The organism is Chlamydia trachomatis A/HAR-13 (genome assembly GCF_000012125.1).
In the GTDB taxonomy this organism is placed as follows: domain Bacteria; phylum Chlamydiota; class Chlamydiia; order Chlamydiales; family Chlamydiaceae; genus Chlamydia; species Chlamydia trachomatis.
This window is the reverse complement of record NC_007429.1, coordinates 173,015-1,044,459: the sequence shown is the minus strand read 5'-3', so window position 1 is coordinate 1,044,459 and position 871,445 is coordinate 173,015. Positions and strand designations below refer to the sequence as shown.

The window sequence follows — 871,445 nt, the reverse complement described above, 5'->3', positions numbered from 1 at the left end:
AACAAACCAACCCAAAACTAAAATAAAAACTTATTTTAATTTTAAAAATCAAAATTAAAAAAATCGATAATAAATATAAGATCTCTTAAAAGATTATTTAATTTTTTAAAAACTATCTAATTTGATAATTCTGATTTTTCTAATTTCACAATCCAAAAATCTTCCTTAACTCTTCATCTTGAAAGACATGAAACAGAGCCCTTGAGGAAAAAGTCTGTAAATTATTACTTTTTTTTGACATAACCTCTTCTTTTAGACTCTTAGGGGGAATCCCATGCGACCTGATCATATGAACTTCTGTTGTCTATGTGCTGCTATTTTGTCATCCACAGCGGTCCTCTTTGGCCAGGATCCCTTAGGTGAAACCGCCCTCCTCACTAAAAATCCTAATCATGTCGTCTGTACATTTTTTGAGGACTGTACCATGGAGAGCCTCTTTCCTGCTCTTTGTGCTCATGCATCACAAGATGATCCTTTGTATGTACTTGGAAATTCCTACTGTTGGTTCGTATCTAAACTCCATATCACGGACCCCAAAGAGGCTCTTTTTAAAGAAAAAGGAGATCTTTCCATTCAAAATTTTCGCTTCCTTTCCTTCACAGATTGCTCTTCCAAGGAAAGCTCTCCTTCTATTATTCATCAAAAGAATGGTCAGTTATCCTTGCGCAATAATGGTAGCATGAGTTTCTGTCGAAATCATGCTGAAGGCTCTGGAGGAGCCATCTCTGCGGATGCCTTTTCTCTACAGCACAACTATCTTTTCACAGCTTTTGAAGAGAATTCTTCTAAAGGAAATGGCGGAGCCATTCAGGCTCAAACCTTCTCTTTATCTAGAAATGTGTCGCCTATTTCTTTCGCCCGTAATCGTGCGGATTTAAATGGCGGCGCTATTTGCTGTAGTAATCTTATTTGTTCAGGGAATGTAAACCCTCTCTTTTTCACTGGAAACTCCGCCACGAATGGAGGCGCTATTTGTTGTATCAGCGATCTAAACACCTCAGAAAAAGACTCTCTCTCTCTTGCTTGTAACCAAGAAACGCTATTTGCAAGCAATTCTGCTAAAGAAAAAGGCGGGGCTATTTATGCCAAGCACATGGTATTGCGTTATAACGGTCCTGTTTCCTTCATTAACAACAGCGCTAAAATAGGTGGAGCTATCGCCATCCAGTCCGGAGGGAGTCTCTCTATCCTTGCAGGTGAAGGATCTGTTCTGTTCCAGAATAACTCCCAACGCACCTCCGACCAAGGTCTAGTAAGAAACGCCATCTACTTAGAGAAAGATGCGATTCTTTCTTCCTTAGAAGCTCGCAACGGAGATATTCTTTTCTTTGATCCTATTGTACAAGAAAGTAGCAGCAAAGAATCGCCTCTTCCCTCCTCTTTGCAAGCCAGCGTGACTTCTCCCACCCCAGCCACCGCATCTCCTTTAGTTATTCAGACAAGTGCAAACCGTTCAGTGATTTTCTCGAGCGAACGTCTTTCTGAAGAAGAAAAAACTCCTGATAACCTCACTTCCCAACTACAGCAGCCTATCGAACTGAAATCCGGACGCTTAGTTTTAAAAGATCGCGCTGTCCTTTCCGCGCCTTCTCTCTCTCAGGATCCTCAAGCTCTCCTCATTATGGAAGCGGGAACTTCTTTAAAAACTTCCTCTGATTTGAAGTTAGCTACGCTAAGTATTCCCCTTCATTCCTTAGATACTGAAAAAAGCGTAACTATCCACGCCCCTAACCTTTCTATCCAAAAGATCTTCCTCTCTAATTCTGGAGATGAGAATTTTTATGAAAATGTAGAGCTTCTCAGTAAAGAGCAAAACAATATTCCTCTCCTTACTCTCTCTAAAGAGCAATCTCATTTACATCTTCCTGATGGGAACCTCTCTTCTCACTTTGGATATCAAGGAGATTGGACTTTTTCTTGGAAAGATTCTGATGAAGGGCATTCTCTGATTGCTAATTGGACGCCTAAAAACTATGTGCCTCATCCAGAACGTCAATCTACACTCGTTGCGAACACTCTTTGGAACACCTATTCCGATATGCAAGCTGTGCAGTCGATGATTAATACAACAGCGCACGGAGGAGCCTATCTATTTGGAACGTGGGGATCTGCTGTTTCTAATTTATTCTATGCTCACGACAGCTTTGGGAAACCTATCGATAATTGGCATCATAGAAGCCTTGGCTACCTATTCGGTATCAGTACTCACAGTTTAGATGACCATTCTTTCTGCTTGGCTGCAGGACAATTACTCGGGAAATCGTCCGATTCCTTTATTACGTCTACAGAAACGACCTCCTATATAGCTACTGTACAAGCGCAACTCGCTACCTCTCTAATGAAAATCTCTGCACAGGCATGCTACAATGAAAGTATCCATGAGCTAAAAACAAAATATCGCTCCTTCTCTAAAGAAGGATTCGGATCCTGGCATAGCGTTGCAGTATCCGGAGAAGTGTGCGCATTGATTCCTATTGTATCCAATGGTTCCGGACTGTTCAGCTCCTTCTCTATTTTCTCTAAACTGCAAGGATTTTCAGGAACACAGGACGGTTTTGAGGAGAGTTCGGGAGAGATTCGGTCCTTTTCTGCCAGCTCTTTCAGAAATATTTCACTTCCTATAGGAATAACATTTGAAAAAAAATCCCAAAAAACACGAAACTACTATTACTTTCTAGGAGCCTACATCCAAGACCTAAAACGTGATGTGGAATCGGGACCTGTAGTGTTACTCAAAAATGCCGTCTCCTGGGATGCTCCTATGGCGAACTTGGCTTCGCGAGCCTACATGTTCAGGCTTACGAATCAAAGAGCTCTGCATAGACTTCAGACGCTGTTAAATGTGTCTTACGTACTGCGCGGGCAAAGCCATAGTTACTCCCTGGATCTGGGGGCCACTCACAGGTTCTAGTTCCCTTGCCTAGCATTGCGTTTTAGAGCTTGAGAAAAGTCTTAGGGATCTCTCTCTAAGACTTTTCATTTTTTTTCTCACGTCGCGTATCACATTTAAGTTCTCCGACAGAAGTGTTTCAGAGCCGGGAAAATCTCCGTCCCAAAGTCCAACATCAAACCAGCTAACCTAACTTGAGCACTCTCTAAAGAGGCATCTAGTTGCGCTCTATCTCCAGGAGATAAAGTCTCTCCTTCCAAGATCGCTTCCCAACGTACTCCTGAACTATATACCGCATAACCTACAACTAACAAACCATAAGTAGGAATATTCGACTGCATCCAGAGCGAGAGCGCAGTAATCGATCCTGATACCGGCTTTTCTTTTGGACAACAGCAACACAGTAATTTTTTTAATTGTTGCCAGCATCCTGTTTGATGACATCTTCTTTGTTTTCGATTATAAATCTTAGCGTTCTCTGTGTGCTTGGCTACGGTTAAGCATGTTTGCACAACCTGTGATATCGCTTCTAAAAGAGGCGAGGTCTCTTCCAAAGACACGCTCTCCATGCTGGTATGAGTAGTACAGCAACTGCGTAAAGGACAAACCATGATTCACCTCGATTCCGTTAAAAAACAAAATGGGTTTAATAAAAACAAGGCTATTTTAGCTGAATTAGGGCGTATTTTTTATTATTAAAAATAAAAATTACCACCCAATTATAGAAACTGTTCTTACAATACGTCTTCTTACGAGCTCACCTAGAACATAATTCTGTCTTTATGTACTCTGCTAAAGACCTGTTCAAAACTAGAAGTGCGTAAAAGAATTTTTTATGAAAAAAAAGCTCATCCTTTTGTTTGAATCAAACAAAAGATCCTGCTCTCTAAAATTCTAGAGAGCCTTCCCTTTTTTCTATACCATCCGCCCTCTCCTATCATCGAAATGCATGAACAACCTCAAATAGGAGAAGGACACAAAGAATTCCTGGGATCAGAACCCACTTCTGAAAAGAAAAATCTTTATTAAAAGATTCTATTCAAGCCCATGGATACAAAATGTGCCGTTTGTCGACGACGAGCATCCAGCGAATAGTTCATATAGGCTCTTCCAAAATGATGAATATACAAAGTATCATGCACTTCTAAGAAGAAGGCATGCCGTGCCAGCGGAGATCCTTGTATAGGTGTCTTCACTCCGTTAGCAATAATTTCCATATTGCAATGTGGAGTGACACGCCAAATGTCTGGTCTATATCCCATATTTAGTGTCAGTTTAGAAGGAGGAGATCTTCGCACATGAGAAACTGCATGAGCTACAATTCCTATTGGAAGCGACATATTATGCCCTGACCCGCGAGCGAAATATCTAGTTAGGGAGCCAGTTTCTCGTGTAGAACTGGACCATCCTCCGGCCATTTCAAAACGCATAAACCCTGTAAGCTCATAATCTCTAGCGAACTGACGAGTAGGAATGCAGTACTCTAAGAAATTATGCTCGGCACCTACAAACGCATAATAGTTATTGTTGTGCCAATGACATTTCGAATGATCGAACTTCTGCGTTTTGTCATTAAAATACTGCGTATGCATTCTGTGCACAGAATAGCCATAAGCCGTCTCCCAATACACAACAGTTTCTGTTCCTTTAATATCTACATAACTTCTTCCGAAACAGGACAACATCGTCATGTTCCCTGCATCCTTGGAGTAATACATTCGGCTTTTTGTTTGACCATATAGTTGTCCAAAAGCCACTCCAAAGATGGACCCATTTTCGTAATGGTAGGCAGCAGTCGCCTGGAATCCTCCGTATCTAGCTAGAAATCCATCCCGATCATCTTGTACATAATTTAGAATATAGTCCCCAAGAGCATGCAAAGATGCTACAAATCCTACATCTCGAGAAACATAATATTCTTTCAAACCATTAGTAAAGGTTCTTAATGCAGATCCCGCTACCCAAAGAGAGTTGGGCACCAATTCCCCCTTTCTCTGAGGATCTAATCGATACTTCCCGTAGTTGGAAGCGGGTCTCCATGTCAGATATAAGGTATTACTTGTATTAGGAGGCACCATACCCTTAGCATCAGGAGCTAAGGGAGGTTTCGTCCAATCTGCAGACCAAGAACCTTGATAGCCATAGTGCGCAGCATCTGCATCATTAATAGTGACAGCTGTTTTTACAACCCCATTACTATTGGTATTATTGACAGAAGATAGGGTAACAAAAGGAATTGTCAGCGATCCCACAAAAAGCGGATTATCATAGACCTCCGCCTCATTCTTCATCACTAGGTCTAAAGTAGGATTATTATTAACGGTTACAGTTGTATCAGCGCCCAGTATGGCAGTCTTATAGTTAGGAGTTAAAAAGGATTCTAAATCAACCCCTAACTTAGATACCGTGCAAGTGTAATTATTTGCAGTACCTGCAACAGCAGACAACGAAGCTCCGGATCCTAAAGTCACTCGTCCAGAGGTAGCTGTAATGGTCCCAGTAGTTAAGGTAGCTCCTTCCGTCACAACCAACTCCCCTCCTAACACAGTCAGAGCTCCTGGGAAGTTAGAAGTAGAGTTAAGAACTTGAAGTTTTTCTGAAGGAGTCAATGACTCGGCGGTAAAAATCACAGATCCATTACCGGACTGATTAATCGTGACAGCACCAGGCATAGAAGAAGAAGATGGTGATGGTGTCGATGCACCCGCTGCTGAATTATTTTGTACTACAGGATCATAAAAGATCAGCTTCGATAGTCCGGAAGCATTTAAAGAAACAGTCGTTCCATCACTTAAGATTCTTGCTGCGCTGCGCTCTCCAGGACGATCACTCGTCATATTCCCAGAAAAAACAATATCCCCATCAGAAGCGCTTAAAGTAAGATTCCCAGTTGAACCAGAGCTTGCTTCACTCACGCAGATGGCGCCTCCTTCTGCAGCTCGGTTTCTTTCAAACAGAATCGATCCTCCATTCGTGCTTATATCGATAGTAGGAGCATAAATAGCTCCACCGCCTTTTTCTGCTGTATTGTTACTAAAGACAACCGAATCATCTGCTACAAGAGAGAATTTTTTCGTTAAGATTCCTCCACCTCTGCCTTTTGCAAAGTTGTAATCAAAAACAATAGAACCCTTGTTCCCCTCAAATGTTACTGTATCTTCTGGAGAGCAAATAGCTCCTCCACCGCCTCCTGTCTCCGTATTACTCTGATCCTGACTAGTAGCAGCAAGAATCCCTAAATCATCGTATGCTGTGTTCCCTCGGAAGAATATGCCTCCTTCATTGTCTTTGAAAAGCACAGTTCCTTTGTAGACTACTCCGCCTCCACAGGAGGCTACGTTATCTGTGAAAGAAACTTTCCCTTTACAGTTTTTAACTGTAAAACTTGGTGTTGTAGCAGACCCGCTACCCCCACTACCAGCATTATTATTACTATTACCTCGAAAAACTGTTCCAAAATTCCCGGCATTATTATCGAACATGACCTCTTTTTTAATACCGGAGATCTCTAAACTGGTCTCTATAGAAAAAATAGATCCCTGGCGAGCATCACTGACTGTGGGAGATGAAGAGCTTGAAGCGGTAGGGGATGGATCTGGAGCAGGCGGAGTTGATGATGAGGTTGGCACAGTAGATAAAGGAGAATACCCCACAGAGTTATCCCGGAAAATCACTTCGCCTGCTCCGGAAATACTCACGGTTTTCCCTGAGATCATTCCCTTTTCTCCGCAAGAAACATTTTTCGAAAACATCAAACTCGAAAAATCTTTCAGAGTAAGTGTCTCTCCTGCTGAAATGAAGGCATAATTTTGAAGAACTGGCCCTTGAGAATGTGTAAATGATAATGTATGGTTTTGTCCGGTAATCGTTAAATTGTCGCCATTAGCTGAGATAATTGAGCCGTTCTCTGCCCCTGCATAGACATTGACAAAAGCGCAGTCTCCATTCAAGTAAACATCGTCCCCCTTAAAAGGAGTGGTTACATTAGGTGTTAACACTTGAGGAGAGCTCGCGAATCCATACGAATAGGAACACAAACAAGCTAAAAAACAAAATGATGTAGATCTCAAAGAAAAAGGCATCGCTAACACTTAACTATCTAACCAATATTTTTAGAACCGGACTTTACTTCCTGCACTCAAACCATAACCTCGAGAAGTATCTCGATACTCATATCTTCCATGGCCATATACTTCTATATTGCTTGTTAGAGAAGCATACATAGACCCTCTAACTATGACTCCATGTCTTGCCAAATGAAAGGCATCTGTTGTCCATGTCTCTTGATGGGATAGGAGTGTTGTCTGAGTCCCAGAGATGGTGCGATAAGCATCACAGATATAAGCCCCCATAAAGCTATATTTATTAGGGTGTGTACTAGAACATCGATCAAATTTTACTCCAACAGGAACTGATAGATTCATGAGATGTCCACTCCTAAATGCCCGAGCTTGATCGCCTTCCTCTGTAAAAGATTCATGATCGGCATAAGAAAACTCAGCTTGCACGAAAGGACGCAACTCATTCAAATAGAGCTTAGATGGAGTAATCACAATCGGTAATCCCACTCCAATCTCTCCAACCAGACAGTTATTATCCCAACGAACATCGCTCTCCTCTGCAAATGTATATGAGGTTTTCATATGCTGATTCCCAAACCCGTAGCTAGCACGAATAAACGCATCTCCAAACACATAAGATCCACATAAAGCCTGTTTGGTAGATAGATAAACGGATCCTATGCAAGCATGATGATTGGAACGACACACTACATAATCTTTAGATCTACCAAATACTTCAGTAAATGCTAGACCAAACATCGATGATCCAAAGTAGGAGTTTGCTCCTAAGGAATAACCCCCACTAATATACCGATATCCCTGACCTAAAGCATCGCGGTCATGATAGAAGAAATTCGAAACTCCAGAAACCCATAATCCTCGACAATAAGAGCGCCCATCCACACTTGCTTGAATTGCTGAATGCGCAGATCGTATATCTAAAATGGATCCCCATAAACTATTTGGAACCAAAGAAGCTACTCGCTCAGGCCCAGGATTATACCCAGTTTTAGTCCATGTAGCTTTCAGAGTATAAGGACCATTATTTGCTGTATTAGGATCCCACGCAAGCTTCCAGCTTCCTTGATAGCCATACTTAGGCATCTCATTCCCTAGAGTCAAATCTGATGGGGCATTAGCTGGGGGCTGAGTCCCTAACTGTAATTTCAGGACATCGATTTTTTGATTAGAACCTAGCCAATCATACCTATCATAAGCTGTATCATCCAAATCCTCAAAAAAGATAGGCCCACTAATTGTAACAGAACCAGCAGTTGTGCTACCAATGACTGCAGGATGAGAATCTTGCGCTGGAGGATTGGTAGGAGGATTCGTAACTGCATTGTTTGCTAACAAAGAAGAAAGAGACAAATGCAGATTGGAAAGCGTGATCAACTGATTAGCGGCAGGAGGCTGTTGTGGTGGTTGTGGAGTTACAAAATCCAATGTACTCCCAGCTTCCATATACAGACTCCCACCTGTCTGACTTAGAGAATTCACTGATAATTTTGCCTTTTCACGAAGAACAATCCTTCCTTGCTCTATCGTAACATTTTGGTACAAAGTACTGTTTCCATTAGCAAAAACAATATCCCCTGTGTATCCTTCACCATCGTTAATTTTTAGAGGTTCGGAAGACTGCGCTGGCTGGTTATTTCCGTTTGCCATCTCGATGGGATCATTAAAGAGAATCTGATGCCCTGCTTTAGCTCTTAATGTCGTTATTTTCCCTCCCGATCCCATCGAAATGGCTTGTGAGGACACAGTTACGCCATTAACATCGGCAGCATTCTCTTTGGCTGTTCTTTTAAGATTCCCATCGAAAATCATATCTCCATAATCAGCAGATAAACTGAGCTCTCCAGATTCTCCTAAATAAATCGCTCCACCATCATTAGCGATATTCCCTAAGAATTGTACAGGGCCACAGTTAGCAACCGAGAGCTTTTTGGCATAAATAGCTCCCCCTTTCCCAGCAGCTACATTGCTACTAAAGAAAACTACTCCCTCTCCATCAAAGGAAACTGATCCAGAGTTATTGGATCCTGCTGCTTGCGCACCATTCTTACAGAAGATAGCTCCTCCATCTCCGTAATTATCACTCGTATTAGAAGCCTGTCCATTTGTTGGTTGCTCAGCAGCAATGTAAACAGGAGAAGCAACATTGTTGAGAAACAAGGTTTTTCCATTATTCAGGAAAGCAACGTTCCCGTAGGAGTAAATCCCTCCTCCTACTCGGGCTACGTTCCCATCAAACTCTACCGCAGTATTTCTGGAAAAACTTACTACTGGATCTTCTGTTGAAGTAGATGATGACACTCCCTGCTGCCCATCCTGAACAGCAGCAATCCCTCCCCCTCTTACTCCTGCAACATTCGCTACAAAGGCAATAGGAGCCTCGTTAGCCATAGCAGAGAAACTGGTGACTACTTGACAAGCTCCCCCATCAGCTTGAGCAGTATTTTCTTGGAAGACACAAAGCTTGCTAATTCCTTGAACCGTTAAGCTCTTAGCATCTATAGCTCCCCCATCTCCAGAGACTAAATTACTATAGAATGAGAACTTCTCATTATTGAGTAACAAAAGATCTGTTTTAGAATAAATAGTACCATTAGACGGTGTAGATGTTGTCGTCGGAGTCTGGCTACCATTATTAGTCGTTGCAGCAGGCAGTACGGCAAGTAATGAGTTGCAATTGGAAAAAGATAATTCTTTAAAACCCTCAATAGTAAATAACCCGCTATTAGCGCTGTCACTTAGTGCAGCTCCATTTGTAGAAGTCCGTATGTTCTCGAAAGTCAACGAGTGTCCTCTCCCTAAAACAGTAAAACTCCCTAATAAGTTCCCAAAACAACTTAAAGGCAAAGCTGCAATAGAATTGTCAAGATTTTTTAACGTTAACTCTCCTGCAGAAAAAACAGTAGTCCCACTCGGATCTCCTATAACAGTATAGGGAAATGATACAGTTAACGTCTCCCCATCGTAAATTCCTTGAGGAACCATGATTTCTGCTGCATACCCCCCCCCATTTAAAGAGCAGCAAGAATAAGCTAGAATCATTGAAAGAAAGAACTTATGGAAAGACGTTTGCATCACACAAAAGCTGAAAGATAAAGTTAATTACTCTGCTTCATAAAAAATTAATGATTTAACATCAATAAATGTCCTTATCTTCGGCGCATTCGATCCTTCTCTCTTTACAAAATCCAATAATTACACTATTTGTAGGCTAAAAATAACATCCCCCTTTTAACCTGCAATGATTAAAAGAACTTCTCTATCCTTTGTTTGCCTCAGTTTTTTTTATCTTTCAACTATATCTAACTCGCAAGCCAATGAAACAGATACACTACAGTTCCGTCGATTTACTTTTTCGGATAGAGATATTGAGTTCGTCCTAGATCCCTTCTCTTTAATTACTGCTCAAAATATCACCTTGTCAAATATAACCTCATGGGGCGAAGGAGCCTGCACCATTTCAGGTAATACGCAAACCCAAATCTTCTCTAATTCTATTAACACTACCTCTGCTGCTGGGGGGGCTTTTGATATGGTTACTACCTCATTCACGGCCTCTGATAATGCTAATCTACTCTTCTACAACAACTACTGCACACATAATAAAGGAGGAGGAGCTATTCGTTCCGGAGGACCTATTCGATTCTTAAATAATCAAGACGTGCTTTTTTATAATAACACATCGGCAGGAGCTAAATATGTTGGAACAGGAGATCACGACGAAAAAAATAGGGGCGGTGCGCTTTATGCAACTACTATCACTTTGACAGGGAATCGAACTCTTACCTTTATTAACAATATGTCTGGAGACTGCGGTGGAGCCATCTCTGCTGACACTCAAATATCAATAACTGATACCGTTAAAGGAATTTTATTTGAAAACAATCACACGCTTAATCATATACCGGACACGCAAGCTGAAAATATGGCACGAGGAGGAGCAATCTGTAGTAGAAGAGACTTGTGCTCAATCAGCAATAATTCTGGTCCCATAGTTTTTAACTATAACCAAGGCGGGAAAGGTGGAGCTATTAGCGCTACCCGATGTGTTATTGACAATAACAAAGAAAGAATCATCTTTTCAAACAATAGTTCCCTGGGATCGAGACAATCTTCTCCTAAAAGTGACGGAGGAGCCATTCAAACGACACAAGGATTTACTTTACGAAATAATAAAGGCTCTATCTACTTCGACAACAACACTGCTACACACGCCGGGGGAGCCATTGACTGTGGTTACATTGACATCCGAGATAACGGACCCGTCTATTTTCTAAATAACTCTGCTGCCTGGGGAGCAGCCTTGAATTTATCGAAATCTAGCGCTACTGCAAATTATATCCATACAGGGACGGGAGATATTATTTTTAATAATAATGTCATCTTTACATTTGATGCGAACTTACTGGGAGTACGAAAACTTTTCCACATTAATAACAACATAGTCACTCCTTATACACTATCTCTTGGCGCTAAAAAGGACACTCGCATCTATTTTTATGATCTGTTCCAATGGGAACGTGTTAAAGAAAATGGTAACAATAATCCACCGTCCCCTAATAGCAGAAATACTATTACCATTAACCCAGAAAAAGAGTTTTCTGGAGCTGTTGTGTTCTCCTACAATCAAATGTCTAGCGACGTACGAACTCTGATGGGCAAAGAACGTAATTACATTAAAGAAGCCCCAACTACTTTAAAATTCGGAACTCTAGCTATAGAAGACGGCGCTGAATTGGAAATCTGGAATATTCCTTTTACCCAAGAATCCACCAGTCTTCTTGCTTTGGGAAGCGATGCAACTCTCACTGTAGGGAAAAACGGGAAACTCACTATCACAAATCTTGGAGTCATTTTACCTGCTATTCTTAAAGAGAACTATATCCCGCCGTGCATTCGTGTTAATCCACAAGATATGACGCAAAATACAAATGCCAATCAACCTCCGCCAAGCACGAAAGACGTATCTACCCAAATGATTTTCTTCGATGGCGACCTCGCTCTAGTAGACGAAAATTATGAATCTGTCTACGACAGCATGGATCTCTCTCGAGGGAAAGCGGAACAACCAATTCTATCCATAGAAACCACCAATGATGGGCAATTAGGCTCCAATTGGCAAACTTCTCTCAATACTTCCCTACTCTCTCCACCACACTACGGATACCAAGGCCTATGGACTCCTACTTGGTTAACAACAACCTATACAGTAACCCTCAGTAATAATTCTTCTAACCCGACATCTGCTACCTCCATCGCTGAGCAGAAAAAAACTAGTGAAACTTTTACTCCTAGTAACACAACTACAGCTAGTATCCCTAATATTAAAGCTTCCGCAGGATCAGGCTCTGGATCGGCTTCCAATTCAGGAGAAGTTACGATTACCAAACATACCCTTGTTGTAAACTGGGCACCAGTCGGCTACATAGTAGATCCTATTCGTAGAGGAGATCTGATAGCCAATAGCTTAGTACATTCAGGAAGAAATATGACCATGAGCTTACGCTCATTACTCCCAGATAACTCCTGGTTTGCTTTGCAAGGAGCTGCAACAACATTATTTACAAAACAACAAAAACGTTTGAGTTATCATGGCTACTCTTCTGCATCGAAAGGGTATACCGTCTCTTCTCAAGCATCAGGAGCTCATGGTCATAAGTTTCTTCTTTCCTTCTCCCAGTCATCTGATAAGATGAAAGAAAAAGAAACCAATAACCGCATTTCTTCTCGTTACTATCTCTCTGCTTTATGTTTCGAACATCCTATGTTTGACCGCATCGCTCTTATCGGAGCGGCAGCTTGCAATTATGGAACACATAAAATGCGAAGTTTCTACGGAACTAAAAAATCTTCTAAAGGGAAATTTCACTCCACAACCTTAGGAGCTTCTCTTCGCTGTGAACTACGCGATAGTATGCCTTTACGATCAATAATGCTCACCCCATTTGCTCAGGCTTTATTCTCTCGAACAGAACCAGCTTCTATCCGAGAAAGCGGTGATCTAGCTAGATTATTTACATTAGAGCAAGCCCATACTGCCGTTGTCTCTCCAATAGGAATTAAAGGAACTTATTCTTCTGATACATGGCCAACACTCTCTTGGGAAATGGAACTAGCTTACCAACCCACCCTCTACTGGAAACGTCCTCTACTCAACACACTATTAATCCAAAATAACGGTTCTTGGGTCACCACAAATACCCCATTAGCTAAACATTCCTTTTATGGGAGAGGTTCTCACTCCCTCAAATTTTCTCATCTGAAACTATTTGCTAACTATCAAGCAGAAGTGGCTACTTCCACTGTCTCACACTACATCAATGCAGGAGGAGCTCTGGTCTTTTAATTATGAAAAAAGCGTTTTTCTTTTTCCTTATCGGAAACTCCCTATCAGGACTAGCTAGAGAGGTTCCTTCTAGAATCTTTCTTACGCCCAACTCAGTTCCAGATCCTACGAAAGAGTCGCTATCAAATAAAATTAGTTTGACAGGAGACACTCACAATCTCACTAACTGCTATCTCAATAACCTACGCTACATACTGGCTATTCTACAAAAAACTCCCAATGAAGGAGCTGCTGTCACAATAACAGATTACCTAAGCTTTTTTGATACACAAAAAGAAGGTATTTATTTTGCAAAAAATCTCACCCCTGAAAGTGGTGGTGCGATTGGTTATGCGAGTCCCAATTCTCCTACCGTGGAGATTCGTGATACAATAGGTCCTGTAATCTTTGAAAATAATACTTGTTGCAGACCATTTATATGGAGTAATCCTTATGCAGCTGCTAATAAAATAAGAGAAGGCGGAGCCATTCATGCTCAAAATCTTTACATAAATCATAATCATGATGTGGTCGGATTTATGAAGAACTTTTCTTATGTCCAAGGAGGAGCCATTAGTACCGCTAATACCTTTGTTGTGAGCGAGAATCAGTCTTGTTTTCTCTTTATGGACAACATCTGTATTCAAACTAATACAGGAGGAAAAGGTGGCGCTATCTATGCTGGAACGAGCAATTCTTTTGAGAGTAATAACTGCGATCTCTTCTTCATCAATAACGCCTGTTGTGCAGGAGGAGCGATCTTCTCCCCTATCTGTTCTCTAACAGGAAATCGTGGTAACATCGTTTTCTATAACAATCGCTGCTTTAAAAATGTAGAAACAGCTTCTTCAGAAGCTTCTGATGGAGGAGCAATTAAAGTAACTACTCGCCTAGATGTTACAGGCAATCGTGGTAGGATCTTTTTTAGTGACAATATCACAAAAAATTGTGGCGGAGCTATTTACGCTCCTGTAGTTACCCTAGTGGATAATGGCCCTACCTACTTTATAAACAATATCGCCAATAATAAGGGGGGCGCTATCTATATAGACGGAACCAGCAACTCCAAAATTTCTGCCGACCGCCATGCTATTATTTTTAATGAAAATATTGTGACCAATGTTACTTCTAATAATGGAATCAGTACTAATCCTCCTAGGAGAAATGCAATAACAGTGACTAGCTCCTCTGGCGAAATTATATTAGGAGCTGGGAAGGGCCAAAATCTAATTTTCTACGATCCTATTGAAGTGAACGCAGGAGTCTCTGTATTCTTCAATAAGGAAGCTGATCAAACAGGATCTGTAGTGTTCTCGGGAGCTACTGTTAATTCCGCGGATTTTCATCAACGGAATTTACAAACAAAAACACCAGCAACACTGACTCTTAATCATGGTTTTCTATGTATTGAAGATCATGCTCAGCTTGCAGTGAATCGATTCACACAAACGAAAGGAGTCGTTGCTCTTGGAAATGGTGCTGTTCTAAGTTGCTATAAAAATAATTCTACGAATGCCTCTGTAACACTTAAGCATATAGGATTGAATCTTCCTTCTATTCTGAAAAGTGGTGCTGAGATTCCCTTATTGTGGGTAGAGCCTACCGCAACTACTAGCAATAGGACAACAACATACTCAGCAGATACTGCAGCTGGCTTTTCATTAAGAGATGTAAAACTCTCACTCATTGATGACTATGGAGACTCTCCTTATGAATCCACAGATCTGACCCATGCTGTGTCATCACAACCTATACTAGCTATTTCTGAAGCTAGTGATAGCCAGCTACAATCAGAAAGTATGGATTTCTCTGGACTCAATGTCCCCCACTATGGATGGCAAGGACTTTGGACTTGGGGCTGGGCAAAAACTCAAGATCCAGAACCAGCAAACTCCTCAGCAATTACAGATCCACAAAAAACCAATAGATTCCATAGAACCTTATTACTGACTTGGCTTCCTGCTGGGTATGTTCCTAGCCCGAAACACAGAAGTCCCCTCATAGCGAATACCTTATGGGGGAATATGCTGCTTGCAACAGAAAGCTTAAAAAATAGTGCAGAGCTGACACCTAGTGATCATCCTTTCTGGGGAATTACAGGAGGAGGACTAGGCATGATGGTTTACCAAGATCCTCGAGAAAATCATCCTGGATTCCATATGCGCTCTTCCGGATACTCTGCGGGGATGATAGCAGGGCAAACACATACCTTCTCATTGAAATTCAGTCAGACCTACACCAAACTCAATGAGCGTTACGCGAAAAACAACGTATCTTCTAAAAATTACTCATGCCAAGGAGAAATGCTCTTCTCATTGCAAGAAGGTTTCTTGCTGGCTAAATTAGTTGGTCTTTACAGCTATGGAGATCATAACTGTCACCATTTCTATACCCAAGGAGAAAATCTAACATCTCAAGGGACGTTCCGTAGTCAAACGATGGGAGGTGCTGTTTTTTTTGATCTCCCTATGAAACCCTTTGGATCAACGCATATACTGACAGCTCCCTTTTTAGGTGCTCTTGGTATTTATTCTAGCCTGTCTCACTTTACTGAGGTGGGAGCCTATCCGCGAAGCTTTTCTACAAAGACTCCTTTGATCAATGTCCTAGTCCCTATTGGAGTTAAAGGTAGCTTTATGAATGCTACCCAAAGACCTCAAGCCTGGACTGTAGAATTGGCATACCAACCCGTTCTGTATAGACAAGAACTAGGGATCGCGACCCAGCTCCTAGCCAGTAAAGGTATTTGGTTTGGTAGTGGAAGCCCCTCATCGCGTCATGCCATGTCCTATAAAATCTCACAGCAAACACAACCTTTGAGTTGGTTAACTCTCCATTTCCAGTATCATGGATTCTACTCCTCTTCAACCTTCTGTAATTATCTCAATGGGGAAATTGCTCTGCGATTCTAGAGTAATAGAGGGGGCTCCGGCCCCTTTATCCTCTTCCCGTCTATTTTAGATTTTAAAGAACAAACTATAATTTCATGGGATTTCGCTAGAGGGAAGTCTTAATTTCCCCAAGGCAAAAAAGAGTATATCTCCTAAAATATATGCTTTCTTTAACAAGTTAATTAAGCAAATAGCCCTATGTTATCTCCCACCAACTCAATTTCAAAGACGGTACCTGCTCCTCCTCAGGATTCGTCGAAACCAGTTCTTATCTCTGAAGAACCTCAAAACCAACTTTTACAAAAAGTAGCTCGTACAGCTTTAGCTGTTCTTCTTGTTGTTGTTACTTTAGGATTGATTCTCCTCTTTTACTCCTTTTCTGATCTACAATCCTTCCCTTGGTGCTGCCAAACACGCCCTTCTACTAAGGAGCACCCTACCATCTCTATTCCAGAACCTCTTCCGTCTCCTCCTCTTGCCGTACCGCGTCCTAGTACTCCCCCCCCTCCCGTCATATCACGTCCTAGCACGCCTCCCGCACCAACCCCTGCTATATCACCTCCTAGTACTCCTTCTGCTCCAAAGCCCTCTACACCTCCTCCTCTTCCTCCCAAGGCTCCCAAACCAGTTAAAACGCAAGAAGACCTCCTTCCCTTTGTTCCGGAGCAAGTGTTTGTAGAGATGTATGAAGATATGGCTCGACGACAGATCATCGAAGCGTTGGTTCCTGCTTGGGATTCTGACATTATTTTCAAGTGTCTATGCTATTTCCACACCCTTTACCAAGGTCTCATTCCTCTGGAGACCTTCCCCCCAGCTACCATATTCAACTTTAAACAGAAAATCATCTCGATTTTAGAAGACAAAAAAGCTGTTTTACGAGGGGAGCCTATCAAAGGCTCTCTGCCTATCTGCTGTTCGGAAGAGAATTACCGCCGCCATTTACAAGGAACAACCCTCCTCCCTGTGTTTATGTGGTATCACCCTACTCCAAAAACACTCTCGGATACCATGCAGACTATGAAACAGCTAGCTATAAAAGGATCTGTAGGAGCGAGTCACTGGCTACTTGTTATTGTCGATATTCAAGCTCGTCGGTTGGTCTATTTTGATAGTTTATACAACTATGTGATGTCTCCAGAAGATATGAAAAAAGATCTTCAATCCTTTGCTCAACAACTAGACCAGGTGTATCCTGCCTGTGACAGCCAGAAATTCTCTGTAAAGATTGCAGCAAAGGAGGTAATCCAAAAAGGCTCCGGATCCAGCTGCGGCGCTTGGTGCTGTCAATTTTTACACTGGTATTTGAGAGATCCCTTTACAGACGCTTTGAATGATCTCCCCGTTGATTCTGTAGAACGCCATGAAAACCTAGCCTCATTTGTCCGGGCTTGCGAAGCGGCTGTTCAGGATCTCCCAGAGCTTTTTTGGCCTGAAGCAAAAGCTCTTTTCTAATCTAAAAATCTTTTTAAATAAGAGGCCATCGAGAGATGGCCGCTCTTATTTCTTACTATTTTTCATCTGCTCTTTTTATAAGCAGCAGGGATATTGTTTTTTGAAATTAATAAAAATTTTTATAAAACGTTTGTTTTTGATTAATTTTAACTGGAAAATCCCATTTTTCAGATATAATTATTTGTCCGTTTAATAAATTAACAATTTATTATGGAACCAATTCATAATCCTCCCCCACAAACATGTTCGTATTCTAGACCTTCAACTACCTATACATCTTTCAAAGATGCTTCTTGCGGTACTAAAGTTACTAGAATCATCATAGCGCTATTCCTCATAGTGATCTCTTGCGGACTTATTCTCTGCGCATATACATTCCGTGACCTTTTAGATGCGGATTACTCAGCACAAGAGGGACCACAGCAAGCAACTAAGCTTTTACAACAACTAGATAAGGTCTTAACCGGTCCTCCTCTTCCTATCTGGGATAACGAACATTTGTTCCAATTCTCGTGCTTAATGCAGAACAAACACAGGCGGGTTCTCCCTATAGACATCTGTAATCCGCTTACCAAATTCAATTTCTTAGAATATATTTGTAACTGCCTCATGACGAAACAATCCGTTAACGTCAACGAAACCGACATGTGCGAGCTTTTCTGTCCTCCGACTTGCACACCAGAAAACTATCGACGACTTCTGTGCACCTCTAGTGTATTCCCATTCGTTATGTGGCATGATCCTTCTGCTGATACGCAAGAAGCTATGCTTACGAAAATGGATCAGACTATGAGCTCTGGCCGAGTAGGAAATAGTCACTGGGTACTGGTTATCGTAGATATCGAGCATCGATGTGTCACATTCTTCGACAGTTTTTACAACTATATAGCCTCTCCACAACAAATGCGGGAACAATTAGAAGGACTTGCCGCCTCCCTTGGAGCTATCTATCCCAAAGAAGGTGGAGCAGACTCCGATCAAGAAGAATTACTTTCTCCTTTCCAGGTACGCATCGGATCGACAGTAAAAGTCCAATCTCCTGGAGAATTCACCTGTGGAGCTTGGTGCTGTCAATTCTTGGCGTGGTACCTAGAAAATCCTGACTTTGATCTTGAAGAGAAAGTACCTACAAACCCATCTGAGAGAAGAGCTCTACTCGCTGATTTTATCTCTACAACGGAACAAGCTATGTCTAGATACTCATCTTTGAGCTGGCCAACTACGGATTAGAGAACAAATCTTACTGTAGCGTTACAGAGAAAATCAGAGTAGCTGAAGGAGGCAACTCAATATCTAAGCCCCAGCAGTCGGGACCACTTTCATCATCCGCTTCGATCAGTCCTGCAGCCTCTCTCTCTTGTCTCGCGATTTCAGGTGTAAGGATTTCAGGCTCTCGAAAACCTTTCCCCGATCCCCCGAATCTTGTGTCATCTGTATTCATCAGCAAATCACAAGATTCTAGGGGGAGTATGGGAAGTAAGTAATGAGGAAAGTATCCTACCCCAAAATGATGCACGCAAAGCAAAGCTTTCTTAGCATCCGCGTCTGCAAAGCGGAGATAAGCAACAACGCCATTACGCACATCACTAAAATCAACCCAACGGAAAGAGGAGGGAAGATGGTCCGCTTGCCACAGTTGCGGGCTCTGCACATATAAAGCATTTAGCTCTTGCGAACACAAATGCACACCTTGATGATAAGAAATATCTAATAATTCCCAGTCTAGCTCACGACCGGGGGACCACTCTCTCCCCTGACCGAACTCTCCCCCCATGAAAAGCAATTTCTTTCCTGGTTGACAGATCTGATAACCTAATAATAAACGCAACTGAGCAAACTGTCTCCAAGCATCTCCAGGCATCTTACCGATTAAACTGCGTTTCCCATGAACAACCTCATCATGGGAAAAAGGCAGTAAAAACCTCTCACTAAAAGCATACCATTGTGGGAAAGTGAGATCGCTCTGGTGATAAGGACGATATGGGAAATCCTTCTCGAAATAATGCAGTGTATCATGCATCCATCCCATATTCCATTTGTAATCAAACCCTAATCCCCCTTCTTCGACAGATACAGTAATCTTAGGGAAGGTTGTCGACTCCTCTGCGAAAGTCAAAACACCTGGATATTTCTCATGAATCACAGTGTTGAATTGCTGAAGAAACCGAATCGCATCAAGGTTCTCTCTTCCACCATAACGATTTGGAACCCATTCTCCAGCATATCTTCCATAATCTAAATAGAGCATAGATGAGACAGCATCCACACGAATACCATCTACATGCATTTTATCGATCCAAAAGAGCACACTTCCTAAAAGAAAATTGCACACTTCCGGTTTAGCATAATCAAAAGTGTAGGTGTGCCAGTGAGGATGCAACGGACTCGGATTCCGTGTATATTCATACAGAGGAGTGCCATCAAAACCACTCATTGCAAATGAATCTATAGGGAAGTGTCCTGGAACCCAATCTAAAATCACCCCGATACCATGCTGATGCATGGTATCTATAAAATACTGTAAATCTTCAAAAGAGCCATAACGACTTGTAGGAGCATAATATCCCGTTGTTTGATATCCCCAAGATTCATTCAAAGGATGCTCGGTTACGGGAAGCAACTCTACATGCGTATAATGCATCTGCTTGCAATAGAGAGCTAGCTGATCTGCTAGCTCTCTATAATTCAAAGGTTGTCCTTCCTGCCATCGCCAAGACCCTACATGAACTTCATAGATATTCATAGGGCCTTCAGTCTTTTTAATGCGCTCTTCTAACCACTCGCTATCGGTCCATTCATAAGAATCATCGATAACAACGGAAACGCTCCGAGGAGGAGGACCAAAAAACTTCCCATAAGGATCCGATTTAATGAGAACCTGCCCAGATTCTGTGACCATTTCCCATTTGTAACAAGCTCCTGCTGTAAGGCCAGGAACAAACAGCTCCCAAACTCCTTGATCTGAAACCTTATGAAGAGGATTAACGAGCCCATGCCACCCATTAAAATCTCCAATAACAGAAACACGTTGAGCATGAGGGGCCCAAACAATAAATCTTACTCCAGGTACTCCATCAATTTCACAAGGGATAGCACCCATGCGTTCATAGATACGCTGATGAGTCCCTTCATGGAATAAAAAAGAATCGATTTCCCCCCAAAGTAAAGGGAAGGCATAAGGATCATGAGCCAATAAACCATTTTGATGATAGACTCGATAATCTTGGGGAGAAATTCCTTTCATTACAGGAAGAGAAAAAATCCCTGAATGGTGCGACTCTGCCTGTTGAATCTTACCTCGCAACTCAACAAAAACGGTCTCTGCCCCAGGGCGGAAAAGAACTATCCGATCTTGATTCAAACTTTCAGAAACAATTCCCAAAAGATCTTGTGGACTGCTCTGTTTACCAGAAACGAGAAGTTCCACGTGTTGAGTATTTAAGAAAAAAGGATCCACAATATTTTCTGCATTTATTTACAAAAACGGTCCCATAGATACGTGGTTCCGGCTTTTATCTCCACTTTTTCTAAAAGATTTTTTATTTTACAAGAGATAATTCTACCTTGTTCTTCGACACGGAAACGAGACGAATGCACACCTGGACTAATGATCGCAAGCTCCCTAGAAACGTGAGCTTTTAAAATCACTCTTCGAATGGTTTTCTTAGACCATTCGAAAGAAATCTCCCCAATATTCTCAAGATACAGGCCAATCCACCGACCGCAAGGGAATTCTGGAGGAAGCGCAGGCAGTAAGGTAACAACCCCATCACTCTCTTGAATAAAAATCCTCCGCATACTGAGAGCTGCAGCTCTCAGTAATGAAAAAGGAACAGCCTCATTCCCTGGTCTGGGATCTTCCGATACTATGCCTTGATACTCTTCATCATACAAACGTGGGAGCAATGTTTTAGATAACCCTGCATAAACGAATCTCTCTAATAAAGAAAACACTCTTTCTTTATTAGGTTCTGCAATAGCTGCATCTAATGTATCCAATAGAAGCGCAACCTCGGTCTTCTCCATGGATAGGTTAGGCTGATTTTGTAACAACGCTCCATGACGGAATAGGAAAGGAAGGATCTCTTTAAGATCTTTTCTTCTTCTAATTTTTTCTAGATCGGCGTGTTTATGCACTCCAAAAGAAACATATTCTCCAGAATAAAAAGAAGCGGATGGCAAATCCGCTATAGAACGCGTATAACACCCGTTTGGAGAAAGATAATACTTATACTGCTCAGTCATTACAGCGACTCCTCCGCGATTCAAATTCTGAAATACTGCGAAACGCTGCAGGGGACCTTGAATAGGAACTCTACCTTCATTTACCAGCTCATGCGAAGAAGAAAAAATTCTCCAAAGAGATGGAAATACTTGCGCATACAAAGTCGAACCGGGAATAGGGATTTTAGCTCCGGGTTCCATTATGTAAGGTTTGAAACTTTGTGCTATCTTGATCATAAAACTCCCAGCGCCTTTGTACTATCCTCTCCAGACCTTATATTTAATCATCTTTCTTTCAGTAGGATGGAGAGCTATTCCATGGTACCTTTTAGAAACGTTATTATCAACATAGCGACCTCCTACACTCGTAATTAAAAGAAATCTTATTTTGTCAGGAGGAAATACGCTTTCTTCTATTCTAAAAATGTTTATCCCTATAAAAAATTGCTCGTGCTTTTATCTTGCAAATATTCCTAATAAACAAAATGACTCCCTCTGCCCTCTTTCACAAACGACTGATAGAACAATTTACGATCTTTCTCTCCGTGGATCACGGAATCTCCCCTCTTTCCGTACAAGCTTATTGCCAAGATGTTCTCTTATTTTTACAACGCGCCTCTATTGAGGCTACCGATAGAATCAACCAAGAGAGTGTCTTCCTATTTGTAGAAAAATGCCATAAAGCTAAAGAATCTGAAACGACTTTAGCTCGCAGACTGATCGCCCTAAAAGTCTTTTTCCATTTCCTAAAAGATGCGAAAATGCTCGATCAACAGCCCTTTATAGAACATCCGAAAATCTGGAAGAGACTCCCTTCTATCCTTTCCACAGAAGAAGTGAATTCTTTATTAGATCAACCTTTGAATATCCCTAATTTAGACACTCATATAGCAAGCAGAGACGCCGCTATTCTGTATACATTCTATGCAACAGGAATTCGTGTATCCGAACTATGTGATCTTTGTATCGGGGACATCAGTGATGATTTTATTCGCGTTACTGGTAAAGGAAGAAAGACTCGGCTCGTGCCCATCAGCATCAAAGCCAAACAAGCTATTGACGCTTACTTAAGCTCTTTCAGAGATGAATTACAAAAAAAAAATCCCTCTGAAGAACATGTATTTTTGTCTATCAGAGGGAAAAAACTCGATCGTTCCTGTGTATGGAAACGCATTACTTTTTATGCAAAATTAGTCACTACCAAACGCATTTCGCCGCATTCTCTGCGGCATGCGTTTGCAACGCACCTACTCAATAACCACGCGGATCTTCGTATTATTCAAGAAATGCTTGGGCATTCTCGCATTTCTTCCACGGAAATCTATACACACGTAGCCTCAGAGAGCCTAATCGAAAAATTCCACACCTACCATCCTAGAGATATCTAAGATCTGCGACGAGGTTTTTTCTTCTTTTTCTCTGGAACAGGTTTCTTACAAGGGCACTCGCGCTTCTCTTGAAAACTCTCTGGTGTATCCTCGTCTACACCTGTATTGGGATAATAATAGTCATACCGGTAGGGATAGTAAAAACTATAAGGAATCCGCTCCCCTTCCTGTTCTTCAAATTCTACTCCTGCAACAAGAACGCTTTCCGAAGGTTGAACTAGAGATCCCGAATACACCGCATCAGCCCCAAAAACAGCAGAACTCAACGAAAGCATCCCCAAAAGGATTGACAGCTGTTTCATTCACTTTCCCCCACCTTTTCTCCGATGCCGCAGAAAAAACCACAGACTCGGGTTATCCAAATAAACACACTAGGTATCTGAACAAGAAGATTTTTAGAAGGAAAGCTATGCCCAGGATAGGACTTGAACCTACATGCCGCGAAGCACTGGATCCTAAATCCAGCGTGTCTACCAATTTCACCACCTGGGCATAGATGGCTGATAGAGGAAGCCATGGTATCTCTATCCGCTTATTTTCGCAATAGGTTAATCGTCTTCTGCGCTCTTTTCTTCTATATGTGCAAAAGATGTTAGGTTCTTTCGCACACCTTTCTCTTTTGATCAGAAAAAAAATACAATATTCCCTCTCCATTGTATCAATATTTCCGCTTTTTCTTCCTGACCATACTACCTGTCCCTCCACAAATGCCAATGATGTACTCCCTAACCTCCTATTAATATATTGAACCTTAGACAGTAACAATGCTGCCGAGCTCTATAATCCAACTTGCATGAAAAATACTTTTTAGATAAGTTCCCTCCTTTCTAAAAGGCCTGGATACATTAACTTCTGTAACTATGGATACTCCCACACCCCTTTCCTCCGTACCGACAAACGCTTCTCTTAAGAGAGAACCAGGGAGCTCCTCTCAATTTTCTTCTGCAGAAAAAGGGGTTCTAAAAACAAGCGTAGGAGACGTTGTTCTGTCTCAATCTATTGAAGACGGTGGTAATGAGACTCAGATCTCTCTGGTAGGTGTTGTGAATATTAATATGGCTCAAGAAGAACTCCCCACTCTTGTTAGCCCTCGAACCTTCATTTTCCTTCCTCCCGAGACTGTCGAGCTGGAAATTCAGATTGCAGAAATGTTCCAAGCTCTAGAAGAGACCCCTTCTTCTGATAGTCGATCCCTCCAACAGAAGGAAACCTCTGCTCAGACACCTCCAGCACCTTCTGGGAAAGTTTCCATATTTTCTTTACAGGCGCAGGGATCCTCACAGACTCGCTCCTTACCTTCTTCTCAGGAGTCCCTATCTCCCCAACAACCAGCTCGTGCTATACAGGGACTGAATACTCCCTTCTCTCCAGCAGCGCGCTGCACAATAAGAGCCGTTCCTTTGTCTATCGTGCCTCACCGTAGAGCAAATCCAACATCTTCTCAAAGTGTTTCTCATCATAGCTCTCGTACTTACCAGACAGGCCATTCAACAGGAACGGCTCAACTTTCTTCCCAGGAATGGGAATTTTCTTCTCAAACAGTTAAAACCTGCTCAACAGGAAGAGAAAAAAGAGACGGTCAACAAGAAAGACATTCTGATCAAGAACAGAATAGTGATCATTCTTACCAAGAGGAAGATCTCTCGGATGATATGCAAGTGTCTTCTTCTAAAAGATCCTCTCATCCGGAAGATGAAAATACTGAGGAAGTATTTTCTGTCTCTCACTTTGCTTATCATGCGGCCCCTCATCCTTCGTCCAATTTAGATCAGGAGTCGAATCAGAGTACTTTCCAAAAAAGACCGCCCTCCCCTATGTCCTTGTTTTCTTCCCAGAATGCTACGGAAGAAGCTCCTAAAGAAGCTCGTGTCGAAAACGTTTTCTTACGATTCATGCGACTCATGGCTAGAATTTTAGGCCAAGCAGAAGCCGAGGCACACGAGTTGTATCTCCGCGTCAAAGAACGCACAGATAATGTCGATGCGCTGACGTTACTCCTGTCAAAAATTAACAATGAAAAAGGAGCCATTGACTGGAATCAAGATGAGGAAATGCGCGCTCTCGTAGATCAAGCTAAAAAACTAGGCGTCCCAATTGGAGACTCCTACGACTGGTCTGAGGAAGGAAAAAAGCTTCTGAAAGAAAATATCCAAATGCGCAAAGAAAATATGGAGAAAATCACTCAGCTAGAACGCACTGATATGCAACGCCATCTCCAAGAAGTGTCTCAATGCCACCAAGCAAGATCCAATGTCTTGAAACTTTTAAAAGAACTTATGGACACCTTTATCTACAACATGCGTCCCTAATGCGTCATTTAGCCTATCTACTCGATAAAATTGCTCGCTCTTACCATCATATGTGTCCGCTTCCCGATAATATGGAAGCGTACTTTGAGAATTATATCCCCAATAAGGATATCCCTCTGGACACCTATCAAAAGATTTTCAAATTGTCCTCAGAAGATCTTGAACAAGTCTACAAGGAAGGATACAACGCCTATTTACAAGGAGACTATGAGGAAAGTTCTACCGCTTTTTACTGGTTGATTTTCTTTAACCCATTTGTGTCTAAATTTTGGTTTTCATTAGGAGCTTCGCTCCATATGCTCCAAAAATATCAACAAGCTCTTCATGCTTATGGTGTAGCTGCTTTGCTGAGAGAAAAAGACCCTTATCCTCATTACTATGCCTACATCTGCTACACCCTGCTCAATAATCCTGAAGAAGCTGAAAAAGCTCTTGATCTTGCTTGGCAAAAAGTAAAAACAAGCTCTGCCTATAGCTCTTTAAAAGAAGAAATTTTGGCGATCAAATCGTACGCCTAAAATAGATCACAAAGGACTCTTTTATTATGTCATCCTGGTTTGCTCAAGCGACAGACGTCGCTCTCTCTCAAACTCTCGATCTACCAGATGCTTCTCTGGCCATCCAGACAGAAAAATTCCCTTATTCTTACTCTATATCTAAGGAGAGCGCTCCTTCTTGCATACAAAAGATCTTTGCGCATCTTGCTTCTCAAAAAGAATCCGCCCCGCTTTCTTTCTCTAGACTACAGCCGACTACACCTAAAGAGCGCATCTTATTCTTTGGAAGCTCTCCCTCTTCCCAACTCTCCTCTACTGTACGCACTACAACATCTTCTCCTTGGAACCTTTTTTCAAACAGCCAGACTCGAAACTCCACGCGTAAACTATCAGAGAAACTACACTTTTCATCAGAGCTTAGTGCTAGAGACAGCACAAAACCCTCTTCTTCGGAGCCTATTAAACCTTCAGAGAACCTTCTTCACACTCCTGAACACCACAAGGAGTTATTTAGCTCTCTCAAAAAGGACAATCTGTCTCCTATCATGGAAGAAATAGATAGCTTCTCCGCTGAAACTGAGTCTCTAGAGGAAAGGTTAGTGACACAAAAAAAAGAAGAAACCGTTGCACAAGAACAAAAACATCCTCTACTTAGAACCTCCACCCCTCCTTCCAAAGCATCAGGAGAAAGTCAAGACTCGTCCGAGCACTCTTCGAAAGAAGACCCTCATTCTCAGCAACCTTCTCACAAAATACAAAGAAGAAAGGAACGAGCCAAAAGAGTTGTTCCTATCATCATACCACCTACTGTAGGGATCTTCTCTTTAAGCTACCTTCTCACTAAACAAGGTATCCTTGCAGATTTTTCTGCCTATTCTGCCTACAAAGACAATCTAGAAACGACTCAGCAAGAATTAACCATGTTGCACCAAGAACGAATCGAACAGGTGCAGAAAATTGTTGATAAGTCTAAAACCACGCGATTTTGGGATTCTCTAGCGAGCATCGTCGCTACAATCATCCCTTGGATAGAAATGGGGGTCGCTGTAACCATCATAGCGCTTGGAGGTGGCATCCTTTCCTGGTGTTCCCTTTTCGCAGCTTTAATCATGATAGTCATATCCCTTTTAGAAGCTTTTGATGGTTGGAGAGCTATTGCAAAACATCTTCCCGGGAATGATCTAGAAAAAAAAATGCGTTATCTAGGTTATGTCAAACTGGCCTTAACTGTTTTTAGCTGTCTGCTATCCCTTTCTGCCCTTTATGTTGTTAAATTGGGAATGAGTCCTCTGTTGGAAGGCGTTGTAAAATCTATTGCACCAGCATTATCCGGAATGCTTGGCTTGACACAAGGTGTTGCCCTCTATTTACAATCAAGCAGTCAAAAAATTCGTGCATGCTGTACTCAAATCGATGCACGCATCGAATTAATAAATTGGGAACGCGATGAATATTTTTTACGTGCTGAACAACTCCTTGACTCTATGCAAACCTCTTTTGAACAACTCACAGAAACTTTACAATTACAACGAGAAATTGACCAAACGTTTACAGACGCCTTACGATAGCGATCCTTCCCATGACGATAACAGTACCCCAAGAGACACTACCTTCATTACAAACAATAGCAACAGGAGAGCAGGTAGAGACTTCTTGTGAAGAAGCCTCTGCCCTCTCCAATGAAATACAGCTGCTTGAACCAGGTCAAGCAGCAATCCTTCGGAGCCTTTCCGATCTCTGTTTATCTGTTATTGAGCAGACAGAAAAAACTCTTCCTCATTCGAAACATTCTCCTTCTTTCCGAGAAAGCTGTCCTTTGAAATATCTGTCTCAACAAACTTCTGCTTCTTCTCGAACACAAGAATCTGCCACAGCAGAACAGCAGTCTTTAACACCCACCCCTACACCTCAAAAGACTCCGACCCAGACTCTACATAATAAGCCTTCTACCCCGATATCTCATAAATCTTTCGTACAAGGACGCGTACAGATATCTCCCCAACATTCCACTCCTTTACGAAATATACCTGTTATCATTTCGTTACCCAACACGCAACAGGCTCTTACCGATCGGGAACCTATTCAAAACTCAAATTGTAACCCTACACTCTCTGTTACTATCTTCAACAAAGAAAGCTCTTCTTCCTCGAAGAAAGATTCCGCTGCTTCAAGAGAGCAATCTTCTTCCCATTCTTCCTCATTGCAAAAGAATCTCTCTTCACCTCGTGCAGCACTTCTTAGCCCAATGGCTCTATTTGAAACAACAGCCCAAAAAGAAACTCTCGCGAGAGAAGGACTCTTACACGAACGAGAAGACCTATCTCAAGAAGGAGATCGTGACCATCATCAATCGGATCAACAACAAGAAGAAAAAGAAGATCTTGCCATCTCTGCAAGCTTTCTTTCTCATAGTAAAAAACGACGCGAGCACCACTTTGATCCTGAGTATTTACCAGAGGAAATTCGTGAGTTTGCTCTTTCTGAAGCCCAGCTCAGTCAATTGCTTCACATACGCCTGAATCATCTAGATATTCTGCGTATCTGCGCGGAAATCATGAAACTGATGCTCAATGGCCGTGAACAGGATCTTCTTGAACGCCGATCCACCCGAACACACTTCATGCAGGAAGCGAAGAAAATCGCGGACTCCTTTGCAAAACAGGCTCGAATTACAAAATGGCTTGGCATTGCTACAGCTACCCTGGGTATTTTCGGAGGTATCTCCCCTATCATTGGGGAAGTAGGTGGAGAAGGACTTCTCAATGTCATTCGAAAAGCAACAGGTGGTTGGCAACAAGCCTCATCAAAAACATTTTTTGAGGGGATGGGGAAAGTGTGTTCTTCTCTGTCTGAACTAGCTAAAGTCTCCTCAACAGTCTATGATCTCCGTGCCAATGCAGTACGAACAATCGCTGAGAGTTATAAAGAACTGTTTCGCTTAGAACACGACGAAATGCTTCGATCGATAGAAGAGCTTAAAGATCATTGGCGAAACATGGATAGCTTCTTGCTACAGATCTTACAAACGCAACATGATGCAGTCCGCAGCCTCTACCAATAGCTAAGTGAGAAAAATTCCGTCAGATGAGATAAACTCATCTGACTTCTCTAATTATAATTCCTTAGGCAACTGAAATACTGTATCTTCTTCTACAAAAAGATCCATTTCTATAGACAAATCAGGAATCAGCTCTTGTAATTTCATTAAACAAGCTTGCACAACATCTTCTGGAGTAGAAGCCCCAGCGGTTATGCCGATATTTCCTGAATATTGTAAAATTTCTTCTGTGACTTCATCAGGATGATTGACAAGTCTAGCAGTAACTCCTCGTCTCTCTGCCACTTCTCTCAAACGATTTGAGTTGGAGCTTTGAGAGTCCCCTATTACATACACAAAGTCGACCTGAGGAAGGATATTTCGTAAAGCTCCTTGTCGGTTCTGTGTAGCATAGCAGATAGAAGAACTGGGTAATGTAAAGATTCGAGGATAACGAGCCTTCAAAGCCGCAACAATATCAGCAGCATCATCCATACTCAATGTCGTTTGCGTTACATAAAACAAAGGATCTTGAGCACTAAAAGGCAGCGCTTCAACTTCAGCGATATTTTCTACCACAGTGATTTGATCGGGGGCTTCTCCGCGTATCCCAATAATCTCAACGTGCTTTCTTTTGCCTATAAGGATGATGTGATACCCTTTTTTAGCGTACATTTTGACTGCAGAATGCACTTTCGTAACCAGTCCACATGTCGCATCAATAGCAATCAATCCTCTTTCCGCAGCTTCTTCTCTTACGGAAGGGGGAACTCCGTGTGCGGAAAAAATCACTCGACTATTACGAGGAACTTCTTGCAAATCTTCAATAAAAATAGCCCCTTTCTCCCGTAATTTATCTACGACATGCCGATTATGTACAATCTCATGCTTTACATAAATAGGTCTCCCCCACTTCTCCAGGGCTACTTCAACCGTCTGTATCGCACGAATAACTCCCGCACAGAAGCCTCTAGGCGAACAGAGTATAATTTTACGCATGCATCACCTTTCCATTTATTAATGTTTAAATACAACAAGGGCTTTGGGACCATAAATCCGCAAAGCCCCCTCTTACTATGAACGAAAACGCCAGTTAAAAACTACCATCTTCCGCAAGAATAATGGTACCGTCGTTATTGATCAGCTGACAAACCAATTTTTTGACCTTATCAAGATACTCGGAATAGCCTTTATAGCGAATATCATTCGCTGTAAAAGGCAGATCGATATGCGGTTCGACTCCGATGTTCTCAATGAAGGCACCATGCTCTCTAACAGCTAATGATCCTGTTAAAGAACAAGTTTTTATTCCAGTTCTATTTGGGAACTGCACATTAAAGACAAATCCTCCAGCTCCAGCTGTTCGAGTACCAACAATAAGAGCTCGATCATTGTCTTTCAAAACTACAGGGAAGAAGTCAGCACAAGAAAAGTCTTGCTCATTGATCAAAACACAAATCGGTTTAGAGTATTGAACTCGAGGATGTGGATGAATCTTCTCAAAACCAAAAAGAGGAATAGGCGTTGATAACTCGATATCCCCTTTACTCCAACAATTCAATACTTGACGTCCAAAGCTTTTTAAATACTCGGCAACCTGTAGATCCACAGTATATCCTTCCATGTTGTCTCCCAGAGCAAGGCGAGATTCCACGTTTGTGTCTACGTTTTCCAACAGGGTTAACCAATCTAAAGCATCAACCACTTCATCCTGAGTCAGAATCATTCTATGTTTAGGAAGTTCTAAAGGACGGTCTGTCAACATGGAAAGCAGTGCATAAAGATAAAGGACACTACCACCTGGGTTGTTCGTTTGGTCGATAATCAAAGCTTCTGTATTAGAAGAAAATACTTGAATAATCTTAGCAAATTCTTCCCAAGGAGGCGGTCCTGAAGGATCAAAATCTTCCATGTCCTGCCAACTATATGTAGGAATTCTTAGAAATCCTACTTTATGGCTCTTACCATCCCCATCAGTCACCGAAGAAATATAAGCGCGGAAAAGACCCTCCGACTCCCATATAACAGGCCCAATGACAGGGAGAAACCCATCGGTACTCCCAATATTGTACCCGCTTTTCAAACCACTCGTTGCATAATGATTGCGAAGCTCTGCCCAAAAATGCGGAACCATTGGAGAGTAGAATAGCGAACTAGACCGATGAAACGCATCATCTTTCTTAGGGAAAAAGCTTCTCATCGATTTCTGTAACTGTGGAGCCCTGATAGAAGGAGCTATGGTAGCCAAATCTCCTACACCTTCAGGAACATAACGCCATTTCACACGAACTTCTCTCGTAGTACCAAAAGGACGACGAATCTTTAAAGTAGTGCGCCCAGAAGGTACTTTGTGCCCTAAAGAGGCCATGCGAGAAAATAGTGTTCTTAAAGCAGCCGACTCTTCAGCTGCAGTCCCTTTGTGATTGCTTCCATATAGAGTAGCGAGTACATCTTGGACAGGCGCCCCATCCACCTCTAGCAACTCATCTCCAACACGGATCTCTGAAGAAAAAGTCATGATATCTACAAAGTAGAAACGGCCGTCACTACTTTTTTGTACGGTATAAGGAAGGTAAGCACTTTCTATCGCAAAGAAAGTTACTCCAGCGTGAAAGTCATTTAATCCTCCGATAAAATCAGCAAGGACCTGCTGGCAAAAACTTGTTGATGGATTTTCTTGTGTACGAAGCTTCTGCTGTGCAGAAACGGAGCTTTGAACAAGATCCCATCCTAAGTATTGCTCTTTCCATGTTTTAGGAGCATATTTAACCTGTAATAAATGCTCTAAAAAACTCAAATCTTGAAGAGCATTCTTGCAAACCAAGCTTTCTCCTTGTACAGGAGAATGTATGGCAGAAGAAAAGGTAAGCAGTAATAGCCAAATCCTATTCATTTTCATAATCGATGTTCTCCAAAAACCCATTTTTCCATTCAAAAAGGGGCCTAGAATAGGCAGAGAACCCTTTTATTAAAAGAATTTTTAAAGAGACTCTGCCATACTTTTCGACTACCTCAGACGAACAAACTCACACAATTTTCCATTAGAAAATAGACTGCTAGACCTCCAAAATAACTGGCTAAAGCAATCCAAGAAGCGTGTTTGACATACCAGCTGAAACTCACTTTTTCCATTCCCATGTAGGCAACACCTGCAGCGGATCCAATGATGAGAATACTTCCCCCTGTGCCTGCTGTATAGGCAATGAGTTTCCAAAGAGGATCGTTCATAGGTAAGTCATACATACCTATTGTTGCAGCGACTAATGGCACATTATCTAAAACGCTAGAGACTAAACCTAAAAGAACAGCAAGCGTGTTACGAGAAAATAGCGCATCCATACTCACAGATAAATCCCGTAATACATGAGAGTAGGTTAGCGCATTAACAGCCAACAGAATCCCTATAAAGAATGTAACAGAAGAAATATCGATACGCGTTAAAATATGCGGCATACGCAAATGATTACGCCCCTCACCATGAGGAGAGTGAATCCAATCACTCACCAACCAAACTAAACCCAGTCCCAATAAAGCCCCCATAAAAGGAGGAACTCCTAATACAGCTTTCCACATAGGAACCATGAGCAAAGAACCAAAGCCAACACAGGCAATCAGGTTACTCTTAGGGAGCGCCGGTTCTCTATCCAAATCCTCTGACAATCCTGAACAACGACGTTTTTTTAGTAATAATTGCCCACAGATTCCTGCGATCACTACACAGACAACACTAGGAAGAAATAGCGTAGTAATAATACCCGACGTAGAAATCTTATCGTTAATCCAAAGCATAGTCGTAGTCACATCCCCTAAAGGAGTCCAAGCTCCTCCTGCGTTTACTCCAATCACGCATAGAGCTCCTAGTAGCAGCCGATCCTCTCGAGCTTTCACCAGACGCTTTAGAATAGAAATAATAATAATAATGGATGTCAGGTTATCTAAGGCTGCGGAAAGGAAAAAAGAAAGGGTAAGTAATACCCAAAGCAGCACGCTTCTGGATTCAACATTACAACAACGCACTACAATAGAAAATCCTCTATGAGCATCGATGAGTTCCACAATTGCCATCGCAGCAAATAAGAAGAAAATGACTTGTGCCATGTCTGCAATTTCTTCGACCATCATGACGTGATCAATGTGCGGTATATGGGAAAAACAAACTAACCACATCAAGCCTCCCATAGCAAGAGATACGGCAGACTTGTTTACTCGAACAATATGTTCAAAAACGATCGCGAGATATCCGAACAGAAATAACAAACATAACTGGAACTTTAACATAAAGACCTCGACAAGCACCTTACTCTGAGGACTTTATTCAGAACACCAAGAGCCCGCAGAAGCTTAGGCAAAAATAATTACGAGAAAACACAAGACTTTGCGTATATACGCTGATGTACAGACAGTTAGAATCCAACCTTATACACAGATCCTGGACTCATCTCCGAGTTCTTAGTATAGGAAACCCTTCAAAAGAAGGCGCTATCCAAAAGACAAGCTTACAAAGACCTAGATCATCTTACACAAAAACAGTTTTCAACTCTACAGTGAAAACCCTCCGATCCTTTCAACTCGTCCGCAAAACTGTTGCACAGAAAACTCTTTTTCATCGAAAGTGTTCTCACTTTTGTTGGTACCAAGAGACTCGGGGAGTGCAATTATATCACCCCCCTCCTCTCAAGGATAACAACAGCCTGTGTTTAGTCATCCCACTCGCTGACTAGACAAACCGATCGCGAATTGGTGATGAAAAACGCTAACACTACTTTACAAATAGACTAAGCTTGCGTTTCTATTCGCGATAAAAATAGAAGGGCTGTCCTACCAAGAGAGTTTCTCACCTCTCTTCTCGTTGGATAAATTCCTTTCTATTATAAAAAGAAAACCATCTTTTTCGAACCAGCAGAGGCTTTGGTGAAAGTTTCCCTATCCTTCAAACATCTTGTCCCTAAATTAGTTACCTGCTTAAAAGAAGGGTATTCTTTTAATACGCTCAAAAAAGACTTTACCGCAGGGATCACTGCAGGGATTCTAGCCTTCCCTTTAGCTATTGCTATTGCGATCGGGATTGGAGTGTCTCCTTTACAAGGACTATTGGCCTCAATTATTGGAGGCTTTTTAGCCTCTGCCTTAGGAGGCAGTCGTGTATTAATCTCTGGCCCTACCAGTTCCTTTATCTCCATCCTTTACTGTATCGGTGTCAAATATGGCGAAGACGGACTGTTTACTATCACATTGATGGCTGGGATCTTCCTCATTATCTTTGGTCTTGCCGGACTAGGCACTTTTATTAAATATATGCCGTATCCTGTGGTGACCGGACTAACTACGGGAATTGCGGTCATCATTTTTTCTTCCCAAATCCGAGATTTTCTTGGGCTTCAAATGGGAGATGGAGTTCCTTTAGACTTCATCGGCAAATGGGCAGCCTATTGGGATTACCTATGGACCTGGGATAGCAAGACCTTTGCTGTGGGTTTATTTACCCTGCTTCTAATGATCTACTTTCGCAATTACAAACCTCGTTATCCCGGCGTAATGATTTCTATTATCATTGCATCGACTCTAGTATGGATTCTTAAAATAGACATCCCTACCATCGGTAGCCGTTATGGTACCTTACCAAGCTCTTTACCTGGTCCAGTTTTCCCACACATAAGCATTACTAAAATGCTTCAACTTATGCCAGATGCTTTAACTATTTCCGTTCTTTCTGGAATAGAAACCTTATTAGCAGCTGTCGTTGCAGATGGAATGACTGGGTGGAGACATCAATCCAACTGCCAATTAATTGGCCAAGGAATTGCTAACATTGGAACCTCTTTATTTGCTGGCATGCCTGTTACAGGCTCGCTTTCAAGAACAACGGCTAGCATCAAGTGCGGCGCTAGTACTCCTATAGCAGGAATAATCCATACCATCTGTCTTTCCTTTATCCTACTACTCCTAGCTCCCTTAACTATTAAAATCCCTCTAACATGTCTAGCAGCTGTTTTAATTTTAATTGCTTGGAATATGAGTGAAATTCACCATTTCATTCATCTATTCACAGCTCCTAAAAAAGACGTTCTTGTCCTGCTAACCGTGTTCATTCTTACAGTAATGACTACGATTACTTCTGCAGTACAAGTAGGAATGATGCTTGCAGCCTTTCTATTCATGAAACAAATGAGCGATCTATCTGATGTTATCTCCACAGCAAAATATTTTGATGAATCCGAACAACCTCAAAATGACTTGCTATTTAGCAAAAATGAAGTACCACCTTTTACGGAAATTTATGAAATCAACGGACCGTTTTTCTTTGGCATCGCAGATCGTTTGAAAAACTTATTAAATGAAATAGAAAAGCCGCCTAAAATATTTATCCTTTGCATGACTCGAGTGCCTACAATAGATGCATCTGCCATGCACGCTCTAGAAGAGTTCTTCTTGGAATGCGACCGACAAGGAACATTGCTTCTCTTAGCTGGCGTGAAAAAAACTCCTCTCAGTGATTTGAGAAGGTACCATGTAGATGAATTGATCGGAGTAGACCATATCTTCCCAAACATTAAAGGTGCGTTATTGTTTGCAAAAGCCCTTATTAAGTTAGAGAGTAAGTCTTCTCAATAGATGTCTTGCTAAACAAGTCTCTGATCCTCCCCCGCCCCGTGTTGAATTACTTGGGGCGGGCGACATGCTTGTTCTCGTATCTATTCGTGTCCTCTATTTCCTACCATCAATCCTGGAATCACATGCTCATCAAACTCTTTTTCAGACAAAAAGCCTAAAGAGACGCATGCTTCTTTAAGACTCAAATTTTCATGAAAAGCTTTCAAAGCGATCTTTGAACATTTATCGTACCCCAAAACGGGAGCTAATGCCGTTACTAACATCAAAGATCTTTCTACATTTTGCTGTAGTTGCCCCTTATTTACCTTGAGTCCGCAAACAAAATAATCGGCAAAAGATCTCATAGCACCAGCTAATAAGTTCACTGACTGTAGAAAATCATAGATAATGACAGGTTTCATGACATTCAGTTCGAAGTTCCCTTTTGTTCCAGAAAAAATAATGGACTGGTTGTTCCCGATTACTTGAGAACAAACCATCTGTAAAGCTTCGCTTTGCGTCGGGTTAATTTTCCCAGGCATGATCGAAGATCCTGGCTCGTTCTCCGGAAAGAAAATTTCCCCTAATCCACAACGAGGTCCTGACCCCAAAAAACTTAGATCTGTAGCAATTTTAACCAAAGCACAAGCTAACACAGTCAATGATCCGTGAGCTTGCACCAAAGCATCATGATTCGATAACGCAGCAAAGTAGTTCGAAGCTGGAACAAAGGGCTCTCCTGTCTCCCTTCTCAAATACTGAATCACCTTCTCTACAAATCCTTCAGGAACATTTAACCCTGTTCCAATAGCAGTCCCTCCAATAGCCAACTCATAGAGGTGAGTTAAAGAAAATCCTATCCGCTCTAAACAATTATGCAACTGACAACTATACCCAGAAAACTCTTGCCCAAGAGTCATTGGAACTGCATCCATCAAATGCGTTCTTCCAATTTTTATATCTCGAGCAAACTCTAAAGCTTTAGCATCAATAACTTTTTTTAAATGTTCCAATGCCGGAATTAAAGATCCTTTTATACTTTGTACCGCAGCTATATGCATTGCCGTTGGGAAAACATCATTTGAGGACTGGGATTTATTCACGTGATCATTGGGATGCACGGGATGTTTACTTCCAAGCTCTCCCCCATGACGCTGAATTGCTAAATTAGCAATCACCTCATTGACATTCATATTGCTTTGAGTGCCGCTTCCTGTCTGCCAAACCTTTAAAGGGAAGTGTTCATCAAATTCTCCGGAGAGAATTTCATCTGTAGCAGCAACAATCATATCCCTGCGTTTAGTATCTAAGCACCCCAAGTCTCCGTTCGCCTTAGCAGCACATTTTTTAATTTTTACTAATGCATGGATAATCTCAAGAGGCATGGATTCTTTACCATAAGAGAAAAACTCTTGCGAACGTCCCGTCTGAGCTCCAAATAGTTTGTCTTCGGGAACCAACACAATTCCTAAGCTATCATTCTCTTGCCGCATATGCTCTCTTCCCCTATGATTCTTCCTTCATGAAGTCGTTTTTTCTATTTTTATGAAAAAATTTATTAGCTATTTACTCATCATCCTTCCCTTGATTGGACTCTGGGAGTTTTGTGCTCAAAACTATCCGAGTTTTGGCTTTATATGCCCTCCTCCATCGAAGGTACTTACGACAGGGATCCATTCTTTCCCGGTACTATTCCAGCATTCTTGCTATACAGCCCAAGGCATTTTAGGAGGATTCTTTTTAGCATTACTACTTGCTATCCTCTTTTCTGCTACCATGCTTCTATTTCCTGCTACTCAAGGCTTGTTGCACCCCTTGTGTGTTCTGGTGCAATGCCTTCCTATGTTCACTCTAACCCCTTTAATCGTTCTTTGGTTTGGTTGGGGGACAAGAGCAGTAATCATCCCAACAGCTCTTAGCATCTTTTTCCCTTTAGCTCTGACCATTCATCAGGGAATTAAAAATTCTCCTGAGGAACTCTTAGAACAATTTACGCTTTACCAAGCAACTACTTGGCAGAAACTCTTTAAATTAAGAATTCCTAACGGTCTGCCACATATTTTCTCTGGGCTTAAAATTGCTATGAGTGCCGCAGGATTTGCGACCATTGCTGGAGAATGGGTTGCAACACAATCTGGTCTAGGTATTCTTATTCTGGAAAGCCGCAGAAACTATGACATGGCAATGGCTCTAGCGGGTTTATTTGTCCTAACCATGCTGACTCTAAGTCTGTTTTATAGCGTTTTACTTCTTGAGCGCAGCACCTTTTTTTTCTTTAGAATGGAAAAAACTTCCAAAAGATCTTTTGGGAAAAAATGGGTCTTTGCTCTAATTCCAATTACTGTATTGCCCTGTCTTTTCTACTTAAAAGACGATCCAAAATTAGCCGCTCCCGTCCCTACTAAATCCTTTACTCTACTCTTGGATTGGACTCCGAATCCTAATCACATTCCCCTCTATGTAGGTGTAGAAAAAGGATTTTTTGTAGATGAAGGGATTTCCTTAACCTTACAAAAAAATACGGATACTTGTTCTTCTATTCCTCATCTGCTTCTTGAGAAAGTAGATTACACGCTTTACCACAGCTTAGGGGTATTGAAAACTGCAGTTCGAGGAGCTCCTGTTCAAGTAGCAGGCAGACTTATCGACAGCTCCTTGCAAGGTCTGATCTATAGAAAAAATGAAGGCATTGAAAAACTTGAAGATCTTAACGGACGCGTACTAGGCTTTTGCCTCAATGACTCCAAGAACCTGCCTAATCTGCTAGAGGCTTTACGCAAGCATCATGTGGTTCCTTCAGAAATCAAAAACGTCAGCGCAGATATGATTTCTCCTATGCTCACTTATCAAGTTGATTTCTTGTATGGAGGTTTTTACAATGTTGAGGGCGTCACTATCGCCTTAAAGGGAACCCCTACCGGTTGTTTTCTTTCTGACACTTATGGATCCCCTACAGGCCCGCAGCTCCTTATTTGCGGGAAAAAAGGGTCTCCAGCGATGACACCTCAAACACTCCAAAGCTTGCAAAAAGCTTTATCTCGCAGTCTGGATTTCTGTCGTGAATATCCCCAAGAGGCTTTCGCTATCTACGTAGAAGCAACTAAAGACTCTCCTAAAGTGTTATCCGATGAGCGGGCTCAATGGGAAGTTACCCTTCCTTTGTTGGCCAAAACTCAGGAACCTTTATCACGAGAATTGCTAGAATCTCTACTCGTAACATTGTCTACAACTTGCCCTGATCTGCGAACTTCCATCGATACTTTTTCTATTGAAACCTTGATTAGTGATGTATCTGAGACAATAGCTTCTTCCTAACTCAACCTCTTTGTTTCAACACTACGAGTTCGTTAGTCAAAAAAAATGTTACTCTTTCTCGTTGATTATTAGGTTTCACTAAATCTCAATTTGAACTACACTTCTGTGTGACGATTTCGGGGATCCCTCAGTTACAAAGGACTGAAAGATCCCTTCTTTCAAGATATAACCACCAACCTCTTTACAAACGTCTCATGGACTGGTCATTTTTTTTGCTGTCTCAAAGCTGTATTTTATTTTTAGCAGCAGACTCTACGACTAATGTCGAGGTTCTTAGTACAATCCTAGGTAATTTATCTAAAAGAAGCAAAGCGCTGCTTCTCTTGAGGGAAAGTCTTTTTGCTCTTCTCGGGTCTTTTGTTCTTTATCCTCTATTATCAGGGCTACTTTACTCTTTGCAAACACCAGCATGCGCAGCTACTGTTGTCGGAGGGTGTGGGGTTATGTTCACAGGAATGCGGGCTATTCTTCGGAATACTCAAGCATCCCTTTGGAGTAAAATTCCTTCGTTATCCCAGTCACCTAAAGTAGCTCCCATAGCCCTTCCTCTCATGATCGGGCCTTCATGGCTATGTGCCTGCGCCCCCTTAGCTATGCAGCAACTTCCTTTTTCCATTGTTTGCACGTTGCTGTGTCTATCCTGGCTGATGATGACAATAACCACAATTGTTCTTCAAACAACGAATAAGGCTGGCTCGCAAACGATCATCGCAACACAAACCATCCTAGGTCTAGCTGTCGTGATTGTAGGCGCTCAACTTCTGGTATCTGGCCTACAACAAACTTTCCTATAAGAAAGCTCGTGTAATTTATGCTACATTCACTATTTCGTCTTACTTTACTTTTTTATGCTCTTTTCAATGCTTTGGGCTCTCTTCCCGTTTTTATTGCATTATTAAAAAATTTCTCTTTCAAAAAACAGCAACGTATCATTTTACGAGAATCTATTTTCGCACTGCTCTTGCTGCTACTATTCGTTACTTTTGGTCGAGGCTTTTTCCGCTTACTAGGGATCATTTTACCTGCCTTTCAATTTACAGGAAGCCTACTGCTTGGCTCCATAGCCATTGATATGATGAAGGCACTTCCTCCCCAAACAGAAACTTTAGAGAGAGATAAAGACGAACCCATTTTCTTCCCCTTAGCTTTTCCTGTGATCACAGGCCCAGCAATGATTACATCGACTTTAGGCCATATGGAGGAAGGTATTTTCCCAAAAGAGATCGTTCTGGGAGCTATTGTGCTTGCTTGGCTATTCTCTCTGATCACGCTTCTCCTTTCTAGCTCTATCAATCGCTTATTTGGCCAAATGGGACTGTTAGCTTTGGAACGATTATTTGGTATTAGTTTGGCTTTGATGGCAGGTAATCTTATGTTAAAAGCTCTTTCTACGGCTTTCAATATAGGGTATTGTGTTACACCTTAAAGCTTTTCTCTATGTCAAGAGATAGGGAAATCAGAAATCACTCTTTGGGTTCCTTTTATGAAAAGAAACGATCCTTGCTGGTGCGGCAGTAACAAAAAATGGAAACACTGCCATTACCCAACTAAACCAGAACGTCCCCTTGATAATTTACGACAACTTTACGCCTCTCGTTATGATATCATTATCAAAACGCCAGAACAGATAGAAAAGATTCGTAAAGCTTGCCAAGTTACAGCTCATATTCTCGATGCTTTATGCGAAGCTGCTAAGGAAGGGGTAACTACAAACGAACTAGATCTTCTCTCTCGAGAGTTACATAAACGCCATAATGCCATTCCAGCTCCTCTTAATTATGGCCATCCGCCTTTTCCAAAAACAATCTGTACATCACTAAATGAAGTCATTTGCCACGGCATCCCCAATGATATCCCGTTACAAAATGGGGACATTATGAACATTGATGTTTCCTGCATTGTCGATGGATTCTATGGAGATTGCAGCCGAATGGTGATGATTGGAGAAGTCTCTGAGATCAAAAGAAAAGTCTGTGAAGCTTCTCTAGAAGCTCTTAATGCTGCTATCTCTATTCTCGAACCTAACCTTCCTCTGTATGAAATTGGCGAAGTGATTGAAAATTGTGCAGCTAAATATGGCTTCTCTGTTGTTGACCAGTTTGTTGGACACGGAGTGGGAGTCAAGTTTCATGAAAATCCTTTTGTGGCACACCATAGAAACTCTTGTAAAATCCCTCTAGCACCTGGAATGATCTTCACTATCGAGCCTATGATCAATGTCGGAAAGAAAGAAGGGTTTATTGACCCAATAAACCATTGGGAGGCACGAACATGTGACCACCAGCCTAGTGCACAATGGGAACATGCTATTCTGATTACCGATTCTGGTTGTGAAGTACTAACTCTTCTAGATAAGTAACTTCTTCTTCTAGTGCCTCAATTTGTAGCAAAAGATTTTGAATAATAGAAAAACTATCCGTTGTAGACAAATTCGAGGCTTCTTCTTCTTTAGCTCGCTTCAAAACTAAAAGTTGCTCTTGAGCTAAGAAGCGTTCGCGTCTAGCTTTTTTCAGAAAGGAATCCTTAACAGTGAACTGCTCCCTTAATTGCAGGTACTTACCCTTATAAGCCGCTCTGTCATCACTGACCGAAGAACTCAAAAGCTTTTCCGCTGCAATCTCTTGTTTCAAAGATGCGATCTCCTCATCCTTTTGGAAGATCTCTTTCTCTAGAATTTCCCTAAGCCGAGTAGACTCTAATAAATCTGCTAAGGCCTTATCCAAGCACTCCTCAGCATAGCGCTTCCCGCTATTTTCCTCTTCACAGAGCTTCTCTAAATGAGCGATCTTATGTTCAGCATCCTGAACCCGCTGCTGATAACCAGAATCCTTTTCAGAATTACCCTGAAAGACTTTCCAAGGGAAAATGACATTCTCTTCATCTCCAGCAACTACACGCACATACTCTTGATGGAGAGTCATGTAATCTTTTAACCAGCTATCCCTCTGATCAATAAGAATCTGTAAATCTTCACTTGCATGCGTATATTTCCTGGAAACCTCTTGGAGTTGCTCATGCGAAACAGAAAGCTCTTGTTCTAAAGAAGTTATCTTACTCTGGGCAAGAAGCTCCTTTTCTTTTCGTTCTTGCACTTCGCGGTTATAGGAGTCTTGAAGGGAATTGTGCGATGCCGTCAGCTCTGATAAAGATACAGCCTTCTCCTTAATATGTCCTTCAACCAAAGACACACTCAGCAGAAGAATCCCATAAGAAATAATAAAAGAGACAGTTAACAATCCTCCCCAAAAAACAGACACAGGGAAATTGTTACAAAGAGCCACCCCGAAAAATATAGCCCCTACAACAGAGAGCCCATAGCCCCAACTACGGAAGAAGGAAACTAGAGCAACGAAAACGCCTACAATACTTAAAACAGCTACTAAAGAAACGGAAGAGATTGAAGATACACACCCAATCTCCCCCAACAATAACACTATAGGTAATGAAAAGAGCCCTACTTCAAGATTCTGTAGAGGCCTTAGGAAGAAGGACTTCACAGCTTTTCCTTTCCCTCTCACAGTTCCGAATCCCATTAGAACCCTCTTTTTTGTTTAGGGCTGCTCCAAAGAAGCTAACGCTTTGGTTAACAAAAAGCTAACCAATTCTCGATCCCCTTCATACACCATCTCGACATTCATTTTCCCTTCAGCCGAGGGTTGCCCACAAGTTAGCACTACATAAGCACTAATATCATCACCATTTAAAAAATCCAATCGCTCGCAGTCTTGAGTTTCTGCCACACAGCCCCCTCATTGGAAAACAGGTTTCATTTAAACATTTCTCGCAGCCTTCTGCGAAAAACCTTAAACACTTGATTAATAATATGTAACCTTCCTCCGCTAATTCCTTCCAAAATCCTTTTTAGGGAAGAATCGCGGGCTGTCCAAATATCCGATTTGAACAGAAGAAAAGCCTACACCCCTCTCTCAAGGCTGTTAGCACTTAAAAGAAAGAGGCTTAAATAAGCGGCTTATTTTTAAAACAAATTATTATTTTTATTAAAGAGAGAAATTGCTGGTAAAATAAAAAATAAAAAAACCAAAAAAATTTTTTAGAATATGTCAGCAGCAACCTCACAGGTAGGAGACACACAATACGTCTCCTCGCTACCTCCTTTAGAGCCTTTGGGAACGCCTCCAATAGCAGAACTCTTGTTCAGCATTTACTCTCTTCTTTTAGAAGCTGTAGAAATACGTCAAGAGACGATTCTCACGCAATCTAAGCAGCTAAACGACAATACTAATATCCAACAGCAATTAAACCAAGAAACGAATCAAATCAAATACGCTGTCGTTGGCTCTGGAGCTAAAGAAGACGAAATCACACGAGTACAAAACCAGAACCAAAACTATTCTGCACAACGCTCAAATATCCAAGACCAATTAGTAACTGCCCGACAAAATGGACAGATTATCCTCTCTCACGCATCTACAAACATCAACATTATGCAGCAAATCGCTCAACAGAACTCCTCCTTCATCAAAACATTGAACTCCGTGGGAAGCACAGTTAACCAATTAAATAAACCCCTGTCTTAACCCAAGAAACTAATTCGAGGCAGAATTATGTGGCATAAAGAACCAATGCATGCTGTATTACAGCTACCTGAAACACCTCTGGTTACAGGAACAACAAACTCTGCAACGGCTGATGAGATTATAACACGATTTGCTAAGGATTCTAACCCTCTCATCGTTACTGTTTACTACATTTACCAGTCTGTTCTCGTCGCGCAAAATAACTTGTCTCTAGTTGCAGAGCAATTGCAAGCTAATGCTGCCGCGCAAACATTCCTGAACAATGAAGAAGCGCTATACCAATACACTACCATTCCAAAAAACCAAGTAAACTCTCAAAACTCCTCTTATTTACAAAACGTACAATCGGTTAACCAAGCAGTCGGAGCATCTAGACAAGCGATTCAAAACCAAATATCTGGTCTTGGAAATGCTTCTCAAGTGATTTCCAGTAATTTGAACACGAATAATAATATTATTCAACAGTCCCTACAAGTCGGTCAGGCGCTCATTCAAACGTTCTCACAAATCGTTAGCTTGATCGCGAATATCTAAAAAAGAGGGTATCCAATGAGTAGTGCAATCATCCCCACTCTTCCTGAAAAAAATACTGTCATACCAGACTCTACTCTAATAGAGCCTGCATCCATAGAGATTAACAAAAAGTCTGCTATGTATTTCTGCATTACAGTCATGCTGAAACTCTCCGTCGCAACGACAGATTACAGCCATGCTATTATGGCTGTCTTACAAGAAAATACGCTGGAACAACAAAGAAAAACCAAAGAACTAATCAACATCTCCTTGTTATATGTTCCTGACCTAATCAAAAAAAATGGCTCTGACGACGAATACACGAATCACAGCACTATTCAGGCTTTTCAAACATCGAACCAACAGATTACAGCAAATAGAGAACTTATCCAACAGGAACTGTCCGCAGCTCAACAACGTGCTCAAGCTAACCAAAAATCGGTGAACGCCACATCCACAGAATCTATGAAAATTCTTCAAGCAGTTTCCGCGCTCCTTACCTCTCTCATCGATCTAACGATTAAAGCAAACCTTACAACGTCTCCTTCGGACTAATATCTTGGGGTGCACAGGTTTTCCTATGCACCCAAATAACAAACTTTGCGAGACAAAAGGAAGGTTGACAGCCAAAAACAGAGCCTAGATAATAGAGCCAATCATCAACACTTTTGTAAAAAGGCCTCTCCTTCATGAGAGTTATCTTCCCCGATAAGTACAAACAAACTCCCTTTTTGGGGAAAGCCCTAAAACAGCTTCCCCTTCTAGTACTAGTAACTTCTTGCTCCGCTCCTTTCATCGCATTTTTCTTACAATATTTTTTTCAAGTGCGTGGGCCTATAGAATGGCTCGCTCTCTCTGTAAAAGGAATTCATCAACATTATTTTTGGCAATGGCTCACCTATCCTCTCGTAACAGCAGATACCTTAAAGCTGGGGGATCTTCGCAGCCTTGAGATCACGCAACGCCTACTCATGCGGAATGTTTTGGATTTCATCCTCTTTTATAAAGCAACAGATGTAATTATTCAGAAACTCGGAACAGGTAGCTTTGTGTTTTTACTCACTACCCAAGTCAGTATTGCAGGTATCAGCATTTGGGCCTTTCTATGGTTAATTGGAAGCACCCAAGCTTTCTTCGGACCAGAAAGTTTAATCTGCGCTCTTTTGATTGTCCGCGTTTTCCTAGATCCAGAAAAAAGACTGACACTCCCTCTTTTCCCTATCTCTTTATCTAGAAAATGGAGCTTTGTTCTACTCCTCCATTTCTACTTCCTAATTCTGATTCTGTCCGGCGCCTATGCAATCCTACTTGGTTCGGTACTGTCTATGACTTTGGCAATATGTTTTTGCTATAAAGAAAATATTCCTAATCCCTACAGAGGCTCGTATCGCTAGAAGACTCCACGCAAAAGGAGTCTTCTAGATCAGAAAAAAAAGAATATAATGCGGCTCGAGTCTCTCCTATTCCATTCAAAACTCCTTCTTCAAATCTAAAAGAAGGGTTCTCCTCAAGTTCATCATAATCCATAGGCTGTAAAAGATCCTCTTTCGTCAATCCAGGAACAATCGTCGTCCCTAGCGACATTAATCGTCTTTCCTACTCCGTATATAAATGATCAAGTAGCGCGGGAATTTCTTCCTTCATCCTTAGCCTTTCTCTTCTCTAAAAAAAAGTTTTTCATTAACTGCTCAGACTCTTGGTAACAAACACCAGAACAACACTCTACTTGATGGAAAGGATGTTTTTCTAAAAAAACATTTAACCAACTCCCTCCAGCTCCTAAACGCAAATCAGGAGCCCCCCAAACAATTCTAGGAATACGTGCTAACTGAATCGCTCCAGCACACATGAGACAGGGCTCTAAAGTACAGTAGAGGATCGTGTCTTTCAATCTCCAATTCTCTAGATATTCTGCTGCTGCACTAATACAAATCATTTCAGCATGTGCTGTCGAATCTTTTAATTGCTCAACACTATTATGTCCTCTAGCGATGATCTTATCTCCATGAACGATGATACAACCAACAGGGACTTCATCTTGTTCATATGCCTTCCTAGCCTCATCTAGAGCCTTCTTCATGAAAAATAAATCTTTTTCTATATACATAAAATTAGCTATAACCCGATAAAAAAGGTTTTCTTGAATTAAGAATTAGTTTGATTTTTTCTAAATCAAAAACCCCTCATAACATACTACAAAGTACCTAATCGACATCTTATATTTCTCTGCACAGAGAAAAAAAACTTCTTACTCTAGCAAAAGATGTACATTAACAAACCTCTTAGGTATAATTGGTCATTACGGCATTTTTTGTATTTAAGGAGACATCGAATGTCTTTGGATAAGGGCACTAAAGAAGAAATTACTAAAAAATTTCAACTTCATGAAAAAGACACAGGTTCGGCAGATGTGCAGATTGCTATTCTGACTGAGCACATAACGGAACTCAAGGAGCACCTTAAAAGATCTCCTAAAGATCAAAATTCTCGTCTAGCTTTGCTAAAATTAGTAGGGCAGAGAAGAAAGCTCCTAGAGTACTTAAATTCTACTGATACTGAAAGATATAAAAATTTAATTGCTCGCCTCAATTTGAGAAAATAGTACCCCATTTCGTTTTTAGGACAACTCCATGGCTTTTGAGACTTTTTCTGTTGCGTTAGACAAAGATAAAACATTAATTTTCGAGACAGGGAAAATAGCTCGCCAGGCCAGTGGGGCTATTCTCGTTAAAATGAACGAGACTTGGGTTTTTTCTTCAGCGTGTGCAGCCTCCTTGTCAGAGGCTGTCGATTTTCTGCCTTTCAGAGTAGACTATCAAGAGAAGTTTTCCTCCGCAGGAAGAACCTCTGGAGGATTTCTAAAACGTGAAGGACGGCCTTCCGAGAGAGAAATTCTTGTTTCTCGGCTAATAGATCGCTCTTTGCGTCCGTCGTTTCCTAATAGACTCATGCAAGATATTCAAGTCTTGTCCTACGTTTGGTCTTACGACGGGAAAACTTTACCTGATCCTCTAGCTATTTGCGGAGCTTCTGCCGCTTTAGCTATCTCAGAGGTTCCTCAAAATTGTATCATTGCGGGTGTACGCGTTGGGCTCGTCGGAGGAAAGTGGGTCATTAACCCAACCAGAGATGAGTTAAGTGCCTCCAAGCTGGATCTCGTCATGGCAGGAACAGCTTCTGCAGTTTTAATGATTGAAGGACATTGCGACTTTTTAACAGAAGAGCAAGTTCTAGAAGCCATTGCTTTTGGGCAAACCTATATAGCTAAAATATGCGATGCTATTGAAGCATGGCAGAAAGCTACCGGCAAACAAAAGAATTTCTCTGCCGTTCTTGATATGCCAGAAGACGTACAAAATGTAGTTTCAGATTTTATTAGAGAAAAATTCGAAAAAGCATTGTCTTTTAGAGATAAAGAAGCTCTAGAGCAAGCCTCGAAAGAATTAGAGGAATCCGTTATTGCTAACTTGGTTCAAGAAGAAAACAGTGATTTTTCTTTGTTGAACGTTAAGGCTGCATTTAAGACAGCAAAATCCAATCAAATGCGAGCTCTTATCCAAGATCTTGGTATTCGTGTAGATGGACGAACCACCACAGAGATTCGCCCCATTTCCATAGAGACTCCTTTTCTTCCAAGAACACACGGAAGTTGCTTATTTACTCGCGGAGAGACGCAAAGCATGGCCGTATGTACGCTTGGAGGCGAAAATATGGCGCAGCGATTCGAAGATCTGAATGGAGATGGAGCCGCTCGCTTCTATCTACAGTATTTCTTCCCTCCTTTCTCCGTAGGAGAAGTTGGCAGAATTGGTTCCCCAGGAAGACGTGAAATTGGACATGGGAAATTAGCTGAGAAAGCTTTAAGTCATGTTCTTCCTGAGACATCACGATTCCCTTATATCATTCGCCTAGAATCTAATATTACTGAGTCTAATGGATCTTCCTCCATGGCATCCGTATGTGGAGGCTGTCTTGCACTCATGGATGCTGGAGTTCCTATCAAAGCTCCCGTGGCAGGTATTGCTATGGGCTTAATCTTAGATCGAGATCAAGCCATCATCTTGTCTGATATTTCCGGTATAGAAGATCATCTAGGAGATATGGACTTTAAAGTAGCCGGAACAGCTAAAGGTATTACAGCTTTCCAAATGGATATCAAGATAGAGGGAATCACTCATAAGATTATGGAGCAAGCTCTAGCGCAAGCTAAACAAGGGCGTAGTCATATCCTTAATCTTATGACACAGGTTCTGGCCTCCCCTAAGGGAACTGTTTCTAAATATGCTCCGCGCATTGAAACTATGCAGATCAATACCTCAAAAATCGCAACGGTCATTGGTCCCGGAGGAAAACAAATCCGTCAAATTATCGAGCGTTCTGGTGCGCAAGTTGACATCAATGATGACGGCGTCATTAACATAGCTGCAAGCACCCAAGAATCGATTAACAAAGCTAAAGAACTTATCGAAGGATTAACTGGAGAAGTTGAAGTCGGTAAAGTTTATAATGGCCGTGTTACATCTATCGCAACATTTGGGGTATTCGTAGAAGTCCTCCCAGGAAAAGAAGGGCTCTGTCATATTTCTGAATTGTCTAAACAAAAAGTAGACAATATCTCTGACTTTGTCAAAGAAGGAGACAAGCTTGCTGTTAAACTCCTTAGCATTAACGAAAAAGGCCAGTTGAAGCTGAGCCATAAGGCAACGCTGGAAGATTAGTCTTCTATAGGCGATTCGTTGAGAAACAAGGCTAAGAAAGGTTTTTCTTAGCCTTTTTTATTGTCTTGTAACTAAGCTTCTCAACACTGAAAATCGCTATTTCCCCTACAAACATCCTTACTTAGAGACATTTAGTTAGACGCTAGCTTTCCTCACACACAAAAAAAAGAGAGCCCTAATAAAAGGGCTCTACCTCCAGAAGGGAAGTTATGTGCTAGTATTAAACTTCAAACTCGTCCCATCTTGCACATTTTCTTGAGGAGGCGGCGGTGGAAGATCTTCAGAAATCTTCTTATACAGCATGCCTTCTTCCTTCATACGAGCCCGTTTCTTATCAGCATCCCAAGAATGGTCCATGATTTCTTTAACATCTTTAGAATCCAAAGTCTCGAATTCTATCAACATCTGTGTCATAAGCTCTAACTCTTCTTTATGACTGTTGATGATGTCCAAAGCTCTTTGATATGCAGCATCCAATAGAGTTTTAAGTTCATTATCAATAGCTTTGGCCGTCTCTTCAGAGTAATTTTTTTCATGGTAGGATCCATATCCTGTAGGAGCCGCTTCGGAACGCTCGTCATAAGCTACAGTTCCTAAATGATCGCTCATTCCCCATTCACAAATCATGCTCCGAACAATCTTTGTTGCCTGAGCAATATCTTGTTGCGCTCCACTAGAAACATCACCGAGGAAAATCTGTTCAGCAGCACGGCCTCCCATAAGAACCGCTAACTGATCATAAAGCTCTTTCTTCCAGTAGCTTAATTTATTTTTTTCTGGAAGGAAATGCGTGGCTCCTAAAGATAAGCCTCTTGGAATAATCGTCACCTTATCTACAGGATCCGAATGCTCAACACAAAGCCCTACAATAGCATGCCCTGACTCGTGGTATGCCGTTGTTTTTTTCTCTTGAGCATCCATCTCTAAACTACGACGTTCTTTACCATACAGAACCTTGTCTCGAGCTTCTGCAACTTCAACTGCTGTCACCGCTGTACGATCTTTTCTAGCAGCCAATAATGCTGCTTCGTTAAGAAGATTTTCCAAATCAGCTCCTGAAGCTCCTGGAGTACTACGCGCAACCGCCATAAGATCTACAGTAGGATCTAGCTTAATGCGTTTGGCGTGGACAGCGAGAATTTCAAAACGACCTTTTATATCAGGAAGATTCACAACAACACGACGATCAAAACGTCCTGGACGCAATAAAGCCTTGTCCAAAACATCCGGCCGGTTGGTAGCAGCCATAAGGATGACTCCTTCGTTAGTACCAAAACCATCCATTTCTACTAACAGCTGGTTTAGAGTCTGCTCTCTCTCGTCATGACCACCTCCAATACCAGCACCACGATGTCTTCCAACTGCGTCGATTTCATCAATGAAGATAATGCAAGGAGCATTACGCTTCGCCTGCTCGAACATATCTCGGATTCTACTTGCTCCAACCCCAACAAACATTTCAACGAAATCAGAACCGGCTATGGAGAAGAAAGGTCGATCAGCCTCACCAGCGACAGCCTTAGCTATCAATGTTTTCCCTGTCCCTGGAGCTCCTATGAGAAGAATTCCTTTAGGGATACGCCCTCCTAAACTAGTAAATTTAGTAGGATTCTTCAAGAAATCTACGATCTCAACGAGTTCTTCTTTGGCTTCCTCTATCCCTGCTACATCCGCAAAAGTTACTTTGTTTTGTCCTTTTGCTAACAAGCGCGCAGGAGATTTTCCGAACGACATAGCAGAACCGTTCATCCCTTTGACCTGACGAGAAAAGATAAAGTAGATAAACAGCAGAACCAAAATAATTGGCATAAAAGTGAATAAATAACCAGAGTAATGAGGCGTTGGCTCTTCACTTCTGAAAGTCTTCTCTAAAACTAAATTACGCGGTTGATCTGGAGCTCTAAATGATAAAGATTTATTTGAAGAGAATGCTGCCCATTCCTGTTTAGCGCCTTTAAACCAACGACTAAACACTTCAGGATCTTGTTTCTCCAAAGCTCGAGAAGAGAGTTCTTGGTTATTGAAATACCAAACAGCTTGGACTAATTCGCCTCTCAACTTATCGAGCTGCACCTGAGTCTCATCACTCTCCCCTAATAATTTGACACATCGGTTGAAATCTTCACGATATAGACGTACAGAGCGTAATTGATGGAAACGAGTCCCTTCTTCAGGAGAAACTAGTGCTAAGGAAATTCTATGCAACGTCTCAAGCACAGTTTTATACAAAGCAACAGCCTGATCCCCTTCTATAACCTGAGTTAAGGAGTTTTCTACTTGCTGATGCAAATCTTTGATTTCTTTTTTTAAGGATTCAGACCCGATACCAAGAGCTGGAGAAAGATATTTCCCAATTAATGCATAGAGATCCGAACCAAAAACTCTAAGACTTTCTGTAGATTTAGGCAAAGAGCGCACCCGATTTTCTAGCGCAGCAAGGTTCACAATTTGAGCATCTACAGGGCCGTAAACCACTAAAGGTTCTAAAACAGAGAGCCCAACATCCGTTCGAGGAGAAATAGTATAGCCTGCTTCAGGGATAGGCATTCCAGAAATAGCTGAAAACCAAGTGATCGCATTACGCACTTCTTTTGATAAAACCGTTAAAGACTTACTCGCCTCTTCCAGCTCAAAGTCGATCTGATGCTTACGTTCAATAAGATCAAGATATTGATACCGAACCTGACCTTCAGCAGGGACCACCTCGCGGAAACGACCACTAAATGACACTAAATTATCGTTCAAGGCAGTCTTGCGACTCTCTTCTGGAATGAGTAATTTCAGGTTAACAAGATGTTCGAGTTGATGACTGAAGCCTACCGAAGCCTTTTTAGCAGAGAAAAAGTTTTGAACTGTGACTACGCCAAAAATCACTCCGAACAAGAGAAAGAAAAAAGCAGTAGGAAAACTTTTTTTGGATTCTGGATTTGTTTTTTTATCTTTAGCCATAAAACTCACTACAATGCTAATCAAACAGGCAGATAATTATTCAATATATCAAAATATTTTATTATTTTGTTTATAAACCTCTAATTATAGAGATAAAAAACAAGAAGTGTTTTTCTTTCAGCAATCTGCTGAACCCACTAGGGCAGCCCCAAAAACACTATCAATATATACTTTCTATGATTACTCCCCTAGCTTTTACCAAAACTGTTCGATTACGAAGCCGTAATCTTGCTGTAGAGCCTGTCATAAGATGATCATAAACCGTTTGTAAAAAACTTTTTGAAGCAACTAGTCTTTCGTTCAGGAAAAACTGTTTGCATACCCATTTAGCTAAAAACGGTGTTTTTAGTAACTCTTGCTCTATAGGTAACAATTTCCCTCTCTCATTATCAACGACTCGTAACAAAAAAGGAGCTGTTTGCTGATCCAAATATTCTCTCAGCTCCGCAGAATCTCCTGCTAATGAAAGCAAAGGGTCCCTTATATTTTTCCCGAAAACATCTTGTAAATAAGGAAATAAGCGCTCTCTCATTCGTGCACGCAAAAATCGCTCATTACAATTTGTGATATCTTGAACATATTGAACTTGGTGACTATCAAGAGCTTCTACAATCTTATGCTTAGGAATGTGTAATAAAGGACGCAATAAGGCAACGTCTCTGTACATCACCTGTGCAGACATTCCTTTAAGATTCCCTAGATGGGCACCTTCGAATACCCGTTTTAGAATCGTTTCTGCTTGGTCATCCGCATGATGACCAAGAAAGACCCCTGAAAAGCACTTTTCTTTGCATAACCGATAGAATAATTCATAACGATAGCGTCGCGCTGCATTCTCTATATCACGAGAATCCATAGGATCTGTAGCTTCCGGACGATCTAAAATAAATGGGATCTGCTCTTGTTCACATAAAGCAGCTAAATCACTTGCTTCCTGATAAGAAGTCTCTCGCCATCCATAATCAACATGCACAGCAGTAAAGAAAATGGCTCGAGACTTAAGCAAGTACATCAAAAACAAAGAATCGCTACCTCCAGACAGAGCTAGCAAGTATTTTTTTTTCTTGTCTAAAGAAGAAAAAAAACCTTCTAATTGCTTATCATTCTCAAATAAACGGGTTATCATAGCATCGTTCTTAACTATCCACAGATTTACACAATTTTTCTATGCGCATAGTTTTGTTAGCTAAAACGTTCAACTGATTTTCTATTACGGAATCACCATGCCTATTCTATGGAAAGTTCTTATTTTCCGTTATTTAAAAACCACAGTTTTCTGTACGCTTAGCCTAATCTGCATTTCTATCATCAGTTCTCTGCAAGAAATTGTCAGTTATATTGCTAAAGATGTTCCTTATGCGACAGTTTTTAAAGTCACTGCCTACCAAATTCCCTATCTCCTTCCCTTTATACTCCCAGCATCTTGCTTTATCTCGGCCTTTACCTTATTTCGTAAACTCTCCGATAATAACCAAATTACCTTTTTAAAAGCTTCTGGAGCTTCTCAAGGAATGATTATCTTCCCTGTTTTGATTGCTTCAGGAGTATTATGTTGCTTCAATTTCTATACATGTTCCGAGTTAGCTTCGATTTGCCGCTTTCAAACAGGGAAAGAAATCGCAAATATCGCTATGACATCCCCGGCACTTTTGTTACAAACCTTGCAGAAAAAAGAAAACGATCGCATATTCATTGCGATAGATCACTGTGGGAAAAGTAAATTTGACAATGTAGTTATTGCTTTAAAACACAATCAAGAGATATCCAATATTGGTTTCATTGAGACGATTATTCCTGATGTGAATAAAGATTCTGTTCAGGCGAAAAATGTCCTAGTCATTTCCAAAATCCCTCTCTTTTCAGAGGCTCGCACATCTAATCCCAATGAGTTCTATCTAGAAACTCTGGATGAATTCCTTATTCCGAAAATTACAGCCACGCTATTCGCTGGGAAATCGTATATGAAAACTCGTACAGACTATTTGCCTTGGAAACAGTTAATCCAAGATGCTCGTTTGCATTTAGCAGAAATACTCCGTAGAATTGCTATCGGCCTATTATGTAGTACTATGACTTTCTCTGGATTAGCCCTAGGAACTTATAAGCCACGTTTCCGTAAGCCCGTGCTAATTTATGCCTTATTCCCTATACTGAATCTCATTTTCCTTATCGTAGGGAAAAATACTATCCATCCAATTTCAGCTGTAATGCTGTTTCTCTTTCCACAGCTCCTCTCATGGCTTATTTTTTCTTGGAGAATATACACTGAAAATCAGGGGCATGCATAGATATGGTTATCTGGAAACGCTATCTTCTTTCTCGCTTTTGGATTTCGCTCTCTTCTTTATTTTTCCTAGCGGTTATATTTTACGCCTCTATTCATCATTCACTACATGCTTTCCGAGAAGGGAAAACAGCGATTTCCAGAGCTCCTCTGCAGCTTTCTCTGCTTTACTATCTCTCTCAAATCTCTCTAAAAGCAGAATTCATTCTCCCTCAACTCGTTGCAATTGCTTCGACAATTACACTATTTTCCATGCAGAGCAAAAGAGAAATTCTATTACTGCAGGCTTCAGGGCTTTCCCTGAAAACTTTGATTCGTCCACTAGTTATATCTAGTTCCCTAATTACTCTTCTTCTGTATGCGAATTTCCAATGGCTCCATCCGATTTGTGAAAAGATTTCAGTAACTAAAGAGCATATGGACAAAGGCACTTTAGAAAAAGCCCAAGAAAAAATCCCTGCACTCTATCTGAAAGACCAAACTGTTCTTATTTTTTCTTCCATTAATCGCAGAGCTGCTACTCTAAATAACGTGTTTTGGATTAAAGGGCCTAAAACGATCTATGCAATCAAAAAACTTGCATTTACTACTCCATCGCTTCCTATCGGGCTTGAAGTGTCTTATTTTTCCGAAGATGAAAATCACGAAGTGTCTTTGACACAGTTCTTTGACATGAAAGAATTCCCTGAATTGGAATTCAGCTATTACGACAACCCTTTCTCCAAGATTTTCATAACAGGAAGAGATTGTAGTTTCTCTGCATTTTTACAAGCCATTCCTTGGCATGCAGCGAAATTTGGGCTATTAACTACAGTGCCTCAAAGGATCCTATCTTTGCTTACCTTATTTTACTATATGCTCATCTCGCCACTATTATGTATCGCAGCTGTGATCCTGTCTGCCCATCTTTGCTTACGTTTTCATCGGCTCCCCAAAATTACTTGGGCATATCTAGTCCCTCTGGGAACTATTAATATTTTCTTTGTTGTTCTGAAAGCTGGAATGGTTCTCGCTAACAATAGCGTCTTACCGGCTCTCCAGGTGATGTTTATTCCTGCAGGCTTTATGCTTTTAATTACCCTTTATGCTTATCGAAAACTTGCTTAAATACCTGAGAATTGCCACCCCTCTAAATCATAGGAAAAGAGCGTTCTCAGGTCTTTTAGATTGTGGCGATTTTTTCTTAAACAATTCAAAAACTTACTCAATAGTTCCACATGTTGAGCAAATACTAGCCGATCTCTGGCTACTAATGTGGGAGCTAACATTCTAGCAACCATTCGCTTCAAACTGTCTTCATCCCAATTTCCTCGATCTTCAAAGAATGCAAAACCGGAAACAAAGACAGATGCATAATCTAACCCATCTTTGGACATAATTACTAACGTATTAGGATCCAATTGCTCAATCAGATTAAAAACAACAAAGTAATAGATTAAATGTAGAAGCAAAACTTTATCATTTTTGAATAAGATTTTTTTCTTTGAGAAGAAAACGTTCTTCAAAGAAGGAACAATACCTTCTAAGAACACTCCCATACGCTCTTTCATTTCTTCTGGAAGAACACAGTATCCTTGGGCTTTAGGTTTGAAAAATTCTTGCTGTACGAGAGAAAAGAAATCCGTAAACGTTTCTAATTCTCCATGCACTTGCTCCAACCCATACAAAAAATCTTCTGGTTCTGGGAATGCACTCATATACACAGAAGAGTAATCTTGCAAAGATTCTTCAATAATGCGACTTCTCGCACGATCTTTTCGCGACAACCGATTCTGAATATTGATTACCAAAATCTTGTCTCCCTGACATGTTTTCGCATCTAGAAAGTGTAAGAACTCTCCATTACAGTTAGCATAAAGGATAGAGCTTTGCGAAACAGGGCTTGGTGTACGAAGTACTTTGATCTCCTTATCTCCTTGTATAAGCTTACCTTCAAGGCATGGGAGAATGCCTAATAAAATAGGATCAAACTCTTTCAAGTATGGGTCAAGCATTCTATCTATAGCTTTGAATAATGGCCCATTAGGATATTTAGAGAACAATCGATGTAACTCATCATAAATTTCAGCAACATACTGTCCTGCAGATAAAGGCTTTTTCCCTTCTTCTGGCTGAAGTTTCGAAGAGATATTTAAGAAAATATAGTTAGCAGCTTCTACAAAATCAATAGTGTGATCATATAATTTAGCGCTCAATGAGGATACTAGTGATTTCGAATGTTTTTCTTGTAAATCAAGAAGATCTTTTTCATTCAAAATCGCTGTAGCTTTTCTTAGAAAATGCAAAAAGTCATTAAAATAACTGAGATTTTCTTTTCTAGGTTGCTGACTCACTGCTGTAGCTTCATAACGAGCTAAAAACAAAGCCATCAATGCGTTATGTACATTCACCGTCAATTCGGCACTCATATTCGTAAGAGCTTTTTGATAAAACAACCGAATTGGCATATCATTCGTGTAAACTAAGGAAGAAGCTAATTTCGTGATCTCATCACTATTCCACACAATTGTTTTCGTTAAGGGATCATTTTCATGCATCGACTCATGGATCTTCCCTTGCTTATAGATAATTTGCGCTAAAGCATCGGTATAAAACCGCTTATTATCTTCATTTGCCATGTAGAATAGTTCATAAGAACGATCCCGTTTTACTTCGACAAGGTTATTAAGAAATTCCTCTTGATCCTGGCAGTTCTCTAAAGAGCCATTTAGTATTTCTTTTGGCTCTACCATCTTATTATTCAGATGTTCACGAGTTACATCATAAGTGTGGTTCAGATGACGATAATCTTGAGACAGAGACCGGTACACCTCTTCTTTATGATCCTCTAGAAAAGAAAAGACATCCTGCACTCCAGCAATCAAAAAGTCTGTCTCTTTAATCACTTTATCTACATCTTTTTGAGAGAGAGCTCCTGCTTGTTTGAAATAGTGATCTATATAATGCACAGCCTCCTTCATTTCTGAGAGAGCCTTGTTATGAGACGATGCCTCAGCGTTCCCACTGGAATAATCGTAAGAAATCTTTTTTAACTGCTCTAAATTCTCTAAAGCTTTTTCAAACTTACGAGTCTTTTCCATGCCTCCCCCGAGAGCTAGTGAAAAATAGTCTTTTTATTATTTCAAGATTGTCTTCTAGTTTATTTTATAAATAAATTAGCTTTCAAATATTTTATTTTATAAAAACTAAATAAAAAGAATTAGAAGCGCTTATTTTGCTTATAACAAAATAACTAAGAACAAAAAAACCCCTTTCAGAGGAAGAGCCTCAACTCTTACCCCAAAAGGTTCTCGTAAAAAGGAATGCGGAAGAAGAGGGATTCGAACCCCCGGACCCTTTCAGGTCTCCTGTTTTCAAGACAGGTGCATTAAACCGCTCTGCCATTCTTCCTTAAGAAAATTGTCGTAAAAACCGCAAATCGTTCTCACTAAACAATCGAATATCGGAAATACCGTACTTGAGCATCGCGAGACGCTCTATACCCATCCCCAAGGCATACCCAGAATACTCTTCTGGATCAATGCTTGCCTTACGCAAGACATTCGGATGAATCATTCCTGCTCCAGCAACTTCCAACCAACCAGAATGCTTACACAAAGAACATCCGGCTCCATGACATTCACAAGAAATGTCTACCTCGATCCCTGGCTCGACAAAAGGGAAATAGCTGTGTCTAAACCGCAACTCCACTTTGCGTCCAAAGAAGATATGGTAAAACCCTGCCAACATCGATGTCAAGTCTGAAAAAGAAATATCTTTATCTACACAGAAAGCCTCTACTTGGTGAAAAATCACATGCGAACGCGCAGAAACGTCTTCATTACGGAAACACTCTCCTGGAGCGACAATTCTAACAGGAGGTTTGTTTCTCGCTAACTCCCGAGACTGCACATTCGACGTGTGCGTACGCAAGACCGTGGTGGGATCCAAATAGAAAGTATCCTGCATCTGTCGAGCAGGATGATCTCCTTCGAAATTAAGAAGAGAAAAATTGTTTTTTTCACTTTCGATATTAGGAGCTTCCCGAACACAAAATCCAAAGCGAACAAAGATATCTACAACATCATCAAGGACTTTCTTGATAACATGCTTACCACCAAGAGCAGCTTCTTCGCTACCAGGTAAACTGATATCTATCTTCTCCTTAAGGAACTCTTCTGCTTCTTCTTTAGCCAAAACGGCCTTGCCTCTCTCGAGTAAAACTTCCTCCACGTATTGCTTACAAGCGTTAATGGAAGCGCCAACAGTCGCTTTCTGCTCTATAGGACACTTCCTCAACTGATCAGCAAAACCGCGAAAGATTCCCTTCTTTCCCAGGTATTTTACTTTCACATCGAAAAGATCTTTAGAAGAATGCGCAAGGCTTACATCACAACTAAACTGCTGTTTAATAGCCTCAAGTTCCTCTTGAATTGTCATAAAACTCTATCCCTGAACAGCTGCTTCCAAAGCGAGTTTAGCTTGAGTAGCTACTACAGCAAACCCTTGAGGGTCATGAATAGCCATCTCAGACAACATTTTTCTATTTAAATGAATACCAGCTTGTTTGAGACCATTGATCAAACGGCTGTAAGACAATCCATGAATTCTGGAAGCCACATTCAAACGAGTGATCCAAAGGCTTCGAAAATCACCTTTACGATCTTTTCGGTGCATGTAATTAAAAGCCATAGCCCGCATAACAGAGGACCGGCTTTGACGAAAGTGTCCCTTTCTATCTCCCCAGAATCCTTTTGCTTGTTTTAAAACGCGTTTACGACGCGATCTAGAAGCTACTGAACCAGTTGCTCTTACCATATCTAAAACCCTCTATCTTTAAACGAGCATCATTCGCTTATACATGCCCACCTGACCTTGATCCACTAAAGGCTGTTTAGACAGGTTGCGTTTCTGTTGCGAAGATCTTTTTGATAATTTGTGTCTTTTCCCCGGACGAGTTCTTTTTAATTGACCAGAACCAGTCAATTTGAAACGCGCCGCAACGGACTTATTGCTTTTCATCTTGGGCATGGACTTTTTCCTATTTTTTCTTAGTTTTTAGTGTTCCCGGAGCAATAACACAGATCAAAGAACGGCCATTCAGTTTAGGCTCTGACTCAACAAAACCTATGTCCTCTAAGCCCTGACACATTCTTTGAATAACCTTATGCCCGTGTTCGGGATAAGCCAACTCTCGCCCCCGAAACATACAAGAAACCTTTACTTTATTTCCTTTCTCAATAAAGGCTCTAGCTTGCTTCGCTTTCGTAAGAAAGTCGTTATCATCGATATTAGGCTTAAGCTTAACCTCTTTGATACGCACTCGGTGCTGTGCTTTCTTACTATCTTTTTCTTTTTTAGTTACGTCGTAACGATACTTCCCATAGTCCATGATTTTGCACACGGGAGACTCTGAGTTTGAAGCAACCTCAACAAGGTCTAAATTAGCTTCCTTGGCTAAATCTAGGGCCTCTTTTATACTCAATATGCCTAGCTGCTCTCCTGCGGAACCTATTACACGTACCCTAGGAGCTCGTATCTGCCTATTTATTCTTAGGTTTAAAGCCACATCTACCCTGCTAAAATTAGTAATCGCTGACGGAGAGCCTAAAAAAAACCACAAGCCACCCTTCTCCAAGAAGAGGGATTTCTCCTTCTGGCCTAAACAATCTTTCGCATTCGCGACGTAATCTAGACGCCTCCGCTCTAGACTGCTACATGGTACCTATAGATGAGGATTATTATCAAGTATTGCGCCTAAAACTTCACTCCTTCTTCCATAAGAAGAAATGTGTAGACCTTTTGAACCTTCATACAAAACATTTTTTTATTTCAAAAAAACTCTCGATCGCCCCTGGTAAGCAGGTCCGCTCTTTCATAAAAATAATGACTCATATATACTCGGGGCCTTCCTTCCATTTTGGCGCCCTAAGAAAGGAGGAAAGGCTGAGCCTTCGTATTACAGGGTGCATAGCGTTGTACTCTTTTTTAGGTGTGATCATGTCAGTAATGGCTTCTGACAAAGCTTGTGCCCCTGTTCGCGCGAGCCGACCTTTCCCAAAGCAAAAATTACGCGAGCTCGTTTTACAGGCGCTATACGCTCTGGAAATAGATCCAGAAGGAGAGGATTCTCTCGTTAGCCTGCTGATGACCGAAGCTTCTGTTTCAAAAAAGAATGCTGCTTATGCCTTGATGTTTTGTCGAGCAATTCGAGCGAACCAGCCTGATCTAGATGCTTTGCTCGATGCGACCATTCGAACCACAACTCTTGCTCGCTTAACGATTATCGAACGCAATATTCTTCGTATGATGCTCTTTGAGCATCAACAAAACCAAGATTGCTGTCCTGTTCCTGTAGCCATTCTAATAGCAGAAACGACTCGCCTTATTAAAAAATTTAGTTATTCGGAAGGAAGTTCTCTTATCCTTGCCGTTTTGGGTTCTATTTTTGACCACCCAGCCCCAGCCTTAGATGCTCCTCTCGAGCCCACTTCTATGTGTGGTTAAATACCTATATTTTTATCTTTAGCATTACCATCTATCACATTAGAATGACAGAGTAAGGGAAGCGACTCCGTCCAAGATATCTTGGGCTTGTGTCGCTTCCCTTGAACAGTCAACTTTTGCATTGTATATCCCATGACCGACTCTTTCCCTTTTTCTGTTCAAGAATCTGTTCCATTAAGCCGCTTTTCCACTTTTCGCATTGGAGGGCCTGCTCGCTACTTTAAGGAATTAACCTCTGTGAGTGAGGCTTTAACCGTCTTTTCCTATCTCCACACCCACCCCTTGCCCTATATTATTATTGGAAAAGGATCCAATTGCCTTTTTGATGATCAAGGATTTGATGGCCTTGTCTTGTATAATAATATCCAAGGACAAGAGTTCCTCTCGGATACACAAATCAAGGTCCTTTCAGGATCTTCCTTTGCTCTGTTAGGGAAGAGGCTTTCTTCTCAAGGATTTTCGGGATTAGAATTTGCCGTAGGAATCCCAGGAACCGTTGGTGGAGCTGTGTTTATGAATGCTGGCACTACTCTAGCTAACACAGCCTCTTCTCTCATCAACGTAGAAATTATTGACCATTCAGGAATTTTACTTTCGATACCTAGGGAAAAGCTTCTTTTTTCCTATCGGACTTCCCCTTTTCAAAAAAAACCAGCTTTTATTGCCTCAGCGACATTTCAGCTAACTAAGGATCCTCAGGCTGCTAAACGAGCTAAAGCTTTAATAGAAGAACGCATTCTAAAACAACCCTACGAATACCCTTCCGCAGGCTGTATCTTCCGGAATCCTGAAGGCTTGTCTGCAGGAGCACTTATTGATCGAGCTGGATTAAAAGGGTTGAAGATAGGAGGCGGGCAGATATCTGAAAAACATGGCAATTTCATTATTAATACCGGAAATGCCTGTACCGCAGACATCCTAGAGCTTATCGAGATCATTCAAAAAACTCTTAAAAAACAAGGTATTTCCTTACATAAAGAAGTCCGTATCATCCCCTTTCGCCTCTAGCCTTGTCGTCTGCGAAAAAGAAATAACCTAGGAGCATTCCTTCTATTTACAGAATAGTGGGTGCATACTTCCCACATACTTGGATCTAGATCCGCAGCCACTTGCTCCACACAACATAACTCTGCGGCTCCTTCTTGATGCCCAGGATAACAAACAACACTGACTATTCCTGAAGGAGCGACTAATTCTAATGCTTTGTAGATACTGGTAACTGTGGACTCGCTACATGTAGTAATCTGCTTATCTCCGCTAGGCAAATATCCTAAATTATAATGAAAGAGCTTAGCTCCCTGCTCTTGAAGATATTCATGTGAACAGAGCTTCATCTCAATAATCGCTCGTTCCTCAGCTAATAACCCGCTTTGAAAGTTAGCGGTTGCTCGATCCAAAGCCTCTTGTTGAATATCGTAAACAACCAAATGACCTTTCCCTCGTAATAACTGAGCCAAGAACAAAGCATCTTTACCATTTCCACAGGTTGCATCAACAATAGTATCTCCTGGCTCAACCACCTGTCGAAAAATAGAATGAGACAGCTTGATTATGTTACTAAAAAGTATATCTATCCCTGTTAACATCATAAGCCTCTTGAAAAAAGATCCCACATCATTTATAAAGGATGCGAGTCACATGGGGTATTAGCTCAGTTGGTTAGAGCGTCACGTTGACATCGTGAAGGTCAGCTGTTCAAGTCAGCTATATCCCAACTCTCTTGATGAATTCCGTACAGAAAATCTCCTGTCCTTTAGATCTCCATAAATTTTCGAACCAGGATCCTCCGTAATTGTCTTTGACATTGATGTAATGAGGGCTTTTTAGACCTGGAGAAAGGTACTTCAACATCACTGTAATCGCATTTACCAGATAGTTATAATCGTCTGTTGCAAGAGTTAATTGCCCACCAACTACTAGAGTACGCATCATGTCTTGAACGAAAAGATCTTGAAATAGCCGATGTTTCCGATGCCGAAACTTAGGCCAAGGATCTGGAAAATTGACTACAATTTTTTGAAACGATGCATCTGATACATAATGGGAAAAAAAGGTTTGAGCTTCTCCACAGACAATAAGCAGATTATTCACGCGATAATTACCCATTTTCGACCAAATCTTACGGACCCGATCAAAACGTTTTTCAACAGCAATCCAATTAACGGAAGCATCTTTTAATGCTTGTTCCACTACCCAATCCCCATTCCCTGAGCATAACTCACAACAAATAGGGCCATTATTAGCAAATAACTCTTGCCAAGTAGGCATTACAAACTCTTCGTATCGAGAATAGTAATTGGGTACATAAAATACATGGTTTGCTATTTGAGGAGAGCGTTCTTCCCAAAAATAGGGAAGTTTCAAATCTTGTGGTTTCACAGGAAAATACTTCGTATGCGAAAGGCTACACCTGCTCCAACCCCAAACCTCACCACTCTAACAGTAGTCATAGGAGAGGTGACTAGCCTTTTCCATTTTAATAAAAGGGCTACAAGATATTATGAGAAAATTAAAAAAAATTCATGGGTAAATACATTTACTTCTAACCTGAAAATCTAAAAATTCTTATCAGGTTACCGTATGACAAAAAAAAGCCTCAACTCTATGGTTGAGGCTTTCTCCTATTTTGATATCAGGACTACCAAGTTAAGCTTGCTGCATGTTGATATTCTATAACCCTTGTTTCAAAGAAGTTTTTCTCTTTATTAAGGTCTATTGTTTCGCTCATCCAAGGGAATGGGTTTTTCGTATGATAAATAGGTTTTAATCCGATTCTTTCCAAACGACGGTCTGCAATATGCTGCACATAATCGATGAACATCGAAGCTCTCAATCCCAAAATCCCTCTAGGGAGACAGTCTTGCGCATACTCAATTTCTAAATCGACAGCTCGCTTAATTAATTCGACAATTTCTTGCTGTAACTCTGGAGTCCAAATCCCCGGGTTCTCTTCTTTTATCCCGTTGATCAAATCAATACCAAAGTTCAAGTGGATTGTCTCATCTCTTAAGATGTATTGATATTGTTCTCCAATACCAATCATCTTATTTTGTCTGTGGAAGGAAAGGATCATCACAAACCCACTATAGAAGAAAATCCCTTCCATAATGATGTAGTATCCTACTAAGTTTTTAACAAACTCCTGTAGACCCTCAACAGAGTCCGTGCGAAAATTAGGATCCAATACCTTGCCAGTGATTTCCATCTGGAAATCATCTTTGGCCTTAATCGCAGCACGCTCGTTATAGGCATTGAAAATTTCTTTCTCGTCTAATCCGAGTGACTCACAAATATACAAAAATGTGTGCGTGTGAACCGCTTCTTCAAAAGCTTGTCTTAAAAGATATTGTCTCGCTTCCGGATTAGTTACATGTTTAAAAATTGCTAGAACAATATTATTCCCAACCAAGCTCTCTGCGGTGCTGAAAAAACCTAAATTCAAAAGAATGACTCGCCGCTCATCTTCAGAAAGACGATCCGACTTCCATAATTCGATGTCTTTCCCCATGGGGATCTCTGTAGGGAGCCAGTTATTTGCGCAGCCATTCAAATAATGTTCCCAAGCCCATTTGTACTTAATAGGAACAAGTTGGTTGACATCGACCTGGTTGCAGTTCACTAGACGCTTACTATTTAGATTAACGCGTTTCTGTTTTCCATCTAAAATATCTGCTTGCATAAGAACCGTTAATTTTATTGTTAATTTATATGATTAATTACTGACATGCTTCACACCCTTCTTCCAAAGAACAGACAGGTGCTTTCTTCGCTCTTTCAACAATAATTCCTGCCGAAGCAGACTTATTCTTCATCCAACGAGGCTGAATTCCTCTCTTATTAATATCTACAAAAGATTTTTCAACGGTCGTTGCTGATGAAGATCTCAGATAATACGTAGTTTTCAAACCTTTTTTCCAAGCCGTTAAATACATATTCGACAGTTTTTTCCCGTCTGGCTGGGCAAGATAAAGGTTGAGGGATTGCCCCATATCAATCCATTTTTGTCTTCGAGACGCGCATTCGATAATCCATTCTGGTTCAATCTCAAAAGCTGTCAAGAAAATATGTTTTAAGTGATCTGGTATACGCTCGATTTCCAATAAAGACCCATCAAAATATTTCAGGTCATCTAACATATCAGCATCCCAGATACCTAATTTCTTCAACTTCTCAATTAAATACACATTTGGAATCGTGAATTCTCCGGACAAATTAGACTTCACAAACAAATGTTTGTACGTTGGCTCAATAGATTGAGTTACTCCTATAATGTTGGAGATCGTCGCTGTCGGAGCTATAGCCATAAGCTGACAATGTCGCATACCATGCTCTTTAACCAAACTACGGATAGGTTCCCAATCTTTTCTTGATGACGTATCCATCTGGAGATTTGCTTCTCCTCGATAGTTCGCTAACAACTGAATCGTATCAATAGGGAGCAAACCTCTATCCCATTTCGATCCTTTATAAGAGCTGTAAGTGCCTCGTTCTTTAGCGAGCAGACAAGAAGCTTGAATCGCATAGTAAGAAATCAACTCTGAACTGTAGTCAGCAAATTCTACAGCTTCTTGCGAAGCATAGCTTATATCTAGCTTATACAAGGCATCTTGGAATCCCATCACCCCTAATCCAATAGCGCGGTGAGCAAAGTTCGCCTCTTTAGCTTCCTTTGTTGGATAAAAGTTAATATCAATCACGTTATCCAACATACGGACTGCTATAGAGATCGTCTCAGAGAGTTTTTCCTCATCTAACCCATCCCCTACGATATGTTGAACTAAGTTAATCGATCCTAAATTACAAACAGCAGTTTCTGTCTCCGAGCAGTTTAACAAAATCTCCGTACACAGATTGGAACAACGCACCACGCCTTTATGATCTTGAGCCGAACGGATGTTGGATGGATCTTTAAAAGTCATCCATGGGTGTCCCGTTTCAAAAAGCATGCTGAGCATTTTTCTCCACAGATCTTCAGCTTCTACCTTCTTGAATAACCGAATCTCTCCGGTATCAACCTTCCGCTCATATTCTTCGTACAAACGCTCAAATTCTTCCCCATAAGCATCGTGTAATCCCGGAACATCATCTGGGCTGAATAGAGTCCATGTCCCTTTTTGCTGTAAACGTTTGAAGAAAAGATCTGGAATCCAGCTAGCTATATTGACATCATGAGCCCGTCGACGCTCATCCCCTGTATTCTTTCTCAATTCAAGGAAATCTTCGTAGTCGAGGTGCCAAACTTCTAAATAGACGCATACAGCTCCCTTGCGTTTACCACCTTGATTCACTGCGACTGCTGTATCATTTGTCACCTTAATAAAAGGAATTACTCCCTGACTTCTTCCATTGGTTCCTTTAATTAAAGCCCCTGTTGCACGAATCGCCGTCCAATCATTACCTATCCCTCCTGCCCACTTAGATAGCATAGCGTTATCAGCAATGACCTTATAGATATTGACCAAATTATCTTGTACAGTGGAAAGATAGCAAGAGCTTAACTGAGAATGCCGCATACCTGAATTGAACAAGGTTGGCGTAGCTGGTGTATATCGGAATGTCGAAAGCAAATTATAAAAAGTAATAGCCCAAGAAGTCTTGTCTTGCTCATTCAATGCCAACCCCATAGCAACGCGCATCCAAAAAATTTGGGGAGTTTCTAAACGGCAACCTTCGTGGTGATTAAAATAACGATCATACAGATTTTGAATACCCATGTAAGAAAACTGTAGATCTCGAGATAGATCCATAGCATCGGCTAACGCGTCTAAATCAAAAAGATGTTTCAGTTCAGCATTCAGACGATAGGTATCCCCTTCTGCGATGTAGCGTTTGAAATGATCGCGATGTGCTTGTTCTAAATCCTCAGCATATTTCGATTTCCCTAACGCTTCCTTATATACAACGTCAATTAAGAGCTCTGCAGCAACAAAGGCATAATCAGGCTCCTTTTCAATATTGGCACGAGCCGCCATAATACAGGCCAGTACTACTTCAGACTCTTTGATACCGGAATAGAAATTTGCGAAAGCCATATCGGTAAGCAGCGCCGCATCTGTCGTTTCTGGAAAACGACTACAAGCGCGCGCTAAATGAGCCAACAACTGCGAATGCGTCATTGTATAGGTAGAACCGTCTTTACTGAGCACCTCAACAGCTTCTTCTGCTATAGTCTTTTCTGTACTCCCGTCCTCTTCTCTGTTATCACGAACACGAGCGCGAGCTTCTCGATAAAGAATATAGTTCTTTGCAACAGCATAATGCCCAACAACCATTAGTTGCTGTTCAACAATATCTTGAATCTTCTCGATATCAATGCGTCTATCCTGTTGAGGACAACATTCTTCTATTTCCGCGACAATGTTTTGCGTCAAAGCATTGATTTCCTCTCGCACAGAACTTGGAGTCATCCCCTCAGTCTTATCGGTAGCTCGGAAAGCTTTTTCCAAAGCGGCGGAAATTTTCATAGGATTAAAGTGTACAACAGTCCCACAACGACGAACAACGGATAGGCTTTGCCAAGATTTTTTCCGATGCGCTTTACGGTCATCGCGATAGACAATATAATCGCGAGCAACATCTTGCAAACCATTCACATATAGTTGGCTTTCAACCATATCTTGGATACGCTCTACAGTAACCACTTGTCCATCTGTAATCTTTTGCACAACTTCTTTAACTACCTGATGCGTTATCGAGCGTATGGAACTTTCCAGATCTTCAGGCAAAGGCATATGATCATCAATTCTGCGAGTGTCTCGAAAAGCTGCTTCTAAAGCCTGAAAAATACGGTTCCGATCGAAAGGAACAAACATTCCATTGCGCTTAACAATTGTGCATTGCTTTTCTTGTAGATCGACCATAACTATCCTTGTAAACATTGAATACGCATTATTCTCTATTTTGAAGCAAAGACGCCTCTAGTCCCCCTATCCGTCAAAAAAACGGTAGAGAGAGCCCTTATCTTATACTTAAAAAATCAGAGCATTATCCTTTGAGTATGCGAGCCCCTAAAAACCCAAGATATTGTGAACGTCTCGGCTCTTGTATACCATATATAGAAGCTAGCAACGTTTCCTGCAATTGAAAAATAGCATAAACTGCGATGAAAAATTTCTTTTCGAGAGCAAACTTTTAAGCATGATGTCCTACATAAAACATCTAGCTTTTTTGTGCTTTTTTTCTTGCAAAAAGAAGCAGCTTACCTCTCTATCATTTCACTTGCTCAGGGAAAACACGCAATAACCATAACTATCTGTGGGTTTTCTGTGTAGTGCCGAAAACATGTTCTGTGTAACATAACCTTAGGCTTCACAAAGAAAGATGTAAAAAATATGCGCTGTTTAGTCCTTTTGGCACTAGAAAGTTCCAAGTCAAAGGAGATGTATATTTGTTTGCATAAATGCAAATTCAAGCCATAAAAAGAAGCTTCTCAACAAAAAAATAAACTAAGCCCCACTGATTTCTGTAATAAATTTCCGCGATTCCTGAGGAAGATATGAATCGAATTGAAATAGACCTTCGTGGTAAGCGCCGAGTTGTGACCCCTAATGCCATTACAGCTTTTGGTCTTTGCTGCGGACTCTTTATTATTTTCAAAAGCGTGTTGAAAACTTCCTCTTCACTAGAGCTCATGCACCGCTTACAGGGGCTCTCTCTACTCCTTATTAGCGCTATGATTGCAGATTTTTCGGATGGAGCTGTCGCACGAATTATGAAAGCGGAAAGTGCTTTCGGTGCTCACTTCGATTCTTTGTCTGACGCTATCACTTTTGGCATAGCGCCTCCTTTAATTGCGATTAAAAGCTTGAATGGAGAATACGGCGGAACCTTTTGTTCCTCTTTCCTCCTGGTGACTTGTATCATCTACTCTCTGTGTGGAGTACTCCGCTTAGTACGCTATAATCTCTTTGCCGCTACGGGAGAAAAAGCAACTACATTTACAGGACTTCCTATTCCTGCCGCTGCAGCATGTGTAGTCTCTTTAGGCGTGCTACTAGCCTCTGATACCTTGAACAGCCTTCCTGAACGAGCTCGGGTTCTTCTCGTCTCTCTCGGCCTATTACTCAGTGGCTGTTTAATGATTTCCACCTGGCGTTTCCCTGGATTAAAACACTTCCATTTTCGCGTTTCCTCATCGCTTTTAGTTCTGGGAATCGGGTTAGTGGCTTGTCTCTTCTTCTCGGGACTAGTGGACCATTTCACACAAGTATTTTTCCTTGTCTCTTGGTTATACGTGCTAGTTGTTGCTCCTGTTTTTTCCTTTATTAATAAAAGATCTTCTTCTTAGTATATGGGTGTCTTCGCTATTTCTTTGCTGTCGCAAACTGTGTGTCTATACTTTACATTCTTTTCATTAGGAATAGCGCTGGGAGTGCTCTTCTCCTTTAAAATTTTCACCAAAAAGCTATCCCGACAACACGAAATCATTCGTGATCTGGAGCATAGCAAGGCTATTCTACAAATGTCTTTAGATACTCGCCGAAGTCAAGAACAACTTATGGAGGAGTTCTCTCATAAACTGACTTCGGTATCCCAGGCGTTTGCTAGAGACATGAAGACAGAATCTCAAGAATTCTTTTCTGAGAAAACTCAAGCCATTACCTCTGTTCTTGCTCCGGTGCATAATACCTTATCTGCTTTCAAACAAGACTTAGAAAATTTTGAAACTAAGCAAGCCGAAGACCGTGGAGCTCTCAAAGAACAACTCTCTCAATTACTCACTGCAGAACAGAAGTTAGAGCGAGAAACACAGGCTCTTACCAATATTTTGAAACATCCTGGATCTCGTGGAAGATGGGGTGAAATTCAACTAGAGAGAATCCTTGAAATTTCCGGCATGTTGAAATACTGTGACTACAGCACGCAAACAGTAGACTCCAGTGAGTCTTCTTCTCGAGCAGACATTGTCATTCGTTTGCCGCAAAATCGCAGTCTAGTTATTGATGCTAAAACTCCATTTTCTGAAGAGTACCTTACGGATAATCACGCGGATCCTACTGACCTAGTAAAAAAAATAAAAGACCATATTAAAACTCTTAAAACCAAAAGCTATTGGGATAAGTTCGAGCAGTCCCCTGAATTTGTCATTCTCTTTCTTCCTGGAGAAAGTTTATTTAATGATGCTATTCGCTGTGCTCCTGAACTAATGGACTATGCAGGACAATCTAATGTGATTCTTTCCAGCCCTGTGACTTTAATGGCTTTATTAAAAACGGTCACACATGTTTGGAAACAAGAAAATTTACAAAATCAGATTCGAGAAATTGGACAACTAGGAAAAGACCTCTATCAAAGAATGCATAAACTGTTTGACCATTTCCATAAGGTAGGCAAACACTTAGGGCAAGCTGTTCATAGCTATAACGACATGTCTTCTAGTCTTTCTGCTAGAGTTCTCCCTATCCTCAGAACTTTTGACAAACTAGAGCTCTCTTCTTCCCACAATAAAATCGAAGCACTCTCTCAGGTAAGCACCCTACCTCATTCTCCGAAGGTTCCTTGTCCCGAAAACGATCTGGCAGAATGCTTATCCCCAGAGGCTTCTTATCTGAAGCCTCCTTCCTCAAACCAATAACTTTTGGTTTTATTTAAAATGCAGCCTCTATTTGGAATGCTTCATTAAGCTCTTTAGCGCTTTTCTGTAGCATTTCTTCTCCAGCAAAAGAAACAAATGAGGCTTCGGAAAGGCATCCTTCAAGACGATTACGTACAACCTCACAAATTTGTGCTTTAGTTGTAGATAACACAGCCTGACGGAAAGCTTGACGAACGAAAGGCACCTTACCGCTCCGCGAACGATAGTAGGATGCAGATCCACGACTTCCTGGAGAAATCGGATCATCTAAATTCTGAATAACACCAAGAATTCCTTCATGCACATCCTCTTCTGAGAAATCTCCCGCAGCCATATCACGAATTCCTTGGAGCAATACCTGATAGGTAGTAGCCACTTCCGGATCTCGGTAGCTATAGCAATAAAAAGCACCTCGCCCTAGGTTTGCACTAGCGCCAGAGCCGTAAGCGCCTCCTTGCTCACGAATTCTAGTATGTAAAATGACATTCCCCAAAACCTCTGCTGCAACAGAAAGAACTGCGGCATCTGGATGATCATAAGCAAGTGAGCCTAGAGGAAATGCCAATACATTGTAAGCTCCTCGAGCGGGGATTACAATGCCTCGAGAATCTTTCACGACATCAAGAACAGGATTTTTCCAGAGCTCTCCACCCTCTAATCTCTCATCTAATAAACCAAAAAATCGCTGATCATGTAGAACTTGATAATTAGCTTTACTACTACTGATGACAAGCTGCCGTCTTCCAACAAAACACTTCTTATAAAGCGTTTGCAACCGATCTATAATTTCCTGTGCTTGAGAGTCAAAATTACTGAGCAGCTCTCGGATATACTTGACATAAGGAAGTCCTGCCATCTGATATGCTAAGCCTCCCGCAATAGATTTATTGCAGCAGGCCAAACTAACCGCATATCCCATTGGGCTATTTCTCACGCTATTTGTTAGAGACTCTGCATGCTGCATTAAAAGCTCTTTGAGTCTCGCAATATCCGAGAAATCTACTGTTGTTAAAGTTTCTCTTATGACTTGGAACAGATACTCTGCTTTGGAGATCAAAGCCTTACCACGGATACTGATCGAGGGTGAGAGTCGATCAGTATCTGTAGCTTGAGAAGAGAACTCATAAAGGACATCCACTCCACCAGTATGCTCTAAAAGAAATTCCAAGTGCTCTTTGTAAGAGCGATTCCCACTTCCCAACTGTAACAGAACAAAAACGAGAAGGCGTAACCATGGCAATTCTTCCGCCGAAAGAGCTGGAAGATCAAAAACGAGTTCCACAAAAATAATATCATTAGTGAAACAGTCATGATGAAGAACTTCACCTTCTGCAAATACTTCTTTCTCTAACACAAACTCTTTCCCTAAGGAAGGAACTTTGTCCAAAGCAAATAGAGGTAACACTTTATTCAAATCTTCTTCTTGCGACTGATATGCTTCTAAACGCTTAGAAACTGCCTCTACTCTCTCTAATTCTTCCTCACTCATTTGCATTTGAATTGTGTGTAGAACATTACGTTCTTCTTTATTCTCTTGGGCAATCAACTGAGAATCTGGGAGAAAGATGACGCGAGCATAATGCGGGTTATCTAAGAAATACTTCCGCACCAATCGTGGTAGATAATCTGGCTTTTGGATATTCTCTCGCAAGTTAGCAAACAAAGTATGGATTCTTAACCCATCCTCCGCTTTCCCTCCATGCTGTCTTAGTAGACCTGCTCGGAAAAACAATGATAATCCATAAGGAATAGAATACCCTGCGATCTCCTTCCTTGCTAATTCTAGCTGATGCACAGCTCCTTCAACTAAATGCATCGGAATTCCCTCTTGAAGGATCTCCTCTAAACTAGCTAAAATTAGACTTTCCAGTTTCTGACTTCCTGAATGAGAACATCCCCTACAAACGATATATACAGGGATCTCATGAAGTTCGCTGTCAATACTCATATCAACTTGCTTACATAATCCAGATTTCAGCAATCGAGATTTCAAAGGAGCTGCATCCGTTCCCATTAAAACTAGATCCAGAACATGTAAAGCAAGAAGATCTTGCTGATCAAAAATTGAACAAGTAAGCCAAGCTAATCCAAAAAGCACCTTATCTTCATCTGCCCCATCGGAAGGATATCTTTCAATCACACGTACAGGTTCTTTGAAACGTTTCTGCAGAGGAAGAGTTACACTTTGCTTCTCTACCTTCCCTACACGTCTCAGCAATTTCTCCTCTAAGAAATCTAAATGACGGCTAGGTTTAATATTCCCATAAAAATAAAAAAGACAACGACTGAGCGTATACTGACTTTCATAAAAAGCGCGGACCGTTTCTAAATTCAGCGAAACAATTGCTTTAGGATCTCCTCCCGAATTTACACCGTAAGTGACCGAAGGGAACAATGCGGCATTCATCGCTTCGCTGAGCCGAGATTCTCCCGACATCAAAGCCCCTTTCATTTCATTGAAGACGATCCCAGTGTAAGAGAGATTTCCTTCCTCTGTCCGTTCATATCTCCAAGCTTCTTGCAAAAAGCTGTTCTCTGTTAACAACGGATGGAAAACGGCATCAATATACACACTGAGTAGATTATAAAAATCTTCTGGTATCTGAGAAGCCGCAGGATAACAAGTGAAATCAGCCCCTGTGAACGCATTCATGAAGGTATTTAAACTACGTCTTGTCATTGAGAAAAAAGGATCCCGAATTGGGTAACTCTCAGACCCACATAAGGCCATATGCTCGAGTACGTGAGCCACTCCACTAGAATCTTGCGGGCAAGTCCGAAAAGAAATATTGAACACATTTTCATCATCATCATTCACGATCATCATGATCGTTGCCCCGGTCGGAGTATGTTCCACTTCAATTAGCTTGCTCTCGATCTCGGGAAGATCCTGACTCAACTTGACTACAAAATTTCTATAGGTATCCCCAGTTTTCATATCCCACTCAATCTTCTATAATAGAGAAGTTGTTTGCTCTCCCCTATTTCGTTTCTACCTAACAATAAGAAAGACAGCCTACATGGTTAGAGCTCTTATATCCACACAAATATTCTTTCTGAAGGCTTCTCTTATTAAAAAAAAGGACTCGATTGAGTCCCCATACTAGACTAGCTTCCTAAAATATAAGGCCAGGACTACTCGTCTGATTTCAAGACGATGAATCGCACCACATCTCCTTGAGAAACCATAAGGAGAACATTCTCTCCTTTCGAGTTTTTCAAAACCTGATTTAACTCTTCAACGGAAGCGACTCGCTGCCTATTCACCGCTAAGATAAGCTGTCCAGGAGCGACGCCTGCAGAAGCTGCAGGCGAGCCTGCCTCCACAGCAACTACCAGAATCCCTCGGGTATCTGCTGCCAATCCGAGTTTCTTACAAATTTCTGGAGTAATGTTCTGAACACGGACTCCCATCTTCTGCAACGCTGAAACGCCATCCTCTGTTGGGATCTGTGTAACCGTCACAGGTATCTCGATTGTTTTCCCTTCACGAACGATTTTTAAAACAACACGAGTCCCTGGCATCATTAGGGAAATGGCATTACGCAACGCACTCAAAGACTCTACTTCTTTTCCATTGTAAGCCACAATGACATCTTCTTGGCGCAGCCCTGCTTTTTCTGCTGGAGAACCTTTAACAACATCCGTCACCAAAGCTCCGTACACTTTTTCCAATTTGTAACAAGTAGCCAATTCAGAATCTATCGGTTGCAAGGTAACTCCCAAAAAGCCTCTTGTTACCTGCCCATCACTAATCAATTGATCAATGACTCGTTTAGCCATCAAGCTAGGAATAGCAAACCCTATTCCAATATATCCCCCGCTACCACTGACAATGGCAGTATTAACCCCGATAACTTGACCATTGATGTTTAACAATGGACCGCCTGAATTCCCAGGATTAATGGCAGCATCTGTTTGAATAAAGTCTTCGAAATCTACAATATGTAGCTGATTTCTTCCTTTAGCACTAATGACCCCGACAGTGACCGTTGCTTGCAGTCCAAAAGGATTTCCAATAGCAATAGCCCAGTCACCTATCTGCAGCTGATCAGAATTCCCAAAAGTCAAAAATGGTAATTTCTCTGCTTGAATTTTGATCACAGCAAGATCTGTTTTTGGATCTAACCCCACGATCTTAGCTGTGTATTTTTGTCCATCGTAGAGAGTAACATGAATTTTTCCTGCATCCTCGACTACATGATGGTTAGTAACAACATAACCATCTTCAGAAACAATGAACCCAGTTCCTCTTACAGCATCACGCTGCTGTGGACGCCGCTGCTCTCTATGCGAAGGCAACCCAAAAAATCGATTAAAAAATTCGTCATTAAAATAATCAAAAGGGTTCTCTTGAAAGCCTCTTTTGTTTCCTAGAGAAGCAATAGCCTGGTTCCCTGTTTTAGGAAAATTTTCTATATATACAACTCCAGGCGTTGCCTTAGCAGCGACCCGAGAAAATCCTCGGGATACTTCTTTGAGCAGATCTTCTTGTGAAACCTCTTGATCTCCTGAGGATACTGCAAGACAAATATCAGCCTTAGAATCTTTCTTTGACGCACTATAGCCTAGCATTGGCGAAGAGAAAACTGATGTCGATAGCAACACACATAATAATCTTTTCATCATCTTTTCCTTGATAAGCGATCTGGGCGTCTAGGCCCCTTTTTTTTTCATTTTATGCACCATAACAAGCAGATATGCAGCATACAAAATCTAATGATGCAAATCAAGGGGACTACTCTGATGATTCTCCAATCTAAAAAACTAACGTGGTTTTAGAACGGATGCAACCGCCTCTCCAATAAGTGCAAGAGATTCTACAACGGTAACCCCTGCCTGTCTCAAAGCCTCTTGTTTGCTAAAAGCATCCCCACTTTTCCCTGAAATAATAGCTCCTGCATGTCCCATACGTTTCCCTTTGGGAGCCGTAGCTCCTGCAATAAATGCAATCACAGGCTTGCTACTATGTTGACGTGTCCAATCTGCAGCTTCCTCTTCAGCGCTTCCACCAATCTCTCCAATCATAAGAACAGCTTCTGTTTGGCTATCCTTTTCAAACTCTTGGAGAGCATCGATAAAAGATGTGCCATTTAAAGGATCCCCTCCGATACCGATACACACACTCTGTCCGATCTTTCTTTGCGTAAGTTGCCAAACAGCCTCATACGTAAGTGTACCTGATCTAGAAACCACTCCTACCTTCCCAGGAAGATGGATATACCCAGGCATGATGCCAATTTTACAAACTCCAGGCTTGATCACTCCAGGACAGTTTGGCCCAATTAAAGAGCTTGCGCTCTTTTCCATAAGAGAAGCTACTTCAAGCATATCCTTGATTGGAATTCCTTCTGTGATACAGACTATCAGCTCAATTCCAGCATCTTCAGCTTCGAAAATGGCTTCTGCAGCAAACGGTGGCGGCACAAAAATCATCGAAGCACGACAACCTGTTGCTTGCTTAGCCTCCAAAACAGAATCAAAAATGGGTAAGTCTAAAAATTGGCTCCCACCCTTTCCTGGAGTAACTCCTCCAACAAAGTTAGATCCGTAAGCGACACATTGTGTAGTGTGAAAAGACCCTGCTTTCCCTGTAATACCCTGTGTAATAATCGGTAAATCCTTGCTTAATAATTCTAACACAGTTTCTCTCCCAGCTAACGACTTAATTGCACAGCGAGTTCAGCCCCCTCGCTCATGGATGTAACGAACTCACAAGGAATTCCTGCGTTAATAATCATGTCCTTTCCTTTATCTACATTCGTCCCTTCTAACCGAATTACAGTAGGGATCGTTTCTTTCTGTCCTTGCATAGCAGAAACAAGTCCAGAAGCGACGACTGCACAATCCATAATCCCCCCAAAAATATGGATAAAGAGCACGCGCACACTTTTATCAGATAAGACTAAAGAGATGGCTTCTTGAATTTGCTTTTCAGAAGCACTTCCTCCTACATCTAAGAAATTGGCAGCAGAACCGCCATATAACTTCAGAATATCTAAGGTGCTCATCGCTAATCCTGCACCATTGACTAAACATCCGATTGTTCCATCTAGAGCAATGTATGAAAGGCCTAACTGCTTAGCTAGTACGTCACGAATATTTTCCTGAGAAGGATCATAGCAGTCTGCTAGCTGAGGATGTCGATAAAGAGCATTGTCATCAATCGTCATTTTGGCATCTAGAATGACAAGAGACCCGTCTTTAGTAAGCACCAATGGATTAATCTCTAATAAAGAAGCATCCTTTTCATAAAAACATTGTAATAACTGGCGAATGATACGATTCCCTTGATCGGCAATAGGTTGATCCCACTCCATGAACTTAGCAATACGGCGTAACTGATACCCATAAATTTTTCCAGAAGAAGGTAGTGTCATTTTAAGCAGCTGATCCGGCTGCTTTTCTGCGACTTCCTCGATATCCACACCTCCTGCTTTAGATAGCATAATGACAGGACAACGATGTTTTCTATCGATGACGATCGCAAGATAATACTCCGAAGCAATCTCTACTAAAGGGGAAATCAATACTTTATTAATAGGAAGAGACAACCCTGCTGTCTGATTACTAGAAAATTGCATATGCAGTAGCTTATCAGCTGCTGCTAATAAGTCTTCCGGAGAGTGCGCAATAACCACCCCTCCATTTTTTCCTCTTCCTCCAGCATGAACCTGTGCTTTCACAACACCAGCTTTCCATTGTTCGGCTTGAATCGCTGTTTCTACTTCAGGTACGGAGGTCGCTACGTGATAGGGGGGAATAGGAAGTTGATAAGCAGTTAAAAGGTCCTTAGCTTGATACTCATGAAGATGCATAAATAACCCTTTAATTTTTCCTCCTTATCTTTTATTATTCTTTTTACTTCAATCAACTTTGATTACTCAGTGTTCAAGTTTTTCGGAAACAAACTCCGCTCTCTTTTTAAAAAAACGCTTTCTTCTGACTTATTAGAATATGCTGAAGTTCTCTTGTATGAGGGAGATTTTGGCCCTAAGCTGACAGAAGCTTTTTGCGAAGAATTACGCCGATGTAAAAATCCTGATGAACGGGCAGTGAAAGAGCTTATTCGCTCTTTCTTATCAAAGATTATTTCTAAGCTCCCCCAACGAGAGCCTCTTTCTGTTCGTCCTTTTTCTACTCTTGTCCTAGGAACGAATGGCTCGGGGAAAACAACCACAGTTGCGAAACTGGCTCACTATTATCTTTCTCAAAACCAAAAGGTTTTAATTGTAGCTACTGATACTTTCCGTTCCGCAGGAATGGACCAGATGCGTTGTTGGGCAGAAACCTTAAACTGTGGGTTTATCTCAGGGAAACCTGGAGGAGATGCTGCTGCGATAGCTTTTGATGGGATTTCTGCAGCAGTCGCTAGGGACTATGATCATGTGATCATAGATACTTCGGGAAGGTTACACACACACACGAATCTTCTTAAAGAACTTCAGAAAATCGCTACCGTTTGCAACAAAGCTTTTCCTGGAGCTCCGCATGAGACACTGATGACGATCGATGCTACTCTGGGAAGCAACACATTGAGTCAGGTGCAACTATTCCATGAAGCCGTACCTATCAATGGACTTATTTTCACAAAAGTGGAAGGTTCTGCCAAAGGAGGCTCTCTCTTCCGTATCGCAGATGAACTCAAAATCCCTACTCGGTTCGTAGGCTATGGAGAAACAATTCATGATTTCGAACCTTTTGCCATAGACCGTTTTCTAGATAAATTACTGGATGTTTGAAACTGAAAATCCCCTCCTTCTTCACCCATAAAAAAGAGGTATTTAGGAACTCTAAATACCTCTTTTTTTTCCTAGAAAATCTATTTTCGATCGACCTTTACCGTCTCTTGTCAGAAGAGGCAAAAATCTGCAACAAATACCAAAATATCATAATTACATTGCAGTACATCTGTAGAGCCATGATCAAAGAAAGCTTATAACTAAGATCTCCATGATCCCCTACGCTACGAGCAACACGACGAATAGACTGAGCATCCACTACTGTCAGACCTACAAAGATAATCAAACCTAAGTAGCAAATTAACAGATATAACAACGGCATAGGCGTGAAGAGAGACACTATTAAAAAGGCTAGAGATATCACTACCAGCCCCACAAGTGCCAACATCAAAATTCTATGAATTTGTGTTAAATCATTCTTAGTGAATGCTCCATACGCTGCTGACAATCCGAAGATTATACCAGCAGACCCAAATGCGGCCCACACTACCCCGCCTCCAAATTGAGCGGCGTATACGGGTACCAATGTTCCAAAGAACATCCCTTCTAGAATAGAGTAGGCCAAAAACAATCCCATTACAGCAGGGACAGAAAGTTTTTGAATCTGGGCTTGGATATAGAAGGACACTCCCAGCGTTGCAAAACACCAAATCCACCACATAGGGAAAAGCGCTCTGTACGCTCCTGTTGCGTATAACCCTAGAGATGTTAGAGCAGTCACAGCTAGCCCTGCCGTCATCCACCCATATACTCTGGAAGAGAAGGTCCCTGGCAAGCGGGAATCCTGCGCATAATCGCGATCATACAATCCCATGGAGATCTCCTAATTTAAAATAGTTTTTACATAACTTCTTTCTAAAACGTATAATACAGGGTTGCAAGATTTAACACAGTATATCCTGTTAGAATTAATAGAACGGTCTTTCCTCCTGGCAATATCCTTTTACCAAAGCAACGCCGTTTCCCATAGCGTCCATTCCATAACATGGCTACTGGGAATAACACGATAATGCAAGCTCCCCCTATCCCCCCAGCATAGCGTAAACAAGACAAAACAATCTCGGGATAAAAAATAGCCCACACTAAAGGAAATACCTGAACTAAAAAGAACAAAGATACCCGTTTCTTACGAGCATCCCATTTAAAAATATCTATATAAAAGTCCTTTAATGCTAACGCAGTCCCTATAAAAGAAGTAACCAAAGCAAAAAATCCAAATAATTCCCCGGCAATATAAAAAGCAGAATTCTTTAAAGATCCTTGAAGAGCTCCTGCAGCAGTCCACCCTAAATCCTTAGCTTTTAGCAAGTCGACTAAGGGAACCGTCCCTAAAACCAAAGCTTCCCAAGCAATATAGAGAATTAAAGGAATCAAACTCCCTATTAGAATAGCACGTTTAACCTCACGAATATTCCCATCCAAGTAGTGATACAAAGAGGGCACCACATTCTGAAATCCAAATGCTAAGAAGAAAATAGGCAAGCTATTAAGAGAGGAAAACCAGGAAGCTCGCAATAGCAGTTCTCCCTGTATACGCGGCACACCCAATACGCAGAGAAGCCCAAAAACAAAGATAAGGCCAAAAACAAACCCCCGATTGCAATAATCAATAACAGAAGTGTTTGCCATCAGCAAAGGTGCAAAAAGGGAGAAAAATAAAAGGGGCATGACATGTCGCATCCAAGGATAGGAGAAAAAGCTCTCTCCGATCACTCGAGAAAGAATATTTCCTCCATCACAAAAATAAGCTACAAGTAAAGAGTAAAATAGAAACAGGTAGACTAAACATAACACCATATCCCTAGAGTTTCTTCAGCCATAGAGCATAAGTTAGCCTGTCTATTTCCCTTACACCAGGTTAATACCTCCAGATAGCCATAACCTGAGGCTAACGAAACCAACCAAGCGAGCACATATAGCACCACGGCAGGGAAAAACCCTTCTACAGCTGTCAAAATAGGAACGGCTAACACACCAGCACCTATTACAGTCCCCGCAACAATTAAAATTCCTCCTACACACTTATTCCGCATACACATCCTCCTCCCCCTGTTTTTTCATGTTGATAGGGGAATCTTTCTCATTACGAAATACGATCCAATCTATACTATATGGAGAAAAACAACTAGCAAACAGTCGCGCTTTCATCATTTCGATCTGTTTACAAAAAGCTCGCATAAAGGAAATCTGAATGCGAGCTTGAGACTTGAAGTGAAGGAATTAATAGCCTAGAAACTTCTGGGCAATCAACACCAGGTTAAGAAGCACTAGCCCTGACATAACCAAGAGAGTCCCTTTCCCGCCAGGAAGAATGCGTTTACCGTAATAACGTTTCTTTCCGTAGCGCCCTTTCCATACCATCAATACGGGGAAAACTCCTAAAACTATCGTCTCACCTAAAGCGCCGGTGCACTCCAAACATTTCAAAACAATGCCTGGATAGAAAACAGCCCACACCAAAGGGAAAACAAAAACTAAGAAAAAGATTTCCACTTTACGCTTTTTCTCATCCCATTGAAAAGCATCTATAAAAAAGTCTTTTAAACCCAAAGAGACGCCAATAAATGAGGAAATCAAAGCAAAAAATCCAAAAAACTCCCCTGCAACATAAAAAGCCGAGCATTTCAAAGCTGTTTGTAATGCTCCAATAGCAGTCCATCCCTCTACTTTCGCTTGTTCTAAGAAAGAAATAGGAACGGCTCCTAACACAATGGCTTCCCAAATGATGTACAGAACCAAAGGAATCGAACTTCCAATAACAATGGCCTTCTTCACATCTTTTACGTTCTTATCCATGTAGTGATACAACGTAGGAACAACGTTTTGAAATCCAAATGCCAAAAATAAAATGGGAAATCCTTTTAAGGTAGCTCCCCAAGCAGATCTTACTAACAAATCCGTTTTCATAAGAGGGAAACCGAAATAGCAAAACATAGCGAATGCGATTCCTAAGCCAAAAACGAAAACCCTGTTACATTGATCGATAATGGATGTTTTCGCCATTAATAATGGGGAAAACAAAGCAAAAAATACTACAGGCATAGCATGTCGAATCCAAGGAGTATCCCAACTGCGACATCCCATGACTCGCATGAGAATATTCCCACCATCACAAAAATAAGCCACCAAGAGGGAATAAAAGAGCAGTAGGTATACCAACCACATAATGATCTTGCTTTTATGGCCTAAAGTATACTCTGCCATAGAGACCATATTTACATTCTTTCTTGAATGTGTCCAGGTCAATACTTCCAAAAAGCAATACCCGGAAGCCACAGCAATGAACCAAGAAACAATATAGAGTAACGTCGTAGGCAGGAATCCCCCTTCTGAGGTAGAAACGGGGACGGCTAATACTCCGGCGCCAATGGTTGTTCCTGCGACAAGCAAGGCTCCGCCCAACATTTTGTTTATCATGAGAATACCTTTTTTAGAGAGTCGCATGGATTTGCGACTTCTCGATTCCATCTAAGATACAGACGCTTATGCTATTCATCAAGAGAGAAAAAACTGTAGATTTTACTCTACAGTAACAGATTTAGCCAAGTTCCGAGGTCTATCTACTTCGGTTCCTCTCTGTAAAGCCATGGTGTAAGCCATGATCTGGCCTGCTATCGTGAATAAGATAGGAGCAGCAAGGTCGTGGCTATCGGGGATATAGATCTGCTCGTCGGAGACAGCAGCGATATCCCGATTGGATTCCGGAGCAAGAGCGATCACATAGGCCTTTCTAGCCTTCACCTCCATGATCGCTCCTATAGTTTTAGTGTATACAGAGCGATCTCCACAATACACAATCACGGGAGTCCCCTCTCTAATAAGAGCAATAGGCCCATGCTTCATTTCTCCTGCAGGGTAAGCATTTGCTTCTACGTAAGCAATTTCTTTTAATTTTAAAGCTGCTTCCATGCAAATTGGATACATAAAACGTCGCCCTAGGAAAATAAAACTCGTCTCCTCAATTTGTCGGCAACGCCAGTCATGAATAGAACTATCTAAGAAAAGTCTTGTCAAATTTGGCAAATCTTTCAGACCTTGTATTGCTTGCGCTAAGTCTTCCTGAGCAATGACTTGGCGATGGTTTGCTAGCCTTAAACCCAAAAGAATCAACAGCAACAGCTGAGCTGTGAATGCCTTTGTAGAAGCGACTCCCACTTCCAATCCCGCCTCAATAAACAGACAATGGTCGACTCGAGAAGCAAGAGCGGACTCTCGTACATTACAAATCCCGAGAACACGTGCTTTGCTCAACTTGCGGAACTCATTAAGAGCGGCTAACGTATCTGCCGTTTCTCCTGACTGACTGATGAGAATAGCTAGCGAATGCTCTGCTATATATGGCTGACGATAACGAAACTCTGAAGCAGTTTCTACATATACCGGAATGGAAGCGATAGATTCAATCACATATTTGGCTAAATAGCCGGCATGATAAGAAGAGCCGCAAGCTACAATATGCAAGCTCTGAATCTCGTCCAAAGAGAACCCTTTTAAAAAAGATTCTGTAAAACCGTTCTCTTCACACGTGAGATGTAAGATACGCTCAAAGACTTCAGGTTGCTCATAGAGCTCTTTGAGCATGTAATAATCAAACCCTTTTTTATCCAAAGAATCTTCTGTATGGTCTATGCAACGCACTTCCTTTTGGATACGCGCTAACTCAAAATTGTACGTCTCGATAGACTTCCCTATACGTAAAACAGCTAGTTCTCCTGAAGCCAAGGTTTGTGTACAGCCAGAATATTTTAAAAAAGCATGGATATCAGAAGAAATAAAAACCTCATCTTCTCCTAATCCTAGGATGAGAGGACTTTCATGAGCAGCACATAATAAAACTTCAGGATGATCTTGGTGCATGAGAGCACAAGCAAAACTCCCCTGTAAGCGTTTGAGAGTCCACGAAAAACTTTGAATTAAATCTCTTGTCTCTTTGTAACGCCTTGCAAAAAGTTGTACGATAACCTCTGTATCGGTATCTGATGAAAATACTACGCCCTGCTCTTCCAGTTCTTCTTTGAGTTTTTGGAAATTCTCAATAATTCCATTATGCACCAAAGCACAACTCGCATCCATATCTACATGAGGATGTGCATTAAAGCGGGAAGGTTCTCCGTGTGTAGCCCATCGCGTATGGCCTATAGCTGCCTGAGAATGGATATCAGAAGAAACAGCAGAACATAACTGGCTTACAGGCCCTACAGCCTTCTCTACAAACAAGCGGCCTTCAACAAGAGTTGCTATCCCTGCAGAGTCATAACCACGATACTCAAGTTTAGACAACCCTTCCAAAACTAAAGGTACAGCGTTCTTTTCTCCTAAATATCCAAATATCCCACACATATCGATCCTTTTATTCGGAAATCTCGGCTCCAATTTCGGCTTCTACAACATCAACAATTGTCTTAGCAAGGGAGTCCACTTGATGCTTTTTAGTCCCCTCGACCATAACTCTGCAAATATTTTCTGTACCAGAATATCTTAACAAAATACGTCCAGAATCCCCCAAGACCTCTTTTACTTCTTTGAGCACCCCTTGTACATTAGCTAAGGACTCTAGAGGCACCTTTTTCGTCACAGGGACATTGATTAGCGCTTGAGGACTCTTTGCGATACATGCTGTAAGATCGGATAATGTCGATTCACTTTCGATCATAATACGCAACACTTGAAGAGCAGATACGATCCCATCCCCTGTTGTATTGTAATCGAGAAAAATCATATGCCCGCTTTGTTCTCCTCCAAGCACAGCTTGATTTTCCAACATATGCTGCAATACATGTCGATCTCCTACAGGAGAAATTGTAACTTGTATCCCCAGACTTTCTAAATAACGCAATACACCAAAATTGGTCATCACTGTTGCCACTACACGATTATCAGATAGAGCCTGTCGTCGTTTTAAATCACTTGCACAGATGCTTAACAGCATATCTCCATCTACAATATGCCCCTTCTCATCAACCATGATCAGACGATCCCCGTCTCCATCTAATGCAATTCCTACATCTGCTTTGTGTTCAATAACTGCTTTCTGAATGGTAGAAGGCCATAAAGCTCCGCACCCTGCATTGATATTACATCCCGAAGGTTCACACCCATAACAGATCACTTCTGCGTCTAATTCTTCAAATACGGAAGGAGCTACTCGATAAGTGGCTCCATGAGCACAATCTAAAACAATACGCAAACCTTTTAACGTTCTCCCTTTCGGGAAGGTAGCCTTCGCATACTCAATATATCTTCCTGTTGCATCTTTGACTCGTTTATTTTTACCAACAGCATGATCATCAGGAAGTTTCCCAAAATCTTTCGAAGCAACCATGGCTTCGATACGCTCTTCCACTGCCTGGCCAATTTTGAATCCATCCGAAGAGAAAATCTTAATTCCATTATCTCGATAAGGATTGTGTGATGCTGAAATCATAATCCCAGCATCTGCACGATAAGCTCGAGTAATAAATGCCACTCCTGGGGTAGGGATAGGTCCCAACATCAGGGTTTCTATCCCCATAGAAGTAAGACCTGCTATCAGAGCATTTTCAAACATATATCCAGAGAGTCGGGTATCTTTACCAACAACTACGCGATGCTTACCGGCATGTTTCTCTAATAACACCCCTGCAACGGCCTTACCAAGGAGAACAGAAGTTTCCACCGTCATAGGCTCAAAGTTTGCCCGTCCTCGCACTCCGTCAGTTCCGAATAGCTGTCTCACATCACGTGTCATTGCTCTATCCCTAAGAATATCCTTTGGCTCAAAACTAACTGATCCTTGATTTTCAGAGATAAATATTCCCTATTTTTATCAAAATCTTTGCAATTCGCCTTCTTAAGACCTTTCCTCAAACATCAATCTGGGTATCAATAGCTTACTATTTATAACCAAACAAAAATTCAAACGGCCATTCACTTTTTAAATAAGAAGTAAGAAAATAATTATCGAAAACTAAATGATTTATTTTTTTTGTTTTTATGACCCCCTATTTGATAGAAGCTTTAGTTGCCTGTTGCATTCTGCTTTCTTTAGGGATGGTCTTGATTTTTGCCTTTACCATCTGCCTACTGCTCAAGCTCCATAAGATTATGAAACTTGTCAGTCGAATTTCTTCTCTATTTAACTTCGAAGCTCGCTGGCTTGCACCTCTATTGATTGGGAAAAAATTTATTCTAAATTGGTTACGCAAGAAGTATGCCGACCGGAAAATGTCTCAGCTAGCAGACGAACTTGAGGATAATGAAGACTCTGAAAATAGTTGCAGCAGCCGCCTACTTTGTGGAGCCAAACTTGCCGCTATAGCCCTATGCGCATGGCTCTTGATAAGAAAAAAAGATTAACCTTGTTTGTGGAGAAAAGGATGTTCAGAAGCCAAAAACCTAAAAAAAATAAATGTTGCTTATGGTTGCGAGGCGTCCTATTCGGAGGGTTCCTAGCTACACTACTTACTAGTCTTTTCCTCCCTAAAAGTGGGATGCAAATCAGAAAAAAGCTTCTCCGCGTCAAGACATCCGGCACGAAGAAAGGCCGAGCCCTACTCAAAAACTCTAAGCACCACACACGAGAATTTGCAGAACAGACCAAACTGCTGGCTAAAAATATTTCCAAAGAGATTCAAGACTTTACTCAGTCCATTATTGATGAAAGTCGTCGAGATTAACGAATCCAAAAAAAATAGCCTGGTCTTATTACTACAAGCCAGGCTTCTATTAAAAAAACAACGAATTAGACATTCGTCTTCTTCTATATCGAACCACGTCTTCCTGGTTTGATACCATGTTTTTCTTTTTCGAATTCCATCGCTTCATAAGCTATCTCATCAAGATTCTCTATAGCTTTGTCTAATTCTTCACGCAACTCTTGTTTCTCTGACTCTAGATCTGTCACTTTCTCTTCTAATTGTTGTTTTGCTGCCTCCAGATCCGTAACGGTTGTTAATTTTTGCTCCATTTCAGCTTTCTCTTCCAGCCAAGCTTTTTTCTCTTTCTGAAGATTGATTTTTTCTATGGTAAGAACACCTGTTTCCTCATATAGCTCCATAATTTTCTCAGCATATTCTTCAACAACTTGCTCATACTTCGTCACATCTTCCTTGTGCACTGCGGTATCATCGCTCCAACCTTTTGAAAGGAATTCCACTTCTGATTGCAATTTCCGATTTGCTTTGAGCATGTCAGCCATTACAATTCTAAACTGGGATTTTTGCTCTATCCAAGACTCAAACTCTTTCTGCCACCATTGAGATTTCTCAACTTGCAAGCATAAAGCTGATACCAAGCAGCATAAACCGACGGCTACGACGACAGCAGCAACTATAGCACCGATTAATCCTAATCCGGAAGCCATAGAACATCCTCCTATTCCTATAGCAAGAAGTCCCAATACCCCAGCAACAACACAGATCAATCCTGCGATCCATGAGGTTTTAGCAAGAGGATCCTTCCGAGAGCCTTGGATCTGCTTTGCCATTTCGATATCTTTCGTGAAAGTATTTATAGAATTGGAGTTTGAAGTGCAATTATTGGGAAGAGTAGTCATCGAATCTCCTTTAAATGATCGTCATGCAGATGGACCAAAAAACAGCCTCAGACCTATTTCTGCACAAATTTTGTTTCCTAGCGAAAAAAAAGAGAAAAATTCTATCTTCTCCTCAACTTATTGACTAGCTAATAAAAAAAATATAATCACATTTCTAATTCACTCCATTTCAGAGTAAAAAAAATCCCTAATCTCTGATGGGAGATTAGGGATAGAATGGTTGCTGTTAGCTCTTCCAATCCATTAAAAGATCAATCGCAATCCAGTATTCGCCTTATATCCTAGTTTACTATCTGTAGAAGTAAATCCTCCACAAAAAGCTGTTAATCCTAAGACTGTGCTGAAGTAAGAACTCCATTCCGTATTATTTTCCAGAGCGACACGCAGCTCCTGTCTAGGAAGATCCATTGGAGCTCCCTCCCAATCAAACCCAGCTTCTAAAAGCTGCACCGCGCCTCCTTCTACTTTTCGATAAGCTTCCCATGCATAACTTATTCCCAAAGAGTTCACCTCTGAAAACTGTCCTTTTATGAACGCCAATTCAAACTTCATCCCTAAAGGAATGGTGATATTGGTAAGGGAAGCGTCTTCAAAAGAACGCGCTTCTCTTCCTTGTTCTGTAAAGCCAGGGAATTTCATAGAAGCATAAGATACTTCGACATAAGGATTGAAATGCAAAGCATAAAAAGTAGGTCTCACAGGACCAACTAAACTTCGGTATTCAACTAAAGCATCTGCCAGTACTCCTCGAGATGTCCAAGAAGCACTCGACTCTCCTAGTACTCCATAACGCGTTTTCATATCGTTCTGTGTTTCTCCAAGGCTATATTGTCCTTTGAAGAACCAGGATCCAGCTAAAAATCCTGTATATACAGAACCAACAACTCCCTTCCGAGAAACCTCCGCATCAAACTTCTGACTATCCATTTTACCTAGGAAAGCAGCTCCACTAACTCCTAGAACAAAATCTTCCATCAATTGAATATCGACTCCAGCAGAAGCACCACCATAAGCTCCTTTGTATCCATCAATAGCAACCAGATTCTCTGCAGATAGAGTTCGGAAACCACCAAAGGCGAATCCCCACACATTTGTAGAATAATCGAATTCCATACGCTGAGCAGTGAGATTATGAGCAAAGCGTGCATTTTTCAGAGCAGACAAGACAGCCCCTTCTTCCCATAATGCATTAAATACTAAAGCCCCTGCTTTTTGAGGATCTAATCGATATCCAGTAGGATTCCAACTAATGACAAGAGTTCCATCTTGAATTTTAGCCTCAGACCAATCTCCCATATGGCCGTATGTGTCTTCTTCAATCTCTGGAGTTACTACATGAATCTGTAAATCAGAAACCGACAAGTTACTGATTTCGGCTGAAGCTTCATCACCAGAAGCAACGAAAGACATCAATGGAACTTTAGCCTCATTCTTCAACAAAGCATGATTTTCATAACCAGTACCTGTTGTGTTAACTAACTCCAAATTAAGCTCTCCAGATCGAACATAACTTCCTCCAGGAACAATAACCTGAGGAGCTTCTACTGTCCCCTCCTGTTGACTAGAAGAGAAGGAGGCTAAATCTACAGAAATAGTATGGATATCAACCATAGGAACTGTTGTTTGAGCATTCTTCGCAATCCAAAGAGAATGTGCACCCTCTGGTTCAGAAGATGACTCGATTTCTGCTTCAGGTTTACTGATAGCATGCCCTTGTTGTACAGGAGTTCCTGAATCTAAAATCTTCAGTTTAGCTCCAGCAGCCAATACCAACTTAGCTCCAGCATCTTGTTTAAAACCATAACTACATAATGTGGCTCCATTTAGCAACTCAAGGCTTCCTTGTTGTACATGAATACATTGAGGAACTTTACTTTCTGCTTCTAAAAATCGAATAGATCCAGTGTAACCTGGATTTTCTCGACTATTGATTAACAATACTTCAGCAGATTTCCTTTCTTCTAGATTTTCAAAAACTAATGCGTCGTGGAAAACAATAGCATGTCCTTCCGTAGCATTCAGGGCTGTAATATGCGATTCTTTACCTGCAAAATAGATAGCATCGGATCCTTGTGCTCTGAAAGAAGAATTTCCTTTAAAAACAATATCTCCTCCAAAAGCTTCTAAAAGAACATTACCATGATCCTCTATACGAACAGCTCCTCCCGAACAGGCCACGTTGTTATAAAACAGAACATTCCCTGTATTCTGAGAAATCGTCAAATTTTGAGTACAAATGGCTCCCCCACCTGTATGAGGAAGATGCTCATCACGCTTCGAGGAATTTCCGGAAAAAACAACATCCCCTGCATTGCCTGAGATCAAGACTTCAGGGATTTGCCCATCTAACTTATCCTCTTCTCGAAGAGAACCTGTAAAAATGGCGCCGCCATAAATATCAGAGAAGTTATTCGAGAATACAACGGCCTCTTGGTTATCTACAATACGAACCCGTTTTGCAAAAATAGCTCCTCCAGCACACTCTCTTCTTTTCACAAGTTCTTCAGAAGAAATGGATGACTCAGGTGATAAATCCCCATCTTCAGATGCGAAAAGAGCTTGATTAGCTGCAGTAATAAAACTCTGTTCTGCACTCCCTAAGAAAGAAAGCTCATTATTGTCTTTTTGCTCAGGAGCTGGCTCTACCTCTTCAACCTTTTCTACAGTTTCTTCCACATAAAGACGTGTTGCTATGTTGTCTTTAAATTCAACTCTACCCTTGTTTCCAGAAATGACTACATCTCCACGTAAGCAAGAAATAGCACCCCCATAAACCCTCCCTCGATTATCTCTGAATAGCACATAGCCGTTATCAACTAGCTCACAATTTCCTTCAGAAGCTTGAAGAGCTCCTCCTCCCAAACTAGCAATATTTCGAGAAAAATCGACGCTTCCATTTCCAGCTAACTGCACTGTTTTAGATAAAAGAGCTCCTCCTGAGACTCCTTGTCCCATTGCGTAATTATTACCAAATCTTACTGAAGAGTTGCCAACAATCGAAGTGCTATCCATCCCATGAACAGCGCCTCCTCCACAACAACCTAATAATGTCGCTTCTTCTTCGCTGCACTGCAAACGATTTTGCTCAAATACTACTGCAGCGTTGTGGAGAATAGCTACTTCTCTTCCTAAAATCGCTCCTCCCCCAGAATATCCTGAAGAGAGTGGTCGCCCTTCTTTTTTGCTGAATAAAGGAAACTCCTCTTGAGTTGGAAGAGCTTGTGGAGCTCTCGCATTTCCTGTAAAAGAAATTCCTTCGGAATTATTGGTAATTTCCACCTTACCAGTAGCTAAAATCGCTCCTCCTCCCAGAATTTTCCCATTCGAAGCAAAAGTCTTCACAATGTTGTCTTTAAAGGTGAGCACACCAGCATTCTCAGAAAGAGAAATATTTTCACCAAATAGAGCTCCTCCTCCCTGGTACTCCATTTGTCCTAAATCTGAGGTCGTACATAAAGTACGAGAGAACGAAATCGCGCCTAAATTCTTCGAAATATCAATGGTCCCTAAAACAGAAGCACCACCTGCGGAAGAAAAAGATCCACACGCAATACCTCCTCCGAAACTAGCCTTACCTCCCTCGAAGGAAATCCCAGCCTGATTGTTCTGAATAGAAACAATTTCTTGAGCTGCAATAGCGCCTCCTCCTAAGCAAGCTGTACTATCTCTGAAAACCACTGGCCCCTCGTTGTCAGAAATCTGACAATTTTTGCCAAAAATGGCGCCTCCTTGCGAAGCAGACTCATTCTTATCACAAGTTATCCCGTGATTCCCTTGCAAAAGAACGGTGCCTAGAGAAGATATAGCCCCTCCACCTAAAGAACCTTTATCCTCTGTTCCAATTGCACAATTGCCTTTGAAAACTAGTTCTGCGCAGTTTTGAAAGGCAATATCAGAAGAGGCTGCAATCGCTCCTCCAGACAAAGCTCGGTTCTCTATAAAAGAAGTCTTTTTATCATTAGCGACAAAAAGCACTTTCCCAGAGGCAGCAATCGCTCCTCCATTAGCAAAGTTCGCGCTGTTTCCTTCAAAAGATATAGCCCCATCACAATTCGCAACTACCATATCTCCTGCAGGCATATAGAGACTTTTCTCTCCAGAAAGAGAACCCGTAACAAAGAAAGCGCCTCCTCCAAATCCAAGATGATCATTCGCACTAGACCCCTCAGCATTCACGGCTGTAGTACAGTGTTTAACCTGCAATCCTTGACAATCATGAATCAAAATACTTTGAGCTGCACAAGCTCCCCCCTGTTCTAGAGAAGAACATGATGCAAATTCCAATCCACCCTTAATCTTTTCAAAGATAAGATCTTCTGTAGAATATAAAGCCGCTCCAGACAAAGAAGCTTTCACGTCAGTTAATGTGATTCCAGCCTTACTACTATCCCCAACAAAAGCAATACCTAAAAAAGATTCTCCGTCACGAGGAGAATCAAGGTTGCTGCTCGTAAAACTACAAATTAACCCTTGGGAAGAGACTTGATCCTGTTGGTCCACACCTTGGAAAACCACGGGATTGGTTACTGAGAACAAAGTACTTTGCTCTACCTTCCCGGGAAGAGTATCCGCATCTTTCTCTTGGAAAGAACTTGGATCTCCTACAATTAACCTATACTGTCCTTCAGCCTGACTATCTTTAGACCCAACGAATAGATCTCGAATTTGGTCTAACAATAAAACCGCTTGAGGGCCTACATATACCAGCTCATTTACAGACTGTCCTCCAGCATGAAGATCTACGCAACTAGCTAACCCGCTAACAGAGGCAAGGATAGCTGCTACTACAGATAAAGAAAACTTAGAACAGGTGCTTTTTATATCTTTCTCGGAACTCATTTCAAACCTGCGAAATAGCACTTTTTTGACAAACTAGCGTACCGAAATAATCGGTCCAACAACGCGTTCTGCCTATGATTTCACAAAGACAAAACGACCCATAGACAAGCTCCAGAGACGACATTAGAGCTTTAGACCGTGGAATGTACAATGCTGACTGCTTTTTGAGAAAGATTTTTTATAAAGAACAGGCCCTTAGGCCACTGAAAAGGTGATCAAGCTAAACTACGTTATCACCAAACCTGTCTGCAATACGACTACAAACATTAGCTCGTGCTAAATCAATCGCCCCGGAAATTCCTCCGAACAAAGCTGTTCCATGAGATTTACCATGGCATTTAATCACTAGTCTAGATAAGCCACTGATAATAGAACCAGGATAGATTGTGTAATCAAACTGCATCTTAATCGATTTTTCCAAACGATCCCCGAGAATACGTCGTAGAAAATCGAATAACCCTTCCGCCGTTTTCAAAAAGACATTCCCAGTGAACCCATCTGTAACCACAATGTCTACTTTGCCGCTAAAGACATCGCCACTTTCTATGTTTCCTAAAAAAGCGCTACCAAAGATGTTCCGAAGCATACGAAAGGTCTGTTTATGAGAATCCGTTCCCTTGCGTTCTTCTGAACCAATGTTCAGTAACCCAAGAGTAAACGGCTGGTTACTGTTAGAGGACAACGATTGCCGATAAGCCAAACCCATACGAGCAAAACCTACCATCTCGTCAGGATTCACGGACACTGTGGCTCCGACATCTAAAATAACCGCAAATCCAGAAAGAGTCGGAACAGAAACCAACAATGCGGGTCTAGGAACAGCCGGAATCATAGGTATTTTGGAACGAGCAAGCGTCACTAAAGCTGCTGTATTTCCTGAAGAAACAAAACCGTCAAGATCCCCTTGCTGCAATGCATCCAATCCTAGAGCCATCGAGGACCGCTTTTTACGAACAGCAGCTAATAAGGAATCTTCCATAGAGACAAAATCCTCTGCGGTCACGATCCGAACGGAACGAGACAGCGGAGAATTCATTAATTGGTGGTGAACATCCGACGTAGCGAAAACAGTAAACTCTACTGGCTGTTCACCTATTGACGAAAGAAGAACTTCTCCCAGTGCTTCCCAAACAACGAGAGGATCATGATCTCCTCCCATCATATCTACGCCTAGACGCACTTTCATGAATTTCTTTTACGCTGCTGGATTACTTCTCAACCGTAATAACAGCTTTGCCTTTGTAAAAACCACAAGAAGCACAAACTGTATGAGGAATAAAAGCTTGCTTGCAATTACTGCACACCGCAGCGGAACATGCTTTCTTTGCATGGTGACTTCTGCGGATGTTCTTTCTAGCATTGCTATGACGATTACGTGGTACTGCCATTCCTAACTTCTCCTATAGACTGCAGATAGCTACCCTCCCCAATAAGGAAGTCTGGGGATCCCCAGGATTCAAAGAGCGATGCATTTTGTGGAACGACTCCCCAAAATATACCGCGACAGACAAGGGGACACCCCCTCTCTTCGCAGTGAAAACGTATACCAGGAAGACTTGCTCTCTATTCTTCTCCCGGCGAACACGAAAGTATATTAGAGAAAAAGGTTTTTGGGAAGCCGAAGGTTTTTTTTCTCTCTCTAAAGAGTTACGTCCCGCCTTTTTTCAAAAAGTTTTTGATAAACTCTCTTGCAGGACATCCTCCTTCCTGGCACTCCTGAAAACGATCCCCCTCTAACAATAACTCATCCCGAATCAAATCACGGCAATCAAACACCCCCGATCTCTCATCTGAACAATGAATCAATTGTTGAATCACGATGCCCTGTACTGGCCATTCAACAGGAGCATCACAAATCCTACAGCGAAGAGAAAGTATCGTAGAAATTTCTAAGGACAAAAACCACTGCTCTCCACTTACCATTTCTAGACTCCCCCGAATTTCCACAGGGGAACACATACCCTCTTCTTCCGAATCGCAAAATACCTGAGGTGGGATCGAAGCATGAATATCTTCTCTATCCCCTGGAAATTTTAATCGATGAAGATAAAATTTTACGTTATCGTCTTTTCTCAATTAGCCTTCCGCGTCTTTCAACTTTCATTCTTAAATTATAATTCTTCCAAATATCTTACCGCGAAACTCTTATCGATACAAAAGGTTTTCCCCATACTTCCCCTAACAAATAGGTTGCTTCTAGACAAAAATAGGGGTTATGAAAATAAGTTTTTAAAAAAAGTGTTTGCAGCATAAGGAACAGCCTTCTTATCCTGTCGCTGAGCAACGAAACACAAGGAAAGCGGATTGCCAACAAGAATAAGAGTTGGCAGTTGTCACTATAGAAATCACAATAAAAGAAACAAATCAGTTTCTAAATTAAACTATTCAACAACAAGCATTTTTGTAGAATTTTTTACCTAATCGACTTATAATCCGCCTTCTGCTTAATAAATTTTAAAATAACTCCCCATCCTCGGAATCAGGTGAGGACTCCTGTAGAGCGCAGAGCATTTAGGAACGCCATGGAAAACGATATCTTACTAAATATAGAGTCTAAAGAGATTCGTTACGCGCATTTAAAAAATGGCCAATTGTTTGATCTGATCATTGAAAGAAAAAAAATTCGCCAGTTAAAAGGGAACATATATAGAGGTCGCGTAACTAACATTTTACGAAACATTCAATCCGCTTTCATTAACATAGATGAGCGGGAGAATGGCTTTATTCATATCTCGGACGTATTAGAGAATTCTAAAAAATTCGAACAGATGTTCGATATAGATTCTGATGCAGATCACGCGGAACCCCAGCCAGAAGAAACCTCCGAAGCTCCTATAGAAGAGCTACTCAAACTTGACAGTCCCGTACTTGTTCAGGTAGTGAAGGAACCTATAGGGACGAAAGGAGCTCGACTCACTTCTAATATTTCAATCCCTGGACGCTACTTAGTCCTTCTACCGAATTCCCCTCACCGAGGTGTTTCTCGTAAGATTGAAGACCCTCTGATGCGAGATCAACTCAAACAGTTAATTCGCTCTTTTGAAATGCCCCAAAATATGGGTCTTATCTGTCGGACTGCGAGTATCTCCGCTTCAACAGAGACTCTAATTAACGAGGCTCAGAATCTCTTGAATACTTGGCAAAGTATCCTAGAGAAATTTTATTCTCCAGATCATCCTTCTCTTCTCTACGAAGAGACAGATATTCTGAAAAAAGCTGTGATGACTTGTGTGGATAAGAGCTACAAGCGTTTGTTAATAGACGATTACGCGACCTATCAAAAATGCAAACGCTTATTGGGTAAATATTCTCCAGACACGACTGTAAAGATTGAGTATTATCGCGATTCGGTTCCAATGTTCGAACGCTTTAATATTGAGAAAGAAATCGATCGCGCTACCAAGAGAAAAATCTGGCTGTCTAGCGGAGGATATCTCTTCTTTGACAAAACAGAAGCTATGCACACGATCGATGTGAACTCTGGACGTAGCACACAGCTGGAAAATGGAGTCGAAGAGACTCTAGTGCAAATTAATTTAGAAGCCGCAGAAGAAATTGCTAGACAACTGCGTCTAAGAAATATTGGCGGACTTGTGATCATAGATTTTATCGATATGAAATCACGCAAGAATCAGCGTCGTGTTTTGGAAAGATTAAAAGAGCACATGAAATATGATGCTGCGCGCTGTACAATCTTGAGCATGAGTGAATTTGGGTTAGTAGAAATGACTCGCCAGAGAAATCGTGAGTCACTAATGCAGACCCTATTTACCACCTGTCCATATTGTAATGGGAACGCGATCATCAAAACCTCTGAAAGTATCCTCATAGAAATTGAGCGTGACCTGAAGAAAATTATTAAACACAAAGAGCACACGAACTTGTGTTTGGTCGTTCATCCGGAAATCGCCCACTATATGAAACAAGAGCAGGACGATGTCGAACTCATTCGCTTGGCTAAGCAATTGAAAGCTAAGCTACAAATCAATACGTCCGATTCTATCCATCTTAACCACTACCAATTTTTCTCATTGATTACAGGAGAAGGAATTGAGTTATAAATAGGTGTGTTGATGCATTTTTCAAACTGTTTATATCAGGCTTTTGAAGATCAGCTTTTACCAGAGCCTTTGTACCAAAAGTTTCAAATTTGCTATCAAACCTACATCGAGGCTGCATCTAAAAAATGCTCCGCTGAGAAAGCGGAAGCTCTTTGTTCTCAATGGCTTAAGGTCATTATTGATGACCTTAAGAATCCTATTATTTTCCCTCCCTACCACAAAAAAATTCGCTCGCCAATTGATCTTTACCAATTTGGCATCGACTTTTTTTCTGCGCTGATTGACGACCAAAAATCACAAATTCTACATCCTGAGCGATTGGATCAGATTCAAGAATATATCCAAGCTGGACACAACGTAGTGCTGTTAGCTAACCACCAGACAGAATCAGACCCCCAGCTCATGTACTGCTTACTCGGAGCCTCCTATCCGCAACTCATGGAAAACATGATCTTTGTTGCAGGGGATCGGATCACTTCAGATCCTCTAGCGCGACCTTTTAGCATGGGATGCGATCTTCTGTGTATTTATTCAAAAAGACACATCAATCACCCTCCAGAACTGAAAGAAGAAAAGCTCATGCATAACCAAAAAAGCATGAGAACATTAAAAATGCTTCTTAGCGAAGGAGGGAAATTCTTTTATGTTGCTCCTTCCGGAGGAAGAGATCGTAAAAATCTTCAAGGAGAATTGTACCCTGCAGAATTTCATCCTGACAGTGTAGAGATGTTCCGCCTCCTTGCCAAAAGCTCCGGGAAAACGACTCATTTCTTCCCTTTAGCAATGAAAACCTATGATATTCTTCCTCCGCCTCCGACAATAGAGGAAGCGATCGGAGAACATCGCGTGATCTCATTTGCCCCCGTTGCTTTTAACTTTGGAGACGAACTGTTGCTCGATGAGCTTTGTTCTTCCGAAGAAGCTGATATACATGATAAACACGCCCTACGTGCTTTAAGAGCCTCTCGTGCCTTCTCTATCGTGACTGATCTCTACAAAGAAATCTAACTTGACGAACCCTCTGGCCTTTTGATAAAAGCCTCAACCCGGTGGTTGCGAAATAAATGGACAACCACCCTCCTGTTATCAATGACCCTACCAATGACCCCAAAAATATGAAGCGTTCCCTATCCCTATTACTTCTTTGCATTCCTTCTTTTCTAACTGCTTGCTCGAAATCCTTTCAAACGATTCGAGATGAAAACCCTTTGACTATTTTGACCCCTGCATTAGCAGATCAAAAAATTGCTAAAATTCTATGCCCTAACGGACTCTCTATCATGATTGTATCCTCCCCTCATGCTGCTGAGTCCGGAGCCGCTTTAGTTGTCAAAACAGGAAATAATGCAGATCCTGTCGAGTTCCCAGGCTTAGCCCATTTTACAGAACACTGTGTGTTCCTCGGGAATGAAAAATATCCCGAGCCCTCAGGATTTCCTGCCTTCCTAAGCACACATGGGGGTATCTATAACGCATTTACTTACCCAGATAAAACCTGCTTCCTATTCTCCGTAAACAATGCAGATTTAGATAATGCTCTGGATCAGTTTGTACATCTCTTTATCCAACCTCTCTTCCGCCAAGAAGATTTAAACAAAGAAGTTCATGCTGTTGAGCAAGAATTTGCGATGCATCCAACTAAAGATTCTCGTCGTATGCATCGTATTCAACAACTTATAGCTCCTAAAAATCACCCATTAAAACGCTTTGGCTGCGGCAATCTCTCTACCCTCAACTCCGTCACTACTCAAGATATGCAAACATGGTTTGCCACTCACTACTCTCCAGAAAATATGGCAGCAATTGTTTACACTACAGCTCCGTTGGACACCGCAGTGCCGTATATCGCGTCCCTATTCTCTGAAATCCCTATATCTGCACAGTACACACCACAAAAACCGTTTCCAAAGACACAGGATACTACAGCTCTTAATAAACTGTTCATCAATAAGGCTGTCGAACCTTCTCCACAACTAGCTATTTACTGGCATTTTTATGATGCTCCACAGTCCTTACAAGGATGGGCTCAGTCACTGATTTCTATTTTATCTAGTGAAAAAGAAAATAGTCTTGTTGCTTTACTCAAAAAAGAACAGCTCATTACTGAGATGGAAGCAGAACTTTACAGCACTTCTCATAATACACAAGATTTTGAAATTCTTTATAAACTCACCAATAAGGGGGAACGCGAATATCAAAGAGTTTTGCAGCTAACTTTTGCTTTTCTTGATTATGTTCGTCATGAACGACTTCCTGCCTACTCCTTGCCAGAGATACAGAAAATCAACTCTTTAGAATATACTTACAGCACGCAAACCGAGTTATTCTCGACACTATCACGAATGGTCCCCAATTTTACTTCTGAACCATTAGCAACATACCCTTATCGCTCTCTTGTCTATCCAGAATACTCCCAAGAAGATGAACAAACCTTTGCTACATTTTTAGCAGACCCTCAACAGGCACGTTATATCTTATCTGCTACCCTACCGAGTTCTTGGGAGAATGCAGATGAATTCTATGATCCCATCTTTGACGACACTTTCTATGAAAAACCCTTAGATTTCACACCTATACAGGACTCCTCCTCCTTAGGATTTGCTTTTCCGAATCCCAATAAATTTATTCCTCAAACAGTCCAATTATTATCTCAAAAGAAACAACACGAAGGGTTTGCTTTTTCTCCGCAGCTGACCTATGATCAAAATGCGATCACTTTATATACTTGTGAAGACTCTTTCTATACGATTCCTAAAATGGCTATGGAGTTGCGCATCCGTTCTCCTCAAATTCAACGAACAGATGCGCGTTCTTTAGTATTACGAGACCTATATAGTCTACTAGCTAATGAAACATTAATAAAACGTTATGACGATGCTTTAAAAGCTGGAATGACTTTTGCAGTATCTCCTGGAGCGACAGGGGTTGATCTTTCTCTTTTAGGATATACTGAGACCTCTCCTGTTCTTATCAATGCTTTGCTGTCTTCTTTACGAGATCTTCCTGTGGAAGAAAGTCTGTTTCTATATTACAAAGATCAGCTATCAGAACAATATCAGAAGAATCTTATTGCCTGCCCTATGAGAGCTGGTCTCAATAAACTATACTCTCAGATTCTTGTTGATACCGTTTCCTTAGAAGATAAGCTCAATACTTTAAACACCCTCTCCTACGAAGAGTTTGCGAACTTCACGAATAAACTACTCCAAGAACTAGCTGTAGAATCTTTAGCACTAGGAACGCTCTCGACTCAAGATCTCTCCAATTTATTATCGACCCTCTCTAACTTTGCAGAAGCTTCGTCTCCTTATGCTGCTCCTAGCTATTATCCTCAAAGAAAACCTCTCTCTTCTACAAAGCTTTCGTTCCAATATCCTCTCTCTGGAAATGGTATGCTGCTGCTCGAACAAAACGAAGATCCCCATCAATATAAGGACTCTGTAGCTACTAGTATGTTGTTATCTTGGATCCATAACTTGTACTTCTCTGATTTACGTACAGAGCAACAACTTGGGTATATGGTAGGTTCTAAATATCTGGAATTCGCAGAAACTCCTTGTGGACTTTTCTATATTCGATCCAATAACTATTCTCCTGAGGAGCTTGTGCATAGAACACAACTCTTTATACAAAAGATTGCTACTGATCCAGAATCTGCAGGCTTGTCCGAAGAGATCTTTGAACAGCTTCGAGAAACATATATCCAGTCCATATTGCTTCCAAGTTCCACACCTTTAGCTATGGCGAAAAAATTATTCTCTATAGCTTTTGAAACGAAAAAACAGGATTTTTCTCGCCCAGACCAAAAAATAGCTGCTGCCCGTTCTATGGATTACAGCTATTTCAAAAAGTACTGTGAAGAATTTTTGAGTCAAAAGTTTGGCCCAGAAATCCAACTCCTCGTCTATGGAGCCAACTCGTCTCAGGAAAAATAACATTCTTGTACTTACATTTTCTCGGATGAAGAGGTTCCTCATCCGAGAAAAACCTCTTGCTTCTTTATGTGCATCCGAAATAGTGATAGAGAGCTAGGAGTGAGCTAGCTATTACCCTTTAATAACAAGCCTCCCTCTAGTGTGATAAAGACGATAGCCCTCTATCTTGTGAGTTTCTATGATTTTACCCCATTACTCCTCAGGATTACGCATCGGGTCAGCGATTCTATTTTTTTCTGCGGTGATTCATACCTTTTTTACACCATGGTTAACACGATTATACGAAGAGTCTCAGCATAAAAAGATGATTTTTCCAGAACGCTGGCGTCAGTACCTTTGGTTAAGTGAGCTTCTGCGCATCGTTAGTCGCGTTGAACTGGTCTTCGTTCTTTGGGCGATTCCGCTATTCTGTCTATTTTTATATACAGAAGGCTATCGCATAACCATGGCCTATTTCGATAGCCGAAACTATGTCTTCTCCCTTTTTATTATCGCTATGCTGATTCTCCTTGAATCGCGACCTATCGAATACTTTTCTCAGAGAGTCTTTGCAACGATCGCAAAAATAGGGAAACAATCCCCCATTTGTTGGTGGTGGACCATTATGATTGCAGCACCGCTATCCGCTTTTTTCCTTAAAGAATCCGGAGCGATGATTATTGCAGCTACACTATTGTCTAAACAGTTTTACAAATTCTCTCCTTCTCCCAAGTTTTGCTATGCAACTATGGGATTATTATTTTCCAATATTTCGATCAGCGGTTTAACTTCTTCATTTTCTTCAAGAGCTTTACTGACTATTCTTCCAGAAATTAAATGGACAAACAGCTTCATTATCAGTCATTTTTGTTGGAAAGTAATTCTTGCTATTCTGGTTTCTACAACAATTTTTTTCTGTTTATTCCGAAAAGAATTTAAAAAGTTCCCTAAAACCATCCCCAGTACAACTATGATGAATGATCGCCTTCCTTCGTGGATTATTTTCATTCATGTTGTTCTTGTTGGTTGTGTGATTCTCAGCCGCGCAATCCCCTTATTTTTAGGATTTTTATTTATTTTCTACTTAGGGTTTCAGCGATTCACGATTTTTTACCAACATCCTATCAAAACAGCAAAAGTCTGTTTCGTAGGATTGTTCTATGTTGGAGTAGTGATATTTGGAGAACTTCAGGAATGGTGGATGCTTGAGCTCATGCACGGCATGTCAGATTTAGGCTATATGATGACCTCATATATGTTTTCAATCTTCTTAGACAATGCTCTGGTGAATCATATCGTTCACAATTTACCTATGGCAAATGATTGTTATCTTTACCTAGTTTTGGTTGGAAGTATGTCTGCAGGAGGGCTCACTTTAGTGTCTAATATGCCCAATATTGTTGGATACCTTATTCTGCGACCAACTTTCCCGCACTCTGACATCTCTTTAATTAAATTATTTTTATCAGCATTGTTACCTTCTCTTATATCTCTGAGTATATTTTGGCTCTTTAGAGCTGTTCCACCGTTTATGTTTTGCTTGTTCCGCTAACAAAAAGAAGTATTTTTGTCCCCCTTTAAAAGGGCTCTGTAGGGGGCAGAGCTGTTTTTTTCTATCGAAAAAAATCAAGTATTTTTGTACTAGGGATACAACAGCGCAGGATTTATAAGGAGCTGGAATATGCAACACACAATTATGCTGTCTTTAGAGAACGATAATGATAAGCTTGCTTCTATGATGGATCGAGTTGTTGCTGCGTCATCAAGCATTCTTTCTGCTTCCAAAGATTCTGAGTCCAATAGACAGTTTACTATTTCTAAAGCTCCGGATAAAGAAGCTCCTTGCAGAGTATCTTATGTAGCTGCAAGTGCACTTTCAGAATAGATGCTATACCAAGCTGTAGGATCTCTTCGTATCGGAGAAGTCAATAATCCTCCGCTTAACGTTACTGCTCTTTGTATCTGAGCTGCATAAGAAAGGTCTTTCTCTAAGATTTCTGGGTAACGGACAAATAAGGTTGCCCCTGATCCCGTTAGCCCTATATACACAGGAAGTTCCGCCCACAGGCTTTCTAGCCAATGTTTCTTTTCTTTCAAATCTAAGCGCAACCGAAAAACAGGCTTTTCTAAGTCATTTTGCGTATACTCTAAATTTTTTCTGGAGGAACAGTCCGAAGGTTGTACGGCGGCAAAAGCCCGACTAGTGAGAACTCCTTCACTAGAAAAATACAAAACATATCTATCTGAAACACTCTCTTCTAGAGCTATTATTTTCTCCCCACGGGCCACTCCTAAGGCTGCTCCTGTAGAAAAGAAAAAAGGAGTATCCACGCCAAGCTGTTCGGCTAAGGAACGCATTTCCTCATCAGATAGTCCTGTTTTGAAGATTTGGTTTAAAGCAAACAATGCAGTTGCTGCATTACTACTCCCTCCTGCAAGACCTGCTCCAACAGGGATCTGTTTGACTACACGCCAACTAACAGGCGTTGTAATGCCTGTGTACCGACGGAAAAGCGCCACACTTTTCCATATAGAATTACTAGGCGTTTCAAGATGACAAGCATTAATTACTTGGAGAGAATCGCGAGAGCTTATTGATAAGGAGAGTTGATCCCCAAAGGCTATCGCTTGATAGCGTGTGACTATTTCGTGAAAATCATCTTCCCGCCTGCCAAGTATCTGCAAAAAGAGATTAAGCTTTGCTGGAGAAAGAAAGTGCATAATTAAAAAATAAAAAAAAGAGGTGGGGAAGAAAAGAATCTCTTCCCCCAACAAACAAAAAGTTTAACCTTCTTGTTCTTCTGCGCTTTGGAGTTCTTTTTGTTCAATGATTTCGTGATCAGCACGAACTTCCAAATGAAGATCCGCAGTCACGCCTTCTTTTAATTTCAGTCCAACTACGTGTCTTCCGAGATTCTTAATACCGCTATGAGAGCGAGGGAAATTCTTACGTGTAAGAACAACACCTTGTTGCTCAGCAGCACTAATCATATCATTCACGGTTACGGAACCGTACATATTATTCTCAGAATCTACACGAACTTGGAAATCCAAAACGATGCTTCTAAGCATCTCTGCCAAACGAAGAGACTCTTCTTTATCGGCCGCAGCTTGCAGCAAACGCTGCTCTTGCAACTTTGCTTGCAAACGGAGAGTTCCAGCGCTAGCAACCACTGCCTTCCCTTTAGGGAGCAGGTAGTTTCTAACGTATCCGGGCTTAGCGACAACAAGATCGCCGGAACGCCCTAAGCCATCGACATCCTCTAATAAAAGTAATTGTGGTTTCATCCGTTATTCTTCCTTTAAGTTTAATCTTCTCCTACGAAAGGCAAAAGCCCTACATGTCGAGCTCTCTTAACAGCTTGAGCAAGCAGCGCTTGGAAGCGAGAAGAAACCCCCGTAATTCTTCTTGGAAGAATCTTTCCTCTTTCCGTAATAAACCTTTTTAGAGTGGTAACGTCCTTGTAATCGATGGTCTTCCAACCCGCGGAAACAAAAGGACATTTCTTAGCGAAACGCTTCCTTCTGTGTTCATTATGAACAGGTCTATTCATACGTTCTCCTTGACTATTATTCTGGCAATGTAGCGAATTCTAAAACCTCTTTCACAGCGCTTGCTTTAAGAGTCATGAATCGAAGAAGATCTTCGTTTAAATGATACTCTCTCCACAACTCTGCGATAGCTTCTGGGGCTACTGTGAAATAAATAAAGTAGTAATAGCCTTCTCTAGCACCACGAATTGTGTAAGCTAACTTTTTGCGCCCCTGATCATGAATTTTCAGAACTTCGCCACCATAATTGGTGATCCCAGAAGTAACTTTTTCTAAAGCCTTACGTCTAGCGTCTTCACTTAACGTCACGCTAAAAACATAGGCTCCCTCATAAAGTTGGCCTGTTTTTTTTTTCATTAAAAACTCCTAAGCATTGACCTTGCTTCTTCCAATAACTAGAGATAGCTACTCTATAAGAAGCGCTTCCATGTTATCGAAACTGATTATTTTTCAGGAACTTTTTTTCAAAAAGTGAACAGTAAATCCCCGTCAGACTAACAACCTAGCCAAGGAAGGATTTCTTCTATCCCTTTTTCTAAAAAGTCATTTAATTTTTCTTTTTCATTCAAAGAAAAACTAGATAATACATAATCAGCAACCCCTTCAGCTCCAGGATACGAAGGCCTTCCTACCCCAAGACGTAGTTGCCAATAATGATTGGATTGCAGAATCTGCGTGGTATTCTTAATTCCATTGTGCCCACCAGAGCCACAATCTTGCCGAAAACGCACAAAACCGAATTCCCGATTGATGTCGTCTGCTACAACAAGAATATCTTCCATGGAAACATCGAAAAACTTCTTGGCAGCTAAGACAGCTTTACCAGTAAGATTGACATAAGTGGTGGGCTTCATAAGAACAACTGCCTCGCTTGAAATTTCTACCTTCGCAAACGAAGCATAAAGACGTGGGGCCTCACGAAAAGCCCCTAAAAAACGTGATGCTAGCGAGTCCAACAAAAGAAAACCTATGTTATGCCTTGTCCAGACATACTGTCGTCCAGGATTTCCTATGCCAACAACTAGCTTTACCATGATAATCTTATCGTCGTGCTACCGTTACAGCAACTTCTTTAAGAGAAGTGACAGGTCTAATTCCTTCAGGAATACAAATATCCGATAGTTTTAGGGTTTGAGAAAGCCCTAAGGACTGAACATCCAACTCCAAAAATGGAACAATATCTTTTGGCTTACAAACAACTCGGATGCAACGAATCACTTGTCTTAAAGATCCTCCTAATTTTACCCCAACACAATCTACCGTGTTGATGTAACGAATAGGAATATTCAACCGAACGTCGCGACCATCCACTAATTCTTCAAAATCGAGATGAATTACATCATAAGTCGTTACATGGTACTGAATATCTTTGACTAAAGCTTTGATTTCTCGTCCTTCATAAGAAAGCGTGAACACAGTAGAAGCTAAAGCCCCGCTTTCCAAAGTAGAAAGAAACTTACTGAAAACTCGCGCATCTACAACGATATTAGCTAAGCTTTTTCCCCCGGAATAAAGAACAGCAGGAATTCCACCTTGCTGACGAATTTTCTTAATAACAGACTTCTTATCAGTCTCACGACTTTGAACTACGAGTTCCATAAAATGCTATTCTCCATTACCTTGAGCTAAAAGGCCTTTGAATGGCCTTAGGGGCTTCTTTTCCCTCAACCGGATGAACGGTCCTACGCGCTATACCAGACGGCCTTAAAATGGCACATACGAAGAAATCCTCTCCAAGCAAGCGTCTACCATGGTACTTGCAGCCTCTGATTATTATCAAGCCTTCTGTTCCCTTAGATAGCCCCAATCGAAAATCTCTCCTATTCAATAAGAGATTCACATTAAACTAGACCTAAGGGGGAATAAAAGACAACTCTGGGGTGGAAGGATTCGAACCTCCGATGCGCGGTACCAAAAACCGCTGCCTTACCGCTTGGCCACACCCCAATGGAAGAGACCGAGTGTACCTCACAAAACCTTTTTATCGGTAGAGAAATTTCTCAAAAATCAAAGTTTTTTACATTTAAGGGGCATCTTACCACCACAACGACCTTCTATGAGCAGAAACTATCCATTAAATAAAAGTAATTAAATATAACAAAAACATCTTGATTATTTTTGTTAAAAGAAATAATTAATGAGTTTTATTTAATTAACGAAACGAAAAGCTTGCTAATGAAAATTATTCACACAGCTATCGAATTTGCTCCGGTAATCAAAGCCGGAGGCCTGGGAGACGCGCTATACGGACTAGCAAAAGCTTTAGCCGCTAATCACACAACGGAAGTGGTAATCCCTTTATACCCTAAATTATTTACTTTGCCCAAAGAACAAGATCTTTGCTCGATCCAAAAATTATCTTATTTTTTTGCTGGAGAGCAAGAAGCAACTGCTTTCTCCTACTTTTATGAAGGAATTAAAGTAACTCTATTCAAACTCGACACACAGCCAGAGTTATTCGAGAATGCGGAAACAATCTACACAAGCGATGATGCCTTCCGTTTTTGCGCTTTTTCTGCTGCTGCGGCCTCCTACATCCAAAAAGAAGGAGCCAATATCGTTCATTTACACGATTGGCATACAGGATTAGTTGCTGGACTACTCAAACAACAGCCCTGCTCTCAATTACAAAAGATTGTTCTTACCCTACATAATTTTGGTTATCGAGGCTATACAACACGAGAAATATTAGAAGCCTCCTCTTTGAATGAATTTTATATCAGCCAGTACCAACTATTTCGCGATCCACAAACTTGTGTGTTGCTAAAAGGAGCTTTATACTGTTCAGATTTCGTGACTACGGTTTCTCCTACATACGCCAAAGAAATTCTTGAAGATTATTCCGATTACGAAATTCACGATGCCATTACTGCTAGACAACATCATCTCCGCGGGATTTTAAATGGAATCGACACGACAATTTGGGGGCCTGAAACGGATCCCAATCTAGCGAAAAACTACACTAAAGAGCTTTTCGAGACCCCTTCAATTTTTTTTGAAGCTAAAGCCAAGAATAAAAAAGCCTTGTACGAAATATTAGGCCTCTCTTTAGAACACTCTCCTTGCGTGTGCATTATTTCTAGAATTGCTGAGCAGAAAGGTCCTCACTTTATGAAACAGGCCATTCTCCATGCACTAGAAAACGCTTACACGCTCATTATTATAGGTACCTGCTACGGGAATCAATTGCATGAAGAATTTGCAAATCTTCAAGAATCATTAGCGAATTCCCCTAATGTAAGGATTCTTTTGACTTATAGTGATGTGCTGGCACGACAAATTTTCGCCGCTGCAGATATGATCTGCATTCCTTCTATGTTTGAACCATGTGGACTCACACAAATGATTGGAATGCGTTACGGGACTGTACCGTTAGTAAGAGCTACAGGAGGACTAGCAGATACTGTAGCAAATGGAATCAATGGATTTTCCTTCTTTAATCCGCATGACTTCTATGAATTCCGAAACATGCTTTCGGAAGCAGTGACAACCTACCGTACCAACCACGACAAGTGGCAACATATTGTACGTGCTTGTCTAGATTTTTCTTCAGACCTAGAAACTGCCGCCAATAAATATTTAGAAATTTATAAACAATAAACTTCCCTATGACTCGCCATCCGGCGAGTCATTTTTCTGTAATAAGTGACTTTTATTCACCCAAATATACTCAACTCCAGAGCAAATAGAATAAAAGGCTACTAAAGACACTATCACTGTTGAGAAAAACTCTAAATCGTCTGTGGAGATAATGCCTTTTGCACAAAGGAACATCGAGAAAATGATGAAAAAGAAGCTAATAGCTTGAAGAATAGCTTTTAACTTCCCACTCATCCTAGCAGCTAATACTTGTCCCCTACTAGCGCATAGCGTACGCAAAGTGCTAATAACGGAATCTCGAGCTAAGAAAATAAACACAAGTATGAGAGGAAGATTCACGGGAGGTTGTGTGAACGTGAGGTACAGCGAAATACGGTATACACTATCAGCCATGGGATCTAGAAGTTTTCCCAGATCTGTTACCTGGGAAAACTTTCTCGCAATATATCCATCTACAGCATCCGTGATTTCCGTAATGATCAGCAAAAAGAGGAGAACATAAGGCAGGAATGCGGCAGACAACCCGAACCACCGACCTTTTAAGTAAAGAATCATAAAAATCGGTGTGATAAATAGACGAAAAACTGTCAGGAAGTTTGGTAAGCTCACTCTCATCTGTTCCCCAAGAAATCTTTTTTGAATTCCCAAGTCTAGTGCTTTACACCAGATATTTTCTTTTTGAAAAAGTCAGCGCCACATGTTATGATCTATCCGGCTCCTTCTCTCCTCCTCTCTGTAAAAACGGCAAAAATCCCTCTCGTGACTGCTCACTTTCTTAGTTCTCTCATTCTTAGCATTTCTAGAATTTATCGCCAGTCTTTCCCATCTATATTTGGAATAAATACATTCTAAATCCTTTTTCAAAAAACTTAGCACTAGTTCTCTCTATTGCAATATCGATTTCTCTTATAAACAGGGCATTTCTCGCCTTGTTCAATTAATACAGCTTCCACTAGTATGTTCCTCTAGGAATATCAAGGATTTCTTAATCCTTGTTCTGCAGAGCCCGGCTCCTATTTCAAGCCGTATTCCGTGTCCGTAAGGCTCTTCTTTTTCTCAGATATCCAGGAGTTTTTATGTCCTCACAACCTTTAACTCTTCAAGCCATGATGGCAGCTATTCTAAACTTTTGGAGCGAACAAGGCTGCATCATTCATCAAGGATATGATTTAGAAGTTGGAGCCGGGACATTTAACCCAGCAACCTTTCTGCAATCTTTAGGCCCAGAACCTTTTAGAACAGCTTATATCGAACCTTCTCGGCGCCCGCAAGATGGTCGTTATGGACAACACCCTAATCGATTACAAAAGTACCACCAGTTACAGGTGATCCTCAAACCTGTCCCTGAAAATTTTCTTTCCCTTTACTTAGAATCTCTCAAAGTCATCGGATTAAATTTAGTAGATCATGACATCCGTTTCGTTCACGATGACTGGGAAAATCCTACTATTGGAGCTTGGGGGCTAGGCTGGGAAGTATGGTTAAATGGTATGGAAATTACACAACTGACCTACTTCCAAGCTGTAGGAAGTAAACCTTTAGATGCAATTAGCGGCGAAATTACTTATGGTGTTGAGCGAATCGCTATATATCTTCAGAAAAAGAACTCCGTCTACGATGTGATGTGGAATGATTCTCTTACTTATGGAGACATCACACAGTATGCAGAACAGGCCTGGAGCCAATACAATTTTGAGACTGCCAACACTACCATGTGGTTGAAACATTTTGATGACTTCTCTGCAGAAGCATTGGCAACTCTAGACCAAGGCCTCCCTCTCCCAGCATATGATTTCGTCATCAAAGCTTCCCATGCCTTTAATATGCTAGATTCCCGAGGGGTAATTTCTGTGACAGAACGCACGCGGTATATTGCCAAGATACGGCAACTAGCACGAGCTGCTGCAGATAAGTATGTGGCATGGCGGGAGTCATTAGGGTTTCCTCTCCTTAAAACTCCTCCTTCCACACCAACAGTAACACCAAAGAAAATCCCAACAATTTGCCAGCCAGAAGACTTTCTGCTCGAAATTGGAAGCGAGGAGTTGCCAGCGACCTTTGTCCCTACTGGAATTCAACAACTCGAATCGCTCGCAAAGAAACTCCTTGCCGACCATGGCATTGCTTACAAACATCTCGAAGTATTAGGCACTCCACGACGATTGGCATTGTGCATAGAAGGTCTTAGTCATGTAACGATTCGTCCGGAATCTGAGAAAAAAGGCCCCCCTCTTTCCTTATTATTTATGACAGATGGCTCCGTGTCTCCTCAAGGAGAACAATTCTTCTCCTCACATGGATTATCGATCTCTCACCGAAGTGCTTTGGATCAACCTTCTGCGATTTGGCGTGTTCGTTCTATCAATGGTACCGATTACCTATTTCTTGTTATTCCAGAAGAACGCAAAGAAACTGCAGCCATTCTTGTTAATGAGCTCCCTCAATTGATTCGATCTATCCGTTTCCCCCAAAAAATGACCTGGGATAATGGTGGCGTGGAATATGCTCGCCCTATTCGCTGGTTGGTTGCGCTATATGGGGATCAAATTCTCCCTATATCTTTAGGATTCGTATCATCAGGCAATACTTCTTGGGGACATCGTCAGCTGGACAATCGTCAATTGACGATCCCATCCAGCAACATGTATGTCGATACGTTGCGTAGTGCTTGTGTTATCGTGTCACAAAAAGAACGTCGGGCAATCATTAAACAAGGGCTGCAGAATTTGACAGGGGATCAAATCGTGGCGATTGCTCCTGAACACCTCATTGACGAAACAGTCTTCCTTACAGAGCATCCGTTTGTTATTAGTGCGCAATTTGACCCAGCTTTTTGTTCTCTTCCTAAAGAACTACTAATAGCTGAAATGATTCAGCATCAACGGTACTTCCCAACACAAAATATGCAAGGAGAAATCACCAATCGATTCTTAATCGTGTGTGATAATTCTCCTACAGACAGTATCGTTGAGGGCAATGAAAAAGCTTTAGCTCCACGACTTACGGATGGGAATTTCTTATTCAAACAAGATTTGCTTACCCCTCTTTCCTCATTCGTAGAGAAACTTAAATCTGTCACCTATTTTGAATCCTTAGGTAGTTTAGCGGATAAAACTTCTCGTTTGAAGTTACACTTAGAAGAGGCTTATGCACTCCTCCCCTTATGCGCTAAAGAGGATATTGATACCGCTATACATTACTGCAAAGCAGATCTTGTATCTTCGGTTGTCAATGAATTCCCAGAACTACAGGGAATTATGGGAAGATATTACTTACAAAATGCTTCTCTATCCCGAGCAGCTGCATTAGCTATTGGAGAACATCTGCAACACATTACTTTAGGTTCCAGCATCTCCACTACAGGGGCTTTATTAAGTATTTTAGATAGAATAGATAACCTGCTCTCTTGCTTCATTCTAGGGCTTCTCCCCACCTCCTCTCATGATCCTTATGCCCTACGACGCCAGTCTTTGGAAATCCTTACTCTTCTCTACACCACTCAAAGCTCTGTAGATATAGAAGACTTATTTGCACGGCTTATTCGACACTTCCCGAGCTCTATTCCTAATACAGTATGGTCTCCAGAAGCAGTCTTAAGCAAACTCAATACATTTGTTTGGGGACGGTTGAGAACGATCTTATCCTCACTAGGATTTGATAAAGAGGTTATAGCAACAGTCCTTACAGATAACTGCCCTAAAAATCCTTTAACTATCATTCAAAGTGCTCAGTCTATCCAAGAACTGAAGAATACTCAGATACTGAAAACCATTGCTGCAATGCACAACAGGCTAAAGAAAATTCTTGCCTCACTATCCTTCTCCGTTACAGAGCAGATGTTTTCCTTACAATCTGCCGAAGATTTGTTATTCAAACAGGCTCTGGATCGTTTTGTAGAGGAAACTACTGCTTTACCAATAAGCTCGAAAGACTACTTACATCTATTGAAAGAGTTGGCACAAAGCACCGAACTCTTTTTAGACTCTGTGCGTGTCGCTAGCGATGATGAAAGCACTCGAAACCAACGTATTGCTCTGCTGATAGCAGCTCAAAAGTGTTTCGGTTTCTATGCTTGGGATGTTCTGTAAGAATAACAAGTTTCTTCCAGACAAAAAGAAAGCCTTCTCTTTTCACAAAGAGAAGGCCTTTTTTTATAAAGGTGGACTTAACTACTCAACAAATTCAGGATTTATTGACGGAATCTCGGTAATATCCATGATCTCTGCAGAAGAAGCCCCAATAGCTAAGGTAACAATCACAGGCTGTGATGGAAATGTTTGATCTGAGAAAGCTTCTAAGAACAACGCTATCTCGCCAACCATAGGATCTGGAACCGGAGGATAAATCAGTGGAACTGCTTCCCTCCTAGAAAGAACCACAAAATCAGCAAATGTGGATAGCAACGAACTTTCCATAGCATGGGCTGCATCAGCAAGAGTCTCGAAGGAATACCCAGAAGTATCTAACAATACTACTAAGGTGAGTTTCCCTTCGTCCCTTGCGTGTTCTAAACCCTCTGCATAGCTATAAAATACGCAGGTGTCCGCTACCTGACTACAGTCTTCCTCTGCTTCTTGTTGACACTGCTTATCCTCTGTTGAGAATGCCTCAGTCGCAGGAAGAACTAGTATCAGTGAGAATAAAGCTAACAAGAATCTCATGAGAGAACTCCTCTTCTACTAAAATAAGAATTTTGCGATCAAGGCTATCACAATGTAACAAAAATAGCTGCTTAAATTAAAAAAAACCGGGAAGAAATTCCCAGTCTATAGACTCTTGAAACTCAACTAAATATTTTCTTGAGAAGCGAGTAACCCTTCTAATTCCTGGCTCTGTAAATTTTGTAGTTCATTTAGAATATGGGCAGAGCCGTACCCCACCCCAGCACTTTTAGCAACTTCATGGGCAGAATCTAGTAGGGAAGCAACAGAGGAAGGACGTGCAGCGCCCACTCCAGCAGCTTCCGCAGCAACAAAACTCAATGTCTTAGGAGATGAAGCGGTCAAAGCTGCTCCACAAAACAAGGAGAAAGTAAATGCTGTTAGTAAAAAGTGAAGACTTCTCATAAAACCCAATAAATTGAGAACTAACGATCTAATATTCTATAACAAAAGAAACTAATAAGCAATATTGTTAAAACTTGATTAAGATTCTTATAATTAAGAAACTAAAGAAACCTTAACTCTCTCTCCGGAAAGACGAACATACTCTTGTAAAGAATCTAAACCTTTACCCGTCTGATGACATAGCTTACGCTTTTTGTCTCGCCAATGTTTGTCCAATAATTTCTGAATCGATTGAACAACAATGTCTCTCATAAGTTCGGTATTCATCCGTCTGGCAACAAGAAGAGTCATTGCTTCAGTACCAACAACTAAAGACATCATCTCGTCCATAGAGGGCAGTGTTTGCCGATCATTGTAGTGATTCATAGCCATAACAAATATAGCTCGATATTCTGCACAATGAAACTCTTCCGGAGAAAGATACTGCTTTACCGTTGCGGGGACAAACTCATCTTCGGGCTTAGCAAATAACAAACACCGTATCACGTCAGCTTCTAAAATCATCCTCGGAGAAATTTTTTTTGAAATTTTTCCTTCTGTAGAAGTTTGCTTAGACTCTGAGGAAGGTTCTTTTGCGGAGACCTTTTTCCCTTTGTCTTCAGCAGCAGACGTAATGGAAGAAAGATAGCTCAAAACAGCAGGTTCTGGAACCTTGACCAAAGAAGCCAACTGCCTCAAGTACTCATGAATGGTAATAGGACTTCCCCAACAACGCACCTGTTGAATTACCTCTTCGATTACTCGAGCTTTTTCTCTTGGAGTAAACTGTTCATAAGAATGAATCTTGTGCCAAACTAGAAAGGAAAGATAATCCTCTCCTCTATCGAGAAGCTCTCGTAACTCTTCAGGCCCTCGTTGCATTAAAAAAGAATCCGGATCTTGCCCAGAAGGAAGCCGACAGACTATAGCAGTAATCCCTGCAGCCTGACAAAGATCCCCAACACGTAACGATGCTTTTTCTCCAGCAGCATCCCCATCAAATAATAAATAAGCTTTTGATACTCCTAATTTAACTAACTCATGCACATGAGTCTCTGTGAAAGAAGTCCCTTGAGCAGCCAAAGTACAGTTGAAGCCAAAATCAATCATTTGCAAACAATCTGCCTGACCTTCAACTAAAATCACTCTCCGCTCTTTAGCGATGCGCTTACGAGAAAATTGTAACCCGTATAATACCCGAGATTTTTTAAATAAAATGGTCTCCGGGGAATTAATATATTTTCCACCACGCCCACCTTCTTTGAACCTCCGAGAAGAAAATCCAATGGTATAGCCTAAAGCATCTTGAATCGGGAACATGATTCTCTGAGCAAACAAAAACCAGTCTTTAGCGAGATACCCAGCCCACTCTAGCTGCTTCACAGAAATATTGCGCTCTTCCATCGCTTGAATAAACAATCTTTGCTCAGGAGCATAACCAATCTGAAAACGATCTATCGTATCGGGAGAAAACCCTCGCTTATATAAATAGGCCAAAGCCTCTTCCCCTTCCGGCAAATGTAATAAACAGTATTGAAAAAACCTTTCAGCTTCTCTGTTAATACGCCGAAGACTATCTTTAGAATCTTGCCCTGAGGTCTCTTTAGTTCTGACAACAAGATCAACATGAAACTTTTTCGCTAAGAAAAGTACCGCTTCAGAGAAAGAATATCCCTGCTGTTTCATAAGAAAATTAATGGTATCACCATGCTCTCCACATCCATAACAATGGTAGTGGCCTCTAGTTGGGTACACGATAAATGACGGTGTTTTCTCATCATGAAAAGGACAGCAAGCCTTGTAATCTGCACCGCTGCGCTTTAAATGTACGTATTCCCCCAAAACGCTAACAATATCAATACTATGTTTTAGAGTCTCTAAGCTCTCTTCTGTGTAATACATACTAGCCTAGCTCCAATCCTCTTGTTGCTCTTCTCTTATGATCCACTATTCGTGAATATAAGCATCGTACAATATTTTTTTTACACGCGATGCCCGCTCTTCGGCGATAAAGGATCCGCCATGGTAACGCACTATAATTTTCTTGGGAATGTGTGCTTCTTTCTCCCTGATGGATTCCTTTTTCTCTTAAGAATTTTGCTTCCCAAAGTCTTGTATTCCCCAAAAATTCAACACCGTTGTACACTCGCGTTTCGAAGGTTTTCTGATACATAAGAGCCTGTTCCCCTACTACGAATAAAAAATTTTTTCGATCACGCAATACTAGATAAAGCTATGACACACAAACTAACCCCAATGATGCAGCAATGGCATCAGTGCAAAGAGCAAGCTGGTGATTGTCTATTGTTATTTCGCCTTGGAGAGTTTTATGAAGCATTTTTTGACGATGCTTTGATCCTAGCTCAAAATCTAGATATTACTTTAACACAGAGACAGAATGTGCCGATGAGCGGCATCCCAGCAACTTGTCTGGATGGATATGTGGACCGTTTAGTAAGCCGCGGTTTTAAGGTAGCCATTGCTGAGCAGGCCGATAATACTGAAGGGAGCAAAGGCCTCGTTCCTCGGACAATCAACCGATTGATAACCCCTGGAGCACTCTTATCCTCTTCTTTGCTCCCAGAAAAAGCAAATAACTATGTCCTTGCAATCAATCAAGTAGGGTCTCTCTATGGTCTCTCCTGTTTAGACTTGTCGATAGGAACTTTCCTTGTTGCTGAATACGATAATACCAAGGACCTTATTGAGGCGATCTGTCGGCTGGCTCCTACAGAGTTATTGAGCCACGCAAAATTTTATCAAAAAAATGAAGCTGTTATTAAACAACTCCAACAGCATTTACGTATCACACTATCCGAATACGTTTCTTGGGCTTTCGAGTATCAGTCTGCAACAAAGAAATTATATACGTGTTTTCAAGTTTCCTCTTTAGATGGTTTTGGATTGCAAGGACTAGTCCCTGCTATTAATGCGGCCGGAGCATTACTGTCTTATATTCAGGACAAACTTCTTCTTCCTATTTCCCATCTCTCTATTCCAAAAATTTATGGACAACAGAAACATTTACTTATTGATAAAGCTTCCCAAACAAATCTAGAACTACTGTCTCCTATTCATGGTGAGCATAGAAAAGGATCTTTGCTTCAAGTTATGGAACGAACCTCCACCCCAATGGGAGGTCGTTTATTAAGAAATACCTTAATCAATCCTTTCTATGATTTAAAAGAAATCACTCTTAGACAGGACAGTGTAGAATTTTTCTTACAGCAAGCAGATCTTCGAAAAATCTTAAAACGTCAGTTGTCCTGTGTACGAGACTTAGAACGTCTGGCTACTAAAATCTCAACTAGTCTGGCTACTCCGAAAGATATTGGAACGCTTCGAGACTCGCTGCTCTCTTGTACACACATTGCAGACAATTTGCAAAACTGTGCTCTACCCGAATTTTTAGAGAATAAGTTTTTGATTGCTCCCCCTCTATGCTCTCTCATAAAAACGTTATCGACAGAGCTTATCCAAGAACTTCCTTTAAAAGTGTCCGAAGGGAATATTTTCGCAAACCACTATCATCCAGATCTTCTACGACTAAGAAACATCAAAGAAAATTCTAAATCCTGGATTCTTGAATACCAAGAACGTATTCGAAATGAAACAGGCATTAAGAAACTCAAAGTCTGTTATGCTCAGGCATTAGGATATTACATTGAAGTGGCTAGCAACCTAGCTCCCCAACTTCCCAAGGAATTTATCCGTCGGCAATCACGGCTACATGCAGAACGATTCACTACGCAAGAACTTCAACAATTCCAGGATGAAGTATTTAGCGTGGAAGATAAGCTACAAACTTTAGAAACCAAGCTCTTTAAGGAGCTTTGTTTCTATATCGTAGAACATCGAGATCTCATTCTCAAACTTTCCACTGCAGTTGCAGACTTAGACTATGTGGTATCTCTGGCAGAACTAGCTGCAGAATATGATTATCGCCGCCCCCTCGTTGACCATAGCGATGCTTTATCCATTACCAAAGGAATGCATCCCGTCGCCCTGACCCTACTAGATAAAGGGACTTTTATTCCTAATGACACAGTGATGCACAGTGCCCAAACACGAATGATCCTCCTCACAGGGCCTAATATGGCTGGGAAATCCACCTATATTCGCCAAATTGCACTCCTTGTCATTATGGCTCAAATGGGATCTTTCATACCGGCACGTTCTGCTCATATTGGTATAGTAGATAAAATTTTTACACGTATTGGCGCTGGAGATAACCTTTCTAAAGGGATGTCTACCTTTATGGTAGAGATGGCAGAAACGGCAAATATCCTGCACAATGCAACAGATAGATCATTGGTTATTCTTGATGAAATCGGTAGAGGGACAAGTACTTATGATGGGCTTGCTATTGCCCAAGCTGTAGTAGAGTTCCTTCTGTTTACAGATGGGAAAAAAGCAAAAACACTATTCGCTACCCATTATAAAGAACTTACCGAATTAGAAATGCACTGTCAGCATGTAGAAAATTTTCACGCTATGGTTAAGGAAAATAGCGGACAACCTATTTTCATGTACGAGATCGTAAAAGGGCACTCGAAAAAAAGTTTTGGCATTCATGTCGCTAAGCTTGCAGGTTTTCCTCTTTCCGTTGTATCAAGAGCACAGCAGATCTTGCATCAATTCGAAGGCCCAGATCTACGCCCAGAGCCTGAAAAAGCTCAACAACTGGTTATGTTTTAATTCTTTTGTTTACGATTTTTCTGCGTGCGCATAGAGGATTTTTCTTTAAAAGACGTTTCTTCTTCTCCTGGGGTCTATCTAATGAAAGACTCCCAAGGAACAGTTCTTTACGTAGGTAAGGCGAAAAATTTACGGAATCGACTTTCTTCATATCTTCAAAAGAAAGGCGATTCCCGTAAACGCATCCCTTTTTTAATGAAAAAAACTACAGATATAGACACGATTGTTGTTTCAAATGAAACAGAGGCCATTCTCCTAGAAAACAACTTAATCAAAAAATATCAGCCTCGCTACAACGTCCTTCTCAAAGACGATAAAACATTTTTCTGCCTATCTGTATCCCTGGAACATCCTTGGCCTAGAATTGAAGCTATACGAACACGGGCTCTTTCCCCAGGTAAAAAAAAACAGTGGTTATTCGGGCCTTATGTCAGTGCTGAAGCCTGCTATGCCCTGCTAGAAGTCATTAGCCTCTGGTTCCCTTTGAGGACATGCTCCGATCGAGAATTCTCGACTCGCCAACGTCCTTGCGTCCTCTATGAAATGAAAAGATGCTTAGCTCCTTGTGTAGGATTATGTTCTCAAACGGAATACCAGGAAACTTTGGACAAAGCCGTTCTGTTTCTTAAAGGAGATGTGCGTTCCACAATATCTAACTTAGAAAAAGCGATTGAAAAAGCCTCTCAAGAACAAAAGTTTGAACATGCCGCAGCCTTGTATCGCACTCTCACCCTGATCCGTCAAACTATGGCAAAACAGCATGTTGAGAAATTTCAAGCATATGATATCGATGTACTAGGCCTTTATAGGAAAGGTTCTCTCGCTATTGTCTCTGTACTATCCGTCTATTCTGGGAAACTACTTGGCGCTCGTTATTTTATCTTCCCAGAAAATGCTCAGGAAGATTCTGCCTTATTTTCTTCTTTCATTTTGCAATATTATGCAGAAAATCCTCGTATCCCCAAGGAAATATTTGTTCCTGTATCTTTAGACAGTCCAGAGCTCCCCTATCTACTGAACACTGCTGAACCGCCAAAAATCCGCTGCCCGAAAACAGAATACGGAAAAGAGCTTCTTGCTCTTGCTCATAAAAATGCTGCTGAACAAGCGAAACCTTTCAATTCTATCACTCCTCCTTATGAAGAGCTGCAACATTTCTTTAATTTAAGCCAGTATCCATATCGCATTGAGTGCTATGACAATGCACACTTACAAGGTGAGCATAATGTCGGTGTGTGCATTGTTTTCGAAAATGGTCTCTTCTCTCCCAAACAATATCGCACCTTCTCTATTACTTCTCATGGCGATGACTTGGCTGCTTTTGAAGAGGTCTTAACACGACGTTTCCGATCCCTTACTACAGAACTCCCAAACTTAATAGTAATCGATGGTGGACGTAATCAATTTAAACGAGCGCAACGCATTTTAGAGGAGCTGAATTTAACAGGGATTACCGTAGTAACCATCGCCAAGGAATCTGGCAATCACAGCAAAAGCTTGCGCCAAGAAAAGCTATTTTGTGAAACTTTCCCCCAAGGAATCCTTCTTCATCCCACATCCGCAATTCTTCAGTTCTTTCAGCTATTACGAGATGAAGCCCACCGTTTCGCGATTCAACACTATCGTAAAAAACATGCAAAAGCAGTGCTAACTACAAAAAAAATCCCTGGAATCGGTGAAGTGAAAACAAAACGTCTACTTCAAAAGTTTAAAAGCTGGAAACGTGTGTTCATCGCTTCGGAAGAAGAGTTAAAAACTGTACAGGGAATCACAGCAAAAGACATTCAACGGATCCAGGAAGAAGGCGCCAAACCCGAATAACATACCGAGGATCCTAACCAAAAAAAGGCTCTATACAGAGCCTTTTATTCTTCAGTTTGAATCACAGAAACTTCTTCTAAGTATTCTTCTGCCGAAGGCAATTCCTCTAAACAAGGTTCTTCAACAACTTCAATAGCAGGAACTTCTTCATCCTTGGCTTTTGGATGCGTTAATCCTTTGACGACAACATGAACCGCAGCAACATGCAATCCCGTATATTCGGAGATTTCGGATACAATACAGCCTTGGATTTCTTCTGTTTTTTCAGGGATAGAAACTCCGTAGTCCACATTCACTTCAACTCGAACCTTTACCAAAGAATTCTTGCTATCCTGCTCAACATAGATCCCTTTCATTCTTTCGATATCGCGTCCAAAAAGCGTGTCAATGAGATTCCCGCCTAATAATGAAACCCCATCGATTTTTGCTAAGCAGTGAAGAATGATCACTTGAATCACACGGGTCTCTATATCGCGACTAAAGACTGTTTCTGGGAATTCAATCTCTTTTACATCTAATTTTAATCTTTGCTTATCCATACTCTCGGCTGCCTCATTCTCGTGATCTTGTCTCTTCTATTCAGCTCTATTTCTATGCCAAAAAATTTTTAACAGCAACACTTTCAAAAGATTTTTTTACCAAGAAAGTTACTGGAGACGAGGGTAAAAGTTACTGCAATCTAAGTCAATAACAAGATCAAAGCTGCTCTCTTTCTAAAAACGCTCCCTAACTTGTAGACAGGAGCTTTTTTAGAAAAGAAATCATCTACTCGTTAATATTGTTTTTTCAAAAACGAAAGCGAACCCATTATTTTTTAATGAATTCAAATATAGAATATAGGCAATATCGTATAGATATACTGAGCTGTTTTATCTGCTTGCTAATGATGGTTTGGACACTAGTCAGCATCAAGCTAGGAGATTCTCTAGGAGGCATCATTCCTGGATGCTTAGGATACTTACTGGCTAAAAGGAAGCATCGCCGTCCTGTCCGCTGGTTCTTCCTTACTTTTTTCTTTGGCATTGCCTCTGGAATCTTCCTTGTCGTTCTTCATCCTAAGCAAAAGTAATTCCTGATTGTTTTTGTTTCTCGAGAAAAAGGTACTATGATGATCTTTTTTTTAGCGAGAAAAGCTGCTCTAAGAAATAATGTGATTATTTACAACGAACTTAAAATTAGGCAGCCCTCCCATGAACTCCGGAATGTTCCCATTCACCTTTTTTTTACTGTACATCTGTCTGGGAATGCTTACGGCGTACCTAGCTAATAAAAAAAATCGCAATCTAATAGGCTGGTTTTTGGCAGGAATGTTTTTTGGTATTTTTGCCATTATCTTCCTATTAATTCTCCCTCCTCTTCCTTCTTCTACACAAGATAATCGTTCCATGGACCAGCAAGATTCCGAAGAATTCCTTTTACAGAATACTTTAGAGGACTCAGAAATTATTTCCATCCCAGATACAATGAATCAAATTGCGATTGATACAGAAAAGTGGTTCTACTTAAATAAAGACTATACTAATGTCGGTCCTATTTCCATCGTACAGCTGACCGCATTCTTAAAAGAATGCAAACACTCTCCTGAAAAAGGGATCGATCCCCAAGAATTATGGGTATGGAAGAAAGGAATGCCTAACTGGGAAAAGGTGAAGAATATACCGGAACTTTCAGGAACAGTAAAAGACGAGTAAAAAAAGCCCCTTTCAAGGGGCTCAACACAAGTCCTACCAACTTGCTTTCACAACGCCTGGGATATCTCCCATAGAAGCCATTTGTCTAAAACAAATTCTTGAGATAGCAAACTTTCTAAGGTATCCACGAGGACGGCCTGTTAATAGGCATCTATTATGTAAACGAGAAGGAGAAGTATCTCTTCTCATTTTATTGAGAGCTTCCCGAGCTCTTTCTCTTTCTTCCTCGCTAACAGATAAACTCTTCGCAAGTTTTCGAAGCTCTGCTCTCTTCTGAAAATTAGCTTCTACTAACTTTCGACGTTTAACTTCTCTAGCTACTGCTGACTTCTTCGCCATGCGTTCTCACCTAAATCTATATATTACTTCTTACGAGCAGGCCCTGCTTGACGCTGCTTACGGTTGGGATCTTTCTTGTTAATAACATAAAGACGTCCCTTACGACGAACAAGCTTGTCACCTTTTGAGGGGTCTGCTTTGATGGATGAACTAACTCTCATAATATGCCTTACTTGGGCTCTTAAAAAAGAGACTGATTCTTACTACACCCTCACCACATAAAATACTTAGAAATGAGAGCCCCTAGCAAAACAGCCTCCTCCTACCGGACAAGAAGTACCCTTTTGCTATAAAATCCGCAGCACAACTAAAAACCGTAAAAGTTTTCTTACAGTGATCTCTGCTCTCTACGCATTCCTAAGGCACTAGCCCACGCTCCATACACAGAATTGCAAACAAGAGCCTTCCCGGATAAAGGAGGATTAACAACTAGAGGAACAAAATTTACCCTTTTCCTCACTTTTTGACAATAAGAGACTTGCTCAGAATTCTATCTACTAATGGAACTACTTTCTTTACTCAAGAAATCATAAAAATTGTTGCCCTGTATTGATCTTTTAGGTGAGATCCTTTAAACTCGTCCCTAGTCTCTTGGGGGCAGAGTCCCTAGAGACTTCAAGAGTATTAGGAGAGTATTGTGAAACGCACCTATCAACCTAGTAAGAGAAAACGTAGAAATTCCGTAGGATTTAGAGCTCGCATGGCTACAAAAAGCGGAAGAAATCTTTTGAATCGCCGTCGCCGTCATGGTAGACATTCCTTAATTGATCTTTAAGATCTTCTATTCGTGAGTCGGTTAACTTTACCTAAGAATGCTCGTTTACTGAAACGTAAACAATTTGTTTATGTTCAGAGGAATGGACGTTGTTGTCGTGCCGATCAAGTGACTTTACGGGTCGTTCCCTCTCGTCATTCGAACACCCGTAAAGTAGGAATTACTGTGTCAAAGAAATTTGGAAAAGCTCATCAACGCAATCGTTTTAAGCGGATCGTGCGAGAGGCTTTTAGACATGTACGCCCAAATCTTCCGGGTTGTCAGGCGGTTATTTCTCCGAGAGGAAATTCGCAGCCAGATTTTTTGAAACTATCAGAAGAACTTCTTCAGCGCATACCTGAGGCTTTGCCCCTCGCCTCTTCATCCAGATGCTGAGGTAGAAATCCTAAAAAAAACCATTCCACGCTATAGAGGCATGGAATGGGGAGGAATACTAGATTTGTGAGTTATATTTAGGATTGGTGTTCTATATGCACTAACGAACGGGAAATGCTGGATTGGATATCTTGCGGAGCCGATTCAAAAGCTATCTTTGCGTGCTCTAGCGCACTATTAGGGAGCCCAGCATCGAGATAATATTGAGAAATAATCATCTCAAGTCTCCACTGGTTCTCTTTATCCTGTTCTCTAAATTGCGTAAGATATTCTGCTAAAGGTGCGATTACTTCAGCAACATTCACGTGCGACTGCCCTTGAGAACGTTTAGCTAACTCTTGAAATTCAATTAAAGCCACTGTGAAATGCGTGAGCTGCTCATTCTCAGGATCTAATTCTAGCAACCGATTCTTCACAGCACGACACTCCTCTGAATCCATTCTACCCGCTTCAACGAGCTGCCGAAACTTCTCGGATAGGAAAAAGCTATCATCGCACAACACCCCCTGCTCAAGAGCTGTTGCCATGAAATCTTTTCGCGATAGCTCTTCAGCGAGCTGATAGTATTTTCGTAACTCTACCGAAGATAGTGTAGGGATGAATGGGAAAACTTGTTCTAGTTCCTGGTCATTAGCAATGACTCTGCACAAGCTCTCTCCTAGATTCGATCCATTTTCATTTCCAAAACTTTCGATCTTATAAATCGCTCGTTCTTCGGGGGACAACAATACCAAACTAGGGAAGGTATTGACATGCAGTCTATTCTTTAAATCTTCATTTTGCTCGTTTATGAGAGGATCTCGCAACTCTGTATGACGAGGGAAATCGACAACTACGCACACAAATTGGTCAGCAACAGCTGAGATGAAATCCGACGAGCTTAGCACTTCATCACGGATTTTCATACAACTACCATTCCAATCAGAGCCAGAGAAAAACAACAACATGGGCAAATCTTTCTCTCTACTCTCGTCCCTAGCTTCTTGATAATCTACATACCAAGCAATCTCTCTGGAATTAGAAGGAGTAGCGCATACCTGAGACGCACCTAGTCCAAAGAAAACTAGGGCAGCCAAAAGAGTTTTCTGCTTGAAAGAGCAACTTCTAGCAATCCGTAAAGAAGACATGAATTCCTACTCCTTACTTGTTCGTTAGAAATAACGACACCATCGAAAACCCAGAGAACCCCTCTCCCAAAGCAGCTTTTCGAACACTTTTCGTGTATATTCTTTTTTTCATTAAAAGCAAACAAAGATTCTACTCTTGAAAACGACATAGCTATGCTTCTGATTTTGGAATATTTTCTATTCCTTTAACAAGGAATGCTGAATCCCCGCTCTGTGGAAAAATTCTATAGACTAAGGAGAAAAGGTTGCTTATCATGAAGGGATGGATTCGCTCTAACAGTACAAAAACAAGGCCTTTTCGTATGAATACTGCTATGGATTTATTTCTGTATAACACCCTATCTAGAGAGAAGGAACGTTTTCTCCCTGTTAACGATCCTGTCAAGCTCTATACCTGCGGTCCTACGGTGTATGATTACGCACACATAGGGAATTTTCGCACGTATATATTCGAAGATCTACTGAAAAGAGTCCTGCTCTTTTTAGGATACTCGGTTTATCACGTGATGAATATCACAGATGTCGATGACAAGACTTTAGCTGGAGCTCGTAAAAAAGGTTGTTCCCTTGAAAAGTATTGCCAGCCTTATATTCATGCTTTTTTTGCAGATTTAGAAACTCTGCACATCTTGAAAGCGGATGCTTATCCCCATGCCACCCACTACATTCCTCAAATGATTGAAGCTATTCAGCAACTTATCAATCAAGGGGTTGCCTACATAGGCCAAGACCAATCTGTCTATTTTTCCATCAGTCAGTTCCCTAACTATGGAGCTCTATCTCACTTAAATTTAGAAGAGCTCAGAAATAGCGCACGTATCGATGCAGATGAATATGATAAGGATAACTTGTGTGACTTTGTTTTATGGAAAGCTTATGATCCTGATCGCGATGGAGAGATTTTTTGGGAAAGTCCTTTTGGGAAAGGACGCCCGGGATGGCATTTAGAATGTTCCATTATGTCTATATCCCTTCTTGGGCAATCCCTCGATATTCATGCTGGAGGAGTAGATAATATCTTCCCTCACCATGAAAATGAGATCGCACAATCCGAATCCTTATCACACAAACCCTTTGTGCGTTATTGGCTGCATTCTCATCACCTCCTCGTTGATAGGAAGAAAATGTCTAAAAGCTTAGGGAACTTTTTCACTTTACGAGATTTGCTGGACCAAGGATTTTCTGGAGAGGAAGTCCGTTATCTCTTGCTGCAAGGGCACTACAGAACGCAGTTAAATTTTACTCAAGAAGGATTGCATGCTTCTCGCCAGTCACTTAAACGCTTAAGAGACTTTATTTGTAGGCTGGAAGATCCTTCGTATCCTGATGACATCATACACCCTGAAGTAGCTACTGCTTGTCAAAGTTTTTTAGAAACCTTCATTACTTCTTTGACGAATGACCTGAATATCTCCTCTTCTTTAGCCGCTTTATTTGATTTTATTCGGAAAATAAACAGCAGCATTGACCAACATACTGGTATCCAGACAGAAACAGACTCTTCCGTATTTTCTAAACAAGACGCGCAACATATTCTCGCCTTACTAAGAAAGATAGATCAAGTGCTTGGAGTTTTGCCCTTTTCACAACCAGATATTCCAGAAGAGGTGTTACTTCTTGTGGAGCAAAGAGAGGCTGCTAGAAAAGTGAAGAACTGGCAGGAAGCGGATCGTCTACGTGATGAGATCTTATCCCGAGGTTTTGCCATTGAAGATGGCAAAACCGGGATGAAAGTGAAAAAACTTTAATCTTTTTTTGCTTCTATACGCCGCATAACAGGGAAAAACAGGACATCCCGAATGGATGCGGCGTCTGTCAACATCATAACCAATCGATCGATACCTATTCCAAATCCTCCTGCAGGAGGCATTCCTTGGCAAAGAGCTTCTAGAAATTCTTCATCTATAGGATGGTATTCGCTGTCAGGATTTAAAGCCTTTTTACGCATTTGCTCTTCCAACAATTTTCGTTGTTGTAAAGGATCATTGAGTTCCGAATAAGCATTACACAACTCTTTTCCTAAACAAAAACTCTCAAATCGTTCTACCAGAGTTTCATCCCCAGAACGCAATGTTTTACAAAGTGGCGTTGTTTCTAATGGATGATCTGTAATGTGATGCGGAGCGATGAGCTTATCACAAACCAGCTCATCAAATAGCAAAGCGATCAGCTCTCCTCGTGAAGCATGAACATACGTTTTCTCTGGAAGAGATGTTTGTGTTTCTAAAATTTTACGTAATTCATGATCTGCATGTAAGTCTACATCGACGCCGCCATAGACAGAGATACTTTCTTTCATCGTCATACGGATCCATGGAGCTTTAAAATCAACAACCTGAGGTCCTGATTTTAAATGTGAATACTGAACCTGAGTTTCCCCGTTATTCAAAGCACGTACGATATACTCAACAAGGTTTTCCACACATTTCATTACATCATTGTAATCCCAATAAGCCGCATAAGCCTCTATCATGGTAAACTCTGGATTATGCGTTCTATCGATTCCTTCGTTACGGAAAACTTTGCCGATTTCATAAACTCGGGACATTCCTCCAACAAGGAGTTTTTTCAAAGCAATCTCTAGAGAAATTCTTAGGAACATTTCTGCATGTAGCGCTTGCAGCGTGGTAACAAAAGGAGTTGCTTCTGCTCCTCCGTAGATGGTTTGCAGGATAGGAGTTTCCACCTCTAAAAAGCTCTGCTGATCCATGTACTCACGAATCAACTTAAGAATCCGGCTTCTTGTTAAGAAAGTCTTACGCACATCCTCTGAGGAAATCAGATCTGCCCAACGTTTGCGATAGCGAATTTCTTTATCTGCTAATCCTGCATGCTTATCAGGCAAAGAAATTAAGGATTTACATAACAACGTTACCGTTTCAACGAGAACCGTTAATTCTCCTGAGTGAGTAAAGAAAAGATACCCTTCGAGACCCAAGATGTCTCCTAGATCAAGTTTCTTCTCAATAAATTTAATCGGAGAAATCCCAGCATCCGCGGCTAACCCTGCCACTGCAGAAAAATCTCGATTAAACATCACTTGAATCTTTGCATCATTATCGAGGATCTGCCCAAAAGAATTTTTCCCCATAGAACGGAAAAGAACAAGTCGTCCGGCAAAACGCACCTTAGGTGTCTCTTTACGAAAAGCCGCTTCGCTATCTCCTAATTCGTTATCTACAAACTGATTACGAATTTCCTGTACTTCAAGACAATCAGTGTATTGATAAGGGTAAGGATTTATGCCCAAATCTCTGATTTCCTTTAGCTTGCTTGTTCTATACAAATAATCTTCGTGTTGCAAGTATTCAACTTCTACAGACATCAACCGTCCTTTGGCTCAAAAATAGTAGCAATATTTTTCTTCTTACGACAATCACTAAAGTCTTAAGCAGACTCATCATGCTACATCAAACTTGAGAAATTTTGAAGAGAGAGGATATGCAGCTTGCTTTCTCCAAAATAGAAAGAGAAAACTGGGTCGTTTTCTCTTTCTTGGAAATCCGAGAATGGGAACACGTTTTTCTCTTATTAAAAAAGAGAATTACGCGCGTACTCAGGAGATATGTAATGCTTTCTTTAATCTATAAACATATGCCTCTCCGCCTCCAGGCTCAAATCCCATTTTTGCGACTTCTTTACCTTCGGAATCGAGTAAAACTAGGGTAGGGAATCCGTCTACAGAATATAAACTTTTCAAATGACGATTCTGCTCTTTTTGTTCTGCAGTTTGTTCTTTGTTGTGAGGGAAATCTATCTCCACCATACACAAATATTGTTTAGCAAACTCGGAAAATGCAGCTGTTTGTAAAATCTGATCCTGCATTCTCATACACCAAATACACCAATCGGATCCTGTGAAAAATACGGCTACATGCTTTCCTTCCTGTTTTGCCTTATTCAAAGCATCTTGATAAGACATCCAGTGAATTCCGGTCTCTGCAACCCTATTGATCTTCTGCGAACCCGCAGCACGACGTTTTGCAGCAAAACAAGGAGCTGTGACCGCCATACATGCGATGAGCAAGCTCCCTAATAACCAGTTTCTCATAATTTTCTCTCTTTGTTTAATTGTAAGGAATTGCTTTATCTAGCCTTTAATATGATAACAATGATGCGTGGATTGCAATGAATTCGTCTGGGCTGATAACCTTATCCCTCCGGAACAATGTCTCTCTTTACAACCTGTGCACCTGTTGACACGCCATGCATTCACTTGCTGTTTTTCAAGAAATTTTTAATCGCTACACAGAAAAGCCCTACCCCGCCACGTCTACACTGGTCCCACTATATTTTCCAGAAGAACCTCTTACCTTTTCCGAGGACTTATCTCCATCCACGGCTCCTATTCTTAATCCCCCAGGCTTAGAACCGCAAGCTCTTCCGGTAGAAACTCCCAAAGACCCTGTTACAACTTCTATTCCCCCACCTTCCCATCCTAAAGAATCCAAACACTCCTGGGCCTGTGTTCCTATTTACCCTGGACTCTCTTATGAAGAACTACTGAAAGAAAATTATCCTGCTTTAAAACGTTATATTCAACGACCTGCAAGGGCCTCATGTGGCATTTTTGTCCATGAATCTCAGGAACATGAGATTCTTTTCTTTAATCGCTTAGCTAAAATTCTTTCACAGAAAATTTTTCCTACTCGCCTCGTTCTTTTTCACCAAAAAACTTTGTCTGATTTTAGTCATTCCCCTCATCCTTTTTGTTTGGCGCCCTTACCAACAATCAGGTATAAAAATTCGCAAGTGAACTATCACGATCCTGTTTTGCACGATAAAGTAACCTGCATACCCATTTATTCCTCTTCCCAATATGAAAAAGATTCAGCATTAAAAAGAGATTTATGGACCCTACTCACCAGCCTTTCCGCCTCTATGCAGAAGTCATAGTCAATGCAAATATCAATAAAATCCTAGACTACGGCATTCCTGCTGAATTGGAAAACCTAGTAACTGTAGGATCTGTTGTTAAGGTTCCCCTGCAAAGGAAACTGACAAATGACAAATATAAAATTGCCATTGTGCTCAAAATTAAAAGTTCTTCTGATTTTGTTCATGTAATCCAGCCTATTTTAGATATCAGTTATGAAGGCATTACCCTTCCCCAAGACCTTATCGATTTGATTTTTTGGATCAGTCAATATTACTTTTGTCCTCTGGGAAGCGCCGTATCCTTGTTCCTACCCACGGTATACGCGCAAACGCACTCAACTAAGCATCAGAACAATGTATTTTTAGGGCAAAATGCAGAGCGTACACAAGAAATACTCAAAACGCTTGATAACCCACAGCAAATCGCTGTTCTGCGTAAACTACTCAAAACGACAAAGCCTCTCACTCCCCCTGAGCTGATGAGAAAAACAGAGGTATCTGCAAAAACTTTGGATGCCTTAGTAAAACAAAAATTCATTCGCATTGTCGACTCAGCAGATCTAGAAATCCAAGACGAACAACTCCATTATTTCCTCCCAGATCCCCCCACACTCAATCAAGAACAACTAGATGCAGTCAATACCATCTCGCAATCGCTCGTTGCGGAACAATTTCAAACCTGTCTGCTATTCGGAGTGACAGGGAGCGGGAAAACTGAAGTGTATCTGCAAGTCATTCGCAAAGCTAGAGCTTTAGGGAAGAGCGTGATTCTTCTTGTCCCTGAGGTAGCTTTAACCATTCAAACGCTTTCCTTTTTTAAAATGCACTTTGGTTCCGAAGTGGGCGTTTTACACTACAAGTTAAGTGACAGTGAACGTACACAGACCTGGCACAAGGCGTCTCGAGGCCTAATTAACATCATTATAGGCCCTCGATCCGCCATTTTCTGTCCTATACAAAACTTAGGACTCATTATTGTGGATGAAGAGCACGACAGCGCCTATAAACAAAGCGATTTGCCTCCTTTTTATCAAGCTCGAGATGTGGCTGTCATGCGAGGGAAAATGACCAATGCTACAGTCATCCTAGGTAGTGCCACTCCAAGTTTAGAAAGTTACACAAATGCCTTATCTAAGAAATACACGCTTTCCGTTCTCTCAAAAAGAGCTTCTACGTCTACTCCTACTAAAGTCTTTCTTATCGACATGAACTTGGAGATGGAAAAAACTCGGAAAAAGCCTTTCTTCTCTCAAACGGTCATTCGGAGCATCGAGCAACGTTTGGAAGTAGGAGAACAGACCATTATTTTCTTCAATCGTCGCGGATTCCATACTAATGTATCCTGCTCATCATGTAAGTACACCTTGAAATGTCCTCATTGTGACATGATTCTGACATTTCACAAAACTGAGCGGATTCTCTTGTGTCACCTTTGCAACACCCGCCTCTCAAAGCCCATTACCTCATGCCCTCAATGCCTGGGCACTATGACACTTCAATACCGAGGCGCTGGAACAGAAAAAATTGAGACTCTTCTCCGAGAATTCTTCCCAACAGCCCGCACTATACGGCTAGATTCTGACACCACACGATTCCGCGGAAGTCACGATGCTTTAGTTAAACAATTTGCCACAGGGAAAGCCGATATTCTTATTGGCACACAAATGATTGCAAAAGGTATGCACTTTCCTGCCGTGACTCTTTCTGTAGTTTTAAGCGGAGACTCTGGTCTATATATCCCAGATTTTCGAGCAGCAGAACAAGTCTTTCAACTGATTACTCAAGTCACTGGACGCTCAGGACGCAGCCACCTTCCAGGAGAAGTTCTTATCCAAACATTTCTTCCTCAAAACTCGACTATATCTCATGCCTTAGCACAAGATTTCCCAGCTTTCTACAAGGAAGAGATCTTAGGGAGAAAAGTATGTAACTATCCTCCGTTCACACGACTAATCCGCTGTATTTTTCTTGGAAAATGCTCGGATTATACTTTAAAGGAAACTCAGCGTGTACACACACTGATTAAACAAAATTTGGATTCTCAAGCCTCTCTTATGGAAATATCTCCTTGTGGACATTTCAAAGTAAAAGACTTATTTCACTATCAATTTCTAATCAAAACTCGCAACATCCTCGTGGCGAATAAACAGATTCAAGAGGCATTAGCCGCTGCAAAATTGTCCTCTAAAGTGCGTTGCATTGTTGATGTAGATCCTGTTACGACATTCTTCTGATACGTTACTTGCTCCGTGGCAAGCAACGAAACCAAAATATCTACTTCTTGTTCGGTATTGAAAGCATGTAAATTGGCTCGCAGTACTTTACCTGTAGGAGGACAAGCGACTCCAACACGAATGCCTGTGGCAACTAATTTTTGATACAATTCCTGCTCAGAGATCCCAGGGAGAGAGAGCGGTTGCACAAATCCAGCTGCTGCCCAAGAGATTTTTTGAGCAAAATAGTCACGAATACGACGTAATCGTGTTCTCGCAAGTTCTCCTTCTTGTGAGAGAAATTCGTATGCAACTTGTATAGATACTAACAAATAGGGAGGTATTCCTGTAGAAAGACTTACCATAGGTTCTTTGATCAAATCCTGCTTCCTATCGCGAGAAGATAACCAAGCTGCACCCGCGGATCCCAAAGCTTTACTGAAGGTAACGAGTACAGAATAGAAATTTTCATACCCTAACGAGGCACAAAATCCCTTCCCAGCGTCTCCAAATAATCCCACAGCATGCGCTTCATCAACTATCAACTGAGCGTGATACTGATGAGACAATGCCACTATTTGCTCCAAAAGAGCAAAAGACCCCTTAAAAGAATAAACAGAACAGACGAGGATAAATACTCGTTGAAAACCACGTTGCTGACAAGACTCTAATAAAGACTCTAGATGATCTAAATCATTATGGCGGAAACTCTGATGCCACCCCGACAAAAAAACAGATAGATTGTAAGAAACGGAGATATGCACCTGCTCGTCCCATAGCACATAATCCGCTACGGAAGATAGATGCGCACAAATCGCAGTATTCGCAACAAAACCACTTGGCAAAATAAGAGCTTCTGGAGCTCCATGAAAGTGCGCTATTTGATGCTCTACCCCATCTAACAGCGAGGAAGAGCCTAAAATAGCGCGCGAACCTCCATAACCTAACTGCGCATGAGGCTTGTCTCTACAATAAAGCCGATAACGAGCCTCAACAGCATGAACTAAGCTATCTGAACGAGAGAATCCCAGGAAATCATTAGTGATAAAATCAATAGAAAGAGCTTCCTTCAAAACCCATTTCCCTCATAGCTATAATCATTCAAAGAGCAGTCCTTATTCGCTAAATAATCGTTTTGCCAAAGCATTTAAGGAACAGTAATCAGGTTTCCCCGTCCCCAACATAGGAATCGCTTCTACCTGATGGTGATAAGAAATTTTCAATAAGTTACTGGTTTTGGAGTTTTTTAGGATATCATTTACTTCCGAAACAGAAGTTGGGAATATCGTGAATAGGCAAAGACGCTCTTTTTCTCCTGGGAGGCCGCAAACCACCAAAGGATGATCGGCAGCATTTTGCCCACATCCTTCCATAATAATACTCTCCATTGCCTCAAGGCTCACCATTTCTGCCCCAATCTTCACAAAACGACTGAGTCGTCCTTTTAAGAATAACTCCCCATGGCGATCTACATACCCCAAGTCGCCGGTGACATACCAAGTCTCTCCAGCTAACTCTATGAATCCATGTCCGAAGTCTTCTCCCAAATATCCTTTAAATAGAGAAGTTCCTCGTGTCAGAACCAATCCTGTTACTCCGGTTGATACAGAGACTTTAGTTTCTTCAGAAACAATTAACACTTCCATACCTCTAACAGGCATGCCTACGCAAGACTCATGTTTCGGACTATTCACAGTATTAATAGTGATAACCGGAGAGCATTCTGTAGTTCCATATCCTTGACGCAGTTGAACATGTGGGAAAGTTTTCAAAGCTTCTTGATATAAAGAGTGTTTGAAAACATCTCCTCCAACAACAACGAACCGCAAGGAAGGAAGCGCGGTCTCGCTTTTCTTAGCAGCATTAATAATATAACTGAGGAAAACAGGCGTACTTCCTAGCAAAGTGACCTTTGCTTCATCAATCATCTCAACTATTTTCTTCGCATACAAAGGATTATAGGCAAAAACAACAGGTATCCCGGATAGCAAAGGAAACAGCGTACAAGAATTGAACCCATACGCATGAAACGGGGGAAGGAAGGATATCATTGCATCATCTTCTTTCGGAGAAAAGCAATCGAAACAGGCCCGTTGATTAGCAAGTAGTGAGGCATTAGTAAGAGGAACCCCTTTTGGGAGTTTCTCGGTTCCTGACGTGAACAGAATGACAGCAACATCCTCAGGGTCTTTATCAAACACTCCGAACCAGCGCATCATCCATTCAAAAGGTATGGACATGCAAATACCCACTCGACACTTCTCTAGGAAAGATAATTCCTTACGAACCTCATCTAGAAAAATTAGGGAAAAAGGATATTCTGCATCTTCTCCATGCGTCTGCGCCAATTTCTGCATAAGAGGCTTTGCTGTAATCACATGAGTCACACCAACCAGGTTTGCGCACGCCGTTACTTCTCGCAACCCTTGACTCCAGTTAATCATCACTGGAATCTTCCCTGAAAGAAGCGTTGCAAAATAAGCAATATAGGCGCCTGCTGATGCGGGCATCATAATTCCAATATGCTGATCAGGATAATTTGCTAAACGTGTCGCTAAAGCACAAACAGCCTTATACACTTGATTGTAGGAAAGCTTTCCAAGTTGCTCATCCCAAAAAACCGTCGCCGTAGTCATCTCTGCGCAAAGCTTCAAAAAACTGCGTAAAACGGTTTTTTCTGATCGTAATTTTCCGCGTTTACTTCTAGCTGTATTCCTATTATCTCGCATCTCTTACCTATGCGTAGGGGACCTCTAAAGGAGTCTCCCCTCCCTCTTGATTAAACCAATCCGAGAGGAAAGTATTGAATTCTTGTTTTGTCGGGAACTGCTTCAATACCGAGTAATCTGCAGGGCAAACCGAAACCCGTACCTCGCGTTTAGGCATGAAGAAAATTCCGCACCGCAACAAGGCTTTCACCGCCTCTTTAAACACTTTACCTAATTTTGGTGTGCTTCCTGTTCTATAGCGTGAAAAAGAACTTCCCCAAAGTCCTGTGATCTTAACTAAGAATACATCACATTCCTTCGCCCGGTGCAAAATAGTGTAGGCTGCCTGCTGATTAACGATCTCTTCTTTCCCATTTCTAGACAATCGTCCTGATGGATAAAGAAGCAAGCTTTCCTTACGATCTAGTGCTTGGGTCACGCATACATAAAAGCGCTCCATCCTTTCAAGCAAACGCTTATCATCCCTTCCAGGGACGACGGAAGGCACAGGGATGGCTCTTACAGAATCAAGAAACCATTTTACCACTGGATTATTGAATAAATAATCTACCGCTATAGGTCGCACGTGAAACTTTAACCAAAACACGTGCTCTAAAATGACAGGGTCTATCTCTGCTACATGATTAGAAAGAAATAAAGCTCCCTTCTGGGAATTCTGGTTAATAGACTCTATCCCTTCGACTAATACACGATAGCGAAGTTTCAAAGCGCACCCTATAAGAGAAGTATAACACACCTCATACAGTCTACGCCAAAACCCTATCTTCATACTTCCTCTTGGTTTTGTTAAAATTATTCTTGCACCAAAGAGTGCAATATTTCCATATCCAAATTAACAGGTTTGCATTCTGAAAAGAACTATTCTTTTCATTTATTATCAAAAAGATATCGTGGCTTCATATTTTTCGTTAATAATCTTTACAGAAATCCAAGTTATTTGCGCAACTCTACAATAGCTCTGCTCTTGCTAAGAAACTATCTCTCTGGTTAGGATGTCCTCTCACTACAGCAACATTCGCTCCCTATAATGAGTGATTGTTACCTCTTTGCAACCAGCGGAAAAGCTTATGTTCTCCCTCCTCAATGACTGCCAAAAAGCTGCGGAAACAGTTGTCATGCAGGCTATGCTGTCACTGATGCGCTATCGAAAAGCTCATAAATTTATTCCCTTTTGGAAAAAGCCTGACCAGACATACGTTACTCCCGCTGATTACGCTATCCAATATTATTTTTACCAAAAACTGACATCTTTATTTCCGCATATCCCGCTGGTCGGAGAAGAAACTCTCAATCCTGCCACGGATCACCCTAGGATCCCTCAAATCCTACAATTTGCGCAGCAGCTCGATCCCAAAGTCTCCTGTCAAGATTTGTATCAGGCCCTCTCTCCGGAAAGCTCCCACTCTTCACTATTTTGGTTAACGGACCCTATCGACGGTACTTCGGGATTCATCAAACAACGTTGTTTCGCCATCGCTCTTTCTCTATTTTACGAACATACTCCTGTTCTCTCCGTTATCGCTTGCCCTTCTTCTGAAAATAACTCTTTCAAAATCTATTCGGCAGCCAAAGGCGAAGGACTTACGATTTGTAATCCTACCCATTCCTTCCCCTTCTCCCTGCACGAAGATTTCCAACCTACCTGTAAATTCTGTGAAGCCTCCTTATCAGCTAGAAACCATCAACATTTAACTACACATATTCTCAGTAAACATCTCCCTTGGAATCCTCAGCCTATCCGAGCAGATAGTCAATGCAAATACGCTTGGGTTGCAGATAATACGGTAGACTTCTTCATTCGCATCCCGTATTCCCCTCCACGAGCCCACTACAGAGACCATGCTCCCGGTGTGTTTCTTATAGAAGAAGCTGGAGGCCTCGTTACAGATATATCGGGGAATCCTCTCCCTTTTTCTAATCCAAATTTATATCTAGATAGACATCCTTTGATTCTTGCTTCTGCTAACGAGCAAATGCATAGCACGATTTTAGAGACTCTATACAAACTACGTCACCAAGCTACTCAAAACATGCTCCCCCTTGCCACTCATGTCTCTGCTACTAAGCATAAACAGCTAAGCGCTCTTCAACTATAGCATCAGCCAACGTCCCTGTGTCTCGGTTTTCTTTAGCCCCTTGTTCGTATAATTTACGAAGTATTTTCGGCAGGCCTTCCACCTTGCTTAACACTTCTTTAGGCGAATAAGCTCGCCCTACGGAACCAGCGACATTCAATAAGCCTCCTGCGTTAGCAAGATAGTCTGGAGCATAAAGAATCCCTCTAGCAACCAATTCTCTGCCTATAGCAGGATTTTCTAATTGATTGTTGGTTGCTCCAACAATAGCGCGACATCGCAGCTGATCGATACTCATCGAATTAATAATTCCACCTAAGGCACATGGGCATAGAATATCGCAATCCGCAGAGATGATATTTTCATCCACTTGGGCGCCATATAAAGTCACTACTTCATCGAGAAGATCTTTCCTTGTGTCGTAAACGATTAACTCTGCACCGGCAAAGAACAGTTCATGCACCAACTTACGTCCGACTGCTCCTAACCCTTGTACAGCGACACGTTTTCCTCGTATATCCGTTTTACAAAGGTAATCTGCAGTTTCTTGAATACATAAAAACACGCCGTGAGCTGTGTAAATAGAAGGGTCTCCACTGACTGTTACAAGACCACAAACATACGGTGTCTCTTCACGAATAATCATGACATCCTGAACAGAGACCCCCACATCCTCGGCCGCAATGTACTTCCCTTGTAAAGAGTTTACAGCTTGCCCAAAAGCTCGCAGCATTCCTTCTGTAGGACTAGTCATCCCTTTTGGCAAGAAAATGACACTCTTCCCGCCTCCGGTTTCTGTACTGCTGAGAAGAGCTTTGTATGTCATTGCTTTTGACAAACGTAGAGCATCTTGTAAACCATCCTCAAATTGAAGATAAGGGAAGGCACGAATGCCTCCTAAAGCTGGACCCACTTTTGTCTGATGAATAGCAATTACAGCAACTAACTGTACAGACTCGCAAGTAACTTTCAAAACCTGTTCATATCCTTCAATATGTAGGTCTTCTATTTGCAAAGAGTATTTCATATCCTACGTCCGGCTCATATTATTTTGCAGTACAATCACTCTCGTCTTTCGTACAAAAAACCTGTCTGAAAGGATTGCCACAAGTAACTTTTCAACATTTTTCACAATGACAAGAATAAAAGCAAAAAGAAAGGCTGCCGATAAAATAAAAGTTTTACTGCGAGAACAGAAGACTAAAACTATCTGGACGAATAAGCCGGATGCGCAGGATAATTGCGCATAAAACACTTTAATAGAGAGTGATCTTATGTCTAAAACACCATTATCCATAGCTCATCCTTGGCATGGGCCAGTATTAACACGCGATGATTATGAATCTCTTTGTTGCTATATAGAAATCACTCCAGCCGACTCCGTTAAATTCGAACTGGATAAAGAAACTGGTATCCTAAAAGTGGATCGGCCACAAAAGTTTTCTAACTTTTGTCCTTGCTTATACGGGCTGTTACCTAAGACTTATTGTGGAGATCTTTCTGGAGAATACAGTGGTCAACAAAGTAACAGAGAGAATATCAAAGGCGATGGCGATCCTCTTGATATCTGTGTGTTAACGGAAAAAAATATTACACAAGGGAATATCCTCTTGCAAGCGCGTCCTATCGGAGGGATTCGTATTTTAGACTCGGAAGAAGCCGATGATAAAATCATCGCTGTTCTAGAAGATGATTTAGTCTATGGCAATATAGAAGATATTTCTGAATGCCCAGGCACAGTTTTGGACATGATCCAACACTATTTCTTAACCTATAAAGCTACTCCAGAAAGCTTAATTCAAGCAAAACCAGCTAAAATTGAAATTGTAGGTTTATACGGCAAAAAAGAAGCTCAAAAAGTCATTCGTCTTGCTCACGAAGACTATTGCAATCTTTTTATGTAAATCGACAGAAAAAGAAAAGGCTGTTGTGGGAGATTCCACAACGGCCCTTCCTAACCAAGTTTTTTTCATCCTAGGGGATTTTATGAAGCAAATAGATAACTTTGAACAAATTTATCTGCTTCCGTAACAATATTACGAATTTCTGGGAAAATTAAAAGGCGTAAACCTTCTTGAAAGCTTAGCCACTGCACATCACAGATCTCATCAGGATCAGCATGTACTTCGCCTTTAACCTCTGCAAGAAAATAAGTTACCTCTTTACGCACAAAGATTTCTTCTTTGTCATTAAAGGAATAATTTTCCACAAATATTTTTGGGAAAAAATTAACAATCCCCAAACCAGTTTCTTCTACAAGTTCTCTCTCAGCAGCTTCCTGAGGGCCTTCTTTTTCCTCAGCATGCCCCTTAGGGAAACCCCAATGTTTCCCATCTGTATGGCAGACAAAACAAGCCTTTAAGGTACTTCTATCCGGAGTACCAAAAAATCTGATAGGAATAACGCCAAAAGAATATTCGTGCTTAGTTTTCATCATAATGAAGGTTCATACCTCGAAAATAATATCGTTGAATTGTGTCCGCCAAAACCAAAAGAATTTGACATAGCTACATCGACATCCCAATCTTGAGCTTTGTTCGCAACCACATCGAATTCTTCTATTTCTGCTATCGGATTTTCTACATTGATTGTTGGGTGCAACTTCCCAGTCTGGATGGCTTGAATGGTTGCAACAGCTTCTACTCCTCCTGCAGCTCCCAAGCAGTGCCCTATCAACGACTTCGTTGAATTCATTCGCAAGTTTTTGACGTGGCTTCCAAAAGCTTTCTTCAAAGCCAATACCTCTGATAGATCCCCTAGAGGCGTCGACGTTCCGTGTGCATTAATATAATTCACCCGTTCTTTAGGAATCCCAGCCTTATTCAAGGCTCCCAATATACAGGCAGTGATTCCTTCGCCATCATCTCTAGGAGCAGTAATATGAAAAGCATCGCACGTTGTATATGTGCCAAGTACCTCCGCAAAAATCGGAGCCCCTCTTTTCAAAGCATTATCAAGGGTTTCCAAAACAAGAATTCCTGCACCCTCCCCCAAAACAAAACCGTCTCGATCCCTATCCCAAGGGCGCGAAGCTTGTTCTGGAGCATCATTTCTTTCTGACAATGCGCGATTCGCAATAAATCCAGCTAAACCAACACGGTTAATAGCCGCTTCAGTTCCTCCACAAACGATAACATCTGCTCGACCCTCAATGAGGTACTGATAAGCGGCATCAATACAGTAGTTTGCTGTTGCACAGGCTGTTGAAATAGAATAATTAGGTCCCATTAACCCATAATCCATTGCGATTAAAGCCGGAGCCATATTCGTAATGATGTAAGGAATAAAGAATGGAGATAATTTTCTATTTCCAGCCGATAGTTTTTCAATCCCCTCATCCAGGGTTCGTAATCCTCCCATTCCAGAACCAATAATCACCCCACAACGATGAGAATCTGCGGGAAGAGTATCTTGATCCCAACGGGACATAGCTATTGCCTTCTTTGCAGCTACAACTGCATAAGTAATAAAAGGATCAACTCGTCTAGCTTGTTTTTTATCTAAGTAAGGCTCTGAGTTAAATTCTTCTATCCAGCCAGCAAAACGCGTAGCATAATCATCGCAGGGAAAAGACGTGATTGTTCGCACTCCACTAATTCCCGCCAATAGGCCATCATAGAAAGATTCTACTTCATTCCCAAGGCAGGAGACGATCCCCATTCCTGTAACGACTACACGTTTTTTGTTCATACTTTCTCCTTTAAGAAGCTAGACAATCAGACGTAATGATTGCTCCGTCCTTCCACAATTCTTCTAAACAATACTGCTCTCGTACCGAAGAAACAAATAAGTGGATAACAATAAATCCGTAATCAATAACAACCCAATCACTATGACTAAGTCCTTCCACATTCAATGGATAGACTTTTAGTTTTTTTAACTCCTCTATAATTGTGTCAGCTATAGCTTTAATGTGAACCCCAACGTTCCCTTCAACAAAAACAAAATAATCTGTTAATTGGGAAATGTTTTGAACGTCTAAAACAACAGGGTTACGGCCTTTTTTGTTATCAATAGCTTTAACAATTACCTTCAATAAATTTAAACAAAACGAATCCATGAAACTGGCCTGAGAATACCCGATTATCTAAGATAAGGTCGAGCTTTTTTTCTAAAGAGAAAAATCCCTTTGAGCCCTAGCTCTCGTGGATATTCTTTACCAAAAATAGCCTCTTTCCTCTAGCGAGATCCCCTACTCTTTGAAGAGCTTTCTCAAAAACCTAGTCACCGTACTCAAGCTAACTTCCATGCCAGAGCAAGATTAGGACTTCTCTGCTATCCTTATGGACATATTTTTATTTCAAAGAGCTAAGGCTTTTCTCGCAACATTTTGCGATCGTTCTCATCATGAACATAAAAACCTGTAGTGAGAACAAACCGAACCATCTAGGATACGGTGTATACATAGATGTTTTCCAGTCCTAAGTTGCCACTCTTTAAAACAATTTAAAAAAAATAGCCAAAAGGCTCTTCACCTTTTGACTACTTGTTCTTACTCCTCCATTATCAGCTTTTAAACAAACTGCTGTATTTGTCTTTTCAACTCGATAATGGCTGCATCAAGCTCTTCAAGGGCCTTTCTATCCTCTTCCACCATAGCACTATACTGCAAAGCACGGTCAAAATCGAGGCCGGATCCCCCTAATAATTTCTTATCACACTCAAATTTAGCTTTGAGCTCTTTACGCCGCAGCATTCTTTGTTCCAGAACCTGCCGCATATTTAATACTTTTTCTTTTGCATCTGGACAAGCTAGCATTTGTTCTTCTAGCCGTGCAAGAACGCTTCTCTGCGCAGCGTTGATTTGATTATCCAAAGCTACTTTCTTCGCATAAGGCAGATAAGCCATCTTCTGCACAGCTTCTTTCAGCTCCTGACAACGCTCTTTAGCCCCTTCAGGAAGATCTCCTTCATTACATTGATCACAGAAACTTTGCACTTCGTTTTCCAGTGCTTGAATTGCTTCTGCCCTAGCCCGCTCTGCTTTAGCTTGCAACTCCTTCATTTCTTTCTCAATGACAGCTTCTCTCTCTCGGACCTCTCCTAACAAAGTCTGAATACGGCCCTTCAATAGAACAACATCATCATGAACCAGAGAGATTCCTCGAATATGTTTAGAAATTGCCTCTATCTCCTTACGGATCTTATGGACCTCTTCGTTCTCCTGTAAAAGGACTTCTACCTGATCTAAACGCCCTTGAACTTCCTTCATATTCTCAGCGGAAGTAGCAGCCAAACGGCTTTGTTCCTGGCGGATTTCTTTTTCTAAGCCTTTAAGCTGATCCCAACACTGACTCAGTCCCAAACGTGTCGAAGAAAAAACTCCAGAAGAAATAGATAGATACTTAGCAGCCTGCTGCAATCTCTTAATTTCTTTTCTTAAGAAAAAGACGGACTTCTTAAGAGACTCTCTAGAGGCTCTTGAAAAATATCTTTCTACAAAAGCTTCCACATCTTGAGCAAATAGTTCGCTCACCTTCTCGGTTAATTCTTTTCTACGAGGAAATACCTTATTCCCTAAAACGGATAACTTCTGAAAAAACTGGCTTTTCAGCCGCATACGCATGCTAATATTCATAAGCTCTTTTCTCAAATTGATAATTTGAGAAGAGAAACTTCCTAACCAACGCAGATCTGCATGCGTAGACAAATAGAAATCTTTATGTGCAGACAAACTAGGAATTTCTAACGCAGCTCGATCCTCCTCAGAGATCTCTTCTTTCTCTGTTTTTGAGAAAAATCCCTGAACACCAGATTCCAAACAAGAAATAGCCAGCTCAATCTGTCCTACTAGGAAAGCGCCTTCTTCATCTTGCAAAGTCTTGATATGACGCCCTTCCCTTGTTAGTTCAGTGTAACGCCCCCAAAGATTGGCTCGCTGAACAGGATCCTCCAACTGCTGGAATAAAGGTAGACAAAACTTTCTCACATTCCAGAACAGCTTCAAATCGCTATTCTGATCCGCACCTTTTAGCAAAGCTCCCATCTGCTCTAATGCAAATAAAATCTTTTCTTCAATTGAGCTGCGTTCTGCAACCACTTGCTCAAAAGCTTCCATTGACTCGCAACTCTGGACAGCTTCTGCTGAGATCTCTGAAGAAGAGAGCTCATCTTTAGCACGATCATTTTCTGCCGCTTCTTGATTGCAGCAAGCTGCTTGCTCTACTTCTGGTGTATTTGAGCCCTGTTCTGGAATATCCATATGATAACTATTGGTTAGTGTGAGTCTTGACAAAAAAAACAATTGGTAGTCAAAGTTTGCTCTGGCAATGCATTATCGTCAACGGTTTTATGGGATCTCCCGCAAGAACTTCGTTCCAGGAAGGACTCCGCCTTTTTCTTTATTCCCCCTTGGAAGAGCTTCGAATCCATGCAGATTCATTACGCAAACAACGCTACCCTCAAAATACTATTACCTATGTCCTTGATGCTAATCCTAACTACACGAACATTTGTAAAATAGATTGTGCATTTTGCGCATTTTACAGAAAACCGCATTCTTCCAATGCCTATCTACTCTCCTTTGATGAATTCCGACAATTAATGCAGCGCTATGTTCAAGCTGGCATCAAAACCGTTTTACTACAAGGAGGAGTTCATCCACAAATTGGCATTGACTACTTAGAAACTCTAGTTTCCATCACAAAAAAGGAATTTCCTTCTTTACACCCGCACTTTTTTTCTGCAGTAGAAATCGCACATGCTGCTCAAATATCGGGGATCTCTACCGAACAAGCTTTGGAACGTCTCTGGGAAGCTGGTCAACGCACTATTCCTGGAGGAGGAGCCGAAATCTTATCTGAAAGAATTCGGAAACAAATATCTCCTAAAAAAATGGGGCCGGATGGCTGGATACAATTCCACAAACTCGCTCATCGCTTAGGATTCCGTTCAACAGCAACCATGATGTTTGGCCATGTAGAAAGCCCAGAAGATATTCTGCTACATCTACAAACTCTTCGTGATGCGCAAGATGAGAATCCTGGATTTTTTAGCTTCATCCCTTGGAGTTATAAACCTAATAATACAGCACTAGGGAGACGCGTCCCTCACCAAGCGTCTCCCGAACTCTATTACCGCATTCTTGCGGTGGCAAGAATTTTTTTAGATAATTTTGACCACATCGCAGCATCATGGTTTGGGGAAGGGAAGGAAGAGGGTGTTAAGGGACTCTTTTATGGAGCCGACGACTTCGGTGGCACAATACTTGATGAAAGTGTCCACAAATGCACAGGCTGGGATCTGCAAAGCTCTGAGAAGGAGATCTGCGCAATGCTACTTCAAGCAGGATTTACTCCTGTAGAACGAGATACCTTTTACCGCCCGCTCTCTTTAGCTAGATGAGGATTTACCCACAAAGAAAATAGTCTTGCGCTATCTTCTTTGCCATATCATCCAGAGTCATCCCCATGGGCCTAAGCTCTCTAAACAAAGAACACCTCTTAAACCAGGTACGCTGTTTCTTAGTATAACGCCACGTATTGGTAATAAATTTTTGCTTCGTGATCTCAAATAAGTCTGGTGGGCTTCCTAAATCCAAGAACTCTATCCATTCTCTGTATCCAATTGCTCGTGATGCGGAAGAATTCCCTTTGATCCCAGCAGCTAAAAGAGCCTGCACCTCGTCTAAAAGCCCTTCTTCTAACATCTGATCACATCGTTCTAAAATATTATGGCGCAATAACTCTGGATCTGGAGATAAAAGCCACCCCCGACAATGATACTCTTTTGATTCATTTACGGTAGATTGCCAGGCATAACTAGATACCTTACTCCCTGTTTTTCGAATAATTTCTAAAGCACGAATAATTTTATTCTTATCATGCTTGGTAATAGTGGCTGCATAAACAGGATCCAAAAGCTCTAATTCTTGATATAGAGCGCTTATTCCTCGTTCCTGCGCTTCTAATGTAAGCTGCTCCCGCAATACAAAATCTGGAGAAGGCCCAGATGGCGGACCTGATAGAAAAGTATGGAAATAAAAACCTGTCCCTCCTACGAGAATGGGGACTTTATTACGCGACAAGATATCTTGACATGCCTGCACTGCATGATAATAGAAATCAACAGCATTAAAAGACTCTTGGACATGACACACATCTATCAAGTGATGCGGAACCTCCTTACGGTCTGCTAGGGAAACTTTTGCTGTTCCAATATCCATTCCCTGATACACCTGCATAGAATCTACGGAGATAATCTCTCCGTCCACAAGAGGTGCCAATTTAAGAGAAACCGCTGTTTTACCAGATCCTGTTGGCCCAGCCAACAGAATCACTGTCCGCTTAAACATTTTTGAAAAAGATTTTTGCGGATCCGAACATACAGCGAATCCAGTTGCAGCTCCCGAAGAGGATGATGAGGACATAGTTTAAAAATCGCTAAAAGATTCTTGTTCTGCTTTACGGATGGTGATTACTTTATCCAATCCTGCGATACGAATAATATCAGCAACTTCATCTCTAAGACAACAGATACAAAGCTTCCCATTATGATTTTGTGTTAATTTTGCTAATGAGAGCAGTGTGCGTAAACCTGCACTACTCATATAAAAAACTTTCTCCATATTTAACAAAACATTAACACGTCCTTTTGCAATGGATTTTGTTAGAAACTCTTCTAAAGCAGGAACCGTCACAGCATCCATATCCCCTTTTAAAGAGACGATAAAAATATTTTTGTACTCTCTTGCTATCCATTCCATAATCTCGCCTTCTAATTCAGCTTGTAATCTAATGATGAAATTCTTGACGGAAGAAGTCTCTACCTTTTATCTTCCAATAAGGGTTTCTCACTTTTTTTCTATTTAAAAAAGCAATTCTTTTTAGATTCTTCTAGATGCACGTTAGAGGTTATTTTGCCCCCCCGCTCCCCCTCTTTTTTAGTACATATATGGCGTCTTTTTTTTGCTAAAGGGCCGAATTATTCTCTTCCCTACGCTTTCCTGTGTATCTTCGTTAGCGTTCTCGTCTTTTTACCCATCGGCTTATGGCTGACTCTGCCTAGTTTTTTAAATTTCAAGCACTCCCTAACGCCTATTAAGACATTGTTTCTTACCTGTACGGAGCCTCCTTGCCTTCCTGAGCCTTTTTTCTCGGATATCTTACATCTTTCTGCTGATTCCCCTCCAGCTTTACAGACATTTTCCACGAAGTCTGCCGAGCACTTTTTAAATGAATTAGGAGTTTTTTCTTTTATTTCTATTGAGAAGGTTCCTGATCATAAAGGCTTAGCTATTTCCTATGCTTTGCATACTCCGTTAGCTTTTTTAGGAAATCAAACTCATACATTCATAGGTTATGAAGGACAAACCTTCCCAGCTTTGCCCTTTTTTCAATCCTTAGAACTACCTACAGTCTTCTTTTCGCAACAAGCTCTTTCCCAAACACGCATTCCACATCAAACACTGTCTATTGTCACGAGCCTAATAGATCAACTACAGATGGATCCTCCTAGCATCATTGACTTATCTCAAATCGATCATTATCCGGGAGAATTTGTGGTATCCTTATCTTCTGGAACACTCTTACGTTTTCGTAAAGACTCTTTCCTTCCTGGAATCCAACACTATCAACAAGCACTCTCTCTAGGAGCCTTCTCTCCTCAACAAGCTGTCATTTGCGACCTTCGTTGCGAAGACTATCTTTTACTTAAACGTAAATGAAGAGGTTTCTATCTCTAGAATTTTTCACCATAAATTAGCCCATAGTGGCCTATAAGCGAAAATATTGACGCTTTTTTAGAATTTCATATATTCTTCCCACAATCTTGGGCAAGAGACTCTTATCAAGGTTTTTATTTCTCATTTTACATTGGATTTTATGGAAGATTTTGCAGCGTACATCGTTAAAAATTTAGTTACCGATCCCAACGCCGTTGAGATTCGGTCATCCGAGGACAAAGCCAGCGCAACCCTTAAGCTGGAGATCCATGCCGCTTCTGAAGATATTGGAAAGATCATCGGGAGAAAAGGACAAACCATACAAGCGCTAAGAACCATTCTAAAACGTGTAGGCGCTAGATTGCAGAAAAAAATCCTTGTTGAGCTTGCTCAACCTGAAAACGGCTCTCTCACAGATGAAGAAGTTTTGTCTTTAGATTATATCTCTGCAGCTTCTGCCGAAGATTTCGAAGAAGATTCTTCTTTTGCTGAAAATAGCATCGAAGAAGAACCTTCGGTCATTGTACGATCTCTTGCAGGTGTATGCCCAGGTTGTAGCTGCTCTCATCATCATGATTAGCTTGATTGCCCAACAAAGAGTCTCTCTTGTTGGAGCTTACTGAATAGCGAACGCTTGATCTACAAAAGACGTCGATATCAAGCGTTGGCGTTGGTTAAATCGTTGCAGCCCATCAATAACAAGTTGATGGACTATCTGTTCATAACTCCACCCTTTACGGATGAAAGATGTAAGAAATGGGCTCGTTTCTGTCATTCCAGGAATGGGGTTCATCTCAGATAACCAGAAATTTCCTTCTTCATCTACAAAAAAGTCAATACGACACGACCCTTTCCCTAGCAATAAACGGTAAATTTTATCCGCAGCTTCTAGTATTTGTTCCTGTATTTCTTTAGAGAGATCTGTATCAAATACGATCTGCGCACTAGACTTACCACTTAACCCATACTTCTCTTGATAGTCTATAAAACCTCCACTCCCACGACGCTCATGCAGACCAGCAACGACAAACGCACCAGATCCATCTCCTAAGACAGAAACTTCTATTTCTTTGCAACCTAAGCGATTTTCTTCTACAAACACGTCGTTATCTCGCATAAAAGCTTCATTAATGGCATCTCGTAATTCTATAACATTATGAACTTCGAAGACGCCGATACTAGATCCTAAATGCGAAGATTTCACAAACATAGGAAATGAAAAAGCCTCTACAATATGTGCTAACCACTTATCTTGTTCTTGCTTCCATCCTGCTAATGTTAAAGGGAGATAAGGAACGACAGGAATCCCTAAATCACTCATAAAACGCTTAGTAAACACTTTATTCATTGCTATCGCAGAGAAAGCGATAGCAGGACCTGTATAAGGCTTGCCAATAGTCTCTAGAAATCCTTGCATAGCTCCATCTTCACCATAGGGACCATGTAGTATCGGCAACACTACGTCTACTTTTTCTAGTCTCTGAGCTATTTCTGGATCAAAAACGGATTTCCCTGAGTCTTCAGCAGTCTCTAATGAAGAGACGCTCTCCCATAATCCTTCTCGAGTAATTAAAAAATAACTCACATCATAAAAGGATTTTGAAAGATGTTTAGCTATATTTTTTGCAGATAGAACGGAAATCTCGTGTTCGCATGATTTCCCTCCACAAATAATTCCTAAGTGCAGTTTTTGAGGCTCAAAATCTCTTAACTTTTCTCCCAAATTCACAATATTACCAGCACCTAAAGATACACACACATCGTGTACACGGATGGACTGCTCTAAATGTCTCTGCAACTCATGAAACGGAATATGCGTACACTTTACTATCGACTCTTGACTAATAGCTTCAGCAAGCTTCTGATACGAAATATCTTCCGCCTCCTCTCCTGCACTGTACACTTCTGTTAACAAGACTTCATCAGCATCTTTAAATGCTGACGGGAAGCTGTCTATACACTCTCTTAATCGAGAAAAACGATGAGGCTGGTAAATAGCTAAAATACGTCTCTGTCCAACAGCAGTACGAACAGCACGTAATGTACAAGAAATCTCTGAAGGATGGTGTGCATAATCTTCTAAAAAGAGAAAGGTCTCAGAAGAATTCTTTCTTTGTAATCGTCTTTGAACTCCTGAAAACCCTCTGAAAGCATTTCTTATAGCACCTTCATCTATACCCAATGACAGAGCTATTCCCATAGCTGCTGCAGCATTCAAAACGTTATGCATGCCGACCAATTGCACTTCTATATCTGCATACACTACATCTTGATACTTTGCTGTAAAGTACAGTCTCCATCCTTCTTGATAATAAGATAGAATATGTAGATCACAAGAAGAGTCCAATCCAAAAGTATGCCCTTGCAAGCATGAACGCAAGCGAGGACAATCTCCATTATACCAACAGATCTGCTGAGTCTTGAGTGCAAAGTCTTTCAAAGAAGCCAGAAGAAGCTCTCGATCTCCTTCAAAATTAGACAGATGCTCATCATCTATATTCGTAATAACAGAAAACTCTGGAGTATAACACCGAATAGACCCATCGCTCTCATCTGCTTCAGCAACAAAATATTCCGATCCCGAACCACCATTGATGCCTTCTTGATTCAAACCTCCTATAGCAAAGGACGGATTTTTCTTCGCTTCCTGCAAAATGGCTGTAATTAAAGAAGAGACTGTTGTCTTTCCATGACTTCCTGTAACAAAAATAGAAATCTGATCTTGAGCAAGCTCGGCTAATAATTCGGCTCGATGAACTACGCGGTTCCCTCTACTTTTAGCTGATAAAAATTCAGGATTTTTTTTAGAAATACTTGAACTGTATACAACTACAGCGCCTTCAGGGATATGTTCTTCTTGATTCCCTAAAAAGAATTCCGCTCCTTTATTCTTCAGCTTCTCTACCACTTTCCCCTCGGAAAGATCACTTCCCGATACGCTATATCCTCGATCGAGCAGAACATGTGCTAAAGCACTCATTCCAATCCCACCAATACCAATAAAGTGGTAAAACAAGCTTTTCATCATGAGCCTATAGAGATTCACAAATAAACTGATACAGTGATTTGAAAGACTTCTTCTGTTGTGCGGAAAGCATAGCCTTGCGCCTATTTTCACTGGTTGCAGGATCTAAAGCAAGTAAAACCTGCTTACTCAAACTTTCTTCTGTTAAATACTTCTGCAAAATCATAGTCCCTCCACCTACAGTATGCGTGAAGAATTTTGCATTCACTTCTTGATGTCCATAAGCACCTGGATAAGGAATAAGAATGGCAGGCACCTGAACCCAAAGCAACTCATTAAGCATCGTTGCTCCAGATCTACTAATCACTAAATCGCTTGCCTGTAGTACGCCGAGCATATTGTGATCAAATGCGGTAACTGTATGATTGATACCAGCATCTTGATAAACTTGAGAAACCGCTTGAAGGTCTCCTTTAGGCCCTACAATATGATGAACATATAAATTCGAATAACTTTCTCGAATACGAGCCAAGGCTTTTGGAACAACATCATTTAAAATTTTTGCTCCTTGGGATCCTCCTACCACACAAATGACAGGAGAAGCTCCAGGGAAAACGATCTGCTCAGACAGTTTCCTGATAGGGAGAAAGACTTCTTCGGCTCGGCAATGGAAATGTTCCCCTGCTGCTGCAAAAGACATCCCTACACCTTTAGCAAAACGTGAAAATAACTTATTCACTTTCCCAGGAACAATATTCTGTTCATGCAGAAAAAGAGGAATCCTACTTCTTATAGAAGCAAGCATAGCAGGTAAGGAATGGTAACTCCCAAATCCTATTGCTAAATCAGGAGTAAAATCTCTGATCTTTTGTAGAGCTGCGACATAACCTTTATATAACTGCTTAGCCCCAGAGAACATCCGATTGACACGCAAAGAAAAAGGCGATCCTGAAGGGATATCACAATAGGCGACCTCTGAATCATCCCCTAAAAAATGAGCTAATCCTTTCCCTAAAAGTAAGACTTCTATGTCTTCATGAATAAAAGTCTCTCTTGCTGCTAGAGCAGGGATAATGTGCCCTCCTGTTCCCCCCACTGCCAATACGATTTTGTTGATTTTCTTCATCACATATCCTTAATAGCAATCCCATGCCACACATATTAGCAATTAGAGAAGAGCCTCCCTGACTAAAAAATGGAAGGTTCACTCCCTTGCTAGGCAATAACCCAGAAACAACACCCAAGTTAATAAAAGCTTGCATCCCAATAATCACAGTGATTGAAATAGCAAGAGCCGCTCCAGATAAAAGGGAGGCTCGCATTGCAATGACATACCCGCTATAAATAAATCCCATGTAGAGAAGAATCAATAGGAGCATCCCAATAAATCCAAACTCTTCTGCGTAAATAGCAGCAATGTAATCATTCTGAGCTTCTGGAAGATAAGTTAATTTTTGTAATCCTTTTCCTGGACCTTTACCAAACACTCTTCCAGAGCCTGCTGCAATTTTAGCTTGGTAAGGTTGATGGCCTCTTCCTTTAATATCTAATTCAGGATGTAGGTAAACTTGCAAACGATTCTGAACATAAGGGAGCCGATAGGCAAATGTACCTCCAATACACAGAATACATAGCAAAGGAAGCAGCCAATAGCGTAATCGCACTGCAGTTACGATAAAAACTGGAATTAAGGAAAATGAGATCACGGCCGCAGATCCATTGTCAGGTTCAATCGCTATCAACATAATGGGGATAAACAACAGAGCAACAAAAGCTACGAATCGTTTAAAACTACTACGAATAGAAGGTTTTGTTGTTAAACATTCGATAGCAACACATGGAACTAAATATTTAACAAATTCAGAAGGCTGTAAAGTTAACTGCCCCACTCCTAGCCAACGCTTAGCTCCATTTCTACAAACACCAATACCTGGAATAAGAACCAAAACAAGAGTAATCCCCAAGAAAATCAGCAACATAGGGCTCATTTTCAAGAAATCCTTCCATCCTAAGATGTACACAAATGAAGCGATACCAAGTCCCAATCCAAGATAAGTAATCTGCCGGATCAGAGCTTTGTGTGTACTACACGACAAAGCTCGATCCAAAACCTCTGCTGATGAGGTATCAAACACCATGATCAGCCCGAGAGAAAAAATTCCTAATAAACAGGAAATCAGGAACCATTTCATAATAATTCCAGAGATTTATCGAATTCGTAATCTATCCCCTGGACGTAATCTACGAGCTTTCTGCTCATCTAATCCATTTAACTTCAACAGCTCATCCAAACGAATACCATTACTCAATGCAATGGCCCAAGGACTATCTCCTTCCTTGACTACATAGTAATCTTCCAGATTTGGAGTCTTCACTTGAAGATCCTTCTCTGTCTTATTCGTTTTAGGAACTCGTAACACTTGTCCTATCTGTAACTGTGTCGAAGATAAGTCATTCAACTGCATCAATGCAGAAACTGTAGTGTGATTGGATCTAGCTATACGTTCTAAAAAGTCTCCTTTCTTAACAATAACAGTAGAGAATTCCTCTTTTTCAGGAGTTTTCTCTACTACCTTAGCGTTCACAACAGAAATTTCTGGAGCGACAGGAGTCGTCGATTCTACAGGGGTAGATGAAATCTCTTTAGAGCCCCCACTAGATTCCTTCTCTGTCTTAGGATTTTTGTCTGCAAATTGCGCAGCAAGTTCAGCTTTAGAAACGACAGGATTTCTAACGACCTGAGAAGGCTTCGCAATCACCTCAGGCTTTTTCTCTAACTTCTCTGGAGCCTTATCAACAACCGGAACGGGCTCTAAGATTTTAATAGGAGCTATTTTCTGAGAATACTCTATTTCTTGCTCTGAATGGCGCGCGGTCATAAACAGCACTGCCAATAGCACTGCATTCACAGCAGTTGCTACAATCATCGTGTTTCTACGATTCATAAAAGAACCTCTTCCATCCCAACCAACTGCTTAAACATTGCCCCTCGCTCTTCATAGCTACGGAATTGATCAAAGCTAGCACAAGCCGGAGACAATACAATCACATCTCCAGGCACTGCTTGCTCTTCAGCACATAGTAAAGCCTCAGATAAATTTTTCACTACGGTTACAGGGAACTCTTCTAGATCTCGAGCGATCTCCTGAGCGCACTCTCCCATAGCGACTACACTCTTCGCAGCTTTTCGCAAAGCGGGAAGAAGCGAAGAGAACGTGCATCCCTTATTTCTTCCTCCAAGAATCACAATTGCCTGATTCCCAACCCCTAAAAGAGCTGTTTCTGTAGCACTCACCGTGGTTGCCTTACTATCATTGATATAATGTATGCCTTGCTTTTGCCCCAAATATTCCATCCTGTGAGGAGGCTTGTTAAAAGTAGCCACAGCTTCTATAAAGCTAGTTTCGGATATTGGGAATTCTGTTTTAGCAAGCAGATAGGCACAACAGTAGTTGTACTTATCATGCAAGTACAATGGTTTTAATGCACTTTCTTTATCTAATAAACGCATATACTTCTGTACTTCTTCTAAATACAAGTGGCCGTAAAAACGCTCATCTCCTACCCAAAGGTCATCGGGATTACGCATACATAAAGCAAGATTTTGCTTGGCTTGAAAATACTCAGAGAAATTCCCATGATAATCTAAATGGTTATCTGAGATATTTAGAATCATTCCTCCAGATAAGACAGGATAGGATTTTTCTTGATCAGCGAGCTGGAAAGAGCTGATTTCAACAATCCGCACTCCAGGATTCTGCATACCATCTAAAATAGGAATTCCTACATTCCCCATAGCGAAAGCAGGAATCCCAGACCGTTTGAATAAGTATTCTAAAAATAATATTGTGGTTGTCTTACCTGTAGTCCCTGTGATTGCTAACGACTCTCTTTCTGTAAATTTTTCTGTTTGAAAAGCTAACTGAATATCTGCCATGACAGGAATGTGCGAGGCTATCGCAGCCTGTACCCAAGGATGCTCCTTGGATACTCCTGGAGAACGAACAACATAATCCACCTGTGAAGGGAACTCTTCGTTCTCCAAATATTTTTCCTGAATATACGGGCAATTCTGAAGTGCATGAAGCGACTTGTCTACACCCAATACACATACACCTTTTTGAGCTAGAAAATGCGCAATAGACCTCCCAGAGACACCTAGGCCGATAACGACAACACGCTCCAATCCCATCTAACTCTCCTCTAATCCACAAATACTGCAATGATCCCAACTACTACACAAATAAGCTCGACAATTAAGAAATTCCTCACTACAGCCTTTTCTGATAACCCCTTATACTCATAATGATGGTGTAAAGGGGCACAAAGAAAGACTCGTTTCTTTCTTAATTTATAACTTCCGACTTGTACAATCACAGATAGTGATTCCAGAACAAAAATCCCTCCCATAAACAAGAGAAGAAACTCTGCTCGTAATAATACAGCACACATACCGAGCATGGCTCCTAAAAACAAAGATCCTGTATCTCCCATAAAGACACGGGCAGGAGACTTGTTGTAACGTAAAAATCCAAGACAACTTCCAGCTAAGGTAGCTAGAAGAACACAACAAATGAAGGCCCAAGGAGCTCCATTAGTACAAGCAACGACAAGCATCCCTAAGCAGGCTATCACCATAGCTCCTGCCGCAAGTCCATCCAATCCATCAGTGAGATTGACTGAATTGCTCGTTCCAACAATAGCCAATGTTGCAATAGCAAAACTGAGTAGATAGCTCCACCAATGATGTGGCAAAGAAACGATTCCTAGAAAAGGAAGATGAAAACTAAGAAAACTTTCTTTATATGCGAACATAATAGGAAGAACCACCCCTGCAGCCAAACAATTCTGTATAAGAAACTTATGTTTAGCAGACAACCCATGCCCTACTCTACGCCGATTTTTAATCTGATCATCGCACCATCCTAATGCTCCCCATAATAGAATAGTTCCAATACAAAACCATGTAGACCAAAGCTGTATGGGGAACAATAAAAGAACCGCCAACACAGATGCAAAAACAAAAACTATCCCTCCAGCTGTAGGGATATATGCTTTGTCTTTATGTAACTCTTCTAATTTTTCGCAGTGATCTTTGTGAATATGATCTTGAAAACCTTGTTTTTTTAACCAAGAAATCAAAGGTTTCATCAAAAAAAGGCTAAAAAACAAGCCAATAGAAAAGGCTTTCACAACATACGTTAGGGGCAGCATCTGTTTTCTCGTTTTATTATGGGAAGCTCCTATAAGAAATTCTCTATCTTAAACTTAAGCTTTCAAAAGGCAAGTTAAAAAGAGCATCTTACAGCGACTTGAAAGTTAACTATTTCTATTCTAAAAAGAAATTCTGATCTTTTACCTATGAAATCGAAAAGCATGGTAATAAAGTCTCTAGTTCTAAACTACGAGACCCTTTTAACAACACAACATCTCCCTGTTGAACGAGAGCTTTCACGGCATCCATAATCTCGCTCACTGCGCTATAAAACCCAATCTGGCAATCCGCATCACGAACTATATCCCTAACAGGGAACCATTTCTCTCCAACAAAAAAGATGATGTGAGCTTTTGTCACAGCTTTCCTAGCTGCAGCAATATGGCATTCATCGGAATATCGTCCTAACTCCGCCATATGCCCAAGGATAAAAATGATCTTACCTCCCTCTGGAGGAACAGGAACAGCATCTAAAGCAGCTAGCATTGCATCAGGACTAGCATTATATGCATCATTAATCACTCGGATACCATTGTGCTCTTGCTGTTCGAAACGCATGGCAGGCAAAAACAGAGACTGACTCACCTGCTCTAAACGATCCATGGGAACATTCGTAATCCAAGCCAAAGCTACTGCAATAATAAAATTCATATACGCTGGAGAATACGGAAATACGGCAGGCAACTCAATGTCCCCATCAGGAGCACTAATAAGGACTCCTTCGGAATGAATCGCTCGATAATAAAAATCTGCCGTTTCATTGCTCATAGAAAAAGAAAACCGATCTGCTGCAGAATTCTTTTTTGCAAAAAACTGAAACCAAGAAGAGTCTTTAGGAATGAGCTGCAACCCACATCTTTCCAACAGCAAGCTTTTTTCCTCGACGATACCTTGAGCCCCTTTATCCAGAAAATGCATAGCATGCTGCACGTCGATATATGTGATCACACCGATTGTAGGCTCAATGATCTCCAAAAGATTCTTCATGTTATTAGGTTCAGAAACTCCCATCTCTAGAAGTAAAAAATCCTCATCCCCATCGGCCATTAAAACGCTTAAAGGCAGCGTCAACTGCGAATTGTAGCTTTTGGGACTCATAAAGACTTTATAGACAGAAGAAAGCAACTGATTTGCAAAATTTTTAGTAGTTGTCTTCCCTACAGATCCAGTGATTCCTATAACTTCTCCATAGAAAAGAGCTCCTTGGGTACGCCCCGCTGCCCGTAAAGCTTCTCGAGGATCCGCCACACGCAATAACTGCAGACCGTAACTTGGACCATGATAATCGCTTGCGACTACAGCAGCAACTGCTCCAGATTGTGCTGCTTGTTTTAAAAATAGGTGGCCACTCGTTCGATTCCCAGGAAGAGCAAAAAACACGTCCCCAGGCAATACGAGTCGACTGTCAATAGCAACTCCTGTCACTTTCTTCCCCGAGCGAGGGATTTCCATACCTAATAACAAAGAAGACCATTCTTCCAACAAAATAGGGCGCATAACAGATCCCTTGGCTTCGTGCCGAATACCAACAACTAAAAAATCTCAAAGAAATAGATTTTAGAAGATGCACTCCCCCGCCATCTCCTAAAAAGATTCTCTTTTCTTTCCTCTACTAGCAGTCTTAAAAATTATTCTATATCCATTATCAATTCAACCTCTAAAGAAACGCTTTTCACTCATATAAAAAAGCTTCAGGAAAAATTTTTTCTTCATCCTGCTTACAAAAAAAAGATCCCAGAAAATGCACACTGTTATTGACTTTTCCTCATAACATCGCGTACACTCGGATATCTCCCGGTGGCATCGCCAAGCGGTAAGGCCGAGGCCTGCAAAGCCTCTATCCCCGGTTCGATTCCGGGTGCCACCTTCTTAAATCTCGTTGTGATCTAACTGGCGAGTTGGTAGTGTTCTAGGTATGAAGAAACCGTTACAGGATACCCCGCTATGCCTCACGACAACAATGAGATGCATCGCAATACTATTCATCAACTGTTTACAGGCCTTGATAAGGCGTATCAAATAGTAAAGGGGTTTTATGGCCCCGCGTACTCCTCTTCTTCGAAAGATTTTTTCAAAGGGAGAGGCTATCATATTCTTTCGCGTATAGAACTTTCTGATCCTTTCGAACGTATTGGAGTCTATTTTGCTCGATCTCTAGCAAAACGGATCCATAAACGTCATGCTGATGGAGTGATCTCTTCTGTTATTCTTTTACGAGCCTTTTTAAAGGCATCGATTCCTTTTATCGATCAAGGACTTTCTCCTCGACTTTTAGCTTCTGCCCTCGCCTCTCAAAAAGAAGCGGTGTGCGCCTATCTGCATTCGCACTCTTTTCTCTTAAAAGATGCTTCAAAAGTGCTCGGGCTCATTCGTTCCCATCTTCCTGATCCTCTTATTGGAGAGGCTTTTGCTGAAGCCGTTGCCTACACAGGACATGAAGGAGCTGTTGCTTTATCTCAAAGAAGCGGCTCTACGCTACACCTGGTGAAAGGAATACAAACGCAAAAGGGCTATCGAGTGCCGTCATTTTTCCCTCATGACTCTTTTCATGAAAATCCTATTGTAGCTCCTAAAATTTTTGTCACAGATCAGAAAATCCATTGTCTTTTTCCTTTTCTGCCCTTACTCAAGAAATTCTCCGAAGAACAAACTCCTCTGATCATTTTTTGTAAGGAGATAGCTCCCGACCCACTAGCTACCTGCATTGCAAACCGTATAGCGGGACTGTTGGATGTTCTAGTAGTGACAATCCCCGATACCACTCTGTTAGAAGACATCGCTTTGCTTACAGGGACAACGGTCTTTTCCTCGCCGCCTTTCTCTAATAAGCCTCCTATAGAACTGCCTCTACTAGGATCCTGTACCTGGGCAGAACTATCTCGCGATCATACCTTACTTGTCTGTGAGAATCTGGTTCCTGAAGTAGTGAAACTAAAAGTTCGACAACTCGATCACGCTATACACAACGCAGAAGACGAAACATCCCGAAAACTCCTTAAAAAAAGAAAACATCGCTTAGAAAACAGTATCGCAATCATTCCGGTGAAGCAGGACACAACTCCCCTACATGAATTAGCTCTCAAAACGCTAAACTCAACACAAGAATCTGGTTTCGTCTTGGGAGGCGGAGCGGCTCTTCTTTACGCTACTCAGAGCCTCTCTTCCTCTCCAGAGCATTCTCAAGAAGAACAAGCTGCTGTTCAGATTTTACAGACCGCGTGCCGCACTCTCTTGGAACAACTGGTTAACTCTGTGTATATGGATGGAAAACTTGTTGCTGATAAACTCTGCTCTCTAGGGACTCCAAGTCTCGGCTTCAATGTTGTATCTCAACAAATAGAAGACATGATCTCTGCAGGAATCATTACACCTTTGAATGTTGTGCTAGATATTTTTTCTTGTTCCCTGCATACCGCTGTAGATCTTCTCTTAGCTTCTTTCACTACCCCACCGACTCCTGCAGCAAAAGAGAAAAAAACTTAATTTTTACTAACTATCCGCCTATCATACCGAGGGTATGCTCTTGTTAATAAATCGGGTTCTCTATTAACCATCGCTTCTCTATGCCAAACAAGCCTTCACACGCCTTTAGACTGATCCATTGCTCCGACATTCACTTCTGTGTACTCCCTAAAAATCCTTTTCAATGCTTCAATAAACGCTTTAAGGGACTTCTAAGACAACTTATAGGAGGCGTTTCCTTTCAAGCTTTTGCAATCTCTCAGAGATTCCCTCAACTCGTTAAGCAGCTTGAAGCAGATAGTGTCTGTGTGACTGGAGATATGACCATCACCGCTCTCGATACAGAATTCCGTTTCGCTAAAGAATTTCTTTCTCGCGTTGAATCTGTAGCTCCTGTGTATATAGTTCCAGGAAACCATGATGTATACACCCATCGGGCTTTGAAAAAACAAACGTTTTATTCCTATTTTCCTAATAAAGAACTTCAAACTCACCGTATCGCCTTTAAAAAACTCACTCCCACATGGTGGTTAGTTCTTCTCGATTGTTCTTGCTTCAATGGTTGGTATACAGCGAATGGAGAAGTGACTGATTCTCAACTCCTTGCTTTAGAACAATTTCTTTCTTCTCTTCCCGCTTCTGAACACGTGATTGTGGCTAACCATTATCCTCTATCTCCCACAACAAGACCCGCTCATGATTTACTCAATTATGCCCCTCTAAAATCCCTACTGATGAATTCTCCTTCTGTACGCTTGTATCTACATGGACATGATCATTATGTAGAACTCGATCATCTCCCTCCTCTGGTAGTGAATAGCGGCTCACTAACACTTCCCTCAAATGCACGCTTTCATATTATAGACTTACATCCAGAAGGGGGATATCAAATCGCAACAGCAGCATTAACAAACCTTAAGGAAACCTCTACTCCGTTAACCATTTCTATCGAAGAAACTACCATCTCTTTATAAATCCTCTGCACTCAACTTGAGAATAACGAACCTGGAAGGACTCCCGATGAAAGAAAAAAAAGTGTTAGAACTATCGCCAGAAGCGACTCTTTTAAAAAAACTTCGTGACCGAGCTATCTCCCAGCAAGAAACACAAAAAAGAAAAGCCTGGGTAGAGAAATTGGCTGCTATGCCAGAATCGACTAGAGACTACCTAGAGCCTCAAGCGCATCTTGAACCTTCGCAATTATTTCGGAAAGTGGCGGAACGCCTTCTTGAAGAAGGGGCGTAATGCCCCTTCTAATTTTTATTTTGATACACGAGACTCATAACTTCCTGTTCGCGTATCGACCTTCACAACTTCACCTTCTTCAATGAAAATAGGGACCATAATCTTTGCCCCGGTATTGGTTGTTGCAGGCTTCAATACTCGTCCTGATGCAGTATCCCCACGGACTCCAGGAGCTGTTTCTGCAATAGTGAGCTCCATAAAGATCGGAGGTTCAACAGAAATCACATCCCCGTTGTACAAAACCAACGTATATATTGTATCTTCTAATAACCATTGCCGAACATTTTCGAGTTTGTCCCAAAAAATGAGTTCTTGTTCGAAGGTCTCGTCATCCATAAACGTAGCCCCTTCCTGATCTGTGTACAGAAGACGCATCTGCTGCTCCCGTACATCGGCAGTTTCTATAGATTCCCCTGATTTGAACGTTTTTTCTATTACACGCCCAGTTAAAAAGTTTTTGACTTTGATTCTATTAAAAGCCTGTCCTTTCCCTGGCTTAACAAAATCGTTCTGCAAAATTACATAGGGTTGTCCATCGATCTTAACGCGCAATCCTACACGAAATTCACTAGTGCTTACACGAACCATAACACGCTTAACCCGTTATCTTTTCTCCATCTATGTTATCGTTCTCTTCTAAGCTTTGTCCAGAAGAATGTCGCGAAACAAACGCTTTCCCTCTTTCTTGCAAAAGAAAACTATACTTTTAAGTAGCCCAACTATTACCCTCACGAGAACAACTTGTTCCATCTTCATACTATGTTTTTAGAAAAAAAGATTCTCTAACCATTATAATATCTGTGATTTATGACCCATCAGCATAAAAAAATCAGCGAAGAAACAATCGCCTGTGACATGCTAGAGCGCTATACCGGCTCTACCGTTCAAGAGTTCCAGCCCTATCTCCTTCTTACTAATTTTGCGTATTACGTGGATGTTTTCGCTGAAATCTATCAGGTCCCTGTTTCTCGAGGATCCATGTTTTCGGCAGCGCATGCGCCTCAAATTCACACCTCAATCATCGATTTTAAATTAGGCTCTCCAGGAGCAGCTCTTACCGTAGATCTGTGTTCTTTCCTTCCCAATGCTACAGCAGCGATCATGTTGGGCATGTGTGGAGGCTTAAGATCCCACTACCAAATAGGAGATTATTTTGTCCCTGTTGCTAGCATCCGAAAAGATGGAACATCAGATGCATACTTCCCCCCAGAGGTCCCTGCATTAGCTAATTTTGTCGTACAAAAAATGATCACCAATATTCTCGAAGCCAAAAACCTCCCTTACCATATAGGCATCACCCACACGACTAACATTCGGTTTTGGGAGTTTAATAAAGAGTTCCGTCGAAAACTATATGAAAATAAAGCTCAAACTGTCGAGATGGAGTGTGCCACCTTATTTGCTGCAGGATACCGAAGGAATCTTCCTTTAGGAGCACTTTTGCTGATATCGGATCTACCTTTGCGAAAAGATGGAATTAAAACTAAGGAAAGCAGTTCGGCAGTCCTAAACTCTCACACCAAAGAGCATATACTAACAGGCGTTGAGGTGTTTGCCTCTCTACAAGAGAAATCAGGCCCAGGAATCAAGAAAACAAAAGGCTTGCCGCACATGGAGTTTGGGCAAGCCGATGATTCTCTTTCTGAACAAACTGAAGTTTCTGGCGGGGATTTCTAAACAGAAAGGATTCTCTGCACAATATTATCTACAGTGAAACCGCAAGTCTCTGCCACCTCATTGGGAGCTCCGGACATTCCAAACCCATCTATGGCAATGGCTAAGCCATTGCTACCGATGTATTTGTACCAACCCAAGGCGGTACCTGCTTCTATAGAAACACGCAACCCTAAATCTCCTCCTATTACGGATTCACGATACTCAACGTCTTGTCTCTCGAATAGCTCCCAACAAGGGAATGAAATCACTCGCACACGATTATCTAAAGCCATAAGACTTTGTGCAACCTCTATAGCCAAATGCACCTCGGATCCAGAAGCACACAGCGTATAGTCTGGGCGATCTCCTTCCTCTTTAACCAGAATATAAGCACCCTTTCTTACTCCTTCTCTGAAAGAACGTTTCGTCTCTTTAAGAGTAGGTAGATTTTGTCGAGATAAAATTAACGCTGTTGGACCAGCGCTTTCTAAAGCAGTTAACCATGCTCCTTTCACTTCATTCGCATCCGCAGGACGAATCACTCTTAGCCCTGGAATAGCCCGCAGCGACATGATTTGCTCTATAGGCTGATGTGTAGGTCCATCCTCTCCAACAAAAATCGAATCATGAGTGAACTGATAAATTACCGGCAATTTAGATAATGCTGCTAATCGAATCGCGGAACGCAAATAATCGGAAAAGACTAAAAAAGTTCCCCCAAAAGGACGGAATACTTGACTATACGCTAATCCGTTCATAATCGTGCCCATTCCGAATTCGCGCACTCCATAGCGAATATTCCGCCCAAGAAAATCGCTAGCACTAATAGTTCCTTCTTTAGCTATCCAGGTACCATCTGAACTAGAGAGATCCGCCGATCCCCCTACGAGGGATGGAATATCCTCTGCTAATACCTGAATGACTTTATTCGAAGCTGCACGCCCGGCTATAGACTCTGGCATATCAATAAGATTCAAAATTTCTTCGAGTTCTTGAATCGAGATCTCTTGAATCAATCGAAGATATTCTTGATGTTGCTCGGGAGCTTGTTTAGACCAGACTCGGAAGCGTTCTTGCCATTCTTCCTGTAATTTCTTACCTTCCTGTTGTTTTGCAGCAAAGAACATCTTCACTGCCGAAGGAACGAAAAACTTTTCTTCTGGGAGATGCCAGAAACTTTTAGTTTGAGCAACACCATCCTCTCCTAAAGGAGACCCATGTGCTTTATTGGTTCCTTCTTTAGGGGAGCCGTGTCCAATAATAGTATGTGCAATAATCAACGTAGGTTTGCATTGGCTTTTCTTGATCTGTGTGAAAACCTGATGCAAGCTCTCAAAATCATGTCCGTCAGTTTCAAACACATCCCAGCCATATGCTAAGAATCTCTGTTTTGTATCCTCAATACTTACATCGTGAAGAGTCCCGTCTAAAATAATCTCATTATGATCATAAATCAAAACGAGATTATCCAAGCCTAAAGAACCCGCGAAACTACAAGCTTCATGACTCACGCCTTCCATGAAGCACCCATCTCCTGCTAAGCAATACACTTTTGCATCAAAGATAGAATTCGCAGGCTGATTAAATCTGGCTCCTAACATTTTTAATGAAAGAGCCATTCCAACAGCATTTCCTACTCCTTGTCCTAGAGGTCCTGTAGTGGCTTCTACACCATCAGTTTCTCTAAATTCTGGATGCCCGGGAGTTCGAGATTGGAGCTGACGAAATTGTTGCAGATCCTCTAGGTTTACATCGAATCCTGCTAAATGCAAACAAGAGTAAAGAAGAGCAGAACCATGTCCAGCAGAGAGAACAAAGCGATCCCTATTCACCCATCGAGAATCTTTAGAATTATATCGCAATACGTAACCATATAAATAAGCAGCGAGCTCTGCGCATCCTAAAGGCATTCCTGGATGACCTGAAGATGCTTTCTGAATACTTTCTATGCTCAACTGTTTAATAGTTCCTGCAATCTTTTCTAAGATGTCTATATCTAAATCACTATTGCCAGCCATGTTTTTTCCTTTAGCAGAAGTTGATTACCTATACGAATGCTTAACCCAATATAGAACCGAAAATTCGATAATAAGGAGAATAAAATAAATTAAGTCCCTAGAGTTCTTAAACTCTATTTCAGGATAAGGAAGAAGATAGTAGAGAATTAGAGATAATTTGACTAGGATTACAGCAAGAAGAAGAGAGAAGGTATTTTAGAGAAAAGAAAAGGGGGTAACTGCGTTAGCGGCTACCCCCTTCTCCTTTTTAGTCTGTGACTAAGATCTTATATAATAAAATGCTTGGCGACGACCTACTCTCCCATACTCTTGTGTATAGTACCATCAGCGATCAGAGGCTTAACTTCTGAGTTCGGAATGGTGTCAGGTGTTTCCCTCTCTCTATTATCACCAAGCTAATCCTGGTATCGTTTCTCACGTATACTAATAGACGCTTAAAAGCTTGTCTTCTACGTACTTGCACTCTCTACTCTTTTTCTTATTGTCTTTGCCTTTCGGCTCTTCCAATCATAAAAAGACCAAGTCTTTGGACTTATTAGTATTGGTTAGCTGAACACATTACTGTGCTTACACCTCCAACCTATCAACCACGTAGTCTACATGGAGTCTCATTGGGATACCTTATCTTGAGGGAGGCTTGGCATTTAGATGCTTTCAATGCTTATCCTTTCCGAACGTAGCTACTCGGCTATGCCCTTGGCAAAACAACCGACACACCATTGGTTCGTCCATTCCGGTCCTCTCGTACTAGGAACAGCTCCTCTCAAGTATCCTGCGCCCACGAAGGATAGAGACCAAACTGTCTCACGACGTTTTGAACCCAGCTCGCGTACCGCTTTAATTGGCGAACAGCCAAACCCTTGGGACCTTCTCCAGCCCCAGGATGCGATGAGCCGACATCGAGGTGCCAAACCGCCACGTCGATATGAACTCTTGGTGGCGATCAGCCTGTTATCCCCGGAGTACCTTTTATCCGTTAAGCGACGGCGATTCCACTTTCCACCGCCGGATCACTAAGCCCGACTTTCGTCTCTGCTCGACTTGTTGGTCTTGCAGTCAACCTATCTTATACCTTTACGCTCTACTCGTGATTGCCAACCACGATGAAATAAGCTTTGGGCTCCTCCGTTACTTTTTAGGAGGATACCGCCCCAGTAAAACTGCCCGTCTGGCAATGTCCATCTTCCAGATTCATGGAATAATGTTAGATTCCCAGCTTGTTAAGACCAGTATTTCAACGTTGACTCCCACTCTCCTGAAGAAGAGTGTTCTTAGTCTCCTGGCTATCCTACACATAACAAACCAAAAATCAATACCAAAGTACAGTAAAGGTTCACGGGGTCTTTTCGTCCTTTCGCGGGTAAACAGCATCTTCACTGCTACTACAATTTCACCGAGTCTTTCGTTGAGACAGTGCCCAGATCGTTACACCATTCGTGCAGGTCGGAACTTACCCGACAAGGAATTTCGCTACCTTAGCACCGTTATAGTTACGGCGGCCATTCACCAGGGCTTAGGTTCAATGCTTCACTTTGCAGCTGACATATCCCTTTAACCTTTTGGCATTGGGCAGGCGTCACACCATATACTTCCCCTTAGAGGTTTGCATAGTGCTGTGTTTTTGCTAAACAGTCGCCTGGGCCATTTCTCTGCGGCCCCCCGGGGCTCCTATCGTTCCATAGTCACCCTAAAAGGCTCCCCTTATTCCGAAGTTACGGGGATAATTTGCCGAGTTCCTTAACGAAAGTTATCTCGCGCGCCTTAGAATATTCATCTCGCCCACCTGTGTCGGTTTTGGTACGGTCACCATCAACAGCTAGAAATTATTTCTTGAAAGCCTCGCTCCACACCATCGGTTCCCCCGAAGATTCCCCTTGATCGCGACCCGATCTTATGTTAGCGGATTTGCCTACTAACCGTTCTCATCGCTCTACGGACTCTTCCAATCGTCCGCGTGCTTAACTTACTCCGTCATTCCTTCGCTATAGTTTTAGGTGGTGCAGGAATATTTAACCTGCTGCTCCATCGTCTACGCAGTTACGCCTCAACTTAGGGGCCGACTAACCCAGGGAAGACGAGCTTGACCCTGGAAACTTTGGGCTTACGGCGAGGGAGATTTTCACTCCCTTTATCGTTACTTATGCCATGGATCTTCACTAGTATCCGCTCCAGCGCTCCTTCCGGTACACCTTCTCTGCTGAATACTACGCTCTCCTACCGCGTGTCTTATCGACACACCCGCGATGTCGGTTTTATGCTTAGTCCCGTTTATTATCGGCGCAATGATTCTCGATTGGTGAGCTGTTACGCACTCTTTAAATGATTGCTGCCTCTAAGCCAACATTCCAACTGTCTTCGAATCATCACTTCCTTACCCACTCAGCATAAAATTAGGGACCTTAATCGGCGGTCTGGGCTGTTCCCCTCTCGACAACGAAGCTTAGCCCCCGCTGTCTATCTCCCGGACTCGCTTCTGGTATTCGGAGTTTGATTTCCGTTGGTAAGCCGGTAGGCCCCCGCTAGAATTCAGTGCTCTACCCCCAAAAGCTTATTATCCGAGGCTAACCCTAAAGTTATTTCGGAGAGAACAAGATATCTCCAAGTTTGATTGGCCTTTCACCCCTATTCACAACTCATCCAAACCTTTTTCAACAGGTACTAGTTCGGTCCTCCACATAGTTTTACCCATGCTTCAACCTGGTCATAAATAGCTCACTTGGTTTCGTGTCTAAACCAAACGACTCTTCGCTCTTTTAAAACTCGCTTTCGCTCCGGCTCCGGAATGTATATCCCTTAACCTCGCCGTTTAGCTTAACTCCCTGGCTCATCATGCAAAAGGCACGCCGTCAACCTTGACCCTTACGGGCCATTGGTCTCCGACCGCTTGTAAGCTACTGGTTTCAGGTTCTATTTCACTCCCTTAACAAGGGTTCTTTTCGCCTTTCCTTCACAGTACTGGTTCACTATCGGTCATTGACTAGTATTTAGCCTTGGAGAGTGGTCTCCCCAGATTCAGACTAGGTTTCACGTGTCTAGTCCTACTCAGGTGTTGAGGTCGGTCTTTCTCTCCTTTCGTCTACGGGACTATCACCCTGTATCATCCATCTTTCCAGATGTGTTCAACTAGGAGTCCTGATCCTTTATCCTCAATCCTACAACCCCGAGCCTTATCAGCTCGGTTTAGGCTATTCCCCTTTCGCTCGCCGCTACACAGGGAATCTCTTCGATTTCTTTTCCTCTGCTTACTAAGATGTTTCAGTTCGGCAGGTGTCGCTTTGCATACCTATGTATTCAGCATGCAATGGTAGTCTATTACTCTACCGGGTTTCCCCATTCGGATACCTCCGGGTCTTTGCTTATCACCAGCTCGCCGGAGCTTTTCGCAGGTATTTGCGTCCTTCTTCGCCTGTCAATGCCAAGGCATCCACCAATAGCTCTTATTAACTTGGTCTGTAATTTCTATAGATCCATGCAAGCACTTCACCTAAAAGACAAATACTCTTAAACGTCTATTATTATGCGTGAAATATACTTGTTACCATGATTATTTCTTTACAATAACATACTTGATCACAAACTATATGTCTCGTCCTCACCGCGCTACTCTTAACAACACAAATGAAATAGAATGCTTGCTCTTACATATAAACGCTTGCCCAACCTAGTCAGAAACCCTCTCAGGCTTCTTCCTTATCCTTAAAAGGAGGTGATCCAGCCCCACCTTCCGGTAGGGCTACCTTGTTACGACTTCATCCTAGTCATCAGCCTCACCTTGGGCGCCTCTCTCCCTTGCGGGTTGAGTCAACGACTTAAGGTAAAACCAACTCCCATGATGTGACGGGCGGTGTGTACAAGGCCCGGGAACGTATTCACGGCGTTATGGCTGACACGCCATTACTAGCAATTCCGACTTCATGTAGTCGAGTTGCAGACTACAATCCGAACTGGGGCCAGCTTTGAGGATTTGCTCCATCTCGCGATCTTGCCACCTTCTGTACTGGCCATTGTAGCACGTGTGTCGCCCTGGGCATAAGGGCCATGCTGACTTGACGTCATCCTCGCCTTCCTCCTGGTTAACCCAGGCAGTCTCGTTAGAGTTCCCACCCTAAGTGCTGGCAACTAACGATAAGGGTTGCGCTCGTTGCGGGACTTAACCCAACACCTCACGGCACGAGCTGACGACAGCCATGCAGCACCTGTGTATATGTCCTTGCGGAAAACGACATTCTGCCGCGGTCATATACATGTCAAACCCAGGTAAGGTCCTTCGCGTTGCATCGAATTAAACCACATGCTCCACTGCTTGTGCGGGCCCCCGTCAATTCTTTTGAGTTTCACCCTTGCGAGTGTACTCCTCAGGCGGCATACTTAACGCGTTAGCTCCGACACGGATGGGGTTGAGACCATCCACATCCAAGTATGCATCGTTTACGGCAAGGACTACCAGGGTATCTAATCCTGTTTGCTCCCCTTGCTTTCGCGCCTTAGCGTCAGGTATAAATTAGAAAAGCGCCTTCGCCACTGGTGTTCTTCCACATATCTACGCATTTCACCGCTACACGTGAAATTCCCTTTTCTCCATCTATCCTCTAGAAAAATAGTATTAGATGCCGACTCGGGGTTGAGCCCCGATCTTTGACAACTAACTTACCTTTCCGCCTACACGCCCTTTACGCCCAATAAATCCGATTAACGCTAGCACCCTCCGTATTACCGCAGCTGCTGGCACGGAGTTAGCCGGTGCTTCTTTACCTGGTACGCTCAAATCCAGCGGGTATTAACCGTCTTCTCTTATTCCCAAGCGAAAGTGCTTTACAACCCTAGAGCCTTCATCACACACGCGGCGTCGCTTCGTCAGACTTCCGTCCATTGCGAAAGATTCTCGACTGCAGCCTCCCGTAGGAGTCTGGGCAGTGTCTCAGTCCCAGTGTTGGCGGCCAATCTCTCAATCCGCCTAGACGTCATAGCCTTGGTAGGCCTTTACCCCACCAACTAGCTGATATCACATAGACTCTCCCTTAACCGAAAGGTCCTAAGATCCCCTTCTTTAACGTTACTCGGATGCCCAAATATCGCCACATTCGGTATTAGCGGCCGTTTCCAACCGTTATTCCCAAGTTAAGGACAAATTATCTATGCATTACTAACCCTTCCGCCACTAAACAATCGTCGAAACAATTGCTCCGTTCGACTTGCATGCCTCATCCACGCCGCCAGCGTTCAATCTGAACCAAGATCAAATTCTCAGAAAAAATATATACTTTGATTTATTAACGGGTTCCTTAATCTCTTAAGAAATCCTCACAAGCATCTATACTGGCCTGCATTCTATCTCATTTGCATTGTTAAGAAAAGCTTCCAGCCTCTCAGCCTTCCACTCTATCGCGCCCTCTCATCCACGTAAGAGGCCTTCCTTCAACCCTCGTTCGAAAGAAAGCTACATCCTATGCTATCCCCTATTTTTTATGCACCTATTTTTTATCAACTCCCCAAAAAACCCTTTTTCTTAACCTCTCAATTTATCCCCTCACACACTATCCTTAACACTTTTTATAAAACAAAATTTTCCTCTCTTTTTTTCTTTTTTTTGCTCATCCTACCCTTCCTCTCTTCGATTTTTTTGTCGAAATTCTTTTTTTTAGCGCTCCAAACAAGCTTACATCTTGGCTTGTTCTAATTATGAGTGATCCACTAGTATATTCCTTCTTGAAGCCTAGGGCCTCTTCTCTTCAAAAAGTCCCTACCAAACTTTGTTCCCTTAAACTAGTGGACTCGGTCTTTGGACAAATCTTTTTTTATTGTTGTGAGTTAAAAAATGGTCTCCCCATGTTGAGTAACACTCTTCGATCCAATTTTCTAAAATTCTATGCTAACCGGAACCATACACCTGTAGCATCTTCTCCTGTTTTCCCGCATAATGATCCTTCCATACTCTTTACGAATGCGGGAATGAACCAGTTCAAAAATATTTTCCTAGGGAAAGAGCAGACGAGTTACACAAGGGCAACGACATCTCAAAAATGCATTCGTGCCGGGGGAAAACATAATGATTTAGAAAATGTTGGACACACCTCCCGACATCTTACCTTTTTTGAAATGTTAGGGAATTTTTCCTTCGGTGATTACTTCAAACAAGACGCTATTTCCTTTGCTTGGGAAGTCTCGCTTTCTATTTTCAATTTTGATCCTGATTTTATTTATGCCACCGTGCATGAAAAGGATGATGAAGCTTTCGCTCTTTGGGAAAAATATCTTCCGACAGACAGAATTTTTCGTTTAACAGACAAAGATAATTTCTGGAGTATGGCGGATACCGGACCTTGCGGATTCTGTTCCGAGCTTTTATTCGATCGAGGAGAAAAATTTGGGAAAGCTGCTTCTCCTCTTGAAGACGTTGATGGAGAACGCTTCTTAGAGTATTGGAACCTCGTATTCATGGAGTTTAATAGAACTTCTGACGGGACTCTTTTAGCTTTGCAGAAGAAGTGTGTTGATACAGGTGCCGGCTTAGAACGTCTAGTTTCTCTATTAGCTGAAACAGAAACCGTATTCGAAGCAGACGTCTTAAGACATCTTATTTCCAAAATAGAAAATTTATCCGGGACAACATACTCTCCAACAGAAGCAAAAGGAGCCGCCTTCCGAGTGATCGCGGACCATATCCGTTCTCTTTCTTTCGCAATAGCTGATGGGCTGTTACCAGGGAATACTGAACGAGGCTATGTTTTAAGAAAAATTCTCCGCCGAGCTGTCAATTACGGAAAACGCTTAGGATTCAATCGCCCTTTTCTAGCCGATGTGGTTCCTTCACTAGTGGATGTAATGGGAGAAGCATATCCTGAACTCTCTGCATCAGTCACACAAATCCAAGAAGTCTTGACTACAGAAGAAGAGCATTTCTTCAAAACGTTGCAGAGAGGTGGGAATCTACTCCAACAAGTACTGAAATCTTCAGCTTCTTCCGCTAAGATTTCTGGAGAAGATGCCTTCAAACTCAAAGATACTTACGGGCTTCCTATCGATGAAATTGCCCTACTGGCAAAGGACTATAACTACGCAATAGATATGGATACCTTTGAGAAGCTTGAAGTAGAAGCTAAAGAACGCTCTCGAAAAAACACGAAAAAAACTAAGAATGACAGTGACTCTGTGTTCCAAGATTTAGATCCAACTAACACTTCCGAGTTTATCGGATACGATACTCTTTCCTGCGACACCTTTATTGAAGGAATTATTAAGTACAACGAAATTGCTTCATCACTGGAAGAAGGAGATGAAGGAGCAATTATTTTACGAACCACCCCGTTTTACGCGGGAAAAGGTGGGCAAATAGGAGACTCTGGAGAAATTTTCTGTGAATCAGGAACTTTCCTGGTATCTCATACTATTGCCCCTAAAGCAGGACTCATCGTTCATCTAGGGAAACTTTCTCAAGGAAGTTTGACAACGACAATGGCTGTCACCGCACAGGTAAACCAAAACCTTCGGAAAAAAACCGCTAATAATCACACAGGATGCCATCTTCTACACAAAGCTCTTGAAATGACTCTTGGAGAACATATCCGTCAGGCAGGTTCTTATGTCGACTCTCAAAAAATTCGTTTAGACTTTACTCATAACAAAGCGCTATCACCAGAGGATCTTCTAGCAATAGAAACTCTCGTGAATGAGAAAATTAGAGAAAATGATCCGGTAACGATTCGAGAAGTTTTGTATTCTGACGTAATGAGCTCTTCAGAAATCAAACAGTTTTTCGGGGATAAATACGGAGATATTGTTCGTGTTGTTTCAGCAGGATTTTCCCACGAACTATGTGGAGGAACGCATGCTCAGGCAACTGGAGATATTGGCTATTTCAGAATTACCAAAGAACATGCTGTTGCAACAGGAATCCGTCGTATAGAAGCAACAACAGGAGAAGACGCCGAGAATATTGCTCGTGAACAAGATGTGGATTTAAATGAGATAGCTACCGTTATCCAATCTCCTAAAGATCAAATCCTTGTCAAAATCCGCAGTGTAATGGAAGAAAAAAAGGATTTAGCCAAACAAGTTGCTGATTTGGAAAATCAGCTTGTTCAGCAACAAGTAAAAACCCTGTTAACTTCCTGTGAGAAAATCTGTGATACTTCGTACTTAGTTTACTATTTAACTGAGGAAGAAGGACAAAGAATTCAACACTACGCAAATGCTATACATAAGGAAATTCCTACCAACTTCATTTCTTTATGGATCACAGAAAAGAATGGTCGCTACATTGTCTTGTCTAGAGTCTCCGATGATTTAACAAAACGAGGCGTTCAGGCACACACTTTACTTGCAGAACTTCTTGCTCCATATGGTGGGCGTTGTGGCGGGAAAGCGATTTCGGCACAAGGTAGTTCCGCGGAGCTACCTCAAATAGAGTTTCTTAACAAAACTTTAAGACAATGGATTTCGACCCAACTAGCATAGATTTTTCTAGTTTTCCTTTATTAAAAGACACGAAGCTCCCGTCCTTAGTGGAAAATCTCCACTCGGGAGCAAGGTCTTTTGTCATAGCAAAACTATTCAAAGAACTTAAACGCTCTATCGTCGTTATCACGACACTGGCAAAACTTGATGATTTATTCGAAGATTTGACCACTCTATTGGCAGAATCGCCTCTTGAGTTCCCTGCTTCAGAAATAGATTTATCCCCCAAGCTGGTGAATGTTGATGCGGTGGGAAAAAGAGACCATATTCTGTATTCTCTGCAAAAACAGAGTGCTCCAGTTATCTGTGTCACAACACTGAAGGCTTTATCAGAAAGAACTCCTTCTCCAGAATCTATGATCCGAGATCATCTCGAACTTCGAGTAGGAGAAGAACTGGATCCCGATACCCTACTCGATCTTTGTAAAAGTTTAGGTTATCGACATGAAGCTCTAGCTAGGGAAAAAGGAGACTTTGCATTCCGAGGAGGGATTGTTGATATTTTCCCCCTATCTTCTCCAGAACCTTTTCGCATTGAATTCTGGGGGGATCGCGTTTCCTCTATTCGCTCTTACAACCCTTCGGATCAACTCTCTACAGGAAAGCTGTCTCAAATTACCATTTCTCCTGCGACGGCAATCATTCCTACAAACAAATTATCTCATTCACTTTTGGATTATTTTAAAGCGTTCCCGCTTTGTATCTTTGATGGGCTCTCGTCTCTTGAAGATAATTTTTCGGATATTGCAGGCATCTTAGCATCTCTTCCGAAACGTTTTATGCCCATTCAGGATCTATGTCAGCGGATTCTCAAAGAATTTACTCCTCTATTTTTTGAAGAAAAAACGTTCCCCAATCTCATTTCGCATAAGGATACAGGATTTTCTATAGAGGCTTTTCATAAGAAGATCTCTGTACAAAGAGTTTCTTTACCTTTTATCTATCCTCCGGCACTAATAGAAACTAGTGGCGAGCAAAACCCTTTACTTGCATTTTTAAAGACCTTCCAGGATTTTTGTGCTGGGCGTACGCTCTCTTTAGCTTTGTATTGTTCCAATACAAAATCCTTAAAAGAAGCTCATGATCTCGCAGCAGCCTGTATCCCAAACACTCAAATTTACGACCATCCTACAACTCTCTCCTCCAGTTTTGCGTTAGTAGAAGCTGGATTTGCTGCCGTTTCCCTTTCGGAATTTGCAGCGAGCAAAGTCCTCCGTAGACAAAAACAACGGAACTATTTTTCTACTACAACGGAAGAAGTGTATATTCCAGTCCCAGGAGAGACTGTAGTCCATTTACACAATGGAATTGGAAAATTCATTGGTATAGAGAAAAAGCCTAATCATCTCAATATTGAAACAGATTATCTAGTTTTAGAGTATGCAGACAAAGCTCGCCTCTATGTCCCTTCAGACCAAGCTTATCTAATCTCACGCTATGTTGGTGCTTCAGAAAAAGCTCCTGATTTGCATCACTTGAATGGAGCAAAGTGGCGACGATCTCGGGAGCTCTCAGAAAAGTCTGTGATTTTGTATGCAGAAAAGCTGATTCAAATGGAAGCTCAGCGTTCTACAGCGAATTCTTTTATCTATCCCCCGCACGGAGAAGAGGTAATCAAATTTGCCGAAAGTTTCCCGTATGAAGAAACGCCAGATCAGCTTAAAGCTATCGATCAGATTTATGCAGATATGATGTCTGATAAATTAATGGATCGGCTGATTTGTGGAGATGCAGGGTTCGGGAAAACAGAAATCATTATGCGGGCAGCCGTAAAAGCTGTGTGTGATGGGCACAAGCAAGTAATCGTTATGGTCCCTACCACGATCTTAGCGAACCAGCATTTTGAAACTTTTTCCCAACGGATGGCTGGGCTGCCTATCACAATTGGACTATTGTCCCGCTTTTCTCAAGGGAAAACGATGAAAAAAACATTAGAGGATATAGCCCAAGGACGTATTGACATTCTCATTGGCACTCATAAAGTCATTAACAAAGCCATAGAATTTCATAATCCAGGTCTACTTATTATTGATGAAGAACAACGCTTTGGAGTGAAGGCCAAAGATTCTCTAAAAGAACGCTTCCCCACAATCGATTGTCTTACTGTTTCTGCAACTCCAATTCCAAGAACTCTGTATCTCTCTTTATCTGGAGCTCGAGACCTTTCTCTCATTACAATGCCTCCTTTAGATCGACTTCCCGTCAGTACATTTGTCATGGAGCATTCTGAAGAAACCCTATCTGCAGCAATACGCCATGAGCTTTTACGTGGAGGGCAGGTTTACGTTATTCACAATCGCATCGAAAGTATTTTCCGTTTAGGAGAAACCATTCGAACATTGATTCCGGAAGCGCGTATTGGCGTAGCTCATGGACAGATGCATGCCAATGAACTAGCAAGTATATTTTATAAATTTAAAACTCAACAAACCAATGTGCTTGTCGCAACGGCTTTAATTGAAAATGGTATCGACATTCCTAATGCAAATACGATCTTGATAGACCACGCAGATAAATTCGGTATGGCTGATTTGTATCAAATGAAAGGCCGTGTTGGACGATGGAATAAGAAAGCTTATTGTTATTTTCTTGTCCCTCATTTGGATCGCTTATCCGGACCTACTTCTAAACGCCTAGAAGCATTGAATAAACAGGAGTACGGTGGCGGGATGAAAATAGCTCTTCATGATTTGGAAATCCGAGGAGCTGGAAATATTTTAGGTACCGACCAATCCGGGCATATTAGTGCTGTTGGGTTTAACCTATATTGCAAATTACTGAAAAAAGCTGTGGCTGCCCTGAAGCATAAACAAAAACCCATGCTCTTCCACGATGATATAAAAATTGAGTTTCCTTATCATGCGCGCATCCCTGAAGACTATATAGATCTTGCTTCTATGCGCATCGAGTTCTATCAAAAAATTGGAAATGCCGAATCTGAAGAGGAGCTAGAGGCTATAGAAGAAGAGCTGCGGGATAGGTTTGGACCTTCTCCAGAAGCTATTTCCTGGTTATTTGCTCTAGCGCGGATTCGGTTAATCGCGCAGGAATATCACCTTTCCAGTATCAAAGGAACAGGGAATGCATTATATATCCAGCAGTATCATGATAAAGACAAACAAATTCAAAAAACGTTACCGTATTCTTTATCACCGACACCGGAACTTTTAGTAAAAGAAGTCCAAGAGTCTGTAGAAAAGGCTTTCCCAAAATAATAGAGGTAGAGGATGCCTATGACCGGGTTTTATGAAACCATCTCCCCTCGAGATCAACAACGTCCGCCAATATGGTTCCTCCGCCAAGTGGGGCGATATATACCTCAATATCAAGAGCTGAAAAGAAACCGTTCTTTGAAAGATTTTTTTTTGGATACTGAGTCTATTGTAGAAGCGACGCTATTAGGGCCTTCTTTATTAGGAGTAGATGCCGCTATTGTCTTTGCTGATATTCTCTCTATTCTAGAAGGGTTTTCTGTCGATTATCGATTTGCTCCTGGGCCAGAGGTTAGCTATTCCCCTCATGAACCTCTTATTTTCACAAAAGATCCTCAAGAAACATTCTCATTTCTACTGGAAGCTATCCAGCAACTAACGAAACGTCTCACGGTCCCTTTGATTGCCTTTGCCGCTTCTCCTTTTACTCTCGCCAGTTATCTAATAGAGGGGGGAGCATCTAGAGACTACCCTAAAACAATTGCATTCCTCTATCAATATCCCGACAGATTTAAAGCTTTATTGGATGAAATCACTCTAGGGACCGCTACTTATCTCCAGATGCAGGTGCAAGCTGGAGCTGCAGCGATTCAATTGTTTGAATCTTCGAGTTTACGACTGCCTCCTCACCTCTTTGCAAAATACGTAGTTGCTCCCAATACCAAGCTAATCCGTCAAATCAAGCAGACAGGGAATCCTCCTATTAGTCTGTTCTGCCGATGCTTTTACCAAGAATTTTTGTCTCTATATGCGATTGGAGCAGATACCTTACATCCCGATTATCACGTAGAGCTCCCAGAGGTTTACCGTCAGATACATAGTCCCGGATCTATCCAAGGAAATTTCGATCCTGCTCTTTTACTACTTCCCCAAGACGCACTGATTGCTCACCTTGAAGCTTATCTTGCTCCCTTAAAACAGCAATCGCATTATATTTTCAATTTAGGGCATGGTATCTTACCTCAAACGCCAATAGAAAATGTACAGGCTGTTGTATCATGTTTAACATCAATTTCAACTTCCTAAAAGGGCTGCATCAACCAGCTCCTCGCTATACGAGCTACCCCACCATCGTCGACTGGGAATCCTCCTCAGATTATGGCTATACGGCCTTGGAGAGGCTTGCTCAGGAGCAAGATCCTCTTTCTTTATACTTCCACATCCCATTCTGCCAATCTATGTGTCTATATTGCGGATGTACTGTTGTTTTAAATAGAAAAGCAGAAATCGTAGATCACTACATAGAGACGTTAATCCAAGAAATGCGCCTAGCTTTCTCGTTATTAGGAGGGAAGAAACCAGTCTCTAGAATTCACTTTGGTGGCGGGACTCCTAGTCGTTTATCGCGTGCTCAATTTGAACGTTTGTTCACTCATATCCATCGTTTTTTTGATTTATCCAATATCGAAGAACTTGCCATAGAGTTCGATCCTCGAAGTCTCAGAGAGGATGCCGATAAACCTCTATTCCTTCATAACCTAGGTTTTAATCGTGTGAGTCTGGGTATTCAGGATACCCAATGGGAAGTTCAAGAAGCTGTTCGTAGACGCCAATCTTACGAAGAATCGCTCTTAGCTTATCAACTATTCCGAGACTTAAAATTCACAGGTATTAATATTGACCTCATTTATGGTCTCCCTAAACAAACACAGTCTAGTTTTAAACAAACCATTGAACATATCTTAGATATGCGGCCAGACCGCCTAGCCCTTTTCTCCTTCGCTCATGTACCTTGGGCTAAGCCGCATCAAAAGGCTTTGCGCACTAAAGATCTCCCTTCCATGGAAGAGAAATTCGCGATTTATTCCCAATCTCGGCATACCCTGATCCAGGAAGGCTACCAGGCTATTGGTCTAGATCATTTTTCTCTTCCGGATGATCCTCTAACTATCGCCCTTAAGAACAAAACGTTGATTCGTAATTTCCAAGGGTACTCTCTTCCTCCTGAAGAAGATCTTCTAGGTTTTGGTATATCGGCAACCAGTTTCATTCGGGGGATCTATTTACAAAATGTTAAGGATCTTCGTGAATATTCTGAGACTATTCAGGCTGGCAAACTAGCAACTGTGAAAGGCAAGATTCTTTCTCAGGATGATAAAACCCGCAAATGGGTGATTCATACCCTAATGTGTTCTTTTTCATTGTCTAAACTGGAGTTCGAACAACGGTTTCATGAACGCTTTGATCGATACTTTGCAGATAGCTATGATCGGCTGTGCGGGATGGAGAGTGCAGGATTAATTCGGCAAGACTCCTCTTCTTTACAAGTAACTCCTCTTGGAGAGCTTTTTGTACGGGTCATTGCCACAGCCTTTGACCATTATTTTTTGAAGAACATCGTAGAAAAACCTCTTTTTTCGAAGTCTATATGAAACATGCTCTCATTGTTGGCTCAGGTATTGCCGGCCTTTCTGCCGCGTGGTGGCTACACAAACGATTCCCTCATGTGCAGCTGTCTATTCTAGAAAAAGAGTCTCGATCTGGAGGGCTAATTGTCACAGAGAAACAACAAGGGTTTTCCCTCAATATGGGCCCTAAAGGTTTTGTTTTAGCTCATGATGGGCAACACACCCTTCACCTCATTCAGTCTTTAGGCCTAGCAGACGAGCTATTATATAGCTCTCCAGAGGCTAAAAACCGCTTTATCCACTATAATAATAAAACCCGAAAAGTCTCGCCTTGGACTATTTTCAAACAAAATCTCCCTCTCTCTTTTGCTAAGGATTTCTTTGCGCGTCCTTACAAACAAGACAGCTCCGTGGAAGCCTTCTTTAAAAGACACAGTTCTTCCAAGCTTAGAAGAAATCTTTTAAATCCCATTAGCATTGCTATTCGTGCAGGACATAGTCATATATTGTCTGCACAGATGGCTTACCCAGAATTAACACGAAGAGAAGCTCAAACAGGATCGTTGTTACGTAGTTATCTCAAAGATTTTCCTAAAGAGAAACGCACAGGCCCTTATTTAGCTACCTTGCGGTCTGGGATGGGAATGCTAACCCAGGCTTTGCATGATAAATTGCCTGCTACCTGGTATTTTTCTGCACCCGTCAGCAAAATCCGTCAGTTGGCGAATGGGAAAATTTCTCTTTCATCTCCTCAAGGAGAAATAACGGGAGATATGCTCATTTATGCTGGGTCCGTGCACGATCTCCCTTCCTGTCTAGAAGAGATCCCTGAAACCAAGCTTATCAAGCAAACGACTTCATCTTGGGATCTCTCTTGTGTATCTTTAGGATGGCATGCATCCCTCCCTATCCCTCATGGATATGGCATGCTTTTCGCTGATACGCCTCCCTTATTAGGGATCGTGTTTAATACGGAAGTGTTCCCTCAACCCGAGCGGCCTAATACAATAGTCTCTCTTCTTTTAGAAGGTCGATGGCACCAAGAAGAAGCGTATGCTTTCTCACTAGCAGCTATTTCTGAGTACCTGCAAATTTACACTCCTCCCCAAGCTTTCTCACTATTCTCTCCTCGAGAGGGACTTCCCCAACACCATGTTGGATTTATCCAATCCCGCCAACGCCTTCTATCTAAACTTCCTCACAATATAAAAATTGTAGGGCAGAATTTTGCAGGTCCAGGTCTCAACCGCGCTACAGCGTCTGCTTATAAAGCTATAGCTTCTTTACTACCATGAGGCATCTGCTAATAGTTCTCTGCATAGAGAACTCGTGAATGTTAACATCTTCCCAATATATTCCTGTCTTGGTCGCATTTGAAAGAAACGTTTTTCAATGTGGCTGATTAATAACGCATTTCTTTGTTCAGTTGCTTGTATAGCTTCATACACATGAGCAAGCCCCGAAACCCAACGCATCTCCAAAGACACACGGATGTGCGGCGGATCTATCAACTTTACATAAGGATGGTGCGGAGCATCCCACTCTTCTTGGATCGCTTCGAAAAGAGTTTGTGATTTAGACACATTCCCTAAATATAGGTAGGTTTCTGCTAAATCCATTCGCATTAAATAATACAAAGGAGCCCAAGCTTTCATCTCCTTTGCTAACAAAGAATTTTCCGTAAAAGTCTCTAAAGCTTTTGTTAACCAAGCGATCTTTCGAATTGGATCTCCCTCACCTCTTGCCTGCAAATAATAAACCAAAGGCAACAAAGGCGAGTTCGGGAATAATTCTGGGAATTGTGTTAAATACTCTAATAATTCTGTATCTCCAGAAAGATATTGCTCTAATGAATACTGTAAAAGATACAGTCGATCTCCCCAAGGCCGATCAGATATGCCTAACGAATATGCCTTCGATATAGGATTTTCACTAGTATGACTAACTGCCCACACCATCCTCAAAGAGGATTGCCATAAAGAGGCTCCTGAAGAAAAAGCTTCTGCTATTTGCTGTATTGCGCTAGGGTCCTGCTGCGACAGAGCAGAAAAACACTGCAAAATACTTTTCTCAAATAAAGTCTGATTCTGATGAGCAGACCCCCAAGATACCAACGATCCTTCATATAGAGCTCTCCATAAAGAGAGCTTGCGTCTCACCAGAAGATCTTCTGTTTGAATTAATGTTTCTGTCAACCGAAGTTGTATCTCTCGATCCAACTGGTCGTACACTAGCCGTTGTATAGGAGAGCAAGAGAGCTTCTCTCTATGATGACGACTAATCATCTCCTTTAGCAGTAATCCATGAAACTCTTCTTCAGATAAAGAACGCGAGCTTCCCAATACCTTAAAAAAAGAAGAGCCTTCTTTCCCTGGCTCAGGTAAGAAATTTCTATCCATCCATTTTAAAAATTCCTGATGTGAAAAGGATAAAGACACCTGTTCTCTGACCTGCTGACATAAAATAGGATCTTTTTCTAAGACTGCCAATAGATACAATCCTATACCGGCATCCTCTCTCCCCCACCCCTTGTAAGCTTTAAGAAAGAATTCTTTAGCGGAAGCATAGTGCCCTTTGTAACAAGCTAAACACCCTAAATACTCATAAGTTTCCGCTAAAGACACTCCCAGTCGATCTGCATACCGAATTACAGAAGAAAAAGCCTCTTCTGCACGAGAGAAATCCCGCAAGTAAAACCAGTACTTGCCTAGAAAGAAGAGGTATTCCGGATATTTCTTATGGGTCTCAACAAAGACGGTTTTCCCAAAATCTAATAAGCGAGATATTTCTTGTATTTGAGATTTTTTAAAATATTGTTCGAGAAGCGAAAAGTAAGCATGTTGAGAATAAATCGATGTGAGATAGTGTCCTCCTGATATGAGAACCTCCAGTTCGTGTTCTCCAAGAGTCTCTTCCCATGGAAGTTTACTTAACGCATGTGCAAATAAAATTGCGTCGACTTCTTGTGATCGGTCTAAGCTTCCTAATTCTATTTTTTTGATTAACTGCTCCACAGCCTCTGCGTAACTCTCTTCCGCACTACAATAGGCCAATAGCAACTCTATAGAGGGGCTCCCTTGCAGCTCCTTCTCTTGTTCCCACCGTATGGCTAAGGAGATTCGCTTTAAGAAGGCTTGCTCCACCTCATATACCGTTGAAAGAGGTGAACAAAGCCCTGAAGTCAGATTTTCTTGCAACTCCTCGCATAAACGTAAAGCGTCCTGATAATTTTTTTGTTCTCTTGCAAAAAGGATCTCTGCTTTCTTGTTCTCATAACTGCTATGCAGTGTCATATTATATAAAGAAAGTAGGAGATGATCTTGCGGTGAAGAGGAGCATCCGCTACTTTCCAGTAAACGGACTAAGTCCTTTAAAGAAGCTCCTTGAGGATTGAGTACCTGCCACACTTGCTTAATACGAGCTTTTGACTGCGGAGGCATTACAGCTAAAGAAAACAGAGGTTTTACAAGCTCCGAGCATAACTCTTGTTCTCCCCGCTTTAAACTCCCTCGTATATATTCACAAATTAACCATGTTGCTGTTTCCCAATCTTTCTCAGATAAAGATGAGCTGTCATTCACGATACGACGAATAAACGCATCAAAAATAGGCAAAAGCGGCTTGCCCTCTTGCATCGCCTTGCGAACGTCTGCGCATTGGTGCCCAAAAGAAAGTGGCACGTCAGCTCCGAAGCATATCCCCCAACCTATCAGAAACCATGAACAGCTTCCAGAGATGAATCTATAAATATTCATATGAAAAAACACTTGTTTATTCCTCTTCAAAGAAGACTGCAAAGACTTCTCATCATGAGGGCATCTTAATAATCCATTCTGAAAAGATCTATGAAGAATCTTCTAACAAGAGAACAAGCTCCTTTCTTTCTTTTCTAAACAAGGTTCAGCGCTTTCTATTAAAAGAAACCCTATTCAGACCCTATGCAGCACATAGTTTTATAAAAAATTTTTCTATTAACAGAGGAAAAATAACCTATTGATAAACAGAGCGGTACAAGGAGATGTCAAATAAAGCTGCTTTAGGATCCTTACCTAGATTCTAGAAAATGGTTGCATGAATTTGAACAAACAAACTAATTAAAAATTAAAACTGAAAAAAATAGTTTAAAACAACAACTAGAGGATATTTTTTCATGGCGCTAAAAGATACGGCAAAAAAAATGACTGACTTGTTGGAAAGTATCCAACAAAATTTGCTTAAAGCAGAAAAAGGAAATAAAGCCGCAGCACAAAGAGTTCGTACAGAATCTATCAAATTAGAAAAGATCGCGAAGGTATATCGTAAAGAGTCCATTAAAGCAGAAAAAATGGGCTTAATGAAAAAAAGCAAAGCCGCTGCTAAAAAAGCTAAAGCTGCTGCTAAGAAGCCTGTTCGCGCTGCAAAAACAGTGGCTAAAAAAGCTTGTACAAAAAGAACTTGTGCTACTAAAGCAAAGGTCAAACCAACAAAAAAAGCCGCTCCTAAAACAAAAGTTAAAACAGCGAAAAAAACTCGCTCAACAAAAAAATAATATTTTAGCGCTTTCTCTTTTTTATAGAGGGCACTTTTATCAACAGGGCCCTCTTTCCTCTTCTCATTGATCCCTTCTCTTTTTTTTGTTATCCTTTCCGTTCTCGCAAAGGCAAGTCCTTGCAAATAAAAGTACAACCTCACACCTCCTTTGGAGGAAAAACCTTTCACTTTCTTTAGGATTCAAGTTGCTCTCCTGCTATCGTAACTGTAAACATTTTGGCGTCTGTGGAGGCTGTTCATCTCCTCAAATGGAATATGCATCCTCTTTAAAAACAAAAGAGCTTGCGCTCCATAATTTATTTGCACCTCTTATCCCATCCCAAAATATTCTCCCTGTAATTCCTTGTTCTCCTCTTCTTCGTGGAAGAAATAAAATGGAATTTTCTTTTTACCAAACGGTTGATGGAGAAAAAACTTTAGGTTTTATTTCTCCATCAAAACCTAAAAAAGGAATCCCAATTACCGAATGTTTAATGATTGATGAGCGTGCCATGGATATCCTTAATATCACTCGCTCATGGTGGACTGCCCATCCTGACCTGTCTGCGTACTATCCACCATTAAATAAAGGCTCCTTGTGCACTATTACAGTCCGGGTAGGCAATATCTCTAATGATTTTATGATTATTCTGACTACATCAGGAAGAGAAGAATTCGCTGTACCTCTGAATATAATCCAAGAATGGCAACAATCTTTATTAGATTCTGGACTACCGATTACTTCGATTTTCTGGGAAGAAAAACTCTCCGCACGGAACTCTCCCACAACCTTCCGGACAACTCATCTATACGGAGCTCCTTTCCTCAAACAACAATTATCGATAGATGGCCGTTCTAGTCTCTTCCATATCCGTCCAAGAAGCTTTTTCCAGCCACAAAGCCTCCAAGCAGAAAAAATCATTCAAACTATCAAAGAATTCATTGATCCTTGCGGAGAAGAGACTCTCTTGGATCTATATTGCGGAGCTGGGATTATCGGCATTTTACTGGCTCCTTACGTAAAAAAAATTATTGGAGTCGAACTAGTCCCGGATGCTGTTGCTTCAGCACAAGAAAATATTCAGCTTAATTCCGTGGATATGGAAGTGTTTTTGGAAGATGCAAAACAATTTTGCAAACGGAATGAAAACCTTCCTTCCCCAGATATTGTAGTCATCGATCCTCCTCGTTGCGGCATGCAAAATAGAGCCTTAAAATACCTTTTACGCATGGCTCCTAAAAAAATTGTGTATGTCTCCTGCAATCCTCTTACACAAATCCAAGAATGCTCTGTTCTTGTAGAGCAAGGATATCAGCTACGGCGCATGCAGCCTATTGATCAGTTTCCGCATACTAATCATTTGGAAAATATTGTTCTCTTAGAAAGGCTTTCTTAAAACAAGAAAGCCTTATTCCTAATGCTGTTCCTTCTGGAAAAGGATTGATCCCCCTATCTTCCTGTGTTAACCTATCCTTTTTAACCCTAATAAAAGGCACCTCGATGTACTCGCGTCTGTTTTTTAGTATCCTGTTCTTTTTAGGATGTTGCCCAGCTCTATTTGCTGATACGGATTCTCCTCAACGCGCAACGTTTGGACAACCTGCAGTCATGTTAGGAATTGCTATCGTCTTTTTCTATTTTATCTTGTGGCGTCCAGAACAAAAACGTCGTCAAGCTATGGAAAAAAGAAAAAGCGAGTTAGCTGTTGGAGATAAAGTAACTGCTATGGGAATCGTTGGCACCATTGCGGAAATCCGAGAACACACAGTCATTCTCAACATTGCCTCAGGGAAAATTGAAATTCTTAAAGCTGCTATTTCAGAAATTCTTAAAGCTGAGAAATAAAAACGAGCTCCTTTCAGCAAAGCCCAGGTCCTTGGGCTTTGCTTCCTTGTAATAAAACTTTAAAAAACTCCGTTGATTTTTTATAGAGTAACCTATAACTTGACGCTACAGTCTCGTTGAAATTCCAGGGATTTTTATAATTATGACTTGGCTTTCAGGCCTGTACTCTATCTTTGTCGCTTCTGCAGCATTTTGTTCTTTAGGTCTTATTCTTGTCGCCGTTATCCTGCTTTCCAGGAAATTCCTTATTAAAGTGCATCCTTGTAAGCTAAAAATCAATAATGATGATTCCCTCACTAAGACTGTAGACAGCGGGAAAACATTGCTATCTTCCTTATTAGATTCAGGAATCGCTATCCCTTCTCCTTGTGGAGGGAAAGCTGCTTGTAAGCAATGCAAAGTCCGCATTACAAAGAATGCTGATGAACCATTAGAAACAGATCGTTCTACCTTTTCTAAGCAGCAGTTAGAACAAGGATGGAGACTTTCCTGCCAAACGAAAGTACAACACGATCTCTGCTTAGAAGTAGAAGAGCGTTATTTCAATGCTTCTTCTTGGGAGGGTACTGTTGTATCAAACGAGAATGTTGCTACCTTTATCAAAGAACTTGTTCTTTCTGTAGATCCTTCGCGCCCTATTCCTTTTAAACCTGGAGGCTATCTACAAATTACCGTTCCTCCTTATAAAACCAATACTTCGGACTGGAAGCAGACTATGGATCCCCAATACTATAGTGATTGGGAGACTTTCCATCTATTCGACCAAGTTATTGATAATCTATCTTTAGATACCGACTCTGCGAATAAAGCGTATTCCCTAGCTTCTTATCCAGCAGAACTTCCTTTGATCAAATTCAATGTCCGGATCGCGACCCCTCCTTTTGTGGATCAAGCTCCCGACCCGACCATCCCTTGGGGAGTCTGCTCTTCGTATATATTCTCTCTGAAACCCGGTGATAAGGTAATGATATCCGGGCCTTATGGGGAGTCTTTCATGAAAGAGGACAACCGTCCTGTTATCTTCCTAATAGGAGGTGCTGGATCTTCTTTTGGAAGAAGCCATATTCTTGATTTACTGTTGAATAAACATTCTGACAGAGAACTGACTTTGTGGTATGGAGCACGTTCTCTTAAAGAAAATATCTACCAAGAAGAGTATGAGAAGTTAGAGAAAGAATTCCCCAACTTCCACTATCACTTGGTTCTCTCTCAGCCTTTACAGGAAGATTTAGACCAAGGATGGGATAAGAATGATCCTATAAAAACCAATTTCTTGTTTAAAGCTTTCGAACTTAGACAACTGAGTCATCTCCCCAATCCAGAAGATTATCTATATTACGTTTGCGGTCCTGCTCTGCATAATAGTAGCATCTTAACCTTGTTAGATAATTATGGTATTGAGCGCTCTTCTATTGTTTTAGATGATTTCGGAAGTTAACCTGCTACAAGGGTGCTAACTTTCTTCCATCACTCCAAGAAGAGTCTCTAACAACAGTTCTTCATAGCTTCTAATTTCTTTCTCATGCGTTAATTAATAAGCCCTTGCTATCAGCATACAGACTGTGGCAAGGCTTTCAAAAAGAGCTAAACTTCTTGTTAATGACAAACTTTCTCGATTCTCTTGCATGTATAGTCATCTGCGGCCTACATACATGCTTTTGATCTTTCCAGCAGGCCTCTGTTTTGAAATTCCGTTATGATCCCCAGGATCCCTCTGTCCATTCTAAGGAGCATGGTATTCTAAAGTCTTAAAAGGGTAGAAAAAGAGAAATATTTGATAAGCTGAAAATGCTCTAAAGGATAAGGAAGAAGATAGTAGAGAATTAGAGATAATTTGACTAGGATTACAGCAAGAAGAAGAGAGAAGGTATTTTAGAGAAAAGAAAAGGGGGTAACTGCGTTAGCGGCTACCCCCTTCTCCTTTTTAGTCTGTGACTAAGATCTTATATAATAAAATGCTTGGCGACGACCTACTCTCCCATACTCTTGTGTATAGTACCATCAGCGATCAGAGGCTTAACTTCTGAGTTCGGAATGGTGTCAGGTGTTTCCCTCTCTCTATTATCACCAAGCTAATCCTGGTATCGTTTCTCACGTATACTAATAGACGCTTAAAAGCTTGTCTTCTACGTACTTGCACTCTCTACTCTTTTTCTTATTGTCTTTGCCTTTCGGCTCTTCCAATCATAAAAAGACCAAGTCTTTGGACTTATTAGTATTGGTTAGCTGAACACATTACTGTGCTTACACCTCCAACCTATCAACCACGTAGTCTACATGGAGTCTCATTGGGATACCTTATCTTGAGGGAGGCTTGGCATTTAGATGCTTTCAATGCTTATCCTTTCCGAACGTAGCTACTCGGCTATGCCCTTGGCAAAACAACCGACACACCATTGGTTCGTCCATTCCGGTCCTCTCGTACTAGGAACAGCTCCTCTCAAGTATCCTGCGCCCACGAAGGATAGAGACCAAACTGTCTCACGACGTTTTGAACCCAGCTCGCGTACCGCTTTAATTGGCGAACAGCCAAACCCTTGGGACCTTCTCCAGCCCCAGGATGCGATGAGCCGACATCGAGGTGCCAAACCGCCACGTCGATATGAACTCTTGGTGGCGATCAGCCTGTTATCCCCGGAGTACCTTTTATCCGTTAAGCGACGGCGATTCCACTTTCCACCGCCGGATCACTAAGCCCGACTTTCGTCTCTGCTCGACTTGTTGGTCTTGCAGTCAACCTATCTTATACCTTTACGCTCTACTCGTGATTGCCAACCACGATGAAATAAGCTTTGGGCTCCTCCGTTACTTTTTAGGAGGATACCGCCCCAGTAAAACTGCCCGTCTGGCAATGTCCATCTTCCAGATTCATGGAATAATGTTAGATTCCCAGCTTGTTAAGACCAGTATTTCAACGTTGACTCCCACTCTCCTGAAGAAGAGTGTTCTTAGTCTCCTGGCTATCCTACACATAACAAACCAAAAATCAATACCAAAGTACAGTAAAGGTTCACGGGGTCTTTTCGTCCTTTCGCGGGTAAACAGCATCTTCACTGCTACTACAATTTCACCGAGTCTTTCGTTGAGACAGTGCCCAGATCGTTACACCATTCGTGCAGGTCGGAACTTACCCGACAAGGAATTTCGCTACCTTAGCACCGTTATAGTTACGGCGGCCATTCACCAGGGCTTAGGTTCAATGCTTCACTTTGCAGCTGACATATCCCTTTAACCTTTTGGCATTGGGCAGGCGTCACACCATATACTTCCCCTTAGAGGTTTGCATAGTGCTGTGTTTTTGCTAAACAGTCGCCTGGGCCATTTCTCTGCGGCCCCCCGGGGCTCCTATCGTTCCATAGTCACCCTAAAAGGCTCCCCTTATTCCGAAGTTACGGGGATAATTTGCCGAGTTCCTTAACGAAAGTTATCTCGCGCGCCTTAGAATATTCATCTCGCCCACCTGTGTCGGTTTTGGTACGGTCACCATCAACAGCTAGAAATTATTTCTTGAAAGCCTCGCTCCACACCATCGGTTCCCCCGAAGATTCCCCTTGATCGCGACCCGATCTTATGTTAGCGGATTTGCCTACTAACCGTTCTCATCGCTCTACGGACTCTTCCAATCGTCCGCGTGCTTAACTTACTCCGTCATTCCTTCGCTATAGTTTTAGGTGGTGCAGGAATATTTAACCTGCTGCTCCATCGTCTACGCAGTTACGCCTCAACTTAGGGGCCGACTAACCCAGGGAAGACGAGCTTGACCCTGGAAACTTTGGGCTTACGGCGAGGGAGATTTTCACTCCCTTTATCGTTACTTATGCCATGGATCTTCACTAGTATCCGCTCCAGCGCTCCTTCCGGTACACCTTCTCTGCTGAATACTACGCTCTCCTACCGCGTGTCTTATCGACACACCCGCGATGTCGGTTTTATGCTTAGTCCCGTTTATTATCGGCGCAATGATTCTCGATTGGTGAGCTGTTACGCACTCTTTAAATGATTGCTGCCTCTAAGCCAACATTCCAACTGTCTTCGAATCATCACTTCCTTACCCACTCAGCATAAAATTAGGGACCTTAATCGGCGGTCTGGGCTGTTCCCCTCTCGACAACGAAGCTTAGCCCCCGCTGTCTATCTCCCGGACTCGCTTCTGGTATTCGGAGTTTGATTTCCGTTGGTAAGCCGGTAGGCCCCCGCTAGAATTCAGTGCTCTACCCCCAAAAGCTTATTATCCGAGGCTAACCCTAAAGTTATTTCGGAGAGAACAAGATATCTCCAAGTTTGATTGGCCTTTCACCCCTATTCACAACTCATCCAAACCTTTTTCAACAGGTACTAGTTCGGTCCTCCACATAGTTTTACCCATGCTTCAACCTGGTCATAAATAGCTCACTTGGTTTCGTGTCTAAACCAAACGACTCTTCGCTCTTTTAAAACTCGCTTTCGCTCCGGCTCCGGAATGTATATCCCTTAACCTCGCCGTTTAGCTTAACTCCCTGGCTCATCATGCAAAAGGCACGCCGTCAACCTTGACCCTTACGGGCCATTGGTCTCCGACCGCTTGTAAGCTACTGGTTTCAGGTTCTATTTCACTCCCTTAACAAGGGTTCTTTTCGCCTTTCCTTCACAGTACTGGTTCACTATCGGTCATTGACTAGTATTTAGCCTTGGAGAGTGGTCTCCCCAGATTCAGACTAGGTTTCACGTGTCTAGTCCTACTCAGGTGTTGAGGTCGGTCTTTCTCTCCTTTCGTCTACGGGACTATCACCCTGTATCATCCATCTTTCCAGATGTGTTCAACTAGGAGTCCTGATCCTTTATCCTCAATCCTACAACCCCGAGCCTTATCAGCTCGGTTTAGGCTATTCCCCTTTCGCTCGCCGCTACACAGGGAATCTCTTCGATTTCTTTTCCTCTGCTTACTAAGATGTTTCAGTTCGGCAGGTGTCGCTTTGCATACCTATGTATTCAGCATGCAATGGTAGTCTATTACTCTACCGGGTTTCCCCATTCGGATACCTCCGGGTCTTTGCTTATCACCAGCTCGCCGGAGCTTTTCGCAGGTATTTGCGTCCTTCTTCGCCTGTCAATGCCAAGGCATCCACCAATAGCTCTTATTAACTTGGTCTGTAATTTCTATAGATCCATGCAAGCACTTCACCTAAAAGACAAATACTCTTAAACGTCTATTATTATGCGTGAAATATACTTGTTACCATGATTATTTCTTTACAATAACATACTTGATCACAAACTATATGTCTCGTCCTCACCGCGCTACTCTTAACAACACAAATGAAATAGAATGCTTGCTCTTACATATAAACGCTTGCCCAACCTAGTCAGAAACCCTCTCAGGCTTCTTCCTTATCCTTAAAAGGAGGTGATCCAGCCCCACCTTCCGGTAGGGCTACCTTGTTACGACTTCATCCTAGTCATCAGCCTCACCTTGGGCGCCTCTCTCCCTTGCGGGTTGAGTCAACGACTTAAGGTAAAACCAACTCCCATGATGTGACGGGCGGTGTGTACAAGGCCCGGGAACGTATTCACGGCGTTATGGCTGACACGCCATTACTAGCAATTCCGACTTCATGTAGTCGAGTTGCAGACTACAATCCGAACTGGGGCCAGCTTTGAGGATTTGCTCCATCTCGCGATCTTGCCACCTTCTGTACTGGCCATTGTAGCACGTGTGTCGCCCTGGGCATAAGGGCCATGCTGACTTGACGTCATCCTCGCCTTCCTCCTGGTTAACCCAGGCAGTCTCGTTAGAGTTCCCACCCTAAGTGCTGGCAACTAACGATAAGGGTTGCGCTCGTTGCGGGACTTAACCCAACACCTCACGGCACGAGCTGACGACAGCCATGCAGCACCTGTGTATATGTCCTTGCGGAAAACGACATTCTGCCGCGGTCATATACATGTCAAACCCAGGTAAGGTCCTTCGCGTTGCATCGAATTAAACCACATGCTCCACTGCTTGTGCGGGCCCCCGTCAATTCTTTTGAGTTTCACCCTTGCGAGTGTACTCCTCAGGCGGCATACTTAACGCGTTAGCTCCGACACGGATGGGGTTGAGACCATCCACATCCAAGTATGCATCGTTTACGGCAAGGACTACCAGGGTATCTAATCCTGTTTGCTCCCCTTGCTTTCGCGCCTTAGCGTCAGGTATAAATTAGAAAAGCGCCTTCGCCACTGGTGTTCTTCCACATATCTACGCATTTCACCGCTACACGTGAAATTCCCTTTTCTCCATCTATCCTCTAGAAAAATAGTATTAGATGCCGACTCGGGGTTGAGCCCCGATCTTTGACAACTAACTTACCTTTCCGCCTACACGCCCTTTACGCCCAATAAATCCGATTAACGCTAGCACCCTCCGTATTACCGCAGCTGCTGGCACGGAGTTAGCCGGTGCTTCTTTACCTGGTACGCTCAAATCCAGCGGGTATTAACCGTCTTCTCTTATTCCCAAGCGAAAGTGCTTTACAACCCTAGAGCCTTCATCACACACGCGGCGTCGCTTCGTCAGACTTCCGTCCATTGCGAAAGATTCTCGACTGCAGCCTCCCGTAGGAGTCTGGGCAGTGTCTCAGTCCCAGTGTTGGCGGCCAATCTCTCAATCCGCCTAGACGTCATAGCCTTGGTAGGCCTTTACCCCACCAACTAGCTGATATCACATAGACTCTCCCTTAACCGAAAGGTCCTAAGATCCCCTTCTTTAACGTTACTCGGATGCCCAAATATCGCCACATTCGGTATTAGCGGCCGTTTCCAACCGTTATTCCCAAGTTAAGGACAAATTATCTATGCATTACTAACCCTTCCGCCACTAAACAATCGTCGAAACAATTGCTCCGTTCGACTTGCATGCCTCATCCACGCCGCCAGCGTTCAATCTGAACCAAGATCAAATTCTCAGAAAAAATATATACTTTGATTTATTAACGGGTTCCTTAATCTCTTAAGAAATCCTCACAAGCATCTATACTGGCCTGCATTCTATCTCATTTGCATTGTTAAGAAAAGCTTCCAGCCTCTCAGCCTTCCACTCTATCGCGCCCTCTCATCCACGTAAGAGGCCTTCCTTCAACCCTCGTTCGAAAGAAAGCTACATCCTATGCTATCCCCTATTTTTTATGCACCTATTTTTTATCAACTCCCCAAAAAACCCTTTTTCTTAACCTCTCAATTTATCCCCTCACACACTATCCTTAACACTTTTTATAAAACAAAATTTTCCTCTCTTTTTTTCTTTTTTTTGCTCAAAAAAATCTTTTTGCATCTTCGCTTCCTTTTTCAAAAACACCGCTTTAGATTTTATTCACCTTGATCTTCCATAAAAACAATCTCTTCATTATACTTCTCTTTCCCCAACGTAGAGCGCCTGCACGCTTTGCTAGTTGGGGAGTTTCACCATGGCGAACGTAGCTCAGTTGGTTAGAGCGTCGGATTGTGGTTCCGAAGGTCGCGGGTTCGAACCCCGTCGTTCGCCCTTCTTTATAGTTTCCTAAAAAGACTACTTCGATTCTTTTATTTTTCCTGTTATAACAAGCTACACATGTGCGTTGGAGTGCTAGGATCATTGAGAGCTTCCGCAATGATAGGCTAACACCTCCATATAAGCGCTATTTCTGTTAAGAGTCCCTATCAGTTAGATAAGAGAGAGGAACTATGGGAAAAGAACGGAAGAAAGCAAGCGTTTCTCTTTCTCCACAAACAGTCTTTGCTGTTAAAACATGCGTGTATCTAGCCCTAGCCTGTTTCTCTGGATTAAGTCTATGGAGTTTCCAACATAATCAACCTTACACACAAAACTGGATAGGTTTACTCGGCTGGTCTCTCAGCTCCTTCTTGCTATATAACTTTGGTGTCGCTGCCTTTTTAATCCCCCTAAATTTTGGATGGCTTTCTTTTCTAAATATGAAGAGAACCCCAGCTCCTTTAGCTTTTAGAAAAGCAGCAGCTTTTGGCGCAATTCCGGTTTGTTGCGCAGTATTATTGTCTATGATTTCTCCAGCTCAAAACCTTCCACAGTTTTTAGCTACAAGAGTGCCCATGGTTGTCATGGATCTTCAACCTCCTAAAGCGTACCTAGGGGGCATTCCGTTTTACTTGCTGTACGATGGAAATTCTTTTTCTTTAAAACTATTAATTGGTGCAGTGGGAACAGGATTAATCTTTCTGGCCATATTGCTATGCGCGATCTTTTATCTTATCCCTAAATCTTTTGTGTTAAAAAAAAAAGCTCTCCTAGACGATCTCCTAAAATTTCTCAAAAACAAATTTTACGCATGTTGGAACGCCTGCAAAAAGCTTTTAAAAAATCTTGTTAACAATAAGTCTTATGTCCCCAAACCCTCTCTTCGCGTTCCATCTTCGCCTTCTGTTGCTAAAAAGGAAATGCTCAAACTTCCAACCCCAGTGATTTCACTTCCTCTGGAAAATAAAGATTTACACGATGACTCCTCTGTGAACCGCACCATTTTTCTCACCCCACCGCATCCGACAAAAAGAACATTATCGCCTCAAAAAAGAACTGATCTTCCTAATCTTTTGCCGAAAGACTCGGCTTCAGCTCCTGCACAAACATCTTACAAGCCTTTACCTACCCCATCCCCATTTGTACTAGCAGGAGACGCCCCGGACTTACCACAATACCATCTCTTGAGTAAGCGGAATGTGCACCGCCCAGAATCTCTCTTGGAAGAATTAAAAAAGAAAGCTGCTATTTTACAGCAAACATTGGCTAGCTTTGGAATAGAAGCTGCTATTGGGAACATTTGTTCAGGCCCCACCCTTGCCGCCTTTGAAGTCCTCCCCAACACTGGAGTCAAAGTACAAAAAATCAAAGCTTTAGAAAATGATATTGCATTGAACTTGCAAGCTTCTAGCATCCGCATCATCGCCCCTATCCCTGGGAAAGCTGCGGTAGGAATTGAAATCCCCAATCCAGATCCTCAGCCCGTTAACTTCCGAGATTTATTAGAAGATTACCAAAAAGGAACACAACGACTCCAAGTTCCTCTTCTTCTCGGGAAAAAAGCTAATGGCGATAACTTTTGGACAGATTTGGCAACCATGCCCCATTTAATTATTGCAGGAACCACTGGATCTGGGAAATCTGTCTGCATTAACACGATTGTTATGTCTCTTATTATGACTTCTCCCCCTACAGACATAAAACTCGTAATCGTGGATCCTAAGAAAGTAGAGTTAACAGGATACTCGCAACTCCCTCATATGCTAACTCCTGTTATCACAGAATCTAAAGAAGCCCATAGCGCTTTAATTTGGCTTGTTCGAGAAATGGAACTACGTTATGAAATTCTTCGATTTTTAGGGCTACGAAACATCCAATCCTTTAATTCTCGAACTCGCAATGTGGATATCGAAGCTTCGTACGATAAAGAGATCTCAGAAAAAATGCCGTTTATTGTTGGCATCATTGACGAGCTTTCTGATTTACTTCTTTCTTCCTCTCATGATATCGAAACGCCTATTGTACGCTTAGCTCAGATGGCTAGAGCTGTAGGAATCCACCTAATCTTAGCAACACAACGCCCTTCTCGAGATGTGATCACAGGATTAATCAAAGCAAACTTCCCTTCTCGAATCGCCTTTAAAGTTGCCAACAAAGTGAATAGCCAAATTATCATTGATGAGCCCGGAGCCGAAAACTTGATGGGGAATGGGGATATGCTAGTAGTTTCTCCAGGATCTTTTGCGCCTGTTCGTGTTCAAGGCGCCTATATTTGCGATGACGACATCAACAAAGTCATTAAAGATTTATGTTCAAGATTCCCATGCAAATATGTGATCCCTTCTTTTAATACCTATGACGATCCAGGTTCTATGGATCCTGAAGATTTAGATCCATTATTTAACCAAGCTAAAACTCTTGTTTTACAGACAGGAAATGCCTCGACAACTTTCCTCCAAAGAAAACTCAAAATTGGTTACGCTAGAGCGGCTAGCATCATTGACCAGTTAGAGGAAGCTAGAATCGTGGGGCCCTCAGAGGGAGCTAAACCGCGTCAAATACTAGTCCAATTATCAAATCAGGACGATTAATCCATGGAAGGTTTTTTCCCTATAGCCTCTGGTTCCAAAGGGAACTGTGCTTATTTAGGAACAAGGTCATGTAAATTACTAATAGATCTTGGGATTAGTAAACAAGCCGTTACCGAGGCCTTACATTCTATGGGCATTCACCCTGAAGATATTCAAGGGATTTTTGTTACCCATGAACACTCGGATCACATTGCAGGGCTTCGTAGTTTTATTAAAACCTATAGAACCCCCATTATATGTAACATAGAAACAGCGCGCAGCTTACGGCAACTTTTAGATCTATGTCCGACATTTAAAATCTTTACAACTGGGCATCGTTTTTCTTTAGAAGATCTCCGCGTGCAAACGTTTAATGTTCCGCATGATGCAGTGGATCCCGTAGGGTTTATCTTTCAATATTCTGGTATGAAACTCGGTTTTTGCACGGATTTAGGATGGGTCACCTCTTGGATTACACACCTTCTCTGTGATTGCGACTACCTACTCATAGAATCCAACCATGATCCGGAAATGGTTCTCCGATCCTCACGACCAGAGAGCTGCAAACAACGCATTCTCAGCAAGCAAGGCCATATCTCGAATGCGGAGTGCGGCGCTCTACTTCAACACGTTCTCACTCCTCGAATCAAAAAGATTTATCTTGCACATCTTTCTCTCGAATGTAATACGGCAGAGCAAGCTTTGAATACGGTGACGTCTGCCATTCAAGAGATCACAGATGTTCATCCCGTAATTGCTCAAAGTTCTGGCATTACAGATCCTATTTTCTTTTCTGCTCCGAGCCTTGTATGACCACTAACTCTACTCAAGACACTTTGTATCTCTCGTTACACGGAGGGATTGACTCAGCCATTCCCTATCCCGTACGAAGGGTTGAACAACTTTTGCAGTTCTCATTTCTTCCTGAATTACAATTCCAAAATGCTGCGGTCAAACAACGCATTCAACGATTATGTTATCGAGAAGAAAAACGTTTAGCCGTTTCCTCTCTAGCCAAATGGCTAGGGCAGCTCCATAAGCAACATCTCCGCGCTCCAAAAAATCCTCCAGTGGCCATCTGTTGGATTAATTCCTATGTAGGATATGGAGTCTTTGCTCGTGAATCCATCCCGGCATGGAGCTACATCGGAGAATATACAGGGATTTTGCGTCGAAGACAGGCTCTTTGGCTAGATGAAAACGATTACTGTTTCCGCTATCCGGTCCCCCGCTATTCGTTCCGCTATTTCACTATTGATAGCGGGATGCAAGGAAATGTGACTCGGTTTATTAATCACAGTGACAACCCTAATCTAGAAGCGATCGGGGCCTTTGAAAACGGGATATTCCATATTATCATTCGGGCAATCAAAGACATTCTTCCTGGGGAAGAGCTCTGCTATCACTATGGTCCGTTGTATTGGAAGCACCGTAAAAAGCGAGAGGAATTCGTTCCCCAAGAAGAATAATCTCTGATTTAGTCTTTTTCATATGTGCCCATCAGCTCTGCCGTAGCTATGATATGTCCGTCCATAGCTTCTAACAGCTGTTCTTTGGTCACTCCTTCTTCATCGGAAAGCACAACATCGAGCGCATAAGCATAAAAGTAATAGCGATGCTTCGCATCTGGAGGGCAAGGAGGGCAGTATCCTATTTCTCCAGCAGTATTTAACCCTTGGACAGCAAAAATTTGTGCTCCTTCTGCAAGATTAGAGACTACAGGCGAAAGGTTATACACTATCCAGTGTATCCACAACCCATCCTCTCGAACACTAGGAGGGACATCTGGATCTTCAACAATAAGAACAAGACTTTTAGCCTCTCTAGGGACATCAGAAAAAGACAGCGGTGGGGAGATCCCAACGCCCTGACACGAATACTTTTTAGGAATCGGACGGCCGTAAGAAAAAGCTTGTGAGGTGAGTTGCATAATTGAGGTCTCCTGTATTTAGGGCCATGCTCTGTAAAGCGTGGCCCTATTCTTGTACTACTGTCGTAGTGGATCAGACTGGGCTTGCGCTTCTTTACGGAGAAGGGCTACCTCATACCGAGTGGCAATTACTTCTCTAAACAAGGCGATCAAACTGATGGAATTAAAAATAACCATCCCGCAAAAACCTAGATCGGATAGCGCCCAGATAAACTGCATTCCTAAGACACCACCCATGGGGATTATCGCGATATAAATAGCCTTCAACAATAGGTTAGCGCGCTTCCCTGGGATCATATATTCTAAACTTTTTTCTGCGCAAGCAAACCATGACAGAGCTGTAGTATACCCAAACAAGATCATGGATATAAGAACAACACTTCCGCCCAACATGCCTAACGAAGATTTGAAAGCATTCATAACCATCAAAACCCCTAACTCTCCAGAATCATAGGCTCCTGTCACAAGAAGCACCATCATCGTAATAGAGCATACGACCGCAACGATAACGGGAGGTAAGAGAGTGACTAATCCGTCTGTCACAGGATTCGTACTTTTAGAATTAGATTGCAGAATAGAAACCATTCCGCTTCCACCGTCTGTAGCCATAATAGCACGATTTAATCCTGTAGAGATTACCTGTCCTAATGTATAGCCCCCAACCCCGGCTATCCCAGCCTTGACACCTAAAGCAGAAGAGAAAACGAGCTGCAAAGCAGGAAGAATTTTATCACAATGCATAGCCAAAACTATAACGGAGAAAAGGAAATAGAATCCTGCTACGAAAGGAATCGCTTTAGCAGAGAAGCGGAGAACTCGAGTATTTCCGCCAGCTAAAACAGGGTAAACAGAGAGCGCGAGCAGTATCCCTACTGCGATCTTCGCTGAGACCCCATCAGCACAAAGAGAGATAATGCTGTTAACCTGAACTAAATTCCCTGCAGAAAATGCTGTGATCAAGCTAGCGACACAAAAGGCAACAGCCAAGAATCGGCTGCCCATTTTATATCCTAGGCAAGCTATCGGTCCTCCGATATACTCCTGGGATTCCTTTTGGAACTGGCGGTACTTACATCCAAGGAAAGCGCCTGCATACTGGACTATTACAGCAAAAAGAGTGACGATCCATATCCAAAGTAATGCCCCAGGGCCTCCACTAGCGACAGCAATCGCCACCCCTGCAATATTCCCTGTACCAAAGTTCCCTGCTAACATACCCGCTACAGCTTCATAGCGCGAGACCCCCTCTCCTTCTGCACCAGCTTGTTCCTGTTGATTATTCAGCATCAAGCGAAAGCTCATTCCTAAAGAAGTAAACTGTAGCCCTCGTAATTTCCAAGTTAGTATCCCTCCCAAACAAAGAATCAAGGGGAATACACAAAAAGAAGTTAAAAAGTGATTGATTTGCTTTAAAAACTGTAACATTGTCCTACTACTCTTATGCTTTCACCCGCTTCGGAGGCAAATAAGCGGAAAATACAAAAGCCCCCTTTCTCCTATCCGGGGAAAGGGGGCCTTTAGAATGGCCTTTATATAGCAGGGTTCTGAATCACGACATCGATCAGCTCAGCCCACCTTTCCCCATCAACAATTGAGGTAACGGTCCCCGAGTCTAATCCTAAGGTCGACGCGAACGCGGCAACGTCTGCAACGCTGAAAGCCCCTAAAGATGCTGCTTGAGAAAAAACTTTGCTTAATTCTGTGATAAAGATATTCCAGACCCAATCCCGTCCTTGCATCTTTTTCATTCCAGCAATTAAAGCAGGATCTTCTGCAAGAGCTTGTAACAATGCAAGAGGATGGATCTCTCTAATACGCGATAATGCGCCTTTAATTTCCCCCTGAGCCATAGCCAAAGCAATAGAAGACTTATCAGCAGCAGCAGATACTACGAAAGAAAGGTCTTTTCTTTCGGAATCTGTCATTGGATCTGCGTAAGACTTAAAGTTCGGCAACACAGGCTCTGTCTTCTCTTTAGGTTTCTTGCGCGAGAAAAATTTTCTCAAGTAACAAGAAGATTTCTTTTTACAGCCGGCATCCGGCTTCTCGCGAAGTGTAACAGATTCTTCTTTTATCTCGGCTGTATTTTTTGCAAGAGTCGATCCATAAGAGTTGGCGCAACAGCTGCTCAATCCGGAGAGCCCGGAGAGCAACAAGAGAGCTCCAAAGCTATACTTATAGATAAACTTTTTCATAAACCTGCCAAAATTAAAAATAAATTTGTAGTATTATAGCACAAATCTTATTAACTAAATAGTTTATAAAGGCGCTTCAACATCCCAATCAAATTAAAATCTTAACAATCCCTCTCTATCCTCTCTGGGTAGGAATGAAAAGATCTTTGCAAGAACCTTGCCCCTAACAAAAAATCATGTTAGCATGAAGCCGGTAGAATCTCTCGGGGAATCCAGAGAACTACAGGGTGTTTGCTTCTTGAATACACTCTATGCAACGCCCTTTTTATAGGCTTGCCACCGGCTATTGATATCAACCACACAACTCCCCGTTAAGCTCTTTACAAGTTACCCCTCTAATCCGTATTAAGAAGGGGATGAAGCCCGGGAGTAGCAGAGGATCATATGTTAATAAACTTTACCTTTCGCAACTGTCTTTTGTTCCTTGTCACACTGTCTAGTGTCCCTGTTTTCTCAGCACCTCAACCTCGCGGAACGCTTCCTAGCTCGACCACAAAAATTGGATCAGAAGTTTGGATTGAACAAAAAGTCCGCCAATATCCAGAGCTTTTATGGTTAGTAGAGCCGTCCTCTACGGGAGCCTCTTTAAAATCTCCTTCAGGAGCCATCTTTTCTCCAACATTATTCCAAAAAAAGGTCCCTGCTTTCGATATCGCAGTGCGCAGTTTGATTCACTTACATTTATTAATCCAGGGTTCCCGCCAAGCCTATGCTCAACTGATCCAACTACAGACCAGCGAATCCCCTCTAACATTTAAGCAATTCCTTGCATTGCATAAGCAATTAACTCTATTTTTAAATTCCCCTAAGGAATTTTATGACTCTGTTAAAGTGTTAGAGACAGCTATCGTCTTACGTCACTTAGGCTGTTCAACTAAGGCTGTTGCTGCGTTTAAACCTTATTTCTCAGAAATGCAAAGAGAGGCTTTTTACACTAAGGCTCTGCATGTACTACACACCTTCCCAGAGCTAAGCCCATCATTTGCTCGCCTCTCTCCGGAGCAGAAAACTCTCTTCTTCTCCTTGAGAAAATTGGCGAATTACGATGAGTTACTCTTGCTGACGAACACCCCAAGTTTTCAGCTTCTGTCTGCTGGGCGCTCGCAACGAGCTCTTTTAGCTCTGGACTTGTACCTCTATGCTTTGGATTCCTGTGGAGAACAGGGGATGTCCTCTCAATTCCACACAAACTTCGCACCTCTACAGTCCATGTTGCAACAATACGCTACTGTAGAAGAGGCCTTTTCTCGTTATTTTACTTACCGAGCTAATCGATTAGGATTTGATGGCTCTTCTCGATCCGAGATGGCTTTAGTAAGAATGGCCACCTTGATGAACTTGTCTCCTTCCGAAGCTGCGATTTTAACCACAAGCTTCAAAACCCTTCCTACAGAAGAAGCGGATACTTTGGTCAATAGTTTCTATACCAATAAGGGCGATTCGTTGGCTCTTTCTCTGCGAGGGTTGCCTACACTTGTATCCGAACTGACGCGAACTGCCCATGGCAATACCAATGCAGAAGCTCGATCTCAGCAAATTTATGCAACTACCCTATCGCTAGTAGTAAAGAGTCTGAAAGCGCACAAAGAAATGCTAAACAAGCAAATTCTTTCTAAGGAAATTGTTTTAGATTTCTCAGAAACTGCAGCTTCTTGCCAAGGATTGGATATCTTTTCCGAGAATGTCGCTGTTCAAATTCACTTAAATGGAACCGTTAGTATCCATTTATAATCAAAAAAAAACGCCCGATTTGATCAGGCGTTCTTCTTTTTCTCACCGTTTTATTCCTTCCCTATCAGAGAGAATAATGATGCCATTTCTAAAGCTGTTTTCATGCCTGAAGCGCCTAAATTGGGCCCTTTGATACCCGCACGCTCCCAAGCCGCTTCCATATTAGGAGCAGTAATCACGGAAAATGTAATAGGAAGACAGAAGTCTAAGGATAGGCGACTAACACCTGCAGCCACACTATCTGCTATATGTTCATAATGCGATGTCTCGCCCTGAATCAACACTCCGCAAGCAACCACAGCATGAAACTGTCCTGAGGTGGAAAGTAATTTCTTAATCGCACAAGGAATCTCAAACGCCCCAGGGACTCGGACAATTGTTAAAGAAGAAGGATCTCCTCCGAAATCGAAAAAGGTTTCTTGCGCCCCAGCAACAAGCCTATCAGCGATAGGAGAATTGAAACATGACCCAACAATAGCTACACGCACATCCTTAGCGACAGGACATCCTTTCAACGGTTTCATACTCTTCCTCCACATCATCCAGAACGGGCAGATCTAACCAATGCCCCATGCGTTCCTTTTTTGTTCGCAAATACCCCTCATTTTCGGTAGAAATACTGACGGGCAAAATAATTCGGTCAAGAACGTGTATTCCTAACCGCTGTAACTCAAAAAATTTTCTTGGATTATGGGTGATCAGTCTCACGCTTGTCAACTGAAGGTCTTTAAGAACCTGAGCAGCCATGCCATATTCACGAGCATCTATAGGGAACCCTAATTGAAGATTCGCATCAACAGTATCATAACCTAAATCTTGAAGCGCATATGCGCGGATCTTATGTCCAAAACCGATACCGCGCCCCTCTTGGCCTCGAAGATACACAATAACTCCCAGCCCCTCTTCTGCTATGTACCGCATCGCCATATCTAGCTGTGCTCCACAATCACAGCGACAAGACCCCAGAATATCCCCAGTCAGACATTCCGAATGCACACGCACTGGAACAGCTTCTTGTTCATGGATATCTCCTTTAACTAATGCAAAATGCTGGGTCCCATCGATGATTGACTCATAAACATGGATTGAAAAATCTCCGTATTTCGTAGGTAATCGCGCCGATGAGATTTTAGTAACGAGGGAATCATAGGTATATCGATAAGTAATCAAATCATCCACAGTAATAACAGTTAAATCATGTTGCTCAGCAAAAGCGAGTACCTGCTGCTGTCGCATCATAGAGTGGTCTGGATTGACTAACTCAGCAAAAATACCACACGGCTGCATACCTGCAAGCCGCATGAGATCCATAGCAGCTTCGGTGTGCCCAGGACGTTGAACTGCACCGCCAGGTTGACTGATCAAAGGGAAAACATGCCCTGGTCGAACAAAGGACTCGGCTGTCGCTGCCGGATCAGCTAACAATTGCACAGTTCTGGTGCGATCACTCGCAGACACACCTGTAGTCACTCCTGAAGAAGCATCTACGGAAACGGTAAAAGCGGTTTTAAACGCACATTGGTTGTCTTGAACCATGGCTGGCAAGTCCAAAGATTTTGCCTGCTCTCGAGAGAGCGAGGCACAGACAATACCTGTGGTGTGGGATAAAAGAAAACTCATTTTCTCTGTAGAGACTTTTTCTCCGGCAAGGATTAAGTCTCCTTCGTTTTCTCGAGATGCTGCATCAATAACTATGACAAATTTCCCTTCAGCGACATCTTTTATCGCTTGCTGTACCGACGCTATCCCAGCTTCACATGTAAACATTCTCAATCTACCCCGTTTTTGAGGAAAACTTAGCCAGTGGGAAACGTTCTTTGTCTATAATCCCCTCGCTGTGCGCAGAGTATAACACAAACCTCTACTTTCTGCGACCCTAACCCTTCTTATCTACACTCTCTTGCTCCAAACATTCAAAACATGTCTTTACAGAATCCCTAACTAAAGAAGTTTCTGTAATCCTTACATGTTCTGCTGTAACCAGACTTAGCTGAAGATCTCGCAACATAGGTTGCCCTTGATCACCCAAAAACTTCGGCCCCCAATAAATGACCCCTGCATTGACGAGCTTCTGTTGCCAGAAAGCGGAGTGTAGCTGCGCGCCACCCTCAACAAGCACCTGTAAACACCCTCTCTCTGCCAGATAGCGCAAAAGCCCTTTGAGATCGACCTGATGAGAAGAAGATTCCCATACTTCTACTCCTAAATCTTTCAATTTTTGAATATATTCTTTAGGGCACTGTTGAGTCGTAGCAAATAGCGTACTCCCTGAGCTGAGATCGAATACCCTAGATTCTAATGGGACTGTTCCGCGACTATCTACCACTACTCTTAATGGCTGTCTTTCATATAAATCTCCATGAGGGAACCGTGCCGACAAACGCGGATTATCTAAACAAACGGTACGAGCCCCAACAATTATAGCCTGAGACTCTGCACGAAGTTTCCCTACATCTGCCCGAGCTAATTCTCCTGAAATCCATTGCGATGATCCTCCTCGATCTGCGGTCTGACCATCTAGCGAAGCTGCTGTTTTCATCACTACCCATGGCAATCCCCGCTCTCGTTGATACAGATAAGGTTGCAAAGAAGTTTTGGCCTCCTGACTCCCTACCCCAACATAAACAGGAATCCCTGCTGCTTGCAAACGGGCTACGCCTTTTTTACAAACACGCGGATCCGGATCTAGTAAGCCAACATAAACTGCAGCAACCTTACTTTTAATTAAAAGATCCACGCAAGGTGGCGTCCTACCGAAATGACAACATGGTTCTAGGGTGACAAACACCTCAGCTCCTTCTAAAGAACATTTTTGATCTTGAACTGCGCACACCTCTGCATGAGGAGAACCGATTCCTTGATGCCAACCCTCACCTATCACACCACCATTCTTTACAATCACACATCCCACCCAAGGATTGGGTGGAGCAAAAATCCTTCCCTTTTCTCCTAAGGCAACGGCTTTGCGCATAAAAAACAGTTGTTGCTCAGACAAAACTTCCATATACTCAACCTGAAAAATCAGATAGCGAGAGAGATGCAAGGATGTTAGATATACGATTAATACGCAAGGAACCAAAAGAGTGCGAAAGCCGTCTTCAAAAAAAAGATCCCGCTATTTCTTTAGAACGCCTCCTAGACTTGGATAAAACTGTGCGTCAGTTAAAGGCGGATTCAGAAGCTCTGCTTGCAAAGCGTAAGGTATTATCTGGTCAGATTCATAAAGCTAAAGTTGCTAACGAAAATGCTGACGCCTTGATTCAAGAAGTGAATACTATTGCAGATCAACTCGTTGCATTTGAAACAACTTTGCAAGAACAGGAAGCACTTCTAGAAGATCTCATGGCGAGACTGCCTAATTATCCAGATGAAGATGTTCCAGTTTCTCCTGATAAAACAGGAAACCAAGTGATTAAAGGCCACGGTGAGGTACCTACTTTTCCTTTCCCTCCCAAACACCATATGCAACTTAATGAAGCGTTGCAAATTTTAGACTTTAAACTCCCTGCCAAAACTACAGGGTCTGGCTGGCCGGCTTATTGTAATGAAGGAGTTCTTCTAGAATGGGCTCTGCTTACTTATCTTCTGAATAAACAGCAAGCACATGGCTTTCAATTGTGGCTCCCTCCCTTACTTGTTAAACGAGATATTCTCTTCGGTTCAGGACAAATTCCTAAGTTCGATGGACAGTATTACCGTGTTGAGGATGGAGATCAGTCTCTTTTCCTTATCCCGACAGCAGAAGTCGTCCTCAATGGATTCCATTCTCAAGAAATTCTAAATGAGCAAGATCTCCCTCTCTGTTATGCTGCATTTACTCCCTGCTTCCGCAGAGAGGCTGGCGCTGGAGGAGCTCACGAACGAGGACTTGTGCGAGTCCATCAGTTCCACAAAGTAGAAATGTTTGCTTTCACTACTCCGGAACAAGAAGAAGTTGTCTATCAAAAAATGCTTCATGTTGTGGAAGAAATTCTGTCTGAACTGCAACTCCCCTATCAGCTTTCCTTACTTTCCACAGGAGACATGTCATTCACTGCTAAGAAAACGATCGATGCAGAAGTGTGGCTCCCAGGACAAAAAGCGTTCTATGAAGTCTCCTCTATTTCTAAATGCGGAGATTTTCAAGCTCGACGATCCGAAACACGCTATCGAGATGCTCAAGGTAAATTGCACTTCGTTAACACTCTAAACGGCTCTGGATTGGCAACGCCAAGATTGTTGGTCGCTATTTTAGAAAATTATCAGCAAGCGGATGGCTCTGTCGTCATTCCTTCTGTTCTTCGCCCCTATATGAATAACCAAGAGATTCTCCTACCCAAAACGGTAAGATAACCTTATAGTGAGATAGAAAGCTAGAGGAGCGGCACGATGGCATCAGAATACGAGCACTTCGGTAACTTATCTCCGGAGGATCATGTCAAAGAAGTTCAAGATTTGCATAAAGTCTGCAAAGGAGAGCCTCATCAGACAAAAAAAGGTTATTGGTATCACCTGACTTGTGATGCTATTGATTGTGGTGTTTTTCTATTTTTTATTCGCACCATCTTCTTTCTAGTCCCTGCAATCCCAGTAACCTCTTATGGAAAAATCCTATTCGCAACTGGGATCAGTTGGATTTTTTATACCAGCTGTAAGCGAGCTCAAGCAGCATGGGCCTACATAGAACTGACGCATAGAAATATGTTACAGGAAAAGAAAGAGATCGAGACAAACCCAGAACAAGAACGTATAGAATTAGCGGTGCTTTATGCAAATCAAGGATTTCAGGAGCCGCTGATCTCACAAATGCTCGATTTTGTGTGTTCCGACTCCTCTCTTCTCTTAAGTACGATGCTCCGAGAAGAGTTGCATATTCAATTGGAAGATTATCCTCATCCCCTCAAGCAAGGAAACGTTAAAGCGCTTGGCGGGATTCTTGGATTACTCCTATTTGCCCCAATTACACTTGCTGTAAGCTATACAATCGCAGCGATTTTAGCTTCCTTCATGATAGGCGTTTTATTCGCTGTGAAAACGCGCCTGATAAAAAACGCGATCGCCCCTGCCATTGTCTGGGGAGTAGGGATGTTTATTACTGCAATTAGCCTCTGCTGCTCTTTGATCCGATTATTTTAGTTCATACTCTTAGTAGGTGGCCTATGTCTCCGCAACTTTTTTCCTCTCCATTTTCTCGAGAATTACTCAGCTATTTTTTTGAATCAGGGATGGCGGAAGAGAATAGCCCTCTGCTCTCTCAAAAAAACCGTCGTTTAAGCCAAAATTTAACCTTAAAATCTGCCTATATCTCCTTGGCTTTATACTTAGGATCGCTTCTTTCTCATTGGATAGGATATCAGGCTCTCTCCTCTTTACTTCTCATTCTTACTTTTTTCTTAGCGGGAACTCCCGCTCTCATTAAATCCTTTGAAGATATTCTGGATAGAACCGTAAACATTGATATTCTCATGACATCGGCAGCCTTTGGTTCTATCTTCATTGGAGGGGCTTTGGAAGGAGCTTTGCTCTTGGTCCTCTTTGCCATCTCAGAATCCTTAGGAGCGATGGTCTCCGGAAAGGCTAAAAGTACTCTCGCTTCCTTAAAACATTTAGCACCCACTGTAGCTTGGGTCGTTCAGCAAGACGGATCCCTGCAAAAAGTTTTAGTGCAAAACGTCAAAGTTGGAGAAATTATCCGAGTAAAAAGCGGAGAGGTTGTTCCTTTAGATGGGAAAATTATTCAAGGAGCCTCTTCTATTAATCTCATGCATCTAACTGGAGAAAAGATCCCTAAATCTTGTGGCATTGGGGATACTATTCCTGCAGGGGCTCATAACTTAGAAGGGAGCTTTGATCTCCAGGTCCTCCGCATCGGTGCAGAATCCACGATTGCTCATATCATCAATCTGGTTGTTCAAGCGCAAAGCTCCAAACCTAAATTACAACAACGTTTGGACCGCTATTCATCAACATATGCTCTAACCATCTTCGCTATCTCAGCATGTATAGCTATAGGAGGCTCTCTATTCACAACACTGCCTTTCCTCGGACCAGACAGTGCCTTTTACCGCGCTCTAGCATTTTTAATTGCAGCTTCTCCCTGTGCTCTTATCATAGCTATTCCAATTGCTTATCTTAGCGCTATTAATGCTTGTGCTAAACATGGTGTCTTGCTTAAGGGCGGCGTAGTCTTAGATCGTCTAGTCTCCTGCAATTCTGTAGTTATGGATAAGACGGGAACGCTTACTACAGGAGATTTAACCTGTTCAGGATGCGAAGATTTTGGTCCAGAATCGCCTCTGTTTTATTCTTGCGTATTGGCTATGGAGCAGTCGTCCTCTCATCCTATTGCTCAAGCCATTGTCAACTACCTCACTGAGAAGCAAGTTCGGTCGCTACCAGCGACACAATGCACAACGATACCAGGAGAGGGCGTAAGCGGAGAATTTAACGGAGAACAAGCCTTTGTAGGGCGCGTCTCGACGGCGCTACGTTACGTTCCTGAAGAATACCGTGAACAGCTTCGCGAACGCGCTCAGCAAGCTCAAGAACGCGGCGACACATGTTCTATAGCTTGCTTAGGCAAACGTGTTTCCCTTTTCTATTTCCGGGATGTCCCACGCCACGATGCTGCAGATATCGTATCCTATTTGAAAAAGAATGGGTATCCTGTATGTATGCTCACAGGAGACCATCGTATCAGCGCCGAAAATACAGCTCGACTTCTGGGTATCGATGAAGTGTTCTACGACCTGACTCCTGATAACAAGCTCTCGAAAATTCAAGAACTTGCTAAATCACGGCAGATCATGATGATAGGAGATGGCATCAATGACGCTCCCGCTTTGGCTCAGGCTACTGTAGGAATCGCCATGGGGGAAGCTGGAAGCGCAACAGCAATAGAAGCCGCGGATGTGGTGCTTTTAAACCAAGGGCTTTCTTCTCTCCCTTGGCTTATTGATAAAGCAAAGAAAACTCGTCGGATTGTTTCGCAAAATCTTGCTTTAGCTCTAGCAATTATTTTATTTATTTCAGGACCAGCATCGATGGGAGTGATCCCCCTATGGCTTGCTGTGATTTTGCATGAAGGGAGCACCGTGATCGTGGGACTTAACGCTCTTCGCCTTTTAAAAAACACATGACTGCTTACGAGTTGTATAATGAAGGAATATCTGTAGGCAGAACAGCAAGACTTCCTTCCCTTGCGGGAAGGACGCGAATAACATCCCTGTTATGAAAAAAACAAAATACTTGCGTCAAGTGAACTTGTGGGTCTTTGTAGTCATCATTCTACTTATGAGCATAAGTGTGATTGTGATCTCTTCTCAAGATCCCTCTTCTATGTTAGTCCACACTTCACGAGGGCTGTTCTCTGCCAAAAGCAAAAAACAGTTGGATCACTTTGCTCTAGGATGGTGTGCCTACTTCATTTGCTTGTATGTAGACTACCATCAATTCAAAAGATGGGCTTGGGTTCTCTATTCTTTGATTCTTTTCAGTCTTATTGGACTATTTTTCGTGCCCGCTGTACAAAATGTACACCGCTGGTACCGCATACCCATTATTAATCTTAGCGTCCAACCTTCGGAATATGCCAAACTTGTCGTTGTCATTATGCTAAGCTATATTCTAGAGATGCGCAAAGCACGGATTTCTTCTAAAACGACAGCATTCGTTGCATGTATTATTGTGGGGATTCCTTTTCTGCTTATCTTGAAAGAACCGGATCTGGGAACAGCCTTGGTGCTATGCCCAATAGCCCTTACCATTTTTTATCTCGGAAATATCTATCCTCCACTAGTCAAAGTCTGTTCTGTGCTTGTCGCTTTGGGCATGTTCTGCTCTCTACTAATCTTCTCTGGGATTATCCCTCATGACAAGGTAAAACCTTACGCTCTTAAAGTATTAAAAGAATATCAGTACGAACGGCTCAGCCCTTCCAACCATCACCAAAGAGCCTCTCTTATTTCCATTGGAGTAGGAGGGCTAAAAGGCCAAGGATGGAAATCTGGCGAATTCGCAGGGAGGGGCTGGCTTCCTTACGGATATACAGACTCTGTGTTCCCTGCTATAGGAGAAGAATTCGGACTATTAGGACTCTTATTCGTATTATGGTTGTTTTACAACTTAGTCTGTTTCGGCTGCCGTACTGTGGCTGTCGCGGTTGATGATTTTGGACGATTTTTAGCTGGAGGAGTGACCGTACACCTGGTCATGCACGTACTTATCAATGTCAGCATGATGAGTGGTCTCCTGCCTATTACCGGAGTCCCCTTGGTGTTAATTTCTTATGGAGGTTCTTCTGTAATTTCTACTATGGCTTCTTTAGGTATTTTACAAAGCATCTACAGTCGACGCTTTGCAAAATACTAACTATCCTTATTCTCGCCCCCATAACGGTAGCGTCTGGATAAGATGCTTGATTTCTTTCGTGAGCCGCTTAAGCTGTTCTTCCATATCTACAGGCCTCCCTATCAATTCCTGGAGAGACGTTGCAGGCTGATCAATACCTAGCAATTCATCAGCACCCACATTACCATTCACACCGATACCAATAATGACACACGTTCCAGTCTTAACAGGGATGGTCTCACACAACACTCCTGAAAGTTTTTTCCCCTGAACTAACACGTCGTTAGGCCATTTCATGACAGCTTCTTGAATGCCTAACGATTCCCCGAGACGCATCACGGCTTCTGTCCCTATACGAAATAACAAAGCACTGTCCACATTATTCACACTTAAAAAGAAACAAAACGAAGCCAAAAGATCTTGATCTGTGGAGTGCCAGACCCTTCCAAATTTCCCTCTTCCCGCCGTTTGTTCTCTGGTCGTGATCACTGTGAGAGCATAGGGATCCCACAAAGAAAGCCCCTCTTTTGCTGTCGTATTCGTTGATTCCGTACGTGCTATTTCATAATAGATTTCTTTCATTCATCTCGTACAGCTCCTATTCGTATCTATATCGCTTCATCTAAAGGCGGAAAGGAGATTTGCGGAAAACGAAAAAGTTTCCCAGAAAATTGGATTACCGGATGACCGTGAAGAGTCGTATAGGTTTCCGCGGCTTTTTCGAAAGCAAAGGCCTCAAAAGAAAACGCATTCTCATACGCAAGTAGTTCTTCCATTAAATGCTGGACAGCCTCTTGATGCAAACTTTCTTGCAACGATGCTAATGTCTGTTTCAATCGGAGAGTAAAAAATCGTTCCATCTCATAGAAAGTAACTCCATCCGCATCACTAGCTTTAAGAAATTCTTTCAAAGAATAGAAGGAGCCTTGCTTTAAAAAGGCTATCTCCTCTTCTAAACGAAGGAGAGGGAATGTTTGCAACGCTGCGATCTCTTGTAAAACCTCTCTTTTTTTTAAGGCAAGCCGAAGGAGTTGTCGCCAGGATAACAAAAGAGCCTTTGCTGTATAGCGCAAGCGACAATAACCCCCGAATAACCCTCCTAAGCACAAACTAAAAATGCCCCAAAAAAGCATATCCGCTCCCGAGTTTCGTTATCTACAAGCCCCTAATTCCTGAGTGTACCTCTAAATAAAAAAAAGAGGGAGAAAGACCTCCCTCTTTTTGTTCTTAAGGACCAAAACTCTTTCTAATCTAAGCGACGAGAGCCACAGATTTCCCTGATAAGCAACTATCTAACTCAGAATCGGTCAACTCCCGATATTTTCCATAAGGTAAGCCCCCTAATACCAAGCTCCCTATGCGAATCCTTTTAAGTTCCAGAAGCTGTAACCCTGCAGCCTCTGCAAAAAGACGAATTTCGTGTTTTTTCCCTTCATTCACAATAATTTTAATAGTCCCGCGGCGGACTTTCTTAACTGAAACCGGACGTACCACTTTCCCATCAATCACAGTCCCTGCCATCAAAGTCTCTAAATCTCGCGCTGTGACATCCCGACTTACCTTCAATAAATACTCTTTGGTAATACCGAAAGAGGGATGAATCACCCGATTAGCGAACTCTCCATCATTCGTAACCAAAATTAAGCCTGAGGTCTCTTTATCCAAACGGCCCACAGTGAACAACCGGTAAGGGCAGTGCGACAACAGGTCAATCACTAACTTTGATCCAGGAAATTTACGCTCAGAAGAGCAAAGATACCCAAGAGGTTTATGCACCATGAAATACACTTTTTTCTCAGCACCGATACGCTGTCCCCCTACCTCTACGGAATCAAACTCCTCATCAACAGTCACAAAGGGGCCTGCAGCCACCCTACCATTAACGGTAACAGACCCGGCAAAAATGATCTCATCACACTTTCTTCGCGAAGCAACTCCTGCTGATGCCAAAAATTTATTGAGGCGAACCTTTGCCATGCCAGTCCTCTTGTCTTTCGACTGCTTAATATTTTGAAGCTCACTAATAAGCGACTATCTAAGAAACCTTCTCTCCGAAACAACACCGGGAACTCTCTTAGATTCAAGGGTAAAAATAAAAACGACCCTCCATCATATCAAGATTTCAGTAGAGAGTCCAGAAGAAGTTCTCCTCTCAAAGAGGCTCACAAATGAAGAGTTCCCCCCTCCCTTATAAGGTAAAAAATCTTTGCAAAGATAATCCGCAAACAAGGAAGATGAAGCCTTTCGTAATCATCCTTAAATCTTGCTCTCTATGACGCTTCTTATCTTGCTACGCCATGGCCAATCCGTATGGAATCAAAAAAATCTGTTTACAGGCTGGGTAGACATCCCTCTTAGCCAACAAGGAATTCAAGAGGCTATTGCCGCTGGAGAATCTATTAAACATCTTCCTATTGATTGCATCTTCACTTCCACCTTGGTTAGAAGTTTGATAACAGCCCTGTTAGCAATGACTAACCACAGCTCTCAAAAAGTTCCTTATATCGTTCATGAAGAGCGCCCCGACATGAGCCGGATTCATAGTCAAAAAGAAATGGAGCAGATGATCCCTCTTTTTCAATCTAGCGCTCTCAATGAACGCATGTACGGAGAACTTCAAGGAAAAAATAAACAAGAAGTCGCTGCTCAATTCGGAGAAGAACAGGTAAAACTGTGGCGCCGAAGCTACCGCATTGCCCCTCCTCAGGGCGAAAGTCTTTTCGATACAGGGCAACGAACCCTCCCCTATTTTCAAGAGAGAATTTTCCCTCTCCTTCAGCAAGGGAAAAATATTTTTATCTCTGCTCACGGGAATTCTTTGCGCTCCTTAATTATGGACCTAGAAAAATTATCTGAAGAACAAGTACTCTCTTTGGAGTTGCCAACAGGACAGCCTATTGTATACGAATGGACGGGACAAAAATTCACGAAACACGCTCCTTCTCTTGGTTAAACAACCAACAAGCCATCCCTCCTTCCGAAATGGTGAAGGAGGCTTTTCAACGTTACGCAGACGTATTTTCGTACAGCGCAAATACCTCCATTCTGACTTTACAAGCAGAAGCTGAAGCTTCTGCCCGCAAACTCACAGGGTGTCAGGAGAAGGCTTTTACCTTTCATTTTATTCTTCATTACCCGAATGTCACGGCCATTATCGTGGCCGCTCTTCTGGAAAACCAAAATGCCTTCCAGGGGCGTAATCACCTTCTTGTTCCTTCTTGCGAGCAACAATTTATCATTAATGCTCTCTGCCGTCGGCAAAACTTAGGGACAACCTATGATTGGGTAACCAGCAAAAACGGCCGCGTAAAAGAATCCGATCTAGCAGAAGCTCTTTCCCCGCGGACCTTGCTGTTTTCCATATCTGCTGCGAATGGTATGACAGGATTTCTGGAAGCGATCCCTGAGCTTGCTGCGTTATGTAAAGAACGCGGGGTAATTTTCCACATAGACCTGAGTGATATCTTAGGAAGATGCGCGCTACCCACAGAACTCTATCAAGCAGATATCCTTACTTTTTCTTCACAGTCTCTTGGTGGGATTGGTCCCTCAGGAGCGATGTTTATTTCTCCCGCTTTAACAAAATATTTTTCCTTATGGCTTCCTAGTAATCCACAAGTCCCTACCTGCCTGAGTTCTCTTGCAGCTTTTTCTCTTGCCTGTCAGGAACGTACAACCGCTTTCTCCTCTCTTGTGCTTTCTGCTATTTCTTCTCGAGCAGCTCTTAAACAGGCTCTTTCCGCTATTCCTCAAGTCGAATTCCTTTTGGAAGACAGTGCCCCTCGTCTCCCTAATGTCGCTGTCTTTGCTATTCCTGGTATCCCTGCAGAGTCCTTAGGATTTTTCCTTTCCCAGAAAAATATTTTTGTAGGGTTAGGCTATGAACGCTTCCAGCCTCTATCGCAGATTTTACAAAGTTCGGGCATCTCTCCCTTCTTATGCCACAGCGCTTTACACGTATCTTTTACTGAACGTACTCCTACTACACACTTCTCTGCATTAGCAACCGCCTTACAAGAAGGGATCTCTCACCTACAACCACTGGTTACTCAATCCTTATGATGATTCCATTTTATCCTTTCCCCTTATGGGGGAGCTTCCCTGCAAGATCCTTACGCTTTTTCTTCCAACCTAAACATGGCGGAGCCCTATCGCATGACCAAGAGGATGAAGAAATACAACTTGTCATAGGAAAGCAAGGGCACCTACTCATGGGAAACACTTTGCTGTTCTACTGGCTGGTAGACAAAACCAATGGCATAATCCGTGAAGCTAAATTTCAATATTTCGGACACCCTTATCTCCTTGTACTCGCTGAAGCCACCTGCTCTTTAGTCATTGGGAAAACTTTTGCCGAAGCGTATAAAATCACAATTAATGATCTAGACCAAGAAGTCCGCGGACACGCGCACCCTTCCATTTTCCTAGAAGACCTCTCTCCTCTCTACCATCTAGTCATAGATGCCTTAGACATTGCTATTGAACAATGTGTGGATATTCCCGTGAATGACAGCCCTTTCCCTTTCAAAGATGCACTATCTCAGCTTAGCGAAGGGAATCCCTACTCCACAGAAGAGTGGGGAGCTCTCTCCCATGACGAACAGCTCTCAGCATTGAATACTATGATGAAAGAGAAAATAACACCTCTCGTCGCCGTGGATTCCGGAGATGTTCGCATCGTTCATTTCGAAGGGCTTACTGTAACCATTGCCTACTCAGGAAATTGTTCGTCCTGTCTATCCTCTGTAGGATCTACTCTCAATTCGATAGGGCAGCTCTTTCGAGCTCATGTTTATCCTTTATTAGAAATAAAAGTGGACGAACAGTCTCTACTATTTTAAATCCCTTTAAACTGATTCAAAATCCTATCGAAATCTTTCTTAGATAACCTATTGTTTTTAATAGCCTCTTTTTGTTACAGAAGACAAAAGGGCTCTTTTAATTGAGAGTCCCTTTTGAGCTTCTCGGTCATCCCGGATGCTAATTTTCTTCTTGTTCACAAGAAGAAGCCTTCTTTTTCATCCTTTTCTTTGTAGGATACTTAGCGGGCTCTACCCTTGCTCTATTCCTCAACCTATACGTAGAGCTTTTGTAAGAACTTACTTCATGGAGAATGCCGGTGCTACCTCGCTTTCTAAAAAATAAGATCGCCTCCACTAAATCTTTAGGCTACCTTCTTGCAGCTATTCTTATTGGCTTCATCATGTTGTATAAACCATCCTCTCCTCAGCCTACCCCTACTGTAGCCTCTACAGAGAAAAAACCCTCACATTGGCTGAAGCTCTCCCATTTAGGGAATCTTCAATCGATAGAAATCCAAGCAAAGAAAGAGCAATTAGAAAAAGATCTGACTCTATTTGAGCCTGTGCTCCAAGCAACGGTTGCTCTATCCCAAGAAGAAGACTCCTTAGCAGAAATCTCCGTGATCCTTTCTCTTCCTCAGGCTTCGACATTATCCCCATCACTCGTGCACTCAATCACTGATTACCTGACACGCAGCGTCCCTGGGTTAACTAAAGAATATATCACCTTGTCCGATCAGCATGGTAATCTCTACTCCCCTCTCTTCGAACAAAGTAATACCCTACTCACTACCTCATTAGAACGCTCACTACAAACGATTCTTCCTCAAACGCATTTCGCCTTAAACTATATTCCTGTAGCGGATGAAGGCCATTTGCAACTTCTCGTCGATGAGGACTACCTCAATACTCTTCCTAAAGGTGCACGTGTTAAGTTGCTCTCGCATATGCAAGAGATTCTCTCAGCATTCCCAGAAATGCATCCGTCTGTAGATATTGTCCCTTTCCTAAAACCCGTAGCACACAAAACTTCTCGCCTATCCTCAATTGTCTTGAGTATTACTATTGTGTTACTAAGCCTTGGAATTCTAGGCTTTGCTACCTTCTATCTTGCTTTTCATACCTATGACCATGTCTCTCAACAGAAAGAAAAAATACAGAGCATAAATATACCAAAGCTGATAGAGATGATGAAAAGAGAATCCCCAGAAAAAGTTGCATTGATTCTCTCCTATCTAGACTCAGCAAAAGCGGAAGAACTTCTTAATAAACTTCCTGAAGAAATGAAGAGTGCTGTGTTAAAGTTAAGAACATAAACACTTGGAGGATTACGTGGCTTCTCCTCATCTTCGTTCCCTAGCGTGTTTAGATAACCCACAACTACCCATAGAAACACCTCTCTTTGAGCAAGAAGCTCTCTCCCATGAGCTTCTTTCTCTTATTCAGGTGTTCCGTAAATTATCTGTCCATCTTCTCTCTGAAATCGAAAAATTATCTCAGAAACTAAAACCTGAGCTTCTTGAACTTGCTGTCCTCGTCTGTGAAAAATTTCTGTACAGAAAGCTTGCCTGTACAGAAGAACTTGCTCTCCTAATCTCCGCAGCTCTGCAACATCATTTAGCTACTTATGCCGTCTCTCCCATAAAAATAGGTTTACATCCTGAAGATCTTTCAAACCTATCTAAATGGTTAATCCTTCACGATGTTCCCTTACTCAAAAATATCGAATTCATTGCAGATCCTTTATGCAAGAAAGCTAGCTATAAAATAGAACTCCCTTCAGGAATTCTGAGACAAGACATCGGGGAAGAGCTGTCCCATCTACTGAGTGTACTCACTCCATAAAGCGGCATCAGCTACAAACATTACGTACGAGAGATCCTAAAAAACCAAGGAATCCCCCAACCACGTACATGGTATGACTCATTTACAAGAAGAAACTCTGTTGATCCATCAATGGCGCCCGTATCGAGAATGTGGGATTTTATCACGCATATCAGGATCTCTTCTGGAAGCTCAAGGGCTCTCCGCATGCTTAGGAGAACTCTGTCAAATTTCTCTATCTCGGTCAGACCCTATTCTAGCTGAAGTAATTGGCATTCACAATCGCACGACATTATTACTCGCTCTGACTCCCATATACTATCTTGCCATAGGAGCCGAAGTAGTTCCCTTACGCAGGCCTGCCTCTCTTCCTCTATCCAACCATCTTTTAGGAAGAGTCCTTGATGGATTCGGGAACCCTTTAGATGGAGGACCTCAGCTCCCTAAAACGAACCTTTCCCCTCTATTTTCTTCTCCCCCTTCTCCTATGTCGCGTACTCCGATCCAAGAGGTATTCCCTACAGGTATCCGCGCAATCGACGCCCTACTTACCATAGGAGAAGGACAACGCGTAGGCATCTTTTCAGAGCCTGGAGGAGGGAAATCTTCTCTTCTGTCTACGATAGCAAAGGGTTCCCAACAGACAATCAATGTCATTGCCCTAATAGGAGAACGTGGTCGTGAGGTGCGCGACTATGTCAACCAACACAAAGAAGGCCTAGCCGCTCAACGTACCGTTATCATCGCCTCTACCGCTTATGAAACTGCAGCTAGCAAAGTCATTGCAGGCCGCGCAGCAATCACAATCGCAGAATATTTTCGAGATCAAGGAGCTCGCGTATTATTTACTATGGATTCCTTATCTAGATGGATAGAATCCCTTCAAGAAGTAGCGATCGCGAGAGGAGAGACACTATCTACACACCACTATGCTGCATCCGTTTTCCATCATGTTGCAGAGTTCCTAGAACGTGCTGGGAATAATGATAAAGGATCTATCACATCTTTTTATGCCATTTTGCATTACGCAAACCATCCAGATATTTTTACTGATTATGTAAAATCTCTTCTGGATGGGCATTTCTTTCTCTCCCCTCAAGAAAAAAGCTTTTCTTCTCCTCCTATCAATGTATTAACGAGCCTTTCGCGGTCTTCTCGTCAGTTAGCTCTCCCTCATCATTATGCTGCAGCTCAAGAGCTTCTCTCCTTACTCAAAGCCTATCATGAAGCTATTGATATCATCCAACTAGGAGCTTATGTCTCAGGACAAGATGCTCACCTCGATAGAGCCATTCGTTTGCTCCCCTCCGTAAAACAATTCTTATCTCAACCTTATTCTCATTACTCAGCTATTCATGAAACTATTGAACAACTGTGCCAACTGTTGAAACATGAATAAAAAACTCCAAGATCTGTCTAAACTGCTCACTATTGAGCTTTTCAAGAAACGTACACGGTTGGAAACAGTAAAAAAAGCGCTCTCCACAATAGAACATCGCTTACAACAAATACAGGAGCACATCGCGAAAATTTCCTTAACAAGGCACAAACAATTCCTATGTCGGTCATATACCCATGAATATGACCAACATTTAGAACATTTACAAAGAGAGCAAACTTCTCTATATAAACAGCATCAGACCCTGAAAACGTCTTTGAAAGATGCTTATGGCGACATACAAAAACAACTAGACCAAAGAAAAATTATCGAAAAGATCCATGACAGTAAATATCCTATAAAGAGCGCGAATAACTAAGGCCACCTACAATGACCGACTCCTCGTATGTAGATTTATCATTTCTATTGGATCAGCTGCTTCCTATTCAACAGGAGCATTTATTAGAGTATTGGCCTTCGTTATCCCCTCAACAAAGGCTACGGTTAGGCACTCAAATCGCTCAAATCGATATTCCTTTTTTTCTTCGTCAGCAAGCGTTACTACAAAATCCTCAAGCCTCTCATCAAGAATATACTCCCTTATCCCCTGTACACTATGCTGGCGACAACCCTGCTTATGCCCAGCTGGGCTTCCAGCTATTGCAAAGAGGTAAGGTTGGTTGCGTCGTATTAGCTGGTGGCCAAGGATCGCGATTAAAATTTGATGGGCCCAAAGGGCTCTATCCTGTTTCCTCTGTAAAGAAAAAACCTCTTTATCAACTAGTTGCAGAGAAGGTAGCCGCGGCTAGCAAATGGGTAGGGAGACCATTGCCATTAGCGATTATGACCTCCCCTCTTAATCATAAACAGACCCTCTCTTACTTTGCTACTAACGACTATTTTAATTTGTCTCCCTCCCAAGTAGATTTTTTTTGCCAGCCGCTCTGGCCTCTCCTTTCTTTATCCGGAGATCTGTTCCTAGAATCTGAAGATCGTCTATCTCTCGGACCTACAGGGAATGGCTGTCTATCCACATTATTACAATCTTCAGGAATCTGGGATAAATGGCATCAAGCAGGGATAGAAATGGTTAGTGTAATCCCTATAGATAATCCCTTAGCATTGCCTTTTGATAGAGAACTCGTTGGCTTTCATGCAGCGGAACACAATGATGTCACTATCAAAACTACTTTACGACAAAGTGCACAAGAAGATGTCGGAGTCTTAATCGAATTAGCAAAACAAAAAATTGCAGTTGTTGAATACTCCACACTCACTACTAAAGAACGTTGCGTGAAAACTACAGAGGGAGATCTCACCTATAAACTCGCAAATATCGGCTTGTACTGTCTATCTATGGACTTTCTAGCGCAAACAGCATACCAACCTCTTCCTCTTTACAAAGCGAATAAACATGCTAAGCAATTACATCCCTCTACCACTGAAAAAAATGCTTGGAAGTTCGAAGAATTTATTTTTGATTTGTTCCAATATAGCGAACACAGTCAAGCCATTGTATATCCTCGCCACGAATGCTTTGCTCCTCTCAAAAACTATGAAGGGAACCATAGCCCTGCAACAGTTCGAGAAGCTATGCGCAAAAGAGAACATGCTCTATTTACTGCTGTTACGGAAAGAAAACTTTCTCCAAATACAATATTTGAATTAGAAGCGGATTTTTATTACCCTTCCTCCCATACTTCCTTAGAGTGGGAAACTAAGATATTTTTCCAGGAAACAATTATTGAGGCCTCATGAAAGAGACTATAGCCTACCTAGGAATGGGCATGTGGGGATTTTCCCTCGCCAATCTTCTTGCTAATAATGGTCATCGTGTAGTGGGATGGGCAAGAAACCCTGCACTGATCGAACAGTTGTCTGTGCAACGTCGACACCCAGCAGCTCCTCATATCTCCATTCCTCAGAATCTTTCTTTCACATCCCACATGGAAGAAGCTCTAGATGGAGCGACGATGATTGTAGAAGGAGTGACCTCAGCAGGAATGAGACCTGTTCTAACACAACTCAAAGCTTTGACAGAGCTTCGCGTTCCTCTAGTAATCACATCAAAAGGTATCGAACAAAATACAGGCTTACTCCTAAGCGAAATCGCTTTAGAAATATTTGGCCGTCCCGCCGCGCAACATCTAGGCTATCTCAGTGGGCCCTCTATTGCCAGTGAAGTCCTTCGTGGATGCCCTTGCTCAGTTGTTATCAGTGCGTATAACCCTGATACTCTAAAACAAATTCATCGAGCTTTTCTCACCCCTACATTTCGTGTCTATCCTAATAGCGACCTAAAAGGAGTTGCGTTAGGAGGAGCACTGAAAAATGTAATCGCCATAGCTTGTGGAATCTCTGACGGATTCCGCTTCGGGGATAATGCTAAATCTGGACTTGTTACCCGAGGTCTGCATGAAATTCGTAAATTTGCCACCATCATGGGATGCCGTCCAGATACCTTGAATGGGCTCGCAGGTCTAGGAGACCTCTGTACCACCAGCTTTTCTGCTTTCAGTAGAAATACCCTCTTTGGGAAATTGCTAGCCGAAGGCCTGACTCCTGAACAGGCTAAAACAAAAATTGGTATGGTGGTCGAAGGGGTGTACACGGCTCTCTCTGCTCATCAAATTGCTACACACCACAGAATAGACATGCCGATTACCACCAGCGTCTATCGCGTTCTCTACGAAAATCTCGATATTCAGGAAGGGATCGCTCAGCTTCTCCAACGTGATACAAAAGAAGAATATTTGTAAGGTTCTTCTTCAATGAGAAAAGACTAAAACGCCTTCCCTGCTAGAGAGACGATGTTTTTCCTTTGTACAATTTTTTGGCATTTGCTAAAGATACGGATCAGTCCCAGACCACAAAGAAAGGCCCTTGACTAAATGAGTAGCAAGCTAGTGAACTATCTCCGTTTGACTTTCCTATCTTTTTTAGGGATCGCATCTACTTCATTAGACGCTATGCCTGCGGGGAATCCGGCGTTTCCAGTCATCCCGGGGATTAATATTGAACAGAAAAATGCCTGTTCTTTCGATTTATGTAATTCTTATGATGTACTATCCGCACTGTCCGGTAACCTGAAGCTCTGCTTCTGCGGAGATTATATCTTTTCAGAAGAAGCTCAGGTAAAAGATGTCCCTGTCGTTACCTCTGTGACAACAGCTGGGGTTGGTCCTTCTCCTGATATTACTTCGACAACCAAAACGCGAAATTTCGATCTCGTGAACTGTAATCTCAATACAAACTGTGTAGCTGTAGCTTTTTCCCTTCCTGATCGTTCGCTGAGCGCGATTCCTCTGTTTGATGTGAGTTTCGAAGTGAAAGTAGGAGGACTGAAACAATACTACCGCCTTCCCATGAATGCCTATCGAGACTTCACCTCGGAACCTCTCAATTCTGAATCAGAAGTTACGGACGGGATGATTGAAGTACAGTCCAATTACGGATTTGTTTGGGATGTTAGCTTGAAAAAAGTCATATGGAAAGATGGCGTTTCCTTTGTAGGCGTCGGTGCAGACTATCGCCATGCTTCTTGCCCTATTGACTACATCATTGCAAACAGTCAAGCTAATCCAGAAGTATTCATCGCTGACTCGGATGGGAAACTGAACTTCAAGGAGTGGAGTGTCTGCGTAGGTCTTACTACCTATGTGAATGACTACGTTCTTCCTTACTTAGCGTTTTCTATAGGGAGTGTTTCTCGCCAAGCTCCGGACGACAGCTTCAAAAAATTAGAAGATCGCTTCACTAACCTCAAATTTAAAGTTCGTAAAATTACCAGCTCTCATCGTGGAAACATCTGCATCGGAGCGACAAACTATGTCGCCGATAACTTCTTCTACAACGTAGAAGGAAGATGGGGAAGCCAGCGCGCTGTGAACGTCTCCGGAGGATTCCAATTCTAACCCCCCGAACCCTCTTCTCTCATGTCTAGCTAGAAGCCAATGTTCTATATACATTATGTAAGAGTTTCAAAGAGGCTGTAACTAAACTCCATTGCTGATGCATAGCTCGCATTTGTAGTTCTAACATCAACTGATTCGTTTGTGCTAAATCTCCAAAATTCTGTACGTCTGCAAGAAAATAGGTAAAGAAGTTTAAAAGCCCACCTTTCGTTTCTCCAGAGGAAATATTGATCTCCCCATCGACAACCTTCCCTTCCAAGTTTTGTAAAGTAACTACGGAAAAAGAAGATCCCATAATCTCATAAGCAGGGCTGTATTCATCTCTACCAGGGATAAATGATAATCCTCGCAATCCAGTAGACAGCTCTTGCATTTGGGAGATACAGACATCTAAAGTCTGAATATACCCATTTGCCATATCCTTGAGCTGAGTCTTGTGCTCTGTCGTTAAAGAATTATTTGCCTCTATGTTCTTAATAATCTGTGCCAGCTGCTGCTTGGCATTCTCAGCATTTTTAATATCCTTTCTCAACTGGCCAGTCTCTGTTTCATAACGATCCAAGACCATCTGATAGCCATATTTAAAGTTCGCAGTTCCTGCTGTCTGCCCAATGTAAGAGCCTAAGTTGTAAACGATAGGCGCGTTATTAAAACTTTTCACTAACTCTAAAACTGGGCTAAATAATGTCTGTGCATACCCTGAAAAACTGAGCTCTCTTGCTAATGCATACAGAGCCTCTTCCTGTGCAGGAATATACTTATCAAGAAGGATATACGCAAAAGCCGATTGAAAAGGCATCTTATTCACAATACTATCATCCACAGGATGCAACTCCTCAGCAGTCGTTAATGCCTGAGGACCTAGTACCTTGGACTCTAGTTGTTGCTGGAGCTCTTTTCTCTCTCTCTTACGCGCTTCTCTTTGACTCTCTTCAGTCCATAGAGCTTGCATCAAAGACATCTCGGAGCCTGTTTTTAAGAAATCTTGACGCAAACTCTCTACGAACTCTTTATTTAGTCCTAACTGATGCGCATCGTTCAATAAATCTTGAAATACTTGAAGATACGTTGCCGCCTCATGCAACTGCGTGTAGTCGGCTGCTACTTCTGCAGGGGAGACTCTGCGTTCTCGAGGAGCCGCAGTCTCTATTGTTGGAACAAAATACTTTTGTCCTTCTGGAATCGGATAGTTTCTCATAATCGTTTTTGCCCTCTAAAACGATTTTATTTAAATCTACGGATCAACTTAGCAAAAATCTGATTCATTAATGCTAAGGCTGCTGCTACCATAGTCCACTCTTGTTGAATCGCTGCGGACTCCATTTGTAGAGCTAATTGCTGATTCTGGTTGAACGACGTGTAATCTTGCTGCTTGCTCTCTAAACTCTGTAAAACCTGCTGCTCTCCCCCAGGCATCACACCATTACGCCCACCTTCAATCACAGCACTTTCAAATGTTGTAAGCTGCTGAATCCAAGTATCGAATTCCTTCGATCCAATCTTAGCAGTAAAAGCCTCATCCACTTCATCAGGCTTGCTTACGCCAGAAATCTGTACCTTAGAAACCATGACGTAAACATTAGAGAGGTTGTGATAGAGATTCTCAAATTCAAAAGCATAACTAGCTAACGTCTCTAATAACTCTGCACGCTGAGATGAGGTCAATTCAGTATCCGCATTTACAGAAGTCACTAATTCTTTAATCTTTTCGATAGCTTTTTTACAGTGAAAGAGATCCGCACGACTCCGATCTATCTCTTTTTTCACAGTATCGTTAGCACGAGAAATCACCTCAGGAAATTCCTGCTGGTTCATTTGTCGAAGATACATCCCTAAAGAATAATAGACGTCAGCTGTTTGGAAGCTAACTGCATACGCAATGATATCATTTAAATACCGAGCAGCCTTGTTAGAGAAAGTCATCTGACTTCCTAATGTCTCTAATATGTACTGCTGATTCGGAAGATACTTATCCAACATCAAAGATGAATAGACCATCTGTATTGGAGAGGTCTCTACGAAGGTCTTCTTCGCTTCGACCATAGCATTAAAATAATTTAAACTGGATGGTTCGAGCTTCGCTTTTTTAGTCCCACATTCTGCAATAGCTAGTTCCCAAGCGGTAATAGCCTGATTAATCTTCTGAATACTGGATTCCGAGGCTGTAATCACCTTATTGTAATCCTGTCGAGACATAGTCTTCGTAGGATCAGCTGTCATGAGACTCACAACATCAAAGAAGAACGTAGGATTAAAGAGATTAGTCTCTAATCCTTTATTATCAAAAAGATATACGCCGTTATAATCAGCCGAAGGCTTATTTTTAAAGGTTTGCAATGCTTGATTGGAGATATTAAAACTTGAAGTCTCTCTAGGCGTCCAATATTGGATCTCTTGGTTTAGAAAATTAGTATAATCTGTAAAAGAAGCTTGTGCATTATTGAATACATCCTTCTTAGCAAAACCTAAAGTACTAGCATAATAAGCATATACTAAACTCAACAGACCGTTGAGTTTGACCTGTTCATTGGCTTTCAAATCAGCTAAAGAATTCACATAATCATCAATAGCAGTATGAATGACGTCTTCGTTTTTATCATTTTTAGGATAAAGTGCGCCTATCTCATCAACTGTTGCAGTACGACTCATTAACTGCCGGAATAGACCCGCAAAGCTAAGCAAGCTTTGAATCATATTGCCTTCTAAAGCGTTATACTCAGCTCCTTTTAACCCAAAAATTCCTGTTTGTTCACGCACATCCCAAACTGGATTGAAAATGTCTTTGATCGTGTTGGTTATCTCCCGTATCAACTTGGCAGCCTCTGTAGCTCTCTCAATATAAAGAGAGTACTCCGCCATAGTCGTATTCATCGCATCGGTAACAGGTTCTGATAACGAGGTTACCGAGTTGTAAGTGAGCATGATATTCTGCCAAAAGTTAGTGACTTTACTTTTGGGAATTAACCTCACATTATTTTCATTCTTTAAGCTTTCTATCTCTTTAACAAAGTTTTGAGGAATAGCATAAAGCTTCGTATACTCATCGTCTGTTAAAGATTGTTGCTTGAGTTTATTGCGCAGAGTATTGAGTTCTGTTTGATACTTAGTAACAATCTCTTCTTCTATTGCTGTAGGATCTTGAATCCCCCCATTTTCAGATAATCTGAGCCAATCATCAAAACTATCTGCAAGCCCCTCTCCAAAAACCTGAGCTGCAGCTTTATTAGGATCTGCCAAAATTGTTTCTGAAGAAAGCTCTCCAACAATCTCAATCCCATCAGCGGAAATTTTACTCGTTGTTCCCGTAGTGATAGGTGTAGGTGATTTTTCTAAAGACGGTGTAAATTTTTCTAGATTAACCTCTTCGAGCAATCCTAAAGCCTGTTTCAGCCCCTTGCTTTTTTCATCCAGTTGCTGAAAGAAAAAAACAGCCTGCGGCATATACACTGCAGCAGCATCGACCTGCTCTCCGGCTAAAGCTGCCGTTATATTCTTAGTTAAAGAAATGGATGTAGGTTGTATTGACACGAGATCATCCAGAAAACTATTGTTTTTCTAATTTTAAAAATAAAAAATGTTTTTTAAAACAGAAAAACAATAGTATCTAAACTAGAATAATCAAAACTCGTTTCTTTTTAATTATTTCAATTCGCTTTCTATTCTGGATAATTCTTCAAGAATACGCTGTGGCATATCAGCTCCGAAAATCGAACAATACTTCCGAATATTACTGACCTCAGCTTTCCAACCCTGCGCATCTACAGTCAACAAAGCTCGCAAAGCATCCTCGGATAGATCAAGCCCCGATGTATTAAGCCCTTCTGCTGTAGGTAAATATCCTACCGGAGTACGGTGCGCAATGGCATCCTCTCCATCCGTACGACGGAAGATCCATTCCAATACACGAAGATTTTCTGAGAACCCAGGCCAAATGAACTGCCCGTGCTCATCCTTACGGAACCAGTTGACACCAAAAATTCTAGGCAACTGCAAACCTTTAGTAGCAAACGACAACCAATGCTCGAAATAAGCTGCCATGTTATAGCCACAAAATGGAAGCATAGCAAAAGGATCATGTCGCAGCTTACCCAACTCCCCTACAATCGCGGCAGTTGTCGTTGAGGACATCCCTGCCCCCATCATCACCCCATGCTCCCAGCTTAACGCCTCATATACTAAAGGAATGGTCTCTGTACGTCTTCCACCAAAAATGACCGCCTCTAAAGGAACCCCTTGAGGATTATTCCATTGCGGATCTAAAGAAGGACAATGATCCAACGGAGCTGTAAAACGCGCATTAGGATGTGCTGCAGGCTCCCCTCCAGAGACCCAAGCTCGACCCTTCCAATCAATCATACCTTGCGGAGGCGTGGTAGTTTTACCTTCCCACCATACATCTCCATCAGCAGTCAAAGCTACGTTCGTGAATAGTGAGTCCGCATGACAAGTGGCAAGTGCGTGAGGATTTGTAGTCTCTGAAGTTCCTAATGCCACTCCAAAAAATCCAAATTCTGGATTCACTGCGTATAATCTTCCATCATTACCAGGACGAATCCAAGCAATGTCATCCCCAATACACTCCACCTTCCACCCTGGCAGCTTAGGCATCAACATAGCGAGATTCGTTTTTCCACAAGCGCTAGGGAACGCCGCAGCAAAATACTTCTTCCTTCCTTCAGGGTTAGTCACCCCAATAATCAACATATGCTCCGCTAACCAACCTTGTTGATGTCCTAAATAAGAAGCTAAACGCAAAGCTACGCACTTCTTACCTAGCAATGCGTTGCCTCCGTATCCGCTACCAAAAGACATCACACTACTGTCATCTTGGAAATAGACAATACGCATATGCTCAGGATCACAAGGCCATGCTACATCTTTCTCTCCAGGAGCTAAGGGCTTCCCTACACTATGTAAACACTTATAGAAAGTCCCATTAGAACCCAACATCGCTAAAACAGAAGCTCCCATACGCGTCATGATCTTCATAGAACATACAACATAAGGAGAGTCTGTAATCTCAACACCAATCAAAGAAAATGGAGAGTTCAAAGGCCCCATACAAAAAGGCACAATGTAGAGTGTGCGACCTCGCATACACCCTCGGAATAATGCGTGCAGCTCTGCACGCATCTCTTGAGGATCTCTCCAGTTATTTGTTGGACCAGCTTCTTCTTGAGTCTTGGTACAAATAAAAGTAAATTGTTCAGCACGAGCGACATCACTAGGAGAAGAACGAACGAGGAAGCAGTTAGGATGCAGCTCAGGATTTAGAGGGGTCATCACCCCAGCATCCTGCATCTGCTGGCAAAGCTGTTGGTATTCGGCTTCTGAACCATCGCATAACCTTACGTCGTCAGGTGACACCAAAGCAATTACTTCTTCTATCCAAGATTTTAATCCTGAATGAGTTATCTTAGATATCCAATCGCCGGTCATACTAAACTCTCTTTTCGTTTCTTCAATTGATCCAGATGTTCCAAAGCTTTCCCTGTACCTAAACAGACCGCTAAAAGTGGATGCGGCGCTGTAATAACAGAGAGCCCGGTGTTTTTACTCAATGCTTTATCTAACCCTTTAATCAGAGCTCCTCCTCCGGCTAGCACCATCCCACGCTCTACTAAATCTGCAGAGAGTTCTGGAGGACACTTCTCTAGAGTCAACCGTACACATTCTATAATTTGCTGAATAGGTTCTGCTAAGCACTCCCGGATTTCTACGGAATTGATTCTTTTCGTGATAGGCAGCCCAGCTACCTGATCGCGTCCGCGTACTTCCATCTCCAATTCCTGATCACCTAACGGATAAGCAGAACCTATAGTAATCTTGATCTCCTCTGCTGTCCGCGGACCGATCATTAAATTGTATGTGCGGCGCATATAATTAATAATACACTCATCGAACTCATCCCCTGCTATACGCAAAGAACGCGACTCTACAATTCCTCCAAGAGAAATAATAGCTATTTCTGTTGTCCCTCCCCCAATGTCAATAATCATACTTGCTGCAGGTTCATGTACAGGGAGATCGACGCCAATGGCTGCTGCCATAGGCTCTTCAATCAGAATTACTTCCTGTGCTCCCGCATGCAAAGCAGAATCTTCAACAGCGCGTTTTTCAACACCGGTAATTCCTGAGGGAACAGCAATAAGAATTTTCGGACGAAACATACTACGAGCAGGAGTCACTCGTTTAATGAGGGCTTTTAGCATCCCTTCTGCTATTTCAAAATCCGCAATGACACCGTCCTTCATGGGACGAACAGCTACAATTTTCCGCGGGGTCTTCCCTAACATCGCCTTCGCTTTATGACCTACGGCTAAGACCGCATGAGTCTGTGCATCTACAGCCACAACGGAAGGTTCACTAAGAACAATCCCTCGACCTCGGACATAAACTAAGGTGTTTGCCGTCCCTAGGTCGATACCAACATTCCCGGAAAAAAAATTAAATACACGATCGAAACGACCTAACGCCTTGTTATACAGACGGTTAGACAAATGTTTAATCTTATATAAGCTGCGGTATGGGCTCATAAAATTATATCTGTAGAAGTTCGAGCACTTCTTCCCAAGTTAACTTAGAAACGACTTCATCATCAGAATCGATCACTTTCTTTACAAGACCCTTTTTCCGGTTCTGCAAACTCAGGATTTTTTCTTCGATTGTATTCAATGTAACTAGTTTATAGGAAGAGACCGAACGACTCTGGCCAATACGATGCACCCGATCGGTAGCTTGATTCTCCACAGCAGGATTCCACCACATATCGTAATGAATCACAGTATCAGCTCCAACCAAGTTTAATCCTGTTCCTCCAGCTTTTAAAGAAACTAAGAAAACAAGAAGACCTGGATCTTCATTGAACTGTTGAACAATCTCTAATCTGTTCTTGGTGGAACCATCAAGATATACGAAAGGAATACCCTTAGCTTCCAAATCTTGTCTAATAATACCTAACATCTTGGTGTACTGACTAAAGACAACTGTCTTATGGCCAGAATCCACTAATGAGCTCAACAGATCCATCAACATGTCATATTTTGCTGAATCCCCTGGCTCTGGAGTATCCTTCGCAAAAATTGCAGGATGACAACAAATCTGTTTTAATCGGGTAAGCGTAGCCAACACATGAATGTGAATTCTCTCGAAACCTTCTTGTTTCACTAAGCGAGATAATTCTTGTCTCGCCGAAGCCGCATAGGACTGATAGAGTTCTCGCTGTGATTCTGTGAGATGACAATGATAAAGAATTTCAGACACAGGAGGTAGATCTTCTAGAACATCCTCTTTCATTCTGCGAAGAATAAAAGGCGCAACCTTTCTTCTTAAAGCTTCCACATTGTCCGCTTTATTCCCCATATAGTTGCCGATACGAATGTATTTACCCACAAAGCGATCATAGCTGCTAAGGAGACCTGGCATGAGGAAATCGAATAAACTCCACAACTCTTCCAATGAATTCTCAATCGGAGTTCCTGTAAGAATCAAACGATGACAAGCGCGAATCATTTTTACCGATTTGGCATTGCGGGTAGTTCGATTCTTAATGTGATGCGCCTCGTCTAAAACAACGTAGTCAAAAAGAAAATCTTTGTAGATATCGATGTCTTTCTGCAATAAATTGTAAGAAGTAATCGCTACATCATACTCTTCTAATGAAGCTAACTGCTTACGTCGCTGAGACGGAATACCATCAACTACGAGAGTCTTAAACTCTGGGTTAAATTTTCGGAATTCTTCTTTCCAGTTGTACACAAGAGAAGTGGGGCAAATGATTAGAGAACATCCGCCGCCTTTTTCCAAGCGACTCTGTGTCACAGCAATAATGGTCTGCAACGTCTTCCCTAATCCCATGTCATCTGCAAGAATTCCATTAAGATGCATCTTACGCAGACGCTCTAACCAATGCACCCCTTCTTTCTGATAGCCTCTTAACGTTGCCTGAATTTGAGAAGGAACCTCTTGGAACTCAAAGTCTACTTCTCCACGAATCTGTTTCTGTATTTCAGCGAGATCTTCTGTCATAGAAAAGTTCACAGGAAGATCTTTGAAAGATTCCGGCGAAATTCCAGATAGACTCCATAAAGGACATTTCTCAACAAAATCATCTAGAACTTGGAACCCAATTTCATTGAAAATTTGAATAACAGGTGCGATTTTTTCTAAATCGAGGACAAGGATGCATGGAAGTTTCGAAGCAGAAGCCTTTCCTCGCCGCGCTTTTTTCAATTGACCGCCCTTTTTAGGCAACTCTAAGAAGCGCTTCTTCGCACTGACACAATCCCAAAGTAAGTCTAAACTGATGCCTTTCAGCAAGCCATGAACTTTTAACTCCGCTTCGTAGTAGTTGATATCCTCTCCTGCTCGGAAAGTGAGATCAAAGACAGTTTCATCATAAATAAACTGATCAGACAGAGTTTCTGGACAATTAAATGTGATGCGATGCTGGTTATTAGGGATCGTCTCTGTCATAAATTCGACAATCTTCTTCTCACTTTTCACATGAAAAGCTCCATCGCGCTCGTCATAGACAAACCCAGAAAATACCTCTTCTAGAATTTTTCTCTCTTCAACTAAGTTCCGAGCTAAAATCCCATCAGGACGAACAAAAGTGCGAACTTCTTGATACTGCAAAGAGAAAGAAGTTGCAGGAACTTTCTGCCCGTCGTAAAGGAAAAAGAGTCTCGCCTCGAGTTCTCCATCCAAATAGCTAATATCGCAAACGCCTTGTAATTCCTCTGTATATGGCAATGTACTGAAAACGTTTAAAGCCTCGACATTGGACAATTCCGCATAATTTCGGAATACTGGCAAAGCGTTCTCGCAAAAGGAACCAAACAGAGCTTCCGGGATAGCTATATCACGCAACCCTGCAAAAGTTCTTAAATGAGCACGCTTAATCTGCGGCAAGAAATGGTGATAAACATTCTTATGAATAATCCCAGGATAATTGGATTCCAGAAGAACTGCTTGCTCAGGCTGTAATTCCTCTTCATCCACAACAATCAAAGGTTTCATTAATAACGCTTTGTATGGCGTATCAAAGTAATCTAAGTGGAACTTCATCTTAGCGGAAGAAACTGACCAAAGCAAAGGTTCTTCTAAATTCCCACAAAAGATCCCCTGAAAACATTCTCTCTCTCCTAATTGAGAACCTCCGCTTTCTGCCATTTGATGTTCGAACATTTTGGATAAAATCATCCCCAAAGATGCTGGAGTCAGAAAAGCAGACTTTAATAATTTCTCTTCAGAACTTCCTGTAGCATAACGCGCATAACGAATCAGCAAATCGATGAGTTTTCTGTCCGAAGCACTAAAAGACTGGAGCGTAAAGAAAAATCTTCTTCCACTAAAGACAATGGGCTCTTGATACAAAACCCCTTCTAAAAATGTTTTGATATTGGAAATGTAAAATGGTTTAGAACGCCCAGGAAGACGCAGAACAAGCTGAAATTCTATAGGCTGGTTAGGAGAGAAGACTTCCCCTTCATTTTTTTGAGGAACAAACAAAACAGCTAGTTCTGCACTATCTTTCTCAGAATACTCTAAAGGCAAGAAGAAGGGATTTTCACTTAAAACATTAGCAGCATGATTGTATTCCCGAAGGATTTCTTTTTGGTGTTCCCGATCTCTTCGTTCCTCCTCTCGAGTCGCTGCAACGACAAAAGTCTCTTGCAATTCCTTACTCACCTCCTCATTAGAAGAAAGATCTGCTTCCTTAGAGTAGGTAACTACCATTTCATTGAAGTACTGCTCTAAGTAAAATAACAAGGCAACGATATGCTGACAGTCGTAATTGTAAGAACAATCGCAGTTGGAATCCACGGTGTCAGATTCCGCTCGATCTACTTCAATTTCGCACTCGTAAACGTTATCGTACGAACCACGAATTTGTGCGCTAATACACACCGTCTCGCCATTCATAGATAAGATTTTGGCACTAACCACAGCTCCTTGAGCAAATAACTCTTTTCCATCTTGCAGTATGTTAGCTGTAAAATCTCTTCTTAATTTACGAAAATTAAGCATTTCTCCTCTAAAACATAGGGGGTTGACAGACCTGTTACTTGTACCTTTTTACTTCCGCTAAATCAATGAAAATTTTGACCCTCTCTTCTTCCTCTATTTTTCCCCTTTTTAAAGCTGTTTGCAGTCCAATTTTTCTTTTTTTACCACCTCTTCACCTTCTCAAAAAACCTTTTTCCAAAGTTTTTTTTGTAAAACCTACAAGCAAAGGATTGCGAAAAACTCCCCAGATTATCTAGAATGCTCTTCTTCTCGCGGGTGTAGCTCAGTGGTAGAGCGCCACGTTGCCAACGTGAAGGTCGTGAGTTCAAGCCTCATCACCCGCTTCTCTTTCCCGGATAACTTACCAATGGGTATTCTGTGTCTTCACGAGATTTTTCTAATGATTTGTTTTCTATAAATATAGAAGAAAATGCTGGTTGTGTTGTGTCTGCAAAAGTCCAAGCTAATCCCTTGGTCACACAAAAGTGTCATAAAGAAGCTCTGAAGACTGTCAAAAAAAATGTTGTTTTACCAGGATTTCGCAAAGGAAAAGCACCTGATAATATTGTTGAGTCTCGCTATTCAACCCAAGTGGAGCAGGAACTCCGACGTTTGTTTCTTAGAGCCTCTTTTGAAGCTCTTTCACAAATGTGTGATAGAAAACCTTTATCTCCAAAAGCTGTGCGCTCCTCGGCAATTGATACTTGCAACCCGGTAAACGGAGGCTCTGTTTCTTTCCTGTACGAAGCATTCCCTGTCATTCCTTCTCTACCATGGGAGCAGTTAAGCTTACCTGATCCTGAACCTGTCAAAGAGATCTCTGAAGAAGATTTAGAGAATGGGTTAAAAAATGTTGCTTACTTTTTTGCAACCAAAACACCTGTCACGAGACCTTCCCAAGAGGGAGACTTTATCTCCTTATCTCTATATGTCTCTAAAAGGGGTGATGAGAATTCGACTCCAGTAGCTATTTTTGAAAATAAATATTTCAAAATTAGCGAAGAGGATATGACAGATTCTTTTAAAGCTAGATTCTTGAACGTGTCTACAGGGCATCGTGTAGAAGAGGAAATTGGTTCTGAAGATATTCAATCCTTCCTAAACGGAGATCTTCTTACCTTCACTGTCAACGCTGTGATTGAAATTTCATCTCCGGAAATGGACGATGAAAAAGCTCGACAGCTACAGGCAGAATCTTTGGAAGATCTGAAGAAAAAGCTTCGCATACAATTAGAAAATCAAGCTAAAGAAGCTCAGCACCAAAAACGTTTCTCTGATGCAGAGGATGCTTTAGCTCAGCTTATAGATTTTGATTTACCAGAGAGCTTATTGCAAGAGCGAGAAGAACTTCTCTCTAGAGAAAAACTGTTAAACGCTCGTTTAGTCAAATATTGCTCCGATTCCGAGCTAGAGGAACAGAAACAAGCTTTACTAGAAGAAGCGAAAGCAGATGCAAGGAAGGCTGTGAAGCTTCTGTTCTTAACTCAAAAAGTATTCTCAGAAAAAGGCTTGTCTATTTCTAGAGAAGAACTCCAATATATGATGGATGTTTGCTCCAGAGAACGTTTTGGAGGCTACCCTCCAAAAGATATTTCTAATGAGATGATCCAAGAGTTGGTTCTTGTTGCTCGTGATCGATTGACTTATCGTAAAGCAATTGAAGCAATTTCATCCGAGAAAAAAGATTTAGAGGTTGTTCCTTCTTAATTTTGATCGCAGGAAAACGCTTGACCCAAGAGACACTTAAACATAGAATTCATCATTTTGATGCGTAGGTGTATTTTGAATTAGATGGGATCTTTCTTTTCTAGGGTCAAGAGTAGCCATAACGTAAGCACCCCTGTAACCAAATGATTTGAGAGGAAGCACATATATGACGTTGGTACCATACGTTGTTGAAGACACGGGTCGCGGCGAACGAGCCATGGATATTTATTCTCGGCTACTGAAAGACCGCATAGTCATGATTGGGCAAGAAATTACAGAGCCTTTGGCTAATACGGTCATAGCCCAGCTTCTATTTCTTATGTCTGAAGATCCTACTAAGGATATTCAAATTTTCATCAACTCTCCAGGGGGATATATCACAGCAGGGTTAGCGATTTACGACACTATTCGTTTCCTAGGCTGTGATGTAAATACGTACTGCATTGGACAAGCCGCTTCTATGGGAGCGCTTTTATTATCTGCAGGGACAAAGGGGAAACGTTATGCCCTACCCCATAGCCGCATGATGATTCACCAGCCTTCAGGAGGGATCATTGGGACCTCTGCAGACATTCAACTGCAAGCTGCTGAAATTTTAACATTGAAAAAACACCTGTCCAATATTCTTGCAGAATGCACTGGCCAATCAGTAGAAAAAATCATTGAAGACTCAGAGAGAGACTTCTTTATGGGAGCAGAAGAAGCAATTGCTTATGGGTTAATTGATAAAGTGATCTCTTCTGCTAAAGAGACAAAAGATAAGAGTATTGCGTCTTAGAGAATTGTTATGACAAAAAAAAATCTTGCGGTCTGTTCTTTTTGTGGACGATCTGAGAAAGATGTTGAGAAGCTAATCGCTGGTCCATCCGTGTACATTTGCGACTATTGTATTAAGCTGTGTTCTGGGATCCTGGATAAAACTCCAGCTCCCGCAACACAGGAGATCGCAACATCTTCCACAAGCTCTCCAACAAGTCTGAGAGTGTTAACCCCTAAAGAAATCAAACGCCATATCGACTCTTATGTCATTGGACAAGAGCGCGCGAAAAAAACGATTTCGGTTGCCGTCTATAACCACTATAAGCGTATCCGTGCTCTTATGCAGGATAAGCAAGTGGGTTATGGGAAATCCAACGTATTATTACTAGGCCCAACAGGATCTGGGAAAACTTTAATCGCTAAAACATTAGCTAAGATTTTAGATGTCCCATTTACAATTGCAGACGCGACTACCTTAACTGAAGCCGGTTATGTCGGAGAAGATGTAGAAAATATTGTTTTACGGCTTTTGCAAGCAGCAGATTATGATGTAGCGCGAGCAGAGCGAGGCATTATTTACATTGATGAGATCGATAAAATTGGTCGCACAACTGCTAATGTTTCCATTACTCGAGATGTTTCTGGAGAAGGCGTCCAACAAGCCCTTTTGAAAATCATCGAAGGAACTGTTGCGAATATCCCTCCTAAAGGAGGAAGAAAGCATCCTAACCAAGAGTATATTCGTGTAAATACGGAGAATATTCTCTTCATTGTGGGGGGAGCTTTTGTTAACCTGGATAAAATCATTGCTAAAAGACTCGGAAGAACAACGATAGGCTTCTCCGAAGAAACCGATCTGGCTGTAACGAATCGCGATCATCTACTTGCAAAAGTAGAAACAGAAGACTTGATCGCCTTTGGAATGATTCCAGAATTTATCGGGCGGTTTAATTGTATTGTCAACTGTGAAGAACTCACTCTTGATGAGCTTGTTGAGATTCTTACGGAGCCAGCTAACGCGATTGTTAAGCAATACACAGAGTTATTCGAAGAAGAAAACGTCAAGTTAATCTTCGAAAAAGAGGCTCTTTATGCTATAGCCCAAAAAGCTAAACAAGCCAAAACCGGAGCCCGAGCCTTAGGAATGATCTTAGAGAATCTTCTCAGAGATCTTATGTTCGAGATCCCTTCCGACCCTACGGTAGAAGCCATCCGTATAGAGGAAGACACTATCACACAAAATAAACCTCCGGTCATTATTCAGAAATCACCAGAGGCGATTGCTTAACTTTTAGGAATTGCATGACCCAGTCCACATTGGAAGTTGCAAAAAAGATTGTTCGGAAATTACGCAATGCTGGGTATCAAGCGTATTTCGTTGGTGGGAGCGTTCGAGACATGCTCTTAGGACGCCCCATCGAAGAGGTAGACATAGCAACTAATGCTTCTCCTACTATTATCACTACAATCTTCCCGGATACTCTTTCTATTGGCGCGGCTTTCGGCATTATCGCTGTAAAGGAGAATGGGCAGTTATTTGAAGTCGCTACTTTCCGTAGCGATGAAGATTATGAAGACGGTCGACATCCTAATCGAGTTGTCTTTGCATCGATGAAAGACGATGCTATTCGTAGGGATTTTACCATCAATGGCATGTACTATGATCCCTTTGAAGAGAAACTATTCGACTTAGTGGAAGGTAGAGCCGACTTAGAAAGAAAAATCATTCGGGCCATTGGCCATCCAAAACAAAGATTCCTAGAGGATAAACTCCGTATCCTAAGAGCCATTCGTTTTGCTGCGACATTAGGCTTTGCTTTAGATCCGCAAACCGAACAAGCCATCATTAAGGAGCTGCCTTCCTTACCAAATTCTGTCTCTCCTGAAAGAATTTGGCAAGAGCTCAAAAAAATGCTCCGGACAGCCCCTTACGAGTCTTTGCAGTTACTTACCAAATTAAAAGTGCTTCCTATCCTATTCCCTGAATTAAAAGTATCCTCGAGTGGATTTTTACGCTCTGCAATTGCTTTTGCACAAAAAATCCATGATTCTCAGATTCCAGAGATCGCTTTGTTGCTACCTTTATTCCGAGAAGTAGACAAGGAAAAAGCTCTAGAAGCCTTCTCTCGCTTACGCGTATCCAACAAAGAGCTTAAACTATTGGAAGACTGGTACGCAGCTCTTCCTCAATTTTTATCCAAACAAAATGACAAGTTTTTCTGGGCACATTTTTTTGCTTCAGAGACCTCCTCTTTGCTGCTTTCGCTCTTCCTGTCGATGCAGCGCTCACCAGACGAGCAAGAACTATTTATTGCTCGTATACATGACCTAAAAACACGTCTTGCAGCATTCATAGAAAGAATCCAGTCAGGAGCTCCTCTTGTTTCGGCGCAAGATCTCATCGCGAAGGGAATTACTCCGGGTCGGTTACTAGGGGAACTACTCAGAGAAGCTGAAGCGCTATCCATAGAACACGAGTGCTCGGACAAAGAAAAAATTTTATCTCTACTGAAGAGCAAGGGATTTTGGAAATAACTCTTCTTCTCCGATAAAACATTCTGAAATAGTTTATTTTAGTTCTTTAGATTTAATTTTTTACTCTTTATCATTTCTTCCTAATTATTCAACTTTGGATTAATAGAGCCTGTTTATGCGTATTGCTATTTTAGGAAGACCCAATGTAGGGAAGTCTTCTCTCTTCAACCGCTTATGTAAACGCTCTTTAGCGATTGTGAACTCTCAAGAAGGAACTACGCGAGATCGTTTGTATGGAGAAATTCGAGCCTGGGATTCTATTATCCATGTTATCGATACTGGGGGCGTAGACCAAGAGTCTACCGACCGATTCCAAAAGCAAATTCATCAACAAGCTTTAGCAGCAGCAGAGGAAGCCTCTGTTCTGCTGCTTGTAGTAGATATCCGATGTGGTATCACCAAACAAGATGAAGAGCTGGCTAAGCGTCTCCTGCCGTTGAAGAAGCCTTTGATTCTTGTTATGAATAAAGCGGATTCCCAGCAGGATTTACAGCGCATTCATGAATTTTATGGATTGGGAATCTCTGATATGATTGCCACATCGGCTAGCCATGATAAGCATATTGATTTACTCTTGGAACGCATCCGTCAGATCGCGCAGATCCCTGTACCTTCTGTAGAAGAACAAGATGCTGTACAAGAAGACGAGCTCCCCTCTGAAGAGGCTGCTATATCTTTGCATGCCTTTGCTGATGAAACTCTTTTTGAAAATGAATCCCTATCGCAAGAAGAAGCTTCTTTCCTGGAAGAGCTCGTTGCGCAGACGGCGACGCCAGCCCCTGTAGACCGCCCGTTAAAGGTAGCGTTGATTGGGCATCCCAATGTAGGGAAATCCTCCATTATCAATGCTCTTCTTAAGGAGGAGCGCTGTATAACGGATAATTCTCCAGGGACTACACGAGACAACATCGATGTTGCCTATACGCATAACAATAAAGAATACGTCTTTATAGATACTGCCGGATTAAGAAAAACTAAGAGCATTAAAAACTCTGTGGAATGGATGTCTTCTTCTCGAACAGAAAAAGCCATTTCCAGAACAGACATTTGCCTATTAGTGATCGATGCGACCCAGCAGCTCTCCTATCAAGATAAGCGGATTCTATCTATGATTGCGAGATATAAAAAACCTCATGTGATTCTCGTAAATAAATGGGACTTAATGTTTGGTGTTCGCATGGAACATTATGTTCAAGACTTGCGAAAAATGGATCCCTATATAGGTCAAGCGCGCATACTTTGTATTTCAGCCAAGCAACGCCGCAATCTGTTACAAATCTTTTCTGCTATTGATGATGTCTATACTATTGCAACGACAAAACTCTCGACTTCCTTAGTTAACAAGGTATTAGCTTCTGCTATGCAAAGACACCATCCGCAGGTCATTAATGGCAAACGTTTACGCATCTACTATGCGATTCATAAGACGACGACACCATTTACTTTCTTGCTGTTTATCAATTCCAATAGTCTGCTGACGAAACCTTACGAGTTGTATTTAAAAAACACTTTAAAAGCAGCTTTTAATTTATATAGAGTTCCATTTGATTTAGAATACAAAGCAAAACCAGCAAGAAAATCAAATTAATTTGTAAAAAAATAAAAATCTTTTATTAGAAATAATAAAAACTAAAATTAGTTATTTCTTGGAGATTTTAATCCCTATGCACTACGAACCCTATGATGAATTCGAGCCCGATAATGAACTAGATCATCTCATCTGCGAGTCTGATAAGACAAAACCTCTAGATGCCTACCATGATACAGGGGTGTATATAGAAGAAGATGATCGAGAAAATGGTGACTTACTGATTGTATTAGGGAAGTCCATATTAAATGGTGCGATTCGTCAATTCTATATTAGTGATCATAATTATGCCTATACTCGCGGCTATTACCAAGGTTGTTGGGAAGGGTGGTTTAATATTCCTCCTAAAAAGATCACTACAGCCGAATATGACTGCGATCAACTTCTTCAGCCAGATTTGCTACTCACCACTAATGTGGAAAAGCTGATTCATGCTCCTGAAGACTTCCCAGCCCAAAATGCCAACTTAGACAATATCATCATTTGCATGACCGCATTGAATGGGGAACATCGTGTACAATTCTTAATAGGTGATAATCATCGCTCTTTCTGGATTCGTCACCATGACGGGGAATCCTGGTCTAAATGGTCTACTTTCATATAACCAATACACCCTAGCTCTTTTCGAATCCTAACGAACTCTCTAAATAGAAAAGGCAATCTCCAATTAAGGAGATTGCCTAGTTTGACAAGCCTCTTACGACTCTTCTTCCTCACCGACAATTGTCAACTCCATAGGGCGAAAATTGTCATGATTATGGAAAGCCGTGGCTACTGTTGGGATAGCATTATCTGGTCTATCGCTACGTGTTAATGATAATTCTAAAGCGAATAAGTGTTTCACTATAGCAATGCGAATATCGCGAATCAGCCCTTCAAACAGCAGGAAGGATTCATTCTTAAATTCGATTAAAGGATCTTTTTGCCCAACGGAACGCAGTCCTACTTCAGAACGTAATAAGTCCATATCTACAAGATGCACTTTCCATTCCTCATCGATATGAGAAATAATCACCGAACGAAGAATGTCGTTACATATCCCCTGAGCATTCGCTGCTGACCCAATAATCTCTGTAAACTCAGCAAGCATCGCAGAGAACTTAACATCGAAGGCTTCTATTAATAAATCCCCTATGTAGTCTGCTACCGCATCTACATCACCGAGTCGACGGATTTCCTGATCATCTAGCTTCACAGGGAACGAATAACTCAACCACTCTTCTATCTTAGGCAAAGAGCAATGATCCGCATGCGCATCTTTTAAAATCAGAAAGGCTAAGGCTAAAGCAACATGTTCTATTTGCTCTTTAGCAACAACAAACAAGTCTTCAGCATGAAGTACATCATTACGGAAAGCGTAAATGGTTTGTCGTTGTTTATTCATGACGTCATCATACTCTAAGGTATGCTTACGTATGGTATAGTTACGTCCTTCAACACGCTTTTGCGCTGTTTCAATCAATCGATCAAACATAGGATCCGACATCGCCTCACCTTCTGGAGGACGGAAATGGCGAATCAATGTATTGAGTTTTGGAGAGGCAAAAAGCCTCATCAATCTATCTTCAAAAGAAAGGAAGAATTTCGCAGCACCAGGATCTCCTAAACGTGCACAACGACCACGCAGCTGTCTGTCAATACGTCGAGATTGATGTCGTGACGTACCGATAACATACAGTCCTCCAGCAGCCACAGCCTCTTCATCCAGCTTGATGTCTGTCCCTCTACCAGCCATATTCGTAGCCACCGTAACCGCGCCAACCTTTCCAGCTCCTGCGATAATTTCCGCTTCTTGCGCATGGTTTTTAGCATTGAGTACAGTATGATTAATACGATTTTGCCGCAAAATACGAGAAAGTTTCTCAGACACCTCCACCGATTCTGTCCCGATCAGAATCGGCTTTCCGGAACGATGCGCAGAAATGATCTCAGCAACAATAGCCTGATACTTCTCACGCTCTGTCATATAAAAGGCATCATTATGATCTATACGCAAGCAAGGCTTAAATGTAGGGACTTGCAGCACATAGAGACTATAAATTTCCTTAAACTCTCGAGATTCGGTGATTGCGGTTCCTGTCATCCCTGCTAATTTTTCATATAATCTGAAAAAGTTCTGCAAGGTAACCGTCGCGAAGGTCTGCGACTCTTTACGGATCGTTACATGTTCCTTCGCTTCAATCGCTTGATGTAATCCTTCTGAAAAACGACGTCCTGATTGCGGGCGTCCTGTATGTTCATCGATGATCACGATCTGATCATCGCGCACAATATAATCGATGTCTTTCTCCATCAATAAGTGTGCTCTTAACAGCTGCCGTAGCCCATGAGCTCGGGCTTTTCTTTGCGTATCCTTCTCGGAAACAGCTATCTTACGATTTAACTTATCTGCTGGTGAAAGCGTTGCATCTTCTTCAATCAGAGCATATTCATGCCCCATATCCATCATCACAAAGTCTTCTGCAGCACCACCGATCTTCTCAATCCACTGCAACATTCCTTTGTCTGTTAACTCAAAATCATTATTGTGTTCATCGACTACAATATATAGAGAAGAGAGCTTCTCTAGACATTGCTCTTTATTTTGTTCGGCATGATAGAACACATCCCATTTATCGATCATAGCACGAAGATCTGGATGCTCTCGTACACGACGCAACACTCTGTTGAGCGGCATTCCTTTGCTAACTAACCATAAGGCTCGACAAGCTTCGGAGATTGCCTCCATAACCTTTTTATCCTTAGGAAGCACATCGGTTCCTAAAAAAGGATCCAAGACCTTTCTAGCTTCAATAGCAATGTGGTTGCACATTTCCCTTTGGAAATACACTAATTCCGCTACGCGATCTTTTAATTCAAAATACACGGGATTATGTTTTTCTCCTGGCCCGGAGATAATGAGTGGAGTTCGAGCCTCATCAATCAACACCGAATCTATCTCGTCAATAATAGCGAAGTAAAAACCGCGACCTACTTGCTCTTCTTTTCTTGTGGCGATCGAATTATCCCGAAGATAATCGAACCCAAATTCCGAAGCTGTTCCGTATACGACATCACACTGATAAATAGCTTTACGCTTCTCTGGTGGGCTCCCAGAGACTAAAACCCCGGTCGTCAATCCTAACCAACGCAACACAGAACCTACCCACTCACAATCTCGTTGAGCTAAATAATCATTCACCGTAACGAGATGAACAGGCTTTCCTGTTAAAGCATTTAAATACAGCGGCATCACTGCAGTTAATGTCTTTCCTTCCCCGGTTTGCATCTCGGTGATAAAGCCTTTATGCATAGCGATAGCACCCAGAATCTGCACATCGTAGGGAACCATATCCCACTGCTGATGATACCCAGATACCTCCACCGGAGTTCCTGCCAAACGCCGGCATACGTTCTTAACAACTCCATAAGCCTCTGGAAGAAGTTTATCTAATGACTCCCCGTCTTGATATCTTTGCTTCAATTGAGGGGTCTTTTTGCGAAGCTCGTCGTCAGACAGGGACGAGAATTTCTCATCGCAAGCATTAACCTCTTCAACCAACTTCTGGAATCGTTTTAATATTCTCTCTTGGGAGGATCCGAAAAAACGCTTAAGGAAATCCATCATATGTTCAATACATGCTCTTGAAACGAACCTACCCTCTTATTTAAAGGCGCCTATACAACAAGGATGGTTCTTTTCTATTTCTTTTTGATAATTATCTTTTTACGCACAAACTCTCTCAGGGAAAGGCTACTCGAGAGAAAAGAAATCCGTGCATTCAGGCACATTCTAGACTTTCCTAGAGAAAAAGAAAACAAAAAGCACTCGAGCAATACGAGGGCTAAGATCTTATATTGGGCTTACTTACAAGAGAGAAAAAGGCTAGGCAGCTAGCAGTAAAGAAACCTCTACTATATGCTGTTGGTCTATAGGAAGTTTCTGTCGTAAATTCTTCAAAATCTGTGACCGTCGCTCACGTTCCTTCGCCGTCGTATCTCGCTCGGCTAAAATAGCCTGAATATCATAAGCAACATCAAAATTACCTTCTCGAGCTTCACAAGCACTCAATAACTCGAGTACTTCCGGAGATCGTTTGATCTGCAGCGCTCGCTTAGCATAAGCTATTCCTTCTCGAGCAGAAATCATCGTCGCATGTCCGACTCCTGCGAGCCAAGCCAGTGCTTTACAAGCAACCAAACAATCCGGAGTCTTTTGAATCACTCTTAAATATACCTTCTCAGCCTCGGCATATTTCTTTAAATGGCATAATGCTAAACCATAATGAACACAGCAATTCCAATCATCAGCATAACTTTGACAACGGAAAGCTAATGTCCAGCAGTGCTCTGCGAGCTGATAATCTTGCTGATCCGCCGCCGCAAGAGCTGCATACCGCATCATCAAAGCATCTCCGCGAACCCATAACTCACTATTTTGATAGATCAGCAGAGCCTTTTTCGAATTCCCTAATTTTTGCTCACATAAGCCGATATTAAACATCGCTTCGTCTTTATAAACCGGATCCCCTAAAAGCTCTCTAAAGAGTATCCCAGCATCGACATACTGCCCGCAAATACGCAAAGAATGTGCTAAGTTGTACAAAACATCGATAGGGCAAGATCCTAGGGACCGTGCGCGTCGATAGAAATCGATAGCATCTGCATAGCGCTTCGTCGCAAAATAGATATGTCCTACGCTAATAAAGACTTCTTGGTGAGCAAGTGGACCAATCCATGGTTCAATGATCCGACAAGCAGCATCTACTTCTCCAAGATATACCAGAGAAATGGTGTAGCGAGCGACCTCTCGCTCGCCCATAAGCTCAGCGGAAAGAAGAGAAAAAGCATGTGCAGCCTCTTTATAGGCGCCATGCCGGAAAGCCTTATGTGCAACCTCTAAGAAAAAATAGGCACCTGCTAATTTCAATTTCTTAGCTTCTCCCAAAAGCTTTTCAGCTTCTTCAAAACGTTCGAGCTCTCGAAGAATACGGATATATTCGAATAAATATTTACGTCGATATTGACGTTTTTTCAGGATCGGGGCCAAGCGCATTTCTGCGACCGCCCACTCTTTTAAATCTACGCTCAAGCGCACATCCCGTATCACTTGATTCACGTAGCTGCGGAAGCTGATAACATGCCTATAAGCTTTAAAGACTAAAGCCATCGCTAAGCAAACCAAGAGTGTCGATGCTACGATTAGCCACATAATGCACAACTTCTGAGTTTTCTCTCTCTTGCAATACCAAAAAAAACGTTTTAAGTCTTTATTTTTATGAAGAGAAACGTTTTCCTAACGATTGTCCCATTCGACACCGGGTTTCTAAACCCTGAGCAGAATAACCAACTAGATCTGCATCAAAGATAATCCGTTGGGGCTGAAATAATAGAACAACAGTCGATCCTCCAAAAGCAAAAAAACCTTTTTCGGCACCTTTTTTCACATAACTACCGGGAGAAAACGTTTGGTGGATAGAACCCACATTTAACGCCCCTACTTCCACGTAGGCAACCTCACCAAACTCTTTTGACGTAATTATGGTAATTTCGCGTTTATTCTCCGTAAACACTTCGAAATTCCGCTTAAGCATAAGAGGATGAATAGAAAAAAGATGGCCGTTGATACGGCGCGGTGCCTCAGCAATACCCGCTATAGGAAAGTGGAAGCGATGGTAATCAAAAGGAGCTAATCGAGCGATTGCCATACTCCCTTGCGCATATTGGTGAGCCAATTGCGGATCCCCTAAAAAACTTTCTAAAGAAAACGGCTTATTTTTAATGGTAAACAAGGATAGATCTGCCATGGAAGGGAAAACAAGATAGGCACCATCAGCAGGAGTCACACAGATATCCTCTCCCTGGCAGATAGGTCGAGCATCTGGTTTGAGTTTTCGTACAAAAAAATCATTAAATGACGCGTAGTCGTGCAGAGGAGAAGCACTCTCTTCTATGCAAATACGATATTTTGTAACGAAAGGTTTAATAAAATATCGCGTCACTCGCAGTCTTTGACACCAGCCTACGATACGGGAAAACAGGCTATTCTTACATAAAACAGAGTACAGAGCTCTCCCTATTCTCGTTTCAATAAAAAACTTTACCAGAGAAGAACAGATGATACGTTCCTGTTCCACCTTCCCTGTTTCGCGATTAACATATAACATTTCCCGCGCTGCCATGCTTATCTCCTGCTCTGCAAGCGGCTGATTTGCTCTTCCTATAGAAGCCTTTTACACACAAAGCATAAAGAACTATAAAGAAGTTTCTCTTTCTCAAAAACACAAACCCTTTCAGGATACCGAACTCCTAAAAAAAGCTTCTTTATTTAAAAATTTTTATATGAACAATCCGCCTTTCTTCGATTAGCCCTTCTTGCTTAGAAAGATCATCCAAAAGTATAATCATTTCCTTTTCAGCACTTTATTTAGCCTAAAGGCTGCTACCCATGCTTCGAAATGATACGATCACAGCTATTGCAACTCCTCCAGGAGAAGGAAGTATTGCTATTGTTCGCGTCTCCGGACCGGATGCTATTTCTATTTCTGATCGTATTTTTTCTGGCAACATTGCGGGTTACGCATCACATACAGCCCACCTAGGCACCGTATCCCATAATGCTGTCTATATTGATCAAGCGTTGGTCTTAGTGATGCGCGCCCCGCGATCTTTCACGGGAGAGGACATCGTAGAATTTCAATGCCATGGAGGTTACTTTGCTTGCTCCCAAATTGTAAACACTCTATTAGCGGAGGGAGCTCGTGCAGCACTTCCTGGTGAATTTTCGCAACGTGCATTTTTGAATGGGAAAATCGATCTTATTCAAGCGGAAGCCATACAACAGTTAATCGCTGCTGATAATATCGATGCTTTTCGTATAGCTCAAAATCAATTCCAAGGGCATACTTCTCAAGCGATCTCCTCTATCTCCTCTTTAATTATAGAAGCTCTTGCTTATATAGAAGTCTTAGCAGACTTCCCTGAAGAAGATATAGAAACTGAAGATTCGCTCCCTAAACATCGAATTATGGAAGCTCTATCTATCACAGACGAGCTTCTTTCTAGTTTTGATGAAGGACAACGTCTGGCTCAAGGAACGAGTATTGTTTTAGCAGGGCTTCCAAATGCAGGAAAATCATCCATCCTAAATGCGCTCACTCAAAAAAACCGAGCGATTGTCACTGATATTCCAGGGACAACTCGTGATATTTTAGAAGAAAACTGGGTCTTGCAAGGGAAAAATCTTCGTCTCATTGATTCTGCGGGTCTAAGAGAAACAGAAAATTTAGTTGAGAAAGAAGGGATTGCTCGTGCCCGAGAAGCCATGAGTCAAGCAGAAGGAATTCTCTGGGTTGTGGATGCGTCGCAGCCACTTCCAGAATTCCCTACTATTTTGTATCAAAAGCCGACCATTTTACTTTGGAATAAGTGTGATATCGTATCTCCTCCTCAAATAGAGGTTCCTTTCCAGCAAATTTCTGTATCTGCTAAAACTGGAGAAGGATTGCTGGAATTAAAACAAGCTTTGCAAAAATGGCTCAATACTACGCAGTTAGGAAAATCTTCTAAGATCTTTTTAGTCTCTGCGCGCCATCACAGCTTGCTTCATTCCGTTTATACATGCCTAACAGCTGCGTTGAATGGATTTACAGAACATCTTCCTAATGAATGTATCGCTTTGGATCTCCGACAAGCTTTGCATTCTATAGGCAATTTATCTGGATCCGAAGTCACTGAGAATGTCTTAGGAGAAATTTTCAGCAAGTTTTGTATAGGAAAATAACCTCTTATGAAGTCACTAAATGTACAAGCTAAGCGTGCATTTATTATCTCTACCTTAAACCGTCTTTTCCCTAATCCTGCGCCTTCGTTAACAGGATGGCAAACTCCCTTTCAACTCCTCATTGCTATCCTTTTATCTGGAAATTCGACAGACAAAGCTGTGAACTCTGTCACTCCCTCTCTCTTTGCTAAAGCACCAGATGCACAATCTATGAGTATGCTGGCTCCTTCTGAAATCTATTCACTCATTGCTCCTTGTGGATTAGGAGAACGCAAAGCTGCGTATATTCATGCTCTATCACATATTCTTGTGGATCGTTATCATCAAGAACCTCCTCACACCCTTCCAGAATTAACAGCTCTTCCAGGAGTAGGCAGAAAAACAGCTTCTGTTTTTTTAAGCATTTATTACGGAGAAAATACCTTCCCTGTAGATACACATATCCTTCGCTTAGCACATCGTTGGCAACTTTCTACGAAACGGAGTCCTTCAGCTGTAGAAAAAGATTTAGTACAGTTCTTTGGACCAAAGCACTCTCCGAAATTGCATTTACAACTCATCTACTATGCAAGAGCGTATTGTCCAGCGCTCCACCACAACATCGATGTGTGTCCTATCTGCTCTTTCTTACAGACAGACTAACGAGCTTCCTTACGGAAAGTTCCATCTCCTGATTCCGAGGGAATCATTTGCCAAAAAGGCGGTCGTGGCGGGCACCGTAGAATTTCTTCTTTTAGGTGCGCATACACATCAAAATGATAATCGAGCAACCAGCGCATTAATAACACTCGCATCATCCTTGCCCAAGCTTGAGGACTATGGTCTCGAATGCTGTACAGACTGCCTACCTGCTCTGGGGAAGTAGGTTTAACCTTTGCATTTAAATGAATGTGGTGTTGCACCACGTGCAACACAACTTCTGCTAAAAATGCTTGCGTATAGAGCATATCATGTGGGTATGTCTGTGATATCCCTTTCCAAGAATCAAAAAGTTCTCTCCCTTCCTGAGAGAAAATCATACATCCTACAACGAGTTGATCTTCCTCTTGAAAGAGTGATTCGGTAATCACGCCTCCGATAAACGTTTGGAAATCCTCAGGGCTGACTAAATACAAATCTTTTATCTTCTTAATTGCCTCGTGACTACGCGGAGACAAGCTCCTTTTCGACAACACCTTCTCTTCTAAAAAATTTCGAAGAATTTCGAAACTTACAGAGAGGTACATATCTTGATTATCTAAAAAGGCTAGCAGAACCTCTACGATCATTTGTGAAGCAGCATCTTCTTCCACTCGTCCTCGCAATGAATCTGGCATGTCTGTTTCCCTACCAGATTTTTGAGTCTGCACATCATGTGTAAAATCGTCCCAAGACGAAAAATTTCCTTTTGATCTCTGTAAAATAGAATCGGCAACTGATTCGACCTTCTTAACAGGCCGTTGGCGTTCAAAAAATAGGATACTTTTTAACAAAAGCAACTTATTAATTGTTTGTCGTTTTCTAGCCCGCTCTCTCTTCCGAAAGATTCGAGCGAACCATGAATTCGACGGTTGCTCTTGTTTTAAATAAATATCGATTACGGCAAGTAATTGAGCTGAAATCGCATAACTTTCCCCAGAATGCGCAAGTAGCTCGCTAATCACTTCTCGTAAAATAATTGATTCCCCCTCTTGATCAGTAGAAAGTTTTTGATCAAGAGGGATCGCCTCCAACATATGCAGGCGTCGGTTATATACCAATTTACAAGAAGCATCCCGGATGACTAATTCTAGGATACGTAAATAATAATCTGTAGGGAAACGAGAATCTAATAGCATATAAGGATTTAGGTCTTTTTGCCTATTCTTCACATAATCAGTATTATTTCACGCTATTTATCCTCTTCCCTATTAGAAAATGTTCTTAGATATTCCCAACCGAAGAAGGATCTTCCTCGCTAGGTAAGAAAAAGAAATTGGTTACCAAACCTTCGATCATACGCAAATAAGCTTGTGGCTCATGAGCGAAAGTGGAATGCAATCGTTCTACGTTTGCATTAACAATTTGCACAACGAGCTGCTCATTCACAGGAGGGAATACGCCTCCGCGGCCAACCTTCCATACAGGAGGAAGCAAATCGAGAATAATGAGTTCTCCTATGAGCTCCGAAACTCGAACACGCAATGCATCCAAAACATACTTTGCAGCCATAGGGGCTTTCTCCGCCAAGCGATCTATTATCCCTGCTAATAATAAAGCTTGAGAATAGTCTGAAGAAGGGTCTTCTTTTTCTAAACGAACAATCGACTTGAAACATTCTTGAGAAGTCGCATTATAAGGAGTCGCACATAATTGAACGAGACCACGAGAAAACCCTATCATGACATGTTGAGGCCAGTTGGTTCTCGTATTTAAAATCGATTCAATATCGTCTACAGCATCATCAACAAGAGTTCTCCCCGCACCTGTCACCGGAGCATCATTATTTACTAATCGATCTTCGTAATTCCCACCGACATGTTCAAAAGAGCGTAAGGTAGCCATACGCAAAAGCAAACCCACCGCAACAAGAACTTCTAAAGAGTCTTTATCAGCTCCACAAAAGTTGATCCCAGAACGTGTACAATGTCGATAATACGCATCCCTTAAAGCACGAAAAATGGTAGCGAAAAACTCACGAATCGTACGTAAGCATGCAGAATTGAAAGCACGGAGATGGCGATAGGCACGCGTTAAAGCAGGCATTTTCGAATCCTGCAGATATTGCACAATCCCTTGCTGCTCTTCTGCTTTTTTCACATCATAGTTTTCATTCCTTCGTGCAACACGACGCTTCCAAATAGAAACTACTGCATCACGGATCCGTCCAAGGAAACCTCGTTGTCGTGGAGATTCCTCCAAGCTAACGTGTTGCTGAAGATCTTCACTGACCCCTGATGAAGAAGTAGTACGAAACAGCGTTTCCGAGCTCTCGGTAATGATAGACTCTGCATGATCCGAAACGCGCTCTTCTAGCTCTCCCTCTTCACTATCTGGTACATCATCAATCTCATCGCCTCGAGATGCACTAGAAAATCCCTCTGGCCCAGAATTCCCCCCTATAGGGCTTATGCTACTCACTACTACTTCCTCTTAATAGTTGAAAGGACCGAACACCGTATACCTTCTCTTTAGTCTAAGAAAACAGAAGAAGTTATGACAGTTAGTGTTTGGAAATATAACTCAGGATCTATTTTTCGAGCATTTTCTAACAGTTTTTGTAACTCTTTTGAGTTATCTTGAACACGTTGAGGATCTTGCCCATTTTGATCTCCTAAAACAAGCTGGTTCATCTCCTCGTTTTCTAAAACGACTTGTCCACAATTTCCTATATAATTAAGAATGACTCGCCCTGAACCAGGACTAGAGAATTCCGTCGCATCGATTTTTGCTGCTAAATCTAAAATGGCATCTACCGTAGGATCTGTAGCCTCGTTCTCATCAGTAAACGTACCCTTTATAGTATCCATGTATTCTCTTAAATGCCCTGCAGGCACATGCTTCCCTCCCACAGATAGGTTAGCCATTAACATAAGCCCATCTGTATTCCCATTGGTAGCAAAATCTCCTGCAGCCTGTTCCCAGAGATCCCGACCCGTAACGCACGCTTGACGTTCCCGCTCGCTACTCACAGTAGTTTCGCCTGGAGTAAACAGCATCAATCCTAGCGCACTATACGCACCAGCTTTATAATCTTGAGGAGATTGTCCCTCCATAGAACCTAGCTTACTTTGAATATGTGTAGCCAAAGTCTGTTTATTCTGCGCACGCAAATCTGCTTGAATAATTGCGCTATCTAATTTCTTATCTCCTGTAGAGACAATAGGTTGAGCTCCTTGTCCAGAAATAGTCGGATGATGAATATCTGCCTGAGTGATAACAGGTCGAGATGGCGTAGTAGTAGTGCCTCTATTACGAGAGAAACAGTTACGGAATAAATCGGCTATTCGTGCGCATATCCCTTGAAATCCTCCTCGAGAAGATACCGTATGGCCTCCGTAATTAGGCCCAGAGGTCGATTGCACAAGACCGTCTTGATTATCGTTAGAAGGATTAATAGACGAGTATCCATTTCCACTCCCATTAGTAGGTCGAATACTCATAAATCCTCCTCCAAAGCAACAACTTTTAATTCCAACTATTTTTATTAAATTTTAAAAACTTCTTTTAAGAAAAACAATTGTCTTGTTTTAAACAAACGAAAATTAGTTTCTAATTAATTAAAAACAATGGGGTTAAGAGTTACCTTTTTTGCAAAAGATCTTAATCATTCTAAATCTCGAATTCAGACCTCCTTTTAAACAAAAAAAAAGCCCTGATAAACAGGGCTTTTCATTAACAAAGAATGCATACGCAGATATTTAGCTTTGAGCTGGAGATAGTATTTCCGTACCAGGAAGACTACTTTTTTCTAAGAATTCTAAGGAAGCGCCTCCCCCTGTAGATACGTGGGAGATCTGTGAAGCACACCCTGCAAGAGCTACTACAGCAGCCGCATCGCCTCCCCCAACCACAGTCACAGCAGAAGAATGGCTCGCGAGACATTGTGCTATTGCCTTCGATCCTTGATCAAAAGGAGGGACTTCGTATACCCCGACAGGACCATTCCAAAATATCGTTGCCGACTCCTGAATCACCTTAGAAAATAGTTCTATTGTCTGTGCCCCAATATCAAAACCTGCTAATCCTTCAGGGATTCCTTCCTGTATAGACAGCTCCCTCCAATCCTCTCCAGAGTCACACTGTTTAGCGACCTTCGCATCCACTGGAAGATGGATCTTCACCCCCAGAGCTTGAGCTTTCTCTAATACTTTTTTCGCTAAAGGGATCCCAGATTCTTCCACTAATGAATTCCCTACCTGGCGATTTATAGCCCTTAAAAAGGTGTACCCCATACCCCCAGCTAATACGAGATGATCCACGCACGAAAGTAGCGCCTCGATTACTCCTATTTTCGAAGACATTTTCGCGCCTCCTAAAATAGCAGTGAAAGGACGTTTAGGCTCAACTAATAGATGCTGGCCCAAAAATTCTAATTCTTTTTCCATAAGGAAGCCTGCGGCTGCCCGGTCAGGGAATAGTTGTGGCACCCGATATACAGAAGCATGCTTACGATGAGATGTCCCGAAAGCATCATTCACATAAAAATCTGCATAAGCAGCAAGCTCAATAGCAAAACTAGGATCCTCGTCAGGATGTTCTTCCCCCTTATGGAAACGTACATTCTCTAAAAGAAGAACTCTACCAGGAGAAAGTTGCGCGACCGCCTGTCGCGCGACTTCTCCTATACAATCTGGAGAAAGAGGCACATGATGCCCTAAATACCCCTCTAGCACAGGAACAATAGGAGCTAATGAATATGCCTCTTCAAATACGCCTCCCTTTGGGCGTCCTAAATGGCTCACCAAAATGACTGCTGCATCTTGTTTCAAAAGATAATGGATCGTAGGCATTGCGCTACGAATACGCACATCATCTAAAATCTTTCCATCTTTAATAGGAACATTAAAATCTACACGAACTAGTACCTTTTTCCCTTCAAGAGAAAGGTCTCTTATCGATAATTTATCCATGCTTATCTGATCCTTAACCTAAATTTTCTTATAGGCCTAAGCAAAGGAAAACTCAAGCCTTTATCTCAGTGCCACATGAAGAATCGCTCAGACAAAACATTTTTAGTCTGCATATAGAGAGTTGCGCTTAACAAAATAGTGCGCGCAGTAACAAAAAAAATACGATAGAAAGCGCCGCTCCAGCAGGAACTGTAATAAACCACGAAAGCACAATATCTTTAATGATCCGCAAATTAATGGCTCGTAAACCTCTTGCGAACCCAATCCCCAATACCGATCCTACAACAACATGCGTAGTAGATATAGGGAATCCTAAGGAGGAAGCGGCCGCTATAGTGATAGCGGAACTCATTCCTACGGAAAAGCCTCGTGATGGAGTCAATTCTGTAATTTTTTTCCCGATAGTATCAATCACACGCCAGCCCCATGTTGCTAATCCGCAAACTAAACCTAGTCCTCCCAAAGACATAAACACTAAGAGAACTTTTGAAGAATAACTTTGGGGATAGAGTGTCCGGTAAATACCTGCAACAGGAGCGACCGCATTAGCAACATCATTGGATCCATGCGCAAAAGACATAAAGCATGCAATGATCATCTGTAAGTAAGCAAAAATGCGTTCAACTATAAGATACTTACGCCCATAATCGGTGCTTTTGGATAACAACCGATCTAATAATGTTCCAGGAAGAACTTCCTGAGGAAGAATCGCAAGTTTAAAGAAGCGTATTCCCCATATCGTGAAGAAAAAAGCAAAAAGAGATAAACCGCAAACAATACGCAACGCTGGAGAAAAGGAAATAACGGGAGCAACTGCACCACTCAGGATAAGGACTAGTCCTAATGCAAAAATAATGATCGCCGATAAAAATGGCGCGATACGCACCATAGCAGAGACGGGATCCTTTTTATATAGGATAGCTTTCCGAATAAAAGAGAAGATGAGGAAAGCAAAGTATCCTCCAATAATGGGAGATGCTAACCAGCTGACAAACACTCGGCCACAAGAATTCCAGTAGATAACCGCATCCTCTTTAAGGATGATACCGAAGCCCAACACTGCGCCTACAATAGCATGCGTTGTCGACACTGGCCATCCACAGAAAGAAGCGATCTGCAACCACACGCCAGTGGCAAGAAGCGCTGCAGTCATCCCAAAGACATAGTCTTGGGATGACAACACATGACCGGAAGGAGCTACCAGCCCACTTTCTATGGTGCCGATAACTCGATCTCCTAACAATACTGCTCCAAGAAATTCAAAGACGGCTGCAATAAGAACGGCTTGCTTTAGAGTTAGCGCACCGGCTCCTACACTTGGTCCCACAGCATTCGCTACATCATTAGCGCCTATGTTCCAAGCTGTGTAGAATCCGCCTACAACTACACAAACCAGCAGCAACCACATGCCTATTTCTCTTCTAGCGTCATACTCACTCGATAAGCTAGTTTCTCGGAATTATTAGATATCCCCGATATCCCCTTAATAATCTGCATCCAGAGAACAAATCCTTTTGTCCCTATAGCAAAATCGTCAGAGAAGAATACCTTCATTAATTCCCTCTGCAATAAATCGCACTCATGTTCAAGGTTAGATACTTCACTCACTAAAACACGAGTTTTGTCTGCCCGATTTCCACTGAAAGAAGATTCCAAAAGGCGATCCATCTCTCGTATAGTTTTCGCAACAGCTTCGAAAGATTGCACAGTCTTTTGCAGAAACTCGAAGAACAACTCCTCAAATTCTGGATAAAACTGCAGCTCTTTCACTGTCAACAAAATTGCGATATCCTCAGCACAATCTGCTAAGGAATCTTGTATCGAAATGATCTCCAACAGCGCTGCGCGCGATACAGGAAGAAATACCCCCGAAGCCAAGTGTCTTCTTACATCGTTTTTCACACCATCAGCTTGCCGTTCTTTTGAAGAAACGAGCTGAGCCAACACCCCAACCCTTTCATAATCGCTTTCTTTAAGAGCGCTGAAAAGTGGGAAAAGAACATTGATAGTCGAAGAAACTAATTCTAAATGTGCTTGTAATGGAGCAAAAGGAGATTGACCGAATAAACTTGCTAGGACTTGCATATAAGCCTTTCTTAAAGGTCTTTGAGAAAAATGCTCCCAAAATATACCTCCTTCATATATATATTTGCAATCTAGAATGTACTAAGAACCAAAACTTTTTGTTTTTTTCTAAGATTTTTCACGCTCGAGGTCCCCTTCAAATAGTAGGAGATACATAGCTATGTGTGCTCAGCCGCTTCTGCAAGTTAAAAATCTTTCTGTATCTCTAAATAGAAATCGTGTATCATTTCTAGCTGTGGACTCTTTGTCCTTTGATGTTTTCCCAGGCCAAACTCTGGCTATTATTGGGGAGTCAGGGTCAGGGAAATCCATTACAGCACAATCTCTTATGCAGCTTCTCCCGGAAGAGAACTTTTCTCTTTCAGGAGAAGCTCTTTTTAATAAAGAGAATCTCCTCGATCGTAAGAATACAAATGCGAAAGTCCTGTTTGGATCAAAAATCTCTATGATTTTTCAGAATCCTCTTGCTTCCTTTGATCCTGTTTTTACTATTGAACAACAATTCCATGAAGTCATTCGCACACACTTAGGAATCTCGAATAAAATGGCTCATGAGCAAATGTTAGCTGTATTGCGAGAAACAGGATTCCAAGATTCTGAGCGTTGCATTAAATTGTATCCTCACGAGTTATCTGGAGGAATGCTTCAGCGCATGGCTATCGCTATGACCTTGCTGACCTCTCCAGACTTATTAATAGCAGACGAACCCACAACGGCTTTAGATGTTTCTGTGCAGTATCAAATTCTACAACTGCTTAAAACATTACAAAAAAAAACTGGGATGAGTCTTTTAATCATTACTCATGACATGGGAGTCGTTGCCGAAATGGCTGACGATGTCTTTGTTTTGTACGCAGGCCGTATGGCAGAATATTCTTCTGTCCAAGAGATCTTTCATTCTCCTGCCCATCCTTATACAGAAGATCTCTTAGCTTCTCGTCCTTCACAATATAGACAGCAGACCTTTGTTCCTATTGCAGGACAGCCTCCTCATTACACAAGCCTTCCTAAGGGCTGTTGCTATTCTCCTCGTTGCCGTAAAGCTCAGCCTATTTGCTTTGAAAAATCCCCGGACTCCCTATCTTTAAATGATCATCATCGTGTGAGGTGCTGGTTACATGAATAATCCTCTTCTCCTTCAAGCAAGCCGCTTGACTAAACATTATTACAAGCGATCTTTCTGGTTTCAGAAGAAAAAAGTGGCGACTACGCCTTTAAATCAGGTGTCCTTTAGCCTTCCTAGACATAAAATTATTGGGCTCATAGGAGAATCGGGATCCGGAAAAACTACGTTAGCTCTAGGGCTTGCAGGGCTCATTCCATTAACTTCTGGCCACCTAATACTCAATGACAAGGCCATCCCTCTACATAATAAAAAAGGAAGGCAATATCTTAGTTCTCAGGTGCGGATGGTGTTTCAGAATCCCCGCTCATCCTTAAATCCGCGTAAAACCATTTTCGACACGGTAAGTCATTCCCTACTCTATCATCGTTTAGTTTCTAAAGAAGAACTTGGTGCTACAGTAGAAAAAGCTTTATCTCTGGTGGGGCTCTCTACAGATTACCTTTATTCTTACCCACACCAGTTATCCGGGGGACAGCTACAACGCATCTCTATTGCTAGAGCTTTGTTAGGAGCCCCACAACTGATTATCTGTGATGAAATTGTCTCTGCTTTAGATCTATCTATGCAAGCACAGATTCTGAACATGCTAACTTCGTTACAGCAACAAGCGCGACTCACCTACTTATTTATTTCCCATGATCTTGCTGTCGTCCGCTCATTTTGTTCGGAACTCATTATCATGTATAAAGGGCAAATCGTAGAAACTGGAGCTACAGAAGAAATCTTTTGTAATCCGCAGCATTCCTACACACGAATGCTGCTCCATTCACAATTACCTGAATTTCCCGAGGACCGCCGAGACGTGCAGGTTCCTTTAAGTTAAGATAGCTTCAGAAGAAGATGTTGTTAAAGCTTTTTCCAAAGCTTCTAACGCTTCCTCTCCTTCTACAAAAAATGATACGCATATGCGTCTTCCCTGAGGCTTTACCGTTACAGGATAGCCAAAGGTTGTTGCTAACCGTTCTTGACAAAACCCTAGTCGAGAAGAAGGTTGTGAAGAACTGGCTTCTTTCAAAGAAGCTCCTTTACCTTTCACTAGACGTTTAGCCTCCATCTCTGCCTCGCGTACTGCTAACTTGCAGGAGATAATTTTCTGACTCAGAATCTGTCTAAGATTTTCATCTTCCAACGATAAGATGACTTTGGCATGCCCTAAAGAGATCTCTCCAGAGTTCATTTTTTCTTGGACCTCTTGAGGAAGAGAGAATAAACGTAGATAATTAGCTACTGTCGAACGCTTCTTCCCAACTTTTTTAGCAACCTTATCTTGAGTAAGACCAAAAACAACAATCAAACGTCGAAAAGCTTCCGCCATTTCTAAAGGGTTTAGGTTTACCCTTTGGATATTTTCTATTAAAGTCGCCTCTGCTGCCATATCATCAGCTAGCACCTGCTTCAAAACAACAGGGACCGTTTTATATCCTGCTAATTGCAAGGCGCGCCAGCGACGCTCACCTGCTATTAACTCATAATACAGGACCTTATCCCCATTACGGATCTCCCTAACTACAGGAGGATGAATCAGTCCTACCGTCTTGATAGAAAGAACTAATTCTTTTAAATCTTCCTCAAGAAATGTACGTCGAGGTTGAAAAGGGCTGACCCGGATGTCCTCTATATTCACTTCTAAAAGTGTATCTTCGCTAGGTAATCTACTCACAATATTTTCCTAATTCTCAGCCCAATTCGTTGTATTCTACAGACCGTCCCCAGAATACAAAAACTCAAGATACAAAATCTTATAATGCAAATCAAGAGATGCCCACTCCGCATCTCTCTTGACAACAGAAGCGTATTACGAACGATATGCTCGTAAAATATCTTTCAAAGCTTCTACGAAAAGAAGAATATCTTGCTGCTCATTATAGATTCCCAAAGAAGCTCGCAGAACATGTCCTAAATCCCAACGCACCATAGCTGGCTGTGAACACTGATGCCCAGAACGTACAGAAATCCCTCTCCCGTCTAACAAAAAACCTAAATCCGAAGCTTGCACACCAGGAATACTGATACTACACAGAGAACCTCGTGCAGCTCCCTGTTTAGGGCCAATGATCTGAATACCTGGAACTGTAAGTAGCTGCTCGTATAAGAAATGAGTAAGCTCTGTTAAACGATCTGTTATCGAAAAAGGAAGAGCCTGCAAATAATCAATCGCCGCACCTAATCCTAATACTCCTGCAATATGCGGAGTCCCCGCCTCAAAACGCAACGGAGGTTCTTGATACGACAGCTCTTCAAAATCATATACGATCACCATATCGCCTCCTCCTTCAACAGGAGGAAGCGATTCCAAAAGTTCTTTTTTGCCGTATAGAACACCAATTCCAGTAGGAGCATACAGCTTATGACCAGAAAAGGCATAGAAATCTACGCCCCATTCAGAAAGATTAAGAGGCCCTTTCCCAACTCCTTGAGCTCCGTCTACAGCAAATAAAGCCTCGTAACGGTGCACTAAATGAGCAATTTCCGGCAAAGGAAGAACTGCCCCCGATACATTACTCACATGAGCTAAGCTTACCAGCTGTACGCCTTGTTTTAATAGTTGCTCGAGATGGCTACAATCTACCATCCCTTCATCATCCACACGCACTTTTTTTATGGTAGCTCCGGAACGTTGACAAGCGAGTTCCCATGATACGAGATTAGCATGGTGCTCCGCTTCAGAAATCACAACCGTCCCTCCAGCTAACCAACTATCGTTAGCTGCAATAGCGAGTAAGTTCAATGAAGATGTAGTTCCCCTGGTAAAAATGATTTCTTGGTCATATTGCGCTCCGATCCATGAACCTACTTTTGAACGCACTTGCCAATGTGCAAAGGTGATATCATGAGACGCCGTGTAAAGAGCTCGGTTCACAGTCGCATATGAAGAGCTATAGTAATCCACTATAGAGTCAATCACACACTGAGGCTTATGTGTCGTAGCTGCAGAATCCAAATAAACATAAGGATCCCCCTGATTCTTAAAAATAGGGAAGTCTTTTTTCACATTATACATGGTAAAGATCCTGTTTCTGCAGTTTTGGAAAATACGGTTTCTCTATATCTAATGTCAAAAAGCTCTTTTGTAGAGCCTGTTTGGCTTCTATTAAACTAAATCCTCGAGATCGAAGATAGGTCAAAAGGTGCGCATTTAAAGAGCCCACAGTGGCTCCATGCGAAGCTTTAACATCGTCAGTGAGAATCTCCAACCGAGGAAATGTGGATGCAGAAGCTCGATTACTTAATAAGAGGGTATCGTGCTTCTGATAAGCATTAGATAGCGTCCCGCGAGGACTAATATAGATGCCTCCCTCAAAGGAGAAGCTCCCCTCTTCTAAGATGGAGCGAATATTTTGACGCGAAGTAGTCTCTCGGTCATCATGATGCATCGTGTTATGCACACCTAGAAAATCTCCACCTAATACCTTAACTAGAGATTCTCCATGAGCAGTTTCTCCTTTCAAGAAAAAGCTATTCCGGAACCAGCCTTTCCCCATTGAACGCATGTCTTGGATCAATGCGCAAGCCCCCCTCCGTTCGACTTCTACATGATGAGCCCATATGATTCTTTCTGTCCCTTTAGGAAGCGGCTTCATGGTCAAAACAAGCTCTGCTTCCTCGCCTAGGAAACAGAGCGTTTTTCCCAAAAGATATACGTTATCCGGTAGGGCAGACATTCCCATTTCAATCGAAATGGCAGCTCCCTTCCCTAAAACAAAAACTATATAGGGGGCGCTCACCGTCTTCTTATTTTCTTCCTCGCTACAGACGTAGTGATGCTGTACAAATAAAGGTGTTTGCAGTTCTGTACCTTCAGGAATATAGATAACTGTCCCTTCTTCTCCACGAAGTAAAGAATGCAACTCTTCTACAACATCGTCCTCATCGCGCTTCTGAAAAAAAGCGCGTGCTTCGCGTAAAGGGGCCACGATGATTTCTGCAGGCAATACAGATAAAGAAGGCGCAAAACATCCATTTACAAATACACAAGTTGCGGCTCTCTCTTCAGAAGAAATGGCTCCTATCTCACATCCTCCTACACAATAGATCCAAGAATCTTCTTGTGTCATTTCCTTCAACCAGGAGCAAGCTTCTCGAAATACGTGATCGCGTTGATACTGACGCCATACAGAGCGTGTAACGTCTGCCAGTAGTGTATCGGGATGAATCTGTCTCTGCTGATGAGTCCCCCACATAGTTTACTCCTGGGTAACGACATCTAATAATTCTTGATAACTCTTCCTTTCTAGCTCTTCCATAAGATGCATGTCTCCGGAAAAGACAACGCGTCCATTCAAAAGAATATGTACATGGTCTGGCTGCAGGAGATCACCTAACCTAGGATTATGCGTTACGATACAAAAAGCGGTCTCAGGATGCTGTTGACGATAGCGTTGTAAAACAGAACAAATCCCTTTCAAAGCATCGACATCAAGACCTGAATCGGGTTCATCCAGAACCACCATCTTAGGTTCCAAAGCCAACATCTGCCAAAGTTCATTTTTCTTTTTCTCTCCTCCGGAGAATCCTTCATTCACATTCCTATTAGAAAAAAAATGAAATCCCGGGAATCCATATACCTCTTCTAGATCCGTAAGCAGCTCTTCAAAAGCAGCATCATCTAAAACTGCTTGATTGCGTGCCTTTCGGCAGGCATTACAAGCTTCTTTTAAGAAAATACGGTTGTTCACCCCAGGAATTTCCAGAGGATGTTGAAAACTAATAAACATCCCTGCATGAGCTCTCTCTTCTGGAGACAGCTCCAGTAAATCCTGCCCAGCCAACGTCATTGTCCCAGAAGACACCTCAACACTCTCATCTCCAGATAGCACCTTAGCTAAAGTGGATTTCCCTGCGCCGTTTGGCCCCATAATAATATGTAGCTCGCCAGGATGAATGGATAAAGATAGCCCTTCTAAGATCTTTTTTTCTTCACAACATACATGTACATCACATAGATGAAGCATTTCTAGCCTACACTATTTTCTAACTTAATCATTAATAACTTGGTTGCTTCCCGAGCAAACTCTAGAGGTAATAGCTCTATAACCTCCCTACAGAAACCATGTACCACTAAACTAACCGCTTCTTCCGTATTGAATCCTCGACTACGAAGATAAAACAACTGATCTTCTCGTAATTTAGAAGTTGCAGCTTCATGTTCCACGCAACTCTTTCCATTGTTTACAACAATTTGTGGATCCGTATAAGCCCCGCAGTGCTCTCCAACAAGCATAGAGTCGCACTGCGTGTAATTACAACTTCCCACTGCCTGAGAAGAAATTGAAACCAAACTACGGAAAGTATTGTGAGATTCTTCTGCAGAAATTCCCTTAGAAACAATGGTTGATGAAGAGCCTTTCCCAATATGTAACATTTTTGTTCCTGTATCCGCCTGCATCTTCCCATTAGTTAGTGCTATAGAATAGAACTCCCCTACGCTGTTCTCTCCCTTTAGAATACAGCTCGGATATTTCCAAGTAATCGCAGCACCGACTTCCACCTGAGACCAGGAAATTTTAGAATGCTCTCCTGCACATAATCCCCGTTTGGTAACAAAATTATAAATGCCTCCCTTCCCCGTCTTACGATCTCCAGGATACCAATTTTGTACGGTTGAGTAGCGGATAACCGAACGGTTATGTGCTACCAGCTCAACAACAGCGGCATGCAGTTGATGCGAAGAGAAAGAAGGTGCTGTACATCCTTCTAAATAACTGACATAGGAGTCATCTTCCGCAATGATAAGCGTCCGCTCAAATTGCCCGGACTCTTTATCATTGATTCTAAAATATGTAGATATCTCCATCGGACAGCAAACTCCCTTAGGGATATACACGAACGACCCGTCACTAAACACTGCAGAATTTAATGCCGCGAAGAAATTATCCCGAGCTGGCACTACGGATCCTAAATAGCGCTTCACTAAATCAGGATAATTGTGGATTGCCTCCCGAAATGAACAGAAAATGACTCCAGCATCTTCCAAAGTTTTTTTGAAAGTCGTCCCTATGGAAACGGAATCAAACACTAAATCCATAGCAACATCCTGCACATTGAGAAGTCTTTTTTGCTCATCAATAGGGATGCCTAATTTTTTAAATGTCTCTAAAATTTCTGGATCTGCGTCTTCTAATTTCCCTAGGGGTTTCTTTGTTTTAGGGGCCGAAAAATAGACGATGTCATCATAGGCGATAGGTGGATAGCGCAGGCGAGCCCATGTAGGTTCTTCCATCTTTTGCCAAAAACGAAACGCTTTTAACCGGAAATCTAATAAAAATTTAGGCTCGCCGCGTAAATGAACCAATTGCTCTATATGTTCTTCACTAATACCTGGCGCTAACCCTTCCGACTGTATCGGAGTAACAAATCCATAGGGATATTCCTGCTGCTGCAGAAATTTATCTACCGGTGCGTCCATGATCCTCCTCTTTCATCAGGATGCCACTCTATTTGGAGTGGAGCTCGTGAGAAAAGAGCCTATTATCTCCTCTGTCTCAAAAAAGGCAAAACAAATCCTGAACTGCAATTCGAGATATTTTTTTCGAACACCTTCTTGAAAAAAAAAGAAAGACAGCCTAGGGAAAGAGGATGTCTCTCCCTAGACCCAAGGAAAGGACTGTCAAACAGCCCTTAAGAAAAAAACTTGTTGGCTACGGATCGTAAAAAAAATGGAATTTTTCTACAACACAAACAAATAAAAAATCAAAAAATCGCTAGACAGTCAGAGAGAGTATTGCTAAGCAAAAAAGGGTTCGCTTATTCAAAATAATGTCTCCTTTTTACCCAGAAAAACCGAGCTGCTTACGGTTTTTTGTAACAAAGGAGCAAACACAGATTCTTTAGCAACCAAAAAAGAAAGTTCCTTTTCTGCTTTTTCCGACTCGCCTTGCATATGATGTAAATATCCCAATAAATAGTGCGAACGTTCGTGATCTAAATTGATCCCTAGAGCTCGATAAAATGCATCATATGCCTGCTCATTTTGCTTAAGATCCATATGAGCTAATCCTATATAAAAATGCGCATCCGCATCTTCTGCATTTAACAGCAAAGATTCTTGAAACGCTTTCAATGCTAATCGCGTTTTATCTAGCGTTAAATAACATAACCCAAGATTGTAATGCCCATCTGACAAATCAGGACGCAACTGCACAACACGCTCATATGCTTCCGTTGCACGATCCCAAATCTTATTTCTAGAAAGTAAATAACCTAATTTAACCCAAGCTTTCCAATATAGAGGGTTTCTTTTCACCGTAGATTCTAATAAATCAATGGCGCCTTCCTCATCCTCCATATCTGATAAAACGACTGCTTTATTGTATAGACCTTGAGGATTCCATGGATCCAACTGCGTAATGCGATCAAAACAAGCAATCGCTTCTTCATAACGCAATAAACGATGATATGCACTCCCTAAACTAAATAAACATTCTATATCTTCAGGATGTAACTCTGTATACACTTGATAATGCCCGATCGCTTCTTCTAAGCGATCGGCTTTATCTAAAGCCACGCCATAACAATAACGTAAATAGCTGTCTCCAGGCTCAGCTTCTAACCCTTGCTTACACCAAACCAAAGCCTCAGCTGTACGTCCTGTTTCTAACGCAATAATCCCCAGATAACAATAGGCTAGCCCAGCTTCCGAGTCTAACTCTAAGGACTCTTTCAATCTCTCTTCTGCTTGCTCGTACTCACCACTCAAAAATAAATTAATGCCTGAACACAAAAACTCTTTCGCTAAATGCTTTTCCGCCTCTTCCATAGTCGTTCCCTGTCAAAGTAATACCTTACCTTTTACAGGAGCAAAAACCGTGCCAATCACGAATTAGCTGAAAGATTTTTTACGAATCTCTTCCCATTTCTCTATTATACGCACTGCCATAGGCGCAGCATCCCTTCCAAACTCTCCTAGCCGTAAGTACACAACAACAACAATATCCGGATGAGATAACGCTTCATCTTCATATCCTACCGCAGCGAACCACACGTCTTTCAATTTCATGCGTCCTCGCTCACGATCTAACCCTACTCGCGCAATCACTTCTGCTGTGCTCGTTTTGCCAATAATACGAGCCAATCGTTCAGGAGCAAACCGTTGACGCATGAACCGCGTCGTCCCGTATTGACCCCAAATCACGTTATGCATACCTCTCTTAAATAGATCGACGATCGAATCTGGCAAGAAAATTTCTCTTTTCTTCTTAGCTTGTTCTGGAGAAAAACTTCCTTGATACCACTCACCTTGTATCAAACTCGGCTGATAAACAATCCCTCCATTAACTAACGTCGCCATCATCACTGCGGTTTGTAAAGGAGTCACCACTAATGTATGTTGCCCAATAGCAGTCGCATATAACCCCGAACGGTTATATGCGACATCGATAGGCACTCTTCCAGCATATTCTCCAGGAAGTCCTATCCCTGTTTTTTCTCCAAAACCGAAGAGTTTAGCTGCCTCGCATAAATCTTCAGGATCAGAAAGATATTCACTAACGAGAAGAGAAAAATAGGGATTGCTAGACATCTCCAAAGCTGCGATCAGATCGATATATCCTCTCCCAGAATAATCATTCCCAGGCAGAATCCCTCCTTTAAAGAAAGAAGCAATAGGAGAGCCGTCTTTAAAAAATCCAACATGAGGCTTCCCAGAACGCAGCCCCAGAGATTGCTTATCTACGATCACCAATAACTTAGATAAATCTTCTTGGTCAGAAAGATGCTGCACAAGAACGGAATAAGCAGATACTAACTTAAAAATAGACCCTAAAGTCGCTGCTTGACCGAAAGCATGAGCAGATAGATGCCCATAACCATACAATGGGTAAAAAGAAGCGATCAGATCCTGCTCTATTTGCTCTATGTTCCGCGTCAGTGTTAGTGGATATTGTCCATATAGAGGACGCTTAAGCTCAGAAAACTCTCGAAAAGCTGCAAACAGTTCGCATAAATCATAAGAGGTCTGCGACAAATGCTTATGTAAAAAATCGTAATGCTCTCGCCATTCTAAAGCAGGGTAAGCGCCAGAACGTAGTTCTTGGCGCCAACAAGCAATCTCCTGATAATAGGGATTACCAAGAGGAGGCTCTATCTCTGACAATAAAAAAGTAATAAAAGAATCCATATGCTCTCGGCAAAAAAGAGCATATTGCCGAGACCGCTCTTCTACTAAATAATCCACATAAGGGGTTGGGTATTGTTGTTTCCTCTCCAACTCCTCATCGCGTTTCTGCTTAATAAACTGTGTGAAATGCTCTTCACGCCAAGCGGTAAAATCATGATCGATAAATGCATTCTCCATCAGTTTAGCAAATGATTTCCGCAAAGCAATGAAATGCCCTTGATAATTTACAAAATCCAAGACAGACATATGGCCAATTTCTGCTAATAAAGAGATAGAGATTTTTTCTGGATCTACTGCCGTACGCAATAGATCCAGAAATAGAATTTTATCGTAGTTGGCAGATAGATCTGCAAAAATAGAGCCAAGACGCTCGCGAAAAGCTTGTACCTCTTCTTCTCTTTCAGCAAGGATAGCTTTAAACTGTTTCTGTCGTTTAAGAGATGTGATCTCTCCGATAATCTCATGCCCATTCTCTTTAGGGAATAGAACATCAAAAACGAGACCACACTCTTTTTCTTCACACTCAAACATTTCCAAAAGCTGCTCGATCGTTCCTTGCAGATAAATAGAAAGCCCAACAGACCCTTTCTCACATAGCATCTGCTTAACTTTAGAAGTGTCTGGCAAAATAAAATCTAAAAAAGCTCGATACGAAAAAGAGAGCTCTTCATCAAAATATTTTCCACTGAGAGGATCCAATCGCTCTCTTCGTAAAGGAACGCGTCTATCAAATACTTCTCCGATGTACTCAAGGTTTTCCAGCCATCGCAATACAGAAGAACGACACTCCTCCTGATTAGGAGAGTCTTTCATATTGATAAAGTCATTATTGTCATAACGTGGTGAAGAGGCCATCGCTAGAATTTGCCCATTCTTAGGATCCATAGCAACAATCGCCCCGCCTTTTATCCAAGGGAAAAAAGGCGGCAAATATTGTTGCTGACGCCACTGTCGATAATCGCAAAACACCTCACCTCGCTCATGTTCTGCAAGGAGCTCATGAGCAAAAGCTTGTAGCTCTGTAGAGATCGTTAACTGGATTTTTCTACCTGGGCTTCCAACAGAAGAACCTTCCATCTCCTGAATAAAATTCCCTCTTCGATCTACCAGCATAGATCGCTTGCCTATCAAACCTCTTAATTTACGATCACAAAAAGCTTCTACACCTAATTTGCCGATCAAGGAGTTTAATCCATAGGCATGCATCTCTAACTCATGCAAAAGCTTGCGTACTTGATCGACGCTCGATATTCCTGCAGGAAATTTAGGATCCTCACCCTCTTCATAAGAACGAATGCATTCTCTGAGATTTCCTAACTCCCTCGTAATTTTTCTATGTTCTTCTGCGCTAATAGGTCCGACATACCCCAACAAATCAGCTACTGTGCGCCCTTCAGGATAGTGTCTGCGAACCGAAGATTCGACATGCAATCCTGGCCAATCCTTCTCCAGCATCTTGAGCCTTAAAAAAGTACGCTCAGATACATTAGCCTGAAGGATGTAAGGTACAGACCCTAATACAGAAGCTTTGGCATGGATCGTATCTTCAACGAAATCCCGGTCCATATGCAGCTCTTGAGCCAAAAAATCTACAAATTTTTTAATGTAATCCTTACGAACAGGAACAAGCCTCTTATTCCCTTGCTCATCTGTATGCCAAACACGCGTCGGAATATCACGTATCGCTCGATAAGAGATCCCCACATTATATTGTAAAACGTTTTCTGCCAGCGTCTTACCAAAACGATCACATACTCCTGCGCGATCACAATGCTCAGGAACACTTCTACGCTGAGGACGGTAAGCTTCTTCCTTCTTTTTCTCGTGCTGCACAACAGCAACATGCCATATACGCAAAGTGATGATAGACAAAGCAATAATAAATCCCACAAGCAGTCTGTTAGCCTTTTCTGGCACAGAAAGTGGGGTGCGTCGTTTTCTTTTCATATATGGTTAGTTTAATCTGTTTTTATTGGGAGCCCGTTTAAAAACACTTTCTTTGTAGTAATAAAAACGATTTCTATCAAAACAAATTCTTAGATTTTCTTACAAAAATCTCCTCTTTTCTTTTAGCCAAACCCCCATCTTCGAGCTATTCCAAACACAAAAATCTTAGGTTTTGGAAATTAACAACTCATAAAAATTGAACTGTTTTATAATTAACTCAAAACCCTCTCATTCTCAACAATCAACATCTTGCCAACATGGCTTTTGCTCTCGGTTTCAGAGCGATTTTTTTCGCAAAAACCAAGAACATAAAAACATAAAAAGATATACAAAAATGGCTCTCTGCTTTATTGCTAAATCAGGAGGCGCTTAAGGGCTTCTTCCTGGGACGAACGTTTTTCTTATCAACTTTACGAGAATAAGAAAATTTTGTTATGGTCTCGAGCATTGAACGACATGTTCTCGATTAAGGCTGCTTTTACTTGCAAGACATTCCTCAGGCCATTAATTGCTACAGGACATCTTGTCTGGCTTTAACTAGGACACAGTGCCGCCAGAAAAAGATAGCGAGCACAAAGAGAGCTAATTATACAATTTAGAGGTAAGAATGAAAAAACTCTTGAAATCGGTATTAGTATTTGCCGCTTTGAGTTCTGCTTCCTCCTTGCAAGCTCTGCCTGTGGGGAATCCTGCTGAACCAAGCCTTATGATCGACGGAATTCTGTGGGAAGGTTTCGGCGGAGATCCTTGCGATCCTTGCACCACTTGGTGTGACGCTATCAGCATGCGTATGGGTTACTATGGTGACTTTGTTTTCGACCGTGTTTTGAAAACAGATGTGAATAAAGAATTTCAGATGGGAGCGGCGCCTACTACCAGCGATGTAGCAGGCTTAGAAAAGGATCCAGTAGCAAATGTTGCTCGCCCAAATCCCGCTTATGGCAAACACATGCAAGATGCTGAAATGTTTACGAACGCTGCTTACATGGCATTAAATATCTGGGATCGTTTTGATGTATTTTGTACATTGGGAGCAACTACCGGTTATTTAAAAGGAAACTCCGCTTCCTTCAACTTAGTTGGATTATTCGGAACAAAAACACAATCTTCTGGCTTTGATACAGCGAATATTGTTCCTAACACTGCTTTGAATCAAGCTGTGGTTGAGCTTTATACAGACACTACCTTTGCTTGGAGCGTAGGTGCTCGTGCAGCTCTCTGGGAATGTGGGTGTGCAACGTTAGGAGCTTCTTTCCAATATGCTCAATCTAAACCTAAAGTAGAAGAGTTGAATGTTCTTTGTAATGCATCCGAATTTACTATTAATAAGCCGAAAGGATATGTTGGGGCGGAATTTCCACTTGATATTACCGCAGGAACAGAAGCTGCGACAGGGACTAAGGATGCCTCTATTGACTACCATGAGTGGCAAGCAAGTTTAGCCCTTTCTTACAGATTAAATATGTTCACTCCTTACATTGGAGTTAAATGGTCTAGAGTAAGTTTTGATGCCGACACGATCCGTATCGCTCAGCCTAAATTGGCTAAACCAGTCTTGGATACCACTACTCTAAACCCGACCATCGCTGGTAAAGGAACTGTGGTCTCTTCCGCAGAAAACGAACTGGCTGATACAATGCAAATCGTTTCCTTGCAGTTGAACAAGATGAAATCTAGAAAATCTTGCGGTATTGCAGTAGGAACAACTGTTGTAGATGCAGATAAATACGCAGTTACAATTGAGACTCGCTTGATCGATGAGAGAGCAGCTCACGTAAATGCACAATTCCGCTTCTAATATTCTAATAATTGTATAATTATATTAGAATCTTTTCTTAGTAAGCTTATCTTTGTTAATAACGCTATCCGTGTTTCTGGGCTCGGCTTCGGTCGGGTCCAGTTTTTTTATAAACTTTTGTTCGATTGACTTCCTTCCTATCTTTTTGCAAGCCAAAATAAAATTTCTCTAAAAGAAGATTGCATAAAAATCCTTACTTCCAGTACTATATCGGTCTACTTGAGCGCGCCCGTAGCTCAATGGTAGAGCTGTAGCCTTCCAAGCTACCGGTGTCAGTTCGATTCTGATCGGGCGCTTTTACTCCCAATATGACTCCCAAGTCTGAAATCTGAGCATCACTCAGATGCCTTGTTAACACATAAAAAGAGGAACAAAGCTTGGAATTTCCCTGCACACTCACTTTAAAAGAACTGTTAGAATCCGGGGCACATTTTGGGCACCAGACAAGTCGCTGGAATCCCCGAATGAAGCCTTTTATTTTTGAAGAAAAAAATGGTCTTTACATCATCGACTTGGCTAAGACTTTGGCCCAGTTGAAAAAGGCTGTTGCTTGCATTCAAACAACTATTGGACAAGAGAAATCTATTTTGTTTGTTGGAACAAAAAAACAAGCAAAACAGATCATTAGAGAAGCTGCGATCGAATGCGGTGAATTCTTTGCTTCGGAGAGATGGTTGGGCGGCATGTTGACCAACATGGCAACCATTAGAAACTCTGTGAAGACATTGAATAGAATTGAATTGGATCTTGAGGCTTCTAATTCTGGTCTTACGAAAAAAGAGCTCGCTTTATTAGCAAAAAGACATCGCAAATTGCTCAACAACCTGGAAGGCGTTCGTCATATGAACTCTCTCCCAGGGCTTCTGATTGTAATTGATCCAGGCTATGAGCGCATTGCTGTTGCGGAAGCTGGGAAACTTGGCATTCCTGTCATGGCTTTAGTGGATACAAACTGCGATCCAACACCTATTAATCATGTTATCCCTTGTAACGATGATTCCATGAAGAGTATCCGTCTAATTGTCAATGTGCTTAAAGATGCTGTTATTGATGCGAAGAAACGTTTAGGCATCGGAATTTTATCTCCGGTGCGTCCTGCAGAAAGACCTGCGGAAGAAGCTGTGGAAGAGTTGCCTCTTCCAACAGGTGAAGCTCAAGATGAAGCTTCTTCTAAAGAAGGTTTTTTACTCTGGGCAGATATTGACAATTGCGAGGCATTGAAATGAGCGACTTCTCTATGGAAACATTGAAAAATTTAAGACAGCAGACAGGTGTAGGCCTGACTAAATGTAAAGAAGCTCTAGAGCATGCTAAGGGCAATTTAGAGGATGCTGTTGTTTATTTACGTAAGCTTGGTCTTGCCTCTGCAGGCAAAAAAGAACACCGAGAAACAAAAGAAGGCGTAATTGCTGCACTCGTTGATGAACGTGGTGCGGCACTTGTTGAAGTCAACGTTGAAACTGATTTTGTTGCTAACAACAGTGTTTTCCGAGCATTCGTTACAGGTTTGTTATCCGATCTTCTTGACCACAAGCTTAGCGATGTTGAAGCTTTGGCTCGCGTAATGTCTTCTCAAGAGCCTTCCTTGTCTGTGGAAGAGCTTAAAGCTGTCACTATGCAAACAGTTGGAGAGAATATCCGCATTAGCCGAGCTCTCTATACACCTGTTAGCTCGGGCCAAAGCGTAGGAATTTACTCTCATGGAAATGGTAAAGCTGTTGCCATGGTTTTCCTTTCTGGATCTGAAAATCAAGAGGCGTTGGCTAAAGACATTGCTATGCATATTGTCGCAAGTCAACCGCAGTTCTTAAGTAAAGACAGCGTTCCTCAAGAGGTTTTGGAAAGAGAACGAGAAGTATTTTCTTCCCAAGTAGCAGGGAAGCTCCAAGAAGTAGTTGAGAAAATTACTCAAGGGAAATTTAAGGCCTTTTTCCAAGAGGCTTGTTTGTTAGAACAAGCCTTTATTAAAGACCCTGAAGTCACAATTCAAGGTCTGATTGATAGAGCTGCAAAAGCTAGTGGCGAGCCACTCAAAGTTGAGCACTTTGTCTTCTGGAAAATGGGCGCATAACCAAATGGCGAGATGATGAAAAAACGAGTGAAACGAGTTTTATTCAAGATCTCTGGAGAGGCTCTTTCTGATGGAGATTCTAGCAATAGAATTAGTGAAGAAAGACTCTCCCGGTTAATTGCGGAATTAAAAGTCGTCCGCAATGCAGATGTTGAGGTTGCGCTGGTAATCGGTGGGGGCAATATCCTCCGCGGCCTCTCACAAAGCCAGAGCCTGCAGATTAATCGGGTTTCGGCTGATCAGATGGGAATGTTAGCGACATTAATTAATGGAATGGCGTTAGCGGATGCTTTGAACACTGAGGATGTGCCCAATTTATTGACATCGACTTTGTCATGCCCACAGTTAGCAGAGTTATATAATCCGCAGAAAGCATCTGACGCCCTAAGCCAGGGTAAAGTTGTTATATGCACCATGGGAGCGGGAGCTCCATATTTAACAACAGACACAGGTGCGGCTTTGCGAGCCTGTGAATTAAAGGTCGATATTTTACTAAAAGCGACTATGCATGTGGATGGGGTGTACGACCAAGATCCTCGTGAATGCGCTGATGCGGTAAGATATGACCACATCTCTTACAGAGACTTTCTCTCCCAAGGATTGGGAGCGATCGATCCGGCTGCCATATCTTTGTGTATGGAAGCAGGAATCCCCATAAAGATGTTTAGCTTTGCTAGACATTCTTTAGAAGAGGCAGTCTTTAATACTGTTGGTACAGTGATATCTTCTGCGGAAGGAGGACAATTATGACACTAGCTTCTGCGGAGAAAGAGATGGCCGGGGTGTTAACGTTTTTTCAGAAAGAGACCCGTGGTTTCAAAACTGGAAAAGCGCACCCAGCGCTGGTAGAAACGGTTACTATTGAGGTATACGGGACAACCATGCGACTGTCAGACATCGCATCGATTAGCGTGTCTGACATGCGGCAACTTTTAATCTCCCCCTATGATGCGGGAACAGTTTCTGCGATTTCTAAAGGGATTTTGGCAGCAAATTTGAACCTGCAACCTATAGTTGAAGGAGCAACGGTTCGAATTAACGTACCGGAGCCTACGGAAGAATACCGACGAGAAGTAATCAAGCAGCTGAAGCGTAAAAGCGAAGAAGCAAAGGTTGCGATTCGTAATATTCGACGTACTTTTAATGATAGGCTGAAAAAGGATGACAGCCTAACAGAGGACGCTGTGAAAAGCTTAGAGAAAAAAATTCAAGAGCTCACAGATAAGTTTTGTAAGCAAATAGAAGAGCTTGCAAAACAAAAAGAAGCAGAGTTAGCTACGGTGTAGTTGTGCTTCTTTGCAACTCACCTATTCTCTAAAAATAAACGCGTTAGAGAACAGAAAAAGTTGCAGAAAAAAAGGGTTTAGTGATAACATTAGACCCGTCCTGGCCCCATCGTCTAGCCTGGCCCAGGACATCGGATTTTCATTCCGGTAACAGGGGTTCGAATCCCCTTGGGGTCATTACAAAAAGAAATGCGGGTCTTTAGCTCAGCGGTTAGAGCATCTCACTTTTAATGAGAGGGTCGAAGGTTCGAATCCTTCAAGACCCATTTCTTTCTCTATTCTTCTCATCAAAAAGATTTCCTTCCTTTATCTTTTCTGTTATTGCTGAAAGTACCTCGTTTGTATCTACACGGCTTTCGATATGGATCATACAGAAGAGTCTCCTGCTCTTTGCTATAATTGTCAGCAACCCGCCACCATCTGTTTTACAGAAATTTCTGAAAACATTGCTTCTCGCTGTTATGTGTGTAATAGTTGTCCATATCCCTCTCGCTATTATGATCGCGAGACGATTCTAGCCTCTCCTACTCATGAAGCACTTATTCTAGAGTGTGGTAATTGTAAAACGAAATGGTGTATCCGTGATACGGATGAGCTCCTATTAGGCTGTCATCTATGCTATCGCACTTTTAAATCCCTTATCCTATCCAGGCTCCTGCGTTATCAGGCGATTTCATCCTATACATCAGAGAAAGCAAATAACTTTCATATTGGTCGAGGTTTGGGGAATTCCGAACAACCGATCATCAACCCGGCTATGCGCCTTATTGCTTTACACGAGGCTTTACAAGAGACTTTGCGCCACGAAGACTATGAGCAGGCAGCAGAGATCCGTGATCAGATTAATCAGCTAAAAAATCAGAATACTACCGATGCTCCCTAATCATATTCTTACTGCTATCGCAACGATCAAATATTCTTTGAGAACGGAGACGCCGCGCCCTATTTGCACGCTCTCTTTATCTAGAAATCTTTCTGTTTCCAAATTCGTTCCCTGTCTTTCTAAGGAAAACAAACGTGATGTGTTAGAGACTATAGCCAAACAGTTTTCAGCTATCGAAGGCGAGGAATTCTTTATTTTACCCCTTAAAGATTTGCCCATCTGGCAACGAGAATGTTTATTAGAACACTATTTGTTTCCATATCATTTAGGGAGTTGTTTGGAGGGCGAAGCTTTGATTGTAAATCAGGCAGGCACGTTGTTAGCAGGCATTAATCTACGTGACCACTTAGTAATCCATGGCGTAGATTTTGTATGGCAGCCGGAAGTATTACTCCAAAAGCTAGTTGATTTAGATATACGTTTACAACAGTCTCTTTCTTTTGCTTTTTCTTCGGATTTTGGTTTTTTAACTGCTGATCCCCTACGTTGTGGAACGGCGCTGATAGCGCGAGCCTTTGTTCATGTTCCGGCTCTTAAGTATGGAGATGCGTTATCTGAGCTTTTAGTTCCCTATCAACGTGAGTTCGCTAGCTCTTCTTTACTGCCGTTATCACAAGAATCATTAGGAGATATCTTGTGCTTGTCCAATATTTGTTCCTTAGGGCTATCAGAAGAGCAGATCCTATCTTCATTAAGACTAGTAGTGTCGAAAATTTTATCTGCTGAGAAAGAGGCTAGAAACCAGCTTGTGAAAGAAAATCCTACAGAAATAAAAAATCGCATTTTACGTTCTGTGGGGATGCTGACACATTCTTGTTGTTTAGATTTGCAAGAGGCATTGGATGCCACTAGCTGGATACAATTAGGAATGAGTATGCAGTGGATTGAAGATAGCGAAAAACACCCTTTATGGAATCCTTTATTCTGGGATCTACGCAGAGGTCACCTTGCTCTGTATAACCAAGATACTGCGAATAGAAGCATTGAAAAGGAAGTGATCGCCCAGATCCGGGCCAAGACAACAAAACCCCAGGCAGAGCGACTGATTATTCGAATCTGATGAGAGAGGGGACGAAGGAATGGTTACTTGCCTCTTCAACCTAGATATTGACGGCCTGTATGTGAAAATATCTAAGCGACTACCCTAATCGAATCACTCTGCCTAGGAATGCCCAAAGCCGGGATCGAACCGACGACCTACGCGTTACGAATGCGTTGCTCTACCAACTGAGCTATTTAGGCTAACTCCATAAAAAGCCAAGAGAACCGGAGATACGGCTAACTCCAGTCCATCTTGACTTCCCCCCTGTGTACAAACACTAGAGTCAGAAGCTATTCCATGGCGTTAGAATACCAACTTGCAACTCTTATAACATTATTCCGCTTCTATTTCCAGCATTTTAAAATCACTTTCTGCTTGGACCTTAGGAATATGTTGGCATTCAGGGGCATGACGAGGGGCTACCTCTAAAGATCCTCTTTCGCTTTCCCAGTTATAACGATATCCTTCTGTATTCGATAACGCAGTTCCCTCCTCGAAACTACTGATGACTTTCGGCTTAATGAAAATCATAATATTCCGTTTCTGACGCTGATCGATAGACCGACTAAAGAGTCCTTTGATCAGAGGAAGAGAACTGAGTAACGGCACTCCGGATACAATTTTTGTTAGTTTATCACGAATATGCCCACTCATGACGAGGAAACATCCATCCGGCACTTGTAGTCTCGTAGCTGCAAACGTTTTATCTGTTACAGGAGTCAGCACTCCTTGTGCCGAATGCAACTCAGAAATCGTTTGCTCGATTTGTAAAGTTACTACGTTATTAGGAGCTATTGTCGAAGTTACAACAAGATTGACTCCGATATCTTCGTATTCAATATTTTGTGTAACAGATCCGGTTTCCTGAATCACCGTACTCGTAGTCTGGAACGGAATCGTTTGTCCTACAAAGAACGATGCCTGTTGTGTATCTTGCGCCATAATTCTAGGGTTAAGTACCACTGTGGTATCCCCATCTTGATCTAAGGCGCTCAATAACCCCCCTAATGTTAAATACGATTTCCCATTATGGCTGAGAACGTTTCCAATAATTCCTAGTCCAAATGCAGAGGATCCGTACATCATATCACTGATCCCTGCTAACTGACCGGGTGTTGGCAATGAGATATTCCCTGGGTTTGGTGCTACAGGTAGAGATTGATTACGAAGGGGATCCGTTAATCCTGTATTACTCAACAATCCGGACGCATATGCCACCTTCCCTTGTTCATCTCCAAGAGCCGCCCATTGTACTCCGAAGTCCCAAGACTTCTCTAAGCTTGTCTCTAGAATCAATACTTCAATGTACACTTGTTTTGGAGGGAGGTCCAACCCATTTAGCAAGCTAACGACCTTATCGACGTTAGCTTGATTTCCAATGACAACGATGGAGTTGTTTACAGGCAACCATTGAATACTATTCAATGTGTTGATGAAATCCTCATCCATTGCTGTTGTCACGTATAGATTGTATCCAATATCTTGAATCGCCTGAGCGATAGCTGCCCCATTTTGATATTTTAATTTGTACATGAAGAAGCGCAAACTCTTAGGATTAGCAGCTCCAGAGCTTCCCAAAGCAGCAGCAGGACTTGTGACATCGTCTAGCGTATGTGCCATTTCTGGAATGTCCAAGGACTCCAATAATTGAATTGTCTTTGCTGTTAATCGTGGCGAGGAAATAACAAAAATTTTATTGGTCCCAGGCTGAATAAAAATTTGAAAAGCCTCTTCCTCAGCCATGGCACCGAGAACATCCTGACAATAGCTGACCAAAGCAGCGGGATTTGCAAACTGCACATCATATTCCGACATGTCAATAGCGGTGCCTGGGCTATCCAATGCTTGCAATAACTCCCGGACTTTCTCAATATTTCCTGCTATATCTGATACGATAATGTGTCTCGTAGACTCGGAAGCACTAATAATTGCATCATGAGAGAGCAGCGGTTGAATAATGCCTACCGCAGCGGAAGGACTGACGCTGTACAAGCGAAATACTCGTGTAACTACTACAGCCTCACAAGTATCTTTTGCTGATCCATCTGTAACCACCGTAGAAAGCTTGGAAAGCTTAGGATTGCGGTAGATCAATACATTATTTCCTTGTTCAACGACTTTCAAGTCATGCATTTTCAAGACTTGCAATAGAATCGTTGCTAAATCATCCACGGAAGTAGGATCATGAGAAACGATAGTGACATTGAATTGCAAGTCATTGCTATCGAAAACGAAATTCGTTCCTGAGATCTTACTGACAAACTGGAGCAATTCTAAGATAGAAATGTCCTCAAAATTGACGGTATATCCAACTTCTTTCAGATCCTGACACGTCAGAGAACGTTTATTTAATCGCTCTAAAACTTTTTTCTCTTCTTCTTGATCCTGAGAACAGTCTTGTACCGTTTGGATAACAGGTTCTCCAGATGTCTGCGGATCTTTCTTCCCAGGAAGAGTCTGGTCATTTCCTGGATTGGAAATGGTTTTCTGTTGCTCTTCTATCTGCTTTCTTACACTGAAATTGATGGCATTGACTGCACGACGAGCATAACTTTGCTTCTCTTCCCAGAGTTTAGATGCCTCTTCTTCTTGTTTGGATACTTCCTGTTCAAGAGCCTTCTTTTCCTTTGCAGCAGCTGCCTGCTTAGCCGCACCTTGTAAATACCGAGACTCCAAAGGACGTCTTCTTTCCTCAGGTTTATTAACCTGTTGGGGAGACTGTGTAAAATTAGGAGAGAAAATCTGATGGCTCTTTTTAAAATGCCGTGTTTGTGCAACAGGAGTTTGTGGCTTTGCAGGAGCTGCCTTCACGGAAACTGGCCGTGAAGGAAATGAAGCTCCTACTGTAGGTTTAGACCCCGGAGAGCTTTTCTTTGCTAAATTCTTAGCAATATTTTTAGGACAAGCAGCGATCTGCTGTTCTGTCTCATGATAATTCGGCAAAGAAGCGGATTGGCCTATTAAGCCTTCGCTAGATCGTGAATTCACACTTAACAACGCCGCATCTAGAACAACTAACGCAGACAAGAGGCCTAATTTCTTGTTATTTTGAATGATTCTTAAAATCTTGCTTCCTATTTTCGACGTCACTATGTTCACCGGACTCTTTTTAAGCTGATAAGTGTTGAGGGATAAAGACTTCTGTCATACTTCTGCCTTATTCCCTTCTGCAGGTTATCTGTTTGGCAGAATATATCTATTTGCCCTCTATCTTGCAACTTCAGGAAAGAAGGGCAATATAAATATACCAAATCTCTAGCCTTTGGGGTGTGTACGATAAGCTCATCTCCAGGCTCCCACAAAAAGGACTGTTCGTGGATCTCTAGGGGAGTTTCCTCCCCAATTCCTTGCGATTCCGCTTGAAATCGTTGCCCCCCCCCTGTTTGCTTTTTTAACGAGAAATCAGTTTTCCCACAAGAAAAGCACATGAGTTCTTCTAGGAAAAATATAAAACAGCAACAAGAAATCCCTTCTTCACAAATAGGGATATGCATGGTTTTGCACAGAGTATCCATACTTTTGATTACTGTTTGAATATCTTTTGCTTTCTCCTCTCGTTGATTAAGAAACTGTTTCATCATGCTAAGCGCAAAACTACAGTTTCCTGGAGCGTAGCAGAACCAAAATTCTGCTACGTTTCCAGATGTAAGCATATCATAGTAAATATTATGTAAATAACAGGGCTCTTTTTGTGAGTAAATATGAACACAGATCTCTTCCGGAGCAGATAACTTTTCTGGAGATAGCCACGCTCTCTGATTGTGCCACTGTTCTATCTGTGCAACAACATGGTCTTTCTTACGATAATCCTCATGTACATCGTGCAATAAGTAATCTTGTAAAGCTTCTGCAAACTCTTGCATGGATGAAAAGCGTGCTGCCGGTGATGGCTGTAATGCCTGTATTAAAATTTTGCTGATCTTAGAAGGCAGTAACGATACATATACCTTTCCTAATGCAAGCTGCCCCATGATCAGTTCATAGGCCAACAAAGCTAAGGAATACACATCGGATGCCGGAGAGGGCGGTTCCTGTCTGCTCTGCTCAGGACTCATATATGCTGGAGATCCCCAATGATTGAATTGCCAAGCGGAAAGCCCATAGTCAATGAGCTTGATCTCGCCTGATTGCGAGAGCACGATATTTTCTGGTTTGATATCGAGATGTAAAACCCCATGCCGATGCAGAGTCGTGATAGCTTGCGCTACTTGCAAGACAATAGAAATCGCTTTATCCAAAGAGATTTGCGATGAAAGAATACTATCTCGCAGAGAACTCCCTAAAATGTATTCCGAAACCAAGTAGCGTCCCTGCTCACACTCTCCTCTATCCTCCAAGCGAACAAACGCTGGGTGCGTTACTAGCTGCATAATCCTTGCTTCTTCTTCGAAAGCACGAAGAAAACGTCGATCATGAATTCCTGGCGATACCAATGTTTTAATAACAACAGGACGAGAAGAGTGCTCATCCACACCTTGATAGACAGTCAACCCTACCTTACGACTGAGCTCCCGTGTTAGGAGATAGTTCGTCTTAGAGGAGGAGAAGGATACACCCGATCTGAGCATAAAAACTTACGGTATGACAATGCTTTCAGAACTCGATACCTCTAGCATTTTGCTAGGTCCTTGCCGCTTGTGAAATAGCGGCAAGCAAACAATTCTCACGTAGAATGACAGAGGATTCTCTATCACTAAAAGGCTTATACTTCTAAAACTCGAATCCCTAGAACATCTTGCAAAGCAATGATGTTACCACGTCCAACCTTAGCTCCATTCAAAATAATATCTACGCCTAAAGTTGGATGTACACCATCGAATTGTAATACACTACCAGGTCCTAGTTTCAAAAATTCTCCAACGGAAAGAGAATAGCGAGCTACTTCAGCAACGATTTTTGTTGCCGAAGGCAAAGGAGTTGCCGGACCTCCTTCACTAGGTTCTTCGGGTGCATCTTCTGGTTGCATCTCTTGCAATCCTGTAATTTTAAAAGCTCCCGACTGCTTATCTAAAAACCGCCCACCAAAAAACCGGGTCCGTTGAATGGATAAGAAAGCGCCAGCATCTCCTGTATCCGGATCATACAGACAAGCATCTAACAAAATAAAACTACCAGGAACAACCTGGTGCCAATCTTCTTCTGAAATTTGACAAAAGCCCACTTCTACAGCGAGAGTAATTGGGGTTTGCAAATCGACTTTTGGCATATCAAAAGCCTGATCTTTCTCTTCTAAGAATCTACAGGCGCTCTGCGCTGTAGTTTCAGGCACTAAGATAGAAAACCGTATACAAGATCCATCTAAACGACAAGAGACTTGGATCACATGATACTCTCCCTCCAAAGCACGCGCAGAAAAAGCAACATCTCCTGTTACTTTTACAGACATAGAAGGAATCCAAGGACTTTCTTGAAGCAGCTTGCAGATCTCTGCAACAAAATAATAATGAAATCCTAATAAACGATCTTTTTCGTAGAAGTAAGAAGCTAAGGAACTATCATTAAAAATCGTTCCTATTAGAGCTTGCAAATCTTCTTCCGAAGAAACTATGTAAAACTCCCCAGATTCAAAGGGGTTTGCTAAAAACGGTTGGAGCAAAATATGCTCCCCATATTCCTGCACAGCAGCTGCAACAGACAGAAGCCCTCGAGACTCAAATGACAATTCCACTTCTTCCATATGGAATTTATCTTTGAGTTTCTGCTCACACTCCTGCTTTGGAAAAACAGGAAAAGAAAACATTCCTTCCTTCTGTTCTTGCAAAGAACTTAGTAACTCGTCTCTAGCTTTTAACCAATTACTACTAGGCTCTGCTGCAACTGCCATGGGAATACCTTATATATGAGCTTCTTCTACTTTCTTCTCTTGATGCTGGCCTTGATGTTGATCTTGACGACCTTCACCTTCTTGATCTCCTTCTTGGTCATGATGCCGAATAGTTGCAGCAATCATATGCAAAGGAGTTTCTATTTTTTCAATCGTAGGCAAACTAACAGCTACATTCCCTACAACCAACTCTGTAAGATTTAACTGACGAGCTTTCAAAGACTCCACCAATGAGACTAGCTGCTTAGGATTCTGCTGTACGAGTTGTGTAGCTTCTGTAAGCTGAGCTTGGTCTACAAAATTCGAAAAGGAAACGGAAATTTCTTCCCCTGTTTGTACCAGAGTCAGGTTAGCTCCACAGAAAGCTGCAGGTACTGTATTGCTATTATCCAATACAATTTCTACTAACTGCTTGCCATCAATATCGGCGACTAACAGGGATTCTACAGTAGATGTTACCAATTGCTCTACCCATTGTAGATCTACCTGACTTACCGTCATCGTACTCGTTTCCATCATAGCTTCGCTCACTACAGCCATAGGAGTTTCAACTAATGCCATTCCGGATGTAGGATTGCCACCAGTGAAGAATCCATCTCCTTTGCTCTCTTCTTCTTCTTTAGAAGAGACGCCTGCTGTACTCTCATGAACAGCACCCTCTTCAGAGCCTTTAGAAGACTCTTGACGTGACGAGGTTCTTCCTGGCATCCGATCTGCTTTCTCTTGTCTAGTCGAAGATCTTCCTTCTAAAGAGAACACTCGGACTTCTCTTTGATCTCTAGGCTCATGAGCCTCTGTACGTGGATGATTATGATCAATCTTTGCACTAAACAAAGATTCCGAAGTTTTATTTAATTCCATAAATTAGTTCTCTCCAGATTCCCGTTGTTTTTGCTTATGTAATTGATGAAGCAACTGCCCCATCTCATCTTGCTCTTTTTCTTCCTGGCGAGCCTCTTCTTTCAGAGCTTCTTTCATCCATTCTTCTTTATGCAGTCGAGTTTTTTCTTCTTCTTTACGTCGTTTGGTCAGCTCTACTTCAGCCCTTTCCAGCTCCTTTGCTGCTGCCAGCACATTTTCTTTCTGCTCATTGACCTTTTCTTCTTCTTCAGAAAGCTGTATCGCAACTACTTTGATATACGCTTTCATTTTAAGAATCGCATCGCTGGTTGTTCCGTCATCTAATTGCTCGCGGAGCTGGCGAATCTTCTGCATATAGTGATTCTTAACTTTATCACGCTCCGATTCGCGTTCACGCAATTTCTCTTGTTCTAACTCTAAAAGTCTGCGTTTCTCCTTAACAACCTTCTCTGCTCTGTCTACACGATCCTTCTTAATAGATAAGACAGGTTCTAAAGGATATCTAACCACACAATCCTACTATTTTCCAGACTTACCGGAATATTGCTCGCAACTGTTGAGCAGCTTCCTCATAATTTGTTTTTTCATGAATGTCTTGTTTAAGGAATCGATTTAATTTATCGATATGATCGATTGCGAAATCGACTTCACGATCCGATCCTCGACGATATTCCCCAATACGAATCAACATCTCATTAGCTTTATATTTAGCTAAAACCTCTCTAGCACGCCCAATAATTCGACGTTGTTCCTCAGGAACAATAGCTGTCAGCAATCGGCTAATAGAAGCCAACACATCAATCGCTGGATAATGATATGCTTGCGCTAATGCATTAGAAAGAACAATATGCCCGTCTAAAATGGATTTCACCTCATCCGCTACCGGCTCGTTCATATCATCCCCGGCCACTAACACAGTATAAAATGCTGTAATCGTTCCTTTATCAGAGGCTCCTGCTCTTTCTAACAGTTTAGGCAAAGTGGAAAATACAGAAGGCGTGTACCCAGCACGAGCAGGAGGCTCTCCAGCCGCTAACCCCACTTCACGTAAAGCTCGCGCAAAACGTGTAACTGAGTCCATCATCAATACAACCGTTTTACCTTGATCTCGGAAATATTCTGCTATCGCAGTTCCTACGTAGGCAGCATTGAGTCGCAGCTGAGACGACTGATCAGAAGTAGAGACCACAATAACGGAACGTTTCATTCCCTCTTCACCAAGGTCATTTTCTATGAACTCGCGAACCTCTCGTCCCCGCTCTCCAATCAAAGCAATTACGTTAATGTCTGCTTCTTCAGCATTACGAGCAATCATGCCCAATAAAGAGGACTTACCAACCCCGGCTCCTGCAAAAATTCCGATTCTCTGCCCTTTAGCTACAGTGAGCATCCCATCAATACAGCGCACGCCTGTAGACAAGATCGTACGCAATTTAGCTCGATGCAACGGATCCGGTGGAGCTTTAAAAATTGGATAAATGGCATCGACACTCTCTAAAGGTCCCTTTGTCTCTGTATCAATAGGATTTCCCAAACCATTTAATACACGACCCAATAACCCTTCTCCTGCTCGGATATGCAATGGCAATCCAGTAGCCATCACTTCCGAAGAAGGACTCACTCCTGTCAACTCCCCTAAAGGAGAAAGGAAGACAAAATTCTGCGTAAAACCGACTACCTCTGTAACTAGAGGCTCCATCCCGTGACGTTTCACCAAGCACACTTCACCGACACGAACATCCGGAACAACAGCCTTGATTAACATCCCGACAACTTCGATAATACGTCCCACAACTGCGGTTAATTGCACGTCCGGCAATTCCGTCATGAGCGTATTAAACTCGGTCGTTATCTCTTCCATGTTAACCTAACTGGGTTGTCATAATCGTTTTTACACTACTCACCGTAGCACCTAGAATACTGGCAAATAACTCGGCGCGTTGTGTAGCTCTTTGAACGGCATACTGAACTTTTAAGAAATCGGCTAATGTTTCTCTTTCTCCATTACGATCGGAGAAATACAACAAAGCACGATTCAAAATTTCTTCTCCTGAAGAGACCCAATCGACTATCTTGCGTGTAACAGATTTTTCTTCGTCACCATTACCCTGCTTGACCGTCTGTTGTGTATGTTCAGCTATCGCTTGAAAATCCCCATTGATTAAATCAACAATGACTCCTAAAGCATCTACATGCTCAGAGGCCAACTTGTCGGGATCTTGCATTTGCATCTGCGTTTGTGCATCCCACAAACGACTTTTTAACAAATGGATCTGCTCTTGTAACTCTTCAGAGTTCAGAGCTTCCTCCAACTCAGGATCGATCAACTGCGAATTTTTATCCTGCATCATAGCCATCAACGATAGCTTTTCTGTGGACACTGTCGAATCCAACGCAGCACCTCCACCCCCTAAAGAGAATGAGGCAACATTTTTACTTAATTCGCTGGGCATAGGAGATGCTGAAGGTTTATTCACCGCAGCACTCTCCTTATCCCCATCAAAATTTGGAAAAAGCTTAAGAGGATCTATCATGGAATACCCCAATCTTTCCCTAATTTAAAGGCCCACCACTTTTAGCAACTAATCCATCATGCCAATCCAGAACAGACTTAGCTAAAGCTCTTGTAGACTCTACTTCACAACTTTCTAATACCTGATCAGCTAACTGTAAGCAGCGCTCCAAACTCTCTCTACGCACTTCGAAAGAACTTCCTTGCTGAAGAACGATCATCATAAGTGTGAGTGATAAAAATGCCTTAGCACTCCAATTCTCGGGATCTTTTTCAACAATAGCACGGAATAAAACTTCTGCTTTTGTGAGCTCCATTTTATGCAAATGCAACAATCCTGATCCTAACTCATGTGCTGTATGCTCAGGATCCAATACTTGTAATGCTTGAAATAACGCTTTAGCGCTTGCTTCATCCCCTTGTTTGATAGCAACCATTCCTGCTTCAAACAACAATGCAAAATCTTCTTTAAATACATCCAAATCTGCCATGACCCATCTCTTATTTTATTAACTTCCTTTAACAGCTCTTGCCATGGTGATCATTTCAGTATTCACCGCAGTCAAGATATTGGATACAGACTCCATATATTGAGACAAAATTTGCATACGGAATTGCAAATTAAACATTGTCCCTAGGTCTACAGTTCCTTGCGTGGATGTTTCTAATTCTGTTAGATATTGTTGTACTCCCTGAACGTATTTACATACGCCATCCAGCATCTGGTTGAAATTAAAAGCCGAACAACTTCCGCTCGCCATAGATACCCTCTCTTTTACCGTTTACATTACACCATTTTACGGTTGATACGTCCTAGCACCTTTTGAAGAGCTACATATCCCGCGAGTAATGTTTGTTGTTTCTCAAAAGACTCTTTAGAAGCCCCTTCTCGAAGAGAAGATGTCAGCGTCTGCACCTTACTCTGTACATTAGCATTTACTTCGTGGGCTTTGGTTACATCGTGCATGTCTTGTTCAAGATCAAACAACTGACGAGCAGCTTTTTCTCCTTTAGCTGCCGAATTTTCCATATTAAACATAGATTTATTCCTACCTGGAAGAATTAAATAAACCTCGAACTGCCTATTTATTGTACTCAATTTTATATTTCAACCCTTCCCGTTCTAAAAAGATACAATGCGGTTGAATGCTTGTTACCGTCATTCCATCTAAAATATCGCCTCGAGTTAAAATACGCCCATTAACTACAACATTAATACTAATATCCCCGCACTTTGAAAAACCGGTTACCCGATAACGGCCTGGATACCGCATATTTAGATCAACAACACCTTCTTCTGCAGGCAGCAAAACGACAAAATTCTTCACCGCACGAATCCCTGCAATATCTTGCAGTTCTTGCACAACCGTTCGGAATTTATCTGCATCTTTATTATTGATATATCCTGTCAAAACAGCTTCACCATTGGTGAAGGACACATGAACGTTCGCAAAACCTGATTGCACAAGATGTCCAGCAAGAGCTTTCATGACTTGTGATTCGATAATCACCTTATTATCCAATAGTGAAAGGTAATTAAAATGTAGATTTAGATAATCAGCCAAACAAGCTGCTTGTTCTTCTGTCTTTAGATACCCGCTGATTACAAAAATCCCCGGCTCTGGAGATTGCATGCTGATACCTTTAAATTCTGGATTCTTAGACAAGAGAATATTCATCTCTTGCCATACTGCCTCGTCATCGATCACGTTATCATCTACCGACTTGACAAACGAGAGAGCATCCACTTTGTAAAGTAACTCGCTCTTATCAATGCTATTTCTTACATGCCCAATTAAGAACAACTGTCCGTTGTTCTTATTGAACGTAAACCGTACAGTTGGAAACTGCTGAATTACATGTTCAATATCATGAATCAAATCGATTTGATCTATAGAAACTACTTCCTTCGTATGGAACAAAGAAGCTGTTCCTATTCCAAAGAGCAGAGCTAACCCTCCAATGAACAAGGTTAATATAAAAGCACCTGTTGGCAACGTAGCACGTTTTCTCTTCTCTTCTTCCTCTTCCGCAGCTCTGGCAGCAATCTCTTCAGGAGATTGCGGACGACCAAATAACCCATAATCTTCAGAAGAAATCGTCGCCATTACCGTATCGGAAGGAGCAGCATAGTCGACAAGTAAGAATAACGTTGTTCCTAGAGCAACAACTTGATTCGCAGAGAGCGTAGATAGATGTTCAATCTTGCGCCCTTCAACAATCACGCCATTCTTACTACCCAGATCTTCAATCAAAACTGAATTATCATTTCCGATAATGATCTTCGCATGTTGGCGCGAAATACTCATATCACTTAAGACAATGTCTGCAACCTGCGGATCACTTCCTACGATATAGGTTTTCCCACTATCCAAATGGAATTCAGCACCGATATTCGCACCAGCAAGAACCTTCAACAAAAATCGTGATGGTTGCGTCAAATCAACCGCAACTTGTTTCTGTGCAAGATCTTCTATCTCAGCAGGGAAGATTCCTTGATCAAAACGGAAAAGATCCTGAACATTAAAGGGAGCAAGAACCTCTCCTTTATCTTCCTCTTTCTTCTCTTCTTCTTGAGAAGCCTCTGCCTTTGGCTCTTCATTTGCTGCGCTTTCAGCAGTATCTTCTTCACCCTCTTTTTCTTCTTCACTCGTCCCTGAGCTGCCTTCTTCTGTTACGGAAGCTTTCTCCATTGGAGATGGCGAGTTTTCTTCCGTAGCGCTATTAGGTTCTCCTGACGGCTCTGGAGTTTCCGGGGATGGGGGAGGCGTTTGAGAAGGTTGTTGCTCCTGATTTTCGGGACTTTGAGAACCCGATTCTGAAGCAGAAGAAAGCTGTGGCTGCTGATTTTGATCGGGCGACGTTCTGTTTTCTTCCATACTCGCGTTTTGAGATTGGGTTGGTTCACCACTGCCTGATGGAGTAGTTTGTTTAGGTTGTTCTTGACTTGCCAAAGGAAGCTCAAGATCCTTTTTTTCTCCTGTAACAGAAGGAGTCTGTCCTTCTTGTGAAGAGACCTTTGGCTCAGAGACTTCTTTTGGTGTTCCAGGCTCCTTCTCAACAGAAGCTAAAAAGGACGCCGCTAACTCTTGTTCTTTCGCTATTGCTGAACTAGATACTTCTCCAGAAGCCTTTGCCTCCGAAGGAAGACTTGGATTCCCTGTCTCCTTTTTAGGAGCTTCGGACGAAACGCTTGAAGAGCCTTGCGCTGCAGGCTCTCCCTCATTACCACCTTCTGTCTGGAACGATAACTCTATATCTCCTTCTACCTCTTCCCCTTTAAAAAACGAGACTTGGCAGCTTCCCATTACAAAGGAAACCCCATCTTTTAACAAAACAGGGGCAGTGATAACTGTTCCATCAACAGAAACCGGCCTCAAAGCATCTAAATTTTCTAAATAATACTCGCCATCTTTTAAAGTGATGCGAATCTGAGAGGGAGCAAGCTTTTCATCTTGCAGGAGAATATCACTAGCTTTTCCATCACTGCCAAGAGACCAACTCGTCCCATTTTCTAAAATAAGAACAGTTCCAGACAAGGGCCCTTTATCAATAACTAAGCGTATACCCATCCCTTACTCCTGCTCCGTTTTACTTAGTCCTAAATCTTCTAGCCACGCTTCAGCATAATTCAGGACACTCTCTATATAACTTGCAAAATCTTCTTGAGACACCTCTCCTGGGACTCGCCGTACGAGCACTGCATGCCCATCACTATCAAGCCCTAAGGCAGCTCCCCCAGTCTCCTGGCCAAACAAATTGCCTTCCATCATTCGAGCATATGCTTTTTCTATATCCATAGATGCGGGAATCTCTCCCAAAAAAGCACTGATGATAATTTCCTCATCAGCATTCTGACGAACGCGCATCCGCACAAGGCTGCTAATCGGAAGCACATAGGATCCATCGGCATCGAATTCTAATTCGGAAGCCACTCCCATATACGCCACAAAATTCTTTATCAATTTTTCCAACATGTATTCACGTGCTCATCTCTAACTGAGAGCTCTGGGTCCGAAATACTCCCTCCCTAGCTATTGGAATGGGCCCCGCTGACCTTATGCTGAGTTATGCCAATACCTACTTTAAAAAGAAAAACGATTTCTCATCTCGATAGAGGAGCCTTTTCTGTTTTCTCTTTCATCCCTTTCAATTTAAAGTACAAAAGAATTTTAGAAAAAAATCGGGCACGAACGACTCGTTCTTTTGATTTCTAAAGACATCTCCCAAAACACATTTTCCCGGCACAAATCAACTCATTCAGAGCAGCTCTCGTATCGACAACACGCAGGGACATCGTGCCACTGCATCAAAGAATCATTTATGTGCGAAAAGTATGTATCCAAGAAATCACAAGAGAAGCCTTCCCTCTCTTCGATCTTCGTTCTTAGGTTAAGCGCAGCTTAACAGACCCCCCTCCCCTGCTTTCTATCAAGGCTTTGCATTCCATCATATTAGAGAAATTGCAAGCTTTCGAATGAAAGGCTGAATAGAGCAACGTACCTCTAATACACAAATAAATCAACTTGAAAGTTCACAGTTTAGAAAGTCTAGAACTAAGCTGAAGAGAAAAAGAGTCTCAAGGCTTTTAATAGAAATGATCGCTCTCTATTTCCTTGCTATTTTCTATAGCCTTAACAGGAGATTCTATTCTGTTTGCTCTGTACTTTGCAAACACACCCAGAGACAGTCCAACTAGGCGTTCGCTCCTACACAGTCACGCCGTTCTAATCTTTGATTTAGAGAGTTCCAATAACGGTACGCAACCTCTCTCAAGCTGTGGAGATGTGCTGAGTTCACTTCCTTTCGATGCTCTCTTAACCAATCACTGATTTGGTCCATATCCACGTACCGGTGAGGGAATACCGTATGCGAAGGCAGAGCACGAGGAACAGCAAAATCAAAAACAATCCGATCGGGGATATCCCAGATACTTTCCCAAAGGGAATGTGGCAGAGCATACTGCAATTCTGAAGAACCTAAAAACACGACGCGATAAGGATCTTGAAAACATAGCTCCTCTCTTACTACCTGACGCATAGATAACGTCGGCAGCTGCTGACGAGAACAAAAGGTGATACAAGAAAATCCTTGCCTTTGCAAATGATAAGCTACAGAACGATTGATCTCAGAATAGCCTATAAATAACAAAGAGGCCTTCTTATCTATTTGACGTCTTCGTAACTCCTGATCCACGAGAATAGGGATAGTGATTTCTGCATAAGGCGCGCCTCCTTTCGCTCGAAATACTTTCCCTTCCTTAAGGGCTTTTTGAAAGAGAAAATGGAGAGCAAAAGAAAGCTTTTGCTCTCTAGCAGCTTGTAAATAGGCACGTTTCACTTGTCCTTGAATCTCCGTCTCTCCAAGAACTAAGCTATCTAACCCGCCTGCTACACAAAATAAATGTGCAAAGCAATCTTGATTTCGATAAAAATAAGGCGAGACACCTAAGAGCTCTATTTCCTGTGCCAGTGAATCAAATAGCTCGGCTGGCGCGACGCTATACAACTCGACGCGATGGCACGTAGCCAATAAAACATAGTCCTTCTCTTCTTGAAAGACTTCAAGACGAAAAGACCCCTGTGCTTGTTGTAAAATGTGAAGAACTTGCTCTCGTTGCTGCAAAGTAGTCTCTCGATAACTCACGCCAATAACGCCCAACGAAACTCTATTACCTATACGTTCTTCCCCTTCCCTAACCATCACGGTTTCTTCTTTACTCCTTAAGCTCCCTCTCATCATTCCCTTTCTAAAGAAAAAGATTGTATGCTTCTTCTCTCGGTTGGCTCATTCTCTTTGTTTCGTATTTTTATACCAATATTTTTGAGACTCTCTTCGTTCTCTGCATTGAAAAAATTTTGTAGTCTGGAGACGAAAATAGAAAAACCGTTAAAAAAGGCGTTTCCACGGCTTAATCTTAGTATCTCAAGTCCTCACCGCTCACACTGCTTAGTGAGACAGAAGACTAAAAGAAATACTACGCCTTACATTATTTTTCTAAAGAGAGCATAACTATTAGCTGATTGTTTTCTCAGAAATTATAGAACCCGAATCAAACTTTTGCCTTATTCCACACACTCTTATGCGAAAAAAAACTGCGTATTCAGAATCTTCTATCATTTCTTTAGCTTCCTTGGATCATATCCGCCTACGCGCGGGAATGTATATTGGAAGATTAGGCGACGGATCTCAAGCTGAAGACGGCATTTACACGTTATTTAAAGAAGTAGTCGATAATGCTATTGATGAATTTGTCATGGGATATGGACACACCATCCACATAACAGGAGACGCACACGAACTGTCTATTCGTGATGAAGGCCGCGGCATTCCCTTGGGGAAGGTGATTGATTGTGTTTCTAAAATCAATACTGGCGCGAAATACACTCAGGATGTTTTCCATTTTTCTGTTGGATTAAATGGCGTGGGACTGAAAGCCGTTAATGCCTTATCGCAACATTTCTCTGTACGTTCTGTGCGGAACAAAAAATTCCTCAAAGCTTCTTTCTCCAAAGGCATTCTCTTACACACAGAACAGGGTGCTACCCAAGATCCCGACGGTACAGAAGTCGTTTTCTCTCCCGATCATGAACTATTCGAGAATTTTTCTTTCCAAGTGGAGTTTCTAAAAAAGAAAATCCGTCAATACACCTATCTCCATCCCGGACTGACAATTATTTATAACGGAGAACGTATTGTTTCCACTCGTGGTCTTCTTGATCTTTTTGAAGAAGAAGTGCAAACCCCTCTTCTGTATTCCCCTATTACGTTTCAACACTCCGATCTCGCATTTCTTTTCTCCCATACAGAAACGTCTTCCGAACAATATTTTTCCTTTGTAAATGGCCAAGAAACAACTGATGGCGGAACCCATCTCGTTGCCTTTAAAGAGGGTATAGTCAAGGGCGTTAATGAGTTTTTTGGAAAAAACTTTTCCTCTCAAGATATTCGTGAGGGACTTGCTGGCTGTATCGCCATTAAAATTGCTTCTCCTATTTTTGAATCCCAAACCAAAAATAAACTAGGGAATACGAATATCCGCGCAGAGTTAGCCAAACGCGTAAAAGAAGCTGTGCTCTCTTCTTTGAAAAAGAATCCTTCCAGCGCGGAACGGATCCAAGAGAAAATCAAACTCAACGAAAAAACTCGGAAGAATGCGCAATTTCTCAAGCAAGAGCTCAAAGATAAACAAAAAAAACTCCACTATAAAATCCCTAAACTTCGGGATTGTAAATTTCATCTCACAGACAATTCTCTGTATGGTAAAAATTCCTCTATTTTCATTACTGAAGGAGAATCGGCTTCCGCTTCGATTCTAGCTTCGCGAAATCCGCTCACACAAGCAGTGTTCTCTTTGAGAGGGAAACCTATGAACGTCTTTTCCTCCAAAGAAGAAACCATCTATAAAAATGACGAACTTTTTTACCTTACTACAGCCCTCGGCCTGCACAAAGACTCTCTACAAAATCTTCGATACAACCAGGTGATCTTAGCAACAGATGCGGATGTTGATGGTATGCATATTCGTAATCTTATGATTACTTTCTTCCTAAAAACCTTTCTTCCTCTTGTTGCAAGCAACCACCTATTTATCCTAGAAACCCCTCTTTTTAAAGTACGCCACAAAGATGCCACTTTCTATTGCTACTCAGAAGAAGAAAAACTCTCGACCATAGAACACATCGGTAAAAAAGAATCGTCTCTTGAAATTACTCGTTTCAAAGGCTTAGGAGAAATTTCTCCTAAAGAATTCAAATCTTTTATCGGCGCAGACATGCGCTTAACTCCAGTTTCTCTTCCTGATACAGAAACCCTCGACACACTTTTACAATTCTACATGGGGAAAAACACAAAAGAGAGAAAACTATTTATTATTGAGAATCTTGTTACCAACCTCTAGCTATAAACGAACTTATGAGCGACCTCTCGGACCTATTTAAAACTCATTTCACACAGTATGCGTCTTACGTCATTTTGGAACGTGCAATCCCTCATGTTTTAGATGGCCTCAAGCCTGTTCAAAGAAGGCTTCTTTGGACCTTATTCCGTATGGATGATGGTAAAATGCATAAGGTGGCTAATATCGCAGGACGTACGATGGCGCTGCACCCGCATGGTGATGCGCCTATCGTGGAAGCTCTTGTCGTTTTGGCAAATAAAGGGTTCCTGATAGAGACACAAGGGAACTTTGGTAACCCTCTCACAGGAGATCCTCATGCAGCGGCTCGTTATATAGAAGCGCGGCTAAGCCCTTTAGCTAAAGAGGTACTTTTTAATACGGATCTCATGACCTTCCATGATTCTTACGATGGAAGAGAGCAAGAACCCGATATCTTAGCTGCAAAGATTCCTCTACTACTCCTTCATGGCGTGGATGGCATCGCAGTAGGGATGACTACAAAAATTTTCCCTCACAACTTTTGTGATCTACTAGAAGCACAAATAGCTATACTGAATGACCAACCGTTTTCTCTCCTTCCCGACTTCCCTCCAGGAGGCACGATGGATGCTTCCGACTACCAAGATGGCTTAGGATCCATTGTTCTGCGCGCAACAATTGATATTATTAATGACAAAACCTTGCTAATCAAAGAAATCTGTCCTTCCACAACTACAGAGACTCTAATTCGTTCTATCGAAAACGCAGCAAAACGAGGAATCATTAAAATCGATTCGATTCAAGATTTCTCTACGGACCTCCCTCATATCGAGATCAAACTCCCTAAAGGTATCTACGCTAAAGATCTGTTACGCCCTCTATATACACATACAGAATGTCAGGTTATCTTAACCTCTCGGCCAACAGCTATTTACCAGGGAAAACCTTGGGAAACAACGATCAGCGAAATCCTACGCTTACAAACCAAGACTCTCCAAAATTACCTAAAAAAAGAATTACTCATACTAGAAGATTCCTTAAGCCGCGAGCTGTACCACAAAACTTTAGAATATCTATTCATTAAACATAAGCTTTACGATACCGTGCGCTCCATGCTTTCTAAAAGAAAGACGTCTCCTTCATCAAGTGCCATTCACAACGCTGTTTTGGAAGCTCTGACTCCATTTCTTGACACGCTCCCGGCTCCTGATAAGCAAGCAACCGCTCAACTAGCAGCTCTAACTATTAAAAAAATCCTCTGTTTTGATGAAAATTCCTACGAGAAGGAGCTGGCATGCTTAGAAAAGAAACGCAGTAGCGTACAGAAAGATCTGAGCCAACTGAAAAAATACACAGTTCTCTACATTAAGAAGCTGCTCGAAACCTACAGACAACTCGGGCATCGAAAGACAAAAATTGCAAAATTTGATGACCTACCTACCGAGAGAATCTCCGCTCATAAGAAAGCAAAAGAACTCGCTGCGCTCGATCAAGAAGAGAACTTCTAAAACGTGACTCGGCCCTTGAGATCCTTAAACTCTCGGGCCAAAAAGACTACAGTCTTCTCGAGAAGAAAAACGGTGTTAGAAAATACGCGCGCTAAGACTTTCTCTAACAATGACTCAAAAAGCTGTAAACGTATACGTTTACCGCTCTTCCATAATTTCTAGGCTGACTTTCACATTATCTCGACTTGCTACGGAAACCAATAAAGTACGGATAGCCTTAATAGTGCGTCCTTCTTTACCGATAATTTTACCGATATCTCCCTTAGCAACAGTCAATTCGTAGATAATCGTATTGGTTCCCTGCACCTCTTTCAGATGCACTTCCTCTGGCTTATCAACAAGATTTTTTACAATGTACGCTAAAAACTCTTTCATGCGAAGCAAATCCTACACAAGCTTTTTTCTGAAGGTGTGAAAGAAAAATAAAAATAGTATCTATAATCTAATTTTATACTTCTTACTTAAAAAACAAAACTACCTAGTGATTTTAAACCAATCACACGAACCATCCAGTATAGAGACACCTTCTCTAAATTCCTTTTCTATTAAGGAAGTCATATCGTCTGGAAGCTTTGTCACTAGCTTCACTCGCTCCGCACTCTCCGGATGAGCAAAAACCAAGCTATAGGCATGCAATTGTTGTTTGTCAAGACCATAACGAAAATTTATAGAGGGGATCCCGTAAACGGGATCTCCGAGAATCGGTGTGCCCAGGTGCTTCATATGTACACGAAGCTGGTGGGTTCTGCCTGTTTCTGGGTATAGAGCAACCACACTTAATCGTCCATTCGTAGCTAGAACATGACAATGGGTAATGGCTTCCTTACCGCCTTCAGCATGTGTAGAAAGCACAGTCATTTCTTTCCGTTTTAGAGGATGACGCGCTATCCGAGTATGAATAAGTTCCTGAGACGGAGCATTAATGCAAATGGCTACGTAAAGCTTTTTTACCTGTTTGGTAGCAAAGAGCTCACTATAGAGAGCCTTAGCTCGCCGAGTTTTTACTGTAATCAACAAACCAGAAGTATCTTTATCTAAGCGATGTACAATCCCTGGGCGCCATGGCTCCTCGGGGAACTCTTGTTTCAGACGCTCCCCGATTTCATGCAGCAAAGCATGCACCACCGTACCTTGCGTATGCCCGGGAGCAGGATGGACAACCATATCTCTTGGTTTATTAATGACCAAAATCATATCGTCTTCATATACCTTATCCAGGGGAATATCTTCCGGGATTAAAGAAGAGGGTTCTTCCTCTTCTATCAATTCCACTTCTACCACATCCCCTAGGGATAACGGATGGGAAACACGCGTATACACCCGCCCATTAACACGGACACGCCCTAACTCAATTTGTTGCTGATAAAAAGCTCGTGAATACGCTCCATTATATGAGACCAGCCCCTTATCAAGGCGTCCTGTTAATTGTTCATCAATTACAAATGAAAAAACAGCCGTTGGAGCAGGGATTTCCAGAATCAAGCCTCCTTAAAACAGGGCTTCGTCTTTTGAAACCCTTCTATGATACGGTTCGGAAAAGATTTTATTCAACCTTCCGAACCGTTAAGAAATGTTAACAAAACTATCTAAACTTTCGAGAAGAACCACCTGCCGGGCTTCACAAGCTAGTAAAATCGGGGCATGATCTGTGAGAATCCCGAACTGCTGTTTCAATAAACTTATCACATGTTGCACATGCAACTCCCAAACCTCCAGAGCCATAGGAAATCTGCTTAAAGGTTTGGCTAAATAAATAGTTTGTTTGTAACAAATCGGAATCAAATATTTCTCGGCATCAAACAAGAAGTTCTTCCTGTTATTAGCAAGCCTGCACACCTCTTCTTCGAGAAGAGGTCGTGCTAAGAAGTAGCGAATCTCCATCAATCTCTGTATACCGAACGCATTTTCTTTGACGCGCGTTGTGCTCGATCCATTTCTTTATGAACCGTTGTGAATGTGGAAATCAGTAAAGACTGTATGAAACGGTCGTACATCTCCTGCCCTTTCTGTTCTCCCATTTTTGCGATAAGAGCTTGCCGCAACTGGTCTAAAGAACGAACTGGGCCCTCAAAAGTCATATTTGATGGGGACGTCAACTCTTCTTTTACTTTGCCTGAAACAGAAGTAACTTCTTGGTTTCGAACAGACCGACTCGCTATGAATTGCGTGTCCATACAAGAGACTCCCCCAATACAAAGACTTTTCTGTATTTTACTTGAATCAAAAGTATTTTTCACGAGAGAAAGGAGATAAAATCTGAAAAGAAAGAAGCATTTGTCTCGGACCGAGCAGGATTCGAACCTGCGACCATCCGCTTAGAAGGCGGATGCTCTATCCACTGAGCTATCGGTCCACAGCAAGGAAACACTTCCATAGTGCTGGAAGATACTATACCTTAGACTTCGATTTTCTGGAAGCACTCTTCCTTCTTCTATTCCTTGAGATGCTTGTTCAAACTGCTAATCCGCCGAATCCTTGCCCATAACCCATTCCTTGGATTCACTATTTCCTCTTTAAAAAAGCCTTCTTCCTAGGATTTTACAAGGTTTCTCGTACCAATCAAACGCAAATGGTGTATAGTCAAATTTCTGTCAGCTGAGAAGATCGTTAAGAACTCTGACTAAAGGCGCAATTCCACTCTAAAAAAGGATACCCTTTTATGTTTCCGGAAAACAAAATGCTCTTGATAGCAGGCCCTTGTGTAATTGAAGACAACTCTGTTTTCGAAACAGCGCGACGATTAAAAGAAATTGTTGCTCCGTATGCTTCTTCTGTTCATTGGATTTTTAAAAGCAGTTACGATAAAGCCAATCGTTCATCCGTACACAATTATCGAGGCCCCGGACTCAAACTCGGGTTGCAAACACTGGCGAAAATTAAAGAAGAGCTAGATGTTGAAATCTTAACAGACGTGCATTCTCCGGATGAAGCACGGGAAGCTGCTAAAGTATGTGATATTATTCAAGTCCCAGCTTTTTTATGTCGTCAAACAGATCTTCTAGTGACCGCTGGAGAAACGCAAGCGATCGTTAATATCAAAAAAGGCCAATTCCTTTCTCCTTGGGAAATGCAAGGCCCTATTGACAAAGTGCTGTCCACAGGAAATAACAAAATCATCTTAACGGAGCGCGGTTGTTCTTTTGGGTACAACAATCTCGTTTCTGATATGCGTTCTATCGAAGTTCTTCGTCGCTTTGGGTTCCCTGTTGTCTTCGACGGAACTCATTCCGTACAGCTACCGGGAGCACTACATAGCCAAAGTGGTGGCCAGACAGAATTTATCCCTGTCCTAACTCGTTCTGCTATAGCCGCTGGCGTACAAGGATTATTCATAGAAACCCATCCGAACCCATCATCCGCTTTAAGTGATGCTGCTTCTATGCTTTCCTTGAAAGATTTAGAACGATTGCTTCCTGCTTGGGTACAGCTTTTCACCTACATTCAAGAAATGGATGCTGTTTCTGTATGACGAAGTTTCTTTTTCATGGCATCTGGTGTGTGGTAGTTTTAATATTATGTGCTTGCGTAACTGCATTAGCGGTTGTCAAAATGGGAGATTTTACCAATCCCACGCTTGTACACCAAGACTCCGTAACACCAGCTCCGCCATTTTTGAAAATCAAAAAACTTGGAGTCCGCAAGCGAATCATCTCTCCAGAAAAGCAATTATTTTATTGCACCATAGATAAGTCCTGTATGGAGTTACATTTCTCCAATACGAGTTTACACTGTCGAGAACTCTTATCGCACCTAACAGGATGTCTACAAACTGAAACCGCGGAACGCGCTATGTTTTTTAGAGGTACTGGAGGACTTCTTAATTACAAAGATTATTCTTTGAGCGTGTATAATTGTTGTTTCTCCATTAACACTCCAGATGCCGAACTAGAAATGGGTAAAGGGATGGCTGAAGGCGGAATGAAAGTCCTCTCTCTCTCTTTGCTTAAAAACTAATCCTTTTTATGTCAGTACTATCCGTTTGCAACCTAATCAAAAAATACAATAAGAAACCTGTGACCAATGATGTGTCCTTTCAAGTCAATGCAGGAGAAATCGTGGGATTGTTAGGCCCTAACGGAGCGGGGAAAACCACAGCTTTTTATCAAACCGTAGGGTTGATTCGTCCTGACTCTGGAAAAATTCTGTTTAAAAACACAGATATCACAAAAAAACCTATGGACTATCGAGCGCGCCTTGGCATCGGGTACCTAGCACAAGAGCCTACTATTTTTAAAGAGCTGACTGTTAAAGAAAACCTAATTTGCGTTCTGGAAATTATCTATAAAACACGAAAAGAACAAACGCACCTATTAAATGCTCTCATTGATGATCTTCAATTGACTACTAGTCTACATAAGAAAGCCGGCTCGCTATCGGGTGGAGAACGTCGCCGATTGGAAATCGCGTGTGTTCTTGCTCTGAATCCTAGCGTTCTTTTACTAGACGAGCCTTTTGCTAACGTGGATCCTCTGGTCATTCAAAATGTCAAATACCTAATCAAAATTCTGGCAAGTCGCGGTATTGGTATCTTAATTACCGACCATAACGCAAAAGAACTCTTATCTATCGCAGATCGTTGTTACCTTATCATTGACGGGAAAATCTTCTTTGAAGGATCGTCTGCTCAGATGATCGCAAATCCTATGGTACGTCAACACTATCTAGGAGACTCTTTCTCCTAATTCTTAATGCCGTCCCGTTTTTCACAAGACCTGGGCACAACGCCCAGGTCTTAATAATAGAAACCGAAAAAAAGATACTGCGGGATATGTTAAAGCCCAGTTAACCTTGGGAATCTTCTTCGGAAAGCACTTCGTTAGCTATCGCGGCTATCGTCTTTAACCCTTCAGGAAAGCCTATCGCACACAATAAATCATGGATGTACGCTCTTTCCGACTGCAGTTGATCATTGATAAATTCTAAACGAGCTAGCTCTTGATGTATCTGTGATAACTGGTCCATAACGTCCGCTCCTTCTTTCTGGAATCATTCATCTTTACTAGGAGCAAAAAGTGTGCCAGCTCTAATTAATAACGCCCTCTTTTCAAAATGATCGCCTCTAAAGCTTCTCGATCAGCCCAAATCTCAACGTGTTGTTTGGTTCTTGTAATTGCAGTATAGAGAATTGCCGAATCAAAGACTTCACTGCCTTTAGGAAGAATGACAATCACACGATCATATTCACTACCCTGACTTTTGTGCACAGACATGACATAGTTGTAAGAATAATAGGGAAAATCTGCTTGATGCAGAATCTCCCCATTCGTGAAACGCAATTGTTGCGTTACAGGATCTAAAACTCCTGTATCCCCATTCGTTAATCCCCACGTTTCATATCTTTCTGTCACGATGATAGGAATAGGCGCCTGCGGATGTTTCTCCTGCATCTCATTAAACAACAACCGATTCAACTGCAAAAACCCCCAAAGTCCTTGGCGCATCGGAGTCAAAGCACATAACGACACCCCTTCTTTTGCTGCTTGTGTAAAAGCAAAAGACAATCGCCGAATAGCTTCTTGTCGGGAAGGCAAAGGTTGAAAAGGAATCAGCTCCTTGCGCAGAACAGCGCTCGCTAATTCCTGTAATTCCTTATGTTTAGCTCGGTGGCTGGTAGATAAAAAGCATGCCTGTTTAGAAAACTCAGACACTACTTCATGAAAAGGATTTCCCACTCCAATACCTATTGGAGGAAGCTGATTCGCATCCCCAAAAATCACCATTCTATCTGCATAGATCGTTTCCCCTCGAGCTTCTCCTCGTATGGTTTTGATTAGTCCATGTAACAGATTTATGGTCACCATCGATCCTTCATCAACCAATAGTAGATCTACAGGGGAGCACCCTCTACGCATATCTTTTAAAAATTTATGAATCGTAACGACTTCTACAGAATCTCCAACGATCCCCTGAGATGTTAATACGCTATGCAGATGAGCGGAAGCTTTCCCCGTTGGGGAAGCTACTACAATCTGCGCTGAAGGAATTTGCGCAAGTATCAACCGAATCATCTGAACTGCTAAAAATGTTTTTCCTGTTCCTGGTCCTCCACAAACGAGAGAGAAGCAGGAGTTTAATACAGTTTTAAGTACCTGGTTCTGCTCTTCCGAGAGCTGTGCAATCTCTTCAAAAATCAAGGGCGTGCGTGGTACAGCTCCTGCCAACCTATGCAACTTATGAAACACTTTCTCCCGTAAAAGAAATAATGAGCGTAGGTAGATTTTATGATTAACGACTTCAAACAGTTCTTCTTTTATACGAGAAGATAACACTTGGAACCATTCGAAGAGTTGTTTACTTGAAATCCCTGGGAGCGTGGGATGAATCGTCTTATCACAGATAGAAAAATAAGGATATCCACAACGCAATAATGCAGAGGCTGTAGCTAAGAAAGCCTCTGCTTCCTGACTAACCTCCTCCTGGGATATATGCTTTTGAGCAAAGGCTATATCAAAAGGGAGAAGAATATGTTGTGCTAACAAAGATTGTACAATATCTTGAACGTGCTGATTTACATTCACGGGAAAGATTTTTCTTTTTGCTGTCGTGCTATGTATTTATAGCACAAAAGCGAAGCTTTGTGTACTTGGGAATTCCAAGTATCCTCCCCTAAAGGAAGTCTTTGAAAGACTTCCAAAGCTTCCGTGTATTCTTTTTGCTCTACCAAGCTTAACCCAAGTAGTTGCAAGGCTTCTGTTGAAGGAGCCACACGCGCCAGCCAAGAACTATACACAATACAAAGACGATAATCGCCTTTAGCAAAAAGATATTGCGCATCTGCTAAACAATTCGCAATTTCGGCATCGCTAGCTAGAGTCTTGGGCAATCCGACCTCATCTAAAAAATTCTCTATCCACACTAAATGCGTGAAATTCCGCATAGCTAAAGCCTGGGTGTAGAAATGCTTAACCAGACGAAGCGTGCGATTAAGACAGGTCTTCTCATTCTGAGAAAATACTAGGATTTCCTTTAAGAGGCGCAGGCAGGCTTCCTCCTGACCTCCTCTCCATAAATGTTTGGCACTGAAGAATAGATAATGCATTAACTGTTGCCGATCCACATCAGCGATATCTTGCTCCTCCCATAACAGTAGATAGTCTTTTAATCGCGAGTATTGTGCATCATCCTCGCAAACCATATTCACAATCTCCTTCTCGGAAAGTAACAATTTATGCCCCCAAGAAGAGCGAGGATCTAGCATTTTCAACAGAGCTAAATATTGGTCAGCGCACACTGTGTTTCCTTGAGAAACACAAAAAACGAGTTCATCACTGAATAGCTCTATCAGTTTTTCTTTTAATTTTTTGATTTTTGAATCGGCAATTGCCTGACAGATTTTTTGCGTACGTATACCATCTTGTAAAACAGCTGGTTTCATCCTTTCTAAGACTAAAGAATAGTCCGGATGCACATAGCTATTTTCCCACATTAACAACGCATCTATGAACAAAGGGAGCTGCGTTTCTGGTATGACAAAAATATGTTGCATGATTGTAGGAACCAGCATGCTTTCTGGGAAAAAGGTTTTGTATGCTACCGCATCAAAACCTTTCATTTGCTTCTGATAAAAAAGAATCGTTTCATAATACTCTGGCAGTAAATCGCTACGCACCCCTTCTTGTAATTCTAGAAGATAGCTCTGCCCCAGCATTAATACCAACCGGTTATACATGTCTACAGACCAGGCATATTCTCTAGCAAAGATTTTGTTGAAAACACTGTTAATAACGATGCGCCCTTCTGCATACCTTCTGGCACCTATCAGGCTCTCAGCTGCCATCTCTTCTAAAACATACGGAGAAAATAGCTCATAAACATTCGTATCTAAACAAAAAGGCTTCGTCTGATCTACATGCCCAAACCACCGAGATAGCACATCCACCGCAAGGTGATATTGTTTTGTTCGATGTGCATGTAGCGCTTTAAAAAATAAAAGATGCGCCTCTACCCCAGATACCTTTTCTAATTCCGTAATACATTCTGCCATTAACGAAAGGTTATTTAAAAAATAGGCATTGAGAATCCGCCCCTCTAACAACTCACGCTGCAAAACAAAAGGTGCAGAAGTTTTTCTTTTATGAATACGAGAAAAAATTTCTTCTGATTCTTGAAATTTTCTTTGCATTTGTAACGAGAACCCCTGACAACACAGTGAATACATCTGCTCTTGTTCCATGGAAAGACCTTCTGCCAAGGTGCTTCCCTCTCTTAATCTTGCAACAGTTCGATGTGTATGATCATAATGCGACGGAGAATCGTCTCTCGAAGAAAAAAATACATATAATCTTCCGCCTGCAGAGAAACAAGAAAGGAGAAAAACCACTAACAAGAAAACGCGAACCACAAAGCCTTCTCGCTCGTTAAAACACTTGATCTCTAGGTGCCTTACTCTTTAAGGTCTTTTTTATCTAACCTCAACACTATAAAGAAGTCGCGCACCAAAGATCCGTGGAGTTTACACCAAAAAATTTTAACCTTTCAAAGAAAAATTATGAATTTGGCTCTACAGCTTTTAGGAATTACCTAACCCGTGTAGAGAACCCTAACAAAGACTGGGGAGAAGAAAAACCATCAAGGAAAAGAAGAAAAACTTCTTTTCCTTGATTAGATCTATAAAGAATACGCCCTACTATTTCGCAGCCTCTGCTACCTGGCGAGACTCTGCATCCACGCAAGCTGCCGCTGGGACTTGTGAAGCCTGTACAGACTCATAAATACAGCGTTCCAACTCGTGGAACAACTCTTTGTTCCTTTTCAACTCCTCTCGAACCGCTTCTCGACCTTGGCCTAACTTACGATCCTGGTAGTTGAACCATGATCCTTTCTTATCGATAATGTTTTTTTCGACAGCGAGATCGATAATACATCCTGCAGAAGAAATCCCTTCATTAAATAAGATATCAAATTCTGCCGTTCGGAATGGAGGAGCTAATTTATTTTTCGCTACTTTCACCTTGATACGATTCCCTATATCGAAATTTTCTCCTCCCTTTATAGAGCCAATACGACGAATATCGATACGAATCGAAGAATAAAACTTCAACGCACGTCCTCCAGTCGTAGTCTCTGGATTACCAAAACTCACACCTATTTTCTCCCGAATCTGGTTAATGAAAATGGCACAAGTATTTGTTCGTGCTAAGGTTGCAGTCAATTTGCGTAAAGCCTGCGACATCATGCGAGCCTGCAACCCAACATGGACATCTCCAATTTCCCCTTCTAACTCGCTCTTTGGAACCAATGCTGCTACCGAGTCAATCACAATCACATCGACAGCTCCAGAACGTGCTAAGAGCTCTGCAATACTCAAAGCATCCTCTCCGCAGTCAGGCTGAGAAATCATTAAATCATTAATATTTGCTCCAATAAGCGCAGCATAATTAGGATCCAAAGCGTGCTCGGCATCGATATAAGCTGCTACCCCGCCCATCTTTTGAGCATTGGCCACTATATGCGTCGCTAGAGTTGTTTTCCCTGAAGACTCTGGCCCAAAAATCTCTACAATTCTTCCTTTAGGAACCCCGCCTATTCCTAAGGCTAAATCCAACGACAATGCACCTGTTTTAATAGTTGATATCTCATGAGCTGAAGAATGCTTTCCTAAACTCATGATAGATCCTGCGCCAAATTGCTTTTCGATATAAGCAATGGCCGCTTCCAAAGCCCTTTTTCGGTCGGGAACGCTCATGTATACTCCCTTGTTGCGCTGTCTAGAAGACTCTACTTTAAGAGGTTGCCATCTGCGACCTCTTATATTTCGTGGCGTCAGTTTGCAATATTTCAAAGACAACAGTCAAGTGCTAGAATTTCAAAAAAACCACACTCTTTTTTTTATCTAGAATGGAGGTTTCTCTCTATTCTTGAGTACAAGAAAGAGACCTCTTTTTTCAAAAAAAAGAATGCAGATGCAGAAAAGAGGAGGGAGCTTTTTATACGTAAAACAGCTCTTTAAGTGAGATATAACTGATCTAAGGGAACATCATACTCTTCCCTTGGAAGATACGCCAACAGCTGCTCTTTAAATCCCACGCCTATTGTCCAAATATACGGATACTTAGACAAAAAACGATCATAGTAGCCTCCGCCATATCCTAAACGAAACTTGTTCTGATCAAAGACTATCGCAGGAATCAAGGCCGCTGCAATCTGTTGTGCCTCGATCTCTTCTCCTTCTATCTGATTCAAATCTTTAGGAGAATACAGACTCTCTATCTTGGTAAAAGGAAGAGCTATCGGAACGATATCCATCCCTTGCATTTTAGGTAGGAGGAGTCGGTTCTCTTGCGCTAACCATGCATTGATCCCTCGAACATCCAACTCTGAGCGAAAAGGAATATAGGATAACACAAAGCCTTGCGGAATTGTCTGCATAACAAAATGCATCAGCTCACGAGCTGCTTCATCTCTGCGCTGGACAGAAAGCTGCTCGCGCTTCGCTAACCCTTCTCGTCGCAAACAACGTTTCTGCTCTACAATGTTTTTCATGTCTAATGAATAACAGGCTTCCCATCTTCATAGAGGACTTTCTTTAACAGTCCTCCTGTAGCACTGAAAAAGACCGCTGTCCCACAACCTTTTTCCACTTTAGCATATGGATATCGGTCGTTCGGCCGGAAATATTCTCCTTTTATGAGAAGATCGTCTACATATTCCTCGGTAGCCATCACTTGTCCTTCGGGATAGTATAGCATGAGAATCCCAGTCTTTTTATTTTGAACAAGTTCTTTGCTACTTTCCAAAGCGCCATTTGGGTACCAAGTTTTCACAGCTCCTTGTAGAATACCTTGGGACCATGTTAATAACATTTTTCTACCTTCTCCGCCTGGATAGAAAAATACTTCTTCTCCCTCTTTCTGCCCATTGATTAGAGAATATGCTTGCAACAGAGATTTACCATGTTCATCAAATAACAAGACTTCCCCGTGAGGAACGCCATGTACAATCTGTCGGGTCTCTATAATCGCATATTTCCCATAAATTACTTGTTTACCTTTGCCATTCACTACGCACGCGATTTCTTCCTTAGTAAGAGGATCGTAATATTTACCACTGCGCAGTTTCCCTTGTTTATATTCTTCTTCTGACAACAATGACTGTGAACCTGGCTCGTAGCGTAATACACATCCAGACAACTGCCCTTTACAAAAAGTTTGTTTCTTTAACAAACTTCCTTCTTCGGTGAAGACCAAAAAGTCTCCATGAGCAACACCTTTATGGTAAGGACATTCCTTCCATACATTCCCATTCGCGTGGTAATACAGCGAAATCCCTTCCAGCAAGCCTTTTTCATAATGAATAACAGCTTCTAACCGCCCTTCGCTATCATGTGCATACGTTGTTCCATCGAACAACCATCCGGCTTCTGCGGAAGGATGCAAATCTGCTATCCCTCCAATAACTTCTGCCTGGATATGAATTTTGCCATTACTATGCCACTCACGATAACGTCCAAAAGCACGATTATTTAAACACTCGAGATATTGTCGGATTTGGCCATTCGGATAGTACGTCGTTAAACAAGCAACCGACTCGCCTGCTGCGTTTTTGTATGTACGCATGACTTTTTGGTAAGGCTGAGGAGAGAGAAAATCGATTTTCGTATACTTTTGTAATTTTTCTTTAGAACAGATCGTCTCAGAAAGACCATTCCTATCGATAATGTTAATGCCTGTCAGTCGGAGCTTATCATAAACCCCAGCGTCCACCCATCCGCACAGCAAAAGAAAACATAAACACCATCTTAAGCTTCTACTTACACACATCGTCCCCAAGCCTCCGCGTGAACGACCCACACCTCATTTCCTAATGATGACACCTGCTTCGTCATTTCCCAGTAAGAAAGAAAAACAATGGGTATTTGGGTATACTTAGGATCAAACAATCCTAATAATACAGGAATGTCCTCGTCATCTATTTGGAGCTCTTTTTGGAAAGAAAACAGCGTGCTTTTCTCTCCTAAAGTCTGCTCCTGCCATGACAAGCGGTTATCTTCTAAGAAAGCCTTCCGATCCTTGACTGCACGACTTCTCACCACCCAGGCTGTTGCAGGAAGTTTAGCTAGAGCATCTCGCTCCTTATTCAAGAAAACGAGATTCTCTCCTTGGGCAATCCAATTGGGGAAACTCGCTTGTTTATGCGCTGCTTTCAGCCGCGCATTCTTGATTGCTACCTGAGAAGATCGCTCTCGTTTAGACTGAAAATCTCTCATATCGATGAGTAAATTTTCCCAAGCCTCTGCTGTACGCTGACGCCAACACCATGCTCCTATTGCAGGAAGAGAAGCAGCCCCACTCGCTAATAGTAACAGCACCCATACTCCTAAGCGTCGCATTATCCCCTCCCTTGCAGAGCGATTCGTACATCAAATTGGCGATCTGCCAGCTTTTTAGAAAGAACACGCGCACCGATCCAAGCTGATAACTGATCTATAAAAGATGCAAAGTCTTCATCGTTAGCTGCACCTTGTAAGGAAATATAAGCCCGATATCCCCCTAAAGGACGCTCCTCGGAAGGAATATCTTCTAATTTATACAAATAATGGGAGAATGAAACGGAAGGGAGATTCGCAGTCATTCGTCCAAGCACTTCCATCACTTCTTGATTCGTGGGTACCGTAGGGAGGTATTCATATTCCTGACTGTGGTCCGAATCACAGACTTCTTTCACTACCTGCTGTGCCGACCGCAAGACACGGGTTATTTCCTTTTCAGGAGCGATCTCTCTAAATATCTGTTGTGCTTTATGGACTAAAAGTAATGACTCTACTCCCCCGCCTATGAATATAGCCAGCATGCTGGCAAAAGCGAGTTTAGAAAGGCTCCACAACCTTTTTTTAATCCAATAGCTACATGCCTTCCGAGAGAAATCTCCCCAACTGTAAGAGAAACAAGTATGGCAGCTACGCACTCCCTGGAAAGCGGCAGCCACCGCATCACGATACACTTCTTGGTCTGGAGAGAGCTCGGAAAATAAAAGACTGATGATCACAGGAACGCCAGCCCGACGGCTCAGCAAAGTACGTAACGAACTAGATAGATAAGCGCCGTGGATCTCTGATAAAGAGGCAGTGTATACTTCTTGAACGTATGCAAAAGAAGCTAATAAATCGTCTAATAAGCTTTCAGAGTCATTTTTAAAGGAACGAGACAATAATACGGAGCCTTCTTGCACAAATAAACAGACTGTCTCATCAAGACCTTCGTATACGAAAAAATAAGTCGCTAGATTGCGAAGAAGAGACTGTTGCAATGCAGAAAACAGATCTTTGGCTCGACAAGAAATGTGCGTAGCAAATCCCCCCTTCTCCTCTAAGAGAGCTGTTGCTAACGCAACAGATTGTCTTTGTAACATCCATAGTGTTACTACGCGCTCCTGAGCCGAGTTCCACTCTCCCAAATCATGCGCAATCACTAAATCTTTCAATGGAAATGCTGCGGTTGCTTCTTGCTCCGCATACACCATTTTTAAAAAATTCTTTTTGCTCTTTAAAGAAGAGCTCACACTTTTTACTAAAGTCTCCCGTCCTTGTAAGGATAAAACTACCTTTGAAGAAAGAAATCGTTTTGGCCAAGACAACGCGCCTGTTTCGGTAAGCTTTTCGCAACGACACAGAGACCACCCTTTACAGGTTTTCTGTAAAATTGCTATCCTGGTAACGTTTTCTGCACTTTGGGTTACCCCTATGCAGTAAATAGGCAGCTTAAAATCCATTTAGCGTTTTTCTTTATCTTTTTAAAATGAAGAGCGCTGATTTTAAAAAATAAAAACATCTTTTTCAAGAAAAACATTAATTATAAACAGAGTTTTTTAAATGCTTTCTTATTTACTTAGAACTGCGGTTAATATTTATAGTTTTTTAATTTTGGTTTACGTTCTTTGTTCCTGGCTGCCAGAATGCCACAATACACAGTGGTATCGCATCATTCGTCGCTGGGTATCTCCCTATCTCCGTATCTTCCATAAATTCGTTCCTCGTATAGGGTTTATTGACATCAGCCCTATGATCGCTCTCCTCTGCCTCGGAGTTTTGCCCTTCATGATTCTAAAAATTTTACGTTTCATTGTTCTGAATATTTTTCAATCACCATGGCTCCTTCAATATTTATAAAAAACCTTCCTCTTAAGTCTCCCGTAGTCTACGCCCCCTTAGCGGGATTTTCTGATTTCCCTTACCGTCGTATGTCGGCTGAATATCGGCCCGCATTGATGTTCTGTGAAATGGTGAAAATGGAAGGCCTTCATTATTGTCCCCAACGCACGTTACGCTTACTCGATTTCGCTGAATCTATGCGTCCCATCGGCGGACAACTCTGTGGCAGCCGTCCCGACCTTGCCGGAGAGTCTGCAAAAATTTTAGAAGGCTTAGGATTTGATCTTATAGATCTTAACTGTGGATGCCCAACAGATCGCATTACTAAAGATGGGAGCGGTTCAGGCATGCTTAAAACCTCTGAATTAATCGGGAAGGTGGTTGAGAAGATGGTAGAAGTGGTTTCCGTTCCGGTAACCGTCAAAATTCGATCTGGATGGGATTTCGACCACATCAATGTGGAAGAGACTGTCCGCATCATTAAAGAAAGCGGAGCCAGTGCTGTCTTTGTACATGGAAGAACACGCTCCCAAGGATATCAAGGCCCAAGCAACTTGGAATTCATTTCTCGAGCAAAACAAGCCGCTGGTAATGATTTCCCAGTATTTGGGAATGGCGATGTTTTCTCCCCTGAAGCCGCAAAAACGATGCTAGAGACTACGCATTGTGATGGTGTCCTCGTTGCTCGAGGTACTATGGGAGCTCCTTGGATCGGAAAACAAATAGAAGATTACCTAACTACAGGGACCTACTCCTCTCCATCTTTTTCTACAAGAAAACAGGCGTTCGTACAGCATCTACAATGGATAGAAGAGTATTATCAAAGTGAAGAGAAGCTACTAACAGATACTCGTAAACTGTGTGGGCATTACCTCATTCTTTCTCCTAAAGTACGTTCTCTACGAGCCAACTTAGCTAAAGCGTCTTCATCACAAGAGGTGTATCAACTGATTGACGGCTTTGAAGAACCCACAGAAGAAGAGGAGCTTCTCTCGGAATAATCCTCTTATTCCGAGTCATGACAAAGCCCCTACTCTTCCTTGATTAAGTGCGCGCTTAATTTTTTAGATAGCGCGAACATGTCGATTGGATCAGCTCCTATCACTCCCTGCAATTTACTATCAGGAATAATGATTTTTTTATTTTGAGGGGATTGCAATCCTTTTTCCTTAATATACTCCCATAGCTTCTTAGTGGCTTCGGGACGCCCTACAGGATCCGCACCAATCACCGCTGCTAAAGCAGCAGAAGGTGTGTACGCTTTGGTAGCTCGTTTTTTTGTTGTTGCTGAGCTTTTTTTCACTGTTTTTGCAGCCTTTCCCTTGGTAGAGGCTATTGATTTTTTCGCTTTTGGTTTCTTCTCATAAGGAGTTTTAGGCGTTCCTGCATACTTTTCAATTACAGCATCTACAGAGTTACCAATCACGCTACATGCAGGATATTCGGAGCAAGAATAAAACATTTTATTAAATCGTGAGCGTCTTTTCACAAGGTGTCCTGTACATCCTTCTGCAGGACAATGCACTGTCGCTTCAGGCTCAGCCCCAGCTTCTCCCTTTTTGAAAAGATTAACAATGTAGTGACACTTCGGATAGTTCTCGCAGCCAAGGAAACTTCCAAATTTCCCATGCCGGACTTTCATTTCTCCTCCGCACAGAGCACAGGGTGCGTCCCAAGGAGTGTCTTCAGCATACTCGTTTTTGTCGAACGTCAGCTCCTCTTCCGAAGTTTTATAGTCGCAAGTAGGATATTCGGAGCAACCAAAGAAATAGCGATTTTTAGCCCAAATTTTTACTAATTTCCCTTTATGACATTTTGGACAGTCTATTTCTGTCACAATACGAGGGATAAAGGCTTCTTTTTCTGCCGTGACTACAAAAGGAAGAAAGAGTTCACAAAATTCTTGTAATAGCTGCTTCCAAGGTTTTTTATTATCAGCAATCAGTTCTAACTCATCTTCCATGCCAGCGGTAAAACCAATATCCATAATACGAGGAAAATTCGTTTCTAAAAACTGACAAACTACTTTTCCTAATTCAGTAGGACGTAGCCTTTGCCCTTCTTTCAACGTATATTCCCGACTCTGGATTTTATTCATGATAGTGGCATAGGTAGAAGGTCTCCCTATTCCTGACTTCTCGAGTTCTTTCACTAAAGAAGCTTCTGTAAATCGCGGCAAAGGCTTGGTATGCGATTGTTCTGCTTCTAACTCTTCCTTTGTTAGAACATCTCGCTCATTAAGCTTCGGAAGATGAATGTTTTCCTCTTCATCCCCTTCTTCATCTCTTTTCTCTTCGTAAACAGCTAAGAACCCTTTAAATTTCAAACAAGAGCCTGTAGCACGCAGATCGATACCTTTATTCGTCGTAATACGAATCGCGAGTGTATCGTAAATTGCGGATATCATTTGTGATGCAACAAAACGCTTCCATATCAAAGAATACAGCTTGTACTGATCTTCCGTTAACTTACTGCGTATCGATTCCGGAGTGATTGTAACATCTGTAGGACGTATAGCTTCGTGTGCATCCTGTGCCATTTTTTTCGTGGCATACACGTTCGGAGAAGAAGGAACGAATTCCTTACCAAAATGACCTTCGATATATTTGCGCACCTGTTTTACAGCTTCAGGATCCGTACGTACGGAATCGGTTCGCATGTATGTGATCAATCCCACAGCACCTTGACTATCTAAATCTACCCCTTCATATAAAGTCTGCGCTATGTTCATCGTTCTGGAAGAGGAAAAGCGGTAATGACGACTAGCTTCTTGCTGCAACGTAGAAGTAATAAACGGAGGATAGGCGTGACGTTTTTTCTCTTTAGACTCTACACGATCTACAACATATGTAGCTGATTCTAATAGAGCGACAATCTCATCTGCCTTCTCTTTAGAATCAATTAAAATCACTTCATCAGAAGTCTTCCCTTCAGGAATTTCTTTTTCCCATTTCTTCCCATTCACGGAATGCAAATGAGCCCAGAATGTCTTTTGGGTTTGAGGATCTTTAAGATGCACTCGGATATTCCAAAATTCGACGGGAACAAATCGTTCTATAGCATATTCCCGATCTACTACTAATTTAAGAGCTACAGACTGCACTCTTCCTGCAGAAACCCCAGACCAACGTTGCAGCTTGCGACCTAGGATCGGAGAGATCTTGTATCCCACAATGCGATCTAGAAAGCGTCGTGCCTGCTGTGCATTGACCAACGCCATATCAATTTCCCTAGGATGCTTCAAAGCTTCGGTAACAGCTCCTTTAGTAATGGCATTGAATGAAATACGTTGAATTTTAGTATCCTTAGGCAGCTGATTCGCGATATGCCATGCTATAGCCTCTCCTTCTCGGTCTGGATCGGGAGCGAGATAAACTACATCACATTTTTTCGCTTCGGCGCAAATTTTCCGAATAACCTCTTTCTTCCCTTCTAAAATTTGGTAGTCCGGAACAAATCCATTTTCAATATCAATACCAAACCCTTTTGCAGGAAGATCAACAATATGCCCCAAGGAAGAGTCAAAAATAAACCCTTCTCCTAACAACTTACGCAAAGTTTTAATCTTGGCTGGGGATTCAACGATGATTAAGGATTTTTTCATACACAATGCCAATAAGCGGGATCTTAGTCTCTCGCACAAAAGCTTTTTTTTAAAAAAAAAACCTTTTTCTTATACGATTATATTAGTCCCTCTTCATTTAACTTTTATGATTTTTATTCCCTTCCAGAGGACGCTTTTTCTCTAATGACTCTTTTTTAAAAAATTACGGTTCTTCACACCCACTTTTTGTTTAATGAAACAGCAGCAAACATTGAGAAGAATGTTGTTTCTTTCCCTATGAGCCGTTTTCTTTGAGGACTTCCTGAACGAAGCAGAAGTATCCTATAATTCGTAAGCAAAAAGAGTTCTCAATACTTCAAGACATACTATCCGAAGCAGAGCCCAGGTGCTATTCGCATTGATGAGCTAGGCCGCTCTTCTCTTCCGAAGAGCGGAAGAAGCGCGCTTGTGGAATAGCAACATAAGAAAACTCAGCTTCTTCCCAAAACTTTAATTACACGATCCTATATCGTAAAGCCTTAACGAGAAGCCTTGTCAGGGACTTTAAACGGGGTGTTAACCTATCCGCCGATAAAAATTGACAGAAGAACTGCGAGAAAACCTCTTCAAGCTTTCCAAGAAAGCTCTCAAAAGAGCTTATATGTGAAAGACTTTGTGTCATACAAAACCTGCCTGCTAAAGCAAGAATTTGCAGGACGATGAGTTTTCCCGGGACCCAATGATATTGGGTCTGAGGAAAATGTCAAGGACATTTGCTCTATTTATCCCACAAATTACGTAAACTCTTCGTGTTATCCAAGATCTTTCCCTCATCAACCTATTGGCACACCGCTATTCTTTGGCAAAAAACCTGTACTTACGTATGGTGAAGTCTCGAAACTCATCTCTTCAAAGACAGATCCGGAGCCTTTCTCCTATTGTAGACCAACATTTTTGAGAGCAGCCTTGAATACACTTGAATTTCTTTCTTCTCCCCCCTCTTCGGATCCTTACGATGATTTATTACAATTAAACAAAGAAGGATTCCTTGCTGGCCCTGAAGAAGAAAAACAAGCTTTTTTTCTTCGGGTAGAAAGGACATTAGCAGAAGCTCCTGTACATCCCACCCCTTTTCCCATAGAATTACAGAAACTCTTCGATGTGAACCCTTCTTTTTTAGAGGTTGTGTACTCTAATGAAAGTTTAGATGCCTGGGAAGCAGGATGTACATGGATCACCGATAACAGAGTATCGATTCAACTACGCAAACGTTTTCAAAAAGCTTCTTTCTGGTTTGGTTTTTTTTCCAAAGAAGAAGTGCTGTCTCACGAAGCTGTTCATGCTGTGCGTATGAAATTTTATGAACCGATCTTTGAAGAGGTCTTGGCATACAGCACTTCTAAACACTTTTGGAGACGCTTTTTTGGTCCCCTGTTCCGATCAGCAGAAGAAACGCATTTCTTTCTGTTTTTCGTTTTATTTGGAGCGTTTTTATTCCCTTGGTTTCCTTGGATAAGCCTTTCTTGTATTCTTGCTCCTAATATGTTCTTTTTTTTTCGCTTATTCCGAACACAAATCCTATTTCGTAAAGCAAAGAAAAAAATTCGAAAACTTTTAGGTATAGAACCTCTCTGGGTCTTACTACGCTTAACAGATAGAGAAATTCGCCTATTTGCTACACAGCCCTTAGCTGTGATAGAAGACTTCGCTAGGAAAGAAAAGCTGAAAAGTGTGCGCTGGAGGCAAATCTATCAAAGTTACTTCACCTAATCACCGCACCACACTCTTTCTAGTTCGCTAAATGCAAGGAATATTTCAGTTCAGAATCTTGAACTAACGTCCCCGATTGCACAGCCAATCCTGAGGCTTGCAACTGAGAAAAGAAGAACTGACTCTGCGCTTGATTCCCAAGACATACAACGCCTAAAGAGGGTTGTCTCTTCAACAACGCCTTAACCTCTACCACCTGCCGATCGATCCATTGCGCAAAAGCCTGCCCTTCCACGCCATAAGAGAAAATAGTAGGCACACAATGCGGTATTAAATAAGAAGTCCATCCTGGTTGCAGAGCTTTATCTAAAATAAACACACAGCTTCTTACGGTCTTAGGGAATAATGCTAAAATACGTCGCGTCTCTTTATAGGAGGTTGCGGGCACAAAAAAGCACCGGACTTCTTCTGCCTTGGGAGAAGAGAAACTGGTCCCTAGTTGTCTCTTTAAAACACGAGTAAGCAGAAGACGATACACATGCTCTTTTAACATCCACAGCGAAAGTATAGCAAAACAAACAACTAAGGAGCCCATATATAAAAAGCTTTGATCGGGCGTTAATCGCAAACCAGAACCTAATAATCTAACAAATCCGGCAGCTAATAAAACTCCTGAAAAATCTAAGAAATTATTGAGAGCTAATACCTGGCCTCTTTTATGTTCTGGGCTGACGAATTGAATATAGGCATGTAAAGGAACCTGATAAATTCCTCCAAAAAGGCCTAAACAAAAGAGTAAAATAAGCACAGCTGTGATCGAAAAAGACAGCAAGCAAAGGACCATCATAGAAAGGCCTACACCAATAGCTGCTAATGGAGAAAACCCTAATTTGATATCCTTTCCAGAAATCCATCCTGCCATGTAAGAGCCGACACCCATACCTACTGCTACAATAGGAAATAGATACGCTCCATAATGTTTGGAGTATCCTAAAGTAAATTCTACAAAAGGAATGATTTGTAATTGGACGTAGGCCCCAACAAAAAGAAAGAAGGCAACAAGGAATACGGAAATCATCAGATAAGCAATATTACGCGTCTCTTGAAAGACCTTCCAAAGATTTCTAAAGCTTACATAAGCAATTTTCTGTCCTTTATTTTTTACATTACTTGCACGAATGCCTAACGCAATAAATAAACTTAAAACAGAAGAGACTACACAGAAACAGGCCGATAACTCGTAACTATTTGTGACAAAATCTTTCGTTAAATCCACCATAAGAGGAGCTAGACAAGACCCTAAAATACTGCTAGAATAGGTAGCTGCTGTCATTGCTCCATTTGCTTTGGATAGCTCCTCAATAGGCAGCATCTCTGGTAATATTCCCATTTTTGCAGGGCCGAAAATAGCAGAATGGCAAGCCATCAATACTAAGACAAAATACCCTCCTACAACGGAATGGATGTGGAAGAAATATACTCCTAGAATAGCACAAAAGATTTCGATGACCCGAGTGAATAAAATAATATTTCTCTTTTGAAACCTATCTGCCAAACTACCTGAAAAGGGAGCCAACAAAATGTACGGGAGAGCAAAAAAGAAACTAACTAAAGACAGAATTTTAGCATTTTCTTCTAAGGTTTTTCCCTCTAACAAGGAAAAAACTAAAAGAAACTTATAGAGATTGTCATTTATAATTGTAAGAAAATGTGTAACGACCAATGCACGGAAAGATCGTTTCCTCGCAATAATACCCATGAATGTAAACCGATGAATGAACTATCTCACAGCCAAGCAACGTTTAGCAACTATCCCGAAGTCTTGCTGGCTAAACTTGCTCAAGATCTGTTCTCTATCAACCAAACTCCCATGACAAAACGATGGATTCTGGTGCCGAGCTCAGACACAGATCACTGGCTACGAAGAGAATTGGTAAAGGCTTCATCCAATCACATCTTCATGGGGACACATATTTTTGCCTCTTTTGACGCTTTTGTCAAATACTTATTTACGGGGACGCGTCTCGTCGACCTCTCTACCCCCGATCACATTACCCTCCCTCTAACCATTTATAACCTGTTAAAAGAATCTTCTTTCAACTCTTCTTCCGAGGTTTCTTATTCCCATCTACAAAAACTTTCTTCTATTTTCAAAAAGTTTTACACGTTTTCTCAGGAGCCTTCGACCAACAATCCTTACTACAAAAATTTATTTGCACAACTTAAAGACTCCTATACTCCATTAGAAACCATTTTTTCTTCGATTCTGGATCATCCTCTGGAATATCCTTGTTCTCTGCATATTTTTGGGTATCCACAACTTCCCCAACATGTAGCCTCCTTCTTTGTTGCTTTAGGAAAATATTTCCCTGTGCACTTTTACTGTTTTTCTCCTAGTGCAGCCTATTTCGGGGATCTTTTGTCTGATAAAGCGATGGCAGCACTTTCCCCGAGAATCCCAGAACCGCAGCAAGAAACCTGGGAGAAATATGTATTAACGGATCGGTTAGCATTACTTGCTAACCTTGCTCACAAATCGCAATCACTACAAAACTTTTTTTTAGATTGTAGCGTTCCCTATGAAGAACTGTTTCAACCCTACGAAAAACTTTCTTCTTTACACATTGTAAAAGACAGTTTTTTCCATTTACAACCTATAGACCAAAAGCTGTTCTCTAATTCACCACAAACTATTTTTGTACGACAAGCTCCTTCCGCATCCCGAGAAGTCCATCAATTATTTTCGCTTGTTTCTCAGCTTCTCCATTCTGGAGTTCCTGCTCAGGAAATCTTTATTCTCTCTTCTAATCTTTCTAAATACGAAACCTTGTTAAGAGGGATCTTTGAACCTCATCTTCCTTTATATTTAACAAAAACTGAGAAGACACAAACCCGCACACTAAAAAACAAGCTCTTGTTAGTAGTGACCTTTCTATTCTCTAAAGGCTCTCTGAACGACCTACTTCGTATCCTTTCTCATCCTGATCTTCTCTCCCCCTTAGAGACTACAAAAATGGGCTTCCTTACCCATAAACTTACGCACTATTGGAAATCCTTATCACAAAAAGACTCTCCTCTTACTCAACTCATCCATCGTATTTTGGATGAATATCCGTTTATTGATGATACTGGTAGCGTTAATGAAGCTGAGACATGGGAAGTTGTCGTTCCTCTTCTTCACACACTACAACAAGTCACAGCCAGTTACATAGAATCTAAAGATAAAACCTACGAAGAGCACTCTCGTCTTATCTTTTCTACTTTAGAAAATATTTTCTTCCTCTCTACAGAAGAGCATGCTTTGTTGGTTTCTTTATCAAAAACACTACAACCCTTTGTACGCTCTTCTTGCTCTTTAACCATTTTCATTGAGTTTTGCTTAGACTTCCTCTCACACATTCCTGGTCATAGCCAACTATACAATCAACCTGGGCCCTTTATAGGGTCCTTAAATAGTCTCAGTTTAATTCCTAAAGGGTATACTTTTATTCTTGGAGCAAACAAAAAAGATCACTCACTCGATACCAGTTTTCTTATTGATCCTTCTCTCATTCAGGAAGATTTTCTATTTTCCTCCACTGAAGATGAGGATAACTTACATTTTCTACAGACTATCGTTTCTACAAAACACCAGCTCCATATTAGTTATCTCTCTTCATCCAAGAATCCAGCATTACCGAGCTCCGCTTTGAAACATTTGTTGGATGCTGTGCCTATTCAAGAAGAACATCTTTCTGGGAAACTCTATGCTAAAAAAAACTTTTCTTCTGAACCGTTGCATCAGTCTTACCAGGTTTACTACCGGATGGCTCAAGTCTCCCCGCTACAAAACAAGGCCCCATCCCTGTTTAAGTCTGATACAACTAAGACGTTACCTTCACATCTATCCCTACAACATCTAATCAAAGCTTTCAAAGATCCTTTAAACTTTTTCCTAAGCACGCAACATGGCTTTTCCTTTCATCCCAAGGCACTATTTTCTAAATCAGAAAAAGTCTTTCCTAGTCCTCACGATGCTAAAGCTTTTTGGAACCACCTTCTCTCTTCTAAAACTCCTCTACCCACTACTAATTATCTTTCAGCCTTTACAGAATCTCTATACACCGATGTACAAGACTCCGTAAGTAAACGCTTAGAAACTTTGCAGAAAGATCCTGCTACAACTCCCTTTTCTGTTGTATTTTCCGATCAACTTTTTCACGACCCACTCCATCCTAATGATCAACAAGTCTCTCCCCTACTCCTATCTCTCCCCCTAAAAAATATTCATCTTCAAGGGACGATTCATGGCGTATGTTCAAAAGGGGTATATCTATTTTCTATGCATCCGGGAGAAGCCTTTAAGAAAACTCAGAAAACTCATGGATTCCCTAAAGATGCCTTTGAACTAGAATCTTATTTAGAATCCTACCTATCCTTAGCGTTACTACAAGCCTCTCATCTACTTCCTAAAGAAGCTACCATCCTCCGCGTTACACCTCATGACATTGAGCCTATCCTTCCTCCTTTTTCCTCCCCAGAATCCTACTTGATCCGCGCGATCCACCTGTATGAGCTCTTACAAAATCAAGCAATTCCTCTTCCTTCTGCTCAAGCCTGGGAATACATTAAAAAAACTGATTCAGCGTCACAGTGTATAAAAAAACTTTTAGATAGCGAAGAAGACCCCCTAACAAGTAGTTTTTGGTGGTTCCATAATCGTGATACAGAAGAAATCTGCTCAAGACTCTCTAATGACGTGCTCTCGCAGCTTCTTTCTCTCTTTATAAATCAAGATAGTCAACAAAACTGATATGAGCTCTTTTGATATTTTTTCACCAACAGCTTCTGTTTCTGGGAAATTTTTCTTAGAAGCTTCTGCAGGAACTGGGAAAACATTCACTATAGAACAAGTGGTTCTTCGCTCGTTATTAGAAGGATCGATCGAACAGACAAAGAACATTCTGGTAGTTACATTCACCAACGCAGCTACCAATGAATTAAAACTGCGTATTCAAGCAAGCCTCAAACAAGCATTGAGTCTTTTCTCCCAAGCACTCTCTCATCCCGGGACTCCCTTACCTCCATATATCTCTTCCTCAGAAACAAAAGTAAAACAGCTTTACATGAAGATCCGTAATAGCCTGGCCACTTTAGATGAAATGAACATCTTTACTATTCATGGATTTTGTCGTTTTACACTGGAGCAACACTTCCCTTGGATACAGCCTATTCAGCCGTCTTCTATTTTCTCAGAGCCTCAAACCATACAACAGCATATCCTAGACTACTTACGTAAAAATCTTTGGGACACGGTTCTCTCTCCCAAACAATACGCCTTCTTATCTTATCATCACCGCGCTACTACCCAACAAACACGCCACCTAATAGAGAGACTACTTCAAGATTACACTTCCACACCAAATTTAGCGCTCTCGCCTCTATCGATAACCCTGCAAAAACTAAAAGCTTGGGTCTCCCGCTACCAACACTTAGCTCCTCTCTCTCTCGAGGAAATGCAAGCTTTCTCTCTTCGTTTTAAACAAAGCGATCTCTCTATCGAGCGGGAACTCCCCGCTTTTGTGCAACAATTCGAAACCAATCCTTATTCTTTGGATATGCTGTTTTTCCCAGGAATGGTACAGAAGTTTCAGGAGGAAAACCGCAATAAGAAAAAATTAAGTGCTCCAGCTTCTCCTTTAGATCCTTTTTTCCAAGATTGGATACAGTTAGCTCATCCTTTTTGCCAAAAAGAACCTATTTTCCATACGCTACTTAAAAGCGTGCAACAACATCTGAAAACTCACTGCGCACAATCCTATTCCCATGATGAAAGCATAGCCACTTTAGAATCTCTTCTAGCTCACAACGATACTGTCGTCTCACAACTACGTAAACAATTTCAGCTAGTCTTGATCGATGAATTCCAAGACACTGACAAACGTCAGTGGCAGATCTTTTCTAAACTCTTTGCTTCTCCAGACTATTCAGGATCCCTTTTTCTTATCGGAGACCCTAAACAGTCTATTTATGAATGGAGAAATGCAGACCTCCCCACATACTTGCAAGCAAAACACTCCTTCCCAAAAGAAGCTCAGCTTATTTTAGATACAAATTACCGATCCACCCCAGAGCTTATGCAAGCTCTCAACCATTTGTTTTCTCTTCCCACACCGTTTCTAGAGACTCCACAAAACATTCTGTATCACCCTTTACATTCTAAAGGGAGCGCGGAGATCTCCTACTCAGAGTTCAGTCCTATTCATTTCTTCTCCTCAGAAGACATTCAAGAAGAAACGTTATGGATTTCTAAAACCGCTTCTTATCTTCGATCAGCGTATTCCATTCCATTTGGAAATATGGCTGTTCTAGTACAAGACTATCCACAGGCTCTGAAGCTAATCACTCACAGCACCATCCCCATGGCCTACTGCAAAGAAAAACGTATTTTTGATCGCACAGAATCCCCCTACCTTCTGATTCTACTATTGGAAGCCCTTCTGTACCCAGAGAATCAACAAAAGATTCAAGCCATTTTGATGAGCCGGCTATTTCAGCTTTCCTCTACGGAGATTCACCAGCATCTTAAAACGTTTTCTTCTTTGTTTTTCACTCTGAATCGACATCTCTACCACTATTCTCTATTAGCTACCTTCTATAAGCTGCTGGGAGAAAACGTTTTATCTCAAACCATAGGAGAAACATTATTGCAAACCCCTCTTGGAGATATCATTTTCCAAGAATTAGAAGCGCTATGCTTGTATCTTGATAAAACTACAGAGAATCCCCATCACAAACTCTTACATCTCATCAATATTCTGATTACAGGGAAGTATGATGAAGAGCTTTCTTTCTCGTCGCAATCTAATGACGAGAATATGATAAAGATTACGACCGTTCACTCTTCAAAAGGGCTCGAATACGATGTAGTATTTTGCTCTTGCCTTAACAAAGCAAAAGAGAAAACTCCTTCTGTTCATATGCGAGAAATGTATGTCGCATGCACAAGAGCCAAAAAATTCTTATTTATTCCGTTTTCTCCTATAGAGAAACGCTCACTAAGCACAAAAAAACTTTCTGCTCTTGCTAACTATGCTAATGTTACAAAACATCATAGCGTTCCTCATTTAGTAGAAACCTTGACTTCCTCATCTCCGGAACTATTTTCATCCAGCTTCCAACCTCCTGAAAGCTCTCTAACTCCGGATAGAGAACGTCTTCCTCAACAAACATACTTTTCTCTTCCACATCTCCCTTCTCGAACTATTCACTCTTTCTCTTCTACGGTAGAGAATCTTCACTTTTCGGAACCTATTCAAGAACTGTCACCCTCTCTTTTATTTCCTGGAGGCTCTCTAACAGGAACGTTGATTCATAAACTTTTAGAATCATTAGCAGGGAATTTTGCTGCTTGTTTTGAAGAAATTTTCAATAAAGCTCAGACATTATTGAAAAACACTCCTTTAGAAGGATACGAGTCTATTATTGCAGAAAAAATCTGTACGGTCTTTTCAACGACTCTTCCTTTTTCTTCCGGATCCTTTGCTCTCAGGAATGTACATCCTCATAACATACGTGCAGAGGAAACTTTCTTACTACAAGAAGAAGGAGAGCTATGGCAAGGAATCGTCGACTTGTTTTTTGAACATAAGGATCGATTTTTTATCATCGACTGGAAAACTTCTTTCTTAGGAGATGAAACCTCTTGCTATTCCCCAGATCAACTCCATCTCTATATTCAACGTCAAGGGTTAGATAGACAGGAGAGATTGTACAGAAAAGCAGCGAAAAGGTTCCTACACCAATTTAATTCATTATTGCAAGTAGAAATGGCCTTCGTATTTATCCGAGGCTTGGATGACAAGGGCAATGGATTTTTGCAACCAGGACGTTAACTAAACCCCTTCTAACTACTCCCAAATCAAACCAAAAATATCAGGACGATCATTAGGATTAAAATCCATTGGTGGTAACACCAAAAAATCCACCGTAGAACAATCTGGAGCTAAGGATTGTGCTTTTATCTTCAAAGAACAAGATCCTTCACTTTTAGGAAGAACTTCATTGACTGTAGCAACGAGAAGTCCTGGAGGGAAAACACCATCCAATCCTGTGGTCACAAGAACATCTCCAACTTCGATAGTTTTCCCATCTACAAAACCAAAATCGCTACCGCTAAGTATAGAAGCCTCCGGTTTCCAAATAGGATCCCCACGACCACAAACAATTCCACGAAGAGCAAAATCATTTTGTTCTGATAGAGATAAAGAATCCTCTAGAGCCTGCAAGAGATGTAAAGCTTCCTGTTTATCACTATCTGCAAAAGCAGATGCCGGAAGATTAGCGACGTTCCTAGCTAATGTACGTAGCTGATCTTTCACAACCCAAGTTTGAATTTCACCACGAACCGCCATAACAGAAGGTTTGATACCCACATCGGTGATGAATCGTACACGAGACTGCGCTTCACCAACAAAATCCACCAACCCCACAACAACCTTACCGCAAACAACAGGAGAATTCTTTTTAACGCCCTGTCGCTTTCCTATATTAATCCAACAAGAACTACCCCAGTGTGCTGGATCTCGAAAGATAACTCTTCCCATAATGGGAGATTGAAAATACGAGGATAGAATTTCTGAAAACAAAGGCGGAGACTGTTTTGCCTCTTCCATAGAAAGAATACGCTCTTCCAATAAACGAATTTTTTCTTTCAATAAAAAGCATTGAGTTTCTTCAACAAGGGCCAGAGAATCAGACCCTTGCCGAAATGGAAGAAATTTGGAACACACCCGAACGAATGTATCCTGGATAGACTCGTAAGCACTTCGAGGAAGATTCCAACTCACAATAATCCCGAAGGCAACAAAAAGATACGTAATGAACCGAACGCGTTTATGATACGGACCGAGGGTATTCATAAGCCTGAGCAAAACCGTGAGTAACACGATTTATATTTTTATCCGTAATGCCATTTAAATTGAATCTCCCGCCTGCGGTTGTGTAAATACCAAGCTCTTCTCTAAGGAACAGCGCTTGTTCCTTTGAAAAACCTGGATACCCAAAAAATCCTTTCTGAGAAGCTATGAAATCGAAAGAGTGCCCCGCTACATTTCGCATGGCAATCACAAAACTCGAACGAATCTCTTCCAAAGACTGCCGAATGCCATTCAATTCAAGCTCCCATTCTTGCCGTAAGTAAGGATTGCTTAATATAGAAGTCACGATAGCAACTCCTTCTCTAGCCGGAGATGAGTACTCCCCACGAATCTGTTCTTCTAAAAAGGATAGAATACGGTTTAAATCCAGTTTATCTTGATGGATAGCTCCAAAAAATCCTACACGAGAACCATATAACGAAAAAATTTTACTAGCGCCTCCTGCTACAAAAGTAGTAACCCCAGCTTCTATACACAGTCGCACAGGACGACGATCTTCTTCTATCCCACTAGCAAAACCTAAATAAGCCATATCAAAGAAAGGAATAAGATCCCGCTCCTTAATAATCGTAATGATTTCTGGCCACTCGGAAAGAGGAATATCTTTCCCTGTAGGATTATGACAGCAACAATGCAACAGAACTAATGAAGTCTCAGGAGCAGATCGCAAAATAGCTTTCAATCCCTGTAAATCCAGTTCTTTGGTCTCCTGATCATAGTAAGGATAATACTCTAAAGCTAACCCTTGATGAGCAAAAATCCTAGAATGGTTCCCCCATGTTTGAGAAGGAATATACACCTTACCCGCTAAAGATGCGTTGGCATATACAGAAGCCCCTAAATGTAAGGCTCCTGTACCTCCAATTGCCTGCACACCAACCCATCGACTAGCATCCACTTCTCCAAAACAAAGAGCTGCCATTTCTTCTAAAAAGGTAGACGATCCTTTGATGGGTAGATAATTTTTATCTTTCTCATCGTCAAAAAAAACAGACTGAGCCTTTCTAACGCTCGAGAAACCACCATAACGTTTCTTTTCCCGTTCGTAAGTACCTAGTAATAAATTAATCTTATCCTCACGAGGATCCTCTTGGAAAGCCTGCGCTAAACCAAGAATAGAATCCGGAGAAAAGGAAGGTAACTGTTCAAAAAGACTCACAATAAAACCTCTCTATAGCGCACTGCTGCTTACTGTCTTTTTTTCCAGTAAGATGACAGCTTGTTGTCCTAAATCGTGTAAACATGATAACCTAGTTTCTTCCCTCGGGGTATTAGCTCAGTTGGTAGAGCGCAACAATGGCATTGTTGAGGTCAGCGGTTCGATCCCGCTATGCTCCAATTTCTGTTTAATCCCATATAGAAGAAATTTCCTTGATCTTGTGCTTCTTGCCTTGAAACAGTACAGTTTCTCCAACAGCTTTTCCAACCATTTCTTGGGCCAGTTTAGATTTTAGTGATAAAATCTTTTCATCCGGATTAGCATCCCATGGACCCAATATAGTGTAGCAAACCTTGTCTCCTTGGTCACTTTCAAGAACAACCTTACAACCCACTCCAACAGAATCTGTGAAAACAGCATCTTTAGTTAAAATTTTTGCTCGATTGATTTCCTCAGACAAAACATGAATCTCTTCCTGTAGTCTAGCCCGTCTCTCTAAAGCAATTTTGTATTCAGAGTTTTCTCTTAAATCTCCTAAGGCTCTAGCATCTTCTATTTCCTTAGCATTCTCTACCATCTCTTTCCCTACCAGAGATTGTAGTTTGTTTTTCATACGAGTAAAACTATCTGAAGTAGTCCAAAGAATATTTTCTTCCTCTTCTGGAGTCCCTCTCTTAAGAGCTGGCTGCACAACTTCTGCCAAACTTCTTAAAACTCCCAGATCCCCTTGAGTAAATTGTGGGCACTTAGAAGATAATAAAACAAACTCTTTAAGATACTCTATAGAAGCTTGATCTATGATTTGACGAACAACTAAAAACCGTTGTCCAACTAAAAATGAATAGAGTTTTTTCCCTAAATCTTTTTGAGACGTTGTAGCGACTTTGTGCATAAGCTCCAATGCGCTAGCAAGCATTTGCCGCTCGATTTCCTTCTTATCAGACTCTGCAAATAAACCGTCTTCTCCATCAACCACACGAGCAAATAACCAAACAAAAAGCTCTGGACAAAGCAAAGGCTGCTCAATCATAGCAAAAACTTTTTTTAAAATATTCTCGCGAGCTTCTTTATCTGCATTCAAGACCTTAAAGACCTGTTCACGAAGCATAGACGTGCTTGTTGTGAGAAAGAGTTTGGTATACACAGGAACCCAAACAGGAGAACATGAATGGATTAAAGCCAGAAAACTCTTCTGTAAAGAGAGAATCTCTATGTTATTCACAATATCGAATAACTGATCTTCAGAGAGTTTTGCAATATTTTCACACTCTAACTCTGGAGCTTTTTCTCCAAGAAACTCTGATAACAACATCGCTCTTTGGATCAACAAAGCGGAATCAGCTGGCAAATCTAAAGCTTTTAACTCTTTGATGACCAATTGTCGATTAGATTCATCTTTCAGCTCACTTCCTAAATCTCTTACAAAAGCATAACAAGAAGTGATCTTCTTATTCGCATCATTGCTTCCAGATAAAGAGGCTTGTAATTGAGAAACAAAAGAAAATCCTTTCGGATCGAATACATAAGGATCTTTAGAAGACGCAGGAGCTAAAATTCGCGCATCTTTTTTCATTTTAATCTTAGCAGATTGCCACCAACGACTCCAATCTTCTTCAGGAATCACAAGCTCCACCAGCTCGTTTCGGATCTCTTTAGCATTCTTGGGTCCTAAATCTTTTAACAGACACTCTATGGCTGCTACAGGCTCTTTGCGAGCAAACGCTTCAAAAGCATCTGGATCACCAAACCTTCTTGCTAAAAAGTGATCTTTTCTTAAAGGAACTAACATACGGAAAGCTGTTTCAAAAGAGATATCTTTCGCCGTAAGAACCCCCTCAAACTCAACAAGAACTTTCTGTTGAAGGAAAGAGACTCCCATGATTTCTCCAACTCCCCAACCACCTTGATGAAAAACAAAGTTTCCTTCACTTAGGTGCATAAGCAAAGCAAAACGTCCGAGACAATGAGAAAAGGTGATCCCGTCTCGCAAACCAACTATTCGTAAAGCTTCCTTGTAATTGGCTGAGTCTTCGTATTTTTTTACCTGTTGAAGAGCTATTTCTAGCAGATTCTTACTGTTTGTTGTTTGGACATCAAAAACCAGAGAGAGTACTTTATCTTTCTCTTCTCCTTCAGGAAGTTGTTCCCATAAAGGAATTACACTTTCAGCAATCTTCCCAAATGCTGGGGCTATAGTTGAGCCCTTGATTTTTTCCAGTAAGACAACTAGCTCGTCCCCCTTAACGACATCATTAAAACAGTACTCTTCCCACAAACTAAAAAAATCCGAAGGATGATTTTCCATTAAGGACTGCAGCTTTTCTAGATAATCCACGATGGCTCCCCTTTTTAGTCCGGAAATATACGCCGAATAACAAAAAAGAGCAATATTACATCACAAAAAACAAGAAAAATTTTATTATTAAATAAAAGATCGAGATTTTTGTTATGAAAAATAATTCCGCTCAAAAAATTATAGATTCTATAAAACAAATTCTCTCTATTTATAAAATAGACTTCGAACCCTCCTTTGGAGCAACTCTTACTGACGACAACGATCTGGACTACCAAATGCTGATTGAAAAAACACAGGAAAAAATCCAAGAATTAGACAAAAGATCGCAGGAAATTCTCCAACAGACGGGAATGACTCGCGAACAAATGGAAGTCTTTGCTAATAATCCAGATAACTTTTCTCCTGAAGAGTGGCGAGCTCTAGAAAACATTCGTTCCTCTTGCAATGAATACAAAAAAGAAACTGAAGAGCTTATCAAAGAAGTAACCAATGATATTGGTCACTCATCCCACAAATCTCCAACGCCAAAAAAGACAAAATCCTCCTCTCAGAAAAAAAGTAAGAAAAAAAATTGGATTCCCTTATAAAAACTTCTATAATCCCGAGATATGAAAATAGTTGTTTCTCGCGGATTAGATCTGTCTTTAAAGGGAGCTCCGAAGGAATCGGGTTTTTGCGGTAAGGTGGACCCCACCTATGTTTCCGTGGATTTGAGGCCTTTCGCTCCCCTTCCTTTAGGGGTAAAGGTTACTCCAGAAGACCAAGTTACTGCTGGTTCTCCCCTGGCTGAGTACAAGCTTTTTTCAGGAGTGTTTATTACCTCTCCTGTTGATGGAGAGGTTGTAGAGATCCGTAGAGGAAATAAACGTGCTCTTTTAGAGATCGTCATCAAGAAGAAGCCTGGTATTTCTCAAACTAAGTTTTCTTATGATCTTCAATCTTTGACTCAAAAAGATCTTTTAGAAGTTTTTAAAAAGGAAGGTCTTTTCGCTCTTTTCAAACAAAGACCTTTTGATATCCCAGCTCTTCCAACACAATCTCCTCGAGATGTTTTTATTAACTTAGCGGATAATCGCCCTTTCACCCCTTCTGTGGAAAAACATCTCAGTCTTTTTTCTTCAAAAGAAGATGGTTATTACATTTTTGTTGTGGGAGTTCAGGCAATAGCAAAACTATTTGGACTGAAGCCTCATATCATTTCTACAGACAGACTAACTCTCCCAACCCAGGATCTCGTATCCATAGCCCACTTACACACAATAGATGGCCCCTTCCCATCAGGATCTCCTTCAACGCACATTCATCACATCGCTCGTATTCGAAACGAAAGAGATGTTGTGTTTACTATTAGCTTCCAAGAGGTGTTATCTATAGGGCATCTATTTTTAAAAGGCTTTGTTTTAGGACAACAAATCGTTGCCTTAGCAGGATCAGCTCTTCCTCCTTCTCAAAGAAAATATCTCATTACTGCGAAAGGCGCTAGTTTCTCTGATCTTCTTCCTAAAGACATTTTCTCTTCCGATGAGATTACCCTTATTTCTGGAGATCCTCTTACAGGAAGATTATGTAAAAAAGAAGAAAATCCTTGTTTAGGTATGAGAGACCATACCATAACACTTCTTCCTAATCCTAAAACTCGTGAATCTTTCAGTTTCTTGCGCTTAGGTTGGAATAAACTTACAGTCACACGAACCTATCTATCTGGTTTTTTCAAGAGAAAACGGGTCTTCATGGATATGGATACTAACATGCATGGAGAAAAACGGCCCATTATTGATGCTGAAATCTATGAGCGTGTTTCAGCAATCCCGGTTCCTGTAGCTCTTATTATTAAAGCTTTGGAAACACAAAACTTTGAAGAAGCGTGTCGCCTAGGGCTCTTAGAAGTTGCTCCAGAAGATTTTGCTCTCCCCACATTCATAGATCCTTCTAAGACCGAGATGTTCTCTATCGTCAAAGAATCTCTTTTACGCTACGCAAAAGAGAATGTGGTAACCTCCTCGTAAACATCTCGGTGCTGCACAAAGTTCTTCAAAGAACACTTCTCTCAAAGGGAAGAGCATCTTTAGCTAGCCATTCTAAAACCCATGGTGTTGCGTAACTAATTATAGCTGTTGCACCAGCTCTCTTAATCGCTAATAAAGATTCTTTTATTACACTTTCTTTGTTTAACCACCCATGAAGGCAAGCAGCCATAATCATAGAAAATTCCCCGCTGACTTGATAGGCTACCACCGGAAGATGGGTATTTTCTCTCGCTTTAACGATTACATCTAGATAAAAACCTGCGGGTTTTATCATCACCATATCAGCGCCTTCTTCTTCATCTAACTGACACTCTAGCAACGCTTCTTGAACATTGGCAGGATCCATTTGATATGTACGCTTATCTCCAGACTGAAGATGTGAAGAAAGAGCATCCCGAAATGGGCCATACAATGCAGATACATATTTTGCACTGTACGAGAGAATACCCGTGTTGACAAACCCCATCTGATCCATCTGCTCTCGAATATGCTTCACTCTCCCATCCATCATATCGCTAGGAGCAACAATATCTGCTCCCATTTCCGCATGCATGACAGCGATACCCCCATATACACGGACACTTTCATCATTGATAACGTAGTTATTATGAAAAATCCCATCGTGACCACTGGTTGTAAAAGGATCTAAAGCTATGTCACTGATGACACATAATTCTGGAAAAGATTTTTTTATCGCTTGAATCCCTTTACAAACAATGTTGTAAGGATGCGACGCATAGGATCCAAATTGTTCTTTTTTATTAGCATCAATTACAGGAAAGAGGATAACAGCTTTCAATCCTATCGTACAAAGTCTCTCTAACTCTTTAGAGACCATGTCTAAACTCCATCTGTATACTCCAGGCATACTCTTTATTTCTTCTCGAATTCCAGAGCCATCTTTAAGAAAGATGGGCCAGATCAAGTCACTAGAACAGAGTTGGGTTTCTTGAATTATAGATCGAACGGCTGCACTTTTTCGGTTTCTGCGAGGTCGTTTTAGTAATGGAAGCCTTGTCATAAAGTTGTACACTTATCGAAAGTTTCCACCCCCCTAGAAGAAGATTCGTAGAGATATTTATTAGTTTCTTCTTCTTTAAGGAGTGTGGAAATTGTTTATAACATTGTTATTTCGAGAGAAAAAGCTGTGAAAATAATGTTCATAACTTTGTTCACAGCTTGTTTAAATTGTTTAGAACAAAAAGTTATGCCTATTTGTAAACAGGTGGTCAACAAGTTTTTCAACAAGCTTTTTGCTGAAAAACTTTGAGTGTTTTGTTATGTGTGGTAGGCTAATCTGCTTTATAGGAGTTTTCTTATGTTGAGCAAAGAGGGTGGTTTTTCTGAGGAGCAAAGAGCGCGTTTATCGCATTTTGTGACGAATTTAGACTCGCCTATATTTGCTTTGAAAAACCTTCCAGAAGTGGTTAAAGGCGCTTTATTTTCAAAATATTCCAGATCGACTCTGGGGTTGCGAGCGCTTCTTTTGAAAGAATTTTTAGATGGGGAAGGCGGTAATTTTCTTGATGATGACCAACAAGATTGTGAGTTGGGGATCCAAAAAGCTGCGGACTTCTATCGTCGCGTTTTAGACAACTTTGGTGATGATTCTGTTGGAGAGTTGGGAGGAGCGCATCTTGCTCTGGAACAAGTATCCATGCTCGCAGCAAAAATTTTAGAAGATGCTCGGATTGGAGGGTCCCCCCTAGAAAAATCGTCTAGATACGTTTATTTCGATCAAAAAGTTAACGGGGAGTATTTATATTACCGAGACCCTATTTTGATGACCTCGGCCTTTAAAGACGTCTTTTTGGATACTTGTGATTTCCTATTCAACACATACTCCGATCTTATCCCTCAGGTTCGTTCCCATTTCGAGAAACTATACCCTAAAGATCCAGAAGTTTCTCAATCAGCGTATACAGTTTCTTTACGAGCTAAAGTATTAGACTGTTTACGAGGTTTGCTACCTGCAGCGACACTCACAAATTTAGGTTTTTTTGGTAATGGCCGGTTTTGGCAGAACTTGCTACACCGTTTGCAAGACAATAGTTTGGTTGAGGTACGCAATATTGGAGAGCAGTCCTTAACAGAATTAATGAAAATAATTCCCTCTTTTGTAAGCCGCGCAGAGTCTCATCATTATCATCACCAAGCTATGGTGGATTACCGTCGGGCTTTAAAAGAACAATTAAAAAGTTTTGCACATCGTTACGGGGAAGAGAGAGAAATTTCGAAAGAGGCTGGTGTAAAATTAGTATACGGAGATCCAGACGGGTTATACAAAATTGCTGCAGCCTACATGTTCCCCTACTCGGAACACACTTATGCAGAGCTGTTAGATATTTGTCGCAATATTCCTAATGAAGATCTCATGCGTATCTTAGAGTCGGGAGCTTCTTTCCGAGAGAATCGGCGGCACAAATCCCCTCGCGGATTGGAATGTGCTGAGTTTGCTTTTGATATTACAGCGGATTTTGGAGCCTATCGGGATTTACAAAGACATCGTATCCTAACTCAAGAAAGACAGCTTTTGACGACAAAATTGGGTTACACGATGCCTTCACAATTGATCGACACTCCTATGGAAGCTCCCTTCAGAGAAGCTATGGAAAAAGCTGATCAAGCGTATCGTCTAATAGCAGAAGAGTTCCCAGAAGAAGCACAATATGTGGTTCCTTTAGCTTACAATATTCGATGGCTTTTCCATATCAACGCTAGAGGTTTGCAGTGGCTTTGTGAGTTACGCTCTCAACCACAAGGGCATGAAAGCTATCGTAAAATTGCTATAGATATGGCTAGAGAGGTTATTCAGTTTCATCCAGCTTACGAGCTGTTCTTGAAGTTTGTCGACTACTCAGAGACTGACCTAGGAAGATTACAACAAGAATCGCGTAAAAAGTCTTAAAGAAAGTTCTGGATGAGAGGATTTGAACCTCCGCCCCCTTGCACCCCATGCAAGTGCGCTACCAGGCTGCGCTACATCCAGAAAATAGAAATAAGGGGTATTAACCGACCACAGTTTTACAGTAAAAACTTTCAAAGTCAAGCTATTTAAATACAACGAATATAAGTTTTTGGAAACCTGTTATAAACAAATAATTCCTTCAAACTGAAACTCGCATTTTTGAAATTCCCGAATACCAATAAGAGCACAGCGTTCTATAATGGTTTCTAAAGAATCTCCTGCAGAAACATCAGCTGCATCGATATCAACGGCTATAGAAGCTGTAAAGGAAGCCCCCCCTCTCTCTCCTTTAACTTGAAAATTAACGAAAATACCCTGTTTGGTTTTAGAAATATTTTTGAATCTGACGATGTTGTTATCAATTAACGTTTTCATTTTCTCTCAAATTTTTCGATCAAAAACTAGATAAAGCAGAGAATGAGCTGTTTATCACAGAACAAGTGTAGTCTAAACTTGAAAAAAAGTCTGAAGATATCGGTTTTTTTTCTGAGGCTCTTTGAAAAAACTATTTTTGTTGTATTAGGTAATCTAATAGTTCAATGGGTTTATTTATATGGCAGGGCCTAAACATGTGTTACTAGTAAGTGAAAATTGGGATTTATTTTTTCAAACAAAAGAATTGCTTAATCCTGAAGAGTATCGGTGCACTATTGGGCAGCAATATAAACAAGAACTGTCCGCAGACTTGGTTGTCTGCGAATATTCATTGCTTCCAAGAGAGGTTCGTTCTCCAAAATCTTTAGAAGGTAGTTTTGTTTTAGTTCTTTTAGATTTTTTTGATGAAGAAACTAGTGTTGATCTTTTGGATCGTGGTTTTTGGTATTTAATTCGGCCTATTACTCCTAGAATTTTAAAATCCGCAATCAGTTTGTTTCTTTCTCAGCATTCGCTACATTCTGTTCCGGAAAGTATTCGTTTTGGGCCTAATGTATTTCATGTATTGAAGCTCACAGTAGAAACTCCAGAAGGGAGTGTTCATTTAACACCATCGGAGTCTGGTATTTTGAAACGACTTCTTATTAACAAAGGACAACTTTGTTTACGAAAACATCTTCTTGAAGAAATTAAGAATCATGCCAAAGCGATTGTAGCAAGGAATGTAGACGTACACATAGCTTCTTTAAGGAAAAAGTTAGGAGCTTATGGAAGTAGAATTGTCACCTTACGAGGTGTTGGGTATCTATTTTCAGATGATGGAGATAAAAAATTCTCTCAACAAGATACAAAGCTTTCTTAAAACCCCAGAGGGTGTTTAAATACCTAGCTATGCTTGTATCAGGAGCTTAGTTATGGTTTTATCATCCTCCTTATTTTCACCAGAAGAGTTTCTTTATCCAGAGATCGTAAGCCAAGCTGAATTTGTTTGGTCTATTTTGACTTTGTTAGAAGAGAAACTAGCTTCTCATACTTTTTCAGGAATCCATGGGCATCTTGAAGAAGGGGTGTATCTAAAAAATAAAGAGACTATCGAAATCCAAGAAGGAGCTTACGTAGAATCTGGGGCTTATATTTGTGGTCCTTGTATTATCGGTCCCTATACGCAAGTGCGTCATGGTGCATATATTCGAGGCGGTGTAATAACTAGCTCACATTGCGTTATAGGACACTGTTCTGAGATTAAAAACAGCTATTTAGGGCATCACGCGAAAGCTGCTCACTTTGCTTATGTAGGAGATTCTGTTTTTGGTTCCAGAGTGAATCTAGGGGCAGGAGTTCGTTGTGCAAACTTTAGATTAGATGGCAAAACCATTTTCTTCCATCATTCTGGAGAGCGTTGTAATACAAAACGGAAAAAGTTAGGAGCTTTCCTAGGTAGAGGAGTAAGTGTTGGGTGTAATACCGTACTTAATCCAGGATGTTATGTAGCCAGTGCTACAAAGATTCTTCCTAATCAAACCATTTACTAAGAAACAACCTTTGTCAAACAAAGGTTGATGAGAAAAAGAAGGCAGTTGCTTAGATATGGATTATTTCAGCGTTTATCGATCGAAAGTAGAAAAAAAGCTTCGCGATTCTTTGGGAGATTTCGGTAACACTCAGGGTGGATTAAGAGACCCAATAGAGTATGCCCTTTTAGGAGGGGGGAAACGCGTTCGTCCCTTGCTTGTTGGTTTGTTTGCGGAAGGTGTCCATAAAGAGCGAGATGTCTTGGATACCGCCATTGCTATTGAGTATATCCATACATCTACGTTAATAGCCGATGACTTGCCGTGTATGGACGATGATGATATGCGTAGAGGCAAGCCTTCGGTTCACAAAGCTTTTGATGAAGCTTCGGCTCTCCTGGCTTCGTATGCTCTTATTCCAGCTGCTTATGCACGAATTCGTAAGAATGCAAAAGCGCTAAAAGCTGTAGTTTCTTGTGAACAAGATGTAGAAGAGGCTTACGAAGATATTTTGGAGCTGATTGAGTTGCGTTTTGGCATAGGAGGAATTTTAGGAGGCCAATATGAAGATATATTTTTTCATGATTTCTCCAAAGAGAACGTATTAGGGATTATTAAAAAGAAAACGGGAGCTCTTTTTGAAATTGCTTGCGTATCAGGATGGTTGTTTGGAGGAGGAGAACGGGAAAGCTCCACTTTAGTAGCTGAATTTGCTGAACATTTTGGGTTACTTTTCCAAATACGTGATGATCTTGCCGATCTTAGTCAAGATGATCAGGAAGAGAAACATATGAACTATGCGTTATTATTCGGAGAAGTGGCAGCAAAAGAGTTGCTAGACCATTCTTTTGAATCCTGTATTAAAAATCTCCACCTATTGCAGGAGAGGGGATTGGAGTGTTTGGAGCCGCTAGAGATGTTGTGCAAAAATGTGTTTTGTGGATGGAAATAAATACATTTTATGCTAGCCTGGCTGCAGAAGACTTTGGAAGAGGCGCCCACAGAACATGGGCGTCTCTTTTTTTATGCTGGTTGGTTTTCTTGTTCTTTTAGGCAACAGCTCTGTTCAATTGTTGGACAAAGGTGTTTTCTACGGAAAGGTTTGTTTCCTCTCTCTGCAGAGAAAGCTCGAATACGAGGAGCTTGAGAGCATTCTTCTGAACAACATCCTTTATGGGTAGCGATACAAGACTCACAGCAAATAAAGAGGTTGTTACAGTCTGTGTTTGCACAATTGTAGTAGGTATCTGAATCTGTGTTGCAAAGAGAGCAACGAGCAATAGGAGACACGTTAGGATCCGCTTCATCGATAGGCATAGCCATCCGGTCATCGAAAACAAAGAGTTTACCTCTCCATTTTCCTGTTCCCATTTTTAATCCATAGGCGATCACGCCTCCATCCAGTTGGTACACTTCTTTAAAGCCTTTCTCTAAAAGAAGAGCGGAGTAGAGTTCACAACGAATACCTCCAGTGCAATACATCATGACAGGAGTTTTTGCAGGATCATGCTCTTTGGCTAGACGATCAGCGTAATCGGGAAATTCTCGGAACGTTTCAATATCAGGGAGAACAGCATTTTCAAAATGACCGATTTTCCACTCGTAGTTATTTCGAACATCTAAGACTAAGCAACGATTCTCTTGGAGTTTTTCATGCCACTCTTCAGGGGAAATGTGTTTTCCTTGTTTTGTTGTATCGACAGAGCATCCTAAAGCAACGAGTTCTTTACGATACTTCACTGTAACTCTAGGGAAGATATTCTCTTCAATATGGTGGATTTTGAATTTAATCGAGGCAAAATCTGGGCGTTGTTTCAGCCAAGCCATATAGCGTTCTGCGTCTGGCTGATAGCCGCTAAACTGACCGTTAATCCCTTCTTCAGAGATGTAAATCCGGCAAGAAACATCCATAGTTTTGAATAATTGCTTGTGTAAAGCAATTTCTTCATGAGGGTTGCTTACAGGACCAAAGTAGTAATACGCTAAAGCATAATAATTCTTTTCCATGAAGACATCCTATATGCTGAAAACTTATCTTAAGATTAAAATCGAGAAGCTCGAAAAGTTTGTTTAAAAACTTTTTTAAACGGCTGAGAGGCAGTATACGAGATGGTAAGAATAGATCAAAGAGTTTTGATGAAGAAATAAAAAGAAACCTTTTTCAGTATCTTTCTAAACAAACAGCTAGTTAAATCGACTTTTTTGAGATTTTTTAAATAAGAAGAGTTTTTTTAGCACTGAGAATCTAGGAAATCCGTTGTAGAAAATTGGAAATAGAACTAGAATGCTCTTTTGTATTTTGTCAAGCGCGGGGAACTCGCGTTCAACAACGTCTCCCGATGAAAGTTAGCGAGGCGATGTTTTTTAAGGAATAAAATAAGGACTGAACATGGCGAGATATTGTGGCCCTAAAAACAGAATAGCGAGACGTTTTGGAGCTAACATCTTTGGGAGAGGTCGAAACCCTTTGCTGAGAAAGCCCAATCCTCCGGGTCAGCACGGCATGCAAAGAAAAAAGAAATCTGACTACGGCTTACAGTTAGAAGAAAAGCAAAAATTAAAAGCTTGCTACGGAATGATCTTAGAGAAGCAATTGGTTAAAGCTTACAAAGAGGTTGTAAATAAGCAAGGAAACGTTGCGCAAATGTTCCTAGAGAAATTTGAGTGCCGTTTGGACAATATCGTCTATAGACTAGGATTCGCAAAAACGATCTTTGCTGCTCAACAATTGGTTTCTCATGGGCACGTATTGGTGAACGGGAAAAAGGTAGATAGACGCTCGTTCTTCGTTCGTCCTGGAATGCAGATCTCTTTGAAAGAAAAATCAAAAAGATTAGCTATCGTTACAGAATCTTTAGAGAACAAAGATCAAAGCTCTCTTCCTGCCTATCTATCTTTGGATAAAGCAGCTTTTAAAGGAGAGTTGGTTGTTGCTCCAGAACTGGATCAAATCGCTTCTCAACTTCCTTTACCAGTAAACGTTTCTGTTATTTGTGAGTTTCTATCCCACAGAACATAATCGTTTGGTTCAAGGATTCATATGTTCTTTGAAGCCTCGCTTTTGCGAGGCTTTTTTTTTCATAAAGAGAGAGGAGAAAAACTCCTTCTGTTGACTTTAGCAAACTTTTTGTAGGTAACGGATTTCTTTAGTCCACAGATCTGGTCCTCCAGGAGTCTCTAGGTATTTAGGTAGCATGCGGGTACGCTCATCTTGCATAAGGAAGCAAAAACTGTCTGAGCCTATGCAACCTTCTCCAATAGGGGCATGACGATCTTTATTTTTTCCGAGAGCGAAGACAGAATCGTTTAAGTGAATGGCTCGTAAAAAAGATAATCCAATCACTGCGTCAAAATGTTTGAGTACTTGCTCCCATCCCGCGACCGATGAAATATCGTAACCAGCGGCAAAAATATGGCAGGTATCTAGACAAACACCTATGGGTATGTGGGCTTTAATCCCTTGAATTAGGTAAGCAAGTTCCTCAAAAGAACTTCCTATTAGGGAACCCTGGCCTGCGGTTGTTTCAAGAAGGACAACAAGTGGAGGATTGTTTTCAAAAAGGGGGGCCATTTGTGAAAAACTAGCAATGGTACGATCGAGGCAACTTTCTTTAGAATCAGAAAGAGCTGCTCCCGGATGAAAGTTAACAAAAGAGATACCGAGTGAGATGCAGTCTGCTATTTCTTGGTGCATACACACTCGAGTTTTTTCTAGAATCTCCGGATTAGGAGCACCAGGGTTATTTAAATAACCAGCATGACTCATGATGTAAGATAGAGAAGTTTCATTCAGTGCTATGCGGAACTGATCCACCATTTCTTGAGTTAATGTTCGTCGCTTCCACTGACGTTGATTTGCAGTGAATAGCTGAACGGTGGTTGCTCCGATATCGCGCCCTTCGTAAAGAGCATTATGAAGTCCTCCAGCAGCCGACGTGTGGGCTCCTAGTAAAGCCTCTTGAGGAGGAGGAAGTATAAACATAGCCCGTTCTCTATCTAGTCATTCATGATAGAAGATTGCCAGAGGTTCTTGATTAAAGAAACTATAAATAGCGAGAATAGTGGTAGTTATTGCATTATCAGAAAAATATCACTAGCCGTTATTCGGTATAAAGGGCCTAAAAAGGCTTAAAAGACACAAAAAGAGGAGAGTGATGAGGAAAGATGATGAAGGATCGCTAGTGCGCTCATTGTTTAATTTGCTGTCCGGAACGTTTTTTAGTCGTCTTACTGGGATGTTACGAGAAATTGTTATGGCTACATATTTCGGAGCCGATCCCTTAGTAGCATCTTTTTGGCTGGCTTTTCGGACGATCTTTTTTTTAAGAAAGCTTTTAGGTGGGCCTATTCTTGGACTCGCTTTTATTCCGCATTTCGAGTTTTTACGTGCGCAAAATATTTCTCGAGCAACGTTTTTCTTTAGAAGCTTTTCGAGATTCTTTTGTTACAGCGCTATATTATTTACTTTAATTATAGAATTAGGACTCTGTGTTTGGTGTTCTTGCGTTACAGGAAGCCTATTTGATACCCTACTTTTAACAATCATACTGCTACCTTCCGGGATCTTTCTGATGATGTATACAGTGAATTCCACGCTGTTGCATTGTGAGAAGAAGTTTTTCAGCGTAGGACTTGCTCCTTCTGTTGTTAATGTGTCGTGGATTGGAACGGTCTTTTTAGCACGGAATTATGATTCGAGGAATCGTATTTTTGGATTAGCTGTAGTCCTTGTTATAGGCTTCATTTTAGAATGGGCTGTTACGCTTCCTGGAGTCATGAAGTTTTTGGGACAAAGTAAAGAGGTTCCTCAGGAGCGGGATAGTATCCGTGCTCTGATTGCCCCACTGTCTCTAGGATTGTTATCCATGGGAATCTTTCAGTTGAACTTACTATGTGATATGTGGCTCGCGCGATATATCAATGAGGTAGGACCTCTGTATCTGATGTATTCCGTGCGAATACAACAGTTACCTGTCCATTTATTTGGTCTTGGAGTCTTCACAGTGTTGCTACCTGCGATTTCTCGTTGCGTTCAAGATCAAGAACATCAACAAGGATATGATCTCTTGCGGTTTTCGTTGAAGCTCACTGTTGCTGTTATGGTGGTTATGACGATGGGGCTATTGCTTTTTGCTTTGCCTGGGGTGCGAGTGTTATATGAGCACGGAGTGTTTCCTAAAACAGCTGTGCACGCTATTGTAGAAGTTCTAAGGGGATATAGTGGAAGTATTATTCCTATGGCTTTAGCTCCTCTCGTATCGGCTCTATTCTATGCAAGAAGGAATTACAAAGTTCCGATGCTGGTAGGGATCATTGCTGCCGTAGTGAATATGGTTCTTAATGTGATCGGATGTTTAGTTTGCAAACAGGTTGCTGTTTTAGCCTACGCTACTTCTTTAGTGTCGTGGGGTCAGTTAGCGATGCTATGGTATTGTGCTGGTAAGAGTCTTCCTACTTACAAAGGATTGATGTGGAGAACGTTTAAAGAGAGTGGGAAAACTGTCATTACAACCATTCTAGCAGCGGTTATTACGATTGGTGTGAACATAGTAACGCATACCACGTACGTAGTATTTATCGAGCCATTAACAGTCCCAACAAAACCTTTAGTATCTTTTTTAGATCAGTGTGGAGTCTTTTTTGCAGAATCGGCACTTTTCTTATCAGTATTGTTTGGATTAGCTAAATTACTAAAGACAGAAGATCTTATGAATCTTATTTCTTTCCAATACTGGAAAGGGCATCAGTCTATCCTAAGAAACTAGCTGTAAGCTAGTCTCTTAGGACATCTTTTTCTCTTAAGAATAGAACTGTATTTTTAGAAAAAATCCTTCCTGAGCTATAGTTTTTGGCTTGGTTACGATCATGCTTATGTAAGTAAGAGATTTGTAACCGTTTGCGAAAAAATCAAGCGTCCCAGGAAGAGAGATTTCCGTGAGCACTTCTCAATAATAAAATACAAACCATGGGTCGGTTGTATGAGATGTCAAACTTTGCTAAGGACATTATGAAAAAATACTTTTATAAAGGGTTTGTAGGCGCGCTTTTATTAGCTTGTGGGTCTACAAACTTGGCTTTTGCGCAGGCTAGTTCGATGGATAGCCAGCTATGGTCTGTTGAAGATTTAGATTCTTATTTGAGTTCCAAAGGTTTTGTCGAGACTCGTAAGCGCGATGGAGTTCTACGTTTAGCTGGAGATGTCCGCGCTCGATGGATTTATGCAAAAGAGGATCTTGAGACAACTCAGACTCCTGCTAAACCTATGTTACCTACCAATCGGTATCGTAGTGAATTCAATTTGTATGTGGATTACACCGCTGCTAATAGTTGGATGACTTCGAAAATGAATTGGGTAACGATTGCTGGCGGAGAATCTTCTGCAGCAGGGTTAGATATTAATCGTGCCTTCTTAGGATACCGATTCTACAAAAACCCAGAAACGCAAGCAGAAGTATTTGCAGAGATTGGTCGCTCTGGATTGGGAGATATTTTTGATTCCGACGTTCAGTTTAATAGTAATTTCGACGGAATTCATTTATACGCTGCGCGACGTATTAGTGAGAAACTTCCTTTCACCATGATTGTTCATGGTGGTCCTTTTGTCGTGAATATGGCAGAGAAAGAGTATGCTTGGGTCGTGGAAGCTATTTTGAATAAACTCCCAGGAAATTTCGTTGTGAAAACGAGTGTTGTTGACTGGAATACGTTAACAGCAAAAACGAATGATCCAGCAGACGCAAGCGCTGCACAACCAGCTAAACCTAATACCAAGTACGATTATTTAGTATGGCAATGGTTGGTTGGGAAGAGCACAGCTATGCCATGGTTTAATGGACAAACAAAAAATCTTTACACTTACGGAGCCTATCTCTTTAATCCATTAGCGGAAATACCAGAGAACTGGAAACAATCAACAACTCCTACAACCAAAATTACAAATGGTAAGGAAAACCATGCTTGGTTCATCGGCTGCTCTCTAGGCGGTGTTCGACGAGCTGGAGACTGGTCTGCAACAGTTCGTTATGAGTATGTTGAAGCTTTAGCGATTCCAGAAATTGATGTCGCGGGTATTGGTCGCGGAAACCAAATGAAATATTGGTTTGCTCAAGCTATCAAACAAGGATTGGATCCTAAAGAATCTAACGGCTTTACTAACTATAAAGGAGTTTCCTATCAGTTTGTTATGGGTCTGACAGATTCGGTTTCTTTCCGAGCTTATGCTGCTTATTCTAAGCCTGCTAACGATAACCTTGGTAGCGACTTCACCTATCGTAAGTATGACCTAGGTTTAATTTCTTCATTCTAATCCCTTAAGGGATAGTCTTTTAAGAGCCCACACCCAAAATAACGGATGTGGGCTTTTTTTATTGCCTTTTATAATTAAGTAAGGTTTTTTTATTTTTTTTATATTGTATGGAATCAGGACCAGAATCAGTTTCTTCTAATCAGAGCTCGATGAATCCAATTATTAATGGGCAAATCGCTTCTAATTCGGAGACCAAAGAGTCCACGAAGGAGTCAGAAGCGAGTCCTTCAGCATCGTCCTCTGTAAGCAGCTGGAGTTTTTTATCCTCAGCAAAGAATGCATTAATCTCTCTTCGTGATGCCATCTTGAATAAAAATTCCAGTCCAACAGACTCTCTCTCTCAATTAGAGGCCTCTACTTCTACCTCTACGGTTACACGTGTAGCGGCAAAAGATTATGATGAGGTTAAATCGAATTTTGATACGGCGAAAAGTGGATTAGAGAACGCTAAGACACTTGCTGAATACGAAACGAAAATGGCTGATTTGATGGCAGCTCTCCAAGATATGGAGCGTTTGGCTAGTACGGACGAAGAACAGAAGGCTGAAGTTACAAGAATTAAAGAAGCTCTTCAAGAGAAACAAGAGGTTATTGATAAGCTCAATCAGTTAGTTAAACTTGAAAAACAGAATCAGACTTTAAAGGAAGCTTTAACAACCACAGACTCTGCAGATCAGATTCCAGCGATTAATAGTCAGTTAGAGATCAACAAAAATTCTGCAGATCAAATTATCAAAGATCTGGAAGGACAAAACATAAGTTATGAAGCTGTTCTCACTAACGCAGGAGAGGTTATCAAAGCTTCTTCTGAAGCGGGAATTAAGTTAGGACAAGCTTTGCAGTCTATTGTGGATGCTGGGGACCAAAGTCAGGCTGCGGTTCTTCAAGCACAGCAAAATAATAGCCCAGATAATATTGCAGCTACTAAGGAATTAATTGATGCTGCGCAAGCTAAGATAACAGAGTTAAAGCAAGAACATCAAGAAATAGCGGACTCGCCTTTAGTGAAAAAAGCTGAGGAGCAGATTAGTCAAGCACAAAAAGATATTCAAGAGATCAAACCTAGTGGTTCGGATATTCCTATCGTTGGTCCGAGTGGGTCAGCTGCTTCCGCAGGAAGTGCGGCAGGAGCGTTGAAATCCTCTAACAATTCAGGAAGAATTTCCTTGTTGCTTGATGATGTAGACAATGAAATGGCAGCGATTGCAATGCAAGGTTTTCGATCTATGATCGAACAATTTAATGTAAACAATCCTGCAACAGCTAAAGAGCTACAAGCTATGGAGGCTCAGCTGACTGCGATGTCAGATCAACTGGTTGGTGCGGATGGCGAGCTCCCAGCCGAAATACAAGCAATCAAAGATGCTCTTGCGCAAGCTTTGAAACAACCATCAGCAGATGGTTTAGCTACAGCTATGGGACAAGTGGCTTTTGCAGCTGCCAAGGTTGGAGGAGGCTCCGCAGGAACAGCTAGCACTGTCCAGATGAATGTAAAACAGCTTTACAAGACAGCGTTTTCTTCGACTTCTTCCAGCTCTTATGCAGCAGCACTTTCCGATGGATATTCTGCTTACAAAACACTGAACTCTTTATATTCCGAAAGCAGAAGCGGCGTGCAGTCAGCTATTAGTCAAACTGCAAATCCCGCGCTTTCCAGAAGCGTTTCTCGTTCTGGCATAGAAAGTCAAGGACGCAGTGCAAATGCTAGCCAAAGAGCAGCAGAAACTATTGTCAGAGATAGCCAAACGTTAGGTGATGTATATAGCCGCTTACAGGTTCTGGATTCTTTGATGTCTACGATTGTGAGCAATCCGCAAGTAAATCAAGAAGAGATTATGCAGAAGCTCACGGCATCTATTAGCAAAGCTCCACAATTTGGGTATCCCGCTGTTCAGAATTCTGCGGATAGCTTGCAGAAGTTTGCTGCGCAATTGGAAAGAGAGTTTGTTGATGGGGAACGTAGTCTCGCAGAATCTCGAGAGAATGCGTTTAGAAAACAGCCCGCTTTCATTCAACAGGTGTTGGTAAACATTGCTTCTCTATTCTCTGGTTATCTTTCTTAACGTGTGATTGAAGTTTGTGAATTGAGGGGGAGCCAAAAAAGAATTTCTTTTTTGGCTCTTTTTTCTTTTCAAAGGAATCTCGTGTCTACAGAAGTCTTTTCAATAATAAGTTCTTAGTTCCAAAAGAAGAAAATATGCTTTTTTATTCTTCTGGGAGAAAGTTGTAAAAAAAATATTATTGAGATAGGTTCGCGACAAGTACAACTGTAGAGTTGAGAGAGTTGGCAATGAACCGTATTCATCGTACACAAGGATCTTTAACGGATTATAATAGCACTCTTGAGGCTATTGCAAAGAAGATTGCCAAACCAGATTCTGCAACAATAGTATCTCAGGTTGCTCAATATGAGCAGTTCAAAATGGAACAAGAAGCTTTAAAAGCACTTCTTGTTTCCTTCGATCAAAAAGCAGACCAGCGATATCGAAATTTGATTCAACGACTGGAACAGTTGGATGTAGATAGACAAACAGGACGCTCTACAGAGAGCCAACACATCCAAGAAAAACCGATGGCTTCTCTGCAATCTGAAAACCAGGTTGTTGCACAAGCTGTAGTTCAGTCTGATTCTAGCATGCCCATTTTTACAGGTATTAAACAAAGTTGGGCAGTACGATTAGTACAGGGTATACGTGAAATTTTGGATCAAGTCTTAGTGGACACATCCTTGTTTACGGAAGAAGAACGGGGAGATTTACTTGCTATCCGTATGGATGCCGCTTCCCTACAGGACAAGCAAGAGCGTTTGTCTGCGGAAGATATTCGTTCTCTTCTTTCTCTTTCGAATGATGTTATGCGAGTTTTGCAGAAAGCTTCTGTATCTAGCACGCGGCAGCTAGAATTGATCCAATCTTTGATAGATATTTTTGGTACGGAAGAGAATTTAGAGCAGTCCTTCGCCCAGGTACGATTGGAGAACTTCCAAGCGATTTTATCTGTGATTAAAGAGCGTTTGACAGAAGAAGAGTTTCTGGTATTCCAAGAAGTCTCGGAAGAAATTTCCTCTATCCAACGCACGAGTGAATCTCATCTCAGTCCAGAACATATAGAGGCGATTGCTCGAGTCGGTGGGCATCTTTCTGCTAAGATCGTGGAGTCTGAGCTGAAGGCAAGTCAGAAGGTGGATCTCTGTCAACGAATAGCAGCTATGTACCAAGAACAAGTGGATGCGGTACAAGCGTATCATAGTCTCGAACAAGATGCTCTATTTGTGAATTCTAGGCAACATAGTCACTTCGTGCAGGTGATTTCTTTAGTATCCTCTCTTATGCACTTATTGTCTCCTACTAGTGAAGAGGAGCGTATTTTACTGAACCCTGCCATGATGGTAAGTGTTCTTCCCACTGTGCGTGCAATAGGTTTACGTTTTGACTTTTTAACAGCTGAGCAGCAGCAAATGGTGAATGCTGCGGTATCATCGTTGCAACAACAGCAGTTAGACGAATTTTTAGGAGTTCTCTGTGCGCATTTGGTTGTTGTTAATTGCCAGAATAAAGAAACAGGTCTCTTAGAAGGTTTAGAAGAAAGCTTTTCAGAAACGTTAAGTGGTTTGAGTAATAACTTTGTTTTGACGGCCAAAATGCAAGACATTTTGCAGGTTTGTTCTTTACAAGGCTTTGTCACATTAGCAAACGGGGATCGATACGAGTTATTTTCCTATAATGATTCAGGAGAAGCGGTATGTGATGAGATCGCTCTAGGCGATGGATTTCATAAAGTGCTAGGAACGATGTTAGCAGTAGCGCTTTCTCAAGCAGAGGTATTTAAGCAAGAGTGCGATCGATTCATTCTGCAAGCTGATTCAGAGAAGAATATGATTCACAAACGTATGGTTCAAGGGGAACAGAAGAGTCTATTCTTGACCAAGATGCAGACAGAGTTGAATGCTGGGAAAACTATTGCACAAACTAAGGAAGTAGAGGCTTCTCCGCTCCCTTCTGCCGTTGCTTCTGTATTGATTGACCACTACATGCCAAAGGAAGTGGAGTTTTTAGAAAAGATCTCGTCTCGTCTGTATTACGGAAATAAAGGTTCGGATATAGGCAACACCATTTTAGATGCGATTAGTTTGTATGTAAACTCCGCAACCTACTTTGGTTTTGCTAACTATATTGGGCAACCTCCTGTTGTAGGTAAAACAAGGGAGAATATTTTTGCAGGGTCTGCAGATAATGCTAAAGCCAAGTTAGACGAAGAAAAGAAACAAGTAGATGTGTTTCTAGAAATTACGGAAGCAGCTAAGACTACCGTCACTAATCAACAAAGTGCGGTTACTAATGATGACAAGTTATCTACAGAGCAGAAAGCAAAAATTAAGGCAGAGTTGACACAGTATACCGATATGCTTAACGCAATCAGCAATTCTTTAACATCATTGAAAACTCAATTGGCCCCTTTATCAGTGAGTACTGTTGAAGGTGTGGATGGTGTTTTTGAGGTTAAAAATGGTATACCAGGAGAAAACGGAAAGAACTGGAGATTAGTTTTACAGACTTTAGAGGATACTATGGTATCCGGAGAAGTCGGTAGCCCAACTAATATTGGAATGTTCCAAATGCAAGCTCTGGTACACTTGAATCAGCAGGCCTATGCTGATATGGGACAGAATTTTCAGTTAGAGTTGCAAATGCATCTCACTTCTATGCAACAGGAGTGGATGGTGGTAGCAACATCTCTTCAGCTATTAAATCAAATTTATTTGGGATTAGCGCGTAATCTCTTAAGATAGCTTCAGTAATAATCGTGAGGGAAAGCAGCTTAAAAATTTTTGTTTTTAAGCTGCTTTATTTGTCTAACCAGCCAGTTTTCTTGTTAAACCAAGATAGATTTGGTTAAGAATTTGTAAAGATGTGGCTACTACCGTCCATTCTTGCTGCATGGCCGTCATATGCATTTGCATTTCCAGTTGGTAGTTCTGCCCCATATCTGCATAGGCTTGTTGGTCAGATTGCACACTTGCTTGTACGGGGAACAGTCCTCCGCTGATGATATTAGAAGGAAGTCCTGAGACAAGAGCATCTTCTAGAATTTCTAAACGTGCTTGCCACTGATCTTGTCCTCCGAACACGTGGAAAGTTCCTTTAGGGTCTGTTCCTGTATCGTTGCCTCCCTGGTTGCCATCACGAACTCCCACGCTGAGAGGATTCAGGTATACCTGTAATAAGACTAAAGAACCGCTAATGGCGTTGAGGTTGTCTGCGTATCCTTTTAAAGCATCTGTGATGCGTAATCTCTGTTCGTTAGTGATAACCTTATCGTTTTGGACTCGTTCCATCTGTTCTTGGACTACCTTTAGAGCTTGAGTAGCGTATTGCAGGTAGAGTTTAGCTTGTTGTTTTTCTAAAGCGAGTTTTGTTTCAGCTGTCTCTTTAGAGCCAGGGAAGGTATCCTGAGCCATAGCTGTCATAGGTTGTTGTCCAGCAAAGCTCGCAAAATTGAAGTAGGTAGCTCCATTCACGAATTGAGCAATAGCTTCAATCATAGCATTTCCAACACTAGAGCCGAAGTTACTGTAATACAGATCCGATTTCATCTGTGTTAAGTAATCAATCTCTTGAGGCATGTAGCGATCTATAAGGACCGAAGCAACTGCAGAAGGAAGGGGAAGAGAGCGAATTTCATAGGATTGTGCAAGGAGTTGGTAGGAAAAAAGGTCTGTTCGTAATTGATTTATCTTCTGTAAGAAGTTCTCACTTCCTTGTAAGGTTCCATCTAGTTTTGTACTTTCTACCTGTGCTAGAGCTCTAAATTTAAAAAAGGCTCTAGCGGAAGTCTCTGCATGGTTATTCGCTGCCAAAGTAATGTTGGGCAAGAATCCTATAGATCCAAAGTTAAGAAGGATTAGGTTAAGAGTGGCTTTGTTAGAACTTGTATCGTTTTCAGGCGGGCCGAAAATAGTATATTGTCTCTCTATACCATCAACCGTAGCTTTAAATTTCCCGTTTTCTTGTACAATTTTATTAATCGTAGATTTTAACGTTTGGGCTAAGGAAAAATCCGAGACGATAGTATTAGCTTGCGAGGTTAACGCTTGTTTGACTTCATCTGTCGTCACAGAGTCTTTAGAGGAGATGACTGTTGCAGACGTAAAGTAAGCCCAAACGGCACCGATGTAGTTACCTCCTGAGAAGTCATCAAGTTTCTTGACCGTTTCATTGACGAGATTTTTCTGTTTAGGAGTTAGTTCATGGAAACGAGTGTCAATGGCGCGCACTGCTTGCAGGGCTCCAGCAATTGATGCGTTCGTTACCTCTATAGTAGTCTCATTTAGTCCGATAGGAGCGAAACTCCCCATGATGAATTCAACGAGACTGCAAATGTTTGAGAACAGAGAGCTGTTGCGAGCGTTTATATAAATGGTCTCATTCAATACATTATCTAAGTTTTTGATAGATAACACTTGGTCTCTGTAAAGATCGGCAATATTACGGCAGAGTTCTATCTTATCGTTGCTGGAGAGAGAAGAATTGATGATAGCAGAAGATAGATCTTTACTCGTCTGTAAAATGGTATCAAATCCTTCGTCATTGAACGGTTCAACATACTCACGGAGAGTATCTATGATCATCTGTAATTCTTTAAAGGATTCGAATTCTGTAGCAGACAGTTTTGATTGGACCATGTTCAGGGTATCTTGAAGTCCTTCAATTCGTATGTCTGCAAATATCTGTTCTACAGAGCTATCTTCTCCGAAAGAATCCAATAATTGATTGGAAAAGAGTACTTTTTGATTTCCTTCAAATGGGAAAGTTTGAATAGCAGAAAAGATCTGGTCAGGAAGGAGATAAAATGTCTCTAAGTCTTCGTTAGATAGTTCTCTGTGATTAGCCTTATCTACTAGAGTAGTTAACGAATCAAATAAATCTGTCAGAGGCTTAAGGTCTGTTTGTGGAGGATTTTGTTGCCCAGCGATTTCCGTAGCTTTTGTTTTAGCTTCGTTTACGACAGAGAGAAAGCCAACCAATACATTGTGTACCCAGGCTTGTTTCGAAGCGTTATACAGAGGATTAGAAGAGGGTGGATCGTATGTGATTACAGCTGATTCATCTGAAGGCTGAGACGTGGTCGTTGGAGCGCTAGAAGATAGGGAAGCAACTAACTGTTCGTATTTCCCTTTCACATCATTATCTAAATCTAAAAGAGATAGAACATTCTGAATAGCGCTACGCTCTATTTCTGTTTTTTGAAACTGCATTACTTGATTCATGCAGAAAGTTTTATTCTTATGCGTAGGAAGAAATAATTCTTCTATTTTTGTGTAATCTTTTGAAACAGAGTTAATTTTATTAAATATGTTCATAGAACACATCTCAACTAATGTCTTTTATAAAAGATTACCATAAAAATTTTTATAAAAACAAACATAGAAAAAAACTTTTTTAAATAAGAAAATAAAAACATAAAAGTTTTTAGTTTTGTTTTTATGTCTTCTTACTATTTAAATTTTAGGCCAACTACTGTATCTGGAGAGGGTTTATTTAAGATTAAACTCGCCAATCCTGGCTCAGATTTTAAAAACCAAGCACGGCCAGCCATTGATATGGAGGAGTTAAACTCAGGACTTTATGTACTAAGACGTTTAGCTGTAGCTTTGGAAGCTGGATATTTGGGAGTTGGTTCTGTGGTCAATCCCTCTAACAGAATATTTCCTGGAGGAGACTGGGGGGTAAGAAGAGCCGCAGGAGGCAGAACTCCGGCAGCAGGTATTATTTCTGGTAGTACTATTGCAGATATTAAGCAAAGTACCGCTAAAGTATTAGTGACTACCATTACAGATAGTTTGAATGCTCTGATAGAAGACGTGCCAGAGTTACCTATGACTCAAGTAGCTGGTATATCGTCGACTTTAGTTTTAATGGCTACCTACCAGCAAAAACCCTCGCTTGATGAAACAGATCAGAAAGCTATTTTTGGTAGTGCATACATTCCTGCTGATACGTCCATTAAGGATGTCATTAAGAAAGAACAAGAAAAAGAGCTTCAAGAAGGTAAAGCTCGTATTACAGCTCAGTTAACAGCTCAAGGTGCTTCTAATCAGGTCATAGAGAAGTCTTTGGCTGATTATGAGAAGTATTATGTTAATGAGTACTTTGATACGCATGTGAAGGAAGCTTTGTGGAAGCATCGAGCAAGCATAGGAGAAAATATCCAGGAGATGCTGGACCAGTGTTTGGTTTTAGGCCTAGATGTTCCAGATTCTTTGACGAAAGAGAATATAAACGATGCTAACGCAAAGTTAGTGCTTCAAGCTTGGATGGAAGCTTTCAATAATGCTATGGAGGTTGAACCCGCTTTAGGTGGATCTAAAGAAGTCATTGATTCTGTGTTGAAAATGATTCCTTTTGCGAAGCCGGATGCTAATTTAAGCGCGGAGGATATTAGTAGTATTTACACACAAGCTGCCTTACCTTCTCCAGAGGTGATGGATTACTATCTGACTAGACAAGATGCAGGAGTTTGTAAGGGAGAGGTGGTTAAAGCCTTTCAGCAAGCAACGCAGAATCTCCAATCTGTACGTTCTAATGTAGAAGAGCAAATTAAAGAGTTAGAAGTTAAAAAGACATCCTTCTTACAAGCACAAGCGTCGTTAGAGAGTATGCTGGAAGGGGTAAAGCGTCTTAGCGACAATAAAGATTTTACTTCAGTGCGCTTAACCTCTGTTATGGAGTGTTATGCAGGACTCATGGCACTCTCGCAAATAGCTGGAGTTTTGGAGGACGAGGGACTCACTCTTATAACCAAATATGTGAATCAATTTTTACAACTCAATAACGCTAACACAGATCAAACGTTAGCACACGTTATATCCTACATGGTGGCCTATTGCGAGGTAGCTGAGAGCACAATGGCTAGTACGATTTCTGATGAGAATACAGTGATTCAAAAAGTTAGAAATAAATGGACAGAACTAACAAAACAAAAATTTTTTTCATCTTTTAATTCGACTATGCCTTCAGAAGAAGAATTGAAAAAAAATTATATTACAAATAAAAACAGTGTTTATCAAGCAAACTTTGGTAATTTTGTAGATAATGTAATTACGAGAAATTTAAATCTTTCGGATGCTGTTACTAAAGCACAGTCAATGTTGACAGAATTTCAAGGGAAAGCTACAGAATACCTGAGCAAATTCCAACAAGAGATAAATGAACTCAATCGGACTTACGACACATTAGATCCAGCTAAGGCTTCTTTTAATACTTCTACAGGGAGTACACCTTCTTTACGTGCACAGGCTGTAGATAGCTGGATCGACTCTACGAGTTTAGGTTCTGCTTTTATCCATCTCATTTTAAATACACAAATTCCTAAGCAGGAGAATTTCCTAAATCCTTTGATTCAAGAAGTGAACTTCAACAATGTCGCTGCTAACGCTGTTAACGACCTCCTATCCATTACTAATAACTTCTCTACCTCATCCGTTTACTACAATCTTTCTTCCTATCTTGTAGAAAGTAAGGAGGGAGAAAACTTATTTTGTGGGGATTTCTTTGAGTTCATGGGGGCTTTAGCTAAGGAACACGAATATATCGTTAGGGATATTAATAGCTGTTATCGCGCCGAGGCTTTTGGAGAAGCTTTACTAGCTAGAGTGGAAGCTTTAGCGCAAGGGCATAAAGTAACGGATGCACAAGCGAACAGCATGCGCACGCAAGCCAATCTGTATTTATCTTTTATTCGTATTATCGTGGAGCAGTTAGCAGTTTTAGACTCTCTGTTAAGAAGTCTTAATTATGAGGTTGAGAAGAAAGATAACAATTATGACAAGGATAAATATAAGATAACTGGACCTACAGATTGGATTTCGACATTGGCAAGTTTAGAAGGGTATGCAGCAAACGGATTTGATAATGCCAGTCCTTCAGGAGGATTGGGGCCCATGCATACGCTAGTACAAACGGATCAGCACGATTATCTAACACAGAGCCAAACGCAACAATTAAACTTGCAAAACCAAATGACGAACATTCAACAGGAATGGACGTTAGTTTCTACCTCTATGCAAGTTCTCAATGGGATTTTGTCTCATTTAGCAGCGGAAATTTACTCTAATTAAAAAAAAGCTCGCAGATATATACCTGCGAGCTTCAAGGATGTAGTGTTTGCAAACCTTAAAAAGCGAAAGAAAGAATAACATTTCCCAAAGCAGATAGGAAGCAGAAGATACCCACAATAAAAGCGGTATGCACGCCCATAAATGCTGTAGAAACTGCATCGCTGATAAAACAGAAAGCCTGAGCCAGCAAGTCAAAGATGCTGCAAAGCAAGTTGAACATACTTGCACGAGCTCTTTTAAGACGTGCCATGAAGCCGTTTTCTTTAGATGTTCCTTCTGTAGGTTTGTTCTGTTTGAGGTTCCCGAGAACTTCTCTTGAGTTTTCTGCGACATCGAAGGCGGAGCTGACAGTTCCAAATGCAGAAGCAGATAAGCCAATACCTGTTGCGTGTGCACCCAACTGGTAAACAGGGAAAGCTTGGGAGCCCATGAATTTCACGGTTCCAAGAACTTTGCTAGCTAAACGAGTTACTTTGCTGAGAAGTGATAGTGGAGATAGGAGCGTTCTTTGTTGCGAAACAGGATCTAGTTGGAAAGATCCATCAGGATTGGTTTTGAAGAATAACCCACCGGTTAGTAATTGTACAATTCCACACCCTGCTTGAACAGCATTACTTGCACTTCGAGCCGAGTCCAATGTGGTCTCTATAGTGGACAGCTGCTGTTGTTGCGTCTCAGAGACAGTGGTCCCTGGTGCTACTCTTGCTAAGGTGCAGGAAGAGGATATGAGGTCAAAAAGATCATCAACAGAGTTGAGCTTTGAGCGAAGGGATGTTGCGTTGCCTCGCAAAGTAGTTGCGGTTGCGGAAGATAGTAGTCTGCCCACTGGGCTTGCTATGGGTACCGTTGCTGCCATTGTGGAAACCTCCAAAAAAATTAAGGGCCTTTTGCGTCAAAAATCTTGTGAAACCAAAGGTTTATGACTCAAAAGGAGGCATATCGGGAAAGCATTGTAAAAAGAAATCGCTTTTAAATCGATGCAAATAAAATCTTTATCGACAAGAAACGATCCAAAAAGCCTCAGAAAGTGAGCGTGTTCATCAGCTTTTTGGACCTAAGATGATTAATTAGGAAAGAATAGAAAAAATTAAGCTGCGGGGCAAGCGCGTTCAGAAGTGCGGGATTTAACTCGATCAGCTTTACCTTTCTTAAAGATGCCTCGTTTTACAGCTTTATCTGCGATGCTGTAAACGGAACGCAACCCTGCCGAAATGGATTCCACATCACCCGATTGCACTGCCAATTCAAATTTTTTCAATATAGTTCTTACTTTTGATTTGAAGCTTTGATTACGCAATTGCTTTTTCTTAGAAGTGATAACTCTCTTCTCTGCAGAAGGGCGTTTTTGAGGTCCGACTTTCTTGCTCGGTTTTCTTGGTGCCATAATCTCTCCCAATTAGGCTATTTTTAACTGTTATCTTTAACGCAAAGAACAAACGCGACACCTCACAGCAATCTGCTGTGACTTTCGGCATGACATGAGAGTAGGATAGATGTTGTATCCGAAACTTTACGTCATCTCTGGAAGTGTCACTCCAGAGACCGACACAAAAACAGAAGTGTCGGCAGTAACGATGTCATCCGCTCAGACCTTACAGGTAACCCGGGACGGAACACGTGGAGATTTTAGGTGAAAAGACAATAAAATAGAAAGAAAAATAGGATAGATAAAATAAAGGAGGGGGGAAAGAGACCTATTTTAAAGGAAGTTTCAGTAGTTGCCAATATCATAGTAGATTCTAAAACAGTTGATATTCCAAAATTCAAAAAAACAATGATCAATCCCAAAATTCGCGATTTGTAGGGATATAGTTTGGGGATGCACTGCAGGCATGCAGTATGTGATGGGAAGGACCAATAGTATGACAAGGGGTTTTTTGAATAAGCGAAGAGTTCTAGAGAAATGTAGGACTGCCAAACAAAAAATACACTATTGTATTTCGCGATACTTTCATTACCTCCCACCCGTTTTGGCGATTCTCCTGCCTATAGGGAGTTGGCCTTTTTTGTCCGAGCAGCAATGGTGGTATGGTTCCTTTCTCTTCCCTGTTGTTTCTTCTTTAGGGTGGTTGTTCGCGATTGGGAGGCGAGAGCGGCAGTTGCGTGCCGCCGCTGGGCAGCTCCTTGAAGCAAAGATTCGTAAGCTTACAGAGCAAGACGAAGGATTAAAAAATATACGAGAGACTATTGAAAAGCGTCAAAAAGAAACGGATCGTTTAAAATTGCACAATGATAAGTTGGTGGAGCAATTGGGACAAGCTCGAGAAGTCTTTATTCAAGCCAAAGGGCGTTACGACCATATGGAGGAGTTGTCCCGAAGATTGAAAGAGGAAAACCAGCAATTACAAATACAGTTGGAAGCTGCCGTTCGTGAATGTAATGAGAAAATTTTAGAAAATCAAGAATTGCTTCAGGAGCTCAAAGAAACGCTTGCTTATCAGCAAGAGCTGCATGATGAATATCAAGCAACCTTTGTGGAGCAGCATAGCATGCTGGATAAGAGACAGGCTTATATTGGTAATTTGGAAGCAAAAGTACAAGACCTCATGTGCGAACTACGTAATCTATTGCAATTGGAAATGGGGGCTAAGACGAATTTACCAGGAAAGCCAGTAGCTTCTCGAGATGTAGTGGCTCAGCTGGTATTAGAGTTTCGTAAAATTGTTTTTCGTGTAGAGACAACGGAAGCGGCGGATTCTTTGACAGCTTTGCGGTATACAAGAACAGATCCGTCTGCCCATAACTACTCCTTAGCTTGTCGGCAATTATTCGATGGGTTGAGAGAAGAAAATCTAGGGATGCTATTTATTTATGCTCCCTTTGCGCAAAGAGTCCTTTTTGCCAATGCTTTGTTTAACGATTGGACGGGATACGGATTAGAAGATTTTTTAAACAGAGAGAGCGATGTTGTTCTTGAGGGATTCGCGCAATGGGAGCGGGATCTTTTAACAGAATCTAGAGTAGAACGTTCTGGTAAAATTGTTATTAAAACAAAAGCTTTTGGGGCGACTCCCTTCTATTATTGTGTAGTCACGTTAGATAAGGGTCCTTTTGCTCAACATATACTAGGGGTTTTGTACCCTGCAAAAGCCAGTTTTTTTACAAATCTTTCCTATATTTAGGGATAAGTAGAAAAGACGGGAGGGGTTTTTCTAGGCCTAAATCTGATCAACAGGCTTTTTTTTATCTAAAAATCCCTAGATTTCTTGTTTTTCTTAAGATAAACTGTCACTTTCTAGGCCGATTTTTCCTTAGTTTTAATTTGTCAGCATGCGCATGGATACGCTAGATAGTCAAGCTGCCGAGGCAGCTCAAGAAGAAGAAATCCAAAGAAAGTTAGAAGAGTTAGTCACTCTTGCTAAGGATCAAGGGTTCATCACGTATGAAGAAATCAATGAAATTCTTCCTCCTTCTTTCGATACGCCAGAACAGATCGATCAAGTTTTAATTTTTCTGGCGGGAATGGATGTTCAAGTCCTGAACCAAGCAGATGTAGAGCGACAGAAAGAAAGAAAAAAGGAAGCAAAAGAGCTAGAAGGGTTAGCTAAGCGTTCTGAAGGAACGCCAGATGATCCTGTTCGTATGTATTTGAAAGAAATGGGAACCGTTCCTCTACTTACTAGAGAGGAAGAGGTGGAAATTTCTAAGAGAATAGAAAAAGCTCAAGTTCAAATAGAAAGAATTATTTTGCGCTTCCGCTATTCTACAAAGGAAGCTGTGTCGATCGCGCAGTATCTCATCAATGGTAAAGAACGATTTGATAAGATCGTTTCTGAAAAGGAAGTAGAAGATAAGACACACTTCCTTAATCTTCTGCCCAAACTCATCTCTTTATTGAAAGAAGAAGATGCATATTTGGAAGAGCGGCTTCTTGCTTTAAAAGATCCGGCGTTGTCCAAGCCAGATCAGGCAAGGTTGAATGACGAGCTGGAGAAATGCCGTATCCGTACACAAGCGTATTTGCGGTGTTTCCATTGTCGTCATAATGTGACGGAAGATTTCGGAGAGGTGGTTTTTAAGGCTTATGATTCATTCTTGCAGTTAGAACAGCAAATCAATGATTTGAAAGCGCGAGCTGAAAGAAATAAGTTTGCCGCAGCGAAACTTGCTGCAGCGCGGCGAAAGCTTCACAAGCGTGAGGTAGCGGCTGGACGCACTCTTGAAGAGTTTAAAAAAGATGTGCGGATGTTACAGCGTTGGATGGACAAGAGCCAGGAAGCCAAAAAAGAGATGGTGGAGTCCAACTTACGGTTGGTAATTTCTATCGCGAAAAAATATACCAACAGAGGGCTGTCTTTCTTGGATCTGATTCAAGAAGGTAATATGGGCTTGATGAAGGCTGTTGAGAAGTTTGAGTATCGTAGAGGATACAAGTTTTCAACTTATGCCACGTGGTGGATTCGTCAGGCTGTTACACGGGCTATTGCGGATCAAGCACGAACGATCCGCATTCCTGTTCACATGATAGAAACCATCAATAAAGTGCTTCGTGGAGCTAAAAAATTAATGATGGAAACAGGGAAAGAGCCTACTCCGGAAGAGCTCGGAGAGGAATTGGGCTTTACTCCAGATCGTGTTCGAGAAATCTATAAAATAGCTCAACACCCGATTTCTTTGCAAGCAGAGGTCGGAGATGGTGGGGAGAGCTCTTTTGGAGATTTCTTGGAAGATACTGCTGTTGAATCTCCAGCGGAGGCAACAGGGTATTCCATGTTAAAAGATAAAATGAAAGAAGTTTTGAAAACGCTTACGGACCGTGAGCGTTTTGTTTTGATTCATCGGTTTGGTCTTCTTGATGGTCGTCCCAAGACTTTGGAAGAGGTGGGTTCTGCATTCAATGTAACACGAGAGCGGATTCGCCAAATTGAAGCTAAAGCTTTACGAAAGATGCGTCATCCTATCCGTTCCAAACAGTTGCGAGCGTTCCTAGATCTATTGGAAGAAGAAAAAATTGGTTCGGGTAAGATTAAAAGTTATAAAAATTAGTCTTGCTGCCTACAAGGAGTGTTGTTGTATCGTTTAGATATAGCGGATTTTCGCGTTTGGGTATCTATAGGAGTCTCAGAACAAGAACGGCATTATCCGCAGCCCGTTCTTGTTTCTTTATCTCTTTTTTTTAAAGAAGAGCCAAAGGCTTGTTCCACGGACAAAGTCTCTGATAGCGTGTGTTATGCAGAGCTTGTTTCTCTTATTGAAGAAGTTGCAACGAATAATCCTTGTGCTTTAATTGAACGTTTAGCTAAGGTTTTGCTGGAAAAAATAGAAAAGGCTTTGGCTGGACAAGTTTCTAGGATTGACTTGCGAGTAAGTAAAGAGCGTCCTCCGATCCCAGATCTACTCAGTCCTGTAAGTTTCAGCATAAGTAGAGAGGTGCCATGACTAGTTGGAATTTTGTTTGTTTAAGTTTGGGTTCCAATTTAGGTAACCGGCATGAGCATATAAGACGCGCTTATGCAAGTTTAAAGAAGGCTGGGATCCGAAATTTAAAAAGTTCTGTGATTTTAGAGACGAAGGCTTTGTTGTTAGAAGGGGCTCCGAAAGAATGGGATCTTCCTTATTTTAACTCTGTGGTTATTGGGGAAACGCAGCTATCTCCAGACGAGTTAATTGAAGAAATCAAGATGATAGAAAGTCGTTTTGGACAAGATGCTTCTTTGAAATGGGGGCCTCGACCGATTGATATTGATGTGCTTTTCTATGGAGACGAAGCTTTTTCTTATCATAGTGACAAATGTACAATCCCACATCCTAAGGTATTAGAAAGACCTTTTCTTCTTTCTATGATAGCTTCTTTATGTCCGTATCGTCGTTTCCGTTTGGAAGGATCTTCTTGTAATGGGAAAACGTTTGCAGAGCTTGCTGCTATTTATCCATTGACGGAGGAGGATGCGTTAGGCAGTTTCGGTTCTGCTACCCAAATTATGGGTATTGTTAATATTACGGATAACTCGATCTCCGATACAGGATTGTTTCTGGAGGCGAGAAGAGCCGCAGCCCATGCTGAGAGACTCTTTGCAGAAGGAGCTTCTATTATTGATTTAGGGGCGCAAGCAACCAATCCTCGTGTAAAAGATTTAGGAAGCGTAGAACAAGAGTGGGAGCGTCTAGAACCTGTTTTGCGTTTATTAGCGGAGCGGTGGGGGGCTGCTCAACAATGCCCTGATGTATCTATCGATACATTTCGTCCAGAGATTATTCGACGAGCTGTTGAAGTATTTCCGATTCGTTGGATCAATGATGTTTCTGGAGGCTCTTTGGAAATGGCTCATTTGGCGAAGGAGTTTGGGCTACGGCTATTAATAAATCATTCGTGTTCGCTGCCTCCAAGACCAGATTGTGTACTTTCTTATGAAGAATCTCCTATTGAGCAAATGTTGCGTTGGGGAGAGTCTCAGTTAGAACAATTTGCTCAAGTAGGTTTAGATACAAGTTGGCAAGTTGTTTTCGATCCAGGAATAGGATTTGGGAAGACTCCCGTTCAGTCGATGTTATTGATGGATGGAGTAAAGCAGTTTAAACGTGTTTTAGAGTGTCCTGTATTAATAGGCCATTCTAGAAAATCGTGTTTGAGTATGTTGGGCCGATTTAATAGTAACGATCGTGATTGGGAAACGATCGGCTGTTCTGTATCTCTTCATGATCGAGGAGTTGATTATCTACGCGTGCATCAGGTTGAAGGTAACAGACGTGCCTTAGCCGCTGCTGCTTGGGCTGGTATGTTTGTATGATCCAAGCAACAGGTATCGTTGCTATTGATCCCAGAGGAGTGATGGGAGCTTTAGGCAAGCTCCCTTGGAGTTATCCCGAAGATCTACGTTTTTTTGCAGAAACCATTCGAAATCATCCCATCATTATGGGACGAAAGACTTGGGAGTCTCTTCCAGACAAGTATAAGCATGGGCGGGATATCGTTGTCTTTTCTCGCAGGATGCATCCACCACAATGCATAGGAGTTTCTTCCTTTGCAGAGTATGGGACACTATCTTTGAATCATCCGTTTTTAATTGGGGGAGCGGAGCTCTTTGAAAGTTTTTTCCAACAAAACCTTCTGAAAGCTTGTTTTGTCACACATATCAAAAAGGAATATTGGGGCGATACTTTCTTCCCTATCACGCGATTATCAGGATGGAAGAAGGAATGTATTTGTAATACAGAGGATTTCAGTATTTATTATTATGAAAATAACTCCGATCAAAACACGTAAAGTATTTGCACATGATTCGCTTCAAGAGATCTTGCAAGAGGCTTTGCCGCCTCTGCAAGAACGGAGTGTGGTAGTTGTCTCTTCAAAGATTGTGAGTTTATGTGAAGGCGCTGTCGCTGATGCAAGAATGTGCAAAGCAGAGCTGATAAAAAAAGAAGCGGATGCTTATTTGTTTTGTGAGAAAAGCGGGATATATCTAACGAAAAAAGAAGGTATTTTGATTCCTTCTGCAGGGATTGATGAATCGAATACGGACCAGCCTTTTGTTTTATATCCTAAAGATATTTTGGGATCGTGTAATCGCATCGGAGAATGGTTAAGAAATTATTTTCGAGTGAAAGAGCTAGGCGTAATCATTACAGATAGCCATACTACTCCAATGCGGCGTGGAGTACTGGGTATCGGGCTGTGTTGGTATGGATTTTCTCCATTACACAACTATATAGGATCGCTAGATTGTTTCGGTCGTCCCTTACAGATGACGCAAAGTAATCTTGTAGATGCCTTAGCAGTTGCGGCTGTTGTTTGTATGGGAGAGGGGAATGAGCAAACACCGTTAGCGGTGATAGAGCAGGCACCTAATATGGTCTACCATTCACATCCTACTTCTCGAGAAGAGTATTGTTCTTTGCGCATAGATGAAACAGAGGACTTATACGGACCTTTTTTGCAAGCGGTTACGTGGAGTCAAGAAAAGAAATGATGGAGGTGTTTATGAATTTTTTAGATCAGTTAGATTTAATTATTCAAAATAAGCATATGCTAGAACACACATTTTATGTGAAATGGTCGAAGGGGGAGCTTACTAAAGAGCAATTACAGGCGTATGCCAAAGACTATTATTTACATATCAAAGCCTTTCCTAAATATTTATCTGCGATTCATAGTCGTTGCGATGATTTAGAGGCGCGTAAGTTATTGTTAGATAACTTGATGGATGAAGAGAACGGTTACCCTAATCATATTGATTTGTGGAAGCAGTTTGTGTTTGCTCTAGGAGTTACTCCAGAAGAGTTAGAGGCTCATGAGCCTAGTGAAGCAGCAAAAGCGAAAGTAGCTACTTTCATGCGGTGGTGTACAGGAGATTCTTTAGCTGCAGGAGTGGCTGCTTTGTATTCTTATGAGAGTCAAATTCCACGTATCGCTAGAGAGAAAATTCGTGGATTGACTGAGTACTTTGGATTTTCCAATCCTGAAGACTATGCATATTTCACAGAACATGAAGAAGCGGATGTGCGGCATGCTAGAGAAGAAAAAGCGCTCATTGAGAAGCTTCTCAAAGATGACGCTGATAAAGTGTTAGAGGCATCGCAAGAAGTAACGCAATCTTTGTATGGCTTTTTAGATTCTTTTTTGGATCCAGGAACTTGTTGTAGTTGTCATCAATCTTATTAAAATGATCTGACAGCTTCTGTCAGCCCAGAACAAGAGAAGTTGTTCTGGGCTTTTTATTTCCATTTTATTTCTAGTTCAAGGGATGTAAAGCAGCTTTACATATCCGATTAGATAGTATGTCGAGAATTCTCTGTGCGTGTTGTTGTTAAAACAGAGCATAGGTGTTTGCGTTGGTGCGCAGGGAGGATATTCAGTTGCGAACGATATTTGGCTACTGTGCGTCGTGCGCAGGGGATGCCCTTCTCAATAATTTTTTGGCTAATAGCTGCATCAGATAGAGGATGTTTTTCTGTAGAAATCCACTGGTGGATCCAATGCAAAATAGTTGCTTTAGATTGATCGGGGCAGGATCCAACCGCTTGTGGAAATAGCGATCGCATAGGGAGTAATCCAACAGGGGTTGCTAACGTTTTATTATCAATGGCACGACAAACGGTAGCTTCATGAAGAGAGAGTTCGCGAGCTATTTGTTTTACAGAAAAAGCTTTAGGAGAGGTGCGTTTTTTAAGAAGGAACTCTTCTTGGTAGGGGATGAGAACTCGAAGGATAGCCAATAACGTTTCTTCTCGTTTTTTTACATTGCGAAGCAATTGTTTTGCTGCTCGGATTTGTTGCGATAGGTGGTCTTTCTCTTCACGAGGAAGAGAAGGATAGATATCTAGTACGGTGTTGTTGAGTCTAATAGAGGGGAGACAATCTTTATTAATAGAGACATCCCAAGAAGAGTTTCGCGAGAAGGAAAGGTAGGCATCAGGAAGCGCTGGAGCAGGGGGGAGAAGTGTCTCGGAAAAGCCTGCTGCTGGACACCAAGGGATGGAAGCAAAAGCGTGTCTAAGAAACGTAAGAATCTCTGTTGTGGTTGCATGCATTTTCCTAGCGATAGTAGTGAAATCACAACGAGCTAATCTAGGGAAATGGTTGCGAATAATAGCTAAAGCCTCCTTATGGGGAGATGTCTGTAGTAGCGATACCCAGTAGGACTGTAGGGAAGGCGCTCCGACTCCTAAAGGATGTAATTGTTGGATACGTTGCCATACCTTGTGGAAAAGGTGTTCGGAGACGTTTAAATCTGCAGCCACAAGACTAGGATTTTCTAAAAAGAGTCCTTCTGGGGAGAGGTTGCCTACAATATACTGAGCTATAGTACGTTCCTGAGAAGAGGCAAAATTGGTATCAATTTGCCGAAGAAGGTATGCGGATAGAGTTTCTGTAAAAGGATGCTGTTCGCTAATAGGGAAAAACGAAAAAGATTCTGGAGGAGAATCTAAGCTATCGAGATCAAAACAGGGATTGATAGTGATTTGCTGGGACACAAATGTTGCGAGTTCAGCAACTGGCATCTGTAGCATATCCAGTCCCTGTTGAAGATGTAAAGCAGGACAAAGAGCTACAGATGCTGTTTGATGCTGATGCAACATAGGTTAAACAAATTTTAAAAGAGCCCTCGGAAGCTCGCTAATAAATCTGCTGGGGACCATGGTGCGTTCCGTTCCCCAAAGGAATCGGGTTTTTGCTCGAGATAAATAGAGATACTCTTGTGCTCGGGTAATTCCCACGTAACACAATCTCCGTTCCTCTTCAATATTTTCATGCATACCTTTCGAGTTGGCATGAGGAAGAAGGTTTTCTTCAAGACCTACCAGAAAGACTACAGGAAACTCTAACCCTTTACTGTTATGGATCGTCATGAGCTTGAGGCGATCATGGGAACTTGCTGTTTCATCTGCGGAACTTTTTAGAGCTAGATCTTCTAGGAAACCAGGCAAGTTTTCACTGCTTTTACCCCATGTTTGCGTTTCTGCTAATAATTGCTCTAAGTTGTTTTTTCTATCTTCATAGGTTTCAGGATCTTCTTTGAGGATGGAGAGGTAATCCGTGATGCGGATCGTTTCATTGATGAATTCATGAAGATCGCAGTTTCCGTATAGCTGCTCCATTTGATGGAAATGAGTCAAATAAGAGAAAAGCCCTTGCTGTTGTTTTTTAGTTAAACGGATAGATTTTTTCTCTAATACGTCCCAACAAGCCTGCAATATAGGTAGGTCTGTTGTTTTGGCATAGTTCATAAGAGCGGCTAATGTGGTAGCTCCAATACCGCATTTTTTCAGGCTAATGGTTCGCTCAAAGGCTGCCATGTCGTAGTTATTAGAAAATAAGCGAAGGAAAGCAAGAATATCTTGGATTTCTCTACGCTTGTAGAAGGAAATGCCACCTATAATTTCATAGGGATAACCTCGCTTAAGAAGAGCCGCTTCGAACGATTGAGACTGAAAGTTCGTTCGATATAAAATACAAATGTCAGAGAGAGGGATATCTTTATAGGAATGAAGATTAGAGATTTCCTCTAAGACTTGCTCTGCCTCATCGCGGTCATTTTTCCCTGTAAAACAGAAAATTTTATCTCCAGGCCCTTTTACACTACGCAATGTTTTTTCTAAGCGTGCAGAATTATTTTGAATCAGAGCATTAGCGGCTTCTAGGATGGTCCCACAAGAACGATAGTTTTCTTCTAAGCGAACAACTAAAGCCTGCGAATAATCTTGCTCAAAGTTTAAGATATTAGAGATGTTGGCGCCTCTCCAAGAATATATAGATTGGTCGGGATCTCCAACGACAAAGATATTGTTATGAGCCGCAGCAAGACGTTTGGCAATGAGATATTGCGCGTGGTTGGTGTCTTGATACTCATCTATCAACAAGGCTTTCCAATGATTAGCGTATTCTTGCTGGACTTCAGGTGTGCGCAACAGTTTTTCTGTTAGGAATAACAGATCATCGAAATCTAGAGCGTTCGCAGCACGTAACTGTTCTTGGTATTCAGCATAAACGGTGCGAGTAGGGTCTGGATATTCTTTGGAATCGAGATCTTCAGGACTCTGCAAGCGATTTTTTGCTTGAGAGATAGTAAATTGCATTGCATTGCAAAGCTTTTTATCGAGGTTCAGCTTGCGTAAGCATTGCTTAATTAATTTTTCAGAATCACTCTGATCATAAATAACAAAATTCGACTGTCTATCTAACAAATGAATAGAGCGTCGCAGGATATAAACGCTAAGACTATGGAATGTGCTTACCATAGGTACGTCTGAATATCCTAGCTCACGACATTGCGATTGGACACGTTCTTTTAGTTCGTTAGCTGCTTTGTTCGTGAACGTAATAGCTAAAATTTGTTTAGGATCGAGCCGGGATTCTTCTATTAAATAAAGGATTCGATGAGTGACTACTCGAGTTTTCCCTGCTCCAGCTCCAGCTAAGACCAGGACTGGTTGTAGTGGCGCCGTGACGGCAGTAACTTGTGCTGCATTTAATTCGGATGTAAGCATACGTATGTAATATATATTTTCGGGTTCGAAGAAAATTTTCGAGAATGCATATACTCTATGCCTTAGATTAAGGAGAGTGTATGCACGAGGCTTTTACTATAGAGCAACTCCCCCCGTCTTGGCAAGAACAGCTTAAAGATGAATGGTCTCAGCCTTATTGGTCCCAGTTGCTTGCTTTTTTAAAAAGTGAATACGCACAAGCAACGATCTACCCTAAAAAAGAAAATGTTTTTGCAGCTTTGCAGAGTACTCCTTTCGATCAAGTGCGGGTAGTGATTCTTGGACAAGATCCGTATCATGGAGAAGGGCAGGCGCACGGCTTGAGTTTTAGTGTTCCTAGAGGGCAGGCATTACCTCCATCTTTGCGTAATATTTTTCAGGAACTCCATACCGATTTAGGGATTCGTAATGAATCTGGGTGTTTGCAAGCCTGGGCAGATCAAGGTGTTCTTCTTTTGAACACCGTGCTCACAGTTCGCGCAGGGGAAGCCTTCTCTCATGCAGGACGAGGATGGGAACGTTTTACCGATGCTATTGTGACTAAATTAATTCAAAATAGAACGCACGTAATCTTTGTTTTATGGGGGAATGCTGCGCGGCAAAAATGTAATCTGCTTTTCCAGACTAAGCATCAACATGCGGTTCTTGCTTGCCCGCATCCGTCTCCACTGGCTGCACATAGAGGGTTCTTTGGGTGTTGCCACTTTTCAAAAATTAATTATCTGCTTAAAAAACAGGGAAAGACGATGATTAATTGGAAGATAGAATGATCGACGGGATTCAGACGTGTTCTTTTAGCCCTACGCATCGCTTAACTGCGAAATCCGCAGTGAGTATAGAGATGCCTTTAGCAACACAAAATCTTCAAGAGGGAGCTTTGGTCAATGCAAAGCTCGAAGCGGATTTCGCGAGAGCAGAGCAGATTCTTACAGAGATGCAAGAAATCCGTTCTAGTTTAGAGAGGTCTTTAGAGACTCTCTTTCCCCGCGAGTAAGTGATTTGCGAGAACCGTTTCCACATAGGGCTGTAATTTGACTAATGCTTTTGCTCTGTGAGAAACTTGGTTTTTAATTGCCTCTGGTAATTCGGCATAAGTTTGCTTGTAGTCATGTTTTACAAACAAAGGATCATATCCAAACCCTGAGGAACCGCGTTCCTCAAACGCAATCGTTCCTTCGCAAGAGGCGTGAGCTTTGAAGATCTTTCCAAAAGGAGAAATTAAAGCGACGCAGCATTCAAAATAAGCCGATCGGTCGATAGTATTTTCTAAAAGACGCATGTTCTCAAGAAGTTTTTTGCGATGATCTTTATCGTTTGCCTGTTCTCCAGCAAAAGAAGCGGATAATTTTCCTGGGAGTCCACCTAAAGCTGGAATGATAAGCATAGAATCATCAGCAATAGTCCAACAACGAAAGGTTTGAGCTGCAAATAAGCCTTTCTGAATAGCATTTTCTTCTGGGGTTTCGCCAGTTTCCTTAGGGGGGTGGTAGGATGGGTAGTCTACAAGCGAGAAGATATCAAACTCTCCTAGTTTTTTTAGAAAAACCTTGGTTTCGCGCACCTTATATCCATGAGAACTGGCTATAAGAATTTTCATAAAAATCCCTTTGGATGACAAAAAAAAGAAACAGCACCTCTGTATAGAGAGTATGGGCAGGATGATAGCGGCGATAAGAATTTTCTTTCACTAAGCTTTTTTATTTTAAGAGGTTTCCAACAGGGTTGCTGTAGATCAAAAAAACAAAAATCAGGAAGATAAGGTTTCCCTTGTCAAAGAGAGATCCAAAGGAGATTATGAAAACAATCTGTAAGCTAGTGATCCTTGCGCTACTATTTCCTAATGTGAGCTATGCTCTTGTACAGGTAGGCTTGGAACGCGTGTTTCAAGAAGAAAAATATCTTGAGAAAATACGTGGCAAGCGGGTTGCATTGATTTCTCATAGTGCAGCCATTAATCGACAAGGGGAACATTCGCTTTGTGTTTTTAACAAGCATAAAGGGGTTTGTAAGCTCAGTGCTTTATGCACACTAGAACATGGGTATTTTGGGGCATCCATTGCTGAGACACCAGGATATGATCCTATCTTAGAAGATATCCCAGTCATTTCTCTATTTGCTTCTAAAGAGATTCCTGCTGAAGTCATTGAGGCCTGCGATGTTTTTGTGTACGATGTACAAGATATTGGTGTGCGGTCCTATTCATTCATTTCTGCATTGTTGCAAGTCGTAAAAGCATCTGCGAGCAGCAAGAAGGAATTAATTGTTCTGGATCGTCCCAATCCTATGGGAGGGAATCTTGTCGATGGCCCTCTCCCTGATAAAGAGGCTTTCCCTGCGATTCCCTATTGCTATGGGATGACACCAGGTGAACTAGCTTTATTGTATCGAGCTCGATATGCACCCAATGCCTCGGTGACAGTTGTCCCTATGCAAGGGTGGAAGCGCTCCATGATTTTTGCTGATACAGGATTGATTTGGGTTCCTACAAGTCCTCAGATTCCAGATGCGCAGTCTGCATATTTTTACGCTACAACAGGTATTATAGGAGCTTTATCTATCACAAACATAGGGATAGGCTATACGCTTCCCTTTAAAGTTTTAGGGGCTCCCTGGATGGATGGGTGTAAGGTCGCTCAGGAGTTAAATAAAGCGCGGCTACCAGGCGTCCATTTTCTTCCTTTTATGTATGAGCCGTTTTTTGGGAAATTTAAAATGGAAATGTGTTCTGGAGTTTTGGTCGTACTTCAAGATCCTAAACAATTTCTTCCTATGGAAACACAAAGTGTGATTTTGGGAGTTTTGAAAACTTTATACCCTAAAGAGGTAGAGCAAGCCTTCTTATTATTAGATCGGTTAGTGCCTCGACGTAAGGCAATTCAAAATTTATTAGGGCATTCGGAATTTTTGAATGTCTGTTTACACAAAAAGTATATCACATGGCCGTTACGAACTCTGTGTGCGGAAGGTAGAAAACAATTTATAGAACAGCGACAACCCTTCCTTCTCCCAGAATATGCTCGATAGATATCCAAAGATGGTTGTTTGACAAGAATAAATCGCCTTTCTATATCCAAGACTGCAGCTGATAGAGGAATAGGATTTGTCTAATAGTTTTCGAGACCAAGAACAAGGTTTACAGGCAGTCTTTCGCGCCGCGCGTGTAATATCTCATATGTTTTCTCAGACAATCGGTCCTTATGGGTTTAGCACGATTGTTCATAATGTCCAGGATACGCGGACAACGCAAGATAGTCAGAGTATGCTGAAGGATATTCTGTTTCCAGATGTCTTTGAAAATATAGGTATGAAACTCATCCGAGATACTGCCTTGCGAACTCGTATGCGATTCGGAGATGGGGCAAAAACCACAGCTTTACTAATAGAAGCGTTATTAGCGGAGGGCATGACAGGTATCCAGAAAGGTTTGGATCCTCATGAAATCCATCGAGGAATGCTTCTTGCGGAAAAGAAAATCCAAGAGGTTTTTTATAGAGAAACATTTCCTCTAAGCGATCTGGAACATACAGTGTATGTATCCAGTATCGCGCGACGTTGTAATAGCGAAATCGCGTCTGTTTTATCTAGCGCAGTGGGTTATGGAGGGAAGAACGGTTACTATATCGTAGAAGAACATGAAGAGCATGAAACATACTGGCATGCCGAAGAGCATGCTGTGTGGGATTTTGGATATGCTTCTCCTTACTTTATTACGCATGCGGAAACAGGAACGGTAGAATATAGCCAGGTTTATATTTTAGTTAGTGAACAGCCGCTGCATTATTCGAACCCATCTTTTTTAACATTTCTTCAATCAGTTGTTCAGGCAGGGAAAACACCGCTTGTGATTTTAGCAGAAGCTTTTGATAAAGAATTATTAGCTATGCTGGAAATGAATCAAATAGAGAGGGTTTTCCCTGTCTGTGCTGTGAAAGTATCTGGGAAGCACGCCCGGGAATCTTTAGAGGACATTGCGGTATTAACCGGAGCTACATTGCTCTCAGAAATGGATTTCGAAGACAGCGAGGAAGAGAGAATCACAAATCGATTAGGCTTTGTAGCAGGAATTTGTGTTTCTTCTACCAGTCTTTGTGTCCCTAGAGAAACAGACAATAAGCAGAGAATGGCAGAACACTGTGCTTTTTTACAGGATAAATTGAGTTTCTCACAGGAAGAAGAGGCTAGCGCTAGGTTGAGAAGGAGATTGGCAAGGCTTTCTTCAGGCGAAGTATGTATTCATATTGCTGCAGACTGTATTCCTCAGGAGGAGATAGGTTATATCACCTCTTCTATACGAGCCATGACAGAATCTTTACGATCAGGATGCTTGCCTGGAGGTGGGTGCGCATTCATTCGAGCGGCAAGAGAAATTTCTGTTCCGCTTGCTCTTTCTCCTAGTGAGCGTTTTGGTTTTCTTGCTGTGCTTAGTGCCGCAGAGAAGCCTTTTCGTGCCATTGTTACTCGCAGCAGAAGAGTGGAGGAGGAGGTGTTCTCTGAAGTCTTCTCTCAAGCGGACTGGCGAGTAGGATTTAACGGAGTTTCTGGATTTGTGGAAGATATGTTTCGCAAGGGATTTGTGATGGAGCCTCTTGTATTCAGTATGCTTTAAGTCATGCAGTGGGGACGACTGGTCTGTTGTTAACATCTGCGCTCTTTATAGCTTCGCAGGAGCCGATGTTGAGAGAGGAAAATTCTGAAGAATAACAATAGTTTTCTGTTAAAACATTCTTTAATAGAAGGTTTTTTCTATTTCTGAGGAGAATTTCTTGATCATTTAGCGAAAGCATGGTATCCTCCTGCCCTATAGTTTTTTATGCACCAGTAGCTCAGTGGATAGAGTACCTGGCTACGAACCAGGTGGTCAGAGGTTCAAATCCTCTTTGGTGCGTTGTTTCTTTCTAGGAGGAGTATTATGGGATCACTAGTTGGAAGACAGGCTCCGGATTTTTCTGGTAAAGCCGTTGTTTGTGGAGAAGAGAAAGAAATCTCTCTAGCAGACTTTCGTGGTAAGTATGTAGTGCTCTTCTTTTATCCTAAAGATTTTACCTATGTTTGTCCTACAGAATTGCATGCTTTTCAAGATAGATTGGTAGATTTTGAAGAGCGAGGTGCAGTCGTGCTTGGTTGCTCCGTTGACGACATTGAGACACATTCTCGTTGGCTCGCTGTAGCGAGAAATGCAGGAGGAATAGAGGGAACAGAATATCCTCTGTTAGCAGACCCTTCTTTTAAAATATCAGAAGCTTTTGGTGTTTTGAATCCTGAAGGATCGCTCGCTTTAAGAGCGACTTTCCTTATCGATAAATATGGGGTTGTTCGTCATGCGGTTATCAATGATCTTCCTTTAGGGCGTTCCATTGACGAGGAATTGCGTATTTTAGATTCATTGATCTTCTTTGAGAACCACGGAATGGTTTGTCCAGCTAACTGGCGTTCTGGAGAGCGTGGAATGGTGCCTTCTGAAGAGGGATTAAAAGAATATTTCCAGACGATGGATTAAGCATCTTTGAAGGTAAGAAAGTCGTACAGATCTTGATCTGAAAAGAGAAGAAGGCTTTTTAATTTTCTGCAGAGAGCCAGCGAGGCTTCAATAATGTTGAAGTCTCCGACACCAGGCAATGCTAAGGCGATGATATTAGTTAGTGAAGTCTGAGTATTAAGGAAATGAAGGCCAAAGAAATAGCTATCAATAAAGAAGCCTTCTTCCTTGACTCTAAAGAATAGTATGTCGTATCCCTGCATAATAGCTTGCACAGCAAGCGAAATACCTGAGGGCGAGTCTCGTCCATGACCAAAGTTGTTATGTAGATCTGTTAGTGAAGAGCAGAGGTATGCAGACTCAAAGCTTCCCTTCTCTGCTTCGCCAAACACTGCAACAGTAAATTTCATCCCACATGCTAGTTAGTTCCTTAATTGGGGATCCTACAGCAGACTTTGTTTATTATCTAGAAAAGAGCAGCTATTCCTTTTTCGGAAGGCGAATTCTTTGATCTGTAAAAATAGTATCCGAATTTAGTTTATTAAGTTTTTTTAATTCTACGACGGGGATGTTATATTTACTCGCGATCTTGCTCAGGGTCTCTCCTTGTTTAACAATATGAATATGTTCCGGGGTTTCACCAGTTAGGAAATCAATATAATTTTCTGGAGAAGAGCCATCAACGAGAGCTTGTAAAGAGTTACGAAGCGCTCGCAAATTTTGTGCTAATTTTTTTTGTTCTTGTTGGATTTCTTGTAATTTATTTTGTACAGAAGACCGAATATCTTGGACGGATTGCGAAAGAATCGCCAGTGTTTTTGCCAAAGCTTTTTGGTCCGTTTCTAGTCGCTGAACTTGTCGAGGTAGGTTATGATCTTGTGTTGACGAAAGTTGCTGTAGTTTCGTGTCTTGCTCATCGAGGCGTTCAGAGATCATAGCAAGCTCATTGTGATGAGCGTGTAGACGAGAGGAGGTGTCTTCGACTTCGGCTAGAATAGCCTGCAAAGACGGTGCTTTACCTGCGCCGTAAACAGACGAACTTAACCCTAAAAGGGTTATTAAGAATAAGCGATTAGCGAGCATGGATCTTAAATTCAGTACGACGATTTTGTTGCCAAGCTAATTCATTATGGCCTGGATGAACAGGATGTTCTTTTCCGTAAGAAATAGTGAATAAGCGGTCTGCAGCGATTCCCTGTTTGATGAGGTATTGTTTTACAGCATTCGCACGACGAGCTCCTAAAGCTAGGTTATAAGCTGCAGCTCCACGTTCATCTGTATGGCCCTCTATATATAGCGTAGCTTTAGGAGATTTATGCAAATGACGAACTAAGCTTGCAAGAATCGTGAGGTTATCCTCTCCTTTAATAGAATAACTATCTGTAGCGAAAGTGATATTTCGGAAAGAGGTACTCTGTGCGCTCGTTTTGTACAGCTGCTCTTCTTTGGAATCAAAATCTTCAACAAAAGCTTGTTGAATTTCTTCATCGGAGTAGAAAGGTACGAATCCAAAAGAGGATTTACGAGGTCTTGCGGAGTCGCAACCATGGCATTCCCAATCTCTGCAAGGATAAGAGCATGAAGAAAGAAAAAGAAGGGAGAATAATAAATTAAACGCTTTAAAAATAGTCTTTCTCATGAGGTTTTCTTTATATGTTGTGAAGGAAATGCTCCCCAGCATGGGAAACGTTTCTCTCCTGATCCTATAACAATTTTCCTACTTTTTTTGGTAATTAGGCTCAGCAGGAATAGTTCGGATGTATTGGAAGATCCGGCACTATAAACAAGGTGGTTACTATCCGCAGCCCAAGAAGGGCTTTCTTTATGTTCAGTAGATGTAGTTAATTGCTCATCTCTTCCTGAAGCCAGATCATACACACAAATCTGACGGACACCTTTAATGACTGAGCAGAAGGCTATTTTTTTACCATCTGGAGACCATGTTGGGCAACTGCTATTTCGATATTTTTTTGTTAGTAAGCGAGGAGAATGTTGTTCGGGAGAGATTTGCATCTGATAAATACGAGGCGTTCCGTCTTTGTTAGAAACAAAAACTAAACGGGTGCCGTCAGGGCTAAAGGAAGGGTTTCCTTGTGTTCCAAAAGCTTCATTTAGGAGTTTTTTTGGTGTGCCAATTGCTCCGGTAGCTAGTGAGAATGATTGTACAAAAAGATCAGGATTGCCGTCTCTATCAGAAATAAAGGCGAGGAGTTTAGTTTTAGGAGAGAAAGTCGGCATAAACTGATTCCCTTGCATAGCAAGGATTTTTTTCCCTGCAGGCTGGTTCAGAGTATTCAGAAAGATTTTTGGGACCCCTAATTTGTAGGAAACATACATATAAGCGGGAATGTGACTGATATGCATCCAGGTTGGAGTTACAGATAAGGAATGTTCATTGGTAAGTGGGTAAAGATGTTGTCCATCGTAATCAACGGACCAGAGTTCCCCTTGTTTTAATTCTGTGGAAGAGTTTGTAGCACATAGGGAAAAAATAATTTTTCCTGAGCTAATTCCAGGAACGCGTGTAAGAAGAAAATGGATGCGATCTGCAGCCTCATGAATCGCTTGATGATCTTTAGAAGGATCTCCAGAGAGCTCTAGAGAGAAAATTTTTTGAGATCCTTTACCCTCTTTTTTTAAAGAAAAAATCAGTTCTGGATAGGACGCTTCTATAAAGATCGTTTGCGGAGCCAGCTCTTTTGTAGGCGCCAACAGGTCTCCTAAAGCCAAATCGCGAGCAAATAAGTCTCGGAGGGATGCAAGATAGGAAGCTTGACGAGAGTCTTTTGGTGATGAGAGCAAAGAGACTGCGATTGGAAGGAGAGAGCTTTCCGATCGTACATGAATTTCCAAATCTTCACAGTGGAGAGTGGAAGGGAGAAGACAAAGTAGACAGAGAAGAGAACGGAGAAACACAACGGAGCCTTTCATCAAGCAGAATTTCCCTGCAGTCTAATATGAAAAACGATATTTTTCGAGGTTTTGTATGCGCTAAAGAAAGATTGAAAAGGAATTTTCTGAATTTGGTTCAGGATATGTTGTTTATCAGCATGGCTAATAGTAGATAAGATTGAGCAATGGAGAAGAGCGCCTTCACTAGAAAATTCTAGTTTTAGGCGAACCTCTCCAGGGAAAGGAAGACTCACGTACTGCTGAAATAAAGCACAGAAGGCATCTTGCTGATAGGATGTGTTTTCAGTAAGAACTTGCGCTTGAGCAGGCCAAGAAAATTGTGCGATGTAGGATTCTTGTGTCTCAGCCTCTTCGGCCAGCTGATTAGCTAGTTGAGCTAATTTTTTGAGAGTAGCTTGTTTTTTCTCTGGTGTCTCATTACGCGGCGTAGGACTCGCTTTGTTTGGTTTTTGAGGAGATTTTTGAGGGTTAGAGATCACGGGAGGTTTTGCAGCTTTTTTCTCGGGAGCTGGAGCGTTTTTTACCGGTTTACGAATAGGTTGTGGAGAGGGAGTCTGTAAAGTGGTAGTGATTTTAGGTTCAGGGGGTAGGGCGACGATACGTTCTTTAAAAGGGGAGAGACGAGGCTTCTTTTTTTGAGGCGCGGAGAAAAAGAGCATTCCTCCAAGAGCAATATGGATGATTATAGAAGTGCAAAGAAAAGGGGCATATTGAAATTTTGGCATAGTTAGTTCTTCAAAGCAATATGAAGTTCCTGAAATCCGGCTTCTTCGATAGTCGATTTGATCTCTTGATACAGTTTGAAAGCTGTATCACCGTCTTGTAAGAGCAGCGGAACTATATTAGGGTGTTGCGCATGGATGACTGTTAGTTGCGAGCGTAACTCTTGGAGAGACATAGGAAGGTCATTGAGAGTAATGGTATGGTTTCGAAACACTTTAATTTCAGCTTGCTGAGACTCTTGTTTTTTAAAGGCTTGGTGTGAGGAAGATCCTGTGGCTAAAGAGATACGATCAATTTTAATAAGAGGCATGGCGATCATGAACGCCATCAAAATTACAAAGACGATATCGATCAGAGGAGTAAGACTGACACTAGGGTCTTCTTCTAGATCTTCGTAAACGAAGCGTTTCATAAGCTAGTTTGTCGATATTTGACTTCAATAGAGTTAAGTAAAAGAAAAGCAGTTTGCTCGATTTCCAGAGAGACTTGGAAGGCGTGGGCGCGTAGATAATTGAAACCTACTAGTGAGGGGATGGCAACAAATAGCCCTACAATAGTTGTTCCTAATGCTGTTGCTAAGCCTTCCATCATGATCGTCCCATTGGCTTGTCCGGTACTAATGTGCGCAAAAGCTAATAGAATCCCCCAAACGGTCCCTAATAGTCCTAGAAAAGGAGCGAGACTAATGGTCGTTGCTGGAATGAAGTTATTTTTATTTAAGAGAGCTCTATATTTCGGCATCACTGCATTAAAAAGCGTTTCCAACGATTGAATATCTTCCACGGAAAGCAAAGGAGTTCGTTCTGGAGCCAACTGTCTATTCTTATCTAGTAATTCCAGGGTTCCACGTTTGATAGTAAAATAGAGGTCTGTAAAAGGCGTGGATTCAGGATGAATATCTAAGGAGAGAGGAGAATGACGATTTTTTATTAAAAACTCTTTTAAAGATTTCCCTGATTTTAGAAATTTCTTTTGAATGGAGAGTTTCTGATGAAGGACTGTCCATGTACATATCGAAAGAGCGAACAGCGAAAAGAAAATGACCTTTCCAAAAAGATCGGCTTCTTGAAAGGACTGAATGATGGGATTATTTGCGAGTTGGAACATAAGGACGTAGACCTAACCAACGAGTTCCTAGACGATCCTAACAAATTTCTTGTATAGAACCAAGATCCTTTTTGGTATGTAATGAATTGCAAAAACAAAAACAACTCTTCTGTTGTTTGATGATTTGCTAAACCGGAGAGAGTGTTGTGTTTATGATTCGGCAATGGTATGGATTTTTTCTTTGCTTGCTGTTCAGCTATACGTCTTGTTTTGGTGTAGAAGAAAATAGTGGAAGAGCTACGCCTACAGTAGAACTTGTTAGTGAAAGCGAACAAGCTATTGAAGGAGAAGTGCTTCGTATCGGAGTATTGATTGCTATTCCAGAAGGAGAGCATATCTACTGGAAAAATCCAGGGAAGCTTGGAATGCCTTTGCGCATTTCTTGGGATTTGCCATCAGGATGTAGGTTGCTGGAGGAACATTGGCCGACTCCAGAGATTTTCGAAGAGGATGGGGTTGTTTATTTTGGTTATAAACATTCTACAATGGTGGTTGCGGATATTCGCGTTTCTAAAGAGATAGAAACGCGTCCATTGGAGATAAAAGCGCAAGTTGAATGGTTGTCTTGCGGTGCATCTTGTCTCCCAGGTTCTTCGTCAAGGGTTCTTGTGATTCCTATAGATGAGGGGCCGTTAATTCCTAATAGTAAAGAGACATTCACTTTTTCCCGTGCGTTAGCGGCTCAACCTCGACCTTTGGATGCTGCCATAAAGATTTCTTATCAGCCTGATGGCTTAGATGTTCTTGTGCCAGCAGGGAAAGCGGATCGGGCAACCCAGGCATGGTTCATTGCTGAAAACACGCGAGATTTTGCTTATGCTCAAGAGGTTCCTCTTGAGCAAGCGACTACGTACATATGGAAGTTGAAACATCCTGAAGGAAATATGCCTAAGGGTATTGGGTTGTCGGGGATTCTTATATTCAAGGATGATGCAGGGAAAGTAGTCGCTTCGTATCAAGTAGAAGAGAATCAAGTCGAACAGCTTTCGGCATTGAGCTGGAGGTTTCTCTCTATTCTTCTTATGGCTTTCATTGGTGGAATCTTATTAAACATCATGCCCTGTGTATTGCCTCTGATTACTTTGAAAGTATTTAGTTTAATTAAATCGGCGGCAGATCACCATTCTTCCTCTGTGATTGGAGGGATTGGGTTTACTTTAGGGGCTATTGTAAGCTTTTGGGGACTCGCTTTTTGTGCGTTTTTGTTAAAGGTTTTAGGGCAAAATATTGGATGGGGATTCCAGCTTCAAGAACCCATGTTTGTTGCCGTTTTAATTATTGTCTTCTTCTTATTTGCTCTGAGTTCGTTAGGCGTTTTTGAGATGGGAATAATTTGTCTGAGCCTAGGGAAAAAATTGCAAGAAGAGGGAGGGGCATCGGTAAGGAAGAATCAGATCTGGGGAGCTTTTTTCAATGGGATGTTGACTACCCTGGTTACAACTCCTTGCACTGGGCCTTTTCTTGGCTCTGTATTTGGATTAGTTATGGCAGTGTCTTTTGTTAAGCAGCTGGCAATTTTTACTGCTATAGGATTAGGAATGGCAAGTCCCTATCTATTATTTGCTTCTTTTCCGAAGATGCTAGCCATTTTACCTAAACCTGGTCCTTGGATGAGTACGTTTAAACAGTTGACTGGGTTTATGTTGCTTGCTACTGCAACTTGGCTTATCTGGATTTTTGGGGTAGAGACGAGTGCAACCGCTGTAACTATTCTTCTTGTAGGATTGTGGTTGGCTGCTGTAGGTGCATGGATTCTAGGGAGATGGGGAACCCTTGTATCTCCGCGTAATCAGCGGCTTCTTGCTTCCGTTGTATTCATTTTCTGTATTTTAAGTTCCTTAGTGATTACCTCTATAGGTGTCCGTTATTTTGATGAGAACGTCCCTCCTGCACATAGCTCTGATTGGCAATCTTTTTCTCCCGAAAAGCTAGCTGATTTACGCGAAAAAGGGATTCCAGTTTTTGTAAATTTCACTGCAAAGTGGTGTTTAACGTGTCAACTCAATAAGCCTCTTCTTCATGCCAATATGCAAGCTTTTGCTGCTAAGGGCGTAGTTACTTTAGAAGCAGATTGGACGAAAAAAGATCCAAAAATTACAGAAGAACTCGCTCGTTTAGGCCGAGCCAGTGTACCTTCTTATGTGTATTACCCTGCGGGGAACAAAGCTCCGCTTATTCTTCCAGAAAGATTATCGCAATCTGCTTTGGAAGAGATGGTTTTTTCTCAGTAGAACGATTCAAGTAGAAACATTTTCCGCTAAAAGGGCTTCTTCCTTCATGATCTTTGATTGAGAAAGATTGATTATGAGGGAAGTATGGAGATAGTCGACGCACATGTACATCTTTCATCCGAAGAGTTTATAGAGGATTTTGGAGATGTCGTTTTACGAGGCAAAACTGCAGGAGTGACTAGGGTAGTTAATGTAACGACTACAAAAGCTGAGTTGTTACGGTCTTTTGCTTATGCAGAAGCCTATCCTGATTGGATGTTTTATCATGTTGCTGGGACTCCTCCCCAGGATGCGCAGGATGATATAGAGGAAGATTTTCAAGAATTTTGTCGTGCTGCAGAAGGTGGGAAACTCGCTGCTATTGGAGAAGTTGGATTAGATTATTTATTTGCTGTGCAAGCCTCTGAACAAGAGCGACAAAAAGAAGTTCTTTGTCGTTATTTACAACTAGCTTTGCAGCACGAACTCCCTCTCGTTGTGCATTGCCGAGGAGCTTTCGAAGATTTTTTCCACATCCTAGATCATGTATATCGAGTGGATCAGCAAGCTAAACCTGGTATGTTGCATTGTTTTACAGGGACTTATGAAGAGGCGACAGAGTTATTAGCGCGCGATTGGTATATTTCTATTAGTGGCATTGTGACTTTTAAAAATGCTAAAAGCTTGCAGGATCTTGTAGAGAAGATTTCTTTAGAGAGATTATTAGTGGAAACAGACGCTCCTTACCTAGCTCCTACACCTTTACGAGGTAAGAGAAACGAACCAGCAAATATTGTGCATACCTTAGCGCGTATTGCTGAGATAAAAGGCATTTCTGTTTATGAATTGCAAGACGCTGTTAGTACAAATGTGCAACGTTGGTTACGAGGTTCCTAGAATTAGGGATGGAAGCCTTTCAGTTGAGGGATATAGCTGCTGTTTGTTAACGTCGCGATTAAGTGCGCTGTTCATCATGATGTTTGAGGAGGGCTCTTTATGGAAGGGCAGGAACCATGAGGGACAGCGAATAAGGAGGCGTTCATATGAGGAGGGAGATAGTACAAAAATCTTCTTACATTCGTTTCATTATATGATGTATTCATTCCGTATCGGGATGTGTGTTTACTTTATTTTTGTGTGAACATCTCCTTACAAATATCTTAGCCTCTTCTTTCTTAGCTAAAAGCCAAGGGTTCATTACCTTAGTGAATCTGTTTCACAAAATTCCTGGTCTAAAGGTAATTGAGATTACCTGTTTAGCTCTTCCGCTTGGTATTCATTCCATCATCGGATTTAGCTATCTTCTTTGAGGGAGAGAGAATTTTTTCTCTTCAGATGGAAGAACACCTACGTTACGGGAGGAATCTGGCATATACTCTACAGAGAATGACGGCATGGATTTTATTAGCCGGGCTGGCTTTTCATGTAATCCAGTTTCGATTTGTCTTGTATCCTATTCAGGTTACAATCCAAGGAAAGACTTTTTATGCTGTTTCTTTTGATGCGGCTCGATATCCCTCTGTTGTACAGGGAATAACAGGCTTCTTCATTATGAATGTTCCATTTGCTGAGGGAGGACCTCAAATTACGGAGCAGTTTTTACAAGAAAAAGACCGAGCTTTATTTGCATCACACAAGTCGTACATTTTTACTCCAGAAGCAGGGAAAGCTTTTCTCTATGCAGTAAGAAATGCTCTAGGATCTTTATGGATGGCAATTTTCTATACGCTTTTTGTTATAGCTGCTGTTTTCCATGGGTTTAATGGAGTATGGACGTTTGTCTCGCGATGGGGAATCATTATCTCTTCGCGCTATCTCCGATTATGTCAGATCTTATGTTACGTAGGGATGTGTGTTGTGATGGCTATGGGTATCAGCGTAATTTGGAATATGTATTTGTTATGATGAATCAGCGTTGTCGAGTCATTATCATTGGAGGAGGACTTGCTGGGCTATCTGCCGCTATGCAACTCGCAGATCGTGGTATTTTAGTAGAGCTGTTCTCTTTAACTAAGGTCAAGCGATCGCATTCTGTATGTGCACAGGGAGGAATTAATGCAGCCTTGAATCTCAAAGGAGAAAATGATTCCCCATACATTCATGCTTACGATACGATAAAAGGAGGGGATTTTTTAGCAGATCAGCCTCCTGTATTGGAAATGTGTTTAACCGCTCCACGCATTATTCATATGCTGGATAGGTTCGGGTGTCCATTTAACCGTGATGCAGATGGAAACCTCGATGTGCGGCGTTTCGGAGGGACTCTCTATCATCGCACAGTCTTTTGTGGAGCGTCCACAGGGCAGCAGTTAATGTACACCATGGATGAGCAGGTACGTCGTCGTGAATGTCAAGGGAAGATCATTAAAAGAGAAAATCATGAATTTGTTCGATTGATTACCAATACGGAAGGAAGAGCTTGTGGCGTTGTCGTCATGAATTTATTCAATCACCGTTTAGAGGTTATACAAGGTGATGCGGTGATTATTGCAACGGGTGGTTTGGGTGTCATTTTTAAAATGTCTACCAACTCGACTATCTGTACAGGAGCTGCAAATGGTCGATTATTCATGCAAGGCATGCACTATGCGAATCCTGAATTTATTCAAATTCATCCGACAGCAATTTCTGGACTAGATAAGTTGCGTTTGATTTCTGAATCGGTTCGTGGTGAAGGAGGAAGAGTTTGGGTGCCTGGGTGTTCATCCAAAACGATTATTTTCCCTGATGGTTCGCGACGCCCTTGCGGAGAGACAGGCAAGCCTTGGTATTTTCTAGAAGAGATGTATCCTGCTTACGGCAATTTAGTGAGTCGAGATGTCGGAGCGCGAGCTATTTTACAGGTATGTGAGGCAGGTCTGGGTATTGATGGTCGTCACGAAGTGTTTTTAGATGTAACCCATCTACCTGTGGAGACTCTGAATAAGCTAGAGGCTGTTTTAGATATCTATCATAAATTTACAGGTGAAGATCCTAAAAAAGTCCCTATGCGCATTTTTCCTGCGGTGCACTATTCTATGGGAGGCGCCTGGGTAGATTGGCCTGCCAGTGACGATAGGGATCGCGATAGTCGCTATCGACATATGACGAATATCCCAGGTTGTTTTAATTGTGGCGAGTCAGATTTTCAATATCATGGAGCCAATCGTTTAGGAGCTAATTCTTTGTTAGCGTGTTTATACGCTGGGTTAGTCGCAGGAGATGAAGCGGCACGATTTGTGGAATCGTTCGGAAGTTGTATCTATTCCCAACAAGATCTTAATCAAGCTTTGCAACAAGAGCTAGAGATCTCTCGAGAGATTCTCTCTCGTCAAGGAGGAGAAAATGCATTTGCTTTGCATGAAGAGATCGCGCGAGTCATGGTCAGTAATGTGACCGTGAAAAGGGAGAACAAGGCTCTTGAAGAAACTCTACACAAGTTAAAGGAGTTTAGAGAAAGAATAAAAAAAGTTTCGGTACACGATTCTTCTCGATTTGCGAATAAAACGTTTCATTTTGTTCGACAAATGGAACCTATGTTAGAGCTTGCACTAGCTATCACGACAGGAGCTTTATTAAGAAACGAATTTCGAGGGTCTCATTACAAACCAGAATTTTCGAAACGAGATGATGTGAATTGGTTAAAAACTACGATCGCTACATATTCTGTAGATGAGCCAGAAATTTCATATAAGAAAGTAGATACCCGCTATGTGAATCCAGAATTACGAGATTACACTCGACAGGGAGCAAAAGATGTCGTGCTAGAGAATATTCCAGCGAATATTCATTTCCCGATATAGGAGGCTAATTTGAAAGAGACATTTATTTTGAATATTTATAGAGGCGTTCCTGGGAAATAATATTGGGAAAGTTTTGAGTTGGAACTACACCCAGGGGAGAATGTGATCAGTACTCTCATGGAAATTGAAAAGAATCCTGTAAATATTCATGGAGAGCGTGTGGATCCTGTTGTTTGGGAACAGGCTTGTCTAGAAGAGGTTTGTGGCTCTTGTGCAGTTTCAGTGAATGGTATTCCAAGACAAGCTTGCACTGCATTAATTCATGAGCATATAGATGCTAAAAGAGAGATCAAGTTAGCCCCTCTTTCTAAGTTCCCTTTAGTGCGAGATTTGATTGTAGATCGCTCTGTTATGTTCAAAAATTTAGAAGAGATTCAAGGATGGATTTCTGCAGAGAAATGTGGGGAAGGCGCAGGCCCTAAAATCTCTCAAGAAGAGCAAACTTTAATGTACTCTTTGTCGATGTGTATGACTTGTGGCTGTTGCACGGAAGCCTGCCCACAAGTAAATGAAAAAAGTGATTTTATGGGGCCAGCCGCTATTGCGCAAGCGCGTTATTTTAACGCTTATCCTGGAGAGAAACGTCGAGAGAGTCGGTTACGAGCATTGATGGGTACCCGAGGAATAGAGGGATGTGGGCAGGCTCATAATTGTGTGCGAGTATGTCCTAAAAAGTTGCCTTTAACAGAAAGCATTTCAGCTATGGGATGTGAGGTTTCCCGTTTTTCTTTGCGAGCATTATTTTCCTCGTTATTCAAGAAAAAAACAGAGGAATAACAGAGAGTTTTTTGGAGATAGGGACTCTTAAGTTTCGAAGATTGCATCGCAATTTTATTCCATGGTAAAGGGAGAGAAAAAACTCCTTTCTTCGTCATGTCTCGTTTGGACGTTTCTGTATTTGATTCCTTAGCTAATAAAGAAAAAGCTTCCTTACTGGAGGAGGTTTTGTGTGGTGAGAACCTGCAAGATTTCACAACGTATAGCAAAGTTGCTTTAGCAAAAAAAAATCTTGCTATTGCAAGGAAGTTAGCCAGTTATATTCTGAATGAAGAAGGAGATTTGGAGCTTAGTCGAGTTGTTGAAAGTATTCAGCTGTTGACGAAATGTTTATATCCCTTAGGACCGTATCGCCAGGAAGAAGGGCCGATTCGTGAGCATGTATTAAAGATGCTGGAGTTTTTACGGGATGATCAAGAAATTAAAAATCGTTTTCGAAGGTTTTTTGTACCTTCTTACGCTAGAGTTCAAGATTTAATTCGGAATACGTTAGCGTTGCCCGCTAGTGAGACAGTAACCGTACGGCATGTACGTGAAGCCGCTTTAGTCGCATTATTTACCTATTTGCGACAAGATGTCGGATCTTGTTTCGCAACAGCATTAGCAATTCTTATCCATCGGGAGTATCCATTATTATTTATTCGTGATTTGGAAGATTTATTATCTTCCGGGAAAATATCCCGTATCGTTGGTGATCGAGAGATTTCCGTTCCGATCAATCTTCTACCGTGTGTAGGAGATTTATTTAAGCCTATTTGTGTAATGGATTTATATCCCAATCCTGTGGCTACTCTTGCTGCTTCGTCAGATTTACAAGCAGCATTCGTAGCTTCTGGCATATTTCCAACAACAGGGGATATCGCAGGTGAGGTGCAAACGCTACTAGCTAATGAGTTTATCTATCAAAAAGTTCAGGATATTCATGGGAAGATAACAGCTCATGATGTCATTCAGGATAGTTTGTTACATCACTATCAGCTTTCTCTTTCTACAGTGCAAGCTTCCGTTTTGCAGGAAGGTTTCCGTAAAGAGCGAGGGGATGGTACGGTTTTGTTGTCTACGAATAGTCAACGTGTACTTAGCTATTTAGAATCTCACGAGCAAGCAAAACTGGGATTTATTCGTGATACACAGAATGTATTATTGAAATCGTGGGAATATACGTTAGCAACGTTAGCAGATGCGAGTCAAACAACAACCACCAAGCATTTACAAATTGCTTTAGGTTGGACCAGTGATGATGAGGATGGTTTACGTGAAATTATACGTAGATTTTTAGCAGAAGAAGTAGCTACGACACAAGCCTTTGCAGGACAATGTGAAGAGACGTATCAAGAAGCAAAAGCGCAGTTAGAATATGTGGAAAGTCGGATGCGTAATCCGATCAATAAACAAGATAGCCAAATTCTGGCTATGGATCATGTGCGTTTTCGACAAGAATTGAATCAAGCTTTACAAGATTGGAATGCTGCGCAAGAGAAGCTGAAAAAAATGATCATGCTACCAGACTTTCTCTTGTCTTTTTATTCACGAGAAATCCCTAACTATTTCCGTAGCGTATACGATGCTTTTATTAGAGAGTTTTCTGGGAATTATCAAGATGTTCCTGCGGGCTTTCGTATATTATTTACCTATGGGAGGAGTCATCCTAACACGTGGGAGCCGATTTATTCTATCGAAGAATTTATTCATGCTTTGACGGAGTTTTTTACTTCTATAGAAGGAGATCTCCTAGCGAAGCATAATGTTTCTGGATTAGAAAAAGAAACTTCTATTCTTTTGCATCGTATTGTATCGGCTTTACATGAACCTCGTTTTCAGGAGGCTGCAATGGAAAGGATCTTGAAAGCTTATAATTGTCCTATTCCACAGGGGATTTTCCAGCATTTAGATCAAGTTACGCATACCCCTTGGGTTTATGTTTCTGGAGGAACAGTAACGACTTTAGTAGGCGATTATTTTGAAAATTCGAAACCACTCGTCAAACTAGAAAAATTGCCTGCGGATCCGCATGAGTTGGCAGCATTTTTTGCTGATGCATTGAAAGATCTTCCTGAGGCTGTGAAAGATTATGTAGAAAATGGGGATCATTCTTTATTAGCAGCAGCCCCTTCGCATGTGTTTTCTGTTATGGCAGGAGCTCCGTTATTTAGAGATGCATGGACTAATGATTGGTATAGCTATACTTGGCTGAGAGATGTGTGGCTTTCTAAGCATCAGGATTTTTTGAAGCGTACTCTTTTCGATAAATCGGCAATATATGCGTTTATTACACGTTTCTGTACACGGTATTATCTCCAAGAACTTACCCAAGATTTCTTATATTTTTGTGATGATCTCTCGTTATCTATTCCTGAATTCTATGAAAAGAGCTCGCGTTTCTTTCAGTCGACTGTTCATGATGAGAAAGTAGTAGCTACTTTACAGAAATATTTAGCGAGCCAGTTCGTACATGAAGCGCCTTATGTTTCTGAACAGCAGTTACCCCAGATTATCAGTGATCTTTCTTCTTATTTAGGGATTTCTTCTCGGATATCCTATGATCGATTCGCTACCCTACTAGAAGAGAATGTAGGGAAGCATTCGCTATTATCTTCCTCGGATCTCAGACATCTGTATAAAGGTTTATTAATGGCTGGGTATCAGCGTGTTTATCATGAAGAAGATCTTTCTATGAGGCTGATTGCTGCTATGCGTCACTATGGGTTAGCCTATCCTGCTCCGCTTCTTTTTGGTGATACGAATTGGGCTTACCGGTATTTTGGTTTTATTTTGCATCCTGGAACCCAAGAGATGGATTTGTGGGAATTTAATTATTTAGGATTGGTAGGACGTCCTTCAGAAAATAAAGAACGATGGTTTGTTGTTCGAGATCCTTGGGCGTTGTATCCGAATCCCATAGATTACGGAATGGCCCCTCCACCAGGCTATCGAAGTGGATTGCCGAAAGGCTTTTTTTAGTTAGAGAGAGACTGTTAGATAAAGGATAAAAAGCCTACAGCTCCATCGATCTGCGTTTGATTTTTACTTCTCAGCATCGTTGTTAACATCTCTGCAAAGTTTTCAGAATTGAGTGGAGCGAGAGGATCTTTTAGTAATGCTTCTATAGGGAGTGTTTTCAAGTACTGAATGATGTGGGGCCCTCCAGTAAGGCAAACAAGGATATCTCCGGTCTCAATACGTTGTTGTTCTGACATCGTGAGGAGATGTTCTTGTCGTTTTATGAATAGAGTTGGAGGATTAGCACCTTCTGTTAGAACAGACAATGACTTGGAAGAAAGGTCGTATTCAAGACAAGCTATAGAAATAGAAGCTTCATTGCCTACAGTTGTTTCATCAAAGCTTCGCATCGTTTTATGGCAAATAGAAGGTAATGAGTAGCCTAAACTTGCATACGTTAGGAATAAACTGCGGGCAGAGAGTGCGTAGAGATAAGAAGGCAGTCCGATATCTCCAGCTATTCCAATCACTCCGAAGAGGCGATCTTTTTCAGGAGTGGCAACCCAACCATAAAAATATCCGGTTTGTTGTTCTCCTTGTAAATAATGCAAAGAGAAAGTTCCTCCTGGGAGAGAATTCGAACGTTGACAGAGAAGGGTATCTTTTAAGGAAGAGAGAAGAGCAAGCTCTTTTTGTAATAAATTTCCGGAAATATATTCTATTTCAGCTTTTTCTTTGACGTTCAGCAGAAGAAGTAAAGTACAGTTAAAAATATTCCCCAGTTCATTGATTTCATAGCCATAAGGTTGCGGCTCATAGCGGACATTATGGTTGCCTTTCCACGCGGATTCCATACTGACAGAAAGCTCTTGTAAGGGACGATTTAATCGTTTGCTAGTGCAAGAGAGCACCCATCCCATCAAAGAAAAAGCGAGGATATAGAATAAGATTACGTTGATGGGAAGCCGTAAGGCTTGTGTAATGCAAGTGGATAGAGGGATCAGCGCAAGAGAATGGGTATGTGGTATAGGCTGCCAAGGAGATAAATAGGCTAAGAAAGTTTTCCCGTGTATGGAAACTTTTAACAGCTCTTTAGCTTTAAATAATTCAGGAGAAGGTTCTAAAGGATAAGAAGCTTTTTCTGAAGAGAGAGCGGGATATCCTTCCATGGAGAGAGAAAAAGCTCCATTTTGAAAAGGAGATGAGTTTGAAAAGAGAAGTTCTCCCTTATGGTTGAGATAGCAAAGAAGATCTTGATAGGATTGTTTGTTATGGAAGAGATAGTTGCGTAGTTTTTGCATCGAATAGAAAGCAATTACCCAGCCGGCTAATGAGGGGTCTTCGTAGATAGGAAGTGGTTCTGCAAAAATAAGGTAATGATCTTCGGTGTCTGGGCGTTCAGAAATAGAGATAAGGCTAGCATTCCCAGGATTTTGGATAAGCTTATCACGTATTTCTGGATGAGCTTTTATATAACGAACAAAAGGATCCCGAGGATTCTTTGTACGGATGCTATCGTTAGCGGAAGAAAGTAGGCAGAGGGATAAATCGGTATCTCCGAGAGCAATCATCTCACTATAAGCTTCAGTGAAAAAATCATGTGAGGTTGTGAGGGTTTTTAATGCTAACGTTTCCGCTAAACGTTTCAGAAAAATATTTTGAATGGCGATTTTCTTTTCGAGTTCTAAATTAAAGTTCATGGTGCGGGTATGCAGATCCTGAATGATCGTTGTTTTAACAGCCACGAAGGAAAAGAAAGAAAGGACAACGAGATTGAGAAGGAGAGGAGCAGGAATCACTAGGAAAAGAAAAAGAAGGATTCTTTTGGTGAATGTCTGTCTCATTCCGCACCTAAAACATATATTTTAGAGAAGATAACTGAAAAAAGCTTCTTAACGGCACGATAAAGAAGTAGAAAGGAAAAAATCTACAAGGATTCGTTAGGGAAGTTTTTAAGATATGCGAAGACTAATAAGCGGAAGGTTCCTTAGGTATTTTCAAAACGAGTAAAGTGATATCGTCATGTTGTGGGCAATCTTTCACAAAAGACTTAATAGAGAACATGATAGATTGGATGGCTTCTTCGGCACTTTGTTTCGTCAACGAAGCCACTAATGCTTTTAAGCGTTCTTCTCCAAACATCTCTCCATGCTTATTGCTTGCTTCAGTCACCCCATCGGTATAGAGCACTAAAAGAGACTCCTCTTCAAGAACGAGAGTGTAAGCAGGGTGAGGAGGAACTTCAGGTAAAAATCCTAAGGCCATACCAGGATGCGACAGGAAAGAGATATCTCCATTAGGAGCTCGGAGACACGCTGGGTTGTGGCCACAAGAATAGTATTCTAGTTCTCGTGTTGCGTAATGATAACAATAAATGCATAGTGTTACAAACATCCCAGATTCAGCTGTCTGTTGATAGAAGAGAGCAGCTGTTTGTTGAACGGCTTCTTGAATAGAGGAGAGCTCACTCAAAAAGGTATGTAACATGTTTTTCAGGAATAAGGAGTAGGTGCACGCATTGACTCCTTTCCCGGAAGCATCAGCAACGATTAGAAAGAGTTTAGCTTGGGGACCTTCGCCTATAACAAAGATATCAAAGAAATCTCCTCCTACCGTAATTGCAGGAATATAGGCTTTAGCGATTTCTGTAGTTGGGGAATCAGGCAGCTGGTTAGGAAGCAGGCGTTGTTGAGCTTCTTCTCCTAGTCGTAATGCATTTTGTGCATGCTGTTTGATCTCGAAATTTTTTTCTGCTAAAGATTGCTGTTGCAAAAGGCTTTGCACCATGGAGTTAAAGATTTCTCCTAGATGATTAATTTCAAAGCCCAGAGAATCGGGTTCATATGGATGGTGTTGATTGCGACGAGTTTCCATCATGGCCGTAGCCAGCTTCCGGATAGGCTTGGATAAGCGTTTTGCAACTAAAAAAGCTGTAATGCTTCCTAAAAGTACGCAACAAAAATAAGCAAAGTACAGTAAGGTTCGTCGCCATAAAGAAGCAAAAATTATAGATTTTTCTTCATAAGTCAATATGCGGAAATCCATCTCAGGTAGAGAGTGGATATATCCCCACATTTCTGTGTTCCCAATGCAAAATGAAACGAAATTCTCGCCATAAGGAAGAGGATCGAGATTTAAAGGGGGGCGTAGTAAGAGATGAGGGGGGCAGATATCATCGCGAAGGAAAACATCACAAAATTGCTCTTTAGAAACCGTTTTGTGTATCGATACAAGATCTAAAGAGGAATCTGTTGCTTGAAGAATGATGCCATTTTTAGAGAGAATTGCAGTTTTTACGGAGAGAGGATCTTTAGCTGCAAGTAATCCATTTAATAAATAGTTGGTATCCGAAAGGGTATAGAGTACGCCAAGGACTTCTTGAGAGCTGATATCAAAAATATTCGTTTGTAAGACAGCCAGAACCTGAGAATCGGAACCGGAATGTCGCAAAGTAGCGAGAAATGGTTGAGAATCTGATAGGAAAATCTCTTGGTTATAGTTTTTACCAAGTTGTTCGATGCGGCTAGAAGCAACGACTCTAAAGTTCCCATCAGCCTCTTTTTTTACTAGAGAAATCTCTTTATAAGTGGAGTGAAAGATCTTCTCCATTTCTTTACTTAGAGCAAGATCCGGTTCAGCAGGGACTCCTCTGTCTAGATCAAAAATTTCTGAAAAGAGAGCCAGGATATCAATATTTAAAGGAATAGTTTGTTGTAAAGTGTGAGCTTTAAATAAAGCATTTTCTCGCAGATCGGAAGTGATAGAGGAGAGTGTTTTCTTGTATTGCTGAAGGTTCAATTGCAAGATATTGATCCCTAAGGGGAACATAATAGCGGCCACACAGATAAGCCATAAACGAAAACCTATCGTGCGTGTGAAGGAGATCATGGAATATTTATTCTCATGAATAGAGATGGTCATTTCTCTTTTTTTCCCCAGAGGAGCTTAATAAAGTTGTACATACTCTCCCAGAGAAAAATCCTCAAGCAAAGAGGGGGGAAGGGATCTTATAAGCAATCCCTTCCCAGCTATTTTTTCGAAGTTTCCCTATGCTTTAGAAAAGGGATTTGAATCTTGGAATAGAGCTTCTGGACCCATCTCTTCTTCAATTGCCATTAGACGGTTATACTTAGCGATACGCTCAGAACGGGAAAGAGACCCTGTTTTAATCTGACCTGTATTAAAAGCGACAGCAAGGTCTGCTATGGTAGTATCTTCTGTTTCTCCTGATCTATGCGAAAGAATGGTAGCGTAGCCTTGTATAGTTGCTAAACGAATAGCTTCTGCAGTTTCTGTAAGTGTTCCAATTTGGTTTGGTTTGATGAGAACGGCATTGGCAAGTCCTTGAGCGATTCCTTCAGCAATCAATGCAGAATTCGTCACAAATAGGTCGTCTCCAACTAGTTGCACACGATCTCCTAAAGTCTCGGATAGGAGTTTCCAGCCCTCAAAATCTTCTTCGGCTAGCCCATCTTCGATAGAATCTATAGGATAGTGCTCACAGAGTTCTGCAAGTATACCCACTTGATCTGCATACGATTTCCCATCATAGGTTTTATCTTGGGTATTATAGAAAGAAGAAGCAGCGCAGTCGAGAGCTAAAGAAATATCTTCTCTAGGTGTGAATCCTGCAGTTTCGATTGCTGTTAAGAGTAGATCCAGAGCTTCGGCATTAGAGGCAAGATTAGGAGCAAATCCGCCTTCATCACCAACACCTGTAGCCAGCTGTCGATTCTGTAAGATTTTTTTTAAGGCGTTGAAGACTTCTGCTCCCATCCGCACAGCCTCTGTTAGAGAAGGAGCGCTAATTGGACGAATCATAAATTCTTGGAATTGGAGACCATTTGTAGCATGCATACCGCCATTGATAAGATTCATCATAGGGCAAGGAAGCACATGCGAGAAAGATCCACCAAGATACCGATATAAAGGTCTCTGTAAAGTATTTGCAGCAGCTTTTGCTAATGCTAGGGAGACTCCAAGAATCGCATTAGCTCCTAACTTTTCTTTGTTCGGAGTTCCATCAGCATCAATCATAATCGCATCAGCTGTAATTTGGTCAAATACGCTGAATCCTTGTAAAGCGGGCATCAGCACTTTTTCGACATTAGAAATGGCTTGTAAGACCCCTTTCCCTTGGTAACGTTTAGGATCTTTGTCACGCAGTTCCAAAGCTTCCTTGATGCCTGTAGATGCTCCAGAAGGAACGCACGCTTCACCAAAGGTTCCTGTATTAGTGATGACTTTAACACATAATGTGGGATAGCCTCGAGAATCTAAAATTTCTCTCGCTTCTATATCGGAGATGACGACATCAAACATAACAAGATCCTTGTCTAGAACGGTTAATGAAAGCAGTTCGCTCGTTTTATCTAATTTCCTCCGATGAGCATGTATGACCGCAATACAAAGAGAAGGCTCGGAGGGAGATTCCCTTAGTAGAAAAGGATCATAGCGAGGGATTCAATTCTGTGGTATCCTTTTCAGTCCCCATTTTCTTCTTCTCCTTTTTGAAAGAGGAGCTGTTTTTTTGCTGCATTCATCAAATCACGGTACTTTACAGCTTCATCGAATTGGAACTCCTGAGCTGCTTGATACATGGCTTCCTCATAGGTTTTTATAGAGGCTTCCAACTCTTTCGAAGATTGCATTTTTAAACGAGTTTCTTCTTGACCAGCTTCTTTAGTAATCGGATTAGCTAAGATCGGTTTAATAATAGGTTGCGGAGTGATTTTATGTTGTTGATTGTAATCGAGCTGTATTTTTCTGCGTCGTTCTGTTTCTTTGAGCATATGATCCATAGATGGAGTGATGCGGTCTGCATAGCAAATCACTTTCCCATGAATATTACGAGCTGCGCGTCCACAAAATTGAATAAGAGAGGCGCTACTACGTAAAAACCCTTCTTTATCTGCATCAAGAATCGCTACCAATGAAACTTCTGGTAGATCAATCCCTTCACGAAGAAGATTGACACCAATCAATACATCGATATTCCCTAATCGCAAATCAGTAAGGATCTGCGTTCTTTCTGCTGTTTCAATTCCTGAGTGCAGATATGTAGCAGCAATGCCTAGCTCTGCGAGGAAGGCAGCGATATCTTCAGCTAATTTTTTTGTTACGGAGATAACAAGGATTTTTTCTTGATCTTTACGGAGCCGTTGACGGATTTCTTCTAAGAGATCATCGATTTGTCCTTTAGCTGGGCGAATCTCTGGTAAGGGATCAGGAATTCCTGTAGGGCGAATGATTTGTTCGATGATATGTCCACGACTTTCTTGAATTTCCAGATCTCCAGGAGTTGCGGATACATAAATTACACGATGAAAATAACGACGAGCTTCTTCATAGGTGAGCGGTCTGTTATCGAAAGCCGACGGGAGTCGGAATCCATATTCTACTAGCGACTGTTTGCGAGACTGATCTCCTCGATACATAGCACGTAATTGTGGAAGAGTTTGGTGAGATTCATCGATAATTAAAAGAAAATCATCTGGGAAATAGTCTAGGAGGCAGGTTGGCGGCTCTCCAGGAGCAGCCCCTGTAAAATGCCGGGAATAATTCTCGATTCCTTTGCAAAATCCAATTTCTTTAATCATTTCGATATCATGCGTGGTACGTTGAAAGAGGCGTTCTTGTTCTACAGGACGTCCTTCAAAAAAAAGCATGCGTTGCTCGAGTTCTTCTCGGATTGTGCGGATCGCTTGTTCTCGAACAGCTTCCGGAGTTACATAGTGCGACCCTGGATAGAGAGTGATGGACGAGGTGGTATGGGAGGGGATCATAGTTAATGGATCCACATACTCTATCGAAATAAGCGTATCGTTCATGAATTCGAGTCGTACAGCAAGATCGCTTTCATAGGCCAAGAAGATATCAATGACACTTCCGCGTTCACGAAAGGCACTCCGTTGTGGTGTAGAGGAGGCCTGATAGTGCATGCGTACGAGTTGAGAAGAGAGTTGCGATCGAGGGTATTCTTTACCAACTTCTAATGTGAGAGCCATAGAAGAGTAGTTATCAGGAGATCCTATTCCATAGATGCAAGAAATAGAGGAAACGATAAGAGTATCTCGGCGTTCTAAGATAGAACGTGTTGCTGAAAGGCGGAGCTTATCAATTTCATCATTGATAAGAAGGCTTTTTTCAATGTACGTATCACTACGAGCGATATAGGCTTCAGGCTGGTAGTAATCATAGTAGGAAATAAAATATTCGACTGCATTTTCTGGAAAGAAGGCTTTAAATTCTTGGTACAGCTGGGCAGCGAGAGTTTTATTATGAGCAAGTACCAGAGTGGGAACATTCACGTTAGCAATAACATTTGCCATGGTGAAAGTCTTTCCGGATCCAGTGGTTCCTAAGAGAACTTGTGCAGGGACTCCATCTGTAATCCCTTGGGATAGTCTGCGAATTGCTTCGGGCTGATCTCCACAAGGGAGGAAAGGAGCATGTAATACAAATTGCTGTTTCAGAACTCCTCCTCCCACACAATGGATAGTTGTTAAGATTTTTTATTTAGAAGAGGCTAGAATAGTCCGCCATTTCCGGCTTAATCCTAGATGGTCATGCACCTCTTCCATGGTTTCTCGAGCTACGGTACGCATTTTTTCCGTTCCTTGTTGCAAGGCTTCCTCGAGAAATTTAGGCTGAGCAACTAATTCACTACGTTTTTCTCGGAAAGGATTTAAGAAAAGATTGATTTCTTCTGCTAAACGAGCTTTTACTTCTACATCTCTAATGCATCCTTGACGATAGCGAGTCTTAAACTCTTCTACTTCTTCCTTATGAGGATTAAAAAGATCGTGGTAGATAAATAAAGGGTTCCCTTCCACTCTTCCTGGGGTTGTCGCGTGAATCCGATTAGGATCCGTGTACAGTTTTCGTATTTTTTCTTGTACTGTCTTTGCGTCATCCGAAAGATAAATGGCGTTATTCGCGGATTTACTCATTTTCCCTTGACCATTGGTTCCTACAAGGGCTGTCAGTTCTCCTTGCAGAATATCGGGTTCTGGAAACACTTCCCCATAGAGCCGATTGAATGTTTTGGCAATATCACGAGTCAGCTCTACATGAGCCTCATTATCTTTCCCAACAGGAACAAGATGTGCTTTAGCAAGTAGAATATCTGCACTTTGTAATACAGGGTATCCTATAAGTCCATGCGATAGGCTTTCTTCATTTAGAGAAGCATTACGGGCCATTTCTTTGATGCTAGGAATACCCATAATGTGATTCAACGGGGTAAGCATGGAAAAAATGAGATTTAATTCATAAATCTCAGGGATAGCCGATTGCAGGTAGATTGCGGATTTTTCAGGATCAATTCCTACGCTAAGCCAGTCGGCAAGAACGTCATAAATATGATTATCTATTTGAAGGATTTCTTCTTTGCGCGTTTTAGTAGTTAGCGTGTGCAAATCTGCTATAATGAAGAAACAATCATAGCGAGAGTCATTTTGTAGCTGGAGACGATTCATAATGGAGCCGATCCAATGCCCTAGGTGAAGTTTCCCAGTAGGGCGATCTCCGGTAAGAACGCGTTTTTTTTTCATAGCTGACTCACGAGGCGGGACCCTGTTTGGGAAAAAACCTCGCTCCTTGCTTTTTCTTTAATTCTTAATTTATCGATGCAAGACATCTCTGGATTTTTACGAAAAATAAGCCCCTAAAGCCTGCTTTTTAAAAATAGTCTGATTCAGGGGCTATGTAACATCATCTTTAGAAAGATGATTGTTAGGAAGGATTATAGATTACACAGATTTCGTTAATTCTTCAAAGTGAGCGCGTAAAGAATCGAGATCTTCTTGGATTTCTTGGAGATTTTTTTCTCCGATAGGATTTTTTTGCGCTTCAAGCAGACGAGACAGTAAGTGGCGGATGAGATGGCAGGTATTTTGTACATCCGTCATGAGTAGAAATTCCTGCCCATCAACTCGAGAGAGTCGGTTTAAAAATACGCAGCGTTCCTGTTGAGCTAGCATATCGGAAGTAATGAAATTGATGAATTCACCGCGCTCATGGATATCCTTCGCAACACGAATCGGCATCATAAATTGTACAATTAGACTTTGTGCAGATTGTTTCTGTCCTGCAGGTAGCTCTTGCAACAACTTCCCATTGATCAACATCTCAAATAAAAAATTTGCAAGCTCCTGTTGTCCTTGTGCGCAGTTAAACACTACATTTTGGAATTCTCTAAACGTTGTATACCCAATAGGCGTGGCAAAAATTCTTTTTAAATTGCCTTCCAAAAGCAGGAACGTGTTGTTATCGATTTCTAGAGTTTTGGGTTTCGTCGTCATTACGGGATACCTTAGTGTTAGAAAGAAGGTTAGTTGTAACTTTTTGTAACTTTTTAATCAATTTTTCCAGGGAGAGGAGCTCTTCTTGAGAAATGTCTGTACATCGCTGTAATAATTTTGTTCCTTTTGCAAAAAAAGAAAAGGCTTGTTGGGCAAGGGATGATTGACGTCGATCGGTAGGAAGTAGCGGAAATTCTCTACGGATAATTTCTAGGAGTTCTCCACGAGTTTCACCTTGATAGTTACGGATAATTTCCTCTTTTTTCTCTTGCGAGCCTTCTCGAGAAGCTAGTGTATACACTGCTTGTCGAGGCAGTCTTTCTAACTCGAGTTTAAGAGTGTCTGGAAGAGCTGAGAATAGCTCGTAATAAACAAGAAAATTATAAGGTGTCTGCCGATTCCCATAGGTGAGTAAGAGCCAAGCTGAAAAAACTCCTTCTCGATAGGTTTTTAATAATTCACGAACTTTCTTGATTCGCTCACCATGGAGAAGGATAGCTTGATGATGAATCTGTTTAACCTGAGCAGATAAGTGACACAGTTGTTGGAGATCGTTATGGGAGATTTCCTTAGAAAAGGAGTACTCTTCTAGTAATTGACGGAATCTAGCTTCCTCTTGCGAAGAGAGTTTAGGATTAGTAAACCCATTTAGAAAAGGAGAAAGCTTTCCTTCTAAACGCTTTTTAGCGAGGGATTCCATTTTATCGGGTGTAGGTTTCTTAAAGCGATTCTCTAAAAGGGTTTTAATATTTCCCATAACGTTAGATGTTCCTTAACAAAAATAGCAGTTCTTCAGTTAATTTTAGATAGTCTTCCGAGGCTCGTGCTGAAGGGGCTGTGGAGAAAACAGGTTTCCCATGGATAGCGGCTTCTGAGATAGTAATATCTCTGCGTATGCGCGTGTTAAGAAGTTTCCCAGGGAACGTTTTTTGAATTAGCTCTGTGAAGGCTGCGTTATTTTTCCCTCTGTAATTCCAAAAAGATAGCGTGACTCCTAAAATATTGAGAGGGTGTCGCGATGAGATCCCTTGAATAAAGGTGGCAAGCCTTTCTAAGCCTTTAACACTATAGAATTCTGGTGTAGCGCAGATGAGTGCATGCTGAGCAGCGATTAGAGCTGATTCTGTGAGCCAACATAAAGAAGGAGGTGTGTCGATAATGACATAGTCGTATCGATGTTCTATCTTAGAAAGAATAATCTTTAATCGTTCATGAGAATAACGATCAGCAGCCAAAGATCCAGAGACTTCCACACGTTCCAACCAAGTATCGGCAGGGATGAGATCTAATCCTGAGGAATCAATAGGACGGATGACCTCTTCTATGTTTTTTTCTCCTTGTAGAACAACAGCAAGGCTATCATAACAATCAGGATCTAGGCCTAATCCTGCCGTAAGATTCGCTTGTGCATCGAAATCGATGAGTAGAACGCGTGCTTTATGATATTGCGCTAATGCGGCTCCTAAATGGAGGGTTGTAGAGGTTTTTGCTGTGCCGCCTTTGAAACTATTAACAGCGATTGTTTTCATGTTTATCACGAGGTGAAGCCCTTGTAGGGGAGGAAGCCTCGCTCCTTTTTAGTTGCTTTAATTCCTTTATATTGATTTGTCCATAAGCATGGACGAATGAGGTTAAAGGAGATGAATAAAGTAAGAAAGCTCTCCAGATACCTCTTTTCTATATTATTGGGTACAGTATCCCTCCGGTAGAAAAGTCTATTTTTAGGGATAAGTCTTTTGTAAACGGAACAGGATTACTGTAGCAACTACCATGGGAAGAAAAATCGTATAGTTAACTCGATGAGATTTTAGAGCCCTGGACCTGCCTGTTTTATTCTTATTTAGAATTTTTTGCTACAGCGAACATGTTATAAAGGTTTCGGCTATTTGAAATCCATGATCGTTTGTAAGGAGATTGGCAAGGATGTGTGAAAAGAAATAATGGGCTTGCATAGGCAGAATCTATGCAAGCCCGGCCTTCTATAAGGAAGGAGTCAAGGATAAAGAGCGAAGCTCTTCAAGAATAACATGAGAGAACTGTTCGACAGCAATATCGTTCAACACACGATTGTCTCGTGTGCGCACTGCTAGTAAGTGGGTCTCTAATTCCTTATCTCCAATGGTGATCATGTAATTCACTTGCATGTTTTGCGCATTGCGAATTTTCTTACTAACAGACTCATTAGATGAATCAACAGAGACAATGATTCCCATTTGGCTGAAATGTTTTGCCAATTCTTGGGCACGAGCCTCGTGGCGATCTGCGACGGTAATAATGCGAACATGCTCTGGACTTAGCCACAAAGGGAACCGTCCTTTGAAATGTTCGATTAAAATGCCTAAGAATCGCTCAATAGATCCAAACAAAGCTCTATGGAGCATAATAGGTGTACTTTTCTCTCCTTGTGCATTTGTGTACTTCAGATCGAATCGTTCCGGCAGGAACATATCTAACTGAATCGTTCCACATTGCCAAGTCCTGTTGATCGCATCTTTTACATGGATATCGATTTTTGGACCGTAAAAGGCTCCTTCTCCTGGGCTTATGATAAAAGGTTTTTGCGATTTAACGAGAGCTCTTTTCAAAGCCTTTGTTGCAAGTTCCCAAAGATCATCGCTTCCAATGGTTCCTTGTTCAGGACGAGTGGAAAGTTCTAAGTGATACTCGAGTCCAAAAGTTCCATAGAGTTCGGAAACAAGGTTTAGGATATTGAGTGTTTCCTCTTCAACTTGCTCAGGTGTTAAAAATACGTGTGCGTCATCTTGATGGAAAGTACGCACTCGCATCAAGCCTGATAGAGCTCCAGAAAGCTCGTGTCTATGTACATGGCCGATTTCTGCAATCCGTAAGGGGAATTCTCGGTAGCTGTGTAGCTGGGTTTTATAGTACAGCATGCAGCCAGGACAATTCATGGGTTTAATTGCATAATCTTCTTCATCTACGGTGAGGGTATACATGTTTTCTTTGTAATTTTCCCAATGGCCAGAGATCTCCCATAACTCTCTATTCATGAGTTGGGGAGTTTGGATTTGCTGATAGCCAGCACGCTGATGAAGGCGTTTCCAGTAGTCAACTAAAGCGTTCCAAACAACCATACCCCGAGGATGGAAAAAAGGCATTCCAGCAGAACAAGTTTGTTGAGAGAACAGATCTAACTTTGTTCCAAGAACTCGATGGTCGCGTTTTTTTGCTTCTTCTAGCTGATGAAGATGTTCTTTCAGTTCCTTGGTCGTAGGGAAAGAGACTCCATATATTCGAATCAGCGATTCTCTAGAAGGGTCACCTTTCCAATAAGCAGAAGATGTGCGTAATAGCTTGAAAGCTTTAACAGGAGCTGTCGAAGGAAGGTGCGGGCCTCGACATAAATCCAAGAATTCTCCTTGCGTATACGCGGAAATTTCTACTTCTTCAGGAAGCTCAGCAATGAGCTCTGCTTTAAAGGGATTTTGAGAAAAATAGGCAAGAGCAGCTTCTTTGTCTGGGAAAACCTGACGCGAGATAGGGAATTTTTCTTCTGCGATCGTTTTGGCCATAGCTTCTATAGCCGGGAAATCTTCTTCGCTGATGGAAAGATTGGCAAAATCATAGTAGAACCCTTGATCGATGACTGGACCAATCGTTGGCTGTGCCGAAGGCCATAAGCGTAGAACGGCTTGAGCTAGAATATGTGCTGAAGTGTGTAAAAAGATTTCTCTACCTTTAGGATCATCCCAAGTGAGGAATAGAACGGTATCACCGTCTTGTAAGGTGGTGGAAAGATCCTTTTCTTGATCATTAATAAGGGCCCCTGCAAAGCAATGAGATTGTTTCATCTTATTTGCAAGATCCATCGCCGAGGCGCCTTCTGGTAGTTCGAAAGCTTCTTGATTGCAAGTTACGTGGATCATTCCTTCTCCATAAATAAAAAATTTACTGCAAACCGCTGCAAAGAATCGTCTCTTTTTACGCGGAGTGTTTGCCATTGTAGCGTTTCACGGAACTAAGCAAAAGGGTTTTATAAAGGATAAAATGAGAATCTGAGTTCGGAGGAGCTTCTTTTAGGAGATTGTATAGAGATCCATAACAAAACTTTTTTCAACCTGGGTTTTTTTCAAGAGATGCCCTACAATAGATCCTTATTTTTTTAGTGCACAGCTAGCAACAAGCTTGGTTGTTCTATAGAACGGATCGCAGATCCGTGCGACACGGTTCATGGTGGCGGTCAAGGCGTTGTTATTCGCTTGTACTCTACAAACCTGTTGTTTAAACCCTGTTGTGACATGGCTATTTTCTTAATTTTCCTGAATGCTTTCATCTGGTCCTCTTCGTTTGCTTTAAGCAAGTCGGCAATGGAAGCTGCAGCTCCTTTATTTGTGACAGGGAGTCGAATGGTATTGGCCGGAGTAGTTCTTTTTGGGCTGCTATTATGTAAACGCGAGTCTCTTCGTCTGCCGCGTCCAGCTATCATGCCTATAGTATTGCTCTCCGTTATCGGTTTCTATTTAACTAATGTATTGGAATTTATTGGATTGCAGGGGCTTTCATCCTCAACAGCTTGCTTTATTTATGGATTTTCACCTTTCACAGCCGCTTTTTGTTCTTACGTCCAGCTTAGAGAGGTCGTTACTTGGAAAAAGCTTGGGGGATTAAGTTTAGGGTTAGTCAGTTACCTTGTGTACCTGCTGTTTGGAGGTAGCGAAGATGTAGCTGAGTGGGGATGGCAGTTAGGATTACCGGAACTCTTATTGATAGCAGCTACCTGTCTTTCTTCTTATGGTTGGACTTTGCTCAGAAAATTAGGGCGAAGATGTGAGTCGCTATCCATGACCGCGATTAATGCGTATGCTATGGTCATCGCAGGGGTGTTGTCGTTAATACATTCTGCTGTCACCGAAGTTTGGAACCCTGTGCCTGTGGAAAACCCTTTATTATTTCTACAGGCGATAGGTGCTTTGGTGATTTTTTCGAATTTGATTTGCTATAACTTGTTTGCTAAGTTATTGCGTTCTTTTTCTTCAACCTTCCTGTCCTTCTGCAATTTAGTGATGCCTCTATTTGCTAGCTTTTTTGGTTGGCTGCTTCTTGGAGAAAGTTTCCCTCCTGGGCTATTGTTTGCTGTGGGTTTTATGGTGTTGGGTTGTCGGCTTATTTACCATGAGGAATTTCGCCAAGGATATGTGCTGACTTCAGAGTAAAGAAAAACCGTAGGGCCCTTTTAGGATGCCTACGGTTCTGAAGCTGAGTTGCAAATAAGAGCGAGAAAGAAAGTCGATTAGTTAAACATAGAGGCTGTCGTTTGCAGAGCAGAGTCCGAGATGCTTTGTAAAGTTTGCAGTGCGGAATTAAAACTCTGTTGAGATTGCTCTTGGAGTTGTTGGGCTTGCGAAGCATACTGGGCTTGAACTGAGTTAAGAGATTTGAGCTCCTCTGCGCGAGCCTCTGCCATACCAGCCATTCTTTGTTCTTGGGCTACCTGCGCTCCGATCACCCCTCCGACGATCCCATCGATCCCAGCCGTGAGACCGTGCACCATTTGTGAGATGTTCATAGCAGAAGACAAGGCTCGCCCTGCAAATTTAGCTGCGCGTGTCCCTTGCGTTTTCACAACGTTCATTCCACGAGACACTTTTTCAGACCAGCTAGGAGTGTTCAATGCCTGACCGAATAATCCTCCTGCACTCTTACTAGCTGTTTGAGAGAGGGTTTTCGAGGCGCTTTCTGCCATGTTTTGCGTAAGTTTTGTAGCTGCGGATGAAGCTGCAGAAGCTGCTCCAGAAGTGGCTTTAGCTCCAACTGCAGTAGCTGTACCAGCTACATCATCCAGTGCGCTGGTGGCTGTTTTTGCTAAGGAACTGGTCGCAGAGGTTGCCGCGCTTGCAGTTTCATTAGTGAAGGCTGCAGATTTTAACCCTCCCAAACTCTTCGAGGCGGATAAAATCCCTCCTCCTACAGAGACCGCGAATCCTACTATGTTCGTAATCCCTGAAATCAAACTCTGCTGAGCTTGTAATTCCGTAGCTTGGGCTTGGTGGTTTGCTTGTGTCCGAATAGCATTTCCGATCTCTGGAGCCATAGCTACCTGGTTCTGGATAGCTTGGTTTTGTTGTTGGAAGGACGAAGACCAGGATTTAGCACTTGCTTGTGCGAGTAGGGTCATAATCAGCCCCATGAGCGCTAAAGTTCCCATTCCTTTCCGTAGAACAACCCCATTGACTTCTGTTCCGGTAGGGGAAGGAAGGGTGGCGGATCCATCGCTATTAAAGCCAGAATCTCGTGCACCGTGAACGGCTTGTGCAGTTGCTGTTTGGCTAGCCTGAGCTACGGATGTTGTGGTTGATGTTCCGCTACTTGCCTGTGCTTTTTCACTCTTTCCACTTTTTGATGTTTGATTGGCAGTAGCCTTTTTACTTCCCCCAGTCCCTTGAGCGTCTTGCAGTAAGTCTTCAAAACTGGCGTCAACGTTTTCTTGTTTAGCGCCGGCTACCTGACCGTTTTTTCCTGTTGAAGCTGCGGATGCTGAGTTAGCATTTTGGGTGAGCTGAGCTAACAATGAGGGATCTGGAGCATTATCTCCACGTACTCCTGTTGTCATAACACACGATCTCCATCAAAAAATTAATAGTTAAGCTGCGGCGGCTAAGGCGCCACTTATTGCGGACAAAGCTTTCGCTATCTGAGCTCCGGTTTTGGCCGCCTGCTGTTGCGTTTCACTAGGGCTTTCTGTTTGTTTAGCTGCAATTTTACTTGCTTGTTGCCAGAACAATGTGAAAGCTTTCATCATTTCAGATTGAGCTGTGAGAGCTCCGACTTCTTTTTGAATTTGGGCCAGTTCTTTCTGCATGTCTGACAGCTGCAGACTAGTAATCCCGGATACGAGTTGAGGAACTGCTGTAAGAGCTCCTACTCCTAAGGTTACCCATTTACTTCCCAAAGTGTTGATAACTTTGGAGAGTTTAGGGAACGATTTGCTAACAGCATTTTTCCCTGCGCTGAAAATTTTACCCACGTTTTTAGCAAGGGTTTTCACAGCCGCCTTAACAGCTTGCTTAATGGCTTGTTTGATCCCTTGTTTAATCCCTTGTTTAATAGCTTGGACGATAGCCTGTTTAACAGCTTGAATAATAGCTTGTTTAACCACTTGCACGACTGCTTGCATAGTCACTTGTGTAGCGACTGTTGTAGCTACAGAAGTTGCTGTCGTTGCTGCTGCTGTAGCTCCAGCCGCGGCTGCTGTGGCTCCTGCAGCAGCAGTTCCGATCAAGCCAAGACCGCAAGTGAATAATGCGGATACTACAGAGATCACAGTAATAGCCACGGTAACCCCAATCATCACTTTGTTAACGGTATCCATGGTAGAGTTGGTTCCAGACTTTTGCTGGATCTCTTGCATTTTTTTGAACTCTTCACGCTCTTTATCAATTTTAAGGCCTTGAGATTCTAGAGACATTTTGTTCATGTTCGCAGATTGCGACTGCGTACTTTGGAAGTTCTCCAATGCTGCTTGCGTTGACTCTCCAAGAGCGGTAATTGCTTTTGCTAATGCAAGGCTAATTTCCATTACTTCTTGACGAGGTGTCGTTGAAGGTTTGGGTAGTCCTGGAGTTTCTAAGTTCGTCAAGGAAAGCTCGTTAGTAGCACCCATAGCAGAGGATACGATGCTTTGAATTTCTTGTAGATGCGTGGCATCTACAGATGACAACGAACTTAAAGAAGATAGCTCTAAATATTTGCTAGTATCTTCTATGCATTGTTGCGAGCTAGCTCCTTTAGATGCGCTTTGGGTTAGGGATGTCGCATCGGCAGATGCAGTTTCTTTCCCTGCAGCTAATCCTTGCTGCTCTATAAGTTCTTGTCCTTCTATTTGAGAAGCAGAAGCTGCGCGATCTTTTCCAGCAGTTCCGGCAACAGCGACATCGCTTTCCATGCTTAGGTCATCGCGATTTTGTCTCGTCTGTTGAACTTGCTTAACCTGATTGTCGGTTAATTTATCTGCATTAGGAACGCCTTGAGGAGTCGAAGCTATGACTTGCGACAAGACATTCTTAAGGTTGCTACTATCGGAAGACGAAGAAGATGAAAGGGACATATAACCTCTCTAAAAACTCTTTGTAAGACGAGACGATTATTTCTCATCAGCAATATGTTTATTTACGGTTTCCGTAAGGTGTTTTAAGCCGAGGAATATACTAGAAATTTCTTGAGATAACTGGGCTTCCTCTTTAGGATTGTCAAACACCCCTTTTGTCAAGGTTTCGACAGGAAGAGAGTCTAACATTCCGCTGAGTGCTGCCATCATTTTGGCTAATTGTTTCTCATCTTGTATTTCTGAGAACATCTGCGCTAAAGGCAAGTCTTGAGAAAAAGAAATCATCGCATTTTGCAATTCTTGCAAAGCAGGAGATTCTTTTTTCGAAACATACGCAGGTTCTACTTTGGGTTTGGAAGAAGTGTGTGCTTGCTTGTGCTTATGTTTTTTACTCATGGTTTAGTCCCTGCTTTTACTTTGCTTTTTTCTTGTTAGAAGCAGCTTTTTTAGCTTTTGTGTTTTTAGGAGAGGAGGCTTGTGTTTCAGAGCCTTTTGCAGATTTCTCTTTTTTCAGCACGGCATCTAAAGATTGCTTCATAATGCTGCAGCGATCTTTAAGAACTTTATATTCCGGCTTGTTCTTACACATATCGATCGTAATATCGAGGAAGTCTTGAGATTCTTCGGGTTGGTTTAGCTTCATCAAGCTATCGGCGATGTAGTAAGGAGGGATGGGGTTTTCGGGTTGAGCATCGAAAGCTAGGAAGAAACCAAAAGCGGCTTCGTCATACATTTTTAGCTGGTGATAGCAAGAGCTAAGACCTAAGATGTATTTGTAGCATTGAGGTTTGGAGGCTGTTAAGATTTGGAAAAGACCGATAGCTTCCTGATATTTCCCTTGGGAGTAGAAAGTATATGCTACGGTGTAGATTTCTTCAAGGAGGACGTCGGAGAGACCTAAAATTTGCTGAAGAGTTAATCCGTTGCTTAACCCCTGTAGGATGTCCATGAGAACTTGTTTTGTCTCCTCTTCCGTAGGAACAGGATATTTTTGTTCCAAATCCTCAGCTTTTGCTTTTTTTTGTGCAGCAATCTCGGCCAAGCGGCTACGTGATTTTTTATTAAAAGAGGCCGAAGGTTTTTTAGAATTATTAGAAGATGGAGTGCTCATCGCGATAATTCCTAAAAAAATAAAAATAACAAATTACTACTAACAATATTAAATTCTAACGATCTGATTTAACAAGTTAATTAATAAAAACGTTTTTAATATTTTGCTTTTAATAAAACATAATTAATTCTTTTTGCGTAAGTTAACATCGTGCAGCAGCGTGTGTCGTTGCCTTGCAATTTTTTTTAACAGGAGGTACCGTTACCTCCTGCGCGAAAGGCTTGGACTTCACGCTTTCTCTCGTGCTGTCTCTCACTGAATAGTAAAGTCTTAAAATCATAGCGGAGATGCTTTGTGTCGTTATCGCCTTCTCGGATTCGTTTATTAGATAGTGTAACGGTTAACCAGATCTCTGCTGGTGAGGTCATAGAAAATGCAGCTTCTGTAGTTAAGGAGCTGATTGAGAATTCATTAGATGCAGGCGCGGATGAAATTCATATCGAAACTCTAGGTGGGGGTAGAGGCCAGATTGTTGTGCGAGACAATGGAGTGGGGATGGATCCAGAAGAGGTGCCGGTGGCGCTTCAACGTCATGCCACTTCAAAGATCGCTCATTTTGCTGATATCTTTTCTCTCGCTAGTTATGGGTTTAGGGGAGAAGCTCTGCCCTCGATAGCCTCGATTTCCAAAATGGAGATCCATACGGCTCGTGCAGGAGGATTGGGGTCTAAGACGTTGATTGAAAAAGGCGAGCCTGTTTGCTGCGAGCCTGCTCCTAGACAGCAGGGAACGACTATTGCGGTCCACTCCCTTTTTTACAATGTTCCCATGCGACAATCTTTCCAAAAATCTCCGCAGATGGATCGGTTGGCCATTCGTCGTTTGTTGGAAAATAGTGTTCTTTCTTCAGAAGGTATTGGGTGGACGTGGATTAGTGAGTGTCGTCAAGAACTCTATGTGGCTAAGAAACAAGGCTTCATAGAGCGTGTAGCGCTAGTCTTGGGAGAGTCTTTTGTTCAAGAAGCATTCTTTATTGATAAGCAGCAAGGGGATCTTCGGGTGCTAGGATTTTTAGGCTCTCCTAACCAGCATCGTTCTACTAGGCAGGGACAGCGGCTTTTTATTAATAATCGTGCTGTAGAGTCGTCTTTCATATCTAAAAAGGTAGCGGAAGCTTATGCTTGGATGATCCCAGCACAACGCTACCCTATATTTGTATTGAAGTTATTCTTGCCGCCTATGTGGTGCGACTTCAATGTGCATCCTCAAAAAACAGAGGTACGGTTACTACAGGAAGGGCAGATTAGTAATTTGCTTGTTGAGGCAATTTCAGAGGCGTTGTTGCGTCGATCACCCTCTTTGGAAGAGACTGTGTTGAAAGTCCCTACAGAAAAAATCCCTATAGAAAATGAGGGGATCAGCGTTCCATCTATTCGTCCTGCGATTGTCTCTGCCCCGCTTTCTTGTCCTACTTTCTCGCAGCAACCCTATTTGAAAACAGAGATGGCCACGATTGTGTCTAGAGACTCTGCCTCGAGTTCTCTTTCTGTTGTTGAGAAAGTACGCTTTCTTACATCCCTAGGTAAAGTTCTTTTAGTCGAAGATTCTGAAGGGGTCCATGTTGTATTTGTACAGGCTGCGCGTAAACATTTGTTTTATGTTTCTTTATTATCCGAGCGTTTAGAGTCGAGGTTAGCCTGTCAAACGTTTTTACTTCCTTCATCTGTACAGATGACTAAGTTGGAAGCAGACTTTTTACAGATGCGTTTGGAAGCTTTGACTGCTTTAGGAATCGAATTATCGCGTATTAGCCCAGACAGTTTTGCAATAGAAAGTGCGCCGCCTTTTATTCAAGAAGAAGAACTGAAAGAATGGATTGTTGCGCTAGCTCAAGAAGGAGCTCTGCATGTAGGGGAGTCTTTTGAACAACTCGTTGAAAATACTGTTCAAAAGTTGGTTTTCTCTAGAAATGCAAGAGCATTCGATTATGCTTGGCTTGATATTTTGTGGAAGCTTGGCAAGCCTGAAAAAGCGTTTGACGGAGAGATGATACGTCGGTTAGTTTTGGATGACGATTTTATGTAGGAGATAGGATATGAATCAAAATCCGATCAAACGACTGCAAGATTCTCTAGTGGAGCGCGCACTTGATGCTTTTTTGATAGAGAAAGACGAGGATATTAGCTACTTTTTACAAGATCAGGCTCGATCAGGAGTTTTATTGATCACTCGTGATGAAGCAGTATTGTTTGTGTCTCCATTAGATAAAGATCTCTATGCTCGTATCCAGGATGTGGTGCTTGTTTCTTATTCTAAAAGTGTGGATCAGGAACTCGGCAGTTATATCGAAAATACAGGGTTAAAAACGATAGGCTTTGACAGCGAGTATACTCCTTACGGGATAGCACAAAAACGAATGAACAGCGGGTATGCATTTTCTCCGCAAAGTTTAGTTGCGGAGAAGTTACGTTGTGTGAAAAGCACGGAAGAAATCCAAAAAATGACTCGAGCTGCGGAAATAGGTTCTGCAGGATATGATTTTGTTCTGGCTGCATTACGCCCAGGGATTACAGAAAAAGAACTGGTTCGGATGCTTCACGTCTTTTGGGCTAACCTTGGTATAGAAAAGGTCTCTTTTCCTCCCATTATTGCATTTGGTGAGAATGCGGCTTTCCCCCATGCAATTCCAACGAATCGATCTTTGAAAAAGGGGGATGTGGTGTTGATCGACATTGGCGTTTGCTATGAAGGATATTGTTCAGATATGACTCGAACGGTGGCATTTGGAGCGACTCCAGAACAGCAGCTATTGGATGGATACGTTGCGGTTGCTGAGGCTCAGCGTGCAGCCATAGAGTTCTGTCGGGCAGGAGTGCCTTGTCGGGATGTTCATAAGGAAGCTGTGCGTATTTTACGTGCACATGGAATGGAGAAAGCGTTCATTCATGGGCTAGGGCATGGCGTGGGAAGAGAGGTCCATGAATACCCTAGGTTATCGCCTTTTTCGGATGCCACGCTACAATTGAATATGGCTGTGACTGTAGAGCCGGGGGTATATTTCCCTGGTGTAGGTGGGATCCGGATTGAAGATACGATCATGATAGGTGTGAATGAAAATTTAAATTTAACAAACCGAAAGGTCTCTTCCGAGATAATTATCATTTAATTTCATATAAAAGCCGATTTTTTTGTTTTTTAACAAAAAAACGGCTTTTCTTATTTTCTTTTGTAAAAATTGATTTTTTTTCTCAAATCAGTTACTTTATACAATTCTTTTTTGTTTCTCTGTTGTTATGCGCCAACTTCATTTCTTTTTTTATCAATGGATAAGAGGCGCCGCCTTGATAGGCGCGATCGCCGGAGTATGCTCTCCTCTTACAGCAGAGGAGAAGCAGCTTGCGTGTTCAGGGGCTTGGGCGCTACAAGACTTTTCTATCGAGGAAGAACTCCCGGATTTACGGAATCAGTTTGTGTTCCTTGGCTGTAATAAGCGTCCGGATGCGCGAAGTGGTAAATTTTTTTTAGAGCTTGCGACCACTAATGCGATTCAAGAAGTTTCTTTAGGGAAAAAGGTTTTTCTTCGACAAGGGCCGGACGAAGAAACACTCGTTTTTAGTGCTGAGCCTACCCCTCTATGGTTGGAGTGTCGGCCTTCTTCGGACGGGCGTTCTTTGGATGTTGTTGTTCGTATGAAAGGCGCTTTAGGAGGGGCTATCTCTTCTCCTAAGGAGCGCGCGCATTTTTCTTTATCCATGGCACCTAGATGTTCGCAGACATGGGAAATTGGGGGAATGCGAGTGGAGCCTAGTATCGCTGTAAAGCAGCGTATCCGCTGTGTGGGAGGGGATAAGTTTCTTCTTATGCATGGAGGGGCAGATTATGTCATACAGGCTGCCAAAGAACGAGTAGATTTCGAGTCTTTATCTGGGGAAGCGTATAGCCAATATTTGGCTGTTGGAGATGTGCTTTTATGGGATCAGGATCGATGGGTTCCTTATAAGACTTTCCAAGGAGATGGTACTAAAGTCCCTCTTCTCGAAGTCAAGCGTTTGGATGATCGGATGATGGTGATTGAGCTGTGGAGCATCGATGGGTTGATGAGCCAGCAGATCACGCTGGTGAAACAAGTTTCTTCTCCTATTGAAATCGCAGAGTTGGTGAAGGAGTTTTCGTTTGTGGGTATGCGAACATGGTCTCGCCCTATTATTACAGCAGGGAAAGATCGTTTGGTTCTTTCTGCAGATGATTGGGTCATCCATACAGGGGAGCGCTGGGAGAGGGTAACTTCAAAAAGACAATTAGAAGATTACCTATCAGGTAAGCTTCGGAGCCCTCTTTTAGTTTTTGAAAGAATTGATAAGGAAGACGGGGAATTTGTTTTCAAAGGACATGTATTTAATACTCAGCGCACAGTTGTTGAGACGATCTCTTTACCGCTTAAGCAGGTTCTAGAGACTGTTGCACAGAGTCATTTAGGTCAGGAGAGTGGGACGAAAAATTCTCGTATAGGGGGAGGATCTTAGGTGAAAAATATTTTGGGCTATGGGTTTCTAGGGACTTTTTGTTTGGGAAGTTTGACGGTTCCTAGTTTTTCCATCACGATTACAGAAAAATTGGCTTCTCTAGAAGGAAAAACGGAATTGCTAGCCCCTTTTTCGCATATTTCATCTTTTAATGCTGAATTGAAAGAGGCAAATGATGTTCTCAAATCTTTATACGAAGAAGCTTTGTCTCTCCGTTCTCGAGGAGAGACTTCGCAGGCGGTATGGGACGAGTTGCGAAGCCGATTGATCGGCGCTAAACAACGGATACGTTCATTGGAAGATTTATGGTCAGTAGAGGTTGCAGAAAGGGGAGGGGATCCCGAAGACTATGCCCTTTGGAATCATCCAGAAACTACGATTTATAATCTGGTCAGTGATTACGGAGATGAACAGAGTATCTATGTGATTCCTCAAAATGTTGGGGCGATGCGTATCACAGCCATGTCTAAGCTAGTGGTCCCTAAAGAAGGATTTGAGGAATGTTTGTCTTTGCTTTTAATGCGGCTGGGTATTGGGATCAGACAGGTTAGTCCTTGGATTAAGGAGCTGTATTTAACTAATAGGGAAGAGTCTGGTGTTTTAGGTATCTTTGGATCTAGACAAGAGCTAGATAGCTTGCCTATGACGGCACATATTGCTTTTGTACTTTCTTCTAAAAATTTAGATGCACGAGCGGATGTACAAGCTTTGCGCAAGTTCGCAAATAGCGATACCATGTTAATTGATTTTATAGGGGGGAAAGTTTGGTTATTTGGAGCTGTCAGCGAGATTACCGAGCTCCTTAAAATCTATGAATTCTTACAATCAGACAACATTCGACAAGAGCATCGCATTGTTTCTTTATCAAAAATAGAACCCTCAGAAATGCTGGCTATTTTGAAAGCAGCTTTCCGAGAAGATTTAGCTAAAGAGGGAGAAGATTCTTCTGGAGTGGGATTAAAAGTGGTCCCTTTACAAAACCATGGACGCTCGCTTTTCTTAAGTGGAGCTCTTCCCATCGTTCAGAAGGCAATAGATCTTATTCGGGAACTAGAAGAGGGGATAGAGAGCCCTACCGACAAAACGGTATTTTGGTATCATGTCAAACACTCAGATCCTCAGGAGCTTGCAGCGCTTCTTTCTCAAGTACATGATATTTTCTCAAATGGTGCTTTTGGGGCATCTAGTAGTTGTGATACTGGCGTAGTCTCAAGTAAAGCGGGATCCTCTTCGAATGGATTAGCGGTACATATAGATACGTCGCTGGGGAGCTCCGTAAAAGAAGGTTCTGCGAAATATGGGAGTTTTATTGCAGATTCCAAGACCGGAACCTTGATTATGGTTATTGAGAAAGAAGCTTTACCCAAGATCAAGATGTTGTTGAAGAAACTGGATGTGCCCAAAAAAATGGTACGTATAGAGGTTCTGCTTTTTGAAAGAAAACTATCCAATCAACGTAAATCTGGATTGAACCTATTGCGTTTAGGAGAAGAGGTTTGTAAGCAGGGAACGCAAGCCGTTTCGTGGGCAAGTGGGGGCATTCTGGAGTTCCTGTTCAAAGGTGGAGCAAAAGGGATTGTTCCTAGTTATGACTTTGCTTATCAGTTTCTCATGGCGCAAGAGGATGTCCGTATTAATGCAAGTCCTTCCGTCGTGACTATGAACCAAACCCCGGCGAGAATTGCGATTGTGGAAGAAATGTCAATTGTAGTTTCTTCTGATAAGGATAAAGCCCAATACAATCGAGCTCAATACGGGATTATGATTAAGATTCTTCCCGTTATTAATATCGGAGAAGAGGATGGGAAGAGCTTTATTACTTTAGAGACCGACATCACGTTTGATTCGACTGGGAGAAATCATGCGGATCGTCCCGATGTTACACGCAGAAATATTACGAACAAGGTTCGGATTCAAGATGGCGAAACGGTCATTATTGGGGGGCTTCGTTGTAATCAAACTATGGATTCTCGTGACGGGATTCCATTTTTAGGAGAGTTGCCAGGAATAGGAAAATTATTTGGTATGGATTCTGCTTCGGACTCACAAACAGAGATGTTTATGTTTATCACTCCGAAGATTTTGGATAATCCTAGTGAGACAGAAGAAAAATTAGAATGTGCTTTCCTGGCTGCTCGCCCCGGGGAGAACGATGATTTCCTCAGAGCTTTAGTAGCAGGACAGCAGGCTGCTAAACAGGCTATAGAAAGAAAAGAGTCTACCGTATGGGGAGAAGAATCCTCCGGCTCTCGAGGAAGGGTGGAGTATGATGGACGGGAATAAAGGCACTATGCAAGATCTGGTAGATCAGCTTCCCTACTCTTTTTTAAAGAAAAATTATTTGCTGCCTGTAGAGGATTTAGGCGACAAGATCGTTTTTGCAAGGCATTTGAAAAAAACTCCTTTGGAGGCTTTGGATGAGGTGCGGTTGATCACGCAAAAACCTCTTTCATTGGTTTCTAAGGAAGAAGCAGAAATTATTCATGGATTGCAAAAGCTATATAGCGATAAGGACGGGAAAGCTTCCGAGATGCTACAGTCTATGCAGGAAGCTGTAGTGCCTGAATCGGAAAGTGATACCACAGAACTTCTTGAGAATCAAGAGAACAGTGCTCCTGTAGTGCGGTTACTCAATCTGATTCTTAAGGAAGCTATTGAAGAGCGAGCCTCGGATATTCATTTTGACCCTGTGGAAGATCTTTTACGTATTCGTTACCGCATAGACGGTGTTCTACACGATCGCCACGCTCCCCCGAACCATTTACGAGCCGCTCTTATTACTCGTATTAAAGTGCTTACCAAACTCGATATCGCCGAACACCGACTGCCTCAAGATGGTCGCATTAAGTTGCAACTAGGAGGACAAGAGATCGATATGCGTGTCAGTACGGTCCCTGTCATTCATGGAGAGCGGGTGGTGTTGCGCATACTGGATAAGCGCAATGTAATTTTAGATATACGCGGCTTGTGTATGCCTCCTAAAATGGAGACCTCCTTTAGAAAAGCGATAGGAGTTCCGGAAGGGATTCTATTAGTAACAGGTCCGACAGGAAGTGGGAAGACGACCACTTTATATAGTGTCATACAACACCTTTCAGGTCCTTTTACTAATATCATGACCATAGAAGATCCTCCAGAGTATAAACTCCCCGGTGTCGCTCAAATTGCTGTGAAACCTAAAATAGGACTAACCTTTTCTAAAGGACTTCGCCATTTGTTAAGACAAGATCCAGACGTTTTGATGGTAGGAGAAATCCGGGATCAAGAGACTGCGGAGATTGCCATTCAAGCGGCATTGACGGGGCACTTGGTAGTGTCTACTCTTCATACGAATGATGCTGTTTCTGCAATCCCGCGTCTTTTAGACATGGGAGTAGAGCCTTATTTATTATCCGCAACAATGATAGGGGCTGTCGCTCAACGACTCGTCCGTAGAATTTGTACGCATTGCAAAGAATTCTGTGTGGCCGATGTGCAAGAACAGGCTTTATTAAGAGCTCTAGGGAAGGATCCTTTCGCTCCTTTATGTAAAGGACGTGGATGTTCACAGTGCTTCCGTTCCGGATACAAAGGAAGACAAGGGATCTATGAGTTTGTCGATGTAACCACAACACTCCGTTCTGAAATTGCTTTAGGGAGACCTTACCACATTTTACGAGGTGTTGCGGAGCGAGAAGGGTATTGCCCTCTGCTAGAGCATGGAGTAGAACTGGCTCTTGCTGGGGAGACAACCCTTTCCGAAGTTTTGCGTGTGGCAAAACGGTCAGAATAGCAGGAGGGGATATGGCTAGGTTTCTTTGTACATATCTTGATCAGTCCGAGAAAAAACGACGTTCTTTTGTAGAGGCTTTCCATCAGCGAGAGGCAAGAGAGCTTCTTGCTGCTCAAGGAGCTCGCATTCTGGACATTCGAAAGGTGCGAGAGAGAAACTACCGTGTCACAACTACAGAGCTGGTTATTTTTACTAAGCAATTAGTGTTATTATTACGATCGGGGATCTCCTTATACGATGCTTTGACTTCATTGCGAGATCAGTATCAGGGACGTGCGCTGGCTGGGGTTCTCACTTCTTTGATGGAAGCTCTACGTTCCGGTGGGGTCTTTTCAGAAGCTCTAGCGAGGTTCCCGCATATTTTTGATTCTTTTTATCAGAATAGTGTGCGTTCTGGAGAGAGTATTGGGAATCTAGAAGGCGCTTTAATGAATATTATTAAAGTGTTGGAAGAGAAGGAAAAACTATCCAAAAGTCTTGCTGCAGCATTGAGTTATCCAGCGATCTTATTGGTATTTTCTTGTGCTGTTGTGGTGTTCTTTCTAATAGGGGTCATTCCTACATTGAAAGAAACTTTTGAAGATATGGAGATGACAAGGCTCACAAAAGCTGTTTTCTCGTGCAGTACATGGTTTTGTAGGTACAAGTTTCTTGTTTTGCTGGGAGGAATAGGTGGAGCGATATCCCTACGCATAGTCTGGAAAAAACGGATAGGGAAAAGGACTCTAGAGGCAATTATCAAGAAGATCCCTATTTTGCGTAGTCTGGTGATTAAAATAGGATTTTGTCGATTTTGTTCCGTCACATCTGCTGTTTTGCAAGGAGGCGGGAATTTGATCGAAGCTCTGACATTAGGATGCGAGGCCGTATCACAAGACTTTTTGCGCGAAGAGCTACAAGAAGTGATCCAAGCAGTTGTTCGTGGAGGATCTTTGAGTCGTGAGCTATCTCATCGTACATGGACGCCAAAACTGGTGATTGGGATGGTTGCTCTAGGAGAAGAATCCGGGGATCTTGCGGTGGTATTCGCGCATGTCGCGCAAATTTATAACGAGGATATTCAAAGGGTATTGACTTGGGTAACTGCCTGGTGTCAGCCCATAGTTCTTGTGTTGCTAGGCGGTTTTATTGGATTGATTATGTTATCAATCCTTCTTCCGTTAACAAGCGGTATTCAAACGTTTTAACTACAGGAGGGAAACTGTGAAGAAAACAAAAAAAAGAAAACAATCCATTACGTTAGTGGAAATGATGGTTGTCATTACCCTCATTGGTATTATTGGTGGAGCCTTGGCTTTTAATATGCGAGGGAGTTTGCAAAAAGGGAAAATCTTCCAAACAGAGCAAAATTGCGCTCGCGTGTATGACGTCCTTATGATGGAATATGCTTCCGGAAATTTGTCTCTAAAAGAGGTCATCGCAAATAAGGAAGCGATTTTAGAAGATTCTGCGTGGTGCAAGGAAGGAAAGAAACTTCTTAAAGATGCTTGGGGAGAAGATCTTCTTGTTAAAATGAATGACAAGGGTGACGATATTGTTGTGTTCTCTAAGAAAGTAAGGAATGAACAGCGAGGGTAAGGGGACGGAAATGGCTTTCAAACGAAAACGTTGTTTTTTACTAGTAGAGGTGCTTCTTTCTCTCTCCCTTCTTTGCACAGTGTTAATTCCTAGTGTGGTGTTTTATACACGGATCACTCGTTCGTTTGAGGAAGACATTTTTCGCTTACAGCTTCCTGCATGCATCGATTACTGTTTTTTTGCGGTGGAGGACGCCATATTTCAGCAAATGGATAGAGAAGCTCTCTCCCTGAAAGGGGAAGGAGAGCTTGTTGGGATGTATGTGTATACGAGCATGGGAGAAGCTATCAAGATCCCTTATAGCTATACGCTATCCCTCCTAAGAGAAAAACGTAACGCAGACGGCAGGCTTTTGTGTTCGGTCGACGCTACGGTGGACTTATTCCCTGGCCAGAAAAGGGGAGCCGCTGCACAGAGGTGTTTATGTTTAGAAAGATAAAAAAGAAACGAGCATTTTTACTTTCAGAACTTCTCATCGCTTGCGTGCTTATCAGTTTGCTGCTCGGCTCTTTAGGGTATTGGACACGGAGGATATGGATATCTCATAAAGAGAAAGAGCACGTGTATAGAATCTTTCTCAATGAGAGCAAGACGTATCGATTTTTAAGAGGTACCTTTTTATCCACTATTGCCATGGAAGCTCAGGAAGAGTTAGTTTTTTCTTTCGATCGGGGAGTGTATGTCGATCCTCACTTAGCAGGTGTTGTGCAAGGGACGTTACACTATGACCCCATCACTCAGGAAATTTCTCTAATAGTAGCGAGTGAAAGAGAGGAGGCCCGTCAGGAGAAAATTTCCTTATGGACGCATGTTCTTTCTATGGAATGGAAAGTTCTTAGATATCAAGGTCTAGGAGAGGGACCAGATAGAGTGTACTTAACACTAGTAAGGAAGGTTGGGGCCTTGCCACCAAGAACCCTTTCCTATATTTTTGCTGTGGGTAGATAGAGCCTATGCATTTTATTTTCACACTACTATGTTTAACCTCGTTGGTGACCGTGGTATCTTTGGATGCTGCCGGAACTCGTAAGAGAATTTCCTATGCAAAACTTCAAGAAAAGGAAGAAGTAGCTTTTTCTGCGCAACAATCTGCTATTTCTGAAGTGATCTACAGAGATAAAACGAAACGATTGTCTTCCCAGGCGAAAAGAGCAGAGCCTCGTACGCAAGATAAGGAGCGTGATAGTGTCGTTGTTCGGCAGAAGCGCTATCGACTGTTAGAAATCCCTTTTTCTCGGCCGCCAAATAATTCTAGGTTCAATCTTTATTCTTTGCTGAAAGAGTCTCCGGAGAATTATGGAGATCCTTCTTCAGCATATGCTATTTTTGCTAGGTTGCTACAAGGACTGTATGTGCAGTCAGAGCTCATTCCTCAAGGTGCGGAGTATCGTGTTATAGAGGCTTTGCTTGCTCAAAAGGATGAGATTATTTCTCGAGCTCGAGAGCTTGGTTCGGATTGTCTTGAGACGGTAGTCCTTCCTGAAGAGGAAGCCGGTTGGTTGTACAAGATGCTAAAAGGCACTAAGACAACGCGTTCTTTATTGCATTTTCTCAACTATGAAGAGAAAAATACCAATCAGGGTAGGTTGAATTTATTGTTCACAGATCCCGTTATTCTTCAAGCATTTATCAATGATTCTAAAGCTTATTCTGAATTAGAACGTGTACGGCAAGAGGTTTGGGAGAGCGCGCGACAGCAGGAGTTGGCTATTAAAGCTTATGGGCAAGCTGCTGCATTAGAAATTTTTAAAACTAGAACGGATTTCTGCACAGAGTTGCAAGACAAAACGCAGGTAATTCTCCATCGATATGATCTTCTTTCTTTACTGAACAAGAAGGTTTTTGATTACACATTAGGGACTGCTGGGGATTATATTTTTGTGGTAGACCCAGAAAATGAAGGGGTTAACAGAAGTCGTTGCGTTTCAAGAAGAAAAACTAATTAAATGGTTTTTTATGTTTATATTTAAATTATCTTTTGATAATTGTTTAGTACGAGATTAATTTAATAAAAAGAAAAAAATCAGGTATGGCTTATGGCGGACGAGATGCAAAAAGAGAGCTCCTCACAAGAACCATCGGCCTCTAAGTTTGGTTCTCTAAAACAAAAAGTGCGTGATTTGCACACAAATCCAAAGGTCGGGGGGATGAAGAGGTTTTTATCTCGACATGCTTGCGAAGCCATCAGTGGTGCTTTGATTGTTTTTGGGATTATAGCGAACTGCGTATCTTGGGTCGGAGGGTTATTTGTTGCCTCCGGGATAGTCTTAGGGTTTTATCCTGAGATATTAGCTGTGCTACAAAATCTGCAGAGCTATTACGCTAAAAACGGGCCTATTAAAAATGCTTTGGTATGCGGGGTTGCGCTCTTTTGGTTAATCAAAGCTCCTTCGTTTGTTCTGTCTTTTATCGTGCTTTGTATTATTGTAATTTTACTTGCTCAAGGGCAGCATAAAGACACGACTTCTCGTCATGAGTAAGGCCATATAGCAACAAAGACTACACTTACGTGGTGTGAAGAACTCCCTCTTTTTTGGAGGGAGTTCTTTTTTTTTATATCACAAAACTTTAGGAGGATGAGCTCCGAAGAGCATAGTAGGGATTTCTTTGAACCATGCCAGAGTGAAATAATCAATTTGTTTCACAATGAACCACCAAGCCAGTGTTAGGAATAACAATCCCATAAAGGCTTTCAGTGCAGAAAGTAGGTAGATGACTTGTACCTGAGGAGCCATTCGGTTGATGATCCCTAGGAATAAATCTGACATAAGCATAGCCACCGCTGCTGGAGCGCTCAACTGTATGGTCATAATCAAGCACAATTGGCACATTTTTAATATCGCGATCCACATAGGAGCTCGTAGCGACATCATGCTCTCAGGGAAAACAGCATGAAGAGGGATGATCTCAAGCGATTGTAAAAGAACAGAAAGGATAATACGATGTCCTCCTGCGAGCCAGAAAACGATAGTCACAAAATAATGATAAAAGATCCCGTGAGGAGAAGTTTGTTCTATAGATACGAGAGAGGTAGCACCTTCTAATCCTTGTATCCCTTGCTGGTTGGTAATAAAGGATCCTGCAGACTGGGCAGCATAGAAGGGAAAAGAGAACAGAAAGCCGATGAGTACGCCAATCAAAATCTCCTTAATAAGAAGGATATAGAAAATATCTAGGTCTTGGTAGTGGACGATCGTAGAGTCTTGTATCACCTGAGGTAGCAGCAATCCCATCCAAGAGAGCGCTATCCCAATTTTAATTGGTGACGGGAATAGTTTAGCTCCTAAGAACGGGATGATCGACAGCATAGATAATATGCGTGCCGCTAGCAAAAGAAAGACAGTCCAAACGTAATCGGCTGGCTTTTGGAATATATAATCGATATAGGAAGAGCCGAGCCCTGAAAGAACCTCGGGAAGCGTAGCCATGGCAATCTACTTCCATTTGTAAAAATTTTGGAAAATCTGCGCAGCAAACCGTAAAATCATGCTACACAGCCAGCCTCCAGTAATCATTAACGTTCCGAAAATGACAACAAGCTTAATAGCAAAAGCGAAAGTTTGCTCCTGAATTTGTGTTGCTGCTTGGAAAATAGCCACCATAATCCCAACGACAGAAGCCAAAATAATAGGAGGAGCTGAAATGATCAGAATTAATAAGAGGGCTTCATATGAATATTCAAACAAAATCGATTTGAAACTTGTTGCAAGCATCAGCATAGGAAAGTCTCTTATTTAAAGCTAATCATCAACCCTTCTAGTAGCAAGGTCCATCCGTCTACCATCACTACAAGGAGCAGTTTAAGAGGGAGAGAGATGGATAGAGGGGAAAGCATCATCATTTGCATAGCAACTAGGACGTTTGCCGTGACCAAATCGATGACAAAGAAAGGGAGGTAAATCAAGACTCCGATCTCAAAAGCATTTTTAATCTGTCCCATGATGAAAGCAGGAATGATGATCATGAAGTCAGAAGGCGTTAATTGTTGGCGAAGTTCTGGAGGGAAAGTCTTTTGTGAAATTTTGTAAAAGCTTTGGATCTGAGGTTTAGGTGTGTTTTTAATAAGGAAAGATCGCAGAGGTTCTTTCGATTTGTTCAAAGCAACAAATACTGTTTCAGCTCCTTCTGCAGAAAAAAGATCTCGAGGGACAGCACTCGACTCGATACCTTTTTTAGCATCATTATACATAGCTACTCCTGTAGGGAACATAACGTAGATCGATAGAATGAGAGCAATCCCATTGAGGACTTGGCTAGGAGGTGTTTGTTGTACTCCCAAAGCATTTCTAAGGAGAACTAGTGTAATAATGATTTTTAAATAGGAGGTCAGGAGCATAACCAGGAAAGGAGATAACGCAAGAAATAGAAGGATAACGGCTTGCGTAGTCAAATCTGGATACGTTTCTGAAAAGGCTCCGGAGGAAAGATCTTCTTGAGGAGGTAGCAGGTGTTGAGCTTCTACCGTTGGTCGATAAGATGGACAACGAAAAGGCTTTTCAGTTTTTTCTGGAGATGCTGGAAGTTCTTGCTGAGGAGCGGTCGCGCACGGAAGGCAAGAAGAGGCGCCTTGTGCTGCGGAACAAGTACTGGCGAAGCTATAGGGAGCGCTAAGAATGCAGAGAAAGAAGAAAATTCGAACAATCAATCGCATAAAATCCAATACCTAGTCTTTCTTGCTTTGAGGCTGATCTGTTGTAGAGGCGTCCGCAGGTTTTTTATGTTTTAGGATGGCAGAGAAAGCTTGTTCCAGGGCAGCGAGTTGCACATCAAGCTGAGCATTTACAATTCCGGTCTCTGTTTCAATGATACAACCTCCAGGGGATACACTGGCTTTGGGAGAGAGTAAAAGCACATCTGCATATTCCACGAGTTTTTTTAACTCAGGACGATGTTGTTCGACAATGGCGAGATCCTGAGGATTGATGTGGATGACAATCCGTTTATTCTGCGTGAGGTCTTTTAAAGACTCTGAAATGATAGAAACCACAGTTTCTGGTTTAGTTTCTAATTCCTTGCCGAGGATCTTTTTGATGCTAGCAATCGCTAAAGGCACGAGGGAGGCTTTAATCTGTTCTCGCATCGCTTGTGTTTCTGTAATAAGAAAGGCGAGCTGTTTGCTCCAAGCTTTGCTTCCTTCCTGGAAGCCTTGATTCTTAGCCTCTTCCCTTAGCTTTGCGCATTCTTCATGAGTATTCTGTGTATAAGCTTCACAATCTTCTTGTGTTTTCTCCAGAAGTTCTTGGGCAGTTAACACCGCAGTATAGGCGTCTGGGGAGAGAACTTTTTTATTAGGGACGACCTCTTGGTCTTTATATATTAAACTGAAAAATTTCATCCTTCTGACGAGGTAGGGATCCTTTGGCAAAGCCAACAGGCAGGGAACCTCGCTCCTTTGCTCGTTACTTTATTCCCAACGCGATGAGGCATGTCATTTACTAGGGATAGCCAGACAAGGATCGCATTCTTTTTTACACAGAGATCGAGGTTTTCCTGACCCTCGATCGCTCTCGTTTTTAACATAGCCATCGGAGAAAAAATCTACAATGCTATTTGGTGCTTCTTTTTTTTGTATATATGGGAGTGTAATAGCAGTGAGAAGATCTCCCTGATTTATTGCACAAGAATACTGATACAGTGTTCTAAGCGCTCTCGAAAATACTCATTATGGGGACTATCTATCGAACTCTGCAATGCTTTTTCGAAAATATAGCCTCTTCCGACATCAAGTCTGCGAATAAAATACCAAAGGAAAGAGCTATCTTCTTTTGCTAGAGCGCGAGCTAAGAAGCGCAAACCTTGAACATGGATGAAATGACGTAAAGCTTGATCTTCCTCCCAAGAGGCTAAAAAGGCCATAGGTTCCAGATGTTTCATAGGATGTGTTTTACAATAATTTAGAAACATCCGTTCCGTTTCGGATAACACACGCTGCACGCGATCAATGACTACACGATCGACTACGTTTCGCATTTCTTGAGCTAAGGTATAAAGCCCTAGACAATTGATCAAGGCCATTTTGGTAGGGCCTACATAGTACAGCATAGCATTGAAAGGAGAAGCGGGGAGAAAAATCTCTTCTGTAATGCCTGGAGGACGTACTTTCTTACTGAGTAAGTCAAGTAGGTAGAAAGCTCCAAAGTCTAAGCAGCGTTTTGTAGCAGGGGTAACTCCAGAATCTAAAAGAGGGAGTAGTTCTTGCGTTAGAGGGAGAGGTAACCAAGCTAATAATTGCGATTGCACAACGGGAGGGAATTCTTTCATAGCAACACTAATCCAGGAAGGATGAATGGTTGCTAACCAACGCATATTGAAAGATAAGGACTGCAGAGGAATATCCTGATGATGCGGAGAATCTAGTAGAAGATGTTCCGGCAGAAACTGAGCTAAATCATCAGCTTTTGCCTGCTTCATCAGGATATTAAGAATCCCAAAGGTATTCGCTGTCACTTAAGCGTCCTCGTTATTCTCTTCTTGTTTTTCTGCGTTTTCTTTAGAGGGTTGTTCCGAAGCGGTTTGCGCTTCTGCACCTTCTGCTGCTCCAGGAGTTTCTTTTGGAGCTGGCTTATTCTGAGTGAAAGAGAGCTGTGAGTAAGGAGCAGGATCAAAGAATCCTTTTGTTCCACCCAGAGCAGAAATCAGTGTGTGTGTTTTCCAAATGACCCAGAGTAGCCCACAGGAAAGAATGAAGAGAAGGAGAATTAAGAAATAGAAAACAAGGCGGAATTTAGTAAGGGAATGCTTAGCTAGAATGATCCCCCATACAGAAACATAATTCATTTCATCGGAGAGTCCCCAAGGGCCATTAATAGTAATGTCACTATAAGAAGCTCGGTCACTGACTACGGAAACGTTCTCGGGACATAGTCCTGGGACAGCACTCGCAACTAAACGTTTAATCTTAGACACCATAATACTGTTAGGGTTGTCTAATACCCCTCTGTGTTTGATATATACAGAGGCTGTTAGCGGCCGTTGATCTTCTTCTTCAGGAGAAAAGGAAATCTGTACGCTCGCATCGACGATACCGTCCATCTTTCTAATGGTCGTAGCCATTTGTTCTGAAAGACCTTCTTGGTAGCGGATTTTTTCTTGCATTTCAGAAGGGACCAGCCCTTGTTTAGCGAATAGATCAAGAAGGCTGGTTCCTTTCATTCTTGGAAGCCCAGCTTGGTTCAGAATAGCTAGAGCCTCTGTAATTTGTGCTGCAGGAACCGAAATATCCCAGAGTTGTTCTCCAGATCCTCCTGTTGAGGACGCTGCTTGGGGAACTTTCTGTGCAGCGACCCCTTTACTGACTAGAAGCACTACGATTTCATTAGCATCACGTCCTGACAAGCCGTGTGTAATCATGGAACGACTATCGCAAGCCGAGCAGAAGAAAAGAGCCAAAATAAAAAATAAGGATCGAGAAAGAGTATAACGAAACATAACCCACGCACACCTTTTCACTCACCATAGCAAATGGGGAGATTAGTGCCAATCGGGAACATTTTTTCTGCAGAGAATGCTTCAAAATGAACAGGTTATGTGGCTAATCTTTATTCGGAAGTAGCGAAGAGGTTGAGGTTTCCCGCTGGCGCATGGCTTCAAAAACAGAATCCGCATTAAAGCTAGAACGAACGAATGGGCCAGCATAAATAAAGAGTCCTAACGACTCTCCTACCGAGCGATAATAATCGAAAGTCTCGGGAGACACATAGCTTTTCACAGGAATATGTCTGCGTGAAGGACGAAGATACTGGCCTATAGTTACGATCTTAACGCCATGATCAGCAAGATCTTTTAAGGTTTGCTTGACCTCGCTTTCTTGCTCTCCTAATCCTACCATGATACCTGATTTAGTCATCAGGTTAGGGAGGTATTTGGCTGCATTCTCCAACATCATAAGCGATCTTCGGTAGGTAGCTTTATGACGGACAAATGGAGTGAGTCGTTCTACTGTTTCTACATTATGATTATAGATAGCAATGTGCGCATCCAGTAAGTGATGTAAGGCAGCAATGTTACCTTCAAAATCAGAGGCTAGGACTTCAATAGTTGCTGTTGGTAATTCTGTGTGCAACGTTTCAATAATGTGGACAAGAGCGCTGGCTCCTCCATCCTCTAAATCATCACGGGAAACCATAGTGATGACAATGTGCTTGAGTCCCAAAGCTTTTGCGGACTCAGCAATTTTAGCTCCTTCTTCAGGATCTGGGGGTAAGGGATTTCTAGTGAAGTCAATATCACAAAAGCCGCAGCGACGTGTACAGGCATCACCTAAAGCTAGATAGGTAGCTGTATGTCTAGACCAACAATGGGTGCGATTCGGACAAGAGGCTTCCTCACAGACTGTAGGAAGCCCTTTATTTTTGATAGTATTATCAGTTTGAGCAAATACCCGCCCTAAAGGGAGTTTCTGGCGTAGCCACTTAGGGAATCTGGCGGGTATAGATTTTTTAGGAGTAGGAGATTCTGAATCGGTCATTTTTTAGCAGGGGGCATATGTAATGGGGTATCAACAGCTAACAACGCACTTTCAGCCCAAACTTCTGCTAAGGTTGGATGTGCGTGGATAGTTTCGTAAATACAAGGAAGAGTCAGTTCATTACGAACTGCTAGGGTAATTTCGGAAATCAGTGATGAGGCATGAGGGCCAATCACATAAGCTCCTAGGATCTGCTGAGTAGTCTCATGGCTGATAATGGCTGCAAATCCATCGGCCTCGCCCATTGCGACCGCTTTTCCAATAGCTCGAAATGGGAATTTTGTTACTTTGACGGGGATTTTTTGTTGTTGAGCTGCTGTTGGGGAGAGGCCTACTGAAGCGACTTCAGGGAAGGTAAAGATCACAGAAGGGACGGCAGAGTAATCGATTTCCTCTTTATGGCCAGCTATATTCCGTGCTGCAATGATTCCTTGATGAGAAGCTACATGGGCAAGTTGCCATTTTCCTGTGATATCTCCAATAGCATAAATGTTAGGTACGTTTGTGCGCATTGTGGCATCGGTAGGGATGACTCCGCGTTCATCACAAATAACACCAGCTTTATCCAAGCCAATATTTTCTGTATTCAAACGGCGTCCTATAGATACGAGAACGTAATCGTATTCTTCGACATTCCCATTGATAGTTAACCGAACGCGATCTCCTATATCCTCAATATTTGATACAGAGGCTTCTAGTACGAAACGGAGTCCTTGTCGGGTGAATTTATCGAACATGGTTTTTGAAATATCTGGATTATTCAAAGCAAGGATTTGAGAGCTTGCTTCGATCACAGAAACTTCGGAGCCTAACGTATGGAATAAGGAAGCGAATTCGCAACCGATCACACCACCGCCAATAATGGCCATTTTTTGAGGGATTTCTTTGAGGTTTAGCACGCCTGTTGAGCATAAAATCCGAGGAGATTCTGCGGAAAAAGGAATCCCGGGGAAAGCTCGTGGTTCAGAGCCGGTGGCTAGGATAATGGAGTGCGCTTTGATTACAGAAGGGTTTTCTCCTAAGATTTTTACTTCTGTTGAAGAGATCAAAGAGCCTCTTCCAGAGAAGACAGTGATCTTATTGCTGCGAATGAGACCATTAAGTCCATCGCGGATGCTACGGACTACGGAATCCTTCCTTTGTACCATAGCGGGATAGTTGATGCTGAATCCTTCTACATGAATCCCAAACTGGTCAGCATGGCGTATTTGGGTAACGACTTCAGCTCCTGCTAAGAGGGCTTTAGAAGGAATACACCCTCGGTTTAAACAGGTTCCGCCAGCCTCTCGCTTTTCGATTAGCGCAGTTTTGAGTCCTGCTTGAGCGGCAGTGATTGCTGCAACATAGCCCCCTGGCCCCGCTCCGATAACTACACAGTCGAAAGCCTCATTCATAACATTTCCTCTTCAATGAGTGTTTAGGATTGCAACGATCCATATGAGATGATTATCTGAAGGAAGAGGATTCTCCTTCCAAGCCTTTCTAGGAAAGGAAAAGAGAGGTCCTTCAGACAAATACATTTCCCGGATTGTACATCTGGGTGGATAAAATCTCAATGAGGAGAAGTGGTAGCAGGAGAGAAAAAATAGGAACGTAAGAGTGTTATTTCGAATGCTCAGGGAGAGAGCGGTACCCACGATAAGCAAGCAGAATCCCGACTAGTGCATAGATGTATGAGCGATTCTTTGGCCAGGAGAGAACGAGTCCAGAGCCCGTCGAAAACAAGAGAATCATGAGCGAAAAGGTAAGGAAACCGCAACCCAAGAAGAAAGCTGCAGTCGGCCAATATTGTAGCCAGTCCCACTGGGAGGGGGCAGGCTCTTGAACAGGCTCCTCAAACGTATTTTGGCTATTGAGTACAGCTTCCCAATCTTCGGAAGAGACAGCAAAAAGATCGCTGTCTCCATTTTTTTTAGAAGCTTCAGAAGGGAACGTGATGTGGCAAGAAGAGAACCCCTTAGATGTCACGGGAGGATCTTGCAGGAAAGCGCTGCAATAGGGACATTGAGGCATGCAGGCCGATACGTTTCCTTCGCATTTCCAACACGTACGCTGTAGATCTGCTTCTTTTGCGAATGGCATGAGATCACCTCTTTAACAGTCTTTGGGCCTTTTTATGGCTTCCATACTGCCATCTGTATGTCTTCTCGCAACATCCCCTTGTTTGCAAGACGATACCCCTCCCGAATTATAGTTCCTAGGAGGAAAAAATCAAGGTAATACGTAAAAAGAAGAATAAAAGGTCAATCATTTCTTTTTTTACGAATCACCCGAGTCTTCTTGCACCTCTTCAGATAGCATATGTTCGTCTTTGTAAGAGAGGATGGTAATTAAGTCTTCGCGATTCAAAACATGCAAGATGTTGGAATCTTGGGTTGTAGTTACCTGGTTCAGTAAGCGCATTTTTTTCTCTATTAAGTAGTGAATGTGCTCTTCGAGGGTATCTTCCGTTACTAGTTTGTAAATGAAAACGGTATTTTTTTGCCCGATTCTGTGTACACGATCCAAAGCTTGATTTTCTTTAGCCGGGTTCCACCAGCGGTCATACATGATCACTACATTTCCAGCCGTTAGGTTAATCCCTGTTCCTGCAGCAAGTAAGGAACCTATAAAGACACGACAATTGGGATCATTTGAGAAACGGTCTATTTCTTCTTTTCTATTTTGGGATTTCCCTCGTACTAGAGCATATTCGATAGCATGCTCTTCCAGATACAAAGCAATAATGCGGATCATTTGGATGTACTGAGAGAAGACAACGACTTTGTATCCTGAAGCCAGAGAGTCGTTGAGTAATTTCACAAAAGCAGCCCATTTCCCAGAGGAATGGTTTTTGTATGATTCAGGATCTTTGAAATACACTGCAGGGTGATTGCAGATCTGTTTCAGTTGGTTAAGCAAGGCAAATACATGCAAGTAGTTAACAGAAGCCGGATCCTCCTCTTTTTCGAGTTGTTGGATTTGGCATTTTTCTTTTTTCAAAGTCGAAGAATACAGTTGAGATTGTTCTGGTGAGAGTCGACAAGGAATCAGCGATTCTACTTTTTCAGGCAGCTCTGGTAGAACGAGTTTTTTTGTTCTTCTTAGAATAAATGGCCGAGTAAGCTTAAGTAGTAAGTCTTTAGAAGAAATAATATCTTCATCTGTTTCGGATGCATTTTTATGTGTGAACAATCGTTTGAAGAGGGCATCCGAAGGGAGATAATTTGGTAAAATAATATCCAAAAGTCCTTTGAATTCTATCAAGTTATTCTCTACAGGCGTTCCTGTGAGGCCTAGCTTCATTTGCGCATCTAAACGACAAAGAATTTTATGGATTTGGCTCGATTTATTTTTAGCTGTATGAATTTCATCAAATACCGCAACTGTAAACGATACCTTATAAAATAAAGCGTAGTTTTGTCTTAAAGTCCCGTACGAAGTGATGAGTATATCGCAATCAGGGAGAGTTTTAGGTTTGTGAGGACCATGGAAGGAAAAAAGAGAAGCTTGAGGTAAGTGCGAAGCTAATACATGTTCCCAATGCGGCAACACACTTGTTGGACAAACAACCAAAAATTTAGGATTTTTTGCAGTTTGCGCCACAATATCTAGTAAAGCTGTGGCTTGGTGTGTTTTCCCTAATCCCATTTCATCGCACAGCAGTCCAGATAACCGATGGTTATACAAAAACCACAGCCATAATAAGCCGCTATTTTGATAGGGACGGAGTTTGTGATCCGTGGAAAATAAGTTTACAGGAATAGGAGGCAGACATGCGGATTTCAACTGGGAGAAATACGCCAAATCTTCTTCCGAAGCTTGAATATTAGGGTCTGTTATCATAGGTGCCAGAGCATCTAATTTGAAGATGTCTGTCACCATGGTGATGAGGGTATTTTCTTGAATATCATAGCGTTGAGACGATAAGAATTGTTTCAGGAAAACAAATAAACAGTTATCGAGATTCAAAAATCCTGCTTTGCTGAATAAGAAGTCTTTTTTCCCTTTCAAAGCTTGTAATACTGTCCCTAAAGGAATAGATCCAATATTGGTTTTAATTTCTATTTTTAGATGAAGAGGTGAAGACGGATGGGGTCTGTGAATAGCCAGGATATTCAGCTCAACACGCTCCGGAAGAGCTAATTGAGGATCAGAGAACACCATGCGATCATCTTTTGAAAATTGTAATAAAAATTCAGCGACTTGATCGGCAGGAATCTCTGTAGGAATTTGACAGAGCATTTGTAAGGCTGCAGGGAGCAAACTAAAGCCTACATTTTCGCGATATAAAAATTGACCAAACAAGCGACAAGATTCGTGTTCCAATCCTTCAAAGATAGGCTGTAAATAGATTCCAGATCCTTTTTTCTCTTTATGCACTTCAAAGCGAATGGATTTGAGAGGTGGTTGTGCAGCAAAGAAGTTGGGGATAGATTTAAGAGCTACTTCATGTGTAAGAATAAAATCCGCGACTTGTGGAGCTTCTATCGTCAATCCATCTTGAAGAGCTAAGTCTAATCGGCTGTTTAAAAAGAATCCTTGTCGAGAATAATACGTCCATTTACCAAAACGGAGTTCTATATCCGCAGCGTTCCCAGTATCATAATGGAATAGAAGAACTCCTTGTTCAGTAACGTTATAAGACAGAGAGCCTACCGGGGATTGGTTAGAAAACGTTTCGAATCCAGGTTCTTTGATAAAAGGCCCATACTCATCCAAGAAATTTTCGATATGGTCGGAGCGTATGGTGAACGAAGATTCTGGGGATAATAATCCAGATACAGCTAATAGACCCTTATTAGGAATGTAGCAGAATCCTGGATAGATAATATGCCCCTCGGACAGATCTCCTGGTGTTTCTAGATATGCGGAAAATGAGAGAGAGGCGTCTCTTAAGAAGTGAATAGCATAGTGAATAGGGCGTTCTTCAGTTTCATAACAGAGTTGGGAGAGTAAATGTTCTCTAAAAGAACGGTCTAGAGCGGGGATAATATGTATGGGGAGGGAGAGTGTTTTAGGAATAGAGGTGCATTTTTTTGCTTCGGCGAAATACTTAATAGGGCCCAGAACCGTCTCTTGATATTCTTTAATGGACTTAGGGAGAGGCGGATATTCTTTTGTAAAATAGATCCTAGCTTGTTCAGGGACCACGTGGACGTTATGAAGAAGATAAGGCTCTCCACTATATAAAGAGGTTTGTGAGAATTCCAGTAATGGGAACAATGCTTTTAGGGTATCAACATCTAGCACTTCAATAGATAGAGCTATTCCTTCCCACTGCAAGGAGAATAAAGAAGGGAATCCTTGAGGGTTTTCTTGGATAACTAAAGAGGCTCCTTTTTGAGAGAACATGAATAGTTCTCGTGCGATTCGGTATAATGCGGATTGGGAGAATGTTTCTTTAGATATTGTTTGAGGTTCTGGAGAGGCGTGCACAATAGGCAGCCAATAAGTTAAGGCTTCTGCAGAAAGGCATTGGAGAGAGACTGAAAGTTGTTGGGATTGTATGGTATAGACTTTGTCTCCCGGGGCGTGTAGAGGAGCCTTACTTAGGAATAATTGATAAAATAACCCCCACCAAAAAGAGGATTTAAATTTCACATGAAGAAGCGCTCCTTCTGTTGGGTCGTAAGCTGCTAAGGTAGCGGTAAGGAGGTGCTCGCAGCAGTCTCCATCTGGGCAGCTACAAGCTGCAAACGACAAACGCTCCTCATCGTTGAATGATAGAGTGCTGATCCATTCTCCATCCGGAGAGTCTTCATCAGGAATCGTGATTTTGTAAGTGTTTTTAGAAAAAGAAACGGCTATGGAGTCTCGATTATCTTGTAAGAAACGGGTAGCCTGATGACGAAACATGGATAAGGAATTTAGAATCATAAGAATCAATCTCTGTTACGTTCCCATGCTTGCGCATGACCTAGGCAGAAAGGAACGAGTGTTTAGGAGTAGATAGGTGTCTTCTAAAGGCGTTTTTTGGGTTGCTTTCCGGGCAAAAGAACATCCCTTACTTATTCAGTAAGGGATGGCTTCAAACAATTGCGACTAAGTCTATTAAACGGACAGCTTATAGAGTATCGTAAGTGCAAAAACAAGATAAAATAAAGTTTTTGCATGGGGGAAATCCCAAAGCTTCTTCGCAATAACACCGCAAGTTAATGCTATGAGTGCAGGATAGCTCATTTCCAAAATGGGGATGAGAATCTTGCTAATATTCTCAAAACTAAGAATCGATACTAGGTATGTAGGAACCAAAGTAACGATTAAAGCATTGGAGTAACTCATTTTTTGAGAAGAAACGACTCTCGCGATAAAATCCGCGAAAATCCCTGTTGCTGCAATTGCAGTGGTTAGGCAAGCAAGAAAGACGCTCAGCCCTGTTAAAAAGCTATTGGGGCCAACTACAAGAGCCGAAATTCTTCCTAGAATTTGCCCTCTTTGAACATCTATCAGAGCTCCCGCATGACGGGCAGCACAGAAGGCAAAGCCTAGATATACAAGGCTAAGTAGCGCGGCTGCTAAAAGAAAACTCATAGCAAGTTTGTATTTCTCAGTCTTCCCAATATGGTGAAACTCTAAAGGTTTTTCTTCAGAAGACTCATGCTTCTGCTGCACCATAAGTTGCTGAATTGATACAAGGACTATGGAGCAGAAGAAGAAGGCTCCTAATAAATCCATAGTGTTAAAACCTTCCGAAAGTCCTGTAACAAAGGCTTGTTGCTTCGAAAAGGTTACGCTTTCTGAGGGAAGTGCATGAGCAGGCAGTAGGAGTCCTTTGATAATCAGCCAGGCTAAAGTTCCTAACATGACAGGGGAAAAAACGGACCCCAGCCATTGAATCAGCTTGCTGAGCTTGCAAACGAAGAGGTAAACAAGTACGCAAAAGAAGACACTAAACCAAGGTAGGGAAGGAAGTAATGTAGGATGTTTGTCTCCCAACGAGGCTAGCGTATCGTAAGACACAGCAATAGTTCTAGGAATTCCCCCGAAAGGGCCAATAATGCATAGAATTGCAACCATCAACACCATACCAGGCATTCTTCCAATAGAAGCAAAGAATGAACGGTAATTTCCAGAGTACAGCATCATCGCAAACAGACCTAATAAAGGCGTAAGTACGGCTGTCAGAATCATACCCAAACAAGCGTAAGAAGTATGATAATAGAAGTGGTGTCCTAAGGCTAAGGGGAATACCACATTGCCTGCTCCAAAGAACATAGCAAAGATCGATCCTCCAATAGACCAAATGGAAAGTCCTTTATGAGAATGTGATTGTGTTTTCTTATGCATGATAAAAAATGATAATTTTTACTTATAAGAGGGCATATCATCCTTCCCAAGTCACAGAAGTTCTTTGGAAAGAATAAAGGATGAATTAGAAGAAACGTCCGTTAGCCCTCGTCCTATAGTACCTGCACTGATGGTTTAAGATCAAGATTCTAGAGCGAGCGAGATCGGATAAAATGCGACGAGAAAAAAGCATCCCCTTGTCGGGAAACTAGCGGAATTTTCACTTCTTTCACGCATTTCCATCCTTGGGAAGCCATCCAAGAGGTATGTTTTTCATTCTCTTCTTTCATAAGCGAACAGGTGATGTATACCAAGCGTCCGCATGGAGCGACATAAGCTAAGGCTTCTTTTAAAATCCTTTCTTGAGCAATCGAATTGTTATGGAGGAGTTGTTTGGAGAAGAGAAGCTTTTTTTCTGGATGTCGGCGGAAGACGCCACTTCCAGTGCAAGGAGCGTCAACCACGACTAGAGAGAAACTGTGTTTTTTCAAAGGTTGAGATGGAATAGTAAAATTTTTAATTCCTGATCGCGAGAGGCGGTGACGAGCCTCCTCTAAGGCTTGCGGACGGCTATCATGTAAGGTCACGTGGCGAGCGCGTTGTGCAAAGATCAAGCTTTTCCCTCCAGCCCCAGCACAGAAATCTAAAACAGTATCGGAATCTTTAATTAGAATGGCATTTGTGATGATTTGAGAGGATTCATCTTGAATTTCAAAGAGCCCTCTGCGGAATGCTCGTGTGTGTTGCAGAGGATAGCGTTTTTCAAAACGCAATGAAGAAGGAGCCGCGCCTCTTTGACAAGGGAAAGGCAGAACCTTTTGGAGTTTATCTACAGAGATTCGTCGAGTATTTACACGAATGGAGCAAGGAGCTTCTTCTAAAAATATTTTGGCTAGACGGATAGCTTCTTCCTCGCCGTAATCCGTTGTTAAGCACTCTGCTAGATCGTCCGATATGGAGTAGCGAACAGGCCAAGGCAGGTGTTGAAATTGCTCAATATTTTCGGTGACTCCCTCTTCCACCTTTTCAACTAATGTTTGTGCAGAGATTTCTTTTCCCTCTGCTAAGACCAAAGCTTCTAACAAACGGCGGTGACGTAAGATGGTAAAAATACGAGTATTGATCCATTGACGGTCCTTCGAGCCAAGAGAGGGATGCTCTTTAAAGTACGCAGCTACACGGTTGCTTTCTCCTATTGGGGAAGAGAATAAACTATCGAGCAAAATGTAGAGATGATGGAAGCGAAAAGGAATCATAGGTCTCCTGGTTTGGGAGCGAGTATATCGGTAAGTTCAGAAACCTGTTGCTCGGATAATAGGAAATGAATTCTTTTTTCTATTATTTGCGAAAGGATTTCTTCATAACGGCGAGAACCTACTTCTTGATTGGCAAACTGCTCGAATTGCATGAGAATAAGGAGAAGATTTTGTAAATCATTCCATATTTCGGGACGTTTGAGAGCATGACTTACATGTTTTAAGAAATGGTAGTAGCGCTCTTTTTTATTATGAGAGGTTTCTGGAAGGAAACGTTTGAATAGTTGCCGCAATGAGAGCTTTTTCGTAACAGATGGGTGTGCGGAGATGGGCGCAGCAGAGAAGAGCCCGGTTGGGGTAAGACTAAAGAGCAGGCACAAGTGAACAAAAGATTTTATGAACATAGGAGTCCTTTTACGCAATCTGAACAAAAGCTCTTGAGAAAGAACGGGACAGGAAAAAAGACTTTCTCTAACAACCAGGAAATCTTAGAAAAAAGCGGAAAAAAAGTCCGCTAAAGATTTCTTAGATAGAGAGTTAAGAGAAAAAAGGGTTAGAAAAAGTTTTTGTCGCACGAGGTTGCTTTTTCCTACGATAGATCCAAACAAAGAGTAGGATAAGAACGTAAGTTCTATAAGTGGTAAGCATACGAAGACTCATTAAAAGAATTCGTTGCTTTAAAGTAGGGAGGATATCGCTCTCTGCTAGGAATGGGATAGAATGTTGATTCTCTCCAGTAGGGGTGGATAAAATCCAATGGCCTAGAAGATCTCCTTTCCGAATGGGGAAAGAGATCTTATTGGGTTCTAGGGAAAGGGTTAAGAGGGGATCTCCTTCGGAAGGATAAAAGTCGTAATAAATGCCTTGTGCTACCGGAGCTGTCACAGTGCCAAATCGAGTTGGTACAGGATAGTGACTTGCGGGAGGGATTAAAAAGCATCGTAATAGCTGTTCATTAAATAGATCTTCGCACAGAGCTATAGCATCTTGGTATAGTTGAGCAGCAGGGCCAAAATATCCTGCTGCTACAACAATAATTGAGCGATTGTTCTTTTCTGCAGCGAAAATGATATTTTTCCCTGCACTTTTTGTAGTTCCTGTTTTCCCTCCTAAACAAGGTGGATAAAAGTAAGTCGAAGAGGAAGAAAGAAGTTTGTTCGTGGAAGACAGAACTCTTTCTGGACTTAAGTTGGTGGCCTCCATGGTATAGGACGCTGTGCGAATGACTTGGCGGAAAAGAGGCTCTTTTAAAGCTTCTTTCATGATGAGTGATAGATCTCTAGCTGTCGTGTAGTGATCAGGATGATGGAGTCCATGAGGAGAATTAAAATGAGTATTTTGGCAACCGAGTTCCCTCAAAAACTCATTAAGTTGGCGCATGAAAGCAGAGACGCTTTGGCAGCAGGCATCTGCTAAAACATTGGCAGCATCATTTGCAGAGCTAATAAGTAGAGCGTGAAAAAGGTCCCATCCAGACACCTCTTCCTTCACTTTTAGTTGAATAGTCATACCATCAGTTTCTAGCCAATGGGGAGGGCTTCGGTATCCGGATTGTTGTTTAGCCTGAGGAGTGATAGAAGTCAGTGGCTCTCTGCGAGTAGTGATGAAACGAGTTAACACATCAGGATACTGCCTTAAAATGAGTAAAGCGGTTGCAATCTTGGTCATGCTTGCAGGGAAAATCTTGTGATCCAGATTTTTTTCTTTCAGAATTGCTCCGGAATCTGCATGAACGACTGCGGCTACGATTCCTTTTGTAAGAACAGTATGGGGATCTGCGTACAAAGGAAACGAGAGAAAAAAGGGAGCCAAGCAGATAAAGAACCGACACAACAAGAAAAAAGTACGCATGGAACCTGCTGATGGTCTGCTTTCTAAGAATTTCGACTTATGAATATCAAAAAAGCTCTTGACGGTGCCTTCAATAACAAATTACCCTTGAGAAAGGAGAAACGGCAGTGAGTTTAGATTTTTTAGAGGATTTTTTCCGTCGCTCAATTACCAATCACAACACAGCTTTTCCAGAAGGCTTTCTGGATATATCTGATGTCTTAGCTCGTTCGGCTTTAGATTTTAAGGCTGAGGAACTTGCTGACAGTGCTGTTAATGACTTCATCGTATCAGAATCTTCAGATAAACTCACTTTATTTAACACAAATTTTGCTGTGTGGTTGGTACCTACATTAGTTGATGGTGAGGCAATTACTCGCGGCTACATCGCTTTAAACCAGGGTGAAGAGTTCTCTCCTGAATTAGCTTTTGAAGCATCAGGAAAGTATAATAATTCGAGTTTAATCTTAGAGGCGTTGCGAAGATATTTGTGTGATATCCAGGATACAGAAAAAGAATTACGGGCATTACGCCCGCCTTCAATAGATGGATAGATTAGACTATGAGTTGTGAGGTTTTGTGTATAGAGTGAGAGTGACAACATTTGTGTCGTTAACTCTCTCATAATCAAAAACATCCACCGAGTATTTTGCTAGAAATATCCCTAGTCCACCAATTCTTCTTTGCTCAATAGGTAGATCCAGGCGCATGATGTCTGGCGAAGCGGTTATGGGATTAAAGGCTGGGCCATGATCTGTGATCCGAACTAAAAGAGCATCTGGAGTTTCTGTGCAAAGAATACGGATCCATTCTGTGGAAGGAAGCCCTTTATAGGCATGGGTGATAATATTTAAGAGAAGTTCTTCACAAGCAAGCTCTAGCTTCGATAGTTTTTTCTGAGTACAGTTACAGTGGACGCCTGCTCGTTTGACAAAATCGAGCATAGGATAAAGATCTTGTAATGTTGCTGGGAAAACTTGCTCTCCTTCAGAAAAGGTCATAGTATACCTGTTGTACAATAGTCTCTGCTAATTGCGAATACAATATACGAGAAGCGCTTTTTATTGCTTCATTATGCATTTCAAATTGTCCGAGAGCTAGCTGATGAGCATTCGCGGTTCCGAGGTCAGGTTGAAAATCAAAAGTAACCGATTTTCTCAGACATTTCTCCACTAATATTTCTTGTGTGCGGTTTTTGATTAGTTGGACTTTTGCTGATAACGCTAAGCGCCCTTCATTAGAGACAATGAAGTGTTTTACAGGTTTTTCATCAGGTTTTTGGGGAGTGTATGTGAATCCAATATTTTCATCAGTCTCATTGAAAAGAGAGACTTTGAGTACATAACCAGAAGAGGTTCCTTGAGATCGTGTGTGGAGTCCTCGCTTTTCTAATTCGTAAGAAAGAGAGGATACGAGATCTCCTAATGAATCTCCTTCGATAGGGCAGACATAGATGCCTTCGGAAAGCGAGAATTTCTTTTCTACATAGTGGGGGGAGAGCACTGTATAGCCGCAGGCTGATAGTAGTAACGAGAAGAAAACGAGGCTATTCAACCAAAACATTTTCAGCATGCAAGAAGTTTCCCTTTGGTTCGCTTAACTCATTTGTTTAGAGAGCCGTTCTAATCGTTTATTGCATTTAGCGACATAGGAGGTATCAGGGAAGTTTTCTAGAGCTATTGAGTAATAAATTTTTGCAGAAGAGGCTTTTCGCTTTTTCTCATAAAAGCGTCCGGTTGAATATAAGCAAGAAGCGTAAGCTTCGCACATGTGATGAATATAGTTCTCTACTTCTGTATTGCTAGGATGATTAGGGTGTTGTTTACGTAAAGCTGCTGCATTCATCCGAGCATCTTGAAGATACTGTTCATTATAGGGCTCTTGCAAAGCTTGTAAGCAATGGATTTTTGCAATAAGGGTAAAAGACTCTGGAGAAAGAGAGTGTGAAGGAAACTGAAGAGAAACTTTTTTTAGAGTTTTGATCGCTTCCGAATATTCTTTTCGGGCGAACAAAAGAGCACCTTTTGCGTAGAGAGCAGAAGCTTTGAGGTCTGCGTCGGAAGGTGCTGTCACAATTTCTTCAAAAATACGCAGAGCATCTGTATCTGCTTTCAACAACTTAGGGAACCCTTCCAAAGGAAGGATATTTTTACGCTTTCCGTTAGCGAAACTTTGTGCGATAGAATACTTAATGGCGAATAATTGTTCAGAATATTCTGTATCGGCGAGCTCTTGATATTGAGTTAGCGCTTTATCCGCTAAGTCAGGATGGCCCATTTCAAGATAGCAGAGCCCTACAAGAAACTGTGCTTTAGGATGAAGAGCATGTTCTGGGAAATGATGTGTTATCATTCCAAAACAAAGAAGAGCTTGCTTAAATTTTTTAGCCTGAAAGTATTTATCTCCTATCTCGAAATAGAGTTCTGGGGAATGTTTAGGAGTGTACCGGTTTGGGGCGATAGCGCCTCGGAAAGGTTCAAAAGAGGGCACTCGTGCATAACATCCGCAGGGCAACACAAGAAACAAGCAAAGCGCTCTTAAAATGACTTTCATAGCTAGACGCAGGGACAATAATAACAAAGCGTCATCATAAAAAAGAAAAAGAGAATTTGTCAAATCTCTTATAGCTTTTGTTTAGCAAAAACAAAAAAATTTATTTGGCATCGCTGTTTTTATTTATTAAAATAAATAAAAAGGTTGGGTTATGAAGAAAGTTGTTTTTATTGCGGCTATTTTTAGTTCTATTGTGTTTTGGGATAAGATCCCTTATTCACATAGAATCAAACAATTTGCTATGGATTACGGAATCGAACTCGTTGAAAAAAGTTCTCAATTAGTTCGTAAGATTTCAGGTAATGAGCGCTTATGCGTATTTGAAAGACGTGTATCGGAAGAACAGGTCTTAGCCATGTTTGCCAAAGACAAAGCGTCTGCAGAATTGTTATTTGTTCCTCATGTCCTTATGCGTGTACGTTTTTCGGGGGAAGAAGATAAACGTGCTGGAAGTCACGAAGGAGCTATGCTTTGGAGTTTGTCTAATGGAGAGATGGTGTTGAATACTGGATCTTGGACATACTCTAAAGGATTTAGAGAATGCCTCATGTTAAAAGCAGGGAAACAAGATGTGCAGCTTATGCAGGTTTTAGCTGGTATGGGAGGATCTGCATCGAGAGAAGTTCTTTCACAAGCATTGTCTATGCGTAATGTTCGTGCCGATCGTGTGATTCGTGCATGTCAGAAGAAGAAATTAATATTTACCCATGATAATTTGATTTACAGTCATTTCCAGCAGCCTCAGCCAATTAAGGGATGCATGACTGTATTCAATTCATCTCCTGTTTGGTTAGCAAAACCGAAAGGATCTACGGTATGTTCCGTGGTATATCCAGAGGATCGTATTCAAAATCTTGTGGAAATGATTTTTGGCGATAATTTCTTTATTTTGAGTTCTGAACAGATTCACGTTCCGGTATATAAGGTTTCTATTGCAGCTTCGGATAGTAGTGTTCGTGTTGAGTATATTAATGCTATTACAGGGAAACCTTTCGATTTCGCTCCTACATACTGCAAATAGCACAGACCTCTTTTTTTCTTTTTCCTTCCGCGCATAGCTTTTTTCATAGATCTCTCTTGAAATGAAGGTGGAGTAGCTCCGCCTTCGTTTGCTAGAGAGCCTCAAAATTTTTTAGTCGGGTATAGGATTTAGGAGACCATTGTCTGGATCGCCACGACAAAGTGCGGTAAAGGCAAGAGACTTATGTAGAGATCTTACCAAAGAGAGGAGCATCTCACTTTTAAATAGTTATACTGTAGTGGCTAGAACGCGAGCAGGGATATTGGTTGCTTCAATTTCTTGAAGAAGAGAAGAGATATCATCTGTTACGAAAAAATCTGCATCTGGAGAGATAGAGGCGAACCGCTGATTATCTTTTGTGAATACAAGAGAGAGTGCTTGAGATCCAGAATATTTGCGTATCAGCCCTTTGAGAATAAATAAGTGGCTATGGCGTAATTTATTTAAATCTAAAGAGATGGTTACGGGAGAGATCTCTCTAGTTTCTACTTTCTTTATCATTGCTGAGGACTGGGCTCCGGTTGATTTTTTCGTTGAAGAGTATACTTTCTGACTTTTCAGTCGATCATAGACTTCGTTGCATTCCGCAATTACTGAATCATTAACGGTAGATAAGTCTCGCATCCACCGACAAGATAGACGCAAGGAATCACTACGTCGATCTATAGCCAAAATGGCATAAATAAGACGATCTTCTTCCAATAGATCATGGTATTCGGCGTACATATCGGCCCAGATTGGAAGTTCATATGAATCGACTTCATCGCTGACTTGTAAAAGTGCAAATTTTTTCTGCTCTGCAGAGGAAATTTTAGTAGTGACTTTATCGATTAGAAAGACTGTACGAATAATGGTTCCATGAGGGAGTCCTTCAAAATCTCGAGCTGGGACTACAGATAAGAAAGGGAGCATGTGTTCAACAGCATCCATAGGATGGGCAGTCAAATATACTCCAAGTAATTCTTTTTCTCTTTTCAACAACTCCTTAGGAGAGCGTTGGATAACATTTTCAGGAGAGACAGTAATTTTAACAGGATCTCTAGCCATGCTATCTAGTGAAAAAAAGGTTAGGACTCCTGTAGCAGCTTCTTTTTTTTCTCTAGAGAACGTGTCGTAAAGGTCATTAAGGATAGCCAGCGCAAGATCTTTATTAGGTTCGAAGCAGTCAAAGGTTCCTGCATCCACCAAATTTTCAAGCTGTTTCTTAGTGACTTTTTTAAAATCTGCGCGTTGAACGAAATCCTGCAGACTTTTATAGGGGCCGTTTTTTTCTCTCTCTTCAACAATACTATCCACAATGCTCATTCCAACGCCTTTGACAGCTCCTAGAGAAAAGCGAATCCCTTCCTGAGTGGCTTCAAAATCTTGTCCAGACTCATTAATATCAGGAGGCAGAACGAGAATGTTCATACTGTGAGCTTCTTGAATTAGCTTCCCGACTTTCTCAATATCGTCATAATCGCAAGTGAGAAGGGCGGCAAGCCATTCTTTGGGGTAGTTGGCTTTAAGATATGCTGTTGTGTAGGTTATAAGACCGTAAGCTGCGGCATGGGACTTATTAAATCCATAGGAAGCAAACTTTTCCATCTTATCGAAGATAGTCGTTGCTATGGAAGGGTCGATGCCATTCGCTGCGGCTCTTGAACAAAATTTCTCTCGTTCCTTGACCATCTGTTCATGGTCTTTTTTCCCCATAGCGCGGCGTAAAACATCCCCTTCTCCCAAAGAGTATTTTGCTAATGAACCGGCAATCTGCATGACTTGTTCTTGGTAAACCATAATTCCAAAAGTTTCTTTTAGAATAGGTTCCATGAGAGGATGGTCGTATTCAATATTCTCTTTACCATGCTTCCTATTGATAAATGATGGGATCATATCCATAGGGCCAGGGCGATAGAGGGCTCCGATCGCTATAATTTCTTCAAACGCATCTGGGCGTAAGTTTTTAGCAAGGTCTTGCATGCCACGAGATTCCATTTGGAAGATCCCCATGGTTTTACCTTGATGAAGAAGAGAGAAAGTATTCTGGTCATCTAGAGGAATCGTGGCAGCCCGGAGTAGAATGCCTGTTTTTTTATAGATCGCCTGTGTGGCGATGTGAATGCCGGTTAGGGTTTTTAGACCCAAAAAATCCACTTTAAGCATGCCAACGCTTTCTACTGGCTTCATTGAGTACTGAGTAGAAATCATGGATGAGTCTTTAGGGACACAAATCGGGATATGGTTAGTGAGAGGATCTCCACAGATAATCACTCCCGCAGCATGCACTCCAGTATTGCGGATAGATCCCTCTAGTTTTTTAGCCATATCAATAACTTCTGCAGCTTCAGCGTCATCTACATATAGTTGCCTTAATTCTGGATCAGCCTCTAATGCCGAAGTAATGGTAGCATTAAGATCGGGAATATGTTTCGCGATGAAGTTCACTTTAGCTAAGGGGGTATCTAAAGTTCTACCCACATCCTTAATAGCCATTTTGGCTTTCATGGTGCCAAATGTAATAATTTGGGCTACATTATCTTTACCATGACGTTCTATAGCATAGTTAATAACGCGCTCTCTGCCAATCATACAGATATCGATATCGATATCGGGATACGATATCCGTTCCGGGTTGATGAAACGTTCGAAGAAAAGGTCGAAGCGAATCGGTTCTATTTCAGTAATCCCCAGAAGGAAAAGCATGACAGAGCCCGCTCCAGAGCCTCGACCGGGGCCAACAGGAATCCCATGATCTTTTGCCCAGTTAATAATATCCCAGACAATGAGCAAGTAATCGCACATCCCTTTGGAGATAATAATAGAGGATTCCAATTTGAGACGTTCTTTAACCAGCGTAAGAGGGTCTTCCCCAGGGAATTTCTTTGCAATGTGTCCTAGAAGCTCGGGTGTATATTTGCTGGTTAATCCTTGCTCGCAAAGTTCTTCTAAGAAGGCTGAGGATGCTTTGTAGCGCTCCTCTTCTGTGTAGGATCCTTTTTTTTGTAAAGCTTCTGGGACGTAGATAGGATAGTGTTTGGTTTCAAAATCAAGCTCTAGGTGGCAGCGCTCGGCAACGATACACGTATTGGTAATAGTCTCTGGATGTGCTGCAAATAGCTCTGCCATCCCTTGAGGGGATTTAAAATAAAATTCCCTACTAGGATAGGTTTTGCGTTTAGGATTGGGAATGTAAGTATTTTGTTTAGCTGTCCGAATAGGCTCTCTAGACTGAACATTGAGTAAAATTTCATGAGCGAGCCAATCGTCCGGATTCAAATAGTGAATATCATTTGTAGCAACTGAAGGAATACCAAGGCGTTTAGAAGTAGCTAAAACAGCTTCATTTACTTTGAGTTGTTTCTCAATGAATTGATAGTAGTTTTGTTTTAACCAAGCTTCTTCAAATAGAGCAACTTTTTCTTCTGAGGATTTGTGGAGTTGTACTTCACTGAAAAAGTCTTCTTGAAACAGATCTTGATACCATAAAAGATCTTTTTCTAAATCTTCTTCAGATTCCAATGCAGCTTGAGCAACCGATCCGGATAAACAGGCTGATAAGCAGATAAGTCCTTTGGAGTGTTGGCTCAAAAGATCTCTATCTATGCGAGGCACATAGTAAAAACCTTCTGTGTAAGCAAGAGAGGAGAGTAAACAAAGGTTGCGATACCCTTCTTCATCTTTACAAAGAAGGATGAGATGGTTGGCAACTCGGCTTTTTCGTTCTTTTTTTTTATCGAAACGAGAAGAGGGTGCGACGTATAGCTCACACCCGATGATAGGTTTAATCGCGTTTTGTTTACAGGTCTTATAAAATTCGACCGCGCCAAACAAATTCCCGTGATCGGTAAGAGCGAGCGCGGGAATTTGATATTCCACTGCTTTGGCAACAAACTTCTTGATTGAGCATGTTGCATCCAAGATGGAATACTGAGAGTGGCAATGTAATGGAATCCAGGTCAAAACAGCTCTTCACTTAGTGACTATGTTTTCTCAAACTCTGTTCGGATGCATTCCATGTTGGCAAGAAAAGGATCAGCGCAATCAAAGCACAAGCTAAGAGCGCAACAAAGAATCCGTGCCAGCCCCAATCCTGAGCCACCTTCCCTAAAGGATATCCGGCGAAAGCTGCTCCGAAGTAGGCGAACCATCCTGTAAAGCCGCTGGCCGTTCCAGCTGCTTTTTTATGAGACAATTCTGCAGCTGCCAATCCAATCATCATTTGTGGTCCAAAAAGGAAAAAACCAATGATAAATAGGAATGTTCCATCTATCCACCAAACGAAGTAATCACGAGTACCCCATAATCCCAAGATGGAAACTAATAATCCTAGCGAGAAGACTACGTTCATTGGTCCACGTTTTCCTTTGGAAATCGTGTCGGATAGCCAGCCCGCTAATAGCATACCAAATAATCCGCCAATTTCAAACAAAGATACGCAGAGATTTGCTTTTACTGTGGAATAATCTTTTGTTTCGATTAGATAGAGAGCGCTCCAATCATTTACTGCCATGCGAACCACATAAATAAAGAAGGAGGCAAAAGACAGAAACCATAGCCATTTATTAGATAGTACGTAAGTAAACAAGATTTCTTTTGTAGAGAGCTCTCTTTCTGCCTCTTCCTCTAAGATATCTGCAGTTGTTTCTTCATGTGGATGCGCATCCTCTTCTTTTCTAAATTTTTCTATAGCGGGGAGCCCGAGTGATTGCGGAGTGTCTCGCAAACGATCGATTAAGATAAATCCCATGATAATACAAATAATCCCTGGGATAAACATAGCGCCGCGCCACCCCGTGTAGTCAATAGCAACTCCGGTAAGAACAGGGATCAACGCTCCCCCTATATTATGAGAAGTGCTCCAAACGCTCCACCAGGTTCCTCTCTCTGATTTGGAATACCAGTGAGTTAACAATCGTGCGCATGGAGGCCATCCCCATCCTTGGAACCAACCGTTAATTCCCCAGAACAATACAAACAGAGGGATTGTAGAAGAGAGACCAAAGAAGATGTTAGAGATACCAGTAATAATCAATCCAATAGCCATGAAATAGCGAGGATTGGACTGGTCAGACATGACACCGCTTACAAATTTACTAATGCCGTAAGTGATATAGAGAGTACTACCGATAATCCCTAGCTGAGCTTTATCAAACCCGAGATCAGCGATCAAGGTTGGCATGGCAAAAGTAAAGCTTTTCCTTGTAAAGTAGAAGAACACGTACCCCAAGAACATGCTGTAGAAGATACGCATTCTCCAGTACTTGTACTGCTTTTTAACCAACTCCGGGTCACTGATTTCTTTAATGTGGCAAGGAGGCTGAAAAATTTTGGTCCATAGATTCATAGGTGTTAGCTCGATTCAAGTGTGTTTGCTCTAGAAGCTTAAGAAAAATACAAATGCATACTGAGACGAAAGTATCAGCTTCTAAGACCTCGTTTTTTGCTATCAGTCTAGGCTAGACCAGCCCGGGCATCATATTGGACAATTGTAGTAATGTCGTCAATACTCCTTTCATTTAGCTTAATAGCTTTTAGAAGACAATACGTTTGCTGTGTAAAGAGAGGGAGTAGGGGTGAGGATGCGGCGTATTGTGGATGGATAAGCGGAGAGTAAGGTGTGTCAAATAAAAGAAATAATAGAGAGAAAAGGAGCAGGTTTTCGAGTAGTCCTGAAAACTCTTTTGGTGTAACATGGTGGTCTCGTTCTTTGCGCAAAAAAAGAACTTTAAAAAGGTGAGATCACGAAACATTTTTCGTGAGAATAGTCCGGTTATACACAATGAGTAATGCATTGCCAAAAGGCGTTTTTGATATTTTTCCCTATGTAACAAGCCCAAAAAATCTTTGGAGAAATTCTTCTCTATGGAAACGTGTTGAGCATGCAGCCCATCGTATTTGTAATTTATATGGATTTGATGAGATCCGAACTCCAGTTTTTGAAAAGACAGAGACTTTTTTACGCGTCGGAGAGTACAGTGATATTGTAAAAAAGGAAGTTTATACCTTCTTAGATAAAAAAAGACGTTCTTTGACTTTGCGTCCAGAAGGGACTGCAGCAGTTGTTCGTGCATTGTTGGATCATTCTGCTGATATGCGCAAAGATAATAAGTTTTATTATATTTTGCCCATGTTTCGTTACGAGCGGCAACAATCTGGACGTTACCGTCAGCATCATCAGTTCGGTCTAGAAGCTATCGGTGTGCGGCACCCCTTACGAGATGCGGAGGTGCTCTCTCTGTTATGGGATTTTTATGCAGCGGTCGGGCTTCAGCATATGCAAATCCATGTGAATTTTTTAGGAGGGCAAAAGACTCGGGCTCGTTATGACGAAGCTTTGCGGGAGTTCTTCCGTAAGGATCTAGACCGGTTATCGCCTCTGAGTCAAGAAAGATATCATGCGAACTTATTGCGTATATTAGATTCTAAGGAGCCAGAAGACCAGGAATTCATTGAAAAAGCTCCCTCAATTTTGGATTACATAGATGATCGGGATTTAAGCTATTTTGATGCAGTATTAGCCCAATTAAAGGCTTTAGGGATTTCTTTTGCAATCAATCCAAGGCTAGTTCGAGGGTTGGATTATTATACGGATCTTGTATTTGAAGCGGTGACTGTTGTGGGAGAGCACTCCTATGCATTGGGAGGCGGCGGGCGTTATGATGAATTGGTTGCGCAGTCTGGAGGCCCTTCTATGCCAGCTTTTGGTTTTGGAGTGGGATTGGAAAGAGTAATCCAAACGCTATTAGAGCAAGGAAACTCTTTATCGACCTCTACGCGACGGTTGCGATTAATTCCTATGGATGAGCAGGCAGATGCATTTTGTTTTTCATGGGCAAATCGTTTACGTAACCTAGGCATTGCAACAGAAGTAGATTGGAGCCATAAGAAGCCTAAATTGTCTCTTAAAGATGCTGCCGATCAACAAGTCAGTTTTGTTTGTCTCTTAGGCGAACAAGAATTAGCAACGAAACAATTTATAGTTAAAGATATGTCTTTGCATCAAAGCTTCTCAGGGGCTCAACAAGATGTAGAACAAAGGTTGGTTTATGAAGTACAGAACGCATAAATGTAATGAGTTGTCCCTTGATCATGTGGGGGAACATGTTCGTTTGTCTGGGTGGGTGCATCGTTACCGTAACCATGGGGGAGTTGTTTTCATTGATTTGCGAGATTGCTTTGGGATTACTCAGATAGTGTGTCGGCAAGAGGAAAACCCAGAACTTCATCAGCTTATGGATCAAGTCCGTTCAGAGTGGGTGCTTTGTGTGGAAGGACTTGTTTGTGCTCGGCTAGAGGGGATGGAGAACCCGAATTTGGTTACAGGTTCTATTGAGGTAGAGGTTTCTTCCTTGGAAGTGTTGTCTCGGGCACAGAATCTTCCTTTTTCCATTTCTGATGAACACATTAATGTAAACGAAGAACTGCGGTTAACTTATCGCTATTTAGATATGCGCCGTGGCGATATTTTGGACAGATTAATGTGCCGACATAAAGTTATGTTAGCTTGCAGACAGTATTTGGATGAACAAGGTTTTACAGAGGTAGTTACGCCTATCTTAGGAAAATCTACTCCGGAAGGAGCAAGAGACTACTTAGTCCCTTCCCGTATCTATCCAGGGAATTTTTATGCTCTTCCACAGTCTCCACAGTTGTTTAAACAGATTTTGATGGTTGGAGGTTTGGATCGGTATTTCCAAATAGCGACCTGTTTCCGTGATGAAGATTTGCGTGCGGACCGTCAACCTGAGTTTACACAGATCGATATGGAAATGAGCTTTGGTGGGCCAGAGGATCTCTTTCCAGTGGTAGAAGAGCTTGTTGCACGTTTATTTGCTGTGAAAGGGATTGAATTAAAGGCGCCTTTCCTGAGAATGACGTATCAAGAAGCTAAAGACTCCTATGGAACGGACAAACCAGATTTACGTTTCGGCTTGCGCCTCAAAAATTGTTGTGAATATGCACGCAAATTCACATTCTCGATTTTCTTAGATCAATTAGCTTACGGTGGGACAGTTAAAGGATTTTGTGTTCCGGGCGGAGCAGATATGTCTAGAAAGCAGTTAGATATCTATACAGATTTCGTTAAGCGCTATGGAGCTATGGGGTTAGTATGGATTAAAAAACAAGACGGGGGTGTATCGTCTAATGTTGCCAAATTCGCTTCGGAAGACGTATTCCAAGAAATGTTTGAAGCTTTTGAGGCAAAAGACCAAGATATTTTATTGTTAATAGCAGCTCCAGAGGCTGTTGCTAACCAGGCATTAGATCATTTGCGTAGGTTGATTGCGAGAGAGCGTCAACTTTATGATTCAACGCAATATAATTTTGTATGGATCACGGACTTCCCGCTTTTTGCTAAAGAGGAAGGCGAGTTATGTCCAGAGCATCATCCTTTCACAGCTCCATTAGACGAGGATATCTCGCTTTTAGACTCAGATCCTTTTGCTGTTCGTTCATCGAGCTATGATTTGGTGTTAAATGGTTATGAAATTGCTTCTGGTTCTCAGCGTATACATAATCCAGATTTGCAAAATAAAATATTTGCTTTATTAAAGCTGTCGCAAGAAAGTGTAAAAGAGAAGTTCGGGTTTTTTATTGATGCGTTGAGTTTTGGGACTCCTCCACATTTAGGGATTGCTCTGGGATTAGATCGTATTATGATGGTTCTAACAGGAGCGGAAACTATTCGAGAAGTGATTGCGTTCCCTAAAACACAGAAAGCAGGAGATTTGATGATGTCGGCACCTTCAGAAATTTTGCCGATTCAATTAAAAGAACTGGGGTTGAAACTATAATATCGTTTTTGCTCTAGAGGTTGGGAAAACGGGCTTTTTTTTTACAGCATGTGATAAGGGTGGATGTCTTTCACCTAGGAAACGGTTTTCAAAAAAGCACATCTGAGAAAATCAGGTGCAACTGAGGAAGAAACGAATGAAGAATATATTAAGTTGGATGCTTATGTTTGCAGTCGCTCTGCCTATCGTAGGATGTGATAACGGAGGCGGTTCGCAAACATCGGCTACGGAGAAAAGCATGGTAGAAGACTCTGCATTGACAGACAATCAAAAGTTATCAAGAACTTTTGGGCATTTATTGTCTCGTCAGTTGAGCCGAACGGAAGATTTTTCGTTAGATCTTGTTGAAGTGATTAAAGGGATGCAATCTGAAATAGATGGACAGAGTGCTCCTTTAACAGACACAGAATATGAAAAACAAATGGCAGAAGTACAAAAAGCTAGTTTCGAAGCAAAATGCTCGGAAAATTTAGCTTCTGCAGAAAAATTCTTAAAAGAAAATAAAGAGAAGGCTGGGGTTATTGAGTTAGAGCCTAATAAGTTACAGTACCGTGTTGTGAAAGAGGGTACAGGACGGGTTCTTTCTGGGAAGCCTACAGCTTTGCTTCACTATACAGGGAGCTTCATCGATGGGAAGGTTTTTGATTCTTCAGAGAAGAATAAAGAGCCCATTTTACTGCCTTTGACCAAAGTAATTCCTGGATTTTCCCAAGGTATGCAAGGTATGAAAGAAGGAGAGGTTCGAGTTCTTTACATACATCCAGATTTAGCTTACGGAACAGCTGGACAATTACCTCCAAACTCTCTACTCATTTTTGAAGTGAAGTTAATTGAAGCAAACGACGATAATGTATCTGTTACAGAATAGTCGTTAGGATTTTTTATGCGCATCGTTCTTCACAATCCAGATATCCCTCAGAATACAGGGAATATTGGTAGGACATGTGTGGCTTTGGGGGCTGAACTTATATTAGTTCGGCCCTTAGGTTTTTCTTTAGCAGATAAATTTGTGAAGAGAGCCGGAATGGATTATTGGGAACGGCTTTCTTTATCCGTGGTAGATTCTTTAGAAGAAGCTCTTTTAGGGGTGCCTAAAGAGCGCATTTTTTGTCTAACTACAAAGGGTTCCTCCTATTATGGGGAGAGAGAGTTGCCTTTAGATGGAACCTATATCTTTGGAGCAGAATCAAAAGGATTGCCGCAGACCGTCTTGGATGCTTATTCGTCTCAGTGTTTATACATTCCTATGATTGAAGGGACTCGATCCCTGAATTTAGCTACTTCAGTAGGGATAGTTATGTATGAAGTCGCTCGGCAAAACTACAAAACATTATTTTGAATCATGTTAAGGCCGAGAATTTCTCGGCCTTTTCTAGAGAAGAGAGCATCTACTGATGCTTGGAAATAAGCTTGATCAAAGAATCTTTGTCTTTGAGTCCAACGCTGCGCTCCACTTCTTTTCCATCTTTAAAGAGGATCAGCGTTGGGATAGAGGAAACACTGTATTGCTCTGCAGGTCTAGGGGAAGAATCAATATCCACTTTTAGGATAGTGACGTGAGGAAGTTCTGCTGCCAAAGCTTCGAGTACTGGGGTCAGCATTTTACAAGGGCCACACCATTCAGCAAAAAAATCGATAAGGACTAGTCCTGAAGCAATGCTATCAGCGAAGTTTTCTTGAGATACAACTTGGACCATAAAACTTGTTCCTAATTTAAAATCTATGTAAATCCTTGCTAGGAGGTTTCAGGGCTTCCCTAAGAACCGCAAGCAAACGGGGCTAGCCGTGTTCTGAAAGGCCAGTTAGCCATAACCTCTACGAAAAAGTCAAGACAGATGCCCCTGTCCCGGGCGTTTGTTGAAAAGAAGTTTGCAGCTAAGAAGACTTGAACTTCCATGAGCAAAAGCTCACTAGAACCTGAATCTAGCGCGTCTACCGGTTCCGCCATAGCTGCATGAGAGGCCAGTATAGAGAGAAAGCTGTTTTAATAAAAGGTTAAGCTCAACAGAATGTTCTTTTGGTGGCTATAAAAACATCTTCTAAGTTCTCTTTACAAACCTAAAGGACAAGGCTATATAGAAACAAAAATTTTTGAGCCCTTAGTACGAAGGGCTTTAGAGAAATGATTTTCTTGCTCGACATAGAAGTTTTTCATTTGAATTCAAAGTCTTATTGAAAAACGTAATGAGCTTGTGCCTAACGGAAAATCATGATAGCATGTAGTCGATTCAGGATGCCCCTACCCCTAGAGCATGGGGAGGTTAGGCCTGTTTTGCTTTTTGTAAAAATACTTTTGCAAGGAAGTGAGAGTAGGTAGAGAACAGGGATATGGGCGGAAAGGCTTCCCTTTAGAAGGAGGCTAGTGATTAAAAGAAGAATCAGTTTGCCATTAAGCAACTGAAAAAAGTAAGGATAAGTATGAATATTTCTGGAAGTATCAAACAAAAACTTCTCCAGTTTTTGAAAAAGCAAAAATCCCCAGAATTGTTAGCAACGTACTTGTTTTATTTAGAGCAGTCTTTGCACTTGAGTCCGGTTGTTTTTGTTCGGGATAAAATCATTTTTAAAAGCGCAGAAGATGCGATTCAGCTGTTAGAGGCGGACAAGAAGATCTGGAGAGAAACAGAGATTCAAATTTCTTCTGGTAAACCAGAGGTGAATGAGCAGACAAAGCGTATTTACATTTGTCCGTTTACTGGGAAGGTTTTTGCTGATAACGTCTACGCAAACCCTCAGGATGCTATTTATGACTGGCTTTCTTCTTGCCCTCAGAATAGAGAGCGTCAGAGTGGTGTAGCTGTCAAACGTTTTTTAGTATCCGATGATCCTGAAGTGATCAGAGCCTACATTGTTCCGCCAAAGGAACCAATCATTAAGACTGTCTATGCTTCTGCAGTAACAGGGAAGTTGTTCCACAGTTTACCAACTCTCTTGGAGGATTTTAAAACTTCTTACTTACGTCCTATGACTCTCGAAGAAGTACAAAATCAGAATAAGTTCCAATTAGAAAGCTCATTTTTGACTCTATTACAAGATGCTTTAGAGGAGGAAAAGATCGCTGAGTTTGTCGAAAGCCTTGCGGATGACACAGCGTTTCATAAGTACATTAGCCAATGGGTAGATACAGAAGAGTAACTCACTCGTGTGAAGAGACTATAGACTTAGCTACTAGGGTTGGTCGGGACCTAACTCTTGGTATGGTTGTTTTATTATCAGGGGACTACGGCTCAGGAAAGACAGAGTTTGTTAGAGGGATCGTTCAAGGGTTTTTAGGGGAGGCAGCTGTCGATCAGGTGGCTAGCCCCTCTTTCGCTTTGCTTCATGTTTATGAAGCAGGTGGGCGCAGAGTTTGCCATTATGATTTGTATCGTCTTGAGACGATGGATATTAAGAACGGAGCAGATCTTTTCCAAGACGCAGAGGAAGAAGATCTTATTTGTGTCGAATGGCCAGAAGCCGTGAATTTGCTTCCACAATTCCGCAAAAGTGTTTGTGTGCAGATGCGCTCGCTTACGGATGCACAAAGAGAAGTAAGTATAGGAGTCACAGACAGTTGTGATTTGAGCTTTTTTATGGAGAACGATTAGCGCGTGGTACTATTGAAGGATGTTGAGTTCGTTTGTTTAGATTGTGAAACAACGGGATTGGATGTAAAAAAGGATCGCGTGATTGAATTTGCTGCAATCCGGTTTACATTTGATGAAATTATTGATTCAGTAGAGTTTCTTATTCATCCGGAGCGAGCTGTTTCAGCAGAATCTCAAAAGATTCATAAGATTTCTGATGCCATGTTAAGGGATAAGCCAAAGTTTGGTGAGGTGTTCTCTAGAATTAAGGGTTTCTTTAAGGAAAGAGATCATATCGTCGGGCACCATGTAGGATTTGATCTACAAGTTCTTTCCCAGGAAAGCGAACGTTTAGGGGAAACTCTGCTTCCTAAGCATCATTATGTGATAGATACTTTACGTCTAGCTAAAGAGTATGGAGATAGTCCGAATAATTCTTTAGAAGCTTTAGCAAGGCATTTCAATGTTCCTCATCAAGGAAATCATCGAGCTATGAAAGATGTGGAAATGAATGTTAAGGTATTCAAACACTTAACTAAGCGGTTCCGTACGCTGTCGCAGGTGACACACATTTTGTCTAAGCCTATTAAAATGAAATACATGCCGTTAGGGAAGTATAAAGGGCGGTTGTTTACAGATATTCCATTAGAATATCTACTGTGGGCTTCAAAAATGGATTTTGACCAAGATCTACTTTTTTCTATCCGTAGTGAGATCAAATCACGGAAAAAGGGTACCGGATTTGCTCAGGCAAACAACCCATTTTTAGGATTGTAATCCTCCAAGGAATTTCTTGATTTTCTTCTATATCGAGACTACTATCCATTACAGAGATGACTGGGGAGTAGAGGTGGGCCTGTAACTCTGAGACTAGTCAAGATAGAGGCTATTAGACTCATATAGAAGGGTGATGTGAGGAAGGATAATAAAGAAGATAAAAGGAAAAAAGTTTCTGCCAGCTGTATAACCGATCACATCTATAAAATATTCCCTAACGACTTAAATACGAATAACACGATCTTTGGTGGGCTATTGATGAGCCTGTTGGATCGATTGGCATTAGTGGTTGCCGAACGGCATTGCGAAAGTATTTGTGTAACTGCTTTTGTAGATGCTATGCGTTTTTATGCTCCTGCTTATATGGGCGAAAATTTGATTTGCTGCGCTTCCGTGAATCGGTCTTGGAGAACCTCTTTAGAAGTGGGCGTAAAAGTCTGGGCAGAAAATATTTATAAGCAGGAACATCGCCATATCACCTCAGCATACTTTACTTTCGTTGCGGTAGACAAAAACAATTCCCCTGTGGAAGTTCCAGAGTTAATCCCTGAAAGTCAGGAAGAAATACGCCGGTTTAGGGAAGCAGACCAGAGAAGAGCTTTGCGCTTAAAACTTTAAGTAACTTCTAAGGGGATTCTTTTTCTCTCATCTTGAATGTAAGCTAGTAAGGGAGTCCCTTTAGTGTTTAAACTTGTGTCATACATCATCCTTTCTTGGGTGCTGGTCTGTTTGGCTCAGCCGGATGTAAGTGTTGTAGCTTCTGTTGTTAGTTGTATTTGCGGTTACAGCTTACTTTGGGCTGGGCTTTTTGCTTTAGTAGAGCAATTATCTTGGAAGAAAGTTTGGTGCATCGCTTTTATTTGGACTTGGACTGTCGAAGGCGCTCATTTCTCTTGGATGCTTGAAGATCTTTATGTAGGGACAAGCATCTATTTTGTTTGGGGTATACTGCTTTCTTATCTCGCCACCCTATTTGCTAGTTTTTCTTGTTTGGTTGTGTGGTGTTGTCGCAAGCAATATAGGGGAGCTCTTGTTTGGCTTCCAGGGGTTTGGGTGGCGATAGAAGCAATACGCTATTATGGGTTGCTTTCAGGAGTTTCTTTTGATTTTATTGGCTGGCCTCTTACAGCGACAGCCTATGGCCGGCAATTCGGCAGCTTTTTTGGATGGGCTGGACAAAGCTTTCTAGTTATTGCTGCCAATATATGCTGTTTTGCAGCATGTTTATTAAAACACTCTTTTTCCAAAGGTTTATGGTTGACGTTGTGCGCGTTCCCTTATCTGTTAGGCGGAGCGCATTACGAATACCTAAAGAAGCATTTTTCCGACTCTGAAGTGCTTCGAGTTGCCATCGTGCAGCCTGGATATAGTCCTCATATGCATGCAGGGAGGACGGCTAGTGCTATTTGGAGAGGTTTGGTTTCTTTGTGCCAGACTATTCAAACTCCTGTAGATGTGATCGTTTTCCCAGAAGTAAGTGTTCCTTTTGGCTTACATAGACAAGCCTATACTCTTCATGAAAATCAGCCTGTATTAGAAAGTTTGCTTCCTAACAAATCTTGGGGCGAGTTTTTCACAAATTTGGATTGGATCCAAGCGATAGCTGAACGTTATCAATGCACCGTTATCATGGGAATGGAACGATGGGAAAATAAAGGGGGAATACTGCATTTGTATAATGCTGCTGAATGCGTATCGCGAGAAGGGGAAATAACTAGCTATGATAAGCGGATTCTTGTTCCTGGAGGTGAGTACATCCCTGGAGGGAAAATAGGTTTTTCCTTGTGTCAAACCTTTTTCCCAGAATTTGCTCTTCCCTTTCAACGTTTGCCAGGAGAGTTTTCTGGAGTTGTGAATATAACAGAGCGAATAAAAGCTGGGATCTCTATTTGTTATGAGGAGACATTTGGGTATGCAATTCGCCCTTACAAAAGGCAACAAGCCGATATTTTAGTAAATCTTACTAATGACGGTTGGTATCCGCGTTCAAGGCTGCCTCTAGTACATTTTTATCATGGCATGTTACGTAATCAAGAGTTGGGTATACCTTGTATTCGCGCCTGTCACACAGGAGTTTCTGCTGCAGTGGATTCTTTGGGTAGAATTGTCGGCATACTTCCCTGGGAATCGAGAACTTGCCCAGTTTCTACAGGAGTACTCCAAGTTTCCGTCCCTCTTTACAGTTATCATACTGTATATGCAAGGCTGGGTGATGCTCCTCTGTTACTGATTGCAGTTTGTTCGGTTATCGGAGCGATTGCCTATTTTTATAGGAAAAAGAAAGAGACCCCACCACAAACATTTTTTTGAGATAGCAAGTGTTTTAGAACTAGGTAGTAATTTTTTGATATCGCTTGCTTGCTAAAAAAAAAAAAGGATAATATACGGGGTCTCTTTGTCAGGGTTTTGCATGTTAGGTCGAGCTCAGAGAACGTTAAAGCGTAAGGTATGCTATTCCGGGGTGGGAGTGCATTTTGGAAAAGCTGCGATGCTTACTCTAGAGCCCGCAGAGGAAAATACAGGCGTAGTTTTCTCTCATCATGCAGCTTCTGAACAGTATATTCCCGCTCGATTGGCGAATGTTTGTGGAACGGGACGTAGCACCACATTGTCTTTAGATGGTAGTGTTATATCTACGGTAGAACACTTGTTGGCATCGCTCTACTCCTTCGGAGTGGATAATGTGCGTATCTATTGCAGCGAAGATGAAATCCCCATAGGTGATGGTAGTGCTCAGGTGTTTATGGACCTGATAGACCAGGCAGGGATTCAAGAGCAGGAGCAGACGGTCCAGATCGCAAGGCTTGCTCATCCTGTCTATTATCAGTATCAGGATACGATTTTAGCAGCATTTCCTTCGGATGAGTTTAAAATTTCGTATACCCTGCACTATTCGCATAACTCTACGATAGGCACGCAATATCGTTCCTTGGTTATTTCCGAAGAATCTTTTCGTAAGGAAATCGCTCCTTGCAGGACGTTTGCTTTGTACAGCGAACTCTGCTTCCTCATGGAAAAAGGGTTGATAGGAGGGGGCTGTGTAGGTAATGCCGTATTATTTAAAGACGATGGCGTGATTAGCTTGGGTAAGCTGCGTTTCCCTGATGAGCCTGTTCGCCATAAAATACTAGATCTAATAGGAGATTTGTCTTTAGTTGGAACGCCTTTTTTAGCACATGTTATTGCCGTGGGATCGGGGCATTCTTCCAATATTGCATTGGGGAACAGAATTTTAGAGGCGTTGCAGCATGAACAGGAGTTAGTCAAATGAATGAAAAGCCCGTGTTAGGTATACAGGACATACAAAATTTACTTCCCCATCGGTATCCCTTTTTATTGGTGGATAAAATTCTTTCTTACGATTTAAACACTCGTTCGGTAGTGGCTCAGAAAAATGTAACAATTAACGAACCTTTTTTTGCGGGACATTTTCCTGGAGCTCCTATCATGCCCGGAGTTTTAATACTGGAAGCTTTGGCTCAAGCTGCTGGAGTGTTGTTAGGGATTATATTGGAAAACGATCGAGATAAAAAGATCGCTTTGTTCTTAGGTATCCAGAAAGCAAAATTCCGTCAGCCTGTTAAACCTGGAGACGTATTAACCTTGAAAGCCGAGTTCTCTTTAATCTCGGCTAAAGGTGGGAAGGCTTTTGCACAAGCCTTTGTAGGTTCTCAGGTAGTCGCTGAAGGAGAGCTCAGCTTTGTTCTTGTTAAAAAAGAGTCCATATAAAGAGGAAGCGTATGACCAACATTCATCCTACAGCGATTGTGGAAGATGGAGCGCGGATTGGAAATAATGTGACGATAGAGCCCTATGCTATTGTAAAAAAGAATGTAACGCTTTGCGATGATGTAGTGGTCAAATCTTACGCATATATCGACGGGTTCACAACCATTGGCCGAGGAACAACAGTTTGGCCTTCTGCAATGATCGGAAATAAGCCGCAAGATCTGAAATTTAAGGGCGAGAAGACTTTTGTTGAAATTGGTGAGCATTGCGAAATTCGTGAGTTTGCTATGATTACCTCCTCTACATTTGAGGGGACTACAGTTTCTATAGGGAATAATTGTTTAATTATGCCTTGGGCGCATATCGCACACAACTGCTCTGTAGGGAATAATGTTGTATTTAGTACGCATGTACAGCTTGCCGGGCATGTGCAAGTAGGAGATTGCGTAACTATAGGTAGCATGGTGGGTGTGCACCAGTTTGTTCGTATAGGCTCTTACTCAATGGTCGGAGCTATGAGCGGTATTCGTCGTGATATCCCGCCTTTCACTATAGGGACAGGCAATCCCTATGCTCTAGGGGGAATCAACAAGGTTGGATTGCAACGGCGGCAGGTATCTTTTGAAACCCGTCTGGCATTGATTAAGACTTTTAAACGGGTTTTCCGCTCGGACGAGTCTTTCCAAGCCTCTTTGGAGAGCGTATTAGAAGATTTTGGAGAAGTCCCTGAAGTGCGCCATTTCGTTGAATTTTGTCGGCAGCCAAGCAAACGAGGTATAGAGAGAGGCGTGGATTGCGAAGCATCTTTAGAAGAGCCGATAGATAAAAAAGAAGGAGCTTTCGTTGAGTCTTAGAGTCGTTTATCTGGGGACTCCCCAATTTGCGGCTACTGTTTTAAAAACACTTTTGGATGCACATACTCATATTGTCGGTATTGTTACGCGAGCTGATAAACCGCAAAAACGCTCGTCTAAGCTGATTAGTTCTCCAGTAAAACAGTTAGCCTTGTCTAAAAATATTCCTTTACTTCAACCCATTAAGACTACGGATCCCGCTTTTCTTGCTCAATTACGAGAATGGCAGGCTGATGTTTTTATTGTCGTCGCATACGGGGTGATTTTAAAGCAGGAGCTTTTAGATATCCCTACATACGGTTGTTATAATCTTCATGCTGGGTTACTACCCGCATATCGCGGAGCAGCTCCTATTCAGCGTTGTATTATGGATGGCGGAGTTCTGTCTGGAAACACGGTGATCCGTATGGACGCTGGGATGGATACTGGGGATATAGCTAATGTGAATTATGTAGCCATTGGCGAAGATATGACTGCAGGGGGGTTAGCGGAAGCTTTAGCCGCCTCTGGTGGAGAGCTTTTGTTAAAGACTTTACAAGAGATTGAGGCCGGAACAGTGCGCCATGTTCCTCAAAATGAAGCGATGGCTACGCTGGCTCCTAAATTAACTAAGGAAGAGGGAGGGATTCATTGGGATGCTCCAGCTTCTCAAGTGTACGCGCATATCCGGGGAGTCTCGCCTGCTCCGGGCGCTTGGACTCGCTATCTATCCCAAGGGAAAGGGGCTCGCCGTCTCGGAGTGCTCTCTGCTAGAATGGAATCTTTCTCTGGCAATTATGGAGATCCAGGTGAAGTCCTTGGAGTTTCTGGAGAGGATTTGCTGATCGCTTGCCGTCAAGGAGCTTTGCGATTGCGTATGGTTCAGCCAGAAGGAAAAGCTTTGATGAAAGCAAAAGATTTTTTTAACGGCCAATCAAGGTTGGTTTCAAAGCTTTTCTAAAAAAGATTTGACGCCTCTAGATAGTCAAAATATTTTTTTATTTTGGGTCTGAGAGGCCTTTCTAGAAGGGTTTGCTGCGTTTTCCTTTTTCGGTTTAAGTAATAGAAGTGGTACAATGTCTCTCTAAATTTTGTATGTACATAATTTTGAAGCAGGTAGGTGAATATGGCTTCTATATGCGGACGTTTAGGGTCTGGTACAGGGAATGCTCTAAAAGCTTTTTTTACACAGCCCAACAATAAAATGGCAAGGGTAGTAAATGAGACGAAGGGAATGGATAAGACTATTAAGGTTGCCAAGTCTGCTGCCGAATTGACCGCAAATATTTTGGAACAAGCTGGAGGCGCGGGCTCTTCCGCACACATTACAGCTTCCCAAGTGTCCAAAGGATTAGGGGATGCGAGAACTGTTGTCGCTTTAGGGAATGCCTTTAACGGAGCGTTGCCAGGAACAGTTCAAAGTGCGCAAAGCTTCTTCTCTCACATGAAAGCTGCTAGTCAGAAAACGCAAGAAGGGGATGAGGGGCTCACAGCAGATCTTTGTGTGTCTCATAAGCGCAGAGCGGCTGCGGCTGTCTGTAGCATCATCGGAGGAATTACCTACCTCGCGACATTCGGAGCTATCCGTCCGATTCTGTTTGTCAACAAAATGCTGGCAAAACCGTTTCTTTCTTCCCAAACTAAAGCAAATATGGGATCTTCTGTTAGCTATATTATGGCGGCTAACCATGCAGCGTCTGTGGTGGGTGCTGGACTCGCTATCAGTGCGGAAAGAGCAGATTGCGAAGCCCGCTGCGCTCGTATTGCGAGAGAAGAGTCGTTACTCGAAGTGCTGGGAGAGGAAAATGCTTGCGAGAAGAAAGTCGCTGGAGAGAAAGCCAAGACGTTCACGCGCATCAAGTATGCACTCCTCACTATGCTCGAGAAGTTTTTGGAATGCGTTGCCGACGTTTTCAAATTGGTGCCGCTGCCTATTACAATGGGTATTCGTGCGATTGTGGCTGCTGGATGTACGTTCACTTCTGCAATTATTGGATTGTGCACTTTCTGCGCCAGAGCATAAGGGATTTTTTAAATTTCTTAAGAAAAAGGCTGTTTCTAAAAAGAAACAGCCTTTTTTATCTACAAAGTGCTTAGCTTTTCTTATTGTAAAAATCGTCTTCCTTTGATAATCTGTCCCTTTAATTTTCTTGGATAAGCGTTATAAGTTTTCTTCCAAGGAAGCTCCACTAGTAAAACCTAGAACGATTTTTCAGGCTTTGTTTTTGCGATTTTTGGTGTGGGATTTCTTAGCGTCAAGAAAAATCTCTTGTGTGGATGTCGCAGGTCATATACCATTGCCCATTCGCCGCCTTTGTTTGCTTTAAGGAGCCGCGTTTTCTTTGTCGTGGAAATCGCTCTTGCAGGATGGAGGGCATGGCCGTTTGCTAAAAGTGTAATTAGGCACCGGGGGCGGTCTGTGAAGCGTTGTCAAGTTGTGTGATAAGGTAATTAAATATGCGGTCTCAGCTTAGCCTAATAGGGAAAAAGGAAGGCATGATGCATGTCTTCGATAAGAATGGAAATCTTGTTGCGTGTTCAGTAATTAGCGTAGATGCAAACGTTGTTGCCCAGCTGAAAACCGCATCTTCAGATGGTTATAATGCTGTTCAAATGGGAGCTGATGTAGTCCAAGCTCCAGAAAAAACCATTGAAAAGCGTTTCTCCAAAGCACTACTCGGACATTTTAAGAAGTCCGGAGGACGTGTTTGTCGTGTTTTAAAAGAAGTTGTCGTTTCAGAAGAGGCTGTTCAGTCTGTTTCTTTAGGCGATGAATTTGGGTTAGAAATTTTCGACGGAGTATCTAACGTTGACATCTGTGGAATTTCTAAGGGTAAAGGCTTCCAAGGGGTGATGAAAAAATTTGGTTTCCGAGGAGGACCAAAAAGCCACGGTTCTGGATTTCATCGTCATGCAGGATCTACTGGGATGCGATCTACTCCTGGCCGATGTTTCCCCGGAAGTAAACGTCCAAGTCACATGGGATGTGATCGGGTTACGGTCAAGAATTTAGAAGTCGTAAAAGTTGACTTGGATAGAAAGGTAATGCTCGTTAAGGGAGCAATTCCTGGTTTTAAAGGATCCGTTGTTGTTGTGAAGCGTTCTTGCGGAGTAGAGGGGTAGAGGTCCTAATGGTTCTATTATCAAAATTTGATTTTTCTGGAAAAGAGTCGGGGAAGTTTGAATTGCCTGATGCCTTCTTTACTGAAGGGAAAGAGCAGTCAGTAAAAGATTATCTAGTGGCCATTCAGGCCAACAAACGTCAGTGGAGCGCTTGCACAAGAGGACGATCGGAAGTTAGCCATTCCACTAAAAAGCCTTTTAGACAAAAAGGGACGGGGAATGCCCGTCAAGGTTGCTTGGCAGCTCCTCAATTCCGAGGAGGAGGGATTGTTTTCGGTCCTAAGCCAAAATTTGATCAGCATATTCGTATCAACAAAAAAGAGAGAAGAGCGGCTATTCGGTTGCTTTTGGCTCAAAAAATTCAAACAGGCAAGCTGATTGTTGCAGAGAACTCTGTGTTTGTTAGCAGCTTGGATGCTCCTAAGACAAAAGAAGCTTTAAGATTCTTAAAAGAATGCAACGTAGAATGCCGTGGGGTATTGTTCGTTGACGGCTTAGCTCATGTTGGAAGCAATGAGAATTTGAGACTGAGTGTGCGTAATTTGTCTGCTGTAAGAGGATTTACTTACGGAGAGAATATCAGCGGGTACGATATTGCCGCTGCTAGAAATATTGTGGTTTCAGAAAAGGCTTTAGAATTGCTTGTCGAGAGTCTTGTCTCTACAACAAAAGATTAAAGGGGAAGCTAGGATATGAAAGATCCTTATGATGTTGTCAAAAGACATTATGTGACCGAGAAGGCAAAGATGTTGGAAGGTTTGAGTCTCGGAGACGGAGAAGGTAAAAAGAAAGGCAGTTTCTGCAAAGATCCTAAGTACATATTTATTGTTGCTGGGGACGCCACGAAGCCTATGATTGCTGAAGCCATAGAAGCAATTTATTCTGCTAAAGGTGTGAAGGTTAAAAAAGTAAACACCATGTGTGTTAAACCTCAACCTACAAGAATATTCCGAGGCCGAAGAAAAGGAAGAACCGCAGGGTTTAAGAAGGCTATTGTGACTTTTGTTGATGGTCACTCTATTGGTTAGTAAAGAAGGAAGAGAAGAATAACATGTTTAAAAAGTTTAAGCCAGTAACTCCCGGGACGAGACAGTTAATTCTGCCTTCTTTTGATGAGCTTACTACTCAAGGAGAGTTAAAGGGATCTAGTTCTAGAAGAAGTGTTCGTCCAAATAAAAAGCTTTCTTTTTTCAAAAAGAGCTCTGGAGGACGAGATAATTTAGGACATATTTCCTGCCGCCATCGTGGAGGAGGAGTAAGACGTCATTATAGAGTGATCGACTTCAAACGTAATAAAGACGGTATTGAAGCGAAGGTTGCTTCTGTGGAGTATGATCCAAACCGTTCTGCTTATATTGCTCTATTGAATTATGTAGATGGAGAAAAGCGTTATATTCTAGCTCCTAAAGGAATTAAGCGAGGCGATCGTGTGATTTCTGGAGAAGGAAGTCCTTTCAAAACTGGATGCTGCATGACTCTTAAGAGCATCCCTCTGGGACTTTCTGTTCATAACGTGGAGATGAGACCTGGCTCCGGGGGTAAATTAGTCCGTTCTGCAGGACTTTCAGCCCAGATCATCGCTAAAACAGCTGGATACGTCACTTTGAAGATGCCTTCTGGCGAATTTCGTATGTTGAATGAAATGTGCCGAGCTACTGTCGGAGAGGTCTCCAATGCAGATCACAATCTGTGTGTAGACGGTAAAGCTGGGCGTCGTCGATGGAAAGGAATTCGGCCAACAGTTCGAGGAACAGCTATGAACCCTGTTGATCACCCACACGGAGGTGGTGAAGGGCGTCATAACGGATACATTTCCCAGACCCCTTGGGGTAAAGTCACGAAAGGATTGAAAACTCGTGATAAGCGTAAGAGTAATAAGTGGATAGTTAAGGATAGAAGGAAATAGGGATTATGAGTAGATCGCTAAGAAAAGGTCCTTTTGTTGATCATCACCTTCTCAAAAAGGTCCGAGATATGAACGCTTTGGAGAAGAAAACTCCAATCAAAACGTGGTCTCGTCGTTCTATGATTACCCCTGAAATGATTGGGCACACTTTTGAGGTTCATAATGGCCGTAAATTTTTGACGGTCTTTGTGTCAGAAACTATGGTTGGACACAAGTTGGGAGAGTTCTCTCCAACAAGAATGTTTAAGAGCCATCCCGTTAAAAAAGGGTAAGTCATAAGGAGACAGGTTATGTTTAAAGCGACAGCCCGATACATACGGGTTCAGCCAAGAAAGGCTCGTTTAGCTGCAGGATTGATGAGAAACCGTAGTGTTGTTGAAGCTCAACAGCAACTCAGCTTTTCTCAGATGAAGGCTGGAAGATGCCTTAAAAAAGTGTTGGATGGCGCTATTGCAAATGCAGAGTCCAATGAAAATATAAAACGTGAAAATCTTTGCGTTCTAGAAGTTCGGGTTGATGTCGGCCCAATGTTCAAAAGAATGAAGTCTAAGAGTCGTGGGGGAAGAGCCCCGATTTTGAAGCGCACGAGTCATCTAACTGTGATTGTTGGCGAGAGAGGGCAGTAGGAGTAGGGTATGGGTCAAAAAGGATGTCCAATAGGGTTCCGCACAGCGGTTACTAAGAAATGGCGATCTTTGTGGTATGGGAATAATCAAGAATTCGGAAAATTTCTCATTGAAGATGTGAAAATTAGAGAATTTTTGAAGAAGAAACCTTCTTGTCAAGGTGCTGCGGGATTCGTTGTTAAACGTATGAGCGGTAAAATTGAAGTTACTATCCATACTGCTAGACCTGGATTAGTAATCGGGAAGAAAGGGGCTGAAGTAGAGTCTCTGAAAGCCGAGCTGAAAAAGCTAACAGGCAAAGATGTTTGGGTTGAGATTGCAGAAGTTAAACGCCCAGAGCTTAACGCTCAGCTCGTCGCAGACGGTATTGCCAAACAGATAGAAAGACGGGTTTCTTTCAGAAGAGCAATGAAAAAGGCTTTGCAATCTGTAATGGATGCAGGTGCTTTGGGAGTAAAAGTTCAGGTTTCTGGTCGTTTAGCTGGAGCTGAGATTGCTCGGTCGGAATGGTATAAGAACGGTCGTGTGCCTCTTCATACGCTCAGAGCAGATATTGATTATGCTACAGCGTCTGCAGAGACTACTTATGGAATTATCGGCATAAAAGTTTGGATTAATCTTAGTGAAAAGAAGGCCGTTCCTGCGGCTAATCATGCAGGTGCTGCTTCAACAGCTGCTGCGTAGTGCAGATAGGTTATAAGGGTGTGTGAATTATTATGTTAATGCCTAAACGAACAAAATTTCGCAAGCAGCAGAAAGGTCAGTTTGCTGGATTGAGTAAGGGAGCAACGTTTGTTGACTTCGGCGAATTTGGAATGCAGACTCTGGAAAGAGGATGGATTACCAGCCGCCAAATTGAGGCATGCAGGGTTGCTATCAACAGATATTTAAAACGTAAAGGGAAAGTTTGGATTCGAGTTTTCCCAGATAAGAGTGTAACGAAAAAACCTGCTGAAACTCGAATGGGTAAAGGTAAGGGAGCTCCTGATCACTGGGTAGTTGTTGTCCGTCCCGGACGTATTTTATTCGAAGTGGCAAACGTTTCGAAAGAAGATGCTCAGGATGCTTTGAGAAGAGCTGCTGCAAAGTTAGGAATTAGAACACGATTTGTTAAGCGTGTGGAAAGGGTATAGTATGGGAGCAAAAAAGAATTTATTAGCGGAGCTTAGAGAGAAGAGCTCTGAAGAGTTGGATGAGTTTATTCGTGATAATAAAAAAGCTCTCTTCGCTTTGCGTGCGGAAGCTGCTTTACAGAATAAAGTTGTGAAAACTCATCAGTTTTCTCTGTATAAGAAAAGCATTGCTCGTGCTCTAACAATAAAACAAGAAAAAAAGGATAGAGTCCATGGCTAGTGATGTGAGAGGCCGTAGAAAGACCAAAATTGGTGTAGTAGTCTCATCAAAAATGGAAAAAACTGTTGTTGTTCGAGTCGAAAGGGTATACTCGCACCCTCAATATGCTAAGGTGGTTAGGGATTCTAGCAAGTATTATGCGCATAATGAGTTGGATGTGAAAGAAGGTGATACTGTTCGAATCCAAGAGACGCGTCCTTTGTCTAAAACGAAGAGATGGCGGGTTGTCGGACGTGTAAATTAGTAGTGGTTTAGCAATTATGATCCAGCAAGAAAGTCAGTTAAAAGTTGCCGATAATACGGGGGCTAAGAAAGTTAAGTGTTTCAAGGTTCTAGGCGGATCTCGTCGACGTTATGCAACGGTCGGTGATGTGATTGTATGCTCTGTAAGAGATGTTGAGCCTGATAGTTCCGTAAAGAAGGGGGATGTTGTTAAGGCCGTAATCGTACGGACTCGAAACGATATCCATCGTAAAGATGGTTCTACACTAAGATTCGATACGAATAGTTGTGTAATCATCGATGATAAAGGCAATCCTAAAGGAACTAGAATTTTTGGGCCTATAGCAAGGGAGATTCGAGACAGAGGCTTTGTTAAGATTAGCTCTTTGGCTCCCGAGGTGATTTAAAGGTAAGATAGTATGAAGAGACGTAGTGTTTGTGTCGGTGACACTGTTTATGTGCTTGCTGGAAACGACAAAGGTAAGCAAGGGAAAGTTTTACGTTGTTTAAAGGATAAGGTTGTCGTTGAAGGAATCAATGTCCGAGTAAAAAATATTAAACGCTCTCAAGAGAATCCTAAAGGGAAGCGCATTAATATTGAGGCTCCTCTCCATATTTCTAACGTACGTTTAAGTATCGATAATCAGCCTGCTAGACTGTTTGTCAAAGTTAGAGAGAAAGGACGAGAGCTTTGGAATAAGCATTCCGATGGAAGTTCTTCATTATACCGATCGGTAAGAGAGAGAAAGGGTTAATATGAGCAGGTTAAAAAAACTATATACTGAAGAGATAAGAAAGACTCTTCAAGATAAGTTTCAGTATGAAAATGTAATGCAAATCCCTGTTCTTAAGAAGATCGTAATAAGCATGGGGCTTGCAGAGGCTGCAAAGGATAAAAACCTTTTCCAGGCTCATTTAGAGGAATTGGCGGTTATCTCTAGTCAAAAACCTTTGGTAACAAGAGCTAGAAACTCTATCGCAGGCTTCAAGTTACGAGAGGGTCAGGGCATCGGAGCAAAAGTCACTCTACGTGGAATCCGTATGTATGACTTTATGGACCGTTTTTGCAATATTGTCTCCCCAAGAATTCGAGACTTTAGAGGATTCTCTTGTAAAGGAGATGGACGAGGATGTTATTCCTTTGGTTTAGATGATCAGCAAATCTTTCCTGAAGTTGATTTAGATCGTGTTAAACGATCTCAGGGAATGAATATTACTTGGGTAACTACAGCACAAACCGATGCGGAGTGCCTTACCTTGTTAGAGTGTATGGGCTTGCGTTTCAAGAAGGCTCAATAAGGGAGATGTAGGTCGGTATGGGAATGACGAGTGATTCAATCGCAAATTTATTGACACGGATTCGAAATGCTTTGATGGCAGAGCATTTGTACGTTGATATCGAGCATAGTAAAATGCTTGAAGCAATAGTAAGAATTCTCAAGCAGCACGGGTTCGTTGCTCACTTTTTAGTAAAAGAAGAAAATCGCAAAAGACTAATGAGAGTCTTTTTGCGGTACGGAGAAGATCGCAGACCTGTGATTCATGCTCTTAAGCGTGTGTCTAAACCTTCTAGGAGGGTTTATGTTTCTGCAGCAAAAATTCCTTATGTATTTGGAAATATGGGTATTGCCGTTCTTTCGACTCCTCAAGGGGTTTTAGAAGGCTCTGTAGCAAGGGCTAAGAATGTTGGCGGCGAATTGCTTTGTTTGGTTTGGTAGCAAATTAAAAGATTAGGACGGTAACGAATGTCTCGTAAAGCTCGAGACCCTATTGTGCTTCCTCAAGGCGTAGAGGTCTCTATTCAAAATGATGAAATCTCAGTGAAAGGTCCTAAAGGGTCTTTGACGCAGGTATTGGCTAAAGAAGTTGAGATTGCCGTTAAAGGTAATGAGGTGTTTGTTACTCCTGCGGCTCACGTTGTAGATAGACCTGGTCGTATACAAGGGCTTTATTGGGCCTTAATAGCAAATATGGTCAAAGGTGTCCATACTGGATTTGAGAAGCGTTTAGAAATGATCGGAGTCGGCTTCAGAGCTGCAGTACAAGGGTCCTTGTTAGATCTGTCAATAGGGGTTTCTCACCCTACAAAAATGCCTATTCCTACGGGATTAGAAGTCTCTGTTGAGAAAAACACATTGATCTCCATTAAAGGTATCAATAAGCAGTTAGTTGGAGAATTTGCGACTTGTGTTCGTGCAAAACGCCCTCCAGAACCATACAAAGGTAAAGGAATTCGTTACGAAAACGAATATGTTCGTCGTAAGGCTGGGAAAGCAGCGAAAACTGGTAAAAAATAGAGGGTAAAGTAGAGTCGAACTATGGAAAGCTCTTTATATAAGAAAACTTCGGGGAAAGCTCGTAGAGCTTTAAGAGTGCGGAAAGCCTTAAAGGGATGTTCTTTAAAGCCCAGATTATCCGTTGTAAAGACAAATAAGCATGTTTATGTGCAGCTGATTGATGATGTTGAAGGGAAAACTTTAGCATCTATTTCAACTTTGGCTAAGGTTGCAAAAACTTCTGGATTAACTAGAAAAAATCAGGATAATGCCAAAGCTTTGGGAATAAAAATTGCTGAATTAGGGAAAGGCCTTCAAGTAGATCGAGTTGTTTTCGATCGAGGAGCTCATAAGTATCATGGTGTAGTAGCTATGGTTGCTGATGGAGCCAGAGAGGGTGGATTACAGTTTTAATGAAGGTTTAGATAATGACGCTATCAAGAAATTCTCATAAGGAAGATCAGCTGGAAGAGAAGGTTCTCGTCGTCAACCGTTGTTGTAAGGTTGTTAAAGGAGGCCGTAAGTTTAGTTTTTCTGCGCTTATTTTAGTTGGCGATAGAAAAGGGCGTTTAGGCTTCGGATTTGCGAAAGCTAACGAGCTAACTGATGCCATCCGTAAAGGTGGAGATGCTGCTCGAAAAAATCTTGTCTCTATCAATTCTCTTGAGGGAGGATCTATTCCTCATGAGGTTCTTGTCAATCATGATGGAGCAGAGCTTCTGTTAAAACCTGCTAAGCCAGGAACCGGAATCGTTGCAGGATCTCGTATTCGGTTGATTTTAGAGATGGCCGGGGTAAAGGACATCGTAGCAAAGAGTTTAGGATCCAATAATCCTATGAATCAGGTTAAAGCGGCTTTTAAAGCCCTCCTGACACTCTCTTGTAAAGATGATATTATGAAAAGGAGAGCCGTTATCAATGATTAAGTTAGAGTGTTTACAAGATCCTTCGCCTCGTAAGCGAAGAACGAAACTCTTGGGCCGAGGACCTTCTTCTGGTCACGGGAAAACAAGTAGTCGAGGACACAAAGGGGACTGTAGCCGTTCTGGATACAAGAGACGTTTCGGATATGAAGGGGGAGGCGTACCTTTATACAGAAGAGTTCCTACACGAGGATTTTCTCATAAACGCTTTGATAAATGTGTTGAAGAAATCACAACACAACGTTTGAATGAGATTTTTGACAATGGCGCAGAAGTATCTTTGGAAGCTTTAAAAGAAAGAAAAGTTATCCATAGAGAGACTTCTCGTGTTAAAGTAATCCTTAAAGGAGCTCTGGATAAGAAATTAGTCTGGAAAGATGCTGCAATAGTGCTGTCAGAAGGAGTAAAAAGTCTTATCGAGGCTGTTTAACTAGAACTTTTAGGTAAAGTTTATGGCTACATTGCGACAAGTGTTTTCGATTTCCGAACTGCGACAAAAAATATTTTTCACATTTTCCTTGCTTGCATTATGTAGAATCGGGGTGTTTATCCCTGTGCCTGGAATTAACGGAGACCGCGCCGTAGCCTACTTTAACCAATTGCTGGGGTCTGGCCAAAATTTGTTTCAGTTAGCTGACATTTTTTCTGGGGGAGCTTTTGCTCAAATGACGGTAATAGCTCTTGGAGTTGTTCCGTACATCTCGGCTTCAATCATTGTACAGCTTCTTGTCGTCTTTATGCCGACTCTGCAAAGAGAAATGCGAGAGTCGCCGGATCAAGGGAAGCGTAAATTAGGACGAATGACACGGCTTTTTACTCTTGTTCTAGCCTGTGTACAGTCTTTGCTTTTCGCAAAATTTGCTCTGCGAATGAATCTTGTTGTTCCAGGGATTGTTTTGCCAGCAATGTTGTCCTTAAAGCTGTTTGGAGTGCCTTGGGTATTTTATTTGACAACTGTTGTGGTTATGATAACAGGGACTCTTTTACTTATGTGGGTTGGAGAGCAAATATCTGACAAAGGGATTGGTAATGGAATCAGTTTGATCATTACTCTCGGGATATTAGCCTCTTTTCCTTCCGTTTTAGGGTCTATATTTAACAAGTTAAATTTGGGATCTCAGGATCCTTCTGAATTTGGAATCGTTTCGCTTTTAATTCTTTGCGCGGTTTTTGTCTTTGTTCTTATGGCAACTGTGCTCATTATTGAAGGTATGAGAAAGATTCCTGTTCAGCATGCACGTAGAATTATTGGAAGGAGAGAGGTTGTAGGAGGGGGATCGTATCTTCCTTTGAAGGTGAATTATGCTGGAGTAATCCCGGTTATTTTTGCTTCCTCTTTACTCATGTTCCCAGCTACGATTGGGCAGTTTCTTTCCTCGGAATCTTCTTGGTTGAAACGCATTGCGACTATGCTGTCCCCAGGTAGTGTGGCGTATTCCATTTTTTATGTGTTGCTTATTATATTTTTCACTTATTTTTGGACAGCTACGCAGTTCCGTCCAGAGCAAATAGCTTCTGAAATGAAGAAAAATGGAGCGTTTATTCCTGGCATTAGACAAGGGAAACCAACCCAGACCTATCTTGAATACACAATGAATAGGGTAACTTTGCTAGGAGCTGTATTTTTAGCTGTTGTAGCTATATTACCTTCCATTTTGGGAAGGATTTTGAGAGTTGACGCGAACGTTAGCTACTTTTTGGGTGGAACAGCCATGCTGATCGTAGTCGGAGTCATCTTGGACACGATGAAGCAAATTGATGCTTTCCTTTTAGTCCGGCGTTATGACGGAGTTTTAAAGAAAGACCGCCCCAAAGGAAGACCTTGAAAAATAACAATTTTTGACCTAAGATGCTTATACTACTTTAAGGGAGGCCCTTCGTATGCCACGCATCATTGGAATAGATATTCCTGCGAAAAAGAAATTAAAAATAAGTCTTACATATATTTATGGAATAGGGCCAGCTCTTTCTAAAGAGATCATTGCTAGATTGCAGTTGAATCCCGAAGCTAGAGCTGCAGAGTTGACTGAGGAAGAGGTTGGTCGACTAAACGCTCTTTTACAGTCGGATTACGTTGTTGAAGGGGATTTGCGCCGTCGTGTGCAATCTGATATCAAACGTCTGATTACTATCCATGCTTATCGTGGACAAAGACATAGACTTTCTTTGCCTGTTCGTGGTCAGAGAACAAAAACAAATTCTCGCACGCGTAAGGGTAAACGTAAAACTGTTGCAGGTAAGAAGAAATAATAATTTTTAGGAGAGAGTGTTTTGGTTAAAAATCAAGCGCAAAAAAAAGGCGTAAAAAGAAAACAAGTAAAAAACATTCCTTCGGGCATTGTCCATGTTAAGGCTACTTTTAATAATACAATTGTAACCATAACAGACCCTGCTGGTAATGTGATTTCATGGGCTTCTGCTGGGAAAGTTGGTTATTCTGGTTCTCGTAAATCTTCAGCATTTGCTGCGACGGTTGCCGCTCAAGATGCTGCTAAGGCTGCTATGAGTTCTGGATTAAAAGAAGTTGAAGTAGGCTTAAAAGGAACTGGTGCAGGGCGGGAATCTGCTGTGCGAGCGCTAATTTCTTCTGGGCTTATCGTTTCCGTTATCCGAGATGAAACTCCCGTCCCTCATAACGGGTGTCGACCAAGAAAACGACGAAGAGTGTAGTTATAGCTAAGGAGTTTGGGATGTCGGATAGTTCACACAATTTACTTTATAACAAATTTGAGTTGCCTGAATCGGTGAAGATGTCTCCTGTGGAAGGGGCTGTTGGCGGCATTGATAAAGTAGCTCGATTTGTTGCAGATCCCTTGGAAAAAGGGATGGGGCACACCTTGGGAAGCGCCTTGCGACGTGCTCTGTTAATCGGCTTGGAAGCTCCTGCTATTGTCTCTTTCTCTATGACAGGAGTTTTGCACGAATATATGGCGGTAGAGGGGATCATTGAAGATGTTACCAATATCGTTTTGAATTTGAAAGGTTCGTTGCTTAAAAAGTATCCTCTACAAGATTGTGAAGGTGGAAGATGCTCTCAAAAGTTACGAGCTACGATTTCTATTGATGCATCCGATTTAGCTGCTGCTGGTGGGCAGAAGGAAGTTACTTTAGGAGATTTGCTACAAGAAGGAACTTTTGAAGCGGTCAATCCTGAGCACGTAATTTTTACGGTCACGCGTCCAATGCAACTTGAGGTTATGTTGCGAGTTGCTTTTGGTAGAGGATACTCTCCTTCTGAAAGAATCGTTCTTGAAGAAAGAGGCATGAATGAGATCGTTTTAGATGCGGCATTCTCTCCTGTTGTTCTGGTTAACTATTTTGTTGAAGACACCCGCGTTGGACAAGATACAGATTTCGATCGTTTAGTGTTGCAAGTGGAAACCGATGGTCGTGTGGCTCCTAAAGAAGCTGTAGCTTTTGCTACACAGATTTTGAGTAAGCATTTTTCTGTTTTCGAAAAAATGGACGAGAAGAGAATCGTTTTTGAGGAAGCAATCTCTGTAGAGAAAGAAAACAAAGACGATATTCTTCATAAATTGGTTTTAGGCATTAATGAGATAGAACTTTCTGTACGATCTACAAATTGTTTATCTAATGCCAATATCGAAACGATAGGGGAATTGGTAATTATGCCAGAGCCTCGTCTGTTACAATTTAGAAATTTCGGGAAGAAGTCTCTCTGCGAGATTAAGAATAAACTGAAAGAAATGAAATTAGAGTTAGGCATGGACCTCAGCCAGTTTGGTGTTGGTCTGGATAACGTTAAAGAAAAAATGAAGTGGTATGCCGAGAAAATTCGGTTGAGTAAAAATACCAAGGGATAAAAAGAGATATGCAACACGCTAGAAAAAAATTTAGGGTTGGTCGTACTTCGTCTCATAACCGTTGCATGTTGGCTAATATGTTGAAGTCTTTGATTCACAATGAAAGAATAGAGACTACATTGCCTAAAGCCAAAGAGTTGCGTCGGCATGCAGACAAGATGATTACTTTAGCTAAGAAAAATACCTTAGCTGCAAGAAGATTAGCTGTAGGGCGTCTTATGGTCAGATATAATACGTTGACTAGCAAAGAGGCTCGCCAAGTTAAAGCTGGAGATTTGTCTGCTTATAATGTTGATAGAAGAGTCATTGGGAAGTTATTTGATGTGTTAGCAACCAGGTTTTCTTCGAGAAATGGCGGGTATACGCGCATTTTGAAGTTGCAAAATAGGGTTGGTGATAATGCTCAAAAGTGTATTATAGAATTTTTAGCATAGTGATGCTAATTTTTCGAAAACACTGACTACCTGGGATTTAGCAATGAGAATTGTGATTAATGGTTTTGGACGGATTGGGCGATTAGTTTTAAGACAGATTCTGAAAAGGAATTCTCCCATAGAAGTTGTAGCTATTAATGATTTAGTCGCAGGAGATCTTTTAACATATTTATTTAAATATGATTCCACACACGGATCTTTCGCTCCTCAAGCAACATTTTCGGATGGATGTTTGGTTATGGGAGAAAGAAAGGTCCATTTCTTAGCGGAAAAAGACGTTCAAAAGCTTCCTTGGAAGGATTTGGATGTTGATGTCGTCGTCGAAAGTACTGGATTGTTTGTCAATAGGGATGATGTTGCAAAGCATTTGGACTCTGGAGCAAAGAGAGTGTTGATCACAGCTCCTGCGAAAGGCGATGTCCCTACGTTTGTTATGGGAGTTAACCATCAGCAGTTTGACCCAGCTGACGTCATCATTTCTAATGCTTCCTGTACCACCAATTGTTTAGCTCCTTTGGCCAAAGTTCTATTGGATAATTTTGGTATAGAAGAAGGGCTAATGACAACAGTTCACGCTGCAACAGCTACGCAGAGTGTGGTTGATGGCCCTTCTCGTAAGGATTGGAGAGGGGGTAGAGGAGCTTTTCAGAATATTATCCCGGCTTCGACAGGAGCTGCTAAAGCTGTAGGGTTGTGTTTGCCTGAGCTTAAAGGAAAATTAACAGGAATGGCCTTTAGAGTGCCTGTAGCAGATGTTTCTGTAGTAGATTTAACTGTTAAGTTGAGCTCAGCCACGACGTACGAGGCTATCTGTGAAGCTGTGAAGCATGCAGCAAACACGAGCATGAAGAATATTATGTACTACACGGAAGAAGCTGTAGTCTCTTCTGATTTTATTGGCTGTGAGTATTCATCTGTATTCGATGCTCAAGCCGGGGTTGCTTTGAACGATCGATTTTTCAAATTGGTAGCTTGGTATGATAATGAAATAGGCTATGCAACTCGCATAGTGGATTTATTAGAGTACGTACAAGAAAACTCTAAATAAAGGTTCGTTCGTGTATTTTACAAGAGATCCAGTCATAGAGACTGTTATTACATCTAGAGAAGGATATAAGTTATCCATTCGTAATTCGAAACACTTGTCCCAAGATCCTTTTGTCGTTGAGGCTATAGAGGTTGTCCGTTTAGGAGAGACTAGTTTTTTCCGTAATTGCGATCATAGTAAGCCGTTTTTACTGCCAGCATCTGATTATGAAGTGATGGAAATCCGGGATGCTAAAATCAACCTTAAGGCTGTTGGTTTAGATCGTGGAGTCAAGATTGTTGGTAGTCGGGAAGCTTTACTAAAGATGCCGAAGGTGGCTCCAATAGTTTCTGTATCGGAAGATAATACGATTGTTTCTGAAGAAGAGGTAGTTGCAGACTCTACTGTTGCAGCTCCCGCTTCTACACCTGTAGCTCCGATGTCTAAGAAAGAGAGACGAAAAGAGTTTAAGAATGAGAAATGGAAGGATAAGAAAAAACAAGGACGTCGTCGAAATAGTAAAGAGATTGCCGATGCTGTTGGATCTTCTCAAGAGATAATCGACACTGTAGCAGAGGAATGTTTGCAAGAGTCCTCTTCTGAGGAAGGCGATTTCAGTGAGCGACGGTTTTCTTTGATTCCTCCTCCTACTCGATTGATTTCTGATGGTCCAGAAGAACCCGAGGAAGAGTCTCAGCCTGTGACTTCAGTGGATTTAAATGAGTCTCTAAACGCTTTAGTCAGCGAAAGTTGCAATGTTATTGAGTCTATTTTAGCCGATGAGGACACGGTTGTTTTTACTAAAGAAAAAGATCAAACTGCCGAAGAATCTCAAGAGCAGCCAAGTCTTTCATTAGAAGAAACTCTTGTTCATGACAGGATTTCTTCAGAAGAGTAAGAAGTTCATTGCTTTTTTTTAGAACTTTAACATACAATCCATTGTAGCTTTTCCAGTCGTGCGTGCTAGAACTTCTTGTAAAGCTGTGGCGAGGACTCTTTAGGGTCCTCGTCGTTTTTGCTCAGATGGTGGAATGGTAGACACTAGGGACTTAAAATCCCTTGGGCTTTGGCCCGTGCAAGTTCGAGTCTTGTTCTGAGCACATCTTTTTTCTCTGGTTCTTGAGACAATAATACCTTTTTGATTTATAGATGAGGAGAGCTATTTAACTCGGGGTATCTTTTTGATGTGGCTTTGGTCTTTAGTTAAGCTACGTCTGTTGTCTTTGTTACGGTTTCGCAAAGTTCGTGCATTTACTTCTCCTGATCAATACGAAGAATATTCTCGTTCCATACTTCAGCTGTTTTGTCTTTGGAAAGACTCTGATATTGTGGAATGGGAGAATACTTTTCAGATGTTGTTTGGTGCTTGTTCAAAAATGAGCGAAGATTTGCTTAGAAACAAGAAGCAGATGCAAATCCAATCTGCGAGTAAAGAACAATCATTAGCAGAATGGGAACAACAGGTCTGTGAGCTGAAATCTCAATTGGCATCTCAAGAAAATGCAAATCAGCAAGAGATTTCTAAATTACAGGCAGAAAATCATTGGTTGCAAAATCGTTTAGCAGAAAAATTACAACAAGCGCGTCATCAAAATGATGTGATCGATGAGTTGAAACGTGATTTAGTTGAAAGTGTTCAGCAGATGGAAGTCAGCGAAGGCCGTAGGCTATGTTATGAACATAAGATTCGAGTACTTGAAGAGCAAATAGATCGCTTTTTAGCGAAAGAAGAGGTTTGATAGTAAAGCCTTTTGGGAGATTCCTGATTTCGTTAGTAACCCTTTCCTTTATTGTGTAAAATTTGCACAAATATAGAAAATGACAAGACGCGAGTGTTAAGAAAGGCATGGCTGATTTGATCATGGGGATAGATCCAGGAACGTTAGTTTGTGGATACGCGTTGATTAAGGTAGAAAATCGATATCACATTCACCCACATAGTTTTGGAAAGGTTAAGCTCTCTCAGAAGTTAGCTTTGGCTCATCGTTATAAACAGTTGTTTACAGAGATTTCCACAATTCTTCAACAAGAGTCTCCTAAAGCTGTTGTTTTAGAGACGCAGTACGTCCATAAAAATCCCCAAAGTACCATTAAGCTGGGAATGGCTAGAGGTGTTTTATTATTAGCGGCATCTTTACAGGATGTCCCTGTATTTGAATACGCTCCCAATACGGCTAAAAAAGCTGCTGTGGGTAAAGGCAATGCTTCTAAGAAGCAGGTACAGTTAATGGTGAGCAAATTATTGCGTGTTCCAGATCTTTTAGCAGAAGATAATGAGGATATAGCGGATGCCTTTGCTTTAGCCATGTGCCACGCACATCTCGCTCTTTATCAGGATTTAAAGAAGACTCTTGTATAACAGATAGAATTAGGCACTCATGTACGAGTATATTAAAGGCACTTTGACTCATATTAATGAGTCTTATGTTGTGATTGAAAGCTTCGGCATAGGATATGCTATTATGCTTTCTGAGCGTTTTTCAGTAGATTTGCGCGCATTTATGCATCAAGAGGTGCTGATTTATGTTCATAGCGTCATTCGTGAAACTGAGCACGTTCTATACGGTTTTAGCTCTCGCGCTGAAAAGGAGTGTTTTCGTTTATTAATTTCTTTTTCTGGTATTGGCCCTAAAACAGGACTATCTATTTTAAATATGTTCCCTTTGCAAGAGTTGTGTTCTATTGCGCGCTTAGAAAATGTGAAAGCTATTGCGTCTGTTCCTGGGATAGGGAAAAAAACAGCAGAAAAGCTGATGGTGGATCTTAAACAAAAACTTCCTACTTTGATGCCCCTTTACTTAGAGGAACCCGTAGTTCCTTCCTCGACAGCGAATTCTTCTTTCAAAGAAGGAATCGGAGCTCTAATGAATCTTGGGTTCTCTCGTCTTGCAGCAGATCGTATGATGACCGAGGCTGTAAAAGAATTATCTGAAGAAGCTTCAGTAGCCGAACTGCTTCCTATAGCATTAAGAAAAAGCTAGAAATCAGGGATCCTTTCGCAGGTATTTCTGAAAATGCTGAGCTAAGTTATAGTTTTCTTACAATTGTGTTGAAAATCAGCCTCATTTCGTTTCTATGGAAGAGATGACTCGCTTGTGCGTGCTATGGCACAGGAGAAAGAGAGGCAAAAAGGAGAATACATGGAACAAACTCTATCAATTATCAAACCTGATTCTGTAGGCAAGGCTCATATAGGGGAAATTATTGCTATTTTTGAAAAATCTGGGCTAAGAATTGCAGCCATGAAAATGGTTCATCTCTCGGTAAAAGAGGCAGAAGGATTTTATGTTGTTCATAAAGAGAGACCTTTTTTCCAAGAACTGGTAGACTTTATGATTTCTGGTCCTGTTGTAGTAATGGTACTGCAAGGGGAAAACGCTGTCGCCCGTAACAGAGAGTTGATGGGAGCAACGAATCCTAAAGAAGCTGCGGAAGGTTCGATTCGAGCTTTATTCGGAGAATCGATAGGAGTAAATGCTGTTCATGGGTCCGATAGTCTAGAGAATGCCGCTATTGAGGTAAGCTATTTCTTTGCTAAGACAGAAATAGTTAACTCTGTAGCGTAGTGTTTTTGAGATTGTGCAAGCCCCCCTCTGCACCGTGCAGAGGGGGGTGTTTTTTTTTATAGGATTTGTGTAGCTTTTCGGTGAGGAAGGCTGAGCATCGGAGTGAGTGTTTGTATAGAACCTTGTTCCCACACCATCTTACTTGCTGCAGATTGCTTTAACTGGGATAAGAAATCTTCTCTTGAATCAAAAAGTTCATAGATTGTGGTTAGAAATTCATCATGAGAACGATTTTGTCGATAAGAAGGTTGAATTTCAGGAGTAGGAAGGTAGCGAGCAAGCTTTTTAGGATTCATATTCCAAAGAAATGTTGTGTGATGAACCCATCGATATTTTTGGATGTACTGCGCATTCCCGCCAATTTTTTTATCCAAAAAAGTGTAATCATTTTCTGTAATTTTAAATCCTGTAGGGAAGATAGGAGCATAAATATCTTGAGTCCATTGCAGGAGATCTTTTGAAGATGGAGATGGAGTAGGGGAATTTATAATCCAGGAGACCATCAAGCTATCTGCATCCAAAAAAACAGTCCCTCCGCCGCTATAGCGACGGATAATAGGGATTCCGTCTTCTTTTAAATGTTCTACGTGAAGATCTCGTTCAGGCTTGCGGGAAATACCCAATACCACAGCTTCCGGAAGATGTGTATTTACCAGACAGAAATTTTGTGAAGAGGTTCGTAGAAGAGCTTCTTCGAGTTGGAGCTGTTTAAAAATAGGCAGCCCTTCGCAATGAACAAAAACGCAATTAATGAGCATCTTTCTTCAAAGAGACCATGAGCACTTGAATATCTGCCACAGAAATCCCAGAAATTCTAGCTGCAGACCCAATAGTGCGTGGAGTAAATTTAGAAAGCTTTTCTCTAGCTTCTAAGCTAAGCGCTGAGATGCTGTGGTAGTCAATATCCTCAGGAATTGAAATATTTTCGGATCTCTCCATACTACGAATTAACGTTTGTTGTCGGGAGATATAGCCGGAATATTTGATCTCCATCTCCAAAGAAGCACCTACAACAGGACCTAAATCTCTAACATCTGCAGGAAATTCTGTAAGAAGCTGTTGATAAGAAACTTCGGGACGACATAGAACTTTGGTTAATGGGACTACCGTATCACCATATTTTCGGAAAGTCTTAGATAACCGTTCTTTTTCTTGTTCTATACAAGCTTTTTGTTCTTGGAACATAGCATAGCGCTCGCTAGACAGTAGTCCTAAGGAGTGCCCATAGTGAGAAAGTCTCATGCCTGCGTTATCTTGCCGCAGTAATAAACGATGTTCTGCCCTACTGGTGAACATGCGATAAGGCTCGTCCAGTACTTGGGTAGTGAGATCATCCAACATGACCCCAATATAAGACTCTTGGCGGCTCGGAACAAATGGAGGATGGCGTAAGACTTTATTTACGGCATTAACTCCAGCAATCAAGCCTTGTGCAGCCGCTTCTTCGTATCCTGTTGTGCCATTGATTTGCCCACACAAGAAGAGTCCTTCGATTAGTTTGGATTCTAAAGAAGGAAAAATAACGTTCCCATGAACATAATCATATTCTATGGCATAGGCAGGGCGAGTGATGATCGCGTTTTCTAATCCAGAAACCGAGCGAATAATATCGTACTGCACATCGAAAGGCATCGATGTAGAGAGACCGTTCACATAAACTTCTTGTGTGTTAAGTCCTTCAGGCTCAATAAAAATATGGTGGCGGTCTTTATCTGCAAATTTCACGATTTTATCCTCAATAGAGGGGCAATATCGTGGCCCAACCCCTTCGATTCGCCCTCCATACAAAGCGGAACGATGCAGATTTTTGGTTATAAGATCTTTTGTTTGATCAGTGGTATGAGTAATGTGACAAGAAACCTGTGGCAATGTAGGAACAAACATCTCGTTTCGATGAACGAAACAAACGTTATGATCACCTGGTTGCTCTTCCATTACAGAAAAATCAATAGATGAGGCTAACAGACGAGCAGGAGTTCCTGTTTTCAAACGTCCTAATGGGAACCCTAAGCGTTTTAAATCTTCAGAAAGACCTAAAGAAGCTGCATCGCCCAATCGTCCCCCAGAGAAGTTCTGGGTTCCAATGTGAATAAGTCCTCGCATAAAAGTTCCAGAAGACAAAACAACGGTTTTCCCTAGATAGGCCCAACCTTCTTTTGTAGAGACTCCTAAAACTTTTTCGCCATTGTCTAAAAGTGCCTCAGCTGTTCCCTGCATGATATGCAGTCCAGGAACCTGTTCTAACAAGCGTTTCATATGAATATGATACAGCTGTTTGTCAACTTGAGCGCGAGGAGCGCGTACTGCGGGACCTTTAGTTTGATTTAAGATTCGGAATTGAATTCCTGATAGATCAGTAATTTCAGCCATAATCCCACCGAGAGCATCGATTTCTCGGACGATGTGTCCCTTACCGATACCTCCTACAGCAGGATTACAACTGAGTTTTGCAACAGTGTCTAAATTTGAGGTCAGAAGCAAGACAGACGCTCCCATCTTAGCAGCACAATACGCAGCTTCACAACCAGCATGTCCTGCGCCAATGACTATCACATCGTAATCAACAGGAAACGTCCACATAGAACCCAAACAATTTAACTATCTATTTTTATGCCGATCTCTTCGACGTCTTTTTTTACGCTTATGCTTGGCGATCTTAAGTCTTCGTTTTTTCTTAACAGATGACATGGTTTTCTTCTTAATGGTTTACGCAAGGAATAATTGGTAAGTCTTTTGAAAAGACTCAGCTAATGCCTATGAGAATCGGGCAAGCACCCGATCCTCATAGGTTTTTTTCTCAAAGTGTATCGCCGGCTTTCACCAGGCGATGGGAAGAAGTTTACAATGGCTGTCAATTTTTGGGAATAAACTTGTTTATCCAGGGAACTCACAGCCAGCATAATTTCGGAATCGAGCGAAGTCTTTTTCAAAAACTAATTGTACAGATCCAATGGAGCCGTGGCGGTTTTTAGCCACAATCAACTCTGCTGTTCCAGGTTTATCATTAGGATCATAATATTCGCGGCGAAGTAAAAACATAATTTGGTCAGCATCTTGTTCAATGCTTCCACTTTCTCTTAAATCGCTCATCAAAGGTCTGTGATTAGCTCTGTCTTCTACTTTTCTAGATAATTGAGAGAGGCAGAGAATAGGAATATTGAGTTCTCGAGCCAAATTTTTAAGCATTCTGGAGATTTCAGAAATTTCTTGGTTTCGCGAATCAGAATTTCTTAGGTTCCCAGAGCTAGAGATTAATTGTAGGTAGTCAATAACTAGAAATTGGATATCGTAGCTTTCTTTCATTCTTCTTGCGCGTGCTCGAAGATCTGTGATTTTCAATCCCGGGTAGTCATCTATGAGTAGAGTATGTTCTTCCATCTCTCTTACCACAGAGACCACGCGTTGAAAATCTCTACCAGAAATATCTCCCACGCTAATTTTTTTAGCTTCTACTTCGGAACGCGAGCAGATGATGCGATGGATTAACTGGTCTACAGTCATCTCTAATGAAAAAATTCCTACAGGAAGCCGGCTATCAAAACAAAAATTCTCTACAATGTTAAGAGCTAAAGCAGTTTTCCCCATAGCAGGACGAGCAGCAAGAATGATCAAGTTAGAGGGGCTGAACCCACTAATCATTCTATCTAGATCTAAGAAATGAGTGGGGAAGCCTGAGAGCATAGGAGAGCTTGAGTCATGAGCACTTGCTTGGAAAGCTTCTTGGCGTTCTTGTAAAGCGAGTAAGAAGGATTTGTCTTTAGAAGAAGCAACTCCTTTGAGTTTGTCTGCAACAAGGACATGGGGGGCTAAGTTAGTTGTTTGGCTTATGCGAAACAATAAGTTTTGAGCATCATCTAAAGCGGTAGTGACGTCACGTGGCTCTTCAGCGGCTTTCTTTTCGATATCTTTGGCCGCTTGAATCATTTTTCTTAGAATAGATTTGGAGCGGATAATTTCTGCGTATTCTTCAATATAGGCAGATGTCCCTGCAAATTCAGAGAGAGTGATTAGATAAGAGGGGCCTCCAATGATATTGAGTTGATCTCGGCGTTTGAGTTCTTCTCCCGTAAGATGGGGATCCATGGGGCGGTCAGACTTGAAAGCGTCCTGCAACACACGAAAAATAATACGATGCTCTAAGAAGTAGAAATCATCTTCCTGAAGAAGGTTGGCAGCAAGGTTCAAATGATTGACACTGGTCAACATACACCCCAGTACAATCATTTCAGATTCCTTAGAATTAGGAAGAGAGAGGAGTTGAGTGGGTTGGGGTTTTTTTGTCTGGGTCGCCATAGTTAGAGGATTATTTTTATGGTTGGTAAAGGAAGCTCTCTCGGCCAGGTTAGGGTATAGGGGAATATATCCTCAAGAGGAAAGGGGAGGGGAAGAAAAATATCGTTTTCTTGGTTAGAGACGGGGTTTTTAGACAGTCAACTTCTTTTTTAGGAAGCAAGGATTCTGACTCTTATGCTTTTCAAAAAAAAAACTCTCGTGTAAATTTATCCCTTCGGAGCTTTTTGGGCCGGTTGTTTCGTTGGAAAGATGACTGAGTGGTCGAAAGTACGTCCCTGCTAAGGACGCGTACCCCTTAAAGGGTACCGAGGGTTCGAATCCCTCTCTTTCCGTTTCTTTACATTGTGTTTTCTGAAATTTTTGTTTGTTTGAATGTTTTTTGTTGATAAGCTGGGGGAAATGGCGGGAAACATAGCTAAACTCTCTGCTTGCTTTTGGAGTGTCTATGTTTCATAATATGTGTCATTGCGCTGGAGGCTAAGAATTTTCAAGACAAGCTTCCGAATCAACGTTATGAGACAATTCTGTAATCTCCTTTCTTTGTCCAGGGTGTGGTTAGCCCTTCTTTTCTGCCAAGAGAGAATTATAACAAGGTTGTTGGTTATCTTTGCTGCGATGGTTAGCGATGTTCTAGATGGCTATCTGGCTAGACGCTACAATGCTACAAGTCGCTTGGGCTCCATTCTTGACCCTGCCACAGATAAAATATTTTTTTTAATCTGTGTGGGGGTTCTATTTTGGGAAAACTCTCTAGGGCTTACGCACCTCGCTCTGATTTTTTCTAGAGATATTTTTTTAGTGTTCTTCGGGTTCTATCTATCCTGGGTTCGAGGATGGAAGGGATATGATTACAGAGCATTGTCTTTTGGAAAGTTTTTTACAGTTGTTCAATTCTTTATTTTATTTGGGATGACGATAGGGATGGAGATGCCAGTTCTTTGGTTAGCTCCCTTAGTGATCCTCGGGGCTCTCTACTTTTTAGAGAGAGTTTTGGATTATAGGCGGCACTGTTTGGAGTAGGTGCCCAAAGAAAAGAGGAGGCGGAGTGATCAAGAACTTGAATTTTAGCAGCAAGTGCGGTATTCTAGTTCCCTGGATTTCATAAAAATCTTGTAATTATGCATTGCCAAGCATCCAGTAATTATCCCAAATTTCAACAGAGTGCGAGGTTCCTCGCATCACAAAAATTTTTCCCAAAGTCTTCAATATTTATTAAATTAGGAAGGAGTGTATGTCTTCCGAGGTAAAATCCTTTTCGAAGTTCAGGGGATACTTTTTCCCCATATACAGGTCAGAATTCTCTAAATTTATACCCTTATTCTTTTTAGCTTTTTTTGTAGGTGTTAACTACGCTTTATTAAAGACCACGAAAGACTCCCTTGTTTTAGTCGGGTCTAGAGCAGGGGCGGAAGTCATACCTTTCTTGAAAGTCTGGGGGATTGTCCCTGGGGCCGTTATCGTCACCATGATCTATGGATGGATGAGTCGACGTTATTCAAGAGGTACCGTGTTTATCTCTTTAGTCGGCGGTTTTTTAGGCTTTTTTGCGTTGTTCGCCACAGTGATTTATCCCATAGGAGATGCGCTGCATCTAAATAAATTGGCGGCAAAACTACAGTCCATCTTACCTCCGGGGGGAAGAGGTTTTGTAGTGATGGTTCAATACTGGAGCTATAGCCTGTATTATGTGATGTCTGAGTTATGGAGTTCCATAGTTTTGTCTACTCTGTTTTGGGGGGTAGCCAACCATATTACGAGTGTTCGCGAAGCAGGGCGGTTTTACGCTCTTATTAATACTGGATTAAACCTCTCTTCTGTTTTTGCTGGAGAGGTTTCTTTGTGGCTCGGTAGAAATCCTGTAATTGCCTTCCCTATGGCCGTAGATCCTTGGCATGAGGTGTTGCTCAATATCACTCTACTTATCGTGCTGGCCGGCGGGGTAATCCTCTATCTATATCAGAAGTTAGATCGCTTGATGGATGAGACGTCAATGTTAAAAGAGGGGTTGGCAGCAGAAATGTCGGTCGCTCAGCTTAAGAAAGAGAAAAAGCGGTCGAAGGCAAAAGCAAAAAGTCTCTTCGCTCTTCTCCTCCGCTCCCGCTATCTATTAGGCATCGCCGTCGTCGTACTCTCTTACAATTTAGTCATTCACCTTTTTGAAGTCGTTTGGAAAGACCAAGTCTGTCGGATTTATGCTTCTCGAGTAGAATTTAATTCTTATATGAGTAGGATTACGACGCTCACAGGAATCGTCTCAGCTTTGACAGGGATTTTCGCTGCTGGACAAACTATTCGCCGTTGGGGATGGACTATTGGCGCCTTGGTACCCCCTTTAACCATGTTGATTACAGGAGCCTTGTTCTTTGGTGCTATCTATGCTGTAAAAGGGGATGCTATGATTTTTGGCGGGATCTTAGGGATCTCTCCGCTAGTTCTTACTGCTTGGTTAGGAGGTGTTCAGAACGTCTTCTCGAGAGCAATTAAGTTCACCTATTTCGATCAAACCAAGGAGATGGCATTTATTCCTTTGGAAGATGATGAGAAGAATTACGGTAAGGCGGCTATTGATGGGGTGATCTCCAGAGTAGGGAAGTCAGGGGGCTCTTTAGTTTACCAAGGACTGCTGATCATCTTCTCGTCCGTTGCAGCTAGCTTAAATGCGATTACGATTGTGTTGTTGCTGGCTTTAGGGAGTTGGATCTTTGTGATCGCTTGGTTAGGTAGAGAGTACACAGCCAAGACCGAGGCTCTTTTTAGAGTCAATGTTTCTGAAGAAGATGTTTTACAGGAAGAGCGAGAGGCTTCTTCTTTAGTAGATGCTGAGTCTCGAGAAGAACCTGTAACAACTTTATAGTCTTGAGAAGAAAAGGACCTGGAGTATAGTATTCCAGGTCTTTTAATTTTTATTTAAAAATTCTTTTTATAATCCCCCTGTTTTAGTACCGTTTTGTTGCTAATGCTAAAAGCGATTAATAGATTTATTAGGGTTTGCATGAAGAATTTTTTTCGATTTTTATTAAAAGGTTTTTTATCTGTCTGCGGTTTGTTTTTAGGTGTGATAGGAGCTGCCGGATTCATTTTTGTCCTATCGGCCTCTGTTCTTGGGGCGGGAGACGGAGTTTTGTTTGTCAACTTCCCCAACGCTCAAGGAGTTGTTCAAGAGCTTGGGAAAACTGCTCCCATTATTGCAGTGATTGATATTAACGATGCTATTATGGCTAGCGGTGGCGCTGCAAAGCGTTTACAATCCGCTTTACAGCCTTTAAATGAAGCTCCTTACAAAGGAAGAGTAAAAGGGATCTTAGTCAAAATAGATTGTCCTGGTGGTGAGGTTTTTGAAATTGATCGGATGTGCGCAACACTCTCTTTCTGGAAGAAACAGTGGGGAATCCCTGTCCACGTCTTTGTATCTGGACTCTGTGCTTCCGGAGGATATTATGTTGCTTGTATTGCCGATAAAATTGGAACCACTTCGAGTTCTCTGATTGGTTCAATAGGAGTACGTTCGGGCCCATATTTTAGTGTTAAAGAAGGCTTACAACGACATGGCGTGGAAACTGCTATTCTTACAGCGGGAGATGACAAAGCGCCGTTAAATCCTTTTTCTTCATGGACAGAGGAAGAGTACGCCGAGCGCCAGGGGATAGTGGATGCTTTCTATGAACAGTTTGTGGATCATGTTGTTAAATATCGTTCGAAGCTGTCTAAGGAAAAACTAACGAAGGTTTTGGGAGCCCGTGTATTTATTGCGAAGCAAGCTCTGGAAGAAGGGTTGGTGGATGCGATCAATCAAACTCAAGAACAAGCTTTAGAAGAACTGGCTGAAGCCTGTGGTATCAAAGACAATTATCGAGTCATTGGGTTGGGTTCTGGCCATTTTTTAAAACGTTTTTCTAGCTATCTAAGTAATAGCCCGCTTGTAACAGGGAAACTCCAAGTGACGGCTTTACCTGATCAGCAACAAAAATCTTTGTGGTACATGGGTTGAGGCTGGATCGGTGCATATGAAAAAACTTTTTGTTTTAGATGTTTCAGGATTTGTTTTTCGGGCATATTTTGCTCTTCCTGAGATGCGAGGTCCAAATGGAGAAAGTACGCAAGCGGTATTTGGTTTCATTCGCTCTTTAGATAAGTTGATCAAAGACCTCTCTCCCGAATACGTGGTTGCTGTATTTGATGGTCCCAATAATAAGCAGAGCCGTCAAGAGCTTTATGCCGACTATAAAAGTAACCGTGATCGTCAGTTAGGGGATCTTCCAGAGCAAATTCGTTTAGTGAAGCAATATTGTGAATTACTTGGTATCTCGTGCTTGGAAGAAAAGGGTGTAGAGGCTGATGATGTGATTGCTAGTATCACTAAAAAAGCGGTTGCAGATGGTTTTGAAGTGTGTATTTGCACTGCCGATAAGGACTTATTGCAACTGGTGAGCAGCCGTGTCTCCGTATTTAATCCCTGGAAAGAACAGGAAATCCAATATAACGAAGTACTATCGCAGTTCGGAGTGCCTCCGGAGCAGATTGCAGATTACTTGGCGCTAGTGGGAGATTCTTCCGATAATATTCCTGGCGTTTCTGGTTGTGGTCCCAAAAAGGCTCAAGCTCTATTGAAGGAGTTTCAATCAGTAGAGGAGTTAGTTGCTAATACGGAACGTTTATCTGGCAAAACTAAACAAATGATAGAAGATCAGAAAGAGACGTTGCTTTTGAGTAAACGTCTTGCCACGTTACACATGGATCTCGCGTTCCCGTTGACGACTGAGGAGTTTGCGTTTTCTCCGCAAGCTATAGATTCAGCGCAGTTGAATACCTTTTATTTGCAGCATGGATTTAAGGCTCTGGTAAAGCATGCGGAAACTGCTACGAGTTCCATTGCGGTACAGACTGTGACAGATCCGGTAACTTTGAAGACTGTTTTAGAACAGTTGAAGGGGGGAGAAGTTGGGTATTGTGCGGCTTATACTGGGGAGCATCTCCCTTCTTTGCAGCTACACGGCGTAGCCTTAGCTGGGGCCAACCAAGTATTTTATATAGAGGTATCTGGTGTACAAGAGATTGCTTTGCTTAAAGACTTTTTTGCAGATAAAGCGACTCAATTTTTTGGATACCGCTCTAAACGCGATAATCACGCTTTAAGAAATTCTGGGATCGATGTTCATGTAACAGCAGATTTGGTTCTAGCAGAGCATTTAGTGAGTGGCGGAGCAAAAATTTCTTTCCAGACTTTGTTAATGGAATCCGGACATATTCAAGAAGCAGTGTTTTTTTCTAAGGAATGGGGGGCCGGCTCGCTTCCTGTACAGAGCCTACCGCGTGATCCCTTGCAATATTTCGGAATGCTTGCTTCAAAATTACTAGCGATCAAAAATTATTTATTTGTGAAGTTAGAAGAAAAAGGGCTAAAAGATATTTTTGAGACGGTTGAGCAACCCTTGGAAGCCGTGTTATTCGCCATGGAATGCGTGGGAATGCCCTTGGATAGTCAAGGATTAGCTGTTTTGGATAGAGATCTAACCAAAGAGCTCGAAGAATGTTCTCAGGAAATTTACGATTTAGTTGGCTGTGAATTTAATATTAAATCTCCTAAGCAGTTATCAGATATTTTGTATCAGCGTTTGGGAATAGAGCCTGTGGATAAAGCCAAATCTACAAAGGCAGAGGTTCTGGAAGCTCTAGAAGACCGTCACGAGATTATTCCCAAGATTTTGATGTTCCGTGCTACAGAGAAAATGTTGTCTACATATGTTCGAGCTTTGCCTAAGCAGATCAATGCGGGAACGCAACGAATTCATCCAACTTTTAACCAAGTAGGAACGGTAACAGGCAGATTATCCTGTCAGGATCCTAATCTTCAAAATATTCCTGTGCGTTCTGAAAGAGGGAGATCTTTGCGAGAGGCTTTTCGAGTTAAAAAAGACAATGATTATTTTTTAGCCGCTGATTATTCCCAGATTGAGTTACGGTTTCTTGCCCACCTTAGTCAGGATGAGATGTTGAAGAGAGCTTTTAATTCTGGCGAGGATATTCATGCATTCACCGCTTCGCAAGTGTTCAATGTTCCTTTGGAGCAGGTTACGAAGCAGCAGCGTTATCAGGCTAAAGCAGTGAATTTTGGCTTAGTGTATGGACAGCAGGCGTATGGATTATCAAAAATTTTAAAGATTAGCGTAAGTGAGGCTCAGGGATTAATGGATGCCTATTTTGCGCGTTATCCTCTAGCAGCAGAATTTATTACACAGACGATAGAGCAAGCTAGTAAGAATCAGAAAGTAACCACAATGCTAGGGAGAGAGCGTATTCTGAGCGATTGGGAGAGCTCTCCTGGAGCTCGTGCCGCTTCTGGGAGACTTGCTGTAAATACGCGTATACAAGGGAGTGCTGCAGAGTTAATTAAGTTGGCTATGTTGAATATCTCAGACGAAATGAGGTCGAGGGGATTAAAAAGTCGTTTATTATTACAAATTCATGACGAATTATTATTTGAAGTCCCTGCAGAAGAATTGGAAGAGATGAGAAGTCTAGTTCAAGAGAAAATGGAGTCTGCAATGGAGCTGTCTGTTCCTTTAGTTGTGAATGTCTTAATTGGAAAAAATTGGGCGGAATGCTAGATTTATTGAAGATTTCTGTTACAGGAGATCCCTCTTCAGGGAAAACTGAGGCGTGTCAGGTTTTTGAAGATTTGGGAGCTTATGTAATTAGTGCTGATAAAGTTTCTCATAGTTTCCTTGTTCCTTATACCTCAGTGGGTCAACGTATAATTGATCTTTTGGGTCCAGAGATAATCATAGAGAATACTCTTAGTAGAAAGGCCATTGCTGAAAAAGTTTTTGGTAACCGGGATTTATTGCTGTCTTTAGAAGAGATTTTGCATCCGGAAGTGTGTCGTTTTGTTGAGGAAAAATATGCGCACGTGGTTCAGGAACAAAAGTATCCTCTGTTTATTGCGGAATTTCCTCTGTTGTATGAGATTCAGTATGCGGATTGGTTTGATCAGGTTATTTTAATTTCTGCAGATACAGGTATACGCAAAGAGCGTTTTCTTAAAAAAACTGGAGGTTCGGACACCAGTTTCGATCTTCGGTGTGCACGCTTTTCTTCTTTAGAAGAAAAAATCCTGCGAGCGGATGTGGTCATAGAGAATAATGGAACGAAAGAAGAATTTCGTTGCAAAGTAAAACAATGTTTTAAGGCTTTAAAGGGAACAATATGAAAGAAGAGAGTCCAGCCGAGGTCTTACAAAAGGTAAAGGAGCACAAGAGGCGCGAGGGCCCTTTATCGTTGGAAAAAGAAGTTAGTGAAGACAGTGCTGTTGCTACAGAAGAGAAAGAAACCTCGCAACCAGTAGCAGTTACGAAGATTGCTAAACTACAGCGTATGGGCATTAATGAGCTGAATGTTTTAGCTCGGCAATATGGAGTTAAGAATGTAGGTTCTCTGACGAAATCGCAGGTAGTGTTCGAAATCGTTAAGGCTAAATCTGAACGCCCTGATGAATTCTTGATTGGAGAAGGTGTCCTGGAGGTTCTCCCGGATGGTTTTGGATTTCTTAGGTCTCCCACTTACAACTATCTTCCTTCCGCAGAAGATATCTATGTTTCTCCTGCGCAGATCCGTCGTTTCGATTTGAAAAAAGGAGATACCATCGTTGGGACGATCCGTTCTCCTAAGGAAAAAGAGAAATATTTTGCGCTGTTGAAAGTGGATAAGATTAATGGCTCAACGCCTGATAAGGCAAAAGAGCGTGTTTTATTCGAGAACCTAACGCCTCTTCATCCTAATGAACGATTGATCATGGAGATGGGGAAAGAGAATTTAGCAGAGCGAGTATTAGATTTAACAGCTCCAATCGGTAAGGGACAACGAGGATTGATCGTTGCGCCTCCTCGCTCAGGTAAGACGGTAATCTTGCAAAGCATTGCACATGCTATTGCTGTGAATAATCCTGACGCAGAGCTGATTGTTTTGCTAATTGATGAGCGTCCTGAAGAGGTGACGGATATGATTCGTCAGGTTCGAGGGGAGGTCGTCGCCTCGACATTTGATGAACAACCTGATCGACACATTCAGGTTACTGAAATGGTGATCGAAAAGGCAAGACGTTTGGTCGAACACGGTAAGGATGTTGTGATTCTATTAGATTCGATTACGCGTCTAGCTCGTGCATACAATACTGTGCAGCCGCATTCAGGGAAGATCCTCACTGGGGGAGTAGACGCTAGCGCGTTACATAAACCTAAGCGTTTCTTCGGTGCAGCTAGAAATATTGAAGGCGGAGGATCGTTAACTATCTTGGCCACAGCGTTGATTGATACAGGATCAAGAATGGACGAAGTGATCTTTGAGGAATTCAAAGGAACTGGGAATATGGAGTTGGTTCTTGACCGTCATCTTTCTGATCGCAGAATCTATCCGGCTATCGATTTGATTAAGAGTGGAACACGAAAAGAAGAATTGTTGTACCACCCTGGAGAGCTTGAGAAAATTCGGTTGTTCCGACAAGCTATAGCTGGTTTAACAGCAATAGATGCTATGCATTTACTGCTAGGCCGTTTGAAAAAGACAAATAGCAATACAGAATTCCTGTTATCCTTGAAGGATTAAGAATCGTCTTTATCCGATCAGAATTTCAGGTATGATGATCGGGGTGGCTTGATAGGTTTGAATATTCCGAAAGGCCACCCTCTTTAATTGTAGTAGAGCTGTCTTCAAAAGTTCCGCTACTTCATCTGAGTGAAAGCTTTCTTTAGTTTCACTGTAAATTCCTAAGAATCTTTTCCCATAAAAAGAAATGATCCGCAGAGGAGGTTCAAGGTGAGGAATCTGCTCTTGGATAGGTATGCCAACAAAGATGTGGAATAGCATAGGCGAGTCAGAAAAGAGTTCTTATCTCTATAAAGGGCATGGGTCCGTTTTTTGTCAAAATTAGATAATTTTTATTTTTCAAACATCTAAAAATAAAATCGATTTATTATTCATGCAATAATTACAGTTTTGTTTGTCTGGCTTTTTTAATAATTTATTTTTTAAAATTATTTTTTATGGTGGCGGGGACAGATGGCTGGTAGACGGACGAAAGAAGAGCAGATCAATCGAAAACGATCGCATTTCTATCGAGATAACGTAGGAGTTATTGTCTTATGCGGAGGAGAGGGGAAACGATTATCTCCGTTAACTTGTTGGCGTTGTAAGCCAACAGTATCTTTTGGGGGAAGATACAAGCTTATTGATGTGCCTATATCTCATGCCTTTGCCTCAGGATTTTCCAAGATTTTTGTTATCGGGCAATACCTTACCTATACTTTACAGCAACACTTATTTAAGACGTATTTTTACCATGGAGTCATGCAGGATCAGATTCATCTCTTGGTCCCTGAAAGACGAGATGGAAGTCAGGTTTGGTATCAGGGAACAGCTGATGCAATTCGCCAAAATCTTCTTTATCTACAAGATTCTCGTGTAGAGTATTTTTTAATCTTGTCAGGTGACCAACTATACAATATGGATTTTCGCTCGATAGTAGATTATGCTATCGATGCACAGGCGGATATGGTGATCGCTTCTCAGCCTGTATCAGATAAAGATGTTTCACGATTCGGAGTGTTGAAAGTAGACGATGAGTCGAAACTGATTGATTTCTATGAGAAACCTCAAAGTGAAGAGATTTTGAAACATTTTCGTCTAAGTAACACGGCGATGAAAAAATTTGGTCTCGATCCTCAGCACGGGAATTTTCTAGGATCTATGGGGATTTATCTTTTCCGTAAAGATTGTCTCTTCCAATTGCTTCTAGAAGAAACTGGAGATGATTTTGGGAAAGAGCTGATTCATAGACAAATGCATCGCGGGAAAACTGTTGCATATCTGTACGACGGTTATTGGACAGATATCGGGACTATAGAATCTTATTACGAAGCTAATATGGCTTTGACTCAACGGCCTTCGCACAATATTCGTGGGTTTAATTGTTATGATGACGGGGGGATAATCTATAGTAAAAATAATCATCTTCCTGGAGCAATTATTTCAGATTCGAGAATTTCGAGTTCTTTACTGTGTGAAGGAGCTATGATTGAGTCTGGCCAGGTCTCGAATAGTGTCGTTGGAGTTCGAGGGGTAATAGGCCAAGGATCTGTGTTTGACCGTTCTATCATGATGGGAAGCGATTCGTATGGTTCTGAGTCTTTCCCTTTAGGGATTGGGAAAAACTGTGAAATTCATAAAACCATTATTGATGAAAACTGCTGTATAGGAAACGGTGTGCGTTTACAGAATCTGCAGGGGCATAAGGATTATGATTCTCCAGATGGGAAATTAGTTGTTCGAGATGGTATTATCATCGTTCCTAGAGGAACGCAAATCCCAGATAATTACGTATTTTAGAGAGTGGATTTTTCTTTTCGAGCTGTTGACAAAGGTAAAAGTGGTTGGCAAAATAAAGAGCTGATTCTTCTATCAAGCAAGAGGTTTCATGCGTATTTTTGCCCTTGCAGATCTACATCTATCCTTAGGAGTCCCCGAGAAAACTATGGAGGTTTTTGGTGAGCCTTGGGTGGGGTATCACCAAAAAATCGAAAAGCACTGGAGAGATATCGTCTCATCGGATGATATCGTTTGTCTGCCTGGAGATATTTCCTGGGCAATGCGTTTAGAAGAAGCTCAGGTTGATTTTCGTTTTTTAGGAGCTCTCCCCGGGATCAAATACATGATCCGTGGGAATCATGATTATTGGAGTTCAGCTTCTTCTGCGAAACTTGCGAACGTTTTGCCAGAAACTCTTCATTATCTTTCAAAAGGATACGTGTTGCTTAATGCTCATCAGGCAATTGTTGGGGTTCGTTTATGGGATTCTTCTGACATTTGCCTCCATTGGGAAACGCAACATGATGGTCCTCAGAGAGTTTTAACTGAGCAAGATGATAAAATTTTCCTTCGAGAATATGGTCGTTTAGAGCGAGCTCTGAAAGAGTTGCCCGCTTCTGTAGAAGATGTTTTGGTTATGACGCACTATCCTCCGGTTAGTAATGACGGGACGCCTGGGCGAGTTTCTAATTTGTTAGAGATGGATGGCCGCGTCTCTCGTTGTTTGTTTGGGCATTTACATAAGGTGCCGCGACCTTTCCCTGGATTTGGGAATATCCGAGGAATTGAGTACACTCTCGTGGCTGCCGATTACGTTGATTTTATTCCTCAGGTTGTCAGTTGAAAATTCTTTCTGGTAAATTCAAAGGGAAGTCTTTAAAGACTTTTTCTAATCCCTCTGTTCGTCCTACTTGTGGTGTGGTGAAGGAGGCTGTTTTTAATATTTGTGCCAATCATATAGTTGGCGCACGGTTTTTGGATTTGTTTGCAGGATCTGGATCTATGGGCTTTGAAGCTATTAGTAGAGGCGCAGAATCTGCTACATTTGTAGATTCCTCTGTTGAAGCCGTGCGTTTAATTCGAGCTAATCTTGCTTTGTTAGATAGCAATTTGCCTGTTCATATCCTGAAGCAAGACGTTCGTTCAGCGTTGCTACGCTTAGGTAAACAGAATCGTTCTTTTGATATCGTTTATATAGATCCTCCTTATGCTTTGGAGAACGCGTTTCTTCAAGAGGTTTTATCGTACGTTGTACAACAAAGCCTATTAGAACCGGATGGGATTCTCTTTTTAGAGAACGCGTCTCCGCAAGAGATTCTAGTACAGGGATTAGAGCTTCGGAAACGTAGAAAATCTGGGGGGACTTTTCTTTCAGAATACATTCAGCAAGAGAACTCGGCTCATTCTACATAAGCAAAGCGTAATCATAGTGGGTGGATAAAAATTTTTCTCTTGAATATGATTCGGGGATCTAGTCTGATCTCTGAGGTTAGAGTGAAATTTAAGTATTTGCGTCCATTAAGCTTTTTAGTCTTGGTTATTGTAGCGTTTTGCTACGGATGTTCCAGAGAGAAACAAGAGATTCTCGTCGGAAGGGATGCTACTTGGTTCCCTCAACAATTTGGTATTTATACATCAGGAATTAACGCCTTTGTGAATGATTTAGTTTCTGAGATCAATTACAAGGAAGGGTTGAATATCTCTATAGTGAACCAAGATTGGGTTCATCTTTTTGAGAATTTAGATGATAAGAAGACTAGCGGAGCCTTTACTTCAGCCTCTCCTTCAATAGAAATGTTAGCTCGGTACCAGTTTTCAGATCCCGTTTTATTAACCGGGCCTGTGCTTGTTGTTTTAGAAAATTCTCCGTATCATTCTCTCCAGGATTTAGAAGGAAAGTTGATCGGAGTATATAAATTCGATTCATCCGTTCTTATTGCACAGAATGTTCCCAATGCTGTGATTGATTCCTATCAGCATATTCCTGTAGCCTTAGAAGCTTTGTCTACTCAGCGTTATGATGCGTTATTGGTGCCTGTAATAGAGGCAACTGCTTTAGTAGAAACGGCTTATAAAGGACGTTTGCGAATCGCTTCAGAACCTCTTAATGAGGAAGGTTTGCGTTTAGTTGTGTTACGAGGAGGAGGATCGGATTCCCTATTGGAAGGATTTAATGCAGGATTGGCAAAAATTCGTCGATCAGGAAGATACAAAGCCATTAAAATGCAATCCCGGCTTCCTTAGAACAAGGAATTTAAAGAGACTGTGGTAACATATTTACTAGCCAATTTTGGAGGTCCAAGGACTTCTCAGGAGATTGTCAGCTTTCTACAAGCTCTATTGACAGATCGAGATGTTACAGGAGGAATGATTCCTTCCATGTTGCATAGGCCATTGTTTTCTTATATTGCTAAGCGTCGAGCTCCTCATGTAGCGCGACAATACGCTTATTTAGGAGGGGGATCTCCTATTTTTCAAGATACAGAGAGACTAGCTCAAAACCTCTCTCAAGAATTGCAAGCTTCAGTTATTCCTTTTCATAGATATTTACCAGAGACTCACCGGGAAACCTTACAGGCATTACAAGAAAGCCAGGGAAGCATAGTTGGGATTCCATTATTCCCACATTACACCTTCGCAGTAACAGGGAGTATAATTCGATTTTTCTTACAACATCTTCCAGAAAAACCCATTTCTTGGATTACGCAGTTTGGAGTGCATCCTGAGTTTGTCTCGTGTATGCAACAGCATATTCGAGACTGTTTAGCCGCTCAGCAGATCGCTGTCGAGGATTGCTATTTTCTTTTTTCTGTACACGGATTACCTCAAAGGCATATTCGTTTAGGAGATCCTTATGCTCAGCAATGTCAGGCTTCTTTCGAAGCATTACGAGGTGAATTAGAGGGGAAAATTGCTTTTCAATCTAAGTTTGGGATTGGAAAATGGCTAGATCCCTCTACTCAAGAGGTCTGTCAGTCTTTGCGTACCAAGAAACGCCACATTGTGATTGTCCCTTTTGGATTTGTTTCGGATCATATTGAGACTCTACATGAAATAGATCATCTGTATGTGCCTATATTGCTGCAAAAGGGGTATCGTGTGGTTCGTATCCCAGCTATCAATGCTTCTTCTAGATGGGTATCCTCTCTAGCAGCAATAGTCAGAAGTTCCCCACAGGAAACTTCTTTAGAGCCGCTTCTAATGCCTTAGACGGGATACGCTTTTGAACTTCTCAAGAAAATGCCTGTTCAGTATTGTCTCTAAGAATATAGTCTTAAAGAAATATTCCTTAATAGTGCTCTCTCCGAAAAAGAGATGGAAAGCTAGTTCTGGGGACGCCTGGCAAATTAGGATTGCGGGATTTCTATGAAATCACGAAACGCTCAGTCCATATTAGAGTCTTTATGTAAGAAAACGCATCGACTCTTATTGCGCTATCTGCTCAAGCAGACTTTATTGGTTGCTTTAGGGATGACTTTAATGGTCGCAGAGCTGGGAATCTTTCTTTACTTTTTTCTTTTCTCTGGGAAAACCCTTCTACCAGCCTTCTGCCTGGCCTGTTTTGTTCTTACAATATTTATATGTTTAGTCATTAGGCTTTACATTCTATCTAAGAAAACGGAATTCTTTGATAAACTCCTTGCGGACTTTGTTCATCAAGCTCAGGTAATTTTTAAAAAGAAAAACATAATGGAGGAACAGCCAGAGATCGCTGCAGCAGTTACACAGCTATCTCTGGTAATGCAAAATCAAGAGTATTTTGTTTTTTGTAATTTATTGAAAATAGTGCCTCCCTACGACTCTATCAAAAAATTCAGCTGTTTTTGTTTTTGGAAGGATTATTTTTCTTTCCGAGAGATGCTTTTGCAGAAAGCAATTGATTTGTATTTACTAGTTGTCCAAGCAATTCCTACAGACTTGGGTGCACACGTTTCCTTAGCAGATGCCTACGTATCACTATCGGGGCTTTATGCAGACCCCAGGAAATACACGGAATTTGATACGAAATATTGGGTTCCTCCAGGACGTTATGGAGAGGATATTCAGGAAAAGTTTTTTGCAACAGCGCATAGGGCTACAGAAGAATTCAAGATTCTTAACGAATACGCTCCAGGGAATGTTTGGGTGCATACACAGTTGGCCTATAGCTATCATGATCTACAGATGCCCAAGAAAGAAATTCGTGAATACGAGATTGTCTTGAAATTGAAACCCCATGACGCGAATACAATAATGAAGCTGGGGATTCTCTATTTTCAGCAGGGAATGAATGCTAAGGGATTACAGGTTTACGAACAGTTAAGAAAGGTAGACCTGAAGAAATCTAAAAAACTCATTAAGTTCTACGGGGTAGTAGCTAAATAGCGAAGAGAAGAGTGCGGCGTTTCCTGCTGTACAGGGAGAAGAAAGATCCCTCCTATGAGGAGAGCGAGTCCCACAATCACAGAAAAAATAGCTGTCGCCAAAGGGCGAATAGAGAAAGCTGAACAAAGGGAAAGTATAGCGGGGGTAGCCACAGATTGTAAAAGCACTGCGTGAATGCTCGCAGCCCCTATTAAGGTCAGAATGAGTCCAACAATAGCTAAAAGGCTCCCTACTTCGTATCGAGCGCGAGGGGATAGAGAGGCTCGCCAAGAGACGCTAAGCCTCCTATAGAAGTTTGTAGGAGATGAACAAGGACTCTGTGGGACAACAGACATAAAATCCATCCTGAAATAAAAGGATCCTCTGTAGATGGGAGTAAAATAGGAGATATTTTACCTTGGTATTTTTTTTTATGGAATAGGAGACTCATTTCTCTCTGTAGTCGGAGAAGACTATTCATTAGTAAAAAAAACTCTTAAATATAAAGAAAGGGGAATAAAAAGTTTGTATAGAGTTTCTTTTCGTTCGATGTACAAAGGATCTAGGGTGGTTTCTTGTTTATAACGAGAAAGCAAGCTTTAGGAATCGTCTTTGTAAACAGAGAAGATCCTTCTTAAAAAGGCCTACATCCAAAATAACAACCATTGTACACTATCTGTATCTAAAGTTCTTCTTGTGTAAAAGAACCAAGTCAAGATATTTATCGAGAAGATAACCAACCTATAGAGACGGTTTTGCACTGGTGTCTCAGGGTTTTCTAATGCATTGGAACTGGTGAAGGACTGTTTGCTTTTATAGGGTGCGTAAGACCATGTTCGAGATTTTGCGAAAAAAGATTTCTTCTTACTCGGTTGTTCTCTTTTGCCTTGTTGTTTTATCTATTTTTCTTTCAGGGAAGATAGTTGTTAATGTGAAAACCTATCGTGTTGAGCGTCAGAATAGCTTGGCGTTGCTTTCGCGGTCAGTTGAAGCTGCTTATTCGCGAGGAATTTTCCCTCCAGAGACGGCTATGCCTATGCTTGAACAAGCGTATCGAAGAGGTGGTAAAGAGGCTGTTTCGTACGCTGGATTTTTAGCTTCATGTTTTCATATACACAATGACCCTTTACGAGGAGCGTATTATTCAGGGCTTGCCTATCAACATGGAACGCATTTGCAGCTACCTTCTCCTCAACATATTCTATTGAAGGAAATAGCTGATGCGCATGCAACCAAGCAGTATCAAGAGGTTTTAGATAAGTCTAGAGAACTTCTTTCGTCTATTTCCTCTTCGAAGGATTTCCCTATGCTACGTTTTCTAACGTTATTGCGCATGATTGAGGTTAAAGAATCTTTGAATCAGGATTTTTCTTTAGAGTTAACGGAATTGAAGGCTTTGCCAGGATTTGAAGATTACGAGCAATTTTATAAAGACGGGGTTTGGACTATATCTAAACGTTACAGCAGTCTGAGGGCCCTTTATTGATTTGGAATTTTTGCTATGCATAGCTCCTCCCCCATTTCTGAAATCTGTTCTATGGAAACAGCAGAGCGAGTTCTTGAAGAAAAAGAGCATACCCCTACTATTATTTCAGGCCAGATAGTGATTTACCCAGAAGATCCTTTTGCAATTCCCTCAGTTGATCCATGCTTCGAGTCTTAGCTTATCGACAGGTTTCTTTTTCTAAGTTTCCTCGCTTATTCAAATCGTTTGTGAGCCTTTTGTCCTCTCTTAAGCAACACTATTCTTTCATGTTGCCTGGAGACCCTCTCCCTAAGAAAAAGGCCCTTATGCTTACATTCGATCACGCTTCTGTTGATTTCTACACACATGTCTTTCCTCTTCTTCAGAACTTGCAGATACCTGCAGTTATTGGAGTTGCCTGGAGATATGTGGCTGATTTAGAAGGAGAGGATCTTCCCATTGATGTGCGAATTGCTCCCTCTGATTTTTTAGCTTTTCAGGACGAAATATTTTCGTATCATCAGCCTTTTTGTTCAGTAAGAGAGCTGTGTCATATGGCTGCAAGCCCTTTAGTGCGATTTGCTTCTTCAGGGTTTGCGATTAGAAATCTTAAATATGCTCCTCCTTATCTACACACAGAGATTTTATTATCTAAAATTTTATTGGAGAATGCCATTCAAAGCCCAGTAGAAAGCTTTTTCTTTCCATTGGGGAAAAGTGATGTAGTAAGTCAGCATTTTGTTCAGGAGACTTATCGGTATTCTTTTGTGTTGGGGAATACGGCTAGTTTTTCCTATTCCACACAATCATTGCATGGGATTCCGCGTATCGATATGCCCTTAGATAGTCAAAGGGTTCCATCCCTTTATCAACTTTCTTATCCCCACTTGAAACAGTTTTTAGTTTTGCGCTAGCAAGGATCTATTCTGATCGACAACTATCCAGAAACGATCCTTTTCCTTGCCTATATTTTCTGATTTTCTTAAAGTTTGGCCGAGCTTACACGGCTTAGGTCCGCTTCTATTCTTTTCTATAGCATTTTTTCGAGGAGAGAAAGTAGGAAGTTCGGATTATTCGTGAAATCTACCTATTAAAAGGAGACGTCGATGAAAAAATTACTTTTACTCGCAATGTTAACTTCTGCTGCCGCTGCTGGTTCCGTTTACGCTGATGAGACTGAAGAAGAAAAAGAAGTTTCTTCTTTAGTTGTTTCCCTAGCTTGCGAAGGGGAAGAAGGTGGAGAAGAAACTAGAGATCCTATTATTCTATAGTTTTTTCTAAAAGAGAGTTGAATTTTCAACTCTCTTTTTTTTTCTTAAAAGATTCTCTATACCAGCTCCTTCCTAAATATTTTTTGAAATATTTCTTTCAGTAAGTCGATCATCTTGTTTGTAAGAGGAAAAAGCTTTTCTTTTGCTATAATTCGCTAGTTACTAGAATTCAAAACCCAGATTGATAAGAGTATTCTAGACCTGTCTTGAGACTTTTTGGTGCGTTTTCAACGAATAGAGGAGACAACGCATGATAGATAAAATTATACGAACAATACTGGTTCTGTCCTTATTCCTGTTGTATTGGTCTTCAGATCTACTTGAAAAAGATGTGAAATCGATCAAAAGAGAACTCAAGGCTTTACATGAAGATGTTCTTGAGTTAGTCCGGATCTCGCATCAGCAAAAAAATTGGGTCCAGTCTACAGATTTTTCTGTTTCTCCAGAGATCAGTGTATTGAAGGATTGCGGAGATCCTGCGTTCCCTAATTTATTATGCGAAGACCCTTATGTTGAAAAAGTGGTCCCTTCGTTGTTAAAGGAAGGTTTTGTTCCGAAAGGTATTTTGCGTACAGCTCAAGTAGGAAGGCCTGATAACCTAAGTCCGTTTAATGGCTTTGTTAATATCGTTCGATTTTATGAATTGTGCGTTCCTAATTTGGCTGTTGAGCATGTTGGTAAATACGAGGAGTTTGCGCCTAGTTTAGCCTTAAAGATAGAAGAGCATTATGTAGAGGATGGGTCTGGGGATAAAGAATTTCATATTTATTTGCGTCCTAATATGTTTTGGGAGCCGATAGATCCTACGCTGTTCCCTAAAAATATAACTTTAGCAGACACCTTCTTAAGACCACATCCTGTCACCGCTCATGATGTGAAGTTCTATTACGATGTAGTCATGAATCCCTATGTTGCAGAAATGCGTGCAGTGGCTATGAGATCTTATTTTGAGGATATGGTTTCGGTTCGGGTAGAAAACGATTTGAAATTAATCGTTCGTTGGAGAGCTCATACTGTACGTAATGAACAGGGAGAGGAAGAGAAAAAAGTGCTCTATTCTGCTTTCGCGAATACATTGGCACTCCAACCGTTACCTTGTTTCGTGTATCAGTATTTCGCAAATGGAGAGAAGATCGTTCCAGAAGATTCTGATCCTGATACGTATCGCAAAGATTCGGTATGGGCGCAAAACTTTTCTTCACATTGGGCGTATAATTACATAGTGAGCTGTGGAGCATTCCGATTTGCAGGGATGGATGATGAGAAAATTACTTTAGTTCGTAATCCTAATTATCATAATCCGTTTGCGGCTCTTGTGGAGAAGCGCTATATCTATATGAAAGATAGTACAGATTCTCTCTTCCAAGATTTCAAAGCTGGGAAGGTGGATATTGCGTATTTCCCTCCTAACCATGTCGATAATCTAGCGAGCTTCATGCAAACCTCTGCTTATAAGGAACAAGCTGCTAGAGGAGAGGCAATTTTAGAAAAAAATTCATCAGACCGGTCCTATTCTTACATCGGATGGAATTGTCTTTCTCTTTTCTTTAACAATCGTTCGGTACGACAAGCCATGAATATGTTGATCGATCGGGATCGCATTATTGAGCAGTGCTTGGATGGTCGTGGAGTCTCTGTGAGTGGGCCTTTTTCTCTCTGCTCTCCATCATACAACAGAGATGTAGAGGGATGGCAATACTCTCCGGAAGAGGCCGCACGTAAATTAGAGGAAGAGGGCTGGATCGATGCTGATGGAGATGGTATTCGTGAGAAAGTAATCGATGGAGTTGTAGTGCCTTTCCGTTTCCGGTTATGCTACTATGTGAAAAGTGTAACAGCACGAACGATTGCCGAATATGTAGCTACGGTATGTAAAGAGGTGGGTATCGAGTGTTGCTTACTCGGGTTAGATATGGCGGATTATTCACAAGCCCTCGAGGAGAAAAATTTCGATGCTATTCTTTCCGGATGGTGTTTAGGAACCCCTCCAGAAGATCCTCGTGCTCTATGGCATTCGGAAGGAGCTTTGGAGAAAGGATCTGCCAATGCTGTTGGATTTTGTAATGAGGAAGCAGACCGTATCATCGAACAGCTCAGTTACGAGTATGATTCTAATAAGCGCCAAGCCTTGTATCACCGTTTTCACGAGGTGATTCATGAGGAATCTCCTTACGCGTTTCTCTATTCAAGACAGTACTCCCTTGTCTATAAGGAGTTTGTAAAAAATATTTTTGTGCCAACAGAACATCAGGATTTGATTCCTGGAGCTCAAGATGAGACAGTGAATTTATCCATGTTGTGGGTAGATAAAGAGGAGGGTCGATGCTCCGCTATATCTTAAAACGTCTGCTTTTGATTCCCTTAACGCTCTTTGCTATCATCTCTGTGAATTTTGTGATTCTCAATGCTGCTCCAGGAGACCTGCTTGAGGAACATAGTGTGGATGCCCAAGGTGAGGCTGGGAGATCGGATAAGGTTCGTACGTATAAAGGGCCGGACCGTTATTTACAATTTAGAGAGCATTACGGATTAACTCTCCCTATTTTTTTTAATACTCGACCACAGATTTCTCGATCGGAACTCCGTGCTGGGATTCAAGAGATTATTGATGGGACGATTCACAAGAAGAGTAAGACAGGAAGCATAACCAATATTAAGGTGTATTGGGGAGATTGTGCCAAGTTCATTATGCCGGCGCTGCTTGCAGAGGCTGAAGATTCTTCGAAAGAGGATATTTATCGACATGTTGCAGCAGATTTATTCATTCGAGGAGGTATTCGTCAGGGGATTGTTGGAGCACGTTTGCTGGAGGAACAGCGCGAATATAATCAAAAAGTGTCTAAAAGCAATGCAGAACTCGTGCGTTTATTGAATGAAGATAATATCGAAGTTAAAGTTGCCGCGTTACAAGAATGGGTTGAGCAAGAGGGCGGAAGAGGGCAATTAATGCGAAGAGATCTCTGGAGGATCTTTTTCTTAGAGACGCGGTTTGCTAAGTACCTTTCTCGTATCGTTAGATTGGATTTTGGAACGTTACGCAACGACTGTCATAAGACGGTCGTTTCTGAAGTGATCAAACGTTTAGGTTCGTCACTTATTCTATCCCTGCTTCCTATGATTGTGGTTTTTATATTATGCCAAGTGTTCGGTATGATCATGGCTGTGAATAAAAACCATTGGATAGATCATCTTCTCAATTTTCTATTTTTGATTTTATTTTCTATTCCTGTCTTTGTTGCTGTCCCTTGGATTATTGATAATTTCGTTCTAAATAAAACAGTTCCATTTACGTCCATTTCTATGCCTTACAGTGGACTGTGTTCATCTCCAGAAATATTCAAAGAAATGACTTCTTTTGAAAAGCTGACGGATATTGTGTTACACAGTTTCTTGCCTTTTTGTGCTGTCAGTTACGGAGCTTTTGCTGCACAGTCACGTTTAAGTCGTGCTGTATTTTTAGAAGTCTTAGGAGAAGACCATATTTCAGCTCTTCGAGCTCGTGGTATTTCTCAGTATGACATTTTGGTTCGGCATGTGGGGAAAAACTCTGCAGCTACGTTAATCACTTCTTTAGCCTCGTCTTTAAGCGCACTACTTGGAGGAGCTTTAGTAGTGGAAACACTATTTGATATCGATGGTTTCGGGAAATTTTTCTATCAGGCGATTCTAAATCGTGATCACAATGTGGTGATGTTTTCCGTAATTATGGGATCGGTGATTTCTCTGATCGGTTACTTAATCGGGGATATTTGTTACGTTCTTCTTGATCCACGTGTACAGCTAGAAGAAAGGAAGGTGTGAGATGAAGGAACCCCAAACATCTTATCAACGATTTTTTCGTGCTTATAATAGACGGGCACTTCCCTCTATAGCTTTAAAGTTCTTTATTGGACTTATGCTTATTGGTATTTACGCTCCTTTATTTGCTTCTAGTAAACCGATTCTTGTTCGTTGGCACGGGGAGTGGTATTTCCCCTTGTTCCGTTATTTGCTTTTCCCAGGTTTTTACACTAAGTCTATCGATTTATTTTTTAATGTCTTAATGCTCACACTGCCGTTTTTTATTTTAGGCTTTCGTTATCTCAGTGGTGTGTGGAAAAAGCTGTTTCTAGGTGTAGTGACTGGAATACATATTGCGGTATTCTCTTTTGCTTTGAGTGGGAGAGTTCAAGATCCTTGTCGGGATGAGCTGTTAAAGCAGAAACGGGCTAAGCATCTGCAACAGGAATTGAAAACAACTCCAAAGACAGAGTTTCTTCCAACAATTGCTAAAAGAACACGCACTTGGGAAAGTGAGCGTGCTTATATGAGTAAATATGAGCAGCTGGGAATGCTTGTAAAAGCCAAATATCGCAAGATGCAGCACGATCATCTTGAAAAACAAAGGGAGGCATACGAGTTGTGTAAGCAATCTCCGATGCCGACTCTGCATTTTCTAGAAATGAAGAACGAAACAGCAAGCCTGCGTTTTTTCAAAAATAAGATCAACAAGTTAAAACCTTCCTATCCGGAAGGTTTTGAAGGATGGGGAACTTTGCTGGAAGATTACCGTCCTTATTTGATGGCTAGAGCACGTTCAGAACATGCTCTGAATATGGCGATATACGAGCAACATCCCCAAGAACAGTTGCGTGCAGCGTTTGAGGCTCTTGAGGAAAAAGAGGCTCCTTTTAGAGAGCAGTTGGCCTTTGTACGTAGTCTTTTAGAAGAGCGTGAAGCTTTAAATAATTCGATTGCGTTTATCATGGATAAGCGTAATTGGATAGAAACCGAGTCTGAACAGGTACAAATGGTTTTGAATCCATTATTAAGCAGCTTTCACTGGGAAGATGATGCCGGCGGATCTCGAGAGATGAACAAGTATGTGCATTGGTGGCAGCTTACACGCATTAATAGAAAGGATTTACTCGCTTCTCTGATCTTTGGGATTCGTATTGCGATCGTTGTTGGTGGATTGGGTGTTTCTATAGCTTTATTTATAGGCATCATTGTGGGATTGTTATCTGGCTACTTTGGTGGCAAGGTAGACATGTTATTATCACGAGTGACAGAAATTTGGGAGACTATGCCCATGTTGTTTATTCTTATGCTCGTGGTAGCTATTACACAAAAAAAATCTCTCATATTAGATTCGGTATTGCTGGGATGTTTTGGATGGGTCAGTATTAGTCGCTATGTGCGTATAGAAACCTTAAAGCAAAGGAATTTAGGGTATGTTCTAGCTGCTACCAACTTGTGCTACAGCCATTACCATATTATGGTGCATCAGATCCTTCCTAACGTGATTGTTCCGGTTATTTCTTTATTGCCGTTCTCGATGATGGCTATGATTAGCTGTGAAGCAGGGCTCACTTTTTTAGGGTTAGGAGAGGAGAGTTCGGCATCTTGGGGAAATCTTTTGCGAGAAGGAGTCACAGCATTTCCATCAGAGAGCGCCATTCTATGGCCTCCCGCTATTATGTTGACATTGTTGTTAATGGCTATTGCTGTGATTGGAGATGGGATTCGGGATGCGTTAGATCCTAAGATGCAGGATTAAGAGAGTTCTTCAAATGCGGTAAGGGCTTTGTAAAGCTTTTCCCCGCCCGGGTAGTCATGAATGGAAAGTACTCGATGGCAGGGAATCAGTAGTGATAAGGGGTTTTCTTGGCAGGCGATGAGCACCTCTTCCGTATGGGTTTTTGTGCGTTCTGCAATCTCTTCACAGGTATGACGAGTGCCGAAGGGGATTTGGCGTATTTCTTGTGGGATTGCCAGGCGCTTCTCTTTGAAAGAGGATAGATCAAGAAAAGATAGTTTAGGCGGCATTTTATTGGCGTAGGCTTCACACCAGCGGACAAGTCCTTCCATGGCCTTATGTGCTCCTGGTCCAAGGAATAAACAGGTAAAAACGGGAGCGGGAGAGAGCCTTGAGTGAAAAATAGAATCTCCCCGGAAATGCACAATAATTTGAATAGGGGGAGTTCTATTTATAGCAAGCCCTTGAGAGCAAGCCTGGGCCAAACAGTTCTTGGACGTTGGAGAAACAACAAAGAACTTTTCAGCCATGACGCTCCCAAGGTTGAATTATCTGGCAGCGCTGAGTCGTTCAAACTTGATTTGCGAGACAGGTTTGCCTTTGTAATACCATTCGGATTTGCATACCCCCGCCGCATGGATTTTACGGACTCCATGCAAGATGTTGTGCTGCCAAGAAATCTCTTCAGCGATATTCTCTTGTTCATTGTATCGGAGTTCGATTCCATTTTTTGCTCCGCGTACAAATGGGACTTCAGCAATCTTACAACCATTTTTAAATAAGATTGTAAGGCCGTCTTGATGTCCATATCGCCATTCTTCAATCGTATTTGGAATCCCACCAGGAAGATAGGTAAACCGAACTCCGTGAGGGTACCCATTGACATAATGAGTGACGGTTTCGGGTTCTCGAGTCGAGTAAAATGTCGTTTTTTTGACCATTACGCCATCATTAAACGACTCTTCTGTCAACAAGATACTATCCGAAGAAAAAGTAGAGCGAACTCCCTCGCCGTTAAGGATTGTTGAAGAGTATTTTCCATTAAAAGAGGTGTAATGACCTTCCAATACTCTTCCCCCATAAGTTTTTTCTACAAAGCAGGGGTCTGTGATTGTGTCAGAGTTGTTATTGTCAGGCCAACGTGTTAGGGAGAAAGACCCATCTTCGTGGTAAACTTCTTCTTTAGCAGGCAAAGCATTTGGGAAGAAGGTCTTCTTAGAAAGAAGCCTTCCCTGATCATAAGTTTCTATAACGGCCAGGGTAGTAGAGTGAGGAAACGTTCGTGTGACTTCCCCATGTAAAGCACCTTGCGCATAAACTTCTAAGGTTGTAGTTCCATCTTTGAATACTCTAGTGATGGAGCCATCGCATCCACGTTTGTTCCATTCTTGCTTAGAGACAATGATCCCGTAGTTATTACGGAAAGTCTCCTTCATTAACATAGGATCCTTTTGAACAGCTCCATATGCTAGAGGAGAAAGGGCGAGGGCGCAGATAAAAAATAAACGCTTCATGAGTTGCCTTGTCCTATGTTGGCTAATTTCTTATCAAGTAATGCAGTTAAACGTTCGTATTCTTCTTCTATTTCCTGCCCGGATAAGGTTCGTTCGTGATCACGGAAGACCATCCGAAGAGAAACGTTTTTACTTTGAGATGCAGAGTCTCTCCCTTGATATACACTGACAATATGAACACTTTCAAGCCATTTAGATTCGAAACTTAAAAGTTCTCTGCGTACGAGATCTGCTGGAAGATCTCTATCTATTGTAATTGTAATGTCTCTGGAAGAGGCCGGATAGATTGGATAGGGTACGTAATGAGGTCCGGATTTCTTTTTTAAAGACAAAAGCACATTTAAAGAAAGCTCAGCAAAGACTACATCGTGTTTGATCTGAGCTTTTCTACATAGTTGTGGGTGCAACGTCCCAAAGATGCCTAATAGATGTTTTTTCTGATACAAGGCAGCTTGCTGATAAGGGTGAAAGTTCGGATGCTGGCTGGGTTGAAGAGAAAAGTCTTCTATAGAAGCTCCTGACTGGCATAATAGTTTTTCCACCCATCCTTTGATTGTATAAAAAGAGAGAGGTGTTTTCCCTTGCCAGGAATCATCCATTACTTGGCGAGAGAGTAAAATAGCAACACGCTCTTCCTCTTGGTAACGGTTCTGCTCCTTCGAGTACACATTTCCAATTTCAAAAGCATAAACATAGGGGGCTTGCCTATGGAGGTTAGTAGCCGCACTTTTTAGCATCCCAGGAAGAAGGGAGTCGCGTAATTTCCAGGAAGAATTCTGTACAGGAATCAAAGAGCTTTCTTGCAAAGATAAGGAAGATACTTCTGTATCCAGCAAGGAGTAGGTAAAGAATTGTTGTAGCCCACCATTTGCTAAGAAAGCTGTGAGTTCACGTTTCAAAGAATAGATCGGAGTATAGGTTGGGAGTATTTTTTGTGTTTTTTGAACGAATGGTGTGGTGCGACAGATCTCTTCAACAAGGTCGGTCTCTTCCTGAATGTCATGACGGTAAGAGGGGACCTCGACTCGAACGGCCTGCTCTTCTACTGCTGTTTGAAATCCTAAAGAAGAGAGTTTGGCAACTATTTCTGCGGTCGAGAACTCAATATCCAGAAGTCTTTTAATCGTTTTAGGGCGAACGCTTAAAGACAAAGGAGAAAAGCTATCATCTCCAATTTTTTGAATAGGAGAGATTTGAGCATCCGGAAATAGAGATTGAATCATATGGATAGCAGCATGTAACACTGGTAATACGCCTTGAGGATCCACTCCTCGGGTAAATCTATAGGCAGCTTCTGTGTGCAGCTGTATCGTGCGTTGATATTTTCTTACAGCCTGAGGCTGGAAGTAAGCGGCTTCCAGAATGATTTCTGTTGTATTTTCTGAGCAAGAAGATGCAGCACTTCCCATGACCCCAGCTAATCCTAAGATATTATGCTGATCAGCAACGACTAAAGATCCTGCGGGGAGGGTATAGGTTTCTTGATTTAGAAGAGTAAGTGGTTGAGCTGACTGTAGAGTGGCTGCATGGAGAGACTTTTGCTCCACCGCTTGGCTATCGTAAGCATGTAGGGGCTGACCTAATGACAGCATCACATAATTCGTAATATCAACGATGGCGTTAAGAGGTTTTTGTCCAAGAGCTGTTAAGGCTGCTTGCAGATATTCTGGGGATCGTCGACAAGATAGACCCGAGATTTTGACGGAATAGAATATGGGGCAAGCTCCAGCATCGTGCATATCACAAATAGAAGTTTCTTGAGGAAGCGAGGCAAAAGAAAATTCTTCTGGGATATTAAGAGATACAGGGGATAGAAAGGAAATTTCTCTTGCTAGGCCTAGTAAGGATGCGCAATGGCCTAAATTAGGGGTTAACGAGCATTCTAGGGGAGCTCCAGCAAGTAGCATGCAGGCACTTTCTCCAAGAGGAGTATCTGCAGGGAACTCAAAAATACCACGCTCTGCTTTTTGTAAATGAGGGAACCCTAATTCGTCTGCTCCACAACACATTCCTTGTGATTCGAGCCCACGAACTTTAGCTTTTTTGATTGTAGTGATTTCTCCCGAAGCATTACGTAACTTAGCTCCTGGTAAGGCTATAGGAACAATGATGCCTGCTCGGCAGTTGGGAGCTCCACAGATGATTTGGCGCTCACCCTTCCCGTCAAAAACGATGGCAACAGTAAGTCTTTCTGCATCAGGATGAGGAGAGGCACTTAAAATTTTCCCTGTTACAACAGTATTAAGGGAATCCGGAAAAACATTTGAGCATTCCGCTTCGATTCCAATACGATCACAGGCTTGTAAAATTTCCTCAATAGAGAGAGGAGAAGAGAAGAATTTTTGTAATAGGGATAAAGGAACGAGCATGAGTAAATGCAGCTTTTTTTTGGTAGATTTTACGAAGTGGCGTGTATAGTAGCAAGTATTTTGAGGGAGAGGGATGTAGGAGTTTTTATGGGGATAGAAGGAAGAGGATCAGGAGCTATGCAAAGTAAAAAAACGATTAAATGGCTGAAGCAAGCTCTCGTTCTTAGTTCTATTGTGAATATCCTATTACTGCTTTTGATTTATTCGACCGTATTTAGAAAAGATATTTATAAATTACGGGTTTTTCCAGGGAATCTCATCGCTAAAAGTTCACGAATAGGGAAGATTCCTGAAGACATTTTGGAAAGACTAGAAAATGCTTCGTTTGCCGATTTATTAACCTTGTTGCAGGAAGAGAGAATGGTTTTCGGCCATCCATTAAAATCTTGGGCTCTAGGGGTGAGCATCCAAAAATATTTTGTAGATATCGCTCCTATGCTGACGCATCCTTTAACTTTTATTAGACTCAAAAGTCCTGAACGTACTTGGTTACTTCCGGATATTAATGATCAGGAGTTTACACGGATTTGTCAGTATTTGCTTACAGAGAGGTTCCCATTCTCTTCACGAGGTTTTTTTCGTATTATGGTGCGTGATTGTGAAGCAGGGATGGTGGATGAAGATGTTCTGTATCGGTTTTGTCATCTTCCTGAGTTTCTCTATGTGCGTTCTCTCCTTTTTGGTGCGGAAATCGAAGCTGCTTCGGTCACTTCTCTGGCAAGAATGATTATCCAAGGAGGGGAGGACTTATTCTTTTCCCTGTGTTGTTTAGAAAATCGTCAAACGGCGATTTCTGATCATCAGAGGCGCTGTTTTCTGAAAGCTTATGTGGATAGACAGGAACCTTTAGCAGCTCTTCTCTTGTTAGTACATGACGCGGACTGGGTGTTGCATGAGTTTTCTGATAGCGATTTACAATCCTTTATTCAACTTTTGCCTAGAGAGGCACACTATACTAAGAAGTTTCTTGGGTGTGTGGCACAGTCCTGTCGTCTGGGGATTCTGCTAGAGGGGTAGGGGAACTGAGATATTCTTCAACAGAAGTTCTAGGGACGAGATCGATACCTCCTATGCACCAAGGGCCGCATTTGAGTAAGCGCTTGGCGATGAGAAAAAGGCTTTTTCTGAGCGGATGTTTCTTTAGTGCAACAAGAGCGTACTCAGAGCATGTAGGGAAAAAGCGACAAGGAGCCCCGAGAAAAGGAGAAATCGCCCAACGGTACAGGTGAACAAGCCCTCGGAAAAAAGAGCTGATCCGGGAAGTTTGCATAACCTTTATATGATGTTAAACACGTCTTTCAGTAGTGTGACCAACACTTCTAGAGCGATTAACCAGATTACGGTCCATTCTAGAGCGGAGGAGTGTTGATGGTTTAGTTGGTCATTAAGAATTTCAAGAACGTCCCCTAAGATAGCAAGTCTATGATTCAGCACGTTTACGCGAGCATTGACGTCTAGGCAGGTTAAAACATCGATGTAAAAAGGTTGAGTTTCTGGATGTTCCCAGAAGAAATCTGGTTCATCAAGGATATCGGAGTGTAGGTTCACAGAAGCTTTATCTAGAAATAGTTCCCCGATTTTTTTTGCAATCGTTTTACGGGATAGAGAAATTTTCCCTTTGGAAGCTAGTTCTTGGGGAAGAGATTTCGAGTTTTCAACCGTTTTGTAAATCGTTTCTTCGAAAACTGTAAGCTTGATAGACTGAGCTAATCCAAAGGAAATAGCAAGTTTTGTATTTAGGTTCGAGTTAGTCAGAACCAGCCTATCGCGACGGATTTGGAGTTTCTCTCCGTAATGGAAATCGTAACTATCGATTTCTGGGTTGGGAAGAGGATTGACTGCAGATGGGGTGATAGTACGGATCACTTGTAATTCTTCAGTTTCTTCCCAGCCCCAGAACACGCAAACGCCAAAGGGGAAGAAAACAGCAGCTTTGTCGCTTTCATCTAGTTCCTCTGAGGAAATCAGCACGTATTCTCGGGATAGAACTGAGGGGTAGTTTACTTTTAGAAGATGAAAGAGCACGTGCAAGTGATAGGATGAAGCAGTGCAATAAGCTGAACAGCGCATGGTAGAAATTACATCTATATCGTTGAAAGGAAGAGTGTCTCATATTCAGTGGTTTCTTACAATAAGGGGATGGGCTTTTGCAGAGACTTTGTTTGAGTATGGGCAGATACTGAGATAGAGAGGATAAGAGTTTTCTCTGATAAATCCTCCAATTTTTTCTTTAAAATAGATAGGAATTTGTAAGCTGAGAGGTTTTTTACTTGTAGTAAAGAGTCCAATCAGAGTAAGCTGATTCTTCATGTCTTCTTTTTTGCGGAAGTGGCGGAATTGGTATACGCGCTATCTTGAGGTGGTAGTGGAGCTTTCCTTAGGGGTTCGAGTCCCCTCTTTCGCAAGATTTCCTTGTTATCCAGATCCTCTTTTTGCTTTTCATTTTGATAATCTTTTTATCTTTCTAGTATGCTGACGGTAGGTTTTTGCTTGCATAGTTCGTTGTGCATGCGTAGAGCTTTGTTTCTTTCGTGATGGAGAAGAGAGGCGTTATTGTGCATATACTAGTTTGTTTGTTGACAATCTTCGGAACGTTCAGTTTACCCGCTTTCGGCGCGCATTTTCTCGCGGAAGAAGAGCAGTTTTATATGGATCGGTTTGTTTTCTCTGGGCAGTATCCAGATATGGAAACTATGGAAATCCATGCAGAAAGAAAAAAACGTGTACAATTTAATGTGACGGGAAGCTTCCCTAAGTTGGAGAGCGTGGTTTATAAGGGATCTTTTGGATTGCTGCGTTCGAAAATAAAGGGAGAGTGTCCAGAACTGTCTTCTGTAAATCTTTCTTGTACCTCCTGCAGAATGGATTTAGATTTTCGAGGGGAGTGGAAAAAGAATGCGTCTATTTATATTCGTAATGAGCAAGAGCCAATTACAATTATGTTACCTAAAGACATTGGTGTAGTTGTCTATACGCAGGTTGATATGAATAGTAAAGTAGTTGCAGAGGGATCACTAATCAAGAGAGGAAGAGGTTTTTGGAAGAAAACTTTTCGGAATTCTTTGGTAGGAGAATCCCCTGTGACGCTAACTTTTCATGTAGAGACTCGTAATGGAGGAGTTATTTTTCTCCGTTAGAGAAGCGTTTTCCCTTTGTAATATAGAGAAGAAGGCTCGGATGTTTCTGAAAGGAAGGAGGAGAATAGGGCATCTATTTTTGTATCGATGTCGATAGGGAATTCTGCTAGACAAACGAGCTCTTGGAATTTTTTTGCTTGTACGATCACTCTTAAAATATGGTCTTCTTCTTGGCTGAAGGAGATCGTTTCTTCATGAGCATGTTTTTCACAAAATAGAGCTCCTTCATAACGGTAAATAGTTGAAGATTCTAAGGGAGTTTTACATAAGGTGCAGGAGCGCGATAAATCTAGGCTTCCCTCATGTTGTAAGAGTTTTAGTAGGAACATCGAGGAAAAAAAATTAGGGTATTGCGTTTCTGGAATTCGTTGAAGGAAGTTAAGAAAAAGAGAAAAGAGATGGGGAGAGGGCTTTTCATGCCATTGCGTTTTGAGAATCGCTTGAATCATTTTCCCTGCGCTTTGCAAAAGTGGATACGAACTTTTAATCGTTGTGAAAGGATTTTGGAGCTCCCCCTGTATGACTTTTCGCATTTTGGGAGGAGATTGTTGAATCGTGAAAAGGCTAAAAGAAATGGGGAACAGAGACTCTCGAAAATCGCAGGATAGGGATGCTCCATTTTTTGCGAAGGCAGAAAGAAGCCCTGCTGGCGAGAAAATTTTTACGATAACATATTGTTTCTCAGCGGGAGAGTTTGTTAGAACAACTCCGGGAAGGGTGATTTGCATGAAAATGTATGGATATAGAAGTTCATCAGTTGAGAATATGAAGGAATCCCTTGGTAAAAAGCGAATGTTTTTGTCTTTGGGGATAAAAAACCTGTGAGCTGAGAGTTTGCGCTAATTAGAGATAGACAGGGGGCCCCGATAAAATAGTTATAGCTAATCAATTGACTGAAAGAGAGAGAGGTCACTGTTTTCGCTTTACATTCTATTAATAGTAGGGGCTGAGGATGGGGAAAAGAAATAGAAGCACCTTCTGAAGAGACGTAAGAGGAGGGAGATAGGATAAGTACATCCGCTCTTCCTCGCATTTTTTTAGGGAGAGGCGGGAGTGATGCTGGAATACAAGATTTGATTCCTTTTTCCACAATGATCTGTTGTTGGGGATAGGAGAGCTCTTGGATGAGAAACGAGAGCAAAGCCTGTCTAACGTGCTCCTCGGGAAAGGGAGGGACGGGTTTACAGCGAATAGGATCGAAGAGACAATGCGCATCTGTAGGAGGGGTGCTCATAAGATTAAGAAGACTTCTGTGATTAGCGAGCTATAACGGGTCGCTTATACTAGAATAAAAAAATTGAAAAGAAGTTTTAGAGAATGCGCACCGAAGAGGGTTCGAACCTCCAACCACCTGGTCCGAAGCCAGGTACTCTATCCAGTTGAGCTATCGGTGCACAAGGAAGGATCCAAGGTTACCAGAAAAGCTTCTGAAATACAAGAAAAACTCCTGTTAAGAATCATTATAAGAGAGCGAGCATAGAAGGAGTGATCGCAGGATCGTTTTCTAGAATAACAGTTCGTTCGAGTACGTTAGAGAGTTCTCGAACATTCCCAGGCCATGAATAATCCAAAAGATTTCTTTGCGCTTCTAAAGACAATGTTTTTGGAGGCTTATTATTCATCTTACAAAATTTTTCTAAGTAGTAATGAGCTAAAGGGAGGATATCTTCTTTTCTATCGCGAAGGGGAGGGATGTGTAAAGAGATCACACTCAATCGATAGTAGAGATCTTGACGGAGAACTTTGGTTTCAATAGCTTCCTCAAGGTCACGATTGGAAGTGGCTAGAAATCGAATGTTTACAGGGAGGGTTTTTATTCCTCCAATATGTTCGAATTCTTGTTCTTGTATTGCCCGCAAAAGTTTGGCTTGCAAATGGATCGGAATTTCTGTGATTTCATCTAGTAAAAGAGTGCCTTGGTGGGCGAGTTCAAATCTTCCTACTTTCTTCGTGGTTGCTCCTGTGAAAGCTCCTTTTTCGTGCCCGAAAAACTCAGATTCTAACAAAGTATCGGGGATAGCAGCACAATTGACTTTAATATAGGGCTTAGTAGATCGAGGGGAGTGCTTGTGGATAAAAAATGAAAGATTTTCTTTTCCGCATCCGGATTCTCCGTGTACGAATATATTCGCAGAACTGTTAGCCGCTCGGCGAGCTTTATCAAGTAGCTGTTTCATGGAAGGACTTTCGGCGATCAGAGGATGTGAGATGGAGGATCCTTGTGATTGTAGAAATAGGTTGTCTTGTTGTAGCGCTTGGAGTTCTTCGGCTTTAGCGATTAAAGTAAAAAGGGCATCGGGGGAAAACGGTTTGGTCAGATAGTTAAAAGCTCCGAATCGCATAGCTTCAACAGCATTTTGAATAGTTCCGAAAGCAGTAATGACCAAGATAGGGGTTTGCGGACGATGCTGTTTTGTATACTGGATAATATCCAATCCTGAACCATCAGGCATATTCATATCGGAAATAATCAGATCGAAAGGACAGTTAGAGATCTGCTTAATAGCTTGTTTGACTCCTGGAGCAGAAGACACTGAAAAGTTCCGAGCGCCCAGTATCTCAGAAAGAAGAGCCAGGATATGGGGATCATCGTCAATAATAAGAATGTGTTCTATCGACATGGGGTTTTTCAGAGGTGAGTGTTTTGCATTTGATAACTGCTCTTAAGCGGGAGTCCATAGGATGGTAAAGGTAGTACGATTATCCCGGGTTGAAACAACCAGATCTCCGCCATGCAGGCGCATGATTTTATGAGCCTCTGCTAGGCCTAGACCGTTCCCTTGAGGTTTCGTAGTGAAGAAAGGAATAAAAAGCTTTTCTTGGATATTAGGAGGAAGAGTGCCGGTATTGATAACGGAAAACCCTTTTTCATGTAGTTCTAGAAAGATTTCTTCATCCGATGCTTCGACGGCATTTTTTACAAGGTTCCATATCACACATCGCAAGCGATCAGGATCTATAGAGCGCTGTATAGGAGATAAGATGGTTCTTCTAAATGTACAAGAAGGAAAGGTTAAAGAGAGTTCTGGAATGAGAGAAGAAAAGAAATCCTGTAGGTCTATAGAACGAAGGTTCAGAGGTTGAATTTTTGTATATTCAAGCATAGAAGAAACAAGAGAATTTAATGAGCGAGTACCTTCTATGATGACATTGAGCATGCGTTGGTGGCGTTCTGAAGAGAGCTCTTCTTTCAGTAAGGTTGCGAATCCTGAAATACTAGTTAGAGGATTACGGATTTCATGTGCTAGAGTTGCAGCTATTTTCCCTAACTCGGAAATGCTGCGGTATTTTTCAATCGCTTGTTCTAATTGCCTATAGTCCGACCGGTCGCGGATGAGAAGGAAGAGGAAGTCGTGAGAGATATTTTTCCTAACAAAAACTTCTACCTCTTTTTGGGAGAGTTCTTGAGATAGGGTTAGTCGAATCGTTTTAGGAGGGACTTCTTTTTCTAAAGCTTCTTGTACTGAGAATCCAAAAAAAGTATCGGGGAAAAAATCATGGAACATCCGTGTGACCAGCTGGATGTCCTCAGGGATGCCTAAAATAGCGCGGGCTTGGGGATTGCAAATCAGAATCTCTCCAGATTCAGAAAGTAGAAAAATGCCATCGGGAATCGAAGATAGGATGGTTTGAGCTTCGTTATACGATTGTGTTACTCGCGTACGAATGGCCAAAAGTTCGGTATTGGAAACGCAAGAATCACAAGTGTCGATTTTTGGCATAAGTTCTCAGTTCTCTTTTTCTTATACAATAGTTTTTTTTGTCTGTTTCTAGAATGCGCTGAATAACAGATCGGATTTCTTCCAGTTCTTCTTGCACCTCTTGAGGAAGTGCTAAAGAGAAACTATCCCGAAATTTTTTAATTTGATGGTCGACTTTCTCTATACAAGATAAAAGAGTTTTTTTCTGCCGTAATACTTTAATGAGATCTTCGGGAGAGAGCGAAGCTTCGACTTGAGTTAGATCAAGGATTGATAAGAAAAAGCCTTTCTTTTTCTTTAATAAAGGGAGAAGAGCGGATTCTTTCATAAAAGAGTTGCCTGTTCGCGTTCTCTTTCAAGAAAAGGGTCCTACGAATTATTAGCAATATAAATCATGAAATGTGATTAATGCCGGCGATTGGACTCGAACCAACACCTTACTGCTAAGAGTAGATTTTGAGTCTACCGCGTCTACCATTCCGCCACGCCGGCATAACCATCTAGGTCTGAAAACAGAAGAAGAAATAGAGTTTTTTCCCCTGACAGGAAATATCCTTAAGAGGACAAAGTATAGGGGAGAGAAGGTTTTTTTGTTAAGGAAAATACGCTCAGCAGAGGTATTTACTCATGATGAACTTCAATAACCAGCACAGGTTTACCCTTTTTGAAGGTAGAGGTGATGATAAAATCTTCATTTTGAATTGTATTATGAAAGAGGGTGAATGTTTTAGAAGGAAGCGGCAAGCCTCTATACAGCTTAGAGAGAATAGGAGCCAGCATTTGAGGAGATACTGGTTGTTGAGTAGAGACTATTGCTGCTAAACCTTTGCAATGTTGTTCGGATATGGATGTATCCGAAGTTAGGAGAAACTTATAGTGCATAGGACAGCAATATCCCTCTTCAATAGTAATAGGGAAGTGATGATGAATGTATTGTGCAATAGTCACTAGGAGTGGATGAATAGAAAAGGGTTTGGCTAGGTGTTTGATTCCATTGCAGTCGAAGACAAGCGTTTCTTCTGTAGATAGTGATCCAGACGTGCCATGGCAGTGGAAAGAGTAGTTTGTAATGACCGGGGATTTAGGAGTAGGCCAGTGGTATGTAGGAGCGGAGCGAGGCTCGATCACGGGGTAAAGGATCAGTGAGCCTGAGCTTTGTGTTGTGATGCGGGCTGCCTCGATATAAGAGGTTTGGCGATTGTCTGTTGAGCACCCTGATAAAAGGCTCGATAGACATAACGTAAGGAGGAGTATTAGGTTCATAAAGTTTCCCGCTGAATGGAAAAAGACTTATATATTCGTTAGAGAAAAAGTACAAGATCTAGTACTTTCATCCATGATAGGAGAGAGAAGCTATGCGTCTAGATTCTTATGAGGTATATTTTTTCGATTTAGATGGATTATTAATTGATACCGAGCCTTTATTTTATCAAGCCTGTTTAGAGACATGGCGGAAGTATAAGGTCTCTGTCGAACTCTCTTTTAGCCAATATTATTCTTTAGCGATGCAAGGGAGGGAACGATTTCAAGAGGCTTTGATACAGCTGTTCCCTGAAACACGAGCTTTTTTCCCAAGTTATTTTTTAGATAGAGATCGGTGTTACCATGATCTCCTATCTTGTGAGCAGATACAGCTGATGCCTGGTGTGGAAACGTTTCTCTCCTTATTGGAAGGAAAATGTTTGGGTGTTGTAACCAACTCTTCTAAAGAGTCTACGCTACGCATCCGTAAGGAATATCCGGTTTTAGAGTGTATGCAATTTTGGATAACTAGAGAAGAATATGCACGTCCTAAACCTGCCCCGGATAGCTATCGATTAGCATGGAATCGTTTTGTAAGAGAAGGAGATCACGTAATCGGATTTGAGGATAGTGTAAAAGGATTGCAGGCATTAGCCGGAATCCCAGCCACTATGGTAGCTATCAATGCAGAACGATCTCTAGAGCAAACACAGTCCTTATTCCCTGGAAAGGAGTATTATTACTTCCCTTCGCTAGAGTTATTGTGTTCATGCTTGCAGAACCACTGATAGGGGGGAGGATAGCATACGTGGTGTAAAGATAGTCCGTACGGAGGTGCTGAAGGAGGCCCTTTGCGGCGATCTTTGGTTGCTAGCATATCGAGAAGATGTTCTGGAGGATATTTCCCTTTCCCTATATCGAGAAGAGCTCCCACAATATTGCGTACCATTTTGTAAAGAAAGCCATTTCCTCTGCATATGACAGTAACGAGATGCTCTTGTTCTGATAAATCTAGAGTATAGAGAGTGCGTATCGTAGAAGAGTACTCTCTTCCTAGATTCGCAAAAGAAGCAAAATCATGTGTGCCTACAAGGTATTGAGCTGCTTCTTGCATACGCGCTATATTGAGTTTATAACGAGGACTAAAACAGAATAGGCGATGATGAGGGAGAGGTTTAGGAAGTAGAGATAGCGTATAGCGATATTCTTTGGCTATGGCAGAAAATCTAGAATGGAAATCTCCGTCGGTCATGACAGCATCGTGAATGACAATATCATGAGGTAATAGGGCGTTGAGCATCTTTTGGATTTGTCTGGGATCCGTGAAATGTGGATGGTCTGGGCAATGGAAATGAGCAATCTGGCCCTGAGCATGCACGCCAGCATCTGTACGTCCAGAAGAAATTACAGAAATGCGAAAGCCTGCTATTTTTTTAAGGATTGTTTCTAAGACTTCTTGGATAGAAAGGGCATTAGGTTGGTATTGCCATCCAGAGTAGGATGTTCCTTGATAAGCGATTTGTAAAACAATTTTTTTTGTCATGGGAAGGCTTATTTATAGGTAGAGGACTTGGAGAGAAGAGTTTCTGCGAATAAGAGGTCCTCAGGATAAGTGACTTTGATTTGTACTCTGTTGCTGAATACTAAGGTAGGTTCTATGCCGAGTAATTCAGCAGCTTCTGTATCATCGGATAGAGAGAAATCCATAGCGCGGGCAAGGAGAAGTCCTTCTCTCAGGACTTCTGTATCTAAGCATTGAGGAGTATGGATAACTGCTAAAGCATCTCTATCTAAGGTGCGAACGGGTGCACATGATTTAATAGTATACGTTGCAGGGGAAGCTAAAGCTGCAGCTCCAGTTTTGCGTGCAGCGGAGCAAACTTCAATGACTTCGTCCGCGTAGACAAAGGGACGAACCCCATCGTGTATACATACCCAAGGGGTAGAAACTTGTTGTAATCCAGAAAAAACAGAATCTTGGCGTAAAGTCCCGGGAGACGCAAATTTTACAGAATAGGGGAGAAATAGTTCCCGGTACTGCTCTTCGCAGACAACAACCACCTCTTGAACAAACGGTAGGCGTTGGTAGGCATGTAAGGCATGAAGAATTAGCGGCTCCCCACAAAGATGTGTGTATTGCTTTGGTTGGAGGGAATTAAAACGCTCGCCTTTCCCTCCTCCTAACAATACGAGGGAACAACTAAGGTTCATAGAGGCACCTCATTAAACAAATCTCTGGAGGGGAGCAAAATCGTATACGCTTCCATCCTCCTAGTCCTCGGTTTACATACAAGAGCCTACTCTCTTCAGGGAAAGAGAATAATCCTCGAGCTAGCTCTGGGTTTTCTAACCCTGAAAGTTTATTGGTTATCGTATTGGCAAACTTAGGCCAGGGAAGAGAGATTTGAGGGCCATGCGAGTGCCCGGAAAAAACAACATCACCTGGGTAATCTTGGAGATGGTGAATCGTATCGGGATTATGAGAAAGGATAATACCAGGTAACGTGGGATTATAGTCAGTAAAAGCTTTTTTGGGATCGAATTGTTTGGCAAAAAAATCGCCTAATCCCACGATGTTGATTGTATCGGAAAGTGTCGCGCTTTGATTATGCAATAATTGAAATGGAGTATTGCGTAATATACTGACTAGATGTGGATTAGGAATTTGTGGATTCAGAGTATCTGCAAATTCATTGCGAGAAGAGGCGAATAGACTTTGATAAACAGAGGTAAAAGCTCTTTTTAAAGGACGGCTATTCATTGCTGAGATGGTATTAATTTTCCCGTGAATATCACGGGATACGTAGGTGGCGTAATCATGATTTCCTAGGCAAGCAAAACAGCCTAAGGGCGCATGCAGAGAACATAGGAAATGTTTTAATCTTTCAGGAGTTTCTACTTTAGCGCGACAGACAAAGTCTCCTGTAAATACAAGAATATCTGGAGAAAGAGAAGAGATCTTACGAGATACTTTTTTTAGAAAGGCATCAGGCGTCGAGTGGTTTAGGTGTAAATCCGAAATCTGTACAATGCGAAGCCCATGAAGATGAGCAAATTTTTTAGGCAGATTCCAATTTAAACGCGTTACTCTCAATAGGTTAGGCTCCAAGTGATTGGCCCAAACCCATGTCAAAACAGGTGCTGCTAAGATAGTTGTTAAAGATGCAGTAATACCCACAGAAACGAACAAAAAGAATGAACTAGTTCCTCATCTTAAAGACGAGGAACACGTGAGTCAATTTCTATTTTATTTAATGATGTGTTGAGAAACCATTTTTGTCATTTGGAACATATCGATAGGTTTTTCAGTTCCAAAAACTTTAGCCAATTTATCATCGGGATTGATATTACGTTTGTTTGTAGGATCTTGAAGGCCATTCTTCTTAATGTAATCCCACATTTTCTTAATGATCTCTGTGCGAGGCATAGGTCCTGCACCAACGATGGCAGCTAAATCAGCGGATACGTTCACAGGCTGCATGAAAGCAGAGTTCTTATTTTGACTCATGGATGACTCCTAGTTAAAGAAGATGATAAGAAAAGTTTAGGGCTCTTCCTTCGCAACTCTTTTATGCCTTAACTAGGTTTATCGTCAAAATAAAAAACATAGCCAAGTCTTCAGCAAGAAGAGAGGTAAAAGCGAATTAGAAAACGATTTATTCCTCGGACTATTACGCAAGAAATTGATCCCTAAGAGAAGATCATGTTACCATGAGCGTGTTTTAGCTGTCACCGCCACTGTAATAGTGGAAATAACTGGCAAGGAAAATAGCTCTTTGAAAAAGAAGAGTTTAAAGTTGGATATTTTGCGAAAGGTTAGCAAGATTATGCATGAGAATTTTGACAAACGATTGGAACTTTTGCTTGAAGGTTTGGCTTTAACTCGGAGGTCTCTTTGACCCGGAAGGAAAAGAAAATGAGTTAAAGGAATTGGAACAGCAGGCGGTGCAAGATGGTTTTTGGGACGATGTTGTTCGTGCAGGGAAAATTTCCGAAAGGATCGCTCGATTAAAACAACAGTTATCAGAATTTAATGAATTAAAAAACAAAGTTTCCGCGATACAATTCTTTTTAGAAGATGAAGAGTCTTCTAAAGATTTAGAAATGCAAAAAGAATTAGAAAAAGAATTTGTTTTTTGTGAAAAGAAAATAACAGAATGGGAAACACTCAGACTTCTTTCTGGTGAGTTAGATCGAAATTCCTGTTTTCTATCCATTAATGCAGGAGCAGGGGGGACCGAATCTTGTGACTGGGTAGAGATGCTGCTGCGCATGTATATGCGATGGGCTAGTAGTCATAGCTGGAGGATAGAAGTGATCGATCGATTGGATGGGGAAGTCGCTGGGATTAAGCATATCACCCTGAAGCTCGTCGGTGAATATGCCTACGGCTATGCTAAAGCAGAGAGCGGAGTGCATCGTCTGGTACGCATATCTCCTTTCGATAGCAATGCGAAACGGCATACTAGTTTTGCATCAGTAGAAGTGTTTCCAGAGATTGATGATAAAATAGAAGTTGAGATCCGTCCCGGAGATATTCGTATTGATACGTATCGTTCTTCCGGAGCTGGAGGACAACATGTAAACGTAACAGATTCAGCGGTACGGATTACACACTTCCCTACGGGAATTGTAGTGTCATGTCAGAATGAGCGTAGTCAAATTCAAAACCGAGAAGCTTGTATGAATATGCTGCGCGCTAGGATTTACCAGAAGTTGTTACAAGAACGTTTAGAGAAACAGAATATAGATAGAAAAAATAAAAAAGAAATCAGCTGGGGATCTCAGATTCGTAATTATGTATTTCAGCCTTATACGCTGGTGAAAGATGTAAGGACTGGATATGAAGTGGGCAACATCCAAGCAATGATGGATGGGGAGCTTCTAGATGCTTTTATCAAAGCCTATCTGGTTGATTATGGAGAAATTACATGACCACTATGCGTGATCCATTATTAGAGATTCGGTATACGGTTCCTGAAGATGCACACTATATGCGTCTTTGGTTGAATGATCCAAAAATTCTTCGAGGATTTCCTTTAAAAACAGAAGCGGAAATTCGTGATAGTGTGAATTTCTGGGTTAGTTTTTATCGCTGCCGCAGTAGTTTAACGGCGGTATACAATGGCGAAGTTGCTGGAGTAGCTACGTTAATACTCAATCCTTATGTCAAGGTCGCACATCATAGCTTGTTGTCGATCATTGTAGGAGAAAAGTTTCGCAACAAAGGCGTTGGCACGGCTCTTCTGAATAACTTACTGCATCTAGGAAAGACACAGTTAAAGTTAGAACTTGTGTATTTAGAAGTGTATGAAGGGAATCCTGCTATTCACCTATATGAAAGATTTGGATTTGTGGAAGTAGGAAGACAGAAGACTTTCTATAAGGATGAGTTGGGGTATTTAGCAAAAATTACGATGGAGAGAGTCCTCTAGGTTTTCCATATAGAGCTGAAACTTGCTTTTGTGTAAGATGGTTGGGTTATTGAGGACTTTGTTTTTAAAAAATTCCGCCCTTTTTTGGGGATCCTGTTTCAGACATAGAGTGTGTTTGCGGACAGAGTGGTGAAATAATTTGTCAGGGGTTTCCTGATAGTAGATGTACGATAGGTAAGAAAGCATGGCAGGACACAGTAAGTGGGCCAATACTAAACACCGAAAAGAACGAGCAGATCACAAGAAAGGGAAGATTTTTTCTCGAACGATTAAGGAGTTGATCTCTGCAGTTAAAATGGGGGGGCCGGATCCGAAATCGAATGCTCGTTTACGTATGATCATTCAGAAAGCCAAGGACCAGAATATTCCTAATGAGAACATTGAACGTAATCTAAAGAAAGCTTCTTCTGCAGATCAGAAGAATTATGAAGAAGTCACTTATGAATTATATGGGTTCGGAGGAGTTGGGATCATTGTTGAAGCAATGACCGACAATAAGAACCGCACAGCCTCGGATATGCGCGTAGCCGTTAACAAACGAGGTGGGGCTTTAGTGGAGCCCGGTAGCGTTCTATATAATTTTTCTCGTAAAGGGGCATGTTATGTGCCTAAACATTCCATAGACGAAGCTTCCTTGTTAACACATGTGATTGACTGTGGAGGAGAGGATTTAGATAGCGACGATGAAGAATTCTTCTTAGTTCTCTGTGAACCTACAGATTTAGCTTCTGTTAAGGAAGCTTTATTAGCTAAGGGAGTGACCTGCTCTGAAGAGAGGTTAATTTATGTTCCGTTGCGCCTTGTCGATTGTGATGAGGAGACAGGGAAGTCGAATCTCGCTTTAATTGAATGGTTAGAAAACATCGACGATGTAGACGATGTTTACCACAATATGGCTTAGGCATTCACGAGCAGAACTTATCTGTTCTGCTCGTCTGTTCTCCTTTGCTTTTTATCCTACGGTATCAATCAGTGAGCTTAGCACTTGAGTTGTTTGGGCTGCTGCTTGGAATAAATCTCTTCCAACAGACCCCTTCCCGTCGTCATTGACTAGGGATGATAGTTTTTGGCCTTGTATCGCAAGGTTGACTTTCCCTGCAACATTTCCTAAGGCTTGGGTGACTGCGGCAGCTGCTTGGAATAGGTTGCCTTTATCTCCCCCTGTACCCGTTAAGACCTGTGCAGATCCCGGCTTGCCTGGAGCACTCTCAACGAAAGTTACGATTCCTCCTGAACCAGTTTCTTGGCGGAATTTGTTTACAATCGAGCCAAGCTGAGGCTCTTCAGTACTTACGAGATCGCCTTGCGCATCAAAGGATATGTCTAAGTGCGCACGTATATGAGGGAGCAGCTTTTCTAACGTTCCTCCTCCAGGAATTCGTCCTCCGCCACCAGTTGTTATTATGTCAGCTTTGATTGGTCCTCCCATCATCAAGGATGTGGTGGTAGCTCCTGTGCCCGTTCTTAATGTTGTAGTTGATGGGGTTGGAGGTGGTGAAGGCAGTAGTGTTTGTACGCTACCACTTCCTCCTGCTGATCCCGTTGAAGAAGTGCTTCCTTTCCATGGGGATACAACGGTTTCTTGGGATGTCCCTATTGTTTCCATATCCTGGACGATATCTCCAAGAGTTTGGTTAGCTGGGAGAGGTTCTTCTGTAGAACCACCATTGTCGCCAGGGTAAACCTTATCTAAATGTTTACGTACGGCAGCGAGGATATCTAGTCCAGAAGGTCCGTCATTTCCAACGGAAGTATTTTTATTGGATCCTGAAGAGGGAGAGGAGACTCCTCCGGATTCATCCCCAGATGAAGACGCTGTATCGGATACATCATCTCCGATACCAGAATCTGTGTCGGAAAGAGTGATCTCTTCCGCTCCATTACCTACAGCAGCTGTGGTTGTTGGATCGTCATCCCCAGCTCCTGTATTTCCTGATAATTTTGTATCCTGAGCAGAGCCTTTATTCTCTACATCAGAGATTACGTCTCCGAGAGTTTGGTTAGCTTGGAGAGGTCCTTCTGTGGAACCACCGTTTTCGCCAGGATAAACGGCATCTAAATGTTTACGCACAGCAGCGAGGACATCTGGTCCAGAAGGCCCATCATTGACAACCGATGCACCTTTACCTCCGGATCCTGATGCAGAAGCTCCCCCTGGGCCATCGCCAGACGATGGTTCTGTGCTAGATCGATCTCCACTGACGCCTCTTGCTGATCCACCAGAGTCATCATCGGTAGTATCATCAGAAGAGATGCTTTCTGCAGATCCAGAATTTCCAGATACGACGGTTTCTTTGGAAGTCCCTGTTGTTTCCATATCACGGATAACGTCTCCGAGAGTTTGGTTAGCTTGGAGAGGCCCTTCTGTAGAACCGCCATTGTCGCCAGGGTAAACGACGTCTAGGTGTTTACGCACGGCAGAAAGGATATCTTTCATAGCAGGTCCGTCATTTCCGACAGAGGCATTCTTGTCTGATTCTGAGGAAGAGACACTTCCTGAATCATCTCCAGAAGAGGATTCTGTTTCGGATATATCGCCATTGACTCCACCAGCTCCGTCAGAGTCTTTGTCTGTCGTATTGATATCATCAGTTTGGTTGTTGGTATTTATGTCATCGATATCGCTTGTATCTGTAGAGGCGTCTGTAGATTGAGTTGTTGGTGTGGTGTTAGTCGTGTTGACATTCGTATCTCCAATATTCACATTAGTTCCGCCAACATTGACATTGACATTGATGACAGGAATAGAGGATGGCGTTGGTGATGGAGCAGCTGCAGGACCAGCTCCAGGAGTTTCATTGGAGAAGGAAATGCCATCGTCTTCGCTACTAGGCCCGGCTTGAGTTCCCCAGTTGATTTTATTAAAGTCGTTGACTTTCTCAAAAATTCCTCCAAAATCTACTTGATGACCACGTCTCCAAGCAGAAGGTGTATGATCAGAACTTGTTTCCTGGCTATTCCAAGGACCATAAGCAACGCAAGTTTTGAATTTATTATTGATAATCACTGTATTGGGAAGATTGCCTCCGCTGGCCACTCCAGCTTTGGCTGACACCATAGGTTCTACAAGACTGTCCCAGTCACCAGAGAATTTGTTAAACCCTGTACAGAATTTTGCACACATGTTTTCCAAGTCTTTGATGTCGAGATCTTCTTTGGTCTTTCCATTTTGAACTTTAATTGAACAGACTTGATCCCAATTTCCGTTAGGAACAAGAATGAAACTACTTCTATCTGTATCAATGAAGACGAAATGCCCCGAGTTTTCAAGCATTTTCGACTTTACATGAGGGTTGGAGAGGAAAGTCAATAACGAGGTTTTATTTGTAGGATCGTATGAAGGAAGAGACATGTCTGGTAGTCCTTCCGGTCCAGGGCCGAATACACCCTCGTTACGAGGCCCTGTTGTGTAGGAGGAGCCTCTTAGAGAATTGAGTGCTGCTGCTGCTGCACCACCACTCGTATTTTCTGGGCCACTTGTTCTAGAGCCACCAATACTCTCATAAATATTTTCAGTAGTTCTTATCGGCTCGTAATCAGCAGCAGCATCGTCATAATTGCTGTAGGAGGAGCCTCTTAGAGAATTGAGTGCTGCTGCTGCACCACCACTCGTATTTTCTGGGCCACTTGTTCTAGAGCCACCAATACTCTCATAAATATTTTCAGTAGTTCTTATCAGCTCGTAATCAGCAGCAGCATCGTCATAATTGCTGTAGGAGGAGCCTCTTAGAGAATTGAGTGCTGCTGCTGCACCACCACTCGTATTTTCTGGGCCACTTGTTCTAGAGCCACCAATACTCTCATAAATATTTTCAGTAGTTCTTATCAGCTCGTAATCAGCAGCAGCATCGTCATAATTGCTACTGATATCTCCGTTGTTACTACCTACGTCATCGTAATCGCTAGGGATATGATCGCTTGATGAGGTAGAGCTAGTTTCTGAGCTTTCTGAAGTATCTGGAGAAGTGATTTTTCCAGCAACGGCTTGGGAAGTTTTATTCGAAGTGGCTGTGGCTTGTGTGGAAGAAGAGGAGGTCGATACAGTTACAGTGGGGGCGGAGGCTGAATTCGTATAGTTTACTACAGTCTCTCCAGTCGTTTGGATAGAAGATGTAGCCGCTGAATTTGTTGCGTTTGCTGTTTGTGTAACTGTAGCGTTTGCGGTAGTAGATACAGAAGAAGCTCCCAGAGATCCGGAAGCACCTGATGCCGAAGTGGTTGATGATGTAAAAGTTGTAACAGCAGGTTGATTACCTGATATAGAATTCGTCATAACTACAAATTAAATAAAAACAACAGCCGATTTAATTAGATTTTAAAAAGTTGTTTTTATTATTTGCTACAAAGTTTATTTTGTTTGTTTTTTTAAAAATAAACAAATGTCTCTTTGTTAATAAGATGTTTTTTTAGAAAAATAAAGTTTTCGTGAAAAATAACAGCATACCGGGTAACGTTTGTGAAGAAATGCAATAGAAGGAACTGAAATGCCTGGTATCAAGGTTTTTGGAGAAACGGTCTTAAGAGGATCTGTGCGCGTGTCAGGAGCTAAAAATGCTACAACTAAATTACTTGTAGCCTCCTTACTTTCGGATCAGCGAACGATTTTAAAGAACGTCCCTAATATTGAAGATGTTCGGCAAACGGTAGATCTTTGTCGGGTTTTAGGGGCGATTGTAGAGTGGGATCAGCAAGCACAAGTGATTGAAATTCACACTCCGCGCATTTTATTGTCCAAGGTTCCTCCGCAATTTTCTTGTGTTAATCGGATTCCTATTTTGCTGTTAGGAGCGTTGTTACGTCGTTGTCCTTATGGGATTTTTGTTCCTATTTTGGGAGGGGATGCTATAGGACCTCGTACGCTACATTTCCATTTAGAAGGATTGAAGAAGCTTGGAGCAGAGATAGTAATTAGTGATGAAGGCTATTGGGCTTCAGCTCCAAATGGTCTTGTTGGAGCACACATCACGTTACCCTACCCTTCTGTGGGAGCCACAGAAAACCTCATCCTTGCTTCTGTAGGGGCTCAAGGACGAACGATTATTAAGAATGCTGCTCTTGAAGTGGAAATCATTGATTTGATTGTCTTTTTACAGAAAGCAGGCATGGAGATTACAACAGATAATGATAAGACCATCGAAATTTTTGGATGTCAGGATTTCTATTCTGTTGAGCACTCCATTATTCCAGATAAAATCGAGGCTGCTTCTTTCGGTATGGCTGCGGTAGTTTCTCAGGGAAGGATCTTCGTAGAACAAGCGCGCCATGAGCATATGATCCCTTTTTTAAAGGTATTAAGATCGATAGGAGGGGGATTCTCTGTACATGAGAATGGGATCGAATTTTTCTACGATAAGCCTTTGAAAGGGGGAGTTCTTCTAGAAACGGATGTGCATCCAGGGTTTATTACAGATTGGCAACAACCTTTTGCCGTATTGCTCTCTCAGTCAGAAGGTTGTTCGGTGATCCATGAGACAGTGCATGAGAATCGTCTTGGGTATTTGAAAGGTTTGGTAAAAATGGGAGCGCATTGTGATTTATTTCACGAGTGTTTGAGTGCTAAGTCGTGTCGCTATTCTACAGGGAATCATCCTCATAGCGCAGTCATTCATGGTCCGACTCCTTTGCAGGCAACAGACTTAGTGATTCCTGATTTGCGCGCAGGATTTGCTTATGTCATGGCCGCACTCATTACAGAAGGCGGAGCCTCATGGATTGAGAATACCGAGATGCTGGATCGAGGGTACACTGATTGGCGAGGGAAATTAGAAAGATTAGGAGCTAAGGTTTTAGCGCGAGACTCAGTATCTGTGTATGTTTAAGGGAAGACTCGAAGAGCTTCCCTTAAATATTCATATGTTACAGGTGATTCAAGGTTTTAAGACCTAGTAAGTGCATACCTGTTGATAGCGTTCGTTCGGTAAGTCCGCAGAGATAAAGACGTTCTTGCTGAGAATCGGATCCTTCGATATGGCAATCGCGGAAGAAAGCATTGAACTTATTGGTGAGTGCATAGAGATAGTCAGTTAGGAAATGAGGACAGAGTTCTCTAAGGGTGAGGTCCAAAATTTCAGGGAAACGTAAAAGAGTAAGTGCTAACGCTTCTTCTGCAGGCTCATGAATAGCAAGAGGCTCTTCTTGAGGCAGAGATTCTAATCCCATTCTGCGTTTAATTCCTTGGATACGTACATAGGCGTACAGGAGAGACATCGCTGTATTTCCTTCGAAGCGGAGCATCTTCTCGAAAGAGAACACGTAGTCATTGATTCTATGAGAAGAAAGGTCTGCATATTTAATTGCATTAATACCAAGGATAGGGCCTTGATATGCCAGTTCTTCTTCTGAGATGTCTGGACGATGTGCTTTTAGAGACTCTTTCGCTTTTTCCACTGCTGTATCGAGAAGTTCTCGTAATTTGATGTTCTCTCCCGAACGTGTTTTGAATTTTCTTCCTTGAGTATCCAAGACAAGTCCGAATCCTACATGTGAAAAGATCCCTTTAGAAGGAAGATAGCCTGCTGCTAAGCACGTTGCTTCTAGAAGCTGGAAGTGTAAGGATTGTCCTGAGTCTGTAACGATAAGAATTCTATCGGCCTGATCTTGTTGGATGCGATAGCGCATAGCTGCGACATCGGTTGTTGCGTAATTGTATCCGCCATCACTCTTTTGAATCATGAGAGGAATAGAGAAGGCTTCATGGAATACGCATTTTGCGCCATCAGAAAGCGTGACAAGGTTTTTAGATTCTAAGTCTGCGACAACCTCTGCTAGGAAAGGATTATAAAATGATTCGCCGCGTGTATGGAGCTCAACATCCAAAATCGAGTAGATTGTCTGAAAGGATTTCTCAGAAACGGAACAGATTTGTTTCCATAGTGCAAGAGCTTGAGCATCTCCGGATTGTAAGGCTACAACGTTATGTTGGGAGCGTTTTTTAAATTCAGAGTCTTCTGCGAAACGCGCGTGAGCTTTTTTATATAATGCAGTGAGATCTTCTAGTTGATGAATCGCCTCCTGAGAGGTCTCTTGCAGATAGGTGATTAGCATACCAAAAGCTGTACCCCAATCTCCAATATGGTTTAAGCGTAAGACGTCATGGCCGACAAAGGAAAAGCATCGTGCTAAACAATCTCCGATAATCGTGGAGCGCAGATGGCCTACATGCATATCTTTAGCAATATTAGGAGAAGAAAAATCAATAATAACTTTTTGAGGAGACGCAGCACGAAACCCATTTGCTAATTCTTTTGAGAAGGTTTGGAGCTGACTAGCTAGGAATTCTTTTGAGAAAGTAAAATTGATAAATCCAGCTCCTGCAATCTCTATAGAGGAAAAAGGAGCGGGAGGAATATGCGCAACGATCGATTCGGCAATGGCACGAGGGGATTTGCGTAATACACGTGCAAGTTTCATTGCATCGTTACATTGATAATGTCCAAAATGCTCCTTAGTAGAGGGAGTGATGTCTAAGGTTAGCTCTTCCAACTCAGGGAAGGCTTGATGAATCGCTGCAGAACATAGCGAAGTCAGAAAAGAAAGAAGTGTTGTCATAAGAATCTATAAAACTAGGGGATTTCTCCAATGCATCCTTGTTGGAACCAAGTACGAAGTTCGGTGATCTTGGTCATAATGCGGTCAGTTGCTAATTGGTAAGCCTCTTTTTTATCAATAGCAGGGTTATCTATGAGGTCTTGGAATGAAATAGGCGAGCCTATTACAGTAGTCAAAGTTCTCCAAAGCTTAGGAAATTTTTGGTTCTTGCCGAAGGCTTCGAAAGTTCCTGCCACGTAAACGGGAATAACAGGGACATTGCCTTTGATAGCCAGCATACCCACGCCTACTTTGCCTTGATGAATTTCTCCGTCGGCATGACGGGTTCCTTCGGGGTAAATGATGAGCCTCCCTCCATGGGAAAAGATATTTAGAGCAGCTTTAAAGGCCGCAGCATTTCCAGCGTTTCTGCTAATTGGGTAGCATCCTAATTCACGGAAAAGCCTGTTAGTGAATGAATTAGAAAACAGTCCGGACTTAGCTAGCTGATACAATTTCCCTGGGAAAGCTAAAGGGATTATGATGGGGTCAAGAAAGGAAACATGATTCGCTGCAATAATAGCGGCTCCTTTCACGGTAGCGCTTGCTTTCGACCTCAGGATTTTTCTTCTGTAAAACAGAGGGAACAGTAAGCGAACAAGGCTTTTGGCGATAGTAAAAATCATGTTAAATGGGAGGGTATCAAAGGTAGGATTTTCTCCAGAATTTGGCTTATTGTCAAATCAGAAGAGTCAATAACTGTGGCATCTTGAGGGATCACAAGAGGATCGCACTCTCTTTGTTGATCTGCTTGGTCACGAGCAATGAGTTCTGCCATTAAAGCCTCTTTAGACAAGGAACCTTGAGGGAGGTCTTTTAGGCGTCGTTCTGCACGAATCTCTGGTTTAGCTGTTAAGAAGATTTTTACTTCAGCATGGGGGAACACTTTCGAGCCCATATCGCGGCCTTCAAATACACAATTCCCTACTGTCGCGTATTGCTTTTGTAAGGTTTGCATGTAGGCTCGAACTAGAGGCTCCTTAGAGAAGAGCGATGCAAAATTCGCTACTTCTTGAGAGCTTAACTCGGAAGTGAGAAGGTGATCTCCATAGAAAGCTTGTAAAGGAGAATCTTTAGAAAAGGAGAAAGAAAAAGGAGGTGAAGCAAGAAAATCTTCTAATGGGACTTCTTGCCAATCAGGCTGGAGGCGAGCGTAGGCAAGCGTTCGATACATGGCACCTGTGTTGCAGTAAAGAAACTGCAGCGTTTGAGCCAAAGCTTTTGCTAGCGTACTTTTTCCAGTTCCTGACGGCCCATCTATAGTGATGATCATCCTAAAAATGTCCCATTTTGAGTGATAAGGAGGATAGCGTAAACGATAGGAGTCGAAAGAAGCAAGGAGTCTAGCACATCTAGCATTCCTCCGATAGACTCCAGATCACTGCTGTTCTTAATCTGTGCATCCCGTTTGAACGTAGATTCGATAATGTCTCCAAAGAATCCACTAACGCCCAACACAGTACCTAAAGCAACGAGGATCCAAGGCACCGCAATCTGATCAGCAAAGGCTTTAGGAAGATGGGAGTAGAAAAGAAGGCTAACCAAGATAGATCCACAGCAACCAGCAATGAAGCCTACTACTGTTTTGTTCGGGCTAATGACTGGTGCAATGCGTTTTTTCCCAAAAGCTTTTCCAAAGAAGTAACTAAAAATATCAGAGCTTTTTGTTGTAGCGATAAGAAAAATCGCCCACCAAATTCCTACAAATGGAGTATCGGTATGCACAAACCCATACAAAATGTGGAGGAACAAGCGGATAGGGACTGATACATAAAGCATACAAAACAACGCGAGCCCAGTTGAGCCTATGGGACCAAGTTTATAATGGCGACTTTTAAATACTAAGCGAATCGTCCAAAAGAAGAGAAAGAACCAAGGAAGTAGGTCTATATGCTCTGGAAAATACATTTTACAACGAGCTGTAAGACAGGTCAGAGCAATGAAAATAGCGGATCCTAATGCACTATAGCGTGTGAAAGAAAATGGAAACTTGATTCTAACCATAGCCCCCATCTCATATGTTCCTAGAGCTGCGCAAGCGGAGGAAAGAAGCCCTACAATAAAGGCTGAGCTGGGATATAAAGATGTACAGAGAAGAATGACAAGGAAAGTAAGAAGAATCGAGTGGACGACCAGACGCTGACACAAATCGCTTTGAAAAATGGAATTATGATCCGAATCGAACATAGCGTTTATTTACCTCCGCGCCTTGATCGTTGTTGGTATGTTTTAATCGCTTCTAGCAAGTCATTGGCTGTGAAATCAGGCCATAACACGTCTGTTACATAAAGTTCTGTATAGGCTATTTGCCATAAGAGAAAATTACTGACACGCATTTCACCTCCCGTACGAATAAGCAAATCTGGGTCAGGAAGGCCAGAAGTGTCTAAGTAGGAGCTGATAAGCTCTTCAGAAATGTCGTTGACCGAGATTTTTTTACTTGCAAGATCCTGATGTAATTCTTTGAATGCGCGAACAAGTTCGTCTTTACTTCCGTAATTAATCGCAAAAATTAACTCCATGCGGGAGTAATGAGCTGTCGCGGAGGAGGCTTGCTCAATGTTGTTTTGTAATTCTTGAGGAAGTTTCGATAAGTCGCCAATACACCGTAATCGGATCTCCCGATCATGTAGGAAAGAGAGCTTGCTGCGCAACTGCGAGTTGAATAAAGAAAATAATTCTGCGACTTCCGATTTCGATCTAGAGAAATTTTCTGTAGAGAAAGCAAATAGCGTAAGAGCCTCCACCCCTAGGTGTAAAGCCGTGTCAACAATTTGTGGAATGCTATCAGCTCCCTGACGGTGGCCAGATATAGCACGTTTCTGACAAAATTGTTCATGTTTTCTTTGCCAACGACGATTCCCATCCATGATGATGGCGATATGTCTAGGGAGGGAATTCCCTTGCGGAAGATTTTCTTGAATTAGGGTCGCCTGTTCTAAAGCTAAAGACATACGCAGTCTGATATTCTATAGTGGCTGGAGATTTGGCTGTTCTCTGAGAATTATAGGGATCCATATCCCCCTCATTTCTAAGAAACCATCCCCATATCGCTAGTAGGAAGAGGTGGCGACTCTGGTAGAGGGTTCTTAGAACTCAGAGCAGGGATGGTACCCATAGATAATGATTATTATCAAGTCTCCTCTGAATAGAGAAACCAGTTCTTCTAAAAATCTATTTTAAGCATCAGCAAAATAAAAATTTTTATATTTGAAGTTTTGTTTTGATGGTTGCGGTTTAGCAGCTTAGTTTGGTAAAATGGACGAACGCTCTTGTTATTCATTAAGAGCAAATACCTTAGATCTCTATTTTTGCTTTCGAAGCTTTCAAGTAAGTCCGGATTATTCGGCATGATAGATTGGTTAGTTAGACAGAAATAGCGGCTTTTTTTGCGGTGATGAGCAAGGAAATAAGACATGAAATTACCAGGAGTGAGTTTTAGTTTGCCTACAGCTGTTTGGGCATCTTCAACAAAACGTCTAAGTCAAGAAAAAGAGTTCAGTTCCTTGGATCGTGTACAGTCAATGAATTGGGTGCAACGAATAGTGCCTTCATTGATCGTTTTGCTAGGGATTTCTGTTTTGGGCTGTAGCGTTCTTGCTTTCTGTACGTGTTTAACAGTTTTACCAGGACTAGGCTTAGTACTTTTGGGCTCATTGTTGCTTTATTGGGCGTATCACCAGATAGCTAATATGCGTGTTCGTATGGCTCTTTCTTTTGAAGCTTCTTCTGAAGCGCCTATTCAGTAAGCAGTTTTGAGAAACAGTTTGCTGTTGATTTTTTTAGAAGTCTTCAGTTACTCGTGATTACCCTTGATTATAAACGTTACAAAAAACATACTGAGCTACAATTTTTTTGACGTAACAAAGGGTGTGGTCCAGGGAACGCTTTCCTGGTCGAGTCGCCGGGCGAGAGTTTTCGGTTGGTTTTGGTAGACAAGCATTGAAAGCTGCCGTGTTGTCCAAAAAATTGCAGAAAAGATTCCAATCCAAATTTGTCTCTGGACGTCAAAAAATGGGGGAGACTCCGGGCTCCTTCTCTTGTCATTGAGAGGGCTTTCTTTTGTCAACATATATGTTTTGAAGAGCCTAGATCTTCCTTCCCGCTGCTTGAGCGTTGGGCTAAGTAGCTGCATTCGCAGAATTCACGAATAACGAAGAGCCTCATAATGAAGCGTAATTTTAAGCGAAATCTCAGCATTATTATTCTTGTTTTTGCTTTGGCTTTGTATCATGTGTTACCTACATGTCTATACTATTCACGACCTTTGAATAGAAAAATAGATGGACGAGAGGCTCGCAAGATTATAGAGCGTTTCACGCGACAAGTTTCGGATGCACGGAATGATTTGACGCTGCGTGTTGCGAAAATTTTATCCACGTTAAAATTACGCGGGGATATAAAGCAGCATCCAAGTATTCCTGGAGTTGTGAATGTACATTTTCCTTTAGCAGAAGACGCTGCACTATTTATTGATAATGTAGTGCACGGCGAGCCTTCTGTTCCTGTCAAGTCTGCACGATTGTATGTTGTAGGGAGCTCTGAGTTCACTGGAGAGACAGTTGTTCAAATTTCCGGAAGTTTAGTGACTTCTTTGACAGAGAAAGATCTTTCTTTTGTCTCGTATGAAGATAAAGATATTACGGTTTCGCAAGAATTAGAAAATCTCGCAACAAACTTATTTATCGAGTCAGAACGCCCTTGTGAGTGCGGATACTATTCTTTATGGGATTCTATGCCTATTGAAAAGGTTATCCATGTCACACGGAACATTTGTTCTGGCTTGCGGTTGCTCCCTGCAAGGAAGACTCAAGCTTTTCTATCTCGATGCTTGGGGACGGAGCGCGATTTTACAGCCTTTTTGGCAAGGTTGGAAAAAGCTTTACAACATGAGGAAGTGAAGGAAGCTCGAGAGGAGCTTAAAGATGCTTCTTATCTTTTACATTCTCGTAATTCACGTTGGAATTCGATTAGCCCTAAAGTCGTAGGGAATGTTGTTGATTGTAGTGAACTCTCTCCTTGTTTTTCCTCAATGTCCTTGACTGCCGATGGGAAGTTGTTATTCCATTTCGACGCGGAAGTAGCTGCTAATCGTCAACAGTTAGTTGGTAATGAGCGTTTAGATTTAGAGCGTCTGTTTGCTATGGAGAAACAGCACATAGCTACTCGCTTGAATCGTTCTGTTGAAGGGACGGAATTTGGTTTTGCTGTCCGATTAAGAGATGAGGCGGCTAGCGGTAAAATTGTTTTGCAGGGGCACAGAGTTTGTCAGCGAATAGTGGAACATTTGACTGCACTAGTCTTGAATCGTCCTATTGCGGAAACTTGTGATTTATCCACAGAAAATTTCCCTGTGTATGGTAGGGAGCCTTTGGATAGCGATACCTTAGGATGCTTTATTTTCTCGCCGGAGCGAAGCTGTCGGCATTTTTCTAAAGGTTCTGTGTACATTGTATTTAAAGGTCTACGTTCGATTGTAGCGAAGTATGAACATGCCGGTGCTGAAGAAGCTGCTCTTTTACAACATGATCTACAAAATTTATATGCATGTTTTATTCATACGGATGCAGTTTCGTGTAGTTTGGGAGAGGATCGTGTTCTAGAGATTAAAGAGCCTTTGCAACGTGTCATTCGAATTTGGGGAGAAGAGTTTGTTCAAAGTTTTGGGAAGGCATCTCTTGAAGTCCGTGATGTGCGTGACCGGTTAGCTGTAGTAAATCGTATTGAGAAGACTCAGCATGCCGAGCTAGTTCGTTGGGATGAGCAGTATCGACAAGCGCAATGTTCTATGAATCCACAGGTTCGGTTACGAGCTGCAATTCCACATAAGAATATTTTCTTTGAGAATTTGAAATTGAATATCAGAAAATATTCTCGAGGCGAGCATGTTTTGCGGTTTGGCACGGATTTTGTAGGAGGGAAACAGATTCGGATTGCTTTCCGAGATCACCAAGGGAACTTATTAACCGATAAAGCGGGGATTGATAAAGTTTCTGATGAGTTATATGCCCGTTTGAACAAACTAGGGGTGTCCGAAGTAGGGATGCAAAGGGAAGGTGATCATATACAGGTGAGCGTTCCTGGAGTAGCAGGTATTTCTTCTGCAGACATTTTAGGGACTTCCAAAATGTCTTTCCATGTAGTGAATGAGCAATTTTCCTCAAGAAGCCCTCTACGTTACGAAGTACAAACGTTTTTAGATTACCTTTGGTTTACAGCACGTAGTCTGGACGAATGTTCTCCTCAAGCTATCAATCGTTTAGCGGGAGCTCTTTTCCATGGGGATAATGGCTCAGCTCCAGTTAATGTTCGTGTAGCAGTCGAGAAGTTAAGAGAAGCTGGATTGAGTTTTTCTAAAGAGCTAGAAGGCGGTTCTGCTTCTTTAGATACACAGTATTCAATGATTGCTATTGAAAAAGAGTCTAGAGAGCAGGTTAATCCTCTCATGATTGTATTTAGAAATCATGCCTTAGAAGGAGCTTCTCTTAAAAATATCCGTCCAGAATTTGCAGTAGGAGAGGGATATGTTTTAAATTTTGGGGTTAAGGATAAAGCCACTTTTTCGGACGGTAGAGAAACGCCTGTGCAACAATTTCATGCTTGGACATCAAAGTTTTGCCAAGAAGGGGTTAGTGGTACAAAAAATGGCCTTTCTCTGGAGGGAGAGGGTGGCGTATGGCTGTCGTATTAGATGGCTACGTGATCAGCGATCCCGTGTTGAATGTTCCACTGAAAGATCATGCTAGTGTTTCTGGAAACTTCTCATACAGAGAAGTACATCGTTTAGCTGCAGATCTTAAATCTGGAGCTATGTCCTTCATCCCAGAAATTTTAAGTGAAGAAGTGGTATCTCCTGAGTTGGGAAGTTCTCAGCGTGTACAAGGAATTCTCTCTGTTGTGTTGGGACTTGTAGTGCTCATCGTACTAATGAGTGTGTACTACAGATTTGGAGGTGTTATTGCTTCTATAGCGGTGCTGCTGAATCTATTGCTCATTTGGGCTTCTATGCAATATTTGGATGCTCCACTTACTCTATCCGGGTTAGCTGGTATTATTCTAGCAATGGGAATGGCTGTTGATGCTAATGTTCTAGTCTTTGAAAGAATCCGAGAGGAATATCTTTTGACTAGAAGCTTGTCGGAGTCTGTAGAAGCAGGTTATAAAAAGGCATTCAGTGCCATTTTTGACTCTAATTTAACTACTATTTTAGCTTCAGCATTGCTGCTGATGTTAGATACAGGACCTATCAAAGGTTTCGCGCTCACTTTGATCATCGGGATTTTCTCATCCATGTTCACAGCCCTGTTTATGACGAAATTTTTCTTTGTCATTTGGGTGCAGAAAACGAGAGAGACCCAATTGCATATGATGAATAAGTTTATTGGGATCAAGCATAACTTCTTAAAAGAATGTAAACGTTTGTGGGTAGTTTCTGGAGTAGTTCTTGTTTTAGGTTGTGTAGGATTAGGGTTTGGTGCTTGGGATTCCGTTTTTGGGATGGATTTTAAAGGTGGATATGCACTGACTTTAGATTCCCATGTGTGTGAGTACAATCCAGAGCAGATGTGTTCTGTATTGAGAAAGCGTTTCCAACAAATCGGATTATCTTCTCGAGATTATCGTGTGCGTAGAGCAGATAGTTCTGAAAAAGTCAAAATATATTTATCTCAGAATGCCTTGGATAGAGTTGAGCAAATAGAAGGAGCTGGATCAGAACAGAAAGGATCGGATTATCATCTTGCTCGAGTTCTTCAAGTATTGTCTGATTCCGGAAGTTCTACTACTTCTATGGTATTTGATGCTTCTCGAGGTAGCTGGTTTAAGGTAAGTGGACAGCTTTCCAATAAAATGCGTACACAGGCTGTCATCGCATTATTTGGAGCTTTAGGAATTATCTTACTTTATGTTAGCTTGCGCTTTGAGTGGAGATATGCCTTCAGTGCGATTTGTGCTTTAATGCACGACTTATTAGCGACTTGTGCTGTGCTAGTTGCCTTACATTTCTTTTTGCAGAGAATACAGATTGATTTGCAAGCAATAGGCGCATTGATGACAGTGCTAGGGTACTCTTTGAACAATACGTTGATTATTTTTGATCGTATTCGAGAAGATCGGCGCGAAAAACTGTTCACCCCAATGCCGATTTTGATCAATGATGCATTGCAGAAGACATTAGGACGTACAGTTATGACTACCGCAACAACTCTATCTGTACTGGTCATTTTGTTATTCGTTGGGGGAGGTTCTATTTTCAATTTTGCATTCATTATGACAGTGGGGATCTTGTTAGGAACGCTATCTTCATTGTACATAGCTCCTCCGCTTCTCTTATTCATGGTGCGTAAGGAAGAACAAAATTCCCTACGGTAAATGATGAAATACGCTTGGGCGTATATGATCCTAAAATTGTGGGATGATTATGGGGCTCCTTTCCTCCTAAAGGAGGAAGGAGCTTTTTTTTAACAGGAGTTTTCCTCCGGTAGGTATATGGAAAAAGATAGTTTATCCTCCCTTGGACAAAAATGGGATTACCCTAAGCATAATGAGGTCTTTCTAAAGAAGATCTTAAAAGAGTTTCATCTTCATCCTGCGATTGCTCAAGTGCTCATATCTCGGGGATTTCAGTCTATCCAAGAGATTCGAGATTTTCTGTATCCCCAGCTCTCCTCATTGCACTCCACCTCTTTGTTCTTAGATATGGAGAAAGCTGTAGCACGGTTACTCCAAGCTAAAGCAAATAATGAGCACGTGATGATCTATGGAGATGGGGATGTAGACGGTATAACAGGCGTGACCTTGATCGTTGAATTTCTACAAATACTTGGAGTGAAAACAAGTTATTGCTGTTCCGGGACATTGTTTAAACAACATGGAGAGACAGCTTCTTTAATTTCTCAAATGCTGCAGGATGGTATTTCTCTTTTAATTACTGTGGATTGCGGTATCACAGCAGGGAAAGAGGTTCACGCTATCAATAAACAGGGTATAGACGTGATCGTTACGGATCACCATATGCCTACAGGGAAGCTTCCGCATTGCGTTGCAATGCTAAATCCTAAATTAGATAAAAATCCTTATCCAAATAAAGAGCTTACAGGAGTAGGAGTCGCGTTTAAATTGGTATGCGCAACCTATGAAGAATTGATCCAGCAGGATGCTTCTTGGAAAGACAAAATAGACCTTTTGCGTTTTTTAGATTTGGTAAGTTTGGGGACGATTGCAGATGTAGGGAGGCTTTCAGGAGAGAATCGTATCTTAGTTTCTTATGGAATTAAAGAAATAGCAAAAGGAAAACGATTAGGCTTAAAAAAGCTGTGTTCATTATCAGGGGTTGATAAGTCTGAGGTATCGTCGACCAATCTAGGAATTAGAATTACTCCAAAACTCAATAGTTTAGGGAGGTTGGCAGATTCAAGTCAGGGTGTAAAGTTACTTTTGTCTCATGATCCTAAAAATATTGGAACGATCGTCTCAGAGCTTTCTGCTGTAAATCAAGAGCGTCAGCGAATAGAAGCCGAGGTACTGCGCGATGTGGAAAGGATTCTAGCTGCGAATCCTAAGCTTACAGCTCAATCAGCTATTGTATTAGCTTCTCCTAATTGGCACTCTAGAGTAATCCCCATTATTTCTGCTCGTTTAGCGCGTACCTATAACAAGCCAGTAGCAATTATTGCTCTCCAAGATGGGATAGGAAAGGGATCTTTACGTACTATAGGATCTTTCCCTTTATTAGGAGTTCTTCGTAAATGCGAATCCTTTTTTCTATCGTATGGCGGGCATGATTTCGCTGCCGGGCTTATGATCAAAGAAGATCAGGTCGAGGGATTCAGGAAAAAATTTATTCATCTAGTGAGTTCTTCTTTGAGAAAAGATGATGCAATGCGTACGCTTTCCTTAGATGTTGGGATGGATTTCTCTCGCATCAATCGGGATTTAATTGCTTCTATGGAGCTTCTTGAGCCTTTTGGAAAAGGGAATGTATCCCCAGTCTTCTATACAAAAGCCATACAGGTGCGTTATCCAAAGTTATTAGCCGGGAACCATGTCAAATTGTATTTGAATAGTGGGGAGAGAAACTTGGAGGGGACGGCTTTCGGTCAGGGGGATAAGATTAGTCTACTCAAAGCGAATTGGAATATACCTTTGGATATCGCCTATACGTTACGTATTATGAGGCGGTCGGCTCGCGGAGCAATTCGTTTGTTGATTCAGGATTTTCGTATACAGATTCCTCGGTTGTAAATCCTTAACCCTGAATTTGTTTAGTGGTTTCGATTGGGTTTTTAGAAGTCTGTATTATCCTCTCTAGTCGTCTCAGAGTAGGGGAGAGGACAAAATCTCTCCTATTGTAAAAAACTTTACAAAACTTTGTTTCAAAAATAGCATTTATTTTTAACAAACCGCTTGATTAATAAGTTTTTTGTTGGGAAAATGTTACCTTCTCTTTTTAAGGATTTTGCAATTTTTCAGTAAGCGCTCGCTAAACTAGGAAGAGAGAATAGAGTGGAAAGGGCTTGTCCGACTTAGAGATTCAATAAGCATAGCTCTAAGAGACTGGGTTAGAAGGTCACAGAGCCATTATTCACAAGACAGGCCAAGATGAGAGGATTTATTTTTAAGTGGACGAGGGAGGACTAAACAGTCGTATGGAATGCTTACAACAAGATACAGGGGTCGAAGCAGAACAAGTTCAAGTTCAGCAGCAAGAAGAGAATGCTGTTCCTGTTACTTCGCAAAGAGTATCGATTACTCAGGCTGCCAAGTTGCATAATGTGACTCGTCAGGCTATCTATGTTGCTATTAAACAGAAGAAATTAAAAGCATCGAAGACTACTCGTTGGGAAATAGATTTGCAAGATCTAGAGGATTACAGACGTAATCGTTATTCACGAGCTAAATCTACTTATCAAGGAGAGCTTCTGTTTGATAACGAGAAAGGCTTTTATTCCGTGGGACAAGTGGCGTCCATGCTGGATGTTCCTGAACAGAAGATTTACTATGCTACACGCATTGGTGCTATGAAAGGAGAGCGTCGGGGATCTGCTTGGGTCATTCACGTTTCGGAAGTAGACAGATATCGAAACGATTATCTGAAGAAGGAAGCTGAGCGCAAAGGGAAAAGTCTTGCAGCCATGAGAGAGGGTTTTGAGGCTTTGGGCGCAGATTTGCTGGCAGACGCAGAAAATTTTATCTCATAGAGATAGAGCCTTCTCTGTAAGGGCACAGCAGGGGAGAGCTTGGGCCTCCTCCGGAATTCCGGAGGGGGGCTTTTTTTTTGTTGAAAAAGAGCTCCGAAAAACTCGTTATTTTAGTTTTGTTAAAGTCGCCAAGAATGAATCTCTCTGGTATCGTTTAGGAACATAGGGCTTTGAACGGTCCGATTTTATGCCTGATTCATAGGACAGGAACCCGGGACGGGGTGTTCATTTCATAAAGATAGAAAAGTTTCCTTTCCTGGGTTAGTAGCGAATGACTGTCCAAAATGTACGCGTTAGAGTAGCCCCTTCTCCTACAGGAGATCCTCATGTGGGGACTGCTTATATGGCTCTGTTTAATGAGGTTTTTGCAAGAAAATATAATGGGCAAATGATTTTGAGGATTGAAGATACGGATCAAACTCGAAGTCGGGACGATTATGAAGCAAATATTTTCTCCGCCCTCAAGTGGTGCGGAATTCGTTGGGACGAAGGTCCAGATGTTGGAGGAGCTTATGGCCCTTATCGGCAGTCCGAACGCACAGAGATTTACAAAAAATACGCAGAGATCCTCTTACAAACAGATTGTGCGTACAAGTGTTTTGCTACTCCTCAAGAATTGCAGGAAATGCGGGCGGTTGCCAGTACTCTGGGGTACAGAGGAGGATACGATCGCCGGTATCGTTACCTATCTCCAGAGGAAGTTCGACAAAGAGAAGAGCAAGGACAGCCTTATACCATTCGTTTGAAAGTGCCTTTGACGGGAGAAAGTGTTTTTGAAGATCAATGCAAAGGTTGTGTCGTTTTCCCTTGGGCAGATGTTGACGATCAAGTTTTGGTTAAATCAGACGGGTTCCCTACGTATCACTTTGCTAATGTAGTTGATGATCATTTGATGGGGATTACCCATGTGTTGCGAGGGGAAGAGTGGTTAAGTTCTACACCTAAACACCTTCTTCTTTACGAAGCTTTTGGGTGGGAGCCTCCGCAGTTTTTCCATATGCCGCTTCTTCTAAATCCTGATGGAAGTAAGCTTTCCAAGAGAAAGAATCCTACTTCTATTTTTTACTATCGGGATGCTGGATACAAAAAAGAAGCGTTCATGAATTTCCTGACCCTAATGGGGTATAGTATGGAAGGGGATGAAGAGATTTATTCCATGCAGCGTTTGATAGAAGCGTTTGATCCTAAACGAATTGGAAGATCCGGAGCCGTTTTCGATATCCGTAAGTTAGACTGGATGAACAAACACTATCTTAACCACGAAGGATCTCCAGAGAGTCTCTTACAAGAATTGAAGGGGTGGCTCTGGAATGACGAGTTTTTATTGAAAATTCTTCCTCTCTGTCAATCACGTATCACTACGTTAGCCGATTTCGTTGGGTTAACCAGCTTCTTTTTCACTGCGATTCCTCAATATAGTAAAGAGGAGTTATTGCCATCTTCGCTTAAGCAAGAGCAGGCTGCAGTCATGTTGTATAGCCTAGTGAAGTATTTAGAGAAGAAGGATCTATGGGAGAAAGATTTCTTCTATCAAGGATCTAAATGGTTAGCAGAGGCTTTTCAAGTGCATCATAAGAAGGCTGTAATCCCTCTGCTATATGTGGCTATTACTGGTGCAAAACAGGGACTTCCTCTTTTTGATTCGATGGAATTACTAGGTAAGGCTAGGACGCGAGCACGGCTGACCTATGCTCAAAATCTATTGGGAGGAGTATCCAAGAAAGTGCAGCAGCAAGTCGACAAAGCGTTGCAGGATCAGCCTCTTGAAGACATTAGATTTTTAGACTTCTAATTTTGAGACAATTCTTCAAGACTTGATACACAGGGTGGTGCTTTGGTAAAGAAGGTCATTTCAAATACTGCTTGAGCTAGAGAGAAATCTAAGGTTCGGGCGTGTTTGAAAAGAGGGGAGCACTTCTGGGCTAAGATGTACTCCCTTTTCGGGGGTTCATAGGAGCACCCTTGTGTCAGGAGGGCAGCAGTAGCTACAATAAAAAGGAAAAATCTTTTCATTTTTTCATCCCTCCGATTCTTGTATTATATAGTTAGTCTGTTTGTTATCTATAGTTTAGATAGATTTTAGTTTTAGTTTATTTATTCTATCGAAGTTTGTTTTGTTTGTAGGCAAACTTATCTCTTTGAATCCGAGCTGTTTATTATTTTATTTTGTTTGCTTTGATTTGCTAATTACCTGTTATTAGACGATTTGTTTTAAAAAACAATTGATATAATTTTTATTTTATAATGTAATATTGTCTATGAGGGCTAGTTTCTTTTATTGTTAAAAGAATTGCTTTTATCGATAAAAGAAACTTCAAGAGCCCTTTTCTAGAAAGGAGTCTGGAAGTTATGAAAAAAACTGCTTTACTCGCTGCTTTATGTAGTGTTGTTTCTTTAAGTAGTTGTTGTCGTATCGTTGACTGTTGCTTCGAAGATCCATGCGCACCTATCCAATGTTCACCTTGTGAATCTAAGAAGAAAGACGTAGACGGTGGTTGCAACTCTTGTAACGGGTATGTCCCAGCTTGCAAACCTTGCGGAGGGGATACGCACCAAGATGCTAAACATGGCCCTCAAGCTAGAGGAATTCCAGTTGACGGCAAATGCAGACAATAGGTAGCGCAAGTTAAGAGCCTACCCACAACAGATGTAGTTAGTAAGGAAGTTGGCTTCCTTACTAACTATTTCGGCTAACAAGAAAATGTTGAGGGTAAAAGTTAGTTAATAACAATTTGTACCCGATGGCAGACAAAAAATAATCTATGCGAATAGGAGATCCTATGAACAAACTCATCAGACGAGCAGTGACGATCTTCGCGGTGACTAGTGTGGCGAGTTTATTTGCTAGCGGGGTGTTAGAGACCTCTATGGCAGAGTCTCTCTCTACAAACGTTATTAGCTTAGCTGACACCAAAGCGAAAGACAACACTTCTCATAAAAGCAAAAAAGCAAGAAAAAACCACAGCAAAGAGACTCCCGTAGACCGTAAAGAGGTTGCTCCGGTTCATGAGTCTAAAGCTACAGGACCTAAACAGGATTCTTGCTTTGGCAGAATGTATACAGTCAAAGTTAATGATGATCGCAATGTTGAAATCACACAAGCTGTTCCTGAATATGCTACGGTAGGATCTCCCTATCCTATTGAAATTACTGCTACAGGTAAAAGGGATTGTGTTGATGTTATCATTACTCAGCAATTACCATGTGAAGCAGAGTTCGTACGCAGTGATCCAGCGACAACTCCTACTGCTGATGGTAAGCTAGTTTGGAAAATTGACCGCTTAGGACAAGGCGAAAAGAGTAAAATTACTGTATGGGTAAAACCTCTTAAAGAAGGTTGCTGCTTTACAGCTGCAACAGTATGCGCTTGTCCAGAGATCCGTTCGGTTACAAAATGTGGACAACCTGCTATCTGTGTTAAACAAGAAGGCCCAGAGAATGCTTGTTTGCGTTGCCCAGTAGTTTACAAAATTAATATAGTGAACCAAGGAACAGCAACAGCTCGTAACGTTGTTGTTGAAAATCCTGTTCCAGATGGTTACGCTCATTCTTCTGGACAGCGTGTACTGACGTTTACTCTTGGAGATATGCAACCTGGAGAGCACAGAACAATTACTGTAGAGTTTTGTCCGCTTAAACGTGGTCGTGCTACCAATATAGCAACGGTTTCTTACTGTGGAGGACATAAAAATACAGCAAGCGTAACAACTGTGATCAACGAGCCTTGCGTACAAGTAAGTATTGCAGGAGCAGATTGGTCTTATGTTTGTAAGCCTGTAGAATATGTGATCTCCGTTTCCAATCCTGGAGATCTTGTGTTGCGAGATGTCGTCGTTGAAGACACTCTTTCTCCCGGAGTCACAGTTCTTGAAGCTGCAGGAGCTCAAATTTCTTGTAATAAAGTAGTTTGGACTGTGAAAGAACTGAATCCTGGAGAGTCTCTACAGTATAAAGTTCTAGTAAGAGCACAAACTCCTGGACAATTCACAAATAATGTTGTTGTGAAGAGCTGCTCTGACTGTGGTACTTGTACTTCTTGCGCAGAAGCGACAACTTACTGGAAAGGAGTTGCTGCTACTCATATGTGCGTAGTAGATACTTGTGACCCTGTTTGTGTAGGAGAAAATACTGTTTACCGTATTTGTGTCACCAACAGAGGTTCTGCAGAAGATACAAATGTTTCTTTAATGCTTAAATTCTCTAAAGAACTGCAACCTGTATCCTTCTCTGGACCAACTAAAGGAACGATTACAGGCAATACAGTAGTATTCGATTCGTTACCTAGATTAGGTTCTAAAGAAACTGTAGAGTTTTCTGTAACATTGAAAGCAGTATCAGCTGGAGATGCTCGTGGGGAAGCGATTCTTTCTTCCGATACATTGACTGTTCCAGTTTCTGATACAGAGAATACACACATCTATTAATCTTTGATTTTATCGATGTGTAGGTGCCGTCCAGGGATTCCTGGGCGGCTTTTTTTTGTTATCTATATGAAAATAAAAGAGTTCATTTTCGGTCTCAGAGCATATTCTAGATGGGTTTTTGAAAAAACAAGTGTTTGTGTAGACTCCCTGCTCACAACCAAAAAAGGAATGTAAAATATGAGCACTGTACCCGTTGTTCAAGGAGCTGGATCTTCCAATTCGGCACAGGATATTTCCACTAGTTCTGCACCATTAACACTGAAAGAGCGTATATCGAATCTTCTATCTTCCACTGCATTTAAGGTGGGATTAGTGGTGATAGGACTACTTTTAGTGATTGCTACTTTGATATTCCTAGTTTCGGCAGCTTCGTTTGTAAATGCCATCTATCTAGTAGCTATTCCTGCTATTTTGGGATGCGTGAATATCTGCGTAGGAATTTTATCCATGGAAGGACACTGTTCTCCGGAGAGATGGATCTTATGTAAGAAGGTATTAAAGACTTCAGAAGATATCATCGATGATGGGCAGATAAACAACTCTAATAAAGTGTTTACTGATGAGAGGTTGAATGCCATAGATGGGGTAGTGGAATCTCTATCTAGAAGAAATAGTCTGGTGGATCAGACCCAATGATAAGAGATTGCTCTATAGGCAAAAGATGATAGCAGCAGTTTTTATGGATGATCTGCTGAGAGATGATGTATGGAAAGGGAGGAGGAAAGAGTTCTCCTCCCAGATTTTATTGAGCTGGAGTTTATGATATAGATTTTAGAAGGATCATATCCTTAACGATGTTCACACTTTCTTCCATTTGCAGATCGTTGCTTCCAAACGATCGATCCTGTTTGTTTGTTTTTTTCAAGTGTTGGACAAAAATCTCAAAGTTTTTGTTTTTTTCAAGACGTTCTTGGCTATTGTGAGCAAGCTGAGGAAGCATTTCTCTCCAAACCAGTTCTGGTTTTTGTAAATGTGGAGAATAGTATTTTTGAAACCAAGGACGGATGTTGATATCTAGGTCTCCCAGGTTGTCATTGATCACATTTTCGTATTGATCAGCTGGTAGAGCATACTCTAAAAAGCGTTCTCCGAGTTTATCTTCTGCATAACGTGAGGGGATAACAATGTCTGATTTCACTCCTTCGAGTTGTGTGGATTTTCCCGAAGGAGAGTAATATCTCCCCACTGTCACTTTAAAGAAATCTTCTTGACTGTTGCTTCCAGTGATAGTCTGATGTTGGATGGTTCCTTTTCCATAAGTTTGTTGATCTCCCACGATCAGGGCTACTCCGTAATCCTGGAGTGTTTGTGCAACAATTTCTGCTGCCGAAGCGGAACTTTTAGAAACCAAAACAGCTAGCGGCCCATCATAAAATTTTTGAGGAGAAATAGTGCGGTAGCGTTTTACCGAACCATCTGCATAGCGGGAGACAACCACAACCCCATTCGTTAAAAATAACCCAGACACTTTGATGGCTTGAGATAAAAATCCTCCCGTATTCTCTCGAATATCAAGAACTAAGCCAAGCAGGTTTTTTTCTTGTAATTCTCGAATGGCTTTACGTAGATCTTGTTCGCTCGATACTTGGTTTTCTCCTTCATAGAAAGAGTGCAAGGTGATCTTACCGATAATGCCATTACCGTACGGCTCGTAAGACACGTCGACACGACGACTATCTAAGAGAATTTTTTCACGACGTAACTGAATGACGTGGTCATTATTTTGTCTGTGGATATCTAAAGTAACGGAGGATCCTGGAGAACCTCTTAGAGAATCTAAAACCCCGGGGAAAGGGGTGTTTTCAATATTTTTCCCATTTACACGGTAAATAATATCACCTACACGAAGGCTACCCGTTTTATCAGCAGGGCCTCCAGCAAGGACTTCTTTAACCACAACCCCATCAATATCTTCTTTAAGCACGACTCCTATGCCACACATGCCTTTCTCCAGCTGAGCTCTCATGGATAGAGCTTCTTCCTGACTAAAGTAGGCGGTATGCGCATCTAGGCTGTGAGCAATAGATTTGATAATACGAACATGGAAGCTATTGGCCTCTTCCTCTGGAGACATTCTGTATCCATGATCGTTAATGCCGATATAAGGATTTTCATGGTTTTCAATCTGGCGGATACAGAGTTTAACTAAAGCATGTTCTTTCCCTTGATAACGATTTTTTGCTGCATCTTCTAAATAGATAGATGCGTAGGAAAGAAGAAGATCGTATTGTCTTTGCTTTACTTCTTCAATTGAAGAAGCCCAAGCGCTTGGTTTTTTCTCAATAGTATGAGACATGGCATCTTGAATTACTCGTATGGAATCAGTGAGCCAGGATGAGCGCCATTCTCTGGCTCGAGAAATACTTTGTTGGATACAGGTATCTAATTCCTTGAAAGAAGAAAAGTTATCTTCTTGATATTGCTTAAATAGGGGACGTGTTGCTTCTTCTGAAAAAGCGTGGGAGAAGACCTCGTCTTGAGTAAGGTACGCTTTGTGAGAATCAAAAGAACGAACATAATCTTCCAAAGATCGAGAGAGAATGTAAGGAGAGATCTGTTGCGTATCAATATGATGTTCGACTAGTTTATCTACGGTTTTGCGGACATCTTGTCGTCGAAGAGGCTCTGCTGAAAACGCAAGTTGTGGAAATAGGGTTAAAACTAGCAGACAAAAGCGAGCGAATCTCATCATTACGAATATCTCTATTAATCGTGATTATTCGTATCTTCGACAGGAGTTCCGCAAACTTGAGTCGGTATTTGTTGTATAAAAACCCAAGTACTTGGTTGTTTACCTACTCGCTCTGAAAAAAAACTTTTTTTTCTCAGAAAGGAAAGGTAACGGAGGGTTATTTTTCTTTTGTGACAAGAAAATTTATATTGGAAAATAGTGGAAGAGGAATAGGTCTGTGAGATAGCCAGTTCTTCACATTATAGATAAGAGCCATAAGAAAGATGCAGAGTGCTGAAAAGGCTAGAAACATCCCGATGACAAAAAATGCTCCAGCAAAAGGAATAGTGGTTTGAGGAAAAAGACCAATAATAAACAGGACTGCCGAACACAGCGTGAACAAAAGGCTGCAGGTTAGCATTGCGGTATTTCGAAAAAACGTAACACGTTGATTTTGCGGCGATACCGGAGTTGAAATTTGTGAATATTCTTGAGTAGGATTCACAACAACTTTCATGATACAAGTCTTGTTTTCAAGTTTTTGAACTAACAGTATTCGAAGAAAACATTTTATCAGCAAGGATTTAACTCTTTTTTTATTAATTATTTTTAGGGAAGGCTTGTTTTAAGAAAATCTTTTGGAGGAAATGTTTTTTAATAAAATTGTTATAGAGATCGATAAACTCTTACTAGACCTAGAAATAACCCCTTGCAAACAAAGATATTCTTATTCTATATTTCCCTGTTTGTAAGAGAGGTTGAATCGAGAAGAGTACATGCCGACGATTAATCAGTTAATACGTAAGAAGCGTCAGTCTGGCGCAACTAGAAAGAAATCTCCAGCTTTACAAAAGTCTCCTCAGAAAAGAGGGGTCTGTCTTCAGGTAAAAACTAAAACTCCGAAGAAACCTAACTCAGCTTTGCGTAAGGTTGCTTGGGTTCGTTTGTCTAATGGACAAGAGGTAATTGCCTACATCGGTGGAGAGGGTCATAATTTGCAGGAGCACAGCATCGTTTTAGTCCAAGGCGGAAGAGTTAAGGATTTGCCAGGGGTGCGTTATCACATCGTCCGAGGTGCTTTAGATTGTGCTGCCGTAAAAAATAGAAAACAGAGCCGTTCTCGCTACGGCGCAAAGCGTCCTAAGTAGGCTGGTTCCCTAAACCTAAAGAAAAGAAATACGAAGAGGTTGAGTTTATATGTCAAGACGACATGCGGCTGAGAAGAAGGTCATTCCAGGCGATCCTGTTTACGGGAGCGTAGTCTTAGAAAGATTTATTAACAAAGTAATGTTGCACGGGAAGAAGAGCATCGCTAGAAAGATTGTTTACGGTGCTTTAGAGCGTTTTGCTAAAAGATTAGGCTTAGAGAATCCTTTAGAAGGATTCGAAGAAGCTTTGGAGAATGCGAAGCCTGTTCTTGAAGTGCGTTCTCGCAGAGTTGGTGGTGCTACTTACCAAGTTCCTGTTGAAGTGGCTCCTGATAGAAGAAGCTGTCTTGCTATGCAATGGATTATCAAGCATGCTCGTTCTAAGCCAGGGAAATGTATGGAAGTCGGTCTTGCTAATGAGTTGATCGATTGCTTCAATAAACAAGGGGCTACGATTAAGAAACGCGAGGACACCCATCGCATGGCTGAAGCAAATAAAGCATTTGCTCATTATAAGTGGTAAGATAACGTTTAACATTCGTGTGTGAGAGGCAAAAAAGTTCGATGAGCGATCAAGAGTTCGGTTTAGACGCGATTAGAAATATCGGTATCATGGCGCATATCGATGCAGGTAAAACAACAACAACAGAGCGAATTCTTTTCTACGCGGGAAGAACTCATAAGATCGGTGAGGTCCACGAAGGTGGAGCAACCATGGACTGGATGGAACAGGAGCAAGAAAGAGGAATTACCATTACCTCTGCTGCTACGACCGTTTTCTGGCTGGGTGCAAAGATTAATATTATTGATACTCCTGGGCACGTTGACTTTACTATTGAGGTAGAGCGTTCATTGCGAGTTCTCGATGGTGCTGTTGCCGTTTTCGATGCTGTTTCTGGAGTCGAGCCTCAATCCGAAACTGTTTGGAGACAGGCGAATAAGTATGGAGTGCCTCGGATTGCTTTTGTAAATAAAATGGACCGTATGGGCGCGAATTACTTTGGCGCTATCGAGTCCATGAGAGAAAAGCTGGGAGCTAACGCTATTCCTGTTCATTGTCCAATCGGTTCTGAGAGCCAATTTGTGGGAATGGTAGATTTGATCTCTCAAAAAACTCTGTATTTCCTTGAAGAGACTCTAGGAGCTAAATGGGAAGAGCGCGAGATTCCTGAAGATTTGCAAGAGCAGTGCGCAACGCTGAGAATGCAATTATTAGAAGAACTAGCTACCGTTGATGAAAGCAACGAAGCCTTTATGGAGAAAGTGCTGGAGAATCCAGATTCTATCACAGAAGAAGAAATCCATACTGTAATGCGTAAAGGAGTGATTGAAGGTAAAATCAATCCAGTTCTTTGCGGAAGTGCTTTCAAAAATAAAGGTGTTCAACAGCTTCTTGATGTTATTGTGAAGTGGTTGCCTTCTCCTCTTGATCGTGGGAATGTTCGTGGGATTAATTTGAAGACTGGAGAAGAAGTCTCCTTGAAGCCTTCAAAAGACGGTCCTTTGGCTGCTTTAGCATTCAAAATCATGACTGACCCTTATGTTGGACGTATTACTTTTATCCGTATTTACTCTGGAACTTTGAAGAAGGGTTCTGCCATTCTTAACTCGACCAAAGATAAGAAAGAGCGAATCTCAAGACTTCTGGAAATGCATGCTAACGAGCGAACCGATAGGGACGAGTTTACTGTCGGAGACATTGGTGCGTGTGTAGGGCTAAAATTCTCAGTAACAGGGGATACTCTTTGCGATGAGAACCAAGAGATTGTGCTAGAACGTATTGAAGCTCCAGAACCTGTGATTGATATGGCAATTGAGCCTAAGTCTAAAGGGGATAGAGAGAAGTTAGCTCAGGCTTTGAGTGCTCTCTCTGAGGAAGATCCAACTTTCCGAGTTTCTACTAATGAAGAAACAGGACAGACGATTATTTCTGGAATGGGTGAATTGCACCTAGATATTCTCCGTGATCGTATGATCCGAGAGTTCAGAGTTGAAGCTAACGTTGGTAAGCCACAGGTTTCTTACAAAGAGACGATCACAAAAACAAGTAACAGTGAAACGAAATACGTTAAGCAGTCTGGTGGTCGAGGACAATATGCTCACGTTTGCTTGGAAATTGAGCCAAATGAACCTGGAAAAGGAAACGAGGTTGTCAGTAAGATCGTCGGAGGGGTAATTCCTAAAGAGTACATCCCAGCTGTAATTAAAGGGGTCGAAGAGGGATTAAATTCCGGAGTGCTGGCTGGATATGGATTAGTCGATGTCAAGGTAAGCATTGTGTTCGGATCCTATCACGAGGTGGACTCTAGTGAGATGGCCTTTAAGATTTGCGGATCGATGGCTGTAAAAGAAGCTTGTAGAAAAGCTCTTCCTGTGATCTTAGAGCCTATTATGAAAGTAACGGTTATTACTCCAGAAGATCATCTTGGAGATGTGATTGGAGACTTGAATCGTCGTAGAGGTAAGATTTTAGGTCAGGAATCTTCCAGAAACATGGCGCAGGTCAGCGCAGAAGTTCCTTTGAGCGAAATGTTTGGATATATGACCTCATTGCGATCATTAACTTCTGGTCGAGCTACGTCGACTATGGAACCTGCATTCTTTGCTAAAGTTCCTCAGAAAATTCAAGAAGAGATTGTTAAGAAGTAAGGAATATATGAAGCAGCAAAAACAAAGAATTCGGATTCGCTTGAAAGGTTTTGACCAAGGGCAACTCGATCAGTCTACAGCAAATATTGTTGAGACTGCTAAAAGAACTGGAGCTCGTGTTGTTGGTCCAATTCCTCTACCAACAAAGAGAGAAGTGTATACGGTGTTGCGATCTCCTCACGTAGATAAAAAATCTCGTGAGCAGTTTGAAATTCGTACTCACAAACGATTAATTGATATTTTAGATCCTACAGGAAAGACGATTGATGCTTTGAAAATGTTGTCTTTGCCTGCTGGAGTAGATATTAAGATCAAGGCTGCCTAATTCTTTTGATTTAAAAATGTCTTTATTTTCTAAATTCAAAGCTCAGTGGATGTTTTTACATTCACGTGAGCTTTGTTCTTCCACATCGGATATTGGGAATACTTGTTCGGATCCTGTTTTTCAGGTTTTATGTAATCCGGTTCGTTCTGAGATTTCCTATAAAGTTGGGGATTCTTTGGGGGTATTCCCAACAAATCCTTCCATATTAGTCGATTCAGTTCTAGATGCTTTACAGTATGGCCCCAGGTCTCCTGTCGTATCTCGGCATGCAGATTCTGTTCTCCCTCTTCACGAATTTCTTACTAGTTACGTAGACTTAGATAAAATTCCAAAATCGTTAAGACCTTTTTTCCCAGGGGATTTAGACGATACCTGGTCTTTAGCTGAAGCTATTTTGGTTTACCAGCCGCGTATTCCTTTTGAAGAGTTTATTCGGAGTGCGATGCCTTTATTGCCTCGATTTTATTCTATAGCTTCTTCTCCAACATGTTCTCATGGGAAGCTAGAGTTGCTCGTGCGCTGTGTTAGTTTCCAAGGTAAAACGCAGCTGCGCTATGGATTATGTTCGGCTTTTTTATGTAAGGACTTACAAGAGGGAGAGTCTTTTCGTGGGTTTATACAACCGACGCGGCATTTTACTTTGGAGCAGAAAAATTTTGGGAAACCTTTAATTATGATCGGAGCAGGGACAGGTATCGCTCCGTACAAAGGGTTCTTACAACATCGAATATACCATCAGGACGTAGGCTCCAATATTCTATTCTTTGGAGAGCGTTTTGAGAAAAGTAACTTCTATTACCGGGATTTTCTCCAGGAGCTGATCGTTTCAGGAAAACTCCAGTTATTCACAGCCTTTTCCAGAGATTCCGAGTCTAAATTGTATGTTCAGAATGTTATAGAGCAACAAAAAGAACTTATACAAGAAGTCTACGAACAAGAAGCTTTCTTTTTTGTTTGTGGGAAAAAAATCCTTGGTACGGAAGTTAAACGTGCTTTAGAGCAGATATTAGGTCCTAAGGCGGTACGAGAGCTGATTGCACAGAAGAGACTAGTTTCAGACGTATACTAATACCGACAATATTCCATAATAGTTAAAACACAAAAGCATTGAACACCATATCCTTGTCCCATGGCAGTTAAGCCTTCTCCAGAAGTGGCTGTAATGTTAATGGAATCTAGAGGAATGTGAAGAACCTCGGCTATTCTCTTGCGCATACTCGGTAACTGAGGGAGCAGTTTAGGACGCTTCCCTTCTATAGTAATAGCTAGATGCGAGACTTGTTGTGTAGGTTTTAAAGAGGCGACAGCTTCTTGTAGATAGACTACGCTATCGGTAATGCCTTTTGTTTTCAAAAGCTCGTCAGCCAGTCCTCCCAAAATACCTTTGTGCGTTACAGACGAAAACGCATTACATATAGCATGGAAGACAACATCTCCATCCGAATTAGCTTCGAATCCTGGAGTATTTTCAAAAATAATGCCACCTAATATGCAGGGCTTGGGATCTTCGTCAGGGAGAAAACGGTGACTGTCCTGACCAATACCTACACGATATATCCATTCAGGATCTGGAAGAACAAAAGAAGAAGGGATTTCGGTCATGTGCTTGCAAAGGGGACAGGAATTATATGCTCTCTAAAAGAGGTAAGATCTCTTCACAACTTCTTGAAGAGATCTTCATTAAAATAAATAGAAAGATTGTTATCAACATCCTGTCGGTTCTTTAGTTGAAAAAAGAATTTTGGAAGGAGGAGTGTGAAATATCTGTTTGAATTCTGCTGCACTAATCTCTCCTAGACACCAGTGTTCTTTATCAGGGAGGCAGGGAAATAGTTGTGCATAGGCACGAACGATAGAAGGGCTAGTGAGAATAATAGTTTTATGGGGAAGAAAGGTACTTACGGAAAGTGTAATGGGTTTAACTGTGTAATGAGGATAGGAAAAGGAGGAGAAAGGGAGTGTTTGTAGAAGAGAGCGGAGAATGGGACGAGCGAGTACAGAGTGAGGATAGAGTAGGGAGGAGCTGGAAGGAAGAGTCGATAGGATGGGAAGAAATGCTTCTGCTTGAGGGAATGCGCTTTGCACAATATTAGCTTTGGGGAGAAAGGCCTTTACACGAGAAGAAGTGGCTTCTCCTATGGTAACGAAGGATTTATTCCTGAACAGGGATAAAGGGATTCTTTTCCTAATGGAAGAAAAAAAACAAGCGGTAGAAGAGGGGCTTGTTAACAAAATATGGGAAGTTGATACAAGGAACTTCCTAGCATGTCGTATTTGAGGAACGTGTTTTGAAAAAGGGACTATGCGAATAATAGGCTGAAAAACAGCAGAATATTGTTTAGCAGAGGATGGATTGAGGCCTAAGTACAGAGGCATGATCGATGAGGGAGATCTCTTGTGTAAAAGGTTTCATGTTAGAGTTTTTTTTAAATAGAAGAGAAGCTTTTTTCCTAGTAGGAAGCTTCTTGACTTTTGCTGTAAGAATATGATCAACTGAAGCTGCAATGGTATTAAAGCACCTTATGGTAAGCGACTAGGGAAAATGGGGCGCTTGGTAATGGTCTTGGAAGCATCGTTTCTTTTTCTTATAGTTATAGTTAAAATAAATCCTCTTTCTCCTAGAAAGTTTAGACTTTCTCATCAAAAGATTAGATTCCCATAAAGGATAAGGGAGAGTGGGTAGAGGATAAAGAGTGCCTCTGCAAGGTCTTGCAAGGTTTAATCAGTGGAGGTGGAAATATGGCATCGTTATTGGATAGATATCTGAGAAATATTTCCGACAAAAGTCAGCAAAATTTGGCATCAGTGGCCTATTTAGCATCATTAGATCATCTGTTACACGCTTTTCCATCTATAGGACAGAGCATTGTACAAGAATTAAAGAGTCAGCGATCTCGTTTAAAAATGATTGCTTCAGAAAACTTTTCTTCTCTATCTGTGCAACTTGCTATGGGGAATTTACTTACAGACAAGTATTGTGAAGGGAGCCCATTCAAACGATTTTATTCCTGTTGCGAGAATGTGGATGCAATTGAATGGGAATGCGCAGAGACGGCAAAAGAATTATTTGGTGCGGAAAGTGCTTTTGTTCAGCCTCATTCTGGAGCCGATGCGAATTTATTAGCGATCATGTCGATCATTACACAGAAGATCCAGAGCCCTGCGGTTCAACGGTTGGGATATAAAACGATCAATGATCTGCCTGAGCAGGAATACGAAGCATTAAAAGCTGAGATGGCTCAGCACAAATGCCTAGGCCCCTCTTTAAATTCTGGAGGGCATCTGACACATGGGACTGTGCGCATGAATATCATGTCTAAATTAATGCATTGTCTCCCTTATGAGGTGAATTTAGATACTGAATTATTTGATTATGATGAGATAGCAAAAATAGCGAAAGAACATAAGCCCACCGTTCTGATCGCAGGGTATTCGTCTTATTCTAGACGATTAAACTTTGCCACCTTGAAGCAAATTGCAGAAGACTGTGGCGCTGTTTTATGGGTGGATATGGCTCATTTCGCAGGCTTGGTTGCTGGAGGTGTGTTTGTAGGAGAAGAAAATCCTATGCCTTATGCAGATATCGTGACAACGACGACGCATAAGACTTTGCGAGGGCCAAGAGGTGGATTGGTTCTAGCTAAAAAAGAATATGCAAATACCTTGAACAAGGCTTGTCCTCTAATGATGGGCGGCCCACTTCCTCATGTTATAGCTGCTAAAGCTATTGCTCTGAAAGAAGCTATGACGATCAATTTCAGGAAGTATGCGCATAAAGTGGTAGAGAATGCACGGACTTTGGCTGAAGTGTTCCAGCGGAACGGGCTACGATTACTCACTGGCGGGACAGATAATCACATGTTGATTATTGATCTAACTTCTCTAGGAGTCCCTGGACGTATTGCAGAAGATATGTTAACCTCAGTAGGTATCGCAGTAAATCGTAATACTATTCCTTCAGATGCCTCTGGGCAGTGGAAGACTTCTGGTATTCGATTGGGGACTCCAGCTCTGACAACGCTAGGGATGGGCAGTGCCGAAATGGAAGAAGTTGCGAATATTATCGTGAAAGTATTGCGAAATATTACTGTGAGAAGCAATGCTGAGAGCGGTTCTAGTAAAAGTGAGGGAGAGCTGTCAGAAGGGATCGCTCAGGAAGCGAGACAACGTGTGGCTGATTTATTAGGAAGATTCCCTCTTTATCCTGAAATCGATCTGGAAACGCTAGTTTAGTGGGAGACTCTATGCCTGAAGGGGAAATGATGCATAAGTTGCAAGATGTCATAGATAGAAAGTTGTTGGATTCTCGTCGTATTTTCTTCTCCGAACCTGTAACGGAGAAAAGTGCTACAGAAGCCATCAAAAAGCTTTGGTATTTGGAACTCACCAATCCTGGGCAGCCAATTGTATTTGTCATTAATAGCCCTGGAGGGTCTGTTGATGCTGGGTTTGCTGTTTGGGACCAAATTAAAATGATCTCTTCTCCTTTGACTACAGTTGTTACAGGTTTAGCAGCATCTATGGGATCTGTATTGAGTTTGTGTGCTGTTCCAGGAAGACGTTTTGCTACGCCTCATGCGCGCATTATGATTCACCAGCCTTCTATTGGAGGAACCATTACTGGTCAAGCCACGGACTTGGATATTCATGCTCGTGAAATTTTAAAAACAAAAGCACGCATTATTGATGTGTATGTCGAGGCAACTGGACAATCTCGAGAGGTGATAGAGAAAGCTATCGATCGAGATATGTGGATGAGTGCAAATGAAGCAATGGAGTTTGGACTGTTAGATGGGATTCTCTTCTCTTTTAACGACTTGTAGATATCTTTTATATTCTGGAGCAGGAAACAGTTTCATTTTGGGAGAATCGATGCCTTCTCTTGAGGATGTTCTGTTTTTATGCCAGGAAGAGATGGTTGATGGGTTTTTATGTGTAGAGTCTTCTGAAATAGCAGATGCTAAACTCACTGTTTTTAATAGTGATGGATCTATCGCATCTATGTGCGGGAATGGGTTGCGGTGCGCAATGGCGCACGTAGCCCAGTGCTTTGGACTTGAAGATGTTTCTATTGAAACAGAACGTGGTGTTTACCAAGGTAAGTTCTTTTCTATGAATCGGGTATTGGTTGATATGACATTACCTGATTGGAAAAAAGCTGAGCGGAAATTAACGCATGTGTTGCCTGGTATGCCGGAACAAGTATTTTTTATTGATGCAGGGGTTCCGCATGTCGTGGTTTTCGTTTCTGATTTAAGTAAGGTTCCCGTACAAGAATGGGGGTCTTTCTTGCGTTATCATGAAGATTTTGCTCCTGAAGGTGTAAATGTAGATTTTGTTCAGCGGAAGAAGGATGATCTACTGCTTGTCTATACTTATGAGCGAGGTTGTGAGCGAGAAACCTTATCTTGTGGGACAGGGATGTTGGCAAGTGCTTTGGTTGCAGCGGATATCTTTTCTCTAGGACAAGATTTCTCTATAGCGGTGTGTTCTCGTAGTAGAAATCTGATTAAGATTTTTTCTGAGAAAGGCAAGGTATTTTTAGAGGGTCCTGTGAGCCTATTGAATCGTAGTGAGAACTTTGGGTGGTTAGAGCCTAAATCAAGACGTTTTGGATAAAATTGAGGATAACACAAGAGAGAGTTGCTATCTAACAGAGCATCCCCTATACTGGAGCCTATGACGACATATCCTGTACCTCAAAATCCTCTTTTATTACGCGTTCTACGCCTGATGGACGCCTTCTCGAAGTCTGATGACGAGAGAGATTTCTATTTAGATCGGGTAGAAGGGTTTATCTTTTACATAGATCTTGATAAAGATCAGGAAGATCTAGATAAAATTTATCAGGAATTGGAAGAAAATGCGGATCGGTATTGCTTGATTCCAAAATTGACCTTCTACGAAATTAAGAAGATCATGGAAACTTTTGTAAACGAAAAAATTTACGATATCGATACTAAAGAAAAATTTTTAGAGATAGTGCAGTCTAAGAATGCGCGAGAGCAGTTTCTAGAGTTTTTATATGACCATGAGACTGAGCAGGAAAAGTGGCAACAGTTTTATGTTGAGCGTTCTCGTATTCGCATCATTGAGTGGCTTCGTAATAATCAGTTTCAGTTTGTCTTTGAAGAAGACCTTGATTTCTCTAAGCACATTTTAGAACAACTGAAGGTACATCTATTCGATGCCAAGGTATCGAAAGAGTTAACACAGGCGCGTCAGCTTCTTTTAAACAAATCTAAAGTATACTATTCGAACGAGGCTTTAAACCCTCGTCCAAAAAGAGGGCGACCTCCTAAACAGTCGGCAAAGGTTGAAGCTGAGACGACCATATCGAGCGATATCTATACAAAAGTCCCTTCGGTGGCACGACGTTTTCTATTTTTACCAGAGATAACATCTCCTTCTTCGCTTACTTTTTCTGAAAAATTTGATACAGAAGAAGAATTCCTCGCACACTTGCGAGGAGGAGGGCGTCTGGAAGACCAGTTGAATTTAGCTAAGTTTTCTGAGCGTTTTGATTCTTTGCGAGAATTATCCGCTAAGCTTGGTTACGATAGCGATGGAGAGACTGGGGATTTCTTCGACGAGGAGTACGACGACGAAGAAGAGGAAATCAAACCGAAGAAAACTACGAAACGTGGGCGTAAGAAGAGCCGTTCATAAGCCTTGCTTTTAAGGTTTGGTAGTTTTACTTCTCTAAAATCCAAATGGTTGCTGTGCCAAAAAGTAGTTTGCGTTTCCGGATAGGGCGTAAATGCGCTGCATGAAAGATTGCTTCGAGAGCGGCATCGCGTGGGAGATCCCGGATACTTTCTTTCAGATACGAATAAGCATAGCTGTTCCCAGAATAAAAACGGCCGACGCTAGGAACAACAAGATTTAGATAGAGCTTGTGTAGCAGGTAAACTGGGTTATATGTTGCTGGGCGTGTCAGTTCTAGAATACCCAAGTGTCCTCCAGGTTGTAATACTCGATACACTTCCCTAAGAGCCTCTAATGGATAGGATAAGTTCCGTAATCCATAGGCCATAGAAGCTAAACGAAACGTATTATCCGGAAGCGGCAAGTGTGTTACGTCACTCGTAATATAGGAGAATGGAGCTGAGGGGTGGCGTTTTTGGACGTTTTCTAGCATTTTTGTTGAGAAATCAACAAGAGTTGCTGAGGCTCGAGGATAGTTCTGGACATAAGATAGGGCTACCCGGCCTGTTCCTGCACATAAATCTAATAGATGGTTAGTTTCTCCTAAGAGAGAAACCAAAGCATTGTTCCAAGCTATATGCAAGCCTAATGATAGAATACCATTGATTTTATCATAGGTAGGCGCAAGAGAATCGAACATGATTTGGATATTTGGCTTGTTGTGGAAGTCGGTCATAATAGTCTCTAAACTGTTCTAACCCTGCAAAATCCTCTTCAGAAAGCTCATAGCGACATAAAGTATAGTATTCTTGCATAAGCGATTCTGGGAGTTTTAGTAATGCAGCTGCTTTGCTGGTAATATCTTGTTTATGATTCTGAAAATAATTCAATGCGGAAGAGAACTCCTGTTGAAGCTGAAATGAAATAGTTGAAGAAAGGCTGAGAATCCCAGCAAAAACAAAAGGTTTTGCAGTCAGGTCATACCAAGAAGCTGCTAGGTCATAAGTGTGGAATCCTGGGATTATAGGATGGCGTAATGCCGTATCTCCTATCAATAATAAAGCATCATAGTGTTCAGCTTGTGTAAGAATGCTGTCCGAGGAAAGTAGGGTAACGGAAGGGAACGGAATATTCCATAGGTTTTCGCATAGAACTCGTAGCAGCAAAATAGAAGAAAGACTCTCTTTAGTAGCCGCTATATGAGGAGCTTCCTTAGCAAAAAATTGCGAAGTAGCATGTAAGTTTACGCTTAGGATTTTTTTATAAGCCGCGATCCCAAAGGAAGATACTCTGTGTAAGGGAGAAGAGAATGTTGCTGCTACAGAGGTTAACGCATAATCTATTTCTCGTGACAGGAGTTTAGGCACCAGATTGGTAGGGGTATCCATAAGCAAGGAGACGCCTGGAGCTTGTGATAAGCCGCTAGAAAAAGGTAAAGCGTTAACGTAGCGTACACAACCAATGTTTAAACGGTCTTGGAATTGACTAAGCATGGGATACGACCATGTTGTATTATGAGATGGGACATCCCTTCAATATCCATACGAATAGGCTCTTGGGAAGAGGCCATTCGAAATACCTTTTCTCCTTGGTGAGTGGAAGACAAATCATTGGCTCCGCATGATAACAAGTGTAGAGCAACGTCGAGACCTAAATAATTCCATAGAGCTTTAATATTAGGGATGTTGTCTAGGAATAGTCGAGCAACTGCAATAATAGTTGCAGGAGGAATCGAGTGTCTTGAAGTCATTTTGTGTAGACGCTTTCCTAAAGCATTATTCTCTGACGCAAATTTGAGGAGGATAAAATTCTTAAAGCCAGAAGTTTTGTCTTGAAGAGCGCGCAGTTTACTCATATGTGTCATTATATCTGCAGGAGTCTCTCGATGGTAGCACAGCATGGTAGCATTGCTAGGGATTCCTAAGGAATGCGCTGTTTCATGGATCTCTAAGAATCCTTGGGAAGATAATCTGCCTCGCGAGAGGGTCTCTCGGACTTCATCGACTAAGATCTCAGCACCCCCACCAGGAATAGAATCAAGGCCAGCGATACGCAAGCGTTGCATGACTTCTTTAACTGGGAGATTGTCTAATTTTGACAGATAATCATACTCGATAGCTGAGAGCGCTTTAATATGTAGATCTGGGAAATTTTGCTTAATTTTGGAGAAGAGCTCTTCATAGTAAGCAAGATTACAAGAGGGGTAGCATCCTGCTACAATATGCGTTTCTGTAATGGGAGAAGGGTTTTCTTTTATAGATTGTACGAGTTGATCTGGAGTAAAGAACCATCCTGTAGGGTTCCCTGGTTTGGCATAGAAAGAACAAAACGTACAGTTAAACTGACAGAAGTTTGTAGGGTATAAATAAAGGGTCGACGAGTAGAAAACTGTGTCACCAACACGATTGGCACGAATAAGATCAGCAAAGCTCCATAAAGCTTGTTGATCCTCAGCATCAACGAGAAGTAATTGTAAAGCTTGTTCTTCAGAAAGACGCGCTCCAGATAAATAGTCATCAAATAAAGTTTTAAGACATGCGCTTTTAGGTAGGATTCGAGCTGGAAGAGTCGTCATAGTAGTTATCAGTTTGTGAGTTTTGCTTTTCACGGGGACAAGACTTCTTTTTCTGACAGCAGTCGCTGCGGCCACATCCTTTAGATAGGGGTCTTCCTAGTAGGAAAGACCCTATCAAAACAGCTGTTACTCCTATACTGAGAAGGGCTGTAGCGCAACAGACGAGTAGAAATAAAGAAGTCATGAAGGCCTTATTTTAGTTAAGATCTATCCAAATAGGAGAGCTCCAAGCCATAGCTCCATTCTCTTGAGTGACTCGTAAGTAGTAAAAAGCAAAAGGAGCTCCATTTTGAGGACCTTTTAGAGTGACTTGTGCAAAAGGAGAGAGATCGTCGTACTCATACTCAAAGTTATTTCCATCTGGGTGGAAGGTATGGAGAATATCCTCATTGCGGATGATTTCGATCGACGCAATCTTGGCAGTTCCTGCTACATATCCCGAAATATGTCTATTGATCACGAGCCCTGGTTTAATGGCTGTGGAGAGTTCGGAGCCCATAGGAGCAGATGTAATCTGGAAATTCACGATAATTCTTTGGCCGGTTGTAGCATAGCATTGTCGTTGGTATAATGCCTCGAGTAAGGAATCCCGAGAATATTTATTGCAGATCACAGCTGTTAATCCAGGGGAGTATTGCTGTTGATCGGAATCAAAAAAGTGATTGTATAGATTTCTATCATCAAGACCACCGGCTACGAATCCAAAACGCAGGTTTCTCTTTAAAGCAGATAGAACAGTTCCCTCTGGATTTTCTGAGTCGATAGAACCTTTAATAGGGAAAGGGTTTCCTTCAGCTTCAGTTCTTTCAGAGCATCCCCAGGCATTATAAATTTCAACAACTCTTTCAAATTCAGGATGGAAATTATTAAAATTGTATCCAAATTTCTTTGAAGCAGTGAAGCTGGGGATTGAGATTAACTCATGACTAGTTGATTGCTTATATAGCTTAGATAAAGGAAATAGTTTGCATTCTTTATGTTTCCCTGGGGATTTGGGTTCCTTCATCAGCAATACTTCACGAATTCCCTCGCCAGGCTCTTCAGAAAGGTACTGTGCTCCGGATAAGGCAATGAAACGATCTTCTTCATTAAAATCAGCAACGGTTTGGTTAATGGTTTTAATGGTTTCTGGGGTCAGGCCATCTTGAATTTCGAAAGAGGATGTTGCAAAAAAGTTTAACGCGCAGTCATCACGAAAATAACGCAAGCAAGACTCAATATTACCTTCAGAGTCGACACGTTCAGATTCTCCATGTAGAAGCCCCCACAAAAGATGAGAGGAGGTTTCTGCAAAACATTTGATAGGCGCTGATGTAAAGACCTCTTTTGTTGCTTGATTGCGTAGTTGAATACGATAAATACCTGGTTCATTGAAATACAGGTTTGGAAGGATCACAAAGCCTGTTTCAGGGATGAACAATTGCCAATTGAGGTTTTCGCGAAGATGTTCGTACGAAAGCTCGATATGGGTCTCTTCTGGGGAGAAATTGGTTAAGTTCCCAAATTCATCTTCGAAGCGCACTGTAATATCAAAGCGTTTGTTTTTGATCACATAAGAAGGAGCAAAAATCCGGATATTTTTTAATACATTTCCTCTGATATCCATTGTGAAGATATCGGGATCTTCAAAAGATCCTTTCCCTGATGGGTCAACATAAAGAGAGAAAGGTTTACGGCGTTGAGTAAATAATTGAGCACCATTACCTGAAGAGTCCTCTTGAGGGAAGTTGGGAGAGGAGCCAAGAATAATAGAGAAAGTGTCCCCAGCTTCCACATCACAAGGGAGAGTAAATTCGAAAGTAGGGATATAGCCTCCGGGAGCATACACAGCTTTTGCAGCCACAATATCCTCGGAAGGCGTTTCTAAATAAATTGTATTACATGGTTGAGAAAGATCTGTAGAAGGAATCTCCCAGTCTATAGGGCGTCCGTCTATTCCCAGGTCAAATTTTAGCAATGTGCCTTCGGGAAGGAAATTAGCTGAAGAATATTCGAAACGCCAGGTAGAAATTTGACCAGCCCTAGCAACTGAAGGAGTAACGTAACAAACAGATCTGCGCATAGCAACTAATATATAAGTTCGAGTAACCAGGAAGTCCTTTATCTGTAAAAATTTTGCTTTCGCATGCTTTACAGAGGATCTTCAAAGAAAAGGCTATGTTACACCAAAAATTTTTTCAGGACCACACAACTTTGATAACTACGCATCACTTGAAAAGAGAGCGAGTTGAAGGTAGGGTTAACTGTTTTCTTTCGCTAAAGCTTGTAGAGCTTCATTCACAGAGTCGAAGACCTTAAAATAAGACAAAAAGCCTGTGACATAAAGAGTCTGTTCCACTGTTTTAGAGACAGAAGTGAGAGCAATTTTCCCTGCATTTTTCCCTACTTGGTGATAGCTTTGTAAAAGCACGCGGATACCTGCACTAGATATGTAATCTAAATCTCCGCAGTCCAGAATAATGTTTTTCATGCCATTGGAAAGAGATTCAGAAATACTTTCTTGTACAGCTGGAGAGGAGACACCATCGAGTTTCCCTTGTAAATGAAGGATGCCTGTTTGGCCTTGTTCTTCTTTCTGAAAGTTACTCATTGGGATAGGGCTCCTAAGATTAAGTAGTTAAAAGGGCTGCACTATATTCTAGAGATTGCACGAAAAGGCATGAAATATCACGATCAAAAGCACCTTTTCGTAATCTCCCTTCTACTATGGCTATACATTTTAGGACAACAGCTACAGAGAGTGTGATTTACTAGTGTTTCATTGAGAAGTAGTTGTATTTAAGATAAAGGCTTTCTTCTTCTTGGAGTGATTTTCATTTTTTCTACGCTACGGTCAGAGCAAGATAAGATATCTATAGCAAAATCTTCATAGTAAATTTTCATTCCTTTTTCAGGTACGGCACCCAATTTATGGAATACATAGCCACCAAGAGTATCGTAACTACTTTCATGTTCTATATGGAGTCCAAAGCACTCTTCGGCATCGGAAATGTTCATGCGTCCGTCTACAATCCAGGCATTTCCTATTTTTTTGTGGTGAACATCTTCTTGGTTATCGTATTCATCTGCAATTTCGCCAAAGATTTCTTCGACGATATCTTCCATAGAGACAAGGCCTTCTGTAAATCCGTATTCATTAACGACAATCGCTAGGTGACAACGTTTTTGACGAAATTCTTGTAAGAGTAGAGAGGCTCTACGTATTTCTGGTGTGTACAAGGGAGGATAGGCGATCGATGATAAAGGTTGGGAGGTATGAGGATCCTTATAGTAAACAGGTGACAGATCTTTTACGAGAACCATTCCTGTGATGTCATCAATACTCTTTGTGAACAGAGGAATGCGGCTATAACCTTCGTCTATGATTAGAGGGAATGCTTGAGAAATCGGGGTGTCTCCTTGTAAAGCAAAGATGTCAGCTTTGGGAGTCATAATTTCTCGAGCGATCATATGATCGAGACAGGAGATATTCGTGGATAGCTCATTGGGAGGTTCTGGAGGAGGGGTCTGTTGCATAGCAGTGATAGAAGGTGTTTTAAAGCCAGCAAGACAGTTTTCCAAGGTTTTAACTGTAGATGAGGAAACTTTGTAGCTGAAGGAGTCGTCCGAATAGCCTGGGCAAAGGGGTAAGAATTTGTAAATAACTAGAGCGAAAGATAGGAAAATGAGCCAAAAAATTGAGGGAGACAGAGAGAAGAAGTTATGGATGTACTGGTAGACTGGGGCTCCAAGCATTCCGTAAATTAAACAAAGGAGAGGAAGAACTTTAGGACAAGAAGAGAAAGGGGGAAGGCCTTCTCTTCCGTATGCTGAAATAGAGGCTCTGCGGTGAGTTGCTGAGCCGAGGAAAAGAAAAAGAACGATAATAGCCAGCAGAATATATAGCATGATGAGGGGCGAAAAAGCCAGCTCCTGTAAAAGAAATTATTGGGAGAGTCCACAAAAAGACTCGAGGCTTACTTGCATGTTACGATAAAAATTTTTATCGATATAGAGATTTCTAGAGGGAAGCGAAGACTTTTATACTGCAGGACGTAATAACGCCTGGTGTTCAGCTAAAAAGGAAAGGGATACATCTTCCTGTTCTTGCATGATGCGTTTGTCTTCATCGGTTTGATCATCATACCCTAGCATATGCAGTAAGGAGTGGACGACATAGCGCGAGATTTCATGATACAATTGGTCTTCGGTATATTGTTCCAAGAATCGCATAGCTGCTTTAGGGCTTACAAAAGCCTCTCCTAAAACATGAGGAAAGGAAGCAATTCCAGGCTTATCTATGGGAAGAGTAATGGTATCTGTTGGGGAAGGATCAGAAAATTGCTCGTCATGGAGCTGAGCAAGAGCTGTGTCGTCTAGAAAATAAACATACACCTGATCTGTAGAAACTTTTTGTAGTTCCAAAAACAGAACAACAAGACGCTGAGCAGATTGTAAATCTATGCTAACATCTTGTTGTTCGTTAGAAATAAAAATTTGAGGAGAAGATCGATCCAAAATAAGCAAAAAAAATATAACTTACTTGATTGCAGGAGTCTTAAGAAGCCCTGTGGCTTTTTTAGCAGTAGCATCGTCCCAGCGTCCTAATTTACGTAACACTTCGATGCGCTCAAAACGCTTAAGAACGTTTCTCTTAGTCTCTCCCTTGACGGACTTCCCGTAACTACGATGTCTAGACATGTTATTTCTCTAATAATTAACCAATTTGAGGAACAAAAACGCCAACACCTTTTGCTGTGTTAGTGTGGGCCTTAAAAGCAATTCTTGGAGCATCTTGTGGATGCTGAACAGCATAAACGGGCTTGCGTTTTTTTGGACTTTGAGCTCTACGGCGAGCTTGTTTACTCATTCGTGTCATAAAATAACCCAACAAGATCCTTCTGCCTTCCTGAATGGGAAGGGATTTAAAAAGAAAATAGCAACTCTGCTGTTGCTTATGAAAGGAACAGAATAGTAGAGCGCCGTTTTTTTTTCAATAGAGCTATGAGTCTGGTTCCCACTAAATTCCCTTCTTTTTAAAAAGAAGATAATGATTAGGGGGACTAAGACTGTGGGTGTATGAAAGGTGAGGTAGCGCAGGGATCTGAGTTTAATACTCCACAAGAGATTACATATTTAAAGGCGTCTTCGATTTTCATATCCAAAAAAGTAATGTCAGATTTTTTGAATAGCGTGAGAAACCCTGAAGTAGGATTCGGAGTAGTTGGGATAAATACGGTAATCATAGGATCGTCAGCATCCCGTGAGCATATGGTTGGAGCTTCTCCGGCCACCAGACCAATGCATAAGACCTCCCTATTAGGGAAAGGCACCATAACCACTTGTTTAAAGGATCCTGATTGAGACCCAAAGATTGTTGTCATGACCTGTTGAGCAGCCTTATACACTGTTTTGATGATTGGGATTCTGTGCAGGATTTTGTCGTACACGGACAACAAAGATTTGAAAATCATAAGGCGAGCAAGGAAGCCTAGGAGAACTGTGGTAAAGAAAAGTCCGAATAGAAGTACAATTTGTAGACCAAATCTAAGGAAAGCTCGGTATTTGGTATAGAAACTAAATTTTTCGAACACATCGGATACCATGCCAACGAAGGGTTGTGTAAGAAAATTCATAATCATCCCTACGACTGCAATGGTAATCGCTAAAGGGAGAAGAATAACTAGGCCGGTAATAAAATGCTTTTTCATAACACAAGCTCCTTTGGCAGGGGAATTCCCGCTCTCTTGGAATCCTAGGCGCAACTATAGCTAAATCCTCTATAACTTGTAATGCGTTTTTGGAACGGTCTATAGAAGAGGGTTTTTCTCACGAGGAATTTTTAAACGAGTTTCAAAGAAAAGGTGCATGTTAAGAAATATCATTGATTTAAAGCGGGTATTTCTCTAGAATAGCCCCGTGTATGGCTAGATAGCTCAGCTGGTAGAGCAGAGGACTGAAGATCCTTGTGTCGTCGGTTCGATCCCGGCTCTGGCCATCCCATGAGTATGCGGGTATGTCCGCTAATGGCGTTTAGAGAGTTTTGACGGAGAACTCTCTAAATTTTTTTGTGACAGATTTCACATTTGCGCAAAAGAGTTAGAAGATTTCTACAAGCCGCTTGTGTTGTTTTGCTCATGTCCCAAATAAGAAAAAAAGGGACAAGTCTTTTCGAATATAGTGGAAGTAGTTATATTTGTTGTTCGCTTCGGGATGGTGTGTCCTTAAGCGCTAACAGGGGCTCTCCGGCCAAGTCAGGCGCTTTCTTCTAGAATGGAGAGTTTCAACAAGTAAAGTTTATAGGGAAAGAATTGATGGAGCCTTACGCTGTAATTCAGACTGGAAATAAGCAATACCAGGTTCGCAAAGGTGACGTTATAGACGTCGAACTGTTGGATGGGATTTCTGAAGAGAACAAAGAAGTCCTTTTTCAAGATGTATTATTTACTTTTGACGGAGAAAAAGCTTCCGTTGGTGCTCCAACAGTTGGCAACGCTGTAGTGAAAGGAGAATTAGTTTCTTTCGTTCGCGGAGAAAAGGTTGTGGCTTACAAGTACAAAAAACGTAAGAATTATCACAAGAAAATCGGCCATCGTCAAAATTACCTTCGGGTGAAGATTAGCGATTTGGTTATGTAAATTGTAGGGAACATAAAGGGTTTTTGAGTCATGGCACATAAGAAAGGTCAGGGAGCAAGCCGTAACGGTCGCGATTCCGAATCAAAGCGTCTTGGGTTGAAAGTTGGCGCAGGGCAGAGAGTTTCTACTGGAAGCATTTTGGTTAGACAACGAGGAACCAAATGGCATCCTGCAGTAAACGTTGGTAGGGGGAAAGACGATACGTTATTTGCATTAGTGGATGGTATCGTTGTAATGAAAAAAACAGATCGTACTTACGTTTCTGTTATCCCACAAGCTTAGTTCATTTTTATTTATAATTCAGTTTGTTCAAGCTCTGTTTTTGCCTACGTGTAAAAATAGGGCTTTTTTTGTTTGTTCCAGGACGAGTCATGTTTGTTGATCAAATTACATTAGAGTTGCGCGCCGGGAAAGGCGGTAATGGTGTTGTAGCTTGGAGAAAAGAGAAATATCTCCCCAAAGGAGGCCCCTACGGCGGTAATGGGGGGAATGGGGGCTCTATTCTTATCGAAGCAGTGACGAATATGTATTCATTTGAAGAATACCGTAATCTTAGTTTCCTTAAAGCTGATGATGGGCAAGCCGGTGCTAGTAATAATCGTACAGGAAGAAACGGTAAAGACTTAGTATTAAAAGTTCCTGAGGGGACTCTCTTACGGGATGCAGCCACTGGAGAATTGATACACGATTTCACCAAGGATGGTGAACGTATTGTTGTCTGTCAGGGAGGCAGAGGAGGTAAGGGGAATGTTTTCTTTAAAACATCGACTAACCGAGCTCCAACAAAAGCTACTCCAGGTAAACCTGGAGAAATTCGCTTGGTTGAACTGGAACTCAAATTAATAGCTGATATCGGTCTCGTTGGATTCCCTAACGCTGGTAAATCAACCTTATTTAACACTCTTGCACGTACAGAAGTGAAAGTCGGTGCCTATCCGTTTACCACGCTACATCCTTCATTAGGTTTGGTTCATCAAGAAGGAATGCTTTATCAAAAACCTTGGATCATGGCAGATATTCCAGGAATTATTGAAGGAGCGTCGCAAAACCGGGGATTGGGATTGGATTTCCTTCGGCATATTGAACGTACGCGATTACTGTTATTCGTAATCGATATCTCTGGAATAGAAAGACACTCACCCGAACAAGATCTTAAAATCTTAATGGGGGAGCTCTTGGCTTACAAAGAAGAGCTAAAGGATAAAGACATGGTCATCGCTTTAAATAAGATCGATCAGCTACTGCCTGATGAGCGCGAAGAACGTGTAGCTCTTCTTAAACAGCAGTTCCCTGATCAAGAATTTATTTTGCTTTCAGGGCTGACAGGAGAAGGGGTAGATGCATTGTATGATCTCTTCAAGAGTAAACTCAGTGAGTAAGCTCCTCCCATGAGAATCGCTATGACAGGCCCAACTGGCAAGTCTAGGAGATAAGCAAGCATAATTCCTAGGAATGAGCAGACGATATTTAAGATAGATGCGATGTAAATGATGTGGCTCATTTTGTAGGAGAAACGACAGGCTATTGATACTGGGAGGACTAACATGCTCAACATTAGAATAACTCCCATGACATACATAAGAACAACAGTCGTAATTGCTGTTAAGATAAGCAGCAATAGGTACCAAGTTTTTATGGAGTAATGATTCAACGCCATGTATTTCTCATCGAAGCATAGGGCTAAGAATCGTGTGTGACAAATGGATACGGTAGCAACGATAAACAGATCTAGGATCCCAAGGAAATAAAGATCTTGTGGGGTGACCCATAAGATATTGCCAAAAAGAAAATCAGAGAGCTCTGAGTTAAAGGAAGGGAGCTTAGATATACATATAATGCCTATAGCCATACCAATGGACCAGATCATAGAAATGATGGAGTCTTCGCGTTCATGGTATTTAAGATGGACATTCCCAATACAGATCGCTACGAAGATAGCACTAGCAATAGCCCCGTGTAGTGGGGATATAGGGAGATTAAATTGGTATTGAAGCCATAGGGCGATACCAACTCCTCCTAGAATGGAATGTGCTATGCTTCCACTAATCGACACAATGCGTTTCACTACAATATAAGAGCCTACGATTCCTGCAGCAATGGAGGCGCCGAAAGCCGCCAGCAGCGAAGGGAATAGAAGAGGCGGGAACAAAGAACAGAGAATAGAGATCATGGGCATTTCCCAAAAGTGTTGCAGCAGAATCTTTCTGAAATTTTAGTGGTGTCTGCTAAAGTTGTTAGTGTTTTATTCATGAAAAAGACTCGATTGAAACAACCTGCTGTGTGGTGCAGATCATGAGTGATCATGAGGATAGTGCAGTGTTTATTCAGAGCGGAAAGAATCTGTAAGATTTTTTGTTGATTGACGGGGTCGATATTGGCTGTGGGCTCATCTAACAAAAGGAATTCAGGACGCGCAGCCAAAGCTCTAGCTAGGAGAACACGTTGAATTTGGCCTCCTGACAAATGGGAAAAGCAAGAGTCTTTATAATCTATCAGATCAACGGTAAGAAGGGCTTCTTCAGCAGCTTCATGATCTTCTTGTGTATAACGTCCATACCAAGGCAGTGTCGCCAACCTTCCAGACAGAACAGTTTCCTTTACAGTGATAGGAAATGCTGCATCATAGGAAAAATGTTGGGGAACCCAACCTATGGATAGAGGGCGATGATCTTGTACAGAATAGGTAGAGATGCTTCCACACACCGGTTGTAATAATCCCAGCATGAGTTGGGTGAGAGTTGTTTTTCCCCCTCCATTGGGCCCAATAATTCCAATGAAATCCCCAGAATAGACTTCGCAGGAGACGTGGTCAACAATTAGGGGACCGGTTTTCCCATAGCGGAAGGACACATTCTCTAATAGCATTTGTTTTGTCATAGATTTGCAAAAGCCGTTGCGATAGCTAGTAAATTATTGAAGACATCTTCAGCATAGGGATCCAATAGAATAGGCGTCATATTAAACTTCCGTACTAAGGCGGCGCTACTACGTTTCCCCGCATGCTTGAGCAAAATTACAGAGTGCAAGTTGTGATCACGAATGGTTCGCTCTACACGAACAACATCTTTAGGAGATAACTCTGAGTGGTTAGCTCGCTCGATAGTATGTTGTATAAAGCCGTAATCTCTACAAAAATAAGCAAAAGCTCCGTGGGTAACTAGAACATTGCGTTGTGATGTACTAGAAATAATAGAAGAAATCTTTTGATCCAAAAGATCTAGTTGAGACTGTAATAGAGAACAGTTTTTACGGTACAGAGTTTCGTGTTCAGGGGCGGTCTCCACTAAAGCTTCTGTAATGGCCTGGATTTGAATTTTTAGGTTTTTAGGACTTAACCAGGTGTGGGTATCAAAACTAAGAAAACGCTGGCAGCAGGCCCCATTTGTAATTTTATCGATATTTGCTGCTAGATCTACTTGCTTGCACGAAATAATTCTCTCACAAGTTTTTTCAAATCCCTCACCAATTCTAAACCAAAGTTCAACCTGGCGGATCTTTTCTATATATTTAGGCGAAAGCTCATAGTTATGAGGGTCATGGTTGTCCATAACAATAGAGAACACCTGACAGGTATCCCCCGCGATTTGTTCCACAAGAAATTTATAGGGGACAATGCTGACCAAAATCTGCTTGCGAGTAGAAACCTCGTCTCCATAGGAACAAGTGATCCCCAAAGAAAAGAGGAGTAAAAAGAGTAAACGCATATTATCTTAAAATATTAACAACGAACCATTATTCTATTGTTGAGTAATTTTGTTCAATGGCTTGTCTTCCAAACAATTTTATTCTTTAGGGAAATCGCGTTAAATCATTCACATATAAATTTTTTAGTAATGTGGGGTTCAGAGCAGAGAAGCTTTAGAAAACGGGGTGAGGAACAGTTTTTTAAAGAAAAAGCAAAAATTGTACGAAAAAAGCTGGAGATAAAATCTTAAAAAACTAAGAATGTTCTTTCTACTGTCTTTTTGCTGGCGATAGCCGAGTTGTTTGGAGAGTAGTAGTTTGTTTTCTTGGAGAGATGTCCGAGTGGCTTAAGGAGCACGCTTGGAAAGCGTGTGTGCGTTAACGCGTACCGAGGGTTCGAATCCCTCTCTCTCCGTCTGACACATTTGCTCGCGTGGCCCTCACCTCTGCAAGTGTGTCTTTTTTTTGTTTTGATTCTGTTGTGATTTTTTAGTGAGAACAAGAGTTGTTTTCTGGAGGCAGGGATTCCTAGAAGGCAGCCCTTGCGAGAGCTGCCTTTCCAGGATATTTATTTAGAATGTCATACGAGCACCGCAGTTCATCATATGAGCTAGTGTATGTGCGTCTGCTTCTATCGTGTAGGATCCATACAGAGTCCACAAAGGTCCCAGGTACAGCTGCGTGCTGTATTCTCCGCGAGCTGAGTTTCTTGTCGGTACTCTACAAATAATTTCTCCGCCTTCTCCTGAAGAGAGCACTTGGTATTTGCATGTTGGAGAATTTCGATAGATTGATGGCATGTATGCTACAGAGAATCTGTTGTACATCAAAATATCGTTACCAGAGAGCTCTCCTTCGAATGCTAACCCCATAGGAATTGCTAAGTTTCTATAGGTGCAGTTGTCGAAGTAACGAGGATCGTATTCTGTTTCTGTGAATTGTTTCTGACGGATACTGGAGTATTCCAATTCTCCGTAAACAGTGATACGTTTAGTATCCCCTTGTGCAGGAGTTTTTAAGACAGAGGAGACACGGAGAGCTGTCAGCCATCCTAAGTCTTCCCATTCTCCTTTGTTTCGTTCACGGATCGTTGGATAGTGAGTCACTGTATCATGTTTGATATATCCGTAAGAGATGACTCCTTGTAACAATAGCGGTAGCGATTTTTCCGTTTTTTTATTGATTACAAAGTGGAATGGTTTGCCTCCGTATACCGATGCTTGGTAAGAATATTCGAATCCTTTGTGAGTGTAGTTATTCTCTCTTTTCAAGGATTTTGTTTTCCCGATCATCTTACTAAATGCAGCTCCAACAATCACATCATGGGCTGGTTTAGCATCTAAGGCAACAGAAGCTCCTCTGCTGTAATAAGTGAATTCTTCAGAAGTAGGTGTTCCTACTTGCGATAGCATCGTTCCTAGTCCTGATATCCACAGGTTGTTATAGCTAACTTCCTCAAAGCGAGCTAGATTCATTTTATCGTTGAGCAAGCCTTGTTTGACTGTGACCATTGACATTTGAGATCCCAGAATCGAGTTCGCATAGAAATGATTGTCTCTAGGTACATAAGCCCATTGCCTATAAGAGTCAAATTTCCAGAGCACTGAGATCGTTCCATTTTGTAGTTGATCAGGATCCAGAGTGAGTGTTCCTGTATATCCTTTCTGAGGAGCAATATCACCCGTCAGTACTATTTTCTGAGCTTGCATTTTTGATGAGTCTGTAGGGAGCACTAACAAGGAGATTTGTTGGTCGGATCTTAATGCAGGGTTCTGGAAGAAGGTCCCATTAGGATCGATGAGTTTAATTTCTCCTCCTAGGATTACTTGGTTGCTTGTTGTAGTTGTAGCCGTTGGTGTTGTCGTAGGTGTGGCTGTAGCTGCAGCGGCAAAGTTTCTTGTACGAGATGTGTGTGCAGCAGCTACTGCAGGAGAAGACGATCCATTCGCGCTTTCTCCTTGATTCGAGGCGTCATTATTATTTTGCTCCTCGGTATCATCACTATTCTGGTTACTTTCACTATCTGTAGATGGGGTTCCACCGCTTCCACTTGTAGTAGTGTCTATGATTCTCAATTCTGGAGGAGTAAAGATATTTCCTTCAGCAATACCATTTTTCTCTACGCTGGATAAATCAATGGTCATGTTATTTATGACCAAAGCTCCATCAGCAACAGTCTGGTTCGAAAGAACAGATCCAGGTGTCATAACGAGAGAAGAGCCTTCTTTCTGCTCAAAAGAAATGACATGAAGCTCGGTATTTGGCTTCAATACAAGAGATCCACTGTGTAGAACTACGTTTTGTGGAATATAGGATTTATTTTCATGTAATTCAGAGGAGAACAGAATCGTTCCTGTAAACGCAGAGTTTACAGTTTCTGAATCCTCAGATTTATTAATATCGAGAGTATCGTAGGCAGTCGCCTGTGTACCTGTTTTCTTAGTAGAGGTCCGGATTGCATCAAAGAAACTGATCGTTTTCCCTTTTGCAGCTTGCATGGTTAATTTAACATCTCCCGCAATACTACAGAAAGTAGAGGTTCCGGTATCAGAAGAAGTAGGACGGTATTCATTGTTTCGGAAACAAATATTTCCTCCTGAAGCAATGAGTTTCAGGGGAAGGTTATCCGTCTGAGATCCGTTTGAGCTTGCTATTTGTCCAAAGATAGCAGCACCATATTTTGTTACATCTCCTGAGGTTGTGGCTGGTGTGCCTTCTGTAGTTGTGCTTAGCGTTAGGGTTACTAAGTTTCCTGTGAAGAGAACAGAGCCTAAAGACTCAATAGATGCTTCTTTTGTAAAGTAAATCGCGCTTCCTTCTTCTAGAGATCTGTTTTGGTTAAATGTCGCAGTATAGGCTTTAATGGAAACGACAGGTGCGTAAATAGTAGCTCGTTTTAAAGCTTTATTTTTTTCAAAGTAGTAGGAGCCAGACTCTAATTTCACTGTTTCTGTATTTTGTGTGCCTGGCACCAACCCAATAGCAGATCCGAGGTCAGCAACGTTTTCTAAGAAATGAGCCCCTCCTGATAGAGAAACAGTAGAAGTAGCTCCGATAGCTCCTCCAAAGGTGTCTTTTCTCTGAGTATCTGTAGCGTTATTAGCATTGTTTGTTGCAGAGTTTTTAGAAAATACTACAGGAGTAGCAATGGTTACAGTAGGAGAGTAGATAGCTCCTCCAGCAACCTGACCTGTTGTAGATTGAGAAGAGACAGTATTCCCGGAGAAGGTGACAGTTCGTCTAGAGCTCCCGCTATCGAGATTAAACAATGTTTTAGCATAGACCGCACCTCCGAGGACGTCAGATTTGGAAGAGGAGCCTTCTGTGGTGTTATCGATAGCTTTGTTTCCAGAAAATATTCCTTGGCCAGAGAAGTTCTCAATCTTAACAGTTTCTCCATAGATAGCACCTCCTCCTATTAAAGTAGGAGTTTCTGTTGTAGAACCAGCTTCTGGCTCAGTCGGTTCTTCAGAGTTTCCAGCGCTATCTCCAGATGAGGAAGAGTCTGGATTATCAGAAGATGCAGTAACGTCTGAATCTGAAGAAGAAGTGACAGGCTCTTCTGAACCTGAAGAATTAGATACGGGGGAGCTATCAGTACTCGCAGCATAGCTTTTAGCTAAACAAGCGTTTGCAGAGATAGATTGATCTCCTGAGGGAGCCCCTGAAGAAGCTGCTCCTCCATCTTGAGGAGTAGATGATCCACTTTCAGAGGACGATGAGACACTCTCGTCAGTTATTTCCTCTGTGTAGCTATCAGATGATTCGTCTGTGTTTTCGTTAGATTGATCAATATTACTATTGGGAAGGGCATTTTCTTCATTAGATTGTGTAGAATCTTGTAGTTGTTCTCCAGATTCAGCGTTTCCAGTATCTGATGTGTCTTGAGACTCATTGTTAACATCACCAGTCCCTGTATCAGCAGTATCCCCTTGAGATCCTTCAAGGTTAGTGTTAGCCGAACTTCCTTCTGTATTAGAATTCGGATCTTCTGTTGCTGTAGACTCTTCTCCTTCTACTGGAGGAATCTCTTCTGGAGCTTCAGGAGTGCTTTCTACTATTGCTTTAACAGTGTTATCTGCAAAAGTGAAGGTAGACTTGAGGTTAGATAGAGTAACCGTTTTAGAATGAATAGCCCCACCTTCTTTAGCAGCAGAGTTATAGTGGGATAAGAGCGATCCAATTGCATCAAATTCTACGCTTTCAGTTAAACAGAGACCTCCTCCTACATCCTGGGATGAATTCCCTGAAAGTTCAAGATTGTTAATACGGGAAAGTTTAGCTTTTTTCCCGTAAATAGCCCCTCCTTTTTTCGCAGAAGTGTTTTGATTGATAGCGACATTCAAAATGTTCTCAATCGACACGTCTATATCGCTATTAGTATCAGAAGTTTCTGTTTGATCCGTTTGATCAGACTCAGCCTCTGTTAGAGAAGGGGCTGCCGGTTCTGCCGTAGAGGCAAAGAATCGATTTATTTTAGCAGAAGCAACTACTTCAGGAGTGCTTGCAGGCGAGGAGGAAGAGGGGGTAGAAGATTCTGGGGTATCTGTTATTGGTATAGACGTTGGATCTGTAAAAATAGCTCCTCCAGACTCCTTTGCAGAGTTTCTAGTGAGAGTCACCGTTTTTAAATTAGATAAAGAAAGTTTGTTAGTGCAGATACCACCACCGTGCCCTTTAGCTGTATTTTCAGAGAAAATCACTTCTCCTACGAGAGGGGGAGTAGTTATACTTTCACTAGTTGTATTAGTAACAGACATGGTTTGAGTAACGTAGGCTCCTCCTCCATGTTGACCTGCCGAGTTTTTCAAAACCTGTAGGCTATTCGTGTTGGTGCAAGACAAGTTTTCTTTAGTGAATACACCTGCTCCAGAATCGGTAGCTATGTTACTGACAAAATCTATAGTCCCTGTAATTCCAGTGATGGTCAAAGATTTTTCTGTATAGATACCACCACCTTTACCTAAAACATCGTCGGGGCTAGGAGTTGATTCTGGTGATTCTGATACTTGTGTATCTTCTGTTTCAGACGAACCGTCTTGATTTCCATTTGACTCAGTCTGTTCCGTTTCTGGAGTGCTATCCAGTGTATCTTCGGATAAGCTATCAACGCATTCTGCGAGCAATACGATCATTTCTTCATCCAGACATTGTTTTACTGCTGTTGCTCCTGCAGCATTCCCTTGGAAATGTACATTGTTGCAATCACTGATTAACATATCCTGTTCTGAATAGATTCCACCACCACCTTGTTCCCCACCATTGGAGGAGAAGGTTGCTTCGGTAACATTTTCTAAAGATACTCGTTCTTTTGCATAGACGCTACCCCCTTTCTCGACCGCGATATTTACTTCTACTAGTAGAGATTTTATGTTTTCAAAGACTACCTCTTTCTCTCCATAAATAGCTCCTCCGTTTTTGAGGGCAACTCTGTGATCAAAGATAACTTCACCTTCTCCGAAGAAAATACTATTGTCATGGAGTTCTATGCTTTGATTAGAGAGAGAGTCCTGAGATTCTGAGATAGTTAGTTTCTCTCTAGCATAAATGATTCCGCCATTGTCTAGTTCTTCTTCTGTTTTCTCATCAGTTTCTCCAGAAGAGGGAGCTGAATCTTGTGAATTCTCAGTATTTTCTCCAGATGAAGATGAAGACACTCCTTCTGTCGTTGGAGAAGCTTCACTACTACTACTAAGATGTTTTCTAGGTAATCCGGAAGATGTCGAAAAGTCATAGAATGAAACACTATCAGCAGCTCGATACTCTGTGTTGTCTGCTAGCATCATATCAGTAAATGCTTGAGAAGTTGAATATCCTACTTTGCTAACATTGCAGTCGGTATTCTTTATTTGATCTTGGATCGAGCTCGCCTCAGTAACGGAGGAGAGTGCTGCAGCAAATACAGCAGTAGCTGACATAAACTTCATAATTTAAATAACCTAATTGAACAGCCTACGATGATAGGTGTTGAATAGATCATAAATGAAAAAAAATCAAGTTTTCTCATAAGCCCAAAAAGGCCTAGAGAGATATGTAAGAGGGGTTTTCTTTGTATTAAGAGATCGTAAAGGCCAGCCTTTTGAAGAGGCTGGCCAAAAAGAATTAGAAGATCATGCGAGCACCGCAGCTAGTCATTTGCGATAGCGTATACATGCCTACATCGATAGTATAGTTTCCGTAGAGAGTCCAGAAGGGACCAAGATATAGTTGAGTACTGTATTCTGCTCTAGCAGAGGTTCTAGTTGGCACTCCGCAGATAACTTGACCAGCTTCATTCGAAGACAATACCCGATATTTACAGACAGGATTATTTCTGTAGATAGAAGGCATGTAGGCTAATGCAAGCTTATTATACATAAGAATATTACAGTTCATGATAGCTCCTTCGACAGCGCATCCCACAGGAAGCGACAGATTTCTGTAAGCACAATCATCGAAGTGTCTTGGATCGTAATCGATTTCTGTGAACTGTTTCTGGCGAATGCTGGAATACTCGAGTTCCCCATAGACAGTGATCCGTTTAGAAGAATCTTTAGAAGGTTCTTTAAGATCCATAGAGATACGAAGATCCGCTAACCATCCTAAATCTTCCCAATCTCCTTTATTTCTTTCATGGATAGAAGGGTAAAGTGTTGTTGTATCATGTTTAATATGTCCATAGGACACGACTCCTTGTATTAGGAAAGGAAGTGCCCAACCATGTTGCTTATTGAGCAAGAAATACAGGAATTTACCTCCATAGACAGAAGCTTGGTAAGAGTACTCAGAGCCCTTATGGAAGTAATTATGCATTTTTTTGATGGCTTTGGTTTTCCCCACCATCTTACTAAATGCAGCTCCTAGGATAAAATCTTGTCTAGGTTTGGCATCGATGGCAACTGAAGTTCCGCGGCTGTAGTAACTGAATTCTTCGGAAAGAGGAGTTCCTTGTTGAGCTAAGAAAGTTCCTACTCCTGAAACCCAGAAGTTATTGTAAGCGATATCATCGAAGCGGGCATTATTCAACATGTTGTTGATAAGCCCTTGCTTCACAACAATCATTGAGTTTTGGGAGCCTAAGATAGAGTTCGCATAAAAATGATTATCCCTAGGTATGTATACCCAGCGACGATAGGTATCGAATGTCCATCTGGCTTGAAGTTTCCCTGTTTGTGGATTAGAATCTAATGTCCAGGTTCCCATGTACCCTTTCTGAGGGAAAAGATCCCCAGATAAAGTTAAATCATAGACTTGGACGTCACTTGTGTCAGTCGGAAGCTTAATTAGTGGTACATCTAGATCGCTTCCTAATATAGGGTTTTGGTAAAAGTTTCTATTAGGATCTATTAAAGTAAGGTCTCCTGTTAGGAAAACTTTGTTCTCGCTCATAGTTGGAGTAGTTGCGGCAGAACCTGAAGGCGCTGCTGCAGAAATCCTTTTAGGATTTGTTGGTATACTACTGCTGACCCCGCTTCCTCCGGATGCACTAGAGGTCGTGGCAACGATACGTAATTCTGGAGGAGAGAAGATTTCCCCTGCTTGAGGAGTCCCCATACTGGAAAGATCAATCGTTAACCCATTGATAGCTAGAGCTCCGTTAGCTATGTTTTGGTTAGATAACACAGCTCCGGGTTCCATAATTAATTTAGACCCTTCTTTCTGCTCAAAAGAGACTACGTGGAGTTCTGTTTTCTCTTTAAGAACTAAAGTTCCGTTGTGAAGGATTGCATTCTGTGGGATGTAAGATTTGTTTTCATGTAATTCAGAAGAGAACACAATAGTTCCTGTATATGGATTACTCTTCTCTTCTTTATTAATATCTAAAGTTTCATAAACTTTTTGTGTTGAACCTGTTTTTTTGGTAGAGGTGTGCACACAATCGAAAAAGCTAATAGTCTTCCCTTTAGCGGCTTGTAGAGAGAGTTTGACGTATCCTGCAATACTACAAAACTTGCTAGCGGGAGTATCACCTTGGTTATTCTGTAAACTGTTGTTGCTAAAAGTAATGTTTCCAGAAGAAGCAAGAAGGGTTAAAATGGCATCTGTTTGAGACGATTGAGTGGTTCCTGGATCTCCAAAGATGGCTGCCCCATAGTTGGCAGTATTTGTATTTTGTCCAGATGTTGCAGAACTAGCTTGTGTAGCTGTAACGTTATTTCCTGTAAAAAGAACAGATCCTAAAGACTCAATCGTAGCATTTTTTGTAAAGTAGATAGCGCTTCCATCATGAGTGGATGTATTTTGATTGAAGGTAATATTATTCCCTTTAATGGAAACGCTAGGAGAGTAAATCGCTCCACGTTTATTAGCTTGGTTTCTTTCAAAAATAAAAGAACCGTTTTCTAAAGTAATTTTTTCTGTAATGCTATTTTGAGATCCGCTAGTTGCACTGGGTGTATTTGCATTAGCTAGAGTTCCTATTGCAGCTCCTAAATCAGCCGTATTCCCTGAAAATCGAGAGACTCCAGATAGGGTAATGGCTGTCCCTGCAATGGCTCCTCCAATGGTATCTTTAATAGAATTTCCTGAGGATCCATCTTCAGAAGAAGTCTTTGGTGTAGCCATAGAGGCTGTATTGTTAGAGAATGTCGCAGGACAATTCAATGTAACAGTAGGGGAGTAGATCGCTCCTCCCGCTATTTGCCCTGTTGTTTGAGATTTCCCAGTGGAGACACTGTTCCCCGAGAAAATATAGGAGGTTCCAGCATCGGAAGATCCAATAGACAAAGAGGTTTTGGCATAGATGGCTCCTCCTTGTACGTTCAACGATGATTGGGAGGGATTGTTATCGATAGCTTGGTTCCCAGAGAACTGACAAGTCCCGCTACATTGAGAGAATGTAACCTTTTCTCCATAGATAGCTCCTCCTACTACACCTGAATAAGTTGGTGTTGCTGGAGATGATGGTGCGGCTGCTGCGGCTGCTTGTAGGGAAGCAGCAGCTGCAGCAGGTGCTGAAGCTGTTGTTGCGACTCCTGTGGATGAGGAGTTTGCTTTGTTGTTCGAGAAAGAGAAGCCTGATTTCAGATTAGAAATATTTACAGTTTTAGCATGTAAGCCTCCACCTTCTTTCCCAACAAGGTTCTCTGTTACAGATAAGGAGACTAGGGTATCTAGTTCTAAAGATTCTTTACAGCAGATACCTCCACCTATCTCTGTAGCGGAGTTCTCAGAGATATTCAGTTGGTCTATGCGGGACATCTTGGCTTTTTTAGCATAGATTCCACCGCCTTTCTTAGCAGTGTTTTTGCTGATAGTCGTATCAACTACATAATCGATCAATAAGTCTGTATCAGCATTAGGATCTTGAGTTTCCTTATTAGAGGTTGCAGGAGAGGCTTGTGAAGAGGCTGCTAGTAAGGTTAATGAAGAGACGGTAGAAGATGAAGGTGTGCTTAGAGCAGTTGAGACCACTGGGGCAGACTTGGGAGTAGACGTCGCGGCAGAAGCTGCTGCGGGCTGTTCTGCAGTATCCGCCGTTGGGAAGCTATCTGGGCATGTGTGGGCTCCACCACCATTTTCTGCTGCAGAATTCCCGGATATAGAAATGCTTTGAAGGTTAGATAAGGCAAGACGTTTTGTACACACGCCTCCACCATTACCTCCTGTAGATTTATTGCCAGTAATGACTGTTTCACCATGTACAGGCGTGATTCCTGGAATTGTTTCCACATCAGAGGTGTAAGTCTGAGAGATTTCTTTGGTAACAAAGGCTCCACCACCATGTTTTTCTGATGTGTTATTAATTAAACAGAAACTATCCAGTCCTGTCATTGTAAGAGCTTTATCTGTACCTTTTATGAAGAGTCCACCGCCCTCTTCTTTGGCAGTATTCTCTTGGAATAGAGTCTTCCCTGTCAAATTAGAAAGGGTGATGTTGTCTTCTCCGTAGATTCCTCCACCTTGTTTATCGGAAGAGTTTTTCAAAAATTGTAGACGGTGAGAGTTTTCACAAGTAAGGGTTCCTTTTACGTAAGCACCACCTCCAACATCTGTCGCTTTGTTATTTGCAATTTCGATAATTCCTGTGATGTTAGTAATCGAAAGATTCTTATCAGTATAAAGCCCACCGCCTTTAGCTGTGGCTGGAACTGTTTCTGAGGTATCCGAGTCTGAGCCAGAGCTAGAGTCTCCTGAGTTGGAGACTGTAGTTGCTCCAGAACCAGATTGAGGAGAGGAAGAGGCCCAAGCATCTGCATTTCCTGCAGATGCTTGAGCTTTTGGTAAAGTGATTTTTTTTGTTTCGAACGTTCCAGCTTTATTGTACTTAATGCGAATTTCTTCAAGATCTTGGAAGTTTATATCTCCTTCAACATATAGAGCCCCACCACCTTGTTTACTGTAGTTAGAATTAAAAAGACTCTGTTTAGAAGATTGAATTGAGAGGTCACCTTTAGCATAGATAGCTCCTCCCTTTTCTTCAGCACCGTTAGTTTGTACTTTTAATGATGTAATATTCTCGAAAGAAACATCTTTCTCAGCAAAGATCGCTCCTCCATCTTTAGTAGCTTTATTTATTGAGAATAGTACCTCTTGAGAGTCTGCGATAGTAAGGTCGCCTTTAGCATAGATAGCTCCCCCAGATCCTGGCTTATGAGAGGGAGTTGATGTTTCTGTATCGGTTTGAGCAGCAGGAGTAGCTGTAGCACAAATAAAGTGACTTTGAAGATTAGCTGCTGCGGGTTCAGCTCTACTGGAACTGGGGGAAGACACCGAATCATTTCCGCTAGAACTACTAGAACCCGACGTTTCGCTTGCTGTTTGAGCTTTAGGTTCTGTAGGTTTCTTAACAGGAGCAGGAACTTCTGCAGAGTTGGAGGAGAAAGTCGCTTTAGTAATCCCTGATAGGGAGATTGTAGATCCTCCAAAAATCGCTCCTCCGGATAGCTGGGATAAGTTATTTTGGATGGTTAGACCTGTCAGATCTGTAAATAGCAGCTCTCCTTGAGAGAAGATAGCACCGCCTTCACCAGTCATTTTTATCTCAGACAGAGTTAAGGAACCTTCTGTTCCTGATCGTGTCATAAAGGACAAAACTCCGGAGTGCGCGTTATAAAAGGCGCCGCCACCTTTAGGATCAGGAGTCGTTGTTGTAGAGTCACTATCCTCAGAAACGGAAGCAGTCTCTCCGTTAGAGCTAGAGGAGTTTGAGTTCGTGGGAGTTGTTGTATCGGTAGTAGGAATGTTGGTAAATTTTGTGAAAGATGCGTTACCAGAGACGATATATTCTGCCCCAGCTTCTCCAACTGTTTCAGTAAAAGTGGTAGAGGAAGAAGTTCCTACGCGAGAGAAATTTAATTCTTTAGGTTCTGGGAAGCAAAACCCTGAAACTGAGGGGAGAACAGCAGCAAACACCGCAGTAGCTGACAGCCATTTCATAGAAGACAAACCTATTGAATATGTACGAACTCGATAGGCGTTAGATAAATCAGAAAAGTAAATTAGGCAAGGTATTCCTTGCCTAATTTACTAGGAAGATACAGAGGTTTTTAAAAATAGTTCATCTCCAAGGTTATATTAGAAGCCAACATAGCCTCCGCAGGATAAGCTATTGGAGAGGTTCTTCCCTTCACGGTTGATAGTATATGCCGTGATGTATAAGGAACATGCTTTATAGCGAAGAATCAATTGATTTGCCAATGTGTGTGCAGAGGTTGGAACTGAACAGCCATTGGTAGTCCAAGCAAAATCATTCATAGCCAGGTGAGCAAGAGTGGATGGGTTTTCTCGTTTAATATCTCGAGAGTAACCGATGGATCCCTTACCTAGTAGAGCAAAAGAGCTATTCCCTAAGCAGAATTCATAACCAATCCCTATGGGGATGGCGATGTTTAGAAGTTTTGTCTTGGAAAAACTTCTTGGGTTATAGCCTGTTTCAGTAAAAGCTCTTTGCAAGATATTTGTGGCTTCGATGTTGGCGAATGAGAATACGCGCATAGTTTGATCATATTCTAGGAATGTATAAGAGGCTCCTAATGTTCCTCGCATACCGAATGTATCCCATTTCCCATAGGTGTGATCTTTTTTGGAGCATATGCGGACCATCGCGTTGTGATCTAAGGCTGCACATAATGTAGAATTGACAGTAAGGGGTCCCCAGACATGGGTTAAACCGACATTCTGAACAATTCCTTCTGAAGTGATGTGTTCTGGTAAGTCTGCAACGAACGAATCTCCGAACATATGTGAGCCTCCTCCAGAGAGTGTCAGGGAGGGAGTTAAGCGTATGATAGAGGTTCCTGTAGCTCCTAAACGAGATATAAAACTTTCTTCTTCTGAGGAGTGGGTAGACATTTCTGCTCCAGTTCCTCCAATTAAAACTCCGAAGTATGAAGTAGGAATAAGAGATCGATTATTACATAGATGATCGCTTAAGTTATGAGAGGCTGTCTGTAAAAGTAAAAATGTGCTCCATAAGGAATTAGGAACGGCACGCCCCACTCGATTGGATTCAAGGACATATTCTCCTGTTGGGAGCCAAGAAGCTCTTAATATTTTTTGTTTAGTATTGTTTATAGTATTTGGCTGCCAGCTAAAATGCCAGGCTCCTTGGAATCCTGATTGTTTGTTCGTAACTAGAGAATCAGTAGTAAATTTGGAGATATCTACAGTTTTATCAGAGGTGAGCAAGATTTCCATTTGGTATGGTGATGCTGCAGTATCGCGATTTTCGTAGAATAATCCTTCAGGATCATGGATAGATGGGGATCCGGATAATCGTAAAGGAGCGTTGCCGGCACGGATCTCTGCTTGAAGATTAGAAGGAGAGATATCTACTCCAAAGCTTAAACCATTAATTTCTAGGGGTTCTTTGCTGGATATGTTGCCATGGAAGAACGAGTTCATCGTGTATAGAGCCAAGGAGGATCCTGGAGATAAACTGATACGTCCTCCGGTCTGTTTGAAGCTTTGGACAATCAGATGGGCTCCATTTTCGATAGATAGGGTGCCATTATATAGATGAACGGGTTGGTTAAAAATCGATGTTCTATTTGCAACATCTTCCCTAGCATCATCTAAAAGATTCGCACCCGAGAAAACGATCATACCCTTAGGTGAGAAGAAGGGAGTTTCATACTCAGGAGCATTGATTTGTATAGGGGAAGATGATGCTGACAATGCCATGACAGGATCAAAGAAATGAATAGAATGGTTTTTGTTCGCTGCAAGTTGGATTTTATAGGGAGCTTCTTTGATTAAGATAGAATTGTGTCGATCTAGGGAAGCTTTTTTGGTGATATGAAGCATGGTATTGCCGCTAAATGCAATATTACCACTATGAGCAATCAAGGTTAGAGAAGGTTTTTTCCCTTCTAGAAGAATTGCTCCTCCTCCAAGATCTCCGGCAGCATTATCGGAAAAAATGATGGTATTATGAGCAGTAATTGAGCATTGAGAAGAGGTGATGGCTCCACCGCCTTCTTTAGCGGTATTTTTTTCAAAGCGAATAGTATCTTGATTCTGTTCTAAGTTCACATATTGCGCGTAAATCGCTCCGCCTTTCTTATTCGCATGATTTTGAGAGAATAGAATGGGGGATGTTTGTTGATTCGCTTTGAAATTACTTGTGTATATAGCTCCCCCGTTAGCTATTGTTGTGTTCTCTTTAAAGGCAAGAGGTCCTGCATTTCCTAAGAACTCGACAAGGCCATTCTTATTGTAGATAGCACCTCCATGCACAGCGCTATTGCCTTCGAAAGTAATTTGTTGGTTATTAAGAAAAAGAATTCTGGATCCTGCGAAGTCACCGCTAATTGCTCCTCCACGACCACTATGTTTCATTGATGAAGAAGTTACAGCTTGGTTATTGGTAAAGATGATAGCTCCACGTTGATCTACAAAGGATACGCTTCCTTTCATATCTCCTTGGAGCTGGATAACGCCACCATTCCCTTTGGTGATATTATTGCGGAAGGCAATGTGGTGGTTGTTTTTAAAAGAGATGTCCTCTTTCGCAGTAAAAATTCCTCCTGTGCTTTCAGATCCAAAAGCAACAAGTTTTCGTAAATCAGTAAATTCAATAGAGGATTCAGAAAAGACTCCGGCTCCAAAACCATTGATATTAATGTGTTTAAAATGAATGGACGCAGAAGAATTTTTTCCTAAGAAGGAAATTTTCCCTGCTAGATTCCGAAAGGCTCCCCCTGATGAAACTTTATTTAGTAACGAGAAATCACTGAGTATGAGTTTGCGATTGATGATGTAATTAGTGCCTTCAGGACAGGAAGAGATCATGGTAAAGGTATCTCGATCTTTACCTTGTTTATGTCCAGAAATAGCTAATTCCATTTCTGCAAACGAATAAGGAGCATAGACGATTAGAGCTCCTAGTAGAAACTTGGGAATAAGAGTAAGATAAGGATGATGTACTAAGAAGTTTGTATTTGGAGATTGAGAAAGTTGTCTTTGATCGTAGTGAGCATGGATTTCTATAACTCGATTCATAAGTTCCTTTGTTATAAACATCTTAAGACATTGTTTTGAACGGGAACTATAAACAGAAAGCGCTTTTCTAGCGATCCAAGATTTTTTATAAGTCTTTGATAATCTATTAGGAAGCTGTTTCGAATATGAGAGAAAGACACTCTTTCATAGAGGATGCAGATTCATTGATTGCTTGATACACATCTCTGCAAGAGTCTTTTTGTTTTTCTTGAGCTTGAGATGTTTTCAGAATGTTTAGAGCAGCAGCAACATCTTCATATTGAAAATCTTTTTTCCCACCTATGAATTCAGGAAAAATCGTTCTGCCTAGAATGATATTAGGGAGCGAGTAGGCTGGAAGGATAATATTAAAGATATACTTAGCTAAAAAAGTATCCAAAGGTCGGAGCTGGCAAGTGACGATCGTAGGAGTTAGATTGAGAGCCGTTTCTAGGACGATAGTTCCACATTTGGCGAGGGCAAAATCACATTCTCTCATTAATTCATAACGAAACTGGGAAGGAACAATATGACTGTGCAAACACCGATTCTGTTGAAGCACTTCGAGGATAAGATGGTCATATTCCGGATTTGCAGACGATACAAGTAAATGGTGTGTGGATGCAAGAGAGGATGCTTGAAAGGCCTGCACTTGAATGGTTAGATTACGCAGGATATCGCTGCGACGGCTACCAGGAAACGCTGCAATGAAAGGTTTATCGGTAGGAAGATGGAGCTGATCTTTCCAATTTAGATTGGGAGAAAAGCTTTTAATTGTTTCAGAAAGAGGATGCCCTAAATAGACTGTACGCAGAGCTGAATCTTTGAATAAGTTTTGTTCAAAAGGAAGTATTAGTAAAAGCAGGTCTAGATATTTTTCCAAAACTGTTTTCCGTGAAGGTCTCCAAGCCCATATGCTAGGGCATACATAGTGAACAATCTTTCCTTTATATCCTCGAGAGCGTAATTTTTTTATTAATAAGAAATGAAAATCAGGGAAATCAATGCAAATCACTGTGCGCGGATTTGTTTTCAGAATATTTCTATAGAGAAGCTGATAGCGGTACCATAATTTAGGTAGTGCTAAAAGTACTTCCCAGAATCCGCTAACCTGAAATTTCTCCATAGCGAAAAGTGCATGAAAATTCTGTGCACGCATTTGCGGTCCCCCCACGCCAAAGCAATGAATATCAGGGTATTTTGCGTGCATTTCTTTTAATAAATTCCCTCCCAAAGTATCTCCACTATGTTCGCCCGCAGAAATAAAGCAGCTATTGCTAAAAGGTTTGCGGAAAGCTTCTCGTGAAGCGATACGTAGATTTGCTAAAGAAGGGAATAACCCGCATCCATAACATAACACGTTTACGAGGTCCCCCGTTCTTAGGAAATAGAGAAGGCAGATAGATCCTCCTAGTAGGCTTGCTTTCCAAAAAGGAGCGGGCAGGGCGGATTGGTTTTTGTATTCGAGATAGAACCACTGGATGAAAAATCTCAATGAGAAGATCGTCAATCCGATACATCCTATCAGCTGCCATGACAAACTCGCTTCTGGTAGATTCAAATGGAGGATATTTGGGGATGCCATCCACGTCATATGAGGGAGGTAACGCGTTCCAATAGCAAAAGATACCGTGATCGCTGTTGCTACTGAGACTAGTAGAGAAGCTATTTTCGAAACAGGAAGGGGATTTAGAGAGGCGATATTCAGGTTCCGGAAATAAATAATCAGATTAAACGAATGCAACAAAGCAATAGGATACTGACTTTGAATAAATCCATGGCAAATCATGAAAACGGCGCCGGTACCGGACAGATACCAAAAAATCTTGGGAACGACAGAATACCCTTTCTTTCTAGTTAAAGACCATTGAACACAAAAAGCTGTGCCAAAGAAGAGGTTGGCGAATAGTCCTAGAGGGTATAACCAGAGTGTAATTTTTTGGGGAAACATAACAACTCATTGTAGTAATCGATAGGGGAGAAGAATTTTCCCAATTTCAAATAGGAATGGTCATTCCGATGCTAATTCATAATGTTTAAGCCACTCTCCATAGGTAGCCTCTACTTTTGGATACACTTTACTGCGGATTTCTAGTAAGTAAAGAGCTTCTCGGAAGTAGGCATGGCGTAACAATCTTCTATTGAAGAAAGATTTTTTTTCTTTCTTCATAGCATTCAATGGGGTCAGCCGGTACTGCATTTGCAATAGCAGAGTTGTCAAGATGAAATTTTTCTTGGAACAACTAGTAAATGAGTCGGCAAAAAATTCAGTCAAAAAGTTTCGAATATAGTCAAAGATACTTTGGATAGTCATCGTTGGGTATTGACTATATTTGTACCGCACATTGAAGTTAACAATAGGGAATAATAGGATCGCCAGCAGAAAGTGTCTTTCTGAACAGAACGAGCGTTTCTGAATTTTAGTGTCTAATGCTGTTAAGCAAGCGAAAGTCTGATCTTGCAGAGTCTTACTTAAGCTAAATGCCTTAGCCATGTAAGGGAATAAAATCTCTAGGACTCGATGTTCGGAAGCTAGCTGGAAAAAAATGGTAGACTCCCCAGAACTCAAGACTTTGATGATTTCTTCAAAGACTCGAGGTTGAGAGCTTTTCACAAGTTCGTGACAAGATTCTTGAAGAGCTTCTAGAGTTTTAGGATCTACTGTAAAAGCATAACGAGATAAAATTTTTAATAGGCGCAGCATGCGCACAGGATCTTGTTTGAAACGAAGGAAAGGATCTCCAATAGTTCTGAGATAGCGACTTTTTAAATCCTCAACACCGCCTGTGTAGTCGATGATAATTTCTGCGCTAGGGTCATAAAAAAGGCCGTTAATCGTGAAGTCTCTGCGTAATACGTCTTCTTCGGCAGATCCCCAAAGATTATCTTTTGTAATTAAGGAGTCTTCTTCGTTGCTACCAGATCTAAAGGTAGCGACCTCTATGATTTGGTTTGGGAAACGGATGTGAGCCAAACGAAATCGTTTGCCTACAAGAATACAATTTTTGAATAACGTTTTGACTTCTTCAGGTTTAGCAGAGGTTGAGATATCAAAATCTTTTGGTTCTGTCTTCAACAACAGGTCTCGGATACAGCCTCCGACAATGTAAGCTTCGTACCCAGCTTTTTTCAAAGTTCTTACAACGGAAAGCGCGTGAGTGGAGAAACTTTGCAGATCAATATTGTGGTCTGATGGATAAAATATCGTAGGAGTAAGATTAGAATGAGAATTTTTGCTGAGCAAATCTAAGCCTCTGGGCGAAAGAAGTTCTTGGTTGCAAGCCATCATTATATGACATTGAAAGTTAAAAAGTCTGGAGGAATTTTGTCCTTGAGCAAGAAGGCTTTTAGAGTTCTCTCCAGGAAAGCTCTTCCTATAATAGAAAAAATTACGTTTACAAGGGCAAAATCACCTATATGTTTCTAAAAATTTTCAAGGGTTTAGAGGACCATATATAAGGCACGTCTTTTTGATCATCAACAGCTTTATGACTCTCTCTCCTTTTATGAGGAGAGAGTGGACTCAGAAACCTCGAGAGTTTCCGCCTCTTTTTTGGGGAAAATGAGCTCTTTTCGCATTAAGAATACCCCCAATAAATTGAGGCATAGCAATAGAGCTCCCGAAACAGACATAACAAGTAATGCTGTATCCTGTGGAAGAAAACAGAAAGCGGGCAGAGCTATAATTCCATAGACGGTATAGAATTTAGATCCTTTGTTTCCGCAGATGAAATTTGCACACTTTTTCCCTACAAGGAAATATGAAATAATGGTGGTGTATCCTGTAGCAAACAGAAACGCGGGAAGGAATACACGAATGTAAGGGAAGTAGAAGGAAAGAGCCTGTTCTACAATTTCTGATCCCTCGAGTCCTGCTCGATGCCACACTCCAGAAGCAAGAACGATAAGAAGACTTAGCGTACATACGAGGTTGTCCACAATCACTCCGACGATACTAAGCTGCGCTTGTGTCTGAGGATTTGTTGCAGATGTTTCACTTTGGATAATGGAATCAAACCCAATACCAATATCTCCTGAATAAGCTGCTCTAGATAGTCCTTGACGAATAGTGGAAGCCACTGTACATCCTGCAAATCCTCCGATCGCTCCATGACCTGTAAAGGCCGATCGGAAAATACTAGAGAATAGCGCGGGGAGAGTATGGATTTCTTGAATCAAAATATAAAAAGCCATTCCGCAGTAGACCAACATGAAGAAGGGTAAAACTAGGGAACAGATTTTTCCTATCCGCTGCAAGCCTCCTTGCACAGCATACATAACTAGGAAGAGGAGAGAAGCAATGGCCATCAATTTAGGGACATCCCAGCAAGAGGCCAGTGTATTGGCAATAATTGAAAATTGGTAGATCTCTACCCCATAAATACAGAGGAGAACAGCAACGATAACGGAAACAATGCGGGTTCTATAGGCTTTATCAAGGAAGAACATAGGGCCGCCATGATACACATTATTGGCATCAGACTGACGGAATTTAATACCTAGATAGACTTCGGAGTATTTAACTATAGACCCTAGGATTCCAGCTATCCAAACCCAAAAGAGAGCTCCAGGTCCACCAACACTAGCAGCTGTGACTATCCCAACAACGTTGCCGATGCCGATATTCCCTCCTGCGGAAGCAAAGAATACTTTTAACGGATGAACACCTTTCTTTTGGTTTTCTTTTTTTGACGAGGCTTCTTTTGAAAAATGGTAGAATAGCTTGAAAAACGCAGGAAGTTGAGTAAATTGTGCAAATTTAGATTTGCATGTGAACAAAACTCCGAGCAAGAGAATCAAAACAAATGCTATGTATGACCAAATAAAGTCATCGAAAGCGGTCAAAAAAGACAGAAACGCGCTCATAAAATATATGATTAAAACTAAAATTCCTTGAAAATTACCCTATATTATCTCTTTTTTCCTTTTTGTTTGGTAGAGAGATCCTTGAAAGAAAGAATTTTTTGTTAAAAGTATTTTTTACTTTCTTTAGTGAAGTATAGGTGACCAATAAGAAGGAGGGTTCCTATAGAGATAAACGCATCTGCTAAATTGAAGGAAGGAAAGCGCCAGGAGTAATAGCTAAGAGAAAGGAAGTCGACAACCTTACCGTAGAGTAAGATATCACCCACATTCCCTAGAGCTCCAGCGAGGATCAAGGTTAAAGCAACTCGTGTTCTTCTGTGTAAAGACTTATATTTAATTCTCAAGAATAAGGCTAGGCCTAGGATTACGCAAACGCGGAAAATAAGAAGAGGGATTTTGTATTGAGTAAAGAGTCCAAAGGCTGCTCCTTCATTGAAGGAGGGAATAATGAGAAAAGAAAAATGTCCCCACACGTAGCTATAAAGAAAAGCTGAGGAGTGAGGGGAGAGCTGGCAGCTCTTGAGTAACACAACTAGTTTTGAGACCCAATCAATAGAGGCTAGGAGAAGGAGAGTAAGGAAGGTTGGGAGAGAACGGGTCGGCATTGTAACTAGTTTCCAGAAAGAAGGCCTTTTTCGAATTTTTCTTGTGATTTCACAGTCATCGTAGCGTAAGGGATTGCCATTAATCTTGCCAACGGAATTTCTTCTCCACTTACATCACAAATGCCGTAAGAGGCTTCTTCAATTTTTTCTAAAGCACGATCAATTTGTCTAAGAAGTTTATACTCTTTAGTAGTAACTTCCAGGCTGATAGTTCGATCAAACGTATCTGTGCCTTGATCTGCTTGGTGCTGAGAATAGCCTGTTGCCTCATTAGGTTTTTTGACCTCTTGAGCATTCCCTTCTAGAGTATGAGACAACTTAGCCTTCATTTCTAAAAGACGTGTTTTAAAATTGGCTATTTCTTCGTCTGTTAGGGGCATACAATTCTCCTTTTCATGTCTGTTTTTCACCATCTGGTGTTGCAGATAATAAGACTTCCATTAGCTCTCCTACATCCTTAAATCTTCTGTAAACACAGGCGAACCTAATGTACGCAATCATATCTGCTTTTTTTAGATATTTCATTACTAGTTCGCCTATTTCTTTGGTAGAGATTTCTCGATTTTGTTTTCCAAGAAGATCTTGTTTGATATTAGAGGCGATTGCTTGTACTTGTTCTTGTCCAATTCTTGTATGGCTGGAAGCTGCTTTTAATCCATTGACGAGCTTTGATTCTTGGAAGTTTTCATAACGACCGTCTCGCTTTAATACCTGTACAGTTAATTCTACTGTTTCAAAGGTTGTAAATCTTTGGCTGCAACGTAAGCATTCGCGACGGCGTTTAATCGCGTTTGACTCTGGTGCGTTTCGAGAGTCGATAACTTTAAGCTCTCCATGGTTACAAAATGGGCATAGCATGGGAGATTCCTCCTAAAATTCAAATATTAGATCCTTGTTTACTACGATAGGCCCTTCAGAAATGAAAGAAAGAGGTAGCTTGGGGGATCTAGTAACACAATTCTTGATTGTGATTTGTGGTGATTTTTTTTCAAAAGTCGCCTAATATCTGCAGGACGCTCAAGATACCACGGTTTTTATTTTAATGGATAAAATCCTGTGTCTTGTGTTGAAAAGAACCTCTTCTTAGAAAGGTTTTCTCTACGGGCGGTCTCGGAGTATAATTATTTTTTGATTATAAGTAACCGCTGTTTGCCTTGATCAGATCCGGAGAGGGCTTTTTCGTGTATCTAGTTTTTCAAGATTGCTAAAAAGTATTGTTGTCACGACCTAGCAAAGGTATTTAATTGTCTATGTTTTCAGGCATTATTCAAGAAGTCGCACGGGTAGATCTTATTCACCATCTCGGGGATTCCATGGAGATTGGAGTTTTTGCTCGCAAGTTGATCGATGTGGTTCCGGGGAGTAGCTTCTCTGTCGATGGCATATGTTTGACTCTGGTCAAACGACAGTACGAATTACTCTTTTTTGATGTGACTGAAGAAACCATGGCTTGGACTACCATCAAAGATTATACGGTGGGAACCATGGTAAATTTAGAACGCTCGGTTCGATTAGGAGATGAAATAGGAGGACATTTTGTCTCTGGGCATGTCTGTGGGATAGGCACTATTATTGCTATAGAGAAATCCTATATGTTTTTTAAGGCTCCAGCTAATTTAGTGCCTTATATTTTAGAGAAAGGCTTCATTGCTATTGATGGCATCAGTTTGACAATTGCACGAGTTAAAGGGGACATCTTTTCAGTTAGTTTGATTCCGGAGACTCGAGCGCGCACCTCATTGGGTTATAAACAGGTGGGTGCTCACGTGAATATGGAGCCTGATATGATGACAAAAATGCAGGTGGACACAATTATGCGTTTCCATGCCGAAAAAGAGATCAGCAAATGATGGATTACGAGTTGTTAGATAGTGGGGACGGTAAGAAACTAGAGCGATTTAAGGATGTTTGCTTAATTCGTTCTTCTGCCACGGCTATTTGGCCAAAGAGCTCTCCCTCCTTATGGGGGCAGTATTCTGCTGAGTTTGTTCGTATGGGAGAACAAGGGCAATGGCGGTATCGCAACAGAAATCTTAAAGAATGGTGGATAACCATCGATTCTGTTTCGTGTTTATTGAAGCTGACTCCTTTTGGTCATGTAGGTATTTTTCCCGAGCATGCTGGGTTCTGGAAAGATTTACAACCTTCTGTAGCCAAGCCTTCATGTAGAGTTTTGAATCTCTTTGCTTATACTGGAGCTTCTTCTATTTTCTGTGCTCAACAAGGAGCAACAGTCTATCATGTGGATGCTTCTAAAGCAGCTGTTAAGTGGGCCCAAAAAAACGTGGAAGGGAACGCTTTTCAAGATAAAAGGATTTTTTGGATCATAGAAGATGTGTTTTCTTTCTTGAAGAAGGAAATTCGTCGAGGAAAGACTTATGATGTCATTCTTTTGGATCCACCTACCTATGGGCGAGGTCCTGATGGAGAAACATTCAAAATAGATCGCGATTTTTTCCCTTTATTAGAGTTGTGTTCACAGCTCCTCTCTAGTTCTTTCTCGCATATGCTGATTACTTCACATACACCGGGACATACTCCCGAGTTTTTGCATTGTTTAGCTAGAAGAGCGCTTCTTATGCTTCCTCTCCAAGGGTGGCGTTTAGGAGAAAATTTTTGTGGTGAGGGGAATCAACGGTTGCCTTCAGGGGTGTTTGCGCAATGGAGTTTATAGGGAAAAATAATGCCCGTGTTAAGAGTGCTCTTGCTTTAAAGCGCCAGCGGGCACGTAATAGCACATATTTTTTATTAGAAGGGTTTCGAGAGATTCATCGAGCCCTAATTTCTGGATACCGTTGTTCGCATGTATTTTGCGGAGAACTAATTGCCGATAAGGAGATAGCTCTTGATCGCGAGCTTACTTCGCTTGGTATTGAAAAGTTGTATTGTTCTAAGGATATTTTGGAAAAACTGTCGTTTAAAGAGAATCCCGAGAATTTTATTGCTGTTTTTGAAAAGAAAGAGCTGTCTTGCCAAGAGTTTTTAGGATTGCAGCGAAAGAATCAGGCTCCTTTTTATTTGATTGTTGAGCAAGCAGAAAAACCTGGAAATATAGGAGCTTTGCTAAGGATCGCAGATGGAGCAGGGGTGGATGGAGTCATTCTTTGTGATCCTGTAGTCGATTTATACAATCCCAATGTAATTCGTTCCTCTTTAGGTACAGTATTCACTATGCCTGTTTGGCAAGCTTCTTTGAAAGAGGTCTTGGATTTGGTTCATCAACAAGAATGGCAGGTTTTCACAACAACTCCATCAGCACAAACTTTTTATTTTGATCAAGATTTTTGCCAACCGATGGTTGTGGTGTTTGGCTCAGAAAAAGATGGGCTGTCGCCTGATTGGTTGAATGGAAGTTTTTGTAACATAGCTTTACCTATGTTAGGGAAAGCAGATTCATTAAACCTTTCTTCTTCTGTTGCGGCTGTTGCTTATGAGGTCGTTCGACAAAGAAGTATAAGAAATCTTTTATGATTCAAGTTTTGAAACTTGATTTTTAATGTTTTATATGCGATCCTTCAGGATGCCCTCGTTTGGAAGGCTACTTGGGTAAAGAGGACGAAGAGTCTGTCTCAACCCTTTAGGGTTGTCATAGTTTTTGCAGGTTGTTCGTTTAGGAAGAACTTGAGTAGGGCGCCCATGAGATTCAGTTTCTTTTCTGGTATTCGAGACCTTTTCCGTCATCTCATCATATCTGCGACTTCTGGAGCCTTGTCTGATCGTTTAGGCTGGCTTTGGGCAGTCATAGCTAGAGTGTTTTCTGGCTCTGTTTGGCTGCGACATAAGATTGCGAAATCTCCTCATCAAGTACAAGCAACAGTGGTGAGTGTAGGGAATATCGTTGTTGGCGGGACAGGAAAGACTCCTTTGGTGTTATGGCTAGCCCAAGCACTGCATGAAAGAGGGCTTTCTTGTGCGGTGCTTTCGAGAGGATACAAAGGGAAATATAGTAAGAAAAAAGCATTTACTATTGTGAATCCAGCGCTTCACACCGCTTCTTGTGTTGGAGATGAACCTTTGCTCTTAGCCAAGTATTTGCCGTCAGGGACGGTACGGATACAAAAGGACCGAAAAACCCTTGCGGAGAAGAGTGCTGGGGATTTTGATGTTTTGTTGTTGGACGACGGATTTCAATACAATCGCCTTCATAAAGATGTAGAGATTGTATTAGTGAATGGTTCGGATCCTTTTGGAGGAGGCTCGTTTTTCCCAAAAGGAAGACTTCGAGACTTCCCAGAAAGATTGGCAAAGGCGGATTACGTCATGATTAATGGTAGATGTTCGCCTTCCGATCAACGTGAGTTGGATCGATTGCACCCCGCAAGAGAAGATCGTGATCGAGCCTCAGATTTCGGAAATTGTTTGGTTGAATCAATCTGTAAACATGCCTCGAGATCATTGGGAAGGTCTAGGTGTGGGGGTATTTTGTGGGTTAGGGTTTCCTAAAGGATTCTTAGCTATGTTAAGAGATGCAGGGATTCATGTTTTAGGTACGTATCTATTACCTGACCATGTGGGCATAACAAAGCAAGAGTTAGAACTTTTTTGTAAGAAAATCATTTTGCGCCAAGGAGTTGGTATCCTGTGTACAGAAAAGGATAGCGTAAAAATAGGAGCGCTTGCTGAAGAAATATCATTGCCGGTTGGAGAAGTCCGCATGCGGTTTTCTTGCGTTTGCAATGAAAGACGAATGGTGGCCATGTTGGATGCAATAGAAGCCATCCAGAAGAATAAGAGGGTAACTACATGAAATTATGGATGAAAATTTTTATAGGCCTAATTATCGGGGTTGTTTCCGGCTTAATTCTGGAAGACAAAGCAGTTTTTGTGAAACCTTTTGGGGATATCTTTTTAAATCTACTCAGCATGGTAGTATATCCCTTAGTCTTTTGCTCTATGGTTTTGGGGATCGCTTCGATTAGCGATATGAAGAAATTAGGGCGTATAGGCTTAAGAAGTTTGGGTTTGTATCTAGCGACAACTTCCGTTGCTATTGGTATTGGGTTAGCTTTTGCTCTGTTTTTCAGTCCTGGAAAGGGGTGTGATCTCCAAGGTTTTAATGCAGTGGATCTTGCTTCGTCCGGATCATCTGGAGGGATGAATTTTTTAGCTACATTCGCTCAGGTGTTTCCTTCAAATCCTTTACGTTCTTTTGTAGAAGGGAATATCCTACAGATCATCATCTTTGCTTTGTTTACAGGCATTGCTATGCGCTTAGCTGGAGAAGCTGCTCGCCCTGTGGAACGTTTTGTTCACGGGTGTAATGAGATTATGCTGCGCATGGTAAATATGATTATGTCTTTTGCTCCTTATGGAGTTGCAGCAAGTATGGCTTGGATATCTGGCAATCATGGTCTGACCGTCCTACTTCAATTAGGCAAGTTTCTTGTTGTCTATTATTTAGCCTGTATATGTCATGCTATATTGATATTCGGGGGCTTAGTTCGATTAGGGTGCAGGAGCTCATTTAGCAAGTTTTTGTCGTCGATGATGGATGCCATTTCTTGTGCTGTATCGACTGCTAGTAGTTCTGCAACACTGCCTGTTACTATGCGCTGCGTTTCAAAAAATCTCGGCGTTTCTTCAGAAGTTTCAGGTTTTGTGCTCCCCTTAGGTGCGACTGTCAACATGAATGGTACGGCAATTTTTCAAGGGATGGCCGCAGTTTTTATTGCTCAGGCATATAATTGTCCTCTTTCTTTAACTAGTTTACTTCTTTTAGTTGTGACTGCGACATTCTCTGCTGTAGGAAGTGCAGGAGTCCCTGGAGGGGGAATGATTACGTTAGGGTCTGTGCTCACTTCTGTGGGACTCCCTATCCAAGGGATCGCAGTCTTAGCTGGGATCGATCGTTTGAGAGATATCATAGGCACTCCTATGAATATTCTAGGGGATGCAGTTGTTGCTTTATATATTGCAGATGGAGAAGGTGAGTTCTCCTCTTCTAATGAGGGTGAAGAGGATATCCTTCCTCAAAATGGTTAGAGATCTTTTAACGAAGAGGGTTTTCTCTCTTCGTTTTCTTTAAGGTTTAAGCGTCTTTTCTGTGGTTTCAAAAAATGTTTAGTGTAACATAGGGAGTGCTTAACCGCCTTCAGGTGAGTGTACAGATTTTCATGTTATTAAACCCTCAAAAGGCATTTTTTATCTGTAAAAGCCAGTTGATAATCTTCTTCTCATATTGAGTTAACAGAATACTAAAGCCTTCGAGTTCAGAAATAAGGAGATTCATGTTCGAGTTTCGATTTCCAAAAATAGGGGAGACCGCATCTGGAGGTATTGTTGTCCGATGGTTGAAACAGGTCGGAGATCCTGTTCAAAAAGATGAGCCATTGATTGAGGTCTCAACAGATAAGATAGCTACAGAGTTAGCTCCTTCTCAAGCTGGCATTTTGGAGGAGTGCCTGGTTCAGGAAGGGGAAGAGGTTTTCCCTGGAGATATTCTAGCGCGTTTGCTAGAAACTGCTGCAGCGAATACTCCTGTAAAAAGCCCTGTGGAGAATCCTGTTAGAGAAGAGAATCATTCTGTAGATAGAGAGCAGAAATGGTTCTCGCCCGCAGTATTAGGATTTGCCCAAAGAGAAGGGTTAGATCTTCAAGAATTACAAAAGATCTCGGGGACAGGAGAGGGGGGACGGATTACTCGTAAGGATGTAGAACACTATCTTTCCGACAAGAGAGAACCTAGGGATCCGATCTGTTCTAAAGAGGAAAATAGAATTCCTTTGTCACCTTTACGTCGGGCTATCGCTTCTTCTTTACGACAGTCTTCAGAAGAGGTGCCGCATGCTTCTCTGGTTGTTGATGTAGATGTTACAGATTTAATGAATCTCATCTCTGCGGAGCGAGAGAGATTTACTGCTGCTCATGGAGTGAAACTCACGATCACCAGCTTCATTATACAGTGCTTAGCTAAGTCTTTAGAGCAGTTCCCACTGCTTAATGGTTCTTTAGACGGGGATACGATTGTCCTCAAGAAGGCTATAAATGTAGGAGTTGCTGTAAATTTGAATAAAGAAGGAGTAGTTGTTCCTGTTATTCATAATTGTCAGGATAGGGGTCTTGTAAGTATTGCTAAGGTTCTTGCGGATCTTTCTTCAAGGGCGCGATCTAATAAATTAGATTCCTCAGAAACGAAAGGGGGAAGCGTCACTGTAACCAACTTTGGTATGACTGGAGCTCTTATTGGCATGCCGATAATTCGTTATCCGGAAGTAGCGATTTTGGGGATCGGAACAATTCAAAAACGAGTGGTTGTACGTGATGATGACTCGTTAGCCATTAGGAAAATGATGTGTGTCACTTTAACTTTCGACCATCGAGTATTGGATGGAATTTACGGTGGAGAGTTTTTAACAGCTTTGAAAAATCGCTTAGAGTCTGTTACGATGAGCTAGAAGATATTTTTTTAATATAGCGGTGAAAGTAATGTACGTACCAGGCATTGCAGAGAACCTTTGTTTAGATATTTTTCATAAGCAAAAACAGGTTATTTCTCAGTATTTCGCTAGCTTTCATTATGATTGCGTTCATCAGCTCACAGAAAAACTTCTTTGTCATCAGGGATCATTATTTTTTTCTGGGATAGGAAAGAGTGGTTGCATCGCCCGTAAGTTAGTGGCGACGATGCAATCTTTTGGGGAGAAAGCCTTTTTCCTTTCAGGAGATCTTCTCCATGGAGATTTGGGGGTTGTTTCTCCAGGAGATATCGTTTGTCTATTTTCAAATAGTGGTGAAACTCGAGAGATTTTGGAATGGATTCCGCATTTGAAGAATAGACCCGTTTTTCTTGTTGGTATCACTGCTGCACCGTGCTCGAGTTTAGCCGCTTTTTCTGATTTTGTTATTGTACTGCCAAAGTTAGAAGAGTTAGATCCTTTTAATCTTATGCCTACAACCTCAACCACATGCCAATTACTTTTTTCTGATCTTCTAGCAATGACACTGTTACGTTGTCGGAAAATTTCCTTGTCGGATTATGGGAGCAACCATCCCAGTGGACAGATAGGCTTGAAAGCGAATGGGAAAGTCAAAGATTATTTGTACCCAAGAACTGAAGTGCCTTTCTGCTCTCCATTAACTACTGTTGCAGAGTCTCTTCCTACACTTTCTTCGTATGGATATGGGTGTGTCTGTGTAGTAAATGAGCTTTTCGAGTTATTAGGGATATTCACAGATGGAGATTTACGTAGAGGATTGTCTGAATACGGAGGAGATATTTTAGCTTACCCGTTACAACAGATCATGACACGTAACCCTAAAGTTATTTCTGAGGATTCGGATGTACTATTGAGCTTAGAAATGATGGAATCTGGAAATCCTGTGACCGTGCTTCCTGTAGTTGATGCTCAACAACAACGTTTCATTGTTGGGCTACTACACATGCATGCGTTAGCACGTGCAGGATTATTATAATAAAAAAAGCTCGGAAGAGCGAGTAAGCCGGATTCTGTCGACAAGCACGAACGGAAGTTCTTGCTTGCGGGCAACCATTCATCTAGGGAGCACATTACTGTACTCCTCAAGCGATTATGAAAAAGCCTGTGCCTTTCGTTAGAAAGGTTGTTTGCAGAAACAAATAACTTTTTCTCTTGCTTCAGATGGGGTTTACAAGTCTGCTAGGTCTCCCTAGCAGCTCTTACTCCTAAAGTAAGATTTTTCAGCCTGTCTATAAATTATACAATTTATAGCGGAGTGTTTTCTGTTGCACTTTCCGTAGCCTTACGGCCCCTGGAATTTCTCCAGCATCTTTTCTTATAAAGTCCGGACTTTCCTCTGGTACTCATCTTTTTTAAAAAGCTGGTTTCAGCGGTTGCCTTACTCTTCCGATTAGTTCGTTATACTGCAGTACGACGACGACGACGTTTTGTAGTTGCGCCTTCTGCTGATGGAGATTGCAACTCTTGCCAGTAAAGAATTCTTGAGCAGTGTTCACAAAATACAAGATGATCTTGTTTACGTACCAAATTCTCATGTTGCGGGGTAAGAGCTATATGACAGCCACTGCAAACACGATTTTCGATAGGGACAACAACTCGGTCTTTCTTGTTGTTGAGCAAGCGCTCGTAGATGCTAAATAATTCTGGATCTGTCGTTTCTTTCAGCTGTGTTCTCTGACTTAGTAAAGAACGACCTTCTTCATTAATTTTTCGAATATTCTCTCGAATTTCTTCTTCGATAGCACTGCTACTATTTTCCGTAGAAGAGAGACTTTCTTTCAGAGAGATAAGAAGATCTTCGCTACCAGCTTGCTTATCCATAAGATCGCTAAGTTGGTGCTCCAAAGTGCGACGCTCTTTATTAGCTGCGGTCATCTCTTGGGTTAGAGCATTAAACTCATCCATTTTTTTTACAGCAGCTTGCTGATTTTCTAATTTATTGATCTGATCAGAAATTTCTTGAATACGTTTTTCTCCGCCTTTGATCTGATCTTTCAGCTTCTCCATTTCTTGTTCTTTTTCTTCCACCTTGCGACGGATATCCGTTTTTAAAGCTTGAATTTTAGCGAGCTCGTTCTGATGTTCTTTTTTGACCCGCATTAAACGGATCATTTTAATATCGAGCTCTTGGATAGCCAAAATACTTTGGAGGGCGTCATGCATGGAAATCTTTCCTTACCTTGATATGAGCTTGTAGTGCCGGCCAGTCTCCTCCAACTCGGGAAAATCTGAGGAACGCCTTCAAAAACTTCCTAAAAAGGGAGTTTTGAAAAAAGACGCGGACGAGTCTGCCTAGACGAAACGGCAAGTTTACCGATTTTTCTGCAAGAAGTAAAGCACGTTTTGTTTAAGAAAATCTTTTTCAATGGGAGAAAGTCGGTCAGACAAAAAATTCATGTAAGGAATAATTTGAAGGATCTAATTTTTCCCACTGCCCTTCTTCGTTTTGGTAGCTCCTTTTTTCTTTTTAGCAGGACTCTTTTTCTTTTCTTTAGTCGTGACAGATTCTGTTTTTTTCTTTTTAGAGGTACGCTTTGCTTTAGCTTTAGTTGTGGCTTCAACCAACGTCCACTCGATAGACTGTGTGAGCAAGGTGACAGAAGCCAGTTGCACAGAAATAACAGCTCCAGGACGCAAATACTCAGGAAGTTCTTCTAATCCTATTTTTGTTTGAAGGACGTACGCTTGAGGTAGTTTAGCCGCAGGAATGAAACCTTCATGACAAAATTCTGGGAGGACAAAAGAGATCCCTTCCGGGGATGCCGTAATAATGAAAGCTTTATAAAGAGTTGCAGGCTGCTCTTCTATGAATTTTTTCAAGAAGCGAGCCTTCTTAATATTTACAAAAGCTCCCTCAGCTTTCGCTGCAATGCGTTCTTGGGATGAGCAGGCTCGAACAATTTGTTCAAGATGCTCTTCTTCTACAGAGAGAGGATGGAAAAGCAGTCGGTGAACGATCAAATCCACGTATCGGCGGATCGGGCTAGTAAAGTGTGTGTAGTAGTCTAAGCACAGACCGTAATGGCCTTTGTTTTCCGTAGAATAGGAAGCCGTCTTCATACTGCGTACAAACTGAGAATGAAGGATTGGCTCCAAAGGATGGCCTGCAGTCGTTTCCTGCAATAAATATTGGTAATCTGGTTCTTGCGCCGGGGTTTGTGTAATGGTGAAGCCCATAGCCTTTGCTGTCTCTTGAAACACAAGGAGACTTTCTTCATTAGGAGGTTCATGTGTGCGGAATGGCATGGTTATTCCCTGATGGGAAATGTGATAGGCTATCACTTCATTCGCTTTCAGCATAAACTCTTCAATGAGTTTATGAGCAGCTGTTTGTTTGTTTTCGATAAGGGCTACAGGCTCTTGTAAATTATCAAGAGACATCGTGAATGAAGGAAGAACGAGACGCGTGCATCCACGTTGTTCTCGGATGTCAGAAAAAATACGGCTCAATTCAGCCATCTTTAAAATGGTTTTAGAAATAGGGTGAGTCTGTTTTTTCTCGATAATTTCATCTACCTCATCGTATGTCATACGGTATTTACTACGAATGACGCTACGCAAAATTCGGTAGTCAGAAAGGAATCCCTCTTTAGAGAAAGTCATAAATACGGATACAGCTAAGCGATCCACATTAGGTTTTAAGCTGCACAGATTGTCAGAAAGGGCTGAAGGCAGCATAGGGATGACTTTTCCAGGGAAGTAGATCGAGTTGCACCGTTTAGCAGCTTCTCTATCCAAAGCGGAATTTGGAGTCACGTAGTGGGAGACGTCCGCAATATGAACACCTAGAATATAGTTTCCCTCATGATCATAAGTTAGTGAGACTGCATCGTCAAAGTCCTTAGCAGAGGAAGAGTCTATGGTGAAACATAACAAATCTCGGAGATCTTTCCTCGAGTGTAACGCTTGTGTTACGTGCTTTTGTAAGAACTGACTAGCTTCCTGTACCACTGCATCGGGGAACTCTTCTGTAATAGAGAATTCGGCTTTAATAACAGGAAAATCTGTCTTAGCATTAGAGATATTGCCTATAAATTCCAGCATAGCCAAGGGAGGTGGTTCTTTACTGGGATAATTCTCCTTCCACACAGGAGTTTTTAGTAACAACCGATCTCCTAGTTTGTAAGTCCTTTTAGGTAAGAGCTCGGCTTTTAAAGGATGTTCAGGGCCTATGGTATTCACACAAACCATAGCTAGAGTTGGATTGATAAGAGAGACAATAGTCCCTACTAAGACTGTTTTCCCTCGAGAAAGAACTTTATGAATGACCCCTTTTCTTTTTTCTCCTCCACGAAGAGAAAAGGGGAGAGCCACGAGAACATGATCTCCATCCAAAGCACCTTTTAAGTCGCTAGCTGAGATGAAAATATCAAAAGGATATAACTCCGGTTGATCTGGGGATACAAATCCAAAGCCCTTTCTAGAATGGACGAATAAGGTACCAGGAACCAGAACTTGCTTTCTATTTTTTAGAAATTTCTTTTTGTTTTTAGCTTTTCCCACAAGCTAAACTCCATTACTGTCGTACTGCCGGTACATTCTTACTTCTCAAACCCCCAAGGAATGTTTTTGCATCTTGAAGTCTGGGGTTAGTAGGGCAGCCGGTTTTTGATGATGCAACACCTCTTAGAAATGGTGTTTATGCCATAACAGTCAAGATACGTACTATCTAGCATACATGAACAAAGGGATTAATTACTCTTAAGAAAGAAGAGAGAAGAGGGATTTTTTAAAAAAAAGTTGCAAGAGCCCCTTTTTCAAGAGGCTCTTGCTTAAGGAAGATAAATAAAGCATCTTACTCAGGTTTATCAACAATTTCAACATCAGCATCTTCAATGTTGTCTGTAGAAGAGGCGCTTCCTCCTGCTGGAGGTCGTGTGCTGAAACTATGTTTTTTCAGATCTTCGGAGTTAATGTTTGGCCCTCCTTGAGCATTCGCTGCAGAAGATGCTGCTGCGGATGCGGATTGAGCCTGCATAGCTTCTCCGATTTTTTGCATACGAGTACTCAACTCATCAGAAGCTGCTTTGATAGCTGTTGTGGAAGCATCTTCTTTGATTGCTTGGCGTACTTTCTCAATATGCTCTTCAATTTCTTTAACAAGTTCTGCAGGAATTTTGTCGTGGTAATCTTTCACAGCTTTTTCGGCTCTAAAGATCATTCCATCGGCTTCATTTTTCACATCAGAAGCTTCTTTTCGTTGTTTGTCTTCCTCTTTATGAAGCTCTGCATCGCGGATCATTTGTTGAATTTCATCTTCTTTTAATCCAGAGCTTGCTTCAATACGGATTTTTTGTTCGCGTCCACTAGCAGCATCTTTAGCAGAAACGTGTAAAATTCCGTTGGCATCAATATCGAAGGTTACCTCAATTTGTGGATGGCCGCGAGGAGCAGGAGGAATGTCTGTTAGATCAAATCTTCCAATTTCCTTATTGTCTTTCGCCATAGGCCGTTCACCTTGAAGAACGACGATAGTCACTGCTGGCTGATTGTCAGCGGCTGTAGAGAAGATTTGCTTCTTCTGAGTAGGGATTGTAGTGTTTCTCTCTACCAAAGGAGTCATGACCCCACCTAGAGTCTCAATTCCTAAAGAGAGGGGAATCACATCCAACAACAGAACGTCTTTCACTTCTCCGCCGAGGACACCACCCTGAATAGCAGCTCCAATCGCTACAACTTCATCTGGATTGACGCCTTTATTAGGCTCTTTACCAAAGATCTCTTTTACAACTGCTTGTACCGCAGGCATTCTGGACATTCCGCCAACTAGAAGAACATCATCAATGTCAGAAGCGGACAATTTAGCATCTTTTAAAGCCTGAGCACAAGGTTGTTTGGTTCGCTCAATGAGAGAGGAAGCTAGGTGTTCGAATTGAGCGCGAGTTAGAGTTAAAGCCAAATGTTTAGGTCCATTAGCGTCGATAGTGATGAATGGCTGATTGATTTCAGTAGACGATACACCAGACAATTCTATTTTTGCTTTTTCAGCAGCATCTTTCAATCTTTGCAAAGCCATGTTATCTTTGCTTAGATCAATGCCTTCTTGTTTTTTGAATTCATCAAGCATCCAGTTGATGATGACTCCGTCGAAGTCGTCTCCTCCCAAGTGAGTATCCCCGTTGGTTGAGAGAACTTCAAAAACTCCGTCACCGATTTCCAAGATAGAAATATCGAAAGTTCCTCCTCCTAAGTCGAAGACGGCGATTTTTTTGTCTCCTTCCTTATCAATACCATAAGCAAGAGCGGCCGCTGTTGGTTCAGGAATAATGCGTTTAACATCTAATCCTGCGATACGTCCAGCATCTTTTGTAGAAGCTCTTTGAGAATCGTTAAAGTAAGCTGGTACGGTGATGACTGCTTCCGTTACTGTTTCTCCGAGATAAGCCTCAGCAGTTTCCTTCATCTTCATGAGGATCTGAGCGCCGATTTCTTCTGGAGTGTACAGTTTTTGTTCCACATCAAAGACCGCATCTCCTTTCGAGTTAGGAGCAACTTTGTAGGGGACTGTTTTAATTTCAGATTCGACTTCAGAGAATTTTCTACCGATGAATCGCTTAGTAGAAGCCAATGTTTTTTCAGGATTGGTTACTGCCTGACGTTTTGCAGGAATTCCAACAAGAGTTTCGCCACCTTTAAAAGCAACGATAGAAGGAGTAGTACGAGTTCCTTCAGAAGAGGCAATAACTTTAGGTTGGCCACCTTCCATAACAGAGACGCAAGAGTTGGTCGTCCCTAGGTCGATACCAATAATTTTGTTAGACTTTCTTTTTTCGCTCATATTGAACACCTAATTTCTAGGATAATTATTCTTTTTCTTCGTTACTGTCTGAGTTTCCTTTAGCAGGAAGTTTTGCTACTTTCACTTTGGCTACGCGAATAGGACGATCTCCTATCTTATAACCTTTAGTAAATTCCTCCAAGATAGTCTCTTCTGGAATTGTTGTGGTTTCTTCGATTTCTACAGCTTCATGCAGGTACGGATTAAATAGTTCTCCTTTCGAGGAATATTCAACCACACCTTTCTCTTCGAAGATTTGCTTAAATTGTTGAAGGATCATTTGGAATCCTATAGCCCAATTTTTTACTTCTTCAGAGGCTTGAGAAGCGAATCCCAAAGCCTTTTCCATACTTTCGATAGGAGGAAGGAAATCCATAAGAGTATTTTCTACAGCATACTGCATCATTTCTGTGCGTTCTTTCTGTAGTCGTTTTCTTGAGTTTTCTGCTTCAGCGAGAGCCATCAGATATCGATCATTCTGTTCTTGCAGCTCAGCCTTTAAATTGGCGTTTTCTTGCTGGAGCACTTGGAGTTCATTGTCAGGTGAAGGCTCGCTAGTCTGAATTTCTTCCGACGAGGTATTTGGGGTTTCTGTCATGATAGCTCCTTAGCAGGTAATAATTTTATAGAAGAGCTCCGAGTCAACTCTGCTGGTCTTTGTGAGCATCTAGGGTCAGTCGGGCAAGGTCTTCTGAATGACAATTTAAACTTGTAAAAACTTTGAGTTAGAATGACTTTTAGTCGTTCTGTGAATAAGGACAGTGTGCCGAATACCTGTTGATAAGGCAGGTTCATGGGACCTAGTACACCGAAAGCACCTAAAGGAGTATGGTCCATGTAATAAGGAATAGTAATTACTGCACACGAAGGATCGGTATTCCCAACGATATCAGCAAGCTCTCGACCAATAAATGCGGTAGGAGTTTCCTTATGCAGGTAAGTATTTAAAAGTTGACACATGTGTTTACGGTTTTCAAAGAAAGCGAGACCTTGAGCGAGCGTTTCAGGCTCTTTGAAAGTTCCGTATTTGAGTAATCTGGATAGGCCTGTTTGGTACAGATCTTCCTCGCTAAAATGGCAGTAACGAGTAAGGTAACGGACCACAACTTCATTATACAAGACCATCCCTAAATCTTCTTCTTTTTGAGAAAGAAGACCATCGGAAGGTTGTTTGCGTAAGTAATTTTGTAGAAAACCCTCAATTCTTTTTAAAGAGTTCTCAGGTAGTTGTTCAGGTAGCCAAAGGACATCTGTAAAAACTTGCCCAAACTCAGTTGAGAGTACAAAGACTACGCGTTGATCATCTATAGCTACGAGTTGAATATTAATAACGGAATCGCTTTCAAAACGAGGTGAAGAGAAGCAGACAGGGAGTTGCAGAATATCGGAGAGCACCTCTGAGGCTTTTTGCAGATCCTTTACGATATTTTTGCTGTATTCCGGAAGCTCTGTCAGTTTTTGTTGGATTGCTAAGATTTCTTCTTGCTCAAGAAAAGGCACGTTATGATCCACATAATAACGAAAAGCTAGATCTGTGGGGATCCTCCCTCCGGAGATATGATTCTTTCGTAAAAATCCATCCGTTTCAAGCTGAGCAAAGTAATTTCGTATCGTTGCCGAACTCAGATCGGAACAATAAGTTTCCTTAAGAAGTTTCGAGCCTACTGGTTGGCTACTCTCTAGGTAGAGCTTAGTGGCCATAAGTAGAACATACGAAATCTTTGAATCTTTTTTCGATGCTCGCAGTTGGGACATTTCTATTCTATTTTCCATAAGTCGGTGTCATTATAAGAAAACCGTCTCCACTGGTCAAGAATTTTAGCGCTCGCAACTAAAGAGTGCTAGTTTTGTTCTTGGAGTGGGGGGATCTTTCTTGTATGACAAGGAAGATTTTTAGAGCACCAATCCAATAGGTTTTCAGGAGAAACATTACATTTTTCTCCTGAGCGTGATTCGATTTCTAATAAGCCTGTACTTTGGAAAGACTTCCCAATGATCAATTTGTACGGGATACCTAGTAAATCGCTGTCTTTTAACTTAAACCCAAGGCGTTCATTGCGATCATCTAGTAGAGGCTCAAAGCCTTCAGTATTCAGGCTTTGATAAAGTTGTAAGGCGGTGGCTTCTCCTTCCGTATCACCACCGTTATAGAGAATGGTGATGGAGAAAGGAGTTACAGCTAAAGGCCAAACCAGTCCTTTGTTATCAGCGAGCTGTTCTATGCATGCAGCAAGGGTTCTCCCTACTCCAATACCATATGTCCCCATCCAGCAAAGCTGCTTATCTCCATTTTTATCCTGGAACCCTACGGAGAAGCTCTCCGTATAGCGGGTCCCCAGATTGAAGATATGAGCAACTTCGACGCCTTGGAAAATTTCATAGGGAGCTCCTCCATTTTGAGGACAAAGGTCTCCAGCTTCTGCTAAAAGAAAGTCTCCGAAAGCTGGAAGAGGGATATCGCGTCCCCAGTTCATATGCTTGCAGTGCACGTCTTTTTGGTTGTTTGCGCAGATGAAGTTAGTCATTGGGCGCGTTGTTTCGTCTGCATAACAGGGGATAGGACAGTATAAAGGTCCGATAAATCCTTTTTCAACATGAAGATGCTTAAGGATCTCTTCCTCAGAAGCCAGCTCGCAGTCATCAACTTGTAGGAAAGATGCAACTTTGGTTAAGTTGATCTGACGATCCCCTCGGATACAAATCGCAAAGAATTTCTCCGAGTCTTTTTGGCGAGTTTTAACAACTAAAGTTTTCAGTATTTTATGTTTAGGGGTGTTAAAAAAGACTTCTAAGTCTTCAATTGTTCGAATGTTAGGAGTCGCAACTTCTTCTACAGGTAGAAGGTTTGAATCGTAAACATAGGATGGAGGGATTGCTTGTGCTGCTTCTACATTCGCTCCGTAAGACCCACTCACACAGATCGTGTCTTCTCCTAAAGAGCAGAGAACATGGAATTCCTCAGATTTCCCCTTACCAATTTTCCCTCCATCTGCAGCAACAATTACATATTTGAGATTTAATCGATCAAAGATGCGCTGGTAAGCTAGACGTAGCTTTGCATACTGTTCTTCCATTTGTTCTGGAGAGTCAGAAAAAGTATAGCTATCTTCCATTAAGAACTCTTTGGCACGCATAAGCCCAAAGCGAGGTCGGATTTCATCTCGGAATTTGGTTCCGATTTGGTATAGGTGGATAGGGAGCTGTTCTCGTCCTGTTAGCCACTGAGCCACGAATTCAGAGACAACCTCTTCGTGGGTAGGGGCTAAACACATTGCCTTATTTTCTCTATCCTTAAGCACATAGAGTAATTTTTCCGATAAAAAGGCCTTCCAACGACCGGTTTTTTCCCATAGTTCTGCTGGTTGCAGGAGAGGGAGACAGACCTCTTGTCCTCCAATAGCATTGAGTTCTTCACGAATGATTTCGGTCATTTTTAGGATAACTCGTTGGAAGAGAGGTGTGTATGAGTAAATCCCTTTAGATGTTTTGAAAAGATACCCTGCTTTCTGAAGAAGCTCGTAGGAAAGAACAGAGGCTTCTTTATTTGCATTTTTGGAAGTTCTGTAAAACAGGAGGGACGTTCTCATAGGGAAGGAAGTGCTTTATATTGTTTCGTGTGGAAGAGCATCTTAGCATAGGAGTGTTTCTAGATCAATCTCTGTGATTTTTTTGTTCTTATTGGATTTTAACTAGTTCAGATTCTTTATTTCTTAATAACTTGATGTTTCTTTTGTTTGTTTCTTAAAATTAATTTAAGCGTTTTTGCAAATTTTGTTTTTAAATCTCTATGTCTTCTATACAAGGAACATCGGGTTCTTCTTCTGAGAGGCTTCCCAATTCTAGGGAAGACGAGGGGATGAATCCCGAAGGGGTCACACCCTCTGGTCAGACTATTTCTTTCTCTGCTGTAGGGAAGAGTACCTCTGCAGAAGATATTCAGCAGCTTGCACTTCCGATTATTCAGTCGGATGCAATGGCATCTTCTCCAAGTGTGGGAGGAGCAGTTGGCGAGGTTGAAGTCGCTGAGATCATCGCGGATGTAATGGAGAAGAACGACGCGAACGTGCAGAAACTGGATGAAGACATGGAAGCTCTACTGCAAGCGATTTCTTCTAGTGAAGAGCAGCTAGAGTCTCCTGGGGTAAGAAATAAGAGCGCTCTGAAAGGAACAAATCGTTCTAATTCTCATCGAGAAGAGATAGCTAGAAACCAGAGACTCCGCTCCCTTTCTGTTCGTCATGGGCTTGCGCATAACCGACATTCATTAAGAAGATTAGCTAGAGGAATACGTCATCACGCAGGACTAGTAACCGCGTCTTTTGCAACACTACATAAAACGCTTCGTGCAGTTCCTCAAGAAGATCTCAAGTCCATTTTAGGTAAGGATAGCGATACGGTTCTAGCTCGCATACATAAGTTAGGATTAGAGGTCAATGAGAAAGGGGAGTGGAGACTTCGAGCCAACGGAGAGGTCGGCTCTATTAATCAATCTATCTGCAACTTAGCTCGTTCTGCGGAACGTTTACATGATGACGGACCTTTGAGCATTAATGACCAAGCTTCTGAAGAGGAGGTAACGGCATGCTGTTCTGCAGGAAGAAGAGCCTGTCAGTTTTTGCAAGAGCATTTAATGGGTGCTTTGCGAGCCATTTACTACCAGATCTTGCGTTTCTTTCATTGGATATCGAGGAGGGTAGAGGTTGAGCCTGAAGACACAGACTATTACATGCGTCCAGGCATATTCATTAACCCTTACGCGTCGTATTTAAGTTCTAGTCCTTCTGTGGAAGACCCTCGTTCTCTACGGGACCGCTTGCGGGATGGGGGAGCTCTGTCCGGAGAGGATACTCTATTCTCTATGCCTCAAGATGAGAGTTTAGATTCGGAATCCGTTTCCGATGATGATAGAGGATTTCAATAGTAGGATTAAGGGATTTGTAAAGTCACTAATCCAGTATTATCTGCAGAGTGGAAAGAGATAAATTGGTGAGCCGGAGCCATATTAAATGGAAGTCCTAAGAACCGGATAATTTCCTCATTGAAAGTAATTTTGGAAAGGATCGGCTCTGCGCTAATCTGGTTCAAATGCTCTTCATTGTTTTTCTTGCTGAGCAAATAACGAACGATACAGGCTATTTGTTTGCCTGATAGTTTATAATCAACGCTACATGCTGCACAAGCACCTTCCATAACAAGGGAAGAGTCATCTGTGATCAGAGGAATATTTTCTTTTAAGATGCTTTTAATGAGCGTCGTTCCCATTTTTTCTGATAAGGAAGAAAGAGGAAAAAAGACTGCGGAAGGACGATTTTCTGCAATAAACTGAATGCGAGACGACATGTTGGCTGCAGAAATAGGAAGTTCTGTCACTTTAATGCCTGACGCGCGGAGTTTATTTGTAATTTCTTCCTGTAAGGAAGAAGGGAAAGGTTCGTGGGGTTGTAGATAAACCAACGAATTCGCGTTGTTGGTTACCGCATGAATCGCGAAACAACATTGGTTTGTGTCTACGCTATCATTAACCCCGTATATATTAACCTGCTCTTTTGGGAATCGGAGAGCTTCTCCTGCAGGGACAACAGCATAAATGATCGGTTTTTGTGTTTCGATTTGACTCATTACTTTAGTTGCAATGGGGCCTAAAGTAATGATCATGACAACATTAGGGTCTTTATGAAGGGTGCGAGCGATTTTTCTTGCTTTGACTACATTATCCTCAGCATTAAATAGAGAGATAGTGGGCATGTTCCCAAAGCTGGTCAGTTCTTTTTGACAACTCTCTATGCATTCACTAAGAGAATTATGGGAAAAGGAAGAGAAGATAGCAATGCTAGGCGTTATTGGTTCTGAACGAAAGGAAACAACAATGACGGAAATAAAAGAACAAACTAGGGAACTACAAAAAAGATAGCCACAAAATTTTCGCAAAAGCATACAAACCTTATGATTGCAGAGCAGGAGCCATTTGTAAACGTTCGCAGGCTGCTAATATGTCTTCACGTTTCCCTAAGGAAGAGAAGCGTACAAATCCCGAACCACTACGGCCAAATCCAATTCCGGGCGTAATTGCGATATGGTACTCTCGTAAGAAAAAGTCAAAAAGATCTCTATCAGAGATGTTCGCTTGAGTGGGTTTGACCCATAGATAAGGGGCGTGTTCCCCACCGAATACTTCAAATCCAGTTGCCAATAGCGCTTTTCTGAGTAGGTCGCTATTTTCTCGATAATAGTGGATCGCTTCAAGTTGAGGGAGAATGGACAATCCTGCAACGCCAGCTTCTTGAGCGGGGATAGAAGCCCCATTAAAAGTGGTTGAAAGGAAGCGTTCCCAGTCTTGAATCACAAAATGGCCGTCTGCATAAGTCAATTCTTGAGGGATGACGGTCCAACCTAAACGAATGCCTGCAAATCCTAGAGGTTTGGAGAACGAATTGATTTCTATTGCACAAAACCGTGCATCAGGAATTTCAAATATACTTTTAGGGAGAGAAGGATCGGAAATGAAGGTGCTATAAGCTGCATCAAATAAAATGAGAATCTCGTGTTCTATTGCATAATGAACGATCGCACGTAGTTGGTCTTTATTTAAAACAGTCCCTGTTGGGTTATTAGGAGAACATAGACATAAAATATCGATGTGAGTGTCCTCTGGAAATTCTGGGAAGAATGCATTTTCTTGCAAGCAAGGGAGAGCGATAATTTCCTTTGCCCCTGTTAAGCGAGCGATATCGAGATATGCAGGATAAGAAGGATCCTGAATAGCCACTGTTTGATTGGGACCAAAAAAGGATAGTAAACGGAAGAGATCTACTTTTGCTCCATCCGAAATGAAAATTTCTTTTGCATCAACAAAGCCGCGATAGAAATCTTCCGATAATTTTTGTCTTAATGCAGGTAGTCCAAAGTCTGGTCCATATCCGCGACAGGTTGTAGGAGAGCTCAAACGGGCAATAGAGCTGGCAAAAGCCTCAGCGACACTAGCATTTAGTGGTTGGGTGGTATCTCCAATAGATAAATTAATAACTGTATGTTGGGGATTTTCTAAACGAAATTGGGCAACTCTCTTCTGTAAATCTGCGAATAAATAATTTTTTGTTAATGATACGAAGTGAGGGTTTCTTTTCATAAACCACCTAAAGTCCATGAAACACGGGAGAGTCAAAATGGTGGACGGTAATATAAAGATGAGACTCTCATCTGTCCAGCGTAATTTTTAGAGAGCACTGAGAAAAGCTAGAAGCCATAACTTAATCGAAAGCCATAATAATCGCATTCTTCTCGGACAAATTGTCCTTCGTGGGAGAAACCTTGGTGGTATTCCAATACAGCGCGCACTTTTCTCCCTACATCCTGGAATTTGGACCACTCCATGCCTACTATATAAGTTTGGTCTATAGAAAAGTCATGCTCTTCCCAAAAGCGAAAATGCATAGCAAAGACGGGTTGGGCATGAAGGTTGTCTTCCCGTAATCCGAAAGGACGTAGTTCGATACCTCCTTCAAAGTAAAGAGGATCTTCAGGGAATGTTAAATCTCGACTAATGATATACCCAATACCTCCATAAACACGGATCTGTGGAGTGTAACGAAAAGAAGCAAAGAAATCGACGGCTTCATCGCTTCGATTATAACGTTTTTTAGGAGGTAACTGGTTGGCAAGAATAAATTCGTCGCCAAGATGAGAAGAAAGATGCCATAGTCTGAAGCGGTAGCTCCATTTGTTCACTGCAAAGTTGCACAAAGCGGCGACAAAAAAGTCAGAGTTGACCATGCAAGCTTCTGGATGATCCAGGTCGAAAACAGAGAATACAGCTCCTTGGAGACCAATATCCATGTCTCCATGGAATCGGGAGATATCAAATAATCGTAAGAAGATGAAATCTCCACCGAAGGTAGCAGAGCCAACACGTTTTCCTAAGACTTCGTCGTTAAAACGGATACCTGCACTATTAGTTGCTTGTCTAGGATCTGCTACAAGAGGCGAGAATAGGATGGTATTCTGTGGTAACCAAATAGCTTCTTTTCCACAGACCTTTGTACAGAAAGAACGTTGTTCTGGAAGAGAAGTCTTTCCATGAGGGCCTTGATGATGACAGGTTTGATAGGATGCTTGGCAGATTTCTACGGAGTGAATGAATGGAAGGTCTTTAATTAGGTTGATAATGGCGTTGCGCGTAACATCATCTGTAGGAAGAGAAAATAAGTAAGCAGTTTGGTTTTCAACGATGACCTGGCAGCAGCTATCTAAGAAATGCATATCAATGAGAGCCTGTACATAACCAGAGTGATAACAAGCATCATCAGCATGAATGATGTTTTCTGGGAGTTGATCCGTGTGGGTGACTTCTTTCCAATTATTCTGGCAGTCGGGACAAGAATTCGGTTCTTTAGCAAACGCTGCCTGTAACAAAGTAAAATAGATTGCGCAAAAGAAATAACCGAAACGTAGAGGTTTCATCATGTTAGTGTGGGTTATGAGACAGCCGCGTTATAACTCGGAAGCAGAGAAAAAACAAGATTTTTAGGAGAAGAGCGCTCGAGTGTCGGCTTCTTTCGGATTTGACTAAGAATTTTAGGAGGCAATGAAATCCAGAATGAGTATGCTTGTTGGTTAGTTAATTGTGTGAGGAAACGTAAAAACGGTGCGTTTTCTTTTAAAACTCCTGAGTAAGGAGAAGGAGAATATTTTGTTAGAAGGCTTTTGGGTTTTAGAGGTTAGGGTCACTACAAAGGCGCGAGAGAATAGAGTCGTATGTTTGGAAGATGGTATATTAAGAGTTCGGGTAACTGAAGTTCCAGAAAAAGGTAAAGCCAATGATGCTGTTGTGGCATTACTTGCAAATTTTTTATCTATTCCTAAAAGCGATGTTACTTTAATAGCGGGAGAGGCCTCTCGTAGGAAAAAGGTTTTATTGCCTAGATCTATAAAGGCCTTCTTACTTGAGCAATTTCCCTCAGAATCTTCCTCCACTACAGGAAAAAAATCCTAAGGGAATTGTTGTTTTAGACGATCACTAATCCATCTGGAGCTGGAGGATAGTCGTATCCTATAGGGAGTTCTCCAGCTAGGAATTGTTCGAATACGGCAATTCCAGCTTCCGGAGAAGTGATACAATATAGGCAGTTGCTGATCCATTCGGATCCACGGATGGTTCCTGCTTTGAGGTTGATCTCGTAGGCGTGGGCCACTTTTTCTTTCCAGTATTCAATAGGTCCAATTAGGAAAATGGGAGTCGGTGGTTTAGCTCCTGTTTTGAGATAGACAAGTTCTAGGTAGAGTTCGAAATCGGTTCCTACACCGCCAACTACAAGGATAGGAAGGTCTGCATAAAAGTGTTCTTGCCTTTCTATAAGTTGAGGTAGGCGGTATGTCATTTTAGCATCTAAGAATTCATTGGTAGGTTGGTCGATTTGTGCTGGAGAAGCTTCTAAATCAAGAACGGTTCCACAAGATAGGATTCCTAGTTCTTTAGCTACACGATTTCCTGTGGCCATAACTCCAGTGCCGCCTCCGGTGATGACTGCAAGTGGGGTAGGCTTTGAGAATCCAGGAATGCCAAGAGTATGTGCTGCTTGCTGTAAGCCCGCTAGGAGGGTATGGAGCTGAGCAGAGAAATTATTCTCAAGGAGACGAGAGCCATAAATAGCAATAAAGTAAGCTGATCGAAACTCTTCAACACGATTTTTGATCACGAACATACCGCTATTCTTATCGCGTCGTTTTGTATATTGCAACACACGGCCGCTTTCTTCATCTGCCCAGAAAACATCAATATCTGCTTGCTGCAGATCTAATAGCAAACCTCTGTCATTATGAGAGAAATAGTTTCCATGTGTATAAGAGGGAACTTGAAAGTAGATTTGTTTGAGATAGTGGCGCACATGGTAGGAAATCAACATTCCTTTTAAGCTAGCTGAAGGGAAATAACGAGTGAGTAAGGCTCCTTCGCTATTGATCAGGCCCATTTCCATTGCTTCTAAGAAAGGATAGCAAGGTTGAGCATGAGTGTACTCGTTTTTATCTGCTTGCTCACTATATTGATAGGCAGTTGCGGATCCTGTGAGCCAAGAGTCTGTGTGTAGGGAAGAGATTTCACTGCCTTTTGATAAATAGGTGGCAGCTTTGACAGGTTCTTTGGGCGCTGTTTCGAATATTTTTTTGATTTCGCTTTCTGATTGTAAGGTGGTTTGTAATAAATCCCGATTACAGAAGTAAGAATGTTCTTTATAGGGTTCGATAGTGAAAAATTCTAAAGGAATTCTTTCTATCTGTGCAGAAGGGTTCCCAAAAAATTCAAAGATATCCCCGGATTCTCGAGTGGTTGGTTCCAAAATATTGGCAGAAGTGTGGGAGAGACCTTGAGGGAGGAGTTGATTTACCACGCGAGCAAATACAGTGCGGATGTGCAGCGGTTCTGTTTTGATCAGAAGAATATGGTTTCCGCAAGGGACATGTTGCCCTTCCACAATCTGTTGGTACAGAGCTAAAAAGTGACGAATACTGAGTTTGGGATTACTGAGTGATTTTTGAATAAGAGGAAGGAGTCCATAAATATCCGAATCATAACGAACAACTCCCGGCAGGGTAGGAAGGGAGACGACAAGGCGATCATCTACCACATCAAAAGAAATCAAGTGTTCTAATTTTTTCCCAAAACAGAGCAAAGGATGGCCAGCTTTATCTGTATTTTTCAGCATGCTTTCGAGGTAATCTGGAGATCGGACCAGTCTGCGATCGTCTGCAGCAAATAGTTTTGCTACACGATCTCCTGGTTGGAGAAGGGCTAGCATAGATTCAGCAATGGGGCCATGACCGGTAAATTGAGCATGTATATGTGCTCGATGTTGATTTTTGCTCAATTCGCAGTGAAGAAGGGAGGCATCTATTCCTAATTGAGCTAGAGAGCTCTTTAAATTAAGGTGTATGCAATGAGAGGGTAATTGGAATCCAAGGAAATAAGAGGGGATATTTTGAATCTCGATTTCTCCTTCGTATACGCCAGTACCAACTAACTGAAGGGAAGAACATAGGTAGCCGTCTGGAGAGACGGCATCATGATGAGAATGAAAGAGCGTCATTGGAATCCTCGTGTGTGAAGAACCAGCTTATAGGAAAAATTTTTAAAAAGAGAGTTTAAAGAACGCTATATGCTGCTTAATGCGAGCTTTGTAAAGGATTTATTTTTAAATGTGATGTAGGTAAAGAAGATCTAGGGCTTCGAACAGGAAAATACCTTCAGCGGAACGCTTGATATTAATCCTAAACTGCAAGTAGGATGGAGGATTTTCAGCTTTTGGATATGGTACTACCGGCCGAGGTTTGTTTGTTGTTCTATTGTCGAGGGGATTACGGAGGATAATGAGAATGCAAATTCCAAGAAGTGTTGGCACACATGATGGTTCTTTTCACGCAGATGAAGTGACGGCTTGCGCTTTATTGATCATGTTTGATCTTGTTGATGAGAACAAAATCGTTCGTACCAGAGATCCCCAAAAGTTGGCGCAATGTGAGTACGTCTGTGATGTAGGAGGCCGCTACTCTACAGAGCATAAGCGTTTCGATCACCACCAAGTTTCTTACACAGGATCTTGGAGTAGCGCAGGGATGGTTCTGGATTATTTGCATGGTCTGGGATTTCTTTCTCACGATGAGTACGAGTATCTGAATAACACGTTAGTACATGGTGTAGATGAGCAAGATAACGGACGTTTCTTTTCTAAAGAAGGCTTCTGTTCTTTCTCTGATATTATCAAAATCTACAATCCTTTGGAAGAAGGAGGAAATACAGACAAAGAATTTTTCTTTGCTTTACGGTTTGCAATCGATTTACTAACTCGTTTGCGAGAGAAGTTCTGTTATGATCGTGTGTGTCGTGATATTGTGAAACAAGTCATGGAAAAGGAAAGTGTTTGTTTGCGATTTGATCGTCCGTTAGCATGGCAGGAGAATTTTTTCTCTTTGGGAGGAGAAAGTCATCCGGCAGCTTTTGTCAGTTTCCCTTGCTCGGATCAATGGATTTTGCGAGGCATTCCACCTACTTTGGATCGCCGGATGGAAGTCCGGATTCCTTTCCCTGAGGAGTGGGCAGGATTGCTTGGAGATCAGTTGGTTCAAGCTACGGGAATTCCTGGTGCTATTTTTTGTCACAAAGGACTATTTCTTTCTGTATGGGATAGTCAAGAGAGTTGTGAAGAAGCACTGAATTTAGTGTTAAAACAGCAGAGATTAGTATGACTACCATTTTTGAACGCATTATAGAAGGAGCTGTGGAATGCGATAAGGTTTTTGAGGATGAAAACTTTATCGTGATTAAAGATAAGTTCCCTCAAGCTCCAGTACATTTGCTCATTATTCCCAAGAAGCATATTGAGAAGTTACAGGATATACAAGGCGACGATTTTCTCTTGCTTGCAGAAGCTGGGAAGATTATTCAGTTGATGGCTCGAAATTTCGGGATAGAAAATGGGTATCGCGTTGTTGTCAACAATGGCTTAGAAGGGGGGCAGAGCGTATTCCACCTACACATTCATCTTCTTGGTGGAGGCTTATTAGGCTCCATAGCATAGTATATCTGCTCGTTATGTGTTGTGTGGATGGATCTAATTCTATCCAACAACGAATGCGTTTTTGTGAGTATCGTACCGCAGCGCAAGAGGCTAAGACCTCATTATCTTCCGATTGTTCCTTACTAGAAGCTCGCTTGGCTCTACGAGCCTTAGCCAAACATCATGAATATTCTGCTTGGAGAGAGGCCTTCCTCCGTTCTCAAGAACGCTTTCCTTCATTGGAAGCAGATCGTGATATTCATGAGGATCTTGCAGCTTCTCTTCTACAAAAAAATATTAGACATTCTTCACTTACTGTTCGAGTAATTACTATTTTAGCTGTAGGGATGGCGAGAGACTATCGGTTAGTGCCTATTGTTTTGCAGGCTTTGTCTGATGATAGCGATACCGTACGTGAGATTGCTGTACAAGTAGCTGTTATGTATGGTTCTAGTTGCTTACTGCGCGCCGTGGGCGATTTAGCGAAAAATGATTCTTCTATTCAAGTACGCATCACTGCTTATCGTGCTGCAGCCGTGTTGGAGATACAAGATCTTGTGCCTCATTTACGAGTTGTAGTCCAAAATACACAATTAGATGGAACGGAAAGAAGAGAAGCTTGGAGATCTTTATGTGTTCTTACTCGGCCTCATAGTGGTGTATTAACTGGCATAGATCAAGCTTTAATGACCTGTGAGATGTTAAAGGAATATCCTGAAAAGTGTACGGAAGAACAGATTCGTACATTATTGGCTGCAGATCATCCAGAAGTGCAGGTAGCTACTTTACAGATCATTCTGAGAGGAGGTAGAGTATTCCGGTCATCTTCTATAATGGAATCGGTTCAAAAGTTAGCTTGTAATTCACTTTCTGCTCGTGTTCAGATGCAAGCTGCAGCCATTCTCTATTTAGAAGGAGATCCTTTCGGAGAAGATAAGCTTACAGAAGGTTTATCAGCTACTTCCAGCATCCTTTGTGAAGCTGCCTCAGAAGCGGTCTGCTCATTAGGGATTCATGGAGTTCATTTAGCTGGACGTTTTTTATCAAAAGTACAAGGAATGCGTTCTCGAGTGAATCTTGCTTTCGCGCTTTTGGTAAGTCGAGAGAAGGTAGAAGAAGCTGGAGATGTTGTTGCTTCTTTTATGCATAGAATAGAGCCCTGTCGAGCTATTGAACAGTTTTTATGTGAAGATCAGAAGATTTTTGTAGCTTCATCTCCTCTGCAGGTAGAAATCATGAAAAGGGATTTGGCGAAGAAGATCATTCGTTTATTAGTTGCAGCTCAGTACAGCAAAGCAAAAATGGTTGTCGCTCAGTATTTAGCAGGGCAGCAGGTGGGATGGAGTTTCTGTTCTGAAGTTTTTTGGGAAGAAGGGGATAGCGAGGATTTTGTTGAACCATTACAAGAAGAGAGTTTTGCGTTTGCCTTAGAGAAAGCTCTTTCTTTTTTGCAACGCGAAGGAGGAGAAGCTGGGTTGCATGCAGTGATCAGTTTATATCCACATAGTCGCTGGCAAGACAAGTTGACTATCTTGGAAGCAATTGCTTATTCAGAAAATAGAATCGCTACATGTTTTTTAAGAGAGCGTTGTCTGCAGGAAGCGGCCTCTTTACAATCGGCAGCTGCAGGAGCTGTATTCGCCTTATTCAAATAGGGATCAATAGCTAGTGGCCGCGCTGGTTTTTCAAGATTTTTTGTATGCGCGCAGAAAGTTTACACGCAGTTTTTTTCACAACTACCCTTGGAGTACACCATGAACTTGGGCGTATGGAATACAGATCAATGGAATGGTTTTCATAACAAGTTGGAGGGAATTCCGTAAGTAGCGTGTAACGTTCCGTCCCAGCCTGAACAGGGACGTTGTGGGAAGAACGGATGATGTTTTTAGAAAGAGCTTGCCAGCGTAGAGTATCTTTTTGAGAGATCCGAGTGCACAAGAAAGCTCCTAAATAGAAGGCTATTGCCACGCCAAATAGGATCAAGGGAATAAAGGTGGAGATTGGCGCTGCGACTATGAACTGTAGGATAGCTCCAGTAATAGCAAGGAGAGATGCTATCAAAGTGCCGCATACAGTCAGTACGTCTAGGCAATGAACACGAGCGCAGAGGTTCAGCATTTTCTGGTGAGTTTCTTCTAACAGAGTGGATGAAAAGGGGATCAGACCTCTTAAAGAAGTAATTGGACCACCAGAGTGCAGACCTTTAACAGGATGGTTTTTACAGCGTAAAACAGACAGTTTGGATTCTGAGTGAGCTGTGGGTTTGTTAGGTACAACAATAGCAATATCCACGTTGGTAGGTGATACAACGCCATCACACAGTGTACAGTAGAAGTAACTGTTACTGTATGCGGGAATATTGTTGTATCCGGGATAACAAGGGATAGATCCGAACATTGCTTTTAAGAGCCTCGCAATCATTTTGCGGTATAGCGAAAAAATTTTAACAAAAGTTTTTCTTTGTCTTCAATGAATTTAATGGTTTTAAATTAAATTGTTTTCATTTGAATTTAATTTTATTTTTTAAGATCTATTTGTTTTAGTTTTATAATAGAAACTATTGTGTTTTGTGAGAAAATATGCTAAAACAAAAATGTAGATTATTCTTTATACAAGGCGTTATGTGTTTAACTTGTAGTTTGCTTTGTTATTGTAGGAAACTACTCAAAGGAAGAGCTGAATATGCTGATGAGGCGCTATTTCAAGCTTTTCTTACGACGCTGATAGATGTAATTTCTGATATTAAACAGTTGCCTAACGGATCAGAATAGCATCATTAAACGTTCTCTTCTCTTCAAGAGAAGAGGGCGTTTTTTTCATTGAAAAATCTTTCTATTTCTTTTCTCTTCCCTGTGTGTATGATTTGCTGTTCATGAGTTAAGAGAAGAAACAAGGAAAACAAATCTAATGGGAAAAAAACGGGTCCCGCTACCTCATGTATTTAATTCGAATAGGAGTCCCGTTATTCGTTTATCCGAAACCGTGTCTATAGGTGGAGGGACTCCTATCATTATTGCTGGTCCATGTACCTTGGAAAGCCAAGAACATGCAATTACTTTAGGGCTACAGGTTAAAAGTGCTGGAGCGCATATTTTTCGAGGGTCTATTCGTAAGCCAAGAACGAACCCGCATTCTTTTCAAGGTTGGCCTCCCGATCACGTAGTGTGGCATAGCCGAGCAAAAGCTGTTCATGGATTATTGACGGAGACAGAAGTTTTAGATGTTCGTGATGTGGAAATTACAGCAGAGCATGTAGATCTTTTACGAGTAGGGGCTCGCAATATGCAAAATTTTGTCTTGCTAGATGAAGTAGGACAAAGTCATCGTCCGGTTATTTTAAAAAGAAATCCTTCAGCTACAATTTCAGAATGGTTGTCTGCTGCAGAATATTTGTTACAGCATGCTAGTTGTCCTGGAGTTATTCTTTGTGAGAGAGGGATTCGTACTTTTGAAACAACTACTCGATATACATTGGATCTGAATACTGTCGCATGGATTAAGAAGGAAACTTCTTTACCTGTGATCGTGGATCCTTCTCACGCATCAGGAAGACGAGATTTAGTGTTACCATTAGCTCGTGCTGCAATAGCTTTAGGAGCAGATGGACTGATGATTGAAGTCCATGAGCATCCTGAACTAGCTTTATGTGATGGATCACAACATATTCTTCCTTGTGAACTCGAAGAGTTAGGGCTTTGGGTTCAAGAGGTTGGCTCCTTAGAAACAGGAGCAGTTTTTGTATAGATTCTTATTTTTTTTAAGAATCATGTTGGGTATAGTCCCTGTCGTTAGACCTTGAGTCGGAGTGAGTATGTGCATAAAAAGAAAAAAAACATGGATAGCTTTTTTAGCAGTTGTCTGTAGTTTTTGTTTGACGGGTTGTTTAAAAGAAGGGGGAGACTCCAATAGTGAAAAATTTATTGTAGGGACTAATGCAACCTACCCTCCTTTTGAGTTTGTTGATAAGCGAGGAGAGGTTGTAGGCTTCGATATAGACTTGGCTAGAGAGATTAGTAACAAGCTGGGGAAAACGCTGGACGTTCGGGAGTTTTCCTTTGATGCACTCATTCTAAACCTAAAACAGCATCGGATTGATGCGGTCATAACAGGGATGTCCATTACTCCTTCTAGATTGAAGGAAATTCTTATGATTCCCTACTATGGGGAGGAAATAAAACACTTGGTTTTAGTGTTTAAAGGAGAGAATAAGCATCCATTGCCACTCACTCAATATCGTTCTGTAGCTGTTCAAACAGGAACCTATCAAGAGGCCTATTTACAGTTTCTTTCTGAAGTTCATATTCGCTCTTTTGATAGCACTCTAGAAGTACTCATGGAAGTCATGCATGGTAAATCTCCCGTCGCTGTTTTAGAGCCATCTATCGCTCAAGTTGTCTTGAAAGATTTCCCGGCTCTTTCTACAGCAACCATAGATCTTCCTGAAGATCAGTGGGTTTTAGGATACGGGATTGGCGTTGCTTCAGATCGACCAGCTTTAGCCTTGGAAATCGAGGCAGCTGTGCAAGAGATCCGAAAAGAAGGAGTGCTAGCAGAGTTGGAACAGAAGTGGGGTTTGAACAACTAATTTTAGAAAACGATTAAGAGGCCTTATTATGGAAGAAACATCTTCTTCGGGGAAGATTGTTTTTTTAGGCACAGGAGATTCGGAAGGAATCCCTGTGCCCTTCTGTTCTTGTGAGGTATGTTCGCAAGGCAGAATATGTCGTCTACGTTCCTCCGTGTGGGTTCAGAGTCAGGGAAAAAACTTTATCATTGATACAGGTCCAGATCTTAGAACACAGCTATTGCGATACCGTGTTCCTCGTTTGGATGGTGTATTTCTTACTCATCCTCATTATGATCATATTGGAGGGATCGATGATCTCCGTTCTTGGTATATCACGCATCTAGAATCAGTTCCGATTATTCTTTCATCATTTACATATGACTATCTATGTAAAACTAAGGAGCATCTTGTTCAGAAAGAGACTCCTAATAACAGTTTAGCGGCTTCTTTGCGCTATACTATTTTAAATGAGAAATGCGGAGAACAAGAGTTCTTAGGTATTCCGTTTACATACGTTTCCTATTTTCAAAAGAATTGTCAGGTAACGGGCTATCGTTTTGGGGATTTAGCTTATTTAACGGATATGTCTCATTACGATGAGCAGATTGTAGATTATCTACAAGGAGTGAACACGATCATTGTGTCAGCTTCCCTAGGAGTTTTGCCTAAAGCTTTTGGATCACGGACGCCTTCGCATTTAACCTTAGAACAAGCGGATCTTCTAATGGAAAAGGTGGGAGCTTCTCGTCTAGTGATTACGCATGTGAGTCACTATCTTCACAAAGTTTTGGAAAAGGATGTTACACGAGAGTGTGCATACGATGGCATGGAGCTTTTATGGACATAAGGAAGAAAAGAAATGAAGAAAGATAATCGAGATGGGAAGAAAGAGCGGCAAAGTGCAATAGGTTGGAGGTTTTTGCTTCCTAGAGAGGAACAAGATCCTGCGCAGGCTTTAGCTGTTTGTTGTTATACAAATCGTGCAGAGCAGGATCGTGTTCCTGAGTATGTTGAGGAGCTCATTTCTCTTGCGAATTCCTGTGATCTTAGTGTGCTTGAGACTTGTACATGGCTTTTAAAAGCTCCTTCTTCTTCATTTTATTTAAATGAAGGGAAATTAGAGGAAATCGAAAGAATTTTAGAAGAATTTCCTACTATTGGGACTTTGCTAATTGATGAAGAGATATCTCCCTCCCAGCAAAGGAACTTAGAAAAACGATTACGTGTTGTTGTATTAGATCGTACAGAATTAATTTTAGAAATTTTTGCGAGTCGAGCTCTCACTGCTGAAGCTGGATTACAGGTAGAGCTCGCGCAAGCGCGTTATTTATTACCACGACTCAAACGTATGTGGGGGCATCTTTCTAGACAGAAATCAGGAGGTAGTGGTGGAGGTTTTGTCAAGGGAGAGGGAGAGAAGCAGATTGAATTAGACCGAAGAATTGTTCGGGAGCGGATACATAAACTATCTAGAGATCTAAAAAATGTAGAACGTCAACGGGAAGAGCGTCGTAAAGCGAAAAAACGTAATCAGATTCCTACCTTTGCATTGATTGGTTATACAAATTCAGGAAAAAGTACTCTGTTAAACTTACTGACATCAGCAGATACCTATGCAGAGAATAAGCTGTTTGCGACATTAGATCCTAAAACTCGACGCTGTGTTTTGCCTTGTGGTCAGCGAGTGTTATTGACGGACACAGTAGGTTTTATTCGCAAACTTCCGCATACTTTGGTTGCGGCATTTAAAAGTACTCTAGAAGCTGCATTACAAGAGGATATTTTATTACATGTAGTAGATGCTTCTCATCCACTTGTATTGGAACATGTTGAGACTACAAAGGCTATTTTGCAGGAGTTGGGAATCACTCAGCCTCAAGTAATTACAGTATTGAATAAAATGGATAAGGTTGCTGATGGAGTAACTGCTTCTCGATTGCGGCTGATGTCACCTAACCCCGTATGTGTCTCTGCTAAAACAGGAGAAGGTATTCGAGAGTTATTACGCTCCATGGAGGACATGGTACAAGAGGAGTATCCTCAAGCGACTTTACATCTTCCTTACAAGGAATACGGATTGTTTACAGAATTGTGTGATGCCGGCTTAGTCATCTCACATTATTATGAAAACGATTTACTAATAGTTAAGGCCTTTCTACCGAACAATTTACAGAAAAGATATTCGGAGTACATTGTAGAGTAATAGATGAAAAGATCGATTGTTCTACAAAAATGGAATCGCGAAAGATCACGAAAGATAGTACAAGTAAAAAGAAAGAAGGTCTCTCGTATCACATTTCCTCAAAAGGAGAATCATGATGGGTAAAGGTTTTTTAGATTGTGAGTCATTAGTTGCTTTGCAAGAGATGGCTTTGCATCCGATTGATTTGACTGCATCAGGATGCTTATCTGAAGAGCGTATTCAGAAAAACTCTTTATCTGCAGAAGGATTTACCTATAGTTATGCTACGGAACGTGTAGATGATCGCTGCTTAGAGGCTTTACAAGGACTTACTGAAGAGAGGGAATTGATCAAACAGATGGAGTGTATGCAACAAGGCGCCATCATGAATCGTATAGAAGGTTTTCAGAGCGAATCTCGCCCTGTATTGCATACGGCAACACGCGCTTGGGTTCGAGATCAAGATCTTCATGAAGAAGCTGCTGCGATAGCAAGACACTCTAAGGAGGAAGCTCTTCGTCTTGCAGAGTTTCTGTATATAGCTCGTGCTAAATTTTCTACGCTTGTACAGATGGGTATTGGGGGCTCGGAGTTGGGCCCTAAAGCTATGTATTTTGCTATGCAAGGCTCTTGCCCATCTGATAAGAGAATCTTTTTTGTCTCCAATATTGATCCGGATAATGCTGCAGAAGTATTACGGGAGATAGATTTGGAGCAAACACTGGTTGTTGTGGTTTCTAAGTCAGGAACAACTTTAGAGCCTGCAGCAAATGAAGAGCTGTTCAGACAGGCTTATCAAAATAAAGGTTTATCTATTGCAAAGCATTTTGTAGCGGTAACTTCTCAAGGCAGCCCTATGGATGATAAGAGTCGTTATCTAGAAGTATTCCATCTTTGGGATAGTATTGGCGGAAGATTTTCAGCTACATCCATGGTAGGAGGAGTTGTATTAGGTTTTGCTTTCGGTTACGAAGCTTTTATAGAGTTTTTGCAAGGAGCAGCTGCTATCGATGCTCATGCGCTGACTCCAAAAATGAGAGAGAATCTTCCTCTTCTATCTGCGATGCTTGGAGTTTGGAATCGTAATCTGTTAGGGTATCCTACAACAGCAGTGATTCCTTATTCGACAGGATTGAAATATTTTACAGCGCATTTACAACAGTGTGGAATGGAATCCAATGGAAAAAGTATTTCGAGAGAAGGGAAGGAGATTAGTTTTAGGACTTCACCCATTATTTGGGGCGATGTGGGGACAAACTGTCAGCATTCTTTTTTCCAAAGTCTTCATCAAGGAACAGATATTGTTCCCGTAGAGTTCATTGGATTTTTGCATAACCAACGAGGGCTAGATTGTGTATTATCAGGAAGCTCATCATCTCAAAAGCTCTTTGCAAACCTTGTTGCTCAATCTTTAGCTTTAGCTCAGGGTAGAGATAATGCGAACTCGAATAAGAGGTTTAAAGGGAACAGACCTTCTTCGATATTGGTAGCGCAACAGCTTTCTCCTCGTATTGCTGGTAGTTTATTGGCTTTTTATGAGCATAAATTTGCATTTCAAGGGTTTTGCTGGGGAATCAATTCTTTTGACCAAGAAGGGGTTTCATTAGGGAAAGAATTGGCAACGCAAATTATAGGCATCATGTCGGGGAATGCTCCTGTAGAGTTTCCCGAAGCTCGAGGTATGTTAAGACTTTTTAACGTTTTAACATAAAGTGCTTTCTACGGAGACGGCTAGGCAAAGTTTTTTTGTTTGCAGAGTTTTTATTTTAAATATGTTATAATTTGTCTATTACTTCTCTCTTAAAATCGTTTTTTTAGGGGCTTTATGTTCTTTATTCGCGCACGGTTTATTGGTTTTTTAGATGTCCACGGTTATTTGGCTGCTAAAAAGGGACAACAAGTTATGCGGTCGGGATCAAGTATATGGGTAGGATCACACGGGCCTATTTTTTATAAAGTTTTCTAAGTTCTTATTCAGTTAAAGTCGGCTCATCTATTGAAAAATAGATGAGCTTTTTTTTGCCAAAAGCTTTTACTAAGGAATCTAGGTACTTGATTCTTTTATCATCCAAACGTATGTTGGGACCAAAATTAGTTAGTTGCAAACGTAGTGTTGAGAGTATGTGCGTTTTGTAAAAGTAAAGAGAGGGTGGCTTATGGTTTCTCAAACAGTGAGTGTAGCAGTAACAGGAGGAACAGGGCAAATAGCCTATAGCTTTCTATTTTCTCTGGCTCATGGAGATGTTTTTGGCCTTGATTGTGGCATCGATCTGCGTATCTACGATATTCCTGGAACAGAAAGGGCTTTATCTGGTGTGCGCATGGAGCTAGATGATGGTGCTTTCCCTTTATTACAGCGTGTGCAGGTAACGACATCATTGCATGATGCTTTTGATGGCATTGATGCGGCATTCCTTATAGGGTCAGTTCCTAGAGGCCCAGGAGTGGAGAGAAGAGATCTTCTAAAGAAAAATGGGGAGATTTTTGCTACGCAAGGAAAAGCTTTGAACACAACAGCCAAGCGGGATGCAAAGATTTTTGTTGTTGGGAACCCTGTGAATACCAATTGCTGGATAGCAATGAATCATGCTCCCAGATTATTGAGAAAGAACTTTCATGCGATGCTACGATTGGACCAGAATCGTATGCATAGCATGTTATCGCATAGAGCAGAAGTACCTTTATCGGCTGTATCACAAGTTGTGGTTTGGGGAAATCACTCCGCCAAACAAGTGCCTGATTTTACGCAAGCTCTGATTAATGACCGTCCTATCGCAGAGACGATAGCGGATCGTGATTGGTTAGAGAATATTATGGTGCCTTCTGTACAGAGTCGTGGTAGTGCAGTAATCGAAGCACGAGGGAAGTCTTCGGCAGCTTCTGCAGCACGAGCTTTAGCAGAGGCTGCTCGATCAATATATCAGCCAAAAGAAGGAGAATGGTTTTCTTCCGGAGTGTGTTCGGACCACAATCCCTATGGATTACCGGAAGATTTAATCTTTGGTTTCCCTTGTCGAATGCTAGCAACGGGAGAATATGAAGTGATTCCAAGGCTTCCTTGGGATGCCTTTATCCGTGGGAAAATGCAAATATCTCTTGATGAGATTCTTCAGGAAAAAGCTAGCGTATCTTTGTAAGGAAAAAAGGCTCCCCTCTTTTTTAAGAAGAGAGGGGAGAGTTAGGCTGCTCCCTCTGGAGTGTAGAGAAACTCCTTAGCTATATATGCCGTGGAATCCCGTAATAGAGCCTGGGCGAGCATATCTCCTAAAAGCCCATGGTATAGAAGACCTTTGGATCCCAAACCTCCTAAATACCACAATTTTTCTTGTACGCGACTGATCATGGGTAAATGAGTGGGGCTCGATGAGCGCATACCAGCGTAATAATTAAGGACTTGAGCGTCTTTAAGTCCAGGGAAAAGAGCTAGGATCGGAGGCATGATTTCCTGATAGGCAACTTGAGCATCTGGAGTGGCATCTGGTTGGTTGTGCTCGAAAGTTGCTCCCAATATACAAGTATTTCTTGTTGTATCAGCAACCATATATTTAGGGCCATTGATGCTGAATGGTGGCATAGGGATCTCAGCTGGCCAAGCAATTTCTACGAGCTGACCTTTTACTTTAGATAGGGGAAGGTGTTTAAGCTCAGGGAGAATATCTGCGTTCGCTCCAGGAGTTACAATAATGTGATCATAAAACTCAGCGATTGCTGAAATGTCATCGATCAGCTCATCGTAATATTGTGTTCCAAGGCTAGCACAGGCATTCCATAAACCGCTGATATATTTATCATTATCAATGGTTACCCCATGTTTAATGTAAAGGGCTCCGAGTCCATCGGCAATGACCATTCCAGGAACTGTAATTTCACACCGAGCTTTATCCCACCACTCCGTTTCATCGGGGAACTCCTGTGCTCTTTGCATGAAAATAGTGGCCTGTTCCTGAGAGGCTGCAGGACGGAGGATCCCATTGGATGTCACGATGGGCTCCCCTATAGAAAGGCTCACTTTGGTAATGAGAGAATGGGTTGTGGTGATCCCTAGATTTGCTAGCGGAGGCTTGATAGCTTTTTTCCCTGTAAAGCCATGAAGAAGGCCAGAAGATAGGCCTGAGGCTCCAGATCCAATAGGGGTTGGGTCAAAGAGATCAACGCTAATTCGTCCTTGTGTATAAAGGAGAAGATGCCAAGTCACAGATAATCCTGCGTATCCCGCTCCCAAAACCGCTATGTGCATAAAAATACCTTAAGAGCTGAAAAAAAGATTTTTTAGAAGTTTGATTCGGCTTTACTATTGAGGATAAGAGAAGAGGATTTTAAAGAATAGAAAGAACTGATTCTCTTTGAAAAAGAACCAGTTCCTTTTGAAAAGATAAGAAAATTAAACGACGGGCACTTAAAGCTCTCTCTACAAATGGATTTTATTAGCAGAGAATAAAAATATAGCGAGTAGAGCCGCAAGAGCCACGATCGTCATTTTCAGGATTTCTTTACGATTCAAGAAAGTTTTTTCTTGTTTATGTCTGATTCCTGAATCTACGTAAAATGGAATCCCTAAAGCAAGTAGGATAGCGACCATAAATAGATGTTGCAACCTCCAGCATAGATCAGCCATAGAGAGTACAGTGAGCCCAATAGACTGGTGATCATCGCAATGCGAGCTTTGATAGCGGCCTGTTTGGGATACTTCTTACTTAGACTAAATTTCACAAGGAAAAGGGAACTAGTTAGATAAGCAGGAAGAACCATAACGCCAGTGATTTCTAACATTGTATTCCATGCATTAGAAGAGAAATATACTAGTAGCATGGTAATCTGCATTAACCCACTTGTCATGAATAGGGAAAAAGAAGGGGCGTGTTTGCTTTCTCGATGGCAAAACATTCTGGGAATGTTCCATTCTTAGCTGCAGCGTAAGGAATTTCAGAAGCAAGGATTGTCCAGGATAACCAGCTGGTTAAGACGGCTATTAATAGTCCTGTATTCATAAGGACTTCTCCCCATTTCCCTACCAGAATGTTCAGTACCCCAGCAGTAGAAGGATCGGCTATTTTTGCTAGTTGATACTGAAATAGGGAACCAAAAGGAAGCAGTGAAAGCAGGACATATATGAGTAGGCATCCTGAAAATCCTAAGATAGTGGCTTTCCCAACAGAGGAGAGATTAGCAGCTCTGCCAGAAATTACTACAGCTCCTTCGATTCCTATAAAGGCCCAAAGAGTGACTAACATCGTGCTCTTTAGTTGAGATCCGATAGATCCTAGTGTATGTTGCGGAGCAGTCCCCCAAAAGTCAGTTTTAAAGATCGAAAACTTAAAGAATCGAGCTGTGATGAGAATAAATAGGAGCAAAGGGATTAACGTGCAGACTGCGCCAATAATGTTAACAAAGCTAGCCTGGCGGATACCTCGTAAGACAATGTAATTGAATATCCAAATCAATAGTGATCCTAATAAGATGGCCGGAATTGTGTTTCCTCCAGCAAAGTATGGTGGGAAGAAATAGTTAAGGGCATCCATGGTAATACGGCATAGTCGACATTCCCGAAAATTTGGCAAAGCCAATATCCCCAAGCTATTGTAAATCCGACATAAGGACCAAATCCTTCTCTACTGTAAGTATAGATACCAGCTTTTAAGTCAGGGCGGATAATAGAAAGTGTTTTAAAGGTGTTTGCTATAAAAAATATTCCGATTCCGGAAAGCATCCACGCTAACATGACCGCCCCCGCACTTGCAGAGGCCACCATATTTTGAGGAAGACTAAAAATACCTCCTCCGATCATGGAGCTGATCACGATTCCAGTAAGAGCTAAGGTTCCTAAAATGCTAGTAGGAGACCGTTTCTTTAATAACATAAAAGCCTCCTTTTCTTATTGGATAACAGCAGGCGCTGCATTTTCGAAATTTAAGAAACCGAGAGCTGTTAAGCAAAAACCAAATTTCTTTATGATGTTGATGTAGTTATGGAAATATTGGAACTCACTATGCTTACTTATGGATCGAAGATCTAATTCATGCTGAAGGGATTTTTTTAACCACATTTTAGCGTGAGATTCTGCGATTTCATCATCGATCCAAGTTGGGAAAAACTCTACGTATTCTACTGCCCAGCCCCTGATGAGCTCTCCATTTTTATCTTTCCCCCAACAAATGCCTACTCCTGTAGCTATTGCTTGTGTGCCATCTGTGACTGTAGCACCTCTTCCTGCCATGATGACTTCTAATACAGCACCATGTTTGAAGAATTTTGTACATTGATCCACAGGAAGGATATTTCCGAATAATTCTTTAGGCAAAACAGAGGTGTAGGGGACGATATTGAAGTTTTCGATTTTTGCTTGTAATAAGGCTGAATCATAACAGAATGTTTCGAAAGGTTGAGGCGGCATGCCATCATCGGACTCGCCAACGCCTCCTGTGTGAAAAGCCAATGTAGGATAACGAGTTCCGTAAGGCATAGGGCCTCCTTTTTCGTTGGTAAATGGTTAACCACAAGGATGCAAGCGTTTTTGTGCTAATCTACAGATTAGATAGCTAAATTAGCTCGCACGCTATAAACACGGGCAGATTGTTTGTTTGGACGAAGAGCTGGGTAGAGGTAGAGTTGGAAGTCTGGAGCGAAAGAAAGATAGGGGCCGCAACCGATAGCTGCAAACCCTTCGATTACAGTTTCGTATTTTCTTTTAGTATTTGGAGAAGCAGAGAGGTGTACATTATTGAATGCGCAAGCAATTCCAAATAAATCTTGTGGGTTACGGTTAAATAAATTTGCAGAGGCCATACCGAATGAATACGTGCGGTTAATCGGGAACACATGTCCTGTAACACCGCTGTATCTTCCAAACACATACAGTTTAGAAGATATGTATTGACTCGCATTGACTGACCATCCCATTGTTTGTTCCATCTGTTCTGGAACTTGTCTAGTCACATAAAGAAGCACGGAGTACTGGCCAGATCCTAAGCAACAGCGGGGAGCCCAGGAAGCAAAACCGTGAAAATTGTATCTATTTTTTGTAAGGTTACTCCATTTGATAGAGGATCCGGAGATATTATAAGCGTCTTGAAATCCTATTTGAAGACTTGTGCTTGCGGTAGGAGCGACTTGTAGGTAAGCTCCAAGACTTCCAGAGGAATAAGTTGCTGTTGGATTTTGTGATAATGCGTAACTAATGAATCCAAGTTGTTGATCGTTATTGTATAATGTTCCGTCTATCGCATAGAGTGAGTACTGACCAATTGTCAGACTCACCCGTTCATTTGGGAAGTTTTGGGAGAAAGTAAACTGAGAGAAAATGTTCTGACGAGAGGGATAATCATTGATACTCCCTGCGAGCATCATAGCATCGCCAGCAGTCGCAGCATTCTCTCTCCAATAGCGGACAAGGGTATAGGATATTTGAAAGACCCCTTTCCCATATGAGGAATCATAGATAGTAACGGCCGCAGATGGATTAAAGCAGTTTTGCCAGCAAGGAGGAGTGGCTTCGGTAACAGTTTGGTGTGCGCTATACCCAAAGTCTCGGATAGAAAGCTTAGGGGCATGAGAGACCCGAGGATTGAACCATTGAGGGAGAATAGACCAATCCAGTGCAATTTGGGTTCCTGCAGAATTTTTTAGCGCTTGCTTGAGATTTCTAACAGAAACTCCGTGTAAGCAAGGGCGTTCCGAAATAAAGTCACAGATGGGGGATAAAAGGCCTCTTTGTTCTGATAGAGGGATTAATTCCTTACTAAGGGAAGAAGTATTGCACGCCTCTTGTTCGGTAGGTTTGGGAGAGATGAGATCTTTTTTATGGTTTTGTCTGTGCAGTTTATCTGTGTAGCGGTGATAGTGATGGTGTGCAGCCTGCATGGTAGTCGTAAAAGAAAGGGAGAGCAGAGCAGTCAGTAAAACCGAACGGAAGGACACAACAACCTCTAACAAAGCTTTTCCACCCGTGTAGTGGAAAAAAGATTTTTTTGCCAGAGTTTAATTTCTTCTCAAAAAGGGAATTACTTATCTAGCCTGTGACGAGATAAGAGTGCTGCGGCTTCGTTGCTAATGAGCTTTTGGCGGTATAGGTATTGTATTCTGGCAATATCTGGAAGATAAATTGGGGGATGATATTTAGAGGCAGTATAGACAATCCCTAGATAAGGGATGTTTTTTTGTTTACAGACTTCTCCAATACGTAAGACATTGTATTTCTCATTGTCAATGTAGATGACTTTCTCTGGTAAAGAGGGTTGGGCGTCTAGGAAACGTTGTAATCCAGGTCCTTTATGAATTTCAGATCCAAAAAGAACGCCTTTTGTGAAACAGATGTTTGATGGGAGACTGGTATAGGGAAGATTCGCTTTCTCAAAAGAGAGGTTAATCTTAGCAAGTTGTTCTAATGTCACATCTTGCGCGCATACTTTGCGCTCTGAATAGGCAAAGACGATTTTGTTTTGATTCTGAACTTTGGTAATTAATAGAGGAATAGCAGTTTCTATCTGTTTAATAGAGCCTTGACGTTGAATAGATAGCCAATCAGGATATAGAGTGTCCCAAGCTTCTTGCTCGGATGTTCCTAATGCCCGCATTCCTTGTATGGAGCGTTCAAACCAAGCTGAATGGCTGAGAGCTTCAGCTCCCTCAAACAAAACGTCATCGATATCAAAGATCAGCCAGTAATTTGCATCATCATACAAGATGTCCGAAGCAATCTCATGAATAGTTTTCACAGTAATAATGTGCTGCGAAGCCTCGGAGATTAAAGGAGATAGCAATAGAAAAAGAATAAAACAAAGACGCATAGAGCCTCCAAAGACGAAGAAGCAGCATAGAAAAAAAATGTTTATGGTGCGATGGAAAAAAGAGAAGCTAAGACAGCAGCTCTACGAATAAAGGTTTTTTCCAAATGCTTGAAAGAGAGCGTAGGGAACCATAAACGAAATTGTAAGAGAGCTTGCTGCGTGAACATCTCATGACCATAAATAATGGAGCTTCCCTGAGATCGAGCATACTGAGTGAACGTACTATGTTTAGGAATTGTATTAATATCGACAACACAGGGAGCAACTGCTTTAGGAATGGTACAAGAAGGAGGAAGGCAATTGATGATAAGGGAGACTCTGTGTAGAGGGAGTTCCTCCAGCGAGAATGCTTTTGCCTGGCAACGAGAAGCTAGATCCTCAGCATGCGCTTTAGTGCGGTTAAAAATAAGAAGTTCACAGTTTGCTCTGCTCAATCGAGTTGCTATGGATTGAGCTGCTCCACCTGCTCCTATAATAGCAACTCGTTGGTTATTTAAAGGAATTTGGTGCTGCATCAATACAGAAAACAACCCTTCGCCATCGGTATCATGTCCTTCAATTTCTCCTTGGCGAATGACTAGCGTATTACAGGATCCGGAAGCTTTCACAGATGGAGCTTGTTTATCAAGAAACGGTAGAACAGCAGTTTTCAATGGGGAAGTCACGCTGACTCCTAAAAAGGGTTGCGTGCGAATGGTAGAGAAGAATTTAGGGAGCTCTTGAGGGGTTAAAGGGAGTTTAATATATGGGCAAGCTACTCCGAGTTGGGAAAAGAAAGGATTATGGGTTAAATGCCCGATACTTCGTGAAGTGTCTCCTATAAGAGCGCAGATGGGGGATTGAGCAGAAAGGCTTGCGAAATTGTAGAAATAGTGGTGTTTGAGAGAAAATTGCCCTGGAGCTACGGGGGAAGATCCTGTACTTCTTGCGTAGGTAAATGGATTTTGTAAGATCGGGGAGAGTATTCGTGAAGGGCGCCCCATTCCTCCTAGACAAACTACAGTTGTATTTTCAGGAAGAGAGCATTTTTGGTGACAGATATCTAGGAGATCTGTCGTTGAGGAAGAGGAAACAGCAAATTTATAGTAGTCAGCTGCTGAAGATCGCATATGTGCATAGAGTTGTATAATGTCGGTATGCTCACTAGTATGTAAGGAACGAATGATCTTAATTTGAGGATGGAGTTGTCGAATGCGTATCATATCCTCTTCTGGAAAATCTTTTTCCAAGTCTAGATAGTTTGGATTTAGCTCAGCTAGCGATTGCATTTTATCTATCCAGTCTGCTTGTGAGCATGATTCAGGTTTTTTCCATGCAAGAATGGAAATAGGAGCTAGTTCCATGAGTTTCTTGAGTTCTAAACAAGATACAGAAAGAAGATCTACCCGCATTTCAAAGCAATGACATTCTTTTAAAGAGCGTAGTATCTGCTTCTTAGCTTCCAGGAAAGAAGGTCCACTAATTGTTGTGCATAGCATAGAATTCTTCCTCCAGGACTTTTGTAAGAATGTGTTTAGATATAGTTTGGCAAAATCGTCCATCAAAAGAAGCTGCTAGTCCGATCTCTTCTATCATGACAAATGGTGGTAAGGGAGTATTTTGTTTTTTCTTATCGTAGGTGAGAGCAGAGAGGATTTGATCGCAATTATGTGGAGGTATTTGCGCTCTCATATAAAGATCTTTTAGAGAAACAGGGAGCTGATATCTTAAAAGGTCTTGTATCAAAGAATGTAGTATAGCTGGAGAGCGAGCAACTCCCAAGGATAGAGATAGCTTTGTTTCTAGGACCATTCCCACGCTTATGGCACAGCTATGGGGAATTTTCCCTATAAATAGCATTTCCAGAGCATGCCCTAGCGTATGCCCAAAGTTTAGTATTTGGCGTTTTGCATAGTCTCTGACATCTTGTTGTACTACAGAAGCTTTGCAGAGACAGTTCTTTTTGATAAGAAGAGACAGCTTGTCTTCTTTTTTTAAAGCATTAGGATCTTGAAGCAGAGGTAGGATGGCAGAATCTGCGATATAAGCATGTTTGATGCATTCAGCTATTCCATGATGGAGTTCTTGCTGAGGAAGAAAAGAGAGTTTTCTAGGGCAGATCCATACAGCTTTAGGGAGATAAAAAGAGCCGATGCGATTTTTTATATGATTTAAGTTAATGCCATTTTTCCCTCCAATGCTAGCATCAATCATAGCAACTAAAGTGGTGGGAATAGCAATGAAAGGCATCCCTCGACAATGTGTGGCAGCTACAAAGCCTGCTATATCTAAAATTACGCCTCCACCTACTCCAATTAAAGTTGCTTGTCTAGGTACATTGAGATCTGTCAGTTGTTGGTGCAAAGATAGAAAAGTATCGCCCGTCTTGGTTTCTTCTCCTTCAGGAATGGTAAGTGTTTCTACGGAAAATCCTAGTGAGCGAGCCAAGTCTAATAGAGGAGGTAGGATAAGAGCATTGAGCTTAGTATTGGTTATAAAAATGAGAGGGAAGTCGGTAGACAACGAAGCAAACAGCTTAGGGTTTTGTAAAGAATCAACTAGGTGAATAGGGTGAGGAGAGTCGGTAACGAGTTCGATCATAATTGGGTACAACGATGTTGGAGAAGCAGGTCTACTAGAGTTAAATCAAGCATAGCCTCAACAACGGCAACAGCTCGAATGGCTACACAAGGATCGTGGCGTCCTTGATTAGGGGTGCGGTATGCGATCGGTGTGCCATCTTTTAAAACGGAGGAGCAAGGTTTTTTTATAGATGAAGTGGGTTTGAAGGCTACACGGCCTTCAAGAGGCTGCCCAATACTAATCCCCCCTAAAGCTCCTCCACAGCGATTGCTTTGAAGAGACACCCCACTTTCATCAGCAATAAATGCATCTAGATAGGCGGAGCCTGTCATTTGTGATGAAGAGAAACCGGCTCCTATTTCAAATCCTTTAGCCGCAGGGATGCTCATCATGGCTGCAGCTAAAAGAGCTGGAAGCTTTCCAAACACAGGTTCGCCTAGGCCTATAGGTAAAGGAGAAGTGATAAAAGAGACTACACCTCCAAAAGAGTCGTCAGGATTAAGCAGAAGGAGATTCTGAATTTCTTCTTGAGGAAGGAGTGTGTAGAAAGGAGAGGTATGAACCTGTTGTATTAGCGAGTCGGAAAGTTTGGGATAATTTTTACTCTCTAAGGTGCCGAATCCAGAAAGGAATGCGAGTGTTTCGATTCTTTGAGATAAAAGGATCTTTTTAGCAATCACACCAGCAGCAACTCGAGACGCGGTCTCTCTAGCAGAGGCGCGTCCTCCTCCACGGTTGTCTGCAAATCCGTATTTCCCTTCATAGGCAAATTGTGCGTGCCCCGGTCGGTAACAGTGTTGTAGCTGTTCATAAGAAGAGCTGGATACATCCTTGTTTTCAATAAGAAGAGAGATTGGAGTTCCTGTTGTTTTGTTTTGGTAGACTCCAGATAAAATAGTGACTAGGTCCGGTTCTTGACGAGGAGAAGTATGAAGTTGCCCTGGTCTCCTTCTAGCCATAGCGGGAAGAAAATCTTCTGGTGATAAGGAGAGACCTGCAGGACACCCATCAATTACGACGCCTATAGCAGGGCCATGGGATTCTCCCCAAGTAGTGATAGAGAATATGGAGCCATATTGATTATGCATAGGAGCTCTCTTTTGTGCTCAAAAAACGCAAACAAAAGCTTTGACAATCTCTCATCACAGCTTCAGAGGAAGTCTCTGCTCGTAAAGAGAAGGCATTTGATGTGAGGGATCGTAGTTTGTCTAATCGTTGAGACAAAGCATCTTCTAATGATGGAGCATGTGCAAGTCTTTCAGGAATAGATCTATGTTGTAGGCGTTGACATAGTGTAGCGATGGGGAGTTCGAGTAAGACTAAGAGAGCACTGTTTCTCCCCAAAATATGGGCGTAAGATGGTTCAATAATAGGGGTACAGCCTCCTAAAGCTACGATGCTAGGAATGACAGGTACACTAGTTAGGGCAAGGAATTCTTCTCTGCAAAAACCTTCTTCTCCATAGCGTTGGTAGATAGTTTTAGGAGAATCTCCATGGAAACGATCTGAAAGAAGGTGATCTGTATCAAAAAAAGGCAGCGATAGAAATTGCGATAAATGTTGACCAAACGAGGTTTTACCTACAGAAGGAAGACCGCAAAGGAAAATCTGCTTGGTAGTGTCGAACGTTGGCATGTAGTGTCTGCGCTGCAATCACGAAATATGGAAAACTCTTATTTATACACTGTGTGTTACAGAGGAGGGTTTGTCCGGACGAGGCATGAACTCCAGCTACAGCGAGAGCCATAGCAATACGGTGATCATTATGAGAATCAACAACCGCACCATGTAACCGCGAGGGCTTTATATATAGACCGTCACGAGTAGGGTGGACAGAACCACCCATTTTTTGCAATTCATGGGCAATGGCTTCAATGCGATTGCTTTCTTTGTCCTTTGCTCCCAACGCATTATACAAGCGCGATGGATTTTTTGCAAAGCAGCAGAGGACAGCAAGGATGGGTAATGCATCTATGAATGGATCCATATCAATTTCACCTCCGGAGAAAGAAGAGGGGTGCATTTCGATATGATGTTTTCCAATAAGAATATGGGCTCCAAGTTGTTTTAACAAAGAGAAGAGAAGCTTGTCCCCTTGAGAATCTTGAGAAGAAAGATTACGGAGAATAGTTGGTTTAGAAGAAGAAGAGAGTAGACCAAAGGAAGCTAAAAAAGCAGCAGAACTATAGTCTCCAGGCACAGAATAAGAAAAACTTTCTAATGATTGTCCTCCGGGGAAAGTTAAAGAATCTTGGTCTCTTAAGAAAGAGATGTTTAAAGAGTGTAGCCAATCTAAGGTCAGATCAAACCAAGGACGTTCTTTAAGATTTTCGATAGAAAAAGAAAGGGGATATGGAGCTAAAGCTGCAGTGATTGCTAATGCTGATGCGTATTGGGAATCTTGTCCAGAGATAGTAACATGGCCAGGGGATAATGGACCATGGATGGTAAAGGGAATAGAAGAAGATGTTTTTTGGCGAATGTGCGCACCAAGCTGTTTTAAGCTTGATAGAAGAGGCGCTATAGGACGTCGTTTGAGTGTGTGGGATCCTGTGATCAAAGTGGGGGTGGGGGATAAAGTAGAAAGGGCGGTTAGGAATCGAAGGGCGATACCAGAATTCCCCATATGGAAATAGCGTGGGTGACAGTGATGGGGATCGGGATTCCCCTGGATATGTAAGGAGTCTCCTATTCTTCTAACGTGAGCTCCCATTTTCTCACAGGCTGTAAGCATAGCTTGGGAATCGGGAGAGAAGAGACAGTTTTCTATGATAGAGGTCCCTTTGGATAAGGAGGCAAAAAGGATCGCGCGTAGAGAATGTGATTTTGACGGAGGAACAGCAATTTCTCCATAAGGAATTGAGGGAGAAATAAGAAGGTCTTGGTTCGAAGAGACCATATGTCTATTTTCTAAAAAGGTTAAAAATGAATAGCTAATGTAGTCTTCGGAAGAGTTTTTTGCATGATATTTAAGATCATACGAGGGAAATAAGTTCTATTTTTTTGTTATGAAAAGGATTTTATTTTGTTGTTATAATTAATCTTGTTGAAAGATTTTATGTTTTTTTATGGTTTCTAGGGTTCCCGGAAGTAGTGATCCTGTTGATGTAAATGCTCTTAGCAACCTTTCTCCTGTACAAAATCAGAACTCAGGAGTTTCTGTATCAGCGATTTCTCTCCCTAATGAAACAGTTTCTAAATCAGGGAAAACGCTAAAATATTCGACAGAGCTCATTGCAGGTATTGTTGTATTAGGGGTTGCATTAGCAATTGTGGCTATCGCCCTAACGATACTAGCTCCTGGAGTTCCGCAATCGATTGTTTTAGCGATTGCTTTTTCAGGAATTTCTGTCGGTGGAGTTACCACGTTAAGAAGTCTTATTAATGGAATTAAGACCGTAGTTGCTCCGAGAATGACATTCAGACAGAGGGCAAAGAGCGCAGCTCTCCTTGGTGCAGGATTAACGGGAGCCGGTCTTGTGCTGAAACTTGGATCTTCTTATATTCCTGGGGGATATGGTAGCGCTCTCGGGAAATTTGGGGATATTTCTTATAATAGAGGGAGTGGAGCTCTTTTTGCAGGGTTCGCTCACTATCTCTATGTGCGCTTTTTCCAGTCAAAAAAAGCTGCATCGGGTGAAGCTCTTACTCCAGAAGAGATGCTCATAGAAGGAGCAAAGATACGGAAGCTAGCGAATGGATTAGTTCTATTAGGAGTTGGTTTTGCGTGTTTAGGGATTGCTTTAGCTGTTGTTGGAACTCTTGCTGTAACTGGAGGGGCCGCAACAGCTCTTATAGTGTTGGCTCCTCCTTTAATCAGTTTAGGGATTTCTTTAGTGATCTCGAATATGCTGCACACAACTCTAGGGCAATGGAGAGCTTTTGCTAGAGCTCAACAAGATCAAGATTTACTTGTTGATACTAAACTAAAAAACATTTCTCAAGCAGACTTCAGTTATCGGGTAGATAACAATATAGAGGTGGTAGTCGATCCTAGAGAGTCTAATCTTCCTTCTATTGAACGTTTGTCTCAAGGAGAAATAGATGCAGCATTGTCTTTAACGAAGAAACAACAGCGGATCCTGATTTTATCAGGATTATTATTGCTAGCAGGGGTTACTTGTACTTTATTGGCTGGATTTGGGGGATTGCCTGCTGTACAAGTGTTGCTCCTATTTTCTATAGGAGGAGCTGTATCATCGTCAGCTGTTCCAATGGTTGTTTCTGGAATGGTTCATGTCGCTCATCAACTAAAAGCTAGATTACAGATTAGTTTAGCTCGTAGAAGAGAAGCTCGTTTAAAAGCGCGCATGATAAGGGAAATGGATAATAGACGATGGGGTGAAAGCCGTGTAGGCTTGCTTTCCAAGAAGGAGCAAGAGGAAACTTGGAAGTTAGTTGGGAAACCGGTGATTTTTCAAACAGAGCAAGCTATTCGTGAGTATGTGAATGGAGCAACTAAGGAAGAAAGATTTCAATCTATTTTAGTTGCTACCATAATCCTTCTAGCTGGTTTGGGAGTTCTCTCTTTAACTCTAATTCCTGGATTAGCTCCTATATCTGGAGGTATTTTAGCTATAGGAGGAGCCCTTTTAGGAATTAGTATTACCATGTATCTTCAGCGATTTATTCAGTGGCTGTATGAACAGCTGATTAAACTTCGTGACTATATTCAGAACCGACAAAGTGTGATCGTTCAGGGAGCTTCTGCATGTGATTTTGATGCAGAAGACATCATAGTTGATCTTGTTGCAGAGTCTTTTGAGGTCGATGGGGATTCTTTTGTAGAATCGTAACAAAAATATTCAGGTGCACATCTAAAGTTCTTTCTCTAAATAAATTAGGAAAAAGAGCAAGTTTGCGAATTTGCTTTGCTTTTCCTGTTGGAGCTATTTACTCACTTATACTATACTGCTGCAGTGGTTTCTTTTAGCCATTTTCTAAGAGGATCCTATAGGTTCCACAATGGTGGATGAGAGTTGCTGATAGTATTATGAAAAAAAGCATAGGCCTTGTCGGAGATACTGGGAGGATGGGTGTCTTATTGACTCAGGCTTTACTTTGTCGTCCTCACTGTTTTTTGGGAAAGGGGTTTTCAAGAAGATCTCAGACCTCGCTAGAAGAGGTTGTTACAGAGAATGATATTCTTATTGATTTCTCGTCTCCTGAAGTGACGTCGCTGCTTTTAGACTTTTTGTTAAAAACACCTAGGCCTGTGATTATTGGAACTACAGGATTTACTAATGATAGCGGTGTAAAAACAAAGTTATCAGCATTATCAGAATATGTTCCTGTTGTTGTTTGTGCAAACACGAGTTTGGGGGCGTATGTACAAAAGCGATTAGCAGCTTTTGCTGCAAAACTTTTTAGTACTTCTTATGATGTTCGTATTTTAGAGACACATCACCGTGCTAAAGCAGATGCCATTTCTGGTACAGCGATTTCTTTGGCTGAAGCTATCCGTTCTGCGAAGGCAGAGAGCTATGAGGAAGAGCCAGAGCCTTTTATCGAAATGCATGGTTCTCGTTTAGGGAATGTTTGTGGCGAGCATGAAGTATCTTTTGTAGGGGAAGATGAGCGTTTTGTAATTCGGCACGAAGTCTTTTCTCGACGTGTTTTTTCTGGTGGAGTGTTGCTAATCTTGGAGAAGATTATGGGAGAAGGCTTGCCAAAAGGATATTACACCTCAGATGTTTTGTATGAGAGTTTGTTTCAAGAAAAGGTGTTTGGTTAAAAGCTAAGAATGACGATGCGCATTGCGATTTTAGGTGCTACAGGCCTTGTTGGACAAAAGCTTATTGCTTTGTTACAAAATCATAAACAGTGGGAAATTGCTGAATTAGGAGCTTCTTCTGAGAAGCATGCGTTGCGTTACGAATCTGCTTGTTTATGGCAAGAGCCATTAATGGAGATGCCAGAGTCTGTTCGTGATTTATCTATTCGCTCCGTTGAAGAGATAGAATCAAATATTGTTGTATCTTGTCTTCCTTCGTCTGTTGCTTTTTCAGCAGAAACTACTTGTTTATCTTCGGGAAAGATAGTGTTTTCTAATGCCACCGCCTATCGTATGCATAAAGCGGTTCCTATTTTAATTCCTGAGATAAACAGTGATCATTTGTCTCTGTTAGAAGAACAGCCTTTTTTAGGTAAGATTATTACTAATTCTAATTGTTGTGTTTCAGGCATTGCTCTGGCTCTTAAGCCACTGCTGTTGTTTAATATCGAGCATGTGCATGTTATCACTTTACAATCAGCTAGTGGGGCTGGATATCCTGGAGTTTCCTCTTTAGATTTAATTGGAAACACTGTGCCTTATATCTTAGGAGAGGAAGAGAAGATACTCCGAGAGACTGTAAAAATTTTAGGACAGCCAGGTTTTCCTGCAGAGTTTTCTATAACTGCGTCTGTACATCGTGTTCCCGTTGCACATGGGCATGTCATCTCTGTACACGTTATGTTTGATCAAGAGGTCGATTTAGAAGAGATAACTTCTTGTTATGAGAAGGATTCGGCTACCTATGTTCTTTATGATTCTCCTTGGCATCCTCAGGTTCGAAAGGATCTAGCTCATGATGATATGCGATTACATATAGGGCCCATTTCTTACGGCGGTAATACGCGAACTATTAAGATGTGTATCTTATTGCACAATTTGGTTCGAGGAGCTGCAGGAGCTTTGATAGCGAATATGAATCTTTTCCGAGATAGAGGAGGATTCGTTCATCAAGAGAGGCTGACGTATGCTTAGACAAGAAACAGCTCCTCTTGTGTGTAAATTCGGTGGAACAAGTGTGGGCACAGCCCAAAGTATTCGACGAGTTTGCGAGATTATACAAGAAGAAAGACCTTCTTTTGTTGTTGTTAGCGCAGTAGCTGGTGTTACGGATTGGTTAGAAGAGTTTTGTCGGCTTCCTAAAGGGAAGAGAGCGGCATTGACTGAAAAGATTCGAGAAAGACATGAATCAATAGCAAAGGAATTAGGTATAGAGGTTTCTCTAGCTATCTTTTGGGAGATCTTGGAACATTTTGAAGATATAGAAGAGCTTCTTTCTGAAGATCAAGCCAGGATTTTGGCTATAGGTGAGGATTTATCTTCGACTTTGATTTGTAGCTACTGCTGTACCTATGTGTTACCGCTTAAGCGGTTAGAAGCTCGTCAAGTAATTCTCACCGACTCGCAATTTTTGCGGGCGGTTCCAGATTTAGCTTTGATGCAAACTGCTTGGGGTGAGTTGGCATTACAAGAAGATGCTATTTACCTTATGCAAGGCTTCCTTGGAGCAACGTCTTCAGGGAAAACTACAGTTCTTGGTCGAGGGGGGAGTGACTTTTCTGCCTCTCTGATAGGAGAACTGTGTAAAGCAAGAGAGTTGCGTATTTATACAGATGTTTGTGGCGTGCATACTGCCGACCCAAAAATTTTGAAAGATACACAACTCATAGATTCTTTAACCTTTGAAGAGATGCAGGAGTTAGCAAGTTCTGGTGCTAAGGTATTGCACCAAGATATGTTAAAGCCTTGTGTTCGAGCGAAGGTGCCTATTTTTGTGACTTCAACATTTAATGTAACCAAAGAAGGGACTTGGATTTGCGCTTCATTAAATGAGAGTACAGAGGGTCCTGTGATCAAAGCACTCTCATTGAAGTCGAATCAAGCTCTTTGGTTTGTAGAATACAATTCTCCTCTAGTGAGACTAGAGGATGTTTTGGGTTGTGTACGAAGCTTGGGATTTGTTCCAGGAGTTGTCATGGCTCAAAGTTTAGGAGTGTATTTCACTATAGATTGGGAAGAGTATCCTCAGACTATAACAAAGGCTCTTGAAGCTTTTGGTACAGTAAGTTGTGAGGGGCCTTTATCTTTAGTTGCATTAGTGGGAGCGAAGCTAGCTTCATGGAGTATGTCTAGAGTCTTTGAGGCTCTACACAGAACTCCAGTTTTATGTTGGAGTCAAACGGATACGGTTATTAATTTAATTATTAATAAGGATTTTGGGGTCGCTGTAACCGAGTTGTTGCACGATTGCCTATTTAAATAGGAGTATTTTATGAGTGTCTTGGGGGCCTGTATTACACCTTTTAAGGCTGATTTGTCTATAGATTTCGCTGCTTTAGAGAGTGTCGTTCGTTCGCAAGAGCACGCCGGTAACGGCATTATTTTATTTGGTAGTACAGGAGAGGGGTTGTCTCTAACGTATGAAGAGAAGCTTTCTATTCTTTCGTTTGTTTCTACGCTTAACTTGAATGTGCCGATATTTGTAGGAGTGACGGCAACGTCTGTTCAGGAAACTATGTCTTGGATTGATTTTGCACAGCAATGGCCTATAGATGGGTTCCTTGTTCCAACTCCTCTTTATACGAGACCTGGGCTTAATGGACAAAAAGCTTGGTTTGATAGGATTTTGAGTGTAAGTAGAAAGCCTATCATTCTTTATAACAATCCTATTCGTACCGGCGTGTCTTTGTATCCAGAGGTCGTGAAATCTTTTGTATCACATCCTTTGTGCATAGGAGTTAAGGATTCTGGAGGGTCTGCTCAGGCTTGTGAGCTTTTTGCTGAGTCAGGATTGAGAGTGTTTTGTGGTGACGACAATCTGTGGCCAGATATGCGATTATCTGGAGCATCTGGAGTGATTTCTGTACTAGCTAACGTTTGGCCAGAATTAGCTCGAGATTATGTTGCTCAAGGTCGTCCTATTGAAGCTTGGAAGAAAGTTTGTTCTTGGCTCAACTTATCTACGAATCCTTTAGGGATCAAAGCTCTAATGGCAGCTCAGAAAATGATTGAGTGTGATGCGGTGCGTCCACCTCTTTCTATACGAGATTTGCAGAGAAGAGATGAGTTAGCAGACATTCTAGCTTGTAGGGCTACTTTGCAAACAGAGCTTCTTAGCGTATGCCGGCAGTGATATAGTGAGGATCATCACTAAATAATAAGTTTGATTTTGGCAGATAGGAAAAGCCTATCTGTCTTCTAAAATGAGATGAACTGTGCCCTTTATTACGTCTTTTTACAGAGGTAATAAAGGGTTTTTGTGTCTATATTCAATAGGGAGATTTCACTACATTTATGAGAAAAGCATTCTTGTTTGGTTCCGTCGGTTGCTTATGCTTGCTAGTTACACTGGAAAGTAGCGGAGAGGGCCTTTATAGGGGATCTAATGGAAGGATGACATTCATTTCAGCAGTTGAATCAGCCAACAGTCAACTGGAGTTAGAGAGAAAGAAAGAACAGCGTGTTATTGAGATTCTAAAAGAAATATGCAAAGAAATTGGGGTATATGAGTCTTTATTCAATGAAGTAACAGATTCTTTGGAATTTTGTGAATTATTAAAAAAAATCCTTGCTGAAAAAGATTCAGAGGATTTTTTAGAGGACGTTTCTACTCAAGATTCTTTGTCTAGCAATGAACAGCCTATCTCTGAGCAAACGATAGGAGATCGTGTGGAAGAGAGCGCAATGATTAGTGAGTGCATGATAAAAGACGTTCTCAATGCTTTACAGCAATGTACAGAGTCTTTTCAGCGCAAAGAAGAAGAGGCAAGTTTTTTGGAGAGAAAAGATTTAGAATTACGGGAAAGAGAGTTGGCTTTTAAAGAAGAACGATTATCTTGGGAGCGAGAAAAAGCTGAGAAAGAATGGGCTTGGAAAAAGGAGCAATATATTCGCGATCTTGTGAAGAGAGAGCAGAAATAGGAAAGCAAAGAAAAATTTTTGCATGCATTAAAAAATCCTTTCATTTAGACTGGAGAAAGTTTTTCTGGGCAAATCTCCATGGAGATCGTTTCCAGAAAGCTTCGCGCCATATTTATATTATGGTGCGGCTGCTTTTTTCCTTCTGTAGCTATCCTTATCTAGGCAAAACTTCAGAGGAAGTTGAAGGATGTCTGTAGTTGGTTTAAAGGCCGGATACCTTAGTGTCGATTCGGTGAATTTGTGGAAGGGATATGGTTGCTAAGAGCATTACTAAAGAATACTCAGAAACTCTCATAAGTAATCCTTTTGTGAAGGTTATCGCCGGGTCCTTGTTCTTAGCTTGTTTAGCTAAGATCAGTATAAGTCTCCCTTTTACCCCAGTTCCTATTACATTTCAGACTCTGGGGGTATTTTGTTTAGGGCTTGTTATGACTCCACAGATGGCTGTTACAACAGTAGTGGCCTATTTGTTAGAGGGGTTGTTCTTCCCTGTCTTTTGTAGTCCTATGTGTGGGATAGCAGTGTTTTGTGGACCTACTGCTGGATATCTATTTTCTTTTGTACCTGTAGTAGCGCTCATTTCTTGGTTGTATGGTAAGTTTGGAAGATCCGAAGCAAGATCGTGGGTTGTCGCGATGATTTTGTTCGTTGGCGGAGGGGTTAGCCTCTGTTTAGGAGCTTTATGGCTTGCCTGTTTTCTGAAGAGTATTGGAGTTTCAAACTCTCTTGATCTAGTCGGAGCTTTTAAAATAGGAGTTTTACCTTTTCTTATTGGTAAAATTGTGAAGATCGCTCTTGTAGTTCAAGGACGATCTGTACGAAGATTATTTATCGGAAAATAAGATTTTCCGAAGAGAGCCCTTCTGTCCAAGGCCCTCTAAGGGTAGAAGAGCAAGCTGCATTAGCAGTGCTCTTCGAGGCTTCTAGCTTCGGCTTGCATCACCAGATGATCTATATAAGAGCGATCCCCAGGAGAGAGTGGTGGAGAGATAGGAGATACGAGGTCATCTTCTAATCCTGCGAATGGACTCTCAAAGGATAGAAGGGCGTCTTCGACACCTTCTTCTATAAAGATGACGCCAGACTGGCGTTCTAGTGAGGAGACTTCGCTTTGTAGTTTTCGGATAGTTAGAGTCTGGTAGACGGAGATTGCAATAGCACATAATAGAGAAGAGATCGCTAGGGTAATCGCTGCAATAAGCAGGCTCCATCCTAACATAGGATTCGATGCCAGAAACGCTATTCCTAATCCAAGCACAATAATAGAGGAAATTCTCATAATTAAAAGAGCGATTTGGCTTACTATGACAGGCCAAGGTCTTCCCTGTTTAGTGTTGTATATTGCATTTTTAGCAGAAGCGGAAGATAAATGTGGGGAAACGTCCGGAGAAGATTGTGATGACGCTGAAGAAGGCGGTACAGTAATCGGTGTAGCCATAAAAGATCTCTGGGTTGAGTGGGTTTTATTGTTGTTTCTTTATTGTAATCAGCTCGGTACCGGAGTTTTCACTCAGTAGTGCATGCTTGGTTGATGAGGAGATCCATAATCCTAAAGCAAGGGCTAAAACGGCATGAAGAGCTAATATACCAGCTACTAAGACATAGGCAAGACTTCCAGGGGAAGCAAGCAAGGCTATTGCGAGAATAATGCCGACCGCTAGAAGAGAACATGCCAAAATCATGGAGATCTTGATACAAGAGGCTCCAGATCGGTGGTTTGGTATTTTTGAATCAGAAGTCGTAGAAGGAGAAACAGGAGCGTACTCCAAAACTGAAGGTTTCTGTACTACAGGCATATGTTTCTACTATCAAACTAAAAAATTTGTAAATTCTTTAGGAAGAGAGGGATTAGAAGAAGTCTCTTCCTCCAAACCCCTCCATTTTACCAAAAAAGCGTATTTACCACGCCTAATAAAGGTAAAAGGTTACAGATAAGATAGTTAGGAAAATTCGGAAGAGAAGGGATTTGAACCCCCGGTCCCCGTTGAGGGACTTCTGATTTCGAATCAGATGCATTCGACCACTCTGCCACTCTTCCGTAAAGAGACTCGGCAATAAAAGGACGTATGGTAACGCTTATTATAGTTTAAGATCAAGAATTCCCTATTTAGTTATTAGAAAATGAAGGGAAAAGGGATTTTGGGTTGTTTATAACCATTTTTTATTAGGTTTTGTCGAGTAAAATATTTAGGAAAGTATAGTTTTTGATCTTAAAATTAAAAGTATACCTTTTGTTTTTTTTATTTTTTATCATGACGACAGACCAGCCTTTCACGAATAAACTTATTACCGAAAAATCCCCATACCTTCTTCTTTATGCTCATACTCCTGTGGACTGGTACCCTTGGTCGGCAGAAGCATTCCAAAAGGCTTCTGCAGAGGATAAACCGATTTTTTTGTCTATAGGGTGCACTCACTCTAAGTGGTGCCAAGTCATGCTTAAGGAAAATTATGAAAACCCTGAAGTTGCAGCGATTTTAAACGAGTATTTTGTTTGTATTAAGGTAGATAAGGAAGAATTGCCTCATCTGGCAAATCTATATTTCGAATTATCTCAGATGCTTTCCGTATCCGGAGAGGTACAAGATTCTCCAACATGGCCTCTGAATGTTTTCCTTACCCCCAATCTCTTGCCTTTCTTTAGCTTGGGATATGCTAGCTTTGCAGGGAAAATGGGAGCCTCGTCCTTTGTCCAGATGTTGGAAAAGTTACATATCATGTGGGAAGATCGAGAGGATAGAGAGGTATTTGTTCAACAGGCAGAAAGAGTTCTTGAAGTAGCCGCCTTTCTAGAAGGGTGTTCTTGTAAAAAAGAGTGTTTAGAAGAAGAATGCTTAAAGAGGGTGACAGAAGCTATTTATCGCGATGTGGATGCGCAATTTGGAGGTGTGAAGTCATTTCCTAAGATATTGCCTGGGTTGCTTAGTTTATTTCTTTTGCGGGTAGGAGCAGAGTATCAAGATAGTCGGGCTATTTTTTTCGTGAATAGATCTCTACAATCTGTGGCAAATGGGGGCATCTTTGATCATTTAGCGGGAGGTTTTTTCCGTTACACTATAGATGATCGTTGGTTGATTCCGTGCTTTGAAAAGCGAGCTTTTGACAATGCTCTTATGATGCTTGTTTATACTGAAGCCGGCGTATATATGAGAAATCCGGAGTTCGTCATTGTAGCGAAACGGGTTCTTAATTATTTAATTAAAGAGCTAACGGATCCTAAATCAGGATCTTTTTATCTTTCTGAATACGGTCAACAGTGGGCAGGAACCGATATTGATAGCCAGTACACGTGGTCCGGGGAAGAGATTCGCTCTCTGTTAGGAGAGCAAGCAGAGATGTTTTGCGAGTACTATGATGTGTCTAGGGAAGGAATTTGTAACGGACGGAATATCTTACACGTTTCTCCTTACATGAATAGAAAAGAGATTGAAGAGCGTTATCATTGTTCTTTGGAAGAATTTCAGAAGAAATTAGAAGCTTCACGAGAAAAATTACGTGTCTATAGGGAAGGGAAAACTCAAGCTTCCAAAGATGATCAGTCTTTCACTTTCCAAAATGGTTGGGGAATCTTTTCTCTGATAAAAACAGGGATTCTTCTAGGAGAACCAGAATGTTTTGTGGTGGCAGAGAGATGTGGAGAGTTTATTGCGAACAATCTGTATAAGAATGGCCGTTTATTGCGTCGATGGAGACAGGGAGAGTCCAAATACTCTGCAGGATTAGAGGATTATGCTGCCATGATTATGGGAGCTTTAGCTCTATTTGAAATAGGATCTGGGGCTAAGTGGTTGGTGCTAGCTGAAGAGCTGGCGAAGGAAGTATTGGTGTCTTTCCGAGCCGATACAGGGGGATTTTATTCCACGGATGGAAGGGATTCTTCTTTGTTGATAAAGAAAGCTTGTTTTGTAGATGGGGACGCTATATCGAGCAATGCTTTGCTTTGCCAAGGCTTGTTGAAATTGCATATCATTTCAGGTAAACGACATTATCTAACGTTCGCAGAAGACATTTTACAATGCGTTCAAGGAAAGTGGGCAAAACATAAATTTTCCTCTCTGGGAAGTTTGCTTGCAGCTCAAGAGTATTTTTCCAAACAACATCGGAAGATTTTTATTTCTTTAGGGAATGAAGGGGATAGAGCACAGGTATTAGATTGTTTTAAAGGGATTTTTCTTCCCCATACTTCCTTGGTTTGGTTGACTGCCAAAGATCGTGAGATTCTAAGTGCATATCTTCCAGAGGGAGAGAAACGATTGATTCCTTCAAAAGAGGGGCTTCCAACAAAAATTTATCTCTTGGATAAGGATTGTGGTAGAGTTTTTACTTCTTTAAAGCATTTCTATGAGTTTATGTCTCAACTCAGCTAAACGCGTGTTTTGCTCTTAGTTACCCCTCTTTTCGATATTTAAGTGAAAAAATTCCAAAAAAATACATTTTTGTTTCCTTTGGCTTGAGGATATAACGCTTTTTTGTTAAAAGTGTTCTGACGGCTGGGTCCCTCCTCCCCTATAGCTTTTACCTAGGACGAGGATAGGTTCTTTTTTAGAATATAAGCTGCTTTGTTTGGGTGTTTGCCACATCTCTAGGGAGGCGGTAAGATCCAAAGAAAAAGGGGAGGAGGAACAACCCAAAATTCTTAAGGTTTTTCTACCTAAAAACTACAAATCAAGGATGCGAGTAGTGAAACGTGCTGTTATAGCTTGCTATCTAGGGATCACGATTTTTTCTGGAATCGCTTTTGGCTATGAGGGAGCTTTCTCGTCTGGTTCCTTTGAGCAAAATCCTTCTGGAGTAGCCATCCATAATCGGGTGTTATTTAAGGTAGACGAAGACACTGTCGTCACGACTTTAGATGTGATTCGCAAGTTGAATATTCTTTTTTACTCGACTTGCCCGCAGTTGGTAGATTCTGTATCTGCAAGATCTCAATATTATTCTGCTATGTGGCCTGTGGTTCTGGAAACGGTAATTAACGAGTTTCTCATGGCTGCAGATGCTAAGGCTAAGAAGATTTTTATAGACCCTACCTCAGTGAATCAAGAGATAGAAGCGATGTTCGGTTGTGATTTGTCTCCTTTCGCGAAGTTTTTTGATATGACTCCGGAAGACGTTTTTAACGTTGTGCATCGGATCTTAGTAGCTCAGCGCGTAGAAGGAATGATGGTACGCTCACGTGTGATGTTAAAAGTAACTCCGGGGATGGTGCGAGAGTATTATCAAAAGCTTGCTGACGAGGCTGCCCAGATCACACAATGGACGTATCGGGTATTGACTATTAAGGCTGGTTTGGAGTTTTTAGCACACAAAATTGCAGGGAAAGTTCAAGAGCGTCTAAATGAAGGCTCTTCTTGGGATAAAGAGCGATTGACTGCGCTGGTCCTTTCTCAAGGGGGGCAGTTGATGTGCTCAGAAGAATTCTTCCGCGAGGATGCTCAGTTGTCCGTTGCGCACCGACAATCTTTAGAAGAGATCAATTTTCCTGAAGAGCGATGTGGAAAGGTTCTCGAACATGCGTCTGGGTTGAAACTTTTTGTATTGTTTAATCGTGCTACAAAAACTTTAGATCCCCTTGATAAGATGGAAGCTCAGTTGAAGCAACAGCTTATGATGGAGTTTGCGGCGGAAGAAGAGGCTAACTATAAAAATAAGTTACATGCTCGGTACGGATTTGATCCAGCTACAATAACTAAACTTCTTGCAGAAGATGCTCCCCAGCTATTTTCTTTATTATAAAAAAGGCGGGGAAGGGTGGCACGGAGTTCTATAGAACAGTTAACTTCTTTTCTGAGATCAGTGAATGGGCGAGCAAAGAAGGCTTTGTCTCAGAATTTTTTGGTAGACGGCAACATCTTAAGAAAAATTCTTACAACAGCAGAAGTGCAGCCAGGTGATTGGGTTCTTGAAATTGGTCCAGGTTTCGGAGCATTATCTGAAGTTCTACTTTCTCAAGGGGCCAATGTAATTGCTCTGGAAAAAGACCCTATGTTTGAAGAGTCTCTGTCTCAGTTGCCAATGGATATTGAGATTACGGATGCTTGTAAATACCCTCTGACATCCCTAGAGGATAAAGGTTGGAAAGGGAAAGGACGTATAGTAGCGAATCTTCCCTACCATATCACTACCCCTTTATTAACCAAGTTTTTTCTAGAATGCCCATATCGCTGGAAAACGGTTACGGTAATGATCCAAGATGAGGTGGCTCGACGGATTACCGCCAAACCTGGAGATAAGGACTACGGCTCGTTAACGGTCTTTTTAAGCTTTTTCGCCGATGTGCAATATGCTTTTAAAGTTAGCCCGAATTGTTTTTATCCCAAGCCAAGTGTGCACTCGGCTGTTGTCCATATGCGAGTTCACGAGCAGTTTGCATTGGCTGATTCTGAAATAGAAGAGTTCTTTACATTGACTCGAGCGGCATTTGGTCAAAGACGCAAGCTGTTAGCCAATTCTTTGAAAAATCTGTATCCAAAAGATAAGGTCTTTCAGGTTTTGGAGCAGTTAGGTTTTTCAGAGAAGACCAGACCCGAGACCATTTTTTTAGAAGAGTATTTGAAAATTTTCCACTTATTAAAAGATATTTAGAAGGTTTTCGCTATTCAGCGAAAGGAAGACTTCTCTTTCCAAATATCTTCTTTTCCATCACAATGTCTGCTCTAGGTGTCTTGGATTTCATAGCACTCTTCTCGGTGTTTGTATGAATGAAACTTTTTCTTCACTTTGACGATACTAGTCAGTGAACGACTTCACGGAAGAATAACCTGTAATTTATGTCAGAAGACGCTAGGGAATTTTTTAGATCATAGGTTTATCGGAACGGCCTATCTTTTTGAGACTTTGTATAGGGATCTGTGGGATTATGATTAGAGATCTTGAGTATTACGATAGCCCGATTTTACGTAAAGTTGCGGCTCCTGTAACTGAAATCACGGATGAGCTGCGGCAACTCGTACTCGATATGAGTGAGACAATGGCTTTTTATAAGGGAGTAGGGTTAGCTGCTCCACAGGTAGGACAAAGTATTTCTTTGTTCATTATGGGAGTAGAAAGAGAATTAGAAGATGGGGAACTCGTTTTCTGTGATTTTCCTAGGGTATTCATTAATCCTGTAATTACTCAAAAATCTGAGCAGTTGGTTTATGGAAATGAAGGGTGTTTATCCATCCCAGGATTAAGAGGAGAGGTAGCTAGACCCGATAAGATTACAGTATCAGCGAAAAACTTAGATGGGCAGCAGTTTTCTTTAGCTTTAGAAGGCTTTTTAGCAAGAATTGTAATGCATGAAACTGATCATCTTCATGGCGTCTTGTATATTGATAGAATGTCAGACAAGGACAAAACAAAACAGTTCAAGAATAACTTAGAAAAGATTCGTCGAAAATACAGCATTTTACGAGGTTTATAGTTCATAGGAACTTGCTATAAGTGCTCTTCGAAGCTGGTGACTTTAAAGTTTTGTTCGCTTCGCTTATACTTACGCCACGCTATGGCATAGGAATGGCGTGTTTAGGAGTGCTAGTTTTTTTGTATGCTCCCCCAGTAATTTTTTAGGAGGATAGGGTGGTTGCTCTGTTTTACATTTTTTTGTTCTTATTCCTTTTGTTATGCTTAATTCTGTGTGGACTTGTTCTTGTTCAAGAGAGTAAGAGCACGGGATTAGGGTCTTCTTTCGGTGTCGATTCCGGAGATTCTGTATTTGGAGTATCCACCCCAGAAATTTTGAAAAAGGTAACCGCTTGGTTAGCTGGAGCTTTTTGTTTAGGATGTTTAATCTTATCATTTGCCACAAGCTATTTAGGGAAGGGAGAGAATAGAGAGCCTCTTCCTCAGCAGTATGTTGAAGATTTAATTCAAGATGTTGAAGAATAAGTTTTCTAGTAGAAAGAGGCTTCGATAAGAAAAAAAAACCAAACTGGTTGGACAAACTAGTTTGGTTTTTTTTGTTATCCAAAAGGATGGCGGTGTTTCTGTTTTCGTTTATCTAATTTTAGATAAAAGAAGCAGCGCTTATCAGCTTCACGTTTTTCGTAGACAGAGAATAGCTGCCAGTGCTCAAAGATTTTATGACCCAGAATCATCTGGTATTCTAAATAGGATGGAGAGTCTGGACGATGCCATCCATAACGAAGATTAAGATTATAATTCCAATGAGGATGTGGACGAACAAAAAGTTTGCCAGTAATCAAATTTCTTCGATCGGAAAGAGGAGAGGCTAGTAATGTGTCTAAAGATCGGCTTACATCGAGTGTGTAGTTATCTTTAGCGCACTTAATAAAGCCATACTTACTTCTATGTAAAAATTCTAAAGTAAGACCGAGATTATCATTCAAAATCCATTCCCAGATTACATTGAGATGATCCCATCGGCTTTTTTTCCAAATCCATTCCGCATCTAAGGATAAAGTATTTTGGAGTGTAAGAGGAAGAGAGAACCAGCAAGCAGTTTTAGGGAAAGTGTCCTTAGCGTGAGGTTCATCAAAGATATAGGTCGTCCATAGTTTCAGATGCGAAGGAGTGGAATGTTTGTTTAAGACTTTTGACTCCAATCCTACATGTAGAAGGTTGATAGAGTGAAAAGCATCTTTAATCGAGAAAATATGAGGCTCATCAGAGGATAATACAGGACGAGTGGTTTTTAAAAAGGAGCAAAAAGGCTCTACAATATGTCTTGCATGCCGATATTCTTTTTGTAAAGCAACGCGATAATCAAAAGATAGCGATCCAGATAATTGACAATGGGCTGCATTTGGGGAGAGCATGCGGGTATAGTAGATAGCAGTTCCAGATAGCGAAGGGGTTAACGTTCCTATAGGAAGAACAAGCCCACGGTAGACTTTGTGAGCGGATGAGAACCTCCATGATGAGAAGTTAGAGCCTGGAATATTACTACTGAAATGAAAATCTAAAAAACCAGCTTCTAAGCGATTCTCTAGGAAAATGCGAGAGCGCCTGATACGTACTGGTCGGTGATGAAGAATTGCTTGAGGCAATTCTTGTTTAACATTTTGAAAGGAGTTGACTTTGACAGAGGAAGTCATTTTCCCAAATAAATTGTTATCGCGCCATGATAGGCTAACTTCTGTAGGGCCTGTATTTTTTAAAGAGAAGTTATTTGGGAAGATATCCGCAACTGTTTCCCAGCTATCACTTAAATGGAATTCACCAGCAAGATGGGCTCGTTCTTTGGAAAAAGTGAAGTCTCCATGTAATCGATAGCGATCTTTTGCTCCTGATGAATCAATAGCTAATCGATGTGCGTAATAGCTTTTAATATTTATGGCATTGCTTGGATTTTCCTGAGAGGAAAAGCGCATGTTATAGCCGAGACCTATTCCATGTTTAAAAAAACTATCCAAGAACAAAGTCGTAGAACAATGCTTTTTAGATATAGGGGAATAACTAACACCTAAGTAGGATCCCAGAAATCCTCCACTCCCACCTCGAAAAGTAATCGGAGGCTTAGGAATCTCCATAGGCATAATGGAGATTTGAGGAAGCAATAACACAGGCGTATTACAGATAGAAAGACGTGAGGGTCCCATAGATAATACGCTGTCTGAAGAGTATTTTAAATAATCTCCGGATAAACAAATATGTTTCTGAGGACCTTCAGAAGTCGAGATATACCCTTTATGAATGATAATAGAAGATGGTGAGATCGTTATAGTGGATCCTCCAATGAACCATGGGTATAACGAACAGCGGCCATTGGTGAGTAAACAAGAATCTGTATCTTCATAGTACTCAAGATAATCACAAATTAAAATTTTCCCGCGATAATTGACCATAACGTTGCCATGAGCAACGATTTTGATCCCACAATCCGTGCGATTTTCAACATAGGCTTTATTGGCTTGAAGACGTAGATCATCATGGATATGTAATACCCCATCCTCAACATCCATAATTCCTGTAATGCCTTTAAAATGGCTCAGATAAGAAATTTTTTTTTGGACAGCTTGTTGATGAGAAAGACCTTCTGACGGCAAAGTGTGCGCGAGCAGCACTCCAATAAAAAGTGGGAAAAATCGTTTCACTCCAGATCACTCCACTATTCTCATTAACAATCCTGATAAGATCGGGATATTTTTGTAATGGGTTTTTTTCATTAGGGAAAGAAAAACGCGGATATCTTCATCCGTTTTGGAAGAAACTAAGGTTTCCAAAATAGCTAGCATAAGTTGTGTGCGGGTCTCAGGGGATACTTGGTAGCGTAAATAAGAAGAGCTTGGAGAGGGAAGCGGATTTTCAGCATCTGTGAATAAAATGGTATCCTCTATTAATTGTTCAGCATATCGGTATAGCACAGCTTTTTTCTCAGGATCTTTGGTCATTGTATATAAAGCTAGATTAGCGTAAGCGCGAATGATAGGGTCTCCAGGAGTTAATGCAGCTTTCGAGACTAAAGAAAGTGCCTGAGGATGAGCTGTTACCGATAAAAAAGCAATAGCTTTAGCTGCTAGTATAGTTTTTTGTGAGGCGAGGATGCGCTCTAGGTAAGGAAGATAGGCGTCATTGGGTAATTTTAGTAACGCTGAGAGGATGGTATCTTCCGCTACCCGATACATAGCCAACGTTCTCATTTTGTCTTCTTGGCTCATGAGAGGAAAAGTGGTGCATTCTTTCCAGAACTGTATAGCTTTTCCTGTCGAGTGAGTAGGTAAAAATATGCGATGGAGAACTTTACTTTCTAAGATTTCTGTTAGATAGTGGAGGACTTGAGGATCTGTACACCCTTGATGAACAAGTGCTAAAGCAGTATTCAGTCTAATTTCTTCTTGTGTTGCGTTATAAAAGATTGGAAGAAGAAGCTCTTCACCCTTCTCTTGCGAGAGGAAACGTGCGGTATACAGGGCTCGAAGAAGTTTTTGTTGGCAAAGGTTGGTTAGGATCGGTAGAGCTTCTTCTTCTTTCTCTAAGAATAATAATGTCTGAGCTGCAGCGAGTACTACTTCAGGATTGGATCTAGAGCTTAGAGCTTTAATTCTAGGATAGCTACCAGAGTCTTCCAGTTTGCCTAACGCATACAAAGCGCCTTCTTGATCTAAAGGAGAGGCACTTGTAAGTAAAGAGCGTAGTGTTGGAAGAAATCTTTTTTGTTTGTACTCTCCAATTAAATAGGCAACATAGTTTCTTGTCAGGTTATTGGGAGAAGAGAGCAAATGATGAATATAAGCATCAGCTTCTTCTGTTTCGAGTTGTAAGAAAATAGTTGCCGCTAGGTTTTGAATTTCTTCTGGTAACTTGTAGATAAAAGAATAAAGGTAATCACTTACCTTGCTATTTTTCATACAGGCAAGACGATAAGCAGCTTCTAAGCGGATGACAGGATGAGAAGCTGTTAATCCCTTGAATAAAAGTTTGTCAGAAGTTTTGCTTAATTGGCTGGTTGCAGCATTTAAAATGAGTAGTTGCTCATAGAGATCTTGCGTTTCTATAGCCTCAGACAGTAACTCTAAAGCTTCTGATGAACCAGATAGCCCTGCTCCAATAATTGCACTTTTACGTATGTAGGTGTCCTCAGAGAGAAAGCTTTGTTGTAAATACGATTCTGCTATTACGCGTAATACGGAGAAATCGTGTTGTTGATAAGTTGCTGAAGCTTCGAGATAGGCTTCTAGAGCTTGAGGGACTGATTTTTGGCAAGAAAACAAGATTCTCTGAGAAACTGAGGAAGGAAAATCACAGCTGGCTGAGAGTGTAAAAGAGAGGAAACTAATGAAGGCTAGACGAGATAGTCCCATAAGCTGATGTTAAACTCCATGAGCAACTGGTTCAGCGTCTTTATAGGCAATCCTTGTATATTATATACACAACCTTCTATTTGTTTGATGATTAACCCACCACCATCTTGTACGCAGTATCCTCCGCATCGCTTCAGAGAGGAAAAAGATCGGACATAGGTTTTAAGATGCTGCGGGGGGATGTCAATGAAAGAGACTTGAGTATTTTCTGATGCCGACAGCACTTTTTCATTTTGCATAAGAACAAGCGTAGTGATGACGGAGTGAGAAGAGCCGCTAAGAGTACGCAGCATCTCCACAGCATGTTCTTCAGATTCAGGTTTATTGAAAACCTCTCCTTTATAAACAACAACGGTATCGGCAGTGATAATTAAAGCATCTGAAAACCCTTGAGAGCGCACAACGTTAGCTTTGTTCCAAGCTAGTTCCTTTGTATACTCGAAAGGATCTCCAGAATAAACAATACTGCGTTCGTCAAAATCTGGAGATACACAAATAAAGGGAATACGAAAGCTCTCTAAAACAGCTTTTCTTCTTTCTGACGAAGATCCTAAAACTAACCGAGCTTCCACGTGACTCCAATTATTTCCTGCTTACAATGAGCGATTTATTTTTTCTGGCTAGCTAAATACTCGGACATCGGGCCACCGAAAAAGGAAATAGTTCCCTTGTTAAAGATCAGCAGTTTAGTCGCGCACTCATCTATTAGTGTTCTGTCATGGGAAACAAAAATAGCTGTCCCTGGGTAGTCATTAATGGCCCAAGCTAAAGCGGAAACAGACTCAAGATCTAAGTGGTTGTTCGCTTCATCAAGAATGAGCATATTGTGATTCTCTAGCATCATTCCGGCCATTAGTAACCGAGCCGTTTCTCCTCCGGACAAAGCTTTAACTTGTTTGAAGGCGTCATCTCCTCCAAAGAGCATTTTCCCAAGAACGCTTCGAACCTCTTGATCTGTAATCTCTGTTTTACGTCTGCGTAACCATTCGAATAGTGTTTCTTCGCCACAATCCTTCAGGATATCAGCGTGGTTTTGAGGGAAATATGAAAAGGCTACATTATGCCCCAACTTGACTTGACCTTGGGAAGGTTGTTCTAATCCTGCCAACAACTTCATTAAAGTTGTTTTCCCCAACCCATTGTTTCCAATCACGCCAATTTTATCCCCTTGATAAATCTCTAAAGAGAAGGGTTTGAACAAAGGATCTGCATCATATGTTTTGCTAATACCTTCTATAGAAAAGACTACTTTTCCAGATGCTTTATCTGACACAGGGAAACGGATATAAGGTCTTTGAATATTAGATTTTTTTAGCTCTTGAGGTTGCAGCTTCTTAATTTCTCTCAGACGGGATTGCACTTGACTTGCCCGCGATCCGGCACCAAATTTGGCTACAAACTCTCGCAACTGTGCAATTTTTTTCTCTTTTGATTTGATGTCAGCTTTCTCTTGCTCTCTAGAGGCTGTTTTCATTTCAACCATGGCATCATAGTTGCCTGGATAGATAATGATAGTATCGTAATCGATATCGGCGATATGTGTTGTGATGGTATTTAAGAAATGGCGGTCGTGGCTAACTACAATAACCGTGCCGTTATAGTCTTTAAGAAAACTACCTAACCAATTGATAGAATGTAAGTCTAAGTGGTTAGTCGGTTCATCTAAAAGCAAAGCTTCAGGATGGCCAAACAGAGCCTGGCATAGGAGGACGCGGAATTGTAAGTCTAAAGGAATAGTAGCCATTTTCTGAGAGAAAAATTCTTCTGGAATGCCAATACCCAGAAGCAACTCTTCAGCTTCAGACTCTGCACGATAACCATCTTCTTCGCCGATGATCTCTTCAATTTCACCGAGTTCCATTCCTACAGCATCGGTAAATTCTTCCGCGTATAAGGCATCTCGACGTTGCATAGCCTCCCATAAGCGAGAGTTCCCCATGATCACACAATCTAAAACGATCACGTCACCGAAGCTATCGATATTTTGACGCAAAATACCAATCTTCTTGGGCAAGGAAATAGTTCCTCGAGAAGGTTCTACCAAGCCTGTAATAATTTTTAATAGAGTGGATTTCCCAGCTCCATTAGGGCCTGTTAAGCCGTAACGATTCCCTGGGTTGAATACGACAGACACATCGTCGAATAAGACTCGTGTCCCTAATGTTTTACCGATTTTATCAAGAACAATACTCATGGACAAAAGGATAACAAAGACCTTCTTAGAGTACAAGAAGTTTGCCGGTGTAGTTACTCCTCTAAGTTGTGAGGGTGAGTTTCATCGTGGATCTGTTTTTTTAATTTCATGGAAACATGAGTATAAATGGTTGTCGTCTCAAGAGAAGTATGGCCTAACAGGAGTTGAATGGTTTTTAAATCCATCCCGCGCTCTAGCCAGTGAGTGGCAATAGTATGACGGATTGTGTGAGGAGTAATAGATCCGGATAATCCTGTTTTAAGGAGATATTGTTGGAATTTTCTATCTATAGAGCGAGTAGATAGACGTTTTCCAAATCGATTTAAAAAACAAGCTTGATGATCCTGTTCTACAGAGGCTCTATCTGGGTGGTTTAAATAGTCTTGTAACCACTGGACGGCTACCTTTGTCATAGGAACGATTCGTTCTTTTTTCCCTTTCCCTCGGATATGTAAAAGGTGTGATTGGAAATCGATATCAGCACGATTCAGAGCGGTAATCTCGCTGATTCTTAGACCTGAACTATAGAAGAGTTCGAGTAAACAGCGATCTCGGAATCCTGTAACTTTATCTAATTCTGGAGCAGCCATTAGGGCAAGGACTTGTTCGTAGGTGAGTGGGGAAGGAAGTTCTTGGGGAAGGCGAGGCCCTCGAATCATTTCCGCTGGATTCTCTGGTATTAACTGGTTTTTTACGCAAAATCTAGCAAAACTTTTAATAGCAGATAGTCGACGGCGTACGGTGCGCTTTGAATGATGCGTTTGGATTTGTTCTAGAAGATAAAGACGGATGTTGTCTTTGGTAAACAGAGAGAAAGAGAGAGGAGGATAGTCGTAGGTATTGTCGTGGAGAGAGAGGGGGGGAGTTGGAGATAGATCGCTTTTTTTTTCTAAAAAACATTTTAGAGAGCTGAGATCCATACAGTAATTTCTTAATGTATGAAGGGAGGAGGCTTTCATGTTTTTTAGGTAATCTAAAAATGCATAAAAGGATGTAATCATTCCCAAACCTGCTGTACTTATGAGCTAAGAAGCTTTCGGGTTGTTTCCAACAGTATATGCGCTAACTAGGGTTTTTAGGGAACTCGTAGCTACAGAATTCCTCTGCAGCAAATACATTGGGAAAAATTTCTCCAGCCTCTTGGACAAATTCTTCTGTCGTATTGTAGCGTGCAGAAAAATGTGTGAGAATTAGTTGTTGCACTTCTGCGCGCTTTGCTTGTTCCGCAGCTTGTTTGGCAGTCATGTGATAATGACTTTTAGCGAGATGGGAATGTTCTTCCAAATAGGTACTTTCGCATAATAAGATACGAGCATTTCTTGCTAAGTCGACAATAGCTTGGCAAGGAAGGGAATCCGCAACAACAGCAATGCTGTCTCCTTTACGCGTATAGCTGACATCGTCCAAATGGACGATAGTGTCATTAACCTTTACCTGGCCCTTATTGATGAGCTCTTGCATGATAGGGCCTTTCAAGCCTGCTGCCTTAATTTTTTCAGGGATAAATTTTGTTGTATCAGGCTCTGTAATGCGCCACCCTAGGGTGTCAACAAGATGGTCTAGTTGGCGAGATTCTATTCGAAAATTACCAAAATCTTCTACGATACCTTCACGATCGATAGGATGCTCTATAACTTTAATTGTTTCGTGATAGATAGTGCTATAGCGAAGTCTATCGAAATATTTTTTCCCTGAAGCAGGGTAATAGCAGTGTATAGGATGTAAAACTCTATCTAGATTAAGGCGCATGAGCATGGAACCTAAACCTAAGCAATGGTCTCCATGAAAATGACTAATGAAAATACGAGAAACTACCGTGGGGGCAATATTAGCGTAAATGAATTGACGTTGAGTTCCTTCTCCTGGGTCAAATAAAAGCCCTTCCCCATTCCAACGGAGTAGATATGCTCCGTGATTACGGTGACGAGTCGGTTGTTGACTTGAACAGCCTAGAATAGTTAATCCACGATAACTCATTCAATATCCTCTTTAAGGAAGAGATCTCTCAAGGTGAAATCATTTATGCCCTAACAAGCGACTTCCTCTTGCTTGCAAGGTAAGAGGTTTTGGAATGTAGGGATGGAATTGTTGCAAAGATATAAATAAGACGAGAATGAAAACAATTTCTTATGTCTCTCCACAGTTTCAGAGAAAAATTATAACTTCCACTAAGCCTAAACACAAGAAAAAGCTCGTTATGAGTGAAAAGAAGCTCGTCGGTGATAACAGGTAGGAGTTTCTAGTTAAAAAGTTTTATAAATAAGAGAGGATAAGAAGCTTTCACAAGAAGGAGAGCTTGTACGAAAGATCTCCTTTTATCAGATAGCTAATGAGCTGCTTTTCCAAGGCCAATCGATTTGAAGTAGCGCATTAATGTTGGTAATGGGGAGCTAGTTGTAATCGAGACCTTGGGTTCTCTTCGAGCAATTATTTTTTCAATATCCGGGAGCAATGGAAACAAAACAAGTAGGCAGGAACCTACGGCTAAAGAGATTAAACAAATGCCTGCGCCTAATAGGGGGAAGCTAAGGGAAAGGAATACTCCAGAGATAATTCCTACAACAGATAGGGATAACAGAACAAGATAAGCTATATTGATGATGCGTTCAGTTTGTTGATAAATAGGTTTTTTAAGTGGAGATGGGGGAGCTTTAGGGAAGAAGAAAGACTGAATAATAGACGGAAGTTGCATAATAGCCTCCTGGATTGTCTCGAAGGCGGATTATACTAAACTTTGATTTGTTGAGAATAAGAGAGAAGGTTCTCTGAGCCTTACAGCTCAGAGAACGCGATTTAAACCCCAGGGAAAGCAATCTTGAATACATCGTCATAATGGGTGACGAAGTGTACCTTGAGATCTTTCTTAAGGTATGCGGGGAGCTCGTCGTAATCTCGACGGTTATCTTCAGGGAAGATTAAAATATTCAATTTCGATCTTCTTGCTGCGATAAGTTTTTCCCGGATACCTCCAATTCCTAGAACTCTGCCTGTTAAGGTGAGCTCTCCAGTCATGCCGAGGTTATTAAGCACAGGAACATCCAAAAGTAAAGAAAGCAAGGACGTTACCATAGTAATTCCTGCAGAGGGACCGTCTTTTGGAGTGGCTCCCTCTGGGATATGGATATGGACTTGCGATTTTTCAAAGAATGGTTGTCCTGGAGCATAACGTTCTAGAGCACTATGAAGATAGGTCCATGCTATTTGTGAAGACTCTTTCATCACATCCCCAGCTTGACCTGTTAGATGCATATCCGCTTTACCTGATGAAGAAGGGACTTGAACACTTTCTATGTACAAGGTTGCTCCTCCTAAGGAAGTCCATGCTAGGCCTGTGGCAACTCCTACCGGAGTCTTTTCATAGAAACGATCGCTAGAAAAGACTGGTTTGCCAAGATAATCTTGTAGATTTTTTGGCGTGATTGTAAACCGCGACTTCTTGGAAAGATTTTTCTCTTGGTTTTGAACAATTTTAAGAGCTACTTTTCGTAAGACTTTCTTAATGTTTTCATTCAGTGTACGAACTCCAGCTTCTCTAGCATAGTTGTTGATCATGTGCTTGAGAGCTTCTGGTTGGAAAGTCACATTCTGTGCAGAAAGTCCCATCTCTTTCCTTGCGCGAGGTACGAGGTATTTAGTGGCTATCTGTAATTTTTCTTCCAGAATGTAACCAGATAAACGCAATACTTCCATTCGGTCCAGTAGAGGGTCTGGGATGGAATCTAATACGTTTGCGGTTAGAATGAAGAGCACGTTAGATAAATCTACGCGGACATCCAAATAATGATCTAAAAAGTCTTTGTTTTGTTCGGGATCTAATACCTCAAGAAGGGCCGAAGCTGGATCTCCGTGATAACTAGAGCCAATTTTATCGACTTCATCAATCATGATCACAGGATTCATAATCTGACTTTGTTTCAAAGCTTGCACAAGTTTCCCTGGCATAGCTCCGATATAGGTCCGTCTATGTCCTTTGATTTCTGCTTCATCACGCATTCCTCCTACAGAGAACCGGAAGAATTTACGGTGTAACACTTTTGCAATACTTCGGCCGATACTTGTTTTCCCTACTCCTGGAGGCCCCACTAGGCAAATAATACTTCCCTTCATACCGTTTGCTAGTTTGCCTACACTAATCAATTCAAGAATGCGTTGTTTTATATCTTCTAAACCGTAATGGTCTTTATTTAAGATAGATTCTGCTTTCTTCAAATCGTGGTATTCCTTGGTTTGGATACCCCAAGGTACAATAGTTAACCAATCGAGATAGTTGCGGCAGACTGCATATTCAGCTGAAGAAGTCTCCAAGGTTTGTAATTTATCCATTTCATCTTGGATAACGTCCATGGCGTATTGAGGAACGTCTCGTTTATTGAAGCGTTCCATAAACTTCTCAAGATCAACAGCGTGATCGTCTTTCTCTAGCCCTAACTCTTTCTTTATTGTTTTAAGTTGTTCTTTTAGGAAAAATTCTTTCTGACTTTTTGTGATGGTCGCTTCAATTTTTTGATTGATACTACTTTGCAGACGGCTTAGATCTAACTCTTTTTTGAGTAAGACCAATGCTTTGTCTATGCGATCATGCATGTCTGTGGTTTCTAAAATTTCCTGAAGTTCCTCTCGTGTTGCTGTAGTTAAAGCAACGGAGAAATCTGCGAGTTTCCCTGGCTCAGTGAAATCAGAGTGGCCAAGGAAAATTTGTAGCTCTTCTTTGAACAGAGGGTTTAGTTTTAGAAGATCTTTGATAATCGATACGATGCTAATTGAGTAAGCTTTTAGCTCTTCAGTCAGCTCTTTGTTCTCTTTGTGATAGGAGACTTTGGCTTTTAGATACTTATCTTGAATTGGCTTAACGATGCGAATACGGTCTTCTATACTCAATAACACTTGAGCGCTACCGCCTTCAATAGGCATTATGCGTAAAATGCGCGCGGATACGCCCACTCGATGAAGCTGATTAAAACCAACTTTTAGAGTGTTGGCATCTTCTTTTTTTGTTAAGACAAGACCGATGTGTTTCTGGGATGATTTTGCTAATAGTGTAAGTACTTCATAATGGGGGCCTGCCTCTATAAGGAGAGGGGCTGCCATACCAGGGAAAAAAGGACGCTTATTCAAAGGGAGAATAAAAAGTTCTGAAGGGGGCGTATGATCATCTACTTTCTCTTCTGCCTCTGCGGATTCGTCGAGAAGTTTTTCGACCTCTGAAGCATTTGGATCTAGATTTTGAGAGTCTGTATTATTCGTCGAGTTCACAATTGTCCTTGGGCAACTAGTTCAAAATCCTTGGAAGAGCAAGGGTTGTGTGCACATGTTTAATATTACTTCTTCTTACCGATATACTACAAAATCGCAACAATTAGTGCATCTAACACGAGAAAGTATAGCAGGGTTTTTATCAATTGCAGCAAAGAGAAGTTGAATAGAAAAACTGTTATTTATCGAATTATAAATGAGCTTTTTTAGTAAAGTCGGTTTTGATTTGGCGACAGCGAATTAATTTTTGAATTAAAACGGTTTTAACGGTTATAATCCTTTGTCTGAATCAATCTAGGAGTTTAGGCCGTGTACAAATATTTTATTGTAGACACTTCCGGTTCTCAGCCGTTTTTGGCCTATGTCGATTGTCGAGATGTTTTAGAAGTATGGTCTTTGCCTACAGGGCCAGATCAAGGAGTTGTGTTAAATTTCATTTTCAACAGCCTGGATTTGCCTTTCCAAGGTATTGGAGTCTCTGTTGGTCCTGGGGGATTTTCTGCAACTAGAGTGGGAGTTGCTTTTGCTCAAGGGCTCTCTCTGGCTAAAAATGTCCCTTTAGTTGGCTATAGCTCTTTAGAAGGATATCTTTCTTTGGGTCAAGAAGAGGAGGCTTTGCTTTTGCCTCTAGGGAAAAAGGGTGGGGTTGTAGCTTTAAACTCAGAGCTTTCTCTTGATGGTTTTCTGCTTACAGATACTACTTCTACTCCGGGAATTTTATTGTCTTATTCTGAAGCTCTAGAGTATTGTTTAGATAAGGGATGTTGTCATGTGATCTCTCCGGATCCAACGTATTTCGTAGAACTATTTTCTTTGCGTATTTCGGTAAGGAAGGTGGTTCCTTGTATCGATCGAATCCGTAAGTACGTTGTTTCGCAATTTGTTCTGTCTCAAAATCTTCCGTTGTGTTTAGATTACCGGAGCATCTCTTCCTTTTTTTAGAGTGTTTTCCTTTTGGGACAACAACTTTTCAAGAGTTTTGTTTACTTGTTTGGTAATTTTTATAATTCAAAGAAGGTTATACAACCTAAGTATCTCTTGAAGCCTAAATAAAAGTGGTGTTACAATCCCCGGTCTCTTGTGCGTTCGAGCTAGGCGCGCGTTATTAAATAAAACCAATTACGTATTAAGGTTATTCATGCCCAGTGTTAAAGTCAGAGTTGGAGAGCCTATAGATCGAGCTCTAAGAATTTTAAAGAAAAAAATCGACAAAGAAGGAATTTTGAAAACTTCTAAGTCTCATAGATTCTACGACAAACCTTCTGTAAAAAAACGAGCAAAATCCAAGGCTGCAGCCAAATATCGTGGTCGTTAGAAAAAATCTTTGTTAGTGGTGTTTCGTCATGGATTACTACACGATATTGGGTGTAGCGAAGACTGCTACTCCTGAAGAAATAAAGAAAGCTTACCGTAAGCTCGCTGTAAAGTACCATCCAGATAAGAATCCTGGGGATGCTGAAGCAGAGCGACGCTTTAAAGAAGTTTCTGAAGCCTATGAAGTATTAGGTGATGCGCAGAAGCGGGAGTCATATGATCGTTACGGCAAAGACGGTCCATTTGCTGGTGCTGGAGGATTCGGTGGCGCTGGCATGGGGAATATGGAAGACGCTTTGCGAACATTTATGGGAGCTTTTGGCGGCGATTTCGGTGGTAATGGAGGCGGTTTCTTTGAAGGGCTTTTTGGAGGACTTGGAGAAGCTTTCGGAATGCGTGGAGGCTCAGAAAGTTCTCGACAAGGAGCTAGTAAGAAGGTGCATATTACGCTGTCCTTCGAGGAGGCGGCAAAAGGTGTTGAAAAAGAACTTCTTGTTTCAGGCTATAAATCTTGTGATGCTTGTTCTGGTAGTGGAGCCAATACTGCTAAAGGTGTAAAAGTTTGTGATCGATGCAAGGGCTCTGGTCAGGTAGTGCAAAGCCGAGGCTTTTTCTCCATGGCTTCTACTTGCCCTGATTGTAGTGGTGAAGGTCGGGTTATCACAGATCCTTGTTCAGTTTGTCGTGGGCAGGGACGTATCAAGGATAAACGTAGCGTCCATGTTAATATCCCAGCTGGAGTCGATTCTGGGATGAGATTAAAGATGGAAGGCTATGGAGATGCTGGCCAAAATGGAGCGCCTGCAGGGGATCTGTATGTTTTTATTGATGTAGAGCCTCATCCTGTTTTCGAGCGCCATGGGGATGATTTAGTTTTAGAGCTTCCTATTGGATTTGTTGATGCGGCTTTAGGGATCAAGAAGGAAATCCCCACACTCTTAAAAGAAGGTACTTGCCGTTTGAGTATCCCAGAAGGGATTCAGAGCGGAACAGTTCTTAAAGTTAGAGGGCAGGGATTCCCTAATGTGCATGGGAAATCCAGAGGAGATCTTTTAGTAAGAGTATCTGTGGAGACTCCCCAGCACCTATCTAATGAACAAAAAGATTTATTGAGACAGTTTGCTGCTACAGAGAAGGCTGAAAATTTCCCTAAGAAACGGAGTTTCTTAGACAAAATCAAAGGTTTTTTTTCTGACTTTGCTGTATAGAAAGAAGGATCTTTTTAGCTGAGAGGGAGCTGCTGTGAGACACTCCGTATACCAATTAGACTCTGCTGTTGAGAATGTATTCAGGTTGGCATGGACTTTGAGATTCTCAGAGCGGAAGATGTTGTTGTTATCTCGCCAGAGTGGTTCCGGTGGCTCTTTTCAATTATCTTGCGCTGGTCATGAGCTTGCAGGTGTTGTGGCTGCAAAAAGCTTGATTCCGGGAAAGGACTGGGCATTTCCTTATTACCGGGATCAAGGATTCCCTTTAGGATTGGGATGCGATCTTTCTGAAATCTTCGCTTCTTTTTTGGCTCGGACTACACAGAATCATTCTGCTGGTAGAATGATGCCTTACCATTATTCCCATAAAAAGCTTCGTATATGCTGTCAGTCTAGTGTTGTTGGTACACAGTTTTTGCAGGCTGCGGGGCGTGCCTGGGGTGTTAAGAATTCTGGGAAGAGTGAAGTTGTATATGTATCGGGCGGTGATGGATCTACTTCTCAAGGAGAGTTCCACGAGATGCTGAATTTTGCATCTCTGCATCAACTCCCTCTAGTGATAGCCATACAAAATAATCAGTGGGCCATTTCCGTTCCTTTTGCTGACCAATGTGGCGCAGATCTGGTAGCTTTAGGTAATAGTTATTCAGGCCTGGCTACTTATGAGGTTGACGGTGGAGATGTATCTGCGTTGACACAGACTTTTGAGCGGGCTGTTTCTGATGTAAGACACCGACATATTCCGGCTCTTGTTATTGTCAATGTCGTTCGGTTAGAGTCTCATAGTAATTCGGATAATCAGGCCAAGTATCGTTCAGAAGAAGATTTATCGTGTTGCCAAGCGCAAGATCCTCTGGTGCGTTTAGAAAAGTCTCTGCTTGATGATTTTGGGGTTGCGCATGAGGTGATTGAGCAAATAAAGGCTGAGCTTCAAGAAACTGTTAATCAGGCTTGTGAGCTTGCTGAGTCTGCTCCTTTCCCTTGCAAAGGAGCAACCAAACACGAAGTATTTGCTCCCTACAATATTTCCTTAATAGATTATGAAAATGCATTAGAAACTGCCTCCTTACAGAAATTAGAGCCTAGAGTTATGCGTGACGCTATCACAGAGGCTTTAGTTGAAGAGATGCAGAGAGATCCTGGAGTAGTTGTTTTTGGTGAGGATGTCGCAGGAAATAAGGGAGGCGTTTTCGGCGTTACAAGGACTCTGACAGAGCAATTCGGAGAAAACCGATGTTTTAATATGCCTTTAGCAGAGGCCACTATTATCGGAGCTGCTGTAGGAATGGCTTTTGATGGTTTCTATAAGCCGGTTGCAGAGATTCAATTTGCAGACTATATTTGGCCAGGTATCAACCAGCTGTTTTCTGAAGCAGCGAGTATCTACTATCGCTCTGCCGGAGAATGGGAAATGCCCATTGTAATAAGAACTCCTTGCGGAGGGTATATTCAAGGCGGACCATATCATTCCCAGAATATAGAAGCTTTTCTTGCTCATTGTCCTGGATTAAAGGTGGTCTATCCTTCCAATGCTGCGGATGCTAAAGCTTTATTAAAAGCTGCTATTCGAGATCCTAATCCGGTGGTATTTTTAGAGCATAAAGCTTTGTATCAACGGCGTTTGTTTAGTACGACGCCTGTATTTTCTTCTGATTATGTTCTTCCTTTCGGACAAGCACGTATTGTGCATCCAGGTACAGACTTAACTATTGTTTCTTGGGGAATGTCTCTAGTAATGAGCGTAGAGGTGGCCAGAGATCTATTAGAATTAGGGATTTCTGTTGAAGTTATTGATTTGCGAACGATTGTTCCTTGTGATTTTGCTACTGTATGTGAGTCAGTTAAAAAAACAGGGAAGTTATTAGTTGTTCATGAAGCTTCAGAGTTTTGTGGGTTTGGTAGTGAACTGGTTGCTTTGGTAGCAGAGAGAGCTTACAGATATCTTGACGCTCCTATCAAGCGGATAGGAGCGTTGCATGCTCCTGTTCCTTACTCTAAGGTATTGGAAAATGAGGTGCTACCTCAAAAAGAAAAAATCTTCCAAGAGGCAAAACTACTGGCAGAGTTTTAGACTATACAAGTGACATTTCCAACAAAAAGCGCTCCTAGTGATAAACAGGAGCGCTTTTTTTTTAGAACAGATTTAGAGAATAATCGAGTGATCTACAGCTGTATTTACAGCCTTCCCCACAGAGGATAGAGCCCCTATGTAAACAAGAATAATAGAGACAAGTGTTATCCACTCTAAAGTCGGGGGAGCTGATGTAAGCGAGATAAGGACGTTTGGAGCATGTAGCCAAGGAAGATCAAGGATCCAGGAGATGTAGGATTCAGAGAGGTGTGATAGGAGAGGATTAAGGAATGATAAGGGAATCATAAGGAAGATGGGCATAACGAGTGTAGGGTAGAACAGGTTATAGATAAGTCCATCTAAAGGGAGAATTTTAAACATTCGAATCATTGGGAAAACGATAAAAAGCTGGGCAGCAAGAGAGATTGATAGGGTTGTGAATACAAACCGAAGAGGGAAGAGAAACCAACGAGTGCCGAATAATGATTCCCAGGGAGAGTAAAAGAAACGTAATAGCGGTACAAAGAAAAATAAAATGCCTAAAGTCGCTAAAAAACTGAGTATTAGCGCTGGGGATGATATAGGGAAAAAGAGCGAGCAAAAAATAAAACTAATACCTAGTCGATTCAGGCTAGAGCAGTGTCCTATAGAAAAAGGAGCCAGGCAGAATAGAATACTAGAGAACCAGGTCCTAAATACAGAGGGAGAGGTTGGGAATACGAAATTAAGAAGAGAGAGTAGAAAGAGGACCCAGAGACCTCGTTTTTTGGGGGAAAGCGTTCCTAATAAAAAGAAGAAGGTATTGGCAAATAGTGAGAAATGCCATCCTGATACAGAAAAAAGATGGGACAATCCTTTGCTTTTGAATAGCTCTTTATGTTTGTAAGAGAGGGGAGTGCCAAGGATTAAACTGGATGAGAATCGACCAATATCTTTGTCTGAAAATAGGTTGAGGATCCTCTGATGAAGAAAGAATCGGAAATTTTCTTTGAGAATAGGAAGAGAATAGTTCGAAGAATTTCTCAGAAAAATAGAGGATTGCGTGGGTGTATTTATAAGTTTTGATGAGCGAAAAGTAATAGGGCATGAAGATTTAGATACGCAGCCTTCTAAGTGATACACGGTATGCTCACTAAGTGGAATAGTAGAAATGATGGAGCAAGGGAGGTTTTGATAGGATTGTTTATCTTCCGTTTCTAAGGAAAGAGCTGTTCCAGAATAGCGGTGAGTGAGTTTTTTTTTAATTAAGAAATATCCGGATGCAGATTCTTTTGCCACTTGTATTTTAGAGTTAGCAACAGAGCGTGATGTGTTTGATGGAGATATTAAAGGAGAGAATAGTAGAGGGACTCCAAAACAAATACTCAAGGAAAAGAGCGTTTTCAAACAGCGTTTGGGAATAAAAGGATGTAGCGCTACAATCAAGAGTGCGCAGCAGATAGGAGCTTGATGAGCAAGCATGCCTGCTAACCAGTAGGCGCTCCCAATGAAAATAGGATGTTGTTTTTGGAAGACAGAGCAGGAACTAAATAGCCTTATCCGTAAGGCAGATAGGCGATGTAATGAGGTTAGGAATGCAGTGGTATAAAGATAGCGTAACATCAGCTTGTTCTAAACAACCGGTAGAAGTGCTTTCTCTCGAGCAGATGCGCAGAACGCTTTCTTGGGAAGAAGTGTTTGCTAAAGTTCCACGGTTGCCCAGAGGATGGTTTGAGTTGGTAGGTCTGTCTCAAGCAGATCGTATCGAGCTATTTCGAGATTTTTGGTTTTCTGCATTGGGTGTTGAGAATACTGATTTCCCTGGTATTTGTCATTTTTTTCCTCTTTGAGCCATTTGGACGTTCGGATAACGCGAAATAGTTTATCCGCTCCTTATGATGTGCAAATGGTGTATAGTTATAAAGGAATAGTATATTTAGGCGCGCCTCCTTTTGAAACTGTAGGAGTTGTTTTTCCTAAGTTAGGAGATGAGACGTATCATCATTTTTTTTCTATCCATAATGGATTTTCTCGAGAAGGGGAGATTGGTATTTTTCCTTATCGTTATTTGGCTCAAGCGCAATATCTTCTTAGAGAAGACTTATTAAGTAGAGGGAAAATTTCTTTGGAAGATAATTGTAGTTCTTTGGGTATATTTCCATTTTATGCTCAGTACGATATAGCGGACAGTCGTTGTTTTATCATCGATGCTAAGATTCGTCAGTATTTTCCTTCGTATAACATGCGTTTAGATAATCAAAGCTTATTTCCTCATGGGAAAATTGCCATTTCAGAAATGCTTTCTGATAGTCATTATCATACGTTTTTACTCTGGCTGGAACAGTATCTTTTATCTCAAAAACCTTAGAAGGCTAGTTTTAGAAAAAAAGTACGCTTTTCTTCTCTTTAGCTTTGAAAAGAAGCTCTAAGGGTTTATTATCGTATTCTTTTGATTGGATTTAGTTTATCATCATTTTGTTTTTACACGTACAGGGAAGAATACTATGAGTGGGGGGAATGATTCAGTTCTTCATAGGCCTGTAGAAGCTCCTCTTATGGAAGATGGGGAACTCTCAGCAGTTTTTACGATACGGAATTCTTCTGGGATACACGTGCGTCCGGCTGGTACTATTGTTAAACTCTTCGAAGGCGAAGAATGCGAAGCGACTCTGACCTATTTAGGGAAAACCGTGAACGCTAGGAGCGTCATGAGTATTCTTATGTTAGGAGCTTCTTATAATGGCGAGGTTGCTGTTCATATAAAAGGCCCCTCTGCTTCTCGAGTAATGCAGAAACTCTCCGAGGTTTTTAATTCTGGATTCGGAGAGTTGTAATGAGCGTTACGGGTCAAGATAATAAGGAGTTGCAACAGGAGTTTGTTATTGTAGGGGAGCCTATAGTCCCTGGAATAGGGCTAGGGAAAGCTTTATTGTTGGGCAAATCTTCTTTGCGGATACGAGAGCTAACTCTTCCTCAAGAAGAAGTGGAACATGAGATCAGTCGCTACTACAAGGCTTTGAAGAGATCTCGTTCAGATCTAGCTGCTTTAGAAAAAGAAGCAAAGGGAAAGCAGGGATATCAAGAGATAGCTTCCATTTTGCAGGCACATCTAGAAATTATAAAAGACCCTCTTCTCACGGAAGAGGTGGTTAAAACAATTAGAAAAGATCGAAAGAATGCGGAGTTTGTTTTTTCTTCTGTCATGGGAGAGATAGAGAAATCTCTATGTGCTGTACAGAAGACGACTGCTACCAGAGTAGATCGAGTTCAGGATATCCATGATATTTCTAATCGAGTGATTGGCCATCTTTGTTGTCAGCATAAGAGTTCTTTAGGGGAGTTTGATCAGAATCTTATTGTCTTTTCGGAAGAGCTTACTCCCTCGGAAGCCGCAAATGCTAATCCCGAGTACATCAGGGGCTTTGTATCTTTAGAGGGCGCAAAAACTTCGCATACCGCGATTGTATCTTTGGCTAAAAATATTCCTTATGTTGCCAATTTTACTACAGAGTTATGGGATACTATTAAAGAGTTTAGTGGGACATTAGTTCTCATTAATGGGGATAAGGGAGAGATTACGTTTAATCCTCAGCTAAGTACGATACAAACTTATTATCGTAAGCAAGCGTCTGTTTCTGTCACTGTTCCAGTGCAGGTGCAGACAGGGAAAAATCTGCCTCTTATCTCTCTCTCAGCACAGATAGTAAGTACAGAAGAATTGCCCATGATTGAAAGGGAGTCTCCAGGGACAAGTGTTGGGCTCTTCCGTTCAGAATTTATGGCTTTTTCTTTGGGACGCTTACCCTGTGTTGAAGAACAAGCTGATCAATATGCTCAATTAGTTCAGTTTCAGTGTTCAGATATTCATGTATTGCGTTTGTTTGATTTTGGAGAGGATAAAGAGTGTCCTTGTATTTCCTCTTCTCATCGGTCAGTACGGTGGTTATTAGAACAAGAAAAAGTATTGAAGGAGCAGTTGCAGGCTATTGCTATTGTTTCTAGAATAGGACGACTTAAGGTATTGATTCCTGGGGTGATAGATGCTTCAGAAATTGCTTTAGTAAAGCGGCTTTTTCAAGAAGAAATTCGGCTATTGAAAGGGATCAGTGAAAATATCTTATGGGGAAGCATGATAGAGATCCCTTCTGCAGTTTGGATGATAGAGGAAATTTTACAAGAGAGTTCTTTTGTAGCTTTAGGTACTAATGATCTTGCTCAGTATACTTTAGGCACTTCTAGAGAGCGTTCCTTACTTGGGGAGCGGAGTAGAGTGCCGCATCCTTCTGTTATTAGAATGATTCATCATGTTGTAGAGCAGGCTAAACAGAAGAATGTTCCCGTATCTGTATGTGGAGAGATGGCAGGAGACCCTGCTCTTCTGCCTATGTTTTTAGGACTAGGGGTAAAGGAGTTATCAGCTGTCATCCCAGCAATAAATTCTTTGAAAATGCGATTATTAGATTTGAACTCAAGGGGGTGCTCTCGTTTAACGAAGCAGTTATTGCGGGCGAAAACATACGAAGAGGTTCATCAACTCCTGTATGTGTAACGGAAAAAATTAGAACGGCATTCCCATTTGCATAGCGGACATTTCACTATCCAAAGCTGCTTTAGCTGCTTTAAATGCTGCGCGGAATAAGTCTGCCACTACTTCAGGATCTTCAGGATCTAGACAATCTGGTTTAATTCGAACATCAACCAGGTCACATTTTCCGTTGATAGTTACAGATACCAAGCCATTTCCAGCCTCTCCAGAAAAACGTTTCTGTTCAAGAGAGGCCTCCATTTCCATGAATTGGCGTTCCATTAATTTGGCTTCTTTTTTCTTTTTAGCGTAACCGCTACCCATGTTTTGGCTCCTTAGTTAAAACTCCAGAAAATTCTACAACAGCAAATTGTAACAGCGTGTCGATGGCTGCGGATTCAGAAGGGGAAATCTTATCGAGAGAGGGGGGTAGTGTTTCCTGATGGATAGTTTCTTTCTTAGTTTGTGATGAGGCAGCGGTTAACAGGCTTCCTTGGGAGAGTTTTGCTACAGCTGTTGGTTGTGGTGATGATTTTGTTTCCTCAGTATTGCTTGATTTGATTTGTGGTGGGCAAGATTCTAGTTCTGAGGCAGTAGGGATAGGGCGTATTTGAGTTGGTGCAGGTTGTCGTATCTGTGAGACAAGCTGAGAGAATGTAGGGCGAGAGTAAATTCGTAGAAGACGAATAATCACCGTTTCTAGAAAAGTTTTTTCAAATAACGCGAGATTAATATGTCGTGCAGATTCTCCTAGAAAATCGAGTATTTCTAATAGAATTTCGGAGGAGTATTTAGTCGCTACAGAATGGAGTTGTTTAGAATATTGCTTTAAGAGGAAACTACGGAAAAGCAAAGTTACATCTTGAAGAAAATGGGCTGGAGCAACCCCCATTTGCATAGCATCGGAAACAGGCGTTAGCGCTTGTTCGTAATTTTGGGTAGTAATGGCTTCTGCAAGTTGATACAGGCTATCCTCGGAAAGAATACCGAGAGCTTTAGCTGTGCTGTCTGGATCTAAAGATTCAGGAAAGAGACCTACTACGTAATCATAAAGCGACTCGGCATCGCGAAGACTTCCTTGAGCAGCTTTAGCAATGGGGAGAAGAGCTTCTCGTGAAGTTTCTGTACCTTCTTGTTTTGCGATAGTTGCTAGCTTATCGATGATGGTCTCTTCAGAAATGCGTTTTAAGAGCATTTTCTGACAGCGACTGGATATTGTATTAGGAATTTTTGCAATTTCCGTTGTGGCAAGGAAAAATTTCACATGCACAGGAGGCTCTTCCAACGTCTTTAGTAGAGAATTGAAAGCCTCTTTAGTTAGCATATGTACTTCATCAATAATATAGATCTTGTAGCGAGATTTTGAAGGGACAAAGAGGACTGTTTCGTTAATTTGCCGGATATCTTCGATTCCTCGATGAGAAGCACCATCGATTTCGATAACATCCATAGACGTTCCAAGAGAGATCTCTTTGCAAATAGCGCATTGATTACAAGGCTCTTGATCTTGTGTAGGATTTTGACAATTTAATGCTTTAGCAAATACACGGGCTAACGTTGTTTTGCCTGTCCCACGAATACCAGAAAATATGTAGGCGTGTGCTGCGCGATTCAGACGCAGGGAATTCTTGAGTATAGACACGACTATATCCTGGCCAAGAATCTCGGAAAAATTGTTCGGGCGGTACCTTCTTGAAGAAACTTGATAAGAGGTCATAACTAAAGAATCGTGCTATACTATTCTTGATGAAGAAAACTATGAATGGGTTTCATTAATCTCTTTGCTGATTAGTTTACGCATTTTCCCCTGTATTAATCTACTCTAACTTCGTAAAAGAGAGAGTATATTTTTTATAGCTGTCTCATAATTTAACAGCATCTAGCTAATCCAAGGAATAGGCAAGCGTATCTCAAATTTTATTTAAAGTGAGGCTTTAAGTGAAAGATAGATTGGGATTAGGTCCTGCAAAGAGAATGTGATTATCTGTTTTACGTCCCATTTGTATCCAAAAATCAGCTTGCTGAGAGAAGGCGGGGTGGTTTTCTATGATCACTACTGTATGTCCTAAAGACGCCAAGGTGTTGAGTTGGACGAGCAGAGCGGATTGTTGTTGATTGTCAAGAGAGGTAGCTATCTCATCTAGTAAGAATAAAGTAGGATGTTTAGGAGGAAGGAATAGATATTTAGTTAATTTTATGGCAATTTTTTCACTTAGAGACAGAGAGGCCATATTTTGTCCCAATGATAAGTAGCCAAGACCATTTGTAATTAAGGTGTGTAAAGGTTTCTGGATTTTTTTTAAGAAAGAAAAAGTTTCAGCTACTTCATTTAAAGAGGCTTGTAATAACTGGCCGAAATGTTTCCCTTCATACACAACTTCTTGTATGAGTGGTTGTACACGGAATCCTCCACATGTTGGACAAGGACGTTTTTCCATAGCATAAAAGGCTCGATCTATCCATTGATATCCTAGTCCCCAACAATCCGAACATTGCCCTTGTTTGGTATTTGGACTAAACATAGAAACTGAGATGTTTAAAGCTTTTGCTTGAGTCAGAGAAGCGTAGAAATTTCTTAATGAAGGAGCGATATCAAAATAAGTGCTGATATCGGATCGAGAAGATGCAATTTGGGGATAGGAATCTAGAAAAATAATTTCTGAGAATACAGAAGGATCCTTTTCAAGAATAGCGCAGCCATGTTCGTAAATGCTATTTAGTAAGGTTGTTTTGCCAGATCCTGATACACCAGAAATAGTCGAGAGTCGTTGTAAAGGGAAAGCAAGGTTCTCAATTTGGATCGTAGAAGTGGATACTGAGACAGAAAGTTGTGGTGTTTCTTCGGAAGAGCGTGTGTTGCAAAGTACCGGTTGAGATTGTTTAAGAGCGCTGGTTGATAAGAGATAGCCTCCGTTAGGACCAGGTTCAGGACCCAGGTGAAGCAGGTAATCAGCATGTTCCGCAAGAGAGCCTTCTCTATCCGTCACTATTACTGTATTATGGTTGGTCACGAGTTTTTTAATAACAGCAAGCAAACAAGGAGCATCTTCTGGGTGAATCCCTGCTAAGGGATCTTCTAAAAGATAGATAACATCAGTGAGACCTGATGAAAAAGCTTTTGCCAATAGAAGCCTATAATGCTCTCCGTCACTCAAAGACTGTTGTTCTTGTCCGAGGATAACATAGCCTAACCCAACTCGATCTAGAAGGTCCAATCTACTAAGGATATCTTGAACAAGAGAGGGTTCCTCTTCTACAGAAAGTAAGAGCTTTTTAAGAAAAGCGACATTGGATTGGTAAATTTCTGATAGGGAAATGCTGTGAATACGGGTGCAATGCTTGTAGGTGTATACGCCAAGACCCTGACATTGGTTACACGGAGTTTTGGAGATAAGGTCGGGAGGGAAATCTTCTTCGGATTCCATTAACATTGCTTTTGTGCAAAGAGCATTCAATCCCAGATGTTGTTGTGTTCCTAGGCAAAGAGATTCAAAAGAAAGAACATCTATTTCTTGGAATAGAGCAATGGAAGGGATCCCTAGTTCATTCAGAAGAGGATAGATCGGTGAAGGATCCTGGTTAGGAAATAGGCTTGTGAATAAGGAAATTGGGGTATGCTGTGCGAAACGTTTCTTATGAGGAAGAATAGAACAAGTGGATAGGAAGCCTTTTCCATGACAGAGAGGGCATAAGTAGCTCTCATGGTTCAAGATAGAGGGTGTTTCTATATTAGGGAATAGGTTCCTAGAAGCATCTTGTAATCCTTGGCGGTATGTTTTAGATAAGCTTGTTCCAGCATATTCGATATGCAGACAGACAGAAGAAGCTTTACTAAAGGCTAAAGTAAGAGAAGCCAAAAGAGAAGGCAGATTTTTTTCTAAAATTTTGACATGGTGGATGACTAGAGCTGGGTTCTCTAAAGAAGTAGGGAAAGGCCCATCTAAATCATAGAACTGTTCATTAGCATAAAGTTTTAAAAACCCTTCCTGAAGCATCTCTTGCGTATAAGAGAAAAACTCTTCCTCTTTAGGGAAAGGAACAGTAATCGTTACATAGCCTTTCGTGTAATGCGTGAGCAATTCTTCAGCAATCGTTTCAGGAGAAATAGTTCTTAGTGCATCACCAGAAATCGGAGAATAAGGATGGCCGATTCGTGTGAAAAGGCTTTCTAGCATTTCTGAGATTTCTAATGCAGAAGCCACAGAATGATTGGAATTTCTCGAGGCGCTCGTTTTTTCTATCGCGATAACAGGGGATAGTCCTGTTACTTTATCAACAGCAGGAAGAGGAGTTTTTTTTATGAGAGCTTGTCGGATATAGGGAGGGAATAGCTCTGCGTAAGCGACGTTTCCTGCTGCATGCAGAATATCAAATACAAGGGAATGTTTCCCGGAAGCGGATGGACCTGTCACAGCAGTAAGCGCATATCGAGGTATGGAGAGATCGATATGTTTTAAATTATGCTGGTGAGCGTTTGCAATAGTAATGGCGGCGGGTACAGGAGGTTTGGGACTCGGATCAGGTAGATAAGGGAGTTCTTGAGGAGAAGATAGGAAAGGACGGAGAGCTATAGCTGTTGGAGTATGTTTATGGATCAGCTCTTCTGGAGAGCAAGAAGCTATGAGATAACCGCCTTTATTTCCTCCTTCAGGACCAAGTTCCAGTATATAGTCTGCAACTTTCACCACATGCATGTTATGCTCGATGATGATCACCGAGTGCCCTTGATGAATAAGGGATTGCACAACATAAATAAGTTGTTTGACATCGTGGGTATGGAGGCCTGTTGTGGGTTCATCAAGAACATAGAGAGTAGGGTGTTTAACTGGAGCCAATAACTCATATGCAAGCTTGAGTCTCTGGATTTCTCCTCCAGATAAGCTATAGAGAGGTCTTCCTAGAGGAAGGTATTGTAGTCCCAGAGTGCATAAGGTTTCGATTTTTTGATGAATACTAGGCTCATCTAAAAAGAAGTTTTTAGCTTCATAGGCCGTCATTTCAAGAATGTCGGCAATCGTTTTATTTTTATAGCGGACTTCTAATACTTGAGGGAGGAATCGTTTCCCTAAACAGGAAGGACAGGTTATGGAATCGCGGTTATCAGTCGTTGTTATAGATCCTAGGCCTCCACATTCTGCACAGGCTCCTAGAGGCGTGTTGAAGCTAAAGTGGCTTTTAGTGAGTCCTAAGGTTTTACAGCGAGGTTGTTCTGCGAATAACTGACGAACCTCGTCAAAAGCTTTGATATAGGTCAAAGGGATAGATCGTTGTGAGCGTCCTGGAAGATCTCTATTAATATGGACAAGGCGAGAGAGGGCTCCTTGAATAGATAGAGTGGAACAGAATCCCTGTTCAATAAACTCTTCCACACAAGGGACTAGTGTATCGTTGATAAGAGAAGATTTCCCAGAACCAGAGACTCCGGTGACGACAGTCATTTGTCCTAATGGAATTGAAACTGTCAGGTCCTTAAGATTATGCTTATTGGCTTTAGATAAGGTAATTGTCCCTAAGGAGTTTGTACGTTTAGCAGGGACCGAAATATGTTGCTCTTGACGGAGATATTGTGCGGTCAAAGAGTCACTCTTTGCCAGAAATTCTCTAGGAGATCCATTGAAGACAACTTCGCCACCAAAAATACCAGCTCCTGGGCCGATATCAATGACCCGGTCTGCGAGAGAAATCATCTGCTCATCATGTTCAACGAGTAAGACAGTGTTTCCCTGATCACGGAGTCTTCGAATAACATTCATAAGCTTATGGGTATCCTGAGGATGTAGCCCAATAGAAGGCTCATCCAGGATATACATGACTCCGATGAGTTCGGCACCTAGATGCTTAGCTAAGGCCGTACGTTCCCGTTCTCCCCCGGAAAGAGTATCAATAGCTCTTTCTGGAGAAAGGTAGGGAAGACCAAGATCTATCAGAATAGTAAGTCGCGATTTGAATCCTTGGATTACTTCCTCAATAGCGAGCTCTTTCTCAGGAAGTTGATTCAGGAAAATAAATAACTCTTGAAGAGACATTTGTTGAAAGTCTGCAAAGCTTTTCCCATGCCATCGGGTAGCATTAGCATAGTCGCTGAGTCCAGTCTTGTTACATCTGGGGCATACTGTATAGGAAGTCCCTTTAGGAAGGTAGCGAGCAGGCTTATTTGAAAATCGAATTTTTTCTCCAATTTCATTGAGCACACCTTTCCATTGCTTATGTGTCTGGGTTTTCTTACCTAAAGTTCCATCAAACAGCTTTACTGGGATAGAGAGACCTTCTTTCCCATATAAAAAAATATGTTGGATTTCAGGAGAAAGATTTTGCCACGGAGTGCTGAGACTAAATCCTAGGCTATCAGCTAGAGATTGATAGGTGGTTCTATATAAGAAGGTGGAGCAATTCCCTGCAAAAGGACAGCAGTTGTCTTCGATGGAGAGCGTTTGCTGGATGATACAGGGATCATCGATGGATATAAAGATTCCTGAACCTTGGCATTGTGGACAACGATCTTTGTGACTGTGCGACGAAAAAAGATCTGGGGATAGCGGCGCATAGGTTTGTTGTGTTTCTGGAAGAGTCGCCTGTGTGGAAAAGACTCGTTTCTGATTATCGAAGTGTAAGGAGCATTCACCATGACCGATGTCTAAGGTTGTAAATAAGCTGACTTTTAACCGCGGAGTGTTAGAGGTATTTTTGATCAACGTATCGACAATGAGTTGACCGGGAACAGGAATGCCTGTTGTAAGAAACTTATGAATAGGAACAACCTCTTCATCAATGAGGACTTTGGTAAACCCTTGACGGAGACATTCTCGAACGGTAAGAACATCCCTGGCGGGAAGAGGAGCGAGCAAAGTCAGTTGAGTTCCATCTGGAATGGCAGCTATTTCAGAAAGGATTTTTTCCTTACTGTATAGAGTTAGAGGGTGTAGTGTAACCGGATCATAGGCTTGGCCCTCTAAGGAGAAAAGTAGGGCTAAATACGAGTTAATTTCGGTTGTACTACCGACTGTCGCATGTATGTGTTGTTCGAAAAAGTTTTGCTTAACGGCTACGGTTGGAGACAATCCTTCTATCTTTTTTACGGAGGGATCTGGTAAGGAGTCTAGCTTTGTTGCAAAGAAAGAGGGGAGGGTAGCAAGGTAGCGTTTTCTTCCTGCGGCATAAATAGTATTGAAAGCAAGAGAAGACTTTCCGGATCCAGAAACCCCGGTGAACAAAACGATCTCTCGAGGACAAAACTCTACTGTAATGTTTTTTAAATTCCTTACAGTAATACCAGAAAGTCTAACGATAGAAGACATACCTGCTATATGGTTTCAATGATTATGGAACTATCTCGTCAAGAGAGGGGGATAGCACATCATGCACAGTTGTCAAGGTGAGATTGTTGGTATCTTGCATCCCAGCTCCGCGGCTGAAGACAAGAATTTTATCATAGTTAGAAAGAATTCCTTTTTCTACTCCATATACACAAGCTTGGTGACGCCAGACTGTATGGTTCGATTCTAGGGTTAGCATAGGATATACTCCCCATTCTACAGCTAAACGATAGTACACATTGCGGTTAGGGGTAACAGCAATAATAGGGAGATAAGGTCGATATTTGGATAAAAACATCGGAGATCCTCCCGTCTGGGTATACACAATAATGGCTTTGGCAGATGCTTTTTCTGCAATTTGGATTCCAGAAAACCCAATGGCTTCAAGATAAGGAGAAACTTTGAGAGCGCTGTTTTTGTCGTTCAGCTGGAAAAAAGCGTGGTAATCGAAAGTCTTCTCAGTCTCTTGGATAATGGAACGCATTGTTTTTACTGCATGTACAGGATGGGCTCCTAAGGCAGTTTCTCCAGACAACATGACTGCAGAGGTTCCATCGTAAATGGCGTTGGCAACGTCAGAGACTTCGGCTCGTGTAGGAAGGGGGTTGCGAATCATTGACTCGAGCATTTGCGTTGCAGTGATACAAAACCGACCCGTTTCCCTCGATGCTCGGGCTATAAATTTTTGTAGTCCAGGAACTTCAACAATAGACAATTCAATACCAAGATCCCCGCGTGCAATCATGATACCATCAGCAGCTCTAGCGATCTCTTGGAAATTTTGTACTCCTAAATGATTTTCTATTTTAGCAATGATGGGCATATTAGGACGACCAAAGCTTTCCAAAACTTTACGCATGCTGTCAATATCTTCATTACATCTGACGAACGAAGCAGCGATAAGATCGAGTTCTTGTTCTACCCCAAATTTTAAGTCTGCAATATCCTTCTCTGTCATGAAAGGAAGAGCAACATCGATATCTTTGATGCTAAGAGATTTGTTGGATTTTATTTCTCCTGAATTTTGAAACTCTATTTCCACCATATGCTCTTGAGCATTGACCACCACTGCTTGGATATACCCATCATCAATGAGAACAGGAGTTCGTTCTCTAACATAAGGGAATACACAACTTGGATAAAGAGTAACGCCGCTTTCTTTGGATCCTAAAATTTCTTTGCTAACGAGAGTAAGACGATCCCCAGGCTGTACTTTTATAGGAGATTCTACTTGGCCTAAACGAATTTCGGGACCTTTTGTATCTAGCATAATAGCTAAAGGAACTTGGCGCTTCTCTCGTAGTTCTTTAAGAATAGCGATGGTCCGGCCATGGCTTTCATGGGTCCCGTGGCTAAAATTAAGGCGAGCTACATTCATCCCTGCATCAAGAAGCTTTTCCAGCATCTCAGGGGTATTCGTTGCAGGGCCTATCGTACAAATAATTTTCGTTCTAGCGATCATAAATCGGGATACCGGTATTAGTGAGTAGAATATCTTCTAGAATATCCGAAATGAAAGAAGCCTTCAACTATACAAAATATTTAGCAACCGCAATCGCTACGCTTTAAAAAAGCGTTCGATAGGAATGGGTGTGAAGAATTTAAAATGAGAAAGGATTCGTTGAGTGATGTGATCGCTGGTGAGTCCAATCAAATTTAAAATAGTTTCAGGATTTCCGTGCGGGATAAACATATCTGGTACTCCGAGGGAGAGAACATCTGCCTTAATATTATGTTGGTTTAAGAAAAGGAGAAACTCTGACCCTAAGCCGCCATGAATAGAATGTTCTTCTAAAATGATTACTTTGGAGTGGTGGGTAAGTAGGGATTGTAGGAGTTTTCGATCCAAAGGTTTAATAAAAATGGGATCAACAACTGTTGTTGAGATTCCGTAATCTAGAAGATGTTCTTTGACGGTTAGAGCAGTGTTACACATGTGCCCAAGAGCTATCAACAATAAATCATCTCCTTGGCAAAGAATCTCAGCCTCTCCAGGAAGAATGGGAGAAAAAGGGAAGAAACTGTTAGAAGCTTTCTCATTAGCTGGGATGTTAGGGTATCGAATGGCACAAGGAGATTTCCATAATAGAGAAGAAAAGAACAGTCTTTCAAGAACAAGGGCGTTGCGTGGTTGACAAATGACCATATTCGGCATGGAACATAAGAAGCCTAAATCATAGATACCATGGTGGCTACGTCCATCGTGGAAAGCTAGCCCTGCACGATCAATAGCGAAGATCACGGGGAGCTCTTGCATACAGACATCATGGAATACGTTGTCCATAGCCCGGTGTAAAAAAGTAGAATAGATAGAGCAGCATACAGGGGTGCCGCTACGAGCTATTCCTGCCGAAAATGTGACAGCATGACCTTCTGCTATGCCTACATCTGTGAAACGATCTGGGAATTGTTTGCGGAAATCTTCCAAACAAGACCCTAAAGACATGGCAGGAGTTACGACTTGCAATTGAGGATATTTCTTCCCTAGTCGACATAGGATATTCCCGGCATGTTGAGGGAACGAAATCGGGGTTTGTAATTCAACATTGCCAGAGGTTTTTTTTAGAGAGGTATTTTGGAAATGCGCTTTCACTCCATGATAGCGAATCGGGTCTCTTTCAGCTTCAGCTAAACCATTTCCTTTTACTGTACACACATGAAACAGAATAGGCTGAGGCTGGTCTTTGATCATTTGCAGAGCTTGAACAAGCTTTTTGACGTTATGTCCGTCAATAGGACCTACGTAATGTAGGCCAAACTGTTCAAACAAAGGATGGGATAAAGATTTCAGAGCGATATCTACTTTGTGCGATAAAGTCTTCTTTTTGTGTAGAAAACTTGGAAGATTCTGTATCCAAGAGTGAATTTTTTGAGATAGTTTACTTATTTTTTGAGGATACATCCAATGGGAGATTCCTTGAGGAATATTCCCAACGTTTTCTGAGATCGACATTTGGTTGTCGTTCAGGACAATAATGAACTTCGATAAGTCAGCAGGGATGTTATTCAAAGCTTCTAGTGTTAAGCCACAAGAAAAAGCAGCATCTCCAAGAATAGGTAGTATATGCGAAGAGCTATTTGAAGAACCCTTGGCCAGCCCTAAAGCTAAAGAAAGGGCATTGCCCGCATGACCAGAGAAAAATATATCGTGGTTCGACTCTTGGGGGGTTGTAAATCCACTGAGTCCGTTATCATGTCGTATATTGGAGAAAGCTTCTGTGTTGCGGCCTGTTAATAGTTTATGTACATAGGATTGGTGCCCGACATCAAAAATAAACTGATCATCTGGTGAGGAGAAAACGTAATGCAGAGCAACGGTAAGCTCTACTCCACCTAAATTAGAAGCTAAGTGGCCACCTGTTAGAGAGAGACTCTCAATAATCTTATTACGAATTTCATCACACAATACAGGGAGCTTATCTAAAGATAAAGCATGAAGATCTTGAGGAGAGTGGATGTGTGGCAAAAGGGAGTAGGTCATACAGATTCCCCAGGGATAAAAGGATGCTTAATGGGATTGCCTGAAGTATCTACTGCGACAGAACCATCGGGGTTTAATTGTAGCTGAAAACTCAGCTGTTCGACATGGTTCAAATTGGTTTCTCCTTCTTGAATAAGAGAAAACATTTCCTCATAGATAGCCAAGATAGCTTCCACGGAATGACAGTCCTCAAGCGCCTTCTGTAAAACCAGAAGGCGCTGTATAACGGTGTCCAGATGACTTGCTTCGGGTACCGAGATTTCCTGCATGACCGGCTACGATTCGCTCCGTTGGTCGGAAAGCTGTTTAATACGTGCTTCGACTTCTTGAATGTGAGACTCACATATACGCATTAATTGATCAGCCTCTTCATACAAGGTAAGAGAAGCTTCTAAAGACGTGGTTGGTTGATTCATAAGGTCTATGATCTCTTCCAAACGTTTCATAGCGTCTTCAAAAGGGATTTTTTCCACGTTTTTAGCCTTTTTTGTCATTGTTAAGCCAAACTTCTTTTACTGATACAACTGCTTCACCGTCTTGGAGGCAGACCCGCACAAGATCGCTTTGTTTAAGAGATTCCGCAGAGATGATAACAAAGTGTTTATTAAAGTCAAAGAGCTGGGCAAAACCTCTTTTTAAAACATTTTTTGGATTTAGTGAGGAAGCTTGTTCTTGTATAGCCTGGCACCGTTCTTTCGCCTTAGTTAGCAGGTGTTGTATTGTGAAAGAAAGTTCGTTCTGAAGACGAACCAAACACTCTTGGTGAGTTTGTTGTGAGCTTGCAATCGCGATATGCAGCCTCCTAGATAGCTGGCTTAAAATATTCCGCGAGTGCTGCGTGCGGTGCTGTAAATTCAGTAGTTCATTTTTGAGACAAGAAGTGTATAGCTGGTTTAGAGAGGTTTTTTTTGTATAAATTTTATTTTTTATAGAAAGCATAAGAGATTGGTTCAGATCCGCCAAATGTTTTTCTATACGAATCAAAACATCGCTTTTCAACCAGCGTCTATATTGCGCAAATCGTTGTTTATAGTATTCAAGTTTGGTTTCTATCCCTCTTTCTAAGGCCGCTCGGGTGTAATCTAAAGTTTGTTGTGCTGTGTGGTAGAAATCTACTGAAGCAAGATGTCTTTGCCAATGAGTGAGAAGGTTTTTTTTAGCTGCAATAAATTGTCTTGCATGAGACGAGACGTAGCGCCGTAGATTTTGCAGTTCTTGGCGGTATTGATCACTACTCTTACATACAATTTCTGCTGCTGCAGAGGGGGTCGGAGCACGAACATCGGATGCAAAGTCGCAGAGAGTGAAATCAGTCTCGTGACCAACAGCAGAAATAATAGGAATGGAGCTTGCTACAATAGATTTAACTAGCTCTTCTTCATTAAAAGCCCAGAGATCCTCGATACTTCCACCGCCCCTTGCGATGATAAGAGCGTGGACCCCCATACTGTTTTGATTGAAAAATTGAATAGCCTGAGAAATCTCTTGAGCCGCAGTAGCTCCTTGTACCGTCACTGGATATAAGATGACTTGAAATTGGTGACAACGGCGAGAAAGAACTCGTAAAATATCTTGAATTACAGCCCCTGTAGGGCTTGTAATCACCCCTATTACGCGAGCTCCTGAAGGAAGAGGCTTTTTGCGTTTAGGATCGAAATATCCCTCAGCAGCGAGACGTTGTTTGCGTTCTTCGAATTGTTGCAGCAAATTACCTTCTCCGGAGAAGGTGAGAGCATAGGCCACAATCTGGTATTGTCCTCTAGGAGCATAGACTGTGAGTTTCCCATGAAGAATCACGTAGTCGCCATCTTTTGGTTTGCGGTCAAAGTATTTGCTACGGAAATGAAAAAAGGCTCCGTTAAGTACAGCCTTGCTATCTTTGATAGCAAAATATAAGTGACCGCTTGTTTGTAAAGAGACGTTACTAAGTTCTCCTTTAACCACTACGCGAAGAAAATTTTTTTCTAAAAGATTCTTAATAGAATCTGTCAGGACAGAAACTTCTATAGGAGGGGATGTGATCGACATAGGTACGTGTGAGTTATGGGATATCGACTTGTTGTATAATGGATAAGAAATTCTCTGAAGATAAAGAGGCTCCTCCAACTAAAAGACCATTAACATCAGGGCAGAGGGAAAGTGAGCGAGCATCATCGGCTTTCACAGATCCTCCGTAAAGAATGGGGGTGCGTTCCGCAATATCTTTGGAAAAGAGAGAAGCAATCGTTTTTCTACAGAAAGCATGGGTTTCCTGAACTAGATCAGGATGAGCTACTTTTCCGGTGCCTATAGCCCAGACTGGTTCATAAGCTAGAATGAAAGAGGCTTGCTCAGGGAGTTTAGATAATCCTATAGTCAGTTGATTTAAAAGAATATCTTGAGTTGCTCCAGATTCTTGTTCTTCTAGAGTTTCTCCAATACACAGAACTGGAATCATTCCACTATGGATAGCTGCAGCAGCTTTTTCAGCAAGTACAGGATTTTGTTCATGAAAGATATGACGTCTTTCGGAATGTCCGATGAGAACAAAATCGACTCCGATATCTTTGAGCATTGGGGCTGAAATCTCACCAGTAAAAGCTCCTGAGTCAGCCTCATGAGTGGTTTGGGCTCCAAGAAAGATGGGGGAATCGCTTACAGCCTGTTGACAAGCTGACAGCAGTGTGAAAGGAGGAATGATTCCTGTAATGATTTGGGGATTAGACAGAATGTCACTAGAGATGAAACTTTTTAAAAAGGTCTGAGCTTCAGTAAGCGTTTTGTTCATTTTCCAATTACCGAAAACAAATTGCTTTGATGGCTCAGAGTGGAGAAGGTGGGCCCAAGTTGGAAATGGTTTTCTGTGAGTTTCTTTGTCTGTAAACATGAGATTTGCTGAATAACCTGTGCATGTATTTTGTAAGATAGATCAAAGCGTAATACTCGATTTCTTGCAAGGAAGGCTTATTTTTATATGATTTATTTTCTATTGCTTTGATATAAATCTCTTGGATATGCTAATCTTCTTGTCTTACTTTTTTCTGTGAATTTGCTTAAATAGTTGGTTTTAGCCCCTTTGTTATATGAAGGTGAAAATTTGTGGTATTACGCATCCTGATGATGCTCGGGAAGCTGCCAAAGCGGGAGCCGATTACATTGGCATGATTTTTGCTAAAGATTCTCGAAGATGTGTGAGTGAAGAAAAAGCAAAGTATATCGTAGAGGCTATACAGGAAGGGAATTCGGAACCTGTTGGAGTATTCCCAGAGCATTCAGTAGAAGAAATTTTAGCTATTACTGAGACGACAGGGATTACCAGTATCCAGTTGTCTGGAGAGGATATTCTATTCAAATTTTCTCATTTACGAGAGCATTTTTCTATTTTCTATGTTGTATCCGTTTATTCTAATGGGCAGCCCTCTGCAGCACTGCCCCCAATGAACGATGCAGTAACTGTTGTATACGACCACATTGGCGGAGAAAGAGGCTCTCCTTTTGATTGGAAAGCATTCTCTCCTTTTCAACATAATAATTGGATGTTGGGTGGAGGAGTCAACCTTTGGAATATCAAAGAAGGTATCAGTCTTCTCAATCCCAGGGGAATTGATGTGTCTTCTGGGGTAGAGTGCCCAGGCATTTTGCGCAAAGATATTTTTTTGATGCAGGCATTGATAAACTCAGCTAAGGAACTGTCGAGTTCAACACTTTAGTGTTTTAGAGGGAGAGTTTTTATAGACCGGGAGACAAGAATGGGGCAACCTGGATTTGAACCAGGGACCTACGGGTTATGAGTCCGCAGCTCTAACCGCTGAGCTATTGCCCCAGGATAGAAGAAGGGAAGCCTATCATAGGTGGCTAATGTTTGACAAGAACAAAGTTTATCAAGGTATTATAATTTTTATTTAAGACGGTTTTGTTTTATCGTTGCGCCTTTTCTTTGAAATCGATACTATTCCCTTGGTTTCTTTTTTATTTATTATGATGAACGCCTAAAAGTCGTTTTAAGTAACAATTGTGTATTGTTTTTAGATGCTCATCAGTCGATGTTAGTAACAAGGTGTTGTGTAATCAGAACTAGATCCTGGTGTAATTCGAAGGACTCCGCGTTACGGGTTCGAGCAGTACTTAAGGATAGAGACCGAAATCAAGAGAAGTTTATAATCATTACAAAGTCAAAGCAAGCCTTCTGGTCTACAGAGGGCTTTTTAGACATGGGCTCATCCGTTTTCTTCTTGTTTTGTTCAACATAGTATTTGTGCCTACTTCTTAGAGACGGGTGTGACCAAGCTTGGGTCAAAAATGTTTTATCGTTCCCAAGATTGTTGAATTAGAGGATCTCATTTTCAGTTATTTAAGCGAATGAAAAGCTCTTGAGTTTATTTTCTAAGAAGAATAAAATCTTGAGCCAATATTAAAAATTATTTCCATATATGAACACACTCAGTTTTAGAAACGCTTTTGCTTTGATTTCAGAGTCAGGTCTGCAGCAGCAGTTCTCTGGGTGTGTTTGTTCGCAAATGATTGCTTCCTATGAAGTTGTTTTCTCTCAAATGATGCATCCTGTTACCAAACGTTGGGTTTCTTTGACTGAGGGGTGGACCGAAGGAGGTTAAGCAGAGAAGAGATTAGTAATTCGCGAACGGTGATAAAGCTCTTTGTTAGACCTAAAGGTCTAGCAAAGAGCTTTTTTTTGACTCGATCACAAGTTTTTTAGTTCATGGCAATGAGGGGATTGGGTCGTTTAGAAGCATTTGTGGTTGTTAAATAACAATTTTAAAGGGGGCGCCTTTAGGGAGAAGATATGCCTGATCCATGTTCCAATAATAGTAAGACACACCTTATTGTCGCATACATAGCGACGAAGAGAATACCACTGAATCGAGTGTTCAGAGTTCTTTACCAGAAGATGGGGTATCTGTGAGTTCTGCTTCTATGCAGATTCAGGCTACTGCAGAACATGTGAGTTTAATGGTTATTGGGGGGGGATAGCAGTCCCTCTTCAGATTTGATAGATTTGAGTCTTGATTCTGCTGCGAATAGGCGTTCTGGAGTGCGTGTATGTGATTTTAGTGATGATGATGACGACGACAATCGAATACCGTTTGTTGAAGTAGGATACGTTAATGCTAGTGGGTCAACTCATCGTAGTGTGTGGGGAGAGAGCTTTCAGTTGAGCGAACTCTTTCATCAGCCTGTGACTGCGATTCCTAATGCTGGTGGAATGGCCTGTAACCTGCTCGCTAGAGGACTAGGGGTGGCGGGCTGTTTTCCAATTTCTGCTCATCACCCTAAGGTACAAGCTTTGTTGAGAGCTTGGGATAGGTTTTTCAGTAGGGTGTCTGATGGGTGGTTTTTACAGATTTACTATGGCGATGGAGGGCTATTTGTAGAGAGAGCTCTTCAGTTGATTAGCTGTCCGTTACAGCGTGCTCGTATTCGGGTTGTTGGAATTAATCCATCATTTTTTGTAACAGTAAGCGACAATAGACATTTCTACACAAGTCCTGGTAGTTGTGGACGAATTCTAGATATGAGTGGATACCTGTCTGCCCGAAGAGATGGGTGTGTTTCACATGTTCCATTTTCTCCTCACTCACAAAGTATTACTCCTGGAGTGGGGGATGCATGCTTTGAACTTGGTTTGCGTATGGAATTTATACGGCTTGCAGGATTGAGTTCTTTGTCTGCAGCGAGTTCTCCTACTAGTGAGGATTCGGACTCTTCTCGTTTGCAACTTGTTCGAGTAGTATCCTCAGAAGATAGTGTTGCTTTTGCGCGTTTGTATGCAGCTTTAAATGAGGATATGACCTCTTCTGTGCGAGCAGCGAATCCCTTCCCTTTTTCTTATGTACGGTTGATTCTTTTGTTGACTACTCTGTGTAGACATACTCTAACTACAACCAAGGCTGCATATTCCTATACCCCTGTATCTTGGGAAGCTTTAGATATGTTGGATTCAGGATTTACAGCTTCTTATGTGGGAGGAGTTCTTTCGGAAATCTTTCTATTGTGTACTCATAGTCCAAGAAGAGCGCAACGTTCCCGTATGTTAAGGATGCTTGCGAAGTTATTCTCCTCTTGGGCATGGTTGGTCGGAGTTATGGAGTTAAGTTGCGGCTACGGGGTAACGATTCAGTTGCTGCTTCAAAATGATCCTCGCCAGTCTTGCCTGAGGAACCTATTTTTTTGGATGGAGTCTACTCTGATACCTGTAATTCTTTTGGATATTGCCGAGAGGCATTGGCCTGCCTTATGGGATAGAGTTGTTGGATTGGGCATGAGGATTACAACTCCGAGTGTATATAGAGAAGAAAGGGCTAGGGTCTCTGAATCCAATAGTCAAGCGGTAGAGCTATTTGGGGATGATCGGAGAGACCGATATCGTTCTAGACAACATGCTGCCGTTGGTACTTCGGTAGAGTTAGTGTCTGTAGTTTGTGGGGCTTTGGTGCAGCTAATGTTTCTCGGAATAGACGGCTTTAGCTTAAGATTGCCAGAGATATGTCGAGAAGTTCCTTGCAACAATACCTCTACACCAAATTCTACAGTAATTGCCAATTCGACTATCCCGTCGTTAAATAATACTAGTACATGTTCGGGGAATAGCACAACCAGACCTGTTCTTCCATCTATTACTGGGATTTATGAGACTGATGTTCAGACAACAGGTGTGGCGCGCACGCTTAATGTTATACGTATGATATGGTGCGGGGTCATGCTATTATACTTTCTCTATACAGCATTCCGCTTGGTAAGGAATGCTCGTCGAAGAAACTAAGTAGTCTTGTGAGCAGGAGGAGATAGCCAATGAGAATCATTGGCTATCTCATTAGGTTTTTCGAGCCAGATATTGAACGGCTATACGTTGCATGTTCAGGAATAGAGATTCTCCTCCACGAGATCTCCCCATGGATAGGTGTCGACTTAACTTCTCAAAAAATAAAGGCTTGCAAGTAAGAATGGTTTCGGGAGTTTCTCCTGAATAGATATCTGAGAACAGTACAGCAACGCCTGAAGAGATTAGAGCTTCGGTATAGGTGGAAAAAAACGCTGCGTTATTTTTGAACTCGCCATGGAGGTAAAGATCGCTTTGGCAACCTAAAACTAAATTTTCTTTTGTCAAGAACTCTTTTGGAAAAGGCTTGGCTGTGCGACCAATCTGTAAGAGTTGTTTGTAAAAAGTATCTTTAACAAAGTTTTCTGGGAAGAGAAGAGCCACAGCTTTCTCTTGTTTTTCTAGACAAGCTTTATGTTCAGAAGGGGTAGTTAATATCATTGTTCAATAACTCGTGTTGGACGGTCATAGAGTTGTACAAGCGATTGGTTGAGCTGAGCAATTTTATTGTCGAGCATAGCAATGACTACTTGTGGTTTCTTGCCCAAGATCTCATGTTCCATTTCTTCGGGCAGAGAAATGCGGTTTGTAAGAGGTCGTATTGTTATGGTTTGTGATTGTCCCGGACGATGGGCGCGTTTCTGTAATGTATCTAGGCGGCGTTGCAAAATCATTTGGTTACGAATTAACCGACACTGCATGATGGCTTGTCGAATTCGTTTTTCTTGTTTATCAAACAGTTCCTGATCTGCAATATATCCTGGACCTGATTTGAACCGGTATCCATAAACAGCTAACGAGCTTGTTTGATGTCCTAAAAAAGCTCCAATAATAAACCCGATAGCTTGAGGAGAGGCATAAATAAGGGCAGAAATCGACGCAATAACGGTGGCAAGCAGAACCTGACGAGTTCCATTAGGATCCAGTTGTTGTAATCCGTGATTAGTGATGTTCCAAAGACTGTTTAAGTGAGGGTATTTGTTTTCTTTATCTAGGAAATTAGCAGAAATAATACCAAGGACAACACCAGCTCCAAATCCTATTCCTAGCCAAATGCTTAAAACAAGTGCAACGGAACTGTGACAAATTAAAATAAGAGACCAGGCAAGAATATACAAGAGTAAGTGCTTCCAGTTTCTTTGTAAAAAGTCTCCGATAGTATTGGCTACGGCTTGTACCCGACTTTTGCTTTGAGCAGGCTCTGGGGTGAGTACGGATAATGCGGGCGGAGTCAAAGAAATTGGAGAGTGCAGATCTCCTAGAGAATCGTGATAAGCTCCCCCTCTCGAAGAATGCAAGGGCAGCGCGCCGGAAATAGAAGAATGTAGGGGATGAGCGGCTTTGACCATGGCCTATCTACTCTACTTTATATACCGAGACAAAATTTTCAGGTAAGGACTAACTAGAGTGTCTCAAAATGTTTTTCTAAAACAGAAGCGAAGCTTCTCATTCGGAAGAATGGGGAGTTTTACTGTGAAGTATTGAGTCTAAGGAGGACAAGTTTAAGGTATTGGGTTTTTGCTTGTAAACAAATTAAAAAAATATTTGTTATTCCCGCAAAAACTCAAGAGAGAATGTCAAAAGATACTTTTCCTTCTGTTTTTTGACAAGTTGTTTGACATTTTCTGTTTAGTCGATATAATCGCTCTCTCGAGTTTCCGGAGGACAACAGGTGCTGCAGCTTCATTGGGTGCCCAAGCCTGTTTTTTTGTTTGAATGCTGGGATCAAGAGATAGAATGTTTTTTAGGTTTTTTTAGGAATGGCAAAAAAAGAAGATACGATCGTTCTAGAAGGTAGAGTGGAAGAGTTGTTGCCCGGCATGCATTTTAGGGTGATGTTAGAGAATGGGGTTCCCATTACAGCGCATCTGTGCGGTAAAATGCGTATGAGTAATATCCGCTTGCTCGTTGGAGATCGCGTGACCGTCGAAATGTCTACTTATGATTTGACGAAGGCTCGTGTTGTCTACAGACATCGTTAAGGTTGTTTTGCTATCCTTATAAATAAAGTCATGCAGTTTTAAGAGGAAAGCTTGATAATAATCCGCGTCTGAAGTTACTATGCTCGTGTCGAGACCGAGATTATCTTCAGTTGTATTCTGCACCACTTTTGTCTGCGGCTGAGGGATTGAGAAAACTAGTTCAGGCTGGTTGAGAGTTTGATTGCGGGAAAATTGCGATGCTAATTAGGTTGCTTCCTCTTTTGTGCTAAGCCCAGGTAGCTCAGTGGTAGAGCACTTGCATGGTAAGCAAGTGGCCGTAGGTTCAATTCCTATTCTGGGCAAAAGATATTGGTAGCAAACTAATTTTTAATTTGAGGATTTTTGAGATGTCAAAAGAAACTTTTCAACGTAATAAGCCTCATATCAACATAGGGACCATTGGCCACGTTGACCATGGTAAGACTACGTTGACAGCTGCTATTACGCGTGCGTTGTCTGGAGATGGGTTGGCTGATTTTCGTGATTATAGCTCTATTGACAACACTCCTGAAGAAAAAGCTCGCGGTATTACAATTAACGCTTCCCACGTTGAGTACGAAACAGCTAATCGTCACTACGCTCACGTGGACTGCCCTGGTCACGCTGACTATGTTAAAAACATGATCACCGGTGCAGCTCAAATGGACGGGGCTATTCTAGTAGTTTCTGCAACAGACGGAGCTATGCCTCAAACTAAAGAGCATATTCTTTTGGCAAGACAAGTTGGGGTTCCTTACATCGTTGTTTTTCTCAATAAAATTGACATGATTTCCGAAGAAGACGCTGAATTGGTCGACTTAGTTGAGATGGAGTTGGTTGAGCTTCTTGAAGAGAAAGGATACAAAGGGTGTCCAATCATCAGAGGTTCTGCTCTGAAAGCTTTGGAAGGGGATGCTGCATACATAGAGAAAGTTCGAGAGCTAATGCAAGCCGTCGATGATAACATCCCTACTCCAGAAAGAGAAATTGACAAGCCTTTCTTAATGCCTATTGAGGACGTATTCTCTATCTCCGGACGAGGAACTGTAGTAACTGGACGTATTGAGCGTGGAATTGTTAAAGTTTCCGATAAAGTTCAGTTGGTCGGTCTTAGAGATACTAAAGAAACGATTGTTACTGGGGTTGAAATGTTCAGAAAAGAACTCCCAGAAGGTCGTGCAGGAGAGAACGTTGGATTGCTCCTCAGAGGTATTGGTAAGAACGATGTGGAAAGAGGAATGGTTGTTTGCTTGCCAAACAGTGTTAAACCTCATACACAGTTCAAGTGTGCTGTTTACGTTTTGCAAAAAGAAGAAGGTGGACGACATAAGCCTTTCTTCACAGGATATAGACCTCAATTCTTCTTCCGTACAACAGACGTCACAGGTGTGGTAACTCTGCCTGAGGGAATTGAGATGGTCATGCCTGGGGATAACGTTGAGTTTGAAGTGCAATTGATTAGCCCTGTGGCTTTAGAAGAAGGTATGAGATTTGCGATTCGTGAAGGTGGTCGTACAATCGGTGCTGGAACTATTTCTAAGATCATTGCATAAATTAAGTGATGTGTTGGCGAGGCTGAAAAGCCTTGCCTTTGGGTGTGTAGCTTAGATGGTAGAGCAGTGGCCTCCAAAGCCGCCGGTCGGGGGTTCGAATCCCTCCGCACTCGTATTAGGTAACTGAAAGAAGAATTCGCTTATGGGGCAAGATCACCGAAGAAAATTTCTTAAGAAAGTATCTTTTGTAAAAAAACAAGCAGCTTTTGCGGGTAACTTTATCGAAGAAATTAAGAAGATTGAGTGGGTAAATAAGCGAGATCTTAAAAGATACGTCAAGATTGTTTTGATGAATATTTTTGGCTTTGGATTTTCCATCTATTGTGTGGATTTAGCTCTTCGAAAGTCCCTTTCATTGTTCGGTAAAGTAACAAGCTTTTTCTTTGGTTGATTCATGTTTAAGTGGTATGTTGTCCAAGTTTTTACGGCTCAAGAAAAGAAAGTAAAAAAGTCTTTAGAAGATTTTAAAGAAGCCTCAGGGATGTCTGATTTTATTCAGCAGATCATCCTGCCTTCCGAGAATGTTATGGAAGTGAAGAAAGGTGAACATAAGATCGTTGAGAAGTATATTTGGCCAGGCTACCTCTTAGTCAAGATGCATTTAACAGATGAATCTTGGTCTTATGTGAAGAAGACACAGGGTGTAGTTGAATTTTTAGGGGGAGGCGCTCCCGTTGCTCTGTCTGAAGAAGAAGTAAAAAATATTTTAGCAGATCTAGAAGAGAAAAAATCTGGGGTTGTTCAAAAACATAAGTTTGAAGTGGGATCTCAGGTTAAAATTAATGACGGCGTGTTTGTTAACTTTGTTGGGGTTGTGTCGGAAGTGTTCCACGACAAAGGGCGGCTTAGCGTTATGGTTTCTATCTTTGGAAGAGAGACTCGCGTCGATGATTTAGAGTTCTGGCAGGTAGAGGAAGTCGTGCCAGGGCAAGAAAGTGAGTAAGAATAAGAAATTCTGTGTATTCTTATTCTCTATGTTCTTATAATTTAACTTTTTCGTTTTTCCCCCTCGTTTTGAGAGGAATACTAAGGTAGAGTAGGGTTGAATATGTCGAATAAAAAAATCATTAAAATCATTAAATTGCAAATCCCTGGAGGGAAAGCTAACCCCGCTCCACCAATTGGTCCTGCTTTAGGTGCTGCAGGCGTGAATATCATGGGATTCTGCAAAGAGTTTAATGCGGCAACTCAAGACCGTCCAGGTGATTTGCTCCCTGTTGTAATCACTGTATACTCGGATAAGACTTTTTCTTTTGTAATGAAACAATCTCCTGTTTCTTCGTTAATTAAAAAAGCTTTGGGCTTGGAATCTGGATCTAAGATTCCTAATAGAAACAAAGTTGGTAAATTAACTCGAGCACAAATTACGGTAATTGCTGAGCAAAAGATGAAGGACATGGATGTTGTTCTTTTAGAGTCCGCCGAGAGAATGGTTGAAGGGACTGCCCGAAGCATGGGTGTAGATGTAGAGTAATTAGTTAAAGAGCTGCATAATTATGACAAAGCATGGAAAACGCATTCGTGGTATCCAAGAGACTTACGATTTAGCTAAGTCGTATTCTTTGGGTGAAGCGATAGATATTTTAAAACAGTGTCCTACTGTGCGTTTCGATCAAACGGTTGATGTGTCTGTTAAATTAGGGATCGATCCAAGAAAGAGTGATCAGCAAATTCGTGGTTCGGTTTCTTTACCTCACGGTACAGGTAAAGTTTTGCGAATTTTAGTTTTTGCTGCTGGAGATAAGGCTGCAGAGGCTATTGAAGCAGGAGCGGACTTTGTTGGTAGCGACGACTTAGTAGAGAAAATCAAAGGTGGATGGGTTGACTTCGATGTTGCGGTTGCCACTCCCGATATGATGAGAGAGGTCGGAAAGCTAGGAAAAGTTTTGGGTCCAAGAAACCTTATGCCTACGCCTAAAGCCGGAACTGTAACAACAGATGTGGTTAAAACTGTTGCGGAACTGCGAAAAGGTAAAATTGAATTTAAAGCTGATCGAGCTGGTGTATGCAACGTCGGAGTTGCGAAGCTTTCTTTCGATAGTGCGCAAATCAAAGAAAATGTCGAAGCGTTGTGTGCAGCCTTAGTTAAAGCTAAACCCGCAACTGCTAAAGGACAATATTTAGTTAATTTCACTATTTCCTCGACCATGGGGCCAGGGGTTACCGTGGATACTAGGGAGTTGATTGCGTTATAATTCTAAGTTTAAAGAGGAAAAATGAAAGAAGAGAAAAAGTTGCTGCTTCGCGAGGTTGAAGAAAAGATAACCGCTTCTCAAGGTTTTATTTTGTTGAGATACCTGGGTTTTACTGCTGCGCATTCTAGAAGTTTTAGAAATAATCTTTCCGGGGTCTCTGCTGAGTTTGAAGTTTTAAAGAAAAAGATATTTTTTAAAGCTTTAGAGACTTCTGGCGTAGAAATGGATCCAGAAGACGGCGAAGGTCATCTTGGGGTTGTATTCGCCTATGGCGATCCAGTATCTGCTGCGAAGCAAGTGTTAGATTTCAATAAACAGCATAATGATTCTCTAGTTTTTCTAGCTGGAAGAATAGATAATGCTTCTTTGTCTGGGCGAGAAGTTGAGGCCGTTGCTAAATTGCCTTCTATGAAAGAGCTTAGACAGCAAGTTGTTGGACTCATTGCTGCTCCTATGTCTCAAGTTGCAGGAATTATGAATTCAGTTCTTTCTGGTGTTATTTCTTGTGTCGACCAGAAAGCAGAAAAAACTCAAGAGTAGTGTTAACATTCTAAAAAATAAGGGTGACAAAGTGACAACAGAAAGTTTGGAAACTTTAGTAGAACAGTTGAGCGGCTTGACGGTGCTTGAATTGTCTCAGCTTAAAAAATTATTGGAAGAAAAGTGGGACGTTACTGCTGCCGCTCCTGTAGTAGCTGTTGCTGGTGCTGCTGCCGCTGGTGATGCTCCTGCTTCTGCAGAGCCTACAGAGTTTGCTGTAATTCTGGAAGACGTTCCTTCTGATAAGAAAATCGGGGTTCTGAAAGTTGTTAGAGAAGTTACTGGATTAGCTTTGAAAGAAGCTAAAGAAATGACTGAAGGATTACCTAAGACGGTTAAAGAAAAAACTTCTAAAAGTGATGCAGAAGACACTGTTAAGAAGTTACAAGAAGCCGGTGCTAAGGCTGTTGCTAAAGGGCTGTAATTGTTATGGGAAAGAGAATGCTTTGGGGGTTACTTGCAAGCTTCTCTTTTCGTTTAGCTGCACAGTAGCTGGGCACAGAGGGGTTCCCGGTACGTCTTAACAGATTTGTCTGGACTTAACTTTTAGTGTTTGGCATCGCAAACAGAATATTTCTGTTGCAATGGTTTTTTCTTAATGGAATCAAGGTGATAGTATTTGTCGGATGGACAAGTGTATAGAGAGTATCTAGCGTCTCTGCATTGGATAGGCTCTGTTTTGTCCTAGCTGGAAAGCATCTGTCGTATTCCTGTTTAGAGATCACAGAGAGACTAAATAGGGAAATGATATCGCCAAAAGTCTTAAAGTCTTAGGAGAGCTCGCATGTTCAAGTGCCCGGAGCGGGTCAGCATCAAAAAGAAAGAAGATATTTTAGATCTTCCTAATCTTGTCGAAGTTCAAATCAAGTCGTATAAGCAGTTTCTTCAAATCGGGAAGCTTGCTGAAGAGCGAGAAAACATTGGTTTAGAAGAAGTCTTCAGAGAAATTTTCCCTATCAAGTCTTATAATGAAGCTACGATTTTAGAGTACCTCTCTTATAACTTAGGAGTGCCCAAATACTCCCCAGAAGAGTGTATTCGTCGGGGAATCACCTATAGTGTTACTTTAAAGGTTCGTTTCCGTTTAACTGATGAAACGGGGATTAAAGAAGAAGAAGTCTATATGGGAACCATCCCCATCATGACTGATAAGGGAACCTTTATTATTAATGGGGCAGAGAGAGTCGTTGTTTCTCAAGTCCACCGTTCTCCAGGAATCAATTTTGAACAAGAAAAACATTCTAAAGGAAATGTTTTATTTTCTTTTAGAATTATTCCTTATCGAGGAAGTTGGTTAGAAGCTGTCTTCGACATTAATGACCTTATCTATATCCATATTGATAGGAAAAAACGTCGCAGAAAGATTTTAGCTATGACGTTTATCCGAGCTTTAGGATATTCAACAGATGCAGATATTATTGAAGAGTTCTTTTCTGTAGAGGAGCGTTCCTTACGTTTAGAGAAGGATTTTGTCGCGTTAGTTGGTAAAGTTTTAGCTGATAACGTAGTTGATGCGGATTCTTCATTAGTTTACGGGAAAGCTGGAGAGAAGCTAAGTACTGCTATGCTAAAACGCATCTTAGATGCGGGAGTCCAATCTTTGAAGATTGCTGTTGGCGCAGATGAAAATCACCCAATTATTAAGATGCTCACAAAAGATCCTACGGATTCTTACGAAGCTGCTCTTAAAGATTTTTATCGCAGATTACGACCAGGAGAGCCTGCAACTTTAGTTAATGCTCGATCCACAATTATGCGCTTATTCTTCGATGCTAAACGCTATAATTTAGGCCGCGTTGGACGTTATAAATTAAATAAAAAATTAGGATTCCCATTAGACGACGAAACATTATCTCAAGTGACTTTGAGAAAAGAAGATGTTATCGGCGCGTTGAAATATTTGATTCGTTTGCGAATGGGCGATGAGAAGACATCTATCGATGATATTGACCATTTGGCAAACCGACGAGTTCGCTCTGTTGGAGAACTAATTCAGAATCACTGTCGTTCTGGATTGGCTAGAATGGAAAAGATCGTTCGAGAAAGAATGAATCTCTTTGATTTCTCTTCTGATACCCTAACTCCAGGAAAGATTATTTCTGCTAAAGGGTTAGTCAGTGTCCTGAAAGATTTCTTCAGCCGTTCTCAATTATCTCAGTTTATGGATCAGACAAACCCTGTCGCAGAATTGACGCACAAGCGTCGTCTGTCAGCATTAGGACCTGGGGGATTGAATAGAGAAAGAGCTGGGTTTGAAGTTCGAGACGTTCACGCAAGCCACTATGGTAGAATTTGTCCAATTGAGACTCCTGAAGGACCAAACATTGGGTTGATTACTTCACTGTCTTCCTTTGCTAAGATCAATGAATTTGGATTCATAGAGACTCCTTATCGTGTCGTGCGCGATGGCATCGTGACAGATGAAATTGAGTATATGACAGCAGATGTTGAAGAAGAGTGTGTCATTGCTCAGGCTTCTGCGGAGCTCGATGAGTATAATATGTTTAAAACTCCCGTATGCTGGGCTAGATACAAAGGAGAGGCTTTTGAAGCCGACACAAGTACGGTTACGCATATGGACGTTTCTCCAAAACAGCTGGTATCTGTGGTTACGGGGCTGATTCCTTTCTTGGAACACGACGATGCTAACCGAGCTCTTATGGGATCGAACATGCAACGGCAGGCTGTACCATTATTGAAAACGGAAGCTGCTATTGTTGGAACTGGATTAGAAGGGCGTGCTGCCAAAGATTCTGGAGCTATTATTGTGGCTCAGGAAGATGGGGTAGTCGAATACGTAGATAGCTATGAGATTGTCGTAGCGAAGAAGAATAATCCAACGCTTAAGGATCGTTATCAGCTTAAAAAATTCTTAAGATCCAACTCCGGAACATGCATCAACCAAACTCCTTTGTGTTCTGTGGGAGATGTGGTTACGCATGGAGATGTTTTAGCGGATGGCCCAGCAACCGATAAAGGGGAATTGGCTCTTGGTAAAAACGTATTAGTAGCCTTCATGCCTTGGTACGGGTATAACTTCGAAGATGCGATTATCATCTCCGAGAGGTTGATTAAACAAGATGCGTACACTTCTATTTACATAGAAGAATTTGAGTTAACAGCTCGAGATACAAAACTCGGTAAAGAAGAAATTACTAGAGATATTCCTAACGTTTCTGAAGAGGTTTTGGCAAATCTCGGAGAGGATGGTATCGTCCGTATTGGGGCTGAAGTCAAGCCGGGAGATATTCTTGTCGGTAAAATCACTCCGAAATCTGAGACGGAACTAGCTCCTGAAGAGCGTTTGTTGCGAGCTATTTTTGGAGAGAAGGCGGCGGACGTAAAAGATGCCTCTCTAACGGTTCCTCCTGGTACAGAAGGAGTCGTAATGGATGTCAAAGTATTCAGCAGAAAGGATCGCTTGTCCAAGAGCGATGATGAACTGGTTGAAGAAGCTGTGCATCTTAAGGATCTACAGAAAGAATATAAGAGTCAGTTAGCTCAATTGAAAGTAGAACATAGAGAGAAACTGGGGGCTCTATTGCTCAATGAAAAAGCTCCTGCAGCGATTATACACCGTCGTTCGGCAGATATTTTGGTTCAAGAAGGTGCTATTTTTGATCAAGAGACTATCGAACTCTTAGAAAGAGAGTCGCTAGTTGATTTGCTGATGGCTCCTTGTGACATGTATGATGTTTTGAAAGATATTCTTTCTAGCTATGAAACAGCTGTTCAGCGTTTGGAAGTCAATTATAAAACCGAAGCTGAGCACATAAAAGAAGGTGATGCTGACTTAGATCATGGAGTTATCCGACAAGTTAAAGTTTACGTGGCTTCCAAGCGAAAACTTCAAGTTGGGGATAAAATGGCTGGACGTCACGGAAACAAGGGAGTGGTTTCCAAGATTGTTCCAGAAGCAGACATGCCTTTCTTAGCTAACGGTGAAACAGTACAGATGATTTTGAACCCGTTAGGGGTGCCTTCTCGAATGAACCTTGGACAGGTTTTAGAGACACATTTAGGATATGCTGCAAAAACTGCAGGTATCTATGTGAAAACTCCGGTCTTTGAAGGGTTCCCAGAGTCTCGTATTTGGGATATGATGATAGAGCAGGGATTGCCCGAAGATGGTAAGTCTTACCTATTTGATGGTAAAACCGGAGAGCGTTTCGATAGCAAAGTGGTCGTTGGATACATCTACATGTTGAAATTGAGTCACTTAATTGCTGATAAGATCCACGCTCGTTCTATAGGACCTTACTCTCTCGTTACGCAGCAACCTCTTGGAGGTAAAGCGCAGATGGGAGGACAGAGATTCGGGGAAATGGAGGTATGGGCTTTAGAGGCGTATGGGGTAGCTCATATGTTACAAGAGATTCTGACTGTTAAGTCCGACGATGTTTCGGGAAGAACTCGTATCTACGAATCAATCGTGAAAGGAGAAAACTTACTTCGTTCTGGAACGCCTGAGTCGTTCAACGTTTTGATTAAAGAAATGCAAGGTCTAGGGCTTGATGTTCGCCCTATGGTAGTAGATGCTTAAAAAACACTTGTTGGAGAGAAGTTAATGTTCAGAGAAGGTTCTCGAGACGATGCAGCCCTGGTAAAAGAAGGGCTGTTTGATAAGTTAGAAATTGGGATTGCTTCAGATGTGACTATTCGCGACAAGTGGTCTTGTGGCGAAATTAAGAAACCGGAGACGATCAACTACCGTACATTTAAACCTGAAAAAGGCGGTTTATTCTGCGAAAAGATTTTTGGGCCTACTAAGGACTGGGAATGTTATTGCGGTAAATATAAGAAGATCAAACATAAAGGAATTGTGTGTGACCGCTGCGGAGTAGAGGTCACACTTTCTAAAGTGCGACGAGAAAGAATGGCTCATATTGAGTTAGCCGTTCCCATTGTTCACATATGGTTCTTCAAAACAACTCCTTCAAGAATCGGGAATGTTTTAGGAATGACTGCTTCGGATTTGGAGCGTGTAATTTATTACGAGGAATATGTTGTTATCGATCCAGGTAATACTGATCTCGTGAAGAAACAACTTCTTAATGATGCGAAATATCGAGAAGTTGTTGAAAAATGGGGTAAAGATGCTTTCGTTGCCAAAATGGGAGGAGAGGCTGTTTACGATCTTCTCAAATCTGAAGATTTGGAAAGCCTTTTAGGAGAGCTCAAAGAGCGTTTAAGAAAAACGAAATCTCAGCAAGCGAGAATGAAGCTGGCTAAACGTCTGAAGATCGTAGAAGGTTTTGTATCTTCTTCGAACCGTCCTGAATGGATGGTATTGAAGAACATTCCTGTTGTTCCCCCAGATTTACGTCCTTTAGTTCCTTTAGATGGTGGACGTTTTGCTACTTCGGACTTAAATGATCTGTATCGTAGAGTTATTAACCGGAATAATCGCTTAAAAGCTATTTTGCGGCTAAAAACTCCAGAGGTCATTGTCCGTAACGAGAAGCGGATGTTGCAGGAAGCTGTTGACGCTTTGTTTGACAATGGACGTCACGGACATCCTGTTATGGGAGCTGGAAATAGACCTCTGAAGTCTTTGTCGGAGATGTTGAAAGGGAAAAACGGACGTTTCCGACAGAATTTGTTAGGTAAACGAGTGGATTACTCCGGACGTTCAGTGATTATTGTTGGTCCTGAATTGAAGTTTAATCAGTGCGGTTTGCCTAAGGAAATGGCTCTGGAATTGTTTGAGCCATTTATTATCAAACGATTAAAGGATCAGGGTAGTGTTTATACTATTCGTTCAGCAAAGAAGATGATTCAGCGGGGGGCTCCAGAAGTTTGGGATGTTCTTGAAGAAATAATTAAAGGGCATCCAGTTTTACTAAACCGAGCTCCTACTTTGCACCGATTAGGGATACAGGCTTTTGAGCCAGTATTGATTGAAGGGAAGGCTATTCGGGTCCATCCTCTGGTATGTGCAGCGTTCAATGCTGACTTTGATGGAGACCAAATGGCTGTTCACGTGCCTCTCTCCATCGAGGCGCAGTTAGAAGCTAAGGTTTTGATGATGGCTCCAGACAACATTTTTTTGCCATCTTCTGGGAAACCTGTTGCAACTCCTTCTAAGGATATGACATTGGGTATCTATTATTTAATGGCTGATCCAACCTACTTTCCTGAAGAACATGGAGGGAAAACAAAAGCATTTAAAGACGAAGTAGAAGTGCTTCGAGCTCTGAATGCTGGAGGGTTTATTCTGAAGGATGAGATCTGTGGTTCTCGTCGAGATGAAACTGGACGAGGGATTCACATCCATGAGAAAATTAAAGTTCGAATAGATGGTCAGATTATTGAAACAACACCTGGTCGTGTATTTTTCAATACCATCGTTCCTAAAGAACTCGGTTTCCAAAACTATAGCATGCCAAGTAAGCGTATCAGTGAATTGATTCTGCAGTGCTATAAGAAAGTTGGGTTAGAAGCCACTGTACGCTTCCTAGACGATCTCAAAGAATTAGGCTTTGTACAATCTACGAAAGCTGCGATTTCCATGGGTCTGAAGGATGTTAAGATTCCTGAAATCAAAAAAGAAATCTTAAAAGATGCTTACGATAAAGTGGCTGTTGTTAAGAAGCAGTACGAGGACGGGATTATTACTGATGGGGAACGGCATTCCAAAACGATCAGTATTTGGACTGAAGTCTCAGACCTCTTGTCGAATGCTTTGTACTCTGAGATCAAGAAACAAACAAATAGCAAACACAATCCGCTATTCTTGATGATTGATTCTGGAGCTCGAGGAAATAAATCTCAGTTGAAACAGTTGGGTGCTTTACGGGGACTAATGGCTAAACCAAACGGAGCCATTATCGAATCTCCAATTACTTCAAACTTCCGAGAAGGTTTAACTGTTCTAGAGTACTCTATTTCTTCTCACGGAGCTAGAAAGGGATTGGCAGATACCGCGCTTAAAACAGCGGATTCCGGATATTTGACTCGTCGTTTAGTAGACGTCGCTCAGGATGTCATTATTACTGAGAGAGATTGTGGTACTTTAAATCATATCGAGGTATCGACAATCCGTCAGGGTTCTGAAGAACTGCTGCCTCTAAAAGATCGTGTTTACGGACGTACGGTTTCCGAAAACATTTATCAGCCTGGTGATAAGAGCAACGTCTTAGCGTATGCCGGCGATGTATTAACTTCTGCTCAAGCTGAAGCTATTGATGACGCTGGTATTGAAAGTGTGAAGATTCGTTCCACTCTTACTTGTGAAAGTCGTCGAGGAGTATGTGCTAAATGCTACGGTTTGAATCTCGCTAATGGTCGTTTGATTGGATTAGGAGAAGCTGTTGGTATTATCGCAGCCCAATCCATCGGGGAACCTGGAACTCAGTTAACAATGAGAACATTCCACCTTGGAGGGATTGCTGCGACATCCTCAACTCCAGAGATCGTTGCCGAGTGCGATGGGATTCTTGTTTACTTAGATTTGCGTGTTGTCGTAGATCAGGAGGGTAATAATCTTGTGCTTAACAAGATGGGAGCTCTTCACTTAGTTCAAGACGAAGGACGAAGCTTAAGTGAATATAAGAAACTTTTGAGTACGAAGTCTATTGAAAGTTTGGCGACATTCCCTGTGGAATTAGGAGCTAAGATTTTAGTTAATGATGGTGCTGCTGTTGCAGCAGGACAGAGAATTGCTGAGGTAGAGCTTCATAACATTCCAATTATCTGTGATAAGCCAGGATTCGTTCATTACGAAGATTTGGTAGAGGGAGTCTCCACAGAGAAGGTCACGAATAAGAATACTGGGCTTGTTGAGTTAATCGTAAAACAGCACAGAGGGGAATTGCATCCTCAGATCGCCATATACGCTGATGCCAATATGAAAGAGTTGGTCGGTACGTATGCTATTCCTTCTGGAGCGATTATCTCCGTAGAAGAGGGTCAACGTATCGCTCCAGGAATGCTCTTAGCGAGATTGCCCCGAGGGGCCATCAAGACTAAAGATATTACTGGAGGTTTGCCAAGGGTTGCCGAGTTAGTAGAAGCTCGTAAGCCTGAAGATGCTGCTGATATCGCTAAGATTGATGGGGTTGTTGACTTCAAAGGCATTCAGAAGAACAAGCGTATTCTTGTTGTCCGAGATGAGATTACGGGAATGGAAGAGGAACATTTGATTTCTCTAACCAAACACTTAATCGTACAACGAGGAGACAGCGTAATCAAAGGTCAGCAGTTGACGGATGGTTTAGTTGTTCCACATGAGATCCTTGAGATTTGTGGTGTTAGAGAGCTTCAGAAATATTTAGTTAATGAGGTTCAAGAAGTATACCGCCTACAAGGGGTGGACATTAACGACAAACACGTCGAAATTATTGTTCGTCAGATGTTGCAGAAAGTTCGTATTACTGATCCAGGTGATACGACGTTATTGTTTGGAGAAGATGTCGATAAGAAAGAGTTTTATGAAGAGAACCGTCGCACGGAAGAGGATGGAGGGAAACCTGCTCAAGCTGTTCCAGTGCTGTTGGGAATCACTAAAGCTTCTTTGGGAACTGAGTCCTTTATTTCTGCCGCTTCGTTCCAAGATACAACTCGGGTCTTAACAGACGCTGCTTGCAGTAGTAAGACAGACTATCTGTTAGGATTCAAAGAGAATGTGATCATGGGACACATGATTCCTGGAGGTACAGGATTTGATACGCATAAGCGTATTAAGCAGCATCTTGAAAAAGAGCAAGAAGACTTAGTCTTTGATTTTGACAGCGAGTTCGAGTCTGTGGCAGGTTAAAGATCTGCCCCAAAAACTAGAGAAAGAGAGGGGGTATGAGTCATAACCCCCTTGAATAGTATCGTTTTTTTTGGTAGGCTTCACTTAAAGTCAAAAATTGACAAGGTGTTTATGTCTAGCCAGTTCGATCAGCTTAAGCTTTGGAGTGTTCTTGTTGGAGATACTGGAGATCCCGCTTTAATCAAGACGTTAGGGGTTCAGGATGCTACAACAAATCCTTCTTTGATCTTGAAGGTTGCTCAGGAGCCTAAGTACCAGTCGATGCTGAAGGAAGCAATTTCTTGGGGCATCCGGCAGAATGGTGATGATGTTCAAACTCTGACTTTTGTTTTAGATAAGATCCAAGTTAATTTAGGCTTGGAGATTCTAAAGCATGTTCCTGGTCGGGTATCATTAGAAATTGATGCCCGGCTTTCTTTTAATACAGAAGCAATGGTTCAGCGAGCGATTTTTTTATCTCAACTATTTGAGAAAATGGGAGGAGATAAGAAACGTTTATTAGTTAAAATTCCTGGGACTTGGGAAGGTATCTGTGCTGCAGAGGTTTTAGAAAGCCAAGGGATTGCTTGTAACGTAACTTTAATTTTTAACCTTGTGCAAGCGATCGCAGCAGCAAAAGCTAAAGTAACATTGGTCTCGCCTTTCGTTGGTCGGATTTATGATTGGTGGATCGCTGCTTATGGCGCAGAAGGGTATTCTATCGAAGCCGATCCTGGAGTTGCTTCCGTAGCAAATATCTATTCTTACTATAAGAAATTTGATATTCCGACTCAGATTATGGCGGCTTCTTTTAGAACGAAAGAGCAAGTGCTTGCTTTAGCCGGATGTGATTTTTTAACAATTTCTCCTAAATTATTAGAAGAACTCAAGAAAGATCAACAGCCTGTTGAAAGAAAGCTGAGCGTAGAAGAAGCGAAAAAATTGGATATTCAACCTGTGGAGTTGTCAGAGAGCGTATTTCGGTTCTTAATGAATGAAGATGCCATGGCAACAGAGAAGCTAGCTGAAGGTATTCGCATTTTTTCTGGTGACACTCAAATTTTAGAGTCTGCAGTTACCGAATTTATTAGACAGATCGCAGCCCAGGAAGCATAGTTTTATATTGATAATATGGGGCAGTGTTGAATAAAAAGGATGTCATGGAAAAAAAGAAACAGGCGTTATGTTTTTCTTGTCCATATTGTTGTGACGGGAACGTAGCGTTTTCTGTAATTGATTTAGAAAATTGTCTTGCGTGTGATTGCTGTGAAGCTTCATTTATGTTTGATGCGGAGATGTGTGATGCTATTAGACGATTCTCTGCTCTTTGTTTGAGAATTTATGAAGCTAAGGCTCTCCTCGGGGAGGCTGCAGTCTCGGTCTCTGTTCAAGGCCAAAGTATTGACGTTCCTTTTCAGCTGCTATTTTCTCGATTCCCTGTCTTTTTGAATTTGAATCTAGCGGGTAAGCTTGTGCGAGTTAGATTTATGTTCGATTCTTTGCGAGGAGAAGTCTTGTATCATAGAGGATAGTGTTCCGCTATTTTCCATTTTGCAGATCTTTCAAAGCTTTTTCTAAAATGGCATCACCACGAGCAGCTTCTTCTTTTTCTGAGAGTCTAAAGGAGGAGGCTGCTTTTAGAAGAGCTAAGGAGACGTTGGGATAGTCATCTATGGTAGACGTGCTTGTAAGGACGTAGGCTGTGTGATCAATGACTGTCACACCTTGGAGGCAAAAGACTCGTCCCCAAGAGGTGTTTTTTTCCGTTTTGATAATTGTAAAATTGCTGCTGTGAGCTTGAATGTGCGCAAAGATAGAAGATTCCAGTGTGTTTTCATTCGTGCGATGATAGTCTAAAATCTCCTCAATATAGGCATCTTCAGTTTTATGGATGATTTCGTGTGCGCTGTTGATTGTTGGCGTCAGTCCTCCTGCTCCCTTCCCAATGAAAAGAACATCTAATTTTTCTGGTAGCTGCGTTTTATCATCGATGCACTGCCAAGTATTAGGGATAAGAAAGGAATAGGTAGAATTGGAATAGGTTATCCAGCTAATAGAAGGCTTATTTTTTTTAGCTTCTAAAGCACGTTTTTTCAAAGCATAACGAGGAGAGGGCTTCCCTGATACATGGAGATCTTTTCTTCTTTCTCGTAATTGAGCAGCTCTAGAAAGAGGCTTTCCTTCTACGGCTGCCTTCGAAACTATAGGGAGACTTGCAAATAAAAGAGAGCAGAGGATAACTCTTTTCATAAGGTTTAGTATTTGATTTTAAACGTTGTTATGATCTAACCTTAAGGGCTAACCGGATCATAATTGATCGTTTTTTTAAGATAAACGTTGTTTTTCTTGGTATCAGATATGGCAGATCTCAGCGCTCAAGATAAATTAAAGCAAATATGTGATGCTTTGCGAGAGGAAACTTTAAAACCAGCTGAAGAGGAAGCTGGTTCTATTGTTCATAATGCAAGAGAGCAAGCAAAACGTATTGTTGAGGAGGCCAAGGAAGAGGCGCAAAGGATTATTCGTTCTGCGGAAGAGACAGCTGACCAAACTCTGAAAAAAGGAGAGGCGGCTTTGGTACAGGCAGGAAAGCGTTCTTTGGAAAACTTGAAGCAGGCAGTAGAAACGAAGATCTTCAGAGAGTCTTTGGGTGAATGGTTAGATCATGTGGCTACAGATCCAGAAGTCAGCGCTAAGCTCGTGCAAGCTTTAGTGCAGGCAGTTGATGCACAAGGGATTTCTGGGAATCTTTCTGCCTATATAGGGAAACACGTGTCAGCTCGAGCTGTCAATGAGGCTTTAGGGAAAGAGATAACTTCTAAGCTTAAAGAGAAAGGGGTATCTGTTGGCAATTTTTCTGGAGGTGCTCAGTTAAAAGTTGAAGAGCGCAATTGGGTTTTAGATATGAGCTCAGAGGTTTTGCTAGATTTATTGACTAGATTTTTACAGAAAGATTTTCGGGAAATGATCTTTCAGTCTTGCTAAAGGATCTTTGGCTTAAGGGGCTATGTTGGTTAAATCGTTATTGGGAAAATTCGTTGACGATGGAAGCTCCGCAAACTCGGAGTTTTTTTGTATGCGTTGAGAAAAGAAGAACTATCTCTGGAGGGCTGTCTAGAGAGTTTCTTAGTTGAAGGTGTAAGAGCGGATTATGAATCAGTGTTATTTTTTATCTTCCTTCCTTTCTCCTCAACAACCCGAATCTCCTCCTCTCTATTCATTTCAAGAAATCAATGATTTATTAGCGCTAAACTTTACAGATAAGGATTGGCAGTCCTACGTAATATTGCGGCGTTTTTTTGATTTAGAAAATTTTGCTTTTTTCTGGGCAGGGAAATCGATTCCCTTTTCTTTTGGGACCATTACAAATAGTAATGTAGAGTCTTTGTTGCGGCTTCAAATGTGGTCGGATGAGTGGGAGTTTGAAGATTTTTTTAAAGATTTTCTGTTGCGCTATAAAACTCCTCAGGAGCGTTTAACTCATTTCTCAGAGTTAGTTAGAGATTTTCTCGATCACTATCAAGATTATCCTTCAGAATTTCTTAGAACCTATTTTCGCTTTAAGCAAGATTTACGAATTATTTTGGCAGGGTTTCGAGCTAGAGTAATGCAGAAAGATGTGTCTTTTGTCCTTAGGGATGAAGATAGTTCGAATCCCATTGTCTTGCATGTGTTGATGCAAAAAGATTCTCCTAATTATGAGCTTCCTGATGAATTCTTCGAATTGAGAGATGTTTTAGGAGATTACGGGCGTCTTCCGCACATGTTGAATCAGACTCTCTCTTTCTATGAATTTCATAAGGTAGAAGAGATGTCACGAGACAAATACTTGAACACAGATGCAATTCTTTCTCGGTTAACTACATATTTAATGGCCATTCGTAGTAGTTGGGCGAGTGTTCAGAAGGGGAAAGAACTGATTAATTTGATGGAGAAAGGAATCAGATGGTAGCAACTTCAAAACAAACGACGCAGGGCTATGTCGTAGAAGCTTACGGGAATTTATTGCGGGTGCATGTTGATGGGCATGTGCGTCAGGGAGAAGTGGCCTATGTTAGCGTAGACGATACTTGGTTGAAAGCAGAAATTATTGAAGTCGTAGGAGATGAAGTTAAGATCCAAGTTTTTGAGGAGACTCAAGGAATTTCTCGTGGCGCTTTGGTAACTTTTTCCGGACATTTATTAGAAGCTGAATTAGGGCCCGGTTTACTCCAAGGAATTTTTGATGGGTTACAGAATCGCTTGGAAATATTGGCAGATACAAGCCTATTTTTGAGAAGAGGCGAATACGTTAATGCCATTTGTCGAGAAACAGTATGGGCTTATACGCAAAAAGCTTCGGTAGGATCTGTACTTTCTCGAGGAGATGTACTTGGAACGGTAAAAGAAGGTCGTTTTGATCACAAGATTATGGTGCCTTTCTCTTGTTTTGAGGAAGTAACCATCACATGGGTGATTTCTTCTGGGAATTATACTGTCGATACCGTTGTTGCTAAGGGACGTACTTCAACAGGTGAAGAGCTTGAGTTCACTATGGTTCAGAAATGGCCTATCAAGCAAGCTTTTTTAGAAGGGGAGAAAGTTCCTTCTCACGAGATCATGGATGTAGGGTTGCGAGTGTTAGATACACAAATTCCGGTTCTTAAGGGAGGAACGTTCTGTACTCCTGGACCTTTTGGAGCTGGGAAAACGGTATTGCAGCACCATTTATCCAAATATGCTGCTGTAGACATTGTAGTTTTGTGTGCTTGTGGAGAGCGTGCGGGGGAGGTTGTAGAAATCTTACAGGAGTTCCCTCATCTCACAGACCCTCATACAGGGCAGTCTTTGATGCACAGAACTTGTATTATTTGTAATACATCTTCCATGCCTGTAGCTGCTCGAGAATCTTCTATTTATTTGGGGATTACAATTGCTGAGTATTACCGTCAGATGGGTCTGCACATTTTGTTACTGGCTGATTCGACATCTAGATGGGCACAGGCTTTAAGAGAGATTTCTGGGCGATTAGAAGAAATTCCTGGGGAAGAGGCTTTCCCAGCCTATTTAGCGTCTCGAATAGCCGCTTTCTATGAAAGAGGTGGGGCTGTAAAAATGAAGGATGGGTCGGAAGGATCTTTGACTATCTGTGGAGCAGTTTCGCCTGCAGGAGGGAATTTCGAAGAGCCTGTTACACAAGCAACTTTATCTGTGGTTGGAGCTTTCTGTGGTCTTTCGAAAGCGCGTGCAGATGCAAGAAGATATCCTTCTATTGACCCAATGATTTCATGGTCTAAATATCTGGATTCTGTAGCAGAAATTTTAGAGAAAAAAGTTCCGGGTTGGGGAGAATCTGTTAAACAAGCCTCCCGCTTCTTGGAGGAAGGTGCTGAAATTGGTAAACGAATAGAAGTCGTAGGGGAAGAAGGGATTTCTATGGAAGACATGGAAATCTTTTTGAAATCAGAGCTATACGATTTCTGTTATTTGCAGCAAAACGCATTTGATGCTGAGGACTGCTACTGTCCATTTGATCGGCAGATAGAGCTCTTTTCTTTGATGAATCACATCTTTAACTCTAGATTCTGTTTCGATTGTCCAGATAACGCCCGCAGTTTCTTTTTAGAGCTCCAAAGTAAAATTAAGACGCTGAATGGTCAGAAATTCCTATCTGAAGAATATCAGAAAGGCCTGGAAGTAATCTATAAACTGTTAGAAAGCAAAATGGTGCAGACGGTGTAGGTATGCAAACGATATATACAAAAATTACGGATATCAAGGGGAACTTGATTACTGTGGAGGCAGAAGGCGCCTCTTTAGGTGAATTAGTGCAGATTGAAAGAGCTGATGGGCGCTCATCGTATGCTTCTGTTTTGCGTTTCGATGCGAGAAAAGTGACTCTTCAAGTGTTCGGTGGTACTTCTGGATTGTCTACCGGAGACAAAGTGATTTTCTTAGGAAGACCCATGGAAGTCATTTATGGAGACTCTTTGTTAGGTCGACGTTTTAATGGAACAGGAAAACCTATTGATCGTGAAGATGAGTGTTTTGGTGAGCCTATACCTATTACGACACCTTCATTTAATCCTGTTTGTCGCATTGTGCCTCGGGAGATGGTACGAACGAACATACCGATGATTGATATGTTCAACTGCTTGGTCAAATCTCAAAAAATTCCCATTTTCTCTTCTTCTGGAGAAAATCATAATGCGCTGTTGATGCGTATTGCCGCTCAAACAGATGCAGATATCGTAATTATTGGAGGGATGGGATTAACGTTTGTTGATTACAATTTCTTCGTTAAGGAATCTCAGCGGTTAGGTTTCGCCGATAAATGTGTTATGTTCATTCATAAAGCCGTAGATGCTCCGGTTGAATGTGTATTGATACCAGATATGGCTTTAGCTTGTGCAGAGCGTTTTGCTTTAGAACAAAAGAAAAATGTTCTGGTTCTGCTCACTGATATGACAGCTTTTGCTGATGCATTGAAAGAGATGGCTATTACAATGGACCAGATTCCAGCAAATAGGGGATATCCAGGGTCTTTATATTCCGATCTCGCTGTTCGTTATGAAAAAGCTGTAGACATTGCTCAAGGCGGATCAATTACTCTGATCAGTGTGACTACGATGCCTGGGGATGATATCACACATCCAGTTCCTGACAATACAGGTTTTATTACAGAAGGACAGTTCTACTTGAAAGACAATCGAATAGATCCTTTTGGCTCGTTATCTCGACTGAAGCAGTTGGTTATTGGTAAGAAGACTCGAGAGGATCATGGTGACTTAGCAAATGCTTTGATTCGTCTTTACGCTGATTCTAGAAAGTCTGCAGAGCGGATGTCTATGGGTTTCAAACTCTCTAATTGGGATAAAAAGTTATTAGCGTTTTCTGAATTATTTGAGGCTCGCTTAATGAGTTTAGAAGTGAATATTCCTCTTGAAGAAGCTTTGGATATAGGATGGAAAATTTTATATCAAAGTTTTCATTCTGAAGAAGTCGGAATTAAAGAGCAGTTAATTCAGAAATATTGGCCTAAAGCATGTCTTCACAAATAAAGTTAACGAAAAATTCATATAGAGCTGAGAAACAAAAGCTTAATATGTTGGGCATGTACTTGCCCACATTAAAATTAAAGAAAGCTTTGTTACAGGCCGAGGTTCAATCTGCAATCCGTTTAGCTGCAGAAAGTACAGCGACTAATGAACAAGCTCGAGATAGAATGTACGCCTTTGCCGAGCTTTTCAGTATTCCTCTCTATACGGATGCAGTAGAGCAGTGTTTTTCTGTCGATATCCTTGAAAAGGATGTCGAGAATATCGCAGGCGTTGAAGTCCCCTTACTAAAGCGGGTTGTACTTACTTCTCCAGAGTATTCGTTATTGGATACACCTATTTGGTTAGACTCTCTTCTTGCATCTGTAAAAGAATATGTTGTGAGTAAGATTTATGCTGAGAATGCTCAAGAACGACTGCTGCTTTTAGAAGAAGAACTTCGGAGAGTCTCTATTCGAGTAAACCTTTTCGAGAAAAAACTCATACCTACAACTTCGCAAACTCTTAAAAAGATAGCCATTTTCTTAAGTGATAGAAGTATTACTGATGTGGGACAAATGAAAATGGCTAAGAAAAAAATTCAGCAGCATAAGGAGTAGTCTGCATGCGCGTAGATGTGGATAAATATCTATTTATTGGACGTGAGAAGTCTGAATTTTTCTCTGCATGTCGAGAGATTGGGGCTGTCGAATTTTTATCAAAAAGTAAACTCAAAGATTCAGAAAAAGTACGAAAGCTTTCTGAGGGATTAAAGGTTTTAAATCTGCTAACTAAGAGCTGTTCCCCAGCAGATTTAGTATCAACGAAGTCAGGCTATTTGGTAACAGAGCAGTTGCTTCAAGAGATCTTTGATCTTAATCAGGAGATTACAACTCTTACAGAGTCTTTAAAAGCTCTAGGTAAAGAAATAGTTCGAGTTAAGCCTCTTGGAGATTTTTCATCCGAAGAAATCCGAGAGTTGACGTTAAAAACAGGTTTAGCAGTTCGATTTCTTTATAAGAGACATATAGAAGGAGCTCCTTTAGAAGTCGAAGAAGAGAATGTTTTCTACTTAGCAACAGCGTACAACTATGATTACTATGCTGTGATTGGGATAGTTTCTCTGTCTAAGGATATCTTTACTGAGATAGAGGCGCCGCGTTCTGTCAATGAATTAAGAGAGGAGGAGGGGCATCTTCAAGCTCTTTTACGTAAAAAGAAGGCTCGAGTTTGTGAGTTATATGCTTATCGAGAGGATCTTTTAGAGGCTTTATGTGAACAATGCAATGAACAAAGTTTACAGCATGCAGAAGCTAGTGCAGAAGATCTGTTTGATGATAAGGTTTTTAGCGCTTTAGGCTGGGTGATTGTAGATCGTTTAGATGAAGTGAAGAAACTTTGTGATAGTTTAGGCATTTATCTAGAACGGGTGCAGCCTGATCCAGATGAGGTGATTCCTACATATTTAGAGAATCATGGTCTGGGAGCATTAGGGGAGTCTTTGGTTAATATTTATGATACTCCTGCATCAACGGATAAAGACCCTTCATTATGGGTCTTTTTCTCTTTTTTCGTTTTTTTCTCGATGATTATTAATGACGCAGGATATGGATTAGTTTTTTTAGCAACATCGTTATTTTTATCATTTAAAGCTCGGAAACAGATTAAGCGCTCTATAGCATTAAAACGCTTTCTGCAGATGTTTATGATATTAGGGCTTGGATGTGTGTGTTGGGGAGGAGCTACAACATCCTTTTTTGGCGTTTCTGTGAGTTACACCAGCCCTTTCCGGGAGTATTCACTAACACATTTTCTGGCTTTGAAGAAAGCGGAGTATTATCTGAAGGAGCGTCCTAAGGGTTATAAGGAATTGGTGCATGATTATCCTATTCTTAAAGAGAAGAAAACTCCTAAAGAGTTTCTTCTAGCCCAAAGTACTAGTAGCGGGGACTCAGTATATAAAGCCGTTGTTTACGATAAGTTTATAGATAATATTTTAATGGAAATAGCTTTGCTAGTGGGGGTAGTACATCTGTCATTGGGAATGCTACGCTATTGTAGACAGCGGTATTCTTCTATAGGATGGGTAATCTTTATGTGCGGAGCATATATGTATCTGCCTATCTATTTGCAAGCCGTATCTTTAATTCATTATGCTCTACATATTCCTTATGAATTAGGAGGGTTGGTAGGGTATTATGTAACGTTTATTGGCTTAGGGGTTGCCATTTTAGGTGGGGTAATCCAAAGGGGATTAAGAGGATTAGATGAGATAACAGCTGTTATCCAAGTGTTTTCAGACGTTTTATCCTATTTGCGGTTGTACGCTCTGAGTTTAGCTGGAGCGATGGTTGGGAATACTGTGATGGTTATGAGTGAAAGATTTTCCCCCGCAGTAGGAATTCTAATTATTATCTTCGGGCACACGGTAAATATTGCGCTTTCCATTATGGGAGGTGTGATCCATGGTTTACGCCTTAATTTCATAGAGTGGTATCACTATAGCTTCGATGGTGGTGGAAAGCTTTTGCATCCATTGAAAAAAGTAATTTGTCAAAAGTCGCAAAATCTTTAAATCCAGAAGGTTGATGTGCGTTTTTTTGAAAAAAATAGAAAATGTCTAGTGAGAGGAAATATATGATAGATGTATCAGTAGTGGGGCCTGTATTGGCTATGGCTTTGGCAATGATTGGTAGCGCTGTTGGATGTGGAATGGCTGGAGTCGCTTCTCACGCAGTGATGTCTCGAATCGATGAAGGACACGGGAAGATTATTGGTCTGTCTGCTATGCCCTCATCACAATCCATTTACGGGTTGATTTTCATGTTACTGCTGAATGATGCAATTAAGGATGGAAAAGTCTCTGCAGTCAGTGGTATCGTAATGGGTATAGCTGTAGGATCTGCGTTATTGCTTTCTGCTTTTATGCAAGGGAAGTGCTGTGTGAGTGCTATTCAAGCCTATGCGCGTTCCTCTGCAATATATGGTAAATCATTTGCTTCGATTGGGATTGTTGAGTCTTTTGCGTTATTTGCTTTCGTTTTTGCGCTATTGTTATTCTAAGTGGTGGGCAGCGGCGTTCTCTGCTCTGTGTTTAGGAGGATGCTCGCAGCCTGCATTATCTTCGTTTTTAGAGTTTATAGATAATGACTATACAGCTGCAGCTCATCTAGGTATAGATCGGGGATGTGTTACGGAGTCTGTAGGGCAGCAGCTAGTTGTCACTTGGGGGCTGCCTTCACGTTTTAGAGATTCTCTCCCTGTGGTTCTTCACGTATGGGTATATTACGGTAATGGAGAGGCTGCCAAATTTTCTTATGATGTGCAACATCTTTCAGGCTATCAGGTATATACCCTCAAAGAGAACGATTACCAAGATCGGCAAGGTATCATTTCTTATAAAGTTTCTTTGACAAAAGATGGTAAAGAAATTTTAAGTCGGAGCCATCACTTATGGATGGAAGTAATTTCATTAAAAGCTTTTAGTCAGTTGTCTTAGGGCACCTCTTGCTTGATCATAATCAAGCTCTAAAGGCAATATGTTCTCCGTTAAAGTCACCTCGTACTTATAGCTCAATCGGTTAATTAGAGATGCGAGAATAGTCACAACATATGGAAGTAAGGCATGAACGAAGATCAATTTCCTAAAGCGTATGACCCTAAAAGCTCTGAAACTGGGGTGTATTCGTTTTGGGAACGCTCTGGTATATTTGTAGCGAATGCAAGTAGTGAGAAACCTGCATATTCTATAGTGATGCCTCCACCAAACGTTACAGGGATCCTACATATGGGTCATGCTCTTGTAAATACATTGCAAGACACGCTCATTCGTTACAAGCGTATGCAAGGATTTGAGGTTTGTTGGGTTCCTGGAACCGATCATGCTGGGATTGCCACGCAAACGGTTGTGGAAAGACATCTAAAAGCTTCTCTTGGTAAGCAACGAACAGATTTTTCTAGAGAAGAATTCTTGAAGCATGTTTGGGATTGGAAGGAAAAAAGTCAAAACGTCATTCTTTCTCAGCTGCGACAGCTTGGCTGTTCTTGTGACTGGTCTCGTCAGCGGTTTACTATGGATCCTGGCGCCAACCGTGCAGTGAAGAAGGCTTTTAAAATTTTATTCGATAAGGGTGTCATTTACAGAGGGTATTATTTAGTCAACTGGGACCCTATTTTGCAAACAGCCTTGGCGGATGATGAGGTAGAGTACGAGGAGAGAGACGGGTGGCTTTACTACATTCGCTATCAAGTTGTGAATTCAGAGGAATTCATTACTGTTGCTACAACACGACCAGAGACTTTGCTGGGGGATACTGCGATTGCTGTTTCTCCTGAGGATCTGCGATACAGTCATTTAATAGGGGCCAAAGTCGTTGTGCCTTTTGTAAATCGAGAAATCCCTATTATTGGAGATTTTTCCGTAGACGCATCTTTTGGAACAGGAGCTGTTAAAATCACTCCAGCTCATGATAAGGATGATTACAAGACAGGAATGAACCATCAACTCCCCATGATCAATATCTTGACTCCTACCGGAGAGATTAATGAGAATGGAGGTATTTTCACAGGTTTATCTAGGGAAGTAGCTCGAGAAAATATTATCACATCTTTGGAAGCTCTCGGTTTATTCGTTAAAAAGGAAGCGTATTCATCTCGTGTAGGAGTTTCCTATCGTTCAGGGGCGATCATTGAACCTTATCTCTCAAAACAGTGGTTTGTCTCTGTTGATTCTTTTAGAGACTCTTTGCGGGGATTTGTAAATAGTGAAGAAATTCGTATCTTTCCTCCAGAGTTCGTACGGAATTACCTTACTTGGGTAAATAATCTAAAAGATTGGTGTATTAGTAGACAGCTTTGGTGGGGGCATCGTATTCCTGTCTGGCATAATAAACACGATGAGAATGTAATTTGCTTTGATGGAGAAGGGGGTCCAGAAGAGGTAATGCGGGATCCAGAATCTTGGTATCAAGATCCAGATGTTTTAGATACATGGTTTTCTTCCGGGTTATGGCCGTTAACTTGTTTTGGTTGGCCTGATGAAAACAGTTTGGATTTGAAGAAGTTTTATCCTACAGCTGTTTTAGTGACAGGACATGATATTCTCTTTTTCTGGGTTACGCGAATGGTATTGATGTGCTCTGCAATGGTCGATACTGAACCATTTTCTGATGTCTTTTTACATGGGTTGATTTTCGGTAAGTCTTATCGCGAATATGATGAAAAAGGGGAGTGGTTTTATGTTTCTGGAGAACGGAAACGTGATTATGATAAAGGGAAAGCTCTTCCTAAGAACGTAGTTGCTAAATGGGAAAAACTTTCGAAATCCAAAGGCAATGTTATCGATCCTATTGAGATGATAGAAGCATATGGAGCTGATGCGGTTCGGCTTACTTTATGTTCTTGTGCAAATAGGGGTGAGCAAATTGATCTCGACTACCACTTATTCGAAGAGTATAAGAACTTTATCAATAAGTTATGGAATGGAGCTCGGTTTATTTTCGGGCATATTTCAGAGTTAACAAGTCGTGATTTGGAAGAAGGGGTCAACCAAGATCTTCTTGGATTGGAAGATTTTTATATCTTAGATAGATTTAATGAGTTGCTGGATCTTATAGATGGGCACTATAACTGTTACTCTTTTGATAAGATAGCTTCTTTGGCTTATGACTTCTTTAAAAATGATTTGTGTTCTACTTATCTAGAAATCATTAAACCTACTTTATTTGGGAAACAGGATAGCGATCAACAGCGAGCAACTAAGCGTAAGCTTTTAGCTACCTTATTGATCAATATTTTGGGAGTATTACATCCAATTGTTCCTTATATTACGGAAACTCTTTTCCAAAAACTCAAGGCAACTTTAGGAACTGTTGAGAATGGGAAGGGGGATTCTGTAACAGGGCATGCAGTCAGCATGTTGCGTTCTGAAGCTTGTATGGTAGCGGAATATCCTAAACCTATTCATGTAGCTTTTCCACAAGGATTACGAGAATCATTTGGCATAGCAGAAAGGCTAGTTTATACGATTCGCAATATTCGCGGTGAAATGCAATTAGATCCTAGAGAGCCTTTACAAGCTTTTGTGATTAGCTCTGAGAAAAAGGAGCTGGTGGATGTCTGTATTCCAATCATGTGTGCTTTGGGAGGAGTAAAAACTGTAGAGCAGCTTGCAGAAGCTCCAAAGGACAGTATTTTTAGTTTAGGGGTTGTAGAAGGAATTCAGGTTGGAGTGATTCTTCCTCCTGAACATCTTGCTAAAGAGCGTGTACGTTTAGAAAAAGAGAAAACTCGCCTAGAAAAGAGTATAGATAGTGTGTCTAAACTATTGGCTAGTGAAGATTTTCGTACTCGCGCCAATCCTAGTTTAGTACAAGCTAAAAAAGACTCGTTAAGGAATAGTCAGAGAGAGTTGCAAAGCATTTTAGATAAACTCGCATCGCTTTAAAAGAGGCTGTTCTTTTGCAACGATACGAATTGATTAGGCTGATAGGCAAAGGAGGCATGGGCGAAGTCTATTTAGCCCATGACAAAGCGTGTTCTCGTCGAGTGGCTCTGAAGAGGATCCGAGAGGATCTGAGTGGGAATGCGCTGCTTAGACAACGCTTTTTGCGAGAGGCAAAAATTGCTGCAGACCTCATACATCCAGGTATTGTTCCTGTATATTCGATATGCAGCGATGGTGAGGCTGTATATTACACAATGCCTTATATAGAAGGGTTTTCTCTAAAAAGTTTATTAAAGAGTGTTTGGCAGAAAGAAGTTCTTTCTAAAGAACTAGAAGAAAAAACCTCTGTTAAATCTTTTCTTCCTATTTTTGATAAAATTTGTGCCACGGTGGAATACATTCATTCTAAAGGAGTGTTGCATCGGGATTTAAAGCCGGATAATATCTTACTGGGTTTGTTTGGGGAAGTTGTTATCATTGATTGGGGAGCAGCTATCTTTAAACATGCCAAAGAGTTAAAGCTAGAACAGGATGATGAAGCTGCTGTTTCATTCGACGAGAGAAATATCTGCTATTCCAGCATGACCATTCCAGGCAAGATTGTAGGGACTCCAGATTATATGGCTCCCGAAAGCTTGTTGGGAGTAGAAGCATCGGAAAAAACGGACATATATGCACTAGGGCTCATTCTTTATCAAATGTTGACTTTAGCTTTCCCTTATCGAAGAAAAAAAGGTCGTAAGCTGTCTTATAGAGATGTTGTTTTGCCTCCTATCGAAATGTCACCCTATAGGGAAATCCCGCCTTCTTTATCTCAAATTGCTATGAAAGCAATCGCCATTAATCCTGCGGATAGGTTTTCTTCTATTCAGGAGTTACGCCAAGCTTTGCAGCCATATCTTCAGGGTGATCCAGAGTGGACAGTAAAAGCTACTTTGATGGCTAAGGAGAAATCGTGTTGGAAATATTATGACCCTATCCTACTCTCACGCTATTTCCCTGTACTAGCAAGTTCCCCTGCTCAATGGTATAATTTTATGCTCTCCGAGGTGGAAATAAGTGCTTCTACGCGTGTGGAGTATACCGTTACAAAAAGTGCAGTTCATGAAGGGATGGGGATTCTTTTCCTACCTTCTAAGGAGGCTGAAAGAGGAGAGTTTTACTGTGGTTACGGACTATGGTTTTCTGTCCAGAATCATGAACTTACGGTCTCTCTTATCAAAAATGGAATAGAGATTCAGAAAAAATCCCAAGAGATGATTTCTCAGCAATCTCGTTTTGCTATTTTGATAGAAAAATCAGACAACAGAATCGCAGTCTTTGTTGAGCAAGCTTTATTTATTTTACATATAGACTACCTTCCTAGCTTAGGTAATCGTCTAGGCGTCATTATTCAAGATTTACAAGGAATGAGCAATATTGCGATTTCGGAAAGTATAGGAGCTTTGCGAGTCAGCTGTTTAGCTGTTCCTGACGCGTTCTTATCTGAAAAGCTGTATGATCAAGCTGCAATCTTTTATCGTAAAATTCGAGATTCTTTTCCGGGTAGAAAAGAAAGTTATGAAGCGCAGTTTCGTCTGGGAGTGACCTTATTAACTCAAATTGAGGAGCAGGGCGGAGATCTGACGCAAGCTCTTAGTTCTTTTGATTATCTTCATGGAGGTGCTGGCGCCCCATTGGAATATCTTGGCAAAGCGTTAGTTTACCAGAGGAACGGAAGTTTTGTAGAAGAGATACGATGTTTGTTGTTTGCTTTAAAAAGATATTCACAGCACCCCGAGATTCCGCGATTAGAAGATCATCTTTGCTTCCGCTTGTATGATAGTTTACACAAGCATCGCAGCGAAGCGCTAGTATTCATGTTGTTAATTTTGTGGATCGCTCCAGAAAAGATTAGTGTTAGAGAGGAGGAGCGTTTCCTTAGAATTATTTATCATAAGCAACAAGCTACCTTGTTCTGTCAGGTAGATAAGGCTCCTTTGCAGTTTAGATCTTCTAAGATGGAGCTTTTCCTTAGTTTTTGGACAGGATTTTCCTTATTCCTTCCCGAACTATTTCGTAGAGCAGGGGGATTGCGGGATTATCAAGCGCTTGCAGATATTTTTTATGTTGCAGGAGTTTCAGGGAACAGGGAAGCATTTATGCAATTCTCTACAGCTTTAGCGAACGTATCCGATGAAATCACATTCCCTGAGTCTTTACACAATCAAAAGGTAGCGGAATTAATGTTCTTTGTTAAGGGGGTGGAGGCTTTGCGGAACAAGGATTATCAAAAAGCTAAGAAGCTTTTGTGGAAGACTCCATTTACTTTGCAGTTGTATGCTTTGGATATGTTCCACATACAGGCTTTTTTGGATGAAGAGATCGAGTCTTTCATAGATCTTTTACAAGCTATCTATGACCCAACCAGTGAAGAGGAGCGCGATCATATTCTCGTTTATATAATACAGACCCATTTATGGAATAGAGATCTAGAGCGAGCTTATAAGCTATTAAATGATAGATTCCCTCTAGACGAAGAGCTGGCAGAGTATTCGGAAGCATTTATTCTTTGGGGATGCTACTTAGCTTTGACTGGGGATCGTGTTGCTGTTAAAGCGCATTTTTCTCGTTGCCGGTATAAATACGGTAAGTCAGCTTTAATCGGAAAATGTGTGGACGGTGATATATTTGATTATTTAGATAATCTTGTCTGGTGGGAGAAGAAAATGACGCTGTTTCAAAGTTACTTTCTTCTTCGTTGTTTAAATGAGTCTCCAAGACGATACGAAAAATATCGACAAGCTTATCTTTCTATGGAGAACAATTTTTTTGATTAAAAAAATAAAGAAATAAAAAGCCCTTTCCTCATAAAGGAAAGGGCTTTTTGGCTTAGATTTCGATTTGATGAGAGCTTCCACAGCAGTGAGCTGGTAATTGGCGGAGAAGCTGATATAAGTATCGTAAACAAAAGATTATAGGGGTGATAACAACCATCAAAGCAGCGGCAATGGTTATAAGACCTAATCCACCGGCAGTTGCGATTGCTGCGTTACCCTTCCAATAATTTGCGCGTCTAGCGCATAAGTAAATTGCGACACCTAATCCTATGACAGGCAGCAGAGCCAAAACAAACAATAAGTTACTGTGGCCACCAGTTTTTTGGGGGGATTGGGGGCGGCAGTTGTTGGGAGAGGGTGTTGAATATTTCCCAGTGATGAAATTGAGAACATAACACATATTTCCAAAAATATGGGGCCAGCATATTACTGACTGGTTCCCCAAGGGGGGTTAAGAAAACTTTACTTCAAGGTCTTTACCGTCTTTAACAAGACAAGTGGACCAAGATTTTTAAGATTCTTCCGGAGTGCACCTCACTATTCAACGAGTTGCGTTGCCGATACGAGAGGAGTTATTAAAACATTGGGAAGAGCGTTATCAGTGAAGCTAAAGAGAACGTAGTATTCAGATCTTGACTGTAGGTCACTCTAGGTCTCTCAGCAGTCGCCCATCAATCGTTAGGGCGGATATCATTACAATTTTTACATGGAATAAAAAACCTTTTAAAAGATTTTACACTAACCCTAAAGCTTCAATTAGAAGTGTTTATAATTTTAATTAACAATCTTTTGTTAAGAAAAACACATAATTTCTACATCTTCTGTGATGCCGCAAGTTAAGAATAAACCTCTCCAGCTCCGTATATGTCGGCTAGCAGTGATGGCTAGACGTCCTTGAAGAGGATGATAGGGTGGGGGGAGGATTTTTGTGCAAGGAAGACGTAGTCCTAGTCGAGACACCGCAGCATTAGCCATGACTATGGCATCAAAATTTTTCTCTTCTAACAGCTTTAAGCGAGTCTGGATAGTCCCTCGAATATCGGTAATAATGGCAGAGGGATAGAGCAGAGAGAGAAGCTCTTTTCGTCTCACGGAGGAGCTCCCTATGCGTAAACGGCGAGGTAACGGGATCGAAAGGTATTTTTCATGAAATACGAGGATATCTCGAGGATCTATACTGGCTGTAATGGAGACAACCGTTGCCTTCGGATTTTCTGGAAGGTCCTTAGCGGAATGTATACCAAGATCACATTGCCCAGATTGCACCAAGAAATCGACATCATCTGTAAAAAAACCTGTATTTTCTACAGCACACAGAGGTGTCTCTTGATCAAGATCACCCTGTGTTGTTGTGGTGATAATCTGTCCCCATAATCGAGGGAAAAATATCTGTAGTTTTCTCAGGCATTCGTGAGCTTGCAGAACTGCCAGAGAAGATTGTCTAGATGCCAAACGTAAAGGAATGTTCCCTAAACAAAAATCAGCTAAAAATGGGTCATTGTAGTAAGCGGACAGCATCTTTAATTGTTTTTACTCCAATAATATCAATTTGATCCAGAAATTCTTTAGGTAAGCCTTTTATCTGCCCAAAAGGCATCACGATACCTTTAAACCCCATAATAATGCTTTCTTTTATGCGGTGTTCCATGTGTGAAACGTGACGAATTTCTCCTCCTAGGCCGATCTCTCCAGTATAGGTATAATTTTTAGGTAAATAGCGGTTATATAGGGAAGACACCACCGATAACACCGCTCCTAAGTCTGCCGAAGGTTGTGTGATTTTCAAGCCTCCAGCGATAGAAAGGAAGACATCGGATGTATATAATTTAACATTCGCTCTTTTTTCTAAAACAGCTAAGAGTAAAGAAAATCGGTTTGGATCAAATCCGGATGTTTTTCGTACAGGATTAGAAAATGGGGATGAAGAAACGAGAGCCTGAACTTCTATAAGAAGAGTTTCAGAGCCTTCTACAATAGGGATAATGGTAGAGCCTGTAGTTTCTACAATTTTTTCTTGTAGAAAGAGACCTGACGGATTTTCTACTTCGCGTAATCCATCTGTATGCATGGATAAAATTAATAATTCATTGGTTGGGCCGAAACGATTCTTAACAGAGCGAATCATACGGTAATTAGCATGCGCATTACCTTCAAAATAGAGAACAGTGTCTACTAAGTGTTCTAGGATACGTGGGCCAGCGATTTCTCCAGATTTAGTGACATGTCCAATAATAAAGGTTGTGATCTGTTTTTGTTTTGCTATATGCATGAGCTCTGCGGTCGTTTCTCTCACTTGAGCAACCGATCCTGGAGCAGAGCTTAAGGATGGAGAAAAAATGATCTGGATAGAGTCGATAACTAATATGTCTGGAGCAATGTTATCAATCTGTTGTTTGATGTCTTCAAGATTTGTTTCTGGGAATAGGAAAATATTGTTGCTAGAGATTTGCAGGCGTTGGGCTCGTAATGAAGTTTGGGACACGGATTCTTCTCCGCAAACGTACAACACTTTATGACCAGCTGCCGCGAATTGTGAGGAAATTTGAAGTAGTAAAGTAGACTTTCCTATGCCAGGCTCTCCTCCCAATAGAGCGAGGCTACCTCGGACCGTTCCTCCTCCTAGAAGGCGATTCCAGCCTTGAGCTTGGGTATGAATTCGTATTTCTTCCTGAAATTCCACATTGTTTAGTGGTATGGGAATAGAAGAGCTAGAGGAGTAAGAAGATGTGTTTAGTTTAGGAGCTGTTCTTTCTTCGACTAGTGTATTCCACTGGAGACATCCAGAACATTGTCCCAACCATTTTGGAGAATGTGTGCCACATTCTGTACACGTCCACTGTGTTTTAATTTTTGTTGTCATGTGTTGATAACGCCTGTTTAGCAGCAAGTTTTTCTGCTTCTTTTTTTGATCCTGCAAAGCCTTCTCCCCAAAGATCCCCATTAACAAAGACTTGTACATGATAACCAGGAGAGCCGTCTTCAGATTTCCAAGGCAATGCTTTATAAGAGGGAAGCACTTTTAGTGTTTGTTGTGTGAATTGTTGTAAGCGATTTTTGGGATTCACGAGCATGAGAGGAAGAATAGACTCTTTATCAGGTAGAAGAGGGACTATGATTTGTCTAGCAGGAGATAGGCCACCATCTAAGTAAACAGCACCTAAAATAGCTTCGAGCAGATTAGCGTATGCAGAGATTTTTCCTCGATGACTTTGCATTTTTTCTCCGCGACCAATCAAGAGATGCTCTCCTAGAGATAATTTTTGTGTGTATTCGAAACAAGCTTCTGCATTTACTAGAGCTGCTCGCGTTGTTGATAAGAGCCCCTCATTAAGTGCAGGGAAAAGAAGGAAAAGATGTTCCGTAACTACTAATCCTAAAACTGCATCTCCGAGAAATTCCAAGCGTTCGCTATCTTCTTCAGCAGAAGGAAATTCATTTCTATAAGAAGGATGTGTCAGAGCTGTAATAAGAAGTCTGGGATGAGAAAAAGTAAAATTTAATTTAGATTCGATAGCTTGGATATCTACTGTGTGCTGCATAACTATTTTTTAAGAATACAAAATCTTGAGAGTCAATCGGGTTTTTATAGGCGGAAATAATCTTAAAGTCTATAGTACTTTCGAGTTTATTCGCCTAAATAAGTGAGTATGAGGGCAGTTTTACACCTAGAGCACAAGCGTTATTTCCAAAATCATGGGCACATCCTATTCGAGGGGTTGGCTCCTGTTTCTGACTGTAAACAGTTGGAAGCGGAGTTGAAGCTATTTCTAAAGGAGGTTGCCGTGGTAAAGGATCGACATCTTCAGCGTTGGAGAGAGAATGTTCATCGAACTTTACCCGAAGTGCAGATGATAGTCAAGAGAGTTCGTTTAGATCATTTAGCTGCTGAGCTTACCCATCGTTCACGGGTTGCTTTGGTTAGGGATCTTTGGGTGCAAAAGCAAGAAGAAATATTCTTCGATGACTGTGATTGTTCTGTGCTGCTTTGCCTTTCCGGAGAAAAAGCTGGTTGGGGGCTTTTCTTTTCTGGAGAATATCCTCAGGACGTTTTCAACTGGGGGGCAGGAGATACAGCAATCATTCTTAGGTTCTCCTCAGCGGGATTTCCTAACTAATTCTTTGGATTTTTGTGCCTATCCCACTTTCTAAGTTAAGCAAGTTTTTTACAAAAACAGAAGCCTGACGTATAGTCCCGTTTTGTCCTCGCTTGTATCTGTATTTGGTAGAGCGTGGATGAGTGTTTCGTTCTGATCGGAAGGTTGTCTTATGGAAATTCCTAGAAGGAAAATAGAGGGAATGTTTGATCCTCAAACAGCCAAAAACATTTTGTCTTGGCTTGAGGATGTTGTTTGCGACCACACCTCTGTTTTAACCCTGCTTGATAATGATCCTGAGCGATTGAGAGAGTTATTTAGTGAGACGTTAACCTTTGGGACTGCCGGATTACGAGGTCTCGTGGGAATAGGGACAAATCGCTTAAATGTTTTTACAATTAGGAGAGCAACACAGGGTTTAGCCCGAGTCTTAAAGCGAAGATATCCAGATGAGAAGATTAGTGTTGTGATTGGGTATGATACGCGTCATTATTCTTTCGAGTTCGGACAAGAGACTGCTAAGGTTTTAGCTGGTAACGGTATTCTTGCTTATTTATTTCAGATTCCAGAGCCTTTGGCGTTAGTTTCTTATTCAGTGCGAGAGCTTCAGGCTAAAGCTGGGGTCATGATTACCGCTTCGCATAATCCTCCCCCCTACAATGGTTATAAAGTATACATGTCAACAGGAGGACAAGTCCTTCCGCCCATGGATCAGGAAATCGTGGAAGAGTTCCAGAAGGTGGAGATGGTCTCTGCTGTAGAGAGTTTAGATCATCCATATATTCGCATGGTTCAAGAGGATATGGAGAATTGCTACGAGGAAACTCTACATAATTTGCAGTTATGCGAAGAAGATAATCGGCGGCATGGTTCGCTATTGCGAATCAGTTATTCTCCACTACATGGTACCGGAGTAACTATGATTCCGAGGATATTGAAAGATTGGGGTTTCTCTTCAGTATCTTTGGTTGAAAAACAAATAGTTCCAGATGGGGATTTCTCTACAGTGGTTCTTCCTAATCCTGAAGATCCTGAAGCCTTGGTATTGGGTATTCAGCAGATGGTAGAGCAAAAAGATGATTTGTTTATCGCAACAGATCCAGATTCGGACAGGATAGGGGTGGTTTCTTTAGAGAAAGAAGGTCCTTATAGATTTAACGGTAATCAGATTGCTTGCTTATTGGCTGCACATATCTTGAGTAAAGAGTCTCAAAAGGCTCCTTTGGGTGCGGAAGATAAAGTAGTGAAGAGCCTTGTAACAACAGAGCTTTTAACAGCCATCTCAGAGTCTTATGGAGCCAATATCGTTAATGTTGGTGCAGGCTTTAAATATATAGGTGAAAAAATAGAATTATGGCGTTCCGGTATGGAGCGATTTATTTTTGGAGCAGAGGAGTCTTATGGGTATCTGTATGGCTCGTATGTAGAAGATAAAGACGCTATGATTGCTGCGGCGCTCATTTCTGAGGCAGCGTTGCAGCAAAAAATACGAGGGTGTACGTTACGAGATGCTCTGTTAGAGCTTTATGAGGTCTATGGCTATTATGCTAACCGGACAGAGTCGATAGATCTTCCTATCGATCAACCTCAGCGGAAACAAGAACTGTTGGATCGTTGGGAAACACAGGATCCTCTTCGGATGTCTTTGTCAAGTCGTAAATTAATTGCCTTTGAAAATTACAATACAGGGGAAGGACGCGATTTAGTTACCGATATTACGTACAAATTATCTTTACCCAAGATGTCGATGCTTTGTTTCTATTATGAAGGAGATTGTAGAGTAATTGTACGGCCTTCAGGAACTGAGCCGAAAATGAAGCTGTATTTTGAAATCAAGCAAAGTTTTTCAGAATTTTCTAAAGAGCGAACTGTCCGTGAAGCTCGAGAAAAGGAGAGTTTTGAAGCTTTGCAACAATTCATTAAAGAAACCAAGAGTTACCTTTTTTACTCTTAGCATCAGTACGTAAAGATGTGGATAGCTCTTGACAGTGAATATTTTATTGATAATCTAGAGGGATCTATCTAGCTAGCCTGTAGAAAATAGAGAAGGTGGCGAGGATAGTAACCTTATTTTTTAGGATGGCTATGGTCTTTTCTTCTTATATGCTTCCCGCATTGCCTTATGATTACGATGCTTTAGAGCCTGTAATTAGTGCTGAGATTATGCAACTGCATCATCAAAAGCATCACCAAGGATATATAAATAATTTGAATGAGGCCTTAAAAAGTTTAGATGTAGCAAACGCTACTCAAGATTTAGCAAGGTTAATCGCAATCAATCCTGCTCTGCGTTTCAATGGTGGAAGCCATATTAACCACTCTCTTTTCTGGGAGATGCTTGCGCCTCAAGGGAAAGGAGGGGGAGTTCCTCCTCGTCATGAATTGTTAAAATTAATCGAAAAATTCTGGGGCTCTTTCGATAACTTTTTAAAAAATTTTATTACTTCTTCTGCTGCGGTGCAAGGATCTGGCTGGGGATGGTTAGCTTTTTGTCCCCAAAAACAAGAGCTTATGGTACAGACTACAGCAAACCAGGATCCTCTGGAGGCGACGACTGGGATGATCCCTCTCCTAGGAGTAGATGTGTGGGAGCACGCATATTATCTCCAGTATAAAAATGCGAGAATGGACTATCTAAAAAGTTTCCCCAGCATAATTAATTGGGATTATATAGAGAATCGCTTTGTAGAAATGAGCAAGCAATAATTTTATTATTGATTGGTTAAAAAAAATTACAATAAAATTATTGCTCAATTTTTTGTAAAGAGGATGGTTTTGTGCGTTTATTTTCCTATGATAAACCAAAGATCAAAGTGCAAAAAATAAAAGCTGATGGCTTCAGTGGCTGGCTAAAATGTACGCATTGTAGCGAAATGATTCATGCCAATGAGTTGGGACAGAACTTTAATTGCTGTCCCAAATGTTCGTACCACTATCGGATTAGTGTTTCGGAACGGATAGCGCTGTTGGCAGATAAAGATTCATGGAATCCTTTATTTTCGGATTTACGTTCGCAAGACCCTTTGAATTTTGTTGATACAGATACTTATCCCAACCGTCTGGAGAAGGCTCGTAAAGATAATCCTGACAGCGAAGGGGTTTTAGTCGGGGTCTGTACAATCGGAAGTCATCCTGTTGCTTTAGCTGTTATGGATTTCAGTTTCATGGCTGGTTCCATGGGAGCTGTTGTGGGAGAGAAGCTTACTCGTTTGATAGAGAAGGCTATAGACTCTCGGTTGCCTGTTATCATTGTCTCTGCTTCAGGGGGAGCTAGGATGCAGGAGTCTGTTTTTTCCTTAATGCAGATGGCAAAAACATCTGCAGCTTTGGCTAAGTTACATGAAGCCAAGCTACCTTATATTTCTGTTTTGACAAACCCTACTTCTGGGGGAGTTACTGCTTCTTTTGCTTCTTTAGGAGATGTGATTATTGCAGAGCCTAAAGCTTTAATTTGTTTCGCTGGACCTCGAGTGGTATCTCAGGTGATAGGGGAAGATCTGCCAGAAGGAGCTCAAAAATCTGAATTCCTATTAGAACATGGGATGATTGATAAGGTAGTAGAGAGAAAACAGCTCAAAACAACTTTAGAAAGTTTGTTAAGTTTTTTCAGCTGTCAGGCATATTCTGGAGGCAAAGGTAATTGCCCCAGAGATATCTCTAAGACCCTTAAAGAGATTTTTTTGTTGACAGATGATAACGAATAAAAGATCATAGGAGGCTCTTCAAAAAGAGGGCCTTCTATGAAATTTTTCTGTAAATTGGAGTCTGGAAGCTCCTTACCCGAGTATGCTACTTCTGGAGCTTCTGGCGCAGATGTCCGTGCAAATATCAATGAGCCTATAGCTATTTTGCCAGGGCAGAGAGCCCTGATTCCTACTGGGATTTCTGTGGAAATCCCTCATGGGTACGAGATTCAAGTTCGTTCTCGTAGTGGATTAGCTAGCAAGTACGGCGTTATTGTTCTTCAATCTCCTGGAACTGTCGATGCAGATTATCGGGGAGAAATTCGGGTTATTTTAGCAAATCTTGGCGAAGCTACATTCATTGTAGAACCCGGAATGCGTATAGCACAGCTTGTTGTAGCAAAGGTTGAACAAGTGTCTTTTGTCGAAACTCAGGAAGAGTTAACCGCTACGGCGCGGGGAACCGGTGGATTTGGGCATACTGGGGAATGTTAAGATGACTTGCGTTGCTGACCATAAGCAAGCTGTTACTTTAAGTTCGTTACTTTCATCAGATTTAATCACTTTCTTACATTCAGATACTAGAGAAGATATCCTTTTTGAACTTTCGGAGCTAGCTGCCAGAGCTGGGTTACTGGAAGATAGGGAGGCTTTCTTTCGTGCTCTATTGGCAAGAGAGAATATTATGTCTACAGGTATCGGTATGGGAGTAGCTATTCCTCATGGGAAAATCGATGGGAGTGCAGATTTTTTTATTGCTCTAGGCATCCATTCAGAGGGTATTTTGTGGGATGCTATAGACGGGTTGTCTGTGCGGCTTGTTTTTCTTATTGGAGGGCCATCTGATGCCCCTTCGAAATATCTGAAACTGTTATCGGCATTAACACAATCTTTGCGAGATGAAGCCAGAAGATCACAACTCTTACAAGTGCAAACTGTTGAAGAAGTTATGAGTGTTTTTTCAGGAGTCTAGTTATGGATTTGCGATTAGATCAGTTAGCTGTATTATTGGATGTAGCAGAAGATTCTATCCGACAGTGGGTATCTTGTGGAGGAATCCCTAGTTACACGATTAACGATGAGTTGCGTTTCAATAGAGAAGAAGTGGAAGACTGGCTTATCCACAATCATGGGGTTATTCTAGATGAAAAACGAGAGGAAAAAGGGGAGTCCAAGGATTTGTCACTTAGATATAGCCTATATCGAGCTATTTATAGGGGAGGGGTTCTAAAAAATGTTCTTGTAGATAGTAAGGAAGGCGCCCTACGGTATGCTGCTCATTATATAGCTAATAAGTTCGAGTTGGATCCGGTAGTTCTATTCGAGATGCTTATGCATCGGGAAAGTCTTATGTCTACAGGTATCGGAGAGGGAATTGCTTTACCTCATGCTAAGGACTTCTTGATTAACGTTGGGTACGATATTATTGTTCCCGTTTTCTTATCTCAAAGCATTGAATATGGAGCGCTTGACGGTAAGCCTGTTGATACTCTGTTCTTCTTATTCGCTAATCAAGATAGAAATCATTTGAATCTTGTGAATAAAATCGTGCACTTAGGCATGTCTATTCAAGCTCGACTCTTTCTTAAGGAGCATCCGGATCAGCCACAGCTTTTAGCTTTTGTTAAAAATTGGGAAGCTCAAATTCATTAAGTTATCAATAAAAAAAGAATTGTACGTCCAAGTTGTGAAAAAAGCTTTAATGTTGCTATGGTGATCCCTAAGGTGGATCTAGGAGAAAGTGCCGTCATGATGGGTTACAAGCTTACTTCGCAACTTGCTATGCTTTCGATCTTATTGACTTTCACCCATACTATGGGTCATGCAAGTCAGATGAGCCAAACTCTTCCTACTATTATAGAAGCACAAGCGGAAGAGGCATTGCAGGCTGACAGGGGAGTTGCTGGACAGGCTCTTAAAAAACTTCGTAAAAAAAGATGTGCTTCTAGAAAATCTGCATGTAAGGCTTCTTTTAAGAAAAAGGATTTCTTTTCTTGTATTACAAATGGATTGTTCTCTGGAAATCATGAGCAGCGTTTAACTGCGAAAAAAGAGAACAAGGCTCGAGGTAAAGAGCCTCGAGTAGTGGTTCAAACGACTAAAAAACGACAAATAACTCAGTCTGAGAAAGAATTTTTCGATTGGCTATGTAATAGTAAAAGAGAAAGAAAGCTTCTCAAGAAAAAGCCTGTAAATACTTCTCTTGCTAAGAGTGAAGAATTGAGTCCTACAGAAGCAGCAATAGCTGCTGCTCGAGCTTCTCTTTCTCCAGAAGAAAAACGTCAATTGATTCGTGAGTGGTTAGCAGAAGAAAAGACTGCTCGTAAATCTGGGCGTGCGGCTTGTGCGGTAAGTGAGAATCTTAAAAGAGACGGAAGTATTACTTCTACATTGCGCTATGATGCGGAGAAAGCTTTGACTACACGTGTAAAACGCAATGAAAATTCTGTAAATGCTAGAGCAAGACAACGAGCCGCTCTTCAAAAAGCCAAGAAAGCAAAGACGGAGAAACCTGAGGCTGATGAGAAAGCTGCAGAAGCTGTTGCCGCAGCTCCAACCAAACAGGCGCATAAGGAGTCAGAGAATTACTTCGCAGCTACAGCTTCTACAAATAATACTAATGTTATGTCCTATCTAAATGCTCATCAATACCGTTGTGATTCTTCGGAGACGGACTGGCCTTGCTCTTCTTGTGTTACGAAACGCCGAGCTAACTTCGGTATTTCTGTATGTACTATGGTGGTTACCGTCATTGCTATGATCGTAGGAGCTGTTATCATTTCTAATGCTACAGACTCTACCGTTGCGGGCTCCTCGGGAACAGGAGGAGGAGGCTCAACGCAACCATAAAAAGGTTAGTCTTTCAGGAATATTTAGAGAAAAAGGAGAGCACAGCAACAGCTCTCCTTTTTCTTTTTGTCATTTATGAAGAACCGTTAGTGATTATCTAACAGGTATTGTGCTAGTTGTTGTAATTCAGAGAGGATGTTCAGAAGCCGGTGTGTTTCTTGATTCGCTCTAGCTAAATCCATCATGGCTACACTGGATTCATAAGATCTGTCTAGAGCATGCTTTTCTAGGACTGCGAATGATTTTTGTGCCGCCTTCAGTTCTTGACTCACTTTTTGGAGTGCAGCTTGACATTCTGAGGTTTTATAACTCATATAATCTTCTAAGAGGAGAGCTTGTTGCTCTTCATTGCAAGCTTCATGCACTCTCCACAAATCTTCTAATGCCAAGTTCTTTGTGGGTTTCCATATAGAGAATCTTTTGTCAGAGGTTTCGTCTTCCGTATAGAATTTTGACTTAGCGTCAGCTCGTCGTTTATTGGCAGCTTCTAGTCCTTTATTTATAATCTCCTGAAATTCAGAATTTGAATCATTTTCTGAGTCTAGAAGCTGCGATTCTTTAGTTTTAGCATTTTCGTCGTTATTAGGAATTGGGAATAAGTAAGCTCGTTTCTCTAATTGAGAACGGAGCGCCTCATCTTGTTGTAAAGATTTATTAAAGGCTGCGTTCAATATATCATATTGTTTTGTCAAATCTTCAATTTTTGCCTTAAGATTAGCGTGTTCAATAAAGAAGGGCTCGCTCCATCTAGCTGTGATGGCTTCATCTAATAGAGTTTCATGTAGATGTGATAGTAATTGATGCTGGTAATGAACCATAGAGGCCAAGACATCTGGGATAATGGTTTTTTGAATATCTTTAGCTAGTTGCTTTCTATTCAGAGGAGAATGTTCGAGCAAATACTTAATGCCCCGAATCATAAGGAAAGATGCCATCCCCAATGCTAAGGAAGATACTCCTATAACAGCGATAAAAGGCAGGCTAGGGGGAAGAAAGATGATAAGAGCAGCGACTCCAGCGAGAACTCCTAAGGATAAAGCGACTTTCAATACTGTATATAGTGTGCGGCTGGCATGACTTAGTGTATTGGCTTTGAGGGAAAAAACACCACCGGATTTTGGTAGCATCCTAATCATATTGGATGTGATTTGGGTCAGCAAACGATTCTTGTTAAGTAGAGGAGGGCTTAAATAGGGGGCATAACGCTCTTCTCCTCGATAAAAATGTTCTCTTAATCGAAGAAGAGAGAGCATTTTCGTAAAGCGATCGGAGATCTCTTCGATGGAGTGATTAATGGAATCGTATCTGGAACCAAGAACTTCTTTTAATAGTTTTTTTTCAGGAGCTTGAATAGTTAAGTCAATCTGAGACAACTGCTTATTTAGAGCATCTAAGGATGCCCATTGATTAAAATAAGAGGTGTCTGAGGTCAGGTAATTCACATGCTCGGTCGCATTATCTAACGGAAGCGACTCTTTTAGTTGTTTTTGTTTTCGTTGAGCCAGAGCCTTTTTTGCAGAACAGATAATGGTGGCAGCGGATAAGAGGCCAGACATTGCAGCAATTCCACCAATGACAGCAAGAGGAATGGCAGCTCCTCCCGCAGAGACGGCAATAACGCAGGCGACTACAGCGAGCAGAGATAGAGCTGCGAGGGCTATCCCCGTAATCCACATAGCTTTAGCAATTTGAGGATGCTTATCGGAGAACGAATGGTGAACTTCCAAAGGAAATGTTTTAGGCGTATGCCTAGGTTGATGAGCTCTAAAATAAACCATGAAAGAGATTTCCCCGTAACTGTGGTTATTATTTTAGAATAAATATTGTTTTTTACAACAATTAATGTTTAATTCTTTTTTTGAAAAATTGAATTGATTTGTCTTTTTGTAATTAAGATTTAAAAGAGGCGGCTTGAGAAATAGGTTTTTTTGATCCTGTTTTTTTGCTAACATGATGGCCCTTTGTAATGTGCAAACTTCAATAAACGAAAGCGTTTTCTGGGTTCATTGTGCGTAAAACTGTCATTGTTGCTATGTCTGGAGGAGTGGATTCCTCGGTTGTTGCTTATCTCTTAAAGAAGCAAGGGGAGTATAATGTTGTTGGGCTCTTCATGAAAAATTGGGGAGAGCAGGACGAGAATGGTGAGTGTACTGCAACCAAAGATTTTCGCGATGTAGAGCGGATCGCAGAACAATTGTCCATTCCATATTACACAGTTTCCTTTTCTAAGGAATATAAAGAGCGAGTGTTTTCTAGATTTCTAAGAGAATATGCGAACGGCTACACTCCCAATCCTGATGTGTTATGCAATCGAGAAATCAAATTTGATTTATTACAGAAGAAGGTACGTGAGCTAAAAGGTGATTTTTTAGCCACGGGACATTATTGTCGAGGAGGGGCTGATGGAACTGGTTTGTCCAGAGGAATAGACCCCAATAAAGACCAAAGTTATTTCTTATGTGGCACTCCTAAGGATGCTTTATCCAATGTACTTTTCCCCCTGGGAGGTGTGTATAAAACGGAGGTACGTCGAATTGCTCAAGAAGCTGGTTTAGCTACCGCCACAAAAAAAGATAGCACAGGGATTTGCTTCATTGGTAAACGGCCTTTTAAGAGTTTCCTTGAGCAGTTTGTAGCAGACTCTCCTGGAGACATTATTGATTTTGATACACAACAGGTAGTCGGCCGACATGAAGGAGCCCATTATTATACGATTGGACAGCGTCGAGGGTTAAACATAGGAGGAATGGAAAAGCCTTGTTATGTTCTTAGCAAGAATATGGAAAAGAATATTGTTTACATTGTAAGGGGTGAAGATCATCCTTTACTTTATCGACAAGAGCTTTTAGCTAAGGAACTTAATTGGTTTGTTCCCTTGCAGGAGCCTATGATCTGTAGTGCTAAAGTTCGGTACAGATCCCCTGACGAGAAATGTTCTGTATATCCTTTGGAAGATGGAACGGTAAAAGTGATTTTCGATGTCCCTGTGAAAGCTGTCACCCCTGGACAGACTGTAGCTTTCTACCAGGGGGACATTTGTTTAGGAGGAGGAGTGATTGAAGTGCCTATGATTCATCAGCTGTAATAGGCTCTGAGCCATCGCCTTCTATAGCTAAAGCAGAAACAGCTTCTTCTTCTCTTTCGAAAACAACGCGTTCTTCTGTGAGGCGCGCGCGTAATTTTCTAGCTTCTTGTCGGCAAGACTCTTTCAATAGCATTTCTGCCAAAGGATCCTCCAGATACTGCTCCACAACACGTCTTAAAGGTCGAGCTCCCATTTCTGGCGAATGCCCTTTAGTTACCAAAAAGGAAATCACTGAATCAGGAATATTAAGATCCATTTGATAGTTTTGTAAACGAGAGCCCAGCTTATTAATTTCTAGATGGATAATCTCTGAAAGAGCTTCTTTTTCAAGAGGCTTAAAGATAACACTCTCATCTAAACGGTTGATAAACTCGGGTTTTAAATGCTTCTTAACTGCAGCATCTATTTTCTCTTTAATAACTGCATAGTCCATGTGAGAACGAAGCCCAAACCCTATTTCACCACTTTTCCGAATTAAATCTGCTCCTAGGTTAGAAGTCATAATGATGATGGTATTACGAAAATCGATCTTACGTCCAAATGAGTCTGTTAAACGCCCTTGCTCCAAAATCTGAAGCATAAGGTCCATAATATCTGGATGTGCTTTTTCAATTTCATCAAACAACACAACACAGTAAGGGCGGCGACGGACTTGCTCTGTTAGATGACCCCCTTCCTCATGACCGACATATCCTGGAGGAGATCCCATCATCTTAGTGGCTGCAAATTTTTCCATGTACTCAGACATGTCCACTTGAATAAGAGAATCTTCTCCTCCAAACATCTCAATTGCGATTTGCTGCGCTAATAAAGTCTTCCCGACACCAGTTGGGCCCAAAAATAGGAAGGATCCCATAGGTCTATTAGGATCTTTGATGCCTGTTCTAGAACGACGGATAGCTCTACAGATACTAGCAACAGCTTGACTTTGGCCGATTACTTTCTTTTGTAGAGTCGTTTCTAAGGTTAAAAGTTTTTCGCTTTCAGCTTCTGTTAAACGAGCTGCAGGAATTCCTGTTTGTACGGAAACTACTTGTGCAACAGCTTCTTCATCAACGGGAACTTGATGTTCTTCCTTATTGGACTCCCACTGTTGTTTCATATTTCCTAATTTTTCTCTTAACTTCTTCTCTTCATCACGAAGGCTAGCAGCTTTTTCGTATTCCTGAGTTCCGATAGCTTGCTCTTTAGCTTGTTTTGTTTTTTCTATCTCAGCTTCTAGACGCACCAGGTCCGAAGGTTGTCCCATCGTATTGACTCGTACACGAGCTCCAGCTTCATCCAAGAGGTCAATTGCTTTATCAGGAAGAAATCGACCATGAACATATTGGTCAGAGAGTTTAGCTGCAGCAACTAGTGCTTCATCAGTGATGAAGACATTGTGATGCTCTTCGTATTTTTTCTTTAAACCTCTGAGAATTTCTACTGTTTCATCGACGCTAGGAGGTTGAACAACGATTTTTTGGAACCGACGTTCTAAAGCGGCATCTTTTTCTATATGTTTACGGTATTCATCTAGGGTCGTAGCGCCAATGCACTGAATTTCTCCTCGAGCTAGAGCTGGTTTTAGAATATGAGAAGCATCGATAGCTCCTTCAGCAGCTCCTGCACCAACAATCGTGTGAAGCTCATCAATAAATAAGAGGATGTTCCCATGTTTACGAACTTCATCCATCACAGCTTTGATGCGTTCTTCAAACTGCCCTCTGTATTTGGTTCCTGCAATCATTAGAGCCAAATCTAAAGTGATCAAGCGTTTTTTACGAAGAGCTTCAGGAACTTCTCCTGAGACAATTTTCTGAGCGAGGCCTTCTACAATGGCTGTTTTCCCTACTCCAGCTTCTCCAACTAAGACTGGGTTATTTTTTCTTCGACGACAAAGAATTAAAATTAATCGTTCGACTTCTGCAGAACGCCCGATCACTGGATCGAGGCGCGATTCTTTAAACATTTCTGTTAAGTCGTAACCGTACGCCTTCAAAGCTGAAAGTTTTTCAGGTTTATCTCCGCCCAAAGTATGACCTCCTAAAGGAGAAGAAGATTTCGAAGAAGAAGAGCTATTAGTATTTCTAGGAGTGATGGAGGAAGAGGGGGGGAGTTGTAAATTAAATGTTTCTAATTCTTTTAAAATCTCTTTTCGGATTTCTTTAGGATCCACGTGCAAATTTTCTAATACTTGCAAAGCCACTCCATCGGATTGATTGAGAATACCTAACAAAAGATGTTCAGTTCCAACATAATTGTGTTCTAAAAGAGCAGCTTCTTCATTAGCGGATTCAAAAGATTTCTTCACTCTTCCAGTAAGAGCTGGATCTCCGTAAACTTGAATCTCGGGGCCATAGCCAATCAGCCTTTCTACTTCGTGCTTTGCTGTATCGAAGTCAACACCAAGAGTGCGTAATACATTAACAGCCACACCCTGGCCTAATTTTAGTAATCCTAACAAGATGTGCTCGGTTCCTAGATAGTTGTGATTGAGTCGTTGAGCCTCTTTTTTCGCCAACTTAATCACTTGCTTTGCGCGATTGGTAAACTTCTCAAACATAAAAACCTGAATGGCAAGGTGGAATATTTTTCAAGCATATACGACATTTATGATAATGATGCAACTTTTCGTAAAGGGAAAGGAATTGGGAGATTAAAGCACTTTTTATAGCAGACTTTTTTTAAATTTTTAGAAGCTTTTTTAGAGTCAGGCATTATTTATTTTATTAGATCACTGTTCTGATGTAATATGTTTCCGTGAAATAAACGGGAGAAGTTGTTCTCTGTCTGTTTATTTAGAATGGTTATAGATATTTATTGAATAATGAGAACGCGTGTCATTGATTCTATTAGAGGAACTCCTAAAGATCTCATGCAAAAGGATCGTTTGCTTCTAGACTCTTTAAGAAAGGGAGAAGTCATTCTTCATTTGTATGAGTGGGAAGGGATTTTCCCTTTGACTTATGGATGCTTTATTAAGCCTGAGAGATTCTTAAAGGCTAACTGGGAATCTTTAGGAGTAAGCGCTGCAAGTCGTCCGACAGGTGGTGGTGTTACATTTCATAATAGTGATTACGCGTTCTCGCTTCTGGTGTCTTCAGAACATCCCTTATATCAAGACTCTATCCTGGCGAACTATCATACGGTCAATCGTTTTGTTCTGAAGACAATCAATAAATTATTTGGATTGGAAGGTTCGTTATCACCCATTGAAGTATCGACTGATCGAGCAGAGTCTTCTAATTTTTGTGTGGCAAAAACTTCTAAATACGACGTTCTTATAGGAAATAGAAAAGTAGGAGGAGCGGCTCAAAGGTCTGTGAAACAAGGCTTTTTGCATCAGGGCTCTATCTTTCTATCTGGTAATTCTCTTGATTTCTATCGAAATATTTTGCTTCCAGACCTTGTGGATAAGATCGGACCTGAGATAGAGAAGAGTGCTTTTTTCCCATTAGGGATGGAAGCATCCTCAACAGTATTAAAAGAAGTTAGAAAAGAGGTTAAAGACTCTTTGATGCGGATCTTTATGCAGGAGGGGATTTAATAAGGATGAAAATGGCTTTTTTACGGAAAATATTTGTATTTGTAGCTTGTGTTGTCTCGTTGAATGGTTTTGCACACACTATAGCTATTCCGGATGGAGACAAAAAAGCTAAGGTTCTTATTCATGATAACGGCTATGAAATGTACGAACACCTGTTGGCCGCTATTAGTAGTGCTAAATATACTGTAGAATTGTGTCCTTGTTTAGCAGGAGGAGAGATTTTATCCACAGTTCTTCAGCGCTTGGAGCAGCGTATGGAAGAAGTGCCTGCGCTTGTAAGCTACATATTGGTCCAACCTACATGTATTGATGATAATGATCGGAAGAATTTAAAAACTCTGCAAGAAAATTATCCTGACAGGTTTTTCTACCTGTTTTCAGATTGGCCACCGTATTGTAATGTATTTTTCCCTAACGTGACAGAGTCGCATACTAAGTTGTCCATTGTTGATGGGAAGTACATTTTTATCGGAGGTTCAAATTTAGAGGATCTTCAATGTTCTAAAGGGGATGTGGATTTAGAAGTCTCTGATTCCCCTCGTGCTGTGATAGGAGGAGTGCTTCGGCCTTCAGCTATGCGAGATCAAGATGTAACGATTGTCTCGGAAGAATATGGAGCATTGCTGAGAAAAGAATTTTGTGCTCACTATGCTTTGTGGAAGGATTTCACTCAAAAACTATGGTTAAACAAAAAATTAGATGATTTTAGAGGCATTGATCCAATCAATCTTTCTATAGAAAAAGCTAGATCCTCTTTCTGTGCTATGATTGAGACGAGCCTTTGTGCTGTATCTGTACCTTTAGATAAAATGCATTTTATCTTTTCCGGACCGGATGAATCGAACAACACGATTGCTGAAGAATATGTTCGGCTGATTAACCAAGCTCAACATTCTATCCGGATAGCGCAGATGTTTTTTATTCCGGTAGCGAAAATATATGATAGTCTCATGGCTGCTTGCTGGGATAGAGGCGTAGAAATCTATTTAGTAACCAATGGGAGAACGGATCGGAGTCCCGAAATCACTAGAAGCTATGCTTGGGGAAATCGAATTAATTATTTCCCATTGACTTTCGGTTCTCGGCCGCTTTTGTGGGAACGCTTTTTGTATTCTCCCAGTCGAGCCTCTATGAAGTTTTATGTGAGCGAGTTTTATGTAGCTAATACACAACTGCATAAAAAGTGCATGCTTGTAGATGATCATATTTTAGTTATAGGCAGTTACAATTTTGGAAAGAAGAGTAACGATTGCGATTACGAATGCATTGTGGTGATTGATTCAAAAGAAGCAGTCTCTAAAGCTCAGGTAGTATTTGAAAAAGATTTGCGACTTTCTAAATCAGTGACTCATGATGACATTATAAACTGGTATTTTGATCCTGTACATTATTGTTTAGGGTACTTAGAACAGAGATACATGCCATCTTAACTCTTCTAATAGGGAGGGAGGATCTGTACAGATCCTCCCTTCGGTCTTTGTCCATGAAAACTTGATAATAATCTTATGCAACAAGTACCATGAGATATTCTAGAGGGATCTCTTTCTCTCTTCGTAAAGGAATTCTGTAGAAGTAGTTTTCCTTTTTTTTCTTAAAAGGATTGTTCTCAAAAAAGAAGGGTCTCTTGTTAGCATTTTTTAACAAGCATCAAAAGAAGTTTATCGGACTAGTTATCGCTGGCGTTTGTTTATCTGGAGTTGGCGTAGGCGTTGGTCAAACCGTTAAGAAAACAAACAAATTAGGATCTGGTAAAACAGTCTATAGAACTCCTTTGGGTAGGAAATATTCTGAAAAAGAATTCCTTCTTTTGAAACATTTTTTATCCAATGAAGCCTATCCTTTTACAGGGAATCCTAGGGAGTGGAATTTTCTTAATGAGGGTTTGTTAACCGAGCGTTTCCTAACGAATAAGTTAGGGGAAAAGATCTTCCTGAGTATATACAAGTCTGGATTTCCAGCTTTTGATAAAGAGAGGAGTTACGAAGGGTATCGGCGATTCGATGCTCCTTTTATTTCTTCAGAAGAAGTTTGGAAATCTTCCGCGCCTCAATTACGAGAGGCTTTCCATATATTCCAGCAATTGACTGATCCAGTCTCTCCAGAAGGGTTTGCTGCTCGAGTAAGGCTGTTCTTAGAAGAAAAAAAATTCCCTCACTACGTTCTTAGACAAATGCTGGAATATCGTCGTCAGATGTTCAATCTTCCAGTCGACAATTCTTTGGTTCAAGGTCGTGATTTACGTCTATTCGGATATAAAAATGTGAAAGATTGGTTTGGGGATAAGTACATTTCTTCTGTTACAGAGGCAATGTTATGTTTTATAGATGAGCAAAAAAAGAAGGTTGGGATGCCTTCCTTAAAAGAAGCTCGCCAAGATTTTTATGATAAGGCGCAACATGCATTTGCTAGACTGAGTAAACATGCTGAGTTCAATTTAACATTCGAGCAGCTAGTGGCCTCTTTTTATGCTTTTATGGGGGTAGAAGAGTCTGATTTTCTCAGTATGTATCGAGAAATTTTGTTATATAAGAAAGCTCTTTTATCTCTAGAAGGGGCTGTGAGTTTCGATTACTATCCTTTGCAGAAGTTCTTTTCTATGGGGAAAGATTCGGTATCTGTGGAGTTATTCCATTTACCGGATAGTTTAGTTTTCAAGGACAAAGAAGATTTAGAAGCTTTTGAGACCTACCTCCATTTAACAGCTTTTCCTTCCGCTCACGTTTTAGATGTTCCCACAAAAGCCTTTCCAATAGAAAGGGTACGACGTAAAGCCGAGTGTCTGGTTGGGAAACGTTTCGCTGTTTCTTATCAGAGCGTAAAACTATCGGATCTAGAAAAATATGTGCCGATGTCTCAAGTCTACCAGTGGTATCAAAATCCTGAAAACTTTGAAGAAATTGTATTAGAATTTCCAGAGTTAGAAACCAGTTCTTCTCTACGCGATATCTTAAATTTGAGACCAGCTATTGTAGAGAAAGCCCATTCCTATGTAAGAAAAGCAATTCTTCGTGCAGATCCAGAGCGGATTCAATCTGAATTAGCTAAGAAAGAGCGGCAAGAGGAAGAACTTTTCTTGTCTATAGGTAAGGATCATGTGTTACCAGGTATTCAGAACGGTGTTCGTTTAGCTAATGTGCTGATGCAACAAGATTCTGTAGATAGCTATACTCAAGATAATGAACATTTCTATTCCATTAGTGTAATCAGTCGCGCAGATAAGGATGAGGTTTTGCCGTATAAAGAAGTTTTGCGCAAAGGGCTAAAGAAAGTTCTATTAGAGAAATACAAAGCAGAAGAGCGCATTAGTCGTGTTTTGACGCATCTGCAAGAAGCTTTTCCAAATAGTCAGGGCCAGGATTTATATCAGAGACGTTTAGTTAGATTTGTCAAAGCTTTCCAAACAGGAAAATTAGCGCAGGGAGATCTTTTTTGGGGACTAGAGAAAACTATGAAGACGTTTTCTAGAGGTGATCAGGGGGCCCCTCAAGAGTTCGAAGATATGTTTGCCTTAAAAGAAGGTCAAGTATCCGATGTGTTATTCGATTTGGATAAAGGCCCTTTCTATTACACTGCTATTTCCAAGTCTTGTTGTGATTATCCAGTAAGCCTAGATAAGCTATTATTTGCTAAAAGTCACTTGAATGAGGAATTTTTAAGACCCTATTTGGAAGAAGTTTTTTTTCACAACCCTAGTTAAAGGATTGAGTAGGACTATTATGAAAGGGAAAAAATATTATTCTGACTATCATGTATGGATAGAACCTATTCATTCTCGAATAGTAAAACTTGGTTTATCATCTCAAATGCGAGAGCATTTAGGGAATATCTTGCACATAGATCTGCCTTCTTTAGGAGCTTTTATTAAAGAAGGAGAAAAGCTTTGCATTTTAGAATCTTCAAAGTCAGCTATTGAGGTTCTTTCTCCTGTTTCTGGAGAGGTGTTGGAGGTCAATACAGCTCTTGAAGATGATATTCTTCCTGTTAATAATGCCACAGAATCAGAAGGATGGTTTGTGGTTCTACAACTCACCGAAGATTTCCGCAGCGAAAGCTTTTCTTTAGAACCCTAGCAAAGGCGGCTATTAACCGCCATTTATGAAGCCTTGGGTTCTTCTGAGCTAGAATGTGTATTTGGTTGTGGGCTATCAGTGGCTATATTCGTGACAAATGCAGGTTTAGATGTTGTGGGTTTGGAAATATCAATTCCTGTTAATCCCATAAAAGCCATAGCCATCAGTCCTGTCGTAATGAAGGAAATCCCTGTCCCTCGTAAGTGTTGAGGAACATCGGAGTAAGCTAATTTTTCTCTAATAGTTGCAAAAAGAACGATCGCAAGCCACCAGCCACATCCTGAGCCCAAGGAGAATACCACCATAGGTAGAAAAGGATAGTTTCGAGTAATTCCAAATAATACTCCACCTAGGATAGCGCAGTTTACTGCAATAAGGGGAAGAAATATTCCCAAAGCTAGGTAAAGGTTTCTGGAAAATCTTTCGAGGAGTACTTCTAAAATTTGTGTGAATGCTGCGATAACAACAATAAACATGATTAATTCTAGGAAGCTGAGATCAATATTTGCTAATGCAGGTGATAACCAAGCCAAGGCGCCCGGTTTTGTGATAAAATAATGTACCAACCAGTTAATGCTTCCTGTAATTGTAAGCACGAGAGCCACAGACATCCCCAAGCCGTTGGCTGTTGACAAGCGAGATGAACAGGCCAAATAGCTACACATTCCTAAAAATGTGGACAGCAAAATATTCTGAATAAACGTGGCTTGTAAAAAGATCCCTAAGAGATTTAATAAAGAATAGTCTCCCAACCACATAAACGCTACCTCTTTGTCTTTGGAGCTCTAATAATGTTTACGATCCAAATCATGATCCCTAAAAGGAAAAATGCGGATGGAGCTAAAACCATCAGACCTAGGTTTTCGTATCCATCAGGGTGTGCTGCTGAAGTGTATAGAATTTCAGGAATGACACGAAATCCTAGAATAGTTCCGAAGCCAAATAGCTCTCTAATGATACTAATGCAAACAAGTACCCACCCATAGCCGAGGCCAGATCCTAATCCATCTAAAAACGCTGGAATAGGTGAAACGTGTCTAGCCATACTTTCTGCTCGCCCCATGACAATGCAGTTAGTAATGATTAATCCAACAAAAACGGAGAGGGTTTTCGAAATAGTAAAGAAAAAAGCTTTCAAAAACTGGTCAATTAAGATCACAAATAGGCTAATGATAATTAGCTGAGCGATCATCCGAACACTTTCGGGAGTAATTTTCCTAAGCAAAGAAACAACAAAAGAGGAACAGCCAGTGACAAAGCTAACCGCGAATCCCATAGTTAGAGCTGTAGTCACCGTAGTCGTAACCGCAAGAGCTGAGCAGATACCTAAGATAGCGATCAAAGGTTGATTGTTGATCCACAACGCATCTGTAAAATAGGTTAAGTAGGATTTATTAGTGGTCATGAGACTCTCCACTAGGTTTAGAGTTGGCGAAGAAAGTCAACAAAGCGCGGTAGGGAGCTAGAGAATGAGAGAAGGATTCGGTAACACCATTACAAGTCAAAGTAGCTCCTGAAATTCCGTCGATGGAAGAAGCAGCTTTAGGTGAGTCTCCTAATGCTGCAGATACAGATCCTTTTATAACTTCCAGTCCTAGGGTTGTCTTAGCAAAATCTGTTTCTCCAGAAGCTGAGACTAGAAATACTTTTTTGCCTCTGAAATTTTTTTGCCATTGAGGGTTAGCGATATTTGCTCCTAATCCAGGAGTCTCGCCATGTTGATACCAAGAAGTACCAAGAACAGTATTCCCGTCTTTTTCTAGAGCAAGGAATCCATAGATAGGTCCCCACAAACCAAAACCTTCTATAGGAAGAACTATAGATTCTATAGCTGTTGGATTTTTCGCTACTTGGGAAGCAGATAATTTAGAGGAAGCTGCATCGTTGTGTAGGATAGCGTAGACCACATAAAGGGCAAGACCATGTATTACAGGAGTTGGTTGAGATAAAAATTCTTCTAGATTGAGATTATGGTCTTCGAATGAAGAAAGATTTCCTTGTGTATCTGTAAGCAAGACTCTAACAAAGTTTTGAAAATATGAGCTTAAAGTTGTCACGGTTACTTTAGGAGGAGTAGAGGAGATCTCTAGCAACTGCTTTTTAGTATTATATAGGGCTGGGTGCCAATCTCCCTTTTCATAGACTTGGAATGTGTTATCGGAAGAAATTACTTGTGCAGCCATTAGCATTTGTTGATTGCGATCGAATTCCGCAGCTTGCTGTTGGATAGGTGCAAGGACATAATACACAGAAGACAGGAGGGTACCAGCAATTAAACTAAGAACAAAGATGAATAAGATAATGTACCAAGGCTGATTAAGATAATGGCGAGACTTGGATGCCATATTTTATATTCTCCGTTGTCTGTATTGCTTAAGAGCGATGTTATCAAATAATGGAGCAAACACGTTCCCTAATAGGATGGCTAACATAACTCCTTCAGGGTATGCAGGATTGATTAAACGTATGAGAATTGTTAGAAATCCTATAAAAGCGCCATACAGCCATTTTGCAAGCTTCATTGCAGGGGAAGAAACTGGATCGGTAGCCATAAATACTAGCCCGAATGCTAAGCCTCCAATACAAAGATGGCGATAGGCAGGAATAAAGAACTTTGCAGGAGCCCAAGCACCAGCATTCCCGGTTGTTAAGATGCTCATGATTTTAAAGAACCATGCAAAGAAAAAAGCACTTAGACCAAAAGATAGCATAGTTCGCCAAGAAGCGATTCCTGTTAACAAAAGAAGCCCCGCACCTAGTAAGCACGCTACAGTTGAAGTCTCTCCCAAAGATCCTAGAATATTTCCAAAGAATAGGTTTCCTGTAGAAAATTTTCCGATACCATAAACAGCCTCAGTAAGGGAACAGGCAGAATCAAAGTGTGCAGGAAGAAGCCCTAAACCTCCTTCGGTTATCGGAGTAGTTACAAAATTTTGAAGTTGTTCTAAGGAAAGTTGATCTACTGTTAAACCTGGATAAGATTCTGCCCATGTCGCAAATTGAGTCTGGAGAACATCTTGGGTAGGAACATGTTCAAGATTTAAGATATTAGAGGCTATGGCATCGATGTGAACACGTTTGACGGATGGAGGAGTCGAATTCAGAACTTGTAAACAAGTGGATTGAGAAAATCCATCGAAATGGCTCTTCTCTGCCAAAGAGCTCATCGTTGCAAGGCTTTCTTTAATTCTGCTAGGGTTACTGCCAACCCAAACGTCTCCACTCATTTTAGCAGGGAATGTAAAGAATAGAAAAGCTCGTCCTGTTAAGGCTGGGTTGAGAATATTCATTCCTGTGCCGCCAAAAAGTTCTTTCCCCATAACTACTCCAAAAGCAATGCCAAGGGCAGCCATCCAATAAGGAATAGTAGGAGGAAGGATTAGCGGGTAAAGCATTCCTGTTACTAACAGTCCTTCTGCTATTTTATGCTTACGAATAATAGCAAAAAGAACTTCGCAAGTTCCTCCTACAGCATAGCTAATGAAGAGGAGAGGGAGAAAAATTTTGCATCCAGCAAAAAGGACGGATCCTATACCGATCTCTTGTGAAACGAATGAAAAATAGCTCTTAAATCCAGATATGTGTAAGAATGCCTCCATGATTCGTGGATCAGAGGATTGATAGACCAGAGCTTGTAGACCCGAATTCCAGACGGCTGCAAAGATCGTTGGCATGAGCGCAATTACAACCAACATCATCCAACGCTTGACGTCAACAGCATCTCTAACGAACGGTGGAGAAGATGGGGTGTGTAGAGGCTCGAAGCAAAAAGTATCAACAGCATCTGCGATAGGCGTCATGTGTTGAAATTTGCTTTTACGACAAATTTTCCAAAGGGAATCGACAAGTTTTTCGAGCATTGTGTCTGAGAGAAAGGTTGAGAACGTTACACGTTCAAAACGTAACAAATTATTAAAATTTTTACGAATAAAAAACTCGGTTGTTTATAGGATTCTAATATTTGTTATTCGACAAATATTTCCGGTCCTTTGCTGCATTTGTAAAGCTCCAGGAAGAGAGATTTGTCTATCTTGTTGGCGGCGATGTAGTAAACGTATTTACGATAATCGTTGTACTAGGTGTTTAGAAACGTTGAATATAGGGGAGATTTCGGCGATCTGTTCTACTTGTTCAGCCTTATCTCCGCATCTCTCTTTATATTTGTATGAGCTTATGCCTGAGACATTAGCTTTATATCGTTGCGCATGTTTAGGGAATAGAAGTGGAGAGCAGAGTTTCTCGAAAGCTGCTTTGAGAGCTCTAATACTAAATCAGTGCTCAATTGATCGGATTATCTTTTCTTCAAAAGACATAGAGAGAAACATTGTGGAGTCTATAGCCAGATATTTGAAAGTTCCTTGCGAAAAGAGATCTTGGTATAGGAAAAGAAAAGCTTTAGACTCAGCAGAAAACATATGCATTCTTTCTATTTATCCTTTTAATAGAAGAGTGCGCGAAGAAATTTTTAGCCAAGTACCTGACAACGCGATTTTTATGAGTCTATTTCCTCTTGCTCATTAGAGGGGGCTCCTTGAATAGAGACATAACCACACAGGCGTACACCCTCATCCACACATAGACTTCCTGCTTGAATATCTCCTGTAACCATAGCTCTTCCTTGAAGAGATACTCTTCCAGTTACTGTAATATTGCCTTCAACGACTCCTGCTATCACAGCTTCTTCAAGTTCTATATTGGCTTTGACATATCCTTGAGGGCCAACAATAATCTTTCCTTTAGAGACAAGAATACCTTCGAACGTCCCGTCAATACGAAGGAGTCTCTCAAAAGTTAATTCTCCTTTGAAAGAGACTCCCTCACCTAAAGTAGTTTCAGGTTCTTCCGGGAAGGAGCTTTCTTGAGTTGCGAGTTCTTCTTGTTGATCAGTCCATTGAGAATGTTCTTCTTGAGATAGCAATCGTGTTTCCGCGGGCTTAGCTGGTTCAAAAATATTTGAATGATTTTCTAAACGTTCTGTTCTTTGGGGATATATACTGTAACTCGTGGAGTTGGCACCACTATCCTCATACAGAGTTTGGACTTCATCAAAGAAATTTTTTGCAGGTCTTTTGAACATTCCTCTCCCCACATTAAAATAATGAAAGCTTTTCAAGACTACACAAAGTGTTGTGGTGAGTCTATCGCTATATTATTCTTGCATAAGCTAATCTGATTTTTTAGCAGAGCGTCTTTTTCTATTTTCTGTTCAATTGTCTTGCACGCATAAAGAACTGTTGAGTGAGTTTTCCCAAAAGCAGCACCGATTGCAACAAGAGAATCTGTAATTAGAGTTTTTGCTAAATACATGGCAACTTGTCGAGCCAAAGGAACATTTTTAGCTCTGGAAGACCCTTTGAGGTCCTGAATTTTTACCTGAAATACTGTAGCAACGCTCTTTAAAATACTTTCGACAGAAACTTTTTGTTTAGAAGGTGCGCGGAAAAGCTCTTTTAAAGTATCTCGGACAGTTGTTTCTGTTAGAGGCTTATTAAATAAGAGACAGTATGCTGTGAGTTTATTAATTGCACCCTCAAGTTGACGGACATTTCCGTAAACATGATCTGCTATATAAAAAGCTATTTCATTAGGAATATTTAATCCTTTTTGTTCAGCTTTATGCTGTAAAATAGCAACTCGAGTTTCTAAATCAGGAACTCCAACGTGAGCAACAAGCCCCCACTCCATTCTAGCAATGATCCGTTCTGATAATTTAAGTTGTCCTGGAGGCTTGTCACTAGTTACAACAATCTGTTTGGACAAGTGGATCAGAGTTTCGAAGGTGTTGCAGAATTCCTCTTCAAAATTTTGGCGGTTTTGCAAAAACTGGATATCGTCGACGAGAAGTAAATCTAACGATCGATAAAAGTTTTTCATTTTATCGATAGATTTTACACGTAAATGATGAACCAAGTCATTAATAAAAGCCTCGGTTGTAATACAGTGTATGCGGAGATTTTTATGATGTTCGCGAACATAATGTCCTACAGCATGAAGCAAATGCGTCTTACCTAATCCGACTCCACCATGAATAAATAGAGGATTATACGATCTTCCTGGACGAGCAGCAATTCCTAGAGCTGCCGATTTTACAAATTGGTTGGATGGACCTTCAATGAAATTATCGAAACGATAAGCTCCATTAAGCTTAAGCTGAAAATCTTTATTCTCTTCAGAAACTTCTGTAGCAGGCTTAGCGATAGACGGAGTTACTAAAGGAGAAGAGCGTTTGATCTCTGCAACAACGAATTCTAAGGCAGGATTTCCTTCGGCATCGAGAGGCACAAAGGAGCAAAGATCTTTTTTATAGTTGTCCAAGAGGTAACTTTGAACAAATATGTTGGGAATTTCTAATCGAATTTTTTCGCTAGATTCTTCTAGTACTTGGATAGGAGCAATCCAGTTTTCAAAGGCTGTTTTAGAGCAGCGGGTTTTAATATAATTAACGAACTGCTCCCACGTGCTGCAATCATTGCAAGTTAACATCGCGTTCTCTTTATCGCTTGAGGAATTAAGGATTCGGTAATGCACCCTCCTCCTGGAGAAAATCGCAAATGTAGCATCGCTATTGATAAGCAATCAATACATTTCGTTCAAAAATACGCTTAAGGACAAGAAGTTTTTCTATTAATTTTTCCTGAAATCAGAAACAAAAATTATTAATACTCAATAATAGAAGGAGAATCTCTCAAGAAGAGACTTTTTGCTTCTCCCCAGGATGAAATGCATTATCGAACAGCAACCAAGGGGGGTTTTACATAACTAAGTAGTAATGCTTCGGCATCGTCTGCAATGATAGGATCTGGACACGACGTTAAGTAGGAAGCTATCGCTGATGCTTCTTCTATGCGTCCGAGACAGAATAGAGCTTTAGTTTTATTGAGCAGGGTAGGGAGGTGATCTCCTTGCATACGTAAAGCTTGATCCAAGACATAAAGAGCTTTGGTATTTTCGCTAATCTGCAAATAGAGTCCTCCTAGTGTTTGGAAATCATATACACTTAGAGGGTCTAAGATAACGAGAGCTTCAAAAAAAAGAATAGCTTTCTGATAATGCCCTTGACGAAGGAACGAATATCCAGAAATGCGGAGCTCTTCGAGTTCTTCGTCTCCCCATCCTAAAATTGCTTTCCACTCATTATCTAACATATACGCTTAACCTTGTACGAATTGAAAAATACGAGAAATAACATAATCGATAAGGAGATTAGAACTCTTGATTCCTTGATCCAATGCTCTAAGCAATACTGTGCCTTCTCGTACTAAGACTTCCTCTTCTACTTCAAGCTCTTCCTGCTCAAAATGTTGTCCATTTCTCTTTTGATCAGAGGAGCGTTTATTTTTTCGTGAAAGCGTGTCAGCTGTTGAGCGGTAAGAAAATTTACCTCTAGTTAGAACTTTTAAATAGGAAGAGATTTTTTCCATGTCTTGGTCTTGTTTATCAGGAGAGCCGAGAGATGGTACTAAGTAAGGAGTGGAGAATCGTTGTTTATGAAAATTGGTTGGAGGAGAAAAGGACGCCCAGCAAGTTTTTTTATTTGTTTGCATGAGCGTTGATAACGCAGAAGGCTTGGGTGTCATATCTAAGATTTGAGCATGCTTAGCTATGTCCCGAATCGCTGCGCCTTCCATTTGGATTTCTTTACGGAAGTCATTAACAAGCTTGTTCGTAGAGCTGTGTTTCTCGTATACCGAGGTACTATAGTTAAAAATTTCGACCATAAGTTTCCCTTGAGAGGCTCACAATCTCAATCATAATCGTGGGAGGGAAAAAGTCAAGTATGGTAGAGGGGAGAACGTAAAGCAAAGGTTTTTAAGGTATTAGATGTAATAAGTTGCTGTTTGAGGTGTATTGAAGAGCTGTGCTTTTAACTAAACATGCGATACACTGCAACCTTCTGCTTTAGCTACAAGGGAATTTTTTGAAAGCTGTACTTTCGCAGCTAAGCGGCTTATTGTAGTAGTGGATGGATAATAACTTTTATGCAGAAGGTTCCCCGTGACCGATTCAATTCCTCATATTCCTGTTTTAGTAAAAGAGAGTCTTTCATTATTCCGCGATCGTAATCCAGTAGTCTTTTGTGATGTGACTGTTGGTGCAGGTGGTCATGCAGAAGCTTTTTTAACCGAATTTCCTTCGATAGAACGGTATGACGGGTCGGATAGAGATCTGTCTGCGCTGGCGTTATCCGAAAATAGATTACTTCCTTTTAAGGATCGCGTGCGCTTGCGACATGCTTCTTTTGAAGAAGTGGATACACTGACTTCTGATGGGACGTATGATGGAGTGCTTGCTGATCTAGGAGTATCCTCTATGCAGTTAAACAACCTTGAACGTGGATTTAGTTTTCAAGGAGAAGATCATCCTTTGGATATGCGAATGGATACTTCTCGAGGAATGACTGCAAGTGAAGTGCTTAATTCTTTAAGGGAAGAAGAGATTGGAGAAATTTTTCGTAACTACGGAGAAGAGCCTCTTTGGAGGAGCGCTGCGGCAGCTGTAGTGCATTTTAGAAAAAAGAAAAAGATTTTGACCGTTAAAGATCTAAAAGATGCTACGTCTGGAGTCTTTCCTTCCTACCGATTGCGAAAGAAAATTCATCCACTAACATTGATATTCCAAGCTCTGCGCATTTATGTTAATCAGGAAGGGGCTCAATTAAAAGTTTTGTTAGACTCTGCTTTCCGTTGGTTACGTCCTGGTGGGCGTTTAGCTGTTATTTCTTTTTGTAGTTTAGATGATCGTCCTGTTAAGTGGGCTTTTAGAGAAGCTGAGGCTAGGGGGCTTGGTAAGATATTGACTAAAAAAGTGATAATGCCCTCTTATGAAGAAACTAGGATGAATCCTCGATCACGTTCAGCTAAGTTGCGTTGTTTTGAAAAGAGTTTTGAAGATAAGTAATGAATAGGTATCGGTTTTCGCGACTACTTGTCTGTTTAAGTCTTTTGTGTTGCGCTCTTTATCGGTATATAGATAAACAGAATGATCTTACAAAACTTCGTTTAGAAATCCCTTGTTTATGGGCTCAATTGCGTCAGATAGAACAAGAAAATGTTGCGCTTAGTTTTTTACTAGAGAAATTAGAAAGCCCTGAACATTTGTTGCAGATAGCTTTTCTTCCAGAATACCAGTATCTAGAGTATCTTAGCGAAGAGAAAATCAGTGTTTTAGCTTATGAATCACCGTAGACAATTAACTCTGATCGTTGTTGGGGTTTTGTCTCTATACGCGCTCTTAATAGTTCGTTATTACAAAATTCAAATTTGTGATGGAGAGCGGTGGGCTGTGGAGGCGGCGAATCAACACGAGTTTCGCGTTAAAGATCCTTTTCAAAGAGGAACCTTTTTTGCTAATACCAGTCTGCGTAAAGGCGAAAAAGAGCAATTTCACCCGTTAGCCATTGATGTCACTAAATTTCATTTATGCTTAGATGCTGTCGTTATTCCGGAAGAGTATCGCGATGAGATTGCTCGTATGGTTGTTGTTATGGTTGGCGAAGGGGACTATCAGAGTATCCGTAGTGAATTTGATAGAAAATCGCGTTATCGCAAACTGTACGTTTCTCTAGATATTTCTATTCGTGATCGGATTTTAAGTTGGTGGAAACCTTACGCAGTTAAACATAAAATTCCGTCAAATGCCTTATTCTTTATTAGTGATTATCAACGTTCTTATCCATTCGGGAAATTGTTAGGACAGGTTTTGCATACCCTTCGGGAGATAAAAGATGAAAAATCAGGAGAAGCATTCCCTACAGGAGGTTTAGAGGCTTATTTTAATCGTTTGTTAGAAGGGGAAAATGGAGAACGCAAGTTGTTGCGTTCTCCTTTAAACCGTTTAGACGTTGATAAGGTGACTAAAATCCCTAGGGATGGGAGCGACATTTATCTAACAATAGATGCCAATGTACAGACGATTGCAGAACAAGAGATAGCCCTAGGCGTGTTAGAAGCTAAAGCTCGTAGTGGGCGAGCTATTGTACTGAATTCACATACAGGAGAGATCTTAGCTTTAGCGCAATATCCCTTTTTTAATCCGAGAGAGTATAGGGAATACTTCAACTGCAATGATCGCATAGAAGATACAAAAGTTAAGGCTGTTAGCGATGTGTTTGAGCCGGGCTCTATTATGAAACCCATAACTGTTGCTATTGCCTTATTAGCAAATGAAGAGATGCAAAAACGTGCTGGAGAAAATCTTTTTGATCCTTATGAACCGTTAGATGTTAGTAGACGAGTATTTCCAGGACGGCAAAAAATGCCTCTAAAAGACATTGTCAGTAATCGATACTTAAATATGTACATGGCGATTCAAAAGTCATCCAATGTGTATATGGCTCAACTTGCAGATCGTATAGTACAAAAGTTAGGTGCTGATTGGTACGAACAGCGTTTGCAAGATTTTGGTTTTGGAAAAAGAACTGGAATTGAATTGCCGGCAGAAGCTGTAGGATTGGTTCCTTCACGAAAACGTTTCCATAAAAACGGATCTCCCGAATGGTCTTTATCGACACCTTATTCTTTGGCAATGGGATACAATTTGCTGGCTACAAGCATGCAGATGGTTCAAGCTTATGCAGTTTTTGGTAATGGAGGGTTTTTGATACGTCCAACCTTGGTTAGAAAGATTGTTTCTCCTTCAGGAGAAGAAAAAATACTGTCTTCAAACCCAAAGAAAATTCGAGTTCTTTCTGAAAAAATAGTTGCAGATGTTGTTCGTGCTATGCGTTTCACAACATGTTTAGGAGGGACGGGGATTCGTGCTGCTACTAAGGGATATTCTAGTGCAGGGAAAACAGGGACAACAGAAAAATTAGTCGATGGGAAGTATGATAAAAAACGGCACATTGCTTCATTTATCGGGCTTACTCCTATAGCTGCTTTATCGGATACTGCAGTTCCTTTAGTTATTCTTGTTTCTATCGACGATCCTGCTTATGGAGTAAGAGAAGACAGAACTAAGAACTATATGGGAGGACGGTGTGCTGCTCCTGTATTTTCGAGAATAGCTTCTCGAGTGCTGCCTTATTTAGGTGTGCCATTAGACGAGCAACTACACACCTATCGTGAAGAAGTTTCTCAATTAAAGCTGCTATATGAGGAATGGAATCGCAAATAGTGAGTTTATTTAGATATGAGTGAATGTGTTGAGGTCTGTTGCTTTGGGATGAGTGTGCAGCCTGGCATAAGGAAAGCGGGAGAGGAAACTAATAATAAAGAAAAGAGCAATTTCATAATTACATCTCACAAACAAAACATTTCTTTGCTCCATATAAGAGTTACTTTTTTTGTGAAAGAGTAAAAAGACGAGTTCTCTTGTCTTTGCTCTTTCTCTGACAGATGACGTAGTTAGTCGACAAAGCTTGACAACGAATATGTGTATAGTAAACTATTTGAGAAAGCTTTTTGAAGCCCTTGTGTGCGTGTCTTAGGGATCTGGTATGCATTTAGACCAACTTCTTCAGAATATTCCGGCTAAAATTTATGGGAAAGTCGAGTCTATTCCTGTTAGAAATTTGACTCGAGATTCTCGTTGTGTTGGAGTTGGTGATATTTTCATCGCTCGACAAGGGCAGTTTTGCAATGGCAATGACTATTCTTCTCAGGCTGTTGCGAATGGAGCGATTGCAGTTCTCTCTTCTCTATACAATCCTTTTTTATCGGTTGTTCAGATTATCGCAGAAGATCCTATAGCATTGGAAGCCTCTTTGGCAGCAAGGTTTTATAATAATCCTTCAAGGCATCTGGATGTAATAGGAATTACAGGAACTAATGGGAAGACAACAGTCTCCTGTTTGGTTAGAGAACTTATGGAGCGTTCAGGAAGAAGAACTGGTCTTATTGGAACCATAGAGCACATTTTAGGTGAGAATAGGATTATTGATAGCTTTACCACTCCTGATGCGATTTTATTGCAGAAGTATTTTGCTGAAATGGTTAAGCAGAACTTATCTGCAGCCGTTATGGAAGTATCTTCTATAGGGATGGCTCTTGGTCGAGTTCGTGAAACAGAGTTCTTAGCTGGAGTTTTAACTAACATTACTTCAGATCATTTAGATTTTCATGGGTCTCTTGAAGAATATATTGCAGCTAAAAAGCAGTTTTTCGCTTCCTTGCCAGAGAAAGGTATAGCTGTTGTCAATTTGGATTGTGAGTATGCGCCCAGCTTTTTAAATGGTTCTCAGGCAAGAGCAGTCTCCTATGCAATCCATCAAGAAGCTGATTATCGAGCAGATAGATTGAAGCTGTATTCATCAGGATCTTCTTATGACATTTGGTATCAGGGGCAAGTTTTCCCTTGTGAGACATCCTTGATAGGAGAACATAATGTATATAATGTTTTAGCATCTTTAGCTGTTGTCCATCAATTTTTAGGCAGAGACTTTGCTGATTTAGTACGCGATGTTCGTTTCTTATCAGCTCCTAAAGGACGTTTGGATCCGATTTTATTGGGACCATTCCCTGTTTATATTGATTATGCCCATACTCCAGATGCATTGGACAATGTATGTAGAATTTTATTACAACTCCTTCCTAAAGATGGTCGGCTAATTATTGTGTTTGGGTGTGGTGGAGATAGAGATCGTGTTAAGCGTCCTCTTATGGCCAAAGTATCTGAGCATTACGGTTTTTCTTTTGTGACTTCAGATAATCCTCGGACAGAAGATCCAGACCAGATTATTGCTGATATATGTAAAGGTTTCTCAACTGATCATTATGTTGTTGAGAGCGATAGGAAGCTAGCCATAGAGAAAGCAATATCAATGGCTTCAGATAAAGATATTGTACTAGTTGCAGGAAAGGGACATGAGGGGTATCAGATCTTCAAACATCAGACGATTGTCTTTGATGATCGAGAGGTTGTGTGTGAAGCCTTGGCAGCCCTTTGTTAATTTGACATTATTGCTGTTGCTGCTTACTTTAAGTAGTCCAGTTAGTTGTTTTGCTGATGCTGCGGGGATTCCTAAGGTAAGTAGGAATGAACTTATAGTCATAGATCCTGGTCATGGCGGTAAAGACGAGGGAACTGCAGATAAGGAATTACGGTACAAAGAGAAAACTTTGGCGTTGTCGATAGCTTTAAGCGTGCAAGGATGTTTGCGTCGCATGGGGTATAAGACGATAATGACAAGGGCTACGGATGTATATGTCGATCTAAGTAAGCGAGCTGCAATAGCAAATCAGAATAAGGCTGATGTTTTTGTTAGTATCCACTGTAATCACTCGTCTAATACATCTGCTTTAGGAACTGAGATTTATTTTTATAATGATAAAAACATATTAAGGACTAGAAAATCAGAGAGCTTAGGTAAGTCGATCTTGGCTTTTATGCAAAAAAATGGAGCTTTACGCGAACGTAAAGTGAAAGAAGGTAATTTCGCGGTAATTCGAGAAACAACCATGCCTGCGGTCCTTGTGGAAACAGGGTTTCTTTCCAATTCTAAAGAGCGAGCCGCTCTTTTAGATGCTCGTTATCGCTCGCACTTAGCCAAAGGTATTGCAGAAGGCATACATGCTTTTATTTTGAATCGACAAGTTGACAAGACTGTATCAGTAAGCTCAGGAGCAAAAAAAGTGCATAAATAATCCGGGGGAGGGAGGGCTTTAACAAGACCTTTAAGTGCTCGAAAGGATATTCGTAGTAGAGAAGGTTTCGGTTGAGTGCAACTCGTGGGTAGATTTTGTGCGTTCATGGAAAAGATAAAAAAAGTCTTGAATCCAAAGGATGAATGCATATTATACGCATATATTGCGGTATTTAGGGACGCAAGGGTTACCACTTTAACTAGGAGGCAACAAGCTACCATGGCAACGATGACTAAGAAGAAACTAATCAGTACGATATCTCAAGATCATAAAATACATCCTAACCACGTGAGAACTGTTATCCAAAATTTTTTAGATAAGATGACAGATGCTCTAGTTCAAGGGGATAGATTAGAGTTTAGAGACTTTGGAGTTCTACAAGTTGTAGAGAGAAAGCCAAAAGTTGGTCGTAACCCTAAAAATGCAGCAGTACCTATCCATATTCCTGCTAGAAGAGCTGTGAAGTTCACTCCTGGCAAAAGAATGAAACGTTTGATTGAAACACCAACAAAATCTTCTTAGTCTTCTTCCCTTTTCCCGGCTTTGCTTTCGATCGTAGAGTCAGGCTTCAGCGTAAGCAAGCTTGACTCTAAATTTCCTCAAGATTATTTTTTGCCATTGGACGTCTTTTTATTAACTATGCTAGTAGAATCGCAGTTAGGGTTAGAGGACGTATTAGAGGCGTTCTCTGAGAGGAATTTTGATATTCAAAGTAAGAGTTTCATAGAGTCTTTCCAGGATAAGAAGCTGCGAAGAACCGTTATACAGCGTTTTCTACATCATCCATTGTTACATATTCATGATATCGCTCGTGCCGCTTATTTGCTGGCAGCTTTGGAAGAAGGGGTAGACTTAGGATACCAGTTCCTTTGTATGCATCAGACGCAGTCTGGAGCGGCTTTATTATTTCGTCGAGCAGGTTTTTTATGGGGAGGCCTTCCTTATCCTGGGGAGCATGCTGAGATGGCTATGTTGTTGTCTCGTATTGCAGAGTTTTATGACACAAGCTACGAGCAAGTTCAAAAAATGATAGCTTTTCAACACGCATTATTTTCTCATGAGAGAAACATTTTCCCTTCATTGTGGAGTCAAGAAGGCTCTAGATCCAACCAGGAAAAAACAGCTGTTAGTAAATTGTTATTTTGCCAAAAAGAAGCCCGTATAGAAGATCAGTTCACGCTAACAGATATGTCTCTTGGTTTTTGGATGCGCAGAACGCCTTCTTTTTCTGCTTATGTTAGTGGTAGTGGTTGTAAGAGCGGAGTGGGGGCTTTTTTGATAGGAGATGTGGGGGTTCTCAACTATGGTCCTTGCGTTGGGGATCCAGGAGAATGTTTGGGATTTGGTTTATGCGGCCAAGTGAAAGAGTTCTCATGTCAAGAAAAAGACGAAGAAGTATCAATATCTTTTGCAGGAGCTTTGTCACAGCCTTCTTCTAGGAGAACAGGCTTTTCTTATTTGCAAGATGCTTTGTTTAGCACTAATTCATGTTATTGTATAGACATTACTGAGCAAAAGTGTCATGTTGCTTCTTCTTTGGATAGGGAAAATCAGGATGCGTTTTTTGCTATCTTTTGTAAGGGATCGCAATGTCAAGTATGCAATGGTCCAAAATTGCGTACAGGATCTCCAGACTCTTATAAAGGCCCAGCCTATGATGTATTGATTAAAGGAGAAAAAGAGACTGTTCGGATTTTATCTTCTAGTCCGCATATGGAAATTTTTTCTTTACAAGGCAAAGATCGGTTTTGGGGAAGTAATTTTTTGATCAATCTTCCCTACACACAAAATAGTATAAACATTTTATTTGAAAAGGCTTGATTTCTTTTTAAGAGAAATTAAAATTGTTTGCGTGAAACAAAGGTCATTATAATCAAATAGTTGGTTTTTGGTTGTTTTTGATTATTGTTTGTATTAAAATAACTCTTTTTTATAAGAAGGGAGCGTGCTACGGTGGAACTACTTCCTCATGAAAAACAGGTTGTCGAATACGAAAAAACGATCGCCGAGTTTAAAGAAAAAAATAAAGAAAACAGCCTGCTTTCTTCTTCAGAGATTCAAAAATTGGATAAGCGTTTAGATAGATTAAAAGAAAAAATTTATTCCGATCTCACCCCTTGGGAAAGAGTACAAATTTGTCGACATCCTTCGAGACCTAGAACAGTGAATTATATCGAAGGAATGTGCGAAGAGTTTGTAGAACTTTGTGGAGATCGAACGTTCCGAGATGATCCTGCAGTTGTCGGAGGGTTCGCAAAGATTCAAGGGCAGCGTTTCATGCTTATAGGGCAAGAAAAGGGTTGCGACACAAAATCTCGCATGCATCGTAACTTCGGGATGCTTTGTCCCGAAGGCTTTAGAAAGGCTCTACGCTTAGCTAAAATGGCAGAGAAATTCGGTTTGCCAATTATCTTTCTCGTTGATACCCCTGGAGCTTTCCCTGGATTAACAGCCGAAGAAAGAGGTCAAGGTTGGGCTATTGCGACAAACTTATTTGAGTTAGCTAGATTAGCTACCCCAATCATTGTAATTGTGATTGGTGAAGGATGTTCAGGAGGCGCTCTAGGAATGGCTATAGGAGATGTTGTAGCGATGCTAGAACACTCGTATTATTCTGTAATTTCTCCTGAAGGGTGTGCTTCTATTTTATGGAAAGATCCTAAAAAGAACAGCGATGCTGCTGCCATGTTAAAAATGCATGGAGAGGATCTTAAGGGATTTGCTATTGTGGACGCAGTGATCAAAGAACCCATAGGTGGGGCTCATCACAATCCTGCGGCCACATATCGTAGTGTTCAAGAATATGTCCTTCAAGAATGGCTTAAATTGAAAGATTTACCGGTAGAAGAGTTGCTAGAAAAACGATATCAGAAATTCCGAACGATAGGTCTATATGAAACTTCTTCTGAAAGCGATTCTGAGGCATAAGAAGCATTTAGTTTTATTCGGTTTTTCTCTTTTATCCATATTAGGGCTAACGATAACGTCTCAAGCAGAAATTTTTTCTCTAGGTCTTATTGCTAAGACAGGTCCTGATACGTTTCTTCTTTTTGGGAAGCAGGAGGGAGCTTCCTTAGTCAAAAGGAAAGAGCTGTCCAAAGATCAACTTCTTGAACAGTGGGATAATATTGTTGGTGAGGGAGACACGCTATCTTTGCCTCAAGCGAATGCTTATATTGCGAAACATTCAGGAGGCTCTCAGTCAATAACAAAAAGGCTTTCCGCCTATCTCTCTGGTTGTTTTGACTTTTCTCGTTTGCAATGCCTCGCGATTTTTCTAGTAGTTGTTGCTATTTTGAAATCAACAACGCTATTTTTTCAGAGGTTTTTAGCACAATTAATTGCTATTCGTGTGAGCTGCTCTTTACGTAAAGATTACTTCTTAGCTTTACAAACGCTCCCGATGACATTCTTTCATGCACACGATATGGGGAATCTAAGTAGTCGTGTGATAGCAGATTCATCTATGATTGCATTAGCTATTAATGCCCTTATGGTGAATTACATTCAGGCTCCTATCACTATGACTTTAGCCTTAGTAGTGTGCTTGTCTATTTCTTGGAAATTTTGTGCTTGTGTTTGTTTAGCGTTCCCTATTTTTATTTTGCCAATTGTTATCATTGCAAAGAAAGTTAAAGCATTGGCTAAACGAATTCAAAAGAGTCAAGATCATTCTGCCGCTGCGTTATTGGATTTTCTTTTAGGTATTCTTACAGTAAAAGTATTTAGAACTGAGCAGTTTTCTTTTAGTAAGTATTGTCAGAAAAATGATGAGATTGCTCGATTGGAAGAGCGCAGTGCTGCGTATAGTTTAATTCCAAGACCTCTTCTGCACACTATTGCCTCGTTGTTCTTTGCTTTGGTCATTATGATCGGTTTGTATCATTTTCATATCCCACCTGAGGAGCTTGTGGTCTTTTGTGGGCTTTTGTATCTCATTTATGATCCGATTAAAAAGTTTGCTGATGAAAATGCGAATATCATGTGGGGATGCGCTGCTGCAGAACGGTTTTATGAAGTATTGGATCTAGCAAAGCAGCAGTCCAATGTTTCTGAAAAGTTAAATGAATTCCAGGGATTACAACATAGTATTCAGTTTTGCAATGTATCCTTTGGATATGTAGAGGATAGTCCCGTATTATCGGATTTCAACTTAGTATTAAAAAAAGGGGAGGCTATCGGTATTGTTGGTCCAACAGGATCTGGGAAATCTACCATAGCAAAGTTATTGCCAAGGCTTTATGAAGTCTCTCATGGCGAACTGTTAATTGATTCACTTCCGATACAAAGCTACTGCAAAAATTCTTTAAGGAAACATATTGGTTGTGTGCTGCAGCATCCATTTTTATTCTATGATACGGTGTGGAATAACCTGACTTGTGGCAGAACCTTTTCAGAAGAAGAAGTATTTCATGCTTTAAAGCAAGCTCATGCCTACGAATTTGTTTCTAAAATGCCTCAAGGCGTGCACAGCTTATTAGAGGAATCCAGTAAAAATTTATCTGGAGGTCAGCAGCAACGTTTGACAATAGCTAGAGCATTGCTGCATAACACCTCCATTCTGTTGCTAGATGAGGCAACATCAGCATTGGATGCCATTAGCGAAAATTATGTTAAAGAGATAGTCGGGCAGTTAAAAGGCCGTTGTACACAAATTATCATTGCCCACAAGCTCTCCACTCTCGAATACGTAGATCGGATTGTTTACTTGGAACAAGGGAAGAAAATAGCAGAAGGAACCAAAGAAGAGTTATTAGACTCTTGCCCAGCTTTTCAAAGAATGTGGGTCTTATCGGGTGCTAAGGACTGGGAACTCAATGCTGTCGTAAAATGATGGTCCGTGGAAGGGATGTGTTAAACATCAATAAACGAGGAATATATCGGAAAGATAGCCTCCGCTAATTTTTGAGAGAGCTTAACTTTGTTATTTTTTAAGAAGTCTTGTCCTTCCCGCGTAGTGTAGTCAGAAGATACTTTAATCATAGAACATGGGCACGCTACTAACGAAGCCTGTTTTGCTATGAAAAATCCTTCCATATCGACTAGCTGTAAATGTTCATGAAACCCATCTCTATACGGAGATCTGACTGATGTCAATTGTGCTAGAGGGAGTCTGGGGATGGGGGTTACTTCAAGTTCTTCTTCCACAGAAGTTGTTGGAGTTAATTCTTTTACAGAGGTAATCGTATAAGTTTTAAGAAGAGGTATGTTTGGATTGCCTGCTCCGGCAAATCCTGCATTTATCCACAGGTCATATCCACTTGGAGGGGGGCTTAATGCTTGAACAACTCCTCGGTAACCCCATGTTTTTAGTACCATAACATCTAACAGAACGTTTTCTGTATGGTAGGTATAAAAGTTCTCCTTATTAAGAGAAAAAGGAAACAGAGAGAGTGTTCTAGCAGCTTCTGCCGGATCAGCAAAAATAAGAAGGAGCTTAAACATTACGACAAGCCGTCCATAATGTAGAAAAAGCTTGCCGTCCGATAGAAGAGAGGTTAAAGGTTTCTTCTGTTACGTAGGTATCTATAAAATGTTGAATGGTAGTTGGGTTTTTATCTCGAGAGTACTCAGAAGCTTTTTGAATAGCTAAAGCAGAATCAGTCAAAGATTTTTTTAGGGATTCTTGAAGAGCATGATTTAACAGATAAGAATCGTCATCAGATACCTTTTTAGAGATAACAATACATCCTAAGGGTAAGGGAAGATGCCAAGTTTTTTCCCAAAGTTGACCTAGATCTTCTACTATGCATAGATCTTTAGGGAAAGAGAAGCGTTCTTCGTGAATCACAGCTCCACCATCTACTCGATTAGAAAGAATAGCTGGAATGATTTCATGATATTTCATAGGAACCAGTTCTGCTCGAGGGTAGAAGAGGCGGCAAAGAGCGTGTGCTGTTGTCGTTTCACCTGGGGTAGCAAGGCTTTTTAATGGGGAATCGAGTTGTCTCGAAAGAATTAAAGGCCCGATCTTGTATCCCAGAGTAGTGCCAACATTTAAAACATCATAGGAATCAGCGATCTGTGGGTATAAGCTTGCAGAAATTTTAATTAAGGGAAAACGAGTCTCTAAAGCGTAATAATTTAAAGAAGAAATATCCGCGATCATGATTTGGCGTAACGAAGGGAATCCTTTATGTTTTTCTAAGAAAGACCGAAAAAGAAAGATGTCATTAGGACAGGGTGAGAACGCTGCTGAAAAAGTCATTTCAATTGCTGATAGGCCTCAATGGCTGCTTTAATTTCTTTATTTTCTGGTTGTAGCAAGTAATCACCTTTTTGTAACCAGGCGATGTAACTAGAGGGGACTTCAGAAAGAGGTTTCCCTTTATACTTACCGAAAGGCATTTTAAATATGCGAGGATGACAAGTCTCATTTAGTAGATCATAAATTTGATCAGGAGACAAATCCCCCACTAAAGCTGAAAATACTCTATAAAGAGTGATTACGTCATCTAATGCTCGGTGCGCTTGATTTTCTTCGAATCCGTATACCTGACGAAGGTATTGGAGACTATGCTGAGGCAAGTCGGTTCGATATTTTTTTGCCCATTTTAACGAATCTATAGTACGAAGCTGAGGCTCAGATAAGCCGTGTCTACGACATTCACGAACTAACAGAGGATAATCGAAAGCATTGTTATTGTGAGCTACAAGAATATTATCTGTACCACAAAATTCGATAAATTTCTGATAAGCTTCTGGGAATCTGGGGGCGTCGGCTACTTCCGCAGTCGTAATACCATGAATTTTAGTTGCCTCAGCAGGTATAGGGATTTCAGGGTTTACTAGCGTTTGGAAAGACTCGCTCGTAGTCCCGTTGTAAGCAGCTAGCTCCACTATACGATCCTTATCTATCTGCGTACCTGTCGTTTCTGTATCATAAAAAATTAAAGCTGGCACAAGTTCCTCTAAGGCTCTAGCTGATCGGATTGGTTATTTTCTAGTTTTGCTTGCTTTTTCAATTCATCCAGATCCATGTTTCCTGTCGAGATCAATCCTATTGCATGGAAGAAGCTATCACAAATCAACTTGATTGTATCAATGTAAACACGTAGTAAGTCCTCATTAATCTCGCCCTTTAGGCAAGGGATAACTAGACGGTAGAAAATAATGTTTTGTTCCTCATCCATTCCAAATCCTGGAATGTCGATGTCGCGGTTGACGAGATGTAAAAGCCTTGCTGTGGTATCACGTTGATTCTGCTGTATTTGATAAGGGAAATAGCAGACTAGTTGCAAAACTTCTCCTTCATTACGAATAACGAAAAAGAGAGGAAGCTCATGTTCTCCCGCAGGGACTGTGATATAGATTAAGCCGCTTTCTCGTTCTAAAGAAGGTTCTAGCTGAGCATGGGTCAGGAATTTTGTAAGATTATTGTGATTCAAAGTCCACGTTGTCATTGTACGAATCCTCTAAGTACGGCTTATTAAAAGGGAGGCAACTTTTGATACCCAACTATACTTAAGTGTTGTTTTTTCGGCAGAGTAAAATACTTCTGTTTGATGGGGGGGGGGGGGGAGAATAAAAATTTCTTCTTCCCATCTTTTGGAGATAGACCCTCTTTACACAAACTTTTTTTTGAAAAAGAAACAGATTAACAACCTTTTTATACAGATAAAAGTTTGCTTTATTTTTTAAAAAAATCTTTGCTATACCTCCGAGAATCTTAAGCGATTGATTTATCAACCGTCTATGGAAATTCCTTGGGCGGAGAGGGCGTGATGATTGTTGCGGATTTCGAATACTTTGGATTGAGTGATGTTGGTTTAGTTAGGCACAACAACGAAGATTTTTGGCAGGTAAACTATGATTCGCAGCTCATTGCCATTGCAGACGGAATGGGAGGTCATCGTGCAGGAGAAGTAGCTTCTTATGAGGCTGTTGGTAATCTTATGCAGCTTGTCGATTTACATAAAGTAGATTTGGAACGGTTTGGAGATGAGCAGTATAAAGAGTCTATAAAGACTATAGTATCAGAGATAAACTTATTAATTTATCGCCAGGGATTGTCGAATGAGCAATTCAAAGGTATGGGAACTACTTTGAGTTGTATGCAATTCCGAAGAGGTAAAGCTTGGCTATTTCATGTGGGAGATTGTCGGGTTTACCGATTAAGAAATAAGATGCTAGAAAGATTAACTGAAGACCATTCTCTTGCGAATCACTTAGCTTCTCGATATGGGCTTTCAAAACAAAGTGTGAAAAGGTATCCTGGAAGGAACGTTCTGACAAATGTTTTGGGAAGTCGTCCCCATGTGTCTCTTGATATTAGAGAGATGTCTTATGAGAAAGAAGACCTATTTGTTTTTTGTTCTGATGGTCTAACTAGTGCTGTTTCTGATCATGACATGCTAGATATATTAACGCAGACGACTACTCTGGAAGAAGGTGGGAATATCCTTATTTCCTTAGCAAACAGTCGGGGCGGTAGAGATAATGCTACTGTTATACTGGTTCGGATGCGTTAATTTTTATGACTATATACTTAGATACGAACGCTTCAGCTCTTTTAGAGCCTGGCGTCTTGATGTGTTTACATTCTCTTTTCATAGGCGAAGGTGGGTTCGGGAATCCTTCTAGTGTTCACAGTTTTGGAAAGAAAACCAAAAAATTGGTTAAAGAAACTTCAACTCTTATAGAAAAAGCTCTGGGGTTTAGTCATTGTCGGGTGATTTATACTTCTGGAGCAACAGAAAGTCTTAACCTGGCAATTCAAAATATTCCTACAGGAAGCCATGTTATTACTTCCAGCATGGAACATCCAGCAGTGATCGAACCTTTAAAGCAAGCAAAGCTTTCCGTGACTTACTTGGACCCTATTCCTGGAGAGTGCGTTGTTTCTTTAGAACAAATTAAAGAAGCTGTTCAATCAGATACCTCAGCCATCGTTTTGGGATGGGTGAATAGTGAGGTTGGTGTAAGAATTGATCTTGAAGCTATAGCCGAATTTGCTAAAGAACGCCAACTACTTTTGATAGTGGATGCCACGGCTATTGTAGGAAAAGAAGTTATTCACATTCCAGAGGGAGTTTCAATGGTTGCTTTTTCTGGACACAAGTTTCACGCTCTTTCGGGAATCGGAGTCCTTCTTACATCTCCAAAAATCAAAATATCTCCAATAATTTCTGGAGGAGGACAACAAGGAGGTATTCGTTCGGGAACGGAGCATATTCATGGTATTGCTTCCCTGCGTTATATTTTTAGCAAGTTATTAGTCGAGCAGCCTGCCATAGCTCAAACTATGCGTTCTTATAGGGATCTATTTGAGTCGCGTATACAAGAAACTTTCCCTGAATGTATCGTGCATTGTCAAGACAAGCCTCGAGTTAGCAATCTTTCTGCAATAGCTTTCCCTGGTTTAGAGGGAGAAGTGATGCAAATCGCTTTAGATCTAGAAGGGGTGGCTTGTGGTTATGGCTCTGCGTGTTCTTCTGGAGCAACTACAGTTTTTAAGTCATTAACAGTAATGAAAGTGCCTCAAGATCTTGCAGTAGCTACTCTACGATTTTCTTTTAGTTATTTACTTTCAGAAGAAGAAATTCTTACAGCAGCACGGAGGGTAATTCGCGTTGTAAAACACTTACAGCAGTACGCGTAATCGTTACAGAGTATCTTTGATAGCAACAGTTTTGATGCCGTACAAGGAAATCTCTTTTACCTCTAACAGTAGGTCGTTGATAATGATAGAGGCGCCTACTTCTGGAGGAGTATCCAGAAGTTTTAACATGAGTTGCTCAATTGTTGTACAATCATTATCCATAAAAATAATATCGAGCTCATTTTCTATTTCAGACAAAGGTGTGTTCCCAGAGAAAGTTCGTTCAATTAAAGAAGTTGGTTTGGGTTTTAATTGGGCGATATTTCTTGTGTTGAATAACGTTTTAAACACCGTATGTAAGCCTAAAACTCCCATAGGCTCGCCATTATTATTTAAAACAATGGCGACGTTAGAACTATTCTTGCGGAATTCTTGGATCGCATGAATGAGCTTAGATTTAGCTGTTATGAACCAGGGAGAGCTTAGGTAAGGGACAACAGGGTCACTGGGATTTCGATTAATGAGGTTTTTTGGAAAAGCTATTCCCACTACATTCTTTTTAACTTTATGGTAAACAGGGACAAAATCTAAACGATGGCGACGAACGAGCTGGCAAACATCTCGTACGGAAGCGGTAGCTGAAAGTATCGGGATTTGGTCCAAATATTGACATACTTGCTCTACAGAAGTTGCGCTTAAAGAGAAAATATTTGTAGCTATCACATTGAAATCATGCTCTTCATGATGAGTTTCTAATGTCTTTTGCAATTCATCTCGGCTAAGCGTTGAGTGGAGCGTCTCTTCCTTAATATTCAGAATAAAGTAGATCATATTGGTAATGCCACCGACACATTGGATGAGCGGATAGAAAAGATAGTGAGCGAAATAGAGGATAGGGGCTCCTTTTAAGGCGATTTTTTCTGGAATTTTACGAGAGATAGCTAAAGGAATTAATTCAGCAAAAATGACGACTAAAATAATTTGCGTTGCAGGAGCATATTCAGGAGAAATCCCTAGGAGTTTGTAACAAGTTCGTGATGACTCAGACCCTATTTGCAAAGCAATATTTACTCCCAACATTACGGTTCCAAATAAGCGATAAGGTCTTCTAACAAGGAAGTTAATGTAAGAGGCTTTTTTATTGCTTTTCGTAAGGTAATATTGCAACCGCACGCGATTGAATGATATGCAAGCCATTTCCATCATGGAAAAGAACCCTTGGACAAAAATACAAAGGAGGTTCACTCCTAACCAGAAAAAGGGAGAGTTAGTTTCCATGGGTTTTCCTTATATACACCCGTTTCACACAATTAGGAGCCGCGTCTAGTATTTGGAATACAAATTGTCCCCAAGCGAATTTTGTTCCTGTTTCAGGGATTTCTCCTAATTGTTCTGTCAGCCATCCGCCTATGGTAACGCAATTAGCTGTAGTAGGAAGATCAACTCCAAACAGGTCATAGAAATCAGAAAGCTCATAGGTGCCTGCAGCAATAACAACATTCTTGTCTGAGTGAGCGAATTGTTTAAAAGATGGGCGATTATGAGCTACCCCATCAGAGACTATTTTAAATAGATCATTTTGGGTGATCAATCCTTCTATAGACCCATATTCATCAATGATAATACCTAAACCACAGTCTTCTCCTGCTAGATGATACAAAGCTGTCTTAGCTGATACTGTTTCAGGAATGTAGTGAGGTTTACGAAGGAGAGGCAAGAGTTCTTCGGCAGATTGTAATTTTTCTTTGTAGAGAAGAAGCAATTTTGCAGAACAAACTCCTAAGAGATTTTGTAGACCACCTTTACAAACTAGAACTTTGGAATAGCTTTGTTTAGGTCCAGAGAAGAGTTTATATAAATTTTCAATCGGAGTAAGGACATCATAAAAAATGATTTCTTGTTTGGGCGTCATGCGTTCTTTAATGCTACCTTCTTCCATGGATAGATAGCCAAATAGAAGACGACTTTCCTCATGATTTACAACTCCGAAATCTTTACAGCTTCGGAGGACTTCTTTTAATTCTTGGGGTTGAATAAAATCACTTTCTTGACGGGCCAACATTTTCTGAACGATAAAATTGATACCCGAGATAGCCCAATCAAATATAGGGCGGAAGCTTTTAGTTGAGGCAAAGATGATTGGGGTTACAATCTTTGCAATTCGTGCATTGTAAGGGATTGCGATAACCTTAGGGACAATTTCTCCCAAAACTAGTGTCAAAGCGAGGGGAACTCCTACGGTAAGCAATAGAGATGCCGAATCGCCTACTAAGGTTGCTATGCAGTTTTGCACTCCAATATTAATCCCTATGTCGAAGAAGACTAGGGTCATGAGCAAATGATTGGGGTAGGCCATAAGATTGGCAATTTGTCGGAGCTGCCTATTTTTTGAGTGACTGTAATGAGCAATAAGGGAAGAAGGGAGCGAGAATAAAGCTATATGCGATAAAGAAACAAACCCCGAGCACAAGACAAAAATTGCAGTTAGAATAACAATTGCTGAAGAAAACATTCGATTTGGGTTATTGTGAGCGGACCCGGATTATTCTCATTATGTATAAAAAATGCTAGAAGAATTCCACTTTTTCTCTTCGGCTACGGATTCCTCAACTGTAGCTTAGGATTTTCCGCTTGAGAGAGGGTTTTCACGGTTTTTTTATTAACTCTTGCACCACCCATTTTTTTGAAGGAGTATGAATTATGGAAGAAAAAGGCATCTTACAATTGGTTGAAATTTCGCGAGCAATGGCTTTACAGGGAGTTTGTCCTTGGACTAATTTACAGAGTGTGGAGTCTATGTTGCAGTATATAGCAGGGGAGTGTCAGGAGTTGGCTGATGCTGTACAAGAAAATAAAGCTTCGTTGGAAATCGCTTCGGAAGCCGGAGACGTACTTACTTTAGTATTGACCTTGTGCTTCTTGCTAGAAAGAGAAGGAAAGCTTAAAGCTGAAGAAGTATTTGTAGAAGCCTTGGCTAAGTTGCGTCGTCGATCTCCTCATGTTTTTGATCCTCATAATCAAATTTCTTTAGAACAGGCTGAAGAATACTGGGCTCGTATGAAACAGCAAGAAAAAATTTCTTAATAAGGATTTAGGGAAAGAGACTTGAGAGAAAACTGTATTTATGGTACCAAAGATCCCGTAAGCTGGGGACCTCTTAAGATGAGAGACTTCTGAACCGGGTCAGGATCGGAAGGTAGCAGCCCTAAGGATAGGCCTTTTGTGCTAGGAGTTTTCTCTGGCTTACTTTTTTATTCTCTATCTATCCTTTTTGTCACACCCCTCTTTTTTTTATAAGGACAGTAACGCTAGTTGGCAACTATTGAACAGGATATGTAGGGTCACAGGAGCGGCAATATGCCGTACCTTCTCGTAAATAAAGCCAGCGCATAAAGAAAAGACAAACAAAGTTGGCACAAAGATGAAGCTACCTAAAGAAGCTTCTATGTGTGTGATAGCAAAGATCAATGAACTTGTTACAACAGCTTTACTTCTAGAAAATGTATTTTTGAAGAAAGTTTGGAGAATTCCTCTAAAAAAGATTTCTTCAGCAATAGGAATCAGCATAGCTATACAGAAAATATAGAGAAGGTCTGGCCTAGTTGATAGCTGTTCTCGAATTTCTTCCGTAATCACCTGCTCTTGAAAAAGTTGTTTGGGCAAAATGAGTGGCAGGACAAGATGTAATAATCGTGCAAGTATTTGTGTAGCGGTAATGGTAATAACCCACATGCGAGCACCAGCTCTTATGGCAAGTAACCATGGAGTTGAGCTAGTTGTTCTTCCTGCATACAAAATAGATTGGGTGATAGGAGCCGGTAATCCCAATAGTAAAAAAAGAAAGGCACTAAAGACAAAGATGCCGTGAAAGGAGACTTTAGAAATAGAGGAAAGAGGATCTCCGGTGGGGAGCAGAGCCGGTAAAAGCAATAACACTGCCCCCAAGCACACTAAGCTGAATGGTAAACGGGTATGTTTTTCAGGCTTTGGCCATACAAAAAACCCGTTCACAAGGAAAATTGAAATTCCAACAAAAACTAATAGAAGTCCTAGACCCACCATATATCAAGAGTAGTTTGCGCAGACATATCCCTCTACGCGAGCAACAATCTCTCTAAATAATCTCTGATGCATGAGGCCCATCGGAGTCGAATCGAAGTTTTTCGAACGCCAGCCATAACGATGATAATCGTTGCTTCCAGAGGCGAGAGATTGACTCGCGTCTAAAATCTCTTGGTATATCATAGAGACTTTATTGTGACGAATATCAAACACTCGCACACGAACAGATGCTGAAATAGAAGGGTTTAAAACATCTTCCGTTGTTTTCTGTTCTAAAATTTCTGCCGCAACTACGAATTCCGCAGGCAACAGCTGAGTCGCTAATTCGGGCGAAATATTAGGAGTAGGAGAAAAAAATTGTGCAGCAACACCAGCTGAAGCGTGGTGTTTGATTAAAAGTAGTTTATCAGAAGAGTGCAAACGTCTGCTAATCTCTTCGGAAAACTCTGCTTGTAAATTCCAAGGGAGTAGTTCTGCAGACTTTTCTGTTCGATAAAAAACAGGTAGCATGGCGACGACTCCTTTAGCCTTGCTCCCTTTAGTGTATAGTCTAGCATTGTAGCTGCCAGAATTAGATACAGCACAGCTAGAAAGAGTAGTCGTAGTTAAAGACAAAAGGCCGAAAGAAGCAAGTAACCAGAATTTTCGCATAACGCAACTCAGTGAAAAAATTGATTCGATTTTACGTCCCTAGCAACACTCTTGTAAGCTTGCGCAAAAGACCTGAGGAACTTATGTATTAAGGAGAACTCTAGCATGAGTATTTTCAAAAAGCAACTAATATAGCTGACGAGAGAGAAAACCGTGCGAAGATCTTTTTTGCAAGATTGCTAGCAAAAAATTTTTGGCATAGTCTTTTTTATTTAGAAAAGTTTTTCTTTTTGAGAGAGGTGATAAAAACGTGATACATTGGGACCAGTCTAGAACTCTCTTATCTTTCCCGCGAGTTGGGCTTCATTTATCGTGGTACGGAATCTTATTTTCTCTAGGAATTTTTTTATCATCTTTTTCGGGCATCAAGCTGGCAACAGCATTGTGTAAAGACAGGGAGGAGAAAAAAGAACTCCGAACAAGTCTGGAAAATTTTGCTTTAGGAGCTCTTTTAGCTATCATCATTGGAGCTAGGCTTGCTTACGTTCTTTTCTATGGAGGGAGTTTTTATTTTGAAAATCCTTCTGAGATTATAAAAATATGGAAAGGAGGGCTTTCTAGTCATGGAGCTGTGATCTCTGTGGTGATTTGGGCAGCTGTATTTTCGCGACTTCATATTCGTAAGTTGCCTATGCTTTCAGTAACCTACATTTGCGATCTTTGTGGAGCAGTGTTTGGTTGTGCAGCTTTGCTGATTCGCGTGGGGAACTTTATGAATCAGGAAATTCTAGGAACCCCTACATCCATGCCTTGGGGAGTGATTTTTCCGAATGGTGGAGGCCAAATCCCTAGACATCCTGTTCAGCTTTACGAAGGCCTTGGTTATTTAGTGCTTTCTTGTATTCTGTACAGGCTTTGCTATCGTGGTGTTATTCGTTTGGGTTCTGGCTATAGTGCAGCAGGCGCTTTAATTGGGGTAGCAGTAATTCGTTTTTGCGCTGAATTTTTCAAAACACACCAAGGAGCATGGCTTGGCGAAGAAAACATATTAACAATTGGGCAATGGTTGTCTATTCCGATGATTTTTCTAGGAGTTGGAATCATTTGGATTGCTAGTAAAAAAAAATGATGCAAAGTCTTTGAATATATATTGCTAGCGTCCACATCTGAAAGCGACTCTACATTAAACTTTTTGATGTAGAGAGGGGGGATGGTTATTTTCCAAGTGCATGGAAAAGATACCCTCTATAAAATGACGCCAAGTTACATAGTATGAAGCTCCGTTCGGAAGAGCAGAGTTGAATCTCTTGTAAGCAAAAGACGATTCTCGACAAGAAGTGGAGAGGTTTTGTCTTTCTGCAAAGTTTTTTTGATTAGGGAATTAAAGCAACCTTGATAGGAACGAGGCTTCCCTCCCCATAGGGAGAACCCACCTCGGATGAGAATGAATAAACGAACGTTATTATTTGTTTCCTTGGTAAGCGCGGCATTTTTGGGCTGCCAAATTTTCTTCGGTTATCGAGACTTGAAGTCATGCCAGGATCTTGCAGAAAAGCAGCGAGCTATTTCTGAGCAAATATTAGCTTCAACAGAGCAATTGAGTGTAGTACCTTGGACAGCTTCTCTTGAGGAGAGCGAATCAGTCAATCAGTATGCTATTCGTTTGGGGAATCGTTTATTGCTGCTGACAAAAGGGGGATCTCATCCTGAAGTCTATTCCAGAGGAACTTATTGGAGTCTGATAGAACAGACTAGTACTTTTGGAGGGATCCTTGTTTCCCTCTATGGAGAAACTGGGCAAGAAGTTTTGTCGAAAGGAAGTTCTGTATATCTCCCTAATCAAAGAGATGCTTTCCCGGTTTTAGTAGCAGAATTTCGTAGCAATCAGGAGCCTCTTGTTTTCCTAGGAGAATATAAGGATGGGAAGATTGCGAATAAAGCGGGCGCTATCTACGGCACATCATTAGTTTTTCTCAATACCGGGAATGGATTTGTACCTTTAGGTATTTATAATTCTAAAGAAGAGTGTGTTGAGTCTTTAGATCTCCCTATGGCACGGGCTGTAGTCTTTGCTGATAAAGAAAATCCTACAGCATCTGGTAGCTACTACATGCTCTCCAATGAATACATGCAAATTGTAGTTTCTCAAGAAAGTGGAGCTATCGAGGGAATTAATCTTCCTTTTGCTTCTGATCAAGAAGAGAATAAAAGTATTGTTAATGAGATTGGGTTTGATAGAGAGTTAGCAATTAACTCTCCTTCAGAAGCCTCTTTCCCCGGAGTCGAAACTATCGATTCTCAACGTCAAAACATAGCAAATGTTGTGGGAGGCTATTATCCTTTACTCAGACGTGGAACGCTATCTGACGTTAAAAAGAGAGTGCCTGCACAATATCAAGCTTTAAATATTGTTTCAGGAAGAGAATTGGCTTCTCCTGTTGCTACCGGCTTTCGTGTTGTTTCATTCGATAATAAAACTTTAATTTTAGAGAGCGGGGATGGTGGAATTAGAAGAACCTACTCGCTGGGAGAGCAGCCTTACGCCTTTGAGTTAGAGATTCAAACTACTCAAGGACGAGAAGATTTGTGGATCACATCTGGCGTTCCAGAAGTTGAGATTATGTCCAACGCTTTTGTTCCAGCTGTGAAGTATCATGCTGTGAAGAAAAATAAGAGTGATCTCTTTAATGTGAAATTACCTAAAGCTAAGGATTCTTTGCTGGTACGGAACAACGCAACTCCTCAATGGATTTTGAATTCTAATGGGTACTTTGGGGTAATTCTAACCCCTCGAACTCCTATTCCAGCGGGCTATGCTTCTTCTTTTATTCCAGGGAATGTAGTTCCTACACGGCTTTCTCAACTTCCTCCAAAAGATCAAGCTTATCCTGCTTCGAAATATCCTGGCTATACGGCAATGCTACCTTTGCCTAAGGAAGCTGGGCGTTATCAATTTATGGTATATGCAGGGCCTCTAGCCGACCCTACTTTAAAAGCTTTAGATAGAGCTAACGCGAATTCTAAAGGAGAAACTCCTGAGTATGTTGATGCGATTGCTTTCAGAGGGTTCTTTAGTTTTATAACTGAGCCTTTTGCAGCATTATTATTTGTCATAATGAAATTCTTTAAATTCCTCACAGGCTCTTGGGGAATTTCTATTATCTTATTAACGATCGTACTGAAGCTTTTACTCTATCCTTTGAATGCTTGGTCTATCCGGTCTATGCGTCGTATGCAAAAGCTTTCTCCTTATATTCAGGAGATTCAGCAGAAATATAAGCGTGAGCCTAAGCGAGCTCAAATGGAAATTATGGCTTTGTATAAGATGAATAAAGTTAATCCGATAACGGGTTGTCTTCCTTTGCTTATACAAATTCCATTTTTGATAGCGATGTTCGATTTATTGAAGTCATCGTTTCTATTAAGGGGAGCTAGCTTTATCCCTGGATGGATAGATAACTTGACAGCTCCTGATGTTCTCTTTTCTTGGGAAACACCTATATGGTTTATCGGGAAAGAGTTCCATCTTCTTCCTATTTTGCTAGGTGTAGTCATGTTTGCTCAGCAGAAAATTTCTGCTGTGAAACGATCTGGTCCTGCGTCAGATCAACAACGTCAGCAAGAAGCTATGGGAACAATGATGGCGTTGTTATTTACTTTCATGTTTTATAATTTCCCTTCCGGGTTAAATATTTACTGGTTCTCTTCTATGTTACTAGGAGTTATCCAACAATGGGTAACAAACAAAATTTTAGATGAAAAACATCTGCAGCATGAAGTAATTATCAATAAGAAGAGATAGAGAATACCGAAAAGGTAAGTAGTACTGTTTTTTAATTAGAATAGTTTTATCAAAACTATTTAGCTGAGATAGTTTTATGCGAGCTTGGGAAGAGTTCCTTTTGCTTCAAGAAAAAGAAATTGGAGTGGATACCGTCAATAAATGGCTGAGGTCCTTGAAGGTCCTATGCTTTGATGCGTGCAACTTATATTTGGAAGCGAAAGATTCTTTTCAAGTAACTTGGTTCGAAGAGCATATTCGTCATAAAGTTAAAGCTAGTTTAATTAATAATAATGGGAAGCCAATTCGCGTGCGCGTGACTTCCCTAGATAAATCTACACCGTTTAAGGAGACTCAGATCCAGCAAGAAAAGACTGCATACTTCACTATGAAGTATGGGGACATTGATCCGAACATGTCTTTTGCTAACTTTCTTGTGACTCCGGAGAATGATCTACCTGTAAGAATTCTTCAAGAATTTGCTAAGGTTTCTGAACAAGGCAAAGGTTTTCCTTTTAACCCTATTTATCTATTTGGTCCTGAAAGCTCCGGAAAAACACATCTGATGCAGGCTGCTGTGGGAGGACTTCGTGAAGCTGGTGTAAAAACTCTGTATGTTACGTCAGAGCTATTTACGGAACACCTAGTGTCAGCTATTCGTTCTGGTGAGATGCAGCGTTTCCGAGCGTTTTATCGTAATGTAGAAGCTCTGTTCATTGAAGACATAGAAGTGCTCTCAGGTAAAGGAGCTACTCAAGAAGAGTTCTTCCACACGTTCAATTCGTTGCATACAGAAGGCAAGTTGATCGTGATTTCTTCTACCTTTGCTCCAGGAGATTTAAAGGCTATGGAAGAACGATTAATTAGTCGCTTTGAGTGGGGGATTTCGATTCCCGTTAGTCCTTTAATAAGAGAAGGATTAAAAAGTTTTTTAGAAAGAAGAACAGAAAAACTGAATATTCGTATAGAGGAGACTGCTTTAGATTTTCTAATTCAGGCTCTATCATCCCATGTGAAGTCTTTGTTACACGCATTAACAACTTTAGCTAAGCGAGTTGCTTATAAAAAGCTTTCACATCAAATGCTTTATCAAGGAGACATAGAGGCTTTATTACATGATGTATTGCAGGCTGCCGAGAGTATTCGTTTAACTCCATCCGGTATTGTTCGTGCTACAGCTCAATATTATGGCGTTTCTCCGGAAAGTGTTCTAGGTCGTTCTCAGTCCAGAGAATATGTTTTACCTAGGCAGGTCGCCATGTTTTTGTGTAGACAGAAGCTTTCTTTGTCATATGTAAAAATTGGGGAAGTGTTCTCTCGAGACCACTCTACAGTGATTTCTTCCATTCGAGCTATCTCGCAAAAACTAGAAGAAGATGATAGAGAGTGCGATGTTTCTCGTGCGATACAAGAATTAACAAAGCGACTTTCATCAGCTTATCAAAGTTTAGATTTTATAGAAGACTAGAGGTAGGAGGCAGGCAATTGCGCCGCCTCCTTGTACACCGTTCGGGAATTATACTACGCCTTTGAAGTAATCGAACAAGTAGGCACGTCGTGCTTGAATAGGTCATAAAGTTTAAAGGCGAGAGCGGCTGCAAAAGCTGCTTGGGTAACCATAATAAGAATCGTTACAGTTCCGAGAGGCAGAGTTGCAGCTGCCGCAATAAATGTAACAATAGAAAGGATAAATCCTAGTCCAAAGAGGAATCCTAGTGCACAGTGAGCAACTTTTGCTGCACATTCCGACTTTAGAACAGAGGAAGAAGAAGCAGCGGCGCTCTGATTTGCTTGCTGCGTATCCAGATCTTGTAAGGTAAAGATGTTCCCTCTACTTCCCCAACAGCCATGATCATGAGGTTTGATACCCATAAAGCCTCCTTAACTAAAAAAGGCGAACATTTTACTTGATTTTTTACCGAATATCAAGACCCTCTGCAGTATCGTCTGTTGAGAATAGAAATCTTTCTTTTAATATTAATATTTCTTATTCACAAGCAAACAAACTCTTTACATGAGAAGCCTCTATGTATTTCGATCGGACAAAGATCAATGTTGAATCTATGAAGCAAGCTATCCTCGAAAGGGTATATTGTGGGGTAGTCCAGACTCCTCAATCGGCATCAACCAGAGATATTTTTACAGCCGTTGCTAAAACTGTTTTGGAATGGATGGCTAAAGGGTGGTTAAAGACACAAAGCGGTTATTATGATAACGATGTAAAACGAGTGTACTACATATCCATGGAATTTTTGCTAGGGAGGAGTTTAAAAAGTAATCTTTTGAACTTAGGTCTTCTAGATTTAGTGAAAGAAGCCCTCTTTGATTTGGGCTACGATTTCGATCAACTGGTAGAAATGGAACATGATGCGGGTCTCGGTAATGGAGGATTAGGTCGACTTGCGGCATGTTTTCTTGATTCTATGGCAACACTAGAGATTCCAGCTTATGGGTATGGCCTTCGTTACGATTACGGTATTTTCGATCAGAAGATAGAGAATGGTTTTCAAGTCGAGTCCCCCGATGAATGGTTGCGTTATGGAAATCCTTGGGAGATTTGTCGAGGAGAATACTTATATCCCGTACATTTTTATGGGAAGGTAAAGCATAGCATCGACTCAAGAGGTAGGGATGTTGCAGAGTTAGTGGATTCCCAGGAAGTTTTAGCTATGGCTTATGATGTTCCTGTTCCAGGTTTCAATAATGATGCAGTGAATTCTTTACGCTTGTGGCAAGCACAATCGCGTCATGGATTTGAATTTAGTTATTTTAACCACGGGAATTACATTCGAGCTATCGAAGATATAGCTCTAGCAGGAAATATCACTCGCGTACTTTATCCCAATGATTCTATTTCTGAAGGACAAGAGTTACGTCTGAAGCAAGAGTATTTCCTTGTATCTGCTACGATACAAGATATTCTGCGTCGTTATACTAAAACACATTTATCTCTAGATAAATTGTCTGAAAAAGTCTCAGTTCAGCTGAATGATACGCATCCAGCTTTAGGCATTGCAGAAATGATGCGTTTATTAGTTGATCGTGAAGAGCTGGATTGGGATGTTGCCTGGGATGCAACCACAAAGATATTCAATTATACTAATCATACGATTCTTCCTGAAGCATTAGAGAGATGGTCTTTAGATTTATTTTCTAAGGTTCTTCCTCGTCATTTAGAAATTATTTATGAAATTAATGCACGTTGGCTAGCAAAAGTATCGCAGAAATATCCTGGAGATAATGATAAGCGTCGAGCTCTTTCTATTATCGAGGAAGGAAGTTCTAAATTTGTAAATATGGCAAATCTAGCAGTTGTTGGAACGAATAAGGTAAATGGAGTATCCACTTTTCATTCGCAACTTATAAAAAGTACTCTATTTAAGGATTTTGTTGAGTTTTTCCCGGATAAATTTATCAATGTCACTAATGGGATTACACCTAGACGTTGGTTGGCTCTTTCCAATAAAAAGTTAAGTTCGTTATTGAACCGAACGATAGGCACAGAATATTTAACGAATCTCACGCATCTACATAAGGTAATTCCTTTAGCTGAAGATAGTGGGTTCAGGGAAGAGTGGCGTAATATTAAAATCCAGAATAAAGAGGAACTAGCAGCTCGAATTTATAAAGAACTTGGGGTCACTGTAAATCCTCAGTCCATTTTTGATTGCCATATTAAGCGGATACATGAGTATAAACGTCAACTTATGAATATTCTCCGCGTGATTTATTTTTATAATGAAATCCGTAATGGATCTGGAGAGATTGTTCCGACAACGGTCATTTTTGGAGGTAAAGCGGCTCCTGGCTATGCTATGGCCAAGCTGATCATAAAATTGATTAATAATGTAGCAGCTGTTGTTAATAATGATCCTAAAGTGAACGATCAGCTAAAAGTCATCTTTTGGCCAAATTACAGAGTTTCTTTAGCAGAAGCTATCATTCCTGCAACCGATTTATCTGAGCAAATTTCAACAGCCGGAATGGAGGCTTCTGGGACAGGGAATATGAAGTTTGCTTTGAACGGAGCCTTGACAATTGGCACTATGGATGGTGCCAATATCGAAATGGCTGAACATATCGGGAAAGAGCATATGTTCATTTTTGGTCTTCTAGAAGAGGAAATCTCTGAGCTACGCAAAGAATACTATCCTCAAGGCATCTGTAACGCAAATCCAACAATTCAAGAAATTCTTGATATGATTGCGCAAGCCAAGTTTTCTCAAGAAGATAAGGACTTATTTAAACCTATTGTAAACCGACTTTTAAATGAGGGAGATCCATTCTTTGTTCTTGCAGATTTGGAAGCCTATATAAATACACAGAACCGTGTTGCAAGCTTATTCAAGCAACCTGAAGAGTGGACGAAGAAGTCTATTTACAATGTAGGGGGGATAGGGTTCTTTTCAAGCGATAGATCAATCGCTGAGTATGCATCGAATATTTGGAATATTTCCCGACCAACTTCTTAGAAGAAAGAAGGGAAACATTCCCTTCTTTAATTGAGAAGTAAAACAGAAGGAGCTTCGAGGAGTCTCTGCAGTCGTTTCATGAACATGGCTGCAGGATATCCATCAATCACTCTGTGGTCTACCGACAATGTCAACATACAGGTCAAGCCTACAGCTAGCTCTCCATTTAAGACTACAGGTTGTTCCTCTACGCTTCCTACAGCTAGAATAGCAGCTTGTGGAGGATTCAAAATAGCAGTGAAATCAGAGATCCCTGTCATACCAAGATTAGATACACAGAAAGAACCTCCTTTATATTCTTCTTCTGCAAGAGACTGCTGTTTGGCTTTAGTTGCAAGTCCTTTGATTTCTGCAGAGATCATACCAATATTTTTTCTATCAGCACAGCGGACAATAGGAGTGATAACTCCATCAGGAATAGCTACAGCAATAGAGATATCAATCGTAGAAAACCGAATAATCTTATTGTCGACACTATTGAATCCAGAATTAATTTCTGGGAATTCTTTCAGAGCTAAAGCACAGGCTCGTACAATACAATCATTGATAGAGAGCTTAATATTTTGTTCTTGAAGTTCTTTTAATAATGCAAGAAGGGGGGAAGCGTAAATGCGCTGCCTTACATAAAAGTGAGGAATAAAGGTTTTAGCAGCTTGCAGACGTTTAGATATGACTTCTCGAACAGGGGAAAGAGGTTCTTCTATATAAGATCCCGGATTAACATTTGGAGCTTCAGGGTAACCAAACCCAGCAATTCTTAAAGGAGGAGCTTTTTCCAAATCTTTCTTTACGATCCGTCCTCCAGGTCCACTACCAGTTACTCCAGAGAGGTCTAGATTTTGCTCTTTGGCCAATTTTTTTGCTAAAGGAGAAGCTAATACTGGATCGTTGGAATGTTTAATAGTTAGAGGAATAGCTAAAGGTGGTTCCGGACGGAATCCCATCATAGTTATGGAAGGGCCACTTGTGTATTGAGAATCTGTTTGAGCAGAGTTTTTTGGCGATGCTTCTGTAGCTGCATCTGTAACAACAGTTCCTTCCAAAGGTAGGAGCTGTTTTAAATCATATTGAGCATTTTGTTCTGTTGAAAATACAGCGATAGGAGTGCCAATAGGAGTTTTGGTTCCTTCTTCAACAAGAATTTCTAATAACCAACCATCTTCAGAAGCTGTATGTTCTAAAACAGCTTTATCAGTAGAGATTTCTAGTAATACATCCCCGAAATGAATTTCATCCCCAGCTTTTTTGTGCCATTTAACAAGAATCCCTATTTCCATTGTAGGGGAGAGCTTAGGCATTTTTAACAAAGAAACCACAACGTTACCTCATAATTTTTTCAATGGCATCCAGGATGCGGTTAATATTTGGGAGAGTCGCCATCTCTAGAGTTTTATTATATGGCATAGGCGTTTCTTTTTGACAGACTCGTAGAGGAGGATGATCTAGGTAGTCAAAAATATGTTCTGTAATCGTCGTAATCACTTCCGAAGATATACCACAAAAATAATGCCCTTCTTCAACGACAAGACAATTCCCTGTTTTTTTGACAGAAGTGAGGAGAGTGGCAACATCCAAAGGTTTGATCGTTCGTAAGTCAATGGTTTCAATAGAGAGTCCCCATCGTTGTTTTGCTGTTTTAGCAGCTTGCTCAACGATAGAAACCATGCGGCTATGCGAAATGATTGTTAAATCTTTTCCTTCTTGAACGATACGAGCTTTCCCAATGGGGATCAGGTATTCTTCTGAAGGGACCTCTCCCTTAAGATTGTAGTCTAATTCATTTTCTAAGAATAGAACGGGGTTGTTATCCCGAATAGCAGATTTAAGAAGTCCCTTTGCATCGGCTGGAGTTGATGGAGCAATGACAATTAAGCCAGGAATATTGGCATAAAGAGCTTCAACACAATGAGAATGTTGGCAAGAGACTTGCGCAGCAGCTCCATTAGCGCCTCTAAAAACGATAGGAACAGCAAATTTCCCTCCAGTCATATAATACATTTTTGCTGCATGAGAAATGATTTGATCAGCAGCAACTAGAGAGAAGTTCCAGCTCATAAATTCAATAATTGGGCGAAGTCCAGTTAGCGCTGCTCCGATTCCAATTCCAGAGAAAGCAGCTTCGCTAATGGGTGTATCAATAACTCGAGTGGGTCCCCATTTATCTAAGAGGTTTTTAGTAACTTTATAAGCACCATTATATTCAGCGACCTCCTCTCCTAGGATACAGACGTTAGGATCTCTGGTCATTTCTTCATCAATAGCTTGTCTAATAGCCTCTCGGATTTCGAGTGTAACAAAATTAGGCATAGACCCCCTCTTCTAAAGTAGCTACAGCTGGTTCTGGATCAAGACGAGCTTGAGCGACTGCTTCTAGGACAGCTGTTTTGCTTGTTTGACGCAAATCTTTAAAATCATCTTCGGATAGGACATTCGCACGAATGAGCCATTCTTTTGCAAAAAGGATAGGATCTCTTTTGAGAAGACATTGCATTTCCTCTTTAGAGCGATATAAATTAGGATCGGAAATAGAGTGTCCTCTAAATCGAGAACATAGCGCCTCTACGATAATAGGAGAACCTGTTTGTTGCATGTGGTGATAAGCTTCTCTAAATCCTATAAGCGAATTAAATAAATCGAATCCATTCAAAGTGATCGAAGAAAGACCATAAGAAATCGCTTGGGATTCTGCTATAGGCTGTTTAGCAATGGCTCTATGTAAGGCTGTTCCCATACTCCATCCATTGTTTTCAATAATGAGCATTAAGGGAAGGGAGTGAAGCGCTACAAAATTTAATGTTTCATGAAAGACTCCTTGAGCTACAGCTCCATCTCCAATAAAACACATAGATATAGAAGATGAGTTTTGGTACTTCATAGAAAATGCTGCACCTGCAGCCAGAGGAATTTGTCCACCAACGATACCAAAACCTCCAGGAAGACGATCACCACACATATGCATAGATCCGCCTCGTCCTAAAGCACACCCTGTTTCTTTCCCTAGAAGTTCTGCTGCCAGTTGTCGTAAAGGGATATCCAGCAGCAGAGCTACTCCGTGACAACGATAAGAGGAAAAAAACCAGTGGTCTTTCCCTGTGCAAGCAATAGCTGCTGTAGCAACAGCTTCTTGACCGATATAAGAGTGATAAAATCCTCCAACAAGGCCTTCTAAATAGGCCTCTTCTCCGCGAATCTCAAATTCGCGAATGAGTAGCATTTTTTTCAAAAGGTCAATGCAGAAAGAATTTCCGAAGTTTTCAATAACATGAAAAACTCGGGCTTCTGTAGTTTCCTCAGAAGCTATGTTGAGAGTCAGAGGATGCATAGATTCTCTTGGATAAAGGGTTCCTGAAAAATTCTAGAATGTCTTTCAAATAAATCTTTTGAATTTCACTCTGGCTATGCAAGGCCGGCGCGGAAAAGTAACCGGAAAGGTCCGGCCTTCGCAAATATAATATATACTGCTGGGCGCCAAGTCTATGCTACAAAAAAAAACTTTTCGGCACTACCCAGAAAAATGGATAGAGATGAAGTTGGTTTGAAGTTTTGAAATTTCATTTTCCTTGTTCAGAAGGCCTTATAAGGGGGTTTTCTAGAGAGTTCCTTTGTTGCATTTTAACAGATAAAAAAATACAATATCCGCTCAAAAATTTTATTTGTGTGGAGTTTATAGTGAATTCTTTCTTTGGTATCCTACCTCGAGGGATTCCTAATGTAGGCAGATTATCGGAAGTCGCTGGAGAAAATAAACAATCTTTGGAAGAAAGAGAGCAAGATAAAGCATTAAAATTAGAGAAAAAACTTTTAGCTATCCGGAAAAGAATCAAATGTTTTTGTCCTCAACAGTCCGAAATCTCGGTGCAGGCAGCACCATTAAAGCATACGGGAACTTTTCCTTGTTCCGAAGAAGAATTACGAGATATTAGTGATTTATTCTCCTCTTTAAAGTTTTTTAGACAACAGTTAGCACAACTGTTTTTCTATACGCCTCCTTTGAATTTAGGATGGGAAGATTTCTTAAAGTTTTTCTTTGCTTTTGAGAAAAGGGAGTTGGGCGGTATTTTGTTTTCTGCCGGACCTTTTGAATCGTTCGATAGATACTTATATCAGGTGAATAAGGCAAGACCTGTTCCCGTATTGATAGCTACAACGGTTTCCTATGCGCTGCAGGCCTATTGTTCATACATCAATCGGGCACCTTTTCAAGAGAAAGAAAATTTTTTTCAACTTGGAGAAGCTGTTGGCATTTTTCTTAAAGAACGAATGGTGTCTATTGCTCTGATGTATAAGGAAATTTTAGATTTAGATAACAAACAGTATTTCGAATTGTGTCGAGGGATTCAGAAATCACAAATTGTTCAAGGAGAGGTGTTTCATTCTTCTACTCAAGAACGGGATGGTTTAAATCCTATTTCCGTTAACTATGATCTTATGGGGACCATAGCAGCCTTGTCAGTAAACATAGATAGATCTTGTTTAAGATTCTCTGGGAGCCATATTTTCCATGATGATGAAATGGCTATAGAAACCCTACATAAAGGGGGAGACGTTTTCACGTTCTCGTCGTTAGCTGAATTTCAATTTAGCGAGAAGCGTTTATTGCATCTAGTCTCTACAGGGAGAGTGTGTCCGGAAATTATCCGGAAAAAGCTTATTAAGGTATTATTGCTGAAAAAAAAGCTCTCTGTAAGCCTTTTTGCAGGCATATCCAAATTACATCAGAGACAGCTCAATTAAATTAATGTTGTTCTGAGAGAGCTTCTAATTTCTGGACTAGTTTCTCAAGTGCTGCGATACGTTCTTCGAGTCGTGGAAGGTTGCGTACTTTGGCTACTTGGCGATGAATTTCTTGATATGGACGAGCAGGCGCTCCGCCATAGATCCCTGGAGAAGTAATAGATTTAGTGACGCCAGTCTGAGCCATCATAATGACATGATCTGCAATGCAAATATGTCCGGTTATGCCGGCTTGTCCACCGATAATTACATGATTGCCAATCTTTGTAGAACCTGCAATTCCAGCTTGAGCTACAATCATGCTGTGTTGACCGACCTCCACCTGATGGGCAATTTGCACAAGATTATCAATTTTCGAACCTTCACGCACAACACTGTGTTTAAACCGGCCTCTGTCGATAGTTGTATTTGCGCCGATCTCTACGTCGTCTTCAATAATGACTTTCCCGAGGTGTTTTAAATGTTTGTGCTGTCCAAAAGCACTAGTAACATACCCGAACCCACAAGAGCCTATAACAGCTCCTGGTTGAATAATTACTCGTTTCCCAATAGAGACTCGTTCTCTAATAACTACTCGAGGATGGATATAAGAGTGTTCTCCAACGGTTGAATAAGCTCCAATGACGCTACCTGACCCAATATGGCAAGCAGATCCAACATGAGCATGCTGACAAACTACAGCATAGGGCTCAATACAAACATGATCTTCAATAATCGCAGTTGGATGGATAACGGCTGTCGGATGAATACCTGGGAATCCTGAGTCAACAGGAGTAATGAATAATTCTAAACACTTTTGAAAAACTAGGGAAGGAGACTCAGAAGTGATAAGAAAGTTTTTATTCAAGTCTCGATATTTTTGAAACTGTGTTCGAGATATGATGATAGCGCCAGCTTCCGATGATTTTAAATGTTTAGCATACTTTTCATTATCTAAGAATGTGATGTGTGCCGTTTTTGCTTCCTCGATCTCTTCAACTCCGGAAAGAAGAGTAGCTCCATTTCCTTGAAACTCGACTTTCAAAAAATCAGCTAATTGTTCAAGAGAATAAGTGGATTGAGACATACGGCACTCCTCGGCTAGCTTCGCATGTTAATTATTTTGAAAAGAATCATCAAGAACTTTAATAACAGCATCGGTTTTATCTGCCGAACTATCGATAGATAAGACAATATCTTCGTTAAGAAGGACTGACAAGCCTTCTTGAATACGCACAGTTTCAGAAGCTTTTTTCACTTCTTCCATAATCTTTTGCATGCGCTTGAGATTACTTTGGTTTAATATTTGGTAATACTGCCCTTGAGCTGTGTTGTATTCTGCAGATAGATCTTCGAATTTTTTTCTTAATTCGGCAGCTGCGGTCTCGGATAGACCTTCCATGTAATCGTCGTCTTGGAGCTTGGAATAGATAGAAGACAGTTCTTCCTCCATCTTCCCCATGCTGTTAGAGAATTGGTTTTTCATCTTTTCGAATTCAGCAGATTCTTTTTTCCCAAGAGCAGACTCTTCTAGGCAGCGACGTAAATTAACGATTCCAATTGTGCCTGTAGAATTAGCTGCAAATGTAGGTAGAGATGACAAAGACATTAAGCTAAGTAATAAGAACTTTTTCATAATTCTTTCCTATAAAAATATAACCAATAGGTGAAAGGAGAAGGATGCTCTCCTTCTCCTTTCGGATTCTAGAATACTCCTCCCAAGGCAAAGAAGAATCTTTGAGATACATCAATTTTTTCATTATTGAGGATTTCTGTTGGGCGGAACGGCCAACCCCAGCCTAGCATAATTGGCACATTATTCATCATATCAAAGCGTAGACCAAATCCGGCGCTACTGCAAAGGTCTTTCAGGCGAATAGTGTACTCTTCTATCCCAATGAATCCGGAATCTAGAAATACAAAGGCATTAATGCAAGGTTGAGAAATCAAAGGATATTGAAATTCTTCTGTTAATAGTAGGGAAGACAAGCCTCCTTGTGGTTCAGTAGGAGAAAATTTCGGTCCAATAATAAAAGGTTTGTAACCGCGAACAGTGGTTTCACCTCCTAAGAAGAACCGTTCGCTGACAGGAATGCCTTGTGCAGTTGTTGTTCCGAAAGGTTTGATAAACTTAGCTTCTGCACGGACTTTCAAAACACCTTTTTTAGTTAATAAGCGATAGATAGAACCACTAGCTGTTAGTTTAGTAAATTGGTAAGTTCCGCCTAAACCAGATAATTCAAAGTTTAAGGAGCTGCGGATTCCCATAGTAGGTTTTCTAGGATTATCAATAGAATCATAGAGAACATTGAGTCCCGCTGCGGAAACGAATCCTTTATTACTGTCTAAATCTGGTCCGGGTCTATTAGAGCTGGACGTTTTTTTGCGCAAACTTAAGCTTGTTTGGCTACCACGGTAATACATCCCATATTTTAACTTATCGTTAAGAATGTAGGTGGTACTGATATTCCCTCCATAGGTATCCACAGAGTAGTCTTTTGATAAAGCTTTATTAATTGATTTATCTAATTCTACTCCAAGAATCCAAGGGGTATTTAAGAAGTGTGGTTTCGTCCATTTAACAGTGTAATCGGTGACCTTATCTCCTAAATTAGCTTTTAGGAAGAGGTATTCTCCACCACCTCTTAAAGATTTGAATCCTTTTTTGAGAAAGTTTCGGGCTCCAAATAAATCAAAGTTGCTTTCTGCAATTTCTGCCCCTCCAAATAAATGGTCAATAGAGCTGAATCCTAAGAATAGCCCAAGATTTCCTGTTTCAGTCTCTTTGACTTCAATAAAAACATCTCGATAAAGGTCGTTAGAATCAAGAGGATCTAATTGGGAATGAACCGTATAGACACTTACACTTTTAAAGTAGCCGGTGTTGCGTAAACGAGTCTCTGTACCTTCCAGTTTTAATCTATCAAAAGTGTCTCCAGGGAAAAGACTAGTCTCATGCAAAATCACATCATGCTTAGTATGAGTGTTCCCTTTGATTTTAATTAACCCGATTTTGTAGGAAGATCCTTCACTCACTCGATAGGTAACATCGTAAACAGGTAGAGTGGGGTGCGCTGAGAAGGAGACATCAACGTTAGTGTTCACGTAGCCATATCTAGCGTATGCGCTACGAATCTTTTGTGCTCCAGTCCAAATTTTATCTGGGCAATATAAGGAGTTAGGTCCAACTAATAGTTGTTTATCGAGCAGTCTTTTGGATAACGCTGTGAATCCTTCTATATGTACGTGACCTAATGTGTATAAAGGTCCTTTGTCTACAACGATAAGCAAAGTAATGTTTCCTTTAGCATCTGTAGAGACCTCTTTGCTTACTTTAGCATCAGCATATCCTTTATTTTGGAAGTAATTTGTGATAGCAAATAAGTCTTGCTCTACCATGTCCGGATGATACACTCCGGCACCAGTGAACCAGCTCGTTGTTGTGGAGTATTGTTTAGTTAAAACAATGTCACCTAAGTCTGATGCTTCTGTTCGCGTAATTCCCGAAATCGTTAATTTTTTTATGCGACCGTGACGTCCTTCTTTAATCTCGATGGAAATATCGATAAAGCCCTCTTTCTCATTATGATTATGAGAATAGGAGAGTTGAGAATCGTAGTACCCTCGTTTCAAATAAAGAGTTCTTAGCGCATCAAAATTTTTAAAGAATAATTCCCGATCAAAAAGATCATTTTTATAAAGCTCTAAAGTTTTCAGAATTTTATGAGTGGGGATAGCTTCATTTCCTGAAATATTGATCTCTCTGATAACAGGTTTTGCCGTCAGAATCAGAGAGATCACAGCTTGTCCATTACGAAACTCTACGATAGGCTCTACTCGATCAAAATCTTTCGAAAGTGTTCTTAGATCTTCATCAAAATCTGCTTGAGAGAACAACGTCCCCTGCTTTGTTTTTATTTTAGGAATAGCTCGTTTATTTTGAGTATTCTCTCCTTGAGTCGTAATGGTGATAGACTCTACGACCATACGTCCTTCTGAAGTTGAACAGAAAGAACTTCGTGAAAAGGTGAGCAACAGTAAAACAGCGAGTTGCAGAATCGTTTTTTTGCGTATTCCAAGCATTATTACTTCCTTTATCTAGAAAAGTCTGCGCTAGGGATGAAGTTTTATTCTTACTCTTTCTGGGAAGAGCACCATTCTTACTTGGTCAGAAGCCAATCTCATAGGCGTCCCCACATATTAGGAAGAGACTACTCAAGACCTATCCAATTACAATAGAGAATCGAGGATAATTTGACTAGCCCTACAAATATAGGAAGAAAAGAGAACAGAGAGAACTTTGAAAACAACGAAAAAAAGCCCGAAAAGCAACCCCTCTGGCAGGTTCGGGGGAGAACTCAGAGGGGTTGCTGGTCACTAGCAAAAACTAGATAAACCGCCTCAAATATACTCCAAAGGTCTTTTTTTGAAAAACAGTTTCGCTTTTGAGAGGGTGCTTAAAAGCAATTTCTTCCTGAGAAAGCTCGAGCTAAAGTATTAGCATCAACAAAATCAAAGGAGAGACCGACAGGCATCCCAAGAGCTAATCTAGAGATTTTTATTGGAAGGTAAGAAAATTCTTGTTTCAAAAACAATGCAGTTGCATCTCCTTCCAAAGTTGCGTCAAGAGCTATGATCATTTCTTTAGGGGAACAAGCTTCAATTCGCTGCTTAAGAATAGCTAATTTTTCCAAAGACAAATGCTTTCCAGTGATGGGAGAAAGTAAGTTTCCTAAAACGAAATAGTGTCCTTTGAAGATCTTAGATTTCTCAAGAGCGAAAACATCCTTAGGAGTTGCAACAATACATAAGGAAGAAGAATCTCGAGATTCACTGCAAAAGTTACAAGGGGAAGTTTGAGAGATTTTTAAACAAAAACAGTTTGAGCAAGTTGCATGCGAAGTAGAGAACTCTTGTAATGCTTGAGCCATAGCCTCAATTTGAGATGGATCCCATTCTAATAATTCAAAAGCTATTTTTTCTGCTGATTTAAAGCCAATTCCTGGAAGCTTTTTTAAAAATGAAATGAGTTTCGAAATGTAATCAGGATATTTTAACATGTCTTTTAAGCCTATTTAGGTCTAGCACCTAGATAATCGATTATGAGGATAGATGCAAAATAAAGGTTAGGGTATAAACTTCCCTAGCAGTATACTCGGTTTTTTCTTTTTGTTTGCGGGTGCGTGTGAAAAAAGATATGAGAGCTTCGATCTGGGGAACTGGTTCGTATTTGCCTAAGAAAATTTTGACAAACGCTGATTTGGAAAAAATAGTTGAAACTTCTGACGAATGGATTTCGACTAGAACTGGAATCAAGGAGCGTAGAATAGCTTCTGCTGAGGAGTTTTCGTCTTTTATGGGGGCTAAGGCGGCAGAAAAGGCTATAGAAGCGGCTAAAATCTCTAAAAGTCAAGTGGACTGTATTGTATTTTCTACTGCCGCGCCTGATTATATTTTCCCTTCCAGTGCTGCCTTAGCTCAAGCCTATTTGGGAATTAAGGAAATTCCAGCCTTTGATTGCTTGGCCGCGTGTACAGGGTTTCTTTACGGATTGTCCATAGCCAAGGCATATGTCGAATCTGGGATGTATCAGTGTGTGCTTGTGATTGCGGCCGACAAGTTGTCTTCCTTTGTTAACTATCAGGATCGTAATACTTGTGTGTTATTCGGGGATGGAGGGTCTGCGTGTATTGTTGGTCATTCTAGACCAGGAGCTTTAGAAATCTCTAAAGTGAATTTAGGAGCGGATGGAAAACAAGGAGATCTTTTACGGTTACCAGCAGGAGGTAGTCGTTGTCCGGCTTCTCAGGATACCGTACAGAATCATCAACATTTCATTACTATGGAAGGTAAAGAAGTGTTTAAGCACGCAGTGCGACGAATGGAGTTTGCTGCCAAGACTTGCATTACAGAAGCTGGGCTGCAAGAAAAAGATATAGATTGGTTAGTTCCTCATCAGGCAAATGAGCGTATTATCGATGCTATTGCAAAACGTTTTGCTGTTAAAGACTCTCGGGTATTTAAAACTCTTGCTAAGTATGGTAACACAGCAGCCTCTTCTGTGGGGATTGCTTTAGACGAACTCTTACGTACACATGATATCCATGTTGCGGAGCGGTTGTTGTTAGTAGCTTTTGGGGGAGGCTTATCTTGGGGAGCAGTGATTTTACAGCAAGTGTAACAGAGGAGACTGTGTGATGGATCGTGTGGGCTTATTGTTCCCTGGGCAAGGGAGCCAGTTCGTAGGCATGGGAAGAGATCTCTATCAACAATCCTCGGAAGTCGCAAGGTTGTTTTCTCAGGCTGATGAGTTTCTAGGGTTTTCTTTATCTTCTATTATGTTCGAAGGACCTGAAGAAGTTCTATTAAAGACATCGAATAGTCAGTTAGCCATTTATCTACATAGTTTAGCTGTTTTAGAAGTTTTATCTACACACTGTCCTTTCGAGCCTATTTTGGTTTCAGGCCTTAGTTTAGGCGAATATACTGCTTTAACAGCATCAAAACGTATTAGCTTAGAAGACGGGCTTCGCATCGTACAAAAGAGAGCGGAGCTGATGAATGCTGCTTGTGAAGAGTCTTCGGGAGCAATGGCTGCAGTTTTAGGATTAACTGCGGATGTTGTATTACCTGCTTTGGAGTCTTTAGGAGACGGGATTTGGGTGGCAAATTACAATGCTCCCAAGCAGATCGTAATTGCTGGGATTAGAAATAAGGTGGAAGAGGCTTCTGTAATTCTTCGAGAACTAGGGGCTAAAAAAGTAGTTATGTTAAAGGTTGCTGGAGCTTTTCATACACCGCTTATGCAAACTGCTCAGGACGAATTAGCTCCTTATCTGTACCAGTTAGCAATTAAAGATTCTAATGTAGCTTTTGCTTCTAATGTAATAGGGGAGTTAGTGTATGAGAGCGAGGCTATCCGTTCTTTAATGGTCAGACAAATGACTTTTCCAACGTTATGGTACCAAACCTGTTTTCAAATTGATCCTAAAGTAGATTTATTCCTTGAGCTGGGTCCAGGGAATGTTCTCACAGGGCTGAGCCGATCTATAGGACTGAGTTCCCCTTGTAAACATTTAGGGTCTATGGAAGATATAGAGAATTTTCGTCGGAGTTGTGAATGAGTGGTTTATTGGTAAACAAGACTGCAATTGTGACTGGCGGTTCTAGAGGCATAGGGTTCAGTATAGCGAAGTTATTCGCTGAGCAAGGGGCTAATGTCCAAATCTGGGGAATTAATGGGGAAGCGGGGCAGGCGGCTGCTCAGACTCTTTCTGAGCAAACTGGAAGACAAGTATCCTTTGCTCTTGTTGATGTCAGCAAGAATGATATGGTTTCCACACAAGTTCAGAACTTTCTTTCGGAGTATAACACTATCGATGTTATAGTTAACAATGCGGGGATTACGCGTGATGCTCTTCTTATGCGAATGTCTGAAGAAGAATGGTCTTCGGTAATTAACACCAACTTAGGTTCTATATACAACGTTTGCTCAGCAGTTATAAGACCTATGATTAAAGCTAGATCTGGGGCAATTATTAATATTAGTTCTATTGTAGGACTTAGAGGGAGCCCAGGTCAGACGAATTATGCAGCAGCTAAGGCTGGAATTATTGGATTCAGTAAAGCGTTATCCAAAGAAGTTGGAAGTAAGAATATACGAGTCAATTGTATTGCTCCTGGTTTCATAGATACTGATATGACCAAGAGCTTGAATGATAATTTGAAAAATGAGTGGTTGAAAGGAGTTCCTTTGGGAAGAGTTGGTATACCTGAAGAAATTGCTAAGGCCGCTTTGTTCTTAGCTTCTGACGGATCTTCGTACATCACAGGGCAAGTTTTGAGTGTTGACGGAGGTATGGCTTAAGTAGTTGGGGAAAGGTTATCTTGAAAAATTAAGTTTTTTCATGGTAACTTCTTCTCTATCTTCGCGAGCGGTTTATGCTTCTCGCCCTAAGCCCTTCTGATTTTTTGATTTAGAAGGCATTTCGTTGGCTGTATATACAGTCGAGATATAGTAGCTGTGCAGGATGCTCAGTATGCTAAAACCCTTACGCATAGAATGTGCGAAAGAGTAGACTTGTAGGGATTGGTTACTCTAGTTTTATTTAAAGCTAGATTTTTTTTGCTATAGACTCTGCGAGAAACCCAATGGCCCATTTTAAATGGCCATAAGTCGACCGTCTGCTTAAGATGGAAGGCGCTTCATTTTGAAATGAAAGTAAGGATCATAGGATGAGTTTAGAAGATGATGTAAAGGCAATTATAGTTGATCAGCTCGGAGTAAGTCCTGAGGATGTCAAAGTAGACTCTTCTTTCATAGAAGATCTAAATGCAGACAGCTTGGATTTGACAGAGTTGATTATGACTTTAGAAGAGAAATTTGCTTTTGAAATTTCTGAAGATGATGCCGAGCAACTCCGCACAGTCGGTGACGTGATTAAATACATCCAAGAGCGTCAAAACTAAAATCTCTGCAACAAAGAGTTTAGGCCCACAGTTCCCATCCAAAGGTAACTGTGGGTTTTTTTATTGATCTCGAAAGACTATCTGTTTTGAGTAGGACTCTAAGAGAACCAATGAAACGGAATGACATTCCTCGATAATGCTTAGAAACTGTCCTTTATTCAATATCAACGTTTTCACTAGGGTAATCGCTTCTGCTGAATATTCCCGAACTTTATTATTGAAAAAGCTTTCTTCCCCAAAGCAGTCTAGAGGTTTAAGTCGTACATTAATAGCGGGTTCTTTTGCAAAAATTTTCACACATCCTTCTGCTATTACATATAGGCTGAAACTTGGTTGCCCTTCCGAAAAGATTTCAGAGCCAGCTTTAAAGAGCATGACCTCAGATTTATCTGCTATAGAAAGCAAAACATCCATGTCTAAGGATGCAAATAAGAAAGTTTTTTTCAGGAGAAAGGCTTTGTCTATAAGGTTCAAGGAAGTCCCTCCTACTAAGGATTTAAAGCTAGGAACTAGTTATGTATTCCCGGGATAATATAGAGGTTTTTTGTTTCTTAGCAAAGCTTTGTAGAGCAGAAGAAAACTCTGCATCGCAAAGAGAAAGCTCTTCTTTTAGTTGCTGAGCTATAAGCTTACTGAAAAGGAAAGGGGTTTGTTCGAGACGATTCAGAAGTTCTTCAATAGCCAATGGTTCCACACCTTTTTTCATATAATATTTCTCGTCGGAAGTATGCTTATCGCGATATACAAAAGGTGTGACAAGAGTAAACAAGTGGTTCTCGCAATCTTTTTCTAGAGATTCTAAAGCTTGAGCTCTAGCTTTTAGGTTTTTCCCTGTAAGAGATCTAATTAAAACATCTGCATAATCTGATGAGCCGACGATGGCTAAAAAGGCTAACATAAAATTGACTTCAGCTTGGTAATTTGCTTCCAGGCTTTCAATAAGCAGATGGAGATCGTAGCGAGGGTAGCGTTTTTGGATAAAGTTTTTATGGTAGTCGTAGAATAAAGTTTTAGCAGCCTTAGACTTTAAAATTTTCAAAGCTAAACGTTTTAGTTGACGACTATCTATGTGGCTCAAAGCCTTTGCTGCCATAATGCGGCAGCTATTGTGTAGAGAATGATCCGCGACCATTTCAATTAAAATTGGAATACATTCTTTAGGAAGAGAGGCTAGAATCGTTTCTGCTAGTTTGCGTAAGACATTTTTGAGTTGAACTGAGGCAAGAACGAACTCATAGACTAGGGATGCATCCAAGAGGGCAGCTAGAGTGTTCAGTAAAGCTTGTGCAGCTTGTGTGTCTTTTGTCTTTTTCAGTGTATTGAGAACCGTCCGCCCGTATTGAGCATATTGTTTATCTGCACAAGTTTCTAGAGATAAGCAGGCTTGTAGAAATACTTGTTCATTAGGATGCGTCAAGAAGGGGAGGATAATAGGGAAGTTTGAAGGGCTTCTTTCCAAAGCTAAGATAGAAAGACCTTTAATTATTAACTCCGGATCCTCAGATTCTAGAATTTCTGAGAGATGTTTTTCGGCAAGAGCTTGGTATTCTCCACTAGGCTTATGTTTTCTTACGATGAGAACAGCTGCAAATAGACGGTCTCCAGACTGATCATAAAGATCATCGGCAATATCGGAAACATGAAGCAAGTCATGCTCTACAAAATAGAGGTGAAGAGCTGCTGCTATGGTCGGATGTTGGGGAAGGCTGCTCCAACGTTTTAGTAGTTCGAGAGTGAGGAAATCTTTCGCCCATACGCTATTTTTTAACATATTCAGGGTTTTTAATTTCCCTGATAAGCCCAACTTGTTCATGTGAAGAAGTAGGTTGGGGAGTACTGCGCGATTTTTTAGGTTCAACAAGTGTTGGAACGCAAACATTTGGTTGCGTTCTTGAGGATTTTTTAAATGCGTTAGCAGAAGGATTTCAGCTTGGCGTTTTTCAGTGTCATTCATATCCGCAAACCATTCGCGTATAGAACGTCTACGATGTATTGATTCTAGAGAGAGATTTCTAAGAATGGCTTTTGAATAGTGAGTGCGTAGCAATATTGCTAAAAGAATACACACGGCGGAAATGATAATACAGAGTACGTATTGGTGCGGGATGAATAAACATAGTAGTGCGCAGATGAACATCCCCGCAGGCTCAACAAAAGATTCTATCGCGATCCGCACCTGATTTCGGATTTTATTAGGGATGCCATAGATTAATAACTGTAGATTATTATCATCCAAAGCATAAGCAAGCCCTTCTCTAGCGATCATTCCCATTGTTGCTATGAAGACAGAAGTTTTAATTGACCAACAACAGAATAGGCTAAAGAAGCAGATGGGAGCGAAGAGAATGATGTTATTGATTCCAAATCTTGTGATTACTCGGCTATAAGCAAATAAGGCAAAGAACATATTTCCTAAGGAAATCCAGGAGGAGTACTTAGTGAAATTCTCTGTTAACTCACAAGTCTCAGCGTTTCCAAACTGTGCATCAAAGATTTTTAAATAATTGAACTCTGTGAATACGACAAGAAGCTGCATAAGAAAATAAAAACTAACCAAGTAAAAGGTGTATTTATCCTTCAAACACAGCTTTAAAGTTTGTTTGGTAGAAGGGGGATAGCCAGTATCAAGGAAGAGATTGTGATCTTCTGAAAGCTCTTTTAGTGACGATGAAATGTAGTGTACCAGAGGGAATATGAAAGTAATTACGACAATAAAAGCGAGAGGAATTAGCTCGGCTCCGAGATACTGAATCTGGTTGACGATACGTGCCCCTAAAAAATCTCCACAAAATGTAATGGCATTAAAAATGCAAAAATGACGTTTGGCATCTTGGATATTAAAAAATTGATCTATAAACCCCCAAAAATTGGCATAACAAAGAATTGTCAGCCCCCATATAAGGATCCTATAGAGAAAAGTCGGAGTGCCAGAAACACCCTTGTGTATGGCTAGATGCCAAAAAAGGTAAAGGTTGCAGATTAGAACGCAAGATATGAACGAAAGAAAGAGAGCCCTTGGAGAGAGTCGCTTCCGAGAGAGGTTATAGAGAATTAAACACGAAATGAAGCAAAGAAAGAAGGATGCTCCCAAATAGGCAAAGGGCAGCTTCTCAGCTCCAATTTCTTCTAAAAACAGGCTCTCCCCCAGAGCAAGGGAACCGTAGCAGGCGACGCTCCAGATGAGCCCCAATAGAAGAAATAATAGAGCTCGCTTTTCCTCTCCGCGACGCAAACTAAGCAAAAAACGCAAGGCTCGCAACGATCCGCTTCCTTTATAGAAAAGAAGCATGCTAATAGATTTAATTGTTAATTTCAAGAAATTTTAGAATTAAATCTAATTCAAAAATTAGCTTACATATAAAGTTTGAGGATCAGATCCCTTATCACATTTTGCTAAGAAGATGCAAGCGATGGAAACGCAACAAATCAGTGTAGTGATGGAGGCGCTCACAATAGCCCAAATTGCATTAGTTGACCCAGCCAGACAAACAAGGACAAAAGGAAGAACACCGCCAAGTCCTAAGGAAACAAGTACGATAACAGCTACTGCAAGGATTGTCGCAGCAACTAAGCATGCCGCTAAAAACTGCGGGCCGAGTCCTAAAGATCCGCGTGTCTGACTAGACTGAACTAATTTTTTCTTGAGAGCAGAAACCTCTGTTTGCAATGTAAAAAGGTTGTTTTGCATTGCAGCGAGTTGTTGTGGATAAACAGGGACAGTGAAGAAGGGGCCTGGCCCCCATGTAGAGAAATTAGCTCCCTCTAAAGAGCCCACGGCAGAAGGAGATTGTGGGGGAAAGGATCCTCGTTTTCTTGATGGAGCGGGAGACGTGGGATTAAAAATATCAGATTTGTGTGCTATATCGGATATAGAGTACGTCATAACGTTGCCTTATCTTTATGTGCTTAATCAGTGAGTCTTCCCGCTTCGTTCAGCTCATTTTCTGCTGAGCGACGACCTATTCTTGAGGTTTTGTTGGGCTGAATTGAGTGGAGAGGGTAAATACTTGCGGTCTGGCTAGGAGTTCGATATTACGGAGACAAAGAAGTAATAACGTTGTAGCTATGCAAGTGAATACCGGCAAGGATACGGATGCACCAATAGTTACGGTGTTAAGTGCAGCAAGAAGAAAAGGAAACCCTCCACAAACTGTAACGATGGAAAGGACTATTGCTGCAATGGCTGTGAGTGCAAAAAGAGTCATTATCGCAATCATTACTTTTTTGCTAGTTGGAATCTGACTGGGTTGAATAGAGACTTGGCTAAAACCTTCTGGAGCCAATGAATTGTATACAGAATGAACCATATTTCCCTCTGTGAATCACAATAAAGAGCCTTCAATGAATTAGAAGGCCCCGATCGGCCAAGGAGTATATCATGCAAAAGACTTACAAGCAACTCAGTTAAAATCTAGTTGTTTAAGTAAAATTTTGTGTATAGCTTGCGGTTAAGAAGAAAGAGAACCCCTCCGCCTAATCCCCACTGCATGAGTAAACTTGAAATGTTATAGGAAACAAAAGGATTCCACCAATATGCTTGAGGAAGCATTGCTCCTTCATAGAAATACCACGCTAACAGTAAGACTCCTTCTAAAGGGAGTAAAAATTTTACCAATATGTCGAAGTAAGTTTTTAATTTATAATCACCCGGAACAGAATTGATAACATCTTGTCTTAAGCGCTTAATTCCGTAGCTCAATGCGGAATAAATAAAAATCATGCCATTGAGAATAAGAGCGATTCCCCAGACTATGTCTTGGTTATCAAAAAATTGTAAATTCAACGCAGAAGGAACTCCGATAAGAAACGCAGCAATGGTTGCAGAAGATTCTGCAATATGTTTTTTGATGCCAAATTCAGTTAATGTTTGCGACAGAAGAAACAGCATCGAGATCATCGAAGATAGGGCCGCCATAGAGAAGGCTAAGAAGAAGATTGCGCTAAAAAATGTAGAGAGAATGTGGGCATGAGGGAGCCGAGTAAATAGTTCTGGGAGATAAATAAAAGCCATTCCTATATTGGATGCGCCGACGCCTTCTCGTAATCCTAACATTTCCGTTGAATCTAACGATGCGCAAGCGGAGAACACTATTACAGCCATGAGAAAAGAAATAAAATTATTTGTGATAGCTGTAATGGCTCCGTTGGTGACTAAGCTGGTTTGTTTTGAAGCGAATCCCGCGTATACAAGAAGAAGCCCCCAACCAGCTCCTGTATCCCAAGCATTTTGGGTTAAAGCTTCTATCCATACTTTGTAATCGCACAGAGAAGCTTTGTTAAATACAAAGAGTAGGCGAATGCCCTCCCAAGCATGAGGCAGGGATACCGCCCTAGCTAATAGAACAAGAGCGCAAATGAAAAAGAACGGGATCAAAATCTTATTACAAGTTTCTATTCCGTTAACGATTCCTTTCCGAATGATACAATAAGCGAGAAATAGAGCTAAACAGTGGCAACTTAGAGGCATCCAGCTTTGACAGTGATGTGCCCAAAGTTGAGGAAAGTGGTTCCCTGGGACAATTTTTCCGGATAGGGAATAAAAGAAGTAGCTAAATCCCCATCCCACAATATTGGAGTAGTATCCAAGTATGCATGTTGCTACAAGAACAATAAATCCTCCTAGCCAAGCAGATTTAGGGCCCGCGGTTCGAATCAGAGCGCCGATGGGAGCTTTTCTAGTGAGTTTCCCTATAGAGAGTTCAACGATAATTAAAGGAATCGACCAAATAATTAGAAACAGTAACCAAAGAAGAATAAAGGTTCCGCCGCCATTTTGAGCTACCATTCTAGGAAATCGCCAAATATTCCCGGCTCCGATAGCAACTCCCATCATCGACAAAATGAATCCCAGTCTTGATGAGAATACTGTATTTTTTTTATTCATAAATCATTCTCTCTTAGAGTAGTCATAGAAGGAGTGGACCTGTGCAGTCAACAATCCTTTCAAACGAAAAGATCTCGTGATTAAGACGAATAGCTCTTCGATGGTAGCTCAACAATTATTTCATCTCTACCTCTAAAGAAGCGATGTTTTTGAGCTGATAAAGACCTGTATCTCAAGGCTCGCTATTCATTGGTGTAAGAGCAGGGCGGGAGATCTTCTGTTTCAGAAAATTTTTTATTAATTACAGAAACAACGCAGCAATCAGACCAAACGTTAATCAAAGTTTCTAGCATATCTAGCAAGGCATATGCAGGAAGAATAAGGCCAAGAAGACCTAGAGGGACATTCATAGAGGCTAGCAATGATGAAGTTAGAAAGTAGCATCCCATAGGAACGCCTGCATTTCCTACAGCAGCTAAAGTTGCAATAAAGACCCAGCTAATCAGTGATAAAGGAGAAAAGACGATTCCGTTAGAGACTCCTACGAACAGCACTGTGGTGAGAATGAATGCGGCGCAGGCATTCATATTAATAACAGAGCACAGAGGGAAAACAAAACGGGAGATTGTTGGTCGGATGTGTAAGTTTTCCTCGGCAACTTCCATGGTCAAAGGCAGAGTAGCTGCAGAAGATTTGGAGAAAAACGCAGTTGCTAGGGGGCGAGACATGAGCTTAAACGTACGCAAAGGAGAGATTCCCTTCATCTTGAGAAGAAGGGGAAGAACTAGGAATCCTTGAAGGCAGTTAGCTGTGACAATACAAAACAGGTATTCTCCAAAAGATGAAAGTTCCAAATTACCTGTTCGCATTTCTCTGACAAAAAGAAGAGAGAAGGCAAATGTGGCTAGTAGGAGCATTTTTAGAATGCCCTTAGAGATGCTAAGAAGCAAGGAGAATAGAGTATTGAAAGCGTTTCGAACGAATAAGCGCTCGTTTTCTGGCAGGGAAAGCGAGAAAGTTGCTAGCAAGGCAGACAAAAAGGCGGCAGCGATCACATTGCTTTCCAGGAAAGGTTCCAAAATATTTCCGGGTATCGTTTTTGATAAGACGGAGAGGTAACCTGTCGCATTGGTTTCTGTAGCGGCATTAAACCCGGACAACGGAACAGAAGGCTTAATAAAGATAAATAGAACTAGAGCCATGGCAGCCGAAATAAGAGTTGTCAATAGGGTATAGTAGAGAGAGGATCTCACGACAGAGACCATGGATTTTAGATTGTTAATCGAAGTGATTGTCGAACCTATAGCAAAAAATACAAGAGGCAGACTAAGAAGTCTCAGCAGCTTTAAAAAAACAGCCGAAATGACTTCTGCACTAAGAGAAACGAAAGATAGATGCGGCCATCCCAGAAGCAAACCAAGCAGTATGCTTAAGCCAAGCATCATATTGCTTTTTTCAGGAGAGAATAAAAGTTTCAGGGGTGAGCGCATAAAACCTCAGTTTTTCTGAGAGGGGGTATATCTTTTGAGACTAAATGTAAGAAAGGAGAGATTTTTTTTGCAAGAAAGGAGCTCTCTAATAGGGGATGTTAAGAAAAATTGTTAAAAAGTTAATTTTATCAATTCTAGCTTTCATTATTTAGTTATTTAAAAATGGCTATTATGTTATAATCTTTTTCCAAGTTTTGTTTAGGCATTAAGTTCTAGGGGAAATAAATGAGCTGTTCTAATGTTAATTCAGGTGCACCTGCTACTCTTTTCGCAAAAGGAGCAGCTGCCATATCTAGTCGCGTTGATACAATGCGACAAATGTGTTCCGCAAGAGTAGGAGCAAAAACTTGTGGGATAGCTTTAACTATTATAGGACTTTTAGTTGCTACTGCGGGGGTTGTGATTGCAGCAGTAGGAATCGGGACCCCAGCTTCTTTAGCTGCTGGTATGATCTTAGTTATGGTTGGTTCCCTTCTTTTAGGATTAGGCCTTGCTAGAGCACGAAGTCGTCGTGTAGAGGTTGAGCGTCAGTTAGAATTTGTCTCTATGCAAATAGAGGGGCTTAAGGAAGAATATAAAGCTCTTTTTGAGGTTTACCAAGTGAACCTTGAAGCTCGTCGAGCTGTAAGTAAGCATTGCCAAGAGTTGGAAGAACAAATATTAGATTTGTGTAAGCGTTATGCCGAAACAATTTCCTCCATTGAGGAGGATGCTGAACAGGAAATTCGTCATCAGACAGAAGGGTTTAAACAGCGGTTGCAACAAAGTCAGAACACTTGCAGTCAATTAACAGCAGAGTTGTGTAAATTGAGATCTGAGAATAAGACATTATCAGAGCGGCTGCAGGTGCAGGCATCCCATCGTAAAAAATAATTAAAGACTCCTCAGATATTGCATCTGAGAGTTAGGGGTTCCTTTTGCTTACGGCGCTTTAGTTCTGCATGTTGCGGATTTATAATGATTTGCGAATAAAGCGCCGTTCTGATACAGTTTTTCCCCTTTAAAAATAAAAAGGTGGAAAAATGAGTACTACTATTAGCGGAGACGCTTCTTCTTTACCATTGCCAACAGCTTCCTGCGTAGAGATAAAATCTACTTCGTCTTCAACAAAAGGGAATACTTGTTCCAAAATTTTGGATATAGCTTTAGCTATCGTAGGCGCTTTAGTTGTTGTCGCTGGGGTATTAGCTTTGGTTTTGTGCGCTAGCAATGTCATATTTACTGCAATAGGTATTGCTGCATTAATTATTGGATCTGCTTGTGTGGGTGCGGGAATATCTCGTCTTATGTGTCGATCCTCTTATGCTAGCTTAGAAGCAAAAAATGTTTTGGCTGAGCAACGTTTGCGTAATCTTTCAGAAGAGAAGGACGCTTTGGTCTCCGTCTCTTTCATTAATAAGATATTTCTGCGAGGTCTTACGGACGATCTCCAAGCTTTGGAAGCTAAGGCAATAGAAGTTGAGATTGATTGTTTGGACAGATTAGAGAAAAATGAGCAAGCTTTATTGTCCGATGTGCGCTTAGTTTTATCTAGCTACACAAGATGGTTGGATAGTGCTGAAAAGGAAAAAGCTGCTCTTAAAGCATCTATAGACGCTAACCAAGCTTCTTAGATTCCTCTATTCAGTCTTTTCACAAAAGACGCCTATATGTTGCTTTGGTATGGATAGGACGTTCTCTAACATATCCCTGGAAGACTTGTTTTGATAATCCGGGACCGTGTGGAGGTTTGTTTCCAAACATAGCGAACCTTGCTTTCGCATCTTGTTTTACACTCTAGTCTCACGCGATGAAAGGAGGGTTAGGGTTTTCTATGTCAAAAATATTTCTGTATTTTTACCATCTCGCGTATTATCTCGCCTTTTTTTGGTCCGGAGTCGACAATGTCTTATCTTTTTTGTTCCTCTTGCGCTCCAACTCTGGAGAGCCCCGCAGAGTTGTGTCTGTATAAGACGCATATTTATTGCAAACGAAGAGGAAATATAGAATTTGCCGTTTCCTTAGGAATTTTTGCTATTTTAAGTTGTGTAGCCTTGCTTTGTTTGCTTTGCGGGGGATCGTCGCTTGTGTTTGCCGGTTTAGGTATTGGAGCGATTATGCATTGGTTCTGTGGCTTTAGGAGTAGGGTTAACGTTTCTCTATTGGTCTTGTAGTCGGGGATTGCAAAATAGAATTAGAACAAACATTTTGGCTAGTTCTGACTCTTCGAGTCTATTTTCTTCTAAATCCGATTTTTCATTAGAATTTGAGCTGAATGAAGCAGATGTGACTATAAGTGTCTCATGATAATATAAATACGATTATTTTTTTGTCATTTAGACATCTTTTGGTTGGGTAGATTAGGTATTTAACTACCATTGAAATATATAAAAATTTTTACTTTAATTAGCTTTCCTGTAGCATGTTGGCCTTTTTTTTTGCGAAATAGAGGCGCCATGTTTAATATTTCTTTTTGTTCCAGCAAACCATTGCGTGCCGATCATACTGAAACTATCGGTGCTCAGACTACTACAAGCCGTAAAGAGCAATTGTTGGCAATAGGTGCCTTGGTATTAGGGGTACTAGCAGTTTTAGGTGGTGCTCTTCTGCTTCTTTTTTCAGGAAGTGTGGTCTCTCTTTTTGCTCCTATTCTTAGCTTATTAGCAATGACACTGGGTTCTGCCTGTATAGGAGGAAGTCTAGTTTATATGTATGGGTTTTCTTTAAAACCGACGAGACTCCCTTCAGAGTCATCTGAGTTAGCTCCAGAGGCCGTGACTCCTGGATTAGTGTTATCTTATCAAGAACTTCTATATGAAGCAGAAGAAGATTTGAAAGAAGTTGAAGGATTGCTTGCTCAAAAGAGCAAAGATTTAGAGCTTGCTCAGAAAAAAATAGAGCAGCTTCAAGGTGGGTTGAAATGTGTATTGGAAGAAAGTCTGAGATAATTATTAATGGTTTCCAAGTAGAGTAATTATGAACGTTTGGCGTCCTACCAATTTTTTAGGGAATTGTTGTTCAGCAAAAACTGAGGTACAGTGAAAATGTGGCTAACAACTCCTTTATTCACCGTTCTAAAACATACCAGTTATTTGTAGTTGTTCTAACAAGTTTGCTTGCAGCTTTAGGAGGAGTTTTTCTTTGTCTTGGGGGAGTCTATTCTTCCTTAGTTTTAGGAGTAGTGGGAGGAGCTGCAATCATTGGTTCTTGTATAGGAGCTTTTGGATTAGTTTCTTACCTGTTATCTGTGATACGCAATTCAGATCAGCTATTACAAGAAGCCAAGGAAAGTGCGCGGAAAATTTCCAGCCATTATAGGGTTTTAGAGACTCAGAAAAATAGGGAAATAGGCCTTTTAGAAGAGTGTGTGAATATGTTGGATGGTTTTTATGCTAAATTTCATGGGTGGGATTAAGGAAAGCAAGACTTTTTAGATCTATAAAAGAGTTGACGATACGCTTTTCTATTTAGAGGAAAGCTTCTCTTTTACCTTAAGGGGGATGCCATGAGTTTTGTTGGAGATAGTGTACCTCTTAGAAGTTATATGCCAGAGGCTCCTTTGGTGGATAGCGCTTCTAAAGCGAGAGTTTCTTGTTGTAGCGAACGTATTGCTGTGCTTGCGCTCGGTATTCTTAGTATTTTATTCATAGTTACAGGAGCAGCCTTATTTATTGGGGCAGGTTGGACTACGCTTCCTATGATTGACGTAGTGGTTACCCTGGTTGTTTTTGGATCTGTGATGCTAGGTGCTGTTCTTACTAGAATTTCTAGCTATGGTGGAGAACCAAAAAAAGTTTCTCTGGACAGATTTGTATTGGAAAATGATAGACAAGGCTTTTTGGATAAGCAGAGACTTGCAGATATCTCTAAAGAAGAAATCGCGTTAGCTAAGCAACAAATAGAGGAAGAGAAAGAGGCTATTCTACACTCAATTTTTCCCAATGATTAGGGGTATTTATCTGTTTGCATTGCTATTTGGTCGAGACAGATTGCAGTGCGCCCCTTCTCGTAAAGCTCTATGATCCAATTCTTTTATATGTTTTTATCAAGCTTGCTGTGTTCATTTTAGAAGTTTTTTGCATTTGAATTAGTGCGTGTGGATCAGTCTGTTCGAGCCATTGTGTTGTCTGTTCGATTTTAAGATTCTTAGTGCAATGTATTTATAATAAAAACGGCTTCTCAATGCTCTCTGGAACGATGGCAAGACAAAGTTTTATCCTAATCATTCCTTCTGTTTTTGATATAAATGGCCTGATATCTGCCTACAAATGGCTTTTTGATTTCTTTAAAAAAATGTTTCTGTACAATTCCTTTCCCGTTTTAACGGAAAGGAGGAAAAATGGTGAGTTTAGCATTAGGGACTTCTAATGGAGTAGAAGCGAATAACGGAATTAATGATCTATCGCCAGCACCTGAAGCAAAAAAAACCGGTTCTAGGTTGTGTTATAAAATTAGTGTTGTCGCTGCGTTGGTTTTAGGGCTTTTAGCAGCTGCTGGTGGTGCTGTTGTATTGGCTTTATTCTGTACCTTTGCGCCGCCTCTCTTCTTCTATGCAGGAGTCGTTCTGGTTGCTTTGGGAGCTGTTATTTTAGGGGTAGGAGTTTCGAATACATGTAGTTGTTGCTTGAGATCTAGAAAAATAGAAGCTCGCGAGCAACTCATCCTTCAGCAAAAAGAAGAAATCTCACAATTAGAGCAACAATTGGCTAAAGCTCTAAAAGAATTGAATACTAAGTATCCTGCAAGTCTTTTAGAGAGACGTGGTTTACGAGAAAATTTAAAGGCGTGGCAAGCTTGTTGTCTGAATCTTGAAGAAGAGATGCGAGATCTTCTAACGAAGCTGGGGGGGTATCAAGAAAGACTAAAAGTCCTGCCTGCTAAAGAGAAACAGATAGAAGAGCTTAAAGCTATGTTAGAGCACTACTCTCGTATTTGTCACGAACGAGGAGAGCTCATTAATCTGCTAAAAACGGCTAATAAAAAGCTATCAAAGGAATTTGAGAAGCTTTTGTTAAACTATAAGGCTCATCGCGACGTTTGTCTCGGAGAAAAGGTTCTGGTGAAATCGGTTAATCTCATAGACCTGGATCCGAAATCGGATAGCAGTGATGGCGATGATGATGATGGTTTCAATTACGGCTCTCGGGTGTAGTTTGCCGAGCAAAAGCCTCTTCTTATGAAGAGGCTTTTTTTTCTCTCTTAATCTTTGGGAACGTCTAAATGTTTCCGAAGTAGCAAGTTGTTGGTAATCTGTGATTAATGAATTCACTGCGTACAGAAATTGAGGAGCGATATGCGTTGCTGTTGTGTTCGTACAAATTATGAAGAAGTAAGATCGTCGAGTACGGGAGATCAGGTAGTTTCAGCGGTCAAAGAAAGAAAGTGTGATAGTTCTCTTTGTAGAAAGATTGCGTCTGTAGCATTTACATTGATTGGAGCACTTCTATTGGGAATAGGTATGGTGTTATCTTTTGCCCTTTTAGGAAGTTCTGCAGGTTTGATAGGTGTTGGAGTTATATTATCTGCCTTAGGCGCTGTTTGTTTGAGTTTAGGGCTTTGTAAACTATTTTTGCGTATGAAGCGAGTGTCTTTGGACAAAGCTGAACAAAAGATGCTTGAGGATCAAGTAGAATTGTTACGGCAAGAAAACCAAGAATTAAAAGCATTAGTGTATTCCAACTGAACATTTTAGAACGCTATGCTCAACAAGTGTCCGATATGCATGCTGCACAAGAGAAAAGTCTTCTTGCTAATGAGAATTTAGTTAAAGAGCAAGAAGCTGTTGTATCGCGATTAGAGAACTTATTGAGCAGAGGAAAAAGAGCAGTCGATTGTTCAACTTTCTGCTAAAGAGTCGAGGGCTTTTAGGGCTTTATTGGATTTTTTGAAAAAAATTGCGTTGTGAACAAAAAACAGTGTATTTAAAGTATTTATTCTGATAAAGTCCTCGTCTAGTCTTTTGGATGCGTAGCTCAGCGGTTAGAGCACCTGTCTTACACACAGGGGGTCATAGGTTCAAATCCTGTCGTGTCCAAGATTGCGCGGGAGTAGTTCAACTGGTTAGAGCGCCGCCCTGTCAAGGCGGAAGTTGCGGGTTCGAGCCCCGTCTCTCGCGAGCTTCAACCAAGGGGGTGAACAATGGCTCACACCGTACGTTTCACAAAATTTAGTTTCCCTCTATATTTTTCTAAGACTCTTAGTTGGTTTATCATAGGTGGATTTTTAGCCGCTTGCGGTGTTCATATAATTCTCACTCCCAACGATTTAATCGATGGTGGGATCATTGGGTTATCTATGATAGCAGCTCATTCTTTCGGGCATCAGTTCCTTCCAGTGTTTTTAGTGTTGTTTAACTTGCCATTCATCATTTTGGCTTATAAGCGCATAGGGAAGTGCTTCGTTGTACAGATGATAACTGCGGTTATTATCTTTTCTTGCTGGTTATGGCTTATAGAAGTTTTGCCTGAGTGGCTGGGAATACAACCCTTTATTTTTGACGGTTCAGAAATAGAAACTATTGTCCTTGGTGGAGTTGTGTTGGGAGCCGGAGGCGGATTGATTATTCGTCACGGAGGAGCAACTGACGGAACGGAAATCTTAGGGATCATCGTAAATAAGAAGAGAGGATATACTGTCGGGCAAGTCATCTTGTTCGTAAACTTCTTCATCTTTTCCTTGGGCGGCATTGTTTACCGCAATTGGCATACAGCTTTTATGTCTTTGCTAACGTATGCTGTGGCTATTAAAGTTATGGATATGGTGATTTTAGGATTCGAAGACACTAAGTCTGTAACTATCATTACCTCTTTTCCTAGAAAATTAGGAAACATTCTTATGGAGACTTTAGGGGTAGGGTTAACTTATTTGCATGCAGAAGGTGGTTTTTCTGGGGAGCCTCGAAATCTTCTTTATATCGTTGTCGAACGGTTGCAGCTTTCCCAGCTTAAAGAGATTGTGCACAGAGAAGACCCTAGCGCCTTCATTGCTATTGAAAATTTACATGAAGTAATCAACGAAAAGAGAACCTCCTATTAGCGGGGGTTCTCCCATCTTTTTATAAGGGGACTATCTAGCTGTAAAATGGCTAAGATTTTTCCCACAATATCATTGGCTATATCTTCTGCAGTCTGAGGTTTAAAGTACCAAATAGGCATAGGAGGGAGTATTACAGCTCCATTCTGTGCTAGCTTGAGTAAGTTTTCTAAATGTATTGCGGATAGAGGAGCCTCTCGTGGTACAAGAATCAGAGGTCTTTTTTCTTTCAGAGCAACATCAGCGACTCTTCTTAAAAGATTATCGGCCAAACCACATGAGATTGCTGCAACAGTAGCTACGCTGCAAGGGACTATAATAGTTGCATCTACAGTATTTGAGCCTGATGATACAGAACTTTCTATAGAGGATATATGGTGAAGAACAATCTGGTTATGGAAATTTTGAGGGATCGTAGATAAAAAAGACTTGGTATCTAGCTCATAATAAAGAGTTTTTTGTGCGGATGGCGATATGATGACATCAATATGATGTCCTAATCTGGCAAGTTCAGAAACTAATGTGACTGCCAATACAATACCAGATGCTCCGGAAATACCCACCACGTAGCGCTTCATAAGATTCCTCTTAGTAAAAATAGTCCAATCATATTAGCAAAAAACGCGATACCTAGGGAAAGGTTCCCAAGAAAGAAATTTTGTTGAAGAGTAGACTTAGCCCTTGGGTCAATAAGAGAATAGTGCTTAATTGTGCGAAGAATACCGGTTAAAGGCACAAGCGAGCATAGATAGAAGATGGTTTTATTCGGAACAAAATAACCAATAAGAAGGTAAGCTATTGCGCTAGCTATTAAATTAGCTGAAGCAATTGTAATAGCTTGTTTCGTTCCAAATCGAGCAGGAATGCTAAACAGACCTTCTTTTTGATCAAACTCTACGTCTTGCAGTGCATAAATGATATCATTTGCTGCAATGATCATACCAAAGGAAATTCCTAATAAAGAACTCATGCAAAATAGAGAGAAAGAAGGAGTCTCAATGATGGCAAAAAAGTTCATGAGTATTGCTAGATAGTATACCAGCCCCAAAATCCAGTGACAAAGAAACGTAAAACGCTTTGTGTAAGGGTAGATAATCATAATTAGGGTAGATAAGACTGCGAGAGAAAAGCAAAGAGGATTGAATAGCCAACAAGTGCTTAGAAACAGGATAAGACAGAGAGTCAGAAGCAGCATGGAATGTTTAATTGAAAGAAGCTCTGCAGGAAGTACCCGTGATTGGGTGCGAGGGTTGCGTTTATCAATAGCACAGTCCACAACTTGGTTTACGATCATTCCTAAAGCGCGGGCGATAAAAAATGCACTTCCACCTAGAGAGATCGTTTTTATAGAGCCTAAGGAAAAGAGAGAAAAAGGGGTGCAAGGGAGAGAAAAGCAGAACAATGTAGAAGATGCAAGAAATAGTGCTGCAAACAAAGCATATTTGCATTTGATAAGCTGCTGAATCAATACAATCTTAGACATAAACCCTTCGAATATTATGGGATTATAGGTGTAAAAGATCTTGTATTGTAATCAGAAGGAGCTTTTCTTGCTGAAAAAAGTACGTTGAAGTTCGTTTCAACGTACAGATAACTAAGCCAGATCTTCTTCTAAGTTTAAAGAAGCTTTCCACAACACAGATTGTTCGAAAGAGTCTTTTAGGAAAGCTAGTTCTTCTTCGGAAAGGGTTGCTCGAGGGGTATTTTTAGAAACTAGTGGAGCCGCACTAATATAGTTATTTGCTAAAGCAAGATACTCTTCAGAGAACTCTTCGGATACTTTATCTCGCATATCATAGAGCGTATAGTAACGACGATTTCCTTCCGTACGGACTAATCTTGGGATACCGAATAAGAATTCATTTCCAGAAAGTGTGAAACGAATTCCTTTCCATGGAGAATCGTCCGTGCTAGCAGGGAAATTTACATTAAGTCCTAAGGGATCGGTGTGCTTATAAGCAACGGTAAACTCGCATAAGGAACGAATTAGGGAGGCCATATGAGCTTCTTGGAAAAAAGCGATATTCTCACTTTGAGAAAGAGCTATCGCAGGAATTCCATGGAGATTCGCTTCTCTTATAGCTCCTACAGTGGCAGAGTAATAAAGGCAGCGTCCGGAATTTTTCCCATTATTAATACCCGATAAAATAAGATCCAGAGCGTTCTCTTTAAAGAGTTCTCCTATAGCTAATTTCACGCAGTCAACAGGAGTGCCGGTGACAGCCCAAGCTTCTTGGACTCTTTGAGGATAATCAAAAGGCTCAAGGGTAGTTGGCTCTACTAATGAGAAAGCCATACTTCTCCCAGACTGTTCTTCTAAAGGGGCTACTATATAAAGATCGGCGAAGTCAGCTTCACGGAGTAGAGAAATCAGCAGACTGATTCCTTTGGCTTTGATACCGTCATCATTGGTAATAAGAATGCGAAGTCGTCGTATCTCTGTCATGAGTCCCCTCCTATACTTTTCATTGCGCATAAAAACCTGCGTAATGAGCTATTAGATCTTTTTAAAATAATAAGAAAAATAAACCAAGTATTATGATTAATACAAATTTTTATTTAAATCTGGGAAAGGACTAGGCTTCTGTTAATAAGGAGGCGTATTGTTCTACGCGATTTGCTTTGGAAAGTCCTGTTTCTCGAACAGCCAAAGCAATATTATGTCTTGCTTGAGGGAAAATCGTTTCCAAGGTTTTTAAAGCTTCTTCAGTTTTTGTTCGTAAGGAAATAACGGGGCAACGACAAGTGATTCGAGCAAAGCCGCTTTCCTTAGCAAATTTACGGATCAGGTCTTCGGGAATGAAAATAAGAGGGCGTAGGATTGTAATCCCAAAGTTAACCATGTCAACGACAGGAAGCATGCCCGCAAATTCCGCTTTATGGAGAAGATTCATTAGTGTTGTTTGGACAACATCATCTCGGTGATGTCCGAATGCGACAGCGGTCGCTCCTACCGCTTTAGCTGTATCAAAAAGAAGGCGACGTCTAATACGAGAACAGGTATAGCACTCAGGATTCTCTGTTTCATAAGGGGAGGGGATAGAAATAAGAGGGACTTGGATCTTATCACAAATAGAAGAGAGATAATTCCCGCTGACGGCCGCTCCGCAAGAATATTTCCCTCCAATATGGATAGCATGGATAGTTAGTTCTGGGAATCCTCTTCCAGAAATGGCTTTTAGCATGAGTAGCAAAGACAAGCTGTCTTTACCGCCACTCAAGGCAACAGCAATACGCGTATGCTTTTGTAACATAGCATGCGTATACAGCGCTTTGCGCACTAAACTTTCAACACGTTTCCCTAATTTTGTCCATGGAGGACTACATTGTAGTGTAAACATGAGGCAAATTTTAAAGATTTGCGAATTAGAAATCCAGGTAAGTCTTAGAAAGAAAAGAGCTCCTTTACAAAGCCCTTTTCTGTGCAAAAGAATTTATTTAATTAATTTCTTGTGAGAATAATACATTCCAAAAGGAATACAACAGTTAATGACAAAAGCTAAAAGCAGAAGAGCTGTGTAGCCAAAATTGCCGCCCATGGTTGAAAAAGAGACTACTTCTTGAGGGGGGAGGAAACTAATTCCCAAAGCAAATAGGCAAGAAAGAATCCCTAAGGTAGACAGAACACACATTCCAACAAGTTTTCCTGGTACAGAATAAAGTCTTTGAGCTTTAGGCTCTTTTATTCGGAGTACAGGACCGACTATAAACAAACAAATATACATGACTAGATACATTTGCACGCTTAACGCGCTTAAAATCCAGTAAGCTAGGTCTGCAGAGTCTACATAAACAAATATGAATGTGAATAGGGTAACCACGATCGCTTGGAAAAGCATGAGGTTTGTGGGAACATCCCTAGAGGTTGTTTTCTTAAAGATCTTCGGTAGGCAATCATTCTGAGTAGAGATGAACAGCCCTTTGGTTCCCGCAAACATCCAGGCATTAAGTTCTCCTAGAGAGCCTGCAATCGTCATAGCTACGATGATACCTGTCATCCAAGAAAGGTTGTATTTCTCAAAGAAAAGAGAAAAAGCTCGAATGAGTCCAGAAACTAAACTAATTTCTTCTTTTGGAATTACGATAGCAATAGCTAATGATCCTAGTACCAAAATGGCAAGAGTGGATACAGCTCCTATGAAAACGGCTTTGGGATAGTTTCTTTTAGGATCTTCCATATCCGAAGCCAAATTGGCATTCGCTTCCAACCCGCATAATGCTAGTAGCATTCCGGATAGTAGAACAAACGAGGAAGGAGAAGAGAAATCTGGAAGCAGTTCACTCCAAGAAAAGTTAATGGCGATAGGGTTGCCTCCTTGGATCCAGTAAGCAGCAAAAGCAACTAAGATGGCTCCGGGGATTAGAGTTCCTACAATTACACAGATGGAACTAAATAGTGCTGATGTTCCTATTCCCAGAACGTTAAAGAAGGTAAGCCCCCAAAAACCCAAGAGAATAACGGATGACAAATACAGTCGATTATTGGCGAGATCTGGACTGATTTGGTAAACAAGTGTGCTAGCAATGAAAGCTAACATAGCGGGATACCAAGTCATATTATGAAACCACTGCATCCATATAGCAAAGAATCCCCAGCGTTTTCCTAAGGCATCTCGTGTCCAAACATAAATACCTTGTGGTTTGAATGAAGCTAATTCTGCTGCAATCAGTGCGTAAGGAATCATAAAACAGGCTACAGCGACAGCATAAAAGAATAGAGTAGATAAGCCATGTTTTGCTGTTAAAGGAAGGTTTCGTAAACTGATAACTACTGCAAGGGATAACATCCCTACAGTAAAAGTACCCAATGGGGTAGAAGATTTGCGATGATGCATGAGTCCCTCTAAATTATGATATGGAGATTGTCGGATCTAAATAAATATCTTGAATTAAATTGAGTAACCGGACGCCTTCAGAGAAGGGTCTCTGGAAAGCTTTTCTCCCTAAAATCAGTCCCATGCCACCAGCTCGTTTATTAATTACTGCTGTTTTAACTGCTTCAGCAAAGTCATCTTGCCCAGAAGGGCCTCCGGAGTTAATTAGACCAACCTTTCCACAGTAACTATTAAGTACCTGGTACCGACAGAGGTCAATAGGGTGGTTTGATGAAAGCTCCGAGTACACAAGATCATCAGTCTTGCTGAAATTAATTGTTTTAAATCCTCCTTGAAGAGTTGGGAGCTTTTGCTTAACGATATCAGCTCCTAAAGTTGCTCCAAGATGGTCCGCTTGCCCTGTTAAATCGGCAGCAGTGTGGTAATCCACATTATTCACAACAAAATGTGGATTCCTTAAATAGCACCATAACACTGTAGCCAAGCCAAGCTCTCTAGCTCTTGCAAAAGCTTCGGCAACAGCAACAATTTCTTCAGAAGAAGACTCTGATCCAAAGTAAATCGTTGCTCCGACAGCAACAGCTCCCATATTATAGGCATCTTCAACTTGACTGAAGAAGATTTGGTGATATGTTGTCGGGTAGGATAGCAGTTCGTTGTGGTTTAGTTTAAGTAAAAAAGGAATTTTATGAGCATATCGTCTAGCCAATATACTTAACACGCCATAGGAAGAAGCTACAGCGGAACAGCCAGCTTCCATAGCCAGACGCACGATATTTTCTGGATCAAAGTACATAGGATTCTTGGCAAACGATGCGCCTGCAGTATGTTCGACACCTTGGTCAACAGGGAGAATAGAGAGGTATCCTGTTCCGCCTAAGCGTCCACAACTGAACATCTGTTGAAGGGAACGGAGCACCCGATTATTTCTGTCTGATTCTGCAAAAACTCGTGATACGAGGTCTCCAGAAGGAAGCGTTAAAGCTTCTTTTTTTATAACACACTTGTGGTTAAGGAGATAGTCGGCGTCTTTACCAAGAAGATCAAAAATCGTTGTCATTCGAAGATGCTCCTATTTTAAATATGGTGAAAACCCAAAAAAGCGCAACACACTCTCCGTCAGAGCGGATGCGACATGGCAGATTGTCTATAAATCTTTCTTAGCATGCAAACATTTATTTCGTAGGAGAAAACCTCAAGATAAACGATCTTTCCTGGAGTCTTTAGTTAAGATCTTTGAGAAGATGAGGTAAAGAAAATGAAAGACTCTGCGATTTTTCCCCGTTCTAAAGATCAGTTATATTAAAATAACCTTGGTGTTCAATGTGTGCAGAATAAAAATTAAAAAGAGAAAATAGTTTTTATGCGAACAGACTCTTCTTTCAATCCTCCCGACTCTACTAGAGGAGTTTTTCAGTTTTTAGAGACTCAGTGTGATCGAGCCATGGCTCGGTCCAGACAAACCCAATTTATAGGGTTAGTCTCTGCTGTAGCAGCTGCAGCATTATTATTGTTGCTTGTGGTCGCTCTATCTGTTCCAGGATTCCCAGTTGCAGCTTCAATTGTTGTAGGGGTTCTCTTTGCTTTATCGATCGTAGCATTAACAGCTTCGTTTTTGGTATATATAGCTAATGCTAAGCTTGTTGCAATACGAATTAAATTCTTGAGTAGTGGTCTGCAAGATCACTTTTCGGAGTCATCTATTTTAGGGACTCTCCGTAAAGGACGTGGTGCTAGTATTCCGCTTATTTCCGGACAAGCAGATGATCCTCTCCCTAATCGGATTGGGATCAAAAAAAGCGCTGAAATGCGTGTTCTTCAAAAAGGAATTGGGACAGATTATAAAAAATATAAGCAGCATCTTGATAGAGTGAATAATGATTTCACTTTTGTCTGTGAGGGGATTAGCGCTTTAATTCCTACAGAAAAAGATGCTCCATTCCCTATAGAACCTTCTCATTTAGTAGGTGTTTTTTTAGTATCATTTTCACCAGACAAGAATCCGATTCTAAAGATTACGCGTCATGCTGAGAAGATGTTACAGCCTCCTCAAGGCGGATTCCCTAACGGGCTGGTTTGGTTATGTGGAGCTCTTTCTGATCCTAAGAAATTTGCAGCTCCCTTTCTATCTTTGATTGAGAAGACTCACCAAAGGATTTTGGTGAGTAAAGACTTGAAAGACAATAAGGAAAGAAAGCTAGTTTTAGAGGCTTCCCTTCTTTCATTGAATATTTTCTTTTCCGGTTGGTGTTTGGGGAATCCGGAGTACAATCAGTATATCACAACTGCTGTAGCTGAGAAATATAAGGATGTCTCTGTAAGAAATTGTATTTATGATTTCCTGGATACAGGGAATGTGATTTCAGCTCTTGCTTTAGCAAGTAGTTATTCACAAGATTCCGCTTGGGCTGCAGGGTTACAGAAAGTTTTACGTGAAGAAGATAAAAAGACTAAGAAAAAGTCACGTGAAGAAGAAGTCTCTTGTTTGTATCGTGATATAGATCCAGGCTGTTGTTTAAGAGCCCTTCCTAAGCGATTTGAATCCAAGTCTTCAGGTGGTCAAGGTAGTCCTAAAGAGCAGTTAAGCTCTTTGTTGAAAGCTTTAGACCAGAAAATTCCTTCAGGGATTTTAGGATTGATTGCAAAAGCTTCTTCTGCAGATCTCAAGGCTGATTTTGCAGGTATGCTTGAAGTTATTAAGCAATTACAAGCTTTATTCGATTCTTACCCACCTTTATGCGAAGACAATATTCTCTTGTGGTTAAGCGCTTCTTTAGAACAAGTAGACTTGCAGAAGAAATTGAGAACCTTTTTACCTTCATCAGAAAAAAAACTCTTAGAAAGAGTTCTCTCTACATTTTTATTAGGTTTGTATACTCGAGGAGTCTTTTCTGTAGGGCAAGTGAATCAGCTAGCTACTATTTGTAATACTCAGGACTCTACAGAATTCTGCCAGAGAGTAAGTGACCTTTCGTTAATTAAACGAACTCTACCTGCATTATTTGGTTAAGTCTTGATAAAGCTTTGAAGGAATCTTGAAGAGGTTGTAGGATTACTGTTTGAGGAATAGAAGCCCTTCTTTTTTAGATTCTTTTGAGAGGTTTATGTCTAAACAACCCGAGAACTCTTTTTCTTCCGACAAATTTTTCCCTATCAAGCAGAAACTAGCGCTAGAGGCAGTAGCTTTGGTGGAGCCAGGAATGTGTGTGGGGTTAGGGAGCGGCTCGACGGCTAGAGAGTTCATTTTGGCTTTAGGAGATCGTGTTCGGACAGAACGTTTGGTAATCACAGCGGTAGCCTCTTCAAGGATATCTCAGCTATTAGCTGAAGCAGTGGGGATTCCTTTATTGGATCATTCTTTATTGCAAGATGTAGACTTGGTCGTGGATGGAGCGGATGAAGTTGATCCTTGCTTACGTATGATCAAAGGAGGAGGGGGAGCTCTTTTCCGAGAAAAAATTCTTCTTCAGAGCGGGAAGCGCAATGTTATTCTAGTAGATGAAAGGAAACTTGTTCCCACATTAGGGAAGTTTTCATTGCCTATAGAGATTGCTCCTTTTGGTTGCTCTTCTGTACAGAGGATATTGAATAAACAAGGATACTTTGGAGAATGGAGAGAAACTTCTGCAGGAGAACGTTTTATCACGGATAATGGCAATTATATTTACGATGTGCGTACACCCGATTCCTATGCGAATCCCGAAGAGGATATGATTAGACTATTACAAATTCGTGGCATTATTGATGTCGGGTTTGTTATAGCAAAAGCCGAGGTGTGGGTAGGTTACGCTGACGGTTCTATTGTCCGAAAAAAAAAACATAATGAATATTGATCGAGAAATCATAAGCGACACTTCACTAATTTTAATTAATTTTTATAAATTAGTAAGTTTCCGCAACTATGCAGGGATTATTTTAGGAACGGACGAGAAACAGTTCGCCATCTATGGTCACGCTTCAATGGATGCCGCTTTCAAAAAACGTGAAGATCTGGCAGCAGAAGAAGAGCGCTCACGTCCTTCAACACATGACGTTCTCAACTTTGTTTTAACAAGCTTTGATCTATCTGTCGTGAGAGTAGTCATTACAGAATACAAGGATAATGTCTTTTATTCACGATTGTTTTTAGAGCAGAAGCGGGGAGACCGTTTGTACATAGCTGACATAGATGCTCGTCCCAGTGATAGCATTCCTTTAGCAATTAAGTATCAAGCCCCTATTCTCTGTGTGAAGTCCATTTTTGATGAAGCTATCCCATACGAAGATTAGATTGTTACAAAAGATGTTATGACAAAACTTCCTTACGCCCTTTTAGACAAAGGTTCTTTGCTTGTAGCTTCTCCAGATGTTAATGGAGGCATTTTTTCGAGAAGTGTGGTTTTGGTTTGTGAGCATAGTCTAAATGGATCTTTTGGGTTAATTCTTAACAAAATTCTAGAAATTGATTTGCCAGAAGAAATTTTTCCTTTAGATCATTTTGATGAGTCAAAGGTTCGCTTTTGTATGGGAGGCCCTCTGCAAGCGAATCAGATTATGTTGTTGCATACGAGCCCAGATAGTGCAAATTCTTCTATAGAAATTTGTCCGTCCGTATTTCTCGGAGGAGATTTTTCTTTTGCTGGTGAAAAAGAGGGGCGAACTCGTGACGACAAGATGCTCTTATGTTTTGGATACAGTGGTTGGCAAGGTGGCCAGTTAGAAAAAGAGTTTTTAGAGGGGTTGTGGTTCTTAGCTCCTTCGAGTCAGGAAATTATTTTTACTGATGCTCCAGAAAGAATGTGGTCCGATGTTCTCCAACATCTTGGAGGGCGTTTTGCTTCGTTATCGACAATTCCTGAAAATCTACTACTAAACTAAAGAAAAGACTTGTTCCAAGCTTTCTATCAATGCAGTTTGGGCGTAATCTAAACTTTCCATAGAGTGAGCTGCGGATAAAAAGCTGGCTTCAAAAGGAGAAGGAGACAGATATACTCCTTTTGAGAAAGCAGATTGATAAAACTTTTGAAAAGCTTCGATATCGCTAAGTTGTGCATCCGCAAGATTGTTAGGCCTATTTGGGTTAAAGAAAAAGGAAAAGAGGCTTCCATATCGCACCAATGTAACAGGGATTCCTGTAGTTCGAATCATGTGTTCAATAGGGGATAAAAAGTTTTGCTCAATAGTTGCGAGTTGTGTGTAAAAACCTTGTTCCCGACATAAGTTGACAGATACTTTCCCTGCGATCATGGCCAAAGGATTTCCTGAAAGTGTTCCAGCTTGGAAGATTTTTCCTTCGGGTGCCAGATGGTCCATAATGTCTTTAGGTGTAACAACTGCTGATGCAGGTAAGCCTCCACCTAAAATTTTCCCAAAAACAAGAATATCAGGTTTCACATGATACAAAGCCGCAGCTCCACCTTGTGCGACCCGGAATCCCGTAACCACTTCATCCATAATGGAAAAAGATCCGGTCTGCTGGCAGGTTTGGATAACTCCTTCAATAAAACCAGGGACGGGGAGAATCACCCCCATATTCGCACATACAGGCTCAAAAATGACTCCAGCGACCTTATGCCCCAAGCTATTCATAACAGTTTGAAATAAGGGGAAATCATTGAAGGGTAGAGAGAGGGTAAGAGGATGAGCGAGGTCTAAAGTTTCTAGCGAAGTATGGGAAAAGGGTTTTTCTTGAAGAAAAGTATCTGCATGACCGTGGTAGCATCCTAAAAACTTAATGATAATAGGTCGTCCTGTGATACCTCTAGCAAGTCGAACAGCAGTCATAGTTGCTTCCGATCCCGTGGACATGAAGCGAATTTTGTAGTTTGTCTCTAATCCTAAATACGAAAAAATTTCTTCGGCAAAGAGAATTTCTTGTTCGGACGTGAGGCCATAAGAACTTCCTCGTTCTAAGCCCTGTCGGATAGCTGCACAAATCTTAGGGTGACTATGTCCATGGATAAGAGATCCCCATGATCCACAAAAGTCTATAAACGTTTTATCCAGAGAATCTACAAAAACCTCTTTAGAGGCACGAGCTACTATAGGAGGAGTGATATTAACGGCTCGACACGCTCTAACAGGGGAATTAACTCCTCCTGGAAAATATTGACAGGCTTTAGAGAAGAGGTGGGACATAAGCAGAGATCTCTGTAAAGATTGGGGAAAGGGAAGTGTATACCAGGATCGCATTAAAAAAAAGATGATGGATTCGCAGACTGGAGAGGACTTGATTTCGATCTCAGACATAGTGTATGTTTGACGCTTATTTCTCTCTAAGTGCAAGTCGGTTGTAAGGAGAGAAAACCTTAAAAATAACAACAGGTTAGGTGCTATGCGCTATGATCCCGGTCTCATAGAAGAAAAATGGCAAAAGTTTTGGAAGAACGAGCAAGTTTTTAAGGCTGAGGAGGATGAAACTAAAACAAAATACTATGTTTTAGATATGTTTCCTTATCCATCTGGGGCAGGGTTGCACGTGGGGCATCTAATTGGCTATACAGCAACAGATATTGTCGCAAGGTATAAGCGAGCCCAGGGGTTTTCAGTTTTACATCCTATGGGTTGGGATAGTTTTGGGTTGCCTGCAGAGCAGTATGCTATACGCACGGGGACACACCCAAGAGAGACCACAGAGAAAAACATCGCTAATTTCAAGAAACAGTTAACTGCAATGGGGTTCTCTTACGACGAAAGTCGAGAGTTCGCTACTTCAGATCCAGAATATTATAAATGGACTCAAAAGCTTTTTTTAATCCTTTATGAGAAAGGATTAGCCTATATGGCCGATATGGCTGTTAACTATTGTCCTGAGTTGGGGACTGTTTTATCGAATGAAGAGATTGAAAACGGATTTTCTGTTGATGGGGGGTATCCTGTTGAAAGGAGAATGCTTCGCCAATGGGTGCTGCGTATTACAGCATTCGCGGATCAGCTCCTAGAAGGACTAGATGAGCTGGATTGGCCAGAAAGTGTCAAACAATTGCAGAAGAATTGGATTGGGAAGTCTTCAGGAGCTTCTGTTAATTTTGCCACAGAACATGGAGCAATAGAAGTTTTCACAACAAGACCGGACACTTTGATAGGAGTTTCTTTTTTAGCCTTAGCTCCTGAACATCCCTTGGTCGATCTCCTCACTTCTGATGAGCAAAAGGCTGTTGTGGCACAGTATATTAAAGAAACACAAAGTAAAAGCGAAAGAGATCGCATCAGCGAGATGAAAACTAAGAGCGGGGTCTTTACGGGATCTTACGCAAAACATCCTGTCACTCACGAACTTATCCCTATCTGGATCGCAGATTATGTATTAATCGGCTTTGGTTCAGGAGCTGTCATGGGAGTTCCTGCTCATGACGAACGTGATTTGCTTTTTGCCGAACAGTTTAATTTACCTGTAGTCTCCGTGCTTAATAAAGAAGGTGTCTGTATTAATAGCTGTTGTGAAGGGTTCCATTTGGATGGATTGTCCGGAGAAGAAGCTAAGCAATATGTGATTAACTTTTTAGAAGAGAATCATCTTGGAGCAGCAAAAATCGCTTATAAGTTGCGAGACTGGCTATTCTCGCGTCAACGTTATTGGGGGGAGCCTATACCGATTATCCATTTTGAAGATGGCTCTTGTCGTCCTTTAAGAGACTATGAACTTCCATTGTTACCTCCGGAAATTCAAGATTATCGACCAGAAGGGGTCGGACAAGGACCTTTGGCTAAGGTGCGAGAGTGGGTACAAGTTTTCGACACGGAGACACAACGAGCTGGGAAACGTGAAACACATACCATGCCTCAATGGGCAGGCTCTTGCTGGTACTATTTACGTTTTTGCGATGCCCACAACTCGGCCGCTCCCTGGGCAAAGGAAAAGGAACAATATTGGATGCCAGTAGATCTGTATATTGGAGGTGCAGAACATGCTGTACTGCACTTACTTTATGCGCGTTTCTGGCATCAGATTTTCTATGAAGCTGGGATTGTTTCAACACCCGAGCCTTTTAAGAAGCTTGTCAATCAAGGCTTGGTATTGGCGACATCTTATCGCATTCCTGGGAAAGGATATATATATCCTGAAATAGCAAAAGAAGAAAACGGGAAATGGGTTGCTCCTTCGGGAGAAGAGTTGGATGTCCGTCAAGAAAAGATGTCGAAATCCAAATTAAATGGGGTGGATCCTCAGATCTTGATAGATGAATTTGGAGCTGACGCTGTTCGGATGTACGCAATGTTTTCAGGGCCTTTAGATAAAAATAAACTCTGGTCTAACCAAGGAGTTGCTGGTTGCAGACGATTTTTGAATCGTTTTTATGAAATGGTCTCTTCTGATCGAGTTAAGGAAGATAACAATTTTGAAGGCTTATCATTAGCGCATAAGCTTGTGCAGCGAGTAACAGATGCTATTGAAAAATTGTCTTTGAATACGATACCGTCCTCTTTTATGGAGTTTATCAATGACTTTGTGAAGCTCGCTGTATATCCGAAGAGTGCTGTAGAAATGGCTGTTCGGGCTTTGGCTCCAATTGCCCCTCACATTAGTGAAGAGTTGTGGGTGTTGTTAGGCAATTCTCCTGGTGTTCAGAAGTCCGGATGGCCGAGTGTTTTGCCTGAGTATTTAGAAGGACAGACAGTTACTATTGTAGTTCAGGTAAATGGTAAACTTCGAGCTCGACTAGATATTATGAAGGATGCTTCTAAAGAAGAAGTCCTAGCGTTAGCAAGGGAATCTGCATCTAAGTACTTAGAGGGGTGTGAAGTGAAAGAGGCTATTTTTGTTCCTGCTCGATTGGTAAACTTTGTTGTATGATAAGACGTTGGTTAACATCTCGTCTCTATGATGCGTTTTTAGTTTGCGCTTTTTTTGTTTCGGCGCCACGTATTTTTTACAAAGTGTTTTTCCATGGGAAATATATTGACTCTTGGAAAATTCGGTTTGGGGTACAGAAACCTTTTGTGAAGGGGGAAGGCCCTTTAGTTTGGTTTCATGGAGCTTCTGTGGGGGAAGTCAGTCTGTTGGCTCCCCTTCTTAATCGATGGAGAGAAGAGTTTCCAGAATGGCGGTTTGTTGTTACAACGTGTTCTGAAGCTGGTGTGCACACCGCTCGTCGTTTGTATGAATCTCTTGGCGCTACTGTATTTGTTTTACCTCTGGATTTAAGTTGTATTATTAAATCCGTGGTTCGCAAGCTTGCTCCTGATATCGTGATCTTTTCAGAAGGAGACTGTTGGTTACATTTTTTGACAGAATCCAAACGTTTAGGGGCAAAAGCCTTTTTGATTAATGGCAAACTTTCGGAACATTCTTGTAAGCGTTTTTCTTTTTTAAAGCGGTTAGGAAGGAATTATTTTGCTCCGTTAGATTTATTGATACTACAAGACGAGCTGTATAAACAACGGTTTATGCAGATAGGTATTTCCTCGGATAAGATTCATGTCACTGGAAACATGAAAACGTTTATAGAATCCTCTCTTGCCACAAATCGCCGAGATTTTTGGAGAGCAAAATTACAAATATCTTCTCAGGATCGCTTAATTGTATTGGGTTCTGTGCATCCTAAAGATGTAGAGGTATGGGCTGAAGTGGTTTCACATTTCCACAATTCTTCTACAAAAATTTTATGGGTTCCTAGACATCTTGAGAAGTTAAAGGAGCATGCTAAGCTACTAGAAAAGGCTGGGATTTTATTTGGATTATGGAGTCAAGGTGCTTCTTTCCGGCAGTATAATTCTTTAATTATGGACGCTATGGGGGTATTAAAAGATATTTACTCTGCAGCAGATATTGCATTTGTAGGAGGAACTTTCGATCCATCTGTAGGAGGGCATAATTTATTAGAGCCTCTTCAAAAAGAGGTGCCTCTTATGTTTGGACCCTATATTTATTCTCAATCTGTTCTTGCTGAAAAGTTGCGGGAAAAAGAAGCAGGACTTTCTGTGAACAAAGAAACTCTTTTAGATGTAGTTACAGATCTTCTTCAAAACGAAAAAAACCGCCAAGCTTATATTGAAAAGGGGAAATCTTTTTTGAAGCAGGAAGAAAATAGCTTTCAACAGACATGGGAAATATTAAAGAGCCAAATTACTTGCATGAAAATCTAAGAATGTGATAATCTTGGACTTTCTACCGCGGGATAGAGTAGTGGTCATCTCGTTGGGCTCATAACCCAAAGGTCGGAGGTTCGAATCCTTCTCCCGCTAATTTTTTAGATTGTTTGAGGCGGTATAGCTCAGGTGGTTAGAGCAGCGGAATCATAATCCGCGTGTCGTTGGTTCAAGTCCGACTACCGCTATCTCCTCGTTTCTATGATTCTTCTAGCTTTCACCGACAGTTTCCCGTTGTTTTCTTAGAATTTTGTCGCGTTATTCTCCGATAATTTTCCTTTTTCCCAAAGTAATGTTAGTGGACGCTGATCAACAAGAGCTTGTTCTTCGAAATATTGTAACGGTCCGGGGAATCGGTACGAATCCTCTAATAAACAGATCTCTTTCATTTTATGTAAATATTTTGCCATAGGGGCATCTGGAGATACAGAATCTGTTTTGATTACTGGAGTCTCTTGATTGAACCGTTTTTCTAAGTGCATCATTTTGTATAAAGGAGTCGCTGCGATGGTCCATTCGGTATAAGCTTCTGCTAGATTGCCTATCGTGACCATATACCCTGTTTTCCCTCTTACTAAGAAGAGAGAAGCAGCTATTCCTAATGCTAAACCATAATTGGAATCAAAATTAGAAGGGAAACTTGCTCGAGATTCGTATCCTAGAAAATGTGTTACAGGAGAAAAGGACATTGTAGGTTCAAGCTTAGAGATTTCTTTGCTAACTAAAGAAGCTAAAAGCTCTTCAATGGTAATTTTAGATACCCGAATATTCCCATAAGAATCTCGATCTAGAAGTAATTGGTCTTGAATATTTTCTGGAAGAGAAGAGAAAGTTTCGATAGCCATTGGGGATAATTGTTGGTCCAAATTATGAACAGAAAATTGTCCTTCAGCAATTAAAGTGTTCAATTCTTGGATTAATCGTTTTGTATCAGGGATTTGTTTGATTAAGCCTTCAGGAATGAGAATAGTACTGTAGTCTTTCCCTCTATGAAAGCGCTCGATCAACCCTTGAGCAATACTAAGACTTAAGCTTTGTAAAGAGGCATATTGAACAGCAACTTCTTCTCCTATTAGGGTAATATTAGGCAGTGTCTGAAGACCGCATTCCAACGTACTGTGAGAAGCTTGTTCACCCATCAATTTGACAAAATGATGGTATTTGCGAGTAGAAAGAACATCTTTTTCCAAATTTCCGATCATTTCAGAATAAGTGCGGCAAGATGTATGAAATCCTAAAGGAGTTTCTATCCAAGCGTTTTTTAAATCCCCGTCGATAGTCTTAGGGACACCAATAACTGCTGTAGGGCAATTATGCTCGATAAAATATTCTGCTAGCATTGCAGTGTCTGTATTGGAGTTATCTCCTCCTACAATGAGCAGACCGTGGAGTTTCATTTTTTTTACTGTAGCAAGAATAGCGTTCTTCTGTTCTTTTGTTTTGATTTTTTCTCTGCTAGAAGAGAGCATATCAAACCCTCCAGCATTGTAATAATCATAGATAACAGAGATATCTAGATCCTTATATAATCCTCGAATAAGTCCAAGAGGGCCTTTAATAAAACCGAAGAGCTTTGTTTCTTTATTAAAGACGCGTAATCCTTCAAATAATCCGATGACTACGTTATGACCGCCAGGAGCCTGTCCTCCTGACAGTAAAACTCCGATACGTAAAGGCTCAGAAGAAGAAGGAGCATCTTTTTGAAGAGTGAGGTCTGGGAGAGCACATAGGTGAGGAATATGCTTAGCTAGCAAATCTGAAGCCGGTTCGGAAGAAGGCTTTTCCTGAATATGCATCGAACACAAGCTATTCAATAGACTCAGAGTATCTGGACGATAGTGTAGTCTTTGTAGTTCAAAGTAGCTCTTATTTACAGAGAGTAGCTCCACGGTGTGCCCAATAATTGATGTTTTAGCCAATCGACAAGGTCTTGAAAAGCTTCGGAGTATATGCAAAGCTGATGAGTCATTTTAGGATATATGCGATAGGAAGCTTTGCCTGTGAAAGTTTTTGCAAAAAGAGCTTGATGACGTAAGGATACAACGGCATCGTCTTCGCCTTGTAAGTAAAGAATAGAAACTTCTTGCGTGATTTTGGAAAGCGCATCTACGGTATCGAGCTCGATAAATTGTGAGCAGAATTTTTTCCCAAGAGGAATACCTTGATAAGAAAAATTATCAGGGGGGAGTTGGAGAGAGGGCGACATAGACTGCATAGTGTCTTCTAACCATAAAGCCCCTTGGATTGTAGGAGTCCAAATAGCAGCATGTTGAATCTCTGGGAAGTAGGGAAGGTTCAGTAGGGATAAGCTACCTCCTAAAGACGAGCCAAACAAGGCAACAGAATGATTGGCTTGGGGCAGAGAAAAACCAAACTGAATGATTTTTTGAGAGGCTTGAATATAATCGGTAAGGGAAAATTCATGGATAAATCCTTCCGAATCACCATGCCCTGGGAGATCAACTCGTAATACTCCGATACCTTCTTGTACTAGTTGATTAGCTAGATGGAGATAGGAACGTTTGGTTCCAATTTTGCTAGAAGCTAACCCATGCAACACGATAACAAGAGGAAAGGTTTTTTCTTGAGAGTGAGGAATATGCAGAACCCCTAGAGAAGTCACATTATCTAATAGAGGTATTTCAAAGATCTTTTTTGAATGAGGGAAGTAATGAGGTTGTTGCATCATAATGAAGGGAAGCTCTTTAGTTATATCCATTGAGATGGTTAATAATCCTGATCGGGGATTTCTAAACAAATAGAACAGCGTTTTTGCCATTCATTATGATTCAAAAACAAAATTAAAGGAGGAAAATCATCAGAATGAGCATCCTCCGGAGAATGTATTTGTAATGGCCCTACAAAGCGATAGGAGTCTTCTAAAGCCCAGATTTTCCGATACAGTGAGAACTTATTAAAAACAGGACTAGCAATATCTACCAATCTTTTTTTTATCAGAGGATAATGTTTACTGTCTTTCCCCTGCTTGGTCGTCAACATTCGAACAATGGGTAAAGCGCGCAATCGCCATTTTTCAATAGGGCTAGTTAGACCTTCGATCGTGGATAAATACCCATTACAGCGGTTAAAAACGAGAACCCCAGCACCATATCCTAAGTTATAGCTATACACATTATCAAAATGTGTAGGAGTTCCTGAACGCCCTTCATAACCTAAAAAATGGGAGATTGCATTGAAGGGAACTTGTCTAAAATGTGTTTCTAAATGTTGACGAACTAGATGAATCAGAAGTTTATCAACACTAATTTTTGATACATAGACGTTGCCATGAGCATCTCTATTATACAAGAGCTGATGGCAAATATCTTCCGGAAATTGGCATAAAAGTTGCTGAGAAGATAAGGATAAAGCTTGGTAAAGATTCTCCTGCTCTGGAATGGATTCAATTTCTTTAACCAGAGACTGTATTTCAGGAATAAACTCAATGACTCCTTCAGGGATGAGAATAACGCCATGGTATTTCCCCATAGCAGCTCGATCTGCTATTGTTTCACAAATATCATGGATTAATGTTTCTAAGGAGATGCTTTTTTCTGCAATCTCTTCGCCTATAAGAGCAATATTTGGGTGAGTCTGTAGTGCGCATTCTAGCGTGATATGAGAAGAAGACCGACCCATTAGTTTAATAAAATGATAATGGCCTTTACACGATAATGTGTCTCTAGAAATGTTGCTGATGATGGATGAATAAAATTTAGTAGCAGTATCAAACCCAAATGTGAGGTCTAAAAATAGGTGCTGCAAATCTCCATCAATAGTTTTAGGAACACCAACTAATACCGTTTTTGCTTGATGCTTAGCAAAATATTCAGCAAGAATCGCCGTGGCTGTATTCGAACCATCGCCTCCAATAATCACTAATCCATCTAAATCGAGTTCATTTGCTGTTTGTAAACAGCGCGCTTTGTTTTCTTCGGTTATGATATTAGTGCGACCTGTTCCTATGCAATTAAAGCCTCCAGAGTTACGAAACTCTTCAATGAATTCATCTGTGATTTCTACAGTATTATTATTGAGAAGTCCTTCTCCATTGCGAATAAATCCTAAAAGCTGACTATCCGGATGGAGCTTTTTAATACTGTGTAGCAATCCTAAGATGACATTGTGCCCACCAGGAGCTGGGCCTCCAGAAAGCATAACGCCCACTTTAAGGGGAGAGGTCTCAGCGGAAAGATCGGACTTCGAAATAAATTTGTAGTAGGGAGAGTTATAAGTGCATGGAAATAGTTCTGCAACAGAGTCAATGCGTTCATTAAGAAGAGCTTTAAACCTTATGTCTTCTGTTAATAGAAGAGCAGGAGCTTTTTGAAGCTCCCGACACAAAGAAGGCGTCTTTTGACAAAGAGAAGCATGTTTATTCGACGACATAAGCTTTTGCTCAAACACGTTAGCGAATTAATCCTAAACAGTACCACCACCAACTTCCTAATCCCAACCAAATGGTTAGATTGACTATGCTAAGAATAAAGCCAGAGCGCCACCATTCTTGCACGGAGACGAAATGGGATCCAAAGTATAACGGAGCTGGACCAGATCCGTAGTGTGTGAGTCCTCCGAATAAATTACTAGCAAAAGCTAAGGCTAAGGCAGCAAACATAGGATTCGCGCCTAAGGAGATGGATACTGTAAGAAAGATAGGGTACATGGCTGCAATATGTGCTGTATTACTCGCAAATAGATAGTGAGAGTAGAAATAAATAAGAAAGAGTATAGGGAACCCTATTTTCCAAGATAGACCTTGAACGCTCCCAATAACAGAATCTCCTACAAAATGAATAAACCCAAAAGCGCTTAGGAAGGAAGCCATCATAATTAAAGCTCCGAACCAGACAAAGGTTTCCCATGCAGTAGTGTTAGAAAGAACATCTTTTTGCCAATCAAGAATATTCGTAAGAATGAGTAGGGATAGTCCTATAAATGTTGTGGTTGTTGCTGAGATGCCGATGGAATCTCCGAAAGTCCATAAAGATATTAAAAGAGAAAAGATTAAAAGAATAATGCGTTCGCCTTGATTTAAAGGTCCCATTTCTTTTAAGCGAGTTTTGGCAGTTGCTACAGCTTCTTCACAGCTAGTTATTTGTGGTGGGAATAGTTTAAAGAGTACAAAAGGCATACAGGCTAAGCTAATAATCCCTGGAAGGATTGCGGTTTTAGCCCAAATTGCCCATGTTAACGTTACTCCAGAATGACTTGCTAAGGCAGAAATAATAGGGTTTCCAGCCATAGCAGTTAAAAACATAGCACTTGTAATTACAGAGCTTTGATAAGCTACTTTGATTAAAAAAGATCCGAGAAGTTTTTCCGTGCCTTTTTCTACAGAACTACCGAAAGACTCTGATAATCCCATAACAACAGGGAAAAGAATGCCTCCAGCGCGAGCTGTCAAACTAGGGATTGCCGGTGCTAATAAAAAGTCTGTAAGAACTAAGCCATAGCTCAATCCTAAAGGACTTTTACCCAATATTTTTACAAAGAAGTAAGCAACTCGCTCTCCAAGACCTGTTTTAATCACGCCTTTTGCTATGGAAAACGAAAGAAATACAAGCCAAGTAATAGGGCTATGAAATCCGGACAAAGCTTGATCTAGAGTTAATGTTTTGGTCACAAGCAGAAGAGAAATGCCCATGATAACAATGGCTCCCATAGGAGCGGGTTGTACAATGATTCCGATAATAGTCGTAGTAAATATCGCAAATAAGTGCCACGCTTTGGAGTCGATGAGATCAGAATGCGGGCAGAACCAAATTCCGAGAAGGATAAATGTTAAGAGTACGAGCGATAAGAAGCGTTTGTGTTTATTCATGGCTCCCTATAATTTTATCTGGATAAAAACTATGACTCAAAAGGAAATCTTTCTAACCATTTCTCCATCTCTTCTAAAGTGTCGTTGATAAGATCTGTGGAGGAGAGGACTTCTTTTAAGCAAGAATCAATGGATTCTTCGTGAATAATGGTTTCTACATCTTCCATACTGATAAAAGATGTATCTATCAGACCAGCTGAAAAAGCTTTGCTAATAGGATAAAAAAGTTCTTTAGGATAAAGAGCGCAAATGGAAGCAACAAGACTATCCCAAGCAAAGGAAGGCTTTTTTTCTAGCCGATAATTAAGTAATTCTCCGAAATAACGAATAGCTGTTTCTCTGGAAAGCTTGTGGACGCCGACGAGAGCCACTAAACTAGAAATGGCTGCGGCTTGCACATAAGGATTTACGTGAGGGGTTTCAATGAGTTCTTGGATAAGAGCAACGTCATCACAAACACTGGCTAAGATTCGGGAGAGATCTTCTGTAAGCACATCCCCAGCAATTGCATGAGGGATATCCTGCTCAAAAGAGAATAACTTAATAATGAGCGGAAGAGCACGAGTTTCTCGAAATTGCGCTAAAAGGTACATAGCATAAAGATGGCCTTGATAGCAGTCGTCATCAATGATATCAGACACATGATCAATAGCTTCTTCCAAAATCTTGAGTAAATAAGGAGTGATTTGGTGATGCTTGACGATCGCAGCTTCTATGGCTTCTCTAGGAAGAACCCCGTTGTCGTAAACGAGATCTTCCAAAATATGGGAGATTTCCATCGTCAAAGTTACTCCAGTTCTGAAGATTTGTGAATAATCGATTATTTCCTGGTCGTAGCATGCCAAAAATCTTCTGTCAACGACTCTATATGAGTGCAAACCTTCAAGCCTTTCACGGAAGGAAGGACTCTCAGAAAACGAGCAGGCCGTAGCAGAGCAACGACCATGGAGCTCGGAGTCTAAGCAGACAAGGCGAATCTAAACCACATTAAGTTGACACGCAAAAGATAACAGTTCGAGAGCGTGCAACGCTATTATAGATTTATGACAAAAAAAAGCATTAACAAAGAGCTACAGGATAACGATAGATTATCAAAAAGAGAAAGTAAAAGCTGGAATAGCATCAAGAAGCCCACGAGTTTTTATATGTTTAGGTGAGGAAAAGATCTCTTGTTTAGAAGCTATTTCTACTAAATATCCACGGTCCATAACAGCTATTTTGTCAGCTAAAGTGTAAGCAGCAGACATATCGTGAGTGATGAATAAAAAAGTATTGTTATATTGATTCTTAATCGTTTGAAATAAATCAAGAATCAATTTTTGGTTCATAGTATCTAATGCGGATAGAGGTTCATCGCAGATAATTAATTCCGGTTTACACACCAAAGCCCTTGCTATAGCTACGCGTTGCCGTTGCCCTCCGCTTAGTTTATTAGGGCGTAAAGATAAAAATGATTTAGGAAGATGAACCAGTTTCAATGCATGAGCAATTTCTTCTTGCTGTTGGCTTTTAGAAAGACCCCCCATGATGTGTAGTGGTTCGGCAATGATTTCTTGAACAGTCATCATGGGATTGAGACTGCTATAGACATCTTGCCAAATCATCTGCACCGCTTTAGTTCTTGGAGTTTTTGGAGGAAGATGAAAATCGATCGAGTCTTGAGCATCTGGAGGCAGTAATCCCAAAATCGCTAAAGCTAGAGAGGTTTTCCCAGATCCACTTGCTCCGACTATTGTTAGGCATTCTCCTCGACATATTTCAAGATGCACGTTTCTCAAAATAGGTTGTTTGCGAATAGTAAGAGAAAGATCTTTAATAGAAACTAACGTAGACATAACTAATTAAAAGGTTAATACGCGGTTGTTGCAAGAGGTTCTTTAGGTGAAAGATAGCTAGGACTAGGAATTTTAGGAATAGCGCGGATCAGTTGCTGGGTATAAGGATGAGACGGAGAGTGCAGTAGCTCTTGCACAGGACCTTGCTCAACGATCTCCCCATAGCGTATAATGGCCATTTCTTCACACAGTTCAGATACTAAAGCTAAATTATGAGTGATGAGTAGTAGAGCTGTAGAATGGTTTTGGTGAATTTGTGTCAGTACACGCAATACCTGAGCCTGGGATATAGAATCTAGCGCTGTTGAAGGTTCATCTGCAATAATGAGTTCCGGATTGGTTGCCAGAGCAATAGCAATGCTAACTCGTTGACACATGCCACCGCTAAGCTCAAAGGGATATAATTGTAGGCATCGATCAGGAGATTCGATGTGTACACTCTCAAGCAGTTCTCTTGCTTTAGAGAAAGCTTCTTCTTTAGACATATCGAAATGATATCTTAGGGTTTCTACAATTTGAGCTCCTACACGCATAGAAGGAGTCAGGGTTCCCATGGCATTTTGGAAAATAGTTGCGATTTTCTTCCCGCGGATTGTTTGAAGTTGTCTACGAGATAAGCGTGTAATATCTGTGCTGGAGTAAAGGATTCTTCCAGATTGGATGTAACAATTATCGGGGAGAAACCCCAAAACTGCTTTAGAAACGGTTGTTTTCCCCGAACCATTTTCTCCTACAAGTGCCATACTTTGGCATCGCTTGATAGTGAGCGACAAGTGATTGACTAATCGTTGATTGGAATCTTTTACGGAGACGACTAGATTATCAATTTTTAATAAATCTTCAGACAAGAGTATTTTCCTCTAACAATTTGGTTCGTAGACCTTCTCCTATACAATTAAAACTTACAGAGACAATGATCATAAAAAACGAAGGTATAAAGAAGAGCCAAGGATGGTAAGCTAAAGAATGAATGCCTTCTTTTACAAGAGTCCCCAGACTGGCGTAAGGAGGTTGTATTCCCAGTCCAAGGAAACCGATGAAAGCTTCTGTGTATACAGCATTAGGGATTGTAAAAATTAAAGTAGAAATAATTGGCCCTAGAGAATTGGGAAGGAGATGTTTTCTTAAAATATGAAACGTTGATGCTTGTAAAGCTCGAGCAGACAACACAAACTCTTTATTTTCTAACAGTAAAAACTGACCATAAATAATACGAGCTATAGGAATCCAGCCAGTTATTGTCATTGCTAAAATAAGGGGAAGGATTCCGTGATTAAAAATAACTAATAAAAGAATAATGACAGGAATGCGCGGAATAGAAAACAAAATTTCTGTAATCCGGCTCATAATATCTGCCACTTTTTTTCCACTGGCAAGAGCTAGTGTAGACCACAGTAGTCCCAAGCATACGTCAATAATTGTAGCAGAGACTGCGATGAGCAAAGAGAGCCGGATGCCTTGAAGAGTTCGAGCCAACATGCATCGGCCTAAATTATCTGTTCCAAAAGGAAACGCCTTGCTCGGAGACTGAAGAGCATGTTCGGGAAAAGTTCTTTCGTAATCAGGATAAAGGTAGGGAAGAAATGTTGCGGCTAGGACCAAAACAGCTAAAGTTAGACAGCCCAATACAAGCATTTTGTTTGTACGAATGTAGCGCCAAGTATGAGACGAACTAGATCGAAACATGAGTTTGTTTTAGAAATCCTTTATTAAATTATTATTTAGAACGTTCTTTCCCATAAGAATAACGAATTTGTGGATCTATCCACGCTTGCAGAAGGTCGCAACAAAGTGAAGTTAGCATGAAAAAGGCCCCGTAAAACACAGAAAGTCCTAAGGTGATAGGGTAGTCTCTTTGTTTAATACTGCAAATGAACCATTTCCCAAGACCGGGGATGCAGAAAAGGTTTTCTATAGAGAAGGTTCCAGTCATTAAAGTTGTTATAAGAAAAGCTGAGTACGAAATCACAGGGAATAAAGCGTAGGGCAAAATGTGTTTTATTAACACCTTAAAAGGAGAAAGTCCTTTAGCGTAAGCTAATAAGACGTAATCTTTTTTTAAATTGGCGGAAACAGAGGCACAGGTTAGCTGAGTAATGAATGCCATAGGAGCAATTGCTAAAGCTATTGAGGGCAATAAGGTGTGAGAGAAATTCCCCCAGCAAGCTATGGGTAGACAAGAATATTTTATAGCAAAAACATATTGTAAAAAGGCTCCTATAACAAAGGCGGGTACTGATATCTGAATCACAGAAGAAAAGAAAATAGTTCGGCCGCAGCTTTTTTTATAGAAAGCTGCCAGAATTCCAAGAGTAATGCCTCCGAAGAGGGATAAACACAAGCTTTCAAGTCCAAGAATAGCGGAAGATGGAAGAGCGGCAGCAATAATACTGATCACAGTACGATCTTTGTAGATAAGAGATTCCCCGAAATCTAGTGTTAGCAGACATTTCAAATAGATAAGATACTGGGTGAATAAAGGCTTATCTAACCCGTAACGATTCTTTAATAGTGCTAAAGTTTCTGGCGAAAGGATGTTTCCGTTTTCATCATTAAAAGGATCTCCGGGGATCGTCTTAATAATAAAAAACGTTAGAGTCACTACTACCCATAAAGAAAGCAAATTAAACAACAGCCGCCTCTTTATGTAGCTGAGCATAGTAGATTCCTTTGTATATTGTATTGCGATCTAATCACAGATAACAAGTTGAAAACATAAAAGGCCTTTGCCAAGAGTGATAATTTAACACTCTCTAGACAAGACCTCTCCGCATTTTAAAGAGAGAATCTTTTCTACGCACGGAGTAAAAACATCTTTTAAGAGTTTTTAGCATACCGCATATCAACTAGGCCCGAAGGATGTAGTCTAACAAAAGAAAGTTTATTATTTGTTGTATAATGGAACACGTCGTGATAGAGGGGTTCTATGACGTTTTGTCTTTCTATGTATAGAGAAGCTTCGGAAATTAAAGCTGAGCGTTTTTGAGGGTTTTTTTCCGTTTCTATAGAGAGAATCAGTTGATCAAATTGAGGATCTTGTAAAGCATAAGGTTTGACTCCTTTCGAGGAGAAAATGGAAAGAAACGCTAAAGGGTCAGAAAAGTCGGCAAACCAGCCACCTATAGACATAAAGAAAGTATTGCCTATTAGATCGTTTTGCAACAAAGCATATTCTTTCCCGCAGATAGGGAAAGTAATTCCTAAACTTCTTCGCCACTGATCGCGCAACATCTGAGCTATCTGTGAGTTCATAGTAGACGTTGCGGAAAAGGTAAGAGGATACTTCTCTAGATCCTTAATAGTCATGTTAAGCTCAGTCAGAGCTTCTTCTAGTAAAGATTTAGCTAAAGTGATGGCCTCTTGTTGCTTATAAGAAGGCTGCTCTGGGTAGGTGTGCAAATGTGCAGGAAGGAGATGTTTTGCAGGTTTAACAAAAGCCAAGGAGGCAAGAGCTTCTTTGTTTAAAACTAGACTCAAAGCTTGGCGAAGCTTGGAATGACTAAAAGGCTTTTTGGCAGTGTTAAATGTAAGCCAGGAAGTACCAGATATATCAAATGATCGGGGAGCTCGTCGTTTGTTTGTTGTGGCTAAAGTTTCTTGCGGAATACTATGTCCCCAAGGGAGACCTTGCCAATCTAGCTTCCCTTGGTTGAATAAAGCAGAAGCAGTTTGTTGATCAGGAATGATGTGTATACAGATCTCCTGTACAGCTACCTGGTCTTTATTATAGTAGTAAGGGCTCTTCTCTAGCTTTAACCATCTTCGGTCTTTCTTCTCTTTTAAGAAAAAAGCTCCAGTAGATATCGGAAGAGATTTTTCTTCTTTCTGTATCTGATGCTGCGAATGCACAGGATAAAATACGGGGAGGGTAAGCAGCTTTAGAAAATGTGGAGTTGGAGTGAGGAGATTGATAACAAGAGTATGATCATCTTTGGCAAAAAATCCAGAATCCTTATTCACGTCAATAGGGAGAAAGGCGAAAGAATAAATACTAGCGACACGATTTTGTAACACATCATTCCAGGAACGAACAAAATCATGAGCGGTAATAAGATCTCCATTGCTCCAAAAAGCTTTTTTCAAGTTGAAAGTATAAGTTTTTTTATCTTCGGATAAGAAGAAACTCTCCGCTAAAGCAGGGAAGACTTCTCCAGAAGGAGTTTCTTGTACCAATCCTTCATAGAGATGATGAATCAAATTGATATCAGAAAGAAGGCGAACCTCTCGAGGATCAAATGTGCGAGGATCATCTTTTACGCTTACAGCAACTGTGTGAGTAGCTGGAGACCGATGGGTTGCGTTAGAGGAGGATTTTGAACATCCAGAAGTTGCTAATGCTAGGAGCAAGCAGATTCCCACTGATATCTTGCGCATGGAATGACCTCCTTAGAAACATGTGTGCGATTGCAAAACAGTCTCTCTCCTAACCCAGCTATCATTGCAGCGTTGTCTGAACATAACTGCGAAGAAGGGAAGTATATCGGAAGAGAGCATATTTGATTTAGCAAGCGACGAAAGTAACTGTTGTTTGCTACGCCCCCACCAACAATCAAAGACTCGCAAGAAAACGTTTTTACAATATCAGGAAGTTTTTGAGCAATAGTCATAAAAACAGCTTTTTGAAACGATGCTGCAATGTTTCGTTTCTGTGTTTCAGAGACTTCAGGAAAAGGTGCTTTTGCTGAGCTGTTGTTGCCTTTTAAAGCATATAAGACGGCTGTTTTTAGTCCACTGAAAGAGAAATCATAACCAGAAACTCGAGCTGGAGAAAAGGCAAATGCATCTGCATCACCTTCTCGAGCTAATTCTTCTAATTTTTGTCCTCCTGGGTAAGGCAAGCCGAGAAAACGAGCTACTTTATCAAAAGTCTCGCCAATAGCATCATCTCGAGTCTTTCCTATTAAAAGGAAAGTTGTGGCATCAGGCATGAGAAATAGAGATGTATGGGCACCAGAAATAGCAAGCCCTAGAGCAGGGAATTGAGTGGCGGGAGCTTCCATGCAAGCGGCATATAAATGCGCTTCTACATGGTTCACTCCTATGAGAGGTCTTTTCAGCCCACTTGCCAACCCTTTTGCAAAGTTTACACCGATAGATAGGGCTCCAATAAGACCAGGAGTATTAGCTACCGAAATTAATTCGATATCTTCCAAAGAGACTCCCGCGCTTTGCGTTGCTGCAGTCAGCAGTTCTGGGAATGTTTGTAGATGAGCGCGAGAAGCTAATTCAGGGATCACTCCTCCATAAGAAGCATGAATGTCTTGAGAAGCAATTTTATTTGCTAAGATTTTCCCGTTCTGGACAAGAGAACAGGATGTTTCATCGCAAGAACTTTCTAAGCCTAGTGTCAACATAGCGAACACTTAAAAAAGAGGGAAACATTTTGGAAGGAGAGGATCGTATCATGAGATTGTTAATCAAGCAAGGCGTTAATCGCAAGAGATATGCAGAAGAGTTGAGGCTTTAGATTGAGTGACAGAGAAGAGAGGGCGTTTAAAGGCTGCGCATAAACCTGCCCCGACGATAACCAAAGTAACTCCCAGAGAAAGAAAGTAGCTTGCTGCAATAGAGGGTATAGTCGTAATCACACCTGTTAAGATTAGAGCTCCTAATAATATGCAAAAATATCCTACAAGAAGCGGAATCAAAAGTTTGATATGATTAAAAAAAGAATGAGCAGCTAACGTAGCTGAGGAAACCATTTTCTCACAAAAAGGAAGAGAGTAATTAGGATTAACTGTTGTTGCCATAAAGGTTTTAAAGTCCAAATTAATTTAAAGTAGAGAGTTTTTGCAAAAGAAATGAAATAGCATTATAAATAGTTGGGTTTTATTAAACCAGCGGTTGATATTTCTTGATTAGTCGACTTAGAAATAAAACGGTTTTTTTAATTAGTAAAATCTAGTCTAATACTTGGGACAAAAGAATGGCTTCAACTTTGTAAAAGTAAAATTTTTAGAAGGTTAGAATTAAAATGGTTTCTATGTCTCTAAATCTCCCTCCTGCGGAGGTTAGATTGCGTCCTGTGACCGCGAAATCTTTCCCTAATAGCTCAGCTTGGAGAGCTACTCAGAAACGTATAACCGGGTGTAGTTTAAACGCTTCTTCTTATCGACCATCTTTGGCTCGTGCTATTAGTTTTGTTGTAGGGGTTCTTGTTGTTTTAGGGTGGATTTGTTGTCGGATAGCCTATCTAGCTAATTCAAGAGTGCTGACCTTTCCTAAAATGTTTGCTATAGCGATTCTTCCCTTTATTTTATTTGGAGGGGGGCTAGCTATTCTTTTTAGAATCGCTGGTAAAGTGGATGTTTTATACGGGAAGAAGATACAACCTTTTATCTCTCGGCAATGGGAGCGGGTTATCCTGTGTGAAAAAGAAGGAGAATTCATCCGGCCGATCCAAGAGCCCGATATGTATATGGATGTTTCGCTTTTAGATAGAACAGGGTCAGGGATTGCACCCGTTTATACATATCCTCCCATGGACGCTCGGACCGTTATTTGCGTCGTTACCAGTATTCTATTACCTATCTTTTCCATAATGCGGATGCTGTACAATATTTTCCGCTTTTTCATTGTTCCCTTCTATATCCTATTCCAGATGGTGCGTCAAAACTATCAGACAGACATCCCTAAAGAGGAAAGGTTTGTTTGTTCTGATATCGTTCGAGAAATGACTCGCTCTTTGTTGAAAGCTGTTAAGGCCCCTTTTTACGGAGCAGCCTGTTATTTAGCGAACTTATATGGGTTGCTAAATCCTTTGTCAGGTAGAGTGGTTTTAGCCAGTTTGGAACGAGATTGGAATAATGACGTGATTCGTTCGCGAGGAGTTTGGGGGATTTTTTGTGAAAAAAATTATATGTTCGAGGGAGGAGGGACGCGCTCCGGGTTAGGGCAAAATGCTTGGTATTTGCTTGGTTGTTTCCAGCCGGTACAACTGTTTCTTCTGAAAGATGGGGTAATCATCTCTGGAGCACGGCCATCAATACAATCTTTCCCCGAAAGTAAAGAGTATCTGGCATCATTTTTATATGGGGCTGTTCCAGGAAGGTTGGCCAGCTTTTAGTTTTAAACTGCTAAAGTTTTTAGCAGGTAAAGCGATTTTGCTTGCAGATCTACAGTAAAATCTTCATCATGTAGTCGAGGATTAGGCGGAGGATCCGAGGCATGGGTGTCTGACGGCTAATTCCTTGTTTTCATTTGTCAGAAGAAACGAAGCTTACAGTGCAAAATAATTTAGGGTCGCTGCCTAAGTGTATCTGTTTGTAAAGTATCTTTTTATAGTGAAGGACTCTTGTTTAAGAGTCTCGGAAGACTTTTTGTCGTTTTCGTAAAAAAGTCTCTTAATAGATAGTCTGAGGTATTAGATTTGGCGAGACTTTAGACCGAATGTGTCGCTAATAGACGACTTTTAAGAGTCTTTATATAAAGAACGGAGAAGGGCGTGAAAGAGCAAAATAGAAACGAAGAAAAATTGGATGTTGCGCTAACTTCCGGAAGTCTTATGGATTCTAAAACTAGTCATCTAGATGATGAACTATGTTTTAAACTAGAAGAAGCTTTTGATACCCTAACAGCAGGGGAACATTCGCAAGATTTAACATCAATAGTCAGTATATATAATCCTATTGACTTAGCGTATGCGGTATCATGTCTACCTTCGGATTCACGCTCTATTCTTTATAAGAATCTCGATAGTATAGCTTCCAAGATTGCTTTTATTATTAATACGGATTCCGCTTCGCGATGGGCTATTTTCCGCAATCTATCGGATGGAGAAATTTGCGCTCTTATAGAACAAATGCCTCCAGACGAAGCGATTTGGGTTCTCGATGATATTCCTGACCGAAGATATCGAAGAATTTTAGATTTAATCGACGTTAAGAAAGCCTTAAAGATTCGTGATTTACAAAAGCATGGAAGGAATACGGCTGGGCGACTCATGACCAATGAGTTTTTTGCCTTTTTAATGGAAACAACCGTTAAAGAAGTTGCCACTTGCATACGCAATAATCCTGGCATTGATTTGACCCGACTAGTTTTTGTCTTAGACTTTAAAGGGGAGTTGCAGGGTTTTGTAACAGATAGAAGTTTAATTATTGCTTCGCCAGAAATGCCCTTAAAGCAAATCATGCGTCCTATAGAACATAAGGTATTAGCTGATACAACTAGAGAAGAAGTTGTGGACCTTGTGGAGCGGTATAAAGTCGCTGTTTTACCTGTAGTGGACGAAGAAAACTTTTTGATAGGGGCTATCACATATGAAGATGTGGTTGAAACAATAGAAGATATCGCAGACGAAACAATTGCTAGAATGGCGGGGACGACAGAAGATGTTGGATATCACGACTGCCATGTTGTGCAACGATTCTTATTGCGGGCACCTTGGTTACTTATTACCTTATGTGCGGGACTTGTCAGCGCTTCGGTAATGGCATATTTTCAAAAAATTGCCCCTACTCTTTTAGCCATGGTCATTTTCTTCATTCCTTTAGTGAATGGTCTTTCGGGAAACGTGGGAGTGCAGTGCAGCACGATTCTTGTTCGTAGTATGGCAACAGGAACGCTTTCTTTTGGTAGAAGAAGAGAGACCATTCTTAAAGAAATGAGCATTGGATTGTTAACAGGGGTTGCTTTAGGGATTCTTTGTGGTCTAGTTGTCTGTTGTATGGGATGCTTGGGACTTGGGTTGTTTGCTACGGGAGGAGTCCAGTTAGGGGTTACCGTTTCTGTGGGGATACTCGGTGCTTCGTTAACTGCTACTACTCTAGGAGTTCTTTCTCCTTTCTTCTTTGCAAAAATCGGCGTTGATCCGGCTTTAGCTTCTGGTCCGATTGTTACAGCTCTTAACGATATCATGTCGATGGTCATCTTCCTATTGATCACCGGTACTCTAAATGTTTTATTTTTCAAATAGTGGGTGAGTCCGAAGACAAAGGTTTTCTTCGGGCTTTTTTCACTATGTCTTTTCTCCCTCTCTCTTTAGAATGATTTATGAATTTTATTATTTTTTTAGAATTCGCTTAGATAAAGGAGTGGATTTGTGGCTTTACGTTTTGAGATTCTGCATCAATCAAAAAAATCTAGGGCTAGAGTAGGTCGGATAGAGACGGCGCATGGGTATATTGATACACCGGCTTTTGTTCCTGTGGCTACAAATGGAGCTCTAAAAGGGGTTTTAGATCATAGCAATATCCCGCTAATGTTTTGCAATACCTATCATCTGATAGTGCATCCGGGAGCAGAAGCTATTGCTGCTATGGGTGGATTACACCAATTTATTGGTCGCAATGCGCCTATTATTACAGATTCCGGGGGATTTCAAATTTTTAGCTTGGCATATGGTTCTGTAGCTGAAGAGATTAAAAGTTGCGGGAAGAAAAAAGGAGGAAACACCATCATTAAAGTTAATGATGACGGGGTACACTTTAAATCCTACCGAGATGGCCGTAAGCTATTTCTTTCTCCAGAAATTTCTGTACAAGCGCAGAAAGATTTGGGCGCTGATATCATTCTTCCTTTAGATGAGCTGCTGCCCTTTCATGCAGATCCCACATATTTTCACCAGTCATCTCAACGCACTTACGTTTGGGAGAAACGTTCTTTGGATTATCATTTAAAAAATCCTGGAATTCAGTCCATGTACGGAGTCATTCATGGGGGGACTTTCCCTGATCAAAGAAAACTTGGCTGTAAATTCGTAGAAGATTTGCCTTTCGATGGCTCTGCTATTGGAGGCAGTTTGGGGAAAAATCTTCAAGATATCGTAGAGGTGGTGGGTGTTACCGCTGCAAATCTTTCAGCAGAAAGACCTAGACATCTGCTAGGGATAGGAGATTTGCCCTCTATTTGGGCCACTGTTGGTTTCGGAATAGATTCTTTTGATAGCTCTTATCCGACTAAAGCTGCGCGACATGGCATGATTTTGACATTACAAGGCCCTCTAAAAATTAATAATCAACGGTACTCTTCTGACCTAAATCCTATAGAGCCTGGGTGTTCATGTCTTGCATGCTCTCAAGGCATAACGCGCGCCTACTTAAGACATTTGTTTAAAGTACATGAGCCAAATGCGGGTATCTGGGCGTCCATTCACAACATGCATCATATGCAAAAAGTCATGCGAGAAATTCGAGAGGGAATTTTAAATGACCGTATATAAAACGGCGCGATTATGAGATTCTTTTTGTGTTTTTCTCGGGTTTAGTAGAAACTCTTCCGCCATCTACTTGTTTGATCTCAAAAAAACAAGAAAGGAGGAGTTTGTGCAATCGGTTGGACAAGAAGCTTCACAGAATACATTGTCTTGGACAATTCGACCGCGAATACCCAGTATAATTCAAGGTAGTAAAGAGGTCTCGTTATCTTTATTTGTGCTGGGCACAGTTTGGCTATTGTTGGAGCGTGTGCTGCAGCTGTTGGTGGAGCTTTTTCTGTTTGTTTGGGAGTTTTGTTTCTTGGTGGGGTTGTATTAGCCACCGGGCTTCTATTAGCTGTTTTAGAATTTTGTCACATCCGAAGCAGCATGGAAAAATACGTGATTCTAACAAAACAGGATCTGTTTAAAGAACCTGTTATCCAAGAAGAGCAGGCGACTCCTCTTATTGAAGAAGCTTCTTATACTTGTGAGCCAGGGATTCCCTTGTCTGGTCCGGAGGAAGTCCAACAAGAGCGTCCAGTCATTCTGCAGAAAGATTTAGATCTTAGTCATGCTCCTAAATACATCGCTGTGGGCAGCCATGTAGTTGAATTAGTCAAAGCTGGTAAAATAGGCCGTAATGGAGAACGGTTGTTAGAAGAAGGAATCGATACGGATCAAAATTTTGTTCGCGTTTGGGATGAATTATTTATTCTAGGACAAAGAGGTGAAGTGGTTCATTTAGATGGTTTCTGTTGTAAAGTTTTGCCTAAGACATCTAAAAGTGAGTCGATTAATGATTTAGTTTCCAATGATTGTTAATCAGTTAACTACCCATTTTAAGAATCCAAGGATTTACTAGAATTAGCGCTAATACTTTGACTTTTTTAGTTCGCAACAAGTATAAGGGCCTTCTTCCTGAGCCTTCTGCGAAGGAAGGTGTGCTTGCGCATATCGAAGGAGCGTTGTGTCTTTTTATCCTCAAAATCTACCTAGTTTTCGTCGTAGAAAACCAAGTCGAACAGATTCTCCCATTAAGCATGCAAAACATTTTCTCCGGGACCATTTGTCTCATTTGCGAAAAATTCTTGCGGGCAAGCCACAAGAGGTCATAGAGGCGTGGTATGAAATTCTAGGAAAGAAGTATAATGGGATGACTCAGGCTATAGGGCTTAAGGATGGAATTTTATCGATTAAAGTCCGTAATGCTTCGTTATATGCTGTATTAAAACAAAGCTCTCAAAAAGAGTTGATATCCCGAATTCATTCAGCAGTTCCCGGTGCCAAAGTTAAAGAGATACGCTTTTTATTAGGATAGTTATGGACGCACAAGAAAAGAAATACGACGCATCAGCCATCACCGTTTTAGAAGGATTGCAAGCTGTTCGTGAGCGTCCTGGAATGTACATTGGTGATACAGGAGTTACCGGATTGCATCACTTGGTTTATGAAGTGGTGGATAACAGTATCGATGAGGCAATGGCGGGTTTTTGTACCGAGGTCGTTGTTCGCATATTGGAAGACGGAGGTATTTCTATTTCGGATAACGGTCGAGGAATTCCTATTCAGATTCACGAAAAAGAATCTGCCAAGCAAGGACGCGAAATTTCCGCTTTAGAGGTGGTTCTTACCGTACTACATGCGGGAGGTAAATTTGATAAAGACAGTTATAAGGTTTCTGGAGGCTTGCATGGAGTAGGAGTTTCGTGCGTTAACGCTCTGTCCGAAAAATTCATTGCAAAAGTATTTAAAGATGGACAAGCGTATAGCATGGAGTTTTCAAGAGGCGCTCCGTTAACGACTTTACAGGTGCTTGGTCCTACAGACAAACGAGGTACAGAAGTTCTCTTTTATCCAGATCCAGCTATATTCTCTACGTGCGTTTTTGATCGCGCGATTTTAATGAAGCGTTTGCGAGAATTAGCATTTTTAAATCGTGGAGTCACGATTGTTTTTGAAGATGACCGTGATACGGGATTTGATAAAGTCGTTTTCTTCTATGAAGGCGGAATTCAATCATTCGTCAGTTACCTCAACCAAAATAAAGAAATTCTTTTCCCAAATCCTATTTATATGCAGGGATCGAGACCTGGAGATGATGGGGATATAGAATTTGAGGCCGCTTTACAGTGGAATTCTGGTTACTCCGAATTAATCTATTCTTACGCTAATAATATTCCTACAAGACAAGGCGGAACTCATTTAACAGGATTTTCTACGGCTCTTACTCGGGCAGTAAACTCCTATATTAAAGCTCATAATCTATCTAAAAGTGACAAGTTGTCTTTGACTGGAGAAGACATCAAAGAGGGGCTAGTAGCAATTGTTTCCGTTAAAGTGCCCAATCCTCAGTTTGAAGGGCAAACAAAACAAAAACTTGGAAATAGTGATGTCGGATCGGTTTCTCAGCAAATTAGTGGTGAGGTGTTAACCACATTTTTTGAAGAAAATCCTCAAATTGCTAAAACGATTGTAGACAAGGTGTTCGTTGCAGCCCAAGCTAGAGAAGCTGCTAAGAGAGCTAGAGAGCTAACTCTTCGGAAAAGTGCTTTAGATAGCGCTCGCTTACCAGGTAAGTTAATTGACTGCTTGGAAAAAGATCCTGAAAAATGTGAAATGTATATTGTGGAAGGAGACTCTGCGGGAGGTTCAGCTAAGCAGGGACGAGATCGTCGTTTTCAAGCAATTCTTCCTATTCGTGGTAAGATCCTGAATGTTGAGAAAGCTCGTTTACAAAAAGTTTTCCAAAACCAGGAAATTGGAAGCATTATAGCAGCTTTAGGATGTGGAATTGGGAAGGATAATTTCAACCTCAGCAAATTGCGTTATAAACGTATTATTATTATGACAGATGCTGACGTGGACGGTTCTCATATTCGAACCTTGTTGCTAACATTCTTCTATAGACATATGTCCGCTTTGATAGAAAATGAATGCGTCTATATTGCGCAACCTCCTTTATATCGAGTGAGCAAGAAAAAAGATTTCCGTTACATTCTCTCAGAAAAAGAGATGGATGGCTATTTGCTGAACTTAGGAACAAAAGAAAGCCAGATAGTTTTTGATGACACCTTAAGGGATCTGAGAGGGGAAGCTTTAGAAACGTTCGTTAATCTTATTCTAGAGGTCGAAAGTTTTATTGTTTCTTTAGAGAAAAAAGCGATTCCATTTTCTGAATTCTTGGATATGTTCCGAGACGGAGCTTATCCTTTGTATTACTATCCTCCAGAAAGTGGGAAGCAGGGAGGCAGTTATCTCCATTCTCATGAAGAGAAGGAAGCAGCTATTGCTGCCAATGAAGAATCTGCTTCGCGGATTTTAGAATTATATAAAGGTTCTGTTCTCGAAGAACTTCAGCGCGATTTAGGTGATTACGGTTACGATATCCGGAATTACCTCCATCCAAAAGGATCTGGTATTACAGTTTCTACAGAAGATCCGAAAATATCTCCGTATGTTTGTTACACCTTGAAAGAGGTAATAGACTACTTAAAAGGCCTTGGAAGAAAAGGAATTGAGATTCAACGGTATAAAGGTCTTGGAGAGATGAATGCAGATCAGTTGTGGGATACAACAATGAATCCTGAGCAAAGGACTCTCGTTAGAGTCTCTTTAAAGGATGCGGTCGAAGCAGACCATATCTTTACAATGTTAATGGGAGAAGAGGTACCTCCAAGACGTGAGTTCATTGAGAGTCACGCTTTATCCATTCGGATGAATAATTTAGATATTTAGGAGACAGAACTACCATGCTAAATAAAGAAGAAATCATCGTCCCTAAAAATCTTGAAGAGGAAATGAAGGAGAGCTACCTTCGTTATTCCATGTCGGTAATTATTTCCCGCGCTTTGCCTGATGCTAGGGACGGATTAAAACCTTCTCAGCGACGTATTTTATACGCTATGAAACAATTAAATCTGACTCCAGGAGTAAAGCACAGAAAATGCGCAAAAATTTGCGGTGATACTTCCGGAGATTATCACCCTCATGGAGAAAGTGTCATTTATCCTACTTTAGTAAGGATGGCACAGGATTGGGCCATGCGATACCCTCTTGTTGATGGTCAAGGGAATTTTGGATCCATCGACGGGGATCCAGCTGCTGCCATGCGATATACAGAGGCTCGCCTGACTCACAGCGCTATCTTTTTGTTAGAGGACCTAGATAAAGATACTGTAGATATGGTCCCTAACTACGATGAAACTAAATATGAACCTGTAGTTTTTCCTTCAAAATTCCCCAATTTACTTTGTAATGGCTCCTCAGGCATCGCGGTAGGGATGGCAACAAATATTCCACCGCATAATTTAGGGGAATTAATTGAGGCTACGCTATTAGTTTTGGCTAACAGTCAAACCTCTATTGAAGATATTTTGGAGGTAATGCCTGGCCCAGATTTCCCTACAGGAGGGATTATTTGTGGTACAGAAGGGATTCGTTCTACCTATTATACAGGAAGAGGAAAGTTACGTTTGCGCGCTCGTATGCACGTAGAGGAGAACTCGGACAAGCAACGAGAAAATATTATTCTCACAGAGATGCCTTACAACGTAAATAAATCACGATTAATTGAGCAGATAGCGGAGTTAATCAACGAAAAGACCTTAACAGGAATATCGGATGTCCGCGATGAGTCTGACAAAGACGGGATTCGTGTCGTGCTGGAGCTGAAAAAAGGAGAATCCTCTGAAGTTGTTATCAATCGTCTGTATAAATTCACAGATGTGCAGGTGACGTTTGGAGCTAATATGTTGGCTCTAGATAAAAATCTTCCGCGCACTATGAATATTCATAGAATGATTTCTGCTTGGATTCGTCATCGTATGGACGTTATCCAAAGAAGAACTCGTTATGAGTTAAATAAAGCGGAAGCTCGTGCGCATATACTAGAAGGCTTCTTAAAAGCACTTTCTTGTATGGACGAAGTAGTAAAAACCATTCGAGAAAGTTCAAATAAAGAACACGCAAAACAACAGCTGGTTGAACTATTTAGTTTTTCAGAAGCACAAGCATTAGCTATTCTTGAATTGCGATTGTACCAACTCACCGGTTTAGAAGCAGATAAAGTACAAAAAGAGTATAGCGAGCTGTTAGAAAAGATTACTTATTATCGTAAGGTTCTAGCTGAAGAAGAGTTAGTTAAAGATATCATTCGTGAAGAACTGCAAGAATTACATAAAGTTCATAAGACGCCTCGTCGTACTAGAATTGAAATGGACGCAGGAGATGTTCGGGACATAGAAGATATTATTTCAGATGAGTCTGTAATCATCACAATTTCTGGGGATGATTATGTGAAGCGTATGCCAGTTAAAGTTTTCCGCGAACAAAAACGTGGCGGGCAAGGAGTCACTGGATTCGATATGAAGAAAGGTTCCGACTTTTTGAAAGCTGTTTACTCCGCATCCACGAAAGATTACTTACTGATCTTCACCAACTTCGGTCAGTGTTACTGGTTGAAAGTATGGCGGCTTCCTGAAGGAGAACGTAAAGCAAAAGGGAAACCTATTATTAATTTCCTGGAAGGAATCCGTCCCGGAGAACAAGTTGCTGCGGTGCTTAATGTAAAACGGTTCGAGCAAGGAGAATACCTCTTTTTAGCTACCAAGAAGGGTGTTGTCAAGAAAGTCTCCTTAGATGCCTTTGGCAGCCCTCGTAAAAAAGGAATACGAGCTCTCGAGATCGATGATGGGGATGAGCTTATAGCTGCTCGTCATATAGCGAACGATGAAGAGAAAGTTATGTTATTTACACGTCTTGGAATGGCAGTTCGCTTCCCTCATGATAAGGTTCGTCCAATGGGACGAGCTGCTAGAGGAGTTCGAGGTGTTTCTCTAAAAAATGAACAAGATTTTGTAGTCAGCTGTCAAGTTGTAACTGAAGATCAAAGCGTTCTAGTTGTGTGTGATAATGGATTTGGGAAACGTTCGCTAGTTTGTGATTTCCGAGAAACAAATCGCGGAAGTGTTGGTGTTCGTTCAATCGTGATTAACCAAAGAAATGGAGATGTATTAGGAGCTATTTCGGTAACGGATTGTGATAGTATCCTACTTATGTCTGCTCAAGGACAAGCAATCCGAATTAACATGCAAGATGTGCGGGTAATGGGACGAGCCACACAAGGTGTTCGTCTTGTCAATCTTCGAGAAGGAGATACGCTTGTTGCTATGGAAAAACTATCCATAAATACAGAATCAGTGGAAACGGAAGAAAATCTTGCAGCAAGTGTTCAATCTGGGCAGGATACAATAGAGGAATAGCGTGTTTATTGTAGTAGAAGGCGGAGAAGGTGCTGGGAAAACTCAGTTTATACAAGCACTTTCTAAGCGTTTAATAGAAGAAGGCAGAGAAATTGTCACTACGAGAGAGCCAGGGGGATGCTCTCTTGGAGACAGTGTTCGAGGCCTTCTTCTGGATCCAGAACAAAAAATATCTCCATATGCAGAATTGTTGTTGTTTTTAGCAGCTCGTGCACAACACATTCAGGAAAAGATCATACCTGCTCTTAAGTCTGGGAAGACGGTTATAAGCGATCGTTTTCACGATTCTACTATTGTATATCAAGGAATTGCTGGAGGCTTAGGGGAGAGTTTTGTTACGAACTTATGTTATCATGTTGTGGGAGATAAGCCGTTCTTGCCAGACATCACATTCTTATTGGATATCCCAGCAAGAGAAGGATTACTACGAAAGGCTCGTCAGAAACATCTGGATAAATTTGAGCAAAAACCACAAATTTTCCACCAGTCTGTCAGAGAAGGATTTCTTGCTTTAGCAGAAAAAGCTCCAGATAGGTACAAGGTTTTAGATGCCCTCTTGCCAACAGAGGCTTCTGTTGACCAAGCTCTCTTACAGATTCGTGCATTGATATAGACAGGGGGAGGTAATGGAGAGTGCTGCTTGGGAGGCTCTTATACAGAGAGTGCGTGATCAGAAGCTTCCTTCTGCTATCATTTTACATGGGCAGGATTTATCCAATTTATCAGCTCGAGCTTATGAATATGCTTCTCTAATTATCAAAGAAACCTTACCCGAAGCTGCTTACAAGTTAGCTAATAAACTGCATCCAGACATGCACGAGTACTCTCCTCAGGGGAAAGGACGTCTTCATACGATTGAGACACCCCGTGCAATTAGAAAGGATATTTGGATTCATCCTTATGAAAGCCCATATAAAATTTATATTATTTATGAGGCCGATAGAATAACACTAGATGCGATCTCAGCTTTTTTGAAGCTTTTAGAGGATCCACCACAGTACGGTATGTTTATACTAGTATCCGCTTTGCCTCAGAGACTGCCTCCTACTATTCGATCTAGATGTGTGTCATTTCGTATTCCTATGGAGGAAAAGACTTTAGTTAGTAAAAAGGATATCGCGTTTTTGATTGGTTTAGCACAGGGTAAGGAGTCTGTGACACGCATAGGCTCTCAAGTAAAAGGAACAGCTGATGAAGATAAACAGGTGCTGCGAGACAAAACCAAGGCTATGCTAACGGTCCTTCTACAACTATTCAGGGATCGGTTTCTTTTAGCAAAAAAGGTGCCAGTGTCATTACTTGCATATCCGGATCTCCTAAACGAAATCAAGACTATGCCAGTCTATCCTTTAGAAGAAGTCTTGTCTATCATCACTCGTGCTGTGCAAGCGTTGGATTCCTATTCTTCTGCACCAAGTTGTCTTGAATGGATTTGCCTGCAACTATGGTCTTTTAAAAATCGACAACAGATGGCTATTCGTAATCGAAGAAGAAGTTAGAACATCTCTAATTTACAATCGGCCGGAATATCCGCTAGATCCGTTTTTCTACAACTATCAGAAGATAGTACCCACTGCACAGGATTTAGAGGAGTTCCTACTCGTTCTATAGGAAAGGTATCCCTACCTAAAGGGTGCACAAGTTTATGGAAAAGATCTTGTTTATTCTCACCTTGAACGTAGGCCACAAGATGCCGCGCTTGTCGAACAATCGGAAATGTTAAAGTCATTCGGCGGGTATGTAATTGGGGGACTTCATTAAAGACTACAAAACGCTCTTTTTCTTCCAGAGCATGTGTTTCTGGAAAGAGAGAAAGCGTGTGACCATCTTCACCAACTCCAAGCATTACCATATCAAAAATAGCATCTGGAACATACTTCTGAATCAACGCTTCATAAGCCTCATCCCCTTTGGGATCTGCGGTATCCATACGAAAGATTTGATCTTCTGGAATGCGCAATCCTTTTAAGATATCCATAGCCTTTAGATAGTTACTTCCAGCTTCTACATCTTCGTTTGCGCGCTCATCTCCCCAAAATACTACAATTTTAGAACAGTCTGAAATAGCCGCGCGCTTCTTCACAATTTCTTGGAAAATTTGCAAAGGAGTTTTTCCTCCAGAAAGAGCGACATAGAATGCACCGCGTTTGTGAATCGCTTTATTTGCTGTAGAGATCCAATCATAACATGCGATTTGTAAAAACTCTTCTTGAGAGTCAGCGATAAGCATTCTATTCGCATCATTTAGGCTAATAAGGGTAGCCATGTATACAACCTCTTGCAAAACAAATTAATAGGGCCGCCAAGCTTTTCCATCTCTAGATAATAGTTCATCAGCTTCTTGAGGACGTAAAGATCCAGCCATATAGTTAGGGAATATAGGGCGTACTTGAGACCATTTTTCTAATAGAGGAGAAAATAGTTCCCAAGATGCTAAGACTTCTTCATTGCTAGTGAATAGCGTTCTGTCCCCAAGGATACAGTCGCACAGTAACCGTTCATAAGCTTCGGGAGTAACAGTATTAAAATAGCTGTCGTAACGGAAGTCCATTTTTACAGGACGTACGAGCTTATTTGTTCCTGGAACCTTGCAGTTAAATTGTAACGCAACACCTTCATCCGGTTGAATACGAATAATAAGTAAATCATTCTCTAACGGACACAAAGGACAATTCTCTGCATTGAATAAATTGTAGCTGGATTTTTTAAAGATCACAGCGATATCTGTTGTTCTTTTAGGAAGACGTTTCCCTGCTTGTAAGTAAAAGGGAACCCCTTTCCAGCGAGGATTGTCGATAAATAATTTTAACGCAACGTAGGTTTCTACTGAAGAATTCGGATCGACATTTTCTTCCTCCCGATAGCCCAGAACTGAAACATCTTGCACAATCCCTTCACCATACTGGCCACGAACAGCATCTTCTTCGCGGATAGGAAGAATTTTCTTTAGAATTTTAATTTTTTCTTTTTTTATTTCTTCGGAAGAAAATTCAGAAGGAGGTTCCATAGTCAGTAGACATAGCAGCTGCGTCAAATGATTCTGTACCATGTCTCGTAGCATGCCCGACTTTTCGAAGAAATTCCCTCGAGATCCTATACCAATTGATTCGCTAACGCTGATTTGCACATGATCTATGTACTGAGAATTCCAGCAAGACTCAAAGAGAGTATTAGCAAAACGAATAGTCAGAATGTTTTGAACCGTTTCTTTTCCTAAATAATGGTCTATTCGATAAACCGACTCTTCATCAATATTGGCATCAATGCATTGTTGAAGCTCTCGAGCTGTTTCTAAATTAACTCCAAAAGGCTTTTCTATAATTAGCCGAGACCAAGGCTGTTGTGCTCCTTGTTCATGATAGAATAGCTGATGCCGATTTAAATTGCGGATGATTTCCTGGAAATAATCTGGTGGTGTTGATAAATAAAAAAGACGATTCCCTTGTGTTCCATATTGTTGATCTAGTTGCTCCAAATAAGCTTTCAGAGCAGAGTAGCCTTCGGCATCAGAAAAATTAGCTTGGTGGTAAAAGATTCTATTTTCCAGACTTTCCCAAACTCGAATATCTATTTCCGATGAGTGAGAGAAATGCTGAACGGCAAGCTTCATTTCTTCGCGAAATTGCTCATGAGACTTAGGTCGCCTAGCAAACCCAACACAAACAAAGTTTTCGGATAGACGTCCTTCCTTTGTTAAATTGTATAAAGCAGGAAAGAGCTTCCTAGAGGTCAAGTCTCCTGTAGCACCAAAAATAACCACGATACAGGGAGGACAGGCTGGTAATGTGGGGCCAAAGTCTTTAATTTCTTCCAAGATACAACCTAGTATAGAGTGTTAATTTTTTAAGAGAGAGCCCACAATACCAAAAAAACGAATATGTGCCTAAAAAGATTTCTCTCTCATAAAACATGGCTTTGCCATGAGGGATCCTAGTATAGTTTTCGAGAATCTAAAAAGCTAGAAAGGATTAAAGTGGCAGCTAGACTATCCGAAGGATTTTTCCGCTGTTTTCGATTAAGCCCACAATCGCTTTTTAACATGCGTTCTGCTTGTGCTGAAGATAGCCGCTCATCCCAAAGAATGACTTCTATAGCAGTCATTTCTTGGATGAGTGCGGCTAGTTCTTGAATTTCTGATTGCACGCTTGAAGCATAAGCTTTTTGCATAGGTAATGGATTCCCGAAAACTACTGTCGTAACAGCACGCTCTTTGATAATAGAGACGAGCGCTTGAGCTGTCAAAGTAAGAGAGGAACGGGCTTCTACATTCCCTATAGGCAAAGGGATCAGAAGAGGGGAACTGGCAAAAGCTAGGCCAATACGTTTTTTCCCATAATCGATCCCTAAAAAAGCTTGTTGTTGCTTAGCGATGTTCATGATTCGCTTTCTCCAAAGAATAGGCTTTAGCAGCGCGAATGAATTCTATAAATAGTGGATGAGGCTTAGCTAATTTTGATAAAAATTCAGGATGAAACTGTACGCCAAGCATCCATCTATGATTGGGGATTTCAACAATTTCGCAAAGCTCTCCTAAAGGACAGACCCCAGCTATTTTTAATCCATGTTCTTCTAAACGTTCTATATAAGAAGGATTTACTTCATATCGATGGCGGTGACGTTCTTGTACAAGATCCGTCTTATAAGCAGCAGAGGCTAAAGATCCGGGAGCAATTCGGCAAGGATAAGCTCCTAATCTCATAGTGCCCCCTTTAACGACAGAATCTTGTCCTTCCATCATGCAGACGACTGGATCTGGAGTCTCTGGATTTATTTCCATAGAATTGGCAAGAGGTTTGTCCAAAACATTTCTTGCATATTCGACTACTAAAGCCTGCATTCCTAAACAGATTCCGAAACAGGGGATATTCCGTTCTCGGCAATAACGAGCTGCTGAGATTTTCCCTTCCCAACTTCTTGTGCCAAAACCTCCAGGAATTAAACATCCATCGCACTGAGACAGTTGTTCTAAAAGATCTTCTGATTCAGGAGCAATAGGAACAAGTTCCAAAGAGCAGTTTGCTGGCACAGACGCATGGAAAAGAGATTCGAATACAGATTTATATGCGTCTTCATGTTCTAGGTATTTTCCAACAAGCCCTATGCGAACATGTTGGCGCTCCTTATCACATAAAGCCTCCACAAGATCTTGCCAATCTGAAAGATCCAAAGGTTTAGGTGAAAAACCAAGTTTATTTAACAAGAAGTCTGAGATATTTTCTTTAGCCAATAACAAGGGCATTTCGTAAATGGAGCGCTCTAAGTCTATCGCGTTAAAAACTGCATGTTCTGGCACATTACAAAACAGGCTGATTTTTCTTTTTACTTCCGTGCTAAGTGGAGCTTCAGAACGGCACAAAATTACATCAGGAGAAATTCCAATGCTGCGCAAGTTCTGTACGGAATGTTGAGTAGGTTTGGTTTTAATTTCTTTTGCAGCTCTTAGATAAGGGACATATGTCATGTGAATGCTAAGGCAATCCTGAGGATGTTCGCAGCGGAATTGTCGTACAGCTTCTAGAAAAGGTAGCGATTCTATATCTCCAATTGTCCCTCCGATTTCCACAATAAGGATATCAGGCTTATGGTGATCTGCGCACGATTGAATGACATTAATAATCTCATTAGTTACGTGAGGGATAACCTGAACTGTACTGCCAAGAAATTCTCCATTACGTTCCTTAGTGAGCACCTTAGTATAAATTTGTCCAGAAGTGGCGGTGGAGTATTTAGACAGTTGTACAGAAGAAAAGCGATGATAATGGCCAAGATCGAGATCAGTTTCTACGCCATCGTCGGTCACGTATACTTCTCCATGCTCATAAGGATTCATGGTCCCTGGATCTACGTTTAAATAGGGGTCCAACTTGAGCATGGCAACTTTCAAGTCTTGTCTCTCTAGTAGAAGAGCTAGAGAGGCTGCGGTAAGTCCTTTACCTAAAGAAGAAACTACGCCTCCAGTCAAAAAGATGCTTTTGAAAGACATAATAAATACTGCTCCACTTTGGTTATATCTTCGGGATAATCAACAGAAGGGCCCGTTGCATTCTGAACGACATGAACGTAGATAGAACGACCTATTTCTAATACTCGTAATTGTTCAAGATCTTCGGCTAAGCTTAACGAGGAAGGAGGAATTTTAACATATTCACTTAGAAAAGCTTTTCTAAAAGCATAAACACCAATATGCAGATAAATAGGTGTTGGGTGTTTAAAGTTGTGAGGAATAGCGCTTCTGCTAAAGTAAAGAGCTTTGCCATTCTTATCGAAAACACACTTCACTTTGTGATCTGTCAATATCGCTTCGGGGTCTGTTGTTTCTGTAACAGATGTGACCATATCTGCAGCAGGATTGTTCTCTAGCGTGCTCACAAGCCCATCTATGACGGTAGGAGATAAACAGGGCTCGTCTCCTTGGATGTTCACAACAATCTCTGCTTGAGGAAAATGTCGAGACACAACCTCTTCTACTCGCTCGGTTCCGTTAGCGCAAGATGTGCTAGTCATGACACAGAGCCCCCCAAATTCAACGACATGGTCAAAAATTCGTTGATCATCTGTTGCCACAACAACGCAATCTAGAGATTGACTGCTTAAGGCATTTTCATAGGATCTTTGAACAAGGGTTTTCCCTAGAATTTTTGCTAGAGGTTTTCCGGGGAAGCGGGAGCTTCCCCATCTAGAGGGGAGAATGCCGACTTTTTTGCTGGTTAAAAACGCAAACACCGCACCCCCATTAATGACGTCCCACCTAAGAAGCAAAACTTCTTATACAGTAGGCCCTTACCAAACATATTCATATGACTAGGGATCTAGTACACAGAACCCGACCATCCTAACAAGGAGATCGTTAACAATCAAGATTATTCACAGAGCTACTAGCTTTCTTAACTTATTGGATAATGTATTTGATTATTTTTCACGAATGAAACGCGGGAGGTGTCGAATATAGGAACGAAGAGAGCCTATGAGAAGGCTTGTAAATATCTAGAAGTGTATGATTTATGATGTTATTTACTATTTTTCTTATAACAAAAAACCTCATGCGAGGTTATCATAAAGTAACGAAAAGCTTTTATATTTTATAATTATTATGCTTTCAAAGTTCTGCAAACTTTCTTTATCTGCTATCCTTTTAATTAATACTTTGGCTCCTTCAGAAACTTTTTCTGAAGAAGGAACCTCAGGGTTTTTAGGGAGGATGAAGTCCTGGATCTTAAAGGACAAGACTATTCTCTCTACCACAGAGGAATCTCAAACCTCTGCTATCGAAAAGGTTTCGGATCTCTTGTCTTGGAAGCGTTATGATTACACACAGGAAAGCGGTTTTGCTATCCAATTTCCTGAGTCTCCCGAACATTCGGAGCAAGTGATAGAAGTCCCTCAATCAGATTTGGCTATTCGTTACGATACCTATGTAGCAGAAACTCCTAGTGATAGCACAGTTTATGTAGTGTCTATTTGGGAATATCCAGAGAAAATTGATATCAGTAGACCGGAATTGAACCTTCAAGAAGGTTTTGCAGGAATGTTATACGCACTTCCTGAATCGCAAGTTCTATATCTTAAAGCAACAGCTCTACAAGGACACAAAGCTTTGGAATTTTGGATCGCATGCGACGATGTGTATTTTCGAGGAATGCTTGTCTCTGTTAATCACACGCTGTACCAAGTTTTCATGGTGTATAAGGGACGTTCCCCAGAAATTTTAGATAAGGAATACAGCACCTTCATTCAATCCTTCAAAGTCACTAAGGTACGAAACTCCAAAAAAATGGACATAAGAAAGCGTGTATCTTTATAGATTTTTTTCTTTCGCACAGAAAAAATCCATTTTTGATAATCTTTTCTTGTGCTTAAAATCGCTCTTGGATTAAGATGGCGCTTTGTTACTGAGAATCTTCGGTAACAGCCGCTCTCAAGGGGACTTAGCTTAGTTGGTAGAGCATCTGATTTGCATTCAGAAGGTCAGGAGTTCGAATCTCCTAGTCTCCATCCCTGCGGTTATAGCTCAGTTGGTTAGAGCGCGACACTGATAATGTCGAGGTCCCAAGTTCAAGTCTTGGTAACCGCAAGTCCAGAAATATTTCTTATTTCGTTCGTGTTTTCCCATGCTAGACGTAAAATCTCTGTATTATTCTCATGCATCTCACTCTATTTTTGAAGATGCATCAGCTAGCTTTGCTTCTGGTCAGATTTCTATGGTTCTGGGGGCTTCTGGAAGTGGTAAGACTACATTATTTAGGATCATAGCAGGTCTTCTCTCTTGTTCTTTAGGAGAAATTCTCTGGAAAGGGCAACCTATACAGCAGGAGCAGATAGCCTACATGCAGCAAAAGGAAGCTTTGTTACCCTGGCGCACCGTTAGAAAAAATATTTTATTGTTAACGGAGTTAGGATCGCGCAAACAGAAAACAACTATTGAAGAAGAATGTTTCTACAATGTTGTGCATTCTTTCGGGCTATCTTCATTGTTAGATCGATTTCCAAATGAATTATCTGGAGGACAGCGTCAACGTGTTGTGTTTGCTATGCAAAGCTTATCTCCAAAGCCTATTTTGCTGTTAGATGAGCCTTTCACGTCTTTGGATCCCATTACGAAAGAAATTTTATACCAAGATGTGAAAAGATTAGCCAAAGAAGAAGGAAAGACGATCATACTAGCTTCGCATGATGTGCAAGATTGTTTAGGAGTTGGGGAAGCCTTTTTCGCGATCAAGAATCAGAAACTCCATTCAATTGCCTTAAATAAAGAACAAGGAATCGCTGGGTTATTGCAGCAAATGAAGGACCACCTAGTTTGACGATACCTCCTTTAAAACTTGTACAGGCAGCACGTCCTCTTTATGATCAGCAATTACACAAGCTTTCAAGAGAGGAAAAGCTCTCTTTACAGGGTGAAATTCGCACTCATGAAGTCAGGAGCGTCCCTCTAGTCTTTTTTGCTATGCTTGCAGCGGTAGGAGCTTTTTTAGCTTTGTGCATAGGTGGTGTACTGTGCTGTATTGACAATGTAGTCTTTCTTTCAGAGATCTTTCTTCCATTCATTCTTCCAGGAATTTTATCGTTACTTCTAATTGCTTTACTGCTTCGTTTGGCATGGAAAGAACAAAAGCTTGCAGCCCAAAAGCAACAGAGAATTGCAGCGAGCTGTTATTTCGAATCCCTAGCTCTTTGTAGAACCTATAAATCGGGTGCACCTTCTGTAAAAGGTCTCGTGAACTTTATTCAAAGCGAGATTCTCCCTTCAGGGTTTTCTAAAAGATTTAAATTTGCTGTATTGACACAAGCAAAACCTTCTTTGTTAACTAAAAAAATCCAGCTTACGAAAACACCTTTTGATGAAACTATAGAAACCGCTTTTTCCCATATTCGAGAAGGGCTCTATCTATCAGAATCGGAACAACGAGATCACGACAAGAAATTAGATAACGAAGCAAATACTTCTCCCAAAGGTTAGACTATAGGCGTCCTATAGATAAAATAATAAAAGCAATACCCGATACTATTATAGACAATAGAGTAGAGGCTTCCAGTGGAAGGTGAAAAATGACTGGAGAAAGAATAATCCCTGCAGCAAACAATAAACTCAACCAACGGAGATGACGCAAGCTTTCTGCGAATGAAAAAATAGATAACACAAGAATAAACCAGCAGGCGCTATTTACAAAGAAGCGGCATGTGTCAGGAATAGATAAGTTTGCATTCAGTTGCACGAAAAAAATAGAGAATATGCAGGCAAAAATAAGATTCAAAGGGAAAGATAATCCCGCAAAAGCCTGCTTACACGCTTGGGAGAATGGTAATACAGAACGCTCTTCCCAGAACAAAGATTCCTTATAGTATTCAGACCCGTAAAAGGCCGTTATGGCTAGCTGTTTTCTATTTGAGTAATTTTGGGAAAGATAATTCCATGTTGCTCGAATTTCATCATAAAAAAATGCTAAAGAAAACACCGGAGCTACTGTCAGACACACACCTTCATAATTTGTCAGAAATAGTTGAGATAAAAGAATAGCTGCTAGAGTTAGCCCTATAGCTATGAATAATAGAATTGCTGTAATGAAAACTACTTTGGGTTGAGTATGCCAGCGACGCTCTCCGCCAGTCAAAGACAACACGATAAGCATGGAGTAAATAACCATCAGTGTAGAGGAAAAGAACAAGGAGCAGGAGGTGTCTGCATCAGCAATATTGAGTGCTGCGGAAGTTAAGTAGCGACTTTGTAACCATCCTACAAAAGCAAAAATAAGAACCGCAGCTCTTTTCCCTCCGGAAGAAGGATTATAATGGCAAGTTTCTGGAATAGTAGGACCAACTTCTAGATCTTCAGGACGATTAGGGAGTAGAAAAATAATAGCTAGTGTAGCAAAACCTAGTAGCGAATCATGAGCAAATACTAAAGGAAGTAGGTCGGAAGAACAAGAAAAGAAAGAAACCCAGAGCCCAATAAAAATGCCTAGTTGCAAAATAACAGGATTATAAAAGGATAAAGCTGATAATAAAATTAAAAGGACGCCGCAAATTTTATCTGATAAAATAACAGAAGAATCCAAATAGTTAAGAATATTAGGAGTAAAAAATAGCCAGAGTCCGAGAAGAGCTGGAAGTATACTTAATTTAAAAAAACGGTAACGGAAATGACGATAAACATTTTCTAAAAAATCCTTCTCCATACACCAAGACTCGTTGAGTTTCTTGACTCATAAGAAGTCTGAGAGAAAAGAAAAAGTTTTTTTTAATAAAGAAGCTTCTTTTATTTCAGCAAGAAAACGGTTTCGTTTTTTTTATTTTTGTCTTATCTCAATCCTTAACGGAAGGATGGATACGAGAACTCCCTTGAGAAAGAAGATCCTTATTATTTCTACGGCACTAGGATTTGTTTTGTGTGTAGGATTAATGATACACACTAAGCGTTCGATTATGCCACCAAAGACGCATATTCCAACCACAGCAAAGTATTTCCCTACGATAGGGGATCCTTATGCACCTATTAATATCACCGTTTTTGAAGAACCATCTTGTTCTGCCTGTGAAGAGTTTTCTTCGGAAGTATTTCCTTTGATTAAAAAACATTTTGTTGACACTGGTGAAGCTTCTCTGACTTTAGTTCCTGTATGTTTTATTCGTGGCTCAATGCCTGCTGCACAAGCATTACTGTGCGTTTACCATCACGATCCGAAGCGTCCAGATCCAGAAGCATATATGGAATATTTCCACAGAATTCTCACATATAAAAAAACGAAAGGATCACACTGGGCAACTCCTGAAGTGCTTGCAAAATTAGCAGAAAAGATCCCTACGCATTCCGGAAGAGAAATTAATCCCAAAGGATTAATACAGTGCATAAATTCTCAAAGATTTACGGAGCAGCTTAAAAAGAACAATATCTATGGATCTCAAATCATGGGTGGGCAACTTGCAACACCTACTGCAGTCGTAGGAGATTATCTTATTGAAGATCCCACTTTTGATGAGATCGAGAGAGTGATTACTCAACTGCGTCATCTACAAGCGATAGAAGAGGAGGTCCGGTGATCAAACACTTACGTTCTTATTGTTTATATCTTGCTTGGCTGTTTTCTTGTATAGGAACGCTTATGAGTGTTTATTACAGCTATATTCTGAATGTAGAGCCATGTCTTCTTTGCTATTACCAAAGAATCTGCTTGTTTCCTTTAGTTGTAATTCTAGGTATTGCCGCATATCGTGAAGATATTTCAATTAAGATATATACGCTTCCATTGGCTCTTGTTGGTTTCGGCATTGCTATTTATCAAGTGTGCTTGCAGGAAATACCTGGGATGACTCTGGATATTTGCGGTAAAGTATCTTGCTCTACGAAGCTATTTCTATTAGGTTTCATCACAATGCCTATGGCTTCAGCTGCAGCCTTTTGCGCTATTGCTTGTCTGCTTGTGTTAGCAACGAAATCAAAATAATACATCTCGTTGCTATCTTGCGACGTCTATCCTTCAGCTAATGAAACTCTTTTTAAATCAATTTCTCCAAGAGAAGAGGTTTGGAGATCAGACACCCGAGGCTGTTTCGCATACACATAATCGAGGTGGTATAGAGGAATAAGAGGACTTTCTTTAAGCAACAACTGCTCTGCCATAAGCTGTAGGTCGCTTGATTCTTGAATCAGAAGTTGAGCAACTATATTTGTGTACTTTTGGTTCTGCCAGTTAATCAATTGAAAGTCTTTATATCTTGTCCCATTACCTAGGACAGACAGGAAAGCACTAGCTTGATGATAGTCTGCAATCCAATTACCAGTTGCTAAGGAGAATTCTCCTCTGGAACGTTTGTCTAAAAAACAATGATATTCTAATCCTAATATAGAAATTTTAAATCCCAGTACATCAAATAATTGTTGGCGAATTTCTTGAACAACGGCTCGTAAGCAAACAGATTCTATAGGATAAATTAATGTAATTTTTTCTAAATCTTCTTGAGATAAAGTCTTTAAAGCTTCGGTCAAGTAGCCTTTTGCTAAAGCAATCCGCTCATCTTGAGACAAAGTAGTAGCAGGTATCTGAGATAATTGTGGGTGAACAAAGCTCGTAGCGCTACAGCCTTTACCTGCTAGTTTTAATAAAGTTTCTCGATTGATTGCTAAAGAGAGGGCTGTTCTCAGCGAGGGATTATTTAAAGGTGTTTGATGAATGTTACAGAATAAAACAGAGCAACTCAATACAGGATAATCAAATAATTTTTCTCTAGGGAGATTTCTTTGTTCTTCTAAAGAAAAGGAGGAGCTCCAGGGTAACCCAACTAAATCGATATGATTTTTTTGGAATAACTGCATAGCTGTATGGATATCAGGAACTATCTGCAAACATACCGAATTTAACAGAACATCGTGCTTGGCATGATACAGAGGGTTTTTGTTGATTAGTAAATATCTTTGCGGCTCATAACATTGAATCGCAAAAGGACCATTAGAAATTATCGGGAAAACGCGTTTGTTACGCTTATCTTTGTAATATTCTCGTAAAGAGGTGTGCACCGGATAAAAAACCGGGTGCGCCAATATCTCTAGAAAATAAGGAAACGGGTTTTCTAAAACAATTTCTAGAGTTTTCGCATTCAAAGCTCTAACACCTAAATCTTCAACAGGGAGAGCTCCTGTTAAAACAGCATGAGAATTTTTAATTAATGCAAGAGAGCGTAACGAAGGGTTATCAATTTCTCGGAAATAAATTTGTTTAATAGACTCTTCAAAATCATATGCTGTTACAACATCTCCGTTGCTCCAGAATGTATTTTTTAGAAAAAAAGTATAAACACAACCATCATCAGATTGATGATATCTTTCTGCCAAAGCTAGCTGGAACGCAGCTTCTTTTTCCCGGACTAACCCTTCATAGAGAGCTTTTACAATAGAAACATCTTTGCTTAAAAAAACCTGACGCGGATCTAAAGACATTGGATCATGACAGATCGCAATCCGCAAAACATCTTTTGGTTCTTCTTTTTTATGATAACAAGATGTTAGCCCAAAAGCTAAACTTACGAAAGCAATGGAAACTGCTAAAAACTTCCTGTGATGCATAGAGTTTCAGCAAACAATCAAATAATGTTGTAGTACTTTCAATAACGTCAATTACCTGGCCAGGGGATTGTACAAAAAACCATAGCAAAAAGCCAAAACTGTTTTTCTGTTACCAATAAAAAAAAGAAAAACCTTAACAATTATTCAACCTCTCTATAGGATACTGGGCATTTTTTTCATAAAGGGGGTGATAAATGCTTATTTTTTTCGATAAATCACAATCAGGTGCGCTACCTGATAGACTAGAACGCGCTGGGAATCTTCTGAGATTTGCTGTAAATAGGGGGATGGCCTCTCAAATAAAAGTAACTTCTGCTCAGTCTGGGCATATTTTCTTTTCTGAGAAGATGATCTCTGTATGCAAACGTATTGCTTGTATTGTTTTATGTATTGTACTTGCTCCATTTTGTTTGTTAGGAGCTTTGATAGGAACCATTGCTTACAAACTATCAAATTCCTATCAGAACGCTCTTTACCTCTTCCGCGAGCATCGAAATATGTGTTCGGAAGTAGAAAAAGCTATGAAAGGGAAAAACAAACAAATTACTCGTTTACAAAGAAACTTTCGAAAAGTTTTAGAAAAAAAACATATTGCAGATGTTGAGAAACAAAAAGAATACCAGGAGATGTGTCGTCAATCAGAAAGTTAGTTTAAAAATAAATTAAAGGATCTAATTACTGCACAAAAAGTAGTAGGGGACACTTAGTAAGAAAACGGTTGATCAGTCCAGACACAATGAAAATTTGTAGGGAAATCTGTGATGCTATACTTAAGAGAGATTTTGCGACTTTCGAAATAGAACGAACATATAAAAATGGGAGTATCGTCTATACTTCTAGACAATGTCCTGGAGTAGAAATCCGAGAAATTGGAGATCAGGCAAAGGCAATTTTACACAACCAAGAAGAATTACGACAAGCTGTAGCAACGTTAGGATTGAAACACTTAATCATTCCTCCGCTATCCATTTATAAACACAGTTTGCTATACAAAAGATTGGTAATTTGAGGGGAGGAGTAGACATCTTATCTCTTATCAGAGAAATCCAAAACAATTTGATCAAGCCATCTTAGACATGCTCCGGCTATTTTGTTTAGGATATTTCCCTCAGTTATTCGAAAAACAAAAAAATCTATTAGAAGATCTTATTTACAATAAACTGTTTGTAGAAAAAACCGTAGTAATGGGTGAGGGAGCATGTGTTGTCAATCTAGCAATAGGGGGGGGGAGACCATTTTACTTTAAAACCTCTACCGAATTTGGTTGAGAAAAATGAATTATCACAACACTTTTGTAAAAACCAGCATGTTTTTCTTGGCAAAAAGACTAGTTCAGTTAAATAAAAATCCTTTCTTACTCAAAAAGTTTTCAGAAACAACGGTTCTTTTTATATTCGAACGACAACTTAAAATATGGGAAGGTTATTCTATAGACGAGAATAATTATATATCTGATTATAACATGGAATTTGGGCGACCTTTATTACAAAAACTAGCAAATCCAGTATGCAAAGCTTTGTTGCAAAAACAGCTCGAAGCCGAGCAAGCAATGACGTTATCCAATCAAGTCACTGTTGGAGATATAGTGCTTATGCGTTCTCCAATTTTCGAAAAATCTGTATTATTAGAAGCTTTAATCAACGAGATTATTTTTCAAGAATCGTTATTTTTGTTTAAGAAACCAGAAAATTGTTCAATGTCCGAAGATGAGTTTCGAGCACGATGCACACGAAATCTTGTTGAAGATCTTTTTGACGGTCTCATGAATCTATGGGTTCAATAAAGCTCATCAAAGGATATGATTCCATGCAAGACTATCAAGAGTGACGGTACTGTCGCATATTCTTTTAGACAAGTTTTGTTCGAAAAGAGAAGCCTCGTAAGGGGCTTTTTATAAAAAAACAAAAGGTCTGATAATATTTATTATGTTGAATTAGGAGAGTTGTTATCTTCTAATCTATACAGACAACTATGAAGCCCAGGCATCGATATCTGGGCTTCATATTCATAAATTATCCAGGAATAACTGTTTGTGCAAGTGCAGTCAGAGTCTCTACCGAAGAATCCATTGTTGTCTGATGAACAAACGCTGTTTTCACAATGAAACCATCTGAATAATTCAGCACATGTGCAGCTTCTTTTTTATCACAAATATCTCTTCTATCTACAATTGGAAGATCAAAATGTTCTCTGACTTTTCGAAATTCTTCTTTGATACCTACTTCAGAATCTCTCGTAGCTTGTATGGGATATAATACAGAAGGCCTCTTGCGTGTTCTTGTATTAAAGACATCCGCTCCGGCGTTGTCCCTGCAGAAATAAGCAAAATAGGATCCAATCCTACAGCTAAAAGATCTTCAAAAGGAGATTTTTCTCCGTGTGATAAAGGTGCTGGAAGATCTATAACGCACACACCATTTATTCCCGCGTCTTTTAGTCTGCGTAGATAATCTAAGTCCCTTTGTAGAAGCGGATTGTAGTAGCTATATAAGATCAATGGGACTTCTTGATTAAAAGCTCGGATACCTTCTACGATCTCTAACAAAGTTTCTGACGTCAGATTTTCTGCTAAAGCCCGATCATGAGATACTTGAATTTCTGGATTATCTGCAACAGGATCAGAAAAAGGAAATCCTAGTTCCAGAATATCGACACCTCCTTGAATCAGAGCTTTTGCCGCCTCAATAGTATAACTAGTACCGCCATCACCAGCGGTTAGATAGCCAATACATGGCTTAGTTTGTTTAAAAACTTGGGTTAATTTACTCATAAATTCCTCTGTTTCTGCGGATGATTTGTGAAAGATCCTTATCACTTCTTCCAGATAAGTTAACGATGACGATTTGTTCCTTTGGTAGAGAAGGAGCAATCGAAACTAAATGTGCGAGAGCATGTGAAGACTCCAATGCAGGAATAATCCCCTCGTTTCTAGTAAGCAGGAAAAAAGCTCGTAACGCCTCTTCATCGGTGGCTAATGTATAAAAGGCTCGTCCTGACTCATGCATTTCGGCATGATCTGGCCCAACTGAAGGATAATCTAATCCAGCGGAAATGGAGTGAGTTTGTAATACTTGTCCATCGTCATCTTGAAGAAGATACGAATAAAATCCGTGGAATACTCCAGGTCGCCCTGTTGCAAAACGTGCTGCATGTTTTCCTGAAGAAATGCCCAGTCCTCCCCCTTCCACTCCAATTAATTGGACTTTTGGATTCGGGATAAAATGATGGAAAAATCCAATAGCGTTGGAGCCACCTCCGATACATGCAATCAGAATATCAGGATCTCTTCCTGCAACTGCATGGATTTGCTCTTTCACTTCAGCGCTTATAACAGACTGAAAAAATCGAACGATATCGGGATAAGGTAAAGGTCCTAAGGCCGATCCTAAGCAATAGTGAGTAAATGAGTGTGTTGTTGCCCAATCTTGTAGAGCTTGATTAACTGCATCTTTGAGTCCACAAGATCCTTTTGTTACAGAAACGACTTCAGCACCTAAAAAGCGCATTTTCTCTACATTTGGTTTCTGTCGTTCCACATCTTTTGCTCCCATGTATACTACACAATCTAATCCTAGATAAGCACATGCTGTTGCTGTTGCTACTCCATGTTGTCCCGCACCTGTTTCAGCTACAACACGTGTTTTCCCAAGATATTTAGCAAGCAAACACTGACCAAGAGCATTATTCAGTTTATGTGCTCCTGTATGCAAAAGATCTTCGCGTTTAAGAAATACTCTAGGGCCATCAATAGCTCAAGCAAAATTCTTAACTTCAGTCAGAGGAGTTTGTCTCCCCGCATAGTTTTTCAAAATACAATCTAGTTCAGATAAAAAACTTTGCTGAGTTTTGAGAATCTCCCATTCCGCTTTTAGATTCTGTATAGGGGCTAATAGTTCTTCGGGAAGGAACGCTCCCCCAAAAGGATGTTTATGTTTGAACATCTTTTCTCCATAAAATTATAGTGTTAAAATCATAGAAAAAACTGGCGACAGAATAATCCTGCGCAAAAAAGACGCTCTTACTTCTATAAGAACATCTCTTAATCAAATAAAAGGCTTCTTAATTAGGCCTATCGCCAAGTAGATAAGCGCCAGCTTTCAAAAGAAAGCCAGGCACGCTGTAAGAGGATGAATTTTTGAATATCTTGGAAGCAATCAGCTTGAAAAGCTGATTTGCATGGCATGCTGCAGCTATACTTATGTACCAAAACTGCTAAAACAGAATATTTGTTCATTAACAACGCATGCATACAAATACTTTTAATCTTATTTGTATTTTACAAAAGAAGATCAGATCTCTTTTTGTAAAAACTCTTTAAATTGAGGATCTAATCCTTTAAGGGCATTAGATCCTCTGGTAATTTGTGCGATACTGACTCCGTATTTCTCTGCTATCTCTCTTTGAGTGAGCTCCCCTTCTAAAAGAGCTCGAATGATATGATAGCGAGAAGCGACATCTTTACGTTCGCTAAAAGACAAAAACAGCGAAAAAAGGTCTTGTAAAAACTTTTCTTTTTGCATTTTAGAGCATAATGTCAGAAAAGCTTGCCAGCCAGACTCCTCTTGATTTTTCATATCGCACCTTTTTGTAATGCTATAATATTACAACATTTCATAAATATATGCTACATTATTTTCTTTTCTTAGAATTCTCCCCTCTAGGAATAAGGATCACGTTCTTATCTGCTCGCAACCTACGCTCTTCTTCCGTCGCTAAATCTAAAACCACATAAATTCGTTTCTGTTGGTAGTCGCTTTCATCCATATCTTTGACCGTTAACACTACGTCTTCAGTAATGTCGCATAGCATATCTCCAGGAGCTTGGTGTGGTTGCACTTTCCCTTCTAATCCGTAAATACTATAGAAGACTTGGAACCCTCCTCGTCTGTTCTGCCGAGCAAAGTATCCTGTTTGCGTTGTAATCAACGACACCTGAATGCTTCGTGCAGGGAGCTGAATGAGAGATCCTCTTCTTATAGACTTTTTCACCCAATGCTCTACCCAAGAACGGAAGCAAATGCAAATTGCAAGAATCCTTCAGGGATTTTCCAGTGAGGCTTCCCAGCTGTATCCAAGGACATACAAGCTTCGAGAAGGTAATTATCATAAGCCTTCGCTCTCTTCGACTCTCCTCTTGCTCTATCCCGAAGATTCCAAAGCATGAATGCAGTGTAAGTATAGAATTTCATTGCTAAGGCTGGATTATACAATACAACTTGATCATTCGTTGGGAATACAACGCTGGATCGTGATGAAACTCTCTCTGGTAATGCTCGTCCTGCTATGTGTCGGAAGAAGTCTAATTCAATGTGTCGAATTTCTGGACCGATAAACATCACTCCAGTTCCTGAAGCTTCTAAGCTCTTCGATGTGCCAGTAGATGCACGCACTCCAGAAATAAAGATATTTTGGAAATCTAACCATCTCGATTTGAACTGAGCTAGTCTTAATAAAAAGGCTTTTTCTGTTGGTCGCATGAGAGCTACACGAGTGATATATAAATCTCCGCTGACTGGATCGATGTAGTAATAACTTTCGGCTTGTGTAGGTTGAGGGAAGCGATACTCTTTCATCAACTTGTCTAAGGACAACAATTTATCCTGCCGAACCTCTTCTTCCTTAGGATCAATTGTATATGTAAGAACAACAGGATTACTGGTAGATGAGCAGGCTCCTGCAATTCATGTGTTTTTGGATCCCGAATCATTTTTACGATATGGGAGGTATCGCCAAATTCTTGAATATATTGTGTTAAATCATAAGAGGTTTCTCCTAAGAAGAATTTCAGGAACTCTTTATATGTAGGATCTATAAGTGAATGAGGTTTTTTAGCTAACAGAGGTTTGGCTTCTTTTTCGAAAGTCCTATCCGTAATATCACTTAAATCATTTACGAATAGATCTTTGAACACTAATTGGATAGCACCAATTCCAGATCCTGTTCGAATATAAAATGGTTTTATAGAAAGATCTCTTCCACGGATGTTCACGAAGTTTTGCGCGTACATCAGTTGTCTATTCAAGGCATCCGTTGCAGTAGTTACATTGTATACTTGGAAACCTTCTAGCTTCAAGGTTGCCTTATGTATACGAATCTGATCGTATTGAGACCAGACATGTAAATCAACCGGTGTACTGTTATAGGTATCTAAAATCGCTGGTTCAAAATAGCTCCGGAACAGAATCGTATCGTTTGTTGCTAGACTTCCTTTGAATGCGAAATATTTAATCGTCCTTGCATGGACGGTGATATCAAATTTCGATAAAAGATGTGGGAACTCATGCCAGTGCCGATGCTCCATAGCACCTTTAATATGCCCAGCATACATGTCTCCATCTACCTTAAGATTGATGCTTCCTCTGTTTTCTACTCCTAAAATATGTTCATCATTTCTTTTGAACTTACGCAGCATGAGAGTCACGGTATTGTTCAAACTCATCATACCAACTAGTCTTTCAGGAATTAATATACTATTACTGAAAAGGGTATGCCATATAGAGGCATTCGCATTCAATGTAGTATAATTCCCCTAATGTTGGAGAGTGATTAGGAATAAGATCGAATCGGGTTCCTCTAGGTAAATAATGCGGATTCCAATTCACTTGTAAAGGAAGGTTGTAACGAGGAGAAGAGATTTCTAAGTCGATAGAAGACCCGTTTACAGTATGATTCGTCATTCTTCCTCGCACAAGAGTAGGAACTAATGAACTCAAATCCACGGTTTTCGGGGTATTCAAATCTTCTGCTAACGTCAGCTCTACTGTAGATAAATTGGCGCTAGGAGATTCAGAAAATATGTACGTATCTCCTACAGATCCATCTATACGTGTAAAGTATCCTGGTTGCGGATGATAAATTAAGGTATTATTACGACGATAGAAATTTACCGTTCCTTCAGGTTGCAAAACAGTAACTTCTGGCGCCAACCACCAACGCAGTTTTTTCAACCATTCAAAAATAGTCTCCACGTAAGTAGGTTCTTCAGGGAAATTTCTTAGCCACATAGTTTGATCTACTGAGCTCACCCCCAAAGTTACAGTTGTATTAGTAACCGGTTCGGAAACGTTGGCCTCTTGAGAAGATTTGCTTAAAGCAAACAGAGTGATCCCATCCGATAATTTTACAGTAAATTTATCTATCCAGCGGTCAAAGAAAGAGCTGTTATCGAAATTGGAAACAAATACCCCTATTGAGTTCGAGCTATTCTTCTGGGTTTCTCTAGGAATAAGCGTTAGATTCGTACCCAAAGATTGCCACGAATAATAGGTTGCCTCCATGAATAGATGGTGCTCTGTAGAATTGTCTGCGAGAATGATATCTGATCTTCCTTGAAGCGTTGGGATATGATACCAGTTCCTTCCTGTCCCTGAAACAATCTTCCATCCTCCAGGGCTCACATAAAAGCGCGTATCCCTATCTCCAACTAATACATCGTATCCTCCAGCAGATCCTGTGATAATACGGAATCCTTTTTGAAGAATTTTTAACGCATCAATCCTAGTTCCATTTGGACGAACTAGAGGAACCTCTTGCATGGCATGGTTAGACAAATTAAAATGCACGCCTAAAGGTTGCGGTATCGCTCGGAAAGAGATCATATTTTGGGCCGAAGGATTCCCCGTGATGTTATAGATTCCCCCACCGCCTATTTGGAACTGTTAATCCTCCTTTCCCTCCTACCAAGTTAATCTTATAATCTTTGTAAGCAATCGTCTGATTAACTCTAGCAGGAGAGTCTTCATCTAACAAACGGAGAGCTATCACTGTTAAAGGAGTATTCCCTGCTACAACAGTTGAACTCTTGCCTTGCTCAACTAAGGGAGGAGTGTAATAGCGGGAAGTCGGATCCATGACCGCATCTCGCCATATAATCTTATTAGAGAGATATACAATCTCTGTATATACCTTATACTGCATCCCTTATCCCAAATAGATGGTTTCATAAATCCCTCTAGGGATCTGGGGCAACTCCCGTGGCCATTTACTATTGGCATGACCTCTAGCTAAAGCTCCATCAGGACTAAATCGATATCCATATCCTAAACGATCTCGGACTCGTCGATCTGACCAATCTCCTACGTGACCAATTAACGCATCATAATTGTAGACATTTCGAGCTTGCTTCATAGATTGCAGCTCTTTAATGTCTTTGATTTTTACCCGATCCGATCCAAGTTTCTCGTTTAGTTGTTTTACAATAGCGGCTATCTTCTCTTTGTTCGTCTCTTTAAGCTTTTTATACTGTTCGATCTCCTCAGTAGGAAGTTTGAGTTCTTTCTCTAAATACTCTGCACGCGTTTCGTCATTGATATTGCCGAGGCCTTTCAGCAAGCAGAAATTAAAGAATCCGTCCTGAGCAACAATCACATTCTTAAGAAACAGCCGATCAAATTTTCCACGAATCTCATCACTGATTTTTGTAAATTTCTCTAAAAGATCCTTTAGATCTTTGAGATATTGGTCTTTTTCTGCTTGAGAAGTCGTCTCCGCAACTTTCTTTTCATATTTCTGTTTTAATTCATCGTAGTCTTTAACAAAGGCCTTTGTAGACTCATCTGTGGCAGATCGTAGATCTTGAATAGCCGCATCGAAAGCGACCTTCTTCAAAATGCTAGAAAATTTAGCTGCTGCATAAGCATTCTCATCTACCCAGAAGTAGAAGTCAAAACCTTCATAAGTATCTAAAAAGACTTGCATATAATCTTCGATACCATCCGGAGGCGCTCCTGCGATCCATATTCCATGGATGATTTTCTCAACAGGTACACGATGGCCTTTAAATTCTGTTTTGATAGTTTCAAGAACACCTTCAATCGGAGTCGTCTTAGGTTTTTCTTCGGCTTTCTGTTCCTTAGCTTTTGCCTGTTTAGGCTGAGCCTGCGATGATGCTGGAAGCTTCTTCTGAATGGCATCGACGTATTTTCCTTGTTGAATCAAGGAATTCTGTCCTGCTTCCGAATTTTTATCTGGCATGGAGTTGTAAGCACTAATGACCTTTTTCAGTTTATTTAATAGGCCTTTAACAGTAGATTTCTGTTCAGGAGTAATTCCTAGTTTTTCTTCTATGTTCTTGGGAGTAAGATCGTATTTGCTAGCATCAAGATTTTCTATCTTTCCAGAAGAAGCTTCCTCCTTCTTCTCTTCTATAGCACGCTTTTTTCTCGATAAAACAGCTGCTGTAGGAGGAACTGCACTAGCAGAAATCGTTTTTACCCCCTCCTCTGAACAGAGTACGTACGAACGTTCACTGGCCGTGTAATAAACTTCGTCTTTCTCTTACGAGGAGAGGTTTTGTTCACGAATACAGGAGGTTTTGTCGTTACTTCCTGTTCTTTAGAGATTGTAGTGACCTTATTCTCTGAAGTAGAAGTCTCTGCCGTTGTCGTTCCTTCTGGAGGAGGTGTAGGAGAAGGAGGCATCCTTGTAGGCTTCACTCGAATCGGTTGCACCGTCGAGGGGAAAATATGTGCGACCACCTGAGATAAGTTATAAAGAAATGCTGTTTTCCAATTTCCTGTATGATGCGATGGAGATGTAGTAAAAGGAACTCGAGACTCTTCCGTCATATTATAAAACTGATGTTGTAACCTCTCCCCGATTCTAATCACATCTTCCGTGGTGTGATTAGTGAAATTGCGATCATTATAAACTTCAATATTTTGAGGAGTTGTCTCTGTACTTCTATTACTGGGAACAGTTTCAGGTTGAAACACCTGTGAGGAATTTTCTCTTGAGCAACAATCGGATTCGGAACGGGCATTTGTATTATTACCTGTTAAAAACAAATCGTAATCACTAAAATTTCGTAAGGAACTATAAAAGCGGACAGAAAAATACGAAAACAAAAAATCCCGCTCAAAAGTACCCTTGAGCTACTTTTCTATGATGTTTTCAACAAGGTTGGATTAGGAAAACTTCTTTATCAACTGGATTTCAATAAAACCTTAGTGGATAGGAATCATACTTTCGACCGCAAATGTCATTGTGGTTGTAGATATAGTAATCTCACAGACTGAAAGTATGTCCGTCCTACTCTTACCTCTAATTAAGAAGTATTACACATGCTGCATAGAAAACGTTCGGAGAATCTCCCATAAAGCAAGAGTTTTCAGAAGAAAAAACCATTTCGACCTGATAATATAGGATTAGCAGGCCCAGAATCTTTGGAATGAGAAAGTTCGATTAGCCAAAACAGATTCCCTCTATTTTGGATCCAACAAGAACTACTCCACAGCTCATACAACCACTACTTATAACCAAACAAGGCATAGTCATAGGAACCCTAAGCAATAGGAGCAAGGAGCTAATCATTAGCAGCAAAAGCCCAATAGCTACCAACGCTATAGATGTAACCCGATACGTCTTCACAGGCTCTTTGTTTGTTTCTCTAAACTGAAAACAAGAACTACTTTTAGAAGGTGTTGTTGTGGAGGATATCGTCATAACTCAAAAAAGTATATCGTATCGAAATAGAGAAAACCTCTCAAGTGATGATCTAATAACGAATGCGACAATACTGCCCTTCAAAAAAATCATCCATAGAATCATAAGAATAAATATTTCCTGTTGCTACTAGCTCTTCCATTACTGCACGTAAACATAGAGAAGCAAGCGCCTCGCTGATTTCCTCTGAAAGCAACTGCAATTTCTTGTTTAAGAATTGTGGGAGATTTTTAATGAAGATGCTTTTCCGGAAGATAGGAGATCGACACATGATAAAAGTCCCTGAAGAATTTACTCGTTTAGCCTCTTCAGTATGAGACTGATAGATGTTTGTAGAAACTTGCTCGAGTAACGATGACGTAACCTGGGAGCTAATAGCCAACCATTGCTTATCCGAAATAGCACTCAACCGCTCTCGAATATCTGGAGATAACAGAACATTGAGTGCTCCATTTAGTTGAATAGCAGCTTTTAAAATATCAAAAATTTTCAGTGAGAATCTCCATACTTCTAGATGAATATAAGGGGCACAATTACGCAATGGCGTTACGCTTTTTTGGGAACAAAAATCTTGATGCCCTAGCATATGTTCAAAAAAAGCAAGCCCTTTCTCTACAGAACGCTCGACCTCCTTTGTAGAGAAAGGGATTTGTAGTTTTTTCGCCTCTGTCATGAGAAGCTCTTTATGCATAGGAAACATCACAGCTAGTTCTTCTACGGGGTATGGATGTGGAGACCAAGAAAAAGTTTCTAGATCGACCAGTCCTATACGCCCTTCTGGAGAGCCATCTTTTCCTTCTTGAATAAATAAAGGTAAATTATCGTATCGTGGGCATACCCAATAGTTGTGTACTTTCACGGCTAAGGGGAAATCGTCTGTTGGAGACTCTGTTTCTACAACAAAATCCCTGAAATGCACTTCTTTAAATAGAAATAAGAGTTCTTTGATCGCCTCATCGAAAGCTTGTGGATTTTCTTTATAGAGACACATTGAATCTACAGAAATTCGTGAAACAGGAAGTTTTTCTTCGAATATAAAGTTTTGATAAACTCTAGCGCGTGGTGCTCGTATGTGCTTAATATCTAAATAAGCAAGCGCTTTGCGCATAGAAAAAATATGATGCCAACGAGACCTGGCATCTTGAGCCCCAACGTGTTTTGCTACTAAAGAAGAAAACTGTTTTGAAATATATACAAGAGACCGTCCTTCTGGGACCCTTGGAATTTTTCTCCTTCTAATAGTTTTTGCCCCCATTGCTTACACGTTGTTAAAGTTTCTTGGTTGAGCAAATGATTTCTAACTAGAAATCCTCTACAAAACTTCTGAAGCGTAATGACTTTTTCTTCCCTATCACGGTATTCATCTAAAGCTTGCTTTTGTTCATATTTATAACGAAAGCGTTCTTGTAAAGAAGTCTGGTAAGTAGAAGAAAACCTATACGCTAATAATCCTAACACAGTGGCCAATAACATCAGAGGCCCTGTGAGAATACAGATCACAATGTTTGCAATACGACGACAACACGAAATCTCTTTATGTGAGAAATAGCATGAAGGATAGTTAGGGATTTGTTTCACACGATATAAAACATTGATCCCTCTTGCCACACAATGGAGAAGAAAGTTTCCTGTCCTTTCAAAAAAATCGGGGACATCCGCTCTGCAACGGGATTTATCGAACGACACAAACATTTCAAGGCCCTCTGACTAAAAATTCTGGTCAATTTTGGACCCAAAAAACAGATTTTGTTAAGGATTTTTTTAAATTAAAAACATCTAAAAAAACTTATTTTGTGTTTGTAACTTAAAGAGTTACATTCCCCGCCTCTAAAAAATTCATAAAAAAATTAAAAAATGCTTAACAACAACACTCTTACCTAACCCCTTTTCCCTTTTTACAAACCGCAATAGAGAAACACTCATGATCGTAACATTTGATAAATACTTGGCGCCGGAGCTCGGCCCCGACCCATTGGAGCGTTTAGGGAACGTTCTTCTCTATCCAATCGTTCAAGGATTTGGGTCTCTTGTATCTGTTAAAACTTTAGGAGAAAAACGATTCCTCTGTTTTTCAGACAAAGTGGTGTCTTTGTGTAAACGCATTCTTTGTGTGGTATGCAATATTCTCGCAGCACCTATTACGTGTTTGCTCGCTTTGTGAGGGCTAATTGCCTACAAATGTTCAACGACCTATCAAACTACACGAACTATTTTTGATCGTTTTGTTAAAACGCGAAACGCGGCTAAGGTCGCTTTCCAAGAGCAACGCTCCCCCATTATCACTCTACAAAAATATTTACGTTGCTACGTGGCTAGAAAACCTTTAGTAGATAGAGATCATTTCCCCAAGTATCGGACTATTTGTGATGCTATTATGGAAGGAAATCTTGAAAATATTCGTTTCAGTGATAAAACAGGCGAATCAGTGTATTCTTCCAAAGAACTACCTTCCGTATTGTTCAAAAGAATTGGGCAAAAGAATGCTAAACAAAGGGTGCTTAATAACATCGCGGTAAACGCTTGTCTTGCGAAAATAGGCGTAGATGGTTTACAAGTACTATCCGCTAGCACTTACAAAGATTTCTTAATCGAAGACAAACCTTTTGGTAAAGGTGCTCTTGATACTCTTATAGCTTATCGATTGAATCCATCTTTATTCGACAGAGCTGTCAAGAGTCTGTGCAAGCTATTTAGCTTTTACCATTGCCCGGATCTATTCGTAAAATCCAGTGATTTGCTAAAAGATTCCCCTCATTCGAAACTCCTATTAGGTTTCAAAGAAAACAATGAGTCTCTTGCTGCAGAATCGGCGACTCTTCAGCCCATTCTTTATCTCACAGGGATCCAATGTATTCTTGAAGAGCCTACTCCAGATTTAGAAGCAAAACTCTCTTTTCTATTCCCGTATCATAAAACATTAATTCAACAGGAATTAAGCAAACTGCGAGTTTCTAAACCGAAAGTAGAAGCCTCTAAAGAACCTACTCCTCCATCTACTTATGATGAGCGCTTAAAAAGCTCTCCCCCTACAGAAATGGAAAATTTTTATGACTGAGCAACCTCATCGACTTTCTGAAGAGGCGCGATCGATAGCCAATGAAGCAAAAGAACGACTACTCAAGCTAAATGACAAGCCTGAGCTGTCTCGTCCTTATCTTGTAAAAGGCTTTCTAAGCAAAATATCTCGAGGGATTTCCTCTAAAGAGGCTGCGTCTAAATTTTCTACAGCTATAGTTACATCTCTACTAGGATATCTCTGGAACCACATCCTCCAGAACAAAGAACGTATCCTTTCAGCAGATGCTCGCGATTTGGAAGCACGCTCCGTGCTCTTAGATACGAAAGAAATTCTCGCCCTTTGCAAGTATTTTGCTATCAATCGTTGCACGTGGCTTTCCTCATCTAGCACTCAAGAAGAAGAAAACTTGATCTGTCAAGATATAGCTAAAGAAATGTTTTCTATCTCTTTACATGCTCTTGTGGAACAACAGTGGATCAGAGAATATGATCTTTCAGTAAATAACGGATCCTCTTATAAACTTTTCTTCTAAGTTCTCGCGGAGGCAGACCATCCCTCTGCCTCTTTCTCTCACAATAGAGCGCAAAGCTTCCAATTAACATCTGTATAATAGAAGCATAAAGGCCTTTAAAAAGATCCTATTCTTTTTATCTAGGTCGTTATAAACAAATAAAAGAACGTGTTTTTTATTATTTAAAAACAAAAGCACATTTAGTCTAAAACGTTTAGACGTCGAAAAAAAAGCTTCTTTTTTTAGTATGAGCGTTAACAGAAATCACAATAATTTTCCTCCCTACGGAGAGAACGAAACTCCTCCTCCAGAATCTCAACCAACTGATGGCCCCGAAGATCCTTCTATGCAGGGAGCTTACTACATTGCTCCTGAGGATCTTCCTCAGCATCAGTTAGCTGCTGCTGTAGAAGGACTGCATATCGGTTCCACACTCAATCCAGCCGCACCAGAATTCACTCCCGGAGCTGTTTCTCATCACTTCGAGACATTCACTCCTTCTTTCCCTCCAGCGCCTCAACAGCCTTGGGCTGTATTAGACCCTTACGCTACATACCCTTACGGGGTTCAATCCCTCTATCTTGAGTATGCTCCTCCTGCCGTTGTACAAGAGCCTTACACTACAACTGGACAACAAGGCCTTTCTTCCTATCCAGAAGCCGCTCCTCAACCTCCAGCTCTACAACAACCAGAATCTCTCCCTCAAGCTACTGCCAGAGATAGAGGGGATTTAGAAAAAGAAGCTAACAACACGAACTCTTTTGCAACCCAAGCTATAGAAACAACTCCTTCCAACATCTCTCCATGTTTCAATTTACATGGAGAGGCTATACAACTCTTCTCTACAGAATCTGGACCATCTCCTCTGCGATCTATTCTTCAAGCGATTAAGCAGGCAAAATACCATATTTATATACAAATCTATAGGTTTACTTCTGAAGAGATTGCTGCAGCTCTTCTAGAGCGAGCGAATAACGGCGTACGGATCCATTACAATATCAATACATCTGCTGCCCAAAAGCCCTTATTCGACATCCTAACGTGCAATTGCAGAAATTCAAAGCTACTAACCAGGCGCGACTATACTGTAAAAATATAGTAGTTGACGGAAGCCTAGTGATTACAGGCTCCGCGAATTTCTCTGACGCCGCATTCTCTCGTGACATCAACCTAGTTGCTATCATCCGCAATCCATCTCTTGGCCAATTGGTAGTCTCCCAACAATCTGGCTGGATTACCGGTGGCTCGCAGCAAATAGAATACTGTAGTCTATACTGCCACAATCATCAAGGAGTTGATAAAGTTGTTAAAGCGGTACAATCTGCAGTAAAAACCATCCGCGTTGCTATGCTTGTTCTCTCTCACGAAGAGGTCCTTCACGCTCTTCATCAAACGGCGCAGAGAGGGGTTGAAGTAACGGTGCTTGTCAACCCTCACAATAAAGCCATTCCATTCTATGCCTTGCAAGATCTCAACTCAAAAGTCAAACTTCGTGACGTGGTAGTGGAAGAGAATGCACTCCTCCATTGCAAAGTCGGTTTAATCGATACCAACCTCCTTATCACAGGTTCTGCGAACTGGACTGTCCGAGGTCTTCAATACAATATAGAAGACCTTATCTTCATCTATCAACCGACACCTAGCCAGCTTTCTGCCTTCTTTAATTTTTGGGAACAAGCTATGTCCCTAAGCCGCGAAGTCACAGCTAAAAAAATAAAAAAGTCAGCTCGTGCACAACATAAATACGACGATGAATAAAAAGTAACTCATCTTGTTTATAAAGGATTTTTTTCTTTTTCTAACTTTTTAGAAAAAAAAGACAATTATCTTATAATCTTTCTTATTTAGGTCTCTTTCTTTTCTAGCCAGGACCTTAATGTTATGAGTGTACAAGGCTCTTCTTCTTTAAAATACAGCGATCTTTTTAAACCTCCGGAACCCACTTCTTCCACAGATTCTTCTAAAGAACCTCCTAAAGAATCTGAATGGAAAGTAGTCTCTCATTCTCGAGGACGCCGTCGCGCTCGATCCACCCCCCCTCACACATCTCAAAATACTCCTTCTCCAAAAGACTCTTCTTTAGTTGCTCGTACGGATAAAGCGGCAACAGATATCTTTAATTCGGCTAAACACAAAGCGATTGAAACGACAAAAAGAAGTGATCAGCAAAGCAAATCCTTACCTATACTGCACCTTTTAGCTGCAGATCCGGAACCCATTGTGTTCCACTCAGCTCACCAAACAAACCACAACGATCCGCAAAGAATGCTATGCGATGCCATCCTACAGGCTAACCGAATAATCACGATGAGAATTTTTAATATTGGTTCTCCTGAAATTATTCGGGCATTAATTCAAGCCGTTCGTCGCAACATTCCGGTTGTTGTTTCAGCATGGAATTTTCCTAATCTATCCAATTGGGATCGGAAATCTGAACTCTGTGTGGAATTGAGAGGCAATCCTCAAATTTGCTTACATAAGAAAACGACACTGATTGACAATCAGCTAACAATTATAGGAACGGCTAACTACACTAAATCTTCTTTCTTTAAAGACATCAACCTAACAGCTCTTATTCAAAACCCGGCGCTATATTCTTTAATTTTGAGGGGTACTCAAGGCTCAGTTTCTATCGGCTCGCAAACCATTTCCTATTACCCACTTCCCTTTCCTCAATCCAATACTAAGACCTTGCCTATCATCCAAGAGATTCAAAAAGCTCAGAGAACTATAAAAATTGCTATGAGTATCTTCTCTCATCCCGAGATCTTTTTAGCCTTAGAACAAGCACACTTACGAGGAGTGACCATTACTATCGTAATCAATAAAAAAGAGAGCGCCCATACACTAGACATATTACACAGAATCTCAGCTCTACTACTGTTAAAATCTGTTACAACAGTAGATTCTTTGCATGCAAAAATCTGTTTAATCGATGATCAAACTCTGATTTTTGGCTCACCAAACTGGACTTACCATGGGATGCATAAAAATCTTGAAGACTTGCTCATAGTGACTCCACTCACACCCAAACAAATCTATTCAATTCAAGAAATATGGGCCTTTTTATTAAAAAATAGTTCTCCTGTTTAATTCGATATTAAAGATTCAATTTTAAACGTTTTGTTAAAATAAAGTATTTGTTTTTAACAAATAAACTATATTGAAAAATCGAACAACAAAACTAAAATAGTTCGAATTAATTTAACAAAGTTAAAAATAATGAGCGTTTCAGGTTCTAGTAAGTCACGCGATTCTTCTCCGCTACCTATTCGTGAAACCCCTTTGCCTCGAAACCCCTCTTCACCAAGAGATCCTGTATCCCAGGCTATAGATAGAATTTACAAACGGAATCGCAACCCATAGACCCCTCCTGTTGTTTGCTATGAATACGATCATGGAAGGAACAGACAACCTGTTCGCGTCTATACGAACCCTCGCTGCCACTCTACGTCATCGCGCAACATCTCTTCTCCTGAAGACCGTCGCCCCACTCCTTCGCAATACAAATCTCGAGAATGGAGAATTCCATCATCACGACCAAGACAGGACGATAGAAGTCCTTCCCCTCAACCCTCTACCTCTTCAGTATCCATCTCCCAGCAAATGCTCGCCGGCTCCAAGAGAAAACACAAGACTCCCGAAGACACTTCTTCTTCCTCCTCTAAACGAGCCCGATCTTCTTCGAGCCAAGTCGTACCTAGACTCTTACAGCATCACGAACTGATCCAACTCTACTCTGCTCATCAGCAAAGAAATAACGAACCTGTGAAAATGATTTGTGAAACAATTCTACAAGCTAAGCGCAGCGTTCTATTAAAAGTATTTAATATCGGATCCCCCAGAATTCTTGCAGCCTTAGCTGAGGCTTCTAATAGAGCGCCTGTCTCCGTACACTATCAAATGGGGCCTTTTTCAAAACACTGTACTGAAGGAAATGTGCAGTTTAGACCTCGAAGAGGGTGTTCTCTTTTACATAGAAAAACCCTTCTTATAGACAATAATATTGTCGTTACGGGAACAGCAAACTATACAGAGGCCTCTCTTGAAAAAGATGTGAACTTAACGGCTAAAATATTTAGTGAACACCTATATCGCTGGGCTTTCCGACACGATCGAGGAGAGGTGCGAGTAGGCTCGCAACAAGTATCCTACTATTCGCTAAGTCAAATACGAAGAGACTTGTGCGTCAAAGCTATCCTCGAGGCTAACGGCATTGTCCTACGAGAACGTACATGCGAAGGCATTCTGCATACCAAAGTCTGCTGTATTAATAGCTCGACACTCATTATAGGATCCGTCAACTGGAGTAGAGGAGGTCTTACATTAAATCTGGAAGAGTTCTTGATTATCAATCCGCTTACAGAGACACAACTCGAATGCTATAACGAGATTTGGGCATATATAGAAACAAACAGTAGATTGATGACTAAAGAGCTGATTCAGTTACATGAGAAGAGAAAAAAATCCATAACAGACCCTAAGCAAACCTCTTCTTCTACTCAAGACGAAGAGAATGCTTCCACATCAGCAGAACAGCAGTAACGAATGGAGTTTTGTAGTCGAAAGAGAAGGCAAGTTTCCTGCCTTCTCAGAGGAAAGCATCTAAACCTTAATAAATTAGGTGAAAATATATTATGAGCATTCATGGTTCATCAGGGCATAGCCACTTACATCCTAAGAGTTCTAGCTATTCTCATCCGCATCGCCGCGCACATTCACCTCGCCATTCTCTGCAGAATCATCTCCTACAGCTTGGTCCGTTTCAAGAGCTTATCGATCTTCACAGCCTTCCGACAATCGTCTCGAGTCTCGGAACTCTCCACTAAGAGAAACTACTGGAAGCTCCTCCCAACACCGCCACCGAAGCTCCTCCCAACACCGCCACCATCGCCATGGAGAAACCTCTTCATCCTCTCGCATTGAAACGGTAGTCTCTAGGCACTTTTCATCTAGACGCGAATCTTCCAGAATAGGTTCTCGCTCTAGCAGACACTCTGAACGTGCCCGTCATCACGAATCTCGCTCACATCGGCATTCCTCATCATCAAGACATCATGTTACGCGATCTCAATCAAGCGCACTCCCTCAATTACAAGAGCGTCCTGTGCCTCATCCACTTGCAGAAAGAGAGTTGATTACATTCCATTCCGTACATCAGCAGCAGAATAATAATCCTCTAAGAATGATTTGCGATACCATTCGCCAAGCTCAAAGAGGGATATTTATGCGCATTTACGCCATATCATCTGATGACATTATCCAATCTCTAATTCAGACTTCGCACCATGTTCCTGTAGAAGTCAAATACCATTGCGGAGAAAGCTTACCTGTAGCATGTCAAAACTCGAGAGTCGTCTTGCGTCCGACTAACGGAAGAACCCTCCAACATAAAAAAACTATGTTGGCTGATTTCCAAACAGTAGTTACAGGATCAGCCAACTACACGGACTTGTCTCTCAATCACGATGTCAACGTGACGGCATGTATAGAAAGTTCAGAATTACATGACGCAGTCTTTTCTGAAAGACCCCAACTGGTTCATGTCGGATCTCAGCTGCTCAATTACATTCCTATCCAGCGTTTGATTCCTAATGCAGCATCAAAAATGATTTTGAATGCAATTAACCAAGCAACGGACAGTATTTTTGTCTTGATGTATATCTTCTTAAGCCCAGAATTCTTCTTAGCTCTTGCCCAAGCTATGCGAAGAGGAGTTCGAGTAAAAGTAATCATCGACAACCATTCCAAACAAGATACATGCAAACTACTGAGCAAGTTGGGTATCCAACTTCCTCTTTACGAAAGAAAAACGGAAGGCGTTCTCCATACCAAGATTTGTTGCATCAACAATAAAACTCTAATCTTTGGCTCTGCTAACTGGAGCGGTGCTGGTATGATTAAAAACTTTGAAGACCTATTCATCCTTCGCCCAATTACAGAGACACAGCTTCAGGCCTTTATGGACGTCTGGTCTCTTCTAGAAACAAATAGCTCCTATCTGTCCCCAGAGAGCGTGCTTACGGCTCCTACTCCTTCAAGTAGACCTACTCAACAAGATACAGATTCTGATGACGAACAACCGAGTACCAGCCAGCAAGCTATCCGTATGAGAAAATAGGATTAGGGAAACAAAACGACAGCAAACCACACATTATAAACCCATTACGGCAAACAGTGATCGACTCTCATAATAGGGAAGTGATTGAATAGAGGCTAAGCTCCTCATCAGTTTCTTTGCTTTTCTTTAAAGCAAGTTCCTTCCATTATAGGGTGTCAATCACTGCCCAGCCCGGAGAGTTTTTAATGACTAAGCCTTCTTTCTTATACGTTATTCAACCTTTTTCCGTATTTAATCCACGATTAGGACGTTTCTCTATAGACTCAGATACTTATATCGAAGAAGAAAACCGCCTAGCATCGTTCATTGAGAGTTTGCCACTGGAGATCTTCGATATACCTTCTTTCATGGAAACCGCGATTTCCAATAGCCCCTATATTTTATCTTGGGAGACAACTAAAGACGGCGCTCTGTTCACTATTCTTGAACCCAAACTCTCAGCTTGCGCAGCCACTTGCCTGGTAGCCCCTTCTATACAAATGAAATCCGATGCGGAGCTCCTAGAAGAAATTAAGCAAGCGTTATTACGCAGCTCTCATGACGGTGTGAAATATCGCATCACCAGAGAATCCTTCTCTCCAGAAAAGAAAATTCCTAAGGTTGCTCTAGTCGATGACGATATTAAATTGATTCGCAATGTCGACTTTTTGGGTAGAGCTGTTGACATTGTCAAATTAGACCCCATTAATATTCTGAATACCGTAAGCGAAGAGAATATTCTAGATTACTCTTTTACAAGAGAAACGGCTCAGCTGAGCGCGGATGGTCGTTTTGGTATTCCTCCAGGGACTAAGCTATTCCCTAAACCTTCTTTTGATGTAGAAATCAGTACCTCCATTTTCGAAGAAACAACTTCATTTACTCGAAGTTTTTCTGCATCGGTTACTTTTAGTGTACCAGACCTCGCGGCGACTATGCCTCTTCAAAGCCCTCCCATGGTAGAAAATGGTCAAAAAGAAATTTGTGTTATTCAAAAACACTTATTCCCAAGCTACTCTCCTAAACTAGTCGATATTGTTAAACGATACAAAAGAGAGGCTAAGATCTTGATTAACAAGCTTGCCTTTGGAATGTTATGGCGACATCGGGCTAAAAGCCAAATCCTCACCGAGGGAAGCGTCCGTCTAGACTTACAAGGATTCACAGAATCGAAGTACAATTACCAGATTCAAGTAGGATCCCATACGATTGCAGCTGTATTAATCGATATGGATATTTCCAAGATTCAATCCAAATCAGAACAAGCTTATGCAATTAGGAAAATCAAATCAGGCTTTCAACGCAGCTTGGATGACTATCATATTTATCAAATTGAAAGAAAACAAACCTTTTCTTTTTCTCCGAAGCATCGTAGCCTCTCATCCACATCCCATTCCGAAGATTCTGATTTGGATCTTTCTGAAGCAGCCGCCTTTTCAGGAAGTCTTACCTGCGAGTTTGTAAAAAAAAGCACTCAACATGCCAAGAATACCGTCACATGTTCCACAGCCGCTCATTCCCTATACACACTCAAAGAAGATGACAGCTCGAACCCCTCTGAAAAACGATTAGATAGTTGTTTCCGCAATTGGATTGAAAACAAACTAAGCGCCAATTCTCCAGATTCCTGGTCAGCGTTTATTCAAAAATTCGGAACACACTATATTGCATCAGCAACTTTTGGAGGGATAGGTTTCCAAGTGCTCAAACTATCTTTTGAACAGGTGGAGGATCTACATAGCAAAAAGATCTCCTTAGAAACCGCAGCAGCCAACTCTCTATTAAAAGGTTCTGTATCCAGCAGCACAGAATCTGGATACTCCAGCTATAGCTCCACGTCTTCTTCTCATACGGTATTTTTAGGAGGAACGGTCTTACCTTCGGTTCATGATGAACGTTTAGACTTTAAAGATTGGTCGGAAAGTGTGCACCTGGAACCTGTTCCTATCCAGGTTTCTTTACAACCTATAACGAATTTACTAGTTCCTCTCCATTTTCCTAATATCGGTGCTGCAGAGCTCTCTAATAAACGAGAATCTCTTCGACAAGCGATTCGAGTCTATCTCAAAGAACATAAAGTAGATGAGCAAGGAGAACGTACTACATTTACATCAGGAATCGATAATCCTTCTTCCTGGTTTACCTTAGAAGCTGCCCACTCTCCTCTTGTAGTCAGTACTCCTTACATTGCTTCGTGGTCTACACTTCCTTATTTGTTCCCAACATTAAGAGAACGTTCTTCGGCAACCCCTATCGTTTTCTATTTTTGTGTAGATAATAATGAACATACTTCGCAAAAAATATTAAACCAATCGTATTGCTTCCTCGGGTCCTTGCCTATTCGACAAAAAATTTTTGGTAGCGAATTTGCTAGTTTCCCCTATCTATCTTTCTATGGAAATGCAAAAGAGGCGTACTTTGATAACACGTACTACCCAACGCGTTGTGGGTGGATTGTTGAAAAGTTAAATACTACACAAGATCAATTCCTCCGGGATGGAGACGAGGTGCGACTAAAACATGTTTCCAGCGGAAAGTATCTAGCAACAACTCCTCTTAAGGATACCCATGGTACACTCACGTGTACAACGAACTGTGAAGATGCTATCTTTATTATTAAAAAATCTTCAGGTTATTGATAACGAATGCTTTACAACTTATTCGCTCTTGTGATAGCCTGAGCGTGTAGATGTTTGGGTAAGGGGACGGAAGCGTCTAATCATTCCCGGATGGTAGTTAGGGGTGACCGTGTCTTTCAAGGGAACCTGAGGGGTTCCCGTCTCAAATGTCTACTGTCGCTGCATTAAGGTGCCATCGCGGAGAATCTCTTCTCGGTGGCACTTTTCAGCTAGTTCCCGATCATGAGTCACAATCAATACCCCACGATGCTTCTCTGCAAGAGCTAATAACAGTTCGTGAATTGTATCCGCAGTCCGATGGTCTAAATTTCCAGAAGGTTCGTCTGCTAATACAATCTCCGGATCGTTCATTAGAGCTCGCGCTATAGCTACCCTTTGTTTTTCTCCTCCAGAGAGGAGACTCCCTTTTTCATCGCGCCGATCCACCAGCCCTACGGATTCTAGTAACGCAAGAGCTCTTTCTCGAGCTTTAGATTTCTGCCCAGTATCCTTCCTTGCAATTTGTGCAGGCATCAAAACGTTGTTAATCACTGAATCATCTTCTAACAAATAAAAATTTTGGAAAATAAATCCTATCCTACAGTTTCGAAAAATAGGGAGTTCTTCACGACGGACCTGTTTACCAAAAAATAATATCTGCCCAGAACTCGGTTGGTCTAGAGTACCTAAAAGATGTAAGAGCGAACTTTTGCCACTACCAGAAGCTCCTGTAATAGCCACTACTTCCCCTGCGTGTAATTGAAAGGATACATCTCTTAATATGGGAATACAGACATCTTGTTGCTGGATCACTTTCGAAATATGTTTCGCCTCAACAAGAATAACCATAGTTCTACTCAGATTTTAAAATGTCAGAAACCTGCATGCGTGCAACATGCTGTGCTGGGATTGCTCCGGAAATAGCTGCTAAGACAAGCGCTCCTAATGACAAACAAATTACGGTTGGAAGGTGAAAATCTTGAGGGAGTTGTTCGCCAAAGAAGGATGAATTAAAAGCTTCTCTTCCTTGCAATTTGCTTAACCAATGCGTCAAAACCCCTAAATTTTTTAGGGTTAATGCAGCTAAAATCGACCCCAATAGAGCTCCAACTAGTCCTGAACAAGCTCCACATAATCCAAACACCAATTGCAGCCGAGAAGAAGAAACACCCATTGCTTTCAGGATGCCGATTTCCTTCTTCTTATTATTCACTAATAGGATAGACATAGTCACAATATTAGAGCAGGCAACAATCAATACAATAAAAGAAACGATTGAAAACAAAACTTGATCACTTTGAAGCTGATCTAAGATAGGCTTAAAAAACTCATAATCATATAAGGAAGAGATTTCCCAATAAGAAGAGACTTCCGATTCCTTGAATATCTTCTGAATAGACTGTTTCATGACAGGGATATCTTGAACACTAGGAAGAAATACCTGCCAGCCGTTATGCATACCAAGCCCTTCGGATTCCGAGCGGATGGATGCAGCCAATTCCTTATCAATAAAAATGGTCTTCCCTCCAAATGGAGACACACCAGGATTATAGAATCCGATTACTCGCAAAGGGAATCGGACCTCACCTTCTTTTTTTACAGAGAAGATAGACAAGGACGCTGTATCCCCAACTCGATACCCTTGGTCGCGATATACAACAGGCAAAATGACGGACATACCTCGGAATTTCTCTTGAAGGACAAGAAAATCCGCCAACCAGCCTTCAGAAGAAGCATTAAAACGATTCAACACTTCGGTCGAATAATCGGTTTCCTCAAAAGGAAGCACTCGCTGTTGGTAAAGGATGTCTGATGAATACGCGATATACTGAGATAAGGCTCGAGGTTCTCCTTTATGCCCCCGAAAAGCTCTATCCATGTGCACATGTCCTATTCCTTCTTCAAACTCAACAAAAGAGCCTTTCCGAGAAGAAAACAGGGAAAGCATTCTTTCATTGGCTGTACGAACAGGATCTATCATCTCACCGTTATCCGAAAACTCGGGATCCGGAAAAGCTTCTGGAAGTAAAAAATCTACATCCGGATCATAAGGATCCGTCTGTTCACAGAGAAGTTTCTCCCCTATAGTTTTATAAATATATTGCGAAGCTTCTGCGTGAGAGTCTATTTGATAGTAGTAAGACTCATAGTACTTATCTGAAGGTTCGATCCTAATAGAGGAATGTAAACTAGCGAGGTCTCCCACCCATCTTTGCTGCAATCCGTGGATCACGGACATGAAAACCACGGACAGCCAAACAACAAGAGCAACGATCCCCATAGAAAAAGCAGAAACTATGGAAGAGGAGAGTCTTTTTCTTTTTGGAATTAGATACTTAAAGGCTAATAATAATTCTAACTTCATGACACCCTTGGGAATCTTAGAAGCTAGATAAAAGCCTACTTAGCTTCTTTGAAGATAACGTGCTTACGCAGCTTTCTATCATACTTTTTAAGTTCTAGTCGACCGCTTGTTTTTCTTTTATTTTTAACAGTCCAATACATTTCAGAACTTTCGGTACTTTTCAATTTGATAATTTCGCGGTTTTTGCTGGCCATGAATGAACCTTTTCTCAAGAAAATGCTAAATCAGCCCCTATGCTATACCTATTTTCAAAAATAATCAAGATCTGCTCTCGCATTTATTCAAAGAGACCCTCATAACGTTTCACTTTCTGAACCAAGATCTTACCTAAATTCTAGCAATATCTTTTTTAATAAGACTATACATACTGGTCGCATACTTTAGACACGGTGAGAAAATGATTTTTTGATAAAAAAATCCTTCTTCTCTTACACCTAAAACGACAAATAATTATTTGATGCCAGGCAAAAAGAGTTGTTTTATCCAGTAATTTACCTTATTATGTTCTGCCATCGTTTCTTGTTTGAATCGAAATATGCAGAAATCAACGCTTCTTTTAGAAGCTTTTTGAAAAAATAAAGGGCTTTTCTAGATGAAAAAGTTTGCTACTTTCCTGTGTGTACTCTTATCTGGCAGTGGTTTTGCAGCTCCTGTTGAAGTGCCTGGGTTTCCCTCTATTCCTGCAACCTACATTACTATCAATGATGAGGAATTAGGTCTTCAAGAGCATTGCCGTGGTGTTAATGTTCTCAGCTGCGGATATAATTTAGTTGGTATGTTCCATACCCCAACCACTCCTATGCCTCTAGGAGGATATCCTACTGTAATCTTTTTCCATGGATTCCGCGGAAATTGTACAGGAAAGCATGGGGTCTATCGAGACTTAGCCCGCCTTCTTACGGCAAATGGAATCGCTGTAGCCAGATTCGATATGGCTGGCTGTGGAAATAGCGAAGGAATATGTGATCAAATCCCTGCACGAACCTACCTGCGCAACGGCGAAGATATCTTAGCCACCGTAGCTAAATACCCAGAAGTCAACCC

General features: G+C 41.3%; 736 protein-coding genes, 33 tRNA genes, 6 rRNA genes, 2 other RNA genes and 19 pseudogenes (1 of these 796 cut by a window edge). 417 read left to right on the top strand and 379 right to left on the bottom strand.

Annotated elements, in window-relative coordinates; translation table 11 throughout:
- Nucleotides 1–274 precede the first annotated feature (274 nt).
- A complete protein-coding gene (locus tag CTA_RS04780) occupies nucleotides 275–2,911 on the top strand; it encodes a polymorphic outer membrane protein middle domain-containing protein (protein WP_011324917.1) in 2,637 nt (878 codons plus the stop codon).
- Nucleotides 2,912–3,043: 132 nt separating this feature from the next.
- Here CTA_RS04780 and CTA_RS04775 read toward each other — a convergent pair.
- From CTA_RS04775 to CTA_RS04765, 3 genes and pseudogenes are all read right to left on the bottom strand, one after another.
- Nucleotides 3,044–3,334 (bottom strand): annotated as a pseudogene (locus CTA_RS04775) (hypothetical protein); the annotation flags it as partial.
- A gap of 581 nt (nucleotides 3,335–3,915) precedes the next feature.
- Nucleotides 3,916–6,972: a polymorphic outer membrane protein middle domain-containing protein gene (locus tag CTA_RS04770; protein ID WP_011324915.1), complete on the bottom strand. Its 3,057-nt coding sequence runs from the start codon at nucleotides 6,970–6,972 to the stop codon at nucleotides 3,916–3,918.
- Nucleotides 6,973–7,002: 30 nt separating this feature from the next.
- Nucleotides 7,003–10,044: a polymorphic outer membrane protein middle domain-containing protein gene (locus CTA_RS04765; RefSeq protein WP_011324914.1), complete on the bottom strand. Its 3,042-nt coding sequence runs from the start codon at nucleotides 10,042–10,044 to the stop codon at nucleotides 7,003–7,005.
- A gap of 166 nt (nucleotides 10,045–10,210) precedes the next feature.
- On the opposite strand from CTA_RS04765, the gene CTA_RS04760 reads away from it, so the two are divergent.
- From CTA_RS04760 to CTA_RS04745, 4 genes are all read left to right on the top strand, one after another.
- A complete protein-coding gene (locus CTA_RS04760; RefSeq protein ID WP_011324913.1) occupies nucleotides 10,211–13,315 on the top strand; it encodes a polymorphic outer membrane protein middle domain-containing protein in 3,105 nt (1,034 codons plus the stop codon).
- Between the two features lie 2 nt (nucleotides 13,316–13,317).
- A complete protein-coding gene (locus CTA_RS04755; protein ID WP_011324912.1) occupies nucleotides 13,318–16,206 on the top strand; it encodes a polymorphic outer membrane protein middle domain-containing protein in 2,889 nt (962 codons plus the stop codon).
- A 177-nt stretch (nucleotides 16,207–16,383) separates the two neighbouring features.
- Nucleotides 16,384–17,640, top strand: a complete 1,257-nt coding sequence (locus tag CTA_RS04750; RefSeq protein WP_011324911.1) for a deubiquitinase — start codon at nucleotides 16,384–16,386, stop codon at nucleotides 17,638–17,640.
- A 210-nt stretch (nucleotides 17,641–17,850) separates the two neighbouring features.
- On the top strand, nucleotides 17,851–18,870 hold the full coding sequence (locus CTA_RS04745; protein WP_011324910.1) for a deubiquitinase: 1,020 nt from the start codon (nucleotides 17,851–17,853) through the stop codon (nucleotides 18,868–18,870).
- A 10-nt stretch (nucleotides 18,871–18,880) separates the two neighbouring features.
- On the opposite strand, the gene glgB is transcribed toward CTA_RS04745, so the two are convergent.
- Nucleotides 18,881–21,097 (bottom strand): 1,4-alpha-glucan branching protein GlgB, encoded by a 2,217-nt coding sequence (gene glgB / locus CTA_RS04740; RefSeq protein WP_009872256.1) that lies wholly within the window; start codon nucleotides 21,095–21,097, stop codon nucleotides 18,881–18,883.
- A gap of 14 nt (nucleotides 21,098–21,111) precedes the next feature.
- Nucleotides 21,112–22,101 carry a glycoside hydrolase family 95-like protein gene (locus CTA_RS04735; RefSeq protein WP_009872985.1) on the bottom strand — a complete coding sequence of 330 codons (990 nt, stop codon included), beginning with the start codon at nucleotides 22,099–22,101 and terminating at the stop codon, nucleotides 21,112–21,114.
- A 248-nt stretch (nucleotides 22,102–22,349) separates the two neighbouring features.
- On the opposite strand from CTA_RS04735, the gene CTA_RS04730 reads away from it, so the two are divergent.
- Nucleotides 22,350–23,252 (top strand): site-specific tyrosine recombinase XerD, encoded by a 903-nt coding sequence (locus tag CTA_RS04730; protein ID WP_011324909.1) that lies wholly within the window; start codon nucleotides 22,350–22,352, stop codon nucleotides 23,250–23,252.
- Here CTA_RS04730 and CTA_RS04725 read toward each other — a convergent pair.
- The gene (locus CTA_RS04725) at nucleotides 23,249–23,554 is read right to left on the bottom strand and encodes a hypothetical protein (protein WP_011324908.1); all 306 of its coding nucleotides are present in this window, start codon (nucleotides 23,552–23,554) and stop codon (nucleotides 23,249–23,251) included. The genes CTA_RS04730 and CTA_RS04725 overlap by 4 nt on opposite strands.
- Before the next feature lie 108 nt (nucleotides 23,555–23,662).
- Nucleotides 23,663–23,744: transfer RNA gene (locus CTA_RS04720), tRNA-Leu, on the bottom strand.
- Between the two features lie 368 nt (nucleotides 23,745–24,112).
- Here CTA_RS04720 and CTA_RS04715 point away from each other — a divergent pair.
- Genes CTA_RS04715 through CTA_RS04700 form a run of 4 tightly spaced genes read left to right on the top strand, consistent with a single transcriptional unit; the run spans nucleotide 24,113 to nucleotide 29,119 of the window.
- Nucleotides 24,113–25,561, top strand: a complete 1,449-nt coding sequence (locus CTA_RS04715) for a hypothetical protein (protein WP_011324907.1) — start codon at nucleotides 24,113–24,115, stop codon at nucleotides 25,559–25,561.
- Nucleotides 25,483–26,079, top strand: a complete 597-nt coding sequence (gene scc3 / locus CTA_RS04710; RefSeq protein WP_010725375.1) for a SycD/LcrH family type III secretion system chaperone Scc3 — start codon at nucleotides 25,483–25,485, stop codon at nucleotides 26,077–26,079. The genes CTA_RS04715 and scc3 overlap by 79 nt, the downstream gene beginning before the upstream one ends.
- Before the next feature lie 26 nt (nucleotides 26,080–26,105).
- A complete protein-coding gene (locus CTA_RS04705; RefSeq protein WP_011324906.1) occupies nucleotides 26,106–27,626 on the top strand; it encodes a type III secretion system translocon subunit CopB2 in 1,521 nt (506 codons plus the stop codon).
- 11 nt (nucleotides 27,627–27,637) lie between these two features.
- Complete coding sequence (locus tag CTA_RS04700; RefSeq protein ID WP_011324905.1) at nucleotides 27,638–29,119, top strand: type III secretion system translocon subunit CopD2; 1,482 nt, start codon at nucleotides 27,638–27,640, stop codon at nucleotides 29,117–29,119.
- A gap of 51 nt (nucleotides 29,120–29,170) precedes the next feature.
- Here the strand turns inward: CTA_RS04700 and ispH are convergent, their stop codons facing one another.
- From ispH to CTA_RS04685, 3 genes are all read right to left on the bottom strand, one after another.
- Complete coding sequence (gene ispH, locus CTA_RS04695; protein ID WP_011324904.1) at nucleotides 29,171–30,094, bottom strand: 4-hydroxy-3-methylbut-2-enyl diphosphate reductase; 924 nt, start codon at nucleotides 30,092–30,094, stop codon at nucleotides 29,171–29,173.
- Nucleotides 30,095–30,188: 94 nt separating this feature from the next.
- Complete coding sequence (locus CTA_RS04690; protein WP_009872247.1) at nucleotides 30,189–31,994, bottom strand: protease-like activity factor CPAF; 1,806 nt, start codon at nucleotides 31,992–31,994, stop codon at nucleotides 30,189–30,191.
- Between the two features lie 113 nt (nucleotides 31,995–32,107).
- Nucleotides 32,108–33,373, bottom strand: a complete 1,266-nt coding sequence (locus tag CTA_RS04685; RefSeq protein WP_011324903.1) for an NhaD family Na+:H+ antiporter — start codon at nucleotides 33,371–33,373, stop codon at nucleotides 32,108–32,110.
- A 630-nt stretch (nucleotides 33,374–34,003) separates the two neighbouring features.
- Here CTA_RS04685 and CTA_RS04675 point away from each other — a divergent pair.
- Entirely contained in the window at nucleotides 34,004–35,707 is a 1,704-nt protein-coding gene (locus tag CTA_RS04675; protein ID WP_011324901.1) for a solute carrier family 26 protein, read from the top strand.
- 80 nt (nucleotides 35,708–35,787) lie between these two features.
- On the opposite strand, the gene fumC is transcribed toward CTA_RS04675, so the two are convergent.
- Nucleotides 35,788–37,179, bottom strand: coding sequence for a class II fumarate hydratase (gene fumC / locus CTA_RS04670; RefSeq protein ID WP_011324900.1), 1,392 nt, complete (start codon nucleotides 37,177–37,179; stop codon nucleotides 35,788–35,790).
- Between the two features lie 52 nt (nucleotides 37,180–37,231).
- Here fumC and CTA_RS04665 point away from each other — a divergent pair, with 52 nt between their 5' ends.
- The 4 genes from CTA_RS04665 to CTA_RS04650 all read left to right on the top strand — a co-directional run bounded on the left by CTA_RS04665 (nucleotide 37,232) and on the right by CTA_RS04650 (nucleotide 41,360).
- On the top strand, nucleotides 37,232–39,001 hold the full coding sequence (locus CTA_RS04665) for an ABC transporter permease/substrate-binding protein (protein WP_011324899.1): 1,770 nt from the start codon (nucleotides 37,232–37,234) through the stop codon (nucleotides 38,999–39,001).
- Nucleotides 39,002–39,195: 194 nt separating this feature from the next.
- Entirely contained in the window at nucleotides 39,196–39,795 is a 600-nt protein-coding gene (locus tag CTA_RS04660; protein WP_011324898.1) for a MarC family protein, read from the top strand.
- Nucleotides 39,796–39,812: 17 nt separating this feature from the next.
- On the top strand, nucleotides 39,813–40,427 hold the full coding sequence (locus tag CTA_RS04655) for a MarC family protein (RefSeq protein ID WP_011324897.1): 615 nt from the start codon (nucleotides 39,813–39,815) through the stop codon (nucleotides 40,425–40,427).
- 57 nt (nucleotides 40,428–40,484) lie between these two features.
- Complete coding sequence (locus tag CTA_RS04650) at nucleotides 40,485–41,360, top strand: methionyl aminopeptidase (RefSeq protein WP_009872240.1); 876 nt, start codon at nucleotides 40,485–40,487, stop codon at nucleotides 41,358–41,360.
- Here CTA_RS04650 and CTA_RS04645 read toward each other — a convergent pair.
- The gene (locus CTA_RS04645; RefSeq protein WP_011324896.1) at nucleotides 41,317–42,534 is read right to left on the bottom strand and encodes a hypothetical protein; all 1,218 of its coding nucleotides are present in this window, start codon (nucleotides 42,532–42,534) and stop codon (nucleotides 41,317–41,319) included. The genes CTA_RS04650 and CTA_RS04645 overlap by 44 nt on opposite strands.
- An 18-nt stretch (nucleotides 42,535–42,552) precedes the next feature.
- Nucleotides 42,553–42,741 carry a hypothetical protein gene (locus CTA_RS04640; protein ID WP_009872238.1) on the bottom strand — a complete coding sequence of 63 codons (189 nt, stop codon included), beginning with the start codon at nucleotides 42,739–42,741 and terminating at the stop codon, nucleotides 42,553–42,555.
- Nucleotides 42,742–43,059: 318 nt separating this feature from the next.
- Here CTA_RS04640 and CTA_RS04635 point away from each other — a divergent pair, with 318 nt between their 5' ends.
- The 4 genes from CTA_RS04635 (at nucleotide 43,060) to CTA_RS04620 (ending at nucleotide 45,446) form a co-directional block, all read left to right on the top strand.
- Nucleotides 43,060–43,539, top strand: a complete 480-nt coding sequence (locus tag CTA_RS04635; RefSeq protein WP_011324895.1) for a DUF720 domain-containing protein — start codon at nucleotides 43,060–43,062, stop codon at nucleotides 43,537–43,539.
- A 27-nt stretch (nucleotides 43,540–43,566) separates the two neighbouring features.
- Nucleotides 43,567–44,073, top strand: coding sequence for a DUF720 domain-containing protein (locus CTA_RS04630; protein ID WP_009872236.1), 507 nt, complete (start codon nucleotides 43,567–43,569; stop codon nucleotides 44,071–44,073).
- 15 nt (nucleotides 44,074–44,088) lie between these two features.
- Nucleotides 44,089–44,607 (top strand): CT847 family type III secretion system effector, encoded by a 519-nt coding sequence (locus CTA_RS04625; protein WP_011324894.1) that lies wholly within the window; start codon nucleotides 44,089–44,091, stop codon nucleotides 44,605–44,607.
- A gap of 134 nt (nucleotides 44,608–44,741) precedes the next feature.
- Nucleotides 44,742–45,446, top strand: coding sequence for a hypothetical protein (locus tag CTA_RS04620; protein ID WP_011324893.1), 705 nt, complete (start codon nucleotides 44,742–44,744; stop codon nucleotides 45,444–45,446).
- On the opposite strand, the gene CTA_RS04615 is transcribed toward CTA_RS04620, so the two are convergent.
- Complete coding sequence (locus tag CTA_RS04615; RefSeq protein ID WP_011324892.1) at nucleotides 45,418–45,636, bottom strand: hypothetical protein; 219 nt, start codon at nucleotides 45,634–45,636, stop codon at nucleotides 45,418–45,420. The two genes, CTA_RS04620 and CTA_RS04615, sit on opposite strands and share 29 nt — an antisense overlap.
- A gap of 31 nt (nucleotides 45,637–45,667) precedes the next feature.
- On the bottom strand, nucleotides 45,668–46,159 hold the full coding sequence (locus CTA_RS04610; protein ID WP_011324891.1) for a nucleoside deaminase: 492 nt from the start codon (nucleotides 46,157–46,159) through the stop codon (nucleotides 45,668–45,670).
- 225 nt (nucleotides 46,160–46,384) lie between these two features.
- Here CTA_RS04610 and rpsO point away from each other — a divergent pair, with 225 nt between their 5' ends.
- Together rpsO and pnp are read left to right on the top strand one after the other, a co-directional pair.
- Nucleotides 46,385–46,654 (top strand): 30S ribosomal protein S15, encoded by a 270-nt coding sequence (rpsO, locus tag CTA_RS04605; protein ID WP_009872230.1) that lies wholly within the window; start codon nucleotides 46,385–46,387, stop codon nucleotides 46,652–46,654.
- A 28-nt stretch (nucleotides 46,655–46,682) separates the two neighbouring features.
- Nucleotides 46,683–48,770 carry a polyribonucleotide nucleotidyltransferase gene (gene pnp, locus CTA_RS04600; RefSeq protein ID WP_011324890.1) on the top strand — a complete coding sequence of 696 codons (2,088 nt, stop codon included), beginning with the start codon at nucleotides 46,683–46,685 and terminating at the stop codon, nucleotides 48,768–48,770.
- A gap of 207 nt (nucleotides 48,771–48,977) precedes the next feature.
- Here the strand turns inward: pnp and ftsH are convergent, their stop codons facing one another.
- Together ftsH and tilS are read right to left on the bottom strand one after the other, a co-directional pair.
- A complete protein-coding gene (gene ftsH / locus CTA_RS04595) occupies nucleotides 48,978–51,719 on the bottom strand; it encodes an ATP-dependent zinc metalloprotease FtsH (RefSeq protein WP_011324889.1) in 2,742 nt (913 codons plus the stop codon).
- Between the two features lie 160 nt (nucleotides 51,720–51,879).
- Complete coding sequence (gene tilS, locus CTA_RS04590; RefSeq protein WP_009872227.1) at nucleotides 51,880–52,845, bottom strand: tRNA lysidine(34) synthetase TilS; 966 nt, start codon at nucleotides 52,843–52,845, stop codon at nucleotides 51,880–51,882.
- Nucleotides 52,846–52,942: 97 nt separating this feature from the next.
- Here tilS and CTA_RS04585 point away from each other — a divergent pair, with 97 nt between their 5' ends.
- Nucleotides 52,943–54,007, top strand: a complete 1,065-nt coding sequence (locus CTA_RS04585; RefSeq protein ID WP_009872226.1) for an LptF/LptG family permease — start codon at nucleotides 52,943–52,945, stop codon at nucleotides 54,005–54,007.
- 2 nt (nucleotides 54,008–54,009) lie between these two features.
- Nucleotides 54,010–55,110, top strand: a complete 1,101-nt coding sequence (locus CTA_RS04580; protein ID WP_009872225.1) for an LptF/LptG family permease — start codon at nucleotides 54,010–54,012, stop codon at nucleotides 55,108–55,110.
- Here the strand turns inward: CTA_RS04580 and CTA_RS04575 are convergent.
- From CTA_RS04575 to infC, 6 genes are all read right to left on the bottom strand, one after another.
- On the bottom strand, nucleotides 55,107–57,083 hold the full coding sequence (locus CTA_RS04575) for a hypothetical protein (RefSeq protein ID WP_011324888.1): 1,977 nt from the start codon (nucleotides 57,081–57,083) through the stop codon (nucleotides 55,107–55,109). The genes CTA_RS04580 and CTA_RS04575 overlap by 4 nt on opposite strands.
- A 225-nt stretch (nucleotides 57,084–57,308) precedes the next feature.
- Nucleotides 57,309–57,393, bottom strand: a tRNA-Ser gene (locus CTA_RS04570).
- Complete coding sequence (gene pheS, locus CTA_RS04565; protein ID WP_011324887.1) at nucleotides 57,394–58,422, bottom strand: phenylalanine--tRNA ligase subunit alpha; 1,029 nt, start codon at nucleotides 58,420–58,422, stop codon at nucleotides 57,394–57,396.
- A 6-nt stretch (nucleotides 58,423–58,428) separates the two neighbouring features.
- Entirely contained in the window at nucleotides 58,429–58,800 is a 372-nt protein-coding gene (gene rplT, locus CTA_RS04560) for a 50S ribosomal protein L20 (protein ID WP_009872966.1), read from the bottom strand.
- 18 nt (nucleotides 58,801–58,818) lie between these two features.
- Nucleotides 58,819–59,013 (bottom strand): 50S ribosomal protein L35, encoded by a 195-nt coding sequence (gene rpmI / locus CTA_RS04555; RefSeq protein WP_009872221.1) that lies wholly within the window; start codon nucleotides 59,011–59,013, stop codon nucleotides 58,819–58,821.
- A 10-nt stretch (nucleotides 59,014–59,023) separates the two neighbouring features.
- Nucleotides 59,024–59,551: a translation initiation factor IF-3 gene (infC, locus tag CTA_RS04550; protein ID WP_011324886.1), complete on the bottom strand. Its 528-nt coding sequence runs from the start codon at nucleotides 59,549–59,551 to the stop codon at nucleotides 59,024–59,026.
- Between the two features lie 431 nt (nucleotides 59,552–59,982).
- On the opposite strand from infC, the gene nusB reads away from it, so the two are divergent.
- Together nusB and murB are read left to right on the top strand one after the other, a co-directional pair.
- Complete coding sequence (nusB, locus tag CTA_RS04545; RefSeq protein ID WP_009872964.1) at nucleotides 59,983–60,489, top strand: transcription antitermination factor NusB; 507 nt, start codon at nucleotides 59,983–59,985, stop codon at nucleotides 60,487–60,489.
- Between the two features lie 132 nt (nucleotides 60,490–60,621).
- Complete coding sequence (gene murB / locus CTA_RS04540; RefSeq protein ID WP_009872217.1) at nucleotides 60,622–61,497, top strand: UDP-N-acetylmuramate dehydrogenase; 876 nt, start codon at nucleotides 60,622–60,624, stop codon at nucleotides 61,495–61,497.
- Here the strand turns inward: murB and CTA_RS04535 are convergent.
- Nucleotides 61,494–62,078, bottom strand: coding sequence for a class I SAM-dependent methyltransferase (locus tag CTA_RS04535; protein ID WP_009872216.1), 585 nt, complete (start codon nucleotides 62,076–62,078; stop codon nucleotides 61,494–61,496). The genes murB and CTA_RS04535 overlap by 4 nt on opposite strands.
- 51 nt (nucleotides 62,079–62,129) lie before the next feature.
- Between CTA_RS04535 and CTA_RS04530 the strand changes: the two genes are divergently transcribed.
- Nucleotides 62,130–62,203: transfer RNA gene (locus tag CTA_RS04530), tRNA-Val, on the top strand.
- On the opposite strand, the gene CTA_RS04915 is transcribed toward CTA_RS04530, so the two are convergent.
- From CTA_RS04915 to CTA_RS04520, 3 genes are all read right to left on the bottom strand, one after another.
- On the bottom strand, nucleotides 62,194–62,868 hold the full coding sequence (locus tag CTA_RS04915) for a tRNA (guanosine(46)-N7)-methyltransferase TrmB (RefSeq protein ID WP_009872215.1): 675 nt from the start codon (nucleotides 62,866–62,868) through the stop codon (nucleotides 62,194–62,196). The two genes, CTA_RS04530 and CTA_RS04915, sit on opposite strands and share 10 nt — an antisense overlap.
- A 259-nt stretch (nucleotides 62,869–63,127) precedes the next feature.
- On the bottom strand, nucleotides 63,128–64,168 hold the full coding sequence (locus CTA_RS04525) for a ribonucleotide-diphosphate reductase subunit beta (protein WP_009872963.1): 1,041 nt from the start codon (nucleotides 64,166–64,168) through the stop codon (nucleotides 63,128–63,130).
- Between the two features lie 37 nt (nucleotides 64,169–64,205).
- Nucleotides 64,206–67,349: a ribonucleoside-diphosphate reductase subunit alpha gene (locus CTA_RS04520; RefSeq protein ID WP_011324885.1), complete on the bottom strand. Its 3,144-nt coding sequence runs from the start codon at nucleotides 67,347–67,349 to the stop codon at nucleotides 64,206–64,208.
- 635 nt (nucleotides 67,350–67,984) lie between these two features.
- Between CTA_RS04520 and CTA_RS04515 the strand changes: the two genes are divergently transcribed.
- Together CTA_RS04515 and CTA_RS04510 are read left to right on the top strand one after the other, a co-directional pair.
- Nucleotides 67,985–68,776 (top strand): CDP-alcohol phosphatidyltransferase family protein, encoded by a 792-nt coding sequence (locus CTA_RS04515; RefSeq protein WP_009873438.1) that lies wholly within the window; start codon nucleotides 67,985–67,987, stop codon nucleotides 68,774–68,776.
- Nucleotides 68,777–68,779: 3 nt separating this feature from the next.
- Nucleotides 68,780–70,063 (top strand): DNA recombination protein RmuC, encoded by a 1,284-nt coding sequence (locus CTA_RS04510; protein WP_011324884.1) that lies wholly within the window; start codon nucleotides 68,780–68,782, stop codon nucleotides 70,061–70,063.
- A 13-nt stretch (nucleotides 70,064–70,076) separates the two neighbouring features.
- Here the strand turns inward: CTA_RS04510 and CTA_RS04505 are convergent, their stop codons facing one another.
- The 4 genes from CTA_RS04505 to sucC form a co-directional block, all read right to left on the bottom strand.
- Nucleotides 70,077–73,001: an insulinase family protein gene (locus CTA_RS04505; RefSeq protein WP_010725359.1), complete on the bottom strand. Its 2,925-nt coding sequence runs from the start codon at nucleotides 72,999–73,001 to the stop codon at nucleotides 70,077–70,079.
- 197 nt (nucleotides 73,002–73,198) lie between these two features.
- Complete coding sequence (htrA, locus tag CTA_RS04500) at nucleotides 73,199–74,692, bottom strand: serine protease HtrA (RefSeq protein ID WP_011324883.1); 1,494 nt, start codon at nucleotides 74,690–74,692, stop codon at nucleotides 73,199–73,201.
- A 138-nt stretch (nucleotides 74,693–74,830) separates the two neighbouring features.
- Nucleotides 74,831–75,706 (bottom strand): succinate--CoA ligase subunit alpha, encoded by an 876-nt coding sequence (gene sucD / locus CTA_RS04495; protein WP_009872208.1) that lies wholly within the window; start codon nucleotides 75,704–75,706, stop codon nucleotides 74,831–74,833.
- Nucleotides 75,707–75,720: 14 nt separating this feature from the next.
- Nucleotides 75,721–76,881, bottom strand: a complete 1,161-nt coding sequence (gene sucC, locus CTA_RS04490) for an ADP-forming succinate--CoA ligase subunit beta (protein ID WP_009872958.1) — start codon at nucleotides 76,879–76,881, stop codon at nucleotides 75,721–75,723.
- A gap of 69 nt (nucleotides 76,882–76,950) precedes the next feature.
- Between sucC and ftsY the strand changes: the two genes are divergently transcribed.
- On the top strand, nucleotides 76,951–77,805 hold the full coding sequence (ftsY, locus tag CTA_RS04485) for a signal recognition particle-docking protein FtsY (protein ID WP_009872206.1): 855 nt from the start codon (nucleotides 76,951–76,953) through the stop codon (nucleotides 77,803–77,805).
- A gap of 97 nt (nucleotides 77,806–77,902) precedes the next feature.
- Here ftsY and CTA_RS04480 read toward each other — a convergent pair whose 3' ends face one another.
- The 6 genes and pseudogenes from CTA_RS04480 to glmM form a co-directional block, all read right to left on the bottom strand.
- Nucleotides 77,903–78,619, bottom strand: coding sequence for a Bax inhibitor-1/YccA family protein (locus tag CTA_RS04480; protein WP_009872956.1), 717 nt, complete (start codon nucleotides 78,617–78,619; stop codon nucleotides 77,903–77,905).
- Nucleotides 78,620–78,660: 41 nt separating this feature from the next.
- Nucleotides 78,661–79,844, bottom strand: a pseudogene (locus tag CTA_RS04475) (aromatic amino acid transport family protein).
- The gene (locus CTA_RS04945) at nucleotides 79,828–79,983 is read right to left on the bottom strand and encodes a hypothetical protein (protein WP_009872203.1); all 156 of its coding nucleotides are present in this window, start codon (nucleotides 79,981–79,983) and stop codon (nucleotides 79,828–79,830) included. Before CTA_RS04945 ends, CTA_RS04475 begins: the two are co-directional and overlap by 17 nt.
- A gap of 42 nt (nucleotides 79,984–80,025) precedes the next feature.
- Entirely contained in the window at nucleotides 80,026–81,222 is a 1,197-nt protein-coding gene (locus CTA_RS04470) for an aromatic amino acid transport family protein (RefSeq protein WP_009872202.1), read from the bottom strand.
- A 102-nt stretch (nucleotides 81,223–81,324) separates the two neighbouring features.
- On the bottom strand, nucleotides 81,325–83,145 hold the full coding sequence (gene glmS / locus CTA_RS04465; RefSeq protein WP_010725356.1) for a glutamine--fructose-6-phosphate transaminase (isomerizing): 1,821 nt from the start codon (nucleotides 83,143–83,145) through the stop codon (nucleotides 81,325–81,327).
- A gap of 10 nt (nucleotides 83,146–83,155) precedes the next feature.
- Nucleotides 83,156–84,532, bottom strand: a complete 1,377-nt coding sequence (gene glmM, locus CTA_RS04460; RefSeq protein ID WP_009872200.1) for a phosphoglucosamine mutase — start codon at nucleotides 84,530–84,532, stop codon at nucleotides 83,156–83,158.
- Between the two features lie 245 nt (nucleotides 84,533–84,777).
- Here glmM and CTA_RS04455 point away from each other — a divergent pair, with 245 nt between their 5' ends.
- Entirely contained in the window at nucleotides 84,778–85,140 is a 363-nt protein-coding gene (locus CTA_RS04455; protein WP_009872199.1) for a hypothetical protein, read from the top strand.
- A 20-nt stretch (nucleotides 85,141–85,160) separates the two neighbouring features.
- Nucleotides 85,161–85,460, top strand: coding sequence for a YtxH domain-containing protein (locus CTA_RS04450; RefSeq protein ID WP_009872198.1), 300 nt, complete (start codon nucleotides 85,161–85,163; stop codon nucleotides 85,458–85,460).
- 83 nt (nucleotides 85,461–85,543) lie between these two features.
- On the opposite strand, the gene CTA_RS04445 is transcribed toward CTA_RS04450, so the two are convergent.
- The 5 genes from CTA_RS04445 to CTA_RS04425 form a co-directional block, all read right to left on the bottom strand.
- Nucleotides 85,544–86,338 (bottom strand): inclusion membrane protein InaC, encoded by a 795-nt coding sequence (locus CTA_RS04445; RefSeq protein WP_011324879.1) that lies wholly within the window; start codon nucleotides 86,336–86,338, stop codon nucleotides 85,544–85,546.
- 243 nt (nucleotides 86,339–86,581) lie between these two features.
- Nucleotides 86,582–91,177 carry an autotransporter protein PmpD gene (gene pmpD, locus CTA_RS04440; RefSeq protein WP_011324878.1) on the bottom strand — a complete coding sequence of 1,532 codons (4,596 nt, stop codon included), beginning with the start codon at nucleotides 91,175–91,177 and terminating at the stop codon, nucleotides 86,582–86,584.
- A 220-nt stretch (nucleotides 91,178–91,397) separates the two neighbouring features.
- A complete protein-coding gene (gene plsX / locus CTA_RS04435) occupies nucleotides 91,398–92,363 on the bottom strand; it encodes a phosphate acyltransferase PlsX (protein WP_011324877.1) in 966 nt (321 codons plus the stop codon).
- A 22-nt stretch (nucleotides 92,364–92,385) separates the two neighbouring features.
- Complete coding sequence (gene rpmF, locus CTA_RS04430) at nucleotides 92,386–92,565, bottom strand: 50S ribosomal protein L32 (RefSeq protein WP_009872193.1); 180 nt, start codon at nucleotides 92,563–92,565, stop codon at nucleotides 92,386–92,388.
- A 259-nt stretch (nucleotides 92,566–92,824) separates the two neighbouring features.
- Nucleotides 92,825–93,253: a hypothetical protein gene (locus CTA_RS04425; protein ID WP_009872192.1), complete on the bottom strand. Its 429-nt coding sequence runs from the start codon at nucleotides 93,251–93,253 to the stop codon at nucleotides 92,825–92,827.
- A gap of 446 nt (nucleotides 93,254–93,699) precedes the next feature.
- Between CTA_RS04425 and CTA_RS04420 the strand changes: the two genes are divergently transcribed.
- The 5 genes from CTA_RS04420 (at nucleotide 93,700) to rbp7 (ending at nucleotide 101,037) form a co-directional block, all read left to right on the top strand.
- Entirely contained in the window at nucleotides 93,700–95,238 is a 1,539-nt protein-coding gene (locus CTA_RS04420; RefSeq protein ID WP_011324876.1) for an Rne/Rng family ribonuclease, read from the top strand.
- Between the two features lie 12 nt (nucleotides 95,239–95,250).
- A complete protein-coding gene (locus tag CTA_RS04415) occupies nucleotides 95,251–96,246 on the top strand; it encodes a 1-acyl-sn-glycerol-3-phosphate acyltransferase (RefSeq protein ID WP_011324875.1) in 996 nt (331 codons plus the stop codon).
- Nucleotides 96,247–96,302: 56 nt separating this feature from the next.
- A complete protein-coding gene (locus tag CTA_RS04410; protein ID WP_011324874.1) occupies nucleotides 96,303–99,173 on the top strand; it encodes an insulinase family protein in 2,871 nt (956 codons plus the stop codon).
- 178 nt (nucleotides 99,174–99,351) lie between these two features.
- Complete coding sequence (locus tag CTA_RS04405) at nucleotides 99,352–100,704, top strand: putative Na+/H+ antiporter (RefSeq protein WP_009872188.1); 1,353 nt, start codon at nucleotides 99,352–99,354, stop codon at nucleotides 100,702–100,704.
- 129 nt (nucleotides 100,705–100,833) lie between these two features.
- Nucleotides 100,834–101,037, top strand: a complete 204-nt coding sequence (rbp7, locus tag CTA_RS04400) for a reticulate body protein Rbp-7 (protein WP_009872187.1) — start codon at nucleotides 100,834–100,836, stop codon at nucleotides 101,035–101,037.
- On the opposite strand, the gene ispE is transcribed toward rbp7, so the two are convergent.
- The 7 genes from ispE to CTA_RS04365 form a co-directional block, all read right to left on the bottom strand.
- On the bottom strand, nucleotides 101,007–101,873 hold the full coding sequence (ispE, locus tag CTA_RS04395) for a 4-(cytidine 5'-diphospho)-2-C-methyl-D-erythritol kinase (RefSeq protein WP_011324873.1): 867 nt from the start codon (nucleotides 101,871–101,873) through the stop codon (nucleotides 101,007–101,009). The two genes, rbp7 and ispE, sit on opposite strands and share 31 nt — an antisense overlap.
- Before the next feature lie 63 nt (nucleotides 101,874–101,936).
- Complete coding sequence (gene rplI / locus CTA_RS04390) at nucleotides 101,937–102,440, bottom strand: 50S ribosomal protein L9 (protein WP_009872185.1); 504 nt, start codon at nucleotides 102,438–102,440, stop codon at nucleotides 101,937–101,939.
- Nucleotides 102,441–102,460: 20 nt separating this feature from the next.
- Nucleotides 102,461–102,706 carry a 30S ribosomal protein S18 gene (gene rpsR / locus CTA_RS04385; RefSeq protein ID WP_009872184.1) on the bottom strand — a complete coding sequence of 82 codons (246 nt, stop codon included), beginning with the start codon at nucleotides 102,704–102,706 and terminating at the stop codon, nucleotides 102,461–102,463.
- Between the two features lie 16 nt (nucleotides 102,707–102,722).
- Complete coding sequence (rpsF, locus tag CTA_RS04380) at nucleotides 102,723–103,061, bottom strand: 30S ribosomal protein S6 (protein WP_009872183.1); 339 nt, start codon at nucleotides 103,059–103,061, stop codon at nucleotides 102,723–102,725.
- Between the two features lie 137 nt (nucleotides 103,062–103,198).
- On the bottom strand, nucleotides 103,199–103,738 hold the full coding sequence (pth, locus tag CTA_RS04375; RefSeq protein ID WP_009873224.1) for an aminoacyl-tRNA hydrolase: 540 nt from the start codon (nucleotides 103,736–103,738) through the stop codon (nucleotides 103,199–103,201).
- Between the two features lie 7 nt (nucleotides 103,739–103,745).
- Entirely contained in the window at nucleotides 103,746–104,303 is a 558-nt protein-coding gene (locus CTA_RS04370) for a 50S ribosomal protein L25/general stress protein Ctc (RefSeq protein WP_011324872.1), read from the bottom strand.
- A gap of 276 nt (nucleotides 104,304–104,579) precedes the next feature.
- Nucleotides 104,580–104,651 (bottom strand) — tRNA-Gln (locus CTA_RS04365).
- A 228-nt stretch (nucleotides 104,652–104,879) separates the two neighbouring features.
- Here CTA_RS04365 and glgA point away from each other — a divergent pair.
- Nucleotides 104,880–106,304 carry a glycogen synthase GlgA gene (gene glgA / locus CTA_RS04360; protein ID WP_011324871.1) on the top strand — a complete coding sequence of 475 codons (1,425 nt, stop codon included), beginning with the start codon at nucleotides 104,880–104,882 and terminating at the stop codon, nucleotides 106,302–106,304.
- 6 nt (nucleotides 106,305–106,310) lie between these two features.
- Here glgA and pgsA read toward each other — a convergent pair whose 3' ends face one another.
- Nucleotides 106,311–106,919: a CDP-diacylglycerol--glycerol-3-phosphate 3-phosphatidyltransferase gene (gene pgsA / locus CTA_RS04355; protein WP_009872179.1), complete on the bottom strand. Its 609-nt coding sequence runs from the start codon at nucleotides 106,917–106,919 to the stop codon at nucleotides 106,311–106,313.
- Nucleotides 106,920–107,380: 461 nt separating this feature from the next.
- Between pgsA and CTA_RS04350 the strand changes: the two genes are divergently transcribed.
- Complete coding sequence (locus tag CTA_RS04350) at nucleotides 107,381–110,392, top strand: glycine--tRNA ligase (protein ID WP_011324870.1); 3,012 nt, start codon at nucleotides 107,381–107,383, stop codon at nucleotides 110,390–110,392.
- Nucleotides 110,393–110,473: 81 nt separating this feature from the next.
- Here CTA_RS04350 and CTA_RS04345 read toward each other — a convergent pair whose 3' ends face one another.
- The 4 genes from CTA_RS04345 to CTA_RS04330 all read right to left on the bottom strand — a co-directional run bounded on the left by CTA_RS04345 (nucleotide 110,474) and on the right by CTA_RS04330 (nucleotide 113,522).
- Nucleotides 110,474–110,965, bottom strand: coding sequence for a hypothetical protein (locus tag CTA_RS04345; RefSeq protein ID WP_009872177.1), 492 nt, complete (start codon nucleotides 110,963–110,965; stop codon nucleotides 110,474–110,476).
- A 126-nt stretch (nucleotides 110,966–111,091) separates the two neighbouring features.
- Nucleotides 111,092–111,379 carry a hypothetical protein gene (locus tag CTA_RS04340; protein WP_010725348.1) on the bottom strand — a complete coding sequence of 96 codons (288 nt, stop codon included), beginning with the start codon at nucleotides 111,377–111,379 and terminating at the stop codon, nucleotides 111,092–111,094.
- A gap of 84 nt (nucleotides 111,380–111,463) precedes the next feature.
- Complete coding sequence (gene dnaG, locus CTA_RS04335; RefSeq protein ID WP_011324869.1) at nucleotides 111,464–113,251, bottom strand: DNA primase; 1,788 nt, start codon at nucleotides 113,249–113,251, stop codon at nucleotides 111,464–111,466.
- 1 nt (nucleotide 113,252) lies between these two features.
- Nucleotides 113,253–113,522, bottom strand: coding sequence for a hypothetical protein (locus CTA_RS04330; RefSeq protein WP_009872174.1), 270 nt, complete (start codon nucleotides 113,520–113,522; stop codon nucleotides 113,253–113,255).
- Nucleotides 113,523–113,584: 62 nt separating this feature from the next.
- Between CTA_RS04330 and mutS the strand changes: the two genes are divergently transcribed.
- Nucleotides 113,585–116,047, top strand: a complete 2,463-nt coding sequence (mutS, locus tag CTA_RS04325; protein ID WP_011324868.1) for a DNA mismatch repair protein MutS — start codon at nucleotides 113,585–113,587, stop codon at nucleotides 116,045–116,047.
- 24 nt (nucleotides 116,048–116,071) lie between these two features.
- Entirely contained in the window at nucleotides 116,072–117,868 is a 1,797-nt protein-coding gene (uvrC, locus tag CTA_RS04320) for an excinuclease ABC subunit UvrC (RefSeq protein ID WP_010725346.1), read from the top strand.
- Nucleotides 117,869–117,912: 44 nt separating this feature from the next.
- On the opposite strand, the gene CTA_RS04315 is transcribed toward uvrC, so the two are convergent.
- Entirely contained in the window at nucleotides 117,913–118,407 is a 495-nt protein-coding gene (locus tag CTA_RS04315; protein WP_009872171.1) for an Asp23/Gls24 family envelope stress response protein, read from the bottom strand.
- 278 nt (nucleotides 118,408–118,685) lie between these two features.
- Here CTA_RS04315 and CTA_RS04310 point away from each other — a divergent pair, with 278 nt between their 5' ends.
- Both CTA_RS04310 and CTA_RS04305 read left to right on the top strand, forming a co-directional pair.
- The gene (locus tag CTA_RS04310) at nucleotides 118,686–118,937 is read left to right on the top strand and encodes a hypothetical protein (RefSeq protein ID WP_009873404.1); all 252 of its coding nucleotides are present in this window, start codon (nucleotides 118,686–118,688) and stop codon (nucleotides 118,935–118,937) included.
- Nucleotides 118,938–119,058: 121 nt separating this feature from the next.
- Nucleotides 119,059–119,559 carry a DUF4339 domain-containing protein gene (locus CTA_RS04305; RefSeq protein ID WP_010725345.1) on the top strand — a complete coding sequence of 167 codons (501 nt, stop codon included), beginning with the start codon at nucleotides 119,059–119,061 and terminating at the stop codon, nucleotides 119,557–119,559.
- Between the two features lie 33 nt (nucleotides 119,560–119,592).
- On the opposite strand, the gene rpsN is transcribed toward CTA_RS04305, so the two are convergent.
- Both rpsN and rpmJ read right to left on the bottom strand, forming a co-directional pair.
- Nucleotides 119,593–119,898 (bottom strand): 30S ribosomal protein S14, encoded by a 306-nt coding sequence (gene rpsN, locus CTA_RS04300; RefSeq protein WP_009872167.1) that lies wholly within the window; start codon nucleotides 119,896–119,898, stop codon nucleotides 119,593–119,595.
- Nucleotides 119,899–119,921: 23 nt separating this feature from the next.
- Nucleotides 119,922–120,059, bottom strand: coding sequence for a 50S ribosomal protein L36 (rpmJ, locus tag CTA_RS04295; protein WP_009872166.1), 138 nt, complete (start codon nucleotides 120,057–120,059; stop codon nucleotides 119,922–119,924).
- 476 nt (nucleotides 120,060–120,535) lie between these two features.
- Here rpmJ and rpmH point away from each other — a divergent pair, with 476 nt between their 5' ends.
- A complete protein-coding gene (gene rpmH, locus CTA_RS04290; protein WP_010725344.1) occupies nucleotides 120,536–120,673 on the top strand; it encodes a 50S ribosomal protein L34 in 138 nt (45 codons plus the stop codon).
- Nucleotides 120,674–120,685: 12 nt separating this feature from the next.
- Nucleotides 120,686–121,048: a ribonuclease P protein component gene (gene rnpA / locus CTA_RS04285; RefSeq protein ID WP_011324867.1), complete on the top strand. Its 363-nt coding sequence runs from the start codon at nucleotides 120,686–120,688 to the stop codon at nucleotides 121,046–121,048.
- 77 nt (nucleotides 121,049–121,125) lie between these two features.
- Here the strand turns inward: rnpA and CTA_RS04280 are convergent, their stop codons facing one another.
- On the bottom strand, nucleotides 121,126–122,175 hold the full coding sequence (locus tag CTA_RS04280) for a thioredoxin family protein (protein ID WP_011324866.1): 1,050 nt from the start codon (nucleotides 122,173–122,175) through the stop codon (nucleotides 121,126–121,128).
- Between the two features lie 254 nt (nucleotides 122,176–122,429).
- Between CTA_RS04280 and cysS the strand changes: the two genes are divergently transcribed.
- Nucleotides 122,430–123,923: a cysteine--tRNA ligase gene (cysS, locus tag CTA_RS04275; RefSeq protein WP_011324865.1), complete on the top strand. Its 1,494-nt coding sequence runs from the start codon at nucleotides 122,430–122,432 to the stop codon at nucleotides 123,921–123,923.
- Here cysS and lysS read toward each other — a convergent pair.
- On the bottom strand, nucleotides 123,920–125,500 hold the full coding sequence (lysS, locus tag CTA_RS04270; RefSeq protein ID WP_010725342.1) for a lysine--tRNA ligase: 1,581 nt from the start codon (nucleotides 125,498–125,500) through the stop codon (nucleotides 123,920–123,922). The genes cysS and lysS overlap by 4 nt on opposite strands.
- Nucleotides 125,501–125,731: 231 nt before the next feature.
- Entirely contained in the window at nucleotides 125,732–126,226 is a 495-nt protein-coding gene (dsbH, locus tag CTA_RS04265; protein WP_009872160.1) for a disulfide reductase DsbH, read from the bottom strand.
- A gap of 155 nt (nucleotides 126,227–126,381) precedes the next feature.
- Here dsbH and CTA_RS04260 point away from each other — a divergent pair, with 155 nt between their 5' ends.
- Both CTA_RS04260 and priA read left to right on the top strand, forming a co-directional pair.
- Nucleotides 126,382–127,071: a hypothetical protein gene (locus CTA_RS04260; RefSeq protein ID WP_011324864.1), complete on the top strand. Its 690-nt coding sequence runs from the start codon at nucleotides 126,382–126,384 to the stop codon at nucleotides 127,069–127,071.
- On the top strand, nucleotides 127,026–129,287 hold the full coding sequence (gene priA / locus CTA_RS04255; RefSeq protein ID WP_009872158.1) for a primosomal protein N': 2,262 nt from the start codon (nucleotides 127,026–127,028) through the stop codon (nucleotides 129,285–129,287). Before CTA_RS04260 ends, priA begins: the two co-directional genes overlap by 46 nt.
- Here priA and CTA_RS04250 read toward each other — a convergent pair.
- Genes CTA_RS04250 through CTA_RS04240 form a run of 3 tightly spaced genes read right to left on the bottom strand, consistent with a single transcriptional unit; the run spans nucleotide 129,206 to nucleotide 132,764 of the window.
- Nucleotides 129,206–130,339, bottom strand: coding sequence for an aminotransferase class I/II-fold pyridoxal phosphate-dependent enzyme (locus CTA_RS04250; RefSeq protein WP_010725340.1), 1,134 nt, complete (start codon nucleotides 130,337–130,339; stop codon nucleotides 129,206–129,208). The genes priA and CTA_RS04250 overlap by 82 nt on opposite strands.
- A gap of 42 nt (nucleotides 130,340–130,381) precedes the next feature.
- Nucleotides 130,382–131,995: an AMP-binding protein gene (locus CTA_RS04245; RefSeq protein ID WP_011324863.1), complete on the bottom strand. Its 1,614-nt coding sequence runs from the start codon at nucleotides 131,993–131,995 to the stop codon at nucleotides 130,382–130,384.
- Between the two features lie 7 nt (nucleotides 131,996–132,002).
- Nucleotides 132,003–132,764, bottom strand: a complete 762-nt coding sequence (locus tag CTA_RS04240) for a lysophospholipid acyltransferase family protein (protein ID WP_009872920.1) — start codon at nucleotides 132,762–132,764, stop codon at nucleotides 132,003–132,005.
- Nucleotides 132,765–133,062: 298 nt separating this feature from the next.
- Here CTA_RS04240 and CTA_RS04235 point away from each other — a divergent pair, with 298 nt between their 5' ends.
- Nucleotides 133,063–134,091: a 3'(2'),5'-bisphosphate nucleotidase gene (locus CTA_RS04235; protein WP_011324862.1), complete on the top strand. Its 1,029-nt coding sequence runs from the start codon at nucleotides 133,063–133,065 to the stop codon at nucleotides 134,089–134,091.
- Here the strand turns inward: CTA_RS04235 and CTA_RS04230 are convergent.
- Nucleotides 134,057–135,097 carry a Glu/Leu/Phe/Val dehydrogenase family protein gene (locus CTA_RS04230; RefSeq protein WP_009872153.1) on the bottom strand — a complete coding sequence of 347 codons (1,041 nt, stop codon included), beginning with the start codon at nucleotides 135,095–135,097 and terminating at the stop codon, nucleotides 134,057–134,059. The genes CTA_RS04235 and CTA_RS04230 overlap by 35 nt on opposite strands.
- 247 nt (nucleotides 135,098–135,344) lie before the next feature.
- Here CTA_RS04230 and CTA_RS04220 point away from each other — a divergent pair, with 247 nt between their 5' ends.
- Nucleotides 135,345–135,974: an inorganic pyrophosphatase gene (locus tag CTA_RS04220; protein ID WP_009872152.1), complete on the top strand. Its 630-nt coding sequence runs from the start codon at nucleotides 135,345–135,347 to the stop codon at nucleotides 135,972–135,974.
- A gap of 80 nt (nucleotides 135,975–136,054) precedes the next feature.
- Here CTA_RS04220 and CTA_RS04215 read toward each other — a convergent pair whose 3' ends face one another.
- From CTA_RS04215 to CTA_RS04200, 4 genes are all read right to left on the bottom strand, one after another.
- On the bottom strand, nucleotides 136,055–136,507 hold the full coding sequence (locus CTA_RS04215; protein ID WP_009872151.1) for a bis(5'-nucleosyl)-tetraphosphatase: 453 nt from the start codon (nucleotides 136,505–136,507) through the stop codon (nucleotides 136,055–136,057).
- On the bottom strand, nucleotides 136,504–137,760 hold the full coding sequence (gene fabF, locus CTA_RS04210; RefSeq protein WP_011324861.1) for a beta-ketoacyl-ACP synthase II: 1,257 nt from the start codon (nucleotides 137,758–137,760) through the stop codon (nucleotides 136,504–136,506). Before fabF ends, CTA_RS04215 begins: the two co-directional genes overlap by 4 nt.
- Nucleotides 137,761–137,770: 10 nt before the next feature.
- Nucleotides 137,771–138,130: a ribosome silencing factor gene (gene rsfS / locus CTA_RS04205; RefSeq protein WP_009872149.1), complete on the bottom strand. Its 360-nt coding sequence runs from the start codon at nucleotides 138,128–138,130 to the stop codon at nucleotides 137,771–137,773.
- Nucleotides 138,131–138,583: 453 nt separating this feature from the next.
- Nucleotides 138,584–140,272 (bottom strand): hypothetical protein, encoded by a 1,689-nt coding sequence (locus CTA_RS04200; protein ID WP_011324860.1) that lies wholly within the window; start codon nucleotides 140,270–140,272, stop codon nucleotides 138,584–138,586.
- Between the two features lie 89 nt (nucleotides 140,273–140,361).
- Between CTA_RS04200 and mqnC the strand changes: the two genes are divergently transcribed.
- Nucleotides 140,362–141,414: a cyclic dehypoxanthinyl futalosine synthase gene (mqnC, locus tag CTA_RS04195; RefSeq protein WP_011324859.1), complete on the top strand. Its 1,053-nt coding sequence runs from the start codon at nucleotides 140,362–140,364 to the stop codon at nucleotides 141,412–141,414.
- 4 nt (nucleotides 141,415–141,418) lie between these two features.
- Here the strand turns inward: mqnC and miaA are convergent, their stop codons facing one another.
- Together miaA and CTA_RS04185 are read right to left on the bottom strand one after the other, a co-directional pair.
- Nucleotides 141,419–142,438, bottom strand: a complete 1,020-nt coding sequence (gene miaA, locus CTA_RS04190) for a tRNA (adenosine(37)-N6)-dimethylallyltransferase MiaA (protein ID WP_011324858.1) — start codon at nucleotides 142,436–142,438, stop codon at nucleotides 141,419–141,421.
- 3 nt (nucleotides 142,439–142,441) lie between these two features.
- Entirely contained in the window at nucleotides 142,442–142,774 is a 333-nt protein-coding gene (locus tag CTA_RS04185; RefSeq protein ID WP_009872145.1) for an anti-sigma factor antagonist, read from the bottom strand.
- A gap of 153 nt (nucleotides 142,775–142,927) precedes the next feature.
- Between CTA_RS04185 and CTA_RS04180 the strand changes: the two genes are divergently transcribed.
- Complete coding sequence (locus tag CTA_RS04180) at nucleotides 142,928–143,734, top strand: hypothetical protein (RefSeq protein ID WP_009872144.1); 807 nt, start codon at nucleotides 142,928–142,930, stop codon at nucleotides 143,732–143,734.
- A gap of 157 nt (nucleotides 143,735–143,891) precedes the next feature.
- Nucleotides 143,892–144,311 (top strand): KH domain-containing protein, encoded by a 420-nt coding sequence (locus tag CTA_RS04175; RefSeq protein ID WP_009873388.1) that lies wholly within the window; start codon nucleotides 143,892–143,894, stop codon nucleotides 144,309–144,311.
- A 36-nt stretch (nucleotides 144,312–144,347) separates the two neighbouring features.
- Here CTA_RS04175 and CTA_RS04170 read toward each other — a convergent pair whose 3' ends face one another.
- From CTA_RS04170 to murF, 7 genes are all read right to left on the bottom strand, one after another.
- Complete coding sequence (locus tag CTA_RS04170; protein WP_011324857.1) at nucleotides 144,348–146,759, bottom strand: bifunctional UDP-N-acetylmuramate--L-alanine ligase/D-alanine--D-alanine ligase; 2,412 nt, start codon at nucleotides 146,757–146,759, stop codon at nucleotides 144,348–144,350.
- Between the two features lie 4 nt (nucleotides 146,760–146,763).
- Entirely contained in the window at nucleotides 146,764–147,822 is a 1,059-nt protein-coding gene (gene murG, locus CTA_RS04165; protein ID WP_009872141.1) for an undecaprenyldiphospho-muramoylpentapeptide beta-N-acetylglucosaminyltransferase, read from the bottom strand.
- A complete protein-coding gene (gene ftsW, locus CTA_RS04160) occupies nucleotides 147,731–148,888 on the bottom strand; it encodes a putative lipid II flippase FtsW (protein ID WP_011324856.1) in 1,158 nt (385 codons plus the stop codon). The genes murG and ftsW overlap by 92 nt, the downstream gene beginning before the upstream one ends.
- A 15-nt stretch (nucleotides 148,889–148,903) precedes the next feature.
- Nucleotides 148,904–149,641: a LysM peptidoglycan-binding domain-containing protein gene (locus tag CTA_RS04155; RefSeq protein WP_009872139.1), complete on the bottom strand. Its 738-nt coding sequence runs from the start codon at nucleotides 149,639–149,641 to the stop codon at nucleotides 148,904–148,906.
- Nucleotides 149,638–150,888, bottom strand: a complete 1,251-nt coding sequence (gene murD / locus CTA_RS04150) for a UDP-N-acetylmuramoyl-L-alanine--D-glutamate ligase (protein ID WP_009872138.1) — start codon at nucleotides 150,886–150,888, stop codon at nucleotides 149,638–149,640. The genes CTA_RS04155 and murD overlap by 4 nt, the downstream gene beginning before the upstream one ends.
- Before the next feature lie 11 nt (nucleotides 150,889–150,899).
- Complete coding sequence (gene mraY / locus CTA_RS04145; RefSeq protein WP_009872137.1) at nucleotides 150,900–151,910, bottom strand: phospho-N-acetylmuramoyl-pentapeptide-transferase; 1,011 nt, start codon at nucleotides 151,908–151,910, stop codon at nucleotides 150,900–150,902.
- A gap of 145 nt (nucleotides 151,911–152,055) precedes the next feature.
- A complete protein-coding gene (gene murF, locus CTA_RS04140; RefSeq protein ID WP_011324855.1) occupies nucleotides 152,056–153,408 on the bottom strand; it encodes a UDP-N-acetylmuramoyl-tripeptide--D-alanyl-D-alanine ligase in 1,353 nt (450 codons plus the stop codon).
- 299 nt (nucleotides 153,409–153,707) lie between these two features.
- Here murF and CTA_RS04135 point away from each other — a divergent pair.
- The 4 genes from CTA_RS04135 (at nucleotide 153,708) to CTA_RS04120 (ending at nucleotide 156,618) form a co-directional block, all read left to right on the top strand.
- Nucleotides 153,708–153,778: transfer RNA gene (locus CTA_RS04135), tRNA-Cys, on the top strand.
- Nucleotides 153,779–153,855: 77 nt separating this feature from the next.
- Nucleotides 153,856–155,394 carry a variant chaperonin GroEL3 gene (gene groEL3, locus CTA_RS04130; protein WP_009872135.1) on the top strand — a complete coding sequence of 513 codons (1,539 nt, stop codon included), beginning with the start codon at nucleotides 153,856–153,858 and terminating at the stop codon, nucleotides 155,392–155,394.
- 80 nt (nucleotides 155,395–155,474) lie between these two features.
- Nucleotides 155,475–156,347 carry a metallophosphoesterase family protein gene (locus CTA_RS04125; protein ID WP_009872134.1) on the top strand — a complete coding sequence of 291 codons (873 nt, stop codon included), beginning with the start codon at nucleotides 155,475–155,477 and terminating at the stop codon, nucleotides 156,345–156,347.
- A 46-nt stretch (nucleotides 156,348–156,393) separates the two neighbouring features.
- Complete coding sequence (locus CTA_RS04120; protein ID WP_009872133.1) at nucleotides 156,394–156,618, top strand: hypothetical protein; 225 nt, start codon at nucleotides 156,394–156,396, stop codon at nucleotides 156,616–156,618.
- A gap of 15 nt (nucleotides 156,619–156,633) precedes the next feature.
- Here CTA_RS04120 and efp read toward each other — a convergent pair whose 3' ends face one another.
- Nucleotides 156,634–157,206 (bottom strand): elongation factor P, encoded by a 573-nt coding sequence (gene efp / locus CTA_RS04115; protein ID WP_009872132.1) that lies wholly within the window; start codon nucleotides 157,204–157,206, stop codon nucleotides 156,634–156,636.
- Between the two features lie 219 nt (nucleotides 157,207–157,425).
- Between efp and CTA_RS04110 the strand changes: the two genes are divergently transcribed.
- A complete protein-coding gene (locus CTA_RS04110) occupies nucleotides 157,426–158,295 on the top strand; it encodes an AMP nucleosidase (RefSeq protein ID WP_009872130.1) in 870 nt (289 codons plus the stop codon).
- On the opposite strand, the gene tkt is transcribed toward CTA_RS04110, so the two are convergent.
- From tkt to CTA_RS04090, 4 genes are all read right to left on the bottom strand, one after another.
- A complete protein-coding gene (gene tkt, locus CTA_RS04105) occupies nucleotides 158,292–160,292 on the bottom strand; it encodes a transketolase (RefSeq protein ID WP_011324854.1) in 2,001 nt (666 codons plus the stop codon). The two genes, CTA_RS04110 and tkt, sit on opposite strands and share 4 nt — an antisense overlap.
- 280 nt (nucleotides 160,293–160,572) lie before the next feature.
- A 5S ribosomal RNA gene (gene rrf / locus CTA_RS04100) occupies nucleotides 160,573–160,687 on the bottom strand.
- A 119-nt stretch (nucleotides 160,688–160,806) separates the two neighbouring features.
- A 23S ribosomal RNA gene (locus CTA_RS04095) occupies nucleotides 160,807–163,743 on the bottom strand.
- 248 nt (nucleotides 163,744–163,991) lie between these two features.
- Nucleotides 163,992–165,544 (bottom strand): 16S ribosomal RNA (locus tag CTA_RS04090).
- Together the 16S, 23S and 5S rRNA genes form the textbook arrangement of a ribosomal RNA operon.
- 194 nt (nucleotides 165,545–165,738) lie before the next feature.
- Between CTA_RS04090 and CTA_RS04985 the strand changes: the two genes are divergently transcribed.
- From CTA_RS04985 to CTA_RS04060, 6 genes are all read left to right on the top strand, one after another.
- Nucleotides 165,739–165,969, top strand: a complete 231-nt coding sequence (locus CTA_RS04985) for a hypothetical protein (RefSeq protein WP_009872128.1) — start codon at nucleotides 165,739–165,741, stop codon at nucleotides 165,967–165,969.
- 149 nt (nucleotides 165,970–166,118) lie between these two features.
- Entirely contained in the window at nucleotides 166,119–168,746 is a 2,628-nt protein-coding gene (gene alaS / locus CTA_RS04080; protein ID WP_010725333.1) for an alanine--tRNA ligase, read from the top strand.
- On the top strand, nucleotides 168,722–171,961 hold the full coding sequence (gene mfd / locus CTA_RS04075) for a transcription-repair coupling factor (RefSeq protein WP_009872126.1): 3,240 nt from the start codon (nucleotides 168,722–168,724) through the stop codon (nucleotides 171,959–171,961). The genes alaS and mfd overlap by 25 nt, the downstream gene beginning before the upstream one ends.
- A 12-nt stretch (nucleotides 171,962–171,973) precedes the next feature.
- Entirely contained in the window at nucleotides 171,974–172,984 is a 1,011-nt protein-coding gene (gene hemE / locus CTA_RS04070) for a uroporphyrinogen decarboxylase (RefSeq protein ID WP_009872125.1), read from the top strand.
- Nucleotides 172,957–174,330, top strand: coding sequence for an oxygen-independent coproporphyrinogen III oxidase (gene hemN, locus CTA_RS04065; protein ID WP_009872124.1), 1,374 nt, complete (start codon nucleotides 172,957–172,959; stop codon nucleotides 174,328–174,330). Before hemE ends, hemN begins: the two co-directional genes overlap by 28 nt.
- Entirely contained in the window at nucleotides 174,327–175,601 is a 1,275-nt protein-coding gene (locus CTA_RS04060; RefSeq protein ID WP_009873346.1) for a protoporphyrinogen oxidase, read from the top strand. The genes hemN and CTA_RS04060 overlap by 4 nt, the downstream gene beginning before the upstream one ends.
- Here the strand turns inward: CTA_RS04060 and CTA_RS04055 are convergent.
- Nucleotides 175,593–178,061 (bottom strand): phosphoprotein, encoded by a 2,469-nt coding sequence (locus CTA_RS04055; RefSeq protein WP_011324853.1) that lies wholly within the window; start codon nucleotides 178,059–178,061, stop codon nucleotides 175,593–175,595. The genes CTA_RS04060 and CTA_RS04055 overlap by 9 nt on opposite strands.
- A 395-nt stretch (nucleotides 178,062–178,456) precedes the next feature.
- Between CTA_RS04055 and hctA the strand changes: the two genes are divergently transcribed.
- The 4 genes from hctA (at nucleotide 178,457) to nqrF (ending at nucleotide 182,099) form a co-directional block, all read left to right on the top strand.
- A complete protein-coding gene (hctA, locus tag CTA_RS04050) occupies nucleotides 178,457–178,834 on the top strand; it encodes a histone H1-like protein Hc1 (RefSeq protein WP_009872121.1) in 378 nt (125 codons plus the stop codon).
- Nucleotides 178,835–179,021: 187 nt separating this feature from the next.
- Nucleotides 179,022–180,212 (top strand): 23S rRNA (uracil(1939)-C(5))-methyltransferase RlmD, encoded by a 1,191-nt coding sequence (rlmD, locus tag CTA_RS04045; RefSeq protein WP_010725329.1) that lies wholly within the window; start codon nucleotides 179,022–179,024, stop codon nucleotides 180,210–180,212.
- Between the two features lie 104 nt (nucleotides 180,213–180,316).
- The gene (gene yajC / locus CTA_RS04040; protein WP_009872119.1) at nucleotides 180,317–180,661 is read left to right on the top strand and encodes a preprotein translocase subunit YajC; all 345 of its coding nucleotides are present in this window, start codon (nucleotides 180,317–180,319) and stop codon (nucleotides 180,659–180,661) included.
- A gap of 142 nt (nucleotides 180,662–180,803) precedes the next feature.
- The gene (gene nqrF / locus CTA_RS04035; RefSeq protein ID WP_009872118.1) at nucleotides 180,804–182,099 is read left to right on the top strand and encodes an NADH:ubiquinone reductase (Na(+)-transporting) subunit F; all 1,296 of its coding nucleotides are present in this window, start codon (nucleotides 180,804–180,806) and stop codon (nucleotides 182,097–182,099) included.
- A gap of 519 nt (nucleotides 182,100–182,618) precedes the next feature.
- Here nqrF and rrf (CTA_RS04030) read toward each other — a convergent pair.
- The 3 genes from rrf (CTA_RS04030) to CTA_RS04020 all read right to left on the bottom strand — a co-directional run bounded on the left by rrf (CTA_RS04030) (nucleotide 182,619) and on the right by CTA_RS04020 (nucleotide 187,590).
- Nucleotides 182,619–182,733: ribosomal RNA gene (gene rrf / locus CTA_RS04030) — 5S ribosomal RNA — on the bottom strand.
- Between the two features lie 119 nt (nucleotides 182,734–182,852).
- Nucleotides 182,853–185,789 (bottom strand): 23S ribosomal RNA (locus CTA_RS04025).
- 248 nt (nucleotides 185,790–186,037) lie between these two features.
- Nucleotides 186,038–187,590, bottom strand: a 16S ribosomal RNA gene (locus CTA_RS04020).
- Nucleotides 187,591–187,784: 194 nt separating this feature from the next.
- Here CTA_RS04020 and CTA_RS04980 point away from each other — a divergent pair.
- The 5 genes from CTA_RS04980 to CTA_RS03995 all read left to right on the top strand — a co-directional run bounded on the left by CTA_RS04980 (nucleotide 187,785) and on the right by CTA_RS03995 (nucleotide 192,186).
- Nucleotides 187,785–187,997: a hypothetical protein gene (locus CTA_RS04980; RefSeq protein WP_009872117.1), complete on the top strand. Its 213-nt coding sequence runs from the start codon at nucleotides 187,785–187,787 to the stop codon at nucleotides 187,995–187,997.
- Nucleotides 187,998–188,085: 88 nt separating this feature from the next.
- Nucleotides 188,086–188,159: transfer RNA gene (locus CTA_RS04010), tRNA-His, on the top strand.
- 179 nt (nucleotides 188,160–188,338) lie between these two features.
- On the top strand, nucleotides 188,339–190,738 hold the full coding sequence (locus CTA_RS04005) for an FtsK/SpoIIIE family DNA translocase (protein ID WP_011324852.1): 2,400 nt from the start codon (nucleotides 188,339–188,341) through the stop codon (nucleotides 190,736–190,738).
- 3 nt (nucleotides 190,739–190,741) lie between these two features.
- On the top strand, nucleotides 190,742–191,530 hold the full coding sequence (locus CTA_RS04000) for an MBL fold metallo-hydrolase (protein WP_009872115.1): 789 nt from the start codon (nucleotides 190,742–190,744) through the stop codon (nucleotides 191,528–191,530).
- On the top strand, nucleotides 191,527–192,186 hold the full coding sequence (locus CTA_RS03995; protein WP_009872114.1) for an SET domain-containing protein: 660 nt from the start codon (nucleotides 191,527–191,529) through the stop codon (nucleotides 192,184–192,186). Before CTA_RS04000 ends, CTA_RS03995 begins: the two co-directional genes overlap by 4 nt.
- Nucleotides 192,187–192,194: 8 nt before the next feature.
- Here CTA_RS03995 and CTA_RS03990 read toward each other — a convergent pair whose 3' ends face one another.
- The 3 genes from CTA_RS03990 to CTA_RS03980 form a co-directional block, all read right to left on the bottom strand.
- Nucleotides 192,195–192,647 carry a YbhB/YbcL family Raf kinase inhibitor-like protein gene (locus CTA_RS03990; RefSeq protein ID WP_009872113.1) on the bottom strand — a complete coding sequence of 151 codons (453 nt, stop codon included), beginning with the start codon at nucleotides 192,645–192,647 and terminating at the stop codon, nucleotides 192,195–192,197.
- A 57-nt stretch (nucleotides 192,648–192,704) separates the two neighbouring features.
- Nucleotides 192,705–194,072, bottom strand: a complete 1,368-nt coding sequence (locus CTA_RS03985; RefSeq protein ID WP_011324851.1) for an alanine/glycine:cation symporter family protein — start codon at nucleotides 194,070–194,072, stop codon at nucleotides 192,705–192,707.
- A 104-nt stretch (nucleotides 194,073–194,176) separates the two neighbouring features.
- Nucleotides 194,177–194,842 (bottom strand): lipoprotein, encoded by a 666-nt coding sequence (locus CTA_RS03980; RefSeq protein WP_010725326.1) that lies wholly within the window; start codon nucleotides 194,840–194,842, stop codon nucleotides 194,177–194,179.
- Between the two features lie 384 nt (nucleotides 194,843–195,226).
- On the opposite strand from CTA_RS03980, the gene CTA_RS03975 reads away from it, so the two are divergent.
- Nucleotides 195,227–196,573: a hypothetical protein gene (locus CTA_RS03975; protein WP_011324850.1), complete on the top strand. Its 1,347-nt coding sequence runs from the start codon at nucleotides 195,227–195,229 to the stop codon at nucleotides 196,571–196,573.
- Nucleotides 196,574–196,623: 50 nt separating this feature from the next.
- On the opposite strand, the gene ribH is transcribed toward CTA_RS03975, so the two are convergent.
- The 3 genes from ribH to ribD all read right to left on the bottom strand — a co-directional run bounded on the left by ribH (nucleotide 196,624) and on the right by ribD (nucleotide 199,577).
- Nucleotides 196,624–197,097 (bottom strand): 6,7-dimethyl-8-ribityllumazine synthase, encoded by a 474-nt coding sequence (ribH, locus tag CTA_RS03970; RefSeq protein ID WP_009872109.1) that lies wholly within the window; start codon nucleotides 197,095–197,097, stop codon nucleotides 196,624–196,626.
- Nucleotides 197,066–198,340 carry a bifunctional 3,4-dihydroxy-2-butanone-4-phosphate synthase/GTP cyclohydrolase II gene (locus CTA_RS03965; RefSeq protein ID WP_010725324.1) on the bottom strand — a complete coding sequence of 425 codons (1,275 nt, stop codon included), beginning with the start codon at nucleotides 198,338–198,340 and terminating at the stop codon, nucleotides 197,066–197,068. Before CTA_RS03965 ends, ribH begins: the two co-directional genes overlap by 32 nt.
- A gap of 109 nt (nucleotides 198,341–198,449) precedes the next feature.
- Entirely contained in the window at nucleotides 198,450–199,577 is a 1,128-nt protein-coding gene (gene ribD, locus CTA_RS03960) for a bifunctional diaminohydroxyphosphoribosylaminopyrimidine deaminase/5-amino-6-(5-phosphoribosylamino)uracil reductase RibD (protein WP_011324849.1), read from the bottom strand.
- A 41-nt stretch (nucleotides 199,578–199,618) separates the two neighbouring features.
- On the opposite strand from ribD, the gene serS reads away from it, so the two are divergent.
- From serS to CTA_RS03940, 4 genes are all read left to right on the top strand, one after another.
- Nucleotides 199,619–200,905 carry a serine--tRNA ligase gene (gene serS / locus CTA_RS03955; RefSeq protein WP_009872106.1) on the top strand — a complete coding sequence of 429 codons (1,287 nt, stop codon included), beginning with the start codon at nucleotides 199,619–199,621 and terminating at the stop codon, nucleotides 200,903–200,905.
- A 36-nt stretch (nucleotides 200,906–200,941) separates the two neighbouring features.
- Entirely contained in the window at nucleotides 200,942–201,688 is a 747-nt protein-coding gene (locus tag CTA_RS03950) for a VIT1/CCC1 transporter family protein (RefSeq protein ID WP_009872105.1), read from the top strand.
- Between the two features lie 23 nt (nucleotides 201,689–201,711).
- A complete protein-coding gene (locus tag CTA_RS03945; protein WP_009872104.1) occupies nucleotides 201,712–203,691 on the top strand; it encodes a cation-translocating P-type ATPase in 1,980 nt (659 codons plus the stop codon).
- A gap of 91 nt (nucleotides 203,692–203,782) precedes the next feature.
- Nucleotides 203,783–204,922 (top strand): FtsW/RodA/SpoVE family cell cycle protein, encoded by a 1,140-nt coding sequence (locus CTA_RS03940; protein ID WP_009872103.1) that lies wholly within the window; start codon nucleotides 203,783–203,785, stop codon nucleotides 204,920–204,922.
- Nucleotides 204,923–204,928: 6 nt separating this feature from the next.
- Here CTA_RS03940 and CTA_RS03935 read toward each other — a convergent pair whose 3' ends face one another.
- The 3 genes from CTA_RS03935 to CTA_RS03925 all read right to left on the bottom strand — a co-directional run bounded on the left by CTA_RS03935 (nucleotide 204,929) and on the right by CTA_RS03925 (nucleotide 206,878).
- A complete protein-coding gene (locus CTA_RS03935) occupies nucleotides 204,929–205,483 on the bottom strand; it encodes a biotin--[acetyl-CoA-carboxylase] ligase (protein ID WP_009872102.1) in 555 nt (184 codons plus the stop codon).
- A gap of 26 nt (nucleotides 205,484–205,509) precedes the next feature.
- Nucleotides 205,510–206,034: a hypothetical protein gene (locus CTA_RS03930; RefSeq protein WP_009872101.1), complete on the bottom strand. Its 525-nt coding sequence runs from the start codon at nucleotides 206,032–206,034 to the stop codon at nucleotides 205,510–205,512.
- A 118-nt stretch (nucleotides 206,035–206,152) separates the two neighbouring features.
- Nucleotides 206,153–206,878 carry a pseudouridine synthase gene (locus tag CTA_RS03925; RefSeq protein WP_009872100.1) on the bottom strand — a complete coding sequence of 242 codons (726 nt, stop codon included), beginning with the start codon at nucleotides 206,876–206,878 and terminating at the stop codon, nucleotides 206,153–206,155.
- A 295-nt stretch (nucleotides 206,879–207,173) separates the two neighbouring features.
- Between CTA_RS03925 and CTA_RS03920 the strand changes: the two genes are divergently transcribed.
- From CTA_RS03920 to CTA_RS03875, 10 genes are all read left to right on the top strand, one after another.
- Nucleotides 207,174–207,854 (top strand): 2,3-bisphosphoglycerate-dependent phosphoglycerate mutase, encoded by a 681-nt coding sequence (locus CTA_RS03920; RefSeq protein ID WP_009872098.1) that lies wholly within the window; start codon nucleotides 207,174–207,176, stop codon nucleotides 207,852–207,854.
- Nucleotides 207,809–208,963 (top strand): aminotransferase class V-fold PLP-dependent enzyme, encoded by a 1,155-nt coding sequence (locus tag CTA_RS03915; protein ID WP_011324848.1) that lies wholly within the window; start codon nucleotides 207,809–207,811, stop codon nucleotides 208,961–208,963. Before CTA_RS03920 ends, CTA_RS03915 begins: the two co-directional genes overlap by 46 nt.
- A complete protein-coding gene (locus tag CTA_RS03910) occupies nucleotides 208,960–209,742 on the top strand; it encodes an iron-sulfur cluster assembly scaffold protein (protein WP_010725321.1) in 783 nt (260 codons plus the stop codon). Before CTA_RS03915 ends, CTA_RS03910 begins: the two co-directional genes overlap by 4 nt.
- 272 nt (nucleotides 209,743–210,014) lie before the next feature.
- The gene (locus CTA_RS03905) at nucleotides 210,015–211,019 is read left to right on the top strand and encodes a type III secretion system protein (RefSeq protein WP_011324847.1); all 1,005 of its coding nucleotides are present in this window, start codon (nucleotides 210,015–210,017) and stop codon (nucleotides 211,017–211,019) included.
- A gap of 4 nt (nucleotides 211,020–211,023) precedes the next feature.
- On the top strand, nucleotides 211,024–211,548 hold the full coding sequence (locus CTA_RS03900) for a hypothetical protein (RefSeq protein WP_009872094.1): 525 nt from the start codon (nucleotides 211,024–211,026) through the stop codon (nucleotides 211,546–211,548).
- A gap of 73 nt (nucleotides 211,549–211,621) precedes the next feature.
- Nucleotides 211,622–212,926 (top strand): type III secretion system ATP synthase, encoded by a 1,305-nt coding sequence (locus CTA_RS03895; RefSeq protein ID WP_009872093.1) that lies wholly within the window; start codon nucleotides 211,622–211,624, stop codon nucleotides 212,924–212,926.
- On the top strand, nucleotides 212,919–213,284 hold the full coding sequence (locus CTA_RS03890) for a hypothetical protein (RefSeq protein ID WP_010725317.1): 366 nt from the start codon (nucleotides 212,919–212,921) through the stop codon (nucleotides 213,282–213,284). Before CTA_RS03895 ends, CTA_RS03890 begins: the two co-directional genes overlap by 8 nt.
- A gap of 11 nt (nucleotides 213,285–213,295) precedes the next feature.
- Entirely contained in the window at nucleotides 213,296–214,663 is a 1,368-nt protein-coding gene (locus CTA_RS03885) for a UTP--glucose-1-phosphate uridylyltransferase (RefSeq protein ID WP_010725316.1), read from the top strand.
- The gene (locus tag CTA_RS03880) at nucleotides 214,660–215,664 is read left to right on the top strand and encodes an NAD(P)H-dependent glycerol-3-phosphate dehydrogenase (protein WP_010725315.1); all 1,005 of its coding nucleotides are present in this window, start codon (nucleotides 214,660–214,662) and stop codon (nucleotides 215,662–215,664) included. The genes CTA_RS03885 and CTA_RS03880 overlap by 4 nt, the downstream gene beginning before the upstream one ends.
- Nucleotides 215,665–215,796: 132 nt before the next feature.
- The gene (locus tag CTA_RS03875) at nucleotides 215,797–216,819 is read left to right on the top strand and encodes an outer membrane protein B (RefSeq protein ID WP_010725314.1); all 1,023 of its coding nucleotides are present in this window, start codon (nucleotides 215,797–215,799) and stop codon (nucleotides 216,817–216,819) included.
- A 25-nt stretch (nucleotides 216,820–216,844) separates the two neighbouring features.
- On the opposite strand, the gene CTA_RS03870 is transcribed toward CTA_RS03875, so the two are convergent.
- The 5 genes from CTA_RS03870 to CTA_RS03850 form a co-directional block, all read right to left on the bottom strand.
- Nucleotides 216,845–218,017 carry a CT620/CT621 family type III secretion system effector gene (locus CTA_RS03870; RefSeq protein ID WP_011324846.1) on the bottom strand — a complete coding sequence of 391 codons (1,173 nt, stop codon included), beginning with the start codon at nucleotides 218,015–218,017 and terminating at the stop codon, nucleotides 216,845–216,847.
- Between the two features lie 26 nt (nucleotides 218,018–218,043).
- Nucleotides 218,044–220,347 (bottom strand): CT620/CT621 family type III secretion system effector, encoded by a 2,304-nt coding sequence (locus CTA_RS03865; RefSeq protein ID WP_011324845.1) that lies wholly within the window; start codon nucleotides 220,345–220,347, stop codon nucleotides 218,044–218,046.
- A 111-nt stretch (nucleotides 220,348–220,458) separates the two neighbouring features.
- Nucleotides 220,459–222,258 (bottom strand): phosphoenolpyruvate carboxykinase (GTP), encoded by a 1,800-nt coding sequence (locus CTA_RS03860; RefSeq protein WP_011324844.1) that lies wholly within the window; start codon nucleotides 222,256–222,258, stop codon nucleotides 220,459–220,461.
- Nucleotides 222,255–223,355, bottom strand: coding sequence for a rod shape-determining protein (locus CTA_RS03855; protein WP_009872085.1), 1,101 nt, complete (start codon nucleotides 223,353–223,355; stop codon nucleotides 222,255–222,257). The genes CTA_RS03860 and CTA_RS03855 overlap by 4 nt, the downstream gene beginning before the upstream one ends.
- A 4-nt stretch (nucleotides 223,356–223,359) precedes the next feature.
- On the bottom strand, nucleotides 223,360–226,851 hold the full coding sequence (locus CTA_RS03850) for a DEAD/DEAH box helicase (RefSeq protein ID WP_011324843.1): 3,492 nt from the start codon (nucleotides 226,849–226,851) through the stop codon (nucleotides 223,360–223,362).
- Nucleotides 226,852–227,102: 251 nt separating this feature from the next.
- Here CTA_RS03850 and CTA_RS03840 point away from each other — a divergent pair.
- From CTA_RS03840 to CTA_RS03810, 7 genes are all read left to right on the top strand, one after another.
- Nucleotides 227,103–227,174: transfer RNA gene (locus CTA_RS03840), tRNA-Gly, on the top strand.
- Nucleotides 227,175–227,208: 34 nt separating this feature from the next.
- Entirely contained in the window at nucleotides 227,209–228,537 is a 1,329-nt protein-coding gene (gene tig, locus CTA_RS03835; protein WP_009872082.1) for a trigger factor, read from the top strand.
- Nucleotides 228,538–228,703: 166 nt separating this feature from the next.
- Nucleotides 228,704–229,315, top strand: coding sequence for an ATP-dependent Clp protease proteolytic subunit (locus tag CTA_RS03830; protein WP_009872081.1), 612 nt, complete (start codon nucleotides 228,704–228,706; stop codon nucleotides 229,313–229,315).
- Nucleotides 229,316–229,324: 9 nt separating this feature from the next.
- A complete protein-coding gene (gene clpX / locus CTA_RS03825) occupies nucleotides 229,325–230,584 on the top strand; it encodes an ATP-dependent Clp protease ATP-binding subunit ClpX (protein WP_011324842.1) in 1,260 nt (419 codons plus the stop codon).
- A gap of 14 nt (nucleotides 230,585–230,598) precedes the next feature.
- A complete protein-coding gene (locus tag CTA_RS03820) occupies nucleotides 230,599–231,831 on the top strand; it encodes a CCA tRNA nucleotidyltransferase (protein WP_011324841.1) in 1,233 nt (410 codons plus the stop codon).
- 115 nt (nucleotides 231,832–231,946) lie between these two features.
- Nucleotides 231,947–233,419 (top strand): ribosome biogenesis GTPase Der, encoded by a 1,473-nt coding sequence (gene der, locus CTA_RS03815; RefSeq protein WP_011324840.1) that lies wholly within the window; start codon nucleotides 231,947–231,949, stop codon nucleotides 233,417–233,419.
- A 76-nt stretch (nucleotides 233,420–233,495) separates the two neighbouring features.
- Nucleotides 233,496–234,023: a hypothetical protein gene (locus CTA_RS03810; RefSeq protein WP_009872077.1), complete on the top strand. Its 528-nt coding sequence runs from the start codon at nucleotides 233,496–233,498 to the stop codon at nucleotides 234,021–234,023.
- A 93-nt stretch (nucleotides 234,024–234,116) separates the two neighbouring features.
- On the opposite strand, the gene secA is transcribed toward CTA_RS03810, so the two are convergent.
- The 3 genes from secA to CTA_RS03795 form a co-directional block, all read right to left on the bottom strand.
- On the bottom strand, nucleotides 234,117–237,026 hold the full coding sequence (gene secA, locus CTA_RS03805) for a preprotein translocase subunit SecA (RefSeq protein ID WP_011324839.1): 2,910 nt from the start codon (nucleotides 237,024–237,026) through the stop codon (nucleotides 234,117–234,119).
- Nucleotides 237,027–237,284: 258 nt separating this feature from the next.
- Nucleotides 237,285–238,610, bottom strand: a complete 1,326-nt coding sequence (locus CTA_RS03800; RefSeq protein ID WP_011324838.1) for a hypothetical protein — start codon at nucleotides 238,608–238,610, stop codon at nucleotides 237,285–237,287.
- Nucleotides 238,611–238,674: 64 nt separating this feature from the next.
- Nucleotides 238,675–239,580 (bottom strand): phosphatidylserine decarboxylase, encoded by a 906-nt coding sequence (locus tag CTA_RS03795; protein WP_009873305.1) that lies wholly within the window; start codon nucleotides 239,578–239,580, stop codon nucleotides 238,675–238,677.
- Nucleotides 239,581–239,846: 266 nt separating this feature from the next.
- Here CTA_RS03795 and mnmE point away from each other — a divergent pair, with 266 nt between their 5' ends.
- Entirely contained in the window at nucleotides 239,847–241,181 is a 1,335-nt protein-coding gene (mnmE, locus tag CTA_RS03790; RefSeq protein ID WP_011324837.1) for a tRNA uridine-5-carboxymethylaminomethyl(34) synthesis GTPase MnmE, read from the top strand.
- Between the two features lie 6 nt (nucleotides 241,182–241,187).
- Nucleotides 241,188–241,823: an endonuclease III domain-containing protein gene (gene nth / locus CTA_RS03785; protein ID WP_009872072.1), complete on the top strand. Its 636-nt coding sequence runs from the start codon at nucleotides 241,188–241,190 to the stop codon at nucleotides 241,821–241,823.
- On the opposite strand, the gene CTA_RS03780 is transcribed toward nth, so the two are convergent.
- The 6 genes from CTA_RS03780 to CTA_RS03755 all read right to left on the bottom strand — a co-directional run bounded on the left by CTA_RS03780 (nucleotide 241,820) and on the right by CTA_RS03755 (nucleotide 248,857).
- Nucleotides 241,820–242,998: a hypothetical protein gene (locus CTA_RS03780; RefSeq protein ID WP_011324836.1), complete on the bottom strand. Its 1,179-nt coding sequence runs from the start codon at nucleotides 242,996–242,998 to the stop codon at nucleotides 241,820–241,822. The genes nth and CTA_RS03780 overlap by 4 nt on opposite strands.
- Before the next feature lie 85 nt (nucleotides 242,999–243,083).
- Nucleotides 243,084–244,280, bottom strand: a complete 1,197-nt coding sequence (locus CTA_RS03775) for a type III secretion system effector TmeB (protein WP_011324835.1) — start codon at nucleotides 244,278–244,280, stop codon at nucleotides 243,084–243,086.
- A gap of 50 nt (nucleotides 244,281–244,330) precedes the next feature.
- Nucleotides 244,331–245,302, bottom strand: coding sequence for a type III secretion system effector TmeA (tmeA, locus tag CTA_RS03770; RefSeq protein WP_011324834.1), 972 nt, complete (start codon nucleotides 245,300–245,302; stop codon nucleotides 244,331–244,333).
- 258 nt (nucleotides 245,303–245,560) lie between these two features.
- The gene (locus CTA_RS03765) at nucleotides 245,561–246,772 is read right to left on the bottom strand and encodes a phosphoglycerate kinase (RefSeq protein WP_011324833.1); all 1,212 of its coding nucleotides are present in this window, start codon (nucleotides 246,770–246,772) and stop codon (nucleotides 245,561–245,563) included.
- 127 nt (nucleotides 246,773–246,899) lie between these two features.
- Complete coding sequence (locus CTA_RS03760; protein ID WP_011324832.1) at nucleotides 246,900–248,180, bottom strand: inorganic phosphate transporter; 1,281 nt, start codon at nucleotides 248,178–248,180, stop codon at nucleotides 246,900–246,902.
- Between the two features lie 2 nt (nucleotides 248,181–248,182).
- On the bottom strand, nucleotides 248,183–248,857 hold the full coding sequence (locus tag CTA_RS03755) for a TIGR00153 family protein (protein WP_011324831.1): 675 nt from the start codon (nucleotides 248,855–248,857) through the stop codon (nucleotides 248,183–248,185).
- A gap of 160 nt (nucleotides 248,858–249,017) precedes the next feature.
- On the opposite strand from CTA_RS03755, the gene CTA_RS03750 reads away from it, so the two are divergent.
- Nucleotides 249,018–249,983, top strand: coding sequence for an ABC transporter ATP-binding protein (locus CTA_RS03750; protein WP_011324830.1), 966 nt, complete (start codon nucleotides 249,018–249,020; stop codon nucleotides 249,981–249,983).
- A complete protein-coding gene (locus CTA_RS03745) occupies nucleotides 249,976–250,806 on the top strand; it encodes an ABC transporter ATP-binding protein (protein ID WP_011324829.1) in 831 nt (276 codons plus the stop codon). The genes CTA_RS03750 and CTA_RS03745 overlap by 8 nt, the downstream gene beginning before the upstream one ends.
- Here the strand turns inward: CTA_RS03745 and CTA_RS03740 are convergent.
- The 7 genes from CTA_RS03740 to CTA_RS03710 form a co-directional block, all read right to left on the bottom strand.
- Nucleotides 250,798–251,643: a ParB/RepB/Spo0J family partition protein gene (locus CTA_RS03740; RefSeq protein WP_011324828.1), complete on the bottom strand. Its 846-nt coding sequence runs from the start codon at nucleotides 251,641–251,643 to the stop codon at nucleotides 250,798–250,800. The genes CTA_RS03745 and CTA_RS03740 overlap by 9 nt on opposite strands.
- A gap of 135 nt (nucleotides 251,644–251,778) precedes the next feature.
- A complete protein-coding gene (locus tag CTA_RS03735; RefSeq protein ID WP_009872062.1) occupies nucleotides 251,779–252,984 on the bottom strand; it encodes a cysteine desulfurase in 1,206 nt (401 codons plus the stop codon).
- Entirely contained in the window at nucleotides 252,977–254,164 is a 1,188-nt protein-coding gene (locus CTA_RS03730; protein WP_011324827.1) for a SufD family Fe-S cluster assembly protein, read from the bottom strand. Before CTA_RS03730 ends, CTA_RS03735 begins: the two co-directional genes overlap by 8 nt.
- A gap of 3 nt (nucleotides 254,165–254,167) precedes the next feature.
- A complete protein-coding gene (sufC, locus tag CTA_RS03725; RefSeq protein WP_011324826.1) occupies nucleotides 254,168–254,935 on the bottom strand; it encodes a Fe-S cluster assembly ATPase SufC in 768 nt (255 codons plus the stop codon).
- 2 nt (nucleotides 254,936–254,937) lie between these two features.
- A complete protein-coding gene (sufB, locus tag CTA_RS03720; protein WP_011324825.1) occupies nucleotides 254,938–256,389 on the bottom strand; it encodes a Fe-S cluster assembly protein SufB in 1,452 nt (483 codons plus the stop codon).
- Between the two features lie 342 nt (nucleotides 256,390–256,731).
- Entirely contained in the window at nucleotides 256,732–257,739 is a 1,008-nt protein-coding gene (locus CTA_RS03715) for a tetratricopeptide repeat protein (protein WP_009872056.1), read from the bottom strand.
- A 63-nt stretch (nucleotides 257,740–257,802) separates the two neighbouring features.
- Nucleotides 257,803–261,045, bottom strand: a complete 3,243-nt coding sequence (locus tag CTA_RS03710; protein WP_011324824.1) for a penicillin-binding transpeptidase domain-containing protein — start codon at nucleotides 261,043–261,045, stop codon at nucleotides 257,803–257,805.
- A gap of 607 nt (nucleotides 261,046–261,652) precedes the next feature.
- Here CTA_RS03710 and CTA_RS03705 point away from each other — a divergent pair.
- The 10 genes from CTA_RS03705 to CTA_RS03660 all read left to right on the top strand — a co-directional run bounded on the left by CTA_RS03705 (nucleotide 261,653) and on the right by CTA_RS03660 (nucleotide 268,143).
- Nucleotides 261,653–262,843, top strand: coding sequence for a major outer membrane protein (locus CTA_RS03705; RefSeq protein ID WP_011324823.1), 1,191 nt, complete (start codon nucleotides 261,653–261,655; stop codon nucleotides 262,841–262,843).
- Between the two features lie 225 nt (nucleotides 262,844–263,068).
- Nucleotides 263,069–263,139: transfer RNA gene (locus tag CTA_RS03700), tRNA-Gly, on the top strand.
- Nucleotides 263,140–263,220: 81 nt separating this feature from the next.
- The gene (rpsB, locus tag CTA_RS03695) at nucleotides 263,221–264,069 is read left to right on the top strand and encodes a 30S ribosomal protein S2 (RefSeq protein WP_011324822.1); all 849 of its coding nucleotides are present in this window, start codon (nucleotides 263,221–263,223) and stop codon (nucleotides 264,067–264,069) included.
- Nucleotides 264,066–264,914, top strand: coding sequence for a translation elongation factor Ts (gene tsf, locus CTA_RS03690; protein ID WP_011324821.1), 849 nt, complete (start codon nucleotides 264,066–264,068; stop codon nucleotides 264,912–264,914). Before rpsB ends, tsf begins: the two co-directional genes overlap by 4 nt.
- Nucleotides 264,915–264,926: 12 nt before the next feature.
- A complete protein-coding gene (gene pyrH / locus CTA_RS03685; RefSeq protein WP_011324820.1) occupies nucleotides 264,927–265,664 on the top strand; it encodes a UMP kinase in 738 nt (245 codons plus the stop codon).
- A complete protein-coding gene (gene frr / locus CTA_RS03680) occupies nucleotides 265,661–266,200 on the top strand; it encodes a ribosome recycling factor (RefSeq protein WP_011324819.1) in 540 nt (179 codons plus the stop codon). The genes pyrH and frr overlap by 4 nt, the downstream gene beginning before the upstream one ends.
- A gap of 102 nt (nucleotides 266,201–266,302) precedes the next feature.
- Nucleotides 266,303–266,377: transfer RNA gene (locus CTA_RS03675), tRNA-Glu, on the top strand.
- Between the two features lie 16 nt (nucleotides 266,378–266,393).
- A tRNA-Lys gene (locus CTA_RS03670) sits at nucleotides 266,394–266,466 on the top strand.
- Between the two features lie 95 nt (nucleotides 266,467–266,561).
- Nucleotides 266,562–267,083 carry a UvrB/UvrC motif-containing protein gene (locus tag CTA_RS03665; RefSeq protein WP_011324818.1) on the top strand — a complete coding sequence of 174 codons (522 nt, stop codon included), beginning with the start codon at nucleotides 266,562–266,564 and terminating at the stop codon, nucleotides 267,081–267,083.
- Nucleotides 267,073–268,143, top strand: coding sequence for a protein arginine kinase (locus CTA_RS03660; protein ID WP_011324817.1), 1,071 nt, complete (start codon nucleotides 267,073–267,075; stop codon nucleotides 268,141–268,143). The genes CTA_RS03665 and CTA_RS03660 overlap by 11 nt, the downstream gene beginning before the upstream one ends.
- A gap of 109 nt (nucleotides 268,144–268,252) precedes the next feature.
- Here CTA_RS03660 and CTA_RS03655 read toward each other — a convergent pair.
- The 14 genes from CTA_RS03655 to CTA_RS03590 all read right to left on the bottom strand — a co-directional run bounded on the left by CTA_RS03655 (nucleotide 268,253) and on the right by CTA_RS03590 (nucleotide 283,025).
- Nucleotides 268,253–268,325, bottom strand: a tRNA-Thr gene (locus CTA_RS03655).
- Nucleotides 268,326–268,458: 133 nt separating this feature from the next.
- Nucleotides 268,459–271,224, bottom strand: coding sequence for a type III secretion system protein CdsC (gene cdsC / locus CTA_RS03650; protein ID WP_011324816.1), 2,766 nt, complete (start codon nucleotides 271,222–271,224; stop codon nucleotides 268,459–268,461).
- Nucleotides 271,221–272,693 (bottom strand): serine/threonine protein kinase, encoded by a 1,473-nt coding sequence (locus tag CTA_RS03645; protein ID WP_010725297.1) that lies wholly within the window; start codon nucleotides 272,691–272,693, stop codon nucleotides 271,221–271,223. The genes cdsC and CTA_RS03645 overlap by 4 nt, the downstream gene beginning before the upstream one ends.
- Nucleotides 272,694–272,827: 134 nt before the next feature.
- On the bottom strand, nucleotides 272,828–273,949 hold the full coding sequence (gene cdsQ / locus CTA_RS03640; RefSeq protein WP_009872834.1) for a SctQ family type III secretion system cytoplasmic ring protein CdsQ: 1,122 nt from the start codon (nucleotides 273,947–273,949) through the stop codon (nucleotides 272,828–272,830).
- Nucleotides 273,950–273,958: 9 nt separating this feature from the next.
- Nucleotides 273,959–274,810 carry a type III secretion system protein CdsP gene (cdsP, locus tag CTA_RS03635; protein WP_011324815.1) on the bottom strand — a complete coding sequence of 284 codons (852 nt, stop codon included), beginning with the start codon at nucleotides 274,808–274,810 and terminating at the stop codon, nucleotides 273,959–273,961.
- 3 nt (nucleotides 274,811–274,813) lie between these two features.
- A complete protein-coding gene (gene cdsO / locus CTA_RS03630) occupies nucleotides 274,814–275,320 on the bottom strand; it encodes a type III secretion system protein CdsO (RefSeq protein WP_009872832.1) in 507 nt (168 codons plus the stop codon).
- Nucleotides 275,321–275,342: 22 nt separating this feature from the next.
- Nucleotides 275,343–276,671 (bottom strand): SctN family type III secretion system ATPase CdsN, encoded by a 1,329-nt coding sequence (gene cdsN, locus CTA_RS03625; protein WP_011324814.1) that lies wholly within the window; start codon nucleotides 276,669–276,671, stop codon nucleotides 275,343–275,345.
- Nucleotide 276,672: 1 nt separating this feature from the next.
- On the bottom strand, nucleotides 276,673–277,344 hold the full coding sequence (locus tag CTA_RS03620; protein ID WP_009872040.1) for a type III secretion system protein CT668: 672 nt from the start codon (nucleotides 277,342–277,344) through the stop codon (nucleotides 276,673–276,675).
- A 19-nt stretch (nucleotides 277,345–277,363) separates the two neighbouring features.
- Nucleotides 277,364–277,813: a type III secretion system protein CdsG gene (gene cdsG, locus CTA_RS03615; protein ID WP_009872831.1), complete on the bottom strand. Its 450-nt coding sequence runs from the start codon at nucleotides 277,811–277,813 to the stop codon at nucleotides 277,364–277,366.
- A gap of 18 nt (nucleotides 277,814–277,831) precedes the next feature.
- A complete protein-coding gene (gene cdsF / locus CTA_RS03610) occupies nucleotides 277,832–278,083 on the bottom strand; it encodes a type III secretion system protein CdsF (protein WP_009872038.1) in 252 nt (83 codons plus the stop codon).
- Nucleotides 278,084–278,109: 26 nt separating this feature from the next.
- Nucleotides 278,110–278,361, bottom strand: a complete 252-nt coding sequence (gene cdsE, locus CTA_RS03605; RefSeq protein WP_009872037.1) for a type III secretion system protein CdsE — start codon at nucleotides 278,359–278,361, stop codon at nucleotides 278,110–278,112.
- 43 nt (nucleotides 278,362–278,404) lie between these two features.
- A complete protein-coding gene (gene cdsD, locus CTA_RS03600) occupies nucleotides 278,405–280,894 on the bottom strand; it encodes a SctD family type III secretion system inner membrane ring subunit CdsD (RefSeq protein WP_011324813.1) in 2,490 nt (829 codons plus the stop codon).
- 3 nt (nucleotides 280,895–280,897) lie between these two features.
- On the bottom strand, nucleotides 280,898–281,299 hold the full coding sequence (scc4, locus tag CTA_RS03595; RefSeq protein ID WP_009872829.1) for a CesT family type III secretion system chaperone Scc4: 402 nt from the start codon (nucleotides 281,297–281,299) through the stop codon (nucleotides 280,898–280,900).
- A 718-nt stretch (nucleotides 281,300–282,017) separates the two neighbouring features.
- The gene (locus CTA_RS03590; RefSeq protein ID WP_011324812.1) at nucleotides 282,018–283,025 is read right to left on the bottom strand and encodes a glutamyl-tRNA reductase; all 1,008 of its coding nucleotides are present in this window, start codon (nucleotides 283,023–283,025) and stop codon (nucleotides 282,018–282,020) included.
- Nucleotides 283,026–283,404: 379 nt separating this feature from the next.
- Here CTA_RS03590 and CTA_RS03585 point away from each other — a divergent pair, with 379 nt between their 5' ends.
- On the top strand, nucleotides 283,405–285,222 hold the full coding sequence (locus CTA_RS03585) for a DNA topoisomerase IV subunit B (protein WP_009872033.1): 1,818 nt from the start codon (nucleotides 283,405–283,407) through the stop codon (nucleotides 285,220–285,222).
- Between the two features lie 14 nt (nucleotides 285,223–285,236).
- Nucleotides 285,237–286,709: a DNA gyrase subunit A gene (locus CTA_RS03580; RefSeq protein ID WP_011324811.1), complete on the top strand. Its 1,473-nt coding sequence runs from the start codon at nucleotides 285,237–285,239 to the stop codon at nucleotides 286,707–286,709.
- Between the two features lie 138 nt (nucleotides 286,710–286,847).
- On the opposite strand, the gene CTA_RS03575 is transcribed toward CTA_RS03580, so the two are convergent.
- The 5 genes from CTA_RS03575 to CTA_RS03555 all read right to left on the bottom strand — a co-directional run bounded on the left by CTA_RS03575 (nucleotide 286,848) and on the right by CTA_RS03555 (nucleotide 289,062).
- Nucleotides 286,848–287,084 carry a KH domain-containing protein gene (locus CTA_RS03575; RefSeq protein ID WP_009872031.1) on the bottom strand — a complete coding sequence of 79 codons (237 nt, stop codon included), beginning with the start codon at nucleotides 287,082–287,084 and terminating at the stop codon, nucleotides 286,848–286,850.
- A gap of 99 nt (nucleotides 287,085–287,183) precedes the next feature.
- Nucleotides 287,184–288,188, bottom strand: a complete 1,005-nt coding sequence (locus CTA_RS03570) for an RluA family pseudouridine synthase (protein ID WP_024067245.1) — start codon at nucleotides 288,186–288,188, stop codon at nucleotides 287,184–287,186.
- Nucleotides 288,189–288,272: 84 nt separating this feature from the next.
- Nucleotides 288,273–288,590, bottom strand: a complete 318-nt coding sequence (locus tag CTA_RS03565; protein ID WP_009872029.1) for a hypothetical protein — start codon at nucleotides 288,588–288,590, stop codon at nucleotides 288,273–288,275.
- The gene (locus CTA_RS03560) at nucleotides 288,590–288,883 is read right to left on the bottom strand and encodes a hypothetical protein (protein WP_009872028.1); all 294 of its coding nucleotides are present in this window, start codon (nucleotides 288,881–288,883) and stop codon (nucleotides 288,590–288,592) included. Before CTA_RS03560 ends, CTA_RS03565 begins: the two co-directional genes overlap by 1 nt.
- Nucleotides 288,884–288,989: 106 nt before the next feature.
- Nucleotides 288,990–289,062 (bottom strand) — tRNA-Arg (locus tag CTA_RS03555).
- A 306-nt stretch (nucleotides 289,063–289,368) separates the two neighbouring features.
- Here CTA_RS03555 and kdsA point away from each other — a divergent pair.
- Genes kdsA through lptB form a run of 3 tightly spaced genes read left to right on the top strand, consistent with a single transcriptional unit; the run spans nucleotide 289,369 to nucleotide 291,391 of the window.
- Nucleotides 289,369–290,178 carry a 3-deoxy-8-phosphooctulonate synthase gene (gene kdsA / locus CTA_RS03550; RefSeq protein ID WP_009872027.1) on the top strand — a complete coding sequence of 270 codons (810 nt, stop codon included), beginning with the start codon at nucleotides 289,369–289,371 and terminating at the stop codon, nucleotides 290,176–290,178.
- A complete protein-coding gene (locus CTA_RS03545) occupies nucleotides 290,175–290,663 on the top strand; it encodes a DUF1137 domain-containing protein (RefSeq protein ID WP_009872026.1) in 489 nt (162 codons plus the stop codon). Before kdsA ends, CTA_RS03545 begins: the two co-directional genes overlap by 4 nt.
- 8 nt (nucleotides 290,664–290,671) lie before the next feature.
- On the top strand, nucleotides 290,672–291,391 hold the full coding sequence (gene lptB / locus CTA_RS03540) for an LPS export ABC transporter ATP-binding protein (RefSeq protein ID WP_009872025.1): 720 nt from the start codon (nucleotides 290,672–290,674) through the stop codon (nucleotides 291,389–291,391).
- A gap of 100 nt (nucleotides 291,392–291,491) precedes the next feature.
- Here the strand turns inward: lptB and CTA_RS03535 are convergent, their stop codons facing one another.
- From CTA_RS03535 to CTA_RS03495, 8 genes are all read right to left on the bottom strand, one after another.
- Nucleotides 291,492–291,671, bottom strand: coding sequence for a hypothetical protein (locus CTA_RS03535; protein ID WP_009872024.1), 180 nt, complete (start codon nucleotides 291,669–291,671; stop codon nucleotides 291,492–291,494).
- A gap of 65 nt (nucleotides 291,672–291,736) precedes the next feature.
- Nucleotides 291,737–293,227, bottom strand: a complete 1,491-nt coding sequence (recD, locus tag CTA_RS03530) for an exodeoxyribonuclease V subunit alpha (protein WP_011324810.1) — start codon at nucleotides 293,225–293,227, stop codon at nucleotides 291,737–291,739.
- A complete protein-coding gene (locus CTA_RS03525; RefSeq protein ID WP_011324809.1) occupies nucleotides 293,224–295,050 on the bottom strand; it encodes a DUF1347 family protein in 1,827 nt (608 codons plus the stop codon). The genes recD and CTA_RS03525 overlap by 4 nt, the downstream gene beginning before the upstream one ends.
- Nucleotides 295,051–295,335: 285 nt before the next feature.
- On the bottom strand, nucleotides 295,336–296,394 hold the full coding sequence (gene recA / locus CTA_RS03520) for a recombinase RecA (RefSeq protein ID WP_009872021.1): 1,059 nt from the start codon (nucleotides 296,392–296,394) through the stop codon (nucleotides 295,336–295,338).
- A 260-nt stretch (nucleotides 296,395–296,654) separates the two neighbouring features.
- On the bottom strand, nucleotides 296,655–297,191 hold the full coding sequence (locus tag CTA_RS03510; protein ID WP_009872019.1) for a 5-formyltetrahydrofolate cyclo-ligase: 537 nt from the start codon (nucleotides 297,189–297,191) through the stop codon (nucleotides 296,655–296,657).
- Nucleotides 297,192–297,193: 2 nt separating this feature from the next.
- Nucleotides 297,194–298,468 carry a toxin-antitoxin system YwqK family antitoxin gene (locus tag CTA_RS03505; RefSeq protein WP_010725289.1) on the bottom strand — a complete coding sequence of 425 codons (1,275 nt, stop codon included), beginning with the start codon at nucleotides 298,466–298,468 and terminating at the stop codon, nucleotides 297,194–297,196.
- Nucleotides 298,459–299,037, bottom strand: a complete 579-nt coding sequence (locus CTA_RS03500) for a hypothetical protein (protein WP_009872017.1) — start codon at nucleotides 299,035–299,037, stop codon at nucleotides 298,459–298,461. Before CTA_RS03500 ends, CTA_RS03505 begins: the two co-directional genes overlap by 10 nt.
- Nucleotides 299,037–300,416 carry a hypothetical protein gene (locus CTA_RS03495; protein WP_009872016.1) on the bottom strand — a complete coding sequence of 460 codons (1,380 nt, stop codon included), beginning with the start codon at nucleotides 300,414–300,416 and terminating at the stop codon, nucleotides 299,037–299,039. The genes CTA_RS03500 and CTA_RS03495 overlap by 1 nt, the downstream gene beginning before the upstream one ends.
- 100 nt (nucleotides 300,417–300,516) lie before the next feature.
- On the opposite strand from CTA_RS03495, the gene CTA_RS03490 reads away from it, so the two are divergent.
- Nucleotides 300,517–300,813 carry a YggT family protein gene (locus CTA_RS03490; RefSeq protein ID WP_009872015.1) on the top strand — a complete coding sequence of 99 codons (297 nt, stop codon included), beginning with the start codon at nucleotides 300,517–300,519 and terminating at the stop codon, nucleotides 300,811–300,813.
- Nucleotides 300,792–301,796, top strand: coding sequence for a tRNA dihydrouridine synthase DusB (gene dusB / locus CTA_RS03485; RefSeq protein WP_009872014.1), 1,005 nt, complete (start codon nucleotides 300,792–300,794; stop codon nucleotides 301,794–301,796). Before CTA_RS03490 ends, dusB begins: the two co-directional genes overlap by 22 nt.
- A gap of 29 nt (nucleotides 301,797–301,825) precedes the next feature.
- On the opposite strand, the gene topA is transcribed toward dusB, so the two are convergent.
- Entirely contained in the window at nucleotides 301,826–304,399 is a 2,574-nt protein-coding gene (gene topA / locus CTA_RS03480) for a type I DNA topoisomerase (protein ID WP_010725288.1), read from the bottom strand.
- Between the two features lie 894 nt (nucleotides 304,400–305,293).
- On the opposite strand from topA, the gene CTA_RS03475 reads away from it, so the two are divergent.
- The gene (locus CTA_RS03475) at nucleotides 305,294–306,109 is read left to right on the top strand and encodes a hypothetical protein (protein WP_009872012.1); all 816 of its coding nucleotides are present in this window, start codon (nucleotides 305,294–305,296) and stop codon (nucleotides 306,107–306,109) included.
- A 19-nt stretch (nucleotides 306,110–306,128) separates the two neighbouring features.
- On the opposite strand, the gene CTA_RS03470 is transcribed toward CTA_RS03475, so the two are convergent.
- Nucleotides 306,129–307,808: an MFS transporter gene (locus tag CTA_RS03470; RefSeq protein WP_011324808.1), complete on the bottom strand. Its 1,680-nt coding sequence runs from the start codon at nucleotides 307,806–307,808 to the stop codon at nucleotides 306,129–306,131.
- Between the two features lie 12 nt (nucleotides 307,809–307,820).
- Here CTA_RS03470 and CTA_RS03465 point away from each other — a divergent pair, with 12 nt between their 5' ends.
- The gene (locus CTA_RS03465) at nucleotides 307,821–310,841 is read left to right on the top strand and encodes an exodeoxyribonuclease V subunit gamma (RefSeq protein ID WP_011324807.1); all 3,021 of its coding nucleotides are present in this window, start codon (nucleotides 307,821–307,823) and stop codon (nucleotides 310,839–310,841) included.
- A gap of 1 nt (nucleotide 310,842) precedes the next feature.
- Nucleotides 310,843–313,923, top strand: a complete 3,081-nt coding sequence (gene recB, locus CTA_RS03460; protein ID WP_011324806.1) for an exodeoxyribonuclease V subunit beta — start codon at nucleotides 310,843–310,845, stop codon at nucleotides 313,921–313,923.
- A 15-nt stretch (nucleotides 313,924–313,938) separates the two neighbouring features.
- Here the strand turns inward: recB and CTA_RS03455 are convergent, their stop codons facing one another.
- Together CTA_RS03455 and CTA_RS03450 are read right to left on the bottom strand one after the other, a co-directional pair.
- Nucleotides 313,939–314,949: a rod shape-determining protein MreC gene (locus CTA_RS03455; protein WP_011324805.1), complete on the bottom strand. Its 1,011-nt coding sequence runs from the start codon at nucleotides 314,947–314,949 to the stop codon at nucleotides 313,939–313,941.
- Complete coding sequence (locus CTA_RS03450; protein ID WP_011324804.1) at nucleotides 314,924–316,126, bottom strand: aromatic amino acid transaminase; 1,203 nt, start codon at nucleotides 316,124–316,126, stop codon at nucleotides 314,924–314,926. Before CTA_RS03450 ends, CTA_RS03455 begins: the two co-directional genes overlap by 26 nt.
- Before the next feature lie 106 nt (nucleotides 316,127–316,232).
- On the opposite strand from CTA_RS03450, the gene CTA_RS03445 reads away from it, so the two are divergent.
- Nucleotides 316,233–316,305: transfer RNA gene (locus tag CTA_RS03445), tRNA-Ala, on the top strand.
- A gap of 8 nt (nucleotides 316,306–316,313) precedes the next feature.
- Here the strand turns inward: CTA_RS03445 and CTA_RS03440 are convergent.
- On the bottom strand, nucleotides 316,314–318,461 hold the full coding sequence (locus CTA_RS03440) for a GreA/GreB family elongation factor (protein ID WP_009872006.1): 2,148 nt from the start codon (nucleotides 318,459–318,461) through the stop codon (nucleotides 316,314–316,316).
- A gap of 113 nt (nucleotides 318,462–318,574) precedes the next feature.
- Between CTA_RS03440 and CTA_RS03435 the strand changes: the two genes are divergently transcribed.
- Both CTA_RS03435 and CTA_RS03430 read left to right on the top strand, forming a co-directional pair.
- A complete protein-coding gene (locus CTA_RS03435; protein ID WP_009872005.1) occupies nucleotides 318,575–319,009 on the top strand; it encodes a hypothetical protein in 435 nt (144 codons plus the stop codon).
- A 21-nt stretch (nucleotides 319,010–319,030) separates the two neighbouring features.
- Nucleotides 319,031–320,428 carry a Na(+)-translocating NADH-quinone reductase subunit A gene (locus tag CTA_RS03430; RefSeq protein WP_009872806.1) on the top strand — a complete coding sequence of 466 codons (1,398 nt, stop codon included), beginning with the start codon at nucleotides 319,031–319,033 and terminating at the stop codon, nucleotides 320,426–320,428.
- Nucleotides 320,429–320,453: 25 nt separating this feature from the next.
- Here the strand turns inward: CTA_RS03430 and hemB are convergent, their stop codons facing one another.
- Complete coding sequence (hemB, locus tag CTA_RS03425; RefSeq protein ID WP_011324803.1) at nucleotides 320,454–321,470, bottom strand: porphobilinogen synthase; 1,017 nt, start codon at nucleotides 321,468–321,470, stop codon at nucleotides 320,454–320,456.
- Nucleotides 321,471–321,767: 297 nt separating this feature from the next.
- Here hemB and CTA_RS03420 point away from each other — a divergent pair, with 297 nt between their 5' ends.
- Entirely contained in the window at nucleotides 321,768–323,357 is a 1,590-nt protein-coding gene (locus CTA_RS03420; RefSeq protein ID WP_009872805.1) for an FAD-dependent thymidylate synthase, read from the top strand.
- A 7-nt stretch (nucleotides 323,358–323,364) separates the two neighbouring features.
- Here CTA_RS03420 and CTA_RS03415 read toward each other — a convergent pair.
- Both CTA_RS03415 and CTA_RS03410 read right to left on the bottom strand, forming a co-directional pair.
- A tRNA-Pro gene (locus CTA_RS03415) sits at nucleotides 323,365–323,438 on the bottom strand.
- Nucleotides 323,439–323,537: 99 nt separating this feature from the next.
- A complete protein-coding gene (locus CTA_RS03410) occupies nucleotides 323,538–323,792 on the bottom strand; it encodes a hypothetical protein (protein ID WP_009872000.1) in 255 nt (84 codons plus the stop codon).
- Between the two features lie 178 nt (nucleotides 323,793–323,970).
- Between CTA_RS03410 and chxR the strand changes: the two genes are divergently transcribed.
- From chxR to CTA_RS03395, 3 genes are read left to right on the top strand one after another with little or no spacing between them, the layout of a single operon-like run.
- Nucleotides 323,971–324,654, top strand: a complete 684-nt coding sequence (gene chxR / locus CTA_RS03405; protein WP_009871999.1) for a two component system response regulator ChxR — start codon at nucleotides 323,971–323,973, stop codon at nucleotides 324,652–324,654.
- 52 nt (nucleotides 324,655–324,706) lie between these two features.
- Nucleotides 324,707–325,324: a glucosamine-1-phosphate acetyltransferase gene (locus CTA_RS03400; RefSeq protein ID WP_009871998.1), complete on the top strand. Its 618-nt coding sequence runs from the start codon at nucleotides 324,707–324,709 to the stop codon at nucleotides 325,322–325,324.
- A gap of 55 nt (nucleotides 325,325–325,379) precedes the next feature.
- Nucleotides 325,380–326,255 carry a polyprenyl synthetase family protein gene (locus CTA_RS03395; protein WP_011324802.1) on the top strand — a complete coding sequence of 292 codons (876 nt, stop codon included), beginning with the start codon at nucleotides 325,380–325,382 and terminating at the stop codon, nucleotides 326,253–326,255.
- Nucleotides 326,256–326,326: 71 nt separating this feature from the next.
- Here the strand turns inward: CTA_RS03395 and CTA_RS03390 are convergent, their stop codons facing one another.
- On the bottom strand, nucleotides 326,327–327,310 hold the full coding sequence (locus CTA_RS03390) for a rhodanese-related sulfurtransferase (RefSeq protein ID WP_009871996.1): 984 nt from the start codon (nucleotides 327,308–327,310) through the stop codon (nucleotides 326,327–326,329).
- Nucleotides 327,311–327,692: 382 nt separating this feature from the next.
- Here CTA_RS03390 and rpsD point away from each other — a divergent pair, with 382 nt between their 5' ends.
- A complete protein-coding gene (gene rpsD / locus CTA_RS03385; protein WP_010725281.1) occupies nucleotides 327,693–328,322 on the top strand; it encodes a 30S ribosomal protein S4 in 630 nt (209 codons plus the stop codon).
- Nucleotides 328,323–328,418: 96 nt separating this feature from the next.
- Here rpsD and CTA_RS03380 read toward each other — a convergent pair whose 3' ends face one another.
- Nucleotides 328,419–329,285: a deoxyribonuclease IV gene (locus tag CTA_RS03380; RefSeq protein ID WP_009871993.1), complete on the bottom strand. Its 867-nt coding sequence runs from the start codon at nucleotides 329,283–329,285 to the stop codon at nucleotides 328,419–328,421.
- Between the two features lie 172 nt (nucleotides 329,286–329,457).
- Here CTA_RS03380 and CTA_RS03375 point away from each other — a divergent pair, with 172 nt between their 5' ends.
- From CTA_RS03375 to CTA_RS03360, 4 genes are all read left to right on the top strand, one after another.
- Nucleotides 329,458–331,068 (top strand): lipid II flippase MurJ, encoded by a 1,611-nt coding sequence (locus CTA_RS03375; RefSeq protein ID WP_011324801.1) that lies wholly within the window; start codon nucleotides 329,458–329,460, stop codon nucleotides 331,066–331,068.
- A gap of 242 nt (nucleotides 331,069–331,310) precedes the next feature.
- Complete coding sequence (locus CTA_RS03370) at nucleotides 331,311–332,609, top strand: hypothetical protein (protein WP_010725279.1); 1,299 nt, start codon at nucleotides 331,311–331,313, stop codon at nucleotides 332,607–332,609.
- A 107-nt stretch (nucleotides 332,610–332,716) separates the two neighbouring features.
- A complete protein-coding gene (locus CTA_RS03365; protein WP_011324799.1) occupies nucleotides 332,717–334,672 on the top strand; it encodes a hypothetical protein in 1,956 nt (651 codons plus the stop codon).
- Nucleotides 334,673–334,899: 227 nt separating this feature from the next.
- Entirely contained in the window at nucleotides 334,900–337,398 is a 2,499-nt protein-coding gene (locus tag CTA_RS03360) for a CT620/CT621 family type III secretion system effector (RefSeq protein ID WP_011324798.1), read from the top strand.
- A gap of 63 nt (nucleotides 337,399–337,461) precedes the next feature.
- Here CTA_RS03360 and CTA_RS03355 read toward each other — a convergent pair whose 3' ends face one another.
- The gene (locus tag CTA_RS03355) at nucleotides 337,462–339,978 is read right to left on the bottom strand and encodes a CT620/CT621 family type III secretion system effector (RefSeq protein WP_011324797.1); all 2,517 of its coding nucleotides are present in this window, start codon (nucleotides 339,976–339,978) and stop codon (nucleotides 337,462–337,464) included.
- 114 nt (nucleotides 339,979–340,092) lie between these two features.
- Between CTA_RS03355 and CTA_RS03350 the strand changes: the two genes are divergently transcribed.
- Nucleotides 340,093–342,726 carry a CT620/CT621 family type III secretion system effector gene (locus CTA_RS03350; protein WP_011324796.1) on the top strand — a complete coding sequence of 878 codons (2,634 nt, stop codon included), beginning with the start codon at nucleotides 340,093–340,095 and terminating at the stop codon, nucleotides 342,724–342,726.
- A gap of 55 nt (nucleotides 342,727–342,781) precedes the next feature.
- Here the strand turns inward: CTA_RS03350 and CTA_RS03345 are convergent, their stop codons facing one another.
- Both CTA_RS03345 and rpsT read right to left on the bottom strand, forming a co-directional pair.
- The gene (locus CTA_RS03345; RefSeq protein ID WP_011324795.1) at nucleotides 342,782–343,582 is read right to left on the bottom strand and encodes a hypothetical protein; all 801 of its coding nucleotides are present in this window, start codon (nucleotides 343,580–343,582) and stop codon (nucleotides 342,782–342,784) included.
- A 231-nt stretch (nucleotides 343,583–343,813) separates the two neighbouring features.
- Entirely contained in the window at nucleotides 343,814–344,110 is a 297-nt protein-coding gene (rpsT, locus tag CTA_RS03340; protein WP_009871985.1) for a 30S ribosomal protein S20, read from the bottom strand.
- A 448-nt stretch (nucleotides 344,111–344,558) separates the two neighbouring features.
- On the opposite strand from rpsT, the gene CTA_RS03335 reads away from it, so the two are divergent.
- The 7 genes from CTA_RS03335 to CTA_RS03305 all read left to right on the top strand — a co-directional run bounded on the left by CTA_RS03335 (nucleotide 344,559) and on the right by CTA_RS03305 (nucleotide 351,325).
- Entirely contained in the window at nucleotides 344,559–345,848 is a 1,290-nt protein-coding gene (locus tag CTA_RS03335) for a hypothetical protein (protein ID WP_011324794.1), read from the top strand.
- Nucleotides 345,849–345,996: 148 nt separating this feature from the next.
- Complete coding sequence (locus CTA_RS03330; RefSeq protein ID WP_009871983.1) at nucleotides 345,997–347,712, top strand: RNA polymerase sigma factor; 1,716 nt, start codon at nucleotides 345,997–345,999, stop codon at nucleotides 347,710–347,712.
- Between the two features lie 18 nt (nucleotides 347,713–347,730).
- The gene (gene folB / locus CTA_RS03325) at nucleotides 347,731–348,105 is read left to right on the top strand and encodes a dihydroneopterin aldolase (protein ID WP_009871982.1); all 375 of its coding nucleotides are present in this window, start codon (nucleotides 347,731–347,733) and stop codon (nucleotides 348,103–348,105) included.
- Entirely contained in the window at nucleotides 348,102–349,454 is a 1,353-nt protein-coding gene (gene folP / locus CTA_RS03320; protein ID WP_009871981.1) for a dihydropteroate synthase, read from the top strand. The genes folB and folP overlap by 4 nt, the downstream gene beginning before the upstream one ends.
- Nucleotides 349,451–349,930 carry a dihydrofolate reductase gene (locus CTA_RS03315; RefSeq protein WP_009871980.1) on the top strand — a complete coding sequence of 160 codons (480 nt, stop codon included), beginning with the start codon at nucleotides 349,451–349,453 and terminating at the stop codon, nucleotides 349,928–349,930. The genes folP and CTA_RS03315 overlap by 4 nt, the downstream gene beginning before the upstream one ends.
- Nucleotides 349,902–350,633, top strand: a complete 732-nt coding sequence (locus CTA_RS03310) for a putative folate metabolism gamma-glutamate ligase (RefSeq protein ID WP_009871979.1) — start codon at nucleotides 349,902–349,904, stop codon at nucleotides 350,631–350,633. Before CTA_RS03315 ends, CTA_RS03310 begins: the two co-directional genes overlap by 29 nt.
- Nucleotides 350,630–351,325 carry a CADD family putative folate metabolism protein gene (locus CTA_RS03305; protein WP_011324793.1) on the top strand — a complete coding sequence of 232 codons (696 nt, stop codon included), beginning with the start codon at nucleotides 350,630–350,632 and terminating at the stop codon, nucleotides 351,323–351,325. The genes CTA_RS03310 and CTA_RS03305 overlap by 4 nt, the downstream gene beginning before the upstream one ends.
- 107 nt (nucleotides 351,326–351,432) lie before the next feature.
- Here CTA_RS03305 and rpoN read toward each other — a convergent pair whose 3' ends face one another.
- Both rpoN and CTA_RS03295 read right to left on the bottom strand, forming a co-directional pair.
- The gene (gene rpoN / locus CTA_RS03300; RefSeq protein WP_011324792.1) at nucleotides 351,433–352,743 is read right to left on the bottom strand and encodes an RNA polymerase factor sigma-54; all 1,311 of its coding nucleotides are present in this window, start codon (nucleotides 352,741–352,743) and stop codon (nucleotides 351,433–351,435) included.
- A gap of 3 nt (nucleotides 352,744–352,746) precedes the next feature.
- Complete coding sequence (locus CTA_RS03295; RefSeq protein WP_010725272.1) at nucleotides 352,747–354,651, bottom strand: ATP-dependent helicase; 1,905 nt, start codon at nucleotides 354,649–354,651, stop codon at nucleotides 352,747–352,749.
- Between the two features lie 80 nt (nucleotides 354,652–354,731).
- On the opposite strand from CTA_RS03295, the gene ung reads away from it, so the two are divergent.
- Both ung and CTA_RS03285 read left to right on the top strand, forming a co-directional pair.
- Nucleotides 354,732–355,421, top strand: coding sequence for a uracil-DNA glycosylase (gene ung / locus CTA_RS03290; RefSeq protein WP_009871975.1), 690 nt, complete (start codon nucleotides 354,732–354,734; stop codon nucleotides 355,419–355,421).
- On the top strand, nucleotides 355,406–355,645 hold the full coding sequence (locus CTA_RS03285) for a hypothetical protein (RefSeq protein ID WP_010725271.1): 240 nt from the start codon (nucleotides 355,406–355,408) through the stop codon (nucleotides 355,643–355,645). The genes ung and CTA_RS03285 overlap by 16 nt, the downstream gene beginning before the upstream one ends.
- Here CTA_RS03285 and CTA_RS03280 read toward each other — a convergent pair.
- Nucleotides 355,619–356,248, bottom strand: a complete 630-nt coding sequence (locus CTA_RS03280; RefSeq protein WP_009871973.1) for a non-canonical purine NTP pyrophosphatase — start codon at nucleotides 356,246–356,248, stop codon at nucleotides 355,619–355,621. The two genes, CTA_RS03285 and CTA_RS03280, sit on opposite strands and share 27 nt — an antisense overlap.
- A 197-nt stretch (nucleotides 356,249–356,445) precedes the next feature.
- On the opposite strand from CTA_RS03280, the gene CTA_RS03275 reads away from it, so the two are divergent.
- The 4 genes and pseudogenes from CTA_RS03275 to CTA_RS03260 all read left to right on the top strand — a co-directional run bounded on the left by CTA_RS03275 (nucleotide 356,446) and on the right by CTA_RS03260 (nucleotide 360,148).
- Nucleotides 356,446–357,675, top strand: a complete 1,230-nt coding sequence (locus CTA_RS03275) for a DUF1343 domain-containing protein (RefSeq protein ID WP_009871972.1) — start codon at nucleotides 356,446–356,448, stop codon at nucleotides 357,673–357,675.
- Nucleotides 357,676–357,751: 76 nt separating this feature from the next.
- Nucleotides 357,752–359,352, top strand: a pseudogene (gene groEL2, locus CTA_RS03270) (variant chaperonin GroEL2).
- 111 nt (nucleotides 359,353–359,463) lie between these two features.
- Nucleotides 359,464–359,536 (top strand) — tRNA-Arg (locus CTA_RS03265).
- Nucleotides 359,537–359,560: 24 nt separating this feature from the next.
- On the top strand, nucleotides 359,561–360,148 hold the full coding sequence (locus tag CTA_RS03260; RefSeq protein ID WP_009871970.1) for a peroxiredoxin: 588 nt from the start codon (nucleotides 359,561–359,563) through the stop codon (nucleotides 360,146–360,148).
- On the opposite strand, the gene CTA_RS03255 is transcribed toward CTA_RS03260, so the two are convergent.
- The 7 genes from CTA_RS03255 to CTA_RS03225 all read right to left on the bottom strand — a co-directional run bounded on the left by CTA_RS03255 (nucleotide 360,145) and on the right by CTA_RS03225 (nucleotide 364,870).
- Nucleotides 360,145–360,537 (bottom strand): membrane protein, encoded by a 393-nt coding sequence (locus CTA_RS03255; protein WP_011324789.1) that lies wholly within the window; start codon nucleotides 360,535–360,537, stop codon nucleotides 360,145–360,147. The genes CTA_RS03260 and CTA_RS03255 overlap by 4 nt on opposite strands.
- Before the next feature lie 70 nt (nucleotides 360,538–360,607).
- The gene (locus CTA_RS03250) at nucleotides 360,608–361,210 is read right to left on the bottom strand and encodes a LysM peptidoglycan-binding domain-containing protein (protein ID WP_011324788.1); all 603 of its coding nucleotides are present in this window, start codon (nucleotides 361,208–361,210) and stop codon (nucleotides 360,608–360,610) included.
- Nucleotides 361,200–361,766: an OmpA family protein gene (locus CTA_RS03245; RefSeq protein ID WP_009871967.1), complete on the bottom strand. Its 567-nt coding sequence runs from the start codon at nucleotides 361,764–361,766 to the stop codon at nucleotides 361,200–361,202. The genes CTA_RS03250 and CTA_RS03245 overlap by 11 nt, the downstream gene beginning before the upstream one ends.
- On the bottom strand, nucleotides 361,763–363,058 hold the full coding sequence (tolB, locus tag CTA_RS03240) for a Tol-Pal system protein TolB (RefSeq protein WP_009873932.1): 1,296 nt from the start codon (nucleotides 363,056–363,058) through the stop codon (nucleotides 361,763–361,765). The genes CTA_RS03245 and tolB overlap by 4 nt, the downstream gene beginning before the upstream one ends.
- On the bottom strand, nucleotides 363,058–363,765 hold the full coding sequence (locus CTA_RS03235; RefSeq protein ID WP_011324787.1) for an inclusion-associated protein: 708 nt from the start codon (nucleotides 363,763–363,765) through the stop codon (nucleotides 363,058–363,060). The genes tolB and CTA_RS03235 overlap by 1 nt, the downstream gene beginning before the upstream one ends.
- Before the next feature lie 2 nt (nucleotides 363,766–363,767).
- Nucleotides 363,768–364,175, bottom strand: coding sequence for an ExbD/TolR family protein (locus CTA_RS03230; protein WP_009871964.1), 408 nt, complete (start codon nucleotides 364,173–364,175; stop codon nucleotides 363,768–363,770).
- Entirely contained in the window at nucleotides 364,172–364,870 is a 699-nt protein-coding gene (locus CTA_RS03225; protein ID WP_009871963.1) for a MotA/TolQ/ExbB proton channel family protein, read from the bottom strand. Before CTA_RS03225 ends, CTA_RS03230 begins: the two co-directional genes overlap by 4 nt.
- A 152-nt stretch (nucleotides 364,871–365,022) precedes the next feature.
- On the opposite strand from CTA_RS03225, the gene CTA_RS03220 reads away from it, so the two are divergent.
- From CTA_RS03220 to CTA_RS03190, 7 genes and pseudogenes are all read left to right on the top strand, one after another.
- Nucleotides 365,023–367,101, top strand: a complete 2,079-nt coding sequence (locus CTA_RS03220; protein ID WP_011324786.1) for a protein-disulfide reductase DsbD family protein — start codon at nucleotides 365,023–365,025, stop codon at nucleotides 367,099–367,101.
- 84 nt (nucleotides 367,102–367,185) lie between these two features.
- Entirely contained in the window at nucleotides 367,186–367,977 is a 792-nt protein-coding gene (locus tag CTA_RS03215) for a TatD family hydrolase (RefSeq protein WP_009871961.1), read from the top strand.
- Nucleotides 367,978–368,198: 221 nt separating this feature from the next.
- Complete coding sequence (locus tag CTA_RS04965; RefSeq protein ID WP_009871960.1) at nucleotides 368,199–368,390, top strand: succinate dehydrogenase cytochrome b558 subunit; 192 nt, start codon at nucleotides 368,199–368,201, stop codon at nucleotides 368,388–368,390.
- A gap of 25 nt (nucleotides 368,391–368,415) precedes the next feature.
- Nucleotides 368,416–368,985, top strand: a complete 570-nt coding sequence (locus CTA_RS03205) for a succinate dehydrogenase (RefSeq protein WP_009871959.1) — start codon at nucleotides 368,416–368,418, stop codon at nucleotides 368,983–368,985.
- Entirely contained in the window at nucleotides 368,982–370,862 is a 1,881-nt protein-coding gene (gene sdhA, locus CTA_RS03200; protein ID WP_011324785.1) for a succinate dehydrogenase flavoprotein subunit, read from the top strand. The genes CTA_RS03205 and sdhA overlap by 4 nt, the downstream gene beginning before the upstream one ends.
- Before the next feature lie 9 nt (nucleotides 370,863–370,871).
- Nucleotides 370,872–371,639: pseudogene (sdhB, locus tag CTA_RS03195) on the top strand (succinate dehydrogenase iron-sulfur subunit).
- A 96-nt stretch (nucleotides 371,640–371,735) separates the two neighbouring features.
- Nucleotides 371,736–374,600 (top strand): hypothetical protein, encoded by a 2,865-nt coding sequence (locus tag CTA_RS03190; RefSeq protein ID WP_011324784.1) that lies wholly within the window; start codon nucleotides 371,736–371,738, stop codon nucleotides 374,598–374,600.
- Nucleotides 374,601–374,614: 14 nt separating this feature from the next.
- Here the strand turns inward: CTA_RS03190 and CTA_RS03185 are convergent, their stop codons facing one another.
- The 9 genes from CTA_RS03185 to thrS form a co-directional block, all read right to left on the bottom strand.
- Complete coding sequence (locus CTA_RS03185; protein WP_009871955.1) at nucleotides 374,615–376,423, bottom strand: PP2C family serine/threonine-protein phosphatase; 1,809 nt, start codon at nucleotides 376,421–376,423, stop codon at nucleotides 374,615–374,617.
- Between the two features lie 124 nt (nucleotides 376,424–376,547).
- Nucleotides 376,548–378,500, bottom strand: coding sequence for a phosphoserine phosphatase RsbU (gene rsbU / locus CTA_RS03180; protein WP_011324783.1), 1,953 nt, complete (start codon nucleotides 378,498–378,500; stop codon nucleotides 376,548–376,550).
- Between the two features lie 126 nt (nucleotides 378,501–378,626).
- On the bottom strand, nucleotides 378,627–379,901 hold the full coding sequence (gene eno, locus CTA_RS03175; protein WP_009871953.1) for a phosphopyruvate hydratase: 1,275 nt from the start codon (nucleotides 379,899–379,901) through the stop codon (nucleotides 378,627–378,629).
- Nucleotides 379,902–380,062: 161 nt separating this feature from the next.
- A complete protein-coding gene (gene uvrB / locus CTA_RS03170; protein WP_011324782.1) occupies nucleotides 380,063–382,069 on the bottom strand; it encodes an excinuclease ABC subunit UvrB in 2,007 nt (668 codons plus the stop codon).
- A gap of 24 nt (nucleotides 382,070–382,093) precedes the next feature.
- Nucleotides 382,094–383,134 (bottom strand): tryptophan--tRNA ligase, encoded by a 1,041-nt coding sequence (trpS, locus tag CTA_RS03165; RefSeq protein WP_009871951.1) that lies wholly within the window; start codon nucleotides 383,132–383,134, stop codon nucleotides 382,094–382,096.
- Between the two features lie 198 nt (nucleotides 383,135–383,332).
- Nucleotides 383,333–383,884 carry a CT584/Cpn0803 family type III secretion system protein gene (locus CTA_RS03160; RefSeq protein ID WP_009871950.1) on the bottom strand — a complete coding sequence of 184 codons (552 nt, stop codon included), beginning with the start codon at nucleotides 383,882–383,884 and terminating at the stop codon, nucleotides 383,333–383,335.
- Nucleotides 383,850–384,641, bottom strand: a complete 792-nt coding sequence (locus CTA_RS03155) for a pGP6-D family virulence protein (RefSeq protein ID WP_011324781.1) — start codon at nucleotides 384,639–384,641, stop codon at nucleotides 383,850–383,852. The genes CTA_RS03160 and CTA_RS03155 overlap by 35 nt, the downstream gene beginning before the upstream one ends.
- Before the next feature lie 4 nt (nucleotides 384,642–384,645).
- Nucleotides 384,646–385,413 (bottom strand): ParA family protein, encoded by a 768-nt coding sequence (locus tag CTA_RS03150; protein ID WP_009871948.1) that lies wholly within the window; start codon nucleotides 385,411–385,413, stop codon nucleotides 384,646–384,648.
- A 450-nt stretch (nucleotides 385,414–385,863) separates the two neighbouring features.
- A complete protein-coding gene (gene thrS, locus CTA_RS03145; protein WP_009871947.1) occupies nucleotides 385,864–387,771 on the bottom strand; it encodes a threonine--tRNA ligase in 1,908 nt (635 codons plus the stop codon).
- Between the two features lie 372 nt (nucleotides 387,772–388,143).
- Between thrS and CTA_RS03140 the strand changes: the two genes are divergently transcribed.
- Nucleotides 388,144–389,058, top strand: coding sequence for an S-adenosylmethionine/S-adenosylhomocysteine transporter (locus CTA_RS03140; RefSeq protein WP_024067230.1), 915 nt, complete (start codon nucleotides 388,144–388,146; stop codon nucleotides 389,056–389,058).
- 77 nt (nucleotides 389,059–389,135) lie between these two features.
- Here the strand turns inward: CTA_RS03140 and copD are convergent, their stop codons facing one another.
- The 4 genes from copD to scc2 are packed head-to-tail and all read right to left on the bottom strand — an operon-like array spanning nucleotide 389,136 to nucleotide 393,060.
- Nucleotides 389,136–390,455, bottom strand: a complete 1,320-nt coding sequence (gene copD, locus CTA_RS03135; protein WP_011324779.1) for a type III secretion system translocon subunit CopD — start codon at nucleotides 390,453–390,455, stop codon at nucleotides 389,136–389,138.
- 30 nt (nucleotides 390,456–390,485) lie between these two features.
- Nucleotides 390,486–391,949, bottom strand: a complete 1,464-nt coding sequence (gene copB, locus CTA_RS03130; RefSeq protein WP_011324778.1) for a type III secretion system translocon subunit CopB — start codon at nucleotides 391,947–391,949, stop codon at nucleotides 390,486–390,488.
- 36 nt (nucleotides 391,950–391,985) lie between these two features.
- The gene (locus CTA_RS03125; protein ID WP_009872761.1) at nucleotides 391,986–392,345 is read right to left on the bottom strand and encodes a hypothetical protein; all 360 of its coding nucleotides are present in this window, start codon (nucleotides 392,343–392,345) and stop codon (nucleotides 391,986–391,988) included.
- 16 nt (nucleotides 392,346–392,361) lie between these two features.
- Entirely contained in the window at nucleotides 392,362–393,060 is a 699-nt protein-coding gene (gene scc2 / locus CTA_RS03120) for a SycD/LcrH family type III secretion system chaperone Scc2 (RefSeq protein WP_009871941.1), read from the bottom strand.
- Between the two features lie 294 nt (nucleotides 393,061–393,354).
- Here scc2 and mutL point away from each other — a divergent pair, with 294 nt between their 5' ends.
- From mutL to CTA_RS03065, 11 genes are all read left to right on the top strand, one after another.
- Nucleotides 393,355–395,085 (top strand): DNA mismatch repair endonuclease MutL, encoded by a 1,731-nt coding sequence (mutL, locus tag CTA_RS03115; RefSeq protein ID WP_009871940.1) that lies wholly within the window; start codon nucleotides 393,355–393,357, stop codon nucleotides 395,083–395,085.
- A 10-nt stretch (nucleotides 395,086–395,095) separates the two neighbouring features.
- Entirely contained in the window at nucleotides 395,096–396,166 is a 1,071-nt protein-coding gene (locus CTA_RS03110) for a M24 family metallopeptidase (RefSeq protein WP_009871939.1), read from the top strand.
- 127 nt (nucleotides 396,167–396,293) lie between these two features.
- Complete coding sequence (locus CTA_RS03105; protein ID WP_011324777.1) at nucleotides 396,294–397,523, top strand: hypothetical protein; 1,230 nt, start codon at nucleotides 396,294–396,296, stop codon at nucleotides 397,521–397,523.
- On the top strand, nucleotides 397,524–399,806 hold the full coding sequence (locus CTA_RS03100; protein WP_011324776.1) for a type II secretion system protein GspD: 2,283 nt from the start codon (nucleotides 397,524–397,526) through the stop codon (nucleotides 399,804–399,806).
- Nucleotides 399,790–401,295, top strand: a complete 1,506-nt coding sequence (locus CTA_RS03095) for a GspE/PulE family protein (RefSeq protein ID WP_011324775.1) — start codon at nucleotides 399,790–399,792, stop codon at nucleotides 401,293–401,295. Before CTA_RS03100 ends, CTA_RS03095 begins: the two co-directional genes overlap by 17 nt.
- 11 nt (nucleotides 401,296–401,306) lie before the next feature.
- The gene (locus CTA_RS03090) at nucleotides 401,307–402,482 is read left to right on the top strand and encodes a type II secretion system F family protein (RefSeq protein ID WP_009871935.1); all 1,176 of its coding nucleotides are present in this window, start codon (nucleotides 401,307–401,309) and stop codon (nucleotides 402,480–402,482) included.
- A 16-nt stretch (nucleotides 402,483–402,498) separates the two neighbouring features.
- The gene (locus CTA_RS03085) at nucleotides 402,499–402,873 is read left to right on the top strand and encodes a type II secretion system protein (protein WP_013984810.1); all 375 of its coding nucleotides are present in this window, start codon (nucleotides 402,499–402,501) and stop codon (nucleotides 402,871–402,873) included.
- Entirely contained in the window at nucleotides 402,857–403,312 is a 456-nt protein-coding gene (locus CTA_RS03080; protein WP_009871933.1) for a hypothetical protein, read from the top strand. Before CTA_RS03085 ends, CTA_RS03080 begins: the two co-directional genes overlap by 17 nt.
- The gene (locus CTA_RS03075) at nucleotides 403,297–403,821 is read left to right on the top strand and encodes a DUF1494 domain-containing protein (protein ID WP_009871932.1); all 525 of its coding nucleotides are present in this window, start codon (nucleotides 403,297–403,299) and stop codon (nucleotides 403,819–403,821) included. Before CTA_RS03080 ends, CTA_RS03075 begins: the two co-directional genes overlap by 16 nt.
- Nucleotides 403,822–403,826: 5 nt before the next feature.
- Nucleotides 403,827–404,819 carry a hypothetical protein gene (locus tag CTA_RS03070; RefSeq protein ID WP_011324774.1) on the top strand — a complete coding sequence of 331 codons (993 nt, stop codon included), beginning with the start codon at nucleotides 403,827–403,829 and terminating at the stop codon, nucleotides 404,817–404,819.
- Nucleotides 404,820–404,909: 90 nt separating this feature from the next.
- Complete coding sequence (locus CTA_RS03065; protein ID WP_009871930.1) at nucleotides 404,910–405,353, top strand: hypothetical protein; 444 nt, start codon at nucleotides 404,910–404,912, stop codon at nucleotides 405,351–405,353.
- A gap of 78 nt (nucleotides 405,354–405,431) precedes the next feature.
- Here CTA_RS03065 and cdsT read toward each other — a convergent pair whose 3' ends face one another.
- From cdsT to CTA_RS02985, 14 genes and pseudogenes are all read right to left on the bottom strand, one after another.
- Nucleotides 405,432–406,301, bottom strand: coding sequence for a type III secretion system protein CdsT (gene cdsT / locus CTA_RS03060; protein WP_009871929.1), 870 nt, complete (start codon nucleotides 406,299–406,301; stop codon nucleotides 405,432–405,434).
- A 6-nt stretch (nucleotides 406,302–406,307) separates the two neighbouring features.
- Complete coding sequence (gene cdsS, locus CTA_RS03055; RefSeq protein WP_009871928.1) at nucleotides 406,308–406,592, bottom strand: SctS family type III secretion system export apparatus subunit CdsS; 285 nt, start codon at nucleotides 406,590–406,592, stop codon at nucleotides 406,308–406,310.
- 11 nt (nucleotides 406,593–406,603) lie between these two features.
- Nucleotides 406,604–407,524, bottom strand: coding sequence for a SctR family type III secretion system export apparatus subunit CdsR (gene cdsR / locus CTA_RS03050; protein ID WP_009871927.1), 921 nt, complete (start codon nucleotides 407,522–407,524; stop codon nucleotides 406,604–406,606).
- Nucleotides 407,525–407,536: 12 nt separating this feature from the next.
- Nucleotides 407,537–408,208, bottom strand: a complete 672-nt coding sequence (cdsL, locus tag CTA_RS03045; protein WP_011324773.1) for a SctL family type III secretion system stator protein CdsL — start codon at nucleotides 408,206–408,208, stop codon at nucleotides 407,537–407,539.
- Nucleotides 408,209–408,483: 275 nt separating this feature from the next.
- The gene (locus CTA_RS03035) at nucleotides 408,484–409,320 is read right to left on the bottom strand and encodes a hypothetical protein (protein WP_009871924.1); all 837 of its coding nucleotides are present in this window, start codon (nucleotides 409,318–409,320) and stop codon (nucleotides 408,484–408,486) included.
- Complete coding sequence (cdsJ, locus tag CTA_RS03030; RefSeq protein ID WP_010725253.1) at nucleotides 409,321–410,301, bottom strand: SctJ family type III secretion inner membrane ring lipoprotein Cds; 981 nt, start codon at nucleotides 410,299–410,301, stop codon at nucleotides 409,321–409,323.
- A 103-nt stretch (nucleotides 410,302–410,404) separates the two neighbouring features.
- Entirely contained in the window at nucleotides 410,405–411,340 is a 936-nt protein-coding gene (gene lipA, locus CTA_RS03025) for a lipoyl synthase (protein WP_009871922.1), read from the bottom strand.
- Nucleotides 411,337–412,734, bottom strand: coding sequence for a dihydrolipoyl dehydrogenase (gene lpdA / locus CTA_RS03020; RefSeq protein ID WP_009871921.1), 1,398 nt, complete (start codon nucleotides 412,732–412,734; stop codon nucleotides 411,337–411,339). Before lpdA ends, lipA begins: the two co-directional genes overlap by 4 nt.
- 208 nt (nucleotides 412,735–412,942) lie before the next feature.
- Nucleotides 412,943–413,422, bottom strand: a complete 480-nt coding sequence (locus CTA_RS03015; RefSeq protein WP_009871920.1) for a hypothetical protein — start codon at nucleotides 413,420–413,422, stop codon at nucleotides 412,943–412,945.
- 177 nt (nucleotides 413,423–413,599) lie between these two features.
- On the bottom strand, nucleotides 413,600–417,199 hold the full coding sequence (locus tag CTA_RS03010) for a DEAD/DEAH box helicase (protein WP_011324772.1): 3,600 nt from the start codon (nucleotides 417,197–417,199) through the stop codon (nucleotides 413,600–413,602).
- 174 nt (nucleotides 417,200–417,373) lie between these two features.
- A complete protein-coding gene (gene brnQ, locus CTA_RS03005) occupies nucleotides 417,374–418,609 on the bottom strand; it encodes a branched-chain amino acid transport system II carrier protein (protein WP_009871918.1) in 1,236 nt (411 codons plus the stop codon).
- 149 nt (nucleotides 418,610–418,758) lie between these two features.
- Nucleotides 418,759–419,737: pseudogene (locus CTA_RS03000) on the bottom strand (RsmB/NOP family class I SAM-dependent RNA methyltransferase).
- A gap of 124 nt (nucleotides 419,738–419,861) precedes the next feature.
- Entirely contained in the window at nucleotides 419,862–420,269 is a 408-nt protein-coding gene (locus CTA_RS02995; RefSeq protein WP_009873892.1) for a hypothetical protein, read from the bottom strand.
- Nucleotides 420,270–420,402: 133 nt separating this feature from the next.
- Nucleotides 420,403–421,716, bottom strand: a complete 1,314-nt coding sequence (locus CTA_RS02985) for a D-alanyl-D-alanine carboxypeptidase family protein (RefSeq protein WP_011324770.1) — start codon at nucleotides 421,714–421,716, stop codon at nucleotides 420,403–420,405.
- Between the two features lie 107 nt (nucleotides 421,717–421,823).
- Here CTA_RS02985 and CTA_RS02980 point away from each other — a divergent pair, with 107 nt between their 5' ends.
- Nucleotides 421,824–422,249, top strand: coding sequence for a hypothetical protein (locus tag CTA_RS02980; protein ID WP_009871914.1), 426 nt, complete (start codon nucleotides 421,824–421,826; stop codon nucleotides 422,247–422,249).
- A 6-nt stretch (nucleotides 422,250–422,255) separates the two neighbouring features.
- Here the strand turns inward: CTA_RS02980 and CTA_RS02975 are convergent, their stop codons facing one another.
- From CTA_RS02975 to CTA_RS02965, 3 genes are read right to left on the bottom strand one after another with little or no spacing between them, the layout of a single operon-like run.
- The gene (locus CTA_RS02975) at nucleotides 422,256–422,696 is read right to left on the bottom strand and encodes an ATP-binding protein (protein ID WP_011324769.1); all 441 of its coding nucleotides are present in this window, start codon (nucleotides 422,694–422,696) and stop codon (nucleotides 422,256–422,258) included.
- Complete coding sequence (locus CTA_RS02970) at nucleotides 422,683–423,267, bottom strand: LPS assembly lipoprotein LptE (RefSeq protein ID WP_011324768.1); 585 nt, start codon at nucleotides 423,265–423,267, stop codon at nucleotides 422,683–422,685. The genes CTA_RS02975 and CTA_RS02970 overlap by 14 nt, the downstream gene beginning before the upstream one ends.
- 24 nt (nucleotides 423,268–423,291) lie before the next feature.
- Nucleotides 423,292–424,248 carry a tetratricopeptide repeat protein gene (locus CTA_RS02965; RefSeq protein WP_011324767.1) on the bottom strand — a complete coding sequence of 319 codons (957 nt, stop codon included), beginning with the start codon at nucleotides 424,246–424,248 and terminating at the stop codon, nucleotides 423,292–423,294.
- A gap of 151 nt (nucleotides 424,249–424,399) precedes the next feature.
- Between CTA_RS02965 and CTA_RS02960 the strand changes: the two genes are divergently transcribed.
- Nucleotides 424,400–425,269: an outer membrane protein gene (locus CTA_RS02960; RefSeq protein ID WP_009872740.1), complete on the top strand. Its 870-nt coding sequence runs from the start codon at nucleotides 424,400–424,402 to the stop codon at nucleotides 425,267–425,269.
- Nucleotides 425,270–425,497: 228 nt separating this feature from the next.
- Here CTA_RS02960 and dnaE read toward each other — a convergent pair whose 3' ends face one another.
- A complete protein-coding gene (gene dnaE / locus CTA_RS02955; RefSeq protein WP_011324766.1) occupies nucleotides 425,498–429,211 on the bottom strand; it encodes a DNA polymerase III subunit alpha in 3,714 nt (1,237 codons plus the stop codon).
- A gap of 13 nt (nucleotides 429,212–429,224) precedes the next feature.
- Nucleotides 429,225–430,595, bottom strand: coding sequence for an MFS transporter (gene pgtP, locus CTA_RS02950; RefSeq protein ID WP_009871908.1), 1,371 nt, complete (start codon nucleotides 430,593–430,595; stop codon nucleotides 429,225–429,227).
- A 435-nt stretch (nucleotides 430,596–431,030) separates the two neighbouring features.
- On the opposite strand from pgtP, the gene hisS reads away from it, so the two are divergent.
- The 4 genes from hisS to CTA_RS02930 all read left to right on the top strand — a co-directional run bounded on the left by hisS (nucleotide 431,031) and on the right by CTA_RS02930 (nucleotide 435,385).
- Entirely contained in the window at nucleotides 431,031–432,317 is a 1,287-nt protein-coding gene (gene hisS / locus CTA_RS02945; RefSeq protein ID WP_009871907.1) for a histidine--tRNA ligase, read from the top strand.
- Nucleotides 432,298–434,046 carry an aspartate--tRNA ligase gene (aspS, locus tag CTA_RS02940; RefSeq protein ID WP_009871906.1) on the top strand — a complete coding sequence of 583 codons (1,749 nt, stop codon included), beginning with the start codon at nucleotides 432,298–432,300 and terminating at the stop codon, nucleotides 434,044–434,046. The genes hisS and aspS overlap by 20 nt, the downstream gene beginning before the upstream one ends.
- Nucleotides 434,047–434,182: 136 nt before the next feature.
- Complete coding sequence (locus CTA_RS02935; RefSeq protein WP_009871905.1) at nucleotides 434,183–434,914, top strand: FKBP-type peptidyl-prolyl cis-trans isomerase; 732 nt, start codon at nucleotides 434,183–434,185, stop codon at nucleotides 434,912–434,914.
- Between the two features lie 15 nt (nucleotides 434,915–434,929).
- Nucleotides 434,930–435,385, top strand: a complete 456-nt coding sequence (locus CTA_RS02930) for a tRNA (cytidine(34)-2'-O)-methyltransferase (protein WP_009871904.1) — start codon at nucleotides 434,930–434,932, stop codon at nucleotides 435,383–435,385.
- A 49-nt stretch (nucleotides 435,386–435,434) separates the two neighbouring features.
- Here CTA_RS02930 and trxA read toward each other — a convergent pair whose 3' ends face one another.
- Together trxA and CTA_RS02920 are read right to left on the bottom strand one after the other, a co-directional pair.
- The gene (gene trxA / locus CTA_RS02925; protein ID WP_009871903.1) at nucleotides 435,435–435,743 is read right to left on the bottom strand and encodes a thioredoxin; all 309 of its coding nucleotides are present in this window, start codon (nucleotides 435,741–435,743) and stop codon (nucleotides 435,435–435,437) included.
- Between the two features lie 173 nt (nucleotides 435,744–435,916).
- A tRNA-Leu gene (locus tag CTA_RS02920) sits at nucleotides 435,917–436,000 on the bottom strand.
- A 464-nt stretch (nucleotides 436,001–436,464) separates the two neighbouring features.
- On the opposite strand from CTA_RS02920, the gene CTA_RS02915 reads away from it, so the two are divergent.
- The 40 genes from CTA_RS02915 (at nucleotide 436,465) to ndk (ending at nucleotide 462,231) form a co-directional block, all read left to right on the top strand.
- Nucleotides 436,465–437,181 carry a DUF2709 domain-containing protein gene (locus tag CTA_RS02915; RefSeq protein WP_009871902.1) on the top strand — a complete coding sequence of 239 codons (717 nt, stop codon included), beginning with the start codon at nucleotides 436,465–436,467 and terminating at the stop codon, nucleotides 437,179–437,181.
- Entirely contained in the window at nucleotides 437,160–437,633 is a 474-nt protein-coding gene (tsaE, locus tag CTA_RS02910) for a tRNA (adenosine(37)-N6)-threonylcarbamoyltransferase complex ATPase subunit type 1 TsaE (RefSeq protein ID WP_009871901.1), read from the top strand. The genes CTA_RS02915 and tsaE overlap by 22 nt, the downstream gene beginning before the upstream one ends.
- Nucleotides 437,634–437,636: 3 nt before the next feature.
- Nucleotides 437,637–438,389: a putative quorum-sensing-regulated virulence factor gene (locus tag CTA_RS02905; RefSeq protein ID WP_009871900.1), complete on the top strand. Its 753-nt coding sequence runs from the start codon at nucleotides 437,637–437,639 to the stop codon at nucleotides 438,387–438,389.
- A gap of 135 nt (nucleotides 438,390–438,524) precedes the next feature.
- Complete coding sequence (locus tag CTA_RS02900; RefSeq protein WP_009871899.1) at nucleotides 438,525–439,007, top strand: acyl-CoA thioesterase; 483 nt, start codon at nucleotides 438,525–438,527, stop codon at nucleotides 439,005–439,007.
- 63 nt (nucleotides 439,008–439,070) lie between these two features.
- The gene (gene lnt, locus CTA_RS02895) at nucleotides 439,071–440,699 is read left to right on the top strand and encodes an apolipoprotein N-acyltransferase (RefSeq protein WP_009871898.1); all 1,629 of its coding nucleotides are present in this window, start codon (nucleotides 439,071–439,073) and stop codon (nucleotides 440,697–440,699) included.
- Nucleotides 440,700–440,799: 100 nt separating this feature from the next.
- Nucleotides 440,800–441,660: a UDP-3-O-acyl-N-acetylglucosamine deacetylase gene (lpxC, locus tag CTA_RS02890; protein ID WP_009871897.1), complete on the top strand. Its 861-nt coding sequence runs from the start codon at nucleotides 440,800–440,802 to the stop codon at nucleotides 441,658–441,660.
- Entirely contained in the window at nucleotides 441,657–442,118 is a 462-nt protein-coding gene (fabZ, locus tag CTA_RS02885) for a 3-hydroxyacyl-ACP dehydratase FabZ (protein WP_009871896.1), read from the top strand. The genes lpxC and fabZ overlap by 4 nt, the downstream gene beginning before the upstream one ends.
- Before the next feature lie 11 nt (nucleotides 442,119–442,129).
- Complete coding sequence (gene lpxA, locus CTA_RS02880; RefSeq protein WP_009872289.1) at nucleotides 442,130–442,972, top strand: acyl-ACP--UDP-N-acetylglucosamine O-acyltransferase; 843 nt, start codon at nucleotides 442,130–442,132, stop codon at nucleotides 442,970–442,972.
- The gene (gene fmt, locus CTA_RS02875; RefSeq protein ID WP_011324765.1) at nucleotides 442,962–443,912 is read left to right on the top strand and encodes a methionyl-tRNA formyltransferase; all 951 of its coding nucleotides are present in this window, start codon (nucleotides 442,962–442,964) and stop codon (nucleotides 443,910–443,912) included. The genes lpxA and fmt overlap by 11 nt, the downstream gene beginning before the upstream one ends.
- 165 nt (nucleotides 443,913–444,077) lie before the next feature.
- On the top strand, nucleotides 444,078–444,974 hold the full coding sequence (locus CTA_RS02870) for a hypothetical protein (RefSeq protein ID WP_011324764.1): 897 nt from the start codon (nucleotides 444,078–444,080) through the stop codon (nucleotides 444,972–444,974).
- A 434-nt stretch (nucleotides 444,975–445,408) separates the two neighbouring features.
- A complete protein-coding gene (gene rplC / locus CTA_RS02865) occupies nucleotides 445,409–446,074 on the top strand; it encodes a 50S ribosomal protein L3 (RefSeq protein WP_009871892.1) in 666 nt (221 codons plus the stop codon).
- Nucleotides 446,075–446,082: 8 nt separating this feature from the next.
- Nucleotides 446,083–446,751 (top strand): 50S ribosomal protein L4, encoded by a 669-nt coding sequence (gene rplD / locus CTA_RS02860; RefSeq protein ID WP_010725242.1) that lies wholly within the window; start codon nucleotides 446,083–446,085, stop codon nucleotides 446,749–446,751.
- A 15-nt stretch (nucleotides 446,752–446,766) separates the two neighbouring features.
- A complete protein-coding gene (locus CTA_RS02855; protein WP_009871890.1) occupies nucleotides 446,767–447,102 on the top strand; it encodes a 50S ribosomal protein L23 in 336 nt (111 codons plus the stop codon).
- 23 nt (nucleotides 447,103–447,125) lie between these two features.
- Nucleotides 447,126–447,980: a 50S ribosomal protein L2 gene (gene rplB / locus CTA_RS02850; RefSeq protein WP_009871889.1), complete on the top strand. Its 855-nt coding sequence runs from the start codon at nucleotides 447,126–447,128 to the stop codon at nucleotides 447,978–447,980.
- Between the two features lie 5 nt (nucleotides 447,981–447,985).
- Nucleotides 447,986–448,252 (top strand): 30S ribosomal protein S19, encoded by a 267-nt coding sequence (gene rpsS, locus CTA_RS02845; RefSeq protein ID WP_009871888.1) that lies wholly within the window; start codon nucleotides 447,986–447,988, stop codon nucleotides 448,250–448,252.
- A gap of 18 nt (nucleotides 448,253–448,270) precedes the next feature.
- Nucleotides 448,271–448,606, top strand: coding sequence for a 50S ribosomal protein L22 (rplV, locus tag CTA_RS02840; protein ID WP_010725239.1), 336 nt, complete (start codon nucleotides 448,271–448,273; stop codon nucleotides 448,604–448,606).
- Nucleotides 448,607–448,615: 9 nt separating this feature from the next.
- A complete protein-coding gene (gene rpsC, locus CTA_RS02835) occupies nucleotides 448,616–449,290 on the top strand; it encodes a 30S ribosomal protein S3 (protein WP_011324763.1) in 675 nt (224 codons plus the stop codon).
- Nucleotides 449,291–449,322: 32 nt separating this feature from the next.
- On the top strand, nucleotides 449,323–449,739 hold the full coding sequence (rplP, locus tag CTA_RS02830; protein WP_009871885.1) for a 50S ribosomal protein L16: 417 nt from the start codon (nucleotides 449,323–449,325) through the stop codon (nucleotides 449,737–449,739).
- A 1-nt stretch (nucleotide 449,740) separates the two neighbouring features.
- Nucleotides 449,741–449,959 carry a 50S ribosomal protein L29 gene (gene rpmC / locus CTA_RS02825; RefSeq protein WP_009871884.1) on the top strand — a complete coding sequence of 73 codons (219 nt, stop codon included), beginning with the start codon at nucleotides 449,741–449,743 and terminating at the stop codon, nucleotides 449,957–449,959.
- Nucleotides 449,952–450,203, top strand: a complete 252-nt coding sequence (rpsQ, locus tag CTA_RS02820; protein WP_009871883.1) for a 30S ribosomal protein S17 — start codon at nucleotides 449,952–449,954, stop codon at nucleotides 450,201–450,203. The genes rpmC and rpsQ overlap by 8 nt, the downstream gene beginning before the upstream one ends.
- Before the next feature lie 16 nt (nucleotides 450,204–450,219).
- Nucleotides 450,220–450,588 carry a 50S ribosomal protein L14 gene (rplN, locus tag CTA_RS02815; protein ID WP_010725233.1) on the top strand — a complete coding sequence of 123 codons (369 nt, stop codon included), beginning with the start codon at nucleotides 450,220–450,222 and terminating at the stop codon, nucleotides 450,586–450,588.
- A gap of 12 nt (nucleotides 450,589–450,600) precedes the next feature.
- Entirely contained in the window at nucleotides 450,601–450,936 is a 336-nt protein-coding gene (rplX, locus tag CTA_RS02810; RefSeq protein WP_009871881.1) for a 50S ribosomal protein L24, read from the top strand.
- A gap of 1 nt (nucleotide 450,937) precedes the next feature.
- Nucleotides 450,938–451,480, top strand: a complete 543-nt coding sequence (gene rplE, locus CTA_RS02805; protein WP_009871880.1) for a 50S ribosomal protein L5 — start codon at nucleotides 450,938–450,940, stop codon at nucleotides 451,478–451,480.
- A 17-nt stretch (nucleotides 451,481–451,497) separates the two neighbouring features.
- A complete protein-coding gene (gene rpsH / locus CTA_RS02800; RefSeq protein WP_009871879.1) occupies nucleotides 451,498–451,899 on the top strand; it encodes a 30S ribosomal protein S8 in 402 nt (133 codons plus the stop codon).
- Between the two features lie 27 nt (nucleotides 451,900–451,926).
- Complete coding sequence (gene rplF / locus CTA_RS02795; protein ID WP_011324762.1) at nucleotides 451,927–452,478, top strand: 50S ribosomal protein L6; 552 nt, start codon at nucleotides 451,927–451,929, stop codon at nucleotides 452,476–452,478.
- Nucleotides 452,479–452,499: 21 nt separating this feature from the next.
- The gene (rplR, locus tag CTA_RS02790) at nucleotides 452,500–452,871 is read left to right on the top strand and encodes a 50S ribosomal protein L18 (protein WP_009871877.1); all 372 of its coding nucleotides are present in this window, start codon (nucleotides 452,500–452,502) and stop codon (nucleotides 452,869–452,871) included.
- Between the two features lie 14 nt (nucleotides 452,872–452,885).
- Nucleotides 452,886–453,383 (top strand): 30S ribosomal protein S5, encoded by a 498-nt coding sequence (gene rpsE, locus CTA_RS02785; RefSeq protein WP_009871876.1) that lies wholly within the window; start codon nucleotides 452,886–452,888, stop codon nucleotides 453,381–453,383.
- Entirely contained in the window at nucleotides 453,376–453,810 is a 435-nt protein-coding gene (gene rplO, locus CTA_RS02780) for a 50S ribosomal protein L15 (RefSeq protein WP_011324761.1), read from the top strand. The genes rpsE and rplO overlap by 8 nt, the downstream gene beginning before the upstream one ends.
- A gap of 22 nt (nucleotides 453,811–453,832) precedes the next feature.
- A complete protein-coding gene (gene secY, locus CTA_RS02775; protein ID WP_011324760.1) occupies nucleotides 453,833–455,206 on the top strand; it encodes a preprotein translocase subunit SecY in 1,374 nt (457 codons plus the stop codon).
- A gap of 55 nt (nucleotides 455,207–455,261) precedes the next feature.
- Nucleotides 455,262–455,630 (top strand): 30S ribosomal protein S13, encoded by a 369-nt coding sequence (gene rpsM, locus CTA_RS02770; protein WP_009871873.1) that lies wholly within the window; start codon nucleotides 455,262–455,264, stop codon nucleotides 455,628–455,630.
- 21 nt (nucleotides 455,631–455,651) lie between these two features.
- On the top strand, nucleotides 455,652–456,050 hold the full coding sequence (gene rpsK / locus CTA_RS02765; protein ID WP_011324759.1) for a 30S ribosomal protein S11: 399 nt from the start codon (nucleotides 455,652–455,654) through the stop codon (nucleotides 456,048–456,050).
- A 20-nt stretch (nucleotides 456,051–456,070) separates the two neighbouring features.
- Nucleotides 456,071–457,204 (top strand): DNA-directed RNA polymerase subunit alpha, encoded by a 1,134-nt coding sequence (locus CTA_RS02760; RefSeq protein ID WP_011324758.1) that lies wholly within the window; start codon nucleotides 456,071–456,073, stop codon nucleotides 457,202–457,204.
- An 8-nt stretch (nucleotides 457,205–457,212) separates the two neighbouring features.
- Nucleotides 457,213–457,638, top strand: a complete 426-nt coding sequence (gene rplQ / locus CTA_RS02755; RefSeq protein WP_009871870.1) for a 50S ribosomal protein L17 — start codon at nucleotides 457,213–457,215, stop codon at nucleotides 457,636–457,638.
- A gap of 43 nt (nucleotides 457,639–457,681) precedes the next feature.
- The gene (gene gap / locus CTA_RS02750) at nucleotides 457,682–458,686 is read left to right on the top strand and encodes a type I glyceraldehyde-3-phosphate dehydrogenase (protein ID WP_009871869.1); all 1,005 of its coding nucleotides are present in this window, start codon (nucleotides 457,682–457,684) and stop codon (nucleotides 458,684–458,686) included.
- Between the two features lie 10 nt (nucleotides 458,687–458,696).
- Nucleotides 458,697–459,563, top strand: coding sequence for a general transcription factor GrgA (gene grgA, locus CTA_RS02745; protein WP_011324757.1), 867 nt, complete (start codon nucleotides 458,697–458,699; stop codon nucleotides 459,561–459,563).
- A 119-nt stretch (nucleotides 459,564–459,682) separates the two neighbouring features.
- A tRNA-Leu gene (locus tag CTA_RS02740) sits at nucleotides 459,683–459,765 on the top strand.
- An 84-nt stretch (nucleotides 459,766–459,849) separates the two neighbouring features.
- The gene (locus tag CTA_RS02735; protein WP_009871867.1) at nucleotides 459,850–460,404 is read left to right on the top strand and encodes a hypothetical protein; all 555 of its coding nucleotides are present in this window, start codon (nucleotides 459,850–459,852) and stop codon (nucleotides 460,402–460,404) included.
- Nucleotides 460,405–460,511: 107 nt separating this feature from the next.
- The gene (gene ruvC / locus CTA_RS02730) at nucleotides 460,512–461,024 is read left to right on the top strand and encodes a crossover junction endodeoxyribonuclease RuvC (protein WP_011324756.1); all 513 of its coding nucleotides are present in this window, start codon (nucleotides 460,512–460,514) and stop codon (nucleotides 461,022–461,024) included.
- A gap of 19 nt (nucleotides 461,025–461,043) precedes the next feature.
- Nucleotides 461,044–461,646, top strand: coding sequence for a Holliday junction branch migration protein RuvA (gene ruvA, locus CTA_RS02725; protein ID WP_011324755.1), 603 nt, complete (start codon nucleotides 461,044–461,046; stop codon nucleotides 461,644–461,646).
- Nucleotides 461,647–461,805: 159 nt separating this feature from the next.
- A complete protein-coding gene (ndk, locus tag CTA_RS02720) occupies nucleotides 461,806–462,231 on the top strand; it encodes a nucleoside-diphosphate kinase (RefSeq protein WP_009871864.1) in 426 nt (141 codons plus the stop codon).
- 56 nt (nucleotides 462,232–462,287) lie between these two features.
- Here ndk and CTA_RS02715 read toward each other — a convergent pair whose 3' ends face one another.
- From CTA_RS02715 to dnaB, 4 genes are all read right to left on the bottom strand, one after another.
- Nucleotides 462,288–462,989: a lipoate--protein ligase family protein gene (locus CTA_RS02715; protein ID WP_009871863.1), complete on the bottom strand. Its 702-nt coding sequence runs from the start codon at nucleotides 462,987–462,989 to the stop codon at nucleotides 462,288–462,290.
- The gene (gene mnmG, locus CTA_RS02710) at nucleotides 462,979–464,811 is read right to left on the bottom strand and encodes a tRNA uridine-5-carboxymethylaminomethyl(34) synthesis enzyme MnmG (RefSeq protein WP_011324754.1); all 1,833 of its coding nucleotides are present in this window, start codon (nucleotides 464,809–464,811) and stop codon (nucleotides 462,979–462,981) included. Before mnmG ends, CTA_RS02715 begins: the two co-directional genes overlap by 11 nt.
- 18 nt (nucleotides 464,812–464,829) lie before the next feature.
- Nucleotides 464,830–464,919 carry an AURKAIP1/COX24 domain-containing protein gene (locus tag CTA_RS04990; protein WP_071804592.1) on the bottom strand — a complete coding sequence of 30 codons (90 nt, stop codon included), beginning with the start codon at nucleotides 464,917–464,919 and terminating at the stop codon, nucleotides 464,830–464,832.
- Nucleotides 464,920–465,105: 186 nt separating this feature from the next.
- On the bottom strand, nucleotides 465,106–466,524 hold the full coding sequence (gene dnaB, locus CTA_RS02705) for a replicative DNA helicase (protein ID WP_009871861.1): 1,419 nt from the start codon (nucleotides 466,522–466,524) through the stop codon (nucleotides 465,106–465,108).
- Between dnaB and CTA_RS02700 the strand changes: the two genes are divergently transcribed.
- From CTA_RS02700 to rho, 8 genes are all read left to right on the top strand, one after another.
- Nucleotides 466,493–466,642, top strand: coding sequence for a hypothetical protein (locus CTA_RS02700; RefSeq protein ID WP_009871860.1), 150 nt, complete (start codon nucleotides 466,493–466,495; stop codon nucleotides 466,640–466,642). The two genes, dnaB and CTA_RS02700, sit on opposite strands and share 32 nt — an antisense overlap.
- Nucleotides 466,643–466,767: 125 nt before the next feature.
- A tRNA-Ser gene (locus CTA_RS02695) sits at nucleotides 466,768–466,856 on the top strand.
- 181 nt (nucleotides 466,857–467,037) lie between these two features.
- Nucleotides 467,038–467,544 (top strand): CDP-alcohol phosphatidyltransferase family protein, encoded by a 507-nt coding sequence (locus CTA_RS02690; protein ID WP_009871858.1) that lies wholly within the window; start codon nucleotides 467,038–467,040, stop codon nucleotides 467,542–467,544.
- Nucleotides 467,545–467,755: 211 nt separating this feature from the next.
- Nucleotides 467,756–469,378, top strand: coding sequence for an NTP/H+ exchange transporter Npt2 (gene npt2, locus CTA_RS02685; protein ID WP_009871857.1), 1,623 nt, complete (start codon nucleotides 467,756–467,758; stop codon nucleotides 469,376–469,378).
- Nucleotides 469,379–469,516: 138 nt separating this feature from the next.
- Nucleotides 469,517–470,512 (top strand): S49 family peptidase, encoded by a 996-nt coding sequence (locus CTA_RS02680; RefSeq protein WP_009871856.1) that lies wholly within the window; start codon nucleotides 469,517–469,519, stop codon nucleotides 470,510–470,512.
- Nucleotides 470,513–470,528: 16 nt separating this feature from the next.
- Entirely contained in the window at nucleotides 470,529–473,129 is a 2,601-nt protein-coding gene (gene polA / locus CTA_RS02675; RefSeq protein ID WP_009871855.1) for a DNA polymerase I, read from the top strand.
- Nucleotides 473,123–473,731 carry a dephospho-CoA kinase gene (gene coaE, locus CTA_RS02670; protein WP_011324753.1) on the top strand — a complete coding sequence of 203 codons (609 nt, stop codon included), beginning with the start codon at nucleotides 473,123–473,125 and terminating at the stop codon, nucleotides 473,729–473,731. The genes polA and coaE overlap by 7 nt, the downstream gene beginning before the upstream one ends.
- Nucleotides 473,728–475,122 (top strand): transcription termination factor Rho, encoded by a 1,395-nt coding sequence (gene rho, locus CTA_RS02665; protein WP_009871853.1) that lies wholly within the window; start codon nucleotides 473,728–473,730, stop codon nucleotides 475,120–475,122. The genes coaE and rho overlap by 4 nt, the downstream gene beginning before the upstream one ends.
- 9 nt (nucleotides 475,123–475,131) lie before the next feature.
- Here the strand turns inward: rho and CTA_RS02660 are convergent, their stop codons facing one another.
- The gene (locus CTA_RS02660; protein WP_009871852.1) at nucleotides 475,132–475,383 is read right to left on the bottom strand and encodes a hypothetical protein; all 252 of its coding nucleotides are present in this window, start codon (nucleotides 475,381–475,383) and stop codon (nucleotides 475,132–475,134) included.
- A gap of 192 nt (nucleotides 475,384–475,575) precedes the next feature.
- Between CTA_RS02660 and glgC the strand changes: the two genes are divergently transcribed.
- The 6 genes from glgC (at nucleotide 475,576) to CTA_RS02630 (ending at nucleotide 481,245) form a co-directional block, all read left to right on the top strand.
- Entirely contained in the window at nucleotides 475,576–476,901 is a 1,326-nt protein-coding gene (glgC, locus tag CTA_RS02655) for a glucose-1-phosphate adenylyltransferase (protein ID WP_009871851.1), read from the top strand.
- Between the two features lie 88 nt (nucleotides 476,902–476,989).
- Entirely contained in the window at nucleotides 476,990–477,724 is a 735-nt protein-coding gene (locus CTA_RS02650) for a metallophosphoesterase (RefSeq protein WP_009871850.1), read from the top strand.
- Complete coding sequence (gene rsmD / locus CTA_RS02645) at nucleotides 477,721–478,293, top strand: 16S rRNA (guanine(966)-N(2))-methyltransferase RsmD (protein WP_009871849.1); 573 nt, start codon at nucleotides 477,721–477,723, stop codon at nucleotides 478,291–478,293. The genes CTA_RS02650 and rsmD overlap by 4 nt, the downstream gene beginning before the upstream one ends.
- Nucleotides 478,294–478,338: 45 nt before the next feature.
- On the top strand, nucleotides 478,339–479,124 hold the full coding sequence (locus CTA_RS02640) for a transporter substrate-binding domain-containing protein (protein ID WP_009871848.1): 786 nt from the start codon (nucleotides 478,339–478,341) through the stop codon (nucleotides 479,122–479,124).
- Between the two features lie 21 nt (nucleotides 479,125–479,145).
- Entirely contained in the window at nucleotides 479,146–480,090 is a 945-nt protein-coding gene (gene hemH, locus CTA_RS02635) for a ferrochelatase (protein ID WP_011324752.1), read from the top strand.
- A gap of 156 nt (nucleotides 480,091–480,246) precedes the next feature.
- Entirely contained in the window at nucleotides 480,247–481,245 is a 999-nt protein-coding gene (locus CTA_RS02630) for a tetratricopeptide repeat protein (protein ID WP_011324751.1), read from the top strand.
- Here the strand turns inward: CTA_RS02630 and CTA_RS02625 are convergent.
- The gene (locus tag CTA_RS02625; protein ID WP_009871845.1) at nucleotides 481,224–481,589 is read right to left on the bottom strand and encodes a hypothetical protein; all 366 of its coding nucleotides are present in this window, start codon (nucleotides 481,587–481,589) and stop codon (nucleotides 481,224–481,226) included. The two genes, CTA_RS02630 and CTA_RS02625, sit on opposite strands and share 22 nt — an antisense overlap.
- A 467-nt stretch (nucleotides 481,590–482,056) precedes the next feature.
- Here CTA_RS02625 and CTA_RS02620 point away from each other — a divergent pair, with 467 nt between their 5' ends.
- The 7 genes from CTA_RS02620 to CTA_RS02595 all read left to right on the top strand — a co-directional run bounded on the left by CTA_RS02620 (nucleotide 482,057) and on the right by CTA_RS02595 (nucleotide 489,499).
- Nucleotides 482,057–482,710 (top strand): hypothetical protein, encoded by a 654-nt coding sequence (locus CTA_RS02620; RefSeq protein WP_009872695.1) that lies wholly within the window; start codon nucleotides 482,057–482,059, stop codon nucleotides 482,708–482,710.
- Nucleotides 482,711–482,725: 15 nt separating this feature from the next.
- Nucleotides 482,726–482,887 carry a hypothetical protein gene (locus CTA_RS04940; protein WP_009871842.1) on the top strand — a complete coding sequence of 54 codons (162 nt, stop codon included), beginning with the start codon at nucleotides 482,726–482,728 and terminating at the stop codon, nucleotides 482,885–482,887.
- Nucleotides 482,872–483,603 (top strand): polysaccharide deacetylase family protein, encoded by a 732-nt coding sequence (locus tag CTA_RS02615; protein ID WP_009873146.1) that lies wholly within the window; start codon nucleotides 482,872–482,874, stop codon nucleotides 483,601–483,603. The genes CTA_RS04940 and CTA_RS02615 overlap by 16 nt, the downstream gene beginning before the upstream one ends.
- 192 nt (nucleotides 483,604–483,795) lie before the next feature.
- Nucleotides 483,796–483,960 carry a hypothetical protein gene (locus CTA_RS02610; protein WP_011324750.1) on the top strand — a complete coding sequence of 55 codons (165 nt, stop codon included), beginning with the start codon at nucleotides 483,796–483,798 and terminating at the stop codon, nucleotides 483,958–483,960.
- Nucleotides 483,961–484,210: 250 nt separating this feature from the next.
- Nucleotides 484,211–486,301, top strand: a complete 2,091-nt coding sequence (locus tag CTA_RS02605) for an ABC transporter substrate-binding protein (protein ID WP_009871839.1) — start codon at nucleotides 484,211–484,213, stop codon at nucleotides 486,299–486,301.
- The gene (locus tag CTA_RS02600) at nucleotides 486,283–487,761 is read left to right on the top strand and encodes an ABC transporter permease (RefSeq protein ID WP_009871838.1); all 1,479 of its coding nucleotides are present in this window, start codon (nucleotides 486,283–486,285) and stop codon (nucleotides 487,759–487,761) included. The genes CTA_RS02605 and CTA_RS02600 overlap by 19 nt, the downstream gene beginning before the upstream one ends.
- A gap of 1 nt (nucleotide 487,762) precedes the next feature.
- Nucleotides 487,763–489,499: an ABC transporter permease gene (locus tag CTA_RS02595; RefSeq protein WP_011324749.1), complete on the top strand. Its 1,737-nt coding sequence runs from the start codon at nucleotides 487,763–487,765 to the stop codon at nucleotides 489,497–489,499.
- Here the strand turns inward: CTA_RS02595 and CTA_RS02590 are convergent.
- The 3 genes from CTA_RS02590 to pheT are packed head-to-tail and all read right to left on the bottom strand — an operon-like array spanning nucleotide 489,496 to nucleotide 493,361.
- Nucleotides 489,496–490,008, bottom strand: coding sequence for an MGMT family protein (locus CTA_RS02590; RefSeq protein WP_011324748.1), 513 nt, complete (start codon nucleotides 490,006–490,008; stop codon nucleotides 489,496–489,498). The two genes, CTA_RS02595 and CTA_RS02590, sit on opposite strands and share 4 nt — an antisense overlap.
- An 18-nt stretch (nucleotides 490,009–490,026) precedes the next feature.
- Nucleotides 490,027–490,992: a toxin-antitoxin system YwqK family antitoxin gene (locus tag CTA_RS02585; RefSeq protein WP_009871835.1), complete on the bottom strand. Its 966-nt coding sequence runs from the start codon at nucleotides 490,990–490,992 to the stop codon at nucleotides 490,027–490,029.
- The gene (pheT, locus tag CTA_RS02580; protein ID WP_011324747.1) at nucleotides 490,989–493,361 is read right to left on the bottom strand and encodes a phenylalanine--tRNA ligase subunit beta; all 2,373 of its coding nucleotides are present in this window, start codon (nucleotides 493,359–493,361) and stop codon (nucleotides 490,989–490,991) included. Before pheT ends, CTA_RS02585 begins: the two co-directional genes overlap by 4 nt.
- An 87-nt stretch (nucleotides 493,362–493,448) precedes the next feature.
- Here pheT and CTA_RS02575 point away from each other — a divergent pair, with 87 nt between their 5' ends.
- The gene (locus tag CTA_RS02575) at nucleotides 493,449–494,378 is read left to right on the top strand and encodes a hypothetical protein (RefSeq protein ID WP_012727924.1); all 930 of its coding nucleotides are present in this window, start codon (nucleotides 493,449–493,451) and stop codon (nucleotides 494,376–494,378) included.
- On the opposite strand, the gene yidD is transcribed toward CTA_RS02575, so the two are convergent.
- Both yidD and CTA_RS02565 read right to left on the bottom strand, forming a co-directional pair.
- Nucleotides 494,317–494,631, bottom strand: a complete 315-nt coding sequence (gene yidD, locus CTA_RS02570) for a membrane protein insertion efficiency factor YidD (RefSeq protein WP_009871832.1) — start codon at nucleotides 494,629–494,631, stop codon at nucleotides 494,317–494,319. The genes CTA_RS02575 and yidD overlap by 62 nt on opposite strands.
- 5 nt (nucleotides 494,632–494,636) lie before the next feature.
- Nucleotides 494,637–495,431, bottom strand: a complete 795-nt coding sequence (locus CTA_RS02565; RefSeq protein ID WP_009871831.1) for an RMD1 family protein — start codon at nucleotides 495,429–495,431, stop codon at nucleotides 494,637–494,639.
- A gap of 252 nt (nucleotides 495,432–495,683) precedes the next feature.
- Between CTA_RS02565 and CTA_RS02555 the strand changes: the two genes are divergently transcribed.
- Together CTA_RS02555 and CTA_RS02550 are read left to right on the top strand one after the other, a co-directional pair.
- A tRNA-Leu gene (locus tag CTA_RS02555) sits at nucleotides 495,684–495,765 on the top strand.
- A gap of 130 nt (nucleotides 495,766–495,895) precedes the next feature.
- The gene (locus tag CTA_RS02550; RefSeq protein ID WP_009871829.1) at nucleotides 495,896–496,498 is read left to right on the top strand and encodes a hypothetical protein; all 603 of its coding nucleotides are present in this window, start codon (nucleotides 495,896–495,898) and stop codon (nucleotides 496,496–496,498) included.
- Here the strand turns inward: CTA_RS02550 and recO are convergent.
- From recO to CTA_RS02510, 8 genes are all read right to left on the bottom strand, one after another.
- Complete coding sequence (gene recO / locus CTA_RS02545; protein ID WP_009871828.1) at nucleotides 496,495–497,226, bottom strand: DNA repair protein RecO; 732 nt, start codon at nucleotides 497,224–497,226, stop codon at nucleotides 496,495–496,497. The two genes, CTA_RS02550 and recO, sit on opposite strands and share 4 nt — an antisense overlap.
- Nucleotides 497,196–497,732 carry a type I restriction enzyme HsdR N-terminal domain-containing protein gene (locus CTA_RS02540; protein WP_009871827.1) on the bottom strand — a complete coding sequence of 179 codons (537 nt, stop codon included), beginning with the start codon at nucleotides 497,730–497,732 and terminating at the stop codon, nucleotides 497,196–497,198. Before CTA_RS02540 ends, recO begins: the two co-directional genes overlap by 31 nt.
- 86 nt (nucleotides 497,733–497,818) lie before the next feature.
- Nucleotides 497,819–497,892 (bottom strand) — tRNA-Arg (locus tag CTA_RS02535).
- Nucleotides 497,893–497,958: 66 nt separating this feature from the next.
- Nucleotides 497,959–499,119, bottom strand: a complete 1,161-nt coding sequence (locus tag CTA_RS02530; protein WP_009871826.1) for a sigma-54-dependent transcriptional regulator — start codon at nucleotides 499,117–499,119, stop codon at nucleotides 497,959–497,961.
- A gap of 42 nt (nucleotides 499,120–499,161) precedes the next feature.
- On the bottom strand, nucleotides 499,162–500,220 hold the full coding sequence (locus CTA_RS02525) for a two-component system sensor histidine kinase NtrB (protein WP_011324745.1): 1,059 nt from the start codon (nucleotides 500,218–500,220) through the stop codon (nucleotides 499,162–499,164).
- A complete protein-coding gene (locus tag CTA_RS02520; RefSeq protein WP_009871824.1) occupies nucleotides 500,198–500,527 on the bottom strand; it encodes a hypothetical protein in 330 nt (109 codons plus the stop codon). Before CTA_RS02520 ends, CTA_RS02525 begins: the two co-directional genes overlap by 23 nt.
- 81 nt (nucleotides 500,528–500,608) lie before the next feature.
- Nucleotides 500,609–500,691: transfer RNA gene (locus CTA_RS02515), tRNA-Leu, on the bottom strand.
- 129 nt (nucleotides 500,692–500,820) lie between these two features.
- Nucleotides 500,821–501,462, bottom strand: coding sequence for a hypothetical protein (locus tag CTA_RS02510; protein WP_009871823.1), 642 nt, complete (start codon nucleotides 501,460–501,462; stop codon nucleotides 500,821–500,823).
- Nucleotides 501,463–501,554: 92 nt separating this feature from the next.
- On the opposite strand from CTA_RS02510, the gene CTA_RS02505 reads away from it, so the two are divergent.
- Nucleotides 501,555–502,229 (top strand): HAD family hydrolase, encoded by a 675-nt coding sequence (locus CTA_RS02505; RefSeq protein ID WP_009871822.1) that lies wholly within the window; start codon nucleotides 501,555–501,557, stop codon nucleotides 502,227–502,229.
- Here CTA_RS02505 and truA read toward each other — a convergent pair.
- The 4 genes from truA to CTA_RS02485 are packed head-to-tail and all read right to left on the bottom strand — an operon-like array spanning nucleotide 502,181 to nucleotide 504,949.
- Nucleotides 502,181–502,984: a tRNA pseudouridine(38-40) synthase TruA gene (gene truA, locus CTA_RS02500; RefSeq protein WP_011324744.1), complete on the bottom strand. Its 804-nt coding sequence runs from the start codon at nucleotides 502,982–502,984 to the stop codon at nucleotides 502,181–502,183. The genes CTA_RS02505 and truA overlap by 49 nt on opposite strands.
- Nucleotides 502,985–502,992: 8 nt before the next feature.
- On the bottom strand, nucleotides 502,993–503,652 hold the full coding sequence (ispD, locus tag CTA_RS02495; protein WP_009871820.1) for a 2-C-methyl-D-erythritol 4-phosphate cytidylyltransferase: 660 nt from the start codon (nucleotides 503,650–503,652) through the stop codon (nucleotides 502,993–502,995).
- On the bottom strand, nucleotides 503,642–504,631 hold the full coding sequence (gene lpxG / locus CTA_RS02490) for a UDP-2,3-diacylglucosamine diphosphatase LpxG (RefSeq protein WP_009871819.1): 990 nt from the start codon (nucleotides 504,629–504,631) through the stop codon (nucleotides 503,642–503,644). Before lpxG ends, ispD begins: the two co-directional genes overlap by 11 nt.
- Nucleotides 504,632–504,688: 57 nt before the next feature.
- Nucleotides 504,689–504,949, bottom strand: coding sequence for an SWIB complex protein (locus CTA_RS02485; protein WP_009871818.1), 261 nt, complete (start codon nucleotides 504,947–504,949; stop codon nucleotides 504,689–504,691).
- 319 nt (nucleotides 504,950–505,268) lie between these two features.
- On the opposite strand from CTA_RS02485, the gene prfB reads away from it, so the two are divergent.
- The 3 genes from prfB to CTA_RS02470 all read left to right on the top strand — a co-directional run bounded on the left by prfB (nucleotide 505,269) and on the right by CTA_RS02470 (nucleotide 507,777).
- Nucleotides 505,269–506,376, top strand: a protein-coding gene (gene prfB / locus CTA_RS02480) for a peptide chain release factor 2 (RefSeq protein ID WP_010725203.1) whose coding sequence is annotated in 2 segments (ribosomal slippage) — nucleotides 505,269–505,333 and nucleotides 505,332–506,376 — 1,110 coding nt in all. Because the reading frame shifts where the segments join, the coding sequence is not laid out codon by codon here.
- A complete protein-coding gene (locus CTA_RS02475) occupies nucleotides 506,373–506,876 on the top strand; it encodes a GNAT family N-acetyltransferase (RefSeq protein ID WP_009871816.1) in 504 nt (167 codons plus the stop codon). The genes prfB and CTA_RS02475 overlap by 4 nt, the downstream gene beginning before the upstream one ends.
- A gap of 184 nt (nucleotides 506,877–507,060) precedes the next feature.
- Nucleotides 507,061–507,777 (top strand): YebC/PmpR family DNA-binding transcriptional regulator, encoded by a 717-nt coding sequence (locus CTA_RS02470; protein WP_009873826.1) that lies wholly within the window; start codon nucleotides 507,061–507,063, stop codon nucleotides 507,775–507,777.
- Nucleotides 507,778–507,828: 51 nt separating this feature from the next.
- Here the strand turns inward: CTA_RS02470 and tarP are convergent, their stop codons facing one another.
- Nucleotides 507,829–511,149, bottom strand: coding sequence for a type III secretion system actin-recruiting effector Tarp (gene tarP, locus CTA_RS02465; RefSeq protein ID WP_011324743.1), 3,321 nt, complete (start codon nucleotides 511,147–511,149; stop codon nucleotides 507,829–507,831).
- A 211-nt stretch (nucleotides 511,150–511,360) separates the two neighbouring features.
- Between tarP and murA the strand changes: the two genes are divergently transcribed.
- Nucleotides 511,361–512,695, top strand: coding sequence for a UDP-N-acetylglucosamine 1-carboxyvinyltransferase (murA, locus tag CTA_RS02460; protein ID WP_011324742.1), 1,335 nt, complete (start codon nucleotides 511,361–511,363; stop codon nucleotides 512,693–512,695).
- 37 nt (nucleotides 512,696–512,732) lie between these two features.
- Here the strand turns inward: murA and argS are convergent, their stop codons facing one another.
- The 5 genes from argS to CTA_RS02435 are packed head-to-tail and all read right to left on the bottom strand — an operon-like array spanning nucleotide 512,733 to nucleotide 517,417.
- On the bottom strand, nucleotides 512,733–514,424 hold the full coding sequence (gene argS / locus CTA_RS02455; protein ID WP_011324741.1) for an arginine--tRNA ligase: 1,692 nt from the start codon (nucleotides 514,422–514,424) through the stop codon (nucleotides 512,733–512,735).
- 14 nt (nucleotides 514,425–514,438) lie between these two features.
- Nucleotides 514,439–515,089 carry a lysophospholipid acyltransferase family protein gene (locus CTA_RS02450; protein WP_009873822.1) on the bottom strand — a complete coding sequence of 217 codons (651 nt, stop codon included), beginning with the start codon at nucleotides 515,087–515,089 and terminating at the stop codon, nucleotides 514,439–514,441.
- The gene (cmk, locus tag CTA_RS02445) at nucleotides 515,086–515,736 is read right to left on the bottom strand and encodes a (d)CMP kinase (RefSeq protein ID WP_011324740.1); all 651 of its coding nucleotides are present in this window, start codon (nucleotides 515,734–515,736) and stop codon (nucleotides 515,086–515,088) included. The genes CTA_RS02450 and cmk overlap by 4 nt, the downstream gene beginning before the upstream one ends.
- Nucleotides 515,733–516,650 (bottom strand): phosphatidate cytidylyltransferase, encoded by a 918-nt coding sequence (locus CTA_RS02440; RefSeq protein WP_011324739.1) that lies wholly within the window; start codon nucleotides 516,648–516,650, stop codon nucleotides 515,733–515,735. The genes cmk and CTA_RS02440 overlap by 4 nt, the downstream gene beginning before the upstream one ends.
- Nucleotides 516,651–516,655: 5 nt before the next feature.
- Nucleotides 516,656–517,417, bottom strand: a complete 762-nt coding sequence (locus tag CTA_RS02435) for an isoprenyl transferase (protein ID WP_009871807.1) — start codon at nucleotides 517,415–517,417, stop codon at nucleotides 516,656–516,658.
- A 462-nt stretch (nucleotides 517,418–517,879) separates the two neighbouring features.
- Here CTA_RS02435 and CTA_RS02425 point away from each other — a divergent pair, with 462 nt between their 5' ends.
- From CTA_RS02425 to gltX, 5 genes and pseudogenes are all read left to right on the top strand, one after another.
- Nucleotides 517,880–518,212, top strand: coding sequence for a hypothetical protein (locus tag CTA_RS02425; RefSeq protein ID WP_009871806.1), 333 nt, complete (start codon nucleotides 517,880–517,882; stop codon nucleotides 518,210–518,212).
- 419 nt (nucleotides 518,213–518,631) lie between these two features.
- Nucleotides 518,632–522,833 (top strand): annotated as a pseudogene (secD, locus tag CTA_RS02415) (protein translocase subunit SecD).
- Between the two features lie 117 nt (nucleotides 522,834–522,950).
- Entirely contained in the window at nucleotides 522,951–524,705 is a 1,755-nt protein-coding gene (gene recJ / locus CTA_RS02410; RefSeq protein ID WP_009871803.1) for a single-stranded-DNA-specific exonuclease RecJ, read from the top strand.
- Nucleotides 524,706–525,109: 404 nt separating this feature from the next.
- Nucleotides 525,110–525,661: a helix-turn-helix domain-containing protein gene (locus CTA_RS02405; protein WP_009871802.1), complete on the top strand. Its 552-nt coding sequence runs from the start codon at nucleotides 525,110–525,112 to the stop codon at nucleotides 525,659–525,661.
- Nucleotides 525,662–525,932: 271 nt separating this feature from the next.
- Complete coding sequence (gene gltX / locus CTA_RS02400; RefSeq protein WP_009871801.1) at nucleotides 525,933–527,453, top strand: glutamate--tRNA ligase; 1,521 nt, start codon at nucleotides 525,933–525,935, stop codon at nucleotides 527,451–527,453.
- On the opposite strand, the gene CTA_RS02395 is transcribed toward gltX, so the two are convergent.
- Entirely contained in the window at nucleotides 527,450–527,674 is a 225-nt protein-coding gene (locus CTA_RS02395) for a lipoprotein (protein ID WP_009871800.1), read from the bottom strand. The two genes, gltX and CTA_RS02395, sit on opposite strands and share 4 nt — an antisense overlap.
- A gap of 336 nt (nucleotides 527,675–528,010) precedes the next feature.
- On the opposite strand from CTA_RS02395, the gene CTA_RS02390 reads away from it, so the two are divergent.
- From CTA_RS02390 to CTA_RS02380, 3 genes are all read left to right on the top strand, one after another.
- Nucleotides 528,011–528,277, top strand: coding sequence for a small cysteine-rich outer membrane protein (locus CTA_RS02390; RefSeq protein WP_009871799.1), 267 nt, complete (start codon nucleotides 528,011–528,013; stop codon nucleotides 528,275–528,277).
- A 146-nt stretch (nucleotides 528,278–528,423) separates the two neighbouring features.
- Nucleotides 528,424–530,085, top strand: coding sequence for an outer membrane complex protein OmcB (omcB, locus tag CTA_RS02385; protein WP_009873002.1), 1,662 nt, complete (start codon nucleotides 528,424–528,426; stop codon nucleotides 530,083–530,085).
- Between the two features lie 177 nt (nucleotides 530,086–530,262).
- A complete protein-coding gene (locus CTA_RS02380) occupies nucleotides 530,263–530,721 on the top strand; it encodes a cysteine-rich outer membrane protein (RefSeq protein ID WP_011324736.1) in 459 nt (152 codons plus the stop codon).
- Between the two features lie 121 nt (nucleotides 530,722–530,842).
- Here the strand turns inward: CTA_RS02380 and CTA_RS02375 are convergent, their stop codons facing one another.
- Entirely contained in the window at nucleotides 530,843–532,777 is a 1,935-nt protein-coding gene (locus CTA_RS02375; protein WP_010725198.1) for a S41 family peptidase, read from the bottom strand.
- 157 nt (nucleotides 532,778–532,934) lie between these two features.
- Nucleotides 532,935–533,273, bottom strand: a complete 339-nt coding sequence (locus CTA_RS02370; protein ID WP_009871795.1) for a hypothetical protein — start codon at nucleotides 533,271–533,273, stop codon at nucleotides 532,935–532,937.
- A 259-nt stretch (nucleotides 533,274–533,532) separates the two neighbouring features.
- Between CTA_RS02370 and rpsL the strand changes: the two genes are divergently transcribed.
- From rpsL to CTA_RS02345, 5 genes are read left to right on the top strand one after another with little or no spacing between them, the layout of a single operon-like run.
- Nucleotides 533,533–533,904 (top strand): 30S ribosomal protein S12, encoded by a 372-nt coding sequence (gene rpsL, locus CTA_RS02365; RefSeq protein WP_009871794.1) that lies wholly within the window; start codon nucleotides 533,533–533,535, stop codon nucleotides 533,902–533,904.
- A 49-nt stretch (nucleotides 533,905–533,953) separates the two neighbouring features.
- Nucleotides 533,954–534,427: a 30S ribosomal protein S7 gene (rpsG, locus tag CTA_RS02360; protein ID WP_009871793.1), complete on the top strand. Its 474-nt coding sequence runs from the start codon at nucleotides 533,954–533,956 to the stop codon at nucleotides 534,425–534,427.
- A gap of 41 nt (nucleotides 534,428–534,468) precedes the next feature.
- A complete protein-coding gene (fusA, locus tag CTA_RS02355; protein ID WP_009871792.1) occupies nucleotides 534,469–536,553 on the top strand; it encodes an elongation factor G in 2,085 nt (694 codons plus the stop codon).
- Nucleotides 536,554–536,560: 7 nt separating this feature from the next.
- Complete coding sequence (rpsJ, locus tag CTA_RS02350) at nucleotides 536,561–536,878, top strand: 30S ribosomal protein S10 (protein WP_009871791.1); 318 nt, start codon at nucleotides 536,561–536,563, stop codon at nucleotides 536,876–536,878.
- Between the two features lie 16 nt (nucleotides 536,879–536,894).
- Nucleotides 536,895–537,947: a sulfite reductase flavoprotein subunit alpha gene (locus tag CTA_RS02345; RefSeq protein ID WP_009871790.1), complete on the top strand. Its 1,053-nt coding sequence runs from the start codon at nucleotides 536,895–536,897 to the stop codon at nucleotides 537,945–537,947.
- Here CTA_RS02345 and ispF read toward each other — a convergent pair.
- Together ispF and CTA_RS02335 are read right to left on the bottom strand one after the other, a co-directional pair.
- The gene (ispF, locus tag CTA_RS02340) at nucleotides 537,944–538,480 is read right to left on the bottom strand and encodes a 2-C-methyl-D-erythritol 2,4-cyclodiphosphate synthase (RefSeq protein ID WP_011324735.1); all 537 of its coding nucleotides are present in this window, start codon (nucleotides 538,478–538,480) and stop codon (nucleotides 537,944–537,946) included. The two genes, CTA_RS02345 and ispF, sit on opposite strands and share 4 nt — an antisense overlap.
- A 102-nt stretch (nucleotides 538,481–538,582) precedes the next feature.
- A complete protein-coding gene (locus CTA_RS02335) occupies nucleotides 538,583–539,254 on the bottom strand; it encodes a uroporphyrinogen-III synthase (protein ID WP_009871788.1) in 672 nt (223 codons plus the stop codon).
- 363 nt (nucleotides 539,255–539,617) lie between these two features.
- Here CTA_RS02335 and CTA_RS02330 point away from each other — a divergent pair, with 363 nt between their 5' ends.
- From CTA_RS02330 to CTA_RS02315, 4 genes are read left to right on the top strand one after another with little or no spacing between them, the layout of a single operon-like run.
- Complete coding sequence (locus CTA_RS02330) at nucleotides 539,618–541,111, top strand: glycine hydroxymethyltransferase (protein ID WP_009871786.1); 1,494 nt, start codon at nucleotides 539,618–539,620, stop codon at nucleotides 541,109–541,111.
- An 11-nt stretch (nucleotides 541,112–541,122) separates the two neighbouring features.
- Complete coding sequence (locus tag CTA_RS02325) at nucleotides 541,123–541,701, top strand: ATP-dependent Clp protease proteolytic subunit (RefSeq protein WP_009871785.1); 579 nt, start codon at nucleotides 541,123–541,125, stop codon at nucleotides 541,699–541,701.
- The gene (gene dapF, locus CTA_RS02320; RefSeq protein ID WP_011324734.1) at nucleotides 541,670–542,497 is read left to right on the top strand and encodes a bifunctional diaminopimelate epimerase/glutamate racemase; all 828 of its coding nucleotides are present in this window, start codon (nucleotides 541,670–541,672) and stop codon (nucleotides 542,495–542,497) included. Before CTA_RS02325 ends, dapF begins: the two co-directional genes overlap by 32 nt.
- Nucleotides 542,498–542,557: 60 nt before the next feature.
- Complete coding sequence (locus CTA_RS02315) at nucleotides 542,558–543,547, top strand: UPF0158 family protein (protein ID WP_009871783.1); 990 nt, start codon at nucleotides 542,558–542,560, stop codon at nucleotides 543,545–543,547.
- Between the two features lie 25 nt (nucleotides 543,548–543,572).
- On the opposite strand, the gene ubiE is transcribed toward CTA_RS02315, so the two are convergent.
- From ubiE to CTA_RS02265, 11 genes are all read right to left on the bottom strand, one after another.
- Nucleotides 543,573–544,262 carry a bifunctional demethylmenaquinone methyltransferase/2-methoxy-6-polyprenyl-1,4-benzoquinol methylase UbiE gene (ubiE, locus tag CTA_RS02310; protein WP_009871782.1) on the bottom strand — a complete coding sequence of 230 codons (690 nt, stop codon included), beginning with the start codon at nucleotides 544,260–544,262 and terminating at the stop codon, nucleotides 543,573–543,575.
- The gene (locus CTA_RS02305; RefSeq protein WP_011324733.1) at nucleotides 544,198–545,019 is read right to left on the bottom strand and encodes a menaquinone biosynthesis protein; all 822 of its coding nucleotides are present in this window, start codon (nucleotides 545,017–545,019) and stop codon (nucleotides 544,198–544,200) included. Before CTA_RS02305 ends, ubiE begins: the two co-directional genes overlap by 65 nt.
- Nucleotides 544,992–546,101: a CofH family radical SAM protein gene (locus CTA_RS02300; RefSeq protein WP_009871780.1), complete on the bottom strand. Its 1,110-nt coding sequence runs from the start codon at nucleotides 546,099–546,101 to the stop codon at nucleotides 544,992–544,994. Before CTA_RS02300 ends, CTA_RS02305 begins: the two co-directional genes overlap by 28 nt.
- A complete protein-coding gene (locus tag CTA_RS04875; RefSeq protein WP_011324732.1) occupies nucleotides 546,070–546,285 on the bottom strand; it encodes a hypothetical protein in 216 nt (71 codons plus the stop codon). Before CTA_RS04875 ends, CTA_RS02300 begins: the two co-directional genes overlap by 32 nt.
- A gap of 12 nt (nucleotides 546,286–546,297) precedes the next feature.
- Nucleotides 546,298–548,163: a DUF3604 domain-containing protein gene (locus CTA_RS02295; RefSeq protein ID WP_011324731.1), complete on the bottom strand. Its 1,866-nt coding sequence runs from the start codon at nucleotides 548,161–548,163 to the stop codon at nucleotides 546,298–546,300.
- Between the two features lie 177 nt (nucleotides 548,164–548,340).
- Complete coding sequence (locus CTA_RS02290) at nucleotides 548,341–548,691, bottom strand: anti-sigma factor antagonist (protein ID WP_009871778.1); 351 nt, start codon at nucleotides 548,689–548,691, stop codon at nucleotides 548,341–548,343.
- Between the two features lie 188 nt (nucleotides 548,692–548,879).
- On the bottom strand, nucleotides 548,880–549,989 hold the full coding sequence (locus CTA_RS02285) for a hemolysin family protein (protein ID WP_009871777.1): 1,110 nt from the start codon (nucleotides 549,987–549,989) through the stop codon (nucleotides 548,880–548,882).
- Nucleotides 549,990–550,121: 132 nt separating this feature from the next.
- On the bottom strand, nucleotides 550,122–550,607 hold the full coding sequence (ybeY, locus tag CTA_RS02280; protein WP_009871776.1) for an rRNA maturation RNase YbeY: 486 nt from the start codon (nucleotides 550,605–550,607) through the stop codon (nucleotides 550,122–550,124).
- Between the two features lie 12 nt (nucleotides 550,608–550,619).
- Nucleotides 550,620–550,781: a small basic protein gene (locus CTA_RS02275; RefSeq protein ID WP_010725196.1), complete on the bottom strand. Its 162-nt coding sequence runs from the start codon at nucleotides 550,779–550,781 to the stop codon at nucleotides 550,620–550,622.
- 16 nt (nucleotides 550,782–550,797) lie between these two features.
- Nucleotides 550,798–550,959 carry a hypothetical protein gene (locus tag CTA_RS02270; protein WP_009871774.1) on the bottom strand — a complete coding sequence of 54 codons (162 nt, stop codon included), beginning with the start codon at nucleotides 550,957–550,959 and terminating at the stop codon, nucleotides 550,798–550,800.
- A 184-nt stretch (nucleotides 550,960–551,143) separates the two neighbouring features.
- Nucleotides 551,144–551,791 (bottom strand): DUF502 domain-containing protein, encoded by a 648-nt coding sequence (locus CTA_RS02265; protein ID WP_015505967.1) that lies wholly within the window; start codon nucleotides 551,789–551,791, stop codon nucleotides 551,144–551,146.
- Between the two features lie 214 nt (nucleotides 551,792–552,005).
- Here CTA_RS02265 and CTA_RS02260 point away from each other — a divergent pair.
- From CTA_RS02260 to cgtA, 4 genes are all read left to right on the top strand, one after another.
- A tRNA-Phe gene (locus CTA_RS02260) sits at nucleotides 552,006–552,078 on the top strand.
- A 316-nt stretch (nucleotides 552,079–552,394) separates the two neighbouring features.
- Nucleotides 552,395–552,718, top strand: a complete 324-nt coding sequence (rplU, locus tag CTA_RS02255) for a 50S ribosomal protein L21 (protein ID WP_009871772.1) — start codon at nucleotides 552,395–552,397, stop codon at nucleotides 552,716–552,718.
- A 30-nt stretch (nucleotides 552,719–552,748) separates the two neighbouring features.
- Nucleotides 552,749–553,000 carry a 50S ribosomal protein L27 gene (gene rpmA, locus CTA_RS02250; protein ID WP_009871771.1) on the top strand — a complete coding sequence of 84 codons (252 nt, stop codon included), beginning with the start codon at nucleotides 552,749–552,751 and terminating at the stop codon, nucleotides 552,998–553,000.
- Nucleotides 553,001–553,089: 89 nt separating this feature from the next.
- Complete coding sequence (cgtA, locus tag CTA_RS02245; protein WP_011324729.1) at nucleotides 553,090–554,097, top strand: Obg family GTPase CgtA; 1,008 nt, start codon at nucleotides 553,090–553,092, stop codon at nucleotides 554,095–554,097.
- Here cgtA and CTA_RS02240 read toward each other — a convergent pair.
- The 3 genes from CTA_RS02240 to CTA_RS02230 are packed head-to-tail and all read right to left on the bottom strand — an operon-like array spanning nucleotide 554,013 to nucleotide 556,422.
- Nucleotides 554,013–554,894: a metal ABC transporter permease gene (locus CTA_RS02240; protein WP_009871769.1), complete on the bottom strand. Its 882-nt coding sequence runs from the start codon at nucleotides 554,892–554,894 to the stop codon at nucleotides 554,013–554,015. The two genes, cgtA and CTA_RS02240, sit on opposite strands and share 85 nt — an antisense overlap.
- Complete coding sequence (locus CTA_RS02235; protein ID WP_011324728.1) at nucleotides 554,885–555,595, bottom strand: metal ABC transporter ATP-binding protein; 711 nt, start codon at nucleotides 555,593–555,595, stop codon at nucleotides 554,885–554,887. The genes CTA_RS02240 and CTA_RS02235 overlap by 10 nt, the downstream gene beginning before the upstream one ends.
- Entirely contained in the window at nucleotides 555,592–556,422 is an 831-nt protein-coding gene (locus tag CTA_RS02230) for a metal ABC transporter solute-binding protein, Zn/Mn family (RefSeq protein WP_009871767.1), read from the bottom strand. Before CTA_RS02230 ends, CTA_RS02235 begins: the two co-directional genes overlap by 4 nt.
- 308 nt (nucleotides 556,423–556,730) lie before the next feature.
- Between CTA_RS02230 and CTA_RS02220 the strand changes: the two genes are divergently transcribed.
- Nucleotides 556,731–556,817: transfer RNA gene (locus CTA_RS02220), tRNA-Ser, on the top strand.
- Between the two features lie 157 nt (nucleotides 556,818–556,974).
- On the opposite strand, the gene CTA_RS02215 is transcribed toward CTA_RS02220, so the two are convergent.
- The 9 genes from CTA_RS02215 to nrdR all read right to left on the bottom strand — a co-directional run bounded on the left by CTA_RS02215 (nucleotide 556,975) and on the right by nrdR (nucleotide 577,134).
- A complete protein-coding gene (locus tag CTA_RS02215; RefSeq protein WP_011324727.1) occupies nucleotides 556,975–562,329 on the bottom strand; it encodes a polymorphic outer membrane protein middle domain-containing protein in 5,355 nt (1,784 codons plus the stop codon).
- A 175-nt stretch (nucleotides 562,330–562,504) separates the two neighbouring features.
- A complete protein-coding gene (locus CTA_RS02210) occupies nucleotides 562,505–567,760 on the bottom strand; it encodes a polymorphic outer membrane protein middle domain-containing protein (RefSeq protein WP_011324726.1) in 5,256 nt (1,751 codons plus the stop codon).
- 138 nt (nucleotides 567,761–567,898) lie between these two features.
- Nucleotides 567,899–570,826 carry a Pmp family polymorphic membrane protein autotransporter adhesin gene (locus CTA_RS02205; protein WP_009871764.1) on the bottom strand — a complete coding sequence of 976 codons (2,928 nt, stop codon included), beginning with the start codon at nucleotides 570,824–570,826 and terminating at the stop codon, nucleotides 567,899–567,901.
- A 106-nt stretch (nucleotides 570,827–570,932) separates the two neighbouring features.
- The gene (gene lpxB / locus CTA_RS02200; protein ID WP_009871763.1) at nucleotides 570,933–572,756 is read right to left on the bottom strand and encodes a lipid-A-disaccharide synthase; all 1,824 of its coding nucleotides are present in this window, start codon (nucleotides 572,754–572,756) and stop codon (nucleotides 570,933–570,935) included.
- A gap of 60 nt (nucleotides 572,757–572,816) precedes the next feature.
- Nucleotides 572,817–574,094, bottom strand: a complete 1,278-nt coding sequence (locus CTA_RS02195; protein ID WP_011324725.1) for a polynucleotide adenylyltransferase PcnB — start codon at nucleotides 574,092–574,094, stop codon at nucleotides 572,817–572,819.
- Between the two features lie 215 nt (nucleotides 574,095–574,309).
- A complete protein-coding gene (locus CTA_RS02190) occupies nucleotides 574,310–575,671 on the bottom strand; it encodes an AGCS family amino acid carrier protein (RefSeq protein ID WP_010725188.1) in 1,362 nt (453 codons plus the stop codon).
- 101 nt (nucleotides 575,672–575,772) lie between these two features.
- Nucleotides 575,773–576,276 carry a signal peptidase II gene (lspA, locus tag CTA_RS02185; RefSeq protein WP_009871760.1) on the bottom strand — a complete coding sequence of 168 codons (504 nt, stop codon included), beginning with the start codon at nucleotides 576,274–576,276 and terminating at the stop codon, nucleotides 575,773–575,775.
- 5 nt (nucleotides 576,277–576,281) lie between these two features.
- Nucleotides 576,282–576,656 (bottom strand): TraR/DksA family transcriptional regulator, encoded by a 375-nt coding sequence (locus tag CTA_RS02180; protein WP_009871759.1) that lies wholly within the window; start codon nucleotides 576,654–576,656, stop codon nucleotides 576,282–576,284.
- A gap of 13 nt (nucleotides 576,657–576,669) precedes the next feature.
- Nucleotides 576,670–577,134: a transcriptional regulator NrdR gene (gene nrdR / locus CTA_RS02175; RefSeq protein ID WP_009871758.1), complete on the bottom strand. Its 465-nt coding sequence runs from the start codon at nucleotides 577,132–577,134 to the stop codon at nucleotides 576,670–576,672.
- A 392-nt stretch (nucleotides 577,135–577,526) separates the two neighbouring features.
- Between nrdR and CTA_RS02170 the strand changes: the two genes are divergently transcribed.
- The 7 genes and pseudogenes from CTA_RS02170 to CTA_RS02140 all read left to right on the top strand — a co-directional run bounded on the left by CTA_RS02170 (nucleotide 577,527) and on the right by CTA_RS02140 (nucleotide 584,688).
- On the top strand, nucleotides 577,527–578,126 hold the full coding sequence (locus tag CTA_RS02170) for a riboflavin synthase (RefSeq protein WP_009871757.1): 600 nt from the start codon (nucleotides 577,527–577,529) through the stop codon (nucleotides 578,124–578,126).
- Entirely contained in the window at nucleotides 578,123–578,950 is an 828-nt protein-coding gene (locus CTA_RS02165) for a class I SAM-dependent rRNA methyltransferase (protein WP_009871756.1), read from the top strand. Before CTA_RS02170 ends, CTA_RS02165 begins: the two co-directional genes overlap by 4 nt.
- Nucleotides 578,938–579,747 carry an RNA methyltransferase gene (locus CTA_RS02160; RefSeq protein ID WP_010725186.1) on the top strand — a complete coding sequence of 270 codons (810 nt, stop codon included), beginning with the start codon at nucleotides 578,938–578,940 and terminating at the stop codon, nucleotides 579,745–579,747. The genes CTA_RS02165 and CTA_RS02160 overlap by 13 nt, the downstream gene beginning before the upstream one ends.
- Before the next feature lie 165 nt (nucleotides 579,748–579,912).
- Nucleotides 579,913–581,023: pseudogene (gene lpxK / locus CTA_RS02155) on the top strand (tetraacyldisaccharide 4'-kinase).
- Complete coding sequence (locus tag CTA_RS02150; RefSeq protein ID WP_010725184.1) at nucleotides 581,020–582,258, top strand: dicarboxylate/amino acid:cation symporter; 1,239 nt, start codon at nucleotides 581,020–581,022, stop codon at nucleotides 582,256–582,258. The pseudogene lpxK and the gene CTA_RS02150 overlap by 4 nt, the downstream one beginning before the upstream one ends.
- Nucleotides 582,259–582,503: 245 nt before the next feature.
- Nucleotides 582,504–583,670 (top strand): dihydrolipoamide acetyltransferase family protein, encoded by a 1,167-nt coding sequence (locus CTA_RS02145; protein ID WP_011324723.1) that lies wholly within the window; start codon nucleotides 582,504–582,506, stop codon nucleotides 583,668–583,670.
- 31 nt (nucleotides 583,671–583,701) lie between these two features.
- Entirely contained in the window at nucleotides 583,702–584,688 is a 987-nt protein-coding gene (locus CTA_RS02140; RefSeq protein ID WP_009871751.1) for a KpsF/GutQ family sugar-phosphate isomerase, read from the top strand.
- Nucleotides 584,689–584,695: 7 nt separating this feature from the next.
- On the opposite strand, the gene rnpB is transcribed toward CTA_RS02140, so the two are convergent.
- From rnpB to CTA_RS02110, 7 genes are all read right to left on the bottom strand, one after another.
- Nucleotides 584,696–585,101: RNase P RNA component class A (rnpB, locus tag CTA_RS04835), an RNA gene on the bottom strand.
- Nucleotides 585,102–585,110: 9 nt separating this feature from the next.
- Nucleotides 585,111–585,875, bottom strand: a complete 765-nt coding sequence (cdsZ, locus tag CTA_RS02135) for a zinc ribbon domain regulatory protein CdsZ (protein WP_009871750.1) — start codon at nucleotides 585,873–585,875, stop codon at nucleotides 585,111–585,113.
- A gap of 255 nt (nucleotides 585,876–586,130) precedes the next feature.
- Nucleotides 586,131–588,215: a ribonuclease R family protein gene (locus tag CTA_RS02130; RefSeq protein ID WP_011324722.1), complete on the bottom strand. Its 2,085-nt coding sequence runs from the start codon at nucleotides 588,213–588,215 to the stop codon at nucleotides 586,131–586,133.
- Nucleotides 588,216–588,507: 292 nt separating this feature from the next.
- A complete protein-coding gene (gene dnaK / locus CTA_RS02125; protein ID WP_009872626.1) occupies nucleotides 588,508–590,490 on the bottom strand; it encodes a molecular chaperone DnaK in 1,983 nt (660 codons plus the stop codon).
- A gap of 25 nt (nucleotides 590,491–590,515) precedes the next feature.
- Nucleotides 590,516–591,088 (bottom strand): nucleotide exchange factor GrpE, encoded by a 573-nt coding sequence (locus CTA_RS02120; protein ID WP_011324721.1) that lies wholly within the window; start codon nucleotides 591,086–591,088, stop codon nucleotides 590,516–590,518.
- Nucleotides 591,085–592,263: a heat-inducible transcriptional repressor HrcA gene (gene hrcA / locus CTA_RS02115; protein ID WP_011324720.1), complete on the bottom strand. Its 1,179-nt coding sequence runs from the start codon at nucleotides 592,261–592,263 to the stop codon at nucleotides 591,085–591,087. Before hrcA ends, CTA_RS02120 begins: the two co-directional genes overlap by 4 nt.
- A gap of 68 nt (nucleotides 592,264–592,331) precedes the next feature.
- Nucleotides 592,332–594,077 carry a proline--tRNA ligase gene (locus CTA_RS02110; protein WP_011324719.1) on the bottom strand — a complete coding sequence of 582 codons (1,746 nt, stop codon included), beginning with the start codon at nucleotides 594,075–594,077 and terminating at the stop codon, nucleotides 592,332–592,334.
- A 200-nt stretch (nucleotides 594,078–594,277) separates the two neighbouring features.
- Between CTA_RS02110 and CTA_RS02105 the strand changes: the two genes are divergently transcribed.
- Nucleotides 594,278–595,411, top strand: coding sequence for a CT392 family protein (locus CTA_RS02105; protein ID WP_011324718.1), 1,134 nt, complete (start codon nucleotides 594,278–594,280; stop codon nucleotides 595,409–595,411).
- Between the two features lie 5 nt (nucleotides 595,412–595,416).
- Here the strand turns inward: CTA_RS02105 and CTA_RS02100 are convergent, their stop codons facing one another.
- The 3 genes from CTA_RS02100 to CTA_RS02090 all read right to left on the bottom strand — a co-directional run bounded on the left by CTA_RS02100 (nucleotide 595,417) and on the right by CTA_RS02090 (nucleotide 598,950).
- Nucleotides 595,417–596,424, bottom strand: coding sequence for an ABC transporter substrate-binding protein (locus CTA_RS02100; RefSeq protein ID WP_009873778.1), 1,008 nt, complete (start codon nucleotides 596,422–596,424; stop codon nucleotides 595,417–595,419).
- A 7-nt stretch (nucleotides 596,425–596,431) separates the two neighbouring features.
- Nucleotides 596,432–597,616: an LL-diaminopimelate aminotransferase gene (locus CTA_RS02095; RefSeq protein ID WP_009871742.1), complete on the bottom strand. Its 1,185-nt coding sequence runs from the start codon at nucleotides 597,614–597,616 to the stop codon at nucleotides 596,432–596,434.
- Between the two features lie 107 nt (nucleotides 597,617–597,723).
- Entirely contained in the window at nucleotides 597,724–598,950 is a 1,227-nt protein-coding gene (locus CTA_RS02090) for a DUF1207 domain-containing protein (protein ID WP_009871741.1), read from the bottom strand.
- 181 nt (nucleotides 598,951–599,131) lie between these two features.
- Between CTA_RS02090 and CTA_RS02085 the strand changes: the two genes are divergently transcribed.
- Nucleotides 599,132–599,479: a DUF167 domain-containing protein gene (locus CTA_RS02085; RefSeq protein ID WP_009871740.1), complete on the top strand. Its 348-nt coding sequence runs from the start codon at nucleotides 599,132–599,134 to the stop codon at nucleotides 599,477–599,479.
- 13 nt (nucleotides 599,480–599,492) lie between these two features.
- On the opposite strand, the gene CTA_RS02080 is transcribed toward CTA_RS02085, so the two are convergent.
- Nucleotides 599,493–601,568: an LOG family protein gene (locus CTA_RS02080; protein WP_011324717.1), complete on the bottom strand. Its 2,076-nt coding sequence runs from the start codon at nucleotides 601,566–601,568 to the stop codon at nucleotides 599,493–599,495.
- A gap of 286 nt (nucleotides 601,569–601,854) precedes the next feature.
- On the opposite strand from CTA_RS02080, the gene CTA_RS02075 reads away from it, so the two are divergent.
- The 3 genes from CTA_RS02075 to CTA_RS02065 are packed head-to-tail and all read left to right on the top strand — an operon-like array spanning nucleotide 601,855 to nucleotide 604,690.
- Nucleotides 601,855–602,724: an MYG1 family protein gene (locus CTA_RS02075; protein ID WP_009871738.1), complete on the top strand. Its 870-nt coding sequence runs from the start codon at nucleotides 601,855–601,857 to the stop codon at nucleotides 602,722–602,724.
- Nucleotides 602,721–603,056: an HIT domain-containing protein gene (locus CTA_RS02070; RefSeq protein WP_009871737.1), complete on the top strand. Its 336-nt coding sequence runs from the start codon at nucleotides 602,721–602,723 to the stop codon at nucleotides 603,054–603,056. Before CTA_RS02075 ends, CTA_RS02070 begins: the two co-directional genes overlap by 4 nt.
- Nucleotides 603,057–603,070: 14 nt before the next feature.
- Complete coding sequence (locus CTA_RS02065) at nucleotides 603,071–604,690, top strand: HEAT repeat domain-containing protein (protein WP_009872617.1); 1,620 nt, start codon at nucleotides 603,071–603,073, stop codon at nucleotides 604,688–604,690.
- A 10-nt stretch (nucleotides 604,691–604,700) separates the two neighbouring features.
- Here CTA_RS02065 and CTA_RS02060 read toward each other — a convergent pair whose 3' ends face one another.
- Entirely contained in the window at nucleotides 604,701–605,432 is a 732-nt protein-coding gene (locus CTA_RS02060; RefSeq protein WP_012727899.1) for a hypothetical protein, read from the bottom strand.
- A 182-nt stretch (nucleotides 605,433–605,614) separates the two neighbouring features.
- Between CTA_RS02060 and CTA_RS02055 the strand changes: the two genes are divergently transcribed.
- From CTA_RS02055 to CTA_RS02020, 8 genes are all read left to right on the top strand, one after another.
- A complete protein-coding gene (locus CTA_RS02055) occupies nucleotides 605,615–605,806 on the top strand; it encodes a hypothetical protein (RefSeq protein WP_009873124.1) in 192 nt (63 codons plus the stop codon).
- Nucleotides 605,807–605,942: 136 nt separating this feature from the next.
- Nucleotides 605,943–606,779 (top strand): 3-deoxy-7-phosphoheptulonate synthase, encoded by an 837-nt coding sequence (gene aroF, locus CTA_RS02050; protein WP_009872615.1) that lies wholly within the window; start codon nucleotides 605,943–605,945, stop codon nucleotides 606,777–606,779.
- A 67-nt stretch (nucleotides 606,780–606,846) separates the two neighbouring features.
- Complete coding sequence (artJ, locus tag CTA_RS02045) at nucleotides 606,847–607,620, top strand: arginine ABC transporter substrate-binding protein ArtJ (protein ID WP_011324714.1); 774 nt, start codon at nucleotides 606,847–606,849, stop codon at nucleotides 607,618–607,620.
- A gap of 28 nt (nucleotides 607,621–607,648) precedes the next feature.
- Complete coding sequence (locus tag CTA_RS02040) at nucleotides 607,649–608,449, top strand: MBL fold metallo-hydrolase (protein WP_009872613.1); 801 nt, start codon at nucleotides 607,649–607,651, stop codon at nucleotides 608,447–608,449.
- A gap of 12 nt (nucleotides 608,450–608,461) precedes the next feature.
- A complete protein-coding gene (hflX, locus tag CTA_RS02035; protein WP_011324713.1) occupies nucleotides 608,462–609,805 on the top strand; it encodes a GTPase HflX in 1,344 nt (447 codons plus the stop codon).
- A 112-nt stretch (nucleotides 609,806–609,917) separates the two neighbouring features.
- On the top strand, nucleotides 609,918–611,495 hold the full coding sequence (locus CTA_RS02030) for a glucose-6-phosphate isomerase (RefSeq protein WP_011324712.1): 1,578 nt from the start codon (nucleotides 609,918–609,920) through the stop codon (nucleotides 611,493–611,495).
- A gap of 114 nt (nucleotides 611,496–611,609) precedes the next feature.
- Nucleotides 611,610–611,750 carry a late transcription unit protein LtuA gene (ltuA, locus tag CTA_RS02025; protein WP_009873768.1) on the top strand — a complete coding sequence of 47 codons (141 nt, stop codon included), beginning with the start codon at nucleotides 611,610–611,612 and terminating at the stop codon, nucleotides 611,748–611,750.
- 190 nt (nucleotides 611,751–611,940) lie between these two features.
- Nucleotides 611,941–612,921 (top strand): malate dehydrogenase, encoded by a 981-nt coding sequence (locus CTA_RS02020; protein WP_011324711.1) that lies wholly within the window; start codon nucleotides 611,941–611,943, stop codon nucleotides 612,919–612,921.
- Nucleotides 612,922–612,962: 41 nt separating this feature from the next.
- Here the strand turns inward: CTA_RS02020 and CTA_RS02015 are convergent, their stop codons facing one another.
- From CTA_RS02015 to aroA, 10 genes and pseudogenes are all read right to left on the bottom strand, one after another.
- Nucleotides 612,963–614,021, bottom strand: a complete 1,059-nt coding sequence (locus CTA_RS02015) for an NAD(P)/FAD-dependent oxidoreductase (RefSeq protein ID WP_011324710.1) — start codon at nucleotides 614,019–614,021, stop codon at nucleotides 612,963–612,965.
- A 171-nt stretch (nucleotides 614,022–614,192) separates the two neighbouring features.
- Nucleotides 614,193–615,641, bottom strand: a pseudogene (locus CTA_RS02010) (amino acid permease).
- Nucleotides 615,642–615,656: 15 nt separating this feature from the next.
- The gene (locus CTA_RS02005; protein ID WP_011324706.1) at nucleotides 615,657–616,244 is read right to left on the bottom strand and encodes a pyruvoyl-dependent arginine decarboxylase; all 588 of its coding nucleotides are present in this window, start codon (nucleotides 616,242–616,244) and stop codon (nucleotides 615,657–615,659) included.
- A gap of 68 nt (nucleotides 616,245–616,312) precedes the next feature.
- Complete coding sequence (locus tag CTA_RS02000) at nucleotides 616,313–617,641, bottom strand: carbohydrate porin (RefSeq protein WP_011324705.1); 1,329 nt, start codon at nucleotides 617,639–617,641, stop codon at nucleotides 616,313–616,315.
- A gap of 140 nt (nucleotides 617,642–617,781) precedes the next feature.
- Nucleotides 617,782–618,567, bottom strand: a complete 786-nt coding sequence (locus CTA_RS01995) for a DUF2608 domain-containing protein (protein WP_009871724.1) — start codon at nucleotides 618,565–618,567, stop codon at nucleotides 617,782–617,784.
- A gap of 41 nt (nucleotides 618,568–618,608) precedes the next feature.
- On the bottom strand, nucleotides 618,609–620,045 hold the full coding sequence (locus CTA_RS01990) for a bifunctional 3-dehydroquinate dehydratase/shikimate dehydrogenase (protein ID WP_011324704.1): 1,437 nt from the start codon (nucleotides 620,043–620,045) through the stop codon (nucleotides 618,609–618,611).
- Nucleotides 620,026–621,147 carry a 3-dehydroquinate synthase gene (aroB, locus tag CTA_RS01985; protein ID WP_009871722.1) on the bottom strand — a complete coding sequence of 374 codons (1,122 nt, stop codon included), beginning with the start codon at nucleotides 621,145–621,147 and terminating at the stop codon, nucleotides 620,026–620,028. The genes CTA_RS01990 and aroB overlap by 20 nt, the downstream gene beginning before the upstream one ends.
- Nucleotides 621,144–622,217, bottom strand: coding sequence for a chorismate synthase (gene aroC / locus CTA_RS01980; protein ID WP_009871721.1), 1,074 nt, complete (start codon nucleotides 622,215–622,217; stop codon nucleotides 621,144–621,146). Before aroC ends, aroB begins: the two co-directional genes overlap by 4 nt.
- Nucleotides 622,210–622,764 (bottom strand): shikimate kinase, encoded by a 555-nt coding sequence (locus CTA_RS01975; protein WP_009871720.1) that lies wholly within the window; start codon nucleotides 622,762–622,764, stop codon nucleotides 622,210–622,212. Before CTA_RS01975 ends, aroC begins: the two co-directional genes overlap by 8 nt.
- Nucleotides 622,706–624,028, bottom strand: a complete 1,323-nt coding sequence (gene aroA / locus CTA_RS01970; protein ID WP_011324703.1) for a 3-phosphoshikimate 1-carboxyvinyltransferase — start codon at nucleotides 624,026–624,028, stop codon at nucleotides 622,706–622,708. The genes CTA_RS01975 and aroA overlap by 59 nt, the downstream gene beginning before the upstream one ends.
- A gap of 169 nt (nucleotides 624,029–624,197) precedes the next feature.
- On the opposite strand from aroA, the gene CTA_RS01965 reads away from it, so the two are divergent.
- The 8 genes from CTA_RS01965 to CTA_RS01930 all read left to right on the top strand — a co-directional run bounded on the left by CTA_RS01965 (nucleotide 624,198) and on the right by CTA_RS01930 (nucleotide 631,665).
- The gene (locus CTA_RS01965; RefSeq protein ID WP_009871718.1) at nucleotides 624,198–625,925 is read left to right on the top strand and encodes a hypothetical protein; all 1,728 of its coding nucleotides are present in this window, start codon (nucleotides 624,198–624,200) and stop codon (nucleotides 625,923–625,925) included.
- A 176-nt stretch (nucleotides 625,926–626,101) separates the two neighbouring features.
- A complete protein-coding gene (dapB, locus tag CTA_RS01960; RefSeq protein ID WP_011324702.1) occupies nucleotides 626,102–626,863 on the top strand; it encodes a 4-hydroxy-tetrahydrodipicolinate reductase in 762 nt (253 codons plus the stop codon).
- A 9-nt stretch (nucleotides 626,864–626,872) separates the two neighbouring features.
- Nucleotides 626,873–627,877: an aspartate-semialdehyde dehydrogenase gene (gene asd / locus CTA_RS01955; protein ID WP_009872598.1), complete on the top strand. Its 1,005-nt coding sequence runs from the start codon at nucleotides 626,873–626,875 to the stop codon at nucleotides 627,875–627,877.
- Complete coding sequence (locus CTA_RS01950; protein ID WP_011324701.1) at nucleotides 627,870–629,165, top strand: aspartate kinase; 1,296 nt, start codon at nucleotides 627,870–627,872, stop codon at nucleotides 629,163–629,165. The genes asd and CTA_RS01950 overlap by 8 nt, the downstream gene beginning before the upstream one ends.
- Before the next feature lie 9 nt (nucleotides 629,166–629,174).
- On the top strand, nucleotides 629,175–630,035 hold the full coding sequence (dapA, locus tag CTA_RS01945; protein WP_009871714.1) for a 4-hydroxy-tetrahydrodipicolinate synthase: 861 nt from the start codon (nucleotides 629,175–629,177) through the stop codon (nucleotides 630,033–630,035).
- A gap of 161 nt (nucleotides 630,036–630,196) precedes the next feature.
- Entirely contained in the window at nucleotides 630,197–630,823 is a 627-nt protein-coding gene (locus CTA_RS01940; RefSeq protein ID WP_009872284.1) for a hypothetical protein, read from the top strand.
- Nucleotides 630,766–631,020 (top strand): hypothetical protein, encoded by a 255-nt coding sequence (locus CTA_RS01935; protein ID WP_009871712.1) that lies wholly within the window; start codon nucleotides 630,766–630,768, stop codon nucleotides 631,018–631,020. Before CTA_RS01940 ends, CTA_RS01935 begins: the two co-directional genes overlap by 58 nt.
- A 54-nt stretch (nucleotides 631,021–631,074) precedes the next feature.
- The gene (locus CTA_RS01930; protein ID WP_011324700.1) at nucleotides 631,075–631,665 is read left to right on the top strand and encodes a biotin transporter BioY; all 591 of its coding nucleotides are present in this window, start codon (nucleotides 631,075–631,077) and stop codon (nucleotides 631,663–631,665) included.
- A 59-nt stretch (nucleotides 631,666–631,724) separates the two neighbouring features.
- On the opposite strand, the gene CTA_RS01925 is transcribed toward CTA_RS01930, so the two are convergent.
- Together CTA_RS01925 and CTA_RS01920 are read right to left on the bottom strand one after the other, a co-directional pair.
- Nucleotides 631,725–632,261: a hypothetical protein gene (locus CTA_RS01925; protein WP_010725170.1), complete on the bottom strand. Its 537-nt coding sequence runs from the start codon at nucleotides 632,259–632,261 to the stop codon at nucleotides 631,725–631,727.
- A 25-nt stretch (nucleotides 632,262–632,286) separates the two neighbouring features.
- On the bottom strand, nucleotides 632,287–632,619 hold the full coding sequence (locus CTA_RS01920) for a hypothetical protein (RefSeq protein WP_010725169.1): 333 nt from the start codon (nucleotides 632,617–632,619) through the stop codon (nucleotides 632,287–632,289).
- Here CTA_RS01920 and CTA_RS04960 point away from each other — a divergent pair.
- Nucleotides 632,504–632,758 (top strand): hypothetical protein, encoded by a 255-nt coding sequence (locus CTA_RS04960; protein ID WP_009871708.1) that lies wholly within the window; start codon nucleotides 632,504–632,506, stop codon nucleotides 632,756–632,758. The genes CTA_RS01920 and CTA_RS04960 overlap by 116 nt on opposite strands.
- A 16-nt stretch (nucleotides 632,759–632,774) precedes the next feature.
- Here the strand turns inward: CTA_RS04960 and CTA_RS01915 are convergent.
- A tRNA-Ser gene (locus CTA_RS01915) sits at nucleotides 632,775–632,861 on the bottom strand.
- Between the two features lie 214 nt (nucleotides 632,862–633,075).
- On the opposite strand from CTA_RS01915, the gene CTA_RS01910 reads away from it, so the two are divergent.
- The 5 genes from CTA_RS01910 (at nucleotide 633,076) to secG (ending at nucleotide 638,689) form a co-directional block, all read left to right on the top strand.
- Nucleotides 633,076–635,190, top strand: coding sequence for a thioredoxin domain-containing protein (locus tag CTA_RS01910; RefSeq protein WP_011324699.1), 2,115 nt, complete (start codon nucleotides 633,076–633,078; stop codon nucleotides 635,188–635,190).
- 304 nt (nucleotides 635,191–635,494) lie between these two features.
- The gene (locus tag CTA_RS01905; RefSeq protein ID WP_011324698.1) at nucleotides 635,495–636,556 is read left to right on the top strand and encodes a hypothetical protein; all 1,062 of its coding nucleotides are present in this window, start codon (nucleotides 635,495–635,497) and stop codon (nucleotides 636,554–636,556) included.
- Nucleotides 636,557–636,571: 15 nt separating this feature from the next.
- Nucleotides 636,572–637,405, top strand: coding sequence for a 16S rRNA (adenine(1518)-N(6)/adenine(1519)-N(6))-dimethyltransferase RsmA (rsmA, locus tag CTA_RS01900; protein ID WP_009873749.1), 834 nt, complete (start codon nucleotides 636,572–636,574; stop codon nucleotides 637,403–637,405).
- A gap of 274 nt (nucleotides 637,406–637,679) precedes the next feature.
- Complete coding sequence (gene def / locus CTA_RS01895) at nucleotides 637,680–638,225, top strand: peptide deformylase (protein WP_009871704.1); 546 nt, start codon at nucleotides 637,680–637,682, stop codon at nucleotides 638,223–638,225.
- Between the two features lie 155 nt (nucleotides 638,226–638,380).
- Nucleotides 638,381–638,689: a preprotein translocase subunit SecG gene (gene secG / locus CTA_RS01890; RefSeq protein ID WP_009872586.1), complete on the top strand. Its 309-nt coding sequence runs from the start codon at nucleotides 638,381–638,383 to the stop codon at nucleotides 638,687–638,689.
- A gap of 74 nt (nucleotides 638,690–638,763) precedes the next feature.
- Here secG and CTA_RS01885 read toward each other — a convergent pair whose 3' ends face one another.
- The 8 genes from CTA_RS01885 to lon all read right to left on the bottom strand — a co-directional run bounded on the left by CTA_RS01885 (nucleotide 638,764) and on the right by lon (nucleotide 650,011).
- Nucleotides 638,764–640,857 (bottom strand): hypothetical protein, encoded by a 2,094-nt coding sequence (locus CTA_RS01885; RefSeq protein ID WP_011324696.1) that lies wholly within the window; start codon nucleotides 640,855–640,857, stop codon nucleotides 638,764–638,766.
- 6 nt (nucleotides 640,858–640,863) lie between these two features.
- A complete protein-coding gene (locus CTA_RS01880) occupies nucleotides 640,864–642,564 on the bottom strand; it encodes a HEAT repeat domain-containing protein (RefSeq protein ID WP_009871701.1) in 1,701 nt (566 codons plus the stop codon).
- Entirely contained in the window at nucleotides 642,546–643,136 is a 591-nt protein-coding gene (locus CTA_RS01875) for a Maf-like protein (RefSeq protein ID WP_009871700.1), read from the bottom strand. Before CTA_RS01875 ends, CTA_RS01880 begins: the two co-directional genes overlap by 19 nt.
- Nucleotides 643,137–643,171: 35 nt before the next feature.
- Nucleotides 643,172–644,758, bottom strand: a complete 1,587-nt coding sequence (locus CTA_RS01870; RefSeq protein ID WP_011324695.1) for an ABC-F family ATP-binding cassette domain-containing protein — start codon at nucleotides 644,756–644,758, stop codon at nucleotides 643,172–643,174.
- Between the two features lie 53 nt (nucleotides 644,759–644,811).
- Nucleotides 644,812–645,759 carry a tyrosine recombinase XerC gene (xerC, locus tag CTA_RS01865; RefSeq protein WP_009872581.1) on the bottom strand — a complete coding sequence of 316 codons (948 nt, stop codon included), beginning with the start codon at nucleotides 645,757–645,759 and terminating at the stop codon, nucleotides 644,812–644,814.
- Nucleotides 645,760–645,820: 61 nt separating this feature from the next.
- Complete coding sequence (locus tag CTA_RS01860; protein ID WP_009871697.1) at nucleotides 645,821–646,735, bottom strand: ribonuclease Z; 915 nt, start codon at nucleotides 646,733–646,735, stop codon at nucleotides 645,821–645,823.
- A gap of 349 nt (nucleotides 646,736–647,084) precedes the next feature.
- Complete coding sequence (locus CTA_RS01855; protein ID WP_009871696.1) at nucleotides 647,085–647,450, bottom strand: hypothetical protein; 366 nt, start codon at nucleotides 647,448–647,450, stop codon at nucleotides 647,085–647,087.
- 101 nt (nucleotides 647,451–647,551) lie between these two features.
- The gene (lon, locus tag CTA_RS01850) at nucleotides 647,552–650,011 is read right to left on the bottom strand and encodes an endopeptidase La (protein WP_011324694.1); all 2,460 of its coding nucleotides are present in this window, start codon (nucleotides 650,009–650,011) and stop codon (nucleotides 647,552–647,554) included.
- A 309-nt stretch (nucleotides 650,012–650,320) separates the two neighbouring features.
- Here lon and CTA_RS01845 point away from each other — a divergent pair, with 309 nt between their 5' ends.
- The 4 genes from CTA_RS01845 (at nucleotide 650,321) to CTA_RS01830 (ending at nucleotide 654,604) form a co-directional block, all read left to right on the top strand.
- Nucleotides 650,321–650,953 carry a tRNA threonylcarbamoyladenosine biosynthesis protein TsaB gene (locus CTA_RS01845; RefSeq protein WP_011324693.1) on the top strand — a complete coding sequence of 211 codons (633 nt, stop codon included), beginning with the start codon at nucleotides 650,321–650,323 and terminating at the stop codon, nucleotides 650,951–650,953.
- 196 nt (nucleotides 650,954–651,149) lie between these two features.
- On the top strand, nucleotides 651,150–651,326 hold the full coding sequence (gene rpsU / locus CTA_RS01840; RefSeq protein WP_009871693.1) for a 30S ribosomal protein S21: 177 nt from the start codon (nucleotides 651,150–651,152) through the stop codon (nucleotides 651,324–651,326).
- A 28-nt stretch (nucleotides 651,327–651,354) separates the two neighbouring features.
- Nucleotides 651,355–652,533, top strand: a complete 1,179-nt coding sequence (gene dnaJ / locus CTA_RS01835; RefSeq protein ID WP_009873740.1) for a molecular chaperone DnaJ — start codon at nucleotides 651,355–651,357, stop codon at nucleotides 652,531–652,533.
- A gap of 34 nt (nucleotides 652,534–652,567) precedes the next feature.
- Nucleotides 652,568–654,604 (top strand): alpha-ketoacid dehydrogenase subunit alpha/beta, encoded by a 2,037-nt coding sequence (locus CTA_RS01830; protein WP_011324692.1) that lies wholly within the window; start codon nucleotides 652,568–652,570, stop codon nucleotides 654,602–654,604.
- Nucleotides 654,605–654,676: 72 nt separating this feature from the next.
- Here CTA_RS01830 and CTA_RS01825 read toward each other — a convergent pair whose 3' ends face one another.
- Nucleotides 654,677–656,206: a ComEC/Rec2 family competence protein gene (locus tag CTA_RS01825; RefSeq protein WP_011324691.1), complete on the bottom strand. Its 1,530-nt coding sequence runs from the start codon at nucleotides 656,204–656,206 to the stop codon at nucleotides 654,677–654,679.
- Here CTA_RS01825 and CTA_RS01820 point away from each other — a divergent pair.
- From CTA_RS01820 to ptsP, 4 genes are all read left to right on the top strand, one after another.
- Entirely contained in the window at nucleotides 656,179–656,433 is a 255-nt protein-coding gene (locus tag CTA_RS01820) for a hypothetical protein (protein WP_009871689.1), read from the top strand. The two genes, CTA_RS01825 and CTA_RS01820, sit on opposite strands and share 28 nt — an antisense overlap.
- Before the next feature lie 56 nt (nucleotides 656,434–656,489).
- Nucleotides 656,490–656,951, top strand: coding sequence for a hypothetical protein (locus CTA_RS01815; RefSeq protein ID WP_009871688.1), 462 nt, complete (start codon nucleotides 656,490–656,492; stop codon nucleotides 656,949–656,951).
- Between the two features lie 136 nt (nucleotides 656,952–657,087).
- Nucleotides 657,088–657,417 (top strand): HPr family phosphocarrier protein, encoded by a 330-nt coding sequence (locus CTA_RS01810; protein ID WP_009871687.1) that lies wholly within the window; start codon nucleotides 657,088–657,090, stop codon nucleotides 657,415–657,417.
- Nucleotides 657,417–659,132 carry a phosphoenolpyruvate--protein phosphotransferase gene (gene ptsP, locus CTA_RS01805; protein ID WP_011324689.1) on the top strand — a complete coding sequence of 572 codons (1,716 nt, stop codon included), beginning with the start codon at nucleotides 657,417–657,419 and terminating at the stop codon, nucleotides 659,130–659,132. Before CTA_RS01810 ends, ptsP begins: the two co-directional genes overlap by 1 nt.
- 9 nt (nucleotides 659,133–659,141) lie before the next feature.
- On the opposite strand, the gene CTA_RS01800 is transcribed toward ptsP, so the two are convergent.
- The 9 genes from CTA_RS01800 to tpiA form a co-directional block, all read right to left on the bottom strand.
- Nucleotides 659,142–659,432, bottom strand: a complete 291-nt coding sequence (locus CTA_RS01800; protein ID WP_009871685.1) for a YbaB/EbfC family nucleoid-associated protein — start codon at nucleotides 659,430–659,432, stop codon at nucleotides 659,142–659,144.
- Nucleotides 659,425–660,825 carry a DNA polymerase III subunit gamma/tau gene (gene dnaX / locus CTA_RS01795; protein ID WP_011324688.1) on the bottom strand — a complete coding sequence of 467 codons (1,401 nt, stop codon included), beginning with the start codon at nucleotides 660,823–660,825 and terminating at the stop codon, nucleotides 659,425–659,427. The genes CTA_RS01800 and dnaX overlap by 8 nt, the downstream gene beginning before the upstream one ends.
- Nucleotides 660,826–661,042: 217 nt before the next feature.
- Nucleotides 661,043–666,403: an excinuclease ABC subunit UvrA gene (uvrA, locus tag CTA_RS01790; protein ID WP_011324687.1), complete on the bottom strand. Its 5,361-nt coding sequence runs from the start codon at nucleotides 666,401–666,403 to the stop codon at nucleotides 661,043–661,045.
- A 22-nt stretch (nucleotides 666,404–666,425) separates the two neighbouring features.
- Complete coding sequence (gene pyk / locus CTA_RS01785) at nucleotides 666,426–667,883, bottom strand: pyruvate kinase (RefSeq protein ID WP_011324686.1); 1,458 nt, start codon at nucleotides 667,881–667,883, stop codon at nucleotides 666,426–666,428.
- A 96-nt stretch (nucleotides 667,884–667,979) separates the two neighbouring features.
- The gene (locus CTA_RS01780) at nucleotides 667,980–669,902 is read right to left on the bottom strand and encodes a 1-deoxy-D-xylulose-5-phosphate synthase (protein ID WP_011324685.1); all 1,923 of its coding nucleotides are present in this window, start codon (nucleotides 669,900–669,902) and stop codon (nucleotides 667,980–667,982) included.
- The gene (locus CTA_RS01775) at nucleotides 669,899–670,171 is read right to left on the bottom strand and encodes a hypothetical protein (protein WP_009871680.1); all 273 of its coding nucleotides are present in this window, start codon (nucleotides 670,169–670,171) and stop codon (nucleotides 669,899–669,901) included. Before CTA_RS01775 ends, CTA_RS01780 begins: the two co-directional genes overlap by 4 nt.
- 6 nt (nucleotides 670,172–670,177) lie before the next feature.
- Nucleotides 670,178–670,396 carry an exodeoxyribonuclease VII small subunit gene (locus CTA_RS01770; RefSeq protein WP_011324684.1) on the bottom strand — a complete coding sequence of 73 codons (219 nt, stop codon included), beginning with the start codon at nucleotides 670,394–670,396 and terminating at the stop codon, nucleotides 670,178–670,180.
- Nucleotides 670,380–671,930: an exodeoxyribonuclease VII large subunit gene (gene xseA / locus CTA_RS01765; protein ID WP_009872565.1), complete on the bottom strand. Its 1,551-nt coding sequence runs from the start codon at nucleotides 671,928–671,930 to the stop codon at nucleotides 670,380–670,382. Before xseA ends, CTA_RS01770 begins: the two co-directional genes overlap by 17 nt.
- A gap of 13 nt (nucleotides 671,931–671,943) precedes the next feature.
- Nucleotides 671,944–672,768 (bottom strand): triose-phosphate isomerase, encoded by an 825-nt coding sequence (gene tpiA, locus CTA_RS01760; protein WP_011324683.1) that lies wholly within the window; start codon nucleotides 672,766–672,768, stop codon nucleotides 671,944–671,946.
- Nucleotides 672,769–672,964: 196 nt separating this feature from the next.
- On the opposite strand from tpiA, the gene CTA_RS01755 reads away from it, so the two are divergent.
- Nucleotides 672,965–673,591, top strand: coding sequence for a phosphoribosylanthranilate isomerase (locus CTA_RS01755; protein WP_011324682.1), 627 nt, complete (start codon nucleotides 672,965–672,967; stop codon nucleotides 673,589–673,591).
- A gap of 40 nt (nucleotides 673,592–673,631) precedes the next feature.
- Here CTA_RS01755 and CTA_RS01750 read toward each other — a convergent pair.
- Nucleotides 673,632–673,704 (bottom strand) — tRNA-Ile (locus tag CTA_RS01750).
- A gap of 607 nt (nucleotides 673,705–674,311) precedes the next feature.
- Between CTA_RS01750 and CTA_RS01745 the strand changes: the two genes are divergently transcribed.
- From CTA_RS01745 to CTA_RS01735, 3 genes and pseudogenes are all read left to right on the top strand, one after another.
- On the top strand, nucleotides 674,312–674,494 hold the full coding sequence (locus CTA_RS01745; RefSeq protein ID WP_009871675.1) for a hypothetical protein: 183 nt from the start codon (nucleotides 674,312–674,314) through the stop codon (nucleotides 674,492–674,494).
- Between the two features lie 188 nt (nucleotides 674,495–674,682).
- Nucleotides 674,683–674,870, top strand: a pseudogene (locus CTA_RS01740) (hypothetical protein).
- Entirely contained in the window at nucleotides 674,857–676,659 is a 1,803-nt protein-coding gene (locus CTA_RS01735; RefSeq protein ID WP_011324680.1) for a DUF687 family protein, read from the top strand. The pseudogene CTA_RS01740 and the gene CTA_RS01735 overlap by 14 nt, the downstream one beginning before the upstream one ends.
- Before the next feature lie 51 nt (nucleotides 676,660–676,710).
- Here CTA_RS01735 and CTA_RS01730 read toward each other — a convergent pair whose 3' ends face one another.
- Both CTA_RS01730 and CTA_RS01725 read right to left on the bottom strand, forming a co-directional pair.
- Nucleotides 676,711–677,157: a SufE family protein gene (locus CTA_RS01730; RefSeq protein ID WP_011324679.1), complete on the bottom strand. Its 447-nt coding sequence runs from the start codon at nucleotides 677,155–677,157 to the stop codon at nucleotides 676,711–676,713.
- Entirely contained in the window at nucleotides 677,154–678,065 is a 912-nt protein-coding gene (locus tag CTA_RS01725) for a hypothetical protein (protein ID WP_009871671.1), read from the bottom strand. The genes CTA_RS01730 and CTA_RS01725 overlap by 4 nt, the downstream gene beginning before the upstream one ends.
- Nucleotides 678,066–678,476: 411 nt before the next feature.
- On the opposite strand from CTA_RS01725, the gene infA reads away from it, so the two are divergent.
- From infA to CTA_RS01655, 14 genes are all read left to right on the top strand, one after another.
- A complete protein-coding gene (gene infA, locus CTA_RS01720) occupies nucleotides 678,477–678,698 on the top strand; it encodes a translation initiation factor IF-1 (protein ID WP_009871670.1) in 222 nt (73 codons plus the stop codon).
- Nucleotides 678,699–678,928: 230 nt separating this feature from the next.
- Nucleotides 678,929–679,000 (top strand) — tRNA-Thr (locus CTA_RS01715).
- Nucleotides 679,001–679,045: 45 nt separating this feature from the next.
- Nucleotides 679,046–680,230 (top strand): elongation factor Tu, encoded by a 1,185-nt coding sequence (gene tuf, locus CTA_RS01710; protein WP_009871669.1) that lies wholly within the window; start codon nucleotides 679,046–679,048, stop codon nucleotides 680,228–680,230.
- Nucleotides 680,231–680,270: 40 nt separating this feature from the next.
- A tRNA-Trp gene (locus tag CTA_RS01705) sits at nucleotides 680,271–680,343 on the top strand.
- Between the two features lie 29 nt (nucleotides 680,344–680,372).
- Entirely contained in the window at nucleotides 680,373–680,621 is a 249-nt protein-coding gene (gene secE / locus CTA_RS01700; RefSeq protein ID WP_009871668.1) for a preprotein translocase subunit SecE, read from the top strand.
- A gap of 3 nt (nucleotides 680,622–680,624) precedes the next feature.
- A complete protein-coding gene (gene nusG / locus CTA_RS01695; RefSeq protein WP_009872557.1) occupies nucleotides 680,625–681,173 on the top strand; it encodes a transcription termination/antitermination protein NusG in 549 nt (182 codons plus the stop codon).
- Nucleotides 681,174–681,278: 105 nt separating this feature from the next.
- Entirely contained in the window at nucleotides 681,279–681,704 is a 426-nt protein-coding gene (gene rplK, locus CTA_RS01690) for a 50S ribosomal protein L11 (RefSeq protein ID WP_009871666.1), read from the top strand.
- A 22-nt stretch (nucleotides 681,705–681,726) separates the two neighbouring features.
- Entirely contained in the window at nucleotides 681,727–682,425 is a 699-nt protein-coding gene (rplA, locus tag CTA_RS01685) for a 50S ribosomal protein L1 (protein ID WP_009871665.1), read from the top strand.
- Between the two features lie 21 nt (nucleotides 682,426–682,446).
- On the top strand, nucleotides 682,447–682,965 hold the full coding sequence (gene rplJ / locus CTA_RS01680) for a 50S ribosomal protein L10 (protein ID WP_009871664.1): 519 nt from the start codon (nucleotides 682,447–682,449) through the stop codon (nucleotides 682,963–682,965).
- A gap of 31 nt (nucleotides 682,966–682,996) precedes the next feature.
- Nucleotides 682,997–683,389, top strand: a complete 393-nt coding sequence (rplL, locus tag CTA_RS01675; RefSeq protein ID WP_009872553.1) for a 50S ribosomal protein L7/L12 — start codon at nucleotides 682,997–682,999, stop codon at nucleotides 683,387–683,389.
- A 360-nt stretch (nucleotides 683,390–683,749) separates the two neighbouring features.
- Nucleotides 683,750–687,508: a DNA-directed RNA polymerase subunit beta gene (rpoB, locus tag CTA_RS01670; protein ID WP_011324678.1), complete on the top strand. Its 3,759-nt coding sequence runs from the start codon at nucleotides 683,750–683,752 to the stop codon at nucleotides 687,506–687,508.
- A gap of 24 nt (nucleotides 687,509–687,532) precedes the next feature.
- Nucleotides 687,533–691,723, top strand: coding sequence for a DNA-directed RNA polymerase subunit beta' (gene rpoC, locus CTA_RS01665; protein WP_009871661.1), 4,191 nt, complete (start codon nucleotides 687,533–687,535; stop codon nucleotides 691,721–691,723).
- A 111-nt stretch (nucleotides 691,724–691,834) separates the two neighbouring features.
- Complete coding sequence (gene tal / locus CTA_RS01660; RefSeq protein WP_011324677.1) at nucleotides 691,835–692,818, top strand: transaldolase; 984 nt, start codon at nucleotides 691,835–691,837, stop codon at nucleotides 692,816–692,818.
- A 44-nt stretch (nucleotides 692,819–692,862) separates the two neighbouring features.
- Nucleotides 692,863–693,234: a hypothetical protein gene (locus CTA_RS01655; RefSeq protein WP_009871659.1), complete on the top strand. Its 372-nt coding sequence runs from the start codon at nucleotides 692,863–692,865 to the stop codon at nucleotides 693,232–693,234.
- A gap of 7 nt (nucleotides 693,235–693,241) precedes the next feature.
- Here CTA_RS01655 and CTA_RS01650 read toward each other — a convergent pair whose 3' ends face one another.
- The gene (locus CTA_RS01650) at nucleotides 693,242–693,952 is read right to left on the bottom strand and encodes a hypothetical protein (RefSeq protein WP_009871658.1); all 711 of its coding nucleotides are present in this window, start codon (nucleotides 693,950–693,952) and stop codon (nucleotides 693,242–693,244) included.
- Between the two features lie 108 nt (nucleotides 693,953–694,060).
- Here CTA_RS01650 and CTA_RS01645 point away from each other — a divergent pair, with 108 nt between their 5' ends.
- The 10 genes from CTA_RS01645 to pknD all read left to right on the top strand — a co-directional run bounded on the left by CTA_RS01645 (nucleotide 694,061) and on the right by pknD (nucleotide 707,982).
- Entirely contained in the window at nucleotides 694,061–694,687 is a 627-nt protein-coding gene (locus CTA_RS01645) for a V-type ATP synthase subunit E (protein WP_010725155.1), read from the top strand.
- 166 nt (nucleotides 694,688–694,853) lie between these two features.
- The gene (locus CTA_RS01640) at nucleotides 694,854–695,654 is read left to right on the top strand and encodes a DUF2764 domain-containing protein (RefSeq protein ID WP_009871656.1); all 801 of its coding nucleotides are present in this window, start codon (nucleotides 694,854–694,856) and stop codon (nucleotides 695,652–695,654) included.
- Entirely contained in the window at nucleotides 695,648–697,423 is a 1,776-nt protein-coding gene (locus tag CTA_RS01635; RefSeq protein WP_009871655.1) for a V-type ATP synthase subunit A, read from the top strand. Before CTA_RS01640 ends, CTA_RS01635 begins: the two co-directional genes overlap by 7 nt.
- Nucleotides 697,424–697,425: 2 nt before the next feature.
- Nucleotides 697,426–698,742, top strand: coding sequence for a V-type ATP synthase subunit B (locus tag CTA_RS01630; RefSeq protein ID WP_011324676.1), 1,317 nt, complete (start codon nucleotides 697,426–697,428; stop codon nucleotides 698,740–698,742).
- On the top strand, nucleotides 698,727–699,338 hold the full coding sequence (locus tag CTA_RS01625) for a V-type ATP synthase subunit D (RefSeq protein WP_009871653.1): 612 nt from the start codon (nucleotides 698,727–698,729) through the stop codon (nucleotides 699,336–699,338). The genes CTA_RS01630 and CTA_RS01625 overlap by 16 nt, the downstream gene beginning before the upstream one ends.
- 5 nt (nucleotides 699,339–699,343) lie before the next feature.
- Nucleotides 699,344–701,293: a V-type ATP synthase subunit I gene (locus tag CTA_RS01620; protein ID WP_009871652.1), complete on the top strand. Its 1,950-nt coding sequence runs from the start codon at nucleotides 699,344–699,346 to the stop codon at nucleotides 701,291–701,293.
- Nucleotides 701,294–701,355: 62 nt separating this feature from the next.
- Complete coding sequence (locus CTA_RS01615) at nucleotides 701,356–701,781, top strand: ATP synthase subunit C (protein WP_009871651.1); 426 nt, start codon at nucleotides 701,356–701,358, stop codon at nucleotides 701,779–701,781.
- Complete coding sequence (locus CTA_RS01610; RefSeq protein WP_009871650.1) at nucleotides 701,702–702,217, top strand: hypothetical protein; 516 nt, start codon at nucleotides 701,702–701,704, stop codon at nucleotides 702,215–702,217. Before CTA_RS01615 ends, CTA_RS01610 begins: the two co-directional genes overlap by 80 nt.
- A 126-nt stretch (nucleotides 702,218–702,343) precedes the next feature.
- Nucleotides 702,344–705,163, top strand: coding sequence for a valine--tRNA ligase (locus tag CTA_RS01605; protein WP_011324675.1), 2,820 nt, complete (start codon nucleotides 702,344–702,346; stop codon nucleotides 705,161–705,163).
- Between the two features lie 14 nt (nucleotides 705,164–705,177).
- The gene (gene pknD, locus CTA_RS01600) at nucleotides 705,178–707,982 is read left to right on the top strand and encodes a serine/threonine-protein kinase PknD (RefSeq protein WP_011324674.1); all 2,805 of its coding nucleotides are present in this window, start codon (nucleotides 705,178–705,180) and stop codon (nucleotides 707,980–707,982) included.
- A 52-nt stretch (nucleotides 707,983–708,034) separates the two neighbouring features.
- Here the strand turns inward: pknD and CTA_RS01595 are convergent, their stop codons facing one another.
- The 4 genes from CTA_RS01595 to rnc all read right to left on the bottom strand — a co-directional run bounded on the left by CTA_RS01595 (nucleotide 708,035) and on the right by rnc (nucleotide 711,521).
- Nucleotides 708,035–708,382 (bottom strand): hypothetical protein, encoded by a 348-nt coding sequence (locus CTA_RS01595; RefSeq protein WP_010725152.1) that lies wholly within the window; start codon nucleotides 708,380–708,382, stop codon nucleotides 708,035–708,037.
- Nucleotides 708,383–708,774: 392 nt separating this feature from the next.
- Nucleotides 708,775–709,500, bottom strand: coding sequence for a hydroxymethylbilane synthase (locus CTA_RS01590; RefSeq protein WP_009871647.1), 726 nt, complete (start codon nucleotides 709,498–709,500; stop codon nucleotides 708,775–708,777).
- Complete coding sequence (gene radA / locus CTA_RS01585) at nucleotides 709,478–710,842, bottom strand: DNA repair protein RadA (protein WP_009871646.1); 1,365 nt, start codon at nucleotides 710,840–710,842, stop codon at nucleotides 709,478–709,480. The genes CTA_RS01590 and radA overlap by 23 nt, the downstream gene beginning before the upstream one ends.
- Nucleotides 710,826–711,521, bottom strand: a complete 696-nt coding sequence (gene rnc / locus CTA_RS01580) for a ribonuclease III (RefSeq protein ID WP_009871645.1) — start codon at nucleotides 711,519–711,521, stop codon at nucleotides 710,826–710,828. Before rnc ends, radA begins: the two co-directional genes overlap by 17 nt.
- A gap of 108 nt (nucleotides 711,522–711,629) precedes the next feature.
- Between rnc and CTA_RS01575 the strand changes: the two genes are divergently transcribed.
- From CTA_RS01575 to CTA_RS01540, 8 genes are all read left to right on the top strand, one after another.
- Nucleotides 711,630–712,097: a DUF5070 domain-containing protein gene (locus tag CTA_RS01575; RefSeq protein ID WP_009871644.1), complete on the top strand. Its 468-nt coding sequence runs from the start codon at nucleotides 711,630–711,632 to the stop codon at nucleotides 712,095–712,097.
- Nucleotides 712,098–712,248: 151 nt separating this feature from the next.
- Nucleotides 712,249–714,030, top strand: a complete 1,782-nt coding sequence (locus CTA_RS01570) for a phospho-sugar mutase (protein WP_009871643.1) — start codon at nucleotides 712,249–712,251, stop codon at nucleotides 714,028–714,030.
- A 131-nt stretch (nucleotides 714,031–714,161) separates the two neighbouring features.
- A complete protein-coding gene (locus CTA_RS01565; RefSeq protein WP_009871642.1) occupies nucleotides 714,162–714,782 on the top strand; it encodes a superoxide dismutase in 621 nt (206 codons plus the stop codon).
- Nucleotides 714,783–714,853: 71 nt separating this feature from the next.
- Nucleotides 714,854–715,780 (top strand): acetyl-CoA carboxylase, carboxyltransferase subunit beta, encoded by a 927-nt coding sequence (gene accD, locus CTA_RS01560; RefSeq protein ID WP_009871641.1) that lies wholly within the window; start codon nucleotides 714,854–714,856, stop codon nucleotides 715,778–715,780.
- A gap of 36 nt (nucleotides 715,781–715,816) precedes the next feature.
- Complete coding sequence (gene dut / locus CTA_RS01555; protein ID WP_009871640.1) at nucleotides 715,817–716,254, top strand: dUTP diphosphatase; 438 nt, start codon at nucleotides 715,817–715,819, stop codon at nucleotides 716,252–716,254.
- 1 nt (nucleotide 716,255) lies between these two features.
- Nucleotides 716,256–716,732, top strand: a complete 477-nt coding sequence (locus CTA_RS01550; protein WP_009871639.1) for a PTS sugar transporter subunit IIA — start codon at nucleotides 716,256–716,258, stop codon at nucleotides 716,730–716,732.
- Nucleotides 716,733–716,734: 2 nt separating this feature from the next.
- Nucleotides 716,735–717,412 carry a PTS sugar transporter subunit IIA gene (locus CTA_RS01545; protein ID WP_009871638.1) on the top strand — a complete coding sequence of 226 codons (678 nt, stop codon included), beginning with the start codon at nucleotides 716,735–716,737 and terminating at the stop codon, nucleotides 717,410–717,412.
- Nucleotides 717,413–717,469: 57 nt separating this feature from the next.
- On the top strand, nucleotides 717,470–718,609 hold the full coding sequence (locus tag CTA_RS01540) for a hypothetical protein (RefSeq protein WP_011324673.1): 1,140 nt from the start codon (nucleotides 717,470–717,472) through the stop codon (nucleotides 718,607–718,609).
- A gap of 86 nt (nucleotides 718,610–718,695) precedes the next feature.
- On the opposite strand, the gene CTA_RS01535 is transcribed toward CTA_RS01540, so the two are convergent.
- Entirely contained in the window at nucleotides 718,696–720,387 is a 1,692-nt protein-coding gene (locus CTA_RS01535) for an inclusion membrane protein IncM (protein WP_011324672.1), read from the bottom strand.
- Between the two features lie 230 nt (nucleotides 720,388–720,617).
- Between CTA_RS01535 and mnmA the strand changes: the two genes are divergently transcribed.
- A complete protein-coding gene (gene mnmA / locus CTA_RS01530) occupies nucleotides 720,618–721,694 on the top strand; it encodes a tRNA 2-thiouridine(34) synthase MnmA (protein WP_011324671.1) in 1,077 nt (358 codons plus the stop codon).
- On the opposite strand, the gene CTA_RS01525 is transcribed toward mnmA, so the two are convergent.
- Nucleotides 721,675–724,239 (bottom strand): ATP-dependent Clp protease ATP-binding subunit, encoded by a 2,565-nt coding sequence (locus tag CTA_RS01525; RefSeq protein WP_011324670.1) that lies wholly within the window; start codon nucleotides 724,237–724,239, stop codon nucleotides 721,675–721,677. The genes mnmA and CTA_RS01525 overlap by 20 nt on opposite strands.
- Before the next feature lie 264 nt (nucleotides 724,240–724,503).
- On the opposite strand from CTA_RS01525, the gene CTA_RS01520 reads away from it, so the two are divergent.
- From CTA_RS01520 to CTA_RS01505, 4 genes are all read left to right on the top strand, one after another.
- The gene (locus CTA_RS01520) at nucleotides 724,504–725,223 is read left to right on the top strand and encodes a lipoate--protein ligase family protein (protein WP_009871632.1); all 720 of its coding nucleotides are present in this window, start codon (nucleotides 724,504–724,506) and stop codon (nucleotides 725,221–725,223) included.
- A gap of 5 nt (nucleotides 725,224–725,228) precedes the next feature.
- Nucleotides 725,229–726,653 (top strand): phospholipase D-like domain-containing protein, encoded by a 1,425-nt coding sequence (locus CTA_RS01515; protein ID WP_009871631.1) that lies wholly within the window; start codon nucleotides 725,229–725,231, stop codon nucleotides 726,651–726,653.
- Between the two features lie 170 nt (nucleotides 726,654–726,823).
- Nucleotides 726,824–728,920, top strand: coding sequence for a hypothetical protein (locus CTA_RS01510; RefSeq protein WP_011324669.1), 2,097 nt, complete (start codon nucleotides 726,824–726,826; stop codon nucleotides 728,918–728,920).
- 19 nt (nucleotides 728,921–728,939) lie between these two features.
- Complete coding sequence (locus tag CTA_RS01505; RefSeq protein WP_009871629.1) at nucleotides 728,940–729,293, top strand: glycine cleavage protein H-like protein; 354 nt, start codon at nucleotides 728,940–728,942, stop codon at nucleotides 729,291–729,293.
- A 23-nt stretch (nucleotides 729,294–729,316) separates the two neighbouring features.
- On the opposite strand, the gene nqrE is transcribed toward CTA_RS01505, so the two are convergent.
- Genes nqrE through CTA_RS01485 form a run of 4 tightly spaced genes read right to left on the bottom strand, consistent with a single transcriptional unit; the run spans nucleotide 729,317 to nucleotide 733,153 of the window.
- Entirely contained in the window at nucleotides 729,317–730,051 is a 735-nt protein-coding gene (gene nqrE / locus CTA_RS01500) for an NADH:ubiquinone reductase (Na(+)-transporting) subunit E (protein WP_009871628.1), read from the bottom strand.
- A 5-nt stretch (nucleotides 730,052–730,056) separates the two neighbouring features.
- A complete protein-coding gene (nqrD, locus tag CTA_RS01495) occupies nucleotides 730,057–730,698 on the bottom strand; it encodes an NADH:ubiquinone reductase (Na(+)-transporting) subunit D (protein WP_009872522.1) in 642 nt (213 codons plus the stop codon).
- Nucleotides 730,688–731,638: a Na(+)-translocating NADH-quinone reductase subunit C gene (locus CTA_RS01490; RefSeq protein ID WP_009871626.1), complete on the bottom strand. Its 951-nt coding sequence runs from the start codon at nucleotides 731,636–731,638 to the stop codon at nucleotides 730,688–730,690. Before CTA_RS01490 ends, nqrD begins: the two co-directional genes overlap by 11 nt.
- A gap of 3 nt (nucleotides 731,639–731,641) precedes the next feature.
- Nucleotides 731,642–733,153 carry a Na(+)-transporting NADH-quinone reductase subunit B gene (locus CTA_RS01485; RefSeq protein WP_009871625.1) on the bottom strand — a complete coding sequence of 504 codons (1,512 nt, stop codon included), beginning with the start codon at nucleotides 733,151–733,153 and terminating at the stop codon, nucleotides 731,642–731,644.
- 1 nt (nucleotide 733,154) lies between these two features.
- Between CTA_RS01485 and CTA_RS01480 the strand changes: the two genes are divergently transcribed.
- Nucleotides 733,155–733,814: a hypothetical protein gene (locus CTA_RS01480; protein ID WP_009871624.1), complete on the top strand. Its 660-nt coding sequence runs from the start codon at nucleotides 733,155–733,157 to the stop codon at nucleotides 733,812–733,814.
- On the opposite strand, the gene CTA_RS01475 is transcribed toward CTA_RS01480, so the two are convergent.
- The 4 genes from CTA_RS01475 to CTA_RS01460 all read right to left on the bottom strand — a co-directional run bounded on the left by CTA_RS01475 (nucleotide 733,786) and on the right by CTA_RS01460 (nucleotide 737,011).
- A complete protein-coding gene (locus CTA_RS01475) occupies nucleotides 733,786–734,370 on the bottom strand; it encodes a bactofilin family protein (protein WP_009871623.1) in 585 nt (194 codons plus the stop codon). The two genes, CTA_RS01480 and CTA_RS01475, sit on opposite strands and share 29 nt — an antisense overlap.
- A 38-nt stretch (nucleotides 734,371–734,408) precedes the next feature.
- On the bottom strand, nucleotides 734,409–735,776 hold the full coding sequence (gene dnaA / locus CTA_RS01470) for a chromosomal replication initiator protein DnaA (RefSeq protein ID WP_009871622.1): 1,368 nt from the start codon (nucleotides 735,774–735,776) through the stop codon (nucleotides 734,409–734,411).
- A 242-nt stretch (nucleotides 735,777–736,018) separates the two neighbouring features.
- Nucleotides 736,019–736,438, bottom strand: coding sequence for a hypothetical protein (locus tag CTA_RS01465; RefSeq protein WP_009871621.1), 420 nt, complete (start codon nucleotides 736,436–736,438; stop codon nucleotides 736,019–736,021).
- Nucleotides 736,439–736,444: 6 nt separating this feature from the next.
- Nucleotides 736,445–737,011 carry a DUF5399 domain-containing protein gene (locus tag CTA_RS01460; RefSeq protein ID WP_009871620.1) on the bottom strand — a complete coding sequence of 189 codons (567 nt, stop codon included), beginning with the start codon at nucleotides 737,009–737,011 and terminating at the stop codon, nucleotides 736,445–736,447.
- 277 nt (nucleotides 737,012–737,288) lie between these two features.
- On the opposite strand from CTA_RS01460, the gene rsmH reads away from it, so the two are divergent.
- The 9 genes from rsmH (at nucleotide 737,289) to CTA_RS01415 (ending at nucleotide 747,710) form a co-directional block, all read left to right on the top strand.
- Nucleotides 737,289–738,191, top strand: a complete 903-nt coding sequence (gene rsmH, locus CTA_RS01455; RefSeq protein ID WP_009871619.1) for a 16S rRNA (cytosine(1402)-N(4))-methyltransferase RsmH — start codon at nucleotides 737,289–737,291, stop codon at nucleotides 738,189–738,191.
- Nucleotides 738,191–738,478: a hypothetical protein gene (locus CTA_RS01450; RefSeq protein ID WP_009871618.1), complete on the top strand. Its 288-nt coding sequence runs from the start codon at nucleotides 738,191–738,193 to the stop codon at nucleotides 738,476–738,478. The genes rsmH and CTA_RS01450 overlap by 1 nt, the downstream gene beginning before the upstream one ends.
- A complete protein-coding gene (locus tag CTA_RS01445) occupies nucleotides 738,465–740,408 on the top strand; it encodes a peptidoglycan D,D-transpeptidase FtsI family protein (protein WP_010725146.1) in 1,944 nt (647 codons plus the stop codon). Before CTA_RS01450 ends, CTA_RS01445 begins: the two co-directional genes overlap by 14 nt.
- A gap of 322 nt (nucleotides 740,409–740,730) precedes the next feature.
- A complete protein-coding gene (locus CTA_RS01440; RefSeq protein ID WP_009871616.1) occupies nucleotides 740,731–742,182 on the top strand; it encodes a UDP-N-acetylmuramoyl-L-alanyl-D-glutamate--2,6-diaminopimelate ligase in 1,452 nt (483 codons plus the stop codon).
- Complete coding sequence (locus CTA_RS01435) at nucleotides 742,097–742,876, top strand: N-acetylmuramoyl-L-alanine amidase family protein (protein ID WP_009871615.1); 780 nt, start codon at nucleotides 742,097–742,099, stop codon at nucleotides 742,874–742,876. The genes CTA_RS01440 and CTA_RS01435 overlap by 86 nt, the downstream gene beginning before the upstream one ends.
- A gap of 219 nt (nucleotides 742,877–743,095) precedes the next feature.
- Complete coding sequence (locus CTA_RS01430; RefSeq protein WP_009871614.1) at nucleotides 743,096–743,398, top strand: HU family DNA-binding protein; 303 nt, start codon at nucleotides 743,096–743,098, stop codon at nucleotides 743,396–743,398.
- Between the two features lie 117 nt (nucleotides 743,399–743,515).
- Nucleotides 743,516–744,697 (top strand): hypothetical protein, encoded by a 1,182-nt coding sequence (locus CTA_RS01425; protein ID WP_011324668.1) that lies wholly within the window; start codon nucleotides 743,516–743,518, stop codon nucleotides 744,695–744,697.
- 132 nt (nucleotides 744,698–744,829) lie between these two features.
- Nucleotides 744,830–745,804 (top strand): acetyl-CoA carboxylase carboxyltransferase subunit alpha, encoded by a 975-nt coding sequence (locus CTA_RS01420; RefSeq protein ID WP_009871612.1) that lies wholly within the window; start codon nucleotides 744,830–744,832, stop codon nucleotides 745,802–745,804.
- Nucleotides 745,770–747,710, top strand: a complete 1,941-nt coding sequence (locus CTA_RS01415) for an ABC transporter ATP-binding protein (RefSeq protein ID WP_011324667.1) — start codon at nucleotides 745,770–745,772, stop codon at nucleotides 747,708–747,710. The genes CTA_RS01420 and CTA_RS01415 overlap by 35 nt, the downstream gene beginning before the upstream one ends.
- Before the next feature lie 20 nt (nucleotides 747,711–747,730).
- Here CTA_RS01415 and CTA_RS01410 read toward each other — a convergent pair whose 3' ends face one another.
- Genes CTA_RS01410 through CTA_RS01395 form a run of 4 tightly spaced genes read right to left on the bottom strand, consistent with a single transcriptional unit; the run spans nucleotide 747,731 to nucleotide 750,279 of the window.
- A complete protein-coding gene (locus CTA_RS01410; RefSeq protein ID WP_009871610.1) occupies nucleotides 747,731–748,321 on the bottom strand; it encodes an aminodeoxyfutalosine nucleosidase in 591 nt (196 codons plus the stop codon).
- Complete coding sequence (locus tag CTA_RS01405) at nucleotides 748,314–749,084, bottom strand: 1,4-dihydroxy-6-naphthoate synthase (protein ID WP_009871609.1); 771 nt, start codon at nucleotides 749,082–749,084, stop codon at nucleotides 748,314–748,316. Before CTA_RS01405 ends, CTA_RS01410 begins: the two co-directional genes overlap by 8 nt.
- On the bottom strand, nucleotides 749,081–749,779 hold the full coding sequence (locus CTA_RS01400) for a putative quorum-sensing-regulated virulence factor (protein WP_009871608.1): 699 nt from the start codon (nucleotides 749,777–749,779) through the stop codon (nucleotides 749,081–749,083). Before CTA_RS01400 ends, CTA_RS01405 begins: the two co-directional genes overlap by 4 nt.
- Before the next feature lie 8 nt (nucleotides 749,780–749,787).
- Complete coding sequence (locus CTA_RS01395; RefSeq protein WP_009871607.1) at nucleotides 749,788–750,279, bottom strand: YbjN domain-containing protein; 492 nt, start codon at nucleotides 750,277–750,279, stop codon at nucleotides 749,788–749,790.
- Nucleotides 750,280–750,600: 321 nt separating this feature from the next.
- On the opposite strand from CTA_RS01395, the gene CTA_RS01390 reads away from it, so the two are divergent.
- Together CTA_RS01390 and CTA_RS01385 are read left to right on the top strand one after the other, a co-directional pair.
- Nucleotides 750,601–751,347 (top strand): PP2C family protein-serine/threonine phosphatase, encoded by a 747-nt coding sequence (locus CTA_RS01390; RefSeq protein ID WP_009871606.1) that lies wholly within the window; start codon nucleotides 750,601–750,603, stop codon nucleotides 751,345–751,347.
- Between the two features lie 5 nt (nucleotides 751,348–751,352).
- A complete protein-coding gene (locus CTA_RS01385; RefSeq protein ID WP_010725144.1) occupies nucleotides 751,353–752,477 on the top strand; it encodes a cysteine desulfurase family protein in 1,125 nt (374 codons plus the stop codon).
- A 3-nt stretch (nucleotides 752,478–752,480) separates the two neighbouring features.
- Here the strand turns inward: CTA_RS01385 and CTA_RS01380 are convergent, their stop codons facing one another.
- Together CTA_RS01380 and CTA_RS01375 are read right to left on the bottom strand one after the other, a co-directional pair.
- Nucleotides 752,481–753,695 carry a CNNM domain-containing protein gene (locus CTA_RS01380; RefSeq protein ID WP_010725142.1) on the bottom strand — a complete coding sequence of 405 codons (1,215 nt, stop codon included), beginning with the start codon at nucleotides 753,693–753,695 and terminating at the stop codon, nucleotides 752,481–752,483.
- A complete protein-coding gene (locus tag CTA_RS01375) occupies nucleotides 753,685–754,929 on the bottom strand; it encodes a CNNM domain-containing protein (RefSeq protein WP_009871603.1) in 1,245 nt (414 codons plus the stop codon). The genes CTA_RS01380 and CTA_RS01375 overlap by 11 nt, the downstream gene beginning before the upstream one ends.
- Nucleotides 754,930–755,117: 188 nt before the next feature.
- Here CTA_RS01375 and CTA_RS01370 point away from each other — a divergent pair, with 188 nt between their 5' ends.
- Complete coding sequence (locus tag CTA_RS01370; protein WP_009872505.1) at nucleotides 755,118–755,501, top strand: MazG nucleotide pyrophosphohydrolase domain-containing protein; 384 nt, start codon at nucleotides 755,118–755,120, stop codon at nucleotides 755,499–755,501.
- A gap of 62 nt (nucleotides 755,502–755,563) precedes the next feature.
- Nucleotides 755,564–755,662: signal recognition particle sRNA small type (gene ffs / locus CTA_RS04860), an RNA gene on the top strand.
- Nucleotides 755,663–755,708: 46 nt separating this feature from the next.
- Here the strand turns inward: ffs and CTA_RS01365 are convergent.
- Together CTA_RS01365 and CTA_RS01360 are read right to left on the bottom strand one after the other, a co-directional pair.
- On the bottom strand, nucleotides 755,709–756,479 hold the full coding sequence (locus tag CTA_RS01365) for a CPBP family intramembrane glutamic endopeptidase (RefSeq protein WP_011324666.1): 771 nt from the start codon (nucleotides 756,477–756,479) through the stop codon (nucleotides 755,709–755,711).
- A 3-nt stretch (nucleotides 756,480–756,482) separates the two neighbouring features.
- Nucleotides 756,483–757,130 (bottom strand): CT253 family lipoprotein, encoded by a 648-nt coding sequence (locus CTA_RS01360; protein ID WP_009871600.1) that lies wholly within the window; start codon nucleotides 757,128–757,130, stop codon nucleotides 756,483–756,485.
- 250 nt (nucleotides 757,131–757,380) lie between these two features.
- On the opposite strand from CTA_RS01360, the gene CTA_RS01355 reads away from it, so the two are divergent.
- The 3 genes from CTA_RS01355 to dnaA (CTA_RS01345) all read left to right on the top strand — a co-directional run bounded on the left by CTA_RS01355 (nucleotide 757,381) and on the right by dnaA (CTA_RS01345) (nucleotide 762,319).
- Complete coding sequence (locus CTA_RS01355) at nucleotides 757,381–758,199, top strand: prolipoprotein diacylglyceryl transferase (protein WP_010725140.1); 819 nt, start codon at nucleotides 757,381–757,383, stop codon at nucleotides 758,197–758,199.
- A 309-nt stretch (nucleotides 758,200–758,508) separates the two neighbouring features.
- The gene (yidC, locus tag CTA_RS01350) at nucleotides 758,509–760,872 is read left to right on the top strand and encodes a membrane protein insertase YidC (protein WP_011324665.1); all 2,364 of its coding nucleotides are present in this window, start codon (nucleotides 758,509–758,511) and stop codon (nucleotides 760,870–760,872) included.
- 76 nt (nucleotides 760,873–760,948) lie between these two features.
- On the top strand, nucleotides 760,949–762,319 hold the full coding sequence (gene dnaA, locus CTA_RS01345; protein WP_009871597.1) for a chromosomal replication initiator protein DnaA: 1,371 nt from the start codon (nucleotides 760,949–760,951) through the stop codon (nucleotides 762,317–762,319).
- 53 nt (nucleotides 762,320–762,372) lie between these two features.
- Here the strand turns inward: dnaA (CTA_RS01345) and CTA_RS01340 are convergent, their stop codons facing one another.
- Entirely contained in the window at nucleotides 762,373–762,723 is a 351-nt protein-coding gene (locus CTA_RS01340) for a hypothetical protein (RefSeq protein WP_011324664.1), read from the bottom strand.
- A gap of 155 nt (nucleotides 762,724–762,878) precedes the next feature.
- On the opposite strand from CTA_RS01340, the gene CTA_RS01335 reads away from it, so the two are divergent.
- On the top strand, nucleotides 762,879–765,323 hold the full coding sequence (locus tag CTA_RS01335) for a glycogen/starch/alpha-glucan phosphorylase (protein ID WP_011324663.1): 2,445 nt from the start codon (nucleotides 762,879–762,881) through the stop codon (nucleotides 765,321–765,323).
- Nucleotides 765,324–765,349: 26 nt separating this feature from the next.
- Here CTA_RS01335 and CTA_RS01330 read toward each other — a convergent pair whose 3' ends face one another.
- The 3 genes from CTA_RS01330 to pdhA are packed head-to-tail and all read right to left on the bottom strand — an operon-like array spanning nucleotide 765,350 to nucleotide 768,645.
- Nucleotides 765,350–766,639 carry a pyruvate dehydrogenase complex dihydrolipoamide acetyltransferase gene (locus tag CTA_RS01330; protein WP_011324662.1) on the bottom strand — a complete coding sequence of 430 codons (1,290 nt, stop codon included), beginning with the start codon at nucleotides 766,637–766,639 and terminating at the stop codon, nucleotides 765,350–765,352.
- Nucleotides 766,640–766,643: 4 nt separating this feature from the next.
- The gene (locus tag CTA_RS01325) at nucleotides 766,644–767,630 is read right to left on the bottom strand and encodes a pyruvate dehydrogenase complex E1 component subunit beta (RefSeq protein ID WP_009871593.1); all 987 of its coding nucleotides are present in this window, start codon (nucleotides 767,628–767,630) and stop codon (nucleotides 766,644–766,646) included.
- Nucleotides 767,623–768,645: a pyruvate dehydrogenase (acetyl-transferring) E1 component subunit alpha gene (gene pdhA, locus CTA_RS01320; RefSeq protein ID WP_010725133.1), complete on the bottom strand. Its 1,023-nt coding sequence runs from the start codon at nucleotides 768,643–768,645 to the stop codon at nucleotides 767,623–767,625. The genes CTA_RS01325 and pdhA overlap by 8 nt, the downstream gene beginning before the upstream one ends.
- Before the next feature lie 221 nt (nucleotides 768,646–768,866).
- Between pdhA and CTA_RS01315 the strand changes: the two are divergent.
- Nucleotides 768,867–770,062, top strand: a pseudogene (locus CTA_RS01315) (hypothetical protein).
- Here the strand turns inward: CTA_RS01315 and lpxD are convergent.
- The 4 genes from lpxD to recR form a co-directional block, all read right to left on the bottom strand.
- Nucleotides 770,059–771,123, bottom strand: a complete 1,065-nt coding sequence (gene lpxD / locus CTA_RS01310; RefSeq protein ID WP_009871590.1) for a UDP-3-O-(3-hydroxymyristoyl)glucosamine N-acyltransferase — start codon at nucleotides 771,121–771,123, stop codon at nucleotides 770,059–770,061. The pseudogene CTA_RS01315 and the gene lpxD sit on opposite strands and share 4 nt — an antisense overlap.
- 27 nt (nucleotides 771,124–771,150) lie before the next feature.
- Nucleotides 771,151–771,672 carry an OmpH family outer membrane protein gene (locus CTA_RS01305; protein ID WP_009871589.1) on the bottom strand — a complete coding sequence of 174 codons (522 nt, stop codon included), beginning with the start codon at nucleotides 771,670–771,672 and terminating at the stop codon, nucleotides 771,151–771,153.
- A 68-nt stretch (nucleotides 771,673–771,740) separates the two neighbouring features.
- Nucleotides 771,741–774,119: an outer membrane protein assembly factor BamA gene (gene bamA / locus CTA_RS01300; protein ID WP_011324660.1), complete on the bottom strand. Its 2,379-nt coding sequence runs from the start codon at nucleotides 774,117–774,119 to the stop codon at nucleotides 771,741–771,743.
- 374 nt (nucleotides 774,120–774,493) lie between these two features.
- Entirely contained in the window at nucleotides 774,494–775,096 is a 603-nt protein-coding gene (gene recR, locus CTA_RS01295) for a recombination mediator RecR (RefSeq protein ID WP_009871587.1), read from the bottom strand.
- Between the two features lie 137 nt (nucleotides 775,097–775,233).
- Between recR and CTA_RS01290 the strand changes: the two genes are divergently transcribed.
- The 4 genes from CTA_RS01290 (at nucleotide 775,234) to acpP (ending at nucleotide 778,505) form a co-directional block, all read left to right on the top strand.
- Nucleotides 775,234–776,217, top strand: a complete 984-nt coding sequence (locus tag CTA_RS01290) for a ketoacyl-ACP synthase III (RefSeq protein ID WP_009871586.1) — start codon at nucleotides 775,234–775,236, stop codon at nucleotides 776,215–776,217.
- Nucleotides 776,218–776,233: 16 nt separating this feature from the next.
- Complete coding sequence (fabD, locus tag CTA_RS01285) at nucleotides 776,234–777,160, top strand: ACP S-malonyltransferase (RefSeq protein WP_011324659.1); 927 nt, start codon at nucleotides 776,234–776,236, stop codon at nucleotides 777,158–777,160.
- Nucleotides 777,157–777,903: a 3-oxoacyl-ACP reductase FabG gene (gene fabG, locus CTA_RS01280; RefSeq protein WP_011324658.1), complete on the top strand. Its 747-nt coding sequence runs from the start codon at nucleotides 777,157–777,159 to the stop codon at nucleotides 777,901–777,903. Before fabD ends, fabG begins: the two co-directional genes overlap by 4 nt.
- A gap of 368 nt (nucleotides 777,904–778,271) precedes the next feature.
- Nucleotides 778,272–778,505, top strand: coding sequence for an acyl carrier protein (acpP, locus tag CTA_RS01275; RefSeq protein WP_009871583.1), 234 nt, complete (start codon nucleotides 778,272–778,274; stop codon nucleotides 778,503–778,505).
- A 60-nt stretch (nucleotides 778,506–778,565) separates the two neighbouring features.
- On the opposite strand, the gene CTA_RS01270 is transcribed toward acpP, so the two are convergent.
- The 6 genes from CTA_RS01270 to CTA_RS01245 all read right to left on the bottom strand — a co-directional run bounded on the left by CTA_RS01270 (nucleotide 778,566) and on the right by CTA_RS01245 (nucleotide 785,819).
- Nucleotides 778,566–778,979, bottom strand: coding sequence for a cyclic nucleotide-binding domain-containing protein (locus CTA_RS01270; protein WP_009871582.1), 414 nt, complete (start codon nucleotides 778,977–778,979; stop codon nucleotides 778,566–778,568).
- Between the two features lie 28 nt (nucleotides 778,980–779,007).
- The gene (locus CTA_RS01265) at nucleotides 779,008–781,794 is read right to left on the bottom strand and encodes an MFS transporter (protein WP_011324657.1); all 2,787 of its coding nucleotides are present in this window, start codon (nucleotides 781,792–781,794) and stop codon (nucleotides 779,008–779,010) included.
- A 57-nt stretch (nucleotides 781,795–781,851) separates the two neighbouring features.
- Nucleotides 781,852–782,388, bottom strand: a complete 537-nt coding sequence (locus tag CTA_RS01260; RefSeq protein WP_011324656.1) for a hypothetical protein — start codon at nucleotides 782,386–782,388, stop codon at nucleotides 781,852–781,854.
- Nucleotides 782,389–782,464: 76 nt separating this feature from the next.
- The gene (gene incB, locus CTA_RS01255; protein WP_011324655.1) at nucleotides 782,465–782,812 is read right to left on the bottom strand and encodes an inclusion membrane protein IncB; all 348 of its coding nucleotides are present in this window, start codon (nucleotides 782,810–782,812) and stop codon (nucleotides 782,465–782,467) included.
- A gap of 104 nt (nucleotides 782,813–782,916) precedes the next feature.
- The gene (locus CTA_RS01250; RefSeq protein WP_009871578.1) at nucleotides 782,917–784,389 is read right to left on the bottom strand and encodes a sodium-dependent transporter; all 1,473 of its coding nucleotides are present in this window, start codon (nucleotides 784,387–784,389) and stop codon (nucleotides 782,917–782,919) included.
- A gap of 182 nt (nucleotides 784,390–784,571) precedes the next feature.
- The gene (locus CTA_RS01245) at nucleotides 784,572–785,819 is read right to left on the bottom strand and encodes a dicarboxylate/amino acid:cation symporter (RefSeq protein ID WP_009871577.1); all 1,248 of its coding nucleotides are present in this window, start codon (nucleotides 785,817–785,819) and stop codon (nucleotides 784,572–784,574) included.
- Between the two features lie 225 nt (nucleotides 785,820–786,044).
- Between CTA_RS01245 and CTA_RS01240 the strand changes: the two genes are divergently transcribed.
- From CTA_RS01240 to CTA_RS01185, 12 genes and pseudogenes are all read left to right on the top strand, one after another.
- Nucleotides 786,045–786,692: a hypothetical protein gene (locus CTA_RS01240; protein WP_011324654.1), complete on the top strand. Its 648-nt coding sequence runs from the start codon at nucleotides 786,045–786,047 to the stop codon at nucleotides 786,690–786,692.
- 149 nt (nucleotides 786,693–786,841) lie between these two features.
- A complete protein-coding gene (locus tag CTA_RS01235) occupies nucleotides 786,842–787,432 on the top strand; it encodes an IncA family protein (protein ID WP_009871575.1) in 591 nt (196 codons plus the stop codon).
- Nucleotides 787,433–787,702: 270 nt separating this feature from the next.
- Nucleotides 787,703–788,105: pseudogene (locus tag CTA_RS01230) on the top strand (hypothetical protein).
- A gap of 149 nt (nucleotides 788,106–788,254) precedes the next feature.
- A complete protein-coding gene (locus tag CTA_RS01225; protein WP_011324652.1) occupies nucleotides 788,255–788,746 on the top strand; it encodes a hypothetical protein in 492 nt (163 codons plus the stop codon).
- A 98-nt stretch (nucleotides 788,747–788,844) separates the two neighbouring features.
- Complete coding sequence (locus CTA_RS01220) at nucleotides 788,845–789,213, top strand: hypothetical protein (protein WP_011324651.1); 369 nt, start codon at nucleotides 788,845–788,847, stop codon at nucleotides 789,211–789,213.
- A gap of 90 nt (nucleotides 789,214–789,303) precedes the next feature.
- Nucleotides 789,304–789,747 carry a hypothetical protein gene (locus CTA_RS01215; protein ID WP_011324650.1) on the top strand — a complete coding sequence of 148 codons (444 nt, stop codon included), beginning with the start codon at nucleotides 789,304–789,306 and terminating at the stop codon, nucleotides 789,745–789,747.
- Between the two features lie 390 nt (nucleotides 789,748–790,137).
- Nucleotides 790,138–790,950 carry an IncA family protein gene (locus CTA_RS01210; protein WP_011324649.1) on the top strand — a complete coding sequence of 271 codons (813 nt, stop codon included), beginning with the start codon at nucleotides 790,138–790,140 and terminating at the stop codon, nucleotides 790,948–790,950.
- A 141-nt stretch (nucleotides 790,951–791,091) separates the two neighbouring features.
- Nucleotides 791,092–791,481 (top strand): inclusion membrane protein, encoded by a 390-nt coding sequence (locus tag CTA_RS01205; RefSeq protein WP_009871569.1) that lies wholly within the window; start codon nucleotides 791,092–791,094, stop codon nucleotides 791,479–791,481.
- Between the two features lie 26 nt (nucleotides 791,482–791,507).
- A complete protein-coding gene (locus tag CTA_RS01200) occupies nucleotides 791,508–791,648 on the top strand; it encodes a hypothetical protein (RefSeq protein ID WP_009873650.1) in 141 nt (46 codons plus the stop codon).
- A gap of 111 nt (nucleotides 791,649–791,759) precedes the next feature.
- Nucleotides 791,760–791,832 (top strand) — tRNA-Val (locus tag CTA_RS01195).
- Between the two features lie 7 nt (nucleotides 791,833–791,839).
- Nucleotides 791,840–791,913 (top strand) — tRNA-Asp (locus CTA_RS01190).
- 23 nt (nucleotides 791,914–791,936) lie between these two features.
- Nucleotides 791,937–792,833, top strand: a complete 897-nt coding sequence (locus CTA_RS01185) for a YitT family protein (RefSeq protein ID WP_011324648.1) — start codon at nucleotides 791,937–791,939, stop codon at nucleotides 792,831–792,833.
- Here CTA_RS01185 and CTA_RS01180 read toward each other — a convergent pair.
- The 6 genes from CTA_RS01180 to CTA_RS01155 all read right to left on the bottom strand — a co-directional run bounded on the left by CTA_RS01180 (nucleotide 792,830) and on the right by CTA_RS01155 (nucleotide 798,725).
- Entirely contained in the window at nucleotides 792,830–793,408 is a 579-nt protein-coding gene (locus CTA_RS01180) for a flavin prenyltransferase UbiX (RefSeq protein WP_009873649.1), read from the bottom strand. The two genes, CTA_RS01185 and CTA_RS01180, sit on opposite strands and share 4 nt — an antisense overlap.
- Complete coding sequence (locus CTA_RS01175; protein WP_009872474.1) at nucleotides 793,405–794,313, bottom strand: 4-hydroxybenzoate octaprenyltransferase; 909 nt, start codon at nucleotides 794,311–794,313, stop codon at nucleotides 793,405–793,407. Before CTA_RS01175 ends, CTA_RS01180 begins: the two co-directional genes overlap by 4 nt.
- 111 nt (nucleotides 794,314–794,424) lie before the next feature.
- Nucleotides 794,425–795,276, bottom strand: a complete 852-nt coding sequence (gene surE, locus CTA_RS01170; RefSeq protein ID WP_011324647.1) for a 5'/3'-nucleotidase SurE — start codon at nucleotides 795,274–795,276, stop codon at nucleotides 794,425–794,427.
- Between the two features lie 130 nt (nucleotides 795,277–795,406).
- Complete coding sequence (locus CTA_RS01165) at nucleotides 795,407–796,171, bottom strand: tRNA 2-thiocytidine biosynthesis TtcA family protein (protein WP_011324646.1); 765 nt, start codon at nucleotides 796,169–796,171, stop codon at nucleotides 795,407–795,409.
- 93 nt (nucleotides 796,172–796,264) lie between these two features.
- Nucleotides 796,265–797,665, bottom strand: coding sequence for an amino acid permease (locus CTA_RS01160; RefSeq protein ID WP_011324645.1), 1,401 nt, complete (start codon nucleotides 797,663–797,665; stop codon nucleotides 796,265–796,267).
- A 13-nt stretch (nucleotides 797,666–797,678) separates the two neighbouring features.
- Nucleotides 797,679–798,725: a class I fructose-bisphosphate aldolase gene (locus CTA_RS01155; RefSeq protein ID WP_009871561.1), complete on the bottom strand. Its 1,047-nt coding sequence runs from the start codon at nucleotides 798,723–798,725 to the stop codon at nucleotides 797,679–797,681.
- Nucleotides 798,726–799,028: 303 nt separating this feature from the next.
- Between CTA_RS01155 and CTA_RS01150 the strand changes: the two genes are divergently transcribed.
- From CTA_RS01150 to CTA_RS01135, 4 genes are all read left to right on the top strand, one after another.
- Nucleotides 799,029–800,675: a CT214 family putative inclusion membrane protein gene (locus tag CTA_RS01150; protein ID WP_011324644.1), complete on the top strand. Its 1,647-nt coding sequence runs from the start codon at nucleotides 799,029–799,031 to the stop codon at nucleotides 800,673–800,675.
- Nucleotides 800,676–800,769: 94 nt separating this feature from the next.
- Nucleotides 800,770–801,498, top strand: a complete 729-nt coding sequence (rpiA, locus tag CTA_RS01145) for a ribose-5-phosphate isomerase RpiA (protein WP_011324643.1) — start codon at nucleotides 800,770–800,772, stop codon at nucleotides 801,496–801,498.
- A complete protein-coding gene (locus tag CTA_RS01140) occupies nucleotides 801,488–801,934 on the top strand; it encodes a bifunctional nuclease family protein (protein WP_009871558.1) in 447 nt (148 codons plus the stop codon). The genes rpiA and CTA_RS01140 overlap by 11 nt, the downstream gene beginning before the upstream one ends.
- Nucleotides 801,935–801,952: 18 nt before the next feature.
- Complete coding sequence (locus tag CTA_RS01135) at nucleotides 801,953–802,522, top strand: YqgE/AlgH family protein (protein WP_011324642.1); 570 nt, start codon at nucleotides 801,953–801,955, stop codon at nucleotides 802,520–802,522.
- On the opposite strand, the gene hemL is transcribed toward CTA_RS01135, so the two are convergent.
- Entirely contained in the window at nucleotides 802,514–803,782 is a 1,269-nt protein-coding gene (hemL, locus tag CTA_RS01130; RefSeq protein ID WP_009872466.1) for a glutamate-1-semialdehyde 2,1-aminomutase, read from the bottom strand. The genes CTA_RS01135 and hemL overlap by 9 nt on opposite strands.
- A 196-nt stretch (nucleotides 803,783–803,978) precedes the next feature.
- Between hemL and leuS the strand changes: the two genes are divergently transcribed.
- The 4 genes from leuS (at nucleotide 803,979) to CTA_RS01110 (ending at nucleotide 807,921) form a co-directional block, all read left to right on the top strand.
- A complete protein-coding gene (leuS, locus tag CTA_RS01125) occupies nucleotides 803,979–806,438 on the top strand; it encodes a leucine--tRNA ligase (RefSeq protein ID WP_011324641.1) in 2,460 nt (819 codons plus the stop codon).
- Nucleotides 806,435–807,730 carry a lipid IV(A) 3-deoxy-D-manno-octulosonic acid transferase gene (gene waaA / locus CTA_RS01120; RefSeq protein ID WP_011324640.1) on the top strand — a complete coding sequence of 432 codons (1,296 nt, stop codon included), beginning with the start codon at nucleotides 806,435–806,437 and terminating at the stop codon, nucleotides 807,728–807,730. Before leuS ends, waaA begins: the two co-directional genes overlap by 4 nt.
- Nucleotides 807,731–807,756: 26 nt before the next feature.
- Nucleotides 807,757–807,829, top strand: a tRNA-Met gene (locus CTA_RS01115).
- An 18-nt stretch (nucleotides 807,830–807,847) separates the two neighbouring features.
- A tRNA-Met gene (locus CTA_RS01110) sits at nucleotides 807,848–807,921 on the top strand.
- Between the two features lie 54 nt (nucleotides 807,922–807,975).
- Here CTA_RS01110 and CTA_RS01105 read toward each other — a convergent pair.
- From CTA_RS01105 to CTA_RS01050, 12 genes are all read right to left on the bottom strand, one after another.
- Nucleotides 807,976–809,622 carry a diphosphate--fructose-6-phosphate 1-phosphotransferase gene (locus CTA_RS01105; RefSeq protein WP_011324639.1) on the bottom strand — a complete coding sequence of 549 codons (1,647 nt, stop codon included), beginning with the start codon at nucleotides 809,620–809,622 and terminating at the stop codon, nucleotides 807,976–807,978.
- The gene (locus CTA_RS01100) at nucleotides 809,604–810,452 is read right to left on the bottom strand and encodes an alpha/beta hydrolase (protein WP_079993077.1); all 849 of its coding nucleotides are present in this window, start codon (nucleotides 810,450–810,452) and stop codon (nucleotides 809,604–809,606) included. The genes CTA_RS01105 and CTA_RS01100 overlap by 19 nt, the downstream gene beginning before the upstream one ends.
- Before the next feature lie 8 nt (nucleotides 810,453–810,460).
- Nucleotides 810,461–812,122, bottom strand: coding sequence for a diphosphate--fructose-6-phosphate 1-phosphotransferase (locus tag CTA_RS01095; protein ID WP_009871551.1), 1,662 nt, complete (start codon nucleotides 812,120–812,122; stop codon nucleotides 810,461–810,463).
- Between the two features lie 19 nt (nucleotides 812,123–812,141).
- A complete protein-coding gene (locus tag CTA_RS01090; RefSeq protein WP_011324637.1) occupies nucleotides 812,142–813,557 on the bottom strand; it encodes an anion permease in 1,416 nt (471 codons plus the stop codon).
- A 29-nt stretch (nucleotides 813,558–813,586) separates the two neighbouring features.
- Entirely contained in the window at nucleotides 813,587–814,342 is a 756-nt protein-coding gene (locus CTA_RS01085; RefSeq protein ID WP_010725120.1) for a DUF1186 family protein, read from the bottom strand.
- Between the two features lie 306 nt (nucleotides 814,343–814,648).
- On the bottom strand, nucleotides 814,649–815,392 hold the full coding sequence (locus tag CTA_RS01080; protein WP_011324636.1) for an ABC transporter ATP-binding protein: 744 nt from the start codon (nucleotides 815,390–815,392) through the stop codon (nucleotides 814,649–814,651).
- A 14-nt stretch (nucleotides 815,393–815,406) separates the two neighbouring features.
- Nucleotides 815,407–816,240 (bottom strand): ABC transporter ATP-binding protein, encoded by an 834-nt coding sequence (locus CTA_RS01075; protein WP_011324635.1) that lies wholly within the window; start codon nucleotides 816,238–816,240, stop codon nucleotides 815,407–815,409.
- The gene (locus CTA_RS01070) at nucleotides 816,233–817,078 is read right to left on the bottom strand and encodes an ABC transporter permease (protein WP_011324634.1); all 846 of its coding nucleotides are present in this window, start codon (nucleotides 817,076–817,078) and stop codon (nucleotides 816,233–816,235) included. The genes CTA_RS01075 and CTA_RS01070 overlap by 8 nt, the downstream gene beginning before the upstream one ends.
- Before the next feature lie 31 nt (nucleotides 817,079–817,109).
- Complete coding sequence (locus CTA_RS01065; RefSeq protein ID WP_011324633.1) at nucleotides 817,110–818,051, bottom strand: ABC transporter permease; 942 nt, start codon at nucleotides 818,049–818,051, stop codon at nucleotides 817,110–817,112.
- Between the two features lie 158 nt (nucleotides 818,052–818,209).
- Complete coding sequence (locus tag CTA_RS01060) at nucleotides 818,210–819,766, bottom strand: peptide ABC transporter substrate-binding protein (protein WP_011324632.1); 1,557 nt, start codon at nucleotides 819,764–819,766, stop codon at nucleotides 818,210–818,212.
- Nucleotides 819,730–820,746: a tRNA (adenosine(37)-N6)-threonylcarbamoyltransferase complex transferase subunit TsaD gene (gene tsaD / locus CTA_RS01055; protein ID WP_009871543.1), complete on the bottom strand. Its 1,017-nt coding sequence runs from the start codon at nucleotides 820,744–820,746 to the stop codon at nucleotides 819,730–819,732. Before tsaD ends, CTA_RS01060 begins: the two co-directional genes overlap by 37 nt.
- 75 nt (nucleotides 820,747–820,821) lie before the next feature.
- A complete protein-coding gene (locus CTA_RS01050) occupies nucleotides 820,822–821,142 on the bottom strand; it encodes a hypothetical protein (RefSeq protein ID WP_009871542.1) in 321 nt (106 codons plus the stop codon).
- A gap of 224 nt (nucleotides 821,143–821,366) precedes the next feature.
- On the opposite strand from CTA_RS01050, the gene CTA_RS01045 reads away from it, so the two are divergent.
- The 9 genes and pseudogenes from CTA_RS01045 to CTA_RS01005 all read left to right on the top strand — a co-directional run bounded on the left by CTA_RS01045 (nucleotide 821,367) and on the right by CTA_RS01005 (nucleotide 833,289).
- Entirely contained in the window at nucleotides 821,367–822,458 is a 1,092-nt protein-coding gene (locus CTA_RS01045; RefSeq protein ID WP_011324631.1) for a hypothetical protein, read from the top strand.
- 438 nt (nucleotides 822,459–822,896) lie between these two features.
- On the top strand, nucleotides 822,897–824,309 hold the full coding sequence (gene mgtE, locus CTA_RS01040) for a magnesium transporter (RefSeq protein WP_011324630.1): 1,413 nt from the start codon (nucleotides 822,897–822,899) through the stop codon (nucleotides 824,307–824,309).
- Nucleotides 824,310–824,435: 126 nt separating this feature from the next.
- Nucleotides 824,436–825,554: a tRNA guanosine(34) transglycosylase Tgt gene (tgt, locus tag CTA_RS01035; RefSeq protein WP_011324629.1), complete on the top strand. Its 1,119-nt coding sequence runs from the start codon at nucleotides 824,436–824,438 to the stop codon at nucleotides 825,552–825,554.
- 26 nt (nucleotides 825,555–825,580) lie between these two features.
- Nucleotides 825,581–826,352: pseudogene (locus CTA_RS01030) on the top strand (hypothetical protein).
- A gap of 145 nt (nucleotides 826,353–826,497) precedes the next feature.
- Nucleotides 826,498–826,848 (top strand): DUF721 domain-containing protein, encoded by a 351-nt coding sequence (locus tag CTA_RS01025; protein ID WP_009871537.1) that lies wholly within the window; start codon nucleotides 826,498–826,500, stop codon nucleotides 826,846–826,848.
- Nucleotides 826,849–826,850: 2 nt separating this feature from the next.
- Nucleotides 826,851–829,265, top strand: coding sequence for a DNA topoisomerase (ATP-hydrolyzing) subunit B (gyrB, locus tag CTA_RS01020; protein ID WP_011324627.1), 2,415 nt, complete (start codon nucleotides 826,851–826,853; stop codon nucleotides 829,263–829,265).
- Between the two features lie 14 nt (nucleotides 829,266–829,279).
- Nucleotides 829,280–831,790, top strand: a complete 2,511-nt coding sequence (gyrA, locus tag CTA_RS01015) for a DNA topoisomerase (ATP-hydrolyzing) subunit A (RefSeq protein WP_011324626.1) — start codon at nucleotides 829,280–829,282, stop codon at nucleotides 831,788–831,790.
- 1 nt (nucleotide 831,791) lies between these two features.
- Entirely contained in the window at nucleotides 831,792–832,403 is a 612-nt protein-coding gene (tmk, locus tag CTA_RS01010; RefSeq protein WP_009871534.1) for a dTMP kinase, read from the top strand.
- Nucleotides 832,404–832,416: 13 nt separating this feature from the next.
- Nucleotides 832,417–833,289, top strand: a complete 873-nt coding sequence (locus CTA_RS01005) for a DNA polymerase III subunit delta' (protein WP_009871533.1) — start codon at nucleotides 832,417–832,419, stop codon at nucleotides 833,287–833,289.
- Here the strand turns inward: CTA_RS01005 and pgl are convergent.
- The 5 genes from pgl to kdsB all read right to left on the bottom strand — a co-directional run bounded on the left by pgl (nucleotide 833,286) and on the right by kdsB (nucleotide 838,513).
- Nucleotides 833,286–834,056, bottom strand: a complete 771-nt coding sequence (gene pgl / locus CTA_RS01000) for a 6-phosphogluconolactonase (protein ID WP_009871532.1) — start codon at nucleotides 834,054–834,056, stop codon at nucleotides 833,286–833,288. The genes CTA_RS01005 and pgl overlap by 4 nt on opposite strands.
- Before the next feature lie 24 nt (nucleotides 834,057–834,080).
- On the bottom strand, nucleotides 834,081–835,604 hold the full coding sequence (gene zwf / locus CTA_RS00995) for a glucose-6-phosphate dehydrogenase (protein WP_011324625.1): 1,524 nt from the start codon (nucleotides 835,602–835,604) through the stop codon (nucleotides 834,081–834,083).
- Between the two features lie 116 nt (nucleotides 835,605–835,720).
- Complete coding sequence (gene ruvX / locus CTA_RS00990; RefSeq protein ID WP_009871530.1) at nucleotides 835,721–836,167, bottom strand: Holliday junction resolvase RuvX; 447 nt, start codon at nucleotides 836,165–836,167, stop codon at nucleotides 835,721–835,723.
- Nucleotides 836,154–837,773, bottom strand: coding sequence for a CTP synthase (locus tag CTA_RS00985; protein WP_011324624.1), 1,620 nt, complete (start codon nucleotides 837,771–837,773; stop codon nucleotides 836,154–836,156). The genes ruvX and CTA_RS00985 overlap by 14 nt, the downstream gene beginning before the upstream one ends.
- Complete coding sequence (kdsB, locus tag CTA_RS00980; protein ID WP_009871528.1) at nucleotides 837,749–838,513, bottom strand: 3-deoxy-manno-octulosonate cytidylyltransferase; 765 nt, start codon at nucleotides 838,511–838,513, stop codon at nucleotides 837,749–837,751. The genes CTA_RS00985 and kdsB overlap by 25 nt, the downstream gene beginning before the upstream one ends.
- Nucleotides 838,514–838,880: 367 nt before the next feature.
- On the opposite strand from kdsB, the gene CTA_RS00975 reads away from it, so the two are divergent.
- The 5 genes from CTA_RS00975 (at nucleotide 838,881) to CTA_RS00955 (ending at nucleotide 841,247) form a co-directional block, all read left to right on the top strand.
- Nucleotides 838,881–839,591: a hypothetical protein gene (locus CTA_RS00975; protein WP_009871527.1), complete on the top strand. Its 711-nt coding sequence runs from the start codon at nucleotides 838,881–838,883 to the stop codon at nucleotides 839,589–839,591.
- Between the two features lie 118 nt (nucleotides 839,592–839,709).
- Nucleotides 839,710–839,782: transfer RNA gene (locus tag CTA_RS00970), tRNA-Ala, on the top strand.
- A gap of 5 nt (nucleotides 839,783–839,787) precedes the next feature.
- A tRNA-Ile gene (locus CTA_RS00965) sits at nucleotides 839,788–839,861 on the top strand.
- 37 nt (nucleotides 839,862–839,898) lie between these two features.
- Nucleotides 839,899–840,591 (top strand): ATP-binding cassette domain-containing protein, encoded by a 693-nt coding sequence (locus CTA_RS00960; RefSeq protein WP_011324623.1) that lies wholly within the window; start codon nucleotides 839,899–839,901, stop codon nucleotides 840,589–840,591.
- A gap of 143 nt (nucleotides 840,592–840,734) precedes the next feature.
- Nucleotides 840,735–841,247 carry a hypothetical protein gene (locus CTA_RS00955; protein WP_009871525.1) on the top strand — a complete coding sequence of 171 codons (513 nt, stop codon included), beginning with the start codon at nucleotides 840,735–840,737 and terminating at the stop codon, nucleotides 841,245–841,247.
- Nucleotide 841,248: 1 nt separating this feature from the next.
- On the opposite strand, the gene CTA_RS00950 is transcribed toward CTA_RS00955, so the two are convergent.
- Nucleotides 841,249–842,463: a membrane protein gene (locus CTA_RS00950; RefSeq protein ID WP_011324622.1), complete on the bottom strand. Its 1,215-nt coding sequence runs from the start codon at nucleotides 842,461–842,463 to the stop codon at nucleotides 841,249–841,251.
- Between the two features lie 145 nt (nucleotides 842,464–842,608).
- Here CTA_RS00950 and CTA_RS00945 point away from each other — a divergent pair, with 145 nt between their 5' ends.
- Both CTA_RS00945 and CTA_RS00940 read left to right on the top strand, forming a co-directional pair.
- A complete protein-coding gene (locus CTA_RS00945) occupies nucleotides 842,609–843,325 on the top strand; it encodes a thioredoxin domain-containing protein (protein WP_009873617.1) in 717 nt (238 codons plus the stop codon).
- On the top strand, nucleotides 843,322–843,729 hold the full coding sequence (locus tag CTA_RS00940; protein WP_009871522.1) for a disulfide bond formation protein B: 408 nt from the start codon (nucleotides 843,322–843,324) through the stop codon (nucleotides 843,727–843,729). The genes CTA_RS00945 and CTA_RS00940 overlap by 4 nt, the downstream gene beginning before the upstream one ends.
- A gap of 26 nt (nucleotides 843,730–843,755) precedes the next feature.
- Here the strand turns inward: CTA_RS00940 and CTA_RS00935 are convergent, their stop codons facing one another.
- Entirely contained in the window at nucleotides 843,756–845,345 is a 1,590-nt protein-coding gene (locus CTA_RS00935; protein ID WP_011324621.1) for a peptide ABC transporter substrate-binding protein, read from the bottom strand.
- 194 nt (nucleotides 845,346–845,539) lie between these two features.
- Between CTA_RS00935 and CTA_RS00930 the strand changes: the two genes are divergently transcribed.
- The 4 genes and pseudogenes from CTA_RS00930 to CTA_RS00915 all read left to right on the top strand — a co-directional run bounded on the left by CTA_RS00930 (nucleotide 845,540) and on the right by CTA_RS00915 (nucleotide 847,111).
- On the top strand, nucleotides 845,540–845,995 hold the full coding sequence (locus CTA_RS00930; protein WP_009871520.1) for a hypothetical protein: 456 nt from the start codon (nucleotides 845,540–845,542) through the stop codon (nucleotides 845,993–845,995).
- Between the two features lie 86 nt (nucleotides 845,996–846,081).
- Nucleotides 846,082–846,354, top strand: coding sequence for a hypothetical protein (locus CTA_RS00925; RefSeq protein ID WP_009871519.1), 273 nt, complete (start codon nucleotides 846,082–846,084; stop codon nucleotides 846,352–846,354).
- Between the two features lie 67 nt (nucleotides 846,355–846,421).
- Nucleotides 846,422–846,613, top strand: coding sequence for a hypothetical protein (locus CTA_RS00920; RefSeq protein ID WP_009871518.1), 192 nt, complete (start codon nucleotides 846,422–846,424; stop codon nucleotides 846,611–846,613).
- A 5-nt stretch (nucleotides 846,614–846,618) separates the two neighbouring features.
- A pseudogene (locus CTA_RS00915) lies at nucleotides 846,619–847,111 on the top strand (hypothetical protein).
- Between the two features lie 246 nt (nucleotides 847,112–847,357).
- On the opposite strand, the pseudogene trpA reads toward CTA_RS00915, so the two are convergent.
- The 10 genes and pseudogenes from trpA to CTA_RS00845 all read right to left on the bottom strand — a co-directional run bounded on the left by trpA (nucleotide 847,358) and on the right by CTA_RS00845 (nucleotide 857,480).
- Nucleotides 847,358–848,115, bottom strand: a pseudogene (trpA, locus tag CTA_RS00910) (tryptophan synthase subunit alpha).
- Nucleotides 848,108–849,286 (bottom strand): annotated as a pseudogene (gene trpB / locus CTA_RS00905) (tryptophan synthase subunit beta). The pseudogenes trpA and trpB overlap by 8 nt, the downstream one beginning before the upstream one ends.
- Nucleotides 849,287–849,414: 128 nt before the next feature.
- The gene (locus CTA_RS00900) at nucleotides 849,415–849,594 is read right to left on the bottom strand and encodes a hypothetical protein (protein WP_009871514.1); all 180 of its coding nucleotides are present in this window, start codon (nucleotides 849,592–849,594) and stop codon (nucleotides 849,415–849,417) included.
- A 40-nt stretch (nucleotides 849,595–849,634) separates the two neighbouring features.
- A complete protein-coding gene (gene trpR, locus CTA_RS00895) occupies nucleotides 849,635–849,919 on the bottom strand; it encodes a trp operon repressor (RefSeq protein WP_009871513.1) in 285 nt (94 codons plus the stop codon).
- 55 nt (nucleotides 849,920–849,974) lie between these two features.
- Nucleotides 849,975–850,334: a cytoadherence factor gene (locus CTA_RS00890; protein ID WP_009871512.1), complete on the bottom strand. Its 360-nt coding sequence runs from the start codon at nucleotides 850,332–850,334 to the stop codon at nucleotides 849,975–849,977.
- An 8-nt stretch (nucleotides 850,335–850,342) separates the two neighbouring features.
- Nucleotides 850,343–852,943, bottom strand: a pseudogene (locus CTA_RS04950) (DUF3491 domain-containing protein).
- A gap of 28 nt (nucleotides 852,944–852,971) precedes the next feature.
- The gene (locus CTA_RS04975) at nucleotides 852,972–853,262 is read right to left on the bottom strand and encodes a DUF3491 domain-containing protein (protein ID WP_011324613.1); all 291 of its coding nucleotides are present in this window, start codon (nucleotides 853,260–853,262) and stop codon (nucleotides 852,972–852,974) included.
- A gap of 177 nt (nucleotides 853,263–853,439) precedes the next feature.
- A pseudogene (locus CTA_RS00865) lies at nucleotides 853,440–854,593 on the bottom strand (TcdA/TcdB catalytic glycosyltransferase domain-containing protein); the annotation flags it as partial.
- Between the two features lie 934 nt (nucleotides 854,594–855,527).
- Nucleotides 855,528–855,788, bottom strand: coding sequence for a hypothetical protein (locus CTA_RS00850; RefSeq protein ID WP_010725105.1), 261 nt, complete (start codon nucleotides 855,786–855,788; stop codon nucleotides 855,528–855,530).
- 52 nt (nucleotides 855,789–855,840) lie between these two features.
- Nucleotides 855,841–857,480, bottom strand: a pseudogene (locus tag CTA_RS00845) (hypothetical protein).
- Nucleotides 857,481–857,709: 229 nt separating this feature from the next.
- Here CTA_RS00845 and CTA_RS00840 point away from each other — a divergent pair.
- From CTA_RS00840 to CTA_RS00800, 10 genes and pseudogenes are all read left to right on the top strand, one after another.
- Nucleotides 857,710–857,949 carry a hypothetical protein gene (locus CTA_RS00840; protein ID WP_011324609.1) on the top strand — a complete coding sequence of 80 codons (240 nt, stop codon included), beginning with the start codon at nucleotides 857,710–857,712 and terminating at the stop codon, nucleotides 857,947–857,949.
- Nucleotides 857,950–858,096: 147 nt separating this feature from the next.
- Nucleotides 858,097–858,839: pseudogene (locus CTA_RS00835) on the top strand (hypothetical protein).
- Complete coding sequence (locus CTA_RS00830; protein ID WP_011324607.1) at nucleotides 858,836–859,339, top strand: hypothetical protein; 504 nt, start codon at nucleotides 858,836–858,838, stop codon at nucleotides 859,337–859,339. Before CTA_RS00835 ends, CTA_RS00830 begins: the two are co-directional and overlap by 4 nt.
- Before the next feature lie 226 nt (nucleotides 859,340–859,565).
- Nucleotides 859,566–860,417 carry a hypothetical protein gene (locus CTA_RS00825; RefSeq protein WP_011324606.1) on the top strand — a complete coding sequence of 284 codons (852 nt, stop codon included), beginning with the start codon at nucleotides 859,566–859,568 and terminating at the stop codon, nucleotides 860,415–860,417.
- Nucleotides 860,418–860,434: 17 nt separating this feature from the next.
- A complete protein-coding gene (locus CTA_RS00820; RefSeq protein WP_193323955.1) occupies nucleotides 860,435–861,076 on the top strand; it encodes a phospholipase D-like domain-containing protein in 642 nt (213 codons plus the stop codon).
- A gap of 123 nt (nucleotides 861,077–861,199) precedes the next feature.
- Nucleotides 861,200–862,411 (top strand): phospholipase D-like domain-containing protein, encoded by a 1,212-nt coding sequence (locus tag CTA_RS00815; protein ID WP_011324604.1) that lies wholly within the window; start codon nucleotides 861,200–861,202, stop codon nucleotides 862,409–862,411.
- 513 nt (nucleotides 862,412–862,924) lie between these two features.
- Nucleotides 862,925–863,863 carry a phospholipase D-like domain-containing protein gene (locus CTA_RS00810; RefSeq protein WP_011324602.1) on the top strand — a complete coding sequence of 313 codons (939 nt, stop codon included), beginning with the start codon at nucleotides 862,925–862,927 and terminating at the stop codon, nucleotides 863,861–863,863.
- 92 nt (nucleotides 863,864–863,955) lie between these two features.
- On the top strand, nucleotides 863,956–864,147 hold the full coding sequence (locus CTA_RS04850; RefSeq protein ID WP_230454114.1) for a hypothetical protein: 192 nt from the start codon (nucleotides 863,956–863,958) through the stop codon (nucleotides 864,145–864,147).
- Nucleotides 864,148–864,290: 143 nt separating this feature from the next.
- Complete coding sequence (locus CTA_RS00805; protein ID WP_041200361.1) at nucleotides 864,291–865,439, top strand: phospholipase D-like domain-containing protein; 1,149 nt, start codon at nucleotides 864,291–864,293, stop codon at nucleotides 865,437–865,439.
- A 185-nt stretch (nucleotides 865,440–865,624) separates the two neighbouring features.
- A complete protein-coding gene (locus tag CTA_RS00800) occupies nucleotides 865,625–868,057 on the top strand; it encodes an MAC/perforin domain-containing protein (RefSeq protein WP_011324600.1) in 2,433 nt (810 codons plus the stop codon).
- Nucleotides 868,058–868,207: 150 nt separating this feature from the next.
- Here CTA_RS00800 and CTA_RS00795 read toward each other — a convergent pair whose 3' ends face one another.
- From CTA_RS00795 to rpmG, 3 genes are read right to left on the bottom strand one after another with little or no spacing between them, the layout of a single operon-like run.
- Entirely contained in the window at nucleotides 868,208–868,885 is a 678-nt protein-coding gene (locus CTA_RS00795; protein ID WP_011324599.1) for an ABC transporter ATP-binding protein, read from the bottom strand.
- Nucleotides 868,886–868,889: 4 nt separating this feature from the next.
- Complete coding sequence (locus tag CTA_RS00790; protein ID WP_011324598.1) at nucleotides 868,890–870,401, bottom strand: ABC transporter permease; 1,512 nt, start codon at nucleotides 870,399–870,401, stop codon at nucleotides 868,890–868,892.
- A 35-nt stretch (nucleotides 870,402–870,436) separates the two neighbouring features.
- A complete protein-coding gene (gene rpmG, locus CTA_RS00785) occupies nucleotides 870,437–870,595 on the bottom strand; it encodes a 50S ribosomal protein L33 (RefSeq protein WP_009871496.1) in 159 nt (52 codons plus the stop codon).
- A gap of 398 nt (nucleotides 870,596–870,993) precedes the next feature.
- On the opposite strand from rpmG, the gene CTA_RS00780 reads away from it, so the two are divergent.
- Nucleotides 870,994–871,445: the 5' portion of an alpha/beta hydrolase gene (locus CTA_RS00780; RefSeq protein WP_011324597.1), read on the top strand. Its footprint extends 496 nt past the window's final position; 452 of the gene's 948 nt are visible here — the first part of the coding sequence; it begins with the start codon at nucleotides 870,994–870,996; the stop codon falls past the right edge of the window.

Bases quoted from the DNA above. Each gene is read 5' to 3' on its own strand.
- CTA_RS04780 (WP_011324917.1), top strand. From the start codon at position 275: ATGCGACCTGATCATATGAACTTCTGTTGTCTATGTGCTGCTATTTTG.
- CTA_RS04770 (WP_011324915.1), bottom strand. From the start codon at position 6,972: ATGCCTTTTTCTTTGAGATCTACATCATTTTGTTTTTTAGCTTGTTTG.
- CTA_RS04765 (WP_011324914.1), bottom strand. From the start codon at position 10,044: ATGCAAACGTCTTTCCATAAGTTCTTTCTTTCAATGATTCTAGCTTAT.
- CTA_RS04760 (WP_011324913.1), top strand. From the start codon at position 10,211: ATGATTAAAAGAACTTCTCTATCCTTTGTTTGCCTCAGTTTTTTTTAT.
- CTA_RS04755 (WP_011324912.1), top strand. From the start codon at position 13,318: ATGAAAAAAGCGTTTTTCTTTTTCCTTATCGGAAACTCCCTATCAGGA.
- CTA_RS04750 (WP_011324911.1), top strand. From the start codon at position 16,384: ATGTTATCTCCCACCAACTCAATTTCAAAGACGGTACCTGCTCCTCCT.
- CTA_RS04745 (WP_011324910.1), top strand. From the start codon at position 17,851: ATGGAACCAATTCATAATCCTCCCCCACAAACATGTTCGTATTCTAGA.
- CTA_RS04735 (WP_009872985.1), bottom strand. From the start codon at position 22,101: ATGATCAAGATAGCACAAAGTTTCAAACCTTACATAATGGAACCCGGA.
- CTA_RS04730 (WP_011324909.1), top strand. From the start codon at position 22,350: ATGACTCCCTCTGCCCTCTTTCACAAACGACTGATAGAACAATTTACG.
- CTA_RS04725 (WP_011324908.1), bottom strand. From the start codon at position 23,554: ATGAAACAGCTGTCAATCCTTTTGGGGATGCTTTCGTTGAGTTCTGCT.
- CTA_RS04715 (WP_011324907.1), top strand. From the start codon at position 24,113: ATGGATACTCCCACACCCCTTTCCTCCGTACCGACAAACGCTTCTCTT.
- scc3 (WP_010725375.1), top strand. From the start codon at position 25,483: ATGCCACCAAGCAAGATCCAATGTCTTGAAACTTTTAAAAGAACTTAT.
- CTA_RS04705 (WP_011324906.1), top strand. From the start codon at position 26,106: ATGTCATCCTGGTTTGCTCAAGCGACAGACGTCGCTCTCTCTCAAACT.
- CTA_RS04700 (WP_011324905.1), top strand. From the start codon at position 27,638: ATGACGATAACAGTACCCCAAGAGACACTACCTTCATTACAAACAATA.
- ispH (WP_011324904.1), bottom strand. From the start codon at position 30,094: ATGCGTAAAATTATACTCTGTTCGCCTAGAGGCTTCTGTGCGGGAGTT.
- CTA_RS04690 (WP_009872247.1), bottom strand. From the start codon at position 31,994: ATGAAAATGAATAGGATTTGGCTATTACTGCTTACCTTTTCTTCTGCC.
- CTA_RS04685 (WP_011324903.1), bottom strand. From the start codon at position 33,373: ATGTTAAAGTTCCAGTTATGTTTGTTATTTCTGTTCGGATATCTCGCG.
- fumC (WP_011324900.1), bottom strand. From the start codon at position 37,179: ATGCGGCAAGAGAATGATAGCTTAGGAATTGTGTTGGTTCCCGAAGAC.
- CTA_RS04665 (WP_011324899.1), top strand. From the start codon at position 37,232: ATGAAAAAATTTATTAGCTATTTACTCATCATCCTTCCCTTGATTGGA.
- CTA_RS04660 (WP_011324898.1), top strand. From the start codon at position 39,196: ATGGACTGGTCATTTTTTTTGCTGTCTCAAAGCTGTATTTTATTTTTA.
- CTA_RS04655 (WP_011324897.1), top strand. From the start codon at position 39,813: ATGCTACATTCACTATTTCGTCTTACTTTACTTTTTTATGCTCTTTTC.
- CTA_RS04650 (WP_009872240.1), top strand. From the start codon at position 40,485: ATGAAAAGAAACGATCCTTGCTGGTGCGGCAGTAACAAAAAATGGAAA.
- CTA_RS04645 (WP_011324896.1), bottom strand. From the start codon at position 42,534: ATGGGATTCGGAACTGTGAGAGGGAAAGGAAAAGCTGTGAAGTCCTTC.
- CTA_RS04635 (WP_011324895.1), top strand. From the start codon at position 43,060: ATGTCAGCAGCAACCTCACAGGTAGGAGACACACAATACGTCTCCTCG.
- CTA_RS04630 (WP_009872236.1), top strand. From the start codon at position 43,567: ATGTGGCATAAAGAACCAATGCATGCTGTATTACAGCTACCTGAAACA.
- CTA_RS04625 (WP_011324894.1), top strand. From the start codon at position 44,089: ATGAGTAGTGCAATCATCCCCACTCTTCCTGAAAAAAATACTGTCATA.
- CTA_RS04620 (WP_011324893.1), top strand. From the start codon at position 44,742: ATGAGAGTTATCTTCCCCGATAAGTACAAACAAACTCCCTTTTTGGGG.
- CTA_RS04615 (WP_011324892.1), bottom strand. From the start codon at position 45,636: ATGTCGCTAGGGACGACGATTGTTCCTGGATTGACGAAAGAGGATCTT.
- CTA_RS04610 (WP_011324891.1), bottom strand. From the start codon at position 46,159: ATGTATATAGAAAAAGATTTATTTTTCATGAAGAAGGCTCTAGATGAG.
- rpsO (WP_009872230.1), top strand. From the start codon at position 46,385: ATGTCTTTGGATAAGGGCACTAAAGAAGAAATTACTAAAAAATTTCAA.
- pnp (WP_011324890.1), top strand. From the start codon at position 46,683: ATGGCTTTTGAGACTTTTTCTGTTGCGTTAGACAAAGATAAAACATTA.
- ftsH (WP_011324889.1), bottom strand. From the start codon at position 51,719: ATGGCTAAAGATAAAAAAACAAATCCAGAATCCAAAAAAAGTTTTCCT.
- tilS (WP_009872227.1), bottom strand. From the start codon at position 52,845: ATGATAACCCGTTTATTTGAGAATGATAAGCAATTAGAAGGTTTTTTT.
- CTA_RS04585 (WP_009872226.1), top strand. From the start codon at position 52,943: ATGCCTATTCTATGGAAAGTTCTTATTTTCCGTTATTTAAAAACCACA.
- CTA_RS04580 (WP_009872225.1), top strand. From the start codon at position 54,010: ATGGTTATCTGGAAACGCTATCTTCTTTCTCGCTTTTGGATTTCGCTC.
- CTA_RS04575 (WP_011324888.1), bottom strand. From the start codon at position 57,083: ATGGAAAAGACTCGTAAGTTTGAAAAAGCTTTAGAGAATTTAGAGCAG.
- pheS (WP_011324887.1), bottom strand. From the start codon at position 58,422: ATGACAATTCAAGAGGAACTTGAGGCTATTAAACAGCAGTTTAGTTGT.
- rplT (WP_009872966.1), bottom strand. From the start codon at position 58,800: ATGGTAAGAGCAACTGGTTCAGTAGCTTCTAGATCGCGTCGTAAACGC.
- rpmI (WP_009872221.1), bottom strand. From the start codon at position 59,013: ATGCCCAAGATGAAAAGCAATAAGTCCGTTGCGGCGCGTTTCAAATTG.
- nusB (WP_009872964.1), top strand. From the start codon at position 59,983: ATGTCAGTAATGGCTTCTGACAAAGCTTGTGCCCCTGTTCGCGCGAGC.
- murB (WP_009872217.1), top strand. From the start codon at position 60,622: ATGACCGACTCTTTCCCTTTTTCTGTTCAAGAATCTGTTCCATTAAGC.
- CTA_RS04535 (WP_009872216.1), bottom strand. From the start codon at position 62,078: ATGATGTTAACAGGGATAGATATACTTTTTAGTAACATAATCAAGCTG.
- CTA_RS04525 (WP_009872963.1), bottom strand. From the start codon at position 64,168: ATGCAAGCAGATATTTTAGATGGAAAACAGAAACGCGTTAATCTAAAT.
- CTA_RS04520 (WP_011324885.1), bottom strand. From the start codon at position 67,349: ATGGTCGATCTACAAGAAAAGCAATGCACAATTGTTAAGCGCAATGGA.
- CTA_RS04515 (WP_009873438.1), top strand. From the start codon at position 67,985: ATGAATCGAATTGAAATAGACCTTCGTGGTAAGCGCCGAGTTGTGACC.
- CTA_RS04510 (WP_011324884.1), top strand. From the start codon at position 68,780: ATGGGTGTCTTCGCTATTTCTTTGCTGTCGCAAACTGTGTGTCTATAC.
- CTA_RS04505 (WP_010725359.1), bottom strand. From the start codon at position 73,001: ATGAAAACTGGGGATACCTATAGAAATTTTGTAGTCAAGTTGAGTCAG.
- htrA (WP_011324883.1), bottom strand. From the start codon at position 74,692: ATGATGAAAAGATTATTATGTGTGTTGCTATCGACATCAGTTTTCTCT.
- sucC (WP_009872958.1), bottom strand. From the start codon at position 76,881: ATGCATCTTCATGAGTATCAAGCTAAGGACCTTTTAACTGCTTATCAA.
- CTA_RS04480 (WP_009872956.1), bottom strand. From the start codon at position 78,619: ATGGGATTGTATGATCGCGATTATGCGCAGGATTCCCGCTTGCCAGGG.
- CTA_RS04945 (WP_009872203.1), bottom strand. From the start codon at position 79,983: ATGCGAGCTTTTTGTAAACAGATCGAAATGATGAAAGCGCGACTGTTT.
- CTA_RS04470 (WP_009872202.1), bottom strand. From the start codon at position 81,222: ATGATAAACAAAATGTTGGGCGGAGCCTTGCTTGTCGCAGGAACAACC.
- glmS (WP_010725356.1), bottom strand. From the start codon at position 83,145: ATGTGTGGGATATTTGGATATTTAGGAGAAAAGAACGCTGTACCTTTA.
- glmM (WP_009872200.1), bottom strand. From the start codon at position 84,532: ATGACACGTGATGTGAGACAGCTATTCGGAACTGACGGAGTGCGAGGA.
- CTA_RS04455 (WP_009872199.1), top strand. From the start codon at position 84,778: ATGACCCCCTATTTGATAGAAGCTTTAGTTGCCTGTTGCATTCTGCTT.
- CTA_RS04450 (WP_009872198.1), top strand. From the start codon at position 85,161: ATGTTCAGAAGCCAAAAACCTAAAAAAAATAAATGTTGCTTATGGTTG.
- CTA_RS04445 (WP_011324879.1), bottom strand. From the start codon at position 86,338: ATGACTACTCTTCCCAATAATTGCACTTCAAACTCCAATTCTATAAAT.
- pmpD (WP_011324878.1), bottom strand. From the start codon at position 91,177: ATGAGTTCCGAGAAAGATATAAAAAGCACCTGTTCTAAGTTTTCTTTA.
- plsX (WP_011324877.1), bottom strand. From the start codon at position 92,363: ATGAAAGTGCGTCTAGGCGTAGATATGATGGGAGGAGATCATGATCCT.
- rpmF (WP_009872193.1), bottom strand. From the start codon at position 92,565: ATGGCAGTACCACGTAATCGTCATAGCAATGCTAGAAAGAACATCCGC.
- CTA_RS04420 (WP_011324876.1), top strand. From the start codon at position 93,700: ATGGAAAACGATATCTTACTAAATATAGAGTCTAAAGAGATTCGTTAC.
- CTA_RS04415 (WP_011324875.1), top strand. From the start codon at position 95,251: ATGCATTTTTCAAACTGTTTATATCAGGCTTTTGAAGATCAGCTTTTA.
- CTA_RS04410 (WP_011324874.1), top strand. From the start codon at position 96,303: ATGGACAACCACCCTCCTGTTATCAATGACCCTACCAATGACCCCAAA.
- CTA_RS04405 (WP_009872188.1), top strand. From the start codon at position 99,352: ATGATTTTACCCCATTACTCCTCAGGATTACGCATCGGGTCAGCGATT.
- rbp7 (WP_009872187.1), top strand. From the start codon at position 100,834: ATGCAACACACAATTATGCTGTCTTTAGAGAACGATAATGATAAGCTT.
- ispE (WP_011324873.1), bottom strand. From the start codon at position 101,873: ATGCACTTTCTTTCTCCAGCAAAGCTTAATCTCTTTTTGCAGATACTT.
- rplI (WP_009872185.1), bottom strand. From the start codon at position 102,440: ATGAAACCACAATTACTTTTATTAGAGGATGTCGATGGCTTAGGGCGT.
- rpsR (WP_009872184.1), bottom strand. From the start codon at position 102,706: ATGAATAGACCTGTTCATAATGAACACAGAAGGAAGCGTTTCGCTAAG.
- rpsF (WP_009872183.1), bottom strand. From the start codon at position 103,061: ATGAAAAAAAAAACAGGCCAACTTTATGAGGGAGCCTATGTTTTTAGC.
- pth (WP_009873224.1), bottom strand. From the start codon at position 103,738: ATGGTAAAGCTAGTTGTTGGCATAGGAAATCCTGGACGACAGTATGTC.
- CTA_RS04370 (WP_011324872.1), bottom strand. From the start codon at position 104,303: ATGGAACTCGTAGTTCAAAGTCGTGAGACTGATAAGAAGTCTGTTATT.
- glgA (WP_011324871.1), top strand. From the start codon at position 104,880: ATGAAAATTATTCACACAGCTATCGAATTTGCTCCGGTAATCAAAGCC.
- pgsA (WP_009872179.1), bottom strand. From the start codon at position 106,919: ATGAGAGTGAGCTTACCAAACTTCCTGACAGTTTTTCGTCTATTTATC.
- CTA_RS04350 (WP_011324870.1), top strand. From the start codon at position 107,381: ATGTCCTCACAACCTTTAACTCTTCAAGCCATGATGGCAGCTATTCTA.
- CTA_RS04345 (WP_009872177.1), bottom strand. From the start codon at position 110,965: ATGAGATTCTTGTTAGCTTTATTCTCACTGATACTAGTTCTTCCTGCG.
- dnaG (WP_011324869.1), bottom strand. From the start codon at position 113,251: ATGTATTACACAGAAGAGAGCTTAGAGACTCTAAAACATAGTATTGAT.
- CTA_RS04330 (WP_009872174.1), bottom strand. From the start codon at position 113,522: ATGTATCAGAAAACCTTCGAAACGCGAGTGTACAACGGTGTTGAATTT.
- mutS (WP_011324868.1), top strand. From the start codon at position 113,585: ATGACACACAAACTAACCCCAATGATGCAGCAATGGCATCAGTGCAAA.
- CTA_RS04315 (WP_009872171.1), bottom strand. From the start codon at position 118,407: ATGGATAAGCAAAGATTAAAATTAGATGTAAAAGAGATTGAATTCCCA.
- CTA_RS04310 (WP_009873404.1), top strand. From the start codon at position 118,686: ATGAATTCAAATATAGAATATAGGCAATATCGTATAGATATACTGAGC.
- CTA_RS04305 (WP_010725345.1), top strand. From the start codon at position 119,059: ATGAACTCCGGAATGTTCCCATTCACCTTTTTTTTACTGTACATCTGT.
- rpsN (WP_009872167.1), bottom strand. From the start codon at position 119,898: ATGGCGAAGAAGTCAGCAGTAGCTAGAGAAGTTAAACGTCGAAAGTTA.
- rpmJ (WP_009872166.1), bottom strand. From the start codon at position 120,059: ATGAGAGTTAGTTCATCCATCAAAGCAGACCCCTCAAAAGGTGACAAG.
- CTA_RS04280 (WP_011324866.1), bottom strand. From the start codon at position 122,175: ATGTCTTCTTTACGGATTGCTAGAAGTTGCTCTTTCAAGCAGAAAACT.
- cysS (WP_011324865.1), top strand. From the start codon at position 122,430: ATGAAGGGATGGATTCGCTCTAACAGTACAAAAACAAGGCCTTTTCGT.
- lysS (WP_010725342.1), bottom strand. From the start codon at position 125,500: ATGTCTGTAGAAGTTGAATACTTGCAACACGAAGATTATTTGTATAGA.
- dsbH (WP_009872160.1), bottom strand. From the start codon at position 126,226: ATGAGAAACTGGTTATTAGGGAGCTTGCTCATCGCATGTATGGCGGTC.
- CTA_RS04260 (WP_011324864.1), top strand. From the start codon at position 126,382: ATGCATTCACTTGCTGTTTTTCAAGAAATTTTTAATCGCTACACAGAA.
- priA (WP_009872158.1), top strand. From the start codon at position 127,026: ATGGACCCTACTCACCAGCCTTTCCGCCTCTATGCAGAAGTCATAGTC.
- CTA_RS04245 (WP_011324863.1), bottom strand. From the start codon at position 131,995: ATGCGAGATAATAGGAATACAGCTAGAAGTAAACGCGGAAAATTACGA.
- CTA_RS04240 (WP_009872920.1), bottom strand. From the start codon at position 132,764: ATGAAGATAGGGTTTTGGCGTAGACTGTATGAGGTGTGTTATACTTCT.
- CTA_RS04235 (WP_011324862.1), top strand. From the start codon at position 133,063: ATGTTCTCCCTCCTCAATGACTGCCAAAAAGCTGCGGAAACAGTTGTC.
- CTA_RS04230 (WP_009872153.1), bottom strand. From the start codon at position 135,097: ATGAAATACTCTTTGCAAATAGAAGACCTACATATTGAAGGATATGAA.
- CTA_RS04220 (WP_009872152.1), top strand. From the start codon at position 135,345: ATGTCTAAAACACCATTATCCATAGCTCATCCTTGGCATGGGCCAGTA.
- CTA_RS04215 (WP_009872151.1), bottom strand. From the start codon at position 136,507: ATGATGAAAACTAAGCACGAATATTCTTTTGGCGTTATTCCTATCAGA.
- fabF (WP_011324861.1), bottom strand. From the start codon at position 137,760: ATGAACAAAAAACGTGTAGTCGTTACAGGAATGGGGATCGTCTCCTGC.
- rsfS (WP_009872149.1), bottom strand. From the start codon at position 138,130: ATGGATTCGTTTTGTTTAAATTTATTGAAGGTAATTGTTAAAGCTATT.
- CTA_RS04200 (WP_011324860.1), bottom strand. From the start codon at position 140,272: ATGGATATTCCAGAACAGGGCTCAAATACACCAGAAGTAGAGCAAGCA.
- mqnC (WP_011324859.1), top strand. From the start codon at position 140,362: ATGGGATCTCCCGCAAGAACTTCGTTCCAGGAAGGACTCCGCCTTTTT.
- miaA (WP_011324858.1), bottom strand. From the start codon at position 142,438: ATGTCCTCATCATCCTCTTCGGGAGCTGCAACTGGATTCGCTGTATGT.
- CTA_RS04185 (WP_009872145.1), bottom strand. From the start codon at position 142,774: ATGGAATGGATAGCAAGAGAGTACAAAAATATTTTTATCGTCTCTTTA.
- CTA_RS04175 (WP_009873388.1), top strand. From the start codon at position 143,892: ATGGAAGATTTTGCAGCGTACATCGTTAAAAATTTAGTTACCGATCCC.
- CTA_RS04170 (WP_011324857.1), bottom strand. From the start codon at position 146,759: ATGATGAAAAGCTTGTTTTACCACTTTATTGGTATTGGTGGGATTGGA.
- murG (WP_009872141.1), bottom strand. From the start codon at position 147,822: ATGAAGAAAATCAACAAAATCGTATTGGCAGTGGGGGGAACAGGAGGG.
- ftsW (WP_011324856.1), bottom strand. From the start codon at position 148,888: ATGAAATGGTTCCTGATTTCCTGTTTATTAGGAATTTTTTCTCTCGGG.
- CTA_RS04155 (WP_009872139.1), bottom strand. From the start codon at position 149,641: ATGAATCGTAGAAACACGATGATTGTAGCAACTGCTGTGAATGCAGTG.
- murD (WP_009872138.1), bottom strand. From the start codon at position 150,888: ATGGGATTGGAGCGTGTTGTCGTTATCGGCCTAGGTGTCTCTGGGAGG.
- mraY (WP_009872137.1), bottom strand. From the start codon at position 151,910: ATGCTGCCCCTAACGTATGTTGTGAAAGCCTTTTCTATTGGCTTGTTT.
- murF (WP_011324855.1), bottom strand. From the start codon at position 153,408: ATGCGCCCTATTTTGTTGGAAGAATGGTCTTCTTTGTTATTAGGTATG.
- groEL3 (WP_009872135.1), top strand. From the start codon at position 153,856: ATGCCTCACGACAACAATGAGATGCATCGCAATACTATTCATCAACTG.
- CTA_RS04125 (WP_009872134.1), top strand. From the start codon at position 155,475: ATGCCAAACAAGCCTTCACACGCCTTTAGACTGATCCATTGCTCCGAC.
- CTA_RS04120 (WP_009872133.1), top strand. From the start codon at position 156,394: ATGAAAGAAAAAAAAGTGTTAGAACTATCGCCAGAAGCGACTCTTTTA.
- efp (WP_009872132.1), bottom strand. From the start codon at position 157,206: ATGGTTCGTGTAAGCACTAGTGAATTTCGTGTAGGATTGCGCGTTAAG.
- CTA_RS04110 (WP_009872130.1), top strand. From the start codon at position 157,426: ATGACCCATCAGCATAAAAAAATCAGCGAAGAAACAATCGCCTGTGAC.
- tkt (WP_011324854.1), bottom strand. From the start codon at position 160,292: ATGGCTGGCAATAGTGATTTAGATATAGACATCTTAGAAAAGATTGCA.
- CTA_RS04985 (WP_009872128.1), top strand. From the start codon at position 165,739: ATGCTATCCCCTATTTTTTATGCACCTATTTTTTATCAACTCCCCAAA.
- alaS (WP_010725333.1), top strand. From the start codon at position 166,119: ATGTTGAGTAACACTCTTCGATCCAATTTTCTAAAATTCTATGCTAAC.
- mfd (WP_009872126.1), top strand. From the start codon at position 168,722: ATGGATTTCGACCCAACTAGCATAGATTTTTCTAGTTTTCCTTTATTA.
- hemE (WP_009872125.1), top strand. From the start codon at position 171,974: ATGCCTATGACCGGGTTTTATGAAACCATCTCCCCTCGAGATCAACAA.
- hemN (WP_009872124.1), top strand. From the start codon at position 172,957: ATGTTTAACATCAATTTCAACTTCCTAAAAGGGCTGCATCAACCAGCT.
- CTA_RS04060 (WP_009873346.1), top strand. From the start codon at position 174,327: ATGAAACATGCTCTCATTGTTGGCTCAGGTATTGCCGGCCTTTCTGCC.
- CTA_RS04055 (WP_011324853.1), bottom strand. From the start codon at position 178,061: ATGAATATTTATAGATTCATCTCTGGAAGCTGTTCATGGTTTCTGATA.
- hctA (WP_009872121.1), top strand. From the start codon at position 178,457: ATGGCGCTAAAAGATACGGCAAAAAAAATGACTGACTTGTTGGAAAGT.
- yajC (WP_009872119.1), top strand. From the start codon at position 180,317: ATGTACTCGCGTCTGTTTTTTAGTATCCTGTTCTTTTTAGGATGTTGC.
- nqrF (WP_009872118.1), top strand. From the start codon at position 180,804: ATGACTTGGCTTTCAGGCCTGTACTCTATCTTTGTCGCTTCTGCAGCA.
- CTA_RS04980 (WP_009872117.1), top strand. From the start codon at position 187,785: ATGCTATCCCCTATTTTTTATGCACCTATTTTTTATCAACTCCCCAAA.
- CTA_RS04005 (WP_011324852.1), top strand. From the start codon at position 188,339: ATGGGAAAAGAACGGAAGAAAGCAAGCGTTTCTCTTTCTCCACAAACA.
- CTA_RS04000 (WP_009872115.1), top strand. From the start codon at position 190,742: ATGGAAGGTTTTTTCCCTATAGCCTCTGGTTCCAAAGGGAACTGTGCT.
- CTA_RS03995 (WP_009872114.1), top strand. From the start codon at position 191,527: ATGACCACTAACTCTACTCAAGACACTTTGTATCTCTCGTTACACGGA.
- CTA_RS03990 (WP_009872113.1), bottom strand. From the start codon at position 192,647: ATGCAACTCACCTCACAAGCTTTTTCTTACGGCCGTCCGATTCCTAAA.
- CTA_RS03985 (WP_011324851.1), bottom strand. From the start codon at position 194,072: ATGTTACAGTTTTTAAAGCAAATCAATCACTTTTTAACTTCTTTTTGT.
- CTA_RS03980 (WP_010725326.1), bottom strand. From the start codon at position 194,842: ATGAAAAAGTTTATCTATAAGTATAGCTTTGGAGCTCTCTTGTTGCTC.
- CTA_RS03975 (WP_011324850.1), top strand. From the start codon at position 195,227: ATGTTAATAAACTTTACCTTTCGCAACTGTCTTTTGTTCCTTGTCACA.
- ribH (WP_009872109.1), bottom strand. From the start codon at position 197,097: ATGAAACCGTTGAAAGGATGTCCTGTCGCTAAGGATGTGCGTGTAGCT.
- CTA_RS03965 (WP_010725324.1), bottom strand. From the start codon at position 198,340: ATGTTTACATGTGAAGCTGGGATAGCGTCGGTACAGCAAGCGATAAAA.
- ribD (WP_011324849.1), bottom strand. From the start codon at position 199,577: ATGGAAGTTTTGTCTGAGCAACAACTGTTTTTTATGCGCAAAGCCGTT.
- serS (WP_009872106.1), top strand. From the start codon at position 199,619: ATGTTAGATATACGATTAATACGCAAGGAACCAAAAGAGTGCGAAAGC.
- CTA_RS03950 (WP_009872105.1), top strand. From the start codon at position 200,942: ATGGCATCAGAATACGAGCACTTCGGTAACTTATCTCCGGAGGATCAT.
- CTA_RS03945 (WP_009872104.1), top strand. From the start codon at position 201,712: ATGTCTCCGCAACTTTTTTCCTCTCCATTTTCTCGAGAATTACTCAGC.
- CTA_RS03940 (WP_009872103.1), top strand. From the start codon at position 203,783: ATGAAAAAAACAAAATACTTGCGTCAAGTGAACTTGTGGGTCTTTGTA.
- CTA_RS03935 (WP_009872102.1), bottom strand. From the start codon at position 205,483: ATGAAAGAAATCTATTATGAAATAGCACGTACGGAATCAACGAATACG.
- CTA_RS03930 (WP_009872101.1), bottom strand. From the start codon at position 206,034: ATGCTTTTTTGGGGCATTTTTAGTTTGTGCTTAGGAGGGTTATTCGGG.
- CTA_RS03925 (WP_009872100.1), bottom strand. From the start codon at position 206,878: ATGGCAAAGGTTCGCCTCAATAAATTTTTGGCATCAGCAGGAGTTGCT.
- CTA_RS03920 (WP_009872098.1), top strand. From the start codon at position 207,174: ATGACGCTTCTTATCTTGCTACGCCATGGCCAATCCGTATGGAATCAA.
- CTA_RS03915 (WP_011324848.1), top strand. From the start codon at position 207,809: ATGGACGGGACAAAAATTCACGAAACACGCTCCTTCTCTTGGTTAAAC.
- CTA_RS03910 (WP_010725321.1), top strand. From the start codon at position 208,960: ATGATGATTCCATTTTATCCTTTCCCCTTATGGGGGAGCTTCCCTGCA.
- CTA_RS03905 (WP_011324847.1), top strand. From the start codon at position 210,015: ATGCCGGTGCTACCTCGCTTTCTAAAAAATAAGATCGCCTCCACTAAA.
- CTA_RS03895 (WP_009872093.1), top strand. From the start codon at position 211,622: ATGACTCATTTACAAGAAGAAACTCTGTTGATCCATCAATGGCGCCCG.
- CTA_RS03890 (WP_010725317.1), top strand. From the start codon at position 212,919: ATGAATAAAAAACTCCAAGATCTGTCTAAACTGCTCACTATTGAGCTT.
- CTA_RS03885 (WP_010725316.1), top strand. From the start codon at position 213,296: ATGACCGACTCCTCGTATGTAGATTTATCATTTCTATTGGATCAGCTG.
- CTA_RS03880 (WP_010725315.1), top strand. From the start codon at position 214,660: ATGAAAGAGACTATAGCCTACCTAGGAATGGGCATGTGGGGATTTTCC.
- CTA_RS03875 (WP_010725314.1), top strand. From the start codon at position 215,797: ATGAGTAGCAAGCTAGTGAACTATCTCCGTTTGACTTTCCTATCTTTT.
- CTA_RS03870 (WP_011324846.1), bottom strand. From the start codon at position 218,017: ATGAGAAACTATCCGATTCCAGAAGGACAAAAGTATTTTGTTCCAACA.
- CTA_RS03860 (WP_011324844.1), bottom strand. From the start codon at position 222,258: ATGACCGGCGATTGGATATCTAAGATAACTCATTCAGGATTAAAATCT.
- CTA_RS03855 (WP_009872085.1), bottom strand. From the start codon at position 223,355: ATGAGCCCATACCGCAGCTTATATAAGATTAAACATTTGTCTAACCGT.
- CTA_RS03850 (WP_011324843.1), bottom strand. From the start codon at position 226,851: ATGCTTAATTTTCGTAAATTAAGAAGAGATTTTACAGCTAACATACTG.
- CTA_RS03830 (WP_009872081.1), top strand. From the start codon at position 228,704: ATGACGTTGGTACCATACGTTGTTGAAGACACGGGTCGCGGCGAACGA.
- clpX (WP_011324842.1), top strand. From the start codon at position 229,325: ATGACAAAAAAAAATCTTGCGGTCTGTTCTTTTTGTGGACGATCTGAG.
- CTA_RS03820 (WP_011324841.1), top strand. From the start codon at position 230,599: ATGACCCAGTCCACATTGGAAGTTGCAAAAAAGATTGTTCGGAAATTA.
- der (WP_011324840.1), top strand. From the start codon at position 231,947: ATGCGTATTGCTATTTTAGGAAGACCCAATGTAGGGAAGTCTTCTCTC.
- CTA_RS03810 (WP_009872077.1), top strand. From the start codon at position 233,496: ATGCACTACGAACCCTATGATGAATTCGAGCCCGATAATGAACTAGAT.
- secA (WP_011324839.1), bottom strand. From the start codon at position 237,026: ATGATGGATTTCCTTAAGCGTTTTTTCGGATCCTCCCAAGAGAGAATA.
- CTA_RS03800 (WP_011324838.1), bottom strand. From the start codon at position 238,610: ATGTGGCTAATCGTAGCATCGACACTCTTGGTTTGCTTAGCGATGGCT.
- CTA_RS03795 (WP_009873305.1), bottom strand. From the start codon at position 239,580: ATGGCAGCGCGGGAAATGTTATATGTTAATCGCGAAACAGGGAAGGTG.
- mnmE (WP_011324837.1), top strand. From the start codon at position 239,847: ATGCTTCGAAATGATACGATCACAGCTATTGCAACTCCTCCAGGAGAA.
- nth (WP_009872072.1), top strand. From the start codon at position 241,188: ATGAAGTCACTAAATGTACAAGCTAAGCGTGCATTTATTATCTCTACC.
- CTA_RS03780 (WP_011324836.1), bottom strand. From the start codon at position 242,998: ATGCTATTAGATTCTCGTTTCCCTACAGATTATTATTTACGTATCCTA.
- tmeA (WP_011324834.1), bottom strand. From the start codon at position 245,302: ATGAGTATTCGACCTACTAATGGGAGTGGAAATGGATACTCGTCTATT.
- CTA_RS03765 (WP_011324833.1), bottom strand. From the start codon at position 246,772: ATGGATAAATTATCGATAAGAGACCTTTCTCTTGAAGGGAAAAAGGTA.
- CTA_RS03760 (WP_011324832.1), bottom strand. From the start codon at position 248,180: ATGTGGTTGCTGCTGGTTTGTGTAGTTGTAGGCGGATTCTACACAGCT.
- CTA_RS03755 (WP_011324831.1), bottom strand. From the start codon at position 248,857: ATGCAAGTCCTAGCAAGTTTATTCGGTCAATCTCCTTTTGCTCCATTA.
- CTA_RS03750 (WP_011324830.1), top strand. From the start codon at position 249,018: ATGTGTGCTCAGCCGCTTCTGCAAGTTAAAAATCTTTCTGTATCTCTA.
- CTA_RS03745 (WP_011324829.1), top strand. From the start codon at position 249,976: ATGAATAATCCTCTTCTCCTTCAAGCAAGCCGCTTGACTAAACATTAT.
- CTA_RS03735 (WP_009872062.1), bottom strand. From the start codon at position 252,984: ATGTATAATGTGAAAAAAGACTTCCCTATTTTTAAGAATCAGGGGGAT.
- CTA_RS03730 (WP_011324827.1), bottom strand. From the start codon at position 254,164: ATGTGGGGGACTCATCAGCAGAGACAGATTCATCCCGATACACTACTG.
- sufC (WP_011324826.1), bottom strand. From the start codon at position 254,935: ATGCTTCATCTATGTGATGTACATGTATGTTGTGAAGAAAAAAAGATC.
- sufB (WP_011324825.1), bottom strand. From the start codon at position 256,389: ATGGACGCACCGGTAGATAAATTTCTGCAGCAGCAGGAATATCCCTAT.
- CTA_RS03715 (WP_009872056.1), bottom strand. From the start codon at position 257,739: ATGGAAGAGGCGGAAAAGCATTTAGCGAAAGAGTTTTTGTGTTCAGGC.
- CTA_RS03710 (WP_011324824.1), bottom strand. From the start codon at position 261,045: ATGAAAAGAAAACGACGCACCCCACTTTCTGTGCCAGAAAAGGCTAAC.
- CTA_RS03705 (WP_011324823.1), top strand. From the start codon at position 261,653: ATGAAAAAACTCTTGAAATCGGTATTAGTATTTGCCGCTTTGAGTTCT.
- tsf (WP_011324821.1), top strand. From the start codon at position 264,066: ATGAGCGACTTCTCTATGGAAACATTGAAAAATTTAAGACAGCAGACA.
- pyrH (WP_011324820.1), top strand. From the start codon at position 264,927: ATGATGAAAAAACGAGTGAAACGAGTTTTATTCAAGATCTCTGGAGAG.
- frr (WP_011324819.1), top strand. From the start codon at position 265,661: ATGACACTAGCTTCTGCGGAGAAAGAGATGGCCGGGGTGTTAACGTTT.
- CTA_RS03665 (WP_011324818.1), top strand. From the start codon at position 266,562: ATGGATCATACAGAAGAGTCTCCTGCTCTTTGCTATAATTGTCAGCAA.
- CTA_RS03660 (WP_011324817.1), top strand. From the start codon at position 267,073: ATGCTCCCTAATCATATTCTTACTGCTATCGCAACGATCAAATATTCT.
- CTA_RS03645 (WP_010725297.1), bottom strand. From the start codon at position 272,693: ATGCTCAGATCGGGTGTATCCTTCTCCTCCTCTAAGACGAACTATCTC.
- cdsQ (WP_009872834.1), bottom strand. From the start codon at position 273,949: ATGGCAGTTGCAGCAGAGCCTAGTAGTAATTGGTTAAAAGCTAGAGAC.
- cdsP (WP_011324815.1), bottom strand. From the start codon at position 274,810: ATGGAATTAAATAAAACTTCGGAATCTTTGTTTAGTGCAAAGATTGAT.
- cdsN (WP_011324814.1), bottom strand. From the start codon at position 276,671: ATGGAAGAGATAACGACCGAGTTTAATACGCTCATGACGGAATTGCCG.
- CTA_RS03620 (WP_009872040.1), bottom strand. From the start codon at position 277,344: ATGATAGATCCTCTTAAGCTTTTTCCAAATTTTGATGGGGATAAGGAG.
- cdsG (WP_009872831.1), bottom strand. From the start codon at position 277,813: ATGGCAGATTTGGATGTATTTAAAGAAGATTTTGCATTGTTGTTTGAA.
- cdsF (WP_009872038.1), bottom strand. From the start codon at position 278,083: ATGGCGAGCGGAAGTTGTTCGGCTTTTAATTTCAACCAGATGCTGGAT.
- cdsE (WP_009872037.1), bottom strand. From the start codon at position 278,361: ATGTTTAATATGGAAAATTCGGCAGCTAAAGGAGAAAAAGCTGCTCGT.
- cdsD (WP_011324813.1), bottom strand. From the start codon at position 280,894: ATGGGTATACGCTTAGTTATTGATAAAGGGCCCTTGTCTGGAACTGTT.
- scc4 (WP_009872829.1), bottom strand. From the start codon at position 281,299: ATGTTGGAAAAATTGATAAAGAATTTTGTGGCGTATATGGGAGTGGCT.
- CTA_RS03590 (WP_011324812.1), bottom strand. From the start codon at position 283,025: ATGGTTAGGGAAGGGGAAGAACGTATAGGTAATAGAGTTTCGTTGGGC.
- CTA_RS03585 (WP_009872033.1), top strand. From the start codon at position 283,405: ATGCGAAAAAAAACTGCGTATTCAGAATCTTCTATCATTTCTTTAGCT.
- CTA_RS03580 (WP_011324811.1), top strand. From the start codon at position 285,237: ATGAGCGACCTCTCGGACCTATTTAAAACTCATTTCACACAGTATGCG.
- CTA_RS03575 (WP_009872031.1), bottom strand. From the start codon at position 287,084: ATGAAAGAGTTTTTAGCGTACATTGTAAAAAATCTTGTTGATAAGCCA.
- CTA_RS03565 (WP_009872029.1), bottom strand. From the start codon at position 288,590: ATGGAGATTCGCTACTTCTTAGCACGACCTCTTCTCGAAGAAGAGGTG.
- CTA_RS03560 (WP_009872028.1), bottom strand. From the start codon at position 288,883: ATGGACACGCAATTCATAGCGAGTCGGTCTGTTCGAAACCAAGAAGTT.
- kdsA (WP_009872027.1), top strand. From the start codon at position 289,369: ATGTTTCCGGAAAACAAAATGCTCTTGATAGCAGGCCCTTGTGTAATT.
- CTA_RS03545 (WP_009872026.1), top strand. From the start codon at position 290,175: ATGACGAAGTTTCTTTTTCATGGCATCTGGTGTGTGGTAGTTTTAATA.
- lptB (WP_009872025.1), top strand. From the start codon at position 290,672: ATGTCAGTACTATCCGTTTGCAACCTAATCAAAAAATACAATAAGAAA.
- CTA_RS03535 (WP_009872024.1), bottom strand. From the start codon at position 291,671: ATGGACCAGTTATCACAGATACATCAAGAGCTAGCTCGTTTAGAATTT.
- recA (WP_009872021.1), bottom strand. From the start codon at position 296,394: ATGAGCGTTCCCGACCGAAAAAGGGCTTTGGAAGCGGCCATTGCTTAT.
- CTA_RS03510 (WP_009872019.1), bottom strand. From the start codon at position 297,191: ATGAAAAACATTGTAGAGCAGAAACGTTGTTTGCGACGAGAAGGGTTA.
- CTA_RS03505 (WP_010725289.1), bottom strand. From the start codon at position 298,468: ATGTGTGTAAGTAGAAGCTTAAGATGGTGTTTATGTTTTCTTTTGCTG.
- CTA_RS03500 (WP_009872017.1), bottom strand. From the start codon at position 299,037: ATGCGACGCTTAGGAGTATGGGTGCTGTTACTATTAGCGAGTGGGGCT.
- CTA_RS03495 (WP_009872016.1), bottom strand. From the start codon at position 300,416: ATGGATTTTAAGCTGCCTATTTACTGCATAGGGGTAACCCAAAGTGCA.
- CTA_RS03490 (WP_009872015.1), top strand. From the start codon at position 300,517: ATGCTTTCTTATTTACTTAGAACTGCGGTTAATATTTATAGTTTTTTA.
- dusB (WP_009872014.1), top strand. From the start codon at position 300,792: ATGGCTCCTTCAATATTTATAAAAAACCTTCCTCTTAAGTCTCCCGTA.
- topA (WP_010725288.1), bottom strand. From the start codon at position 304,399: ATGAAAAAATCCTTAATCATCGTTGAATCCCCAGCCAAGATTAAAACT.
- CTA_RS03470 (WP_011324808.1), bottom strand. From the start codon at position 307,808: ATGGGTATTATTGCGAGGAAACGATCTTTCCGTGCATTGGTCGTTACA.
- CTA_RS03465 (WP_011324807.1), top strand. From the start codon at position 307,821: ATGAATGAACTATCTCACAGCCAAGCAACGTTTAGCAACTATCCCGAA.
- recB (WP_011324806.1), top strand. From the start codon at position 310,843: ATGAGCTCTTTTGATATTTTTTCACCAACAGCTTCTGTTTCTGGGAAA.
- CTA_RS03455 (WP_011324805.1), bottom strand. From the start codon at position 314,949: ATGAATACCCTCGGTCCGTATCATAAACGCGTTCGGTTCATTACGTAT.
- CTA_RS03435 (WP_009872005.1), top strand. From the start codon at position 318,575: ATGAAAAATAATTCCGCTCAAAAAATTATAGATTCTATAAAACAAATT.
- CTA_RS03430 (WP_009872806.1), top strand. From the start codon at position 319,031: ATGAAAATAGTTGTTTCTCGCGGATTAGATCTGTCTTTAAAGGGAGCT.
- hemB (WP_011324803.1), bottom strand. From the start codon at position 321,470: ATGACAAGGCTTCCATTACTAAAACGACCTCGCAGAAACCGAAAAAGT.
- CTA_RS03420 (WP_009872805.1), top strand. From the start codon at position 321,768: ATGTTGAGCAAAGAGGGTGGTTTTTCTGAGGAGCAAAGAGCGCGTTTA.
- CTA_RS03410 (WP_009872000.1), bottom strand. From the start codon at position 323,792: ATGAAAACGTTAATTGATAACAACATCGTCAGATTCAAAAATATTTCT.
- chxR (WP_009871999.1), top strand. From the start codon at position 323,971: ATGGCAGGGCCTAAACATGTGTTACTAGTAAGTGAAAATTGGGATTTA.
- CTA_RS03400 (WP_009871998.1), top strand. From the start codon at position 324,707: ATGGTTTTATCATCCTCCTTATTTTCACCAGAAGAGTTTCTTTATCCA.
- CTA_RS03395 (WP_011324802.1), top strand. From the start codon at position 325,380: ATGGATTATTTCAGCGTTTATCGATCGAAAGTAGAAAAAAAGCTTCGC.
- CTA_RS03390 (WP_009871996.1), bottom strand. From the start codon at position 327,310: ATGGAAAAGAATTATTATGCTTTAGCGTATTACTACTTTGGTCCTGTA.
- rpsD (WP_010725281.1), top strand. From the start codon at position 327,693: ATGGCGAGATATTGTGGCCCTAAAAACAGAATAGCGAGACGTTTTGGA.
- CTA_RS03380 (WP_009871993.1), bottom strand. From the start codon at position 329,285: ATGTTTATACTTCCTCCTCCTCAAGAGGCTTTACTAGGAGCCCACACG.
- CTA_RS03375 (WP_011324801.1), top strand. From the start codon at position 329,458: ATGAGGAAAGATGATGAAGGATCGCTAGTGCGCTCATTGTTTAATTTG.
- CTA_RS03370 (WP_010725279.1), top strand. From the start codon at position 331,311: ATGAAAAAATACTTTTATAAAGGGTTTGTAGGCGCGCTTTTATTAGCT.
- CTA_RS03365 (WP_011324799.1), top strand. From the start codon at position 332,717: ATGGAATCAGGACCAGAATCAGTTTCTTCTAATCAGAGCTCGATGAAT.
- CTA_RS03360 (WP_011324798.1), top strand. From the start codon at position 334,900: ATGAACCGTATTCATCGTACACAAGGATCTTTAACGGATTATAATAGC.
- CTA_RS03355 (WP_011324797.1), bottom strand. From the start codon at position 339,978: ATGTGTTCTATGAACATATTTAATAAAATTAACTCTGTTTCAAAAGAT.
- CTA_RS03350 (WP_011324796.1), top strand. From the start codon at position 340,093: ATGTCTTCTTACTATTTAAATTTTAGGCCAACTACTGTATCTGGAGAG.
- CTA_RS03345 (WP_011324795.1), bottom strand. From the start codon at position 343,582: ATGGCAGCAACGGTACCCATAGCAAGCCCAGTGGGCAGACTACTATCT.
- rpsT (WP_009871985.1), bottom strand. From the start codon at position 344,110: ATGGCACCAAGAAAACCGAGCAAGAAAGTCGGACCTCAAAAACGCCCT.
- CTA_RS03335 (WP_011324794.1), top strand. From the start codon at position 344,559: ATGCAGTATGTGATGGGAAGGACCAATAGTATGACAAGGGGTTTTTTG.
- CTA_RS03330 (WP_009871983.1), top strand. From the start codon at position 345,997: ATGCGCATGGATACGCTAGATAGTCAAGCTGCCGAGGCAGCTCAAGAA.
- folP (WP_009871981.1), top strand. From the start codon at position 348,102: ATGACTAGTTGGAATTTTGTTTGTTTAAGTTTGGGTTCCAATTTAGGT.
- CTA_RS03315 (WP_009871980.1), top strand. From the start codon at position 349,451: ATGATCCAAGCAACAGGTATCGTTGCTATTGATCCCAGAGGAGTGATG.
- CTA_RS03310 (WP_009871979.1), top strand. From the start codon at position 349,902: ATGAAAATAACTCCGATCAAAACACGTAAAGTATTTGCACATGATTCG.
- CTA_RS03305 (WP_011324793.1), top strand. From the start codon at position 350,630: ATGATGGAGGTGTTTATGAATTTTTTAGATCAGTTAGATTTAATTATT.
- rpoN (WP_011324792.1), bottom strand. From the start codon at position 352,743: ATGTTGCATCAGCATCAAACAGCATCTGTAGCTCTTTGTCCTGCTTTA.
- CTA_RS03295 (WP_010725272.1), bottom strand. From the start codon at position 354,651: ATGCTTACATCCGAATTAAATGCAGCACAAGTTACTGCCGTCACGGCG.
- ung (WP_009871975.1), top strand. From the start codon at position 354,732: ATGCACGAGGCTTTTACTATAGAGCAACTCCCCCCGTCTTGGCAAGAA.
- CTA_RS03280 (WP_009871973.1), bottom strand. From the start codon at position 356,248: ATGAAAATTCTTATAGCCAGTTCTCATGGATATAAGGTGCGCGAAACC.
- CTA_RS03275 (WP_009871972.1), top strand. From the start codon at position 356,446: ATGAAAACAATCTGTAAGCTAGTGATCCTTGCGCTACTATTTCCTAAT.
- CTA_RS03260 (WP_009871970.1), top strand. From the start codon at position 359,561: ATGGGATCACTAGTTGGAAGACAGGCTCCGGATTTTTCTGGTAAAGCC.
- CTA_RS03255 (WP_011324789.1), bottom strand. From the start codon at position 360,537: ATGAAATTTACTGTTGCAGTGTTTGGCGAAGCAGAGAAGGGAAGCTTT.
- CTA_RS03250 (WP_011324788.1), bottom strand. From the start codon at position 361,210: ATGCTCGCTAATCGCTTATTCTTAATAACCCTTTTAGGGTTAAGTTCG.
- CTA_RS03245 (WP_009871967.1), bottom strand. From the start codon at position 361,766: ATGAGAAAGACTATTTTTAAAGCGTTTAATTTATTATTCTCCCTTCTT.
- tolB (WP_009873932.1), bottom strand. From the start codon at position 363,058: ATGAAAGGCTCCGTTGTGTTTCTCCGTTCTCTTCTCTGTCTACTTTGT.
- CTA_RS03235 (WP_011324787.1), bottom strand. From the start codon at position 363,765: ATGCCAAAATTTCAATATGCCCCTTTTCTTTGCACTTCTATAATCATC.
- CTA_RS03230 (WP_009871964.1), bottom strand. From the start codon at position 364,175: ATGAAACGCTTCGTTTACGAAGATCTAGAAGAAGACCCTAGTGTCAGT.
- CTA_RS03225 (WP_009871963.1), bottom strand. From the start codon at position 364,870: ATGTTCCAACTCGCAAATAATCCCATCATTCAGTCCTTTCAAGAAGCC.
- CTA_RS03220 (WP_011324786.1), top strand. From the start codon at position 365,023: ATGATTCGGCAATGGTATGGATTTTTTCTTTGCTTGCTGTTCAGCTAT.
- CTA_RS03215 (WP_009871961.1), top strand. From the start codon at position 367,186: ATGGAGATAGTCGACGCACATGTACATCTTTCATCCGAAGAGTTTATA.
- CTA_RS03205 (WP_009871959.1), top strand. From the start codon at position 368,416: ATGGAAGAACACCTACGTTACGGGAGGAATCTGGCATATACTCTACAG.
- sdhA (WP_011324785.1), top strand. From the start codon at position 368,982: ATGATGAATCAGCGTTGTCGAGTCATTATCATTGGAGGAGGACTTGCT.
- CTA_RS03190 (WP_011324784.1), top strand. From the start codon at position 371,736: ATGTCTCGTTTGGACGTTTCTGTATTTGATTCCTTAGCTAATAAAGAA.
- CTA_RS03185 (WP_009871955.1), bottom strand. From the start codon at position 376,423: ATGAGACAGACATTCACCAAAAGAATCCTTCTTTTTCTTTTCCTAGTG.
- rsbU (WP_011324783.1), bottom strand. From the start codon at position 378,500: ATGACCATCTCTATTCATGAGAATAAATATTCCATGATCTCCTTCACA.
- eno (WP_009871953.1), bottom strand. From the start codon at position 379,901: ATGTTTGATGTCGTCATCTCCGATATAGAAGCGAGAGAAATTTTAGAT.
- trpS (WP_009871951.1), bottom strand. From the start codon at position 383,134: ATGAAAAAAAAACGCGTTCTTACCGGAGATCGCCCTACTGGGAAACTT.
- CTA_RS03160 (WP_009871950.1), bottom strand. From the start codon at position 383,884: ATGACGACGAAACCCAAAACTCTAGAAATCGATAACAACACGTTCCTG.
- CTA_RS03155 (WP_011324781.1), bottom strand. From the start codon at position 384,641: ATGGGAAATATTAAAACCCTTTTAGAGAATCGCTTTAAGAAACCTACA.
- CTA_RS03150 (WP_009871948.1), bottom strand. From the start codon at position 385,413: ATGAAAACAATCGCTGTTAATAGTTTCAAAGGCGGCACAGCAAAAACC.
- thrS (WP_009871947.1), bottom strand. From the start codon at position 387,771: ATGATCCACGTAACTTGCAATCAAGAAGCTTTCGAACTACCAGAAGGC.
- CTA_RS03140 (WP_024067230.1), top strand. From the start codon at position 388,144: ATGGCTATTTTCTTAATTTTCCTGAATGCTTTCATCTGGTCCTCTTCG.
- copD (WP_011324779.1), bottom strand. From the start codon at position 390,455: ATGACAACAGGAGTACGTGGAGATAATGCTCCAGATCCCTCATTGTTA.
- copB (WP_011324778.1), bottom strand. From the start codon at position 391,949: ATGTCCCTTTCATCTTCTTCGTCTTCCGATAGTAGCAACCTTAAGAAT.
- CTA_RS03125 (WP_009872761.1), bottom strand. From the start codon at position 392,345: ATGAGTAAAAAACATAAGCACAAGCAAGCACACACTTCTTCCAAACCC.
- scc2 (WP_009871941.1), bottom strand. From the start codon at position 393,060: ATGAGCACTCCATCTTCTAATAATTCTAAAAAACCTTCGGCCTCTTTT.
- CTA_RS03110 (WP_009871939.1), top strand. From the start codon at position 395,096: ATGAATCAAAATCCGATCAAACGACTGCAAGATTCTCTAGTGGAGCGC.
- CTA_RS03105 (WP_011324777.1), top strand. From the start codon at position 396,294: ATGCGCCAACTTCATTTCTTTTTTTATCAATGGATAAGAGGCGCCGCC.
- CTA_RS03095 (WP_011324775.1), top strand. From the start codon at position 399,790: ATGATGGACGGGAATAAAGGCACTATGCAAGATCTGGTAGATCAGCTT.
- CTA_RS03090 (WP_009871935.1), top strand. From the start codon at position 401,307: ATGGCTAGGTTTCTTTGTACATATCTTGATCAGTCCGAGAAAAAACGA.
- CTA_RS03080 (WP_009871933.1), top strand. From the start codon at position 402,857: ATGAACAGCGAGGGTAAGGGGACGGAAATGGCTTTCAAACGAAAACGT.
- CTA_RS03075 (WP_009871932.1), top strand. From the start codon at position 403,297: ATGTTTAGAAAGATAAAAAAGAAACGAGCATTTTTACTTTCAGAACTT.
- CTA_RS03070 (WP_011324774.1), top strand. From the start codon at position 403,827: ATGCATTTTATTTTCACACTACTATGTTTAACCTCGTTGGTGACCGTG.
- CTA_RS03065 (WP_009871930.1), top strand. From the start codon at position 404,910: ATGGCGGACGAGATGCAAAAAGAGAGCTCCTCACAAGAACCATCGGCC.
- cdsT (WP_009871929.1), bottom strand. From the start codon at position 406,301: ATGGCTACGCTTCCCGAGGTTCTTTCAGGGCTCGGCTCTTCCTATATC.
- cdsS (WP_009871928.1), bottom strand. From the start codon at position 406,592: ATGCTGATGCTTGCAACAAGTTTCAAATCGATTTTGTTTGAATATTCA.
- cdsR (WP_009871927.1), bottom strand. From the start codon at position 407,524: ATGCGATTGATTGTTCGAATTTTCTTCTTTCTCTGCATTCTTAGCGCT.
- cdsL (WP_011324773.1), bottom strand. From the start codon at position 408,208: ATGAAATTTTTCAGTTTAATATATAAAGACCAAGAGGTCGTCCCTAAT.
- cdsJ (WP_010725253.1), bottom strand. From the start codon at position 410,301: ATGTTTCGTTATACTCTTTCTCGATCCTTATTTTTTATTTTGGCTCTT.
- lipA (WP_009871922.1), bottom strand. From the start codon at position 411,340: ATGACCGATTCAGAATCTCCTACTCCTAAAAAATCTATACCCGCCAGA.
- lpdA (WP_009871921.1), bottom strand. From the start codon at position 412,734: ATGAATGAGGCTTTCGACTGTGTAGTTATCGGAGCGGGGCCAGGGGGC.
- CTA_RS03015 (WP_009871920.1), bottom strand. From the start codon at position 413,422: ATGCCATTCGCAAAAGAAGCAGATCTACAGCGTACGTGTTGGAAATGC.
- CTA_RS03010 (WP_011324772.1), bottom strand. From the start codon at position 417,199: ATGATTCTAAATTCCTTATCCATGTTTCGTCATCAGGCTACCCGTTTC.
- brnQ (WP_009871918.1), bottom strand. From the start codon at position 418,609: ATGCATAAGAAAACACAATCACATTCTCATAAAGGACTTTCCATTTGG.
- CTA_RS02995 (WP_009873892.1), bottom strand. From the start codon at position 420,269: ATGTTCATAAAATCTTTTGTTCACTTGTGCCTGCTCTTTAGTCTTACC.
- CTA_RS02985 (WP_011324770.1), bottom strand. From the start codon at position 421,716: ATGCGTACTTTTTTCTTGTTGTGTCGGTTCTTTATCTGCTTGGCTCCC.
- CTA_RS02975 (WP_011324769.1), bottom strand. From the start codon at position 422,696: ATGACCTTTTCTGAAGGAGAGCAAGTTTTCCCAGCAACATTACAAGAT.
- CTA_RS02970 (WP_011324768.1), bottom strand. From the start codon at position 423,267: ATGCTGAAAATGTTTTGGTTGAATAGCCTCGTTTTCTTCTCGTTACTA.
- CTA_RS02965 (WP_011324767.1), bottom strand. From the start codon at position 424,248: ATGAAAGTCATTTTAAGAGCGCTTTGCTTGTTTCTTGTGTTGCCCTGC.
- CTA_RS02960 (WP_009872740.1), top strand. From the start codon at position 424,400: ATGAAGAAAGTTGTTTTTATTGCGGCTATTTTTAGTTCTATTGTGTTT.
- pgtP (WP_009871908.1), bottom strand. From the start codon at position 430,595: ATGAATCTATGGACCAAAATTTTTCAGCCTCCTTGCCACATTAAAGAA.
- hisS (WP_009871907.1), top strand. From the start codon at position 431,031: ATGAGTAATGCATTGCCAAAAGGCGTTTTTGATATTTTTCCCTATGTA.
- aspS (WP_009871906.1), top strand. From the start codon at position 432,298: ATGAAGTACAGAACGCATAAATGTAATGAGTTGTCCCTTGATCATGTG.
- CTA_RS02935 (WP_009871905.1), top strand. From the start codon at position 434,183: ATGAAGAATATATTAAGTTGGATGCTTATGTTTGCAGTCGCTCTGCCT.
- CTA_RS02930 (WP_009871904.1), top strand. From the start codon at position 434,930: ATGCGCATCGTTCTTCACAATCCAGATATCCCTCAGAATACAGGGAAT.
- trxA (WP_009871903.1), bottom strand. From the start codon at position 435,743: ATGGTCCAAGTTGTATCTCAAGAAAACTTCGCTGATAGCATTGCTTCA.
- CTA_RS02915 (WP_009871902.1), top strand. From the start codon at position 436,465: ATGAATATTTCTGGAAGTATCAAACAAAAACTTCTCCAGTTTTTGAAA.
- tsaE (WP_009871901.1), top strand. From the start codon at position 437,160: ATGGGTAGATACAGAAGAGTAACTCACTCGTGTGAAGAGACTATAGAC.
- lpxC (WP_009871897.1), top strand. From the start codon at position 440,800: ATGTTAGGTCGAGCTCAGAGAACGTTAAAGCGTAAGGTATGCTATTCC.
- fabZ (WP_009871896.1), top strand. From the start codon at position 441,657: ATGAATGAAAAGCCCGTGTTAGGTATACAGGACATACAAAATTTACTT.
- lpxA (WP_009872289.1), top strand. From the start codon at position 442,130: ATGACCAACATTCATCCTACAGCGATTGTGGAAGATGGAGCGCGGATT.
- CTA_RS02870 (WP_011324764.1), top strand. From the start codon at position 444,078: ATGGCTTCTATATGCGGACGTTTAGGGTCTGGTACAGGGAATGCTCTA.
- rplC (WP_009871892.1), top strand. From the start codon at position 445,409: ATGCGGTCTCAGCTTAGCCTAATAGGGAAAAAGGAAGGCATGATGCAT.
- rplD (WP_010725242.1), top strand. From the start codon at position 446,083: ATGGTTCTATTATCAAAATTTGATTTTTCTGGAAAAGAGTCGGGGAAG.
- CTA_RS02855 (WP_009871890.1), top strand. From the start codon at position 446,767: ATGAAAGATCCTTATGATGTTGTCAAAAGACATTATGTGACCGAGAAG.
- rplB (WP_009871889.1), top strand. From the start codon at position 447,126: ATGTTTAAAAAGTTTAAGCCAGTAACTCCCGGGACGAGACAGTTAATT.
- rpsS (WP_009871888.1), top strand. From the start codon at position 447,986: ATGAGTAGATCGCTAAGAAAAGGTCCTTTTGTTGATCATCACCTTCTC.
- rplV (WP_010725239.1), top strand. From the start codon at position 448,271: ATGTTTAAAGCGACAGCCCGATACATACGGGTTCAGCCAAGAAAGGCT.
- rpsC (WP_011324763.1), top strand. From the start codon at position 448,616: ATGGGTCAAAAAGGATGTCCAATAGGGTTCCGCACAGCGGTTACTAAG.
- rplP (WP_009871885.1), top strand. From the start codon at position 449,323: ATGTTAATGCCTAAACGAACAAAATTTCGCAAGCAGCAGAAAGGTCAG.
- rpmC (WP_009871884.1), top strand. From the start codon at position 449,741: ATGGGAGCAAAAAAGAATTTATTAGCGGAGCTTAGAGAGAAGAGCTCT.
- rpsQ (WP_009871883.1), top strand. From the start codon at position 449,952: ATGGCTAGTGATGTGAGAGGCCGTAGAAAGACCAAAATTGGTGTAGTA.
- rplN (WP_010725233.1), top strand. From the start codon at position 450,220: ATGATCCAGCAAGAAAGTCAGTTAAAAGTTGCCGATAATACGGGGGCT.
- rplX (WP_009871881.1), top strand. From the start codon at position 450,601: ATGAAGAGACGTAGTGTTTGTGTCGGTGACACTGTTTATGTGCTTGCT.
- rplE (WP_009871880.1), top strand. From the start codon at position 450,938: ATGAGCAGGTTAAAAAAACTATATACTGAAGAGATAAGAAAGACTCTT.
- rpsH (WP_009871879.1), top strand. From the start codon at position 451,498: ATGGGAATGACGAGTGATTCAATCGCAAATTTATTGACACGGATTCGA.
- rplF (WP_011324762.1), top strand. From the start codon at position 451,927: ATGTCTCGTAAAGCTCGAGACCCTATTGTGCTTCCTCAAGGCGTAGAG.
- rplR (WP_009871877.1), top strand. From the start codon at position 452,500: ATGGAAAGCTCTTTATATAAGAAAACTTCGGGGAAAGCTCGTAGAGCT.
- rpsE (WP_009871876.1), top strand. From the start codon at position 452,886: ATGACGCTATCAAGAAATTCTCATAAGGAAGATCAGCTGGAAGAGAAG.
- rplO (WP_011324761.1), top strand. From the start codon at position 453,376: ATGATTAAGTTAGAGTGTTTACAAGATCCTTCGCCTCGTAAGCGAAGA.
- secY (WP_011324760.1), top strand. From the start codon at position 453,833: ATGGCTACATTGCGACAAGTGTTTTCGATTTCCGAACTGCGACAAAAA.
- rpsM (WP_009871873.1), top strand. From the start codon at position 455,262: ATGCCACGCATCATTGGAATAGATATTCCTGCGAAAAAGAAATTAAAA.
- CTA_RS02760 (WP_011324758.1), top strand. From the start codon at position 456,071: ATGTCGGATAGTTCACACAATTTACTTTATAACAAATTTGAGTTGCCT.
- rplQ (WP_009871870.1), top strand. From the start codon at position 457,213: ATGCAACACGCTAGAAAAAAATTTAGGGTTGGTCGTACTTCGTCTCAT.
- gap (WP_009871869.1), top strand. From the start codon at position 457,682: ATGAGAATTGTGATTAATGGTTTTGGACGGATTGGGCGATTAGTTTTA.
- CTA_RS02735 (WP_009871867.1), top strand. From the start codon at position 459,850: ATGTGGCTTTGGTCTTTAGTTAAGCTACGTCTGTTGTCTTTGTTACGG.
- ruvC (WP_011324756.1), top strand. From the start codon at position 460,512: ATGGCTGATTTGATCATGGGGATAGATCCAGGAACGTTAGTTTGTGGA.
- ruvA (WP_011324755.1), top strand. From the start codon at position 461,044: ATGTACGAGTATATTAAAGGCACTTTGACTCATATTAATGAGTCTTAT.
- ndk (WP_009871864.1), top strand. From the start codon at position 461,806: ATGGAACAAACTCTATCAATTATCAAACCTGATTCTGTAGGCAAGGCT.
- CTA_RS02715 (WP_009871863.1), bottom strand. From the start codon at position 462,989: ATGCTCATTAATTGCGTTTTTGTTCATTGCGAAGGGCTGCCTATTTTT.
- mnmG (WP_011324754.1), bottom strand. From the start codon at position 464,811: ATGTGGACGTTTCCTGTTGATTACGATGTGATAGTCATTGGCGCAGGA.
- CTA_RS04990 (WP_071804592.1), bottom strand. From the start codon at position 464,919: ATGTCATCTGTTAAGAAAAAACGAAGACTTAAGATCGCCAAGCATAAG.
- dnaB (WP_009871861.1), bottom strand. From the start codon at position 466,524: ATGGCGACCCAGACAAAAAAACCCCAACCCACTCAACTCCTCTCTCTT.
- CTA_RS02690 (WP_009871858.1), top strand. From the start codon at position 467,038: ATGAGACAATTCTGTAATCTCCTTTCTTTGTCCAGGGTGTGGTTAGCC.
- npt2 (WP_009871857.1), top strand. From the start codon at position 467,756: ATGTCTTCCGAGGTAAAATCCTTTTCGAAGTTCAGGGGATACTTTTTC.
- CTA_RS02680 (WP_009871856.1), top strand. From the start codon at position 469,517: ATGAAGAATTTTTTTCGATTTTTATTAAAAGGTTTTTTATCTGTCTGC.
- polA (WP_009871855.1), top strand. From the start codon at position 470,529: ATGAAAAAACTTTTTGTTTTAGATGTTTCAGGATTTGTTTTTCGGGCA.
- coaE (WP_011324753.1), top strand. From the start codon at position 473,123: ATGCTAGATTTATTGAAGATTTCTGTTACAGGAGATCCCTCTTCAGGG.
- rho (WP_009871853.1), top strand. From the start codon at position 473,728: ATGAAAGAAGAGAGTCCAGCCGAGGTCTTACAAAAGGTAAAGGAGCAC.
- CTA_RS02660 (WP_009871852.1), bottom strand. From the start codon at position 475,383: ATGCTATTCCACATCTTTGTTGGCATACCTATCCAAGAGCAGATTCCT.
- glgC (WP_009871851.1), top strand. From the start codon at position 475,576: ATGGCTGGTAGACGGACGAAAGAAGAGCAGATCAATCGAAAACGATCG.
- CTA_RS02650 (WP_009871850.1), top strand. From the start codon at position 476,990: ATGCGTATTTTTGCCCTTGCAGATCTACATCTATCCTTAGGAGTCCCC.
- CTA_RS02640 (WP_009871848.1), top strand. From the start codon at position 478,339: ATGATTCGGGGATCTAGTCTGATCTCTGAGGTTAGAGTGAAATTTAAG.
- CTA_RS02630 (WP_011324751.1), top strand. From the start codon at position 480,247: ATGAAATCACGAAACGCTCAGTCCATATTAGAGTCTTTATGTAAGAAA.
- CTA_RS02625 (WP_009871845.1), bottom strand. From the start codon at position 481,589: ATGGATTTTATGTCTGTTGTCCCACAGAGTCCTTGTTCATCTCCTACA.
- CTA_RS02620 (WP_009872695.1), top strand. From the start codon at position 482,057: ATGTTCGAGATTTTGCGAAAAAAGATTTCTTCTTACTCGGTTGTTCTC.
- CTA_RS04940 (WP_009871842.1), top strand. From the start codon at position 482,726: ATGCATAGCTCCTCCCCCATTTCTGAAATCTGTTCTATGGAAACAGCA.
- CTA_RS02615 (WP_009873146.1), top strand. From the start codon at position 482,872: ATGCTTCGAGTCTTAGCTTATCGACAGGTTTCTTTTTCTAAGTTTCCT.
- CTA_RS02610 (WP_011324750.1), top strand. From the start codon at position 483,796: ATGAAAAAATTACTTTTACTCGCAATGTTAACTTCTGCTGCCGCTGCT.
- CTA_RS02605 (WP_009871839.1), top strand. From the start codon at position 484,211: ATGATAGATAAAATTATACGAACAATACTGGTTCTGTCCTTATTCCTG.
- CTA_RS02600 (WP_009871838.1), top strand. From the start codon at position 486,283: ATGCTCCGCTATATCTTAAAACGTCTGCTTTTGATTCCCTTAACGCTC.
- CTA_RS02595 (WP_011324749.1), top strand. From the start codon at position 487,763: ATGAAGGAACCCCAAACATCTTATCAACGATTTTTTCGTGCTTATAAT.
- CTA_RS02590 (WP_011324748.1), bottom strand. From the start codon at position 490,008: ATGGCTGAAAAGTTCTTTGTTGTTTCTCCAACGTCCAAGAACTGTTTG.
- CTA_RS02585 (WP_009871835.1), bottom strand. From the start codon at position 490,992: ATGAAGCGTTTATTTTTTATCTGCGCCCTCGCCCTTTCTCCTCTAGCA.
- pheT (WP_011324747.1), bottom strand. From the start codon at position 493,361: ATGCTCGTTCCTTTATCCCTATTACAAAAATTCTTCTCTTCTCCTCTC.
- CTA_RS02575 (WP_012727924.1), top strand. From the start codon at position 493,449: ATGGGGATAGAAGGAAGAGGATCAGGAGCTATGCAAAGTAAAAAAACG.
- yidD (WP_009871832.1), bottom strand. From the start codon at position 494,631: ATGCAAACTTCCCGGATCAGCTCTTTTTTCCGAGGGCTTGTTCACCTG.
- CTA_RS02565 (WP_009871831.1), bottom strand. From the start codon at position 495,431: ATGCGCTGTTCAGCTTATTGCACTGCTTCATCCTATCACTTGCACGTG.
- CTA_RS02550 (WP_009871829.1), top strand. From the start codon at position 495,896: ATGGAGAAGAGAGGCGTTATTGTGCATATACTAGTTTGTTTGTTGACA.
- recO (WP_009871828.1), bottom strand. From the start codon at position 497,226: ATGCAAATCACCCTTCCCGGAGTTGTTCTAACAAACTCTCCCGCTGAG.
- CTA_RS02540 (WP_009871827.1), bottom strand. From the start codon at position 497,732: ATGAGCACCCCTCCTACAGATGCGCATTGTCTCTTCGATCCTATTCGC.
- CTA_RS02530 (WP_009871826.1), bottom strand. From the start codon at position 499,119: ATGTCGATAGAACACATTCTTATTATTGACGATGATCCCCATATCCTG.
- CTA_RS02525 (WP_011324745.1), bottom strand. From the start codon at position 500,220: ATGCCAAAAATCGACACTTGTGATTCTTGCGTTTCCAATACCGAACTT.
- CTA_RS02520 (WP_009871824.1), bottom strand. From the start codon at position 500,527: ATGAAAGAATCCGCTCTTCTCCCTTTATTAAAGAAAAAGAAAGGCTTT.
- CTA_RS02510 (WP_009871823.1), bottom strand. From the start codon at position 501,462: ATGAACCTAATACTCCTCCTTACGTTATGTCTATCGAGCCTTTTATCA.
- CTA_RS02505 (WP_009871822.1), top strand. From the start codon at position 501,555: ATGCGTCTAGATTCTTATGAGGTATATTTTTTCGATTTAGATGGATTA.
- truA (WP_011324744.1), bottom strand. From the start codon at position 502,984: ATGACAAAAAAAATTGTTTTACAAATCGCTTATCAAGGAACATCCTAC.
- ispD (WP_009871820.1), bottom strand. From the start codon at position 503,652: ATGAACCTTAGTTGTTCCCTCGTATTGTTAGGAGGAGGGAAAGGCGAG.
- CTA_RS02485 (WP_009871818.1), bottom strand. From the start codon at position 504,949: ATGAGTCAAAATAAGAACTCTGCTTTCATGCAGCCTGTGAACGTATCC.
- CTA_RS02475 (WP_009871816.1), top strand. From the start codon at position 506,373: ATGACCACTATGCGTGATCCATTATTAGAGATTCGGTATACGGTTCCT.
- CTA_RS02470 (WP_009873826.1), top strand. From the start codon at position 507,061: ATGGCAGGACACAGTAAGTGGGCCAATACTAAACACCGAAAAGAACGA.
- tarP (WP_011324743.1), bottom strand. From the start codon at position 511,149: ATGACGAATTCTATATCAGGTAATCAACCTGCTGTTACAACTTTTACA.
- murA (WP_011324742.1), top strand. From the start codon at position 511,361: ATGCCTGGTATCAAGGTTTTTGGAGAAACGGTCTTAAGAGGATCTGTG.
- argS (WP_011324741.1), bottom strand. From the start codon at position 514,424: ATGACAACACTTCTTTCTTTTCTGACTTCGCTATGTTCTGCAGCGATT.
- CTA_RS02450 (WP_009873822.1), bottom strand. From the start codon at position 515,089: ATGATTTTTACTATCGCCAAAAGCCTTGTTCGCTTACTGTTCCCTCTG.
- cmk (WP_011324740.1), bottom strand. From the start codon at position 515,736: ATGATCATCACTATAGATGGGCCGTCAGGAACTGGAAAAAGTACGCTA.
- CTA_RS02440 (WP_011324739.1), bottom strand. From the start codon at position 516,650: ATGTTCGATTCGGATCATAATTCCATTTTTCAAAGCGATTTGTGTCAG.
- CTA_RS02435 (WP_009871807.1), bottom strand. From the start codon at position 517,417: ATGTCTTTAGCTTTAGAACAGGCGACCCTAATTCAAGAAAATCTTCCG.
- CTA_RS02425 (WP_009871806.1), top strand. From the start codon at position 517,880: ATGAAATTACCAGGAGTGAGTTTTAGTTTGCCTACAGCTGTTTGGGCA.
- recJ (WP_009871803.1), top strand. From the start codon at position 522,951: ATGGAAAAAGATAGTTTATCCTCCCTTGGACAAAAATGGGATTACCCT.
- CTA_RS02405 (WP_009871802.1), top strand. From the start codon at position 525,110: ATGGAATGCTTACAACAAGATACAGGGGTCGAAGCAGAACAAGTTCAA.
- gltX (WP_009871801.1), top strand. From the start codon at position 525,933: ATGACTGTCCAAAATGTACGCGTTAGAGTAGCCCCTTCTCCTACAGGA.
- CTA_RS02395 (WP_009871800.1), bottom strand. From the start codon at position 527,674: ATGAAAAGATTTTTCCTTTTTATTGTAGCTACTGCTGCCCTCCTGACA.
- CTA_RS02390 (WP_009871799.1), top strand. From the start codon at position 528,011: ATGAAAAAAACTGCTTTACTCGCTGCTTTATGTAGTGTTGTTTCTTTA.
- omcB (WP_009873002.1), top strand. From the start codon at position 528,424: ATGCGAATAGGAGATCCTATGAACAAACTCATCAGACGAGCAGTGACG.
- CTA_RS02380 (WP_011324736.1), top strand. From the start codon at position 530,263: ATGAGCACTGTACCCGTTGTTCAAGGAGCTGGATCTTCCAATTCGGCA.
- CTA_RS02375 (WP_010725198.1), bottom strand. From the start codon at position 532,777: ATGATGAGATTCGCTCGCTTTTGTCTGCTAGTTTTAACCCTATTTCCA.
- CTA_RS02370 (WP_009871795.1), bottom strand. From the start codon at position 533,273: ATGAAAGTTGTTGTGAATCCTACTCAAGAATATTCACAAATTTCAACT.
- rpsL (WP_009871794.1), top strand. From the start codon at position 533,533: ATGCCGACGATTAATCAGTTAATACGTAAGAAGCGTCAGTCTGGCGCA.
- rpsG (WP_009871793.1), top strand. From the start codon at position 533,954: ATGTCAAGACGACATGCGGCTGAGAAGAAGGTCATTCCAGGCGATCCT.
- fusA (WP_009871792.1), top strand. From the start codon at position 534,469: ATGAGCGATCAAGAGTTCGGTTTAGACGCGATTAGAAATATCGGTATC.
- rpsJ (WP_009871791.1), top strand. From the start codon at position 536,561: ATGAAGCAGCAAAAACAAAGAATTCGGATTCGCTTGAAAGGTTTTGAC.
- CTA_RS02345 (WP_009871790.1), top strand. From the start codon at position 536,895: ATGTCTTTATTTTCTAAATTCAAAGCTCAGTGGATGTTTTTACATTCA.
- ispF (WP_011324735.1), bottom strand. From the start codon at position 538,480: ATGACCGAAATCCCTTCTTCTTTTGTTCTTCCAGATCCTGAATGGATA.
- CTA_RS02335 (WP_009871788.1), bottom strand. From the start codon at position 539,254: ATGCCTCTGTACTTAGGCCTCAATCCATCCTCTGCTAAACAATATTCT.
- CTA_RS02330 (WP_009871786.1), top strand. From the start codon at position 539,618: ATGGCATCGTTATTGGATAGATATCTGAGAAATATTTCCGACAAAAGT.
- CTA_RS02325 (WP_009871785.1), top strand. From the start codon at position 541,123: ATGCCTGAAGGGGAAATGATGCATAAGTTGCAAGATGTCATAGATAGA.
- dapF (WP_011324734.1), top strand. From the start codon at position 541,670: ATGGGATTCTCTTCTCTTTTAACGACTTGTAGATATCTTTTATATTCT.
- CTA_RS02315 (WP_009871783.1), top strand. From the start codon at position 542,558: ATGACGACATATCCTGTACCTCAAAATCCTCTTTTATTACGCGTTCTA.
- ubiE (WP_009871782.1), bottom strand. From the start codon at position 544,262: ATGACCGACTTCCACAACAAGCCAAATATCCAAATCATGTTCGATTCT.
- CTA_RS02305 (WP_011324733.1), bottom strand. From the start codon at position 545,019: ATGCTTAGTCAATTCCAAGACCGTTTAAACATTGGTTGTGTACGCTAC.
- CTA_RS02300 (WP_009871780.1), bottom strand. From the start codon at position 546,101: ATGACGACTCTTCCAGCTCGAATCCTACCTAAAAGCGCATGTCTTAAA.
- CTA_RS04875 (WP_011324732.1), bottom strand. From the start codon at position 546,285: ATGACTTCTTTATTTCTACTCGTCTGTTGCGCTACAGCCCTTCTCAGT.
- CTA_RS02295 (WP_011324731.1), bottom strand. From the start codon at position 548,163: ATGCGCAGATCTGTTTGTTACGTTACTCCTTCAGTTGCTAGGGCTGGT.
- CTA_RS02290 (WP_009871778.1), bottom strand. From the start codon at position 548,691: ATGAGTAACTTTCAGAAAGAAGAACAAGGCCAAACAGGCATCCTTCAT.
- CTA_RS02285 (WP_009871777.1), bottom strand. From the start codon at position 549,989: ATGCTATATATTCTGCTGGCTATTATCGTTCTTTTTCTTTTCCTCGGC.
- CTA_RS02275 (WP_010725196.1), bottom strand. From the start codon at position 550,781: ATGTCTAGACATCGTAGTTACGGGAAGTCCGTCAAGGGAGAGACTAAG.
- CTA_RS02270 (WP_009871774.1), bottom strand. From the start codon at position 550,959: ATGACACGAATGAGTAAACAAGCTCGCCGTAGAGCTCAAAGTCCAAAA.
- CTA_RS02265 (WP_015505967.1), bottom strand. From the start codon at position 551,791: ATGAAAAAGCATTTTATTACCGGCCTAGTTATTCTTCTCCCTTTAGCG.
- rplU (WP_009871772.1), top strand. From the start codon at position 552,395: ATGGAGCCTTACGCTGTAATTCAGACTGGAAATAAGCAATACCAGGTT.
- rpmA (WP_009871771.1), top strand. From the start codon at position 552,749: ATGGCACATAAGAAAGGTCAGGGAGCAAGCCGTAACGGTCGCGATTCC.
- cgtA (WP_011324729.1), top strand. From the start codon at position 553,090: ATGTTTGTTGATCAAATTACATTAGAGTTGCGCGCCGGGAAAGGCGGT.
- CTA_RS02240 (WP_009871769.1), bottom strand. From the start codon at position 554,894: ATGCCCATGATCTCTATTCTCTGTTCTTTGTTCCCGCCTCTTCTATTC.
- CTA_RS02235 (WP_011324728.1), bottom strand. From the start codon at position 555,595: ATGACAAAACAAATGCTATTAGAGAATGTGTCCTTCCGCTATGGGAAA.
- CTA_RS02230 (WP_009871767.1), bottom strand. From the start codon at position 556,422: ATGCGTTTACTCTTTTTACTCCTCTTTTCTTTGGGGATCACTTGTTCC.
- CTA_RS02215 (WP_011324727.1), bottom strand. From the start codon at position 562,329: ATGAAGTTTATGTCAGCTACTGCTGTATTTGCTGCAGCACTCTCCTCC.
- CTA_RS02210 (WP_011324726.1), bottom strand. From the start codon at position 567,760: ATGAAATGGCTGTCAGCTACTGCGGTGTTTGCTGCTGTTCTCCCCTCA.
- CTA_RS02205 (WP_009871764.1), bottom strand. From the start codon at position 570,826: ATGAATCGAGTTATAGAAATCCATGCTCACTACGATCAAAGACAACTT.
- lpxB (WP_009871763.1), bottom strand. From the start codon at position 572,756: ATGTTTCCCCAAAAAATTACACTCTGGTTATACCCTCTAGGACTATTC.
- CTA_RS02195 (WP_011324725.1), bottom strand. From the start codon at position 574,094: ATGATGGCTTGCAACCAAGAACTTCTTTCGCCCAGAGGCTTAGATTTG.
- CTA_RS02190 (WP_010725188.1), bottom strand. From the start codon at position 575,671: ATGAGCGCGTTTCTGTCTTTTTTGACCGCTTTCGATGACTTTATTTGG.
- lspA (WP_009871760.1), bottom strand. From the start codon at position 576,276: ATGCCGACCCGTTCTCTCCCAACCTTCCTTACTCTCCTTCTCCTAGCC.
- CTA_RS02180 (WP_009871759.1), bottom strand. From the start codon at position 576,656: ATGCCCCTAACAGACGAAGAAATAGCCAATTTTAAAACACGTCTTTTA.
- nrdR (WP_009871758.1), bottom strand. From the start codon at position 577,134: ATGCTATGCCCATTTTGTAACCATGGAGAGCTTAAAGTTATCGACTCT.
- CTA_RS02170 (WP_009871757.1), top strand. From the start codon at position 577,527: ATGTTTTCAGGCATTATTCAAGAAGTCGCACGGGTAGATCTTATTCAC.
- CTA_RS02165 (WP_009871756.1), top strand. From the start codon at position 578,123: ATGATGGATTACGAGTTGTTAGATAGTGGGGACGGTAAGAAACTAGAG.
- CTA_RS02160 (WP_010725186.1), top strand. From the start codon at position 578,938: ATGGAGTTTATAGGGAAAAATAATGCCCGTGTTAAGAGTGCTCTTGCT.
- CTA_RS02150 (WP_010725184.1), top strand. From the start codon at position 581,020: ATGAAATTATGGATGAAAATTTTTATAGGCCTAATTATCGGGGTTGTT.
- CTA_RS02145 (WP_011324723.1), top strand. From the start codon at position 582,504: ATGTTCGAGTTTCGATTTCCAAAAATAGGGGAGACCGCATCTGGAGGT.
- CTA_RS02140 (WP_009871751.1), top strand. From the start codon at position 583,702: ATGTACGTACCAGGCATTGCAGAGAACCTTTGTTTAGATATTTTTCAT.
- cdsZ (WP_009871750.1), bottom strand. From the start codon at position 585,875: ATGCATGACGCCCTCCAAAGTATTTTGGCTATCCAAGAGCTCGATATT.
- dnaK (WP_009872626.1), bottom strand. From the start codon at position 590,490: ATGAGCGAAAAAAGAAAGTCTAACAAAATTATTGGTATCGACCTAGGG.
- CTA_RS02120 (WP_011324721.1), bottom strand. From the start codon at position 591,088: ATGACAGAAACCCCAAATACCTCGTCGGAAGAAATTCAGACTAGCGAG.
- hrcA (WP_011324720.1), bottom strand. From the start codon at position 592,263: ATGGAAAATAGAATAGAAATGTCCCAACTGCGAGCATCGAAAAAAGAT.
- CTA_RS02110 (WP_011324719.1), bottom strand. From the start codon at position 594,077: ATGAGAACGTCCCTCCTGTTTTACAGAACTTCCAAAAATGCAAATAAA.
- CTA_RS02105 (WP_011324718.1), top strand. From the start codon at position 594,278: ATGTCTTCTATACAAGGAACATCGGGTTCTTCTTCTGAGAGGCTTCCC.
- CTA_RS02100 (WP_009873778.1), bottom strand. From the start codon at position 596,424: ATGCTTTTGCGAAAATTTTGTGGCTATCTTTTTTGTAGTTCCCTAGTT.
- CTA_RS02095 (WP_009871742.1), bottom strand. From the start codon at position 597,616: ATGAAAAGAAACCCTCACTTCGTATCATTAACAAAAAATTATTTATTC.
- CTA_RS02090 (WP_009871741.1), bottom strand. From the start codon at position 598,950: ATGATGAAACCTCTACGTTTCGGTTATTTCTTTTGCGCAATCTATTTT.
- CTA_RS02080 (WP_011324717.1), bottom strand. From the start codon at position 601,568: ATGACGCTCTTTCATTCTCATCATGATGCCGTCTCTCCAGACGGCTAC.
- CTA_RS02075 (WP_009871738.1), top strand. From the start codon at position 601,855: ATGCAAATTCCAAGAAGTGTTGGCACACATGATGGTTCTTTTCACGCA.
- CTA_RS02070 (WP_009871737.1), top strand. From the start codon at position 602,721: ATGACTACCATTTTTGAACGCATTATAGAAGGAGCTGTGGAATGCGAT.
- CTA_RS02065 (WP_009872617.1), top strand. From the start codon at position 603,071: ATGTGTTGTGTGGATGGATCTAATTCTATCCAACAACGAATGCGTTTT.
- CTA_RS02060 (WP_012727899.1), bottom strand. From the start codon at position 605,432: ATGTTCGGATCTATCCCTTGTTATCCCGGATACAACAATATTCCCGCA.
- CTA_RS02055 (WP_009873124.1), top strand. From the start codon at position 605,615: ATGCTAAAACAAAAATGTAGATTATTCTTTATACAAGGCGTTATGTGT.
- aroF (WP_009872615.1), top strand. From the start codon at position 605,943: ATGGGAAAAAAACGGGTCCCGCTACCTCATGTATTTAATTCGAATAGG.
- artJ (WP_011324714.1), top strand. From the start codon at position 606,847: ATGTGCATAAAAAGAAAAAAAACATGGATAGCTTTTTTAGCAGTTGTC.
- CTA_RS02040 (WP_009872613.1), top strand. From the start codon at position 607,649: ATGGAAGAAACATCTTCTTCGGGGAAGATTGTTTTTTTAGGCACAGGA.
- hflX (WP_011324713.1), top strand. From the start codon at position 608,462: ATGAAGAAAGATAATCGAGATGGGAAGAAAGAGCGGCAAAGTGCAATA.
- CTA_RS02030 (WP_011324712.1), top strand. From the start codon at position 609,918: ATGATGGGTAAAGGTTTTTTAGATTGTGAGTCATTAGTTGCTTTGCAA.
- ltuA (WP_009873768.1), top strand. From the start codon at position 611,610: ATGTTCTTTATTCGCGCACGGTTTATTGGTTTTTTAGATGTCCACGGT.
- CTA_RS02020 (WP_011324711.1), top strand. From the start codon at position 611,941: ATGGTTTCTCAAACAGTGAGTGTAGCAGTAACAGGAGGAACAGGGCAA.
- CTA_RS02015 (WP_011324710.1), bottom strand. From the start codon at position 614,021: ATGCACATAGCGGTTTTGGGAGCGGGATACGCAGGATTATCTGTGACT.
- CTA_RS02005 (WP_011324706.1), bottom strand. From the start codon at position 616,244: ATGCCTTACGGAACTCGTTATCCTACATTGGCTTTTCACACAGGAGGC.
- CTA_RS02000 (WP_011324705.1), bottom strand. From the start codon at position 617,641: ATGCAGGCTGCACACCATCACTATCACCGCTACACAGATAAACTGCAC.
- CTA_RS01995 (WP_009871724.1), bottom strand. From the start codon at position 618,567: ATGCGTCTTTGTTTTATTCTTTTTCTATTGCTATCTCCTTTAATCTCC.
- CTA_RS01990 (WP_011324704.1), bottom strand. From the start codon at position 620,045: ATGCTATGCACAACAATTAGTGGACCTTCTTTCCTGGAAGCTAAGAAG.
- aroB (WP_009871722.1), bottom strand. From the start codon at position 621,147: ATGATCGAACTCGTTACCGACTCTCCTCACCCTATTCACCTAGTTGAT.
- aroC (WP_009871721.1), bottom strand. From the start codon at position 622,217: ATGCATAATCAATATGGCTCCATATTCTCTATCACTACTTGGGGAGAA.
- CTA_RS01975 (WP_009871720.1), bottom strand. From the start codon at position 622,764: ATGCCAACGTTCGACACTACCAAGCAGATTTTCCTTTGCGGTCTTCCT.
- aroA (WP_011324703.1), bottom strand. From the start codon at position 624,028: ATGGTCTCTTCGAACCAAGACCTTCTTATTTCTCCCTCAATTCCTTAT.
- CTA_RS01965 (WP_009871718.1), top strand. From the start codon at position 624,198: ATGGTTTCTAGGGTTCCCGGAAGTAGTGATCCTGTTGATGTAAATGCT.
- dapB (WP_011324702.1), top strand. From the start codon at position 626,102: ATGAGAGTTGCTGATAGTATTATGAAAAAAAGCATAGGCCTTGTCGGA.
- asd (WP_009872598.1), top strand. From the start codon at position 626,873: ATGACGATGCGCATTGCGATTTTAGGTGCTACAGGCCTTGTTGGACAA.
- CTA_RS01950 (WP_011324701.1), top strand. From the start codon at position 627,870: ATGCTTAGACAAGAAACAGCTCCTCTTGTGTGTAAATTCGGTGGAACA.
- dapA (WP_009871714.1), top strand. From the start codon at position 629,175: ATGAGTGTCTTGGGGGCCTGTATTACACCTTTTAAGGCTGATTTGTCT.
- CTA_RS01940 (WP_009872284.1), top strand. From the start codon at position 630,197: ATGAGAAAAGCATTCTTGTTTGGTTCCGTCGGTTGCTTATGCTTGCTA.
- CTA_RS01935 (WP_009871712.1), top strand. From the start codon at position 630,766: ATGGGCTTGGAAAAAGGAGCAATATATTCGCGATCTTGTGAAGAGAGA.
- CTA_RS01930 (WP_011324700.1), top strand. From the start codon at position 631,075: ATGGTTGCTAAGAGCATTACTAAAGAATACTCAGAAACTCTCATAAGT.
- CTA_RS01925 (WP_010725170.1), bottom strand. From the start codon at position 632,261: ATGGCTACACCGATTACTGTACCGCCTTCTTCAGCGTCATCACAATCT.
- CTA_RS04960 (WP_009871708.1), top strand. From the start codon at position 632,504: ATGGAGATCTTGATACAAGAGGCTCCAGATCGGTGGTTTGGTATTTTT.
- CTA_RS01920 (WP_010725169.1), bottom strand. From the start codon at position 632,619: ATGCCTGTAGTACAGAAACCTTCAGTTTTGGAGTACGCTCCTGTTTCT.
- CTA_RS01910 (WP_011324699.1), top strand. From the start codon at position 633,076: ATGACGACAGACCAGCCTTTCACGAATAAACTTATTACCGAAAAATCC.
- CTA_RS01905 (WP_011324698.1), top strand. From the start codon at position 635,495: ATGCGAGTAGTGAAACGTGCTGTTATAGCTTGCTATCTAGGGATCACG.
- def (WP_009871704.1), top strand. From the start codon at position 637,680: ATGATTAGAGATCTTGAGTATTACGATAGCCCGATTTTACGTAAAGTT.
- CTA_RS01880 (WP_009871701.1), bottom strand. From the start codon at position 642,564: ATGGGACTATCTCGTCTAGCCTTCATTAGTTTCCTCTCTTTTACACTC.
- CTA_RS01870 (WP_011324695.1), bottom strand. From the start codon at position 644,758: ATGAGTATTGTTCTTGATAAAATCGGTAAAACATTAGGGACACGAGTC.
- xerC (WP_009872581.1), bottom strand. From the start codon at position 645,759: ATGATTACATCCTTTTATGCATTTTTAGATTACCTAAAAAACATGAAA.
- CTA_RS01860 (WP_009871697.1), bottom strand. From the start codon at position 646,735: ATGAGTTATCGTGGATTAACTATTCTAGGCTGTTCAAGTCAACAACCG.
- CTA_RS01855 (WP_009871696.1), bottom strand. From the start codon at position 647,450: ATGCAACTTCCGTCTATTATTCAGTCTTTCTTCTTCCCTAAAGCTCCC.
- rpsU (WP_009871693.1), top strand. From the start codon at position 651,150: ATGCCCAGTGTTAAAGTCAGAGTTGGAGAGCCTATAGATCGAGCTCTA.
- dnaJ (WP_009873740.1), top strand. From the start codon at position 651,355: ATGGATTACTACACGATATTGGGTGTAGCGAAGACTGCTACTCCTGAA.
- CTA_RS01820 (WP_009871689.1), top strand. From the start codon at position 656,179: ATGCAGTGGTATAAAGATAGCGTAACATCAGCTTGTTCTAAACAACCG.
- CTA_RS01825 (WP_011324691.1), bottom strand. From the start codon at position 656,206: ATGTTACGCTATCTTTATACCACTGCATTCCTAACCTCATTACATCGC.
- CTA_RS01815 (WP_009871688.1), top strand. From the start codon at position 656,490: ATGGTGTATAGTTATAAAGGAATAGTATATTTAGGCGCGCCTCCTTTT.
- CTA_RS01810 (WP_009871687.1), top strand. From the start codon at position 657,088: ATGAGTGGGGGGAATGATTCAGTTCTTCATAGGCCTGTAGAAGCTCCT.
- ptsP (WP_011324689.1), top strand. From the start codon at position 657,417: ATGAGCGTTACGGGTCAAGATAATAAGGAGTTGCAACAGGAGTTTGTT.
- CTA_RS01800 (WP_009871685.1), bottom strand. From the start codon at position 659,432: ATGGGTAGCGGTTACGCTAAAAAGAAAAAAGAAGCCAAATTAATGGAA.
- dnaX (WP_011324688.1), bottom strand. From the start codon at position 660,825: ATGACCTCTTATCAAGTTTCTTCAAGAAGGTACCGCCCGAACAATTTT.
- uvrA (WP_011324687.1), bottom strand. From the start codon at position 666,403: ATGTCTTCTATCGTTAGACTTTCTGGTATTACTGTAAGGAATTTAAAA.
- pyk (WP_011324686.1), bottom strand. From the start codon at position 667,883: ATGATCGCTAGAACGAAAATTATTTGTACGATAGGCCCTGCAACGAAT.
- CTA_RS01780 (WP_011324685.1), bottom strand. From the start codon at position 669,902: ATGACCTACTCCCTTTTGCCACACATCCACTCTCCTCAAGATCTTCAT.
- CTA_RS01775 (WP_009871680.1), bottom strand. From the start codon at position 670,171: ATGCAGGAAATCTCGGTACCCGAAGCAAGTCATCTGGACACCGTTATA.
- CTA_RS01770 (WP_011324684.1), bottom strand. From the start codon at position 670,396: ATGACAAAAAAGGCTAAAAACGTGGAAAAAATCCCTTTTGAAGACGCT.
- xseA (WP_009872565.1), bottom strand. From the start codon at position 671,930: ATGTCGATCACATCCCCTCCTATAGAAGTTTCTGTCCTGACAGATTCT.
- tpiA (WP_011324683.1), bottom strand. From the start codon at position 672,768: ATGTTTACAGACAAAGAAACTCACAGAAAACCATTTCCAACTTGGGCC.
- CTA_RS01755 (WP_011324682.1), top strand. From the start codon at position 672,965: ATGAAGGTGAAAATTTGTGGTATTACGCATCCTGATGATGCTCGGGAA.
- CTA_RS01745 (WP_009871675.1), top strand. From the start codon at position 674,312: ATGAACACACTCAGTTTTAGAAACGCTTTTGCTTTGATTTCAGAGTCA.
- CTA_RS01730 (WP_011324679.1), bottom strand. From the start codon at position 677,157: ATGATATTAACTACCCCTTCTGAACATAAAGCTTGTCTAGAAAAACAA.
- CTA_RS01725 (WP_009871671.1), bottom strand. From the start codon at position 678,065: ATGGTCAAAGCCGCTCATCCCCTACATTCTTCTATTTCCGGCGCGCTG.
- infA (WP_009871670.1), top strand. From the start codon at position 678,477: ATGGCAAAAAAAGAAGATACGATCGTTCTAGAAGGTAGAGTGGAAGAG.
- tuf (WP_009871669.1), top strand. From the start codon at position 679,046: ATGTCAAAAGAAACTTTTCAACGTAATAAGCCTCATATCAACATAGGG.
- secE (WP_009871668.1), top strand. From the start codon at position 680,373: ATGGGGCAAGATCACCGAAGAAAATTTCTTAAGAAAGTATCTTTTGTA.
- nusG (WP_009872557.1), top strand. From the start codon at position 680,625: ATGTTTAAGTGGTATGTTGTCCAAGTTTTTACGGCTCAAGAAAAGAAA.
- rplK (WP_009871666.1), top strand. From the start codon at position 681,279: ATGTCGAATAAAAAAATCATTAAAATCATTAAATTGCAAATCCCTGGA.
- rplA (WP_009871665.1), top strand. From the start codon at position 681,727: ATGACAAAGCATGGAAAACGCATTCGTGGTATCCAAGAGACTTACGAT.
- rplJ (WP_009871664.1), top strand. From the start codon at position 682,447: ATGAAAGAAGAGAAAAAGTTGCTGCTTCGCGAGGTTGAAGAAAAGATA.
- rpoB (WP_011324678.1), top strand. From the start codon at position 683,750: ATGTTCAAGTGCCCGGAGCGGGTCAGCATCAAAAAGAAAGAAGATATT.
- rpoC (WP_009871661.1), top strand. From the start codon at position 687,533: ATGTTCAGAGAAGGTTCTCGAGACGATGCAGCCCTGGTAAAAGAAGGG.
- tal (WP_011324677.1), top strand. From the start codon at position 691,835: ATGTCTAGCCAGTTCGATCAGCTTAAGCTTTGGAGTGTTCTTGTTGGA.
- CTA_RS01655 (WP_009871659.1), top strand. From the start codon at position 692,863: ATGGAAAAAAAGAAACAGGCGTTATGTTTTTCTTGTCCATATTGTTGT.
- CTA_RS01650 (WP_009871658.1), bottom strand. From the start codon at position 693,952: ATGAAAAGAGTTATCCTCTGCTCTCTTTTATTTGCAAGTCTCCCTATA.
- CTA_RS01645 (WP_010725155.1), top strand. From the start codon at position 694,061: ATGGCAGATCTCAGCGCTCAAGATAAATTAAAGCAAATATGTGATGCT.
- CTA_RS01640 (WP_009871656.1), top strand. From the start codon at position 694,854: ATGAATCAGTGTTATTTTTTATCTTCCTTCCTTTCTCCTCAACAACCC.
- CTA_RS01635 (WP_009871655.1), top strand. From the start codon at position 695,648: ATGGTAGCAACTTCAAAACAAACGACGCAGGGCTATGTCGTAGAAGCT.
- CTA_RS01630 (WP_011324676.1), top strand. From the start codon at position 697,426: ATGCAAACGATATATACAAAAATTACGGATATCAAGGGGAACTTGATT.
- CTA_RS01625 (WP_009871653.1), top strand. From the start codon at position 698,727: ATGTCTTCACAAATAAAGTTAACGAAAAATTCATATAGAGCTGAGAAA.
- CTA_RS01620 (WP_009871652.1), top strand. From the start codon at position 699,344: ATGCGCGTAGATGTGGATAAATATCTATTTATTGGACGTGAGAAGTCT.
- CTA_RS01615 (WP_009871651.1), top strand. From the start codon at position 701,356: ATGATAGATGTATCAGTAGTGGGGCCTGTATTGGCTATGGCTTTGGCA.
- CTA_RS01610 (WP_009871650.1), top strand. From the start codon at position 701,702: ATGGTAAATCATTTGCTTCGATTGGGATTGTTGAGTCTTTTGCGTTAT.
- CTA_RS01605 (WP_011324675.1), top strand. From the start codon at position 702,344: ATGAACGAAGATCAATTTCCTAAAGCGTATGACCCTAAAAGCTCTGAA.
- CTA_RS01595 (WP_010725152.1), bottom strand. From the start codon at position 708,382: ATGTGTTATGTTCTCAATTTCATCACTGGGAAATATTCAACACCCTCT.
- CTA_RS01590 (WP_009871647.1), bottom strand. From the start codon at position 709,500: ATGCTGTCCGCTTACTACAATGACCCATTTTTAGCTGATTTTTGTTTA.
- radA (WP_009871646.1), bottom strand. From the start codon at position 710,842: ATGACAACAAAAATTAAAACACAGTGGACGTGTACAGAATGTGGCACA.
- rnc (WP_009871645.1), bottom strand. From the start codon at position 711,521: ATGCAGCACACAGTAGATATCCAAGCTATCGAATCTAAATTAAATTTT.
- CTA_RS01575 (WP_009871644.1), top strand. From the start codon at position 711,630: ATGAGGGCAGTTTTACACCTAGAGCACAAGCGTTATTTCCAAAATCAT.
- CTA_RS01570 (WP_009871643.1), top strand. From the start codon at position 712,249: ATGGAAATTCCTAGAAGGAAAATAGAGGGAATGTTTGATCCTCAAACA.
- CTA_RS01565 (WP_009871642.1), top strand. From the start codon at position 714,162: ATGGTCTTTTCTTCTTATATGCTTCCCGCATTGCCTTATGATTACGAT.
- dut (WP_009871640.1), top strand. From the start codon at position 715,817: ATGAAATTTTTCTGTAAATTGGAGTCTGGAAGCTCCTTACCCGAGTAT.
- CTA_RS01550 (WP_009871639.1), top strand. From the start codon at position 716,256: ATGACTTGCGTTGCTGACCATAAGCAAGCTGTTACTTTAAGTTCGTTA.
- CTA_RS01545 (WP_009871638.1), top strand. From the start codon at position 716,735: ATGGATTTGCGATTAGATCAGTTAGCTGTATTATTGGATGTAGCAGAA.
- CTA_RS01540 (WP_011324673.1), top strand. From the start codon at position 717,470: ATGGTGATCCCTAAGGTGGATCTAGGAGAAAGTGCCGTCATGATGGGT.
- CTA_RS01535 (WP_011324672.1), bottom strand. From the start codon at position 720,387: ATGGTTTATTTTAGAGCTCATCAACCTAGGCATACGCCTAAAACATTT.
- CTA_RS01525 (WP_011324670.1), bottom strand. From the start codon at position 724,239: ATGTTTGAGAAGTTTACCAATCGCGCAAAGCAAGTGATTAAGTTGGCG.
- CTA_RS01520 (WP_009871632.1), top strand. From the start codon at position 724,504: ATGAGAACGCGTGTCATTGATTCTATTAGAGGAACTCCTAAAGATCTC.
- CTA_RS01515 (WP_009871631.1), top strand. From the start codon at position 725,229: ATGAAAATGGCTTTTTTACGGAAAATATTTGTATTTGTAGCTTGTGTT.
- CTA_RS01505 (WP_009871629.1), top strand. From the start codon at position 728,940: ATGAAAGGGAAAAAATATTATTCTGACTATCATGTATGGATAGAACCT.
- nqrE (WP_009871628.1), bottom strand. From the start codon at position 730,051: ATGTGGTTGGGAGACTATTCTTTATTAAATCTCTTAGGGATCTTTTTA.
- nqrD (WP_009872522.1), bottom strand. From the start codon at position 730,698: ATGACCACTAATAAATCCTACTTAACCTATTTTACAGATGCGTTGTGG.
- CTA_RS01490 (WP_009871626.1), bottom strand. From the start codon at position 731,638: ATGGCATCCAAGTCTCGCCATTATCTTAATCAGCCTTGGTACATTATC.
- CTA_RS01485 (WP_009871625.1), bottom strand. From the start codon at position 733,153: ATGCTCGAAAAACTTGTCGATTCCCTTTGGAAAATTTGTCGTAAAAGC.
- CTA_RS01475 (WP_009871623.1), bottom strand. From the start codon at position 734,370: ATGTTCAAAAGACCTGCAAAAAATTTCTTTGATGAAGTCCAAACTCTG.
- dnaA (WP_009871622.1), bottom strand. From the start codon at position 735,776: ATGTTAACTTGCAATGATTGCAGCACGTGGGAGCAGTTCGTTAATTAT.
- CTA_RS01465 (WP_009871621.1), bottom strand. From the start codon at position 736,438: ATGTTAGATAATGAGTGGAAAGCAATTTTAGGATGGGGAGACGAAGAA.
- CTA_RS01460 (WP_009871620.1), bottom strand. From the start codon at position 737,011: ATGGTCGAAATTTTTAACTATAGTACCTCGGTATACGAGAAACACAGC.
- CTA_RS01450 (WP_009871618.1), top strand. From the start codon at position 738,191: ATGAATAGGTATCGGTTTTCGCGACTACTTGTCTGTTTAAGTCTTTTG.
- CTA_RS01445 (WP_010725146.1), top strand. From the start codon at position 738,465: ATGAATCACCGTAGACAATTAACTCTGATCGTTGTTGGGGTTTTGTCT.
- CTA_RS01440 (WP_009871616.1), top strand. From the start codon at position 740,731: ATGCATTTAGACCAACTTCTTCAGAATATTCCGGCTAAAATTTATGGG.
- CTA_RS01435 (WP_009871615.1), top strand. From the start codon at position 742,097: ATGAGGGGTATCAGATCTTCAAACATCAGACGATTGTCTTTGATGATC.
- CTA_RS01430 (WP_009871614.1), top strand. From the start codon at position 743,096: ATGGCAACGATGACTAAGAAGAAACTAATCAGTACGATATCTCAAGAT.
- CTA_RS01425 (WP_011324668.1), top strand. From the start codon at position 743,516: ATGCTAGTAGAATCGCAGTTAGGGTTAGAGGACGTATTAGAGGCGTTC.
- CTA_RS01415 (WP_011324667.1), top strand. From the start codon at position 745,770: ATGAAACTTCTTCTGAAAGCGATTCTGAGGCATAAGAAGCATTTAGTT.
- CTA_RS01410 (WP_009871610.1), bottom strand. From the start codon at position 748,321: ATGTTTAAGCTCCTTCTTATTTTTGCTGATCCGGCAGAAGCTGCTAGA.
- CTA_RS01405 (WP_009871609.1), bottom strand. From the start codon at position 749,084: ATGACTTTTTCAGCAGCGTTCTCACCCTGTCCTAATGACATCTTTCTT.
- CTA_RS01395 (WP_009871607.1), bottom strand. From the start codon at position 750,279: ATGACAACGTGGACTTTGAATCACAATAATCTTACAAAATTCCTGACC.
- CTA_RS01390 (WP_009871606.1), top strand. From the start codon at position 750,601: ATGATTGTTGCGGATTTCGAATACTTTGGATTGAGTGATGTTGGTTTA.
- CTA_RS01385 (WP_010725144.1), top strand. From the start codon at position 751,353: ATGACTATATACTTAGATACGAACGCTTCAGCTCTTTTAGAGCCTGGC.
- CTA_RS01380 (WP_010725142.1), bottom strand. From the start codon at position 753,695: ATGGAAACTAACTCTCCCTTTTTCTGGTTAGGAGTGAACCTCCTTTGT.
- CTA_RS01375 (WP_009871603.1), bottom strand. From the start codon at position 754,929: ATGTTTTCTTCAGCAATTGTTATTCTAACTGCAATTTTTGTCTTGTGC.
- CTA_RS01370 (WP_009872505.1), top strand. From the start codon at position 755,118: ATGGAAGAAAAAGGCATCTTACAATTGGTTGAAATTTCGCGAGCAATG.
- CTA_RS01365 (WP_011324666.1), bottom strand. From the start codon at position 756,479: ATGGTGGGTCTAGGACTTCTATTAGTTTTTGTTGGAATTTCAATTTTC.
- CTA_RS01360 (WP_009871600.1), bottom strand. From the start codon at position 757,130: ATGCGAAAATTCTGGTTACTTGCTTCTTTCGGCCTTTTGTCTTTAACT.
- yidC (WP_011324665.1), top strand. From the start codon at position 758,509: ATGAGAATGAATAAACGAACGTTATTATTTGTTTCCTTGGTAAGCGCG.
- dnaA (WP_009871597.1), top strand. From the start codon at position 760,949: ATGCGAGCTTGGGAAGAGTTCCTTTTGCTTCAAGAAAAAGAAATTGGA.
- CTA_RS01340 (WP_011324664.1), bottom strand. From the start codon at position 762,723: ATGGGTATCAAACCTCATGATCATGGCTGTTGGGGAAGTAGAGGGAAC.
- CTA_RS01335 (WP_011324663.1), top strand. From the start codon at position 762,879: ATGTATTTCGATCGGACAAAGATCAATGTTGAATCTATGAAGCAAGCT.
- CTA_RS01325 (WP_009871593.1), bottom strand. From the start codon at position 767,630: ATGCCTAATTTTGTTACACTCGAAATCCGAGAGGCTATTAGACAAGCT.
- pdhA (WP_010725133.1), bottom strand. From the start codon at position 768,645: ATGCATCCTCTGACTCTCAACATAGCTTCTGAGGAAACTACAGAAGCC.
- lpxD (WP_009871590.1), bottom strand. From the start codon at position 771,123: ATGTCTCAATCCACTTATTCTCTTGAACAATTAGCTGATTTTTTGAAA.
- CTA_RS01305 (WP_009871589.1), bottom strand. From the start codon at position 771,672: ATGAAAAAGTTCTTATTACTTAGCTTAATGTCTTTGTCATCTCTACCT.
- bamA (WP_011324660.1), bottom strand. From the start codon at position 774,119: ATGCTTGGAATACGCAAAAAAACGATTCTGCAACTCGCTGTTTTACTG.
- recR (WP_009871587.1), bottom strand. From the start codon at position 775,096: ATGTTAAAATATCCTGATTACATTTCGAAACTCATTTCATTTTTAAAA.
- CTA_RS01290 (WP_009871586.1), top strand. From the start codon at position 775,234: ATGAGAGCTTCGATCTGGGGAACTGGTTCGTATTTGCCTAAGAAAATT.
- fabD (WP_011324659.1), top strand. From the start codon at position 776,234: ATGGATCGTGTGGGCTTATTGTTCCCTGGGCAAGGGAGCCAGTTCGTA.
- fabG (WP_011324658.1), top strand. From the start codon at position 777,157: ATGAGTGGTTTATTGGTAAACAAGACTGCAATTGTGACTGGCGGTTCT.
- acpP (WP_009871583.1), top strand. From the start codon at position 778,272: ATGAGTTTAGAAGATGATGTAAAGGCAATTATAGTTGATCAGCTCGGA.
- CTA_RS01265 (WP_011324657.1), bottom strand. From the start codon at position 781,794: ATGCTTCTTTTCTATAAAGGAAGCGGATCGTTGCGAGCCTTGCGTTTT.
- CTA_RS01260 (WP_011324656.1), bottom strand. From the start codon at position 782,388: ATGACGTACTCTATATCCGATATAGCACACAAATCTGATATTTTTAAT.
- incB (WP_011324655.1), bottom strand. From the start codon at position 782,812: ATGGTTCATTCTGTATACAATTCATTGGCTCCAGAAGGTTTTAGCCAA.
- CTA_RS01250 (WP_009871578.1), bottom strand. From the start codon at position 784,389: ATGAATAAAAAAAATACAGTATTCTCATCAAGACTGGGATTCATTTTG.
- CTA_RS01245 (WP_009871577.1), bottom strand. From the start codon at position 785,819: ATGCGCTCACCCCTGAAACTTTTATTCTCTCCTGAAAAAAGCAATATG.
- CTA_RS01240 (WP_011324654.1), top strand. From the start codon at position 786,045: ATGAGCTGTTCTAATGTTAATTCAGGTGCACCTGCTACTCTTTTCGCA.
- CTA_RS01235 (WP_009871575.1), top strand. From the start codon at position 786,842: ATGAGTACTACTATTAGCGGAGACGCTTCTTCTTTACCATTGCCAACA.
- CTA_RS01225 (WP_011324652.1), top strand. From the start codon at position 788,255: ATGTTTAATATTTCTTTTTGTTCCAGCAAACCATTGCGTGCCGATCAT.
- CTA_RS01215 (WP_011324650.1), top strand. From the start codon at position 789,304: ATGAGTTTTGTTGGAGATAGTGTACCTCTTAGAAGTTATATGCCAGAG.
- CTA_RS01210 (WP_011324649.1), top strand. From the start codon at position 790,138: ATGGTGAGTTTAGCATTAGGGACTTCTAATGGAGTAGAAGCGAATAAC.
- CTA_RS01205 (WP_009871569.1), top strand. From the start codon at position 791,092: ATGCGTTGCTGTTGTGTTCGTACAAATTATGAAGAAGTAAGATCGTCG.
- CTA_RS01185 (WP_011324648.1), top strand. From the start codon at position 791,937: ATGGCTCACACCGTACGTTTCACAAAATTTAGTTTCCCTCTATATTTT.
- CTA_RS01180 (WP_009873649.1), bottom strand. From the start codon at position 793,408: ATGAAGCGCTACGTGGTGGGTATTTCCGGAGCATCTGGTATTGTATTG.
- CTA_RS01175 (WP_009872474.1), bottom strand. From the start codon at position 794,313: ATGTCTAAGATTGTATTGATTCAGCAGCTTATCAAATGCAAATATGCT.
- surE (WP_011324647.1), bottom strand. From the start codon at position 795,276: ATGACAGAGATACGACGACTTCGCATTCTTATTACCAATGATGACGGT.
- CTA_RS01165 (WP_011324646.1), bottom strand. From the start codon at position 796,171: ATGTTTACACTACAATGTAGTCCTCCATGGACAAAATTAGGGAAACGT.
- CTA_RS01160 (WP_011324645.1), bottom strand. From the start codon at position 797,665: ATGCATCATCGCAAATCTTCTACCCCATTGGGTACTTTTACTGTAGGG.
- CTA_RS01155 (WP_009871561.1), bottom strand. From the start codon at position 798,725: ATGACAACGATTTTTGATCTTCTTGGTAAAGACGCCGACTATCTCCTT.
- CTA_RS01150 (WP_011324644.1), top strand. From the start codon at position 799,029: ATGCGAACAGACTCTTCTTTCAATCCTCCCGACTCTACTAGAGGAGTT.
- rpiA (WP_011324643.1), top strand. From the start codon at position 800,770: ATGTCTAAACAACCCGAGAACTCTTTTTCTTCCGACAAATTTTTCCCT.
- CTA_RS01140 (WP_009871558.1), top strand. From the start codon at position 801,488: ATGAATATTGATCGAGAAATCATAAGCGACACTTCACTAATTTTAATT.
- CTA_RS01135 (WP_011324642.1), top strand. From the start codon at position 801,953: ATGACAAAACTTCCTTACGCCCTTTTAGACAAAGGTTCTTTGCTTGTA.
- hemL (WP_009872466.1), bottom strand. From the start codon at position 803,782: ATGTCCCACCTCTTCTCTAAAGCCTGTCAATATTTTCCAGGAGGAGTT.
- leuS (WP_011324641.1), top strand. From the start codon at position 803,979: ATGCGCTATGATCCCGGTCTCATAGAAGAAAAATGGCAAAAGTTTTGG.
- waaA (WP_011324640.1), top strand. From the start codon at position 806,435: ATGATAAGACGTTGGTTAACATCTCGTCTCTATGATGCGTTTTTAGTT.
- CTA_RS01100 (WP_079993077.1), bottom strand. From the start codon at position 810,452: ATGGATATAACTAAAGAGCTTCCCTTCATTATGATGCAACAACCTCAT.
- CTA_RS01095 (WP_009871551.1), bottom strand. From the start codon at position 812,122: ATGTCGTCGAATAAACATGCTTCTCTTTGTCAAAAGACGCCTTCTTTG.
- CTA_RS01090 (WP_011324637.1), bottom strand. From the start codon at position 813,557: ATGAATAAACACAAACGCTTCTTATCGCTCGTACTCTTAACATTTATC.
- CTA_RS01080 (WP_011324636.1), bottom strand. From the start codon at position 815,392: ATGTCTACGTTAGTTTCTATTAAAGATCTTTCTCTTACTATTCGCAAA.
- CTA_RS01070 (WP_011324634.1), bottom strand. From the start codon at position 817,078: ATGTTTCGATCTAGTTCGTCTCATACTTGGCGCTACATTCGTACAAAC.
- CTA_RS01065 (WP_011324633.1), bottom strand. From the start codon at position 818,051: ATGCTCAGCTACATAAAGAGGCGGCTGTTGTTTAATTTGCTTTCTTTA.
- CTA_RS01060 (WP_011324632.1), bottom strand. From the start codon at position 819,766: ATGCGCAAGATATCAGTGGGAATCTGCTTGCTCCTAGCATTAGCAACT.
- tsaD (WP_009871543.1), bottom strand. From the start codon at position 820,746: ATGTTGACACTAGGCTTAGAAAGTTCTTGCGATGAAACATCCTGTTCT.
- CTA_RS01050 (WP_009871542.1), bottom strand. From the start codon at position 821,142: ATGGCAACAACAGTTAATCCTAATTACTCTCTTCCTTTTTGTGAGAAA.
- CTA_RS01045 (WP_011324631.1), top strand. From the start codon at position 821,367: ATGGTTTCTATGTCTCTAAATCTCCCTCCTGCGGAGGTTAGATTGCGT.
- mgtE (WP_011324630.1), top strand. From the start codon at position 822,897: ATGGATTCTAAAACTAGTCATCTAGATGATGAACTATGTTTTAAACTA.
- gyrB (WP_011324627.1), top strand. From the start codon at position 826,851: ATGGACGCACAAGAAAAGAAATACGACGCATCAGCCATCACCGTTTTA.
- gyrA (WP_011324626.1), top strand. From the start codon at position 829,280: ATGCTAAATAAAGAAGAAATCATCGTCCCTAAAAATCTTGAAGAGGAA.
- CTA_RS01005 (WP_009871533.1), top strand. From the start codon at position 832,417: ATGGAGAGTGCTGCTTGGGAGGCTCTTATACAGAGAGTGCGTGATCAG.
- pgl (WP_009871532.1), bottom strand. From the start codon at position 834,056: ATGGCTACCCTTATTAGCCTAAATGATGCGAATAGAATGCTTATCGCT.
- ruvX (WP_009871530.1), bottom strand. From the start codon at position 836,167: ATGAACATCGCTAAGCAACAACAAGCTTTTTTAGGGATCGATTATGGG.
- CTA_RS00985 (WP_011324624.1), bottom strand. From the start codon at position 837,773: ATGTCTTTCAAAAGCATCTTTTTGACTGGAGGCGTAGTTTCTTCTTTA.
- CTA_RS00975 (WP_009871527.1), top strand. From the start codon at position 838,881: ATGCTTTCAAAGTTCTGCAAACTTTCTTTATCTGCTATCCTTTTAATT.
- CTA_RS00960 (WP_011324623.1), top strand. From the start codon at position 839,899: ATGCTAGACGTAAAATCTCTGTATTATTCTCATGCATCTCACTCTATT.
- CTA_RS00955 (WP_009871525.1), top strand. From the start codon at position 840,735: ATGCTTGCAGCGGTAGGAGCTTTTTTAGCTTTGTGCATAGGTGGTGTA.
- CTA_RS00950 (WP_011324622.1), bottom strand. From the start codon at position 842,463: ATGGAGAAGGATTTTTTAGAAAATGTTTATCGTCATTTCCGTTACCGT.
- CTA_RS00945 (WP_009873617.1), top strand. From the start codon at position 842,609: ATGGATACGAGAACTCCCTTGAGAAAGAAGATCCTTATTATTTCTACG.
- CTA_RS00935 (WP_011324621.1), bottom strand. From the start codon at position 845,345: ATGCATCACAGGAAGTTTTTAGCAGTTTCCATTGCTTTCGTAAGTTTA.
- CTA_RS00930 (WP_009871520.1), top strand. From the start codon at position 845,540: ATGCTTATTTTTTTCGATAAATCACAATCAGGTGCGCTACCTGATAGA.
- CTA_RS00925 (WP_009871519.1), top strand. From the start codon at position 846,082: ATGAAAATTTGTAGGGAAATCTGTGATGCTATACTTAAGAGAGATTTT.
- CTA_RS00920 (WP_009871518.1), top strand. From the start codon at position 846,422: ATGCTCCGGCTATTTTGTTTAGGATATTTCCCTCAGTTATTCGAAAAA.
- CTA_RS00900 (WP_009871514.1), bottom strand. From the start codon at position 849,594: ATGCATGCGTTGTTAATGAACAAATATTCTGTTTTAGCAGTTTTGGTA.
- trpR (WP_009871513.1), bottom strand. From the start codon at position 849,919: ATGAAAAATCAAGAGGAGTCTGGCTGGCAAGCTTTTCTGACATTATGC.
- CTA_RS04975 (WP_011324613.1), bottom strand. From the start codon at position 853,262: ATGCAGTATAAGGTATATACAGAGATTGTATATCTCTCTAATAAGATT.
- CTA_RS00850 (WP_010725105.1), bottom strand. From the start codon at position 855,788: ATGACGATATCCTCCACAACAACACCTTCTAAAAGTAGTTCTTGTTTT.
- CTA_RS00840 (WP_011324609.1), top strand. From the start codon at position 857,710: ATGATCGTAACATTTGATAAATACTTGGCGCCGGAGCTCGGCCCCGAC.
- CTA_RS00830 (WP_011324607.1), top strand. From the start codon at position 858,836: ATGACTGAGCAACCTCATCGACTTTCTGAAGAGGCGCGATCGATAGCC.
- CTA_RS00825 (WP_011324606.1), top strand. From the start codon at position 859,566: ATGAGCGTTAACAGAAATCACAATAATTTTCCTCCCTACGGAGAGAAC.
- CTA_RS00815 (WP_011324604.1), top strand. From the start codon at position 861,200: ATGAGTGTACAAGGCTCTTCTTCTTTAAAATACAGCGATCTTTTTAAA.
- CTA_RS00810 (WP_011324602.1), top strand. From the start codon at position 862,925: ATGCTCGCCGGCTCCAAGAGAAAACACAAGACTCCCGAAGACACTTCT.
- CTA_RS04850 (WP_230454114.1), top strand. From the start codon at position 863,956: ATGAGCATTCATGGTTCATCAGGGCATAGCCACTTACATCCTAAGAGT.
- CTA_RS00800 (WP_011324600.1), top strand. From the start codon at position 865,625: ATGACTAAGCCTTCTTTCTTATACGTTATTCAACCTTTTTCCGTATTT.
- CTA_RS00795 (WP_011324599.1), bottom strand. From the start codon at position 868,885: ATGGTTATTCTTGTTGAGGCGAAACATATTTCGAAAGTGATCCAGCAA.
- CTA_RS00790 (WP_011324598.1), bottom strand. From the start codon at position 870,401: ATGAAGTTAGAATTATTATTAGCCTTTAAGTATCTAATTCCAAAAAGA.
- rpmG (WP_009871496.1), bottom strand. From the start codon at position 870,595: ATGGCCAGCAAAAACCGCGAAATTATCAAATTGAAAAGTACCGAAAGT.